The sequence below is a fragment of the Ectopseudomonas alcaliphila genome (assembly GCF_900101755.1).
GTDB classification, from domain to species: Bacteria; Pseudomonadota; Gammaproteobacteria; order Pseudomonadales; family Pseudomonadaceae; genus Aquipseudomonas; species Aquipseudomonas alcaliphila.
The window spans coordinates 733,401-1,651,938 of sequence record NZ_FNAE01000001.1; the positions used below are offsets into that span (position 1 = coordinate 733,401).

The following is a 918,538-nucleotide window of genomic DNA, read 5'->3' on the forward strand; positions in this document are numbered from 1 at the left end:
CGGCCACGACATGAGCAGCGCCACCACACCGATCGAAGCCAGCCTGCTGTGGGCCATCTCCAAGGTGCGTCGTGCCGATGGCGAGCGCGCCGGCAACTTCCCGGGCGCCGAGCGCGTGTTCGAGCAGCAACAGAAAGGCGTGGCGCGCAAGCGTGTCGGCCTGCTGCCGCAGGAGCGTGTACCGGTGCGTGAAGGCGCGGAAATCGTCGATGCCGATGGCACCGTGATCGGCCAGGTGTGCAGCGGCGGCTTCGGTCCGACCCTCGGCGCGCCGGTGGCCATGGGTTACGTCAACGCCAGCCATGTCGCCATCGACAGCGATGTCTGGGCCGTGGTGCGCGGCAAGCGCGTCGCGATGAAAGTGGCCAAGACCCCGTTCGTGCCGCAGCGCTACTACCGCGGCTGATCCGCAACGTAGCCCTGCTCTGTAGGAGCCGCGCCTCGCGTCGAATGCGTCGAAAGGCGCAAAAACTTCGCCTCGGGGCGAGGCTCCTACACTCATCGCGCGCCCTCTGCTCCGTAGTTCGTAGGGCGGGTGAAACCCGCCACATAACCCTGGCGGGTTGCACCCGCCCTACAGATGACTACTCCGTAGTCCGGATGAAATCCGGGGATGCCCTCAAAGGCTCCCGGATTGCATCCGGGCTACGTCGTTTCTACCCCCTGATCCGCTCGTAAGGCACCCGCTCGCGCCCGGCGCGCAGCGTCTGTGCCCACCAGTTCAGTTGCACCAGCGTATGCGCCAGCGCCGAGTTGGCGCGCCGTGGTTCGCTCAGTTGGCCCTGGTCATCGAACTGTTCCCAGGCATTGGTGAAGCTCACCGAGCCACGCACCGTCATCGCATGCAGCTCCGCCAGCACCTGGCGCAGCTGCTCCACCGCGCGCAGCCCGCCGGATACCCCGCCATAGCTGACGAACCCCACCGGCCGTGCTTCCCAGGATGCCGGCACCTCATCGATGAATTGCTTGAGCGCCGCCGGATAGCCGTGGTTGTACTCCGGGGTGACGATCAGAAAGGCATCGGCGCGCAGCAGTTGCTGCAACGACTGATGCCGTTGCTCGGCGAACTCCCGTGCTTCGCCGGGCTGGCGGAACATCACCGCCGGGTCGACCAGGCTCAGCTCGAACTCGCTGCGCTGCTCGATCTGTTCACGCGCCCAGGCCACCACCTGGTCGCAGAAGCGCTCTTCACGCACGCTGCCGTAAATCAGTACCAGTCGGATGCGGTCCTGCATGGAATTGCCCTCGGTGTTGTCTATCAAGGCCAGCGAGGGTAAAACCTCAACTTAACCTGAGGTCAACAGGATTTTTTTCATGACGACGCCTCGTTCCATCCACGAACGCCCTCTGAGCGTCGGCCAGATCGCCGAACGCAGCGGCGTGGCGGTTTCCACGCTGCATTTCTACGAGACCAAAGGGCTGATCCACAGCCAGCGCAATGCCGGCAATCAGCGGCGGTATCGGCGTGATGTGCTGCGCCGCGTGGCGATCATCAAGGTGGCGCAGCGCCTGGGTATTCCCCTGGCCGATATCGGGGTGGCACTGAGTACGCTCCCCTGCGATCACATGCCCACGGCAGCGGACTGGCAGCACCTGTCGGCGCAGTGGCAACGCGATCTGGATGCGCGCATCGAGCAGCTGACGCGGCTGCGCGATCAGCTCACCGGCTGTATCGGTTGCGGCTGCCTGTCGATGCAGGACTGCCCACTGCGCAACCCCAGGGACGAACTCGGCGAACAGGGCGCGGGGGCGCATTTGCTGGAGGCGGATTAATCGTCCTGGCAGTTGCGCTTGTTGCTGAATACCTCGCGGCGAATGTCGCGCACATCCAGGGAAATCGCCGGCACCTGGGGCAGGCGTTGCACCAGGGCGCGCACGATACGCAGCGACAGCGCCCGCTTGTCGTCATCGCTGCGACCGGCCAACACGTAGAAGATCAGGTGCACGAACATTCCCGGCTCGCCACCGATGCAGTGGTGCTCGTACAAACTCAGGCGCACCTTGACCTCGCCGGGTTGGAACAGCCCCGTGTCAGCCGCCTGGTCATGCACCAGCTGCACCAGTTCCTGCGGCGCGATCAGCTCACTCACCTCGCGGGCGGCTTCGATCAGGCAATGCGGCATGGATAAGCCCTTGATGTAAGTGAATTTGTCATACGTTATCACACAACAAACCCGATACCAGCTGGTTTACCGGCTCTGCGCAGAACCGTGCTGAAAGCCAACCTCATCGCCAATAGCGCCGCTGCATAAGGGAAAACCACTCAGACTTTCGTCTAGCCATGCGTTGACAAGCGCTAAAAAGGCTGTCGATAATCCATCAAGTTGTATGACGACATATGACAGCGATAACAACAAGAATCAGGGCCACAACATGACTATTCTCGCCTCTCCCTCAGCGCAGCAGCTCCTCGCCTGCTCGGCATCCATCGCCGCCACACGCCATAGAACCGGATTCGCCGGAGGCTGACGTCAGCCACCAGCAATGACCGGCCGCGTTCGGCCGGGCTATCGCCCTCTACGGGGCAAACACAACATTCCCATCAATGCAGGTCCTGATGCAGACCAGCAGGGGATGGTTCGTTCAAAAACTGGGAGCACAACAACAATGACCGCACGCAACATCATTCCATTGGCCCTGCTCGGCAGCACGGCTCTGGCCCTGGTTATGCCGACCGCCACGCACGCTGCCGGCTTCGTCGAAGACGCCAAGGTCACCCTCGGCCTGCGCAACTACTACTTCAACCGCAACTACCTGAACGGCACCGACCCCGTGATCCGTGGTGAGCGCCAGGGCCAGGCCGAAGGCTGGACGCAGAACTTCATCCTCGATGCCCGCTCCGGCTACACCCAGGGCACCGTTGGCTTCGGCCTCGACGTACTCGGCCTGTACAGCATCAAACTGGACGGCAACCGTGGCGCCGCCAACACCCAGCTGATGCCGATCCACGATGACGGTGAAGCCGCCGATCAATACGGCCGTACCGCCGTGGCTGCCAAGGCCAAGCTCTCCAAGACCGAACTGAAGGTCGGCGAGTGGTTCGCCGTGCTGCCGATCCTGCGTGCTGACGACGGTCGTTCGCTGCCGCAAACCTTCCAGGGCGCTCAGCTGACGTCCGGCGAAATCGACGGCCTGACCCTGTATGGCGGCCAGTTCTGGAAGAACAGCCAGCGTCACGATGCAAGTCGCGAAGAGATGGCCTACAACGCCGGCGGCACAATTGGCCTGGTAGAGGGTGATGACTTCAACTTTGCCGGCGGTGAATACCGTTTCAACGGCAACAGCACCATGGTCGGCGTCTGGCACGCTCGCCTGGAGAATGTCTATCAGCAAAGTTTCGTACAGCTGACCCACAGCCAGCCGGTGGGTGACTGGGTACTGGGCGCCAACCTGGGTTACTTCAACGGCAAGGACGAAGGCTCATCCAAAGCTGGCGATCTGGATAACAAGGTGTATCAGGGCGCGCTATCGGCCAAGAGAGGCAACAACACCTTTCAGGTCACCTACCAGCGCCTGAGCGGTGACACCAAGTTCCTGCGTGTCGACGGTGCCAGTGGCGGCTCGCTGGTCAACGACGGTTTCCTGTCGGCCTTCGACAGCCCCGAGGAGCGCTCCTGGCAGTTGCGTCATGACTACAACTTCGCCGGCCTTGGCGTCCCCGGCCTGACCCTGATGAACCGCTACACCAGCGGCTCGAACATCCATGCCGGCGGCCGTACCGACGCCGAAGAATGGAGCCGCGAGACCGAGCTGGCGTACACCATCCAGGAAGGCACCTTGAAGAACCTGAACGTGCGCTGGCGTAACTCCAACGTCCGCCGCGACGTTGGCCAGGATCTGCACGAGAACCGTCTGATCATCAACTATCCGCTGTCGATCCTGTAATACCGGACGCTTCACTGCGTCCTATTGACTCCTGTGTGTTACGGCACTTTACGCCCGTCCTCGTGACGGGCTTTTTTTGTACGCGCAAGATTGCATCCGGCTATGGATGCCTGATCGATAAGGTATAAGTGGCAACCCCCCGTTGAACATCTGGCAACAGGTAACAACATGCATATCCGGCACATAGCCACGGAAGAACTCGGACAGCTCCTGGGCCTGTACCAGCATCTTCATCCCCAGGACGAACCACTACCCGATCCAGAAGCGGTCGAGTCGATATGGCACGAACTGATGGCCAATCCCCGCTACCAGTATCTCGGCGTCTTTCAAGAAAGTCGCCTGACCGCCAGTTGCACCCTGACCCTGGTCCCCAACCTGACCCATGGCTGCAAGCCGTATGGACTGATCGAAAATGTCGTCACGCATAGCGACTACCGTCAGCGCGGCCTTGGCAAGAAACTGCTGGCGCATGCGTTAGAGCGAGCCTGGGAGGCAGGTTGCTACAAGGTCATGCTAATGACCGGCCGCAAGGACGAAGCCACGCTGGGCTTCTATAAAGCCGCAGGTTTTGACCCGAACGACAAACAGGCCTTTGTCGCCAGGCCTACCCACAAGACCCCGACGGTTACAACCTCGTAGCCCGGATGCAATCCGGGGCATTCCGAGCGGTGGATCGGTAAAGCGTGATCCACCCTGCTTGTTACGCGGTGCGCATCAATGAGCAGCGTCCCTACCTCAGGGTCGCGACCATCTGCGCCAGCACGGTCAACACATCCTGCCCCAGCTTCTGCGAGCGTGCGCCATTCCAGCCGGTGCGTGGCTGCGGGTTGTCGTCGTGGTCCTTGAACGGCATCTCGATGGTGAACGACAGGCAGTCGAAGGCCTGGCCGACGGCGTTGCAGGCCAGGGTCAGGTTGGCCTGACCCGGCTCGTCGCGCGGGTAGCCGAAACGGGTCTGGAACTCCGCACCGATGCCGACCAGGCGGCTGCGAAAGTCCTCTTCCAATGCAGCCAAACGCGGGGTGTAGCCCGGATTGCCCTCACAGCCGGCGGTGAACACGTGGGGGATTTCTTCGTCGCCGTGGATGTCGAGGAACAGGTCGACGCCAAGACGCTGCATATGCTGCAGCACGAACAACACCTCAGGGCTGCGCTCGGAGCTGGCCGACTGCCAGGCGCGATTAAGATCCTGTCCGGCATGGTTGGTGCGCAGATGACCGCGATAGGCGCCGTCCGGGTTCATGTTCGGCACCAGATAGAACTCGGCCTCGGCCAGCAGCGCGGTGATCTCGGCATCCTGCGGATTCTGCAGACGCTCGATCAGCCCCTCCATGAACCACTCGGCCATGTGCTCGCCGGGGTGCTGCTGGGCGATGATCCACAGCTTGAGCCGTGCGCCCGCCTGGCCGCCGATGCGCAGTAGCTGGATATCGCGCCCTTCCAGGCTTCTGCCACTGGCCACCAGTTCGGCACCGCGCTCGAGCGCCTTGGCGATCAAGCGCTCATGTCGCGCCCGTGGATAGGGCTCGAAATAGGCGAACCGCACGCACTCATGCTCGGCCTGCAATTCGAAATGCAATTGACCGTCCTCGAAACGGGTCGGCACGCGAAACCAGTCCAGCTGATCGTAGCTGGCCACGGCCTGGTAACCGTCCCAGGCGCGGTTATAGGCCGACTGCCCGGCATTGGTCAGGCTGAAGCCATAACGCTGACCAGGCTGCAGGCCATCGACCTGAAAGTGAAACCACTGGAAATGGTAGCTGTTGAGGTCCGGCCGCATGGCCAGCAGCACGCGCTGCGGGTCACTGGCATCGATGACCTGGATGTTGCCACTGTCGAAATCCGCGCTGATCTTCATGACTGCCTCGTAAGCGAAATCAGTGCTCAGGATTGCAGTTCATGGCGCGAGTGTGAAGTCGCACCGCGACAGACTGATCAACGACAGCGAACTATGGTGGTCAGGGTCAGCCTAACAGCCACTTGCCCTGTTTCTCGCTTACGGAGTCTCTGCCATGCCCAGCCCGATCAACCTGTTTCACGCCACCACCGCCCTGCTCGCCCTCGCGCTGCTGGCAGGCTGCGCCGGGCGTGACCCCGACTCCACTGCACCGGAAAAACAGCCGCAGGCCGAACAACCCATCACCCAGACCGAGCAGGAGCAATTACGCCAGCAGGCCCAACGCGGTGATCTGGACAGCCAGTTCCAGCTCGGCAGCAGCTACTTCGTCGGCCAACCGGAGAAGAACCTCAAGCAGGCCGAATACTGGTGGAAGCAGGCCGCAGACAAGGGTCATGCCATGGCTGCGGTAAGCCTGGCCTACCTCTATACGGGGCGCGATGCGCCAGAGTTCGCCAACCAGCGCGACATGCTCAAGTACCTCAATCAGTCAGCCGCTGCAGGTAACCCCATGGCGCAGCATGTCCTCGGCAACCTCTACCGGCGCGGCGAAGGTGGCGTGTCGCGCGATCCCGACCAGGCCCAGCGCCTGTACCAGAGTGCCTGCCAGCAGAACTACGAGCTGTCCTGCGCGGCGCTGGGTCGTCAGTAAATCGAGGTAGGTCGCGGCCCTGCATCAGGGCTGCAGGTCGAAAAGGGCCTTGCCGCTTTGCATATCGCAAGGCGCCGAGAAGTGTTCGTGGAAGATCAGCCAGCGGCCGCCCTGGCGACGCAGGCACTGGGTCACGCGCATCCAGCAGCTCTCCATCTCGCCTTTGTCGTTGGTGCCGCCGCAGTGCAGCAGGTAGTGGGTCACGCCAAGATCACCTGCGGCGGTGAAGGTCGGCTCATGCGGCTCGAACATCCCCGGGCCGCTGCACATCTCCATGCAGGCCTGCCAATGCGCCTGATACGCCGGGCGCCCCTGAAAGCGCAAGGGACCCACGGCATCGTAGGACACCACCTCTTCCACGTAGTGGCTCATGATGCGCGCCACGTCCTTGCTGCGGCAGGCTTCGGTCCAGCTGTTCAGTGCGTCTTGCAGTTCGTGCTGACTCATGTCGTTCTCCTTATCTGAGGTTCAGGCCTTGTGGGCACAGCAGTCGTGGCTGGGCGCGGCTTGCTCGTACTCGTCGTGCAGGCGCGTCCAGTTGAGCCCCTTGCCGTGCAGATCGGGCATGCCATCCCAACCTTCGCCGCGGCCAAAAGGCGTGAAGTCGAGGAAATGGAAGCTGCTCATCAGCATCTCCAGCCCACGGCCATAACAGGAATAGGTGTGATAGATCCGCCCACCGTCACGCAGGAACACGCTGACACCGGGCTGCTCGCCCTGGACGTGATAGGTCAGGCCCAGGCGCTCGAGCTCGTCCTTGTCGCGGTAGTTGTATTCGACCGGCGCGACCTGCTCGTCGGTGGTGGCGTGGTAGTCGTAGTTGAAGCGGCTGCCGTAGGAGCTGTACCAGGGCAGCGTCCAGCCCATGCGTCGTTTAAAAGCTTCGAGATCGGCCAGCGGTGCGCGCGAGACCAGCACCAGATTGGTGTCACGCGCATGCAGGTGCGATTGATGGCCGATGTTGTCGACGAGACAGGAGCAGCCGTCGCAGCCCTCGCCGCGGTCCATGTGATACATGAAGTGGTAGACGATCAGTTGGCTACGGCCGTCGAACAACGCCTCCAGCCCGACCTCGCCCTGCGGCCCGTCGAAACGATAATCCTCCTCCACCAGCACCATGGGCAGCGCGCGGCGCGCACGGTTGAGCGCGTCGCGCTGGCGGGTCAGGGCCTTTTCCTGCTCGAGCAGCGCCTTGCGTGCTGCCAGCCACTGCTCGCGCGTGGCTACCTGGGGGATATAGCTGCGGTCCATATCGGTTCTCCCTGTTGATCGAGCCTTGTCGGCTCAGTGCTGGCCGACCTGAAGTTGCGCCGGCTGGATATCCAGCTCGCGTACCGGGCGCACCTCCACGCAGCCGACACGGGCGGCAGGAATGTGGCCGGCGAGCTGGATGGCCTCGTTGAGATCGCGCGCCTCCACCAGATAGAAGCCGGCCAGTTGCTCCTTGGTTTCGGCGAAGGGGCCGTCGGTGATCGCCAACTTGCCGCCGCGCATGCGCACGATGGTGGCGGTCTGCACCGACTGCAACGCCTCGGCGGCGAGCATGCGCCCGCTCTCCTGCACACGCTGGGCGTAGGCGTGACACTCGCTGTCGTGCGGGCTGTCGGGGGAGCTGTGCAGCTCCTGTTCATTGGCGTAGACGAGGCAGAGGTATTTCATGGCGTGCTCCAGTTCCTTGGCGGTGGGTACTGGATAGTCGAACGCGGCGTACGCAGTTCGACATTGGCCGGAAAAACATCGTCGGAACCGACGAACGGTAGGGTGCGCCGTGCGCACCGGCCTCTCCGTAGTCCTTGCGCACTGGCGATTAGAAGTCTGCCGACAACCTCGGTGCGCGCAGCGCACCCTACTCGGGCACTTCGACGCTGACGTGAATGGCGTCGTGACGCCAGAACTCCAGATCGCAGTCGATGATGCGCCCATGCTGGTCGCGGTTGACCCGGGTAATGCGCAGCGCCGGGCTGCCGGGCGCCACCTTGAGGCTGGCTGCGGCTTCGGCATGCAGGGCGGTGGGCACCATGTCGAAACGCACGCGACCATAGTGAATGCCATATTCACTGGCATAGAGGTCGGTCAGCGAGCGGGTCAGGTCGAAGTCGAGAATGCCGGGGAAGTAGGCCGGATTCAGGTAATGCTCGACATACAGCACCAGGCGCCCGTCGATGCGCCGCGCGCGACACACCTGATAGACGCTCGATAGCGCCGGTAGCTCCAGCACCTGGCAGATCTGTGCGCTGGCCGGCATCAGCCTGGCGCTCAGCACTTCGGTAGCCGGCACCCGCCCCTGCTCGGCCACCATGGCGTGGAAGTGGGTACGCACCAGGGGGTTGTAGGCCACCCGCTGTGGCGAAACGAACCAGCCACGACGTTCCTCGCGATAGACCAGCCCTTGCGCCTCCAACTGGCCAAGGGCCTCACGCAGGGTGATGCGCGTGGTGTCGAACAACTCACTGAGCTTGCGCTCGGCCGGCAACTTGCTGCCGGAGGGCAACAGGCCCCGGTCGATCTGCTCCTGCAAGGCGCGGCAGATGATGGTGACGGCCCGTGGCGCTTCTTCGCGCATCAAAATTTCCCCTTTTGGACTAGTCCAGCCCCATCACAGGGCAAAAGTCACTCGCTCACACGGGTTACAAGACTAGGCAGTCTAGATGACTGATAGATGACAACTCTGCTGCAAGCACGCTGCATGCCACCGTCATGCTCACTCACAGCCCAGCAAATCAGCCACTTATCCATGGTCTACGCTTGTGAAGCGCACCGGCCCGCTAGACCTAGACATCTGCCACTCGTGGCCGGACATAAAACTGTCATCGAAGGCGCTTAGATTGGCTCGGGTATTGCTGATCTAGACCAACACTCTCACTGCAAAGGAGTTTCCAATGAAACAACTGCTGCTGGCTTCACTGATGGGCTCGGCCATCGCTCTGGCGACCTCCGCCATGGCCGAAGGCACCGACTTGCAGGCACTGGAAAAGGCTGCACGCGCCGAAGGCGCGGTGAATAGCGTGGGTATGCCCGACAGCTGGGCCAACTGGAAAGACACCTGGGCGGATCTGACCAAGCTCTACGGCCTCAAGCACCAGGACACCGACATGAGCTCGGCGCAGGAAATCGCCAAGTTCGCCGCCGAGAAGGAAAACGCCACCGCCGATATCGGTGACGTCGGCGCCGCCTTCGGCCCCATCGCCGTGCAGCAGGGCGTGACCCAGCCGTACAAGCCGAGCACCTGGGAGCAGATCCCGGACTGGGCCAAGGACCAGGACGGCCACTGGATGCTGGCCTACACCGGCACAATCGCCTTCATCGTCAACAAGCAACTGGTCAAGGACATCCCCCGTTCCTGGGCGGACCTCAAGACCGGTACCTACAAGGTGGCTGCAGGTGACGTAAGCAGCGCAGCGCAAGCGGTAAACGGTGTGCTGGCCGCAGCCATCGCGCTGGGCGGCAACGAAAGCAACGTGCAACCCGCGCTGGACATGTATGCCGATCTGGCCAAACAGCGTCGCCTGCTGCTGGCCAACCCGACCATCCAGACCCTGGAAAAGGGTGAAGTGGAAGTCGGCATCGTCTGGGACTTCAACGGCCTGAGCTACCGCGACCAGATCGACCCCGAGCGCTTCGAGGTACTGATCCCGTCCGACGGTTCGGTGATCTCCGGCTACAGCACCATCATCAACAAATGGGCGAAGAACCCCAACGCCGCCAAGCTGACCCGCGAATACATCCTCAGCGATGCCGGGCAGATCAACCTGGCCAAGGGTAACGCCCGTCCGATCCGCGCCGAGCACATCGACCTGCCGGCTGACGTACAGGCCAAGCTGCTGCCGCAGGAGCAATACGCCAAGGTTCAGCCGATCAAGGATGCCGCTGCCTGGGAAGCCACTTCCAAGGCCCTGCCGCGCCTGTGGCAGGAGCACGTGATCATCAATATGAATTGATGCCCGCCTCCCCTCTCCCGTTTACGGGAGAGGGGCCGGGGGAGAGGGTGAGAGACGCCACGCCCTGCCAGATCTGAACGGAACCCGGATTGCATCCGGGTTACGAGCGAAAGAGAGAAACCGATGAAACACAACGTCATCCTGGTGGTACTGGATGGCCTGAGCTATCAGGTGGCCCAGCATGCGCTGGGCCACCTGTTGGCTTACTGCCAGGCCGGGCGCGCCGCGCTGTACAAGCTGGACTGCGCACTGCCGGCACTGTCCCGCCCGCTCTACGAATGCATCCTCACCGGCGTTGCGCCCATCGACAGCGGCATCGTGCACAACGATGTGGTACGCCTGTCGAACCAGCGCAGCGTCTTTCATTACGCCCGTGATGCTGGCCTGACGACTGCCGCCGCGGCCTATCACTGGGTCAGCGAGTTGTACAACCGCGCGCCCTTCCAGGCTGCCCGCGACCGCCATACCAGTGATGAGTCGCTACCGATCCAGCACGGCCACTTCTACTACGCCGACCATTACCCGGATTCGCACCTGTTCGCCGATGCCGACAGCCTGCGCCAGCTTCACGCGCCGAACCTGCTGCTGGTGCACCCGATGAACATCGATGACGCCGGTCACAAGCACGGCCTCGACAGCTCGCAATACCGCAACGCCGCGCGCATGGCCGATGTGCTGCTGGCCGAATACATCCAGACCTGGCTCGACGCCGGTTACCAGATCCTGGTGACCGCCGACCACGGCATGAACAACGACCGCAGCCATAACGGCGTGCTGCCGGAAGAGCGCGAAGTGCCGCTGATCGTCCTCGGCAGCGCCTTCAGCCTCGACCCGGCCGCTCGCCCGCAACAGACCGAGCTATGCGGCACCATCTGCCAGTTGCTCGGCGCGGCCCACGACAAACCCTGGTGCAGGGAATTGCTTGCATGAAATCCACCATCTCCAGCAAGGGCTGGGCACTGCTGTGCCTGGTGCCCTTCGCCCTGTTCTTCTTCGCCTTCCAGATCGCGCCGCTGGCCTGGGTAGCGAGCAACAGCCTGAATACCGCCGAAGGTTGGGGCCTGGGCAATTTCCAGCAGGCCTTCTCCTCGGCCTTCTACCGCCAGGCCATGCGCCACAGCCTGGAAGTCGCTTTCTGGTCGAGCCTGTTCGGCATCGTCATCGCCATCATCGGCAGCTACTCGCTGCGCCAGGTCAGCAGCCGCCTGCGCGATTTCGTCATGGCCTTCTCCAACATGACCAGCAACTTCTCCGGGGTGCCGCTGGCCTTCGCCTTCATCATCCTGCTTGGCTTCAACGGCGCGCTGACCATCCTGCTCAAGCAGATGGGCGTGATCGAGGACTTCAACCTCTATTCCAAGACCGGCCTGATCGTCCTTTACACCTACTTCCAGATTCCCCTCGGCGTGTTGCTGCTCTACCCGGCCTTCGACGCCCTGCGCGAAGACTGGCGTGAGTCGGCCGAACTGCTCGGCGCCAACACCTGGCAGTTCTGGCGCCATATCGGCCTGCCGGTGCTGACACCGGCGCTGCTCGGTACCTTCGTCATCCTCCTGGCCAACGCCCTCGGCGCCTATGCCACGGTGTATGCGCTGACCACTGGCAACTTCAACATCCTGCCGATTCGTATCGCGGCGATGGTCTCCGGCGACATCTTCCTCGACCCGAACATGGCCAGCGCGTTGGCGATGGTGCTGGTCGGCCTGATGACCCTGATCACCATCGTCCACCAATGGCTGCTGCGCCGGAGCTACCATGTCACCCGCTGAAAAACGCTCGCCGCTGTTCCACCAACTGGTGGTCTACCTGCTGTTTCTGATCCTGCTGCTGCCGCTGCTCGGCACCCTGGTGTACTCGCTGTCCAGCAGTTGGTCGGCGACCATCCTGCCCAGCGGTTTCACCTTCAAATGGTACGTGGCACTGTGGAGCGACACGCGCTTTCTCGCCGCCTTCGGCCGCTCGCTGCTGGTGTGCTTCGGTGCCCTGGCGCTGGCGCTGCTGCTGATCCTGCCGCTGCTGTTCGTGGTCAACTACCACTTCCCCAAGCTGGACGGCGTGATGAACGTGCTGATCCTGCTGCCGTTCGCCATTCCCCCGGTGGTGTCCTCGGTGGGCCTGATGCAGCTGTTCGCGGCCGGCCCGCTGCCGATCCTCGGCACACCCTGGATCCTGATCGGCTGCTACTTCACCATCGCCCTGCCCTTCATGTACCGGGCGATAACGAACAATTTACAAGCGATCAATCTGCGCGACCTGATGGACGCCGCCCACCTGCTCGGCGCCAGCACCTGGCGCGCGGCCCTGATGGTGGTGCTGCCGAATCTGCGCAAGGGCCTGATGGTCTCGGTGTTTCTGTCCTTCAGCTTCCTGTTCGGCGAATTCGTCTTCGCCAACCTGCTGGTGGGCAGCCGCTACGAGACGCTGCAGGTTTACCTGTACAACATGCGCAACGACAGCGGCCATTTCACCAGCGCCCTGGTGATCTCCTATTTCATGTTCGTGCTGCTGATGACCTGGGCGGCCAACCGTCTGAACAAGGACAAATCATGAGTTACCTGAATATCCGCGGCCTGCACAAAAGCTACGGCCCGACCCGCATCTTCACCGACATCAATATCGAGATCGGCCAGGGTCAGTTCATCACCCTGCTCGGCCCGTCCGGCTGCGGCAAGTCCACCCTGCTGCGCTGCATCGCCGGCCTGACCGCGGTCGACGGCGGGCAGATCCTGCTGGGCGGCGAGGACCTGGTACCCGTGGCGCCGCAAAAACGCGGCATCGGCATGGTGTTCCAGAGCTACGCCTTGTTCCCCAATATGACCGTGCAACAGAACGTCGCCTTCGGCCTGCGCATGCAGAAAGTCCCAGCCGCCGAGGCCAGCAAGCGCGTCGCCGAGGTGCTGGAGCTGGTGGAGCTGAACGACTACGCCAATCGCTACCCGCAACAACTGTCTGGCGGCCAGTGCCAGCGTGTGGCCCTGGCCCGTTCGCTGGTCACCCGCCCACGCCTGCTGCTGCTTGACGAACCACTGTCGGCGCTGGATGCACGCATCCGCAAACACCTGCGCGAGCAGATCCGCGCCATCCAGCGCGAGCTGGGCCTGACCACCATCTTCGTCACCCATGACCAAGAGGAAGCGCTGGTCTTGTCTGATCGCATCGTGCTGATGAACGGCGGCCAGATCGTCCAGAGCGGCGACGCCGAAACCCTCTACACCGCACCGGCGGACGCATTTGCGGCAGGTTTTATCGGCAACTACAACCTGCTCGACGCCGATGCCGCCAGTCGCCTGCTGCTGCGCCCGGTGAACAGCCGCGTGGCGATTCGCCCGGAGGCCATCCAGCTGGGCGGCCCTGGTATCGAGGGCACCATTCTCAGTCACAGCCTGCTCGGTAACGTCGTGCGCTACCGGGTCGAGGCCCGTGGCGTAGAGCTGCTGGTGGACGTGCTCAATCGTTCCGCGGCCGACCTGCACCAGGACGGCCAGAGCGTCAACCTGGCCATTGGCGCCGATGCGATCCGGGAGGTGGCGTGATGGCCCTGGCGATTTTCGACCTCGACGAAACCCTGATCCACGGCGACTGCGCCAGCCTGTGGACCCAGGAAATGGTGAAGATCGGCTGGGCCGACGGTGAATCCTTCATCGGCCACGAACAGGAGCTGATGCGACAGTACGCCGCCGGTACCCTGGCCATGGAAGACTACATGGCCTTCACCCTGTCGCCGCTGGTCGGCCGCACGCCCGAGGAGGTCGCCCATGTGGTCGAGCCCTTCGTCGAGGACGTGATTGAACCGATCTTCTACAGCGACGCCAGCCGCACCCTGGCCGCGCACCGTGCCGCCGGCGACCGTCTGCTGGTGATTTCCGCCTCGGCGCATTTCCTGGTCAGCGCCATCGCCGAGCGCTTCGGTATCGACGAGGTATTGGCCATCGACCTGGAGCTGCAGCACGGCTTCTACAGCGGGCGTACCCAGGGCGTACTGACCTACCGTGAGGGTAAGGTGACTCGCCTGGAGAGCTGGTTGATCGAACAGGACGAAAGCCTGGTTGGCGCCAGCTTCTATTCCGACTCGCGCAACGACCTGCCGCTGCTGCAACGGGTGGACAAGCCGTTCACCGTCAACCCCGACCCGACCCTGCGCGCCCACGCCGAGCAGGCCGGCTGGCCGATTCTCAGCTGGCGCTGAGCCGCCGTAGGGTGCGCTGTGCGCACCAACCTGAGCGGGGAAATTTGGTGCGCACGGCCTGGGCGGCCCCGCGACACCCTACTTGCTCATGATGCCTTCGCAGGCCTCGATCAACGCCGCTGCCAGCTCACGTGCGTAACCGGGCAACTGGTTGCGCGCGTGCAGGGCCACCTCCACCGGCGCCACCGGGGCGAAGCCTTCGGCCTCGCCCAGTTCGCGATGCGCGGTGGTGATCAGGCGGCGCGGCAGCAGGGTCAGGCCCAGCCCACCTTCGGCGGCGGCACTGACGCCAGGCAAACTGCTGCTGACATAGGCGATGCGCCAGGGCTTGCCCATGGCATCCAGCGCGTGAGTCATCTCCAGGCGATACAGACCATTGGGCGGGAACACCGCCAGCGGCACCGGGTTGCGCGCCAGCACCGGACGCGCGCGGCTGTCCAGCCAGGCCAGCGGCTCGGCCCAACTGGCCACGCCCTTGGCACTGCCGGCACGCTGCTTGATCAACGCCAGATCCAGCTCGCCGGCGTTGAACGCGCGCCACACGTCGTGACTCAGACCACTGGTGATCTCCAGGCGAATGCCAGGATGGGCATCGGCAAAATCGGCCAGATAAGGCGTCAGGCTGTTGGCCGCGAAATCGTCCGGCACGCCGAGGCGCACTTCGCCTTCCACCGCGCTCTGCCCCAGCGCCAGCATGGCTTCGTCCATCAGCGCGACGATACGGTTGGCGTAACCCAGCAGGCGTTCGCCCTCGGTGGTGGTCACCACATAGCGGCCGCTGCGGTCGAGCAGTTCGGCGCCGAGCTGCTCCTCCAGGCGGCGCACCTGCTGGCTGACCGTGGACTGGGTCAGGTGCAGGCTGGCAGCCGCACGGGTGAAGCCGCCGGTCTGCACCACGGCGAGAAAACTGCGTAACAGCACCGGATCGAGCATAGCGCTACCCATCATGAAATCCACTGGCAGGCATTCTACTATTTAATTTCCGAATCCATCCGCGAATTCCTATAGTGCATGGGAGTCAATTTTCCGCTCGGGGATCGAACCCCGCGCCATTCACCCGCCGAGGCAATCTCTCGATGAGCAAATCGCCCTACTACTACGCACCGCATGGCGGTCACCCAGGTCAGGATCAACTGCTGACCGACCGCGCCATGTTCACCGAAGCCTACGCCGTGATCCCCAAAGGCGTGATGCGTGACATCGTCACCAGCCACCTGCCGTTCTGGGACAACATGCGTATGTGGGTCATCGCCCGCCCGCTGACCGGTTTCGCCGAAACCTTCTCGCAGTACATCGTCGAAGTCGGCCCGAACGGCGGCAGCAACAAGCCGGAGCTGGACGCGAGCGCCGAAGGCGTGATCTTCGTCGTCGAAGGCGAATTCAGCCTGACCCTCAATGGCACCCAGCACGCCATGCGTCCGGGCAGCTACGCCTTCATCCCGCCGCAGAGCGACTGGTCGCTGCGCAACAACGGCAGCGAGGCCGTGCGCTTCCACTGGCTGCGCAAGGCCTACCAACCGGTCGAAGGTGTGCCTTACCCGGAAGCCTTCGTCACCAACGAGCAGGACATCGAGCCGATCGTCATGCCAGGCACCGAAGGTCGCTGGAGCACCACGCGCTTCGTCGAGATCAGCGACATGCGCCATGACATGCACGTCAATATCGTCAATTTCGAGCCGGGTGGCGTGATTCCCTTCGCCGAAACCCACGTCATGGAACACGGCCTGTACGTGCTGGAAGGCAAGGCGGTATACCGCCTGAATCAGGACTGGGTCGAGGTCGAGGCCGGCGACTTCATGTGGCTGCGCGCCTTCTGCCCGCAGGCCTGCTACGCCGGCGGCCCGAGCCGCTTCCGCTACCTGCTGTACAAGGATGTGAACCGCCAGATGCCGCTGACCCTGGGCGGCCTAAAGCGTTAAGACTGCGCCGGGCAACCATCGCCGCAGCTAGATTGAAAGCCGCGCTCTCCGACGAGACCGCGGCGTTTTTCTCTCAGCTTGGGCGAACCTCACACTCCGACGCCTCTCCCCCTAAACCGCTCTTCTTGCTCCGGTGCGCGCCGAACACCGACTTCGGCGCCTGGCCGAAGAACGTGGAAAACGCCGCGCTGAAGTTGTTCGGGTAGCGATACCCCACTCGATAAGCCACCTGGGCCACCTGGTAACCACTCTCCAGCAGGACGTAGGCCTTGCGCATGCGCATTTCGTGGAGCATGCGATGGGGCGTGGTGTTGAAGCGATAGTGAAAGCCTTCCTTGAGCTTGAATTCGTTCAGCCCCACCGCTGCGCACAGATAGGCAATGGTCAGTGGCTGGTCGATCTGCTCGAGCATCAGATCACGGACACGCTCCAGCTTCTCGATGTCGTGGGCGCTGAATTGCAGCGCCGCAGGGTCTGGCGGGCTGAGCAGCTTGAGCTGCTCGGAAAGCAGGCTGAGTGTGTGAATGTGCATATCCAGCGCCGCTATTCGCTGCGGCTCATTGAGGTAGCGCAGTAGCGCTCCGGCATGTGCGCTGCTGGCCCCAGAGGTCTTGCGAAAGGCCAGTTGGCGGATGTGTCCCGTCCCCAGCAATGCCCCTGCGCGTTCCATCCCCAGATACCTGGCCAAGGTATTCTCGCCCACCAGCAGACGCAGTTGGGAAACCGTGGTGCCAGCCTCGTAGCAGCGTTCCCCTTGGCTGCCGTGGAAAGCGGTGACGGTGGTGAAACCGCCACGGAAACAGAGCGTATCGCCATTACGAGCCTTGTAGCCGGACTGCCCCTGCAGACCGAGGGTGATCACCAGCATATGCCGGTCGTGAGGGTTGACAGTCTCCTCTATCAGGTCACGGATCGGATGGTAGCGCGAGCGAACCACCACCAGATCGTGGTCCAGAACGAAACGCTCCGAATAGCACTCGCCCAGCTCCTCCGGTAATTGCTGACGCTCCCAGCCGGAGGTTTCCCGGCGAATCAGGCGCGGCTGGCTCATCGCTAGCCGATGCGGCTGGGGTATCCGTTGAACAGCAGCCATGGGTCCTTCCTCCAGTTCAGATACGGGAAAATCCTGAAATCATATCAATCTAGATGATACGCATTCTTATCTATCTATAGCATTCGTATCACATCGAGAGCACGCACTTTGTGACAGGCGCTCTGCCTGCGGGTGTATGCACTTTTCATTTGCTTCGTTCGGGGGAGAGATGGGGGAACAAAGTATCCGCTTGGGGTTCGCCATGCTTGGGGGCTTGCTGGTGCCGACGCTGACGGTTGCAGCGACGCAGCAGCATCTGCCGGTCATGACCGTTACTGCCAACAAGATCGAACAGCATCAGGAAGAGGTGCCGGCCAGTTTGTCGGTCGTGCACGGCGATGATCTGCGCGATGCCGGGGCCGAAGACCTGCAGGCGCTGGCCCGGCGCACACCGAACTTCGTATTCCAGCCGTTCGGTCAGTCCGGCACCAACGTGCCAGTGGTGCGCGGCCTGACCTCCAGTGCCACGGCGTTCTCTTCATCCATGCTGATGCTGGTCGATGGCGTGCCTACCCTGACGGGACAGGGATTCGACCATAACCTGCTGGCTGTGGAACGGGTGGAAATCCTGCGCGGCCCGCAATCCACTTTGTACGGGCGCAACGCAGAGGCCGGCGTGCTGAACCTGTATACCCGTCAGATCGGCGAAGAACCCCATGCGCAGGTCGATGCCACCCTGGGCAACCGCGACAAGCGCTCGCTGCGCTTCGACCTGAGCCAGGCGCTGGTGGCGGATACGCTGTACGGCGGCATTGCCGGCGAATGGCTCGAACAGGACGGTTTCATCGACAACGTCTACCACGGCGGCGACGAGGACCGGCGCGAACGGCATAACGGCCGCGCCGTGCTCCGCTGGACGCCAGCGGCCCCGACCAGCGCCACCCTGCGTTACAGCCGTCAGGACTACCGAGATGCCGGCTCGCAATGGGGGGCGGCTGGTGCGTCACACCGCGAGGTTCGCTCCGGCACCACGAGTTGGAACCACTCCAGCGGCCGCAGCCTGTCGCTGGATGTCGAGCACGAGTTGGATTCGGGCCTGCGCCTGCGTTCGATCACGGCGCGTAACGACTTCTACGACCGCGTCCGCCAGGACACCGATTTCCTCCCCTTCGACGCACTGCATATCGAGCGCGACCATCATCTGAGCACGCTATCCCAGGAATTGCGCCTGGAGGGTGAATGGGCCGAGAGCAAGTGGCTCGCCGGCTTCTATGCCGATCGCGACGACCACTCGTTGGATTTTCGCCAGAAGCAGCCCATGGCAATGACCCGCACCCAGGTGGGTCTGGGCGGCAATACCGCCGCCCTGTTCGGCCAGTGGACGCAAGCGCTGACATCGCACTGGTCCCTAACCCTGGGCGCGCGGATGGAGCGCAACGAGGTCAGCCTGTCGCCCCGTGACAGCGACAACCGCAGCGACCAGTGGCAACGCTTCACCCCCAAGTTGGCCTTGCAATACGCCTGGAACAGCGACACCCAGGCCTACGCCAGCTATTCGGAAGGGTTCCGCGCTGGCGGCTTCAATGCCTTCGCGGCCTCGGCCGGTTATCCGGGTTACGACCCGGAGCAGGTCGACGCCTATGAATTCGGTATCAAGGGCTGGACGGCGGAACGCCGTCTGCGCTACTCGGCCGCCCTCTACTGGATGCAGATCAGCGACATGCAGGTGCAGCAGATCGTCCAGCCCGGGATGGTCTACATCACCAACGCCGCGGGTGCCCGCTCCACCGGTCTGGAGCTGGAGGCCGACTACCTGCTCGGCCCCAATTGGCGCCTGCAGGCCTCGCTTGGCGTCAACCGCACGCGCTTCGAACGCTTCCAGGACGGCAGCGCCGACTACAAGGGTAACCACGCCCCCTTCGCTCCGGACCTCACCACCTACCTGGGCCTGCGCTATGACGCCGCCGCAGGCTGGTTCGCCCAGGCCGGGCTGAGTGGCGTGGGCCGCACCTATCTCGACTCGGCCAACCGCTACAGCCGCGCCGGCTACGCCCTGCTCGACCTGAGCGCCGGCTACAACTTCGACCACTTCGGCGTTTCCGCCTATGTGGAAAACGCCACCGACAAGAGCTACGACGCGGTCGGTTATCTCAACGGCATGGCGCGGGTGTACAGCGAGCCACGCGAGTTCGGCCTGCGCCTGAGCTATCAGCTATGAATCATCACACGAGCGTAACCACCCGCCACCCTCTGCAACCCTATTGGGATCTGGCCCTGGCATCGGTACAGGCCGACGCCCTGCGCGTGGCCCTGGAATTGAAGCTGTTCCGCCTGCTCGCCGAACCCATGCTGGCCGGCACGGTGGCCGAGCGCCTGCGCCTGCACCCGGACAACACCGCACATCTGCTGGAAATGCTCTGGAGCATGCGCCTGCTGGAGCGTCAGCAGGGCGATGCACCAACCCTCGGCTGGATCTACCGAGCCAGCTCGCTGGCACGACGCTATCTGGATTGCGACTCGGACCAGCACTGTGGCGATGCCTGGAACCTGCGCCTGCAGGCCCTGCGCCATTTCGGCAAACAGCTGGGCGAGCAACTGCGCAGCGGCGAAGCAAGCACCGCGCCGCGACTCGCCGGCACCGCAGCCAACTGGCAGGCAGCCGCACGTCTGCAGATCGCCCAGGAGCAGCGTGCGGCAACGACCGATGCGGCACTGGCGGTGATCTCGCAACTGCCCGAGTTCCCCCGTGCCGAACGCCTGCTCGATCTGGGTGGCGGCCCCGGGCTGGTGGCCATCGCCCTGGCCAAGGTCAATCCGACCCTGCACGGCGAGGTGTTCGACCTTGCGCAGACCATCAGCGTGGCCGAAGAGAACATCGTCGCGTCCGGCCTCGGCGAGCGTCTGCGAGGACGCGCCGGCGACCTGATCCGCGACCCTCTCGGCGAAGGCTACGACCTGATCTGGTGTTCCTCAGTGCTGCATTTCGTGCCCGACATCAATCAGGCGCTGAGCAAGATCCACGCTGCGCTGCGCCCTGGCGGCGTGCTGGTCTGCGCCCAGGCGGAAATTCCCGACGATCAGGACGCAGCGCGGCAAATGCTCTCATATTACCTGTCGATGCGCATGCTGGGGCGCCAGCTGACACACGCCGACGGCCTGCGCCAGGCCATGGAACGGGCCGGCTTCACTGCGCTGGAAACGTTGCGCGAAGTACCCTTCCCGATGACGCCGGTTACCGCCGTGATCGGCCGCAGGAGCTCGCGATGAACACCCAAGCCCTGCGTCTGCTCAGGCGCCAGGCGCTGTTCGGCTGGCTGAATTTCGTTCTGGCGGTGCCGAGTATCTACCTGTTGCTCGGCATGCCGTTGGTGATGCGCCAGCACGGTTGGTCTGGCACCGAAATCGGCCTATTCCAGCTGGCCGGGTTACCGGCGGTGTTCAAGTTCTTCCTGGCGCTGCCGGTGGAGCGCTGGCGCTTCGCCGGCGCTCACTACAGGAGCTGGGCACTGCTGCTGTGCCTGGGGCTGGCGGCGGTTCTGTTGCTGGTGGGTCGTCAGGAATTGCTCGAAAGGCGCGCCCTGTTCTTCGTCCTGACGCTATTGGCCGGGGTACTGGCGACCTGGGCCGACATTCCGGTCAACGCCCTGGCGATCAAGCTGCTGCCAGAAAGCGAACGCGTGCGCGCCGGGGCTATCCGCTCGGCGGCACTGTTCATGGCCGCCATCGTCGGCGGCGGCCTGATGCTGCTGGTGCACGAATGCTGGGGCTGGCAAGCACCCTTTGCGCTGATGAGCGTCACCTTGCTGCTGGGGGCACTGGCACTGCCGCTCCTTGGCGAAGGGGCGGTACAAGTCCGTCAGAGCGAGGCGAAAAGAGATTGCGGCCCGAGTTGGCGCGGCTACTTCGAGCAACCCGGCGCAGTGCTGTGGACCTGCCTGCTTCTGTCCTGCTTCCCGTTCATTGGCGCCAGCTGGCTGTACCTCAAGCCCCTGCTGCTCGACCAGGGCATGCCGGCCACTCAGGTGGCCTGGGTAGCCGGAGTCGGCGGCGGCGTGATCGGCGCCCTGGCCAGCGTAGCGGGTGGGTTTCTGCTCCGCCGCCTCGGGGTCGCCCGCGCACTGCCACTGTTCACCGGTTTCGCCCTCTTCGCCCTGGCCAGCCTGAGCGGCGTGGTCTGGAGCGAGGCAGGCACGCTCGGGCTGGTTATCGGCGCCTCCCTGGTGGCAGCCGCCATGGGTGCGATCTCCGCCATGGTATTCGGCCTGATGATGTTCTTCACCCGCCAACAGCGCCAGGCCGTCGATTACGGCCTGCAGGCCAGCCTGTTCGTCGTTTCGCGCCTGGCAGTACCGGTGGCCGCCGGCGTGCTCCTCGACCACCTGGGCTACACCGGCATGCTGCTCTGCCTGACCTCGGCAATGCTCGGTGTCTGCGCCCTGGCCGTAGTCGCCGGCCCAGCCCTGGCGCGAATAACGGAACGAAACCGGGGTACGGCTGTTCACTGCACAGCCAATATGGCACGCGCCCCAAGGAGTAATAGCCGCTAGATCTCGCAGCAAAAGCCCTGCTGAGAAAGCTTGAGACGCATACGCACCTTACACAAACGAAAAAGGCCACCCCGAGGGGTGGCCTTTGCGTTTCTGCAATAACCGATCAGCTATGGCGGATCAGGTGGTCGAAGGCGGACAGCGATGCTTTCGAGCCTTCGCCCATGGCGATGACGATCTGCTTGTACGGTACGGTGGTCACGTCACCAGCCGCGAATACGCCAGGGATATTGGTCGCCCCCTTCGCATCGACGATGATCTCGCCGAAGCGGTTGAGCTCCACGGTGCCCTTGAGCCAGTCGCTGTTGGGCAGCAGGCCGATCTGCACGAAGATGCCTTCCAGCTCGACGGTGTGCAGCTCCTCGGTGGTGCGATCCTTGTACACCAGGCCGTTGACCTTCTGACCGTCGCCCTTGACCTCGGTGGTCTGCGCGCTCTTGATCACGGTCACGTTCGGCAGGCTGCCCAGCTTCTTCTGCAGGACGGCGTCGGCACGCAGGGTGTCGGCGAATTCCAGCAGGGTCACGTGGGCGACGATGCCTGCCAGGTCGATGGCCGCTTCGACGCCGGAGTTACCGCCGCCAATCACCGCCACGCGCTTGCCCTTGAACAGCGGGCCATCGCAGTGCGGGCAGAAGCACACGCCCTTGGCCTTGTATTCCTGCTCGCCAGGCACACCCATCTCGCGCCAGCGCGCACCGGTGGAGAGGATCACGGTCTTGGCCTTGAGCGAAGCGCCGTTCTCGAACTTCACTTCATGCAGGCCGCCTTCGCTGCTGGCCGGAACCAGAGCCGAGGCGCGTTGCAGGTTCATCACATCGACCTCGTATTCCTTGACGTGTTCTTCCAGCGCGCGCACCAGTTTCGGGCCTTCGGTTTCCTTGACCGAGATGAAGTTCTCGATGGCCATGGTGTCCAGCACCTGACCACCGAAACGCTCGGCGGCGATGGCGGTGCGAATGCCTTTACGCGCGGCGTAGATGGCAGCAGAGGCACCGGCCGGGCCACCGCCGACCACCAGCACGTCGAAGGCTTGCTTGGCGCTCATCTTCTCGGCATCGCGGTTGGCGGCACCGGTGTCGATCTTGGCGAGAATTTCCTTCACTTCCATGCGACCGGAAGCGAACACCTCACCGTTCAGGTAGATGCTCGGCACGGCCATGATCTGGCGACGCTCGACTTCTTCCTGGAACAGCGCACCGTCGATGGAGACGTTGCGAATATTGGGGTTGAGCACGGCCATCAGGTTCAGCGCCTGGACCACGTCCGGGCAGTTCTGGCAGGAGAGCGAGAAGTAGGTCTCGAACTCAAACTTGCCTTCGATGCTCTTGATCTGCGCGATGGTGTCAGCATCCAGCTTCGACGGATGACCGCCCACCTGCAGCAGCGCCAGCACCAGCGAGGTGAACTCGTGGCCCATGGGGATACCGGCGAAGGCAACACCGGTGTCTTCGCCCGGACGATTCAGGGCGAAGGACGGACGACGGGCATCGCTGCCGTCGGTCTTGAGCGTGATCTTGTCGGTCAGGCCGACGATGTCTTGGAGCAGGCCGAGCAGCTCCTGGGATTTCGCGCTGTCATCGAGGGACGCGACGATCTCGAACGGCAGGGTGACCTTTTCCAGGTAGGCCTTCAACTGGGCTTTAAGATTGGCGTCCAACATGGCGGAAATTCCTCAAAGACGAAAATTCGGACAATAAAATGCCCGGGCGGATCGCGCCCGGGCATCGGGCACCACAAGGGCCGGTTGATGGCCCAAACAGCGCAGGTAGCAATGGCAAAACGGATTTCAGAGCGTCGCGAGCGACGGCTAGGCAAGGCGTAGTCTGACGAGGGCGCGGATTGTACTGAAGTACATGACAAGCCCGAGTCGGATTACAACGCTGCCTAGCCGAGCGCAGCAGCTCTGAAACCGTTTTTAGATCTTGCCAACCAGGTCCAGCGACGGAGCCAGAGTGGCTTCGCCTTCTTTCCACTTGGCCGGGCAAACCTGACCCGGGTTAGCGGCGGTGTACTGAGCGGCTTTCAGCTTGCGCAGGGTCTCGGAGACGTCGCGAGCGATTTCGTTGGAGTGGATTTCCAGGGTCTTGATCTGACCTTCCGGGTTGATGATGAAGGTGCCGCGCAGAGCCAGACCTTCTTCCGGAATGTGCACGCCGAAAGCGTTGGTCAACTGGTGAGTCGGGTCACCGATCAGCGGGAACTGAGCCTTGCCAACGGCCGGCGAAGTTTCGTGCCATACCTTGTGCGAGAAGTGGGTGTCGGTGGTCACGATGTAGACCTCGGCACCAGCCTTCTGGAACTCGGCGTAGTTGTTGGCAGCGTCCTCGATCTCGGTCGGGCAGTTGAAGGTGAAAGCGGCCGGCATGAAGATCAGCACGGACCACTTGCCTTGCAGGGACTGCTCGGTGACTTCAATGAACTCGCCAGCGTGGAAAGCGTTGACCTTGAACGGCTGGACTTGAGTATTGATGAGGGACATCTCTGACTCCTTATGAGGTTTCTGTGAGGGTTAAGAATCTACGGTCGCTATATTAGCTACCTAACGGAAAAAAGCTTATTGATTACGACCATGATATCGATTGAATGCTCCAATCGATGTGTCAGCCCGCACCAGACGCGGGCTGTAGCCCTGGGTCAGACCAGGCTGGGATCAATCAGCAGCGCAAGTTTACCCGCGACTTGATTACCAGCGAGTGTCTCGAACGCCGCTTCACTGTCTTCGATGGCAAAACTGCGCTCGAGTTGCGGCTTCAATCGCCCTTCGCCGAACAACGGCCACACCTGCTGCTGCAGATCGCGCAAAAGATCCGCCTTGAATTGATCGTCACGATTGCGCAGGGTCGAACCGATCAGCTGAATACGCTTGCCCAGCACCTGAGCAAGGTCCAGCGTGGCCTCGCGCCCGCCCATCAAGCCAATATTGATCCAGCGCCCATCACGGGCCAGCAACTCCAGATTGAGTGCCGCGTACTGCCCACCAACCGGATCGAGGATCACATCGAACGGCCCGAAATCACGCAGTGCTTGCAGGTCTTCACCGCGCAGAGCCCCACCCTGGGCACCCAGCGCTTCGCAGTAGGCCAGTCGCTCGGGCGAGCCGACGCTGACCCAGCTCGGGCTGCCGAATGCCTTGCACAGCTGGATGGCGGCCGAGCCGACCCCACTGGCGCCGGCATGCAGAAGGACCTTTTCACCGGGGCGCAGGCCGCCGAGCTGGAACAGATTGAGCCAGGCGGTGGCGTATACCTCCGGCACCACAGCCGCCTCGACCAGACTCAAGCCCGCTGGCACCGGCATGGCGTGGCGAGCATCGAGCACCACCTCTTCGGCCATGCCGCCACCCGCGAGCAGACAGCAGACCCGATCGCCCACCTGCCAGGCGCTGCCGGCGCCGACTTCGACAATCACACCGGAACACTCCAGGCCCAGCGCCTGGCTCGCCCCAGGAGGCGGCGGATAGAGCCCGGCGCGCTGCAACAGGTCAGCCCGGTTGAGCCCAGCGGCAGCCACTTTCACCCGAATCTGCCCCGCGTCGCAGGTCTGCGCCGGTTGTTCCAGCCATTCCGCGCGCCCTTCGACGCCTTGCAATGCCTTCATGCTGCCTCCATAGTGCAAGTGAACCGAGCCCAGCGCTGACCGCCGGGCTTTCGCCTAGCGCCAACGGAACCTGGCGCCCTCAAATACGGCCTAATATGCGTTATCAACTGCCACTACGTCGAATCAGCATGAAGCGATCTCTTGCAAGCACCGCCCTCGCCCTCGTACTCGGCTTCAGTGCCCTGCCGCTGGCGGCCAAGACCACCACAGCGACCAGTTGGGACTATCTGCAGCCGGATCGCGAGCAGGTGATTGCCAGCCTCAACGTAGTGGAACTGCTGCGTCGCCACCACTACAACAAGCCGCCGCTGAACGACGAACGCTCGACTCAGATCTACGACAACTACCTGAAGTCGCTCGATCCGTCTCGTAGCTACTTCACTGCGGCCGACATCGCCGAATTCAACCAGTGGCGTACCAAATTCGACGATTTGCTGAAAAGCGGCGACCTCGAGCCGGGGTTCACCATCTATCGCCGCCACCTGACCCGTATGGAAGAGCGCCTGAACTACGCGCTGGCGGAGCTGGGCAAAGGCGTCGACAAGATCGACTTCAGCATCGACGAGAAACTGCAGGTCGATCGCGAGAAAGCCCCCTGGGCCAAGGACCGAGCCGAGCTCGACGAGCTGTGGCGCAAGCGCGTCAAGGATGAAGTGCTGCGCCTGAAGATCGCCGGCAAGGAAACCAAGGACATTCAGGAACTGCTGACCAAGCGCTACAAGAACCAGCTGGCGCGCCTCAAGCAGACCCGTGGCGAGGACGTGTTCCAGGCCTACATCAACGCCTTCGCCACCACTTACGACCCGCACACCACCTATCTGTCGCCGGATAATGCGGAAAACTTCGACATCAACATGAGCCTGTCGCTGGAGGGCATCGGTGCCGTCCTGCAAAGCGACAACGAGCACGTGAAGGTGGTCCGTCTGGTGCCTGCCGGCCCGGCCGAGAAGAGCAAGCAGATCGCACCGGCCGACAGGATCGTCGGCGTGGCCCAGGGCAGCGATGAAATGGTCGACGTGATCGGCTGGCGACTGGACGAAGTGGTCAAGCTGATTCGCGGCCCGAAAGGCTCCACCGTGCGCCTGGAAGTGATCCCGGCCAGCAATCCGCCCAGCGACCAGACCAGCAAAGTGGTCACCATCACCCGTGAAGCGGTCAAGCTGGAAGAGCAAGCTGCCAAGAAGAAGGTTCTGGAGCTCAAACACGAGGGGCGTGACTACAAGCTCGGCGTGATCGAACTGCCGGCCTTCTACCTCGACTTCAAGGCTTTCCGCGCTGGCGACCCGAACTACAAGAGCACCACCCGTGACGTCAAACGCCTGCTCGACGAGCTGCAGGCCGAGAAGGTCGACGGCGTGGTCATCGACCTGCGCAACAACGGCGGTGGCTCGCTGCAGGAAGCCACCGAACTGACCAGCCTGTTCATCGAACAGGGCCCTACCGTGCTGGTACGCAACGCCGATGGTCGCGTCGACGTGCTCGCCGACGAGAACAAGGGTGTCTACTACAGCGGCCCGCTGGCCGTGTTGGTCAACCGCCTGTCCGCCTCGGCCTCGGAAATTTTCGCCGGTGCCATGCAGGATTATCACCGCGCGCTGATTCTCGGCGGCCAGACCTTCGGCAAGGGCACGGTGCAAACCATCCAGCCGCTCAACCATGGCGAACTGAAACTGACCCTGGCCAAGTTCTATCGCGTTTCCGGCCAGAGCACCCAGCATCAGGGCGTGATTCCTGACATCACCTATCCGGACGTGATGGACACCAAGGACATCGGCGAAAGCGCGCTGCCTGCGGCCCTGCCCTGGGACAGCATCCGTCCGGCGATCACCCCCGAACTGGACCCGATCAAGCCTTTCCTGACCGAGCTCAAGACACGTCATGACCTGCGTACAGCCAAGGACCCGGACTTCGTCTTCACTCGCGACCGTCTGACCCTGGCCAAGAAGCTGATGGCGGAAACCACCGTCAGCCTCAACGAGCAGACTCGTCGTGCGCGCCAGGCCGAAGTCGAAGCCAAGCAACTGGCACTGGAGAACAGCCGCCGCCAGGCCAAGGGCGAAGAGCTGCTCAAGGAGTTGACCAAGGAAGACGAGGACGCGCTGCCAGTCGCCGATGAAAAGAGCACACCGGAAGACGACGCCTATCTGGCAGAAAGCGGACGCATCCTGCTCGATTACCTGGGTCTGAACCCCTCGCTGGCGCTGCATTGAGACGACTCATCGAGCGTCATCAAATCGTCATCGAACTGTCGTGAAATGAAGGGCCGGTTAAACACCGGCCCTTTCGTTTCCGGCAGATCGAGAACACCATGACCGTCACCGAGCAGTTGAGCGCGCTGGGAAAGATCCTCGCTCACGGCGACCTCAGCAGCCTGTTTCAACCTATCGTCTCGCTGTCCGAACAGCGCATCCTCGGCTATGAGGCACTGACCCGTGGCCCCTCCAACAGCCCGCTGCATTCGCCACTGACGCTGTTCGCCGTCGCCCGCCATGCCGGCCGCCTGAGCGAGCTGGAAATGGCTTGCCGCAAGAGTGCCTGCAGAGGCTTCAGCGCTCAGGGCCTGGACGGCAAGCTGTTTCTCAACGTCTCGCCGGAGTCGCTGCTCGACCCCAGCCACCAACCAGGGCGTACCCTGAAATTGCTGCAGGCCTTCGGTATTCCACCGAGCCAGGTAGTGATCGAACTCACCGAGCAGTCCCCGACCGAAGACTTCGCCCTGCTCGATAACGCCCTGCACCACTACCGTGCCATGGGCTTCTCCATCGCCCTGGATGACCTCGGTGCTGGCTATTCCAGCCTGCGCCTGTGGTCGGAACTGCGCCCGGACTACGTGAAGATCGACCGCCACTTCATCGACGGCATCCATCAGGACGCGGTGAAGCGCGAGTTCGTCGGCTCGATTCTGAAGATGGCCGAAGCCTCGCGGGCTCAAGTGATCGCCGAAGGCATAGAGCTGCCCGAAGAGCTGGCCGTACTGGCGGAGATGGGTGTCGACCTGGTGCAGGGCTACCTGCTCAGCAGGCCGCAGGAAAAGCCGCCACGCGATGCCCGTCAACTGCTACCCCAGGTGCAGAGCAGTCAGGCCAGCCTAAGCGAGGACAGCCATGACCTCAGCGCCCTGCTCAATGACCAACCCGCGGTCGATCAGCACACGGCCATCGCCGAAGTGCTGGATGTGTTCCGTGCCCAGGCCAACCTGAACTCCCTGGCCGTACTGGACACGCAGCGTCAACCGGTCGGTATCGTCCACCGCCATTCGCTGTCCGAAGCGCTGCTCAAGCCCTTCGCCACCGATCTGTTCGCGCGCAAACCCATCAGTCGCCTGATGAGCCAGGACTTTCTCGCCGTAGAACTGACGCAGTCCCTGCAGAAGGTCAGTCGCCTGCTCACCAGCCGCGCGCGCCAGCGCATCGAGGAAGACTTCATCATCATCCAGAACGGCCGCTACCTCGGCCTGGGCCGGGTCATCGACGTGCTCAAGCTGATCACCGAGCAAAAGCTGCAGCAGGCCCGTCACGCCAATCCGCTTACGCTGCTGCCGGGTAACGTACCGATCCAGCAATGCCTTGGCCGCTTGCTGCAACAGCAGCGCGAAGCCGCGGTGTGCTACGTGGATCTCGACAGTTTCAAACCCTTCAACGACCTCTATGGCTATGCCAAGGGCGACGAGGTGCTGCTGTGCCTGGCTCAATGCCTGAACGATCGGGTCGACCCGGCCCGCGACTTCGTCGGTCATATCGGCGGTGACGACTTCATGCTGGTGCTCGGCTCGTCAGACTGGCGCGACAAGCTCGGCAAGCTGATCGAGGACTTTCAGAATCAGTGCCGCCGCTTTTATCGCGACGAGCATCTTCAGGCTGGCTGCTTCATCGCCCACAACCGCCACGGGCAGCGCCAGGAATATGCGCTGCTGTCGCTTTCGATCGGCGTGGTGCACGTAAAAGCGCAAGATTGCGCTCAGCTCGATGCCTCGCGTCTGGCCGAACTGGCCTCCGAGGCCAAGCGTCAAGCCAAGGCCGTGCCTGGCTACAGCCTGCATATTCTCCAAGGCTCAACGGCCTGAGCGGGTAGCCTCGTCCGCCATGGCGGCATAGCGCTCGGCGGCTGGCAGGTCTGCGTCCAGCCCGGGAGCACCGTCGCGATAGAGCTGACTCAGACGGCTGGCAGCCAGAGGATGGCCGGCAGCCAGCGCCATCTCCCACCAACGCACCGCCTGGACTGCATCCGGCGCCTGCCGGGTATCGCCCTGCAAGGCTTGCACGCCGAGCTGATAGGCGGCCTTGCCGTCGCCACCATTGGCGGCCAGACGCAACAGTCTCAGCCCTTCTTCACGCGCCCCCAGGCCCTGGCCGCGAAACAGCAGAATATGGCCGTAAAAGCTCTGCGCCGCGCTATCACCAAGATTGGCCATGCGCCCGTATTGCCCCTGCATCCATTGCCACAAACGCGGCTGCCGCAGCGCCGCGGGCCAATGAAACAGGCGCCGGGCCAGCCAGTAGCCAAGGCGTGCGCGGACCTGCCAGAGCCACCTAGACATCGGCGGGGTAATCGAACTCGAATACCCTGACCACCTCAGCAGCGTGCCAGGATGCAGCCGCCACACCATCGGATGCCCCACTGAAGCGCCCCAGGCTCGTCACGCAGTCGAAGAATCCGGTACGCGGCAGACGACTGGCGCCCTGACTGATGACCAGGGCGCTGCGCAGCGGACGCTCGGCGCGAGCATCCAGCGCCGCCAGGTGCTCCAATGCAGCGGTCAGAGTCTGCATGGCCGGCGTGGGCAGATCGAGTCGTTCGATCAGCGCGCGATAGGTCAGTAGATGACGCTGACGGCGAGCGTCGTCGAGCTCCGTCAGCAATGCCTGCCAGTGTTGGCGACTGATACGTACACTCAAGACCAGCCCTCCAAACCCAGTTCCCAGGCCAACGAGCGCAGAATCGCGGCATCGGGTTGGCGCTCGCCGCTCTCGATCATCGCCAGGTAGTGCGGACTGATACCGACGCTACGCGCCAGACTCTCTGCCGCCAGCCCCTTGGCCTCACGCAGCGCACGCAGCTGATCGAGCGCTGGCCGCTTGGCCTCGACAGGCTGTTCAACGGCCTTGGGCGCTGACGCTGGCTGGCGTCCTGCGGCCTGCAGCAAGGTCTGATACTCGGCCCATGGCAGCACCGCGTATTCGGGTTGGCCATCGCGGGCAATGATTTGCACACTCATGAGTCTCTCCGTTGGAAAGCAGGGCCGACGACCTCGACCCCTTCCTTGAACGCGGCCATCTTAACAGGCGTGTGGCGCCTGGGGCGTGATCTATACTGCCGTGGTATCAAGCCCGGTTCCCACACTGCGGCCCAGCCGCATCTGAGCGGAAACGACCCCGTAAACCTGCGGTGGGGAGTCGCCTTGAGAAGATCATGCGCATTGTCGCTCGGGTTACTGAGCAACTTCTGTAGCGCCGAAAGCCTGATGTGGGGCTACGGCCCGGCCGACACCATGCCCTATGTGGGCCTGACGCAACAGCAAGTGCGGCACGGGCTGGCCTACCAAGTCAGTCAGGAAATCGGCAGACGCTTCGGGCTTCCCGTCGAGTTTCTCGAAACCCCCAACAATCGGCTGGAACCCTATCTGCAACAGGGTCGCCTGCACCTGATCTGCAATACCAACCCCGAGTGGGTCAGCCAACCGCAGCAGTATCACTGGTCACCGCCACTTTATGACGAACAGGACGTCCTGCTGCAACGCACGGACCAACCAGAGCTGACCAGCCTTGCCAGTCTTTACGGCAAGGTGCTTGGCACCAGCCTCGGCTACACCTACAGCCAGCCACTGATGGCCGCATTCAGCACCGGCAAGGTCGACAGGCGGGACGTGCGCGATCTGGATACCAGCCTGCACATGCTCGACAAGCAGCGCCTGGATGCGGTGATCGACATGCAGCGCAACCTGACCTACAAGCTCGCTCAATATCCACAGATGCAACTGCGCTTCAGCCCCTGGGTGGTGCAGCGCTATCAGGTCTACTGCGTCTACAGCAGCCACCTGCCCATCCCGGCAGAACGACTGGACGCCCTACTGCTGGAACTGCGCGATCGACGCATGATCGGTCAATGGCTGGATGAAGCCGTCAGGAGTGCAACGGATCGACCCGCTCCGCTGTCGGCAGGTGCTCGATGAGCGCCAAACGCTCCGGGCTTTGTTTGTCGCGCCAGGCCCTGAAGGCTTCGAGCTCGCCATGCCAGGTACGCATCACCCAGGCCAGCACGGCCAGGTCATCGACGAAACCGACACCCACCAGCCAGTCGGGAATGGCATCGAACGGGGTGATGAAGTAAAGCAGCGCAGCCACCACCATCAACAGGGCCTGACTGCTGATCTGCCGGTACTCGCCCTTGAACCAGGCCAGGCTGAGTGCGCGCAGCAGCTGCAGGTCCTCCTTTAATGCAACGAAACGCTGCCCTTGCGGCGTGCGCTTGTCACCCAGAGCGCGCAGCAACTCCGGCAACCGGCCTTCACGCAGGAAGCGGGCAGCCAGCGGCAGGTAACGCGTCAGTTTCCACGGAATTTTCATGCGGCCTCCTCGGCAAGCCAGGCAGTATCAGGGCTTGCCTCGCTTATCCACCGAAGCTGTGGATAAATCTGTGCAAAGTCTTTCGACAAGCTTATCAAAGCCCCGTGGCATGGGGCCTGGGCTTAGATCGGATATTTTTTATACAGCATATAAAATCCATGAAAATCAACAGGTTGCCGATTGACACGAGCACAACTCAGTTGTAGCACAGACTTGTTAGGAATGTTTCCCATGATGTGCATAAGCGTAACACCCTGATCTCCACATCCTTGTTTACAGCCCCATAAACGACAACGCCCCGTCAAGACGGGGCGTTGTAAACGACTACCGAGTGTTACTGCTCGGTCGGCTCAGCTGCCTGATCCTTGATGCCGATCAGTTCCAGATCGAACACCAGTACCGAGTTGGCCGGAATGGCCGGGGACGGGCTCTGCTCGCCGTAAGCCAGCTCGCTGGGGATGTACAGCTTGTACTTCTCGCCGACATGCATCAGCTGCAGGCCTTCGACCCAACCAGGGATCACGCCGCCAACCGGCAGATCGATGGGGCTGCCGCGAGCGACGGAGCTGTCGAAGACGCTGCCGTCAGTCAGTTTGCCTTCGTAGTGAACGGTCACTACGTCGCTTTCCTTCGGCTGTTCGCCGTCGGCCTTCTTGATCACTTCGTACTGCAGGCCAGAAGCGGTGGTGACCACGCCTTCGCGCTTGCCGTTCTCTTCAAGGAATTTCTTGCCGGCTTCAGCGGCTTCCTTGTTCAGCGCGGTCATGCGCTCTTCAGCACGGCTCTGCAGGAAGGAGAAGGCCTCGATCATGTCTTCGTCCTTGATGCGCGGCTCCTTCTTCGCCAGCGCGTCCTCGATACCCTGAGCGACGGCCTTGGAATCCAGATCGTCCATGCCTTCCTCGGACAGGCTGCGGCCCATGTTCAGGCCAATGCCGTAGGAGGCTTTCTGCGCCGGGCTCTTGAGTTCGACTTCGCTGGTTTGCGAATCGCAACCGGCAAGCACCAGGCCCACCAGGGCAACCGCTGCCGCCAAACGATGCTGTTTCATGCTTGTTCCTTGTAGATGCGCCCGAAGGCCGTCGTGTGAAAGCGCGAGCTTAGCAGTACGCCGCAATCACTGGCTACGGCATAGGAGCCGAGCAATGCGCATAAGTTCAAGCAAACAAAGGATTTTTTCGAAGATTTCGGCGAATGCCGAGGTGTTGTCACAGGAGGGGATGAAGCGAGGAGAAGAATGGCGCAGCGGACGGGACTCGAACCCGCGACCCCCGGCGTGACAGGCCGGTATTCTAACCGACTGAACTACCGCTGCGCGTAACTGCGAGATTGGTGGGTGATGACGGGATCGAACCGCCGACCCTCTGCTTGTAAGGCAGATGCTCTCCCGGCTGAGCTAATCACCCTTCACTCTCGAAGTGGGGCGCATTCTAGAGAGCGATCCTGACCTTGGCAAGCCCTCTTCGCAAAAAAATTTATCGCCGCAGCAAGAACTTAGGCGAGGCCAGCGAATTTCCTCAGTGGCTCGTTGTCAGGGTTGGCCTGAGCACGCCAGCGGAGAATAATGCGCGCTCTGTGCCGGCGGACCATCATGCCCCTGTTGATAACCCGCCACCCTCATCCGTCGCCGCGCGCCGGCTTTCCCGGAAGGGAAAGCCCAAGGATGGCGCCAACCCGCGACTTCATCATCAATGGAGAGTCACCCGCTCATGTGGTTTCGTAACCTGCTGGTCTACCGCCTCACCCAGGACATCCCTTTCGACGCCGAAGCACTGGAGACCGCACTGGCCAGCAAGCCGGCACGTTCGTGCGCCAGCCAGGAGCTGACCACCTACGGCTTCACCGCCCCCTTCGGCAAAGGCGCCGATGCTCCACTGGTGCATGTCAGCGGTGATTTCCTGCTGATCGGCGCGCGCAAGGAAGAACGCATCCTGCCGGGCTCGGTGGTGCGCGACGCGCTGAAGGAGAAGGTCGACGAGATCGAAAACACCCAGATGCGCAAGGTGTACAAGAAAGAGCGCGATCAGATCAAAGACGAAATCGTCCAGGCCTTCCTGCCACGCGCCTTTATCCGTAAATCCGGCACCTTCGCCGCCATCGCGCCGAAGCAGGGCCTGATCCTGGTCGACAGTGCCAGCGCCAAGAAAGCCGAAGACCTGCTCTCCACCCTGCGTGAGGCCATTGGCTCGCTGCCGGTACGCCCGCTGTCGGTGAAGATCGCCCCCACCGCCACCCTCACCGACTGGCTGAAGAATCAGAGCGCTGCCGAAGGCTTCTTCGTACTCGATGAGTGCGAGCTGCGCGATACCCACGAGGACGGCGGCGTGGTGCGCTGCAAACGCCAGGACCTGACCAGCGAAGAAATCCAGCTGCACCTGTCCACCGGCAAGCAGGTTACCCAGCTGTCGCTGGCCTGGCAGGACAAGCTGTCATTCATGCTCGATGACAAGCTGACCATCAAGCGCCTGCGCTTCGAAGACGTACTGCAGGAGCAGGCCGAGCAGGACGGTGGTGACGATGCGCTGGCCCAGCAGGACGCCAGCTTCATCCTGATGATGATGACCCTGGTGGAATTTCTGCCGGAGCTGTTCACCGCCCTCGGCGGCGAAGAGATTCCGCAGGGCATCTGAAGCAGGACGCAGGTCTGTAGGAGCGGCGCCCCGCCGCGAATCAGGGCGGGGCACGCTTAGATGAAGCTTCGCCCCGAGGCGGGGCCCCTACGAAGAGCGGCTTTGCAGGCCTTGTCGGCACCTGACGAGTAGCCCGGATGCAATCCGGGGCCATTGCACCAGCGATTCCCGGATTTCATCCGGGCTACTGGCGCCAGCCTCAGACCAGCGACTCGAGACTCTCGGTAAAGGCGCTGGCGCCCTGCTCTGCCGAGCTGAAGTTGTGGCGCATGAAGGCGAACAGCTCGCGCCCACAACCACTTGCCGGAGCAGGCCGCGCCGCCGGCTCGCGCGCTGCGAACTCGGCCTCGTCGACCTGCAGCAGCAATTCTCCCGTCAGCCCATCGAGGCGTACCAGATCGCCATCGCGCACCCGCGCCAATGGCCCACCATCGAAAGCCTCCGGGCAAACATGAATGGCCGCCGGGATCTTGCCTGAGGCACCGGACATGCGCCCATCGGTCACCAGCGCCACCTTGAAACCGCGATCCTGCAGCACGCCCAGATAAGGCGTCATCTTGTGCAGCTCGGGCATACCGTTGCTGCGCGGCCCCTGGAAACGCACCACGGCGACGAAATCGCGCTCCAGCTTGCCAGCCTTGAAAGCTTCGACCAACTCCAGCTGATCTTCGAACACCAGCGCAGGCGCTTCCACTACCTGATGTTCAGGCGCCACAGCGGAAACCTTCATCACCCCACGCCCCAGGTTGCCCTGCATCAGGCGCAGACCACCTTCTGCCGAGAACGGCCGCGCCACCGGGCGCAGCACGCTCTCTTCCAGGCTCTCGGTCGGCCCATCGCGCCAGACCAGCTTGCCCTCCTCCAGGAAGGGCTCTTGGGTGTAACGCCACAGACCGCGCCCGGCCACGGTATTGACCTCTTCATGCAGCAACCCGGCCTCGAGCAGCTCACGAATCAGCAAGGCCATACCGCCAGCGGCCTGGAAGTGATTGATATCGGCCTTGCCGTTGGGATAGACGTGCGCCAGGGTCGGCACCACCTCGGACAGATCAGCCATGTCCTGCCAGGTCAGCAGAATGCCGGCGGCACGGGCAATGGCCGGCATGTGCAGGGTGTGGTTGGTGGATCCACCAGTGGCATGCAGGGCAACGATGGAATTGACCAGGCAGCGCTCATCGACGATCTCGCCAATGGGCATGAACTGGCCACTCTGCTTGGTCAGCCGCGTCACCTGCTGCGCGGCTTCACGGGTCAGCGCATCACGCAGCGGCGTACCCGGGTTGATGAAGGATGCGCCAGGCAGATGCAGGCCCATCACCTCCATCAGCAGCTGATTGGTATTGGCGGTGCCATAGAAGGTACAGGTGCCCGGCCCGTGGTAAGCGGCCATTTCCGCAGCCAGCAGCTCGTCGCGGGTCGCCTTGCCCTCGGCGTAACGTTGGCGCACATCGGCCTTCTCCTTGTTGGACAGCCCCGAGGTCATCGGCCCTGCCGGCACGAACATGGACGGCAGATGCCCGAAACGCAGTGCCCCCATCACCAGACCCGGCACGATCTTGTCGCACACGCCCAGATACAGCGCGGCATCGAACATATTGTGCGACAGCGCCACAGCGGTGGACATGGCGATCACCTCACGACTGGCAATGCCCAGTTCCATGCCGGGCTCGCCCTGAGTGACGCCATCGCACATGGCCGGCACACCACCGGCGAACTGGCCCACCGAGCCGAGGTCGCGCAGAGCCTGTTTGATCTGCGCGGGAAAGGTTTCGTAGGGCTGGTGCGCCGACAGCATGTCGTTATAGGCAGATACGATGGCGACGTTGGCCGCATCCATCAGACGCAGGGTCTGCTTGTCGTCACCGCTGCAGCCCGCTACGCCGTGAGCGAAGTTGGCGCACTGCAGCTTGCCACGTTGCGGCCCTTCACTGGCGGCCGCACGGATCATCTCAAGGTAGCGCTGGCGCGTGGCGCGACTGCGCTCGACAAGACGTTCGGTAACTTCAACAACGCGGGGATGCATGGGGAATCTCCAGGCTAGCTTCTAGCGTCTGTTTGTATTTACAACAAAATATTGCCACCCAGCGGGCTTGATTTCCAGAGCCATGGGAATAATCTTGTAATTCTAATAACAAATTACGAGGACCTCACCATGACACTACGAATCGCCATCAATGGCTTCGGCCGTATCGGCCGCAACGTGCTACGCGCACTCTATACCCAGAATTATCGTCAGCACCTGCAGGTCGTGGCGATCAACGACCTGGGCGACAGCGCCATCAATGCCCACCTGCTGCAATATGACAGCGTCCACGGCCATTTCCCCGAGGACGTAAAAGTGGACGGCGAAAGCCTGTGGATCAAGGGTGATCGCATCGCCGTCAGCGCCATTCGCAATCCGGCCGAACTGCCCTGGAAGACCCATCAGGTCGATGTGGTGCTGGAATGCACCGGGCTGTTCACCGAGCGCGACAAGGCCGCCGCGCATCTCGCAGCCGGCGCGCGCAAGGTACTGATATCAGCACCCGCCAAGGGTGCCGACGCCACCGTGGTGTATGGCGTCAACGAACAGGTGCTGACGCCTGACATGCAGATCATTTCCAACGCCTCCTGCACCACCAACTGCCTGGCACCGGTGGCGCAGGTGCTGCACCGCGAACTGGGCATCGAACAGGGGTTGATGACCACCATTCACGCCTACACCAACGACCAGAACCTTTCCGACGTCTACCACAGCGACCTGTACCGTGCGCGTTCGGCAACCCAGTCGATGATCCCGACCAAGACCGGCGCCGCCGAAGCGGTCGGCCTGGTGCTGCCCGAGCTGGCCGGCAAGCTCACCGGCATGGCCGTGCGGGTGCCGGTGATCAACGTGTCGCTGGTCGACCTGACCCTGCAAGTCAAGCGCGAGGCCAGTGCCGAGGAAGTCAACGCACTGCTCGAAGCTGCCAGCAAACAGTCCTCGGTGCTGGGTTACAACGCGCTGCCGCTGGTGTCCTGCGACTTCAACCACAACCCGCTGTCATCGATCTTCGACGCCAACCACACCAAGGTCAGCGGCAAGCTGCTCAAGGTAATGGCCTGGTATGACAACGAGTGGGGTTTCTCCAACCGCATGCTGGACAACTGCCTGGTCCTGGCCCGCCTGCACTAACGAGGAGGCTCGATGAGCCGTATCAGCTTTACCCGCGCCCAGTTGCCGGCGCGCAAACGTATCGCTCTGGTGGCGCACGATCATTGCAAAGGCTTCTTGCTGGACTGGTGCGAACGCCAGCGCGAGCGGCTGGCCAACCACCAGTTAGTGGCCACTGGCACCACCGGCCTGCTTTTGAGCAAACACCTGGATCTGCCGGTGGAGAGCATGATCAGCGGCCCGCTGGGCGGCGACCAGCAGATCGGCGCACGCATCGCCGAGCAACGCGTGGACATGCTGGTGTTCTTCTGGGACCCCTTCGAGCCACAGCCACACGACCCGGATATCAAGGCCCTGCTGCGCGTGGCTGCAGTGTGGAACATTCCGGTGGCGTGCAACGAGAGCAGCGCCGACTACATGCTCAGCAGCCCCCTGCTGGGGCAGCAGCATGAATACCGTATTCCCGACTATCAGGCCTATCTGGCGGCACGCGGCTAGGGTGCGCACAGCCTGGGCGGCCCCGCGCGGCCCTGCGCGTAGCCGCCATTATCCTCGGCGCTGACAGGACCTAGAAATCCACCTTGCCCCGCCCCGCCTTGATCGCCCCGCGCTTGCTCTTGCCGTCCAGGCGGCGCTTCTTCGAGCCGAGAGTCGGTTTGGTCGGGCGGCGCTTCTTTTCCACCTTGCCGGCGCTGCGGATCAACTCGGCAAGACGCTCGAGGGCGTCGGCGCGATTCTGCTCCTGAGTGCGATACTGCTGCGCCTTGATGATCACCACGCCGTCAGCGGTGATGCGGCTGTCGGCAAGCGTCAGCAGGCGCTCCTTGTAGAACGGCGGCAGCGACGAAGCCTGGCTGTCGAAGCGCAGATGCACCGCGCTGGACACCTTGTTGACGTTCTGCCCGCCAGCGCCCTGGGCACGGATGGCGGTCAGTTCGATTTCTTCATCAGGAAGGTGAACACTGTTGGAGACGATCAGCATGGCCATGATTTCTTGAAGGTCATGGCCATCAGGATACCCGTCACAGCTGTAATCTTTGCTTGAAATTTCTCCACGGCATTCGCTCGGCGCCTCGGCTAACGTAGCGGCCTGTCTTTTTCCGGAAGCACGCGATGGACTCCATAACCCAGGCGGTACTCGGCGCCAGCATCCAGGGCGCGTTGCTCGGTCGCTGGCAGGGCCGTAAAGCTCTGCTCTACGGCGCGATGCTCGCTACCGTTCCCGATCTGGACGTGGTCATGGAATATGGCGATGCCGTGGCCAACATGACCTACCACCGCGGCTTCAGCCATTCGCTGTTCGTCCTCAGCGGCTTCGCCCTGCTGCTGACCTGGCTGGCCAGGCGCTTTCGCCCTCACCCCGGTTACTCGGCCAATCGCCTGCTGCTGACGCTGTGGCTGGTGCTGATCACCCATCCCTTGCTGGACGCCTTCACCAGCTACGGTACCCAGCTGTTCTGGCCGCTGATGCCGACACCCACGGCCTGGTCGAGCCTGTTCATCATCGACCCGATGTATACCGTGCCGCTGATCGCTGCGGTGGTGATCAGCCTGTTCACCGGGCTGCGCGAGCAGAGTTGGCGCGTGCCGGCCGTGGCGCTCGCCGTATCGACGCTGTACATCGGTTTCAGCCTGGCCGGCAAATTCATGGCCGAACAGCGCGTGGAGCACGAGCTGGCGCGCCAGGGCATCCAGGCCGAACAGCTGTTCACCACGCCGACGCCACTCAACACCTTGCTGTGGCGCGTCATCGTGCTCGATGGCGAGGACTATCACGAAGCCCTTGTCGGCTGGTTCGACGCCGAGCCGCCGCAACTGCAACGTCTGCCGCGCGGCACGCACCTGCGCGAACACCTGACGGACTCCCCCATGCACCAACGGCTGGAGTGGTTCACCGGCGGCGTGCTGCGCTACGACCAGGTCGGCGAGCATTTGATCGTCACCGATCTGCGCCTGGGCATGACCGGCTTTCATCCCTTCCGCTTCGACTTCGCCCGCCTGCAGGACGGCCAATGGCAGGTGCACAAGCACATCGATCGCCTGCCCTTCGAGCGTGGCGAGGCCGAACACCTGGCCCTGCTGTTCAAGCGCATCTGGCAACCCGAACTGAAGGTTCCACTGCTGGCCTGGGCCGGCGAGTTGCAAAAACCGCTTTTAACTGAGACTCGCTCGCACTAACGGCGTTACTATCGGCGTCCATTCCTATTGAGGCAGGACGCCTGCAATGCTGTTTCGCCGCTTCGAATCCCTGATCGACGTCTTCAAACCAAGCCCCGACGTCGCCCCGCCCACCGGCATGCTTCGCTTCTACGGCCACTACCTGAAACAGGTGTGGCCGCTGATGCTGGCAGTGCTGATCATCGGCTTCTTCGCCGCCCTGATCGAGGTCGCGCTGTTCAGTTTCCTCGGCCAGTTGATCGACATGGCCCAGGCCAGCACGGATGCCAGCAGCTTCTTCAGCGAACACCAGAACGAACTGCTGTGGATGCTGCTGGTGGCGCTGGTCATCCGCCCCGTGGTGTTCGGCCTGCACAACCTGCTCACGCATCAGGCGGTCAACCCGGGCCTGACCAACCTGATCCGCTGGCAGAACCATCGCTACGTGCTCAAGCAGAGCCTGAGCTTCTTCCAGAACGACTTCGCCGGCCGCATCGCCCAGCGCGTGATGCAGACCGGCCCCTCGCTGCGCGACTCGGCCATGCAGGTGATCGATGCGTTGTGGCATGTGGTGGTCTACGCCGGCAGCGCACTGTACCTGTTCGCCGCCGCCGATCTGCGCCTGGTGGTGCCGCTGTCGTTGTGGATAGTCGGTTACAGCGCTGCGCTCTGGTACTTCGTGCCGCGCATCAAGGCACGCTCGGCCGCCGCTTCCTCGGCGCGCTCCAAGGTCATGGGGCGCGTGGTCGATGGTTACAGCAACATCGCCACGCTCAAGCTGTTCGCTCACTCGCAGGAAGAGGAAAGCTACGCCCGCGAAGCCATGCAGGACCTGCTCGACAAGTTCCGCCTGCAGTCGCGCACCATCACCGCGCTGGACTTCCTGATCACTTGCCTGAACGGCGTGCTGATCGTCGGTACCGGCGCTCTGGCCCTGTGGCTGTGGAGCCAGTCGCTGATCACCACCGGCGCCATCGCGCTGGCGCTTGGCCTGGTGATCCGCATCAACAACATGGCCGAATGGATCATGTGGGTGGTCAACGGCATCTTCGAGAACGTCGGCACCGTGCAGGACGGCATGCAGAGCATCGTTCAGCCACGCCAGGTGCTCGACCACGATGATTCCAAAGCGATTCAGGTGCAGCAGGGCGGCGTGCGTTTCGAGGATGTCCACTTCCACTACGGCAAGAAGGGCGGTGTGATCGACGGTCTGGACATTGCCATCGCACCCGGCGAGAAAATCGGCCTGGTCGGCCCATCCGGCGCCGGCAAGTCGACCCTGGTCAACCTGCTGCTGCGCCTGTACGACCTGGAAAGCGGACGCATCCTGATCGACGGCCAGGACATCGCCACGGTGACGCAGGAAAGCCTGCGCGCCAACATCGGCGTAGTGACCCAGGACACCTCCCTGCTGCACCGTTCGATCCGCGACAACCTGCGCTACGGCAAACCCGGCGCCAGCGACGACGAGCTCTGGGAAGCGGTGCGCAAGGCGCGCGCCGATGCCTTCATCCCCACCCTCGATGACAGCCAGGGCGGACGCGGTATGGATGCTCAGGTGGGCGAGCGCGGTGTGAAACTGTCCGGAGGCCAGCGCCAACGCATCGCCATCGCCCGCGTGCTGCTCAAGGACGCACCGATCCTGGTGCTGGACGAAGCCACCTCGGCGCTGGATTCGGAAGTGGAAGCGGCCATTCAGGAAAGCCTGGACAGCCTGATGGAAGGCAAGACGGTGATCGCCATCGCCCACCGCCTGTCGACCATCGCACGGATGGATCGCCTGGTGGTCATCGACCAGGGGCAGGTCATCGAAACCGGCACCCACGCCGAGCTGATCGCCCGTGGCGGCCTGTATGCACGCCTGTGGCAGCATCAGACAGGTGGTTTCGTTGGGGTTGAATGAGTGCGTGGGAGGGGCTTCAGCCGCGACTCGCCGCTAAAGCACCTCCCACAATGCTGCGCCCCCTGCCGGCTTACTCCGCAGCGCGCAGGGTGGATCGGGGCGCGTAGCCGACGCTCTTTTCATCCACCATTGCGATCGCAGAGCGGTGGACGGATGAGGCGTCGTCCACCCTACACCCTTACTCCGCAGCCGGCTTCTTGCGCTTGAGCGGCGCGCTGCCATCGGCGCTGACCAGCACAGAAGGCTTGCCAGCCGGGCGCGGGCCAGTCTTGCGCTTGGAGGCGGTGGCTTTCTTCGGGTCTTTCTTCTCGGTCTTTTTCTTCTTGCTGCCAGCGGCCTTGCCGGATGCCTTGAGATTCTTCGGCCCCTGGTAAACGCCTTTCAGCTCCTTGATGGTGCGACGTTCGAAACGCTGCTTGAGGTAGCGCTCGATGCTCGACATCAGGTTCCAGTCGGTATGGCAGATCAGCGATACCGCCAGACCTTCGCCACCGGCACGGCCGGTACGACCGATGCGGTGCACGTACTCGTCACCGGAGCGCGGCATATCGAAGTTGATCACCAGGTCCAGGCCCTCGACGTCCAGGCCGCGCGCCGCCACGTCAGTGGCCACCAGCACCTTGACCGCGCCCTGGCGCAGGCGGTCGATGGCCAGCTTGCGATCCTTCTGGTCTTTCTCGCCATGCAGCACGAAAGCCTTGACCCCGGCGGTCACCAGCTTGCCGTAGAGACGGTCGGCCTGCACGCGGGTATTGGTGAAGACGATGGCCTTGTCGTAGGCCTCGTTGGTCAGCAACCAGTCGACCAGTTGTTCCTTGTGGTAGTTATGGTCGGCCGTGATGATCTGCTGGCGGGTACCTTCGTTGAGCTGGCTGACGCTGTTGAGCATCAGGTGCTGCGGGTCCTTGAGCACCTTGGCGACCATCTCGCGCAGGCCGTTGCCGCCAGTGGTAGCGGAGAACAGCAGGGTCTGATGCGGGCCGCAGGCTTCGGCCAGACGCTGGGCGTCTTCGGCGAAACCCATGTCGAGCATGCGGTCGGCCTCGTCGAACACCAGCACTTCGACTTCGTTCAGAGGCAGATTGCCGGCGTTGGCGTGCTCGATCAGTCGGCCCGGTGTGCCGATCAGAATATCGATCTTGCGCATCATCGCAGCTTGCACCTTGAAGTCCTCACCACCGGTCACCAGGCCGGCCTTGAGGTAGGTGAACTGGGCGAAGCGCTCGACTTCCTTGAGCGTCTGCTGCGCCAGCTCGCGGGTCGGTAGCAGGATCAGCGCGCGAATGCTCAGACGCTGCTGCGAGTTGCCATCGCCGAGCAGGCGATTGAGCAACGGCAGGACGAAAGCAGCGGTCTTGCCGCTGCCGGTCTGGGCGATCACCCGCAGGTCCTTGCCTTCCAGCGCAGGCGGAATCGCTGCCGCCTGCACCGGAGTCGGCTCGACGAAATTAAGCTCGGCCACGGCTTTCAGCAGGCGTTCATGCAGGGCGAATTGGGCAAACACGGGGGCACTACCTCAAGAAAATCGACAAAACGGTGCATAGCCTAACGGTTTCCGCCGTCGGGGCCGAGTTTCTTTGCACGAAAGTCGCGCTCAGGCGACGATGGACGTGTGCCAGAAGGGCGCTATCCAGCACGGGCCAAGGGGAACCGAGACGGCTCGCGGGATATCCAATTGGCATCACACTCAAGGAATACTGCGCCATGCTTATCAAGACCCAAACGACCCTCAGCATTGGCCTGTGCGTGCTGTTGGCCGCATCACCAGTGCTTGCCAACCCGCCCCCAGGCAAAGGCAAGCCGGGCCCGCATGATGGCGTCCAGATCGATCTGCGCGGCCCGACCGTGGATATTGGAAAGGTACGCATCATCCTCGGCGAGAATCGCCAGTTGATCGGCCCGACCTCCTCCCTGCCACCGGGCATCGCCAAGAACCTGGCTCGCGGCAAGCCGTTGCCACCGGGTATCGCCAAGAACTTCGACAGCCGCCTGATCTCGCGCCTGCCCAATTACGAGGGCTATGAATGGAAGCAGATCGGCCGTGACGTGGTACTGGTCGCCATCGCGACGGGGATCGTCTACGAAATCCTGCGCAACGTTCTGGACTGAGGGGCTATCGCGCGGCCTTCCGACAAGCGGTACGGCGCACGACGAACTTGTCTCGGCGGCGCCACTCCAATTTTCAGATGGCCCGTCCGCAGGTGCAATGATGAACCCGTCACTGATCTACCACGTCACCTCCAGTCTCGATGGCTACATCGCTCGCCCCGACGGCCGCCTCGACTGGTTTGATTCGTTGCGCCAGGCTGACGAGGAGTACAACTTCCAGTACTTCTACTCCGGCATCGATGCCCTGCTGATGGGCCGGGTCACCTACGAAGCGCTGCTCCAGCGTGGCGGCCCATGGCCCTACCCCGGCAAGCCCTGCGTGGTGCTGACACGCCTCGCCCTGCCGCGTGCGGCGGACGAAATTCAGCTGACGCATTGCACCCCAGCCCAAGCCGTCGCGGCCTTGAATGAAGCGGGCTTCCAGCGCATCTGGCTGGTCGGCGGCAGCCTGCTCGCCGGCAATTGCTACACCGCCGGGCTGATCGACGAAGTGGTGATCAATCTGGTGCCACACCTGCTTGGTGCCGGAGTTCCACTGCTGGCCACCGGCATGGAGCGTAGCCTGACACTCAGCGAGCAGCGGCGCTTCAACAGCGGCACCCTGCAGGTGCACTATCAGGTGCAGAAGCAGGCCAGTGCGGTCATGCAAATCCCCACCACGCGCATCAGCGCGGCCTGACGCTCTCGCGCTGCTGCTTGCGCAGCAGCCTTGCGCTGTCCCAACCGACCAGCAGCACTGCTCCCCAGATCGGCAGATAGGTCAGCCATTGCCCGACATCGAAGCGCTCGCCCAGCACCAGCAGCGCCACGGCGAACAACAGCACCGGCTCGACATAACTGAGAATGCCGAACAGCCCCAACGGCAGTAGCCGGCTAGAAGCCATGTACGCGGCGAATGCCAGAGTGCCGATCAAGGCCATCAGCGGCACCAGCAGCCATAGCAATGGACGATCGGTGAACGCACCCAGCGGTCCGTACGCGATGATCAACCAGATCGCCAACGGCGCCAGCACCAGCATCTCCACCACGAAACCGGACAACGCATCCAGGCGCATCCAGCGGCGCAGCATCATATAGGGTGGATAGCCCAGTGCGGTCACCAGCGTCAGCCAGGAGAAGGCCTGGGTACGCCACAGTTCGTGCAGCACACCAAGTACGGCACAGGTCACCGCCAATCGCTGCAGTGGACGCAGGCGCTCGCCATAGAACAATCGCCCGGTCAGCACCAGCGCGAGTGGCAGGAGGAAGTAGCCCATCGACACTTCCAGCATGCGCCCGGCCAACGGCGCCCAGAGAAACAGGCCCCACTGCACTCCGATCAGCGCCGCCGCCAGCGGACAGGCGGCCAACAACAGCGGCTCACGGCGCAGACGCGCGAAGGTCTCGCGCAGCAAGGTGGTCTGCCGTGCCAGCAGCACCAGCAGCAAGACCAGGGGAATCGACCAGAGCACGCGATGAGCGAATATCTGCACGCCGTCGAGCGGCGTCAGCCACTGCACGTAGCCAGGCAGCACAGCGAACAACACCGAGGCGCCGACCGACAGCGCCACACCCCGTCCTGACAGTTGCATCAGTGCACCTCGGCACGTGTACGGGGTGTGCGCCCCAGGCGGACCAGAGGCAGCGAAGCGGCGATCACTGCACCGCCCAGAGCCAGACGCAACAGATCAGCGTCGTGATTCCAGATCAGCAGATTGACCAGCAAGCCGGCAGGCACCAGCGCATTGTTCATCACCGCCAAAGTGCCGCCGTCGACCAGGCTGGCGCCTTTGTTCCACCAGTACAGCCCCAACCCGGACGCCACCACACCGAGCCACACCAGCACGCCCCACTGCAGCGCCGTACTCGGCAGACGCTCGCTATTGCCCAGCAACAGGAAGGCCGGCAGCGCAATCAGCAGCGCCCCCAGGTAGAAGAAGCCGAAACGCTTGTATTGCGGCTCGGCCGACGGGTGTTTGAGCAGCAAATGCTTGTACAGCACCTGCCCGGCGGCGAAGGTGAAGTTGGCCACCTGCAACAGCAGGAAGCCGAGCAAAAAGCCGCTGCTGATACCGTCATAGCGGATGATCCCGGCGCCCAACACCGCCACCAGGGCGGCAATCAGCGCCCAGGGGTTGAATCTGCGGTTGAAGGCATCCTCGATCAGCGTCACGTGCAGCGGCGTAAGAATGGTGAACAGCAGCACCTCCGGTACCGTCAGCACCGAGAAGCTCAGGTACAGGCACACGTAGGTGATGCCGAACTGCAGGGCGCCGATCAGCAGCATGCCGCGCACGAACGCCGGAGCATGACCGCGCCAGCGGGTCAGCGGCACGAACAGCAAGCCGGCAATGACGATGCGCGTCAGCACCGCAAAATAGCTGTCGACCCGGCCGGCCAGGTACTCGCCGATCAGGCTGAAGGAAAAAGCCCACAGCAGGGTAACGATCAGCAGGTAACGCATCGCAAGCTCCGGGTTGAACTGGGGCCGGCACCATAGCCCAGCCAAGCGACAACGACCAGATCAGTGTCGCTGCGTCTCAACCTCATGTTGCAACTGATCGCCCATCAGGCTGCGCAGTTGCTCGGCCTGATCCTCATCACTGGCACTCTGGTCGATGATGATCTCCACGCGCCGGTTCAATGCTCGCTGCTGAGGTGAATCGTTGGCCACGCGCGGCCGGGTATCGGCGAAGCCCTTGACCGCCAGGCGCTGCGGATCGAGCGCGGGATTGAACAGCAGCGCATTGGCCACCGCCGAAGCACGCGCGGCGGAAAGGTCCCAGTTGGAGCGAAAGCGCGCAGTGCTGATCGGCACGTCATCGGTGTGCCCCTCGATGGTCAGCGTGCCTGGCATTTCCGCCAGCAGTTCGCTCATGCCCAGCAGCATGTCCTCGAAAGCTGCTGTCAGCTCAGCCGAGCCGGAAGCGAAGGAGCCTCGTTCCTCGACCCGCATGATGATCCGACGCCGCTCTTCGAGCAGTTGCAGGCGCCCCTCGCTCAGTTCGCTCTGCAGCAATTGCTGCAAAGCGGCGACGTTCTCACGCACCTGCTGATCGACCTGCTCCTCGGCACGCGCCAGCAGCTCGGCCTCGGCATCGCCGCGCAAGGTATCGAGATGCGGGTCCTGGGTAGTGGTCTGCTGGCGAATCTCCTGCACCTCGGTGGGTTCCGGTTTGCCAGGGGAGAACTTGTCGAACACCGGGCTGGTGCCCAGCGGTACCTCCAACGCCGGCACCTCGCGCTGCACACCGAAGGCCTTGGCCAGCTCGCCGGCGATCTGCTTGAAACGCTGCGCATCGATCTCGGAAAACGACAGCAGCAGCACGAAGAAGCACATCAGCAGCGACATCAGGTCGGCAAAGGTCATGACCCAGGCCGGCATCGCCCGGGTTTCCTCCTCAGGTAACTCCATGACGCTCTCCTAGCAGGCAGTTGAAAAACTACCTGCGTTGGCAATACTGCGTTAAAAACGTCCTCAAAATGCTCATTTACAGCACGTAAACTGCGCTTTTTCGGCCGTTTTTGCCTTGTCTTGCCTGCCTCGCCTACGTTTTTCAACGGCCTGCTAGCCCGACTTCTCGGCTTGCAACTCGCGCTTCGAAGGCGGCAGGTAGCTCTTGAGCATCTGCTCGATGATGCGCGGATTGACCCCGTCCTGAATGGCCAACAGGGCATCTATCCACAGCGCCTGCATCCGCGCCTCCTCGCTGCTGCGCAGGCTCAGCTTGTCCGCCAGTGGCAGGCAGATCATGGTCGCCATCATCGCGCCGTAGAGCGTGGTCAGCAGTGCCACGGCCATGGCTGGACCAATGGATTTGGGGTCCTCCATGTTCGACAGCATCTGCACCAGGCCCACCAGGGTACCGATCATGCCCATGGCCGGACCGACATCGCCGAGAGCGGAGAACACCTTGGCGCCTTCGCGGTTGCGCTCGAGGGTCAACACCCTCTCCTTTTCCAGGAAGGCGCGGATGGTGTCCTGGCCCTGCCCGTCGATCATCAGTTGCACGCCGGCCGACAGGAACGGCGAACTGAAGTCGCGCCCCTCCAGGGCCAGCACGCCCTCCTTGCGCGCCACCTGGGCGATTTCCACCATCTCGCTGATGCAGCCCTCGACTGAAGGCAGACGGAAGCGAAACGCCCTGGCCACCACCTTGAAGGCGCCGAGAAACTGCCCGAAGCTGAATTTCACCAGCACCACGAACAGGCTGCCGACCACCACGATAAGCAGTGACGGCACGTTGAAGAACACCTCGCTGGATGCCCCGAGAATAATCGCCGCGCCGATCACCACCAAAGCACCCACCAGACCGATCAGCGTCGCCAGATCCACCGTTTTCCCCCCAAGCCTTGCACAGGCTGTTGCAGCAGCGCCCCATTCAGCGCACACCAGACAGATTGATGACTGGACGAGTATCGGCCAGTACGGCGTTTTATGAAGACGTAGAAACAATCTAGCGCAATACGCTACGGATGCTCCGTAACCACGCGGCTGATGCGGAAGGACAACGGCGAGGCAGCGCGCCCGAATGGGGCACGCTGCCTGAGGGAAGGGAGTGAGGCAGAGGGTATCAGACCACTTCAGCCAGCTTGGCCCTGGCCTGGGCCAGACCTTTCTGGCTGAATTCGGCACCCAGGTTCAAGCCTTCGGCATGGATGAACTGCACGTCATGGATACCGACGAAGGCCAGTGCCTGGCGCAGGTAGGGCTCCTGATGATCCAGCGCGCTACCGGCGTAGATGCCACCGCGAGCGGTCAGCACAAAGGCGCGTTTACCGATCAACAGCCCCTGGGGGCCGGTTTCGGTGTACTTGAAGGTGACGCCGGCGCGCAGCACATGATCCAGCCAGGCCTTGAGGGTACTGGGGATGGCGAAGTTATACATCGGCGCAGCCAGCACCAGCACATCGGCAGCCAGCAGCTCATCGGTCAGTTGGTTGGAGCGGGCCAGGGCGGCTTTCTCGGCTTCGCTCTGCTGCTCGCTCGGCGTCATCCAGCCACCGAGCAGCGTGGCATCGAGGTGCGGCACAGGTTCGGCCGCCAGATCGCGTACCTGAATCTGGTCAGCTGGATGTGCCGCCTGCCAGTTGGCGATGAATTGCTGGGTCAGTTCGCGGGAGACCGAACCTTGCTGGCGGGCGCTGCTTTCGATTACGAGAATACGGGACATGTCTGAGGCTCCATCGAGATGAGTAAGAGTCGATGGAGCACAGAGTAGAGACGCGACATTCGATTAAAAAGCGTAAATATCCGCTTACATATATCGACTAATTTGATTTATCGACCTGCCGCATCTAGTCTTTCGTCACTTCAGGTTGCAGGTCAGGTTGATCCGCAGGCGAATCACGCTGCGGGTGAACTTCACCGTCATATTGTTGCTGGCGCCAGGCGCCAACACGGTCCGCCGAGTACGTGGCGCTTCAGGGCCATTGCGGAACACAGCACGGCACTCGGCTTCGCTCTGGCCGTAGTTGTAGAGCATCAACGCCGCCATGTTGTGGTCGATTTCCTGGGTGGTCGCGGAGACCTCGGCGCCGTTGAACTGTTTTTCCAGCTCGATGGGATAGGCATGGGCGGCCAACGGCAGAAAGGCGAACAGCAAGCAGATTATTTTTTTCATCGGTGCTCTCCAACATGGGATCGCCAGTGTAGGTGGAGATCATCGGCGATAACAGCCGACTCAGGCAGGATGATGTGATGAAAGCTCCTCGTGTAACCCTGGATCAATGGCGCACGCTGCAGGCCGTGGTGGACCAGGGCGGCTTCGCCCAGGCCGCCGACGTGCTGCACCGCTCGCAGTCCTCGGTCAGCTATACCGTGGCGCGCATGCAGGAGCAGCTCGGTGTACCGCTGCTGCGCATCGACGGGCGCAAGGCCGTGCTCACCGAGGCCGGCGACGTGCTGCTGCGCCGCTCGCGGCAACTGGTCAAACAGGCCAGCCAGCTGGAAGACCTGGCTCACCATATGGAGCAAGGCTGGGAAGCCGAAGTGCGCCTGGTGGTGGACGCCGCCTACCCCACCGCCAATCTCGTCCGCGCCCTGACCGCCTTCATGCCGCAGAGCCGCGGCTGCCGCGTGCGCCTGCGTGAAGAGGTGCTGTCCGGGGTCGAGGAAGTGCTGCTCGAAGGCACCGCCGACCTGGCCATCAGCGCACTGAACATCACTGGCCACCTCGGCATCGAACTGGGTGAAGTGGAGTTCGTCGCCGTCGCCAACCCGGAACACCCGCTGCACCGCCTGCAACGCGAGCTGAGCTTCCAGGATCTGGAAGGCCAGATGCAGGTGGTCACCCGTGACAGCGGCCGGCTGCAGCCGCGCGACGCCGGCTGGCTGGGCGCCGAGCAGCGCTGGACGGTGGGCAGCCTGCCGACTGCGCGCACCTTCGTCAGCAGCGGCCTGGGCTTCGCCTGGCTGCCGCGCCACCTGATCGTCCGTGAAATGCAGGATGGTCTGCTGAAACCTTTGCCCCTGACTCAGGGCGCTATCCGCAAACCGCGCTTCTTCCTTTACAGCAACAAGGAGCGCGTGCTCGGCCCGGCCACGCAGATTCTCATCGAGCTGATCAAGAACTTCGATGCCGCCCCTCTGGACGCGCCCTTCGCCGCCCCGCAGTCGGCCAACTGAGAGCCCTGCCATGCCCTATTTCGACAACGATGGCTGCCAGCTGCATTACGAAGAATACGGCCACGGCGCGCCGCTGCTGCTGGTGCATGGACTGGGTTCGAGCACGCGCGACTGGGAATACCAGATCCCGGTGCTCGCCCAGCATTACCGGGTGATCGCCCTCGACGTGCGCGGTCATGGCCGCTCGGACAAGCCGCGCGAGGCTTATCGCATCGCCGACTTCGCCGACGATGTGGCCACCCTGATCGAACACCTGCAACTGTCGCCGGTGCATCTGGTGGGCATCTCAATGGGCGGCATGATCGGCTTTCAGCTTGGTGTCGACCGCCCCGAGTTGCTGCGCAGCCTGACCATCGTCAACAGTGGCCCTGAAGTGAAGGCCAGGAGCGCACGTGACTGGCTGGAGATCGGCAAACGCTGGACGCTAGCGCGCCTGCTGAGCCTGGAAACCATCGCCAGGGCCCTGGCCAAGCTGCTGTTTCCCCGGCCCGAGCAGGCCGAACTGCGGCGCAAGATCGAAGAGCGCTGGCCACAGAACGACAAGCGCGCCTACCTAGCCAGCCTGGACGCCATCATCGGCTGGGGCGTGCGGGAACGCCTCGCTCGCATCACCTGTCCTACCCTGGTGATTACCGCCGACCGCGACTACACGCCTGTTGAACGCAAGCGCGAGTACGTGGCAGAAATGCCCGACGCGCGCTTGCTGGTGATCGAAAATTCGCGCCACGCCACACCACTGGATCAACCGGAACGCTTTAATAACGCCCTGCTCGCCTTTCTCGGCGAGACTGCCAACAAGGAAAACTGACCATCATGCTCAAGCAACTCATTCTCGCCACCGGTGCCCTGCTGCTGTCGACCAGCCTGCTGGCCGCGGAAAACCCCAAGGTGTTGCTGACCACCAGCCTCGGCGAAGTGGAAATCGAACTGGCCGCCGACAAGGCGCCGATCAGCACGCAGAACTTCCTCAAGTACGTCGACAGTGGTTTCTATGCCGGCACCCAGTTCCATCGTGTGATTCCGGGTTTCATGGTCCAGGGCGGCGGCTTCGATGCCGACATGCGCCAGAAGGACACCGATGCCCCGATCAAGAACGAGGCCGACAATGGCCTGCACAACGTTCGTGGCACCCTGGCCATGGCCCGCACTCAGGTACGCGACTCGGCCACCAGCCAGTTCTTCATCAACCACAAGGACAACGCTTTCCTCGACCACGGCTCGCGTGACTTCGGCTACGCCGTGTTCGGCAAGGTGACTCGCGGTATGGACGTGGTGGACAAGATCGCCCAGGTGCCCACCAGCAACCGCGGCATGCACCAGAACGTACCGCGCGAGCCGGTGCTGATCATCGATGCCAAGCGTCTTTAAGACACTGGTGTAGTCCGGATGCAATCCGGGAGATCGCCACACACCCTCCCCGGATTGCATCCGGGCTACGGTGCTGTAAGACACCAAACAAAAGACAAAGCCGCCTATAGGGCGGCTTTGTTATTCGAGCTCGCGAGCTAGAGCCATGCAAGGCAAAAACACGTGAGAAAGCGGAGTGTGCTATAGCACATGAGCATTTCAAGCCTGTTTTTAACGCAGCAGGGCCGACGCGCAGCAGATCGAAAGCTTATTTTTCGACGAAGGCACGCTCGATCAGATAATCACCCGGCTCACGCATGCGCGGGGAAATCTTCAGACCGAAGCTGTCGAGCACTTCGCTGGTCTCGTCGAGCATACTCGGGCTGCCGCAGATCATGGCGCGGTCGTCCTGCGGGTTGATCGGCGGCAGGCCGATATCAGCGAACAGTTTGCCGCTGCGCATCAGGTCGGTCAGACGGCCCTGATTCTCGAACGGCTCGCGGGTCACGGTCGGGTAATAGATCAGCTTGTCCTTCAGCGCATCACCGAAGAATTCGTTCTGCGGCAGGTGCTCGGTGATGAACTCGCGGTAGGCGACTTCGTTCACATAGCGCACGCCGTGAACCAGGATCACCTTTTCGAAGCGCTCGTAGGTTTCCGGGTCCTGGATCACGCTCATGAATGGTGCCAGACCGGTGCCGGTGCTGAGCAGATAGAGGTGCTTGCCGGGGTTGAGGTCATCGAGCACCAGCGTGCCGGTGGGCTTCTTGCTGATGATGATCTCGTCGCCTTCCTTCAGGTGCTGCAGCTGCGAGGTCAGCGGACCGTCCGGCACCTTGATGCTGAAGAACTCCAGGTGCTCTTCCCAGTTCGGGCTGGCGATGGAGTAAGCGCGCATCAGCGGGCGACCACTGTCCTGCTGCAGACCGATCATCACGAACTGACCATTCTCGAAGCGCAGGCCCGGATCACGGGTGCACTTGAAGCTGAACAGCGTATCGTTCCAGTGGTGGACGCTGAGCACGCGCTCGACGTTCATATTGCTCATGATGATTTCCTCGAAGAACTTCAGCGCCAAAAACGCAATTGCGCGGCATTTTATTCGCGGCAACAATATCTGTTAAGTGGATTATCAAGATATAGGTTATCGGTTATATCGATATGCGATTTACTCTCAGACAACTTCAGGTGTTCGTTGCCGTGGCGCAGCATGAGAGCGTCTCGCGCGCTGCGCAATCGCTCGCATTGTCGCAGTCTGCGACCAGCACCTCGCTGACCGAACTGGAGCGTCAATCCGACTGCCAGCTGTTCGATCGCGCCGGCAAGCGCCTGGCACTCAATGCGCTGGGTCGACAGTTGCTACCCGAGGCGGTGGCCCTGATTGATCAGGCCCGAGAGATCGAGCGTCTGCTGGGGGGCAAGAGCGGTTATGGCTCGCTGAACGTTGGCGCCACCCTGACCGTGGGCAATTACCTCGCCACCCTGCTGATCGGCAGCTTCATGCAGCGCCATCCCGAATGCCGGGTGAAGCTGCAGGTACACAATACTGCCCACGTGGTGCAGCAGATCGCCCACTACGAGCTGGACCTGGGGTTGATCGAAGGCGACTGCCAGCATCCGGATATCGAGGTGCAACCCTGGGTAGAGGACGAACTGGTGGTGTTCTGCGCGCCACAACACCCACTGGCCCAGCACGGCAGTGCCAGCCTGGAAGAGCTGACGCACGAAGCCTGGATTCTGCGTGAACAAGGTTCGGGCACGCGACTGACCTTCGATCAGGCCATGCGTCATCACCCGCGCAACCTCAACATCCGCCTGGAGCTGGAACACACCGAGGCAATCAAACGCGCCGTGGAATCCGGCCTGGGCATCGGCTGCATTTCGCGTCTGGCGCTGCGCGATGCCTTTCGTCGCGGCAGTCTGATGCCCGTGGAAACCCCGGAGCTGGACCTGCGTCGGCAGTTCTACTTCATCTGGCACAAGCAGAAGTACCAGACAGCGGCGATGCGCGAGTTTCTCGAACAATGCCGCGCGCTGACAGCTGGCGTCAGTCGTAGCGATCAGATCGTGCTGCCGCCGATCGTCTGAGTGGCTTGGCCGAGCAGAATGATCGCCCAGACCGGCGCGCAGCGGATCGTAGACAGGTTCTCACTGCGCAGGGATCGATTCCATCTGCTGCAGCAGCAACGCGGCCTGCGTGCGGGTGCGCACGCCCAGCTTGCGGAAAATCGCCGTCACATGCGCCTTGACCGTCGCTTCGGATACGCTCAACTCGTAAGCAATCTGCTTGTTCAGCAGGCCTTCGCAGACCATGGTCAGAACACGGAACTGCTGCGGCGTCAGGCTGGCCAGGCCGGCGCTGGCGGCCTTGGCCTCGGCGGAAACCGGCGCGCTCTCCTCGGCCAGCGGCGGCCACCAGGTATCGCCATCGAGTACCTGACGCACCGCTTGTTGCAGGGTTTCCAGCGGGCTGGATTTGGGGATGAAGCCGCTGGCCCCAAACTCGCGGGAGCGGTTGACCACGGAGGCCTCCTCCTGGGCGGAGATCATCACCACAGGGATCTGCGGGTATTGACCGCGCAGCAGTACCAGGCCGGAAAAACCGTAGGCGCCGGGCATATTGAGGTCGAGCAGAACCAGATCCCAATCACTCTTGGCGGCCAGGTGGCCTTCAAGTTCGGCGATGCTGGCAGCTTCTACCAGACGCACTTCAGGCCCCAGGCCCAGGGTCAGTGCTTGTTGTAGCGCGCTGCGAAACAGCGGATGGTCGTCGGCAATCAGGATTTCGTAGGCGGCCATTGGCAGATCCTGTTCTTGTTATGAGTGGCACTGAGGTGAGTATGGCAGTGCTTTTCGCCTGAAGACCCGCTCAAGCCTGCTCATTGAGCATCACAGACTCCCCACTCGGACCGACGGCGGCGCTCAGCATGCCGAGCTGTGGCGGGGTGGTCAAGCTCAATGCTTTGCGGCAGGATGCGCAGCTTTCCTGCCGAGACGCCCCAATGCGAAGCCAAGCCCTGCGCGCTGACCTGTTGATGCTGATTACCGCGATGATCTGGGGCAGCGCCTTCGTCGCTCAGCGTCTGGGCATGGATAACATCGGACCCTTCCTTTATACCGGCCTGCGCTTCGCCCTCGCCTGTCTGGTTCTGTTGCCGGTGCTGGCTTTGCTGCAACGTCGCCAGCAGCGTCCAGCTGCACCGCTGAATCGCAACCTGCTGGTGGGTGGCGTGATCATGGGCCTGGCGCTGTCGCTGGGGATCAATCTGCAGCAGGTCGGCCTGCTGTTCACCACGGTGACCAACTCCGGCTTCATCACCGGGCTGTACGTGATCGTGGTACCGATTCTCGGCCTGCTGATCGGCCAGCGCAGCAGCGCCGGCATCTGGTTGGGCGCCAGCCTGGCAGTGGTCGGCATGTTCCTGCTCAGCGTCGGCGAAGGCTTCACCGTGGCCTCCGGCGATTGGCTGCAGTTGGCCGGCGCCTTCGTCTGGGGCGTGCATGTGTTGCTGGTGGGGTTCTTCGCCAGCCGTCACGACCCACTGCGTCTGGCCTTCATCCAGTTCGCCACCTGCGCGGTGATCAGCCTGGCGCTGGCTCTGGTGTTCGAGACGGCGACATTGGACGGCATCATTGCCGCCGGCCCGGCCATCCTCTACGGCGGTGTGTTCGGCGTGGCGATCGGTTTCACCCTGCAGGTGGTGGCGCAGCAGCATGCCATCGCCTCGCATGCGGCGATCATCCTCTCGCTGGAAGCCGTGTTCGCGGCCATCGCCGGCGCCCTGTTGCTGAGCGAAGTGCTGGCACCGCGCGGCTATCTGGGTTGTGCGCTGATGTTTGGCGGCATGCTGCTGGCTCAGCTGTGGCCCAAGCCGCTGCCGAGTGAACTCAGCGGTACGACTGCAAACGCTGGTGCAGAGCGTCGTTGAGATCCAGCGGCAGACGCCGTTTGGCGGCCAGATAGTGCTGACTGAAAACGTCGAGATAATCGTCCAGCGCCTCACCGGCACGCAGGTCGCCCGCCAGCTCCAGACACATGGCAGCCACTTCCGCGGTGCACAGGTGCTCGCCGCGCGTAGAGCGACGCAGGCGATAACGCGATAGCTGCGCCGGCGTCAGGCTCAGCACCGGCAGTGCGTCCAGATACGGGCTCTTGCGAAACATCTTGCGCGCTTCGGTCCAGGTGGCATCGAGCAGCACGAACAGCGGCCGCTTACCGGGCGCAAGCCGCACCTCCTCCACCACGCGCTGCGGCGCCACGTACTCGCCGGGAAACACCAGATAAGGTTGCCACTGCGGATCGGCCAGCAGCTCCAGCAGCGCCGGGTCGACGCCAGTGCGCGTCCAGCCGAAGGCGTGGGTTTCGGGCACCACGTCGGCGATCAACCAGCCGGTATTGCTCGGTTTCAGCGCCTCGATGTCGTGCATCACCAGGCACATTGCGGCGTTGGCCTCGACCTGCGGGCGCCAGGCGCACAGGCAATGGGTCGGCTGCACCCGGCAGTGCGGGCAGCGCTCGGCGCGCGAGCCACGGGCGACGAAGGGTTTGAGGCTGCGCGCCAGGCGTTCTGTGCGCAAGCGGGCGACGGCATGTGGTGCTGGATGGGTCATGGAGGGCGCAACTGCAAACGGGGGTGCGATTCTAGCACCCCCGTTTGCCGCTCAGACGCCTCAGAACGTGTGGTTCAACGCCAGGCCGATGAAGTGGATGTGGGTCTTGTACTCGCCGGTGAAGTTGCCACCATTGCCGGTACAACGCACCCCGCTGTCCTGGTACAGCCCGCCGGCACCTGGCACCCAGCCGGCCGGGGAGCAGCCGTCCTGATAATCCATCTTGCCGCTGGAGAACTGTACGTAGCTGTAGGCGAAGTCCAGCGAAGTATCGCGCATCACCTTGTAGTTGGCGCCGAACGACAGCCAGTAGCGATCCGCATCGGGAAAGGCCGGATGGCGCAACTGCGGCGAATTGACCGGCGAGCGGTCGTAGGCTACCCCCGTGCGCAGCAGCAGGTCATCGCTGTACTGGTAGTTCATGCCCATGGAGATCTTGTAGCTGTCCTTCCAGTCCTGCTTGACGCTCAGGTCGCCCTCGGTCACGCCATTGAAGTAGGGATAGCCGGCCACCTGATCGATGCCGATGCGCACTTCGTCGAGCCGCGAGTGACGGGTGAAGGTCAGATCCGCCATCAACGCCACCTTGTCGTTGAGCTGATGGAAGGCATTGAAGGAGAGCATCTCCGGTGTATCGATGGCGGTCTTGGCCTTGGAGTTTGGGTGCAACCTGGAGCCAGCGAAATCGCCAGGGTTGACCCAGTTGCCCGGGTCGAACAGCTCCTGCAGGGCATCGGTCGGAGGCACGTAGATATCCACGATGGGAATGGTGAAACCGCCCTCGAGCGAGGTATCCGGGGAAGGAACGCTGCCCTGCACACCAGAGAAACTCCATTTGGTCTCACCTTCCAGGGTATGGCGAATATTGGAGCGATAGGACACGCCAAAGCGCGTCGACTCGGTCGGCTCCCACAAGTAGCCGATGTTCCAGCCAAACCCCCAGTCATCACCCTTGACCCGGAAATAACCGTCGCCCTGGACGTTGTCGGCGAAGTTACCCGCCACACAATCGACGAAACCGTCCCTGTCCGCGACGCCGCGGCAGGAGGTGATTTCCTCCGGTACCGGCACTCCGGCGATGCCCCCCACGATAGGCCCTAGAATGGGGTCCGCCGCATTGCGGGTGCTTTCATAGTTCGCATCGACGAACTGCCCAGCCAACTGCCGCGACGCGCCTTTGACATCCGCCGCCCCACGTTGCACCGATTTGATGTACTGCGCCGAAACACCGAAACCGATGCTGTGGTGTTCATTGAAGCGAAAGGCAATGCTCGGGTTGAAGGTCACCGTCTCCAGGCTGGCCGACTGGATGCCGTAGCGCCCGGCCCAGTCCTCCTTGTAGTCGAGCTTCGCGCCGAACGGGGTGAAGATGCCCAGGCCGACCGTCACCCGGTCGTTGATCTCATGGGAAAAATAGAAGTTGGGCGCAGCGGCTGCATCGGGCAGGAACTCGCCCGCATCCCCCGAGACAGAATTGCCGAACACGTCGCGGCTACCCTTGTCCTTGTAATCGCCGTCCGGCAGCAGAATGCTCAGGCCGGAGGTCACCTGAGTGCCCTTGAGGCGAGCCAGGCCAGCCGGGTTGTAGAAGATGGTCGAGGGGTCGGCCGCCTCAGCACCGTTGGCATGTGCCGAACCCTGCGCCGCTACCGATTGCGAACCAAAGTGATAACCGGATGCCTGCACCTGCGCAACGGGCAAAACCAGTAAACTGCCGACCACCACATGCGATGGCCAGCGCCGAAAGAGCATTGTCATTGTTATTCTCCTGCACGCTGCTTGAACACCGCGCAGCTCGGTGAGCACCAGAGACAGACTTCAGGCAGGTCTGTATTGGCGACATCCGACTGCAACGGCGGCTCAATGTCTGTGACGTGCAGGTTTGGCCGATGATCCCCGGCCTTTGGTCGTGGTGACGGACGGAGGCCAGAGGCCAGCATGTCCCTATCGGTAACACTTTGTTTCACGCGGGCAAATGGCCAGCGGCGCGAACATTCGCTGCAAGGCCCTGTCCAACCCTCGTCCACGCTTTCAGGAGTCACATCACATGCTGCGTTACATCCTCCCCGCTCTCGCGCTCAGCCTGATGCTTCCCACTGCCCAGGCAGCCTCGCTGAAGGAGATGGAACTGACACGCACCCTGGAGCAGGTCGCCCGGCAGAGCAGCGAGGGCACGCCGCGAGCGATCAACGAGGACATTCTCGATCAGGGCTACACAGTAGAAGGCCACACGCTGATCAACCACCTCAGCGTGCGTGAAGCGCATGCGGCGCAGATGCGCGGCAATCCCGACATCGTGCGTGCGCAGCTGGCCGCCAGCGTCTGCCGCAACCCGGGCTATCGCACCCTGTTGGCCCAGGGTGCACAGCTGCGCTACCAGTTCAGTGAATACCGCAGCAACCGCCCGGTTACCGTCGAAGTGTTCGACAAGAGCGACTGCGGCCTCTGACCCAGAGCCGACGTCAGTCCCTTTCCGCTCGGCGCTGCGCATCAGCGGCGCGCAGCTCGGCGAGCAAGGCCTCCATATAGCGCGACCGTCGTACACCGCCCTCAAGGCGACGTAGACACTCATCCTCCAGGCTCAGTTGATTGGTTCGCGCAGCCTCTTGCAGCGTGCGATAGAGGTCCGTTTCGATCTCCAGAATAAGCTTGGGCATGCCTGCCCCTCCCTTCCTATTGACCCAGACAGCTGGCTCAACGCAGGGAGCGAGGATCCCCCGTCCCAGCCAGAGCCGCGCGCTCCTCGACTGTCAGCCAGCCGTCGAGCGAGACACCGAGCACCTCGGCAACACTTTGCAGTACGTGCGCCCAGGTACAACCGTTGGCGAACAGCATGCCGGCTTCGTCGAAGGTACCGCCACGGTTGCGGTAGCCCAACGCGCGACATGCAGCAGCATCGCCCAGCACCGGCCATAGATGTCCCGCAGCGACTTCCGGGCGCATGTGAGTCAGTAGCACGCGCCGGCTGCAGGCTGCGGGAAACAGCGCTTCGCGCTGCTCGGCGCTGGCCAGGCTGGAAGCCTCCCAAGCATCGCGCGGCATGCGAAAACGTCCCGGTTCCTGCAAGTAAATCAGACGCCAGGCCACAGCCTGCCTGCTCAGACGAACGGCAGCGCGGCGCATCTCGTTCAACTGGTAACTGCCGCTGGCAATCAGCAGCACCGGTTCGCCATCGCCTTCGGCATCGACCAGCAAAGCCCCCTCACGGGCCAGTTGCTGCGCCTGTTCGACGCTGAAGCTGCAGGGTTGTTCACGCTTGGCCGCCACCAGGCAAGCGAGCCGGCCGCGCTCCTGATAGATGCCAGGCAGCAGGGCCAGCAGCGAGTTGTGATCGGCCGGCAACAGCACGCGCATGACATCGTGCATCTCGCCCAGCAGCGCCTCGCAGAAGGTGGTGTCTTGGTGCGACTGCTGGTTCTTGCCGTTCTCCCAGGTGTGCGAGGTGGCCACCAGCGGCCACCCCAGCCAGCCGGACGGACGCCCTGCCTCTTTCTGCTGACGGGCGAAAATCAGGCTCTGGCGGACGGCGCCGAGCATTTTCACGCAGAAGGCTTCGTAGCTGGCCACCAGATTCAGCCCGCCCTGGTTGGCCAGGCAGGCGGACACCACGGCCTCCTCGTTGAGTGCGGTGATCACTGCTCCCTGCACCGACTCCAGCTCACTCTCCGGCTGGCTGACGCGGTGCTTGAGCGCCGCCAGTACCCCGCCCAGGCGGTTGCTGGCCAGTTCGTCCGGGTTGCCGACACGCGGTCGCAACTGCGGGTTGGCACGCACCAGATCGACGAAATAACGATCCAGCGCACTCATGGGTGAACAGGGCCGATCATGAAAGTGCAGCTGCGGCTGCACTGGCAGCAGTGGCTGACGCCGGGCCAATGGATTGTCACGCTCAAGCACCCGCCCTGCACGCTGTGCAAACAGGCGACAGGCCTCGGACAACGCCTGCGGCTCCACCCACAAGGCCGCAGCATGTTGGTTGAACAGCTCGCGCGCATGCTCATCGAGCGCCGGGCTGGCAGGCAGCGGCAGGTTGTGTGCGGCGTTGCTGCCAGCGCCATAGAAGCCATAACCCTTGGTGGTTTCGGCAATGCCGTAGGGCATGGGCAAGGGATAACCGATCAACTCGTGGTTCATCTCATTCACCCGATGCGCCAGGCGCTGCTCCATCTCCCACAGCGCACAGACGAAGGCTGCCGGATCACGCCCGTCGAAGCTCACCGGGTCGAAACCACAGCCACGCAGGTGCCGGCGAAAGCCCTCCAGACCTTCGAGCGTACCCAGTTCGGTACGCTGCTCGATACGCCGGCCATTGGCGATCATCACCGGCAGCGCCACGCCGCAATCCTCGGCACGCCACCAGCGTGGCATCCAGTCACTGCCACGCTGCTCCTCGGCGGCGCCGTCGGAGAGAAAGGCCACCAGCTTCTCCCCCGGCAATGGCAGATGGGCGTACTGCAGCTCGGCAAAACCCAGGTAACCGCCTTCGGCGATGCCCCCAGCGGTGTGCGGATTGACGTGACTGCCCAACGGCACGCCAGGGCTGCCGTCCGCAGCCTGGGTGTAGCTGTAGAAGTCCGCCGCCAGGCGACTCATGCCCGCTTCATCACAGGCATAACGGGCGGCCTGTTCCGGATGCTGGTTGCCAGTCAGCAGGTTCAGTGCCTCTATCGCCGCCACACAGTGCCCCTGCCCCATCAACCAGCCGCGCGTCTCGCCAGTCAGGGCATCGAGCGCCAGGTAGCCGGCATAGGCCGGCACCATGTTCAGCGCGCCACCGGTATGGCCTTCGGGCACGGGTTTGAAGTCATCGGCCTGCAGCGGCTGGCCATCAAGTCTTACGCGCCGTGCATAAGTCATGTGCACCACCAGCCAGAGGCCGGCTGCCGTCAGCGAGTCCAGTGCTTGCAACAGGCGATAGACGCTCGGCAGATCAGGCTGCATACCGTTCTGCACCAGTTGATGGGCGAGACGAAAGACTGCGGCACTGGTCTGCGGACTATGCTGGACAGGTCCGTGGCCAGCTTGCCAGCGAGCAAAGTCGGGATATTGCTGAGCGTGCTGAGCCAAGGTGGCAGCGTCGGGCAGTAGCTGAGTCATGAGTCATCTCCTGAATGTCTATCTCCAGTCTAGGCATTGGGGGAAAAGCACCAGCTGACCTGCATCAAGACCCGACACGGCTCGAACCGGCAGACTCGCTTCATCAACACAACAAGGACAGAACCATGGCCCTGCTCACTTTTCTCGGTGCGATTCAACAGGTCACCGGCTCCTGCTATCTGGTGGAGAGCCGCGATGGCGCCAAGGTCCTGCTCGAATGCGGCATGCATCAAGGGCGCCGCGCAGAGGAGGACCTGAACCGCAGCGCCTTCCCCTTCGACCCGCGCGACCTGGATGCAGTGGTGATCTCCCACGCCCACCTCGATCACAGCGGGCTGTTGCCGCGTCTGGTCGCCGAGGGCTATCGCGGCCCGATCCACGCCACGGAGGCCAGTTGCGAACTGCTCGAACTGATGCTGCTGGACTCGGCCTTCCTCCAGGAGAAGGACGCCGAGTGGGAGAATCGCTGGCGCGCCCGTCAGGGCAAACCGGCGGTCAAACCGCTATACACCATCGCCAACGCCGAGCAGGCGCTCAGCCAACGCCGCGCGCACGCCTATGGCGCAGCGGTCGAGGTGGCCAAGGGCGTGCAGGTCACCTTCCACAATGCCGGCCATATCCTCGGCTCGGCCATCGTCGAGATGCAGGTGCAAGACCATCATTTGCATCGTCATCTGGTGTTCTCCGGCGACCTGGGCAACACCTGCTCGCCGCTGATGCAAGCGCCAACGCAACTGAACCAGGCGGATGTGCTGCTGATGGAGTCGACCTACGGCGACCGTGATCATCGCCCCAGCGACGAAACCCTGGAGGAGCTGGCCGACATACTGCAGCAAGCCCATAGGGAGGGTGGCAACGTGCTGATCCCTTCATTTGCCGTCGGCCGCACTCAGGACCTGATCTATTACCTTGGTCGCTTCTACCAGGAGGGCCGCCTGCCCCAGCAGGCGGTGTTCCTCGACAGCCCCATGGCCATCCGCGCCAACGCCATTTACAGCCGTTTCCATGACCAGTTTGCGGCCGAGGACCGCGCCGCACTGGCCGCCAAGGGGGCCAAACGGGTCGAGGACTGGCTGCCAGTGTTGCGCTGCACACCGACGGCCGAAGAATCGATGGCGATCAACCGGATCAAGAGCGGCGCGATCATCATCGCCGGTGCCGGCATGTGCAATGGCGGGCGCATCGTCCATCACTTCAAGCACAATCTCTGGCGCGAGAACTGCCACCTGGTATTCCCCGGTTTCCAGGCCAAGGGCACACTCGGGCGGCTCATCGTCGACGGTGCCGAGACGGTCAAGGTGTTGCACCAGCGCATCGCGGTGAAGGCCAAGGTGCACACCCTTGGCGGTTTCTCCGCCCATGCCGGACAGTCGCAATTGCTGGACTGGGCCAGCCGGTTCGAGCATCACCCCGAGCTGTATCTGGTGCATGGCGAGCTGGAGAAGATGCAAACACTGCAAGCGGCTCTGCGCGAGCGCCTGAACTGGATCGCCAACATTCCCGAACCGGGCGAACAGATTGCCCTGTAACCGGCGCTTACGAAAAGGTGACAGCGAAACGGCAACCTGGCTGTGGCAAGCTCCATGAAACTCCATAATCAAGGAACCGGCACGGGCGCGAGCAGCATCAGCCTCTCGCCCGGCTCAGAACAGGAGAGCCTTCATGCCTTACGAAGCGGACGACTATCTGTCCCGCCATGTGCAAACCAGCGAAGTCGACCTGACCAGCAAGGTGGACGAGCTGGTGGCCCTGGCAGCCCCCGGCAACAGCCCGAACCTGCAGCTATACCGAGAGATGCTCGGCACCGTGATCCATATGGCTCAGGCGGATCGCAACCGCTGGGACGCCAAGATAATGTTGCAGACCCTGCGCGAGATGGAACATGCCTTCGGCGTACTGGAGCAGCTCAAACGTCGGCGCAAGGTCACGGTATTCGGCTCAGCACGCACCCCGACCGACCATCCGTTGTACCAGCAGGCTCGCGAGCTTGGCGCACTGCTGGCGCACCGCGACTTGATGGTGGTCACTGGCGCTGGCGGCGGCATCATGGCCGCCGCCCATGAAGGTGCAGGCGTGGAAAACAGCCTGGGCTTCAATATCACCCTGCCCTTTGAACAAACAGCCAACGCCACGGTTCGTGGTAGCCATCATCTGCTGTCATTCCACTTCTTCTTTCTGCGCAAGCTGTTCTTCGTCAAGGAGGCCGACGGTCTGGTGCTTTGCCCCGGCGGCTTCGGCACGCTAGACGAAGCGCTGGAAGTGCTGACCCTGATCCAGACCGGTAAGAGCCCGCTGGTGCCAGTGGTGCTGCTCGACCAGCCGGGCGGCAGCTACTGGGAAGATGCACTGGGCTTCATTCGTCGCCAGTTGGGCGACAACGGCTATATCCTGCCGACCGACCTCAACCTGATGCATCTGGTCTACAGCGCCGAAGAGGCAGTGGATGAAATAGCCCGGTTCTACCGCAACTTCCACTCCAGTCGTTGGCTCAGGGATCGCTTCGTGATTCGCCTCAATCACCCGCTCAACGAGGCGGCTCTGGCAAAGCTGGACAGCGATTTCGCCTGCCTCTGCAAAGAGGGTGGCTTTACCCAACAACCCTATTGCGAACAGGAACGCGACGAACCGGAACTGTGCCACCTGACCCGCCTGGCCTTCGCCTTCAACGGTCGCGACTACGGCCGCTTGCGGGCCCTGCTCAATGTGGTCAACGAACCGGAAAACTGGGCGAGCTGATGCAGGCGTAGCCCGGGGCCAGCCCCCGGATTGCATCCGGGATACGCAAAGCAAGAAGCCCAGCATTGGCTGGGCTTCTTGTTAAGCACTTCGAGATCAGGCGTTGCCGGCGACTTTCATCCGCGCCGCCTGAGTGAAATCGAGCATGCGCTTGAGCGGCTTGATCGCCTTGGGAATCAGCGCCGGGTCGACGTGAATCTCGCTGGAGCCCTGACGCAGGCCGGTCAGCACCCTCTCCAGCGTATTCATCGCCATCCATGGGCAGTGCGCACAGCTGCGGCAGGCAGCGCCATTGCCGGCGGTTGGCGCCTCGATGAAGGTCTTGTCCGGGCACAGCTGCTGCATCTTGTAGAAGATGCCGCGGTCAGTGGCGACGATGAAGGTGGAGTTCGGCAGAGTCTGCGCCGCCTTGATCAACTGGCTGGTGGAGCCCACCGCATCGGCCAGCTCGACCACATTCTGCGGCGACTCGGGGTGCACCAGAATGGCGGCGTCCGGATACAGCGCCTTCATGTCCAGCAACTGCTTGGACTTGAACTCCTCGTGCACGATGCAGGCGCCATCCCACAGCAGCATATCGGCGCCGGTCTCGCGCTGGATGTAGTTGCCCAGATGCTTGTCCGGCGCCCAGATGATGGTTTCACCGTTGTCCATCAGGCTCTCGACGATCTCCAGCGCGCAACTGGAGGTCACCACCCAGTCGGCACGCGCCTTCACTGCGGCCGAGGTGTTGGCGTACACCACCACGGTCCGCTCCGGGTGCTGATCGCAGAAAGCCGAAAACTCGTCCACCGGGCAGCCCAGATCAAGCGAGCAGGTCGCCTCCAGCGTCGGCATCAGCACGCGCTTTTCCGGGTTGAGAATCTTCGCCGTCTCGCCCATGAACTTGACCCCGGCCACCACCACGGTCTGCGCCGGATGCTGGTTGCCGAAGCGAGCCATTTCCAGAGAGTCGGAGACGCAACCACCGGTTTCCTCGGCCAGCGCCTGGATGACCGGATCGCAGTAATAGTGCGCCACCAGCACCGCGTTCTGCTTCTTCAGCTCGGCGGCGATTTCGCGGCGATAGACAGCCTCCTCCTCGGCCGTCAGCGGCTTGGGCTGCTTGGCATCGAGGTGGGCTTGAACGAGGAGACGTTCGGAAATCTGCGTCATTTCATCAGGCTCTGATTGTTGTCCGGCGTGCCGAGTATACCTTCCCGAGAACCTCGGAAAGAACGCGCGGATAGGCGAATCAGAGGAAAGTCGGCTTACGGCAAGGCACCAAGCGAGGTCGTGGCTGAGTTGCCAGGCGCCTTGCAGTGCCTCATTGCGTTACCTGTTTCAACTCGACGGTTCTTGGATCGAGTTCCAGCGCCCGATGATCTCGGGCCAGCAAGCTGTAGGCCGTGGGCAGGATGAACAGCGTGAAGGCGGTGCCCATGAGCATTCCGCAGACGATCACCAGCCCCAGGCCTTGCCGACTATGAGCCCCGGCACCGCTGGCGAACAGCAGTGGGATGAGGCCCACGACCATCGCCGCAGTGGTCATCAGGATCGGCCGCAGGCGAATGCGTGCAGCACGCAGTATGGCGGCATGACGATCGAGCCCTTCCCTGACCTGTATCTCGTTGGCGAAGACCACCATGAGAATGCCGTGCTTGCTGATCAGACCGATCAGGGTGACCAGACCTATCTGGGTGTAGATGTTCAGCGTCGCCAGCCCCAAGGCCAGGGGAATCAGCGCACCGCAGATGGATAATGGCACGGTGAACAGGATTATCAGGGGATCCACCAGGCTCTCGTACTGAGCGGCCAGCACCAGATAAATGACGATCACCGCAAGCGCGAAGGCGAACGCCAGGGTATTGCCTTCCTGTACGTACTGCCGTGAGTCGGCCTGCCAGTCCAGGGTGAAGCCCACCGGCAAATCGGCGCTGGCTTGCTCCAGGAAGGCCACGCACTGACCGAGGCTGACCCCAGGCGCAGGAATGGCCTGGAGCGTTGCCGAGTTCTGCTGGTTGAACTGGGTCAGCTTGTTGGGTTCGATCTTCTCTTCCACCTGCACCAGAGAGGACAGCGGCACCAAGCGCCCATCACGGCTGCGCACGTATTGCTGCCCCAGGGCCTCGGCACTCATCCGCAGCTCACGCGAGCTCTGCGGGATGACGTCATAGGAACGCCCCTGAAAGCCAAAGCGGTTGACGTAGTTCTCGCCGACCAGCACCGCCAGGGATTGGCCGATGTCGCTCATGCGCACGCCAATGGCATTGGCCTTGTCACGATCGACACGCAGGCGCAGCACCGGATTGTTGTAATCCAGGTCGCTGTCCACCGCGGCGAACAGGCCACTGTCACGGGCCTTGCGCTTCAGCGTTTCCATGCTGTCATACAAGACCCGGTAGTCCTGCGACGCGCGCAGCACCAGTTGTACCGGCATGCCCCCTGTGGAGCCGGGCAAGGGGGGCAATTGGAAGACGAAGATGCTGGTGCCTTCCACATCGCCGACCCTCTGCTGGAGATCGGCCTGGATCGCCGAGGCGTCGCGCTCGCGTTCATCCCAGGCGGACAGGTTGATGCCACCGAAACTGGTGGCCGGCCCGTCGGTGCCGTTGATGATCCAGCGGCTGGTGGTTTCCGGCAGCTCCTGGAATACCGAATCGAGCTTGCGGGAGAACAGTTCGCTATAGGCCAGGTTGGCGTATTGCGGCGCCTTGATGGCGGCGAGGATGCTTGCCTGATCCTCCACGGGCGCCAGCTCACGCTGCGCCTGCTGGTAGAGCAACGGCAGGCTGCCCAGCACGATCACGGCAACCGTCAGGGAAATACCTCGATGCGCCAGCGAGCGCTGCAACAGGTTGCCGTAGCGCTGCGCAAGGGACTCGAAGAAGCGATTCGCCCCCTGTGCCACGCGGCTATCCTGATCGTGACGCAGCAGCATGGAGGCCATCACGGGGGAAAGGGTCAGGGCCACGATGCCGGAGATCAGCACGGCGCCCGCCAGGCTCAGGGCGAATTCACGAAACAGGGCGCCGGTCAGCCCGCCCATGAAGGCAATCGGGGCGTATACCGCAGCCAGGGTCAACGTCATGGCGATCACCGGCCCGGCCACCTCCCGTGCGCCGAGCAGGGCCGCGACCACCGCCGACTTGCCTGCGGCCATGTGTCGATGGGTGTTTTCCACCACGACGATGGCATCGTCCACCACCAGGCCGATGGCCAGCACCATCGCCAGCAGGGTCAGCAGGTTGATGCTGAAGCCGAAGGCCAGCATCAGCCCGGCGGCGCCGAGCATCGACAAGGGGATGGCCATGATCGGGATGAGCACCGTGCGAAACGAGCCGAGGCAGAAGTAGATGACCACCACGACGATCAACAGCGCCTCGATCAGGGTGTGCATGACCTCATTGATGGAAGCCTGGATGAAACGCGCGGTCTCGAATGCCAACTCGACCTCGACACCTGGCGGCAGCGTCTTGCGGATCTCCGGCAAGCGTTGCTTGATCCCTTCGACTATCACCAGCGGGTTGCCACGCGGCGCGGCGAATACGCCCAGGTGCACCGCCGGCCGAGCATCCATCAGCGCACTGGTTTCGCTGGCAGCCGCGCCCAGCTCGACGGTGCCTACATCCTTGATCCGCACCAGACCACGGGCGTCGCTGTGGATCACCATCTCCCGAAACTGCTCGACGCTGGTCAGATCGGTATCCACTTCGATAGCGGAAACCCGATACTGACCTTTGATCTTGCCTGGCGCGGCCTGGTAGTTCTCGGCGCGAATCGCCGCCGCCACCTCCTCGGCAGTGAGCCCGCGCGCGGCCAGGCGCGCCGGGTCGAGCCAGAGGCGCATGGCCATGCGCTGGCCGCCGAAGGTTTCCACCTTGGCGACGCCATCGATCGAGGAGAACATCGGTTCCACCACGCGCGACAGGTAATCGGTCAGCGCCGGGGTGGCCAGCTCCTGGCTCGAGAAGCCAACGTAGGCAACAGCGGTGGAGTCGCCACTGGAGCGCTCGATCACCGGATCGTAAGCTTCTTCTGGCAGGCGATAGCGCACCTGATTGACCCGAGCCATCACCTCGATGAGAGCCTGGGTCGAGTCCTGTCCCAGACGCAGGCGCACATCGATCGCACTCTTGCCCTGAACCGAGGAAGAACTCAGATAATCCACCCCTTCCACCGACGCCAGCGCCTGAGCAATCGGCTGGGTGACGAAACCTTGCATGAGTTCGGCCGGAGCACCTGGGTATTCGGTGGTGATCCTGATCGTGGCATTTTCCAGCAAGGGGTATTGGCGAATCGGCAGGTGTTCCAGCGCCAGCACCCCCAACAACAGGACGAGTGCGTTGACCACCAGCGACAGAACCGGCCGCAGGATGAACAGGTCGGTGAACTTCATGGCTGCTCACTCTGCCCGGTGGCATCGTCCAGGCTGTTTCGGGACAGCACTTGCAGGGGCGTATCGTCGCTCAGCTTGATTTGCCCGGACACCACCACTCGCTCGTTGGCCTGTAGCCCCTTGAGCACCTCCACCCGTTCGTTCCAGGCCTCGCCGGTGCGTACCAGCACGCGCTTGGCACGCAGCACGCCGTCCTCCTCGCGGGCGACGAACGCCATGTCGCCATAGGCGGTCGCCACAACGGCGGTTTGCGGAACGCTCAGCGTCTTGCCACGGCTGGGGCGGCGTACCCGGGCATCGGCGAACATCCCGGCGGCAAGATGGTTGTCGCCACCGTCCAGGCTGGCCTGAACGCGGATCATCCGCGCATCGTCGAGGATAGGGTCGATGGCATTGATGCTCGCCTCGAAGAGCTGATCCGGGCGTGCATGAAAACGCAGTTCGACGACCTGCCCCAGCTCAAGCTCGGTGCGGGCCTGTTCATCAAGGGAAAAATTGACCCGCAGGTGACTATTGTCGCTGAGGTTGGCGATGGAGTCGCCGGGGTTGAGGTATTGCCCCAGGTGAACCTGCCGCAGGCCCAATTCGCCGCTGAAAGGCGCACGGATATTCTTCTGCGCGATCAGCGCATTGACCTGCTCCAACTCACCCCGGGCCGCATCACGATCGGCACGGGCCTGGTCGAGTTGCTCGCGGCTAGCCGCACCACCGGGCGCCAGTTTGGAAATGCGTTGCAGACGCTGCTCGGCATTGCGCAGCACGGCCTCCAGGCGTCGTCTTTGCGCCTTCTCCGGCGCGTCATTGAGGCTGATCAACAGTTGCCCGGCCTCGACCCTCTGCCCTGAATCGAAATGCAAGGCAGCCACCCGACCCGGCACTTCCGCGGTCACCTGTACCTGGCTGACGGCTTCCAGGGTACCGATACTGTTGTAATAGCGCGGCATTTCCTGGCGCTCGACCTGACTCAAGGCGACCTTCACCCTGGGCTGCATGTCCGCCTCAGCCTCTTTGGCCTGCACCGGCCAGAGGCTCCAGGCCGCCAGCGAAGCCGTACCCAGAACGGCCACTGCAAGAGCGAGCGAGGTCTTCATCCTGTAAGTCTCCCGCGTTTGAGGATGCGTTGATGGTGGCTATCGCAATGACCCCGTGCCTGCTAACGATCCGTGAACCACTGCACCATGAGCATGCCGGCGAAGATCAGCACGACCCCGCCGACACGACCCGGATTAGCCTCTTTCACCGCAAGCCCCATCAGGCCGAAGTGGTCGATCAGCAAAGAAGTGAGCATCTGCCCCGCGATCACGCAGACGATGAAGCCGGTGGCGCCCAGGCGGGGAGTCAGCATCAGCGCCGAGGTGATGTAGATGACCCCGGCGACGCCACCGAACCAGGCCCACAGAGGGAGCGCGCCAGCCTGACCGAGCAATGGCGCGGGCGCCCTCATGGCCAGAATGACCGGCAGCACGACGAGCAGGCTGACCAGCAGCGAGGCCACGGTTGCCCACAAGGGGTGGCCGAGTGCCCGTCCCAGCGCAGCGTTGCTACCGGCCTGGAATGGCACCAGGGCTCCGGCGACCAGGGCGGCCAGGGCCAGCGCGGCGCCAGCGAGAGAAAGCGGAGAAGACATGCGATCACTCCAAGGTCATAGGTTGTCCTGGGAAGAACTTTTACGTATTAATATCCTGAATGGAAATTCATATTTCTTTTAATGGATATTCTTCACATGAATAAACTTAGGCGCATCGATCTCAATCTCCTGGTCACCCTGCATGCCTTGCTGCTGGAGAAACACATCTCACGGGCGGCCTTGCGCCTGCACAAGAGCCAGCCGGCGGTCAGCCATTCGTTGGCTCATCTGCGCAAGCTGTTCGATGACCCCTTGCTGATCCGACGTTCGGGCAAGCTCGAGCTGACCACACGGGCGAGCGAGTTGATGCAGCCGCTGACCGACTCCCTGGATCAACTGGGCGCGCTGCTCGATCCGCCACAGTTCGATCCCACCCGCGCGCAGCGGGCATTTCGCCTGGCCATGTCGGATTACGGCGCACGCGTGCTGCTGCCAGGCCTGACCCGCTCGCTACGTGCCATCGCGCCAGGCATCGACCTCGTCGTCAACCAGGCCAGCCGGGAGTCGATGCTGGCCGATGTGATCGATGGCGAAACGGATATGGCGCTCGGTGTATTTCCGGGGCAGAACTCGGACAAGCTGCGCATGCGTACGCTGTTCGTCGAGCGCTTCGCCTGCCTGGCCGACTCGTCGACCCTGCCAGAAAGCGGCGTGCTCGATCGCGAAGCCTGGCTGGCACGTCCGCACGTCCTGGTGGCCATGCGCTCGGGCGGTGACAACGAAATCGACCGTGCATTAGCGCGGGAAGGTTTGCACAGGCGAATCGCGATGATCCTGCCGCACTGGGGCGTGGCCAACGAGCTGATCGCCGGCACCGACCTGATTCTCACCGTGGCCCGGCGCAGCCTCGAGTCGGTTGAAGTGGATCCGCGATTGCGGGTGTTTGAGCCACCGCTGGCGATCGAGCCTTTCGACTTCGATCTGATCTGGCATCAACGCCGCGAAGGCGATCCCGCGCATTCGTGGTTGAGACAAATGATCATGCGCGTGGCGAATGATGGCTGAGTTGGATATGGATATTGATTAAATAAATCCTTCATTTCCCGTAAGCGCCGATCTTCGCCCTTTTGCCCACGGCGGCCATCCATTACTGTTCTTTTATCGCAGTTCAGTGCTGCGCCTCACCCCTTGCTGCATATCGCGCGCCTTTCTAAAGCAGTGCAATAGTAGATTAACTTGCGCATTACAAATAACGATTGATTCGCCGCAAGAATATTCATGATGCAGCAAAAGAATTGGAACCCCCCTGAGAACTCCCCTATATCTATTCGCGTCGCGAATGATTTCGCTTCAATTAACTGCCTGCCAGATGTGTGAACCGACAATCACTTTGCCATTACACCCTGGTGCACCCTGGTGCACCCTTAAGTTGAATGATTGTGCCCCGTTCTGTTAGTGCAGAGCAAAGGCTCACTATTTCAATGCCATGACAAGAGACACTTGAGATGAAAAATAAATCGACCTACGACTCGATCGGCGGACTCTTCGAGAACTTTACCGACACTGCTGCTCAACGTGCGGTTGAAGTGCGCACGCTGATGCACATGGCAGGGGACGTGAAAGGCCAGAGTGTTCTGGATCTGGCCTGCGGATATGGTTTCTTCGGCCGTGAACTGCTCAGGAAAGGCGCAAGCCACGTGGTCGGCGTGGATATTTCGGAAAAGATGATCGACCTGGCTCGAGAAGAGTCACGCAAGAACGGCGACACCATCGAATTTCATGTACGTAACGTCTGCAACATGGAGTCGTTTGGCAAGTTCGACATGGTGATGGCGGCCTGGTTGTTCAATTACGCCGAATCTCTGGATGACATGAAAAAGATGTTCAAGGCCGTGGCCAACAACCTGAAACCGTCAGGGCGCCTCGTCGCCTATACGGTCGAACCGGACTTCCAACTGGCCAAGGGAAACTTCACCAATTACGGAGTCAATGTACTAACCGAAGAGCCGTGGGGAGAGGGTTTCCGTCATCAGGCCGAGTTCGTCACCACCCCACCCAGCCCCTTCACCTTCTTCCGCTGGAGCCGCGAGGACTACGACGCGGCCATGGCCGACGCCGGACTTCGTGAAGTGCATTGGCAAAAGCCCATGCTCCTGGACAGCGATATCAAACGTTATACCCCGGGCTTCTGGGATACCTTCCAGGAAAACTGCCTGCAGACCGGCTTGACCTGCCGGCTTTAAGCCATAGTCGTTGCCTGATATTAATTTAATGGAGAGCGATAAGATGGCAATGGAAAAGCATTTCTACTCACCTCCTTTCCTGGCGAAGGCTTCACCGGAATTGAGCGACCGGGCCTTGCTGGGACTTCCCGAGTCCTACACCGCCACGCGTGAACTGCATCTGCCGGAAGATCAATTGCGTGCTCTGGCCCAGTTCGACAGGCTGCGCCTGGTGGCACTGCTGGAAAGCCAAGACGAACCACTGGCTCGGCGCTATCAGGCCGGGCGTCTGCTCGCCCTGTACGGCGACCCACGCCTGGATGCCCTCACCCCGCAGATGCTCGACGTGCATGGCGGCGAGGTTTGCATCGGCCTGGATACGGCCGAGCTGGACGCCATCATGGATAGATTGGCGGATCTCAATCTCGACCGCCAATGGATCGCCAAGGAGACACCGCGTCACCGCGTGCGGCTCGAGCCCTACCGGATCGCCCGCTACCCGGTGACCAACCTGGAATATCGAACCTTTCTGCAACTAAGCGGCGAGCAGCGCCTGCCGGACAACTGGTTCCTCGGGCGCTATCCCGCCGAGCAGGCCAATCACCCGGTCAGCGGCCTGCGCGCGGAGGATGCCGATTGCTATGCCACCTGGCTGGCGGAGACGACCGGCCGGTGCTTCCGCCTGCCCAGCGAAGCCGAGTGGGAGTATGCCGCCGCCGGGCCGCAGAACCTCGAATACCCCTGGGGGCAGCAGTTCCTGCCAGACCACGCCAATACCGCCGAAGCCGGCCTGTTGCAGACCACGCCTGTGGGCCTGTTCGCTTGCGGTGCCTCGCCGTTCGGCTGCCTGGACATGGCCGGCAACGTCGAGGAATACGTAGCCGACGATTACCGCCCGTATCCGGGAGGGGAGCAGGTGAACGACGACCTGATCGCCGCCGTAGGGAACCATCGGGTCGCCCGCGGCGGGAGCTTTTCCCGTTTCCGTGATCTGGCACGCGCCACGCGGCGCCACGGAAAGTTTCCCAGACCGATCTACGTGATGGGCTTTCGCCTGGCCGAGAGCCTCTGAGCCTTGCAGCCAGCACATCCGTTGCCTGTTTCCAGAGAGATTCCGCTATGTGTGCATACCGTATAAGAAATTGCGTCGAAATCCCGATCCTGCCCAATGGCCATGTAGGAAAGTTCTTTTCCTTCGATGGGCTTGAATCCCCCGAAGAACATGTTGCCATCGTCATGGGCTCCCTGGAGCAGGAGTCGCCTCTGGTCAGAGTGCACTCCGAATGCCTGACGGGCGACATCTTCGGCTCCCATCGCTGCGACTGCGGCGCCCAGTTGAACGAAGCCTTGGAGCGCATGAGCGAAGAAGGCGGCGTATTGCTCTATCTACGCCAGGAAGGCCGGGGCATCGGGCTGTACGCCAAGTTGGCCGCCTACCGCCTGCAGGACGGCGGGCTGGATACCTTCGAGGCCAATCGCCAACTGAGCTTCCCCGATGACGGACGCGACTTCACCGTCGCGGCGCAGATGCTCGCGGCGCTGGGTGTCAAACGCTGCCGCCTGATGACCAACAACCCGGAAAAGGTCAAGGCGCTGCACGCGTTCGGCCTGCAGGTTGACGAGGTGATTCCCACGGGCATCTTCGTGACCGCGCACAACCGTAATTACCTGCTGGCCAAGGCCCAGAAAAAGAATCACGCCATCAAGCTCGATCTGCCGGTTTGACATACAAGGAGTTCTGCGATGAAACATTTTGCCCCCATCAGCGGCATCGCCAGTTTTCAGGAGCGCTACGTCGCCACTGCCGGTTATGACAACCAGGTCATCCTGTGGGACGCGCGAACCAAGCAAGCCATCCACCGGGTCTTCCATGACCACCTCGCCAACCAGTGCGCCTTCAGCCCGGACGGCAAACTGCTGGTAAGCGCCAGCAGCGACTATAGCGCCCGCATCTGGGAAGTCCCGAGCATGCGCTTGAAAGCGGCGCTCATCGGCCATGAAGACGATATCGAAATGGCCGTCTTCAACCCAGCCGGCGATACCGTCTCCACCTGCTCACGCGACCACAGCATCCGCCTGTTCGATGTCGCCAGCGGCCAGTGCCGTCATGTGCTGCGCGGCCACCAAGCCGATGTCATTTCGGTGAGCTGGGCAGCCGACGGCGCCAGCCTGGTTTCCAGCAGCGACGACGGCACCATTCGCCGCTGGGACGTCCAGCGCGGTGTCCAGCTCGAGAGCATCGACCTGGGCGGAGTGGAAACCGATACCATCGCCCTGGCCAGCGACGGCACCATCTTCGCGGGTGACGATGAAGGACGCCTGACCATCATCGACAAGAGCGGCCAGCGTCGCCATCAGGCCCATGCCGCCGGGGTCAAGCGAGTCGTCTGGGATGATCGCAAACGCTGGTTGATCAGCCTCAGCTACGATCGCTCGGTGGTGCTCTGGCACGCACTCGGCAACGGTGAGCTAAGGAAACTCGCCGAAAGCTCCCTGCCCAATCTCATCTGGCCACGTAGCTGCACCTTCCTCGGCGAACGGCATATCGCCTTCGTCACCTTCGGTTCGTCCTACGGCGTGTGGAACCACGTCACCAACGAATGGGATCTCGAGGGCATCGAGCAGGCCATCAGCCTGAATGCCGTCGCCGTGCATCAAGGCAATACCTACGCCATCGGGGATGCCGGCCTGCTGCTGGTCAACGGCAAGCCGAGCACGCTGATCGGCAGCCTGTGCAATTTCCTGCTGCCCTTTGGCGACGCCATTCTGACCGGCGGCCAGATGGGCCAGGTGTTCGATGCGGTAAGCGGCAAGCTGATCTACCAGCATCGTTCGCCACTCAATTGCGGCACGGCATTCCTGCGCGACTGTCGACCACACGCGGCAATCGGCACCTATACCGGCGAGGCGCTGGTGTTTGCCCTGGATGACCAGGGCGAAGTGATCCATCAGGGCGAGATTCTGATGCACGACAACGCCATCAAAGGCATATCCGCCGATGAGGAGTTCCTCTTCAGCGTCTGTGCCAATACGGCCGCCGCGTTCCATCGCATCTCCGACTTCAGCGAGCACGCCTACAGCGAGCTTGCTCATGAGCGCATCTCCAACGCCTGCACCACTATCGACGGCGGCTTCGCCAGCGTGGGGCGCGATCTCAAGCTGCGCCTGTGGCGTGCCGGCAAGAGCGAGGTGTTCAAGACCCCGCACCTGCACTCGGTCAAATGCATCGCCGCTTCACCGGACCGCAAGCTGATCGCCACTGGCAGCTATGGTGGCACGGTGGCGTTGTTCGATCTGGAAACGCAGCGCTGGGTCATCCAGCGCAAACCGACCACCAGTGGCATCTCCTGCATCACCTACTCGCCGGAGACGGAGGCCTTCATCGCCAGTTCCTACGACGGGCATCTGTATCCCATCGAGGCTCGAGCCTGAAACGCCACCCGCCTGCGGGGTGCTTGCACCTCGTAGGCACCACGCGCCCTGCGCCGCCCCGGCAGCGCAGGCATGGATCATTGCAATGAATTTCATCGAAACAGATCGACGCTGCATGGCTCGTGCTCTGGAACTCGCCAGCCGAGGACGTTACAGCACCCATCCCAACCCTCGCGTGGGCTGTGTATTGGCGCACGAGGGTCGGATCGTCGGCGAAGGTTGGCACCAGCGGGCAGGAGGCCCCCATGCCGAAGTCTTCGCCTTGCAACAGGCCGGTGCCGCGGCGAAGGGTGCTACCGCCTACATCACGCTCGAGCCGTGCGCCCATTACGGACGTACCCCACCTTGCAGCCTTGCCTTGATCGAGGCCGGCATCCGCCGCGCCGTGGTGGCTTGCCAGGATCCCTTTCACCAGGTCGACGGCAATGGCCTGCGGCTGCTGCGCGAGGCGGGTATCGAGGTAGAAGTGGGCTTGCTGCGCGAAGAGGCAGAGGCACTCAACCTGGGCTTTCTTTCCAATGCTCGGCGCGGTCGGCCCTGGGTGCGCCTGAAATATGGCATGAGCCTGGATGGGCGCACCGCCCTGGCCGATGGCGAATCCAAGTGGATCACCAGCGAGGCCTCCCGGCATGACGTGCAACTATGGCGACAAGCCAGCTCGGCCATTCTGACCAGCAGCGCAACCGTGCTGGCGGACGACCCGCAACTGACCGTGCGCATTCCTTTCGATCAGCCGGTACCGCCGGTGAAACGAATCGTGCTGGATCGCTGGTCGCGAGTCCCGGCGCAGGCCAGGGTCTTCGATACCCAGGCCCCCACCCTCGTCGCCCATCGTTACGACAACCCTCCCGCTACGGATCTGGCCGATCACGTAGAGCGCTTGCCGCTGCTGGCCAGAGATGACGAGAAGATGCTCTGGGAGTTGATGGAGGTTCTTGGCGAACGCTCCATCCACGATCTGTTCGTCGAAGCGGGAGCCCGCCTGGGTGGAGCGCTGATCAAAGCCGGCTTGGTCGACGAGCTACTGCTCTATGTGGCGCCACGCTTGCTGGGAGCCAACGCTCGGCCCTTGATCGAAGGCTTGTCGCCAGATTCCCTCGCACTGGCCCCAGGCTTCGAGCTGTACGAATGCACGCAGCTCGGCGATGACGTGAGGCTGCGCTTGCGTGCCAAGGCGCGGGGCATCGAACAGTACAGAGCACATGCCTGGGTGGCCGCCGATGAGATCGGCTCACTCAGTCAGGCAAGATGATTGGGAGGAGCAGAAACAAAAAAGTCCGCCTGCAAGGGCGGACTTCTCTGTTATGGGAAAAACCAGTGAAAAGACTGGAAATCCCTGAAAGGATGGTGGGTCGTGTAGGATTCGAACCTACGACCAATTGGTTAAAAGCCAACTGCTCTACCAACTGAGCTAACGACCCAACGCGAGGCGCATGATACTGATTTAATTCAGGAAATCAACACTTCGCGAAAACTTTTTCAGAAGTAGCGCGTTGCATCGGGCACACCTGCCGCGGCAAAACCGGCTGCGCGCAGGCGGCAGCTGTCGCACTTGCCACAGGCGCGGCCATCATCGTCGGCCTGGTAGCAGGAGACCGTGAGCGCGTAATCCACCCCCAGGCGCATACCGGCCTGAATGATTTCGCCCTTGCTCATCTGCTGCAGCGGTGCGCGGATGACAAAGCCCTGCCCTTCCACACCCGCCTTGGTCGCCAGGTTGGCCATGCGCTCGAAGGCCTCTACGAACTCCGGCCGGCAATCGGGATAGCCCGAATAATCCACGGCATTGACGCCAATGAAGATATCGCGCGCCTCGAGCACCTCGGCCCAGCCCAGCGCGAGTGCGAGAAACACCGTATTGCGTGCCGGTACGTAGGTCGCGGGGATGCCCTCGGTCGGGGACTCAGGCACGGCGATGCTGCTATCGGTCAGCGCCGAACCGCCGATGCCGTTGAGATTGAGGCCGATCACCTTGTGCTCGACCACGCCCAGTTGCCGCGCCACCCGCTCGGCTGCCTGCAGCTCGGCGCGATGGCGCTGGCCGTAATCGAAACTCATGCTGTAGCAGCTGTAGCCCTCGGCTTTGGCCATGGCCACCACGGTGGCCGAGTCCAGGCCGCCGGAAAGGAGGATGACCGCTTTCTTGTCGTTCATGTTCAGTGTCCCGGCTCGTCGTTCCAGAGGATCTTGTGCAGCTGCAGTTGCAGGCGTACGGGCAGGTTGTCGGCCACGATCCAGTCGGCCAACGCACGCGCGTCTACCTGCTTGTGACTGGGCGAGAACAGCACTTCGCCGGCTCGGGCAGCCAGGTCGTACTCGATCAACTTGGATACCGCCCAGTCGTAGTCTTCTCGCGAGCAGATGACGAACTTGACCTGATCGTTGCGTGTCAGCCACTGGACATTCTCGTAGCGATTGCGCTGAACTTCCGCCGAGCCGGGCGTTTTCAGATCGAGGACCTTGCTGACCCGCGGATCGACCGCGGACACGTCGAGCGCGCCACTGGTTTCCAGAGACACCTCGTAACCGGCGTCGCACAGACGTGTGAGCAAGCCAATGCAGTTGGGCTGAGCCAGCGGTTCGCCGCCGGTGACGCAGACGTAACGCGGCCGATAGGCGGCCACCTGATCGAGGATACTGTCCAGCGTGACGATCTCGCCGCCGCTGAAGGCGTAGGCGGTGTCACAGTACTGACAGCGCAGGGGGCAGCCGGTAAGGCGCACGAATACCGTTGGCAAGCCAGCGGTACGCGTCTCCCCCTGCAACGAGTAGAAAATCTCGGTGATGCGCAGGGTTTCTTGCATGGTAGCCACGAGCGTGATGACGAAACAGGCCATCCGCTTCCGTTGCGTGGAAAGACAGGAACGTCGACATCGGCCGACATTCGACAAGGCATGGCAACAAGGACATCAGCCGAGCTGAAACCCCGCCGCACATGCGAGCGCGCATTCTAATGGATCACGCGAGACCAGATAAGAAAAACCCGCGACGGGCGCGGGTTTATTCATCGAATCTCGATTTACAGCCGTTGCAGGTCGCGCTGAGCCAACTGCGCGGCCGAGCTACCCGGGTACTGCGCGATGACTTGCTGCAGGATGCCACGGGCCTTGTCGTTGTGCCCCAGGCGACGTTCGACATCGGCCAGCTTGAACAGCGAATCCGGCACCTTGGCGTGGCTCGGGTAGGCCTGGCTGACCTTGGCAAAGGCTTGACCGGCTGCCTGCAGGTCGCCCTTGGCCAGATTTACCTCGCCCAACCAGTACTGGGCATTACCCGCGTACTGGCTGTTGGGATAACGATTGAGAAAGGCGCTGAACGCCTGCGACGCCTTGTCGAAGTCCTTGGCCTTGATCAGGTCGAAGGCTGCGTCGTAATAGAGTTTTTCCTTGGCCGGGTCACCCGGCTCGGCGCTGGCCTGCTGCTGTGCGGCAGGTGGCGTCGGGGTGCCATTGGCGTTTACCGCGCCATTGGCTGAATTCTGTGCGGGAGCTCCACCGGCAGCGGCGCCGGAGGAAATGCGTTGGTCCAGATCCTGGTAACGCTCCAGGCCTTCCTGCTTGAGGCGCTGGATTTCATTCTGCTGCTCTTCGACCATGCCACGCAGTTGCGCAATTTCCTGCTGCATCTGCTCGAGCTGGTTGAACAGCATACCCTGCGCAGAAGCGGGTGCTTGCGCACCCGCTCCGGCGAAGGAGCCGGCCGTTCCGTAACCCGCCGGTGGATAGCTGCTGCCCTGTTGCATGGAGCTGCTTTCCAGTACGGGAACCTCCGCCATCGCCGCGAGCGGCAAGGCGAGTGTCAGAAGGGTCAGGATACGGCGGCAATCACGCATGGCAGCTTACTTACGCAGCTCTACGCGACGGTTCTGAGCCCAGGACTGCTCGTCGTTGCCAGTGGCAACCGGACGCTCTTCGCCGTAGGAAACCAGTTCCAGCTGAGCAGGGGAAACGCCCTGCAGAACCAGGTAGCGTTGCACGGCCTTGGCACGACGCTCGCCCAGAGCCATGTTGTACTCACGGGTACCGCGCTCGTCAGCGTGGCCTTCCAGAACGACGCGAGCGCCGTTGCCTTTCAGGTCCTTGGCGTGTACGTCCAGAGCGCGCATGGCTTCGGCCTTCAGGTCGGAGCTGTCGTACTCGAAGTAGAAGGTGGTGATAGCGCGCAGAGCAGCTTCTTCGCTCAGGCTGCCATCAACAGCGCCAGTGTTGGCACCGTAGCCAGCGTTCGGGTCGACAGCGCCTTCGCCAGCAGCGTCGCCGCCTTTGGAGGAGCAACCTACGGCAACGGCGAGAGCCAGGGACAGTGCAGCGAACTTACCGAATTTCAGCATTTCCATCATGTAACTCCTAATGAACCCCAGTTGTGTTAAGCAAAAAGGTGTAACGCCGCATCAGTTCAGGTAAGGGGACCAAGAAGGCTCTCGAACTTCGCCTTGAGCGGTAGGAAGAGGGAGCCTCACGCGTCCATTGGTGGACGCCAACATCAAGACTCCCCGGCCCTGCTGGCGGGTGGCGTAGATTAGCATGGTGCCATTGGGCGCAACAGTGGGCGACTCATCCAAACTTGTGTCTGAAAGTATGCGCAGACGGTTGGTTTCCAGGTCCTGTGCAGCCACCTTGAACACGGTGAAGCCATCCTGACGATGAATCATCACCAGGGTCTTCTCATCAGCCGACAATTTCGGGTTGGCGTTGTAGTTACCGACGAAGGTCACTCGCTCCACTGCCCCGCTATTGATGTTGGTCTTGTAGATCTGCGGACGACCCGCACGATCCGAGGTGAAGTAAAGGGTCTGACCATCCTTACCCCAGAAGGGTTCGGTATCGATGGCGTAATGGTTGGTGACGCGGCGCATCTGCCGGCTGCCCATGTCCATCACGTAGATTTCCGGATTGCCGTCCTTGGACAGCACGAAGGCCAGGCGGTTGCCATCCGGCGACCAGGCCGGCGCGCCGTTAAGACCTTCGAAATTGGTGATCTGTTCGCGGCGACCGGTATCGATATGCTGCACGAAGATGCGCGGACGACGCTGCTCGAACGATACGTAGGCGATGCGACGGCCATCCGGCGCGAACGACGGCGACAGAATCGGTTCACGGGATTGCAGCAGGGTCACCGCACGGGCACCGTCGTAGTCGGAGCGCTGCAGGGTGTAACGGGTGTTGTTGGTCCCCATGCGCTCGGCAGTGACGTACAGCAGGCGCGTGGAGAACGCGCCCTTGACGCCGGTAAGCTTCTCGAACGACTGGTCGGCGATATGGTGAGCCATATCACGCAGCTGATCGGTGCCACCACCGACATTGCCGGTCATGACCTGCTGCTCGGTACTGACGTTGAACAGCGCGTACTGAATCTGCAATCGGCCACCGTTGGGCACGATGTTGCCGACCAGCACATATTGGGCGCCGAGCGCTTTCCAGTCGCGGTAGATGACTTCGCTGGCCTGGGTCGGCAGGCTGATCATGTTCTGCCGCGGGATCGGCTCGAAGTAGCCGGAGTTGCGCAGGTCGTTGCCGATGATCTGCGACATGTCTTCAGGCAGTACCGAACCGCCCTGCCAGCCGAACGGCACGACGGCGATGGGCGTGGCGCGGTCAGCGCCCTGGGAGATCACCAGCGGGTCGGCCGCCTGGACGCTACCGACCAGCATGACCAGCCCCAGCAGGGCGATACGAATCAGGTTGTTCACAGAGCTCAATCCTCCGGTTTGAAAATAACGCGTCGCTGCCTGTACATACGGTCGAAGGTAGCGCGATCCAATTGTTGCATCTCGGGAATACGCCCGACGTTACGTACAGCTGCAACGGCCGAGTTGTCGAACGGTGCATCGCCACTGGAGCGCGATACGCTGGCATTGGTCACTGTGCCATCGGGCAGCATCTGAATCAGCAACTCGACGCTCATGCCACGACGCGCCGACATCGGCCGCTGCCAGTTCTCGGTGATCAGTTTGATGATCAGATCATCGAGGTTGCCGGCTACCTGGTCACCATGAGTTTCGGCCAGCGCCTGCTGGTTCTGCACATTGTCCGAGAGCAACTCGGCCAGTGCGGCGGCTTTCTGATCCTCGGCGGCCTTGCGCCGTGCATCCTCGGCAGCTTTTTTCTTGGCTGCTTCGGCGGCTGCCGCTTTTTTCTTCGCCTCTTCTGCAGCGGCCTTCTTCTTGGCCTCTTCAGCGGCTTTCTTCTTCGCCTCTTCCTCGGCGCGCTTCTTGGCGATATCGGCCTGACGCTTCTGCTCGGCGGTCTTCTCGGCCTCGGCTTTCTTCGCCGCCTCGGCCTTTCGAGCCTCTTCCGCCTGCTTTTGTTCCTCGGCTTTCTTGGCTGCGGCTACCTTCTGCGCTTCGGCCTGGGCCTGCTTCTGTTCCTCGGCCTTCTTCTGCTCGAGCCTTTCGGTCTCGAACTGCGGCGCCGAGGTCTTCTGCGCCTCGCCTGCAACCTTTTGCGTGGTCTGGGTAGTGGCCTGGCTCTGGGACTGCAATTGATACAGCGTAGCCTGCACCACTGGGCGCGCCGGTGGCAGCTCCGGGGTGAAGGCGAAGCTGACGAACAGCATGGCGAACATCAGGACATGCAGACCCACGGCCCAAACCACGGGCCAGAAGTAGCTTTCCGATTGCGAACGCTCGGCTTGCTGCATCAGGGAGCCTCGGTAATCAGTCCGACGTTGCCCACGTCGGCCTGCTGCAGACCGCCCATGGCCGACATCACGGTGCCGTAATCGACCGTGCGATCACCGCGCACGAACACCTGCACCTGCTTACCCTGACGACGGTTCTCGGCAATGATCGCCGACACGGCCTGAGTCATCTGTTCGAGGGTCGAGGCACGCTCCTGCTCGGTATCGACGTCGACCTCGCTGCCCATGTTCCAGTAGTAGGTCTTGTCGGCCTTGATGGAGATGGTCAACACCTGGGCGTCGTTGTCCTGCGGCAGCGCTTCACTGCTGACCTTGGGCAGATCGACCTTGACGCCCTGATTGAGCATCGGCGCGGTGACCATGAAGATGACCAGCAGTACCAACATCACGTCGATGTAGGGCACCACGTTCATCTCGGCGACCGGTTTGCGTCTGTTGCGAATTCTCGCCATGGTTAAAACCTGTCCTCTTCGCTCGCCTTAGTCTTCCGAGGTGTGCACTTTGCGGTGCAGGATGGCCTGGAACTCGTCGGCGAAGGTGTAGTAACGACCGATCAGCATCTCGCTGCGGGCAGAAAAGCGGTTGTAGGCAATGACCGCCGGAATCGCTGCGAACAGGCCGATAGCGGTAGCGATCAGCGCTTCGGCAATACCCGGTGCCACGGTAGCCAGCGTGGCTTGCTGCACCTGAGCCAGACCGCGGAAGGAATTCATGATGCCCCATACGGTGCCGAACAGGCCGATGTACGGGCTGGTGGAACCGACGGTTGCCAGGAACGGCAAGGCGGTCTCCAACTTCTCTTCTTCACGGGAGATGGCCACACGCATGGCACGCGCGACACCGTCCATCACCGCATCCGGATCTACGCCCTGCTGCTGACGCAGACGGGAAAACTCCTTGAAACCGGCACGGAAGATCTGCTCAAGGCCGGAATCCGGGTCAGGGTTGCTGCCCGCCTGGCGATACAGTTTGGACAGGTCGATGCCGGACCAGAAACGGTCCTCGAAATTGTCCAGCGCACGCTTGGCGGCGCGGATGGCATTACTGCGCTGGAAGATCATCACCCAGGAAATGACCGAGGCGGCCACCAGGGTCAGCATCACCAACTGAACCAACAGACTGGCGCTACTGATCAGACTCCACATCGACATATGGTCAACGGCGTTAGCTTCCACGCTTACTCTCCTGCTGCAATTAGACCCGGCGCCTGCGTCCCGGCGAACGCGTGTCGCAGGGTTTCGGGGATAGCCCGGGGTTTCAAGTTGTCGGCGCGCGCACAGGCCACCAGAAACTGCCCTTCGCAGAGCAGCGCATCATCCGTAGCCCGCCTGACCTGTTGACGAAAGCGCAGGCTGGCACGGTTCAATTCGATCACATCGGCGCTGATCACCAGTTCGTCATCCAGTCGCGCCGGCGCGTGATAACGCGCCTCGGCCGAATGCACGACGAACAACAGGCCCTCACCGGCAAGCGTCGACTGGGCATAACCCAGCTCACGCAGGCGCTCGGTGCGAGCCCGCTCCATGAATTTGAGGTAGTTGACGTAGTAGACGATGCCGCCCGCATCGGTATCTTCGTAATAGACCCGGCAGTGGTGGCTGAACGGCTGGACTCCGTTTTGCGCGCGCATACTCTAGTCCCCGGCCTGCTGCTTGCCAATCCGGCCTGGTAACAATTTTTTAGTCATTCGTCACCTGTCGAGAAAAGATCGCTACCGGCCTGCTCGCCAGCGCGCTTGGGAATGTTCAGCCCGAAGTGCAGGTAGGCGTGACGAGTGACCACGCGCCCGCGCGGGGTGCGCATCATGTAGCCCTGTTGAATCAGATAAGGCTCGAGCACATCCTCGATGGTATGGCGCTCTTCACCTATCGCCGCCGCCAGGCTGTCCAGCCCCACCGGACCGCCGTCGAACTTCTCGATCATGGCCAGCAGCAAGCGACGGTCGGAATGATCGAAACCGCGCTCGTCGACATCCAGCAGGTTCAGGGCCTGATCGGCGATCGTCAGGGTGATGTGGCCAGTGCCGCGCACTTCGGCGAAATCGCGCACGCGGCGCAACAGGCGGTTGGCGATACGCGGCGTACCTCGCGCGCGCCGGGCAATCTCGAAGGCGCCCTTGGCCTCGATGGGCAGACCGAGAATCCCGGCCGAGCGCGAGACGATGGTGGCCAGGTCGTCGATACCGTAGAACTCCAGGCGCTGGACGATGCCGAAGCGGTCACGCAACGGGTTGGTCAGCATGCCGGCACGGGTGGTGGCACCCACCAGAGTGAAGGGCGGCAGATCCAGCTTGATCGAGCGCGCCGCTGGCCCCTCACCGATCATGATGTCGAGTTGGAAGTCTTCCATGGCCGGATACAGCACTTCCTCGACTACCGGCGAAAGACGGTGAATTTCGTCGATGAACAGCACATCGCCGCTTTCCAGGTTGGTCAGCAGCGCGGCCAGATCACCCGGCCGCTCCAGCACCGGGCCGGAAGTGCTCTTGATCGAGCTACCCATTTCCTCGGCAATGATATTGGCCAGGGTGGTCTTGCCCAGGCCCGGCGGACCGAAGATCAGGGTATGGTCGAGCGCTTCCGCCCTGCCCCGCGCAGCCTGGATGAACAGCGCCATCTGTTCGCGCACCACTGGCTGGCCAATGTAATCGGCCAGGCGCAACGGACGAATGGCTCTATCCTGCTGCTCTTCGCGCTCACGGGGGCTGGCGGTAATCAGGCGATCGGCTTCGATCATCAATAAGGTTCCACTAAACCATGCCGCGCAGCGCGCGTCGGATCAAATCTTCACTGCTCATACCATCTTCCTTGACGGCGGCAACTGCTCGGCTGGCCTCCTGCGGCTTGTAGCCAAGGGATATCAGGGCACTGACGGCATCATTCTCCGCGCTTGAGACTGCCTGAGCCAGTTGAGGTTCCACCACCAAAGGCGCAATGGACGGTATCGACTCCCAGGCCTTGAAGCGATCCTTGAGCTCGACCAGCAGACGCTCGGCGGTTTTCTTGCCCACACCCGGTACCTTGACCAACGCCGCCGTGTCCTGAGTCTGTACGCAACGCACCAGCTCATCGACTTCGAGCCCCGACATCAGCGCCAGCGCCAGCTTGGGACCGACGCCATTGAGGCGAATCAGCTCGCGAAACAGCTCGCGCTCGCGTTTTTCGAAGAAGCCATACAGCAAATGCGCATCCTCACGCACCACCAGATGAGTGTGCAGGGTCAGCGGCTCGCCCACCGCAGGCAGACGATAAAGGGTCGTCATCGGTACTTCCAGCTCATAACCGACGCCATTCACATCCAGAAGCAAATGCGGCGGCTGCTTCTCCGCCAGGGTGCCGCGCAAACGTCCGATCACCGCTGCTTTCCTTTATTAATCCGATTACATACGAAGACGGCCGCCACGCCGCTTGGCGCCAGCGAGCCCGTGGGGAATGAGACTCTGTCGGTGATGGGCATGACACAGGGCGATGCCCAGTGCATCGGAGGCGTCGATCTGCGGTTTCTGCACCAGTTTGAGCAGATGCATGACCATCATCTGCACCTGCTGTTTGTCCGCCGCCCCCGTGCCGACCACAGCCTGCTTGACCTGGGTGGCGGTGTATTCGCTGATTTCCAGCCCCGCCTCCACCGCCGCGACGATGGCCGCACCGCGCGCCTGCCCAAGCTTGAGCGCCGAGTCGGCATTGCGCGCCATGAACACCTGCTCGATGCCCATCGTCACCGGTCCATGAGTGCGAATCACCTCGCTGACACCACGAAAGACGATCTGCAGACGCTCGGCCAACGGCCCGTTGCCCGTGCGAATGCAGCCTGACGCCACGTACTCGCAACCACGCCCGGTATCGCGCACCACGCCATAGCCGGTAATACGCGAGCCGGGGTCGATTCCTAGGATGAGGGTCATATCAGCAACTGTCTATTTATCCAGTTGGCGAGTATACGGGGGTCATCATGCGCCGTCACTCGTGACGCGCCGGTGGAACCAGAGAAAACCGTAGAAGGAGGGGGCGTAGGGTGGGCTTCAGCCCACCAAGGTCGCCTGGCATGGTGGGCTAAAGCGGATCGCCGCCCGGCCCACCCTACGCATCAGGCGACAAGCTGCTTCAGCTCAGCTGTTCCATGATCTCGTCAGCGACTTCAGCGTTGTGATAGACGTTCTGCACGTCATCCAGGTCTTCGAGCATATCGATCAGTTTGAACACCTTCTGCGCCGTTTCCAGATCGGCAATCGGCGCACTGATCGAGGGGATCATGGCGATTTCCGCTTCCTCGGCCTTGAAGCCAGCCGCACTCAGCGCTTCGTTGACGGCATGGAACTCGGTGAAGCTGGTCGACACCAGGCCCGAACCGTCCTCACCCATTTCCACGTCGTCGGCACCGGCTTCCAGCGCGGCTTCCATCAGGGCATCTTCATCGACGCCCGGCGCGAAGCTGATCTGGCCTTTGCGCTCGAACATGTAGGCGACTGAACCATCGGTGCCGAGGTTGCCGCCGCACTTGGTGAAGGCATGGCGCACTTCGGCGGCGGTGCGATTGCGGTTGTCGGTCATCACCTCGACGATGATCGCCACGCCGCTTGGTGCGTAACCTTCGTAGCTGAACTCGACGACGTTGTCGGCTTCGTTGTTGCCGGCACCACGGGCGATGGCGCGGTCGATCACGTCACGCGACATGTTGTTGGTCAGTGCCTTGTCCACGGCCAGGCGCAGACGCGGGTTGTCCGCCGGAATCGGGCCGCCATGCTTGGCGGCGACCGTCAGCTCACGAATCAGCTTGGTGAAGATCTTGCCGCGCTTGGCGTCCTGACGCCCCTTGCGGTGCTTGATGTTGGCCCATTTGGAATGACCGGCCATAACTCACTCCATCTATAAGGTTTTCACAATTCCCGGGGCGTGAGCGCTCGAGTCTCTCCACCCCATAACGAAGAAGCCTGGAAATCCAGGCTTCTTGTGCAGGCTTATTCGGCCTTGGCTTGCTCACGCAGGCGGATGTGAAGCTCGCGCAGCGACTTGTTGTCGACGATACCCGGTGCCTGAGTCATGACGCAGGCCGCGCTCTGGGTTTTCGGGAAGGCGATCACTTCGCGGATCGACTGCGCACCGGTCATCAGCATCACCAGACGGTCCAAGCCGAAGGCCAGGCCACCATGGGGCGGCGCGCCGAACTTCAGTGCGTCGAGCAGGAAGCCGAACTTCTCCTGCTGCTCCTCTTCGCTGATACCCAGCACGCGGAACACGGTCTGCTGCATGGCCTTGTCGTGGATACGGATCGAACCGCCACCCAGCTCGGTACCGTTGAGCACCATGTCGTAGGCACGTGACAGCGCGGCGGCCGGGTTGGCCTCAAGTTCCTCCGGGCTGCAGCTCGGCGAGGTGAACGGGTGGTGCATGGCGGTCAGGCTGCCGTCGTCGTTCTCTTCGAACATCGGGAAGTCGACGACCCACAGCGGCGCCCACTCGCAGGTCAGCAGGTTGAGGTCATGGCCGAGCTTGATACGCAGCGCGCCCAGGGCCTCGCTGACGATCTTGGCCTTGTCGGCACCAAAGAACACGATATCGCCATCGACGGCGCCAACGCGATCGAGGATGACGTTGATGTTATCCAGCGGGATGTTCTTGACGATCGGCGACTGCAGACCTTCGACGCCGGCAGCACGCTCGTTGACCTTGATATAGGCCAGACCCTTGGCGCCGTAGATGCCGACGAACTTGGTGTAATCGTCGATCTGCTTGCGCGGCATGCTCGCCCCGCCCGGTACACGCAGCGCGGTGACGCGGCATTTCGGGTCGTTGGCCGGACCAGCGAAGACCTTGAATTCGACGTCCTTGAGCTGATCTTCCACGTCGACCAGTTCCAGCGGAATGCGCAGGTCTGGCTTGTCCGAACCGAAGCGGCGCATGGCTTCGGCCAGGGTCATGTGCGGCAGCTCGCCGAACTCGACATCCAGCACTTCCTTGAACAGGTTGCGCACCATGGTCTCGGTGATGTCCATGATGTCTTTTTCATCGAGGAAGCTGGTCTCGATGTCGATCTGGGTGAATTCCGGCTGACGGTCGGCACGCAGGTCTTCGTCGCGGAAGCACTTGGCGATCTGGTAGTAGCGGTCGAAGCCGGCAACCATCAGCAGTTGCTTGAACAACTGCGGCGACTGCGGCAGGGCGAAGAAGCTGCCAGCATGGGTACGGCTCGGCACCAGGTAATCACGCGCGCCTTCCGGGGTGGCGCGGGTCAGGATCGGCGTCTCGACGTCGAGGAAGCCGTTGTCATCCAGGTAGCGACGGATGCTCGAGGTGATGCGCGAGCGCAGCTTGAGCTTCTCGGCCATCTCAGGGCGACGCAGGTCGATGAAGCGGTAGCGCAGACGGGTTTCTTCACCCACATCGGTGTATTCGTTGAGCGGGAACGGCGGTGTTTCCGCCTCGTTCAGCACTTCCAGCTCGTAACCCAGCACCTCGATGGCACCGCTGGCCATGTTCGGGTTGCGCGCGCCTTCAGGGCGCAGACGCACCTTGCCGGTGATCTTGACCACGTACTCGCTGCGCACGCGGTCGGCCTTGGCGAAGGTCTCGGCGCGATCCGGATCGAATACCACCTGGGCCAGACCTTCACGATCACGGATATCGAGGAAGATCACCCCGCCATGGTCACGGCGACGGTGTACCCAGCCGCAAAGGGTGATTTCCTGGCCATCCAGGCTCTCGTTCAACTGGCCGCAATAGTGGCTGCGCATCATGATCGTGTTTCGCTTCTCTAAGGTCTTGGATAGGTCAGGCAGCCCCCAACGCCCTGGGCAGGAGCTACACCGCGGCGAACGTCCAACCCTACGCCGCGCTTCGATAAAGAGCGGGATTATATAGCGTAAATCGTCATGACGCAGCCGCTCGGCAGATGCCTTCTATAATGAAGAGCGCCTCCTGCCTGGAGAATGACCATGGCCCAACCCCATCGCAGCGACCTGCCCAGCGATCTGCTGGAAGATTTCCGCCTTGACGCCGCCGAGCAGTTTCCGCGCTGCGAGCAACTGCTGATCGAACTGGAACGAGCGCCAAAGAGTACAGAACGACTGCGCGAGCTGTTTCGCCTGATCCATACGCTCAAGGGCAACCTGGGTTACGTCGAGCTCACCGAACTGATGCCGTTGCCACAAGCCATGGAGGACGTGCTCGATGCCCTACGCTCGGGCGGCCTGACCTTCGACAGCCTGCTCGGGGACATATTGCTGCTCAGCCTCGACCATCTACGCGCCCTGGTCGCTCGAGCACTGGGCGGCACCGACCCAGCTCCCGATAGCACGCAGGTCAGTCAGCTGTGCAGCGCACTGCAGGCGCTGGCCATGACACCGAGTGAGAGGCAGACCAAAGCACGTCTCGAGCGGCTGCAACAAATGGACCCCAGCACTCGCCTGCAACTGACTGCAGAAGCAGAACCAAGCCGCAGCGAAGCGCTGCTGGCACGCCACGCAATCGTGATCCAGCCCGACCTGCAGTTCTTTTGCGCACTGACCGAGGCCGCCGAACAGCGCTCCCCCTACTGGCGAGGCCGCAACCTGCGCCTACTGGAACTGGCACTGAGCATCAATGCAGCGGGCGGCTACGCCGAACAGCCCGAGCAACTGGCGGCCGCAGTCTGTTTGCATGACCTCGGCATGGCCTTCCTGCCGCTGGATCTTCTGCACAAGCAAAGCCATTTCAGCCGTGAAGAACGACGCATGATGCAAGGCCACCCACGCCTGGCCAGCGACCTGCTCAAACGCATGCCTGGCTGGGCGGCGGCCATGGAGATCATTCTGCAGCATCAGGAACATGCCGACGGTTCTGGCTACCCCAAAGGTCTGAGCGAAAAGGAGATAGCCCCGGGCGCACTGATCCTGCATATCGTCGATACCTTTGACGCAAGGACCCATGAACGCGCCCATCAGACATTGAGCAAACGCCCATTGCTACGCGCCATCCTCGAAATCAACAACCTTGCCGGGCAGCAATTCAGCGCCCATTGGGTGGAGGTGTTCAATCGCACCCTGCAGCAGCCGCGACTGGCGCACGGCTGAGCGAGTATTGCGCCACGCACAGGATTGACGACCAGCCATGGGCAGGATTTATTGGACCCAAATGAACCGTGCGTTATCAATAGCCTCTAAACATCGCTTTCATTGATATAAGCCAAGATCATCCCGATGCCCTGCGTGTTAGGCTCTCACCAACACTGCGGGATAGACACCCTGGGCTCACCTGAAAGGAGAAAAAACCATGGAAATCAATATCGGAATCGCCGAACAGGATCGCGCCGCCATCGCCGAAGGTCTCTCGCGCCTTCTGGCTGACACCTACACCCTGTATCTGAAGACCCATAACTTCCACTGGAACGTCACCGGTCCGATGTTCAACACCCTGCACCTGATGTTCGAAGGTCAGTACACAGAACTGGCGCTGGCGGTTGACGCAATCGCCGAACGAATTCGTGCACTGGGCTTCCCGGCGCCAGGCACCTACGCTGCCTATGCCCGCCTGTCCTCGATCAAGGAAGAGGAAGGCGTACCCAGCGCCGATGAAATGATCAAGCAACTGGTGCAAGGCCAAGAGGCCGTCGTACGCACTGCCCGCGGCATTTTCCCGCTGCTGGACAAGGTCAGCGACGAGCCGACTGCCGACCTGCTGACCCAACGCATGCAGGTGCACGAGAAAACCGCGTGGATGCTGCGCAGCCTACTCGCTGTTTGAGATGCTCAGAGGCCCGGTGATCCGGGCCTTTTCATTAGGCATGCAGCCCCGCCCTGATCTATGCTCTGGCCATTCGCCATTGAGCTTCCGAGATCCATGAGTCAGCCAGCCAAACCGCCCAGCATCATCGATCTGTATCCGGAGGAAACCCGCAAGGCGGCCGAGCTCCTGAAGCAGGCCGTGCCGCTGATGATGCGTCACGATATCCCGCCGAACCCGGTGCACTATGCGCTGTGGTACACCTACAGCAGAGGCAGCGAACCAGAGCTCAATCGCCGCCTGGACAAGGTGGTGGAGGACTTCGACGTGTTCCCGCCGGAAACCGCCAGTCGGCTGTTTCGCGATTACATCATCCGCGGCGAGCTGGAAGAAGCTCGTGCCGGCCAGCAGCAGGTAATCGAGCTGGTCGATGATATCGAAGGCGATGTTTCACATAGCGTGCTTGGCAGCCAGCATTACCAGCAGAGCCTGAGCCAGGGCCTCAGCGCGCTGCAGGAACCCATCATCGACGACCTACCCAGCGTGCTCAGCGAACTGCAGGAAAGCACCCAGCTGATGCAGGATCAGCAGGAAAAATTCCTTTACCGCCTGCGCGCCGCGCAGCAAGAGATCACTCATCTGCGCAGCCAGCTGGAACGCGCGCATCTGGCGGCAACGCTCGACAGCCTGACCCGAGTATTCAACCGCCATGCCTTTACCCGCCTGCTGGAGCGCGCTCTGAACGAATCACAACAGGGTCTGGCGCTGGTGATTCTGGATATCGATCACTTCAAGCAGTTCAACGACCAATACGGCCACCCTCTGGGCGACCGCGTGCTGCAGCATGTCGGACAGCTGCTACGTGAGCTGCTGCCACCGGGCGCTTTTGCTGCACGTTATGGTGGCGAAGAGTTCTGCGTGGTGCTGCGCAATTGCGCCAACCTCAACGAAGTCCTCGATTTCGCCGAACAGCTGCGCCACAAGATCCAGTCGCTGAGAATCAAGGTAAGGCGAACAGACCAGATTCTGGACAGCATTACTGCGTCCTTCGGCTGCGCCATGGCCGAAGAAGGCGACACATTCGAATCACTGCTCACCCGCGCCGATGACGCGCTTTATCAGGCCAAACGCGCCGGCCGCAATCAGGTGCACCCGATTACCAGCGAAACGATGCTAAGCGCTTGATTTGAGAAGCCCCCGCCTTTGCTGTTAAATAGCCTTGCACGCCGCATTACCGTCCTGCGGCGTCGCTAACCTTGTATACCGGCGCGCGTCATTGCCGTTCGACTGGCAACCCGTAAAGCGCGCTCTCTCCGCAACACCTTGAGTCATCATTCAATCAGTGAGTTCATCGAAGATGTTGAAGATTGCCCATCTCGTGACAGGGTTTGCCGCCCTGCTGCTGTCTGCCGTACCCGGTTTTTCCACTTCGTTCCTGACTACCCCGGATGCCATTTATCTGGCCCTGACCGGCTTGCTCAACCTGCTTGCCGCATCGCAACAACAAAGCGTACCCGCAGCGCGCCAACAACTGCTGGGCCTCTCCTCGGCGCTATTGATATTGGCCGCCGTGGTACAGAGCCTGATCCTGCTTGCCCCACTGCCCAGCATTGGTAGCCAACCCGCCATCTGGTTGCCGCTACTGACCCTGGTCATCGCCGTGGCACTGAGCCTTGCGGCTCAACTGAACACGCAACCACGCACCACAGAACAACGCCCGTCCGTGCAACAAGCCAGTGCCAGTACCGGCGCGACTCAGGATGATCGCGAGACCGGTACGGTCAAGTGGTTCAACACATCCAAGGGGTTCGGCTTCATTTCCCGCGACTCGGGTGACGATATCTTCGTGCACTTTCGCGCCATTCGCGGCGAAGGCCACCGCGTCCTGATCGAAGGCCAACGCGTGGAGTTCTCGGTCATGCAGCGTGACAAAGGCCTGCAGGCGGAAGACGTGATCGCAGCAGCCCCTCCTCGGCGCTGAGCGGCACGCAAAGAAAAGCCCGGGAAACCGGGCTTTTTCATATCAGTAGTGAGGTGGCGGTGCTTCGTCTTCAGCAATACCCGCCTGACCATTCAACTCCTCCTGGCGCCGCGCTAGAACCGTCAATTGCAGCTGCATCCGCTCGATACGCCGATTCTGCTCGACCAGTTCATCGCTCAACGCCTGAATGGTGTCATCCTGAAAAGCCAGGCGGCTTTCCAACTCCATGATCCGCGACTCGAGGCTCATGCTGACTCTCCGGCAAACTGAAAATCCTCGGTGAGTACCAGGCGCAGCTTGTCGATGATCTGCCCCACCTGCTGCTCACTGTAAGGCTGCGCCGGATGCCGCCCCCATACTGGAGCAGGCCAGGCTGCATCCTCACGTCGGCGCACAATCACATGCATATGCAACTGACTGACTACATTGCCGAGCGTGGCCACGTTCATCTTGTCGGCCGCGAAGGTGTCCTTCAGTGTTTCAGCCAGCAACGTGGTTTCCTGCCACAGCTGGCGCTGATCATCAGCGTCGAGCTGGAACAACTCGCTGACCTCCTCACGCCGAGGCACAAGGATGAACCAGGGGTAATTGGAGTCATTCATCAGCAGCAAACGACACAGGGGAAAATCCCCGACCAGCAGGCAATCCTGCTGCAGACGCGAATCCAGAGCGAACATGACGCCCTTCCTCCTTTAAAACAGATCAATCAAGCGTAGCCCCCCAGCGAGGGGCGAGCGATGGCGCGCAGCATACGCTGGCTGGGTCGAGACTTCACCCGGTGACCGCGCACCAACGCAAGGCAGCTCGGACGCACACGCACCGCAGACGTGCACCATTTTGTTTCTTCCCGTAATAGACAGCGCGAAGCGTTACCGGTGAAACCACAGGCAAGTGAGCTGACGACACCAGCTGACCTCTGACCGCGGACACTGGCGCCCCCCTGACGAATCCGCACCAAAAGCAGCGCCGGCGCTGCCGCGAGCGCTGCCATGCGCCCCAAAAATCAAGGTTTTAGTGGGGCAGGCAGGTTTTGAGCACGACTTTTGCTAACTGTGAAAGCAATGCCCGGCAAGCCGTGCAGTCGATCAATAACAGCGGTCCCAGGCACCTCAGAACCGCGAAAGCGTCGGCGCAACGAAACGCAAGTACAGAGCTATAGATTTGCGACATTCTTCCTCACGCGATGCGACACCAGCATGAACGAAGTCGTAATGAATAGACTGCAACTATCGCCAATATCGGCTGCGTGCTATAAGTTACCGCCGACACAAAAAGAAAGAGCCGCCCATATAACAAAACAGTGGGCAGCGCAACTCTTCTAAACCAAAGGAGCAATCACGATGCAAGTGATGAAGTGGAGCGTAATCGCCCTGGCAGTAGCCGCGGGCACCAGCCAAATGGCAGTGGCTTCCAGCCAGTCCGAGTCCAACGGCTTTATCGAAGACAGCAGCTTCAACATCTTCAATCGCGTTCTGTACATGAACCGCGATTTCCGTAACGGCCCGAACGGCGCAAGCACCTCCGCCAACCCGGCTGGCTACCGTGAAGAAACCGGTCTGGGCATCCGCCTGCTGTACGAATCCGGCTTCACCCAAGGCACCGTAGGCGTCGGCGTAGACGCTCACTCCCTGAGCAGCATCAAGCTGGACAGCGGTCGCGGCCGCTATGGCAATGGCCTGTTCTCCCAGACCGACGACGGTCGTGGCGACGACACTCAGACTGAAGTAGGCGGCGCCATCAAGTTCCGTATCTCCGACACAGTTCTGAAGTACGGTAGCCAGTTCACGGCCAGCCCGGTGTTCTCCACCGGCGACAGCCGTATCCTGCCAGAAGTCACCACCGGTACTTACCTGGTAAGTAACGAAATCGAAGGTCTGGAACTGAGCGCTGGTCGCTTCACCGCCATGAGCAGCCAGACTGGCACCAGCCGTGATGACATCAACGGCAAGGGTGAAGCTGGCCTGAAGTATGCCAACATCGTGGGCGCTTCCTACTCCTTCACCGACGATCTGAGCGCAGCATTCCACGCCTCCGACGTAGAAGATTACTGGAAGAAGTACTACGGCAACGTAAACTACAACCTGCCGCTGGCCGAAGAACAGGCTCTGAACTTCGACTTCAACATTTACAAGACCGACTACGACAAGACCTACACCAACACCACCAGCGACCAAGACAACACCATCTGGAGCCTGGCAGCTGCCTACTCCATGGGCGCTCATACCTTCACTCTGGCCCACCAGCGCTCGACCGGTGATCGCGGCTATGACTACGGTGTAGACGGCGGTGGCACCGTGTGGCTGGCCAACTCGGTTCAGTTCTCCGACTTCAACGCCAAAGATGAGAAGTCCTGGCAAGCACGTTACGACATCAACATGGCCTCCTTCGGTGTGCCGGGTCTGAGTTTCATGACTCGTTACATTCGTGGTACGGATATGGATGTTGCTGCTGGCAACAACGAGAAAGAGCGCGAGCTCGACATTGAAGCCAAGTACGTGATTCAGGAAGGCGCCGCCAAGGATCTGTCCTTCCGTGTTCGCCAGGCGTTCTACCGCAACTCCTTTGAAGGCGACCTCAATGACTTCCGCCTGATCGTCGAATACCCGCTGAGCGTTCTGTAACTTCAGCGCTATTCGATAGCGGTATAAAAGAAACCCGGCTTTGGCCGGGTTTCTCTATTTCTGGCTCAGTGCTTTAAAGGGGCAACGCATAAGTCCCCGTCACATGCGCTACTAATTCACTCTCATTACCAGCCGAATATAACGAAACCTCACAAACTGCCTGACGCCGACTCAAACGTAATATGCGCGCCTCTGCCAACAAGTCCACCGGCTTGGGCTTGACCAGAAAGTTGATATTGAGATTGGACGTCACCGCCATTTCCACCCGGCCGAGACGCCCCAGCACCACGGCATACATCGCCGCATCCCCCAGCGCCATGATGGTCGGGCCGGATAACGTGCCCCCCGGACGCACCAATTTGGCGTGAAAAGGCACGCGCGCCAGCACGCCCTCTTCATCAAGCCGGTCGATCCGTAGATCGATATCCTCGGCCATCGGGAGCCCCGCTCGAATCAGGCTCTGAACCTCAAGTGCAGTCAATCCCACTCTTTATTCCTCCCGGCAAGCGCAGTAGCGCTTTCGCGCCTGCACCCGTCCTGTACGCCACTGTATAGGCACCGTACAATGCCGGCCTATTCCAAGCCCTAGCAACCGACAGAACGGCCAAACATGCGTACCAGTCAGTTCCTGCTCTCGACCCTGAAAGAAACCCCTTCCGACGCCGTGGTGATCAGCCACCAGCTGATGCTGCGTGCCGGCATGATCCGCAAGCTGGCTTCCGGCCTGTACACCTGGCTGCCGATGGGCCTGCGCGTGCTGCGCAAGGTCGAGAACGTGGTGCGCGAGGAAATGAACGCCGCTGGCGCGCTGGAAGTGCTGATGCCGGCCATTCAGCCGGCCGAGCTGTGGCAGGAATCCGGTCGCTGGGTGCAATACGGCCCTGAGCTGTTGCGTGTGAAGGATCGTCATGATCGTGAGTTCTGTGTCGGCCCGACCCATGAAGAAGTCATCACCGACCTGGCCCGCAACGAGCTGAACAGCTACAAGCAGCTGCCAATCAACATGTACCAGATCCAGACCAAGTTCCGTGACGAGATCCGTCCGCGTTTCGGCCTGATGCGCGGCCGCGAGTTCATCATGAAGGATGCCTACTCCTTCCATGCCGACCAGGCTTCGCTGCAAGAAACCTATGACCGCATGCACCAGGCGTATTGCAACGTGTTCAGCCGCCTGGGCCTGAACTTCCGTCCGGTGCAGGCCGATACCGGCTCCATCGGCGGCACCGGCTCGCACGAGTTCCACGTCCTGGCCGACTCCGGTGAAGACGATATCGCCTTCAGCAATGTCTCCGACTACGCCGCCAATATCGAGAAAGCCGAGGCCATTCCGCGCGAGAAGGAACGCCTTGCAGCGACCGAAGCGATGCGCCTGGTCGATACCCCCGACACCAAGACCATCGACGCGCTGGTACAGGGTTTTGGCCTGGCCATCGAGAAGACCATCAAGACCCTGGTGGTGCACGCCGCCGAAGAAGGCAAGCTGATCGCGCTGATCGTTCGTGGCGACCACGAGTTGAACGAGATCAAGGCTGCCAACCTGGAGCTGGTTGCCAGCCCGTTGCAGATGGCCAGTGAAGCCGAGATTCGCGCCGCCATCGGCGCCGGCCCCGGTTCGCTCGGCCCAGTCAATCTGCCGATCCCCTGCATCATCGACCGCAGCGTGGCGCTGATGAGCGACTTCGCCTCCGGCGCCAACATCGAAGACAAGCACTACTTCGGCGTCAACTGGGAGCGCGATCTGCCGTTGCCCGAGGTTGCCGACCTGCGCAATGTCGTCGCCGGCGACCCCAGCCCGGACGGCCAGGGCACTCTGGAAATCAAGCGCGGCATCGAAGTCGGTCACATCTTCCAACTCGGCACCAAGTACAGCGAGGCGATGAACTGCCAGGTACTGGGCGAGAACGGCAAGCCCGTGACCCTGGCCATGGGCTGCTACGGCATCGGTGTTTCTCGCGTGGTGGCTGCGGCCATCGAGCAGAACTTCGATGAGCGCGGCATTCGCTGGAACGATGCCCTGGCGCCGTTCCATATCGCTCTGGTACCGCTGCGTTATGAAACCGAGCAGGTTCGCGAGGCCACCGACAAGCTGTATGCCGAGCTGACCGCCGCTGGCTATGAAGTGCTGCTGGATGACCGCGACAAGAAAACCAGCCCCGGCATCAAGTTCGCCGACATGGAGCTGATCGGTATCCCGCACCGCGTCGTCGTCAGCGACCGCGGCCTGGCCGAGGGTAACCTCGAGTACAAGAGCCGCGCCGAAACCGACGCGCAAGCCGTGCCGCTGGCCGATATCCTGTCCTTCCTGCAAGCCCGTATCAGCCGCTGATCACGCCCTACCGAGCCATCATGCACACGAGCAACAACCTTCGCCTGACCGGCGCCGCCTTGTGCGGCGCCCTCTTCCTCAGCGGCTGCGCCAATCAGCTGCCACAGCGTAGCGAGCATGAGGAGCGCGTCGAACGCAAGCTGCTGGATCACCAGCTGCAGATCGATGCTGGCGAACCCAAGGTGCTGGAGCTACCGCAACGCCGCGTTCGCGTGCATGACCAGAAAAGCTACGAGGTCACCGCCTTCGAGGTGACCCGCCGCTACGACCGCTACACACCCTACCAGCCCTGGCGCGAGATCTATGAAGTACCAATGGGTGCGGTAGCAGTGGTTGCGGGCGTGGGCGCCAACATACTCAACGTCGTGCTGCTCGGCAGCCTGCCGGAAACCGCTACCCGTGGCTGGATCAGTTACGGCATGGCGGGCCTGAACCCCTTCATGAACGTCGAATCAAACGGCCGCGCCGAGCAGAACCTGGCCAGTATCGAGGAACTGCAGCGCGACCGTCGCATGGAGTACACCAACCTGCCCTGGTCCGAGCGCCCGGTACAGGTCAAGGCTGGCGATCAGCAATTCGAACTGCTTACGGACAGCAGCGGGGTGCTGCGCCTCAACCTGCTCGACAGCCCGTTCAGCGAACAGGACATCGCGCGCCTGAACATGCTGCAACTGAGCGTCGAAGATCGCCTGGGCGACGATGTCGCGCGTGCGGAAACGACTCTTATGGTCAGCCATACCCTGCGCGGCAAGCTGCGTGAAGCGCATGACCTGATCTTCGATGACCTCGAAGGCGGCGATGTTGACCAGTGGGTACACCGGGTCAAACGCCTTTCCGATCTTGGTCTGGAAGAAGAGGCCAGCGAGCTGGAGCAGAGCCTGATCGAGCTGACCCGCAACGATCCTGAGTTGCAGGATGCCTTCCTCAAGGCGCTGCTCAAGGATGCCGGACGTCTGGCTGCCGATCCGGCCAACTGACCTTATTTGCCGTTTTCTCGCGGTATCGATATGCCGCGGTATCGGAGGGCGGGTAGTACCCGCCCTACACCGAGCTATACAGGCTAGACCATCTCCAGCGGCCGCTTGTTCTGCGGCGGAGCAAAGGCCGCGTCCAGCAAAGCCAGATCATCCGCATTCAGGGTAATGGAAGCTGCCGCAGCGTTATCACGCAGATGGGCGCTGCCCACGGCCTTGGGGATGGCAATCACACCGTCCTGCCTGAGCACCCAGGCCAAGGCAACCTGAGCCGGCTTGACCCCATGCCGTTGGGCCACCTCAAGCAGTGCGGACTCGTGCAGCAGTGTGCCGGCCTGGCCTAGCGGACAGTAAGCCATCAGCGGCATACCGGCGCGCTGGTGCCAGGGCAGCAGGTCATACTCGATGCCACGCGCCTGCAGGTTGTACAGCACCTGATTGCTGCGACAGGCCGGCTGATCCAGCTCGAGTAGATCATCCAGATCGAAGTTGGAGACGCCCCAGGCGCCGATCTTGCCCTGCTCACGCAACCGCTCGAAGCCTTCGACCGTTTCAGCCAGCGGGTAGCGCCCGCGCCAGTGCAACAGATAGAGATCGATACGCTCGCAACCCAGTCGTTTGAGGCTGCGCTCACAGGCCGCCTGAACGCCATCCCGACTGGCGTTGTGCGGGTACACCTTGCTGACCAGAAATACCTCGTCCCGGCGCCCGGCGATAGCCTCGCCCACCACTAGCTCCGCGCCGCCCTCGCCATACATCTCGGCGGTATCGATCAGGCTCAGGCCCAGATCCAAGCCCTCACGCAGCGCCGCGACCTCACGCGAGCGCTGGCGCTCATCTTCCCCCATGCGCCAGGTCCCCTGGCCTATCACCGGTACCTGCACACCTGCCAATTCAATTCTGCGCATCATTTTCTCCCAAGTGGGTTCTGACCAGGTCGTAGCCCTCGCCACGCCATTGCAGCAAGCACAGCCCGTGGCCGAAGGGGTCACTCAGCGTTACCAGCCGCCCCCAGGCATATTCGTTGATTTCACCTTCTGCCCGGGCACCTGCGGCAAGTGCCCGAGCCAGCGCTGCGTCGAGATCATCGACGACGACATCCAGATGCAGCGGCGTCCAGTGACGACGGTAATCACGTTGCACGCCGGCCTCGGGGCAGGGTCGAGTGGCCGCGGCCTTGTGTAGCAGATAGAGCGGTACAGCCGCGCCGAGCATCTCGACGACCGTACCACCGAACAACACACGCCCGACACTGAAGCCAAGCGCTTGCTGGTAGAAAGCAACCGCCGCTGGCAGATCGGGAACGTCGAGGTTGAGCAGCACCTGCATGATCAGAGCGGCTTGAGCAACAGCAGCAAGGACACCGGCTGAACACTCTCGGGATGCAGCGGCTCCTGCAGCCATTCCAGGCGCCAGCCGGTTTCACCAATGAGTGTCAGCCAGGATTGCAGGGTGCGGAAGAACCAGGGCATCGGCGCCTGGAAACCCTCACCGAACCCGACGAAATCCTCCACCCGCCAGCCGTCCAGATAAGGCTCGCCATGACTGGCGCGCCACGGATGCAGGGTCTGAATCAGCAGACTGCCGCCGGGTGCGAGCAAGCCCTGCAAGCTGCGCAGAATCGGCTGCAACGGCTCTTCAAGCAGGGCGAAGTTGCAGACCAGCACCTCGAAGCGCCCGAGTTGCTCGGCATGCTCTTCCAGCTCGGCATAGCCACAGACCCGATACTGACTGCGCCCGTCGCACGCAGCGCGAGCCGCCTCAATCAGCGGCGCGGAGGCATCCACCCCCACCGGTTCGATACCGTGCTCTGCCAGCCCCCGACACAGCCAGCCCTCGCCACAGCCAATATCCAGCACTCGCTTGGGCTGCAGCGCCAATACGGCTTGGATGATCGCGGCATCGGTAACCAGGCGCCGGCTTTCGATGCGCTGCTCGCGCACCGCAGCAGCCCAGGCGTCGGCATTGGCCTGCCAGCTTTGCTGAAGCTGTTCTCGATGGTCGCGCTGCATGCCGATTCCCTGCATTTGTGCGTTGCAGCGAGTCTAGCGCCAATGGGCCACCCCGACACCCTTTGCGTCAAAACCGCCAGCCAGCCCCGTTCACAGCGACTAAGCTGATAGGTAAGCAGACGAGGCGCCAGGGGCAGAGCCCGGCGATCGGCAGTCTCGTGTTTTCCGTGGAGCAGATAGGCCAAGCCGGTGGACTATGGGCGTGTTATGGCAATCGGATCCTCAGCACCGCGAACTGGCGTCGAACGTCCTGCCGGAGGTCGACGACAAGCCGGCCCAGCGGCCACGTCGCTGGCGCCTGGTGCTTTACCTGCTCCTGGCATCGGCGTTGGCTGCTGCAGCCGCTCTACTGTTTTTCGAGCTGCGCAGCGCACACTTCCAGGCCCGTGAGTTGAGCCGCTATGCCGCCACCCTCACCTACCGTGTCGAGCCGGGGCCCAGCCCGGATATTCTCTACCCTGCTGACGGCCCCTTCGACAAACGTCAGGGCTATGCCTACCTGCCACTGATGCTGGAGCGCCTGCAGCAACGCGACTTCCTGATCAGCGAGCAGGCGCGCTTCTCTCCGGCGCTGATGGACTACAGCCGTCGCGGCCTGTTCCCGCCCTTCGCCGAGAAAAGCCAGACCGGGCTCAGCATCAGCGATTGCCGCGGCACGCCCTTCTATGAGTTCCGCTATCCGCAACAGGGATACGCCGATTTCGCCAGTATTCCGCCGCTGGTAGTCAGCAGCCTGCTGTTCATCGAGAACCGTCATCTGCTGGATAGCGATCAGCCACTGGCCAATCCGGCGGTGGACTGGCCACGGTTCGCCATGGCCGCGCTGTCGCAGATCGGCAAGGTGCTCGATGTGCAGGATCAGTCCGCTGGCGGCAGCACCCTGGCGACCCAGCTGGAGAAATACCGTCACTCTCCCGATGGCCTGACGCTGTCGGCGAAAGAAAAACTGCGGCAGATGATCTCCGCCAGCGTACGCGCCTACCAGCAGGGACCGCAGACCCTCGAAGCGCGCCAGACCATCGTGCGCGATTACCTCAACAGCGTACCGCTGTCAGCCGCCCCGGGGCATGGCGAAGTTCATGGCCTGGCCGACGGCCTACGCATCTGGTACGGCGCGGATTTCGAGCGCAGCAATGCGCTGCTTGACCCAGAGCGCACGCCCGACGCCAGCATGGCTGAACGTGGCCTGGCCCTGCGCCAGATGCTTTCGCTGATGATCGCCCAACGCCGTCCCTCCTACTATCTGGCGCAGGGGCGCAAGGAGATGGAAGCGCTGACGGAGAGCCATATCCGTCTGCTGGCTGCAGGAGGGCTGATCGACGCCGAGCTGCGTGACGCGGCGCTGACGCAGAAGCTGCAATACCGCGACTGGCAACAGGAACCCAATCTACGACCGGTGGAAAGCGACAAGGGCATCAGCGTGGCCCGCTCACGCCTGTCCAACCTGCTGGGCATGCCCCTTTACGATCTGGACCGCCTCGACCTGGAAGCACGCAGCACCCTGCAACGCGACCTGCAGCAGGAGACCAGCACCTACCTGCAACGTCTGGCCGATCCTGAGTTCGCCGGCAAGATCGGCCTGTTCGGTGAGCGCCTGCTATCGCCAGAGAAAACCGCCGAGGTGCGCTACAGCTTCACCCTGTTCGAACGCACGGCCACCGGCAGTCGGGTACGCGTGCAGACCGACAGCACCGACCAGCCCTTCGACATCAACGAAGGCAGCAAGCTGGAACTGGGCTCCACCGCCAAACTACGGGTGCTGGCGACCTACCTGGAGGTCATCGCCGAGCTGCATCAGCGCCACGCCGACAAGAACCCGGCCGAGCTGCGCAACGTCGAGATCGCCGCGCAGGACTACCTGAGCCGCTGGGCAGTCACCTATTTGCAGGCCAATCCCGGTGTCGACCTGGCCAGCATGCTGGAAGCCGCGCTGGAACGACGCTATTCGGCCAGCCCCCACGAACGCTTCTTCACCGGTGGCGGCCTGCACACCTTCGGCAACTTCCGCCGCGAGGACAACGGCCGCAACCCGACCCTGCGTGAATCGCTGCGCGAGTCGATCAATCTGCCGTTCGTCCGCCTGATGCGCGACCTGGTGCGCTATAGCACCTACCAGAACAGCGCCGAACTGCTCAAGGACGACAAGGACCCGCGCCGTCAGGAATACCTGCAACGTTTCGCTGACCAGGAGGGGCGCACCTTCCTGTTGCGCTTCTGGCGCAAATACCAGGGCCAACCGCCGCAACAGCGCCTGGAGACGTTCATCAGCGGCCTGCGCCAGACCCCGGTGCGCCTGGGCGCCGTGCACCGTTACCTGCTGCCGCAGGCCGACGAAGAAACCTTCGCGGCCTTTCTGCGCGCGCAACTGCCACAGGAAAAACTCACCGACCAACGCATCGCGCGCCTGTACAAGGACTACGGCCCTGGTGCCTACAGCCTGCCGGATCAGGGCTATATCGCCCGCGTGCATCCGCTGGAACTGTGGCTGCTGGGTTACCTGATCGACAACCCGCAGGCCAACTTCAGCGACGCCGTGGCCGCCAGCATCGACGAGCGCCAGGAAGTCTACGGCTGGTTGTTCCGCAGCCGGCACAAGAGTGCCCGCGACAGTCGCATCCGCATCATGTTGGAGGTCGAAGCCTTCTCCGACATCCATCGCCGCTGGAAGAACCTCGGCTATCCCTTCCAGCACCTGGTGCCCTCCCTGGCCACCGCCTTGGGCAGCTCAGGCGATCGGCCGGCGGCGCTGGCCGAACTGATGGGCATCATCCAGAACGACGGCATTCGCCAACCCGTGCTGCGCATCGACGAACTGCACTTTGCCGCCGGCACCCCCTACGAGACGCGAGTCGAGCGCAACACCCACGGTGCCAAGCGGGTAATGCCCTCGGAAGTGGCGGCCGCACTGCGCAATGCACTTTCCCAGGTAGTAGAAGGCGGTACTGCGCGACGGCTGCAGGGTACCTTCCAATTGCAGGACGGCCGTAATCTGACCCTGGGCGGCAAGACCGGCACCGGCGACAATCGTATTGAAAGTGTCGGCGCCGGCGGACGGGTGATCAGTTCACGGGCGATGAACCGCACGGCCACCTTCGTGTTCTTCCTCGGCCCGCGTCACTACGGCACCCTGACCGCCTTCGTGCCGGGACGCGAGGCGGAGCGTTTCACCTTCACCTCGGCCCTGCCGGTACAGGTGCTCAAAGGCATGGCACCGATACTCGCCCCCTATCTGGAACCTGGTAGCGCCACCCTTTGCCAAGCGCCGCAGAGCACACCGCAAATCAGTTGGCGGTAACACGCGGTAACCAGCGCGGTGCCGACGGGATGAAACCGCAAGGCGAACGCACAGTCCATGGCTGCATCGTCCGTTTAGCTTATGAGCCTCACCCATGCCCGCATCCTGGATAACCCTGCTGCGTCGTCGCCGCCTGACGCTGATCGTGATGGCCAGCCTGCTGGTGCTACTGCCCATCGGCTGCGCCAAACTGGAACAGACCGAGCGCGAGCTGGTGTTTCGCATAGAACCGGGAACCGCGCGCTGGTTCGCAGGCTTGCCTGCGGGCCTCGAGGACGTGCAACTGCAGTCCCCCGAGTTGGCGGCCGACGAGAGCCTGCACGCCTGGTGGTGGCCGTCCTCGCGCCAGGACGCACCGACGCTGCTTTACCTGCATGGCTCGCGCTGGAACCTCACCGGCCAGCTGTTTCGCATCGAACAGCTGCATGCCATGGGCTTTTCCGTGCTCGCCGTCGACTATCGCGGGTTCGGCCAGAGCCGCGGCGCACTGCCTTCCGAGCGCAGCGTATACCAGGACGCGCAGATCGCCTGGCAGCATCTGGCCAGGCTGCAGCCGGACCCGGCCAAGCGCTTCATCTACGGACACTCGCTCGGCGGCGCGGTCGCCGTCAATCTGGCCCGCGAGCTGGCCAGCGAACAGGACGAAGCGCAGGCCGCCGGCCTGATCGTCGAATCCAGCTTCACCAACCTGGGCGACATCGCCGCCGCGGTAACCAACACCTCACTCCCCGTGCGCTGGCTGCTGTCGCAGGAGTTCGACTCGCTGAGCAAGATCGGCGAGGTAGGTATCCCGGTGCTGATCGCCCACGGGCGCGACGACCGCTACGTGCCTTCACGCTTCAGTGAAGCGCTGTTCGCCGCCGCCAACGAACCCAAACAATTGCTGCTGATCGACGGCGCCAACCACAACAACGGCTTGCGCATGGCTGGCAACAGCTATCGCCAGGCCCTGCAGGCGCTCGACCTGGCCTTGAACTGAGCGGTCAGTGGGTTCCTGAGGATGCAAGCAAGATAGCGGCATAGCCCAGGATTGCATCCGGGCTACGCACCTTCTACTTCTGCTGGCGCAGTTGCTGCAGATAGAGCTGCTCCACCTTGGCCCGCGCCCAGGGGGTCTTGCGCAGGAAGGTCAGGCTCGACTTGATGCTCGGCTCATGCTTGAAACAGCGCACGTCGACATGCTGTGCCAGCCCATCCCAGCCGAGACGCTCGACCAGAGCGGTGAGAATGGCTTGCAGGGTGACGCCGTGGAGCGGGTCTTTCGCAGTCATGGACAACCTGTACTGAGTGCCGAGGCAGGGAGCGCCACCTTAGCCAATGACAACAGCGGGCGAAAGCCCGGCGTCCATCGGATCGGTGCCCCCTCATAGGCGTTATAAAGCAAAACGGCCCCCACCCTGCGGTGGAGGCCGTTGCAGCACTGGCTACGGAACATCGCCCGCAGCCAGGATCAAGCGTTTACGCCAGTTTGCGCTCGACGTCGTCGAACTGCGCCTGGACGGCCGCTTCCGGCTCTTCGGTGATAAGGCTGACCACGACGATGGCGAGAGTGGCGAGGATGAAGCCCGGGATAATCTCGTACAGGCCGAAGATGCCGCCCATGGAGGACAGCTGCTTCCACACCACCACGGTGATGCCGCCCAGCAGGATGCCGGCCAACGCACCGTTACGGTTCATCCGCTTCCAGTACAGCGAAAGGATGATGGCCGGGCCGAAAGCAGCACCGAAGCCAGCCCAGGCGTAGGACACCAGGCCCAGTACGGTGGTGTCCGGATTCAGCGCCAGGACCAGAGCGACGATGGCGATCACCACTACCGCGCCACGGCCGATCCATACCAGCTCGGCACCACCGGCGTCCTTCTTCAGGATCGCCTTGTAGAAGTCTTCGGCCAGAGCCGAGGAGCTCACCAGCAGTTGCGAATCGGCGGTGGACATGATCGCGGCCAGTACTGCGGCCATCAGGATACCGGCGACTACCGGGTGGAACAGGCTGTTGACCAGCACCATGAACACGGTCTCGGCATCGGCCAGATCGCTCTCCAGATAACCGACGGCAACCCAGCCGATGGCCAGTGCAGCGAAAAGGGTAACGGCGGTCCAACCCACGGCGATACGGCGAGCGGTAGGCATGTCCTTGTCGTCGGAAATGGCCTTGAAGCGCGCCAGGATGTGCGGCTGGCCAAAGTAGCCCAGCCCCCAGCCAAGCAGCGAAAGAATGGCGATGATGCCCAGCGGCTGGCCTTTTGCGTCATTGAAGAACGTCAGCAGCTCGGGGTTCTTGGCCACGATGGCAGCATGCGCAGCATCGACGCCGCCCACGGCGTTGAGGGCGAACACCGGTACCAGTACCAGCGCGGCAGCCATCAGCAGGCCCTGCACCACATCGGTCCAGGCCACGGCGAGGAAGCCACCGAACAGGGTGTAGGAAACGACAGCCAGGGTGCCAACGACCACGGCAATTCTGTAGTCGAAGCCGAATACGGTTTCGAACAGCTTGCCGGCTGCGACCAGACCGGAGCTGGCATAGAAGAGGAAGAACAGCAGAATGAAGATTGCCGAGATCACCCGCAACGCATGGGACTTGTCGTTGAAGCGGTGCTCGAAGTAGGACGGCATGGTCACCGAGTCGCTGGCTACATGGGAGTAGACACGCAGGCGACGGGCAACGAACAGCCAGTTCAGCCAGGTACCGGCCAGCAGGCCGATGGCGATCCAGGATGCCTCGAAACCCGCTACCAGGGCATAGCCCGGCAGGCCCAGCAGCAGCCAGCCGCTCATGTCGGAAGCACCGGCGGACAGCGCGGCGGTGGTCGGGCCGATGGAACGGCCACCAAGGATGTAGTCGGACAGGCTGCTGGTACGGCGATAGGCAACGAGGCCCAGCCACAACATCAACACCAGGTAGACCACGAAGGTCACCCCTACAACAAGAACGTTCTGCTCGCTCATTTTGTTGTTCTCTTTCTTGTCACGGCCGTGGCCGTGGTTATGGTTCAAGCGACTGCAGGTGCAACCGCTGCCGGGTCTGACGCCCGCCAGGCGGGCCAAGTCAGATAAGGGCAATGCCTGTTGGGCACAACCCCGGGAATACACGTGCCGCCCTAGCGACGCCCCTCCCTCTTGCAACCGCCATTTCGACATACGCCGCGCTGGACGACTGCCTCGTGCCCTGTAGAACTCCTAGTATCGGTCTAGCTCAGCAATCCTGGTCTGACCAATTTTGCTGCACGCAAGAGGAGCGAGGGGCGGAATGTAGAGGGTCCGACGCAAGGGCTTCTTGCAAAAACCTCTGGAGTTTTTGCAGAAATCTCCAGGCCGGGGAACTTCTGGCGAACGAGCGTTCGGTACCAGGTCTGCCCACACAGGGCTTGCGGGCGCCTAGGGCGGGACATTGCGGCCTGGGGATGGCGAGCCTACGCCTGCCGGTACGGCAGGTAGCTGCGCGCCTCTTCGGCATAGGCCAGTACGCCAGGGCGTTCCTGTTCGAGGAAGTCGGCAACCGCAGCATACAGGCCCGGGTGGCAGAGATAATGCCACGAGCGGGTGAGAACCGGCTCGAAACCGCGGATCAGTTTGTGCTCGCCCTGCGCCCCGGCATCGAAGCGTTGCAGACCTTCGGCGATGACCAACTCCATGCCCTGATAGAAGCAGGTTTCGAAATGCAGCCGGTCGAACTCGGCCAGGCAGCCCCAGTAGCGCCCATAGTAGGTATCGCCATCGACCAGGCTGAAGGCCATGGCCAGCGGACGACCGTGCTGCCGGGCGAACACCACACGAATCATCTCGGGCATGCGTTCGGCCAACAGGCTGAAGAAATCCCGCGTCAGATACGGCGCCTGACCGCGCACATGGTAGGTATTGGCGTAACAGTGGTAGACGAAGTCCCAGTCAGTTTCGCTCAGCTCATGGCCCAGACGCCTGTCGAACTCGATGCCCTGCCCCGCCACCTGCTCACGCTCCTTGCGCATCTGCTTGCGTTTGCGCGAACTGAGCGCATCGAAAAAATCCTGAAAATCCCGGTAACCCCGATTGTGCCAATGGAACTGGCAACCAAGGCGCTCCAGCCAACCCGGTCGTTGCACCACGACGGCATCGCAGGCCGGGCTGGTGAAGTTGATATGCAGGCTCGACAACTCTTCCGCGTCCAGCCCGGCTGTCAGCGCGTCGAGCAACTGCCCGGCCGCATGGGCATCGCCCAGCAAGCGCGCCCCGGTTACCGGAGAGAACGGTACGGCGCCCAGCAACTTGGGGTAGTAGCCGATACCGGCACGGCGACAGGCGTCAGCCCAGCCGTGATCAAACACGTACTCACCGTAGGAGTGCTGCTTCAGATAAGCCGGCAGCACGGCCTGCACCGTCCCGTGCTCATCGCACCAGAGCCGGTGCGAGGGCTGCCAGCCACTGCGGCCACCAACGCTGCCGCTGTCCTCCAGCGCACTGAGAAAGGCATGACGCAAGAACGGTTGTGGCTTTGGCAACAGGGCATCCCAGCTCGCGGCCGGTAATTGGGATAGCAGGGGTAAGGTGTGCAGAGACATGAGGCCAGTCTGGCGAAAACGACGGACGAAAAAAAGCCCCGCCAGTGGCGGGGCTCAATCAGGAGCAGAATCAGTGGTGCATTAGAACGCGTACTGCAGGCGCAGGCTTACGGCATCACCATCGTCGTCGTTAGCAGTGTTGACCACGTTGTCGGCAGAAGCCTTCAGGTAGTTGGCCGAAACCTTGATTGCTTCATTGGCGTACCAGTTCACACCAACGGTGTGGATCTTGGCTTTGGTATCGATGACGCTCGACTCTTCGGCCTTGATGTTGTCGTAACGGTAGAACACTTCCCAAGCGCCAAATTGCTTGTCATTCGGCTTGATGCTGTCGAACTTGCCACCGTCGAGCTTGTAGCCGCGCGCCTCGCCGGTAAGGGTGTAGGCGAGTTGGACGTTGTAGCCGGTGGCTTCGCGGTCATCACGCGCAGAGCCAGACTTAGCGTCGATGTCACGACGCAGATATTCGCTCTGAATGGAGAACGGACCAGCTGCGAAAGCCGCTTCCAGGCCCCAGGCGCTATCACCGTCGAACTGACCAGCGACGGCCGGAGCGAAGTCAGGGCGGTTGCCGTTTACGCCGTCTTCAGTCGTACCACGTACGTTGAGGCGCGAACGGATGCGGCCATCGAAGTCTTCAGTATTGCGCTTGGCATAGTTGACGCCGAAGTGCAGGACGTTACCGGCTTCAGCCATGGGAGCAAACACACCACGCAGGTTGTAGGTGTTGTTGTTCTTGCCGTTTACGTCTTCATTACCCTTGGCACGGTTGAAGCCAGCCGAGCCGTAGAACATGTCGCCAGCGACGCCGCTGACCTGAACGCCCATACCATCCTGCTTGTCGTTCACCCAGTCGGCCAGGTCATAGACTGCAGAACGCTCGATGGCGGTAATCCACTTGGAGCTGGTGGCTTTTTCGAGGCCGAAGTCAGGATCGAAGCGGCCGATTTTCACGTTGACCGGCTTGAAACCGGTGTAGGTGATGGAGGCCTCGTCCCACTTGCTGCTGCCGCTCTCACCGAAGTCGACGTTGAAGGCGTATTTCCAGTCAGTGTAAGCAACACCGGAAATTTCCAGAATGGCGCGACGGAAGTAGGCTTCGTTGGCGGTTTTGCCGTTACGGGTATAGATGCCATCGAACTGATCGAAGTCAGCCTGCAGACGACCACCGATCTTGAAACCGAACTGTTTGTCGGTGGTGGAAGCTTCAAAACCGCCTTTGGTCTTGATCACGATATCGGCGCCGTCAGTGGTGACGGTACCGGCGAAAGCCTGGGCGGAAACGGCCAGGGCCAGGGCGCTGGCTACGAAACCGGCGAAGTGCTTACGGATCATCGAGAAATTCCCCTGTTGGACTTTTAGTGTTGAAAACACCCGAGCCACTGGCTCGTTCGTGCTGGGGGAATCTTGGCGAGGGGTTATTTCAGCTCAGTTGCCGATATATAAAGATTTGATGACAGCGGAACTTTTTACTTCTACTGCTTATAAGCAAGTCAAGAGGGATGAAGCCGCGGTCCGAGTAGGATGATCAAAGCACCCGCCAGACACAACGCAGCGCCCAACCAGTCGCTGAGCATGGGACGGGTCTTTTCGATCAGCGCCAGCCACAGCAGCGAAGCGACGATATACACACCGCCATAGGCGGCATAGGCGCGACCGGCGAAAGAGGCTTCTACGCGGGTCAGAATCAAGGCAAACAACGCCAGGCTGAGCAGCCCCGGAGCGATCCACCAGGCACTGCGATCGAGCCGCAACCACATCCAGAAGGCATAGCAACCGGCGATCTCGAACAGGGCCGCCAGAAGAAACCATAGGTAGTTGATCATTCTCGGCCCCTAACCGCGCAAGGCACCTTCCCGCTCCCAGGCGCAGCGCACACGTAACCCGCCTTCCTGCGGGCTGTGAAAGCCGCTATCGGACTCCCAGCGGAAGGTATGCATGCCATTGAGTTCGGTTTCCAGGTGCACCACCGCACTGGCCCAGTACAGGCGCTTGAGCAGCGCCTCGAAGGCCTCTATCCACAGGTTCCATTCGTACTCGATCGCGCCATAGCTGGCGCCGAAGTGGATCACCTGGGTCTGGTACAGGCCCGCACCGGGCAGGTCGCAGAAGGAGAACATTTCACGGCCAAGAAACGGCCAGAGCTCACCGGCCGGCAGTTCGGCCAGCACGCCACGATTGGTTTCACGGCGCAGACGACGCAACTCGGGGTCATCCGAGGGCCAGTCGCGGATACAGCCATAGACGATGGATTCGGACTCCACACCGGCACTCCTGAAAAAGCAGAACGCCTTCTAACACAGCGCGCCAGGGCAAGAAAGGAACTGGCGCGAATTCTTCAGCGAGGCTGGCGCCGACTACGCCCCAACAACCAGGCCACCAGTGTCATCACCAGTGCCAGCGCAGTGAGCACCGTGAACGGCAGACGGTAGCTGCCGGACAGATCACGTGCCAGTCCGGTGAGAATGGGCGTCAGGCAGCCCAGGCTGTAACCGGTGAACAGCATCATCGCCGTCCAGCGGCTGACGGCCAGTGGCGAGCCGGCTTCGTAAAGCGGCAGCACCAGCGACAAGGCGAAAGAGCCGCCCAGCGAGAAGCCTATGATCACCGCCCACAACTCCGGCACCAGGCGTGGCATGAAGGTAACCATCGCCAGGCAGCCGCAGGTTATCGCGCCGCAGGCCAGCAGCAGTGGATAGCGGGCGTTGTAACGCTGCGCCAGCCAGGGCAGCAGGAAGGAGCTGGGTAACCCCATCAGCATCGAGATGCTCAGCAGCGAGTTGCTACGCAGCAGGCTCAGTCCCGCTTCGTGATAGCGCGCCACCACCCAGGTCGCCAAGGCGTAGAACAACCCCGCCTGAATGGCGAAGAAACAGCTGATCAGCCAAGCGCGCGGCTGCCCCCAGGGCAGACCACCACCTTCCTGTTCGTCAACGGCGCTGACCTGATTGGGTAACCACAGCCAGAGCATCACTCCGAGCAGCGCAGGCGTAGCCCACACCGCCAGGCCCAGATGCCAGGCATCGCCGAACAGCGCCGTAGCCGGAGCCGTGAGCACCGCACCGCCAGCACCGCCGATAGCCATGCCCAGCGAATACCAGCCCACTACACGGCCCATCTGGCTGGCGAAGTGACGTTTGATGAAACCCGACAGCAAAGGCCCGGCAACCGCGATGGCGGCTCCCAAAGCGATTGCGCTGCCGATCAGCACCGCACTCTGGTGCGCGGCCAGACGCGCCAGCAGCGCCAGGCCGATCAGTCCCAGGCAAAGCACGATGGTACGTTCGAGGCCCCAGCGCATGGCCAGACGCGGTGCCAATGGCGCGAGCAGGCCCATGCACAACACCGGCAAGGCCGTGGTCAGACTGATGAAGCTACGACTCAGCGAGAGCTCCGCGGCGATGCGCTCGATCAGCGGCGCGAGGGAAGTGATGCCGGGGCGCAAATTGATCGCCGCCAGCACCAGGGCCACCAGCAGCAGGGCCCGAGGGACTGGTTTCACAGGTATTCCATGGTCATTACGGCAGGCAGGCCGGGGCGGCCACCCTACCCCTGCAGGCCTTGCCAGGCAAGCCTGCAGGCGCAAATAGCTGACCCTGTGGTCAGCTGACGGATTTGACCTTGCCGCGCATTTTCTCGGCCATGCTGGCCATCTCGTCGTACAGCGCCTGCGGGCTCTTCTGCTTCAGCGCCCAGGCCATACGGCCCATTTCGTGCGGCAGGATCATGAAACTGCCCTTGGCCATCTCATCGTGGATGTAATTGGCGATATCAGACGCGCTGATCGGTGAGCTTTCCAGCAACTTGCCGACCTGGGCCTTCATCGCCGGAGTCGGGCCACGGAAAGAGTCCAGCAGATTGGTCTGGAAGAAGGATGGGCAGACCACATGCACGCCGATTTCCAGCTGACGCAGCTCCACCAGCAGGCTTTCCGACAGCGCCACCACGCCCGCCTTGGCGACGTTGTAGTTGCTCATGCCCGGCCCCTGCATCAGCGCGGCCATGGAGGCGATGTTGACGATCTTGCCCTTGCTCTTTTCCAGCAGCGGCAGGAATGCCTTGCAGCCCTTGACCACGCCCATCAGGTTGATCGAGATCTGCCAGTCCCAGTCCTCCAGCGACAACTCGCTGAAGAAGCCACCGGAGGCGACACCGGCGTTGTTGACGATGATATCGATACCGCCGAACTGCTCCTCGCAGGCTTGCGCCAGGGCGGTCAGCTGGCTGTAGTCACGTACGTCGCAGCGACGGATGAAACCGTCGCCGCCGGCCTCGCGCACCAGCTTGAGGGTTTCTGCCAGACCAGCCTCGTTGACGTCGGCCAGCGCCAGACGCCAGCCCTCGTGCGCCCAACGCAGGGCAATTTCGCGCCCCAGGCCGGAGCCCGCGCCAGTGATCATCATGCGGTTTTGCATAGCAGCCCTGCCTTCAATGTTTGGTTGCAATGGCTGCCAGTGTAGCGAAGGCAATAAAGCTCCCGCGCCTTCATCAGGCTTATGAATAGGCAGGGCAAATCGCGATCAAGCCTTATTGCGCCAGCGCCAGATCAGCCAGGCGTAAACGGTCAGGTTGACCAGCACCACGATGGCACCCAACCAGATCTGGATCTGCGGTGTGAGCCCGGCCGGATAGATCAGTGGTATCAGGTAATGCTCGATGAAGCCGCCGTCATAGCCCGCCTGCCCGGCCATTCCGCGCAGCTGGTTTTCCCAGGGCGTCAGCGGGCAACCCAGATGCAGGCACTCCACCACGATGCCCCAGGCCACCGCAGGCAGGTGCAGCCAGATCAAGCGCGGCCAGCGCAGCAGCAACAGCCCGCCCAGCAGAACGAACAGGATGAAGCCAAGGTGGATCACCACCAGGGCATCGGCAGCCAGCCGCCAAGCCATCGCGGCTCAGTCCACCACGAACAGGCGCGCACCGGACGCTGTCGAGGAACGATGGGCCTCAGCACCATCAGCCACCTGATAGCTCATACCGGGCTTGAGCACGAATACCCGGCCATCCTCCAGCTCGGTGGTCAACTCCCCCTCCAGGCACAACAGCACATGCCCTTTCTGACACCAGTGGTCAGCCAGATACCCCGGCGAATACTCGACCACACGCACACGCAGCGCACCGAACTGGCAAGTACGCCAACGTGCCACGCCCCGCTCGCCCGGATGTTCGGTCACTGGTATCGCCGCCCAGTCCGTCACGCCAAAAGGAATATCACTGATCTGCATAGCCCGACTCCATCGAAACAGAGCGCCACCTTAACGCAGCCACCGCGGGGCCGAAATAAATAGACAGAGACTCTCTAAAAATAAAAATCAATTGACCACCACTATCAAGACCATGCAAAGGCCACATTTCCCGAGGCTGACGAACAGGGCTAGCCTTCCAGCATGACGAAATGATTCTCAACGAGGTGCATCATGCTCAAGACCCTGACCTTCACCATCATGCACTTCTGCATCGCCTTCGCCGTCACCTACGCGCTGACCGGCAGCGTGGCGGCCAGTAGCTTGGTGGCCGCGATCGAACCGCTGTGCAACTCCGTGGGCTTCTACTTCCACGAGAAGGTCTGGCAACGTTTCGAGCGCCGTCGTCAGCCGTCGGCAGAGCGTCCCAAGCATGCCTGGCTGCACCATCACGCCTGACTGACAAAGCCTGCAATCAGCCCAACGTAAACAACTCGCACTCCAGCTACTCAAGTTTCCCTGCGATAAGGCAGGATAGTCTGGCACTTTGCCCAGCTTGCTGCTGTCATAAGCCAGCTGTTCAATCCAGACGCGCTCTTATTCAAAGGGACTTAGCCCATGCCCAGCCTTGCCCGACTCGCCGCCTTGCTCGGTGGCCTGGCCTTCTGTGTCTCAGCGATGGCCGCCGATGTGGATGCGGAAAGCTACGGCTATCCACTGGCCAACCCGTTCGAAGCGACCATCGCCACCACACCGCCCGAGCTGCGCCCGACGCTGCCGGCCGATGGCGATATCAGTCAGCGCGACTACTCGGTACGCCTGCGCCCGGACCGCGAGTTCGAGCTGCTGGACAACTTCTGGCCGGTGACCAGACTGCACTACCGCCTGGCCCAGCAGAAAGGCCGTGCACCGCTGATCTTCATCATCGCCGGCACCGGGGCCCATTACGCCAGCGGCACCACCGAGTACCTGAAGAAGCTGTTCTACGGAGCCGGCTTCCACGTCGTGCAGCTATCATCGCCGACCAGCTACGACTTCATGGCCGCCGCCTCGCGTTCTGCCACGCCGGGCTACAGCCCGGATGATGCCGACGACCTGTACCGCGTGATGCAGGCCGTACGCGCCCAGCACCCGAAGCTGGAGGTCAGCGAGTTCCTGCTGACCGGTTATAGCCTCGGCGCGCTGCATGCCGCCTTCGTCAGCCAGATCGATGAAACCCGCCGCGCCTTCGATTTCAAACGCGTGCTGCTGCTCAACCCGCCGGTCAACCTCTACACCTCTATCACCAACCTGGACAAGCTGGTGCAGACCAAGGTCCAGGGCATCGACAACAGCACCAACTTCTATGACCTGGTGCTGAGCAAGCTGACCCGTTACTTCAATGACAAGGGCTATCTGGATATCAACGAGGCCATGCTCTACGACTTCCAGCAGTCCACGGAGCGACTCTCCGACGAACAGATGGCCATGCTGATCGGCACCTCGTTTCGCTTCTCGTCTGCCGATATCGTGTTTACCTCGGACCTGCTCAATCGTCGTGGCCTGATTACCCCGCGCGACTACCGCATCACCGAGAGCACCAGCCTCACGCCGTTCTTCCAGATGGCCCTGCGCTGCGACTTCGATTGCTATATCGCCGAGCAACTGATGCCCATGTGGCGCGCTCGTCACGATGGCGGCAGCCTCAACCAGTTGGTCGACAAGAGCAGCATGTATGCACTGGAGGAGTACCTCAGAGGCAGCGACAAGGTCTCGGTGATGCACAACGCCGATGACCTGATCCTCGGCCAGGGCGATATCGGTTTTCTGCGCCGCACCTTTGGCGACCGCCTGACCCTGTACCCGCGCGGCGGGCACTGCGGCAACCTCAACTATCGCGTCAACGCCGACGCCATGCTGGAGTTCTTCCGTGGTTAAGCACAGCACTCTCATCATCGCCCTGCTGCTGGCCAGCGGGCAGGCACTGGCCGAAGGCCAGGTCGATGCCGACGGTTTCACCAACCCGCTGCAGAACCTGCAGTTCAACCCGGGCCTGGATCAGCAGGAGTTCGAACGCGCCTCCAGCGATGCCCTGCAGGTCTATGACCCGCTGGAGTCATGGAACCGCCGCGTTTACCACTTCAACTACCGTTTCGATCAGTGGGTGTTTTTGCCCGTGGTCGACGGCTACCGCTACGTCACCCCGAACCTGGTGCAAACCGGCGTACACAACTTCTTCAACAACCTCGGCGAAATTCCCACACTGGCCAATAGCGTGCTGCAGCTCAAGGGCAAACGAGCGATGAACAGCACTGCGCGCTTGCTGTTCAACACCATCCTCGGTGTCGGCGGGATCTGGGATCCGGCGACGAAAATGGGCCTGCCCAGACTGAGCGAGGACTTCGGTCAGACGCTGGGCTACTACGGTGTGCCTGCCGGCCCTTACCTGATGCTGCCACTGCTCGGGCCGTCGAACCTGCGCGACACCGGCGGCCTGGTGGCGGACTACAGCCTGGAGAGCGCGGTCAACTACCTCGACGTGGCCGACGCCAGCCGCAGCAATCCCGGCATCACCGCCCTGCGTATCGTCGACACCCGCGCCAATACCGGCTTCCGCTATGGCCAACTGAACTCGCCGTTCGAGTACGAAAAGATCCGCTACTTCTATCACGAGTCGCGCAAGCTGAAGATCGCCGACTGACCCAGGGCCATACATCGAATTAATCGATGTATGGCCCGAAAATTTTCCACCCAAATATCGATTCGATGCGAATAGCATGGCGTCATTCCTACCTTTCAAGGAGCCCGCCATGACTTCGCAACGCCGCGTTATCAGCATCCAGCCTGGCCAGCCCGCCTCAGACGGCGCCGGTGTGCGCCTCAACCGCGTGATCGGCGGGCCTGGCCTGGAGCGCTTCGACCCGTTCCTGATGCTCGATGAGTTCTCCTCCGACAACCCCGACGACTACATCGCCGGCTTCCCGCCGCACCCGCATCGCGGTTTCGAGACCATCACCTACATGCTCGAAGGGCGCATGCGCCACGAGGATCACCTGGGCAACGTTGGCCTGCTCGGCAGCGGCGGTGTGCAATGGATGACGGCTGCGCGCGGCATCATCCACAGCGAGATGCCCGAGCAGGAGTCGGGCGCCATGCGCGGCTTCCAGCTCTGGCTCAACCTGCCGGCCAAGGACAAGCTGGGTGAAGCGGGCTATCGCGACATTCCCGCCACGCAAATTCCACGCATCAGCACGGCGTCCGGCGCCGAGGTGGTGGTGATCGCCGGCGAATTCGACGATGGCCAGATCCGCCAGGCCGGCGCCGTGCAGCGCCCACACACCCAGCCACAGCTGTTCGACCTGCACCTGCCGGCGGGCAGCAAGGTGGCACCGCGTCTGGCCGATGGTCAGCGGGTCATGCTGTACGTCTACGAAGGCCTGCTCGAGCTGACCGAAGCCAGCGCACAGCCGGTCAGTGCCGGGCGCCTGGTGCGGCTATCCGACGAAGGCGAGTTGCACCTGGCCAGCACCCATGGCGCGCGCGTGCTGCTGATTGCCGGCACACCATTGAACGAGCCCATCGTCCAGTACGGACCGTTCGTGATGAACAGCCGCGAGGAAATCGAGCAGGCCCTGCGCGATTTTCATGATGGCGTGCTGGCCTGACATACATCAGGCGGAATGGGCGACCTCGGCCAACCCAAGAAAACGGCAGAGGTCGGCCTTGCGCGTCATTGCATCCTGATACCCCAGTTCGATCAGTTCGCTGCAATAGCCGGGTTCGAACAGCAGGTAGCTGAGCACACCCGCCCCACCCGCCTTGGTCGCGCCCGGACCACGCAGGAACAGGCGCAGCGCCTTGGGCAGCTCGCGCTGATGGCGGGCGGCAATCTGATCCAGCGGCTGACTCGGGGCAATCACCAGCACGTCCACCGGGTTCAACCCCAACCCACGCGGACGCCGTTCCGGCGGCACCAGTGCGCTCATCTGATTGAGCCGTTCGAGCAGTTCGATATCGGTTTCCAGATTATCGATGAAGGTGCTGTTGAGCATGTGTCCGCCGATCTGCGCCAGGCTCGGCGGTCGGGTGCTGATCACGCGCGGCAACGCGGCATCGGGTTCAAGCTGGGCATTGCCGCTGACACCGATCACCAGCACGCGGCTGGCCCCGAGATGCAATGCCGGGCTGATCGGCGCCGCCTGGCGCACTGCGCCGTCGCCGAAATACTCGCGGTTGATCTTCACCGGCGGAAAGATCAGCGGGATCGACGCGCTGGCTAGCAAATGGTCGAGCTGCAGACGCGTCGGTACACCGACGCGACGATGACGGAACCAGGGATCGATGGTGGCGCGGCCCTGATAGAACGTCATCGCCTGGCCGCTTTCGTAACCGAAGGCAGTCACCGCAACGGCGCGCAGCTGCCGGTGGCGCACCGCCGCAGCGATGCCGGAAAAATCCAGCTCGCGCTCCAGCAGCTCACGCAGTGGCGAGCTGTCGAGCAAGGCCACCGGAGCATCGCGCCCCAAACCGAGCAGGCTGTGCCCAACGAAGCGCGCCGCCTGACACAGCACGCCGGGCCAGTCGCTGCGGTACACCATATGGGTGTGAAAGCCCTGCCAGACCGACGTCAGGCGCCGCACCGCCTCGCCGAACTGCAGCGCACCACAGGCCAGGCCAACGGCGTTGATCGCCCCGGCCGAAGTACCGACTATCACCGGAAAGGGATTGTGCGAAGCATCCGGCAGAAGATCGGCGATGGCCGCCAACACCCCGACCTGATAGGCCGCCCGCGCCCCACCGCCGGAGAGAATCAGCCCGGTGACGGGCTCATGGGGGTGGGCAGCTGCTGTCATCGGCCAATCCTGATTTTCTGTTGAGTATAGGTGCGCTACTTGCGCTTTCCGTACAGCTTCGCTTCGCCCTCGGGGCGCGTCTTGAAACGCCGATGCGCCCACAGATACTGCTCGGGGCAAGCACTGACCACCTGCTCGATCCACTGGTTGATACGCAGGCAATCGGCCTCTTCGCTTTCACCCGGGAACCCTTCGAGCGGCGGATGGATCACCAGACGATAACCGCTGCCGTCAGCCAGGCGCTGCTGGGTGAAGGGCACCACGCGCGCCTTGCCCAGGCGGGCGAACTTGGTGGTGGCGGTAACCGTTGCGGCCTGAATGCCGAACAGCGGCACGAAGATGCTCTGCTTGCGGCCGTAATCCTGATCCGGCGCGTACCAGATGGCGCGGCCGGCACGCAGCACCTTGAGCATCGCGCGAATGTCCTCGCGCTCGATGGCGCTGGCGTCGAGATTGTGGCGCTCACGGCCACGACGCTGGATGAAGTCGAACAATGGGTTGTCGTGCTCGCGGTACATGCCGTCGATGGTGTGCAGCTGACCAAGCAGCGCCGCGCCGATCTCCAGGGTGGTGAAGTGCACCGCCATGAGGATCACGCCCTGCCCTTCGGCTTGTGCCCGCTGCAAGTGCTCGAGGCCTTCGACGTGCGCCAGGCGCGCCAGCCGCGCCTTGGGCCACCACCAGCTCATGGCCATCTCGAAGAAGGCGATGCCGGTAGAGGCGAAGTTTTCCTTGAGCAGACGCTTGCGCTCGGCCGCGCTCTTGCCGGGGAAGCACAGTTCCAGGTTGCGGGCGGCGATCTGCCGGCGCGAGCTTGCCGTGCGGTACATCAGCCAGCCCAGCGCCCGTCCCAGCTTCAGCTGCAGAGCATAAGGCAGCTGCACCACCAGCCACAGCAGCGCAAAACCCAGCCACAGCGGCCAGAAGCGCGGATGAAGAAAATAGGCGCGAAAGCGGGGGCGATCCATGAGGCGGTTCCGATCACTTACAAAGCCGCGCATTCTAACGCAGTTTTTCCGCCCGACTGGCTGGCATCCATGCCGGGAAGCGAGGTCAAGACAGCGAATCGACAGCCAGTACCTGCGCCTCATATGGTCTCGCATCTGCCTCGCTGACGCGCGCAGCTTGCGGCATGCGGGCTATGTCGTTATAAGTCCGGGCATCTTTCGACTCGCCAGAAGGCCCATCGCACCACCATGAGCCAAGCCGACCTCCTCGCCCAAGACCCCGTATTCCAGCTCAAGGGCAGCATGCTCGCCATCACCGTGATGGAACTGGCGCACAACGACCTCGAACGCCTCGACGCGCAACTGACGGAAAAGGTCGCCCAGGCCCCGGCCTTCTTCAGCAACACGCCGCTGGTGCTGGCGCTGGACAAACTGCCGGAAGGCGAAGGCGAGCTGGATCTGGCCGAGCTGATGGCCGTCTGCCGCCGCCATGGCCTGCGCACACTGGCCATCCGTGCCTCGCGGGAAAGCGACGTCGCCGCCGCCGAAGCCATGGACCTGCCGGTGTTGCCGCCCTCCGGCGCGCGCGAGCGGCCCCTCGATCCGGCGCCGAAGAAAGCGGAAGAAAAACCGGCCGAACCCGAGCACAAACCCAGCCGTATCGTCACCAGCCCGGTACGCGGCGGCCAGCAGATCTATGCCCAGGGTGGCGATCTGATCGTGCTGGCGCCGGTCAGCGCCGGGGCGGAACTTCTCGCCGATGGCAATATCCATGTTTACGCGCCCATGCGTGGTCGCGCCCTGGCGGGTATCAAGGGCAACACCAAGGCACGAATTTTCTGTCAGCAAATGGGCGCCGAAATGTTGTCGATCGCCGGCCATTACAAGGTCGCCGAAGACCTGCGCCGCGACCCGCTCTGGGGCGATGCGGTGCACGTCAGCCTGTCGGGAGACGTGTTGAACATCACCCGCCTTTAACGGATACTGCGGCCACTTTTTACGGACACAAAAAGGGCATCTGGAAGCCTATAAGGGCCTCAGATTCCCGCGTTATTTTCATTTTTTGGGGTGAATCACCTTGGCCAAGATCCTCGTAGTCACTTCCGGCAAAGGTGGCGTCGGTAAAACCACCACCAGCGCTGCCATCGGTACCGGCCTCGCCCTGCGCGGGCACAAGACCGTCATCGTCGACTTCGACGTCGGCCTGCGTAACCTCGACCTGATCATGGGCTGCGAACGCCGCGTGGTGTACGACTTCGTCAACGTGGTCAACGGCGAAGCAACCCTGACCCAGGCACTGATCAAGGACAAGCGCCTCGAGAACCTCTACGTGCTGGCCGCCAGCCAGACCCGTGACAAGGACGCGCTGACCCAGGAAGGCGTCGAGAAGGTCATCAATGAGCTGTCGCAGAATTTCGAATACGTGGTCTGCGACTCGCCGGCCGGCATCGAGAAAGGTGCTCACCTGGCGATGTATTTCGCCGACGAGGCCATCGTCGTGACCAACCCGGAAGTGTCCTCGGTACGCGACTCCGACCGTATGCTCGGCCTGCTGGCGAGCAAATCGCGCCGCGCCGAGAAAGGCGAAGAGCCGATCAAGGAACACCTGCTGCTCACCCGTTACAACCCCGAGCGCGTCACCAAGGGCGAGATGCTGGGCGTCGAAGACGTCGAGGAAATCCTCGCCATCCGCCTGCTCGGCGTGATCCCCGAATCCCAGGCCGTGCTCAAGGCATCCAATCAGGGTATCCCGGTCATCCTCGATGACCAGAGCGATGCCGGTCAGGCCTACAGCGACGCAGTCGATCGCCTGCTTGGCAAGGAAGTCGCGCACCGCTTCCTGGATGTGAAGAAGCAGGGCTTCCTGCAGCGCCTGTTTGGAGGTCGAGAATGAATATTTTTGACTTCTTGCGTTCGCGCAAGAAGGAAACCACCGCATCCATCGCCAAAGAGCGCCTGCAGATCATCGTTGCCCACGAACGTGGCCAACGTAGCCAGCCGGACTACCTGCCTGCCCTGCAGCAGGAGCTGGTGGAAGTGATCCGCAAGTACGTCAATATCGAATCGGATCAGGTGCAGGTCGCACTGGAAAACCAGGGCAGCTGTTCGATCCTGGAGCTGAACATCACTCTGCCGGATCGTTGATCGAGACCGGTTACGCTCACGGCGGCTTCGGCCGCCGTGTTCGTTTGTAGCAACGCGCACCTGTAGGAGCGGATTCATCCGCGAAGCTTCTACAGGCCAACAGCATCGCGGATGAATCCGCTCCTACACCAGCCCAGACACCATGCCGCTAAGCCAGATCGAAATTCTCCACCAGGACGCCGCCCTGCTGGTGATCAACAAGCCCACCCTGCTGCTGTCGGTGCCCGGCCGCGCCGATGACAACAAGGACTGCCTGGTCACCCGCCTGCAGGAGAACGGCTACCCCGAGGCGCGCATCGTTCATCGGCTGGACTGGGAAACCTCCGGCATCATCGTCCTGGCCCGCGACGCCGACAGCCACCGCGAGCTGTCACGCCAGTTCCATGACCGCGAAACCGAGAAGGCCTACACCGCCCTGTGCTGGGGCCAGCCGCAGGCCGACAGCGGCAGCATCGACCTGCCACTGCGTTACGACCCACCAACCAAGCCACGCCACGTCGTCGATCACGAACTGGGCAAGCACGCCCTGACTCACTGGCGCATCGTCGAGCGCTGTGGCGACTGGTGCCGGGTCGAGCTCACGCCCATCACCGGGCGCTCACACCAGCTGCGCGTGCACATGCTGTCCATCGGTCATCCGCTGCTGGGCGACCGCCTCTACGCCCATGATCAAGCCCTGGCCGCCCACGAGCGCCTGTGTCTGCACGCCAGCATGCTCGCCCTCACCCACCCGCAAACGGGTGAACGCATGCGTTTCGAGTGCCCCGCTCCGTTCTGATCCTTCGCCTGTACCGAGGGCAGCCAGATGCCCTCATCCATCTCCTATTTCGGCACACTCAGCCGCTCTACACAGAAGGTGTGAGCATCGGTAACACTGCCTGAGCGAACCAGAAGAAAGTTGGCTTTACAGACAAGCCAGCGCTGCCAATCCTGCTATCGGGCATGGCCCTATTACGGCCGCTTTCAGAGGGACGACTGCCCTTTGATTTCCCGGAACAGAGCCATATGGCTTCGGCTCCGGGAAGTGCCTGACAAGGCGATGCTCAGTGGTTCATCGACATGGACGCAGGCAGTGGCATCGGGATGCTCGAAAACAATAACGAAGAACAGCTCATCCAGTTGCAGCACATCGGCAAGCACTACCGGCTTGCCGACAAGACGCTGCACATCCTCGACGACGTCTGTCTGCGGATCGCGCACGGAGAAAGCTGCGCCATCCTCGGCAGCTCCGGCTCGGGCAAGAGCACCCTGCTCAACGTGCTCGGTCTGCTAGATCTGCCCGATACCGGCAACTACCGCCTCAATGGCATCGACGTCGCCCAGGCCAGCCCGGACCAGCTGGCCGCCCTGCGTAACCAGCTGATAGGTTTCGTCTTCCAGAGTTTCAATCTGCTTCCCCGCCTCAGCGCACTGGACAACGTCGCCTTGCCCCTGACCTATCGCGGCATCGCGCCTGGCCAGGCGCGTGAGCAGGCGCACGCCATGCTCGCCAGGGTCGGCCTTGGCGAACGCAGCGAGCATCGCCCCGCCAGCCTGTCCGGTGGGCAGCGCCAGCGCGTCGCCATCGCCCGTGCGCTGGTCGGCAAGCCTGCTCTGATTCTCGCCGACGAACCGACTGGCAACCTCGATGCCAGCACAGCCCAGGAGATCATGGCGTTGCTGATCGAGCTCAACCGCGAGCAAAGCGTCACGCTGATCGTGGTCACCCATGACCCTCTGATCGCCAGCCAGCTGGCGCGCCGGGTCGAGGTGCACCAGGGGCTGCTGCGCGAGGCCGGCGCAGCATGAGCCTGGCCATGCCCTCCAGCACCGGGCCTAGCGCCGCGCAGATACTGGTCGAGGCGCTGAACAGCCTGCGCCTGCTCGGTCGGCGCTCCTTGCTGGCCCTGCTGGGCATCGTCATGGGTAGCTGCTCGGTGGTGGCCCTGCTCAACATCGGTGGCAATGCCGCAGCGCAATCGATAGCCATCTTCCGCAACCTGGGCAGCGATACCCTGGTGCTGCAGCTGCCACCACAACCCACCGGGCGCGACGGCCTGCCCCTGCGTCTGAGCGTGGAGGCGCTGGGTCAGCAAACCCCGGCCGTCGCCAACCTGTCCCCGGTGATGACTTATGGCGCACCGGCGATCTTCCACGGACGGGTTGGCAACGCCAATATCATCGGTGCCGACCCGGAACTGTTCGAGGCCGCGCGCCTGGAGATCGCCAGCGGCCGGTCGCTGTCGGGGTTCGACCGCAAGGAAGCCTATGCGGTCATCGGCGCCTCGCTGGCACAGACCCTGAGCCTGCCGGACGATCCGCTGCAACCTGGTGATCAGCTACGCCTGCAGTCCTATCAATTCAAGGTCATCGGTATCCTGCAGGAAGGACCTCCCGGCATGCTCCTGCCGTTCAATGCCAACGAAACACTGTTCATCCCCCTGGAGGGCATGACGCGCATCAATCCCTTGCCACAGATCAGTCACGTGGTGGCCCGCGCCAACAGCGCCGAGGACGTCATCCAGGCCGGCGAGCAACTGCACCAGGCACTCGCCCAGCGCATCGCGGGGGATGCTCCGCTTAACCTGATCTTCGCCCAGCAGATCCTCGAAGGCATGCAGCAACAGACCCGAACCTTCACCTACCTGCTGGCAGCGCTCGGCGTAGTCTCGCTGATAGGTGGCGGCGTGGGAGTGATGAACGTGATGCTGATGAACGTCAGCGAACGCCGCCGCGAGATCGGCGTGCGCCTGGCCCTCGGCGCACGGCGCAGAGACATCCGCAACCTGTTCCTGGTCGAGGCCGTGGCCTTGACCAGCGTTGGCGCGCTACTGGGCGCCGTCCTCGGCGTGGCGGGAGGCTGGGGCTATGCGCAACTGTCTGGCTGGGCATTCTTTCTGGCCCCCGGCGCGCTGCCCCTGGGCATCTGCAGTACTGTCCTGGTCGGCCTGTTCTTCGGTATGCATCCGGCCATCGCCGCCTCACGCCTGCAACCGGTAGAGGCGCTGCGCGATGAATAGGCGACTGGCGCTCGGCGCAATCCTCATCGTCACCCTCAGCGCCCCAGCACAGGCATGGCGGGAAGAACCCTTGCGCCCGTCGGCACCCAGCATGCCCAACCCGGCGCCAGCTGAACTGCTCAGCGAACAGATGGCCGACCTGTCGCTGGTCGACGCCGTGTTTCTCGGGCTGCGCAACAACCGCTCGATCAAGAGCGCCTATCTCTGGCGCATCGCCGACAAGTTCGACCTGCGGGTATCGGAGGATGCGTTCAATCCCAAACTGCACCTCTCCAACAGCTACCGAGCCTCGCGGGGGCATGCCGATAGCCAGCGTGCGGGTCAGCTCGGCGCCACAGCGACCTTGCTGGGAGAATACGGCACCGTGGTCAGCCTCGGCTGGAGCAAGTACCACACGCAAGCCAACCAGGCAGGCTGGCGCCGCAACGACGGCGTCGACTTCAGCATCATCCAGCCGCTGCTGCGTGGTGGCGGGCGCGACGTCACCACCGCGCCACTGCAACTCGCGCAACTGACCGAAGAAGCCAACCGGCTCGGCCTCAAGGCCGGCATTTCGCAGACCGTCGCGGCGATCATTTTCGCGTACCGCGAGCTGCTGCGCGCCCAGGAGCAACTGGACATCGCCAGGGCTGCCCTGAAGCGTTCGCAGGAGCTGCTGAGCGTCAACCAGGCGATGATCGAGGCCGGGCGGATGGCGGAGTTCGAGGTGGTGCAGACCGAAGCCAGCCTGGCCAGCCAGGAGCTTGGCGTCGAGGAAGCGGCCAATCTGGTCGACAGCAGCCGCCTGGAGCTGCTGCGCCTGCTCGCGCTGGATCTCTCCTCGCCCGTGCGGGCAACCGACGCCTTGCATGCTGAAGCGATCGAGATCGACCCCGGCCAGGCCATCAGCCTGGCCGAGCGACAGCAGCCCGACTTTCTGCGCCAGTTGATCATGCGCCAGCAGGCGGACATCAACCTGCTGGTCGCCAAGAATCAGAGCCTCTGGGATCTGTCGCTCGAAGTCGGCGCCAATCAGGCCAGAGATCGTTACGGCTCGACGTATGGCAGTGGCGCAGATCGCAGCTGGGACAGCTATGCCGGCATCCGGCTCGACATCCCCATCGGCGATCTGAGCAGGCGCCAGGGGGAAGTACACGCCCGGATCAACGTCGAAGATCAGGAACTGCAGCTGGCCGATGCCAGGCAGGCACTGATACGCAACGTCAAGGATGTCATACGGGATGTAAGCACCCGCTGGCGGCAGTACGAAATCGCCCAGCGTGGCGTGGAACTGTCCAAGCGCAAGCTGGCGATCGAACGGGACAAGCTGGCCGCAGGGCGCTCCAGCAACTTTCAGGTGCTGAGCTTCGAAAGCGATCTGCAGAACGCCGAGAACGCTCGTCTCAACACCGTGATCGCCTACCTCAACGCGCAGACGCAGCTGGACCTGACCCTGGGCATGACACTGGAAAGCTGGGACATCATTCTCAATGACCACTAAGCGCAAACACTGGCGCAGAGCGCGCCTGATGATCACCGGACTGGCACTGCTGGCGGGCATCGCAGCGCTGTCGTTGCAGATGCAGCCACGCGCCACTGCCGAACCGCCATCCGCGCAGTGGCTGGCCGTGCAGCCGAGCAACCTGGAACACCGCATCGGGCTGGTCGGCCGCATCGAGCCAGAGCGCACCATCAGCATCAGCGCCCCGTTTGGCGGCAACATCGCCAACAACCTCGTCGAACCCGGGCAACGGGTGGTCAAGGGCGAGCGTTTGCTCAGCATGGATGCCAGCGAGCTGGAGGTGCAGGTACGTGACGCCCTCTCCACGCTGCTCAAGGCCCGTCGCACGGTGCGCGAATTTCAGGACTGGGAGGCGGGCCAAGATGTAAGCCGGGCACGGCGCGCCTTGCGCAGTGTGCAGATGAGCCTGGACGGCAACGAACAGAAACTCAAGGACACGCGCTCGCTGCATGAACGAGGCATAGTTGCCCGCAACGAACTGGAAGAGCTCGAAAGACAAACGCAGCTGCAACGCATGGACCTGCATGCTGCGGAGGCGGAGCTGCAAGCCGTGCTCGAACGCGGCCGCGGCGAGTACCGGCAGATTGCCGAGATGGAGCTGGCCAATGCCGAGGTCAAGCACGCGGCCCTGAGCCGGCAGTTGGCCTCAGGAGAGATCCTCGCGCCGTTCTCCGGCATAGTCGTGCAAGCCCCCGGCATAAGCGCCGAAGAAGCAGCCAAAGGCCCGGTGCAGACAGGTAGCCGAGTCAGCCAGGGCCAACCGCTGTTCGGTCTCGCCAGCATCGAGGGGCTGCGCGTCATTGCCCGAGTCGCCGAACTGGACGTCAATCAGTTGAAAGAAGGCCAGCCGGTCGACGTTACCGGCGACGGCTTCGATGGCCAGCACCTGCAAGGCAAGGTCATGGTGGTGGGCGGCCAGGCTCTCGGCGGTAGCGTTCCCGGCGGCAGCTCCCAGTTCGAGGTCGTGGTGAGCATCCCGGAACTGGATGAAGCACAGATACGCCAGGTCAGGCTGGGCATGAGCGCCAAGCTGAGCATCCTCACCTATCACAACCCCGAAGCGCTCGTGGTGCCCAGCGCCGCCATGCGTCGCGCCGGGGAAAAGTGGCTGCTCGAGTACCGCAGCACACCCCAGCATCCCGTCAGCATGGTCGAAGTCGAGGCCGGTCGCTCGATGCCCGAGGGGCTGGAAGTCTTCGGGCTCGAGCCCGGTTACGTACGAGTCCCCAACTGATCACACCGACCCCATCCGTTGGTATGGATCGGCGACAGGCGGTGTGTACCTTCTTCACGGTTACTCACAGTTGATCGATCGGTCAGCAGCCCAACCCATCCTTGGCTGGGGTTTTCTTTCGTCACAGAGGATTACCTTAGAGACAAACAACGAGCCCGCCGATTGCACCGCACGGTTTGCATATCGCTCAACTCGAACTGTCCTGCCAACAACATGACGGGGAGCTTGAACCAGATGGAACTGCTCGCTACGCAACTCTTCATCCGCTCCCGTTTCCTGCCTGGACGACATTTCGTCACGCCTCGGCAGGGTGCTGTATCCCACTCTATTTCTTCAGCCATTACGCCCTGGAAGAAATAAGGACGTTTCACAGAGATTCGGCGAACTTTTTCTTCGCCTGCAAAACAGTCAACTGCATGCATACAGCGACACCTGCATGCAGTTAGCTGTATCCCGAGCGCTTGCCTGAATAAACACTCGGGACTGTTCGAAAAGTTCGGGCTGGAAGAGATAGGTCAAGTGTTTTGTTGTGCATCTCGTAACAGCCATACATACAACAACAATCTGTTAGTGAGGAAACAATGAAAAACAAAAAACTGGTTAGTGTCATCGGTGCTCTGGCAATCGGCCTGGGTATTTCCGGCATGGCTTCGGCGGCCACCATCACTGGTAGCTCCCCGTTCACCGCAACTGGCACCATCGGCGTTTCGGGGCCCTCGTCCTTTGGCGCAACGGTGAACTGCAGCGTCGTCTTCAACGGCACCATCAACGCCGGTGGGGCGAGCGCCAACATCAATACCGTGACCGTCAGTGGTAGCGGCCTGTGCGCCCTGCCGACCATCACCGGCCTGCCATGGACACTGACTCCGAGCACCACCACCGACGGCGGCGAGACCTGGCTCGGTACCGTATCCGGCGTCGGCTTCACCATCGCCGGTGCTCCGCCCCTGATCCCGGCCTCCAACTGCGCAGGCCCGACCACCATCAACGTGCAATGGACCAACTCCAATAACACCCTGCGCGTCACCTCCGCACAGGCATTGGCGGGCAACTGCAATATCCGTTCTCTGAACGTTCAGGCGCCGGCCATTTCGGTCAACTGAATAGTTGCAGTCCGGCACGTAGTAATAACCCGCGTCCGCGTTGAATCGTTCAACAACGGCGCGGGTTATTGGAAGTAATGAAGTTCTCAGACAAAAGAGATCAGCCATGCGCAATAAAAATAATATTCTCTCTGCCAAAACACACCGAACTCTCTGGATTGCCGCCATGGCAGGTTCCATGTTGGCCGCTTCCCAGGTTCAGGCGGGTGCATTCGGTGTTCCAACCTACGGCACGCCAGGCTGGGGTCGAGCATTCGCTGGCGGGTCGATGTGGAAGAACGACCCCAGCGCCGCTTTCAACAACCCTGCCGCCATGGCTTTCATCGACCATAACGTCGCTCAGGTATCCGTGCACCACGCACGAGTCAGCCTGAAGTACAAAGGCAACGTCTATGACCATCAGGGCGACCTGCGCTCGGATCGCGACCTGGAATTTGACCCGGCCGGTAACCCGACCGGGAACATCATCGATAACGGCCCCATCACCAACGATGGCGGTCAGGGTGGTTTCGGCAAGGCGCTGCCCACCAGCTTTCTGGTCATGCCGATCAACGACCGACTGAGTTTCGGCCTGAGCCAGGTGGTGCCCATGGGCGCGCAAACCACCTGGGATGGTGACTGGAAAGGTCAGGACTTCGCGGTGGATACCAAGATCGAGACCGTCGGCCTCACCGGCTCCCTGTCCTTCAAGGTCAACGATGCCTTTGCCGTCGGCGGTGGCGTCATCGTCCAGCACACCAAGGGCTTTATCAGCCAGAACCTCGATCTGCTGGCAGCTGCCGGCACCCCATCCTCCCAGTTGCCGCTGGGCCTGCCGCCAGGTATCAGCGACGCACTGATCCGGGTGAAGGTGGACAACACTTCCTTCGGCTGGTTTGCCGGTGTCGCTTGGAAACCTACCGAGCGCGACACCCTGGGCCTCAACTATCACGCCCGCATCCGCAACAAGCTCGAAGGGAACTACAACATCCATGCAGATCAATACTCCTATGATCTGATGACCAACCCGCTGTTCCCTCCGGTATTCGGCGATGCGACCGCCATCGAACTGGCCTTCCCCGGCCTGAACCTGAACCCGGACGGCGCCGATGCCAAGTCCCGCCTGGATATACCTGCCAGCGCCACGCTGGACTGGGTCCATGAGTTCAACAACCGCTTCTCGTTAGGGGTCAGCGTTACCTGGACACAATGGTCATCGTTCAAGGAGCTCAAGCTCGAATCCAGCGGTAATACCCTGGTGGTCATTCCCTACAACTACAAGGACACCTGGATGTACTCGATCGGCGGCGATTACCTCGTCACCGACCAGCTCACCCTGCGTGCCGGCGTGGCCTTGGATCAGACGCCAACCCGCAACTCCACCCGTGACGCGCGGATTCCCGATGGCGACCGCACCTTCGTCTCTTTCGGTGGCAGCTACCGCTTCGCGTCCGAGCCGAACCTGAGCATCGACGCGGCCTACTCCCACCAGTTCGTCGACAAGGCGCGCCTGCGCACCGTCAACCAGGATCGCCTGGGCGGCGCCAGCATGGATGGTGAAGTGAAAGCAAAGGGTGACGTGTTCAGCCTCTCGGCCACTTACAAATTCTGATTTGCAGCGTACGGATATCGGCAGATTGAGGCCCTGTCGGTATCCGCTTTTTTGTTCCGGGCATCCCTCACCTGATGCTGCCGCCCCTCACGCAATATTGCCACTCTCTATCCGGGCCATGCACGCGCCGCTCTGCCAAGAACAGGCAAAACGGTTACACTGCGCCATCGCTGTCCGGAGTCATACATGCGCGAAGAACTGATTCAAGGCCTGCTCGATTTTCTCAACGCCTCGCCGACCCCTTTCCACGCCACCACCAGCCTGGCCATGCGCCTGGAAGCCGCCGGTTATCGTCACCTCGACGAACGCGCACCCTGGCATACCGAAGCCGGTGGCCGCTATTACGTGACCCGCAACGACTCCTCGATCATCGCCTTCAAGCTCGGCAAGCGTCCGACCGTGGACGGCGGCATTCGACTGGTCGGTGCACATACCGACAGCCCCTGCCTGCGCGTCAAACCGACCCCGGAGTTGCAGCGCCAGGGCTTCTTCCAGCTCGGCGTGGAAGTCTACGGCGGCGCCCTGCTCGCCCCCTGGTTCGACCGTGACCTGTCGCTGGCCGGCCGCGTGACCTACCGACGCGACGGCAAGGTCGAGAGCCAGTTGATCGACTTCTACCAGCCCATCGCCGTGATCCCCAGCCTGGCCATCCACCTCAATCGCGAGGCCAACCAGGGCTGGGCGATCAACCCGCAGAACGAGTTGCCGCCGATCCTCGCCCAGCTCGCCAGCAGCGAAACCGCTGACTTCCGCGCCCTGCTCGCCGAACAGCTGGCCATGGAGCACGACTTCAACCCGGACGCGGTGCTGGACTACGAGCTGAGCTTCTACGACACCCAGAGCGCCGCCATCGTCGGCCTCAACCAGGATTTCATCGCCAGCGCGCGCCTGGACAACCTGCTGTCCTGCTATGCCGGCCTGCAGGCGCTGATCGACTCGGACGACGAGGAGACCTGCGTGCTGGTCTGCACCGACCACGAAGAAGTCGGCTCCTGCTCGGCCTGCGGCGCCGACGGCCCCTTCCTCGAACAGGTGCTGCGCCGCGTGCTGCCAGACGGCGATGCCTTCGTCCGCACCATCCAGCGCTCGCTGCTGGTCTCGGCCGACAACGCCCACGGCGTGCACCCGAACTACGCCGACAAGCATGACGGCAACCACGGGCCCAAGCTCAATGCCGGCCCGGTGATCAAGATCAACAGCAACCAGCGCTACGCCACCAACAGCGAGACCGCTGGTTTCTTCCGCCACCTGTGCCTGGAAAACGAAGTGCCGGTGCAGAGCTTCGTGGTGCGCAGCGACATGGCCTGCGGCTCCACCATCGGCCCGATCACCGCCAGCCAGCTCGGCGTGCGCACGGTCGATATCGGCCTGCCCACCTTCGCCATGCACTCGATCCGCGAACTGGCCGGCAGCCACGACCTGGATCATCTGGTGAAAGTGCTGACCGCCTTCTACTCCAGCCCTGAACTCCCTTGAGGTTCTGAGACGCGATGATCGAACATATCCGCAACAGCCTGCAGGAAGCCCAGCGTGCGCTGGAGGCCTTCCTCGCCAACGAACAAACCCTGGGCAACATCCAGAAGGCCGCCGAGTTGCTGGTCGAGAGTTTCGAGCACAAGGGCAAGGCCTTTTCCTGCGGCAACGGCGGCTCGATGTGCGACGCCATGCACTTCGCCGAGGAGCTGACCGGGCGCTATCGCAAGAACCGTCCCGGCATCGCCGCCGTGTCGATCAGCGATCCCAGCCATATCAGCTGCGTGGCCAACGACTTTGGCTACGACTTCATCTTTTCGCGCTACATCGAGTCCCATGGTCGCGAAGGTGACGTACTGATCGCCATCAGCACCAGCGGCAAGAGCCCCAACGTAGTCAAGGCCGCCGAAGCCGCCAAGGCGCTGGGTGTGAAGGTGATTGCCCTGACCGGCAAACCCGGCTCGCTGCTGGAAAGCCTGGCCGACGTGTGCATCTGCGCCCCGGGCGGCGACTTCGCCGACCGCGTACAGGAGCTGCACATCAAGACGCTGCACATCCTTATCGAGCTGATCGAACGCCAGTTGAGCCCGCAGAATTACGCCTGAACCCGGGCGCCCCGCTCGCTAGCGGTCGATCACCTGCCCACGCATCGGCGCCAGGCGCGCCAGCAAGCGGTTCTGCGCCGGCGTCGGTACGCCCTCGGCCTCCATGGCGTCCTGCAGGTGCTCGACCAGGGCGTTGAAGTCGCTGGGGGTCAGGCGCAGGCCCTTGTGGCTCTCCTCCATACTGTCGCCGGTGTAGACGCAGGGGCCGCCGCTCTCGAAGCACAGCTGCTCGATCAGCTTCTCGCGCAGACGCTCGATGTCGATGTCGAGAAAGTGCCGGGCGATGCGCGGATCGCGCGCGGAGCCCAGCAGCATGCCTTCGACGATCCGCACGATACCGGGCTCCTCGCCCAGGACGCGGTACAGGCCGTCGTCGCGCGGCGCCTGCTGGGCGCAGGCCGCCAGCAGCAGCGGCAGGCAGAGCATGGCCAGGCGCATGTTCAGAAACTCCCCTGCACGGACAGGTAGACACCGTCCTGGTTGTCCAGCGTGGCGATCTCGCCGAGCCGCGCGTAGGCCAGCACCACAGCCAGGTTCTTGCTCGGGAAGTAGCCGACGAACAGATCGGCCCAGTCGCTCTCGCCGGCAAAGCTCAGGTTGTCGGGTTTTTCCCGATACTCGATGCCCACTGCCCAGTGCCGATCCAGCAGCACCGCCACCGAGCCTTCCTTGAGCCAGGAATGGCGGTCGCGACGGTCACCGCCGAAGCCCAGCAGGCCCAGTTCGTTGGCCCGGCTGTAGCGCAGGTTGGCGTTGAGCAGCAGGTTGTAGCCGAAAGCACCGCCTAGGATCAGCCGGCTGGCCGCCAGGTAGCCTTCGCTGTCCTCGCGGCGCTGCGCGCCGACCAGGCTGGGCACCAGGAAGTCGCGCTGACGCTTGTGCTGCAGGCCGAGGGAAATCTGCGGCAGGCGGTCGTAGATCAGGTCGCCGGCCAGGCGCAGCTTGAGGCCGAGCACGTCCTGGCTGAGACTGTTGTCCGGCAGGCGCAGGTCGCGCGCCAGGGTGCCGAGGTCGAAGCGCTGGCGCGCGTAGGACAGCTCGATGCGGTTGCCGTAAGCCGCCGCCACGCCGGCCACGTCGAGGCGGTAGTCGCCGGTTTCGACACGGGTGGCGAACACGTCCGCGCCCCATTCGCCGCGCTCGCCGTAACCGGCCAGCACCGCCCAGGGCGTGAGCCCACCGCCAGCGGCGCCCTCGAGGCTGGTGGCGCCGCCGGTGGCCAGCAAGCGGCCTTCGCCAGCACTAGCCAGCCCGGCGTACAGACACATACCCAACAGACAGGCGAGTCGCATGCTTCAGTGCACCTTGGCCAGGGGGGGACGATAAGGCTGTGCCAGCCAGGCCTCGAAGGCCTCGGCGGCCAGCGGCCGACTGATCAGATAGCCCTGTGCGGTATCGCAGTGCCAGCGCTGCAAAAGACTCAGGCCGGAGGCCAGTTCGACACCCTCGGCCACCACCTTAAGGCCCAGGCTGTGGCTCATTTCGATGGTGGAACGAACGATCACCGAGTCCTCGCTGTGGTCGTCCAGCTCACGGATGAAACTCTGGTCGATCTTCAACTCCTGCACCGGCATGCGCTTGAGCTGCGCCAGCGAGGAATAGCCGGTGCCGAAATCGTCCACCGACAGGCCGATGCCGTAGTCGCGCAAGCCGTGCAGTACCTGCAACGCACGCTCGGGGTCGAGCATCACCCCGCTCTCAGTGATTTCGAAGATCAATTGCTCCGGCGCCACCCGGTAGCGTGCCAGCAGTGCGCCAACGCGCCCCGGCAGCTCTGCGTCGAGCAGGTCTGCGGTAGAGATATTCAGTGACAGCTGTACCCAAACGCCGCGCCCGTCCCACTCCTGCAACTGGCGCATGGCCTCCTCGATGACCCAGGCGGAGAGCAGCTGGATGCTGCCGGTGCGCTCGGCCAGCGGAATGAATTCACCAGGCGAGACCATGCCCAGCTGCGGATGCTGCCAGCGCAGCAGCGCCTCGGCCTGGCGCACGAGGCCCTCGCGGATGTCCAGCTTGGGCTGGTAGTGCAGCAGCAGTTGGCCCTGCGCGGCGGCGTGGCGCAGATCGCGGATCAGGCGGATCTGCCGCTGCTGGAGGGCGTCGCGGCCCTGCTGGTAGAGCTGCAGGCGCCCGGGGTGCCGGGCGGCATCCTGCATGGCGATGCGCGCACGGCGCAGCAAATCGTCCGGGGTGTCGCCGTCGGCCGGGTAGGCGGCAATGCCGATGCGGCAGTCCAGGGTAGTGTCCAGCGTGCCGATGCGCAGCGGCTTGAGCAGCAACTGATGCAGGCGGTCGGCACTGGCCACTGCGCTGCTGCCGTCGCACTGTTCCAACAGCAGGAGGAACTCGTCGCCCACCAGGCGCGCCAGGCTGTCGCCGGGGCGCAGGGTCGCCTGCAGGCGCCGGGCCAACTGCTGCAGGGCCAGGTCGCCGCCGCCCTGGCCACAGCTCTCGTTGATCGCGGCGAAGTTGCCCATGCCCAGGTACAGCAGCGCCGTGGGCCGCCCGGCGGTGATCGCGCTGCCCAGCCGCTCCAGCGCCAGGGTACGGTTGGGCAAACCGGTCAACGCATCGTGCAGGGCGTTGTGCGCCAGTTGCCGCTCGCGCTCAGCGATGCCGCGCTGCATGTCATTGACCGCCAGCGCCAGCACGCCCAACTCGTCGCTGCGGGCCAGGGCCACCGGCTGTTGATAGTCGCCACGGCCGATGCGCTGGGCGGCAGCGGCCAGCTCGCGCACCGGCCGCGACACGCTGCGTGCCAGCAACAGCGCGCCGACCAGCGAGGCGAGCATGGCCCCCAGGCTGATCAGCAGGATGCGCCGATCCAGCTGTGCGAACGCCGCCTCGGCCTCGCCGAGGGACTTGTGCAGCAGCGCCTCGACGCGATAGCCGGGGCCGCTGGCCAGTTGCAGATGCTGGCCGAAGTAATGCTCGCTGCCGCCGTCGAGACGCTGCGGCATCGCGCCGGCGGCCTTCATCTGCGCTTGCAACAGGGCCTGGGCGCTGGCCGGCAGGGTACTGATCCAGGTCGGCGCCGCACCGTCGCGACTGGCCACCAGGCTCAGCTCCAGGTGGGTCAGCTCACGCAGCTGCACGGCGAATTCGCGGTCCACGGCAAAGCCCATCTGCACTCGGGCGATCGGCAGCGGTGCGCTCACTGTGGCATCCACCAGCAGATAGATCTGCCTGCCGATGGGCAGCAGGAACAGCCGCGCCCCGTCGCGCTGTGGCAGATGCAGCTGGCCGTCGAGACGGGCCAGCGCCTCGGCGTCGATGTTCGGGTCGGTGCTCACCTGCAGGCTGCCGTCCAGCCCCAGCAGGAACACCGCGTCGGCGTTGATGCGCGCGCCCTGGTTGGCCAGTGCCGAGCGGATGGTCGGTGCATCGCCGCTGGCCACCGCCTCCTTGAAGCCGAAATCGGCCGCCAGTACCTGGGCGGCCTGCTGCAGTTGGTCGCTGCGCAGCGCCAGCAGTTGCTCGAAGACGAGGCTGCCGACGTTCAGCTGCTCCTGCGCCTGGGCGCGCACTGCGGCATCGGTGGCGGCCTTCACCGCGACATAGAGAGCGCCGATCACCACCAGCAACAGCAGGATGAGGACGCCGCTGATACGCGCCTGGAAGCTACTGCGCAGCATCTTCGGCGGCCTTCCTGAAAGCCTCACCGAACGCGCTCGGCGCCGGCGGCGCGGGCGGGTCGGCAGGGCCGCTGCTGGCCAGGGTGAACCGCTGGCTCAGCGTCTGCCCCTGCACCTGCAGCTCGCCAGCGGCCTGCGGCAACAACTGCGGATTGCCCGGGTGCCAGAGGGTCACGGCGTAGCGGCCGGCCGGCAACCCGGCGATGGCCGCACGGCCGTTCTCGTCGCTGACGGCGAACCAGGGATCGTCGGTGACATAGATATAGCCGAGCATCCAGTCATGAATATTGCAGCCCAGCACCACCAGACCGGGCTTGTCGAACAGCACCGGCTCGCTCGGCGTGCCCTGGTACAGGCGCAACTCGAAACGCTTGGCCGGCGAGAAGGAGTAGACCTGGTGGCGGATATCGTCGCTGTTGGGGAAGGACACCAGGGTGCCGGTACGCACCGCCAGCACATGGGGCTGGAACTGCTTGTCGCGCTGATCCATGAGCGCCGGCGGTGGCGCCTGGGATGCGTCCAACGGGCCGCTCAGGCTGATCACCGCATCGGCCAGCGGCTGGCCGGCGGCGTCCAGCAGATCGGCATGCAGCGCCGCGGCATGCGCCGGGCCGGGCAGGACCAGGGCGGCGAACAGAACGAGGAGGAGCAGGCGGGAATTGCGACCAGTCATGCGCGAGCCTTGGCCCGGGCCAGCGGCCGGGGCGTCCACAGGATTACATGCCATCTTGGCAACCGAGTTTGGCGTACAGAATTGACAGCCTAGCTGGCTGGCAGCGAACCGGCCAGCGGCAATTGGCCAGCAGCGGCGCTATTCTCGGCGCAGGCGTTTCGGGGTCAGGCCCATATAGCGGCGCATGGCGGTAGTCAGCGCGCTCTGACTGGAGAAACCACATTCCTCGGCGATTCTCACCAACGGCAGGTTGCTCTCGCGCAGCATGCGCGCGGCGCGGTCGAGACGGGTCTGGAGCAGGTATTGGTGTGGCGTGAGGCCGACGCTGTCCTTGAACTGGGCATGGAAGTGGCTGGGGCTCAGGCACATTTCGTGCGCCAGCTCGGCGACGCTGATGCGCCGCGCCAGGTGCTCGCCGATGTAATCATCCAGGCGCTGCAGATCCAGCGCCCCCTGCGGCTGCCGGCGCTGCTCGCCAAACAGGCGCAGGTGCAGAGCACGGAGCAATACGCCACCGAGAGAACGCGCGAGGATGGAGTCACTGCCGTAGCGCTCCAGCTCCGCGCCGGCATAGCTCAGCAGGTGCTGGAAATCGACATCGAGGGCGGGATAGCGAGGCTTTTCGAACAGGCGATGGAGCAGCTCCAGGTCTTCGCTGGGGGTGTCCTGCTCGTCCAGATCGAGGATCAGCATGCGGTTGTCGCCCATGCCAGCGAACTGGTGGGCAGCGTCGCCTGGCACCAGGCAGGCGCGCATACGACAGACTTCCCCACCGCGGCCGCCGACCTCGAATTCGGCGCGGCCGACCAGGGACATCACCAACTGATGATGATCATGGGCATGTTCATGGGCCTGTTCATCCAGGCGGATCACACGGGCTTGCAGCATCGCAAAAGACTGGCGGCACGAAACAAGGGTTGCACTTTACTCCTTTCCAATGAAAAACGCCGCAACCACCTATCGCGAAACGGTTGCACCTATAGCAACCAATGCACCAATTCACCGCCTGAATGCCAACATGCTCCATTACTGTGCACCCACCGGGCCTTGCTGGCCCGTACTACACAGCCCTGGTAGCTGGCAGGAGAGTTGCTTCGCCCCTAGACCGGCCCAGACAAGCGAGCCCCAATGAGCGACACCGCCCTGATTCTTCTGACCCTGCTTGTCGTGCTGCTGGCCCTGGGCTACTGGCTCACCCACCGAGCGGAAAATCGCCAGCTGAAAGCCGACACACAGGCGGATACCGAGATCGTGCAGCGCTGCCTCGACCTGCTTCAGGCCCTGCAGAAACACCGTGGCCTGGGTGCGCAGCTGGATGCTGCGAGCATCGCGCAGCGCAATGCGCTGGCGCAGCAGCTCGACGAGCTGTGGCTGAACTGGCCTGGTGCCCGCATGCAACTACCGCCCCTGCAGCAACACTGGCCACAGTTGCGCCGCAACCCCGCCGACTTCGATGCCCACTGCCGACTGATCGAGACACTGCTGGTGGTGATCGAACAACTCGAAGATCGCCTTTACCGTCAACATCACCCGAGAATTCGCGGGCTCGGCGAGGCCTGCCGCTCGCTCGAAGACCTTGCCAGGCTGCGCGGCCTGGCGGTACGCGCAGCCAATTACGAGCGCTGCCCGCCCGGCCTGCAGATGCAGCTGCGTTTTCTCTGCAAGCGCCTGCTCGATCAGGAGCAGGACGCACATCTGCTCGCGCTGATCGAGCGCCTGCAAGGTGACCTGATCGAGTCGGCGCAGATTCGTCTGGCGCCCGCTGAATGCTTCGCTCTGCTCACGCCACTGATCGAGCAGCGCCTGCAAGGCATTCGCCTGAGCCTCGACTGAAACGTTGAAAAAATCCTGCGCTCGCCCCATGTAGCAACCAACGTACACGCAAAGGTGCTCCATGAACGATCAGGACAACACCCCCGAAGCTGTCGAAGTTCACGTCAAGGCCGATAGCACCGGACTGGTACTGCCCGCTCAGCAGTTGCCGGACAAGCTCTACATCATCCCCATCCACAACCGCCCGTTCTTTCCGGCGCAGGTGCTGCCGGTCATGGTCAACGAGCAGCCCTGGGGCCGTACGCTGACGCGCGTCGGCAATACCGAGCACAAATGCCTGGCGGTGTTCTTCGTCGACAATCCACCGGACGAGAATGGCGAATTCGACCTCGATACCCTGCCAGAGCACGGCACGCTGGTGCGCGTACATCACGTCAGCGAGGAAGGCGGCAAACTGCAGTTCGTCGCCCAGGGCCTGACCCGCGTGCGCATTCGCGGCTGGCTCAGCCGCCGTGGCCCGTATCTGGCCGAAGTGGAATATCCACAGTCACCCAACGACCCACGTGATGAGGTCAAGGCCTACGGCATGGCGCTGATCAACGCGATCAAGGAACTGCTGCCGCTCAACCCGCTGTACAGCGAGGAGCTGAAGAACTACCTCAATCGCTTCAGTCCCAACGATCCGTCGCCGCTCACTGACTTCGCTGCGGCCCTGACCACCGCTTCCGGCCAGGAGCTGCAGGAAGTGCTGGACACAGTGCCCATGCTCAAGCGCATGGAGAAAGTACTGCCACTGCTGCGCAAGGAGGTCGAGGTCGGCCGCCTGCAGAAGGAGCTGTCGGCAGAGGTGAACAAGCAGATCGGCGAGCGTCAGCGCGAATTCTTCCTCAAGGAGCAGCTCAAGCTGATCCAGCAGGAGCTGGGCATCAGCAAGGACGACAAGAGCGCGGATCGCGAGGAGTTTCTCGCCCGCCTCGAAGGCAAGACCCTGCCGGCGCCCGCGCAGAAGCGCATCGACGAGGAGTTGAACAAGCTGTCGATCCTGGAGACCGGCTCGCCGGAGTACGCCGTCACGCGTAACTACCTGGACTGGGCCACCGCCCTGCCCTGGGGTATTCACGGTCAGGACAAGCTCGACCTGGGCCGCGCGCGCAAGGTGCTGGACAAGCACCACGCCGGCATGGACGACATCAAAGAGCGCATCACCGAGTTCCTCGCCGTCGGTGCCTTCAAGGGCGAGATCGCCGGCTCCATCGTGCTGCTGGTCGGCCCGCCCGGCGTGGGCAAGACCAGCATCGGCAAGTCCATCGCCGAATCCCTCGGCCGGCCGTTCTACCGCTTCTCGGTGGGCGGCATGCGTGACGAGGCGGAGATCAAGGGCCACCGCCGCACCTACATTGGCGCCATGCCCGGCAAGCTGGTGCAGGCGCTGAAGGAAGCCGAGGTGATGAACCCGGTGATCATGCTCGACGAGATCGACAAGATGGGCACCAGCTACCAGGGCGACCCCGCCTCGGCGCTGCTGGAGACCCTCGACCCGGAGCAGAACGTCGAATTCCTCGACCACTACCTGGACCTGCGCCTGGACCTGTCCAAGGTGCTGTTCGTCTGCACCGCCAACACCCTCGACTCCATCCCCGGACCGCTGCTCGACCGCATGGAGGTGATCCGCCTGTCCGGCTACATCACCGAGGAAAAACTGGCCATCGCCAAGCGCCACCTGTGGCCCAAGCAGCTGGAAAAGGCCGGCGTGCCGAAAGCGCGCCTGTCCATCAGCGACGCGGCACTGCGCGCGGTGATCGAAGGCTATGCCCGCGAAGCCGGCGTGCGCCAGCTGGAAAAACAGCTCGGCAAGCTGGTGCGCAAGTCGGTGGTGAAACTGCTGGAGGACGCCGAGGCGAAGATCCGCATCGGTGCCAAGGATCTGGAGGAAGCCCTCGGCATGCCGGTGTTCCGCAACGAGCGGGTTCTGGCCGGCATCGGGGTCATCACCGGGCTGGCCTGGACCAGCATGGGCGGCGCCACCCTGCCGATCGAGGCGACGCGCATCCACACGCTCAACCGTGGTTTCAAGCTGACCGGCCAGCTCGGCGAGGTGATGAAGGAATCGGCGGAGATCGCCTACAGCTACGTCAGCTCGCACCTCAAGCAGTTCGGCGGCGACCCGACCTTCTTCGATCAGGCCTTCGTCCACCTGCACGTACCGGAAGGCGCCACGCCCAAGGACGGCCCCAGCGCCGGCATCACCATGGCCAGCGCGCTGCTTTCGCTGGCGCGCAACCAGGCGCCGAAAAAGGGCGTGGCCATGACTGGCGAGCTGACCCTCACCGGCCAGGTGCTGCCCATCGGCGGCGTGCGCGAGAAGGTGATCGCGGCGCGGCGGCAGAAGATCCATGAACTGATCCTCCCGGAGGCAAACCGCGGCAGCTACGAGGAACTACCGAACTACCTCAAGGAAGGCATCACCGTGCACTTCGCCAAGCGCTATGGCGATGTCGCCAGGGTGCTGTTCGAGTAAAGAGGCATATGTGGGAGTGAGCTCTGCTCGCGAAGCTTTTCAGGCTCGCCGACATTCGCGAGCAGAGCGCGCTCCTACAGCAAACCACCCGCCTCGACGGTCGCCACCGACAAGCCAATGCGGCTATGCTGGGCCAGGTTTCGTTCGACTGGAGTTCGTCATGCACGCCACCTTGCGCCTGCTTACCCTACCCGCCTTGGCTCTGCTCACGGCTTGTGCCCATCAGTCCGGCACGCTGGAGTTGAAGAAGGATCGGCAGTGCCCGCTGACGCTGAACAAGGGTCAGCAACTGATTCTCAGCCTGCCCAGCAACCCCACCACCGGTTTTCGCTGGGAGGTGCGTGACGCTGCGGCGAACGTGCTGCAAAGCCTTGGCCCTGAGGTGTACAGCAACCCGGAAGATGCCGGACTGGTGGGCGCTGGCGGCATCTCCACCTGGCGCTTTACCGCTCGCGAATCGGGCGAAGGTCGTCTGCTGCTGACCTACCAGCAGCCGTGGGAGCCGAACGTACCGCCGGCGGAAACCTTCGAGTGTGAATTGCGGGTTAAGTGACCCGAACCGCTTCTGTGGGAGGGGCTTTAGCCGCGACGAGGGCAAGCGAATCGCCGCTAAAGCACCTCTCGTACGTTACCCATTCACGGCGCGTTTTAATCCACCCTACAGACTGAAATTAACAAGGGGCGCAGATGCGCCCCTCGTTTCCAACGTTTCGCGGCTGAAGCCGCTCCTACAATCAGAGGCGTACGCGACCGATGTAGGAGCGGCTTCAGCCGCGAATGCTGCTATCCGGAGGCTCAGCTCTTGAGCCGGTAACCGGTCTTGAAGATCCAGCCCACCAGCAAGATGCACAGCGCCAGAAAGCCCAGCACCATCGCCAGGCTAATGCCGACGTTGACGTCGGAAACGCCGTAGAAGCTCCAGCGGAAGGCACTGATCAGGTACACAACCGGGTTGAACAGGGTTACCGTCTGCCAGACCGGCGGTAGCATGCTGATCGAATAGAAGGCGCCCCCCAGGAAGGTCAGCGGCGTGACGATCAGCGCCGGGACGATCTGCAGCTTCTCCCAGCCATCGGCCCAGACGCCGATGATGAAGCCGAACAGGCTGAAGGTCAGCGCGGTGAGGATCAGGAACGCCGCCATCCAGAGGGGATGCTGAATCTCGAAATCGACGAACAGCCGCGCCGTGAGCAGGATGATGAGGCCAAGGATCACCGACTTGGTGGCCGCCGCGCCGACGTAGCCGATGAGGATTTCCAGGTAGGACACCGGTGCCGAAAGAATCTCGTAGATGCTCCCCGAGTACTTGGGCATGTAGATGCCGAACGAGGCGTTGGAAATGCTCTCGGTCAGCAGCGCCAGCATGATCAGGCCCGGAATGATGAAGGCGCCGTAGCTCACGCCCTGCACCTGGGTCATGCTCGAACCGATGGCCGAGCCGAACACCACGAAGTACAGCGAGGTGCTGATCACCGGCGTGGCGATGCTTTGCAGCAGGGTGCGCCAGGTGCGCGCCAGCTCGAACAGGTAGATGGCCTTGATGGCGTACAGGTTCATGCGCGCGACTCCTCCAGCAGTGACACGAAAATTTCCTCCAGCGAACTCTGGCTCGACTGCAGATCCTTGAAGTCGATACCGTGCTGGGCGAGTTCACGCAGCAATTCGGCGATGCCGGTGTTCTCGTGCTGGGCGTCGAAGGTGAACACCAGGGCATGGCCCTGATCGGCCAGTTCCAGACCATAGCGCGCCAGTTCGGCCGGCACGCAGGACAATGGCTGCTGCAGGTGCAGGGTCAGCTGCTTCTTGCCCAGCTTGTGCATCAGCACCTGCTTGTCCTCCACTAGAATGATCCGCCCCTTGCTGATCACGCCGATGCGGTCGGCCATTTCCTCGGCCTCTTCGATGTAGTGGGTGGTGAGGATGATGGTCACGCCACGTTCGCGCAGGCGCCTGACCATGTTCCACATGTCGCGGCGCAGCTCCACGTCGACGCCGGCGGTGGGCTCGTCGAGGAAGAGAATCTGCGGCTCGTGCGAGAGCGCCTTGGCGATCATCACCCGGCGCTTCATGCCGCCGGACAGTTCCATGATCTTGGCGTTGCGTTTGTCCCACAGCGACAGGTCCTTGAGCAGTTGCTCCAGGTAGGCCGGGTCGGGCTTCTTGCCGAACAGGCCACGGCTGAACTTGACCGTCGCCCACACCGTTTCGAACACGTCGCTGACCAGTTCCTGCGGCACCAGGCCGATCTGCGAGCGGGCGGCGCGGTAGTCGCGAACGATATCGTGGCCAGCCACCAGCACCCGGCCCTCGCCCGGATTAACGATGCCGCAGATGATGCTGATCAGGGTGGTCTTGCCGGCGCCGTTGGGGCCGAGCAAGGCGAAGATCTCGCCCTGGCGAATGTCCAGATCGATGCCCTGCAGGGCCGGATGGCCCGAGGCATAGGTCTTGTTCAATTGCTGAATAGAGATGACCGAGTGCACGGTGAGAGTCCTTGCCTGCGGAAAAACCACAGAGTGTAGAGCCTGACCACCCAGGCAGGGCAAGTGCATTATGGGTTCGTTGTGCAAAGCCTCGGGCCGGTAGGTGGCCCCGTGCGCACCGAGCAACGAAACCGGTCTTGGTGCGCACAGCCTGGGCGGCCCCGCGACACCCTAGCCATTAGCCAACGCAGGCATAGCGGGATAACCCGGCGCGCTTGTGGCGCGCCGGTGCTGCTGGTGAGGTTGAGGGAGAAGCGGCCACAGCGCTTGTGGCGTTGCGGCGATAAGCGTGGCGACGGGCGCCGTCACGCAAATGGGTTACAGCGGCGTCAGCAACTGGCCGCTGGCGATAAAGGAACGCAGGTTATCGAGTACCAGATCGGCCATCTGCTGGCGCGTCTCGACGCTGGCGCTGCCGACGTGCGGCAGCAGCACCACGTTGTCCAGTTCGCGCAGTGCCGCCGGTACCTGGGGCTCATGCTCGAAAACATCCAGTCCGGCGCCACCGATCACCTTCTGCTGCAGTGCAGCGATCAGCGCCGCCTCATCGACCACCGAACCGCGCGCCACGTTGATCAGGAAACCATCAGGCCCGAGTGCTTCGAGCACCTCGGCATCGATCAGATGATGGGTGGCCTTGCCGCCCGGGCAGGTCAGCACCAGAAAGTCCGCCCAACGCGCCAGCGCCAGCAGATCCGGCTCATGCTGGTGCGGGCTGCCCTCGACCGCACGGCGGTTGTGGTAGCGCACTGGCATGGAGAACCCAGAAGCCCGCAGCGCCACCGCTTCGCCGATACGACCGAGGCCGACGATGCCCAGGCGCTTGCCGCTGACCCGGCGCGCCAGGGGAAAGCCCGTGGTGCTGCTCCAGGCGCCGCTGCGCACGAAACGATCGGCCTCGGACAGACGCCGCGCGCTGTCGATCATCAGGCCCATGGCCAGGTCGGCGACGCAGTCGTTGAGCACGTCCGGCGTGGTGCTGAGGACGATGCCGCGGTCACGCAGCAGCTCCAGCGGATAGGGATCGTAGCCGACACCGAAACTGCAGATGGCGCGCAGATTGGGTAGTAGCCGCAGTTGGTCGGCCGTGCAGCCGAAACGCGCCGAGGACACCATGTAGATGAACTGCTCGCCCTGTTCACGCAGGAAGGCCAGCGGCTCGGCCTGCTGCCACAGCGCACTGACCTCGTATTCCTCGGCCAGCTCGCGGTTGAAGCGCTCGCTCAGCGGGCCGATCTGCAGCACCTTGGCTTTGCTCATGGTTCCTCCTGTTTGGATCGTGCGATTTACCAGGCTGTTGAAAAACTACCTGCGTTGCCATTGCTGCGTTAAATACAGGCTCGTGCGCGAGTCCGATCAAAATGCTCATTTACAGCGCGTAAAGTCGAGCGCGACTCCGACCGTTTTTCGCCTGTATTTGCCTTGCACTGGCTGCCTCGCCTACGTTTTTCAACGGACTGTTACAGCAATTTGCCCGGATTCATCAGCCCGGACGGGTCCAGCGCCTGCTTGATGCGGGCCATCAGTTCCAGCTCCAGCGGCGCCTTGTAGTGCTGCGCGGCCAGGCGCTTGGACTGGCCCAGGCCATGTTCGGCGCTGATACTGCCAGCATCTTCCAGGACCTGATCGTAGATCACCCGCATGATCGCCTCGGCCTGCGCCTTGAAGGGGCCATCCTCGGCGCCGACTGGCTTGCTGATGTTGTAATGCAGGTTGCCGTCGCCGACGTGGCCGTAGGCCACGATGCGCACGCCGGGGAATGTCTGCTGCAACGCCTGATCGGTACGCGCGATAAAGTCGGGAATACGGCTGACCGGCACGCTGATGTCGTGCTTGAGGCTCGGCCCTTCGTGGTTCTGCGCCTCCGAGATACCTTCGCGCAGCGCCCACAAGGCGCGCACCTGCGCATCGCTACCAGCCAGCACAGCATCCAGCGCCACGCCCTGCTCGAAGGCCTCGCCGATGCCCTGCTCGAGCATCTCGTTCAACGGCGCATTGGGCTGGGTGTCACTCAGTTCGATCAGCACGTACCAGGGATGCGCTTCGGCAAAGGGGTCGCTGACACCGGCGACATGACGCAGGACGAACTCGACGCTCTGCCGCGACATCAGCTCGAAGCCGGTCAGGCGGTCGCCACACAGCCCGCGCATCTGCCCGATCAGCTCGACCGCTGCCTGCGGACTGGGCAGCGCCACCCAGGCAGTGGTCAGGCTGCGTACCGCCGGGAACAGCTTGAGCACAGCGGCAGTGATGATACCCAGGGTACCCTCGCTGCCGATGAACAGATGCTTGAGGTCATAGCCGGTGTTGTCCTTGCGCAAGCCGCGCAGGCCATCCCAGATGCGCCCGTCGGGCAGTACCACTTCCAGCCCCAGGGTCAGGTCACGCATGTTGCCGTAGCGCAGCACGGCGGTGCCGCCGGCATTGGTCGCCAGGTTGCCGCCGACCGTGCAGCTGCCCTCGGCGCCCAGCGACAGCGGGAATAGCCGGCCGACTTCGGCAGCGGCCTCCTGCAGCTGCTGGAGGATCACCCCGGCCTCGACGGTGATGGTTGCGTTGGCCACGTCCACGTCGCGGATGCGCTTCATGCGCGTCAGCGACAGCACGACCTGCGCCCCGCTGTCATCCGGGATCGAGCCGCCGCACAGGCCGGTGTTGCCACCTTGCGGCACCAGTGCGACGCTGGCCTGCGCGCACAGGCGCACCACGGCGGCGACCTCCTCGGTGGTGGCCGGGCGCAGCACCGCAGCCGCGTGACCGCGGTATGCGCCGCGCCAGTCGCTGAGATAGCTCTGCATGCGTTCGGCGTCAGTGATCAGGCCAGCCTCGCCAACCGCTTCGCGCAGCGCCTGGAGCAGATCATCGGAAAGGCCACTCATCTCAGGTCACCGGCGCCGGGTTGAACAGCACCAGGTCGTTGTGCAGGCGCAGGTGCTCGGCGCAGGTCTGCTTGCGACCGCTGGCAACGTCCAGGTAGAGCTGGAAGATATGCCAGCCCATTTCCTCCAGCGTCATGCGCCCGGAGACGATCTGCCCGGCGTCGACGTCGATCAGGTCCGGCCAGCGCTCGGCCAGCTGAGTGCGCGTGGCCACCTTGATCACCGGCACCATGGACAGGCCATAGGGCGTGCCGCGACCGGTGGTGAAGATGTGCAGGTTCATGCCTGCCGCCAGTTGCAGGGTGCCGCAGATGAAATCGCTGGCCGGCGTGGCGCAGAACCACAGGCCCTTGCCACGAATCCGCTCACCCGGCGCGACCACGCCGGCAATCGGGCTGTTGCCGGACTTGGCGATGGAACCCATGGCCTTCTCGACGATGTTGTTCAACCCGCCCTTCTTGTTGCCCGGCGTGGTATTGGCGCTGCGATCGGCCATGCCGCGCTGCAGGTAACGGTCGTACCAGTCCATCTCGCGGATCAGCGCATCGGCCACCTCGACACTGGCAGCGCGCGGCGTGAGCAGGTGGATGCCGTCGCGTACCTCGGTGTTCTCGGAGAACATCACGGTGGCACCGGCACGCACCAGCAGATCGGCGGCCACGCCCAGAGCCGGGTTGGCGGTGATGCCGGAGAAGGCATCGCTGCCGCCGCACTGCATGCCAACCACCAGCTCGGAGGCCGGTACCGTCTCGCGGCGGCGCTGGTCGAGCACCTTCAGACGCTCTTCGATCATGGCCATGATCTGCTCGACCATGCCGGTGAAACCGGTGCCGGAATCCTGCAGGCGGAACAGCCAGTCTTCCTCGTCCATGCCGTTGGTGAGCTGATCGCCATCCATCAACTGGTTGGCCTGCAGCTTCTCGCAGCCGAGGCTGATAACCAGTGCCTGGCCACCCAGATTGGGGTTGCGGCTGATGTTGTACAGGGTGCGGATCGGCACCACGGCGTCCGGCGCGTTGATCGCCACGCCGCAGCCGTAGCTGTGCGACAGCGCGACCACGTCGTCGACGTTGGGGTACTTGGGCAACACTTCCTTGCGCACCCGCTCGACCACATGATCGAGCACGCCGACCACGCACTGCACGGTGGTGGTCACACCGAGAATATTGCGGGTGCCAACGCTGCCGTCCGGGTTGCGGAAGCCCTCGAAGCTGTAGCCCTGCAGCGGCTCGCCGGGCGCGGTATTGATCGTCGCCTTGGGCAGGTTGTCCAGCACTGGCGGCTCGGGCATGCGCAGCACCTGCTCGGTGACCCAGCTGCCGGCGGCAATGGGTTTCAGCGCATAACCGATGACCTCGCCATAACGCACCACCTCGCCGCCCTCGGCGATATCCACCAGTGCCACCTTGTGGCTCTGCGGGATGCCTTCGATAGCCGTCAGGCCATCGTCGAACTGGCCACCGGCGGCGACACCCTGATCATTGACCACCACGCCAACGTTGTCGGTCGGGTGCAGGCGGATGTAACGGGGCGAATCCTGATGGGGAATCAACTGCATGCTGCGTGCTCCTGTTGTGCGCTCAGGATACCGAGTCAGGCTTGGAACGCGTGGCGTCATCGCCCCTCGTCCCTTCACCGAGCTCGACCCTGTGAATTTGGCCGACGATCAGGCCGAAACTGACGACCGCCAGCAGGGCATTGAGGCCGACATAGGCCAATGCCCCATCGAAAGAACCGCTATGGCTGACCAGGTAGCCGATGACGATGGGTGTAGTGATCGCCGCCAGGTTGCCGAAGGTGTTGAACAGCCCGCCGGACAGCCCAAGGATCTGCCGCGGCGAGGTGTCGGCGACCAGCGTCCAGCCCAGCGAGCCGAGGCCCTTGCCGAAGAACGCCAGGGCCATCAGCGCCACCACGGCGGTGTCGCTCTCGACGAAAATGCACAGCACCAGGCTGCTCGACAGCAGCAAGCCGAACACCATCGGCAGCTTGCGCGCCAGGGTCAGCGAATGGCCACGGCGCAGCATGCCATCGGACAACAGCCCGCCGAGCACGCCGCCGACGCAGCCGCTGATGGCCGGCAATGCCGCAGCGAATCCGGCGCCAAGAATGCTCATGCCACGCGCCTGCACCAGGTAAACGGGAAACCAGGTGAGGAAGAAATAGGTAATGGCGTTGTTGCAGTACTGGCCGAGGTAGATTCCGATCATCGTGCGCTGGCGCAGCAGCAGGCCCAGATACCGCCACTGCGAGCCGCCGACACTGCCGCGCTGCCCCTCCAGATCGATCAGCGCACCACCTTGCTCGAGGTAATGCAGCTCGGCCGCAGCGATGCGTGGATGCGTACGCGGACCGTACAGTTGCGTCAACCACACGAATGACAGCGCCAGCCCGAGGCAACCCAGCACGATGAATACCGATTGCCAGCCCATGGTTTGCACCACCCAGCCCATCAGTGGCGCGAACAGCGCGGTGGCAGCGTACTGCGCCGAGCTGGAGATGGCCGTGGCGGTGGCGCGTTCGGCCGTGGGAAACCAGGAGGCGATGATCCGCGCGTTGCCGGGAAAACACGGCGCGCTGGCGAACCCCACCAGCAGCCGCAAAAGAAACATCGAGGTCACCGCCCAGGAGGTTGGCAGCCAGCCGACGAAGCCCTGCAGCAGGGTCAGCGCCGACCAGACGAACAGCGCCAGGGTGTACACCGGCTTGGTGCCGAAGCGGTCGAACAACCAGCCACCGGGAATCTGCCCGATCACGTAGGCCCAGCCGAAGGCGGAGAAGATATAACCGAGCGTCACCGCATCGATGCCCAGGCCGGCCTGCATCGCCGAACCGGCGACGGACAGACTGGAGCGATCGGCAAAGGTGATGGTGGTGACCAGAAACAGCATCAGCAGAATGCTGTAGCGCACTCGACCCGGTTTGGCATCTGGCATCGGCAAGGCTCGTGAGACAAAAGCTCTTAGGGCGGGCTGGGCGGTGTTCCGCTTCAGCCCACCAACGGCAGTCGACCCGTAGGGTGGGCTTTAGCCCACCGGCTTCAATTTAAGGTGAGCTGAAGCCCACCCTACGGACTCGGCTCAACGGACCAGGCAAGGCTTCTTGTTATTGAAGCTCCAACCCGGAATCAGGTACTGCATGGCCACTGCGTCGTCACGCGCGCCCAGGCCCTTGGCCTGGTACAGCTCGTGCGCCTTGGCCAGCGCATCCCAGTCCAGTTCGACGCCGAGGCCCGGCGTTTTCGGCACCTGCACCAGACCACCTTCGATACGCAGCGGGTTGCGCGTCAGATACTGGCCGTCCTGCCAGATCCAGTGGGTGTCGATGGCGGTCACGCGACCCGGCGCAGCGGCGGCCACGTGGGTGAACATGGCCAGCGAGATGTCGAAGTGGTTGTTCGAGTGCGAACCCCAGGTCAGGCCCCAGTCGTTGCACATCTGTGCCACCCGCACGGAACCGGCCATGGTCCAGAAGTGCGGGTCGGCCAGCGGGATATCTACCGATTGCAGGGAGAGGGTGTGGCCCATCTGCCGCCAGTCGGTGGCGATCATGTTGGTCGCGGTCGGCAGACCGGTGGCGCGGCGGAACTCGGCCATCACCTCGCGGCCCGAGTAGCCGTTCTCGGCGCCGCAGGGGTCTTCGGCATACGCCAACACGCCATGCAGGTCACGGCACAGGGCGATGGCCTGATCCAGCGACCAGCCGCCGTTGGGGTCCAGCGTCACACGCGCCTCGGGGAAGCGCGCAGCCAGCGCACGAATCGCCTCGACTTCGGCTTCGCCATGCAGCACGCCGCCCTTGAGCTTGAAGTCGTTGAAGCCGTAACGCGCATGCGCGGCCTCGGCCTGGCGCACGATCGCTTCGGGGGTCAGCGCGGTCTGGTTGCGCACGCGCTCCCAGTTATCGTCGGCATCGCGTTCGTCGCGGTAGCCGAGATCGGTCTTGTCCTTGTCGGCGATGAAGAACAGATAGCCGAGCATCTCCACCGCATCGCGCTGCTGGCCTTCGCCGAGCAGGGCGGCAACCGGCACGCCGAGGTGCTGGCCGAGCAGGTCGAGCAGCGCCGACTCCAGCGCGGTGACCGCATGGATGGTGATGCGCAGGTCGAAGGTCTGCAGGCCACGACCGCCGGAATCACGATCGGCGAAAGCGCGACGCACCTGGTTGAGCAGCGCGTTGTAGTTGCCGACCGGCTGGCCGACGAGGATCGAGCGGGCGTCTTCGAGGGTCTTGCGGATGCCCTCGCCACCGGGGACTTCGCCGACCCCGACATGGCCGGCGCTGTCCTTGAGAATGAGGATGTTGCGGGTGAAATAAGGGCCGTGGGCACCGCTCAGGTTGAGCAGCATGCTGTCTTGGCCGGCGACCGGTACGACTTGCAGCTCGGTGATCAGCGGGGTGCCGACAGCGGCAGGAATCTGAGAAGTCATGAACGTTACCCTGTTGTTCTTATACGGGTTCGACAATTGTTCAACGCTGTCGCGCCGGAGCTTCCGGAACGCGACGCACAGGCCTGGGCCGCTCACCGAGGCGAGCGGCCACCTGCGGTGTTACTGCGCGCCTTGCGCTTCGACCAGCTTGGCCAGAGCTTCGTACTCCTCCGGCAGCAGATCGGTCAGCGGCGCACGCACCGGACCAGCATCGTAACCGACGATCTTGGCACCGGCCTTGACGATGCTCACGGCATAGCCGGCCTTGCGGTTGCGGATGTCCAGGTACGGCAGGAAGAAATCGTCGATCAGCTTGCCAACGGTGACGTGATCTTCCGCAGCGATGGCGCGGTAGAAGTCCATGGCGGTTTTCGGGATGAAGTTGAACACCGCCGAGGAGTAGACCGGTACACCCAGGGCCTTGTAGGCCGCTGCGTAGACTTCAGCGGTCGGCAGGCCGCCGAGGTAGGTCAGGCGCTCGCCCAGGCGGCGACGGATCGACACCATCAGCTCGATGTCGCCCAGGCCGTCCTTGTAGCCGATCAGGTTCGGACAACGCTCGGCCAGTTGCTCAAGCAGGTTGGCGTTGAGACGGCAGACGTTACGGTTGTAGATCACCACGCCGATCTTCACCGATTTGCACACCTGCTCGACGTGAGCGGCAACGCCGTCCTGCGAGGCTTCGGTCAGGTAGTGCGGCAGCAGCAGCAGGCCCTTGGCGCCCAGGCGCTCGGCTTCCTGCGCCATCTGGATGGCGACGCGGGTCGGGCCGCCGACACCAGCCAGGATAGGTACGGACTTCTCACAGGTATCTACGGCCGTCTTGATCACGGCGCTGTATTCGTCCGGCGCCAGGGAGAAGAACTCGCCAGTACCGCCGGCAGCGAACAGGGCGGAAGCACCGTAAGGCGCCAGCCACTCGAGGCGGCGCACATAGCCAGCCGGGTTGAAATCACCGGCGGCATCGAAATCGGTTACCGGGAAAGACAGCAGACCGGAAGAGAGGATGGACTTAAGTTCTTGTGGATTCATTATGCGAACACCCTGTAAAGCGAGTTGTGAGAAATAGCGTCAGCCGCAGCTGTAGAGATACGTTATCGTACAACAACAAAAAAAACACCAGTTTTTGCATTGTCCGTTCGTCGAAGTGTTTCCCGCTCCGCCAGACCCGCCCGCAAAACCAGCCCGCAAGCGTTAGAGCTCAGCGTAGAGCAGGCTCCGTCATGGCGCCAGAAGAGATGGCAGCGCAATCATGATTAGCCATGAGCAGCGTTGACAGGCTATGAACAGGCTGGTACTAATTTCACCAAGTCATACGACAACCTATGACATTCCAATAAAAACAATCGAGGGCCCAGGTCATGTCACAGACCTTCACTGCCGCCACCTGCTGCCACCGTGCACCTCGTCGCACCCCTGCCAGCACCTGCCGGGACAGCGCAGCCTGCGCTGGCTTCGTTGCCATCCTTGCCCATGCTCAAACTTGCCGTAGCGCGGATCGCTTGCTGATCCCGGTGCACGACTGACCCGTACCTTCGCCATTGCGGCCAAGGGCCGCGCCACGTTCGGAGCCCCAGCCAAGATGTACGAAGCCCCCCGCAGCAACACACCTCAGATAATCGAGATGCAGGTCATTCCGGTAGCCGGTCATGACAGCATGTTGCTCAACCTGTGCGGTGCCCACGCCCCCTACTTCACCCGCAATCTGGTACTGCTCAAGGACAATGCCGGGCGCATCGGCTGTGGTGAGGTCCCCGGCGGCGAAGGCATCCGCCAGGCGCTGGAGCGTTGCCGCGAACTGGTGATCGGGCAACCGGTCGGTCGCTACAACCGTATTCTCAATCGTCTGCGCCAGGCCATCGCCGGGCCGGCCAAAGGGCCGCAGACCACTCAGCATCAGGTCACCTCGGAATCCGAAGCACGCGTGCTCAAGCAGCCCCACGAGATCAACCTGCGCCTGGACAACGTGATCACCGCCGTCGAGGCCGCCCTGCTCGACCTGCTCGGCCAGCACCTGGACGTGCCGGTGGCCGAACTGCTCGGCAGCGGCCAGCAGCGCGACAGCGTGCCGATGCTCGCCTACCTCTTCTATATAGGTGAGCGCCAGCGCACCGACCTGCCCTACCTCGCCGGCAAAGGCTCGGCGGATGACTGGTATCACCTGCGCCATCAGGCTGCGATGACACCGGCGGCCATCGCCCGCCTGGCCGAAGCAGCCCATGCGCGCTACGGCTTCAATGATTTCAAGCTCAAGGGCGGCGTGATGCGTGGCGCCGAGGAGATGGACGCGATTCGCGCGATCAAGGCACGCTTCCCCGATGCCCGCGTCACCCTCGACCCCAACGGCGCCTGGTCGCTGGATGAAGCCATCGCCCTGTGCCAGGGCCAGAACCATGTGCTGGCCTACGCCGAGGACCCTTGCGGCCCGGAGAACGGCTATTCCGGTCGCGAGGTGATGGCCGAGTTCAAGCGGGCTACCGGCATCCCCACCGCCACCAACATGGTCGCCACCGACTGGCGGCAGATGGGCCACTCGCTGCGTCTGGAGGCAGTGGACATCCCGCTGGCCGACCCGCACTTCTGGACCATGCAGGGCGCCGTGCGTCTCGGTCAGGTGTGCGAGGAATTCGGCCTGACCTGGGGCTCGCATTCCAACAACCACTTCGACATTTCCCTGGCCATGTTCACCCATGCCGCCGCGGCCGTGCCAGGCCGCGTCACCGCCATCGACACCCACTGGATCTGGCAGGAAGGCGAAGAGCGCCTGACTCGCGAGCCGCTGCAGATCATTGGTGGCCAGGTAGAGGTTCCCAACAAGCCCGGTCTCGGCATCGAACCGGACATGGAGCGGATCATGGCCGCCCACGAGCTTTACAAGAAGGTGGCCAACGGCGCGCGTGACGATGCCATGGCCATGCAGTACCTGGTTCCGGGTTGGCAATACGACCCGAAACGTCCCAGCCTCGGCCGCGACTGACTCACGCGGCTTTTATCCCAACCCGGAGTATTCCAATGAAAAAAACATTCCGCGCCTCCCTCCTTTCTGCCCTGGTCGGTATGGGTGCCCTGGTCACTCATTCCGCCACCTTCGCCGATGAGGTCAAATGGCCGACTCGCCCGATCCAGGTAGTGGTCATCGCCAACCCCGGTGGCGATACTGACTTCAACGCCCGCACCATGGCCAAGTACTTCAATCAGATCACCGGCAAGACCATGGTGGTGACCAACGTCGCTGGCGGCGGTGGCACCCTGGCCGCCGAACAGGTCAAGGGCGCGGCAGCGGATGGCAACACCATTCTCTTCACCCACCCGGGTCAGCTGATCGTCAACGAAGTGGCCGGTCTGACCGAAGACAGCTTTGAGACCTTCGATATTTCCTGCATTGCCGGCGTCGACAAGAGCACCGTGTTCGTCGCCTCCAAACAATCCGGCGTGACCAGCATGCAGGACCTGGTGGACAAGTCGAAAGCCAACCCGGGCAGCATCACCTACGGCACCGAGATGGGCAGCTTCTCGCACATCCAGGGCCTGATGCTGGAAAAACTCAGCGGCGCCAAACTGAAGATGGTCGACGGCGGCACCGTATCCGACCGCGTGGTCGGCATGCTCGGCGGTCGTCTGGACATGGGCGCCATCACCTATGGTTCCGTACAGGACTATGTGCAGGGCGGGCAAATGGTCGCACTGGGCCAGCCCAACGACGAACGCAACGCCATGCTGGGTGACGTACCGACCCTCAAGGAGCAGGGCCTCGACATCACCATGGACAAGCCCTACGTGGTGGCCTTCCCGAAAGGCACCGATCCGGCGATCGTGAAAAAGATGTCCGACATCATGCAGCAGATCACCGAGCAACCTGCCTACGCTGAAGACCTGAAGAAATTCAAGCAGCCGGTCGCTTTCTACGGTACCGAAGAGGCCAAGCAGATTCTGGCCAAGACCCGCGAAGACTTCATGCAGTTCAAGGATGAGCTGCGCAAGGCCAAGTAAGCCACAACGCAGCGCCGGCCCGATCGATTCCGGCCGGCGCTGCACCTCAGAACATCGAGGTACGCGATGAACACCCCGAACAAGAAAGAACTGATCATCGGCATCGCCATGCTCGGCGCCAGCCTTACCTACCTGGTACTGGCGCAGCAGCTCCCCGGGCATGATGGTGTCGATGCGGCCACCGTGCCGAAACTGCTGGCCGGATTCCTGTCTCTGCTCGGCCTGATGCAACTGGTCAGCGCCTTTGCCAAACCCAAGGCCGTCGCCGAGCCCGCCAGCCCAGTGCCGGCAGAGGCTGAAGAGCCAGCGGTGGAGGTCATCGAACCCAAGACCGTCCTGAAGACCCTCGGTCTGATCCTCGGCTACATGGCCCTGCTCGGCCCTGTGGGCTTCCCGATCATGACCGTGGTTTACCTGTATCTGCAGTTCCTCGTGCTGACCCCGGCAAACCAGAAAGCCAGACACCTGACCTATCTGCTGATTGCCGTCATCTGCTCTGCGCTCATCTTCCTGCTGTTCCGCGAGGCCTTCGACCTGTTGCTGCCCGCTGGCCTGCTGAACGACTACATCTGAGGATCGACCATGCTCGAATTACTGCAGCAAGGCTTCGGTGCCGTCTTTTCACTCAACATCATGCTGCTGATGGCCGTCGGTGTGGCCATGGGCATCGTGTTCGGCGCCGTGCCCGGCCTATCCGCGACCATGGCGGTGGCGCTGTGCCTGCCGCTGACCTTCACCATGGGGCCGCAGGCTGGCTTGTCGCTGCTGGTCGCGTTGTTCATCGGCGCCACGTCCGGAGGCCTGATCTCGGCGATCCTGCTGAAGATTCCGGGAACGCCTTCATCGATCGCCACGGTGTTCGATGGCGGCCCGCTGATGGAACAGGGCCACGGCGTCAAAGCGCTGGGCGTCGGCATCGTGTTCTCCTTCCTCGGCACCATCTTCAGCATCGTTGCGCTGATGTTCATCGCCCCGCAGCTGGCCAAGGTGGCGCTGAGCTTCGGCCCGCATGAATACTTCGCCATCGCCGTGTTTTCCCTGACGCTGATCGCCACCCTGTCGGCCGGTTCCATGGTCAAGGGCCTGTTCGCCGGTACCCTGGGCATCGCCGTGTCCACCGTGGGTATCGCCCCGGTCGAGGCGGTGCGCCGCTTCACCTTCGGCGTGAGCGAGCTCAACGGCGGCTTCTCCATGCTCACGGTGATGATCGGCATGTTCGCCGTGGCCGAGATCATCAAACTCGCCGAAACCGGTCGTCATGCCGTGCAGGGCAAGGCCAAGTCGGTGAGCATGAAGAACATCAAGGGCTTCGGTTTCTCGCTCAAGGAATTCCGTGAGCAACTGCCCAATGCCGGCCGCTCCGGCATCATCGGCCTGGGCATCGGCATCCTGCCGGGCATCGGCGCCGGCACCTCCAACCTGGTTTCCTACATCATCGCCAAGAAGCGGGCGAAAGACGGCCATACCTACGGCAAGGGCAACATCGGCGGTGTGGTCGCCAGTGAGACCGCCAACAACGCGGGCGTCGGTGGTGCCATGATGCCGCTGATGACCTTGGGCATCCCCGGCGACACCGTCACCGCGATCCTGCTCGGCGGCTTTCTCATCCACGGCATCCAGCCCGGCCCGCTGTTATTCATCAGCCAGGGACCGCTGGTGTACACCATCTTCGCCGCCCTGATCGTCGCCACCTGCATGATGCTGTTCATGGAGTTCTACGGTCTGCGCCTGTTCATCAAGCTGCTCGACGTGCCCAAGCACATCCTCCTGCCGATCATCCTGGTGCTATGCGTAGTCGGCGCCTTTGGTCTATCCAGCCGCCTGTTCGATGTCTGGTCGATCCTGCTGTTCGGTCTGCTCGGCTATGCCTTCGTCAAGGCCGGGATGCCAGCGGCACCGTTCATCATCGGCTTCATCCTCGGGCCGATGGCAGAGACCAACCTGCGCCGTGGCCTGATGCTGTCGGACGGCAGCTTCGCCGAGTTCTTCACCAACCCGATTGCCGGCACCTTCCTCGGCCTGGCCCTGGCATTCGTACTCTGGCAGGTGTTCAGCGCGCTGCGTCCCAAACCCAGCGCGATCAACCAGATCCTGCGTACCTGACCCACTCCACCGCCCCCTCTGCTCAGGGGGCGGTTCATTTCCGACTGCTACCTTTTCAGCCTCCAGCCCTCTACAACGCCAACCACAGCGGCTTGAGCAAGATGATGGACGCCCTCATTGATCCAGGTCTAATCTAATCGATCACTTGATTGATACCCGGAATGAATCAATGTTCGACCTGGCTCAACTGCGCTGCTTCACCACCCTGGCCGCCGAGCTGAATTTTCGCCGCGCCGCCGAGCGCCTGAACATGACCCAGCCGCCGCTGAGCCGGCAGATCCAGTTGCTCGAACATCAGTTGGGCGTACCCCTGTTCCTACGCAGCACCCGCTCGGTAACCCTGACGGCGGCTGGCCGCGCGTTCTTCGTCGAAGCCCAGGCGTTGCTCGATCAGGCCCACCGCGCCGCGCAAAGCGCCCGGCTGGCCGCCATCGGCGAAAGCGGTGCGCTCAATATCAGCTTCGTCGCCAGCGCGGTTTATGACGTGCTGCCACGCGCGATCACCACTGCCAAGCGTGAACGCCCCGGCGTGGATATCGCCCTGCTGGAGATGAGCACCTTCGAGCAGGTGCAGGCACTGCGCGCCAGACGCGTGGACCTGGCCATCGTGCGGGCGCCGTTGCAGCAACCCGGGCTGATCAGCGAATGCCTGCTGCGCGAACCCTTCGTGCTGGCCGCGCCCGCCGAACATCCGCTGGCGCAGCACGAACGGCCGACCCTGGAAATGCTACATGGCCAGCCCTTCATTCTTTATGCGCATACCGCCTGGCAGCCTTTCAACGAGCTGCACACCGGCCTGTTTCGCGCCAGCGGCATCCAGCCAGAGTTCGTTCAGGCGCTGGGCTCGACCCTGACCATCCTGTCGCTGGTCAACGCCGGCATGGGGCTGGCGCTGGTGCCGCGCAGCGCCAGCGCCATTCGCTTCGAGCAGGTGCGCTTCCGCGACCTGCCGCTACCCAAGGGTGTGTGTGGCGAGCTGCATCTGGTCTGGCGCGACGACAACGACAACCCCGCACTACCGGCGGTGATCGATGCCGTGCGCCAGGCCGCTCACGACATCTATCCGCAGAGCTGACGGCTCAGGCGCGCTTGCCGACTTCCGCCTGCTGCACCGTCCAGCCGGTAACCTGCTCACTCAGGCTCAGGCCGAGCCCCGGACGGGTCGGCACCTGCATGCGCCCGTCGCGAATGTCCAGGCGCTCGTTGAACAGCGGCTCCAGCCATTCGAAATGCTCGACCCACGGTTCGCGCGTGTGGCTCGCGGCCAGGTGCACGTGCAGCTCCATGGCGAAGTGCGGCGCCAGGGTCATGCCGGCCTGCTCGGCCAGGGTCTGCACGCGCAGATATGGAGTGATGCCGCCTACGCGCGGCGCATCGGGCATGAGGAAGTCGGCGCCGCGCTGGCGGATGAACTCCCAGTGCTCGGCCGGGCTGGTGAGCATTTCGCCAGTGGCGATCGGCGTATCGAACAGACGCACCAGCTCGGCATGCCCCTCGGCGTCGTAGCAGTCCAGCGGCTCCTCGATCCAGATCAGATCGAAAGGCTCCAGGCGCCGACACATGCGCCGTGCGGTCGGCCGATCCCACTGCTGATTGGCGTCGACCATCAGTGGGAAGCTCTCGCCCAGATGCTCCCGCACCGTGCTGACGCGGTGGATATCCAGTGCCCAGTCGGGCTGACCGACCTTGAGTTTGATCCCGCCAATGCCCTTCTCGCGGGAAATGTCGGTGTTCTTCAGCAACTGATCGAGGGGCGTGTGCAGGAAGCCGCCGGATGTGTTGTAGCAACGCACCGAATCGCGATGGCTGCCGAGCAGACGCGCCAGCGAAAGACCGCAGCGGCGTGCCTTGAGGTCCCACAGGGCGACGTCGAAAGCGCCAATGGCCTGAACCGCCAGGCTGCTGCGCCCTACCGACGCGCCGGCCCAGCACAGCTTGTCCCAGAGTTTGGCAATGTCGCTGGGGTTCTCGCCGATCAGGTTCGGCGCCACTTCCAGAGCATGGGCGAACTGGCCGGGGCCACCGGCGCGCTTGGAGTAGCTGAAACCCAGGCCACGGTGACCGTCGCGGGTCTCGATCTCGGCGATCAGGATGGCGATTTCGGTCATCGGCTTCTGCCGGCCGGTGAGCACCTTGGCATCGCTGATCGGATTGGCCAGCGGCAGTGCTACCGAGCGCAGGCTGAGCCAGGTGATGCGATCGTCGTCGGCGCATGGGGTGGCGTTATCGGTCATGGCATCTTCCTCGTGATGAAACTCGACGCCCCGATAGGCCGCCGAAAATGGACAACCCGAGTCAGATTAAGATGATTGCGCAATCATTCAAGCATCAGAATTACCCACCAATGCCTGGCACTGCTGATGGCCATGTGCCGGACTCGTCTAGACATTTCATAAATCTGCAACATTCACCGTCTACGCTGAATATGTCCCGCTCCGCCTGACCTCCGAGGCATCCCATCATGTTCCTGCAAAAATCCCTGCGCGCGCAGATTCTCGCCCTGCTCGGCGGCAGCCTGGCGCTGATCCTGTTCACCGCCCTGGCCTGCTTCAGTTTTCTCTCCAGCGGCATTCAGTCCTACCGCGGCCTGCTCGACGGACCGCTGGAGTCATCACGCCTGATCGACGCGGCCAACGTCGAATTCAAGATCCAGGTGCAGGAATGGAAGAACGTCCTGCTGCGCGGCCAGGACAGCGCCAACCTGCAGCGCTACTGGAGCCAGTTCGAAGCGCAGGAGCGCAATGTGCAGGAGATACTCGGCCAGTTGACCCTGGTCGCAGCCGCCGACCCGGCGCTGAAAGCGCAGGTCGAGCGCCTGCGCAACGAACATCAGGCGCTTGGTGGCAATTACCGCAAGGGCCGCGATGCCTTCGTCGCCGCTGGCGCCGATGCCCAGGCCGGCGATGCCGCGGTAAAAGGCATCGACCGCGCGGCCAGCGAGCAGATGACCGCCCTGGTCGAGCAGTTGCGCCAGAACAGCCTGAGCCAGGCCGAGCAGATCAATGCCAGCGCCGCACGTACCATTCTCAGCGGCACCATCGTGATGTTGGTTGCGGCGCTGGTCATCGCCGTGTTCAGCCTGTGGCTGGTCAATCGCAACCTGATCATCCCCATTCGCCACCTGATCGGCCATGTCGACCAACTCAGCCATGGCCGTTTCGGCCAGCGCGTGGAAAGCAGCCGCCAGGATGAGCTGGGCCTGCTGGCGCGAGCGGCGAACACCCTGCGCGACTTTCTCGCCAGCACCAGCGAGCGTCTGCACCACAGTACACAGAACCTCGACAGCGCCAGCAGCGAGCTGAACGCCATCGCCTCACGCATGACCGAGGGCGTCAGCGAGCAGTTCGAGCGCACCGATCAGGTCGCCACGGCCATGCACGAGATGTCCGCCACCGCTCAGGAAGTGGCACGGCATGCCGCCGATGCCGCGCACGCGGCCAACGATGCCGACGACTCGGCGCGCCAGGGCAGCACGGTGATGCAATCGACCATCGCCACCATTACCGACATTCGCGGCGAGATCGCCAATACCGCCGAGGTGATCCGTCGCCTGGAAAGCGACAGCGGGCGCATCGGCAAGGTACTGGAGGTGATCCGCGGCATCGCCGAGCAGACCAATTTGCTGGCCCTCAACGCCGCCATCGAAGCCGCCCGTGCCGGCGAACAGGGTCGCGGATTCGCCGTGGTCGCCGACGAGGTGCGTCACCTCGCCCAGCGCACCGCCGAGTCCACCGCCGAGATCAACCAGATCATCGATACCGTACAGACCGGCGCTCTGAATGCCGTGCGCGCCATCGAGAGCGGCCAGCAGCGCAGCGAGCAGGGCGTGACCCAGGTCACCGAAGCGGGGGCCATGCTGCAGCGCATCACCGAGGCGGTAGAGGCCATCCGCGACATGAACCAGCAGATCGCCACCGCCGCCGAAGAGCAGACCTCGGTAGCCGAGGATATCTCGCGCAACCTCACCGAGCTGACCGCCATCGCCAGTGCCAACCAGGACAACGTCGAGCGCACGCAGAAGGCCAGCCGCAACCTGCATGACATGTCCGGGCAACTGGGCGAAGTGACTCGCCGCCTGGGTTCCTGAGCCAACCTGCGAACCGGCATGAACACGCAGCGTGCGCCTCACTCTCAGCATCTACGGCCTGCGCGGCTTCGGATAGCGAGGCGCAGGCTGCGGCCCTCCAGCTCGCTTGAGGGAAGGTACGCAGGGCGGACACGCATTCGACATCTGCGCCCCACCCACTGAAAACGGGCAAACGACAAAAGGTCGCAATTAACCCTTGCTATTTATGTAATAGGAATTATTCTCAGTTACGTAATGACGGCCAAGGAGACCTGCCATGACCTACCTGATCGATGCCTGGCTGGACCGCCCGCATCCCTACCTGCGCATCCTCAACCGCGAAACCGGGGAAGTCTGCGCCATGCTCGAGGAAGAAGCCCTGGACGAACTGCGCGACCAGGGCGACCTGGACCTGCACGAGCTCAGCTCCAGCGAACCCATCGTCCTCAAGGAGCTGGTGCGCAGTCTGTTTCTCTACTGCTATGCACGGGCCTTGCGTCCGTGAACAGACTCGCGGCAGCCGAGTAATCACCCTATTTCTCGCTGCGCGGCGCGCCCTAGGTGGAGAAACGCAAACGGGGCGCCTTGTCACCAAGGCGCCCCGCTTTATTGGGCTGTCTCGCAGTAGCGTAGGGTGGACGACGCATCACCCGTCCACCGTCGTTGTGAATGGTGGACAAAAACAGCGTTGTCCACCCTACGATCCGCCTGTCGATTTCGCTTACAAGATGTCGAGCAGCTCGACATCGAACACCAGCACACTGTGCGGCGGGATGCTACCGACGCCCTGGGCGCCGTAGGCCAGCTCGCTCGGCACGTGCAGGCGCCATTTGCTGCCGGTACCCATCAGTTGCAGCGCCTCGACCCAACCCGGGATCACGCCACCGACCGGGAATTCAGCCGGCTGGCCACGCTCGTAGGAGCTGTCGAACACGGTACCGTCGATCAGGGTGCCATGGTAGTGGGTACGCACCTGATCCTCGGCCGACGGCTTGGCGCCCTCGCCTGCGACCAGCACTTCGTATTGCAGACCCGAGGCCAATACGGTCACGCCCTCGCGCTTGGCGTTCTCGGCCAGGTAGGCGCGGCCTTCACCGGCAGCGGCTTCGGCCTTGGCGGCAGCTTCAGCCTGCATGATTTCGCGGATCACCTTGAAGCTGGCACCCAGCTCGGCTTCGGAAACACGGCTGGCCTGGCCGCTGAAAGCGTCGGTCAGACCGGCGAGGATAGCAGTGAGGTCAACGCCGGGCGGCGGGTTGTCACGCAACTGACCGCCGAGTTGACGACCGATGCCGTAGCTGACGCGACCTTCATCGGAGGACAGATCGGGGCTGAAGTTGAATTCGGACATGAAAGGCTCCGCTTGGGGCTGTGAAAAAGGCCGGCCAGACTAGCACAGAAGCCTGACGCGACGTCACGGCCCCACGCATTGCACGTCGCGGCTGCGACTGCCTGGATGCAGGAGGTAGAGCGAAGCAGGATGCCAGAGCCGAGCAGCACGCCAAAAGCCCCCATTGTGGGAGGCGCTTCAGCGGCGATAGCCTCGACCCTAGATGGCGTTGCGCCGACGTCGGCAGCGCTCGGAGCAGTAACGCACTTCGTCCCAGCAGCGCGCCCACTTCTTGCGCCAGGTGAACGGTAGCCCGCAGACCACACAGGCCTTTACCGGTAACTGGCTCTTCTTCACAGCATTTCACCAGCATCGAGCCTGGCCAGCAGGCGCTCGCCCCAATCCCACAGCGCCTGCTGCTTGGCCTCGGTCATGCGTGCCAGGTTGCGATAGACCATGCCGAGGCGCGGGTTGCGCTCGAGCGGCTCACGGTGACGCATGAGGAAATGCCAGTACAGGGCATTGAACGGACAGGCCGACTCGCCGGTGCTCTCGCTCACCTTGTAGCTGCAACCCTGGCAATGGTTGGACATGCGCTTGATGTACTGGCCGCTGGCGCAGTAAGGCTTGGAGCCCAGGTAGCCGCCATCGGCGTGCATCACCATGCCCAGAGTGTTGGGTAATTCGACCCAGTCGAAGGCATCCATGTAAACGGCCAGGTACCAGTCGCAGATGTCCTTGGGCACGATGCCCGCGAGCAAGGCGAAGTTGCCGGTGACCATCAGCCGCTGGATATGGTGCGCGTAGGCGTGCTCCAGGGTCTGGCCAATGGCCTGGCGCATACAGTTCATCCGCGTCTTACCGGTCCAGTAGAACTCCGGCAGCGCACGTGAGTTGCCAAAACGATTGCCCTCGGCGTACTCCGGCATGCGCAGCCAGTAGATGCCGCGCACATACTCACGCCAGCCGATCAACTGGCGGATGAAGCCTTCGGCGGCGTTGAGCGGCACGTCGCCGGAACGATAGGCCGCCTCCACCTCCGCGCAGATCCGCCGCAGATCTAGCAGGCCGATATTCAGCGCCGCGCTGATGCGCGAGTGAAAGAGAAAGGGTTCGCCATCGGCCATGGCGTCCTGATAATCGCCGAAGTCGGCCAGGCCCTGGGCGAGAAAATGTTGCCACAGGCGCTCGGCCTGTTCCGCCGTTACCGGGTAATCGAAACCTTCCAGGCTGCCGTAATGACTGGCGAAACGCTGCCCGACCAACGCCAGCACGTCACGCGTGATGGCGTCCGGCTCGACGCGCAGCGGCGCCGGCGGACGCACGCCCTTGGGCAGCGCCTTGCGGTTGTCGGCGTCGAAATTCCAGGCGCCACCTTCAGGCGTGCCGTCGGCGTTGAGCAACAGACCGCTGGCACGGCGCATCTCGCGGTAGAAGAACTCCATGCGCAGCTGCTTGCGCCCCTTGGCCCAGGCGGCAAAGGCGTCGCGAGTGCAGAGAAAGCGATTGTCCTGATGCCAGTGAATCGGCACGCCACAGTGGCGCAGCGCCTGCTCCAGACGCCAGTCGCCGCACTCGGTCATGTACACTTCGGCGGGGTTCAGGAACTGCGTCCAGCGCAGCAGCTCGCCAGGTAGCGAACCGCTGTTTTCAGGGTCGTCCAGGGTCACGTAATGAACCTGAATGCCACGCTCGCGCAGCGCTTCGGCGAAATGGCGCATGGCGCTGAAGATCAGTGCGATCTTCTTCGGGTGATGCGGCACATGGCTGGCCTCCTCCATCACCTCGGCCAGCAGCACATGATCATGTACCGGCTCGATATCCCCCAAGGCACCGAGGCCTTGGGTGAGCTGATCGCCCAGGATTAGAATCAGACGGCGCACAGTCACAGCAGCACGATCTCCATGTTCGGGTGGCGGCGCAGATGGCCGAGCAGGATGTGATAAGTGTCGAGGTTGAAGCCGCCACGGCGCTCGGCCAGTAATGGCTCGACCCGTTCGAAACGATCTACCGTGCCAAGGTGGCGCCATTGATCGAGCACGTGCCACTGAGTAAGGTCGTGCAGGTCATCGCGCTCGATCAGGGCAACCGGCCCACCCCAGGGCCAGGCCTGGGTCTGCAGGCGTTCGGCGCCGACCAGCAGTCGCGCATCATGGGTCTGACGCGACTCCTCGCCGCAGCAAGCGCCGGCACAGCGCCCGAGCTGGAAGGCGAAGCAGGCGCCATCGCCCTCCTCCAGGCCGAGTACACGCAAGCACAGCTGCCGCTCACGCGCCTGCGCCAGCAACCATTGCCGCGCATGATGACGTGAGCGAAACAGCCCGGCGTGCCTGAGCCCAGGCGTCAAAGCCTGGTGCTGGAGCAGTTCGATATGCAGATCACCAGGCTCGCCGGCCAGCGCCCAGGTCAACAGCTCGCGCTGCTTGCGCAGACGACGGTTGTACAAGGGTTGCAGACGCTTGATCTCGGCAGACTCGAACAGCAGAGCGCCCAGCTCACCGGCCGTGGTAACCACCTGCACATCGCGGATCTGCTGCACCATCTGCAAGCTGCGGCGGTCGCGGTGATCATTCTGAAAGTGCGACATCACCCGGCGGCGCAGATTGCGGCTCTTGCCCACGTACAGTTGCGCACCAGCGTCGCCCAGGAAGTAATAAACCCCTGGACGCTCCGGCAACTGGGCGAAACGCTCCGCGGCCAGTAATGGGGGCCGCGCCGCGCTTCGCAACTGATGCCCCAGAGCCGTAGGCGCGACCTGCTGCAGCAGGTGCCGAGCCAGCGTCAACACGGCCTCTGCATCAGGCAAGGCGCGATCGCGGAAGAAACGCGTGATGCCAAAATGTGCGCAAAGCGCATCGAAGCCGGCGCTCGCCAGCTCAGGCAGCGCCGTTCTGGCCAGACGCAGGGTGCAGAGCTGCGGCGAGCGCTGCCTCCTCCAGTCCGGCAACACGCGGCGCAAGAACGCCAGGCTGAAGCGCAGGTTGTGGCCCACCAGCACGCGGCCGCGAATGGCATCGGCTATCGCTTGCGCCTCGCTCTCGATACGTGGCAGGCCGCGTAATTCCAGAGGGTGTAATCCACTCAGGCTGAGCAACTGCGAGGGCAGCGCGACACCAGGCTCGAACAGCCAGTGCAAGCGCTCTGCGACACAGCCATCAGCATCGACCTGAATGATCGCCAGCTCCCAGATGGCATCACGTGCCGGGTGGACTCCAGTGGTCTTCACCTCCACGACTGCCAGGGCTATACCCTGCAGTGTCGCGGCCGGTACCAACGCAGCAGTCACCAGCCAGAACGGAAGGAGATGGGCACCCGCAGGCTGTTGTCAGCCGATGGCATACCGCACATCTCGTCATGTACCGAGCTGTGCACCAGAAAGAAAGGTAGCGCCGGCATTTCCTGCAGCACGTCACGCGCATGCTCTACCGAACGCAGGTTCAGCGTACTGCCCTGTTCGGCAAGAATCGGGTGGGCACGCCCTTCCATCCGCGCTTCGAGCAGATAGATGCCACCTTCCAGGGAAATCAGGTTGAGTTCTTCGATACGCCCGGCTTGAGCGTGAGCGGATAGATCATGCAAGTTCATCGGGCTTGCCTCCTGCCTTTAACTATACAAGAACTTATACAAAATTAATTCTTGTACAATAAAGAAAAAGCTCAAGCCCAAAAAACAAAACGCCCGTCACGTTCGGACGGGCGGTTGTGAAGCGGCTCAGATCAGTCGTGTTTGGTGACCTTGTCCAGATAGCCCATGGCGAAGGCAGAGCCCACGAAGGTCAAATGAATGATCACGTACCATTTCAGATACTTCAGATCGTAGCTCTTCGCATCCATGAACACCTTGAGCAGATGGATGGACGAAATCGCCACGATGGAGGCTGCCACTTTCATCTTCAGCGAACTGGAGTCCATCTTGCCGAGCCAACTGAGCTTCTCGGTGCCTTCATGAATATCCAGGCGCGAAACGAAGTTCTCGTAGCCAGACAGCATCACCATCACCAGCAGCCCACCGACCAGCGCCATGTCGACCAGCGACAGGAGCTTCAGAATCACGTCGGCTTCAGTTAGGGAAAAGATCTGCGGCAGGATGTGATAAAGCTCCTGGAAGAACTTGAGCGACAACGCCAGCACGGCAAGAGAAAGACCGAAGTAGATGGGCGCCAGCAACCAGCGCGATGCGTACATGGCGTTTTCGATGAAGCGTTCCATGGAGAGCTCACTGAGGGGATGGAAAATCGCGGCGAGTATACCCATCGCCCAGCATCAGCAGAAGATGCCCAACTTACTGTGGATAACCACAGCCCTGTGTCCTCGCCCGGTTTGCCCTGGCGTGCTGTGTGGCAGGCGTTTCAGCTCTGTCCGTCAGTCTCGGGGCGCCACTGGAATGCACCTGCCTGGCTGTGGCGTTCGCCGTTGACACGACGCAACTCGGCCTGCAGATGCAGATGCCAGATCGGTGGTTCGCCGCATTCTACGTAGCCTTGCAGGGCCAGGCTCTCGGCAATCGCCGTAAGCGCCTCTTCAGCGACAGAAGGCCCATAGAACGGGCCCTGCGCCTTGATCGCCGAGGGCTGTGCCCCCGACATACCGGCAGCGCAAAGCAGTGTCCAACGTCCGTTGTCTCCTGCCAGCGGTTTGATCACGCATTCGATGCGCGTGACCAGACCCAGGCATTGGCGGGTGAGGCAGAGGCTGCGCGACATGGCGGCGACCCTCGCGGAATCCAGGTTCCAGCCTACACCCCGAGCGGCCGCACTGTGAAGGCTAAAGTTATCCACGCAATCTGTGGATAACTCTGTGCATGAGGCGTGAGCAAGAAAGCCTGCGCGCCTGCCCCGTGCAAGCCGGGGCAATCGTGCAAGATTTGCTCAGCTCGCTGGGCCTTCGCCCTCGCCTTTCTTACGACGGGGCGCCTTGACCGGTTTCGCCGCAGCAGCCTCGGCCTCGGCTTTCGCCTTGTCCGCCTCGGCCGGCTTGCTCTCTTCCTCCAGACCTATTTCGGCGATATCGCGCAAACGCTCGACTACGCGGGCGTTGACGCTGCCTTTGGGGAAGCGTCCCTTTTCATCCGGGTGCCCGGCCGGCTCGCCAACCAGCAGACTCAGTGCCTCGTCGACATGGCGCACGGCATAGACGTTGAACTGGCCGGCACGCACCGCCTGCAATACGCGGTCATCGAGCATCAGATTGGCGACGTTAGAGTGCGGGATGATCACCCCCTGCTCGCCAGTCAGGCCGCGCGCCTCGCAGAGGCGGAAGAAGCCTTCGATCTTCTCGTTGACCCCACCGACCGCCTGCACCTCGCCGAACTGGTTGATCGAACCGGTGATGGCGAAGCACTGCTTGAGCGGCGTGCGCGACAGCGCCGAGATCAGCGTGCACACCTCGCCAAGCGAGGCACTATCGCCGTCGACATAACCGTAGGACTGTTCCAGGGCGATGCTGGCGGAAATCTCCAGCGGGAATTCCTGTGCATAGCGGCTGCCGAGGAAGCCGGTGAGGATCATCACACCCTTGGAGTGGATCGGCTGGCCAAGGCTGACCTCGCGCTCGATGTCGACGATGCCGCTGCCGCCCGGATAGACGGTGGCGGAAATCCGCGCCGGCACACCGAAGGCCGAATCACCCACTTCCAGCACGGTCAGACCGTTGCACTTGCCGACGGCAGCGCCGCAGGTGTCGATAAGGATGATGCCGGCCAGCATGTCGTCGATGATCCGCGCCGACACACGCCCGGTGCGGGTGGCCTTGGCCTTCAGCGCGCGTTCGATATGACCGACGTCGGTGATGCTTTCCCCGGCGAGCTGGCGAATGAAGTCGGCCTCGCTGACCAGCTGGAACAGGTCACCGATACGCGCCGATAGGCGTCCCTGGTGCTCGGCCAGACGCGCGCTGTGGGTAGCCAGGCGCGCCACCGCGGCACCGGTCAGCGGCGCCATGCCCTCTTCCGAGGTACGCGTTTTCATCAATTGCGCGAATTGCTCCAGGCTTTCTTCGGCGAGCGGGATGTCCTCGTCGAAGTCGACCAGCACACGGAACATTTCCTGGAAATCTGGATCGGCGTCCTGCAATGCGTAATACAGCTGGCGCGAGCCGATGATGATGACCTTCAGCTGCAGCGGAATGACCTGCGGGTTGAGCGTGACGGTAGCGATGCGGCCGAGATCACCCAGCGGCGACTCCATTTTCAACTGGCGCGAGTGCAGGGCGCGCTTCAGCGCTTCCCAGACGAAGGGCTCACTGAGCAGTTTTTCCGCCTCGACCACCAGGTAGCCGCCGTTGGCCCGATGCAGCGCGCCGGGGCGCAGCTGACGGTAGCTGGTGTACAGCGCGCCCTGATCGGAGTTGTATTCGATACGGCCGAACAGGTTGTCGTAGGTCGGGTGCGACTCGAACACCACCGGTGCGCCGCCGTTGGCGTGATGACCGACCACTAGGCTCGGGCAGTAGATTTCCTCCAGCAGCTTGCGCAGTTGCGGGTCGGCCTTGTCGACATCCACCAGCTGCTCGACGGCGGTTTTCAGCAGGTTGATCTGCATGGCCTGCAGATAGGCGCAGACACCGGCGTTTTCCGCGTATTTCTCCGACAATGGCGCCAACAGCGGCTGCAGGGCGACGGTGATGGTTTCTTCATTGAGGTGACGCAGCAGGTTGCTCGACTCGCGCTTCCACTGCGGCAGGCTGGCCAGCTCCTCGTTCAGGCGTTCTTCCAGCGCGGCGATATCGGCATGGAAACGCTCACGCTCGGCCTCCGGCAGCTGAGCGAACTCGGCTTCGTCCAGCGCCTTGCCGTCAGCCATTGGGGTAAAGGCGATATTGGTGCTGTCGCGGTACAGGGCCACGCCCTTCTCCAGCGACAGCTTCTCGATCACGTCCAGCGCCTGGTCATAGCGCTTGTTGAAACTGCGATCGATGGCGCTCTTCTTCTGCTGGTAGGTCGGTGTTTCGAACACTGCCGGGAAGGTGGCCAGCAGATTGTCGATCAGCTGGTTGATGTCGGCGATGAAATCACTTGCGGTGCCGGAGGGCAGCTCCAGCGCGCGCGGTTCGCGCGGCTCGTCGAAATGGTTGACGTAGACCCGGTCGGCCGGCGTTTCCATGCGCTTGGCTTCGGCCTTGAGGTAACGCTGGACGAAGGAGAAGCGCCCGGTGCCGGGCTCGCCCATGACGAACACGTTGTAGCCGGGGCGCGGCATGGCCACGCCGAACTGCAGCGCCTCGACGGCGCGCGACTGGCCCAATACGCCGCGGAAAGGTTCGAGATCATCGGTGCTGCTGAAGTTGAACTGCTCGGGGGCGAAGGGGCGGGTCAGTGATTCGGGGGCAAGGCGCAAAGCATCGAGGCTACGCTTGGACATTGGCGATCCTTATAGCGGGCGGAAGTTTCCGCAAAACATGGGGTGATTCTGGGCCTGTGGCACAAGCAGGATCAAGGCTTGATTCATGGCAATACGCTAAATCGGGCCTGCGATAAGCTTCCATGCATTCCTCTGCAAAGCCTGCGGCCACGACGGGCAGCACAACAATCGGGAGCCTTGCCTATGAGTGCCTTTCAGGAAATCGCCGCCCTGCTCAGCCTGTCTGCCCTGCTGGGCATGCTCGCCGTACGGCTGCGCCAACCACTGATCATCGCCTACATCCTGGTCGGCATCATCGCCGGCCCAGCCGCAATGAATCTGGCCGGTGATCACAGCTCGATCAGCCTGTTGTCGGAAATCGGCATCACGGTGCTGCTGTTCGTCGTCGGCCTCAAGCTGGACATGCATCTGGTGCGCACCCTGGGCGCCGTCGCCCTGGCCACCGGCCTGGGCCAACTGAGCTTCACCATCATCGCCGGCCTGGTCCTGTGCCGCCTGCTGGGGCTGGACTGGGTGAGCGCCGGTTACGTCGCCGTGGCGCTAACATTTTCCAGCACCATCATCATCGTCAAGCTGCTGTCGGACAAAGGCGAGATCGACTCGCTGCACGGGCGCATTGCCATGGGCTTTCTCATCGTACAGGACATCGCCGTGGTGCTGGCCATGCTGGTCATCAGCCTGTATCAGCCGAGCAATGGCGAGCACACGGGCCTCTCCCCTCTGGCGCTGATCGGCGCCCTACTGGCCAGCCTGTCGCTGCTCTACCTGCTGATACGCTTCGCCCTGCCGCGCCTGCTAGCCCCCATGGCCCGCTCGCCGGAATTGCTGATGCTGGTGGCGATTGCCTGGGGCACGCTGCTGGCCGGTGGCGCCGAGGCGCTGGGCCTGTCCAAGGAATTGGGCGCATTCATCGCCGGCTTCTGCCTGGCCTCGACGCCACTGCGTGAAGCCATCGCCAGCCGTCTGACCAGCTTGCGCGACTTCCTTCTGCTGTTCTTCTTCCTGCACCTGGGCATCCAGCTGGACTTCTCCTACCTGCACCAACAGATCGGCAGCGCCGTGCTGCTGTCGCTGTTCGTGCTGATCGGCAACCCGTTGATCGTCATGGCGATCATGGGGGTGATGGGTTATCGCAAGCGCACCGGTTTCATGGCCGGGCTCACCGTGGCACAGATCAGCGAGTTCTCCATCATCTTCGTCGCCATGGGCATCAGCCTCGGTCATGTGGGCGGCGCGGCACTGGGGCTGACCACCCTGGTAGGGATCATCACCATCACCCTGTCCACCTACATGATTCTCTACTCGCAGCCACTGTTCGAACGCCTCTCACCCTGGCTCGGAATCTTCGAACGGCGCGTCGCCCATCGCGAAAGCGCCGAAGACAATGCCCCGGATCAGACGCAACCTGAAGTCATCGTCTACGGCCTGGGGCGCTACGGGCGCCAGTTGGCCCATCGCCTGCAGGACGGTGGCCTGCGGGTGCTGGGCGTGGATTTCGACCCGCAGGCGCTGGCCAGCGCCCGTCAGGCAGGCCTGGTGGTGTGCTACGGCGATGCCGAAGACGCCGACTTCATCGCCCACCTGCCCTTGCAGCAGGCGCGCGCGCTGGTCAGTACCATTCCGCAGCGCGAGGTCAATGCGCTGCTGCTGCGCGCCGCACGCAGCGCCGGCTTTCGTGGCAGCGTGACCCTCAGCGCGTTCCGCGAAGGGGATCTGGAAGCCTTCACACGGGCCGGCGCTGCCAGCATCCTGCAGCCCTATATCGATGCGGCCGACTCCGCCGCCCGGCGCCTGCTGCAAGAGATGGAGCAACCGCTCAGTTGAACTGCGCGCAGCCCAGACAGTACTCGGCAACCGGCAGGGCGGCCAGGCGCGCAGCCTCGATCGGCTCGCCGCAACACAGACACTCGCCATAGCGCCCTTCGGCCAGACGCTGCTGAGCCTGACGTACCAACAACAACCCCTGTTCGGCCTCGGCCAGTAGGGCCTCGAGCACTTCGTCGTTCTGCCGCTGCTGCGCCTGCTCAGCGAAATCCGCCGAGTGGCTGCGCCCCAGATCGCGACGAATCGCCTCGGCACGGGCAGCATAGTCACGTTGTAAAGCATCCAGCACATCACGATGAGCCATGAACGATCTCCTTACGTATGAAGAGCGCTCAGTGTGCTCCGCTGCGCAATGCCCGTGACTGACGCCGATCAGCACTTGCGCGAAATGCCTTGTTCAACTGCCTTGACACCACTCGTCCGCCTGGCCAAAGCTCGGCCATCGCCATGACCAGAAGAACAGCGACCTTGAAACGGATATTCGCCGTCCTTGCCCTGAGCCTCAGCCTTCCCCTGCATGCCGCCACGGCCGAGCAACTGGCCAACGATCCCTACTGGATCGCCCTTGGCCACTATGAAACCGGCAAGCTCGGCGGCTGGCGCAGCTATGTCGACGACGACGATTTCTTCCTCGCCGAAGGGGGCGAAAGCGACCCGGCCGCCGAACTGCAGGCGACCCTGAAAGCGCTTTACCAACCCGCCGAACAGGGCGACCGCCACCCACAATGTATCTACCCGGCGCGCACCCGCTGGCTCAAAGCGCAACTGCAGCTCGACGACCTGCCCAGCCCGGACTGCGCCGAATACCGAAACTGGATCGCCGACGTCAATCCGCACAGCACGGTGCTGGTGTTTCCCGCGGCCTACCTGAACAGCCCCTCGTCGATGTTCGGCCATACCCTGTTGCGCATCGACCAGCCCGACATCGACAGCCACAACACCGCGCTGCTGAGCTATGCGCTGAACTTCGGCGCCTTCATCGAAGGTGACGACAACAGCATCCTCTATGCCTGGCGCGGCCTGATGGGCGGCTACCCCGGCCTGTTCGCTCTGGTGCCCTACCGCGACAAGCTCAGCGAGTACAACCGCCTGGAAAACCGCGACCTGTGGGAATACCGCCTGAACCTGACGCCGGAAGAGACCGCGCGCATGGTCGAGCATGTCTGGGAACTCAAGCAGATCCGCTTCGACTACTTCTTCTTCGACGAGAACTGCTCCTACCGATTGCTGGAGCTGCTGGAAATCGCCCGCCCCGGCATCGAACTGACCGAGCATTTCCCGCTTACCGCCATCCCCACCGACACCGTGCGTGCCGTGAAGGACGCCGGACTGATCGAGCGCATCGACTACCGCCCTTCGCGCGAACGTGAGCTGCTGGCGCGCGCGGAGCCGTTGCAGGCCGACGAAGAGGCCTGGGTCTTGCGCCTGAACCAGGACCCGGCGCGACTCGAGGATGCCGACTTCCTTGCCCTGCCGGCAGAACGTCGCGCGCTGATCCAGGACGCCGCCTTCCGCCTGGTGCGTTACCACGCCAACGATGAAGGACGCAGCAGCAACGCCCAGCGCAGCTTCCAGTTGCTCGGCGCGATCAACCGCAACCCGCCGCCACCGCTGGAGGTCGAGCGCCCGCCGTTGCCCGAGGAAGGCCACCAATCGCGCACCTGGCAACTGGCCGGCGGCAGCCGCGATGATCGCGCCTTCGCCGAATACGGCCTGCGCATGGCCTACCACGATCTGAACGACAACCTCGACGGTTTCCCGCTCGGCGCACAGATCGAGATTCTTCAGCTCAAGCTTCGCCAGTACGAGAACAATCACTGGCAACTGCAGCGCCTGGACCTGGCCAACATCCGCTCGCTGACACCGCGCAATGCCCTGCTGCAACCGCTTTCCTGGCAGATCGGCGGCGGCCTGGAACGCGTGCTCGGCGAAGATGGCGACACCCCGCTGGTCGGCCATATCAGCGGCGGCGCCGGTGCCACCTGGCAGTTGCACCACGACCTGCTCGGCTTCGCCCTCGGCACCGCGCGCCTGGAATACAACGAGGATTTCGCTGCCGTGGTCTCCCCCGCAGCGGGCTTCAATAGCGGTCTGCTATGGCGCAACCCGCTGGGCAACCTGACGTTGGAGGCGGCCGGCGATTACTTTCACAACGGCGAAGTGCGCCGACGGCTGTCGCTCAACCAGCAATGGGAAGTCTCGCGCAACCTCGGCCTGCGCCTGAACGCGCAGCGCGAGTTCAGCCAGCTCGCCAGCCCGGTCAATGAGGTGAAGCTGGAGCTGCGCTGGTATCACTACTGATCGGAACAGCACTAGCAGGCTGTTGAAAAACTACCTGCTAGCGGCGTCTCGCCAGCCCCGATAGAGGCTGCTCACTCAAGCCTCACGCTCGGCTCGTTCAACAAGCATTCGCGCACCTGCATCAGGGCGAAGCCCAGCAGGTTGAGGCCACGCCAGGTCGCCGGGGTATGGGCATTCGAGTCGCCCTCCACCAGGCCGATACCCCAGACAGGATCGACAGGGCTGGCCTCGACCAGCACACGAGGCGCGGTGCCCAGCAGGTAACGCGCCAGCTCGGGGTTTTGAGAAAACTTGCCGAGATTGCCTTCGAAGACGATAGCTTGGCGACTCTCACGCCAGATCGCCTCGTCGAAGCCACGAATCTCCCGGCCAATCGCCTTGACCTCATTCGGCGTATGCACTGCCAGAATGCGCTCCAGCGCCTCGGCATCACCGAACAGCCGGGCCTTGCCGGCCATCATGTAATGCTCGGCCGTCGCGTACTGGAAGCCCCCAAGCGTAAAAGCCGAGGGGTACCACTGGCTCAGGCAACTCTTGCCGATCGGTGACCCTGCCGCACGGCTGTGCCCCCAGAAATACAGATAGTCGAAACTATCGCCAGCGGTGCAGGCCTGCTGCAGTTGCTCGACGGTGATGGGCATGTTCATAAGCATTCCTTGCAAGGGTTGAATCAGGCGCACAGCATACCGGAGCAAAACACGGCCATCAGTTGCTGTGCAGATCCTTCCACTCCAGACCGAAGCGCGCCAGATACTTGCGCAGGCGATCCGCGTCGTTGGTCTGCGCCTTGGACAGTCGCGACACCTGATACAAGCGGCGCCCGGCGTCGGACAGGCTACCGGCCTGACGACACACTCCCAGCACAGCCTGCAATTGCAGACGGTCGAACAGATCCAAGCCGTCCGCTGCTTCGCCCAGCAATGCACTCAGCCCATCGTCCTCGCCCACCTGCCCCCAGGCTCTGCGCAGACGCTCGATCTCCTCACGCACCTGTTCTTCATCGATACGCCCGCTGTCGGCCAGGGTCGCCATGCGCGTGATCGAGGCGGACAACTCACGGAAGTTGCCCTGCCAGGCAGCCTCGCTGGAACTGGCGAAGGCCAGATAGAGCCGCCGCGCCTCCAGGTTGAAGCGCACCATCCGCCCCTGTTCGCGGGCGTGGCGCTCCAGCTCGAAATCGATGTTCGGCTCGATGTCCTCGCGCCGCCCAGCCAGGCCCGGCAATTCGAATGTCCACAGGTTGATACGGGCGTAAAGGTCTTCGCGAAACAGCCCTTCGGCCACCCGCGTGCGCAGATCCCGATGAGTACCGGCGATCAGCAGGAAATCGCTGCTCACCTCCTTGTCCGATCCCATGGGGAAGAAGCGCTTTTCCTCGATGGCCTTGAGTAGCATGGCCTGCTCGTCCAGGCCCAGCTCACCGATCTCGTCGAGAAACAGCATGCCGCCATCAGCGGAACGCAGCAGGCCGTCGCGGGCATTCTGCGCGCCGGTGAAGGCGCCCTTGATATGGCCGAACAGCGCCGACATCGCGCCATCGCCGCGCAAGGTGGCGCAGTTGACCTCGACGAAGCGACCATCGACCAAGTGGCGGCTGCGCTTGAGTTCGTACACGCGCCGGGCCAGGAATGACTTGCCCGCGCCGGTCGGGCCGATCAGCAGCATGGGCGCCGAGGAGCGCACGGCGACTCGCTCGATCTGCTCGATGGAGCGGTTGAAGGCGGCATTGCGTGTGGCGATGCCCGACTTGAGGAAGGCCAGCCCCTCCAGACGCGTGTTCTGAAAGCGTGAGGCGATACGGTCATAGCGCGACAGATCCAGGTCGATCAGCGTGTAGGTGCCTGTGACCGGATCGACCTCGGCGCGCCTGCGCGTGGGTGAGGTTTGTATCAACCGTGCCGGCAGGTAGCGCGCCTCGGTCAGCAGGAACCAGCAGATCTGCGCGACGTGCGTACCGGTAGTGATATGCACGAGATAGTCCTCGTGTTCGGTATCGAAGGCATAGGCACTGGTGAAGTCGTGCAGCGCGCCATAGACCTCCTCGAAATCCCAAGGGTTGCGCAGCTGCATCGACTGCAGACGTACCTCGGTTTCCGGGGAGATCTGCGCAATATCCGCAGCAATGCGCTCGGCCAGACTGATATCACGCGCATCGGTGCCGTGAATCAGCTCCAGCCGGTCGATCAGCAGATCCGGCTGCTGGCACAGGCCGATGCTCGGCCGCCATTTGTTCCAGCGATTGGCACCCTTGCCGACCCGATCCAGGGTGGTGCCGATAAAGCCGATGGCGACGGTACGCTTGCGAATCATGTTCAATCCTCGTAGACCCTCAAGCATTTTATCTAAAAAGATAAACTGCTATCCATATAGATATTAGATAGCTGAAACCGACCAGCTCAAGATCCAGCAAAAAACATATCGAACAAAAATAAAAAACTTTCAAATCAATAACTTAAATAAAAATAGAAACTTGAAAGATAAACCTGGCACAGCCGCTGCAATAGTCCTGGCAACAACGGACAACACAGCGAGACGCCAAGATGGCCAACTTCAACCTGTTCAACACCCGCCAAGCCCAGCTGCCGGCCAGCGACACGCTGAACAACCAGCAGGCGCCGGCTTATGCCTACAAGCCCAAGCACAAGCTGGCCCAGTTGGCGGTCACCGGTTGCCTGAACCAGACCTTCTACGCCGATGCGCAAACCCAGTTGGCCGAAGTGCTCAAGCTGGTCGGCGAGCTGGACGCCCGCTATGTGGCCAAGGCCGCGCTCTATGCCCGTAAGAAGGGCCACATGAAGGACATGCCGGCCCTGCTGCTGGCGGCCCTGGCCGCACAACGCTCGAGCCTGGTGCAGGCCTTGTTCGAGCAGGTGGTGGATAACGGCAAGATGCTGCGCACCTTCGTGCAGATCCTGCGTAGCGGCGTGACCGGACGCAAGTCGCTCGGTTCGCAGCCCAAGCGTCTGGTGCAGAACTGGCTGAACACCGCCAGTGAACGCCAACTGCTGCAGGCCGCAGTCGGCAACCAGCCGTCGCTGGCTGACGTGGTGAAGATGGTTCACCCCAAGCCGAGCGAAGCCTGGCGTGAAGCTTTCTTCGCCTGGTTGATCGGCAAGCCGACCGATGCTGCTGCCCTGCCGCCGCTGACCCGCGCCCTGCTGGCGTTTCGCAGCGGCGCGAGCAGCGAGTTGCCGGACGTGCCGTTCCAGCTGCTCGGCAACGAGACGCTGAGCGCGGAGCAATGGGCCGAACTGGCTGGTCGCATGGGTTGGCAGGCGCTGCGCATGAACCTCAATACCCTGGTGCGCCATGGCGCATTTGCGGTCGAGGGCTGTGCCGAAATGGTGGCGCGGCGTCTGGCCAATGGCGAGGCAATCGGCAAGGCGCGGGTCTACCCGTACCAGTTGCTGGCGGCGTACCGCATGACCGGCGACGGCGTGCCAACGACGGTGCGCGAGGCGCTGCAGGATGCTCTGGAGCTGTCGCTGAGCAATGTACCGGCGCTGAGCGGCCAGGTGGTGGTATGCCCGGATGTGTCCGGCTCGATGTCGAGCCCGGTGACCGGCTACCGCCAGGGCGCGACCACGGCGGTGCGCTGCATCGACGTGGCAGCACTGGTGGCCGCGGCGATCCTGCGCAAGCAGCCGCAAGCCCAGTTGCTGCCGTTCGAGAACAAGGTGGTGAAGGTGGCGCTGAACCCGCGTGACAGCGTGATGAGCAACGCTTCGAGGCTGGCGGCGATCTGCGGCGGCGGCACCAGTTGCTCCGCCCCGCTGAAGCAGTTGGCCGATGCCAAGGCGAAAGTGGATACGCTGATTCTGGTTTCCGACAACGAATCCTGGATCGACGCCCGCCGCCATGGCGCCACCGAGACGCTGCGGCAGTGGGAGCGAATCAAGCAGCTCAACCCGCAAGCGCGGCTGATCTGCATCGACCTGCAACCCCATGGCACCACCCAGGCGCCGGATCGTGCGGACATCCTGAATGTCGGCGGCTTCAGCGACGCGGTGTTCGACGTGGTGGCACAGTTCGCCAGCGGCACCTTCGGCGCCGGCCACTGGGTCGACGCCATCGAGCAGATGGAGATATGAGAACGCGCCCGACCAATTGGGGCCGGGCGCACAGATCAACGATTCGAGCGTATTCGAATGCTGCTGGGACTACATCTGAAGGCGTCCCTTCATCTCTTGTCGACTACGAGCGAAGGCACGAATGCCAGTGGCTGTACATCGGTTATGCCGGTTTCGATACCGGCCCGTGGCAACACGGAACAGTCACTTATCTTGTCGTGCCACCTGATTCACGGTTTTGCGACGAATGCCGGTGGAACTACACCCTTCCACGGTCGAGATGCGGGTTCGAATCCCGTCGGCTCCATCACTGGGGGGCCGTAGTTCAATGGCAGAACACGAAAATATGTTTCACCACTCTTTGTCGTCGCATCTTTTTCAGGCAGCGAATGCCTTGGGTACTACATTGTGTCGCGGGTTCGAGCCCCGTCAGCCGCAAGGCTGTAGCTCAGTCGGTAGAGCAAATGTGCCCATCACCTCGTCGCTGCACGGAGGCCCGCCTCCACCATTTTTATTGACCCGGCGAATGCCGGTGGAACTACAGGACGTGAAGGTTGCGGGTTCAAATCCCGCCCCGGCAACGGGTAGCTCAACTGGATAGAGCGACGCGCATGTTTCACCAACGATTGTCGCCGCACTGCAAACACGCTGGTCCGGCCAGCCCGATTACGAGTGAGTGATGATGCAAACCAAGACCTACAACCTGCTGGAAGTCGCCAATGGCAAGCCGATCAAACTGTGGACGCAAGGCGTCCCGGTTGAAGAAGACGCCAAGCAGCAATTGATGAACACCGCGAAGATGCCCTTCATCTTCAAGCACCTGGCCGTGATGCCAGACGTGCACCTGGGTAAGGGCTCGACCATCGGCAGCGTGATCCCCACGGTCGGCGCCATCATCCCGGCTGCGGTCGGGGTGGATATCGGTTGCGGCATGATCGCCGCGCGCACTTCGCTGATGGCGCACGACCTGCCGGATAACCTGGCCGGGCTGCGCGCCGCCATCGAGAAAGCCGTACCGCACGGGCGCAGCAACACGCGCGCCGGCCGCGACCGGGGTGCCTGGGAGAACGTGCCCGATATGGCCGACCACGCCTGGTCGGCACTGAGCGAGCGCTTCAAGGCCATCACCGACAAGTACCCGCGCCTGGAGAAAACCAACAACCGCAAGCACCTGGGAACCCTGGGTACCGGCAATCATTTCATCGAAGTCTGCCTGGATGAAGCGGGCCGCGTCTGGTTCATGCTGCACAGCGGTTCGCGCGGTGTAGGTAACGCCATCGGCAACCTGTTCATCGAACTGGCCCAGGCCGATATGCGCCAGCACATCGCCAACCTGCCGGACCGTGACCTGGCCTACTTCGAAGAAGGCAGCCAGCACTTCGATGACTACGTCGAAGCCGTGGGCTGGGCGCAGGACTTCGCCAAGCAGAACCGCGCACTGATGATGCACGCAGTGATCGCGGCAGCACGAGGCGTGATCGCCAAGCCGTTCGAGGTGGCGCTGGAGGCGGTGAACTGCCACCACAACTACGTGCAGAAGGAACGTCACTTCGGTGAAGAAGTGCTGGTAACCCGTAAAGGCGCGGTGTCGGCGAAAAAGGGCGAACTGGGCATCATCCCCGGGTCCATGGGCGCCAAGAGCTACATCGTGCGCGGCCTGGGTAACGAGGAGGCATTCTGCTCCTGCAGCCACGGCGCCGGGCGAACCATGAGCCGGACCAAGGCGAAGAAGGTCTTCACCATCGAAGATCAGATCCGCGCCACGGCTCATGTGGAATGCCGCAAGGACGCCGACGTGATCGACGAAATACCGATGGCCTACAAGGACATCGATCAGGTAATGGATGCCCAGCGTGAGCTGGTGGAAGTAGTGCATACCCTGCGTCAGGTGGTGTGCGTGAAAGGATAGGAAGGCCGCCGCTAGCGGCCTATGCAAGGAATGAAGGAAATGAACGTGATGGAAAACCACCCGCTCAGCGACGCCATGCGCGCGCGGGTGTTGGAAGAACTCGAGCGGCTCGAGCGCGAGCGCAACGTCAAGGTGCTGTATGCCTGCGAATCGGGCAGCCGCGCCTGGGGCTTCGCCTCGCCGGACAGCGATTACGACGTGCGCTTCGTCTATGTGGAGAAGCCCGACTGGTTCATCCAGGTCGACGCGCCGCGTGACGTGATCGAACGACCACTGGACGACGAACTGGATGTCAGCGGCTGGGAACTGCGCAAGACCCTGGGCCTGCTGCGCAAATCCAACCCGACGCTGCTGGAGTGGCTCGACTCGCCGCTGGTGTATCGCCAGGAAGACGAGACAACGGCGCGCCTGCGCGAGCTGGCCGAGCACTTCTATAGCCCGCCGGCAGCGCGCAATCATTACCTGTCGATGGCGAAGAAGAACTTTCGCGGCTATCTGCAGGACGAGACGGTGCGCTTGAAGAAGTACTTCTACGTGCTGCGCCCGCTGCTCGCTGTGCTGTGGATCGACCAGGGCCGTGGCCGGCCGCCGATGACCTTCGCCGAGCTACTGCAGACGGTGGAAGACCCAGCGCTGCTGGCTGAGGTGGACGAACTGCTGGCCCTCAAGCGCAGCGCCGACGAGTCCGCCTATGGCCCGCGTCGCCCCGCCCTGCATGCGTTCATCGCAACGCAACTGCAGCAGCCAGTGCCGAGTCTGCCGCGCACTCGCGCAGACAGCGGTCTGCTCGACGCCTACCTGCGCGAGACGGTGAAACGCTACGCCTGAGCCAAGTACAGCTCGTAGCCTGGCTCGAGCGAAGCGCCCTCCGGGGATGACCCATAGTGTCGCTAACTCAACCCAGGCTACCGATCCAATATCCACCGTACGCATAGCGTGGAAACGATCACCAAGGATTAACAGATGAACAAGGACCTTATCGAGCTGGACGGCGCCATCGGCGGCGGCCAGATACTGCGCAGCGCGCTGAGCCTGTCGATGATCACCGGCAAGCCGTTTCGTATTCACAACATCCGCGCCAAGCGCAGCCGCCCAGGCCTGCTGCGTCAGCATCTCACGGCTGTAACGGCGGCCGCGCAGATCAGCTCGGCCCGCGTGGAAGGCGCGCAGCTCGGCTCGCAGAGCCTGAGTTTCGCGCCGGGCGCGATCCAGGGCGGCGACTATGACTTCGCCATCGGCACCGCAGGTAGCTGCAGCCTGGTGATGCAGACACTGTTGCCCGCCCTGCTGCAAGCCGACCAGCCCAGCCGGGTACGCATCAGCGGCGGCACGCATAACCCATTGGCGCCGCCCTTCGAGTTTCTCGAACGGGCCTGGCTGCCGCTGCTCCGGCGCATGGGCGCGCAGGTGGAGATCGAACTGCTGCGACACGGCTTCGCACCGGCCGGTGGCGGTGCAATCGAGCTGCAGGTCGTGCCGTCGATGCTAAGCCCTCTGCACCTGAAGGCACCTGGCGTCGCTCATAATCAGCTGGCCACTGCCATAGTGGCGGATGTACCAGGCCATGTGGCCGAGCGCGAGCTGGCACGTGTCGGCAAGCGCATGAAGTGGCCGGAACAGGCACTGAAAGGCATCTGGCTGGACAAGCAGATCGGCCCGGGCAACGTGTTGCTGCTGGAAATCGCCTGCGAGCACGTTACCGAGGTATTCAGCAGCATCGGCCAGAGCAGCGTGCGTGCCGAGCAGGTCGCGGATCAGGCTGTGGAGCAGGCGCGGCAGTGGCTGCACAGCGGCGCAGCCGTGGCCGAGCACCTGGCCGATCAGTTGCTGCTGCCACTGGCCATGGCCGGAGGCGGCAGCTTCAGCACAACGCACATGAGCGAGCATCTGGATAGCAACATGCAGGTGATCCAGCACTTCCTGGATGTAGCCATTACCTGCACCCAAACCAATGAACGCGTCCTGCAGGTGGAACTTCGGCGTCGCTGAAACCCGTCAGGCGCCGATGGCTCTGAGCTCTCCTATACTGAGATTCCCCTAACCCGTTTCAGGAGAGTCGCCATGCGTCGCACGCTCATGTTTCTCGCCGCAACCCTGATCAGCCTGCCGCTGTGGGCCATGCATTGTCCGCAGGACATGGCCAAGATCGACGCGCTGCTGCAAAGCGATCCGCCCGCCGACCCCGAGGTGCTGGCCAAGGTGCAGGAGCTGCGCGCCGAAGGCGAAGCTCTGCACAAGGCCGGCGATCATGCCGAGTCGGTCAAGGTGCTGGGCGAAGCCCTCGACCTGCTGGCCGCCAGCGAATGAATCCCGCTGGGCTCGCTCAATAGCCACTGTACAGCAAGCCCAGCGCGACCTGACGCACCTCCTGCAGATCCACCGGTTTGCTCAGGCAGGCCGAAGCGCCGCGTGCTTTGGCATCCTCGAACAAACGTGCGTCGGCCACCGCACTGATCACCATCACCGGCACATCACGTAACCGCGGCTCGGCGCGCATGGCGTCGAGCACCTCCAGCCCGTTGCCGTCAGGCAGGTCGATATCCAGCAGCACCAGGGCCGGCTCGCTGTCGTGCAATTCGGCCAATGCCCGCTGGCAGGAACTCACGCCCCGAACCTCGGCAAACTCACGCAACGATGCCTGCAGGATCTTCATGCAAGCCGGGTGATCCTCCACGCACAGCACCTGCACCAGACTTTGCGCTGCTGGCGCCGGCACCTCGGCAATCCCGTCGCCCTGACCCTCGGGGCTGGCCGCACTGGGTATGTCGAGCCAGAAACGACTACCTACACCAGGCTCGCTACGCACACCGATTTCGCCTTCCATCAGCGTGGCCAGCTCGCGGCAAAGCACCAGCCCGATGCCGGTACCGGGAATATTCGAGCTCTCCCGGCCGAGACGCTGAAACGGCTGGAACAGCTGCGCCTGCTGTTCGCTGGAAAGGCCAGGCCCAGTGTCGTCAACCCACAACCGCACACAATCGGTACGCACCTCGTAACCCATGCGAATCATGCCGCGCGGGCTGTTGTACTTGATGGCGTTGGAAAGCAGGTTGAGCAATATCTGCCGTACCCGGCGCGGGTCACCCTGCACGAACAAGGGCGGATCAGCCGCCTCCATCACCTGCAGTTGCAGCTGTTTCTGCTGCACTTCGGGCTGCACCAGCTCCGCACAACCGCTGAGCAACGCGCCGATTTCGATCGCCTGGAACTGCAACTGCTGGCGCCGACTCTCGATACTCGACAAGTCGAGAATGTCGTCGACCAACGAAGTGAGATGGCGACTGGCGGTGACGATTTCACGCGAGTAATCGGTCTCCAGTTTGGCGTCGTGCTTGTCCTGCGCCTCCATCTCGATCAACTGGGCGAAGCCATGGATAGCATTGAGCGGCGTGCGTAGCTCGTGACTCATGCTCGATAGAAAGCGGCTCTTGGCCTGACTGGCCGCAAGCGCTTCGAGGCTGGCGTGACGCAGCTCTTCCTGCACCTGTTTGAGCCGGGTGATGTCAACGTGCGTACCGGCAATACGCAGCGGCCAGCCGCTCTCGTCACGCGCTAGGACCTTGCCACGGCTGAGCAGCCAGAGGTAATCGCCGTGGCAATCGAGATAGCGATATTCGGCGTCGAAATACTCCTCACCACTGTCAGCGAATAGCTTGCGCAGGTGACGCAGCCGCTCCAGATCATCGGGGTGCACACGCTGGTTGAACTCGCTCAGCGTCAAGTGACTCGCACCCAGGCCGAAACGCCGTACGAAGCGCTCGCTGAGATCGATGGTCAGATCAGTGGTATCGATCTGCCAGAGGCTTTCGGTGGTGCTATCCAGTACCAGTTGCAGAATGCTTTGCGCCTCCTGCCGCTCATGCTCGCTGGCCTTGAGCTGTTTGCCGGCCTGCTGTACGGCATCGGCCAGGCGGCTGACCTCGGCAATATGGCTGTCCGGCACCGCTGGCAAATATTTGCCCTGCCCCAGGCTGGCAGCCATGTCGACGATGCCATCGATGGGCTCGGCCAACTGCTTGCTCAGGTTGCGCGAGCGCAGCCACATCAAGGCGAAGAACAACAGATAGAACGCCACCAGGCCGGCAATCAGCAGGTAGCCGATCTGCATGTAGCGCTCGGCCAACTGATTGGTGTCATGGAAAATCTGTTCCTCATCCACCACCAGCAGCAAGCGCCAGCCGGTTTGCGGAATTTCGCTCCAGGCCACCAGTTGCTCGCGGCCGCCGAGCATCACTTCCTGCACGTTGCCGTTGCCGTCGTTCATCGCCTGCAGCAACGGCGCCATGCCCGCACGCTTGGCCAGGTTGAAGTCCTCGGGCTTGAGTACCTCACGGCGCACGGCCTCTTCGTAGGAGTACTGCGTCAGCTCGCGCAGGCCGAAATCCATCTCCCCGGCCTTCGGCAACGCCATGATGTTGTGGTCGTGGCTGACCAGCATCGCGTATCCCTGCCAGGGCACGTTGAGTTCAGCAATCTCCCCCAGCACTTGGCCGACGGTCACATCCAGACCCACCACGCCTTCGAGAAAGTCATCGCGATACACCGGGGCAATGGCCGACATCATCCAGCCCAAGCCAGCCGGGTCGAGGTAAACCTCGGTCCACATCACCTTGCGTTCGGGGTTGTGCTTGGCGTCGGCGAGGTAATAGAAGTTGTAATCGGGTATCACCATGTCGTGGGGATACTGCGCAGGCGTATCGAACCAGGGGTAGATGCGGTTGTAGCTGTCCCAGGTATTGAAATACAGCGCCGCTACCAGAGGGCTTGCCTGCTGGATCGAACGCATCAGCGGATCGAGTTGCGACAGACGCATGACCTTGGCGTGATCCTGCTGAGCAAGTGGCGTGCTGTTGGCATAGAAGGATGCCGCACGCCCGTCATCGCTGCGGGTATAGAACACGCCACTGTCAGTGATCGCATGGCGTTGGTGCTCGAGTTCGTCTGCCTGGAAACGGGTATCGAGCAGTGCTTTGTGAGCGCCATCGCGATAGACCTGCACCAGCGACTCGATAGAACGCAGCCGCCCGTCGATGATCTGCGCTTCGCGCAACGCGGCGCTGGCCAGATCCTTGACCGCGGCCTCCTGCAGATGGCCAATCTGCGCGTCGCGAATCGCCTGATTGCTCAGCAGATACACCGCGATCAGCACCGATTCCACCAGAATCAACGGGATCAGCGCGCTTTGCACGAACGCTCGCCAGATCCACTGACGTAGAGGGTAGCGGCTAGAACTCGGCATTACGGCTCCTTTGCAGAGGGCGCGGGCAGATGCGAGGCGCCATCATAGCTTCCCGCGATGGAATCCGCAGTCGACGCTGAGGAACCTTTGCCGTACACTCAGCGTCCTATCTGTAACCGAAAAGTTTTGGGGCCGATTAGGATTCGACGCCGGTAGCGAAGCTCGAGGTGCATGCCGACTTGGTAACAGAAGTCGTAAATCAACTGTTGCAACTTTCTATAGTTGCCAATGACGAAAACTACGAGGGCTACGCTCTCGCTGCGTAAGCGGCGCGACTAGTCCTTCTGGTAGCTTCGGCTCCAGCGATCACTAGGGGATGCCTGTAAACCTGAAGTGATTGTCATGCAGAACAGGATCGCCGCGTAGTACGTTGTGGACGAAGTGGCTAAAACTTACACAACTCGCCCAATGCACCCTGCCCGTCGGGCGGCTGAGGGTTAACTCAATAGACACGGCTAAGCATGTAGTACCGACAGTGGAGAACTGGCGGACGGGGGTTCAAATCCCCCCGGCTCCACCAAATAAACCCCTGATTTTCCTAGAGAAAGTCAGGGGTTTTTCTTTGGGTGTCGAAGCGTTAGGCCTGCTGGAGAAGATCGCTCTCGATGTCTGAAAAATTACTGATCTTCACTGAACCATCGGGAAACCGGGCAATGACATCCAACTGACCACCCATGGCTTCGATGTGGCTACGCAAAGTGGAAATGTACATGTCAGTACGCTTTTCCATCTTGGCAATGGATGGTTGCTGTACATGCAGCACCTCAGCCAGCACCTTCTGTGACAACCCACGAGCCTGACGCAGCTCATTAAGCGGCATCTCTGCAAGCAGCTCCTGGGCTTTGGCCTCTACCCTGGCCTGAGCCTCAGGCGCCATTTTTGCGCGCAGCTCTGCAAATTTCTTAGCCATCTATCAAGCCCTCCTTTCGAAGCTGTTCCAGATGTTCGTCATACAGTCGATCAGACAGCGGAACGTTGATGTCATACCAACGACCATCACCAGTCTTGTCGCCACCGATCAGCAAAATAGCCGAACGCCTGGGATCGAATGCATACAGGGTTCTGTATGGTCGGCCTTCGTGCTGCGTTCTCAGCTCCCGCATGTGGCTGTGACGAGAGCCGTTGATTCCGCTGCTGTGTGGAAAGCCAAGTGACGGGCCTCGCTCCCCCAAGAGCTGGACTGACACCGCAACGGACTCCTGTTCCTCAGCAGACAAGCTTTCCCACCACTCACCGAACTCGTCGGTGTATTCAATATCCCAAGTCATGGCGAAAATATAACCCCAAAGGAATATTCCATCAATGGAATATCTGAATCATAGAGACGAGAGCGGGCCAAAGCGTACCGCATCCTGCAGATGATCCGGCTCCATGTGCGCATGGTCATGGCCAGGCTGGTAGGCGGATCGTCGTTCTGGTCAACGCTCAACTGCGCTCAAGCAACTAAAGAATTCAATTCATTAATTCAATGAATTAATACCAAAAATAAGAACAGGAATAATCAATAGACTCGCGGCCGTTCTTATCGGAGCTCCGCCCATGTCTGTGTATGAATCAGTCGTCTCGCAACGAGATGCCGTCCTTAGCGTCGCCATACTGGCGTTTTCCGCCTTCCTCATCGTTACCACTGAATTTCTGATCGTCGGCCTGCTGCCTGCCCTTGCCCGAGACTTGGACATTTCCATCTCCATGGCGGGCCAACTGATAACTCTTTTTGCCTTCACGGTGATGATTTTCGGCCCCCCGCTGACAGCAGTGCTTTCTCATCTTGATAGGAAGAAGCTGTTCGTAGCCATTTTGCTGATTTTCGCTGCATCGAACGCACTTGCGGCGGTATCAAACAGCTTCTGGCTTCTCGCCGTCGCGCGCATAGTGCCCGCGCTGGCGCTGCCCGTTTTCTGGGGTACTGCCAGTGAAACCGCCGGGCAACTTGCCGGGCCCGAAAGAGCGGGCCAGGCGATCGCGAACGTTTATCTGGGTATCTCTGCTGCGATGCTGCTCGGCATTCCGCTGGGCACCCTGGTGTCGAATGCGCTTGGCTGGAGGGGCGCATTCTGGCTGCTGGCCGGCTTATCGATGATCATGGCGCTGGCAATCCTGACATTCATGCCCACCGTTTCCCGCACCGCCAAGGTGGATTTTCTGCAGCAAGCGAAGATTTTCAAGGAACCCTATTTCCTTTCGAATGTGCTGCTTTCCATCGTCGTGTTCAGCGCCATGTTCACCGCCTACACCTACCTCGCCGACATCCTGGAGCGCGTGGCGGGAGTGCATCCGGAAAATGTCGGATGGTGGCTGATGGCATTCGGCGCAGTCGGCCTGATCGGCAACTGGATTGGCGGCAAGGCGCTTGATGTATCCCCGATCAAGGCCAGCGCGCTCTTTCTGCTCCTGCTGGCGATCGGCATGACTACAGTTGTTCCGTTCGCGCATACGGGCCTGATCTTCTGTGCTGCGCTGGGCTTGTGGGGCATTGCCAATACCGCTCTTTATCCGGTCAGCCAGGTCCGGGTCATGAGTTCGGCCTCCCATTCCAAGGCACTGGCCGGCACCACCAACGTATCGGCGGCGAATGCCGGCATCGGTATTGGCGCCATTGTCGGCGGCATGACCATTGCCAATCTGGGCATCGAGTACCTTGGCTATGCGGCTGCGGCTATCGCCGTTCTGGCTCTGATGTTGGTGCCGCTGGTACATAAGTTGGCGCCCCGGCGGCGGCAGGCTCCCGCGACCTGACGGCGTAGGCTCTGGTCAATGCGGAGCATGGTTCGGCGTAATCAGTGCTCTGCGTGATTGGCCTCGGTTCAAGTGCCATGCGGCGTAAGCCGATGGCGCAGGTAGTCCAGCAGGGCTCTGACCTTGGGTACATTCTCGCGACTTTTCAGCCAGATCAAATGCATGGGCAAACCATCCGTAGCCAGGTCTGGTAGCACTTCGACGAGCGTTCCCTGCTCGATGTGGCGCTGCGTAAGCCAGGTCGGTAGCTGCCCGATACCGTGCCCTGCGAGCACCGCCGCCACCTCCCCCTCACCGTCCCCCACGGCAATTCGCGTTTGTACCGTTCGGCGCTCCATCTCTCCCGGACGCGCGCCCCTGAAGAACCAGGGGCTGACCAAGCCATCGCTCTGCACGTAGCCGATGCACTGGTGGTTATCCAGGTCACGCGGGTTCTCCGGGTAGCCACAGCGCCGCACGTAATCAGGCGAGGCACAGAAGATCAGGCGCTGTGCGCCAAAATACTCATGATCAAGATTGGCCGGCCAGGTATCCGAGCCACCGATGCGTACGACGATGTCGATGTTCTCGTAGACAGGATCGATGAACCGATCAGTGAACGAGATATGTGGCTGGAGCATGGGGTACAGGCGGACAAAATCCATGATCAACGGCAGCACATGGAGACGACCGTAGGAAGCCGGGAGGTCTATCCGAACTTTGCCGTGAGGCTCGTTTTCCTGGCTGATTAGCGCATGCTCGACTTCCTCCAGCTCGGATAGAACCGATGTGCACGTCTTGTAGAACAGCACGCCGGCATCGGTAAGGGCCAGTGTCCGCGTAGTGCGATTGAAAAGCCGCGTTCGCAGGCGATCTTCCAGCCGCGCCACGCTTTTACTGACGGCAGAACTGGTGAGATTGAGGCGCTCGGCAGCGGCGGTAAAGCTGCCAAAATCAGCGACAGCAACAAAGACATCGATCCCCTTCAGGCGCTCGGATGAGTGCATTCCAATCTCCATCTCTGAACTCAGGAGCGATCCTACCGAAATACCTGACACAGGCATGTATCGATATCTTCGATTCGCTCAAAAGCCCGCCAAACGCCGTCTCTGAATCAACCTGTCGCACTGAGAGGATAAACGGCAAAGGTGCATGTGCTGTCAGCGCCGCTTGCGGCTCACACCGGCAAATCGATATCATGCGAACAATTCTCAATTGAACTTGAGTATTGACTCCTCCATTGCGAGTTTGCGCATGTCTGCGGCCGAGCCTCCCTTCCAGCAAACGATCCATGAGCTGTACAGCAACCATCACGGTTGGCTGTTCGCCTGGTTACGGCGCAAGCTTGGCTGCTCTCATAACGCCGCCGATCTGGCGCAGGACACCTTTGCCCGCATCCTTTCCTCGCGCGAGGTAGTCGCCGGCATTCGCGAGCCGCGCGCGTTTCTGACGACTACAGCGCGCCGTCTGGTGATCGACCAGTCACGCCGCAAACAGATCGAAGACGCCTACTTGCGTGAACTGGCGCTGACCGTCGAAAGCCTTTCGGGTTACCAGTCGCCCGAGCAGATTCTCACCACACTCGAAGCCCTGGAGCAGATCGCGTTCGTGCTGGAAGAGCTCAGCGCAAAACAGCGACAGGCCTTCCTGCTCTACTTCCTCGACGGCCAACGCCAGGTCGACATCGCCCTGCAGATGGGTATCTCCGAGCGCATGGTGCGCAAGCATCTGATGCAGGCGCTGTTGCAGTGCGGCAATGCGCTGGAGGTCTGAGAGACAGAATGAGCAGCCTCGATTCGATCAACGAGCAAGCCGCCAATTGGTTGATCCGGCTCAGTGAGCCCGGCGCCGACGAGCAGCTTCTCGCCGAATTCGAAACCTGGAAACGCAGCGACGCTCGCCATGCTGCAGCGGCCGAGCGGCTTCAGGCCTTTATCGGGCAGATGGCGGCATTGCGTCCGCAAAAGGCCTCGGTGCATGCGGCGCTGGATGCTGCCTTCACCAGCCGCAAGCGCAACTACCGCAGCAAAGGCGCGGCCATCGCCATTGTGCTGTTGGCGCTGCTACCGGCCTGGGCGCTCTGGCGCAACGAGTTGCCCAGCTATCTGCTGGCCGACCTGCGCACTCAGCCCGCTCAATGGCTGGAGCATGAGCTGCCGGATCATTCGCGGGTGACCCTCAACGGCAACAGTGCTCTCGATCTGCAGTACGACAGCCAGCAGCGACGCATTCGCCTGCTGCGCGGCGAAGTGCTGGTCGACGTCGCCCATGACTCGACCAGGCCCTTCATCGTGGAGACCGAACAGGGTGAGATCCGTGCGCTGGGCACCCGCTTCGTGGTCACTCATGCAGATGGCATCACGCTGGTGACCATGCTCGAATCGCGCGTAGCGGCCAGCGCCATGGACGCGCCAGCTACTGTGGAGGTCAGCGCTGGCGAGCAGGCGCGCATTACCCGTCACGACGTGCAACTGACGACGACAGTAGATACCCGCAGCGTCGAGGACGCCTGGCGCCACCATCAACTGGTGGTCAGGGATCAACCTTTGCCCGAGGTGCTCGATCAACTGGCCAGGCAGTTCCCGGGGCATCTTCAGTTCGACCGCGAAGCACTGGCCGACCTGCGCGTATCTGCGGTGCTGCCACTGGACGACAGCAACCGTGCACTGAACCTGCTCGCCGAAGCGCTGCCGTTGCAGATTCGCGAGTTCACCCCATGGCTGAGAGTGGTCAGCCGCGCTCCCTGAACCGCCAAAACACAAAAAATCGCACGACCGGGGTTCCGGTTTTCGCGCCTGCCCCGTCAAGGACGATAGACACCAAAAAACACGGGACTCTATCGATCATGCGCACCTTCGCCGCGCCCTTTGGCTACGCTGTCACGCCCCTGGCCCTGGCCGTTCACCTGACCTTCGCAGGCCTTTTGGGCAGCGTTGTCGCCATGCCTGCGCCCGCTCACGCAGCCGAGCAAGCGCAAACCCACTACGACATCCCAGCCGGCCCCCTGGCCGATGTACTGAACCGTTTCGCGCAACAAGCCGGTGTGCCCCTGGCATTCGAGCCACAACGCCTAGCTGATCTGCAAAGCGCGGGCTTGCACGGTCAGTACGATATCGATTCAGGCTTCGCCACCCTGCTGCGAGGCAGCGGCTATTCAGCCCGCATGGGGAGTAACGGTTATGTCCTGGTTCGCCAGAGCGATAGCCTGGAGCTGAGCGCGACGACCGTGATCGGTGCCAACGAGGAACACCCCAACGAATATGTGGCTGGCTACGTGGCCAAGCGCAACATGAGCGCTACCAAGACCGATACGCCGATCACCGAGACGCCGCAGTCCATTTCGGTGGTGACGAACGATGAGATTCGCGACCGCCAGGCGGAAACCTTGTCCCAGGCGCTGAGCTACACGCCAGGGCTCACCAGCAGCCCGACCAATTTCAACCGCACCGCGGACCGCTTCCGCATCCGCGGCTTCGAGGTCGAATCCGCCACCGGCGGCTCGCTGCGTGACGGCCTGCGCCTGCAGAACAACTCCTACGATGGCATTCAGGAACCTTATGGCCTGGAGCGCGTCGAGGTCATTCGCGGCGCTGCCTCGGTGCTCTACGGCCAGCTCTCGCCCGGCGGCATGATCAATGGCGTCAGCAAGCGCCCGACCGAAACGCCCTTCCATGAGCTGAACCTGCACGTGGGTTCCCATGACCGCAAGCAACTCTCTGCTGACTTCAGCGGCCCGCTGGCCGGCAGCGACACCCTGAGCTATCGCCTGACCCTGCTCAGCCGCAACAGCGACACCCAGCAGGATCATATCAACGACGACAGGTTCTACATCGCCCCGGCACTGACCTGGCGCCCCAACGAAGACACCTCGCTGACCCTGCTGTCCTTCTACCAGAAGACCGATACGCGTTTCCCCGCGCCCCTGCCCTATCAGTTGGTCAAAGGTGTGGGTGACGGCGCTTTCAAGATCGGTCGCCACGATTTCATCGGCGAGCCGGACTACGACGACATGAATGGCGAGATGTCGACTCTGGGCTACGAATTTCAACACCACTTCACCGAAAACTTCACGCTCAACCATAAGCTGCGTTATTACGAAACCGACGTGAAGTGGAGCTATCTGCAAATTCAACCGTCTCCCGCAGCCATTAACTTCTCCGCAAATACCGGCACACTGTTGCGCCGCTACAGTGATCGCCACGAACGTGCGCGGACATGGGCCAGCGATACCAATATCGAATCGAAATGGCAGCTCGGCAACGTCGAGCACACCATGCTGGTCGGTTTCGATGGCTACGACACCTCCTACGACTCACATAACTTCCGTGGCAATGCCCCCAGCCTGGATCTGACCCACTACAACTATGGGCAACCGGTAGTGGTGAACAAGGATCGCAGCCAGGATCGCGGCTCACAGCTCGACACGCTGCAAAAGGGCGTCTATTTCCAGGATCAGATCAAGTTCAACGACAAGTGGATTCTGGTGCTGGGTGGCCGTCATGACTGGGCCGACCAGCAGCAAACGGCGCATAGCAATGATGCCAAGGCCAGCCAGAGTGACGAAGCCACCACCTACCGCGCGGGGCTCGTCTACCTGGCGGACAATGGCCTGGCCCCCTATATCAGCTATAGCGAGTCGTTCTTCCCTGTTTCTGTTGCAGAAGTGACTGGCCAAAGCTTCGCCCCCACCGAAGGCAAGCAATACGAAGTGGGCGTGCGCTATCAGCCCAAGGACAGCAACCTGCTACTCAGTGCCGCCATCTATGAGCTGACCCAAACCAACGTGCTGACGTTGGATAGCAATGACGATCCGAGACAAACTGGCGAGGTTCGCTCGCGCGGTCTGGAGCTGGAAGCCAGGGCGGATGTCACCCAAGCACTCAGCGTGATCGCCTCCTATACCTATACCGATGCACGCACCACCAAGAGCGCGATTGCCACCGAAGTAGATCAGCGTACCGATGATACGCCCTACCACCAGGCCGCCCTGTGGAGCAGCTACGACCTCGTCAACTGGGGCATGCCGCAACTGACCGTGGGCCTCGGCGTTCGCTACATGGGTACAACGCAGGCCTCACTTATGGAGTCGGCCATGCCAGCCTATACCCTGTTCGACGCCATGGCGCGCTACCAGATCGATGACCACTGGGACCTGACCGTCAACGCCAGCAACCTGACCGACAAGCGCTACACGCAGTGCGGGTTCTCCACCTGTCACTACGGTGACGAACGCCAGGTGGTGAGTACGGTGAGCTATCGCTGGTAGCACACCCGGGCCGCCGCCATGGCGGCCCGTTTCTCAGTGGGCGCTCTGCCCACGCTGCCCCTTGAACAACCTGAACACCACGATGGCCAACACGCCGACCACCACGGCCGCGGTGCACAGCAGCACCGAGTGGGTGCTGGAGAACGCCGCCTTGGCCGCGTCGATCAGCGCACTGCCCTGCTCGGCCGGCAACTCGGCAGCGACCAGGTAGCTGTCACCAATCGAGCGCATCACCCGCTCCGCCAGCGGCGCCGCCAACTGTGCCGGCAAGGCGATGGTGTGGCCGTACACGCTGGACATGAACACGCCGAAAAAGGTGATCCCCAACCCCGTGCCCAGCTCGTAGGCGGTGGCCTCCAGAGCGCCCGCGGCCCCGCCCTTGCTGGCCTCCACCGCGCCCATGATGGCAATGGATGAAGCCGTCAGGCCGATGCTCAGCGCCAGCCCCAGCACGGCGAGCATCACCGGCACACTCACGCCCGGCTCATGCAGATCGGCGAACGCCACGAAGCCCAGGGCACCGGCGGAAACCAGCAGCGACAGGCTGGCCACCGCGCGCAGGCCGAAGCGATTGGACAGGTAGCCGGCCAGCGGCCCGCCGACTGCCGCCGCCGCCATGATGGGAATCATGAAGATGCCGGCCTGCAGCGGCGACTTGTCGAGCACGTACTGCAGCTCCATCGCCAAGGTCAGCTCCACACCGGCCAGGGCGCCGATGGCCACCACCGCCATGATCAGTGCGGCCAGCAGTACCGGCCGGCCGAACAGAGACAGATCGAGCATCGGCTCGGTCGCGCGCAGCTGCTGGCGGGCGAACAGGGACAGCAACGCCAGGCCCACGATCAGCACCAGCAGGGTAACCGGCAGCGGCTGGGTGCCGCCGACGCCGGCCTTGATGGCGTAAACCACGCTGATGATGCCGGCAATCAGGATCAGCGCCTGACCGATGGCCCACTTGCCGGGCGTGGTTTCCTCGACGCGTGGCAACAGCACGAAGGCGACCGGAATCACCACCGCCATCACCGGCACGTTGATCAGGAACACCGAGCCCCACCAGAAATGCTCCAGCAGCGCACCGCCCACCAGCGGACCGACCGCCGCGCCTGCAGCGCCAACGGTGCCCCACAAGCCGAGCGCCATGGCCCGCTCGCGCTCATCCTCGAAGGTCCGGCGGATGATGCCCAGCACGCAGGGCATGATCATCGACCCACCGAGGGCCAGCAGTATCCGCGCGGCGATCAGCAGCGCCGGCGTGGGCGCGAACGCCGCCAGCGTCGACGCCACCCCGAACACGCTGAGGCCGGCCAGCAGAATACGCCTGTTGCCCACCCGGTCGGCCAGGGTGCCCATGGGCACCAGCAGGCCCGCCATCAGCAGCGGGTAGATGTCGATGATCCACAGCACCTCGGTGGCCGAGGCGCCGAGCGCCAGTGTCAGCGAGGGCACGGCGATATGCAGGATGGTCATGTCGATGACCACCGGCAGAAAGGCCAGCATGACGGCCAGCAGGATCAGCCAGCGACGAGGTATGACAGCACGCATGGAAAGACTCATAGGCAAGGTGAATGGACTCTACTGAGCGGTCGTGACAGCAGCAATCTCCGCGGCATCGCGCTCGTGCAAGCCGCCACCCAGCGACTTGTACAGCGCCACCCGGTTGGCGATTTCCTCCCGGCGCAGCTCCAGCAGCGCCTGCCGGGCGGACTGCAATTGGCGCTGGGCGTCGAGCAGTTCCAGGCGCCCTTCGACGCCCGCGCAGTAGCGCAGGTCGGACAGCGCCAGGCGCCGCTCGGCAGTGCTCACCGCGCGCAGTTGCGCCTCGATCTGGCGATCGAAGGTGGCGGTGCCGGCCAGGGCATCGGCCACCTCGCGAAAGGCGGTCTGGATGGCGCGCTCGTACTGGGCCACGGCCTCGGACTTGCGCACCTTGGCCAGGCGCAGTTCGGCGCGCAGGCGCCCCCCCTGGAACAGCGGCTGGGAAATCTGCGGGGCGAAACGCCAGACCTGCCGGGCCGGGTCGAACAGCCCACCGAGCGAGGTGCTGGCGTAACCGAAGGAGGCGGTCAGGGAAATCTGCGGGAAGAACGCCGCCCGTGCCGCACCGATATCGGCATTGGCGGCCACCAGCACCTGCTCGGCCTGGCGCAGGTCCGGCCGGTTCAGCAGCAGGTCGGCTGGCAACCCGGCCGGTAGTGGCGCAATCACCGATTGGCGCTCCAGCGGCAAGCCGGCAGGCAGGTCGCCCGGCAGCTCGCTGCCCACCAGCAACTGCAGGGCGTTGTCCGCCTGCGCCAGGGCGCGTCGGCGCGCTTCCAGGTCGGCTTCGGCCAGGGCCACCTGCCCTTCGGCCTGGGCCACGTCCAGGCTGCTGTTCTGTTCGGCCTGCTTGAGCAGGCGTGCCAGTTCCAACGATTGCTGCCAGTCGGTCAGGGTGCGCTCGGTCAGTTGCAGTTGCTCATCGGCCAGACGCTGAGCGAAGTAGGCCTCGGCCACCGCACCGCCCAGGGCGATCTGCGCCGCATCGCGGCCCTGCTCGCTGGCCAGGTAACGGGCCAGCGCGGCATCGGACAGCGAGCGCACACGGCCGAACAGATCCAGCTCGAAAGCGCTGGTGCCGACGTTCACGGCAACCTGGCGATTCACCTCGCGGCGCGATTCGCCGCTGTTGCCCTGTGCCAGGGCCCGCTCGCGCGCGTGGCTGGCATCGAGCGACACCGACGGCAGGCGCGCGGCCTCCTGAATATTGAACATCGCTCGCGCTGCCTCGACGTTCAGTGCCGCCAGGCGCAGGTCGCGGTTATTGGCCAGCGCAAGATCGATCAGCCGTTGCAGGCGCGGGTCGCCGAACATCGCGCGCCAGCCCAATGCGCTGGCCGGCAGCGTCGAAGCCGATGTGGCCGCGGCCACGGGAAAGCTCGCCGCCACCGGTGCGGCCGGGCGCCCCAGGGTCGGCGTCAGCGAGCAGGCGCTCAGGCAGACGAGCAGCGGCAGGGTCAGTAACAAACGCATCACGGGTTCTCCTGAGGCAGCGCGGTGGCGCCACGCTGCGCACGCCAGGCGCTCAAACGCTCCTGCGTGCCGATGACGAAAACGAAGAAAGCCGGCACGAAGAACACCGCCAGCAAGGTGCCACTGAGCATGCCGCCGAACACCCCGGTGCCGATGGCATGCTGGGTTTCGGCGCTGGCACCGGAGGCCAGCATTAGCGGCATCACACCAAGGGTGAAGGCCAACGAGGTCATCAGGATCGGCCGCAGGCGCAGGCGTGCGGCGGTCACGGCTGAGTCGATCAGCGTGCGCCCCTCGCCATGCAGCTGGCGGGCGAACTCGACGATGAGGATGGCGTTCTTCGCCGACAGGCCGATGATGGTGATCATCCCCACCTTGAAGAACACGTCGTTGGGCATGCCGCGCAGCATCACCGCCGCCACCGCACCGAGCAGGCCCAGCGGCACCACCAGCATCACCGCCAGCGGGATCGACCAGCTCTCGTACAGCGCCGCCAGCACCAGGAACACCACCAGCGCCGAAAGCAGCATCAGCAACGGCGCCTGCGCTGCCGACTGACGCTCCTGCAGCGACTGCCCGGTCCAGGCCACGGCGAAGCCCTGCGGCAACTGCGCCACCAGGCGCTCCATCTCGGCCATCGCCGCACCGCTGGACACGCCAGCCGCCGCGCCCCCGGCGATACGCACGGCGGGGAAGCCCTGGAAGCGCATCATCTGCTGCGGCGACTCGCTCCATACCGGCGTCACCACCTCGCGCAGCGGCACCATGCCGCCGCTGGCATTGCGCACGCGCAGGCCGAGCACGTCGTCCAGTTGCATGCGCGCCGGGGCGTCGGCCTGCAGGATGACCTGCTGCATGCGCCCGGCATTGGGGAAGTCGTTGACGTACAGCGAGCCCATGGCCGCCGACAGCGTGCTGCTCACCGCCGCGAAGGACAGGCCCATGGCCTCGGCCTTCTGCCGGTCGATCTCCAGGCGGATGCTCTCGCCGGGTGGCAGGCCATCGGGGTAGACATCGCTGACCACCTCGCTCTGCGCCGCCAGCGCCAGCAATTGCGCCTGCGCGGCCAGCAGCTCGGCCTCGCCACGGTTGGCGCGGTCCTGCAGGAACAGGGTGAAGCCGGAGGAGGTGCCCAGCTCGTCGATGGCCGGCGGCATCAGGCTCATCACCGTGCCTTCGACATTGTCGGCCATGGCCTGTTGCGCCAGCGCGGCTTCTTCGGCCGCCGTGGCGCCATTGCGCTGGTCCCAGTCGTTGAGCATGGTGAAGGCCATGGCCGCGTTGGGACCGGAGCCGGCGAAGCTGAAGCCCAGCACCACCAGATTGGCGTCCAGCCCCGGGCGCGAGGCGACGTGCGTCTCGTAGGCCTTGACCACCTCCAGCGTGCGTTCGCTGGTAGCCCCCGTCGGCAACTGGATGGAGGTCATGAAGTAGCCCTGATCCTCCTCGGGCAGGAATGAGGACGGCAGTTGCGCGGCAGCGATGGCCAGTACCGCGCAGAGCACGGCGAAGGCCACCATCATCCGCCCGCTGCGTCCGACCAGGCGCGCCACCCGCGCCCCATAGCTCGCCGTAAGGCGCTCGAAGGCGCGGTTGAAGGCGCCAAAGAAGCCGCGTTTGTCATGATGATCCGCGCTTACCGGGCGCAGCAGCGTGGCGCACAGCGCCGGCGTCAGGGTCAGGGCGAGGAAGGCCGAGAACAGGATCGACATCGCCATCGACAGGGTGAACTGCTGGTAGATCACCCCCACCGAGCCGCTGCCGAAGGCCATGGGAATGAACACGGCAGTCAGTACCAGGGTGATGCCGATCACCGCACCGGTGATTTCCCGCATTGCCTGCTTGGTCGCCTCTTTCGGCGACAGCCCCTGGGTGGCCATCAGCCGTTCGACGTTCTCCACGACCACGATGGCGTCGTCGACGATGATGCCGATGGCCAGCACCATGCCGAACATGGTCAGCGAGTTGATCGAGAAACCGGCCAGCAACATCACCGCGAAGGTGCCAAGCAGCGCGATGGGCGCGACGATGGCCGGGATCAGTGTGTAGCGCAGGTTCTGCAGGAACAGAAACATCACCAGAAACACCAACACCATGGCCTCGAACAGGGTGTAGATCACTTTCTCGATGGACACCTTGACGAAGGGCGCGGTGTCGAACGGCACCGAGTAGGCCATGCCGGTCGGCATGCTCGGCGCCAGCTCGGCCAGGCGCTCACGCACCTTTGATGCGGTGCGCACCGCGTTGGCCCCGGGCGACAGCTGAATCGCCGCACTGGTGGCGGCCACGCCGTTCTCGCGGTTGGAAAAACCGTAGGACTGCGCCCCCAGCTCGACCCGCGCCACGTCGCCGAGCACCACCTTTGCGCCATCGGCACCGGCGCGCAGCACCACGGCAGCGAACTGCTCCGGCGTGCTCAGTTGCCCCTGCACGGTCAGCGGTACGGTCAGGCGTTGGCCCGGTAACGCCGGCTCGTCGCCGATCCGCCCAGGCGCGATCTGCGCGTTCTGCTGGTCGATGGCCTGGGCCAGCTCGTTCATCGTCAGGCCATAGGCGGTTAGCTTGTTCGGGTCGACCCAGACGCGCATGGCCTGCTCGGCGCCGAACAGTTGCACGCGCCCGACGCCGTCGATGCGGCGCAGCTCCTGAACGATATTGCGCGCCAGGTAGTCATTCAGCGCGACCTCATCGAACTGGCCGTTGGGCGAGGTCAGGCCGACCATCATCAGAAAGCCCGAGGCGGCGGACTCCACTTGCAGGCCGTTCTGCCGCACGGCCTGGGGCAGGCGCGGCTCGACCGCCTTGATACGGTTCTGCACGTCCACCTGGGCCAGCTCCGCATCGGTGCCCGGCTTGAAGGTGGCGGTGATCTGCGCGGTACCCGAGGTGTCGACCGAGGACTCGAAGTACAGCAGGTTCTTCACCCCCGACAGCTCGCGCTCGACCAGGCTCACCACCGAGTCGTTGAGCGTCTGCGGGGTGGCCCCCGGATAGGTGGCGTAGAGGGTTACCGAGGGTGGCGCCACCGACGGGTAGCGGGCGATGGGCAACTGCGGGATGGCGATGACGCCAGCCAGTACGATGAACAGGGCGATCACCCAGGCGAACACCGGACGGTTGATAAAGAACTGCGGCATGACTGATTCTCCGAACTCAGCGCGCGACGGCGCTGAGCTGTTCGCGGGCGACGGCGGGCTGCCAGGCGCGCGTGGCAACCTGGGCGTCGGGACTCAGGCGCTCGATGCCCTCGACCACCACCTGCTGTCCGGCGCTGAGCCCGGACACCACGCGGTAACGGCGCTCGACCAGCTCACCGAGCTCGATACGCACCGGCTGCACCTGGCCCTGGGCATCGACCACCCACACGCTGGCCTGGCCAGCCGTGCGGGTCACTGCCTGCTGCGGCACGCTGAGGGCGGCGGGGTAATGCGCGCGGGGAATCCGCGCCTGCACGTAGAGGCCTGGCAGCAAGCGGCGTTGCGGGTTGTCCACCAGCACGCGCAGTAGCACGTCGCCGGTGCCTGCATCCACCTCGATGCCAGAGAACAGGATGCGCCCGCGCATGCCCAGCGGCTTGCCATCGCTGCCGAGGATCTCCACGCTCAGCTCCGGCGTCGCCGAGCCGGCCTGCTGACGCAGCGCGTCCAGTATCGAGGCGGACTGGCGCACGTCGACGTACACCTGGTCGATCTGCTGGATGCGCGCCATGGGCGTGGCATCGGTGGGCGATACCAGCGCCCCTTCGCTGACCAGCGCCTGGTCGATGCGCCCGGCAATTGGCGCCTCGACGCTGGCGAACTGCAGGTCCAGCTTGCGCCGCGCCAGCGTCGCACGGGCCTGAGCCACATCCGCGGCGGCCTGCTCGCGCTGCGCCACGGCGTCGTCATACAGCTGGCGGCTGACCGCTTCGGCCTGCACCAGAGAGGTCAGGCGCTCAGCCTGCACCCGCGCCCGCGACAACACGGCCTCGGCGCGCTGCAAAGCAGCAGCGGCACTGTCGACCTCGGCCTTGAACGGCGCCGGGTTGATCTGGAACAGCACAGCACCGGCCTTGATTTCGGCGCCCTGCTCGAACAAACGGCGCTGCACGATGCCACCGATCTGCGCGCGAATCTCGGCGCTACGCACGGCCGCCACGCGTGCCGGCAGATCCTCGCTGACCGACAGTTCGTGCGCCTCAAGCGTCAGCACTGAAACCTGCAGCGGTGCGGGTGCTGTCCCCCCCTGCTGCACCGCATCGCACCCAGCCAATGCCAATACGGCAAGCCCTGCGAGCACGCTGCTCAGATGCCGGTATTTGCTGCCCATAACCCACTCCTCATTACCCACTACGCTCCGCTGACCTGATGGCGACCGGGAGCTGATCGAGGCTGCAGTCTGGAACAGCGCTGTTGCGAATGATTCGAGGCTTTGTGGAGAAAGCATGGAGGGCGCGATAACATTCAGCGCCATCGTCTGCGAGCCCGCCCATGTCCGATCCCCACGCGCGCACCAGCCCCGCCTCCCCCGCCACGGCACTGGTGCTGATCGCCGAGGATGAAGCCGAGATCGCCGACATCCTTATCGCCTACCTGCAACGCAGCGGGCTGCGCACTCAGCACGCCAGCGACGGCCAGCAGGCGCTGGCCCTGCACAAGACGCTCAAGCCCGATCTGCTGCTGCTCGACGTGCAGATGCCGGTCCTCGATGGCTGGAAGGTGCTCAGCGAAATCCGCTCTCGTGGCGACACCCCGGTGATCATGCTCACCGCACTGGACCAGGACATCGACAAGCTGATGGGTCTGCGCCTGGGCGCCGACGACTACGTGGTCAAACCCTTCAACCCGGCCGAGGTGGTGGCGCGGGTGCAGGCAGTGCTGCGGCGCACGCGGGCGAGCGCGCCTGCCGCGACGCAGATGCTGCGCGTCGGCCCGTTCCAGATCGACCTGGACAACCACGAGGCCAGCGTACAACGCGATGGCCAAACGCAGACGCTGGAGCTGACCCTGACCGAGTTCAAGTTGCTGGCCTGCCTGATGCGTGCGCCGAAACGGGCATTCAGCCGCGCCGAACTGCTGGTCAACTGTTTGCCCGAAGGCGACACCCAGGAGCGCACCGTGGACAGCCACGTCAGCAAGCTGCGCAAGAAGCTCGAGGCGCTCGACATCCAGGGCGTGCCAGCCAGCGTCTGGGGCGTGGGTTATCGCTTCGGCGCCGAGCCATGAAGCCGACACCAGGGTTGCGCCGGCAGATCATCCAGTCCCTGGCGGTGATGGCGCTGGGCATCATCTGCCTATCGGTGATCGGCACCTATGTGTTCTACGCCCTTGCCGTGACCTACCTGCCGGACAGCATCTCCGAAACCTGGATGCCCTCGCGGGTAGAGATGATCTGGATCGGCTGCACCATCGCCGCCGCACTGGGCATGTCGGTGTACGTCGCCATTCGCCTGTCACGACGCCTGATTACCCCGCTGAACTCGGTGGCGCACAGCCTGCGCGAAGTGGCTCAGGGCAACCTCACCGCCCGCGCGCCGCTGGACGAACAGGCAATGGGCGAGACCGCGCAACTGGTGCGCGACTTCAACGCCATGGCCGAGCGCCTGCAGAGCATGACCCGCGAGCGCGAATTCTGGAACGCCGCCATCGCCCACGAACTGCGCACGCCGGTGACCATTCTGCGCGGCCGCCTGCAAGGCCTGGCAGAAGGCGTGTTCAGCCCCAGCAGCGAGCTGTTCGAGGGCCTGCTGCGCCAGGTAGAGGGACTCAATCGTCTGATCGAAGACTTGCGTGTATTGAGCCTCAACGACAGCGGCCACCTGGAAGTGCAACGGGTCAGCGTCAGGCTGGCCGCTGAACTGGGCAGCGTGCTGCAGGCTTTCGCCACGCCCCTGGCGGAAAAGGGCTTTCACCTGCACCAGGAACTGGACGCCGTCCTGCTGGTGGAGTGCGATGCCGTACGCATCCGCCAGGCACTGATGGCGCTGCTGGAAAACGCCCTGCGCCATGCCGACCCGGGCAACCTGCGGGTGCGCCTGGAGCAGGTCGGTGACGACTGCCAGTTGAGCGTGGAAGACGACGGCCCCGGCATCGACAGCGCCCTGACCATCAATATCTTCGAAGCCTTTCGTCGTGGCGACCCTTCGCGCTCGCGCAAGAGCGGTGGCAGCGGCCTGGGCCTGGCGGTGGTCAAGGCCATCGTCGAGGCGCATGGCGGGCAGGTCTTCTGGCAGGCCTCGGCCAAGGGTGGCAGCCGCTTCGTGTTGAGCTGGCCATTGCAGCCATAGAAACAGCCGCCCGAAGGCGGCTGCGTGACAGGCGACTAGAGCGTGGTTAGGTGCAAACCGAGCAGATCGCGTTGAAAGCGGGATGCTCGCATGTTCCGCGAGGGAAAATCAGGGGCACTTGACCGTGCCCGTGGCGGCCACCTTCGTCGCAAACGCCCTGACATTGGCAAAGGCTTCACCGAAGTAGGCTTCGTAGCTGTGTTTTTCGACATAGCCCAGATGTGGGGTGCAGAGAATGCGCGGATGAGCCAGCAGTGGATGATCGGCCTGCAGGATCGGCTCCTGCTCGAACACATCCAGCGCTGCCTGACCAGGGCGGCCACGGTCCAGCGCAGCGAGTAGTACTCCGGGAGCGATCAGTTCGGCACGGCTGGTATTGACCAGCAGGGCGTCAGGTTTCATTCGCGCCAGGTCGGTAGCGCTCACGCAATGCCGGGTCGCGGGCACCAGGCGCAGGTGCAGGCTGAGCACATCGGCCTGTTCGAAGAAGGCTTCGCGCGTCGGCGCCGCCTCGTATCCATCGGCGATGGCGGCCTGGCGCGAGGCCTCGCTGCCCCACACCAGCACGCGCATGTCGAAGGCGCGCGCATAGCGCGCCAAGCGCTGGCCGATCTTGCCGTAGCCCCAGATACCCAGCGTCTGGCCATACAGACGCCGGCCCAGGTTGACCTGCCAGTGCCCGGCATACAGACCGTTCATGGCTTCGCGCAGCTGACGCCGGGCATTGAGGATCAGCGCCCAGGTCAGTTCGGCCGCAGCGATGGGCGAGCCGGTGCCCTCGGCGACGGTCACGCCGCGCTCGCGGCACGCCTCCAGATCGAGATGCGGACCGGCTCGCCCGGTCTGGCTGATCAGCTTCAGCTTGGGCAGGCGTGCCAGCAGCGCGGCATCGATACGCGTGCGCTCGCGGGTCAGCACCAGCGCCTCGGCATCGGCGAAACGCTCGGCCAGCACGTCCGGATCGCTGGCGGCATCGTGATACACGCGAACATCGAAGCCCTCCAACAGGCTGAAACAATCGAGCTGTTGCACGACCCGCTGATAGTCATCCGGTATCACGATACGCATGCCAACCCTCCGAATCAGACCACGCTGGCGGCGCGGCCCTGCTGACGACGCGCACGCCAGGCGCGCCAGAATGGCAGCACGATCATCACTGCCACCAGCGCCCAGACCACCCAGGTGATCGGGCTGGCGTACAGGATACCGAGAGCACCGCTGGACAGGGACAACGCCCGGCGCAGGTTCTGCTCCATCATCCCGCCGAGGATGAAGCCCAGCAGGATCGCCGACAGCGGGAAGTCCAGCTTGCGCATGACATAGCCGAAGATGCCGATGGCGATCATCAGGTACAGGTCGAAGGTGGTCGCGTGCACCGCGTACACACCGATGGCGGTAATGATCGCCACTGCCGGCACCAGCGCCCAGTAAGGCACGGCCAGCACCTTGGTGAAGACCTTGATCATCGGCACGTTCATGACGATCAGCATGATGTTGGCGACGAACAGCGAGGCGATCAGGCCCCAGACGATGTCCGGCTGGTTCTGGAACAGCAGCGGCCCCGGGGTGATGTTGTACAGCGTCAGGGCGCCGAGCATCACCGCAGTGGTGCCCGACCCTGGCACGCCGAGGGTCAGCATCGGCACCATGGAGCCGCAGGCAGCAGCGCTGTTGGCGGTTTCCGGTGCGGCCAGGCCGCGCAGGTCGCCATTGCCGAATTTGTTGTCCTTCACCGCCATGCGCTTCTCGCTCATGTACGACACCGCGCTGGCCAGGGTCGCGCCGGCACCTGGCAGCACGCCAAGGACGAAACCGACCACGCCACTGCGCAGGTTGGTGGCAAGCACGAAGCCGCCCTCCTTCATGCTGAACAGCATCCGCCCGCTGGCCTTGATCGCCTTCTGCCCATGATGGGTACGCTCGAGCAGCACCAGCAGCTCACTGACCGAGAACAGCCCCAGCACCAGCACCACGAACTGAATGCCATCGGCCAGGCCCAGGCTGCCGAAGGTGAAGCGATAGACGCCGCTGTTGGCGTCGATGCCCACGCACGACAGCAGCAGGCCGATCAGCGCCGCGACGGCAGTCTTCAGGGGTTTGTTGCCCGCCATCCCGGCCAGGCAGGTGATGGCGAACACCATCAACACGAAATACTCGGCGGGGCCGAATGCCACGGCCCACCTGGCCAGCAGCGGCGCGAACAACACGACGCCAGCGGTGGCGATCAGGCCGCCGATGAACGAGCTCCAGGCCGACAGGGAAAGTGCGACACCGGCCTGGCCCTGACGGGCGAGCGGGTAGCCATCGAGGGTGGTCATCACTGCGGATGCTTCACCGGGAATGTTGAGCAGGATCGAGGAAATACGACCGCCGTATTCGCAGCCCAGGTACACCGCGGCAAGCAGAATCAGCGCGGTTTCCGGCGGCAACCCCAAGGCGAAGGCGACCGGAATCAGCAGGGCCACGCCGTTGATCGGGCCGAGGCCCGGCAGCAGGCCGACGACGGTGCCGATCAGGGTGCCGCACAGGGCAGTTAGAAGGTTGTAGGGGCTTAGCGCCACGCCGAAGCCATGGCTGAGATAACCGAGAGTATCCATGGGTTCAGCTCTCCAGGGTCGAAAGGATGCCAAGCGGCAGCGGTACGGCAAGGGCTTTGTCGAACAGCAGGTAGAGGCCGACAGCCAACACCACACCGCTGATCAGGCTGTGCAGCCAACTGCCGCCATACAGGCGCGCCATGCCGATGCCGAACAGCACGCTGGCGGGAATGAAACCGAGCGATTCGAACAGCACCGCGTAGCCGATCATCAGGCCGAGAAACACCAGCGCCTTGACCATCACTTCGCGGTTCAGGGGCGGCTCTTCGCCTTGCACGTCGCCGGCCGGCTGGAGCAGCAATTGCAGGCAGCCAAAGGCGATCAGCAGTAACAGCAGCAACGGGAAGGCCTTGGGCCCGACCGGCTCGTAGGAAAACGGGGCGCTGTAACCCCAGGCGAAAAATCCCAGGATGCAGCAAAGCAGCAGGGTCACCCCCGCAAAGATACGGTCATGCATGTGGATGCGCTCCAGAACGCTGCGCCGTCAGTGACGGCGCATGGGAACTCTGTTACTCGACCAGGCCGAACTCACGACCCAGCTTGCGGTACTCCTCAACCTGACTCTTGACCAGCGCATCCAGCTCCGGCCCTGTCACGTAGTAAGGCAGTACATCGCGGTCGGCCAGGTAGGCCTGAAAGTCGCTGGAGGCGGCGAGCTTGGCGAAACGCTCCTGCCACCAGGCCACATCTTGCTCTTTCACGTCAGGACCGAGGAAGTAGCCGCGAATCAGCGGCCACTGGATCTCGTAGCCCTGCTCGCGCGCGGTGGGGATCGAAGCCAGATCGCCGCCAAGGCGCTCTTCGCTGAAGACCGCCAGGGTGCGGATCTTGTTGCCCTGCTGCGCCCGGATCTCACTGGCGCTGCCGGTGACCAGGCCCACATGGCCGCCCATCAGCGCCATGTAGTGCTCCGCGCCGCCCTCGAACGCCGCGTAACGCAGCTCGCGCGGATCGACACCCGCAGCGCGGGCCAACAGAGCGATCTTCACCCAGCCCTGCCCACCGACACTGCCACCGCCGCCAACCACGATGCTTTTCGGGTCTTTCTTCAGCGCCTGCACCACGTCATCGAGGTTCTTGTAAGGCGAATCGTCACGCACAGCCAAGGTGCCGTAATCGTTGCCGACGGTGGCCAGCCATTTCACTGCGTTCTCGTCGAAACGACCGTACTTGCCCAGCGCCAGATTGAGCAACGAGGCGCCGGAGAAGGCCACCAAGGTGCCGGGCTCGGCACGACGGTTGGCGGCGATGGAGTTGTAGGCCACGGCGCCGATGCCGCCAGGCATGTAGGTCACGCGCATCGGCGCCTTGAGCAGGCCTTCATCCTTGAAACCGGCCTGGGCCAGCTTGCAGGTCAGGTCGAAACCGCCGCCTGGTTTGCTCGGGGCGATGCACTCCGGACGAGAGGGTTCGCCAGCCAGTACCGAGCCACTGGCAAGCAATACGGCGAGGGATAGCGGCAGAATGCGGCGAATGGAGCAGGTGATCATGATGGGTTCCTCTTATTGGTCTTGTATGTACAGCCGATGCATTACCAGAGCGGCACGATATAACTCAGGATCAGGCGATTCTCGTCCAGATCACGGACGAAGCTCGACCGGTAGGTGGCGTTTCTCCAGGTCACCTTCAGATTCTTCAGCGGGCCATCACCGAAGGCGTAGGCGATATCGGTGTCACGTTCCCACTCACGCCCTTCGCCTACCGCCAGGTCGACCTGATCGCCGCGCACGTAGCGGGTCATGAAGGTCAGGCCGGGGACGCCGACCTTGGCAAAGTCGAAGTCGTAACGCAGTTGCCAGGAACGCTGGTTGGGGCCGGCAAAATCGTTGATCTGCAGGAAGTTGGTCAGGTAAGGCGTGGCCCCGTTGACGTAGGTAAAACCATCGTCACCGAGCATCTTCTGGTAAGCCAGCCCGAGGGCATGACCCGCGACGCTGTAGGTGAACATGGCATTGATGGCCCGGTTATCGATATCGCCGACCCGCTCCCGCCCGGCCTCGCTGTTGTTGAAGTAGCGCAGGTCGCTTTTCAGCTTGCCGGCGCCCAGCGCCAGATTGTGCTGCACGCCGAGGAAGTGCTGGCGATAGACGTCGCTCAGTTCTGCGTAGTGATAACTGGCAAGCAACTGCGGGTTGACCGCATAGTCGACACCGCCGAAGCGCAATTCATCACTTTCCGGGCTGCCGCCGAAACGGCCGTTCTTGTTGTTCAGCGTCAGCTTGTCGGAGCCGGAGACATTGCGCTGCACCACGCGGTCGATCTCACCCAGGGTGAAAGTGGCGCGCTCGAGATCCTTGCTCTGCACCTGCCAGCCCTCGAACGTCTGAGGCAGCAGACGCGAGTTGCTGTATTGCAGGTAGGGCATCTTCGGCAGCAGCGTACCCACACGCAGCTGGCTTTCGGCGAAACGCACCTTGCCGGTTACGCCGAGCTTGCTGTAGTCGTCCTCGGGGCGATTACGGCTGTCACGCGGCAGCAGGTCGGTGCCACTGCGATCCGGTGAAGAGTCGAGCTTGAGGCCCAGCATGCCGATGGCATCGACGCCGAAACCCACGGTGCCCTGGGTGAAGCCGGACTCCAGGTTGAGAATGAAGCCCTGCGCCCATTCTTCACGCTTGTTCTGCCCGGCATTCTCACGAAAGTCGCGGTTGAGGTAGAAGTTGCGCAGCTCCAGGCTGGCCTTGCTGTCCTCGATGAAACCGGCGGCGTTGGCACCGACTGCAGGCAACGCCATGACCGTCATACCGACGACGGAGCAGCTGAGGGATTTTTTTCTTGTCATTGTGGTTGGCCCTACGGGTGTGGTTGTGGTGAAGCGAAATCAGGTGCCGGTGCGCCGCAGGCTGGGGATGTACACCTCACCCGAGAACAGACGGCGAGCGGTGCGCACCAGCGAGGCGCGCAGGTGCTCGGGGTTGCCGTCAGCGGCAGGCTGCAGGGAAACCTCGATCTGCCCGCCCGGATGCTCCAGACGCACCAGCGCCTCGCCTTCGATGGGCGCGATGTCCTGGGCGACGCTGCCGGGCAGCGCGCAAGCGGTGGCCAGGCCGATGGCCCCGGTGGCGGCGACCGAGCGGTGGCAGTTGTGCGGCATGAAATAACGCACGCTCAGCGTGCCACCATGTCGCGCCGGGGCCAGCAGCACCGGCTTGGGGATGACCATCTGCGCAACGTCACCGAACCCCATGGCCAGGCCGGCCTGCAGGCGGATGCGTTCCAGGCGCTGGAGAAAGGCGCTGTCGGCATCCAGTTCGGCCGGCGACTCGTAGCCGGTCTTGCCCAGTGCCTCGGCATGCATCAGCACCATGGGCATGGCCATGTCGATACAGGTCACCTGGACACCGTCGAACTCGTCACGCACGCGGCCGGTGGGCAGCAGGCGGCCGGTCTTGGCGCCAGCGGCGTTGAGGAAGGTCAGCTTGATCGGCGCGGCAGTGCCGGGCACGCCGTCGATGGCGGTATCGCCGTCATAGCGCACGCGGCCGTTAGGGGTCATCACGTCGGAATCGACGAAGGTGTTGGTGTTGAGGTTGCGAATGCGCACCCGGGTCATCGGCGAGCCGGCATTGACCAGGCCATGCTCGATGGCGAAAGGGCCGATGGCGCAGAGCATGTTGCCGCAGTTGGGCGCAGTGTCGACGCGACGCTGGGTGACCATGACCTGCACGAACAGGTAGTCGACATCGGCGTCCGGATGCGGCGAACGACTGACGATCGCCACCTTGCTGGTCTGCGGGCTGCCGCCACCGATGCCGTCGATTTCCAGCTCGTGGCCAGAGCCCATCAGGCTGAGCAATACCTCGTCGCGCTGTTGCGGGTCCGTGGGCAGGTGATTGGCCAGAAAGACCGGCCCTTTCGAAGTACCGCCTCGCATAAGTACACAAGGTACCGTCCGCATGATGCCTCCAACGCAATAAAACCAGTGATTGTTGCTTTGCGTCGATTATGAGGAGCGGATATTTATTCTGTAAAATGCATATATTTCGATATTTATTCCATTTTACGCATTAATGCATACGCGTATTTCCCCGCTTGCCAGTCCTGAGCCGAAAGACTAGGGTTCATTGCTAACTTTCAAACAAAAATACGCACGACTGATAACCCAAGCGCATGAATTACGAACTGCAAGACATCCGCGCTTTCGTGAAAATCGCCGAGTTCGGCAACTTTCACGAGGCCGCCAACGCCATCCATCTGTCGCAGCCGGCACTGACACGACGCATGCAGAAGCTGGAAGAAAGCCTCGGCATCCAGTTGCTGGACCGCACCACGCGCCGCGTCAGCCTGACGGCCGTGGGCCGGGATTTTCTGCCCAAGGCACAGCGCCTGCTGGACGATTTCGAGCGTTCGATCCTCGGCATCCGCGAACTGGCCGAGCGCCAGTCCGGCCAGGTCACCCTCGCCTGCATCCCGACCGCAGCCTTCTACTTCCTGCCGACGGTGATCCGTACCTTCAACCTGCAGTACCCGAAGATCCGCATCCGTATCCTCGACCTCAGCGCTCACGAGGGGCTGGAAGCGGTGATTCGCGGCGAAGCGGATTTCGGCATCAACATGCAGAGCGGACAGAGCGCGGAAATCGACTTCACCCCGCTGGTCAACGAGCCCTTCGTGCTCGCCTGCCGGCGCGACCACCCCCTGGCCAAGCAGCCGGAAGTGGCCTGGCGCGAGCTCAGCGACTACCGCCTGATCGGCGTCGGCCGCCTCAGTGGCAACCGCGTGCTGCTCGATCACGGCCTGGCCCATCTCGACTGGCGCCCGAGCTGGTTCTACGAAGTGCAGCACCTTTCGACCTCACTGGGCATGGTCGAAGCCGGCCTGGGCATCGCTGCCCTCCCCAGCCTGGCGATGCCGGCCGAAGACCATCCGATTCTGGTCAGCCGGCCGCTGGTCGATCCGGTGATCAGCCGCACCCTGGGCCTGGTGCGCCGCCGCGGCTCTTCGCTGTCGCCGGCAGCGGAACAGTTCGTCGAAACCCTGCTGCGGCAATGGCCGAGCTACACCTCCATCGGCACCAGCAGCCCCACCGAACTCGACAGCTGAGCCCTCGCTCGGACCGGCGTTGCACTCGCCGCCGGTCCGGCGCGCCTTCATCGCCAGCAGCCAAGCAAGACAGACCGCCGAAAACCCGGATAATGGCGGCCATTTTGTTTCGCTCGCTGGTACTGCCCCATGGAAATCAAGGTCAACTTTCTCGACAACCTGCGCCTGGAGGCCAAGTTCGACGACTTCACGGTGATCGCCGATCAACCGATCCGCTACAAGGGCGACGGTTCGGCGCCGGGGCCGTTCGACTATTTCCTGGCTTCGTCGGCGCTGTGCGCAGCGTACTTCGTCAAGCTGTACTGCCAGACCCGCGACATCCCCACCGAGAACATTCGCCTGTCGCAGAACAACATCGTCGACCCGGAGAACCGCTACGCGCAGATCTTCAAGATCCAGGTCGAGCTGCCGGCGGACATTTCCGAGAAGGACCGACAGGGCATCCTGCGCTCGATCGACCGCTGCACCGTGAAGAAGGTGGTGCAGCAGGGCCCCGAGTTCATCATCGAGGAGGTGGAAAACCTCGACGCCGATGCCCAGGCACTGCTGATGCCGGTGAGTGACACCACCACCTACATCCCGGGCAAGGACCTGCCGCTGGAGCAGACCATCGCCAATATGTCGGGCATCCTCGCGGAGCTCGGGATGAAGATCGAGATCGCCTCCTGGCGCAATATCGTGCCCAACGTCTGGTCGCTGCACATTCGCGATGCGCAGTCGAACCTGTGCTTCACCAACGGCAAGGGCGCAACCAAGGAAAGCGCCCTGGCCTCGGCCCTCGGCGAGTTCATCGAGCGGCTGAACTGCAACTTCTTCTACAACGACCAGTTCTGGGGCGAAGACATCGCGGGCGCCGAGTTCGTCCACTACCCCAACGAGCGCTGGTTCAAGCCGGGCCCGAAGGATGCGCTGCCCGAAGAGATCCTCGACGAGCACTGCCGGGCCATCTTCGATCCGGACGGCGAACTGCGCGGCTCGCACCTGTTCGACACCAACTCGGGCAACACCGCACGCGGCATCTGCTCGCTGCCGTTCGTGCGCCGCAGCGATGGCGAGACGGTGTATTTCCCGTCCAACCTGATCGAGAACCTGTACCTGTCCAACGGCATGAGCGCCGGCAACACACTGGCCGAGGCCCAGGTGCAGTGCCTGTCGGAGATCTTCGAGCGGGCGGTGAAACGCGAGATCCTCGAAGGCGAGCTGTGCCTGCCGGACGTGCCGCAGGAGGTGCTGGCCAAGTACCCGGGCATCGTCGCCGGCATCCAGGGCCTGGAGGAACAGGGCTTCCCGGTGCTGGTGAAGGATGCCTCGCTCGGCGGCGAATTCCCGGTGATGTGCGTGACCCTGATGAACCCTCGCACCGGCGGCGTGTTCGCCTCCTTCGGAGCGCACCCGAGCCTGGAAGTGGCGCTGGAGCGCAGCCTCACCGAACTGCTCCAGGGGCGCAGCTTCGAAGGCCTGAATGACCTGCCGCAGCCGACCTTCGACAGCCTGGCGCTGACCGAGCCGAACAACTTCGTCGAGCACTTCATCGACTCCAGCGGCGTGGTGTCCTGGCGCTTCTTCGGCGCCACGCCGGACTTCGAGTTCGTCGAGTGGGACTTCTCCGGCGAAGGCGCCGACTCCAACGAGCAGGAGGCCGCGACCCTGTTCGGCATCCTCGAGGCCATGGGCAAGGAAGTCTACGTGGCCACCTTTGATGACCTAGGCGCCAACGCCTGCCGCATCCTGGTGCCGGGCTACTCGGAGATCTACCCGGTCGAGGACCTGATCTGGGACAACACCAACAAGGCGCTGCTGTTCCGCAAGGACATCCTCAACCTGCACGCCCTGAGCGACCGCGAACTGAAGTCGCTGCTGCGCAACCTCAACAACACCGAGGTCGACGACTACACCGACATCACCACGCTGATCGGCATCGAGTTCGACGACAACACGGTGTGGGGCCAGCTGACCATTCTCGAGCTGAAGCTGTTGATCAACCTGGCGCTGAAGAAATACGACGACGCCAAGGAGCTGGTCGAGGCCTTCCTGCAGTACAACGACAACACCGTCGAGCGCGGCCTGTTCTACCAGGCGGTCAACGCCGTGCTGGAGATCCAGCTGGACGACGATCTGGAGCTGGCCAACTTCGAGCACAACCTGCGGCGCATGTTCGGCAACGAGCGCATGGACGCGGTGATCGGCTCGGTGGACGGCAGCGTGCGCTTCCATGGCCTGACCCCGACCAGCATGAAGCTCGAAGGCCTGGACAAGCACCTGCGCCTGATCGACAGCTACAAGAAACTGCACGCTGCGCGCGCCAAAGCAGCGGGCCTGGCCGGCTGAGCATGGCCAGCGAGCACCCTGCCCAGGGCGTGGCCGCACTGATGTTGGCGGCCGGGTACAGCCGCCGCTTCGGTGCCGACAAGCGCCGGCTCGTGCTCGACGACGGCCGCTCGCTGCTGGCAGCCAGCCTGGCACTGCCCTGTTCGATGCTCGAAGAAGTCTGGCTGGTGCTGCGCCAGGACGAGTCCATCACGGAGCTGGGATTACCCGCCAGCATCAAGCTCGTCCAGCATCCGCTAACGGCCCAGGGCATGGGCCACAGCCTGGCCGCAGGCGCCGAGCGACTGCTGGTCGAATCCGACGCTGATTCCGTGGCGATCTTTCTCGCCGATATGCCGCTGATCCGTCGCGACAGTCTGGAAACTCTGCTCACCTACGCCAACGCAGACAAAATCGTACTGCCCAGCTACCAGGGCAAACGCGGCCATCCGGTGCTGTTCGGCCGCGATTTCTGGCCACAACTTGCCGCACTGAGCGGCGATGCCGGCGCCAAGACCGTGCTGCAGCACAACGCCGAAGCCGTACAGATCATCGAGCTGGACGATCCTGGCGTACTGCAGGACATCGACACCCCGGCAGACCTGATTCAGCTCTAGATTCGTAGGGCGGGTGCAACCCGCCACAACGCAGGTGGCGGGTTTCACCCGCCCTACTGCCCAGCCTGACGCAACAACACCTCACTCAAGGCCTGCGCCGCGCTGGACAGCTGGCGCCCGGCCTGGTGCAGCAGGCCGACGCGACGCGACACCTGCGGCTCGCTCAGCGGCAGGCAGCGGGCGCCCAGTTCTTCCATCTGCTGCCGGCACAGTTGCGGTACGGCGCTGACGCCAAGGCCTTCGGCAACCATACGGCCGACCGTCACCAACTGATGGCTCTCGAACGCCACCGGCAGTCTGCCGTGGCGGGCGATCACGCTGTCCTCCAGCAGCAGGCGCACCGCCGAAGGGCGTTGCAGGGTGATGAAGGGTTGCTCCAGCAATTGCGCCCAGATCAGCGCGGCTTGCTCGGCCAGCTCGCTATCTGCTGGCACCACGGCGACGAAACGATCCTCGTACAGCGGTGTGAACTGCAGGCCATCGAGGGTCGCCGGTTCGAAGGCGATGCCCAGCTCGACACGGCCGTCGCGCACCATCTCCATCACCTGCTCGTTGATCACGTCATGCACCGCCACGTTGACCCGTGGGTAGGCGTCGCGAAAGGCGCGCAGCGCCGCCGGCAGGCGGTTGCCGGCGAACGACGGCATGGCCGCCACCGCCACCTTGCCCATCTGCAGGGTGAAGTGCTGGCGCAGCAGGTCCTCGGCGTTGTCCCAGTCGGCCAGCAGACGCACGGCGATGGGCAGCAGCGTCTCACCCTCAGGGGTCAACGCCACGCTGCGGGTGGTGCGCACCAGCAACTGGCCGCCAAGCGATTGCTCCAGGTTCTTGATCGCCAGGCTCAGCGCCGGCTGCGACAGGTGCAGGCGCTCGCAGGCCTGGGCGAAACTCAGGCTCTGCGCCACGGCGAGAAAAGCGCGTAGCTGCTTGACGGTCATTGATTTATTTACCTGATCAATCAAGAGGAAAAACAAACTTAACAAATAAGCCCATAGCGCAGAAGCTTGGCCTCACCCCAGATAACAACAAAAGAGGCAGCCTCGAATGAGCGGACTCGACAAACGCGTCGGCAGCTACGCAGAAGCCCTGGACGGCCTGCAGGACGGCATGACCGTGCTGGCCGGCGGTTTCGGCCTGTGCGGTATCCCCGAGAACCTGATTGCCGAGATCCGCCGCCGTGGCGTGCGCGATCTGACCGTGGTGTCCAACAATTGCGGCGTCGACGGTTTCGGCCTCGGCGTGCTGCTGGAAGACCGGCAGATCCGCAAGATGGTCGCCTCCTACGTCGGCGAGAACGCCCTGTTCGAACAGCAACTGCTGTCCGGCGAGCTGGAAGTCGAACTCACCCCGCAAGGCACCCTGGCCGAGAAGCTGCGCGCCGGCGGCGCCGGCATCCCCGCCTTCTTCACCGCCACCGGCTACGGCACCCCGGTCGCCGAGGGCAAGGAAGCGCGCGAGATCAACGGCCGCCACTACATCCTCGAGCCGGCCATCACCGGCGACTTCGCCATCGTCAAAGGCTGGAAGGCCGACCATTTCGGTAACGTGGTCTACCGCCACACCGCGCAGAACTTCAACCCGGTGGTCGCCACCGCCGGACGCATCACCGTGGTCGAGGTCGAGGAGATCGTCGAACCCGGTGAGCTCGATCCGACGCAGATTCATACCCCCGGCATCTACGTCGACCGGCTGATCTGCGGCAGCTTCGAGAAACGCATCGAAAAACGCACCCTGCGCAGCTGAGGACAAGAGCATGGCACTGACCCGTGAACAAATGGCCCAGCGCGTGGCCCGCGAGCTGCAGGACGGCTTCTACGTCAACCTCGGCATCGGCATCCCCACCCTGGTGGCCAACTACGTGCCCGAGGGCATGCAGGTGATGCTGCAGTCGGAGAACGGCCTGCTCGGCATGGGCGCCTTCCCCACCGAGGAGGAGGTGGACGCCGACATGATCAACGCCGGCAAGCAGACCGTCACCGCGATCAAGGGCGCGGCGATCTTCGATTCGTCGCAATCCTTTGCCATGATCCGTGGCGGCCATGTCGACCTGACCGTGCTCGGCGCCTTCGAGGTGGACGTGCGCGGCAACATTGCCTCATGGATGATCCCCGGCAAGCTGGTCAAGGGCATGGGCGGCGCCATGGACCTGGTGGCCGGTGCCGACAACATCATCGTCACCATGACCCATGCCTCCAAGGACGGCGAATCCAAGCTGCTGGAGCATTGCAGCCTGCCGCTGACCGGCTGCGGTTGCATTCGCAAGGTGCTGACCGACCTGGCTTACCTGGAGATCGAGGACAACGCCTTCATCCTGCGCGAGCGCGCGCCGGGCGTGAGCATCGAGGAAATCGTCGCCAAGACCGCCGGCAAGCTGATCGTCCCCGAACACGTACCGGAAATGAGCTTCTAAGTTGTCTACCGTTCTGTAGGCGCCACCACGCACGGCGCCTACGGAACGTTTTTCTGCATTGTGGGAGGGGCTTTAGCCGCGACGAGAAAGGCTCGCCGCTAAAGCGCCTCCCACAATACGCGGCCCATCAGCCGAGAGGAGTTATCCCATGCAAGACGTCGTCATCGTTGCCGCCACCCGCACCGCCATCGGCAGCTTCCAGGGCAGCCTGGCCGATATTCCCGCGCCCGAGCTCGGCGCCATCGTCATCAAGCGCCTGCTGGAGCAGACCGGCCTCGACGCCGCCCAGGTCGATGAAGTGATCCTCGGCCAGGTGCTTACCGCAGGCAGCGGCCAGAACCCCGCGCGCCAGGCCGCCATTCGTGCCGGCCTGCCGCATGCCGTACCGGCCATGACCCTGAACAAGGTCTGCGGCTCGGGCCTCAAAGCGCTGCACCTGGCCACCCAGGCCATTCGCTGCGGCGACGCCGAGGTGGTGATCGCCGGCGGCATGGAGAACATGAGCCAGGCGCCCTATGTGCTGCCCAAGGCGCGCACCGGCCTGCGCATGGGCCACGCACAGATGCTCGACAGTATGATCGTCGACGGCCTGTGGGATGCCTTCAACGACTACCACATGGGCATCACCGCCGAGAACCTGGTGGACAAGTACGGCATCAGCCGCGAAGCCCAGGACGCCTTTGCCGCCGCCTCGCAGCAGAAGGCCGTGGCCGCCATCGAAGCCGGCCGTTTCGATGCCGAAATCACCCCGGTACTGATTCCACAGCGCAAGGGCGACCCCGTCGCCTTCGCCCGTGACGAGCAGCCGCGCGCCGGCACCACCGCCGAATCCCTGGCCAAGCTCAAGCCGGCGTTCAAAAAGGACGGCAGCGTCACCGCCGGCAACGCCTCCAGCCTCAACGACGGTGCTGCTGCCGTGCTGCTGATGAGCGCGGCCAAGGCGCAGGAGTTGGGCCTGCCCGTGCTGGCGAGGATCAAAGGCTATGCCAACGCCGGCGTCGACCCGGCGATCATGGGCATCGCCCCGGTTTCCGCCACCCGCCGCTGCCTGGACAAGGCCGGCTGGAGCCTGGCCGATCTGGACCTGATCGAAGCCAACGAAGCCTTTGCTGCTCAAGCATTGTCGGTCGGCCAGGAACTGGGCTGGGACGCTGACAAGGTCAACGTCAATGGCGGCGCCATCGCCCTTGGCCATCCCATCGGTGCCTCGGGCTGCCGCGTGTTGGTCAGCCTGCTGCACGAAATGATCCGCCGCGACGCCAGGAAAGGCCTGGCCACGCTGTGCATCGGTGGTGGCCAGGGTGTGGCGCTGGCCATCGAGCGCTGATGCGTAGGGTGGATCGCGCTTTATCGGTCCACCGCCTTGGTGGATGTAAAAAGCGACATCCACCCTACAACACCGTAGCCCGGATGCAATCCGGGGAAACCTGACATGGACCTCCCGGATTGCATCCGGGCTACACCAACCAGCTCGGCCTCGGCCGAGCTTTGTCATATCCACTGCAACGCCCAGGCGTAGCCAACTCTGAATGCCTGGTTAAAGTCCTTACACAACCATAAGAAAGAGGCGTCCCCCATGTTCAACACCCTCACTCGCATGAGCGTGAGCCTGGTACAGAAGTACCTGCCCTCACCCTTCGTCTTCTCCACCTTGCTCACCCTGGGCGTGCTGCTCGCCGGTATCTTCTCTACCGGGCAGTCGTTGCCGGCCATGGTGCAGCACTGGAGCGGCGGCTTCTGGACGCTGCTCGGCTTCGCCATGCAGATGTCGCTGATCTTCGTCACCGGCCACGCCCTGGCCAGCGCGCCGATCATCAACCGTCAGCTCGACCACCTGGCAGGTCTGGCACGCACACCCGGCCAGGCGATCATCATGGTCACCCTGGTGGCCTTGCTCGGCTGCTGGGTCAACTGGGGCTTCGGCCTGGTGATCGGCGCGGTGTTTGCCCGCGCCCTCGCGCGCAAGGTCGCGGGTGTCGACTACCCGCTGCTGGTAGCTTCGGCCTACTCGCGCTTCCTGGTCTGGCACGGCGGCCTGGCCGGCTCGGTGCCGCTCTCTCTGGCCACCGGCGGCCCGGACCTGGCGCGCATCACTGCAGGCGTGCTGACCGACCCGGTAAGCATCAGCGAAACCCTGTTCAGTACCCTGAACCTGACCATCGTCGCGTTGCTGGTGATCGGCCTGCCGTTGCTCAACCGCGCCATGCACCCGCGTCAAAACGCAAAGGTCGCCGACCCCGCCAAGCTGGTGGAATCGCACGCCGAACTGCCGGCCCGTGAAACCCCGGCACAGCGCCTGGACGACAGCCGCATCCTCGGTCTCGCTCTGGTAGTCATGGCCGGTATCTACCTGTTCAACCACTTCGCCACCAAGGGCTTCGTGCTTGGCCTGGATGTGGTCATCGCCATATTCCTGTTCAGCGGCCTGCTGATGCACGGCACCCCGGAGCGCTACATGCGCGCGGTGGACGAGAGCGTGCGCGGCATCGGTGGCATCGTCCTGCTGTTCCCCTTCTACGCCGGGATCATGGGCATGATGATGGGTGCCAACGCCGACGGCATTTCCCTCGGCCGGCAGATCACCGAGTCGTTCATTTCCTGGTCCTCGGCCGACACCTTCCCGCTGCTGGCCTTCCTCAGCGCTGGCGTGGTCAACGTGTTCGTGCCGTCCGGTGGTGGCCAGTGGGCCGTGCAGGGGCCGATCATGCTGCCGGCGGCTCAGGCGCTCGGCGTATCGCCCACCGTCACCGCCATGGCGATTGCCTGGGGCGACGCCTGGACCAACATGATCCAGCCGTTCTGGGCGCTGCCGCTGCTGGGCATCGTCGGCCTGGGCGCACGCGACATCATGGGCTACTGCCTGATCATGCTGCTGTACTCGGGCGTGGTGATCTGCGGCGCGTTCTACTTCCTCGGCTGAGCGAGCAGCGAAGCCATGTCGCAGGGCTGGGCGGTGATCCGTTTCAGCTAATGCCACCAACTTAGGTGGGCTAAAGCCCACCCTACGGGCTGGGGTTAGTTTCAGTCTGTAGGGTGGGCCGGGCGGCGATCCGCCTCGTGTAGGGTGGGCTTCAGCCCACCAGCGGCGGCCCATAGAGCTCGCCCCCTGAAAGAGCGGGGACCGGTCCATCTGGACATCGCCGGCTCAATCCCCCATCAGGCCATATGCTTTCGCCATCGCCACCGCCTGGGTGCGTCGCTGCACACCGAGCTTGACGTTGATCCGCCGCGCATGGGTCTTCACCGTATGCAGGGAAATGAACAGGCGATCGGCGATCTCCTGATTGGAACAACCCTGAGCAATCAACTGCAGCACCGCCAGCTCCCGCGAGCTGAGCAGCGCGGTGCCGGCGCTGGCCGGTTCATCCAACCGCGGTGCCGGCTCGAACAGGCGCTGGTACAGGTTCTGCCCGGCCTCCCCCGGCAGCAGCCGCTCCAGCCATTGCGGCTGACGCTGCTGCAGCTCCAGCAGCGGACGCAGCAGGCGCAGCTGGCGCGCTTCGCCAAGGGCCTGCTGCAGCAGCACCTCGGCCTGCTCGGCACGGCCCTGCAGCAACAGGCTTTCGGCCAACGCCACGTGGCACTCGCAGGTCAGGCTGCGATGCCCGGCCATCAGGCATTCGTCCAGCAGCAGACGCAGGGCGTGCTCGGCAGCGCCATGATGGCCAAGCAACAGGTCGCTCACGGCCAGGTAACGGCGCAGGTGCGGTAGCAGGTCATAGAAGCCCGAGGGCGCCAGTTGCTGGCGTTGCTGCAACTGCTGCAGGGTCTGGGCGAACACTTCGCGGGCACGACCGTACTGTTCCTGCCGCAGCAACAGGCGCCCGGCCTGCAGCTGCAGCACGCCGCGATAGCGCACTTCCGGCACGTGCGAGCACTGCATGGCGCGCTCGGCCTTCTGCATCCACTGGTAGGCCTCGTCGAGATCGCCGCGCGCCTCGGCCAGCTCCACCAACCCCAGATAGCCGGAGATGGTGTAGGCGTCCTCGCAGAGTTCGGCCTCCTGCAACCCCTGGCGATAGGCCAGTTGCGCCAACTCATCCAGCCCCTGGCGCGCCAACAGGCTGGCACGCAACAGCAGCAGGCGACCGACCACCGGGCTGTGACTAACTCGGCCGCGCAGCAACGCCAGCGATTGCTCGGCCAGCTCCGCAGCGCGCCCGGCTTCGCCCTGCATTTCCAGCAGCAGGCAGCGGTCGGTATTGAGCAGGGCCTCGTAGATCAGGCTGCCGTGCAGCCGCGACAGACGCAGCCCTTCATCCAGCGCCTGCTGCGCCTGATCCAGGGCGTTCTCCGCCAGGTACTGCTGGGCCAGGGCCTGGTAGCAGAGGATGCGCTGCGACCAGCCGCTGTCGTCCAGCGCCTGCAGCGCCTCCAGGCAGTGCTGACGTGCGTCGCGACGGCCGCACTGGCGTGCCAGCACACCGCTGAGCGCCTGCCAGTGGCCGAGCAGCTTGCGCTGACGTCGGGCATCGGGCTGAGGCAGAAAATGCGTCAGCGCCTCGGTGCAGGCCTGCGCCTCGTCGAAGCGAGCACAGATGATCAGCGCCCAGGCCTGCAGCACGATCAGCCGTGGCGAACTGGCAAACAGCCAGGCCGGCAGCTCCTCGCGCCATTGCAGGAACTGCGCGACCGAATGCCCCTGCAGCAGTTGCTCCTGACTGAAACGCTGCAGGTAGTTGACGGCCACCTCCACCTGCCCCGCCTGCAGGGCGTGCTCGACCGCCTCACGAATATCGCCGTGGCGGGCGAACCATTGGCAGGCACGCACGTGTATCGGCGCCGGCATCGGTCCACTGGGCAGGCTGCGCAATACGTTGGCCAGCGGCCGCCAGAGACGGAACCAGGTACCACTGCTGTCGAGACTGTGCACGAACAGTTGGCGCCGCTGCAGCTCGCTCAGCAACTCGGCGCCGCGGCCTTCCAACAGGTGCTCACAGAGCGACAGGGCAAACCGTGGCAGCAGAGCCAGCGCATGCAGATCGCTGCGCAGCTCGTCATCCAGATCGGCCAGCACCTCGCGCTGCACGTAGTCACGCAACAGCGGGCAGCCGGCCTGCAGGCGCTGGCGCAGCGCCTCCTCGTCGGCGTCGAGCAGCAACAGGCGAATCGCCGCCAGCCAGCCCTCGCTGCTGTGCAGCAGCGCCTGCCGAACGTCATCGGCCAGATTCACCTGCAGCGCCGTCAGCAGCTCGACCAGCCCTTCTTCGTCCAGCGCCAGCTCTTCTCCCTTGAGTTCCTGCAGATCGCCCTGCAGCAGCAGGCGCGGCAGATTCCAGGCCGGCGTGCGACGGCTACTGACCCACCAGGTAACCTGCGCCGGTGCCGCTGCGAACAGACGGTCGAGGCAGGCATCGAGCTCGTCGTCAGCTTGCCGCGGATAGTCATCGATGAAGATCCACAGACGTCCCGCGCGCTCATGCAACCGCTCGATCAGTCCCGCTTCGTTGGCATCATCGTTCGGCAGTTGCAGGGCGGCGGCCAGTCGCCTGCATAGCTGCACCGGCGTAAGGCTGCGTCCACCAAGGTCGAGCCATGCTCGCTCGACGGCGGCCGGCGTGTGGCGTGCGCACTGGCCCAGCAGCACACTCTTGCCGGTACCGGCAGGCGCGCACAGCAGGCGCAGTCGCGACTCGCTGGCGAGCAGACGCTGCAGCAGGGCAGGACGGGAAACCACACAGGGCGGCAGCCGCGGTAGGTCGGCAGGTTGCGCCTGCAACGCACTCGGACGGGCAATAGCAAGGGTCGGCATGGCAGCGGTTCTCTCTGCTTGTCATTGTTGAACCACCCCGCGATGGTACCCCCCTCAACGCGCACGACCACCCCTTGACGCTTATGGCGCGAGATTCACGTGAGAGAGGCGCACAAAAAAGCCGGCGGCGCACAGGGCGACACCGGCTTGCTTCGGCTTGCTTAGCGGTCAGCGCACGCCGGCGTTACGCAGGGCTGCCGGGGTGAAGTCCTTGGCCGAGGCCTGGGTGCCGTACTGCACGGCAGTCTTTTCCTCGTTGGCCATGCCGATAGCGATATAGCGCCCGGCGATCACGTCATACAGCGCTTCGAGCGCGTATACCGGCACCTTCTTCTCGTACTGCTGGAACAGCAGCGCCTCACCGACACGCCACATCTGACCACGACCGTCGTAATGCTCGGACAGGGCGATCTGCCAGGAATCCTCGTCGACGTAGAAGCGTCGCTTGGCGTAGATGTTGCGCTCGCCGCTCTTGAGCGTGGCCTCGACCTCCCAGACACGGTGCAACTCGTAACGGGCCAGATCCTGGTTGATATGGCCAGCCTTGAGAATGTCGCTGTACTTCACTTGAGGCGAGGCCAGCCGGAAGTTGTTGTACGGGATTAACGCTTCGCGCTTGCCAACCAGCTTCCAGTCGTAACGATCCGGAGCACCGCTGAACATGTCGAAGTTGTCAGTGGTACGCAGGCCATCGGCCGCAGTACCCGGACCGTCGTATGCCACCTGCGGGGCACGCCGCACGCGACGCTGGCCGGCGTTGTAGATCCACGCCATGCGCGGTTCGCGAACCTGGTCCAGCGAATCGTGCACCAGCAGCACGTTGCCCGCCAGGCGCGGCGGCGCGGTGACCCGCTGCTTGAACAGCAGCAGGGTGTTTTCCGCCTTGGCCGGGTCCATATCGGGAGTGTTATCCGGGAAGGCGACCTCATCCTCGAAGTTGACCAGCGTGTAGGATCCATTGGCCTGTGGCGATGCCTGGACGATATTGCGGCGCAGGTTGCCGCCGCGATAGCGGGTAATGTGGTTCCACACCACTTCCAGGCCGCTCTGCGGAATCGGGAACGCGTAGTAACGGCTCTGACTGAAGTTGGTCAAACCGTTGCCGCCTTCCACCAGCCCGGTGTTCAGCGCGCTGGTCTTGGCCGCCGCATAGATGTTGTCCGGCACCGCGGCGCTGCGGTGGGTTGGGTATACCGCCATGCGGTAGCTTTCCGGATAGCGCTGGAACATCGCCAGTTGCCCCGCAGTGAGGCGGTCGCGGTACTGCTCCAGATTCTGCGCGGTAATGGTGAACAGCGGCTGCTCGCCTGCGAAGGGGTCGCTGAGAAAACCACGTGCATCGACCTGCCCGGCATTGGGCGCCAGGCCGCCGGTCCAGGCCGGGATGGTGCCCGCGGCGTTGCCTTCCATCTGCGCGCCCAGGGGGGTCAGACTGGTGCCCAGCTTGGCCGCTTCCTCGGCGCTCACCGCTGCCAGCACGCTGCTGGCCAGCAGGCTCAGAGAAAGCGCGCCAAGCATCTTAAGGGTTGTATTCATCTGCATTCCTCAACTGATCCTATGGCCTAGAAGCTCACGCCGAAGCTGAGCGCCAGGAAGTCACGGTCGACCGCGACGTTGTAATCACCGCCGAAGAAGTCGGTGTACGACAGGCTGGCGGTGTAGGTATTGCGGTAGTCGGCGTCGATGCCGAAGCTCAGGGCCTTGGCGCCTTCGTTGAACAGACCATTGGGGCCGTAGCCGTCGACGTCGTGCGACCAGGAAATGTTCGGCTTGAGATTCACCCCGGCGAACACGTTGCTGTACTCCCAGATGCCGCGCACCCGGTAACCCCAGGAAGTGCTGGTGACGAAGCCGTGGGTGTCGCCGCGGAAGCCGTAGGCGCCGAACAGTGAATCGCGGCCATAACGCAGGTCCTCACGACTCTCCAGCCCGCCGACGTGGGCCATGCCGATTTCACCCACCAGGGTGAAGCGCCCGGCGCCCATCACCTGATCGAAGAAATGGGTGAAGCTGGTCTGTACCTGGGTGACTTCCTTGCGCCGGTAACCGACGTTGTCCTGGCCTGGGCCGGCCACGACAGGAGCAGCAGCTCCATTCGTAACTGGGTTGAGCAGGCTGAGGGTCATGTCGGTGGTGTTGATCTGCAGCGGCAGATTGGGCCGGTAGCTGATCTCACCGCTCCAGGCAGTGCCGGTGGGTAGGCTGGTGGAGAAGCTCAGGCCGTAGAGACGAATGTCCTCCGGGTATTCCAGGTAGTAGCGGCCATTGCCGAGCATCACGCTCTGCGCCAGGCCGGCGCCGCTGCCCGGCAAGACTGCATCGGCCGCGTCACTGATATCTTGCAGCACCGCCAGGGTCGCCAGGCCGGCGTTCTGCGTGCTGACGATGGGCGTGCGGCTGTGGTAGTTCATGAAGTAGGCGCCGTATTCGGTCTCGTCACCGAGCCAGCGCAGGGCCAGACCCCACTGGCCGCTGTCGCGCGCATCGCGGTCACCGGCCCGCGGCAGGATCACCCCTTCGCTGTCGACGCGGAAGCCCTGACCAGCGGCCGCCGCTATTGGCTGCAATGGCGCGATGGCCGGCGAGCCGATGTGATAGCCGCTGTCGCAGCCATCGGCGGCCACGTCGGCGGTGGAGAAGAAGGTGCCGCAGTTGTCGAGAATGGTCTGGTCCCACTCCAGCTGGTAGAAGGCCTCCATGCTCAGGCGGTCGGTGAGGCTCTGCGACACATAGAGCATGTTCACCGGGATCAGGCCTTCCTTGATTTCCGCACCGGGACGGCGGAAGGCGGCGGCGTCGATCGGGTTGATGGCGTTGATGCTGTTGCCGATGAAGGTGCTCTCACCCCAACTCACCACCTGCTTGCCGACCCGCACCGTGCCAGGCAGATCGCCAAGGGCGTAGTTGTGGTAGAGGAAGGCATCGAGAATTTCTGCTCCCGAAGACTTGGCGCCTTCCTTGCGGTTGTGGTCGCTGATGTCCTTGAACAGACGGCTCTCATCCTTGAGCTCGAAGTCGTACCAGTACTTGCCACGCACGAACACGCCGGTGTCGCCGTACTTCAGTTCAAGGTCGTGGATACCCTTGAAGATCTTCGAGAAGGTCTCGCCCTTCTTGAAATTCAAGCGTCCATCATCGCCGGTCTGCGCCTGGCCCTGGCCGCCGTTGTTGGGGCCGATCAGATCGCGATCCGGACTGCGCATCGACCAGCTGGCGCCGACCGACAGCGAGCTGTCGAACTGCCCTTCGATCTCACCGATGTTGAAATTGGCGGCCTGCGCCGGTGCGACGAAACCGACGGCGACGGCCAAAGCCAAGGTGTGCGGCTGGAATAGTCCGGGCCCTGTTGTTGTTGTCATGCGGGTCTCCTGAGTTGGGGTGCAGCTGTCGAGCCCGCCAGCCTCGTTCGCGCGCAATGCGGAACAAGGCAGCAGGCCAACTGCACCCTACGCAGCGACCGATAGCCGGATAAGCGCACCAAGGAGGGATTTCATCTGTCGCCCGAAAGGATGAATGGCGCCCTGGCGCGGACCGCAGGCCGCGACACTCAGCGTGCTGAATGACGGGGTATCAGGGAGCGGGGGAACTTTCCTGCACGCCATGGCCCAGGCATGCTGTGCACCCGAGAACCACAGGAGCGACAACGATCATGGAGATACTGCTGAAACTCATCGCCACACTGGGCGTTGGCATGGGTACGATCTTCGCCCTGCTACCCGGCTCGTTCGGTCTGCACAATTTTCGCAGCGAACATGGCAATACCTGGCGCAGCCATCTGGCTGTTTTCACCTGGTGGTCGCTGATGCTGACCCATCCATTTGCGCTATACCGGTTGTGGCTTGGCGAGGAATATCACTTCCAGTGGTTGTTACTACCGGTGGCCTTGCATCTGCTGTTCTTCAGCCTGTTCGGGCGCAACCTCAGCACCCGCTGACGCTGCCTAGCGCCAGCGATCGAGCAGATTCACCGCCAGCCGATCCAGCCAGCCCCACAGGCGCTGTTGCGCGCGGCGCCACCAGGGTCGCTGGTGCCAGTCGTCGAGGGTGATCTCGCGGCTGGCGCCGAAGTCCTCGATGAAGCTGGCCGTCACTGCCCGGGTGAAATCGGGGTCGAGGGCCTCGACGTTGGCGTCGAGGTTGAAGCGCAGGTTCCAGTGGTCGAAGTTGCACGAGCCGACGCTGACCCAGTCGTCCACCAGCACCATCTTCAAATGCAAAAAACGCGGCTGGTATTCGAAGATGCGCACGCCGGCCCTGAGCAATTTGGGGTAGTAGCGCTGCCCGGCAAAACGCACCGGAGGGTGATCGGTGTTGCGCCCGGCCAGCAGCAGGCGCACCTCCACACCCCGCGCGGCGGCGCGGCGCAAGGCACGGCGGATTTTCCAGGTCGGCAGGAAGTAAGGCGTGGCTAACCAGACGCGCTGCTTGGCCCCTCGCAGCGCACGCAGCAGCGAGAGCAGAATGTCGCGATGCTGCGCTGCATCGGCGTAGGCCACACGCCCGAGACCAATGCCGGCTGGCGGGCATTCGGGCAGGCTCAGCGGCACCGGTTGATGACTCGGGCGCCAGGAAAATCGTGCACGCCAAAGCTGCTCGAATAACTGCTGCCAGTCGCCCACCAGTGGCCCTTCGATTTCCACCATGGCTTCGTGCCAGGGGCTACGGGCTTCATCCGGCAGCCAGAACTCGTCGGTGGAGCCGGTACCGCCGACGTAGGCCAGGCACTGATCCACCAGCAGCAGTTTGCGGTGATCGCGGTGAAAGTTGCGCATGCCACGCCGCCAGCGCACCGGGTTGTACCAGCGCAACTGTACACCTGCGGCCTGCATGCGCTCACGCAGCGCGGCACCCAGCCTCGCCGCGCCATAGGCATCGAACAGACCGCGCACCGCCAGCCCGCGCTCGGCCGCCTGACACAGGGCATCGACCAGGCGCTCGCTGCAGCGGCCGTCCTCGATCAGGTAAAGCTCGATCTCCACCTGCTGGCGGGCGCCGTCGATGGCCGCCAGCATGCGCGGGAAAAACACCGAACCGTCGAGCAGCAATTCGAAGCGATTGCCGCCTCGCCAGGGAAAGATGCGACCGCGCTTATGCACGCTCAACGCGCCGTGAAGATCAGCACAGCGCCTACCGGTACCGACAGGCTGATGGCCGGCAGATCGGCAACTTTGCGCAGCGCTTCGATGCCGCCAGCCAGGGCGAAATCTTCGGCGTGCAGCACCAGTGGCGCCAGGGTCACCACCTGGAAGCGGCGATCATCGAGACGGGTGACCAGCAGCTCGCTATCCAGCTCGCGGCTGCGCTCGTTGAGAGTCAGTTGCAGGGGCAGGCGCAGCTCCAGTTGTGCGCCGGGCGCCAGGTCGGTGAGTTGCGGCAGGTTGACCTGGGCACTGATGCGCGCCTCGGGCAGACGCGAGGTGTCGAACAGCATGGCGCGCAGGCGCTCGTCACGCAGCGGAATGCCGGTGCTCAGCGAGTCCAGGTCCACACGCAGACGCGCGCGCCCATCAGCCGCGATCTGCCCGTGCAGGGTGAGAAAGCGATGCACCTCCGACTGACTGCCGGAATGGGTGGAGATGAACGACAGCCGCGAGGACTCGTTGTCCAGGTACCAGTCGGCGTGAACGGGCAAGGCAGCGGCAAGCAGCAGGGCGAGAAGCGAACGGCGCATGAGGACTCGAAAAACGGCATGACCAGGCGGCAACGATAGTCGCCATGGCCAACGTTGCAAAGCCCGGCGCCTCCTCCACTCGTAGCCCGGATGCAATCCGGGAGTGCTTTACCACCATGCCCCGGATTTCATCCGGGCTACGGCTTAGTCGTTCGGCAACAGCTGGCAGCCCTGCCGCTCGCCCAGCCAGACCGCGCTGTGGGTGCGGCCCAGGCCGCTGGCGGTCACACGCCTGGTGCTGTCGTCATCGAGCAGACTGCTGATCGGTACGTACTGTTTCACATAGCCTTCGCAGTAGGCCGCCGGGTTGCCGCTGACGTAACGGCAGGAGCAGTATTCCTTGGCCGTGTAGGCGCCGATGATGTCGGGGAATGCCTGCAGATGCGCGCGATTGGCCCAGGCCCAGGCCCAGGCCAGCAGCAGAATCAGCAGCAACGCCAGCACACTGATAATCGGATGACGACGAATCATGGCTGCACCTCCACGGCGAAGGCCGCACGCACGCGCTTGAGCAGTTCGTTGTGCTGGAAGCTGCCGTCGCGGTCATCGGCGTAACGCACCACCAGCAGGTTTTCTTGTGGCATCACGTACAGCCCCTGCCCCCAATGCCCGAGCGCAGCGATGGTATCGGCCGGGGCATCCGGCCAGGGCCGCGTGCTGCCTGGCAGTTCAGCGTTTAGCCACCAATGCCCACCCGGCACGGCATCGCCCGATTTGGCCAATTGCGGCTGATAACCGGCGAAAGGCGTGGAGACGAAATCGACCCAGGCGGCCGGCAGCAGCTGACGCTCACCCCAGCGGCCGCCGCGCTGCATCAGCAGGCCGACACGGGCCAGGTCGCGCGCGGTCATGTAGGCATAGGAGGACGCGACGAAGGTACCGCTGGCATCACGTTCCCAGGTCGCGCTGGTGATGCCCAGCGGCTCGAACAGCGCGGTCCAGGGATAGTCGGCATAGGCCGGCTCGCCGACCATGCCGCGCAACGCAGCCGCCAGCACATTGCTGTCGCCACTGGAATAACGAAAGCGCGTGCCGGGTGCGGCATCGGCCACATGCGCAGCGGTGAACGCGGCCATGTCGGCGCGACCGCGGGTGTAGAGCATGGCCACCACCGAAGATTTCAGCGGCGCGTATTCGTAGTCCTCTTCCCAGGCCAGGCCCGAGGCCCAGTTGAGCAGGTGGCCGAGCTTGATCTGCGGATGCTCGGCCATCGCCGGGTAATATTGCGCGGCTGGCGCGTCGAGCTTGAAGCGCCCCTCGCCGTATGCCACACCGAGGGTGGTGGCGAGCAGGCTCTTGGCCATCGACCAGGTCAGATGCGCAGTCTGCGCCGTGGTAGGCGTTGCATAGCGCTCGTAGACGATCTGCCCGTCGCGAATCACCAGCAGCGCATCGGTGCGCACGCCCATGCGTTCGACGTCATCGCGCTCGGCAAAGGCATACTGTTCGAGCTCGGCCAGCGCGGCGCTCTCGACACGGGGTTGACTCTGCCAATCGGGTTGCGGCCAGTTCTGCGCCTGGGCGGCGCCGGCCAGCAGACTGAAACCGAGCGCCAGGCTCAGTCGACGAACGAAGGAAGTGGGCATGGGCGGCCTCGATCAGAAATCGTGGCGCACCCTAGCACGGCGACCATGACGGCTTGAAGAGACGAAACCGCCATCTCATTTGGGCAGTTGGTAATCCTCCGGCCCCATCAGGTCGAGGCCGCATTCCAGGTTCTCGATCCAGTAGAGGAAGGCGCTGATCATTTCCGGGCCGACGAAGGGCCGGCCGTGCTGCGGCACGATCATCGCCACATCCATTTCGCGCACCATCGCCGCCCACAGGCGGCAGGCCTTGTTACCGGCCATGTAGCGGCGGTGGAAGCCTTCCATGTTCGGTACATGGTTGACGAAGTCGCGCACCGGCGAGGCGTCGTCGACCATCGAAGCGCCCATGTCACCGGAGAAGAGGATCTTGCTCACCGGGTCATAGACCTGGAAGTTGCCCACCGAATGCAGAAAGTGCGCCGGCACGGCCTTGAGCGTGCATTTGCCCAGCGGGATGCTTTGGCCGCGATCCGGCAACGCGATGATGCGATCGAAGGTGTTGATGCCACGGCTCAGCACCAGGTAGTTGGCGGTCAGGTGCGGCAGGAAACGCGCCCACAGCTTGGAGCAGATCACCCGCGCACGGGTGTGCAGCAGCCACTTGTCCAGCGAGGCGATGATGTCCGGGTCCTGGTGCGAGGCGAAGATATAGGTCAGGTCCTGCACCGGGATGTGCTTGGACAGCTCCAGCGACAGCGGCGTGTAAGTCAGGTCACCGCCCGGATCGAGCAGCAGATACTGCTCGTTGTCGGTGATCAGGAACTGGTTGGATTGCACGCCTTCGCCGCTGACCAGGTCATCGAACATCAGGCATTGGTGGCTGCCGTTATCGAACAGCACGATGGGCTCGCGGCGCATGGAAACCTCTTGGATGATTCGCGAGGCAACCTTATGCGCACGACCGCCAGCCGGTACTGATATGGATCAACGGCCGGCGACAATCCGCCGCGCTTTGTCCAGGCGCTTGCTGCGCGCCGCCTCGGCGATGCGCAGCAAGCCCTTGTCACGCTGCCACAGCTCGGCCCATTGCGCAGGACCGCCGGCAAAGGCCAGCTCCAGCTCGCCAGCCAACGCCTGCTGCTCGGCGAACAACCCGGCCAGCAGCAGATGAGTAGTGGGCGCGTCGGGCGCCTGCCGCGCCACCTCGGCACAACCGGCCAGCAGCGCCTGCAGGCGCAACAGCAGCGTTTCAGGCCAGGCACAATCGCGCCCCACGCCAAATTGCCAGGCGGCAACAGCAGTGAGCACGTGCACGTCTTCCAGGGTGCGGAAGGGCTTGACGTAGTCGTCCCAGCCGTCGCCGGCCAGACGCTCGCCGTGGGCCTGTTCCAGGTGCAGTCGCGCATGGCCGATATCCGGCATCAGCGGCAGCGCCGGTAGTGGTTCGATACGTACGCCCGGCGCGCCCTGGCGCACCACGCCGAGGGCCAGGCGCGGCGCTTCACCCTGCCCCTCCTCGCGGGCGGCCACCAGCAGCCAGTCGGCGCATTCAGCAGCGGTGACGAAATCCTTGCGGCCGGTGATCTGCAGGCCATCGATGCGTGTGTTCATGTCCGCCGGCCGAGTGCTGCGGTTCTCCGTCACGCACAGGGCGCCTGCCGTCCAGGGCGCCGCCGGCCACAGCACGCGCAACGCCGCCTGATAGCCGGCGAGAAACGCCAACCCCGGCGTGGCCGCCTGCAGGCCGCCCACCAGCGCCAGCTCGAAGGGTTGCGGGGTGCCGCCCAGACGCTCCAGCAAGCGGGCGTACCAGTCTTCCAGGCTCACCTCGGCAGTCAGGCGCTCGCTGGGCTGAAACAGACTCGACCAGGGCATTGCAGGCCTCCTCGCAGCCGCAGCCGGACACCTCTAAAAACTACCTGCGTTGCCATTTCTGCGTTAAAAACAGGCTCAAAATGCTCATTTACAGCTCGTAAACTCCGCTTTTTCGCCTGTTTTTGCCTTGCACTGGCTGCCTCGCCTACGTTTTTAAAAGTGTCCAACCGGGCCGCTGTCACATAAGCATAAGAAAAGCGTCACGGTGGTGACACCGCAGCTACCTAGCCTGAGCTTGCCCAACAAGATCGACCGGCTGCAAGCATTCAGCCGGCACACGGAGGATCTGGCATGACTCAAACCGCTCGCCGTCTGCAGGCCGAACGTCTGCAAGGCCCCGCCGCCCTGCGTGAAGCTCAGGCCTTGCGCTACCGCGTATTCAGCGCGGAATTCGATGCCAAGCTCAACGGCGCCGAACTGGGTCTGGACATGGACGACTACGACATCCACTGCCGCCATATCGGCGTGCGTGACCTCAACAGCGGCGAACTGGTCGCCACCACTCGCCTGCTCGACCATCAGGCTGCTGCCGGCCTCGGTCGCTACTACAGCGAAGAGGAATTCGCCCTGCACGGCCTGGCCAAACTGGAAGGCCCGGTGCTGGAAATCGGTCGCACCTGCGTCGATGCTGCCTACCGCAACGGCGCCACCATCGCCGTGCTCTGGGGCGAACTGGCCGAGGTGCTCAACGAGGGCGGCTACCGCTACCTGATGGGCTGCGCCAGCATCTCCATGCAGGACGGCGGCATCCAGGCCCATGCCGTGATGCAGCGTCTGCGCGAGCGCTACCTGTGCACCGAGCATCTACGCGCAGAACCCAAACACCCGCTGCCGCAACTGGATCTGCCGGGCAACGTCATCGCCGAGATGCCACCGCTGCTCAAGGCCTACATGCGCTTGGGCGCGAAGATCTGTGGCGAACCGTGCTGGGACAAGGACTTCCAGGTGGCCGACGTGTTCATCCTGCTCAAACGCGACGAGCTGTGCCCGCGCTACGCACGGCACTTCAAGGCTGCGGTCTGAAACCCGGCTGTAGGAGCGAGCGCTGCTCGCGAACGAGAGCGTTGACAGTTCGCGAGCAGCGCTCGCTCCTACACGACGGCATGATCGCCAGGCATCGCAAAATGACTCTATCCATGGATAATGCCGGCACTCGTCCTCAAGCGGAGGCCTCGATGGCCAAACTGCGTCTGTCCCTGCGCCTCGTCCATCTGGCCCTGATCATCGCCTTCGGCACCCTGCTGGCCGGCATCGTCAGCCTCTGCGAACGCGTGGTGCGGCACGACCTGATGTCCCTGCGCCAGCGCCTGACGCGCTGGTTCCTGGCGCGCCTGGGCGGCGCCCTGCCATTTCGCGTACGGGTCGAGGGCGAGCTGCCGACGCAACCGATGCTGTGGGTCAGCAACCATGTGTCATGGACCGACATTCCACTGCTGGGCGCCCTGCAGCCGCTTTCCTTCCTATCCAAGGCCGAAGTACGCGGCTGGCCAGTCGCCGGCTGGCTGGCACACAAGGCCGGCACCCTGTTCATCCGTCGCGGCGCGGGCGACAGCAGCCAGGTCGGCCAGCAGCTCACCCGCCACCTGCAACGGGGCCATCACCTGCTGATATTCCCCGAAGGCACCACCACCGACGGCCTCGCGCTGCGCACTTTCCACGGCCGCCTGCTGAGCAGCGCCATCGACAGCGGTGTGGCCGTACAGCCGGTGGCCATCCGTTATCTGCGCGATGGCCAGCCCTGTCCGGTGGCGCCCTTTGTCGGCGACGACGACATGCTCTCGCACCTGCTGCGCCTGCTTTCCAGCTCGGCCTGTGAAGTGGAGATACGCCTGCTCGCGCCAATCCCCAGCGAATCACGCAGCCGCAACGAACTGGCCCGGCACAGCCAGGCCATGATCGCCAGCGCCCTGCTGCTGCACGCCGCAGAGCAGGAACAGGCCGAAGCCGCCTAGCCTCAGGCAGCCGGCGGCACGATCAACGCGTCGCTGTCGACCGACGCCAGTAGGTGGCTGGCCACGCTGCCGAGGAAGAAGCGCGAAACGCCTTCACGGGCGTGGGTACCGAGTACCAGCAGGTCCCCGCCGGAGTGACGCAAGGCCTCGCCAATCACACCTTCCGGCGAGCCGATCTGCACCAGCAAGCGCTCGTGACCGAGCTTCACACCGACTGCATCCAGACGCTCCACCAGTTGCTCACGCAGCAGCTCGCGCTGGTTCTCCAGTACCTCGGCGCTGATACCGGCCTCCATCATTGCACCCGCCGCTACCGGCTCGACCGCACTGGCCACATGCAGATTGTCCAGGCTCGCCAGGCCCAGCTCACGTGCGCGTTTCAGAGCCTGTTGCGAAGTGCGCGACAGGTCCATCGCCAGCAGCGCATGACGATACTCGTGCGTCACCGGGCCATTGACCCGCAGCACCGGAAGATGACTGCTGCGCACCACACGCTCGAGCGTGGTGCCGACGAAAAAGTCGCGCAGCGCCGACTTGCGATGCGCACCCACCACCAGCAGATCGGCGCCCATACCCTGAGCACCTTCGACGATCACTGCGGCGGCCTCGCCAGTGCCCACGATCACCCTCGGGATACTGCCGGCCTGCTCAGCAAGGCGTTCGGCCTGCGCCTGCAACAGGGTTTCGGCCTGCTGCACCTGACGCTGCACGTGCTCGGCTGGCGCATCGTCATCGATCACGTGCAGCAAGCTCCACTCGCCGCCACCCTGTCGCCGGATCAGTTGCACGGCGCGCTGTACCGCATGCGCCGAACGCTCGGACAGATCGGTCGCTACCAGAATCTTGATCATCTCGTTTCCTCCATGGGTTTAACACCGCGTTACATTCAAGCGCCTACCGACCCCGTACTCCTTGATGCAGGTCAGCCCCGACGCTGTAAAGCAGACTAGGGTAATCAGGACTGCTCACTGCCCCGCCAGATGGCGGCCGACCAGCGCAGCCCGGCCCAACGAAGGAGAAGCGCCCCATGGGCAATGCCCCCTCTCAACATAGTGACCACACCTGGCACGGTTTGACTGCACAACAAGCGCTCGACACCCAGCAAAGCAGCACCAGCGGTCTCAGCCAGGAAGAAGCCGAGCTGCGCCTGCAACGCCATGGCCCCAATCGCCTGCCGCCACCGAAACGACGCGGGCCGTTGCTGCGCCTGCTGTACCAGTTCCACAACGTGCTGCTGTACATGATGATGGCCGCCGCCCTGGTCACTGCCCTGCTCGGCCACTGGGTCGATACCGGGGTGATCCTCGCCGCGGTGCTGATCAACGTGGTGATCGGCTTCATTCAGGAGGGCAAGGCGGAGAACGCCCTCGACGCCATCCGCAATCTGCTGTCACCGCACGCCCTGGTCATGCGGGACGGCGAGCGTCGCGAGATCGACGCCGATCAGCTGGTGCCGGGCGACATCGTCCTGCTCGCCTCCGGCGACAAGGTGCCCGCCGACCTGCGCCTGCTCAGCGTGAAGAACCTGCTGGTGGAAGAAGCGGCACTGACCGGCGAATCGCTACCGGCGGAGAAATCCATGGCCCATTGCCAGGCGGATGCCGCCCTCGGCGACCGACGCTGCATGGCCTACTCCGGCACCCTGGTGGCCAGCGGTCAGGCCAGCGGCGTGGTGGTCGCCACCGGCGCTGGCACCGAGCTGGGCCGCATCGGCGCCATGCTGCAGCAAGTGCAGACGATGACCACGCCGCTGCTGCGGCAGATCGAGCAGTTCAGCCGCTGGCTGGCGCTGGCCATCCTGATCTTCGCCATGGCCACCTTCGCCCTCGGCACCTTCTGGCACGGTCAGGACCCGGCCGAAATGTTCATGATGGTGGTGGCGCTGACTGCTGCCGCCATCCCCGAAGGTCTGCCGGCGCTGATGACGGTGATTCTCGCCCTCGGCGTGCAGCGCATGGCCGGACGCAATGCCATCGTACGGCGTCTGCCGGCAGTGGAAACCCTCGGCTCGGTGACGGTGATCTGCTCGGACAAGACCGGCACCCTGACGCGCAACGAGATGACCGTGCAGCGTCTGGTCAGCGCCAGCCGCGTGCTCGACGTCAGCGGCGTCGGCTATGCCCCGACGGGAGCCTTTCATCTCGACGCGGCGCTGGTGGAGCCGGATGCCGCGTTGCTGGAAGTCGCTCGCGCCGCCACCCTGTGCAATGACGCCCAGTTGCAGCAGGACGCCGCAGGTAGCTGGCGCCTGCAGGGCGACCCCACCGAGGGCGCGCTGCACACCCTGGCCCTGAAGGCCGGGCTGGATACCCCGACACTGAACCAGCAGTTGCCACGTAGCGACAGCATTCCCTTCGAGTCCGAGCATCGCTTCATGGCCAGCCTGCACCACGACCATCAGGGCCATGGCGTGATCTACCTCAAGGGCGCGCCGGAGCGCCTGCTGGAGATGTGCAGCGGCCAGCGCGATGCCGACGGTGGCGTGCAGCCGCTGGACGCCGACTACTGGCGGCGCCAGGCCACCGATCTGGCTGCCCGCGGCCTGCGCCTGCTGGCCATCGCCAGCCGCGCAGCCTCGGCCTCCCAACGCAGCCTGAGCTTCGCCGATGTGGAGCAGGATATGACCCTGCTGGCCCTGGTCGGCATTATCGACCCGCCACGCGAGGAGGCCATCGCCGCCGTCGCCGAATGCCAGCGCGCCGGCATTCGGGTCAAGATGATCACCGGCGACCACGCCGAAACCGCCCGCGCCATCGGCGCCCAGCTGGGTATAGGTGTCGGCCTGCCGGCGATGACCGGCGCCGAGCTGGAACTGCTCGACGAGCGCAGCCTGCGCGAGGTACTGCCCGGCGTCGAGGTGTTCGCCCGTGCCAGCCCGGAGCACAAGTTGCGCCTGGTACAGGCCATGCAGGCCAGCGGCGAAGTGGTGGCGATGACCGGCGACGGCGTCAACGACGCACCGGCCCTCAAGCGCGCCGACGTCGGCGTGGCCATGGGTGACAAGGGCACCGAGGCGGCCAAGGAGGCGGCCGAAGTGGTGCTCGCCGATGACAACTTCGCCACCATCGCCGGCGCCGTGCGCGAGGGCCGGGCGATCTACGACAACCTGAAGAAATTCATCCTCTTCGCCCTGCCCACCAACGGCGGCCAGGCGCTGATCGTGATCATCGCCATCCTGTTCCAGCTGACCCTGCCACTGACCCCGGCCCAAGTGCTGTGGATCAATATGGTCACCTCGGTAACCCTGGGCCTGGCCCTGGCCTTCGAACCGGCCGAGCCGGGCCTGATGGACCGCCCGCCACGGGCGCCGAACGAGCCATTGCTGTCGGGCTTCTTCGTCTGGCGCGTGCTGCTGGTATCGCTGCTGATGGCCGGCGCCGGCATCGGCCTGTTCCTCTGGGAACTGCAGCAGGGCACCGGGCTGGACAGCGCGCGGACCATGGCGCTGAACGCCGTGGTGATGTGCGAGGTGTTCTACCTGATCAACAGCCGGCGCATTTTCGCCTCGGTGTTCAGCCTCGACGGCCTGTTCGGCAGCCGCGCGGTACTCCTGGCCATCGCTGCCTGCCTGGTGCTGCAGGCGCTGTACACCTACGCGCCACCGATGCAGCGGCTGTTCAATTCCACCCCACTGGACCTGGGGCAATGGACGCGCGTGGTGCTGGCCGGCCTGGCGGTGTTCGTCATCGCCGAACTGGAGAAGTGGCTGATCCGTCGTTTGCGCCTGCAACCGAACGGGTAAGCGCGGTGCGCACGGCGCACCCTACATCCGTGCGCTCCCAGGTGTGTCGCGGAACCCCACCACACTCCCAGTAGGAGCCGGCTTGCCGGCGATTTGCGTATCACTTGATCGCCGGCAAGCCGGCTCCTACCCGTGGCGCGAATCCACGGCCCCGTCGCGGCGCAACTCAGCGCAGGCAAAGGCCATCAGCTCGGGATAAAAGGCGCGAAAGTCTTCGCTCAGCGGCTCATACAAACGCTCCAGCTCCGCCAGGCTGCCGTCGAGCAGTTGCGGTTTGGACAGACGCCGCTGCATGCCGGCGATCACCTGTTCCAGCACCGCGAACTCGCGGTAGCTGCCCAGCCAGTCCTGCGCCGCCATGCGCGGCGCCATCAACCCCAGGCGCCCTGGCAGCTCGGCCTCGGCGGCCAGCACGCGATACACCTTGCGGGTGAAATGATCCAGCGGCTGCGCCGCATACTCGGCCCAGTCGCGCGCCAGGCAATGGTCGAAGAACAGATCCAGCAGCATGCCGGCCGTGCGCCGCCGCGCGGCGGGAAACCGGGCACGCGCGCGCGCCTGCAGCGGGTGGCTGTCGGTAAAGGCGTCGATGCGCCGGTGCAGGCGGATGGCCGCTTCGATCTCCGCCGGCCAGCGCCCGGCCAGAGGGCCTTTGACGAAATCGCCGTAAAGGCTGCCGAGCAGCTGCGCTGGCGCGTCGCCGCCCAGGTGCAGGTGAGCGAGGTAGTTCATGCGCCGAGCTTACCGCCTCGGCCCGCACAATCGAAGCCAGTGATAAGGACTATCGCGCCAATCGATCTGTATATCGTCTACAGCCGATATAAGGTTCGCCCCATGACGATACGCACCGACACCGCCATGGACATCGACACCATCATCAAGGCCCTCGCCCACCCGTTGCGCCGCGACATTCTCGACTGGCTGAAGGAACCCGAACTCAACTTCGCCGAACAGGATCACCCACTGGAGATCGGCGTATGCGCCGGCAAGATCTTCCAGCGTACCGGGCTATCGCAATCCACCGTTTCCGCCCACCTCACCACCTTGCAGCGCGCCGGTCTAGTGACCAGCCGCAAGGTTGGCCAGTGGCACTTCTTCAAGCGCAACGACGAGCTGATCCAGGCTTTCCTCGAGCGCCTCCGCCAACAACTTTGATTTGACCTTTCCCTCGGAGAAAACACCATGCCCACACTGTTCGACCCCATCCAGATCGGTGATCTGCAGCTGAACAACCGCATCATCATGGCGCCGCTGACCCGCTGCCGCGCCGACGAAGGCCGCGTGCCCAACGCCCTGATGGCCGAGTACTACGTACAGCGCGCCTCGGCCGGCCTGATCATCAGCGAAGCCACCGCCGTCACGCCGATGGGCGTGGGCTACCCGGACACCCCCGGCATCTGGTCGGATGCGCAGATTCGCGGCTGGAGCAACGTGACCAAGGCGGTGCACGCCAACGGCGGCAAGATCGTTCTGCAGCTGTGGCACGTCGGCCGTATTTCCGACCCCATCTACCTGGACGGCGAACTGCCGGTCGCCCCCAGCGCGATCCAGCCGGCCGGCCACGTCAGCCTGGTGCGCCCGATGAAGGACTTCGTCACCCCGCGTGCGCTGGAGACCGAAGAGATCGCCGATATCGTCGAGGCTTATCGTCAAGGCGCCGAGAACGCCATGGCCGCCGGTTTCGATGGCGTGGAAATCCACGGCGCCAACGGTTATCTGCTCGACCAGTTCCTGCAAAGCAGCACCAACCAGCGTACCGACCAGTACGGCGGCAGCCTCGAAAACCGTGCTCGCCTGTTGCTGGAAGTGACCGATGCAGCCATCTCGGTCTGGGGCGCTGGCCGCGTAGGCATGCACCTGTCGCCACGTGCCGACATCCACGACATGGGCGATGCCAACCTCGCCGAAACCTTCACCTATGTGGCGCGTGAACTGGGCAAGCGCGGCATCGCCTTCATCTGCGCCCGCGAGAAGGAAGGCGACGACAGCCTGACGCCGCAACTGAAGAAGGAGTTCGGTGGCGTGTTCATCGCCAACGAGAGCTTCACCAAGGATCAGGCCAACGCCTGGCTGGCCGAAGGCAAGGCCGATGCCGTGGCCTTCGGCGTCCCCTTCATCGCCAACCCGGACCTGCCGCAGCGCCTGGAGCAGGACGCCGCGCTGAACGAGGCGCACCCGGAAACCTTCTACGCCTCGGGTCCGGTCGGCTATATCGACTATCCGCGTCTGTAAGATCGCAGCTAATGAACCTCCCGCAAGCGATATCCTGTGGGAGGGGCTTTAGCCGCGACCAATAAACGAACGCCCCGCATTGCGGGGCGTTCGTTTATCGAGATGGTGGCACTCAGCGCTGATTGATCTGCTGCTGCAGATTCACCACCTGGCTCTGCAGGGTGTTGATGTTGCGCGTCATCTGCGCGCGGAAGGCATCGAACTCGGCGGTAGTCGGCCCAGCACTGGCGGCAGGACGGTTGTCCAGTTCGCTGCGCAGCACCAGCAGATCCTGCTCCAGGCTACGGATCGATTGCGCCGGGTTGCCCTGCTTCTTCAGCGCATCGATATCGCCACCGAGGGCCTTGATACGCGTGTCGAGCTTGGCCAGTTCGGCCTGGGTCGCCTTGGCATCCCCCTGCGCGGATTTCAGTGCGGCCTGCTCGGTGGAGAGCGCCTGCAGACGCTTGTCGAAATCGGCGCTGGCGCCAATGCCGCTCTTCAGCTCCGTGCCCAGTTGCTCGACACGTTTGTCCAGTGCGGCCTGCGCCGTGGCGCTCTGCTGTTGCTGCTTGCTCAGCTCGGCCAGGCGATTTTCCAGTTGCTTGACCTGCAGCTTGAGCGCCTCGCTGCCGCTGGTGACGCTGGATTCGGTGGCCACCACCTTGCCGGAAATATCCTGAATGCGTCCGGCAGCCTCCTCGCTGATACGCGCGAAGCTCTCCTGGGTCGCCACCAGGCGCTGCTCCATCAGGCCGATCTGCTGCAGGCTCCACCAGCCCAGGCCAGCCAGGGCGAAACTCAGCGCGCCAACCAGCGCCCACAGCGGCCCGGTGCTGGCGCCCTTGGCCACTGGAGCCTTGCTGCTGGTGACACGGCTGCTGCGCGCAGCGGGCTCCTCACGCGGCTCGGCGAAATCCTCACGGCGCTCCGGAGTCAGGCTGGGCAGGTTGTCGAGTTCGTCGTTGGCGTCGTTACGCATGGTCGGACCTATGGTTGGAACGAATAAACGGAAATGTCGCGCAGTATACCGATTCGCCATTACACCATCAGCGTCGCGCCAAGCAGGTGCGCGGCGCACCGACGAAGGGCGCGACAGGGCCATCGACTCGCCTGTAACCCAGCAGTTCCGCAAAACTTGAACTGGTACGCACTTTGCTTTTTCTTCCGTCGTGAACGAGCCGATAGCGCGTCGCTCACAAGCCAGCAGGCGGCCTGAAAGTTCTGCAAAGCACGAAGATGTGTCCCAGCCCAAGGATGACGGCTGGCGCGGTTACGGATGGTGAGGAACGCCTGAACCCGTGACCCTTCAACCAATCGGGGGAAGTGGCAATGGAACTGAACAAAGAAGTACTGGACTGCATGAAAGCGCTGCGCCGCCGCCTACGCGAAGAGCAGGACGTGGACATTCGTCTGAGCCAGCCCAACGCAGTCGGTGCCATGCTCGATGGCAGCCTGAAGTCCGACGATGAAGAAACCCGCCGCCTCGGCCTGCGCCTGGCCGAACTGTCCGATCAACCACAGCGCGCGGCGGTCACGCCACTGGCCGCCATGGAGCTGCCGGTCGGCGCGCCAACCGGCTCGGTGCGCATCTATCGTGGGCAGCGCATCTACGCCTGAGGTCCCATCTGCGCCTGCCACCAGGTGCAGAATTCATCCAGTGCATCCCACAGACTGGCCCGGGGTTCGTAGCCAAGGTACTCGCGAGCGCGGTCGATGTTCAGGGAGAAATCCCTGGCCATCACCGCCACACCCAGGCGAAACAGGCCTGGCTCAGGCCGCCCCGGCAGCACTCGACAGATACCCTCATTGAGCGTCGCCGCAGCGTAGGCCAGCGGGTAAGGGACATGCCTGGTCACCGGCGGCAGCTCCAGGCGGCGCAGCACGTAATTGACCACGTCCCACAGCGGCACCGGCGCGCCATTGCTGATGTTGTACACCTGACCGAGCGCCGTGCCGTCCGCGTGCAGGGACCTGAGCAAGGCGTCGTTGAGATTGTGCACGCTGGTGAAGTCGACCCTGTTCAGGCCATTGCCGATGATCGCCAGGCGCCCCTTGCGCTGCATGCCGATCAGCCGCGGGAAGATGCTGGTATCGCCCGCGCCGGTGACGAAGCGCGGACGCAGGGCGATCACCTCCAGGCCAAACTCCTGCGCGGCGAACACCTGCTGTTCGGCCAAGTACTTGGTCTTGCCGTAGTGATCGGAGAACCGCTTGGGCACCTGCTCCTCGCGAACATCGACATGAGATTTTCCATCGAAATAGATCGACGGCGAGGACAGATGCACCAGGCGCCGCACCTTCTGCTTGAGGCAGGCATCGACGACATGCTCGGTGACCGTCACGTTGGCCTGATGAAAATGCGCGTAGTCGCCACACACACCAACCGCGCCCGCGCAGTGGACCACGGCCTCGACATCCCGACACAGCGCCTGAGCCAGCTCGGCATCGCCCAGATCGCCCTGGACGAACTCGGCACCGCGCTTGATCAGATGCTGCACGCCCTCGGCGCGACGACCGGTGACCCGCACATCCAGGCCCTGCTCGAGCGCGAAACGCGCGAAACGCCCACCGATGAAGCCACTCGCGCCGGTGACCAGAATCCTCATCGCATCCCCCTGTCGTTCTTGTGTTTGCCGCACTCTAGCAGCGCTCAGTCCTGCCTGCCCTGTCAGTGGCGGCCAGAACTACGACCCGGCAAGCCGCTCATTACTGCAGTGCTACCAGCATCGAAGCTGAATTGCGATGCAGACGTTCGGTCAACTCGCTGAGCAATTCGCCGCCATTGCGCCAGTGGTGCCAGTACAGCGGCACGTCGATAAAGCGCTCGGGTAGCAGATCCACCAGCCTGCCGCTGGCCAACTCCTCACGCACCTGCAATTCCGGCACCAGGCCCCAGCCCAGCCCACCTTCAGCGAGGCGCACGAAGCCCTCGGACGAGGGGCACAGGTGATAGGCAAAAGCACCGGTAACACCGAGGCCTGCCAGATAACGATGCTGCAACTGATCATCCGGGCCATAAACGATGGCTGGCGCACGCACCAGCGCATCAGCGCTGACGCCAGCGGCAAAATGCCGGGCGATGAAGGCCGGGCTGGCCAGCGCGCGATAGCGCATCGCCCCCAGCGCCAGACTGCGCGCACCCGCCACCGGGCGCTCGGCGGCGCACACGCAACCGGCCACCTCGCCCGCGCGCATGCGCTTGAGACCGACCTCCTGATCCTCCACCACCAGCTCCATCAGCACCTGCTGAGTGGCACAGAATTCGGCGGTCGCCTTCGCCCACCAGGTGGCCAGGCTGTCGGCGTTGATGGCGATGCGCAGACGCTCGGGCAAGGCCTGTTCATCCAGCCCCGGCACCTGGCCTTGCAGATCGCGTTCGAGCAGGCGCACCTGCTGCACGTGGTTGAGCAGGCGCCGACCGATTTCGGTGGGCGCCGGCGGCGTCGCGCGTACCAGCACCGGCTGGCCGACCCGCGCTTCGAGCAACTTGATGCGCTGCGACACCGCCGACTGCGAAAGCCCCAGCACCTGCGCCGCGCGTTCGAAGCCGGCCTGCTCCACCACCGCAGCCAGGGCCGCCAGGAGTTTGTAATCGAACAATCGATTTTCCTAATGAGTGATCAGCAATATTTGTTTCTCTTATACATCCCCACGCAGCAGACTCGCCAGCATTCAGCCCAATCAGGAGCCCGCCATGTCTGGCGAAACCAACCTCGCACGCCTACTGCAGAGCATGACGCCGCAGCTCAATCCCGGTCAGTACGTGTTCTGCTGTGTCTCAGCCGATCATGACTGCAGCAACCTGCAGCCGATCGCCAGCATGCGCGAACCTGAGGGTCTGAGCCTGGTGCTGACGCGCGAAATCGCCGACGCCCATGGCCTGCACTACGACTACGTCGCCGCCTGGATCACCCTTGAGGTGCATTCGTCGCTGGCTGCCGTGGGTCTCACGGCGTCCTTCTCCGCCGCCCTGGCGCAGGCCGGCGTCAGTTGCAACGTGGTCGCCGGCTTTCACCACGACCATATCTTCGTGCCCAGCGAGCGCGCCGAACGGGCGCTATCCACCCTGCGCGCCCTGTCGGCGGCGTCCATACCGGAGCTGGCGTGATGTGGCAGAGCTACAGCAACGGCCTGCTGGTGGCCATCGGTCTGATCATGGCCATCGGTGCGCAGAACGCCTTCGTCCTGGCGCAGAGCCTGCGCCGCGAACATCACCTGCCGGTGGCAGCGCTGTGCATCGTCTGCGATGCGCTGCTGGTGGCCGCCGGCGTATTTGGCCTGGCCACCCTGCTGACGCAAAGCCCGACCTTGCTGGCCATCGCCCGCTGGGGCGGCGCCGCATTCCTGATCTGGTACGGCAGCCAGGCGCTGCTGCGCGCCGCGCGCCCGCAATCGCTGCAGGCGGCAGACAGCGAACCGCGCTCATTGCGCGCAGTGATGCTCGCCGCACTGGCGGTCACCTTGCTCAACCCGCACGTCTATCTGGATACCGTGCTGCTGATCGGCTCGCTCGGCGCCCAACAGCCTGAACCTGGCGCCTATGCCGCCGGCGCGGCCAGCGCTTCCTTTCTCTGGTTCAGCGCCCTGGCGCTCGGCGCGGCATGGCTAGCGCCCTGGCTGGCCAGGCCAGTGACCTGGCGCCTGATCGATCTGGGCGTGGCAGCGATGATGTTCGCCGTCGCGGCGCAGCTGATCTTGGGTGCGTTGTAAGGTTCGCAGTCGCGCATAATGCGTCTGGCCCATTACGCCAGGAGCAACAATGGATACCCTGCATGCGATGCGCGTGTTCGTTCAGGTGGTCGAGCGCGGCAGCTTCACCGCCGCTGCCCAGGCACTCGATCTGTCCACCGCGCAAGTATCGCGACTGATCACCGACCTGGAACAACACCTGCAGGCGCGCCTGCTGCAGCGCACCACGCGACGTCTGGCGCTGACCGAAACCGGCGAGCGCTATCTGGAGCGCTGCCGGCAGATTCTTGGCCAGATCGACGAAGCCGACGCCGAGGCGCGCGGCGCTCATCACACCCCCAGCGGTCGCCTGCGCGTGCACACCATGACCGGCTTAGGCCTGCAACACCTGACGCCACTGATCGCCCGCTACGCCGAGCGTTATCCACAGGTGGTGGTCGAACTGACCTTGGCGCAACGCACACCGGATCTGCTCGAAGACGGCCACGACGTGACCATCGCCTTCGCTCGTGACCTGCCGGATTCGCAACTGGTCGCGCAACGCCTGGGCCCGGTCTACAGCGTGCTCTGCGCCGCTCCCAGCTACCTGGCCCAGCATGGCATCCCGCAGCAGCCGAGCGACCTGCAGCAGCACCGCTACCTGCGCCTGACCGACCCGCTGTACCGTGGCCAATGGGATTTCGGCGACGAACAACTGGAGGCCCTGCCGGCCGAGTGCTTCCAGGTCAACGTCGCCGAAGCGCTGGTCAAGGCGGCGCAGGCCGGTATGGGTTTCTGCCTGCTGCCCTCGTTCGTCGCCAGCCAGCCGCTGCGTGAAGGACGCCTGCTGCGCATCCTGCCGCAGCACCGCCTGCGCGCCCTGAATATCTATGCGATGTATCCGTCGCGACGCTTTCTCGATGCCAAGACCCGCACCTGGGTGGAGTTTCTCAAGGCCGAGCTGCCGCCGCTGCTGCGCGCTGACGAAGCCGTACTGGACGACGCGCAATACTGGGCGACGCCCTAGGGTCTGTTGCCGTTTCGCGCACGGCGCGACGAGGTGGCAACAGCGCCCAATGATTGTTGCGCAAAAGGTAACGGTCATTCACCCGGAGCGCGCTTTTTCGGGCCTCAGTGCCTCATTAGGATGACTTCGAACCCACGAAGAATCCCAAGAGGATCGCCCCAATGAAGAACCTTCTCACTGCCACTGTCCTGTCCCTTTCCACGCTGCTGGCTACCCAGGCCTGCTTCGCCGAAGAATCGGCTGCCTTCGTCGCTCATCAACAGGCCCACCAGCAGCAGCCGCACGCCACAGCCACCCAGCAGGCGCAAACCGCGAGCACGCAGAGTACCGGCCAGCACGGCTAAACCCAGGCTTACCTGGCGCCGGCCGCGCTCCTGACCGGCGTCCCTCGGGCCGCTGACACGGCCCTTTTTCTTGCATCGAGGCCATCATGAAACGTATCGCCTGCCTGCTCGCCCTCGGCTGCGCCGCTACCCTGGCACATGCCGAAACGCCCGAGCACTACCACTATGGCATGCAGCTGGACATCGCCAAGGTCATCAGTCAGACGCTGCCGCAAGGCTGCGAAGCGGGTGAAGCCCGCATGGTCTATCTGGACTCCAAAGGTGAACAGCACACGCTGATCTACCAACGTACCGGCGAAGACTGCCGCTACTGACCACCTCAAGCGCCACACACCCCGGCGTTACCTGGACCGCACGAACTCGGCACTGAAGCGTCCACCGTCCGGCCGCGTGAAGGTCTCGTACATCCGCTCCCCCTCGACCCTGAGTTGCAACTCATGCGTCGTGCGCACGCCACCGACCCAGTTGGGGAAGGTGGCGCCCTCGACCCGGTTACCGGCAAAACGGCCCTGTTCATCCACGCTGTAAGTACCGAAGAAGCCGATGCTCGACGCCATGGCACGGCGATTTTCTTCGTCACTACCCCCGCCGCGCGCATTGGACTGAAAGCGCGGCATATCGCCGTCGGTCAATACTTCGACGAAATGCATGTCCTGCGTGAACACCAGCATGCCTTGCGGGTTTTCGCCGTAGGGACGCTCGATCCTGCCATCTGCTTCCAGAGTCGCCGAGACCATGCGCCAGGTGCCGGCAACCTGATTGGCCTTGTGCCTGGACATCTCGGGCTCACCGGCCATGGCCGCCAGGGAACACGTCATCAGCAGTGCGAGCCAACCTCTCATGTGCGATCCCCCGACAATGTCAGCGCCTTCTGCGCCAGCAAGTCGTCCTGACGGGACGCCAGCGCACGATGAATGTTCTCGAAAGCCGTGCTGCCCAGGGCGATCCGCAGCCGTGGCTGCTCCGAGTCCGCCACCTGGATCATCGCATCGACGGTACGTTCGGCGTCCCCCTTGATCTCGAAGGCGCCGCTGGCTATCGCGCGACGTACTTCACCTGCCGGGGTCATGTCGTATACCGCCAGGGGTGATGCATGATCCAGCGCACCGCCGAACCCGGTCGCGGTCGGCCCCGGTTCGGCGATCACGACATCGATAGCGAACGGCGCCACTTCCTGGGCGACGGCCTCGAGGAAGCCTTCGATGCCCCACTTGGTGGCGTGGTACAGGCTGAAATTGGGATAGGCCACCTGCCCGCCCTCGGATGAAACCTGCATGATCCGGCCACCTCCCTGAGCGCGCAGATGTGGCAGGACGGCCCGTACCAGCTGGATCGAAGCCGTCAGATTGGTGGCAATCTGGCGCTCGATCTGAGCATCGCTGAGCTCCTCGGCGGCACCGAACAGCCCGTAGCCGGCGTTGCTGACCACGGTATCGATACGGCCAAAGGCGCTAAAGGCCGCGTCCACCTCCCGGCGCAATGCCTCGGTGTCGGTAAGGTCGAAGCTGGCGATGCGCAACCGGTCGCCCGCCATCTGCTGCAACGCCTCGAATGGCGCCACACGCCGCCCGCAGCTGACCACTCGATCGCCTCGCGCCAACAGCTTTCTCGCCATGATCAGGCCAAGCCCGGATGACGCGCCCGTAATCAACCAAGTCTTCATCGGCGTTCTCCTCAGAGGTTTGAGCCGATGGTATGAGCCGGGTCGAGCTATGATAAGTCCCACCAATACGAACAACCTCGTGAAAAAAACTCACCAATGAGCAACCCCAGCCTCGCCGATCTCAAGGCCTTCATTCAGGTCGCTCAGCAGCGCAGCTTCCAGAAGGCCGCCGACTCCCTCGGGGTGTCGCGCTCCTCTCTCAGTCACGCAATCAAGGGGCTCGAACAGCGTCTGGGGGTTCGCCTGCTGCACCGCACCACCCGCAGCGTGGCCGTGACGGAGGCTGGAGAACAGTTGCTGCAGCGTCTGACGCCTCTGCTTCAGGAGCTGGACGACGCACTGGATGCGGTCAGCCATGGCCCCGAGGAACTCGCCGGCACCCTGCGCATCAATGCCAGCAAAGGCGGGGCGCGCTGGTTGCTCGAGCATGTGGTGCCGGTATTCCTGCAACGCCATCCCCACATAGAACTCGACCTGGTCAGCGAGGGCAGGCTGGTGGATATCGTCGCCGAGGGCTTCGACGCCGGCGTACGACTGGCCGAGTCGGTCCCCAAGGACATGGTGGCTGTGGCGTTCGGCGGCGACGTACGCTTCGTCACCGTTGCCTCACCGGCGTATATCGCCGCCTTCGGGCGTCCTGAAACGCCTGACGAGCTGCGATCCCACCGGTGCATCCGCCAACGCATGCCCAGCGGCAAGCGCTATCGCTGGGAGTTCGAGCGGGGCACGCAGCAACTGGCGCTCGACGTACCGGGCGCATTGAGCCTGGACGATAACGATCTGCTGGTCGAGGCTGCCTGCTGCGGACTGGGCATCGCCTACGTCCCACAGGCTTTTGCTCGCAAGGCACTGGAGGCAGGCAAGCTGGTCCTGCTGCTGGAGGACTGGACGCCGCCGTGCCCGGGCCTGTGTCTCTACTACTCCAGCTATCGCCATGTTCCGGCGCCGCTGCAGGCGTTCATTGCCATCATCCGCGAACGGACCTAGCAGGCGGTTGAAAACCACCTCGGCTTTGGCCTCCCGCGTCCATGCAGTCGTCGCCTACGTTTTTCACCGGCCTGCTAAAGCGGCTCCCTTCCGACGACCGGGAGCCACGCCGCTCCGGTGACGCGGTCTATGCTGAACGATGTGTTCGAAGCGCCGGCCACCCTCAGGAGTGAGCCAGAGCAAAGGGGTAGCACCAGGGTTGCACCATGATAATGCAGCGCATTGCCAGGCTGGATTGGGAGAATGGTTTGTCGTTGTCCGCATCGCATCTGCCGAATCTGCTTCATGCCCTGTAACCCACAAGGCACAGGGGCTATAGCGGCAACAATGAGGGAGAAATGAACGTCCGTCGGGACGCCGCCCTAATTGGTTGCACCTAGTTGCACCAAGCACCGAAGCAGGTTTAATCTCCCGCAGCTTTTTGTTGCCCGCCATCCATGGCGGGAGCCCTCGGGCCGTCGCAAGCGACGCCAGAAACTGCTCCAGGCAGTTTCACCCTGTACAACCGACAACAATAGGACACCCCATGGCCACCACCACGCTTGGCGTAAAACTCGACGATGCCACCCGCGAGCGCCTGAAAAAGGCAGCTGCGCAGATCGACCGTACGCCGCACTGGATGATCAAGCAGGCGATCTTCAATTATCTGGAGCAAGTCGAGAGTGGCCTGACGCCCGCCGAGCATGCCGGCCTGGCTGCTGCTGCCGGTGAAGAAGCGCTGGAGTCGCTGACCGAGCAGGGCCTGCAGGTGTTCCTCGATTTCGCCGAAAGCATCCTGCCGCAGTCGGTGCTGCGCGCCGCCATCACCAGCGCCTATCGCCGCCCGGAAACCGAAGTGGTACCGATGCTGCTGGAGCAGGCGCGCCTGAACAAGGACCAGGCCGAGGCTTCGCAGAAGCTGGCCCTGGGGATTGCCGAGAAACTGCGCAACCAGAAGAACGCCAGCGGCCGCCAGGGCCTGGTGCAGGGGCTGCTGCAGGAGTTCTCGCTGTCGTCGCAGGAAGGCGTGGCGCTGATGTGCCTGGCCGAAGCCCTGCTGCGCATCCCCGACAAAGCCACGCGTGATGTGCTGATCCGCGACAAGATCGCCAACGGCAACTGGAGCCAGCACCTCGGCCAGAGCCCGTCGATGTTCGTCAACGCGGCGAGCTGGGGCCTGCTGATCACCGGCAAGCTGGTGTCGACCCACACCGAAGCCGGCATGACCTCGGCGCTCAACCGCATCATAGGCAAGAGCGGCGAGCCGGTGATCCGCAAGGGCGTGGACATGGCCATGCGCCTGATGGGCGAGCAGTTCGTCACCGGCGAAACCATCGCCGAGGCCCTGGCCAACGCCGCCACCCTGGAAGCCAAGGGCTTCCGCTACTCCTACGACATGCTCGGTGAAGCCGCGCTGACCGAGGAAGACGCCAAGCGTTACCTGGCCTCCTACGAGCAGGCCATCCACGCCATCGGCAAGGCTTCCCATGGCCGCGGCATCTACGAAGGCCCGGGCATCTCGATCAAGCTCTCCGCCCTGCACCCGCGCTACAGCCGCGCCCAGTACGAGCGCGTGATGGACGAGCTGTACCCGACCCTGCTGGGCCTGACCCAGTTGGCCAAGCAGTACGACATCGGCCTCAACATCGATGCCGAGGAAGCCGACCGCCTGGAGCTGTCGCTGGATCTGCTCGAGCGCCTGTGCTTCGAACCATCGCTGGCCGGCTGGAACGGCATCGGTTTCGTCATCCAGGCCTACCAGAAGCGCTGCCCGTACGTGATCGACTACGTCATCGACCTGGCCAAGCGCAGCCGTCATCGCCTGATGATCCGCCTGGTCAAGGGCGCCTACTGGGACAGCGAGATCAAACTGGCCCAGGTCAACGGTCTGGAAGGCTACCCGGTGTACACCCGCAAGCCGTACACCGACGTGTCCTACCTGGCCTGCGCACGCAAGCTGCTGGCCGCGCCGGAAGCCATCTACCCGCAGTTCGCCACCCACAATGCCCACTCGCTGTCGGCCATCTACCAGCTGGCCGGGCAGAACTACTACCCGGGCCAGTACGAGTTCCAGTGCCTGCACGGCATGGGTGAGCCGCTGTACGAGCAGGTGGTGGGCAAGATCGCCGACGGCAAGCTGAACCGTCCGTGCCGTATCTACGCACCAGTGGGCAGCCATGAAACCCTGCTGGCCTACCTGGTACGCCGCCTGCTGGAAAACGGCGCCAACACCAGCTTCGTCAACCGCATCGCCGACCACAGCATCTCGCTGAAAGACCTTGTGCTCGACCCGGTGCTGCAGGTCGAGCAGATGGCCGCGCAGGAAGGCGCCATCGGTCTGCCGCATCCGCGTATCGCCCTGCCGCGTGACCTGTACGGCAAGGAGCGGGTCAACTCCGCCGGCCTCGACCTGGCCAACGAGCACCGCCTCGGTTCGCTGTCCTCGGCGCTGCTGTCGTCCACCAACCTCAGCTACGTCGCCGAACCCATGCTCGGCTGCGATGCACCCAACCCGGGCGAGCCGGAGCCAGTGCGCAACCCGGCCGATCACCGCGATCTGGTCGGCCACGTGCGCGAAGCCAGCGTCAAGGACGTCGACAGCGCCATCCTCTGCGCCCTGGCCAGCGGCCAGATCTGGCAGTCCACCCTGCCGGCCGAACGTGCTGCCGTGCTGGAGCGCGCCGCCGACCTGATGGAAGCCGAGCTGCAGCAACTGATGGGCCTGCTGGTGCGCGAGTCCGGCAAGACCTTCGCCAACGCCATCGCCGAAGTGCGCGAGGCGGTGGACTTCCTCCGTTACTACGCGATCCAGGCACGCAGCTTCGGCAACGACAGCCACCGCCCGCTGGGCCCGGTGGTGTGCATCAGCCCATGGAACTTCCCGCTGGCGATCTTCAGTGGCCAGGTGGCCGCCGCACTGGCCGCCGGTAACACCGTGCTGGCCAAGCCGGCCGAACAGACCCCGCTGATCGCCGCCCAGGCCGTGCGCATCCTGCTCGAGGCCGGCGTACCAGCCGGTGCCGTGCAGCTGCTGCCGGGCCGTGGTGAAACCGTAGGCGCGCGCCTGGTGGGTGACGAGCGCGTGCGTGGCGTGATGTTCACCGGCTCCACCGAAGTGGCCGGCATCCTCCAGCGCAACATCGCCGGTCGTCTCGACGCTCAGGGCCGCACCATCCCGCTGATCGCCGAAACCGGCGGCCTCAACGCCATGATCGTCGACTCCTCGGCGCTGACCGAGCAGGTGGTGATGGACGTGGTCGCTTCCGCCTTCGACAGCGCCGGTCAGCGCTGCTCGGCGCTGCGTGTGCTGTGCGTGCAGGACGACGTGGCCGACCGCGTACTGACCATGCTCAAGGGCGCCATGGCCGAATACAGCCTGGGCAACCCGGAGCGCCTGAACACCGACATCGGTCCGGTGATCGACGCCGAGGCCAAGGCCGGCATCGAAACGCACATCGCCAAGCTGCGCGAGAAAGGCCGCAAGGTCACGCAACTGGCGCGCGTCAACGGTGATGAAATCAAACGCGGCACCTTCGTCGTGCCGACCTTGATCGAGCTGGACAGCTTCGACGAGATGAAGCGCGAAATCTTCGGCCCGGTGCTGCACGTGGTGCGCTACCAGCGCGCGGATCTGGGCAAGCTGCTGCAGCAGATCAACGACAGCGGCTACGGCCTGACCCTCGGCGTGCACACCCGCATCGACGAGACCATCGCCCAGGTGGTCGGCACGGCCAAGGTCGGCAACCTGTACGTCAACCGCAACATGGTCGGCGCCGTGGTCGGCGTGCAGCCGTTCGGTGGCGAAGGCCTGTCCGGCACCGGCCCGAAAGCCGGTGGCCCGCTGTACCTCTATCGCCTGCTGTCGACCCGTCCGCAGGAAGCCGTTGCCCAGTACCTGCAACAGGCCGAGGTACAGGCACTGCCGGCACCGACCGAGCTGGACAAGGTGCGCGTCGCCTTTGCCGAATGGGCAGGCAAGCAGGAGCCGGCCATCGCCGCGCTGTTCGAGCAGTACCGTACGCTGTCGCAGAGCTACAGCAGCCACACCCTCACCGGCCCGACCGGCGAGCGCAACAGCTATACCCTACTGCCGCGCGAGCACGTGCTGAACCTGGCCGACGAGCGCAGCGACCTGCTCGCCCAGCTGGCCGCCACCCTCGCCGTTGGCAGCCGGGCGATCTGGCTGGAAAGCCAGCGCGCGCTGTACAGCGAACTGCCGAAGGAGGTGCAGAAGCACATCCAGCTGGTGGCCGACTGGAACAGCGTCGACGTGGAGCTGGACGCCATCCTGCACCACGGCGACTCCGACCAGCTGCGCGCGGTCAGCGAGCAGGCAGCACAGCGCAAGGGCGCCATCGTCGGCGTACACGGCCTGAACAAGGGCGAGACCGACATCGCACTGGAACGCCTGCTGGTGGAACACGCCCTGAGCGTCAACACCGCTGCGGCTGGCGGTAACGCCAGCCTGATGACCATCGGCTGATCTTCACCGGCCGGTAACGTCGCGGAAAGCTGGCTGAAAGCTTCCCGCGCCATGCTGCACCCACACGGCGCAACTGCCTGCAGGGGCTACCCGCCCGGCGCCGTGTTCTCTCCTTCTGACCTTCGGGTCTGCGCCAGCCTATCCGGCCGGCGCGTCGAGCGGGGCCAACCGCCCCGCCCATCCCCTCTCCCGGCTGGCGTACCATCGCAACTGGCCATCATTGCGTAACATAAAGTTCGGACTATCGTGTCAGGACTGGCGCGCCCTAGCGCCGGTTGGAGCAGCAGTCCTGATCTGCATCAGGTGCTCGGCAACGGCTACGACATGGATGTGCGTTGACGAATCCTGACTATTGATTCAAGTCAGGATGCTGTGCTCGCCAAACGCGCTCAATACCTATGTCCCCTTGTGACACGGAGGTAATTGAGATGTCTGATTCGACGCAAAAACTCCGCCTCGGCGCGCTGATCGCGCTGGTCGTCGGCTCCATGGTCGGCGGCGGTATCTTCTCGCTTCCACAGAACATCGCGGCCAGCGCCAGCGCCGGCGCTACCCTGATCGGCTGGTTGATCACCGGGGTCGGCATGCTGACCCTGGCGTTCGTCTTCCAGACCCTGGCCAACCGCAAGCCCGAACTCGACGGCGGGGTCTACGCCTACGCCAAAGCCGGTTTCGGCGACTACATGGGCTTCTCCTCGGCCTGGGGCTACTGGATCAGCGCCTGGATCGGCAACGTCAGCTACATGGTGCTGCTGTTCTCCACCCTGGGTTACTTCTTCCCGGTATTCGGCGAGGGCAACACCCTGCCAGCGGTGATCGGCGCCTCGGTGCTGCTCTGGCTGCTGCACTTTCTGGTGCTGCGCGGGATCAAGGAAGCGGCCTTCATCAACACCGTCACCACCATCGCCAAGATGCTGCCACTGGCGCTGTTCATCGTCATCGCCGCCATCGCCTTCAAGATGGACGTGTTCACCGCGGACTTCTGGGGCCGCGGCAATACCGAGTTGGGCAGCGTGATGGATCAGGTGCGCAACATGATGCTGGTCACCGTCTGGGTGTTCATCGGCATCGAGGGTGCGAGCATCTTTTCCGCCCGCGCCGAGAAGCGCAGCGATGTCGGCAAAGCCACGGTGATCGGTTTCGTCGGCGTGCTTCTGCTGCTGGTGCTGGTCAACATCCTGTCTCAGGGCATCATGGCCCAGGCCGAACTGGCCGGGCTGAAGAACCCGTCCATGGCTGGCGTGCTGGAGCAGGTGGTCGGTCCCTGGGGGGCGCAACTGATCTCCATCGGTCTGGTCGTCTCGCTGGCAGGTGCCTTGCTGTCGTGGACCCTGCTGTGCGCCGAGATTCTCTTCGCCAGCGCCCGCGACCACACCATGCCCGAGTTCCTGCGCAAGGAGAACGTCAACCACGTTCCTGCCAATGCGTTGTGGCTGTCCAACGGGCTGATCCAGCTGTTTCTGATCATCACCCTGTTCAGCGCCTCCACCTACCTCAGCCTGCTGTACCTGGCTACCTCGATGATCCTGGTGCCGTACTTCTGGTCGAGCGCCTACGCGGTGCTGCTGGCAGTGCGCGGCGAGACCTACGAGCACGACACCGGTGAGCGCAACAAGGACCTGCTGATCGCAGCCATCTCCACCCTGTACGCGGTGTGGCTGGTCTATGCCGCAGGCGTGCAATACCTGCTGCTGTCCGCGCTGCTCTATGCCCCTGGCGCGATCCTCTTCGCCAAGGCCAAGCGCGAACTGGGACAGCCCATTTTCACCGGCGTCGAGAAGATCATTTTCGTCGCCGTCCTGATCGGTGCCGCCATCGCCGCCTACGGGCTGTATGACGGTTTCCTGAGTCTGTAAGAGAAGGAGTTCGACATGTCCAAGAAAGCCCTCGGCGTTCATTCCGAAGCCGGCAAACTGCACAAGGTGATGGTCTGCTCGCCAGGCCTCGCCCATTTGCGCCTGACCCCCGCCAACTGCGACGAACTGTTGTTCGACGATGTGATCTGGGTATCCCAGGCCAAACGCGACCACTTCGACTTCATGACCAAGATGCGCGAGCGCGGTATCGAGGTGGTGGAGATGCACAACCTGCTGGAAGAGACCGTCAGCAATCCCAACGCGCTGAAGTGGATTCTCGATCGCAAGATCACCCCCAACAGCGTCGGCCTCGGCCTGCAGAACGAAGTACGTTCCTTCATCGAAGGGCTGGAGCCACGCAAGATTGCCGAGTTCCTGATCGGCGGCGTTTCCGGCGCCGACCTGGTCAAGCACAAGGAGTCCGAGGCGGCGAAGATGTTCAACGCCTACCTCGGCGAATCCAGCTTCATATTCCCGCCGCTGCCCAACACCCAGTTCACCCGCGACACCACCTGCTGGATCTACGGTGGTGTCACCTTGAACCCCATGTACTGGCCGGCACGCCGTCAGGAAACCCTGCTCACCAGCGCTATCTACACCTTCCATCCGGACTTCGCCGACGAACAATTCGAGATCTGGTACGGCGACCCGGACAAGGACCACGGCTCGGCCACCCTCGAAGGGGGTGACGTGATGCCCATCGGCAACGGCACCGTGCTGATCGGCATGGGCGAACGCACCTCGCATCAGGCCATCGGCCAGGTGGCGCGGGCACTGTTCGCCAAGGGCGCGGCAGACAAGGTGGTGGTCGCCGGCCTCGGCCGCTCCCGTGCAGCCATGCACCTCGATACCGTGTTCAGCTTCTGCGACCGCGACCTGGTGACCATCTTCCCGGAAGTCGCCAACAGCATCGTGCCCTTCATCCTGCGCCCGGACGAAAGCCGCCCTGGCGGCATCGACGTACGCCGCGAGGACAAGCCCTTCGTCGACGTGGTCGCCGAATCCCTCAATCTGAAGAAACTGCGCGTAGTGGAAACCGGTGGCGACGCCTACGAGGCCGAGCGCGAGCAGTGGGACGACGGCAACAACGTGGTCTGCCTGGAGCCGGGCGTGGTGGTCGGCTACGACCGCAACACCTACACCAACACCCTGCTGCGCAAGGCCGGCGTCGAGGTCATCACCATCAGCGCCAGCGAACTGGGGCGTGGTCGCGGCGGCGGCCACTGCATGACCTGCCCGATCATCCGCGACCCTATCGATTACTGATCCAGCCAGCCCCGGCGACCACCCACCGCCGGGGTGTTTCGACGGCCCAAAAGGAGAAAGAACCATGGCTTTCAACATGCACAACCGTAATCTGCTCAGCCTGATGCACCACAGCACCCGCGAGCTGCGTTACCTGCTCGACCTGTCGCGCGACCTCAAGCGCGCCAAGTACACCGGCACCGAGCAGCAGCACCTGACCCGCAAGAACATCGCGCTGATCTTCGAGAAGACCTCCACCCGCACCCGCTGCGCCTTCGAGGTGGCGGCCTACGACCAGGGCGCCAACGTCACCTACATCGACCCGAACTCGTCGCAGATCGGCCACAAGGAGTCGATGAAGGACACCGCCCGCGTGCTCGGGCGCATGTACGACGCCATCGAGTACCGCGGCTTCAAGCAGGAAATCGTCGAAGAGCTGGCCACCTATGCCGGGGTACCGGTGTTCAACGGCCTGACCGACGAATACCACCCGACGCAGATGCTCGCCGATGTGCTGACCATGCGCGAGCACAGCGACAAACCCTTGCATGACATCGCCTACGCCTACCTGGGTGACGCCCGCAACAACATGGGCAACTCGCTGCTGCTGGTCGGCGCCAAGCTCGGCATGGACGTACGCATCGCCGCGCCCAAGGCGCTGTGGCCGAGCGACGAACACGTCGCCGCCTGCAAGAAGTTCGCGGAAGAAAGTGGCGCACGCATCCTGCTCACCGAAGATCCGAAAGAGGCGGTCAAGGGCGTGGACTTCGTCCACACCGACGTCTGGGTCTCCATGGGCGAGCCGGTGGAAGCCTGGGGTGAGCGCATCGAGGAACTGCTGCCCTATCAGGTCAACATGGACATCATGAAGGCCACCGGCAACCCGCGCGCCAAGTTCATGCACTGCCTGCCGGCTTTCCACAACAGCGAGACCAAGGTCGGCAAGCAGATCGCCGAGCAGTATCCGCACCTGAAGAACGGCATCGAGGTCACCGAAGACGTGTTCGAGTCGCCCTACAACATCGCCTTCGAGCAGGCGGAAAACCGCATGCACACCATCAAGGCGATTCTGGTGGCCACTCTGGCTGACATCTGACGCTGCACGCTTGCCTCCCCTCTCCCGCTTGCGGGAGAGGGGCCGGGGGAGAGGGGGCCGTTCGTGAATGCCATGTCACGTAGCCCGGATGAAATCCGGGAGTAGCCTACCCCATCGCCCCGGATTGCATCCGGGCTACAACCTCAAACAAGGAGAACACCATGCGACTCGTCATCGCCCTGGGCGGCAACGCCCTGCTTCGCCGCGGTGAAGCCATGACCGCGGAAAACCAACGAGAGAACGTGCGCGTCGCCTGCGAGCAGATCGCCAAGGTGGCGCCAGGCATCGAACTGGTGATAGCCCACGGCAACGGCCCGCAGGTCGGCCTGCTGGCCCTGCAAGGCAACGCCTATGACGCCGCCAACCCCTACCCGCTGGACGTGCTCGGCGCCGAAACCGAAGGCATGATCGGCTACATGATCGAACAGGAGCTGGGCAACCTGCTGCCGTTCGAAGTGCCCTTCGCTACCCTGCTCACGCAAGTGGAAGTAGACAGCGCCGACCCTGCCTTCAAGAACCCCACCAAGCCCATCGGCCCGGTCTACACGAAGGAAGAAGCCGAACGTCTGGCCGCCGAGAAAGGCTGGAGTATCGCCCCGGACGGCGACAAGTTCCGCCGCGTGGTGGCCAGCCCGAGGCCGCAGCGCATCTTCGAAATCCGCCCGATCAAGTGGCTGCTGGAAAAAGGCAGCGTGGTTATCTGCGCCGGTGGCGGCGGTATCCCGACCATGTATGACGGCAACCAGCTGCGCGGCGTCGAGGCGGTGATCGACAAGGACCTGTGCTCGGCGCTGCTGGCCGAACAGCTCAATGCCGACCTGCTGGTGATCGCCACCGATGTCGACGCTGCCTATATCGACTGGGGCAAACCCACGCAGCAATCCATCGCCGAAGCCCATCCCGACGAGATCGAAAAGCTCGGCTTCGCCGCCGGCTCCATGGGGCCGAAAGTGCAGGCCGCCTGCGAATTCGCGCGCAATACCGGCAGCACGGCGGTAATCGGCTCGCTGGAAAATATCGAAGCCATCGTCCAGGGTCGTTCGGGCACGCGCATCAGTCTGAACTACAACGGCATCGCCTATCGCTGAGAGAGGGCTCGATCATGTTCACACCCGGCCACCTGCACCGCGACAACAACGACCGCCCCGAGCATATGCGCCTGCTGCCGCCCTTCTCGGTGGATTTCTACTACGAAGTCCGCAAGGACCCGGAACAGGGGCCGATGCTGCATATGCGTCTGGTCGGCGACGTGGACGGCAGGCACTTCGAGGAAGAGTTCGAACTGCACCGCGACGTCGCCTTCAACTTCGCCAGCGTCGCCACCCGCATCGCCGCCCGCCATGGCCTGCACCCCAACGCCAGCCCGGTGATGCGCGGCCACGACGAGTACGACAAGGTGTTCGCTGATATCCGCAGCAAACTCAATCTCCAACCGGGCGAACCGGTGAACCTCGATCACGTGCTCTGACGTAGCCCGGATGAAATCCGGGAAGATCACTCAAGAACGCCGCACCGAGCCCCTAATCTGCTTGTAAAAGAAAGACACTCTCATGGGCATGCCAGGCAATGCGAGCACGCTCATCGGCATGCTCTTGGGTCTCTGCGCCGCATTCAGGGTGCTTCAGCCACTAAAGCCTAATTCCTCGCTGCCGATCACATAATTGAGCACAGTCGACATCGCGCGTCCGACACTTTTTTGCACGCGCATAACAGCAAGATTCCAAGGGATATGGAAATGACAAACTTCAGCGTGGAAGGTCTGCTGGCATATCGTTCGTTTAAGGCGGGCGCGGCAAACGCCGTTATTCAGCGTGATGCCGATCAATCCAGATCATCGCCTGGCCCAAAGGCCATTGGCACTGATGCGGGCGTGAAGGTAACCCTCTCTCCTGCGGCCACGAAAATATCCTTGCTACTTCAGAACGAATCTGCGGGTAAGGCCAGTGGGGCAGTAGGATTCGATGAGTTTCTGGAGAGCAACCACCAGCAGATCAAGGCACAGGGCAAGAATGCCGATTTCCTCAAGGAAATGTCTCAGGACCTTAGCCCGGAGCGGCAAACACTGGCCCAGCAAGCAGCCAACTATCTTCTCAGCCATCATTACGGTGAGGAGAAACTCCATATCAGCCGCTCCGCAGAAAATCCGTTCGCAGCGCTGGATCGAGTAGCGCTTTCAAGGATTTCCTTCGATGACTCAGGGCTGTTTACTGCGGCAGAGCGCCAGGTCGCGTTTCTGGAAATGACCAATCGAGATCTGGTGTATCGCAAAGAGACTTATGACCTGAGCAAGAAGCTGGAAAGGACGGACGACTCCGCGCCATGGTTCCTGGTAACCAGTTTTCTCAGGGATGCACAGTTGATCGGCACCATGAGCGAGGGAGAGAAGGCCTGGCGAAACTGGCCACCAGCAGCCGAGCTGGAGGCCTATGCAGCGTCGATGCTGCGCAATGACCCCAGCCGGGAGCCAACCCTGCCCGAGTATCAGAACCTGAATAACCAGGACAAACCCATCCTGGCCTTCATGGTTGGCAAAGATGGCTCGGGCACCTGGAAAAACATCGCCATTGAAGAACTGGCGTCAGACACCCTGCCGCTCAGACTCATACACTCGCTGATCGAAAAGAACAAAGCCACCCAACCCGACCATCCCTGGCTATCGCTCTACCTCAGCGTCGACAGCCTAGGAAGGTAGGACGCCCCTCCCAGCTCTCACGCCTGCATCGTCCAGCCATGCACACCCATCGCCGCCTGGCGTCCTGCCTCCGAACGGGTCGGGTGCGGGTGGCAGGTCAGCGCGATGTCCTCGGCCGAGGCGGAGAACTCCATGGCCACGCAATACTCGCCGATCAGCTCGCCCACACTCGGGCCGATCATGTGCACACCCAGAATCTGGTCGGTGTTGGCGTCGGCGAGGATCTTCACGAAACCTTCGGTCTCGTGGTTGATCTTCGCCCGGCTGTTGGCGGTGAAAGGGAATTTGCCGACCTTGTAGGCGCGCCCTTCGGCCTTCAGTTCCTCCTCGCCCTTGCCGACGCTGGCCACTTCCGGCCGGGTGTAGATCACCCCGGGAATCACCCCGTAGTTAACCTCCGCCGCATGCCCGGCAATGCGCTCGATGCAGGCCACCGCCTCGTCCTCGGCCTTGTGCGCCAGCATCGGCCCCGAGGTGACATCGCCAATCACCCACACGCCGGGCACGCCGCTCTGGTGTTTGTCGTTGGCGAGCATGCCACGCTTGTCGGTGTTCAGGCCGACGTTCTCCAACCCAAGGCCTTTGGTATAGGGGCGCCGGCCGATGGCCACCAGCACGTAATCGGCTTCCAAGGGCTCGCTCGTACCACCGGCGGCCGGCTCCAACGTCAGGGTCACGCCAGACTTGCCCGTCTTCGCGCCGGATACCTTGGTGCCGAGCTTGAAGTTCATGCCCTGCTTGCTCAGGGTGCGCTGCAGGGTCTTGGCGGTCTCACCGTCCAGGCCCGGGCAGATGCGATCGAGGTATTCCACCACGGTGACCTGACTGCCCAGGCGACGCCATACCGAGCCCAGCTCCAGACCGATCACGCCGGCGCCGATCACCACCAGATGCCTGGGCACCTCCGGCAGCGACAGCGCGCCAGTGGAGTCGAGGATGCGTGCGTTGTCGATGTCCACGCCCGGCAATGGCGTCGGTTCGGAGCCCGTGGCAATAACGATGTTCTTCGTTTCCAGCAGGCGCTCGCCGCCCTCGTGCAGCTTGACCTGCACTCGCCCAGGACCGTCGATCCGCCCCCAGCCCTTGATCCATTCCACCTTGTTCTTGCGAAACAGAAACTCCACCCCCTTGGTCAACGCTTCGACGCTGTCGGCTTTCTGCTTCATCATCTGCGCCAGGTTGAGCGTCGGCGTGACCTCCACACCCAATGCAGTCAGCTCACCACCGGCTGCCGCCTCGTAGAGTTCGGAGGCATGCAGCAATGCCTTGGATGGCATGCAGCCGACGTTCAGACAGGTCCCGCCGAGGGTTTCGCGCCCCTCAACGCAAGCCACCTTCAGGCCAAGTTGTCCAGCGCGGATGGCGGCGTTATAGCCGCCGGGGCCGGCGCCGATGATCACCACGTCATAGCTGCTCATAGCATTTCCTCGAATCAGGGCAGTTCGCCGGCCACCGCGGTCTTGACGACCGGGCGTACCCGCAAGAGGTGGAAGAACAAAAATGCCAGCACAGCGAACAGCGCATGCAAGGCAACCATAGGCCAGGCCGAGCCATCCTGCAGGGCGCCGAGCAACAGGCCGGCCAGGGTGGCACCGGCCATCTGCGAGAATCCCATCAGCCCTGCGGCCAACCCGGCGCGTTGCGGATTGGGAATCACCGCACCGGCCACCGCGGCGGGCAACAGCATGCCGCCGCCGAGCGTGACCAGCACCTGCGGCAATGACAGCCCCAGCAGCGACAGGCCAAACAACAGATAGACCGTCAAGGTCAGTAGCGCCCCGGCCAGCACCAGCGCGACGCCGATACCCACCACCCGCTGCGGCCCCAGGCGTTGCACGTTGCGCAAGGTGAACAGCGCGCCGCCGAGCAAGCCGGAAACGATCAAGGCGAAGGTCAGCCCGTACTGCGCGGCGCTCAGCCCCAGCAGGCCGATGTACACCGACGACGAACCGGCCACCACAACGAACATCGCGCCGTAGGTGCAGGCGATGGTCAGCGCCAGGGCTCGGCAACTGGGCAACACCTGCAGGTAGCTGGCGAGCAGCCCCTTGAGCCGGCCAGCCTGCGGATCCCGCTGAAGATGGGTCTCACGATAACCGCCAAGCACCGACAGCAACGCCAGGCTGCCAAGCATCAGGGTGGCCAGCAGCGGCGCGCGCCAGCCGCCGTACTGGGTCAGCAGACCGCCGACCACGGGAGACAGAACGATGGCCGCGAACATCCCCAGCACCGTCAGTGCCAGGGCTGGCCCCGCCTGCTCCTGCCATACGTCGCGCACGATGGCGCGCGCCAGCACCAGGGCCGCGCAGGCCCCCAGGCCCTGCAGCACACGCATGCCGATCAGAAGCTCGATATTCGACGCCAGCAGCATGCCCAGCGTCGCCAGCAGATAAAGGCTCAAACCTACGAGCAGCACCGGGCGGCGCCCCAGCCGGTCCGACAGCGGCCCCAGCAGCAACTGGCCGAGGCCAAACGCGCCGACGAACAATGAAAGTGCCAACAGGCTGCTGCCGGGCTCGGCGTTCAGTCCACGTTCCAATTCGCCAAGCGCGGGAATCAGCAACTGCGTGGAGGTTTCACCCAGCGCAGTCAGCAGCATCAAAATGATCAACAGGGCACGGGACGGGTGCATGGCAAGACTCCGATCGACAGCGACTGGCGGCTATTTATATTTCGACCATAATATGAAACATTGAATGTCGTCCATCATATTTATCAGGAGCCCGCATGACCGCCTTATCACGAGACGCTCGCCTCGCCACCTGGATCGCAGAAGAACAGGCGGTGCGCAGCCGTCTCGCCGCCCCCGGCACCCTCAGCCTGGCGGAAGTGGCCGCCATGACGCCGATGGATTTCTTCGACGGCAGCGGCCGCGGCGACCTGCCCTCGCCACCAATCAATGCCGTGCTCGACTTCACCCCGGTGCAATGGGCCAGCGGCCTGTTCGTCTTCCAGGGCACACCGGACCAACGCCACTACAACCCGCTGGGCAGCGTACACGGCGGCTATATCGCCACCCTGCTCGACTCCTGCATGGGCTGTGCCGTGCATACCCTGCTCAAGCCCGGCCAGGGCTACACCACCGCCGATCTGCGGGTTAGCTATGTCCGCGCCCTGCGCAGCGAAGCAGGCCCGGTACGCGCCGAAGGCCGCATCATCCACGTCGGCCGCTCCACAGCCCTGGCCGAAGGCCGCCTGTACGACGTCGACGAGCGCCTCTATGCCGTCGCCTCCACCACCTGCCTGATCCTCGATATGGGCGCCCCGCGCCAGAACACCGATGCAGGTGTAAGATGACAGCCAGCATCTGATAAACGAGAGAGCCCATGCGCTATTCGGAAGATCACAAGGCCAAGACTCACCAACGCATCATCGAAGAGGCGGCCCTGCGCTTTCGCCGCGACGGCGTGGGCGCCACCGGACTGCAGCCGCTGATGAAGGCTCTGGGCCTCACCCATGGCGGTTTCTACGCCCATTTCAAGTCCAAGGACGACCTGGTGGAAACCGCCCTGCGCCATGCGGTGGAGGAACTTTCCAGCAGCACCGAGGCACTGGCGAAGGATGCCGAGACGCCGCTGCCACGCTTTATCGCCAGCTATCTGTCCAGCGCGCATCGCGCCAACCCCGGCAATGGCTGCCCGCTGCCGACCATGTCTGCCGAACTGGGCCAGCGTGGCGAGGCCAGTGAAACCACCGACGCGCTGGTGCGAGATCGCCTGGCGCTGATCGAAGCCAACATCGGCGGCGATGACGCCGCCGACCAGAGTGTGCTGTTGCTCTCGGCCATGGTCGGCGCCCTGCTGCTATCGCGCAGCGTCAAGGACCCAGAACTGTCCGACCGCCTGCTCAAGACCACCCGCCGCCGGCTGATCGAGCAGGTGCAGGGCCAATAGCGGCCGAACAGGCGGTGCGCCTCCGCTCGAATGGACGCGCCGGCGTTCCGTAGGGTGCGCTGTGCGCACCAGCTTTCGGCACAAGCGAAGACGGGGCCACGGCAGTTCGAAGAGCAACGCCCTCCGGTGCGCACGGCGCACCCTACGGCCTCGGCCAGCCCCGCGAAATCACGTGTAACGCGCCGCTTGCTTGCGCGACAGGTTCGCTCTGGATCAGCACGAAGCCGCGCTGCCTGAGTGGATGCAGGCAGCGCGAACGAGGCACTCTCTCAGTTGGGACGCATATCCACGCGCAGACGCAGATAGGAGGTCAGGCGCTTGCCGTTGATGACGCCCTGATAGCCGTGACTGTCGAACGCGGTGCTCTTGATCAGGTCGACGCGGAAACGCGGATTGTTCTCGTAGGTGCGGCCCAGGGTGCTGGTCGAGCGACTGTCGAACAGGTCGGTACTGACCTTGACGAACTCGCGCGGGTTGCGGCGGCCGTTGGCACCGCTGTTGTTCGGGCTGCTGAAGATGTCGCCGGTGGCGGTCATCGCCGAGCTGTAGTACTCGCGCCCACGCAGGCTGGTCTTGCCGCTGGCGATCACGAACTGCTGATTGGCCGGGCGGTAACGGTCGCCGGCGGTCAGGTAGCTGGCCAGCACGTCGTAGAGGGCATAGCTGCTGCCGGTGCCGCGCTGCTTGTTGCGCAGGTCGAAGATGAACACGCCGTTGCTGCCGAGCACTTCCATCTCCACCTGGCCGAGACTGGGGTTGTCCTGCACCAGCAGCGCGGTGTCCTCGTCGACGCCGTAGGCGAACGGCACGTTGGTGTAGTCGGCCAGGCGCACGATGCGCCCCTGGCGACCGCGCTCGCTGAAATGGGTGTCGAGCAGGCCGTGGCTGAAGAAGCCGAAACCGCCCTGCATGTCGTAGGACAGGTCATCGCCGCCCGGGGTGGTGTAGACGCCGTAGCGCAGAGCGGGATAGCTCTCGCCGCCGGTGATCATCGGCCCGCCGACCATGATCGCGGTTCCCGCGCTGCTGCCGGCGAGCACGGCGCCGGCAGCGTGCCGGGCGCGAATCGCGGCCAGTGCCGGCGTGTCGGCGCGCGTTGCGGTCTGCAGCGTCTGGGTCAGGCGCGACTGGTCGCCGCCGCCGAAGAAGAAACCGGTCATGCCGTTGATCTGCGCGATCACCTGCGGGTTGCTGTTGTTGCCGATGCTGTCCAGGTCGATGGGGATCCACTGGGCATCCTGGGCGCCGTAGGTCTTCAGCAGCTGCGCATAAAACTCGCCATTGGCCTTGGAGTTGCGCGCGTTGGCCGTGCCGGCGTCCGGGTCCTGACTCGGCGGGATCGAGGCGGCGGTGATCACGCCGATGCGCGCCTGACTGCCGCCGGCCAGCTGCACCAGACGTTGGTAGATGACCGCGTTGTCGTCCTTGAGCCCGCCGCCCACCAGCAGCAGCGGGCCGGCCGCCAGGGCCGGCAGCGGTAACAGAAGAGCCAGCATGAGGGTGTAACGAATAACCGATCCGATCATTTCGATTTCTCCGCAGGTGCCGCACGGGCACGGTTGGTGACGCTGGTTGGGGAACGGTGATTGGGAGCCAGAGCGCAGACGGCGGGCCGGCCTCAGTAAACGGAAAACTGTTTGAAGTAGCGTTTCTCGATGCGCTTGTGGGTGCCGTCGGCGAGGATCGCCGCCAGCGCCAGATCGAGCTGTTCGCGCAGCTGGTCGTCGCCCTTGCGCACGGCGATGCCCTGCCCCTGGCCGAAGAACTGCGGCGCCACCACGGGGCCGCCGACCTGCTCGAAGTCGCGGCCCAGTTCGGTCAGGAGGAAGCCGAAGTAACCGGAAACGGCGTCGTCGAGCACCAGATCCAGCTCGTCGCCTGCGAGCGCCTGGTAGGCCTGGGCGGCGCTGGGATAGCGCAGCAGCTGCACATGCTCGGCGAAGCGGGCCTCGAGAAAGCGCTCGTAGGTGGTGCCCTGCTGCACGCCGACGCGCTTGCCGGCGATGCGCCGCGGGGTGATCAGCATCTGATTGATATGGCCCTTGCGGGCAAAGAAGAAGGCCGGGGTCTGCGCATAGCGAGCGGTGAAATCCACCCGTTCGGCGCGCGCCGCGGTGATCGACATGGACGCCAGGATCAGGTCCGCGCGGCCCGCGTCGAGTGCCGGGATCAGCTCATCCCAGGCGAAGCGCTGCAGTTCGCATTCGCGCTGCATGCGCTGACACAGGGCCCTGGCGATGTCGACGTTGAAGCCGACCAGATTGCCCTGCGCATCGAGTTCCTCGAAAGGCGGGAACTGCCCCTCCATGGCAACCCGCAACGGTCCTGCCGCGCCCGGTTGGGCAAGCAGCACAGCGAACAGACACAACAGCATACGTAGCATTTCGACTCCTTGCCCCGCGCGGGGCCAGGTGGTCAGGGCTCCTGGCGGAAAGGAAGGCGCCGCTGGCGACGCCTTAAGGCCAAAGGAGCATGGGAGCTGACCTTGAAGAAAAAGCTCCGGGCGGCCCGGGATCTGTCGCCGCCCGGAGAATGCCGTTACAGGATGCTCAGCGGGTACTCGATGATCAGGCGCACCTCGTCGAGGTCATCATCGAATGCCGTCGAGCGGTGAGTGGCATGACGCAGGCGCAGCGACAGGTCCTTGGCCGCGCCTTCCTGAAACACGTAGCGCGCTTCCAGATCGCGCTCCCAGTGTTTCTCGTCGTCACCGGCCCAGCCGGCGAAGGCGCCATTCGGATCGGCCTTGGTCCCGTCGATGTCGTCGCCCTTGATGTAGCGCGCCATGAAGGTCAGGCCGGGAATGCCGTAGTGCTTCATGTTCAGGTCGTAGCGGATCTGTACCGAGCGCTCGTTGGGAGCGTTGAAATCGGAGTACTGCACCGAGTTGGCCAGCCAGATGGAGTCGCCGCCGATGTAGTCGAAGAACTCGTCGCCACGCACCTTCTGATAGGCCAGGCTGAGCCTGTGCGCGCCGAAGCTGTAGGCACCCTTGAGCGACCAGGTCAGGGTGTCCAGCTCGCCGGCACGTGCCTCGCCCTCGTCGCGGGTCTTGTACGCCACCAGGTCGAAGTTCAGCGCCTGGCTATCGGCCAGCGGGATGTTGTAGTTCAGGTTGGCGAAGTACTGACGCCAGACGTCCTTGGCTTCGCTGGCATAGAACATCAGGCTCAGATCGTCATTGACCACATAGCTGAGGCCGGCGAAGTCGACGCTGCGCGCTTCGGCCCCGGCGTATTCGCTGGTCATGTCGTCATCGGAGTTGGTGGAGTTGCGGCGGTTGATCGAGGTGAAGTGGCCGGCCTCGAACGACAGCGCGTCGAACTCGTTGCTGGAAATCTGAAAGCCGGTGGCGGTCTCCGGCAGCAGACGCGCGTCGCCAGTGGCGAACACCGGTGCGGTTGGGCGCATTTCGCCGTACTTCAGCTCGGTGGAAGAGGCACGCAGCTTCACCGCGCCGCCAACCTGACCGTAACTGTCCGGTACCTCGGCATCGGCCGTGCGGTTGTTGCTGATCGGCAGCAGACCACCACCCACCCGGCCGCGGCCGCTATCGAGCTTGACCCCGCCATAGGCGAAGGCGTCAGCGCCGAAACCGACGGTGCCCTGGGTGAAACCGGAGCTGAAGTTCAGCTGCGCGCCGTGGGCCCACTCCTCGCGATAGCCGTTGCGCTCACTGGAAGGCTTGGCGCCATTGATGCCCTGGCTATTGCTGCCACCATGACGGTAGTCGCGATTGATGTAGAAGTTGCGGTTGATCAGCTTGAGGCTGCTGTCCTCGATAAAGCCGTTGGCCTCCTGCTGCTGACCGGCGATGGCCGCTTGCGAGACCAGGGCGCCGATCGCCACGGCGAGACAGCTGAGTTGCAGAATCTTCATGCCTTACTCCATTGCTTTTATTGGTATGGGGTACCCGCAACGCGGGCGGTGTTCGCAGCCGCTCAGGTGAACAGCTCGGGAACCAGATCGGCGGGGCATTCGCCGCGTTCGATGACGGCCTCGAGGCACAGCGAACTGTCCTCCAGCCAGCACACGAAGTAGCCGGCGCCACGCCGGCGCTTGAGGCGAAACGGCCAGCGCCGCTCGCGCAGCTCGCTGCTCACCTCGAGCCGGCGCGGCAGACGAATCACCGAGAAGAAGCCGGCGCCGGTCTGCACCCGCTCCAGCACCTGCACGCTCGGTGCAGTAGCGCTCAGTGCCACCTGGGCGTTGCCCTGCAGCAGCTTGTGCAGGGCGAAGACTTCCACTCGGTTCAGTTGCATGGCTCGTTTCTCCGGCGCAGCCGTACCCACCCCGCCTGGACGGTGCAGGCGGGCCGGGATAGATGTAGAAAAAGGGTCTAGAGGCCGATGATGCGTGCCAGGGTCTCGGCGACCTCGGCGCGCTTGACCGGCGCAGCGGGCTCGAAGCGTCCCTGGTTGGCGCTCAGCCAACCTTCGGCCACGGTCTGCGCGGCAGCCTCGGCGTTGGGCGCGGCGAGGCCGGCGATGTCCTGCAGCGCCACGGTCTTGCTCAGCGTGGCCCCGCTGAAGCGCTCGACCAGCGTCTTGCAGGCCAGCGCCCAGTCCGCGCGGCTGGCCGGCCGCTGGGCGTCGAAACGCTCGGCGCCATCCATCCAGCCGTTGGAAACCACCACCTCGATGTGCTCGCGCAGCGGATGCTCGGCGGGCACGTCGCTCAGCGTCGGCACGGCCTTGAGATTGGGCTCCGCGGACAGGGTCATCTGCAGGGCATTGGCCAGCTCGCCGCGGGTGATCGGGCGCTCGGCTTCGAACGCGCCCTCGGCGTTGAGGGTCATCAGGCCACGGAAGGTCACCGCACGAATGGCGTCGCCGCGGCGACCGTTGCCGGCATCACGCGGCGCGCCGGCGGCCGGCTCGCGCAGATCGGCGGTCACCGGACGGATGTCCAGGCGTACGCCGCTGACGCTGTAGTTGGTCTGCGAATCGTGGAAGCGGCTGTGGGCGGCGAAATCCGCGCGCTTGCTGAACTCGAAGCGATAGCCGTAGTGGTAGCCGTTGGCCGGGTTGTAGCGGGTCATCAGCCCGAGCTGACGGCTCGCCGTGTTGTCGGCCAGGCCATAGAGCACCGCTCGGTTGATCGCCGACACGGCCGACAGGTCGGTGAGCAGGCGGTTGCCCACCAGGTACTCGTTGCCAGGCTCGATCGGCTGCTTGCCGGCATCCGGCCGGATCTCGCCCGAGGCCAGGTCGTAGCGATCACCATGACCGAGCATGGCCAGGCGCATGTCGTCGATGCGCGTGCCGTAGAGCCCGAAGCTCTTCTTCGCCGCGGCAGGGTCCATGATGGTCAGGTAGCCCTCGCCCAGCACCTCCAGCTCACCACCGGGCTTGATCCACATGGCGGTGTTGGTATCCAGACCGAAGCCCTTGCCCGGAGCCGGCTGCTCCAGCAGGTAGCTGGCCATGCGCGCCGCACGCCCGCTGCTGGTTTCCTCGATCTTGTCGAAGTGCTGGTCGATCACGCCGGCCTTGAACAGACCTGCGCCCCCGAGCAGGGCAGTACCGCGCCGCCCCTCGGCAGTGGCCACGCCGAAATCCAGGGTGTCCATGACCACTCCGTAGGCGGTGGGCATGCGCGCACCGAGGATGCTGGCCCCGGCGCTGGTACCGGCCACCACGCCGCCCTTGTCGTAAATCGCCTGCACGGCCTGCATGGCGAGCGACGGGCTGCCGTCGGCGTTGAACAGCGCACGGGCGATGCGTGCCTGATCGCCACCGACGAACCACACCGCACTGGCCTCGCGCAGCGGCGCGACCACGGCAGGGTCGTTCATGGTGTCCTGGTAGTTGTGGCGGTCGATGCCGACGATGCGAATGTGCTCGGCAGACACGCCCAGGGCTTCCAGCTCGGCCTGAAAGCGCTTGCTGGAGCCCAGGCTGCCGCTGGCGGTGGGCATGATGGCGATACGCGCCTGCTCGGTGCCGCCAGCCAGTTCGATGAGTTTCTCGTAGACCAGGCTGTTGCTGGCTCGCAGCATGCCGCCGACCGCCAGGAGATTGCCGTCGGCCAGTACCTGGTCGGCACTGCCGCAGAGAATGAGCGCGGCGAGAAGGCCGCGAAGGTTGCGCTGCTTGTTCATTGTTATTGCTCTTATCAGAAGTCGAAAGCGGTGTGCTCCTGCTCGCCGGCCAACTGAAACGGGGTGACGGCAGACACAGCGATATGAAATGTTTTTTTCACTATCGAGACGCGTGAAAATTTATATACCAGGCAAAATCGAGGCACAAGCACCCCAAGCGATGTTTGACATAAATATTTCTTAAAAGTAGATTCGTGAAAAAAAACACGTCACAGATAGTCATGCACCTGCCCGGGCGTTCCACCCATTCGCCCACCGGAAGGCTCACAAGGCCCTGCCGGCGCCGCCTGGCAACAGTCGGCGTAACGCTCGACCAGCCGCCGCCTGTCGCGACGCAAACTGTCTCCCAACCGCCATCCACTGGAGTAACAAGATGAACAAGATCGCTCTATTCGGCGCCCTGGCGCTGTCCACCTTCGGCACCTTCGCCATCGCCGCAGAGCCGGCGCTGCGCATCGGTATCGAGGCGGCCTACCCGCCCTTCGCGTTCAAGACCGCCGACGGCAAGATCGCCGGCTTCGACTACGACATCGGCAACGAGCTGTGCGCGCAGATGCAGGTCAAATGCCAGTGGATCGAGCAGGAGTTCGACGGTCTGATTCCCTCGCTGAAGGTGCGCAAGGTCGACGCCGTGCTGTCCTCCATGTCTATCACCGAGGACCGCCTGAAATCGGTGGACTTCTCCAAGAAGTACTACCACACCCCGGGCAAGCTGGTGATGAAGGAAGGCAGCCAGATCCAGGACCCGAGTGTCGACCTCAAGGGCAAGAAGGTCGCCGTGCAGCGCGCCTCCACCTACGATCGTTACGCCACCGCCGAACTGACCCCGGCCGGCGTCAACGTGGTGCGCTACGGCTCCAACAACGAAGCCTTCCTCGACCTGCTGGCAGGCCGGGTGGACGCGGTGCTGGCCGATGTGGTGAACATCGACGAGGGTTTCCTGCGAACCGACGGCGGCAAGGGTTTCGCCCTGGTCGGCCCGGACTTCAATGACCCGCGCTACTTCGGCCGCGGCGCCGGCATCGCCGTGCGCAAGGGTGATGCCGCCACTGCCGAGAAACTCAACGCCGCCATCGACGCCATCCGCAGCAACGGCAAGTACGCCGAGGTGCAGGCCAAGTACTTCGACTACGACATCTACGGCCAGTAATCCGCCGCCCTCGCCGGCGCCCATAGCAGGCGCCGGCTTCCCTGCGCTCCACGAGGTTTCCCACCATGCTGCAAGGCTACGGCCCGATCATTATCGAGGGCGCCTGGTTGACCCTGACTCTGGCCCTGTGTTCCATGGCACTGGCCATCCTGCTCGGCCTCACCGGCGCGGCGCTGCGCCTGTCGCCGCTGCGCTGGCTGGCCAATCTGGGCGACGCCTACGCCACGCTGATCCGGGGTATTCCCGATCTGGTGCTGATTCTGCTGATCTTCTACGGCGGTCAGGACCTGGTAAACCGCATCGCGCCCAGCCTGGGTTACACCGCCTACATCGACATCAATCCCTTCGTCGCCGGCGTGTTCACCATGGGCTTCATCTTCGGTGCCTACCTGTCGGAGACCTTCCGCGGCGCCTTTATGGCCATTGCGAAAGGTCAAGCGGAGGCCGGTGCGGCGTACGGCATGAGCGGCGCCCAGGTGTTCTTCCGCATCTTGGTGCCACAGATGATCCGCTTCGCCATTCCCGGCTTTACCAACAACTGGCTGGTGCTGACCAAGGCCACCGCACTGATCTCGGTGGTCGGCCTGCAGGACATGATGTTCAAGGCCAAGAACGCTGCCGACGCCACCCGTGAACCCTTCACGTTCTACCTCGCCGTCGCCGCCCTCTATCTGCTGCTGACCAGCGTTTCGCTGCTGTTGCTCAGGGCCGTCGAACGACGCTATTCGGTCGGCACCCGCCTGGCCGAACTCTGAAGGACTGCCCCATGCTCGACTTCAACCTGATCCTCTCCAGCCTGCCGCTGTATGCCAGCGGTCTGCTGGTCACCTTCGAGCTGCTGCTGATCGCCCTTGCCCTGGGCCTGCTGCTGGCTCTGCCGCTGGCGTTGATGCGCGTGTCGCGCTCGCCGCTGGTGAACTTCCCGGCCTGGCTCTACACCTACGTGATTCGCGGCACGCCGATGCTGGTGCAGCTGTTTCTGCTCTACTACGGCCTGGCCCAGTTCGACGTCATCCGCGACAGCTTCATGTGGCCCTACTTCTCCAGCGCCACCTTCTGCGCCTGCCTGGCGTTCGCCATCAATACCAGCGCCTACACCGCAGAGATTCTCGCCGGCAGCATCAAGGCCACGCCGCCTGGTGAGATCGAGGCGGCCAAGGCCATGGGCATGTCGCGCACCAAGCTCTACCGGCGCATCCTGCTGCCCTCGGCCATGCGCCGTGCGCTGCCGCAATACAGCAACGAGGTGATCATGATGCTGCACACCACCTCGCTGGCCTCGCTGGTGACGCTCATCGACCTCACCGGTGCGGCCCGCACCATCAGCTCGCAGTACTACATGCCATTCGAAGCCTTCATCACCGCCGGCCTGTTCTATCTGCTGCTGACGGTGGGCCTGGTGCGTCTGTTCAAATACGCCGAACTGCGCTGGCTGGCCCACCTGACCCCACGCAAGCATTAACAAGGAAGCCTCATGCAACGTATCGACCACCCACTGCCCTGGAGCCCGACCGGTACCAGCCGCCACCTCAGCGTGCTGCGTTACGGCAGTGGCCCGTGCAAGGCCTACATCCAGGCCAGCCTGCATGCCGACGAGCTGCCGGGCATGCGCGTGGCGGTGGAACTCAGACGCCGCCTGCTGCAGCTGGAAAGCGCCGGACGCCTGACCGGCGTGATCGAACTGGTGCCGGTGGCCAACCCCATCGGCCTGAGCCAGCTGTTCCAGGCGGCGGTCCAGGGCCGCTTCGAATTCGCCAGCGGCAGAAACTTCAACCGCGACTTCGTCGATCTGGCGGCCGCGGTCGCAGCGCATGTGGAAGGCCAGCTGGGCAGCGACGGGCCGAGCAACGTGCGCGTGATTCGCCGCGCCATGGCCGAGGCGCTGGACGCCCTGCCCGCGCCGGCCTCGGAGCTGGAAGGCATGCAACGTCTGCTGCTGCGCCATGCCTGCGATGCCGACGTCGTGCTCGACCTGCACTGCGACTTCGAGGCAGCGGTACATCTGTACAGCGCGCCGCAGCACTGGCCGGCACTGCGCCCTCTGGCGGCGCGCCTGCAGGCCGGCGCGGTGCTGCTGGCCGAGGATTCCGGCGGCAGTTCGTTCGACGAGGCCTGCGCCATGCCCTGGCAGCGCCTGCGCCAGCGTTTTCCCGAAGCCGAGATTCCCCTGGCCTGCCTGGCCACCACCGTGGAGCTGGGCGGCATGGCCGACACCGAAGCCGAACGCGCGGTAGCCAGCGCCGAGGCGATTCTGGCCTTCCTCGCCGAGCAGGGGCTGATCGCCGGCGACTGGCCGGCAGCCCCGGAGCACTGCTGCGAGGCCACGCCCTTTGCCGGCGCGCAGTACGCCCTCGCTCCGCATCCGGGCGTGGTCAGCTTCTTCAAACAGCCGGGCGAGCGGGTCGAGCGCGGCGAGGCACTGTTCGAGGTGATAGACCCCTTGAGCGAGCAGCACAGCATCGTCCGCGCCGAAACCTGCGGCGTGCTCTATGCCCGCGAGCGCATGCGCTTCGCCCGCCCCGGCCTGTGGCTGGCCAAGGTCGCCGGCGCAACGCCCATTCGACAGGGTCGCCTGCTCAGCGACTGATTCATGACTCAAGAGAACAACAACATGTACAAACTCGAAGTTCAGGATCTGCACAAACGCTACGGTAGCCACGAGGTGATCCGCGGCGTATCGATGGCCGCCAAGGCCGGCGACGTGATCAGCATCATCGGCTCCAGCGGCTCGGGCAAGAGCACCTTTCTGCGCTGCATCAACCTGCTGGAGCAGCCGCATGCCGGCCGCATCCGGCTCAATGGCGAAGAGCTCAGGCTGGTCGCCAATCGCGGCGGCGCGCTCAAGGCCGCCGACAGCAAACAGCTGCAGCGCATGCGCTCGCGTCTGTCGATGGTGTTCCAGAACTTCAACCTGTGGTCGCATATGAGCGCCCTGGACAACGTCATCGAAGCGCCGGTGCACGTGCTCGGCATGAGCAAGGCCGAGGCGCGCGACAAGGCCGAGCACTACCTGGCCAAGGTCGGCGTCGCGCACCGCAAGGACGCCTACCCCGCGCATATGAGTGGTGGTGAGCAGCAGCGCGTGGCCATCGCCCGTGCCCTGGCCATGGAGCCGGAGGTGATGCTGTTCGACGAACCCACCTCGGCGCTCGACCCGGAGCTGGTCGGCGAAGTGCTCAAGGTGATGCAGGACCTGGCCAGCGAAGGCCGCACCATGGTGGTGGTGACCCATGAGATGGGCTTTGCCCGCGAGGTGTCCAACCAACTGGTGTTTCTGCACAAGGGCGTGGTCGAGGAGACCGGCTGCCCGCGCGAGGTGCTGGTCAATCCGCAGTCCGAGCGTTTGCAACAGTTCCTCAGCGGCAGTCTCAAGTAAGCGAAAGACACGCGCGGCGACGCGCTTCGGATAAACTGCGCCCATTCGTCAGACCGGATCAGCCTCAGCCATGCCGAGCACCTCGTCGTCCTCCTCTACCGTTTACAGCGCCCCCATCCTGCGCAAGCTCGCCGAAGTCGCACCCCAGTTGCAGCCTTCACTGCGCAAGGTCGCCGACTTCATCCTGCGCCATCCGCTGAAATCGGCGACCCTGACCATCGAGGAGTTGGCGCAGGCCACGCAGACTTCGCCTGCAGCGGTCAATCGCCTGGCCAAGGCCATGGAGCTGCGCGGCTATATCAGCCTGAAGGCCGAGCTGGTCGCCACCCTGCAGGACATGGTGTCGCCGGTGGACAAGCTGCGCGACGAGCTGGCGCAGCGCCCGGACGGGGCCTTCGGTCTGCACGAACAGCTACAGATCGCCAGCAGCAATCTCGGCGCGGCGGCCAGCAACAATGACGCCGCCGTGTTCGAGGCGGTGATCGGACGCCTGCTGGGGGCGCGCCGCATCTACATTCTCGGCTTCGGCAACAGCGCCTACATGGCCGGCCTGGCTGCGGCCAACCTGGTGCCCTTCTGCGATGACGCCACCGCCATCAGCATGGAAGGCGGCAACGAGAACGCCGCCTACCGCCTGGCCGCCATCACCGAGCGGGACGTGCTGCTGACCATCTCCCTGCCGCGCTATTCGCTGGACACCCTGCAGCTGGCGCGTTTTGCCCGCGAACGCGGCGCCTGCGTGCTGGCCATCACCGACTCACCCGCCTCGCCGCTGGTGGAGATCGCCGAGTACAGCCTGTTCGCCCCCGCCGAACACCCGGTGCTGATCAGCTCCAACAGCGCCGTGCTGGCCCTGATCGAAGCCCTGGTGGCAGGCGTCATGGCGCGTAACAAGGAAGCGGTAAGCCTCGCTCAGGAACTGACCGAGAGCGTCATGGCCTACCTGCACGTACCCGGTACCGAGCGCGCACCGCGCAAGCCACGCAAACGGCGCCCCTGAGCTGACGACACGCACCAAGTCAAAGCCAAAGCTGTCTCAGCGATCAGAAAAAGTGCAGCGCGGCGTCCGTCCCGCCCTGCATAAATTTCGCCATCTGATTGATCTTAAAAGACTATTTACGGCATAAAGAATTGGCGCCGTTTTTGCTCTAGCAGCTCCAGCCTGACCAGATGGACAGGTTTAAAAATCATAACGACACGTCTTAACCATCAGGAGCTTCCATGAATCGCACTCTCTCTTCGCTGGCGCTCGCCAGCGGTCTGCTGGCAGGCGGCCAGGCCGTCGCCGGCGATCTGCTGCACTGGCAGAACAACAGCCTGACCTATCTCTACGGGCAAGACTTCAAGATCGACCCGGAGATTCAGCAGACCGTCACCTTCGAGCACGCCAGCGGCTGGAGCTTCGGCGACCTGTTCCTGTTCGTCGACGTGATCAAGTACAACACCGACGCCACCAACGGCGCCGGTGACGGCCACACCTTCTACGGCGAACTCAGCCCGCGCTTCTCGCTGGGCAAGATCACCGGTGCCGACTTCTCCTTCGGCCCGATCAAGGACGTACTGATCGCCACCACCTACGAGTTCGGTGAAGACGACGTCGAGTCCTACCTGATCGGCCCGGCCGTCGATCTGGACATCCCCGGCTTCGATTACTTCCAGCTCAACACCTACCTGCGCACCACCGATGGCAGCCGCCCCGGCAGCAACGTCTGGCAGATCACCCCGGTGTGGAGCTACACCATCCCGGTGGGCGAATCGGACATTCTCATCGATGGCTTCATGGACTGGGTGGTGGACAACGACAGCAATCGTCGCGGCGACTACCACGCCAACCTGCACTTCAACCCACAGATCAAGTACGACCTGGGCAAGGCGCTGAAATGGGGCGAGAAGCAGCTCTACGTCGGTATCGAATACGACTACTGGAAGAACAAGTACGGCATCAAGGACGGCGGTTTCGTCAGCGACAACTTCGTCGGTTCGACCGACCAGAACACCGCCAGCCTGCTGGTCAAGGCGCACTTCTGAGCCGCGTCTGCGCGCGTACTGGCCAAGGTCGCAGTAACTTGCGACCTTCTGCCAATGCCCTCCGGCAATATGACGTGTTTAGCTGCCCGGCATCACCAGACCTTCAACCAAGGATGGACGATGCCACCGCGTATCCTGCTGCTCACCACCCTCGCCATGCTGGCCTTCGCCGGCAACTCGCTGTTGTGCCGTCTGGCGCTGCGTGAAACCGAAATCGACGCGGCCAGCTTCACGGCTATCCGCCTGCTCTCCGGCGCGCTGACGCTCTGGCTGCTGCTCACGCTGAGGCAGGCCGGGCAGCCCATCGCCGGCAACTGGTCTGGCGCCGTGGCGCTGTTCACCTATGCGGCGGCTTTTTCCTTCGCCTACCTGCAACTGGATACCGGCGTCGGCGCCCTGCTGCTGTTCGGCGCAGTGCAACTGAGCATGCTGCTCTGGGGCCTGCTGCGTGGCGAACGCCTGGGGCTCAGCGCCAGCCTGGGTACGGTGCTGGCCACGGCTGGCCTGCTGGCGCTGCTGCTACCCGGCGCCAGTGCGCCCCCGCTGCTGGCTGCACTGCTGATGCTGCTGGCCGGCGTTGCCTGGGGCGCGTACTCGCTGCTCGGGCGCGGCCAGGGTGATCCGCTGGCCGTGACCACCGGTAACTTCCTGCGTGCGGCACCGCTGGCCGTGCTGCTGGCGCTGGTGCTGCTGTCGCAACTGAACTGGGATGGACCTGGCTTGCTCTACGCGGTGTTGTCCGGCGCCCTGACCTCAGGCGTCGGTTACGCCATCTGGTACAGCGCCCTGCCCGGCTTGCGCGCCAGTCAGGCCGCCACGGTACAACTGAGCGTGCCGATTCTCGCCGCGCTTGGCGGCAGCCTGTTGCTGGGCGAGGCGCTGAGCCTGCGCCTGATGCTGAGCGCCGTTGCCGTGCTCGGCGGTATCGCGCTGGTGCTGGGCAGCCGACAACGCGCCGGGAGCTAATGGCGCGCGCAGTGGTCTTCTATCCTGAACCCATAACGTCCAGGGAAGATCGCCATGCACCGTCTGCTTCGTCTTTGCCTCGTTGCCTTGCTGGCAGCAGGCCTGAGCGCCTGCGCCAGCCTGGGCAGCCGTGACCCGTTGCGGGTCGATCTGGTCGGCCTGGAGCCCTTGCCGGGCCAGGGACTGGAGGTACGCTTCGCGGTCAAGCTACGGGTGCAGAACCCCAATGACAGCGCGGTGAATTTCAACGGCATGGCACTGGATCTGGACGTGAACGGGCAGCCGCTGGCCAGTGGCGTCAGCGACCAGAGCGGCAGCGTGCCGCGTTTCGGCGAGACGGTATTGAGCGTGCCGGTGAGTATTTCGGCGTTTTCGGTGATGCGTCAGGCGTGGGGCGTGGCCGGTTATCAACCCGGCCAGGAAGTACCCTACATGCTGCGTGGCAAACTGGCCGACGGCCTGTTCGGCACCCGCCGCTTCAGCGACAGCGGCACCCTGAACTGGCCGCAGCCGCCAAGCCCCTACTGACGCGGGGGCCGGCGGCAACGCCTGGTTCAGGCAGCCTGACGGCTGTTGCGCGAAGCCGCTCGGCGGTGACAGGCGTCACCGAAGGCCTGGAAGATTTTTACCGAATCCGGGTTCTTCGCCGCCTGCCATTCCGGGTGCCACTGCACCGCGAACAGGAAGGGTGACAGGCTCGGCGCGTGAATCGCCTCGATCAGCCCGTCTTCGGCGGTGGCCAGAACTTCCAGCCCCTTGCCCAGGTTACGAATGGCCTGACCGTGCAGGGAGTTGACCTGAATCTCTGCCTTGCCCATCAGCTCGGCGAACCAGCTGCCGGCTAGCGGGCGCACGCTATGGCTGGGCGCGTACTGCACCTCGACCGGGTCTTCGGGATTCTCGCGATGGTCGTTGAAACCAGGCTCGGCGTAGACCTTCTGGTAGATGTCGCCGCCCAGCGCCACGTTGATTTCCTGCATGCCACGGCAGATGCCGAAGATCGGCAGACCCCGAGCGATGGCGGCGCGAATCAGCGGCAGATCGAACAGGTCGCGGTCGCGGTCCTGGCCCTTGTTCGGCGTCTCGTTTTCCTGGCCGTAGAGCGCCGGGTCGATGTTGCTCCCGGCGCCGGTCAGGTACACGCCATCGGCCATATCCAGATACTGCTCGAGATCCTCGATGCCGCAGCAGGTGGGCACCAGCACCGGCACGCAACCGGAGAACTCGACCAGAGGCTGGATGTATTTGTGAGTCATTACCTGATAGTCGTGGCCCTTGCGCTCTTGAGCGCCCATGGACATCAACACGACGGGCTTGCGGGGGTTGTTCTTGCAAAGCGTATTGCGAATCTTGTTGTCGGACATACGTCACCTTGGGACAGGCCGGGCCTATCGTTGCTGTGCAGGCCGATGCCAAGCAGAAGGCTCTGCTGTGTCACCCATGGCCTGTTTGGCTAACCCCGTGCACCCAAGCGCCTCCTGAGCCTGTGTGTCGCCTTCCGACGGCGGCTCGAACCGGGTCAACTCCATCCAGAGAGGGGGCTGCAGCAACGCTGCCCGTTACCCGGTTCGGCAACGGAATCTGCAGCCAGTCTGCCCGAGCCGTAAAATATGTCAAACAAAAACGCTCGAGATTTTCCAACGAGCCATTTACCTCACATCGATTAAATGCCCTTGAAATGGCGTTCAACGGGCACGCCAGGCAAACTACCACCTGGTTATAAGTCCAATATTTAAAACACCCATCTCCCAGGGGCCCACGCTCTAGAGCGGCGCCCGCGAACAAAACCCTATATAATTTGCGGTTTCTCACCAGCAACGAGGACACCCCTTGACCGCTCTGCCGCCCTGCCCCAAATGCAACTCCGAATACACCTACGAAGACGGCGATCAACTGGTCTGCCCCGAGTGCGCCCACGAGTGGAAAGCCGGCGAGAACGCCGACGCGGGTGATGATGCGCGGGTGATCAAGGATTCGGTATGCAACCTGCTGCAGGACGGCGACACCATCACCGTGATCAAGGACCTCAAGGTCAAGGGCTCGTCGCTGGTGGTCAAGGTCGGTACCAAGGTGAAGAACATTCGCCTGGTCGACGGCGATCACGACATCGATTGCAAGATCGATGGCATCGGCGCGATGAAGCTCAAGTCCGAGTTCGTACGCAAGGTCTGATCCGACAGCGCATTTCGCGCGTTCCTCATGGAAATTGGCTAGCCTCAAAATAGGCCGGTCATGAGGAACGCCGCCATGCGCTATCTGCTGCTCGCTCTACTGGCACTGACCCATTCGCTGGCAGCGCAGCCCTGGCGGGTGGTGGGTGACGAACAGTTCGCCCCCTACAGCTTCGTCACCGCCGCAGACGATACACCGCTCGGGCTCGACGTCGAGCTGGTCGACGCGGTGCTGCGCGAGGCGCAGGTGCCCTACGAAATCCGTCTGTACCCCTGGGAGCGGGTCAAGCGCATGCTTGACCGCGGTGAAGTGCAGATGGCCTTCCAGTTCGCCGGCACGCCGCAGCGCCAGCAGCAGTACCAGCTGGTCGGCCCGTTGCGCAGTGGCTCGACCGTGTTCATGACCACGGCCAAGACCGCGATCAGCGACTGGAAGACGCTGGACGACCTGTCACCCTACGTGATCGGCCAGGTTCGCGGCTATGCCTATGAAGAGAACTTCGACCGCGCCGACCTGGCCCGCGACAGCAGCGCACAGAACCCACGGCAACTGGTATCGATGCTGCTGGCCGGACGCATCGGCATCATCGTCGGCGACCATACCCAGCTGCTCTATTTCATTCGCGAACAGCGCGCCCAGGACCAGGTGCGCGTGCTACCTCGCCCGCTGATCCAGATGCCGCGCTTCGTCGCCTTCGCCAAAGGCGATACCGAGCGCGCGCGGCAGTTTTCCGAAGCCTTGGTGCGCCTGCGCAAGGCCGGCAAACTGGATGAGATTCAGCAACGCTGGCAGCAGTGACGCGCTACTGCACTGGCAGGAAATTCAGCAAGAACAGGCTCTGCGCATAGTTGGCGCCCATGCGCCGGTAGCGTTCTTCCAGCACATGGGTGAGCAGATCGAGTCGCGCCACCATCTTGCCGAACTCCACCGCATAGCTGATGTTGTTGCCCTGCTCGGAGAACTCGTTGGACAGCAGCAGCGGCTGGCCCGTGGCATCACGGCGCTGCGAGAGCATCCAGCCGGCCTTCTCCAGGTTGCGCGCGGCGTTGTGGATGAACTGCGCATTGAAGCTGTCGGTCAGGTAGAACTCTGTGCGGCCACCGTGAGCCGTCACCAGCATGCTGCCAATGGCATAGGTGAAGGCCGCCACGCGGTCGCCCTCGAATGCCGGGCTCAGCGAATAATCCAGCGCCGCGACATCACGCCGACCGCCCAGTGTCGGCCAGTCCTGATTGTGCTCGATGGCGTACTGGATGGCGCGCTCGGCAGCGGCGGCGTCAGGCAGGGAATTCTTGCGCCACTCGCGCGGGTTACGTTGATACAGCTTGTTCATCAGCCGATACAGGCTGTTGAGGTTGTTGCGCATGGCCAGGGTCGCCATGCGGTCAACGTCGGTCTGCAGCAACTCGGCGGGTTTGACCGGGTTGCGCGTATGCAAGATGGAGTCGTTGTCCAGCCGGCCAGTGCACCCCCCCAATAGCAACAGCGCAGCCAACCCTGGCAGCATCAGCCGTTGCCAAAATACCGAGCGGTTGATTGGCCTGCCGTGTGCAGCAGACGCTGGCTTCACTCCCATGCGAAGGTTCCCTGGCTGGCACGCGCCCCAGTGGCGCGCGCAACACTCAGAACCTCAGTAAAGCGCAAAAATTCCACGCTGCCTGTGCCCTGGCGCATAAACCGTGCCGAACACTGCGCAGCACGGCAGAAAAATGCGCCTGCTCAGGCTGGATTGGCGGCCCATTGCTCCAGACGCGTGACGCTCTCGCGATAGGGCTTGAGGCTCTTGGCCAACAGGATGATCGACATCAGCACCGCCAGGGTGGTGACGATCAGCAGCGAGTAGCGCAGCGCGTTATCGTCGGCGAAGACGAAATCGGTCACCAGCGCCACGGCGGTCGGGCCGACCCCCAGGCCGATCAGGGTGATGACGAACAGATAGATGGCCGACGCCTGACCACGCATCGAGTTGGGCATGATTTCCTGGATCGCCGCCGGCGCCACGCCGAACGGCATGCTCAGGCAGAACACCGTAGGCGCCAGCAGCACGCTGGCCCAGAAGGCGGTGTCCATCAACGGGAACAGCACCACCAGCGGCAACGCGCCCAATGCGGCGTACAGGCCGACGCGCATGTTGGCGTCGCTCCGCCCACGCTTGGCCATCCAGTCCGCCAGGCGCCCGCCGAAGACGATGCCGAGGCAGCCGAAGACTGCCACGATGCAGCCGTAGACGATGCCGACCTGGCCGGCGTCCCAGCCATAGGTGCGAATGTAGAACGTCGGCACCCAGGCCGCGCTGCCGTAACCGGCGAAGGCCAACCCGGCGAAACCGAAGTTGTGCAGCAGCACGGTGCGACGGTTGGCGCGAATGTAGCGGCCCACTTCGCTGAGTGGCACCGCGACGCCAGCGCCGGCGCCACGTCGGGCCGGCTCCTTGACCGCCAGCATCAGCAGGGTGAACAGCACACCGGCGACACCGAGGATGAGGAAGATCAGTTGCCAGGGACGCACTTCGCCCAGCACCGGCAGGGTCACATCGCCCTGCGCCGAGGCGAACTGAATGACCAGGCCGCCGACCAGAAAGGCCAGGCCCGAGCCGAGGTAGACGCCCATGGAATAGACGCTGATGGCCGTGGCCCGGCGCTCGGCGGGAAAGCTGTCGGCGATCAACGAATAAGCGGCCGGCGACAACGCTGCCTCGCCCACGCCCACACCGATGCGGCAAAGCAGAAACTGCCAGTACATCTTGGCCATGCCGCAGGCTGCGGTGGCGGCGCTCCAGAACAGAATGCCAATGGCGATCAAGCCGCGTCGGCTGCGGGTATCGGCCACACGCCCCAGCGGAATACCGCATACGGTGTAGAACAGGGCGAACGAGAGGCCCATCAGCAGGCTCATCTGCGTATCGTTGATCGCCAGATCGCGACGTATGGGCTCGACCAGCAGATTGAGGATCTGCCGATCCACGAAGGACAGAACGTACGCCACCATCAGGATGGCGACAGTGACCCAGGCTCGGGCACTGGAGGGATAGCCGTTATTGTTGTTATGCACGGACGCTCTCCTCGGCACCGCAGAACGCGACGCGCGACGGTTGAAAGAAGCACCAGCTTAGGACGATATAAACGGCGGTGAGTATCGCTCGAAGGTGTTATCAGATCGGCGAATGCTTCATACCCGCCGAGGCGAATGGCTCGGTATCGAGATTCAATAGTCGCTCAGAAAGTATTGCCCGTCAGTTAAGCGAATCCGTAGGAGCCGGCTTGCCGGCGATGCTTTTTGAACGGATCGCCAGCAAGCCGGCTCCTACAGCTCTGTCTCTGACCGGTATTGGCCGCAGCGCTGTTTCACCTGAACAGGCGCTCAGATCATCAGCGGCGCTCGCTCGCACAGCACCTTCAACGCCGCCGCCCAATCCGCATGGTCGTTCAGGCAAGGCACCAACTGCAGGCTCTCGCCCCCCGCCTCGACGAACTGCTCGCGGCCACGGTCGCCGATTTCCTCCAGGGTCTCGATGCAGTCGGCGACGAAGGCCGGACACATCACCAGCAGCTTTTTCACCCCCTGCGCCGCCAGCTCATCGAGACGCGCCTCGGTATAGGGCTCGATCCACTTGGCGCGGCCCAGGCGCGACTGGAAGCTCACCGACCACTGCTCAGGGCGCAGGCCCATGCGCTGAGCGAACAGCTCGGCACTGCGCAGGCATTGCGCGCGGTAACAGCTGGCGAGCACCTGCGGCGAAGCGCTGCGGCAGCAGTCGTCGCCTTTCAGGCAATGACCGCTGGGGTCGAGCTTGTGCAGGTGGCGCTCCGGCAGGCCGTGAAAGCTCAACAGCAGGTGGTCGAAATCCTGCTCCAGGTAAGGCCTGGCGCTGGCCACCAGGGCGTCGAGGTATTCAGGTTGATCGTAGAACGGCGGCAGGATCGACAGGCGCAGGTTCAGCCCGCGCTCGCGCATCACCCGCTTGACCTCTTCGATCACCGTGGTGGTGGTGCTATCGGCGAACTGCGGATACAGCGGCGCCAGGGTCACTTCACGGATGCCTTGCGCGGCCAGACGCTGCAGGGTCGAGTCGATGGAAGGCTCGCCGTAACGCATCGCCAACTCCACCGGACCATGATTCCAGTGAGCCTTCATCGCTTCCTGCAAACGGCGACTGATCACCACCAGGGGCGAACCTTCGTCCCACCAGATCGAGGCATAGGCATGCGCCGATGCGGCAGGGCGCTTGATCAGAATCAGCGACACCAGCAAACGACGCAGTGGCCAGGGCAGATCGATCACATAGGGATCCATCAGGAACTGATTGAGGTAACGGCGGACATCGGCTACTTCGGTGGACGCGGGCGAACCCAGGTTAACCAGCAACAATGCGTGATCGGTCATGCGAAATCCTAGTCATTGATGGGCCAATAGATCCACCAGGGCCACATCCAGATGGGTGAAACGGAAACTGAAACCCGCCTCGAGCAGACGCGTCGGCACGGCGCGCTGGCCGCCGAGCAGCAACTCGGACATCTCGCCGAGTGCCGTGCGCAGGACGAAGGCCGGCGCCGGGAAAATGGTCGGGCGGCTCAGCGCCTGGCCCAGCGCTTTGCTGAACTCGGCATTGCGCACGGGTAATGGCGCGCAGGCATTATAAGGACCGCGAGCGTCGCCCTGCTGCAAGAGAAAATCGATCAGGCCGATTTGATCGGCGATATGAATCCAGGGCATCCACTGCCGGCCATCGCCGATGCGACCGCCGAGGCCGAGCTTGAATGGCAGCAGCAGGCGTTTGAGCATGCCGCCGTCAGGGCTCAGCACCAGACCGGTACGCACCAGCACCACGCGAATCCCCAGATCTTCGGCGCGTTGTGCAGTTTCTTCCCAGGCCCCGCACAGCTGCGCGGCGAAATCATCGGTGACCTGTGGTGTATCTTCACTCAGCTCACGTTCACCGCCGTTGCCGTACCAACCCACCGCCGAGCCCGACAGCAGCACCGCAGGACGCTGCTGGCGCCGTTGCAGCCAGGTCAGCAGCTGTTCGGTCAACCCGATACGGCTCGACCACAGCAGCGCCTTGCGCTTACTGCTCCAGGGGCGGTCGGCGATGGGGGCGCCGGCCAGATTGATCACGGCGTCCAATGGCTCTTCAGCCAGCTCCTCGAGCCGGGCAATGCCTCGAACGTCAGCTCCGCAGAGTCGCGCGACCTTGCTTGGCTCACGACTCCAGACGGTCAAACGGTGGCCCTGCTCGGCCCAGTGTGCGCAAAGCGCTCGTCCGATCAGACCGGTACCGCCGGTCAGCAGGATATGCATGGCATCGTCCTCGCATGGCAATGGAAGAAACTTCACCTTTAGTCTGGTTCATGACGCGCACACGTGCCTTTATTGATTGCCGTGTTTGTCCTAAACCTAAAGCAAGGGAGCGCCACTTTCGGCGACAGCTATACATGAAAACACTCTTGTATAGCTTTTGTCCAAGCCTTAGCCTGTAAAGCATTCAGCGCTGACGAGGTAACCATGAACGCACCCATCGCCATCATTGGCACCGGCATCGCAGGGCTATCCGCGGCCCAGGCCCTGCACGCTGCCGGCCAGGACATCGAACTGTTCGACAAGAGCCGTGGCAGTGGCGGGCGCATGGCAAGCAAGCGTAGCGACGCCGGCAGCCTGGATCTTGGCGCGCAATATTTCACCGCACGTGACCGCCGCTTCGTCGAAGTGGTGCAGCAATGGCAGGCCCGTGGCTGGGTCGCCGAATGGCAGCCGAGCCTGTACAACGCTCAGGACGGTCAGCTCAGTGCCTCGCCGGATGAACAACTGCGCTGGGTCGGCCGCCCACGCATGAGCGCCATCACCCGTGCCATGCTCGGCGCCCTGCCGGTCAGATTCAGCTGCCGCATTACCGAAGTGTTTCGTGGCGACCGCTACTGGAGCCTGCAGGATGCCGAAGGCAACAGCCACGGCCCCTACAGCCACGTGATCGTTGCCACCCCCGCCCCGCAAGCCAGCGCCCTGCTGGCGGCCGCACCGAAATTGGCCGGCACCGCAGCGAGCGTGATCATGGATCCGACCTGGGCAGTGGCTCTGGGTTTCGACAGCCCCCTGGACACTCGCGTCGAGGGCTGCTTCGTGCAGGACAGCCCGCTCGACTGGCTGGCGCGCAACCCCAGCAAACCTGGCCGCGACACTCACCTCGACACCTGGGTGCTGCACGCCAGCAGCGCCTGGAGCCGGCAGCATCTGGATCTGCCCAAGGAGGCGGTGATCGAACAGTTGCACGGCGCCTTCGCCGAGCTGATCGGCTGCGCCGTGCCGCCGCCGAGCTTCACCCTCGCCCATCGCTGGCTCTATGCACGCCCCGCACAGGCGCATCAGTGGGGGGCACTGGCCGACGCCGATCTGGGTCTGTATGCCTGTGGCGACTGGTGCTTGTCGGGGCGGGTCGAAGGCGCCTGGCTCAGCGGCCAGGATGCTGCGCGCCGTCTGCTCGAGCACCTGCAATGAGCCCGCCTGGCAAACGTCGCCTCAACCCGCGCAAGCTGCTGCTGTCGAAATGGACAGCCGCGCAGCCGCAGAACCGCGAGCGCCATTTCCTGGTGACCGAGCTGATTCGCGACGAGCAGGACAACATTCTCGGCGTCGAGCTGCAGGCGGTACTTACGCAACGCAGCCAGCAACTCGACTGGCGCCAGCTGCAAGACTGCGAGCGCTGGCTGCAAGGCTGGCGCTGACCCTCCCGCGATACCTGGCGGCGGCCCCCTCGCGCTGACGCCGCTTGCCCGCACGCGAAACCAATACCAAACCTATACAAATCATTTGACTTGTATAACTGCGCACCTATGATAGACACAAGTTGTACATGGATGACTTCATGTACAAGGTCTAACGAGGTCAGGTTATGCAAGCGAGCAAAGCCAAACTGGGTATCAGCGCCTGCCTGCTGGGCGCCGAGGTCCGCTACAACGGCGGCCACAAGCTGTCGCGCCTGTGCAGCCGCAGCCTGACCGAACACTTCGATTTCATCCCGGTCTGTCCCGAGGTCGGCATCGGCATGTCGATCCCGCGGGAGCCGATTCGCCTGGTCGGTGATCCACACGCTCCGCGCGCTGTCGGCACCGTCGACCGCACGCGCGACGTCACCGACGCGCTGGCCGCCTATGGCGAGCGCATGGCCACTGACCTGCAGGGCATCAGCGGCTACATCTTCATGCAGCAATCACCCTCCTGCGGCCTGGAGCGGGTCAAGGTCTATCAGGAAGGCGGACGCCCGAGCGAGCCGGGCCGCGGTATCTTCGCTGCGGCCTTCTGCGCGCGGCATCCGGATCTGCCGGTGGAAGAGGACGGTCGCCTCAACGACCCGGTGCTGCGCGAGAACTTCATCACCCGCGTCTACGCCCATGCCGAATGGCAACGCCTGCTGCAGCAGGGCCTGACGCGTCGTGCGCTGATCGCCTTCCACTCGCGTTACAAGTACCTGCTGATGGCCACCGACCCGGTGCGCTACAAATCGCTCGGGCGCATGCTCGGCGACCTCAGCCAACACGATCTCGGCGAACTGGCGCCACGCTATTTCAGCGAGCTGATGAGCGCCCTGAAGAAATGCGCCACCCGCGGCACCCACAGCAACGTGCTGCAGCATTTGAGCGGCTACCTCAAACGCGCCCTGAGCCCTGAGGACAAGCAGGAGATGCAGCAACTGATCGGCCAATACCGCGAAGGCATCGTGCCGCTGGTGGTGCCGCTGACGCTGCTCAAGCATCACTTCCGCCGTCACCCGGATCGCTATATCGCCGGGCAGGCGTACTTGCAGCCGCACCCCGAGCCACTCAGCCTGCGCAACGCGCTGTGATGCCATGACCAGCGAAACCATCGCCGACGAAGAAACCGGCCACGACTATCGCCAGGCGCTCGACGAGGGCTACCTGCCGATCCGCGAGATCGCGCGAAGCACCGGCATCAACGCCGTGACCCTGCGTGCCTGGGAGCGCCGCTACGGCCTGATCGTGCCCTACCGCACGCCCAAGGGGCATCGTCTCTATTCACCGGCCAACCTTGAACGCATCAATGCCATTCTCGCCTGGCTTGCTCGCGGCGTTGCCGTCGGTCAGGTCAAGGCGCTGCTCGACCATGAGCAGGTGCCTCAGGCGACCAGTACCGACAACTGGTCACGTCAGCGCAACGAGATGCTCGGCTGCATCGTCCAGCTCAACGAGCGACGTCTGGACGACCGTTTCAACTCGGCACTGGCGCTGTACCCGGCCAGCACCCTGGTCGGGCAGCTGCTTTGGCCACTGCTCGGTGAGCTACGTCAGCGCTGGCAAGGCCAGTTCGGCGCACGCGCCGAGCAGGTGTTCTTCCTCTCCTGGCTACGCAGCAAACTGGCTACCCGCATCTATCACTGCAATCGCCAGGTCGGCGGCTCACCGCTGCTGCTGATCAACCTCGGTGAAGCGCCGATGGAACCAGGCCTGTGGCTGTGTGCCTGGCTGGCCAGCGCCAGCGATTGTCCGGTGGAGGTCTTCGATTGGCCGCTGCCGCCCAATGAACTGCTGACGGCGCTGGAGCACATCGCGCCGCGCGCCGTGCTGCTGTATGCCGAAGAAGCGCTGGACGGCACCCTGGTGCGCCGCCAGTTACCGCGTCTGGCCGAACAATGCCCGGTGCCGCTGCTGCTCGCCGGCCCCGCCGCCCACATTCATCGCGACGCGCTGGCTGACCTGGAGTCGGCCAGCGACCCGCTCGCCGCGCACGCCTGGCTGCTGCGTCACGGCCTGCTCGGCGCTCAAGAGGTAACCCCATGCAGCAACTGATGTGGTTTCGCAGCGACCTGCGCACCCAGGACAACACCGCCCTGAGCCATGCCATGAGCAGCGGCGCGACCATCGCCCTGTATCTCGTCACGCCCGGCCAGTGGCAGCGCCATGACGATGCCCCGAGCAAGGTGGACTTCTGGCTGCGCAATCTGGCCGAACTGAGCAAGGCCCTGGCCGCGCTCAACGTGCCGCTGCTGGTGCGTCATTGCCACGACTGGCACGAGGCGCCGGCCCAGGTGGCCGAGGTCTGTCACGAGCACAACATCATCGCCGTGCACGTCAACGAGGAATACGGCATCAACGAAAGCCTGCGCGACCGACAGGTGTGCGCCTACCTCAGCCAGCAGGCCATCGCCTGGCACAGCCATCTCGACCAGATCTTCTTCAAGCCCGGCAGCGTGCTGACTCGTTCCGGCGGTTACTTCCAGGTCTACAGCCAGTTTCGCAAGGTCTGCTACGAGCGCCTGCACACTGCCCTGCCGGCCTTGATCGCCCAACCAAAGGCACAAACGCCGCAGGCCATCAGCAGTGACACGATTCCCGAAACCGTAGAGGGTTTTGCCACCCCCAGCGACAGCCTGCGCCTGCTCTGGCCCGCCGGAGAGGAGGAGGCCCTGCAGCGCCTGCAGCGCTTTGCCGATGAGCAGGTGGCCTACTACAAGGACGAACGCGACTTCCCCGCCAAGCCTGGCACCAGCCAGCTGTCGGCCTACCTGGCCGCAGGCGTCGTCTCCCCGAGACAGTGCCTGCACGCCGCACTCGCGGCCAACCAGGGCGAGTTCGACAGTGGCAACCCCGGCGTCGTCACCTGGATCAACGAGCTGCTCTGGCGCGAGTTCTACAAGCACACACTGGTCGGCTACCCACGGGTATCGCGCCACCGTGCCTTCCGCCTGGAAACCGAGGCAGTGCCATGGCGCCACGCCCCCGAGGAGCTGGCGGCCTGGCAGGAGGGCCGCACCGGTCTGCCGATCATCGACGCAGCCATGCGCCAACTGCTGGAAACCGGCTGGATGCACAACCGCCTGCGCATGATCGTCGCCATGTTCCTGACCAAGAATCTGCTAATCGACTGGCGCGAGGGCGAGCGTTTCTTCATGCGTCATCTGATCGACGGCGACCTGGCGGCGAACAACGGCGGCTGGCAGTGGAGCGCCTCCACCGGTACCGATGCCGCGCCCTACTTCCGTATTTTCAACCCGATCAGCCAGTCGCAGAAATTCGACCCCGATGGCCAGTTCATTCGCCAATGGGTGCCGGAGCTGGCCGGGCTCAACAAGCGTGACATTCATGATCCGTCCGCACTCGGCGGCTTGTTCGCGCCCTCCGGTTACCCGCGCCCGATCGTCGATCTACCGCGCTCGCGCGAGCGCGCTCTGGCGGCGTTCAAGAACCTCTCTGCGCGGGAGGTTCCGGCATGAGCGCATTCCTTGAAAACTTCGCCGAGCGCTTCGCCGCGCTGAACAAGGACAACCTCGACCTGCTGGGCGAGCTGTACAGCGACGATGTGCTGTTTCGCGACCCGCTGCACGAAGTGCATGGCCTGAACGAGATGCGCCGCTATTTCGCCGAGCTGTACGCCAACGTGGAAGCGCTGCACTTCGAATTTCACGGCTTCGATCAGGTCGCCGACGGTGAAGGCTATCTGCGCTGGACCATGCGCTACCGCCACCCGCGCCTGCGTGGCGGCGCCGAGATCGCAGTCGAAGGCTGCTCGCACCTGCTCTGGCGCGACCGCGTCTATCAGCACCGCGATTATTTCGACGCCGGCGCGCTGCTCTACGAACACCTGCCACTGCTCGGCAGCGTCATTGCCTGGCTGAAAAGGAGATTGGCATGAAGCGCATCTGGCTCACCGGCGCCAGCAGCGGCATCGGTGCCGCACTGGCCGAAGAACTGCTCAAGGCAGGCCATCAGTTGGCACTGAGCGCACGCAGCAGTGGCCCACTGCAGGATTTCGCAACGCGCTATGGCGATCAGGTACTGGTCGCACCCGGGGATCTGACCGACGCCGAGCAGGTGCGTGCCATTGGCGAGCGCATCGCTCAACACTGGGGCGCGCTCGATTGCGTGATCCTCAACGCCGGCACCTGCGAATACGTCGACGTGCGCCAGTTCGAGGCAGCGATGATCGAACGCGTGGTCACTGCCAACCTGTTCTCCGCCAGCTACTGCATCGAAGCGGCCCTGCCCTTGCTGCGCCTGGGCAATCGCCCGCACCTGGTCGGTGTCGGCAGCTCGGTGACCTTCATGCCGCTGCCGCGCGCCGAAGCCTACGGCGCCTCCAAGGCCGCCATGCGTTATCTGATGCAGACACTGCGCATCGACCTGGCCAGCGAGGGCATCGACGTTACCCTGGTCAGCCCGGGCTTCGTCGACACCCCGCTGACGCAGAAGAACGACTTCCCCATGCCCATGCGCTGGCCGGTAGAACGCGCCGCCCGGCATATCGCCGAACGCCTGGAAAAGCGCCCGCACGAGATCGCGTTCCCCACCCCTTTCATCGCCATCCTGAAACTGCTCGGCAGCCTGCCCAGCAGCCTGCAACTGGCCATAGGTCGCCGCCTGGCGCGTAACGAGGACAACGCATGAAAATCGCCATCGTCGGCAGCGGCATCGCCGGCCTGACCTGTGCCTATCTGCTCAACCGCCAGCACGACATCCAGGTGTTCGAGGCCAGCGACTGGATCGGCGGCCACACCCACACCGTCGACGTGCAGGTGGAGGGTCGCAGCTACGCCATCGATACCGGCTTCATCGTCTTCAACGACTGGACCTATCCCAACTTCATCCGCCTGCTGGAGCAGGTCGGGGTGCGCTACAAACCCACCGAAATGAGCTTCTCGGTGAGCGACCCGGCCACCGGCGTGGAGTACAACGGCCACGACCTCAACACCCTGTTCGCCCAGCGCAGCAACCTGTTGTCGCCAGCCTTCTGGGGCATGCTGCGCGACATCCTGCGTTTCAATCGCCAGTCGCTGGACGACCTGGCCAACAACCGCATCAGCGCCGATACCACGCTCGGCCAGTACCTCGACAGCAACGGCTATGGCCGCCGTTTCATCGAGCATTACATCGTGCCGATGGGCTCGGCCATCTGGTCGATGTCGCTGGCCGACATGCTCGGTTTCCCGCTGCAGTTCTTCGTGCGCTTCTGCAAGAACCACGGCCTGCTCTCGGTCAGCGACCGCCCGACCTGGCAGGTGATCGAAGGCGGCTCGCGCAGCTACGTGGCGCCCTTGACCGCCAGCTTCGCCGAACGCATTCGCCTCAATTGCCCGGTCAGCCGCGTCGTGCGCGATGAGGACGGCGTCACCCTGCACAGCGCTGCCGGCAGCGAGCGTTTCGACAAGGTGATCTTCGCCTGCCACAGCGACCAGGTACTGGCACTGCTCGAGCAGGCCAGCGAGCAGGAGCGGGATATTCTTGGCGCCCTGCCCTACGCCAGCAACGACGTGGTGCTGCATACCGACACGCGCCTGCTGCCCAAGCGCAAGCTGGCCTGGGCCAGCTGGAACTATCGCCTGGGCGGGCCGAGCGATCAGCCGGCGGCGGTGACTTACGACATGAACATCCTGCAGGGCATCGACAGCGATACCACCTTCTGCGTCAGCCTCAACCAGACTGCCGCCATCGACCCGAGCAAGATCCTCGCGCGCTTCCAGTACGCCCACCCGCAGTACAGCCTGGCCGGTACCGCGGCCCAGGCGCGCTGGGAAGAGTTGCTCGGCGCGCAGCACACCTACTACTGCGGCGCCTACTGGGCCAACGGTTTTCATGAAGATGGCGTGGTCAGCGCGCTGCGTGTGGCACGCGCCTTCGGAGAGACGCTCTGATGCACAGTGCCCTGTACAGCGGCTGGGTGCAGCATCGCCGCTTCGCCCCGCGCGCCCATGCCTTTCGCTATCGCATGGGCCTGCTGTACCTCGACCTGAGCGAACAGGCGCAGTTGTTCGCCCTCTCAAAGCTGGCTGGCTCCGGCCGCTGGGCGCCCTTCGCCTTCCGTGAGACCGACTACCTGCCGGAGTCGACCCGCCAGGGCGTGGCGCTGCACGAGGCGGTGCGCGATCGCGTGGAGCAAGCACTGGGCATGCGTCCGCAAGGCCGCATCTGCGTGCTGACGCAGCCGCGCAGCTGGGGCCTGGCCTTCAACCCGGTGAGCATTTTCTACTGCCATGACGCCGACCAGCGGCTGATGGCGATTCTCTGTGAAGTCAGCAATACGCCGTGGCGTGAGCGTTATCACTACGTGCTGCCGGCAGAGGGCGAAGGCCGCCATCAGGTCAGTGTGGACAAGGCCTTCCATGTCTCGCCCTTCCTGCCGCGCGAGCTGGAATACCGCATGAGCTTCAGCGCCGTGGGCGAACGCCTTGGCGTGCACATGGCCGACTGGCAAGGCGAAACCAAGCTGTTCGACGCCAGCCTCAGCCTGCACCGCGAAGCCCTCGACCGCGCCAGCTTGCACCGCTATCTGCTCAGTTTCCCCTGGATGACCGGCAAGACCCTGGCCGCCATCCACTGGCAGGCGCTGCGCCTGCTGTTCAAGCGCATCCCGATTTTCGACCACAAGCCTGCGGAAGGCAGCTTCCGTGTCGCCCGCCCGCAAGTGAAGGACATGCCCCATGAAGAGCTCTAGCCTGACCTCCACCAGAAGCCTGGTACGCAGTGGCAACGGCATTGGTGCCGGCCTGTTGCGGCGTGCCGTATTGCGCCAGTTACAGGGCCTGCACCACGGCCTGCTGGTGATCCACGAAGCGGGTGACAGCCTGCACTTCGGCAACCCGCAGGCCCATCTGCGCGCCGAAATCACGGTGCATGACCCTGCTGTCTGGGGGCTGGTGGCGGGTAACGGCTCGATCGGCTCGGGCGAGGCCTATATCCATGGCTACTGGAGCACGCCGGACCTGACTGCGGTGATCCGCATCTTCGTCGCCAACCTCGATGTGCTGGATGCCATGGAAGGCGGCCTGGCGCGCCTGGGGCGGCCGCTGATCCAGGGCCTGCACTGGCTCAATCGCAATACCAGGCAAGGCTCACGCCGGAACATCGCCGCGCACTACGACCTGGGCAACGACCTGTTCGAACAATTCCTCGACCCGACCATGATGTACTCGGCGGCCATGTTCACCCGCGAGGACGACAGCCTGGAGCAGGCGCAGCTCAACAAGCTCGAGCGCATCTGCCAGAAGCTCGCGCTGAAACCCAGCGACCACCTGCTGGAAATCGGCACCGGCTGGGGCAGCATGGCCCTCTATGCCGCGACCCATTACGGCTGCCGGGTGACCACCACCACCTTGTCCCGCGAGCAGCACGCCCACACCGAGCAACGCATTCGCGAGCTGGGCCTGGAAGATCGCGTGACCCTGCTGCTGGAGGACTACCGCGACCTCGATGGCCAGTACGACAAACTGGTCTCCATCGAGATGATCGAGGCCGTCGGCCACCGCTTCCTGCCTACCTACTTCGAACAGTGCGCGCGCCTGCTCAAGCCTGACGGGCTGATGCTGCTGCAGGCCATCACCATTCGAGATCAACGCTACGAGCAGGCCTGCAAGTCGGTGGACTTCATCCAGCGCTACATCTTCCCCGGCGGCGCGCTACCCTCGGTGCAGAAGATGCTCGATGTGGTCACCCGGCATACCGACTTCAACCTGCATCACATGGAAGATTTCGGTCTGCACTACGCGCGCACCCTGCGCCTGTGGCACGACAATCTGCGCCATGCTCGGCAGCGCCTGGAGCAATTGGGCTACGACGATTACTTCTATCGCCTGTGGGAGTTTTACCTCTGCTATTGCGAAGGCGGCTTCCTCGAACGCACCATTGGCACCGCGCAACTGCTACTGGCCAAACCGGCCGCCCGCCCTGCGCCTCTGTTAGGAAACTTCGATGCCTAAGCTGATCGCCAATGCCCTCCTGTTCCAGCTCGGCTGGCTGGTCTGCGTCTTCGCAGGCGATAGTCTCTGGCTGCTGCTGGTGGCAGCGATCATCGGCGTGCACCTGCTGTGGGTCAGCAGCTGGGCGGCAGAAGGCAAACTGCTGCTCAGCGTGTTTCTCGCCGGCAGTGCGCTGGACAGCTTTCTGCTCAACCTCGGGGTGTTCGATTTCGGCGAGGAACGCCAGCTGATTCCGCTGTGGCTGGCCCTGCTCTGGCTGCTGCTGGCCAGTACGCTCAATCACTGCCTGGCCTGGACCGCACAGCCCTGGTGGCGGGCCAGCCTGCTGGGCGCTGTCGCCGCGCCGCTGTCCTACTACGGCGGCGCCAAGATTGCCGGCGTCACGCTGCCACTGGGTACCTGGCCAACCCTGGTGATCTTCGCGCTGGTCTGGGCCGTGGTGATGCCGGTGCTGCATGGCTTCGCCAAGCTGTATCGGGCGCAATACGAGCAGAGCCTGCGCAGCCGCCGCTCGGCCTAGCCGATAGCCTCTGTAGGAGCGTCGCACCGCCGCGAACCGGTTCGGCTCGGGTTCGAAAAGCTTCGCCCCGGGGCGGGGCTCCTACGCAAAAGCGGCTGGCAGGCCTGCTGAACTGGCGGCACTGCCCCCTGTCAGCCCAAGCCCCGCGTACCCATTGCATGGCGTACACTGCCGCGCCATGAGCCAGACCATCCCCCATACCCAACTGCCAACCGAGCCCGAGATCAGTTGCAGCACCTGCGCGGCCTGCTGCTGCCAGCTGGAAGTGATGCTGTTCGGCGATGAAGACGTACCGCAACGCTTCATCGATACCGACCAGTGGGGCAGCGAAGTGATGCGTCGCCTGGACGACAACTGGTGCGCGGCGCTGGACCGCAACAGCATGCGCTGCACCATCTACGAGGTGCGCCCACTGATCTGCCGGGAGTTCGAGCTGGGTGCGGCCGAATGCCTGGAAGAGCGCCAGGGCATCGCTCAGGCCTATCGCTAGCGGAGCGCACCGCGCAGGCCAGGGGCACAATGAAAAAGACCGGGGCTTGCCCGGTCTTTTTATTCAGAAGCTCGTGCGGTAATGCACGGTGTAGGCTTCCGCCCCGTCGTTGGGGTTCTTCAGGCCCGCGTTGGAATAGTGAACGGCACGCAAACCGATCTCCTGCCCGGCGAAACGCAGGCCGAAGCCGATGCGGTCTTCGAACTGAAACGACGAGCCCAGTTTGTTGCTCTCCAGCTCAGTACTGGAGAAGGCGGCCACGCCGATACCGGCTTCGATGTAAGGACGCACGTTCTGCCCGGCGAACTCGTAGACGAACACTGGCGAGAACGACAGGCTGTGATTGCTCGCCGTGTCATCGCCATCCCAGTAGGTGTAACCCAGGTCCCAGTAGCCAGTCAGACGCCCATAGCTACTCTCGAGCCAGCTGTGGTTCCAATCCCATTGCGCACCCACACGGTAAACCATGGTGGAATCGCCACTCTGACCAATAGCTGCGGTTACGTCCGCAGCCTGCGCAGCACCCATAGTTCCGAACGTCAGGGCCGTAGCTGCAGCAAAGGCATATAACTTCTTCATGAGTCATTCCTTTTATAGCGGGAGGTTTTAACAGGCTCGTTGCAAAAATATAGAAGCATTCGATATCAGAGAAAGCTTAATTCGAAAAAAATTCACTATATCGAACGAACTTCGGCCTTTTCATTCAACAAAATCGGCAATACTCGGCAAAGTTGCGCAGTGTCTCCGCTGCTCCAATAGCGAGTGGCCTGAGCAGGTACGGTTGCCAGCATGTCGTGCTGAGTGAGCAAACGCTGCAGCTGACGCGCCACGGCCGCGCCGGTATCGATCAAGGTCACCGAAGCCGGCACCAGCTCGCCCAGCAGCGGGCGCAGGAAGGGGTAGTGCGTGCAGCCGAGAATCAGCGTGTCACAGCCTTCGGCCAGCAGCGGTGTGACGTAGCCTCGCAGCAACTCACGGGTTGCCGGTGCCTGCAGCTCGCCCGCTTCGATGCATTCCACCAACCCCGGACAGGGCTGAGTGACCACCCGCACGTCATTGGCGAAGCGGTCGAGCAGTGCGGCGAATCTGGCGCTCTTCAGCGTACCGGTGGTTGCCAGCACACCGACCACGCCACTGCGGGTCGCCGCTGCGGCCGGCTTTACCGCTGGCTCCATGCCGACGATGGGCAAATCCGGATAACGCTCGCGCAGCTCGGCAGCCGCCGCAGCCGTCGCGGTATTGCAGGCCAGCACCAGGGCCTTGGCGCCATGCGCCAGCAGATGCTCGGTGATCAGCACGCAGCGTTCGCGAATGTATTCCGGGCTCTTCTCGCCGTAGGGCACGTGGCCGCTGTCGGCGACGTAGAGCAGCGTTTCGTTGGGTAGCAGCTGACGAATCTCGCGCAGCACCGACAGGCCGCCGACGCCCGAGTCGAAAACGCCAATCGGCGCCTGCGACTCGCTCCTACGATCCTTAGCGCCCACCGCACACCCCGCAGGCCGGATCGCGCTTGACCCGCAGTTCGCGAAAGCGCGTACCCAGTGCATCGATCAGCAGCAGGCGGCCTACCAGCGGCTCGCCGAAACCGGCCAGCAGCTTGAGTGCCTCCAGCGCCTGCAGGCTGCCGACCAGGCCCACCAGCGGGCCGACCACACCGGCTTCGCTGCAGGTCAGCTCGGCTTCGCTACCGTGCCCGTACAGGCAGTGATAGCAGGGGCTGGCGGCATTACGCGGATCGAACACCGACAGCTGGCCTTCCAGGCGGATCGCCGCCCCCGAGACCAGCGGCTTGCCTGCCGCGACGCAGGCGGCATTGACCGCCTCGCGGGTGGCGAAATTGTCCGAGCAGTCCAGCACCAGGTCGACGGCGCTCACGGCCGCAGCCAGCGAGTCGGCGTCCAGCGCCTGACGATGCGGCACCAGGCGGACCTGCGGATTGATCGCCGCCAGGCGCGCCATGGCCGAATCCACCTTGGCTTGGCCGATGCTGGCGGTGTCGTGGGCGATCTGCCGCTGCAGGTTAGTCAGATCCACCGTATCGAAGTCAGCCAGATGCAACTCACCGACACCGGCTGCGGCCAGGTACAGCGCCACCGGCGAGCCGAGGCCGCCCATGCCGACGATCAGCACCCGGCCCTGCTTGAGGCGCAGTTGCCCTTCCACATCGATCTGTTTCAGCAGGATCTGCCGGCTATAGCGCAGCAGCTCGTCATCGCTCAGCATCTGATCACTCACGGTCGAAACGTCCCAAACTGATGCGGTCGAGGCCTGCGAGGTCACGCCGGCTGTGTACCTCGACGAAGCCGCCGGCGTCGAGCAATCTGCGCACGGCCTCGGCCTGATCGAAGCCATGCTCCAGCATCAGCCAGCCGCCGGACAGCAGGTGGTCCGGCGCGGCCCGGATGATCGCACGAATATCGTCCAGCCCGTCGCTGCCGGCAACCAGGGCGCTGCTCGGTTCGAAGCGTACGTCGCCCTGTTCGAGGTGCTGGTCATCGGCGCGGATATAAGGCGGGTTGCTCAGAATCAGGCCATAGCGTTGCTCGACCAGCGCGGAAAACCAGTGGCTATGCAGGAAGCAGGCATTACCCAGCGTGAGGCGCTGGCGATTGCGCTCGGCCAGGGCCACGGCGTCTTCGACGCGATCCACGCCGGTCACCTGCCAGGCCGGACGCTCGCTGGCCAGGGCCAGGGCGATGGCGCCAGTGCCGGTGCCCAGATCCAGCACCGCCAGTGGTCCGGCAGGCAGCAGCTCGAGCGCGGTTTCCACCAGCAGCTCGGTGTCCGGGCGCGGAATCAGGGTATGCGGCGCCACTTCCAGATCGAGGCTCCAGAAGCCCTGATGACCGAGGATGTAAGCGACCGGCTCGCCATTCCGGCGGCGCTGCATGAACGCGCTGAACTGCGCCTGCTGGGCCGCGTCCAGCTCACGCTCCGGCCAGGTACGCAGGTAGCTGCGCGGCTTGTTCAGCGCGGCCGCCAGCAGCAACTCGGCGTCCAGCCGCGGCGTCGGCGAGTCGGGCAGGTCAGCGATAGTGAGCAGGGATTCGATGGTGGCCATATTTCTCTCGTAGCCCGGATGCAATCCGGGAAGTATGTCCCCGGATTGCATCCGGGCTACGGTTGTGGTGCGCATGGCGCACCCTACGGTATACGCGGCGTAGGGTGCGCCATGCGCACCGCAATGACCTCAAGCGAAACTCAATCGCCCAACGCCGCCAACTGGTCGGCCTGGTACTCGGCCAGCAAGGGCTCGATCACCGCCTCGACACCACCGGCCATGACTTCGCTCAGCGAGTACAGGGTCAGGTTGATGCGGTGGTCAGTCACCCGGCCCTGCGGGAAGTTGTAGGTGCGGATGCGCTCGGAGCGGTCGCCGGAGCCTACCAGCAGCTTGCGCGTCTCGGAGATTTCCTTGTGCGCCGCCGCTTCCTGCTGGTCCTGCAGCTTGGCCGCCAGCCAGGCCATGGCCTTGGCGCGGTTCTTGTGCTGCGAGCGCTCTTCCTGACATTCCACCACGGTGCCGGTGGGAATGTGGGTGATGCGGATCGCCGAGTCGGTGGTGTTGACGTGCTGACCACCGGCGCCGGAGCTGCGGTAGGTATCGACGCGCAGGTCGGCCGGGTTGATCTCGATGGCCGCCTGCTCGTCCGGCTCCGGCAATACCGCCACGGTGCAGGCCGAGGTATGGATGCGGCCCTGGGATTCGGTTTCCGGCACGCGCTGCACGCGATGAGCACCGGACTCGAACTTGAGCTTGGCGTAGACGTTGTCCCCCTCGACGCGGGCGATCACTTCCTTGAAGCCGCCGTGCTCGCCCTCGTTGGCCGACAGCACCTCGACGCGCCAGCCCTGCCTCTCGGCGTAACGCGAATACATGCGGAACAGGTCGCCGGAGAAGATCGCAGCCTCGTCGCCACCGGTGCCGGCGCGCACTTCCAGGTAGACGTTGCGCCCATCGTTGGGGTCTTTCGGCAGCAGCATGCGCTGCAACTTGTCTTCCAGGGTGACCAGCGCTTCCTTGGCCTGGGCCACTTCCTCTTCGGCCATCTCGCGCATGTCCGCGTCGCTGTCCTTGAGCAGCGCCTGGGCACCTTCGAGGTCGCCCTGCACCTTGCGCAGTTCGCGGAAGGTGGCGATCACCGGCTCGATTTCGGCGTATTCCTTGGAATAGGCGCGAAACTGCGTTTGCTTGGAAATCACCTCGGCGTCGCCGAGCAGCGCCGTCAGTTCCTCGAAGCGGTCGCTGAGGTTGTCCAGCTTGTTCAACAGTGAAGCTTTCATTGCAGACCTTTGTCCTGCGGCGCGCTCTCGTCGAGGGCGAACAATTCCTGGGCCAGGCTGAGCGCGTCGACGCGCCCCTCGGCAGTAAGTTTCTTCATGCGCACGCTGGGTGCGTGCAGCAGCTTGTTGGTCAGGCCGCGCGCCAGTTGCGCCAGCACGTCCTCGGGGTTGCTGCCGTTGGCCAGCATGCGCTGGGCCTTGGTCAACTCATCGTCGCGCAGGCGCTCGGCCTGCTGGCGGTAGGCCTTGAGCACATCCACCGCCGCCAGCTCGCGCAGGCGCTGCATGAAGTCCTCGGTGCCGGCGGCGATCAGCTCCTCGGCAGCCTGCGCCGCGCCCTGGCGGCTCTTGAGGTTTTCCTCGATGACTTCATGCAGGTCATCGACGGTGTACAGATAGACGTCATCGAGCTCGCCCACCTGCGGCTCGATGTCGCGTGGCACGGCGATGTCGACCATGAAGATCGGCTTGTGCTTGCGTTTTTTCAGCGCGCTTTCCACCGCGCCCTTGCCGAGAATCGGCAGCTGGCTGGCGGTGGAACTGATGACGATGTCGCTGTGCGCCAGTTCGTCGGGAATGTCCGAGAGCAGCACGGCGTGGGCGCCGAATTGCTCGGCCAGCTGGCTGGCGCGCTCCAGGGTGCGGTTGGCGACGACGATGCGCTTGATGCCCTGATCGTGCAGATGACGCGCCACCAGGCTGATGGTCTCGCCGGCGCCGATCAGCAGCGCCTGGCTGCGATGCAGGTCGGCGAAAATCTGCTTGGCCAGGCTCACGGCGGCGAAAGCCACGGACACCGGGTTCTCGCCGATGGCGGTGTCGGTGCGCACGGTCTTGGCGGTGCTGAAGGTGGCCTGGAACAAGCGCCCGAGCAGCGGGCCGACGGTGCCGGCCTCACGCGCCACGGCGTAAGCGGACTTGAGCTGGCCGAGTATCTGCGGCTCGCCGAGGACCATCGAATCCAGCCCGCAGGCCACACGCATCATGTGCCGTACCGCGTCCTGCTCGCTGTGCACGTAGGCACAGGCACGCAGTTCGTCGACGCTCAGTCGATGGAAGTTGGCCAGCCACTGCAGCACTTCGTCGCTGCTCAGCTGATCCTGCTCCAGGTACAACTCGCTACGGTTGCAGGTAGAGAGGATCGCCGCCTCGCGACTGGGCGTCAGCCGGCACAGCTGCTGCAACGCCTCGACCAGTTGCTCCGGAGTGAAAGCAACGCGCTCGCGCACCTCTACCGAGGCGGTCTTGTGGTTGATACCGAGGGCGATAAAGGCCATGCAGGGTCGCTGAGGGGCAATACGAGAGCCGGCAATTGTCCTACTTCGCCCCCGAGAGAACAACTCCCGCGACCTATTGTCCCAATAGACGGTTCGCCGCATCGTGCTCGCCAGTGGGCTTGCTCCAAGGCTTGTGTCATGATGCCGCGAACGTCGCAGGGCACGAGCCAGCACGGCCGTCGCCCCGGAATAACGCACGACAAGGCACTATGAACAGACCCCTCGCGTTAGTCACCGCACTGGCCCTTCTCAGCGGCTGCCAAACCTTCGCCCCCAGTGAGCCGGACGGTACGCCGCCGGTACAGGAAGCCGACCAGACCACCCAGCTGGAGCCGAGTGAATACGGCTCGTTCAGCCAGGAAACCCTGTTCGCCCTGCTCACCGCCGAGCTGGCCGGGCAGCGCAATCGCTTCGACATCGCCCTCGGCAACTATGTGCAGCAGGCCAACGCCACTGGCGATGCCGGCGTCGCCGAACGCGCCTTCCGTATTGCCGAATACCTCGGCGCCGAACAGGCTGCGCTCGACAGCGCACTGATCTGGGCCAGGAACGCGCCGAGCAACATCGACGCCCAGCGCGCCGCCGCCGTGCAGCTGGCCCGCGCCGGCCGTTACGACGAATCCATGACCTATATGGAGCAGGTGCTGCAGCGCCAGGGCGACACCCACTTCGATTTCCTCGCCCTGTCTGCCGCAGAGACCGACCCGGATACCCGCGCCGGCCTGCTGCAGGGCTTCGACCGCCTGCTGATCAAGAACCCGGACAACAGCCAGCTGCTGTTCGGCAAGGCCATCCTTCTGCAACAGGACGGCCGCGCCGAAGAGGCCCTGAAACTGCTCGAAGACAGCGCAGCAAGCACCAACGAGGTGTCGCCGATCCTGCTGCGCGCCCGCCTGCTGCAGAGCCTCGACCGTGGCAACGAGGCCCTGCCGCTGCTGCAGAAAGGCATCCGCAAGAACCCCGAAGACAAACGCTTGCGCCTGACCTACGCGCGCCTGCTGGTCGAGCAGGATCGCCTCGACGACGCCAAGGGCGAATTCTCCAAGCTGGTGCAGGAAAACCCCAACGACGACGACCTGCGTTTCTCCCTGGCCCTGGTGTGCCTGGAAGCCGAAGCCTGGGAAGAGGCCATCGTCTACCTGGAAGAGCTGGTCGAACGCCGCAGCCATGTCGATGCCGCGCACTACAACCTCGGTCGCGCCTACGAGGCGCTGAACGATACCGACAGCGCCCTGCAGGAATACCGACTGGTCGGCCCGAGCAACGATTACCTGCCGGCCCAGCAACGCCAGGCCGAACTGCTGTTCGCCCAACAACGCAGCGAAGAAGCCAGCGCACGCCTGGCCCAGGCCCGCGACGCGCAGCCCGATTACGCCATCCAGCTGTACCTGATCGAAGCCGAAGGCCTGAGCAATCGCCGCCAGGTCGAGACGGCCTGGAAAGTGATCAACGACGGCCTGGAGCAGTACCCCAACGACCTGAACCTGCTCTACACCCGCGCCATGCTGGCGGAAAAGCGCGATGACCTGGCCCAGCTGGAAACCGACCTGCGCTACATCATCAAGCGCGAGCCGGAGCACGCCATGGCGCTCAATGCCCTCGGCTACACCCTGGCCGACCGCACCACGCGCTATGAAGAAGCGCGCGAGCTGATCGAGAAAGCGCACCAGCTCAACCCGAACGACCCGGCGATTCTCGACAGCCTCGGCTGGGTCAACTATCGCCTGGGCAACCTCGACGAGGCCGAACGCCTGCTGCGTCAGGCTCTGGAGAAATTCCCCGACCATGAAGTAGCAGCCCACCTCGGCGAAGTGCTCTGGGCCCAGGGCAAACAGCGCGAAGCCCGACGCATCTGGCGCGACGCCCTCAGCGAAACGCCCGATAGCCCCATTCTGCGTGACACGCTGTTGCGCCTGACCGGTTCCGAGACTCTTTGATGCTTCGTCACCTACTTGTATTCAGCCTCCTCGCCCTGCTCGCCGGTTGCGCCGGCCTCACCTCGCACGAAGCGCTGGAAGGCCAGGGCGACCCGGCCAAGTGGAAAGCCCACAAAGAGCAGATCACTCAGCTCGACGGCTGGCAGATCAACGGCAAGATCGGCATCCGCGCCCCGCAGGATTCCGGCAGCGCCACGCTGTTCTGGCTGCAGCGCCAGGACTACTACGACATTCGCCTGTCCGGCCCACTGGGTGGCGGCGCTGCACGCCTGACCGGCCGCCCGGGTGACATCCTGCTGGAAGTATCCAACCGCGGCCGTTTCCGCGCCGAGTCGCCGGAAGCGCTGCTGCAAGAGCAACTGCGTCTGGACCTGCCAGTGTCCAACCTGCTCTGGTGGATTCGCGGCCTGCCCGCCCCGGACAGCCGCAGCCGCATCACCCTCGACAGCGAAAGCCACCTGGCGCAGCTGGAACAGGACGGCTGGAAGGTGGAATATCAGCGCTACACGCAGCAGAACGGCTACGCCCTGCCGGAGCGCCTGAAGCTTTACGGTCAGGACCTGGAAGTGACCCTGGTGATCAAGGACTGGCGGCCGCGTCAGTTAGGGCAATAAGCTCACTACAGATCCTGTGGGAGGGGCTTCAGCCGCGACAGCTTGTCCAGCACCTTCCACAGCGCACAGCCGATGACTGGAAAAGCGTCATCCCCAACCACGCCGAACTCACCCTGCCCGCCCCGGCCAAGCTCAACCTGATAAGGCGCCAACCACTTCGCGAGCAGAGCTCGCTCCTACAAGTTTCGCGCACGCAGCCGTAGCCCGGATGAAATCCGGGAACCATCGCCACCAAGCCCCGGATTGCATCCGGGCTACGAACCGGGCATTTCGCGGCTAAAGCCGCTCCTACGGGGGAGGCCGCGGTGTTTGTAGGAGCGGCTGGGCGGCATTCCGTTTCAGCCGCGATGCTCCTCTGACGCACCTGCCGATGCATTTCCCGAATACAATCGCCACATGCCTCACGACGATGCCCCTGCCCCGACCATGACCGTCATCCCCACCCACGCCGAACTGATCCTGCCCGCCCCGGCCAAGCTCAACCTGATGCTGCATATCCTCGGCCGCCGCGCCGATGGCTATCACGAGCTGCAGACCCTGTTCCAGTTTCTCGACCACGGCGACGAGCTCGGCTTCAGCCTGCGCCAGGATGGCGAAATCCACCTGCACACGCCCATCGAAGGCGTACCGCATGACAGCAACCTGATCGTGCGCGCGGCGAAAAGACTGCAGGAAGCCAGTGGCACTCAGCTCGGCGCCGATATCTGGCTGGACAAACGCCTGCCCATGGGCGGCGGCATCGGCGGCGGCAGCTCGGATGCCGCCACCACCCTGCTCGGTCTCGACCACCTGTGGCACACCCAACTGGGCGAAGATCGCCTGGCCGAACTGGGCCTGGCCCTCGGCGCCGACGTGCCGGTATTCGTACGCGGCCACGCCGCCTTCGCCGAGGGCGTTGGCGAGCGCCTGACCCCCGTAGAACTGGACGAACCCTGGTTCCTCGTCGCCGTACCGCAAGTCTTTGTAAGCACAGCAGAAGTTTTCGGCTCGCCCGAGTTGACACGGGATACGCCGCCCATTAAAGTTCGCAGCCTTCTTGCGGGGGGTGGTCGAAACGACTGCCAGCCGGTCGTAGAGAAGCGTTACCCTGAAGTTCGTAACGCTTTGATCTTGTTGAACAAATTTGTTTCAGCTAGATTGACCGGCACTGGAGCTTGCATATTTGGGAGCTTCCCAAATCGGGACGATGCTGATAAAGTCGCCCGCCAACTTCCAGGCACTCTGCCGAGTTTTGTCGCTCAAGGTCGCAACATTTCGATGCTGCACCGCAAGCTCCAAGCATTGGCCAAGAAGTGAATGCTCAGCATTCGGTTATACGATACAGGGGCGTCGCCAAGCGGTAAGGCACCAGGTTTTGATCCTGGCATGCGTTGGTTCGAATCCAGCCGCCCCTGCCATAACCTCCCTCGGGAGGCATCGAGAACCGAGTCAAAAAGCATTCAACACAGAATATAGGGGCGTCGCCAAGCGGTAAGGCACCAGGTTTTGATCCTGGCATGCGTTGGTTCGAATCCAGCCGCCCCTGCCATTTTCCATACCCATCCAGGTATACCCCCAGCCGGCAGGTACTGCGCGTGTCCAAGATGATGGTCTTCACGGGGAACGCAAACCCCGATCTGGCGCGACGGATCGTTCGTCAGCTGCACATTCCCCTCGGCGATGCTTCGGTCGGTAAGTTCTCCGACGGCGAAGTCATGATCGAAATCAACGAGAACGTTCGCGGTAAGGACGTCTTCCTGATTCAGCCGACCTGTGCGCCCACCAACGACAACCTGATGGAACTGGTAGTGATGGCCGACGCCTTCCGCCGCTCCTCGGCGACTCGCATCACTGCAGTCATCCCCTACTTCGGTTATGCCCGCCAGGATCGCCGTCCGCGTTCCGCGCGCGTGGCGATCAGCGCCAAAGTGGTTGCCGACATGCTCACCGTGGTCGGTATCGACCGCGTGCTGACCGTCGACCTGCACGCTGACCAGATCCAGGGCTTCTTCGACATTCCGGTGGACAATATCTATGGTTCCCCGGTCCTGGTCGACGACATCGAAGACCAGCGCTTCGACAACCTGATGATCGTTTCCCCCGATATCGGCGGCGTCGTTCGTGCCCGCGCCGTGGCCAAGAGCCTGGGCGTCGACCTGGCGATCATCGACAAGCGTCGTGAGAAGGCCAACCAGTCCGAAGTGATGCACATCATCGGTGACGTCGAAGGCCGTACCTGCATCCTTGTCGACGACATGGTCGACACCGCCGGTACCCTGTGCCACGCCGCCAAAGCACTGAAAGAGCGCGGCGCCGCCAAGGTCTACGCCTACTGCACCCACCCCGTGCTGTCCGGCCGCGCCATCGAGAACATCGAGAATTCCGTCCTGGACGAGCTGGTGGTCACCAACACCATCCCGCTGTCCGCTGCGGCGCAGTCCTGCTCGCGTATTCGCCAGCTCGACATCGCCCCGGTCGTCGCCGAAGCGGTTCGCCGCATCAGCAACGAAGAATCGATCAGCGCCATGTTCCGCTAAGCGGAACTGGCCAGATCACACTGCCCCGCCTCGTGCGGGGCTTTTTGCCCTACCGCCCGAGGCTGGTCGCAAGCCACAAGGCGGTTTGGTTATTTTGGAGAAGTGAAATGACTGTTGAATTTGCCCTGAATGCCGAAGTGCGTTCCGACCTGGGGAAAGGTGCGAGCCGCCGCCTGCGTCGTAACGTGTCCATGGTTCCTGCCGTGATCTACGGTGGCGACAAAGCCCCGCAATCGATCAGCCTGCTGGCCAAAGACCTGGCCAAGCTGCTGGAAAACGAAGCGGCTTTCAGCCACGTTCTGAGCCTGGACGTTGCCGGCACCAAAGAAAGCGTCCTGATCAAGGCCCTGCAGCGCCACCCGGCCAAAGGCTTCGTCCTGCACGCTGACTTCCAGCGCGTGGTTGCCGGCCAGAAACTGACCGCTCACGTACCCCTGCACTTCCTCAACGAAGCAACTTCCGTTGGCGTGAAGCAGCAAGGTGGCGAGATCTCCCACACCATCAGCGAAGTCGAAGTTTCCTGCCTGCCGAAAGACCTGCCGGAATTCATCGAAGTCGACATGGCTGCCGTAGAAGTTGGCCAGACTGTCCACATGTCCGACCTGAAGCTGCCGAAAGGCGTTGAGCTGGTTGCTCTGGCTCACGGTAACGACCTGGCTGTCTCCAACATTCACGCTTCGCGCGTGAAGGCTGAAGACGAAGAAGGCGCCGCCGAGTAATCGCAGCGCGGAACCCGCCCGGCAGGCGATCACGCCGGGCGATTTCCTCAAAAGGGCTCCTGTATGACTGCCGTACAACTGATCGTTGGCCTGGGTAACCCCGGCCCCGAATACGACCAGACCCGGCACAATGCAGGGGCCCTTTTCGTTGAGCGCGTGGCGGCAAGCCAGCGCGTCAACCTATCTGTCGATCGCAAGTATTTCGGCCTGGTGGGCAAGTTCAACCACCAGGGGCGCGAAGTTCGTCTGCTTATCCCCACCACCTACATGAACCGCAGCGGCCAGTCCGTGGCGGCCTTGGCCAATTTCTTCAAGATCAAACCCGAAGAGATCCTGGTGGCCCACGACGAACTCGACATGCCACCCGGCGTCGCCAAGCTCAAACAGGGCGGCGGCCACGGTGGACACAACGGCCTGCGCGACATCATCGCCCAGCTCGGCAACCAGAATAACTTCCACCGCCTGCGGCTCGGCATCGGCCACCCGGGGCACGCCAGCCTGGTATCCGGCTACGTGCTCGGACGCGCCCCACGCAGCGAACAGGACCTGCTCGACCAGAGCATCGACTTCGCCTTGGACGTCCTGCCGGAAATACTCGCCGGCGACTGGACCGTGGCCATGCGCAAGCTGCATAGCCAGAAGGCCACCAAGTAACCACCTTTCCCCCGAGGGACACATCATGGGATTCAACTGCGGCATCGTCGGCCTGCCCAACGTCGGCAAGTCCACCCTGTTCAACGCCCTCACCAAATCCGGCATCGCGGCGGAGAACTTCCCCTTCTGCACCATCGAGCCGAACAGCGGCATCGTGCCCATGCCCGACCCGCGCCTGGATGCCCTGGCCGAGATCGTCAAGCCCGAGAAGGTCATCCCCACCACCATGGAATTCGTCGACATCGCCGGCCTGGTCGCGGGCGCGTCGAAAGGTGAAGGCCTGGGCAACAAGTTCCTCGCCAACATCCGCGAAACCGACGCCATCGCCCACGTGGTGCGCTGCTTCGAAGACGACAACGTCATCCACGTCGCCAACAGCGTCGACCCCAAGCGTGACATCGAGATCATCGACCTCGAACTGATCATGGCCGACCTCGACAGCTGCGAGAAGCAACTGCAGCGCGTGGCTCGCACCGCCAAGGGTGGCGACAAGGAATCCGTGGCGCAGAAGGCCCTGCTGGAAAAGCTCATCCCCCACCTCACCGAAGGCAAGCCGGCGCGCAGCCTGCTCAAGGACCTGGGTGACGACGAGAAGCGCCTGGCCAAGACCTTCCACCTGCTCACCACCAAGCCGGTGATGTACATCGCCAACGTCGCCGAAGACGGCTTCGAGAACAACCCGCTGCTCGACGTGGTACAAGCCATCGCCGACGCAGAAGGCGCCATCGTCGTACCGGTGTGCAACAAGATCGAAGCCGAGATCGCCGAACTGGACGATCTCGAAGAGATGCAGATGTTCCTCGAGACCATGGGCATGGAAGAGCCGGGCCTGAACCGCGTGATCCGCGCCGGCTACTCGCTGCTCAACCTGCAGACCTACTTCACCGCAGGCGTGAAGGAAGTGCGTGCCTGGACCGTCAAGGTCGGCGCCACCGCCCCGCAATCGGCTGCAGCGATCCACACAGACTTCGAAAAAGGCTTCATCCGCGCCGAAGTCATCGCCTACAACGACTTCATCCAGTACAAGGGCGAAGCCGGTGCCAAGGAAGCCGGCAAATGGCGCCTGGAAGGCAAGGACTACATCGTCAAGGACGGCGACGTGATGCACTTCCGCTTTAACGTTTGATCGTTGTAAGCAGCGCATAAACAAAACCCCGCCTTGGCGGGGTTTTGTTATTTTTTGGGGGGGTGAGGAATTGATGGATTAGGGCTCGCGGGAGCTGGGCATTATGAATCCGCTACGAACCGCCCGACTGAGCCAGAAAGCCCCATAACCCGGGGCTTCTAGCCCTCCACAGATCTCACTGCTCCATAGCTTTCCAGAGAAGAAAACTGATGTAGTCACTGACTAGGGATGACCTCTTAGTATTAATTTTGCCAACGCCTTTTCACGCCTATTGTATTTTTTGTATATTTGCTCTTCTATCATTTTAAAAAACCGCAAGTGCTTTTCGCAGTCCAAATGAGCCAACTTTAAGATCGCGGGTGTTCGCACTACCTTTGCAAGTGGAACCCTCATATCTAATTCATCATCCTCTGGCTCGACTGGATGCGCTTTCTTTAGCTCTTCAAGCAGAGAGCTATGCCACTGCTCTAACTCAGCCTTTTGAGCCCCTTCCGCCCTCCATCCAAAAACCTTGTTAGATTCATCTCTGTATAGCCGGTAGAGATATATCAAGAAATAACCTTTTGACTTCCTTTCAGACAACCCATATCCGACATGACCCTTTTCCGGAATTGCAAAAGACTCAAAGAATTGCGAAAGGAATTCTATTGACTTATCCTCATCCATAAGCTTCTCGCATTTTCTTATAATCACCCTGAGCCTTGGATGGATCCACTTCGTTTCAATACGTTCTCTGTTTAACTCCCAAGCAAGCGGAATAACGTTATCTGACTGGGAGGTTCTTACGATTACGTCGAGTGCCTTTCCTGTGTCAATGGAATTGGATCTTGAAATAAAAACTGCTGCAAAATACTCTTGAAATGATCTATGTGAGAATGTGAAGTAGTTGCCATCCTTTTGCAATATACAAACTGACTTCACTAGATCATTGAAGATATTATTTGCCGACGCACTGACATCCTCTAAATCAGCCGCCTGTTGGATGTAGTCTAGTACTTCACTTTGGGTGAAGCTCATTCTTCTATCATAGTACGTGGTAAGGCAAAACGCTGAAAAAACCTTCTTGAAATCGTCTACAGGAAGATTGCTATACGATTTCCTTTTGTATAAATATTTTAACGCATCATGCTTGTGAAATAGTGTATCGAACGCTTGCTCGTAAAAAATGTGTATTTTTTCGGGGATCTCCGCTAGTTGCTCATATGTTAACAGCATCATAGTTAAGAGCAGCGGATTAGAGAGGAAGTCAGAATGCTTATCATACAGACCCTCCGAAAGTTCTTTGATGAAGCGCTCCTTTACAACGGCATCGTAGTCAATCTTTGATATAAGCTCAATTGATTGAGCCTGATTAAGAGGAAGCGCTCTATATATATAAAACTCCTCCCAAGAATTGAATATACTATCCGGGCGACTTGATAGCACTATGGGCGTCTGCGGGTATTTATTAGAAAGCTCCAATACTTCTTCTTCATATGCCTCCCTAATTTGGAAGTCTATTTCGTCGAACCCATCCAGCAGGAGTAGAATTTTACCAAGCTTTAAGGCCGTATGAAGCTGGTCTTTGGAAAAACCTTCATCTTGATCAGAAATCGTATTGAATAAATACTCACCAATTCTTAGATCTCCATCCCTAGTTCTAAGCAGCCTCAGCTCAACAAGCACGGGAATTACTCCCCTAGGCTGACTTATTGCCTCAATCGCTAACTTTCTTAATAAAACAGATTTTCCAGACCCCGCAGTACCTACTATTACATTACGCTTATTTGCTAGAAGATCAGGGAGCAAATCATCCCCATTATGGCTCTCCCCGGCAATAAAAAAGTCACCAGCCACATAGTGATCTTGCAGACTTACAGGTTTGTCGCGATACAGGAGGGTTTTTATTTTTGAATATTTGCTATGCGTTCGCGTTATATGCCTCTTGAAACAAGACTCTAGTTTAACCTGATACTTTTTATACTCTTTATCACCAGCACCAATTATATCGGGCACCAGAGATTTCACTAGATCGCCTATCGTATCCCCAAGAGAAGGGAGTGTATTTTTTGTCATTTCTCTTCCGCTGCTCGCAATTCGCCTTTGGATTCTTTTCTTTTGTGGTCTTGCGCCAAGCCTAATTGCGCCATCGCCTACTTGTAATACGTAGGCTCACCACTCTTTAGCCCGAAGCCCCTCAATACACTCTTTCACGTCATCATCAATGACGTTTCCAGGCTTGATGCATTCCTTCATGGTGCGACGAACCCCGCGATTGGCTTCGCGTTCTCGTTGATCTTGGGCTTTGAGGTTGGCTCTGGCTGCATCGCCAAGGGGGCCTTTGCTGGCCCCAGCCATGTATTCATTGACCAGCCGGTTCATGGTCTTGCCATAAGCTTCGGCTGCTGGCCGCATTGCTTCACCGACTTGGGTGGCAACGGGCTTGGATTCTTCTGCGAGGGTGGGGCTTGCGGCTAGGGCTAATGCCAACAGCATCCTTTTCATTGGTCTCCTCCATTCCTTCGGGCTTACCTGCGCCTAGCTACTTCCTGGGTGATCGCTATCCCGCGCTTGGATTGGCCTCGCTATAGCTAGGCCCCTTATGGCCATTCTCTGCCATCAAATCGCCAGTAAGCAAGCACCACTAATGTCTACCTCTGCCTTACGCCCTCACCCGCTTTCTACGGGCCGATACCACAGCGGCGGCCATACATACCGTCATCCACGCGGCAACCAGCATCTTGTGACCAGGCAGCATCACGCTATTGGTCATAAACCAAGCTATAAGCGCTACCAACACCCAATCGAATATATAGAGCTGCCTTAGCCCTAGAAGCGGATTCCAGCGTTTTGACGAGAGGCTTAGCCAGATAATGGATGCGAAACACGTGAGGCAGTAGAAGCCCGTGTAGAGGCTTCCGTAAAAGCTAAATCCGATATAGAGCAAGCCGCTTAGAGCGCTGCCTGCCACGATTGAAAAGCCTAGGTTGTTACGCCTTTCGAGAGCTTCGAGTGTGATCATTGCTTGCCGTCCTTGAGCTGCTTGCGGGCGTCCCACCGCTTAGCGATATCCTGCGTAATCACTACCCGGCGTTTGGATTGGTGAGATCCCGGCTGGTCTATTCGCTGTCAGGGCTGATCTCGCCATTGGCGGGATCGATCCGGCCCGTTCTGAGCCACAGAGAATATTCAGGGTAGCGCTCTGCCATCAAGTCCAGTTCGCTGGTCCTCAGGTTCGCTCTCTTGTCGTACCTGATCGTCTTGCAGCGCTCCTCCTTGATGCCAGTGGCTTCACTGACCTCTCGGTGACCGATCTTAGATAAGAAGAGCCGAACTCTATCGTGGGTTGATTCCATAACGGTCTTAACAATAGCCTGTTGAAATATTCCACAATCGACAGACAGTGGTATTATTCCACCCGAGCGCTTGGCACTTCCCACAGCCATTCAGGTGCTTCCCGATTATAGGGACTTTGTTACGGAACGGTCTGATGTGCCGCGCTTCCGAGCGCAGTTCTGCACGAAATCCATGCTGGTCCAACTCCTGGGCACAGCACGGATCAGAGATGACCAGACGCCAGCGTGAATCCACGGAGGCCTTTATGGAAGAAAGCTATGTCCCCTTGTTGCTGATGCGCCACAACCGCCCGCTGCGTGGCGTGATGATCGACCGCCAGCCCTGGGTCTGCGCCAAGGAGTTCGGCCTGTTGATGGGGCACCGCCACCCGGAGCGAATCTGCCGGCTGATGGATGACGACCAGGTGCGTACGGTGATCTTCCACACTCACCAAGGCGATGCGGAGCCTGTGCAGGTGCTCAGCGAATCCGCGCTTTATCGCGCCCTGTGCCGTTTCAGCCATCCCGAGAATCGCAGCCTGCGCCGCTGGCTCACTCACGAAGCCCTGCCCGCTCTGCGCGACGCCTGGGAGCATCGCGCACAGGAACCCAGACGCACACTGATGGCCTGGGATCGCCAGCGCATCAGCTTGCTGGAATGGCAAGGTGACCTGTGGATCGCCCTGCGTGACATGCCGCGCTTCGCCCCACCGCCGGCAACCGGCGAGTGCTCGTTGCGTGCTCTGCTCAATCGCTGGTGGCGTTGATGGCTAGCCTGACCATTCGCATGGACAACGATCTCAAGCAACGCTTGCGCGGTCAGGCAACCCGTAATGGGCGCTCGATGGCTGAGGAAGTGCGGCAGATCTTGCGGGATGCGCTCTCGAGCACTACCCCGCACGGCGCGCAGGTAACTTGCGCAAGGCAGCATTGTTCGCTCAATCCCCCTTGCGCTATCCACCCCGGCGAACTGTTGCGTGAAGCATTCCTGAAGGAGCTCGGGATGACGGTCCCCGCACTTGCTCGTGCGCTGAATGTGTCAGCCTCGACCATCAGAGACATAGTGCGGGAGCACGGAACATCACTGCTGTCATGGCCATACGGCTTGGCCGCTACTTCGGGACCTCGGCCCAGCTCTGGATGAATCTGCAGAGCGTGCACTCTCTGGCCAAGGCGTACGCTGAGTGCGGCGATGAGATTGAAAGGGAAATAAAGCCTTTTCGACTGACCAACCAATCCCCCCTTGTGTGGACGACACCCCGCATAAAGACACCTAAAAACACCTTTAAAGGTGTCTTTATGGGTGCTAGTCTACGAACGCTTACCCCGTGTTCGCACAAATGACCTTATGAAGAAAAGACCTGATTAGAGATAGCTCGGCCTATAGCGACAGAACCAAGATCAGCTCAGTGAAGCTTGAAGGTTCGGCCCTTAGAGATAGAGCTCAGGCACGATGAATTGCAGATAGCAGAGAACAGGTGGATATGGCGATGACTTATGCGGTTTTGGCTGACGTTGCCGCGTCAGTTACAGAACTCAAAAAAGATCCTATGGGTACCATCCGCGAAGGCGGCGGTGAAACCGTCGTGATCCTCAATCGAAACGAGCCTGCATTCTATGCTGTGCCCCCCGCACGCTATCAAGCCATGCTGGAGCTGATTGACGATCTACAACTGGCTGAAATCGTACGCGCTCGGGCTGGTGAACCTACTGTACGAGTAGATATCGATGACCTCATCGCGCAAGCCGGCGGAGCCGACTAAATACGCCCTGGAGTTCAACGCCCAAGCACTCAAGGAGTGGGGCAAGCTGGGCAAAACCATACAGTTGCAGTTCGCCAAGAAGCTCAAGGAGCGCCTTGAGAATCCTCGGATCGAGGCCGACAAACTCCGGGATATGCCCAACTGCTACAAGATCAAGCTGCGCTCCATCGGTTATCGCTTGGTCTATGAAGTGATCGACAGCCGCTTGGTAGTTACCGTGATCGCCGTAGGCAAGCGAGAACGCAGCAAAGTCTATGGCAGCGCCGCCAGCCGCTTGTAAGAAACCCGGCCGGATGCCTGTAAAAACGGGGCTTCCGTACATGAGGGTCATTGGCTAGTATCCATTGCATGTGTTGGGTCCTGCCCACTTGGCCTGAGACATGGCGCTCCTGGGACTACCAGCACGCCCTCCCCTGCATGGAAGCTGCCCGCGTGATCCGACTCATCCTTGCCCTGATCGCCATCCTGCCGCTGATCTGCTTTGCAGAAATCTACAAGTGGACGGATGAGAGTGGCCGCGTTCATTTTGGTGACAAGCCGAAGGACAAGGACCAAGCCGAGCAGCTCTCGCTGAAGATCAACTCCTACGAAAGCGTCAGCTACGAATCTTTCACGCCAGCCCAGAGCGCGACATCGCAGCGCGTCATCATGTACTCCGCAGCCTGGTGCGGCTACTGCAAGCAAGCCCGCCAGTATTTCCGGCGCAGCGGTATCAGCTTCGTCGAATACGATATCGAGAAAAACCAGAACGCCCGCAGAGCCTATGACGCAATTGGCGGCAATGGCGTGCCGGTCATACTGGTAGGAAACAAGCGACTGAATGGATTTACCGTCGCGAATTTCCAGAGCATCTATCCGTGACAGGCAGCAGAAAATTAATTCGTCCCCTTTTCCTAAGCTGACCAATCCGACACACGTAGACCTGAAGCAGGTTGCCTAACGGGCGTTCGCCTGATCGCTGGAACGATTGTCACCGTCGATAGAGGTAGCCGTCATGTCGCACCCATCTTTGCAGATCAAAAAGGCCTACTTTGCCAAGGTGCGTCGTTCCAACTACATCGCCAGCCTGCGCTTGGCGGGTTTTCAGGTCACGCCTGCCGATGCGGAACGCCCATTACCTTCACGCGAAGCGGTATTGAACAAACTTCGGTCTAGGGACGCCTGAAAAAAACAATAGAGGCGGATTGTTCCTGCCCTGACGCTCGCACCCAGAACGCGATGGACAGCCTCAGTGCGAGCAATTAATCTGCCGGCCTTTCGCCATCAGGGATGAACCACGTGAAAACACTGCTACTACTGATCGCCATCGCCGCCGGTGGCTATTACGTCTACAACGAGCACTTCTCCGTTACCGCCATCACGGTCGATAGCTACCAGGCTTTGCTGAAGAAGGCCGAAGCCACAAGCGTAAGCCTCGACGAGGTGAAGGTCGGCGCCAACAACCTTGCAGCCTTCATATGCAGTGATCCCAGCTATCAGGTTACAGGCGGCTCGACACCGGCCAACTGCATGGCGCGTTACGAGAACTATCGGGAAATGTGCGAGAACCGCATCTTTGGCCAGTCCCCTCAGAGCTTTGCCAGCAAGTCCGAGGTGATCGCCATCGCCAAGCGCTACACCTCATGTGTAGGAGCGGTCGGCAGCTAAGCGAAAAAGGCGCCGCTCTGGCGCCTTTTGCTTGGGCAAATAAAAAGGGGCTAGCTTGCGCTAACCCCTTGAAATTTATGGTGGCTACACCGGGACTTGAACCTGGGACATCAGCATTATGAATGCTGCGCTCTAACCAACTGAGCTATGTAGCCAACGGCGCGCATTGTCCGCGTCTCGCCTACCGCTGTCAACCCCAGATCATCGATAAATTTACGTTTTATCAAGCGGTTAGGCTGTGGCGCCTGGGCAGGCCCCAGGCTGCTGCCTGGACGACAAAACCGCCACCGTTAGCTGAGATCCCAGGCAAACGTGACCAATTGGCAGTGCTTGCAGACGAACTTGTAAAACGCTGAGTCGCCACCCGGTTGGTAGCCTCTGGTTGCCCACTCCCAATCTTTCTCTGCCTGCTCGTAATCCTGCATCCATTGCTGCTTGGTCGCAGCGCTCGCCTGGCGCACGTCCTCCACGCTGGCATCGCCGTGAAACTCGCAAGCATCATTGCAGTGCGCCAGCCAAGTCGCGCCCTGCCAGGAAAAGTAGCCTGGTGTGCGAAGGTCGATTTCTTCGATGACGGAGTCGGCCACTCCCGATTCGGCCAATGCGTGATGTTCGATGAAGGAGGCCTCGAAACGCTTGGCTGCACTGCCATCGGCAATGCACCAAGGGCAAAGCCGGTCTCTCAGCTCCTCCCTGGAATAGACCGAGGCCGCGTAGATATAACCCCGCGCCAGCCCGCAGCAACGGCAAACCGTATCGCTGGCCTTTATAGCGCCAGTAACCAGAGGGTCCTTGTGATAGGGGAAGTGAGGCAGCACGATATCCATGTAAATTCCTGTTTTACGATCAAGCGTCATGGTGGACGAAGCCACTCTCCGCGCATGATAGGACTGCTCCAGATTGATGAACGATACCCGGTTCAACTAATCACTGGCAGCCAGGCAAGCCGATAGCCAGACGTTGCGCGTATGTAGCAGTCCGAACGGTGCTTGCGGGGCTGTCAGGCGATGCCGGAAAATCCGCCTCCAGCAGGCTGCAGCGCCGCCGCGCGCTGCCCCATGAACCAGGAGAACACCTTGAGAGCGAGAGACGACTTCGACGATCTGCGGGCGGAGCGTGACGGGCCGACGCACTACCGAAACGAACCCAACCGCCATGCCGGGCTGTGGAAACAGATCGCGATCGGCATCGTCGTCGGCTACAGCATGCTGGGCATCATCAGTGCGGTTGTCTGGATGCTTGTCGCCCAGGTCGCGCTGAGCAGCCTGTCGATCTCCCTGCCCTGACAGGCTGTTGAAAAACTACCTACGTTGGCAATACTGCGTTAAAAACGCCCTCACAGCCAAAAGCTGAACGCGCTTTAGCGCGGCCCCGAAAGGGTGAGCGAAGCGAATCAAATGCTCATTTACAGCACGTAAACTCCGCTTTTTCGGTCGTTTTTGCGGGGCCGCCATCGGTATTGTCTTGCCTACCTCGCCTACGTTTTTCAACGGCCTGCTAGCGCCCGCACCATTGCCCTTCACAGGGCACGCCATCGTCGTCGCCGTCCATCTTGGTGCCTGGGCAGTTGCGCAGAAAGAAAGTGGCTTCGGCGCAGGAGGTCATCTGCGAGCAGTGGGTGCGGCCATCGCAACGATACTGCTTGCTGGCGACCTGGGTTGCGGGTTGGCTGATCGAGGATGAGGGACGCAGGCTGTCCAGCGAGAAGGTGGACGAAGCGGGCTGGGTGACCACCGGGTTGTCCATCACCGAGCCATCGCTGGCGATGTTGCTGATCACCGGGCTGCCGGGCTGGCTCAGGTAGAACTGCCAGAAGGCGGCGCCCAGCAGCAGGATGATGATCAGTTTCTTCATTGCACAGTCCCTTGCCTGGTTTGCGTGATAGCCAGTATTGGCTCGCCAAGCCGACAACGCCAGGGTTGAGCGCTGGCGCACTTGCCATCCCCTGCCCGTATCTTCATTCTGCCCCATTGTTTACCCAGCGAGCCCTGTCATGACGCCCATCCAGAATATCGGCCTGGCGCTATTCGTGTTGCTTTCCATCGGTTTCGCCATCGGCCACAAGACCGAGTGCGGCGATGGCCGCGTGGTGGAGACCTATCTGGCCAAAGGGCTGGCCTCACAGTTGCTGGGGCATGATCTTTGCCAGCAACCCTGAACACCTATTCATTAAGGAATGATGCGATGAGAAAGTTCGCCTTGCTTGTCAGCTTTGGCCTTCTCGGCGCTTGCGCCAACCTGGGCTCCCAGCCGCCGGTGCCGGTCACTTCGCCGGTGGTGCAGGCCTTTCGCGATATTTGCCTGCAGACAGCGCCAAGCTTTGCCGAGGCGCATCGCGTGGCGCGGCAGCATGGCGTCACCGAGATGACCGATATGGGCTTTGCCACCGTCGGTTTCAATGCGGACAAAAGCCTGAGCATTCAGGTGAAAGTCAGTCACGAATGCGTGGTGACCAGCGAGGCGCAGGAGGATGACAGCCTGACTCGCCAGTTGCTCAGCGCAGCGGCGATCAACGCCGGCACCACAGTGCCGCGCAAGGTGCCGGTGAAGATGATGATCGCCGGGCAGTCGTTCATCCTGATGCATGATCGCGTAGGCGGTGAAGCCTTCGTGATGTTGAAGCCGGAGTGAGGGGATCGCCGTAGGGCGGATGACGATTTTTTCATCCGCCGGCTTTGAAAGGTGGATCGGTGAAGCGCCATCCACCCTGCGCGGCTTACCAGCGTTACAGCATTTCGTAGGAGCCCCGCCCCGGGGCGAAGCTTTTGCGGTGGTCATGCGATTCGCCGCGAGGCGCGGCTCCTACAGGGTGATGCGGTGCCTGCTGCGTTTGTGTAGCCCCGCCGCTCCTACAGTGTTTTGCCTGGCCGCGTGGCCAGCAGCAGGCCGCCGAAGATCATCGCGGCGCCCAGCCAGTGATAGAGCTGCAGGCTCTCGTTCAACAGCACCCAGCCCAGCAACGCGGTGAATACCGGCATGACGTAGTTGGTCAGCGCCGCCTTGGCCGCGCCGATCACGCGGATGCCATGGTTCCAGGCCAGGTAGGCCACCAACGAGGCGAACACCGCCGTGTAGGCGATGGCCGAGAGGTTGGCAGCGTTGATTGCTAGATGCGCGCCCTGGCTCAGTTCGTATAGATAGAACGGCAGAATCAGCGGTACGCCAAGCAGGATGAACACGCCCAGCAATGCCAGCGGCGGGATCGGCTGCAGGTAAGCAGACCAGCGCCGCAGCAGCAGCGAATACAGTGCCCAATCGACCACGGCCAGCAGCATGATCAGATCGCCCTGGTTGAACGACAGGCTGGCCAGGCGGCTCCATTGCCCCTGGCTGATCAGCACCGCCAGACCCGCTACGGCCACCAGCATGCCCCACCAGGCGCGGCGTGCCGGCCATTCGTTGAGCAGCAGTCCGGCACCGATAAAGGTCACCAGCGGCAAGCAGGTGTTGACCAGCGAGATATTGATTGCCGCCGTGGTCTGTGCCGCGCTGTAGAGCAGCGAGTTGTAGCCGGCGATGCCCAGGCCACCGAGCACCAGCAGGCGCCAGCCGGCGGTGCGCACCGCTACGCGATGACGCCACAGCGGCATGGTGACGAAGGGCAGCAGCAGCGCCAGGGCCAGGCACCAGCGCCAGAACGACAGGGTGAACGGGGCGATCTCGCCAGCGAAGGCGCGCGCCACCAGGGCATTGCCGGACCAGCAGAGGTTGGCCAGCAACAGGCCGAACAGCGCCAGCGGGCGCGAATGATTGAGTGCGTTCATAAGGCGGATGCCACACCAAGGGCGCGACATTTATCTGAGTGGGGGTTGGCCGGCTGTGCGCGGTCACCGAGCGGGCAGAGCTGAGCGATCATTGCGTAGCTTCCGAATCAGTCGGCTTTGCACCATACGGAGGCACGCAATGCTTGGCAAGGTGGCGGACCCTAGGGTGCGCCGTGCGCACCAACTCTGCAGTGACACCATCATGGCTACGACTGCATGGATGCAGGAGGTAGAGCGAAGCAGGATGCCCGAGCCGAAAGCCCCTCCCACGAATCGGCCGGAGCCAAACCGCGGGAGGCGCTTCAGCGGCGAGCGTTGCAGTATCTCGGCGTATTCGGTGCGCGCGGCGCACCCTACGTAGGTTAACGCTGACTGCGGCGGCGCAGCGGGCGGCTCAGCAGCCAGAGAATCAGCAGTACGCCGGCCAGGATCACCGCGCTGGCGCCCCACTGCATCGGCCCGGCCAGGCGGAACAGCTCGGCCGGGTGCAGGCTGGGCGCGCGGATCATCCGCGCTTCGGCAGCCGAGCCGCTGGTGGGAATGTCAGCCAGGCCGTCGCCGTCAAGATCCGGCAGGCTGCGGATATGGTCGAGCAACACCTGCCATTCCTTGAGTTCCTGCACGCCTTCCTTATCCGGCTGCTGATCGACGATGGCATCTTCGATACGCGGCAACGGGCGGCCCTCGGCGTCCTTGGGTATGACGTCGAGCAGGCCCTTGGTCAGGTCCGGCACCAGCCAGGTGAAACTGCCGACGTAGCTGGTGGCACCGATGCTGTAGAGGCGCGTGTCGTTCAGGTCCAGGTCACGGTAACCGCCATGCGGATCGCCGATTTCGATGCGGCTGACGCGATCGAACGGCACGCGCCAGGGGTTGTAGGTGAAGCGCACGCCGGAAACCCGCGGGTAGTAGCTATCGCTGTCGCGCAACTGGTAGGCGAGCAGCAGCACTTCCAGCAACGACTTGATTTCGCGGGCGCTGATGTACGCCTTGATCATCGGGTAGCCCGGCTCGTCGTCGAACTGGCCGATGCCCAGCGGCGCGATGCGAAACAGGTCGGAGACATCCTGCACGCCATTACGCCCCTTGAGCAGGTCATCGCGGATGGTGCCGTTGCCGGTGAAGGCCAGGTCGGCATCGACGGCATGACGCAGGGCGTCGGTGACCAGGTTGGCCAGGGTCTGATCGGTAAAGTCACGGCCCAGGCTCTGGTCAACCTTGGCCAGCGGCTGGTCGAAGCGATAGCCCTTGGGTGCCAGCATGCGCTCGCTGACCACCTGCTTGAAGTCTTCGACCTTGGCGGTGATGGTCGCGTCGCCGACGATGCTGTCATTGACCGCATGCAAGCGGTAATCACGCAAGCGCGGTACGCCGTCGTCGCCAAGGCTCATGCGCAGTTCGCCGAGGTACTGGATCTCGGAACCGGCCTGCACCACCGGGGTACGCCCCCCCACTAGCACGGGTTGCGGCAGCGCCACATGCGAGTGGCCGCCGACGACGATATCGATGCCCGGCACCTGCTCGACCAGCTCAACCTCTTCGCCGCGCCAGCTGCCATCGGCCTGCTGGGTGACGCCCATGTGCGAGAGCAGGATGACCACCTCGGCGCCCTCCTCGCGCAGCTTGGCCACGGTTTCCTTGGCGGTGGCGACCGGGTCGGCGAAGGTCACCGGCTTGATCATCGGGCTGACGGCCACGGCGTTGTTGCCGAGCAGGCCGAACAGGCCAAAGCGAATGCCGCCGCGATCCATCAATTTGTACGGCAGGATGCGCCCGGCCTCGACGTGCGCCTGCAGGCTGTCGTCGGCCTTGCTCGCGTCATCGAAACGCATGTTGCTGGAGAGCAGCGGCACCAGCGCGTCGCCCTTGGCCCTGTGCGCGGCGCTGATCATCGCGGCGAGCCCGGCTGGGCGGAAGTCGAATTCGTGGTTGCCGATCACCGCAGCGTCATAGCCCAGTTCGGTCATCAGACGCAGTTCGCTGCCCATCTCGCGGGCAATGGTGTGAAACAGCGTACCCATGGTGAAGTCGCCACCGTCGAGCAACAGCAGAGGCTCTTCACCGGCTGCCGCGCGACGCTCATTCAATAATGTGGCCAGGCGGGCGACGCCGCCGACGGTGTCGTCATCGTTCACCGTTGCCGGGCTGTATTCATTGTTGGGGCCGAAACCGAGCAGGCGCGACTGCCAGTCGTTGCTGTGCAGGATGGTGAAATTGCGCTCGGCAGCGACCAGCGGCGTTGCACTCAGCAGGCCGGCGAGCAGGAGTGAGGGGAACAGGCGCATGGACGATCCTTGACGATGACTGCGCAGAGTATGGAGCAGGTCATGACGCCAGGCAGCGACCAATCGAGACGCACTTTGTCGCCAATCGAGTCAGCCATTCATTGCTACAGGTCAGCCCCAAGCCAGACGGAGGGACTAAGCTGTAATCAGGACTGCGAAGCGGAGAAGAGCCATGGACCACTATCACCTGATGCTGATGCTGCTGATTGGTGGATTTCTGCTGCTGGGAGTCGGCTTCAACTTTCGTGAACACGAGTGGGGCGTGCGCGTGCTGGGCTTGGGCGTATTGCTGATGCTGGTGCCGATTGCATTGCGGGTGCATCTGGCGCTGGCGTAGGACTCAGGCCACCGTAGGGTGCGCCATGCGCACCAAGCAATATTGATGGTGTCGCGATTTATTCGGGCACGGCGTTGCGAACAGCCGGTGCGCGCGGCGCACCCTACGGGGGATCATCGCAAGATGATTCGAAAGGCTGCGCGGCAGCCGTAGGGTGCGCCATGCGCATCGGGCAATGTAGGCCTCTACGGTTTCTGCCAGCGCTCGGCGGCGCTCTGGTCGCTGCAGCGGCCTTCGACCCAGCGCGGGCCTTCGCTGGTGTCTTCCTTCTTCCAGAACGGCGCGCGGGTCTTCAGGTAATCCATGATGAAGTTGCAGGCGTCGAACGCGGCCTGGCGATGGGCGCTACTGGTGCCGACGAAGACAATGGGCTCGCCCGGCTCGAGGCGGCCGATGCGGTGGATGATCTCGATGCCCAACAGTGGCCAGCGCTCACGCGCCTCGTCGGCAATCTTGGCCAGGGCCTTTTCGGTCATGCCGGGGAAGTGCTCGAGGAACATGCCGCCGACTTCGCGACCCTCATTGAAGTCGCGCACGTAGCCCACGAAGGTGACCACCGCGCCGATGCCAAGGTTGGCGGCGTGCAGGGCGTTGAGCTCGGTGCCGGGGTCGAAGGGTTGGGCTTGAACGCGGATAGTCATGCGGGGTGTCTCGTTTGATGGGGCGCTTTCAGAGGCGGTTTGGTGGGCTGAAACGGAACGCCGCCCGGCCCATCCTGGGGCACGGAGATGGAGCGGTGGGCTGAAGCCCACCCTACGAGTTCCGTCCGGCCAGGGTATAGCGCCGCTCTCAGCCGCCGGTAACGGTGGGGAAGAAGGCGACTTCATCGCCCTCGGCCAGCGGCTCGTCGAGGCTGCACAGTTCCTGATTGCGCGCGCACATCAGGTTCTGCTCGCCCAGCACTTCCCATTCGCCGCCACGGGCCACCAGGTGCAGGCGCAGGTCGTCGAGGGTGGCGAAGTCGCCGCTGAGTTGTTCGTCGTCACGGCCCAGGGCTTCACGGTAGCGGGCGAAGTACTGCACACGGATCATGCTTGTTCCTCCAGCTTGTAGTGACCGCTCTTGCCGCCGAGCTTCTCCAGCAGGCGCACCTGCTCGATGACCATGCCGCGATCCACGGCCTTGCACATGTCATAGAGGGTCAGCGCGGCGACGCTGGCGGCAGTCAATGCTTCCATCTCGACACCGGTTTGCCCAGACAGTTTGCAGCGGGCGGTGATATGCACGCAGTCATCGCCTTCGGCACTCAGTTCGACCTTGACGCCGGTGAGCATCAGCGGGTGGCAAAGAGGGATCAGATCGCTGGTTTTCTTCGCCGCCTGGATGCCGGCAATGCGCGCCACGGCGAACACGTCGCCCTTGGGATGCTCGCCGGCGACGATCATCTGCAAGGTGGCAGGCAGCATGCGCACGCGCGCTTCGGCGGTGGCTTCGCGGAAGGTGGTCGCCTTGTCGGTGACGTCGACCATGTGCGCGCGGCCTTGGGAATCGAGGTGGGTCAGCACGGGAAAGCTCCAGACGGGAATCGACCGATTGTAAACCTGCAGGTCAGGATTTCGTAGCCCGGATGAAATCCGGGGCCAAGGCGACAAAAATCCCCGGATTGCATCCGGGCTACGGGCTACGCAACTGTAGGAGCGGATTTATCCGCGATCATCGCGGCTGAAGCCGCTCCCACGGAACCTGTGGTGATTCGTTGATGCAGACTAAAACGCCCCTGCTCTTGCGAACAGGGGCGCGGGTGTTTCACAGCCCGAGGGTTACATATGGGTTTCCGCGTACTCCGCGAGGATCGAGCGCGGTACGCCTTGCAGGGTGATGTGCACGCCGTGCGGGAAGTCCTTGAAGCGTTCGGTGAGGTAGGTCAGACCCGAGCTGGGCGCTGACAGGTAGGGGGTGTCGATCTGTGCCAGGTTGCCCAGGCACACCACTTTCGAACCATTGCCGGCACGGGTGATGATGGTCTTCATCTGGTGCGGGGTGAGGTTCTGGCATTCGTCGATGAGGATCAGGCTCTGCTGGAAGCTGCGCCCGCGTATGTAGTTGAGCGATTTGAACTGCAGCGGCACCTTCTGCAGGATGTAGTCGACGCTGCCGTGGGTGCTCTCGTCCTCCATGTGCAGCGCTTCGAGGTTGTCGGTAATCGCGCCGAGCCAGGGTTCCATCTTCTCCGCCTCGGTGCCGGGCAGAAAGCCGATTTCCTGATCCAGCCCCTGCACGCTGCGGGTGGCGATGATGCGCCGGTAGCGCTTGCTGACCATGGTCTGCTCGATGGCGGCAGCCAGCGCCAGGATGGTCTTGCCGGAACCGGCGGCGCCGGACAGGTTGACCAGGTGGATGTCCGGATCGAGCAGCGCGAACAGCGCCAGCGCCTGGTGGATGTCGCGCGGTTTCAGGCCCCAGGCTTCCTGATGCAGCAGGGGCTCCTGGTGCATGTCGAGGATAACCAGCTCATCACCCTTGATCGCCTTGATCCAGCCGACGAAGCCCTGTTCATCGAGGATGAACTCATTGACATGCACGGCCGGCAGGTTGTCGGTCAGTTGCACGCGGTGCCAGGTGCGGCCGTGGTCCTGACGGGTGTCGACCTTGCTCACGCGATCCCAGAACGAGCCGGGCATGTCGTGATAACCCTTCGACAGCAGCGAGACGTCATCGACCAGTTGGTCGGTGTGGTAGTCCTCGGCGTCGATACCGCAGGCGCGCGCCTTCAGGCGCATGTTGATGTCCTTGGTCACCAGCACCACGGACAGGCCGGGGTTGCGCGACTTCAGCTCCACCAACTGGTTGATGATCTTGTTGTCGTTGAGGTTTTCCGGCAGCCAGGTTACCGGCGCCGCACTTTTGCTCATGAGGATGGAAAGACGCCCGCAGGGGCCGCTCTTGCCGCGCTGGATGGGTACTCCGTATTCGACGTCCTCGGGTTCGGCACCGGCGAGAATCTGGTCGATCAGGCGAATGGCCTGACGACATTCGGCAGCGACGCCATGCTTGCCGGATTTCAGTTTGTCGAGTTCCTCCAACACCGTCATCGGGATGGCGACGTGGTGTTCTTCGAAGTTGAGCAAGGCGTTGGGATCGTGAATCAGGACGTTGGTGTCGAGAGCGTAGAGGGTTGGAGCGGTGGGCTTGGAGCGTCCGTGGTCATCCATACGTCGGTCACCTTCTTGTAGTAGCCAGGCGACGCAATACCAGAGGCGGTGCTGCGCCGGACAGAGACCGCCGACTTTTTCAGGGTCGGGGCCGAAAGGTGGCAAGCAAGGTGAGGGCCAATGGCCGCCACCTGTCTGCAGGTTTCGGCGGTCTTGCTTTTTTATTACTCCAATTCACATGACAGAAAAACGTTTTTTTATCGCCACGCAGGTTTATTTGCTGACGCGACAGATAGTGCTTGGCGAGCCGCCAGCACCCCGTTAAAGTCCGAAGTCCTACCTGCTGTAACCCACCTCGCTTACCCGCCCCCACTTGCAGCATGCTGCGCCAATCAGGTGCAGGCGCTGTTCGTATCGCCTGACTATCTGCGTTCCCGTAGGAGCCGGCTTGCCGGCGATCAGCGCTGACGAGATCGCCAGCAAGCTGGCTCCTACGAAGACATCAATGCTGTTCTTCTCAATCACCCCGATAGGTGGTCTTGCCGACCCCTGACCTCTAGAATCGCCGTCACGCTTTCTGGAGACTCCGCACATGCTGATGGTGATTTCACCGGCCAAGACTCTCGACTACGAGACGCCACCTGCCACCCCGCGCTTCACCCAACCCGAGCACCTCGACCACGCCCAGGAACTGATCGAGCAGCTGCGCGACTTCAGCCCGGCGCAGATCGCCGAACTCATGCATCTGTCGGACAAGCTTGCCGGCCTCAATGCCGCGCGCTTCGGTAGCTGGGAGCGCCCGTTCAACCCGTCCAACGCCAAACAGGCGCTGCTGGCGTTCAAGGGCGACGTCTACACCGGGCTGAATGCCGAGGATTTCTCCGAAGACGACTTCGACTTCGCCCAGACTCATCTGCGCATGCTCTCTGGCCTCTACGGTGTGCTGCGCCCGCTGGACCTGATGCAGGCCTATCGCCTGGAGATGGGCACCAAGCTGGCCAACGGCCGCGGCAAGGATCTGTACGCCTTCTGGGGCGAGCGCATCAGCGGCTGGCTCAACGAAGCGCTGGCCGCCCAGGGCGATGACGTGCTGCTCAACCTGGCCTCCAACGAGTACTTCGGCGCGGTCAAGCGCAAGGCGCTGAACGCACGCCTCATCGACACCGAGTTCAAGGACCTGAAGAACGGCCAGTACAAGATCATCAGCTTCTACGCCAAGAAGGCCCGCGGTCTGATGGCGCGCTACGTGATCAAGGAGCGCCTGAGCAACCCCGAAGGCCTGAAGGACTTCAACTATCAGGGCTACCGTTATTCGGCCGAGCATTCCAAGGCCGACAGCCTGGTTTTCCTGCGCGACCAGCCGCAAGACTGACCCCTACGCCGGCCAACCCATGCACCGCTCATCGGTTGCTGCATGGGTTCGGCCGCTGCGCTTGCCACTCCCCTCCTTCTTCCCCCTAGCGCTTCGTTGCGCCCCGAGCGCCGCGCTTGGCAAAAATTCCCTCGGCGTTGCGTTTGATTCTCAAAAACCTGTTTGGCATCACAGTTTCAGCGTAAGCGCACTTTCCACAGAACTTATTGCGCCGTTAAGTTATCGGATAGTTTCGAGTTAGTTAACTCGCAATATGCCATCATGCATTTTGCAACTTGCCATTATATTGCAATCAACTTAGCCGTTCAGCTTCGATTCAGCTTCAGGACGAACGGTAGGAACTATCCGAAAGGGCCGCCACTCATACAGCCCGTAACACATTTCAATACATAACTTTCTGATCACTTGAAACTGCCAAATAGCGAATTAACTTTCGCCGGACAGCTTCACCCCAAGAAAAGTCCGTGTATTTCAAAGGGAGATATAGCAACCCGTCACAGCACCGAGATAGAGGCCTCAAGCGAGGCGGCAGCGACAACATCAAAGGGCCACCCTTCAATATAAAGGCCCGCATTTGGTGCCACTTCCGGCGCCCCACTCTACTTATGCCTGAATGAACTTGCTCCTATTAAAACGGCGAGTTCACGGACTAGTTTTGGCCATAAGGCCAGTATTTGAAACTGCATCAAACGGACGAGGTGAATACCATGCGAATCAGTATCTTCGGTTTGGGTTATGTAGGTGCCGTCTGTGCCGGCTGTTTGTCGGCACGTGGTCACGACGTGATTGGCGTGGATATCTCCGCGAACAAGATCGACCTGATCAACAACGGCAAATCGCCCATCGTTGAACCGGGCCTGGAAGAACTGCTGCAACAGGGTCTGCGTCAGGGTCGCCTGCGCGGCACCACCGACGTCGCCGCTGCCGTTCTGGAAAGCGATGTGTCGTTCATCTGCGTCGGCACGCCGAGCAAGAAGAACGGCGACCTGGAACTGAACTACATCGAAGGCGTGTGCCGCGAGATCGGCATGGCAATGCGCGACAAGAACGAGCGCCACACCGTGGTGGTACGCAGCACCGTGCTGCCAGGCACCGCCAAGAACGTGGTACTGCCGATTCTCGAAGACTGCTCGGGCAAGAAGGCCGGCGTCGATTTCGGCCTGGCAGTGAACCCCGAGTTCCTCCGTGAAAGCACCGCGATCAAGGACTACGACTTCCCGCCGATGACCGTCATCGGTGAGCTGGACAAGGCCTCCGGCGACCTGCTGGCCAGCATCTACGAAGAGCTCGACGCACCGATCATCCGCAAGGACATCGAAGTCGCCGAGATGATCAAGTACACCTGCAACGTCTGGCACGCGGCCAAGGTCACCTTCGCCAACGAGATCGGCAACATCGCCAAGGCCGTCGGCGTCGATGGTCGCGAGGTGATGGACGTGGTCTGCCAGGACCACAAGCTCAACCTGTCCAAGTACTACATGAAGCCCGGCTTCGCCTTCGGCGGCTCCTGCCTGCCCAAGGACGTACGCGCGCTGAACTACCGCGCCGGCAGCCTGGACGTGGAAGCGCCGCTGATCGGTTCGCTGATGCGCAGCAACGCCGCCCAGGTGCAGAAGGCCTTCGACATCATCGCCAGTCACGACTCGCGCAAGGTTGCCCTGCTCGGCCTGAGCTTCAAGGCCGGCACCGATGACCTGCGCGAAAGCCCGCAGGTGGAGCTGGCGGAAATGCTCATCGGCAAGGGTTTCGACCTGAGCATCTACGACCGCAACGTCGAATATGCCCGCGTCCACGGCGCCAACAAGGAATACATCGAGTCGAAGATCCCGCACGTCTCCTCGCTGCTCAACAGTGACCTGGACGACGTGGTGGCCAAGGCCGACATCATCGTCCTGGGCAACAGCGACGAGCGTTTCGCCAAGCTGGCCGAGCAGGCGCCGAGCGGCAAACGGGTGATCGACCTGGTCGGTTTCATGCCCCACGCCAGCAACGGCGTGGCCGAAGGCATCTGCTGGTAAGGACCCGAACGTACCTGCGCGCCCAGCGCGTGCAGGTACTCGGAGACGCATATGGACAAGCTCAAGAACGGCCTCAATCAAGCCAGCGGCTGGATGCTCTATCTCAGCCTGCTGATGCTGCTGGCACTGGCCCTGCCACGCACGGTGTTCGACCCCGAAGCGCGGGATTTCATCCTGCTCATCGGTATCGTCGGCATCTGGCGCTATTCCATGGGCGCCATGCACTTCGTGCGCGGCTGCCTGTTCCTTTACCTGGTCTACCCCTGGTATCGCCGCAAGGTTACAAAACTCGGCAAGGACGCCGACCCCTCTCATGTGTATCTGCTGGTCACCAGCTTTCGCATCGAGGCGCTGACCACCGCCATGGTCTATCGCTCGGTGATTCGCGAAGCCATCGACTGCGGTTATCCGTGCACCGTGGTGTGCTCGATCGTCGAGCTCTCCGACGAGCTGCTGATCAAGAACCTCTGGGCTCATGCCAAGCCGCCGGCGCATGTCAAACTGGACATCGTGCGCATCCCCGGCACCGGCAAGCGTGATGGTCTGGCCCATGGTTTTCGTGCCATTTCCCGGCAGATGCCGGACCGCGATGCGGTGGTGGCGGTGATCGACGGCGATACCGTGCTCGAGCCGGGTGTGGTGATCAAGACCGTGCCCTGGTTCAAGCTCTTCCCCAACGTCGGCGGGCTGACCACCAACGAGTTCTGCGAGGTACGCGGCAGCTACCTGATGAGCGAATGGCACAAGCTGCGCTTCGCCCAGCGCCACCTCAACATGTGCTCGATGGCGCTCTCCAAACGCGTGCTGACCATGACCGGGCGCATGTCGGTGTTCCGCGCCAGCGTGGTGACCGACCCCGAGTTCATCCGCGACGTGGAAAGCGATCACCTGGAGCACTGGCGCCTCGGTCGCTTCCAGTTCCTCACCGGTGACGACAAGTCCAGCTGGTACAGCCTGATGCGCCTGGGCTACGACACCTTCTACGTGCCGGATGCGGCGATCAACACGGTCGAGCACCCGCCGGAGAAGAGCTTCATCAAGGCCAGCCGTAAGCTGATGTTCCGCTGGTACGGCAACAACCTGCGGCAGAACTCGCGCGCCCTGCGGCTGGGCATGGGTCGCCTCGGCGCCTTCACCAGCCTGGTGCTGTTCGACCAGCGCGTGTCGATGTGGACCTGCCTGCTGGGCCTGTGCGTGGCGATCATCGCCAGCCTCAAGTACAGCCTGATGTACCTGCTGATCTACCTGCTGTGGATCGGCAGCACGCGGCTGATCCTGACGCTGCTGCTGATGCTCTCCGGCCACCGCATCGGTCCGGCCTACCCGGCGCTGCTCTATTACAACCAGATCGTCGGCGCGCTGGTGAAGATCTACGTGTTCTTTCGCCTCGACCAACAATCCTGGACGCGCCAGAACACCAAGCTCAATCGCGGCCTTTCCAGCTTCGCCAACTGGTTCAACAGCTGGTCGTCGCGCGCCATGACTTTCTCTGCCGCCTCTGTCTTCATCGCCGCGCTGCTAGCGCTGGTGTGACCGTACTCGAATAGGAATTAGCCACCATGAACTCCGTCGCCAATCACAACGTCGTCCATGAGTCCGAGGCCCAGCGCCAGCATGCCCGCGTCAAGTTGCCAGGGCGCTTGCGCTTCACCAATGCCAAGGGCGAACGCATCGACGCGCGCCTGCAGGATGTGTCTGCCGGCGGTTTCAGCTTTACCAACGAAAAGACCACGCACAAGGTCGGTGATTTTCATCGCGGCCAGTTGCAGTTCCAGCTCGACAGCCTGGTGCTGGGCCTGGACGTGGAATTTCAGATCAATGCCGTGCTGCCCGAACACAACCGCGTCGGCTGCCAGTTCCACGGCCTTGGTGCACGAGAAGCCGCCGCCCTGCGCCACCTGATCAGCGCCCACCTGGCTGGTGAGCTGGTCAATGTCGGCGAGGTGCTGCACATCCTCCAGCGCGACAACTTCACCAAGGCGCGCAAGAACGGCGCAGGCGGTGGCATGGGCATGTTCGATCGCCTGCGCGCCGTGACCTTCAGTGGCGCGATCTTCCTCATCGGTCTGGCCGCCTTCGGCTACATCGGCAAGTCGATCTACGGCCTGTACTTCGTCACCCACGCGCAGTCGGCGCAGATCAGCCTGCCGGCGCTGCAGGTGACCATGCCGCGTGAAGGCAGCGTACAGAGCCTGGCGCAACCCGATGGCGTCGTGGAAAAAGGCGCGCCGATCGCCACCTTCACCACCAGCATGCTGGAAATGCTCAAGGGCCACCTGGGTGACGATCAGCTCGAGCCGAGCCAGATCGAAGCGCTGTTCGCCCGCGAAATGCAGGGCACCCTGACCAGCCCGTGCAACTGCAAGATTTCCCGCCAACTGGTGGCCGACGGTCAGTTCGCCAGCAAGGGCGACGTGATCTTCGAACTGGTGCCGCAGGACGGCATCGCCACCGTCAGCGCCAGCTTCCCCTACCGCCATCTGGAACAGGCGCGCCCCGGCACGCCAGTGACCTTCAAGGTGGCCGGCGAAGACCAGGCGCGTCACGGCGAGATCGTCAGCAGCGCCCTGCATGACGGCGGCCTGAGCTCGGACATCCGCGTGGTGATCAAGCCGCAGGAAACCCTGCCGGCCAGCCTCGCCGGGCAACCGGTGGACGTGGTCATCGACCGTGGCCCGTCGCTGGGCTGGCTGGTCGATCGCGCCGTAGCGGCAGGCCGCTAAGGAGAACACGCCGTGAGCATGCCCCTTCTTCGCCCTGCCCTGCTTGGCCTCGCCGTCAGCGCCACGCTGGCCGGTTGCGCCGGCCTGCCGGACCAGCGCCTGGCTCGCGAAGCCCTGCAGAGCGGCGATGCGCAGACTGCCGAATGGCATTTCCGCCAGCTCGCCGAGATGGGCTACAGCGACGCGCAGATCGGCCTGGCCGACATCTACGCCGCCAACGGTCAGAGCCAGGACCTGGTTGAGGCCGAGCGCATCTACCGCCAGGCCCTGGATGGTTCGCCGCGCGCCCAGGCGCGTCTCGGCAAGCTGCTGGCGCGCAAGCCCGGCAGCACCCTGGCCGAGCGCCAGGAGGCCGCCGAGCTGCTGGAAAGCGCAGCCCAGGCTCGCGAGCCCAGCGCGCTGCTGCCGCTGACCGAACTCTACCTGTTCTATCCACAGGACTTTCCCGCCATGAACCTCGCGCAACGTATCCAAGACTGGCGCCAGCAGGGTCTGCCGCAGGCGGAACTGGCGCAGATCCTTCTGTACCGCACCGATGGCACCTACGACCAGCACCTGGGCGAGATCGAACGTATCTGCCAGGCACGCCTGGCCAGCAACGACGCCTGCTACGCCGAGCTGGCCACGGTGTACCAGAAGCAGAGTCGCGAAGATGACCGTGAAGCGCTGCTCGAGCAACTGCTGACGGGCTACCGCGCCGGCAATGTTTCGCCCAACCAGGTCGAGTCCGTGGCTCAGGTACTCAGTGATCCCGAGCTGGGTCAGCCGCAACCGCAACTCGCCCAGGATCTGCTCGAAGCCATCGCGCCGAACTATCCGGCCGCCTGGGTCAGCCTCGCGCGGCTGCTCTACGACTATCCCGGCCAAGGTGATATCGACACCCTGCTCGGTTATCTGGACAAGGGCCGTGCAGCCGCCCTGCCGCGCGCCGAGCTGCTGCTCGGTCGCCTGTACTACGAAGGCAAGCTGCTGCCGCAGCAGCCGAAGAAAGCCGAAGAGCACCTGCGCAAGGCCGCGCCTAGCGAACCCAGCGCCAATTACTACCTGGGGCAGATCTACCTGCGCGGCTACCTCGGCGAGGTCTATGCCCAGCAGGCGCTCGACCACCTGCTCAGCGCCGCCCGTGCCGGCCAGCTCAGCGCCGACTTCGTCCTCGCGCAGATGTTCAGCCAGGGTCGCGGGGTCAAGCCCAACCCGGTCAACGCCTATGTCTTCAGTCAACTGGCCCTGCCACGCAATACGCCGCCAACCTTCGAACTGGCGCATGAGGTGGAAGCGAGCCTGACCCCGGCACAACTGGCCGAAGGCCAACGCCTGCTGCGCGAAGAGCGCGATGCCCGCGGCATCGTTCTGCAGCAGCAGGCCGCCCTGCAGGTCAGCCAGCCATGAACAAGGATGCACGCATGCAGCTAAATCGTATCGTTAGTCAGCTGGGGCTCAGTGCCAGTCTGCTGGCAGCGAGCACCGCCTGGGCGGCGGATGCGCCGAAGAATTTCGGCCTGGATGTGAAGATCACCGCGCAATCGGAAGACGACCGCGACCTCGGCACCCGCGCGGGTGGCGACGTCAGCGGTATCGGTCTCGACCTGCGCCCCTGGGCCTACGGCGAACGCGGCAACTGGAGCGCCTTCGCCATGGGCCAGGCGGTTACCGCCACCGACACCATCGAAACCGACCCGCTGCAGGACGACGGCGAAGACAGCACGCAGCGCAGCGACGCGCGTCAGCCGGACAAGAGCTACCTGGCCATGCGCGAATTCTGGGTCGACTACGCCGGCCTCACCGCCTACCCCGGTGAACACCTGCGCGTCGGCCGTCAGCGCCTGCGCAGTAACGAAGGCAGCTGGTGGGACACCAATATCGAGGCGGTCAACTGGCGCTTCGATACCACTCTGCTGCAAGCCAATGTCGGCATTGCCGAGCGCTTCTCCGACTACCGCACCGACCTCGACGACCTAGCGCCCGAAGACGAAGACCGTCGCCACTTCTTCGCCGGCCTCGACTACCAGTGGACACCCGGCCACCGCATCGGCGCCAAGCTGCACCACAGCCGCGACGACGGCCGCCTGGCCAACCCCGGCGAACGCGTCGATGAGCTGAGCAAGCGTTATACCGGTGACCTGACCTGGTTCGGCCTGCACGTCGACGGCGGCTTCTTCGAGCGCAACTCGCGCAACCGCCTCAATTACTGGGCACAGATGACCTGGCTCAAGGGCGACACCGACCAGTTGCAGCAGCAAGTGGTTGGCAGCGACCGCATCGCCACCGGCTCGCGCAGCCAGGACGTCGACGCCTGGGCCATGGACCTGGGCCTGCGCTACAGCCTCGACGACAACTGGAAGATCGGCGCTGCCTATGCCCGTGGCAGCGGCGGTGGTGATGAAGGCAAGTCGCGTCAGTTCATGCAGACCGGCCTGCACAGCAACCGCGCCAACTTCACCGGCGTCGAATCGCGCCTGCACCGCTATGGCGAAGCCTTCCGTGGCGAGCTCTCCAACCTGCAGGTGGCCAGTGCGTTCAGCTCCTGGCAACTGGGCCAGGACTACGACGCCAGCGTCGTCTACCACCGCTTCTGGCGCGTCGATGGCGATCAGGACGTCGGCGACAGCGGCATCACCGCGCCGCTGGTGGCCGGCGAGAAAGACATCGGCCAGGAAGTCGACCTGGTGCTGACCCGCTATTTCAAGCAGGGCCTGCTGCCGGCCAGCGTCGCCGAACAGCTGGATGACCGCTCGGCCCTGGTGCGCCTGCGCGCGGGCGTGTTCCTGCCGGGCGACGCCTATGGCAGCGGCACCGACTCGGTGATGCACCGCGCCTTCGTCGACTTCATCTGGCGCTTCTGAGGGATCGGATCATGCAACCCAACGGCTTAGCCCTACCCCTGCTGCTCGGCGCGCTGTGTCTCACCGCGCCCCTGGCCCAGGCCAACCCCGAGCAGCACCAGTTCGATTACCGCGTGCGCAGTGCACCGGCCGACGAGCTGCATATGGAAGCACCCACGCTACCGGACCTGTCCGGCTACACCAAGGAGGCCGTGCTGGCCAAGATTCCGCGTGAAAAAAGCGGCCAGGTGGTGGTGCGGCGCATGCTGCGCCAGGACGCGCTGAAGGACTTCACCGGCGGCAACGAGCGCCTGCGCGAGTGGATCAAGCGCCAGCAGGGCATGCCCCAGGCGATCTTCATCGAAGGCGGCCTGGTCACCGCCCAGGACCTGGCCAAGGCATTGCCTGACAGCCAGTTCGCCGAGCAGGAGCCGGGCGTGTACATCGCCCGCCTGCCCATCGTCGTCGCCGAGGGCGCGGCGCTGCACGTGGGCAAGGAAACCCGCGAGCTGCGCCTGTCGCAGGAGCGCGGCGCGTTCCTGGTCAACGATGGCCTGATGTTCCTCACCGACACCCGCGTCACCGCCTGGCGCGAGGCCGACAACGGCCCGGCGAGCATGCGTGACAACGGCAAGGAGTTCCGCCCGTTCCTGGTGTCCTGGGGCGGCAGCGAGCTGTATATCGCCAATAGCGTGATCACCAGCCTGGGCTACGACAACTCCAAGTCCTACGGCGTGTCGATCACCCAGTACACGCCGAACATGCACGAGCGCCTGCAACGCGAGGAGCCGACCGGCTGGCTGATCGACTCGGAGTTCGTCGACCACTGGTATGGCTTCTACTGCTACGAAGCGCAGAACGTGGTGATCAAGGGCAACACCTACCGCGACAACATCGTCTACGGCATCGACCCGCACGACCGCTCGCATGGGTTGATCATTGCCGAGAACACCGTGTTCGGCACCAAGAAGAAGCACGGCATCATCATCTCGCGCGAGGTCAACGACAGCTGGATCATCAACAACGAGAGCTACGACAACAAGCTCTCCGGTGTGGTGATCGACCGTAACAGCGAGCGCAACGTGATCGCCTACAACCGCGTGCACGGCAACCATTCCGACGGCATCACCCTGTACGAGAGCGGCGACAACCTGCTGTGGGGCAACCATGTGCTGGGCAATCAGCGCCACGGCATCCGCATCCGCAACAGCGAGAACATCCGCCTCTACGACAACCTCTCGGCAATGAACCAGCTGACCGGTGTGTACGGCCACATCAAGGACCTGTCCGACACCGACCGCGACCTGCAGCTGGACCCGTTCGACACCAAGATCTCGATGATCGTCGTCGGCGGCACCCTGGCCGGTAACGGCTCCAGCCCGATCAGTATCGACTCGCCGCTGTCGGTCGAGCTGTACCGCGTGAAGATGCTCGCGCCGCGCAAGAGCAGCGGCATCCAGCTCGCCGGCATCCTCGGCGACAAGCAGGACGAGATCCTCGACCTCATGGTGCGCCAGCGCCTGCCCGTGCTGATCGATCCGATCCAGCCCGAGCCGATGACCAACTGACGAGGCCTCCCATGACTGCATACAAACTCAAGACCCTGGCCCTGGCAGTGACCTGCGCCGCCTTCGGCAGCAGCCTGCAGGCCGAAGAGCGCCAGGCGCCGCAATATCAGGTGGAAGACTGCTGCTCGCTGTGCCCGGCTGCCCACGAGGCCAGCCGCTACACCACCAACTACATGAAGAACTTCGTCACCCTGCTCGACGCCGACGAGGGCTGGCTGTTCCGCAGCGTCGAAGACCTGCGCACCGAATTCGGCACCAGCGAGGTCGGCTACCAGCGCCTCAAGGAGCTGCGCGACGGCCTCAAGCAGCGTGGCGTGGAGCTGGTGGTGGTCTATCAACCCACCCGCGGCCTGGTCAATCGCAGCAAACTGCGCCCGGACGACTATCAGCGCTTCGACTACGACAAGGCGCTGCGCAACTACCGCCAGGCGCTGACCCGCTTCGAACAGCTCGGCATTTGGGTGCCGGACCTGACCCCGCTGACCGACGAGAACAGCGACAAGGAATTCTACTTCCGCCGTGACCAGCACTGGACACCCTACGGCGCCGAGCGCACCGCGCGCCTGGTGGCCGAGACGGTCAAGCGCATCCCCGGTTTCGAAGATATTCCACGCAAGGAATTCGTCACCGAGCGCGTCGGCCTGATGGGCAAGACCGGCACCATGCAGAACGTCGCCAGCCAGCTGTGCGGCACCGGCTATGCGGTGCAGTACGTCGACCAGTTCATCACCGAACCGAAGGACGCCAGCGATGGCGACGCGCTGTTCGGCGACGACAGCAGCCCGAAGATCACCCTGATCGGCACCAGCCACAGCGGCAAGAACTACAACTTCGGCGGTTTTCTCGAAGAGTACCTGGGCACCGACGTGCTCAACGCGGCCTTCCCCGGCGGCGGCCTGGAAGGCGCGATGCTCGAGTACCTGGCCAGCGAGTCGTTCCAGAACGACCCACCGCAGATTCTCATCTGGGAATTCTCGCCGCTCTACGACCTGGCTTCGGACCGCATTCACCGCCAGCTGATGGCCACCCTGAACAACGGCTGCAGTGGCCAGACCGAACTGCTCAGCAGCGAGAAACGACTGCGCCCAGGCAGCAACGAAATTCTCGTCAACGGCGAGAACAAGCTGCTGACCCTGGCCGGCAATCGCCACCAGCTCGACCTGCGTTTCAGCGATCCATCGGTCAAGCGCGTCGACGCCACCATCTGGTACCTCAACGGCCGCCGCGAACAGCTCAAGCTGGAGAAACCGCACACCGTCGATACCGACGGGCGTTTCGCCGTGGAACTGCGCGACGAGCCGGGCTGGGGTGAGCAGAACTTCTTCGCCCTGGAAATCGAAAAGCCCGAGGACAGCGCCGACGACCTGAAAGTCCAGGCCAGCCTGTGCCAGCGCCCGAGCGGGCCCAGCCAGCAGGTCGCGCAGCACCGCGCGAACGACTGAGGAGGTCACCATGCTCACACGACTCGCCCCCTTCACCCTTGCAGCTTGGCTGCTCAGTGCCCCGGCCTTCGCCGAACTGCAACCGCCAGCGGGCTACTACGCCGCCGTTGGCCAGCGCGACGGCAAGGCGCCGGCCTGCCCCGCGGTGCCGCAGCCCTACACCGGGGAGCTGCAGTTCACCAGCAAGTACGCCGGCTCCGACAGCGCGCGCGCCACGCTCAACCGCAAGGCGGAGAAGAACTTCCGCGAGCAGACTTCACACATCGTCCGCCTGGAAAAGGAAGCCGGACGGATGATCACCGGCTACATGCGCACCGGTCAGCCAGAGCGCCTGGAATGCGCCATCGAATGGCTCGACCAGTGGGCCAGCGCCGATGCGCTGGAGTCCGAGCAGTTCAACCACACCGGCAAGTCGATGCGCAAATGGGCGCTCGGCAGCCTGGCCGGCGCCTGGCTGCGCCTGAAGTTCTCCGAGTCGCAGCCGCTGGCCGCCTACCCGCAGCAGAGCGCACGCATCGAGGCCTGGTTCACCCGCCTGGCCGAACACACGGTGCGCGAGTGGAGCGACCTGCCGCTGCGCAAGATCAACAACCACAGCTACTGGGCCGCCTGGTCGGTGATGGCGGTGGCGGTGATCGATGACCGCCGCGACCTGTTCGACTGGTCCGTGGGCCAGTTCCGCATCGCCGCCAATCAGGTCGATGACGAGGGCTACCTGGCCAATGAGATGCGCCGTAGCCAACGCGCCCTGGCCTATCACAACTATGCCCTGCCGCCACTGGCGATGATCGCGGCCTTTGCCGAGGCCAATGAAGTCGACCTGCGCGGTGAAAACCATGGCGCCCTGCAGCGTCTGGCCGAACGTGTGCTGCAAGGTGCGCGCGACCCGGCGGCGTTCGCCCAGCGCACCGGCTCCAAGCAGGACATGAGCGAGCTGCGTAAGAACTTCAAGTACGCCTGGCTGGCGCCCTATTGCAGCCTCTATGCCTGCAGCGAACAGACCCGCGAACTGAACCAGGAGAAGGGGCCGTTCAACAGCTTCCGCCTCGGCGGCGAGGTGACCCAGGTGTTTGGAAAGCCGTAGGAGCCGGCTTGCCGGCGATGCTTTTAAAAGCTGATCGCTGGCAAGCCAGCGCCTACAGGACGTAGCAAAAACAAACCCTCCGCTCGCGGGGGGAAAGGGGGGCGCTGCCCCGGCTGTTCACGGAGAAGCACGGATGGTCTTTTCATCCAACGTCTTTTTGTTCCTGTTTCTGCCGATTTTTCTCGGCCTGTACTACCTGTGCCCGAATCGCGGGCGCAACCTGCTGATCCTGATCGGCAGCTACGCCTTCTATGCCTGGTGGCGGGTGGACTTCCTCCTGCTGTTCGCCGCAGTCACGCTGTGGAACTACGGCATCGGCCTGCGTATTCACGCCCACGCTGGCACCCAGACGGCACGCCGCTGGGTGGTCACCGGGGTGGTCGGTAACCTGGCCACGCTGGGCTACTTCAAGTACGCCAACTTCGGCGTGGCCAATATCAACGCCGTGCTCGAATCCATGGGGATGGAGCCCTTCGTCCTCACCTCGGTGATCCTGCCGATCGGTATTTCCTTCTATATCTTCCAGTCGATCAGCTACCTCATCGACGTGTACCGGCGTGACACCGAGCCGACGCGCAACCTGATCAACTTCGCCGCCTTCATCGCCCTGTTCCCGCAACTGATCGCCGGCCCGGTGCTGCGCTACAAGGACCTGGCCGACCAGTTCACCGACCGCAGCCACAGCCTCGACAAGTTCTCCGAGGGCGCCACGCGCTTCATGCAGGGTTTCGTCAAGAAGGTGTTCATCGCCGACAGCCTGGCGCCGCTGGTGGACCATTGCTTCGCCCTGGAAAACCCCAGCACCGGCGACGCCTGGCTGGGCATGATCGCCTACACCGCGCAGCTGTACTTCGACTTCTCCGGCTACAGCGACATGGCCATCGGCCTGGGCCTGATGATGGGCTTTCGCTTCATGGAGAACTTCAACCAGCCCTATATCAGCCAGTCGATCACCGAGTTCTGGCGGCGCTGGCACATCAGTCTGTCCACCTGGCTGCGCGACTACCTCTACGTGCCGCTGGGGGGCAACCGCCACGGCACCTTCAACACCTACCGCAACCTGTTCCTGACCATGCTGCTGGGCGGCTTCTGGCACGGCGCCAACTGGACCTTCCTGATCTGGGGCGCCTGGCACGGCACCTGGCTGGCCATCGAACGGGCGCTCGGCGTGAAAGCCGCACCGCTTGTGTTCAACCCGCTGAAATGGGCCTTCACCCTGCTGCTGGTGATGCTTGGCTGGGTGATCTTCCGCGCCGAAAACCTTGAAGTGGCCGGGCGCATGTACGCCGCGCTGCTGCCCTTCGGCGACTGGCAGTTGAGCGAGCTGACCCAGGCGCGCATCACCGGCCTGCAGATGGTCACGCTGGTGCTGGCCTGGGTGGTGATTGCCGTCAACGGCGCCCGCCAGTTCCTCGCCAGCCGCAAACATGAGCCGGGCCTGACCCTGGCCAGCGCCGGCGTCGCCCTGCAGGCCGTCGACCTGCGCCTGGTGGCCATGCGCGGCGCCCTGTTGCTGTTGTTCTGCGTCTCGCTGCTCAAGCTCTCGGCGCAGAGCTACTCCCCCTTCCTCTACTTCCAGTTCTGAGCGGAGGCCAAGCATGAATCGCCCCATCAAGACCCTGTATGTCGTGCTGTTCGCCCTGCTGCTGTTGCCGGTCAGCCTGCTCGCCCTGAGCCAGCTCAGCGACTACCGCATGCCGGCGCAGCCGAGCGTGCTCGACGGCGGCCTGGCCAAGAGCGTCGAGCGTCACTACGACGAGAACTTCCCGCTCAAGCAGGCCGGTATCAACCTCTGGGCCGCCGTGGAATACCTGGCATTCGGTGAGGGCCGCAGCGGCCTGGTGATTGGCAAAGACGGCTGGCTGTACTCGGACGAAGAGTTCGATCCGGTGGTCGACGGTCAGCGCCAGCTACGCGATAACCTGGCGCTGATCCGTGGCGTGCAGCGCCAGCTGCAGGAGCGCGATATCCAGCTGCTGTTGGCCATCGTTCCGGCCAAGACCCGCCTCTACCCGGAGCACACTGGCAACCATCGCCCCAGCGCCCTGCAGCGCAGCCTGTACCCGCGTTTTCACCGCGCGGTGCGCAACGCCGGGATTGCCGCGCCGGACCTGCTCGAACCGCTGCAGGCAGCCAAGCGCGAGGCGCCGATGTTCCTGCGCACCGATACCCACTGGACCCCGGAGGGGGCCGACGTCACTGCCCGCGCCCTGAGCGAAGTGGTGCACAGCGCCATGCAACTACGTGGCGAGCCGCAGCAGTTCGTCACCGAGACCGTGGAAACCCGTGCGCACCAGGGCGACCTGACCCGTTTCCTGCCGCTGGCGCCGCTGTTCGAAAGCCTGATGCCACAAGCCGACCGCCTGCAGCAGCGCGAAACCCACGCCGCCGAAGGTGACACTGACGACCTGTTCGGCGACAGCGACCTGCCGGTGACGCTGGTCGGCACCAGCTACAGCGCCAATCCCTCATGGAACTTCGCCGGCGCCCTGCGCGAGCACCTGCAGCGCGATCTGGCCAACCACGCCGAGGAAGGCGGCGGTCCGCTGGTGCCGATGCTCAAGTACCTGCAAAGCGACGAGCTCGAGAACAACCCACCACAGCTGGTGATCTGGGAATTCCCGGAGCGCTATCTGCCGATGACCAGCGATTTCACCGACTTCGACCCGCAATGGCTCGCCGCGCTCAAAGACGCCGGCGAGCACCAGGGGCTGGCTGCTGCCAGTCACTGATTCATCTCCCAAGGAGGACTATCCGATGAACACTCAAACCACCCTACGCCGTTTCACTCTGGGCGCCTGCGCCCTGGCCCTGGGCCTCGGCATGCTCCAGGCACAGGCCGATGACGGCGCCCTCTACGGACCCAAGGCGCCCAAGGGCTCGGCCTTCGTCCGCGCCTACAACGCCAGCAGCGCCGAGCTCGATGTCAGCGTCGGCCAGACCCAGCTCAAGCAGATCTCGCCGCTGGGCTCGAGTGACTTCAAGTTCCTCCCGGCCGGCAGCTATCAGGCCCAGGTCGGCAACGCACAGATGGCGGTGGATCTGGAGGCCGCGCGCTACTACACCCTGGTCAGCCAGACCGGCGCCGAGCCGCGCCTGGTCGAGGAGCCGCCCTTCACCAGCCGGCAGAAAGCCCTGCTGCGCGTGCAGAACCTGACTGACAGCACCCTCAGCCTGAAGACCGCCGACGGCAAGACCGATGTGGTCGCCGACGTCAAACCCGACGGCCGTGGCGACCGCGAGATCAACCCGGTCAAGGTCGGCCTGGCGCTGTTCGACGGCGAGCGCAAGGTCGCCGATCTGAAACCGGTGACGCTGGAACGCGGCGAAGTGGTCAGCCTGTTCGTCACCGGCGCCCAGGGCAAGTTGTCGCCGGTGTGGGTCAAGCGCCCCATCGACGGTTGATACAGAGAGTTTCTAGAACAAGGAAAACGGCGGGTACACGCCGCACCGACACGACACGGGCATCCATTTCGAAATGAACGTTAAGGAGAGACACCATCATGACCCCCATCATCCTTTCCGGTGGCAGCGGCTCGCGACTCTGGCCTCTTTCGCGCAAGCTCTACCCCAAGCAGTTCCTCGCTCTGACCGGTGAGCAGACCCTTTTCCAGCAGACCCTGCAGCGCCTCTCCATCGAGGGCATGCAACCGCCAGTGCTGGTGGCCAACCAGGAACACCGCTTCATCGTGATGGAGCAGCTGGAGCAGATCGACCAGCAGGCGCAGTTGCTGCTGCTCGAGCCCTTTGGCCGCAATACCGCCCCGGCGGTGGCCATGGCGGCCCTGCAACTGCTCGCCGAAGGCCGAGACGAGCTGATGCTGGTGCTACCAGCCGATCACGTGATTGACGATCAGCAAGCCTTCCGCCAGGCCCTGGCGCTGGCCACAGTGGCCGCCGAAAAAGGCGAGATGGTGCTGTTCGGCGTGCCGGCAGACCGTCCGGAAACCGGCTACGGCTACATCCGCGGCCAGGCCGACGGCGCCCTGCCCGATGGCGTGGCCCGCGTCGCCAGCTTCGTCGAGAAGCCCGACGCCCAGCGCGCTACCGAGTATGTGAAGAGCGGCGACTATTACTGGAACAGCGGCATGTTCCTGTTCCGCGCCAGCCGCTTCCTGGAAGAGCTCAAGCACCACGACGTCGACATCTACGACACCTGCCTGCTGGCCCTGGAGCGCAGCCAGCGCGAGGACACGCAGATCGCCATCGACCCGGCCACCTTCGCCTGCTGCCCGGACAACTCCATCGACTACGCGGTGATGGAGAAGACCAATCGCGCCTGCGTGGTGCCGCTTGCCGCCGGCTGGAACGACGTCGGCAGCTGGTCGTCGATCTGGGAGGTGCACGACAAGGACGACGCCGGCAACGTGACCAAGGGCGACGTGGTGATCGAGGACAGCCGCAACTGCCTGATCCACGGCAATGGCAAGCTGGTAGCGGTGCTGGGCCTGGACGATATCGTCGTGGTGGAAACCAAGGACGCCATGATGGTGGCGCACAAGGACCGCGTGCAGGACGTCAAGAAACTGGTGAGCAAGCTCGACGAGCAGGGCCGCTGCGAGACCCAGAACCACTGCGAGGTGTACCGCCCCTGGGGCTCGTACGACTCGGTGGACATGGGCGGCCGCTTCCAGGTCAAGCACATCACCGTCAAGCCGGGTGCGCAGCTGTCGCTGCAGATGCACCACCACCGCGCCGAGCACTGGATCGTGGTGTCCGGCACGGCCAAGGTGACCTGCGACGACCGTGAGTTCCTGCTCACCGAGAACCAGTCCACCTACATCCCGATGACCTCGGTGCACCGCCTCTCCAACCCGGGCAAGATCCCGCTGGAGATCATCGAAGTGCAGTCCGGCACCTACCTGGGCGAGGACGATATCGAGCGTCTGGAAGACGTCTACGGTCGTAGCGATGCGGTAGCGGTCGGCGCCTTGCACTGAGCTGTTCGTAGTACGGATGCAATCCGGGTCGATCTCGACCCCGGATTGCATCCGGGCTACGCCCCTGATCACCGAGACGTCGGACCGCGGCAAGCCGGTCCCTACGCACATCCGCGGTAACGCCTGCACGGTTACCCGCACAACAGCACCTTGTGTAGGATGAGAGCAGACTTCCAAAAGGAATGCCCTCATGCTGTTCGGTATCGTACTCGTCATTACCTGGCTGATCCTGCTGATCCGCTACCCAACCAAGGCTCTGCCGGTTTCCATGGCCGCGCTGGTTGGTCTTGGCCTGGTGGCCACCTGGGTGCTCTGGCAGGAAACGCGCGACGAGCGCTACATCGCCCATCTCGAACTGCGCCTGAACTACGACCCGCAGCAATGCCCCGGCGACCGCCCGCTGGCCATCAACCTGAAAAACGGCAGCGACGCCGCCCTGCTCGAGCTGCGTTGGGAAGTCGCCGCCTACCGTCCCGGCAATGCCACCAACCTGGCCCAGCGCCTCTACGAATCGCCGCGCTACAGCGGCCCGGGTGAGCTGCTGCCGGGCGCCAGCTGGAACGACTGCATGCCCCTGCCCGACCTGCGCAGCGGCTATCGCCCAGCTACCCTGGAGTTTCGCGCCGAACGCCTGCAGGGCAAGTTCATCCGATAACCCGTAGGATCGACATCCATTGCCAGCTTCGTAGCCCGGATGCAATCCGGGGAGGTTGCCTGTGACGGTACCCGGAGTTCATCCGGGCTACAAAACGACGAAAACGCCTGCGCCGGCCGCTCACAGCGAGGCGAACAGTCCGCCATCACCTCAATCGAGCCCCCAGCATCCCCAGCCTGCTAAGCTGCAGCCCCATCTTGCCTCAGGGAACCCCGCCATGCCTCAACCCAGCGTCCTCATCACCGGCTGTTCCAGCGGCATCGGCCGCGCCCTGGCCGATGCTTTCCAGGCTGGCGGCTACGCCGTCTGGGCCACCGCGCGCAAGGAGGGCGATGTGACGGCCCTGCAACAGGCCGGGTTCCATGCCGTACAACTCGACGTCAACGATGGCAAAGCGCTGCAACAGCTGAGCACACGTCTGAGCGAGGACATCGGCGGCCTCGATGTGCTGATCAACAACGCCGGCTACGGCGCCATGGGCCCGCTGCTCGACGGCGGCGTGGAGGCCATGCAGCGACAGTTCGAAACCAATGTATTTTCCATCGTCGGCGTCACCCGCGCGTTCTTCCCGCTGCTGCGCCGTAACCGTGGCCTGGTGGTCAATATCGGCAGCGTTTCCGCACTGCTGGTGACCCCCTTCGCCGGCGCCTACTGCGCCTCCAAGGCAGCGGTGCATGCATTGAGCGATGCGCTGCGCATGGAACTGGCACCCTTCTCCATCGGGGTGATGGAAGTGCAGCCCGGCGCCATCGCCTCCAGCTTCGGCGCCAACGCCAGCCAACAGGCCGAGGCGCTGATCCGTGAGGATTCGCCCTGGTGGCCGCTGCGCGACGGTATCCGCGCTCGCGCCAACGCCTCGCAGGATAATCCGACCCCGGCCAAGGATTTCGCCGCGCAACTGCTGGCCGCCGTGCAACGTGACAAGCCCCCGCGCCTGCTACGCCTGGGCAATGGCAGCCGCGCCCTGCCGCTGCTCGCCACGTTGCTGCCCAAGGCCCTGCTCGAGCGCGTGCTGCGCAAACGCTTCGGCCTGGTGCAAAGCCTGTGAGTCAGAGCCTGCAACTGCGCTATTACGCGGCCGCGGGGATAGTCGCGGCCGTCGTGCTGAACCTGCTGCTGCGCACCTTCGTGCGTCTGGGCGGCGTGTTCACCACATTGCTGATCGCCGCCGCCATCGCCGCCGGTCTCGCATTGGTATTTCACTGGCGAACCGGGCGCGCGCCAAGCAATGCCGAACGCTGGCGCTTGACCCTGCTCTATGGCGGCGTACTCGGGCTGCTCTATCTGGGTTTGCTGGGCATGATGTATCTGCAGGACACGCCCAGCCCCATGGGCCTGTTTCTCTTCAGCCTGCATTACCTGTGCTACCCGGTGCTGGCCTGGCTGGCGTTTTCGCCACGCCATGGCCGCTGATCTTTCTGTCAGGATGACTTCGCCATGCTGCACACCCTCGCCGTCGCCAACTACCGCTCGATCAACAGCCTGATCCTGCCGCTGGGCCGACTCAACCTGATCACCGGCGCCAACGGCAGCGGCAAGTCCAACCTCTACCGAGCCCTGCGCCTGCTGGCGGAAACCGCACAAGGTGGCGTGGTCAACGCCCTTGCGCGCGAAGGTGGACTGGAGTCGAGTTTCTGGGCGGGGCCGGAGAAGATATCCCGGCGCATGCGCAACGGCGAGGTGCCCGTGCAGGGTGGCCCACGGCAGAACGTGATGCGCCTGCGCCTGGGCTTTGCCGGCGAGGATTTCGGCTACGCCATCGCCCTTGGTCTACCCGAGCCAAGCACCTCGGCTTTCGCCCTGGACCCGGAGATCAAGCGCGAGTGCATCTGGGCCGGCGCCAGCTATAGACCCGCCTCACTGCTGGTGGATCGCGCCGGGCCGATGGTGCGCATGCGCGAAGGCCGCAGTTGGCAGGTATTGGCCCAGCATGTGCCGAACTACGACAGCCTGTTCGACCAGATCGGCAACGACCCGAACTGCCCGGAAGTGTTTCAACTGCGCGAAGCCATCCGCCGCTGGCGCTTCTACGATCACTTTCGCAGTGACGCCGAGGCCCCGGCACGCCAGCCGCAACTGGGTACGCGCACGCCGGTGCTGCACCACGATGGCCGCGACCTGGCCGCCGCACTGCAGACCATCCGCGAGATCGGCGACCGCGCCGCGCTGGACGCGGCCATCGACGACGCCTTCCCCGGCAGCCGCCTGCATATCGATTTCCAGGCCGGCGGGCGCTTCGCCGTGGAACTGCGCCAGGAAGGTTTGCTGCGCCCCTTGAACGCCGCCGAACTGTCCGACGGCACGCTGCGCTACCTGCTGCTGGTGGCCGCCCTACTGACGCCACGGCCGCCATCACTGATGGTGCTCAACGAACCGGAAACCAGCTTGCACCCGGACCTGTTGCCGGCACTCGGACGCCTGATCATCGCCGCGTCGAAGCACACCCAGGTGTGGGTCGTCTCCCACGCCAACCGCCTGATCGCCACGCTGAAGGAAAGCCCCGAATGCAACACCCTGGAGCTGGACAAGCAGCTCGGCCAGACCAGCATCCGCGGCCAGGGCATGCTGGACGAACCGCCCTGGCATTGGCCGGATTGAAACCTGTGGATTGATACGGACGCCCGTAGGGTGCGCCGCGCGCACCGGCTTCTAATCGCTATCCGCTACGGTCCAGCAAAGCGCGGTGCGCACAGCGCACCCTACCCGCCCTCAGCCGCGTAGCCCGGATGAAATCCGGGGCCGTTTATCAGCGCTTTCGCGGCTGAAGCCGCTCCTACGGTCGCAACCGGACTCACAGCCCGTCGAGATAACGCTCCACATCCAGCGCCGCCATGCAGCCGGCACCGGCCGAGGTAATCGCCTGGCGATAGACCGAGTCGGCCACATCGCCGGCGGCAAACACGCCGGGAATGCTGGTCGCGGTGGCATTGCCCTCGCGCCCGCCGTTGACCACCAGATAGCCGTCCTTCAGCGCCAGCTGACCTTCGAACAAACTGGTGTTAGGCGTATGGCCGATGGCGACGAACAGACCATCCACCTTCAGCTCGCGGTAAGCGCCGCCGTATTGCTTGAGACGCACGCCAGTGACGCCGCTGGCATCGCCCAGCACCTCGTCGACCTCAGCATTGAGCTGCAGCTCGATCTTGCCCTCGGCCACGCGCTCCTGCAGCTTGTTCTGCAGAATCTTCTCGGCACGAAAGGCATTGCGACGATGAATCAGGGTCACCTTGCTGGCGATATTGGCCAGGTACAGGGCCTCTTCCACGGCGGTGTTGCCGCCACCGACCACCGCCACCTCGCGGCCACGATAGAAGAAACCGTCGCAGGTCGCGCATGCCGAAACGCCTCGCCCCATGAACGCCTCTTCACTGGGCAACCCCAGGTAGCGCGCACTGGCGCCAGTGGCGATGATCAGCGCATCGCAACTGTAGGTGGCGCTGTCACCGACCAGGGTGAAGGGCTTGCCGGCCAGGTCCACGGCATTGATGTGATCGAAGACGATCTCGGTGTCGAAGCGCTCGGCGTGCTCCTGCATACGCTGCATCAGCGCCGGCCCGGTCAGGCCATGGGGATCGCCCGGCCAGTTGTCCACCTCGGTGGTGGTGGTCAGCTGGCCGCCGGCCTGAATACCGGTGATCAACAGCGGCTTCAGGTTGGCGCGCGCGGCATAGACCGCCGCGCTGTAACCGGCAGGGCCGGAACCCAGGATGATGACGCGGGCATGACGAATGGCAGACATCGCTAACTCCTCGCCGGCCAACAGGGCCGGCAGGCCAGATAAAAAGGGACTCTCGAAGCACTAGGGGAAGGCTTGGAACGTTGAGAGCCCCGCAAAAAAGCGCACCTCTAAAAACTACCTGCGTTGTCATCGCTGCGTTAAAAACAGGCTCAAAAATGCTCATTTACAGCTCGTAAACTGCGCTTTTTCGCCTGTGTTTGCCTCGCGCTGACTGCCTCGCCTACGTTTTTAGAGGCGCCCTAAAAGGAAACTGGGCGCAAGGCTATCGGGGCCGCGTGCGAAGCGGAAATACCCATTACCAATTCCGCGAATAGAATCCGCCTATTGCCGCCTGGGTTGAACCTTGCCCCATGGCTGAACTTTCACCGCGCGGGCAAAGTCGGTATGGTCGCGCGCATCAACCACCCTGGAGAACGCCATGCCCGCCGCTCCCGTCCTGTCCGGCCCGCAATACCTGCGAGAGGGCCTGAAACTGGTACTCAGCCCTGGCCTGCGTCTGTTCGTGCTGTTGCCACTGGCGGTCAATCTGATCCTGTTCGTCACCCTGATCAGCTTTGCCGTGCAGCAGTTCAGCGGCTGGGTCGATACCTTCATGCCCACCCTGCCGAGCTGGCTGAGCTTTCTGCAGTACATCCTCTGGCCGCTGTTCGTGGTACTGGTACTGCTGATGGTGTTCTTCACCTTCACCCTGCTGGCCAACATCATCGCCGCGCCCTTCAACGGTTTTCTCGCGGAGAAGGTCGAGGTGGTAGCGCGTGGCGAGGATCACTTCCCGCCGTTCAGCTGGGCCGAACTGGCAGCCATGGTGCCGCGCACCATGGGCCGTGAGATGCGCAAGCTGGCCTACTTCCTGCCGCGCGCCATCGGCCTGCTGATCCTCAGCTTCATACCGGTGGTGAACCTGGTCGCCGCGCCGCTGTGGCTGCTGTTCGGCGTCTGGATGATGGCCGTGCAGTACATCGATTACCCCGCGGACAACAACAAGATGAGCTGGCAGGACATGCTCGCCTGGCTGCGCGAGAAACGCTGGCAGAGCCTGAGTTTCGGCGGCATCACCTACGCCGCCCTGCTGGTGCCGGGGCTGAATATCCTGATGATGCCCGCCGCCGTGGCCGGAGCGACCTTGTTCTGGGTGCGCGAGCGAGGTGAACGAAGCTAACGTCGCGTCAGGACTCGTTTCTGCCCGGTGCGCTAGCGGAGCCAGACAAAAGCCTTCGCCAGATGAATGCACTGCAGCCCTTCTATGTGCCGAGGGTGCAGATCAGCCCTATCTGGCAGCGCCAGCAGCACCATGACCCGGCGCACATCTGGTTGCGTGAGCGACTGCACGGCCTGCTCACCTGACACATAAACGCAATCGAAACGTCATGTTCACTACATGACCCGGGCAGAGACTGCGTACATGAACGCACCTTCTCTGCATATCGCGCTGATCAGCGAAACCTTTCCGCCGGAAATCAACGGCGTCGCCAACACCCTCGGCCGCCTGGTCGACGGCCTGCGTGGCCGTGGCCATCGCGTGCAACTGATACGGCCGCGCCAGGAGGTCGATCAGGAGCAGGATGCCGGCAATGATCTGCTGCTCACTCGCGGCTGGCCGCTGCCCGGCTATCCCGGTCTGCAATGGGGTCAATCCTCGCTGCACAAGCTGCTGCGGCGCTGGAAGAGACAACGCCCGGACGTGCTCTACATCGCCACCGAAGGCCCGCTGGGCCTGTCCGCCCTGCGCGCGGCCAGACGGCTGGCAATCCCGGTGGTCAGCGGTTTTCACACCAATTTCCAGCAGTACACCGGCCACTACGGCATCGGCCTGCTGACGCGGGCGATGACCAATTACCTGCGCTGGTTCCACAACCGCACGCAGCTGACGCTGGTGCCGAGCATCGGCCAGAAGGTCGATCTTGAACGCCGTGATTTCGAGCGCCTTGCCCTGCTGGCACGCGGGGTCGACAGCCAGCTGTTCCATCCGCGCAAACGCAGCGACGAGCTGCGCGAAAGCTGGGGACTGGGGTCGGATGACCTGGCGGTGCTGCATGTCGGTCGCCTGGCCGCAGAGAAGAACCTCGGCCTGCTGGTCAAGGCCTTCCGCACCCTGCAGACAGCTCACCCGCAGCGCCGCATGCGCCTGATCCTGGTAGGCGACGGGCCATTGCGCGCCAGCCTCCAGGCGCAACTACCGGAGGCGCTGTTCTGCGGCCTGCAGCGCGGCGAAGCACTGGCCACGCACTATGCCTCGGGCGATCTGTTCCTGTTTCCCAGCCTCTCGGAAACCTTCGGCAACGTGGTGCTGGAGGCCCTGGCATCGAGCCTCGGCGTGGTGGCGTTCGACCAGGCGGCGGCAGCCCAGCACATCCATCACGGCCACAACGGCATGCTCGCTCGCCCTGGCGACGAGGCCGGTTTCTGCGAAGCCGCCTGTGAGTTGCTGGACGATGCGGAAGTCTTCCGCCGCATCCGCCTCAATGCACGCCGGCATGCCAGCCATTTGAGCTGGGATGGCATCGTGGTGCTGTTCGAACAACACCTGCGTAGCGCCATGCAGCCGGCGCCCCTCTGCGTCAGCACGGAGCTTCGCAGTAGGGCGGGTGAAACCCGCCACTGAGACAATCTGGCGGGTTGCACCCGCCCTACGTGATCACATCCGCTCAAAACATGCAGGCGTAAAAAAGCCCCGATGTGCCGGGGCTGAAAACGGGGCGCCGGATCGCGACGCCCGCTAGAAACAGACTCAGATCAAGGTAGTCAGCGCATCGCGGCTGAACGGCAGAATGTCCTGCTCGCGGCCTTCACGCACCTTCAGCGCCCAATCCGGGTCGACCAGCAACGCGCGGCCCACGGCCACCAGGTCGAACTCCTCCTTGTTCAGGCGCTCGAGCAGGTTCTCGAGGCTGGCCGGTTCGGCCACCTTGTCAGTCTTGACCATGAACTGCAGGAACTCGCCATCCAGGCCGACGCTGCCGACGGTGATGGTCGGCTTGCCGGTGAGCTTGCGCGTCCAGCCAGCCAGGTTGAGATCGCTGCCCTCGAACTCCGGCTCCCAGAAACGGCGGGTCGAGCAATGGAAGATGTCCACACCAGCCTCGGACAGCGGCTTGAGGAAGGCCTCCAGCTGCTGCGGGGTCTGCACCAGGCGCGCGCTGTAGTCCTGCTGCTTCCACTGCGAGAAACGCAGAATGATCGGGAAGTCCGGGCCGACCGCCGCGCGCACCGCCTGGATCAGCTCGATGGCGAAACGCGAACGCGCCGCCAGGTCACCGCCGTACTGGTCGGTGCGCTGGTTGCTGCCTTCCCAGAAGAACTGGTCGATCAGGTAGCCATGGGCGCCATGAATCTCCACACCGTCCATGCCGATGGCCTTGGCGTCGCGGGCGGCCTGAGCGAAAGCGGCGATCACCTCATCGATATCGGCCTGGGTCATGCCATGCACGACCACCTCGCCGTCCTTGAGCTTTTCCATCGGCCCATAACCCGGAACGCTGGCATCCGGTTCGGTGCCGAGGCGACGCACGTTACCCACGTGCCACAGCTGCGGGACGATCTTGCCGCCTTCGGCATGCACGGCGTCGACCACCTGCTTCCAGCCGGCCAGGGCGTCTTCGCCATAGAAACGCGGCACGTTCGGGTAGCCGTTGGCGGCCTTGTGCCCGACGGTGGTGCCCTCGGTGACGATCAGGCCCACACCCGCTGCCGCGCGACGACGGTAGTACTCGATGACCTTGGCGTTGGGCACGCCACCGGGCGAGAAGGAGCGGGTCATCGGCGCCATGACCACACGGGTCGGCAGTTCCAGGTTACCGAGACGGAACGGGGCGAACAGGGCTTGAACGGGTGCGCTCATCATCTTTCCTCTGAGGTTGAACGGTAATCAGGCCTGCAGCAAACGCTCCAGGCGGGTGACGAAAGCTTCCAGCGGCTGCAGATTGCGGCCCACCTTGAGGCGGGCGAGCACGCCTTGCCAGGCATCGCTGATAAAGGTGGCGAGATTGCCGCAGTCCTCATCGGCCGGCAGCTCACCGGCGGCCTGCGCCTGCTCCAGGCAGTCGCGCAGAATCTCCACCGAAGCCTGCTGGATAGCTGCGACTTCGGCACCGATGGCCGGGAGCATCTCGCTCATCTCGAAACTCAGGCTACCGATGAAGCAGTGATACTGCGGGGTCTCCTGGCGGGCGAAGTGCGCGAGCAGGTCGCGGTAATAAGCGAGGATGCGCGCACGCGGGCTCAGCGCTGGGTCATTGAGTGCCTGGGCATAGCGCGCCAGGCGCGGCCGATAGATGAAGGCCAACGCCTGCAGGGCGAAGTCTTCCTTGCTGGCGAAGTAGTGATAGAAGCTGCCCTTGGGAATTCCGGCCGCCTGGACGATCTCCAGCACGCCGGTGCCGTGATAGCCACGGCGCGTCATCACCGCCGAGCCTTTGCTCAGGATCAGGTCACGCTTGTCGAGTCGAATGCTGTTCATGGCGCGAGCATATGACCGGTCGTCTCGCTCGGCACAGCACTATTGATAGTGGTGATTAAGAGCTAGAACACACAAGACGGATGCCCACGTCAGAACAGGTAGGAGCGAGCTCTGCTCGCGAATCCTGCAACTCAAAGGCTTCGCGAGCAGAGCTCGCTCCAACAAGCCGACTCAGGGCTGCAGCCAGATCAGCGAAGCGAAGCGCCCGGTGCGAGCGCTGCGGCGATAGGAGTAGAAACGCGGGTCGTTGTAGGTGCAGAGCCCACCACCGCTGACCGCGGTGACACCGATGGCAGCCAGGCGAATGCGCGCCAGTTGGTAGATATCGGCCATGAACTTGCCGGCATTGACGCTGGGCACGAATGCACTGGCAGCCTCGGCATGCTGCTGCACGAAAGCCTCGCGCACCTCGGCGCCCACCTCGAAAGCGGCCGGGCCGATAGCCGGGCCGAGCCACACCAGCAGCTCCTGCGGTGCAACGTCCAGCGCCCGTACGGTCGCTTCCAGCACGCCACCGGCCAACCCGCGCCAACCGGCATGGGCCGCCGCCACGCGGGAACCGGCGCGGTCACAGAACAATGCTGGCAGGCAATCGGCAGTCATCGCCGTACAGGCGATACCGGGGGTGCTGGTCCAGTTGCCGTCGGCTTCGATGACCTGAGCCGGGTCGGCCTCGGCCACGACGATGCCATGCACCTGACGCAACCAGGCCGGCTGGCAACCCAGGGTATCGACCAGACGCTGACGGTTGCTCGCCACCGCCGCCGGGTCGTCCTCGACATGCTCGCCCAGGTTGAACGTATCGAACGGCGCAGCGCTGACACCGCCGCTACGCGTGGTCACGCAAGCGCGCACGTTGGCCGGGGCCGGCCAGTCGGGCGTCAGCCAGTCGTGGGCACTCACCCGACGAAGGCCTCGCGATCCTGACGCAGCAGGGTCAGCAGCCAGACCAGATCGTCCGGTAACGGCGACTCCCATTTCATGCGCTTGCCAGTAGCCGGATGGTCGAGCTCCAGGAAGCGCGCATGCAGGGCCTGACGCGGAAACTCCTTGAGGCTCTGCACCAGGGTCGGGCTCGCCGCCGGCGGAATGCGGAAGCGCCCGGCGTAGACCGGATCGCCCACCAGTGGATAGCCGACGTGGGTCATGTGCACACGGATCTGGTGGGTACGTCCGGTTTCCAGCTTGACCCGCACATGGGTGTGCGAGCGGTAGCGTTCGAGCACGCGGTAGTGACTGATCGCCGGCTTGCCGCCATCGGTCACCGCCATGCGCTGACGCTGGCTGGAGCTACGGCCAATCGGCGCATCGATGGTGCCGCCGGCGGTGATCATGCCGATGCAGATGCATTCATAGATGCGGCTGACGCTGCGTTTCTGCAGTTGCTCGACCAGATTGGTCTGCGCCTGCAGGGTCTTGGCCACCACCATCAGGCCGGTGGTGTCCTTGTCCAGACGATGGACGATGCCGGCGCGCGGTACGTTGATGATGTCCGGCACGTGGTGCAGCAACGCGTTGAGCAGGGTGCCATCGGCATGCCCGGCGGCCGGGTGGACGACCAGACCAGCCGGCTTGTCGATCACCAGCAGGTGTTCGTCTTCGTAGACGATGTTCAGTTCGATGTCCTGGGCGATCCATTCACCCTGCGCTTCCTGCTCGGCATCGAGCACCAGGGTCGAGCCGGCATGCACGGTGTCGCGCGGGCGCGCCACGGCGCCATCGACGGTCAGGCGACCTTCCTTGATCCAGGTGGAAAGGCGCGAACGGGAGAACTCGCCAAACAGCTGCGCAGCCACCTGGTCGAGACGTTGACCGCCCTGTTCAAAGGGGACAATGGCCTGGAGTTGGATCAGCTGTTTGTTTATAGAAGTCATCTTCGGCAACGGCGGGAGCCTGGCCTTTGGTTTCGGCGACAGGCTTGTGGTTAAATACGGCGTCTTTGCCCCAGGGTTTTCCGGGGGCGCTCATCATAACAGGACGGCCGCGCGGCCGTCACAGGGACGCAAGCCGCCATGCAAGTGAAACACCTGCTGCTGATCGCCATCCTCGCCCTTACCGCCGCCTGTTCCTCCAAACAGGCGGAGGTCGATGAAAACCTCAGCGAGGTGGAGCTGTACCAGCAGGCCCAGGCCGACCTGGACAACCGCAGCTACACCCAGGCCATCGCCAAACTCAAGGCGCTGGAGTCGCGCTATCCGTTCGGGCGCTACGCCGAGCAGGCTCAGCTGGAACTGATCTTCGCCTACTACAAGAATGCCGAGCCGGAGGCTGCGAAGTCTTCGGCTGAGCGCTTCATCCGCCTGCACCCGCAGCATGCCAACGTCGACTACGCCTACTACCTCAAGGGTCTGGCCTCGTTCGACCAGGACCGTGGCCTGCTGGCGCGCTTTCTGCCGCTGGACATGACCAAGCGTGACCCGGGCGCCGCGCGCGACTCCTACAACGAGTTCGCCCAGCTCACCAGCCGTTACCCGACCAGCCGCTACGCCCCGGACGCCAAACAGCGCATGATCTACCTGCGCAACCTGCTGGCCGCCTACGAAGTGCACGTCGCCCACTACTACCTGACCCGTCAGGCCTATGTCGCCGCCGCCAACCGTGGCCGCTACGTGGTGGAGAACTTCCAGGAAACGCCATCGGTCGGTGACGGCCTGGCAATCATGACCGAGGCTTATCAGCGTCTGTCCATGGACGACCTGGCTGCCACCAGCCTGGAGACCCTCAAGCTCAACTATCCGGACCACCCCAGCTTGGAGAACGGCCAGTTCGTCCCGCTTGAAGAAGAAGCCGACAACCGCTCCTGGCTGGCCAAGGCCACGCTCGGTCTGATCGAAACCGAGACGCCGCTGCCGCCGGGCGAAACCCGCGCCAGCCAGGACGTGATCCGCCAGTACGAAGACGCCGCGCAGCAGATTCCGCGCGAACTGCAGCAGGATGCCAAGACCGGCGAAACCGAGAAGAAGCGCTCGATCTGGAGCTACCTGACCTTCGGTCTGTTCGACTGATCGACACGGCAGCGCAGAAGGGAGGCCACGGCCTCCCTTTTTTGTGCCCACGGATTTCATCCAGACCATGGCCCCGCCTCCGACTTGCGGCCCGCCCCTCGGAATCAGCTCACAGCCTGCCACCGCCCCCCCTGTGCCGATGGTCTCAGCTTGGCTAAACTGCCGGCTTTAACCGGATAAAAGAGCACACCATGGGCCTGTTCCGCCTGCTGTTCTGGGTTGCCGTGATCTTCGCCGCAATCTGGATCTGGCGCCGCTTCATCAGCAAAGCCAAGCGCCCTCGCTCGAGCGAGGATAAGAGCACCGCAGCCCCCATGGTGCGTTGTGCCCACTGCGGCGTGCACATTCCCAAGACCCAGGCGTTGAGCCAGGATCAGCAGTGGTACTGCAGCCAGGCCCACCTCGAACAAGGCCCGCACACCGGTGACCGCTGATATCAGCGCGCAGGACAACACTCAGGGTCGACGCATCCTCAGGCTCTATCACTTTTATCGCCTGAGCATCGGCCTAGCGCTGATCCTGATGATCTCCAGCAACCTCGACGAGCAGTTGCTGGACGTCGTGCATATCGAACTGTTTCGCACTGGCAGCTGGGTTTACCTGATCCTCAACATCTTCATCGCCGTACTGGTGCAGAAACCCAAGCACCTGATGCAGCTGTTCAGCCTGGCGCTGGTCGACGTGATCTTTCTCTCCGCGCTGTTCTACGCAGCCGGCGGCACGCCCAGCGGCATCGGCAACCTGCTGGTAGTCGCGGTGGCCATCGCCAATATCCTGCTGCGCGGGCGAATCGGCTTGCTGATCGCTGCCGTCGCCGCCATGGCGCTGATCTACCTGACCTTCTACCTCAGCCTCAGCCGCCCGGCCGCCGCCGCCCAGTACGTGCAGGCCGGCGCCCTCGGCGCACTGTGTTTCGCTGGTGCATTGTTCATTCAGGGCATCACCCGCCGCCTGCAGGTCAGCGAGAGCCTGGCCGAACAGCGCGCCGCCGACGTCGCCAACCTCGAAGAGCTCAACGCGCAGATCCTACAGCGCATGCGCACCGGCATCCTGGTGCTCGATACCCAGCACCGTGTGCTGCTGGCCAACCAGGGCGCGACCCAGCTACTGGGGCGCGGCGAGCTGACTGGCAAGATCATCGACCCACACTGCCCAGAGCTGCTCAAGCGCCTGCAACAGTGGCTGCACAACCCCACCCTGCGCCCGGACAGCCTGCAGGCACAGGTCGACGGTCCAATGCTGCAACCCAGTTTCATTTCCCTGCAGCGCGGCGACCAACAGCACACGCTGGTGTTTCTCGACGACATCTCGCAGATCGCCCAGCAGGCGCAGCAGCTCAAACTGGCCTCACTCGGCCGCCTGACCGCCGGTATCGCCCACGAAATTCGCAACCCGCTCGGTGCCATCAGCCATGCCGCGCAGCTGCTGCAGGAGTCGGAGGATCTGCAAGGCCCGGATCAGCGCCTGGCGCAGATCATTCAGGATCACTCCAAGCGCATGAACCTGGTGATCGAGAACGTCCTGCAACTGTCACGCAGGCGCCAGGCCGAACCGCAACTGCTTGACCTGAAGTACTGGCTGCACCGTTTCGCCAGCGAGTTTCGCAGCTCGGCACCGAGCGACCGGCAGATCCATCTGGAGACCCAGGGCGGCAGCCTGCAGACGCGCATGGACCCACACCAGCTGACCCAGGTGCTGACCAATCTGGTGCAGAACGGCTTGCGCTACAGCGCGCAGAAACATCGGCTCGGCCAGGTCTGGCTGCGCCTTTTCCGCGACGAGAGCAGTGACCTGCCGGTGCTGGAGATCCTCGACGACGGCCCCGGCGTGCCGCCCGAGCAGGAGCAGCACATCTTCGAGCCCTTCTACACTACCGAAAACAAGGGCACCGGCCTCGGTCTGTATATTTCTCGCGAGCTTTGCCAGAGCAACCAGGCTCGCCTCGACTATAAACCTCGTGAAGGTGGCGGCAGTTGCTTTCGCATCACCTTCGCCCATCCGCGCAAACTGAGCTGAGCATGAACCGTCAGAGAGCCCTTATCGTCGACGACGAACCCGATATCCGCGAATTGCTGGAAATCACCCTCGGACGCATGAAGCTGGACACCCGCAGCGCCCGCAACGTCAAGGAAGCGCGCGAGTGGCTGGCGCGCGAGCCGTTCGATCTGTGCCTGACCGATATGCGCCTGCCCGACGGCACCGGACTGGATCTGGTACAGCACATCCAGCAACGCCATCCGCAAGTCCCAGTGGCGATGATCACCGCCTACGGCAGCCTGGACACCGCGATCAACTCGCTCAAGGCCGGCGCCTTCGACTTCCTCACCAAACCGGTGGACCTCGGTCGCCTGCGCGAACTGGTGGCCACCGCCCTGCGCATTCGCTCACCCGAAGGCGAGGAAACCCCGGTCGACAGCCGCCTGCTCGGCGACTCGCCACCGATGAAGTCCCTGCGCAAACAGATCCAGAAGCTCTCGCGCAGCCAGGCGCCGGTCTACATCAGCGGCGAATCGGGTAGCGGCAAAGAACTGGTTGCCCGTCTGATCCATGAACAGGGCCCCCGCGTCGAGCAGCCCTTCGTGCCGGTCAACTGTGGCGCGATTCCCTCGGAGTTGATGGAGAGCGAGTTCTTCGGCCACAAGAAGGGCAGCTTCACCGGTGCCATCGAAGACAAGCAGGGGCTGTTCCAGGCTGCCAACGGCGGCACCCTGTTCCTCGATGAAGTCGCCGACCTGCCGCTGCCGATGCAGGTCAAACTGCTGCGCGCGATTCAGGAAAAAGCCGTGCGCGCTGTCGGTGGCCAGCAGGAAGTGGTGGTCGATGTGCGCATCCTCTGCGCCACCCACAAGGATCTGGCCGCCGAAGTCGCTGCCGGCCGTTTCCGCCAGGACCTTTACTACCGCCTCAACGTCATCGAACTGCGCGTGCCACCGCTGCGTGAGCGTCGCGAAGATATCGCCCAGTTGGCCGACGTGATGCTCGCGCGCCTGGCCGATGGCACCGGCCTTGCCGCTGCCAAGCTGCATCCCGATGCGCTGGAAAAGCTGAAGAACTATCGCTTCCCCGGCAACGTGCGCGAGCTGGAAAATATGCTCGAACGTGCCTACACCCTGTGCGAAGACGATCAGATAACGCCCAGCGACCTGCGCCTGGCCGACGCCAGCGGCCCCAGCAACGAAGGCGGCGAAGCCAGCCTGGCGCAGATCGACAACCTCGAGGACTACCTCGAAGACATCGAGCGCAAGCTGATCATGCAGGCACTGGAAGAGACGCGCTGGAACCGCACCGCCGCCGCTCAACGCCTGGGTCTGACCTTCCGCTCGATGCGCTATCGCCTGAAGAAGCTGGGCATCGATTGAGCCCAGCGCTTAGGGATGCACTGAAAAAGCCGTCATGCCCGCGCAGGCGGGCATCCAGAACCTGCGAATCACCTGGACTCCCGCCTTCGCGGGAGTGACGATGAATGGCTTTTTCAGAACATCCTTAGGCTATTGCACCAACCAAGCGCCCGGCCGGCGCATAAGGCGCCGGATCGATAATCGGCTTAGGCCCGAGCATCAGATCAGCCAGCAACTGGCAGGATGCCGGCGCCAGCACCAGCCCATTACGGAAGTGCCCACAGTTCAGCCATAGGCCCGGGTGCCCAGGCACCTCGCCGATAAAGGGAATGCCCTCTGGCGAGCCAGGCCGCAACCCAGCCCAATGCCCCACCACCTCGGCATCCTTGAGCGCAGGCAGCAACTCTTCGGCCGACGCCTTGAGGCTTGCCAGCGCATCATCGGTCGGCGTCTTGTCGAATCCGGCGTATTCCAGGGTGCTGCCAATCAGGATATGCCCATCACGCCGCGGGATCGCATAACGCCCCCTGGCCAACACCATGCTTGGCAGAAAATCCTCGGCGCACTTGTAGAGAATCATCTGCCCTTTCACCGGCTCGACCGGCAACTCCAGCCCAAGCGTCTTGAGCAACTCACCACTCCAGGCTCCGGCCGCCAGGACCACGCGCTCGGCACGAATCTCGCCAGCAGCCGTCACCACACCACGAATCTGCCCGCCCTCCTGAATAAAGCCGGTGACCGGGCAATGCTCACGCAGCTCCACGTTCGGCATGGCCGCCAAGGCCGCCCGCAACGCTTTGACCAACCGCGGGTTACGCACATTGGCCACGCCCGGCATATGAATGGCGCGCTTGAAACCACCACCCAGAACAGACACCTGCTGATACGCCTCAGCGATATCCACCGAAAACAGCGCACGCCCCTCGCGAGCAGCCCATGCCAGCGCCTCGGCCTCATCATCGAGATCCAGCCAGTACAACCCGGTGACATGCACCTCGGGATCGACGCCGGTGTCTTCCAGCAACTGCTGCGCAAAACCCGGATAGAAATCCTGCGACCAGTGCGCCAGCGCCGTCACCGCCGCACTGTAACGCCAGGGATAGAGCGGCGAAACGATGCCGCCGCCGGCCCAGGAGGACTCGCGGCCGACACCGGAGGACTCGATCAGCACTACCGTGATGCCAGTGCGCGCCAACAGCAGGCTAGTCAACAGACCAATAGCACCGCCCCCAACCACAACCACGTTTTTCACCCTATCGACTCCACACTTGCCAGATTAATAGCAGCGGTCTACACCTTTTAAGAGCCAGGAAGGCACTCACCACTGTAGGGATACCGACTATGCGCAACTCGCGGCAACGAGCCACAACCCTCCCAGAACTCCTCATCACCCTCGCATTGCTGGCACTACTCAGTACCTACGCAATACCAAGCTTCGCCAAGTGGATTTCCACCAACAAACAGCAAGTGCTGCGCGAGAAGCTTCTCAACAGCCTGCAAATGGCAAGAACCCAGGCCGTGCTAAAGAACCGCACTATGGAGTTATGCGGATCGGCGGATGCCCTGGACTGTGACGGCAACTGGCACAAAGGCTGGATTCTACGTGTTGCCGCCAGCAAAGAAATCCTGGCCGTCGAACAATTATCCCAAGTCGACTTACCTCTACGCTGGAAAGGTGCCAGAGACCAGATTCACTTTCGCGATAACGGCCAAACGCCCCTGAGCAACGGCCGTTTCACTCTCTGTGACGACGACGGCAAACTCGTGTGGCAACTGATCATCAGCCGACAAGGGCGCGTCCGCCCGGCCACCTCTAAGGAAAACCTCAACGAGGTCCATCGCTGCATTTAGCAGTAGCAAGTCGTGAACTGGCGCAAATATTCCATGCACCACCCGCCGGTCGTCCTCTCACTTGCGCCGGTTATCCCGCGACAGGCGACCCCAGCGTTCATATCGGCGAGCATTAACCTGACATTCATAGTGGAGCTCACCATGTCAGGCCCAGTGACAAGCCGTGGTTTTACCCTGATAGAGCTGATGATCGTTCTGGCGCTGCTGGCCATCGTCTCCTTAATTGCGATACCGAACTTCATGGACTTCATCGAACGCAACCGCATACAGACCCAGGCTCAAGAGCTGCAAGCCTTCCTTCTGTATGCCCGCGGCGAAGCGGTAAGCCGCAACACCAGCATCACGGTGACCCTGGACGAAGACGACGATGACCTGTGGGTAGCCAAGCGCAACTCGGGAGAAATTATCCGTCAGCTCACCCAGAACCCTGAGCTGGTGCAGATAGATTCCAACGTCGACGAAGTACGCTTTAGAAGCAATGGCACCGCAACCGCAGCCAGCTTCGTCGTCTGCAAGGACGGCGATACCGGGCGGGGGTTTTCCCTGGAAATCCAGATCAGTGGCGCAATCACGCTGAGCAAGGCGGGCAAGAACGCTGACGGCAACGATCTGAACAGCTGCACTCTGTGAGGAAGATGATGACAACCGCAAAAGGCTTCAGCCTGATCGAAGTGCTTATGGCTCTCCTGCTCACCACCGTGGGCGTGCTTGGCATGGTCGCACTGCAAGGCCGCAGCATTCAGTACACCCAGGACTCAGTACAGCGGAACGCGGCGGTGGAACTGGCCAACGACCTGATCGAGATCGTCCGCGCCAACCCTCAACTTATGTTCAATAACGTGCCACCGACGTTCCCCATGAACAGCGGTATGCGCAGCTCCTCCGCTTTCTACAAGCAGAAAGATGAGGACTTCAGCAACCGTGAGGATTGCGTAGTCAGCGCCACCAACGTAGCGAAGACAGCCCAGGAACAACGCGATTGCTGGGCTGAGCGTGTCGAAAAAATGCTTCCCGGCGGCGACGAACTGTTCACAAGCGATATGTACTTTTGCCGCAGCGCCACACCTGGACAATGCAACAACAACCAAGGCTCGATGCTTGAAATTCGTCTGGCCTGGCAAGTTCGCGCAGGCGCTTGCCTGGACGCCAGTGATCCCCAAGCCACCATTTGTACCTACACCGTGCGGGTCCAGCCATGAAGAGCAGCCAACGCCAAAACGGCCTATCAATGATCGAGCTGCTGATCAGCCTCGCAATCAGCAGCTTCCTGATCCTCGGTATCACTCAGGTCTACATCGACAACAAGCGCAACCAGGTTTTCCAACTGAACCAGATGGGCAACCTCGAGGGCAGCCGTTTTGCCGCACTGGTAATCGACCAATACCTGGGCAAGGCCGGTTATCGGCGCAACCCCGCAGCCCTAGTCGAAACCAGCTTCCCTAGCCGGGCAGCCGGAGGCGACTGCCTTGAGTTCAAGGCTGGACACACAGCAACAGGCCTAAACCCCGACGTTGGGGATGGTTTCTGCATCCGCTATCAACCTCAAGTAAGCGGCGAGCTGGATTGCCAGGGAAGCAGTAGCGGTGTCAATTACACCGAAGCCTTCCCTAGTACTTTCTCCAGCGCTGACCAGGTCATTCTTGCATTCAAGTATGAGTCTGGCGGTAACACCGATCTGGAGAAGGGGCGATTGCTGTGCAAGAACCTTAACGCCACGGCCCCCCAATACAGCGAGCTTTTGAGTGGCATTGCAGATATCCGCCTGGAGTTCGGTGTAGGCAACAGCGACGCGCTGGATAAGGAAGTGAGCACCTTTATTTCTCAGAAAGACTGGACAGCCGACTCCGGTGCCATTCGCAGCATTCGCTACAACCTGCTGCTGAGCAGTCGCGCAAAACTGCGCGACAGCGATGACTCTCTGGTACTGGACAAATGGCTTGAGGGTGCACCCGAAGCCAGCAAGACGCGCCTGCAGAACGCTGACGATCGTCGCATCTACCAGATCGCCAGTAGCACGCAAAACCTCAGGAATCTAATGCCATGACAGCTTTCCCTAGCCACCGCCAAAATGGCGCCGTCCTGCTCGTCGCTCTGGTCATGCTTCTGGTGCTGACTCTGCTGGCAGTCAGCAGCATGCGCGGCGTCACCCTGGAAACGCGCATCACCGCTAATCGCGCGCACAGCGTGCAACTGGTGAATGTCGCCGAGGCAGGCCTGCGGGAAGCGGAGTTCCGCTTTTACGGCCCAGGCAACCTGGCCGACAAGCTCAATGCCAACCCGGTCAACTGTCACCCAAGCAATACCTTGAAGGTCAACGGTTTGAACAAACCCTGCCTGCTGGAAATTGTTAAAGAAAGCTTGCAGGCGTTTGTAGAAGAACCTCAAGAAATAAAGGCCGACTTCCTGGCACCCGGCTCAAGTGGCAGCCTGATCTGGATGCCGTATAAAGGTACAGACCCGGCAAACACCACCACCCCCAGCGGCAGCCACGCAGCCGAGTGGAACAGCATGCTGGCCGGGCAAAGCGAGACTGCCGCCGTCAATGCCGAATACGGCATGGCCCTTGAAGGGCAAGGCACCTACTTCTACCTGAACAACGCCAAGGCCACTCCGAAAGAGGGCCAAAGCGGCGGCGTTACTTACGTACAGTCAAGCCACGCCAATATCTACCTCGGCCTCAATAACTGAGATAAGCCAACATGAACGCCATTCGTGACATCCGCGCCAGGACCCTGGCCAGTACTCTATCCGGCATCATCCTGCTCAGCGCAGCGAACAGCTATGCAGATGTATCCCAGAGCCCATTGAGCCTAACTATTGGCGTCCCACCAAATCTTCTTCTCACCCTAGATGAATCGGGCAGCATGTCTTGGGGCTATGTCCCGGACTCGATTGAAAGCAGTGTCATCAGCGGTTCATACATTACGCGCCTCTATGCCGCAAGTGCGTTCAACCCGATGTATTACAATCCGAATACCAAGTATGTGATTCCACCGTTTTTTGATGAAAAAGGCAACGAGGTCAAACTCTCGACGGAATTTACCAGCGCACCGATCAACGGTTTCAGACCTGATGACGGCACCCTAAATCTGTCCGATTATTATCGCCCCACAGGCAAAGAGTACCGTATGCCTACTGGCGCCCATAACCGGCTAAATGGTCCAGAAAATGACTTCCGAGTCACCCAAGCGCTAACGACTAACCAGACTCCAGTAGAAGTTACAAGTTCCGCAGGCATCGTGTTCAGACTGTCTCGCCCTGGCGGTACTCGCACATGCGAAATAAAGCAGTCGGGCCCGGTACAGAGTACAACCAATTTTACTTGCTCCAGGAGTGGAACCACTAACACATACATTGCTTCCACACCAGCATATTACTACGCCTTCGATAGCACTCTTGCAAGTTGCAATAACTCCACGTCAAATACAAACTGCTACAAACTTGTTTTTGTAGGGGATGACGAAAAAGAAAATTTTGCCATTTGGTATTCCTTCTATAGAACCCGCGCCCTGGCAACCCTGTCCGCCACAAGCCTCGCATTCGCCCAATTATCGCCCGCAGTACGCTTGGGCTGGCAGGATCTTGCACGCTGCACCACTCTCAATGGCGGTAGCGCCTCACTCTGCAAGGACAACAAGTTCCGCCAGTATGACTCTCTGCATAAGGGACAATTCTATAGCTGGCTCAAAGACATCTACTTCAACAGCGGAACCCCTCTGCCCGCCGCTATGAAAAGAGCCGGTGAATTCCTCAAGGAAGATGTCGCATGGCATAAGTATCCAAACAGCCGGAATACGTCCGACAGGAACACAACAGAGAACACCTATGCTTGCAGGGCCAGCTACCACATCCTGATGACTGACGGTATGTGGAATGCCACCACGAGCGATCCCGATCCATTCAACCATGATAATGTCAACATCAAGCTACCTGACGGCAAAACTTATACAGGACAACACCCCTATAAGGATGCCAAGGAAAGTACTCTCGCTGACCTAGCCATGCATTATTGGTCAACAGACCTGAATCCCAATCTGGGTAACAAGCTCCCCGGATATATCCCGTTTAAAAGTGGCGACAGCACTACTGACTACTGGGATGCACGCAACGACCCGGCCACTTGGCAACATATGACTAACTTCATCATGGGTCTGGGTCTGACCAGTTCCCTGAATAGCCCTGGCATTCCCTGGTCAGGCAGCACCCATAAGGGCGCGGGCTATGAAGCTCTGGTGGCAGGAACAAAAGACTGGCCGGAAGCATCCAGCAGCAGCGCCAATAATGTCTACGACCTTTGGCATGCCGCTATCAACTCGCGTGGTGAATTCTTCAGCGTCGATAGCCCGGAAGCGATGGTACAAGCGTTCGACGACATCCTCGACCGCATCGCTGATCGCAAGTCCACCGCAGCCCGTCCGGCAATCAACTCCGGCCAGGTCAGCGCAGACGAGAACGACGAGGGCAAGGTCATCACTGTTTCGTACCAGACCTCCTACGCCAGTGACGACAACTGGTCGGGTGATGTGAAACGTTTCGAGAAGTCCTGGAACGCACAAAACAATGCTTTCGAAACTGCTCAGGTCTGGAGTGCAGAGTCCCAGATACCGCCGTGGGCCAGCCGCAATATCAAGATCGCAGGCGACAGCAACAATGGGATGGTGAATTTCACCTGGGCCAACGCAGGCTCGGCCAACACTGTCGGCACCCTCGCCTACTGGCTCAATCGCGACCCAGAGAACAGCAACGTCGTCGACAATCGGGCACAGCAGCGCCTGGAATACCTACGTGGCAACCGCAGCGGTGAAGGGAGTACCTTCCGCCAACGCAGCAGCGTGCTGGGCGATTTCTATTCTTCTACACCTGCAGTGGTAAGTGGGGCGCGCTATCTGGTCAACGTCACCAATGCCCTTGAAAAAACCAATACTTACAGCGAGTTCGCCAAAGAAGCCGCAAAGCGTACTCCGCGCGTCTACGTTGGTGGCAACGACGGCATGCTGCATGCCTTCAATGCCAAAACCGGCGCGGAAGAGTTCGCCTTCATACCCAGCAGTGTGTTCAACAAACTGAACAAACTCACCGGTAGCAATTACAGCCATGAGTTTTATGTAGAAGGCACTCCGGTGGTGGGTGATGTCTTTACCGGTACCGAATGGCGCACCATTCTGGTTGGCACGCTCAAGGCAGGTGGAAAGTCCATTTTCGCCCTCGATATCACCACTCCCGGTGAAGAAAAACTGCTGTGGGAGTTTGACGACAGCAAACTTAGCGAAGCGACAGTGAAGATGGGTTACAGCTTCGCGCAACCAACGATCGCCCGCTTGCATACAGGCAAGTGGGCGGTGGTGATCGGCAACGGTTACGAAAGCGAGGGCAATACCAGCGGGAAAGCCGCGCTGTTCGTCATCGATGCCTTGGAGGGTAACTTGCTCAAGAGCCTTGAGGTACAAGGCACTGTCGGCGTCCCCAACGGCCTGTCCTCAGCCAAACTTGGCGATTTCAACGCTGACGGTGTAGCCGACTATGCCTATGCCGGTGACCTGCAGGGCAATGTGTGGCGTTTCGATCTTCTGCGCAGCGGCCGCAGTGAAAGCGATCCCTTCACTCGTGAAGATGATGGAGAAACAGCGATCTCCGACTTCAAGGTGGCTTATAGCGGCGCCCCATTGTTCCGCGCCACCTTCAACAATACTCCCCAACCTATTACCTCCGCACCGAGCCTGGTATTGCATCCCACCGGCACTGGCTATCTGGTGGTCTTCGGCACTGGCAAGTTCTTTGAAACCGGTGACAAAGAAGGCAACAAGAGCATTGCGCAGTCGGTCTATGGTATCTGGGACAAACAAACCCGGGGCGAGCTAGCCAGCAACCCAGGGATCAACCGCAGCAGTCTGCAACAGCAAAGCATCAGCGAGCAGACCACTGTAAGTGCCGCAGACGGCAGCACTCGTCAGGGCCGCGTTATCAGTAACAACGCCATAGACTGGGGTACGCAGAACGGTTGGTATCTGAACCTCGTGCAAAGCGATGGTGAAATGGTCGTGGAGAACATGTCGCAGCTGGGCCGGACCATCTTCATGCAGTCCCTGGTACCCAACGACGATCCGTGCGGCGATGGTGCAGCCAACTGGACCTATGCGCTCAACCCATTTACCGGCGGACGGACCGTTCAGAACTCTTTCGATTACACGCCAACCGGTGATGCGGAGAGCACCAACATATCTGCCATTCGTCAGGACGGCGAAGGTGGCGGTACCATCTCGCAGAACTCCGACGGCGGCTTCCAGTACTGCACTGGCCAGACCTGCGCGAATATCTACCCCGATCCGTCTAGCATCGGTCGCCAGACCTGGCGCCGTGTGGAGACTGAGGACTAAACATGAGCAAGCAGTTGAACCGACAGCAGGGTTTCACCCTGATAGAAGTGATGATCGTGGTACTGATAATCGGCATATTGGCCGCCATCGCCTATCCGAACTACAGCGAACACGTGAAACGCGGTAACCGCAGTGAGGGCCAGGCATTTCTCAATGACGTATCAGCACGCCAGGAGCGCTATTTCTCGCAGAATAACGCTTACATCACCAAGGACGCCGACCTTGGCAAGCTCGCGTTGAAGAATGGAAATAAGTCAGAGACGGGCAAATACGAGTTGGTTCTTAGCAAAGTCGACAATGATGGCGGCTATACCCTGACCGCTAATCAGCAGTTCAACGATACCAAGTGCGGAAACTTGAGCCTGAACGCACGAGGCGTCAGGGGTAGCAGCGGAAGCGGCATGAGCACTGCTGACTGCTGGCGTTGATATAACGTAAACGCAGAAAAACGCCCCGGCCTCGTTGAAGCCGGGGCGTTTCATTTTGGTTCGCTGTTTTTATCGAAGCAGGAACAAGCAACGCTTACCGTTCCGATCACGCCAGCGCACAAGAGGCTGAATCGACAACACTCAGAGCGCCTTGATCCGCAACTCCTTCGGCATAGAAAAGGTAATGTTCTCCGGCCTTCCATCCAGCTCGGTCTCCCCCACTGCCCCCCAAGCGCGCAGTTGATCAACCACCCCCCGCACCAGCACTTCCGGCGCCGAGGCACCGGCTGTGATGCCGACGCCATTCACACCTTCGAACCACTCGTGTTTGAGATCCTCGGCCCCATCGATCAGGTAAGCCGGAGTGCCCATGCGCTCGGCCAGTTCCCGTAGGCGGTTGGAGTTGGAGCTGTTGGGGCTGCCGACGACCAGCAGCACGTCGCAATCGGTGGCCAGTTGCTTGACCGCATCCTGGCGGTTCTGTGTGGCGTAGCAGATGTCGTCCTTGCGCGGGCCACCGATGGCCGGGAACTTGGCGCGCAGGGCGTCGATCACCTTACTGGTGTCGTCCATGGACAGGGTAGTCTGGGTGACGAACGCCAGGTTCTCGGGGTTGCGCACCTGCAGCTCGGCGACGTCCGTCTCGTCTTCCACCAAGTAGATAGCGCCGCCGTTGCTGGCGTCGTACTGGCCCATGGTGCCTTCGACTTCCGGGTGGCCTTCGTGGCCGATGAGAATGCACTCGCGGCCCTCACGGCTGTAGCGCACCACTTCCATATGCACCTTGGTCACCAGCGGGCAAGTGGCATCGAACACCTTGAGGCCACGTCGAGCAGCTTCGTCGCGCACGGCCTTGGACACGCCGTGCGCACTGAAGATGACGATGACGTCGTCCGGCACCTGATGCAGCTCTTCGACGAACACAGCGCCGCGGGCGCGCAGGTCTTCGACCACGAACTTGTTGTGCACCACTTCATGGCGCACGTAGATCGGTGGGCCGAAGACTTCCAGCGCGCGGTTGACGATTTCGATGGCGCGATCGACGCCGGCGCAGAAGCCGCGGGGGTTGGCAAGTTTGATATGCATGCTGGCTGTCTCGGTATTGATCGGGGATCGAAGCATCGCTATCGGTCGATCCCGGAAGATACAGCCTGCGCGGGATAAGCGCAGGCTGCAACAAGAGCTTCGCGGCTCAAGCCGCTCCCACGAGAGCGGCGATACGGGCTAGAGCGCCTTGACTTCGATGATTTCCACATCGAAGTCCAGCACCTTGCCGGCCAGCGGATGGTTGAAGTCGATGGTGACCTGCTTGTCATCGAACGCCTTGACCACACCCGGCAGCTCGGCATTGGCGGCGTCGTTGAAGATCACCAGCAGGCCTTCGGAGAGCTCCATACCCTCGAACTGACTGCGCGGCATGATCTGCACGTTCTGAGGGTTGGGCTGGCCGAAGCCCTGCTCCGGCTGCACCTGCACGCTGCGCTTGTCGCCGGCCTTGAAGCCGTACAGGGCCTGCTCGAAGCCGGGCAGCAGGTTGCCGTCGCCGACCTTGAAGGTCGCGGGTTGCTTGTCGAACGTGCTGTCGACCACATCGCCGTTTTCCAGCTTGAGAGCGAAATGCAGGGTCACTTCCCTGTCCGGACCGATGCGTACGTCTGTCATTGCGCAGCCTCCTTCGCGGACTTGTCGCTCTTGAACATATCCAGCGCCAGCAGGATGGCGCCGATGGTGATGAAGGTGTCGGCCAGGTTGAACGCCGGGAAGAACCAGCGGCTCTGCCAGTGCACCAGGATGAAGTCGACCACGTGGCCAAGCACCACGCGGTCATACAGGTTACCCAGCGCGCCGCCCAGTACCATGGCCAGCGCCACCGCCAGCAGGGTTTCGTGACGCTTGAGACGCTTGAGCCAGACCACCAGCACGACACTGACGACGATGGCGATGGCCGCGAAGAACCAACGCTGCCAGCCGGCGGCATCGGCCAGGAAGCTGAACGCCGCGCCGGTGTTGTAGGCCAGGGTCCAGTCGAAGTAACCCGGAATGACTTCGATGCGCTGATACATGCTCAGCGTGCCCTCGAAGATGTCCTTGGTCACCCGATCGGCGATCAGGATCAGCACGCTCAGCAGCAACCAGGGCAGATGCCCGAAACGCGAGGACTCAGGCATGCTTGCGCACCTCGCCTTCACCCTCGATGTTGCTCACGCAACGACCGCACAATTCAGGATGCGCGGCATGACTGCCGACATCGGCGCGGAAGTGCCAGCAGCGGCCGCACTTGGCGTGAGCAGACTTGAGGATCTTCAGCTTCAGGCCCTCGACCTCGGTCACCACCGCATCGGCCGGCGCATCGGCCAGCGGCGCGGTCTGCGCCGCCGAGGTGATCAGGGCGAAACGCAGCTCGTCGCCGAGCTTGGCCAGGTCGGCCTGCTTGGCGTCGTCGCAGAACAGGGTGACCTCGGCCTGCAGACTGGCGCCGATGGCCTTGGCCGTACGCAGGTTCTCCAGCTCCTTGTTGACCGCAGCCTTGACCTCCATCACGCGATCCCAGTAGGCACGGTCCAGCTCGAAGCCTTGCGGCAGACGTTCCAGGCCGGCGTACCAGGTATTGAGCATCACCGATTCGTTGCGCTCGCCTGGCAGGAACTGCCAGATTTCCTCGGCGGTGAAGGCCAGGATCGGCGCGATCCAGCGCACCAGCGCCTCGCTGATGTGGAACAGCGCGCTCTGGCAGGAGCGGCGCGCCACGCTGTCGGCGGCGGTGGTGTACTGGCGGTCCTTGATGATGTCCAGGTAGAAACCGCCCAGCTCCTGCACGCAGAAGTTGTGCACCTTGGAATAGACGTTCCAGAAGCGGTAGTCGGCGTACGCCTCGATGATCTCTTCCTGCAGGCGCAGCGCCGCGTCAACGGCCCAGCGGTCGAGGTCGAGCATCTGCTCGGGCTGCAGCAGGTCCTTGGCCGGATCGAAACCGTTGAGGTTGGCCAGCATGAAGCGCGCGGTGTTGCGGATGCGGCGGTAGGCGTCGGCGCTGCGCTGCAGGATCACCTTGGACACGGCCATCTCGCCGGAATAGTCGGTGGAGGCGACCCACAGGCGCATGATGTCGGCGCCCAGGCTGTCGTTGACCTCCTGCGGCGCGACCACGTTACCGAGCGACTTGGACATCTTGCGGCCGTTCTCGTCGACCACGAAGCCGTGGGTCAGCAGCGCCTTGTACGGCGCGTGACCGTCGATGGCGCTGCCGGTCAGCAGGGACGAATGGAACCAGCCGCGGTGCTGGTCCGAACCTTCCAGATACAGGTCGGCACGCGGGCCAGCGGTGTGGCCCATGTCATGCGAGCCGCGCAGCACGTGCCAGTGGGTGGTACCGGAGTCGAACCACACGTCGAGGGTGTCGTTGATCTTGTCGTAGTCTGCCGCTTCAGCGCCGAGCAACTCGGCGGCGTCGAGCTTGAACCAGGCTTCGATGCCTTCTTTCTCGACGCGCACTGCCACTTCTTCCATCAATTCGGCGGTACGTGGATGCAGTTCGCCCGTGGCCTTGTGCAGGAAGAAAGGGATCGGCACGCCCCAGTTGCGCTGACGCGAGATACACCAGTCCGGGCGACCGGCGATCATGCTGTGCAGGCGCGCCTGGCCCCAGGCAGGCACGAACTGGGTCTGTTCGATGGCGGCCAGCGCACGCTCACGCAGCGGCTCGCCCTCTTTGGGCTGAGTGTCCATGCCGACGAACCACTGTGCAGTGGCGCGGTAGATCAGCGGCGTCTTGTGGCGCCAGCAGTGCATGTAGCTGTGCTGGATCGGCTGGTGCTTGAGCAGCGCGCCGACTTCGGCCAGTTTCTCGACGATGGCCGGGTTGGCCTTCCAGATGAACTGGCCGCCGAAGAACGGCAGATCCGGGGTGTAGACGCCATTGCTCTGCACCGGGCTGAGGATGTCGTCGTTGCTCATGCCGTAGGCTTTGCAGGTGCGGAAGTCGTCCTCACCGTAGGCCGGCGACGAGTGGACGATACCGGTACCGGCGCCCAACTCGACGTACTCGGCCAGGTACACCGGCGAGAAACGCTCGTAGAACGGGTGACGGAAGCGGATCAGCTCCAGCGCCGCGCCCTGCGCGGTGGCGATAACCTGACCTTGCAGCCCATAGCGCTGCAGGCAGGACTCGACCAGTTCCTCGGCCAGCAGTAGCAGGCGCTCGCCGGTGTCGACCAGAGCGTAGGTGAACTCCGGATGGACGTTGAGCGCCTGGTTGGCCGGAATGGTCCAGGGCGTGGTGGTCCAGATGACAATGGCGGTCGGCTTGCTCAGCTCGCTCAAACCGAAAGCGGCGGCCAGCTTGTCTGCGTCTTCGATGGGGAAGGCGACGTCGATGGCATCGGATTTCTTATCCTGATACTCCACCTCAGCCTCGGCCAGGGCCGAGCCACAGTCGAAGCACCAGTTCACCGGTTTCAGGCCCTTAAACACGAAGCCCTGCTTGACCATCTCGGCCAGGGCGCGGATCTCGCCGGCCTCGTTGGCGAAATCCATGGTCTTGTACGGATTGTCCCAGTCACCGAGCACACCGAGGCGGATGAAGTCGGCCTTCTGTCCTTCGATCTGCTCGCTGGCGTAGGTGCGGCAGCGCTCGCGGGTCAGGTCCGCCGGCTGGTTCTTGCCGAAGGTGGTTTCGACCTTGTGCTCGATCGGCAGGCCATGGCAGTCCCAGCCCGGCACATAGGGCGCGTCGAAGCCGGCCAGGGTCTTGGAGCGGGTGATGATGTCCTTGAGGATCTTGTTCACCGCGTGACCGATGTGGATGCTGCCGTTGGCATAGGGCGGGCCGTCGTGCAGGACGAACTTCGGCCGACCTTCGCCAATCTTGCGCAGCTTGCTATACAGGCCAATCTCGTTCCAGCGCTGCAGGGTCTGCGGCTCGCGTTGCGGCAGGCCGGCCTTCATCGGGAACTGGGTATCGGGCAGGTTCAGCGTAGCTTTGTAGTCGGTCATTTCGGGCTCTTCATCAGCGGGTGGCTCTGCCAATAATCACGGGCAGCGGCGATATCAGCGGCAATCGCCGCCTTCAAGGCCTCCAGCGAGGCGAAACGCTGCTCATCACGCAGCTTGTGGTGGAAAGCCACCGAGAGACGCCGGCCATACAGATCGCCGGCAAAATCCAGAAGGTGCACTTCCAGATGGGCGCTGCCGTCACCGGCAACGCTGGGGCGCACGCCAATATTGGCGACGCCCGGTTGAATCACACCATCGACTTCACAGCTCACCAGATAAACGCCGGTCAGCGGCACCTTGCGCCGCTTGAGCTGGACGTTGGCAGTGGGCGCATCGAGCTGGCGGCCAAGCTTCTGCCCGTGCAATACACGCCCGGCGATGCGAAACGGCCGACCGAGCAAGGCTTCGGCCAGCTCGAAATCGCCATCGGCCAATGCCTGACGCACGCGGGTGCTGCTGACCCGGCCACCGAGCACCTCGACGGTGGTCGAGGCATCGACGCTGAAGCCGTGGCGCTGGCCGGCGGCCTTGAGAAACTCGAAATCCCCGGCACGGTCGCAGCCGAAGCGGAAATCGTCGCCGATCTCCAGGTCCTTCACGCCCAGGCCGTCGACCAGCACACGTTGGACGAACTCGGCTGCCGACAACTCGCGCAGGCGGCGGTTGAAGGCCAGGCACAGCACCATGTCGACGCCTTCGGCAGCCAGCAGGGCGAGCTTGTCGCGCAGGCGGGTCAGCCGCGCTGGCGCAGTGTCCGGGCCGAAGAATTCACGCGGCTGCGGCTCGAAGATCACCACGCAGCTGGGCACGGCCAATTCCGCGGCACGCTCGCGCAGGCGCGCCAGGATGGCCTGGTGCCCACGATGAACGCCGTCGAAATTACCGATGGTGACCACACAGCCCCGCGCCTGGGGCTGCAGGTTATGAAGACCTCGAACCAGCTGCATAGCACGCTTCTTGTTCACAAAGTGGTCGATTATACGCACAGCAGGCCATGCACAACAGGCATCGTGATGCCTGGAAAGCTACAACGAGCGCCGGGCAAAATCGTGCGGGCGAAATCCCAATATCAGCAATACGCCGAAGTAGGCGACGAGTCCGGCAGCCACCAGCACACCGAGACGCAACAGGCGCACGAGCATCTCACCTTCCGCCCAGGCCGGCATGAGCTGCAGCAGACCCAGCAACACAGCGACCATCACGGCCACCGCCACCACCAACTTGAGCAGGAACAGCCCCCAACCCGGCAACGGCTGGAAGATATCGGCGCGGCGCAGCTGCCAGTACAGCAGGCCGGCGTTCAGGCAGGCCGCCAGGCTGATCGCCAACGCCAGACCGACGTGCGCCATCTCCAGGCCGAACACGAACAGCGCATTCATTGCCTGGGTCGCCAGCAGGCTGATCACGGCGATCTTCACCGGCGTCTTGATGTTCTGCTGGGCGTAGAAGCCAGGCGCGAGGATCTTGATCAGAATCAACGCCAGCAGGCCGACCGAGTAGGCCACCAGCGCCCGCTGCGTCATCAGCGCGTCCTCTGCACCGAACTTGCCGTACTGGAACAGAGACACCACCAGCGGCTCGGCGAGAATCGCCAGCGCCAGAGTGCAGGGCAGCACCAGCAGAAAACAGAGGCGCAGCCCCCAGTCGAGCAGGCGCCGGTACTCGTCGCGGTTCTTGCTGGCGTAGGTCTTGGAGAGCGCCGGCAGCAGGATGGTGCCCAGTGCCACGCCCAACACACCCGAAGGCAACTCCATCAGACGGTCGGCGTAGTACATCCACGACACCGAGCCGGCCACCAGAAAAGAAGCGAAGATGGTGTTGATGATCAGCGAAATCTGGCTAACCGAGACGCCGAAGATCGCCGGCCCCATCTGCTTGAGCACGCGCCAGACACCGAGGTCGCCGAAGCTCACACGCGGCAGCACCAGCATGCCGATCTTCTTCAGATGCGGCAGCTGCCAGAGCAACTGCGCCAGCCCGCCGACCAGCACAGCCCAGCCCAGCGCCATGATCGGCGGATCGAAATAGGGCGTCAGAAACAGTGCGAAGACGATCATGCTGACGTTGAGCAAGGTCGGCACGAACGCCGGCACCGAAAAACGGTTCCAGGTGTTGAGCACGGCGCCGGCCAGTGATGACAGGGAGATCAGCAATATATAAGGGAAGGTCACCCGCAGCAGATCGACGGTCAGTTCGAAGCGCTGGGCCTCATCGGCAAAGCCCGGCGCCGTGGCCCAGACGATCCAGGGCGCCGCGAGCACACCGATGGCCGTGACCAGTGCCAGCACCAGAGTCAGCAAACCGGAGACGTAGGCAACGAAGGTGCGCGTGGCCTCCTCGCCCTGCTGCATCTTGTACTCCGCCAGAATCGGTACGAAGGCCTGCGAGAAGGCGCCTTCGGCAAAAATACGGCGCAGCAGGTTGGGCAGTTTGAAGGCCACCACGAAGGCATCCGACGCCACCCCGGCACCGAAGGTGCGGGCGATGATGGTATCGCGCACAAACCCCAGCACACGTGACACCATGGTCAGAGAACTGACGGCAGCCAGGGATTTGAGCAGATTCATGGGGTATTTCGACTTCCATAAAGAGTTGCAGTAGCGGACAATCCGCCGCCCAACGAAGGCGTCGAGTGTAGCGAGCCACCACTGGTCAGGCCAGCACAGGAAAACGTCATCGGACTTGACAGTAGGCAGATGGATCGGCATGATTCGCGGCCTTATTTGTCGTAACCCCCCAGTTTTCGAGGAGCTTGACGGTGGCCAACTCACCTTCTGCCAAAAAACGCGCCAAACAGGCTGAGAAGCGCCGTAGCCATAACGCCAGCCTGCGCTCGATGGTTCGTACTTACATCAAGAACGTGGTCAAGGCTATTGCTGCCAAAGATCTCGAGCTTGCCAAGACTGCTTACACTGCAGCTGTTCCGGTCATCGACCGCATGGCTGACAAAGGCATCATCCACAAGAACAAAGCCGCTCGTCACAAGAGCCGCCTGAACGCGCACATCAAGGCGCTGGGCGAAGCTGCTGCCGCCTAATCGCGACAGGTTCTTGAAAAACCGGCTCTAGAAGCCGGTTTTTTATTGCCCTAAATTCAAGCCCGCAGCCGTGCATCCATGAAAAATGCCCGCCTCCTTGCGGAATGCGGGCATTTCTCTAAAACAGCGAAGATCAGCCGCGAGCGGCCTTGATCACTTCGATGTAAGGCTCGGCATTGCGCTGATCCTGAATCAGCGCGACGAAGTCATTGCCCTGTGCGTCAGTGGCAGAGAGGTCGTAGCCTTCTGCGACGAAGAACCCCACGAAACGCTCGAAGTCATCGATACGCAGACCGCGATAAGCCTTGACCAGCTTGTGCAGCGAAGGCGGCGTGGCGTCCGCTGGCTCCACCGAGAGGAACAGCTTGATCGAGTCATCGCTGATTTCTTCGCCAATCACCTGCTTCTTGTCTTTACGCATCGCCCGCTCCCGCCAGCATTACAGAGGGCCGGCAGTGTACCGCCGAGCCGCGCGCGGCTCAACGCGCAGCCGGGCAGGCTAACACGCGGGCCATCGACGCAACAGCAGACCTAGGTCATGCCGCAGCGCGTTGCCGGGCTTCTATAATGCGCCGAGCCATTAGGGAGCCAGCATGTCACGTCCATCGTTACCGCTGTTCGCCGCCTGGCGCCAGACCCTGCGTGCGGGCTACTCCTGGAAAGCCCTGCGCGGGGATCTGAGCGCTGGCCTGACGGTCGGCATCATCGCCATTCCGCTGGCAATGGCGCTGGCCATCGCCGTGGGCGTGGCGCCACAGCACGGCCTCTATACCGTCCTGATCGCCGCGCCACTGATCGCGCTATGCGGTGGCTCGCGTTTCAATATTTCCGGCCCCACCGCCGCCTTCGTGGTGATTCTGCTGCCGATCACTCAGCAGTACGGCCTCGGCGGGCTGCTGCTGTGCACGTTGATGGCTGGCGTGATCCTGATCATCCTGGGGTTGCTGCGTGCCGGGCGTCTGATCGAATTCGTGCCCTACCCGGTGACACTGGGCTTTACCGCTGGCATCGGTATCGTCATCGCCGTCCTGCAGATCAAGGACCTGTTCGGCCTGCACCTGGCCAGCACGCCTCAACATCTGCTGGAACAGGTGAATCTGCTGGTCCGCGCCCTCCCCAGCCTGCAGCCTGGCGACAGCCTGGTGGGCGCGGCGTGCCTGGCAACACTGCTGATCTGGCCGCGCCTGGCACCGAAAGTCCCCGCCCACCTGGTCGCCCTGGCGGTTGGCGCGCTGCTCGCCCTCGCACTGGAACGCATGGGGCTGCCCGTGGCGACACTGGGCGAGCGCTTCAGCTACTCGCTCGATGGCATCGAGCATCCCGGCATCCCGCCCTTCCTGCCGGACCTGGCCCTGCCCTGGAACCTGCCTGGCGCTGACGGCCAGCCGCTGGCGCTGTCGTTCGAACTGATCCGCCAACTGCTGGCCCCGGCATTCGCCATCGCCATGCTGGGCGCCATCGAGTCACTGCTGTGCGCCGTGGTGGCCGACGGCATGACCGGCAGCAAGCACGATCCCAACGCCGAATTGATCGGCCAGGGCCTGGGCAATCTGGCCGCGCCGTTCTTTGGCGGCATCACCGCCACCGCCGCTATCGCCCGCACGGCAGCCAACGTCCGCGCCGGGGCCTTCTCGCCGGTGGCGGCATTGGCTCACGCTGGCGTGGTGCTGGCAGCGATTCTGCTGCTCGCGCCACTGTTCAGTTACCTGCCCATGGCGGCGCTGGCGGCGCTACTGCTGATGGTGGCGTGGAACATGAGCGAACCACAGCATGTGGCCCATACCCTGCGCATCGCCCCGCGCAGCGATGTGCTGGTGCTGCTGACCTGCCTGGTGCTGACGGTACTGTTCGACATGGTGCTGGCTGTCGGCGTCGGCCTGCTGCTGGCGGCCGGGCTATTCATCAAGCGCATGAGCGAGCTGACCGATACCGCAGCCCTGAACCGCCAACAGCGAGAAGCCCTGCAAGATCTGCCCAAGCACGTGCTGGCTTACGCCATTCGCGGCCCGCTGTTCTTCGGCGCGGCGGAAAAGGCGCTGAGCGTGCTGCGCCGCCTTACCCCGGGAGTGCGTGTGGTGATCGTCGATATCAGTGCGGTGCCGCTGCTGGACATGACCGCCATCGCCGCGCTGGACAACGTGCTGCGCGACTACCGCCAGCAGGGCGTGGCGCTGATCCTCAGTGGCCCGACCGCGCAGGTACGCCTGCAGCTGCGCCGCGCCGGTGTGCAGCGCCGCGAAGGCGAGCTGGCATACGTGCGGGATCTGCCGCAGGCGCGGGAAAAGGCGTTGCGCTGGCTGCATGACACAGCACAAGAAGCGCTGGCCGAGTAGGGTGCGCGATGCGCACCGGGGAAGCATCAGGAAAGCCGTGCGTGCAGCGCATCCTGCGTTAACCGCGGTTCGCGAGCAGAGCTCGCTCCTACAGGCCCTTGACCGCGTAGATACCGGCGGCGTTGCGCCAGTAGCCCTTGTAGTCCATGCCGTAACCGAAGATGTAGCGGTCGATGCACTGCAGACCTACGTAGTCGGCCTTCAGGTCCGGGCGCGCCTTGCGGTCGTGCTCCTTGTCGATCAGCACTGCAGTGTGCACGGCGCGCGCACCGGCGTGGCGGCAGAAATCGATGATCGCGCCAAGGGTGTGCCCCTCATCAAGGATGTCGTCGATGATCAGCACGTCACGGTCGATGAAGGAAACTTCCGGCTTGGCCTTCCAGAACAGCTCGCCACCGCTGGTTTCGTTGCGGTAGCGAGTGGCGTGCAGGTAAGAAGCCTCCAGCGGGAAGTTCAGCTTGGTCAGCAGCTTGCCAGAGAAGATCAGGCCACCGTTCATCACGCAGAACACCACCGGGTTGCGCTCGGAGAGCTCGGCGTTGATCTGGCTGGCGACCTTGTCGATGGCCGCCTCCACCACGGCTTCGGTGAACAGGCAGTCGGCTTCCGCCATGACTTGGCGAATGTGCACGAGATCGGCGGACATGATGATGTTCTCTCTAGATCGGGCTGATGAATGGCGGCAGACAGCTTGAAAGCTGATCGAGCCGTCAAATAAAAGCGGGCAAAGGTACAGACCCGGACCACGCTTGCCAAGTATCGACTGACCAGCGTAGCCGATGCACGGCGCGGGACATCGTGACTCATCAGTCACCCACCACTTGGCATGTGCAATGCTTTAATCTAACGCGATTTTCCCCAGAGCCCCGTTGGAGATCCCAGCCCATGCCCACTCGCGAGATCCGCCACCCGCTGATCCGTCACAAGATCGGCCTGATGCGCCGCGCCGATATCAGCACCAAGAATTTCCGTGAGCTGGCCCAGGAAGTGGGCGCCCTGCTGACTTATGAAGCCACCAACGACCTGCCGCTGGAAGCCTACGACATCGAAGGCTGGGCGGGCACGGTGCAGGTCGAGAAAATCGCCGGCAAGAAAATCACCGTGGTACCCATCCTGCGCGCCGGCATCGGCATGCTCGACGGCGTGCTCAGCCTGATCCCCGGCGCCAAGGTCAGCGCCGTGGGTGTGGCACGCAACGAGGAAACCCTCGAAGCGCACACCTACCTGGAAAAGCTCGCGCCGGAAATCGACTCGCGCCTGGCCCTGATCATCGACCCGATGCTGGCCACCGGCGGCTCGATGGTCGCCACCATCGACCTGCTGAAGAAGGCCGGCTGCAGGGACATTCGCGCCATGGTCCTGGTCGCTGCCCCCGAGGGCATCAAGGCCGTCGAGCAGGCTCACCCGGACGTGACCATCTTCACCGCCTCCATCGATCAGCGGCTGAACGAGCACGGCTACATCATCCCGGGCCTGGGCGATGCCGGTGACAAGATCTTCGGCACCAAGCAGAAGGACGCCTGACATGTCGCAGACGGAATTCAACGAACCGCTGTGGCGCCAGGGTATCTCTGGCGCACAGATGCTGTTCGTGGCTTTCGGCGCCCTGGTACTGATGCCGTTGATCACCGGCATGGACCCTAACGTCGCGCTGTTCACCGCCGGTATTGGCACCCTGCTGTTCCAACTGGTGACCAAGCGCCAGGTGCCGGTTTTCCTGGCTTCGAGTTTCGCCTTCATCGCTCCGATTCTGGCGGCCAAGGGCGAGTTCGGCCTGCCTGCAGTGATGGGCGGCGTGATCGCTGCCGGTGTGGTCTACATCCTGCTTTCGGCGCTGGTCAAACTGCGCGGTCCCAGCTTCATCGACCGTCTGCTGCCGCCGGTGGTGATCGCCCCGGTGATCATCTCCATCGGCCTGGCGCTGTCGCCGGTGGCGGTGAACATGGCCATGGGCAAGGCCGGTGATGGCAGCGTCGAGCTGGTGCCGTACAGCACCGCGATGATGATTTCGATGCCGGCACTGATCACCACCCTGCTGGTGGCGGTGCTGGGCCGTGGCATCTTCCGCCTGGTGCCGATCCTCGCCGGCATCGCCGTTGGCTGCGCCATCGCCGCGGTGCTCGGCGTGATCGACACCACAGCCGTCGATCAGGCGGCCTGGCTCGCCGTGCCCAACTTCGTCACACCGGAACTGCACTGGGGCGCCATTCTGTACATGGTGCCGGTCGCGCTGGCACCAGCCATCGAGCACATCGGCGGCGTGGTGGCGATTGGCAACGTGACCGGCAAGAACTTCGTCAAGAAACCAGGCCTGCATCGCACCCTGCTCGGCGACGGCCTCGCCACGTCGGCAGCCGGCCTGTTCGGTGGCCCGCCCAACACCACCTACGCCGAAGTCACCGGTGCGGTGATGCTGACCAAGAGCTACAACCCGAAGATCATGACCTGGGCAGCGGTATTCGCCATTGCCCTGGCCTTCATCGGCAAGTTCGGCGTGGCCCTGCAGAGCATTCCGGTCCCCGTGATGGGCGGCATTCTCTGCCTGCTGTTCGGCTCCATCGCCGTGGTCGGCCTCAACACTCTGATCCGCCATCAGGTCGACCTTTCCGAAGCACGCAACCTGATCATCGTGTCGGTGACCCTGGTGTTCGGCATCGGCGGTATGGTCATCGGCGGCAAGGAGTTCGCCCTGTCAGGGATTTCCCTGTGCGCGATCACTGCCCTGCTGCTCAATCTGGTGCTGCCAGGTGGCGCTGGCTGGAAGCAACGGGAACCGGAAGAAGCCTGATTCCAGCGCCCAATAAAAAGCCCCGGTCGACCCGGGGCTTTTTTGTGCCTGTGCGAGAACTTACCAGCCGACCCCGAAGCCAAGGGTATAGCGGGTTTCGTCCAGATCACCCTCGGCACCACTGACGATATCCTTCTCGGCCTTCATGTTCAGCGAAGCCCAGTCAGTCACTTTGTAGCGCAGACCGACCTCGGCATCCAGACTGTAATCCGCGGCCCCACTTAGCGGACGACCGACCTCACCGACACTGAACAACTCGACGGTCTTGCCGATCAGGTAGCGGTTGTAGTCCCACTTCATACTCAGCGCGTAGAAGCGATCCTGCTCGCCGTTGCTGTAGCGATAGTCGCTGCGGTTGGCCAGGGTGGTGATGGAGAACGCGCCCAGTTCGTCATCCCAGAACTGGTAACCAGGGCCGGTACCCAAAGTACGCTGGCGCTCGACCTCTTCGATACGGTCGCGCTTGTACTCGAAGCGCCCCTGCCAGAACCACTGCTCGGTGAGGAAGCGGTCGAGCGCATATTCGGCGCTCCAGTTGTCGGTGCTGACAACGTCATTCTTCAGCTCGCGGTTGTAATCGGCAATCGCGTTATGGCGCCAACGCCCATGCCGAGCCTGGGTCTTGATACCGACATCGTAATCATCGGAATCGCGCTCGCCACGCTTGTAGTCCAGACCAAGGTCGATATTGCCCTTCCAGGTAAAATCCTCCACCAGCGGCTTGGGCTTCATGATCTGCTCGATCTGCGCCAGCTCGATGGTCTTCGGCGAATCGCCATTGGCCAGCGTGACCTTGCCAGGCTCGGCAGCCAGCAGCGACTTGGCACGCTCGCCATCCACCGGCCCGAGCTTGACCAGCAGCTCGTGATCACTTTCCAGGGTGGCGATTTTCTTCCAGTCCAGCGGGATGGAACCGCCGTAGTCGGTTTGCAGCAGCAGTTTGCTACCGTCGAAGAAGCGGATGGTGCCGGAGAGACGGTCACCGTTCTTCAACCAGACGGTATCGGCGAAAGTGACGGAGCTGCACAGAGCGATGCTCAGGCCTAGCAGGGACAGCGATGTAGGGCGCGACATAAGTTGGATAACGGCGTTAGTGGGCGAAAGCCGGGCATTATCCGCAACCCCGGCGCCAGAGCAACAGCTGACCGGGCTGAATACACAGAGTTCAGCTTTTTCCGTCGAGCGGCATCACCAGCCCACACCGATACCGATCAGATAATGCCGATCCGAAACTGTCTGCCCCTGCGCACGCAACTGATCCAGCTCGTACAGGAGTGATAAGCGCGCCCACTGGTTGAGGCGGTAGCGCAGGCCGAATTCGCTATCGAGCACGTAATCGATTTCTTCGATATGAGGGATCTGCAGTTCGGCGTTGGCATAGAACTCCAGCCGCGTCCCCCACAGCAGACGCTTGTAATCCAGCTCCAGCGACGTGGTATTGAAAGCCAGATCGGCAACGTCCGACTCCAGACGCACGCGATTGAACTGGCCGATCAGGTCGAAGCGCCCCAGTTCATCGTCCCAGAAGCGATAACCGGGCCCGGTGCCGACGATGCGCTGACGGTCGACCGTCTCGAACTCGTCCTCGGCCTGCTGTACACCCACCCGCCAGAACCAGTGCTCGGTGAAAAAGCGATCGAGGTCATACTCCAGCTCCCAGTTGTCCTCGACCTTTCTGTCGTTCTTGGTTTCACGCTCCAGCTCGCCACTGAGCACATGGCGCCAGCGCCCATGTTCGACACGGGTATTGCCCTTGAGCTTCCATTCGTCGACATCATTCTGGTTGCGCTTCATATCCAGCTTGGCATCGAGGTTGCCTTCCCATAGACGATCCTCCAGCAGCGGCCGCGGTGGCACCAGGCGTTTGATCTGCGCCAGCGGCAGGGTGTACTCACGCTCGCCCTGCACCCGGACCATGCCACTGCCGGCCGCAGCCAACCTTTCGCTGCGTTCGTTGTCGAAGCCGCTGCGGCGCACCAGCAGGGGTTTGTCCGAACTGAGGGTATCGATATCCTTCCAGTCGATCAGCACCTGGCCGGCATATTTGGTCTTGAGTGCCAGCTTGCCGCCATCGAGCAGGATGATCTCTCCGCTGAGGCGATCACCGTTGTCCAGCCACACGGTATCGGCCCAGAGCGGAGCGGCCAGGGTAAAAAGGAATAAGGCGATCAGTACACGCATGATAAGGACGAACCCTATGGGCAAGACGAAACCGCCAGAGTCTGCATGGCCGGCACCGCCACCGGCAAGCGTCGAGGCGCGTCGCGAAGCGCTGTATCTGGTACTGGCACAGGTGCCTGAAGGCAAAGTCGTCAGCTATGGCGAACTGGCCCAACTGGCCGGTCTTGGCCGCGCCGCGCGCTGGGTTGGGCGAACGCTGAGCCAGTTACCGAACGGCACCACGCTACCCTGGCATCGGGTGATCGCCGCTGGCGGGCGCCTCAGCCTGGCCGCCGGCAGCCCTTCCGGCGCCGAACAACGGGCGCGCCTGCGTGCAGAGGGCATCAGTATCCTGAACGAACGTGTGGATATGCGCCGTCACGGCTGGCGTCCAATGGAGCACAGCAGTTAGAGTGCGCCCTATCAAAACTCCCCCCAGCCCAGATTCGAGCCTGATGCCACGCAAATCCTGGCGAGAAGCCCTCGCGACCTACGCCAACCCCGCCACACTGGCTCTTCTGCTTCTGGGCTTTGCCGCCGGCCTGCCCTACATGCTGGTGTTCTCGACACTTTCGGTATGGCTGCGCGAAGCCGGTGTGGCGCGCGAAACCATCGGCTTCGCCAGCCTCATCGGTCTGGCCTACGCCTTCAAATGGGTGTGGGCGCCAATGCTCGACCAGTGGCGCCTGCCATTGCTGGGCAAGCTCGGCCGGCGCCGCTCCTGGCTGGTGCTGTCGCAGGCTCTGGTTGCCATCGGCCTGATCGGCATGGCCAGTTACGACCCACAGACGCATCTGTCCTCGCTGATCGCGCTCGCCGTACTGGTGGCCTTTGCCTCGGCCACCCAGGACATCGCCGTCGATGCCTACCGTCTGGAAATTCTCGGCGACGAGCATCAGGCTGCGCTGGCCGCCGCCTACATGACCGGCTACCGCGTCGCCGCGCTGCTGGCCACGGCTGGCGCCCTGTATTTTGCCGAAGGCTTTGGCTCGACCGCCAAGGACTACCAGTTCAGCGCCTGGACCGGTACCTACATGCTCTTCGCCCTGCTGATGCTACCTGGCCTGCTCACCTCCATCTGGATGCGCGAGCCGCCAGCGCCGCCGCACATCAATGTCGCACCACCCAAGCACGGTTTTTTCCACCAACTGCTGGCGATCAGCGCGGTCATCGTGCTGATCATCGCCGTGCCGACCATGTTCATCCAGTTCTATCAGAGCGATCTGGTGCCGATGCTGCTCGGCGACGTCAGCATGCAGGAGCTGCTCTACAGCGACCGCGCCTTCCTGCGCGCCATGCTCTACAGCACCCTGGCCTGCGTCTGTGCATCCGGGCTGTTCTGGGGCGGGCTGGCACCGGTACTGAAAACGGCTGCGGCGAGGTACGGGTTCTTCCACCAGCTACTTTCCGTGCTGCTGCTGATCATCCTGCTGATCGCGGTTCCGGCCATGGTCACCCAGTTCTACGAAAGTGACCTGATGCTGCTGTTCCAGGGCCAGGTAAGCCTGCAGGATTTGCTGTACTACGACCGCGCCTTCCTGCGTGCGCTGCTCTATACCCTGCTCACCGGCCTGTCGATCTCCAGCCTGTTCTGGGGCGGCATGGCACCGGTGCTCACGCCGATCAACGACTTCATCGTGCGCTATCGCTGGCAGGCCCTGCTGCTGCTGAGCCTGATCGCCACCTATCGCCTGTCGGATACCGTCATGGGCGTGATGGCCAACGTCTTCTACATCGACCAGGGCTTCACCAAAGAGCAGATCGCCAGTGTCAGCAAAGTCTTCGGCCTGGTGATGACGCTGCTCGGCGCCGGGGTCGGCGGGCTGCTGATCGTGCGCTTCGGCATCATGCCGATTCTGCTGATCGGCGCTACCGCATCGGCGGCTACCAACCTGATGTTCATGCTGCTGGTGGGGATGGGGCCGCACCTGAACATGCTGATCGTCACCATCAGTTGTGACAACTTCAGCGCCGGCCTGGCCACCTCGGCGTTCGTCGCCTACCTGTCGAGCCTGACCAACCTGAAATTCTCGGCCACCCAGTACGCCCTGCTCAGCTCCATCATGCTGTTGTTGCCGCGCCTGATCGGCGGTTATTCCGGCGTGATGGTGGAAAGCCTCGGCTACGCCCACTTCTTCCTCGCCACGGCGCTGATGGGTATACCGACACTGCTGCTGATCATCATCCAGTGGCGCCGCGACAAACGCCAGCCCAACGGCGACGCCCCGGTGGCCCCAGTGGAAAGGGCTTGATACCGGACTGGCAAGTTTGTGTGTTCTTTTGCGCTATTCATATCCAGGCAAAGATCATTGGCGTGTCGATCTTTCGTCTTGGTTTCGCCCCTTACGGGCGAGTCACTTTCTCTTGCTTGCCCAAGAGAAAGTAACCAAAGAGAAGGGCACCCCACCATTCGGCCCCGGCTGCGCCGGGGTTCCCTCGTTCCATCACCGCTCCAGGGGCACGCCACGAAGGGCCATCCCTGGCCCATCGTGGCTCTCGCGACATCCATGTCGCTCAACCCCTTCCACGGCGATTCCACTCGGCCTCCTGAAGGGGACTTGGGCGTCGCTTGTGAGATCGCACTTTCAGAGCAAAGGCAAAACACAGTCGCCGCGAAGGTCAATTCTGCGGAGCTTTTGCAAGCTCGCGACCCGGTCCCCTTCAGGAGGCCGAGTGTAGGTGTTGCGTAGGGGAGCGAGCCGCATGGATGCGGCGAGAGGCTTAATGGGCCAAGGATGGCCCATGTAAGCCGGCCCCCGGAGCAGCACCGGAGCGAGGGAAGTTTCGCGCAGCGAAACCCGGATGTCGGGGTGCCCTTCTTTGGCACACCTTTCTTGGGCAAGCAAGAAAGGTGTGGCGCCCGTAAGGGGCGCAACCCAAACGCTCAGAGCACGCGGTGATAGATAGTGCTAAGTCAGCAAGCAAGACGCACACAAACTTGCCAGTCCGGTATCAATCGGCACTTCTCCCAAACTACGCGAAGAAAAACCTTTCCAGGTGCCTCAATCGGCCTTGGCCAGATGCACCACCCGCTGCGGGAACGGAATACCGATACCCGCTTCGGTCAGACGCTCCTTGGCCAGTTCGGTAAAGGAAAAGGTCACCGGCCAGAAGTCGCCAGTCGCCACCCACACGCGCAGCGACAGGTTCACCGCGCTGTCACCCAGGCCGGTCACGAACACCACCGGCGCAGGATCGACATGTACACGCGGGTCCTGGGCGATCTCCAGCAGCACCTCACGCGCGCGCTTGATGTCGCTGGAGTAATCGATGCCGATATTGATGTCGGCACGACGACGCGGCTCGCGCGAGTAGTTGGTGATATGACCGTTGGACAGCGCGCCATTGGGCACAATCACCACCTTGTTGTCCGCCGTCTTCAGCGTGGTGTGGAAGATCTGGATGCTGTCGACGCTGCCCGAAACGCCCTGCGCCTCGATCCAGTCACCCGCACGGAACGGACGAAACAGCATGATCAGCACGCCGCCCGCGAAATTGGCCAGGCTGCCCTGCAGAGCCAGGCCGATGGCCAGACCCGCCGCACCGATCATGGCGATGAACGAAGTGGTCTCCACACCGATCATCGACGCCACACTGATCAACAGCAGAACGCGCAGCACGATACTGACTAGGCTGCTGATAAAGCTGCTCAGCGCACGATCCACCTTGCGCGCTTCGAGCAGCCTGCCGATGCTCGACGTCAGCCGACTGATCAGCCACCAGCCCACTAGCAACGTGATCACTGCCAGGGTCAGCTTGCCGCTGTACTCAAGCACCACAGGCAGCCAGGCCTCGGACAGCTTGACCAGTTCGTCGACGTTCATCTCCATAGGGGTACTCCCGTTTTCCTGTACATGAAACGAAACCGCCATGGCATGCCATGGCGGTCAAAATGCTATCAACCTAGCCTGCGACGCCTCAGCGCCACAAAGGTTCAATCGCGGAAGTTGTTGTACTGCAGCGGCATACCGAACTCGTGGCCACGCAGCAGCGCGATGGCCTCCTGCAGATCGTCACGCTTCTTGCCGGTGACGCGTACCTGCTCACCCTGGATGGCAGCCTGCACCTTGAGCTTGGCATCCTTGATGTGGGCGACGATCTTCTTCGCCAGCTCCTTGTCGATGCCTTCGCGGAAGGTGACTTCCTGCTTCATCACCTTGCCCGAGGCATAGGGATCCTTGGTTTCCAGGCATTGGCAGTCGATCTTGCGCTTGACCAGGCTGCTGCGCACGATATCGAGCATCTGCTCGAGCATGAACTCGGCTTCAGCGGTCAAGGTCAGCGCCTTGTCCTTGCTCTCGATGCTGCATTTGCCACGTAGGTCGAACCGGCGGTCGAGCTCCTTGATGGCATTGTCGACCGCATTGGTCAGTTCGTGTTTGTCCAGTTCAGACACGATGTCGAACGAAGGCATGAGTGGGCTCCTGATGGACGGCGCGATCCTCTTCACGGAGTGAACGCGCCTGACTTGACGATAACTATGGCGGGCTCATTATATCCAGTCTGATACGCGCCGTTTGGCGTCCTTCCTCTCTGCCTGCGAGTCTGCCCCATGCCCAACCCCCATCTCAGCATCCTGGTGGTGGACGACGCCAAGTTCTCCAGCGCCATGATCGGTCGTGCACTGAGCCAGGCTGGCTATCAGGACGTGCGCTTCGCCAGCAGCGCCAGCGAAGCGCTGCAACTGCTCGAGCAGCGTCCCGCCAGCGTGCTGCTGGCCGACTGGCTGATGCCCGAGATCGACGGCCTGGAGCTGACCGCACGGGTACGCCAGCTGGACGAAACCGCCGATCACTACACCTACATCATCCTGCTGACCGGCAAGGAAGGCGAAAACGTTCTTGGCGAAGCTTTCGACCGTGGCGTCGATGATTTCATCAGCAAGGCGGCGATGAACGAACAGTTGGTGCCACGCGTGTACGCCGCTGATCGCCTGTGCAACACCCTGCAACGCCTGCTGCACGAAAACCGCATGCTCACGCAGAACATCGCCAGCCTGGAACGGCGCAATCTGGTCGATCCGCTCACAGGTCTGGGCAACCCGCGCTATCTGCGCCAGAAGCTCACCGACAGCCTGCGTCAGATCGAATCGCGCGGCGGCGCCGTATGCTACCTGCTGATCGGTTTGCAGGACGCCGGTCAGTTGCGTAACCAGTACGGTGATCGCTTCTTCAACGAACTGCTACATGGCGTCGCACGACGCCTGCAGCAGCTTGTCAGGCCCCTGGACGTGCTGACGCGCCTGGATGACAACCACTTCGGCCTGATCACCCTGCTCGAAGACCTGCATGAGTGCTCGCCGAGCAGCTTCAAACGTCTGCACGAAGGCCTCAACTTCAAGGCCTTCAAGACCAGCGAAGGGTTCATTACGTTGAAAGCGGGCATCAGCCTGGTCGGTCTGGACGCCAAAGCACTGCCCACCGACCCTGAACAACTGATTCAGCATGCGCAAAATCTGCTGCCAGAGTCTTACGCCAGCGGCCGGGTCGCCGCCATGCGCCTGCCCCTGCCGTGACCTGGCACATTCTCGGCGCTGGCAGCCTCGGCAGCCTCTGGGCCGCACGCCTGGCCCGTGCCGGCCTGCCGGTCAGGCTCATCCTGCGCAACCCGCAACGTCTCGAAGCCTATCACCAGGCCGGCGGCCTGACGCTGATCGAAGCAGGCCTGGCCCAGCACTACGCCATTCCTGCGGAGCTGCCACAAACGGACACGCCCATCCATCGCCTGCTGCTGGCCTGCAAGGCCTATGACGCGCAAAGCGCGGTGGCGACCATCGCTGAACGCCTGACGCCTGGCGCCGAACTGCTGCTGTTGCAGAATGGTCTGGGCAGCCAGGATGAGGTGGCCCAACGCCTACCCAGACAACGCTGCCTGTTCGTCTCCAGCACAGAAGGCGCCTTTCGCCCCGCCGACTTTCAGGTGGTGTTCGCCGGCAATGGCCACAACTGGCTGGGCGACCCGAGCGATCCCCAGCAACCAACCTGGCTGGACGAGCTGCAGCGCGCCGCCATCGCTCACCAGTGGAGCCCGGATATCCTCACGCGTCTGTGGCGCAAGCTGGCGCTGAACTGCGCGATCAACCCGCTCACCGTACTGCACGACTGCCGCAATGGTGGCCTGACCGAGCACCCTGCCGAAGTCGCCACCCTGTGCGCCGAACTCGGCGAGCTGCTGCAACGCTGCGGCCAGCCCGCAGCCGCAGAGAATCTGCATGAAGAGGTACAGCGCGTGATCAGCGCCACTGCCGCGAACTACTCCTCCATGCATCAGGACGTGGCACAGGGGCGTCGCACCGAGATCAGCTATCTGCTGGGCTACGCCTGCGCCGCGGCGCAGCGTCATCAGTTGCACGTGCCGCACCTGCAGCATCTGCAACAGCGCCTGCTCAGGCATCTCGACGACCGTGGCCTGCCGTTGAACTAGCGGCCCGGACCGTGGCAATGACTGCCCTGGCGCGCTAACCTGCCGTCCTTACTCGCCACAACGATGACCTCATGAGACTGCGTCAGCGCCTCGAAAACCTGCCAGTGGGCCGCAAACTGCTCGCCGCACTGCTGGTGTTGCTCGCCGCCGTGATGCTGGTGGCCAATCTGGCTTTCATCAGCGCAGCCTACTGGATCACCCAGGAGAGCATGGCACCGCAGGCCCTGCACACCCTCGGCCGGCTTATCGCCAGCCCGACGCTGAGCAAGGAAGCCTTGCACTCGTCCGCCTCGGCCGAGGTCCTGCTCAAACGCCTGGACGATTACGCGCCCCTGCGTGCAGCGGTTATCTATGACAGCAATGGCAACAGCCTGGCGCAACTGCAACGCGGCGAAAAACTGCAGCTGCCGCAGCAACTGAACCAGCTGCAGAACTGGCGCGAAACGGCCTTTCGCACCAACCTGCTGGTCGACCTGCCGCATCCCAGCGGTCGGCCCGGCGCTCTGCTGCTGGTGGCTTCCAGCGAACTGCCTGGGGCCTTCTATACCGGCACCCTGACCGCGAGCCTGGTGATTCTGGCGTTCAGCGTGCTGCTATGGATGCTGGTAGCCAGGCAGATCAAACGCCTGGTGACCAAACCCATTCGCCGCCTGGAAGAACTGTCACGCCAGGTCACCCGCGAAGAGAACTATGCGCTGCGCGCCAATCGCGGCAATCAGGACGAAATCGGCAGCCTGGCCGATGCGTTCAACACCATGCTGATGCGCATGGAAGCCCGCGAGCAGCAGCTCAAGCGCGCCCGCGACGACGCCCAGCAGGCCTTCGATCAGGCGCAGAGCCTGGCCGAGGAAACCCGCCACTCCAACCGCAAGCTGGAATTGGAGGTGCAGGTGCGCAGCAAGATCGAGAAGAAGCTCACCGGCTTTCAGAACTACCTCAACAGCATCATCGACTCCATGCCCTCGGCGCTGATCGCCCTCGACGAACAACTCTACGTGACGCAGTGGAATCAGGAAGCCAGCGCCCTGTCCGGCACGCGCTTGGAAGAGGCGCTGAACCAACCGATATTTCTCGCGTTCCCGCCGCTGAAACCCTTTCTCGCGCAGCTCAAACGCACCGCCGAGCAGCATCGCGTGGAGAAGATCGAGCGCGTTACCTGGCACAAGGACGACGAGCCCCACCACTACGCCCTGACCTTCTACCCGCTGATGGGCAGCGCCGGCCGGGGCGTGGTGATCCGCATCGACGACATCACCCAGCGCCTGGCCCTGGAGGACATGATGGTGCAGTCGGAGAAGATGCTCTCCGTCGGCGGCCTGGCGGCAGGCATGGCACACGAAATCAACAACCCGCTCGGCGCCATCCTGCACAACGTGCAGAACATCCGCCGGCGCCTGTCGCCGAGCCTGGAAAAGAACCTCGAACAGGCGGAACAGGCCGGCGTCAGCCTGACTGCCATTGAGCATTACATGGAGGCGCGCGAGGTACCGCGCCTGCTCGACGGCATCCAGCAGGCCGGCCAGCGCGCCGCCAAGATCGTCAGCCACATGCTCAGTTTCAGCCGGCGTAGCGACCGCCAGCTATCGCCCTGTGATCTGCCGGCGCTGATCGACCAGGCCCTGGAGATCGCCGGCAATGACTTCGACCTGGCCGACAGCTTCGACTTCAAGACCTTGGAGATCGTGCGCCAGTTCGACCCGCTGCTGGGCCCGGTGGCCGGCACCGCCAACGAGCTGGAACAGGTACTGCTCAACCTGCTGAAGAACGCCGCCCAGGCCATTCACCAGCGCGACGAGGAGGCCGAACCTGGCCGTATCATCCTGCGCACTCGGCAGGCAGGTAGCTGGGCGGAAGTTCAGGTGGAAGACAACGGCACCGGCATGAGCGAAGCGGTGCGCAAACGCATCTTCGAACCCTTCTTCACCACCAAGGAGGTCGGCCAAGGCACCGGGCTCGGCCTGGCGGTCTCCTACTTCATCATCACCAACAATCACAAAGGACAGATGGAGGTGCACTCCACGCCGGGCCAGGGCACCTGTTTCACCCTGCGCCTGCCGCTGGCCTCCCTGCCCGACCACACAGGACTCTGAGCCATGGGCTTTCGCCTCTCGAAGATCTACACCCGCACTGGCGACAAGGGAGAAACCGGCCTTGCCGACGGCCGCCGGGTCGGCAAGGACCACCCACGTATCGAGGCCATCGGCGAGCTGGACACGCTCAACAGCCAGCTCGGCCTGCTGCTCGCCGAACTGGATGATGCCGCCACGACCTGGCCGGCACTCAAGGAGATCAGCGACGTGCTGAGCCCCTGCCAGCACCGCCTGTTCGACCTCGGTGGCGAACTGGCGATGCCCGAGTACCAGGCCCTGCAGCAGGTAGAAGTGGAGCGTCTGGAGGCGGCCATCGACAGCTGGAACGAAGAAGTCGGGCCACTGGAAAACTTCATCCTGCCCGGCGGCTCCCGGCTGATCGCCCAGGCCCATGTCTGCCGCAGCCTGGCCCGCAGTTGCGAACGCCGCTGCCAGCACCTCAACGCCGTCGAACCGCTACGCGCCGTGGGCCTGGCCTACGTCAACCGCCTCTCCGACCTGCTGTTCGTCGCCGCCCGCCTGATCGCCAAGCGCCAGGGCATTGCTGAAGTGCTGTGGAAGGCGGCAGACAAGCCCTGAAGCCAGAAACCTGGGCGTAGGGTGCGCCGTGCGCACCTGAAATACTGCGATAGCTGCTCGGTGCGCACGGCCTGGGCGGCCCCGCGACGCCCTACTGCGGCCAGAACGCGCGGATACCCGCCACGCCTTGGGCGCCGATCTGCCAGGCGCGCTCGATATCACCCGGGCCGACACCGCCCAGCAGATAAGCCGGCAGGTTGAAATGAGTCAGCAGCTCGCTCGCGGCCTCCCAGCCCAGCGGCTGCACATCGGGATGAGTCGCGGTCGCCTGCACCGGCGACAGGGTGACGAAGTCCACGCCCATCTGCGCCGCCAGTACCAGCTCCTCGGCACTGTGGCAGGACGCCGCCAGCCAGCGATCGTCAGGGAAAGGACGGCCACCAGCGGCATACTTGCGCAGCTGCTCGGCGGTCAGGTGCCAACCGGCCGCGGGAAAATCGCCCAGCCACTCCAGCGGCCCCTTGAGCATCAGTTGCGCCTTGCCGGCGCACAACCCCTGTACGTCCACCGCCAGGTCGCGGTACTGCGCATCGAACATGTTCGGTGCGCGCAGCTGGACCAGCCGCACGCCCTGCGCCAGGGCGCTGCGTACGCCGGCCAGCAGCTCGCTCGGCTGAAGGCCATCCGGGGTGATCAGGTAGCGCTCGGGCAGCCGCGCGGCAGCCACTATGGGTTTGTTGGCGGCGGGAAACGCGTACTCCAGCAATTGCCGCTCGCTGACCCAGGCCAATGGCTGACCTTCTGCGCCATGCGGCTCGCCACTGAAAGTCGAGACTTCCCAGACGTCCAGCAGCACCTGCTTGTCCGGGTAGTCGTGGCGAATCTGGATCAGCGGGCGCGCAGCCTGTGGACGAATGCCCAACTCCTCTTCCAGCTCGCGATCAAGAGCGACGCGCACGGCCTCGCCGTCCTCCACCTTACCGCCGGGAAACTCCCACAGACCGCCCTGATGCTTGTCCTGCGGACGTCTGGCAATCAGGATGCGTCCGTCTACCCCCCGAATCACCGCTGCTGCGACGTGAACGCGTTTCACCCCTTTACCTCCTGCAATGCTGCCTGGTACCAGCGTTGGAACGCCGGCCAGCGATAGATGGTTTCGACATAGGCCGCCGCCGTAGTCGGCAATGCCACATGATAACTGCGCAGACGCGCGGCGACCGGTGCATAGAAGGCATCGGCAATGCTGGGCTGACCGAACAGATAGTGGCCTGAGCTGGCGTAGCGCTCGCGGCAGCCGGCCCAGATCGAGCAGATACGATCGATATCGGCCTGCGCCGCGTCCGGCAGCTCGGTCAGCGCCTTATCTCGCACCAGGTCCATCGGCAGGTGGCTGCGCAGAGCACCGAAGCCACTGTGCATCTCCGCACAGACACTACGCGCCAGTGCCCGCGCCTGGCGATCCTGCGGCCATAACTGCGCCTCGGGATAGCACTCGGCCAGATACTCGGCAATCGCCAGGGAGTCCCACACCGGCCCTTGCTCAGTCAGCAGAACCGGCACCTTGCCGGTGGGCGAATGACGCAGCAGCTGTGCGCGGCTGTCGGGCTGATACAGGCGCACCAGCACTTCTTCACACTCCACACCGGCCAGCTCGACCGCCAGTGCGGCACGCAACGACCAGGATGAGTAGTTCTTGTCGCCAATCACCAGTTTCAGAGCCATCTCGCGCGTCCTCGCCTAGGTTCCTGAAGTATCCAGAAGTCGCTCGACGTTAAAAGCCTGCACCCCGAATAGCAAATTCCCGCGCGTCATGGGGGCATGAGGCGCGGGAATAGAGACCAGCGGGACGCGATCAGGTGCGGTATTCGGCGTTGATCTTGACGTACTCGTGGGACAGGTCGGTGGTCCAGATGGTCTCGCTGCAGCTGCCGCGGCCCAGCTCGATGCGGATGGTGATTTCCTCACGGGCCATCACCGCCGCGCCCTGCTCCTCGGTGTAGGTGGTCGCGCGGCAGCCCTTGCTGGCGATGCAGACCTCACCGAGGAACACGTCGATCTTGCTCACATCCAGCTGCGGTACACCGGCATAGCCCACAGCAGCCAGGATGCGCCCCCAGTTCGGGTCGGAGGCGAACAGCGCGGTCTTGATCAGCGGCGAGTGGGCCACTGCGTAGGCCACGTCCAGGCACTCCTGATGGGTGCCACCGCCGTTGACCTGCACGGTGACGAACTTGGTCGCGCCCTCACCGTCACGAACGATGGCTTGCGCCACTTCCATGAATACCTCGAACACCGCCTGCTTGAGCTTGGCGAACAGTTCACCGGAGGCCTCGGTGATTTCCGGCAATGCAGCCTGGCCGGTGGCGATCAGCATGCAGCAATCGTTGGTGGAAGTGTCGCCATCGATGGTGATGCGGTTGAACGACTTGTTCGCCGCGTCGCGCACCAGATCCTGCAGCACGCCCTGGGCGACCTTGGCGTCGGTAGCGATGTAGCCGAGCATGGTGGCCATGTTCGGGCGGATCATGCCGGCGCCCTTGGAGATACCGGTCACTGTGATGGTCACGCCATCGTGCTGGAACTGACGGCTGGCGCCCTTGGGCAGAGTGTCGGTGGTCATGATGCCGGTGGCGGCCGCTTCCCAGTTGTCGGCCTTCAGATCATCCAACGCAGCCTGCAAGGCGGACTCGATCTTCTCCACTGGCAGCGGCTCGCCGATCACACCGGTGGAGAACGGCAGTACGGCGCTTTCGGCAACCCCGGTCAGCTCGGCCAGACGCGCGCAGGCACGGCGCGCACGGGCCAGGCCGTCGGCGCCGGTACCGGCATTGGCATTGCCGGTGTTGGTCAGCAAGTAACGCACTTCACCACCCAGACGCTCGCGAGTGATCAGCACAGGGGCCGCGCAGAAGGCGTTGGTGGTGGTCACCCCGGCGATGCGCGAACCTTCGGCGCAACGCATCACCACCACATCCTTGCGCCCCGGACGCTTGATGCCGGCGGAAGCGATGCCCAGCTCGAAACCAGGAACCGGGTGCAGGGTGGACAGCGGGCCAAGACCAACAGCCATAAGGTGAGCTCCTTGTGAGACGTTGCCGACCGCCAGGCGGTCTGAAAGATGGTAAAACGCCGCGAACGGCAGGGCCGTCGCGGCGTCATCGAGGGCGGCGACAGCATAGCCGAAGCCCTCTCTACTGCAAGCGCCTTCAGCGGCGCGCACCTGCCATGATCAGCCGATCTGACCGTGGCAGTGCTTGTACTTCTTGCCCGAACCACAAGGACAGGGTTCGTTACGGCCAACCTTCGACTCGGCGCGTACAGGCACTGCGGCAACGGCGACGTCGCCCTCTTCGCCACCGGTTTCTTCAGCCGCCAGGGCCGAAGCTTCGGCGTGCTGGAACTGCATGCGCTCGGCCATGGCTTCGGCCTCGCGGCGCAGTCGGGCTTCTTCTTCGGCCGGATCTTCGCGACGTACCTGAACGTGGCTGAGCACGCGGATGGCGTCGCGCTTGATCGACTCCAGCAGCTCCTGGAACAGGGCGAAGGACTCGCGCTTGTATTCCTGCTTCGGGTTCTTCTGCGCATAACCGCGCAGGTGGATGCCGTGACGCAGGTGATCCATGGTCGACAGGTGGTCTTTCCACAGATCGTCCAGCACGCGCAGCAGAATCTGCTTCTCGAAGGTACGCAGGGCTTCGGCGCTGGCCTGGGTTTCCTTCTCGTTGTACGCGCTCAGCAGCTCGGCGAGGATGCGCTCGCGCAGGGTTTCTTCGTACAGCTTGTCGTCTTCATCCAGCCACTGCTGGATCGGCAGCTTGATGCCGAAGTCGCTCTGCAGCGTCGACTCCAGGCCAGCCACGTCCCATTGTTCTGGCATCGACTGCGGCGGGATGTGGTTGTTGACCGCGGCGCTCAGCACTTCCTCGCGGAACTCGGCGATGGTGTCGCCAACGCTCTCGGCAGCCAGCAGGCTGTTGCGCATGTGGTAGATCACCTTGCGCTGCTCGTTGGCCACGTCGTCGAATTCGAGCAGTTGCTTGCGCATGTCGAAGTTGCGGCCTTCGACCTTGCGCTGGGCCTTCTCGATGGCGTTGGTGACCATGCGGTGTTCGATGGCCTCGCCGGACTGCATGCCGAGGGCCTTCATGAAGTTCTTCACCCGATCCGAGGCGAAGATACGCATCAGGTTGTCTTCCAGCGACAGGTAGAAGCGGCTGGAACCTGGGTCGCCCTGACGGCCGGCGCGGCCACGCAGCTGATTGTCGATACGACGCGATTCGTGGCGCTCGGAGGCGATCACATGCAGGCCGCCGGCTTCGATCACCTGCTGGTGACGCTTCTGCCACTCGGTCTTGATCTGCGCGATCTGCTCGTCGGTAGGGTTCTCCAGCGCCGCGACTTCCACTTCCCAGTTACCACCGAGGAGGATGTCGGTACCACGACCGGCCATGTTGGTGGCGATGGTCAGCGCCCCCGGACGACCGGCCTGGGCGATGATCTCGGCTTCCTTGTCGTGGAACTTGGCGTTGAGCACCTTGTGCTCGATGCCTTCCTGATTCAGCAGTTGGCTGACGTACTCGGACGTTTCGATGGTGGCGGTACCGACCAGGATCGGCCGGCCCTGGGCCTGGCAATCTTTGATGTCGGCGATGATCGCCAGGTATTTCTCTTCCTGGGTCAGATAGACCAGGTCGTTGAAGTCCTTGCGCGCGACCGGCTTGTTGGTCGGGATCACCATCACGTCCAGACCATAGATCTGACGGAACTCGAACGCCTCGGTATCGGCGGTACCGGTCATGCCGGACAGCTTGTTATAAAGGCGGAAGTAGTTCTGGAAGGTGGTCGAAGCCAGGGTCTGGCTCTCGGCCTGGATGTTCACCCCTTCCTTCGCTTCGATGGCCTGATGCAGGCCCTCGGAGAGACGGCGGCCCGGCATGGTACGGCCGGTGTGCTCGTCGATCAGGATCACCTGGCCGTTCTGCACGATGTACTCGACATTGCGATTGAACAGCTTGTGCGCACGCAGGCCGGCATACACATGGGTCAGCAGACCGAGGTTGTGCGCCGAATAGAGGCTCTCGCCTTCAGCCAACAGACCGGCAGCGGTGAGCATTTCCTCGACGTACTGGTGGCCGGCCTCGTTGAGCTCGACCTGGCGCGATTTCTCGTCGACCTTGTAGTGACCTTCCTGAGTCACCACGCCTTCCTCTTCCTCGATGTGCTGCTTGAGGCGCGGGATCAGCTTGTTGATCTCGATGTACAGCTTGGAGCTGTCTTCGGCCTGACCGGAGATGATCAGCGGGGTACGGGCTTCGTCGATCAGAATGGAGTCGACTTCGTCAATCACGGCAAAATTCAGCTCGCGCTGGAACTTGTCTTCCAGGCTGAAGGCCATGTTGTCGCGCAGGTAGTCGAAACCGAATTCGTTGTTGGTGCCGTAGGTGATGTCGGCGGCGTACGCGGCGCGCTTCTCTTCCGGCGGCTGGAAGGGGGTGACGATACCCACGGTCAGGCCGAGGAACTCATACAGCGGACGCATCCAGTTGGCGTCGCGGCGAGCCAGGTATTCGTTGACCGTGACCACGTGCACGCCCTTGCCGGACAGCGCGTTGAGGTAGACCGCCAGGGTCCCTACCAGCGTCTTGCCCTCACCGGTACGCATCTCGGCGATCTTGCCTTCGTGCAGGGTCATACCACCGATCAGCTGCACATCGAAGTGGCGCATGCCCATCACTCGCTTGCCGGCCTCACGGGCCACAGCGAAGGCTTCGGGAAGCAGCTTGTCGAGGGTTTCGCCCTGAGCCAGACGGCCCTTGAACTCTTCGGTCTTGCCACGCAGTTGCTCGTCCGAGAGGGCGATCATCTGCTCTTCGAGGACGTTGACGGACTGCACCGCCTTGACCAAGCGTTTTACTTCACGCTCATTCTTGCTTCCGAAAAGTTTTTTAAACAGAGGCGCAAACATATCGACAGGATCTTCCGGCGAATGGATGGAGGTCGGCGCAAATCGCGACCTGGCAGCCAGCATGGCTGCGGGCGAAGGGGGCATTCTACCCGGAAAACTCAGGGAGGAAAGTGACGTTGTCAGCCCGTTGCTGCCGTGTGATGGCGCAGGCCACGCATCCCCGGTCAGCCAGGGGCGCAGCGTGAAACTCTATATGGGGATGAATGCTGGCAATTCAAGGCCAGCCAGCGTCCCGGCTCACTCGACGCCGTTGGCACGCGCGATGTAAAGGGCGGGATTGACCTGTCGGCCATCCTTGCTGACTTCGAAATGCACGTGATAACCGGTGGAGCGACCACTGCGGCCGACCTTGGCGATGGTCTGGCCACGCTGCACCAGATCCCCGATCTGCACAGTATTGCTCTGGTTGTGGGCATAGAGCGTGACGTAGCCGTCAGCGTGGCTGATTTCCACGGTATTGCCGTAACCATTCTTCCGGCCGGAAAAGGTCACCACGCCAGCGGCAACCGAGACCACGTCACTGCCGGGCTTGGCCGCAAAATCGATCCCCTTGTGGACACTGGCACGGCCGGTCAACGGATGCACACGGCGCCCGAAAGGTGACGACACATAACCTTGCAAAACCGGGCGACCGGAGAGGGTTTCCGCTTCACTCAAACGGCGCTCGCCAAGCAGTTGCTCGAGCACTTCCAACTGCTGCTCGCGACTGTCGACGCGCAGCGCCAACTCATCCAGCGCACTCATGAAAGGTGGCGGCGCATAAGCCGAAACCCCCAGCGCATCTTCCGCACCACCCTGGCCAACACTGAGGGAGAAGTCGAACTCGCCAGCATCCAGTTCTGCCAGCTCCGTGAGGCGCTCACCCAGGGCATCGAGCCGGGTAAGGCGTGCCTGCAAATCCGCCACGTGTACGGCAAATGCGTCGAGCTGACGTTGTGCGTCCTGGCGCACTGCGCCGACCTGTTCGCGCTGCTGGTCGAGCGCTTCGGCCAGCGAGGAGTCGAGCACTGGCTCGGTGGTCAGCCACTTGGCACCCATTGCAGCACCAGCACCAAGGCTCAGGACCAGCAGCAGGACAACCGACAGCAGCAACCAGCGCAGGTCTAGATGGATCGTTCGCGCCGAACCGTGACGGCTATTGAGCAAGATGATATGCATGGCTTCCCCTTTTCGCAGAACACAGGCCGGCAGCAGGCTCTGCTACCATGACGGCTCTGCAATTTAAGGCTTCCTGCCATGACGTTTCGTCCCTTGCCGGCCCAGGCACCCGCTACGCTGCTACGCGAAGCCAAGCCCCTGAAAGCGCTGTTCGGTCAGGCGCAACGCCTTACCCACCTACAGCGTCTTGTCGATAGCCAGCTACAGCCTGCTGCCCGGGAACACTGTCATGTAGCGTCCTGGCGCGACGGCTGTTTGCTATTGATCGTGACCGATGGCCACTGGGCAACACGCCTGCGTTATCAGCAGAGAAGACTGCAACGACAACTACAGGCGCTCGAAGAATTCGCGACCTTAACGAAAATCATGTTCAAGGTGCAACCTCAAGGCGGCCAGAATCGTGGAACCGGTCGCACCTTGCACTTGTCGAATAGCGCCGCGCAAAGTATCCAGGCGACAGCCGAAGGCATCAGCGACCCCAGGCTGCGCGCGGCACTTGAGCGCCTGGCCAGTCATACGCAGAAGAGCGAATAACGCCCGTCCTCCGTTCGTCGGCGTGCTTCACTTCGCCGCACTCGCCAGGTAAATGGCGCCATAAATTCTCCTGAACAGCTCATTCACCCCAAACGCCACAGCATAAAAAAGGCCACCCGAAGGTGGCCTCAAATTAAAGCTGGAAAGAGAGTAGGTTTACACCGCCGCAACCGGGCGCATGTAAGAGATCGGTGCGAGCTTGGCGTCCTCGAAGGTCACCATTTCCCAGGCATCGGTCTGTTCGATCAACGTGCGCAGCAAACGATTGTTCAGCGCGTGACCAGACTTGAAGCCCTTGAACTCGCCAATCAGGCTGTTACCCAGCAGGTACAGATCGCCGATGGCATCGAGAATCTTGTGTTTGACGAATTCGTCCTCGTAACGCAGGCCGTCTTCGTTGAGCACGCGATATTCGTCGACCACGATGGCGTTTTCCACACTGCCACCGAGCGCCAGGTTCTGCGAACGCAGGAACTCGATGTCACGCATGAAGCCGAAGGTGCGGGCCCGGCTGACTTCCTTGACGAAAGACGTGCTGGAGAAATCCACACTGGCGCTCTGCGTGCGATTGCGGAACACGGGGTGATCGAAGTCGATCTCGAAGCTCACCTTGAAACCGTCGAAAGGTATGAAGGTGGCGCGCTTGTCGCCCTCCTCCACGGTCACCTCACGCAGGATGCGGATGAATTTCTTCGGCGCTTCCTGCTCCTGCAGGCCAGCGGATTGAATCAGGAATACAAAGGGACCAGCACTGCCATCCATGATCGGTACTTCGGACGCGGAGAGCTCGACGTAGGCGTTATCGATGCCCAGGCCTGCCATGGCCGAAAGCAGATGCTCTACCGTATCCACCTTGACATCACCATTGATCAACGTGGTCGACATGGTGGTTTCACCGACATTCCCGGCCAGCGCGCGGATTTCCACGACGGGGTCGAGGTCGGTACGACGAAACACGATACCGGTGTCCACCGGAGCCGGCTTCAGGGTCAGGTAAACCTTCTCCCCCGAATGCAGGCCAACGCCGGTGGCACGGATGATGTTCTTCAGGGTGCGTTGTCTGATCATGGCTTGGCCGCTATATCGCTAGTTGCGAACTGTTTTCAACAATGGTCGGGAATGATAGCAGAACCGACCTTTGCTGAACACCAATCACCCATATACTCCTGATAAATTCCATCAATCAGCCTGGCGACGCAGGAAAGCCGGAATATCCAGGTAATCGAGGTCATCCTGGGTATTGAGCTTGGCTGCAGTGGCCGCACCGCCATGACTCTGACGCTGCACGGTCGGACGCTCGTAGTCCTTGTAGTTGACCGACTGCTCGCTGCGCGGCTGCGCGGCAGGCTGCTGGGCAACCGGCTGGCTGACGGCTACCTGCACGGTGTTGTCGACCACCTTGACCGGCTTCTCCATGCGCGCGCCGAGGCCGGTAGCGACCACGGTGACGTGCAGTTCGTCGCGCATGTCGGCATCGATCACGGTGCCGACCTTGACGGTGGCGTGCTCGGAAGCGAACTGTTCGATGATGTTACCCACGTCGGAGTACTCACCCAGGGACAGGTCCGGACCGGCAGTGATGTTCACCAGAATGCCGCGCGCACCCTGCAGGTTGACGTCTTCCAGCAACGGGTTGCGGATCGCCGCCTCGGTGGCTTCACGCGCACGGTTCGGACCGCTGGCGCAGCCAGTGCCCATCATGGCCATGCCCATTTCGCTCATCACGGTTTTCACGTCGGCGAAGTCGACGTTGATCATGCCCGGACGCTTGATGATGTCGGAGATACCGCGCACGGCACCAGCCAACACGTCGTCAGCCTTGGCAAAGGCGGACAACAGGCTTGCATCCTTGCCGAGGATGGTCAGCAGCTTTTCGTTGGGGATGGTGATCAGCGAGTCGACGCTCTCGGACAGCGCGCGGATGCCTTCATCGGCGATGACCATGCGCTTCTTGCCCTCGAACGGGAACGGACGGGTGACCACGGCCACGGTGAGGATGCCCATTTCCTTGGCGACCTCGGCGATCACCGGCGCAGCGCCGGTACCGGTACCGCCACCCATGCCGGTGGTGATGAACACCATGTCAGTGCCTTGCAGCACTTCGGCGATGCGCTCGCGGTCTTCCAGAGCGGCCTGACGACCGACTTCCGGATTGGCGCCGGCACCCAGGCCTTTGGTCACGCCCGGGCCGAGCTGCAGCACGGTACGTGCGCCGATGTTCTTCAGCGCCTGCGCATCGGTGTTGGCGCAGATGAACTCGACGCCCTCGATGTTGCTGACAGCCATGTGATTGACTGCGTTGCCGCCGCCACCACCGACACCGATTACTTTGATAACCGCGCTTTGCGGAATGTTATCTACTAGTTCGAACATGATCCCTCTCCTTCCTTTCTAGTTGTAACGCCTACTGCAAATTTAGAAATTGCCTTGCACCCAACGCTTGATGCGTTCGAGTACCGGGGTTTTGTTTTCGTCCTGGTAAGGACTGCCCACCGACATGGAAATGCCATCGTTCTGCTTCTGCAGCCCGTACAACAGCAAACCCACACCGGTGGAATAAATCGGGTTGCGCACCACGTCGCCCATGCCCTTGACGCTGTGCGGTACGCCCAGTCGAACCGGCATGTGGAAAATTTCCTCGGCCAGCTCGACCGCGCCTTCCATCTTCGCCGTGCCGCCGGTCATGACGATGCCGGCCGGGATCAGGTCTTCGTAGCCACTGCGACGCAGTTCGGCCTGAACCAGGGTGAACAGCTCGTCGTAACGCGGCTCGACCACTTCGGCCAGGGACTGGCGCGAGAGATCACGCGGTGGGCGATCACCCACGCTCGGCACCTTGATGGTTTCGCCGGCACCAGCCAGCTTGGCCAGGGCACAGGCGTAGCGAATCTTGATTTCCTCGGCGTACTGGGTCGGCGTACGCAGGGCCATGGCGATGTCGTTGGTGACCTGATCGCCAGCGATCGGGATCACCGCCGTGTGGCGAATGGCGCCTTCGGTGAAGATGGCGATATCGGTGGTACCGCCACCGATGTCCACCAGGCACACGCCCAGTTCCTTCTCGTCCTCGGTCAGTACCGAGTAGGCTGAAGCCAGCTGCTCGAGAATGATGTCGTCGACTTCCAGGCCGCAGCGGCGCACACATTTCTCGATGTTCTGCGCGGCGTTCACGGCGCAGGTCACCACGTGCACCTTGGCTTCCAGGCGTACACCGGACATGCCCAGCGGCTCGCGCACGCCCTCCTGGTTGTCGATCACATAGTCCTGCGCCAGGGTGTGCAGTACGCGCTGGTCCGCCGGAATCGCCACGGCCTGCGCAGCATCGAGCACGCGCTCGATATCGGCCGGGCTCACTTCGCGATCACGGATGGCGACGATGCCGTGGCTGTTGAGGCTGCGGATATGGTTGCCGGCCACGCCGACAAACGCCGAGTGGATACGGCAGCCGGCCATCAGCTGCGCCTCTTCCACCGCGCGCTGGATCGAGGCCACGGTGGACTCGATATTGACCACCACGCCCTTTTTCAGCCCGCGCGACGGATGGGTGCCGATACCGACGATTTCCAGCTGGCCGTCGGCCGTCACCTCGCCCACCAGCGCCACCACCTTGGAGGTACCGATGTCCAGGCCAACGATCATCTTGCCGCTCTGCGCGCTATTCATTAGTCCTGCCTCTCCTCAATTCACTTTCTGCGCGGCCGCAGCCGGCTCCACCGGCTCACGCCAGGCCACGGCCAGACCGTTGGCATAACGCAGGTCGATGCGCGCGATGTTCGCGCTCTGTTCTTTCAGTTCCCGCTCATAGATGGCGGCGAAACGACGCATTTTTTCCACCACGTGATCACGCCCCAGCAGGATGTCGATGCGCTGGCCGCTGGCGTTCTCGGTGGCCGAGAGGAACCAGCTGCCGCGCTCGCGCAACTGCAGCCCGACCACGGTGAAGCCCATCGGTCGTAGCAGTTGGCTGAGCATCTGGTACTGCTGCATCACCTTGGGCTGCGCCCGCTTCGGGCCGGACAGCTGCGGCAGATGCTGGTAGTTGTCCAGCTCCTGTGGCGCGAACGCCTGGCCCTGGTTGTTGAGCAGCGCCTCGTCGCCCCAACGGGCGATGGGCAGTTGTTCTTCCAGACTCACGTCGATCTGATCCGGCCAGACGCGACGCACTTCGGCATGAGCGATCCAGGGCATGCGCTCGAGCTCTTCGCGCATACCGCGCAGGTCAGCGCTGAAGAAGCTCGCTTCGATAAACGGCGCGATCCGCCGCTGCACCGCCTGCTGGCTGACGTAAGCCAGATCGCCCTGCACGCTGATGCGCGCGATCGGGCGGTCGGCGTAGGGCAGCAGACGCTGTGCGCCTTCATAGGCGCCGAACCCCAAACCGACCAGAACCAGCGGCCAAAGCAGCTTTCCTGCCCAGGAGAAATCCGCCTTGGGCATACGCAGACGCATCGGCTCCTTGGCCACCAGACGGCTGGCGCCACGCGGCGCGGGCTTGCCGCGTTGCGGAGCCCTCAGCGAGTCCTGATGACGCAGAGCGATGCTCATCGCTTAACCCCTCGCCTCGACGCTGTCAGCCAGGATCGCCAGCACCAGTTGCTGGAAATCCAGACCGGCAGCACGCGCGGCCATCGGTACCAGGCTGTGATCGGTCATGCCCGGTACGGTGTTCACTTCCAGCAGCCAGAACTGACCACTGGCATCCTGCATCACGTCGGCACGCGCCCAGCCCTGAGTGCCCACGGCCTCGCAGGCACGCGCGGTCAGCGCCTTGAGTTCGGCTTCCTTTTCGGCAGACAGGCCGCAGGGAATGCGGTACTGGGTGTCATCAGCCAGATACTTGGCGTCGTAGTCGTAAAAGGTGTGCGGCGTGCCGAGCCCGATGGGCGGCAGCACTTCGCCGCGCAGCACGGCGATGGTGTATTCGGGGCCGGCGATCCACTGCTCGACCAGCACCTGGCTGTCGTAGCGGGCAGCGTCCTGCCAGGCGGCGATCAGCGCCTCGACGCTCTCGACCTTGGCCATGCCGATGCTGGAACCTTCATGGGCTGGCTTGACGATCAGCGGGAAGCCCAGTTCGGCGGCGGCTACCTCGCAGTCGGCTTGCGAGGTCAGCACGGCATGACGCGGCGTCGGCAGGCCGAGGCTATGCCATACCTGCTTGGTACGCAGCTTGTCCATCGCCAGCGCAGAAGCCAGGATGCCGCTGCCGGTGTAGGGAATACCGGCGCACTCGAGCAGGCCCTGCATGGAGCCGTCCTCGCCACCGCGGCCGTGCAGCACGATAAAGGCGCGGTCGATCTTCTCGCTGTTCAGGCGAGCCAGGAAATCATCACCCACGTCGATGCCGAAGGCGTCCACACCTCCCGCCTGCAGGGCGCTAAGCACGGCGTTGCCGGATTTCAGCGACACCTCGCGCTCGGCGCTCTTGCCGCCGAACAGCACGGCGACGCGGCCGAAGGCCTTGGGATCGAGGGTACTGTGCAAACTCATTTCGACTCCCCCACGAACAGCGGGTGCTTGATCAACTGCGGCGCCACGGCACCGATATCGCCAGCGCCCTGGCACAGCAGGATGTCGCCGGCACGCAGCAGCGGTTTGAGCAGCGGCGCCAGGTCGGCACCGCGCTCGACATAGATCGGATCGAGCTGACCACGCTGACGGATGCTGTGGCACAGCTGGCGGCTGTCGGCACCGGGAATCGGCTCCTCACCGGCCGGGTAGACTTCCACCAGCAGCAGCACGTTGGCTTCGCCGAGCACCTGCACGAAGTCGTCGTACAGATCGCGGGTACGGCTGTAGCGGTGCGGCTGGTAGACCATCACCAGACGACGCTCCGGCCAGCCGCCACGCACGGCCTTGATCACTGCGGCCACTTCACGCGGGTGATGGCCGTAGTCGTCGACCAGCATCACGCTGCCACCGTCCACCGGCAGTTCGCCGTAGACCTGGAAGCGCCGACCGACGCCCTGGAAGCCAGACAGCCCGGCTACGATGGCGGCATCGTCGATGCCTTCGTCGGTGGCGATGGCGATGGTCGCCAGCGCGTTGAGAACGTTGTGATTGCCCGGCATGTTCACCGACACGTCGAGCGGCTCGCAGTCAGGGCGCAGCACGGTGAAGTAGGTGCGCATGCCTTCCTGACGCACGTTGATAGCGCGCACGTCGGCGTCCTCGGCAAAGCCGTAGGTCACGGTTGGGCGGCCGACCTGCGGCAGCAGCTCGCGCACCACCGGGTCATCCACGCAGAGCACCGCCAAACCGTAGAACGGCAGGTTGTGCAGGAACTCGATGAAGGTCTTCTTCAGCTTGTTGAAGTCGCCGCCGTAGGTGCTCATGTGGTCGGCGTCGATATTGGTGACCACCGAGACCATCGGCTGCAGATGCAGGAAGCTGGCGTCGCTCTCATCGGCTTCGGCGATCAGGAAGCGGCTAGAGCCGAGCTGGGCATTGGTGCCGGCCGCGTTCAGCCGGCCGCCGATGACGAATGTCGGATCGAGGCCGCCGGCAGCGAACACCGAAGCCAGCAGGCTGGTGGTGGTGGTCTTGCCATGGGTGCCGGCCACGGCGATGCCATGGCGATAGCGCATCAACTCGGCGAGCATCTCGGCACGCGGCACCACCGGAATACGCCGTTCCAGCGCGGTGGCGACTTCCGGGTTGCTGGTGTTGACGGCGCTGGACACTACCAGCACGTCGGCTTGCTCGGCATTCTCGGCAGCATGACCGATGAAGATCTGCGCGCCGAAACTCTTCAGGCGCTCGGTGACGGCCGAGGCCTTGAGGTCGGAACCGGATACTTCGTACCCCAGGTTCAGCAGTACCTCGGCGATGCCGCACATGCCCACGCCGCCGATCCCGACGAAATGGATACGACGGATACGGCGCATACGCCGAACTTCGGCCTTGACCGCAGCGGGAGACTTAGCCACGCATCACCTCCTGGCAGATGTCGACCACCGTGCGGGTGGCATCGGGCTTGGCCAGGCGACGCGCAGTGGCGCCCATGACATTGAGTTTTTCCAGGTGCATCAGAACCTCGGTGAGCTGCGCGGCAAGCGTGTCCGCGTCAGTGGCATGTTGCGCAAGAAGGACTGCAGCGCCCTCCTTCGCCAGGTATTCGGCATTGCGGCTCTGGTGGTCGTCGATGGCGTGCGGCAGCGGCACCAGAAACGACGGCAGACCCGCGGCAGCCAGCTCGCTGACGGTCAGTGCGCCAGCGCGGCAAACCACCAGATCGGCCCAGCCATAAGCGCGAGCCATGTCCTTGATGAAGGGCGCGACCTCGGCTTCGACCGCAGCATCGCGATAACGCTCCGCAGTGATTTCGGCATGTTGTTTACCAGCCTGATGGAACACCTGCGGACGCACGTCAGCGGCAATTTTCCCCAGCGCGGCCGGTAGCAATTTGTTCAGCGGCTCGGCGCCCAGGCTGCCGCCCAGCACCAGCAATTTCGGCTTGCGCCCGGCCAGCGGTTCGCGCGGCGTTTCCAGGAACAGCTCCTCACGCACCGGGTTACCGGTGGTGCGCCGCTTGTCGGAAGCGCCGAAGGTGTTCGGGAAGGCCTCGCAGATGCGCGTGGCGATACGCGACAGCAGACGATTGGCGGTGCCGGCCACGGCGTTCTGCTCATGGATCACCAGCGGTATACCGGCCATACGTGCAGCCAGGCCGCCGGGACCTGTGACGTAGCCGCCCATGCCCAGCACGCACACCGGCTGCAGCTCACGCACGATACGACGCGCCTGCAGCAGCGAACGCAGCAGCTGGAAAGGCGCCTTGAGCAAGGACAACTTGCCCTTGCCACGCAGGCCGCTGACGTTGATCAGGTGCAGCGGCAGGCCCGCCTGCGGCACCAGTTCGTTCTCGATGCCGCGCGGCGTGCCCAGCCAGTGCACGGCGTAACCGCGCGCCTGGAACTCGCGAGCGCAGGCCAGCGCCGGGAACACGTGGCCACCGGTACCGCCGGCCATGATCAGCACATTACCGCGCATGGCTGACCTCCTCGGCAAAATCCGCTTCGGTGAAATCCACGTCCTCGTTACCCAGTATGTTGCGCCGCTCCCACTCGATACGCAGCAGCAGCGCCAGACTCACGCAGCAGATCACCAGCGACGAGCCGCCGTAGCTGAGGAACGGCAGGGTCAGGCCCTTGGTCGGTAACAGACCGGTGTTCACCCCGATATTGATCAGGAACTGACCGATCCACAGGAACGCCAGACCGTAGGCGACATAGGCGGAGAAGAACTGCTTGGCCTTCTCGGCCCACAGACCGATGTACAGCGCACGCACACTGACGAAGACGAACAGCGCCAGGGTCGCCAACGCGCCAACCAGGCCGAGCTCCTCGGCCAACACGGAGAACACGAAGTCGGTGTGGGCTTCCGGCAGGTAGAACTGTTTCTGAATGCTGTTGCCCAGACCCACGCCGAACCACTCGCCGCGGCCGAAAGCGATCAACGCCTGGGTCAGCTGATAACCAGAGCCGTATTGGTCGGCCCAGGGATCGGTAAAGGTGATCAGACGCTGCAGGCGGTACTCCTGGGTCTGCACCAGGACGAACACCGCACCGACTGCCAGGACCACCATCAGACCGAAGCGCAGCATGCCGACGCCACCGAGGAACAGCATGGCCATGGCCGACCCCATCATCACCACGGTGGCGCCAAAGTCCGGCTCCAGCAGCAACAGGCCTGCCATTGGCAGCAGCACGACGAAAGGCTTGAAGAAACCGGCCCAGCTCTCGCGCACCTCTTCCTGACGACGCACCAGGTAACCGGCCAGGTAGACCACCACGAACACCTTGGCGATTTCCGACGGCTGCACGTTGAAGGCGCCGAAGCCGATCCAGCGCCGCGCACCGTTGACCTCACGGCCAATTCCCGGCACCAGCACCAGCACCAGCAAGGCGAAAGCCGCCAGCAGCATGATCCAGCCGTAACGCTGCCAGATGTTCATCGGCACCATCAGCACTACGCCAGCGGCGCCGAGGCCGATGACCAGGTAAATCAGATGGCGAATCATGTGATAGAGCGGGCTACCGGTCTGTGCAGCGGCCACCTCCGAAGACGCCGAAGCGATCATCACCAGGCCGAGGCCGAGCAGGCCCAGGCAACCGGCCAGCAGCGGGAAGTCCAGATCGAGGCCGCGCCCCAGGAGCGGCGAGGGGCGAATCTGCAGGAAGGACAGCATCAGACGAGCCCCTCCACAGCCTGGGCGAACAGGCGCCCGCGCTCTTCGAAGTTGTTGAACATGTCCAGGCTGGCGCAGGCCGGCGACAACAGCACGGCATCGCCGGCCTCGGCCAGCTCGCTGCAGCGCTGCACGGCTTCTTCCAGGCTCGCTACCCGCACCTGCGGCACGGCGTCACCAAGAGTGTCGGCCAAGCGCTGAGCATCACGCCCCAGCAGCACCACCGCGCGGCAGAAACGCGCGACCGGATTCTTCAGCGCGGTGAAATCGGCGCCCTTGCCGTCGCCGCCAGCGATCAGCACCAGCTTGCCGGCGATATCCGCGCCCAGGCCTTCGATGGCTGCCAGTGCGGCACCGACGTTGGTGGCCTTGGAGTCGTCGTAGTAATTCACCCCGGCACGCTCACCGACCCATTGGCAACGGTGTGGCAAACCGGCGAACTGACGCAGGGAGCTCAGCATGGCCTCCATCGGCAGGCCCACGGCATGGCCGAGCGCCAGCGCCGCCAGGGCGTTGGACTGGTTGTGCGCACCACGGATCTTCAGCTCGCTCACCGGCAGCAGCGCCTCGAAGCGAAACGCCAGGGATTTCTCGCCGTTCTCTTCGAGCAGGCCGAAGCGTTTGAAATCAGGTTTGCCCAGGCCAAATTCCCAGCAGGTCACCTGGTCAGCGATCAGCGGGCGCGACAGCGCGTCGTCACGGTTGATCACCACCTGACGGGCGCCACGGAAGATCCTGTGCTTGGCCAGGTGATAGGCCGGCAGGCCGCTGTAGCGGTCCATGTGGTCTTCGCTGATGTTCAGGCAGGTGGCCACTTCGGCGTTGAGTTGATCGGTGGTCTCCAGCTGGAAGCTGGACAACTCCAGTACATACAGCTCGACGTCGTCGGCCAGCAGATCCAGCGCCGGCGTACCCAGGTTGCCACCCACGGCGACGCGCTTGCCGGCAGCGACGGCCATCTCGCCGACCAGGGTGGTGACGGTGCTCTTGGCGTTGGAGCCGGTGATGGCGACTATCGGTGCCTTGGCGTGGCGGGCGAACAGGTCGATATCGCCGGACAGCTTCACCCCACGCGCAGCGGCTTCGGCGAGCGCCGGCGTGGCCACGGCCAGGCCCGGACTCACGTACAGTTCCGAGGCGCGGCAGAGGAAGTCCACGTCCAGCTCGCCGCAACGTACTTCCACCTGCGGGTAGTCACGCTTGAGCGTCTCCAGCTCCGGCGGGTTCGCGCGCGTATCGGCCACGGCAAAGCGCACGCCCTGCTGCGCCAGGAAGCGCACCAGGGACATGCCGCTCTTGCCGAGGCCGACAACGATGCGGAACTGGTCGGAAGCGATCAATGACACGCTCTATTACCTCAGTTTCAGGGTGGCCAGGCCGATCAGCACGAGAATCACGGTGATGATCCAGAAACGGACGATCACGCGCGGCTCAGGCCAGCCCTTGAGTTCGAAATGGTGGTGAATCGGTGCCATGCGGAACACGCGCTTGCCGGTCAGCTTGAAGCTGGCGACCTGGATGATCACCGACAGGGTTTCCATGACGAACACGCCGCCCATGATGAACAGCACGACTTCCTGGCGGACGATCACGGCGATGGTGCCCAACGCGGCGCCGAGCGCCAGCGCGCCGACGTCCCCCATGAACACCTGCGCCGGGTAGGTGTTGAACCACAGAAAGCCCAGGCCGGCGCCAACCAGCGCGGCGCAGAACACGATCAGTTCACCGGCGCCCGGCACATAGGGAATCAGCAGGTACTCGGCGAAGTTCACGTTGCCCGACAGGTAGCAGAAGATCGCCAGCGCACCGGCCACCATCACCGTGGGCAGGATGGCCAGGCCGTCGAGACCGTCGGTGAGGTTCACCGCATTGCTGGTACCGACGATGACGAAGTAGGTCAGCACCACGAAGCCAGCGCCCAGGGGAATGGCGACGTCCTTCAGCAACGGCAGGATCAGGGTGGTCTCCACCGGGCTCTGCGCGGTCATATAAAGGAAGACAGCTGCAGCCAGGCCGAACACCGACTGCCAGAAATACTTCCAGCGGCTCGGCAGACCGCGCGAGTTCTTCTCGATCACCTTGCGGTAGTCATCGACCCAACCAATGGCGCCGAACAGCAGGGTCACGGCCAGCACCACCCAGACGTAGCGGTTGGTCAGGTCGGCCCAGAGCAACGTACTTACGGTGATGGCGCTGAGGATCAGCGCACCGCCCATGGTCGGCGTGCCCTTCTTCGACAGGTGCGACTGCGGGCCATCGTGGCGCACCGCCTGGCCGATCTGACGTACCTGCAGGGTGCGGATCATCCATGGGCCGAGCCACAGCGACAGCGCCAGGGCGGTGAGCACGCCAAGAATGCCGCGCAGGGTCAGGTACTGAAAGACCGCGAAGCCCTTGTGGAACTGTTGCAGGTACTCCGCCAGCAGCAGCAGCATTTAGTGAATCTCCCCAGATACGTCACACAGCGCCGCCACGACCTTGTCCATGGCTGCGCTGCGTGATCCCTTGATTAGTAGTGTGCTGCCGGCCTGTTCGGCGCGAAGCGCTTCGATCAGCTCGGCCTGATCGACGAAGTGGCGGCCTTTTGAGCCAAACTCCTCGACCGCAAAACGCATCAGCGGGCCAACGACATACAGCGCATCGACCTTGCCGGCGGCGTGGCGGCCGACATCGCGATGGCCCTTTTCGGCCCACTCGCCCAGCTCGCCCATGTCTCCCAGCACCAGAACGGTGCGACCGGAGAAGCCGGCGAGTATATCCACCGCCGCACACATGGACACCGGGTTGGCGTTGTAACTGTCGTCGATAACCCGTACGCCATTGGCTGCCAGATGCGCTACGGCGCGACCCTTGACCGGCTGCAGGTTTTCCAATCCCTGGGCCATCGCGACCAACGGCATGCCCAGGGCATGAGCGGCAGCACAGGCAGCCAGCGCATTGGCCACGTTGTGCTCGCCCAGCAGGTTGAGCTGGATGCGCGCGCTGCCAGCAGGACTACGCAAGGTGAAACCCTGGCAGCCACGCTCGTCGCGAGCCAGATCGCTGCCGTGGAAGTCGGCGCGAGTGTCGCGCAAGGCAAAGCTCAGCACCTTGCGTCCAGCAGCGCGGCGCTGCCAGGTGAGGAAAGCCTTGTCATCCAGATTCAGCACGGCCACGCCATCGCTCGGCAGGCCTTCGAGAATCTCGCCCTTGGCTTCCACGATCTTTTCAGGGCCGCCGAACTCGCCAACGTGGGCATTGCCGGCATTGGTGATGATCGCCACTTGCGGCCGGGTCAGGCTGACGGTGTAGGCGATCTCGCCGACATGGTTGGCACCCAGCTCGATCACCCCGGCGCGATGTTCAGGTGCCAACTCCAGCAGGGTCAGCGGTGCGCCGAGATCATTGTTGAGGTTGCCGCGCGTGGCCAGCACCGCACCGTTCAGGGCGACACGCAGAATGGAAGCGAGCATCTCCTTGACGCTGGTCTTGCCACTGGAGCCGGTCACGGCAGCCAGCGGGCCGGCGAAGGCCTGGCGATTCAGCGCGCCCAGTTGACCGAGCGCCATACGGGTATCAGCCACCAGCAACTGCGGCAGCGGCGCTCCCTCCACTTCACGTTCGACCAGCGCAGCAACCGCACCCTTGGCGGCGACGTCGGCCAGGTAGTCGTGGCCGTCGAAACGCGGCCCGGCCAGCGCCACGAACAGTTGCCCGGCAGCAATGGTACGGCTGTCGGTGCCCACTGCAGAGAAAGCGACATCGGCGCCGATCACCCGTGCGTTCAACTCACCAGCAACTTCGCTGAGCAGCCAGGGCTTAAGCATGAGCGGCCTCCCAGGCCGACAGGGCCTTGTTCGCTTCGATCAGATCGGAGAACGGCTGACGTACGCCCATGATCTCCTGGTAATCCTCGTGGCCCTTGCCAGCCAGCACCAGCACGTCGGCAGCCTCGGCCTGAGCGATAAGACGGGCGATGGCATCGCCACGGCCGTGAATGAACTGCACCTGCTCCGGCGCTTGGAAGCCCGCGCGAATATCGGCGACGATCTGCGCCGGCTCTTCCGTACGCGGATTGTCATCGGTCACCCACACCCCATCGGCCAGACGCTCGGCAATCGCTGCCATCAGCGGACGCTTGCCGCGGTCACGGTCACCACCGCAGCCGAACAGGCAGAGCAGGCGCCCCTCGACATGCGGGCGCATGGCCTCGAGTACCTTTTCTAGGGCATCCGGGGTGTGCGCGTAATCGACCACCACCAGCGGCTTGTCGCCACCGCCCAGGCGCTGCATGCGACCAGCCGGCCCCTGCAGCTGTGGAAGGGCCTTGAGAATCTCGTCGAGCGCGTAGTCCAGACCCAGCAGTGCACCGACCACAGCCAGCAGATTGCTCAGATTGAAGCGACCAAGCAGGTTGCTGCGCAACACGCCTTCGCCACGCGGGGTCACCAGGCGCGCACGCACGCCGTGATCATCGAAATGCGTTTCGCTGCAATAAAGGAAGGCGCTGCTATCGTTCAGGCTGTAACCGATCAGACGCGATTCGTGCGTCTGTGCAGCCAGCTCACGACCAAAGGCGTCATCGAGGTTGATCACCCGGCAACGCAGATTCGGCCAGGCGAACAGCTTGGCCTTGGCAGCGCCGTAGGCCTCCATGCTGCCGTGGTAGTCGAGGTGATCACGCGACAGGTTGGTGAACACCGCCACGTCGAACTCCAGCGCTGTGACACGCCCCTGATCGAGACCATGGGAAGAGACCTCCATGGCCACGGCGCGTGCACCTGCCTGCTTGAGCGAGGCCAGGGTCGCCTGCACGCCAACCGGATCGGGCGTGGTGTGTTTGCCCTGCTCCAGCGCGCCATGGAAGCCGGTACCCAGGGTACCGACGATGCCACAGCGCTGACCGAGCAGATCCAGCGCCTGCGCCAGCAGCTGGCTGACACTGGTCTTGCCGTTGGTACCCGTAACACCGATCAGGTGCAAAGCGCGGCTCGGCTCACCGTAGAAGCGCCCGGCAATGGCCGAGAGCTGGCCGGCCAGCCCCTTGACCGGCACCAGCACCGCACTTTCAGCATGCATGGGTGCAGCGCCTTCGGCCTCGAAGGCCACTGCCGCAGCGCCGCGCGCGATGGCATCAGCGATATGTACGCGGCCATCCTGCTGGGTACCCGGCACCGCCAGGAACAGATCACCCGGACGCACCTTGCGGCTGTCCAGGGTCAGCTCACGAATCAGCACGCTGCTCCCGGCAGCTGGCAACAATTGATTGAGCGACATGGGCATCAGTTGCGCCCTCCCTGGTCAACGGCGGCCATCTTCTGCTCGGGCGGCGGCAGATTGTCTGGCGCGATGTTCATCAAACGCAGCGAGCCAGCCATCACCCGGCTGAATACCGGGGCGGAGATCAGGCCGCCGTAATAGGCGCCCTTGCCGGGCTCGTCGATCACCACCACCAACGCGATGCGCGGATCCTGCGCCGGGGCGAAACCGGCAAACAGGGAGCGGTAGGAATTGGTCTGGTAGCCCTTGGCCCCGGCATTGGTCTTGCGCGCCGTGCCACTCTTGCCGGCGACGTGGTAACCCGGCACCTGGGCACGGAACACGCCACGCGGCGCCTCGACCACCTGCTGCAACATGCCCTGCAGGGTCTTGGCCACATCGGCCGACATTACCTGCATGGCGCCCGGCTTGCTGTCCACGCGAATCATCGACAGCGGCGTCATGCCGCCGCCGTTGGCCAACGCGGCATAGGCGTGAGCCAGCTGCACCGCCGTCACCGAAAGGCCGTAGCCATAGGACAATGTTGCGGTTTCCGCCTGGCGCCACTGGCGGTGATTGGGCAGATTGCCGACCCGCTCCCCCGGGAACCCGAGGCCGGTGTCGCGACCGAAACCCAGGTTGCTCAGCACCTGATAGATGTTCTCCCCGCCCACGTCGAAGGCAATCTTGCTCATGCCGACGTTGCTGGAGTTGATCAGGATGCCGGTCAGGTCCAGCGCCGGGCCCTGAGTGCGGGACACATCACGAATGCTGTAGCGGCCGATCTGCAGGGTGCCGTTGCCGACCTGAACGATGTCACTGGGCTTCCAGCGACCGGTTTCCAGCGCAGCGGACATCGTCAGCGGCTTGATGGTCGAGCCGGGCTCGAAGACGTCGATCATGGCGCGGTTGCGCATGGCTGCCGGGGTCAGGTTGCGACGGTTGTTCGGGTTGTAGGTGGGATGGTTGACCATCGCCAGCACTTCACCGGTCTTCACATCGACCATCACCAGACTGCCGGCCTTGGCATCGTTTTCCAGCAGCGCATTACGCAGTTCGCGATGGGCCAGATACTGCAGGCGCAGATCAATGGACAACGCCAAGGCTTTGCCAGCCTTGGCGTTCTGCGCGACCTGCACGTCCTTGATCAACTTGCCACGCCGGTCCTTGAGCACCTGGCGCTTGCCCGGCACACCGGCCAGCCAATCTTCGTAGGCCAGCTCCATACCCTCGCGGCCACGGTCGTCGATATCGGTGAAGCCGACCACATGGGCAGCCACCTCACCAGCCGGATAGAAACGGCGGAATTCTTCGATGGCATAAACGCCGGGCACTTTCAGATCCAGCACGCGCTGACCGTTCTCCGGGGTCAGGCCACGCACCAGGTACATGAACTCGCGCTCCTTGTTCTGCTCCAGACGCGCCGCGAAGTTGGCCGGATCCTGCCCCAGAGCAGCGGCCAGCGCCGGCCACTGTTCACGGCCGGCCTGCAGCTCCTTGCCGTTGGCCCACAGGGTGGTGACAGGAGTACTGACGGCCAGTGGCTCGCCATTGCGGTCGGTAATCAGCCCACGGTGCGCCGGGATCGGAATATGACGCACGCTGCGGGCATCGCCATGGGCCTTGAGGAAATCATGGTCGAGCACCTGCAGGTCGAGCATACGCCAGGCAATGGCGCCGACCATCAGTGCCAGCAGCACCAGCACCAGGCGGAAGCGCCAGGGGTAGAGTGCGCCTTCGAGCCCGATCATGGACGCACCATACGCACGGCGGCGGGGTCGGGGATGTGCATTTTCAGCTGCTCGCTGGCCAGCGCTTCGATACGGTTGTGCGCGGTCCAGGTGCTCTGTTCGAGAATCAGGCGGCCCCACTCGGCCTGCGCCTTGTCGCGCACGCTCAGCTCGCCATACAGCTCGTTGAGCAGCAGGCGATTCCAGTGCGCGCTGTAAGACACTGCCACAGCGGAAATCAGGATGGCGATGAACAGCAGCAGCATCAGGAAGCTGCCGCTGGGCATGGATTTGATCAGCCGGCGGCTCACCGCAACTTCTCCGCGATGCGCATCACCGCGCTGCGCGAGCGCGGATTGGCCTTGAGTTCGGCCTCGGCAGCGTAGACCGGCTTGCCGATCAGCTTCAGACGCGGCTCGAAGGCTTTCGGGATGATCGGCAGGTCGCGCGGCAGCTTGTCCGCTTCGCCCTTGGCCTGACGCTTCATGAATTGCTTGACGATGCGGTCTTCCAGCGAGTGGAAGCTGATCACCACCAAACGACCGCCGACTTCCAGCGTTTCGAGCGCCGCTTCGAGGCCGCGCTCGAGATCACCGAGCTCGTTGTTGACGTGAATGCGAATACCCTGGAAGGCACGAGTCGCCGGGTTCTTGCCCTTTTCCCAGGCCGGATTGGCCACGGTCAGCACTTGGGCCAGATCGGCAGTGCGGGTGAACGGCTGCTCGGCGCGGCGCTGCACCACGGCGCGCGCCATGCGCTTGGCGAAACGCTCTTCGCCGTAATCCTTGAGCACGCGGGCGATTTCGTCTTCGGCCGCTGTGGCGATCCAGTCAGCGGCACTGACGCCGACATCCGGATTCATGCGCATGTCCAGCGGGCCGTCATTGAGGAAACTGAAGCCACGCTCGGGATCGTCCAGCTGCGGCGAGGATACGCCGAGGTCCAGCAGGATGCCGGAGACCTGACCGCAAATGCCGCGGACAACGGCTTCCTCGCCAAGTTCCGCAAAACTGCGCTGCACAACGACAAAGCGGCCGTCTTCGGCCGCCAATGCTTCCCCGGTGGCTATCGCCAGGGGATCCTTGTCGAACCCCAAGAGCCGCCCATCTGGCCCGAGTTTCTGCAGGATCAGCCGACTGTGCCCGCCACGCCCGAAGGTGCCGTCCATATAACGACCATCACCGCGCACAGCCAGCCCCTCGACGGCCTCGTCGAGCAGCACGGTGATATGGCGGAAGTTGCTATCGGTCATGGTCACAGGATCAGGTCACGCAGGTCATCGGAAAGGGCACCCGGCTGCTTGATGGCAGCCAGATCGGCTTCGGCTACGGCATTCCAGGCATCTTCATCCCAGAGTTGAAACTTGTTCAGCTGACCGACGAGCATCGCTCGCTTGTCCAGCTTGGCGTACTCGCGCAAACGCGGCGGCACCAGAAAGCGGCCGCTGGCGTCCAGCTCGAGATCGACGGCATTACCGATCAGCAGGCGCTGCAGGCGGCGGTTCTCTTCACGAAAGGAGGCCAGCTCACGCAGCTTGTTCTCGATCAGTTCCCACTCGGCCAGGGGATAAACGCAAAGACAGGGGTCGACGGCGTCGATGGTCACGATGAGCTGGCCACTGCAACGCGCAACGAGCTCGTCACGATACCGACTCGGCATCGCGAGGCGCCCTTTGGCGTCGAGACTGATGGCGTTAGCTCCGCGAAACACGGCTGCGCTTCCCCTGTAATTAGCTTTCCATGCCCAAAAAAACCCACTTCGTGCCACTTCTTACCACTTGCGCACACTATAGGAACGCGCACGCCCCACCGTCAAGGCGCTCCAGAAGGGAAAAATCCTTATAGGACGGAGATTTAGCGAACAAAGGCGAGGGGAAAAGAGATGCCGGAACCGGCTTTTGACAGATAAATCTCAACCATTCCAGCCAGCTGAAATTCGAACTTAAAGTAATTTGTTAAGAGTAAGATTTTTTCGGTATCAGACGGGAGGGAGATAGAAGCACAACGCGAGAAAGGAAGGAGGAGAGTCGATCTGTAAGCCGGGTTCTGTCGAGGACAGTCATTCCTCTACGACGTACATCACTGCACGCCTTTAGCAACCTACCCGGTTCCAGCGCGGGCCACGCCGATGGAACCCTATTTGGTCTTGCTCCGAGTGGGGTTTACCTAGCCACGGACTGTTGCCAGCCGTGCGGTGCGCTCTTACCGCACCTTTTCACCCTTACCGGCGCCGAAACGCTTAGGCGGTTATTTTCTGTGGCACTTTCCGTAGGCTCACGCCTCCCAGGCATTACCTGGCACTCCGCCCTATGGAGCCCGGACTTTCCTCCCCCTTCTTGCGAAGGCAGCGACTGTCCGATCGACTCTCCGTCGGCAAGATTAACAAAGCCGCAAGCCGCAAGCTACCAGCGGCAAGAAAAAGCAGCCTGGCACGCCCGCCTGCCGAAGCGAGCTCTGCTCGCGAAGCTTTTGCGTTGCAGGGGGTTCGCGAGCAGAGCTCGCTCCTACGACAGCCTCATCCCTGGCGCGTCAGCGCCACCTGATAAAGCAGGTTCTTGCGCACCCCGGTGATTTCCGCCGCCAGCGCCGCCGCACGCTTGAGCGGCATTTCCGCCATGAGCAGATCGAGCACTCGCAGCGCTTCGACGCTGACTGCCGCCTCGCCTTCCGGCGCCTGCCAACCGGCCACCAGCACCACGCACTCGCCACGCTGCTGGTTGCTGTCTGCGGCAACCCAGGCGCACAACTCATCCAGCGGCAAGCCCTTGAGGGTCTCGAAGGTCTTGGTCAGCTCGCGCGCCAGCAATGCGGGGCGCTCGCCGCCGAACACTTCGCGCATGTCCTCCAGGCACTCGAGAATACGATGCGGCGCTTCATAGAAAATCAGCGTGCGCGGCTCCTCTCGCACCTGCTCCAGGCGCGCGCGCCGACCAGCAGCCTTGGCCGGCAGAAAACCTTCGAAGATGAAACGATCCGATGGCAGGCCCGCCGCCGAAAGCGCGGCGATCAGGGCACAGGCGCCGGGCACCGGCACCACTGCAATCCCCGCAGCACGCGCCTGGCGCACCAGGTGATAACCCGGATCGGAAATCAGTGGCGTACCCGCATCGGAAATCAGCGCAACATCCTCGCCAGCCTGAAGGCGCGCCAGAAAACGCCCACCCTGGTCGCGCTCGTTATGTTCGTGACAGGCAGCCAGCGGCGTCTCGATACCAAAATGCTGCAGCAGGCGCACCGAATGTCTCGTGTCTTCAGCAGCGATCAGCGCGACCTCGCGCAAGATCCGCAACGCCCGCGCGCTGATGTCATCCAGATTGCCGATTGGCGTGGCGACCACATACAGGCTGCCTGGCTGGACGCTTGCGACTGCGGGCTGACTCACTGGAAACACCTCGTTAATTGAAAGAGCGCTCATTCTAGCCGGTTCCGACCCGGCGGCATCGCATGGATGTCGCCCCTTGGGTACAATCGCCGCTCGTTTTGCTCAAGTATCAGGATGACCCGATGATCGCTAGCCTGCGCCCTCTTTCTGCTCTTTTCCTGGCCGGTCTGCTCACCGCCTGCGCCAGCTCGCCCTCCAATAGCCTGGGCCAGCTGCCGCGCACACCACAAGCCAGCATCGAGCAGATGCTCCAGCAAGCAGCCGAGAGCAAACCGGAGCAGGCTGCCTTGCTGCGCCTGTCCGCAGCCGACCAGAGCTACCAGCAGAACGACGTGGCACGCGCCACCCGCATTCTCGAATCAATCGATATCGCCAGCCTGCAGCCAGCCCAACAGATCTTCGCCAGCACCCTGAAGGCCGAGCTGGCCATGGCCCGCAAGCAACCTCAAAGTGCCCTGAAAGCCCTGCAGCACCCCAGCTTCGAGCGCCTGGGCGAGCTTCCGGTCGAACAACAGATCCGCACCCAACTGGTCCGCGCCCGCGCCCTGGAAGCCGATGGCCAGACCCTGGCCGCCGCCCGTGAGCGTGTGTTCATCGCGCCGCTGCTGAGCGGCCAGGCCGCCGACGACAACCACGAAAACATCTGGGCACTGGTGTCCAACCTGCCAGCACAAACCCCTGCCGGCGCCGACAGCGACCTGGCCGGCTGGCTGGAACTGGCGCAAGCGACCAAAAGCGGCGCCACACTCGAGCAGCAGCAAGCGGCTATCGACCAATGGGTCGCACAGAACCCGCAACACCCGGCAGCCGAGCAACTGCCCGAAGCACTGGGCAAACTGCGCGAGCTGGCCAGCCAACCGCTGACCCGCGTCGCGCTGCTGTTGCCACAGGAAGGTCAGCTGGCCAGTGTCGCCCGCGCCCTGCGCGACGGCTTCCTCGCCGCGCATTACGAAGCTCAACAGGCCGGGCAGAACCCACCGGAAATAAAGCTCTACGACAGCTCTCGAATTGGCTCGCTGGACGCCTTCTACCAACAGGCACAAGCCGATGGCGTGCAACTGGTAGTCGGTCCGCTGGAAAAACCGCTGGTCAAACAGCTCAGCGACCGCGAACAACTGCCCATCACCACCCTCGCCCTGAACTACAGCGACGCAGGCCAGGAAGGGCCGGCGCAACTGTTCCAGTTCGGCCTGGCCGCCGAGGACGAAGCCCGCGAAGTGGCGCGCCGCGCCTGGAATGACGGTATGCGCCGCGCCGTGGCCCTGGTGCCACGTGGTGATTGGGGCGACCGCGTACTGGACGCCTTCCGCCAGAGCTGGCAAGCCCAGGGCGGCACCCTGATCGCCGCCGAGCACGTCGACCAGCCCGTGGAACTGGCCCGGCAGATCGCCGATCTGTTCCAACTGCGCGAAAGCGAAGTCCGCGCGCGCCGCCTGCAGAACACCCTGGGCACCAGCCTGGATGCACAGCCGGCGCGCCGTCAGGACATCGACTTCATCTTCCTCGCCGCCACACCGCAACAGGCGCAGCAGATCAAGCCGACCCTGGCCTTCCAGTACGCAGGCGACGTGCCCGTCTACGCCACCTCGCACCTGTTCACCGGCGCCCATAGCCAGGCCCAGTATCAGGACCTGGAAGGCATCCGCTTCTGCGAAACCCCCTGGTTGCTCGACGCCCACGCCCCGCTGCGCCAGGAAGTCAGCAACCAGTGGCCGCAAGCCGGTGGCAGCCTGGGCCGCCTGTATGCCATGGGTGTCGACGCCTACCGCCTGGCACCGCGCCTGGGTCAGCTCAAGGCGCTGCCGGACTCGCGCATCGACGGCCTGTCGGGCAGCCTCAGCCTCAATGCCACGCAGCGCATCGAGCGCCAGCTGCCCTGGGCCGAGTTCCGTGGCGGCAGGGTTCAGCGCCTTCCTGACAGCATCAATTGAGCACGCACAACGATCTGGGGCGAGCCGCTGAACAGGCGGCTCGCCAGCATCTGGAACGCAACGGCTTGCAGCTGATCGAACAGAACTGGAGCTGTCGGCGTGGCGAGCTCGATCTGGTCATGCTCGACGGCGATACAGTAGTATTCGTCGAGGTCCGCGCCCGCCGCCACAGTGCCTGGGGCGGCGCCCTGGAGAGCATCGATGCGCGCAAGCGTGGCAAGTTGGTCATCGCCGCAGAACTCTTCCTTCAGCAACACTTACGCTGGGCCCGCTACCCCTGCCGCTTCGATGTGGTCGCCATCAGTACCGATGGTGCTACTCGCCTCGACTGGATCAAGAACGCCTTCGATGCCTGACGGCCGTAAATTCAAGGTTTAACCGATGGACATGCAATCCCGAATCCGCCAGCTCTTCCAAGCCAGCATCGACACCAAGCAGCAGGCCATGGAAGTCCTGGCTCCCTATATCGAGCACGCCAGCCTGGTGATGGTCCAGGCCCTGCTCAACGAGGGCAAGATTCTCTCCTGCGGCAACGGCGGCTCCGCCGGCGATGCTCAGCATTTCTCCTCCGAGCTGCTCAACCGCTTCGAGCGCGAGCGCCCCAGCCTGCCGGCCATCGCCCTGACCACCGACAGCTCGACCATCACCTCTATCGCCAACGACTACAGCTACAACGAAATCTTCTCCAAGCAGATCCGCGCACTCGGCCAGCCCGGCGATGTGCTGTTGGCGATTTCCACCAGCGGCAACTCCGCGAATGTCATCCAGGCCATTCAAGCTGCACATGATCGCGAGATGACCGTCGTCGCCCTCACCGGCCGCGACGGCGGCGGCATGGCCTCGCTACTGCTACCGGAGGACGTCGAAATCCGCGTTCCAGCCAAAGTCACCGCACGCATCCAGGAAGTCCATCTGCTGACTATCCACTGCCTGTGCGACCTGATCGACAGTCAATTGTTTGGGAGTGAAGAATGAAGCGTTCCGCCCTGATTCTGGCCGCTCTGGCCGTTACCCTGACCCTGGCAGGCTGTGGCAGCCGCAGCATCGGCAACAAGATCGATGACCAGTTCCTCGGCCCGGAAGTCGCCTCACGCATCAGCAATGCGCACGCCGACCTGTCCAGCCCGACCTCGCGCATCGTAGTCACCAGCTATAACGGCGTGGTGCTGCTTGCCGGGCAAACCCCGCGCAGCGAACTCAAGGATCGCGCCGCCCAGACCGCCCGTGGTGTACAGGGCGTGAAGAAGGTCTACAACGAGCTGCAGGTGCAGCAGCCGGCATCCCTGCTGGCACGTAGCAACGACTCGCTGCTGACCACCAAGATCAAGACGCAGATGCTGGCCGACAGCAGCGTACCGAGCGCCCGGATCAAGGTCGTGACCGAGAACGGCATCGTCTACCTGCTCGGCCTGGTCACTCGCGAAGAAGCCAACGCAGCCACTCGCGTGGTACAGAGCGTATCGGGCGTACAGCGGGTGGTGCGCCTGTTCGAATACACCAACTGATTCGAACGCAGAAACGACAAGGGCGCCCATGGGCGCCCTTTTCATTGCTTACTTGACCACCTTCAGACTTGGCCGGCCACTGGGGCGCGACGGCTCGCCACCGGAAGGCCCGTCATCATCCGGCTCAGGCCCCTCAGGGCTACCGGCAAGCGGCGGCTCCATATCGAAGACCATGCCCTGGCCATTCTCCCGCGCATAGATCGCCAGGACCGCTGCAATCGGAATGTACAGACTATGCGCCACACCGCCGAAACGGCCCTCGAAGCTGACAGCCTGGTTGTCCATATGCAGATGACGCACGGCGCTGGGTGACGCATTGAGCACGATCTGGCCATCACTGGCGAAGCCAGGCGGCACCTGCACACCCGGATACTCGGCACTGACCAGCAAATGCGGCGTGCAATCGTTATCGACGATCCATTCGTAGAGGGCGCGAACCAGATAGGGACGACTGGAATTCATGGTTTCCTCCTTCTCAGCGCATCGCGCGCTCGGCAGCGGAAAGACTGGCCTGAAAGGCCTCGCGGGCAAACTGACGCTCCATATAGTCGAGCAGCGGCTTGGCCGGACGCGGCAGTTCGATACCCAGAACAGGTAGACGCCAGAGCATGGGTAGCAGGCAGCAATCCACTAGACTCAGCTCGTCGCTGAGGAAGAATGCCTTGTCCGCAAACAGCGGCGACACACCGGTCAAACTCTCGCGCAGCTCCTTGCGCGCCAGTTGGCGCTCGGCTTCCTTGCTGCGCTTGTCGAGAATACGGTCGACCAGCACACACCAGTCACGCTGGATGCGATGCATCAGCAGACGGCTGTTGGCGCGAGCAACCGGATAAACAGGTAGCAGCGGTGGATGCGGGTAGCGCTCGTCGAGATACTCCATCACCACGGACGACTCGTACAGCGCCAGGTCGCGATCGACCAGCGTTGGCACACTGCCATAGGGATTGACCTCGGCAAGCCTGGGCGGACAACGCCCCTGCTCGACATCGATGATCTCGACGCTGACACCTTTCTCGGCGAGCACCAGACGCACGCGATGGGAATAGTGGTCGGCGGGGTCGGAGTAGCAGGTCAACCTATTGGTCACCGCCATGGCGATCCTCCTCGCTTGTTTTGATTTTCCAGAAACACGAAAAATTGCCAAGGGCAATTCTTGAAGTTGCAGGTGACGTCACCGCAAGGTGGTCACCCGGAATGGCAGGGCACAAAAGCCTGCGCGCCCATAAGGGCGCGCAGGTGTATGCAGAGAACTGCAACGGCTTAATGCACGTCCTTCCAGTACTCACGCTTGAGCAGGTAGGCGAACACGAAGAAGAACGCCAGGTACAACAGCACATAGGTGCCGATGCGCTGGGACTTCAGCTTGACCGGGTTGGCCGAATAGGCCAGGAAGGTCACCAGGTTCTTCACCTTCTCGTCGAACTCGGCCTCGCTCAGCGTGCCGGTATTCGGCTCTACGGTGAGCTGATCACAGGCTTCATGGGTGATCGGCGCACCGGTCAGCGGGTCGAACTGCTTCTTGCCGTCGGTGACGACCTGAACCTGCTTGCAACCAATGACCTGATTGCCCTGCAGACCAACCAGCACGTTCGGCATACCGACGTTCGGGAACACCTTGTTGTTGGCGCCCAGCGGACGGCTCGGATCTGCGTAGAAGGTACGCAGGTAGGTGTACAACCAGTCGTTGCCACGCACACGAGCGACCAGAGTCAGATCAGGCGGCGCCGCACCGAACCAGGCCTTGGCGTCGTCCGGCTTCATGCCGATCTTCATGTGGTCACCGATCTTGGCATCGGTGAACACCAGATTGTCCAGCATGATCTCGTGCGGGATGCCGAGGTCATCGGCAACACGCTCGTAACGCTGGTACTGGGCAGCATGGCAGCCCATGCAGTAGTTGGCGAAGGTACGCGCGCCGTCCTGCATGGCAGCCTTGTCGGCCAGATCGATATCGACCTTGTCCAGCGGGTAGTTGCTGGCAGCGCCCATGGCCAGGGCCGGCAGCGCAGCGAAAACAAATGCAGCAAAGAGCTTTTTCATCAGCCAGTCACCCTTTCCGGAACCGGTTTGGTCTTCTCCATCCTGGTGTAGAACGGCATCAGGATGAAGTACGCGAAGTACAGGAAGGTGCACACCTGCGACAGCAGGGTACGACCCGGGGTCGGCGCCAGCACACCCAGCACACCCAGGATGACGAAGGAGATGCAGAACACCAGCAGCCAGACCTTGCTCATCCAACCCTTGTAGCGCATGGATTTGACCGGACTACGGTCGAGCCAGGGCAGCACGAACAGAACGGCGATGGCAGCACCCATGGCAATGACGCCGAGCAGCTTGTCCGGCACCGCACGCAGAATCGCGTAGAACGGCGTGAAGTACCAAACCGGGGCAATGTGCTCAGGGGTCTTGAACGGGTTGGCCGCTTCGAAGTTCGGCTTCTCGAGGAAGTAACCGCCCATTTCCGGGAAGAAGAACACCACGAAGCAGAACACGAACAGGAACACCACTACGCCGACGATATCTTTCACGGTGTAGTAAGGGTGGAAGGCGATGCCATCGAGCGGCACACCGTTCTCGTCCTTGAACTTCTTGATGTCGACGCCGTCCGGGTTGTTCGAACCCACTTCGTGCAGGGCCAGGATGTGCAGCACGACCAGGCCAAGCAGAACGATCGGCAGTGCGATCACGTGCAGGGCGAAGAAGCGGTTCAGGGTGATGCCGGAGATCAGGTAGTCACCACGAATCCACTGAGTCAGGTCGTCACCGATGACCGGGATGGCACCGAACAGCGAGATGATCACCTGGGCGCCCCAGTAGGACATCTGGCCCCAGGGCAGCAGGTAGCCCATGAAGGCCTCGGCCATCAGCACCAGGTAGATCAGCATGCCGAAGATCCACACCAGCTCACGCGGCTTCTGGTAGGAGCCATAGAGCAGACCGCGGAACATGTGCAGATAGACCACCACGAAGAACGCGGAAGCACCGGTGGAGTGCAGGTAACGCAGGATCCAGCCGTACTCGACGTCACGCATGATGTATTCGACGGAAGCGAAAGCGCCTTCAGCCGAAGGTTCGAAGCTCATGGTCAGCCAGATACCGGTAACGATCTGGTTGACCAGCACCAGCAGAGCCAGCGAGCCGAAGAAATAGAAGAAGTTGAAGTTCTTCGGGGCGTAGTACTTGGAGAGATGGTCTTCCCACATCTTGGTGGCGGGGAAGCGCGCATCCACCCATTCCATGAATTTGCTCATCACGCGTTCTCCTGGTCCACACCGATGATGATCACATCATCCGTTTCGTAGGTGTGCGGCGGCACCGGCAGGTTCAGCGGTGCAGGCTGCGCCTTGTACACGCGACCGGCGAGGTCGTAACGCGAACCGTGGCAAGGGCAGAAATAGCCACCCACCCAGTCCGGACCCAAGTCTGCCGGGGCTACTTCCGGGCGGAAGGACGGCGCACAACCCAGGTGGGTGCACAGACCTACCAGAATCAGCAGCTCTGGTTTGATCGAGCGGGTTTTCTTGTCCACGTACTCCGGCTGCACGGAGGCAGCGGACTCGGGATCGGCGACACTGCTTTCGATCTTGGTCAGGTTGGACAGGATCTCCTCGGTACGGCGCACGATGAACACCGGCTGACCGCGCCATTCAGCAACCATCTGCTGACCTGCCTCGATCTTGCTGACGTTCACCTTCACCGGTGCACCGGCCGCCTTGGCCTTGGCACTGGGGAACCATGACCCCACGAACGGAGTCGCAGCACCTACCGCTCCTGCTGCACCCACCACGGAGGTGGCTGCAACCAGGAAGCGACGCCGGCCTGCATTCACGCCGTCATTGCTCATTCAGTCGTCTCCCATCAGCTTTGTGGCCTGTTGTTCAGGCCTCTACTAAGTAAAAATCGGGCCGCGCAAAAAATTCGCCAAATGGTAAAGAAAAGCCCCTTTTCTGACAAGGTAATTACCCCCGAAGAGACTGGCGAAAGCCTTGGCGGGTGCGGCTTACGCGTATGCGGCACGTTGTCGCAGCAATTTGCCACGCCCATAAAAAACGCCCAGCTCCGTAAGGAAACTGGGCGCTTTTGGAAGCGTAGTCGCGATTAACGCTTCGAGTACTGCGGACGCTTACGCGCTTTACGCAGACCGACTTTCTTACGCTCGACTTCACGGGCGTCGCGAGTGACGTAACCAGCTTTACGCAGCGGGCTGCGCAGGGTTTCGTCGTACTCGATCAGAGCGCGGGTGATGCCGTGACGGATGGCACCAGCTTGACCACTGACACCGCCACCAGCAACGGTGACGAAGATGTCGAACTTCTCGACGGTCTCGGTCAGCTCCAGCGGCTGACGCACGACCATGCGAGCAGTTTCGCGACCGAAGAAGGTATCCAGGGTGCGATTGTTGATCGAGATGTTACCAGTGCCCGGACGCAGGAAAACGCGCGCGGTTGCGGTCTTGCGACGGCCAGTGCCGTAATTTTGAGTCGCCGACATAATGAACTATTCCGTTAAATCTTCAGTTCTTGGGGCTGCTGAGCAGTGTGCGGGTGAACTGCACCCTTGTACACTTTCAGCTTACGGTACATGTCGCGACCCAGCGGGTTCTTCGGCAGCATGCCTTTGACCGCAGTCTCGATCACGCGCTCAGGAGCACGAGCGATCAGCTTCTCGAAGTTGATCTCTTTGATGCCGCCCGGGAAACCGGAGTGGGAGTAGTACTTCTTGTCGCTGGCTTTGGCACCAGTTACACGCACCTGCTCGGCATTGATCACGACGATGTAGTCGCCAGTATCAACGTGCGGGGTGTACTCAGGCTTGTGCTTGCCACGCAGACGGCTCGCGATTTCGGTGGCCAGACGACCCAGGGTCTTGCCAGCAGCATCAACGACGAACCAGTCGCGTTTTACTGTTTCCGGTTTAGCAGTGAAAGTTTTCATTCTTTATAGCCTCAGGGGCCGCCCAGCAAAAATAGACGGCGGATCTTACTGGATAGTGCGTACTTTGACAAGTCAAAGGCAGCCGCATACGGACGCTATCGGGGGCTCGGGTCAGCGCGTCCACAATACGGCAAGATTCTTCGGCAGGCGGCGCATCACTTCCACCGCAGAAAGAGGTGCCGAATTATCCTGATTGCGAAAAAAATTTCAACCTGCTTGTATGACTCTTTTGCCAAGGGAGTACTCCATGGAATACCGCAAGCTAGGCCGAACCGATCTCGATGTCAGCGCACTGTGCCTGGGCACCATGACCTGGGGTGAGCAGAACAGCGAGAGCGAAGGCCACGCTCAGATCGAACGAGCCAAGGCCAGCGGCATCAATTTCATCGATACCGCAGAGATGTACCCGGTACCGCCGCGCGCCGAAACCTACAGCAAGACCGAGCAGATCATCGGCAGCTATTTCAAGCAGCATGGCGACCGCGCCGACTGGATTCTGGCCAGCAAGATCGCCGGCCCCGGCAACGGCATCAGCCATATTCGTGACGGCCAGCTCAGGTTCAACCGCCAGCACATCGTCAGCGCACTGGACGCCAGCCTCAAGCGCCTGCAAACCGACTGGATCGATCTGTACCAGCTGCACTGGCCGGAGCGGCCGACCAACTTCTTCGGCCAACTCGACTACAAACACAAGGACGTTGAGTTCACGCCGCTGGAAGAAACCCTGGAAGTGCTCGACGAGCAGGTCAAGGCCGGCAAGATCCGCCATATCGGCCTGTCCAACGAAACCCCGTGGGGCACCATGAAGTTCCTGCAGTTGGCCGAAAGCCGTGGCTGGCCGCGCGCGGTGTCGATCCAGAACCCCTATAACCTGCTCAACCGCAGCTTCGAAGTGGGCCTGGCGGAAGTGGCGATTCGCGAGCAGTGCGGCCTGCTGGCCTACTCACCACTGGCCTTCGGCATGCTCAGTGGCAAATACGAAGGTGGTGCCCGTCCTGCTGGCGCACGCATCAGCCTGTTCAGCCGTTTCGCCCGCTACACCAACCCGCAGTCGGAAGCAGCCTGCTCACGCTACGTGGCCCTGGCCCGCGAGCACGGCCTGGACCCGGCGCAGATGGCCCTGGCCTTCGTCACCGCGCAACCGTTCGTGACCAGCAACATCATTGGCGCCACCAGCCTGGAGCAACTGGACAGCAACCTGGCCAGCGCCGAGCTGAAGCTCTCCGAAGAAGTGCTCGTCGGCATCGAAGCCATTCACAAAGCACAGCCCAACCCGGCACCTTAAAAGAGTGAAGGCTGATCGCTCCCGGCATCGCGTCGCGAGGCCAGGCGATCAGCCAGGCGGGTCGGTTCGGGCAAACGGTGACGCCTGACGCAGGCCATGACCAGCTCCGGCACACGTTCGAGACTAACCCGATTGCCCGGCGAGACGATCAGCGGCCGCACGCGATCCTTGCTGCGCAGCGCCCAACCGATCCGCTCGCCCCTCCTGCTCAGCAGCTCGACGCATGCGCCCCTCGCCTCGTCCAGCTCGGCGTGATGCCCCGTGAGGATCTTCTTGGCCACGCCAATGGTCGGCAAGCCGCTGACCACGCCTAAATGCGCGGCGATGCCCAGGCCGCGTGGATGGGCGATGCCATGGCCGTCGACGAAGACCAGATCCGGCTCGTGCGGCAAGCCAGCCAGCGCCTGAAGCAAAGCGGGCAGTTCGCGAAAGGACAGCAAGCCCGGCACATAGGGCATGCTGGTGGGGATGCGCGCCACGCATTCGGCCAGCGGCTCCAGGGTATCGGCATCCAACAGCACTGCGGCAGCGCGCGTAATGGCGCCGCCCTCCTCGAAGCCGACATCCACGCCCGCCAGGCGCCGCAGCGTCGGATAATCGTCCTCCAGCCGAACTTGCCGGGCCAGGTGCGTCTGCAGCTCGCGGGCAGCCGCCGGACTGCCGTCCCAATCCGCGAAGGGGGAGGCGGCCAGGTCGCTTAATCGGGTCATGAGGCTCTCCAGGCATTTCTGCCTTGGAGCGCCGGGGCGACGCCCGAGTTCGCCCCGCGAACCATTGCCCGATTACACCAGCGAACGGGAAATGATCTCCTTCATGATCTCGTTGGTGCCGGCGTAGATACGCTGCACCCGGGCATCGGCCCAGGCGCGCGCCACCGGATATTCCCACATGTAGCCGTAGCCGCCGTGCAGCTGCACGCACTCGTCGAGCACCTTGCACTGCAGATCGGTGCTCCAGTACTTGAGCATCGCCGCCGTCGGCACATCGAGCTTGCCCGCCAGATGCTGTTCCAGACAGCGATCGATGAACACACGACCAACCTGGATTTCGGTGGCCATCTCGGCGAGCTTGAAGCGGGTGTTCTGGAAATCCGCCACGGCCTTGCCGAACGCCTTGCGCTCACGGGTGTAGTCCAGCGTCCACTTGAGCGCCGCCTCGGCCGAGGCCAGCGCACCAATACCCACAGTCAGCCGCTCCTGCGGCAGCTCCTGCATCAGGTAGGCGAAGCCCATGCCCGGCTGGCCCAGCAGATTCTCCTTGGGTACGCGCACGTCCTGAAAGAACAGCTCGGAGGTGTCCTGCGCCTTCATGCCCACCTTCTCCAGGCGCTTGCCCTTGGAGAAACCTGGCGTATTGGCCTCCACCAGGAACAGGCTGGTGCCCTTGGCGCCAGCCTTGGGGTCGGTCTTGGCCACGACGATCACCAGATCGGCCAACCAGCCGTTGGTGATGAAGGTCTTAGAACCGTTGATGACGTACTCGTCACCATCGAGCACGGCCGTGGTCTTCACGCCCTGCAGGTCGGAGCCGGCACCCGGTTCGGTCATGGCGATGGCAGTGACCATTTCGCCGCTGACCAGCCTGGGCAGGTAATGCTGCTTCTGCGCCTCACTGCCGTAATGCAGGATGTAGGGCGCGACGATGTCCGAATGCAGCGAGAAACCGATGCCGGTCAGGCCAAGCCGACCGATCTCTTCGATCACCACGGTGCTATAGAGGAAGTCGGCCGCCATGCCGCCATACTCTTCGGGGACATGCGAACACAACATTCCCGCCTCGCCGGCCTTGTTCCATAGCGCGCGGTCGACATGCCCGTCCTTCTCCCATTGATGGTGATAAGGCACCGCTTCCTGCTCGAGAAACTTGCGCACGCTGTCGCGAAACAGTTCATGGTCGGAGCTGAATAGGGTTCTGGGGATCATGGCGCTACCTGTGTCTGAGACGGGAGGAAAAGCATGGCCTCGACTTTAGCCAAGCAAACGCTTGGTCGCACTGGACACAAGCGCCAAAAAATAAGACGATCCAGCCGCCTAGTGACCACTTAGCCTTTATAAAAACAACATATGGTTAATCATCAGTCAGGCGCCTTACGGCGCGTCAGCATTCTCGCCACCGACGGCGTGTTCGCTTCCACCCTCATGCAGGCCAAGGACTTCTTCCACATGGCCGGCATCCGTTACGCCAGGCAGCAGGGCCTTGGCGATCAACCGCCCTTCGAGATCCATCTGGTCAGCCCCGACGGCCTGCCGGTGAACAGCTTCAGCAACGTCCGCGTTCCAGTCGACGGCGGCCTGGATGCCTGCGACGTGATCATCCTGCCGGCCTTCTGGGACGACTTCGATGCACTCAGTCGGCGTTACCCACAGGTGCTGGACTGGCTCAAACACCAGCATGCCAACGGCACGGCGATCTGCGGCGAAGCCAGCGGGGTGTTCTGGATGGCCGAAGCCGGCCTGCTCGATGGCAAGGAGGCGACCACCTACTGGCGCTTCTTCCGCGAATTCGCCGAACGCTTCCCCAAGGTGCTGCTCAATCAGGACAAGCACCTGTCCGATGCCGACAACCTGTACTGCGCAGGTGGCGTCACCTCGGCCTGCGACCTCTATATCTACCTGATCGAGCGTTATTGCGGCGCCGGCGTGGCCCAGGGCGTGGCACGCGACATCCTCTACGAAGTGCAACGCAGCTACACCCCGGGACGCATCGGCTTCGGCGGGCAGAAACTGCACCAGGACGTCACCGTGCTGCAGATCCAGCACTGGCTTGAGGAGCACTATGCCGACAAGTTCCGCTTCGAGGACGTGGCCCGCGAGCATGGCATGAGCATCCGCAATTTCATGCGCCGCTTCCAGGGCGCCACCGGCGACAAGCCACTGCACTATCTGCAGCGCCTGCGCATCGAAACCGCCAAGAGCCTGCTGTCCTCTACCCGCAAGAGCATCAAGACCGTCAGCTACGAGATCGGCTACGACGATGCCAGCTTCTTCGCGCGCCTGTTCCGCCAGCACACCGGGCTGTCCCCCAACCATTACCGCCGCCAATTTCAGCAGCAGCCCCAGTGAAATCGCGCAGGCGCCATTCTCCACGCCTGCGGCGATTCGGTAACGCCCGGCACTAGACAGCCAGTCTAACGACCCGCCACACCCACCAGAAGATTGGGTATCAGCCCAAGCAGCTGCCAGTAGAGTGCTTACTGTGGTCGGCCCGCTGACGCGTGGCAGACACACAAGACCGTGCGCTGGATGCGCCTCTACAACAACAATAACGACGGAGAACACCATGGGAGTCTCTCGTGCGCTGCGCCTGTGTGCCATTGCATCGCTGGTGCTACTGACAGCCTGCACCCCGATCAAACGCTTCGGTGCCGACCAATCGTTGCGCTTCATGGAAAACAACCTGCTCGGTCCCATGCTCGAAAGCCATGACGCCGACATGGCCTGTTATTCGGGCGCGGCCGTCGCGCCGCTCATCCAGTCCACCAGCGGCCTGGGCGCCGACAATCAGCAGTTACTGACCCTGCTCTACCTCACTGCCGGTAGCTGTGCCGAGCAGACCGCCTTCGAGCAGGAGCTGCGCTACCTGCGCGCCTCACGCAGCAAGCAGATCGAAGAGGCACAGGACGCACGCATCACCCAGAAGCGCTACGCCGAGCTGGCGGCACGCCGCCAATACCAGTCGTACCAGAACTTCGCCAACTACTACGAAAAGCGCTTCGATATCCGCATCGGCGATAGCTGCCCGGCCTTCGACAAGGATCTCGACGAGCTGATCTACCTGCTAGGCCTGATCCAGGGACTGCAAGCCATCCAGAACGACATCAACTCGCAGAACGCCGTCGGCGTGCCCAAGGACATCGCGGCCAAGACCGAGCGCGCCATGACCTGCCTGGACAACGAGAAGTGGTGGGGTGCGCCGATGGCGGCGCGCGCCCTGGTCTGGAACATGCTGCCAGGCAGCGGCGAGGGACAGAACCCCTGGCAGGTGCTCGAGCAGTCGCGACAGATCGGCGAGCGTCACGGCGTACGCCTGGCCCACGCCCTCTACGCGATCTCCGCCACGGCGAAGAACGATGAGCAGCACCTGCGCAGCGCGCTCCGGGCCTTCGGCTCGACCCAGACGGCGAACAGCAGCTTCACGCTCAATGAGTCCTATGCCCAGGTCGACGCCATCAGCAGCAGCACCGTCATGAACAATGCCGATCGCTACTGGACGGCCAATGCCGGCACACGCACGCCAATCGGCGGCCTGCTGCGCTTCTGGGACGAGAAGCAGCAGCCGGTCGATACCGGCATCGAGATCGACGACCTGCTCTAGTCAGGTCGTCCCAAGCCCTCCTGCCTCAGCGGCATGACCCGGAGTATCCGCCATGAAGTGTTCCAACCTAGCCGCCACCGCTCTGCTCAGCCTGACGCTGGGCGCCGCCCCCCAGGCGCTCGCCCAGAAGATCTGCGTGTTCGACATCCTCGGCGCCCAGGGCGACACCTACAGCCTGATGAAGGACTACCAACTGGCTGCCAACAATTTCGGCGCCAGCCTCGAGCTCAAGCCCTACACCGACGAGAAAATCGCAGCAGAGGACTTCAAGGCAGGGCAATGCGATGGCGTGATGATCATGGGCTTGCGCGCCCGTCAGTTCAACGGCTTCACCGGTAGCCTGGAAGCAATGGGCGCCCTGCCCAGCTACCAGGCGCTGGAAACGGTGATCACCACCCTGAGCTCACCCAAGGCCAGCAAGTTCATGATCAACGGCCCCTACGAAGTGGCGGGCATCGTGCCCATGGGCGCGGCCTACCTGTTCGTCAACGACCGCACCATCGACAACATCAGCAAACTGTCGGGCAAGAAGTTCGCGATCATGGACTACGACAATGCGCAGGCGAAGATGGTACAGCGCATCGGCGCCCAGCCAGTTGCCTCTGATGTCACCAACTTCGCCGGCAAGTTCAACAACGGCTCGGTGGATGTGGTCGGTGCACCGGCGGCGGCCTACAAACCGCTGGAACTGCAGAAGGGCCTGGGCCAGCGCGGCGGTGTGGCGCGCTTCCCGGTACTGCAACTGACCTACCAGCTAGTCATCCGCCCCGACCGTTTCCCCGAAGGTTTCGGCCAGCAATCACGCGAGTTCGCCCTCAGCCAGTACAGCCGCGCCATGGACATCATCACGCAATCGGAAAGCGAGATCGATAGCCACTACTGGATCGACATTCCGCCCGAGGACATGGAGAAGTACACCGTGATGCTGCGTGAGGCGCGTATTTCGCTGACCGAGGAAGGCATCTACGACAAACGCATGATGGCGGTGATGAAGCGCGTGCGCTGCCAGATCGACTCAGCCGATGCCGAGTGCGCCCAGAACCTCGAATAACAATAACGAAACGGGGGCGTGCACGCCCCCGGACTCCGCCTTGACCGTAGAGCCTGCCATGCCTATTGCCTCGACCATGACCAGCCATGACCAGACTGCACCAACCCAGACGTTCAAACGCCCTCTGTTTGGCCGATGGCTTTCCACCCTGCCGGTCTTCCTCCTGCTGACCCTCACCCTGGTCATAGGCACCGGGGAAATGCTCCATGGCCAACTTCTGCGCATGGGCGAGCGTCTGTTCGGTGATCCGGCTGCCGGCGTGCAGTACTTCATGCTGCGCGCCGACCCAGTGACCCCGACCTGCGACCCCACCCCAGATATCGATGCTCTGCTGGCCAGGCAACCGGCCCAGGCCAGCAGCGATATCGACGATCTGTTCGATACTGCCGAGGTCAACCCACAAGCGCAGCGCAGCGCCCTGGAACGTGCCGCTCAACTCTGCGCGCAGCGGCATACGCTGCACGCGGCCGTCGTCGCGCACATGACGCCCGAACTGAAACTGTTCCGCAGTCTGGAGACCTCGTTCTTCGGCATCTTCCGCTTCGGCACCGACAACCGTGCCCTGCTCCTGCTGCTACTCATAAGCATCGCCGGCGTCACCACCACCCTGCGCCGTCATCACATCTCGCTGCGCCCCGCCAAGACCCGGCTCGATCACCGCGTCTCGGCTGCCGGCATGGTCATCGCCAACGCCTTGCTGGTGTTTTCCTGCAGCCATTACCTGCATACCCTGCTCAACGCCGACCTGCCACTGAGCAGGCCCTATCTCAATGGCTTGTGGATCGCGCTGTTCAGTTGCCTGTGCCTGATCAGCGTCTATCACTTGCTGAAACCACCGGCAGACGCCGAACCTGGCGGCAATCCGGGGCTGGCGCTGCTCTCCACGCCGCTCTACGCCATCATGGCGATCAGCTCCTTCACCTCGTTCTCGCTGCAGGGTCACTATGGCGGCATCGCCATCTACCTGGGCCAGCTCGTCGAGCTGTCGGGCATCTTCCTCAACCTGGCCCTGTTCATCTGGGCCGGCATGCTGCTCAAGCAGACCAACGTGGTCGACCGCTTCCTCGACCTGGTCCGCCCCTGGCGACTGTCGCCGGAACTGCTGACCTGGATTCTGCTAATCGGCGCCGCCGTGCCGACCGCCTACACGGGCGCCTCGGGCATCTTCGTCATCGCCGCCGGGGCCATCATCTACCGCGAAGTGCTGCTCTCCGGGGGCCGCCGTCAATTCGCCCTGGCCGTCTCGGCGATGTCCGGCTCGCTCGGCGTGGTACTGCGTCCCTGCCTGCTGATCGTGGTGGTCGCAGCACTGAACAAGCAGGTGACCACGGCCGAACTGTACAACTGGGGGATCGCCGTTTTCGTCCTGACCTCGTCGCTGTTCTTCATCGCCTCGCAGGTGCTGCGCCAGCAACCGATCAACATCGCCCACCCGCGTGACGCCATGCCCGCCATGGCCCGCGCTCTGGTGCCGGTGGCACCCTACATCCTCATCGCCATCGTGGTGGTCTGGGTCTACAGCTACCTGCTCGACACCCGCCTGAACGAGTTCACCGCGCCGGTGATGTTGCCGGTCATCCTGCTGGTGGTGCTGATCTTCGACAAGCTGCGCGGCGAGTCACTGGTGGAAGCTCCGAGTGCCCGCACCCTCGACAACGATCAAGGCAACAGCCAGCGCAACTTCACCCAGGCCGTGGGCGCCGCCACTTACGACACCGTCGGCCATATCGGCGCACTGACCCTGCTGATGGCCTTGTCGGTATCCACTGGCGGGGTGATCGAACGCTCCGGTCTCATGGAGCTGATCCCGCAGGACTTCCAGAGCATCTGGCTGGCACTGACCGCGTTGATGGTGGTGCTGTTCCTGATCGGCATGGTGATGGACGCCTTTGGCGTGGTGATCCTGGTATCGGCCACCATTGCGCCGATCGCCTATGCCAACGGCATTCACCCGGTGCATTTCTGGATGATCGCCCTGACCGCCATGGAACTGGCCTACCTGTCGCCGCCCGTGGCGCTCAACCATCTGCTGGCCCGGCAGGTGGTGGGCGAGGCGGAGATCGCTGCCGCCAATGAGGAGGTGCGCGACAAGAGTTTCTACTACCGCTATGAGCGCTGGATTCTGCCGATGACAGTCATGATCGTGGCACTGCTGATCGTCACCTATGGCGGTGAACTGATCGTCCAGCACGGCGCGCAGGCGCTGGAGGTAGGGCGCAGCTGGTTGCCACAGTGAGCGAGCCATGCCCACCCCGAACGGGGTGGGCGGTTTCGCTCAGGGGCGGTGCGGACGGCTGAGGAACTCGTGCGATTGCATTTCCAGCAAGCGGCTCAGCGTGCGCTGGAACTCGAAGCTCAGGCGGCCGCCGGTATACAGATCCTTGAGTTCCACCTCGGCGGAGATGATCAGCTTGACGTTACGGTCGTAGAACTCGTCCACCAGGTTGATGAAGCGCCGCGCCATGTCATCCTTGGCCACGCTCATCTGCTCGACATTGGCCAGGATCACCGCATGGAAGATCTTGCCCAGCTCGATGTAGTCGTTCTGGCTACGCGGGCCGTCGCACAGCTCGCGGAACTCGAACCAGGCCACGTCCTCGCAGACGCGCACGGCGTGGATCGCGCGGTTCTCGATCATCAGCGCCTCGTTCTCCACCATATGGGTGCAGTCCGGCAGCAGGCTCTGGAAGCTCTTGCGCAGGCTGTCTTCAGCGGCCGGGCCGAGCGGGAAGTGGAACAGTTCGGCCTGCTCCAGCGCGCGCAGGCGATAGTCGACGCCGCTGTCGACGTTGACGATGTCGGTGTGCTCCTTGAGCAGGGCGATGGCCGGCAGGAAGCGCGCGCGCTGCAGGCCGTCCTTGTAAAGGCCGTCCGGCACGATGTTGGAAGTGGCCACCAGGGAAACGCCGTTCTTGAACAGCTCCTCCATCAGTGTGGCGAGAATCATGGCATCGGTGATGTCGCTGACGAAGAACTCGTCGAAGCAGATCACCCGCGCCTCGTCGGCGAAACGCTTGCCGATGATGGTCAGCGGGTTCTTCTCGCCCTTGAGGGTCTTCATTTCCTCGTGCACGCGCTTCATGAAGCGGTGGAAGTGAGTGCGCATCTTCTGCTCGAAGGGCAGCGCATCGAAGAAGGTGTCGACCAGATAGGTCTTGCCGCGCCCGACGCCGCCCCAGAAATACAAGCCCTTGACCGGCCCCTGCGGCTTCTTGCCGAACAGCTTGCCCATCAGCCCGGATTTGCTCTGGTCGCGCGCGATCAGATCGTCGTAAAGACGCTGCAGATGGCGGACGGCATTTTCCTGGGCCGCATCATGGAAGAAGTCGGGCCGCTTGAGATCGGCCTGATAACGCTCTAAGGGGGTCATGATTCGTTAGCCGGGCAAGTAAAAACGGGGGCGTCACTTTAGCGACGCCCCCGTAGATTGGCAATCATGGCCGTAGCCCGGATGCAATCCGGGCTACTTCACTCCTGCAGCGCCAGCGCCTCACGCAGACGGGCAATGGCATCTTCCAGCGCCTGGCCGTCGGCGAACTCGGGGCTGCTCGCCACGCTTTCACCATCGACCCAGACCGAGAACACCTGGCCTTCGGCGCGCACATCCAGCGGCTCGCCGGATTGCAGGCGCTTGTTGATCATGCCGGCCGACTTGCCATCGGCGAAGGATTTCGACAGCAGCAGTTGCTCACCATCGGCATCCAGCAGGCGGAAGCGGAAGCTGCCGTCTTCATCGCGGAAGCTGACGAAGCGTGCGCTCTTGGCGGCTTTCTTCTTCTCGCCAGTGGCGATCTGCACTTGCTCACGGAACGAGCGCAGGCCCACCGCCTCGCGCAGCTCACCGAGGAACGGTGTGGCGATCTTGCGCGCCTTGGCCGCCCCAGCGAGGAGAATGTCCTCCAGATCGGCCGGCCTGGCGATCAGGGCGTTATAGCGCTCGCGCGCTTCGCCCAGGGTGTCTTCGAGCAGCTGATACAAACGGTTCTTCGCCTCACCCCAGGCCAGGCCGCCTTCCAGCTCGGCACGGAACTCGGCCTGCTGCGCCTGATTGGCGAAGGCCTGGTACAGAGTGAACAGGTGCGAACCTTCGGCGTCCTTGGGCTCACCTGGTGCGCGTGAGTCGGTGACGATGCGCGCCACGGCCTCCTTGAGCTGCTTGGCGCTGCCGAACAGCGGGATGGTGTTGTCGTAGCTCTTGCTCATCTTGCGCCCATCGAGGCCCGGCAGCGTGGCCACCTCTTCCTCGATGACCACCTCGGGCAGAACGAACAGATCCTTGCCCTTGCCGAACAGGTGATTGAAGCGCTGCCCGATATCACGGGCCATTTCCACGTGCTGAATCTGGTCGCGACCAACCGGCACCTTCTGCGCGTTGAACATCAGGATGTCCGCGGCCATCAGCACCGGGTAGCTGAACAGGCCCATGGTCACGCCGGCATCCGGGTCCTCGCCCTGTTCGACGTTCTTGTCCACCGAAGCCTTGTAGGCGTGGGCGCGGTTGAGCAGGCCCTTGCCGGCGACGCAGGTGAGCAGCCAGCACAGCTCGGGAATCTCGGGGATGTCGGACTGGCGGTAGAAGGTCGCCTTGTCGGTATCCAGGCCCAGCGCCAGCCAGGTGGCCGCGATTTCCAGGCGCGAGCGCTGAATGCGCGACGGATCATCGCACTTGATCAGCGCGTGGTAGTCAGCGAGGAAGTAGAACGAGTCCATCTGCGGGTCGCGGCTGGCCGCGATGGCCGGACGAATGGCGCCGGCGTAGTTGCCCAGGTGCGGCGTGCCGGTGGTGGTGATACCGGTAAGGATACGGGTGGTCATAGTAATTCGCTTGTCTTGCTGCAATGACGTGGCAGGCCTTCATTTGCCGTCACTCCCGCGAAGGCGGGAGCCTAGGTGCTGCGGCCCTCTGGGTTCCCGCCTGCGCGGGAATGACGGTTTTATAGACGCGGCAGAAGAAGTTCCTTCAGATCCGTCAGCTTGCCGTGAAAAAAGTGCCCGCATTCTGCCACTTTCAGCAGCTCGTGGGCACGCCCGAGATTGGCCGACCAGTCGTACACGCCCTGCGGCTCGACCACTTCGTCGGTATCGGGCTGGATCACCACCAGCGGACACTGGCTGGCCGGCGGCGTATCGGCCGTCAGGCGATGCACCGCCGGGGCCACCATGAACAGTTTGCTCGGCACCTGCCCCTTCGCTTCCAGGCGCGCCCCCAGCGCCGCGGCGACGAAGCCGCCGAAGGAAAAGCCCAGCAGCGTGATGGGCAGGTTCGGATATTCCTCCTTGAGCCAGGCGGCGACGGCTTCGGCGTCGTCCACCTCGCCGGTGTCCATGTCATGGCTGCCGACGCTGGCGCCGACGCCGCGATAATTGAAACGCAATGTGTGATATCCACAGTCACGCGCGGTGCGCTGCAAGGTGCTCACCACCTTGTTGAGCATGGTGCCGCCCTGCACCGGATTGGGATGGCAAAGCAGCGCCACGCCTCGGGGGTCAGGCACTTCCAGCAGAAGGGCTTCGAGTTGACCCACCGGGCCTTGAATGAAAAGAGGGGTTTCGCGACTGAGCAACACTGAACTCCGTGACCCCGCAACGGGTCGACTCGTCTAGCAAACTGCCTGCGAGGTAAACGTATACAGCGCAGGTTCGAGCCGCTAACGTAAAGCAAAGCCGTTTTGAGAGGAAGGACTCGTGGAACAGACCGTTACAGCCTGGTTGATACCCGCCCTGACCCTGGTGGTCGGCATCGCCGTGGGCTTTCTGCTCGCCCGCTTGGCCCCCAATGCTGCACCGGGCCGTACGCAGCGGCAGATGGATGAAATGCAGGCACGCTTCGAGGCCTACCAGAACGAAGTGGTGACCCACTTCAACACCACCGCCAGCCTGGTGAAGAAACTCACCCAGAGCTATCAGGACGTGCAGGAACACCTGTCCGACGGTGCCAACCGCCTGGCCCTGGACGAGCTGACCCGTCAGCGCCTGCTGGCCACCCTGAACAGCACCGAAGCCGGCGAAAAGCGCGAACGCCTGACTCCGCCGAAGAACCACGAGATGCCCAAGGACTACGCGCCGAAAAGCGACGGCCCCGGCATGCTGGATGAGAGCTACGGGTTGAAGAAGTAACCCGCCAGCCAGACCAAGAAGCCCCGCGATTGCGGGGCTTTTTATTGGACAAAGATTGCAGGAGCGAGCTCTGCTCGCGAACCAGAGGCATAAAGCTTCGCGAGCAAAGCTCGCTCCTACGACTGGCCGGCGCCAGGAATGAAAAAGCCCCGCATCACTGCAGGGCTTCTCGTTCAGCGCAAGAACGTCAGATCGCGCCGCGGCTACGCAGCAGATCCAGCACTGCTTTGACGCCCTCTTCGACCGACTGCGCCTGGGTGTCGATCACCAGATCGGCATCCAGCGGCACATCGTAGGGGAAGCCTTCGCCCGGGATATTGTCGCCACCGGCAGCATACAGGCCCTGCGGATCACGCTCGGCGCAGATCTGCGGCGAAGCCTGGACGTAAACGGTGATGACGCGCTCACTGCCGATCAGTGCCTTGGCCTGTTCGCGCCCTTCGGCGTCAGGGGCCACGAACGCGGCCAGGGCGATCATGCCGGCCTCGTTGAACTGACGCGCCACATGTGCCGCGCGGCGCCAGTTCTCGGCGCGGCCGGCGCGGTCCTGCGGCAGGCCCTTGTTCAGATCATGGCGCAGGTTCTGGCCATCGAGCACGTACACGGCACGGCCCATGTCGAACAGCTTGCGTTCCACGGCATAGGCCAGGGTGCTCTTGCCCGCGCCAGACAGGCCGCTGAACAGCACGGTGGCCGGCTGCTGGCCGAAGCGCGAAGCACGCTCCTCGGTCGAGACATGCGCCAGACGGCCATGCTGACCGCCGCCATGGGCGACCGGATCGGCGATGATCATGCCGGCACCGACGGTGCCGTTGGTCAGACGGTCGACGATGATGAAGGCGCCGGTGGTGCGGTTGTACTCGTAACCGTCCAGGGCGATCGGCGCATCCAGCGCCACCTTGACCCGGCCGATCTCGTTGAGCCTCAGCTCGCTGGCGGCGCCCTGCTCCAGGGTATTCACGTCGACGCGATGCACGATGCTCGGGATCGAGCCCGGCACGTAGCTGGTGGCGCGCTTGATGTCGTACTTCTTGCCCGGCAGCATCGGCTCTTCGCCCATCCACACCAGCATGGCTTCGAAGCTGTCGGTGACCTGCGGGCGGCTGTCGGCATGCACCAGCATGTCGCCCCGGGAAACATCGATCTCGTCTTCCAGGGTCAGGGTGATGGCCTGGCCCGGGCCGGCATGCTCCAGCTCGCCCTCGAAGGTAACGATGGACTTGACCTTGCTGGTCTTGCCCGACGGCAGCGCCATCACCTCATCGCCCTTGCGCACGATGCCGCTGGCCAGAGTGCCGGCGAAGCCGCGGAAGTTGAGGTTGGGACGGTTGACGTACTGCACCGGGAAGCGCAGGTCGTCGAAGTTGCGGTCACCCGCGACTTCGACGGTCTCGAGAATCTCCATCAGCGACTGGCCGGTGTACCAGGGCGAGCGCTCGGACTTGTTGACCACGTTGTCGCCCTTGAGCGCCGACATCGGCACGAACTCGAGGGTGGTCGGGCGCAGATTGATCTTCTCGGCGAAGGCCAGGTAGTCGGCCTTGATCTGCTCGAACACGCCCTGATCGAAGCCCTTGAGGTCCATCTTGTTGACGGCGACGACGATGTGCTTGATGCCCAGCAGGGACGCAATGAAGCTGTGGCGCTTGGTCTGGGTCTGCACGCCGTAACGGGCGTCGATCAGGATGATCGCCAGGTCGCAGGTCGAAGCACCGGTGGCCATGTTGCGCGTGTACTGCTCATGGCCGGGGGTGTCGGCGATGATGAACTTGCGCTTGGCGGTAGAGAAGTAGCGGTAGGCCACGTCGATGGTGATGCCCTGCTCGCGCTCGGCCTGCAGGCCGTCGACCAGCAGTGCCAGGTCGATGTCATCGCCGGTGGTACCGACCTTCTTCGAATCCTTGGTGATGGCTTCCAGGTGATCCTCGTAGATCATCTTGGAGTCATGCAGCAGGCGGCCGATCAGCGTGCTCTTGCCGTCGTCGACGTTGCCGCAGGTAAGAAAGCGCAGCAGCTCCTTGCGCTCGTGCTGGGCCAGGTAAGCGAGAATGTCCTGGCCGATCAAATCGGATTGGTGACTCATGGTGCGCGATCCTCAGAAATAGCCCTGACGTTTCTTTTCTTCCATCGACCCGGCGGCATCGTGATCGATCACGCGGCCCTGGCGCTCGGAAGTACGGGTCAGGAGCATCTCCTGGATGATTTCGGGCAGGGTCAGTGCCGTGGACTCCACCGCGCCGGTCAGCGGGTAGCAGCCGAGGGTACGGAAACGCACCATTTTCTTGGTGATGCGCGCCTTCTCTTCATCGGACAGGTGCTCGAGGATGCGCTCGTCGTCGATCATGATCAGCGTGCCATTCTTCTCGATCACTTCGCGCTCGGCGGCGAAGTACAGCGGCACGATTGGAATCTGCTCGAGGTAGATGTACTGCCAGATGTCCAGCTCGGTCCAGTTGGACAGCGGGAAGACGCGGATCGACTCGCCCTTCTTGACCTTGCCGTTGTACACGTTCCACAGCTCGGGACGCTGGTTCTTGGGGTCCCAGCGGTGCTTGCTGTCGCGGAAGGAATACACGCGCTCCTTGGCGCGCGACTTCTCTTCGTCGCGGCGCGCGCCACCGAAGGCGGCGTCGAAGCCGTACTTGTCCAGCGCCTGCTTGAGGCCTTCGGTCTTCATCACGTCGGTGTGCTTGGCACTGCCGTAGGTGAAGGGGTTCATGTCCTGCGCCACACCATCCGGGTTGATGTGGGTGATCAGGTCCAGGCCCATCTCACTGACCATCTTCTCGCGGAAGCGGTACATCTCCTGGAATTTCCAGCGCGTGTCGACGTGCATCACCGGAAACGGCAGCTTGCCAGGGAAGAACGCCTTGCGGGCCAGGTGCAGCATCACGGCTGAATCCTTGCCGATGGAATAGAGCATCACCGGGTTGTCGAATTCGGCGGCCACTTCACGAATGATGTGGATGCTTTCCGCCTCCAACTGCTTCAGATGGGTCAATTTGTCGAGCATGGCTACTCACGGTTTGCTGTTATGGGGCCGGCGGGCCGTGGACGAGCGCGCACTCTATCACAGCGTCTGCTTATACTCAGGACGCCAGTTAGACCGAAACGATCTAGCGTTATGCCTGCCCGTACGGGCGATTCAGATCGGATTGGGGCAGTCGATGAACAGGTGTTCGAGGGCGAAACGCCGTGCCAGATACTCCCCCAGCGCCTGTACGCCGTAGCGCTCGGTGGCGTGATGGCCGGCGGCGATGAAGCTCACGCCATTCTCACGCGCGCTGTGGAAGGTCTGCTCGGAGGCTTCGCCGGTCAGGTACAGGTCGACACCGGCAGCAATCGCCTGATCGATGTAGCCCTGCCCGCCGCCCGTGCACCAGCCGACTCGACGGATCAGCCCATCGCCCTCGACCACCAGCGGCTCACGCCCCAGCGCTTGTTGCACGTGACGCGCGAAGTCGGCCGCGCTCATCGGCTCTTCCAGCGAGCCGACGAGGCCAACGGTGCGCGGATTTTCCGGTTCAAGCGGACCCTCGACGACGATGCCCAACTGCCGTGCGAGCTGCACGTTGTTGCCCACCTCGGGATGCACGTCCAGCGGCAGGTGATAGGCCAGCAGGCTGATGTCGTTGGCCAGCAGCGCTTTCAGGCGACGCTGCTTCATACCGGTTACGCAGGGGTTCTCGCCCTTCCAGAAATAGCCATGATGCACCAGCAGCACATCGGCCTCGGCCTCGATCGCCGAGTCGATCAGTGCCTGGCTGGCGGTAACCCCGCTGACGATGCGGCTGACCTGTGGACGGCCCTCGACCTGCAGGCCATTGGGGCAATAATCACTGATGCGCGACGCGTTAAGAAAGGCGTCAGCTTCTTCCACTAGCGTGGACAGGGCAATGGCCATGAAGATTCCTCACAAGCTGTTGCGGGCCGCTGCCTAATTGGCGAGCACCTCACTATAATGCGCCACCTTAAGGGCCGAATTTGGCCCCCGCAACCCTCAGGATTGTCTCGATGCCCCAGGCACTGCGTTTTCTCGGTTGGCCCTTGCTGGTCGGTGTGCTGTTCGCACTGCTGCTGATCCAGCGCTACCCGCAATGGGTCGGCCTGCCACGCCAGGACGTGCAGCTGGTGCAAGCACCGCTCTACAGCCGCCTGCAGGAAGGCCCGGTGTCCTACGCCGAGGCAGTGGATATCGCATCGCCAGCCGTCGCCAACCTGTACACCACCAAACTGGTGAGCAAACCGGCCCATCCGCTGTTCGAGGACCCGACCTTCCGCCGCTTCTTCGGCGACAACCTGCCACGCCAGCAACGCATGGAGTCGAGCCTCGGCTCGGCCGTACTGTTGAGCCGTGAAGGCTATCTGCTGACCAACAATCACGTGGTCAGCGGCGCCGACCAGATCGTCGTTGCACTCAAGGACGGCCGCGAAACCCTGGCGCGGGTGATCGGCAACGACCCGGAAACCGATCTGGCCGTATTGAAGATCGACCTGCCCAATCTCCCCGCGATCACCCTGGGTCGCTCCGACAGCATTCGCATTGGCGACGTCACCCTGGCCATCGGCAACCCCTTCGGCGTCGGCCAAACCGTGACCATGGGCATCATCAGCGCAACCGGGCGCAACCAGCTGGGCCTCAACACCTACGAAGACTTCATCCAGACCGATGCGGCGATCAACCCGGGCAACTCCGGCGGCGCGCTGGTCGATGCGCACGGCAATCTGGTGGGCATCAACACCGCGATCTTCTCCAAGTCCGGCGGCTCGCAAGGCATCGGCTTCGCCATCCCGGTGAAACTGGCCATGGAGGTGATGCAGGCGATCATCGAGCACGGCCAGGTGATTCGCGGCTACCTCGGTGTCGAGGTGCAACCGCTGACACCGGAACTCGCCGAATCCTTCGGCCTCGATGGCCGCCCCGGCATCGTCGTCGCAGGCGTCTACCGTGACGGCCCGGCGCAACGTGCCGGTCTGCAACCTGGCGATCTGATCCTCAGCATCGATGGCGAACCGGCCAGCGATGGTCGCCGCTCGATGAATCAGGTCGCGCGTACCAAACCGGGCGACAAGATCCGCATCGACGTGCTGCGCAACGGCAAACCGCTGCAACTGACCGCCGAGATCGGTATTCGCCCTCCCGTCAACGGCAACTGATCGACGCGCACTTTCAAGTGGGAACTTTTCTCGATTGAGGTTATTGTAATGTTATTACATCAATCTCAATCTTCCGGAGACTCCTCCCTTGCGTGTCACTTCCGCCTTGCTTGTCGGCAGCCTGTTAACCCCCTGCGCTCTTGCCGCCGAATCTCCGGCCCAGCTGGCTGACAGCATCATCAGCGCCCCCGGCGAACAAGCCGATGGGCCGGTGCAGGGCTACCGTGCCAAACGCTCATCCAGCGCCACCCGCACCGACACCCCGATCAGCGAAATTCCCCAGGCTATCAGCGTGGTACCCGCCCAGGTGCTGGACGATCTTGGCAGCAGCCGTATCGACCGCGCCCTGGATTTCGCTGGCGGCGTTTCGCGGCAAAACAACTTCGGCGGCCTGACCTTCCTCAACTACAGCGTGCGCGGCTTCACCACCGGCGAGCTTTACCGCAACGGTTTCGCCATCAACCGCGGCAGCTACAGCTCGCCGGACGCCTCGGCCATCGAGCGTCTGGAAGTGCTCAAGGGGCCGGCGGCAGCACTCTACGGCCGTGGCGATCCCGGCGGCCTGGTCAACATCGTCACCAAGCGCCCGCAACTGGAGCCCTTCACCCAGTTCAAGGCCAACGCCGGACGCTGGGATCGCTACCGCAGCAGCCTCGACGTCAACACGCCGCTGAACGAAGACGGTACCCTGCTTTCGCGGGTCAACCTGGCCGTGGAGGACAACGGCAGCTTTCGTGATCACGTCGGCAACCAGCGGCAGATCATCAACCCGACACTCAGCTGGCAGCTGTCGCCCGACACCTTGCTGATGATCGACAGCGAGTTCTCGCGCACCGACTCGGTGTTCGACCGTGGCATTCCCGCCGTCGGCGGCAAGATGGGCGCGGTCAAGCGCTCGACCTTTCTCGGCGAGCCCAACGACGGCAAGATCCGCAACGACAACCAGCTGCTGCAGGTCAGCCTCGAGCACTACCTGAACGATGCCTGGAAACTGCGCCTAGCCAGCCATTACAGCCAGGGCACGCTGGACGGCAACAGCTCCGAACCATCACGCCTGATCGGCGATCAGGTCACGCGTTTTTATCGCGAACGCAGCTTCGAATGGAACGACAGCATCACCCAGGCCGAGCTGCATGGGCAGTTCGAGCTGGCCGGCTGGCAGCATCAGACGCTGCTCGGGCTGGAGTACGAGAACTATCGCAACAGCCAGAAGTACCCGCAAAGCGTCACCGGCCTGGGCTATGGCCAGGACATCTACACGCCGATCTATGGGCAACCGAAACCACCCCTCGTCAATCCCAACGACTTCCACGAGCACACCGAAAGCTACGCCCTCAACCTGCAGGATCAGATCAGCTTCAACGAGCGCTGGAGCGGCCTGCTCGGCGTGCGTCTGGAGCGGTTCGAGCAGACCGCTCTGAACCGCAGCACCCGCGTCAGCAACGAGCAGAGCAAGGATGTCGCCACGCCGCGCGCCGGCGTGCTCTACCAGCTGACACCGGAAGTCGGCGTGTTCGCCAACGCCTCGATGTCGTTCAAGCCCAACGCCATCGGTGCCCAGGGCCAGGTGTTCAAACCGGAGAAAGGCCTCGGCTACGAGACCGGCCTCAAGCTCGACCTCTTCGACAGTCGCATCGGCGCCACCGTGGCGCTGTTTCATATCGACAAGGAAAACGTGCTGACCGCCGACCCGAACAACCCCGGCGACAGCATCGCCGCCGGCAAGGCGCGCAGCCAGGGTCTGGATCTGCAGATCACCGGTCAACTCAGCGAGGCCGTGAGGGTCATCGGTGCCTATGCCTATATCGACGCCGAAGTGACCAAGGACAACAGCATCCCTGAAGGTAGCGACCTGCTCGGCATCGCCCGCAACAGCGCCAGCCTGATGAGTGTTTACCAGTTCCAGAGTGGCGCACTGCAAGGCTCCGAACTGGGCGCCGCGATCACCTACGTTGGCGACCGTTCCGGGCAGACCGGCAGCGATTTCGAGTTGCCGGCCTACACCACGGTCGACCTGCTCGCGCGCTGGCAAGCCACCCGCGACCTGAGCCTGGGCCTGAATCTCAACAACCTGTTCGACCGCAAGTACTACGAGCGCTCGTTCAATAACGTCTGGGTAATGCCCGGCGACCCTCGCAATCTCAGCGTCAGCCTGACCCTCAACCTTTGAATCGGAGATTTACATGCGTATTCCTGCCTACCTGCTTCTCGCCGGCCTGTTCGCCAGCAGCAGCGCTTTCGCTCACGGCCTCTGGACCGAAGAGCGCCGCGGCAACATCGAAGTCGTCTATGGCCACGGTGCCGAGGACGATGCCTTCAAGGCGGAAAAGATCAGCGGTGCCTGGGCCTATGACGCGGCAGGTCGAATGATTCCGGTGACCGTCGAACGCCTGGCCGATCATGCTCGCCTGCAACCTTTGAAGAAGCCTGCCGTACTCGGCGTGGCCCTGGACAATGGCGCCTGGTCGAAGACCCCGGAAGGCCAATGGATCAACCAGGGCCGCAGCCAGGTGTCGAACTCGACCCAGTCGCTGCACACCTACAAGTACAGCCTGGCGATCTACACAGAAGACGCCAAGCTGCCTGCGCTGGAACAGCTGAAGATGGTCATAGTGCCGGAAACCGACCCGCTCAAGGTCGGCCCGGGCAAGCCGCTGCCGGTACGCGTGCTGGTGGACGGCAAGCCGATGGCTGGCGTCGAGCTGGTCGGCGACTATCGCGGCGCGCCGCATCAGGTCAGCGCGGTAACCGATGCCGAGGGCCGCGCCCAGGTAACGGTGCGCAACGAGGCGCTGAACATCATCAGCGCCTCGGTCTACGTCCCGGTGGAGAACGACCCGAATATCGAGAGCCGCGGCCTGTTCACCTCACTGACCTTCCTTGGCCAGCCGCACCACGAGTAAGCCTCCTCTGCGCCATGAAAAAAGCCGGTGACGCTGACGCGCCACCGGCTCTGTTCAGAACCGCCTGGATCAAAGGCCTTGCAGGGCGTCCAGCAGGGCCTGGTTCTGCTCCGGGGTACCGATGGTGATACGCAGGAACTGCGCGATGCGCTGTTGCTTGAAGTGGCGCACGATCACTCCCTGCTCGCGCAGCCCGGCCGCCAGCGTGGCAGCATCCTTGCCTGGATGACGGGCGAAGACGAAGTTCGCCGCCGAGGGCAGCACCTCGAAACCCAGCCCCTGCAGACCGGCGACCACTGCCTCGCGACTTTCGATCACCTGCTGGCAGGTTTTCTCGAAATAATCACGGTCCGCGAAAGCCGCTGCTGCGCCGGCGATGGCCATACGGTCGAGCGGGTAGGAGTTGAAGCTGTTCTTGATCCGCTCCAGCGCCTCGATCAGATCCGGGTGACCAACCGCGATACCGACACGCAGACCCGCCAGCGAGCGTGATTTGGACAGCGTCTGGGTGACCAGCAGGTTCGGGTACTTGTCGACCAGAGCGATGGCCGTCTGGCCGCCGAAGTCGATATAGGCCTCGTCTACCAGCACCACGCTGTCCGGGCTGCTCTGCAGCAGGCGCTCGATGGCCTCGAGCGGCAGCAGGCAGCCGGTCGGCGCATTGGGGTTGGGGAAGATGATGCCGCCGTTGGGCCGGGCATAGTCCTCGACGCGGATCTGGAACTGCTCGTCCAGCGCCAGCTGTTGGTACTCGATGCCGTACAGGCCGCAATAGACAGGATAGAAGCTGTAGCTGATATCCGGGAACAGCAGCGGCGCCTCATGCTGGAACAGCCCATGGAAAGCGTGCGCCAACACCTCATCGGAGCCGTTGCCGACGAACACCTGGGCCGGTTGGACGCCGTAATACTCGGCCACGGCCTGCTTCAGGCGGTCACCGTTGGGGTCGGGATACAGGCGCAGGTCGTCGTTCAGCTCGAGCTGCATCGCCGCGATAGCCTTGGGCGAGGGGCCGTAGGGGTTCTCGTTGGTGTTGAGCTTGACCAGCTTGCTCAGCTTGGGTTGCTCACCCGGTACATAGGGCACCAGGTCCTTGACGAAGGGGCTCCAGAATTTGCTCATCTGCCCTTCTCTCCTCAAAGTGGTTCGATCTGTTTTGTGTAGGAGCCGGCTTGCCGGCGATGCCTTTAGCCGCGGCTCGCCAGCAAGCTGGCTCCTACAGGTTCGGTCTGGCCTATGGCTTGATCCGGTACTCGGCGCTGCGCGCGTGGGCAGTCAGCGACTCGCCACGGGCCAGCACGGACGCGCTCTTGCCCAGCTCCGACGCACCATCCGGCGAGCAGAAGATGATCGACGAACGCTTCTGGAAGTCATACACCCCCAGCGGCGAGGAAAAGCGCGCGGTGCCGGAGGTCGGCAGCACATGATTCGGGCCGGCGACGTAATCGCCCAGGGCTTCTGCGGTGTAGCGGCCCATGAAGATCGCACCGGCATGGCGGATCTGCGGTAGCCAGGCCTCCGGGTCGGCCACCGACAGCTCCAGGTGCTCCGGCGCGATGTGGTTGGCCACCTCGATGGCCTGTGCCATGTCGGCGACCTGGATCAGAGCGCCACGGCCTTCCAGCGAGGTGCGGATGATCTCGGCACGTTCCATGGTCGGCAGCAGCTTGGCGATGCTCTCGGCGACCCGGTCGAGGAAGGCGGCATCCGGGCTGACCAGGATCGACTGGGCGTCCTCGTCGTGCTCGGCCTGGGAGAACAGGTCCATGGCGATCCAGTCCGGGTCGGTCTGGCCGTCACAGACCACGAGAATCTCCGAGGGCCCGGCGATCATGTCGATGCCCACCTTGCCGAACACATGGCGCTTGGCGGTGGCCACATAGATGTTGCCGGGGCCGACGATCTTGTCCACTGGCGGCACGCTCTCGGTGCCATAGGCCAGCGCCGCAACGGCCTGGGCGCCGCCGATGGTGAACACGCGGTCGACACCGGCGATGGCGGCAGCAGCCAGCACCAGTTCGTTGATCTCACCGCGTGGGGTCGGCACCACCATCACCACCTCGGGCACGCCGGCGACCTTGGCCGGAATCGCGTTCATCAATACCGAGGACGGATAGGACGCCTTGCCGCCCGGCACGTAGAGGCCGGCGCGATCCAGCGGCGTGACCTTCTGCCCCAGCACGGTGCCGTCGGCTTCGGTGTAGCGCCAGGAATCCTGCTTCTGCTTTTCGTGGTAGCTGCGCACACGCTCGGCTGCGACTTCCAGCGCCTCGCGCTGGGCCGGGCTGATGCGGGTCAGGGCCAGTTCCAGGCGCTCGCGCGGCAGGATCAGGTCGGCCATGGAGGCGACCTCAAGACCATCGAAACGCTGGGTGTATTCGACCAGGGCAGCATCGCCGCGCTCGCGCACGGCCTGGATAATTTCCAGCACGCGCTGGTTGACGCCATCGTCGGAGACGCTTTCCCAGGACAGCAGATGATCCAGATGACGCGCGAAGTCCGTGTCGGCAGCGTTGAGTCGGCGGATGGCAACGGGTGCGGTCATAGCGAAAGCCTCATCTAAATGGCATTTTCTCGGGCGCCCGTAATGTAGCAAGCCCACCGTGCGGGCACCCAAGAAAAATGGCTATGACACGGATAGGCTGCCGCGACCAGAGGCCGCGCAAAGGAGTCAGCCTTGGTGTCGCGCCTCGACGGCGCCACGCAGGGTCTCGATCAGGGCCTGGATGCGCGCGTGCTGCATCTTCATCGAAGCCTTGTTGACGATCAGCCGCGAGCTGATGGTAGCGATCATTTCCTGCGGTTCCAGGCCGTTGGCACGCAGGGTATTGCCGGTGTCGACCACGTCGATGATCTTGTCGGCCAGCCCCACCAGCGGCGCCAGTTCCATCGAACCGTACAGCTTGATGATGTCGACCTGGCGGCCCTGCTCGGCGTAGTAACGCTTGGCGACGTTGACGAACTTGGTGGCCACGCGCAGGCGCCCTTTCGGCTCCGGCGCGCCGACCTTGCCAGCCGTCATCAGCTTGCACTTGGCGATCTGCAGATCCAGCGGCTCGTAGATGCCCTGGCCGCCGTATTCCATCAGCACGTCCTTGCCCGCCACGCCGAGGTCGGCCGCGCCATGCTCGACATAGGTCGGCACATCGGTGGCCCGCACGATCAGCAGGCGCACGTCATCCTGAGTGGTCGGAATGATCAGCTTGCGGCTCTTGTCCGGGTTCTCGGTCGGCTCGATGCCCGCCGCTGCCAGCAACGGCAGTGTGTCATCGAGAATGCGGCCTTTGGACAGGGCAATGGTCAGCATGAAACGGTTTCCTTGAGCGGAAGCGGCCGCCCCCAAGGGAGACGGCCATAGGGCAGTGGAGACTTAACCCGGAACGCGACGGATCTTGGCACCGAGCAGCTGCAGTTTTTCCTCGATGCACTCGTAACCACGGTCGATGTGGTAAATGCGGTCGATCAGCGTGTCGCCCTCGGCCACCAGTGCGGCCAGCACCAGGCTCGCCGAAGCACGCAGGTCGGTCGCCATCACCGGCGCGCCCTTGAGCTTGTCGACCCCGGTAACCACCGCGGTGTTGCCTTCGACCAGGATGTTGGCACCCATGCGCAGCATCTCGTAGACGTGCATGAAGCGGTTTTCGAACACGGTTTCGATGATGGTGCCGGTGCCTTCGGCTACGGCATTCAGGGCGATGAACTGCGCCTGCATGTCGGTGGGGAACGCCGGGTATGGAGCGGTGCGCAGGTTGACGGCCTTGGGGCGCTTGCCCTTCATGTCCAGCTCGATCCAGTCCGGACCGGTGGTGATTTCGGCGCCAGCTTCCTGCAGCTTGGCCAGCACGGCCTCCAGCGTCGAAGGATCGGCGTCCTTGACCTTGACCCGACCACCGGTAACGGCAGCGGCGACCAGGTAGGTACCGGTTTCGATACGGTCGGGCATGACGTTGAAACGCGCACCGTGCAGGCGCTCGACGCCATCGATGATGATGGTGTCGGTACCGGCGCCCTGGATCTTCGCGCCCATGGCGATCAGGCAGTTGGCCAGGTCGACCACCTCAGGCTCGCGCGCGGCGTTTTCCAGCACGCTACGGCCCTTGGCCAGGGTCGCGGCCATCATGATGTTTTCGGTGCCGGTCACGCTGACCACATCGAAGAAGAAGTGCGCACCGCGCAGACCGCCTTCCGGCGCCTTGGCCTTGATGTAGCCGCCTTCGACATCGATGATCGCGCCCATGGCCTCAAGGCCACGGATGTGCAGATCGACCGGACGCGAACCGATGGCGCAACCGCCCGGCAGCGCTACTTCCGCCTCACCGAAGCGCGCGACCATGGGGCCGAGCACCAGAATCGAGGCGCGCATGGTTTTTACCAGCTCGTAAGGCGCGACCAGGGTCTTGATGGCACGGGCGTCGACTTCCACCGCCAGCTTCTCGTCGATCACCGGCTCGATGCCCATGCGACCGAACAGCTCGATCATGGTGGTGATGTCGTGCAGGTGCGGCAGATTGCAGATGGTGACGGGGGCGTCGCCCAGCAGGGTGGCCGCCAGAATCGGCAGAGCAGAGTTCTTCGCACCGGAAATGCGGATTTCGCCATCGAGGCGAGCGCCGCCGGTAATGATCAGTTTATCCATAGGAATCTCGTCGCCCGCAGGCTCAGGAACGCGCGGCCCAATCGGCCTGGCTGAAGAATTTCATGGTCACGGCGTGGATGCTGCCATCAGCGATCCAGGCATTGAGGTGGGCATAGATCTGCTGCTGACGCTTGACCGGGCTGAGAGCGGCCAGTTCGTCGCTGATCAGGTTGAGCTGGAAGTTGCAGCCTTCGCCTTCGACTTCCACCTGGGTATTCGGGAGTTTTTCCTCTAGGAGGCTTTTTACTTCTGCAGCCTGCATGCTCGACCTCGACTGACGCATTCGGGCTACCAGCGCCCGCGGGTCGGCCATCATACAAAAAAGCCTCCCGCCTGCGAACCCCGCCAGCGGCGGTACTGACGGAACGACGGGAAGCGGTTCACTGTTGCAGCGGCAGCAACTCGAGCAATCCACTGACCTGAGCGATCTCGCGCATGTCGTCAGGCAGCGCGCTGATCGTCAGCTCGCGCCCGGCCTTGCGCGCATCGCGCATGAACGCCAGCAGCAACGCCAAACCGACGCTGCTGGACTTTTCCACCGTGCTGCAGTCGAGCGCCAGCCGCGCGGCGCTGCTGGCGGCGATCAGGCGCGCACCCTGCTCACGCAGCAGCGGCCCGGTGCTGTAATCGAGCACACCACTGAGCTGCAACTGCCCAGCAGCGCGTTCGCTGATGCTCGCCTGACTCACGATTCGCCTCGAGCCTGACGCGCCCTGGCCACGGTATCAGCCCAGGTGTCGATGACCTTGTCGAGATCGTTGCGGTTGTTCTGCATCGACTGAGCGAACTGGTCGCGGAACAGCTTGCCGACGTTGATGCCGTTGATCACCACGTTACGCAACTTCCAGCCACCATCCATCGACACCATGGTGTAGGACAGCGGATAGACCACGCCCTTGCCATCACGGATTTCCATACCGACCGAGGTGCGCTCGCCCTCGTCACGGCCGCTGGCTGGCAGCACGCGAATGTCCTGATTGTTGTATTCGAGCAGAGCATTGCCATAGAACTGCATCAGGCTGCGCTTGAAGTTTTCCTCAAAGCGGCTCATCTGCTCGGGCGAAGCCTGACGCGAATAGCGCACGGTCATCACACCACGGGCGATGCCCTCGACATCCACCACCGGACCGAGAATTTCGTTGAGCGAGTCGTAGAAGGCGTTGGGATTGTTGCGGTATTGCTCCTTGTTGGCCTTCAAATCAGCCAGCAGGGTATCGGTGGTCTGCTGCACCACTTCATGGGCGCTTGGCGCAGCAACGGCCAGCAGCGGCATGGCAGCCAGCAACACCAGCAGGGAATTACGCACGGTTTTGAACATGTCAGGAGCCCTCATCAATTGGCTTCATCTTTATTGACCGAATTGAGCAGGAATTTGCCAATCAGGTCTTCCAGCACCAGCGAGGACTGCGTGTCGTGGATGGTGCCGCCGTCCTTGAGCACCTCCTCGTCACCACCAACGCTGATGCCGATGTATTTCTCGCCGAGCAAGCCAGCGGTCAGAATCGACGCAGTGGAATCCTCAGGTAGGTTATTGACGCTGCCATCGAGCTCCAGGGTCACCCGGCCCATGTAACTGTCACGGTCCAGATCGATTGCCGTGACCTTGCCGATGCTCACGCCGGCCATGGTGACCTTGGCGCGCACGGTCAGCCCGGCGATGTTGTCGAAGTAGGCGTACACCTTGTAAGTATCGCCAGCGCTACCGACGCTCAGGCCGCTGACACGCAGGGCCAGCAGCAGCAGGGCCAGCACACCAGCCATGAGGAACAGGCCGACACCAATCTCCAGCGTGCGGTTTTGCATCAGAAATCTCCAAACATCAAAGCGGTCAGAATGAAATCCAGGCCAAGCACGGCCAGCGAGGCATACACCACGGTACGCGTGGTCGCGCGGCTGATGCCCTCGGAAGTGGGTTCACAGTCGTAGCCCTGGAACACGGCGATCCAGGTCACCACGAAGGCGAAGACGATGCTCTTGATCACGCCGTTGAGCACGTCGTCATAAAAGGAAACACTGTTCTGCATGTTGGCCCAGAACGAGCCCTCGTATACACCCAGCCAATCCACGGCGACCATCGCGCCACCCCAGATGCCGACCACACTGAAGATCATCGCCAGCAGCGGCATGGAGATGAAGCCAGCCCACAGCCGCGGCGCGACGATGTACTTGAGCGGGTCGACACCGATCATCTCCAGGCTGGAGAGCTGCTCGGTGGACTTCATGTTGCCGATTTCGGCGGTCAGCGCGGAACCGGCGCGGCCAGCGAACAGCAGCGCGGTCACCACCGGACCGAGCTCACGCAGTAGGGTCAGCGCGACCATCTGCCCCACGGCCTGCTCGGAGCCATAGCTGACCAGGATGTTGTAACCCTGCAGGGCCAGCACCATGCCGATGAACACACCGGACACGACGATGATCGCCAGCGACATCACGCCAACGGCGAAAAGCTGCTTGATCAGCAGCTGCATAGGCTTGCCGGCACGGCTGCGGCCGAACAGCGCGCCCACCAGGAACAGAACGGAGCGCCCCAGCGTCGCCACGACATCGATACCCGCACGACCGAACAGCCGCAGCCGTTCGAGCGGTGAAATTCTGCGCATCAACCTCTCCCCAACAGATCTTCGCGGTAGTCCGGCGCCGGAAAATGAAACGGCACCGGGCCATCCGGAATGCCCTTCATGAACTGACGAATACGTGGATTATCCGATTCCATCAGCTCGGCCGGCGTGCCGTGCCCCAGTACCTGTGCATCACCGACGACATAGATGTAGTCAGCGATGCTGGCGGTTTCTGCCAGATCGTGAGAAACCACCACACTGGTGATCCCCAGCGCATCATTGAGCAGACGAATCAGGCGCACCAGCACACCCATGGCGATGGGGTCCTGACCGACGAATGGCTCGTCATACAGCAGAATCTGCGGGTCGAGGGCAATCGCACGAGCGAGCGCCACGCGGCGTTTCATGCCACCGGACAGCTCGTCCGGCATCAGCTCCAGCGCCCCGCGCAGACCGACGGCCTGCAGTTTCATCAGGACGATGTCGCGAATCATCTCTTCAGGGAGCTTGGTGTGCACGCGCAAGGGGAACGCCACGTTCTCGAACACGTCGAGATCGGTGAACAGCGCACCGCTCTGGAACAGCACGCCCATCTGCTTGCGCATATCGAACAGTTCGTCACGCGACAGCTTCGGCAGGCTGACGCCGTCAACGCGAACATCGCCGGCCGAAGGACGCAGTTCGGCGGCGATCAGGCGCAGCAACGTGGTCTTGCCGCAACCGGAGGGCCCCATGATGCCGGTGACCTTGCCGCGTGGTATGCGGATATCGACCCTGTCGAAAATCGACCGCGCGCCGCGCTGAAAGCTGACGCCCTGCAACTCGATCGCGTACTCGTGCTCGGCGCTCATCTGAACTCCTTGAAAATCAGGCCTTCCTGGCAGACGCCGCCTCCAGAAGCGAGGACACGCGCCAGCCAGAGGGGGCCAAAATGGCCGCGAACTATAGCATTTGCCGAACATGCCGCCCAATAGCACCACGGTGCAGCGTTCAGACTTGCGACAGCTTCGATATTGCTCTACACGCAGCAAAGGTGAGCGCGGAGAGCTTTTCCCGCTATAATCCCCGTCTTTTTTCGCCCGACAGCCTTGCCCAGCATGAACCAGACCCGCGACCTGATTGATTCCGCGCAGCGCACCATCCGCCTCGAACTTGAAGCGGTGCAAGAGCTATTGCCCCGCATCGACGCCAATTTCATCAAGGCCTGCGAGCTTATTCTCAGCTGCAAGGGCCGCGTGGTCGTGGTCGGCATGGGCAAGTCCGGGCACATCGGCAACAAGATCGCTGCGACCCTGGCCAGCACCGGCACCACCTCGTTCTTCGTCCACCCGGCAGAAGCCAGCCATGGCGACATGGGCATGATCACCAAGGACGACATCGTCCTGGCGCTCTCGAACTCGGGCTCGACCGCCGAGATCGTCACCCTGCTGCCGCTGATCAAACGCCTCGGTATCCGCCTGATCAGCATGACCGGCAACCCGGATTCTCCATTGGCCAAAGCCGCCGAGGTCAATCTGGATGCACGCGTCTCGCAGGAAGCCTGCCCACTGAACCTGGCGCCGACCTCATCGACCACCGCCAGCCTGGTGCTGGGCGACGCACTGGCCATTGCCCTGCTGGAAGCGCGCGGTTTCACCGCCGAAGACTTCGCGTTCTCCCACCCCGGCGGCGCCCTCGGCCGCCGCCTGCTGCTCAAGGTGGAGAACGTGATGCACGAAGGCCCCGCCCTGCCCTGCGTACGCCGCGGCACCAGCCTGCGCGATGCGCTGCTGGAAATGACCCAGAAGGGCCTGGGCATGACCGTGGTGATGGAAGACGACGGCCGCCTGGCCGGCATCTTCACCGACGGCGATCTGCGCCGCACCCTGGACAAGGGCATCGACGTGCGCCAGGCGCTGATCGACGAGGTGATGACCCCGCACGGCAAGACTGCTCGCGCCGAAATGCTCGCAGCCGAGGCGCTGAAGATCATGGAAGACCACAAGATCAGCGCTCTGGTGGTGGTCGACGAACAAGACAAGCCGGTCGGTGCACTGAACATGCACGACCTGCTGCGCGCCGGAGTAATGTGATGAACGACCTGCTGCAACGCGCCCGCGCCATCAAACTGGCGATCTTCGACGTCGACGGCGTACTCACCGACGGCCGCCTGTACTTCCTCGAAGACGGCAGCGAATTCAAGACGTTCAACACGCTCGACGGCCACGGCATCAAGATGCTGATCAACTCGGGCGTGCGCACCGCCATCATCAGCGGACGCAAGACCCCGGTGGTCGAGCGCCGCGCCAATAACCTCGGCATCCAGCACCTGTTCCAGGGCCGCGAAGACAAACTCGTGGTACTCGACGGCCTGCTCGCCGAACTCGGCCTAAGCTATGAACAGGTCGCTTATCTTGGCGACGACTTGCCGGACCTTCCAGTGATTCGTCGTGTCGGACTGGGCATGGCCGTGGCCAGCGCCGATGGTTTCGTGCGCCAGCACGCCCATGGCGTAACCCAGGCGCGCGGCGGTGATGGTGCGGCGCGAGAGTTCTGCGAACTGATCATGCGTGCCCAGGGCACACTGGATGCGGCCCAGGCCGCCTACCTGTAGAGAACAGCATGCCGCGTAAAATCCTCAACACCCTGATCTTTGCTCTGATTGCAGTCGTCGTGGCCGCACTCGGCTACTGGAACCTTGCCCCGGACAGCGCCCGCCAGACCCAGCAGGCCAGCGATGACAACGTCGTTGACTTCTATGCGGTCGGCGCGCGCACCGTGCAGTTTCAGGATGACGGCAAACTGCACTACCGCATGACCGCGGACAAGCTCGAGCACATCAAAAGCACCGACATCACCCTGATCGACACGCCCAAGCTGGAGCTCTATCGTGGCACCGAACAGCCCTGGGAAGTCACCAGTCAGCGTGCCGAAGTCTCGCCTGGCGGCGTCGAGGTAGAACTGATCGACGACGTGCGCATCGCCCGCACCGACGCCAAGAACCGCCCCACGGTCATCACCAGCAGCCGCATGACCGTTATTCCTGACAAGGAATATGCGCAGACCGAGCAAGCCGTTAGAATCGTCGCGGCCAACGGGGTGACCACGGCACAAGGAATGAAAGCGTACTTGAATGACGGCAGGATGCTCCTGCAGTCCAACGTAAGAGGCCAGCATGAGGTTCGTTAATACCCTCCCCCTGATTCTCAGCCTCGGCGCCGCATTGGGAAGCGCGGCTGCCTGGGCACTGCCATCGGATCGCGATCAACCGATCCGCATCCAGGCCGACAGCGCCGAACTGGATGACAGGCAAGGTGTAGCCGTCTACCGCGGCGACGTGATCATCACTCAGGGTACCCTGAAGATCACGGGCGACACAGTCACCATCACCCAGACCGCCAGTGGCGATATCGACGTCTTCACCTCGGTGGGCAACCTGGCTTATTACGAGCAGAAGCCGGCCGTGGACAAGGACATCGTCAAAGCCTACGGCAGGACCATCCAGTACTTCGCCAGCAATGAGCGCATCGTACTGATCGACCAGGCCAAGGTGATTCAGGAAGGCAATACCTTCGAAGGCGAGAAGATCGTCTATGACACCCGCCGCCAGATCGTCAACGCCGGCCGCGCAACAGGCGGCAACGTCAGCACGCCGCGCCCGCGTATCGACATGGTCATCCAACCGAAGAACAAACCCGCGGATCAGCAGCAGTAATGGCCATTCTCAAAGCCCAACACCTGGCGAAAAGTTACAAGAGCCGCCAGGTCGTGCGTGACGTCAGCCTGAGCATCGAAAGCGGCCAGATCGTTGGCCTGCTCGGCCCCAACGGCGCAGGCAAGACCACCTGCTTCTACATGATCGTCGGCCTGGTACGCGCCGACCAGGGCCGCGTGCTGATCGACGACCTCGACGTCAGTCATCAGCCCATGCACGGTCGCGCACGCGCTGGCATCGGTTACCTGCCGCAGGAAGCCTCGATCTTCCGCAAACTGTCGGTGACCGACAACATCATGGCCATCCTCGAAACGCGCAAGGACCTGGACCGCGCCGGGCGTCAGGCGGAACTGGAAAGCCTGCTGCAGGAATTCCATATCCACCATATCGCCGACAGCCTCGGCATGAGCCTGTCCGGCGGTGAACGACGCCGCGTGGAGATTGCACGGGCTCTGGCGACCAACCCCAAGTTCATCCTGCTCGACGAACCCTTTGCCGGGGTGGACCCGATCTCGGTGGGCGATATCAAGCAGATCATCCATCACCTCAAGACCAAGGGCATCGGCATCCTGATCACCGATCACAACGTGCGCGAAACCCTGGACATCTGCGAGACCGCTTACATCGTCAACGATGGACAGCTGATCGCCGAAGGTAACGCCGAGACCATCCTCGCCAACCAGACGGTGAAAGAGGTATATCTGGGCCACGAATTCCGCCTGTAGGTCGCCCACTATTTCGCTACAGAAATATTGCAACCCCTAGGCAAAAACGAGAAATTCAGGCATATAATTTGCTTCCTGGCGGCGCTTCGGCGCCCTGATGTGGAAGGCGTAACTCGCCAGTAAATTAAGGTCTGCAATGAAACCATCGCTAGTCCTCAAGATGGGCCAGCAGCTGACGATGACCCCGCAGCTGCAACAGGCTATCCGCCTCCTCCAACTGTCTACCCTGGACCTGCAACAGGAAATCCAGGAGGCACTGGAGTCCAATCCCATGCTCGAGCGCCAGGAAGACGGCGACGACTTCGACAACAGCGATCCGATGGCAGATGGCGCCGAGAGCGCCACCCCGACCCCGAGCAAGGAAGACAGCTACCAGGAAACCGCCCCCACGGTGGACAACCTGGAAGAAGGCGAGTGGGGCGAGCGCATTCCCAACGAGTTGCCAGTCGACACGGCCTGGGAAGACATCTACCAGACCAGCGCCAGCAGCCTGCCCAGCAACGATGATGACGAGTGGGACTTCACCACCCGCACCTCCAGCGGTGAGAGCCTGCACAGCCACCTGCTCTGGCAACTGAACCTGGCACCGATGTCGGACAAGGATCGGCTGATCGCCGCCACCCTGATCGACTGCATCAACAACGACGGTTACCTCGAAGAAACGCTCGAGGAAGTGACCGAATCCTTCGACCCCGAGCTGGATGTCGAACTGGACGAAGTGGAAGTGGTGCTACACCGCATCCAGCAGTTCGAACCGGCGGGTATCGGCGCCCGCGACCTGCGCGAATGCCTGCTCCTGCAACTGCGCCAGCTGCCTGCCGGCACAGCCTGGCTGAGCGAGACTCAGCGCGTGGTCGGCGACTATCTGGAGCTGCTCGGCAGCCGCGATTACGCCCAGCTGATGCGCCGCACCAAACTCAAGGAAGACGAACTGCGCCAGGTCATCGACCTGATCCAGCGCCTCAATCCACGCCCGGGTTCGCAGATCGAATCCAGCGAGCCGGAATACGTCGTGCCTGACGTGATCGTGCGCAAGCATAACGAACGCTGGCTGGTGGAGCTGAACCAGGAAGCCATGCCGCGCCTGAGAGTCAACCCGCAGTATGCCGGCTTCGTCAAACGCGCCGATTCCAGTGCTGATAACACCTTCATGCGCAATCAGCTGCAGGAGGCACGCTGGTTCATCAAGAGCCTGCAGAGCCGTAACGAAACGCTGATGAAGGTGGCCACGCAGATCGTCGAGCACCAGCGTGGTTTCCTCGACTACGGCGACGAGGCGATGAAACCGCTGGTGCTGCATGACATCGCCGAGGCGGTGGGCATGCACGAGTCGACTATTTCACGCGTTACCACGCAGAAATTCATGCACACCCCGCGCGGTATTTACGAGCTGAAATATTTCTTCTCCAGCCACGTCAGCACCTCTGAAGGCGGCGAATGCTCGTCCACCGCGATCCGCGCGATCATCAAAAAACTGGTTGCAGCAGAAAACGCGAAAAAGCCGTTGAGCGACAGCAAGATCGCTGGTTTACTGGAGGCACAAGGCATCCAAGTCGCCCGTCGGACGGTCGCCAAGTATCGCGAGTCCCTCGGCATAGCGCCCTCCAGTGAGCGCAAGCGACTGATGTAGGCCAGATCGACTGAAGGCCTCAGGCCTTCAGGCCAACGTGTTCCGGCGGCGGGTCGAACCAGACCCGTCTCTTACACAAGGCAACAAGGAGAAAGCGGTATGCAAGTCAACATCAGTGGACATCAGCTGGATGTGACCGACGCCCTGCGTGACTATATCGGCGAGAAACTGGGCCGACTGGAACGCCACTTCGACAAGATCACCAACGTACAGGTGACCATGGAGGTCGAGAAACTCAAGCAGAAGATCGAAGCCACCCTGCACATCGCCGGTGGCGAAGTCGTCGCCAATGCCGAACATCAGGACATGTACGCTGCCATCGACCTGTTGGCCGATAAACTCGACCGTCAACTCATCAAGCACAAGGAAAAGCAGCTCGAACGCCTGCAAGGCGCCACGGCCCGCTAACATTCCCCATCCATGATCCGACTTGAAAATATCCTGACCCCCGGCCGTTCCCTGGTGAACGTGCCGGGTGGCAGCAAGAAACGCGTGCTCGAACAGATCGCCAACGTGGTTGCGCGCGATCTGCCTGACCTGGATGCCCAGGACATTTTCGAAAGCCTCATCGCCCGCGAGAAGCTCGGCTCTACCGGCTTCGGCAACGGCATCGCCATTCCCCACTGCCGCCTGGCTGGCTGCAGTGCCCCGATCAGTGCAGTCCTGCATCTGGAGACGGCTGTCGACTTCGACGCCATCGACGGCGCGCCGGTCGATCTGCTGTTCGTGCTTCTGGTGCCAGAGGCGGCAACCGATGCGCACCTGGAACTGCTGCGCCAGATCGCCAGCATGCTCGATCGCCAGGATGTACGTGAACGTCTGCGCCAGGCCAACAGCGGCGAAGATCTCTATCAGGTCGTCGTGGACATTCAGAACGGTTAATAAACATGCGCCTGATCATCGTCAGCGGTCGCTCGGGCTCGGGCAAGAGCACCGCCCTCGATGTACTTGAGGACAACGGTTTCTACTGCATCGACAACCTGCCGGCCGGCCTGCTGCCGGATCTTGCCGAGCGTTTCCTGCCGCATAGCGACATGCTGCTGCCACAGGTGGCCGTCTCCATCGATGCGCGCAACCTGCTGAGCCAGCTCCAGCGCTTCCCTGAACTGCTCGACGAAGTGCGCAAACGCAGTATCCGTTGCGACGTGCTGTATCTCGATGCCGAAGACGAAACCCTGCTCAAGCGTTTTTCCGAAACCCGCAGACGCCACCCGCTGACCAACGAAAACCGCTCGCTGGCCGAGGCCATTGCCTACGAGAGCCAACTGCTGGCGCCGATCACAGATCGTGCCGATCTGAGGATCGATACCACACGCCTGAATCTCTACCAGCTGCGCGATACGCTCAAGCTGCGCCTGCTTGGCCAGACTCAGACTGGCACCGCCTTTCTCGTCGAATCCTTCGGCTTCAAGCGCGGCATGCCAGTGGACGCTGATCTGGTGTTCGATGCGCGCTGCCTGCCCAACCCGTACTGGAAGCCGGAACTGCGCGATCACTCCGGGCTGGATCAGCCGGTGATCGACTACCTCGCCGCGCAACCGGAGGTCGAAGAGATGTATCAGGACATCCTCGCCTACCTGGAAAAATGGCTGCCACGCTTCGCCGCCAGCAACCGGGCCTATGTCACCATCGCCATTGGCTGCACTGGTGGCCACCACCGCTCGGTGTACCTGGCCAACCGCCTGAGCCAGGCACTCAAAGACTCGCTGAAGAACGTCCAGGTGCGTCACCGCGACCTCAGCTAAGGAGCCATGCCGCGATGCCAGCACGTGAAATCACCATCATCAACAAACTTGGTCTGCATGCCCGTGCTGCAGCCAAGTTCGTCGGTGTCGCGAGCACCTACCCCTGCCAGGTGCGCATCGGCCGCAGCGCCGAAAGCCTGGTAGACGGCAAGAGCATCATGGCGGTGATGATGCTGGCCGCCGGCAAGGGCACCAATGTGCACCTGCTGACCGAAGGCGAGCAGGATCACGAGGCGCTCGATGCACTGGTCGGCCTGATCGACAACTACTTCGACGAAGGTGAGTAGACAGTCGTAGGGTCTTCGCGTGCACGGCTTCCTCTACGCCAGGGCCGTATCCAGCACCATCATCAGACAGAAGCCCACCGCCAGCGCCATGCTGGCATCGCCGGCATGACCATTGCCATGCGACTCGGGAATGATCTCGTGGATCACCGCGAACAGCATGGCCCCCGCCGCCAGTGCCAGCCCCCAGGGCAGCAGCATGTGCGAGACGCCGACCAGCCAGGCGCAGAGCACCGCGAATAGCGGTTCGACCAGGCCTGAGGCCGCACCGATCAGCACCGCCTTGCCGCGTCCCATTCCGGCACCTGCCAGCACCAGGGCGACGATCAGCCCCTCCGGCACGTCCTGCAGGGCGATGCCGATCGCCAGGCCATCGGCGCCACTCAGCCCCGCTCCCGCCGCCACGCCAACCGCCATGCCCTCGGGGACGTTGTGCAACACAATGGCGATGACGAACAGCAGTGCGCCAGGCGCCAGAGCGCCCCGTTGCAGTTCGGCCGCACCGACGCTCTGCCGCTGCGCCAGCACACGGCCCAACCCCAGCAAAGCGCCGGCGCCCAGCAGCAGGCCAATACTGGCCAGAGCCCCGGCCCCCCAGGGCGTGAAACCCTGCTCGCCGGCAACCTCGAGCGCTGGTACCAGCAGGGAGAACACCGTCGCCGCCAGCATCACACCACCACCGAAGCCCAGCAGCCTGTCGCGCCAGCGCCCGGACAGCTCGCCCATCAACAGCACCGGCAAGGCACCGACCGCCGTGCCGGTGGCGCACAGCAAACCGCCCTGTAACGCCCGTAGCAACTGTGGTTGAACCGTCTGGTCGATCAGCACCGCAGCCTGGATGAACAGCAACAGACTGCCACACAGCAGAATCACACCGCCGAGCAGATAGCGCAAAACCCGGCCATTGAGGCCGGGCAAGGAAGTGAGCAAGGTTCGCATCGTGTTCGCTATCCGCCTGTTCAGCTCAGGGCCTGTCGGTATCGGCGCGCCACTTCGTCCCAGTCGATGACGTTGTAGAAGGCGCCGATGTACTCCGGCCGGCGGTTCTGGTAGCGCAGGTAGTAGGCATGTTCCCAGACATCCAGTCCCAGGATCGGTGTGTTGCCGTGCATCAACGGGCTGTCCTGATTGGCGCTGCTTTCCACCACCAACGTCCTCTGCGGCGTCACGCTCAGCCATGCCCAGCCGCTGCCGAAACGGCTCAGCGCGGCCTTGGTAAAGGCCTCCTTGAACGCCGCGAAACCACCCAGTTCGGCATCGATCGCCGCCGCCAGTTCGCCATGGGGCTCACCGCCACCCGCAGGTGACATGACCGTCCAGAACAGCGTGTGGTTGGCATGCCCCCCGCCCTGGTTGATCAATGCCGCGTGCAGGTTTGGCGGCATCTCGCCCAGGCGGATCAGCAGGTCTTCCACCGGTACTTCTGCATAGGACGTTCCCTCCAGTGCCGTGTTCAGATTGTTTATGTAGGTCTGATGGTGCTTGCTGTAGTGGATTTCCATGGTCTGCGCATCGATATGCGGCTCCAGGGCATCGTAGGCGTAAGGCAGTGGCGGCAGGCGATGAGGCATGAGCGTTCTCCTTCAGTGATAGTAGCGGCCATGGCTGGCTGGATTGACGGTGGGACGTTGCCAGGCATGGCGCTGCGAAGCCCCCAGCAAGCGATCGGTGCGCGGGAAGGCCCCGTGCTCGCTGATGAACTGCAACAGCTCCACGTAGGTACGGCGACTGTGGTGCAAGGCGATCTCGCGCAGCGCCTGCGGCCGCTGGCTGTCGGCCAGGGTCTGTAGCAGGCGCTCGTGGCTGGCGCAGAGGTTTTCCGCGGCCTCCTCCGGTTGCCCCAGTGCCAGGTGCAGATCGGCCAGGTTGTGATGGGAAATCACAAAGGCCGCCACCGCCATGTTGTGATCAGGCCAGCGCCCGAACATTACCTGTGCCTCTGCCAGCGCCTGCAGGTAGAGCTCGCGAGCCCGTACCCAATCGCCCTCGGAGAAACAGCGGTTACCGGCTTCGATGGTGGTTTTCCAGTGCTCCATGACAGACCTCCTGGTGAGAGCCTGCCCACGATCAGCCATCACGACCTGAGCTTGCCAATAACGTGCATTGACTGCATGGCCGAACCTGGCTCGTGAACAGACGCCGAGAAGAAAGCAGCTCAGAGGCCGCCTTCGGTTAGTTTTTCCGGGTTCAGCAGTTGCTCGAGCTGCGCTCGCGAAAGGTCGGTGTGCTCCAGCGCCACCTCGATGATCGGCCGGCCCTCGCGGTAGGCCTGCTTGGCGATGTCGGCGGCCTTGAGATAGCCGATCAGCGGATTCAGCGCCGTGACCAGGATCGGGTTGCGCTCCAGCGCCTCCCTGAGCTTGGGCTGATTGACCTTGAAGCTGGCGATGGCGCGGTCGGCCAACAGGCGGCTGACATTGCTCAGCAGCTGCATGCTGTAGAGCAGGTTGTCGGCGATCAGTGGCAGCATCACGTTCAGTTCGAAGTTGCCGGACTGCCCGGCGATGGCGATGGCCGCGTCGTTGCCGATCACCTGCGCCGCGACCATGGCCGCCGCCTCGGGGATCACCGGATTGACCTTGCCCGGCATGATCGAAGAGCCGGGCTGAAGGGCCTCCAGCTCGATCTCCGCCAGCCCCGCCAGCGGTCCCGAGTTCATCCAGCGCAGGTCGTTGGCGATCTTCATCAGCGAAACCGCCGTGGTCTTGAGCTGACCAGAGACGGCCACTGCGGTGTCCTGCGAGCCGATCAATGCGAAGAAGTTGCCAGCGGAGGTGAAGTTCACGCCGGTCAGACGACCCAGCTCACAGCAGAACTGCTCAGCGAAGCAAGGATGGGCGTTGACTCCGGTACCAACGGCGGTGCCGCCCTGCGCCAGCGCCTGAAGGCTGGGCTGCAGTGCGCGCAGGTGCTCGATGTTGGCCTGGATCTGCTGTCCCCAGCCGTCCAGCACCTGGCTCATGCGCACCGGCATGGCATCCATCAGGTGAGTGCGGCCGGTCTTGATGTAGGGTTGAACCTCCAGCGACTTGTCGCACAGCACCTTGAGCAGATGACCGAGCGCCGGCAGCAGGTGTTCATGCAACTCGATGGCGGCACTGACGTGAATGGTGGTGGGGATGATGTCATTGCTGCTCTGGCCGCAATTGACGTGATCGTTGGCGCTGACCTGGTCGCCAAGAATGCGGCTGGCCAGGGTGGCGATCACCTCGTTGGCGTTCATGTTGGAACTGGTACCGGAGCCGGTCTGGAACACGTCCACCGGGAAATGCGCCATGAAGTCGGCTTCGAGCAACTGCTGGCAGGCCGCAACGATGGCATCACCCATGGCTGGCTCGAGCTGCTGCAACTCGACGTTGGCCCGCGCGGCAGCAGCCTTGGCCAGAATCAGCGCACGGATGAAGGGCGCCGGCATGCGCTGCCCGGACACCGGGAAGTTGTTGACCGCGCGCTGGGTCTGCGCACCATAGAGCGCCGTGCTCGGCACCTCCAGGTCGCCCATGCTGTCGCGCTCGATACGGAAGTCACCGTGGGTGTCACTCATAGGAATGTCCTTGTGCCGATTCGTTGAATGAGAGGGAAGGTTGCAGGCGCAGGGTCGCCAGACGATTGAGCAGGAGGTTCAGGCTGCGCTGACGAGAAAGGTCGTTGGCCTGTTGCTGCATGACCCGCAGAGGCCGGTAGGCACGATCCAGGCAGAGGGCGCGCCAATGCCAGGGCAATGCCGGGTCACAGGCGGTGTCGAGCAACAGTTCCAGCGTGATGCGCGAGACCCGCCAGGCGTCCAGCAGGCCACGATCCACCAGTTGCCACCCGTGCCATTCGTGGAAATCGAGCAGGCGGGGTTCATCGGGCCGCAGGGCGCAGCGCACGAGAAAGCCCTGCCAATGCCAGCAGTTCAAGCAAGGCGTGAAGAAGGGATAGAACATGGGCGTCCACCTATCAATGAAATGATATTTATTCTCTTTTGAGAAAAATAATCAATACACAGAATATGTGGACTTTCAAATAGAAGCGGGTCCGCCCTCGTCCGGGCCGGACCGCAGCTTGCGGGATACGCGCGGCCCGCAAGGCCGCGCGTTACTTATTGCCAGAGCATGACGGCACTCAGCTACCGGCGACAGTCATCTTCTCGATCAGCACCGAGCCGGTGCAGATATTGCCGCGCCGTTCCAGATCGCGCCCGACCGCGACGACCTGCCGGAACATGTCGCGCAGGTTGCCGGCAATGGTCACCTCCTGCACCGGGAACTGGATTTCACCGTTCTCCACCCAGAAGCCCGCCGCGCCACGGGAATAGTCACCGGTAACGAGATTCAGGCCCTGCCCCATCAGTTCGGTGACCAACAGGCCACGGCCCATGCGGCGAATCAGCGCCTGCTGATCCTCATCGCCATGGGTGACGAACAGGTTGTGCACACCGCCGGAGTTGGCGGTACTCGGCAAACCCAGCTTGCGCCCGGAATAGGTGCCGAGCACGTAGGACACCAGCTCGCCCTTCTCCACGAACGGCTTGGCGTAGGTGGCCAGGCCATCGCCGTCGAAGGTCGCGCTACCCAGTGCGCGTGGCAGATGCGGACGTTCGTCGAGGCTCAGCCACTCAGGGAACAGCCGCTGGCCGAGGGCGCCTTCAAGGAAGGAGGACTGGCGATACAGGTTGCCACCGGAGATGGCCGCCAGCAGGTGGCTAAACAGCCCACCTGCCAGCTCGGCGGCGAACAACACCGGCACTTCGCAGGTGGGTACCGGACGCGCACCAAGACGGCTGACCGCACGCTCGGAGGCGCGCTGGCCGATACCCGCCGCATCGGCCAGCAGTTCACCCTGACGATTGACGTCGTACCAGTAGTCGCGCTGCATCTGCCCCTCACCTTCGGCGATCATCACGCAACTCAGGCTATGGCGGGTGCTGGCATAACCGCCGACGAAACCGTGGCTGTTGCCATACACACGGCAACCCTGATGGGTATTGAGGCTGGTGCCATCGGCGTTCTTGATCCGCTGGTCAGCCGCGAAAGCCGCAGCTTCACAGGCCAGCGCCTGCTCCACCGCCTGCTCCGGGGTGATCGACCAGGGGTGATAGAGATCCAGCTCAGGCAGCTCTCGGGCCATCAGTGCGGCATCGGCCAGGCCGGCGCACTCGTCCTCGCTGGTATGTTTGGCAATCGCCAGGGCCGCCGCCACGGTCTCACGAATGGCCTCGCTACCGGTGGCCGAGGTGCTGGCCGAGCCCTTGCGCTGGCCAACGTACAGGGTGATGCCGAAACCCTGGTCGCGATTGAACTCGACGGTCTCCACCTCACCCTGGCGCACCGTGGTGGACAGGCCCTGACCAGCCGAGACCGCGACCTCGCAGGCACTGGCACCCTGGCGCCTGGCCTCGGCGAGAATGGCCTCGACCTGCTCTTGCAGCGCTGGCAAAGCCTGCGGCCCGATGCGTTCTACTTCACTCATAACCACTCCCGATTCTCTTGGCGCAGGCACTCTCTGGACGAACCCAAGGCCTGCTCTCGACTGCCCGCCCACGGGCCGGCAGTCACGGTTACTGCTATCATGGCGGCGTTTCCCTCTGGACCCACCCCATGTCTGATTCCTACGACGACTTCTCCCTGGAGAAGAGCAAATCCCAGGTCAAACGCGAACTGCATGCCCTGCAGGACCTTGGCGAGCGACTGACCACGCTCAAGGCGGATCTGCTGGCCAAGATGCCGCTGACCGATGCCCTACGCCGCGCCCTCGCCGAAGCGCCGAAACATACCGCCAACGCCGCGCGCAAACGCCACATCCAGTTCATCGGCAAGCTGATGCGCGAACAGGATGTCGACGCGATCGTCGCCATGCTCGACCAGGTGGACAGCTCCACCCGCGAGTACAACGAACGCTTTCACGCCCTCGAGCGCTGGCGTGACCGCCTGATCGCCGAAGGCGACAGCGCGCTGGAGAGCTTCGTCGAGCTCTACCCCGACGCTGACGTCCAGCACCTGCGCGGCCTGGTCCGTCATGCTCAGCACGAAGCCGCGCGCAACAAGCCACCGGCTGCGGCGCGCAAGGTGTTCAAGTACATCCGCGAGCTCGACGAAATCCACCGCGGCCTGCGCTGAACCTGCTTCGCTTTACGCACCAGTGCCGCCAACGGTGATCGCGTCGATCTTCAGCGTCGGCTGGCCGACGCCCACCGGCACCGACTGACCGTCTTTGCCGCACGTGCCGACGCCGCTGTCCAGCGCCAGATCATTGCCGACCATGGACACGCGGCTCATGGCCTCAGGGCCATTGCCGATCAAGGTGGCGCCTTTGACCGGCGCAGTGATCTTGCCGTCCTCGATCAGGTAGGCCTCGCTGGTGGAGAAGACGAACTTGCCGCTGGTGATGTCCACCTGGCCGCCACCCAGGTTGGCGCAGTAGATGCCCTTCTTCACCGAACGAATGATTTCTTCCGGATCGCTTTCGCCAGCCAGCATGTAGGTGTTGGTCATGCGCGGCATCGGCAGGTGCGCGTAAGACTCGCGACGCCCGTTGCCGGTGGCGGCCACGCCCATCAGGCGGGCGTTGAGCTTGTCCTGCATGTAACCCTTGAGCACGCCGTTCTCGATCAGCGTGGTGCACTGGGTCGGCGTGCCTTCGTCGTCGACGCTGAGCGAGCCGCGACGGCCAGCCAGGGTGCCGTCATCGACGATGGTGCACAGGCTGGAAGCAACCTTCTGGCCGACCTGGCCGCTGTAGGCCGAACTGCCCTTGCGGTTGAAGTCGCCTTCCAGGCCGTGGCCGACCGCTTCGTGCAACAGCACGCCGGACCAGCCGGCGCCCATCACCACCGGCATGCTACCGGCGGGTGCTGCGATGGCCTCGAGGTTGACCAGCGCCTGGCGCAGCGCCTCGCGGGCATAGCCCATGGCGCGGTCTTCATCGAGGAAATAGCGGTAGTCGGTACGTCCGCCACCGCCATGGCCACCGCGCTCGCGGCGACCATTCTGCTCGACGATGACGCTGACATTGAAGCGCACCAACGGGCGGATATCGGCGCTGAGGCTGCCGTCATGGGCAGCGACCAGAATGCGATCCCAGACCCCGGCCAGGCTCACGGTGACCTGTTTGATGCGCGGGTCGAGCGCGCGCGTGGCGCGGTCGATACGCTGCAACAATTCGACCTTCTCGGCGCGGCTCATGACGTCCAGCGGGTTGCCTTCGGCATACAACTGGGTCACCTGCGGGCTGACGAAAGCCTGCACACGGCCCTGCTGGCCAGCACGCGAGATCGAACGCGCGGCCTGTGCGGCCTGGGTCAGCGCATCGAGGCTGATCGCGTTGCTGTAGGCAAAACCGGTCTTCTCGCCGGACTGGGCGCGCACACCAACGCCCTGATCGAGGTTGAAACTGCCTTCCTTGACGATGCCATCCTCCAGTACCCAGGTTTCCGAAACCTGGCTTTGAAAGTACAGATCGGCGGCATCGATGCCTGGACCTGCGACTTCGCCCAGCACGCTGCTGAGGCTGTCGAACGTCAGGTTACCGGGCGCAAGCAGATGCTCGCTGACGGATTGCAACATCGTATTCATGGTCACTCCACAACAATCGGACGCGGTACGTCCGATGAAAAGAATCGGCGGTGCTGCTGCACCGGCATGCGCTGGCGAATGTTCGCCTGCTCGGCGGCATCGCGGGGAGCCAGCAAGGCCCCTTCTCCCTGATCCTGCTCGACCAGCACCTGACCCCATGGGTCGATGATCGCCGAGTGGCCGAACGTCAGACGCTGACCGGGGTGCTCACCGCCCTGCCCGGCCGCCAGTACATAGCACTGGGTTTCGATGGCGCGGGCGCGGGTCAAGACCTGCCAATGCGCCGCACCGGTCACGGCGGTGAACGCTGCCGGCACGCTGATCAGCTCGGCGCCGGCTTCACGCAGCGCACCGAACAGCTCAGGGAAGCGCAGGTCGTAACACACCGTCAGCCCCAGGCGCCCCACCGGTGTATCCGCGACGACCACACGTTGGCCATGGGCGAAATCGTCGGACTCGCGATAACGACCACGGTTGTCGGCGACATCGACATCGAACAGGTGCAGCTTGTCGTAACGGGCCACACGCTCGCCCTGATCATCGATCAGCAGTGAGCAGGCGTGCGGCTTGCCGTCGGCATCATCGTCGGGAGGCAGCGGCAAGGTGCCGGCCACTATCCATAAACTGAGGTCACGCGCAGCGCGTTTCAACCACGGCAGGATCGGCCCCTCGCCCAATGCCTCGGCGCGACCGATGGCAGCCAGGTCACGACGGCCCATGGCAGCAAAGTTCTCGGGCAACACGGCGAGGCGCGCACCGCCCTGCGCGGCACGCTCCAGCATACGGCGGGCCAGACGCAGGTTGGTTTGCACGTCGTCCTGGCTGACCATCTGGATTACAGCGAGATTCATGGCGTCACTCATCGGTTCTTGGAGTAACAGCGTACGCCAAGAGACGACCTCATTGCGGTTTTTCGAAGGGCTTGTCGAAGCTGATCTCCGGGTCCTGCATCGGGCCCTTGACGTCGTACTGCACACTGGCGAAGCGGGCGACCCTGTCGCCGAGCAATTTGTCCACCACGAACAGCGCCCCACCAATGGCCGGGGCGCCGACGATCAACGCCGCCAGCGGCAGGTTGTTGGTCACCGGCAGGGTCACCAGCAGCTTGGCGTCGATGCGCTCGTTGCGCATGTCGAGATTGCCATTGAGCTCCAGGTTGCTCGAAGGTCCGCTCAGGGTGATCGGTTCGTGAGTCACGAACAGGCCATTGATCGCCTGCAGGTTACCCTTGACCCGGTCGTAACTCAGCCCCTTGCCCAACAGGTCGGAGAAGTCCAGACGCAGGCGGCGGCCAATGGAGTTGAAGTTGAGCAGGCCGAACACGCGCAGCGCCTGAGCCGAGCCCTGCACTTCGACGAACTGACCTTTGCGCAGCGAGGCGTCGAGATTGCCGGAGAAGCGCTTGAGCGAGAACCAGGCCGGTGAGCCGGGCCAGTTGCCGTCGGCGTCCACACGGAAACTCTCGCTGGTGACGCTCGGAGCGAAGTTCCAGGCCAACAACACCTTGCCCAGATCTTCGCCCTGCATGCGCCCCTTGTACCAACTGCTGGTGTTGCCCGGCGTACCCCGCCAGCCGGCGCTACCACCGATCTTCAGCCCCTGCAGGTCGAGGTCGAGCTCCTCGAAGCGCACACCCTGAGCTTCGGGCCTGACCTTGAGTGACCAGGCGCCCAGCACCTTGTCACCGCGCTGCACGCGCTGAATATTGATATCCAGTGCAGGAATCTGCCGAGGGTCGATATCGGCCAGAGGATCGGGCGCATCGCTGACTTTCGTCGCCTCGGGATCCGGCGCCGGCAACCGCACATGCTGCAGATCGATGCGAATAGGCACACCCTCGGCATCAGCCAGCAGCACGCGCCCGGCTGCCAGCTCGCTGTCGAGCTGCAAGGCCCAGCCCTGAGCTTCTCGTTCCAGGCCAAGCGTCAGTTGCTCGACCTCCTGACCAAAGCCGCGGAAACGTCCGATATCCAGCCGCGCACTACGGAACAGGCGCTGGCTGTCAGCATCCACCTTGACCGGATGTTGGCTGCCGAGCTGTTTCCAGGCATCCAGGTCCAGCTCATCCAGACGCCCACGCACTCGCAGCCCCTGGCCGGGCGGCAACCCCGCAGCACCACCACCGAGCACCACCTCACCACGGCCGTCAGCCAGCGCCCCCGGAGGTGCGGCCAGACTCAGGCTGGCCAGCTCACCATAATTCGCCCAGTAACGACGCTCGCGCCCGGAAAGGGTCATGCGCCAATCGGTATCACGCTCCTGCTCCGCCTTCTTGCCGAAGGGGGCTGGTAGATCGATCGCTACACCGCGCAGATTGGAGTCGACGCGCAGCTTGCTGTCATCGCCATCCAGGGTGAGACGCAGGCGATAAGGCAGCAGTCCGCTGGCCGGCAACTTTTGCGGCCCACCCAGCCACTGGCTGAGGGTATCGACCTGGACCTGTCCACGCAGATCGAACAGCGTGCGTGCCTGCCCGCGCGCACCCTCGGCGCGGATAGTGCCGCGCACCTGACGCCCGAAGACCTCGGCGCGAACATCCGGCGCGCTCAGCCCGGCAGCGCTATCGAAGCGAAACGCACCCTGCACCTTGCTCAGTTGCAGGTCGGGATTGGCCAGTTTGAGGTTGGCGCCCTTGGTGGCGAAGTCCACCACCACACCGGGCGGCAACCCTTTCTGCAACGGAATATCCAGCTGCAGGCGCCCGGCCAGAGGCCCTTCACCTTGCCAACCGGCAAAGATCTCCGCTGTCCCCAGAGGCGCTTCCTGCAACAGTTTGATGGCGTCAGTCAGGCTGCTCTGGACCTGACCATCGAGTTCCAGGCGCGGCGGTTTGCCGTCATGGCGCAGGGGGATATTGGCAGTGACGTCATTGACCTGGCTCTCCAGCAAACGCCCGCTCTGCAGACGCACACGCACCGCATCGTCCTCGATCAGCACCTCGCCCACGCCGTCACGCAGCGACGGCCAGCCAGGCTGGAAGGCCAACTCGGCATCCTTGACCTTGAAGAACAGGCTGAGGCTGCGTGCGCCCAACGGTGCGCCCTTGTTCAGCGACCCCTGATACTGGAAGTAGCCTTCTTCGACGTGGCCCGCGCGGATCGCCGTCTTCAACCAATGATCGAGCTCGGCGCTCATGCCGGGCGCGCGGCTCGGCAGGTACTTCTCGGTGTAGGACGCATCGCCGTCGCGCATACCGACGCGAAGGTCCATGTAGTCTTCGGCCTCGGGATCGCTCAGCAGGCGGATCAGCATGTCCCCGGCGACCTGCCCTTCCTCGCCGTCCACGCGCATATAGGGGCTGTACAGGGTCAGGCCGGTTTCACTCCAGTCCCAGCTCAACCGCGCCTGGGCATGCCGATAACGCCAGGGTTTGGGGAACAGTTGATCCAGATGCAGGGCGAAATTCTCGCTGTTCAGGCGCAGTTCACCCTGGAACATATTGCCCGAGGCACTGCCACTGACGTTCTCGGCCGCCGGCGCACCGTGATAGGCCTGAATGCCCACCTTGTCCAGATTGGCGGCGAACTGCAAGCGCTCGGCGCCTTCACGCTGCGGGTAATAGTCGAGCAACAGGTTGTTGACCGCGCCAACCGGAGCCAGCGCGACCAGCACATCGCGTGCGGCATCGGGCATCGGCACCAGCGCGTGAACCAACGGAGACCAGGCAGCGAGATCAAGACGATCAGCCGTCAGCGCCCAGCGCTCGTCGGCTTCGCCCGTATCCTGCTGCTTCAGGTTCAGGTGCAGCTCGCCGATGCGCTGCTCATCATGGGTCAAGGCCAGGGAGTCGATCTGCGCCCGCACGCCCTGCTTGTCTTGCGTGAAGAAGGCATTGAAGGCCAGGTCCTTGAGCGTCACCGCCTCATGCTTGGCCTGGCCGCCGGCCAGCTCTGGGGCATGCAGACGCAAGGCGCCCTGGTCCAAGGCCAGGCCACGGCCCTCCAGCCACAGCTCACCGCCGGCCTGCAAGCGCTGCACCTGCCAGTCGCCAAGCAGCGACTTGGGCAGCCAGGTGGCCCAGTCGCTCTGCGGCAGGCTCAGATAAAGCTCGGACTGCGCCTCGCGCCAGGTCTTGGGCTGCATGCGCGTGCGCAGCCGCAGCGCCACAGGCTGACCATCGGGCAGCAGCAGGCGGCCGTCGAGGCGCTGACTGTTGCTGCCGTAACGCAGGCTCAGGTTGACGTAGCTGAGCAGCAGCGGCTCCTGATCGAGCGGCTGCACCACCACGCGACTGTCGAGCAGACTGATGCGGTGCACGATCTGCAACTGCTCCAGTAACTGTTCGACATTCAGCTCAGGACCGCTGCGCTGTGGCCCCCCTTGCAACTGCCAGCCACCTTCGGCGTTCTGCTGCACGTTCAGTTGCAGACCGTCGAACTGCAGGTGGGCGATGCGCGGCTGGCGTGCCAGCAGGCTACCGCCCACATCCGGCACCAGTCGCACGCGCTCCAGACTGAGGCCTTCCTCTTCGCTACCCAGGCGTACGTCATGCGCCTCCAGCACCGGGGCAAAACCCTGCCAACGACCTTCGAGGCGACCGATACGAACCGGCACACCCAGCTGCGCCGTGGCACGGTCTTCCAGTTCGAGCCGATATTCGGCGACCAGCGGCACCAGCTCACGGCCCAGGCTGACGTACAGCGCAGCCAGCACCAGCAAGGCGGCGCAAAGACCCAGGCCCCAGCGCAGCAGCGCCGAAAAAAGGCGCGCCAGGGCGTTCACCTCGACGGCCCCCGTGCTCAGAGCAGCACCACGTCGTACTGTTCCTGGGAATACATGGTTTCCACCTGGAACTTGATGGTACGTCCGATAAAGGCTTCCAGATCGGCGACGTTGCCCGACTCTTCATCGAGCAGGCGATCGACCACCTTCTGATTGGCCAGCACGCGATAGCTTTCCGCCTGGTAGGCACGCGCTTCACGCAGAATCTCGCGGAAGATCTCGTAGCAGATGGTCTCCGGCGTCTTCAACTTGCCGCGCCCCTGGCAGGCGCTGCAGGGCTCGCAGAGGATCTGCTCGAGGCTTTCGCGGGTACGCTTGCGGGTCATCTGCACCAGGCCCAGTTCGGTGATGCCGATGATGTTGGTCTTGGCGTGATCACGCTCGAGCTGCTTTTCCAGGGTGCGCAGCACCTGACGCTGATGCTCCTCGTCCTCCATGTCGATGAAGTCGATGATGATGATGCCGCCCAGGTTGCGCAGACGCAGCTGGCGGGCAATGGCCGTGGCCGCCTCGAGGTTGGTCTTGAAGATGGTTTCTTCGAGGGTACGATGGCCGACGAAGGCGCCGGTGTTGACGTCTATGGTGCTCATCGCCTCGGCGGGGTCGACCACCAGGTAGCCGCCGGACTTCAGCGGCACCTTGCGCTCCAGTGCGCGCTGGATTTCGTCCTCGACACCGTACAGATCGAAGATCGGCCGTTCGCCTGGGTAGTGCTCCAGACGATCGGCAATCTCCGGCATCAATTCGGCGACGAACTGGGTGATCTTCTGGAAGGTTTCCCGCGAGTCCACGCGAATCTTCTCGGTGCGCGGGCTGACCAGGTCACGCAGGGTACGCAGCGCCAGGGACAGATCCTCGTAGATCACCGTGGGCGCCTTGCTGTTCTGGATCTGCGCACCGATCTGGTCCCACAGGCGACGCAGATAACGGATGTCGATCAGAATCTCGTCGGCGCCAGCGCCCTCGGCAGCGGTGCGCAGGATGAAGCCGCCGGCTTCCTCGATGCCTTCGGCGGCGACGCAATCGGCGACCACCTGCTTGAGGCGCTCGCGCTCGGCTTCATCTTCGATCTTCAGGGAAATGCCGACATGACTGGTGCGCGGCATGTATACCAGGTAACGCGAAGGGATCGACAGCTGGGTGGTCAGACGCGCGCCCTTGCTGCCGATGGGGTCCTTGGTGACCTGCACCACCAGGCTCTGCCCTTCGTGCACCAGGGCGCTGATGGGCTCCACCGCAGCACCCTCGCGGGTGGAAATCTCCGAGGCATGGATGAAGGCCGCGCGCTCCAGACCGATATCGACGAAGGCGGCCTGCATACCAGGCAGCACCCGTACGACCTTGCCCTTGTAGATATTGCCGACGATGCCGCGCTTCTGCGTGCGCTCGACGTGCACTTCCTGCAGCACACCGTTTTCCACCACCGCCACGCGCGACTCCATCGGCGTGATATTGATCAGAATCTCTTCGCTCATGCATCCATCCTGGTGATCATGCCGGCCGGGCTACTGCACCGCCCCGCGGACTCAAGCTTTCGGGCACGTCCAAAAACTACCTATGCTGCCACCGCCTGGGCTCCTAGCGCGGCCCTTTCGCCGGCAACTGCCAGCAGGCAATACCGAATTCGCCAAGCAGTTCGGCAGTTTCGCACAGCGGCAGACCGACCACTGCCGAATAGCTGCCCTGCAATTGGCTGACGAACACGGCCGCCAACCCCTGGATACCATAACTGCCCGCTTTGTCACATGGTTCGCCGCTGGCCCAGTAGGCCTCGATTTCCGCCTCGCTGATAGGACGAAAGCTCACCTCACTGCTGACCACGCGCGCCGCCTCGCGACCGCCACCGACCAGCGCCACGGCCGTCAGCACCTGATGGCTGCGCCCCGACAGGGCCCGAAGCATGGCGCGCGACTCATTGAAGTCCGCCGGTTTGCCGAGAATGCGTCCATCCAGCACCACAGCGGTGTCGGCGCCCAGCACCACGGCATCGTCACGCCCGCCCAAGGCGAGCAGACCGGCACGCGCTTTCTCCCGCGCCAGACGCTCTACATAGGCTGCTGCCGGCTCGGCTGGCAATGGATTTTCATCTATCGAGGCGATTTGCGTGACGCAAGGCACAGCGATCTGAGCCAGCAATTCACGGCGACGGGGCGAGGCGGAGGCCAGAAACAGCTCGGCCATGCGGGTATCTCCCTTGGCGAACTGCGGCCAGCCGTGCGGCAGGCCGCGTTCAGTTGACGTTGAGGCGCAGGTGCAGACCGCGCAGGATGGCGCAGATCCAGGGCCACAGCAGGGCACTGACCAGTGCCGGCAGGACGAAGGCCAGGGTTGGAGGACGGCTACCGGTCAGGGCGTTGAGCCACAGCTGAACCAGCTGGGCGAGGCCGAACACCACCATCAGCACCATGCTCTGCTGCCACATGGGGAACATGCGCAGGCGCTGATGCAGACTCAGCACCAGAAAAGTGATCAGGGTGAGGATCAAGGCGTTCTGCCCGAGCAGGGTGCCGAACAGCACGTCCTGCGCCAGGCCAAGAATCCAGGCGGTGGTCATGCCGACACGATGCGGCAGGGCCAGCACCCAGTAGGTGAGGATCAAGGCGACCCACAGCGGGCGGCCGATCTGCATGAACTCGGGCAGCGGCGAAACGCTGAGCAGCAGGCCCAGCGCCAGGCTCAGCCAGATCACCCAGCCGTTACGGGGCTGTACGCCAGCCATCAGTTCGTCTCCTCTGCGGGGGCGTCCGCGGCCGGTGCGTCAGGTGCCGCCTCGCCATTGCGCGCCTGCTCGGCTTCGCGGTCGGCGGCTTCCTGAGCCTCGGCGGAATCATTGGCACGCTGCTCGGGCGTGCGCCGGTCGGAGAACACCAGCAGCAGGTAACGGCTGCGATTGAGCGCGGCAGTGGGGACGGCACGGACGATGGCGAACGGCTGGCCAGAGTCGTGAATCACTTCCTTGACCGTGGCCACCGGGTAGCCGGCCGGGAAGCGCTGGCCCATGCCGGAGCTGACCAGCAGATCGCCTTCCTTGATATCGGCGGTATCGGCAACGTGGCGCAGCTCCAGGCGCTCCGGGTTGCCGGTGCCGACGGCGATGGCACGCAGGCCGTTGCGGTTGACCTGTACCGGGATGCTGTGGGTGGTGTCGGTAAGCAACAGCACGCGCGAGGTGTAGGGCATGATCTCGACCACCTGCCCCATCAGCCCGCGCGCATCGAGCACCGGCTGACCGAGGAACACGCCATCCTTCTCACCCTTGTCGATCAGGATGCGGTGGGTATAGGGGTTGGGATCGACACCGATCAGCTCGCCGACCAGAACCTCCTCGTCCACCAGCGCGGCGGAGTTGAGCAACTCGCGCAGGCGCACGTTCTGCTCGGTCAGCGCTGCCAGCTTCTGCAGGCGACGCTGCAACAGCAGGGCCTCGGCCTTGAGCTTCTCGTTCTCGGCCATCAGTTCGCTGCGCGAAGAAATCTGCTGAGTCGCACCGTCCCACGCACGCACGGGCACATCGGCCAGCCAATAGAAGGGCGTGAGCACCAGCCCCATCTGGCTGCGCATCGGTTTGAGCGTCTCGAAGCGGGCATCGACCACCATCAGCACTGCCGACAGCACGGCAAATACCAGCAGGCGAATGCCCAGCGAGGGGCCTTTGGCGAAGAGCGGCTTAATGACCTGCTCCTCGTGCGCCACATGGGCGGAAAGCGCGCGAATTCATGCGAAAGGCAAACCGGTCAGGCGAAGGTTGGGCCGAGTGTACTGCAATGCTCGAATATGCGCGTGCCGCCCGGAGGCGGCACGGCGAGCGTCCACAGCCGTGGGACTCACTCGGTGGAGAGCAGGTCCATGGCGTGGCGATCCATCATTTCCAGGGCCTTGCCGCCGCCACGGGCGACGCAGGTCAGCGGGTCTTCGGCAACGATCACCGGCAGACCGGTTTCCTGGCTCAGCAGCTTGTCCAGGTCACGCAGCAGCGCGCCACCACCGGTCAGCACCAGGCCACGCTCGGCGATGTCCGAGGCCAGCTCGGGCGGCGATTGCTCCAGCGCGCTCTTGACCGCCTGGACGATGGTCGCCAGGGATTCCTGCAGCGCTTCGAGCACTTCGTTGGAGTTCAGGGTGAAGCTGCGCGGTACGCCCTCGGCCAGGTTACGGCCGCGTACGTCGACTTCGCGGATCTCGCCACCCGGGTAGGCAGTGCCAATTTCCTGCTTGATGCGTTCAGCGGTACCTTCACCGATCAGCGAGCCGTAGTTGCGGCGCACGTAGGTGATGATGGCTTCGTCGAAGCGGTCGCCGCCAACACGCACGGACTCGGCATACACCACGCCGTTCAGGGAAATCAGGGCGATCTCGGTGGTACCACCACCGATATCGACGACCATCGAGCCGCGCGCCTCTTCGACCGGCAGGCCGGCACCAATGGCAGCGGCCATCGGCTCTTCGATCAGGAACACTTCACGGGCACCGGCGCCGAGGGCCGATTCGCGAATGGCACGGCGCTCGACCTGAGTCGATTTGCACGGCACGCAGATCAGCACGCGCGGCGAAGGCTGCAGGAAGCTGTTCTCGTGAACCTTGTTGATGAAGTACTGCAGCATCTTCTCGCAGACGCTGAAGTCAGCGATCACGCCATCCTTCATCGGGCGAATCGCGGAGATGTTGCCGGGGGTGCGGCCGAGCATACGCTTGGCCTCGGTGCCGACGGCCACGACACTCTTCTGGTTGCCGTGGGTACGGATAGCGACCACGGACGGTTCATTCAGGACGATACCGCGCTCGCGCACATAAATAAGGGTATTGGCAGTGCCCAGGTCGATCGAAAGATCGCTGGAAAACATGCCACGCAGTTTCTTGAACATTAGGAAGGGACCCTAGGCAACGCGTGGGTGAAGGCCAGGCGCGGAAAACGCGCAGGTAAAAAGTGCGGCAAACTCTAACAACGGCAGGGATTTTGAGCAAGGCGGCAATATGGTAGATTGCCTGTTTTTCCGGGCCTTGTAGCTGCACATCGCGGCCTTTGACCGCTGGCTCGCGACATCCGTTCCCTGCAGCCGCATCACCGATGCCCTCTCTGTCTTACTTCCACTGGAGAACCCCCGATGGCGCTTGAACGCTCCGAGGTGGAAAAAATCGCCCACCTGGCCCGCCTGGGTCTGAACGAAGGCGATATTCCGCAAACCACCGAGACCCTGAACAGTATTCTCGGTCTGATCGACCAGATGCAGGCCGTCGACACCCAGGGTATCGAACCCCTGGCCCACCCGCTGGAAGCCACCCAGCGCCTGCGCGCCGACGTGGTCAACGAGAGCAACCAGCGCGACGTTTACCAGGCGATCGCCCCGGCCGTGGAAAGCGGCCTGTACCTCGTGCCGAAAGTCATCGAATAAAGGAAAGGGCTCGACATGCATCAACTGACCCTGGCCGAGATCGCCCGCGGCCTCGCCGACAAGCAATTCTCCGCCGAAGAACTGAGCTGCAGCCTGCTGGCGCGTATCGCCCAGCTCGACCCGCAGCTCAACAGCTTCATCACCGTCACCGAAGACCTCGCCATCGAACAGGCCAAGGCCGCTGACGCACGTCGCGCTGCTGGCGAAAACAGCCCGCTGCTCGGCGCGCCGATCGCCCACAAGGACCTGTTCTGCACCAATGGCGTACTGACCTCCTGCGGCTCGAAGATCCTCACCGGCTTCAAGGCGCCCTATGACGCCACCGTGGTGGAGAAACTCAAGGCCGCCGGTACCGTCACCCTGGGCAAGCTGAACATGGACGAATTCGCCATGGGCTCGGCCAACGAATCCAGCCACTACGGCCCGGTGAAGAACCCCTGGGACCTGACCCGCGTACCAGGCGGCTCCTCGGGTGGCTCGGCGGCAGCCGTTGCTGCACGCCTGCTGCCGGCCGCCACCGGCACCGACACCGGCGGCTCGATCCGCCAGCCGGCGGCGCTGACCAACCTCACCGGGATCAAACCCACCTACGGCCGTGTTTCGCGTTGGGGCATGATCGCCTACGCCTCCAGCCTCGATCAGGGCGGCCCGCTGGCTCGCACCGCCGAGGACTGTGCACTGCTGCTCGGCGCCATGGCCGGTTTCGACGCCAAGGACTCCACCAGCGTCGACCAGCCAGTCGATGACTACCTCGCCGCCCTCGCGCAACCACTGGCCGGCCTGCGTATCGGCCTGCCCAAGGAATACTTCGGCGCCGGCCTCGACGCGCGCATCGGCGAGAAGATCATGGCCGTGGTCGAGGAGCTGAAAAAGCTCGGCGCCACCGTCAAGGAAATCTCGCTGCCCAACATGCAGCACGCGATTCCCGCCTACTACGTGATCGCACCGGCCGAGGCCAGCTCCAACCTGTCGCGTTTCGACGGTGTGCGCTTCGGCTACCGCTGCGAGAACCCGAAGGACCTGCAGGACCTGTACAAGCGCTCGCGTGGCGAAGGCTTTGGCGCCGAGGTCAAACGCCGCATCATGGTCGGCACCTACGCGCTGTCCGCCGGGTACTACGACGCCTACTACATCAAGGCCCAGCAGATTCGCAGGCTGATCAAGAACGACTTCGTCGCTGCCTTCAAGGACGTCGACGTGATCCTCGGCCCGACCACGCCGAACCTGGCCTGGAAGCTTGGCGAGAAGAACGCCGACCCGGTGTCCGCCTATCTGGAAGACATCTACACCATCACCGCCAACCTGGCCGGCATTCCCGGCCTGTCGATGCCGGCCGGCTTCGTCGATGGTCTGCCGGTGGGCGTGCAGCTGCTCGGCAACTACTTCCAGGAAGGTCGTCTGCTCAATGTCGCGCACCAGTACCAACAGGTCAGCGACTGGCACAAACAAGCACCCAAGGGCTTCTGAGGCAAAGGCCGGCCCCTGTAGGAGCCCGCTTGCGGGCGATGAATGGATCGCCCGCAAGCGGGCTCCTACGGATCGAGAGGCTGCAGCCATTTGCAACGCATTCGAGGAACACTAAAGATGCAATGGGAAACCGTCATCGGGCTCGAGATCCACGCTCAGCTCAGCACCCAGTCGAAGATTTTCTCGGCCAGCGCCACTACCTTTGGCGCCGAGCCCAACACCCAGGCCAGCCTGGTCGACCTCGGCATGCCCGGCACCCTGCCGGTGCTCAACGCCGAAGCCGTGCGCATGGCCTGCCAGTTCGGCCTGGCGATCGACGCCGAGATCGCCGAACGTAACGTCTTCGCGCGCAAGAACTACTTCTACCCGGACCTACCGAAGGGCTATCAGACCAGCCAGATGGACCAACCCATCGTCGGCAAGGGCTTCCTCGACATCACCCTGGAAGACGGCACCGTCAAGCGCATCGGCATCACCCGCGCACACCTGGAAGAGGACGCCGGCAAGAGCCTGCACGAAGACTTCCACGGCATGAGCGGCATCGACCTCAACCGTGCCGGCACGCCGCTACTGGAGATCGTCTCCGAGCCGGACATCCGCTCGGCCAAGGAAGCCGTGGCCTATGTGAAGGCCATCCACGCCCTGGTGCGTTACCTAGGCATCTGCGACGGCAACATGGCCGAAGGCTCGCTGCGCTGCGACTGCAACGTGTCGGTACGCCCGAAAGGCCAGGCCGAGTTCGGCACCCGCGCCGAGATCAAGAACGTCAACTCGTTCCGCTTCATCGAAAAAGCCATCAACCATGAAGTGCAGCGCCAGATCGAGCTGATCGAGGACGGCGGCAAGGTGGTGCAGGAGACCCGCCTTTATGACCCCAATAAAGACATAACCAAAGCCATGCGCAGCAAGGAAGAAGCCAACGACTACCGTTACTTCCCCTGCCCGGATCTGCTGCCGGTGGTGATCGAGCGCAGCTTCCTCGATGAACTGCGCGCGGGCCTGCCCGAACTGCCGCCGCAGAAGCGTGAGCGTTTCGAGAGCCAGTTCGGCCTGTCCACCTACGACGCCAGCGTCCTGTCCGCGAGCCGCGAACTGGCCGACTACTTCGAGGCAGTCAATGCCGTGTGTGGCGACGCCAAACTGGCGGCCAACTGGGTGATGGGCGAGCTGTCCAGCCTGCTCAACAAGGAAGGCCTGGAGATCGAGCAGTCGCCAGTGTCCGCCGAGCAGCTGGGCGGCATGATTCTGCGCATCAAGGACAACACCATCAGCGGCAAGATCGCCAAGATGGTCTTCGAGTCCCTGGCCGCCGGTGAAGGCGCCAGCGCTGACGAGATCATCGAGAACAAGGGCCTCAAGCAGGTCACCGACTCCGGCGCCATCGAAGCCATGCTCGACGAAGTGCTGGCTGCCAACGCCGAGCAGGTCGAGCAATACCGCGCCAGCGACGAAGCCAAGCGCGGCAAGATGTTCGGCTTCTTCGTCGGCCAGGCCATGAAAGCCTCCAAGGGCAAGGCCAACCCGGGGCAAGTGAACGAACTGCTGAAGAAGAAGCTCGAAGGCTGAGCCAGGCCGTTTCGCTTGATACTGAAAAACGCCGGGTTCCCCCGGCGTTTTTTCATGGAGAAAGAACAGATGACGATCCGTAGCCCGGATGCAATCCGGGAACCTTCATTGCCCCGGATTACATCCGGGCTACGCACCTTCGCATTACTCGGCGCACTTGCCTTGCTCGGCGGCTGTTCCACCTTCGGCGGCGCAGGCGGTAGCGAAACCGGCAAGGCGTCCTACTATGGTGATCGCCACCACGGCCAGCGCACCGCCAGCGGTGAACGCTTCGACCAGAACGCCCTGACCGCCGCGCATCGCACCCTGCCCTTCGGTACGCGAGTGCGGGTGACCAACCTGAACAATGAACGCAGCGTCGTATTGCGCATCAATGATCGTGGGCCCTTCGTACGCGGCCGCGTGATCGACGTTTCACGTGCCGCGGCCGTGCGCCTGGACATGCTGCGTGCAGGCGTGGTGCCGGTACGGGTCGAGGCACTGGACTGACCAACAATTGGCAACAAAATCTTTCTGGCGCATCTAGCGGCCAATAACGCCATCGCTACACTAGCCGCACTTTTTCCGGAGCTACTCTGCAATGACCCTGATGACCTATGTCTACCTGATCGCCGGCCTGGTGCTGCTGGTCGCCGGCGCCGAAGTGCTGGTGCGCGGCGCCGCCAAGCTGGCCGCCCAGTTCGGCATTCCGCCACTGGTGATTGGCCTCACCGTGGTGGCCTTCGGCACCAGCGCGCCGGAAACGGCGGTCAGCGTGCAATCGGCCTTCAACGGCAGCGGCGATCTGGCCATCGGCAACGTGATCGGCAGCAACATCGCCAACGTATTGCTGATTCTCGGCCTGACCGCCCTGGTGGCACCGCTGATCGTCTCGCGCCAACTGATCCGCCTCGACGTGCCGATCATGATCGGCGCCAGCCTGGTGGTTTATGCCCTGGCCTGGGACGGCGCGCTGAGTCGCCTCGACGGCGCCCTGCTGTTTGGCGCAGTACTGGCCTATACCGGCTTCCTGATCTACAACGCGCGCAAGGACAAGGGCGGCGACGATGACGAATTCGCCAAGGAATTCGGCCTCGACGAGGCGCCCAAGCCCTACGCCTGGGCCATCAATCTCGGGCTGATCATCGTCGGCCTGGCGCTGCTGGTACTGGGTTCGAATTTCCTGGTGGAAGGTGCCGTAACCCTGGCGCGTGCCCTCGGTCTGTCGGAGCTGGTGATCGGCCTGACGGTGATCGCCATCGGTACTTCGCTGCCGGAACTGGCCACCTCGATCATCGCCGCCTTCAAGGGCGAGCGCGACATCGCCGTGGGCAATATCGTCGGCAGCAACATCTTCAATTTGCTGATGGTGCTGGGCCTGGCCTCGCTGGTGGCGCCGGCGACCATCGCGGTCGCGTCCAATGCCCTGGCCTTCGACTTCCCGGTGATGATCGCCGTCGCCGTGGCCTGCCTGCCGATCTTCTTCACCGGCTATCGCATCAATCGCTGGGAGGGCGCGTTGTTCCTCGCCTATTACCTGGCCTACACCGGTTACCTGGTGCTGTTCGCCACCGGCCGCCCCTTCGCCCAGACCTTCGGCGACGCCATGCTCGGCTACGTGCTGCCGCTGACCGCCATCACCCTGGTGATCATCACTGGGCGCTCCTGGCGCAACCATCGCAAGGCGGGTATCTGAACATGAGCGACAACCACGACCGCGGTCTGCAGGTACGCCGTGAGGTGATGGGCGACGCTTTCGTCGACCGCGCCCTGGGTAATGCCACGGAGTTCACCCAGCCACTGCAGGACTTCGTCAACGAACATGCCTGGGGCGGTGTATGGACGCGCAGCGGCCTGCCGCGCGCGACCCGCAGCCTGATCACCCTGGCCGCGTTGACCGCGCTGAAATGCCCGCAGGAACTCAAAGGCCACGTGCGCGGCGCGCTGAACAACGGCTGCACGGTGGAGGAAATCCGCGAAACCCTGCTGCACTGCGCGGTGTATGCCGGCGTGCCGGCCAGCATCGATGCCTTCCGCGCCGCGCAGGAAGTGATCGACGAGTACCAGAACAGCGCCGCGTAGGAGGTGGCTTGCCGGCGACCCGCCAATCGCCGGCAAATCGGTTCCTGCAGAACGCACTAGATCCAGCCACCCCACTGCAGCAACAGCAGACCGATATTGGTGGTGACCACCGCCGCCAGGGTGGTGATGACGATGATGGCTGCCGCCAGCTCATGGTTGGCGCCCACCGCGCGGGCCATGACGAAGCTGGCCGCCGCCGTCGGGCTGGCGAAATACAGAAACAGGATCGCCAGATCCGCCCCGCGAAAGCCCAGCAGCCAGGCGCCTGAGGTACTCAGCAGCGGCAGCCAGACCATCTTCATCATGCCCGAACCGATGGCCGTGCCGCTGCTGCGGCGCAACGACGCCAGACTCAGGGTGCCGCCAATACAGATCAGCGCCAGCGGCAGGGTCATCTGCGCGAAGTACTCGGCCGAGGTCATGAACCACTGCGGCAGGGGTATTTTCCAGTAGGCAATCGGTACCGCCAACAGCACGCCAATGATCATCGGATTGGTCACGATGCTGCGCACGATGGCCTTGGCGCCGGGTTTCACGCCCGGGCTGTAGATGGCCAGGACCACCGCCGAGAGCGCGTTGTAGCAAAGGATCACCAGCGCGGCGAGCAACGAGCCGACCGACAACCCATAGTCACCGTACATGCTGGTGGCCAGCGCCAGGCCGACGATGCCGTTGTTGCCGCGGAAGGCACCCTGGGTGTAGATGCCGCGATCCTCGAACGGCACGCGCCAGATCGCCCAGGCCCAGGCGACGAAGAACGACGCGGTAGTGGCGAGAAAGAAGTAGCTCAGCAATTGCGGCTGCATGGCCGCATCCAGGTCAGCCTTGACCACGCCGAGAAACAGCAGGGTCGGCATGGTGCCGCGAAACACCAGGCTCGAAGCGGTATCGATGAAGGGCGCATCGATCCAGCGCAGGCGCTTGAGCGCCACGCCGAGAAACAGCATGGCGAACACGGGAGCGGTAATGGCGAGGGTTTGTGCAGCGACGGCGAGCATGACGACACCAGCAGGTTGTCTGACGACCTATGTTAGCTGGCTAAGCATTTATCTGCCACGGGCAAAAGCCGCGCAGTTGTAGGGTGGGCCAGAGCATTCTTCGACCATCGGCAAAAGCCGCGCAGCTGTAGGGTGGGCTTTAGCCCACGCTGAGCACCGCTGGTAGGCTAAAGCGGATCGCCGCCCGGCCCACCCTACGGCACAGTCCCCGGATTGTATCCAGGCTACGGAGGGCTCAGCGGCGAACCGGGCGTTTCTGCAACTTGCGCTGCAGCGTGCGGCGGTGCATGCCCAGGGCACGGGCAGTGGCGGAGATGTTGCCTTCATGCTCGGCCAGCACGCGCTGGATGTGTTCCCACTGCAGGCGGTCCACCGACATCGGATTTTCCGGCACCAAGCTGTCGAGGTCGGCGTGTTCGGAAAGCAGTGCGGTGAGCACGTCGTCGGCATCGGCCGGCTTGCACAGGTAGTTGGCCGCACCACGCTTGATCGCCTCGACGGCGGTGGCGATGCTCGAATAGCCGGTGAGGATCACCACGCGCATCTCGGCGTCCAGTTCCAGCAGCTTGGGCAGCAGCACCAGGCCGGAGTCGCCTTCCATCTTCAGGTCGACCACGGCGTAATCCGGCAGGTCGTCCTTGGCCAGGGCCAGGCCTTCTTCAGCGCTGGAGGCGGTGGACACGCGCAGACCACGGCGGCTCATGGCGCGCGCCATGACGCGGGTAAAGGTGGGGTCGTCGTCGACCAGCAGCAGATGGGGCTGCTCTTCGCCTTCGAACAGGGATTCTTCGCTCATGCTGGGTTTTCCTTGTCAGGCCACGCCATAGGCTCGCGGCAACTTCAATTCGGTGAGGGTGCCGCCTTCTTCATGGTTATACAACTTAACCGTGCCACCGGCACGCGTCACACTGGCCTGGCTGAGGAACAGCCCCAGACCGAAACCCTTGCCCTTGGTGGTGAAGAACGGTCGCCCGAGCTGCTCGGCGATGGCCAGCGGCACACCCGCCCCGTGGTCGCGGATGCTCAGGCGCAGCCACTGGTGGTCCCAGTCCAGACGGATATCGAGCTTGTCCGGGCAGGCGTCGGCGGCGTTGTTGAGCAGGTTGAGCAGCGCCTGGGTGAGATCGGCCGGCGGCATGATGCGCGGTGGCGTGCCACGGCCCAGGCACTGATAGCGATAGCTGGCCTCGGGGCGCATCAGGTGCCAGCGATTCAGGGTCGTTTCCAGCCATTCGACGCAGGACTGCTCCACCACCGCCTGACGCCGATCGTTCTCGGCGGCGCGCACCAACTGCTGCAGGGTGTACTTGCACAGTTTGACCTGCTCCTGCAGCAGGGCCAGGTCGTCCTGCAGCGCCGGCTTGTCGCGGTACTCCTGGCGCAGCTCCTTGAGCAGCACGCTCATGGTGCCCAGCGGCGTACCCAGTTCATGGGCGGCGCCAGCGGCCTGAGTGGCCACGGCCAGCAGCTGCTGGTCACGCAGGCTTTCCTCGCGGCGCTCGGCGCGCAGCTCGTCCTGGCGGCGCAACTCCTCGGCCATCTTGGCAACGAAGAAGGTGATCAGCGCGGCAGAGAGAGCAAAACTCAGCCACATGCCATAAACCAGCAGACTCTCACGCGCCGCCGGCAACTCGAGCGGATGGGTCCACACCAGCAGCAGCGTATAGCCGGCCAAGGCCAGGCCGGCCAGGACGATGGTGAACATCCACGGCAGCGTTGCCGCAGCGATGGTCAGCGGCACCAGATAATAGGAAACGAAGGGGTTGGTCGAGCCGCCCGAGTAATACAGCAGCACGCTGTGGATGATCAGGTCGCAGCCCAGCTGCACGGCGTACTCAACCTCGGTCACCGGCCAGGGGCCACGCAGGCGCACGGCCGTACCCAGGCACAACAGCAGAGAAACGCCAAGGGTGACCGATAATTGCAACCAGGGTAGCGGTAGCATGCCCGACTTGTAGGCGAGACCGACCGAGCCAGCCTGAGCGGCCAGCACCAGAATACGGATAAGGGTCAGACGCCAGAGATTCTGGCGACTGGCGGAGAGTAGTTGCACGGGTTCGAGCATGGCGACTCCATTGGTTGCGCCGAGTATAACCAAGCCTGGCGCGGCCTTCCGCCGCTGCGGCAACCGGACGCACACCTCACCGACGCCCAGAATGAAAAAAATAGAATCGGCATTAACCCGGATCGCGACTCGCCTCCGTCTAACCTCGGGAAACGGCCACAAGGCCATCGAAAAAGGAACCGCACCATGCGCACCATGACCCGTATCGCCACCGCCCTCGCCCTCACTGCCGCCAGCCTGGCCAGCACCGGCCTGCTGGCCGCCGAGGCGCGCTACAACCAGATCGCCCTGCGCGCCGAGGTCAACCAGGAAGTGGCACACGACCTGATGCACGTCACCCTTTATACCGAAGCGCAGCACAGCGACCCGGCCAAGCTGGCCGCCGAGATCACCACCACCCTCAACAAGACGCTGGAGCAGGTGCGCCAGGTCAAGGGCGTGGCGGTCAAGCTTGGCAGCCGCCACAGCTACCCGGTGTATGACGACAAGGGCCAGAAGATCACCGCCTGGCGCGAGCGCGCCGAAGTACGCCTGGAAAGCGCCGACTTCGCCCGGCTTTCCGCCCTGACCGGCGAGTTGCTGCAATCGATGAAAATGGCCGGCATGGACTTCAGCATAGCCAGCGACACCCGCAAGACTCGCGAAGACGCCATGCTCAAGGACGCCGTCAACGCCTTCAAGGCACGTGCGCAACTGGCCACCGAAGCGCTCGGCGGCAAGGGCTACAAACTGGTCAGCCTGAGCCTCAACACTGGCGGCTTCCAGCCGCCGATGCCCATGCGCAACTTCGAAGCCAAGGGCATGGCGATGATGGACGCAGCGCCCACACCGCAAATCGAAGCCGGCACCAGCCAGGTCACTGTCAGCGCCGACGGCGTCATCGAAGTGCAGATGCCCTGAACCACGCTCCGCAACAAAGCAGCGCCGTTATCGCCAGATAACGGCGTTTCGCCATCTTTTCCCCGCAAAAATTTCATAAATGCGACAGCAAATTACACCGCTGTAGCGCTAACCATTTCCCGCGCGGCGTCCCCCTTGCCTCGGGCACAAGGCCTGCATAGTTTCGGCGGTGGTCTCCACAAGAGGCTCCTCAAGGACCACAACCACAACAACGATGAGGTCAAGATGCGCAAGAACGCCGTTCTCCAGGCTTTACTTACCGCTGGGCTGATCGCCAGCGCTCCCCTCGCCAGCGCCGCCAACCTGGTGTTCTGTTCCGAAGGCAGCCCTGCCGGTTTCGACCCAGGCCTATACACCACCGGCACCGATTTCGACGCCGCAGCGGAAACCATCTTCAACCGCCTGACCCAGTTCGAGCGCGGCGGCACCAAGGTCGAGCCCGGCCTGGCCGAAAGCTGGGAAGTGTCCGATGACGGGCTGACATACACCTTCAAGCTGCGCCCCGGGGTGAAATTACACACCACCGAATACTTCAAGCCCAGCCGAGAGTTCAACGCCGACGACGTGCTGTTCACCTTCGGCCGCATGCTCGACAAGGATCACCCGTTCCGCAAGGCGTACCCCACCGAGTTCCCCTATTTCACCGACATGGGCATGGACAGCAACATCGCCAAGTTGGAGAAACTCGATGACATGACCCTGCGCTTCACCCTCAACGAAGTGGACGCCGCCTTCGTGCAGAACCTGGCGATGAGCTTCGCCTCGATCCAGTCCGCCGAGTACGCCGACCAGTTGCTCAAAGCGGGCAAGGCCGCCGACATCAATCAGAAACCCGTCGGCACTGGCCCCTTCGTGTTCAGCCGCTACCAGAAGGATGCGGTGATCCGCTACAAGGGCAATCAGGATTATTGGAAGCCCGATGACGTGAAGATCGACAACCTGATCTTCGCCATCAACACCGACTCATCGGTGCGCATGCAGAAACTGCGTGCCGGCGAATGCCACGTCACCCTGTTCCCGCGCCCGGCCGACATCGCCTCGCTGCAGCAGGACGCCAAGTTGCAGATGCCCGAGCAGGCCGGTTTCAACGTCGGCTACATCGCCTACAACGTCACCCACCCGCCATTCGACAAGCTGGAAGTGCGCCAGGCGCTGGACATGGCGGTAAACAAGCAGGCGATTCTCGACGCTGTTTACCAGAATGCCGGACAGCTGGCAGTCAACGGCATGCCACCGACCCAGTGGTCGTATAACGAAGACATCAAGGACCCGGCCTTCGACCCGGAGAAAGCCAAGGAGCTGCTCAAGGCCGCCGGCGTCAAGGAAGGCACCGAGATCACCTTGTGGGCCATGCCGGTGCAGCGCCCATACAACCCCAACGCCAGACAGATCGCCGAAATGCTGCAGGCCGACTGGGCCAAGATCGGCATCAAGGCGCGTATCGTCAGCTACGAGTGGGGCGAGTACCTCAAGCGCGCCAAGGCCGGCGAACACGACGCCATGCTGATTGGCTGGAGCGGCGACAACGGTGACCCGGACAACTGGCTCGGCACCCTCTACGGCTGCGACGCGGTCGACGGCAACAACTTCTCCAAATGGTGCTTCGAGGACTACGACAAACTGGTCAAGGCCGCCAAGCGCACCACCGACGTGGCCGAACGCACCGAGCTGTACAAACAGGCGCAGGTGATCCTCAAGCGTGAGGTGCCGATCACCCCGCTGGCCCACTCCACCGTGTACCAGCCGATGCGCAAGGAAGTGCAGGACTTCCGCATCAGCCCGTTCGGCATCAACTCGTTCTATGGTGTAAGTATCGGCAAGTGAGGGCGCGCGGCGCTCGTTGACGGGCTGTCTCGGTGTTGTGGGGACCGTAGGGTGTCGCGGGGCCGCCTAGGCCGTACGCACCGCGTGTACAGGTAACCAAACCTGGTGCGCGCGGCGCACCCTACGAAAGCCAACCGCTGCATGCGAGGTCGCGCGATGACACGCGCCGCCCTATCCACCAAGGAGTTGCCATGTCAGCCCTGCTTTTCCCGCGCGGCGGCCTGCTGTTGGCCGCGCTACTCGCAGTTCAGGCCCAGGCAGCCAGCCTGGTGGTCTGCAGCGAAGCCAGCCCGGAAGGGTTCGATATCGTTCAATACACCGCAGCCACCACCGCCGACGCCACGGCGGAAACCCTGTTCGAGCGTCTGGTGGCCTTCGCCCCCGGTAGCACCGAAATAGTCCCTGCGCTGGCGCAGAGCTGGGAGATCAGCGATGACGGCCTGAGCTATACCTTCACCCTGCGCGAGGGAGTGAAGTTCCACGCCAACAAGGATTTCACGCCAAGCCGCACATTCAACGCCGACGACGTGCTGTGGAGCTTCCAGCGCCAGCTGGACCCGGCGCATTCCTGGCATCAGCTGTCGCTGCGCGGCTTCCCCTACGCCGAGGCCATGGGCCTGGCGCACCTGATCGAGCGCATCGAAAAGCTCGACGAGCATCGCGTGCGCTTCGTTCTAAAGCATCCGGAGGCGCCCTTCCTGGCCAACCTGGCCATGGGCTTCGCCTCGATCTACTCGGCCGAGTATGCCGAGCATCTGCTCGCAACGAACAAACCCGAACGCCTGAACAACGCCCCCATCGGTACCGGCCCCTTCGTTTTCGAGCGTTATGCCAAGGACGCCCAGGTACGCTTTCGCGGCAACCCGGATTACTGGGATGGGGCGCCGAAGGTCGAGCGCCTGATACTGGCCATCACCCCCGAGCCCAACGTACGCCAGCAACGGCTCAAGGCCGGCGACTGTCAGATCGCCCTCTACCCGCGCCCGGTGGACATCCCAGCTCTGAAGGCCGACTCGAAACTGCAGGTAATGGAGCTGGACTCGCTGCTGACCGCCTATATCGGCATCAACACCCGTCACCCGCCGCTGGACGATGTACGCGTGCGCCAGGCGTTGAACCTGGCATTCGACAAGGCCGCCTACATTCGCGCCCAATATGGCGAAGGCAACGCCACGCCGGCCGTGGCGCCCTACCCGGCGACGCTCTGGGGTCATGATCCGGCGCTCACGGACTGGCCGCACGATCCCGAGCGGGCCCGCCAACTACTGGCCGAAGCCGGTCACGCCGATGGCTTCGCCCTGTCGATCTGGACCCGCCCCGGTGGTGGGCCGACCAACCCCAACCCCGGTATCGGCGCGCAGATGCTGCAGGCCGATCTAGCCGCCATCGGCATTCGCAGCGACATTCGCGTGTTCGAGTGGGGCGAGCTGATCAAGCGGGCCAAGAACGGCGAGCACGACCTGGTGTTCATGGGCTGGGCCGGCGACAACGGCGACCCGGACAACTTCCTCACCCCCAACCTCTCCTGCGCGGCGGCCGAGAGCGGCGAGAACCAGGCGGGCTGGTGCGACAAGGCCTTCGATACGCTCATCGCCCAGGCGCGCCGCGAGCCCGAGCAGAACAAACGCGCCGCGCTGTATCGCCAGGCACTGGCGATCTTCCATGAGCAGGCGCCGTGGATCGCCCTCGCCCACCCCAAGCAGTTCGCAGCGCTGCGCAAGGGTGTCGAAGGCTTCGTGCTCAGCCCGATGGGCTCGAACAACTATTCCAGGGTGAACGTGCCATGAACGACCATGGTTCGATCCCTGATGGACAGGGCGTCCGAGTCAGACTTGGGCGCGGTTAGGCGCCCAGACCGAAGGGGTCGTCCACCGAATGACTGGGCTGGGTAAACCAGCGCGGGCCGTCGGCGGTCATGTAGAAATGATCCTCAAGACGGATGCCGAACTCGCCCGGCACACAGATCATCGGCTCGTTGCTGAAGCACATGCCCTCGGCCAGCGGGGTGTCATCGCCGCCGACCAGGTAAGGCCCCTCGTGAATGTCCAGGCCGATGCCATGACCGGTACGGTGCGGCAAGCCCGGTAAGGCATAACCAGGCCCAAGCCCTGCCGCCTCCAGGCTACGCCGAGCCGCCGCGTCCACCGACGAACAGGGCGCTCCCAGGGTGGCGGCCTCGAATGCCGCCTGCTGAGCGGCTTTCTCCTTGCCCCAGAATTCGCGCTGACGCGCGCTGGGCGTGCCGAAAACGTAGCTGCGGGTGATGTCCGACAGGTAACTGTGCACCTTGCAGCCGGTGTCGATCAGCACCATGTCACCGTCCTTGAGCCGCTGCGCATGCTTGACCCCATGCGGAAAGGCGCTGGCAGCACCGAACAGCACGATGCAGAAGACCGAGCCAGGCGCACCGACACGGCGGTGCGCCTGGTGGATGAACTCGGCAACTTCGGTGGTGCTGATACCTTCATGGAGGATGCTCGCAGCCGCCTTGTGTACTTCCAGGGTCATGTCCTTGGCACGCTGCATCAGCGCGATTTCGGCGGGCGATTTACACTGGCGGCAGGCCGTGGTGATGCCGCCGGCATCGACGAAGCGATAACCGTCGGTCAGTTGGCGGATGCCTTCGAACATGAAAAAAGGCAAGGAAGAACAAAGACCTACCTTTGGCTGCGCACCATCATTGGGCAATATTTCCAGGCGCTTCAGGCAATCCAGAAGCAGCGCATAGGGACTTTCGTGCTCCTGCCAGGTATTGATCACGCCGGGCACCACCTGAAAGTCGCGCACCGTGCCTTCCTCGAACGCCGGCGCCAGATACTCCAGTGCGCCACTGGCCGGCAGAATCGCCCCAACCATGCGTTCGCTGGCATGCCACTGCACGCCGGTGAAGTACTGCAGGTTGCTGCCAGCAGCAAGAAACAGCGCGGCGATGTCCTGCTCGCGCATCAACGCCTGAGCGCGGGCGATGCGTGCCTGATATTCCGCCTCGCTGATCGGCTCCGCGCCGGCCATCATGTTCTGCAGGCGCGCCAAGGCCTGCTCCGGCGTGCTGCCGCCCACTCCCAGTGTCATCTGCGCATCCTCGTCTGGCGCCCACGACGAACATCGTCACCGGGCAATTTGCTGCGGCAAAATTTAAGTGCAACTTAAATTTCGGTCAAAGTTTTTTTCAGCAGGACTTAAAAAGCGACCCGGCATCAGGCTGGAGTCCCTGCCCCTCATGGGTATACTGCGCTGACCCGAACAGCGAGCCACCTCCATGACCGCAGATCGCATTGGCGAACGCTTGCGCCGCTACCGGCGGGCCGCCGGCAAGACCCTCAATCAGGTAGCGGCAGACGCCGGCCTGACCGCCAGTTTCCTGTCCCAGGCAGAACGCAACCTGACCGGCGTATCGCTATCGTCGTTGGCGAGCATCGCCAAGTCACTCGATGTGCCGCTCAACGTGCTGTTCGACCAGCCCAGCCAGGCGCAACCGGATTCTCACGTCAACGAACGGGTGCGCTACACCGTAGGCGGCCAGTTACTGGCCTACGAGCGCCTGTCCAGCTCATTTCCCGGTAACTCGATCAACGCGGTGAAGATGAACATTCCGGTGGGCTATCAGTCGGAACTGATCGCGCATGAGGGTGTGGAATTCTCCTACGTACTCAGCGGGCAGATCGTCTACACCATCGAAGGCCGCGACTATCCCCTGGGCCCCGGCGACTCGGTGCATTTCGATGCCGGCAAGCTGCATCGACTGGCCAATACCGCCGATGCGCCGGCCGAAGTACTGACCATGACCACCATGGCGCTTTTCGGCGATCACCCCGCCAGCGAGTGATTTTTTGCCCCAATTCAGGGCGAATATGCGCAATGTTAGTGCTGCTTAATTTTTGTTGACCGCAATTTCAGCATGACTTAATCTCGAGCCCGACCCGGTGGGCTACCCGCCTTCACCGCATACCGAGCTCGCGCTGCACCGAGGCGCGAACAAAAAGAAAAAAGAGGTTCGCATGCGTATGTCTCCCCTGTGCAAGGCCCTGCTCACCGCAGGACTGTTCACCAGCGCTTCGTTCGCCCACGCCAGCAACCTGGTGTATTGCTCCGAAGGCAGCCCGGGTGGTTTCGATCCCGGCCAGTACACCACCGGCACCGACTTCGATGCGGCCTCGGAAACCATGTTCAACCGCCTGGCCGAGTTCGAGCGCGGCGGTACCAAGGCGCAACCGTCTCTGGCCACCTCCTGGGACATCAGCGAAGACGGCCTGACCTACACCTTCCACTTGCGCGAAGGGGTCAAGTTCCACACCACCGACTACTTCAAGCCGACTCGCGACTTCAACGCCGACGATGTGCTGTTCACCTATCAGCGCATGCTCGATCGCAACCACCCGTTCCGCCAGGCCTACCCCAGCGAGTTCCCCTACTTCACCGACATGGGCCTGGACAAGAACATCGCCAGCGTCGAGAAGACCGACGACATGACCGTGGTCTTCACCCTCAATGCCGTCGACGCCGCCTTCGTACAGAACCTGGCGATGAGCTTTGCCGCGATACACTCGGCCGAATATGCCGACCAGCTGCTCAAGGCGGGCAAGGCCGCCGAGATCAACCAGAAGCCCATCGGCACCGGCCCGTTCGTGTTCAGCCGCTACCAGAAGGACGCGGTGATCCGCTTCAAGGGCAACACCCAATACTGGGCGCCCGAGCAGGTGAAGATCGACAACCTGATCTTCTCCATCAATACCGACGCCTCGGTGCGCGCACAGAAGCTGCGCGCCGGTGAATGCCACGTCACCCTCAACCCGCGCCCTGCCGATCTCCAGGGTCTGCAGGCCGACAGCAACCTCAACGTACCGACCGAGCCTGGCTACAACGTCGGCTACATCGCCTACAACGTCACCCGCGCACCGTTCGACAAGCGCGAAGTGCGTCAGGCGCTGGACATGGCGGTGAACAAGGCGGCCATCATCGACGCCGTGTACCAGGGCGCCGGCCAACTGGCGGTGAACGGCATGCCACCGACCCAGTGGTCCTATGACGAGTCGATCAAAGATGCCACCTACGATCCGGAGAAAGCCAAGGAGCTGCTCAAGGCCGCCGGCGTGAAAGAAGGCACCGAGATCACCCTGTGGGCCATGCCTGTGCAGCGGCCCTACAACCCCAATGCGCGACTGATGGCCGAGATGCTGCAAAACGACTGGGCCAAGATCGGTATCAAGGCGCGCATCGTCAGTTACGAGTGGGGCGAGTACATCAAGCGCGCCCATGCCGGTGAACACGACGCCATGCTGATCGGCTGGACCGGCGACAACGGTGACCCGGACAACTGGCTCGGCACCCTGTACGGCTGCGCCTCGGTAGACGGCAACAACTTCTCCAAGTGGTGCGACGCCGAATACGACAAGCTGGTGGTCGCCGCCAAGCGCGTGACCGAACAGGAACAACGCAGCGAGCTGTATCGTCAGGCGCAGGTCGTTCTCAAGCGCGAAGTGCCGATCACGCCGATCGCTCACTCCACGGTCTACCAACCGATGCGCAGCAGCGTCAAAGGCTTCCAGATCAGTCCCTTCGGGCGCAACAGCTTCATCGGTGTCAGCAACAACTGACAGCCCGTTGCGCGACCGCCATTGTGCGTCCGCCCTCGAACGACGCCCCGGGCAAACGCCCGGGTCATGTCGTGATCGAACAGCTAACCTGCAACCTGCGCGAAGGAATCGCCAGAATTCCAGGCTGCTCGATACCGTTCTGATTAGGAGTTACCCACCGCCATGCTGAGCTTCATTGCACGCCGCTTAGGCTTGCTGATCCCCACCTTTTTCGGCGTCACCCTGCTGACCTTCGCGCTGATCCGTCTGATCCCCGGTGACCCGGTGGAGGTGATGATGGGCGAACGCCGCGTCGATCCGGAAATGCATGCTCAGGCCATGGAGCGCCTGGGGCTGAACAAGCCGCTGTATGCGCAGTACTTCGACTACATCGGCCAGCTCGCCAGCGGCAACCTGGGCGAATCGCTGCGCTCGCGCGAAAGCGTGTGGAGCGAGTTTCTCACCCTGTTTCCCGCCACCGTCGAACTGGCATTGGCCGCCTTGCTGTTCGCCGGCACATTGGGGGTGATCGCCGGAGTCATCGCCGCACTCAAGCGCGGCTCGCTGTTCGATCATGGCGTGATGGGTATCTCGCTGACCGGCTATTCGATGCCGATTTTCTGGTGGGGCCTGCTGCTGATCATGTTCTTTTCGGTGGGCCTGGGCTGGACGCCGGTGTCCGGGCGCATCGACCTGCTCTACGACATCCCGCCCGTCACCGGATTCATGCTGATCGACACCCTGCTCAGCGACGAGCCTGGCGCCTTCGTCAACGCCCTGCGCCACCTGATCCTGCCCGCCATCGTGCTCGGCACCATTCCCCTGGCGGTGATCGCGCGCATGACCCGCTCGGCCATGCTCGAAGTGCTGCGCGAGGATTACATCCGCACCGCACGGGCCAAGGGTCTGTCGCCGACGCGCGTGGTATTCGTGCACGGCCTGCGCAACGCGCTGATCCCGGTGCTGACGGTGTTCGGCTTGCAGGTCGGCGCCCTGCTGGCCGGCGCAGTGCTGACCGAAACCATCTTCTCCTGGCCGGGCATCGGCAAATGGCTGATCGAATCGATCGGCGCGCGCGACTACCCGGTGGTGCAGAACGGCATCCTGCTGATCGCCTGCCTGGTGATCCTGGTCAACTTCACCGTGGACATCCTCTATGGCCTGGCCAATCCACGTATTCGCCATCAGAAATAGGGACGGCGCGATGAAGAACCATAAAGATTACTTAGGGTGGACGACGCTTCACCCGTCCACCGCTGCCTCTTCACGGTGGATGAAAAAAACGTCATCCACCCTAGGCGAGGTACACCCATGAGCACCTCCACCAGCCTCGACCAGAGCCTGCTCTACCCTTCGCCGCTGAAGGAGTTCTGGCAATCCTTCAGCCACAACAAGGGCGCCGTCTGTGGCCTCGGCTTCATGCTGCTGATGGTGTTCTGCGCGCTGTTCGCGCCCTGGGTCGCGCCGCATCATCCCAGCGAACAGTACCGCGACTTCCTGCTCACCCCGCCGGTATGGCTGGACGGTGGTCAGTGGCGCTTCCTGCTCGGCACCGACGAACTGGGCCGCGACCTGCTCTCGCGCCTGATCCACGGCGCACGCCTGTCGCTACTGATCGGCCTAGCGTCGGTGGTGCTGTCGCTGATTCCCGGCATCCTGCTGGGCCTGGTCGCCGGATTTTTCCCGCGTCTGCTTGGCCCCGGCATCATGCGCCTGATGGACATCATGCTGGCGCTGCCATCGCTGCTGCTGGCGGTGGCCATCGTCGCCATCCTCGGCCCAGGGCTGATCAACACCATCTTCGCCATCGCCATCGTCTCGCTGCCGTCCTACGTGCGCCTGACCCGCGCAGCAGTGATGGGCGAGCTGAACCGCGACTACGTCACCGCTGCGCAACTGGCCGGCGCCAGCCTGCCACGGCTGATGTTCGTCACCGTGCTGCCCAACTGCATGGCGCCGCTGATCGTGCAGGCCACCCTGAGTTTTTCCTCGGCGATTCTCGATGCCGCCGCGCTGGGCTTTCTCGGCCTCGGCGTACAGCCGCCGACGCCCGAGTGGGGCACCATGCTGGCGTCGGCGCGCGACTATATCGAACGCGCCTGGTGGGTGGTGACCCTGCCTGGCCTGGCGATTCTGCTCAGCGTGCTGGCGATCAACCTGATGGGTGACGGCCTGCGCGACGCCCTCGACCCGAAACTGAAGAACGCCATCTGAGGAAGCCCATATGCACAAGATGATCTCGGTGCGCATGGCGCACCACAGCTGCGTAGGGTGGATGACGCTCTTTTCATCCACCATCAACGCACGGCGGTGGACGGGAGAAGCGTCGTCCTCCCTACACACGGAGGGCGCCCGATGAGCCTGCTGGATATCCGTAACCTCTCGGTACGCTTCGGCGCGGCCGACGCCGTACCGGTGGTCGACGGGCTCGACCTCAGCGTGGACAAAGGCGAGGTACTGGCCATCGTCGGCGAATCCGGCTCCGGCAAGTCGGTGACCATGATGGCGCTGATGGGCCTGATCGACTCGCCCGGCATCGTCCAGGCCGACTGCATGCAGTTCGACAACACCGACATGCTGCGCCTGAAGGGGCGCCAGCGTCGGCGTATCGTCGGCAAGGACCTGGCCATGGTCTTCCAGGACCCGATGACCGCCCTCAACCCCAGCTACACCGTGGGTTTCCAGATCGAGGAAGTGCTGCATCAGCACCTCGGCCTTAAAGGCAAAGCGGCGCGCGCTCGCGCCCTCGAACTGCTCGAAAGGGTCGAGATACCCGGCGCGGCCAGTCGCCTCGATGCCTACCCGCATCAGCTCTCCGGCGGCATGAGCCAGCGCGTGGCGATCGCCATGGCGATTGCCGCCGAACCCAAGCTGCTGATCGCCGACGAACCCACCACCGCCCTGGACGTGACCATTCAGGCGCAGATCATGGAGCTGCTGCTGGATCTGCAACGCGACCAGGGCATGGCCCTGGTGCTGATCACCCACGACCTGGCGGTGGTGGCCGAAACCGCCCAGCGCGTCTGCGTGATGTACGCCGGGCAAGCGGTGGAGCTGGGCCAGGTGCCGACCCTGTTCGATGCGCCCAGCCATCCGTACACCGAAGCGTTGCTCAAGGCGATCCCCGAACACAGCGCAGGCGCTCACCGCCTGGCCACCCTGCCCGGTATCGTGCCCGGCCGTTATGACCGCCCACAGGGCTGCCTGCTGTCACCGCGCTGCCCCTACGTGCAGCCGCGCTGCCGCGACGAGCGCCCAACGCTGGACGCACACGAGCGCGGCGCCGCGCGCTGTTTTTTCCCTCTTGTACCAACGGCGGAGGTGGCCCGATGAGCACCGTACTGCAAGCCCATGAGCTGACCCGTCACTACAGCGTTTCCCGCGGCTTGTTCAAGCCGGCGGCTTTGGTGCAGGCGCTCAATGGCGTGTCCTTCAGCCTGCAGGCCGGCAGGACGCTGGCGGTGGTTGGCGAATCCGGCTGCGGCAAGTCCACCCTGGCGCGCGCCCTGACCCTGATCGAAGAGCCCAGTGCAGGCAGCCTGCAGATCGCCGGGCGCGAGGTAGCCGGCGCCAGCAAGGCCGAGCGCAAGCAGCTGCGCCGCGACGTACAGATGGTGTTCCAGAACCCCTATGCCTCGCTCAATCCCAGGCAGAAGGTCGGCGATCAGTTGGCCGAGCCGCTGCTGATCAACACCGACCTCTCACGCGTCGAACGCCGCGAGCGGGTCCAGGCGATGATGCAGCAGGTGGGGCTGCGCCCCGAGCACTACCAGCGCTACCCGCACATGTTCTCCGGCGGCCAGCGCCAGCGCATCGCCCTGGCCCGCGCCATGATGCTGCAGCCCAAGGTGCTGGTGGCGGACGAGCCGACCTCGGCGCTGGACGTGTCGATCCAGGCGCAGGTACTCAATCTGTTCATGGACCTGCAGGAAGAGTTCGACACAGGCTACGTGTTCATCTCGCACAACCTCGCGGTGGTGCGCCATGTCGCCGACGACGTGCTGGTGATGTACCTCGGCCGCCCGGCAGAGATGGGCGCATCGGAATTGCTCTACAGCCGCCCACTGCACCCCTACACCCGCGCCCTGCTGTCGGCGACACCGGCGATTCGCCCAGACCCGGACAAGCCCCGGATGAAGATCAGCGGCGAGCTGCCCAATCCGCTGAACCCGCCGTCCGGCTGCGCCTTCCACAAACGCTGCCCGCACGCCGACGAACGCTGCCGCAGCGAGCGCCCGGAGCTGCGCCTGATCGATGCACGGCAGGTGGCCTGTCACCATGTGGAGCGGATCATCGACTAGCGCGCTGTCTGCGCCTTGCAGGGTGTGGCGGTGGCGGGTAGTCAGGCTGTAAGCACCCAGCACCTCGCTGTCCGCGGTGCGCACCCTACACAAGCCGGCGACGCGTCACGGCGTCGGCGGCAGAGTCAGCTCGATGCTTTCTGCCAGCGAGTCCTCCAACCGCTGCAGCTCTACGCCGACCGCAGCGGCGTCATCGGCCAAGGTTTCGGCGATATGCAGGAACTCCGTCGTCGCTTCGACGAAGGCCAGCACCACCATAGGGTCGAAGCGCGTGCCGCTGGCCGCGCTGATCTGCGCCACCACCTGCGGCGGGCTGATGGGCGGCAGGTAAGGATGCCGACAGCTCAGCTCTTCGAAGTGGCCCACCAGCGCCATCAGACGCGCCGAAAGCGGAATCTGCTCGCCGAACAGCCCCTGCGGATAGCCTTTGCCATCCCAACGCTCATGCTGACCGTAGACGATGTCTTTGGCGTCGGACAGAAAGTCGGTGACGCTGCCCAACTTGCGCTCGGCCCGTTCCAACGCGTCGCGCCCGGCGATCACACCCTCGCTCAACAGGCGCAGGTCATTTTCATCCGGTTCGCCATGGCTGAGCAGCACACGATCCGGCAGGGTCATCCGGCCGATCACATGCAGCATGGCCGACTTGCCCAACTGGGCGATGCGCTCCTCGCTCAGAGACTCCGACAGGGCCGGCTGCTGTCGCGCAAGCGCAGCGGTCAGGCAGGTCATGTAGCGCTCGATACGCTCCAGGCGACGACTGCTCGGGTTGTCGCGCATGACTGCAACGCTGGCCATGGCCTCGATGGTGACGTCCTGCAGGTTCTGGATATCGCGTGTGCGGCGCTTGACCTCGAGCTCCAGATACTCGCTCTTGTCACGCAGGTAGTCGGTGGCCGCCTTGAGCTGCAGCTGCGCCCGCACGCGCGCAAGCACGATGGGTGGGCTGACCGGTTTGGTGATGTAGTCGGCGGCGCCGTGGTCGAAGCCCATTTGCTCGTCGGCCGCATCGCTTCTGGCCGTGACCAGGATCAACGGGATATAGCGGGTTTGCGGATCACTCCTGAGCGCGCGACAGAGTGCGTAGTCGTCCTGCCAGCCCAGCAGAATCAGGTCGGGCTGCGGCCGCGCTCTGGCGGCGTGCAGCGCGTCCTCGCTGGCAACCAGCCTTACCTGATAGCGGTCGACCAACAGCGCGCCAAGCCGCTGGCGCGCGTCGACCGAATCGTCCACAACCAGAATCAGTTCCTGCTCCAGCCTATCGAGCATCCCGCGCATGGTGATCTCCGTTGGCACCTGCCTAACCATCATTAAAGGCGCTGGGCTGTATTTGCGCTCACGCCGTCATACAAATGACCTCAGCAGGGGTTTGAAAGTGCAATGCGGATTGGCAGAGCAGCGAGCGCAGCCGACAATCGTCAGCAGGATCGTCACCGAAGGGCTGCCCCATGCTCGACCAGGAACGCTGCTGGCAAGCCGTCTGCGAACGTGATGAGGCGTTCGACGGGCGCTTCGTTTTCGCCGTGCGCAGCACCGGCATCTATTGCCGCCCGAACTGCCCGGCGCGGCGGCCACGGCGCGACAACGTCAGTTTCCATGCCGATTCAGCCAGTGCCGAGGCAGCTGGCTTTCGCCCGTGCAAGCGCTGCTCACCGCAAGGGCAAAGCCCGGTCCAGCAACTCGATGCACTGGTTGCGGCCGCCTGTGAGCTTCTGGGTGGCGAACAACGTCTGACGCTGCCGCAGCTGGCTGCACGCATCGGCCTGTCACCATCGCATCTGGCCCGGGCGTTCAAAGCGCGCACCGGCATGACGCCCAATGCCTGGGCCGCAGCACAGCGCAGCCAGCGCCTGGAAGCCCATCTGCCGCACGCACCTAGCGTGCTTGACGCTGCCCTGGCTGCCGGCTATTCCGGCACGCGCGCGCTGTATGAAAAGCCCCAGGCCATGAGCCCCGCTCAGCGCCGCCAGGGTGGCGCCGGCGAACGCCTGCGCTACAGCATCGCCCCCTGCCCGCTCGGGCAGGTGCTACTGGCGACCAGTGACCGAGGCGTTTGTGCCCTGTTGTTCGGCGACCAGCCGGCAGCGCTGCGTGACGAGTTGCAACAGCGCTTCGCCGCCGCCCGGCTCGAAGAGGATGAACAGGGTCTGCGCAACTGGCTGCAGCAGGTGCTGGCGCAGTTGCAGGAGCCGGAACGCGCCGCCCATCTGCCCCTGGATATTCGCGGCACGGCTTTTCAGCAACGCGTCTGGCAGGCGCTGCAGCGCATTCCCTGCGGTGAGACCCGCAGCTACGCCGAGCTGGCCGGGCAGCTGCACAGCCACCCACGGGCGATTGCCCGCGCCTGCGCCAGCAACGCCATCGGCCTGCTGCTGCCCTGCCATCGCGTGGTGGCCAGCGATGGCAGCCTCAGCGGCTACCGCTGGGGGTTGCAACGCAAGCGCCAACTGTTGGAGCAGGAGCAGTCGTAGCGCTGTCGGTGCGCACGGCGCACCCTACGACTTTCTTCGCTATGCGTTAACACCCGTAGGGTGCGCCATGCGCACCAACTCTCTCGCCGCCCCCTACACCAGCATTGCCTTGGCCACCTCGTTGCGTGTGCCGCGGCCAACCAGTTGCTCCACCAGGGTCAGGGCAAACGCCAATGCCGTTCCCGGCCCCTGGCTGGTGATGCAGTTACCGTCGACTACCACCGCTTCGTCGACGAAGGTGCAACCGCTCAGCCGATCACTGAACGCCGGGTAGCAGGTCATGCGCCGCTGCTTGAGCACCCCGTAGCTCTGCAAGGCCAGCGCGGGCGCGGCGCAGATCCCGGCGAACAGCTCGCCCGCCTTGGCCTGCTTGCGTACGCGCTCGGCCAGCGGCTCGAAATCCGCCAAATGCTGCGCACCCGGCATGCCACCGGGCAGGACGATCAGGTCGAAATCCTGCGCCAGCACGTCCACCAGCATGGCATCGGCGGTCAGGCGGGTACCACGGGCGCAGGTGATCATCCTGCGCTCTTCGATACTCGCCACCAACACTTCCACATCGGCGCGGCGCAGCACGTCGATCAAGGTCACGCATTCCAGATCCTCGACACCATCGGCGACGGCAATCAGTGCTCGCTTGCTCATTTCACCACTCCTTCAGACAGAAAATGAAACTGTCCATCTGGTCATAAAAAGACACGACAGACCGTAAATTCACCCGGCAAAACCTTGCTGGTATGATGCGCGGCTTTTGCCAGATCGAGCAATTTTCCGGCCCGTACGGACGAATGTGCTTTGCTTTCTGCAGATCAATTTCGGCGCGCTCGCGCCTCGGGGAGCCACCATGCTGGAAAGACTGTTCCAACTCAAAGCCCATAACACCACGGTGCGCACCGAGGTACTGGCCGGGATCACCACCTTCCTGACCATGGCCTACATTCTTTTCGTCAACCCGGAAATGCTGGCCAAGACCGGCATGGACCACGGCGCGGTGTTCGTCGCCACCTGCCTGGCTGGCGCCATCGGCTCACTGATCATGGGCCTTTTGGCCAACTACCCAATCGCCCTGGCGCCCGGCATGGGCCTCAACGCCTTCTTCACCTACACCGTGGTGATGACCATGGGCTACAGCTGGCAGACCGCTCTGGGCGCGGTGTTCCTCTCCGGCGCGATCTTCTTTCTGCTGTCGATCTTCAAGATCCGCGAGTGGATCATCAACAGCATTCCGCTGGCGCTGCGCGCCGGTATCGCCGCCGGTATCGGCCTGTTCCTGGCGATCATCGCGCTGAAGAACGCCGGCATCGTGGTCGATCACCCGGCCACCCTGGTCGGCCTCGGCGACATGAGCAAGGGCGGCGCGCTGCTGGCCTGCCTGGGCTTCTTCGTCATCGCCGCTTTGGCCTATCGCAAGGTCACCGGCGCGGTGATGATCGGTATCCTGCTGGTCACCGGCCTGTCCATCGTCCTCGGTCTGTCCGAGCTGAAAGGCGTGGTGTCGATGCCCCCGTCGCTGATGCCGACCCTGCTGCAACTGGACATCGCCGGCGCGCTGGATATCGGTTTGATCAGCGTGATCTTCGCCTTCCTCTTCGTCGACCTGTTCGACACCTCCGGCACCCTGGTCGGTGTCGCGCAGAAGGCCAACCTGCTGGACAAGGACGGCAAGATGCCGCGCCTGGGCCGTGCCCTGCTGGCCGACAGCGGTGCCACCATGGCCGGCGCTGCACTGGGCACCAGTACCACCACCAGCTACATCGAATCCGCTGCTGGTATCAGCGCCGGCGGGCGTACCGGCCTGACCGCCTGCGTGGTGGCTGCGCTGTTCCTCCTCGCCCTGTTCTTCGCCCCACTGGCTGGCGCCGTACCGGCCTACGCCACCGCACCAGCACTGCTGTTCGTCGCCGTGCTGATGATGAGCAGCCTGGCGCAGATCGACTGGGACGACCTGACCGTCGCCGCCCCGGTGGCCATTGCCGCCCTGGCCATGCCACTGACCTTCTCCATCGCCAACGGCATCGCTTTCGGCTTCATCGCCTGGACGGCAGTCAAGGTGCTGGCCGGCCGCTGGCGCGAACTGAACCCGGCGATGTGGGTGCTCTCGGCCCTGTTCATCGTCAAGCTGGCCTACTTCGCCTGATCAGCGCAAAAGGTGGATGACAACAGGCGTAGGGTGGGCTTCAGCCCACCGCCATGATCGTTCCCACGCTCTGCGTGGGAATGCCTCCCCGGGCGCTCCGCGTCCCGCACACCGATCATCGACAGCCACGCACGGCAACATCGCCTCCGCTACAATGTCGCCCCGTTTTCCTGCCCCAATGAGTGACCGATGAGCCGCCCCGCATTCGACCCCGCCACCTACGACGCCCAACTCGCCGAGAAGAAGGCCCGCCTGGTCGAACTGCTGGCGCCCTTCGCCGCGCCCGAGCCTGCAGTGTTCGACTCACCGCGCGAGCACTACCGCATGCGCGCCGAGTTCCGCCTGTGGCGTGAAGACGGCCAGCGTCACTATGCGATGTTCGCGCCGGGCGACAAGCACACGCCGATCCTGCTCGACGACTTCCCCATCGCCAGCCTGCGCATCAACGAGCTGATGCCGCGCCTGCGCGCCGCCTGGCAGGCCAGCGAGGCGCTGTCGTTCAAGCTGTTCCAGGTGGAGTTCCTCACCACCCTGGCCGGCGATGCGTTGATCACCCTGGCCTACCACCGCCCGCTGGACGACGCCTGGCAGGCCGAGGCCGAACGCCTGGCTGCCGAGCTGAACGTCAGCCTGGTCGGCCGCTCCCGTGGCCAGCGCCTGGTGATCGGCCGCGACTATGTGGAAGAAGAGCTGAGCGTGGCCGGGCGCAGTTTCCGTTATCGCCAGCCGGAAGGCGCCTTCACACAGCCCAACGGCAAGGTCTGCGAGAAGATGCTGAACTGGGCCTTCGACGTGCTCGGCGAGCGTGAAGACGACCTGCTGGAGCTGTACTGCGGCAACGGCAATTTCACCCTGCCACTGGCCACCCGCGTGCGCCGTGTGCTGGCCACCGAGATCAGCAAGACCTCAGTGAACGCCGCCCTGGCCAACCTGGCTGACAATGGCGTGAACAACGTCGAGCTGGTGCGCCTGTCCGCCGAGGAGCTGACCCAGGCGCTGAACGAGGTGCGCCCGTTCCGCCGTCTGGCCGGCATCGACCTCAAGAGCTATGAGTTCGGCAGCGTCTTCGTCGACCCGCCGCGCGCCGGCATGGACCCGGATACCTGCGAGCTGACCCGACGCTTCCAGCGCATCCTGTACATCTCCTGCAACCCGGAGACCCTGGCCGCCAACATCGCCCAGCTGAGCGACACCCACAAGGTGACGCGCAGTGCACTGTTCGACCAGTTCCCCTACACCCACCACATGGAAGCGGGTGTACTGCTGGAAAGGCGCTGAACCTCAGGTCGCTGGTTGCGTGCTGTCCGGCAGGGCAATGGCGTAGCCATTGAGCGATAGCACCAGCGCATGGCCTTTGGCGAGCACCACCTCGGCCTCGTTATCCTGAGCAAGCAGAACCTCGCGCAGCGTGTAGGGAATCTCGACGGGAACCCCATCGATCGTGGTGGTTTCAGAATTGGCGCCGCTGATGCTGTAGCGAACGACTTTGCCCTCGCCTTTCAAACGATAAACATCGTCAGTCAACGGCTCGTATGAAGGCGCCATGCTGCCCAGATAGCCAAACCCTTCGGCGAACTCGGCCAGGCTGTCACGCTCGTTCTGCTGCAAGGTACGGTGGGGTTTGCCATGCAGGCGCAGATCCTGAAGATTCATGCGTCCCGAGAGATGCTCGCCAAAGAAGCGGGTGGCATTGAATGCAAAGAAGGCAATCAAGCCAAGGCCGATCAGGCCCATTACGATGTCCATATCAGAGGTCCTTGTTCGCGGAGTATTGCGCCGCGAATTTTCCTGCCAAGTGACGCCTACAGCAAGCGTGCCGTATCGTGACGCACGTCTCTCGCGCTAGAGCCCTCGCAACGCCCACCAGGCCAGCCCGGCCGACACCACTTCGAGCAGCAGCGCGTAGAGGTTGAAGGTCTGTTGCGTGCCCCCGTCCAGCCACAGCCCGGCTGCGCGTGCCAGCGCCAGCACGCTGTACAGCAGCACCAGCAGAAGCAGCGCCGGGCGCAGCAGGTCCAGGCGCATCAGCGCCATCGCCAGGTAAGCGGCCAGGCCCAGTTGCAGCCCTCCGTAGTAGGCGCGCACTTCGGTCACTGCGGCGTTGCCCATCAGCAGCGCGCCGCTGAAGCTGGCCATTTCCTCGGGACGAATGAAGTAGGCCAGCCCCAACACGACCAGGGCAGCGATCTGGATCAACAGGACGATTCGGGCGAAGAGCATCGGCAGGTTCCAGGCAATGGGTGACTGCCGCCAGCATAGGCCGCCACTGGTCGCGACGCATAGTCGCAATGGCTTGGGCAGCCGCTATGTCGGCGCTATGCTGAGCATTCGTTTATCTGGAGCCTTGCCATGCGTCGTTCCCTGCTCGCCCTCTGCCTCTTCACCAGCCTGGCTCATGCCAGCGAGCCCCTGACCATCGATGTGCACCGCGATGCCAACTGCGGCTGCTGCAAGGCCTGGATCAGCCACCTGCAGGACAACGGTTTCACCGTCAACGACCATGTCGAGGCCGACATGAGCGCCGTCAAGCAGCGACTCGGCGTACCGCCGCGCCTGGCTTCCTGTCACACCGGCGTTATCGACGGCAAGTTCGTCGAGGGCCATGTTCCAGCCGCCGACATTCTTAAACTGCGTCAGCGCCCAGACCTGATCGGCGCCGCAGTACCCGGCATGCCCATGGGGTCGCCTGGCATGGAATATGGTGATCGTGTCGACGCCTATCAGGTCATCGGCCTGGATAGCGAACGCAAGGATCAGTTGCTCAGTGACTACCCGGCCAACTGAGTCGGGCGCCAAGGCAGCTAAACTGCAGCGATCAGCAACCCAGGAGTGCCGCCATGCGCTGGCAACGCGGTAGACGCAGTGACAACGTGGTGGATGCGCGCGGCCGTTCCGGCAGGCGCATCGGCGGCGGCCTGAGCCTGGGCGGCGTGGCGGTGATCGTCATCGTCGGCCTGCTGATGGGCCAGGACCCGCTGCAGATCCTTGGCCAGATCGCCGGCCAGGCCACCCAGCCGCAGGTGACTCAACCGCAGAGCGCGCCAGCGGCGAACGACGAGCAGAGCGAGTTCGTCCGCGCCATCCTCGGCGATACCGAAGACACCTGGCGCGAGCTGTTCCAGCAGGCCGGCCAGCAATATCGCGACCCGCAACTGGTGCTGTTCTCCGGCGGCGTCAATTCCGCCTGTGGCTTCGCTAGCTCGGCGGTTGGCCCCTTCTACTGCCCTGGCGATCAGCGCGTGTATCTGGACATGGCGTTCTTCCGCGAGATGGAGCAGCGCTTCTCCGCCGCCGGCGACTTCGCCCAGGCCTACGTGATCGCCCATGAGATCGGCCACCACGTGCAGACGCTGCTGGGCGTATCGGCCAAGGTCAACGCGGCGCGCCAGCGCGGCGAGCGGGTCGAGGGCGATGGCGGCCTGCTGGTGCGTCAGGAACTGCAGGCCGACTGCCTGGCCGGGGTCTGGGCGCATCATGCACAGCGCCGGCATGACTGGCTGGAGGCCGGCGACCTGGAGGAGGCGCTGAATGCCGCCAGCGCCATCGGTGATGACCGCCTACAGAAGCAGGCGCGCGGTCAGGTGGTGCCGGACGCCTTCACTCACGGCACTTCACAGCAGCGCGTGCGCTGGTTCAGCACCGGTTTCGAGAGCGGCCAGCCGGGGCGCTGCGACACCTTCAAGGCGGCTCGTCTGTAACGCGCCGGGTCAGACCACGAAGCGCTTGCTCCACCAGGCAAACCCACAGGCAGCAGCGCCGCACAGGGCAATCACCAACGCCATGGGCATGGCCGAACCATCATGCAGGAAGGCCACCAGCGCCGACGCACTGGCCGCCACGCTGAATTGCATGCTGCCCAGCAGCCCGGAAGCGCTGCCGGCATGCCGGCCCTGCCCGGCCATGGCGCAGGCCGTGGCATTGGGCAGCACGCAACCGAGGCTGGCGACGCAGATGAACAGAGGGACCATCAGCGGCCACAGCTGCACCGGTTGCCACAAGGCCAGCACCAGCAGGCACAGGCCGCTGGCCAGGTACACCAGCACCATGCGCCGCAACCACAGCGCCGGGCCGCCGCTACGCACCAGGCGCGCGTTGACCTGCGCCATGATCACGAAACCCGCCGCGTTGCTGCCGAACAGCCAGCCATAGTGCTCGGCCGGCACGCCATACAGCTCGATGAAGACGAAGGGCGAGCCGGCGATATAGGCGAACATACCGGCCATGGCCACACCGCCGGCCAGGCTGTAGCCCATGAATGGCGCATTGCCCAGCAGCGCGCGGTACTGGCCGAAGGCACCGCTCAGCGGCGCCGGTTGCAGATGCTGCGGACGGGTCTCCGGCAACCACAACAGCACGGCCAGCAGGCACAGGCCAGCGAAGATCGCCAGACTGTGGAAGATCGACGGCCAGCCCAGGGTGTTGAGCAGCAAGCCGCCCCCCAGGGGCGCGAGAATCGGCGCCAGCCCCATCACCAGCACCAACTGCGAGAACACCTTGGCCGACGCCAGTGGGTCGCACAGATCGCGTACCACGGCGCGGGTGATCACCATGCCGGCGCAGCCACCGAGGGCCTGCACGAAACGTGCGGTCACCAGCCACTCCAGGTTCGGCGCCAGGGCGCAGGCCAGCGATGCCAGCGTGAACAACGCCACACCAACCAGCAGCGGCACGCGACGACCGAAACGATCCGCCAATGGCCCGTAGAACAGCTGGCCAATGGCGATACCAACGAAATAAGCCGCCAGCGACAGCTGAATATGTTCGACGTCGGTGCCGAACTGCTGGGCCAGTGTAGGGAAACTCGGCAGGTAGAAATCGATGGCCAAGGGGCCGAAGGCGCTCAGCGCGCCCAGAATCAGAAGGGTTCGCAGGTTCATGAATATTCCGGACAATTGTTAGCCGGCTAATCATCTCACCGACCAGGCCGCAGATGAAAGCGCGGACCGCCCAACGACGGCTCGCGGTTATCAATGCGGCGGCTGTTCTTCCCTGGCCTTGCCGCGCTGGCTCACCCGCTGCGCCGCCGACTCCACCAGCAGGTAGAACATCGGAATGAGGAAGGTGGCCAACAGCGTGGCCGCGAGCATGCCGCCGATCACCCCGGTGCCGATGGAGTGGCGACTGGCCGAGCCGGCACCGGAGCTGATGGCCAGCGGTACGCAGCCGAGAATGAACGCCAGCGAGGTCATCACGATCGGACGGAAGCGCAGCTTGGCCGCCTCCAGCGCCGAGTCGAAGATGCCCTTGCCTTCGGCGCGCAGCAGCACGGCGAACTCGACGATGAGGATGGCGTTTTTCGCCGCCAGGCCGATCAGGGTGACCAGGCCGACCTGGAAGTACACGTCGTTCTGAATGCCGCGCAGCCACACCGCGAGAATCGCCCCGAAGACCGCGAAGGGTACGGCGGTGACCACCGCCAACGGCAGCGTCCAGCGCTCGTATTGCGCGGCAAGAATCAGGAACACCAGGATCAGGCCGAAGACGAAGGCCTGGGTTCCCGAACCCTGAGTCGCCAGCTCCTGATAGGCAGAGCCGATCCAGCCCAGGCTGTAGTCCTCGCCGAGCACCTCGTCGGCCACTTCCTGCATCGCCGCCAGCGCCTGTCCGGAGCTGTAGCCCGGCGCGGGGCCGCCGAGCACCTTGGCCGAGGGATAGACGTTGAAACGGTCATAGGAGTCCGGCCCAAGGATGCGCCGCACCCGCAGCAGGGTCGACAGCGGCACCAGATCGCCGCTGCTGGAGCGCACGTAGACCTGGCCGAGATCCTCCGGCTTGCGGCGGAACTCCGATTCCGACTGCAGGCTGACCTGCCAGGTACGCCCGAAGAGGGTGAAGTCGTTGACGTAGTAACTGCCGAAGGTCGCCTGCATGGCGGTGAACACGTCGCTGACGCTGACGCCCAGTGCCCGCGTCTTGGTCCGATCCAGATCGATGTAGTACTGCGGCACGTTGGCGCTGAAGGTGCTCTGAATACCGGCCAGCTCCGGCCGTTTGCTGGCGGCCTCGACGAAGGCCTGAACCTTCTCGCCGAGCTGCTCGACGCTGCCACCGGAACGGTCCTGAATGAAGGACTCGAAGCCGCCGGTGGTACTCATGCCGGTGATCGGCGGTGGGTTGAACGACAACACCAGGCCATCCTTCTGCGCAGCGCCCATGCCCATGAACTCGCGCGTCAGATTGCGCGCATCGAGCTCGGGCGTGGTGCGCTCGCTCCAGTCCTTGAGCGGCACGAAGGACACCCCGGCATTGCTGCGCACGCCGAAGGTGAGCACGTCGAAACCGGCGAACGTCACCACGTCTTCGACTGCCGGATGCTCCATCAGCTGCTGGCTTACCGCGCCACTCAGGGCCTCGGTGCGATTGAGCGAAGCGGCCGGTGGCAGGTAGTAGGCGTTGATCACGTAACCCTGATCCTCATCGGGCACCAGCGAGCCGGGCACACGCGAGAACAGCAGCATGATCAGTGCGATCATGCCGCCGAACAGCAGCAGGCCGACCAGCGAACGTTTGAGGAAGAAACGTACCCCGGCGCCGTAGCCCTCGGTGGCCTTGTCGAAGAAACGGTTGAAGGCGCGGAACGGTGCCGCCGGCTCGTGGTGTCCGGGTTTGAGCAACAGGGCGCAGAGCGCAGGAGAAAGAGTCAGGGCGACGATGCCGGAAATCACCACCGACACCGCAATGGTGATCGCGAACTGCTTGTACATCTGCCCGGCCAGGCCACCGAGAAAGCCCACCGGCACGAACACCGCGCAGAGCACCAGAACGATGGCGATGATTGGCCCGGTCACCTCCTCCATCGCCTTGATCGAGGCATCTCGCGCATTGAGCCCCTGAGTGCGCATCACCCGCTCGACGTTCTCGATCACCACGATGGCATCGTCCACCACGATGCCGATGGCCAGCACCATGCCAAACAGCGTCAGCAGGTTGATGGAGAAGCCCAGCATGTACATGCCGGCGAAGGTGCCAACCAGCGACACCGGAATGGCCAGCACCGGAATCAGCGTGGCGCGCCAGTTCTGCAGGAAGATGAACACCACCAGCACCACCAGCACCAGCGCCTCGAAGAAGGTGTGGATCACCTCCTCGATGGAGACCCGGACGAACTTGGTTGTGTCGTAGGGAATCTTGTAGGCGATCCCTTCGGGGAAGCGTTTGGCCAGCCGCTCCATGGTGCGCTGCACCGCTTCGGCGGTGTCCAGGGCGTTGGCACCGGGCTGCAGGTAAATGCCGAAGGCGGCGTTCTGCTGGCCATTGAGGGTGGTGACCAGCGAGTAGTCCTGCGCGCCCAACTCGACCCGCGCCACGTCCTTGAGCAGCAGGCTGGCGCCGGTGTCGTCGGTGCGCAGGATGACGCTCTCGAACTCCTTGGGATCGGTGAAGCGTCCTTGCGTGGTTACCGTGTAGGTGAAGTCCTGCGGCACCTTGAGCGGCTGCTGGCCGAAGCTGCCGGCGGCGAACTGCGAGTTCTGCTCGCGGATGGCATTGACCACATCGGTGGGCGTGAGGTTGTACTGCGCCAGTTTGTCCGGGCGCAGCCAGATGCGCATGGAATAGTCCTTGGAGCCGAACTGGCTGGCATCGCCCACGCCGGGCAGGCGCTTGAGCTCGTCGATGACGTTGATCAGCGCGTAGTTGCTGATGAAGATCGGGTCACGCGAATCATCCGGCGAGTAGAGGGTGATCACCTGGAGGATGTCGGAGGACTTCTTCTCCACCTTCACGCCCTGGCGGCGTACCTCCTCCGGCAACTTGGCCAGCGCCGCCTGCACCTTGTTGTTGACGTTGATGGTGGCCTGGTCCGGGTCGGTACCGACCTCGAAATACACCGTCAGGCTCATCGCCCCACTGCTGGAGGAGTTGGACAACTGGTAGATCATGTTCTCGACGCCGTTGATCGCCTGCTCCAGCGGTGCGGCCACGGTTTCGGCGATGACCTGCGAACTGGCGCCAGGATAGGCAGCCGAAACCGACACCTGCGGCGGCAGGATTTCCGGGTACTGGGCAATGGGCAGTGCGCGCATCGCGGCCAGGCCGGCGAGCACGATGACGATGGAGATGACGGTGGCGAATACCGGACGGTCGATGAAGAAGCGCGAGATCATGGCCGTTACTCCTGCGCCGGGCTTGCAGGCGTGGCTGCCTTCGCCTCCTCGACCTTGACCGGGCTGTCCGGCCGGACCTTGGCCAGGCCGTCGACGATGACCCGCTCGCCATCGCTGACGCCGGCCAGAATCACCCAGCGCCCACCAGCCGTATCGCCCGTGGTGACCTGACGCATGCGTGCGACGTTCTGCTGATCCACCACATAGACGAAGGTGCCACGCGGCCCCTGGGCGACGGCACGCTCCGGTACGGTGACGGCGTTGGGGCGAGTCAGGCCCTTGACCTGCACACGCACGAACTGCCCGGGCAGCAGCTTCTGCTCGGGATTCGGCACCACGCCACGGGCGCTGACGGTGCCGGTACCGCGGTCGATCAGACTGTCGGTGAAGTCCACTTCGCCAGCGGTCGGATAGGCCGATCCGTCCCCGAAATGCACTTCCACGCTGAGTTTGCCGCTGGCCGGTGGCACCAGGCTGCCTTCGGACAGTTCGCGGCGCAGACGCTCGGCCTCGGCGTCCGGGTAGGCGAAGTTGACGAAAATCGGATCGAGCTGGGTGATCTGCGTCAGCAGGCTGGCACTGGGATCACCAGCGACGATCAGGCTGCCTTCGGAGACGCTTTCCTTGCTGGTGATACCGGTGATCGGCGCCTTTACCGTGGTGTAGTCGAGGTCGATCTGGCGCGACTGCACCTCGGCCTGGGCCGCCTCGATATTGGCCTTGCTCTGCTCGAAATTGGAGATGGCATTGTCCAGCTCGCTCTCGCTGGCGAAGCCTTTTTTCTGCAGTTCACGGATGCGTTTGAGGTCGCGATCGGTCTGCCGAAAACGCGCCTGCTCCTGCGCCAGAGCGCCCTTGGCACGGGCCAGGGCAGCCTCGTAAGGGCGCGGATCGATGCGAAACAGCACCTGATCCTTCTGCACCCGACTACCCTCCTGGTAGGTGCGTTCCTGCAGGATGCCGCCGACCTGAGCCCGCACCTGCACCTCGCGGTAACCGGCGGTTCGCGCCGGATATTCCAGCACGATGGGCAGTTCGCTGGCCTTGATCTGTTCGACCGTCACCGCTGTCGGTGGCACATCGGCAGCCTGGACGCTCGCGGCCAGCAAGGCCAGGCTGAAGGGCAGGCAGAAACCGACCAGACGAACGAAGGGCATGAGGCATTCCTCTCCTTGGCTAGACGCGGGGCAGATGCAGGACAACCAAGCCCGCCACCAGCAGGCGGGGCAAAATCGGTAAACTCGGCACAATCTGAGCCTAGTTCCAATTAACCGGATCGCCATGCGTAGAACCAAAGAAGATGCGGAGAAAACCCGCTGCGCCATCCTCGCTGCTGCGGAACAGTTGTTCCTCGAGCGTGGGGTCGCCCATACCAGCCTCGAGCATATCGCCAGACATGCCGGGGTTACGCGCGGTGCGGTTTATTGGCACTTCCAGAACAAGGCGCATCTGTTCCACGAAATGCTCAATCAGGTACGCCTACCGCTGGAGCCGCTGGCCCAGCAACTGGCAGCGGTCGATGGCCTGTCATCGCTGCAGCTGCTGCGTGATCTGTGCATCGAGGCCATGGCCAATCTGGTGCTCGACGAGCAACGCCGACGCATCCTCACCGTGCTGCTGCGCCGCTGCGAGTTCACCGAGGAACTGCGCGAAGCCGAGGAACGTCACGAGACCTTCGTCAATCAGTTCATCGACCTGTGCGAACAGCAGTTCGCCCTGCCGACCGTGCAACCGTACCTGCAGCCAGGCATCACCCCGCGCCTGGCCTCGCGCACGCTGCACGCGCTGATCGTCGGCCTGTTCAGCGACTGGCTACGCGACCCCAGCCTGTTCGACGCCCAGACCGATACGCCGGCGATGATCGACAGCTGCTTTCGCGGCCTGCTGCAGCAGTGGCCTTAGCCGCTCCAAACCCTAGGCCGGCGCAACCTCGTAACCCGCCTCGCGAATGGCGAGCTGTATCTGCGCAGCATCCAGGCCGCCCTCCACACGCACCAGCCCTGCAGCCAGATCGACCTCGACCCTGGCCGCCTGATCAAGCGCCTGAATCGCCTGGGTGACGGATCTGACGCAATGACCACAAGACATTCCGCTAACCTTGAATTGCTGCATCTGCTGACTCCTTGAACCGCTGGACGATGGGTGTAGTCTCGACCTTGCCACGATGGCAAGGTCAAGCCCTTGCTTCATGTCATCCGCCCGGTTTCTGCACGAGGTCCCTCACCATGCGCCTGCTCTGCTCCGCCCTCACCTTGCTGCTGGCGCCTCTGGCTCAGGCCGAACCTTTGGCACCGTTGCCATCGACCAGCCAGGGCGAGGGCTACGCGGTGCTGATCGTTTCGCGCGAGCGTCTGGAGGTGGCGACCACCTGCGAGATCGCGCTGTATCTGCATGACCAGATGGCCGCCCGCCTGCACCAGGGCCAGTCGGTGTCCTTCAACCTGCCGCCAGGCAAGGTCTCGCTGCGCCTTGGCCTGACCGGCACCGGCACATGCCAGGACGGCATCACTCAACTCGCAGGCCAGTCGCTGGAGCTCCATGCCGGCGAAGTGCGCCGTTACCGCGTCGCCATGGAGAGCGACGGTCTGCGACTGCATGCCGCGCCGCCATTGCACTGAAGGCTTGACCTTGCCATGGGGGCAAGGTTGATCCTGTAGCCATGACGTCACCAGGCCGTTGAAAAACTACCTGCGTTGGCATTACTGCGTTAAAAACGACCTCAAAATGCTCATTTACAGCACGTAAACTCCGCTTTTTCGGCCGTTTTTGCCTTGTCTTGCCTGCCTCGCCTACGTTTTTCAACGGCCTGCTACAGGGAGCCCATCCATGACCACCTTCGACCTGCCCATCCAGGGCATGACCTGCGCCAGTTGCGCCGGCCGTGTCGAGCGCGCACTGCGCAAATTACCCGAAGTGAGCAGCGCCAGCGTCAACCTGGCCAGTGAGCAGGCGCGCATCGAAGCGCCCGTCGGTAGCCTGACGCAGCTGATCGCCGCCATCGAGGGCGCCGGTTACAGCGTACCCAGCCAGCCCCTGGAACTGAGCATCGCAGGCATGACCTGCGCCAGTTGCGTCGGTCGCATCGAACGCGCGCTGAGCAAACTGCCGGGCATCAGCCAGGTCGCCGTCAATCTCGCCGACGAGAAAGCACGTCTGCAGGTGCTCGCCGGTTTCGACCCGCAACAGGCGCTGAAAGCCGTGGCCACCGCCGGCTACAAGGCCAGCCTGCTCGACGGCCAGCCGACCGTGGATCAGGCGCAGCGTCGCTTGCAGCGTGAGCGTCTGACGCTGCTGGCGGCCATCGCCCTGACCCTGCCGCTGGTGCTGCCGATGCTGGTCGAGCCCTTCGGCCTGCACTGGATGCTGCCGGCCTGGGTGCAGTTCCTGCTCGCCACCCCGGTGCAGTTCATCTTCGGCGCCCGCTTCTACCGCGCCGCCTGGCAGGCGCTGAAGGCCCGCGCCGGCAACATGGACCAACTGGTGGCCATCGGCACCAGTGCCGGTTACGGCCTGAGCCTGTACCAGTGGGCCGTGACACCGTCAGGCGGCATGCCGCATCTGTATTTCGAAGCCTCGGCGGTGATCATCAGTCTGATCCTGCTCGGCAAGTACCTGGAAAGCCGCGCCAAGCGCCAGACCGCCAGCGCCATTCGCGCGTTGCAGGCGCTGCGCCCCGATCACGCGGTGCGCCTGGCCGATGGCCGCGAGGAGCGCGTCGGCATCGATGCACTGGTGCTGGGTGACCGCATCCTGGTCAAGCCGGGCGAGCGCTTCCCGGTCGACGGCCAGGTGCTGGAGGGCAACAGCCACGCCGACGAAGCGCTGATCAGCGGTGAAAGCCTGCCGGTGGCCAAGCAGCCAGGCGACAAGGTCACGGCTGGCGCCATCAACGGCGAAGGTCGCCTGCTGGTGGAAACCACCGCCCTGGGCGCGGAGACCGTGCTATCGCGGATCATCCGCCTGGTGGAGGACGCCCAGGCGGCCAAGGCGCCGATCCAGAAACTGGTGGACAAGGTCAGCCAGGTGTTCGTCCCGGCGGTGCTGCTGATCGCCCTGGCCACGCTGCTGGGCTGGCTGGCGTTCGGCGCGCCCTTGGAAAACGCCCTGCTCAACGCCGTGGCCGTGCTGGTCATCGCCTGCCCCTGCGCCCTGGGCCTGGCCACGCCGACCGCGATCATGGCCGGCACCGGCGTCGCCGCGCGTCACGGCATCCTGATCAAGGACGCCGAAGCGCTGGAAGTGGCGCACGCCGTGCAGCACATCGCCTTCGACAAGACCGGCACCCTCACCGAAGGCAAGCCGCGCATCGTCCATATCGGCCTGGCAGAGGCCACCGAAGAAGAGCTGCTGCGCCTGGCCGGCGGTCTGCAACAGGGCAGCGAGCACCCGCTGGCCAAGGCCGTGCTGCAGCGCTGTGCCGAACAGCACATCACACTGCCGGCGCTGAGCGACAGCCGGGCGCTGGCCGGCCGTGGCATCGCCGGCGAGATCGAAGGTCGCAGCCTGCAACTGGGTAGCAACCGCCTGCTGGAAGAAAACCACCTGCAGGCCGACGCGCTGGGCTCATCCGCGCAAGCCTGGGAGGCCGAGGGCCGCACCCTGTCCTGGCTGATCGAAACCGGCAGCACGCCACGCCTGCTCGGTCTGCTGGCCTTTGGTGACCTACTGAAGGACGGCGCCGCCGAAGCCATCGCCGAGCTGCGCGAACAGGGCATCACCAGCCACCTGATCAGCGGCGACAATCAGGGTAGCGTCGCGGCGGTGGCCAGCGTACTGGGCATCGCCCAACCCCACGCCCAGGTGCTACCGGCGGACAAGGCGCGGCTGATCGGCGAATTGCGCCAGCAGGGCACCGTGGCCATGGTCGGCGATGGCATCAACGACGCGCCGGCCCTGGCCGCTGCGGACGTCGGCATCGCCATGGGCGGCGGCACCGACGCCGCCATGCACGCTGCCGGCATCACCCTGATGCGCGGCGACCCGCGCCTGGTGCCGGCCGCGCTGGACATCAGCCGACGCACCTACGCGAAGATCCGCCAGAATCTGTTCTGGGCCTTCATCTACAACCTGATCGGCATCCCGCTGGCCGCCGCCGGCCTGCTCAACCCCATGTTCGCCGGCGCCGCCATGGCCCTGTCCAGCGTCAGCGTGGTGAGCAACGCACTGCTGCTGACCCGCTGGAAACCGAAAGGAGATCCAATGCGATGAACATCGGTCAGGCCGCCAAACACACCGGTCTCAGTGCCAAGATGATTCGTTACTACGAGTCCATCGACCTGCTGCCCCGCGCCGGGCGCTCGGAGAGCGGCTATCGGCAGTACAGCGCCAACGACCTGCATCGTCTGGCCTTTATCAAGCGGGCGCGGGATCTGGGGTTTTCTCTGGAGGAAGTTGGCAGACTACTGGAGCTGTGGCAGGACAAGCAGCGCGCCAGCGCCGATGTGAAAGCGTTGGCCGAAGAACATATCGCCGAGCTTGAGCGCAAGATCACCGAGATGAGCGCGCTGCGCGATACGCTGGTGGAGCTGGCGAACAGCTGCCAGGGCAACGACCGACCGGACTGCCCGATATTGAAGGGGATCGAGGAGGGCGTGAGCTGCGGCGCAGCGAAATGCGCTCACGGAGGCACCTTGTAGCCCGGATGCAATCCGGGGGAGGCTGCGAAAACCGCCCCGGATTTCATCCGGGCTACGGCAAGGCACAGCCCCCGATAAGCGCAGCTCAGCGCATCCAGGGCGGTATGGGTTCGGCGTCCTTGGGCTCGTCTTCGGCGTTGAGCAGGGCCTGCTTCTTCGCTTCCTCGGCCAGCGCGGCCTTGATCTCGCGCATCACCGCGTCGATATCGGCAGCGTCTTCCGGTTCGGCGAACTCACCAGTCAACGCCGTGTCGGGCTGCAGTTTGCCGGCCTCGTAGAGCGCCCACATTTCCTTGGCGTACTTGGTGTATCTCAGCTCGGGGGCGAACTGGCCAAAGTATTCGGACATGTTGCGTACATCGCGTTCGAGCATGCTGAAGGCATGGTTGTTGGCGGCGGCGTCCACGGCTTGCGGCAGATCGATGATCACCGGCCCCTCTGGGCCGAGCAGCACGTTGAACTCGGACAGGTCGCCATGCACCAGGCCAGCGCAGAGCATCTTGACGATTTCCTGGATCATGAAGGCGTGGAATTCACGCGCATCATCCGGATGCAGATCGACGTCATTGAGCCGCGGAGCGACGTCACCCTCACCATCGGTGACCAGCTCCATCAGTAGCACGCCGTCGAGAAAGTCGTAGGGTTTGGGCACCCTCACTCCGGCGCTGGCCAAATGGAAGAGGGCCGCCACTTCGGCGTTCTGCCAGGCCTGCTCCTGCTCCTTGCGCCCGTACTTGCTGCCCTTAGCCATGGCACGCGCCTGCCGGCTGCCACGCACCTTGCGGCCTTCCTGGTACTCGGATGCCTGACGGAAACTGCGTTTGTTGGCTTCCTTGTAGACCTTGGCGCAGCGCAACTCGTCGCCGCAGCGCACTACATAAACCGCTGCTTCCTTGCCGCTCATCAGCGGCCGCAGCACCTCGTCCACCAGGCCGTCCTCGACCAGGGGTTCAATACGTTTGGGCGTCTTCATCGGTGTGGATCACGGGTCCTTTTTGGCCAGGGGCGGGACGTTCAGGAGTCATCCTCTCACAGCGCGGGGCAGATGCCGACTCCCACCGCTCAGGCACTGACCAGATGCCGCCTGAGCGCCTCGATGGCGTAACGCACCTTGGCCGGTTGTGCATCACGACGCACAGTGACGATATGCAGGCCGATGGGCTCCTGCTGCCAGTCCGGCAGCAGCGCCAGCAGCTCGCCGCGAGCCAGCAGCTCACGAACTTCCGGTTCCGGCTGCAGCGATACGCCCATGCCGGCCAGGGTGAATTGACGCGCCGCAAGGATGTTGTTGCAAGCGATGCGGCTTTCCAGACGCAGGCGCTGCGTCGCGCCGCCCGGCCCGTGCAGCAGCAGATGCTGACTGCACTCGGTGTTGAGAGCGATCCAGTCCAGCTCGAACAGCTGCTGCGGCTGCACCGGCCAGACGCGCTGCGCCAGATAGGCAGGCGAGGCGCAGACCAGCATGCGCCAGTCGGCGACGTGCCGGGCCACCAGGCTGGAATCATCCTGCTGGCCAACGCGGATGGCCAGGTCGATACGCTGCTCGATCAAGTCGATCTGCTCGTCCTGGAAAAACAGACGCAGGCTCAGCGCCGGATGGGCGCTCAGCAGCGGCGCCAGCGCTTCACACAACAGCGGGCCGGAAAAGCCTACCGGCGCTGCGATACGCAGCTCGCCAACCGGCGCTTCACGTTGCTCGGCCAGGCGCTGCTCGGCCTGCTCGGCCAGTTCGACTATCTGCCGACAGCTGTCGTAGAACGTCGTACCGGCCTCGGTCAGGGTCAGCTTGCGCGTGGTGCGATGCAGCAGCGTGACGCCGGTGGCTTCTTCCAGGCGACGAATCTGCTGACTGACGGCCGACGCGCTCATACCCATGGCTGCGGCCGCCGCCACCATCGAGCCCTTCTCCACCACCATGGCGAACAGCGCCATGCGTTTGAGCTGCTCCATTATGAAGCCCTGCTTAATTATCCAAGTTCATCAAGCCACTTTTTCCCGCGTTTATCCAGCAGCGATCATGTGTCCACCATCACCATTCGAGGTTTCCCCCATGAAGATCGCTCTGATCGGCGCCACTGGCTTTGTTGGCGCCCCGCTGCTGCAAGAAGCCCTGAACCGTGGTCACCAGGTCACAGCCCTGGTACGTCATCCGCAGAAGCTCGACGCACATCCGCAGCTCACCGCCGTTCAGGCAGACGTTCAGGACAGTGCCGCGTTGGCCGAGCAGTTGCGCGATCACGATGCGGTGATTAGCGCCTTCAACCCGGGCTGGGGCGTCGCGGATATTCGTGAGCAGTTCATTGCCGGTAGCCGCTCGATCATCGCGGCGAGCAAGCAGGCCGGCGTCAAACGCCTGCTGGTGGTCGGTGGTGCCGGCAGTCTGTACATCGCCCCAGGCGTGCAGTTGATCGACACTCCCGACTTCCCCGCCGACTACAAGGAAGGCGCCGAAGGTGCGCGCCAGACTCTGGAAATCCTGCGCGGCGAACAGGAGCTGGAGTGGACCTTTCTCTCACCAGCCGCCCTGCTCGTGCCAGGCCCACGTACCGGTAAGTTTCGCCTGGGTCGTGACGAACTGCTGATGAATGGCGATGAGCCGGGAAGCATTTCGGTGGCCGACCTGGCCGTGGCACTGCTGGACGAAGTCGAGCAGCCGCAGCACATTCGTCAACGCTTTACCCTGGCCTACTGAGGCTCGCCGCCGCGCTGTCGCAGCGCGGCAGGCGCCATGAAACACAGCTCAAGAGGATTTTGCATGACCCTATTCAGCAGCAGCGCCTTCGTCGCTACCGATACCCCGGCGCGCTATATCAGTCGTCTGTGCAAGCACTTCGCGCACAAGATTCCGGTCAGTTTCGACGAACAACAGGGCCGTATCGAGTTCGGCGCCGGTCTGGCGACCTTGAAAGCAGAAGACCAGGGCTTGCGCCTGCGGGTTGAAAGCGCCAGCAGTGAAGACCTGCAACGCCTGGAGGGCGTCGTCGGCAGCCACTTCGAGCGCTTTGCCTGGCAGGAAGAGCTGACCCTGGACTGGCAGCCCAGCTGATCCCTCAAAGCGCATCCAGCCGGGCGCGCAAACGACGCAGCACCGCCAGCGACTCGGGGTTGTCGCCATGTACACACAGGCTGTCAGCCCGCAGGCGCAGCGGCTTGCCGTCGATATCGGCAAAAGGCTCGCCACGGGCTATGGCCAGGGCCTGGGCGAGGATGCGCTCAGGATCCTGGTGCACAGCGCCATTGAGCCGGCGTGGCGCGAGTTGCCCATCGGACAGATAGGCACGGTCGGCGAACGCCTCGAACATCAGCGGCACATCGGCCTCGTCAGCCAGGCGCAACTCCCGATCATTGTCAGCCAGCGCCAGCACCATCAGCGGCAGGCCTTTGCGGTAGCTGGCGCAGGCATCGAGCACTGCCGTCAGCAACGCATCATCGCGAACCAGATCGTTGTACAGCGCGCCATGCGGCTTGACGTAAGCCAACTGGCAGCCGGACGCGCGGCAGAAGGCATCCAGGGCACCCACCTGATACAGCACCAGAGCACGAACCTCCTCCGGCGAGCACTGCAGATGGCGCCTGCCGAAGCCTTGCAGATCCGGATAGGACGGATGCGCGCCAATGCCGACGCCATGCTCGACAGCCAGCGCCACGCTGCGCGCCATGATCAGCGGATCACCGGCATGGAAGCCGCAAGCCAGGTTGGCCTGATCGATCAGCGGCATGGCCAGCGCGTCGTCGCCCATGCGCCAGGCGCCGAAGCCCTCGCCCATGTCGCAGTTGAGAAGAATAGGGTTCATGCCGGCAGCTTAGAGCGCCAGCAAAGCACGCGCAAAGTCCGTCGCACACTCGAGAATTAATCGCATTTACAAAATTTACACCTGCCTGCAGGCCAATCGCCACGGCCTCTCCAGCCGAATGCCCTGTCCACCGGTATCATCCGCAATTGAACCTTATATGCAAATCACTATCATCCCGGCCGTTTGCAACCGTTCCGACTGCACCCTCTTACTGCCAGGAGTAGATCGATGTCCGCCCTCAATTCCCGCACCGCCTTGGCCAGCGCCATCGCCTTGGCCGCCAGCTTCGGCGCCCAGGCCAATGAGCCTATCGCCCTGGGCGATGTGGTCGTCAGTGCCTCCGGCTTCGAACAGAAGATCACCGAAGCCCCCGCCAGCATCAGTGTGATCAGCCGCGAGGAGTTGCAGCAGAAAAGTTTCAGCAATCTCGCCGAGGCACTCGAGGATGTCGAAGGCATCGACGTGCGTCAGGGCACCGGCAAAACTGGCGGGCTGAATATCAGCATCCGCGGCATGCCCAGCGAATATACGCTGATCCTCATCGACGGCCGCCGCCAGAACGCAGCCGGCAACGTCACGCCCAACGGTTTCGGCGAGACGTCCACCAGCTTCATGCCACCGCTGTCCGCCATCGAGCGCATCGAAGTGATCCGCGGGCCAATGTCGACCCTCTATGGTTCCGATGCCATGGGCGGGGTGATCAACATCATCACCCGCAAGGTCGGCAAGGAATGGGCTGGCTCGCTGACCCTGGATCACACCTATCAAGAGAACCGCGACTTCGGCGATGCCAGCAAGGCCAGCCTGTACGCCAGTGGCCCCCTGATCGACGGCCTGCTCGGCCTGCAACTGCGCGGCAGCCTGTATGACCGTGGGGCGTCGGATCTGAGCTTCGACAACGACACCACTGTCAGCCGGCGCGGCGCCTCGCCGGTCGAGGGCCGCAACAGCAACGTCGGTGGCCGACTGACTTTCACCCCCCATGAAGATCATGACTTCGCGCTCGACATCGAACGCGGCCGCCAGGTCTACGACAACGATGAATGCCAGCTCGGTAGCCTCGACGGCACCAACACGGGCAACACCGCACCGACTACAGGCTGTGGCCCGACTGCTCCCCGCGCCAGCGGTTACAAGGACGAGCTGCGTTTCGAACGTGAGCAGTACGCTCTCAGCCACACCGCACGCCTGGGCTTCGGCACCTGGGACAACAGCCTGACTCACAGCACCACGGAAACCTTTGGCCGCACCATCCCCGGACGTAACGCCGGGGGCGATATCGGCCAGCCGCTACCTTCCGCGCCCTGGGCCATCGTCGGCGCCGACCGCGAGCTGAAAACCAGCAATCTGGTGCTCGACACCAAGCTGGTCGCCCCGCTGGGTGATAGCCACATCACCAGCATTGGCGGCCAATGGTGGGAAGCCGAGATGACCGACAGCCTGGCGCAGAAGGATTACGAGCAAAGCATGTGGGCACTGTTCGCCGAGGACGAATGGCGCCTGCGTGAAGATCTCGCGCTCACCCTCGGCGTGCGCTACGACGACCACGAGACCTTCGGCGGCCATGTCAGCCCGCGCGCCTACCTGGTGTGGAACACCACCGACAACTGGACCCTCAAGGGTGGTGTCAGCCGTGGCTACAAAACGCCCGATCTGAACGACCTGCACGACGGCATCAACGGCATCACCGCACAGGGCCGCGCCGTTACAGTGGGCAACCCTGACCTCAAGCCGGAAACCAGCACCAGCACCGAGATCGGCGCCTACTTCGACAGTCTCTCTGGCTTCAAGGCGAATGCCACCTTGTTCCACAACAAGTTCAAGGACAAGATCGCCGAGGGGCCACGCATCGCCGATCATCCGCTGTGCCTGGGCAATCAGAACGTCAATGGCACCCCCAATCCCGGCTGTGCGCCGCTGGTCAACGTCGATGAGGCTGTCACCCAAGGTCTGGAACTGGCCAGTAGCTGGCAGTTCGCACCGGGTTGGACGCTGTCGGGCAACTACACCTACACCGACAGCGAGCAGAGCAGCGGCGCCAACAAGGGCGCACCGCTGACCAACACGCCCCAGCACATGGCGCACGCCAAGCTGAACTGGAAACCGACCGATCGTCTGAGCTTGTGGTTCTCCGGCGAATACCGGGGTGAACGTGCCCGCTTCCTGCAACGCACGGCCAACCTGTCGGCTGCTGATCTGGCGGTCCATGAACAGGTCGGCGACCTCAAGGCCTACGAAGTGTTTCACCTCGGTGGCTCGTTCAAGGCCTCGCAGAACGTGACCCTGAACGCCAGCATCTACAACCTGTTCGACAAGGACTTCCTCGACGGCAAGGTGTATACGGACAGCGGCGGCAACCAGGCCTGGTCGTCCTATTACATCCAGACCGGCCAGTCCACCACTGGCACCGTGGAAGAAGGCCGCCGTCTCTGGCTATCCGCCGTGATCGACTTCTGATTGATCATAGCGCCCATGAAAAACGCCAGCCCCAGGGCTGGCGTTTTGCTTTGCGGCAGCGCTTCAGAGACGCAGCCTTTTCACGCTATAGCGAATGCTGCAAGGCGCTGACACAGCACCCTGCTTGCACAGGCGGCGACTCGGAGGGCGTCGATAGCCGCTAAAGTCGCTTACAGGTAGTAGGACTTCAGCGGCGGGAAGCCATTGAACTCCACGGCGCTGTAGCTGGTGGTGTAGGCGCCGGTCGACAGCCAGTACAGGCGGTCGCCGCTGGCCAGGTTCAGCGGCAGGCCGTACTTGTAGTGCTCGTACATGATGTCGGCGCTGTCACAGGTCGGGCCGGCAATCACCACCTCTTCCATCTCGCCCTTCTTCTCGGTCCAGATGGGGAACTTGATCGACTCGTCCATGGTTTCGATCAGGCCGCTGAACTTGCCGACGTCGGCATAAACCCAGCGCTCGACTGCAGTGCGCGACTTGCGCGCCACCAGCACCACTTCGGAGACCAACACACCGGCGTTGGCGATCAGCGAACGACCCGGCTCGAGGATGATTTCCGGCAGTTCGTCGCCGAAGTCTTCCTTGAGGAAGCGGGTGATTTCCTCGGCGTAGGTTTCCAGGTCATTGGTGCGCTGGATGTAGTTGGCCGGGAAGCCGCCGCCCATGTTGATCATCTGCAGGGTGATGCCGTCTTCTTCCTTGAGGCGCTCGAAGATCACCTTGACCTTGGCGATGGCGGCGTCCCAGACGTCGATGTCGCGCTGCTGCGAACCAACGTGGAAGGAGATGCCGTAAGGCACCAGGCCCAGTTGCTTGGCCAGGATCAGCAGGTCCAGGGCCATGTCCGGCTGGCAGCCGAACTTGCGGCTCAGCGGCCAGTCGGCGCTGGTCGAGCCTTCGGTGAGGATGCGCACGTAGATCTTGGAACCCGGCGCGGCCTTGGCGATGTTGCGCAGGTCCGCTTCGGAGTCGGTGGCGAACAGGCGCACGCCCTTGTCGAAGAAATAGCGGATATCGCGGGATTTCTTGATGGTGTTGCCGTAGCTGATGCGCTCCGGGCCAACGCCGGTGGCCATGACCTTGTCCAGCTCGTAGATCGAGGCGATATCGAAGCTCGAGCCCTTGTCGCGCAGCAGCTCGATGATCTCGGTGGCCGGGTTGGCCTTGACCGCGTAATAGATCTTGGCGAACGGGAAGCAGTTGCCCAGCTGATCGTAGGCATCGCTGATGATCTGCCGGTCGATCACCACGAACGGGGTTTCGTGCTGATCGGCGAACGCCTTCATGCGCTGGAAAGTGGCGGGTGCGTAGTAGTCTTCGACCTTGATCGACATGCTGGGGACTCCAATGGCAAAACCGGGAACACATTGATTCGGGCAGCAGAACCGCTTACAGGTTCCGCCACGTGTCGGGGCTGGCCGCGCATCGCGCTGGCCTGAACGTCTGACAGTTTCCCCACTTTGGTTCGCCTACTTCCCAAGGCATGTCGCCGAGCATCACCGGTACCGACCTCGCCGGCCGGCAACCTCTCGTCGTCAGTACTTGAGCCGGATGGATCGTTTCCAGCATGGACGTTCGGGCGCGGACTTTAAGACCATGCGCCCCTCAGATCAACCGGAAATTACCCCTAATTTCATCTCGTTCCGGATATCACACAAAACGCCCTGAAATGCTGAACAGGCGGGGCTTTCAGCCAGTTTGCCGCAGCCTTGTTTCAGTGCCATTGCAGCACCAGTTCCTCCACCTGGGCGAAGCCCTGCAAATGGCGCCTGATCACCTCCTGCAACTCATCCAGTTCGGCCGCGGTCGGCGCTGTGCAGGTCAGCTGCAGAGCCTGGTCATCGGCCTGCAGCACGCATTCGCCGATGGAGAAACGCAACAGTCCCTCGCGCTCGCTCCAGCGCGCCTCGATCTTGTGCGAAAAGTGCTTACACAGGCGACCCAGCAGGCGCGGTGCCTGGGTAGTGGGAAAACGGCTATGGCTGTTGGGCATGACGTGGGGCTTCCTTGAGCAGCGGGCTATCGGCCAGCACCAGCGGCTGGCCGAGCGAGCAATGTTCGATACGCGCCTCGATGGCATAGGCGCGGCGCAGCCAGGCGGCGTCCAGCACCTCGGCGGGTACGCCGAAACGGTAGGCACCGCCCGGCGCCAGCAACAGCAGGTGGCTGCAGAAACGCAGCGCCAGGTTGAGGTCATGACAGGCCACCAAGGCGATGGCACGTTCGGTGCCGCAACGCTCGGCGACACAGTCGAGTACACGCAGTTGCCAGTGCAGATCCAGCGCACTGGTGGGCTCGTCGAGCAGCAGCAGTTGCGGCTCACCCACCAGCGCCTGCGCCAGGCCGAGCAGTTGCCGCTGCCCGCCGGACAGGCGATCCATACGCTGCAGGGCCAGATGCTCGATGCCCAGGCGCTGCAGGATGGCCTCGACCCGCGCTGCCAGCTCGTGCGAAGCGAGCTGCGGACAACGCGCCCGCGCCGCCGCCAGCAAACTTTCGTAGGCCAGCAGCGACACCGCCTGCGGCAATTGCTGCGGTAGATAAGCCACCTGCGCCCGCTGGCGCCAGGGCGGCACGCCGCTCAGTGGCGCCTCACCCAGCTGCGCCATTCCCTGACACAGCTGCAAGCCGGCGATGGCGCGCAGCAGCGAGGACTTGCCGACGCCGTTCGGGCCGAGCACGCCAACCAGGCTGCCAGCCTCCACGGCCGGCAGGGTCAGATTCTGCACGATGCTGCGCGCGCCATAGCTCAGCCCCAGTCCCTCGATCAGCAGGCTCATAGGCTGCGCCCTCGCGCCAGGATCAGAGCGATAAACAGCGGCACACCGACCACGGCAGTCACCAACCCCACCGGCAGGATCACCCCAGGCAGCAGCGCGCGGCTGGCCAGGGACGCCAGCGACAGCAACAGAGCACCGGCCAGTGCGCTGCCGGGCAAATAGAAGCGGTGATCCTCTCCCAGTAACAGACGCGCCACATGCGGCCCGACCAGACCGATAAAGCCGACCTCGCCAACGAAGGCCGTGGCCACGCCGGTGAGCAGGCTGACCCGCAACAGCACGAAGGTGCGCAGGCGGCCAACGCGAATGCCCAGACTGCGTGCCTGCTCCTCGCCGCCACGCAGGCTGGTCATGGCCCAGGCCTGGCGCAGCGCAAGCGTCAGGCACACGGCAAGCACCACGGCCACCAGTGCCACCCGCTGCAGATCGGCACGCGCCAGACTGCCCAACGTCCAGAACACGATCTGCTGCAGCGCATCGGCATCGGCGAGAAACTGCAGCAACCCGACCAGCGCATTGAGCCCGAACAACAGGGCGATACCGAACAGCACCAGGGTGTGCAGCGCCTCGCCCAGCACCCGCGCTACCAGAAGCAGCAACAGGCAGGAGATGAAGGCGCAGACGAAGGCCGCCAGCGGCAGCAGCAGATCGGCGCCGAGCCCGGCCAGATTGGGCCGCAGCAGAATCACCAGCGCCGCGCCGAGAGTCGCCGCCGCACCTACGCCCAGAGTGAAGGGGCTGGCCAGGGGGTTGTTCAGCGCCGTCTGCATCTCCGCGCCGGCCAGGCCCAGGCTGGCGCCCACCACCAGCGCCATCAGCGCGTAAGGCACGCGGATCTCGAGAATGATCACCGCCTGCGCCGCGTCCAGCTGCTGCGGCTGCAGCAACCCGCGCGCCACGTCCCACCAGCTCAGGCCAGCCGGGCCGGTGGCCAGATCGGCGATGAAACTGGCCAGCAGCAACGCCGCCAGCGCACCCAGGCAGGCCCAGCGCCGCCATAGCGTGCGGCGATAGGCGCGACCCAGCGCCTGCATGGTCTGCGCACTCACAGGCTGATCCAGTACTGGCCGTCCAGCGCCACCGGCTGGAACTCACGATAGAAGCGCTCCAAGGTGCGCTGCGGATCGAGATCGGCAAAGGCTTCGGGGTGCAGCCACTTGGCGAATACCTGCACCGCCACCACGTTGAACGGGCTGTTGTAGAAGCCATGCCAGATGGCATGTGCTCTGCCCTCGCGCACGGCGCTCAGGTGCTGCAGACCGCCACGCCCAAGCAGCCGTCTGAGCGAGGCCTGCGCCGCATCCGCCGCCACGCCCGGCCCCAGGGCGATATAGGTCGCGCCTTCGGCCAGGCTGTCGGCCGAGCCCACGGCGCTGGCGATATACAGCTCGGGCGGTTGGCTGAGCAGCAGTTCCAGACTAAGGGTGCCGGCATGGCCGGGCAGGCGCTCGCGGGCGATATTGTCGCCGCCGGCCTCGGCCAGCAGATCGGCGAACATGCCGCGCGCCATGCTTTCGCAGCAGCCATCGCCAAGGCCGGCGCGACTGTGCAGAAATACCTTGGGCGCGGCGCCTTGCGGCAAGCGCTCGCGCACCGCGGCCAGCGCCTCGGCATGCGCCGCGTTGAACGCCTCGGCACGTGCCTCACGGCCCAGGGCCTGGCCGAGCAGGGTCATGCTGCGCGGCGTATTGGTCAGCGGCTGCTCGCGAAAGTCGACGAACAGCACCGCCACCCCGGCGCGCTGCAACTGCTCGATCAGCCGGCCCTGGCTGCTGTCCGGACCATGCCCGGAGAGGCTGAAGATGGCCAGATCCGGGCGCAATGTCAGTACCTGCTCCAGGCTGAAGGTATCGGCCGCACCCTGGCCGATACGCGGCACGCTGGCCAGTTCGGCAAAGGCCTGCTGGTATTGCCGCGCGCTGCCCGGATCGACCAGCGCCAGGTCGGCCGGCATGCCCACCAGACGCTCCAGCAGGTGCTCGCCTTCGAGAATGGCCAGCACCGGCAGCAGACGGCCTTCACCCAGCACGATGCGCTCGACCCGCTCGGGCACCTCGACCTCACGCCCGGCCAGATCGCTCAGCACTTGCGCCTGCACCGGGGCCAGCAACGCCAGCCCCAGCAATACCGCAACGATTGCTCGCCCCATCAGATTCGCCATGCCAGGCCCAGACGCAGCTCACGCCCTGGCTCGTAAGAGCCACGGATGCCCTCGTAGTCCGGAATGTGCTCGAAATCCTCGTTGCTGGCGTGATCCAGGTACTGCTTGTCGAGCAGGTTCTTCAGGGTCAGGGTCACGGTCAGGCTTTCAGGCACGGCCTGCCATTCGGCATACAGGTCATGCACGCCATAGCCTGGCTTGGACACGTCGCCGACGCCGGTATGCAGGGTGTCGATGCCACGCACGAAGCGGCCCTGCCAGCCGAGGCTGAGGCTATCGCTGGCGCGATAGTCGGCGAAGCTGGTCCAGGTGTCGCCTAGGCTGGTACCCAGGCCGTTGTATTCGTAGACGTTGAGGCGCTCGCCATCCAGACGCGCCTCGTTGCGGTGGTAGCTCAGGCCCAGGCTGAGCTGCTGCCAGTGGTAGGCGGTGCTGAGCAGCAGGCCCTTGCTCTTCAGGTCGCCGACGTTCTCATACAGGTTTGGCCGGCCGATGGGGTCGGCGATGGCATCCTTGATCCGAGTGACGTAGGCCTTGCCGTTCAGCTCCCAGCCGCCGGCGCGGTAGTCGAAGCCGATCTCGTCGGTACGCGCCTTTTCCGCCTTCAGATCCGGGTCATTGCCGGAGCTGTCCATCTTGAACGCATCACGCACCTGCGGCCCGCGCAGTGCGCGCGCCTGGCCGGCGAAGACGGCCAGCTCGGGCGTCAGTTGGTAGCGCAGGCCGAGGTTGGGGCTGACGCCCTCCTCGGTGAAGTTCTGCTTGTCGCGGTCATCGAGCTTGTAGCGGTCGTAGCGCAGGCCGGCGTCGAGCTGCAGGCGCGAGGTGATCTGGTAGCGGTCCTGCAGATAGAGGCCGAGCACTTCGCCGTCCTCGTGGTCCAGCTCGCGGTCGCCGGCCGGGCCGAGGGTGGTGCGGTCATCGCGCAAGTCGACGCCATAGGTCAGCTGGTGGGCGCCGAGGCGGCTGGTATTGCGCAGGTCGAAGCCGGTGCTGCGGGTATCACCGATGTAGAGACCGAAGCGGCCGTCCTGCTCCAGCTCGTTGGTGGTGTGATAGGTGGTCAGCTCGACATCCAGCAGGTCGTTGTTCACCGGCTGCCAGGCGTAGTTGAGCGTCCAGGTCTCGCGCTCGGTGCTCAGCGGATACAGACGGTTGAAGCTGCTCGGGATCCACTGCGGGCGCTGGCTGCGCTCGCCTTCGTCGATGCGCTTCTCGTAACTCAGGCGCAGCGTCTGCTCGTCGCTGAGCTTGCCCACCAGCTTGGCGAAACCGAGCTTCTGCCGCGCAGCGGTGCCGAGCACGTCGTCGTTTCTGCCGTCCTCGTAGTCGTTCTGATCCTGGTAGGTGGTCATGGCCAGCGCCGACCAGTTCTGGTTGAAACGGCCGAACACGCTGGCGCTGCTCTTGTAGCCTTCGCCATTGCTGAAATAGCCGGTCTTGAGCAGCGCACCGAGCTGCTCGCCGTCGCGCAGCAGGTCGTCCGGGTCCTTGGTGACGAAGCGGATCGCACCGCCCAGCGCGCCCGGTCCGGCGGTCGCGTCGCCGGTGCCGGCCTGCACCTCGGCGCGTTTGAGCAGCTCAGGCTCGATACCGATACGGCCGGTGTGGTGGAAGGTCTGCCCGGGCTGGCTGGCACCGTCGATGCTAATGTTCAGCAGGGTGTCTTCCAGGCCGCGCAGGTAGAGCTTCTGCGCCACGCCGGGGCCGCCGGCCACGGACACCTCGGGGTTGGACTCGAACACTTCCTGCAGGTCGCTGGCCTGGTAGCGCTGCAACTGCTCGGCCTCGACGCTCTCGTTGCGGTCGATGGCCGCTGCGGTGATCTCCTGCGCCTGCAACTCCAGCGCGGCATCGGCGCCGTGCGCCTGCGCGGCGAGCAGACTACCGAAGGTAATGGCGCCGAGCAGACTCAGGCGATAAGGGCAGTGCGGCATGATCGATCCTCCCCAGGAAAGATGTGAATATTTCGCATTTGCGAATTCTCATCACAAGCACCTGGACTGGGAATCACTTTTACAACTGTTACATCGCCGCGCGTGGCAGGCGGATGTCCATGAGCAAACCGCCGCCGACGCGATTGCTCGCGCGAACGCTGCCGCCGGTGGCGCTGACCTGGCGCTGCGCCAGCGCCAGGCCGAGGCCGAAACCGGCACGCTCGCTGCCGCCACGGAAAAATGGCTGGAAGATACGCTCCAGCCACTGCTCGGCTACGCCCGGCCCCTGGTCGGCAACCTGCAACAGCCAGGCATCGCCCTCCTCGCTCAGGCTGACCTCGATCTGGCCGCCTGCCGGCGTGTGATCCAACGCATTGCGCACCACGTTCTCGATGGCCTGGCCCAGCGCCCGGCTGCTGCTGCCATGTAGCGGCGCGCTGTCGGGCATCTGGCAGAGAACCTGCCGATCCGGGTACTCAAAACGCGCATCGTCGAGGATGCTGTCGAGCAGTTCGGACAGGTCCAGGTTCTCGTCACGCAGCTCCGGGCGTTCGTTCTCCAGCCAGCTCAGGGTCAGGGCATCCTCGACCAGACGACGCATGCCGGCGCAGTCGTCGCGGATACGTTCGAGCAACTGGCGCTGGCCGCCATCCTGCTCGGCCAGGCTCACCGCCATCTCGATGCGCGTCAGCGGCGTGCGCAGCTCGTGGGACATATCCGCCAGACGCTGACGCTGGTCGATGATCAGTTGCCCGGTGCGCGCGGCCATGGCGTCGAAGGTCTCGGCCAGGCGCGCCAGCTCGTCGTTGCGCGAGCCCAGCAGCGAGCGCACGCGCACGTCCAGGCGGCCATCGCTGAACTGCCGGGTGGCCTGCTCCAGGCGACCGAGCGGCTGCATCAGGTGGCGATAGAGCACCAGGCAGACGATCAGCATCAGCACCAGCGGCACCACCAGTTGCAGCAGCAACTTGGCGTAATGCCAGTTGAGGCCGGGGCGCATGCGCTGCGGCAGGATGATCAGGAAGTGGGTCCGGCCGTCGGCGAACGGCAGGTCCATGATCGGGTTTTCCTGGAAGTACAGGTGGATCTTCCAGCTCACGTCGCGGCCCAGGCCGAAGCCCTCCTGGAAGCGCTCGGTGAGCACGCTGCCGGCCAGCGGTCGCACGTCGGACTCGACCACCGCCGCCCAGGTCTGCTCCTGCTGCTGCAGGGTGGTCAGCCAGCGTGCCAGCGCCTCATGATCGCCAGCGCGGTACATCGCCTCGGCCTGCTCGCCGTAGTGGCGCAGGGTGCGCTGGTGCTCGGCATCGATGAAGCTCATGCGCTCCTCGGTCTGCCAGGCTACGCGGGCGATGATCCAGAACAGCAGCACGCTGCCCAGGCCGATGACCAGGCACAGCTTCCAGAACAGACGGTGATTCATGTGAAGGCGTAACCGCGGCCGTGCAGGGTCTGTAGTCGGTCGGCGCCGAGGCCGGCTTCGGCCAGGCGACGACGGATGCGGCTGACGTGCATGTCCAGGCTGCGGTCGTACTGGCTGTACTCGCGCTCCAGCGCCATGCGGTACAGGTAGGGTTTGCTCAGCGCCTCGCCGCGATGGCTGACCAGCAACCAGAGCAGGCGGAATTGCAGCGGCGTCAGCGTCAGGTCGCAGTCACCGACCCGCGCCTGCTGGGCGTGGCGGTCCAGGTGCAGTTCGTCGACCTGCAACTGCTGCGCCTGGCCGCCGCGCGCGTTCTCCTGGGGGCGCGTGCGGCGCAGCACGGCGTCGATGCGCAGTTGCAGTTCGGTGATGTTGAAGGGCTTGGGCAAGTAGTCATCGGCACCGTGGCGCAGGCCGCGAATGCGCTCTTCCTCGGCGCCACAGGCGGTGAGCATGATCACCGGCGTCTGCTGCTGCTCACGCAGGCGACGCAGCACGGAAAAGCCGTTGACGTCCGGCAGCATCACGTCGAGCAGAAGTAGGTCCGGCGCCTCGCGCAGCGCCGTCTCCAACCCCGACTCGCCCAGGTGACAGGCACTGATGGCATAGCCCTGACCGCGCAGCAGCTCGCCGAGCTGGGCGGCCAGGGTGCGATCGTCCTCGACGATCAGGATACGGGCCAGGCTGGCGGTCATGTCGGCTACTCGGGGCAATTAAGGCGAATGATTCTCATATATAAAAACCACTTCGGCAACTTCGCCCCGCACGGCGCATCTTGCTCGGGGTCAATAGACGTCGCGGCGATAGCGCCCTTCCTCGACCAACTCCTGTACCGTCGCGTCGCCAAGCAGCTCGCGCAACGCCGCATCGACACCACCGGCCATGCCCTGCAGGCTGCCGCAGACGTAGATCGCCGCGCCCTCGTTCAGCCAGGCATGCAGGCGCTCGCCCTGTTCGCGCAGCAGATCCTGCACGTAGCGCTTGTCGGCCTGATCGCGAGAAAACACCAGATCCAGATGCTGCAGCTCACCTGCCGCCAGCGCCGCCTGCAGCTCATCGCCACAGAAGAAGTCGCAGGTCCGGTTACGCTCGCCGAACAGCAACCAGTTGCGCCCCTGCCCGGCCAGTGCGCGCGCGCGCAGCAGCGAACGCAGCCCGGCCAGGCCGGTGCCATTGCCGATCAGAATCAGTGGGCGGTCATCGTCCGGCAGATGGAACCCGCTGTTGCGCCGTAGCCGCGCCAGCAACTGGCCGCCTACGGGCAAATGCTCGGTCAGCCAGCCGGAACCCAGGCCAAGGCTGCCGTCGGTCTGCACGGCCTGGCGCACGATAAGTTGCAGCACACCATCGGCCGCCACCGAAGCGATGGAGTATTCCCGCGTGCCCAGCGGCACCAGCGCTTCGACCAGCGCCTGGGCATGCAGCCCGACCAGATGGGCGAAGCTGTCCGGCAACTGGCGTTCGGCCAGGGCTTCGCGCAGGCTCATCGCCTGGCCATCGAGCGTCACCGGCTCGAAGCCGTCGAAACCGGAGTGCTGCAGCCAGGCCAGCACGCGCGCAGAGGCATGGCGTGGATGAATTTCCAGGATGTCGCCGGCCTGCCAGGTGATCTGCGCAGCCGGCGTCAGGCCGAGGAAGAACACCGGCGCGCCCTGACTGCCAGGGTTGAGCAAACGCCGCTCGACCAGCGTCCAGCTCTGCCAGGGCGCCTGTTCGAAACGAATCGGCGCGGCGCCGGTCAGCTCGCTCAATTTCTGCTGCCATTGCTGCAGAGCAGCCTGGTCGGCGCCGTCGACCTCAACGCTGTCGAACAGGCGCTGCGCGCCCTGCAAACCCAGCCAGTCGTTGATCCGTCGGGCGAAGCCGCAGAAGTGCTGGTACTGCCGGTCACCCAGCGCCAGCACGGCATAGCTCAGTTGTTCGAGCGGCACCGAGCCGCCGAGCACCTTGCGCTCGAAGCCCTGCGCGGCGTCCGGCGCCTCACCATCACCAAAGGTGCTGACCACGAAAAGCGCCTTCTGCGTCTGGCGCAGGCTGTCGGCATCGACACGCGACAGCGGCTCGACCCGCACCGGGATGCCGGCGGCCTGCAACTGCCCGGCGCTCTGCCAGGCCAGCTGCTCGGCGAAACCGCTCTGGCTGGCGAAGCCGACCAACCAGCCTTCGCCCGTGTCAGCGTCTTTCAACGCACCGCGTGCCGCCAGCGCCGCGCGCTTCTTGCGCCGGCGATCCAGGTACAGCAGCCAGCCGGTGATGAAGAACAGCGGCATGGCGCCAGTGGCCAGCATCATCAGGATACGGCCCGGCATACCGAAGTATTCGCCGACATGCAGGGCATAGACGCTGGCCAGCAATTGCGCCTTGAAGCTCTTCTCGGCGTAGCGTTCATGGCGGCTGACTTCGCCGCTTTTCGGGTCGATCTGAAACTGGTTGATGGCGCGCACATGCTCGGCGCCATCGAGCATGTAGAAGACGGTCGCCGGCTGTCCGGCAACCGGCGGCAGGCGCAGATTCCAGGCCAGCAGCTTGGGTCCGGCGGCCTGCTGGATGCTCTGCCACACGGCGTCGTAGTCGACTTCGGGAGCGGCGCCATTGGGCGCTTCACGACCACCGCGACCACGCCCTTCAGCGCGCTTTTCCGGTGGCGTATCGGAGAGCATGCGTGTCAGCCCCTCGCGATACCAGTCATAGGACCAGTACAGCCCCGTGAGCCCGGCGCAGAGGTAGAACAGCAGCGCCCAGGTGCCGGCAACTGCGTGCAGATCCCAATTGAAGCTGCGGCCCTTCTTCTTCCAGTCCAGGGTCAGCCAGGTGCGCCAACTGAGCGCCTTGCGCGGCCAACGCAGATAGAGGCCGGACAAGCAGAAGAAAATCAGCGCCAGGGTGCTGGCAGCCGTGATCTGCTTGCCCACCTCGCCCATGGACAGGAAGCGGTGCAGCATCAGCATCAACTGGAAGAAGTCCTGGCCGATCGGCTTGGCCAGCACCTCACCGGTGTAAGGGTCGAAGACGATGCGCGGCCCGCGCCGCTCACCCGGTAGTGGAGAAAGAAAGGCCATGCCCGGCCCGTCATGCCGCCCGTCAACCCACAATCCGGTGACACGGTCAGCGGTGGCAGCCTCGATCCGCGCAGCCAGCTCGCCTGGCGTGAGATGCCCCTGCGCGCTGGGCTGGATCTGCCAGCGCTCGGCATTGATCGCCCGGGTTATCTCGCCCTCGAAGCTATAAAGAGCACCGGTGATCCCCATGACAGCCAGCACCAGGCCGGCGCTGATGCCGAAGAACCAGTGCAACTGGAAGATGATTTTCTTGAACACGACGGAGCCACCCTTACCCTGACCCACTGCGACGGGCGGCTACTCTATATGGGAATAATTTTCATAACCATTCATTTACGCGATATTTACGCATCTGCGCATCACCTGCCGGCCCACCTCAGGTCCGTCCCACGGCAGCTCCAAAGCCGATCAGTGTCCCTCGGCCAGAGTATGCAGTTATCGGTATAATCGGCAGTTTTCCGGGCACCAAGGTGCCTTCAACGCTTTCATCCAGGCACGCATTCATGACCACCCAGGCCGCCGAAGTCGCCAAGCGCCGTACTTTCGCCATCATTTCTCACCCGGACGCCGGCAAGACCACCATCACCGAAAAGCTGCTGCTGATGGGCAAGGCCATCGAAGTCGCGGGGACCGTGAAGTCGCGTAAATCCGACCGCCACGCCACCTCCGACTGGATGGAAATGGAGAAGCAGCGCGGCATCTCCATCACCACCTCGGTGATGCAGTTCCCCTACCGCGAGCACATGATCAACCTGCTCGACACCCCCGGCCACGAAGACTTCTCCGAAGACACCTACCGCACCCTGACCGCGGTGGACAGTGCACTGATGGTGCTCGACGGCGGCAAGGGCGTCGAACCACGCACCATCGCCCTGATGGACGTGTGCCGCCTGCGTGACACGCCGATCGTCAGCTTCATCAACAAGCTCGACCGCGATATCCGCGACCCCATCGAGCTGCTCGACGAGATCGAGGCGGTACTCAACATCAAGGCCGCGCCCATCACCTGGCCGATCGGCTGCTACAAGGATTTCAAGGGTGTCTACCACCTGACCGGCGACTACATCATCGTCTACACCCCGGGTCATGGCCATGAGCGCACCGCAGTCAAGATCATCGAGAAGCTGGATTCCGACGAAGCTCGCAACCACCTCGGCGACATGTACGAGCGCTTCGTTGAAGAGCTGGAACTGGTGCAGGGCGCCTGCCACGAATTCGATGCCGAGGCCTTCCTCAAGGGCGAGATGACCCCGGTATTCTTCGGCACCGCATTGGGCAACTTCGGCGTCGACCATGTGCTCGACGCCGTGGTCGATTGGGCGCCGCGCCCACTGCCACGCGCGGCCAACGAGCGCACTGTGGAGCCGACCGAAGAGAAATTCTCCGGCTTCGTGTTCAAGATCCAGGCGAACATGGACCCGAAGCATAGGGACAGGATTGCCTTTATGCGTATCTGCTCGGGCAAATACACACAGGGTATGAAGATGCGCCACGCGCGCCTGGGCAAGGACGTGCGCGTCGGCGACGCCCTGACTTTCTTCTCCAGCGAGCGCGAGCACCTGGAAGAGGCCTACGCCGGCGACATCATCGGCCTGCACAACCACGGCACCATCCAGATCGGCGACACCTTCACCGAAGGCGAAAACCTGGGTTTCACCGGCATCCCACACTTCGCCCCGGAACTGTTCCGCCGCGTGCGCCTGAAAGACCCGCTGAAATCCAAGCAGCTGCGCCAGGGCCTGCAGGAACTGGCCGAGGAAGGCGCCACCCAGGTGTTCTTCCCCGAGCGCAACAACGACATCATCCTCGGCGCGGTCGGCGTGCTGCAGTTCGACGTGGTCGCCAGTCGCCTCAAGGAGGAATACAAGGTGGAATGCGCCTACGAGGCGATCAACGTCTGGTCGGCGCGCTGGATCGAATGCAGCGACGAGAAGAAGCTCAAGGAATTCAAGGACAAGGCCTATGAGAACCTCGCCGTCGACGGCGGCGGCCACCTCACCTACCTGGCCCCGACCCGCGTCAACCTCAGCCTGATGGAAGAGCGCTGGCCGGAGGTCAAGTTCCGCGCCACGCGCGAGCATCACTAAAGGCTCAAACGTGTAGGAGCCCGCTTGCGGGCGATCAGCTTCTGAACCACGCTTGCCCCTGATCGCCGGCAAGCCGGCTCCTACATTTGATAGCGAGAGACCTGGAATGGATTCCAGCCGTTTTACCCATCATGGCCATGCCCTGCGCTCCGGCCGCCTTTCCGAAGCGAATCGCGCCTACCTGCTGACTACAGTCACCTATCAACGGCATCCCACCTTTCAGGACTGGCGCTCAGCAAGGCTGCTGATTGCAGAAATGCGCCGCCTGCATGATCAGCAACTCGTCCACTCCCTCGCCTGGGTAGTAATGCCCGATCACCTGCACTGGCTTGTCCAGCTGCGGGAGATGCCACTGTCAAAGCTGGTATTGCAGCTCAAATCCCGCAGCGCCATCGCCATCAACAAGGCTCGAAACGCCAGCGGTCGCGTCTGGCAGAAGGGCTTTCACGATCATGCCCTGCGCAAGGAAGAAGAGCTAACCACCACGGCGCGTTACATCGTCGCCAATCCATTGCGTGCTGGGCTGGTAAAGCACATCGGAGACTATCCCCACTGGGATGCGATCTGGCTGTAACGCCCGTCCTGTAGGAGCCGGCTTGCCGGCGATGCTTTTCTGCTCAAAACAGATCGCCGGCAAGCCGGCTCCTACGAAGAGCACTCGCTGACCAGCAAACTATCGCGCTCGCAGGTGCAAAGCAGTCGTGTCGTGGCTGGGTCATCCAGCAGGCATTCGGCGATTGCCGGCTCCAGTTCGGTGCGCAGCCGCCGCGCCAATGCGCGAGCACCGAAGCGGATGTCATGGTCGCGGCATAGCCAGGTGCGGGCGCTCTGCTCTACGTGCAGCGAACGGCCCTGACGGCCCAGGCGCTGGTTGAGCTTGTCCAGTTCGATGTTCAGCAAGGCGTCCAGCCACTGCTCGTCGATGCGCTCGAACACCAGAATGCGGTCGATACGATTGAGCCATTCCGGCTCGAAACACTCGTGCAGCACCTGCTCCAGCAATGCAGCCTCGCCTCTCGGCGCCAGCCCCAGCCAACGTCGCCAGCCACAGGCGAAACGATCGCGATAACGCTGCGCCTGCTGCGCGCCGATGTTGCTGGTCATGAAGATCAGGCTGTTACGGAAATCCAGGGTGCGGCTGCCGGCGGTCAGGGTCAGTCGACCATGTTCGAGAATGCCGAGCAGGCTACGCAGCACTTCGGGGCTGGCCTTCTCCAGCTCGTCGAACAGCACGATGCCAGGCCGCCCAAAGCTGCCGGCAATGGCCTCGGCATCGAACAGCGTGGTGCCTTCCTTGCTGCCGACATAACCAGGCGGCGCGCCAGTCAACGCAGCGGCGTAGTGCTCCTGGGCCAGGGTGTGCATGTCGATGCGGCACAAGGCATCGGCGCGGCCATGAATGGCCTGCGCCAGCAGGCGCACGACCTCGGTCTTGCCGACGCCAGTCGGCCCCATGAACAGGTTGACCGCCAGTGGCCGCTCACGCTCGCCGATATCGGCCTTGACCACCTTGAGCATGGCCTCGAGCTGCGCCAGCACCGCGTCCTGGCCGACGATGCGCGAGCGCAGCACGGCCATCACGGCAGCGGGTTCGAAGAGGAAACGTGATTGCAGCAGGGTAACGCCCTGCTGCTCCAGGCGCTCGCGGTTGCTGTCGATCAGATCGTTGGCGAAGGGCATATTCTCTGTTCCATAAAGCCAAAGCATCGCCGGCAAGCCGGCTCCTACGAGGTCGTGTAGGAGCCGGCTTGCCGGCGATCAAGTCCTATCCAGCAACGCGCTCCTTGCCCGGATGCGGCAGCTCACCCACCGGACAGTCGGCCACACCAATGGTCGAGCGGGTGAGTTTCTCCACATCCTCCTGGGCCTTCTGCGCGTCCAGCACCCAGGTGCGATAGAACTCGAACGGGCAATCGGCCACGCCCTTGTCGCCATCACCGGAGTTGTAGACGCCGGTGTAACCGCGATGCAGCAGCTTGAACAGGTGGTTCTGCGACTGGTCGTTGGCGCGCGCGTCGCGGATCTGCGACACCGACAGCTGGGCGTACTGGATGCCCATTTCCTCCTCGCCACATTCGCCGAGGGTGCGACCGTCGAAGCCGATCAGCGCCGAGTGGCCGAAGTAGCTGTACACGCCGTCGAAGCCGGTAGCGTTGGCCACCGCCACGTAGCAGTTGTTGGCCCAGGCCATGGTCTTGGCCATCAGCACCTGCTGATCCTTGGCCGGGTACATGTAGCCCTGGCAACGCACGATCAGCTCGGCGCCTTTCATTGCGCAGTCGCGCCAGATTTCCGGGTAGTTGCCGTCGTCGCAGATGATCAGGCTGACCTTCATGCCCTTGGGGCCTTCGGATACGTAGGTGCGGTCGCCCGGATACCAGCCCTCGATGGGGCACCAGGGAATGCATTTGCGGTAGCGCTGGACGATCTCGCCCTGGTCGTTGATCAGGATGAGCGTGTTGTACGGCGCCTTGTGCGGGTGCTCTTCGTGACGCTCGCCGGTGAGCGAGAAGATGCCCCAGGTCCTGGCCTCGCGGCAGGCGGCGGAGAAGATCGCGGTTTCCTCACCGGGGATGGTGGCGGCGGTGGCCATCATCTCGTCCTTGTCGTACATGATGCCCATGGTGCTGTACTCGGGGAACACCACCAGGTCCATGCCGGGCAGGCCGAGCTTCATGCCCTTGATCATCTCGGCGATCTTGCGCGCGTTGTCGAGCACCTCGGCCTTGGTGTGCAGGCGCGGCATCTTGTAATTGACGACGGCAACGCCGACGGTATCAGGGCTGCTGGAAATATCGCCGTGGCGCATGGCTGTAGATCCTCCGGTTGACTGCGGTTTGTGGGAGCGGCTTCAGCCGCGAAATTCTCTCTGTGTCGCCTTTTATTGCGGCTGAAGCGGAATGCCGCCCAGCCGCTCCGACAGGAACGTTCTGCGAACTGGATGCCCGCATTCGCGGGAATGACGGTGAAAACCCACGTCATCCCCGCGCAGGCGGAGACCCAATAAACAGCCTCAGTGACTGATCATCCACGGCCGCGCCGAAGGGCTGGCCTTGAGGCCGTGGGGGTTGGCCTTGGTGAGCTCGACCGGTTTGCTCGGGCCGCAGCAACTGCAGCCGGCCGGGTGCTTGCGGTTGGCCTTGTACTCTTCGAGATTTTGCGGCGCATGGGCGCTGCGCTCGTTGGTTTCATGGGCGCGGCGCTGGCTGCCGGCCATGCTGGTCAGGCCCGGCGCACTGAGAATTACCCGCTCGCTCGGCGTGTCGCAGTACGGGCAGGCGCAGGCGGCGTCACGCTCGGCCATCGGCCGCAGCACGGTGAAATCGCCACAGCTCGGGCAGTCGTATTCGTAGATGGGCATGACTGGTTCCTCGCAAAAGATAGGACGACGGCGCATTGTGGGAGGCGCTTTAGCGGCGATTGTCGCGGCTGAAGCCCCTCCCACAGGCGGGTACGCTCACTTGTCGTAGGCGATGGGCAGGTCGATGCTGCCGTCGAGGAACCTGGTCGGGCCGCTGGCGCTGGGGTTGATGTCGAACTCGAAGATATCGGTCGGCAGCCACAGCGTGGCGCAGGCGTTGGGGATGTCGACCACGCCACTGATGTGCCCCTGCACCGGCGCCGAGCCAAGCAGCGAGTAGCCCTGAGCCGGCGAATAGCCGAACTTGGTCAGGTAGTTGATGGCGTTGAGGCAGGCCTGCTTGTAGGCCAGGTTGACGTCCAGGTAGTGCTGCTTGCCGTCGTCGTCGACCGAGATGCCTTCGAAGATCAGGTAGTTGTTGTAGGTCGGCACGATCGGGCTGGGCTTGAAGATCGGGTTCTTGATGCCGTACTTGGCCATGCCGCCCTTGATCAGCTCGACCTTCATGTGTACCCAGCCGGCCATCTCGATGGCGCCGCAGAAGGTGATCTCGCCGTCACCCTGGCTGAAGTGCAGGTCGCCCACAGACAGGCCGGCGCCATCGACGTAGACCGGGAAGAAAATCTTCGAGCCACGCGACAGATCCTTGATGTCGCAATTGCCGCCATGCTCACGCGGCGGCACGGTGCGCGCGCCGGTAGCGGCGGCCAGGTCGCGGGCCTCACCCTTCATCTTGCCCATGTGCGCGGTGCTGGCGAACGGCGGGTTGGCCAGCGGCGGTACGCGGGTCGGGTTGGTATCGATCAGCGCCTGCTCGCGCTTGTTCCAGTCGGCGAGCATCTTGTGATCCGGCAGGCAGCCGATCAGCCCTGGGTGGATCAGGCCGGCGAAGCGCACGCCGGGAATGTGCCGGCTCTTGGTGAACATGCCCTCGAAATCCCAGATCGACTTCTGCGCCGAGGGAAAATGGTCGGTCAGAAAGCCGCCGCCGTTGTTCTTCGAGAAGAAGCCGTTGAAACCCCAGAGCATGTCCTGCTTGGCGCCGATATCCAGCAGCTCGACGATCAGCAGGTCGCCCGGCTGAGCGCCTTTCACGCCTACCGGGCCGGACAGGTAATGCACGGTGGACAGGTCGACGTCGCGCACGTCGCTGGCGTCGTCGTCGTTCTTGATCGCACCGCCGGTCCAGTCGTAGGTCTCGAGAATGAAGTCGTCGCCTGGGTTGACCCAGCAGGCCATGGGAATGTCCGGGTGCCAGCGGTTGTGCACCTGTTCGTTATCGGTAGCAGCCTGGGTGAGGTCGACCTTGATCAGGGTATCGGTCATGACTGAGCTCCATAAGACCTGGGATGAATGCCGGCCTGTGCCGGGGTACGCAGCCAGTCTCGAACGCACGGTGAAATCGGCCAATACGTTGGATGACGTATGTGCGAACAGCAGACCTCATGCGGCCTTCAGGTATTTTTCGCAGGCGCGAAAAAGCGGCCGGCGCATGGAGAACACACCGGCCGTAAAGCGGGAATTTGTACCTGTAGGAGCCGGCTTGCCGACGATTGATTGCAAGCGACAGCATCGCCCGCAAGCGGGCTCCTACAGATTGCGTCACACCGACAGATAACGGCTGATGCTCGCCTCATCGACCTTGTCGCGGCTTTCCTCGACGACGAACTTGCCCTTCTCGATGACCAGGAAGCGGTCGGCGATTTCCATGGTGAACGACAGCACCTGCTCGGATACCACGATGGTCAGGTCACGCATGTTGCGGATCTCCTTCAGGCTGCGGGCGATGTCCTTGATGATCGACGGCTGGATACCCTCGGTCGGTTCGTCGAGCAGCAGCACCTTGGGGTTAGTGGCCAGCGCGCGGGCGATGGCCAGCTGTTGCTGCTGGCCACCGGAGAGGTTGCCGCCCTTGCGGTGGCGCATCTCGAGCAGCACCGGGAACAACGCATAGAGATCGTCCGGCACCTTGCCGCCAGCGGAGGCCGGCAGGCCGGTCTGGATGTTTTCCAGCACGGTCATGCTGGGAAAGATCATCCGTCCCTGCGGCACGTAGGCAATGCCGCTTTCCACGCGCTGATGGGTCTCCAGTTTCGACACGTCCTTGCCGTCCACGCGAATCTGCCCGCCCCATTGCGGCAGGATGCCCATCAGGCTCTTGAACAAGGTGGTCTTGCCCATGCCGTTGCGGCCCATCACCGCGACGATTTCCTTCTTCGCCACGTCGAGGTTGAGCTCGTGGAGGATCTGGCTCTGGCCGTAGCCGGAAGCGAGGTTGCTAATCTGGAACATGCTGGATTCCTTGTAGCCGACTAAGACGATAGGGGTAGGAGCCCGCTTGCGGGCGATCCGCGTCGGTTGCGCATTCGATCGCCGGCAAGAACTAGGCGTCCCCCCGGCTCCTACGAAAAAGCACTCAATGCCCCAGATACACCTCGATGACCTTGGGATTGCTCTGCACCGCGTCCATGCTGCCCTCGGCCAGCACCTTGCCCTGGTGCAGCACGGTGACGCGGTGGGCAATGCTCTTGACGAACTCCATGTCGTGCTCGATGACCAGCACCGAGCGGCCCTGACTGATGCGCTTGAGCAGCTCGGCCGTGGCCACCCGCTCGCTGACGCTCATGCCAGCCACCGGCTCGTCGAGCATCAGCAACTGCGGGTCCTGCATCAGCAGCATGCCGATCTCCAGCCACTGCTTCTGCCCGTGCGAAAGCAGGTCGGCCTGCCGGTGCAGGTGATCACCGAGCATGATTTCCTGCGCCACCTGTTCGACCCGCTCGATCACCTCTTGCGTGCGCTTGAAGAACAGCGCGCCGAACACCTTGCGCCCGGCCGGGTAGGACATTTCCAGGTTCTCGAACACTGTCAGGTTTTCGTAGATCGACGGGTTCTGGAACTTGCGCCCGACGCCAGCACGGACGATGTCGAACTCGCGCATCCTGGTCAGCTCACGGCCGTCGAAATCGATGCTGCCGGCGGTGGCGCGGGTCTTGCCGCAGATCAGGTCGAGCACCGTGGTCTTGCCGGCGCCGTTGGGGCCGATCACCACATGCACCTCGTTGCGGTCGACGTAGAGGTTGAGGTCGTTGACCGCCTTGAAGCCGTCGAAGGACACGGTCAGCCCCTCGATGGCCAGTACCGGCTTGGCGGCCTGAAAGCCTGCAGGGCTGCTCATGGCGTGGTCTCCAGTTCAGGGGTTGGGCGCTTGCTGGTGGCAACGGCAACGGGCTTTGGCGCAGCGGCCACCTGCGGTTTACGCCGCAGCCTTGCCAGCCAGCGCTTGCCATGGCTGTCCCACAGGCCGGCCAGGCCATTGGGGAAGTACATGACCACGACGATGAACAGGCCGCCCATCAGGTACAGCCACAGCTCGGGGAAGCTCTCGGAGAAATAGGTCTTGCCGAAGTTGACCAGCAACGCGCCATACACCGCGCCGAGCAGCGACAGACGCCCACCGACTGCGGCGAAGATGACCATCTCGATCGACGGCACGATGCCGACGAAGCTCGGCGACATGAAGCCCACCTGCAGGGTGAACATCGCCCCGCCGATACCAGCGAAGGCCGCGCCGACGCAGAACACGAAGATCTTGAAGCTGGCCACGTCGTAGCCGGAGAAACGCACCCGCTCTTCCTTGTCGCGCATGGCCAGGAGCAGGCGACCGAGCTTGGAAGCGATGATGAAACGGGCGATGAGAATGCAGCCGATGAGCAGCACCGCACTGACGAAGTAGAGGATCAGCTTGGCCTCGTCGCTGCGGATGTCCCAGCCCTTGAGCGTGCGCAGGTCGGTGATGCCGTTGACCCCACCGGTCAGCCCCTGCTGGCCGATGATCAGCACGGTGAGAATCAGCGCGATGGCCTGGGTGACGATGGAGAAGTACACGTCACCAACGCGGCGCTTGAACATCGCGATACCGATCACCAAGGCCAGCAATACCGGCACCGCCACCACCGCGATCAGGGTGAAGCCCAGGCTGTGGAAGGGCTCCCAGAACAGTGGCAGTTCGGTGATCTGGTTCCAGTCCATGAAGTCCGGAATTCCAGGCGTGGACTGGATCTTGGTGCTCTCCGGGTCGGATGCCTCGAGCTTGAGGAACATCGCCATGCAGTAACCCCCCAGGCCGAAGAAGATGCCCTGGCCCAGGCTCAGGATGCCGCCATAACCCCAGCACAACACCAGGCCAACGGCGACGAAGGCGTAGGTCAGGTATTTGCCCACCATGTTCAGGCGGAAGGCATCGAGCGCCAGCGGGAACACCACCAGGATCAGCGCGGCGAGCAGCGCCAGACCGATGGCGCCCTGCTTGCCACCGAGCAGTTTGTCGAGTGTCGGATTCATGCCCATGCCCTCAATTCAACAGTCCCGTAGGAGCCCGCTTGCGGGCGATGAACAGGTTTGCAATCGCCCGCAAGCGGGCTCCTACTTTTCATTTGCGCACCTTGGCCGAGAACAGCCCTTGCGGGCGCAGCATCAGGATCAGCACCACAGCGGACAGGGTCAGCACCTTGGCCATCGAACCACTGGTGAAGAACTCCAGCAGCGATTGCGCCTGAGCGATGCTGAACGCCGAGGCAATGGTGCCGAGCAGGCTGGAGGCGCCGCCGAACACCACCACCAGGAAGGTGTCGACGATGTACAGCGAACCGGCTGTCGGCCCGGTCGAACCGATGGTGGTGAAGGCCGCGCCCGCCACGCCGGCCACGCCGCAGCCAAGGGCGAAGGTCATGCGGTCGACGCGCTTGGTATTGATGCCCACGGAGCGCGCCATCACCCGGTTCTGCATGGTGGCGCGTACCTGCAGGCCCCAGCGCGAGCGGTAGATCATCAGAAACAGCAGCGCGGTAAGCAGCAGGGTCAGGCCCATGACGAACAGGCCGTTACGCGGAATGTCGATGGCCTCGGTCGGGTTCCACGACCCCATCAGCCAGTCCGGCAACGTGGCACTGACTTCACGCGCGCCGAAGATCGAGCGAAAGCCCTGCTGCATCACCAGGGACAGGCCCCAGGTAGCCAGCAGGGTATCCAGCGGACGCTGGTAGAGCTTGCTGATCATCGCCCACTCCACTAGCCAGCCGATGGCGCCGGCGATGAAGAACGAGAGAATGATCGCGAGGAAGAAATAGTAAGGTCCGAAGGCCGGTGCGTAGCTGGACGTCAGCGAGGACACCACGAAGGTGGTGTATGCGCCGATGGTGAGAAACTCGCCATGGGCCATGTTGATCACGCCCATCTGGCCGAAGATGATCGCCAGCCCCAGAGCCATCAGTAGCAGCACGCAGAACACGGACAAACCGTTGAACCCCTGCATGGCTGCGATGGCGCCGAATTCCGATAGCCATTCCATGTCGATGGTCTCCAGAAGAAAACAGAAAGGCCTGTAGGAGCCGGCTTGCCGGCGATCCATTCATCGCCAGCAAGCCGGTTCCCACGAGAGGGTGTTACTTACTGGTAGCCTGCCGGGAAGGGGTTCGGCTCGATCAGGTCGGACTCGAACACCACCTTGAACTGACCGTCTTTCTGCACTTCACCGATGCGGGTCTTGCTCCACAGGTGATGGTTGTCGTGCACCTTGACGTAGCCTTCCGGCGCGGTGTCCAGCTCGATGCCTGGGGAAGCGGCAACCACCTTGTCGATGTCGAAGCTGCCGGCTTGCTCCACCGCGGCTTTCCACAACCATGGGCCGAGGTAGGCAGCCTGGGTCACGTCACCGATCACCGCGTCCTTGCCGTACTTGGCCTTGAAGGCTTCGACGAAGGCAGCGTTGTTCGGGTTGTCCAGGCTCTGGAAGTACTTCATCGAGGCGTAGAAGCCGGCCATGTTCTCGCCGCCGATACCCAGCAACTCGTCTTCGGTCACCGACAGGGTCAGCAGGGTCTGCTTGTCGGCAGTCACGCCGGCGGCCTTCATCTGCTTGTAGAAGGCGACGTTGGAGCCACCGACCACGGCAGCGAACACCACGTCAGGTTTGCGCAGCTTGATCTTGTTGATCAGCGAGCCGAACTGGGTGTTACCCAGCGGGTAGTACTCTTCGCCGACGACCTTGCCGCCGAGCACGTTCTCGATGTGCTTGCGCGCAATCTTCATCGAGGTGCGCGGCCAGATGTAGTCCGAACCCAGCAGGTAGAAGGTCTTGGCGCCCTTCTCCTTGGCGACCCAGTCGAGGCCCGCGAGGATCTGCTGGGTCGCTTCCTGGCCGGTGTAGATGACATTCTTCGACTGCTCCAGGCCTTCGTAGAAGGTCGGGTAGTAGAGTAAGCCGTTTTCCTTCTCGAACACCGGCAGCACCGCCTTGCGCGAGGCCGAGGTCCAGCAACCGAACACGGTGGCGACCTTGTCGCCGACCAGCAGCTTGCGCGCCTTCTCGGCGAAGGTCGGCCAGTCGGAAGCCCCATCTTCCTGAATGACCTTGATCTGCCGGCCGAGCACACCACCACTGGCGTTGATCTGCTCGATGGCCAGGCGCTCGGCCTGGATCGAACCGGTTTCGGAAATGGCCATGGTGCCGGTGGCCGAATGCAGAATGCCGACCGTGACCTCGCTGTCGGTCACCGCCAGGCCGGTAGTGTTCACCTCGGCGCTGGCCACATGGCTGAACAGGCTGGCCGCCAGCAGCGAGAGCGCTGCCGCCCCCACCGCCAGCCGGCGTGGAAGAAGTCGAATCGGTTGAGAGTCCATGGTCGTGCTCCTGTGCTGGTTATTCGTGCCGAACCACGCCGGCTTCGCAGTCAGGATGCGTCGCCCCCGGCAAGCGGGGTATACGCAGCATGACGTAAGGGCATACGTCATCTGACGTACAGCGCCCTGCCCCAGCCTGGTGCAAGCTGAGCGCAGAAAAACCAGGCAGACAGAAGCCCGCGCGCGCGGCAGAGACCTCGCCGAGCCGGGGCATGGAAGTTGCAATTTCTACGCACCGTAGGAGCCCGCTTGCGGGCGAGGCGCCCTTCCTGGTCACGCAGATCGCCGGCAAGCCGGCTCCTACAGGGACGCGCGACAGGGACGGTCTTACCCGATAACGCCAGCAGGACTTCGCCCGTGCAGCCAACCGGCACCCAGCGCATCATCAAGATCCGCCGCGACTACAACGCCTGGGTCGCCGACGAGACCATGGAGGACTACGCCCTGCGCTTCACGCCCAGGTCGTTCCGCAAATGGTCGGAGCTGCGCATCGCCAACACCGCACTCGGCGCCGTGTCGTTCCTCGCCCTGGAAGCCATCGGCGGCGCCCTGGCGCTGTCCTACGGCTTCACCAACACCCTGTGGGCGATCCTCGCGGTCAGCCTGGTGATCTTCCTCACCGGCCTGCCGATCAGCTACTACGCCGCCCGCTCCGGCCTGGACATGGACCTGCTGACCCGTGGCGCCGGCTTCGGCTACATCGGCTCGACCATCACTTCGCTGATCTACGCCAGCTTCACCTTCCTGTTCTTCGCCCTTGAGGCGGCGATCATGGCGCTGGCCCTGGAGTTGTACTTCAACATCCCGCTGGCCCTGGCCTACGTGATCTGCTCGATCATCATCATTCCGCTGGTGGCCTACGGCATCACCCTGATCAACCGTCTGCAGATGTGGACGCAGCCCGTGTGGCTGTTTCTGCTGGTGCTGCCCTATGTGTTCGTCATCGCCAAGAACCCCGAGGCGCTATCGGACTGGACCAGCTTCGCCGGCCGCGAGGGCGAACCCGGCAGCTTCAACCTGCTGCATTTCGGCGCTGCCTGCACCGTCGCCCTGGCCCTGATCACGCAGATCGGCGAGCAGGTCGACTACCTGCGCTTCCTGCCGGAAAAAACCCGCGCCAACCGCGTGCGCTGGTGGACGGCACTGCTGCTGGCCGGCCCCGGTTGGATCATCCCTGGCGCGTTGAAGATGCTCGCCGGCGCCTTCCTCGCCTTTCTCGCCCTGCAGCATGAAATCCCCATGGAACGCGCCGCCGAGCCGACGCAGATGTACCTGGTGGCCTTCAACTACGTGTTCGCCTCGCCGCAATGGGCACTGGCGGCCATGGTGCTGTTCGTCATCGTCAGCCAGGTGAAGATCAACGTCACCAACGCCTACGCCGGCTCGCTGGCCTGGTCGAACTTCTTCGCCCGCATTACCCACAGCCACCCCGGTCGCGTGGTGTGGCTGGTGTTCAACGTGGCCATCGCCCTGATGCTGATGGAGCTGGGCGTGTTCGAAGCGATCGAGGAGGTACTCGGTCTCTACGCCAATATCGCCATCGCCTGGATCGGCGCGCTGGTGGCCGACCTGGTGATCAACAAGCCGCTGGGCCTGTCGCCGAAATACATCGAGTTCAAGCGCGCGCACCTCTACGACATTAACCCGGTGGGCGTCGGTGCCATGCTGATCGCCTCCCTGCTCTCGGTGCTCGCTCATGGCGGCCTGTTCGGCGCCCTGGCACAAGCGGCTTCGCCAGCCGTGGCGCTGGGTTCGGCATTCCTGCTGGCGCCGCTGCTGGCCTGGCTCACTGGCGGGCGCTACTACATCGCCCGCGAGCGCCAGCCGCACCTGCTCTATCCCCATACCGAAGCCGGCCAGGTGCAGTGCGGTCTGTGCAACAACCGTTTCGAAGAGCCGGACACCGCACACTGCCCCGCCTACGGCGCGCCTATCTGTTCACTGTGCTGCTCGCTCGACGCACGCTGCGAGGATCGCTGCAAACCCAGAGCCCGCCTGAGCGATCAGCTCGACGACTTCATCGGCTGGCTCTTCCCGCGCGTTTCCATCCCGCGCCTGCACAGTCGCCTGGCGCAGTACCTGGGCCTGCTGAGCCTGCTGGTGCTGATGCTGTTCGGCGCACTGGCGCTGATCTACAGCCAGGTGTCGCTGAGCCTGCTGACACAGGAGCCAGAAGTCCGCCAGACCCTGTTCCAGGCTTTCCTCAAGGCCTTCCTGACCCTCTCGTTGTTCGCCGCCATGCTCGCCTGGTGGCTGGTACTGACCCGCGAAAGCCGCCGCGTGGCGCAGGAGGAATCGGATCGGCAAACCCTGCTGCTGATGCAGGAGATCGAAGCTCACCGCAAGACCGACGAAGCCCTGCAGCAGGCCAAGGAGGCGGCGGAGTCCGCCAACGCGGCGAAAAGTCGCTACGTCACCGGGCTCTCGCACGAGTTGCGCACGCCGCTCAACAGCATCCTGGGCTACACCCAGATCCTGCAGCGTGACGCAGCCATGCCGAGCCAGCACCAGGATGCCCTGGCCACCATCCTGCGTAGCGGTTCGCACCTGCTGTCGTTGATCGACGGCCTGCTCGACGTGGCCAAGATCGAAGCCGGCAAACTGCACCTGGAACTGGCGGAAATTCCCTTCCCGGAATTCATCGACCAGATCGAACGCATGTTCACCCCTCAGGCCGCCGAGAAAGGCCTGCGTTTTCGCCTCGAATGCATCGGCCGCATGCCGGCAGTGGTGCGGGGCGACGAGAAACGCGTGCGGCAGATCCTGATCAACCTGCTGGGCAACGCGGTGCGCTTTACCGAGCGTGGCGAAGTGCGTCTTCGCGTCGGCTACATGCGCGAGACGGCCACCTTCGAGATCATCGACACCGGTATCGGCATCGCCCCGGAACAGATCGAGCGGATCTTCCAGCCCTTCGAACGCGGCGACCTGATGCGCCAGGACAACGGTGTCGGCCTCGGCCTGACCATCACCCGCATGCTCACCTCACTGATGGGCGGCGAGCTGTCGGTGCACAGCGAACCCGAGCAGGGCACACGCTTCCAGGTCCGCCTGTTCCTCTCCGAAGTACGGGTGCCGCAGGCGGTGGTGCACGTCGAGCACGACATCATCGGCTACCAGGGCGAGCGCAGGCTGATCCTGGTGGTGGACGACCATCTCGAACATCGCCGCGTGCTCGCCGGCATGCTCGAACCGCTGGCTTTCCAGGTCATCCAGGCCGCCAGTGGCCAGGAAGCGATTCGTCAGGTGGCGCTGCACAACCCGCATCTGATCCTGATGGACCTGTCCATGCCGCAGATGGACGGCTGGGAAACCAGCCGCCTGATTCGCCGCAACACGCGGTGCCAGGCGCCGATCATCGTGATCTCCGCCAATGCCTTCACCGACGACCGCGAACGCAGCGTCGCCGCCGACTGCGACGACTACCTGGCCAAACCGGTGTACACCCCGCAGTTTCTCGAACGCATCCAGCAGCAGCTCGGCCTGACCTGGCTGCGCCGCACCCGGGAGCAAGCGCCACCGCCTCAGGCCATCACGTTACCCGGCAGCGACGACCTGCAGGCGCTGCGCGAACTGGGCGCTCTGGGTTACGTGCGCGGCATCCAGCAACGCCTGGACGATATCGACCAGCGCCACCCGGCCTGCGCCGGCTTCACCGCCGCCTTGCGTTTACTGGTGAAGAACTTCCAGCTCGACGAATTCAACCGCCAACTGAAGGAGGCCGAACATGAATGCGCCACTCCACCAGCCTGAGTCGTGCTCGCCCGCCAGCCTGTCGGCCGAGCGCGGCATCATCCTCATCGTCGACGACACACCGGACAACCTCGCGCTGCTCTCCGACGCTCTCGACGACGCCGGCTACATGGTGCTGGTAGCACTGGACGGTGTAAGCGCTCTAGGCCGGATCCAGCGGCGTAGGCCCGACCTGATCCTGCTCGATGCGATGATGCCGGGGCTGGACGGTTTCGAGACCTGTCGGCGAATCAAGGCTGAGCCGAGCAGCGCCGATATCCCGGTGCTGTTCATGACCGCACTGACCGACAGCGAGCATGTGGTGCAGGGCTTCGAGGCCGGCGGTATCGACTACGTGACCAAGCCGATCAACCCCGAGGAGGTACTCGCCCGTGTCGCCTCGCACCTGCGCACGGCGCGCATACTCCAGGCCGCGCGTGCTGCATCGAAGCCGGTCAGCCTCAGCCTCGACGATGCCCCCGCCTATGCCAAGCTATCGGCGCGCTTCCAGCTCACCGAGCGCGAAGTGCAGGTGCTGCGCTGGGTGGCCTGCGGCAAGACCAACCGTGATATCGGCGACATCCTCGGCCTCAGCCCGCGCACGGTGAACAAGCACCTGGAGCACGTCTACGTGAAGCTCGGCGTGGAAACCCGCACCGCCGCAGCCTCGGTGGCCATGACAGCGATGGGCGAACAGCGCCCATAGTCTGGGCTTGTCAGAGACCGACATCCCGTGTGTCTCGGCAACCGCTTGCCTTGGCCTGAGCGCCCCCTCGCGCTCCCAGTGCCGTTACTCGGAATGCTCATCCTCCAGTGTCCAGGCCACCAGCGAGTCGCCCATACGCGTGCCGAACGAGCCGTGTCCGCCGGCCATCACCACCACGTACTGCTTGCCGGTCTTTTCCGAGACGTAGCTGATCGGCGTGGCCTGGCCGCCGGCCGGCAGCCTGTCCTTCCACAATTCCTCGCCGGTGCGCATGTCGTAGGCGCGCAGGTAGTAATCCAGGGTGCCGCTGAGAAAGCCCAGGCCACTGGCGGTGATCAACGGGCCACCGAGGTTCGGCACACCAACGGTCAGGGGAATACCCAGCGGCGCGCTGTCGCGGCTGGTGCCGTTCTTGCGCTGCCACACCTTGTCCATGCTGCGCAGATCGACTGCCGTGACATAGCCCCATGGCGGCGCCTGGCATGGCAGCCCCAGCGGTGACAGGAAAGGCTCCAGGCTGACCATGTAAGGCGCACCGAGGTTGGGTTGCAGGCCGCGTTCGCTGCCACGGGCGCTGGCCTGCCCAGCGTCCCCCTCACGCTTGACCAGGCGTGAGACGAAGGCCAGGTAGTTGGGTGCGCCGAACAGAATCTGCCGCTGCGGATCGACCGCCACCGAGGGCCAGTTGAACACCCCGACATTGCCCGGGTAGATCAGCGAGCCTTGCTCCGACGGCGGGGTGAAGTCGCCTTCGTAACGCAGGCGGTGGAACTGGATGCGGCAGATCAACTGGTCGAACGGCGTACCGCCCCACATGTCGCGCTCGCGCAGCGGCTCATCCGGGGCATAGCTGAGTGCGGAGGCCGGCTGGGTCGGTGCGGTGAAGTCGCCCTCCACCGTGCCCTGCGGCACCGGATGCTCGCTGACCGGCACGATAGGTTCGCCGCTGCGCCGGTCGAGCACGTAGAGGTCGCCGCGCTTGGTCGCCTGGATGATCGCCGGCAGCGGCCCTTCGGGGCCTTCGATATCCACCAGGGTGGGCTGGGACGGCAGGTCGCGGTCCCAGAGGTCATGGTGCACGGTGCGAAACTCCCAGCGCACCCGTCCGGTTTCCAGGTCCAGCGCTACCAGCGCCGCCGTGAAGCGCTCGGCCTCGGGGCTGCGCTGCACGCCCCACTGGTCAGGCGTCTGGTTGCCCATGGGGATGTACACCAGGCCCAGTGCCTCATCCGCCGTGGCGATGGTCCAGGAGTTCGGCGTGCTGCGCACGTAGGTTTCTCCGGCCGGCAGCGGCTCGGTGGCATCGGGGCGGCCAGGATCGAAATTCCACACCAGCTCGCCGCTACGTACGTCGTAGGCACGGATCACCCCACCCGGCGAATCCACCGAGCCGTTGTCGGTCACCGAACCGCCGACTATCACCAGTTTCTCGGTGACCACCGGCGGCGAGGTGGGCAGGTAGACGCCCAGCGCGTCGTCGCCCAGGCCCACCTTGAGATCGACAATGCCGCCCTCGCCGAAATCCTCGCAAGGCTTGCCGTCGTGCACATCGAGCGCGTACAGCGTGGCGTCGTTGGTCGGCAGGAACAGGCGCTGGGTACAGCGCGGCGGTGCCTGCGGCGAAAGCTCGGGGAGCGCGCCGTCTCGCGCCGCGATCAAGGGGCCGGCATAGGCTGCCGCATCGTGGTAGGCCAGGCCGCGGCAGGTCATGTGCTGGTAATACTCGGCCTGGCGGTTGATGGCCGGGTCGAAGCGCCAGCGTTCCTCGCCGCTATCGGCGTCCACGGCGATGGCGATGCTGTGTGGCGTGCAGATGAACAGGTTGTCGCCGATCTTCAGCGGCGTCACCTGATTGGTCAGCTCACCGGGATCGCCCTCGCCACGCAGATCGCCGGTGTGAAACTCCCAGGCCTTCTTCAGCCGCCCGACGTTGGCCGAGGTGATCTGCTCGGCGCTGGCGTAGCGATCGCCACGCGACGAGCCGCCATAGGCGGTCCATTCGCTGGCCGAACGACGGATTGGCACTACGGTGGTAGCGGCCATGCGCGGCTCGTCGAAACGACCGGGCAGGCGATGGTAATCCTGCGTCAGCGAATAAACCGCCGTGCCCGCGCCCAGCAGCAGGCCGATACCCAGCACCACGCTGGCACCGTCACGCCAGGGCTGCCCGGGCGCGATGTGTCGGTTGATCCAGGGCAGCAGCAGCCACAGGCCGAGTACGCACCACAGGTCGATACGCGGCGCCATCTGCCACCAGTCGAAGCGCACCTCGTAGATCGTCCAGGCCAGACTCGCCAGCAGCACCAGGGCATACAGCCACAAGGCCGCACGCTGACGGCGATGAATCAGCACACCCACCAGCAGCAGGCCGAGGCCGGCCAACAGGTAGTACCAGGACCCGCCCAGCCACAGCAGATAGGCGCCGCCAAGCGCCAGCAGTACGCCCAGAATAGCGACCAGCCAGGCCGTCAGCTTGATGCGCAGGGGCTGCGCCTTGTTGTTCTCAGTCATTGCTCGCTCCCCGAATCACTGCCCCGTCCAGACCAGGGCCGTGATCTGTGGATGCGAAGTGAGGATGAGAGTTCAGCGATTCTGCGGCGGCATGAGTGACAGGCAGCGCGGCTGCGCACTCCCCGCGTCGCCAGTGTTGGCATAAAGTGGCGCCTGAACCGATTTGCCCTGGAGCACCAATGGCCCACCCGAACATCGTCATCCTCACCGGCGCTGGTATCTCCGCCGAGAGCGGCATCCGCACCTTCCGCGCCGCTGACGGCCTGTGGGAGGACCACCGCATCGAAGAGGTGGCCACGCCCGAAGGCTTCGCCCGTGATCCGGCGCTGGTGCAACGGTTCTATGACATGCGCCGTGCCCAGCTGCGCGACCCGGCCATCGCTCCCAATGCCGGGCATCTGGCCCTCGCCGAGCTGGAGGCCGGATGGCAGGGTGAGTTCCTGCTGGTCACGCAGAACGTCGACAACCTGCACGAACGCGCCGGCTCCAGGCGCTTGCTGCACATGCACGGTGAGTTGCAGTCGATGCTGTGCAGCAACAGCCAGCAGCGCTTCCCACTACTGGAGGACATGCCGGTCAGCCAGGCGTGCGCCTGCTGCGGCCTGGTCGGCACCCTGCGCCCGGATATCGTCTGGTTCGGCGAAATGCCCTATCACATGGAACGCATTTACGACGCGCTGGAACAGTGCGAGCTGTTCGTCAGCATCGGCACCTCGGGCCACGTCTACCCGGCGGCGGGTTTCGTCGAGCAGGCGCGCCAGGCCGGCGCGCATACGCTGGAGATCAATCTGGAACCGAGCCAGGGCCATTCGCTGTTCGCCGAGAAACGCTATGGCCCGGCCACCGAACAGCTGCCGCGCTGGGTGGCGGAGCTGTTGGCGGGTTGAACGTCAAAATGTAGGAGCCAGCTTGCTGGCGATCAGCATCGTGCAGGATCGCCGGCAAGCCGGCTCCTACCAGTTGTCCCTCAGCCAGCCGCGGCGTCGACGGGCGCCGCCGCTTCGGCCGGCACCTCAGGCTCCGGGCTGAATACGCCGTTGCTCCTGGCGTAGTACCCCAGGCCCAGCACCAGCAGCAGCGCCAGAACCCACGGCCACACCACCGGCTTGTTGGCATAAGGATCGCGCAGTGCGCGGTCGCTGCCCTTGGGCAGTTCTGCGATCTGCGTGAGGGCGGTGCCGAAGGGGATGCTGATGCGCGCCTGGGCATTCACCGCCCAGCCGTTGCCATCGAGGATCGGCCCCAGGCTGCGACGCCGCAGCTTGAACCAGGCCAGCAGCATCGCCGGGCCGGAGATGGCCAGCAGCACACCGAGCAGCAGCAGCGGAACCTGCCACCAGGCCAGTGACAGAATCCCCGTGAGCACCGCCGCCAGGGCCGTACCCAGGGCACCGACCGCCAGGCCGATGGCAGCGAAGATACCGGCGAACTTGGCAATATCGAAAGCCGGGGCAGGCGTCGCGGCTGGCGCAGCACCGGTTTCCCCAACCTTGGTCGCGGTCTTGCTGACCATGTCGGCGTCGCGGCTGGCAGCCAGCTTCTGCACCTGGTCGGAAACCAGCTTGGAAATGCGTCGATACGGCGACCAGAACGCCTCGCGAATGCTGATGGCGTGCTGCACCACCTTGACCACGGTGGCATCCCAGTCGTTGCCGTCACGGTCGTAGAACAGGCCATGGCGCCCGGCCTGAAGATCGCCTTCGCTGCCGGCAGTCACCGCCACCACGATGTTCAGCGTCTCCTTGCCGCGTACCGGCTCGCCACGGCGAGTGCAGGTGCAGTAGAGCAGGAAGCAATCACTGGCCGTCGCCACCTTGGCATGCGCCTCGATGTCGCCAACCTCCACCACCAGCTCGCAGCTCTTGCCGTCGATATAGAGCACGCCAGCCTGGAACACGGCCTTCTCCTGACGCGAATAGAAGACCTGGAAGGACACGAAGTTGCGCAGCAACCGGACCAGGCCGTGACGCAGGCGAATCAGTTTGTCCAGCTCGACCAGACCGCCCGCTGCTTCGGCCACGGTCTTGTCTTCTTCGACCAGCGCCAGCAGGCGAGCCTCTGCGCCCAGCTCGACCAATTCGAGAATACGCCCGCGCTCGAGCACCTCGGCAATCGCCACGTTCGGCGTCTCGGCGCGCCAGGTCAGATAGCTGCCGCACAGTGCGACCAGATGCTGCCACTGCTCGCGCGACAGACTGTCCTGCTCGCCATATACCGGCACCACGACGCGCTGGCGGAACTCATCGATGGCGCGTTGCCAGGCCGGGTTGAGGCCCTTGCTCAACGGCAGCTCGTCGCCGTGCTGCACAGTCGCCAGGGGCAGGCTGGCCAATTCGCCGGCATCGGCCAGCGACAGCGACGCCAGACGCACCAGCTCCTCCTCCTTCGCATTCATCAGCGCGGCGGCGCGCGGATCGAACTCGGCCATGGCCACGCGGGTGAAGTAATCGTCGATCTTGGCCCGCACGGCGCTCAGCGCCTCGACTGCCGCCACGGTGCCTTCACCGAAGGCATCCAAGCCCTGCTCGGCGGCGCGCGCATGCCAGGCGTGCAGCTGCCGCGCCTGATCGAAGAAGGCGGTGATCTGCTCGGCGCCGATGGCGGGCTCACCACTGCGGTCGGTCTGCGCGCCCAGACAGGCGATGATGTCGGCGATGGCGGCCTTGAGCTCGGCATCATCGGTCATACTGGCCGGCACCAGACCGTCGCCATTGGGTTGCTGTGGTGGGAACAGCTTCGCCAGGTCTGCAGTATCGGCGGGGGTCAGGCTCTCGGTATCGGGCCGCCCGAGCACGCCCAGCAGGCGCTGCGCAGCCAGGCGCAGGCCTGCGCCCACGGCATCGTCGGTAAGCGACGACAGCTGCAGCGGGCCGTCATGAAACAGCACGGCAGGGTCGGCCAGACGCGCCAGCGTCCAATCGACCACATCGAGAATTTCCGGGGCGCGGATACGACCGTCATTGTTCAGGTCGATGTATTGCAGCATGCGCCGATCCAGCTCCAGGTTGTTCACCGGGCAGGCCAGGCTGGCCCAGAGCTTCTGGTCCAGACTGCGCAGGGCGGCGAGGTCGGCGGGGGTTTCCAGTTGCACCTGATCGAAGCCGCCGGCACGGAAGAAGCGCCAGCGATGCGCGAGAGCTTGAGTCATCTACAGAAGGTCCTTTCTTTGTGAGGGCGACTGCGCCACGAAGCCAGCGCGGGGCCGTCGCGGCGAATCGTCGCGAGGCCCCGTCAACAGACTCCTACTTGCCCGGCGCTGTTCAAATCAGTGTAACCGAGCCGCAGGACCATGCGCTTATTGCGCCTCGACCGCCATCGGCTGTGCCTCGGGCTGCTTGATCAGCGCATAGAGCACACCTGTGACCAGGCTGCCGGCCACGATAGCCAGCAGGTAGAGCAGCGCGTGATTGATGGCGTTGGGGATCAGTAACACGAACAGACCACCGTGCGGCGCCATCAGCTTGCAGCCGAAGTACATCGACAGCGCCCCGGTCAGGGCACCACCGGCGATACTCGCCGGGATCACCCGCAGCGGGTCCTTGGCCGCGAAGGGAATCGCCCCCTCGGAGATGAAGCACAATCCCAGCACGCCAGCCGCCTTGCCCGCCTGACGTTCGCTCTGGGCGAACTTGCGCCGCGCCAGTACGGTGGCGATGGCCATGCCGATGGGCGGCACCATGCCCGCGGCCATGGTCGCCGCCATCGGCGCGTAGCTGCTCGAGGCCAGCAGACCGACGGAGAAGGCATAGGCAGCCTTGTTGATCGGCCCACCGAGATCGACGCACATCATGCCGCCAAGCAGTACGCCGAGCAGGATCGCGTTGGTGCTGCCCATACCATCGAGAAAGGCCGTGAGCCCCGCCAGCATGCCCGCCACCGGGCTGCCTACCAGATAGATCATCACCAGCCCGGTGAACAGGCTGGCGGCGAGCGGGATGATCAGAATCGGCTTGAGCGCTTCCAGACTCTCCGGCAGGCGCACCCAGCGGGCAATGGCCTTGGCCGAATAGCCGGCGAGAAAACCGGCGATAATGCCGCCAATAAAGCCAGCCCCCAGCGAACTGGCGAGTAGCCCACCGATCATTCCCGGTGCCAACCCCGGCCGGTCGGCAATGGAATAGGCGATGTAACCGGCCAGCACCGGCACCATCAGTTTGAATGCCGCATCACCGCCAATCTGCATCAATGCGGCGGCAAAGGTGCCCTCCTCCTTGAACGCCTCAATGCCGAAGACGAACGACAAGGCGATCAACAAACCGCCCGCCACCACCATCGGCAGCATGTAGGACACACCGGTGAGCAGGTGCTTGTACGGGCCCGTCTTCTCGCCGCTGCCGGTAGCGGCCTTGCCTTCGGCCGATGCCGACTCGCTCAGCGGGCGCGCCTCGCTCAACGCCCGCTCCAGGGTCTGCTGCGGCTGCTTGAGCGCCACACCGGTGCCGCAACGGTAGACCTTCTTGCCGGCGAAGCGGCTGGTGTCCACCTCGATATCGGTGGCCAGCAGCACGGCATCGGCCGCGGCGATGGCGGCCTCGTCGAGCAGGTTGCGCGCGCCCACCGAGCCGCGGGTCTCCACCTGCAGGTCGATGCCCATGCGCATAGCCGCCTGCTGCAGCGCTTCGGCGGCCATGAAGGTATGCGCCACGCCGGTCGGGCAGGCGGTGACCGCGACCAGCCGGCGGCGGCCATCCGGCGCTGCCTCGTCGCTTTCGCCATAGGGCTGAGCACGCTCGGCCGCTTCACGCAGAAAACGCTGCGGGTCGGCCAATGCCTCGGCCGGCGAAGCCTGGAACAGGCGCTTGCCGGCAAAACGGGCCAGCGACAGCTCACCGGTCTTGACCACCAGCACCCAGTCGGCGGCGGCGATCTGCGCCTCGCTCAATGGCGAACCAATCGCGCGCGCGTCATGCACCTCGACACGGGTTTGCCAGCCCAGACGCTCGGCCGCGGCCTGCAACAGCCGCGAACACAGCACGCTGGTGACCTGACCATTGGGGCAGGCGGTGACGATCAGCAGATTCATGGAGGGTGCCTCTTATTTTTCTAAAGGGTGCAGTTGCACGGCCGCTTCGAAGCGCGCCAGTTGCTCGCGATCATGGATGCCGAAGCCGATCTGGGTGACGGCTTGCGCTGCCACCGCCGTGGCCAGGCGCAACGTGCGCTCGGCCGCCCAGCCTTCGAGCAGACCATGCAGGCTGGCAGCCAGCAGCGAGTCGCCGGCACCGACCGTGCTGGCCACTTCGACACTCGGTGGTATGGCACGCAGGGCGATGCCCGGCCCATGCCAGTCGACGCCATCTGCACCACGCGACAGCAGCACGTGCTCGATACCTTGCGCACGCAGGGTCTGCACGGCAGCCGGCAGGTCGCTGCCGCACACCTCGGCCAGCTCGTGCTCATTGGGCTTGATCAGCCAGGGCGCGACGCCCAGGGCCGCCTGCAACGCCGCACCACTGCTATCGACCACCAGCGGCACACCGCTGGCCTTGATCCGCCGCAACAGTCCGGCGAACCACTGCGGGGTCACGCCACGCGGCAGGCTGCCGGCCACCACCACGGCGTCATGTCCGGCGAGCAGCGGCTGCAGCTCGTCCTCCAGGCGTTGCAAGTGTTCGGCCTCGACCTGCGGGCCGGGGCCGTTGAGGTCGGTGATGCAGCCGTCGGCTTCGGCCAGCTTGATATTGCTGCGTGTCTCGCCCGGCACCCGGACGAACAGGTCGTGAAAGCCGCGCTTGTGTATCAGGCTTTCGAACGGCGCGGCGTTGGCGCGGCCGAGAAAACCACCGACGCTCAAGGTGTGGCCGAGGTCGGCCAGCACCTGGGCGACGTTCAGCCCCTTGCCGGCAGCGTGGCTGCGCAGCTCATGGCAGCGGTTGATCGCACCGGGCTGCAAGCGGTCGAGACGCAGGGTCAGGTCCAGCGCCGGGTTCAGGGTCAGGGTCAGAATTCGAGCCATCAGTGCATCTCCGCCACCAGCGCGCGCACGGCGCTGGCACTGTCCAGGGTCAGGGCGCGATCAGCCAGGGTTCGCGCCTGGCGGCTGTCCAGCTCGCGCACGCGCGCCTTGACCAGGGCAATCGAACGCGGCGTCACACTCAACTCATCGACCCCCAGGCCGACCAGCAGCGGTACAGCCAGACGGTCGCTGGCCAGTTCGCCGCAAACGCCGACCCACTTGCCCTGGGCGTGGGCAGCGGTCACGGTCATCTCGATCAGGCGCAGCACGGCCGGATGCAGGCCATCGGCCTGTGCCGACAGCTGCGGATGACCACGATCGATGGCCAGGCAGTACTGGGTCAGATCGTTGGTGCCGATGCTGAAGAAATCCACCTCGCGCGCCAGCACCGGCGCCAGCAGTGCTGCCGAGGGCACTTCGATCATGATGCCGATCTGCAGGTCGCGTACCTCGATCTCTTCGCGCAGACGCTGCACCATGTCCCGCGCCGCACGCCACTCTTCTACCGAACCGACCATGGGAAACATGATCCGCAGCGGGCGGCCATCGGCCGAGGCGAGCAAGGCGCGCAGCTGGGTTTCCAGAATCTCCGGACGCTGCAGACTCAGGCGAATGCCACGCACGCCGAGAAAGGGGTTTTCTTCGGCCGGCATCGGCCAGTACGGCAGGGGCTTGTCGCCACCGACATCCAGCGTGCGCACCACCAGCGGGCGCCCGTCCAGTGCATCGAGTACACGCCGGTATTCACGCTCCTGCGCGGCGTGATCCGGCGCCTGGGCATGCTCCATGAACACCAGCTCGGTGCGCAGCAGACCCACCGCTTCGGCGCCCAGCTCCACCGCATCGGCGGTTTCACCGCTGGCACCGATATTGGCCGCCACCTCCACACGCACACCATCGCGGGTCTGCGCAGGGTTGAAACGCTCGGCATGCGCCTGCTCGCGACGCAGCTGCGCCGTCTCACGTTCATGCAGCGCCTGATCGCGCTCGGACGCATCCGGGGCGATGCGCAGCAGGCCACTGTCGCCATCGAGCAGCAAGGGCGTGCCCTGCGCCAGCGCCAGTACGCCATCACCGGCACCCACCACGGCGGGGATGCCCAGGGCGCGGGCGATGATCGCGCTGTGCGCGGTGGCGCCACCGCGCGCGGTAACAATGCCGGCGACGCGCTGACGGTCGAGGCCGGCGACGTCCGACGGCACCACTTCAGCCATCACCAGGATGTAAGGTTCGTTCGGCTCACTGGGTAGCTCGACGCCACACAGATGCGCCAGCACGCGGTTGCCGATATCACGCAGGTCAGCCGCGCGTTCGGCCAGCAGCGGGTCGTGCAGCGCCTCCTGGCGCCTGGCCGCCGCCTCCACCTCGACCTGCCAGGCCGCTTCGGCGCTGGCACCCTTGCCCAGGCGGGCCTCGACGTCTTCGCGCAGCGCCGGATCAGCGAGCATGGCCAGGTGGGCACTAAAGATTTCCCGAATGCTCGCTACGCCGGCGCCGTCGACCAGACGTTGAACCTGCGTGGCGACGACAGCCAGGGCGGTGTCCAGCCGCGCTCGCTCCTGTTCGAGACCCTGGCCCTGCTCGGCGAAATGAAATTGCGGTGGTGTGCGTACCAATGCCGGGCCGATGGCGATACCGGGCGAAGCTCCGACCGCCAGCAAGCGGCTACCAGCAACCGGGGCGACCGCCTCGACCGGCTCAAGCTGCGCCGCCACCTCGGGCAACGCCTCGCTCAGCGGCTCGACTGCCTCGCCCAGGCCACTTTCCAGAGCGGCACGAATGGCCGGCAGTGCGCCGTCGGCAATCGCCGGCTCGACGCTGAATTCGAGCATCTGCCCACGACGCGCGCCCAGCGCCAGCAAACGGCTGAGGCTTTTCGCCGAGACCCCGGCGCCCGTATCGCCCAGCAGGCGCACGCGGATCTCACCGGTGAACCCCTGCGCCAGCTCGCTCAGCGCCTTGGCCGGGCGCGCATGCAGACCATGGGCATTGAGCAGCGGCACGCTGAGGCTGGGCCAGTCCGGCGGCACTTCACCACCCAGCGCCTCGATCACCTGGCGACTATCGCTGGCCTCGCTGAACGCCGCTGCACGACCGCCGATCAGCACATCGCACAACCGCTCCAGCGCCTGACGATGCGCCTCGCCCTGGCTGGCCAGACAGAACAGACCCCGCAACGCCTCGCCGCGAAAACTCAGCGGCTGCGCCGGGGTGACGAAGGCCAGGCCAGGACGCTCGACGCTGGCCTCGCTGTGCAGCCACCACAGACCATCGCCCAGCGGCAACGGCTCGCCCCGCGCCAGCCCGAGGGCGAAGCCGCTGCGCGCACAACCGGCCTGGCGCAACAGGCGCGCGCCCTGCCAGAGCAATTCGTCGAAATCTTCAGCTGGCTGCCCCAACGCCACCAGTTGGCCGTCCAGCGCCAATGCCTGCGGCGCGCCCTGCAGCAACTCCAGTATCTGCGCCGGGTCGCTGGCCTCGCGCAACGCCTGGCTCAGATCCCCCTCGCCCAGGGCGCGGGTCAGCAGTTGCAGCAGGTGCAGGTGTTCGTCGGACTGTGCGGCGATGGCGATAGCCAGGTAGACCTGCTGGCCATTACCCCAGTCCACACCGGCGGGGAACTGGATCAGGCTGACGCCGGTGCGCAGCACCTGATCGCGGGTCTGCGGCGCGCCATGGGGAATGGCGATGCCCTGACCAAGGAAGGTCGAGCCCTGAGCTTCACGCGCCTGCAGGCCTTCGAGATAAGCCGGAGTGGCCAGGCCGGCACTGGCCAGCGCATCGCCGAGCATGGCCAGGGCTTCGCCCTTGTTCTCCGCCGCCCGGCCCATCTGGATTTGGCTGGCATCAAGTTCGAGCATGGTGGTCTCCGACTTATTGTTTTGGCTAAGACTAGCTGATGAATTGTATTGCTGAAACGTTTCATCAAACGCTGGCACCTTATCCGATAATGGGTAATCCTTGAAGCCCGGTCGTCGTCGAGTCGGTGTAGACTCGCCGCGCTCGCACGCTCGAAACCTCTTCTCTATGGTGCTGCGCCCGTGAAACTCAGCGACATTGCCCGCCTGGCTCAGGTCTCGGTGACCACCGCCAGCTACGTGATCAACGGTCAGGCCGAGCGCCGGCGTATCAGCCCGGCGACCGTGGCCAAAGTACTGGCGGTGGTCGAGGAACATGGCTATCGCCCGGATCAGCAAGCCGCCAGCCTGCGCCGCGGGCAAAGCCGCTGCCTGGGTTTCATCCTGCCGGACCTGGAAAACCCCAGTTATGCGCGCCTGGCCAAGCTGCTTGAGCAGAAGGCCCGCGCCGCCGGCTATCAGTTGCTGATCGCCAGCTCCGACGATGACCCGGGCACCGAGCGACAGTTGCTCGAGCTGTTCCGCTCGCGCCGCTGCGAGGCGCTGATCGTCGCCAGCTGCCTGCCAGCGGACGACCCGCTGTATCCCGCCATCGTCGCCGCCGGCCTGCCGGTGGTGGCGGTGGATCGGGCGCTGTCGCCCACGCATATCCGCTCGGTGGTCAGCGATGACGAGCAGGCCGGGCACACTCTGACCGAAAGCCTGCTGACACCCAGCCCTCGCCATATCGCCCTGCTCGGTGCCCGTGCCGAGCTGGTCATCAGCCAGGCCCGTGAACGCGGCTTCCATACGGCACTGGCTGGCTTCGACGGGCGCGTCAGCGTCTATCACGGCGAGCTGTTCAGCCGCGCCTGTGGCTACCGGCAGATGAAGAGGCTAGTGGAGGAAGTCGGCCCGCCCGATGCCTTGCTGACCACCGCCTACGTATTGCTCGAAGGGGTATTCGATGCGCTGCGCGAACAAGGCAGCGAACAGTGGCCAGCGGTGCGCCTGGCCACTTTCGGCGATACCCAGCTACTGGATTTTCTGCCCCTGCGAGTCAATGCCATGAGCCAGCAGCATGAGCGTATCGCTGAACGGGTGCTGGCCTGGACGCTACGGGCAGTGGAACAGAACGACTATCAGCCCGGCATCGAAGCCATCGGCCGCAGCTTCAAGGACCGAACCCAGAGGTAAGGGGCGCCCTGCGCACCAACTGCTGGAAAAGATCGGAGCGCGCAGCGCATCCTACAGCTCGCTCTGATGCCCCTTGCTAACCCCCCTGAATTTTCTGCAACAGCGGCTCGCACTGGCTCGGCTCGTCGCCTGCACTGGGCGCCACCAGCGCCAGCAAGCCGGCAGCTGGTGCCACCGCGACGCCGAGCGCAACCAAGCCGGCGCCACGCAATGCCAGCGGCGTGGCCTGCACGCCCGGCGCCGGTTCCTTGAAGGTGCCGCGCACGTAGAGCGGCGAACGCAGGGAGAAGATACGAAAACCCTTGGTCGACGGCGTGATGGTGAAATCCAGGCGCTCGCTGGCGAAGTTCGCGTTGCCGTCTACCTTGATCACCGCATTGTCGGTGTCGATGACGAACAGCCGCGTGCTCATCAGCCCCTGCTTGATGCCGAGATCGGCCGCCGCGCAGTGGATCTTCACATCCTCGTCGCCGAACAGCCTGCCCACCAGATAATTGCCGACGTTCAGGCCGGCGATCTCCATCAGCCCGCGACTCACCGCGCCATCGTTGATCAGCATCTTCAGTTCGCCATCGGCGCTGCCGAGCAACGCCGCCACCGAGTTGCCGCGACCACTGACGCGCGCATCACCATTGAGCGCGCCAAGGCTGGTCTGCATCGGCGCAAAGGTGGGAAACAGCTGCTTGAGCCTGAGTTCGCGGGCCCGCAAACGCATCTGCCCCTGTAGCGGCGTGGTCGCGCCATTGAGGCGGATCTGCGAGTCGAGCACGCCACCGGCCATGCCGAAACGCAGCGGTTCCAGACTCAGCATGCCGTCATTGAGCACCACATGGGTGTCCAGATCGGTGATCGGCAACTGCTCGCTGTGCACGATGCGCTTGCCGACGAAACGCACATCGGCGTCCATCGCGCGCCAGCGGTCGGTACGAAACTCGGAGACGGGCAGCGCCTTGTTCGCCGGCTGCACGTCCCGCTCACCACGCTCGCGCTTGTCCTCGCTGGAGTCGGCGCCGATCAGCGGCGCCAGATCGCTGAACAGCAGCTGGTTGGAGGTCAGCCGGCCGGACAGTTTCGGCCGCAGTTCGCGGGCCACGAACGTCAGGTCGCCATGGATATCGCTGTCGCCGATCCGGCCGTTGAAACCTAGGTAGCGAAAGATCGCCCCGTCGGCATCGTGCAGATCGGCCTGCAGACGGCCATCGGTGCTATAGGGCGGGGTATCCGGCAGCGTCACACCGGTCAGCGGATACAGATGACCGAGGCTGACGCCAGACAAGCGCAAACGCAGATCCAGGGCTCCCAGATTTTGCGGATCGGTCAGGCTGCCCGCCAACACGATGCGGGTCGAGCCAATGCGCAGGTCGGCCTGTAGCGGGAAGGGTTGCGCCGCATCATGCAGCGCCAGCAGGCCACCGACCTTGCCGTTACCGGTCAACGGCTGGCCGCGGAAGCTGCCCTTGGTCTGCCAGGCGAAGGCGTAATCCTGAGCGCTGGCATTGCTCTCGGCCAGGCGCTCGGCAGCACCCTTGCCGACGATATCGGCGAATGGGATCGGCTCGCCCAGCGGCTGGATAATCGCCTCCAGACGGGTGTTGCTGACCTTGTCATCCAGCCTCACCTGCCCCTTGTTGAACCCGATGGTGCCGATATCCAGTGTCCAGGGGCTGGGCTGATCGGTGTCGTCCGCCGGCTCCTTGCCCAGGTCGAACGTCCAGTTCGCCCGACCATCGCTCAGGCGCTGCAGATCGGCGACCGGCGCGCCGAGTTCGATACTGGGGATACTCACGGTCTTCCACAAAAGCGCTAGCGGAGACAGGCGAAAGCGCACGCTATCGAGACTGACGAAGGTATCGCCCTGCGCCCAATCGGGGTTGCCCAGGCGCAACTGCTCGGCGGCAAAATGCGGCCAGGGCATCCAGGCGCTCAAACCCTGCTGACTGGACTCGCGCTGCCAGACCACCCGCAGGTCGCCCTCGATGGCGAACGGCCGATTCAAGGCCGCAGAAACCTGCTCGTTGATCAGCGGCCGCGCCCGATTCCAGTCGAACAGCACCAGAAACAGCATCAGCGCTGCCACCAACAGCAGAAAAACAGCGAGCAACGCGCCCAACAGCTTGCGTACTTGGCGCACCCAGCGACCTCCTTACTTCACTGCCCGAGTGAAACCCATCCATATCCATACGACTGAAAAGATTAGCCAACGCTCCCTCACGCTGGCATCAAAGGAGAAAATAGCCGACTCTGAAAGCCCACTGGTGAGCCGAACGATGCGCCTGATCGACACCCACACCCACCTCGACTTCCCCGACTTCGACGCCGACCGCGACGAAGTGCTCGCGCGCAGCCGAGCGCTGGGCGTGCAGCGCATGGTGGTGCTTGGCGTCTACCAGGCCAACTGGCAACGGTTGTGGCAACTGGTCGAGAGAGATGAAAGTCTGTACGCCGCGTTCGGCCTGCACCCGGTCTATCTGGACGACCATCATCCGCAGCATCTCGATGAATTGCGCGACTGGCTGGGCAAGCTGGCCGGGCACCGCAAGCTGTGCGCCGTCGGTGAGTTCGGTCTGGATTATTACCTGGAGCATCTGGATCGGCAGCGGCAGCAGGCACTGTTCGAAGCGCAGCTTGAGCTGGCGGACGAGTTCGAGCTGCCAGCGCTGCTGCACGTACGCCGCGCCCATGCCGCGACCATCGCCACGCTCAAGCGCTTTCGCCTGGCGCGCGGCGGCATCATTCACGCGTTCGCTGGCAGCAATGAGGAAGCACGCGAGTACATCAAGCTGGGTTTTCGCCTCGGCCTGGGCGGCGCCGCCACCTGGCCGCAGGCCAATCGCCTGCGCAAGGTGGTGGCAGGGCTGCCGCTGGAGGCCATCGTGCTGGAAACCGACTCGCCGGACATGGCCCCGGCCATGTACCCGAACCAGCGCAACAGCCCGGAATACCTGACGGACATCTGCAGCGAGCTGGCAGCGCTGCGTGGCATTACCGCCGAGGAGCTAGCCGCGGCCAGTAGCCGTAACGCGGATGAGTTGTTCGGCTGGGGCTAGACCGCACAGATGGTCAGGCAAATCGCCCGACACGACCGTCCGCAGGAGCCCCGCCCCAGGGCGAATGTTTCCAGACCGTGTCGCCCAGATTCGCGGCGGGGCGCCGCTCCTACAGCGTCAGTGCGACGGCCGTGGGAATGCTGTGGGAGGGGCTTTAGCCGCGACGACTAAAAAAGCATCTCCGCTGAGGCGCCTCCCGCGGAGAAATTAGACCCGGAATGCCCCGATCAACTGCTTGAGACGCGAGACCAGTTCGCTCAGTTCACGGCTGGCCTGCTCTGTCTGGCTGGCACCAGCTGCCGTGCGCTCACCCGCGTGGTTGATCTCGACGATGTTCTGATCGATATCGTGCGCCACGGCCGTCTGCTGCTCAGCCGCCGCGGCGATCTGCTGGTTCTGATCGACGATCATGCCCACCGCGCCGAGGATGTTCTCCAGGGCCTGCTGCACCTTGGCCGACTGGCTGACCGTGCCATCCGCCATCTGGTGACTCGCGTTCATCGCCTTTACCGCAGCCCCCACACCGCCCTGCAGCTTGGCGATCATCGCTTCGATCTCTTCGGTGGACTGCTGCGTACGCTTGGCCAGGTTGCGCACCTCATCGGCCACCACGGCAAAACCGCGCCCCTGTTCACCGGCGCGCGCGGCCTCGATGGCGGCATTGAGCGCCAGCAGGTTGGTCTGCTCGGCGATGCCCTTGATGACATCGAGCACCTGACTGATCGCCGCACTGTCGCTGGCCAGCTGGTTGATCACCGCGACCGACTGATCGATTTCACCGGCAAGACGCTGGATTGCACCGACCTGCTGCTCGACCAGGGCGCGGCCACTGACCGTTTCCTGATTCACGCTCTGCGCACTACCCACCGCAGCGGCGGCGCTGCGCGCCACCTCCTGGGCAGTGGCAGACATCTGGTTCATCGCCGTGGCTACCTGCTCGATCTGCGCACGCTGGCCGGCCACCGCCTGGTTGCTCTCGCCTGAAACCAGCTCGACGCGATCCGCCTGGCCACCGACCTCGCCCACCGTGTGCCCGACGCGCTCGATCAGGTCATGGATGCGCTCCACGGTCTGGTTGAACACCTGCCCCAACTCGCCCAACTCGTCACGACTTTGCGCCTGGAAGTTGGCCGTCATATCGCCTGCGGCAACCCTGTCCATCACCCGGCCCAGGTTTTTCAGGGTCGAGCGGGTGGAAACGTAGAAACCGCTGTAGAGGTAGACGATCAGCAGGAACACCACCACCAGCGCCACCACCAGCAGCACCATCTGCGCCCGGTTTTCGGTGAGTCGCTCGCTCAACTGGCTGTCGAGAAAGGCCAGCAGACCGTCGTTGAACACATAGGTCTTGGCCATCTGCTGGCTGATCTGGTCGTAGAACTGCGTCCAGGGCGTATCCAGGCTGTCGGCGATGATCACCTGATCCTCGAACACCACGCCGCTGTCCTTCAGGCTCTGGCGGCTCGCCTCAGCCAGACTGCCCAGACCGTTCTGCGCCGCAACGTTTCCGGCCAGGGCCTCCTGCAAGTTCAGGCCGTACTCGGCCTGCAACTTCTCCAGCCGCAACAGCAGGTCGTCGAACTGGGTACTGGCTGCGGAATTGAGAAAGCCCTGCCCCAGGGAATAGGCGCCAATGGCGCGGCCCTGACTGAGCACATCGGTGATCTGCGGAGTGACGTTGGTGATCAGCTCGGTGATCTGCCGCACCTGGCGTTGCGGGTCCTGACTCAGCCCTGCCTGACTGGCCACCAGCTTGATGAAGACCTGGGAAGAACCCAGCAGTTTCTCGACGATCACCGTCTTGCTTTGCAGCGAAGTCTCGGCCTCTGCGCTTTTCAGTTCGGCCAGCAGTTCATCGCGTTTGGCGACGAACTCTGCCGCCTGCTCAGCATCGCTGGTCACCGGCTGAAGCCGTTGCAGCCCGGCACTGAGCGACTGTTCCAGCTGGTCGATACGCCCTTCCAGATCGCCCGCCTGACCGGACTGGCCGATCATCGCGTTGATCTGCACCAGGTCGTTGAGGCTCTCCAGATCGCGGCGCAGCTGCAAGCTACTGCCGAGTAGTTCGAGGCTCTCCAGGGCAGTCTGGGTGCCGACGAACTGACGATAGGAGTCGCGCACCAGATAGAAGTTGGTGACGAGCATGGGCAGGAAGAATAGAACGCTGATCAGGCTGAACTTCATGCCGAAGCTGAGGCGATTCATCAGCGCGATGGCCGGATACAACACGGTCTTCACTAGACGTCTCCAGTTGCCATTATTGTTATAGGTGTTGCTGGGGCGGCCGCTGAGCCTCTCACGGGCTGATGACAGCGTCCTGCGTCGCCCGACCTGTGGTGCACAGATCGATGCGGCGAATACAGGCAGATAAATGTGACGAAGATCACCAAACAGGGTCGCCCACCGCCTCCTTATACCCCTTATCGACACGGCTCTCTGTAACTTAAAGTTAAACGCACCCGGCAGTGCTTCAGCCTATGCGCCGCAGGAGGAACCTCGATTCAGGGCGGAGGTGAGGTTCCCCGTACGCCGTCATTCGCTACGGGGCGCGGCACCTAAAATTCGTCAGGGTCTGGCGATACACCTCGGTGCACGATGGCGGGTTTCACCCGCACTAGAGAGAGCGGCCAGGGCATGAAGGAAAGTGCTAGATGAACAGCACCCACACCGCGTAACCGGCGTACCAGACCACCGCTGCACGAATCAGCAGCTGCCACAGCTGATCGAGGGTATCGACGCCCTCCTCGCCCATCACCGGCGGCGGCATCTCACCCGCTGCACGCCCGGCCTTGATCACCAGCTGCGCAGCAGAAATGTCCCAGCTCAGCAGCTCATGCAGCAAGGCGCGGCTGACGGCGACGAAGTTGCCGACCAGCGCGAAACTGGAGGCCAGCACCCGCGCCGGCAGCCAATCGAAGGCGTGGCGCAGCTGTACGGCGCGCTCACGCAGGGCTGGCTGTTGCGCATGCTCAGCGCTCAAGGCCAACAGGCGATAAGCCAGCGCCGCCATCGGGCCGAGCAGCAGATACCAGAAGATAACGGCGAAAAAGCTCTGATAGGCCTGCCATAGGAGATGACCCTGAACCTGCTGCAGCAGCTCGGTACCCTCTTCCGGCTGCAGTGCCAGATCACGCTCGGCCACGTGGTAAGCCGCCTGACCGTCACCGCGCCGCCAGGCATCGCGAAACGGCCCCAACGCCGCGAGCAGATCACCACGCCCCAGGCTGTAGATCAGCACCAGTAAATGCACCGGCAACGCCAGCCAGCCGTACGCCAGCGGCTTGAGAATCAGCAACACCAGACCCAGCCCCAACACCGGCAACAGCACCAGAATGGCCAGGCACAGCCACGGGGCCTGCTGCAGCCCGCCTTGTTGCAGGCGCTGCAGTTGCGCCAACCACGGGCCATCCTGCTGGATGCGCAGGCGCCAGGCGGAAAATTTCTCGACCCACAGCACCAGCAGAATCACCAGAAAACTCATTGCTACCTCTCCTTCAATTCGGCGTGCAGACGCGACCAGTCGAACGCTGCCCCGGGGTCTGTCTTGCGCCCAGGCGCGATATCGTTGTGGCCACGGATACGCTGCGTCGACAGCGCGGGGTAAGCGTCCAGCAACTGCCGCGTCAGCTCGGCCAACCTGGCGTACTGAGCATCGGTATAGGGCAGATCATCTGTCCCTTCCAGCTCAACTCCTAGCGAAAAATCATTGCAGTTGTCGCGCCCCTCGAACCAGGAAACCCCGGCGTGCCAGGCACGATCCAGGCAGGAGACGAACTGCGTCAGCCCACCATCACGCTCGATGAAGAAATGCGCGGAAACCTGCAGGGATGCGATCTCAGCGAAGAAAGGATGCTCGTGCGTGGGCAAGCGGTTCTGAAAGAACGCCTGCACCTTGCCGGTACCGAACTGCCCAGGCGGCAGGCTGATGTTGTGCACCACCAGCAGGGAGATTTCGCCACCGGGGCGAGCATTGAAGTTGGGCGACGGGCAGTGAGGGATGCCCTGAAACCAGCCAGTTGAGGGGTCGAGCTGCATGTGGCACTCCTGAACGTGCCACCACTCTAGAGCAGCCAACCCGGACGGCCAAGAGCGAGACAGCAACAGGATGTGCAAAGGCGGGAAATATCGAGGGAAACTCAGAAAAACCCATTTATCGTCACTCCCGCGAAGGCGGGAGCCCAGGAGAACCGCAGGTTCTGGATTATTCCCCAGCCAGCGCAAGCGCTGTTCAGCGATAAAGCTGCTGTCGCAGGCATGACGTTTTTCACAACACCACGAGGATCACGCTCTGCAGGAGCCGCGCCTCGCGGCGAATAGGTATCGAGCACGCCGCACGATCAAAAAGCTTCGCCCCGGGGCGCGGCTCCTACAGACCAAGCCGTTACCAGGAGCGGAGCGCTCCCAGGCAAGGAATCAGCTGTGCTTCAGCTTGCGCAGATTGCCGATGACCGACTCCAGGGCGCGGTCGAACAGCAGCGCATCGTCAAGCAGGCGCACAGCGTTGCGGCGGAACTCCACCGCCAGCGCGTTGCGTGTCTTCTCCAGCACCTTCATGCCGGTGCGATTGACGAACACGTACTTGCCAGTGGGCTTGATGATGGCCGCCAGCTTGCAGCGCAGCTTGTGCTCCTCATCTTCCTGAATCTCCACCCAGCTCCCCACACGCAGGCTGTCTACCTGCAGCAGCGCCTCGTCGTCGTCCGGGAGCACCACGTCCGGCTCCTGCGGACGGGTCTGGCCCGGCGCGAGCAGAATGATCTCTTCGACCACCTCGATCATCGCCGGGGCGTCCTCGACCTCTTCGGCCGCCGGCAGCTCCAGCAACGGCAGCTCGACGCCGGCTTCGCTCAGCTCGGTGTGCGCGGCATCCTCGGCAACGGCCGTCTCGGCTTCCGGGGCAGCGCGCTTGAAGCGCTGGAAGGCCTGCACATGCAGCACTTCCAATTGGCTGAAGAATTCGCTGGTAGAGAACGGATCAAACGCTGCGCTGGCCATGCCTTCGCGCAGCGCCTTGAGCAAGCCGGGCACCAACTCCAGCAAACGCAGACGCGCTTCAGGATCTTCATGCGGGGCGACGCTCCAGACCAGGTCATCCATGGTCTGCAGCGCAGCCTGCCATTCATCCGACGCCACGCCATGCTTGAGGCAGGTGAGCATCAGCACCTTGCTCCAGGCTTCCTGCAGCAGCCGCACCACCACTTCCGGCAGCGTCTTGCCCAGTAAACGCTCATTCAACGCTTGCTCGACCTGGCGGCGAGCCAGCTCAGCCTTGGCGCTGCCTTCCTCGGCGTCGCGGGTACGCTGCTCGAGCAGTTCGCTGCGACGACGCTCATCGCCCGTGAACGCCATGAACTCGGCCAGCAGCTCGGAGAAGATCGCCGGGTCATCGACGAAATCATTCAGCAGGCGCTGAACCACCTGTTCGATCTTCTGATAGAGGCTGTCACGCTGCGCATCGTCCTGGTCGACCCAACCCAGCGCGGCTGAGGCGATTTCGTTGAGCAAACGGCGAGCCGGATGGCTGCCACGGCTGAAGAAGGTCTTGTCCAGTACCGCGACCTTGAGCATCGGGATCTGCAGACGGCCAATCAGTGCCTTGAGCGAATCTGGCAGGGTGCGGTCATCGAGAATGAACTCGAACAGCATCGACACCAGATTGATCACGTCTTCATCGACTTCGCCAACCACCCGCGCCTTGCCACTCTTGGCACTGGCACGCTCGAGCAATCGTTCGAGCTGGTCGCGAAGGTCGAAATCCTCGACGTTGACCTGCGTCGGGGCACGCTGCTGCATGTGAGACAGCAGACGCATCAGGTCATTGCTGGTGATCGGCAGTGCATCGGTCGCCTGAGCCCGGCGCGGCATCGCCGTACCGCGTACTTGTGAGAGCAGATCCTGCAGTGCGCCGAAGACTTCCTGCACGCCCTGATCGGCGCCTTCGAGCAAGGGAATGCCTTCCTCACCGGACGACTGGACATAAGTGGAAGCTGCCGGGCGCTGCTGACGACGCGGCGGCGCGGACTTCAGCTCAGGCAAGACACCGGCACTGACCAGCACCTGATTGGCCTCGGCGTAAAGCATGTCGCAGCTGCCGAGCACGTACTTTTCGAACAGCTTGAGGATGATCAGCTTGACCTTGATCTCCACACCCAGGCTGCTACAGGCGTCGAGGAAATATTCACTGAGCAGGGTCGGACCGAGCGGGTTGCTCTTGTCGTCCAGCTTTTTGCTGATCACCGCATTGAGGCGCGTGGTGAGATGGCCCAACGCAACAGCGTCTCGGCTCATCACCTTGGCCACCATGGCGTCCAGCGCCACGGTTTCTTCCAGCTCGTCGTTCTGCACCAGGCTCAGGCTGTCGAACGAGACCGCATCCAACGCTGGCTGAGGCTTGCCGATTTCATACTGGTTGAGATTGGCGAAGGACTCGAACACCTTCTGCAGAAAGCCGCGCTCGATGTTCTTGCGCTTCAGGCGCAGGTCGCGCATGGCCTCGAAGAAGGCATTCTGCTCGGCATTGCTGGTCGCCCGATCCGCCATCTCGAAGAGGGTATCGTCGGCATTGTCGAACAGGCTCTGCAGGTTCTGCTTGAGCTGTTGCGCGGCTTTGTCACGCACCTGAATCAGCGCCACGGGCAGTCTTCCTACCGGCGAAGTTGGCGATTGCTCTGCGGTGGCCTTGTTCAGGTGCACCACGTTCGCGTCGGTCTTCATTCTAGTCTCCCGCAGACTGCTCGAACCCGAGCTTCCTGGTCTGCACAGCGTCAACCGAGCGTCGTCCGTAACGTCAAAGGCCTGGCGTCAATAATGGAAAAAGTAAAGGCATTATAGGGAGGCTACGCGCCATACCAAGCCAATTTTTCACGCAGACATGATGCAGGTCACAGATAGCACACAGCCATTTCCAGACGGTCGTTTACGCACGACCGACGTGGCGCAACTACAGCGTATAGCTACCTAGCCCGGCGCGCTGCACCGGCGGTCGGCCCAGGCTCACAAGGTAAGAGTCGCACTGCGCGGCAAAGTGCATGGTTTCTTTCGCACACAGGCCATAGACGCAACCCTTATCGGCCATTGCCCTCCCCCTGCCTGCCTCTATAATCGCCGCTTGCCTATTCCGGAGCTGATCATGCCCAACCTGACCCTCGCCGACCTCAGCAGCGAAATCGAAGCCAACGTCCGCCGCGCCCTGGCCGAAGACATTGGCAGCGGCGACATCACGGCCCAGCTGATTCCGGCCGAGCGCCTGGCCAGCGCCCGCGTGATTACCCGTGAAGAGGCAGTGATTTGCGGCACCGCCTGGGTCGATGCGGTATTTCGCCAGCTCGACCCGCGCGTCGCGGTGCATTGGCAGGTACAGGATGGCGACAAAGTCAGCGCCGACCAGACCCTGTTCCGCCTCGAAGGCCCGGCACGCGCCCTGCTCAGCGGCGAGCGCAGCGCCCTGAACTTCCTGCAGACCCTGTCTGCCGTCGCCACCCGCTGCCGCCACTATGCAGACCTGGTAGAAGGCACTCAGGTAAAGCTACTGGACACCCGCAAGACCCTACCGGGCCTGCGCCTGGCGCAGAAGTACGCCGTGACCTGCGGCGGCTGCCACAACCACCGCATCGGTTTGTACGACGCTTTCCTTATAAAGGAAAACCACATCGCCGCCTGCGGCGGTATCGCCCAGGCCATCAACACCGCCCACCAGATCGCCCCGGGCAAGCCGGTGGAAGTGGAAGTGGAAAGCCTGGAAGAACTGCGCGAAGCGCTGGAAGCGGGAGCCGATATCGTCATGCTCGACGAGCTGTCACTGGACGACATGCGCGAAGCCGTAAGACTCACCGCCGGCCGCGCCAAGCTCGAAGCATCGGGCGGGATCAACGACAGCACTTTGCGCGTGATCGCCGAGACGGGGGTGGACTACATCTCGCTAGGAACGTTGACCAAGGATGTGAAGGCGGTGGACTTGTCGATGCGGTTGGCGTTGTAAATGCAACTAGCCACAGGTACTCAAGAATAGACAACGCGAAGTCCACTGAAACGGTGGTCTACCCTCTGAGACGCTCAAACTACTGACAACCCCAGGGCATGTAGGTGCCCTTCCAGCCACTAGCGGCCGAGCTATCCACCTGACATGTCCACGCACCTCCAGGGGCACGAACCATAGAAATACGCACCCCTGCCACTCCTGGGCTCACACTGCCGCCCATTGTCACTTCGATAACTCCCGAACCATCAAGCAGAAAACTGGCGATATTACCGGCTGCCACTGTAGTGATATTCGATTGGGTATAGCCCAACTGTGCATTAGTTATGAGAATTTGCCCACGCGCCAGTAACTCTTCCGCCGGAGCGCGGTAGGCAGCTACCTCGGCATGCGCCCTACGCACCTGAGTGGTAGCGACATATTCCTGGTATTGCGGAATAGCGATAGCTGCAAGAATGCTGATGATCGCAACCACGATCATCAGCTCTATAAGCGTGAAGCCTCTACTGTAATTCACGTTCGTTCCTCCGTTTTCACTTATTAAGCAAACCCCAGGCCAAGTCCCTCGATTAACCAAGCGTTGCCAAACAAGAACTCCGAGACAAGGCAGAACGAAAGACTTCAGCTAATCCCACCCGCAAATTTTAAAAGCCAGCCCAATCGGACCAACTGAAAAGCTAGCCGTACAAACCGAAGATGAAGGCGGTGTTTGCGCAGATTAATACGCACTGCCCAACATACTGCCCACTATCCTATGATTCGATGACGAGGCAGATAGTGTTGGTATGGATCAAGGTGCAGCTCACGTAGATACCAGGCACACCAAGCGGGTCATTTCACGCACAGCAACTACCCCAATAGCTGCTTGATCGCCAGCTCTGCACGAGACACCGCTGCGACTCGCGCATGACGAAATGAAGGTAGGAAAAGCCGTCACCAGGCAATTGCGGAACGGTAGCAATTCATGATCAACGTTGACACCACCGCTCACGACGCCAAGCCGCAAGCATACCTGGACGACCAACGATCTGAGCGGCTCTGGGTACGAGACATAACGCCCTGATTAACATGGGCTAGACCTTAAAGGGTGCTGGCTTGCCCTTGCGTCAGAACGCTTTCAACCAACCTGCAATACCCGACCTACGGAGAAATTGGCCCACATAACGTGGGCCTGGAATATCTCGGCAGGCTGGCCTCAGTTCGACATCAGCCCATCAGGTTCCTGATCGTTATGGACATCCAGCCAAGCCAGAAGCAAAGAGCGAATGAACCCATAGTAACCTGAAGCAGGCACCTGAGCTCCATGTACACTTTCCAACTGCTTGGCCTCGTCATACCGTTCAAGTTTTATCAACGCAAGCTGCCAAAGGCCAAATACAACCTTATCGAACTCATCGCTATAAATTTTTGGACGGCTATCGACTGACTCAAACCATTCGGCAGCCAGCTCTACAAACCTGGCGTCATCCCGCAACGCTGCTGACCGCACAATATTTAAAAGGTCGGTATATGCAGCTGGCAAGTTGTTGCAGGACTGCCAGGAAGGATCAATCAAAACACCTTCCAGCTCCTCGGGCCCCATATATGCCAATGTAGCCTCCACCAAGACCCGAAAGTGCTTGACCGCCAGCTCTTCGCGCACGGGGGTCCAAGGCTGCGCGCACTCGGCCACACCCTTGATTTCCCACATGCTCTCCACAGTCTGGCGATAGGCAATATCCGCCCCATCCCCCATAAGTGCTGCCCTGGCTGCACGGGCCTGCCCCGTAAAGTCCGCACGCCGATAATGCCCTACGAAACCGATATCGGCGCTAGCGCCCAACACTCCGCTGACTCCCAGAGACTCCAACAGCGGCAGGCTAGCCACGGGAATTCCCATGAGCTGATCTGCGGACTGTTTTTTGAAGCGAGTACGCGGTGCATTCAGGCTCAAAACCGGGTAGTAATCACTGTTCACCGGCCCTGCATACAAACGAGCCAACGCCCGGATCATCTGAGCATCCGCCACCTTGCGGAAACGAAGCTGATCAGGGTGACTCATTCCCACGGCCTGCAGGTCCCCCTTCAGCTCCCCGCTAAAAAGCTTCTGAAAGTCAGGCTGCTCGGAAAGCGGCTTATTACTCGCGACGATCAAGAGATCGGCACTGTTCGACAAATAGGCGTGATAATCCTGGAAAGCAGGGGCCAGGGCATTCAACACGGAACCTACTAACTTCTCATCGATTTCATACAATTGCAGCCACTGCACGAACACGCCGTCGTCCGAAAGGAACTGCGGCACGAACTCGTAGAACTCCCTGGAGAACAGCGCCCCAACTCCGCTAATCCAGGGGTTGGATGGCTCAGAAACGATCAGATCATAACGATGCTGCTGGCCAGCAAAGTAGCTTTTGGCATCATCGATAATGATATTGGAACGCGGATCGGAATAGGCGCGCGCCACCCGATGACCAAATATTTGCGCACCTGCCACCATCTGCGCCTCGATCTCAATGGTATCAACACGCTGAACGCGCCGGTCGGCAAGCAGTGTGTGAGTGGTCAGACCGGAGCCAAAGCCAATCACGCCTGCACTTTTCAGATCCGACACATAAGCCATGGGGATCGCCGCGGCGAGCACCATGGTCGGCTCGTCCGAAGTGGCATCGCCCTCCCCCATACGGATAGCAGCATCCACCTTGCCGTTAGTCGCAATGGCTGCCACACCAATACTATTGTGATTCGTGGCAGCAACGCTGGCTGTCTTGCCGTCTTGATAGAAGGCTATTTCCGTATCTTTTGCCAGGCTGGCCTGACCTGAGCGATAGACCCCGGAACTCAGGCGCAGCGGATCAAAAGGCACTTGTGAAACGATAAGAGAAACTGCCAGAGCGACGCAGCCGGCGGCACCAGCGAACACGGCAAAATCACGGCTATCGAAGGTTCTGAGGCGCAGCAGAGCCAAGCCAATCACCATATCCACCATGGCTGAAAACACCAGCGCCATCTTCAAGCCAAGCACGGGAATCAACAGATGGATGGCGGCGAACACGCCCAAAATCGCCCCAAGAGTATTCCAGGCATAGACACGCCCAATGGAAGCTTCGCCCTGACCATCACGCAACAGCACCACAGTAAACAACGGCAGTGTTGTGCCGGCAAAGAACGCCGCTGGCATCATGATCAGTACAGCGATCAGCCCCGTACCCAGATTGAAAAATGCATAGCCACCGTCGCTATGGGTAAGCGCCGCCATCAGGAAGCCAACCCAGCCAAAGGAGTTAGCATAGAAAATCAGCGACACCAGCGCCGCAAGGCCCATTGCAATCTGCAGCCAACCGACCAGGCGCAGAGGGTCACGAGCACTGTCTGCACGTTTTCTGACCCACAACCCGCCAAAGGCAATACCTGCGATAAAGGCCGCCAGCATAAGCTCGAATGCATGCAGGGTGCTGCCCACCGCCAGGCTCAGCATACGAATCCAGATGATCTCGTAAGCGAATGACGCAGCCCCAGACAGGAAGGTTCCCAACAGCACAATTCGGAGCAAGCGCCCATTGACGCCAGATGCCCCCGAACCAGCAATAGCAGTTTTCGGCTCGGCGACAGTCGGTGCCGACTGATCGGCACCAGCAAGGGTCCAAGCCAGAGCCGCCACCAGCAGGTTCAGCCCCCCCGCCAAAAGCATCGCCCCCTGCAGCCCCATTGCCGGCAGAATAAGGAAGGCCGCGAACAGCACGCCGATAGCCGCACCGATGCTATTGGTGAAGTAAAGGCTGCCCAATATATGCCCATCCGCCCCCGGAAAACGACGAATGATGCCACCGCTCATCAGCGGGAAGGTCATACCCAGCAAGAGCGTCTGCGGCAAAATCAACAACCCCGCCAACAGCCACTTGTACAGATTCACCCAACTTGCATTGCCCAGCGCAGGAATGATGAACTCATAACTCAGCCCGAGCATGCCTACAAAAACCCAGTGAAACAGCATGGCCAGTAGACCAATCACCGCCTCGATGACGGCATAACGCCTGATCAGATTGCCCCAGCGCGAACCTGCACGCGCCACCAGGGCTGCCCCGGCCGCCATCCCCCCCATGAAGATGGCCAGCACCAGGGCCTGTGCATAGGCCGCATGCCCCAGAAACAATCCGAGATAATGCGACCAGATGGATTGGTAGATCAGCCCGGCGAAGCCGGACAAAATGAATACCGCCAACAGGCTGTATAACCGTGAAGATGATACCTTGCTCACCCAGCGCCCCTTCCAAAACACAGGGTTAAGCCCCGGCCACCTTCAATACAAACCTGGCCACCAGCAGAACCCTAAGAAACAAATATTCCAGCAACAACTGGACATGAAAAAGCCCCGACACGCCGGGGCTTTTCCTAGCCCTGACCTGGAATAGTCCAGATCAGGATAAACAATTACAGGGTGCAACCATTCGGACGGAAGTTCTCCTCGACGTCAGTGGAGCAAGTCCAGGAGCCGTCTTCAGTACGAGTCCAGGTCAGGACTTTGCCGGTCAGCACTGCAGCAGCGTTGTTACCGAACTCAGCCTTGATAGTGCTTTTAGTATCCAGCTTGCCAGGCACAGTAGGAGTACCGGTACCTTTAGCCGGAGTACCAGTCACCATGGCGTTACCATTGAGCATCAGGTTGGAGCCGGTAGCGCCCGGATCACACTGGCCAGCCGCCTTACCGACGGTAAGACGACCATCATTGATGCAGGCCTCAAGGGCAGTACGCAGCTGACCCGACTCGGACATCACACGGGAAACCTGCGACTTGGCGGTGTAGGTCTGGTACTGCGGAATCGCAACAGCGGCCAGGATGCCGATAATCGCAATTACGATCATCAGTTCGATCAGGGTGAAACCCTTTTGCATTTGAGCTTTCATTCGTTAACTCTCCTAGAAATGAACAGGTCCAACGACCTGAGCATGACAAAGCAGAACGCGTGCCAACCTTCAAAGCCGGCCAAATGGCGCCGGTGATAATGCTCCCCCCGCACACACCACACCCACTTGAGCACTAACTGACCCTTTTTGTCACCCCGCAAAACGTGGTTTGGCAGGCGCCAGCATCTAGGCTATAAGGCAGGCATTGTGTGTGGAGCCCCCGATGAACGAAAGCGTATCCCTCTCCGGCCTGGCCAAGCAGATGGTGTTGGCCGAGCTGCTGGACGAAAAAGCCGCTCAGCAGGCGCAACTTCAGGCGCAGCGCAACAAGCTGTCGCTGGTGACTTACCTGGTGCAGAACAAGCTGGTGAAGAGCCGCGCCCTGGCCGAACTGGCCGCCGAGCAATTCGGTGTGGCGTTCTTTGACCTCAATAGCATCGACAAGGAAGGTCAACCCAAGGATCTGGTCAGCGAGAAACTGGTACGCCAGCATCGCGTGCTGCCACTATGGCGTCGCGGTAACAAGCTGTTCGTCGGTCTATCCGACCCTTCCAACCACCAGGCCGTCACCGACGTACAGTTCAGCACTGGCCTGACCACAGAAGCAATTTTGGTCGAGGACGACAAACTCGGCGATGCCATCGACAAGTTCTTCGACTCAGCCAACAGCGGCATGGAAGATCTGGCCGATGTCGACCTCGATGGGCTGGATGTCGAGGCGGTGGACGATGACAAGCCCACTGGTGACGGCGGCGCCGATGCTGACGATGCGCCAGTAGTGCGCTTCGTCAACAAGATGCTGCTGGATGCCATCAAGGGCGGCTCATCGGACCTGCACTTCGAACCTTACGAAAAGAACTATCGCGTCCGCTTTCGTACCGACGGCATTCTGCATGAGGCGGCGCGCCCCCCCCATTCAGCTCGCCCCAAGAATTTCCGCCCGCCTCAAGGTCATGGCCGCACTGGATATCTCCGAGCGGCGCAAGCCCCAGGACGGCCGGATCAAGATGAAAATTTCCAAGACCAAGGCCATCGATTTCCGCGTCAACACCCTACCCACACTCTGGGGCGAGAAGATCGTGATGCGGATTCTCGACCCTACCAGCGCGCAAATGGGCATTGATGCTCTGGGTTACGAGGAGGAACAGAAAGAGCTTTATATGTCCGCCCTCAAGCAACCACAAGGCATGATCCTGGTCACTGGCCCCACTGGCTCGGGCAAAACCGTATCGCTCTATACCGGCCTGAACATCCTCAATACGCCTGATGTGAATATCTCCACCGCGGAAGACCCGGTGGAGATCAACCTGGAGGGCATCAACCAGGTCAACGTCAACCCCAAACAGGGCATGGACTTCACCCAAGCGCTGCGTGCCTTCCTGCGTCAGGACCCGGACATCATCATGGTCGGTGAGATCCGCGATCTGGACACGGCATCCATTGCCGTCAAGGCCGCGCAGACCGGGCACATGGTGATGTCGACGCTGCACACCAATAGCGCTGCGGAAACTCTGACCCGCCTGCGCAATATGGGCGTGCCATCGTTCAACATCGCCACCTCGGTCAACCTGATCATCGCCCAGCGCCTGGCGCGCAAGCTGTGCAGCAGCTGCAAGAAGGAAGTCAACGTACCGCGCGAAACCCTGCTGGCCGAAGGCTTCCCCGAGGACAAGATCGGCACCTTCAAGATTTATGGCCCGGTGGGCTGTGAAAACTGCAAGGGCGGTTACAAAGGACGTGTCGGTATTTATGAAGTGGTTAAAAACACGCCCAACCTACAGCGGATTATCATGGAAGAAGGCAACTCAATCGATATTGCCACGCAGATGCGTAAAGACGGCTTTAATGACCTACGCACCTCCGCTTTGCTCAAGGCCATGCAAGGGGTTACCAGCCTTGAGGAAGTCAACCGCGTGACCAAGGACTAACCATGGCCGAAAAAGCTTTAAAAACCAGCGCATTCAAATGGGAAGGCAAAGACAGACGCGGCGCGGTCGTCTCCGGCGTGATCAATGGGCAAAACCCCGCACTGGTCAAGGCACAACTGCGCAAGCAGGGCATCAACCCGACCAAAGTACGCAAGGAGTCTTCTCTATCCTTTGGCAAGGGCAAAAAGATCAAGCCCATGGATATCGCCCTGTTCACTAGACAGATGGCGACCATGATGAAAGCTGGGGTGCCGCTACTACAGTCTTTCGACATCATCTCCGAAGGCTTCGACAACCCCAACATGCGCAAGCTGGTCGACGAAATTAAACAAGAAGTGGCAGCGGGCAACAGCTTTGCCACCTCGTTGCGCAAAAAGCCAGAATACTTCGATGAGCTGTACTGCAACCTGGTTGAATCCGGCGAACAGGCCGGTGCCCTGGAAAACTTGCTGGACCGAATTGCTACCTATAAGGAAAAGACCGAAGCGCTAAAGGCCAAGATCAAGAAAGCGATGAATTACCCCATCGCGGTAATCGTGGTGGCAGTTATCGTTTCTGCAATTTTGCTGATCAAGGTAGTTCCGCAATTCGAATCTGTTTTTTCCAGTTTTGGAGCCGAACTACCAGCCTTTACACAAATGGTTATCGGCATTTCACAAGCGCTTCAGTCATGGTGGTTTGTTGTACTGGTCGTTCTGCTGGCGGTCAGTTTCTCCTTCAAGGAAGGCCTTAAGCGTTCGCAAAAGTTCAGGGATGCGGTTGACCGCGGAGTTCTGAAGCTACCGATAGTAGGGGACATTTTGTATAAGTCCGCCGTAGCTCGTTTTGCCCGCACCCTGTCAACCACTTTCGCAGCCGGCGTGCCCTTGGTAGACGCCTTGGACTCGGTATCCGGCGCCACCGGCAACGTGGTGTTCAAGAACGCAACTAATAAGATCAAGGCAGATGTATCCACTGGCATGCAACTGAATTTTTCAATGCGCACCACGGGCACCTTCCCGTCGATGGCAATACAAATGACTGCCATTGGTGAAGAGTCCGGCTCATTGGATGAGATGCTGGATAAAGTCGCCAGCTTTTACGAAGAGGAGGTCGACAACATGGTCGACGGCCTCACCAGCCTGATGGAACCCATCATCATGTCGGTACTGGGCGTACTGGTCGGCGGCCTGATCATCGCCATGTACCTGCCTATCTTCCAGCTGGGCGCCGTGGTCTAGATGCTCGTGATCGTTTTTCTGGCCAGCCATGTGCTGGCCTTTGTTTTGTGTGCTCTGCTGCTGGGCCTTTTGGTCGGCAGCTTCCTCAATGTAGTGATCTATCGCCTACCCGTGATGCTGCAACGTGATTGGCAAAGCCAGGCACGGGAAGTATTGGCGCTGCCTCCTGCACCAGCAGCAGAAACCTTCAACCTGATCCTGCCCAACTCCTGCTGCCCGCAATGCGGCCATGAGATTCGCCCCTGGGAGAACATCCCGGTCATCAGCTATCTGTTCCTGCGCGGCAAGTGTTCGAACTGCAAGACCCCGATCAGCAAGCGTTACCCCATAGTCGAACTGGCCTGCGGGCTGCTTTCCGCTTACGTCGCCTGGCATTTCGGTTTTACCTGGCAAGCCGGGGCGATGCTGGTGCTGGCCTGGGGGCTGCTGGCGATGAGTTTGATCGATGCCGATCACCAGATCCTGCCGGATGTACTGGTGCTGCCGCTGCTATGGCTGGGCTTGATCGTCAATTACTTCGGACTGTTCACCAGCCTGGAAGATGCTCTGTGGGGGGCGATTGCCGGTTATCTGAGCCTGTGGTCGGTGTACTGGCTGTTCAAGCTGATCACCGGCAAAGAGGGCATGGGTTACGGTGACTTCAAGCTACTAGCCATGCTCGGCGCCTGGGGTGGCTGGCAGATCCTGCCGCTGACCATTCTGCTGTCGTCGCTGGTCGGGGCGGTGCTGGGGGTAATTATGCTGCGCCTGCGTGGCAGCGATTCCGGCACACCTATTCCCTTCGGCCCCTATCTGGCGATTGCCGGGTGGATCGCCCTGCTGTGGGGTGATGTGATTACCGGCAGTTATCTGAAGTTCGCTGGGTTTTGAAGCAACCCAGCGAACCCCTTCACTCTCGCGAAGGCGGAAGCCCAGGAGTTGTCGTGACTCGTCAATCTGGGTCCCCGCCTTCGCGGGGATGACGACTCGCGACGCACGCCAGTTCGCATCACATCGAAATCCCCCCTACAATCGCGGCCTTGAGCAGTAACGAGACCGCATTGGCGTTATGAAACCCTGGATACTCGGCCTGACTGGCGGCATTGGCAGCGGCAAGAGCGCGGTAGCGCAAGGCTTTATCGAGCGCGGTGTGCACGTGGTGGACGCCGATCATGCGGCGCGCTGGGTAGTCGAACCGGGACGTCCCGCGCTGGCCAAGATCGTCGAGCACTTCGGTGCAGGCGTACTCCAAGCCAATGGTGAGCTGGACCGCGCCGCACTGCGCAAGCTGATATTTGCCGCCCCCGAGCAGCGCCGTTGGCTGGAAAGTCTGCTGCATCCGCTGATCGGCCAGGAGATCGTTCAGGTGCTGGCGCGCGCAGAATCGCCCTATGCAATTCTGGTGTCGCCACTACTGGTCGAGTCCGGCCAGCGGCAGATGACCCAACGCATATTGGTCGTCGACACGCCTACCGAGTTGCAGGTCCAACGCACCATCGAGCGCGACCAGAGTTCGGAGGAACAGGTTCGCGCCATCATGCAGGCTCAGGCCAGCCGCGAAGAGCGTCTGCGTCATGCCCACGACGTGCTGGTTAATGACCGCGACAGGGCCTGGCTGGACGCGGAGGTCGAGCGCCTGCACAACTTCTATCTGACCCTGCGTGGAGGCCAGCCATGATCACTACCGTCCAATGTCCCACCTGTAGTGCACCCGTCGAGTGGAAAGCCGAGAATATCTACCGCCCTTTCTGCTGCGAGCGCTGCAAGCTGATCGATCTAGGCGCCTGGGCCGCCGAAGAGCATGCGATTCCCGGCAATGACCTGGAAGACGAGATGTTCAGCGGCGAGCTGCCGACGCGACCGCATTGATCTACCCCCTGTAGAGCCCCGTCCCAAGGCTAAGCTTTGGGATTAAGCCCCACGCCATTCGCTGCGGGGCGCGACTTCTGCATAAGCACAATCGCGGGAACCTCAGGGACGCATGAAAGCGTAATCGCGATCATCGTCGAGGTTGTCGGCGAGAAACTGCAGTTCGCTGGCCAACTCCTGAGCGTCGCGCAGCGCCTTGTTCTGCTGCACGATTTCCGCCAGCAGCGCACGCAATACCATCAGGCGCTCGAAACCCTGTGCTTCGGCGTCGCGCAAATCATCGTGCAGAGCGCTTCTGGCCCAGCTGTGAATACTCATGCTCAAGTCCCTCGGAAGCGTTTTTCACAGCATGGCGGCGGACCCACTCTGATCCTTGATCAGGATCAATTCTGTCAGCACCATTCAATAGGTCGATAGAACGCCATTCACTCGCTGTGATCACCCTCCTTCCAGGGCGCCTGCAGGTAACGACTGCGGTTGAAGGTTTCCAGCCAATCGGGATAGAACACCACCAGCGCGGTGACGATGGTGCCGTTGATAAATGCTTCGGGGAACGCCACCAGCCACAGATAGCCGGCAAAGTCGTCCAGCCAGGGCGGCATGGGGAACAGCCCGTCCATCCACAACAGGGCAAGACCGCCGAGCAGCGTCATCAATGTCGCCAACGCTGCTGGAAAGAAGCCGCAGAAGAAGATGTAGACGAACAGGTTACGCGGCTGCGCACGCTCTACACGGATTGCGCAAAGCTCGGTAACCAACACCGGAATCAGCACCAGCAGCACGCCATTGATGCCGAGCGAGGCCAGATCGATGCGGCCGATAGCCAGCAAGCCAAGCTGCGCTGCCAGGCCTGCCAGTACGGCAAGTGGCCAGTCGAGCAGCAAGGTCACGGCGGTCATGCCGATGAAGTGATAGGAAAGTCCGGAGTCGAAATCACGGCGCACCAGCCAAAGCAGAAACAGCGCGAGCATGGTGCCGAACAGCAGATGCTGGCGGCGCAGGTCACTGAACAGCTCGACCCAGGGCGCCCGCGCCACTGCCCAGAGCAGCGCCAGCCCGTAGACCAACCAGCCACCCAACAAGGTAGCGAACGTCAGCAGGTTGGAAGCGATCATGCGTACACACCCTCTCATTCATCGCCGTGCAAGGCAGTCTACACCGGCACTCGCAGCGAGTCTGACAGCAGAGCAAAACAGTAGTGGGAAATTCCATTCATGCCTCATGGCAGCCGCCGGATCCCCGCCCCCGACTAGAAACACTTCGAGGACAGGCTCTGCGCGAGAATGACGGCCGCCTTCGGCGTTCGAGTCTCGATCAGCGCTGGCATGCAGGCCAGCGCTACGGCTAAGCTTCGGCCATGGACGATTCCGATTACCTGCGCCTGCTGACGCATCAGGCCGAACAGGCCAACGCATTTCTCTCCAACGCGAAGAAGTGGGAGCGCGAGCGCTGGGTCTGTCAGCGCCTGCTGCAGGCGTTGAACGTGCGCCATCACAGCGATGATTTCACGCCCAGCGGCCAGGAGCCGCCGGACGTGCTGTTTCGCGACGCCAACTTCGAAGTGTTTTTCGTACTCGATGAAGGCCGGCGCCTAAATGACGAATGGCGCGCCGAACTGGAGCGGCGACGCAGCGCCTTTTCCCTGAGCCAGCTGGTACGCCGCGAAGCGCGCCCCAAACGCATCCCGGCCAGCGAAATGCAGGCACGCCTGGCGCCGACCCTACGCAAGAAGGCGCACAACTACCGCGAGCGCGGGATCGATCCAGGTGAGCTCGATCTGGTCGCCTTCGTCAGCCTAAAGCGCGCCGTACTCGACTGCAACAGCCACTTCCCGCCCCCCACTGAATACCTGCGCCAAGGCTGGCGTTCGCTGTCGCTGGTTGGTCCGCGCTTCGCCCGTGTGCTGTTCGCTCACCCTGACGCGCCGGATTTTCTGCGGCAGAACCTCGGACGCAGCCTGCTGTTCGACATCGGTATCGGCCTGTGAGCCCCTTGCAGGAATTGCTCGCCGAGGTGCCGCAGGTCGGCCAGGTGCGCTGGATAGGCGTGCGTCCCAAGGCGCGTGAGGCGATGCTCGAAGTCGAAGCCGTGGAAGCGCGGCGTGAAGCCGGCCTGACCGGCGATCACAGTCGCCCCGGGCCACGCAATGCGCGGCAGGTCACGCTGATTCAGTGGGAACACCTGGCTGTCGTTGCCGCCTTGCTCGGCCGCGATGCTCCCATGCCGCCCAGCGAGCTGCGCCGCAACATCGCGGTCGCCGGCATCAATCTGTTCAGCCTCAAAGGCCGGCGTTTTCGCATTGGTCAGGCGCTGCTGGAAACCACCGGCTGGTGCCAACCCTGCGCCCGTCTGGAAGAACGCCTTGGTCGCGGCACCTTCCAGGCCATGCGTGGCCATGGCGGTATTACCGCTCGCGTGATCGAGGGCGGCATCATCCGCCTGGAGGACGCCGTAAGAGTGGAAACCCTTGACGCATTATCTGACCCGCAGGACAACGACGCTCGCCAAGGCTGGCGGGCACGCCTAGAATAGCCGCATTCAAGCAGAGGCCCGCCCATGACCAGTCGCCTGAGCCCCGAAGACCAGCAGAAAGTCGACCAGTACCTGAGCGCACCGCAGCATCAGGTCGAACGTCAGCCGTTTCGCGTTTGGCGCCTGCTGGCGGTGGTCATGGTCGTGACCATTGGCCTGGGTCTGCTGAGCCGCTTTCTGAGTCGACTGGTGCTATGAGCAGCCTTGCGCTCGCCCTCTCGCACTCACACCGTCTTTTTCAAAGCCTTGTGAGCAATATCCATGTCCCATCGCATCGTGATTGTCGGCGGCGGCGCCGGCGGTTTGGAGTTGGCCACCCGCCTGGGTAGAAAACTGGGCAAGAGTGGCGCTGCCCGAATCATTCTGGTCGACGCCAACCTCACCCACATCTGGAAACCCCTGCTGCACGAAGTGGCCGCCGGCTCGCTGAACTCCTCGGAAGACGAACTGAACTACGTGGCCCAGGCCAAGTGGAACCATTTCGAGTTCCAGCTCGGGCGCATGTCCGGCCTCGACCGTGCCGGCAAGAGCATCACCCTGGCACCGATGCTGGACGACGATGGCCAGGTGCTCATGCCTGAGCGTCGCATCGCCTACGACAGCCTGGTGATCGCAGTCGGCAGCACCACCAATGACTTCGGCACCCCCGGTGCCGCCGAGCACTGCATTTTCCTCGACACCCGCGCGCAGGCTGAGCGCTTCCACCGCCGCATGCTCAGCCACTACCTGCGCGCGCACGCCAACGAAAGCGAAGACGGTTCGAAGATCGACATTGCCATCGTCGGCGCCGGTGCCACGGGGGTCGAGCTGGCAGCAGAACTGCACCACGCTGCCAAGCAACTGGCCGCCTATGGCCTGAACCGCATTCGCCCCGAAGACATGCGCATCACTCTGATCGAAGCGGGCCCACGCGTGCTGCCAGCGCTGCCAGAGCGCATCGCACGCCCGGTGCATCAAACCCTGGAGAAGCTCGGCGTTACCGTGCTGACCGGCGCGGCCGTCAGCGAAGTGACTGCCGATGGCCTGAAAACCGCCGACGGCAACTTCATCCCGGCCAGTCTGAAAGTCTGGGCGGCCGGCATCCGCGCCCCCGGTTTCCTCAAGGATCTTGACGGCCTGGAGAGCAACCGTATCAATCAGCTGCAGGTTCGTCCGACCCTGCAAACGACGCTCGATGACGACGTGTTCGCCTTCGGCGACTGCGCAGCCTGCCCACAACCTGGCACTGAAGGCCGCAACGTGCCGCCACGCGCCCAGGCAGCGCATCAGCAGGCATCGCTGCTGGCCAAGTCGCTACGTTTGAAGATCAGCGCCCAGCCGCTGCCGGAATACCGCTATCGCGATTACGGCTCACTGATCTCGCTGTCGAGCTTCTCCGCGGTCGGCAATCTGATGGGCAACCTGACCGGCAGCGTCATGCTCGAAGGCTGGCTGGCGCGGGTGTTCTACGTGTCGCTGTACCGCATGCACCAGATGGCCCTCTACGGCGTGCCACGCACCCTGCTGCTGATGCTCAGCGACCGCATCGGACGCAGCACCGAGCCGCGCCTGAAGCTGCATTGAAGCAGTGGCAGACTACAAGACTGTAGGGTGGGCCGGGCGGCGATCCGCTTCAGCCCACGTCGATCACCGCTGGTGGGCTAAAGCCCACCCTACGAGCTGAAGCGCCCGCATGGAAAATGTTGGAATTCCCCTTTGCAAGACAGCCGATCGCCCGTGGTGCGCATGACGCACCTGTGCGAACCGGCCAGCGCGACCGGGACAATGCGAGCCGGCCAAGCACCGCGTGAGACGCAGAAACGAAAAAGCCCGCACTAGGCGGGCTTGTTCGTTGTAGTGGTGGGTCGTGTAGGATTCGAACCTACGACCAATTGGTTAAAAGCCAACTGCTCTACCAACTGAGCTAACGACCCAAAAATGGTCGGGGTAGGGGGATTCGAACTCCCGACATCTTGCTCCCAAAGCAAGCGCGCTACCGGACTGCGCTATACCCCGATAGGAAGTTGGCTCCGCGACCTGGACTCGAACCAGGGACCCAATGATTAACAGTCATTTGCTCTACCGACTGAGCTATCGCGGAACTTCGGTCTTCCAGCTCTGCTGCGCTTCGGCTTTCGCTTTACCGCTTCAGAGGCGCGCCATTTTACGTAGCAAAATTTCCCTGTCAACCCCTGCAAACTGCTTTTACGACAATGCTTTGCAGGCAAGCCATGGACTACTATATGTTTCATCGAACTGCGGCACGACGCAGGACGCGCCAGCCGACGACGCCAGCCAGGACAGTCCATGAGCAACCAGGACAAGCCCCCCATTCATCCCAAGGTGGTCAGCCTCGCCAGCCGTGGTATACAGCCGCGCTTCAGCGACCTGGTACAAGCCTGCCGCAAACTGGTGATGAATCGCCTGGCGGAGCATCTGAGCGGCGTATTCGGTCAAGTCGATGACACTCTGTTCGAATGCGCCGAGAAAGCCGAGAACAACAAGGTGCAGACGCTGTTCTTCGACAACATGCGCGAGATCCGCCGGCAACGCCCGCAGATCGAGCGCAGCTACCACCAGACCATCGCCAACAATTTTTCCGATTTTCTCGACGGCAAGCTGCAGAATCAGACGCCAGCCGAACTGGACCCCGAGCAGTTGGCCCTGGTGCAGAACGAGGATTACGAAGAAACCCTGCAAGTCACCAATATGGTCAGCCGGGTCAAGGCACGTTGCACCCAGCCGCTGTTCGCTCTGGAGCAACGCCTGGCACTGCTCAACAACGGCCAGAAGCTCGGCGAGGACAACAACCCCTTCGGCCCGCAGGCCATCGCCCAGGCGTTTCGCGATGCGCTGGCGCCCTGCCCCTTCCCACTGCAGATCAAGACCATCCTCTACATGCTCTTCGATCGCCATGTGATGCAGAGCCTCGATTCGCTCTATGCTGCGCTCAACCAGCGCCTGATCGATGCCGGCGTACTGCCCAACCTCAAGTACAGTGCGCAGGTCAGTCAAAGCGTCAGCCGCCCCGATGCGCCCGCCACAGAAGCCCCGACGCCCCAACAGCGAGCACCGGGCAGGCCGGGTACGACACCAGCGCCCGTAGAGCCGGCGTTGCTCGACCTGGACCTCAGCGCACCGCCGCCGAGCGATCCGGGCGCGCTGTTCAGCGGCCTGTCCAGCCTGCTCGACGAGCACCGCCAGAGCCATCCGGATGCCCCTCTCCTGGGCGGCACACGGAGCATCATCAGCTTCTCACCGCGCGAGGCCAGCCGCACCTACAGCGCCAGCGAATTGCTCGCTGCGCTCAACCGCATGCAACAGCAGTCGGCCCACGAACTGGCCCAACGCCTGCATCAGCCGCAGGCCGTTGAAGGCCTCAAGGCCGACCTGCAGCAGCAGCTGGAATCGCACAGCAGCCTGCCCGGCGACAGTAAGGTGTCCGATCAGGAAGCCGACGTGATCGACCTGGTTGGCATGCTGTTCGACTTCATCCTCGATGACGAGAATCTGCCGGACGCCTGCAAGACAGCCCTCTCGCACCTGCATACGCCCTATCTGAAAATCGCGCTGCAGGACAAGGCGCTGTTTACCCAGCACCACCATCCGGCGCGGCGCCTGCTCAACACCATGGCCCAGGCAGGCGTGCTGTACGGCAGCGAAGGTGACGAACGCAGCCTGCTGGCCAAGATGCAATGGGTGGTCGAGCGTGTGATCCACGGCTTCAGCGGTGATCTGGGGCTGTTTGACGGCCTGATCGACGAGTTCAACGAGTACGTCGCCACCCTGCGCCACAAGGTCGAGCTGCGCGAACGCCGCGCGGTCGAGGCAGCCAAGGGCCGTGATCGTCTACTGGGGGCCCGCGAGCAGGCGCTTGAGGTGGTTCAGCGCTGCGTCGGGCAGCGCGATCTGCCAACCATCATCCGCAATTTCCTCGAACTGACCTGGGCCGATGTGCTGGTCTTCGTTCTGCTGCGCCATGGCGAGCAGAGTACGGAGTGGCAGCGCGCCTGCGAAGTCGCCGAACAGCTGGCCTGGAGCGGCACGCCGCTGGGCGAGGCCGAGGTGCTGCAGTTGCAGGAACAGCGCGTGCCCATGCTCAGCGACCTGCGCAAGGGCCTTGAATTGCTCGGCGGCTACCATGAGGACGGCATCCGTCGCCTGCTGCAGGACCTGGTGGCCTGCCAGCATGCCGTGCAGGCCAAACAACCGCAGTTGGCCGCCCAGCTCAAACCCACCCTGCCAGAAAGCCCCTTGGGCGCCATGCTCGGTGAGGATGCCGACCTGGCTCGCCAGGCGCCTTCGCGCAGCAAGCTCTCGGCACGCGCACAAGCCCTGGCCAAGGAATTGGCCAGCGTCGAATTCGGCACCTGGTTCGAGTTTGTCGAGGGCAGCAAGACCCGCGTGCTCAAGCTTTCCTGGTTCAGCCCGACCACGCACAACTACATGTTCGTCGACCACAGCGGCCAGCGCGTGGCGATCAAGCCGCTGACCCTGTTGGCCAGCGAGATGGAAAAGGGCCTGGCCCGCATCGTGACACCCGAACGCGCGACTCCGCTGATGGATCGTGCGCTGACTGCCATTTACCGTGTGCTGCAGCGCTTCACTGGGCGCACGGCCGAACCCCGCTGAGGAACTCCCATGGAAGAGCGTCGTCAACACAGCCGCCATGGCACCGAAATGCAGCTGGAGGTCTTCGACCTGAACAGCGGGCAGCGCCTGGGCCGGATAGTCGACCTGTCCGCCGATGGCTTCATGCTGTTCAGCGACACCCCGCACACCGCCGATGCTGTGCTGGAATGCCGCCTGGTGTGCACCTCAGGTAGCGATGCGGTACAGGAAGTACACCTGGGCGCCGATTGCCTGTGGAGCCGCCCTGGCGCCGACGGCCAGCATTGCTGGGCCGGCTTTCATATCATCGATCTGGCCGAAGATCAGGCCAAGGCGCTGGAAAGTCTGCTGGCAAAGCTGTAAGCCCTTAGAGCAGTGCAATCAGCAGGAGCGCTTACAGATGCGCACCATCTCTAACGAAAAACGGAGCCCGAAGGCTCCGTTTTTTATCCAGGCGTAACACCGGGATATCGCATGGTGGCTTACGCCAGCTTCTTGTAACGCACACGGTGCGGCTGCGCGGCAGCATCACCCAGACGCTTCTTGCGGTCAGCTTCGAACTCGGTGTAGTTGCCTTCGAAGAAGTTGACCTTGCCGTCGTCCTCGTAGGAGAGGATGTGCGTGGCGATACGGTCGAGGAACCAGCGATCGTGGGAAATCACCACGGCGGCGCCGGGGAAGTCCAGCAGCGCCTCTTCCAGCGCACGCAGGGTTTCCACATCGAGGTCGTTGGACGGCTCGTCGAGCAGTAGCACGTTGCCACCCTGCTTCAGGGTCAGCGCCATGTGCAGGCGACCGCGCTCACCACCGGAGAGGTCCTTGACGAACTTCTGCTGATCGGCGCCCTTGAAGTTGAAGCGCCCGACGTAACCGCGCGACGGCACCTCGTAGTTGCCGACCTTGATCATGTCGAAGCCGTCGGAAATCTGCTCCCACACGGTCTTGTTGCCTTCGAGCATCTCGCGACTCTGCTCGACGCTGGCGATCTGTACGGTCTCACCGATCTCGATGGTTCCGGAATCCGGCTGTTCCTTCCCGGTGATCATGCGCAGCAGGGTCGACTTACCCGCGCCGTTACCGCCGATCACGCCGACGATGGCGCCTTTGGGAATGCTGAAGGACAGGTCGTCGATCAGCACGCGATCGCCAAAGGACTTCGACACATTGTGGAAGTCGATGACCTTGTCACCCAGACGCGGGCCAGCCGGGATGTAGATCTCATTGGTCTCGCTGCGCTTCTGGAATTCCTGCGACTGCATTTCCTCGAAGCGTTGCAGGCGCGCCTTGGACTTCGACTGACGTGCCTTGGCGCCCTGGCGTACCCACTCCAGTTCGGCCTTCATCGCCTTGGCATGCGACGCCTCGGCTTTGGCTTCCTGGGCCAGACGGTTGGCCTTCGATTCCAGCCAGCCGGAGTAGTTGCCCTCGTAGGGGATGCCGTGGCCACGGTCCAGCTCGAGAATCCAGCCAGCCACGTTGTCGAGGAAGTAACGGTCGTGGGTGATGGCCACCACGGTGCCGGGGAAATCGTGCAGGAAGCGCTCCAGCCAGGCCACCGAGTCGGCATCCAGGTGGTTGGTCGGTTCGTCCAGCAGCAACATATCGGGTGCCGACAGCAGCAGGCGACACAGCGCCACGCGGCGCTTTTCACCACCGGACAGGTGCTCGATCTTCGCATCCCAGGCCGGCAGGCGCAGGGCATCGGCGGCGACCTCCAGCTGACGCTCCAGGTTGTGGCCATCGGAAGCCTGCAGGATGGCTTCGAGCTTGGCCTGCTCGGCGGCCAGGGCGTCGAAGTCGGCGTCCGGCTCGGCGTAAGCGGCGTAGACCTCGTCGAGACGCGCCTGGGCCTGTTTGATCTCGCCTACGGCCTCTTCGACGATGTCGCGCACCGTCTTGCTCGGGTCGAGCTGCGGTTCCTGCGGCAGGTAGCCGACCTTGATCCCCGGCATCGGACGGGCTTCGCCGTCGATCTCGGTGTCAACGCCGGCCATGATGCGCAGCAGCGTGGACTTACCGGCACCGTTGAGGCCCAGCACGCCGATCTTGGCGCCTGGGAAGAATGACAGGGAGATGTCCTTGAGAATTTCACGCTTCGGCGGGACGACCTTGCTGACCCGATGCATGCTGTAGACGTACTGAGCCATGGAGAACCTGACTGGTGAGAATGAGGGCTGAAAATGGCGGGCCTTGCAGACACTGCGACAACGTTGCGAGTGACGATACTGGCAACGCCGGCAGTCTACCTGGTGATAAACCGCTGGTGTGTGCCGGCCTGGCCGCCGTATTACCGGCTGCAGGCAGTTTTTATGAGGCCTGCGGCGGGGCGTTGGCAGAGACCTTAGCCCCTGCCGGAGCGAACGCCAAGTACCGCGCGGACAGTTCACGCGCGCGACGCAAAACTACCGGAATGTGCGTGGCAGGGCAAACCGACGTTCGTCGGCACAGCTGGCACTTGGCCACGTTTGCAGGCATTCTAGCCGGCTCGCGCGAACGCCAGCACGCCTGCGCGTCTCAAAGCTTAAGATAGCCCAGCACTGGCTGCAGGTTCACAGAACGTGTCGACTCCCTCATCCCTGCCTTCCTCTTCTCCGGGCGAGTCGCGCGCAGCATTGCGCCGCGCACTGGTGGTGCTGGTGCTGGGGATACTGGTATTGCTGGCCTGGCAGCTGACCCAGGAATATCGCCAGTTGCTCGATACCCAGAAGCAGCTGAGCCAGGGCTACAGCGCCCAACTGGCCAAGCACCTGAGCCTGAACATGCGCCTCAAGGCGCAGGCAGGCCAGGCGATGCTGCAAAGCAGCCCAGCGCGCGCTGGCGACGGCAGCGAGTTGGTCACGACACTGCGCAGCATCTTCCCGACCCTGAACAGCGTGGCCTGGCTCGACGCCAACGGGCAGTTGCTGGCCGACAGTGCCAGCGAGTCGCGCGACCTCAGTTTCATTCGCAACCAGCAGCAACGCAGCGGCGCGACGCCCTATCACTTCGCCTTCAGCGCACTGGACGGCGGTGCGCTCTACCTGCTGCTGCGCCAGCCCGACGACAGTCACCGGGTATTGCGCATGCGCACCAGTGCGCTGCGCGGCTGGCTGCGCGAGCAGCATCGGAGCGAGCACGCATGGTTGCTCGAAGATCTGCTCAGTCACCGCGTGATAGCGCGCGCCGACGACCTGCAGCAGGCAGGCGGCATCATCGCCCCGGTTACAGCCGCAGAACAGGCGCAAAGCCTGGAGCTGATCACCCTGCCCGGCAGCGACTGGCAACTGCGCGCCCTGTTCGATGCAGACCGCGCCGGCAACGAGTTGATGCCGACCCTGGCCGGCAAGTTCCTGCTGTTCGCGCTGTGCACCCTGCTTACTCTGCTGGCCCTGTACGGCCTGCAACGCGAGCAACGTAGCCTGCAGCGCCTGAATACCGAATCACGCCGCTCGCTGCGCCAGGCCGCCAGTGCACTCGGCGCTGTCGAAGAACGCATTCTGGTGACTCAGGCCGACGGCAAATTGCGCTACCTGAACCCGCAGGCCGAAGCACTGTTCGGGGTTACCAGCGAAGCGGCCGGGGAGCTCCATTTACTAGATCTGCTGCCCGATCTCGACCCGTTGCTGCTCAACAGCCCACAACTGAGCAGCGACCTGGGACCGGAGCTGATCAGAGTCGAAAGCGAGGGGCGCGCGCGGCTGTTCGCCGTGACCCGTAGCGATATCAGCGAGGTCGGGCGCCATGCCGGTTACGTCTGGGTGCTGCGCGATGTGACCGATGAACAGCAGGCCATGCGCGTACTGCAGGAAACCCGCAGGCGCTATCAGGACATCTTCGAAGGCACGGGCGTGGCCCTCTGCGTACTCGATCTCTCCGGCCTGCGCGGCCTGTTGCTGCAGCACAAGTTGCGCGATGCGGCGGGCCTGCAGCGCTGGTTGCAGGCCGATGCAGGGCATCAGCAACGGCTGGTCGAGCAACTGCGTATTACCGAGGCCAACCAGGTGGCGCTCAACCTGCTCGGGGTGAAGTCCACCGAACAGGCCTGGCAGCAACTGATCGACAACGGCCCGGTGCAGCCGGACGATCTGCGTTACCGCCTGGCCGTGGCCGTGCTCGAAGGCCCCAACCTGATGGAACTGGAAACCCAGTTGGTCACCGCACAAGGCTTGCAGCGGCACGTCTGGCTGGTGCTGCGCCTGCCGGAGATGCTCCAGGACTATCAGGCCGTCACCCTGAGCATCAGCGACATCACCAGCCGCAAGCGCATCGAGCTGTCGCTGATCGAGCGTGAACGCTTCTGGTCCGAGGTGGTTCGCTCGGTCCCCGACCTGCTCTACGTGCATGACATGCAGAACCGGCAGGTCCTGTTCAGCAACCACAGTCTCGGATTGCAGTTGGGCTATAGCGTCGGCGAGCTCAAGGCAATGGCCGGGGAGTTCTGGGAGCAGGTACTGCACCCGGACGACAGCGAATACTACTGGCGCATCCGCAACCTGCAGAAAGTGGTCGGCGACGGCCTGTTGCTCGAATCGGTGCTGCGCTGGCGTCACCGCGACGGCCATTGGCGCTGGTTCAGCATCCGTGAGCAGGCGCTGGCACGCGATGGCCGCGGTCGTGTCAGCCGCCTGATCGGCGTGGCCAAGGACATCACCGAACAGATCGAACGCAACCAGTCGCTGCGTGACAGCGAGCAACGCTACCGCCTGCTGGCGGAAAGCATCAGCGACGTGATTGTCTCCACCGACGACAGCCTGGTCCTGAACTACGTCAGCCCCTCGGTGGAGACCATGCTCGGCTACAACGCCGAATGGGTGACAGCCAACGGCCTGCAAGGTCTGGCGGCCAACCCGCAGCAGCTCGCCAGCCTCTACCTGCTGCTCGAACGCATTCGCGATTCGCTCGGCGAGCGGGACCGCCTCAACCGCCTGCGCGAAGAGCTGCCGGATCAGTTGTTCGTGTTCGACTGCCTGCGTGCCGACGGCCACAAGATCCCGGTGGAACTGCGTCTGGTGCTGATGTGGGACGAGAACGGTCGCTTCGAAGGCATCCTTGGCGTTGGCCGCGACATCAGCCAGCAACGCCGCGCGGAAAAAGACCTGCGCATGGCCGCCACGGTCTTCGAGCACTCCAACGCCGCGATCCTGGTGACCGACCCGGCCGGCTACATCGTGCAGGTCAACAAGGCGTTCAGCCGTGTCAGCGGCTACTCCGCGGGTCAGGTGCTCGACCAGCTCCCAGGCATGCTCACCGCCGACCGCCAGCAGGCGGCGCACCTGCAGTACATCCTCGGCCAGCTCAATCAGCGCGGCAGCTGGGAGGGCGAGGTGTGGCTCAAACGCAAGGGTGGCGAAAACTTCCCGGCCTGGGTCGGCATCACCGCGGTGCATGACGAGGAAGGCGACCTGGTCAGCTACGTGTGCTTCTTCAGCGACATCAGCGAACGCAAGGCCAGCGAACAGCGCATCCATCGCCTGGCTTACTACGATGCCCTGACCCATCTGCCCAACCGCACCCTGTTCCAGGATCGTCTGCACAGCGCCCTGCAGCATGCCGAACGGCATGACGAATGGGTGGTGCTGATGTTCCTCGACCTCGACCGCTTCAAGCCGATCAACGATTCCCTCGGTCACGCCGCCGGCGACCGCATGCTCAAGGACGTGGCCGTGCGCCTGTCAGCCTGTGTCGACGGCGACGACACCGTGGCACGCATGGGCGGCGACGAGTTCACCCTGCTGTTGCAGCCGCGTGCCACCCGTGAGGGCGCGTTGAATCGCGCCATTCATGTCGCCGAGCAGATTCTCTCCAGCCTGGCGCGCCCTTTCGTCCTCGAAGGACGTGAATTCTTCGTCACCGCCAGTATCGGTATCGCCCTCGCCCCGCAGGACGGTAACGAGCTGAGCCAATTGATGAAGAACGCCGACACTGCGATGTATCACGCCAAGGAACGCGGCAAGAACAACTTCCAGTTCTACCAGGCCGACATGAACGCCAGCGCCCTGGAACGCCTGGAACTGGAAAGCGACCTGCGCCACGCCCAGGAGCAGGGCCAGTTCGTGCTGTACTACCAGCCGCAATTTTCCGGCGACGGCCACCGCCTGACCGGCGTCGAGGCACTGCTGCGCTGGAGTCACCCAATACGCGGCCTGGTACCGCCGGATGAATTCATCCCGGTGCTGGAGGAGCTCGGCCTGGTGGTGCAGGTCGGTGAGTGGGTACTGGAGGAAGCATGCCGACAGCTCAAGGCCTGGCATGAGGAAAAGATCCGCATCCCCAAGATCTCGGTCAACCTGTCGGCCCGGCAGTTCGCCGAAGGCGATCTGACGACGCGCATCGCCGCCATTCTGACCAGAACCGAGGTGCCTCCGGCCTGCCTGGAAGTGGAGCTGACCGAAAGCATCCTGATGCGCGACGTGGACAGCGCAATGCAGACCCTCAGCGAACTCAAGCACTTGGGCCTGTGCATCGCCGTGGATGATTTCGGCACCGGTTACTCGTCGCTGAACTACCTCAAGCAGTTCCCCATCGACGTTTTGAAGATCGACCGCAGCTTCGTCGACGGTCTGCCGGACGGCGAACAGGATGCGCAGATCGCCCGCGCCATCATCGCCATGGCACACAGCCTGAACATGATGGTGATCGCCGAAGGCGTGGAAAGCCATGCGCAGCTGGACTTCCTGCGTGAACACGGCTGTGACGAAGTACAGGGCTACCTACTGGGCAGGCCTATGCCTGCACGTCAGCTCACAGCCCAGTTCAGCGGTGCAGCGCTGTTCATGCTGAGCTAACGCCACAAGGCAGATTGGCCGCCCCTTGCGCACCAGCAGCATGAAGGCCATTTGTCAGGCTCATGACCGACCTTCATATGCCTGAATGCGACCTTTGCGGTAGAATCCGCCGCCTATTTCTTCCGCCCAACTGGTTTTCAGGGGATTGCTATGTTCAGCCGTGATTTGAACCTCGCTCGTTATGACGCCGAACTCTTTGCCGCGATGGAGCAGGAAGCTCAGCGCCAGGAAGAGCACATCGAGCTGATCGCCTCGGAAAACTACACCAGCCCGGCGGTGATGGAAGCCCAGGGCAGCGTGCTGACCAACAAGTACGCCGAAGGTTATCCGGGCAAGCGTTACTACGGTGGTTGCGAGTACGTCGACGTGGTCGAGCAACTCGCCATCGACCGCGCCAAGGAGCTGTTCGGCGCCGACTACGCCAACGTCCAGCCGCACTCCGGCAGCCAGGCCAACAGCGCCGTCTACATGGCCCTGCTCAACGCCGGTGACACCGTGCTGGGCATGAGCCTGGCCCACGGCGGCCACCTGACCCACGGCGCCAGCGTCAGCTTCTCCGGCAAGATCTACAACGCCGTGCAGTACGGCATCAACGACCAGGGCCTGATCGACTACGACGAAGTCGAGCGCCTGGCCATCGAACACAAGCCGAAGATGATCATCGCCGGCTTCAGCGCTTACTCGCAGGTGCTGGACTTCCCACGCTTCCGCGCCATCGCCGACAAGGTCGGTGCCTACCTGTTCGTTGACATGGCTCACGTGGCGGGTCTGGTCGCTGCCGGCCTGTACCCGAACCCGGTGCCGTTCGCCGACGTGGTCACCACCACCACTCACAAGACCCTGCGCGGCCCGCGCGGCGGCCTGATCCTGGCACGCAAGAACGAGGAGCTGGAGAAGAAGTTCAACTCCGCAGTATTCCCGGGCGGCCAGGGCGGCCCGCTGGAGCACGTCATCGCCGCCAAGGCCGTGTGCTTCAAGGAAGCGCTGCAGCCTGAGTTCAAGGCCTACCAGGCTCAGGTGATCAAGAACGCCCAGACCATGGCCCAGGTGTTCATCGACAACGGCTACGACGTGGTCTCCGGCGGCACCGAGAACCACCTGTTCCTGCTGAGCCTGATCAAGCAGGACATCACAGGAAAGGATGCCGACGCCGCTCTGGGTCGCGCCTTCATCACCGTGAACAAGAACAGCGTACCGAACGATCCGCGTTCGCCGTTCGTCACCTCCGGCCTGCGTATCGGCACCCCCGCCGTCACCACTCGCGGCTTCAAGGAAGACGAATGCCGTCAACTGGCAAGCTGGATCTGCGAAGTGCTGGCCAATATCGGCAACGATGAAGTCGAAGGCCGCGTGCGCGAGCAGGTCAAAGCCCTGTGCGCCAAGTTCCCGGTCTACGGCAACTGAGGCTAGCAGGCTGCTGAAAAACCACCTGCCTGCATGCCTGAAACGAAGAAGCCCGCCGATTTGGCGGGCTTCTTTTTGCCTTCTAGATTTCCTTGTCGTGCACGGGATACAGCCGGTGCGCACAGCGCACCCTACTGAACTCCGCGGGCCGTAGGGTGTGCCATGCGCACCCACAACGAAGCGGGCTTTACCGCCTACGCCGGCTGTTTCACATAGCGCGCCAACTGCGCGTCACGGCTCATCACCTCGAGCGTGGCTGCCAGCACCTGCTCACTGGTGGCGTCGGCTTTACTGAAGATGCTGCCGAAGTTGTCGTGAGTGACCTTGGCGAAATGCGCACGATCCTGAGCCTCCACACCCAGCAAGGTGGCGTAGGCGTCCAGCGCTTCGCCCTGGCCCATCGCCATGTCTTCAGCGATGGAGTCGAGCATGCCGTTCATCGCCAGCATGGAGCGGCCGTTGTAGCCCAGCGCGCCACTGGTGTCGCAACCGTTGGTACCGGAAGTCATACCGAAAGTGGCATTACCCGAAGTGCCATTGGTGGTGGTGGCCAGGAAGTGCGGCGCCATGCCACGCTGCCCTTCGAACAGCATGTTGCCCCAACCACAGCCATTGCCACCTGCAGCGTCGGCAAATGCACCAACACTGGCCATGCTCAACAGGCCGAAGACCAAACCGTTGCCTAGCAGTCGCTTGCTCATATGTGTCGCTCCGCAATATCGAGTAATAAAAACTACACAAGGAGCTTTGGCGAGACTTGGCCACCTGTCAAACTGATATATCTCAGTTGTGCGCCAGGGCACAGGTCTGCAGCACAGGCTCAATAGCCTTGGCTATAGTGATGTAAATCCTTCAGGAGTATAGGCATGAGTGAATCAGCCAACGAGCGTCGGCGCTTTCAGCGCATCGCCTTCGACGCCCCCACCGTGATTGCTCAAGGTGAGCGGCAATGGTCGGCAGCTCTGCACGATATTTCACTCAAGGGCCTGCTGGTCAAAACCCCACGTGACTGGAACGGGGACCCGAACCAGCCCTTCGAAGCCCTTATCGAACTGGGTGACGAAGCCAAGGTGAAGATGGAAGTGGTGCTGACGCGCACCCAGCCGCAGTCTCTTGGTTTCGTCTGCCGCCATATCGATCTGGAGTCCATCAGCCACCTGCGCCGCCTGGTCGAACTCAACCTCGGCGATGAACAGCTGCTGGAGCGCGAACTGGCGGCATTGGGCGAAGACGATTAGCCGTCAGTGGCGCAGACAGGCAGCCTCAGCCTGTTCACGACGCTGGCGACGCGCCTGGATACGCTGCGCCTGACGGCGTGCATCGCGCGACTCAACGGCCTTGGCGTCGAAGTTGAAAGCCCGGGAAAAGAAATCGAAGAACAGGAACATGATGGTGTCTCCTTCAGTGGATACGCCTTCATGCTGCGCGCCGATAGCTTGCTACCTGTTGATCTCAGTCAATTTTCGCCGGTGCCTGATCGCGGCAGAACGCCGCATGCCCGGATCGCGGCTAAAGCCCCTCCCACAGTGGACTCAGGGCACTTGTGGGAGGGGCTTTAGCCGCGACTTTCTTTATTCGAACAATGCATCCAGCGCCTGCTCCAGACGCGTGACAGCGACGACCTGCAAGCCCGGCGGAGCTTCCTTGGGCGCATTGCCCTTAGGCACGATAGCGCGTTTGAAGCCATGCTTGGCCGCCTCTTTCAGACGCTCCTGACCACTCGGCACCGGACGGATCTCGCCGGACAGGCCGATCTCGCCGAACACCAGCAAGTCATGCTGCAACGGCCGGTTGCGCAGGCTGGAGATCACCGCCGCCATCAGCGCCAGATCTGAGGCTGTTTCCAGCACCTTGACCCCGCCGACCACATTGAGGAACACGTCCTGGTCATAGGTCGGGATGCCGCCGTGGCGGTGCAGCACCGCCAGGAGCATGGCCAGGCGGTTCTGATCCAGGCCCAACGTGACGCGGCGCGGATTGCCCAGGTGGCTGGTGTCGACCAGGGCCTGCACCTCCACCAGCATCGGCCGCGAGCCTTCCCAGGTGGCCATCACCACACTGCCTGGCACGGCTTCCTGAGCGCGGGTGAGGAAGATCGCCGAGGGGTTGGAAACTTCCTTCAGGCCCTTGTCGGTCATGCCGAACACACCCAGTTCGTTGACCGCGCCGAAACGGTTCTTCACCGCCCTCAGCAGGCGCAGACGACCGTCTGACTCGCCCTCGAAATACAGCACGGTGTCGACCATGTGCTCCAGCACGCGCGGGCCAGCCAGCGCGCCTTCCTTGGTCACGTGGCCGACGAGAAAGATCGCCGTGCCGCTCTGTTTGGCGAAGCGCACCAGCAGCGCCGCACTCTCGCGCACCTGAGCGACGCCGCCGGGGGCAGACTGCAGTTGCTCGGTGAAAATGGTCTGGATCGAGTCGATGACCATGACCTTGGGCTTTTCCTGGCGCACGGTGGCGATGATCGACTCGATGCAGGTTTCGGTCATCACCTTGAGTTTGTCCTGCGGCAGATCCAGGCGGCGCGCACGCATGGCCACCTGCTGCTGCGACTCCTCACCGGTGACGTAGAGGGCGGGAAAACGCGTGGCAATATTGCACAGGGTCTGCAGCAGGATGGTCGACTTGCCGATGCCAGGGTCGCCACCGATCAGCACCACCGAGCCATCCACCAGGCCGCCACCGAGCACCCGATCCAGCTCGCCGGATGCGGTGGAAAAGCGCGGAATTTCCTCGACACTGACTTCAGCCAGGGTCTTGATATTGGCCTTGTCGCCGGCCCAACCAGTGCGCCCGCTGGGCGTGGCGCCCTCGACCACGGCTTCGACCAAGGTATTCCAGGCGCCGCACTCACCACACTGCCCTGCCCATTTGGGAAAGGTGGCGCCGCACTCGGTGCAGCCGTACATGCGTTTTACCTTGGCCATTGCGATCAATCCTGCCGCTGAACGAAGGCTGGAACGATACCGAACAACTGGATAAATTTACAGACCACACCACTCTGCCCGGAATGCTCATATGCAGATCCAACTGTTACCCACCAGCGCCGAACAGCTGCCGCTGCTGGCCAACCTCTACCAGTTCTACGCCTACGAGAGTTCCGACTGGGAGCAGGAGGATGTAGAGACGGACGGACGCTTCTACATCCACCAACCACACTTGCAACGCTACTGGCAGGAACCGGGCTGGAGTGCGCAGCTGATCCTCGCCGATGGTTTCATCGCCGGCTTTCTGCTGATCGAGCGCAGCGACCTGCCGGGTATCGATGCGCCGGAATTCGCCGATCTGTTCATCCTGAAAAAGTATCGCCGCCACGGCATCGGTCGCGCGCTGGTGCAGCAGGTAATGGGCGACGGCAGCCCGTGGCTGCTGCGTTTCTATCGTCAGGATGAGCTGGCTTGCGCGTTCTGGCAGCCGCTGTTGAGCGAATGGCCCAGACCGGCGCGCCCGGTGTGGACGGAAGAAGAGGCGGACGGGCTGCTCACTTATCTGATCAACCCGCCCGTGCATTGAAAACGTCTGAGCGCAGGAGCCCGCTTGCGGGCGTTCAGCCTTGCACAAACATCGCCGGCCAGCCGGCTCCTAACACTCAGCCCTTGCAGCCATTGCCACAACCGCAGCACTGACCCGCGGCACGTTTGAGCTGGCGCGCCAGCTCGTCCTTCATCGCTACGCGGTTGAGTTTCAGCGCACTGAGAGTGACATCATCGAGCAACTCGATACCGTCCTCGATACGGCAGATGCGCTTGTCCAACGCTTCGTACTCTTCGGCCTGGCGAGAGAAATGTTCATCGCTCTGGCGCAGACGCTGCAGTTCGTTGCGCAGTTCGGGGAAATCATGAACCAGCGGATGGTGGTCGACGTGCATGATGAAGCCTCTGACAAGGAAGATGGCTCCAGCCTAGCGCCACACGTCGCCCGCTCACTTGATCAGGATCAAGCACTGCCCGCCTTGCGCAGCAGCTCGGCGATCTCGTCCTTGAGTCCCACCCGCTGCAGCTTGAGCCCCTGCAGGGTGAGATCATCGGCAGACTCGCGGCCATCCTCGATTTCATAGATGCGCTTGTCCAAGGCTTCATATTCGCTGGCCAGGTGGGGAAAGTGCGGGTCACTCTGCATCAACTTGCGTAACGCATCGTGCTGTTGCGGAAATTCTCGATTGAGCGGGTGATGTTCAAGCGGCATGGAGGACTCTCCCCAGAGATGGTTCTCTTAGCCTAGTCGAAGCTGGGCTACGTGCAGCCAGTGAAACATCGGCAGGCAAGACACCGGGCAGCGAACTCCAGCCGCGCCAGCACTCCGAAATGAAATGTTGCAGCTTTTCTGCTTTTTCCACTGCACTTACGCTAAATTGACCGGCCATTAGCCACTTATCCCTCTACATGACACTCCTGATAGCGTTCGCTGTCCTCTCCATTCTGGTTTCGTTCATCTGTTCCATCCTCGAAGCCGCCCTGCTCTCCCTCACGCCCAGTTACATCGCTCAGCAGAAGGTCGCAAAACCGCAGCTGTACGAAAGGCTGAAAGAGCTCAAAGACAAGATCGACCAGCCGCTGGCGGCCATCCTGACCCTCAACACCGTGGCCCATACCGTCGGTGCGACCGGTGTCGGTGCCCAGGTGGCCATCGTCTTCGGTGACGGTTATCTGGGTATCGCTTCGGCGGTCATGACCCTGCTGATCCTGGTGCTTTCGGAGATTCTGCCGAAGACCATCGGTGCCCGTTACTGGCGTACTCTGGCACCCATCCTGCCGAGCCTGCTGCGAGCAATGATCCTGCTGCTCAAGCCGTTCATCGTCATGTCGGACCTGATCATGCGTCTGTTCGGCGGCAAGGAGCCGGAGCACGACATTCGCCAGGAGATCAAGGCGCTGACCCTGCTTGGCCGCGAAGTGGGCAAGCTCGACGAAGACGAGCAGCGGGTGATCAGCAACATCCTCGATCTGCACGAAATTCGCCTGCGCGACATCATGACGCCGCGCATCGTCTGTGAATCTGCGGCGCCGGATGAATCGATCGCCGCGTTCAAGGCGCGTGCCCGCGAGAGCCAGTTCTCCCGTTACCCGGTGATCGGCGAAGACGAGTCGCCGCTGGGTGTGGTGTTCCGTTATGACGCCCTGGCGGCCGAGAACGACGGCGAACCGATCACCCAGATCATGAAGCCGCTCAAGGTCGTGCCGGAAAGCATGAACGTGGAAAACCTGATGACCCTGCTCATGCAGGAACGTCAGCACATGTGCCTGGTGTACGACGAGTTCGGTAGCTGGCGCGGCCTGGTGACGCTGGAAGACATCATGGAAACCATCATCGGCAAGCCGATCCTCGACGAGACCGACGATATCCCCAACATGCGCCGCTTCGCCAAGCGCCGTTGGGAACATCGGCTCAAGGCGATCCGCGAAGACTGATCACCAGTAATTCTCCACAGCCACCTGACCCGGCCTGCGGGTCAGGCTCAGATTCAGGCCGCGCGCCTTCAGGCGCTGACGAATGTCGTCGATCATCTGCGGGTTACCGCAGATCATCACCCGCGAATGCTCAGGCGTCAGCCCAAGCCCGGCGGCGCGCTCCAACTCGCCATTGTCGAGCAGCTCGGTGATGCGTGCATTCAGGCAGTCCGGCGCTTGCTCGCGAGTGACCACCGGCAGATAGGTAAGCTTGTCAGCGAACTCGGCCAAGTGCTCCAACTCGGCGAAGCTTCTTATCAGTGGCTGGTAAGCCAACTCGGCACAGGTACGTGCGCTGTACACCAGCACGATACGCGCGAAGCGCTGCCACACCTCGAAGTCCTGCAGGATCGACAGGAACGGCGCGATACCGGTACCGCTACCCAGCAACCATAGGTCACGGCCGTCGACGAAACGATCCAGGGTCAGGTAACCGGTGGCCATTTTCTCCACCAGCAGGCTGTCGCCGACGCGCAGGCGACTCAGCTCGCTGGTGAACTCGCCACCCGGCACCACGATGGAGAAGAATTCCAGATGCTCGTCATGCGGTGCGGACACCAGCGAGTAGGCACGCCAGACCACCGAACCGTCTGCTCGCTCCACCCCCAGGCGCACGAACTGCCCGGCGCGGAAGCGAAAGCCCGCATCGCGGGTGGTGCGCAGGGTGAACAGACTCGGTGTCAGACTGTGCACCTCGAGTAGCGTCTGACGGGTGAACTTGTCGTCACTGACGGTCATAATCGCCCCCTTCATCGAATACCCGCTCAGTCTGGCGCAAACGGCCAGCGACAAACACCGAAGGTTTGCATGCCTACTCTCGAAACTCCCTTCGCCAGCCTCGACCTGCAGCGTCAGCCGCACCAGGCGAACGAGCCGCTCCAAGCCTTCGACGCCGCCGACGAATACCTGCTCCATCATCTTCATGAGCATGGCATCGCACCCACCAGCCGGGTGCTACTACTCAACGACAGCTTCGGCGCCCTCGCCTGCTCGCTGGCCGGACACTGCCAGGTGACCAGCAGCGGCGATTCGCACCTGGGCTTTCTCGCCCTGCAGAAGAACCTCGCCAGCAATGGCCTGAGTGGCGACGCAGTAACCTTTCTGCCGAGCAGCGAAACGCCGCAAGGACCGTTCGACTGGGTGCTGATTCGCGTGCCCAAGACCCTGGCTCTGCTGGAGGAGCAACTGATCCGCCTGCATGGCCAACTGGCGCCGAACGCCCGTGTGGTGGCAGGCGCGATGATCAAGCACCTACCACGCGCCGCAGGTGATCTGCTGGAACAATACGTCGGCCCGGTGCAGGCTTCGCTGGCGGTGAAGAAAGCCCGCCTGCTGCTTGCCGCGCATGAAACCAAAGCCACGCCGCACTCGCCCTACCCCACCCGCTACAGCCTGGATAAACCGGCGCTGGAGCTGATCAACCACGCCAACGTGTTCTGCCGAGACGGTCTCGACATCGGCACCCGCGCTTTTCTTCCACACCTGCCACGCCACCTGGGCCCTGTGCGCGTCGCCGATCTGGGCTGTGGCAACGGCGTGCTCGGCATCGCCTACGCCCTGGGCAGCCCGCAAGCAGAGCTGACCCTGGTGGACGAGTCGTACATGGCGGTGCAGTCGGCGCAGGAGAATTGGCGGGCGGCCCTCGGCGAGCGCCCGGTGACGATCCGCGCCAGCGACGGCCTGGCCGAACAGCCAGCCGACTCGCTGGATCTGGTGCTGTGTAATCCGCCGTTCCACCAGCAGCAGGTGGTCGGCGACTTCCTCGCCTGGCGCATGTTCCAGCAGGCCCGCGCGGCGTTGGTCACAGGCGGCGAACTGTGGATAGTCGGCAACCGCCACCTGGGCTATCACGCCAAGCTCAAACGCCTGTTCCGCGGCGTCGAGCAGGTGGCGGCCACCCCGAAGTTCGTGGTGCTCAAGGCGACCAAGTAGCGCCGCAGGACCGCATCGTCTGGGGCCCTGAATATCGCGGCGCTCAAACCGGGCTGCCTTTCTAGCCTGGGCAGAGCGATGTGGCCCCCAGGGAAACCGCCTTTCAGTCGATCAGCCCATTGGCGTCATAGAATGGATAGGGCCCCGGGTATTCACCGAACACCCCGGAGTGTGTCACCAGGCCGTGTTCGGCATGCCAATGGTGCAGCAGGTAGCCCGGCGGCTCCAGGTTGAAGTGCGCCGGCGCGCTGGGCTGCAAGTCCAGCACGATCTGGTGGGAAACCCCGGGGCAGACGCAACTCAGGCTACCGGCGAAACGCCGCAGGATCGGGCGATGCAGGTGCCCACAGAGCAGCCGCTCCACCTGCGAATGGCCAGCGATGACGCGCTGCAGCGCCGCCGCATTGCGAAACGGCTCGCGATCCATATGGCCGATGCCGCTGATAAAGGGCGGGTGATGCAGGATCAGCACCGTCGGCACCTGAGGGCGCAGCGCCAGCTGGGCATCCAGCCAACGCAGCTGGCTGTCCTGCAACTGCCCGCCATGGCTGCCGGGAATCGTGGTGTCCAGACCGATCAGGCGCACCGGGTGGCTGTCGACCACCCAGTCCAGCGGCGCCTCGGGCGACGGCGGTAGGTAGCCGTGGTCGGCGAAGGCGGCCAGCAGGTGCGCGCGATCATCATGGTTGCCGGGCACCAGGTAATAGGGCATGGCCAGGCGCTGCAGTTCAGGGCGCAGCACGGCGTATTCGTCCGGGTGGCCGAAGTCCACCAGATCACCGCTGATGACCACGATGTCCGGGCGCGGCTGGCTGGCATTGAGGTGATCGACCGCACGGCGCAGCGCCGCCAGGGTGTCGACCACTCCGTAACTCAGCTTGCCGCCGGCCTTGAGGTGCAGGTCACTGACCTGCGCGATCAGGAAGGTCGAAGTGCTGGGGATAACATCAGACATTGAGACTGAACACGCGTTGGGGCTCGACGGCCAGGTTGATCAAATCGCCGGGGGTATGCAGGTGGTCATCGCTGCTGTCCACCGACAGCGGCTGCGCGCCGCCCACGTCCACCAGCAGGCGGCTCTGTGCGCCCTGGAAGAACTGCCCGAGCAAACGCCCGCATACGTGACCCGGCGCGCTGGTCACCCGCAGGTGCTCGGGGCGGCAGTACAGGGTGGTCGGCAGCTCGCTGGCGCTCCACGGCAACTCGCCGCCGCTGACCTGCACGCCGTTGGCCGTGCGGCCGAGCACCGCGAAGGCATTCAGGGTGCCGATGAAATTCGCCACGAAGGCATTGGCGGGTTGCTGGTAAAGCGCTCGCGGTGTGGCCAGCTGAGCGATGCGCCCGCGCTGCATGACCAGAATGCGGTCGCCCAGCGCCATGGCCTCGCCCTGGTCGTGGGTGACGAAAACCGCGGTAATGGCCAGCTCGCGCAGCAACTGGCCCAGCTCGCTGCGCAGGCGTTCGCGCAACTGCGCATCCAGGGCCGCCAGCGGTTCATCGAGCAGCAGCACCCGTGGGCGTGGCGCCACGGCGCGGGCCAGGGCGACGCGCTGGCGCTGGCCGCCGGACAGTTCGTGGATGGCGCGGTGACCATAGCCCTGCAGGCCAACCAGCTCGAGCAGCTCGGCGCAGCGCTGTTCGCGTTCGGCGCGCGCCACCTTGCGCACCTTCAGGCCGTAGCCGATGTTGTCGGCCACGTTGAGGTTGGGAAACAGTGCGTAGTTCTGAAACACCATGCCCACGTCGCGGCGCTCGATGGGCAAGGGCGTGACGTCACGCCCAGCGAACAGCACCTGCCCTGCATCCGGGCGTTCGAGCCCGGCGATCAGGCGCAGCGTGGTGGTCTTGCCACAACCGGAGGGACCGAGGATGGCCAGAGTCTCGCCAGCCTGGATCTCCAGGCTGAGGTCATCCACGGCGACGGTGCCATCGGCGAACGCCTTGCGGCAGTTGTGCAGGCGAATGGAGGTAGCGGTCATCGTTGGTCTCCACGAGACAGGTGGGCGCTGATGGCCTGCAGGGCAATCAGCAGCGGCACGATCATCAACAGGAACAGCAGGGTGTAGGCGCTGGCGACTTCCAGCCGCGCCGAGGCGTAGCTGTCGGCCAGGCCCACCGGCAGGGTCTTGGTCATCGGCGTGTGGAGCATCCAGGTCAGGTTGAATTCGCCCAACGACAGGGTGACGACCATCAGCACGCCGGCGAGGATGCCCGCCCGGCAGTTGGGCACCACCACGCTGAAGAAGCGCCGCAGCGGGCCGGCGCCGAGGCTGGCGGCGGCGTCTTCCAGGGTCGGCAGGTGCTGACGCTGCATCACCGCCATCACCGGGCGCACCAGAAACGGCAGGGTGAACAGCACATGGCCGACCAGAATGAACAGCCAGCTGCCACGAAAGCCGCCGAGGTGGCCGTAGGTCAGCAACAGCGCCAGGGCACTGGCCAGGCCGGGCATCGCCACCGGCAGCACCATCAGTTCCTCGAAGGCGCGGCTGAAGCGGTTGTTCATGCGCACCAGGGCGTAGGCCGCCGGCACGCCGATCACGCAGACGCACAGGGCGCAGGCCAGCGCCAGTTGCAGCGACAGCCACACCGTCGGCGCATAGGCCTGCCACACCTGCAACAGCCAGTCGAAGGTCAGGCCGCTGGACAGCCCCTGGAAATAATTGCGGGTCAGCCCGGCGAGCAGCGACAGCACTACCGGCACCAGCATGAAGGCGCAGACCAGGCAAGTGAAGATCAACTGCGCGGCAAACAGCGTCGAGCGTTTCATAGCAGCCCTCCGGCTTTTCGCACCCACTTGCGGACTATCAACAGCACCACCCAGGTCAGCGCACCGAGGATCACCGACAGCGCGGCGGCCACGCTGAAGTTGGCGTAGTTGGTGAACACGTTGTAGATCGCCACCGGGGTGACGTTGAGCTGGGTGCCCAGGGTGAAGGCGGTGCCGAACGCGCCCATCGAGGTGGCGAAGCAGATCGCGCCGCAGGACACCAGCGCGGGCATCAGCCCGGGCACGATCACGTCCCAGGTGACCCGCCAGTGGCTGGCGCCAAGCGAACGGGCGGCCTCCTCCAGGCTGGCATCGAGGCTTTCACTGGCAGCCATCACCGTGAGGATCACCCGCGGTATGGAGAAGTACAGGTAGCCGAGAAACAGCCCGGCCAGCGAGTAGGCGAACACCCAGCGCTCGCCCACCAGCCCCAGGCCCAGCGCGGCGAATACGCCCTGGCGGCCGGCCAGCAGAATCACCAGAAAGCCCACCACCACGCCGGGGAAGGCCAGGGGAAAGGTCAGCAGGGCGACCAGTGCCGAACGGCCGAAGAAGCGCTGGCGGGCGAGGAACACCCCGCTGATGCTGCCCACCAGCAGCGCCGCCAGGGTCACCGATGCGGCCAGCACGCTGGTCTGCACCAGGCTGCTCAGATATTGGCCGCTGCTCAGCACCTGCCAGTAGCCACTGCCCGCCTCGCCGCGGCTTTCGCCGCCGAGCAGCACCAGGTGGGCCAGCGGCAGTATCCAGAAGGCCAGCAATACCGCGGCAGCCGGCACCAGCGCCACGGCAGCGCCGGGCCGCCAACGCCACAGCGACCGGCTGTCGGCCGTCACGGCCGAGCGGTTGCTCAGGGCGCTGCTCACCTCAGCGCACCTCTTTCAGGTAACGCGCGGCGAAGGCTTCCTGCACCGCGGCCATCTTCTGGTAATCCACCACCCCCGCGCGGGCGTAATCGCTTGCCGGCAGGAAGCGCGCCGCCACCTCGGCGGGCATCTGCACCGGGCGCACCGGGCGCAGGTAGGCATTGGCCCACAGCGCCTGGCCCTGATCGGAGAGCACGAAGTCGAGCACCTTCTCGGCATTGGCCCGGTGCGGGGCGTTGTCCACCACGCTCATCACGTAAGGCACGCTGATGCTGCCCTCGGTCGGAATCACGAAGGCGACGTTGGCCTGGTCCTTGTAGCGCGCGCGGTAGGCGTTGAAGTCGTAGTCGACGAGGATCGGCAGCTCGCCGGACAGCACCCGCGCATAGGCGGTCTGTTTGGGCACTATCGGCGAGTTGCCCGCCAGCTTCTTGAAGTAGTCGATGGCCGGGGTGAAGTCCTCCAGATCACCGCCCATGGCGCGGTTGATCGCCACTGCCGACACGTAGCCGACGAACGCACTGGACGGGTCGAGGTAACCGACCATGCCCTTGTACTCGGGTTTGAGCAGGTCAGCCCAGCTTTGCGGTACCGGCAGACCGCCGAGGGCATCGACATTGACCATGATGCCGAGCGTGCCGGAGTGAATGGCGAACCAGTGCCCATCCGGGTCTTTCAATCCAGCCGGAATGTCGTCCCAGCCCTTTGGCTTGTAGGTGCCGACCACGCCGGCGTTCTGCGCCTGCAGGCCGAAGGTCACGCCGTAGTACACCACGTCGGCCATTGGCGCGGCGCGCTCGGCCACCAGCTGCGCCAGGGCCTGGCCGGAGTTCTTGTTGTCCAGCGGCACCTTCACGCCGGTGTCGGCAGCAATCGCCTGGAGCTGCGTGCCCCAGTCCGCCCATTCCGGCGGGCAGTTGTAGCAGATCGCCGTTTCGGCGGCATGGCCGAAGCTGGAAGCACCGCAGAACAGCAGGGTCGCGAGGGTTTTACGCAAGCGTGTCATGGGTTGTGTCCTCGTAGGGGCGGATACTCTCGCCTGGCCGGATATGGCAAGGCAGGCAGTAGGTAATGGGCGGGGCGCCGGCGATCAGCGCCAGCAACTGGTCGATCACGGTGTGCGCCAGGTCGGCGATGGGCTGCACCACGCTGCACAGCGTCGGGTGCATCTGGGTGCCTAGGGCGATGCCATCGAAGCCCATCACCGACAGCTGGCGCGGCACGCTCCAACCATTGCGGCGCAGCTCGTTGATCAGGCTGATGGCCAGCAGGTCGTTGGAGCACAACAACGCGCTGGGCGCCTGTGGGCCTTGCAGCCAGGGTGCGATGGCGGCGAAGTCGGCCTGGGTGTGGGCGGGCATTTCGATCAGCGGCAACGCCTGCAGCCCGGCCGCGTGCATGGCGTCCTGATAACCGGCGTAGCGCAGGCGCGCGCGGTCGGATTGCAAGGCCGAGCCGGCGACCATGCCTATGCGCCGGTGGCCCGCAGCCAACAGGTGACGAGTGGCCAGCGCCATGCCGGCGCGGTTGTCCACCGAGACGGCGCTGTAATTGGGATTCTCTGGCTGGTGGTAGGCCAGCACGAAGGGCGTGTCTTCCTGGGCCAGGCTCTGCAGCACGCGGTTGCTGCGCGCATCGGTCACCGTCAGCACCAAGCCGTCGACGCGCTGACGCAGCAGTTCCTCGACCACCTCGCTTTCGCGCTCGGCCTGGTAGTCGGTGGTGGCCAGCAGCAGGTTGTAGCCGCGCGAACGCGCCGCCTGCTCCATGGCCTGGAACTGCTCGGCGAACACCGGATTGAGCAGGTTGGGCACCACCACGCCGATCAGCTGGGTGGTCTGCAAACGCAGCTGGCGGCCCAGGCGATTGGGGCGAAACCCCAGCTGGCGCGCCGCGGCGAACACCTGCTCGCGGGTGTGCGGGCGCACCATGTCCGGCGAGGCGAACGCCCGTGCGGCAGTGGCCCGCGAAACCCCTGCCCGTTGGGCAACTTCTTTCAGATCCGTCATGCTCGCTCGCCTTGAGATCGATCTCATTGGCGAGCAACTTAGCGGGAGGAGATGGCAGCCGCGCGACACGGGAATGACAGTTCGGTGTCAGCCTCGTCAACAATTGCCCAAGCAGAAAAGTATCACTAAAGTAGCACTTTCATTAGCGCACCGAGCCCCCGCCATGAAAGTCGAGCTGGTCACCAACCTGAAGCGACAAGCCACCAAGATTCTTGCCGAGCTTCACGAGTCCAAAGAGCCCGTGCTGATCACCGAGCACGGAACGCCCTCGGCCTATCTGGTGGATGTCGATGACTACCAGTTCATGCAGAAGCGCCTCGCCCTACTGGATGCCCTCTCACGCGGCGAACGGGCCGTGCTCGAGGGCAACACCGTCAGCCATGAGCAGGCCAAGGAACGGCTGAGCAAATGGCTGAAATAGTCTGGACGAACCCCGCCCTCGAGCAACTCGAGGATCTGGCGCAGTACATAGCCCTCGACAAACCCGATACCGCTCGCGCGCTGATCAGGAAGGTCGTTGAAACGGTTGCGCGCTTGGCGGATTTTCCCCTGTCGGGCCGTATTCCTGACGAGCGTACACACTCCGTGTATCGCGAAATCGTCGTCCCGCCCTGCCGAATCCTCTACCGCCCTACAGAGGCAGCGGTTTTCATTCTCCACATCATGCGAGAGGAGCTTGTGCTACGCGCTCACATGCTCGAGTAAGGGTCACAACGTCAGGGTAAACCGCGACAGCAAGGCCCCCGGCAGCGCCATCGAGCCTGTCTGCCTGGCGCCATAGGTAGCGCCCGGCAACAGCAGCTCCGGCTCGCGGGTCAGCGCCTCCAGATTCGGGCCGAGGAAGTCGAACAGCGAGTCGTCGAAACGCATGGTGTTGACCGGTGCCTGGATGTGGCCGTCCTCGACCCAGAAGGTGGCGAAGCGGGTCATGCCGGTCAGGCGCCCGGCCGGCAGGTCGGAGAAGTTGCCGTACCACAGGTTGCCGATATACAGCCCGGTGCCGAGCCGTTGCAGCACGCCCTGTTCCTCCAGCTCACCGCCTTGCATGCGCAATGACAACGGGTATTCGCCACTGCATGCGCCATTGGCGATCAGCTCGTATTCGGCGGCACTGCGCGAGCTGACCAGACGCTCGCCAGGTCGCCCCTGGCTGATCAGGCACAGCGGCTGGCGCGGCCCTTCCGGCGTAAAGGCCGGTGCCAGGCCGCCTTCGATGCGCTCTTCCATGCTCACCAGCGAACTGAGCTCGGCCTTGCCACTGAACAATCGCTGCAAGGGACTGCCGCCCGAAGCCAGCGCCTGGGCACCGAAGCCCCAGCAGCACAGGCTGACCAGCTCCTCCAGCGCAGCCGGCGTCAGATAGGCACGATAAGCACCCGGTTGCAGCGCCTTGGCCGGTCGACCGAGAAACTCCAGTTGTTGTCGCGCACCCTGCAGCTTGCGGGCGAACGCCTGGGCATCCCACTGCTCACCGGCATAGGCGCTTTTCACCGCCTGGCCATTGCCGTGAAACAGGCTGAACTCGAAGTTGAAACTGTGCGCAGCGTACCAGCCGAACGCGCCCCAGGAGCTGGCGAAGCCCTGGTACTGCGGGCCGACGGCAAGAAAGCCGACCAGATCCAGGCCCGTGGCCGCAGCAATGATCTGCCGCGCCATGGCCGTGCTATCCAGCGGCGCCGCATCACCGGCCAATTCGCTGCGCCAGGCCTCGCGATTCAAACGCAGATAAGGGTCGTCACTCAGCGTTGGCAGAACGTCGCGCAGGCGCTGCAAGGCCTGCTGCAGACGCGGCAGATCTTCGTCGAGCGCACCACTGAGCGCCAGTTTGCTCTCGGCATGGCGCTGACCCAGATACAGCGACAAGGTGGCGTATACCTGCTGCACTTGCCCGGCCTGGCGCACCTGCCCCTGGTTGAAACGGATAAAGCTGGACACCTCCGCCCCATAGCCCAGGGTGAAGCCCTCCTCGCCACCGATCTGCGCCTGCAGGTGCCCGAACAACGCGCTGAAATGCTGACGTGCATCCATCAGGCTGCCCCTCCAAAAACGTCGATATCGGCGAATACGCAGGCGGGCGAGGCATGCCCGACACGGATCACCTGATTGGGCTCGCCCTTGCCGCAGTAGGGTGTGCCCAGTATCTCGAACGTACTGGCGTCGCCAACCGCCTTGAGATCTCGCCAGAACTGCGCGCTGATGCCGCGGTAGTTGGGGTTCTTCACCACGCCCTTGAGTTCGCCGTTTTCGATCAACTGACCCCATTCGCAACCGAACTGGAATTTGTTGCGCGCATCGTCGATCGACCAGGAGCGGTTGTTGCTCATCAGGATGCCGTGCTCGATGCCGCCGATCAGTTCGGCCAGGCGTTGGTCGCCCGGCTCCAGGTTGAGGTTGGCCATGCGGTCGATGGGCGGCCGGTTCCAGTTGCAGGCGCGGCTGTTGGCCACACCCGACAGGCCACTGCGCCACTGCGACAGCGCACCACCGAGCGGGCGCTGGAGTATGCCATCGCGGATCAAGTATTGGCGCTGCGCCGGAGTGCCGTCGTCGTCGTGGCTGTAACTGGCCAGCTCGCCCGGCACACTCGGATCGAAGGTCACGTTGAGCAGCGCCGAGCCGTATGGGTAATGACCGAAATCCTCCTGGCGGATGAAGCTGGTGCCGGCGAAATTGCGCTCGTCACCGAGGATGCGGTCGAGCTCCAGCGGATGACCGATGGACTCGTGAATCTGCAGGATCATCTGGTCCGGCATCAGCAGCAGGTCACGTGCACCGTTCGGCGTGTTCGGCGCCAGCAGCAGTTGCAACGCCTCGTCGGCGATGCGCGCGGCGCTGCCGATCACGCCCAACTGCGGCAGAACCTCGGCACCGCCCTGGCGCGCCAGATGGCTGCCACCGAAGCTGCGGCTCTGGCTGTCATGTTCATCGCTGGCCGTTACCCCAACCTGCGGGAAGACATAGCGCTGCGCGCGGCGCAGGCGGGCGCCGGCACTGTTGAGGTAGATCTGTTCATGACAGGTAAAGGTCAGGCCGACATGGCTGTCGACCAGGCGCGCGTCACGAGGAATCAGCGCCGACTCCGCCATCAGCAACTCGAACCAATGTGCGGCACTGGCCTGCGCCTGCTGGTAACCGGGCATCACATCGTCGCTTTGTTCGACCGGGTGTGGAAGGTCGCTGAGATCGAGCAGGTTATGCCCGGCCAGAGCACGGGCCATCTGCTCAGCCCGCTCCAGCGCAGCCTGCAGCCCCGCCTGGCTGAGGTCGCTGGTGGCCGCATAGGCCTCGACGCCGGCAACGCGCACGCTGAGCATGGCGCCGGCATCGTCGCCGAAGGATGGCGCTTGCGCGACCCGTCGGCGCACCCAGTAGGACTCCCGGCTCTCCTGCACGTGGCGCAGCGACCAGAAATCGGCGGTGGTTTTCAGCGCGGCAAAGCGCCGTTCCAGGGTGTCGCTGAGGGCGAACATCGGGCCTCCTCGGCATGCGGCAAAGGGAGCCAGTATGGAAACAATCGTCCGTGCGGATCAACCGCCGGGCTCAGCCCGGCGTCCCCAAGCCCGCCGCGCTCATGAACTGGCGCAGCAGCCAGGCCACCGCGCCCAGGGTCAGCACGCTGGCCGTCCAGATCAGCACCAGCCAACCCAGGCGCTGCCACAAGGGTTTCTTCTCTTGCTCGATCTTGGTCATAGCCCGCACCTCAATGGTATCCGTGGTCCTGGGTAACCTTGCCGCGGAACACGTAGTAGCTCCAGGCGGTGTACATCAGGATGAAGGGGATGATGAACAGCGCCCCCACCAGCATGAAGCCCTGGCTCTGCGGCGGTGCGGAGGCCTCCCAGATGCTGATCGACGGCGGGATCACGTTCGGCCACAGGCTGATGCCCAGACCGCTGTAGCCGAGGAAGATCAGCGCCAGGGTGAGCAGGAACGGCGAGTAGTTGGCGTTGTTGGCCACGGCCCGCAGCAGCGCCCAGGTGCACAGCAATACCAGCACCGGTACCGGCATGAACCAGAACAGGTTGGGCAGGCTGAACCAGCGCTCGGCGATATCCGGGTGGGCAAATGGCGTCCACAAGCTGACGATGCCGGTCACGGCCAGCACCACGAACACCAGCGGTCGCCCCAGATCATGCATCTGCTGCTGCAGGCGACCTTCGGTCTTCATGATCAGCCAGGTGCAGCCGAGCAACGCGTAGGCGGCGATCAGCGCCACGCCGCAAAAGATCGAGAACGGCGTGAACCAGTCGAACGCGCCACCGGCAAAACGCCGGTTGACCACCTCGAATCCATCGATATAGGCACCCAGCGCCACGCCCTGGAAGAACGTGGCGGTCAGTGAGCCGCCGATGAAGGCCTTGTCCCACAGATGGCGCTTGTGCGCCTTGGCCTTGAATCGGAACTCGAAGGCCACGCCACGGAAGATCAGCCCCAGCAGCATCAGAATCAACGGCAAATAAAGTGCATCGAGCACCACCGCGTAGGCCAGCGGGAAGGCGCCGAACAGCCCCGCACCACCGAGCACCAGCCAGGTCTCGTTGCCGTCCCAGACCGGCGCGACGGTGTTCATCATCACGTCGCGCTCGCGATCATCACGCACGAAGGGAAAGAGGATGCCGATACCCAGATCGAAGCCATCCATCACCACATACATCATCACACCGAAGGCGATGATCACCGCCCAGATCAGCGGAAGGTCGATACCCATGTTCAGCTCCTCTCCGGCAAGGTGTCGGTTTCGCCATCTTCCATGCCTTCTTCGGCAGCCGACAGCGGTCGTGCCGGAGTACGCGGCTGGCCAGGGCCACCGGAAGACACTTCCTTGCCCTCGTCGATCTTCGGCCCCTTGCGCACCAGGCGCAGCATGTAGCCGATACCCGCACCGAACAGGACGAAATAGACCACCACGAACAGCGTCAGGGTAATGCCCAACTGCGTCGCGCTGTGCCCGGAGGAAGCATCGGCGGTGCGCATCAGGCCATGGATGATCCACGGCTGGCGACCGATCTCGGTGGTGTACCAACCTGCGAGGATGGCGATGATCCCGCTCGGGCCCATCCACACGGCCAGATGCAGGAACGGACGGTAGGTGTACAGCCGCTCGCCGCGACGCAACCAGGTGCCCCACAGGCCGGTAAGGATCATCATCAGGCCCATGGCGACCATGACGCGGAAGGTCCAGAACACGATGGTGGAATTGGCGCGGTCTTCCGGTGGGAAGTCCTTGAGCGCCGGCACCTGTTTGTCCAGGCTGTGGGTCAGGATCAGGCTGCCGAGCGCAGGGATCTCCACCTTGAAGCGGGTTTCCTCGCGCTCCATGTCCGGCCAGCCGAACAGGATCAGCGGCGTCGGCTCGTCGCCGACGTTCTCCCAGTGGCCCTCGATGGCGGCGATCTTGGCCGGCTGGTACTTGAGGGTGTTGAGGCCGTGCAGATCACCGATGAAGGCCTGCACCGGCGCCACCAGCAGCGCCATCCACAGCGCCATCGACAGCATCTTGCGGATTGCCGGGTTGTCACGCCCACGCAGCAGGTGCCAGGCCGCCGAGGCGCCGACGAAGAAGGCGGTGGCGAGGAAGGCCGCGGTGGCCATGTGTGCCAGGCGATAGGGGAACGACGGGTTGAACACCACGGCGAACCAGTCCACCGGAATCACCCGGCCATCGATGATCTCAAAGCCCTGCGGCGTGTGCATCCAGCTGTTGGAGGCCAGGATCCAGAAGGTGGAAATCAGCGTCCCGATGGCCACCATCACCGTGGAGAAGAAGTGTAGACCCGGCCCGACGCGGTTCCAGCCGAACAACATGACGCCGAGGAAGCCTGCCTCGAGGAAGAACGCGGTGAGCACCTCGTAGGTCAGCAGCGGCCCGGTGACCGCCCCGGCAAAATCGGAGAACGCGCTCCAGTTGGTGCCGAACTGATAGGCCATGACTAGGCCGGAGACCACGCCCATGCCGAAGTTGACCGCGAAGATCTTCGACCAGAAGTGGTAGAGGTCGCGGTATAGCGTATTCCCGCTCTTCAACCACAGACCTTCGAGCACCGCCAGATAGCTGGCCAGACCGATGGTGATGGCCGGGAAGACGATGTGGAAGGAAATGGTGAAGGCAAACTGGACTCGGGCGAGATCAAGCGCCTCTAGACCGAACATGTCACATCCTCATTCAGGGTTATTTCGGCCCCAGCACGCAAAGCCGATCCATAGACTCCAGGTCTTGGAGTCAAACGAGCTGAAATTGTTCTTATGAAGTGGAATGCAGCCGAACGGCTGCGCAGTAAAAGCGCGAAATGCCGCATTGATCTGGATCAATGCGCACTAAAAGACTAGCCGCTAAAGACGCAACAGGCGCTGTGGTGATTTGCCGCGCGACAGGCCACCGCAGCGCTGCCCAGAAAAGCTTCGCCCCGGGGCGGAGCTCCTACGAAAAGCTGTGGCACCTACCTGTAGGAGCGGCGCCCCGCCGCGAACCTGCGCGCAAAAAAAGGGCGGCCACGCGCTACGCGGGCCGCCCGAATCACGGAGTTGCTTACATCGAGTGGTCGCGATGACTTGCAACCACCCGTATTGGATTACCGTTCGAGAATCGCGGTCACACCTTGACCGCCTGCGGCGCAGATGGAGATCAGGCCGCGCCCCTCACCGGCCACCGCCAGCAGCTTGGCCAGGTTGGCGACGATGCGTCCACCGGTGGCCGCGAACGGGTGACCGGCAGCCAGTGAGCTGCCCTTGACGTTCATCCTGCTGCGGTCGATGGAACCCAGTGCGGCATCCAGACCCAGACGCTCCTTGCAGTAGTCGGCGTCCTCCCAGGCCTTGAGCGTGCACAGCACCTGGGCGGCGAAGGCCTCGTGAATCTCGTAGTAATCGAAGTCCTGCAGGGTCAGGCCATTGCGTGCGAGCAGGCGCGGCACCGCGTAAACCGGCGCCATGAGCAGGCCCTCCTTGCCCTGGACGAAATCCACTGCCGCCGCCTCGCCATCGCGCAGGTAGGCCAGCACGGGCAGGCCACGGGCTCTGGCCCACTCCTCGCTGGCCAGCAGCACCAGCGAAGCACCATCGGTCAGCGGTGTGGAGTTGGCCGGAGTCAGGGTGCCGCGCGGGCCGCGCTCGAAGCAGGGCTTGAGGGTGGCGAGTTTCTCCGCGCTGATGTCCGGGCGCAGATTCTGGTCGCGGGTCAGGCCGAGGAACGGCGTCATCAGGTCATCGTGCCAACCCTCGGCGTAGGACGCTGCCAGCTTCTGGTGACTGGCCAGCGCCAGCTGATCCTGTTCGTCACGCGGGATGGCCCAGCGCTGCGCCATCAGTTCGCAGTGCTCGCCCATCGACAGCCCGGTACGTGGCTCACCGTTGCGCGGGATGTGCGGCGCCAGGTGGCGCGGGCGAATCTTCAGCAGGCTCTTGATCTTGTCGCCAGTGCTCTTGCCGCGATTGGCCTCAAGGAGAATCTGGCGCAGCCCTTCGTTGACGCCGATGGGCGCATCGGAGGTGGTGTCGACACCGCCAGCGATGCCACAGTCGATCTGCCCGAGGGCGATCTTGTTGGCCACCAGAATCGCCGCCTCCAGGCCGGTACCGCAGGCCTGCTGCAGATCATAGGCCGGGGTTTCCGGCGCCAGGCGCGAGCCCAACACGCACTCACGGGTCAGATTGAAATCTCGCGAATGCTTGAGCACTGCACCGGCCACCACCTCGCCGAGGCGCTCGCCATGCAGATTGAAGCGCTCCACCAGCCCTTCAAGGGCGCTGGTCAGCATCTCCTGGTTGCTCGCCCTGGCGTAGACGGTGTTGGAACGGGCGAACGGAATACGGTTGCCGCCTACGATGGCGACCCGGCGCAACTGGGTCATGGTGACTCCTTGCTGGTCGAGAAATCGAAGAAACCTGTGGCGAACTATTGCCCGTCAGCCGGTTCCCAGAAACATGAGACGTACACTGTAGCCTTCTGGTCGCACAGGCTAAACCTCGGATGGGCGCGAACATTGGCCGCCTTGCCGGCACGTGAGGCAACAGAGTCAATTGCGCTTTGCCAACTGCCGCGTACAGTGACACGACTTTCGATTCGCCCGCAGGAGCCCTTCATGTCCGATCGTTATCTCGCTTTCGCCAACTCCTCCACCGGCCGCCGCCTGGTTGGCGCCCTCGGCCTGCCGGCGCCCGTGCGCCTGGAACGCTGGATGGCCGGCCGAGTGCGACCGGTTGACGGTGCCCTGTTGTTCGGCGGTGAAGGCGACCTGCTCAAGACCATTCAGCCCTTCGCCGGCAAGCTTACCGACCAACTCTTCGCCGCTCGCGACGGCCAGCTCGACCTGCCACGCTGGACCGCCGAACACGGCCCCAAACTCAAGGCGCTGGTATTCGACGCCAGCCACCTGACCCGCTTCGAGCAACTGATCGAGCTGCGCGACTTCTTCCAGCCCACCTTCAAGGGCCTGGCCAACAGCCCGCGCGTGGTGGTGCTGGGCCGCGCCCCCGAGTCGATCAAAGACCCTGTCGCGGCCAGCGTGCAGCGCTCACTGGAGGGGTTCACCCGCTCGCTGGGCAAGGAAATCCGTCGCGGCGGCAGCGTGCAGTTGCTCTATGTCGGCAAGGGGGGCGATCAGCAACTGGAAGGCGCGCTGCGCTTCTTCCTCTCGCCGAAAAGCGCCTACGTCTCCGGTCAGGTACTGCGTCTCGGCGCCTGCGACGAACAGGTCAGGGACTGGACCCGCCCGCTGGCCGGCAAGAGGGCGCTGGTCACCGGCGCCTCGCGGGGTATCGGCGCCGCCATTGCCGAAGTGCTCGCCCGTGACGGCGCCGAGGTGGTGCTGCTCGATGTGCCACAGGCTGCCGATGCGCTGCAGGCCCTGGCGGCGCGCCTGGGCGGGCGCGCGGTGACCCTGGATATCTGCGCCGACGACGCGCCGCAGCGCCTGGTCGAAGCCGTGACCGATGGCCTGGATATCGTCGTGCACAACGCCGGCATCACCCGCGACAAGACCCTGGCGAAGATGAGCGACGCCTTCTGGAATTCGGTGATCGACGTCAACCTCAAGGCGCCGCAGGTGCTGACCCAGGCGCTGCTGGACGCCGACAAGCTGCACGACAACGGGCGCGTGGTGCTGATCGCCTCGATCAGCGGCATCGCCGGCAACATGGGCCAGACCAACTACGCGGTGAGCAAGGCCGGCGTGATCGGCCTGGCTCAGGCCTGGGCGCCGGCACTGGCCAAGAAAGGCATCAGCATCAACGCGGTGGCGCCGGGCTTCATCGAAACCCAGATGACTGCCGCCATTCCACTGGGCATCCGCGAAGCCGGGCGACGCATGAACTCCATGAGCCAGGGCGGCCTGCCGCAGGACGTCGCCGAGGCCGTGGCCTGGTTCGCCCAGCCGGGCTCGGGCGCAGTGACCGCGCAGGTGCTGCGCGTGTGCGGGCAGAGCCTGCTGGGCGCCTGAGACCGTTGCGCTGGTGGGCTGGTGGGCTGAAGCGGATCGCCGCCCGGCCCACCCTACTGCCTGGACGCATGATGTTAGGTGCGAACGACGCACCCTACGACTTCACATCTTGCCGCGCTTGCGAAACTCCACCGGTGTTTCCCCGACCCAGCGCTTGAACGCGCGGTAAAAGGTGCTCGGCTCGGAGAAGCCGGTACGCTCGACTATCACTTCGATACGCTCATCGGTCTTGAGCAACAGCTCCTTGGCCAGGCGACAGCGGTAATCGGTGATCAGGTCGTTGAAGCGCACACCGGCCATGGCCAGTCGCTCGCGCAAGCGCCGCGCCGGCATGTTCAGGCGACCGGCCACCTGCTCCAGGGTGGCACCGCCATCGACCAGCAACTCGGCGATCAGCTCGCGCACCTGGCGCACCAGATCCAGCCGCTCGACTTCCGCCAATTGCCGCCGCGCCAGCGACTCGTGCATGCGCAGCAATTCCGGCGCGGCATGGCGCGAGGCCTTGTCCAGCACCGCAGCGTCGAACAGCAGCGCGCAATCCTCGGCACCCAGCCGCACCGGGCAACCGTAGACCGCCTGGTAGCGCTCAGCGGGTGCGCCCTCGGCATGCATGAAGCGCACCTCTCGCGGGCGAAAATCGTTTTCGGTCAAGGCCGCGAACAGACGGATCACCGCGCCCGCCAGCATCTCGGGGAAATGACGCGGCGTATCGGCCTCCAGGCCCAACGTCAGCACGGCTACCTCGCCGTCCACATCAAGGCGCGCATTGAGGGTGTCGGAGAGCAGGCGCACGTAGCGCAGCGCATGACGCAGACCCGCGCCAAAGGTTTCGCTGGAGAGAAACAGGTATTCCAGAAGCAGGCCATGGAAAGCAGGCAGATGCTGGGCCAGGTACAGCCCGACGTGCTCCTCGCCGCATTCATCGCTGGCGGCCTTCCAGAACGCTGCTTGTGCAGCATGGGGAAAGCGGCCGGCCGGAAGCCCGCCGGGAGGCAGGCCAACACGCACCAGCACACGGTCAGGATCGACCCCGCTGGCACGCAGGGCATCGATTACCGGGCGCATCAGCGCCACATCGTCGGTCAGATCACGCATGATTCCTGCTGTTCTTCTTATTCGTGAGCGTTATTCGTGAACCGCGCCATCTTAGGGGCAGCGAGCCGCCGCGCGCAAACCGCGTAACAGACGGATTGACTACCCTGCGCAAGCTCGGGGCAGAACAGCCAATGCCAGCATGGGTCTGAGGGTTAAGCTGCAGACATTCACTCGCCAAGGAGTTCGCCAATGGCCATCGACTGGCTCGATCTCGATGCACCACCTGCCCTGCCTGGTCTGTTCCTGCGCGCAGCCCTGCGCCGCAAGGTGACTGGCCGCCAGCTACCCAACCTCGGCCTGCGCTGCCGCGTGGACGTGGAGCCGAAACACCTGGCGCGCTATCGCCAGGTCTGCGCCATCGAAGACAGCCCGTACCTGCCGCCGGTATATCCGCACGTGCTCGCGTTCGGCCTGCAGATGAAGTTGCTCACCGACCGCCGCTTTCCCTTCCCGCTGCTGGGCCTGGTGCATTTGGAGAATCGTATCCGTGTACTGCGCCCACTGGGCGGGCTGGGACCGTTCCAGATCAGCGTGCAGGTCAACGACCTGCAAGCGCACGACAAGGGCGCCACCTTCAGCCTGGTCACCCGCCTGGAAGATCAGCTCGGCCTGCTCTGGGAAGGTGACAGCCGCATCCTCTGTCGCGCCCTGCGTCTTGAAGGGCAGCCGCAGCCACGTGCTGAGCAAGAACCGCTGGAGTTGGCGCCACTGCTCGACTGGGCCGCCCCTGCCGACACCGGGCGACGCTATGCGCGGGTGGCCGGCGACTACAACCCGATCCACCTGTCTGCCGTGACGGCACGGCTGTTCGGCTTCCCCCGCGCCATCGCCCACGGTCTGTGGAACAAGGCGCGCAGCCTGGCGGCGCTGCAGGCGCACCTGCCGCAGGCCGGCTACGAGGTGGAGGTGCGTTTTCAGAAGCCGGTGCTGCTGCCGACCCATGTCGCCCTGCTGGCCAGCGAGCCCGGCCCGAGCGGCCAGTTCCGCCTGATCGGCGAGAAGGACACGCCGCATATGGCCGGTAGCTGGCAGCCGTTGACTGTCTGACGTAGCCCGACGTTATCCGGGAGCTGATATCGAGAACATCCGCCCCGGATTGCATCCGGGCTACGGGCTATGCGTTTGCGTAGGAGCGAGCTCTGCTCGCGAATCTGGCCAGCGGAAAAGCTTCGCGAGCAGAGCTCGCTCCCACAAAAGTCTCTGCTCTGCCGACGCCTTCCCGCCAACGACTTGCGGTCGCCTCCGTTCGAGCCGAAGCTATGCGGCTCGACAGGAGCCGCACCATGAACATCGCTGCACTCACCGCCCGCATGCACGCCATTCGCGATCACAACGATTGGCGCCGTTACCAGAGCCCGAAGAACCTGGCCATGGCCGCCAGCGTGGAGATGGCCGAGCTGGTGGAAATCTTCCAGTGGTTGAGCGAAGAGCAGTCCCGCCAGTTGCCTCCCGAACAGCTCGCCCACGCCGGTCAGGAAGTGGCCGATGTGGTGCTCTATCTCCTGCAGCTGTGCAGTGAACTGGGCATCGACATGAATCAGGCGGTGCTCGACAAGCTCGCCGACAACGAACGGCGCTTCCTCAAATGAGCGACCGCCACTTCGACGAACTCGCGACCCGCTTCGCCGAGAAGATCTACGGCGGCGCCAAGGGTGCCATCCGCCTCGCCGTGCTGCAGGCCGACCTGGCCGAAACCCTGCCGGAGCGCCCACTGCGCGTGCTGGATGTCGGTGCCGGTCTCGGTCACATGAGCCTGTGGCTGGCCCAGCGCGGCCACCAGGTCACCCTGGCCGAGCCCGCCGAACCCATGCTCGAAGGGGCACGCCAGCGCTTCGCCGAAGCCGGACAGCACGCCACGTTCATTCAAGCGCCCTGGCAGGAACTGCTCGGCCAGCTGCAGGAGCCTTTCGATCTGGTGCTGTGCCATGCCGTGCTGGAATGGCTGGCCGAGCCGGCAGCCATCCTGCCGGTGCTACACCAACTGACTTCCAAGGACGGCTGGCTGTCGCTGGCGTTCTACAACAAGGACGCGCTGATCTACCGCAACCTGCTCAAGGGCCATTTTCGCAAGCTGCGCAAGGAACGCTTCGCCGGCGAAAAGCAAAGCCTGACCCCACAGCAACCGGTCGACCCACGCCAACTGGCCACGCAACTTGGCGCGTACTGGCAGGTCGAAAGCCGTAGCGGCGTGCGTGTTTTCCATGACTACATGCCGCAGGAATTCCAGGCCAGGGCCGAGCTGATCGACCTGCTGGAAATGGAGCTGGCGCATCGACGCCACCCGAGTTTCACCGGCCTGGGTCGCTACCTGCACTGGATCTGCCGACCCATCTGAGCGCGTTGGACGAAGCCGGCAGTCCGGCGTAGCCTGAAGCCATCGGGGATATCGCGCGCGACCACGGAGACGACCATGCGCACCGCCATAGCCATATTCATCCTGCCGCTGCTGGCCGCCTGCCAGAGCCCGAACCCCTATCAGGCCGAGTCGTTGCCGATGCCACCGGCACCACCCGAAGCGGCCACCACCTTCGACCGCAGCGCCTACCCGGCCGCACCGCGCGACTACGGCCGCTACCGCAGCTGGAGTTGGCTGGATGGCCGTGCGCCAGGCGGTGATCAGCTGGCCGACAGCGTCAGCGCCGGCCTCGACCAGTACGGTCTGCGTCCGGCACTCGATGGCCCTGGCGACGTGCTGGTCAACGCCCGCATCAGCCAGGAAACCCGCCTGCGCCAATATCAGGACAACGTCGGTGGCTACTACGGCACCGGCAGCCACTGGGACCGCCGCTACGGCGCCTACGGTAGCGTCCCTATCGTGCGCACCTACGAACAGAAAGTGGCCGTGGTGCGCATCGAACTGATCGACCCACGCGACCGCCAGGTGGTCTGGTCAGGCAGCGGCGAAGCCGTGGCCGGCAAGGACCAGGCGGCGCAGGCCGACGCCATGCGCGCGGCCATCCGCAGCGCGCTGGACGGCTATCCCCCCTATTGATCGACTGCCCTGGAGAGCATCATGCGTAACCTGTCCTACCTGATCCTGGCCCTGCTGCTGAGTGGCTGCGCCAGCGTCAGCCTGGAGCGCGACTTCGACCCCAGTCGTGATTTCGCCGCCTACCGCACCTGGAGCTGGATGGACGACAAGCTCGCCTATCAACCCAATGACGCCCGCCTGAAAAGCGATATCACCGAGGCGCGCATCAGCCAGGCCGTGACCGAGCAGCTCGACCAGCGAGGCCTGCGCCAGGCGGCCGATGGCCAGGGCGACCTCAAGGTGCAAAGCGTGCTGATCGTCGACGAGCGCCAGGACCAGATCACCACCCAATACGGCGGCGGCTGGGGTGGCTATTGGGGCGGTTACTGGGGCGGCCCGGCCTTCACCGAAACCCGCCGGGTCGACTACAAGGTCGCCACCCTGCAGATCGATCTGTACGACGCCAAGGACGGCAAACTGGTCTGGCGCGGCAGCGGCGAGCAGATCATGCGCAGCCAGCCACCCACACCCGCTGAACGCGAACGCGCGATCCGCGAAACCGTCACCCAGGTGCTCTCGCAATATCCACCGCGCTGAACAAGGACCCTCCGGTTTGAACGCCAACCTGCAACACCGCCCGGCCACGGCCAGCGACCTCGGTGACGTGGTCGCTTTCCCACAGAACCTCGATGAATTGTTCTTCTGTTACCCGAAAGCCATCTGGCCGCTGAACGTCGGACAGCTCGCCGCCGCCATCGCCGAGCGGCGCGAAAGCACCGTGGTGGAACTTGATGGGAAGGTCGCCGGCTTCGCCAATTTCTACCAGTGGCAGCACGGCGAATTCTGCGCCCTGGGCAACCTGATGGTGGCGCCCTGGGCGCGCAGTCAGGGCGTCGCTCAGTACCTGGTGGAGGTGATGGAGAAGATCGCCCGCGAGCGCTACAAGGCGCCACTGATGAAGGTGTCCTGCTTCAACGCCAATGCAGGCGGGCTGCTGCTCTATGCCCGCCTGGGCTACCAGGCCGTCGGCATCGTCGAACGCCGCGCCCCGGATGGTAGCCGCGTGGCGCTGGTGCAACTGGAAAAAGCCCTGCCGTAACGCCCTCGCCCGTCACCCGATTGTCCTCTCTGGAGTTACCCATGAACCACATCAGCGGCTGGTTGCTGGCCCTGCCCTTTCTCGCCGGCGCCGTGCTGCCTCTGCAGGCGGGCATCAACGGCCAGCTCGCCCGCCAGCTTTCCAGCGTTTTCGCCGCCGCATTGATCTCCTTCGCCGTCGGCAGCCTGGCGCTGCTGCTGATGACCCTGAGCCAGCGCGAGATGCCTGGTCTCGGTGCGCTCAAGGGACTTACCTGGTGGCACTGGAGCGGTGGCCTGCTCGGTGCCTTCTTCATCGCCACAGCGGCCTTCGCCGGGCCGCGGGTCGGCGCACTGCTGTTCATGGTGCTGGTGATCGCCGGACAACTGGCCATGGCCATCACGCTCGATCATTTCGGCTGGGCCGGTTTTCGCGAAGCGCCGATCACCTTTGGCAAGGTGGCGGGCCTGCTGCTGATCGTCGCCGGCATCTGGATGATTCGCCGCGGCTGACAAGCGGCGGCAAATACTGGCAAATGGACATCCTCGCGCTCACGAAAAGGCGCTATGCTCAGGCAAGCAGCTTCTGTGATCACAAAAAAAGCCTCCTGGAGAAGGCTCTGACGTCGCCTGCGACGGCCCGGAGGTGGCCGCCAGCGGTGGCAGGCCGAACACGATGACCGACGCCGAAGTACCGCGCCAGCCCAATACCTTCGCCCTGTGGCGTGAGGTGGATGACACCCGCATCCGCACGCGTCTGGGGAGCTTCTTCTATGTCCTCGCCTGGCTGCTGACCTGGGTATTCAGCGCGGCACCGGGCAGCCTGATGGTCAGCGGCGTGCTGGGCAGCGCAGTGTTCGCCGTACTCCTGGCAGCGCGCCTGCTGCACCGTCCCGATGACCTCGACAGCCCTGAACAGTTGCAGCGCTGGCTGGATCGTCACTGGGGCCTGATCCTCCTGACCTCGTTGTGCTGGGGCCAGGCCCACGCGCTGGCGCTATACAATGACAACTACAACGACTCGGAAATGATCGCCACCCTGGCCACGGTGGCCTTCAGCACGGCAATGACCTTCAACTTCGCCATGCGCCGTGGCCGCGCCCTGTTGGCACTGGCCCTGCTCTACCTGCCGGGCCTGGCGGTGATGGCCCTGAACTGGCAGCAACAGCATGCGATGCTGATCACCCTGACCGTCTACCTCAGCTATCTGGTGCTGGTGCTCGGCCGTAATCATCGTGAATACCGCGCCACCCTCGATCTGGAATTGAAGCTGCTGGAGCAGCAGAGCCAGCTCGATCTGCTCAGCCGCACCGACAGCCTGACCCAGCTGGGCAACCGCTATCAGTTCAACAACCTGTTCCCCAGCCTGGTGGCCAATGCGGTGCGCCAGGGCGAGCCACTGTCGCTGGTACTGATGGATATCGACTTCTTCAAGAAGGTCAACGATGAACATGGCCATGCCGGTGGCGATGCCTGCCTGAGCGCGTTCGCCGAACGCATGCGCAAGGTGTTTCGCCGCGATGCCGACGCGCTGCTGCGCCTGGGTGGCGAAGAATTCGGAGTGCTGCTGCCGGGCACCTCCCTGGCACAGGCCTGGGAGCTGGCCGAACACTTTCGCCAGGAACTGGAAGCGGAAGGCCTGCAGCTGACCGGTCAGCGCGTGGAGCTGACCACCAGCCTCGGCGTCGGCTGTTTCAGCAGCCGTCAGGACGGCAACGCCGACGCCTTCTTCAGACGCGTCGACGGCGCGCTGTATCGTGCCAAGCGCGAAGGCCGCAACCGCCTGGTTGCAGCTGAGCACTGAGAACGGAGCTCAGGATTACAGCCTGAACTTGCCCATCTGCCCGGCCAGATCATCGGCCAGACGACTAAGGGTCTGGCAATCCTCACGACAGGCGCGCACCTCTCCGGCGGTGGCGTGCGCCAGGTCGGCGATGCCTTGCACGTTGCGGTTGATCTCCTCGGTCACCGAGCTCTGCTCTTCGGTCGCCGCTGCCACCTGGGTGTTCATGTCACTGATGCGCTCGATCTGCCCGGTGATGGCGCCGAGCGACTGCCCGGTGCGCTGACTGGATTCGACGCCGGTACCGGTGGCCGATTGCCCCGCGTGCATGGAGCTGACGGCCGTTTCCGCGCCCTGCTTGAGGCGTTGAATCATCTGCTGGATTTCGTCGGTCGACGCCTGGGTGCGGCTGGCCAGGGTGCGCACTTCGTCTGCCACCACAGCAAAACCACGCCCCATCTCCCCGGCGCGCGCGGCCTCGATGGCGGCGTTAAGCGCCAGCAGGTTGGTCTGCTCGGAGATACCGCGAATCACCGCCAACACCTGATCGATGGAAGCGACCTGCTCGGCCAACTCGGCCACCGCACCCGCTGCGCTGCCGATATCGGCGGACATCCGCTCGATATGGGCGATGGATTGGCCCACCACCTGACGCGCGCTCTGCGCTTCTTCACGTGCGCTGTGCGAGGACTGCGCGGCGTTGCTGGCATTGCGCGCGATCTCCTGCACGGTCAGGCCCATCTCGTGCACGGCAGTGGCCACCATGTCGGTCATTTCCTGCTGCTGACCGGCGCGCCCTGCGGTGTTCTCCACCACCCGCGCCACCTGGCCGACCGCCGTGCGCAAACGCTCGCTGGTAGCCAGTACATCGCCGATCAGATCGCGCTGACTGGCGAGAAAACGGTTGAAGCCACGCGCCAGGTCGCCCAGCTCGTCGGCTCGCGATTCATCCAGACGCCGCGTCAGGTCACCGCCACCGCCACCGATTTCCACCAGCGCCAGTGTCACCTGACGAATCGGTCGCACCAGGCCACGCGCCAGCAGCACCACCAGGCCGAGGAACAACAGCGCCACGGCCACACCGATCAGGCTGGTCATCAGCAGCGCCTGACGGGCCTCGGCGTAGACTTCGGCCTCGGGCACTTCGCTGACCAGCAGCCAGTCGATGCTGGCGAACTTCTGCGCCACGGCGAGAAAGGTCTCGCCATCGCGTTCGAAGCGCACCGCTCGGCTGTCGCCGGCGAGTACCTGGCGGCTGGCATCGGCGCCGAAGAGTTCGCCGAGCTTGCCGCTACCGCTCAGTTGCGAACGCGGGTGCACCTTGACGTTGCCCTGGCTGTCGATCAGAAACACCTGACCACGCTCGCCGAAACGGAATTCGCTGATCATCTTCGACATGTCTGCCAGGTTGTAGCCCAGCCCTGACACGCCGAGGGTCTTGCCTTCGCGCTTGATGCGCTGGTTGATGAACAGCGTGGGCAGCCGCGTGGTCTTGTCGATGTCGATTTCCAGCACCCGGTCACGGTCGCTGTCGACCAGGCGATAGAACCACTGGTTCTCCGCCTGGCTGCGATCGAGGGTGCGCATCAGCCCTTCACCGGTGGTGTAGTTGCCACTGGCCAGAGCGACGATGGAGGTGGTCATGGCGTTCTGCTGGGCGCGCACGCCTTCCAGGTAGCGAGCAAATTCGTCACGCCGGGAAGCATCCTCGCCAGCGGTCAGCCAGTCCTGCACCAGGCTGTTCTCGGCAATCGAGGCGTTGGCGGTGATTGGCGCAGTCAGCACCCGCTCCAGGTCATTGCGGATCGCCAGCACCCGCGCGGGCAGCGCTTCTTCGATCAGGTAGCGCTCGGTCAGGCGATTGACCACCGCAGAGTAGATGCCGACGACTATCAGAATGCTGGCCAACAGGGCGGCGCCCATGCTGAGGATCAATTGCCACTGAATACTGCGTTGCCAGAGGCGCATGGAGGCTTCTCCCGGTGGTGGTTTGGAGTTTGACCAGGCAATTGGATACAAAAATGTACACAAATTGCAAATCGGTTACCGCCAGATTTCATATCGGCGCGTCACCACCAGGTTTTATTCGCCGCAGACCGGAGGATTTGCAGTGATGGTCAGGGCTCAGACCAGAGCGGTCGGCGCCCGCATACCACCAGCGAGTCGCGTCAGGGCCCTACGCTGAATTCCAGACGAGCGGTCTGACCACCTTCGTCGAGCACGCTCAGTTGATGCCTGCCGCTGTCGAAGACATGGTTGAAGGGCGCATCCAGCGCAGTGTCACCAAGCGGCCGGCCATCGAGGAACCACCAGCGCCGGCCACTGCCGCCCAGTGCCGACAGGCTGAGCCTTAGTGGTTCGTGACTGCCCTGCGGCCGACGCAAACGATCGCCATTGCGTACGCCGACAATGGAAAGCGGTGCCACCTGATTGCTACGGGGTGGCGGGCAGCTTGGATCGACGCTCGGCAAACGTGCCGCGCGCCGTTCACGACGTGGCAGCCAGGGCTCCAATGGAGCCGGCCACAGGGCCAGCTCCCGCGTCTCGGCCCCCGCGCAACCGGGCCCGACACGGTGTCCTTCGGCATTGACCCAATAACGCTCGCGCAAACCGCTACCCAGGGGCTGATCAGCTGCCAGCAGCGTCGGTGGCGTGGTGCCCTCCAGTGTCCAGGCGAAGCGCAGGCGCCGGCAGTTGGGGTCGTCCTTGCTCATCGCCTGCCCCAACGGCCAACAGATGGCTGCCACGCCAACCTCGGCAGGCTGCAGGTCAGGCGGGGCGGCGATACCACGCTGGCTATCGCGATTGACCAGCAGATCGTGTACCTGCAGCAACAGCGGCGCAGCGGACGCCAGCCCGAACTGACCAGGCACCGGCGTACCATCCGGGCGACCGATCCAGATGCCGATCAGATGGCGCGGGCCGACGCCGATGGCCCAGGCATCGCGAAAGCCGTAGCTGGTGCCGGTCTTCCAGGCCAGGGTCGGACGCTGCGCCAGGTAGGCACGCGGGTCGCGATCCGGGCGCGCCTGGCCACTGAGAATACGCCGGGTGATCCAGGCCGAGCCGGGCGACAGCAGACGCCGCTCGCGCAGCTCATCACTCGGCTGCAGACGAGGCTTGGCCGCCATGCCACCGCGGGCGAAAGCGCTGTAGCCCGCCACCAGCGACTCCAGGCGCGAGCCACCGCCACCGAGGATCAGCGCCAGGTTCGGCTCGGCCAGCGCCGGCAGGCGAATCGGCACACCGGCGCTGCGCAGCTCGCCGGCGAAGCGCTTCGGCCCGTAGGCTTCGAGCAGTTGCACGGCCGGCAGGTTGAGCGAGGTGGCCAGCGCCTCGCTGGCCGATACCGGGCCGATGAAGCCGGCAGCGAAGTTGCCGGGGCGGTAGTCGCCGTAGTGCCGCGGCACGTCCTGCAGCAGCGACTCGGAATGGATCAACCCAGCATCCAGGGCCATGCCGTAGAGAAAAGGCTTGAGCGTCGAGCCGGGCGAGCGCAGCGCGCGGACCATGTCGACGTGACCGAAGCGCGCGGTATCGCTGATATCCACCGAACCCAGATAAGCGCGCACGGCCATGCTTTCGTGCTCCACCACCAGGATCGCCGCCGAGGTGCGCTCCGGTAGTCGCGCCCGCCAGCCCAGCAGCAGATCTTCCAGGCGCAGCTGCAAACCGGCATCGAGGGTGGTGCGAATCAGCGGCGGGCTGCCGGCACGGTTCAAGCGTCGCGCCAACAAGGGTGCCAGGCTCGGCTCACGGCGCGGGGCGAGAAACACCGGTTCTTCCAGCGCTTCATCCACCTGTGCCTGCGGCCATACCTGAAACTCGCCCAGGCGCCGCAGCACCTTGTCACGCGCCGCCTGGGCCCGCTCGGGGTGACGGTCCGGGCGCAAGCGGCTGGGCGCCTGCGGCAGCACCGCGAGCAGTGCAGCATCGGCACGGGTCAGCTGGCTCGGCGGTTTGCCCAGGTAGCTCCAGCTGGCGGCAGCCACGCCCTGCAAGGTGCCGCCAAAAGGCGCGCGATTGAGGTACAGGGTGAGGATTTCATCCTTGGACAGGTGCCACTCCAGCTGCGCCGTGCGCCACAGCTGCTTGAGTTTGCCAGGCAGGTCACGGCCATGCGGATCGAGCAGCCGCGCCACCTGCATCGACAGCGTACTGCCGCCGGACACCACACGCCCGCCAGTGAGGTTCTGCCAGGCCGCACGGCCCAGCGCCAGCGGGTTGATGCCGGGGTGCTGGCGAAACCAGCGGTCTTCGTACGTCAGCAGCGCTTCCAGGTAATAGGGCGAGACCTCATCCGGCGTCACCGGATAACGCCATACACCGTCACGATCAGCGAAGCGCCAGAGCGGCGTACCGTCTTCGGCCAGCACGACGCGAGCCAGATCGTCTTCGGGCAGAGGCAGCGGGAAGAGGCGGTCGGCTAGCCAGAGCAGGAATAGCGGAAGCAGGAGGATAAGGAGCCAGCGGCGGGTTAGGCGGGGCATGCAAGGCCCTCTCCCCCAGCCCCTCTCCCATAAATGGGCAAGAGGAGCGGATCAGCATTTTGCCAAGACTTGCGGTGACGCTCACAAACCGTCTTGCTCGCCGATTTCAAGGCGAATCTGCTCAAGCACAGCCTCCGTTTCTGCCAGTACCTGATGATTCCAGAAACGCAGAACACGATAACCTCGACTCTCCAGATAACGTCCACGATGTTGGTCGTAGTCGGTCTGCTGCTGATGTTGACCACCGTCCAACTCGATGACCAGCCAGCGTTCGGTGCAGATGAAATCGACGATGTAAGGGCCAATGGGTTTCTGCCGTTTGAACTTCAGGCCTAGGAAACGGTGAGCGCGCAGGTAATACCAGAGCCGTTGCTCGGCATCGGTCATCTCGTGCCTAAGGCGTTTGGCGTTGTCGAGTAAGGTCATGGTTCCTCCTTGAACCTTTTTTGCCCTCTCCCCAACCCTCTCCCATAAATGGGAGAGGGAGCTTGTCCGTGCAATGTCTAAGGGCCGCGCGCCGATGTGCTCCCCTCTCCCGCTTGCGGGAGAGGGGCTGGGGGAGAGGGTCGCTTTTAACGCCCCCTCACCACCAGACTATCCGGCGCACTGCCCAATGCCTGCCAGCTCGGCCGGTACATGGACTCCACCTGCGGTGGCGGTACGCGGTAGCTGCCAGGCGTCACCGCGCGGGCCAGGTAGAGCAGATGGGTGGTGCCGTAGCCTTCCACGTCCACCGCTGCCACGTAGCGGTCGCCGCGATATTCCTGGTGTTTGATCCGCGCATTCTGCATCGAACGACGCCACTCCTTGACGTTGCTGCCGGCGTCATCGAGGCTCGCTGCGCTTTGCGCCAGGTTCTGGTTCTCCAGCTCCAGGCCAGCCGGGAGCAGGTCGACGACCAGTGCATCCGGTACGCGCTGCTTGGCCCGCACGGCCAGGTGCACCAGCACCAGTTCGCCGCTATTCAGGCGTTGCAGATCGAGCGGACGGCCGTCCATGCCAAGGTACTCGCGCTCGATGCTGAGGTTCTCACCACCGGCACGCGGCGCCTGGCTCGGGTAACCGGAAAGCGTCAGCTGCTGATACAGCGTGGTGCTGCCAGCATTGCTCACACTCAGTGGCTCGGCCAGCTCGGCGCGCTCCAGCTTGATGCCCGGCTGCTGGTTGCTCAGCTCGAACTGGAAGGCGCCACTGGCCAGTTTGGCGCTCCAGGCCTGCTCCGGCTTGCCGAGAATGCCGCGGCCGGCGAGGAACAGCGAATTGCGCTCCTGGGTCGACAGCCAGCGCTGGCCGGCCAGTTCATCCGCCAGGTTGAACAGACGCTGCTCGCGCTGCCCGGCCGCCAGGTCGTGCTCTTCCAGCAGGGCGAGGATCAGCGCCTGGTCACGCAATGGGCTGCCGTAGTCGGCCATCCAGCGCTCGCCATCGCGCTGCTGAATCAGCCCCTGGTTCAACGCCTGCTCGGCACGCGGCGCATCGCCCATCAGTTTCAGCGCGGCGGCCAGGTGCACCAACGGCAGACCGGAACGTGCTTCGCTGCGGCGGTCGAACAGGCTGCGCAGCGCGCCCAGCGGCGCCTGCTGGCTGCGGGCCAGAACGTAACCGGCATAGGCCTGTACGGCGAAGCGGGTGTGGGCGAAGTCCTGGCTGTAGCTGGCCTCGATCAGGCTGCTCTGCTGCAGGTAGCGCAGCAGGCGATCACTGGCCTTCTTCAGCGCTTCCGGCGGTACGCCGAAGCCCTGCTCGCGAGCGCGCAGGAGGAAGTCGGTGACATAGGCGGTCAGCCAGTATTCCTCTTCGCTCTCGGCGCTCCACAGGCCGAAGCCACCGTTGTGTCGTTGCATGCCAAGCAGACGCTCGATTCCCAGCTCGATGCTCTTGCGGCGTTGCTCGTCCGGCTCGCCCTCGAGGCCCAGGCGCTTGAGACTCGCGGCGTCGGCGTAGAGCGACGGGTACAGGCCGCTGGTGGTCTGCTCCAGGCAGCCGTAGGGGTAGGCCTTGAGCGCACGAATCTGCTCACCGAGGTTCAGCGGCGGCCGGCTCGACAGGGCCAACACGGCCTCCAGCCCGGCAGGCTCGAACTGGTTGAGGGTGCCAGCCGGCATGCTCCAGGGCTCGCCTTCTCCCAGGACGGCGCGGAAGTGTTGCAGTTGCGCCGGGTAAGCCGGGCGAATACCCAGCGTCCATTCGCGGCTGAAGTCACCCAGCGCCTCGTTCGGCAGTGCCAGGCCCTGCACCTCGACATGGATACGGCCCTGGCCCAGGCCGCCTTCGGCGCGCACCGGAATGCGCAAGGTGGTGCGTTGGCCATCCTTCAGGCTGATCGGCGAGCCCCCCTTGCCGAGCAGACGCAGCTGACCTTCGACGCCCAGTTGCACGTCGAGTTGCTGCTCGGCACCGGACAGGTTGGTCAGGTCCAGCGCCAGGGTGGTTTCGTCACCCCCGGCGAGGAAGCGCGGCATCGACAGCTCGGCGATCAGCGGCGCGGCCACCACTGTCTTGGCCTCGGCCATACCGAAGCGCTCGTCGGTCCAGGCCTGCGCCATCAGACGCAGCTCGCCATTGAAATCGGGGATATCCAGGCTGACTTCGCCTTCGCCCTTGTCGTTCAGCTTCAGTGCATCGCTCTGCAGCGCGACGATCAGTACGCTGGTATCCGGGCGCTTGCCACCGGCGGCAAGGCCGGCGTCACCACCGAAGGCCAGGCTGGCGACACGCCCCTGGGCCTCGATCAGTTGACCATAGATATCCAGCTGATCGGCACCATAGGCCTTGCGCCCGAAGAAGTTGGCGAAGGGATCGGGGGTGGCGTAGCTGGTGATGTTGAGGATGCCCACGTCGACCGCGGCGACCAGCACATGCACCTTCTCGGGAATGCTGCCGTCGGCGTTACGCGCGCTGACCTTGACCTTCAGCGGCTGCTTGGGCCGCATCTTTTCCGGCGCTTCCAGGCTCAGCGCCAGCTTGCGCGGGGCGCGCTCCAGCGGCAGGTGCAGCAGGCCAACGGCGCGCTTCGGGGTGACCTGCGCCTTGCGCTCGCCGGGGCGAATCACCAGGGCACTGAGATAGAGATCGTGGCGCGCCCATTTCTTGTCGATCGGTAGCTCAAAGGTCTTGCCGTCTGCCGGCACGCTGATTTCCTGCCACCACAGCGGGCCTTCGCTGGATTCGACCAGCAGGTAGCCGTTGCCGGCAGCCGGCGGGGTGACGGTGATCTTGGCCACCTCGCCGGCGGCATAGGCCGGCTTGTCCAGCGCCAGCTTGACCTGGTCCGGGCGCACCGCGCCGCCATCGGCGTTGTCCTGCCAGCGGTAGCCAGCCCAGAAACGCATGCTGCTGAGCAGGCCGGTCTGGTTGTCCACCACCTCGAGCCGGTACGGACCCCACTCCACCGGGAAGCTGACCTTGGCGGTGCCGCCAGCGGCGACCTTCAGCGGCTCGTCGCTGAGGGTGAGGAACTTCTCGTTGTAGTTGTGACGCCAGCCTTCACCGTCGGAGAAGCTCCAGAAGTAGTCGCGGCGCTCGCGCACCAGGCGCACCTTGAGGTTGTCGGCAGCCAGCTTGTTGCCGGCCGCGTCGGCCACCAGAATCTCGAACTCGGCCAGGCTGTCGGCATCGACTTCCTCACCGTCGAACAGCCCGCGCAGGCCCGGCAGGCGCTCGGCCGGCCATACCGGCTGGACGATGCGACGGGTGATCGGGCGGCCACCGGACTCCTGCAGGCTGGCCTGGAGAATCAGGCGCAGCGGCGACTTGGCGTCGCTCCAGCGATTTTCCGGGCGTAACACGGCGCGGCCCTGGTCATCCAGATTCTGCTCGTCGAGTTCCTGATCCTGGCTCAGGTCGGCCTCGGTGATATCGCCAAACTGATAACCCGGCAGGCCTGCCACCGCCTCACGCAGCGGCCGCACATAAAGCTGTCCGGTCAGACGGTTGCCGGCAGCCGGCGCACCGTAGAGGTAACGCCCGGTCACCGCGAACTCGGCGCTGTCGCTCGGTGCGTAGGGCTGCTCCTGCCCCTTGAGCTCCAGGGCCATGCGCTCGGGCAGGAAGTCCTCGACGAGGAATTCGTAAAGCTGCGGGCTGCCGTCGCCCAGGTCGAGCAACAACTGCCAGCGCCCGGTCGGCGCCTCTTCGGCGAGCGGCAGCTGGTATTGATAGAGACCGTCATCGCCTGCGTTCCAGACGAACTTGCGGCTGATCTGCTCGTCCGGGCGGCGCACCTCGACGCTGACCGGCTGAGCCTTGACCGGGCTGCCGTCGGCATCGCGCAGCAAGCCGTTGAGCAGTACCGTCTCGCCGGGGCGATACAGATCGCGCGGGCCGAACACGAAGAATTGCAGCGCGTGCGCCTTGGGACCGGCGATATCGAACTCGGCCAGATCCAGCGCCGGGGTGTTCAGGCGCAGCAGGCTGGTCTGCTCGTCCTGCTTGGCCACCAGCACCTGGGCCTTGGCGGGCAGCGGCAGTTGCGCATGGCCAGCCGAATCGGTCTTGCCTTCGGCGAGCAGCGCGCCGTCGCCGTCGAGCAGTTCGAGCTGCACGCCGGACTGCGCCTTGCCACCTTCCAGCGCCTGGGTGAATACGTCCAGACGATCACGATATCGATGCGCGGACAGGCCGATATCACTCAGGGAAAACAGGGTCGCCGGCTGCGAGTAGCTGTAGCTGCCAGCCTCGCGCATCACGGCCAGGTACACACCCGGCTGCTTGAACGGCTCGAGGCCGGCGATGGGCAAGAGCAGGGTTTCGCGGGTGTTGCGCGCCGGGTTGAGATCGAAGCGCCCGCCATAGACCAGATCGGCCATCGGCAGAATCTCGCGCGCCTCCCAGGTATCCAGATTGCTGGAACGCCCCCAGCGAGACAGGAAGCGCGGCAGTGCCTCGGGCTTGATACGGAAGAACTCGACGTTGACCTTGTCGACGTTCAGGGCGATCACCGGCAGACCTTCGGCCAGGCGTGTAGGCAACAGCGAACCACGGCTGGCGAAGCCGACGCTGGCCTGCAGGTCACGGGTTTCGAAACGGCTGACATGCTCGCCAGCGAGCTTGCCGCCATTGATCGACTTCAGGCCGGCATCGATGGTCAGCACCAGCTTGCGCTTGGGCTCCAGGTGGCGCAGGCGCAGCTCGCTGAGGTTGTCGGTCAGCTCCCAGGCGCCGTCGACCTTGCCGGCGGTGCTGTCGACCAGGTGCAGACGCTCGGCGAACGGCTGCTCGGGGTCCAGCGGGATGGAGAAGGTCACCGACAGCGCGCTGGCGCCATCAAGCTGCACTTCGGAGACGTCGACCACCTCCAGCTCGCGCCCGGCGTAGCGCTTGGCCAGCGCTTCGCGGTCAACCGCCGGCTTCGGCGCCTGCGGCTGTTGCGCAGCAGGGGCGGCGGGGGTCACCGTGGCGGGCGGTTGGGAGGAATCACAGGCGCTGAGCAGGGTCAGCACCATGGCCAGAAGCAGTCCTTTGTTCGGCATTGCGGGCTCCAGAATCAGGGGGCGCAGAGGCCGACAACTATAGCCGAGGCGCCCTGCCAGAGCGACGAGCCAAATAGAAGAATTAGCCAAGCCTCTCACACTCCCGAGGCGACGTGCGACCACGCCAGCGCTGTGCCTATAATCGGCGCTTTGCCGGAGCCGCCAATGTCCGCCCTGCTCGATGCCTGGCGCCACGCCCCGACCCAGCGCAAGGTCTGGGCGCTGGCAGCGCCGATGATTCTCTCCAATCTCTCGGTGCCGCTGGTGGCGCTGGTCGACACCGCCGTGGTCGGCCACCTGCCGCATGCCCACCAGTTGGCAGCCGTGGCGGTGGGCGGCAGCCTCTACACCCTGCTGACCTGGGCCATGGGCTTTCTGCGCATGGGCAGCACCGGCTTCGCCGCCCAGGCTGCAGGCCGCGAGGATGGCGGCGCGTTACGTCAGGTACTGGTGCAAGGGCTCGGCCTGGGCGTATTGCTGGCACTGCTCCTCGGTTTGCTGGCCTTGCCCTTCAGCAGCGCCGCGCTGAGCCTGATGCAGCCATCGGCCGAGCTGGACCAACTGGCGCGCCAGTATTTCCACATCCGCCTGCTCGGCCTGCCCGCCAGCCTGGCAACCTACGCCCTGATCGGCTGGCTGCTGGGCACGCAGAGCGCCCGTGGCCCGCTGGCCATTCTGCTGACGGCCAACCTGATCAACGTGACGCTCGATCTGCTGTTCGTGCTCGGCCTCGAATGGGGCGTGGCCGGCGCGGCCTGGGCCTCGGTGATCGCCGAATGGAGTGGCGCCCTGCTTGGCCTGTGGCTGGTCCGTGGCGCGCTGGGTCGCTATCCGGGGCGCCTCGACAGCAGCGCGCTGAAACGCTGGAGCAACTGGCGCCCGTTGCTGGCGGTCAATCGCGACATCTTCATACGCACCCTGGCGCTGCAACTGGTGTTCTTCCTGATCACCGTGAAAGGCACGCGCCTCGGCGATGCCACGGTGGCGGCCAATGCGCTGCTGCTCAATGGCCTGACGCTGACAGCCTACGCGCTGGACGGCCTGGCGCATGCCGTCGAAGCCCTCTGCGGCCACGCCCTGGGCGCGCGTGATCGCGCTGCGCTGCGCCGCTCGCTACTGGTAGCCGGCGCCTGGTCACTGCTGGTCAGCGTCGGCTTCGCCCTGTTCTTCCTGTTCGGCGGGCACTGGTTCGTCGGCATGCTCACCAACATTGCCGAGGTCCGCGAACTGGCTCTGAACTTCCTGCCCTACCTGGCGCTGCTGCCGCTGCTGGCGGTGTGGAGCTACCTGCTCGATGGCCTGTTCATCGGTGCCACCCGCGCCAGGGAAATGCGCAACGCCATGCTTATCGCCCTGGCGTTGTCCCTGCCGCCGGCCTGGTGGCTGCAAAGCCTGGGCAATCACGGGCTGTGGTTGGCATTTCTGGCATTCATGGGGCTGCGCAGCCTGGTACTGGCTGGCTATGCTTGGCAATTGAGCCGTCGCGACCTGTGGTTCCCTTCCCCGGCATTAGCAGGCCGTTGAAAAACGTAGGCGAGGCAGGCAAGACAAGGCAAAAACGGCCGAAAAAGCGCAATTTACGAGTTGTAAATGAGCATTTTGAGGCCGTTTTTAACGCAGTATTGTCAACGCAGGTAGTTTTTCAACAGCCTGCCAGGAGAGATCGCCCATGCTCAGCGTCCCGCTGCCCGCCAATGAAACCGAACGCCAGCAGGCACTCGATCGCCTGGAGCTGCTCGACACACCTGCCGATCCCTATCTCGATACCCTGACCCGCCTGGCCCACGACCTGTTCCAGGTAAAAATGGCACTGGTCACGCTGGTCGACCGTGATCGTCAATGGTTCAAGAGTCGCCAGGGGCTGGACGTCGCGGAGACGGAGCGCAGCCTGTCCTACTGCTCACACGTGGTCCTGCATGACGAGCCGCTGATCGTCGAAGACAGCCAGGTAGACCAACGTTTCGCCGGCACCGAACTGGCACTCAACACGCCTGATGTGCGCTTCTATGCCGGCTGGCCGCTACGCGATGCCGACGGCATGCCGCTGGGCACCCTGTGCGTGGCAGACCCGCTGCCACGTCAATTCGACCACCAGGATCGATTCAAGCTACGCGACCTGGCCTACCTCACCGAAAACTACCTGCACCTGCAGCACTGCTCGCAACAGGCCAGTGACCTGCGCGATGCCCTCAGCCGCGAGCAGCGCAAGGGCATGCTCGATGCGCTGACCCAGCTCTGGAATCGCGCCGGGCTGCTGCACTTCCTGCCGCTGGAGCAAGCCGCTGCCGAGCACCACCAACTGCGCCTGGGCCTGATCTATTGCGACCTGGATCACTTCAAGCAGGTCAACGACAGGCATGGCCACGATGGCGGCGACCACGTGCTGTGGGAAAGCGCGCGACGCATGAGCAGTGCCGTGCGCCCGCAGGATGTGGTCACCCGCAACGGCGGCGAGGAGTTCGTCATCCTCACCCAGGTGCACGACGAGCAGGAGCTGCTGCAGATTGCCGAGCGCATCCGCCTGGCCATCGCCAGCCAGCCGATGCAGCTGGAAGACGCCCAGTTGCAGCAGACCGCCAGCCTCGGCTGTGCCCTGCTCGGCCCCGGCGAGAGCGCCGTGGACGCGCTCAAACGTGCCGATCAGGCGCTGTACCGGGCCAAGCACGGCGGCCGCAACCGCACCGAGTTCGCCCCCTGCCCCCACTGAAAGGAAGCACACATGGCTGCCGCGTTCGTCGCTTACCTGCACTACCTGTCGATCTTCGCCCTGTTCGCCCTGCTGAGCATCGAACATGTGTTGTTCAAGGCGCCGCTGGACCTGTCCCGTGCGCGCAGCCTGATGATCAGCGACCTGGCCTATGGCATCTGCGCCGGTCTGGTGCTGGTCACCGGTATCGCCCGCGTGCTGTGGTTCAGCAAGGGCGCCGCCTACTACATGAGCAACAGCCTGTTCCATGCCAAGCTCGGCCTGTTCGTCCTGGTTGGTCTGCTGTCGATCCTGCCCACGGTGGTGTTCATCAAATGGCGCAAACCCGTGAAGGCAGGCCAGGTGCCCACGCCCAGCGCCCGGCAGGTACGCCTGGTGACCTGGAGCATCCGCATCGAGCTGCTGCTGTTGCTGGCGATCCCGCTGCTGGCGGCGCTGATGGCGCGCGGTTATGGCGTCATTGGCTGAACCGCGAGAAGCGCAAAGCATCGCCGCTAAAGCGCCTCCCACAGATACGGCCTGGCCGGTTATGAAGACAGATAGGACGAGCGGGTCAGGCCCAGACGCAAGGCATCGAGGAACTGGGTACGCTCACGGGCGCTGATGCGGGCACTGGCCACCTTGTCACGGTAGTGGGTCATCAGCTCTTCCGGCGACAGGTGCACGTAGCGCAGCATGTCCTCGATGGTGTCGTGGGTCTCGATACCGGCATGCACCACGCTGCCATCAGTGCCCTGGTAGATGTTCACCGAGTCGGTGTCACCGAACAGGTTGTGCATGTCGCCAAGAATTTCCTGATACGCACCGACCAGGAAGATGCCCAGCACGTAATCCTCGCCCTCGCGCAGCTCGTGCACCGGCAGGCTGGTTTCGATGGACTGCTCGTCGACGTACTGGCGGATCTTGCCGTCGGAGTCGCAGGTCAGGTCCTGCAGCACGGCGCGGCGCAGCGGCTCCTCATCGAGGCGCGACAGCGGCAGGATCGGCAGGATCTGGCCGATGGCCCAGGTATCCGGCAGGCTCTGGAATACCGAGAAGTTGCAGATGTACTTGTCGGCGAGCTTGTCGTTGAGCTCGTCGAGCACTGCACGGTGCGAGCGCTGACGCGCCTTGAGCTGGTTGTGCAGGCGACGGCAGATGGCGAAGTAGCACTGCTCGGCCAGGGCCTTCTGCGCCAGGCTCAGCTTGCCGGCCGAATACTGCGCGGCCACTTCCTCGATGTAGTGGGTGGCACGCCAGTAGGTTTCGGCGACCATTTCCGGGTCACTGTCTTCCAGCAGTTCGATCAGCACCTGAAGGATTTCCGGCTGCTCGACGCTCGCATCGATCTCCGGCACCTTGTCGTTATGCCGCTCGACGTCGGTGACCTGCACCAGCAGTACCGCATGGTGCGCAGTCATGGCCCGGCCGCTCTCGGAGAAGATGTGCGGATGGGGGATTTCCTGGCGGTCGCAGAACTCCTTGAGCATGTCGACCACGGCGTCGGCGTAGTCCTGCATGTCGTAGTTGATCGAGCTGGCGTTGCGCGAGTGGGTGCCGTCGTAGTCCACACCGAGGCCGCCGCCGACGTCGATGTGATCGACCGGCAGGCCCATGGCGCGCAGCTCGCCGTAGTAGCGGATGGCCTCGCGGAAGCCCTTGCGGTAGTCGGCGATGTTGGCGATCTGCGACCCCATATGGAAGTGCAGCAGGCGGACGCCCTGATCCAGCCCGGCCGCGCGGAAGCGCTCGACCACCGAAAGGATCTGTGCGGCAGACAGGCCGAACTTGGACTTCTCGCCACCGGTGTCAGCCCACTTGGAGGATGCCAGCGAGGACAGGCGCACGCGCAGGCCGATCTGCGGCGCGACCTTGAGCTCGGCCGCCTCCTCGATCACCAGGGCGACTTCCGATTCCTTCTCGATGACGATGAACACGTTGTGGCCGAGCTTCTGCCCCATCAGCGCCAGGCGGATGAACTCGCGGTCCTTGTAACCGTTGCAGACGATGGTGCCGCCCTTCGGCGCCAGCGCCAGCACGGCCAGCAACTCGGGCTTGGAGCCGGCCTCGAGGCCGATGGAGACGTTCTGCGTGGCGATGATGTTCTCGATCACCGCCTCCTGCTGGTTGACCTTGATCGGGTACAGCGCGGTGTAGCGGCTCTGGTATTCCAGGCGCTCGATACTGGCGTCGAAAGCACCGGTCAGGCGACGAACACGGTCCTGCAGGATGTCCGGGAAGCGAACCAGCAGCGGCAGCGACAGGCCGCTCTGACGCAGCTCGTCGACCTGCTGATAGAGATCGATGGGCTGGCTGTCCGGCCCATTGGGACGCACTTCGATGCGTCCGGCATCGTTGATCGAGAAATAGCCGGCGCCCCAGTGGCGAATGCCGTAGACACTACGGCTATCGGCTACGGTCCATTGGCTGCCGTCGTCTTTGCGGGTGCGTCGTGCGGACATCGGGTTCTCCCATGAGAAAAGCCTGACCTTGCTGGCGGCCAGTTTAGAAATGATGAAAGCAAGATGACGTTTGCTCGGCGGTTGACCGCATGAGCACCATCGAAGTTTAGGAAATGGAGCTTCAGCCGCCGGACTTCTTCGCGGTAAACCCGCGTTTGCTCAGCTCGGCCAACAGCAGGTCGACGTGGTCACCCTGGATCTCGATCACGCCGTCCTTGAGCGCACCGCCGGTGCCGCAGCGTTTCTTCAACGCACTGGCCAGTTCCTTGAGCGGTTCCTCGGCCAGCGGCACGCCGCTGACGGTGGTGACGGTCTTGCCGCCGCGCCCCTTGGTTTCACGGCGCACGCGGGCGATGCCGTCACCTTCGGGAATGCGCGTCTGCTTGCAGATGCAGGCGTCCACCGCCTGGTTGCAATCCGGGCAATGACGACCGCCATCGGTGGAATAGACGAGACCGCTCAGGGCGGAAAATGAAGAGGCTTTCTTGACCACCGGCTTGTCCTCGTAGGGGTCAGGATAGCGACTGGCCGACCGATGTCGACCGCGAAGCCCCACTCAGGCAGGGGCAGCGCAAGCGGACAGACGTCCGCCGAAAAGGCCGCGCAGTGTAACGGCAAAGGCGGCGCTTGCTAAGTATGGATTTGCGTCATTGTGCGGCACTTTGGCGACCCTGTTCGCCATCACGCACAAAGCGCTCGAAATCCGCGACGCCGCAGGGTGGCGTGCGCACCAGGGCCCCACATCCAGAGGTAGAGGCGGTGCGCACGGCGCACCCTACGAACCTGCCGCCAGGTATCGCTCCAGCGCCGCCAGCGAATCCGGGCAATACGGCAAACGATGGGTTTCTTCCAGCGCCTGCTCAACGCTGATAAAGCGCGCTTCCAGTACTTCTTCCGGCTGCAACACCAGCGGCGCATCGGATACCGCCGAATAGGCCATGCACCACAGGCGGCTTTCCGGGGCGTCATAGAGAAAGTGCGCATGCTCGACCAGTTGGGCTTCGGCGATGCCCAGCTCCTCGGCCAACTCACGCTCGGCGGAAAGTCGGTAGTCCTCGCCTTCGAGCACCATGCCGCCGGCTGCGACGTCCCAGTAGCCGGGATACAGCGCCTTGCTCAAGGTACGCCGATGCACGCACAGCAGCCCGGCGGAGTTGAACAGCAGGATGTAGGTGCCGCGCCCGATCAGCCGACGCTCGCGCAGCTCGGCGCGAGAAACGCCGCCCAGTGGTTGGTCATGTTCATCGACCCAGGCCACCCGCTCATTGTCGGAGGCAGCGCGATGCGCCGCCTCCGCTGCCGAAATCGCGGCCATCACCCCTGGCTCAGCAACTGACGCAGGTCGATCATGCCGGCGTTGGCACGCGAGATGTAGTTGGCCATCACCAGTGAGTGATTGGCCAGAACACCGTAACCGCTGCCATTGAGGATCATCGGGCTCCACAGCGTGGCCTGCGCGGCCTCCAGCTCACGAATGATCTGGCGCACGCTGACGGTGGCATTCTTTTTCGCCAGCACGTCGGCGAAGTCCACTTCGATGGCACGCAGCAGGTGAGCCAGCGCCCAGGCCTGGCCACGAGCCTCGTAGAACACGTTGTCGATCTGCAGCCAGGGCGTCTCGTAAACACCGCCTTCGCCAATCAGCCCGGACTCTTCGGCATCGCTGCCCACCTGCAGCTTCTCGTTCAGGCGCACCTGACCGACACTGGCGGACAGGCGCTGGGACAGCGAGCCAAGACGGGTGCCGGCATCACCCAACCAGTTGTTGAGGTTGTCGGCACGGGCGTAGAACTGCGCGTTTCTCTGCGCCGGGTCGGCCAGACGAGCCAGGTAGCGATCCAGCGACTTGATGCCCTCGCGGTACTCGGACTCGGACGCCGGCAATGCCCAGCTCTTGTTGTCGAAGTGGAAGCGCGGCTCGGCCTTGGCCAGATCCGGATCTTCGGTCGATTGCGACTGCGAACGGGCGAAATCCTTGCGCAGCGCACGGGAGAAATCGCGCACCTGCACCAGCACACCGTATTCCCAGCTCGGCATGTTGTCCAACCACAGGCCGGGCGGTGCGAGGTCGTTGGACAGGTAGCCGCCCGGCTTGTCGAGCAGCGTGCTAGCGACCTGCTTGAGGGTTTCCACCGTGGTGTAACCGGTCACCATCTGCCGTTGCGCCTGCTGCGCCGCATTCTGGGCATGCTGCTGCACCTGGAAAGCAGACGGCTCCTGACTCCAGTACCAGCCGACCACCAGGGCGATCAGCAGATAGACACCGATCAGGCCGCCCAGGGCTCGAGCGATCAGGCTGCCGCCACTGCGGCCGCCCCCTGAGGCCTTGTCGGCGCCGTCTAGCGAGTTCGTCGCGCGATTCTTCCAGTCCAGCATGGCAGTGTCCTTTTCAAGCGAATTCGAGTGTTCGACCACAACCCGGCCAACGGGTTGCGACCTGCTACGCACTATAAGGCAAGCCCACAGCAAAACGCAGGGCAGAGGGGCAAACTTACCGCTGGTAAGGGAAAACTAATTTTCTGTCGCTTATTCGACAGAAATACCGGCGCCAATTGATCGACGGCAATGTCAGCGCCGCCAGCAAGTGATAGCATCAAGCCACCACTGACTTAACCATCTATAGAAGTCGGCCCATGACCGAGCACCCGGATCCCAGTCGGGATCGCCTCAAGCACCATTTCGCCCAGCGCGTCATTCACCAGGCACGCCAGGTGCTGGAAGTCTGGCAGCGCCTGCAACGCAGCGAATGGAACGATGCCGGCATGGCTGAGCTGAGCGAAGCCAACCTGCGACTGCTGCGTTATGCCGAGCGTTTCGAACAGATCGAGCACGCCCAGCTGGCGCAGAGCATTGGCGTCAGCCTCGATGAAGTGATGGAAAATCGCGGTCGCCTCAACAGCACGCTGATCGCCCGCCTCAATCAGGCCATGCAGCGCTTGTCGAGAACCGGCCTGCGTCATAGCGATGCCTTCGAACAGACCTTCCTACCGCCACTGCGTAAACCGGTCTATCTCGCCCTGCAGGATGCCCAGCGCGCCGAGCGCCTGGCCCAGCAACTGGAATTCTTCGGGCTGGCCGCACAGGCCCTGAGCGATGAGCGCGCCTTCCGTGCCGCCATCAGCGAGCGCCACCCGGCCGCCATCGTCATGGACGTCGACTTCGCCGGCGCAGGCCTGGAGCTGGCCAACTCGGTGCAAGAAGGTCTGGAGCAGAAAATCCCGCTGCTGTTCTTCAGCCACTGCGATACCGACACCCCGACGCGCCTGGCTGCGGTGCGCGCCGGTGGCCAGGAATTCTTCACCGGCTCGCTGGATGCATCGAGCCTGCTCGAACGTATCGAGGTGCTGACCCACGTCTCGCAGTACGACCCGTACAAGGTGCTGATCGTCGACGATTCCAAGGCCCAGGCGACCCACACCGAGCGCGTGCTCAACAGCGCCGGCATCCTCACTCACACCCTGACCGAGCCCATCCTGGCGATGGACGCGCTGGCCGAGTTCCAGCCGGACCTGATCATCCTCGACATGTACATGCCCGAATGCAATGGCACCGAGCTGGCCAAGGTGATCCGCCACAACGATCGCTACGTCAGCGTGCCGATCATCTACCTGTCGGCCGAGGACGATCTCGACAAGCAGCTCGACGCCATGAGCGAGGGCGGCGACGACTTCCTCACCAAGCCGATCAAACCACGCCACCTGATCGCCACCGTGCGCAACCGCGCGGCCCGTGCGCGCAACCTCAAGGCACGTATGGTGCGTGACAGCCTGACAGGCCTGTACAACCACACCCATACCCTGCAACTGCTCGATGACGCCTGCTTTCGCGCACGCCGCGAAGAGCAGCCGCTGGCCTTTGCCATGCTCGACATCGACCACTTCAAGAAGGTCAACGACACCTATGGTCACCCCATGGGGGACCGGGTGATCAAGAGCCTGGCGCTGTTCCTCAAGCAGCGCCTGCGCAAGACCGATCATATCGGCCGTTACGGTGGCGAAGAGTTCGCCGTGGTACTGCCCGACACCGACGAGCAGTCGGCGCTCAAGGTGCTGGATGAAATCCGCCAGCGTTTCGCCGAGATCAACTACCCGGCCCAGCCGCAGGACCTGTCCTGCACCTTCAGCTGCGGCATCGCCATGCTGCAGCCAGGCCTGGACGGCAACGCGCTGTCCAAGCGCGCCGACGAAGCGCTGTACAAGGCCAAGCACGGTGGTCGCAATCGGGTGGAGCTTTACAGCGGCGATTGACGCACTGCCTCGCCGGCGCAAACGCAAAGCGTGACCCGGATCACACCGTCATCAGGATGTAACCAAACCGCAATAACCTCGCGGGCATCGTTCAGCCGTCGATCGAGCCCGTCATGCGCCTCAAGCTACTCACCAATCTCAATACTCTGCTGCTGGTCACCGTCTGCGTCGCTCTGGCGGCGACACTTTGGTGGTCACAGCGTGCGTTGCAGCAACCGGTGCAGCTGATGGAACGCTACCTGACGCTGTCGCAACAGTTCCAGCGCGAGGTAGCCGACAACATTCAGGCCTACCTGGCCAGTGGCAACGCCGTGCAACACAGCGCCGCGACCCAGGCCATCGACACCTTCGACGAATCCATCGAACAACTGCCGCGACAATTGACCGCCGAGCTGCGCCCAAGCCTGGAGCAACTGCGCGACTTCAGCGCCAATCAGTTGCTGGCGGCCGGCAAGCTGGCCGGTGATCCGCAGGGCCTGCTGCTACAGGCCGAACGCGAGATGCTCGCTGCGCTGGAACAACTGACCCAGTACGTCGCAGGCGCCAGCAGCCCCGCCGCGGGTGACTATCGCAAACCGCTGCAGGAAGCCGGTTCGCGCCTGCTGAGGCTGGCTCATGCCCGCGAACGCTTCACCAATCAGGGCCGTAGCGAACTGCTCGGCGACGTCGAACGCGAACTCAAGGCCCTTGCTCAGCAGGTAGAAGCGCTGGATAAGTTGCCACTACTCGGCGTGCAACAGGCCGACAACTCTGCCAGCGTCGGTTTCGCCGCGCTGCTCGGGCTGGATGACGCACAGCAGGAACAGCAGGCGCAGGACCGCGGCATCGAGCTGAAACGCGAACTGGGCACCCTGGTACGCCGCTACCCCAGCGAACTGCAACGTACCCGCGAGCTGGTCGGGCAACGCCAGCAACTGGCCATTACCACCACCGAGCGTGTGACCCAGGTGCAACAGGCACTGGCTGCGCTGGAGCCGCTGGTAAAAGGCGAATACGCACGCATTCAGGGCGAGGTCCGGCTGATTCAGGGCCTGATGATCGGCCTGATCCTGTTGATCGCCCTGCTCATCGACCGCATCCAGCGGCGCCTGTCACAGGTGCTCGGGCACCTGGTACCGGCGCTGTCACAGTGGGCCAAAGGTGATTTCGCGACGCCGATCAGCATCAATTCCCGCACCCGCGAGCTACGCGATATCGAAGACTCGCTCAATCACCTGCGCCGCTATCTGGTGGAGTTGGTCGCCAGCATCCGCGGCCATGCCGAGCATGTCGCCGGCTCCAGCCGTACCCTGGCCGATCTCAGCGGCGGCCTGCACGGCGGCGCCGAACGCCAGGCCGGCGATACCGCTCTGATCCGCGACGCATTGAGCGAGCTGGAAGCAACCATCGGCCAGGTCGCCGAGGACGCCAGCCAGACCGCCGATGCCAGCCGCGACGCCGACCGCGCCCTGGTTCAGGGCCAGCAGGTCATCGGTCAAAGCCTGGAAGGGCTGCATGCACTGGTGACCGAGGTACAGGGCAACGCTCAGGCCATCGAGCGCCTGGCCGACGAGACCGCCACCATCGGCAGCGTGCTCACGGTGATTCGTGGCATCGCCGAACAAACCAACCTGCTCGCCCTCAACGCCGCCATCGAGGCCGCGCGCGCCGGCGAGGCCGGCCGTGGCTTTGCCGTGGTCGCCGACGAAGTGCGCTCACTGTCGCAACGCACCGGCAGCGCCACGGCGGAAATCCAGGATGTGATCGGCCGCCTGCAGCAGGCTGCGCACCAATCGGTGCAGGCCATGCGTGCCCAGGTCGAGCACGCCGAAGCCACTGCCGGCAAAGCCGAGGCAGCCGACGGCGCGCTGGACGAGATCGTCAGCGCCATACGCACCATCGCCAGCATGGCCAGGCGTATCGCCGAGGCCACTGCGCAGCAGAGCGATGCGGTCAGCGAGATTCGCGAACACGGCGAACGCATCCACCAACTGGGCGACGACAACCTCGGCCTGATCGCCAACGGACGCAGCGAAAGCGAGCGCCTGCTGCACCTTGGCGGCCAGTTGCACAGCGCCGTACAGGCGTTTCGCGTCTAACCGCTGCGACACGGCAGCGCAGGCTTGATCTGCGCGGGAACTCGACAAGGCCGGCCTCCTCCAAGGTTCCGCTCATCCCCGGCAAACGACGCCCCGGCGCGGCGGCGACGATACGGGCGGGCGCTTTCCGGTATCATGCCGCCACCTTTCGCCGAGATATTCGCCCGATGTCACTGCGTCGACTGCTGCTTCCCCTGCTTCTGCTCTGCCTGAGCCTGCCCGCCAGCGCCAACCTGTTCGACCAGCGCCCTGCCGCCTCGCCGATTGGCGCGCCGCTGAACAACAGCAGCGACTTCCTGCCGGTGCGCGAAGCCTTCAAGCTGAGCCTGGTAAGCAGCGATGCACAGGCAGTGACGCTGCGCTTCGTCGCGGCCGAGGGTTATTACCTCTATCGCCATCGCTTCAATTTCAGTGTCGAACCGGCGGATCTGGTGCTCGGCGAAGCCGAATTGCCAGCAGGCGAAGCCAAGCACGATGAATTCTTCGGCGATGTCGAGGTGTACTACGGCGTGCTGGATATCCGCGTGCCGCTGGACAACCCGGATGAGCGCCCGCTGCGCCTGCAGGTCGGCTATCAGGGCTGCGCGGACAAGGGCCTGTGCTATCCACCGGAGACAGAGTTCATCGAGATCGGCGATATGCCGGCGGCGAGCTCGGCAAGCGCCCTGTCGACCGTGGCTAACGTGGCTGCAGCCTGGAACTGGAAAGAACTGACGTTGTTCTTCCTCGGCGGCCTGGCGCTGACCTTCACCCCCTGTGTGCTGCCGATGCTGCCGATCCTGTCCGGCGTGGTGCTGCGCGGGCAACTGGGGGGCTTTCGCAGCCTGACTCTGTCGCTGGCCTACGTGTTGCCGATGGCGATCTGTTTCGCCGTCCTCGGCACACTTATGGGGCTGTTCGGCGCAGGCCTCAACCTACAGGCGCGTCTGCAATCGGCTTGGGTATTGGTGCCTTTCGCCGCCTTCTTCGCCTTCTTCGCGCTGGCCATGTTCGGCCTGTTCGAGCTGCGCCTGCCGCGCTTCATCAGTGAACCGCTGGATCGCCTGGCCGGCAAGACCCATGGTGGCTCGCATCTGAATGCCGCCCTGCTCGGCGTACTCTCCAGCCTGCTGGTCAGCCCCTGCGTTTCGGCGCCGCTGGCCGGTGCCCTGCTTTATATCAGCGCCAGTGGCGACGCCTTGGGCGGCGGCCTGAAACTCCTCGCGCTCGGCCTCGGCATGGGCACACCGCTGGTGCTGTTCGCCGTTGGCGGTGGTGCACTGCTGCCAAAAACCGGCACCTGGATGGTCAGCGTACGCAATGCATTCGGCGTGCTGTTGCTGGCCGTTTCGGTCTGGCTGCTCGAGCGCGTGCTGCCGGGCAGTCTCAGCCTGGCCCTGTGGGGCCTCCTGGCTGGCGGCGTGGCAGTGTTCCTCGGCGCACTGGAGTTCGGCCCCAAGACGCATCGGCAGAAGCTCGGCCAGATCGCCGGCCTGGCACTGCTGGTTTACGCCCTGGCCGCCTGGGTCGGTGCCCTGCAGGGCGCGACCGATCCGCTCAAACCGCTCGGCCAGTTGCAGGCCGGTGCCAGCCAGAGCAGCGCCAAGAGTGGCGCCTGGCAAACCCTGAGCAGCCCTGCCGAACTGGACGCCGCACTGGCCGAAGCCAAAGCCGGCGGCCAACCGCTGCTGCTGGACTGGTATGCCGACTGGTGCATCAGCTGCAAGGTCATCGAGCGCGAGGTATTCGGCAATGCCGAAGTGGGCAGCAAACTGGCCGGCTGGCGCCTGATCCGCTTCGACATCACCGAAAGCAACGCCGCCCAGCGCGCCCTGCTGGACCGCTACAAGTTGTTCGGCCCGCCCGCCATCCAGTTGTTCGCTGGCAATGGTGACGAATTGCTCGATCTGCGTGTCGTAGGTGAGGTCAATGCCGCCACCTTCGTCGGCCGCCTGGATCAGGCGAGCAGCCGCCAGGCAGGTCGTTGAACGCTGTCGACGCGATCATCGCCCGCTCTTGGCAAATGCCCTGGCAACGACCGAAACCAGCGCTATAGTCATATTTCTGCCGCAAACAGCAGGCATCGTGTCGACTATTGCTGACATCGCGCAGCTGCGGCATAGTCCTGCGCAGCCCGAACAACAAGGAACGCGTACATGGCCACCCTACTGGTGCTACACGGCCCCAACCTGAATATGCTGGGCACCCGCGAGCCCGACAAATATGGCGCCACCACCCTCGCCGAGATCAATCAGGATCTGGAGCAGCGCGCACGCGAGGCTGGCCATCATCTGCTGTACCTGCAAAGCAATGCCGAGTACGAACTGATCGACCGCATTCACGCCGCAAAGGGTGAAGGTGTCGACTTTATCCTGATCAATCCTGCCGCTTTTACCCACACAAGCGTCGCATTACGTGACGCATTGCTGGCGGTGAGCATCCCATTCATCGAAGTGCACCTGTCCAACGTGCACAAGCGTGAACCTTTCCGCCATCACTCCTACTTTTCCGACGTTGCAGTAGGGGTGATCTGCGGCCTTGGCGCCAGCGGTTATCGGCTGGCCCTGGAAGCGGCACTCGAACAACTGACCGGGCGCGCCTGACGCGCAGCCTGGTAGACAAGTCCTACCTCACCTCTGGGAGTTGACCATTCATGGATATCCGTAAAGTCAAGAAACTGATCGAACTGCTGGAAGAGTCCGGTATCGACGAGCTGGAGATCAAAGAGGGCGAAGAGTCCGTACGCATCAGCCGTCACAGCAAGCAACCGGCCTATGCTCCGCAGCCGATGTACGCGCCGGCTCCGGCTCCGGTCGCCGCACCTGTCGCCGCAGCAGCTCCGAGCGCTGAAGCCGCCCCGGCCGCCGCACCGAAACTGAACGGCACCGTCGCGCGTTCGCCGATGGTCGGTACCTTCTACCGCGCAGCTTCGCCGACCTCCGGTAACTTCGTCGAGATCGGTCAGACCGTGAAGAAAGGCGACATCCTGTGCATCGTCGAAGCGATGAAGATGATGAACCACATCGAAGCCGAAGCCAGCGGTGTGATCGAATCCATCCTGGTGGAAAACGGCCAGCCGGTTGAGTACGACCAACCCCTGTTCACCATCGTTTGATGCCCGGGGAGCCTGCAATGCAGAAGCTGGAAAAAGTCCTTATCGCCAACCGTGGCGAAATCGCCCTGCGTATCCTGCGTGCCTGCAAGGAGCTGGGCATCAAGACGGTGGCCGTGCACTCCACCGCCGACCGCGAACTGATGCACCTGGGCCTGGCCGACGAATGCGTCTGCATTGGCCCGGCCGCAGGCTCGCTGTCGTACCTGAACATTCCGGCCATCATCAGTGCCGCCGAGCTGACTGGCGCTACCGCCATTCATCCGGGCTATGGCTTCCTGGCCGAGAATGCCGACTTCGCCGAACAAGTGGAGAACTCCGGCTTCGCCTTCATCGGCCCGAAAGCCGACACTATTCGCCTGATGGGCGACAAGGTGTCGGCCAAGGAAGCCATGATCAAAACCGGCGTCCCGGTGGTGCCTGGTTCCGACGGCCCGCTGCCGGAAGACGAGGAAGAAGCCCTGCGCATCGCCCGTGAAGTGGGCTACCCGGTGATCATCAAGGCCGCTGGCGGCGGCGGTGGTCGCGGCATGCGCGTGGTGCACAAGGAAGAAGACCTGATCAAATCGGCCAAGCTGACCCGTACCGAAGCCGGTGCTGCGTTCGGCAACCCGATGGTCTATCTGGAAAAATTCCTCGGCAACCCGCGCCACGTCGAAGTCCAGGTACTGTCCGACGGCCAGGGCAACGCGATTCACCTGTACGACCGCGACTGCTCGCTGCAGCGCCGTCACCAGAAGGTGATCGAAGAGGCTCCGGCCCCGCTGATCGACGAGAAGGCCCGCGCCGAAGTGCTCAAGCGCTGCGTCGATGCCTGCATCGAGATCGGCTACCGCGGTGCCGGCACCTTCGAGTTCCTCTATGAAGACGGTCGCTTCTACTTCATCGAAATGAACACCCGTGTTCAGGTGGAGCACCCAGTCACCGAAATGGTCACCGGCATCGACATTCTCAAGGAGATGCTCAGCATCGCCGCTGGCAACAAGCTGTCGATCAAGCAGGAAGACGTGAAGATTCTCGGTCACTCGGTCGAGTGCCGGATCAACGCCGAAGACCCGGACAACTTCATGCCCAGCCCTGGCAAGGTCAAACATTTCCATGCCCCGGGCGGCAATGGCGTTCGTGTCGATTCGCACCTGTACAGTGGCTACAGCGTGCCGCCGCACTACGACTCGCTGATCGGCAAGCTGATCACCTTCGGCAAGGACCGTGACGAGGCCATGGCCCGTATGCGCAACGCCCTCGACGAGATCGTGGTCGACGGCATCAAGACCAACGTGCCGCTGCACCGCGACCTGACCCGCGACAAGGGTTTCGTCAAAGGTGGCGTGAACATCCATTACCTGGAAAAGAAACTGGGTATGGACAAGCACTGAGTCCTGACTCACTGCATCACAGGGGCTGCCTTCGGGCGGCCCCTGTCGTTTCAGCGGTCGAACTGGCAAGCCGCCCACCCCTTCAAGTAAGCTGCGCGGCCAAACGCGCGCCCTTCATGAGGTTTTTCATGCCCTGGTTACAAGTCCGTCTCGCCATCACTCCTGAGCAGGCAGAAACCTACGAGGACGCCCTGCTGGAAGTGGGCGCCGTATCGGTAACCTTCATGGACGCCGAAGATCAACCGATCTTCGAGCCGGATCTGGGGACCACCCCGCTGTGGTCGCACACCCACCTGCTCGCCCTGTTCGAGGCCGACACCGACGAAACCGCGCTGCTCGCCCACCTGCAGCTACTGTGCGGCGGCGCGCTGCCGGAACACCATATCGAACGCATCGAGGATCAGGACTGGGAACGCAGCTGGATGGATGGCTTCCAGCCGATGCGTTTCGGTCAGCGCCTGTGGATCGTGCCGAGCTGGCACGCCGCGCCTGAGCCGGATGCGGTCAACCTGCTGCTCGATCCGGGCCTGGCCTTCGGCACCGGCACCCACCCGACCACCGCACTGTGCCTGGAATGGCTCGATGGCCAGAACCTGGACGACTGCAGCGTGCTCGACTTCGGCTGCGGCTCGGGCATTCTGGCCATCGCTGCCCTGTTGCTCGGCGCGCCGCAGGCGGTCGGGACCGATATCGACCCGCAGGCCCTCGAGGCTTCGCGCGACAACGCCTCGCGCAACGGCATCGATCCGGCCCGTTTCCCGGTGTATCTGCCTGCCGACCTGCCGCAACAGCCCGCTGACGTGGTCGTCGCCAACATCCTCGCCGGCCCGCTGGTTTCCCTGGCACCGCAGATCACCGCGCTGGTCAAAGGCGGTGGACGCCTGGCGCTGTCGGGCATTCTCGCCGAGCAGGCCGAGGAAGTCCGCGCCGCCTACGCAGGCGCCTTCGACCTCGACCCAACGGCCATCAAGGACGGCTGGGTGCGCATCAGCGGCGTCAAGCGCTGAACCGCGCGCAGTCGTTGCGTTAGACTAGCTGCTTGGATTTTCCGGACCCGCGCATGAGCGAAAGCCACGTCACCCAGTGCCCCAATTGCCGTACCAGCTTCCGCGTCAGCCAGGCGCAGCTGGCTGCTGCCCACGGCGCAGTACGCTGCGGTGCCTGCCTGCACGTGTTCAACGCTGCCGAGCAACTGTTCGGCCCCCGCGCAGCCGCACCTGCGCCAGTGGCAGCCAAAACGGCAAGCGCTCCGACCAAAGCTCAACCCGACACCCGCCCCAAGGCGCCAGCGGCCAAGCCCGCTGACGATACCCTGTGGATTCATGACGACCTCGACCTGGACAGCCTCGACCTCGATGAGGAACTGGCCAAGCTGGAAGAGCAGGAACAACAGCTCTCGCAGCAGTTCCTCGCACTGGAACAGGCGCCGCGCTATGCCGAGAACTTCGGCAGCCGCGCGCCAGATGAGCAGGAAGATGCGCATGACGAAGCCTGGGCCGAAGCCCTGCTGCGTGACGAACCAGTCAAGCGCGAGCGCGACAGCCTCGAGCTGCAACCGACCGAGCAAGAGCCTGCGCCGCCGGCCACACCTGAACCCAAACCCGCCGCTGCGATCGTCGCTGCGCGCCAACAGCCTATCGCCGACGACCTAGACGAAGCCGATGAGCCGCGCCTGGGTAACCTCGATGACGAACCCGACGAGCCGGAGCGACAGGACGAAGACCTGCGCACGGAACGTGACGAACCCAAGGTAGCGCGCAACGAGCCGGGGCTGCGCGAGGAGCGCCTGTTCGAACTGGACGACGAACCCTTGCAACTCGACTGGCGCCAGCCACAGGGCACGTCCTGGGGCCGCCTGTTCGGCTGGGGGTTGCTCAATCTGCTGGCGGCTGGCGGCCTGCTGGCACAGTACGCCGCCTACAACTTCGATGAACTGGCACGCCAGGACCGCTATCGTCCCTGGTTCGAACAACTGTGCCCGAACATCGGCTGCACCCTGCCATCGAAAGTCGACATCAGCCAGATTCGCAGCAGCAACCTGGTGGTACGCAGCCACCCGGAGTTCTCCGGCGCACTGATCGTCGACGCCATCCTTTATAACCGCGCCTCCTTCGCCCAGCCCTTCCCACTGCTGGAGATGCGCTTCGCCGACCTGGGCGGACAACTGGTCGCCAGTCGTCGCTTCAAACCCAGCGAGTACCTTGCCGGCGAGCTGGCCGGACAGAGCGAGATGCCGCCGCAGACGCCCATCCACATCTCCCTGGACATCCTTGATCCAGGCACACGCGCGGTGAACTACAGCCTGAGCTTCCACTCGCCCGAGTAGCCTGGAGGCAGCGCGACCCGTGGTCGCAGGCCTTTCATCTAACTACTGGCGATAAGCCCATAGCTGTTCAGAATTTGTTCAAAACGACCTTTATCCGGTCATCCAGAGCGGGTATCATGCCCACCCTTTCGCGAGCACCGACCCACCGCCGTTTCCCCTGAGGACACAGTGGAGGGCAGGTGTTGATCGCCCTTTGTCTCAACTGCGAACCAACAAGCAGGGACGCCCCATGTCGGCCCCACGTATTGGCCCCTACACATTGCCCAATCGGTTGATCCTGGCCCCCATGGCCGGCGTAACCGATCGCCCGTTCCGCCAGCTGTGCCGCCGTCTCGGCGCCGGCCTGGTGGTCTCGGAGATGGTCACCAGCGATGTGCGCCTGTGGAATAGCCGCAAGTCCAGCCTGCGTTTGCTCCACGCCGGTGATCCCGAGCCGCGCTCGGTACAGATCGCCGGCGGCGACCCGCAGATGATGGCCGACGCAGCGCGCAAGAACGTCGAGTTGGGCGCGCAGATCATCGACATCAACATGGGTTGCCCGGCCAAGAAGGTCTGCAACAAGGCCGCCGGTTCCGCCCTGCTGCGCGACGAGCCGCTGGTACGGGAAATCCTCGATGCCGTGGTCGGTGCGGTGGATGTGCCAGTCACCCTGAAGATTCGTACCGGCTGGGACCGCCAGAACAAGAATGGCATCACCGTGGCGAAAATCGCCGAAGACGCCGGCATTGCTGCACTGTCCGTACATGGCCGCACCCGCGCCGACCTTTATACCGGCGAAGCCGAGTACGACACCATCGCCGCCATCAAGCAGGCGATATCGATTCCGGTGTTCGCCAACGGCGACATCGACTCTCCACAGAAGGCCAAGGCCGTGCTCGACGCCACTGGCGCCGATGCCCTGCTCATTGGCCGCGCCGCCCAGGGCCGGCCGTGGATCTTCCGTGAAATCGAGCATTACCTGCGTACCGGCGAAACCCTGCCGGCACCGAGCCTGCTCGAAGTGGAACGCATTCTGCTAGAACACCTGGCCGCACTGCACGCCTTCTACGGCGAATTGATGGGCGTACGCATTGCCCGCAAGCATGTCGGCTGGTATCTGGCAACCCTGCCGGGCGCCAGGGAGTTTCGCGCCCAGTTCAACCGTCTGGACAGTACGGACGCACAGTGCGCCCACGTTCGCGCGTTCTTCCGCGAACGGCACAACGATGGAAACGAGGTGGCCGCATGACGTTGATGACAGAGACCCTAGTGAGTGGAATTGCACCCGTGAGTGACAACACCAGCCTTAAACAGCACCTGAACACGCCGAGCGAAGAGGGCCAGACCCTGCGCGGCGCCGTGGAGAAGGCGCTGCATAACTACTTCGCCCATCTGGAGGGCGCGGACGTCACCGACGTGTACAACCTGGTGCTCACCGAAGTCGAAGCGCCGCTGCTGGAAACCGTCATGAATCACGTGAAAGGTAACCAGACCAAGGCCTCCGAACTGCTCGGCCTGAACCGCGGTACGCTGCGCAAGAAGCTCAAGCAGTACGATCTGCTGTAACCCTGAACTCCCGAAAAGGGCGGCCCGCATGAGCCGCCTTTTTTGCTGATATCCCCGCTCTGATGGATAGTGAAATGACCGACCAGACCACCCTTCTGCCCGTCCGCCGCGCGCTGATCAGCGTTTCCGACAAGACCGGTGTCCTCGAATTCGCTCGCGAACTGGCCGCCCTCGGTGTCGAGATCCTCTCCACCGGCGGCACCTACAAGCTGCTCAAGGACAACGGCGTGGCCGCAGTGGAAGTCGCCGACTACACCGGTTTCCCGGAAATGATGGACGGCCGCGTGAAGACCCTGCACCCGAAGATCCACGGTGGCATCCTCGGCCGTCGCGCGCTGGACGGCGCGGTGATGGACGAACACGGCATCAAGCCGATCGACCTGGTCGCGGTCAATCTCTATCCCTTCGAAGCCACCGTGGCCAAGCCTGACTGCGACCTGGCCGACGCCATCGAGAACATCGATATCGGCGGCCCGACCATGGTTCGCTCTGCTGCGAAGAACCACAAGGACGTCGCCATCGTGGTCAACACCGGCGATTACGCCGGCATCGTCGCCTCCCTCAAGGCCGGTGGCCTGAGCTATGCCCAGCGCTTCGATCTGGCACTCAAGGCCTTCGAGCACACTGCCGCCTACGACGGCATGATCGCCAACTACCTGGGCACCATCGACCAGGCACGCGACACCCTGTCCACCGAAGGCCGTGGCGCCTTCCCGCGTACCTTCAACAGCCAGTTCGTCAAGGCGCAGGAAATGCGCTATGGCGAGAACCCGCACCAGAGCGCGGCGTTCTACGTCGAGGCGAAGAAGGGCGAGGCCAGCGTTTCCACCGCTATCCAGCTGCAGGGCAAGGAACTGTCGTTCAACAACGTGGCCGACACCGACGCTGCGCTCGAATGCGTGAAGAGCTTCGTCAAGCCGGCCTGCGTCATCGTCAAGCACGCCAACCCCTGCGGCGTGGCTGTGGTACCGGAAGACGAAGGCGGCATCCGCAAGGCCTACGACCTGGCCTACGCCACCGACACCGAGTCGGCCTTCGGCGGCATCATCGCCTTCAACCGTGAACTCGATGGCGAAACCGCCAAGGCCATCGTCGAGCGCCAGTTCGTCGAAGTGATCATCGCCCCGAAAATCAGCGCTGCCGCCCGTGAAGTGGTCGCCGCCAAGGCCAACGTGCGCCTGCTCGAGTGCGGCGAGTGGCCGGCCGAGCGCGCCGCAGGCTGGGACTTCAAGCGCGTCAACGGTGGCCTGCTGGTGCAGAGCCGCGACATCGGCATGATCAAGGCGGAAGACCTGAAGATCGTCACCCAGCGCGCCCCGAGCGAGCAGGAAATCCATGACCTGATCTTCGCCTGGAAAGTGGCCAAGTTCGTCAAATCCAACGCCATCGTCTACGCCAAGAACCGCCAGACCGTGGGTGTCGGCGCCGGCCAGATGAGCCGCGTCAACTCCGCGCGCATCGCCGCGATCAAAGCCGAGCACGCTGGCCTGCCGGTACCGGGCGCAGTGATGGCCTCCGACGCCTTCTTCCCCTTCCGTGACGGCATCGACAACGCGGCCAAGGCCGGTATCACCGCGGTGATCCAGCCGGGTGGTTCGATGCGCGACAACGAAGTGATCGCGGCTGCCGATGAAGCCGGCATTGCCATGGTGTTCACCGGCATGCGCCACTTCCGCCACTGATTGGCTGGTGAATGGCTTCGGCCATCCACCCTGCACACAGGCGAGACGTAGGAGCCCGCTTGCGGGCGATCAACCCGTAAAGCATCGCCGGCAAGCCGGCTCCTACAAACAGCACAGACTGATCCTCCTCACGCAACGCGTAGGAACGATCTAGGAGAATGCAATGAACGTATTGATCATCGGCAGCGGCGGTCGTGAACACGCCCTGGCCTGGAAAGTGGCGCAGGATCCTCGCGTCGAGAAGGTCTTCGTCGCCCCCGGCAATGCCGGCACAGCCGTCGAGCCCAAGTGCGAGAACGTCGCCATCGACGTCCTGGCCATCGAGCAGCTGGCTGATTTTGCCGAGAACAACGTGCAACTGACCATCGTTGGCCCGGAAGCGCCGCTGGTCAAAGGCGTGGTCGACCTGTTCCGCAGCCGCAAACTGGATATCTTCGGCCCCACCGCCGCAGCCGCCCAGCTGGAAGGCTCCAAGGCCTTCACCAAGGATTTCCTGGCGCGCCACAAGATCCCCACCGCCGATTACCAGAACTTCACCGAGATCGAGCCGGCGCTGGCTTACCTGCACGAGAAGGGTGCGCCCATCGTGATCAAGGCCGACGGCCTGGCCGCAGGCAAGGGCGTGATCGTCGCCATGACCCTGCAGGAAGCCGAAGATGCCGTGCGCGACATGCTCGCCGGCAACGCCTTCGGTGAGGCCGGCTCGCGCGTGGTGATCGAGGAATTCCTCGACGGCGAAGAAGCCAGTTTCATCGTCATGGTCGACGGCGAGAACGTGCTGCCGATGGCCACCAGCCAGGACCACAAGCGCGTCGGCGACGGCGACAGCGGCCCGAATACCGGCGGCATGGGCGCCTACTCGCCCGCTCCGGTGGTCACCGCCGAAGTACACAAGCGCGTAATGGACGAGGTGATCTACCCGACCGTGCGCGGCATGGCCAGCGAAGGCAACGTCTACACCGGCTTCCTCTATGCCGGCCTGATGATCGACAAGGCTGGCAAGCCCAAGGTCATCGAGTTCAACTGCCGCTTCGGCGACCCGGAAACCCAGCCGATCATGTGCCGCCTGGAAAGCTCCCTGGTGCTGCTGGTCGAGGCTGCCCTGGCCAAGGCGCTGAACAAGGTCGAAGCCACCTGGGACCCGCGTCCGACCGTGGGCGTGGTGCTGGCCGCCGGCGGCTACCCCGGCGACTACGCCAAGGGCGATGTCATCGAAGGCCTGGATGAAGCCGCTCAGCTCGACGGCAAGGTGTTCCACGCCGGTACCGCACTGAAGGACGGCCAGATCGTCACCGCTGGCGGCCGCGTACTGTGCGCCACTGCGATTGGCGCCAGCGTCGCCGATGCTCAGCAACAGGCCTATCGTCTGGCCGAGAAGATTCGCTGGAACGGCATGTTCCATCGCAACGATATCGGCTACCGGGCCATCGCCCGCGAGCGCGGCGAAGGCTGAGAAACAGGGTGCAGTCCGGCGAAAAAGCCGGCTTCTGCCAGCATCGGGCGGAAAAAATGCCTGACTGCACCATATTCCCCCGAGCAAATGCTTGGCTATAATCCGGCCACTCATTTAGAAGGATTTACCCGTGCGCCGGCTCAGGATTGCCATCGGACTACTCGCCAGCACGCTGCTTCTCGGCCTTGCCCTGACAGCCACTGCGAACACAGCCCAGAGCGGTGCGCACAGCTGGTCCTATCTGGTCGACGCCAGCGCCCGCCTGGGCCTCGAAGAAGTCCGCGCCCAGCGCCAGCAGTTCAAGCCCCTCAGCAAGCAGTCCTTTACCTTTCCCCCCAGTGACCACGCCGTCTGGCTTCGCGCCGAGTTCGCACCGCAGCAGCAACCGGCCTGGCTGTGGATCTTCTCGCCGCGGGTGCAATACCTCGATTACTACCTGCTGAGAGACGGCCAGCTGGAGCAGAACCTGCACACGGGCGAGGCCATGCCGCTGGCTTCGCGACCGCTGCCGTCGCGCTTCTATCTGATGCCTCTGCCCAATGACGGCCAGGCCCGCGTCGCCTACGTCCGCCTGACCTCCAACCACCCGTTGATGACCTGGTTCAAGGTCATGGATCAGGCCGAACTGGTCAGCCTGGAAAAGCCCGCCTACCTCTACGGCATGCTGTTCGGCGCCCTGCTGCTGCTGACCCTGTACAACCTCATCCGCTTCATCTACAGCCGCAGCGCCAGTGGCCTGTGGCTGGCCGGGGTGAATATCGGCCTGGCCGTGTGCTCGTCGGCCAATCTCGGCATCTTCGCGCAATGGCTGCCCAGCCTGGGCTACAACCAGTCACTGATCGCCGACCTCTCCGCGCTGTTTGCCGCCTTCAGCGCCCTGGCCTTCGGCCTGAGCTTCATGCACGGTACGCCCGTGCAGCGCAGCCCGCTCAACCGCCTGCTGCAGGGCAATGCCCTGCTGATACTGGTCTACGCCCTGTGCATCGTCGTCACCGGCCTGTTCTGGTTCAGCTCGCTGGTCTACCTGCTGGTGGCCCTGAGCGCCATCAATCTACTGCTGGTAAGCAGCCGGCACTGGCGCTCCGGTTATCAGCCGGCGCGCCTGATCACCGTCGGCATGCTGGTGTTCAACCTCGGCTTCTGCTTCTTCGTGCCGGTGCTGCTCGGCTTCGATCAGCTCAATCCGGGTTGGCTGGTGCTGGGCGTGTTCAGCGTCGCCACCCTGGCCGGGCTGATTCTCAGCGTTTCGCTGACCGAGCGGCAGCGGCAGATCCAGCGCGACACGCTGGAGGAAAGCACCGCCCTGGCCGCCAGCAGCGCCGAGCTAAAGGCCAAGGCCGAGTTCCTGGCCAAGATCAGCCACGAGATCCGCACGCCGATGAACGGTGTACTGGGCATGACCGAACTGCTGTTGGGCACGCCGCTGTCGGCCAAGCAGCGTGACTACGTGCAGACCATCCACAGCTCGGGCAACGAGCTGCTCACCCTGATCAACGAAATCCTCGACATCTCCAAGCTCGAATCCGGGCAGATCGAACTGGACGACGTGCAGTTCGACCTCGGCGCACTGATCGAGGACTGCCTCGATATCTTCCGCGCCAAGGCCGAGCAGCAACGCGTGGAGCTGATCAGCTTCATTCAGCCGCAGGTGCCACGGGTGATCAGCGGTGACCCGACCCGCCTGCGCCAGGCCCTGCTCAGCCTGCTGGACAACGCCTTCAAGCAGACCGACGAGGGCGAGATTCTGCTGGTCGCTGCGCTGGACAGCAGCGACGGCCAGCACCGCCTGCGCGTCGCCGTGCAGGACAGCGGCCGTCCACTGCTGCCGGAAGAGCGCGACGCCCTGCTCAACGCCGAGCTGCAGAGCCGCGACTTCCTCTCTGCCACCCGCCTGGGCGGGCGCCTCGGCCTGATCATCGCGCGCCAGCTGGTGCGTCTGATGGGGGGCGAGTTCGGCATTCAGGGCAGCGGTAACCAGGGCACGACCCTGTGGCTGACCCTGCCGTTGGACGCTGCCCGCCTGGAGCAGCCGGAAACCGACCTGGACAGCCCGCTGCAAGGTGCACGCCTGCTGGTGGTGGACGATAACGACACCTGTCGCAAGGTGCTGATGCAGCAGTGCAACGCCTGGGGCATGCAGGTCAGCGCCGTGCCCTCCGGCAAGGAGGCCCTGGCCCTGCTGCGCACCAAGGCGCATATGCGCGAGTACTTCGATGCGGTGCTGCTCGATCAGGACATGCCCGGCATGACCGGCATGCAGCTGGCGGCCAAGATCAAGGAAGATCCGAGTCTCAACCACGACATCCTGATCATCATGCTTACCGGCATCAGCAACGCGCCGAGCAAGGTGATCGCGCGCAACGCCGGGATCAAACGCATCCTGGCCAAGCCGGTGGCGGGCTACACGCTCAAGACTACCCTGGCCGACGAACTGGCCCAGCGCCCCAACGACACGCCCGCACAAGCTGCACCGACACCGGTGAGCACGCCGCTGAACGTGCCGACCGACTTCCGCATTCTGGTGGCCGAGGACAACAGCATCTCCACCAAGGTGATTCGCGGCATGCTCGGCAAGCTCAACCTCAAGCCGGACACCGCCAGCAACGGCGAGGAAGCCCTCAGCGCGATGAAGGCGCAGCCCTATGATCTGGTGCTGATGGACTGCGAGATGCCGGTGCTCGATGGCTTCTCCGCCACCGAACAGCTACGTGCCTGGGAAAAGAGCGAGAAGCGTCCGCGCACACCGGTGGTGGCGCTGACCGCGCATATCCTGAGCGAACACAAGGAACGCGCGCGCGCCGTGGGCATGGACGGCCATATGTCCAAGCCGGTGGAGCTGTCGCAGCTGCGCGAGCTGATCGAGCACTGGATCGCCGAGCGCGAACTGCGCCGCCAGCGTGACGCGCTGCCACACTGATAGTCTTATTTACCTTCTCTGCCTTTCTGCGAGCCTGCCGCCATGGCGTCCGAGTTGTTCAGCCTGTACCTGAAGATGCTGGTGCTCTACAGCCCCTTCTTCGTCCTCTCCTGCTTTATCGGCCTCAGTCGCGGCTACACCCTCAAGGAACGCAAGCGCCTGGCCTGGAAGGTGGCGCTGGCCACGCTGATCGCCAGCGTGCTGCTGTACCTGTTCGGCAAACACATCTTCACCCTGTTCGGCATCACCATCGACGCCTTCCGCATCGGCGCGGGCTCGGTGCTGTTCATCTCCGCCCTTGGCATGGCCCAGGGCAAGTCGGCGGTGCAGAGCGACAACGTGCAGCAGGACGTGACCATCGTGCCGCTGACCATCCCCCTGACCGTCGGCCCCGGCACCATCGGCGCCCTGCTGCTGATGGGCGCCAGCCAACCGCACTGGGACGACAAGCTGGTGGCAGTGGCGGCGATCTTCCTCGCCAGCCTCACCGTCGGCGTGGTGCTGTACCTGTCCAACCAGTTCGAGCGCCTGCTCGGCGACCAGGGCCTGCAGATCGTCAGCCGCCTGATGGGCCTGTTCGTCTGCGCCCTGGCCGCACAGATCATCTTCACCGGGGTGAAGAATTACCTGGTGCCGTAAGCCGTAGCGCGCGCCAAACCGTAGGGTGCGCCATGCGCACCAGCCTTTATCGCAGAACGCCGGCGGTGCGCACAGCGCACCCTACATGCCCGCTGCGCTGAACGCACCAGCAGCCCTGAAGCTCTGCACCATCCGCTTGCAGCGCGGCCCCACTGCGGTGCACCCCTCCTCGACAGCGCCCCTGCTCGCAGCACTAAAAATCACCTAACCACATGAAATAAAAGACTTTATAGGAACTGGCATCCTCATTGCTCTAGCGATTCCAACTTGGATACAAGATGGAATCTCGAAGCATGTCCAACGCCCCTATCGCTTTCACCCTCGCGCAGTGGCAACAGGCCTACCGCGACGGCCAATCCCCAGCCGAACTGCTGCACGCCCTGCGCCTGGAACTGCGCGCCGCCGATACCGCCTGGATCGCCCTGGCCAGCGAAGATCAGCTCGATGCCCAGCTCGATGCCCTGGCAAGCGCGCTGGAGGGCGCAGGTGGCGACCTGAGCAAGCTGCCGCTGTACGGCGTGCCCTTCGCCATCAAGGACAATATCGACGCCGCCGACTGGCCCACCACGGCGGCCTGCCCCGAATTCGCCTACCAGGCCCAGGCCGATGCCACCGTGGTCGCCCGCCTGCGCGCCGCCGGCGCCATCCTGATCGGCAAGACCAACCTCGACCAGTTCGCCACCGGCCTGGTCGGCACCCGCTCGCCTCACGGTGCGGTGCCCAACAGCTTCAACCCGGCTTACGTCAGCGGCGGCTCCAGCTCCGGTTCGGCCAGCGTGGTCGCGCGCGGCCTGGTGCCCTTCTCTCTCGGCACCGATACCGCCGGCTCCGGCCGCGTGCCGGCAGGTTTCAACAATATCGTCGGGCTCAAGCCGACCAAGGGCTGGCTGCCCAATACCGGCCTGGTGCCAGCCTGCCGCACCGTCGACTGCATCTCGGTGTTCGCCCTGACCGTCAGCGATGCCCTGGCGGTGGCCAATATCGCCGGCGGCTATGACGCCGCCGATGCCTACAGCCGCCAGAACCCGAACAGCGCCAAGGTCGGCATGCCGGCCAAGCCGCTCCTGGCAGTGCCAGCCAACCCCGAGTTCTTCGGCGACAGGCAGAACCAGGCCGTCTATGAGGCCGCACTGGGCAAACTGCGCGAACTGGGCGCCGAGCTGGTGGAGATCGATTTCTCCCCCTTCCAGCAACTGGCCGAGCAGCTCTACTACGGCCCCTGGGTCGCCGAACGCACCGTCGCGGTGGAAGGTGTGAACCCCGAACACATCAACCCGGTGGTGCGCGGCATCGTCGAAAACGGCCACAAATACAGCGCCTGCGATGCCTACAAGGCCGAGTACATCCGCGCCGAGTTGAGCCGCGTGATCAACGACGCCCTGGCCAGCTTCGACGCCATGGTGGTGCCGACCTCGCCGACCCTGCGCACCCTGGCCGAGATGCAAGCCGAACCCGTGCTGTTCAACAGCCAGTTCGGCACCTACACCAACTTCACCAACCTCGCCGACCTGTGCGCCCTCGCCGTGCCGGCAGGGCTGCGCGACGACGGCCTGCCAGCCGGTATCACCCTGCTCGCCCCGGCCTGGCATGACCAGGCACTGGCCGCCTTCGGTCAGCGCTGGCAGCAGGCCGTCGATCTGCCTCTGGGCGCCACCGGCAAGCCGCTGCCAACGCAAACCGCCAGCGACAAGCCGGCGCCCGGTTGCATCCGTGTCGCCGTGGTCGGCGCGCACCTGACCGGCATGCCGCTGAACTTCCAGCTCACCAGCCGCGATGCCGTGCTGGTGGAGCAGACCACCAGCGCCACGCATTACCGCCTCTATGCCCTGCCCGGCACCGTGCCGCCCAAGCCAGGCCTGGCACGAGTCACCGAGGACGGCGCCGAGATCATCGTCGAGCTGTGGGACGTGCCGCAGGCGCGCTTCGGCGAGTTCGTTGCCGAAATCCCGCCACCGCTGGGCATCGGCAACCTGGAGCTGGCCGACGGCCGCTGGGTCAAGGGCTTTATCTGCGAGCCCTATGCGCTGAATGGCGCGCGTGACATCACCAGCTTTGGTGGTTGGCGCGCCTTTATCGCCAGCCTGCAAACAGCCAAGAACTGAGGAAGGGATAGCCCATGTTCCATACCGTACTGATCGCCAACCGTGGCGAGATCGCCGTCCGCGCCATCCGCACGCTCAAGCGCCTGGGCGTGAAAAGCGTGGCCGTCTACTCCGACGCCGACCGCAACGCCCAGCACGTACGCGACGCCGATATCGCCATCGCCCTGGGCGGCGACAAGCCAGCCGACAGCTACCTGCGTATCGACAAGATTCTCGCCGCTGCGCAGGAAACCGGTGCCCAGGCGATCTACCCCGGTTACGGCTTTCTCTCGGAAAGCGCCGAGTTCGCCGATGCTTGTGAAGCAGCCGGCATCGCCTTTATCGGCCCGACCGGTGAGCAGATTCGCGAGTTCGGCCTCAAGCACCGTGCCCGCGAACTGGCCGCCCTGGCCCAGGTGCCGATGGCGCCAGGCACCGGCCTGCTGCAGAGCCTGGACGAGGTGCTGAGCGCCGCCGACAGCATCGGCTATCCGGTGATGCTCAAGACCACCGCCGGCGGTGGCGGTATCGGCCTGACCCGCTGCAGCGACGCCGTGGCGCTGGCAAGCGCCTATGACAGTGTCAAGCGCATGGGCGAGCAGTTCTTCAGCGATGCCGGAGTATTTCTCGAGCGCTTCGTCGATCAGGCGCGGCATGTCGAAGTGCAGATTTTCGGCGACGGTACCGGCCGCGTCGCCGCCCTCGGCGAGCGCGACTGCTCGCTGCAGCGGCGCAACCAGAAAGTGGTCGAAGAAACCCCGGCGCCGAACTTGCCGCAGACCACCCGCGAGCGCCTGCACGCCGCTGCCGTGCAGCTTGGCGAGTCGGTCAGCTACCGTAGCGCCGGCACCGTGGAATTCATCTACGACGCCGCCCGTGACGACTTCTACTTCCTCGAAGTGAACACCCGCCTGCAGGTCGAGCACCCGGTCACCGAGATGGTCACCGGTCTGGATCTGATCGAGTGCATGCTGCGCGTGGCCGCAGGCGATGCGCTGGATTGGGCCGCGCTGAACCGCGCCCCGCAGGGCGCCGCCATCGAGGTGCGGATCTACGCCGAAGACCCGCTGAAAAACTTCCAGCCCAGCCCAGGCGTGCTCACCGACGTGCATTTCCCGGACGACGTGCGCGTCGATGGCTGGGTCAGCACCGGCAGCGAAGTCTCGGCCTTCTATGATCCGATGATCGCCAAGCTGATCGTGCATGCCGACACACGCGCTGAGGCCATCGCCAAGCTGCAAAAAGCCCTGGGCGAAACCCGCCTGCACGGCATCGCCAGCAACCTCGACTACCTGCGCCAGGTGGTGGCCGACGAACGCTTCGCCCAGGGTGAAGTGTGGACGCGTCTGCTCGACAGCTTCGCCTTCAAGGCCAGCGTCATCGAAGTGCTGGAGCCCGGCACCTACTCCAGCGTGCAGGACTATCCTGGCCGCCTGGGTTACTGGGATATCGGCGTGCCGCCGTCCGGGCCGATGGACGATTTCGCCTTCCGCCTGGCCAACCGCATCGTCGGTAACGCCGCCGAAGCTGCCGGCCTGGAATTCACTCTGCAAGGCCCGACCCTGCGTTTTCACAGCGATGCACTGATCGCCCTGACCGGCGCCGACTGCCCGGCCACCCTGGACGATACGCCGGTGGCCTACTGGCAGCCAGTCGAGGTCAAGGCCGGCCAGGTGCTAAAACTGGGCCGCGCCGTCAACGGTTGCCGCACCTACCTGGCCGTACGTAATGGCCTGGACGTGCCGCTGTACCTGGGCAGCCGCTCCACCTTCGCCCTTGGCCAGTTCGGCGGGCATGCCGGGCGCACCCTGCGCACCGCCGACATGCTGGCCATCGCCCAGCCCGAGTTGCCCGCCTGCACCACGCCAGCGCCAGTCGCGCCGCCGCAGGCGGCTCACCCGAGCCTGATCCCCAGCTACGGCACCACCTGGAACATCGGCGTGCTCTATGGCCCGCACGGCGCGCCGGACTTCTTCACCGCTGAAGCCATCGAGGAATTCTTCGCCGCCGAATGGGAGGTGCACTACAACTCCAACCGTCTCGGCGTGCGCCTGTCCGGCCCGAAACCGAGCTGGGCGCGTGCCGACGGCGGCGAAGCCGGCCTGCACCCGTCCAACGTGCATGACTGCGAATACGCCATCGGCTCGATCAACTTCACCGGCGACTTCCCGGTGATCCTGACCAAGGACGGCCCCAGCCTCGGCGGTTTCGTCTGCCCGGTGACCATCGCCAAGGCCGAGCTGTGGAAGGTCGGCCAGGTCAAGCCCGGCGACAAGCTGCGCTTTCACCCCATCGGTTTCCAGCAGGCGCAGAGCCTGGAGCAGGCGCAACTGGGCAGCATCGAAGCCCTGGCCGCGATCAGCGCGGTGACCCTGCCGGCGCCATCGCTGCAACCCGACACCACGGTTTCCGCCACCGTGCTGGCCGAGCTGCCGGCCGAGGGCAGCCGCCCGCGTGCGGTGTATCGCCAGGCCGGCGACGCCTACATCCTGCTGGAGTATGGCGACAACGTGCTGGATCTGGCCCTGCGCCTGCGCGTGCATCTGCTGATGGAAGCGCTCAAGGCCGAGCCGCTGCGTGGCCTGGAAGAGCTGGCCCCCGGCGTGCGTTCGCTGCAACTGCGCTACGACAGCCGCGTGCTGCACCAGCGCACCCTGCTCGAACACCTGCTGCGCCTGGAGCGCCAGCTTGGCGATGTCGCCGAGCTCAAGGTGCCGACCCGCATCGTCCACCTACCCATGGCCTTCGAGGACAGCGCAACGCTGGCCGCCGTCGAGCGCTACCGCGAAACCGTGCGCAGCGAGGCGCCCTGGCTGCCGAACAACGTCGACTTCATCCAGCGCGCCAATGGCCTGGCCAGCCGCGATCAGGTCCGCGACATCCTGTTCGACGCCAGCTACCTGATCCTCGGCCTCGGCGACGTCTACCTCGACGCGCCCTGCGCCGTACCGCTGGACCCGCGCCATCGCCTGCTCAGCTCCAAATACAACCCGGCGCGCACCTTCACCGCCGAAGGCACCGTGGGCATCGGCGGCATGTACATGTGCATCTATGGCATGGACTCTCCCGGCGGCTATCAACTGGTGGGTCGCACTCTGCCGATCTGGAACAAGTACGTGAAGAACGCCCAGTTCGAGAATGGCCAGCCCTGGCTGCTGCGCTTCTTCGATCAGGTGCGCTTCTACCCGGTCAGCGAGGCCGAGCTGGATGAGTTCCGCGAAGCCTTCCGCGAGGGCCGCGCGCAGATCCGCATCGAGCAAACCGAGTTCGACTTTGCCGCCTACAACCGCTTCATCGCCGACAACGCCGCCGATATCGCCGCGTTCCAGAACAAACAGAAAGCCGCATTCGACGCCGAGGTCGAGCTGTGGAAGGACGACGATCCGAGCACCGCACAAGCGCTGACCAGCACGAGCCATGATGACGCCGATCTGGACGGCCATCTGGTCGCCGCCGAGATGAGCGGCAGCGTGTGGAAAGTGCTGGTCGAACCCGGCCAGCATGTGGAGGCCGGCACGCCGCTGCTGGTGGTGGAGGCGATGAAGATGGAACTGGCGGTGACCGCCCCGGTGGCCGGCACGGTCAAGTCGCTGCGCTGCGCCCCCGGCAAGGCGGTGACGCCGGGCGATACCCTACTCCTGCTGACCCCTAACGAGGCGGCCTGAGATGCAACTGGTCAGCCCGGCCAAGCGCGGCAAGGAGCGCCCGGAGAATCTCGCCGAGCGCATCTACCTGCAGCTCAAGGACGACATCTTCGAGTTCCGCCTGCTGCCCGGTGATCGCTTCAGCGAAGGCGAGATCGCCGAGCGCATGGCCGCCAGCCGCACGCCGGTGCGCCAGGCGCTGTATCGCCTGGAGCGCGAGGGCTATCTGGAGGTGTATTTCCGCAGCGGCTGGCAGGTCAAGCCGTTCGACTTCGCTCACTTCGAGGAGCTCTACGAAGTGCGCATCGTCCTCGAACTGGAAGCGGTCAAGCGCCTGTGCGAACGCCCCAATGACGAGCTACCAGATGCACTGGAACAGTTGCGTCGCACCTGGATGGTGCAACCCGAGGAGCGTCTGCAGGACGGCCGCGAAGTCTCGCGTCTGGACGAGCGTTTTCACTGCCAACTGGTGGAAGCCGCCGGCAATCGCGAGATGGCCCGGCTGCATGCGCAAATCAGCGAAAAAATCCGAATTATCAGGCGTCTGGACTTCACCCAGGGGCCGCGCGTGGCGCTCACCTACGAGGAACACGCACGCATCCTCGGCGCGATCCTGTCGCGTCGCTGCGAAGAGGCACAGCTATTGCTCAAGACCCACATAGAGGTCAGCAAAGCGGAAGTGCGCAAGATCACCCTGCACATGCTGCACAGCGCCCGGCAACGGGCACTGCCGGCGCAAAGGTGACGTAAACGACCTTTGAATCACTGCCACCAATAACAACGCTGTCCACTTACTCACAATTGTGAATGGAGATCGCACCATGCAACGTCGCAGCCTGATCAAGGCCTTTACCCTTTCCGCTTCCATCGCCGCCATGGGCCTGAGCTGGTCCATCCAGGCCGCCGAGACCATCAAGGTCGGCGTCCTGCACTCGCTGTCCGGCACCATGGCCATTTCCGAAACCTCGCTCAAAGACATGGCGTTGATGACCATCGACGAGATCAACGCCAAGGGCGGTGTGCTCGGCAAGCAGCTCGAAGCGGTGGTGGTCGACCCGGCCTCCAACTGGCCGCTGTTCGCCGAGCGTGGCCGCCAGCTGCTGACCCAGGACAAGGTCGCGGTGACCTTCGGCTGCTGGACCTCGGTATCGCGCAAATCCGTGCTGCCGGTCTATGAAGAGCTCAACGGCCTGCTGTTCTACCCGGTGCAGTACGAGGGCGAAGAGATGTCGCCGAACGTGTTCTACACCGGTGCAGCGCCAAACCAGCAGGCCATCCCGGCGGTGGAATACCTGCTCAGCGAAGACGGCGGCGCCGCCAAGCGCTTCTTCCTGCTCGGCACCGACTACGTCTACCCGCGCACCACCAACAAGATCCTGCGCGCCTTCCTCAACAGCAAGGGCATCGCCGACAAGGACATCGAAGAGGTCTACACCCCCTTCGGCCACAGCGACTATCAAACCATCGTCGCCAACATCAAGAAGTTCTCCGCTGGCGGCAAGACCGCCGTGGTCTCCACCGTGAACGGCGACTCCAACGTGCCGTTCTACAAGGAACTGGCCAACCAGGGCCTGGAAGCCACCGAAGTGCCGGTGGTGGCCTTCTCCGTGGGTGAAGAAGAACTGCGCGGCATCGACACCAAGCCGCTGGTCGGTCACCTGGCGGCCTGGAACTACTTCCAGTCCGTGGAGAACCCGGTCAACGAGAAGTTCGTCGCCGACTGGAAGGCCTACGCCAAGGCCAAGAAGCTGCCGAACGCCGACACCGTGGTGACCAACGACCCGATGGAAGCCACCTACGTGGGCATCCACATGTGGGCGCAAGCGGTCGAGAAAGCCGGCACCACTGATGTCGACAAGGTCCGTGAAGCCATGGCTGGCCAGGAGTTCGCCGCACCGAGCGGCTTCACCCTGAAGATGGACGAGAAGAACCACCACCTGCACAAGCCGGTGATGATCGGCGAAATCCAGGAAGACGGTCAGTTCTCCGTGGTCTGGGAAACCGACGGCCCGGTTCGCGCCCAGCCCTGGAGCCCCTTCATCGAAGGCAACGACAAGAAAGCCGATACCCCGGTGAAGTCGAACTAAGGCAAAAGCCCCCTCTCCCTAACCCTCTCCCATAAATGGGAGAGGGGACTAGTACGGTGTTTCAACGACACACCGAGTCGCTTGTCTCCCCTCTCCCGCTTGCGGGAGAGGGGCCGGGGGAGAGGGCAGCCGTGGCCCGGATGCAATCCGGGAAGACCGCTACGCCAAGGACACCCTTATGCCCACTGCCCTTACCCGAATTCTTCTGAGCCTGCTGCTGTTGCTGCCTCTAGCGGCGCAGGCTGGCGAGGCCGACGATTTCGTCGCTGCCAACGCCAGCAAGCAGGCCAAACTGCTGCAGGACTGGGCCGCCGCGCCCACAGCCGAGCGCATGCCACTGCTGCAGGCCCTGCAGCAAGGCCGCGTCGGCAGCGATGCCGACAAACGCGCCTTCATCGAACAGGCTGGCACCTGGCAAGCTGCCGATGGCGCAACCGAAGCCAACGGTACGCCGCGCAAACTGCGCCTGAACAACCGCCTGCGCGGCCTGATCGCCTTTGCCGTGGCCAGCCATCAATTGCTCGATGACGATGCTGCCGTGCGCCTCGCTGCCGCCAAGCAACTGCAACGCAATACGCCGCCGGCATTGCTGCCGCTGCTGGAAAATCGTCTGAGCGCAGAAGCTGACGAAACCGTGCGCGACGCCATCACCCTGGCCCTGGCCAACCTGCAGCTGGAAGCCAGCGACCCTGCCGTGCGCCTGGCCGCCGTGGAGCGCCTGGGCAAGACCGGCGACCCGCTGGCCCGCACGCGCCTGCAAAGCCTGCTCGATGGCGAGGAAAGCGATAGCGCCGTGCGCGCCGCCGCCGAACAGAGCCTGGCCCAGGTGAAGAACAAACTGCTGATCGGCGAACTGCTCGGCCAGGCCTTCAGTGGCCTGTCGCTGGGTTCGATCCTGCTGCTGGCCGCCCTCGGCCTGGCCATCACCTTCGGCCTGCTCGGGGTAATCAACATGGCTCACGGCGAGATGCTGATGCTCGGTGCCTACACCACCTACGTGGTGCAGCTGAGCTTCCAGCGCCTGGCCCCCGAACACCTCACGCTCTACCCGCTGGCCGCGCTGCCCATCGCCTTCCTGGTCACCGCCTGTATCGGCATGTCCCTCGAACGCACGGTGATCCGCCATCTCTACGGCCGCCCGCTGGAAACCCTGCTGGCCACCTGGGGCATCAGCCTGATTCTGATTCAACTGGTGCGCGTCACCTTCGGCGCGCAGAACGTCGAAGTGGCCAACCCGGCATGGCTGTCCGGCGGCGTGCAGGTGCTGCCGAACCTGGTGCTGCCCTACAACCGCATCGTCATCATCGGTTTCGCGCTGTTTGTTGTAGCCCTTACATGGTTGTTGCTGAACAAGACGCGCCTGGGCCTGAACGTGCGTGCGGTGACACAGAACCGCAACATGGCCGCCTGCTGCGGCGTACCCACCGGGCGCGTGGACATGCTCGCCTTCGGCCTCGGCTCGGGCATCGCCGGCCTCGGCGGTGTGGCCCTGAGCCAGATCGGCAACGTCGGTCCGGACCTCGGTCAGAGCTACATCATCGACTCCTTCCTGGTGGTGGTACTCGGCGGCGTCGGCCAACTGGCCGGTAGCGTGCTGGCGGCTTTCGGCCTCGGCGTGGTGAACAAATTCCTCGAGCCGCAGATCGGTGCGGTGCTCGGCAAGATTCTCATCCTCGCGTTGATCATTCTGTTCATCCAGAAACGTCCGCAAGGCCTTTTCGCCTTGAAAGGCCGGGTAATCGATTGATGAGCGCGCCCTCGACCGTAGGGCGGGTGAAACCCGCCACATCTACCGAACGCCATCGCTGCAGCGGCGGGTTGCACCCGCCCTACGGAAATAAAAGACGAGTGATCGACTGATGAACGCGATAAACCAAACGCTGCTGGCCCGCGCCAGCGCCAAACTCGGCCCGCAGGTATCCATCGCCATTGGCCTGCTGGTGCTGGCAGTGCTGCTGGCCATGCCGCTGCTGCACCTGCTGCCGGCCGACCATGCCCTGCACGTCTCGGCATACAGCCTGACGCTGGTGGGCAAGATCCTCTGCTACGCCATCGTCGCCCTGGCGCTGGACCTGGTCTGGGGCTACGCCGGCATGCTGTCGCTGGGCCACGGCCTGTTCTTCGCCCTCGGCGGCTACGCCATGGGCATGTACCTGATGCGCCAGTCGGCGGGTGATGGGCTGCCGGCCTTTATGAGTTTCCTGGCCTGGAACGAGCTGCCATGGTACTGGTACGGCACCTCCAGCTTCCTCTGGGCGCTGTGCCTGGTGGTGCTGGCGCCCGGCTTGCTCGCCCTGGTGTTCGGTTTCTTCGCCTTCCGCTCGCGGATCAAGGGCGTGTACTTCTCGATCATGACCCAGGCGCTGACCTTCGCCGGCATGCTCTTGTTCTTCCGTAACGAAACCGGCTTCGGCGGCAACAACGGCTTTACCGGCTTCACCCGCATCCTCGGCTTCGACATCACCGCGCAGGGCACACGCGCCGCGCTGTTTTTCGCCACCGTGGTGCTGCTGGTGGGTAGCCTGTACCTGGGCTTTCGCCTGGCGCGCAGCAAGTTCGGCCGCGTGCTGACCGCCCTGCGTGACGCCGAGAACCGCCTAATGTTCTGCGGCTACGACCCACGCGGCTACAAGCTGTTCATCTGGGTGCTCTCCGCCGTGTTGTGCGGCCTGGCTGGCGCGCTGTACGTGCCGCAGGTGGGCATCATCAACCCCAGCGAAATGGCGCCAACGCAGTCCATCGAGGCCGCCGTATGGGTCGCCCTCGGTGGTCGCGGCACGCTGATCGGCCCGCTGCTGGGTGCAGGCCTGGTCAACGGCATGAAGAGCTGGTTCACCGTGGCCTTCCCGGAATACTGGCTGTTCGCCCTGGGCGCGCTGTTTATCGTCGTTACCCTGTTCCTGCCAAGAGGCGTCGTCGGTCTATTGCGGAGGAAGTCATCATGATCGCTACTGCGCTTTCCATCTGCGGCGTTGCGCGGTGCTCGCTCCTCACCGTACCCACTCGTACTGCTTCGTCGCTGCGCGCCGTGCGCCTTGCAGCTGAAAATGCTCGCGACGCGCTCCTGACGACTTCCACGGAGAAGGATCAATGAAAGCCACTCCGGTACCTGAAACCATGCTCGAAGCCGCCTTCGACCCCACCGGCCTGGCGCTGGACACCGGCAAGAACGTCGGCAAGGGCGTCAACGTCCGTCACGGCACCATCCTCACCCTGGAAGACATCAACGTCAGCTTCGATGGCTTCAAGGCACTGACCAACCTGACCCTGTACATCGGCGTCGGCGAGCTGCGCTGCATCATCGGCCCCAACGGCGCCGGCAAGACCACCATGATGGACGTGATCACCGGCAAGACCCGCCCGGACAACGGTGTCGCCTACTTCGGCGAGCAGTACGACCTGACCAGCATGAGTGAGGTGCAGATCGCCCAGGCCGGCATCGGCCGCAAGTTCCAGAAGCCCACGGTGTTCGAAGCACTCTCCGTGTTCGAGAACCTGGAACTGGCGCAAAAGACCAACAAGTCGGTATGGGCCAGCCTGCGCGCCAGGCTCAGCGGCGAGCAGAAGGATCGTATCGAGGAAGTGCTGACTACCATCCGCCTGGAAGCTTCGCGCAACCGCCCGGCCGGCCTGCTCTCCCACGGTCAGAAGCAGTTCCTTGAGATCGGCATGCTGCTGATGCAGGAGCCGCACCTGCTGCTGCTCGACGAGCCGGTGGCAGGCATGACCGACGCCGAAACCGAGTTCACTGCCGAACTGTTCAAGTCCCTGGCACGCAAGCACTCGCTGATGGTGGTGGAGCACGACATGGGCTTCGTCGGCAGCATCGCCGACCACGTCACCGTGCTGCACCAGGGCAGCGTGCTGGCCGAAGGCTCGCTGGAGCAGGTACAGAACGACGAGCGGGTGATCGAGGTTTATCTGGGTCGCTAACGCATACCTGTGGGAGGGGCTTTAGCCGCGAGCTCTTAAAGATCAGAAGCATCGCGGCTAATCGGTTCGCCGCCCGGCCCCTCCCACAAAACGAATAAAGGACATCGACATGCTGCAAGTCCAACAACTCCACCAGTATTACGGCGGCAGCCACATCCTCCGTGGCCTGTCGTTCGATGTGAAAGTCGGCGAGGTCACCTGCCTGCTCGGCCGCAACGGCGTGGGCAAGACCACCCTGCTCAAGTGCCTGATGGGCCTGATCCCGGCCAAGGACGGCCATGTGCAATGGGAAGGCAAGGCCATCACCGGATTCAAACCGCACCAGCGCGTGCATGCCGGCATCGCCTACGTGCCGCAGGGGCGCGAGATCTTCGGCCGCCTGACGGTGGAAGAGAACCTGCTGATGGGCCTGTCACGCTTTCCCGGCAGCCAGGCCAAGGCCGTGCCGGAGTTCATCTACGAGCTGTTCCCGGTGCTGCGCGAGATGAAGCATCGTCGCGGTGGCGACCTCTCCGGCGGCCAGCAACAACAGCTGGCCATCGGTCGCGCCCTGGCCAGCCAGCCGCGCCTGCTGATCCTCGACGAACCCACCGAGGGCATCCAACCTTCGGTGATCAAGGAGATCGGTGCGGTGATTCGTAAATTAGCGGAGCGCGGCGATATGGCCATCCTGCTGGTGGAGCAGTTCTACGACTTCGCTGCCGAACTGGCCGATCAGTACCTGGTGATGAGCCGTGGCGAAATCGTCCAGCAGGGCCGTGGCGAGAACATGGAAGCCGAAGGTGTGCGCGGCTTGGTGGCGATCTGACGAGCGCTGATCCGCCTTGTGGGAGGGGCTTTAGCCGCGACAGCTCCGTGCGTCTGCGTGGATGGCAATGGCGACCAGCGCACCACGCACCGATTTGGTTCGAGGCACGCCTCTTGCTTGCCCACTCGGTCAACTATCCTGCGGAACCCCTGCCTTGCCATGAATCTGCCTGCCGCTCTGTTCACGCCAAGCTGGCCCGCCGAGCTGGAGCTGGCCTACGCGCGCCAGGGCGAGCGCACCACTCCAGTGCGGCGGCGCCATCTTGGCCCCCTTAGGGTGCAGAAGCACCTGTACGCCGAAGGCCCGGAGGTTTGCCAGCACATCATCGTCCACCCACCCGGCGGCATCGCTGGCGGTGACACGCTGGACATCTCGGCCCAGGCCGGCGAGCGCACCTGGGTGCAGCTCACCAGCCCCGGAGCCGCCAAGTGGTACCGCGCAGCCGGTGTCGCCCGGCAGAACCTGCGCCTGAGCGTCGAGGCTGGCGCCACACTGGAGTGGCTACCACAGGAAACCATCATTTACGCCGGCGCTCAGGCCGAGCTACACACACAGATCGAGTTGCACGGCGACGCCCGCCTGTTCTACTGGGATATCGTCGCCCTCGGCCGCCCCGCCGCCGACGAGCGTTTTGCCAGCGGCCACTTCCAGGCCGCGCTGGATATCCGCCACGACGGCAAGCTGCTCTGGCACGAGCGCCAGCGTGTAGCTGGTGACGACGGCCTGCTCGACTCGCCCATCGGCCTCGACGGCCAGCCGGTGTTCGCCACCCTGCTGGTCAGCGGCGAGGTGGACAGCGAGCTGCTGGAGCGCTGCCGTGAATTGAAGATCGACGGCGTGCGTGGTGACCTCAGCCAGCTCGCGGGCCTGCTGGTTGCGCGCTGCCTGGCCAGCGAGGCGCTGAAGGCACGGGCCTGGCTGATCGCCCTGTGGTACCTGCTGCGCCCGGCCCTGCTGGGGCGCGAGGCAGTGCCACCCCGAATCTGGAATACCTGAGCACAACGAACATGTAGGAGCCGGCTTGCCGGCGATCAGCAGAGGCCTAATCGCCAGCAAGCCGGTCCTACAGATTGCAGTACAGCCACGCCAGAGTGGAACAGCGCACCCCGCTTTCCACCAGGCGCCCGAAGCACTATTGCGGACACGGCACTGCCTTGCCCGTACCACGACTGGAGCCGTCATGGATTTGTCACCACGCGAAAAAGACAAGCTGTTGATCTTCACCGCCGGCCTGGTGGCCGAGCGCCGCCTGGCGCGGGGGGTGAAGCTGAATTATCCGGAGGCCATGGCCTATATCTCCGCCGCCCTGCTCGAGGGCGCGCGCGACGGCCAGACGGTTGCCGAGCTGATGCACTTCGGCACCACCCTGCTGACTCGCGAGCAGGTGATGGAAGGCGTACCGGAGATGATCCCGGAAATCCAGATCGAGGCCACCTTTCCTGACGGCACCAAGCTGGTCACCGTCCACCAACCGATTGCGTGACTTATGAGTTATTCGATAGCGAATGCCAGCGAAGCCGACCTGCCCGGCATCCTGGCCATCTACAACGACGCCGTGGAGTTCACCACGGCGATCTGGAACGAGACGCTGGTGGACCTGGCCAACCGTCGCGCCTGGCTGGCAGAACGCACGGCGGCGGGCTTCCCGGTGCTGGTGGCACGCGATGCAGACGGCGAGGTGCTCGGCTACGCCAGCTACGGCACCTGGCGCACCATCGAAGGTTTTCGCCAGACCGTCGAGCATTCGGTCTACGTGCACGCCGACCAACGCGGCAAGGGGCTCGGCCCGGTGCTGATGCAGGCGCTGATCGAACGCGCCCGCGAAGCCCGCCTGCACGTCATGGTCGCCGCCATCGAGTCGGAGAACGCCGCCTCGATCCGCCTGCACCAGCGCCTCGGTTTCGTCATCACCGGGCAGATGCCTCAGGTCGGCCGCAAGTTCGGGCGCTGGCTGGATCTGACCTTCATGCAACTGATCCTCGGCGCCAAGGAGTAATGCCATGGCCGTAACGCTGCAGCGACTCGACAGTGGCAGCTTCGACGACTACCGCGAAGGCTTGATCGTCCTACTGCTCGATGCAGTCAAGGATGGCGCGTCGCTGGGCTTTCTTGCCGACCTCGACGAACGAGGCGCCGCTGACTATTTCACCCAGGTACATGCGGGCATGGCAGACGGTTCGCTGCTGCTCTGGGTAGCCCATGAGCAGGGCCACGTACTGGGCAGCGTGCAGCTCAGCCTGTGTCAGAAGCCCAACGGGCTGAACCGCGCGGAGATTCAGAAACTGCTGGTACTCAGCACAGCGCGCCGCAGGGGCATCGCCCGTCTGTTGATGCAGGCCGTCGAGCAGGAAGCAACGACCCGCAAGCGCGGCCTGCTCTACCTCGATACCGAGGCCGGCAGCGACGCTGAACAGCTTTATCGCCACTTGGACTACCAGTGCATTGGTGGTCTACCCGATTACGCCTGCGGCCCGGACGGCATCTACCGGGCCAACGCCATCTACTACAAGACGCTTGCGAGGCCCAACTGATGATTCCCGGCGAATACCAGATTGCCGACGGCGAGATCGAGCTCAACGCCGGTCGCCGCACCCTGACCTTATCCGTAGCCAACAGCGGCGACCGGCCGATCCAGGTCGGCTCGCACTACCACTTCTTCGAGACCAACGATGCGCTGCTGTTCGACCGCGCGGCCGCGCGCGGCATGCGTCTGAACATCCCGGCCGGTACCGCCGTGCGTTTCGAGCCTGGGCAGAGCCGTGAGGTGGAGCTGGTCGACCTAGCTGGCAAGCGCCGCGTATTCGGCTTCGCCGGCCGGGTGATGGGCGACCTGGATTGAGGTGACGCTTGTAGGAGCGGCTTTAGCCGCGATAACGGTTTCGCGGCTAAAGCCGCTCCTACAGAAGAACCACAGCTCCTCATCCCCTGACAGACAGACAAACACACGCCAGCCTTCGCGCCACAAGGGAAGCGAATATGAAGATCAGCAGACAAGCCTACGCCGACATGTTCGGCCCCACCGTCGGCGACAAGGTGCGCCTGGCCGATACCGATCTGTGGATCGAAGTCGAGCAGGACTTCACCACCTACGGTGAAGAAGTGAAATTCGGCGGCGGCAAGGTGATCCGCGACGGCATGGGCCAGGGTCAGCTGTGCGCCGCCGACGTGGTCGACACCCTGATCACCAACGCACTGATCATCGACCACTGGGGCATCGTCAAGGCCGACGTCGGCCTCAAGGACGGACGCATCGCAGCCATCGGCAAGGCTGGCAACCCGGACATTCAGCCGGACGTCACGATTGCAATTGGCGCCGGCACCGAGGTGATCGCCGGTGAAGGCATGATCCTCACCGCCGGCGGCATCGACACCCATATCCACTTCATCTGCCCGCAACAGATCGAAGAGGCGCTGATGAGCGGCGTCACCACCATGATCGGTGGCGGCACAGGACCTGCCACCGGTACCAACGCCACCACCTGTACCTCCGGGCCCTGGCATATGGCGCGCATGCTACAGGCCGCCGATGCCTTCCCGATGAACCTGGGCTTCACCGGCAAGGGCAACGCCTCGCTGCCGGAGCCCCTGATCGAGCAGGTCAAGGCCGGCGCCATTGGCCTGAAGCTGCATGAGGACTGGGGCACCACCCCGGCAGCCATCGACAACTGCCTGTCGGTCGCCGATCAGTACGACGTGCAGGTGGCGATCCATACCGACACGCTGAACGAGTCCGGCTTCGTCGAGACCACTCTCGGCGCGTTCAAGGGCCGCACCATCCACACCTACCACACGGAGGGTGCCGGCGGCGGCCATGCGCCAGATATCATCAAGGCGTGTGGGTTCCCGAATGTGCTGCCCAGCTCGACCAACCCGACCCGGCCCTTCACCCGCAACACCATCGACGAACACCTGGACATGCTGATGGTCTGCCACCACCTCGACCCGAGCATCGCCGAGGACGTGGCCTTCGCCGAAAGCCGCATCCGCCGCGAGACTATCGCTGCCGAAGACATCCTGCATGACCTCGGCGCGTTCTCGATGATCAGCTCCGACAGCCAGGCCATGGGCCGCGTCGGCGAGGTGATCACTCGTACCTGGCAGACCGCCGACAAGATGAAACAGCAGCGCGGCCCGCTGCCCGAGGACGTACCGGGCAACGACAACTTCCGCGCCAAGCGCTACATCGCCAAGTACACCATCAACCCCGCCATCACCCACGGCATCAGCCATGAAGTGGGCTCCATCGAAGTGGGCAAGTGGGCCGACCTGGTGCTCTGGCGCCCGGCCTTCTTTGGGGTCAAGCCGACACTGATCCTCAAGGGCGGCGCCATCGCCGCCAGCCTGATGGGCGATGCCAACGCCTCGATCCCGACGCCACAGCCGGTGCACTACCGACCGATGTTCGCCAGCTACGGCGGCAGTCGCCATGCCACCAGCATCACCTTTATCAGCCAGGCCGCGTTCGACGCCGGCGTGCCCGAAGAGCTCGGTCTGAAGAAGAAGATCGGCGTGGTCAAGGGTTGCCGCGAGGTGCGCAAGACCGGCCTGATCCATAACGGCTACCTGCCGAACATCGAGGTCGACCCGCAGAACTATCAGGTCAGGGCCGATGGCCAGCTACTCTGGTGCGAGCCGGCCGAGGTGCTGCCGATGGCGCAGCGTTACTTCCTGTTCTGACGCAATAGCCGGGCGTTACGCCCGGCTCTCATTGGTCTATCAGGACGCCTGCTTCATCTCGCCATAGGCATTGAGATAATCACCGGCCAGCTGCTGCTTCTCCTTGTCGCGAAGCAGTTTGCCGGCCATCTGGAAGAAGGTGTGTTCTTCCTCCTTGAGATGGTGCTCGACCTTCTCCGCCAGCGCCTTGGCTTGCGCCAGCCAGCTCGGGCTGCTGGGGTCGGTTTCTTCCAGGCCCTCGATCATTTCATCCATCTCGTGATGCTCGGCAATCGCGTGGCGCGAAAGATCGACGCCGGCGTCCTGCTGCATCAGGGGGATATAGAAATGGCGTTCCTCGGCCACCGAATGCACGGTCAGCTCCTGCTTGAGCTGAGAGAACAGCGCGTGGCGCTCGGCGCTGTCGCCCTGGGTGGCGATCAGTTTCTGCGCCAGTTCGCGCTGGATGTCGTGGCTGATGCGCAAGGCTTCGAAAATCGTCATGCAGGCACCTCTTCCTGAGTCACGGTTGTAGTAGCACTAGACCATCAGGACTCGTATAGGTGCCGTACCGCTTGCTCAACGCAACTGGCTGTCCTTGTGAACCCCACCACGCGATGCATCGCCACGAACCCTTATGATCACGCTTGGTCGCATGCCGAAATGCAGACCGGCATCAGCGAATGCCTTCTGTTTCAAGCTGTGTTGCAGTGGCAGGGAATCTCGAAGACGAATACCTGTCCTAACGTCCGGCCCAGAATTCTCTGGCAATTTTCATGGAAGATCAGGAATACCACAGGATGCCCACTACTCCATCTCGCCTGCTCAAAGGCGGTCTCTTCGCCGTGGCAGGCCTCGTACTGCTCACAGCAACTGTCGTGCAAACCTCTTCTCGCGTGGATTTCCTGAAATCCGCCCTTCAGGCCGAAGGTAATGTCGCCTCTCTCAATGCAGGCGGCTCCCACCCGGAGATAGCTTTCACCGATGACAGCGGTGCCCGTATTTCCTACCCCCAGGGCGGTTGGATTTACGGCTATCAGGTTGGCATGCCGGTAAAGGTCTACTACCGGGCCGAGGCACCGGCCACCTCTGCTGTGATCGATGACTTCGGCGCACTTTGGGGAACCTCGGTCTTTCTCGGGCTGCTGGGCTCCGTCTTCATGGTCAGCGGGCTGCTGACCCTCTTCAGACGCGCGCCTCAGCAAAGCGTCTGAGCAAACTTCACAAGGAAGCGAATATGTCGATGATGACCATCCCCCTGCCCGTCAACCCCAGCCGCTGGGACTACGTCACGGCCAGTGGCGGCGGCCTGACCGTGGCCTTTGTTGCCGGTAGCGGCGGTTCGATAACCCTGCGTTCGCCATCCGGCGAGAACGTCAAACTGCACTACAGCGGCATCGGTGCCGGTATTGGCATGGGGGCCAAACTGCCGCGCTTCGGCAAAGTGGATATCAAGATCAAGGGCAAGAGCGTCGGTGGAGTCGGAGCAGCGGAAGCCTTCCCCAGCGACGGCGCGGTGTTCGTCGCCGACGACCTCACGGCTGACGACCTCACCCGCGACGATATCGTCGGCCCCTGCATGTACGTGGAAGCGGGCGGGGGTGTTGCGCTAGGTGTATCCGCAACAGCCATGCTGTTCGGTCTGGACCCGAAGCTACTGGCGGCAGCGATGCTGGCGAATACAACTCCAGCAGCCAACCTCACCATCTCGCCAATACTGACCCGCAAGCTGATGCAGTCCGCGAGTGGAGCCCTGGTGATGGCAGGAGCCAATCTTGGTATCCAGGCGGGGATCGGCGGCGCAGTCTATATCGGCGCGCTGTTCTGAGAGTTCAACGCAACTGGCTGTCCTTGCTGCCCCGCCGGTTGTAGCCGGTGAAGGCGGCGTTCTCCCGGTCGTGCTCGGCCTGACAGTTGACGCACAGGCGCACGCCGGGAATCGCCTGACGACGGGCCTCGGGAATGACAGCATCGCATTCCTCGCAATGACGCAGGCTCTCGCCCTTCGGCAGTTGGCTGCGAGCACGCGCGACAGCGTCTTCGATACTGCTGTCGATCTGCTCCTGTACCGCGTCGTCACTTGCCCAACCGCCTGCCATGCTCTGTCTCCTCGCGCTCTGCGGACAGATATGCGCCCGGGGAATGCGAAGTGCAAGTGCTGTTCTTGCTAGGAGCCTGTTCACGATATTGCGAGCTAGAAGCCTACAAGGCAAAAACAGGCGAGGACACGGAGTTTACGAGCTGTAAATGAGCAGTCCGAGCCTGTTTTTAACGCCGTAGGGTCGACGCGCAGCAGATCGTGAACAGGCTCTTACTCGCGGACTTCCATGAACTCCTTGGCCCAGAGGATGTAATCCTCGGGCATGGTGTACTTGTGGGTCAGCTCGGTGGCGTTGAGGTCGCACGGCTGCGCACCGCGCTGTTCACGCAGGCAATCGTAGGTGGCCTTGATCGCGGCGAAGTAGGCGGCGTGGCCGTTGACCACGATGCGCACGCCCAGGCGCGCCAGGCGCTGGTTGTCGCGCAGCTCCGGGTTGCCATAGGTGACCAGCATCAGTGGCACCTTGAGGCCTGCGGCGATCTGTTCCAGGTGGGCGAAATCCTTGATCCCGACCAGGCAGATGCCATCGGCACCGGCAGCCTCATAGGCGCGAGTGCGGCGGATCACTTCGTCCACCTCCAGTACGCCGGCATGGGTACGGGCGATGATCGAGAGCTGCGGATCGACACGCGCCTCCAGCGCAGCTAGGATCTTGCCGACGCCTTCCTCGATGGGAATCAGGTCGGTGGACTTGCGACCGAACTGGGCCGGCAGCAGGGTGTCCTCGATGGTCAGCGCGGCGACGCCGGCGCGTTCCAGCTCGACCACGGTACGCATCACATTGAGCGCATTGCCGTAGCCGTGGTCGGCATCGGCGATCACCGGCAAGCGCGAGACGCGGCCGATGCGCGCGGCCTGCTCGACGAATTCGCTCAGGGTGATCAGGGCGAAGTCCGGCGCGCCGAGTACCTGCAGAGAGGCGACAGAGCCGCCGAGGATGCCGACCTCGAAGTCGAGATCGGCGGCGATACGGGCGGACATGGGATCGAAGACCGAAGCCGTGTGATAGCAGCGGTCGGAAGCCAGCAGGGCACGAAAAGCGCTGCGTAGCTCATGGTGGGATGCACGTTGCAAGATGGGCATGGGGCGTATTCCAAAGTCGGTTGAATCGCTTTTTTCTCTTTTTAGTAATGGCGTAGACGTGACGAATGCTAGCGCAAGGCACTTGCTGCCAGCTTTCAGACGGACCGCCGTGGTCGATAACCAGCAAATTATCGGCCAGCCAGCTCCGCGGGCAGGGCCGGAAAGAATCCACCGCCAGTCAGCAGGCCGTATGCCATCCAGGCGGCGACGGCCAGATAGAACAGGCGCGGCGCCCAGCTCGCCAGCATCTGCTGGCTTGCAGCCAGCTGCTGCGCCTGCAGGCGGGCGAAACGCAGCAGTGCCTCGCCCGGTCGGCCGGTCGCCTCACCGGTATTGAGCACGCCGATCAGCATGGCTTTGCCGGGAAAGCTCAGCCCATCGAAGGCACGCACCAGCGACTGCCCAGCAGCGACTCGCGGCGCCAGGTTGGCGAAATCCCGCCGCAGCCCTGCGCTACTCACCGCATTACAGGCACGCGGCAAGGCATCGAGCACCGGCATTCCAGCTTCCAGCAACAGCCCGAGGCTGTCGCAGAAGTTACGCATATCCGCCCGACGCTGCAGGCTGCCCAGTACCGGCAGGGCCAGGAGCAGATCATCGAGCGGGCCCGGCTGATCGCTTCGTCGCTGCTGCCAACGGCGCCACAACGCTCGTGCGCCAAGCAACAGTGCCGACAGCCACAAAACCGGCAGCAGTACGGCCGCCAGGTAGCCCGCACCGCTCAGGCTGCCAGCGACCAATGCAGGCAAGGGCTTGACCGCCAGCGCCAGTAACAACACACCAGCCGGCAGCAGAAGACGTGACCTCAGCTCTGCCGCGTGACGCGCCTGTTCGTCGTAGCGCTGCGCCAGTTGCTCGTGGATATGCGCCAGCGCGCCGGCCTCCTGCGCGGCACGCACCAGGCCACTTTCCAGTGGCGTGAACACGCCACTCAACTGGCCGGAACTCGCCAGGTCGCGCCCGCCGCCGACCATCTGCCGCAACCGCTTCACGGCGGCTTCATGGCGCGCACCGAGATCCAGACTCGCCAGCGCTTGATCGATGGGCACGCCCGCCCGCTCCATGGCACCAAGGTGAGCGAACAGGCCGGCGCGACTGCGCAGATCAAGAGTGAGATTACGACGCGACATGATCGGACTCGGTGGATTTCAGCGCTCAGGTTAACCAGTCGCCACGCGAGACGCTACGGAGCGATGGGCGGCATCGGTGCATGCGGCAGCCAGCGCCTGAGGATAGCCGCGAGGCTGCCGTCGTCATGCATCTGCTGTAACGCGCGCTGCCAGCGCACCACTCGCACCACCGAAGTCTGCGGGGAGAAGGCGATGTAATAGGCCGAACGCATGAACGGCACATGCGCGGTGACGTCCTGCGGTTTGAGGTCGACAGCAGCCAGCTCGCCAGCCAGGGTCAGGTCCTCGGTGGCGATCAGATTGACCCGGCCATGCTTGAGCATGGTCATCATCTGCTTCGAACTGGGCACGCCATAGAGGTTGGTAAAGCCCTTTGAGCCGAGGGTTTCGAAGGTGTACCACTGCTTGGGCAGCGCCAGTGGCCCGCTAGCCGCGGCCTGCTCCAACGTGTCGATGACGAGCTCACGGGACTTGAGCGAGTAGAAACTGGTGGTGCCGACCACGATGGGCCCGACCCACTGGAACCTGTTTTCGCGCTCGGCTGTGCGCACGGTGGAAAACAGCGCGACATCTTCCTCCTGTTGGGCCAGATGCAACGCCCGCGTCCAGGGCATCAATTCGATCTGCCCGCTGTCGCCGGTACGCGCCAGCAACGCCCTGACCACCTCGACGGAGAAACCGCTGGGCTCGCCCTCGCGCATGAAGCTCATCGGCGGCGCATCCTCGGTGAGCAGACGCAGCTGTGCCGCCGCCGGCGCGCACAGCGCCGCCAGCAAGACACATAACCATCGATACACACGCTTACCCATCATCACCCCGCCCCTCCGGCTTGCAGCCTAGCAAGCCGTGGAGCGCCATGCAGCCACTTCACTCGAGGCGCAGCAAATCGATCAACGTCCGCTCATCGGCCGTCGGAAACCAGTGCCGATAGATCCGTTCCAGGCTGCCGTCATGACGCATCTGCTGCAGCGCCTGCCGCCAGCGCGCGACACGACCGGCATCGGTCTGCAAGGAAAAGGCGATATAGGAGTCATTGGCCATCAGGTCGAACTGTGCCTGCAGCTGCTCCGCATTCATGCCCTGCTCGGCGAGCATGCCGTCGAGGGTCAGGGTGTTGGCCAGCAGCAGCTTGACCCGACCATGACGAAACATGCGCAGCATGTCCTGAGGCGTCGGCACGCCATACAGGTTCTCCAGTTTCTGCTCGCGCAGCAGTTCGTAGCTGTACCACTGCTTGGGTACGGCGAGGGTGCCGAGTTGGCGCACGTCGTCCAGGCTGGTAACCCGCAGCCCTGCATCCTTGTGCGTGTAGAAACGCGTATAACCTCGCGCGATCGGTCCGACCCACTGAAACTCGGCTTCGCGCTGCGCCGTGCGCACGGTGGAGAACAATGCCGTGTCGGCCTGATGACGAACCTGGTGATAGCCACGCGTCCAGGGCACCAGTTCGATACTTGCCGGCTCGCCGGTGCGGCGGATCAACTCCTCGACCACCGCCACAGCCATGCCACTCGGCTTGCCATTCTCGAGATAGCTGAAGGGTCGATAGTCTTCGGTATACAGCCGCAAATCGGCAGCCGCCACGTGAACGCAGAAGCTGCAGAACAACAACAGAACTGCGACCGGGTACTTCAGGTTCATTACGTAACACCGTCAAGGGCGCGCCCTACAGCGAATTCAGGGCGGCCAGGAGCAGGATCATAAACCCGCACTTCGCCCATCACCAAGGCTGTTGCGGCGCTGTCATTTCAGCCAACTCCCTGGCGGTCAGTACCCGAGGTTCGAGCAACAGTTGCAGGCGCGAAATGGCGCGCTCGCCACTCAGGGCCCGATGCACCAGGCGCACCGCATGATCGCCCATGGCCTGCGGCTGCTGAAGCAACAGGGCGTGAATCTGTCCTTCGCGCACGGCATCGAACAGCAGCTCGCCACCGTCGAAGCCGACGAAGTCCAGCGTACCGGCCTTGCCCAGTTGGCGCAGCGCCGCGAGGGTCGCCCGGCTGCTGGTGCCATTGGGGCTGAACAGACCGTCGAGCTTGGGCAACTGCTCGCTCAGGGCGTCGACGATGCGCTGGCGGTCATCACCCAGGTAGGTGTCGAAGACCACCTGCAGCCCCGACACCTGAGCCGCCAGCAAAAAACCGCGCTCACGCTCCTCGGTCGATTGCAGCCCAGGTCGCAGGCGCAATACGCCCACTCTGCCACCCCGGCCGAGACGCTCGGCCAATTGTTGCCCGGCCAGCTGACCTGCGAGGAAGTTGTCGGTCGCCACCAGTGCGTAGGCGCCATCCCCCGCAACGCCGCGGTCGACATAGACGGTGGGAATACCTTCGGCGCGCAAGGCCGAGATCCGGGTATCGATGGCATCGCCAGCCGGGGCGATGATCAACGCCTTGCACCCCTGTGCAAGTACGCGATCTATCAATTGCAACTGCACCTCGACGCTGCCTTCCTGGGCCGGGCCGCGCGTGTAGAGCTCCAATTGCAGATCGTCAGCGGTGCGTCTCGCGCCGGCCTCCAGCTCGCTCCAGTAGGCCGACGTGCCAGCCGGCACCAGCCCGATGCAGTCACGCGCCCAGGCAGGCATCGCCGACAGGCCCCAGACGCTCAGCAGCAGGCAAATGAAAAGGGTGGTTCTTGGCATGTTCAACTCCCGGACCCTGCCATCACTTTAGCATCGCCATGCCGTGCTGCGACGCCTGTCGGCAAGCTGTCGACTCATACTTTTTCACATTCAAAACCGACAGTCGGGCTAGCCCTGGCGCGCCGGGCAGGCGATCATCGGGCTTCCTACGCAGACTCCAGCTACCATGACCGCCACTACTGACAGCCGTACCCCGACGCACAAGCCCCGCCCGCTGATCGATCTGGCCATCAGCATCCTGATTCCCTCGTTCATTCTGATGAAGCTCAGTGGCGAGCACCGTCTCGGCGCCGATGGCGCGTTGATCCTGGCCCTGGCGTTCCCGCTGGGCTGGGGCGCTTTCGAGCTGATCAAATACCGCAAATTCAACTTCATCGCCCTGCTCGGCCTGATCAGTGTCGCGCTGACCGGCGGTATCGGCCTGCTCAAGCTCGACACCCAGTGGCTGGCAGTCAAGGAAGCGCTGATCCCCGGCCTGATCGGCATCGCCGTACTGGTTTCGACGCGCACCCGCTACCCGCTTATCCGCACCCTGCTGTTCAACAAGACGGTGCTCAACATCGACAAGATCCACGACCGTCTCGAGCAAGGCGGCCATGTCGAGCACTTCGAGACGCGCCTGATGCGCGCGACCTACTGGCTCAGCGGCACCTTCTTCTTCTCCTCGTTCATGAACTACGTGCTGGCCAAATGGATCGTGGTCAGCCCGGCCGGCACCGAGGCGTTCAATGACGAACTGGGGCGCATGACCCTGCTCAGCTACCCGATGATCGCCATTCCCTCGATGATCATGCTGATGGCCATCTTCTACTACCTGTGGAAGACCATTCACGGCCTGACCGGCCTGAGCCTGGAAGACATCATGGCCAACAGCGGCCAGGAATCGCAGTCCTGAACCCCGCCGGCCCGCTGGCCGGCGTGCTCCTACCATGCTGAGTTTGTCCGCCTATCCGGCACTGTTTCTCTCTGCCTTCGGCGCGGCGACGCTGCTGCCGCTGCAGTCCGAAGCGGTGCTGGTCGCCCTCCTGCTGGCCGGCCAGCATCCGCTCTGGGCCTTGCTGCTGGTGGCTACCCTGGGCAATGTGTTGGGTTCCTGGGTCAACTGGCTGTTGGGCCGCTCCATCGAACACTATCGCGAGCGGCGCTGGTTCCCGGTCAGCCCGGCTCGGTTACAGCAGGCACAAGGCTGGTATGCGCGTTATGGGCGCTGGTCGCTGCTGCTGAGCTGGATGCCGGTGATCGGCGATCCACTGACCCTGGTGGCCGGTGTGATGCGTGAGCGCCTGTGGATATTCATTGCCATCGTCACCCTGGCCAAAGCCGGCCGTTACGCCGTGCTGGCCGCCATCACCCTGGCCTGGGTCTGAATCAGACGGCGACGGATACGTGCTTGCCTGTTGAGCGAAAGCAGTGCCTCCGTGATACTGCGCAGCGCGCCGCGAAGAGCATCATCAGCCTGCGGCCGTCGCGAGCCGACCTACAAGGTCGTGAACATTAGCCTCGACAGGCTCCCTGGCCGGCAAGATCGCCTACCGGGCCTGTAGAGCGAGGAGTTGCAGTGTCCGTTGTCGAAGCCAAACCCAAGCTGAAACGCAGCGACCTGATCTGGACGCTGATCGGTCTCATCGCCGTAGTGGCGTCCTGTTTCCTGCTTTACCGCGAACTACGCAACATCTCCCTCGACGAGATCGCCGACAGCCTGCGCGCGATCAGCCATCTGAACTGGCTGCTGGCAGCCGGCGCCACCCTCGGCGCTTACTGGGCCCTGGCCTGGTATGACCGAATCGCCGTCGCCCATCTCGGCAAGCAGATCCCCTGGCGTTTCATCACCCTGTGTTCCTTCACCACCTATGCCCTGGCCCACAACATCGGCGCCTCGGTGTTCTCCGGTGCAGTGGTGCGCTATCGCGCCTACCGCAGCAAGGGCCTGACGCCGCAGGAAATCGGCATCCTCATCGTCTTCTGTTCCTTCACCTTCGCCCTCGGCACGCTGCTGGCCAGCGGTTGCGTGCTGATCGCCCAGCCCGATCTGATCCACCGGGTCGTCGATGTCACGCCACTGGTATCGGTGGTCATCGGCAGCGTGCTGCTGAGCCTGGTCGGCCTCTACGTGCTGGGCTCCTGGCGCCAGTTCAAGCCCTGGACATTGGGCAAGCTGCACGTCGAATATCCGCGCCTGCCCATCGTCGGTCGCCAACTGCTGGCTGGCCCGCTGGAATTGCTCTGTGCCGCGGCGATCATCTATTTCGCATTGCCGGCCGACAATCATCCCGGCTATCTGGTGGTGCTGGGCGTGTTCCTCGCCTCTTTCTCTTTGGCGCTGCTGTCCCATGCGCCAGGCGGCCTCGGCGTGCTGGAAGTGACCTTCCTCGCCGCTCTGCCGGAGATTCCCGCCGCCGATGTGCTGGCCGCGTTGATCGTGTTCCGCGTGTTCTACCTGCTGCTGCCGTTCGCCCTGTCGCTGCTGGTGGTACTGGGTTTCGAATGGAGCCAGTGGAAGAGCAAACAGCACAATGCCAACCTGCCGTCCTGACGACTCGCCGTCGCTGCGCCACTGACATAGAATGCGCGGCCATTTTTGTGGCCTGCCATCCCTGGCGGCCACCCTTCGGGCCGTCGCTGCGCGACGTCAAAAATTTCTCCCGTCAATTTTTTCCGGCCCTGCGTTTTCATGTCCTTTTCTACGCCCGCCCGCGCCTGCGGCATCGACTTCGGTACCTCCAACTCCACCGTCGGCTGGCTACGCCCCGGCCAGGACAGCCTGCTGCCTCTGGAAGACGGCAAGATCACCCTGCCCTCGGTGATCTTCTTCAACACCGAGGAGCGCCGCCCGGTCTATGGCCGCCTGGCCCTGCACGAGTATCTGGAAGGCTATGAGGGGCGCCTGATGCGCTCGCTGAAAAGCCTGCTGGGCTCCAAGCTGCTGAAAAGCGAAACCACCGTGCTCGGCAGCGCCCTGCCGTTCAAGGACCTGCTCGGCTTCTTCATCGGTGAGCTGAAGAAGCGCGCCGAAGCCCAGGCCGAACGCGCCTTCGAGGAAGTGGTGCTGGGCCGCCCGGTGTTCTTCGTCGATGACGACCCGACTGCCGACCAGGAAGCGCAGAACACCCTGGTGGCCGTGGCGCACAAACTCGGCTTCAAGGACGTGTCGTTCCAGTACGAGCCCATCGCCGCGGCCTTCGACTACGAGTCGAACCTGGACCGCGAGGAGCTGGTGCTGATCGTCGACATCGGCGGCGGTACTTCGGACTTCTCCCTGGTGCGTCTGGCACCCGAGCGCCACCACCTGGCGGAGCGTCAGAGCGATATCCTCGCCACCGGCGGTGTGCATATCGGCGGGACCGACTTCGACAAGCAGCTGTCGCTGGCCGGCGTGATGCCGCTGTTCGGCTATGGCAGCCGGATGAAGAGCGACGCCTTCATGCCCACCAGCTATCACCTCAACCTGGCCACCTGGCACACCATCAATGCCGTATACGCGCAGAAGACCCAGCTGGCGCTGCAGAACATGCGCTATGACATCGTCGACGCCACCGGCATCGACCGTCTGTTCGGCCTGATCGAACAGCGCGCCGGGCACTGGCTGGCGATGCAGGTGGAAGAGAGCAAGATCGCCCTCAGCGAGCAGGACGAGCGCCCCATCGATCTGTCACGTGTCGAACCGGGCCTGGTCGCCGAGCTGACCCGTCCGCTGTTCGAGAGCGCCATCGAGCCGCTGCTCGAACGCATCCGCGCCAGCCTCACCGGGCTGCTCGCCGATGCCGGCGTCAGCGCCGATCAGGTCGATACGCTGTTCTTCACCGGTGGTTCCAGCGGCGTGCCGGCGCTGCGCCAGAGCGTGGCAGCCATGTTGCCCAAGGCGCGCAGTGTGGAAGGCAACACCTTTGGCAGCATCGGCAGTGGCCTGGCCATCGAGGCGAAGAAACGCTACGGCTGAGGCAGTTGCCCTCATTCTGTTTCCAAATGTGCCCATGCGCCGCACCGTCGGTCACAGGGTCTAGGTTTACCCGGTGTTCAATCAGTCCACCGGGTGATCGCCATGCTGAAGAAACTGCTGCTCCTCACCACCGCACTTGGCCTGCTGCTGGCTGCCGCCATTGCCCAGGCTCATCACGGCTGGAGTTCCTACGACGCCGATCAGCTCCTGACCCTGGAAGTGCCGCTGCAAAGCGTCAACTACCGCAACCCGCACGCCGATGTGAGCATCGAGCACGACGGGCGCACCTGGCAGGTGATCCTCGCACCGATCAGCCGCCTGCAGTCACGCGGCCTGCCCGAAGCTGACCTGACGCAGGGCAAGACCGTGACCATAGTCGGCTACCCGCGCAAGGACGGCACCGCAGAGATCCGCGCCGAGCGCATCATCGTCGACGGTCGCACCATCGAACTGCGCTAGATGGACAGCCTGATCGCCTGGGCCGCCTGGCTTGAAGCCACGGCCCTGGGTGAGCAGATGCGCAGCTCGGCACTGCTCTACCCTGCGTTGAACCTGCTGCACCTGCTGGGCCTGGTGCTGCTGCTTGGCCCCATGCTGCTGCTCGATGCACGCCTGCTCGGCGCCGGCCGCGCTTTCTCCCTGCCTGCCGTATCGCAGGTGCTGACGCCACTGGCAGTGGTCGGCCTCGTATTGCTGCTGGGCAGCGGCTTCTGCCTGTTCGCCGCCGACGCCGGACCGCTGACAATTGATCGTCTGCTGCAGCTCAAGCTGCTGCTGATCGTCCTGGGCGTCGCCAATGCTCTGCTGTTTCGTCGCCTGTGGAATTCCCGACTGGCCAATTGGGACCAGGCCGTACCTGCGCTCGGCCGGGTGCAGGCAGCGCTGTCGCTGCTGATCTGGCTACTGGTGATGAGCCTCGGCCGCCTGCTGGCTTACTTCTAGCGCGGCACACTTTGCCTTATCCTGCGCGCCTTTGCCCCAGAACAGGAATGCCCCGATGAAAACCCAGCTGGAAGAACTGATCGCCAAGATAAGCTCCGGCTGCCTGCCCGAGGACGAGATCGCCCGTATCGCCGACGAGGCCACGCAAGCCTATGCCGACCCGGCCGCCTTCCTCGCCGCCAATCCGGACGTCAACTACGACGACGAATTCCCCATTCCCCTGGGCGAATGGGTGGTAGTCGGCAGCCTGCCGGACACCGTGCTGTTCCAGGCCGACAGCTATGAAGAACTGTTCCAGCGCATCACCGAATCCTTCGGCCCGCAGGTGCAGTTCGTGCTCAAGCCCAAGCAACTGGCCAAGACCGAGCCGCTCAAGGCGCTCAATCGCATCCAGGTGCAGCTCTCGGCGCTATCAGCGGAAACCGGCGGCTACGTGCTGGTGGACTTCAGCGAGCCGCTGGATGACGAGCTGCAGGCGGTGCTGGTGTACGCCAGCGACCTGCCGCGGGTGATGGAACTGGCAGTGGAAGTGGGCATCTATGCCGCGCCGGCGCTGGAGGCCTTGCAGGCGGCGCAGGAGCAGGCGTGAGCCGCACGCGCCTGCCGGCTCTGACGCCAGAACTGCAGGTCAGTGATCTGCAGGCCAGCCTGACGTTCTACCAACAGGTGCTGGGTTTCAGCCTGCTGTACCAACGCCCCGAGGATGGCTTTGCAGCCATCGCTCTGGGTGAAGCTGCGTTGATGCTGGAACAGATCGACCAACATGCACGGCCAGACGATCCCTGGACAGTCATGCCGCTAGATCGCCCGCTGGGGCGCGGCATCAATCTGCAGATCGACGTGGCCGATCTGCAGCCGCTGTATCAGGCGTTGCTCGCCAATGACGTGCCGCTGCGCCTGCCACCGGAGACGGTGGACTACCGCACTGGCGACAGCTGGGTCAGGGTACGCCAGCTGATGATCCAGGACCCGGATGGTTACCTGCTACGTTTCAGCCAGGTTCTTGACCACTGACGCACTCCACGGCTCAGCCCCGTAGCCCGGATGAAATCCGGGGCAAGCAGCGCAAGCACCCCCCGGATTGCATCCGGGCTACAAGGTCCCGCGCAGTGCCTTCTCGAACAACACGCTGTACTGCTCGGCGCTAAAGGCGATGGGGTTGGTGCCGGCCGATGGATCGACTTCAGCCATACGCCCGACCTGCTCGATACGCGCATCGTCGATGCCGATATCGCCCAGGCTATGGGCGATGCCCACTTCGCCACGCAGCGCCAGCACCCACTCCAGCACCGCGTCGAAACCGCCGCCAGGCAAGGCCAGGTAGCGCGCCATTTTTTCCATTTGCGGCGCGATCACCGCGCGGTTGGCCACCAGCACGTAGGGCATCAGCACCGCGTTGAGCAGGCCGTGGTGGGCGTCGTACAGCGCCCCCAGCGGATGCGCCAGCGCATGCATCGCGCCGAGGCCGCGCTGGAAGGCGGTGGCGCCCATGCTCGACGCCACCAGCATCTGCAGGCGTGCCTCGACATCCGTGCCCTGCGCCACAGCACGCGGCAGGTACTGCTGCACCAGGCGCATGCCTTCCAGGGCGATGCCTTCGGCCATGGGATGAAACAGCGGCGAGCAGAAGGCTTCCAGGCTGTGCGACAGCGCGTCCATACCGGTGGCGGCGGTGATCTTCGCCGGCAGGCCGACCGTCAGCTCGGGGTCGAGAATCACCAGCGCCGGCAGCATGCGCGCGTGGAAGATGATGCGTTTGATATGCGCAGCATCATCGGTGATCACCGACGCACGGCCGACTTCCGAGCCGGTACCGGCGGTGGTCGGCACGGCCACCACCGGCGCCATACCGGCGACATTGACCCGACTGGCGTTGTCGCCAACGTCCTCGAAATCCCACAGCGGCCGGTCCTGGCCGACCATCAGGGCGATGGCCTTGCCGGCATCCAGCGCCGAGCCGCCGCCGAAGGCGATCACGCCGTCATGCCCGCCAGCCTTGAACGCGGCCACGCCATCCATCACGTTGGCACCGGTGGGGTTGCCCTTGATCGCCGAGAACAGCCCGGCCTTCAGTCCGGCGTCGCGGCACTGGCGCAGCGCCGCGTCGATCATCGGCAGTGCGGCCAGGCCGGGGTCGGTACACAGCAGCGGCGCGCGCATGCCAAGCTGGCGACAGGCCTCGGCCAGCTCGCTGATGCGGCCAACGCCGACGCGCATCGAGGTCGGGTAGTTCCAGTTCATGCGGTACTGATTCAGGTCCATGGCGCGCGCCTCACAACTGAGTCTTGAAGTGAAAGGATTTCGGCCGGGTCAGTTGCTCGTAGCCGACCCGCGACAAGGTGCAGCCGCGCCCGGAGTGCTTCACCCCAGTCCAGGCCAGGCCGGGGTCGAGGTAGTCGCAGCGGTTGAGAAACACCGTGCCGGCCTCCACCTGGTCAGCCAGGGCCATGGCGGCATGCACGTCGCGGCTGAAGATCGCCGCGGTCAGGCCGAACTCGCTGTCGTTCATCAGCGCCAGCGCTTCCTCGTCGCTGGCGACCTTCTGAATGCCCACCACCGGGCCGAAGGATTCCTCGGTCATCACGCGCATTTCATGGTTGACGTTGGTCAGCACCTGCGGCGCCAGGTAGGGCGTACCGGGTGCATCCAATGGAAACTCGGCGGGGTCGATATGCGCCTTGGCGCCCTGCTCGACCGCTTCGGCGATCTGCGCGCGGACGAAGTCGGCGGCGTCACTGCGGACCAGCGGGCCAAGGGTGGTCTGCGGGTCGTCCGAACGCCCCAGCTTGTACTGGCGCACCAACGCCACGGCGCGCTCGACGAACTCATCGAACAGCGACTCGTGCACGTAGATGCGCTCGATACCGCAGCAGGACTGCCCGGAATTGAAGAAGGCGCCGTCGATGGCGGTTTCCACCGCGTGCTGCAGATCGGCATCGGCCCTGACATAGGCCGGGTCCTTGCCACCCAGTTCCAGCCCGACACTGATGAAGCGTCCTGCAGCAGCGCGCTCGACCATGGCCCCGCCGGGGACCGAACCGGTGAAGGCAACGTGGTCGATGCTCGGTGAGCGAATCAATGCCTCGGTCTCGCCATGGCTCAGATGCAGGTACTGGAACACGCCTTCGGGCAAGCCGGCTTCGGCGAAGGCTTCGACCATGCGTTCCGCGCAAAGCGGCGTCTGCGCCGAGTGTTTGAGCAGCACCACGTTGCCCGCCAGCAACGCCGGCATCACCGCATTGACGGCTGTCAGATAGGGGTAGTTCCAGGGCGCGATGATCAAGGCCAGACCCAGCGGTTCGCGACGAATGAAACGGGTGAAACCGGCCTTGTCCGGCAGGCGGATATCGGCCAGCGAACCCTCGGCGATATCCGCCATATGGCTGGCACGTTCGACGAAGCCACGAATCTCGCCAGCGGCATAACGGATCGGCCGCCCCATCATCCAGCACAGTTCCTCGGCCAATTGCGCCTCACGCGCGGCGAAGGCTTCGATGGCGCGCCGGCCGATGGCGATACGCTCGCGCAGCGGCGTCTGCTTCCAGGCCTGCTGCGCCAATTCAGCCTTGGCCAGCGCAACCAGAACCTCGGGATTGGACGCCAGGTGACGCTCGACGTAGACCGAGCCGTCGATGGGGGAAATGCATTGCAGCTTGCTCATAAGGTGCTCCATAAACCTTGCACGCGCAGCCCGGATGCAATCCGGGACACTCGACGAAACCGCCCCGGATTGCATCCGGGCTACGGACGGTGGGATCAGATGATTTCGAAGTAGCGGTCCAGCTCCCAGTCGCTGACATGGCGGCGGTACTCGCGCTCTTCCCATTCGCGGCTGGCGGCGAAGTGCTCGACGAAGGCATCGCCGAACAGCTCGCGGGCCGCCTGCGAACCTTTCAGGCGCTGCGCGGCGTCCCACAGGGTGCGCGGCAGCGCCAGCTCCTCGGGATGCTTGACCGCGTAGGCATTACCGCTGACCGGCTCGGTCGGCTCCCACTCCTGCATGACGCCGTAAAGGCCAGAGCCGATGGCCACCGACAGCGCCAGGAAGGGGTTGCCGTCGGCAGCGCCGAGGCGATACTCCTGGCGCTGCGACTTGTCGCCACCGGGAATCACCCGCAGCGCCGCAGTGCGGTTCTCCACGCCCCAGGTGGCGTCGGTGGGCGCCCAGAAACCGGGAATCAGCCGTCGGTAGCTGTTCAAGGTCGGCGCCACCATGCACAAAAATTCCGGCATCAGCCGCTGCTGCCCAGCGAGAAAATGGCGCTGCAGCTTGCTCATGTTGTGCGCCTGCGTCGGGTCGTAGAAGGCCGACTTGTCACTGCTGCGATCACGCAGCGAGACGTGAATGTGCCCGCTCTGTCCGGGGTACTTGCCCGACCACTTGGCCATGAAGGTGGCCATCAGGCCGTTGCGCTGCGCCAGCACCTTCATGAAGGTCTTGAACAGCGCACCCTTGTCCGCCGCCGCCTCGGCGCGGTCGACGGCAATCGCCGCCTCGAGCACGCCCGGCCCGGTCTCGGTGTGCAGGCCCTCGATGGGAAAATCCATGGTCTCACCCATCTCGAGGATCTGGTGGTACAACTCGGCATGCACCGAGTTGCGGATCATCGAGTAGCCGAACCAGTCCGGGGTGAACGGCTTGAGGTCGCGAAAGCCCTTGGCCCGCGCCGAGTCCGGGGTTTCATCGAACATGAAGAACTCGTACTCCAGCGCCGCATAGGGTTCGAAGCCCATGTCCTGGCAACGCTGGATCACCCGGCGCAGGGTGCCGCGCGGGCACACCGCCTCGGCCTGCTGGTCGAACTCGGCGAGAAACAGCAGCATGCCGTTCTCGAAGGGAATCTCGCGGCAGGTGTGCGGCAGAATGCGCACCGGCGCGTCCGGGTAGCCACTGTGCCAGCCGGTGTACTGGGCGTTGTCGTAGAGCTGGTCCTTGACGTCCCAGCCGAGCACCACATCGCAGAAGGCGAAACCGTGCTCCAGGGCAGAGAAGAACTTGCTGCGACTCATGTACTTGCCGCGCATCACCCCATCGTTGTCGAACAGACCGACCTTGACGTGGCTCAGGCCACGCTCCTCGACGATGCGCCGGGCCTCGCCGACGGTCTTTACATCCCGTGGTTTGAACATGCTACCCCCTGTGTCTTGTTGTTATCGCGGGCGGGGTCAGCGAAGGGCTGGGCATCCATGACCGGCCAGGCAAGGCCGACGACGCACGAGCGCAGCACGACGCGTGTGACAGCGTCCGTTTCAGGCTCATAGAGTGTGGTACAGGATTGCCGGGATGGCAGGGGGATGGGCAGAAAAATAGACGATGACGATCAAGGCGGTGGACAACCGAAGGCTGTCCACCGCGACGCACTATGCTGTCGGCAGCGTACCGCCATCGATCAGGAATTCACTGCCGGTGATGGCGGCTGCCCGAGGTGATGCGAGAAAGGCGATGAGTTCAGCGACTTCTGACGGCGTCGAAGGGCGACCGAGCGGAATGCCTCCCAGCGCATCCATGATGATGCGCTTGCCGCCGTCGTAATCGGTGCCTGCCTCCTCTGCCAATCGCTTGGCCAAGGCGACCGATGCCTCGGTTTCGATCCAGCCAGGCGCAACCCTCACGACGCGCACGCCTTTGGGCGAAACCTCTTTCGACAGGCTCTTGCTGTAAGTCGAAAGTGCCGCTTTGGCTGCGGCGTACGCGGTGGTCGCCTCGGGCAGCGGCAAGCGACTCTGAATGGATGTCACATGGATGATCACGCCCTCTGCGCGCTGCAGTATGCCCGGAAGCAGCGCGCGGTCCAGGCGTAGCGCGGGGAACAGGTTCAGATCGAGTTCTCGCTGCCACTGCTCATCGTCCAGCGCGGCAAACCCTCCGCCAGGCGCAGACGAGCCACCCAGAACGTGCACGAGGATGTCGACGCCACCCAGACGCTGCTCGGTCGCCGCCACCAACGCCGCGCAACCTTCTGGGGTACAAAGATCGGCCTGAACGAACATATCTGGCGGCACGGCGCTATCGGCCTGTCGCGCAGCGGTCAGCACCTGCGCACCCTCCGCATGGAACAGACGGACCACTGCGAGCCCCACGCCTTTGGTCCCACCGGTCACCAGCACACGCTTGCCGGCAAGTTCGAGGTTCATCATGGCGCAATCTCCAGTGAGCTGATCCGCCCGTCCCGAAGGGTGAAGACATGCTTGAGCGTCAGCGGACTGCCGGGAAAGTCACCGCTCACCATTGCCGTGACGCTCAGTTGATCATCCTCGGCAGACGACTCGAGGGGCTCCACCCGATAGGTGAATGCCTGGCGCGCGGCCTGCTGCCAGGACTCGATGGCCTCGATTCCCTGATGTATCCGCTTCTCATCGATCACGCGGGCGTCGTTACAGAAACACGCCGCCATGCGCGAGATGTCATCGCCGTTGCTGATCTCGAAGTAGGTCTGAACGGCGCTCGGTAATTGCAGGTTCATAAGCTCATGTCCTCTATCAAGTGGTCAGTCTTGCAGGACTGTGATCTTGCCTCTCACGAGATAATTTGCTCAATTGGGACAAATATTGATGACCAATCCCTGAAAACAGGACAATTCGATGTCCGATTCACGCCTCGCCCTTCATGAACTGGAAGCCGTACTCGCCGTGGCGCACCGCGCCTCGTTTCGGCGTGCGGCGATCGACCTGAACGTTTCCACCACTGCACTGAGCAGCACCATCGCCAAGCTGGAGGGGAATCTGCAGACGCGGCTGTTCAATCGCACCACCCGCAGTGTGTCACTGACAGAGTCGGGCAGGCGCTATCTGGAGCAGGTGGCGCCAGCTCTGCAGGCTCTACGCGGCGCACTGGAAACGGTTCGTTCACAGAACGCCGAGCCTGCGGGCGTGATAAGAATCAATGCATTTGCCAGCGCAGCGCGCACCGCCCTTTTGCCGCTGGTGCTGGAATTTGCCGGTCGCTACCCGCGCGTCCAGATCGACCTGGTGACGGAGGAGCGACTGGTAGACGTCGTCGCAGAAGGCTTCGACCTCGGCGTGCGCGCCTCTAGCTTGATCCCCAGTGACATGATCGCCCTCTCACTGGGCCAGACACAGCGTTATGCCGTGGTCGGGACACCGACGTACTTCGCCGAGCATGGTGAACCGCAGAGCCCAGCCGATCTGAAGCAGCATGAATGCCTGCGCATCCGACTGCCCAACGGCGCCATCTATCCCTGGCATTTCGAGCGCGCGGGCGACGTGCTCAGGCTCGATGTCGAGGGCCAGTTCACCGTGGACGAGCCGAGTGTGGCCAAGGCCATCGTGCAGGCAAACGTGGCGCTCGGACTCTTCATGGAGCAGGACGTCCAGGCGGAAATCGACGCGGGAAACCTGCAGCGGGTATTAGAGGACTGGACACCGCCCAGAGATGAGCTGTGTCTGTACTACCCGAACCGGCGCAATCCGTCTGCTGCGCTCAAGGCATTCACGGACCTGGCCCGAGAGAATCTGCAGCGCCGTAGGCATCCGGCATGACCTGCCTGCATCAGAGCAGCCCGCCCGCAGGGTGAGCGGCGGGCGGGCTGTCGAGGGCGATATCAACCGCGATAAGGCGCTCCGGCCTTGGCCATCAGTGCGTTGTACTTCTTGAAGATATCCACCACCTTGGCGCAGCGCGGGCTGGTCTTGGCGATTTCGTCCCAGAACTTCAGCGCCTCGGCCTCCACCGTGGCCCATTCCTCGGCGGGGATGGAGGTCAGCTCCAGTTTGCCGCCCTCGACCCGCAGCTGCGCCTCGCCGCCCCAGTACCAGTGCTGGCGGTAGTAGTTGGAACTGTCCATGCACAGCTTGAACAGGGTTTTGAGGTGTTCGGGCACGGCGTCCCACTTGTCCGAGTTGGCGAAGTAGGAGCCGCACCAGGCGCCGGAGATGTTGTTGGTGAGGAAGTACTTGGTGACGTTGGCCCAGCCGACCGTGTAGTCCTCGGTGATGCCGGACCAGGCGATACCGTCCAGTTCGCCGGTCTGCATCGCGACCTCGACGTCTTCCCAGGGCAGGGTCACCGGGATCACACCGAAACGCGAGAGGAACTTGCCGGCGGTGGGGAAGGTGAAGATACGCTTGCCCTTGAGGTGTTCGAGCTTGGTGATCGGCTCCACCGTGGCGAAGTGGCAAGGGTCCCAGGCGCCTGCGCCGAGCCAGGTGACGCCCTTGACCTCGCCATAGGCTTCGGCCCAGATCTCATTGAGCCCGTACTGCTCGAACAGCACCGGCACGTCCAGGCTGTAGCGGGTGGCGAAGGGGAAGTAGCCGCCAAATACCGAGACGTCCACCGGCGCGGCGATGGAGTCGTCATCACTCTGCACCGCATCGATGGTGCCGCGTTGCATGGCGCGGAACAGCTCACCGGTGGGCACCAGCTGGTCGGCGTAATACAGCTGAATTTCCATCTGCCCGTTGGCCGCCTTGTTGAAGGCATCGATCGAGGGTTTGATCACGTGCTCGGCCAGTGCCGCGCCGGCGTAGGTCTGCAGGCGCCAGGTAATCTTCTTCGGCTCGTCGGCGTAGATATGCGCCGAGCCCAAGGCCGCGGTACCGACTGCGGCGGTTTTCAGGAAATCGCGTCTCGTACTCATGCTGGTCTCTCCATAGTGTCGATGCAGATGCAATACAACCGCTCAATGCCGCCACAGCTGGCGGCCTTACCAGTGGCCAGACAAGCCGGCTCGACTGTTGGCGCGCAAGGCGCGCCGATTTCCGTTGATCAGCCGCCGTAATGCAGTTGCGGCAACCACAGCGCCAGTTGGGGGAAGACCATGACCAATGTCAGCGCCAGGACCATGATGACGACGAAGGGGATGACCGAGACGTAGATGTCGCGCAGGGTCACTTCGGGTGGTGCCATCGCCCGCATGAGGAACAGGTTGTAGCCGAATGGCGGGGTCATGTAGGCGATCTGGCAGGTGATGGTGTAGAGCACGCCGTACCAGATCAGGTCGAAGCCCAGGGCACCGACCAGCGGGATATAAAGCGGCGCGACGATCACCAGCATGGCGGTGTCATCGAGGAACATGCCCATCAGAATGAACGACAGCTGCATGATGATCAGAATCTGCCAGGGTCCCAGGTGCAGGCTGTCGACGAAGAACTGCTCGATGGCCTTGACCGCACCGAGGCCGTCGAACACCGCGCCGAAGCACAGCGCGGCGAGGATGATCCACATGAACATGCAGCTGATGGCGAGCGTCTTGCGCAATGTCTCTTCCATCACCTTGCCACTCAGCCGGCCCTTGAACAGCGCCGCCAGGGTGGCCGCCGCCGCGCCGACCGCCGAGCTTTCCACCAGGCTGGTGTAGCCCATCAGAAAAAGCCCGGTCATGGAAAAGAAGATGAACACGGGCACCAGGCCGGCGCTGAGCAACCGCAACTTCTCGCCCCAGGTTATCTGCTCACGCTCGGCCTGTGCCAGAGGCGGGCCGAGATGCGGCTGCAGGCGACAGCGAATGGCGATGTAGAGCATGAACATGCCGGCCATCATCAGTCCGGGAATCGCCCCGGCCAGCCACAACTGTCCCACCGGCTGGCGCGCGATCATGCCGTACAGCACCAGCACCACGCTCGGCGGAATGAGAATGCCCAGCGAGCTGCCAGCCTGGATCACCCCGGTGATCATGATCTTGTCGTAGCCACGGCGCAGCAATTCGGGCAAGGCGATGCTGGCGCCGATGGCCATGCCGGCCACGCTCAGGCCGTTCATCGCCGAAATCGCCACCATGAGGAAGATGGTGCCGATGGCCAGGCCGCCCGGCAGCGGGCCCATCCACACGTGGAACATCTTGTACAGGTCTTCGGCGATGCCCGACTCGGAGAGCATGTACCCCATGAACACGAACATCGGCAGGGTCAGCAGCGGGTACCACTTCATCAGTTTCATGGCCGCGCTGAAGGCCATCTCCGAGCCACCATCGCCCCACAGCAGCAGCGCGGCAGCCGCGGCAACGAAGCCGATGGCGCCGAATACCCGCTTGCCAGTGAGCAGCAGCAACATCATCGAGGAGAACATCAGCAACGCGATCAGCTCGTAGCTCATCACAGCGTCTCCCCACGGGCGGCGTACAGATCCTTGAAGAAGGTGGCGACCGCCTGCAACAGCATCAGGGCGATGCCGAAACACATGACGATCTTGATCGGCGCCATGTAAGGCGACCACGCCGAGTAGCTGGTCTCCTTGTATTCGATGGCGTACTCGGTGGAAGAGATGCCGCCGACCAGCAGCATCACCAGGTAGAAGATCAGCATCAACACGGTGATGGCATCGACCACGGCGCGAGTGCGCGGCGACCAGTGGCTGTAGGCCAGGTCCATGCGCACATGGGCGTCGAGCTGCATCGAGTAGGCGCCACCGAGCAGGAAGTAGGCGACCATGAGGAACTGGGCGCTTTCCAGGGTCCAGATCGATGGCGTGAAGAAGGTCTTACTGATGGAGGAGTACAGGAGCACCGCCAGCATGGCGAAGATCAGGTACATGGCGAAACGCCCGACCCTCCGGTTGAATGCGTCCACGACCCGGACGAAAGCTCTGATGCCCTTGCGCATGCAGTTTCCTGCTTTTTTGTTCGTTATCCCGTCAGCCTAGACGAAGATTCGCCAAAGCCAACCGCCCCGCCGAGCCATAGCAGGAAACGCGCCAGCCATTAACGACCAGCGCTTCCACGAACAAAATCAAAGGCTTGGAAAATACCGCGCTAGAGCCTCAGCGCTGCAGAAAGGCAACGAGCACCGCAACGGTGCGCTGTGGCTCCTCTTCCTGGGGCACGTGGCCGAGGTCTTCGAACAGCACCAACTGACTGCCCTCGATATCGGCGGCGAAACGCTCGGCATTGTTCGCAGGGATCAGCCGGTCACGCCCACCCCAGATGATCAGCGTGGGCAATTCGAGTTCGCCGATGCGCTCGTGCAGCTCACCACTGGGGGCCTGAGCGAAGCGCTGACGCAAGGCCTGACGATTGCCGGCACGCAGGGTCAGTTGGTAGTAACGCTCGACCAGTTCGTCATCGACTCTGTCTGGATCGCCATAAACGTTGCGCACGCTCGACTCGATCATGCTGCGCGGCAACAGCCGGCTCATCACTGGCGCCAAGGCAGGAATGCCGGCCAGACGAAAGCCTATCGGCACCGAATCGGCATTGCGCGGATAGCCGGCGGCGTCCACCAGCACCAGACGCGCACTGCGTTCGGGATGAGCCAGGGCAAAGCGCCAGGCCAACTGACCGCCGAAACTGTTGCCGACCAGCACCACGCGACTCACCTGCAGTTTGTCGAGCAGGCCGAGGAGGAAACCTGTGTAGTGCTCGACGCGGTAATCGCCATCGGCAAACGGCCCGGTCAGGCCGAAGCCGGGCAAGTCCAAGCTGATCACGCGGCGCTGCTTGGCCAGCTCTGCCACCCAGCCCTCCCAGGTGTGCAGGCTGGCGGAGGTGCCGTGCAGCAGCAAAATCGGTTCGGGATCATCGCGCCGGCCCTGATCACGCAGGTGCACCGACAGGCCGTCGATGTCGATGAACTGCGAAGGCGGCGGCGCCCAGCGTGCCTTGAGCTCATCCAGGGGGCGATCCGGCGCCCAGTTGAGGGCGACGAAGCCCGCAAGGGTCAGACCGAACACCAGCAACAGGCCTAACAGCATGTGGCCGAATCGTTTCATCGATGCATTCCTGAGCGGAGCGTGAAGCGCGATGCTAGCCAGGCACCGCGTCGACGCCTATCGCCCGGAAGAACGAATCGCCAGGCGAAGCACTCAGAACCCCACCAGCAGCATCCATAACGGCAGGGAAATCGCCGCCAGCAGCGTGGACAGCGAGATCGCCGCGCTGACGCTGCGACTGTCCTCCGCGTTGCGGGCGAAGGCCATCACGTTGACCCCGCTGGGGCAGGCGGCGAGCAGGACCAGCACGCTACGCGCGGTTTCGTTCAGGCCGGGCAGCTGGCCGCTGAGCCACCAGACTAGCGCCGGGAACAACACCAGCTTGGCCAACGCCACGCCCCAGGCCTCGCCGGTCGGGCGCAGGCGATAACGCGACAGGCTGGCGCCGAGCACGATCAGCGCGCAGGGCAAGGCGGCCTGGCCGAGCCAGGTGATGGCCCGCCACAGGCTTTCCGGAACCTGCAGCCCGGACAGATTGAGCAGTGCCCCCAGCCCCAGCCCGATGATCATCGGGTTGGCCAGGTTCTTCAGCAGCGCCCGACCGTCGACACGCTCCTGGCTGCCGAAAGCGGCATAGAAACTGTGCAGGGAAAACAGCGTGAGGCTGTGGAACACCAGGATGGCGAAGACGTAGAGCAGACCGTCGTTGCCCATCAGGCTGGCGATCAGCGGAATGCCGACCAGCACGTTGTTGGAGAACGCCGCCACCAATCCCAACGGCGTCGCCGTGCCGCGCCGCCAGTGCGCCAGCGCGTTGACCACGACGAACACCAGCAGCACCGGCAGGTAGTAGGCCAGCAGTAGCATCGGCGACAGGCCTTCGGCCAGCGATGCCTTGGCGATGCCGGCGAACAGCAGCGTCGGCATGAACAGCTTGAAGGTGATGTTGGCCAGGCCGGCCGCCGACTCGTTGGTGAGCCACTGGCGCCAGCCGAGCAGATAGCCGAGAACGATCAGAGCGAAGATCGGCAAAATTGCCTGTGCCGCGAGCATTGCTGAGCCTGCCTCCAGGGAACTGCAAAAGAGGACGGATCGAGCACGACCCGCAAGGGTCGCCAAGCATACGCGCGCCCGGCACTCAGCGCGATGCTTCGCTGAACATTCGCCGCCACGCTTTACGCCCGGCCACAAGCCCCGAGATAGAGCCTCCCGACCCTGTATTGAGGGGGTCGATGTTCACTATCAGGCCAGTCAAGTTCTTATCTGCGCTCATGTCCTCAAGAATTGACTCCGACGCCACTTATTACTCCCCAAGGAGACATCGACATGAAAGCTCAACTGACCCTCGCCACTCTGGCCCTTAGCCTGATCACCACCACCGTATTCGCCGCTTCGAGCAGCGCGCCCTTCCCGCTGGTGGGCGAAGCCAAGGACAGCCAGGTACAACAGCAACCCATCGCACCGCTGGCTGAAGGCGGCTACGAGCGTACTCCGGGCGCCCAACGCATCCAACTGGCCGAAGATGGCTACGATCGCACCCCGGGTGCTCAACGCATCCAGCTGGCTGAAGACGGTTCTGACCGCACTCCCGGCAGCCAGCGCATCCAGCTGGTAGAGGGTGGATATGAGCGTACTCCGGGGGCTCAGCGCGTCCAACTGGCCGCAGATGGTTACGACCGCACCCCTGGCGCCCAACGCGTCCAACTGGCCGCAGATGGCTACGATCGCACCCCTGGTGCCCAACGCGTCCAACTGGCCGCAGATGGTTACGATCGCACCCCTGGTGCCCAACGCGTACAGCTGGCCGAAGGCGGCTCCGATCGCCTGATCAAGCAACGTGGACGCACAGCCTAAGCGCTATCGCAACATCCTCAAGCCCGGCATATTCCGGGCTTTTTCATGCCTGTGATTTGCAGGCGAGCGCACAGCGAGTCACGCCATCCCTGCAGAGGGCAGGCGGTAGATCCAGATACGCCGCAGTACGGTCGAAAACTGCCCCCACAAGGTGCCGCAGTTGTAATGCTGGCCATAGCGCTCGGCGATCAGGCGCACCTCACGCGCCAGATCGGCGTAACGCCGCGCTGGCAGATCCGGAAACAGGTGATGCTCGATCTGATGGCTGAGGTTACCGGTCAGAATATGCAGCAGCGACCCACCGGACAGGTTGCTCGAGCCACGCAGCTGACGCAGATACCAGTGCCCACGCGTCTCCCCCTCCAATACTTCGGGGGCGAACACTGCTGCCTTTTCGGTGAAATGGCCGCAGAAGATCACCAGAAAAGTCCACAGGTTGCGCAGCAGATTGGCCACCAGATTGCCCGCCAGCACAGCCATGGCATTGGCACCGAACAGCAAGGCCAGCAGCGGAAAAACCACATAGTCCTTGCCCCACTGGCGCACCAGCTTGGCGCCGAACTGGCGCGTCAGCGGACGTACCTCCTCCTTGCTGATGCGGCCTTTGACCAGCTTGTCCAGACGCAGATGCTGGATCGCCACGGCGTACTGGAACAGCAATGCCTGAATCGTTACCCACAGCGGCTGCCAACGATAGAAGGGTTTCCAGCGCTGCTCGGGGAACAGGCGCACCACGCCGTAGCCGACGTCATCGTCCATGCCCAGCACGTTGGTGTAGGTGTGATGCACGTGGTTATGGGTGTGCCGCCAGAAGTCGGCAGGGCCAACGATGTCCCACTCGTACTGACGACCGACAAATTCCGGGTCGTTCATCCAGTCGTACTGGCCGTGCATCACGTTGTGGCCCAATTCCATGTTCTCGAGGATCTTGCCCAGCCCCAGCAAGAAGGTACCGAGCAACCAGGTCGGCGGGAACCAGCCGAGCATCAGCAGCGCACGGCCACTCCAGCAGCACCAGCGCACCACGCCACGCACACGGCGGATATAGCGCGCATCGGCCTCGCCCAGGTCGGCCAGGGTGCGCTGGCGCAGAGCATCCAGCTCCTGGCCGAAGGCTTCCAGCTCGGCTGCAGTCAGTTCGCGATCAAGGCGGGCTGTCACAGATCGACCTCCACATCCCCATGCGGGGCACTGACACACAAACGTATCGGTTGATTGGGTTCGGCGAACAGCTCACCGCTGCGCAGATCACGCACCGTGCCGGCCAGCAGCAGGCAGGTACAGCTGGCGCAGATGCCCTGGCGACAGCCATGGGCTGGACGCAAACCATTGGCCTCGGCCTGCTCCAGCAAACTGGCGCTGCCGTTACCCAGCGCCTGCTGGCCGCTGCGGGCGAAGCTCAGGCGAACCTCAGCTGTCTGCCCCTGCGCCAGCACCGGCAACGGGCTGAAACTTTCCGCTTGCAGGCTGGGCCTGCGCCCGGCATCGCGCCACCAGCCGCACGCCGTGTCGACGAAACCGCGCGGACCGCATACCAGCAGGTGCTCGCCCGGCAGCGCCGCCAGATGCTCGGCACAAAGACGCCCGCCGGCCACCGCACTGAAGGCCCAGCGCACCTGGAAGTTGGCGTAACGCGCTGCCAATGCCTGCAGCTCTTCGGCAAAGGCCTGCTGCCCCTGGCGACGTACCTGATGCAGCAGCGTCACCGGCGCAGCGAAGCCACGCGCCAGTGCATCACGCAGCAGACCGAGCAAGGGCGTGATACCGCTGCCAGCCGCCAGCAACAGCACGGCGCCCTGCTCCTGCGGCCAGGCAAACTCGCCAAATGCCTGGCCCAGCTCGATCACTTCGCCGACCGCCAGATGATCGAGCAGCAGATTGGACAGGCGCCCACCCGGCTGGCGTTTGATCGCAAGCTCGATGCGCCCGTCGGCTGCCACCGACGTCAGGCTGTAGCTGCGCCCGTGGCGCACGCCGTCCTGCTCCAGATACAGCTGGACATGCTGTCCGGCTCGCCAGTCACGCGTGTTGCCATTGCAGCGCAGCTCAATTGCCAGCATGTCATCGGCCACCCAGCGGCGCGCCTCGACCTTGGCGAATACGCGGTTGAGGCGCAGCGCCGGGTGTAGCAAGCGCAAGCACAGATCGACATCCGCCTCTCGCAACCAGCCGGCCGCACAAAGCCGGCGCAACGGTTGCAGGCAACCAGCAGCTCGCCGCACCAGTGACAGGGAAAGTAGAGCCATCCGCAATAATCCAGTGAACAGTTGTTCACAAGGCTGACAGAAAGCCCGCATTTCAGTCAACAGTCGTTCACCGAACTAAATCCGCACGGTTCGACGCTGGCGCCGTGCATTTGCTAGAGTGCGGCATCGCTCAATGACCCGATTTCGCATGACGCCACGCGCCGAACAGAAGCAGCAGACCCGCCAGTCCCTGATGGACGCCGCCCTCACTTTGATGGAGAGCGGGCGCGGCTTTGGCAGCCTGAGCCTGCGCGAGGTCACCCGCGTAGCCGGCATCGTGCCCACCGGTTTCTATCGTCACTTCGCCGACATGGACGAACTGGGTCTGGCGCTGGTGGCGGAAGTCGGCGAGACCTTCCGTGCGGCGATCCGTCAGGTGCGCCGCCATGAGTTCGAAATGCGCGGCATGATCGACGCCTCGGTGCGTATCTTTCTCGCCGAAGTGGCTGCCAACCATGCCCAGTTCCTCTTCCTCGCCCGCGAGCAGTACGGCGGCTCGCAGCCCGTGCGCCAAGCCATCGCTGCTCTGCGCGAACGCATCACCAGCGATCTGGCCGCCGACCTCAAGCTGATGAACCGCATGCCGCACCTCGACGATGCAGCGCTCGACGTGGTGTCGGATTTGGTGGTGAAGACGGTGTTCGCCACTTTGCCCGAACTGATCGATCCACCCGCTGAAACCCTGCCGGCGCACCTCACGGCAGAGGCCAAGGTCATCCAGCAGCTGCGCTTCATCATGGTCGGTGGCAAACACTGGTTGGGCCTGGGTAAACCTTCCGAATAGCGCGCACCACAATCGTGCGCGCGCAACGAAAACGCACCAATTAAATCCTGACCACCTCATCAAGTTATCCACAGCACGCCGGAGCGCGCTGTCCTGCGCCACTCTCCAGCCTTGGCAAGCCACTTGCACTATTTCCGGGCACATTGCCCCGGAATAGATGCACATGCTGGTGATCCACTCCCGAATCGCGCCGCAGGGCGCTTGCGACGCTGAACTGGAACTGACCTTCGAAGCGCGCAGCAAAAGCCGTCTGCGCTGTTTCACCACCAGCGGTGAAGAGGTCGGCCTGTTTCTCGAACGCGGCCAACCGGCATTGGCCGACGGTGAGTGCCTGCAGGCCAAGGACGGACGCGTCGTCCGCGTACGTGCCAAGGCCGAGCCACTGCTGCACGTCACCTGCGCCAGCCCGTTCGAGCTGATGCGCGCCGCCTACCACCTCGGCAACCGCCACGTGGCCCTGCAACTAGGCGATGGCTGGCTGCGCCTGCCCGATGACTACGTGCTCAAGGCCATGCTCGAACAGCTCGGCGCCACGGTCGAAGCCGTCGAAGCGCCCTATCAGCCCGAGCAAGGCGCCTATGGCGGCGGCCATCACCATTCCCATCACGGCGACGAAGAATTCAACTACGGCCCGCGCCTGCACCAGTTCGGTGTGCGCAAGTGAGTCGAACCACCCCGACCGCGCGTATCGGAGTCAGCTCATGAAAGCGGCCTGGGCATTGCTCCGCCTGGCCAGCCCGCAGTTGCCCATCGGCGGTTACAGCTACTCGCAAGGCCTGGAGTGGGCCATCGACAGCGCCCTGGTCAGCGATGCCGAGAGCGCCGAGCGCTGGCTGGCCGATCAACTGACGCTCAACCTCGCCCGCTTCGAAGCACCGCTGCTGCTGGCTCACTGCCGCGCTGCGCACGAGGGTGACTGGCCGCGCCTGCAGGCGCTGGCCGAACAGCATCGCGCCAGTCGTGAAACGCGTGAGTTGGCCCTGGAAAGCCGGCAGATGGGTTATTCGCTGCGGCAACTGCTCGAAGGCCTGCCTGAACTGGACGAGGCGGCGCGCGCAGCCCTTGCCGCCCAGGCCGAACCTGGCCTGGCCCTGGCCTGGGCACTGGCCGCTCGCGCCTGGCAGATCAGTCCGGACGACGCTCTGGCCGCCTGGCTGTGGGGCTGGCTGGAAAATCAGCTGGCCGTGCTGATGAAAGTGCTGCCGCTGGGCCAACAGGCCGCCCAACGCCTGACCAGCCGCCTGCTGCCGCAGCTCGATGCCGCCCAGCAGCAGGCTGCCAGTCTTTTACCCGAACACTGGGGCAGCGCCGCCTTCGGCCTGACCCTGGCGAGCATGGCGCACGAGCGCCAGTACTCGCGTCTCTTCCGCTCCTGACGAGGAACCCAGAAATGAACAGCCAACCCCTGCGTGTCGGCATCGGCGGCCCGGTCGGTTCCGGCAAGACCGCCCTGACCCTGGCCCTGTGCCGCGCCCTGCGCGAGCGCTACAACATCGCCGTGGTCACCAACGACATCTATACCCAGGAAGACGCCCAGTTCCTGGTGCGCAACGAGGCCCTGGAGCCCGAGCGCATCATCGGCGTGGAAACCGGCGGCTGCCCCCACACCGCCATTCGCGAAGACGCCTCGATCAACCTGGAAGCGGTCGAACAGCTCAACCGCCGCTTTCCCGGCCTGGATCTGATCATCGTCGAGTCCGGCGGCGACAACCTGTCCGCCACCTTCAGCCCCGAGCTGTCCGACCTGACCCTGTACGTGATCGACGTCTCCGCCGGCGACAAACTGCCGCGCAAGGGCGGCCCCGGCATCTGCAAGTCCGACCTGCTGGTGATCAACAAGGTCGACCTGGCGCCGATGGTCGGCGCCTCCCTCGAGGTGATGGAACGCGACACCCTGAAGATGCGCGGCGAAAAACCCTTCGTCTTCAGCAACCAGAAAATCGGCCAGGGTCTCGACGAGATCATCGCCTTCATCGAACGCCAGGGCATGCTCACGGCGGCCTGATTCCCCATTCAAGGAGATACTCATGAATCTGCGCAAAACCCTCTACGCCATCGCCTTGTTCTGCACCCCGGCGCTGGCCTTCGCCCACCCTGGGCATGGCGACTCCGGGATCATGGCCGGCCTGGCCCACCCGGTGTTCGGCCTGGATCACCTGCTGGCGATGTTCGCCGTCGGCCTGTGGGCCGCGCAGCAAAGCGGTGCGGCGCGCTGGGCACTGCCTGTGACCTTCGTCGGCAGCATGCTGATCGGTGGTTTGCTGGGCTTTGCCGGCGTGGAAATCCCGCTGCTGGAAACCGGCATCGCCGGTTCGGTACTGGCCTTCGGCCTGCTGGTGGCTGTGGCTGCACGCCTGCCCATGGCGGTGTCGGTCACCCTGACCGCCATCTTCGCCCTCACCCACGGCGTCGCCCACGGCCTGGAGCTGCCAGACCTGGCCAGCCCCTTCGGCTATGCCATCGGTTTCATCGTCGCCACCGCCGCGCTGCACGCCATAGGTTTCGCCCTGGTGCGTTTTCTGCCGCAAACGGCCGCGCCTCTGGTGCGTATCGCCGGTGCTGCATCGGCAGCGACCGGTGTTTGGCTACTAGCCAGCTAAGCCCGGCAATCGGTAGGGTGCGCCATGCGCACCGATGTCGACTCGTCCATCGCGGACACCGCGGTGCGCGACGCACCTTACCGACCGCCACCACAGCACTTGCCAACGTCCCAGCACTGGTGCACAAAGCCCTGAACCGCTTTCGAGACCCGGCCCATGCTGCGCTTCACCCGATTCCTGCTCGTCCCGCTGCTGCTGATCGGCGTCATCGTGCTGGTCCTGACGCTGACCAGCCGTCAGGCGAGCCTGCCTGCGGTGCTCGACGACCTCGGCGAACGCCCCCTGGTGATCGCCCATCGCGGTGGCAAGGGGCTGTGGCCGGAGAACACTCTGTTCGCCTTCGAACGCGCCGCAGCCCTCGGCGTCGACATGCTGGAGATGGATCTGCACCTGAGTCAGGACGCCAAGCTGGTGGTGATCCATGATGAAACCCTGGAACGCACCACCAATGGCCAGGGGCCGGTCGCGCACTACAACCTCGCCGAACTGCAGGCGCTCGATGCCGGCTACAAATGGACGGCCGATGGCGGCCAGAGCTATCCCTACCGCGGCCAGGGTACGCGCATCGCAGCGCTGGAAGAGGTGTTCGAGCGTTTCCCGTTGATCCCCAAGGCGCTCGAAATCAAGGTGCCCGATGTCGGCATGGAAGCTGTGCTCTGCGAAATGCTGGCGGCTTATGACCAACTCGATCGGGTCATTGTCGGCAGCTTCCATGAGCGCAGCCTCAAGCGCTTTCGTGAACTCTGCCCGGAGGTCGCCACCTCGGCGGGGCCGGTTTCGGTGCGCCTGCTGCTGGCGCTGAACTGGCTGGGACTGAGCGACCTGCTGTCGCCCTCCTACCCGGTGCTGCAAATTCCTCCCGAGCACAGCGGCCTGACCCTGGCCACCCCGCGCCTGATACGCAATGCGCAGGCGCGCGGCCTGCACGTACAGCTGTGGACGATCAACGAGCAGCCCGAAATGCGGCGACTGCTGGAAATGGGCGCCGACGGTCTGATCACCGACTACCCGGATCGCGCCTTGCAGCTAATCGGCCGCTCCACACAACTAAGCGCGCTACCCAGCGAGTAGGCTGGCGAAAAGGTCGACAGCAGCGTGAAACCCCAGCGCGATGGGAACCGGCCCGACCTGTTACCAGCTTATCCACAGGATGATCAACACATTCCGGGGATAATCAGCACCGCCTCGCTCAACCCCTCAGAAATCACTGGACAAAACGGCCTTAAGTTCATCCCTTGCCCACGCCGAACAGGCTTGATCAAAAGTTGAACAAAGCGCTGAGAGCCTCTTGAACCGGTGCGTGCAGCAATGGGTACAGAAGTTACCCACAACATCACCCACAGCTGTCGTGGACAAGCTCAAGTCGCGCCTGCAGCTTCGCAGAAAACTGTCAACCCTCTGTGTACAAAGGAAAAACCCCACTGCTCAAATCTTCACCAGCAGGCTGAAAACGACGTTATTCAGGCGCCGCAGCCAGACACCACCAGCTTATCCACAACTATTCCCACAGCCTGCGTGGAAAACTTTATTTTCGCTGCCTGGCATGTTGTCTGCTTGGACGAGTGACCTTCGTTTCTCTGCCTAGTAAGGACGCTTCATGTTCAGCTTCTTCCTCGCCGCCATGCTGCTTGGCTTCGTGTTCAATGCAGCCCCCGGTGCCGTGTTCAGCGAAACCCTGCGCCGTGGCCTGCGTGACGGCTACAAACCCGCCTTGCTGGTACAGATCGGTTCGCTGGTGGGCGACGCCACCTGGGCCGCCCTCGGCCTGACCGGCCTGGCGCTGCTGCTCGACAGCGCGCAGATTCGCTATCCACTGACGCTGGCCAGCGCGCTCTATCTGGCCTGGCTCGGTTATCAGTCACTGCGCGACGCCCATCGCCCGCCGCAACCCAGCGACGATGGCCAGGTCGCCGCTGGTGGCGCCTTCGCCGCCGGCGCGGCGCTGTCACTGACCAACCCACAGAACGTCGTCTACTGGGCCGCCATGGGCGGGGCGATGGCGGCCATCGGCGTCGCCCAGCCAACGCCGACGCACCTGGCGGTGTTCTTCGCCGGTTTCATGGTTTCGTCGCTGCTCTGGTGCTTCATCTGCGCCGGTCTGGTGGACTGGTTTCGCCGCGCTGCGTCGCTGCTCTGGCATCGCCTGACGTACGCAGCCTGCGGCGTGGTGCTGCTGGGTCTGGCCGGGATGAGTGCGATGGAGCTGGTCTGATCGCGCTGCGGCTATCGCCATCATCGAAACAATCTAACGGCGCGGCGCCAGCAACGGGACTAGCCTGAACCACATGTCCCTGCGTCAGGAAGCCGCGCCATGTACCTCAACGACCTGCTCAAGCAACTGCTCGCCAGCTACGCCTGCGCCACCTGCGGCATTGATACGCGGCACTGACACTTGGTGGTTGCGCAGCGGCTGGTTACCCTTGGCGCATTCAGCCAAGGAGTCCGTCCATGTCCCTGCGTAGCGTCTGCGTCTTCTGTGGTGCCAGCCCCGGCGCCAGTCCCATCTACCGCGAGGCGGCCGAAGCGCTTGGCCAGCACCTGGCCCAGCGCGGCATTCGCCTTATCTACGGTGGCGGCGCCGTCGGCCTGATGGGCGTGGTCGCCGATGCGGCGCTGAACGCCGGTGGCGAAGTCATCGGCATTATCCCGCAGAGCCTGGAACGCGCCGAGATCGGCCACCGCAACCTGACCTGCCTGGAAGTGGTGGACGGCATGCATGCACGCAAGGCGCGCATGGCCGAGCTGGCCGACGCCTTCATCGCCCTGCCCGGTGGCCTCGGCACCCTGGAAGAGCTGTTCGAGGTGTGGACCTGGGGCCAACTCGGCTACCACGCCAAGCCGCTGGGTCTGCTGGAAGTGAACGGTTTCTACAGCAAGCTCGGCGACTTTCTCGATCATCTGGTCGCCGAACGCTTCGTTCGCCCGCAGCACCGCGAGATGCTGCAAATTGCCGACACCCCACAGAACCTGCTCGACGCGCTGAGCGAATGGCGCGCCAGCGTGGCGCCGAAATGGGTGGATCGCTCGCCCGTCTGAGCCTGTACGCAGACATGTAAGAACCTGTTCACGATCTCGCGAGCTAGAGCCATACAAGGCAAAAACAGGCGAGGAAGCGGAGTTTACGAGCTGTAAATGAGCATTCCGAGCCTGTTTTTAACGCAGTAAGGCCGACGCGCAGCAGATCGTGAACAGGTTCTGACACAATGCTACGCTCTGCGGCCTCTCTCCCACGGAAGCCGCAACATGGCCGCAAGCAGTCTGCTCGCCCTGATCGACGATATCAGCACGGTACTCGATGACGTCGCCACCATGACCAAGATCGCCGCGCGCAAGACCGCCGGCGTGCTGGGCGACGACCTCGCGCTCAATGCCCAGCAGGTCACCGGAGTCAGGGCAGATCGCGAGCTGCCGGTGGTCTGGGCGGTGGCCAAGGGCTCGCTGCTCAACAAGGCGATCCTGGTGCCGGCCGCGCTGCTGATCAGCGCCGTGGCGCCCTGGCTGGTGGTGCCGCTGCTGATGCTCGGCGGTCTGTTTCTCTGCTACGAAGGCGCCGAAAAGCTGCTGCACAAGCTGCTGCACCCGCACGAGGGTGACGAACAACAGGCGCACCTGGAGGCCATCGCAGATCCGCAACTGGACCTGGTGGCATTCGAGCGCGACAAGATTCGTGGCGCGGTGCGTACCGACTTCGTGCTGTCGGCCGAGATCATCGCCATCACCCTGGGCACCGTCGCCACCGCCAGTTTTCTCAATCAGGTGCTGGTGCTCAGCGGCATCGCCCTGCTGATGACCATCGGCGTCTATGGCCTGGTGGCCGGCATCGTCAAGCTGGACGACGCCGGGCTCTACCTCAGCCAGCGCGCCAGCGTCTTCGCCCAGGCCTGCGGTCGCGGCATCCTGCGCCTGGCGCCCTGGTTGATGAAAGCGCTGTCGGTGATTGGCACGGCGGCGATGTTCATGGTCGGCGGCGGTATTCTCAGCCATGGCTTACCGCCTGTGGAAAGCGCCGTGCATCACGCCGCCGAATGGGTCGCGCGCGATGCCGGCCACCTGCTTTCGACGCTGGTCCCCACCCTGCTCAATGCCCTGCTGGGCGTCGTCGCCGGCTTGCTCAGCGTGCCTGTGGTCAGCCTCGCCACACGCCTGTGGCAGGCGCTGCGCACACCCCAACCCCGTTAGGAACGCTCATTTTTTCGTCAGCCGTCTGCGCCCCTTGCCGGGCGCAGTCGAGGCCGGCTTTCCCCAAGCTTATCCACAGCTTGCTCCACGTCTTTCGTGGATAACCGCCAAGCGGCTTTGCACACACCCGGCAAAGCCTTGAGCTCTCGCTCAAGCAATTCATTACAAAGCATTTTTCAGTGACGGGCGGGCGGCCTGGGCAAAAGCTGATCAGTTACCCAGAAAGCCCAAGAGAACAGGCCTCGAGATGGCATTGCAGAGCTTCCCCACAGAATTATCCACAGCTTTTCTGGATAACCAGGCGTGGCGTTCGGTCGCATCCATAAGCGCAGGCAGCTGTGCGAGTCTCTTGGGACCTGACCGGGATATCAGAAACTGGAGGAATCAAGATGTTGCGTAACGTTGCCCTGCTGGCGCTGCTCGGGCTGGCCAGCACACCGCTACTCGCTGCCGAATGCGCGGTGGATGTCGAATCGACCGACCAGATGACCTTCAACACCCAGGCCATCTCCGTCAGCAAGAGCTGCAAGAGCTTCACCGTCAATCTCAAGCACACGGGCTCGCTGCCCAAGACTGCGATGGGCCATAACTGGGTGCTGAGCAAGACCGCCGACATGCCCGGCGTGGCCACCGACGGCATTCCTGCCGGTCCGGACGCCAGTTACGTCAAGGCTGGCGACGAACGCGTGATCGCCCACACCGACCTGATCGGTGGCGGCGAAAGCACGTCGGTGACCTTCGACGTGAGCAAGCTGGCGGCAGGCGAGGATTACAGCTTCTTCTGCTCGTTCCCCGGCCATTACTCGCTGATGAAAGGCAGCCTGACCCTGGTCGACTGAGGCCGTCACAAACCGTGGGAGATGCGCCTGTCGCACCCTCCCACGAATCTCACCCCAACGGCAGTACCGTGACCTGTACTTCCGGGTCGTGGCTGCCGCCCCCCAGGATGACCCCACGCAACGGCGACACATCGGAGAAATCCCGGCCCCAGGCCAGGGTGATGTGCTCCAGCGCCGGGCGCACGTTGTTGGTCGGGTCGAAATCCACCCAGCCCTGACGCGGGCAATACAGCGACACCCAGGCATGCGAAGCGTCGGCGCCGATCAGCCGCGGCTGGCCGGGCGGTGGCTGGGTCAGCAGGTAGCCACTGACGTAGCGCGCCGCCAGACCACGCGAGCGCAGACAGGCAAGCATCAGGTGGGCGAAGTCCTGGCAGACCCCGCGTTTTTCCTCCAGTACCTGCAGCAGCGGCGTTGCCACCTGGGTGGCGCCGGCATCGAAACTGAACTCGTCGAAGATCTTCTGCATCAGCGCCTGGCACGCCTGCAGCAGCGGACGCCCCGGCGTGAAGCAATCGTCGGCGTAATCGGCGAACACCTGCTTGAGACGCACGTAGGGAGATTCGAAACGGTAGCGCGCCGCCTCCAGCAGCGTCGGTTCCATGCGCTTGCCGCTGTAGCTGAGCGCAGCACACGCGGCCTCCCAGTTTGGCGAGTCGTCCAGCTCCAGCGGCGCACGCGCCAGCACCTCAACGCGCAGCCGTGCGCTGACGACCAGCGCCTCATGCGGGCGCTCGAACACCAGACGGGTCAGTGGATTGCCGAACACGTCCAGACCGTCGCGACGCTGGCAGGGCTGCGGGTCGATGCGCAGCGCCTGTTCATGGCAGCGCTGCCAGGGGCAGTCTCGCGGCCACAGGTGGGCCAGCTGCTGCGCCAGGGAAACCGGCGCCGAGTAACGGTAATGGGTGTCGTGAAGCACCTGATACAACGCGCCGCTCATGAGGATTGTGTCCGCTGGCTGACATCGACATGGGCGAAGAAGCGCAGCCCAAGGTGATCGGAAACCGCGCCGGCGGCCTCGCTGATGGCCACCAGCAGATCGGCCAGGCCTTCGAGCACCGCGCGGGTGCTGCCGGGGCCGAACAACGGATTTTCCAGGCTGGCGAGGTTGAAGGCGCTCAATTGCTGCTCCAGATAGACCAGGTAGCGCTCGGCCGGCAGCTCGAAGCGCTCGTGAAGCCCTTCGAGAGAACGCAGCAGGGTACGCATCTGGAAGATCACGGCATGCGGGTTCTGCTCATCGAGCAGCAGCAGGTCGAGCACCGGGATCAACTGCGCCGAAGCCAGGTAGCGGGTGCGGTAGGTGATGCTGCTGTTGCCCAGCTCCAGCAGCCACTCCAGCGCCGACTGGTCGGTGGCCGAGCCGCTGCGCAGAAAGCCGGCGAAACTGTCGCAGAGAAACTGCAGGCGCTCGATGTAGCGACCGAGCATGAGGAAGCGCCAGCCGTCGTCGCGGGTCATGTCGTCGAGGGCAAAACCGGACAGCGCCGCCAGCGACATCAGCAGGCGGTTGAGAAAATCCAGTAACTCGCCGAAATCGGCCGGCTGGCCTTCCAGCAGTTGCGCCTCGCGCTGCAGCTCCACCAGGGCCTGCCAGTTGGCTTGAGAGAGCTTGCCACGCACGCTGCCAGCGGCCCACTGCAGGCGTTGCAGATTGGAGCGCAGACTGGCCGGCCAGTCGCTGCCAAGTAGTGCCTGCAGCAGACGCTCCGCCAGCTCACCCTCCTCGGGATCTGCCAGCAGGCCCAACTCCTGCGCCAGCGCCAGCGCGCTCTGCAGCGCCTGCGGGTCGTCGTCGTCATCGACGTAGCGCGCCAGCATGATGCGCAGCAGGCGCGCGCTATCCTCGCAGCGTTCAGCGTAACGACCGAACCAGTACAGGTTCTCCACCACGCGTGAAGGCAGGAAGGGGTCGCTGCGCACCAGATCGGCGGTACCGAGAGTGCGTTGCGTCTGCCAGGGCTCGCCCGCGCTCTGCCGCGTACCGAGCACCCAGGTGTCCTTGCTCGCCCCGCCGCGCTGCATGGACACCACCTCGGCATCGGCCTCGGCGGCCACGCGGGTCAGGCCGCCAGGCATCACCCGATAACCCTCGGCGCTGGCCACGGCGAACACACGCATGCCGATGGCCCGCGGCTGCAGGCCACTGCCATCCCACACCGGCGCCTGCGACAGTTTGGCGCGCGCCTGGGCGACGTAAGCATAAGGACGTGCCCGCAGTCGCTCGGCCAGGCTGACACGCTGAGCGTCATCCAGATCGCGGCCGAACACCGGGGCGAAGCTCTGCGAGGGAAAGGCCGGACGCACCAGTAACTGGTCGAGTTTCTCCAGTGCCTCGTCCAGCACCGGTGGCTCACCGCACCACCAACTGGCGATGGACGGCAGCAAGAGTTCCTCGCCGAGCAGATGCTCACTGATCGCCGGTAGAAAGCCCGGCAGGCCGGGCGACTCCAGCACGCCGCTACCCAGGGCATTGGCCACCAGCACGCGGCCACGGCGTACCGCTTCGAGCAGCCCGGGCACGCCGAGGGCGGAGTCGGTGCGCAGCTCCAGAGGGTCGCAGTAGTCGTCATCGAGGCGGCGCAGCACCGCGTGCACGCGGCGCAGGCCGGCCAGGGTCTTGAGGTAGAGGGTGGCATCGCGCACGGTCAGGTCGCTGCCCTCGACCAGCGGGTAACCGAGCTGGCGCGCCAGGTACAGGTGCTCGAAATAGCTTTCGTTGAAGCGCCCCGGCGTCAGCAACACCACCAGCGGGGTCTCGCCGCCACTCGGCGCCTGGCGCGCCAGGGTGTCCTGCAGGGTGCGGAAGAAACTGGCCAGGTATTGCACGCGCAGGTCGCGGTACAACTCGGGGAAGGCGCGCGAGACGATCTGCCGGTTCTCCAGCGCGTAGCCGGCCCCGGAGGGTGCCTGGGTGCGGTCGGCGGTGACCCACCAGCGCCCGTCCGGCGCGCGGGTCAGATCCACCGCATACAGGTGCAGCCAGGTGCCGCCCGGCGCCTGCATGCCCTGGCAAGGCCAGAGGAAGTTGTTGTGACCGAACACCAGCTCGGTGGGCAGCAGCCCCTCGGCGATCAACTTTTGCGGGCCATAGAGGTCGGCCAGCACGCGGTTGAGCAGAGTCGCGCGCTGCGCCACACCGGCGGCGATCTGCTGCCACTCGTCAGCCGGAATCAGGTTGGGCAGCAGATCCAGTTCCCATGGCCGATCGGCGCCATCAGGGTCGGCGTAGACGTTGTAGGTAACGCCATTTTCCTGGATCTGCCGCGCCAGCATGGCCTCACGCTGCGCCAGATGCTCCGGGCGGCTGCGCGCCAGTTGCTCGTACAGCCGCCGCCAGTGCGGGCGCACGTTGCCCTTGGCGTCGAGCAGTTCGTGGTAGGCCCCGGCAAGGGGCGGGTAATCGGCTAGCAGGTCGTGCATGGCAGGCTCGGCAGTGGCAAGGCGGTGCGGCGTGATGCAGGTTGATGCCGCATCCGTGGGAGGCGCTTCAGCGGCGACAGTTCGCGGCTAAAGCCCCTCCCACAGATGGAATCGACGTCAGACGCGACGCAGATCCAGGGTCATCGGCAGTTCATTATTATCTATCGGCTGCATGACAGGGCGCTTGCCTGGACTGTGGCCCAGACGGAAGAACCGCGCCAGGCGCCGGCTCTCGGCCTCGTAGGCGTTGACCGGCAGGCTGTCGTAGTTGCGTCCACCCGGATGCGCGACATGGTACTGGCAACCGCCCAGTGAGCGCTGCATCCAGGTATCGACCAGATCGAACACCAGCGGCGCATGCACACCGATGGTCGGCTGCAGGCAACTGGCCGGCTGCCAGGCGCGAAAGCGCACGCCACCGACGAACTCGCCGACCTTGCCAGTCGGTCGCAGCGGCACCGGCACACCGTTGCAGGTCAGCACATAGCGATCCGGTGCCATGCCGGCCACCCTCACCTGCATGCGCTCCAGCGACGAGTCGACGTAACGTACGGTGCCGCCAGTGGCGCCCTCCTCGCCCAGTACGTGCCAGGGTTCCAGAGCCTGGCGCAGTTCCAGGTCGATGCCCTTGACGGCGAAATCACCGGCCTTGGGGAAACGGAACTCCAAATGCGGCGCGAACCATTCGCTGCGCAGGCGATAGCCGAAGCTGCCCAGTTCCTGCAGCACATCGGCGAAATCCTGCTCGACGAAGTGCGGCAGCAAATAGCGGTCGTGCAACTCGGTGCCCCAGCGCACCAGTTTCGCCGGGCGATAGGGCTCCTGCCAGAAACGGGCGATCAGCGCGCGCAGCAGCAGCTGTTGGGCCAGGCTCATCTGCGCGTGCGGCGGCATCTCGAAGGCGCGCAGCTCGAGCAGGCCGAGGCGACCAGTGGCCGAGTCCGGCGAGTACAGTTTGTCGATGCAGAACTCGGCGCGGTGGGTGTTGCCGGTGACGTCCACCAGCAGGTTACGCAGCAGACGATCGACCAGCCAGGGTGCGCAGTCGCGCCCCGGCTCGGGCATCTGCGCAAAGGCGATCTCCAGCTCATATAAGGCATCGTTGCGCGCCTCATCCACACGCGGCGCCTGCGATGTCGGGCCGATGAACAGGCCACTGAACAGGTAGGACAGCGACGGGTGGTTGTGCCAGTAGCTGATCAGGCTGCGCAGCAGGTCCGGGCGGCGCAGGAAAGGCGAATCCCCCGGCGTCGCGCCGCCGAGGACGAAGTGGTTGCCGCCGCCGGTGCCGGTGTGACGCCCGTCGATCATGAACTTCTCGCTGGACAGCCGCGACTGGCGCGCTGCCTCGTAGAGAAACTCGCAGCGCTCGACAAGCTCATCCCAGTTGGCCGCAGGATGGATGTTCACCTCGATCACGCCCGGATCGGGGGTGACGCGGAAGTACTGCAGGCGCGGGTCGAGCGGCGGCTCGTAGCCCTCCAGCAACACCGGACACTTGAGCTCGGCCGCCACTGCCTCGATGGCTGCGACCAGCTGCAGATAGTCTTCGAGATGGCTCAGCGGCGGCATGAACAGGTACAGACGGCCCTCGCGCGGCTCGGCGCACAGCGCGGTGCGCACGATACCGGCAGCCGATTGCCCGCTGGCCGGGCGTGCGCTCTGCGGGCCGGCACTGGCACCACGCCAGACACCCCGCAGCTGACGCTGGATCTGCGCCGGGCTGGGCAGCGGCGGCAGCACCTGGCTGGGGTCGACCGGATTGACGTAGGGGTAGTCGGCCTGGCTGACCCAGGGCAGCGAATCCAGCGGCAGGCGATAGCCCAGCGCCGAGTCGCCGGGCAGCAGACGGCAGTGCTCGTCACGCAGGAACCAGCGGCCGCTCTGCCAGCCCTCGCCCACCACCTGGCGTGCCAATGGCAGCACATGGCCGACCACGTTCTCGAGGCCCTGGTCGAACACCTTGCGCAGGCGCTCACGCTCCAGCGGGTCGCTCAGGCGCGGGTCATCCGGGGTGACGTTATCCGGCAGCTTGCGCTCGCGCCACAGGTAATAGAACCAGTCCTCGTAGGCCGGGAAAACGTTACTGGCATCCACTTCCAGATGCGCTGCCAGCGTGGCGAGAAAGCGCGCGGCGGTTTCGGCGCTAGCGCCATAGCCACGCTTCTCATCGGCCAGCAGCCTGGGGTCATGCCACAGCGGTTCACCATCGCGGCGCCAGAAGCAGTTCAGCGACCAGCGCGGCAACTGCTCGCCGGGGTACCACTTGCCCTGGCCGAAGTGCACCAGCGCCTTGGGTGCATAGTGACTGCGCAGGCGATAGAACAGATCGGCGGCCAGGCGCCGCTTGTTCGGCCCGAGCGCGGCGGTGTTCCACTCGTCGTCATCGGGGTAATCGAGGGCGACGAAGGTCGGTTCACCGCCCATGGTCAGGCGCACGTCGTGCTTGTGCAGGTCCTCGTCGATCTGCCGACCCAGCGCCTGGATCGCCTGCCACTGCGCCTCGCTGTAAGGCTTGGTGACGCGTGGCGCCTCCCACACGCGCTCGACGCTCATCAGGTGCTCGAACTCCACCTCGCACTCGTCCAGCCCGCCGGTGATCGGCGCCGCCGAGGATGGCTCCGGGCTGCACGCCAGAGGAATGTGGCCTTCGCCGGCAAACAGGCCTGAAGTCGGGTCGAGACCGACCCAGCCGGCGCCAGGCAGGTACACCTCGCACCAGGCGTGCAGGTCGGTAAAGTCCTTGTCGGTGCCGGAGGGGCCGTCGAGGGCTTTGACGTCGGCGGTGAGCTGGATCAGGTAGCCGGAGACGAAGCGCGCCGCCAGGCCCAGGTGACGCAGCAGTTGCACCAGCAGCCAGGCCGAATCGCGGCACGAACCGGCGGCCAGCTCGAGCGACTGCTCCGGCGTCTGCACGCCCGGCTCCATGCGGATCAGGTAGCGGATGTCAGCCGACAGCCGCTGGTTCAGCTCGACCAGAAAATCGATGCTGGGCACCGGCTCGCGGGAGATACCGGCCAGGTACTTGGCGAACAGCGGTGTGGCCGGCAGCTTGACCAGATAGGGCGCCAGCTCGCGCTGCTCACCCTCGGTGTAGGCGAAGGGAATGCGCTCGGCATAGGGTTCGAGGAAGAAGTCGAAGGGGTTGAACACCGCCATCTCGGCGACCAGATCCACCTCGACCTTGAACTCGCGCGTTTTCTCGGGAAACACCAGGCGCGCCAGGTAGTTGCCCTGCGGATCCTGCTGCCAGTTGATGAAGTGCTCGCCCGGCTCGACCTTCAGCGCATAGGAAAGGATGCGTGTGCGGCTGTGCGGTGCCGGGCGCAAACGTACGACTTGTGGCCCGAGGTTCACCGCGCGGTCATAGCGGTAGTGGGTGACATGGTGCAGCGCGACATGAATCGACACGGCGGCCTCCTGCTAGCCTGGACGATACCCAGTGCAGCGCAAGACTTATGCCAGAGGCAACCCGCTGATTTCCCAGCGTGCCACGCCCTGCAAGCCCCTTATCGGGGCATCGCCCGCACCAAGGTCAGATGGACGCACAACTATAGAGCAGGCGCCGGCAACCCTGATGACAATTACGCACGACTTCAGCACTCGCCATCGAGACTGGCGATCCAGCGGTCGATCACCTCCAGCCCTTCGTGATGGGAGGTGGACCGCCCCAGCTCGGGCATCATGATGCTGGGATCGGTGCTGTGCAGGCGAAAGCTCAGCACCGATTTCTCCGGCGCACCGGGATGAATGTCCACCAGACGATCACCGGAGCCCTTGCCCGCAGCCACCGGCTGCTTGCACAGGCCATAGGCGATGCTCAGCGGTGTGGCTGGGTCGAGATACAAACCGGAGGTACGCCCCGGCCCTTCAGGGTTATGGCAGTGCGAGCAGTTGGCATCCAGATAACTGCGTGCCTGATGTTCCAGCCCCTCCCCTTCACGCGGCGCGCCCCACAGGGCATTTCGTGGAACGCTAGCCATGTCAGCCGGAACACCTTGCAGGAAACCGCTCCCCTGCCAGTACAACAACTGGTTGGCCGTGCCATCGGCGTAGGCGAAATCCTTGTTCAGATGGCGCGCCTTCGGCCCCAGGGGTTGTACGCCCTTGCCAGCCTGCTCCTCGTGACACCCCGCGCACTGGTTGGCATCGGGCACCTGATAGTCGACCGCCAGCGCCTCGCCCGTTTCATCATGCAGTTGCAGATCGAAGCTGGCGCCTGCCCAGTCCAGCGTGGCCTCGCGTTGCGCCTCGTCCCAGATGTAAGGCAGCGCGACCCAGCCCTGCTCCTGACGTAGCAGGATGCGCGTCTCGAGCAACCGCACGCGCTTCAGTTGCACCGCCTCGGCGCCCTGCTGCTCGCTGCGCAGCAGCCGGCCCTGAGCATCGATCGGGTAGTAGAAGGTTTTGCTCAGCACGGTGCCCACGGGGTAATCGAAACGCGCTTCGGCATAGCGCGCCTGGCTCCCTTCGGGCAGCCAGATCGTACGCAGCTTGTGCGCATAGTCGGTGAACAGCGGCGTATTGAGGTAGTAGGGCAGCACACCGGTAGCAGGCTGCAGGTAGCCGCCCTGTTGCTGCAGCACGCCCCAGGTGCTGAGCTTGTCGGGATAGTCCTCGCCGCCGGGCAGATACAAAGGCGCGTGTTGCTGCTCGCAGCCGCCGAGCAGCAGGGTGGCCAGCAACAGCCAGCCGGCTCTCATGCGTCCTCACCTGCCTCGGCCAGGGCTGCACGCAGCTCGACGGCGGGAAGACGGGGCAGCTCGCAGCGATGCGGCGTTATATCGGTGCTGATGTTCTTGTAGCCGCCCGGCCCATCGACGTTGACGATGCCGGCATCGCCATTGTCGATGCAGATGGCCAGCTCGGCCGGCAGCTTGCCATCGACCAGTTTCTCGGGATTCACATAGCCATCCCAGAGAATGTCCGGCAGGCGTCCATTGAGACCGAACTTGGCCAGCCTCAGCGCCTTCAGCTCGAGGTTGTCGGGGCTGTCCCCGCCGGGGCCGAAACGGTTGCCATGGATATGAATGGCCTCCGGGTAGGCATCGAAGTCCGCCTCGGTGGAGAGGTCGGTGTAGCCGGTGCTGAAGTAGCTGCTGACGATAACGTTGGCGGTGCGGTGGTCGCCAATATCGTTATCGAAGATCTCCACCTTGTCGTTGGAATTGACCAGCACGCCAGAGCCCGCCGGCACACTGGCGACCGGCGTGCCCTTGTGGCCGAAGTTCTTGTGGTTGTTGCCCTCGACCTTGTTGCGGTAGACCCGTGTGGTGTGACCTGGCTGCGGCAGGTTGGGCATGTTGAACACCAGGATGCCACCGGTGTTGCCGGTGGCGACGTTGTCATAGACGTCGGCGCCGATGGTGTTCTCGATCTCGATGCCCGCGACGTTGCGCTCGGCACGACTGTTGCGCACCACCACGTTGCGCGACTGGCCCACATAGATGCCAGCATCCGAGGCACCGATGGCCACCACGCCGTCGATCAGCACATTCTCGGTCTGTACCGGATAGATGCCATAGGCGCCATTCTCGGTAGCCGGGCCATTGGTCCACTCGGTGCGTACGCGGCGGATGATGATGTTCTGGCCGCCAACCACCTTGAGCGCATCGCCCTTGGTGTCTTCCAGCGCCAGGTCCTCGATGGTGAAGTCGGAGGCGTTCACCAGCAGCCCTTCGGCACCGGACTTCTGGCCCTTGAAGTTGAGGATGGTCTGATCCATGCCAGCACCGCGCAACGTCACACCACTGACCTTGAGGCTCAGGCTGCGGTCTAGCTGCCAGGTGCCGGCAGGAATCTCGATCACCTCACCCGGCTTGGCCTTGATCAACTGCGTCTGCAGTTGCTTCTGAAAGTCGAGATTGGCGACAGGAGGTGCTTCGGAATCACCGCATGCAGTCAGCAGCAAGGACAGAGCAATAAACGAGGGGGCGGCAAGGCGCATGATGGGGCTCCGCTGTTGTTCTTATGTCTTGGCACTATAGTTCCAATATAAAAACAAGCCAAGCCCGGGACCACCTCGCAAGTCGCGCCATGAAACCAAGCGAGATGCTTGCAGCCCCTATCGGGAAGCAACAGACTACGAGCACTTCCGCAGCCCAAGGACAGGCCGCCATGCACACCCTCGAACGCATCTATCCCTTGAAGATGGATGAGCGCCTGGCCGCCGACCTGGCCACTCTCGACTTGCACATGCAGCGCTACGAATTCGCCAGCGATTCGCTAGCGGGCTCGCGCGTGCTCGACATGGCGTGTGGCTGCGGTTATGGCAGTGCATTGCTGGCCGAACGGCATCCGGACAAGCAGATCACCGGTATCGACATCGATCCCGAAGCCATCGCCTACGCACAGGCGAATTATCAGCGACCCAACCTGCGCTATGAGTGCGCCAATGCCGAAACCTTCACCGACAGCGCAGGCTTCGACAGCATCGTCAGCCTGGAAACCATCGAGCATCTGCCAGACCCGCTGCGCCTGGCAAAAAACCTCGTACGACTGTTGGCCCAGGGTGGCCGTATCATTGCCTCGGTGCCGACCACACCAACGCTCGATGGCAACCCGCACCACCTCCATGACTTCAGCCCGGCCAGCTTCGCGCGCCTGTTCGGCCGCCACGGGCTACGCCCGCATGAGCGTTTCGAGCAGATCCAGCGCTGGGAGTTTTCGGGGTTGTTCAAGAAGTCAGCGAAGAAGGAGGTACGCCAGCACCGCTCGGAAGGCGTCGGCAATGCCGTGCTGGCGTATTACCGCAGCCACCCGTTTTACCTGTTCAGGCGTTTGTGGTCGATCCTGCGCTATGGCCCGAGCAATCGCTACCTGACCTGTCGCTTCAGCGCTGACTGAGCCTGTCGCACCTCACGACGACAATGGTGGGCTGAAACCCACCCTACCGGTTGCCGATCAGGGCTTCTGAAACGAAAACGCCAGCACAGTGCTGGCGTTTTCGTGAGTGCTGCTGATGATTCAGCGCGGTACCGCGGGTTTCTTCCCAGGCTTCTTGCCCTTGCCTTTACCGGCGCCAGCACGCTCACGCGCGGCTTGCTGGTTACGCGCCTCAGCCGCGGCTTTGGCCTGCTCTCGCTTGTCCCAGGGCTTGCTGCCATCACTGCCACGCGGCGGCAGCCCCGTGTGCTGAGTGAGAATCTTGCCTGCATTACCCGCCTTCTTGCTGCCGACCGGCGTGGAGTTCTTGCGCCGCGCGCTCTGGTAGCCATCATCAGCAGCTGGCTGGTTAGCCGGAATCAGTTGATGCTTGGCCGGACCGATCAGATCACTGCGGCCCATGCGCGTCAGCGCCTCACGCAGCAGCGGCCACCCTTTCGGATCGTGGTAGCGCAGGAAGGCCTTGTGCAAGCGACGCTGCTGCTCGCTCTTGACGATCTCGACGCCGTCGCTCTTGTAGGTGACCTTGCGCAGCGGGTTCTTGCCCGAGTGGTACATGGCCGTGGCCGTGGCCATCGGCGACGGGTAGAACGCCTGCACCTGGTCGGCGCGGAAACCGTTGCGCTTGAGCCACAGGGCGAGGTTCATCATGTCCTCGTCGGTGGTGCCCGGATGCGCGGCGATGAAGTACGGGATCAGGTACTGCTCCTTGCCCGCCTCCTTCGAGTACTTCTCGAACATCTGCTTGAAGCGGTCGTAGCTGCCGATGCCCGGCTTCATCATCTTGTCCAGCGGGCCACGCTCGGTGTGCTCCGGAGCGATCTTCAGGTAGCCGCCAACGTGATGGGTGACCAGCTCCTTGACGTACTCCGGCGATTCCACGGCCAGGTCATAGCGCAGACCCGAGGCGATCAGGATCTTCTTCACCCCTGGCAGCGCGCGCGCCTTGCGGTACAGCTCGATCAGGGAGGAGTGGTCGGTATTGAGGTTCTCGCAGATACCGGGGAACACGCACGACGGCTTGCGGCAGTGCTTCTCGATCTCCGGGTCCTTGCAGGCGATGCGGTACATGTTGGCGGTCGGCCCGCCGAGGTCGGAGACCACGCCGGTGAAGCCCGGCACCTTGTCGCGCATCTCCTCGATCTCGCGGATGATCGACTCGTGCGAACGGTTCTGGATGATGCGTCCTTCGTGCTCGGTGATCGAGCAGAAGGTACAGCCGCCGAAGCAGCCGCGCATGATGTTCACCGAGAAACGGATCATTTCGTAGGCCGGAATCTTCTCCTTGCCATACGCCGGGTGCGGCACGCGCGCATAGGGCATGCCGAACACGTAGTCCATTTCCTCGGTGGTCATCGGGATGGGTGGCGGGTTGAACCACACGTCTACCTCACCATGCCTCTGCACCAGCGCGCGGGCGTTGCCCGGGTTGGTTTCCAGGTGCAGCACGCGGTTGGCGTGGGCGTAGAGCACCGGATCGTTACGCACCTTCTCGAACGACGGCAGACGGATCACCGTCTTGTCGCGGGTCATGCGCGGGCTGTCGAGAATCTGCACCACACGGGCTTCGTTGGGGTCTTCGACCTCGCCTTTGGCCTGCTCGATGGCACAGGCCTCGGTGTCCTGCGTATTGACGTAGGGGTTGATGATCTTGTCGACGCGGCCCGGACGGTCGATACGGGTGGAGTCGACCTCATACCAGCCTTCAGGCGTGTCACGACGAATGAAGGCCGTACCACGTACATCGCTGATGGCTTCGACCTGCTCGCCACGCGACAGACGCTGGGCGATCTCGACCACCGCACGCTCGGCATTGCCGTAGAGCAGGATGTCGGCGGTGGCGTCCATCAGGATCGAACGGCGGACCTTGTCCTGCCAGTAGTCGTAATGGGCGATACGGCGCAAGGACGCCTCGATGCCGCCAAGCACCACCGGCACGTGACTATAGGCCTCCTTGCAGCGCTGGCTGTAGACCAGGCTGGCGCGATCCGGGCGTTTGCCGGCCAGGCCGCCGGGCGTATAGGCGTCGTCGGAGCGAATCTTCTTGTCGGCGGTGTAGCGGTTGATCATCGAGTCCATGTTGCCGGCGGCGACGCCGAAAAACAGGTTCGGCTCGCCGAGCTTCATGAAGTCGTCTTTGCTGCGCCAATCCGGCTGGGCAATGATGCCCACGCGAAAGCCCTGGGCTTCGAGCAGGCGACCAATGATGGCCATGCCGAACGAAGGATGATCGACGTAGGCGTCACCGGTGACAATGATGATGTCGCAGCTGTCCCAGCCGAGCTGATCCATCTCTTCCCGGCTCATCGGCAGGAAGGGCGCAGGCCCGAAACACTCGGCCCAGTACTTGGGATAGTCGAACAGCGGCTTGGCGGCTTGCATATTTTTTGATCAATGGGCTATCACGAGGGGCGCGGATAATAGCACAAAAATTGACCAAACCAGACTACTGCGCTGGGTTTAATACGCCTTCACGCACTGCGACAAACGCTCAGGCACGCGCTTGGCTCACTCTTCCGGGCATCGGCTCTGGCGCAGCACCGACGTCGGGAAAGAAAGGATAGAAAAATCAGACATTTTCCTGCAGTAGCCTTACGCCATATTTGTTTTCGGCCGATAACAATCCTATGCATATACTCAAGTACTCGGTCAGCCGACTCCAGGACACCTATGCCGCAGCGCTTCGCCTTTCTGCTTGTTCTTCTGCTGGGACTGTCGAGCACGGCCCCGGCAGCAGCATCCGTGCTGCTCACCGATGCCAGCAGCGGCATGCCGCTCAATGCACATATCGAGTTGCTGGAAGACGCCCAGGGCACCCTGACCATCGACGACCTTGCCGCCCCTGAGCAGCAGTCGCGCTTTCAACCGGCCAATGGCCGTGCCAGCGTCGGCCAGAGCCTCAATCCCTGGTGGATCAAGCTCACCCTGCAACGTGATATGCGCGCCCCTGCCCACTGGGTACTGGAAGTGGGCTCGGTGACCCAACTCGACCTGCAGCTTCACCAGCCCGACGGCCAGGGCGGCTGGCTGGTGCGTCAGTCCGGTGAGCGCGTCGCCTTCAGCGAGAACCGCGACCACCCCTACCGCCGCATGGTGTTCGATCTGCCAACCCTCGGTGAACAACCAACGACCTTCTATCTGCGCGCCTTCGACCCTGCGGGTAACTCCTTCCCGTTGCGCATCTGGCAGCTCGATGACCTCACGCAACTGGCAACCCGCGAGAACCTGGCGCTCGGCGTCATCTATGGCGTGGTTTTCGCGCTGCTGCTGTACAACCTGTTCATCCTCATCTCGCTGCGCGACAAGGCCTATTTCTGGTACGTGCTGACCACCGCCTTCGCCCTGCTGTTCATCATGAGCATGACCGGCCATGGCGCGCAGTACCTGTGGCCCAACCACCCGGTACCGGCGTGGCTCGACCGCATAACCTTGCCGTCGTTGTGGGGGCTGTTCGCCAGCCGCTTCACCCAGACGCTGTTGCAGACGCGCGTTTACGTGCGCTGGGCGCATCATCTGCTGAACATGGCCTGCGTGATCTATCTCGTTGCCATCGCCCTGACCCTGTTCGATCAACGTTACCTCGCAGCCTGGGCCATCGCCCTGCTGTCGCTGACCAGCATCCCGGCCGCCCTGGGCAGCGCCGTGATCCGCTGGCGCCAGGGCTTCTTCCCGGCGCAGCTGTATCTCTACGGCTATGGTCTGGTTCTGGGCAGCGTCGCCATCCTGCTGCTACGCACCACCGGAGTGCTGCAACCGGCCGAGTGGAATGCCTACGTATTCCCGCTGGCAGTGGCTGCCGAATCCATCCTGTTCTCCTTCGCCCTGGCTTATCGCATCCAGATCCTCAAGCAGGAGCGCGCCGTTGCCCTGCAACAGGCGGACCGTGAGAAAACCGCGCGCCTGGCGCAGCTGCAAGCCAGCGCCGACGAACTACAGACGGCGGTGACCGCACGCACCGCCGAGCTGGCTGCCACCAACGAGCAGCTACGCGACCGCGAGCGCGAACTGCAGCACGCAGCCTTCCATGACTCGCTGACCGAACTCCCCAACCGACGCTATCTGGTCGAGCGCTGCGAGTCGGCACTGGCTCACGCCGAGCGGCACAAGGAGAGCGTGGCGTTGCTGCTGATCGACCTGGATCACTTCAAGCCGATCAATGACCGCTTCGGCCACGCCGCCGGCGACCTGATGCTGCAGGTGATTGCCAAGCGCTTGCGCGAGCACGTTCGCGCCGGTGATGCGGTTGCTCGATTGGGCGGCGATGAGTTCGCCGCGCTGATCTGCGGCAGCGACGCCGAAAGCCAGGCCCGGGAAATTGCCGAGCGCCTGCTGGCCGAGCTATCCACGCCTGTTCACTACGGTGCCGAGCGCCTGCGCGTGACCATCAGCATCGGCGTGGCACTCTATCCGCGCCATGCGAAGAACTTCACCGGGCTGTACAAGGCCGCAGACATGGCCCTTTACCGGGTAAAGGAACTGGGTCGTTCCGGTTCGCGCGTGCATGGCGACGATGGCGAACTGAGCGATCAGGCCTGCCTGCAACTGGACGTGCTCAAGGTATCCAGCGGCCTGGCCTAACCAAACGACCGTTAGCCGATATAGCGCCTTGGTACCCGCGCCGTGACCTTGGTCAGCAGCTCGTAGCCGATGGTACCGCACGCCATCGCCACCTCATCGACAGGCAGATTGCTCCCCCACAGCTCCACCGGCGAATCGATATCGGCCTCGGGCAGGTCAGTGATATCCACTGCCAGCATGTCCATCGATACCCTGCCCGCCAGCTTGGCGCGCTGTCCTTCGACCAGCACCGGCGTGCCGCTCGGTGCGTGGCGCGGATAGCCGTCGGCATAACCGCAGCTGACCGTGGCGATACGCGAAGGCCGCTCGGCCACCCAGCTCGCGCCATAACCAACGCTTTCGCCGACGGCCACCTCACGCACGGCGATCACCCGCGCAGCCAGGGTCATGGCCGGTTTCAGCCCGAGCTCACGCGCACTCAGCTCGGCGAAAGGCGTCGCGCCGTAGAGCATGATGCCGGGGCGCAGCCAGTCCATATGCGCTGCCGGAATGGTCAGCACCGCCGCCGAGTTGGCCAGTGAGCGATGATTGAAATCCAGATCCAGCAGGTCTAGAAAACGCTCGACCTGCAGTTCGGTCAGCAGATGGCCGCGCTCGTCGGCACAGGCAAAATGACTGAGCAGGTTGAGCTCGGCGACCTGTTCGGCATCCTCCAGCCGCGCATGCCACTGGCGCAGGCTGGTGGCATCGAAACCGAGGCGATGCATGCCGGAGTCGAGCTTTAGCCAGACGTTGAGCGGACGCGCCAACTCAGCGGCAATCAGCGCCTCGGCCTGCGCCGCGCTCTGCACCACCAGATCCAGTCCAAGCTGCGCGGCGATGGCGTACTCACTGGCCTCGAAGCAGCCCTCGAGCAGCAGGATGCGCGCCTTGTCATGCATGGCACGCACCTCGGCCGCCTCTTCCAGACAGGCCACGGCAAAGCCATCGGCAACCTCGTACAACGCCGTTACCACCTCACGCACGCCATGCCCGTAGGCATTGGCCTTGACCACGGCGAAGGCCTGACGCCCAGGCGCGCAGCGCTTGGCGACGGCGTAGTTATCAGCGATGGCGGAGAGGTCGACGATGGCGGCAAGCGGACGCATGACAGAAGGCCTGAACGAAAAACGGGCGCCCATCTTAACCGCTGGGCACCCGTTTTCATTGATCTGGAGCGTAGCCCGGATGCAATCCGGGGGCTTCTGCGCCGAGAGCCCCGGATTTCATCCGGGCTACAGAACTGCGTGATTCGCGAGCAGAGCTCGCTCCTGCACTGCTCCCGCGCGGTTATTCGTCGTCGAACTGGTAGCTACCCGGCGCCAGGTTCTCGAAGCGCGAATACTTGCCGAGGAAGGCCAGGCGCGCGGTACCCAGGGGGCCGTTACGCTGCTTGCCGATGATGATCTCGGCCACGCCCTTGTACTCGGTCTCCGGGTGGTACACCTCGTCACGGTAGACGAACAGGATGATGTCGGCGTCCTGCTCGATCGCACCGGATTCACGCAAGTCGGAGTTGATCGGGCGCTTGTTGGGCCGCTGCTCCAGGCCACGGTTGAGCTGCGACAGGGCGATGACCGGGCAGTTGAATTCCTTGGCCAGGCCCTTGAGCGAGCGCGAGATTTCGGAAATCTCGTTGACCCGGCTGTCGCCGCTGGAGCCCGGAATCTGCATCAGCTGCAGGTAGTCGACCATGATCAGGCCGATCTCACCGTGCTCACGCGCCAGACGCCGCGTGCGCGCACGCATCTCGCTCGGAGAAATACCGGCGGTATCGTCGATGAACAGTTTGCGATCATTGAGCAGGTTGACCGCGCTGGTCAGCCGTGGCCAATCATCGTCGTCGAGCTGACCGGCACGTACCTTGGTCTGGTCGATACGCCCGAGCGAGGCGAGCATACGAATCACGATGGATTCCGACGGCATCTCCAGCGAGTACACCAGAATCGCCTTGTCGCTGCGCATCAGGGCGTTCTCCACCAGGTTCATGGCGAAGGTGGTCTTACCCATCGACGGACGACCGGCGACGATGATCATGTCGGCTGGCTGCAGGCCGCTGGTCAGCCCGTCCAGATCGTCGAAACCGGTCGACAGACCGGTGATCGCATCGCCGTTGTTGAACAGCGTGTCGATGCGGTCGATGGCCTTGACCAGAATGTCGTTGATGCCCACCGGGCCGCCGGTCTTGGGACGGTCTTCGGCAATCTGGAAGATCAGACGCTCCGCTTCGTCGAGAATTTCCTCGCCGGTGCGCCCCTCTGGGGCGTAGGCACTGTCGGCAATCTCGTTGCTGATGCTGATCAGTTTGCGCAGGGTGGCGCGCTCACGAATGATCTGCGCATAGGCCTTGATGTTGGCCACCGACGGCGTGTTCTTGGCCAGCTCGGCGAGATAGGCCAGACCGCCGACCTGCGACAGTTGCCCTTCCTTGTCCAACTGCTCGGACAGGGTCACCACGTCGAAGGGTTCGTTACGCTCGGCCAGCTTGAAGATAGCGCGGAAAATCAGCCGGTGGTCGTGGCGATAGAAATCGACATCCGACACACCATCGAGCACACGCTCCCAGGCATTGTTGTCGAGCATCAGGCCGCCGAGCACCGCCTGTTCCGCCTCGATGGAGTGCGGTGGCACTTTCAGGGCGGCAGTCTGCAGGTCGTATTGCTCGGGAATGCTGATGTCGTTCATAGGCTCGGGAAGAAAATACTGCGATAGAAAAACAAAGGGCACGGATCGCAGAGCGATACCGTGCCCGATTGTCAGCAGACCTACGCTACAGCGCAAGTCCGCTTGGCGGCTACTTGATTAAGCAGCGACCACGATCACCTTGACGGTGGCTTCAACGTCGGTGTGCAGGTGCACAGCTACGTCGTATTCGCCAATCTGGCGAATGGTGCCGTTCGGCAGACGAACTTCAGCTTTGGCCACTTCAACGCCGGAGGCGGTCAGGGCGTCAGCGATGTCGTGGGTGCCGATGGAACCGAACAGCTTGCCTTCATCGCCAGCGGTGGCGGTGATGGTGACTTCCAGCTCAGCCAGCTGAGCAGCGCGAGATTCAGCGGAAGCTTTCTTCTCGGCAGCAGCTTTTTCCAGCTCGGCGCGACGTGCTTCAAAAGCAGCAACGTTGGCTTCGGTGGCAGCGGTGGCTTTGCCTTGCGGCAGCAGGAAGTTACGGCCGTAACCGGCTTTAACGTTCACTTTGTCGCCCAGGTTGCCCAGATTGGCGATTTTTTCCAGCAGGATGACTTCCATTTGGGTCTTACCTCTTAACTTTTAACCTTCACCGTTCGCAGAGCCCGGGCCGTTCTTGCGCGCCAGGCGACCGCGAAAATCAAACAGACTGTCGACGATGGCCAAGACCACCAGTAACGGATAGATCAGCTGCATGAACAGCAGGAGCGTGATGTACATACCCACCAGCCAGAAGCGAGCGAGCCCACCCTTCTCCACCAGGCCATGCACCAGGGCGATCCCGGCGAACAGCAGCGGCACACTGCACAGCGGCGTGAGCATGGCCAACTGCGGCCCCAGGTTGGGACCTAGCATCATGCCCGCCAGCAGCAACAGGGCCTGCGGCAGCGACAGCCTCAGTGCGCGAAACTCGCGACCAAAACCGCCAGGGTTGTACAACACGGCCTGCCAATAACGCCCAAGGATCAGGCTCAGCAAGCTCAGGATCTGCAGCAAGGCTGCCAGCAATCCGGTCAGTACCGGTGCGATCAAAGCCTCGAGACGCTCGCGTTCGCTCACCGACAATTGCTGGTGAGCCCCATCGAACATGGTCGGCAGGAGCTTCTGCAGCTCACCGGCCATGGCCGCGATGGGTTCGCGGAACACTGCCCCAAGGACAAATCCATACACCAGGCCCAGTGCCACACTGCTCAGCAGTATGCGGTTCCAGGTCCAATTGGCGCGCAACAACAACGCCAACCCCAGCGCGCCGACCAGCACCAGCAAGGTGCGCGGTTCGCCGAAATACCACCAGGCAATCGCCGGTAGCAGGGCCCAGGCCAGGATGCCGATGGCATCACTGGCTCCACGCCGCAGCAGCACCAGGCTGCCCGCGGCTGCACTCAACCAGAACAACAGCGGCATCGCTGCCGATCCCACCACCACGAGGGTGGCCTGCATACGGCCGCGCATGATGTATTCAGCCAGGGCGCGCATGCGATCTATTCCTTAACTCTTGTCGACTGTCCGGTCTCAGCGGCCGTGGCTGTCGGTGTAGGGCAGCAGGGCCAGGAAGCGGGCGCGCTTGATAGCGGTGGCCAGCTGACGCTGATAACGAGCCTTGGTACCGGTGATACGGCTAGGAACGATTTTGCCGGTTTCCGAGATGTAGGCTTTCAGGGTGTTGAGATCTTTGAAATCGATCTCTTTCACGTCTTCAGCGGTGAAGCGGCAGAATTTACGACGACGGAAGAAACGTGCCATGTGATTGGCTCCTCAATAGATCCGTGGATTACTCGTCAGCGTTGTCGCTGTCGTTGCTGTCGCTGTCATCGCCGTCGTTGGACTCGGCGTTTTCAGGACGTTCACGACGCTCGCGGCGCTCACTGCGGTTTTCTTCGGCCTTCAGCATCTCGGACTGGCCAGTGACGGCCTCGTCGCGACGGATGACCAGGTTACGGATCACGGCGTCGTTGTAGCGGAAGTTGTCTTCCAGCTCGGCCAGGGCCTTGCCGGTGCACTCTACGTTGAGCATCACGTAGTGGGCTTTGTGGACGTTGTTGATGGCGTAAGCCAGCTGACGACGACCCCAGTCTTCCAGGCGGTGAATCTTGCCACCGTCTTCTTCGATCAGCTTGGTGTAACGCTCGACCATGCCGCCGACTTGCTCGCTCTGGTCCGGGTGAACCAGAAAGATGATTTCGTAATGACGCATAAATGCTCCTTACGGGTTGTAGCCTGCCAACTAAGGTGGTCAGGCAAGGAGTGGGTTTTTCTCGTGATGAGCTTGCCAGGCGGTAGGCGCGAAAAGGCCTGCCGTCACGGCAAGGGGCGCCATTCTAGAGAAGCCCCCCGCCGCACGCAAGACGAATTGGCGATTATTTGAGCAGTCAGCCCTTGCGCTTAGCCTGACGCTGACGCACTGCCTCGAACAGGCAGACGCCGGTGGCAACCGAGACGTTGAGGCTGCTGACACTGCCGGCCATGGGCAGCTTGACCAGATAATCGCAGTGCTCGCGGGTCAAGCGGCGCATGCCCTTGCCTTCGGCACCCATGATCAGCACCGTTGGCCCGGTCATGTCCTGCTGATAGACCTCTTGCTCGGCCTCGCCGGCCGTACCCACCACCCATAGGCCGCGCTGCTGCAACTTCTCCAGACTGCGCGCCAGGTTGGTCACCGCCACCAGCGGAATCACCTCGGCAGCACCGCAGGCCACCTTGCGCACCGTGGCGTTGAGGGTTGCCGATTTGTCCTTGGGCACGATCACCGCCAACGCGCCGGCGGCATCCGCTGTACGCAGGCAGGCCCCCAGGTTGTGCGGGTCGGTCACGCCGTCGAGCACCAGCAGCAAAGGCGGGCCTTCGCAGCGATCGAGCAACTCCTCGAGCATCGCCTCGCCCCAGACCTGACTGGGGCTGACATCGGCAACCACACCCTGGTGCACACCCTCGACCCAGGCATCCATCTCACGGCGCTCGCACTGCCCCACTTTTACGCGAGACTGCGCAGCCAGCTCCAGCAAGGGCTGCACCCGAGGATCACTGCGACCATCGGCCAGCCAGACCTGCTTTACCCGCTTGGGGTGATGACGCAGCAAGGCTTCTACGGCATGTACGCCGTAGATCTTTTCCAGATCACTCATGACTTGGCCTTACGCTTGCGCGGCTTACCGGCAGCTGGCGGGGCACTGTCGCCACGTCCGGAGCCCTTGCGCGAACCGTCGGCCGGCTTGCTCGCCGACTTGCCGGCAGCACCTTTGCCACTCGCACCCTTGCCGGCCTTGGCGCCAGCCAACAGCGCCTTCTTCACGTCCCGGCTCTTCTGCACATCGGTATTGCCCATGCCGTTCGGCTTGCCGCCACGACGCGCATCATCACCCTTGCCGGCCTTGCCCTGGCTCAGTTCGAAGTCGATCTTGCGTTCATCCAGATCGACGCGCATCACCTTGACCTCGACGCTGTCGCCGAGGCGGAAGCTGCGGCCACTGCGCTCGCCGGACAGGCGATGGTGAACCGGGTCGAAGTGGTAATAGTCGGCCGGCAACGCGGTCACGTGCACTAGGCCATCGACATAGATGTCACGCAGCTCGACGAAGATGCCGAAACCGGTCACAGCAGTGATCACACCGGCAAAGGTCTCACCGACGCGATCCTGCATGAACTCGCACTTGAGCCAGTTGACCACGTCGCGGGTCGCTTCATCGGCACGGCGCTCGGTCATCGAGCACTGCTCGCCGAGTTTTTCCAGGGTCGCCTCGTCGTACGGATAGATGCGCGCCTTGGGCATGATCGCTGCGCCGGCGCGCTCCACATGCTTGGTGTCGCGCTTGGAACGCACCACGCTGCGAATGGCGCGATGCACCAGCAGATCGGGGTAACGGCGGATCGGCGAGGTGAAGTGGGTATACGCCTCGTAATTGAGACCGAAGTGCCCTTCGTTCTGCGCGCTGTACACCGCCTGGCTCAGCGAACGCAGCATCACGGTCTGGATCAGGTGATAGTCCGGGCGCTCGCGGATGCTTTCCAGCAGGCGTTGATAGTCCTTGGGCGACGGACCGTCCTTGGACTTGCCACGCTGCAGCGACAGCCCCAGCTCACCGAGGAAGGCCTTGAGCTTCTCCAGGCGCTCCGGCGGCGGGCCATCGTGCACGCGATACAGCGACGGGATCTCGTGATCCTGCATGAAGCGCGCTGTGGCTACGTTGGCGGCCAGCATGCACTCTTCGATGAGCTTGTGTGCGTCGTTACGCTGGGTCGGGCGGATCTCGTCGATCTTGCGGTCGGTGCCGAAGATGATGCGGGTTTCCTGCGTCTCGAAGTCGATGGCGCCACGCTCGTGGCGGGCAGCGACCAGCACCTGATACAGGGCGTAGAGCTGATTGAGGTGCGGCAGGACGTCCTTGTACTCGCTGCGCAGGGACTTGCCCTCGCTGCTCTTGGGATCCTCCAGCATCAGGCTGACCTTGTTGTAGGTCAGGCGTGCGTGGGAGTGGATCACCGCCTCGTAGAACTTGTAGTCGACCATCTGGCCGCTCTTGGACATGGTCATCTCGCAGACCATGGCCAGGCGATCGACATGCGGGTTGAGCGAGCACAGGCCGTTGGACAACTCCTCCGGCAGCATCGGCACGACGCGCTCGGGGAAATACACCGAGTTGCCGCGCTCGACCGCCTCGGCATCCAGCGCCGAGCCGACTCTGACGTAGTGCGACACGTCGGCGATGGCCACGTAGAGCTTCCAACCACCGGAGAACAGCTTCCAGCGGCTGCTGTTCTTCTCGCAGTACACGGCGTCGTCGAAGTCGCGGGCGTCTTCGCCATCAATGGTGACGAAAGGCAGGTGACGCAGGTCGACGCGCTTCTCCTTGTCCTTCTCATCCACCTCGGGCTTGAGCTTGCGCGCCTCCTTGACCACCGCCTCGGGCCAGACATGCGGGATGTCGTAGCTGCGCAGCGCCACGTCGATTTCCATGCCCGGCGCCATGTAGTTGCCGATCACCTCGACGATATCGCCCTGCGGCTGAAAGCGCTGCGTAGGCCAGTGGGTGATCTTGATCTCGACGAACTGACCGATGCGCGCACCGCCAGTACGGCCCGGCGTAACCAGCACTTCCTGCTGGATCTTGGGGTTGTCGGCGACGACGAAGCCGATGCCGTTCTCTTCGTAGTAACGGCCGACGATGCTCTCATGCGCGCGCTCGATCACCTCAACGATGCCGCCCTCACGGCGACCACGGCGATCGATACCAGCGACCCGCACCAGCGCCCGATCACGATCGAACACCAGGCGCATCTGCGCCGGGCTGAGGAACAGGTCGTCGCTGCCGTCATCCGGCACGAGGAAACCGAAACCGTCGCGGTGACCGCTGATGCGACCACAGATCAGGTCGAGCTTGTCCACCGGGGCGTAGGTGCCACGGCGGGTGTAGATGAGCTGACCGTCACGCTCCATGGCGCGCAGACGGCGACGCAGAGCTTCGAGCTGATCTTCGGTATGCAAACCGAACTCTTCGACCAGTTGCTCACGACTGGCAGGCGCGCCGCGCTCGGCCAGGTGCGAAAGAATCAGCTCACGGCTGGGGATGGGGTTGTCGTATTTTTCCGCCTCGCGGGCGGCCTCGGGATCGAGGGATTGCCAATCGGCCATGTAAGGAGGATTACCTGTGCTTATGTATAAAGGTGTATGCCATATGCCTATTGAAGCGCGAAAAAGGCATCCGGGGCAGCTTTTCCGGTGACAATAATTTTTTTGGGCTCAGGGGTTTACAAGGTAAATGCCCGCCCGTATAGTTCGCGCCCACAGCGTCGAGCAGACGTTGTAACACGAAGCAGATGATGATTCATCGGTTTCTGTGCCCAGGTGGCGGAATTGGTAGACGCGCTGGTTTCAGGTATCAGTGACTTAACGGTCGTGGAAGTTCGAGTCTTCTCCTGGGCACCAAATTTCGTGAAGTGGCTTGATAACCCACTTTGCAAATAAACGGATGCAACGCTCCGTGTCGGCAACGACGAACATTGCTGTAGTGCCCAGGTGGCGGAATTGGTAGACGCGCTGGTTTCAGGTATCAGTGACTTAACGGTCGTGGAAGTTCGAGTCTTCTCCTGGGCACCAAATTTCAAAAAACCGAGCCAACGGCTCGGTTTTTTATTGCCCACGAAAAAGCGCGGCACCTCGCAGGGTGCGCTACGCGCACCGCCAAGACCACGGAGCAGCGAGGTGCGCACAGCGCACCCTACACTTTGAACTGCCCCAGACTGGCCTTAAGCTGCGCCGCCAACTCATCCAGCGCCCGCGCATTGCCGGCAATCGCAGCCACCGCCTCGGCCGCACGCTGCGCTTCGGCATGAATGATCTCGACACGCCCGCGCACCGCTCCAGCGCCTTCAGCCTGATGCGCCGCCGCCTGAGTCGCAGCATTGATAGCGCCATGCACTTCGTCCACCGACTGCTGCACCGATTGCTGCAGACGCGCACTATCACGCAGCACCTGCAGACCTTCACCACCTTGCGCGCCCGCCTGAGCGATGGCGGTAACCGCCTCCTGCGCACCCCGCTGCAGCGCAGCGATATGGGTCTGAATATCGCCGGTGGACTGCTGAGTCTTGCTCGCCAGCGCGCGTACCTCGTCAGCCACCACGGCAAACCCGCGACCACTTTCGCCGGCGCGCGCCGCCTCGATGGCGGCATTGAGCGCGAGCAGATTGGTCTGCTCGGCAATTGACTGAATCACCGTCAACACCACCTCGATCTGCTCGCTCTGCTTGGCCAGGCGCTCGATCACCGCCGAGCCATCAGCCACCCGCGCCACCAGGCCCTCGATCAGCGCGGACAGACGCTGAGCGATAGCCGCGTTCTCATGCGCCGCCTGGCGGATGGTATCGACGCGCTGCAGCGCGCCCTGCATGGCCTGGCTTTCCGCCTGCGCCTCGTCGGCCATTTGCGCCAAAGCCTGCAGACTGCCAGCCACTTCGTCGCGCTGGCGCCCGGCAGCGGCCTCAGCCGCCACGCCGCGCAGAGTCAGGCTGCGAATCTGCTCGCCTGTACGCAGTGCCACCTCTCCAGACTCGCGCACGATGGGTTGCAGCTTGGCGATGAAGCGATTGACTGCATCGGCCATCTCGCCGACCTCGTCCTGACTGTCGATACTCACGCGGCGAGTCAGATCGCCCTCGCCCGCCGCCAGGTCATTGAGCGCCGCACTGAGCAGGCGCAAGCGACTCAGCACCCGCCAGCCCAACACAAGGGCGACCACCAGCATTGCCAGCGCCCCCACGATCAACAGGCCGAGGGCGATGTTCCAGCGCAGCGAATCCGCCGCCACGCGCACCGACTCACCCCCGTTGCGCGCCATTTCCTGAGTGTAGCGCTCGGCAGACTGGAGGCGCTCACGCAGTGCGCCGGTCGCCTCCTCCGAGGCGCCGGCCAGGCTGCTGTCGACCAACTCACCCGCGCCACCGACCAACGTCGTGAAGCGACCATCCAATGCAGTCAGCTCCTTTTCCACCACATCCAGCGACAAGCCCATCTGCACCTTGCCGATGCGTGAGCCCATCGGGCTGATATCAGCCTCGACCACATACACGCGCGGATCACGCGAGGCCGCATCCACCAGTTTCTCCAGCGGCGAGTCGCCCTGCCCGGCAGCAACCAGTTCGCGCACCTGTGCGTTACTGCGGTTGAAGTTGCGCGTCAGGCGCTGACCGTCGGCGTCATAGATGATGGCGAACAGTACCGCCGGATCCTGCTGTGCAATTCGGGTAAGCGCAGTGAGCGCAGGAATATCCAGATCCCAGATGGACTTCGGCGCCACGCCGGCCAGCAGTTGCGCCAGCGCCTGGCCGGATTGCTTGAGATTGCCCTCGAGCACCACGCGCAGCTGCGCCTGCTCACTCTTCAACTGACCGGAAAGCCCTTCGCCCAGGCGAATGCGGGTACTGCTCGCCAACGCCGCAAGGCCCTGACTCATCTCGCGCTCAGCCATGCTCAGCTCTTCACCAAGACGGCGGCTCTCACCACCCAGGCGCTGCGCCAGGTCCTCGACCATGCCATCGACCGAGGCGCGCATCAGCCAAACAGCCAAACCGACCTGCACCAACATGGCCAGGCCAAGCGCGACGAACACTGGGCGCAACAGACGGCTACGCAACATGGAAAGAATGGCGAACACTGGCGGACACTCCTCAACGACCGTAATAGCTATAACGGCGACTTCCGGGATTTATTGAATACAAGCAAAGCGCATGCCCAGCATCCTTACGAGACTACCCGTACGGACGAGCACAAAAAAGCCGCCCGAAGGCGGCTTATGTGCGGCTCGAGAGCCTCTCGATCAGGCGAAAGGATGACGCAGCACGATGGTCTCGTTGCGGTCCGGGCCGGTGGAGATGATGTCGATCGGCGCACCGACCAGCTCTTCCACACGCTTGATGTAAGCGCGAGCAGCGGCCGGCAGGTCTTCCAGGGTCTTGGCGCCCAGGGTGGATTCGCTCCAGCCCGGCATTTCCTCGTACACCGGCTGCAGGCCGATGTAACTGTCGGCGTCAGTCGGCGCATCAACCAGCACCTGGCCGTTGGCATCCTTGTAGCCAGTGCAGATGCGGATGACTTCCAGACCGTCGAGCACGTCCAGCTTGGTCAGGCACAGACCGGAGATGCTGTTGATCTCGATGGCGCGACGCAGGATCACCGCATCGAACCAGCCGCAACGACGGGCACGGCCGGTGGTGGCGCCGAACTCGTGACCGCGCTTGGCGAGAAACGCGCCGACGTCATCGAACAGCTCGGTCGGGAACGGGCCGGAACCGACACGGGTGGTGTAGGCCTTGGTGATACCGAGGATGTAATCCAGGTACAGCGGACCGAAACCGGAACCGGTGGCGATACCGCCAGCGGTGGTGTTTGAGCTGGTGACGTAGGGGTAAGTGCCGTGGTCGATGTCCAGCAGCGAACCCTGAGCGCCTTCGAACATGATGTCCTTGCCCTCACGACGCAGGTCATGCAGCACGGCAGTCACATCAGCCATCATCGGCTTGAGCAGTTCGGCGTATTCCATGCACTCGTCCAGCGTCTTCTGGAAGTCGATGGCCGGCTCTTTGTAGAAATTGACCAGCTGGAAGTTGTGGTAGTCCAGCAGCTCGCCCAGCTTGGCGGCGAAACGCTCGCGGTGGAACAGATCACCGACGCGCAGGCCGCGGCGCGCGACCTTGTCTTCGTAGGCCGGGCCGATACCGCGACCGGTGGTGCCGATCTTGGCGTCACCACGGGCCTTCTCGCGCGCCTGATCCAGTGCCACGTGATAGGACAGGATCAACGGGCAGGCCGGGCTGATACGCAGACGCTCACGCACCGGCACGCCCTTCTCTTCCAGCTTGGTGATTTCGCGCATCAGGGCGTCGGGCGCGACGACCACGCCGTTGCCGATCAGGCACTCGACGCCTTCACGCAGGATGCCGGACGGAATCAGGTGCAGGACGGTCTTCTCACCGTTGATCACCAGGGTGTGGCCAGCGTTGTGGCCACCCTGATAGCGCACGACTGCAGCGGCCTGCTCGGTGAGCAGGTCGACGATCTTGCCCTTGCCCTCATCACCCCATTGGGTGCCCAGGACGACGACATTCTTACCCATAAACTTGTCCTCTTCGCGCAAGCTTCGATGCCGGCCGCGGGCCGGCGAAAATGAATTCAGGACGCCAGGGGCGCCACCTGCCAACGTCCATCGCGCAGCGCCAGCAGACGATCACAGCCTGCTTCGCGCGCATCCGCCTCGCTCTGCCCGGGCAACGCCTGTACCACGCGCTCGCCCTCACCACGCAGACGACGAATGGCCTGCCACAGATAGAGATCATGATTGTCCGGCGCCCAGATGCCGCTGACCGCCTCGTCCACGCGCATGTCACCCAGGGTCACCAGGGTCTTCAGGTCGGTGGAGAAACCGGTAGCCGGGCGCGCCCGACCGAATACCGCGCCGGTATCGTCGTAACGACCACCCTGAGCGATGGCACCACCCTCACCCGGTACGAAGGCAGCGAACACAACGCCGGTGTGATAGTTGTAGCCGCGCAACTCGCCCAGGTCGAAGTACAGCGGCAGCTCCGGATAGCGCAGCTCCAGCGCATCGGCGATGGCCACCAGCTCATCGAGCGCAGCGTGCACCGCATCAGGCGCCTCGACCAGAACCGCCTGAGCCAGATCCAGCACTTCCCGGCCGCCACACAGCTCGGCGAGCGAACGCAGCATGCTGCCCAGGCCCGCCGGCAGCGCGGCAGTCAGGCTCTCGATCTCATCCATGGCCTTGCGCTGCAGCGCATCGAACAGGTGCTGCTCAGCCTCACCGGACAGGCCAGCGGCACGCGCCAGACCACGGTAGATACCGACATGACCGAGATCCATATGCACGTCCGGCACCGCGGCCAGCTCGAGGGTCTCCACCAGCAGGCTGATCACTTCGATGTCACTGGCCGGACTGGCGTCGCCATAGAGTTCGGCGCCCAGCTGGATCGGGCTACGCGACGTGGTCAGTGCACGCGGCTGCGCATGCAGCACGCTGCCGGCATAGCAGAGACGACTCGGCCCCTCACGGCGCAAGGTGTGAGCATCAATGCGCGCCACCTGCGGAGTGATGTCGGCACGAAAACCCATCTGCCGACCGGACAGCGGGTCGGTGACCTTGAAGGTACGCAGGTCGAGATCCTGGCCAGCGCCAGTCAGCAGGGATTCCAGGTACTCGATATGAGGGGTGACGACGAACTCGTACCCCCAACGTTGGAACAGATCCAGCACCTGGCGGCGTGCCGCCTCGATGCGTGCCGCTTCCGGCGGCAGTACTTCTTCGATGCCATCTGGCAGCAGCCAGCGGTCTACCGTTGCCATTTCGCCATTCCCCTCTCGATCCGGGCGGCACAAGCCTTCAGTGAAGCAGATATAGAAGGGCCGTACCCAGCAGCATGCTGGCCAACCCAATAAGACGCAGTCGACGGTCGGGCAGACGAGCCGCCTGCAATACCGCCCCGCGCCAGTGACGCGGATAGAGGAAAGGCAGGATGCCTTCCAGCACCAATACCAGACACAGTGCGATGCCGAGTTCCTGCCACATGATTCCCACAGACGCAAAAAAGCCGGGATTTTCCCGGCTGCCGCATGATACCACGTTTTACCTCGCGGTCACCCTGGCGACGCATTGCGCCGCCAGGGTTGCCGATCAAGGCCTGGATTTCTCCAGGTAGCGGAAGAAATCGCTGCCTGGGTCCAGCACCAACACATCGCGCTTGTCAGCGAAGCTTTCGCGGTAAGCCTGCAGACTACGGTAGAAGGAGTAGAACTCCTGATCCTGACCGAAGGCACGGGCATAGATAGAGGCAGCCTGGGCGTCACCGTCACCGCGCAGCTCTTCAGCTTCACGATAGGCTTCGGCCAGCAGTACGCGGCGCTGACGATCGGCGTCGGCGCGAATACCTTCGGCCAGCTCACGGCCCTTGGCGCGATGCTCGCGCGCCTCACGCTCACGCTCGGTACTCATCCGCTCGAACACGCTGCGGTTCACTTCGCGCGGCAGGTCGATAGTCTTGACCCGTACGTCGACCACTTCGATACCCAGCTCACGCTCGGCAGCGCGGTTGAGGGTCGCGGTCACGTCGGCCATCAGCGCATCACGCTCACCGGATACCGACTCGTGCAGGGTGCGCTTACCGAACTGGTCACGCAGCGATGCTTCCAGACGACGCGCCAGACGCTCATCAGCGACTTGCTTCATGCCCGAGGTGGACTGATAGAAGCGCTCGGCATCCTTCACCCGCCACTTGGCGTAGGCATCGACCATCAGCGCTTTCTTCTCCAGAGTCAGGAAGCGCGAGGACGTCGAATCCAGCGTCAGCAGACGACCATCGAAGATGCGCACCTGGTTGACGTAAGGAATCTTCACATGCAGACCAGGCTGTACATCAGGCTGAACCACTCGCCCGAACTGCAACAGCACCGCACGTTCGGTCTGCGCGACGATATAGAAGCTGTTCCACGCCACCAGGGCCACAACCACGGCCACGATCAGGCCGATCAGGGACTTGTTGTTCATCAACGGCCCTCCCGGGTACGCAGGTTACGCTGCGACAGATCGCTGCTCAGCGGCACAGCCGGATCACGCGTTGTCGTATTGCTGCTGTTGGCAGAACTGGAGGAAGAAGCACCACCACGGCTGTCGATCATCTTGTCCAGCGGCAGATAGAGCAGGTTGTTCTGCCCCTTGTCACCGGTGACCAGAACCTTGCTGGTGTTACTCATCACTTCCTGCATGGTGTCGATGTACAGACGCTCGCGAGTGATTTCCGGCGCCTTGCGATACTCGGCGACCAGCTTGGTGAAGCGGTCCGCCTCACCCTGAGCGCGAGCAATGACTTCGTCACGGTAACCGTTGGCCTCTTCCAGCAGACGCTGGGCCTGACCACGCGCTTCCGGAATCACGCCGTTGGCGTAGGACTCGGCCTGGTTCTTCTCACGCTGCTCGTCTTCACGTGCACGGATCACATCATCGAAGGCTTCCTGAACTTCACGCGGCGCCGCAGCGCTCTGGATGTTCACCTGAGTGATGGTGATACCGGTACGGTAGTTGTCGAGGAAGCGCTGCAGGCGCTCACGCACCTCGCTGGCCATCAGCTCACGACCTTCGGTCAACACCTGATCCATCTCGGTGGAGCCCACCACATGACGCACGGCGCTGTCGGTGGCGTGCTGCAGGCTGACTTCCGGCTGGTCGACGTTGAGCACGAAGTCCTGCAGGTTGGTCACCCGGTACTGCACGGTCAGCGGCACTTCGATGATGTTCTCGTCTTCGGTCAGCATGGCGCCCTGCTTGGTGTAAGCGCGCTCACGCGTGACGTTTTCCTGGAACTTGCGATCAATTGGCGGGAAATAGATATTCAGGCCCGGACCAACGGTCTCGTGGTACTTGCCGAAGCGCAGCACGACAGCCTGCTCCTGCTCGTCCACCACATAGATCGCGCTGTACAGCCATACCACCGCCAACAGGCCAAGGCCGACGAACAGCAGGCCGAAGCCACCGCCGCCGCCACTGCGACCAGATTCGTCGTCACCACGTTTCTTGCCACCGCCAAACAGCCCATTGAGGCTTTCTTGCAGCTTGCGGAACGCTTCGTCGAGATCCGGCGGCCCCTGCCGGCCACCGCCTTTGCGGCCGCCCCAAGGGTCTTGATTGTTCGAGTTGCCACCCGGCTCATTCCAAGCCATAGCGTTCTCCGTACTGATAAAGCGAAGGCGCGCCCACGGCGCGCCGGCCAATGCTACCCAAAGCCCTGGGGTGACAGCAAAGCCACCGTCCCAGGCTTTATTGCAAAGTATGTTGCTCGATGAAGGTTTGAGGCTCCAAACCTTCGCGACTCACCAGGCGATTGAGCTCGACTCGCGGTATACGTACCGCCAGCAGGCTGTGCCCCTGCTCGTCATGCCCTTCGCTCTGCACCGCTCCCAGTGCAAAGAACTGCGCACGCAGCCGCCCCAAACGTTGCGGCAACTGCAGCGTAGCGACGAACAAATCCTCGCCCAGCAGCTCCGCCACTGCTTGACGCAACAGCTCAAGACCACGTCCCTCACGGGCCGACAACCAGACGCGCAACGGTCTGCCATCAGCATCGCGCTGGATCTGCGGCTCGACACCATCCAACAAATCCAGCTTGTTGTATACCTCGAGCATCGGCAACTCGTGCGCACCGATCTCCTTGAGCACATTCTGTACCTGCTCGATCTGCGCCATACGCTCGGGCTCATGGGCATCGATAACGTGCAGCAGCAGATCGGAGTTGCTCGACTCTTCCAGCGTAGCGCGGAAGGCCTCGACCAGTTTGTGCGGTAGGTGACGGATGAAACCCACGGTGTCGGCCAGCACGATCGGACCGAGGTCATCGAGTTGCAGACGACGCAAGGTCGGGTCGAGCGTGGCGAACAACTGGTCAGCCGCATAGACCTCGGAAGTGGTTAGCGTATTGAACAGTGTGGACTTGCCGGCGTTGGTGTAACCCACCAGCGAAACCGAAGGGATATCCGCGCGTCTGCGACCACGGCGCGCCTGCTCGCGTTGACTGCGCACCTTCTCGAGCTTCTGCTTGATCTGGCGAATGCGCACACGCAGCAAGCGGCGGTCGGTTTCCAGCTGGGTTTCACCCGGACCACGCAGGCCGATACCACCCTTCTGCCGCTCGAGGTGAGTCCAGCCGCGCACCAGACGCGTACTCATGTGATCGAGCTGAGCCAATTCGACCTGCAGCTTGCCTTCGTGAGTGCGCGCACGCTGCGCGAAGATATCGAGGATCAACCCGGTGCGATCGAGCACACGACACTCGAAGGCGCGCTCGAGGTTGCGCTCCTGGCTCGGTGTCAGGGTGTGATTGAAGATGACCAGATCGGCCTCGATGGCCTTGACCTGGTCGCGTAGTTCCTCGACCTTGCCGCTGCCGATAAGGAACTTGGCAGTCAGACGACTGCTGGGCACGCTAAAGAAAGCGACCATGTCGGCGCCTGCCGACATGGCCAATTCTTGGAACTCCTGGGGATCTTCGCTCGCCTCGGAGTCTTGGCCTTCCAGATGAACCAGGATGGCCCGCTCACCGCCCTCATGACGCTCGAAGAACAATGCAGCCCCCTATCAGGCGTTACCTGGCTCGCCATCGGCCTGTTCGGCATCGCCAGCACTTGGCAGGCGCACCGGACGGCTAGGCACGACGGTGGAAATGGCGTGTTTGTAGACCATCTGGCTGACAGTGTTCTTCAGCAGGATGACGAACTGGTCGAAAGACTCGATCTGGCCCTGCAGCTTGATGCCGTTGACCAGATAGATGGAAACAGGGACGCGTTCCTTACGCAGGGTATTCAGGTAAGGGTCTTGTAGCGAATGCCCTTTTGACATGTGCCGCACTCCTTTCGAGGATCAATTTCAATAATTTTAGTAGGTAAACAATGGCTTCAGGCCGTCCCACCCCCAAGGATAGACGACCAGCGGCAAGGTCTCATTTCAATATGGAGACGCTTTCCAGGTATTTCAAGGCGCGAGACAGATTGTCGCAGGCCAGGCTATCGAGCCAATGCAGGCTCTTCCAACCACGTAGCCAGGTGAACTGACGCTTGGCCAATTGCCGAGTGGCGATGATGCCGCGCTCGACCATCTCGTCCCGGGACAACTCGCCATCGAGGTATTCCCATACCTGGCGATAACCTACCGCCCGTATAGACGGCAATCCCGCGTGCAAGTCACTTCGTCTACGCAGGGTTTCGACCTCTTCCACGAAACCCTGTTCCAACATCACCCGAAATCGTTGAGCGATGCGGTCATGCAAAACCTGACGCTGCGCTGGTGCGATAGCAAGCTGAGCAACAGTATAGGGCAATTGCCCGGTGCCTGATGTGCCCGCATCGGGATTTCCTGCAGCCTGGCGCAGGCGATGCTCGGTCATGCTCAGGCCGCTCGCGCGATAGACCTCAAGCGCCCGGGTCAGACGCTGCGGATCGTTGGGATGGATGCGTGCCGCGGATTCTGGATCGACCTCGGCCAGCTCCCGATGCAGCGCCTCCCACCCCTCAGCCGCAGCCCTTGCTTCCAGCTCGGCGCGGATGGCCGGATCGGCGCTGGGCATATCGGCCAGCCCTTCCAGCAAGGCCTTGTAATACAGCATGGTGCCGCCCACCAGCAGCGGAATACGCCCACGCGCAACGCTCTCAGCCATGGCCGCCAGAGCATCGGCGCGAAATTCCGCCGCCGAATAACTCTCGGCCGGGTCGCGAATGTCGATCAGGGCGTGGGGAAATTCATCAAGGATGGCGCGTTCAGGCTTGGCCGTGCCGATGTCCATGCTGCGATAGACCAGCGCTGAATCGACGCTGATCAGATCACAAGGCAGTACCCGGGCGAGCTCCAGGGCGAGATCGGTCTTGCCGGCGGCGGTCGGGCCCATCAGGAAGATTGCAGGAGGAAGCGAAGACATCGATATGGCTCGAAACACGAAGACGGGCGCCCCTGACTCAGGGCTTCATTCAATTACTGACCACGCATGAACAACTTGTCGAGCTGATCCATGCTCAATTGCGTCCAGGTCGGACGCCCGTGGTTGCACTGGCCGCTGCGCTCAGTCTGCTCCATATCACGCAGCAGGGCGTTCATCTCGGGAATGGTCAGACGCCGATTGGCGCGCACCGCACCATGACAAGCCATGGTCGCCAGCAGCTCGTTGAGATGTGCCTGGATGCGGTCGCTGGTGCCGTACTCGAGCAAATCGGCCAGCACGTCACGCACCAACTGGGTGGCCTCAGCCTGTTTGAGCAACGCCGGAATCTGGCGAATCGCCACGCTTTCCTCACCCAGGCGCTGCAATTCGAAACCCAAACGCTGGAACCACTCGCCGTGCTCCTCGGCGCAGTCCGCTTCACGCTGACTGAGGGCAATGGACTCCGGCACCAGCAGTGGTTGCCCGCGCAAGCCTTCACTAGCCATGGCGTGCTTCAGGCGCTCGTAGGTAATACGCTCGTGGGCGGCGTGCATGTCCACTACCACCATGCCCTGGGCGTTTTCGGCGAGGATATAAACGCCCTTGAGCTGCGCCACGGCGTAACCGAGCGGGGGAATGTCGCCCTGCTCCTGCGGCATCACCTGCGCCTGAGCCGTTGCCAGGGGCGAGAAATACTCACGGTAGGCGGCCTGGGCTTCAGCAGTGGATACGCCGGGGTTACCTGCAGGCTGCTGATAGCCAGCGCCACTGCCGCGCCAAGCCGGCTGCACACTGGGGGCCGGCGCTTCAAGGATGCTGGCGGCTAGCCCCATCTCGCCTTGCGGGCCGAACTCACCGGCAGCCAGACCGGTCGGGCGCACCATCGGTGATATGGCCGCCGGAGCTGCCACCTGATCCTCCGGGCGCACGTCGGCCAGGGCGCGATGCAGCGTGCCGTAGAGGAAGTCATGAACCATGCGACTGTCACGGAAGCGCACTTCGTGCTTGGTCGGGTGAACGTTGACGTCCACTGTCGCCGGATCGATTTCCAGGAACAGCACGAAGGTCGGGTGACGACCGTTGAACAACACGTCGCGATAGGCCTGGCGCACCGCATGGGCCACCAGTTTGTCACGCACCATGCGCCCATTGACGTAGAAATACTGCAGGTCTGCCTGACTACGGGAGAAGGTCGGCAAACCGACCCATCCCCACAACCGCAGACCACTGCGCTCGATCTCGATCGGCAGCGCCTGCTCGAGAAAAGCCGGCCCACAGACAGAAGCGACGCGGCGCGCACGGCCGATCTCGTCGCCCGCCTCATGCAGGGCAAACACGGTCTTGCCGTTGTGGCGCAAATGGAAGCCGACATCGAAACGCGCCAGCGCCAGGCGCTTGATCACTTCCTGCAAGTGATCGAACTCGGTCTTCTCCGCGCGCAGGAACTTGCGCCGCGCCGGCGTATTGAAGAACAGATCGCGCACTTCCACCGAGGTGCCCACCGGGTGCGCAGCAGGCTGCACCCGTGGCTCCATGTCACGACCTTCGGTCTCCACCTGCCAGGCCTGCTCGGCGTCGGCGGTACGCGAGGTCAGCGTCAGGCGCGATACCGAACTGATCGACGCCAGCGCCTCGCCGCGAAAGCCCATGCTGAGCACGGCTTCGAGGTCTTCCAGCTCACGAATCTTGCTGGTGGCGTGGCGCGCCAATGCCAGCGGCAGGTCGTCCGGAGCGATGCCACCACCGTCGTCGCGCACCTTGAGCAGCTTGACGCCACCCTGCTCGACTTCGACATCGATACGCCGGGCACCGGAGTCCAGGCTGTTTTCCAGCAGTTCCTTGGCGACCGAAGCCGGACGCTCGACCACCTCGCCCGCGGCGATCTGGTTGGCCAGGCGCGGGCTGAGCAAATGAATACGGGACATTACACTCACTACTGGGCTGCCAGCGCTGTGGCGGGTATCTGCAACGTCTGGCCGACCTTGATCACGTCACCATTGAGCTTGTTGGCACTACGCAGGGACGCCAGGCTGATCTGGTATCTCTGGGCGATCAGCGCCAGGCTCTCACCGCGCGCCACCACGTGTTCACGCGGACCCGCAGCGATCTTGCCTTCATCACGCAGCCAGGCGACGTAGGTGCCAGGCGGCGGGTTTTCATGGAAGAACTGCTTGACCCCGGTGGTGATCGAGCGCGCCAGTGCCTGCTGGTGGCTGGCGGTATGCAATTTCTTGGCTTCATTGGGGTTGGAGATGAAACCGGTCTCCACCAGAATCGAGGGAATATCCGGTGATTTCAGCACCATGAAGCCTGCCTGCTCGACGCGCCGCTTGTGCAGCGGGGTGATGCCGCCCATGTTCGACAACACCTTCTGCCCGACATTGAGACTGGAGGACAGCGAAGCGGTCATCGACAGATCCAGCAACACGCCAGCGAGCATCTTGTCCTTGTCGTCGAGACTGACGTTGCCGGCGCCACCGATCAGGTCGGACTGGTTCTCGGCGTCGGCCAGCCAGCGCGCGGTCTCGGAGGTAGCACCACGTTCGGACAGGGCATAGACCGAAGCGCCGAACGCCGAGGCTCGCGGCGCCGCGTCGGCATGGATGGAGACGAACAGATCGGCCCCTTTCTTGCGTGCGATCTCGGTGCGTTTACGCAGCGGAATGAAGTAGTCGCCGGTGCGCACCAACTCGGCACGAAAGCCCTTTTCGGCATTGATCTGCCGCTGCAACTCTTTGGAAATGGCCAGGGTCACGTGCTTTTCATACTGCCCCTTGACCGGCGACAACGCCCCCGGGTCCTCGCCACCATGACCCGCATCGATGGCGACGATGATATCGCGCTTGCCATTGGGCACTGGCGTCAACTTGGGTGGAGGCTGGGTCGGCGTGACCGGCACAGGTGGTGCGCCAGCGGCAATACTGGGCGTCTGCGTGGCGGGTGGCGCACTGCCCTGATCGAACAGATCGACCACCAGACGATGACCATATTGCTGATTAGGCGCCAGGGTGAAGCTCTTGGGCGACACCGGCGCCGACAGATCGATGACCACGCGCAGGTCGTCAGCACTGCGCTGGGCCGAGCGCACGCCGGTGATCGGGGTGTTGGCGAGCGAAAGCTGCTCGAGATTGGTGGCCAACTTGGCGCCACTGACGTCGATAACGATGCGATCAGGCGCAGCCAGGGTGAACACGCTGTGCTGTACCGGGCCGGACAGATCGAAGACCAGACGGGTATTGTCCGGGGCCCGCCACAGGCGCACGCTCCGTATATCGGAGGCAGCCAGTACTTCGGCAGCCAGGGCCGCCAACAACACCCCCACAGCGGTAACCAGCGCGCCTATGCGCATAACCAACCCCATCGCTTCTTATTCATTCCTTGCTACTCAGGGCCTTGCACCAGGCCTCCCCTCGAGCCCCATGCCCCTGCAGCAACAGCGAACGGCCGCTCGCTTGGGGGCTAATGGTAATGTCCAGGTCGGGCTTTGGCAAAACGCCCGCACCACGCTGCGGCCATTCGATCAGGCACAAGGCATCCCCTTCGAAGTAATCGCGGATGCCGAGAAACTCCAGCTCCTCAGGATCGACCAGGCGATAAAGATCGAAATGAAAGGCGCGCAAGTCGCCTATTTCGTAGGGTTCGACCAGGGTAAAGGTCGGGCTCTTGACCGCGCCGGCATGGCCCAGGCCGCGCAGAATGCCACGTGAAAGGGTGGTCTTGCCGGCGCCCAGATCACCATGCAGATAGATGATGCCCAGGCCACCGCTGACTTCGGCGATCCGCGCGCCCAGAGCCAGCATCGCGGCTTCGTCAGCCGCTTCGAGTTTCACTTCACACAAGGGCACAACTCCTCCAATAACTGACGAATGGTACAGGGCAGATCACCGGCAGCCAGCCCGCGCCCCTGCGCAGCCAGCACCTCACCGGCCCGCGCATGCAGCCATACCGCCAGGCAGGCTGCATCATACGCTGCCATGCCCTGCGCCAGCAGCGCACCGATCAATCCAGCCAGCACATCCCCAAGCCCCGCGCCCGCCATCGCCGGATGGCCGCGATCACACAGCGCCAGGCGCCCATCCGGCGCCGCGACCAGGCTGCCGGCCCCCTTGAGCACCACCACCAGCCCGAAACGTTGCGCCAAAGCCCGCGCTGCAGCCGGCCGATCAGCCTGCACGGTAGCAGTGTCGATGCCCAGTAGACGCGCCGCTTCGCCCGGATGTGGCGTGAGCACGCCCTGGCCAGGCGCGACGACCTGCCCGGCAGCCAGAAGATTCAGCGCATCGGCATCCCAGACCTGAGGCACATCGAGACCGCAGACGCCAGACAGCAAACTGCGCGCCCAGGCACCCTGCCCCAGGCCAGGCCCTACCACGCAGACATCGGCGCGCTCGGTGAGTGCCAACAGCTGATTGGCCGAAGCCAGCGCCGTGCACATGATTTCAGGCCGGCGCACCAGGGCGGCCGCGACATGTTCGGCCCGTGTTGCCAGCGACACCAGGCCGGCGCCGGCACGTAGCGCACTGTCGGCACAGAGCAGCGCGGCGCCGCCCATGCCCAGATCGCCACCGACCACCAGCAGATGGCCGAACTGGCCCTTGTGCGCCACCGGCGAGCGTGCGCTCAGACGTGGAAGATTGGCCAAATCGAGGCGCTGCGCCACGCAGGGCGCCTGGGCCAATAGCCGGGCATCGCCTTGCAGATCGTCGAACAGCAGCTCGCCGCACAGTTCTGGGCCGCCCCCCGTCAGCAGGCCGAGCTTGAGGGCGACGAAGGTCACGGTCAGATCGGCGCGCACCGCCACACCAAGACGCGCGCCGCTGTCGGCATTCAAGCCAGAAGGAATATCCACCGCCAGCACCGGCAAGCCACTCTGGTTGAGCAGGCGTATCGCCTGGGCATAAGGCTCACGCACAGCACCAGACAGCCCCGTGCCGAGCAACGCATCGGCCAGGATGCCCGTCAGTGGCGCGCATTCGCTCCAGGGCAGAATATCCACGCCTGCTCGCCTGGCCTCGGCGCAGGCCTGAGCAGCGTCGCCACTCAGCGCAGCGGGATCGCCCACCGCCAGCACGCGCACGCGCCACCCGGCACGCTGGGCCAGGGCGGCGATCAGGTAGCCGTCACCAGCATTGTTGCCACGCCCGGCCAGCACGGTGAGTTCACCAGCATCCGGCCAGCGCCTGCGCAGGGCGCGCCAGGCAGCGTGGGCGGCACGCTGCATCAATTCGAACCCAGGCGTCCCGGCGGCGATCAGTTGCGCATCCAGCGCGCGCACCTGTTCGGCGCTGTGCAGGCTCAAGGGTAAAGAGGCTGGTAGATGCATGGCTCGCTCGCGGCGGATGTCTGGCAGAATTATACCCACGTCCATCGCCTGCGCCCTCCTCATGTCCGATCAAACCCTCGACCTCGACGCCCTCGCCCTGTCCATCAAGGACTGGGGGCGTGAGCTGGGCTTTCAGCAGGTCGGCATCACCGATGTCGAGCTGGGCGAACACGAGGCGCATCTGCAACGATGGCTGGAAGCCGGCTACCAGGGCGAGATGGACTACATGGCCGCCCATGGCAGCAAGCGCTCACACCCGGACGAACTGGTGCCCGGCACCCTGCGCGTGGTGTCGCTGCGCATGGACTATCTGCCCGGCGACACGCAGATGGCCCAACGCCTGAAAGAACCGCAACAGGCCTATGTGTCGCGTTACGCCCTGGGCCGCGACTACCACAAGCTGATCCGCAAGCGCCTGCAACAACTGGCCGAACGTATCCAGCAGCAGATCGGCCCGTTCGGCTACCGCGCCTTCGTCGACAGCGCCCCAGTGCTGGAAAAGGCCATCGCCGAAAAGGCCGGCCTCGGCTGGATCGGCAAGAACACCCTGGTGCTCAACCGCAAGGCCGGCAGCTATTTCTTTCTCGGCGAACTGTTCGTCGACCTGCCGCTGCCGGTGGACGCCCCACACGGCAGCGAGCATTGCGGACGCTGCAGCGCGTGCATGGATATCTGCCCCACTGCGGCCTTCGCCGGCCCCTACGTGCTGGATGCCCGGCGCTGCATCTCCTACCTGACCATCGAGCTGAAAGGCTCGATCCCGGTAGAGCTGCGTGCGCCCATCGGCAACCGGGTATTCGGCTGCGACGACTGCCAGATCGTTTGTCCCTGGAACCGCTTCGCCCGGCCCACCGAGCAGGGCGACTTCCAGCCGCGCCACGGCCTGGACAACAGCGGCCTGGCCGAGCTGTTCCTGTGGACGGAAGAGGAATTTCTCAGCCGCACCGAAGGCTCGCCGCTACGCCGCGCCGGCTACGAGCGCTGGCTGCGTAACCTGGCGGTCGGCCTGGGCAATGCGCCCTCGACCATCCCGGTGCTTCAGGCCCTGATCGCGCGCCGCGAACATCCATCGCCGCTGGTGCGCGAGCATGTCGAGTGGGCCCTGGAGCGACACAGCGCTCTGTAGCCCGAATGAAATCCGGGAATAGCGCCGCCCATTTCCCCGGATTGCATCCGGGCTACGCGAATTGACGCCTACATCACGGGTATCGCTCGGTGCGCACGGCGCACCCTACAGACGAGCTTAGACCTTGAGGAAATGCTCGCGGTAGTGGCGCAGCTCGGCGATGGACTCACGAATGTCATCCAGCGCCTGGTGAGTAGCGGTTTTCTGAAAGCTGTCCTTGACCTCCGGCGCCCACATGCCCGCCAGGATCTTCAGCGTCGATACGTCCAGATAGCGGTAGTGGAAGTAGGCCTCCAGCGCCGGCATGTACTTGTAGAGGAAGCGGCGGTCCTGGCCGATGCTGTTGCCGCAGATCGGCGACTTGCCCTTGGGCACCCACTGTTCGAGGAAGGCGATGGTCTGTGCTTCGGCCGCCGCCGTATCGATCTTGCTGTCACGCACGCGCTGAGTCAGGCCGCTCTGGCCATGGGTGCGGGTGTTCCATTCGTCCATGCCGGCCAGGGCCGCGTCGCTCTGGTGAACGGCGATCACCGGGCCTTCGGCCAGCACGTTCAGTTCGCTGTCGGTGACGATGGTGGCCATCTCGATGATCACGTCGCGCTCCGGCTCCAGCCCGGTCATTTCCAGGTCGATCCAGATCAGGTTGTTGGGGTTTTGCATGGTTGGGTGCTCCTTGGCTCAGGCGCCAAGTCTAACAGGCTGCCGAGAAACTACCTGCTAGCGGATGTCCGCGCCCCTCATCTGCCAGAGGAACAGGGCGGTCTGCCGCCCTTCGTTGAGGTCGAACACGCGATCGGCCGGCACGCCCGGAATCTCGAAGGTATTGCTGATCAGCCAGCTACCGGCGCGCATCTCGACCTGCGCCTTGGCCCACAGGCGCGGCATCGGCACGGGCGACAGAAAGCAATAGACGACATCGAAGTCGCCGAGCTCGACCTGCCACAAACTCCGATAACGAATGCAGCAGTTCTCCTGCAACAGGCAGCGCAGCCAAGCGAAAACGAAGAGCAGAGGCGCCGTCTCGACACCGACGAACTGCCCGCGCGGAAACTGTCGGGCCAGTTGCAGCACCATACCTGCCGTACCACACCCCAGGTCGACGACGCGCAGCGGCGGCTCGCGCTCGCTCAAGCACTGCTGCAGACGGTGCTGTGCCTTGCGCCCACTCAGGTAGAGCGGCACCTGTTCGCGCAGGCTGTTCCAGTTGACCAGTAGCAACAGGACGAAGCACAGCAAAAACAGCCAGGCCGGCAAATCGGCGCGCTGCATCACCAGCAGCGCAGGCAGGAACGCCAGATTGATCCACAACCACCAGCGCGAAAGCCCCAGGCGCCAGCCGATCCCGGCCGCCACAACACCTTGCAGCAGAACCACCGAAAACAGCGACATGCGCCAGGACAGCAACGCCAGCAAATAGACCAGCACCACCACCAGCGCCATGGCCAAACCCTGCGCCAAAAGAGCCCGCAACAGCGGTAACCGCAGCACCGCTCTTTTCTCGCCTGTCGTCATTCCCAGCCTCTGTGTCTGACAGCCGAATGGCCGCCGAGCGCTCATGCTAAACTCGCCGCGATCAACACTCCACTACCCGGATGCTCCATGGCCAAACGCCAACTCAACCGCCGCCAGAACTGGCGGATCGAAAAGATTCAAGGCGAGCGCGCGGCCCGCGCCGCCAAGCGTGAATCGCGAGCAATGGAAGCACTGGAGGGCGGTGACCTCGGCCCGGAACAGACCGGCCTGGTAATCGCCCATTTCGGCGTACAGGTGGAAATCGAGGGCTTGCAGGGTGAAATGGCCGGCCAGGTGTTTCGCTGCCACCTGCGCGCCAACCTGCCGGCACTGGTCACCGGCGATCAGGTGGTCTGGCGCCCCGGCAATCAGGGTGACGGCGTCATCGTCGCGCAACTGCCGAGAAACAGCGAACTGTGTCGTCCCGACATGCGCGGCCAACTCAAACCAGTGGCGGCCAACGTCGACCAGATCGTTATCGTCTTTGCCCCGCTGCCCGAGCCGCACGCCAACCTGATCGACCGTTATCTGGTGGCAGCCGAGCACGCGGGCATTCGCCCACTGCTGCTGCTGAACAAGGCCGATCTGATCGATGAACAGAACCAGGTGGCGCTGGACGCCCTGCTCAGGGTTTATCGTCAGCTGGAGTATCCGCTGCTGGAAGTCTCGGCCCATAAGGGCGATGGCATGGAGCAACTGAAAAGTCGCTTGAACGGAAACGTCAGCGTATTCGTGGGCCAATCTGGCGTAGGCAAGTCATCGCTGGTCAACAGCCTGCTGCCCGGCGTCGATACGCGTGTCGGCGCATTGTCGGAATTGACCGGCAAGGGCACACACACCACCACCACCGCACGGCTTTTCCATTTCCCCGGCGGCGGCCAACTGATCGACTCCCCCGGCATTCGCGAGTTCGGCCTGGGCCATGTCAGCCGTGATGATGTGGAGGCAGGCTTCATCGAGTTCCACGACCTGCTGGGCCGCTGCCGCTTCCGTGACTGCAAGCATGATCGCGAGCCGGGTTGCGCCCTGCTGCAGGCGCTCGAGGACGGGCGCATTCAGCCGCAGCGCATGGCCAGCTACCGCCACATACTCGCCAGCCTGCCTGAAGACGATTACTGATTGCCCAACTGATCGAACTGCAGGGCACCTTCCTCGAAGATATTCAAACGCTCGCGCAGTTGGCCGGCCGGCAGCGGATCGCTCGCCGCGCCACCCGGCTCGGCGCCCTCGGCCGGATCAGGCGGTGCTTCACCACCTTGTTCGCCCTCGATGGCGCGCTGCGCCTTCTTGGTCAGCACGACGATATCGATGCGCCGATTGACCGGATTGAAGGGGTCGTCGCGGTCAAACAGGGCCGAGGAGGCGTAACCGACCACCCGCGCCACCTGCTCATCGGCGTACCCCCCGGCGATCAGCGCACGCCGCGCCGCATTGGCACGGTTGGCTGACAGTTCCCAGTTGCCAAAATCGCCACGCCCGGCAAAGGGCTTGGCATCGGTGTGACCACTGACGCTGATCTTGTTCGGCACCGCGCGAATGGTGTCGGCCATGGCCAGCAGGATGTCCTCGAAGTACGGCTGAAGGTTGGCACTGCCCAACGCGAACATCGGCCGGTTCTCGGCATCCATGATCTGGATGCGCAAACCGTCCTGGGTAATCTCGAACAGGATCTGGTCCTTGAAACGTTGCAGCTCGGGGTTTTCCTCGACCTTGTTCTGCAGTTCCTGCAACAACAATTCCAGGCGCTCCTGCTCCATCTTGTCGGCCAGGGTTTCGATCTGGTCCGTGCTGATTCCGGTCTCATCCGGCTGACTTTCCGGCGTCTCGGAGATGTCCGGGTTGAGCGTGCGTTCAGGTGCCGGCGTCGGCGTGCCACCCAAGTCGATGGCGTAGGGACTGGCGCTTTCGGTGAAACCGATGGGGTCCTGGAAATAGCCGGAAATGGCCTTCTTCTGCTCCGGCGTGGCCGATGTCATCAGCCACATCACCAGGAAGAACGCCATCATGGCGGTGGCGAAGTCGGCGAACGCGATCTTCCAGGCACCGCCATGGTGCCCACCCGCGACCTTCTTGACTCGCTTGACGATGATGGGTTGGTTATTTTCCATGGCTTAGCTGCCGCGCATGGCCTGTTCGAGCTCGCTGAAGCTCGGGCGGTGCGCCGGATACAAGACCTTGCGCCCGAACTCTACAGCCAGGGTCGGCGGCATGCCCGATGCAGACGCGACCAGGGTCGCCTTGATGGCTTCGTAGAGGTTCAGCTCTTCCTTGGCGTCATGTTCCAGAGCGTTCGCCAGCGGACCGAAGAAACCATAGGAACCAAGAATACCGAGGAAGGTACCAACCAGCGCGGTCCCCACCTTCTGACCGATCTGCGCGTTGTCCGCCTCGGCCAGGATCGACATGGTGATCACGATACCCAGCACGGCCGCAACGATACCCATGGCCGGCATGCCGTCAGCGACCTTGGCTACGGCGTGCGCCGGGTGCTCCACTTCTTCCTTGAGGCTGGTCAGCTCCATGTCGAACAGGCCTTCGAGTTCGTGCGGCGCCATGTTGCCGGACGACATGATGCGCAGGTAGTCGCAGATGAAGGCTGTCATCCGCGCGTCCTTGAGCACGCCTGGATACTTGCTGAAAATCGGGCTGGCGTTGGGGTCCTCGACATCCGCCTCGATGGCCATCATGCCCTCGCGGCGACTCTTGTTGAGGATCTCGTACAGCAGCTTGAGCACTTCCAGGTAGTAGGTATGGGTGAAGCGCGTGCCGAACATGCTCAACGATTTCTTGAACACCGTCATGAACATGCTGCTCGGGTTGGCCTGCAGGAATGCACCCAACGCCGCGCCGCCGATAATCAGAACCTCGAAGGGGTGGACCAGTGCCATGAACTGCCCACCCGAGAGTATGAACCCGCCGAGCACGCAGCCAAAAACAACAATGATGCCGATGATTTTTACCATGAAAGGAACGCTTGCAGAGCCTAGAGGATGGGTTATTAAAAACAACACTTCTAATTATCGGAACTTATACGCCAGACTATAGCCAGTTAAGGCCAAAAGCCAGTTCGGCTCAACCCACATGTCGACGCAAAAGCCACTGCCACGCACCCTGGACGCCTGGTTACACCAACTGGCCACGCTGCCACTGCCTATCGAGCAGCAGCAGCATGCGCGCATACGTCGCATCCTCGGCGACAGCCGCCGCACCTGGCGTGAAATTGCCGAGGAGATAGAGTCGAGCCCGTCGTTCGCCCTGCAGGTGCTGCGCGAAGCCAATCAGTCCAGCAACAGTCTCAGCGAACCCGCCGAAAGCGTCGAAACGGCATTGTCGCGCCTGGGCCTGAGTCGTTGCGAAGCCCTCCTCAACCAGGCACCAGCACTGCCCGAGAGTGAAATCCCCCTGGCGCTGCGCCAGATCCTGCTGATCAGTCAACACGCCAGCCAACAGGCACGCGGCCTGTTCGGCGCACGCCTGGCGCGCCTATGGAACGAGCTGCATGGCTGCAGCCTGCTGTTTCTGGCGCCGATCTGGCCATTGCTGTGCGCCCATCCGCAGTTGCTCGAGGCCTGGGAGCAACGCGTGCTGCTCAAGGGCGAGCGGCCCGCCGCAGTCGAAAAGGAGCTGCTCGGTGTCACCCTGATCCAGTTGTGCGTCAAGCTGGCCGAGCGCTGGCGCCTGCCGGAGTGGATCGTGCGCAGCTACCGCCTGCTGGAGCGAGACCGGCGCCAGTTGGTCAAGGCACTGCATATCGCCCGCGACAATGAACATCCGCTGCATCAGCAGCAGATGCTCGACGCCGACATCCCCCTGCGTCACTGGCTCACCCATCCGAGCAACTGCGTGCTGCTGGCCAACGGCTTGGCGGTATCCGCTCACCATGCCTGGGATACCGCGCACAGCCTGCGCTGGCAGCGCCTGACCGGACTTTACCTGCAGATACCTCTGAGCGAGCTGCAACAGGAAGTGCACCAGCACGCCGTGAGCAGCGCACGCCTGATTCACGACAACGCGCTGTGGCACCCGGCCCAGGCGCTGATCTGGCCGTGGAACACCCATCGTCTGCAACCAGCCGTTAGCGCAGCAGCGCCGCCCAAGCGCGATGACCTTGCCGCCTGGCGTCAGCACTGTGCCCTCCTGCTTGCCGAACCCAGCAGCTTCGCCAACGTACCGCAACTGACCGCCTGTGCCCGCGACGCCCTGCAAGCCTGCGGCCTGAAACGCGTCCTGCTGCTGCTTGCCGATCGTAACCACAGCCGCCTGCAGAGCCAGCAACAGGCCGGCCTCGATGCCAGCGCAGCGACCCTCAGCCTCGACCCAGCACAGAGCCAGGTATTGAAGCGCCTGCTCAGCGAACCCGGGCAACTGCGCCTGGCGCCGAACAACATCGCGCAGTTTTCCGCCCTGTTACCCGGCAACCTCAAGGCACTGTTCCCCAGCGAACACCTGCTGCTGCGCTCCGTGGCCAACAACGGCCGAGTGGTAATGCTGGTCGTGGCGGACCAGGGCGGCCAACCGCTCAATGACGTCTGCCTGCAGGCATTCGGCAAGACCGTGCAGTGCATCGAACGCGCTCTGGGCAGCTTTTCCAGGCGCGGACGCTGAAGCGCTCTGTTTCCGCTACAATCGACCTCTTTTCATTCAAGGAGGCCGTCATGTCCGCCTTCGACAACTTGCCACTGGTGATCGAGCCGGCCCAATTGGCCGAACGCCTGGATGCAGCCGACCTGATTCTGCTCGACCTGAGCAGCGCGGCACGCTACGCCGCCGGCCATATCCCGGGCGCGCGCTGGGTGGATAGCAAGCGCACGCAACTGGGCGTGCCGCCCGCTCCCGGCCTGCTGCCCGAGCGGGCGCAGCTCGAGGCGCTGTTCGCCGATATCGGCCACCACGCGGATGCCACTTATGTGGTCTATGACGATGAGGGCGGCCCTTGGGCCGGTCGCTTCATCTGGCTGCTCGACGTGATCGGCCACCAGCGTTACCACTTCCTCAATGGTGGTCTGCAGGCCTGGATCAGCGATGGCCTCGAGCTGAGCCAGGAACAGCCCGCAGTGACTCGCACCGAGGTATCACTGACGCTGAGCGATGCCCCCACCGCCACCCGCGAGTACCTGCAATCGCGCCTGGATGCTGCCGACCTGGCCATCTGGGACGTGCGCGGCGCGGATGAATACCGCGGCGAAAAACTGAGTGCAGCGCGTGGCGGGCATATCCCCGGCGCCACCCATTTCGAGTGGACCGCCGGCATGGACCCGCAGCGCGGCATGCGTATCCGCACGGATATCGCCGAAGTCCTGCAAAGCCTGGGCATCACGCCTGACAAGGAAGTGATCACTCACTGCCAGACCCATCGCCGCTCCGGCTTCAGCTACGTGGTCGCCAAGGCGCTCGGTTACCCGCGCGTGAAGGCCTACGCCGGCTCCTGGTCCGAGTGGGGCAACCTGCCCGATACCCCCATCGAACGCTGAGTCCGTCGACAATCAGTTGCACCCGGCCTGGTCACGCCAGTGCCGGCTCAGAACCTTCAAGGAAACACGATGAAACAACGTCTTTTTATCCTCAGCCAGTACCTGCTGCCCCATCACCTGCTGTCGCGCCTGATCGGCTGCGTTGCCGAATGCCGTATCGGCTGGCTGAAGAATCCGCTGATCTCGTGGTTCGCCAAGCAGTACCAGGTCAACATGAGCGAAGCGCAAGTCGAGGACCTGCGTGCCTTCGAACATTTCAACGCCTTCTTCACCCGCGCCCTGAAAGAAGGCGCGCGCCCGCTGGATGAAACCCCCGGCGCCATTCTCAGCCCGGCCGACGGGGCGATCAGCCAACTCGGCGCCATCGAGCACGGCCGCATCTTCCAGGCCAAGGGCCACAGCTTCAGCGCTGTCGAACTTCTTGGTGGCGACGCCGAACGTGCAGCACCGTTCATGGGCGGCCAGTTCGCCACCGTGTACCTCTCGCCGAAGGACTACCACCGCGTCCATATGCCGCTGGGCGGCACGCTGAAGGAAATGGTCTACGTACCGGGCCGCCTGTTCTCGGTCAACCAGACCACCGCGGAAAATGTGCCGGAACTGTTTGCCCGCAACGAACGCGTGGTCTGCCTGTTCGACACCGAGCGCGGGCCGATGGCGGTGGTACTGGTAGGCGCGATGATCGTCGCCAGCGTCGAGACGGTATGGGCCGGCCTGGTCACGCCGCCCAAGCGCGAGCTCAAGAGCACCCGCTATGACGCGCCAGCGCGCGGCCCGATCGAACTGGCCAAAGGCGCAGAAATGGGCCGCTTCAAACTGGGCTCCACTGCCATCGTCCTGTTCGGCCCGAATCAGGTGCAATGGGCCGAAGAGCTGGGCGCTGGCAGCGCGGTGCGCATGGGTCAGCTGATGGGCAATGCTCAGAACTGAGCGGCTGAGAAAAGGAACCCGCATCTCGACCGTTCGGTCATAGATCCGTACTCTGGCGAGGTAGCCCGTCCATGCGAACGGGCTGCCAGCACAGGCAGATACTGCTAGAGTTCGAAAGACTATTACTAGAGCCGCTTGGTATTGCGTGGCCGGAGTATCCGAGTTTGATGGATAGACAGAGTACCCACCTTCAGCTGTTGCGCGTTCCCACGCCGAGCAAGCAGAGCCTCAGCTTCTGCGACGGCAGCCCCCGCGATCTCAAACGCTGGATCGCAGGCCTGCCCAAGGCGAACATCGGTGAAACTGCACGCCAGTTGTATCAGAGCCTGGTGGAACTCAATCAATTCCTCACCCCCTCGGAAAACCGCCTGCAGTTGCTCGAGTTGCTGCGCCCGGAAGTCAGTTTCGTCTGCCAGCACCTGGAGCGACACTTTCTCAACCAGGCCATCGTTCTCGACGAGCGCCCGCGCAAAGTGGCCAACCTGTGCCAGGCACTGCAGAACCACCTGGCGGTCGGCTACAAGCTGATCATTTCCCGCGTGATCACCCGCAGCGGCAAGGATCGCGACCAACTGCTCGCCGTCTCCCTGCAGCGCGCCAGCCACAGCCTGTGCAGCCCGCTGATTCGTGCCAGCCAGCTTTACTGCCCGGTCCCGGAAGGACTCTGGCTGGAGTTGCACCAGCTTTATCAGATTGCCTGCGAGCAGCGTCTGCAGCGCCAGGCCATTCGCGACCCGTTGGCACACCATACTCAGGGCATGAGCACCGAGCACACCTACGTGACCGCGCTGCTACTCGGCTGCGCGCGCACCAACCAGATGCGCCAGAACAGCATCGCACGCCTGGCGCAAGCCCTGGAGCCCTGGAGCGCGCTGATCAAGCTGCAGCCAGGCGACCATGCCGACAGCCTGTTCGTGCTGGCGCCGCAGGTCGACGGCCCGCCGCGCTACAAGTCGCTGTATCAGAGCAGCGAATTGCACAACCTGCTGGGCATCGACACACAGCCGCTGGTCGATGCCATCAAGGAATATCTGGAACTACCCGAAGACGAGCGCAGCAAATCGCGCCTGATGATTCCGGAGGGCATCAGCCTCGATCTGCTGCAGCACGTTGTCGCAGCCTGGGGCGACATAGCCGAGCGCACGTTCCAGCGCACGCCGGGGCAAGGCAGCCTGACCCTGTGCATCGGCATGACCGCGCTGCATTTCTTCCTCGCCGGACGCCGCTCCTTCGCCGAAGTGCTCAAGCGTCCGGTCGAACTGGGTGCCGCGGTATTCAAGCCCTCGACCGGCGAGCCCAATGTCTGGTCGAACGCCTTCGATGCCCAGCGCAATGCCGCTGACGAAATCCACTTCGAAGAGATTCAGTACACCAAGGTAACCCCCGGTGAGCAGGCGCAGCCTGAGAACAATGGCGAGAGTTACCCGACCTTCCCCCTGCCGATCGTCAATCACAGTCCCGGCGGTTACTGCCTCTCCTGGCCCAAAGAGGTCCCCAGTCAACTGCAGGCCGGCGAACTGCTGGGTGTACAGGACAACCCCAGTCAAGGCTGGAGCGTGGCCATCGTGCGCTGGATTCGCCAGGTCCGCGGCGGCGGCACGCAGATGGGTATCGAGCTGATCGCGCCGCACGCACGCCCCTGCGGTCTGCAGTTACTGCGTAAAGCTGAACAGAACAGCCAGTATCTGCGCGCCCTGCTGCTACCGGAAATCAGCGCCATTTCTCGTCCCGCCAGCCTGATCACGCCGCGCCTGCCATTCCAAGAGGGCAGCAAGGTGCTGATCAACGACCACGGCGAAGAGCACCGCGCAGTACTCACCCGCAAACAGGTCAGCACCGGCAGTTTCAATCAGTTCGAGTATCGCCGTGTCGGCGAAGAAGAAGGTGCGCCCGGGACACCGGTCACAGCCTCGCAAAGCCAGAAGCCTGCGGGGGAGGAAGATTTTGACTCGCTCTGGAAGTCTCTGTAGGCTCCAGAGGATTCACCATTTGTCGCCTTTTCGCGTCCATTCGGCGCCGCACTGACTCCTCTATGGCCATCGAAAAAAAAACCATTCGCCTGCTGATTCTCGAAGACTCGCAGAACGAGGCAGAGCGCCTGGTCAGTCTGTTCCGTAACGCAGGGCATGCCACTCGCGTGCATCGCCTGACCTCCAGCGAAGACCTGGCCGAGACCCTGCAACAGACCTGGGATCTGCTGATCTGCGCATCAAGCAGCGAGCATCTCGACCCCGGCGAGGCGATCAGCGCCATCCGCCGTCAGGCCAAGGACATCCCCGTCATACAACTGGTCGAGGACAATGATTCCGAGATCATCACCGAAGCCCTGTTGTTCGGTGCTCAAGACGCGCTGCCGCAAGGAGAGGACGAACGCCTGGTGCTGGTGGCCAAGCGTGAGCTGGCCAACCTGGAGGAGCGCCGCGCCCGTCGCGCCGCCGAAGTGGCGCTGCGCGAAGCGGAGAAGCGCTGCCAGCTGTTGCTGGAAAGCTCGGTAGACGCCATCACCTACGTCCACGACGGCATGCATATCTATGCCAACCGCGCCTACCTCGAGCTGTTCAATTACGAGGATGGCGAAGAGCTGGAAGGCATGCCGATGATCGACCTGATCGCCAGTGCCGATCACGGTGCCTTCAAGGATTTCCTGAAGAACTACCAGAGCGCCGAAGGCAATGCCGAGCTCAATTGCCAGGGCGTACGCGCAGATGGCAGCAGCTTCGCCGCGCAAATGAGCTTCTCCCCCGCCACCTATGATGGCGAGCCGTGTATTCAGGTAGTGATCCGCGCGGAAACCTCCAACGCAGAACTGGAAGAGAAGCTGCGCGAAATCAGCAGTCAGGATCTGGTCACCGGCCTGTTCAACCGCACTCACTTCCTCGAGCTGATGGACAACGCCGCCGAGCGCGCCGTCAACACCGGCCAGCCCTCGACCCTGGCGTATATCCGTGTCGACCGCTACGCCAGCATGCAGGGCGAGATCGGCCTGGCCGGCATCGACCTGCTGCTGACCGACCTGGCCGGCCTGCTGCGCGCGCATTTCCCGGCGGACACCCAGCTGGCCCGTTTCGGTGACGACGTGTTCGCCGCCCTGCTCCCGGGCCAGACACCCGAGCAATGCGAAGCCAGCCTGGCGCCCCTGCTGAAGAAGGTCGAAGCCCACCTGTTCGATGTCAGCGGCCGCACCGCCCAGACCACGCTGTCGATTGGCATCGCCGGCCTCAGCGAGAAAACCGCCAAGGCGCAGGAAGTCATCGAGCGCGCGCACCGCTGCGCCGACGAGCTCAGTGACGGCAATGCCATCAAACTGTTCAACCCGGCCGATGAACTCGCTGCAGCCGCCAACCGCGGCAGCCTGCTGGCGATGGTGCAACAGGCGCTGGAGAACAACAGCTTCCGGCTGCTGTTCCAGCCGATCATCAGCCTGCGTGGCGATGCCCACGAACACTACGAAGTGCTGCTGCGCCTGCTCAATCCGCAGGGTGCAGAGGTGCCGCCGCTGGAGTTCCTCGCCGCCGCCAAGGATGCCGGCCTCGGCGAGAAGATCGACCGCTGGGTAATCCTCAACTCGATCAAGCTGCTGGCAGACCATCGCTCCAGAGGCCATAACACTCGCCTGTTCGTACACCTGTCGAGCGCCAGCCTGCAGGACCAGACCCTGCTGCCCTGGCTCAGCGTGGCACTCAAAGCCGCACGCCTGCCGTCGGACTCGCTGGTATTCCAGTTCAGCGAGCCGGACGCCATCGCCTACCTGAAACAGGCCAAGGCACTGACCCAGGGCCTGGCGGAACTGCATTGCAAGGTGGCTTTGAGCCAGTTCGGCTGTGCACTGAACCCGTTCAACACGCTCAAGCACCTGCAAGTGGACTTCGTCAAAGTCGACGGTTCCTTCTCCCAGGATCTGAGCAATGCCGACAATCAGGAAGCGCTGAAAACCCTGCTCAGCAGTTTGCATGCGCAGGCCAAGCTGACCATCGTGCCCTTCGTGGAAAGTGCCAGCGTACTGGCCACGCTGTGGCAGGCCGGGGTCAATTTCATTCAGGGTTACTACCTGCAGGGTCCGAGCCAGTCGATGGATTACGACTTCTCGGCAGGCGACGAATAAACCCCGCCAACGAGAAAGCCGCCTGAACAGGCGGCTTTTTTATGTCTGACAGAACGTCGGCGCTTAGTCCTGCCCCTCACGGTCGCGAAAGCCGAGCAGGTAAAGAATGCCGTCCAGACCGAGGGTGGAGATCGCCTGCTTGGCCGATTGCTTGACCAGCGGCTTGGCGCGGAAGGCTACGCCGAGACCGGCCAGACCAAGCATCGGCAAGTCATTGGCGCCATCGCCGACGGCGATGGTCTGCTCCAGCTGCAAGCCTTCCTTCTGCGCCAGCTCGCGCAGCAGATCGGCCTTGCGCTGAGCGTCGACGATGGGCTCGACAGCCACGCCGGTGACCTTGCCGTTCTCGATCTGCAGTTCGTTGGCGAACACGTAGTCAATACCCAGCTTGGCCTGCAGCTGCTTAGCGAAGTAGGTGAAGCCGCCAGAGAGAATCGCGGTCTTGTAGCCCAGGCGCTTGAGTTCGGCGAACAGCACCTCGGCGCCTTCGGTCAGACGCAGGGACGCGCCGATCTCTTCCAGCACGTCTTCCGACAGGCCCTGCAACAAGCCCAGACGCTCCTTGAAGCTGGCGCGAAAATCCAGCTCGCCACGCATGGCGCGCTCGGTGATCTCCGCTACCTGCTCGCCCACCCCTGCGGCCTTGGCCAGCTCGTCGATCACCTCGGCCTCGATCAGCGTCGAGTCCATGTCGAATACGGCCAGACGGCGGTTGCGACGGAACACCGAGTCGCGCTGGAAGGCGATGTCGACGTTGAGCTCCTGCGCCACGCTGAGAAACTCGGCGCGCAGAGCGACGGGATCGGCCGGCTCGCCACGCACGGAAAACTCGATGCAACCCTTGCCCTGCTCGGCCGGCATATCCAGCGGCATACGACCGGAAAGGCGGTCGATGTGATCGATGTTCAGGCCGTACTTGGCAGTGATCGCACTGACCCGCTGCAGCTGCTCGGCGCTGACCTTGCGCGTCAGCAGGGTGACGATATGGCGGGCCTTGCCCTGGCCACCGACCCACTGGCGGTAGTCATCCTCGGACACCGGCGTGAAACGCACCTGCTGATCCAGCTCGTAGGCGGTGAACAGCAGATCCTTGAGCACCGACTGGGAGCGGCCGTTGTCAGGAATCTCGATGAGGATGCCGAACGACAGGGTGTCGTGGATCACCGCCTGGCCAATATCGAGGATGTTCACCCCGCCCTGAGCCAGCACGCCGGTGATGGCTGCGGTAAGTCCGGGGCGATCCTCGCCGGTGATATTGATCAGGACGATTTCGCGCAAGACGCACCCTCCAAGGCAGACGATTGAGGCAGGCAAGCGGCGAATTGGCCACCGACCGACGAAAAGGCGCACATTCTACCCAGTTTCCCGCCAATCCGGGCAGCCATGCGCTTTGCCCGCCCCAGGCCGCTCGCTATACTGCGCGGCAACTTCAGTCGACAAGAGCCGTGCTCTGTGAACCGGCCCGCGCCCGTCAAACCCGATAACTTCTTCATCCTGATCTTCCACGCGCTGCGCCAGCGGCGGGTGCCCCTGGTGCTGCGCATCGCCAGCCACAGCCTGCTGCTGGTGGCCCTGGCCATGGTCATCTACGCCTGGGTCATGGGCATGCAGTTCAAGCAGGCCATGCAGCAGCAGGCCGACGCCCTGGGCCAGGCGCTGATCACCCAGACGGCGGCCTCCGCCACCGAGCTGCTGGTGTCCAACGACATCCTCAGCCTCAACGTGCTACTCAACAACCTGGCGAAGAACCCGCTGGTGGCACATGCGGCCATCTACAGCGTGGACAGTCGCATCCTCGCCGAAGCCGGCGCGCGCCCGACACGCAGCGTGCTGGGTGAAACCGAAGGTTTGTACTCCACTTCCATCACCTTCCAGGAAGTAATGGCCGGGCAGTTGCGCATCAGCCTGGACATGAGCCAGTTCCAGCAGCCGATGACCATCAGCCTGCAGAGCATGGGTATTCTCAGCCTGATTCTGCTGGCCCTGACCCTGTCGCTGAGCATGCGCCTCGGCCGGCATATTTCCACGCCACTGCTGCAGATGCGCCTGTGGCTGCGTGACCCGGACGACCCTGCACCGGGCGCCGGACGCAACGACGAGATCGGTGACCTGGCGCGTCAACTACAGGCGCGACTGGTGCCGGAAAAACCGGAGCCCGAGCAGGAACTGGATGACGAGCAACTGCTCGACGACAGCGATGACTATCTGCACGAAGAAGACGATGAGCACTTCGACGAGCAGGAGGAGATCGCGGCCGAGCATGCCTTCGATGAAACCGATCTGCGTGACGACGATGACGAGCAGCTCAAGCCCTGGCCTGACACGATAGAGCCGGATGATCCCTTTGCCGACCTGCGTGACGAGTCCGAAGCCCCCGCGCCGGTGGCCAAGGCTCCGCGCCCCTCGCAGGCCAGCGCCGTGCTGGCCATCCAGCTCGGCGCTCAGGAGCAGCTGCGTCGTCTGCCACGTACGCGACTGCTGGACCTGCTGGATCGCTATCGGGTTTGCCTGGAACAGGCTGCCGCGCTGTATCAGGGACAACTGCACACCCTCAAGGACGGCAGCAGCCTGATGCTGTTCCACGAGCGCGAATGCGGCGAGGACTACCTGACTCACGCCATCTGCTGTGGCGAGCTGATGCGCGCTCTGGGCCATGCCCTGCAGATCGAGGTCGCCGACAGCGGCATCACCCTGCAACTGCAGCTGGGACTGACCCTGGGCAGTGACCTGGAAGAGCTGGGTCAGGCCGACCTACTGCTCAGCGACAGCGCCCTCGACGCCCTGGCGTTGTCGCAGCACAGTCGCAACCTGCTGCTGGTCGAGCAACGTGTCGCCCGGGATGCCCTGGCTCGCCAGCGCGCCCGCATCCGCCCGATTGCCAGCCCGGAAGGGGCCAGCTGCGTGGAGCGCCTGCTCGATCCTTATCCAGCACTGCTGGAACGGCAGCTGACGCGCATGCACGAAAGCCGGGCGCACTGACGCCCGGCTTCACTCAAGCGCTGACCAATGCGCGCCGCTGCGGCGTCTGTACACCGTAACGCCGCAGCCAGTCCTTCCAGCGAATCCGCTCATCACGTACCAGCCAGCCATCCTGCTCGGCAAAACTCTCCGAAAGCCACACCCCTCGGGTGCTGGCAGGCAGCAGCTCGCCCTTACGCAAGGTGAACAGCCCGCCGCTCGGCACACCGCGTTGCAGCGCCAGCAAATAGATATCCGGCCGGCGGCGCTCCAGACGCGCCACCAGGCGGCCATCTTCCAGGCATTCGTCGACGTGGAACAGGCTCAGCTGACGGGCATCGCGTGGCAATTCCAGGCTCAGGTCATAGACCAGCTGCAAGGATGCCGTCGGCAGGTGCACATAGGCGCGCGGGCGCTCGAGCAAGGTCAGGTTGCCGCACTGCACCGGCCGCGCAGCGCCAGACAGCGGGCTGAGTCGAAAATGACTCGACTCGCGATAACGCAGCGCGCCCTGATAGGGCGTGGGCAACCAGGTATCGGCGAAACGGCCGGATAACCAGCCATCGGCGCTTTCCAGCAGGCACTCCTCGGCCACTTCCTGAATGGCGGTGAGCAGCGGCAGATTCAGCTCGTGCGCCGGCACGTAACCGGAAATCAGCTTGAGTACGGTATCGCCACGGTCCGGACGGCGCTGACGCACCAGCAACCAGTAGTCACGTCCCTGCAGGCGCAGGGTCAAGCGCACCGACACGCCGAGGTTGGCCAGCTCGACGGAAAAGCGCGAGCTATCCGCCACCTCGACCGGACGACGCCGATCGAGCATCTGCTGGAAGTTCAGTGGCTGTCCCAGGCTCTGGTAGCTCAGCCCATCGGGACCAGCTTCGACGAACAGCGGCAGGGTCTTGAAGTTACTCGGGTCCTTGCGGATCAGCGTACGCGGCATCTCGACTCCTTGTTCCGGCTGGGCGTGAATGCGGCTCGGCGACCGGCCTTCACGCGAGGGTCAGGTTGAAGCGAAAACCGCTCAAGGCTGCCCCAAGCCAACCACCCAGCACAACCCTAGGCTGTAAGAGGACGTGACCGGGGACTCAGCGGATGCCCCGCAAAACCGCCGCGACAGTCGCGACATTGGCCGCCAGGTGCGCGGGCGTGATGGTGCCGACGATGGCGCTGCTGACGCCCGGATGGCCGAAGATCAGCTCGAAGCTGGCACGCACAGGGTCGACACCCTCGGCCAGACAGGCATGCCCGCTGGCCAGCGCTTTCTTGATCAGGATGCCCTTAGCGTGACTGGCAGCGTAGTCCAATACCGGCTTCTCGCCCTGCTCACTCAGGTTATAAGTGACCATGGCGCAGTCACCTTGTTGCAGCGCCAGCAGCCCGCCCTCGACGGTCTTGCCGGAAATGCCATAGGCGAGGATCTTGCCCTCGCGCTTGAGCTCGGCCAGCGTTTCGTACACACCTGTCTCGCGCAGCACCGCCAGATCGTTGCCGTCGGAGTGCACCAGCAGCAGATCGATACGGTCGGTTTCCAGACGCTTGAGACTGCGTTCCACGGACAGACGGGTATGCGCAGGGGAGAAATCGAAGTGCGACTGGCCCTGTTCGAACTCTTCGCCGGTCTTGCTGACGATCACCCACTCATCACGCTGGCCACGCAGCAGCGGGCCAAGGCGCTGTTCGCTGACGCCATAAGCCGGCGCGGTGTCGATCAGATTGATGCCCAGCTCTCGCGCTTGCTGCAACAAGGCCAAGGCCTGCGCATCGTCAGGAATGGTGAAGCCGTTGGGGTACTTCACGCCCTGGTCGCGGCCCAGCTTGACCGTACCCAGGCCCAGCGGCGAAACCCGCAAGCCGGTGGAACCCAGCGGGCGATGCAGATCGTGCAGCGTCGTCATGGCAGCAGTGCCTCCCATACCGGCAGGCCCAGCGGTGGACGCGGCAATTCAGGCAGCGCCGCATGGCCAGCAGGCTGCAGGTTATCCCGCTGCAGGATGGCCAGCACGCGATCAGCGAAATCCGGCGCCAGCGCCAGCTTGGTCGGCCAGCCCACCAGCAGGCGCTGCTGCTCGGCCAGAAACGCGTTATCCGGACGCACCAGTCCCGACTGCGCGGGTTCGGCGCGATCCACTCGCAATGTGGCCCAGCGCGTCTGGCTCTGGTCGACCCAGGGCAGCAATGCCGCCATTTCCTTTTGCGCCGCCTGAATCTGCGCGGCCTCGTCGCGGGCCACGCCATCGGCTTCGGCCAGGTCGCCGCCAAGGTACCAGACCCACTGGCCATCGGCCGCCGGATGCGTGGTCACGGTGACCCGCGGCTTCGGCCCGCCACCGAGGCAATGCGCGTACAACGGCTTCAGCGCCGGCCCCTTGGCCAGCACCATATGCAGCGGGCGCAACTGCTGCGCGGGCTGCTCGACGCCCAGAGCGGCCAGCAGCTCGGCATTGCCGGCGCCAGCACTGAGTACCACGCGCTGCGCGCGAATCTCGCGCCCATCGACGATCAACCCGCACAACTCAGCGTTTTCCTGCAGCGGTTCGATACGCTCGGCGGCCAGCAAGCCATCACCAGCCAGCTCGGCCAGGCGAGCGATCAGGCTGGGCACATCGAGCACCAGCTCGGCCAAGCGGTAAACCTTGCCCTTGAATTTCGGATGCTGCAGAGCTGGCGGCAGTTGCTCGCCCTTGACCTGATCGACGCGGCCGCGCACCGCCTTGCTGGCGAAGAAGCTGGTGAGGTTGCCGGCCAGAGTGCCTGGCGACCACAGGTAATGCGCTTCGGAGAGAATGCGTACGCCGGAAAGATCCAGCTCGCCATTGCCCGCCAGGGCCTCGCGCCAACGGCGCGGCATATCGGCGATGGCCTCGGAAGCGCCGGTCAGCGCGCCATGCAGGGCGTACTTGGCGCCGCCATGGATGATGCCCTGCGACTTCAGGCTCTGCCCGCCGCCCAGGCTGCCACACTCCAACAGCACGGTGGAGAAACCCTGCTGACGCAGGCGCGCATTGAGCCAGAGGCCGGCGATACCGCCGCCGACGATCAGGACATCGGTGCTGAGAGACTGGGACATGAACGGGCCTCGGCGAAAAACAGGCGGGCAGTATAACGGCTTCGGCCAACGGTCGTCGGGTGTCGCCGGGCCGCCCAGGTCGCGCGCACCAAAAGGCCTCAGGTGCGCACGGCCCTCAGTGGCCAGTGGCGCCGGAGAACAGCTGGATAACCACCACGCCACTGACGATCAGGCCCATGCCGAGCATGGCCGGCAGATCGAGCTTCTGCTGATAGATGAACATTGCGGCGATGCTGACCAACACGATGCCCAGACCAGCCCAGATGGCGTACGCAACACCCACTGGAATAGTGCGCACCACCAGGGTCAGCATCCAGAAGGCGATGCCATAACCCACCACCACCAGTAACAGCGGCAAGGGTTTGTTGAAGCCATCGATAGCCTTCATCGAAGTGGTAGCGACCACTTCGGCCGCGATGGCAATGGCGAGATAGAGGTATCCGGGCATGCTGGCGACTCCTGAAAGATGGCCACAATTCTAAGTTCTTTCATGATGGGCTAAAGTCATTACCTATCTGCTTTTGAGATAGGTCAGCCATGAACTGGAATCTCGATCAGCTCCAGCTGTTCGTCCACACCGCCGAGAGCCGATCCTTTTCCGCTGCGGCTCGGCAAACCGGACGCGCGCAATCGGCGGTCAGCACCGCCATCGCCCTGCTGGAAAGCGATCTCGGCGTCACCCTCTTCGAACGCAGCAGCGGTCGCCAGCCACAGCTGACCGAGGCAGGAGCGGCGCTGCTGGAGCAGGCCCGCAGCGTGTTGCAGCAGTGCGAGCGCCTGGATGGCCGCGCGCTGGGCCTGGCACGTGGCGAGGAAGCGCGCCTGCGTCTGGCGCAGGACGAAGCCATGCCCTACCAACCGGTGCTGGCCAGCCTAGAAGCGCTGGCCAATGCCTTCCCCCTGCTCGAAGTCCAGCTCTCCAGCGGCGCCCAGGGCGACGTGGCGCGCAAGCTGCTGCAGCACCAGGCCGACCTGGGCCTGCTGTTTCATCACGAGCAGATGCCAAGGGCGCTGGAAAGCCAACGCCTGGGCACCATCGAGATGGTCACGGTATGCAGCCCGCAACACCCGCTGGCAGAGCTCGACAGCGTGGAACGTCGCGACCTCGCCGAACATCGCCAGCTGCTGATGACGCCGCAGGACAGCCACTACCCCGGCGGCGAACAGATCAGTCCGCTGGTGTGGCGCGCTGACAGTTTCTACGTGATGGCCGAGCTGGTAATACGCGGCGTTGGCTGGGCCTGGCTGCCGCGCCATGTGGCGCAGTACCCGACCTACCTGGGTCACCTGCAGGAGCTGCGCAGCGACTGGGCGCCGTTGCCACTGGTGGTGGAGCTGGTCTGCCGTCGCGACGGCGCGCTCGGCCCCGCTGCCAACTGGCTGGCCGACTGCCTGGCGCGCGAACTGCTGCGTCCACAGGCATGATCACGCTTCCAGAGGATGACCGGCGGCGCTAGCAGGCCGTTGAAAAACGTAGGCGAGGCAGCCAATGCAAGGCAAAAACAGGCGAAAAAGCGGAGTTTACGAGCTGTAAATGAGCATTTTGAGCCTGTTTTTAACGCAGCAGTGGCAACGCAGATAGTTTTTCAACAGCCTGCTAAGCTGCGCCCCCATGAACAGACCCCTCTACACCCTGCTGCTGCACCTGGCCCTGCCCCTGATCGCCCTGCGCCTGGCGCTGCGCGCGCGCAAGGCGCCGGCTTACGCGCGGCGTATCAACGAACGTTTCTCCCTTGGCCTGCCAGCAATGAAACCGGGCGGCATCTGGGTACACGCGGTATCGGTCGGTGAAAGCATTGCCGCCGCGCCGATGATTCGTGCGCTGCAGGTACGCTACCCTGACCTGCCGATCACCGTGACCTGCATGACGCCGACCGGCTCCGAACGCATCCAGGCACTGTTCGGTGAAAGCGTGCAGCACTGCTACCTGCCCTACGATCTGCCCTGGGCAGCCGCGCGCTTTCTCGATCGCGCGCAGCCCCGTCTGGCCGTGGTGATGGAAACCGAATTGTGGCCTAACCATATCCATCAGTGCGCCAGGCGCGGTATCCCGGTGGCCTTGGCCAATGCGCGCCTGTCCGAGCGCTCGGCACGCGGCTACGCACGTTTTCGCAAACTCACCGCACCGATGCTCGCCGAACTGTCGCTGATCGCCGTGCAGACCCAGACCGAGGCGCAGCGTTTTCTCGACCTGGGCGCTCGCCCTGCCGGCGTGGAGGTGACCGGTTCGATCAAGTTCGACCTGAAGATCGATGCCGAACTGCTGCAACGCGCAGATGCGCTGCGCCAGCAATGGCAGGCAACGACTCGACCTGTCTGGATTGCTGCCAGCACCCATGCCGGTGAAGACGAAATCATCCTCGCGGCCCATCGCCACTTGCTTGGCAATCACCCGGATGCGCTGCTGATCCTGGTGCCGCGCCATCCCGAGCGGTTCAACTCGGTGAATGAACTCTGCCTAAGTCAGGGTCTGACGACACGCAGGCGCTCCACGGGTGAAGCGGTGCAAGCCGGCGACCAGGTGCTGCTGGGCGACACCATGGGCGAGCTGCTGTTTCTCTACGCGCTGGCGGATATCGCCTTCGTCGGCGGCAGCCTGGTGGCCAACGGCGGCCACAACCTGCTGGAGCCAGCCGCACTGGGCAAGCCGGTACTGAGCGGTCCGCACCTGTTCAACTTCCTGGAAATCGCCGCGCAGTTGCGTGAAGCCGGCGCCCTGAGCGAGGTGGAAAACGCCGCGCAACTGGCGGACAGGGTTGCCGCATTGCTGGGCGAGCCTGGCGAGATGCAGCGCATGAGCGAGGCCGGCCTGAGCGTGCTCAAGGCCAATCAGGGCGCGCTGGAGCGTCTGCTGGAAGGTTTGCAGCGTCTTCTGTAGCCCGGATGCAATCCGGGGAAACGTCACGCCGCTTGATACTCCCCGGATTGCATCCGGGCTACTGACTGGAAGGGTTGCGCCGCCTGATTTAGCTCGGATCAAACACGGGTAGGGTGCGCCGTGCGCACCGCCAACCAGATCGGTGCGCGCAGCGCACCCTACGTGGTACATCACCGAAATGAAAAAGCCCGACGCGAGTCGGGCTTTTTGTTTGCTGCAAAGGGTTCAGAAATCCGGATTACCTTGCAGGCGCGACTCGGCGGCCGAAGCCAGATCCGGCGGCAGGAAGTCCTTGTCCGGGTTGTAGTCCGGTTTGAGGAAGCTGCCCAGCGCTTCCAGGTCAGCCGGGCTGAGGGTGCCGGCCGCCTGCTTCAAGCGCAGGTTGTTGAGGATGTAGTCGTAACGCGCGTCGTTGTAATTACGCACGGCGCTGTACAGCTGACGCTGGGCATCGAGCACGTCGACGATATTGCGGGTACCGACCTGATAACCGATCTCCGTAGCCTCCAGAGCGCTCTGGTTGGAGATGATCGACTGGCGGCGCGCTTGTACGGTTTCCACGTCGGTGTTCACCGCGCGGAACAGGTTGCGCGTGTTCTGCACCACCTGGCGGCGCAGGCTCTCACGCAGTTGCTCGGTCTGCCCCAGGCGCTGATATGCCTCACGCACCTGCGAGCTGGTCAGACCGCCGCTGTACAGCGGGATGTTCAATTGCAAGCCGATGGAACGCTGCGACACGTCGCCGCTATAGCGCGGCGCACCAAAGGAGCCGGAATTGGTGAAGCCCAGACTGTCGTTGTCACCCTGCTGATAGCTGGCCACGGCATCCAGGGTCGGCGCATGGCCGGCCTTGCGCTGACGCAGATTCTCTTCGGCGGCCGTCACGGCATACAGGCTGGCCTGCAGGTTGAGGTTCTGCGCTGCAGCGGTGTCGACCCAAGCCTTGGCATCGTTCGGCGTCGGCGCCAGCACCGGCAGGGTGTGAACGATCCCTTCGACGGCCAGATAGTCGCGGTTGGTCAGGGTCACCAGCGCTTCGAAGGCGTCATCCACCGCGCGCTCAGCGAGCAAGCGGTTGGCGCGGGCAGTATCGAACCCCGCCTGGGCCTCGAGCACATCGGTCTTGTCGGACAGACCGACGTCGAAACGTTCGTTGGCCTGATCCAGCTGACGCTTGAATGCCGCTTCCTCGGCCTTGGTCGAGGCCAGGGTGTCCTGGGCACGCAGCACGGCAAAGTAGGTCTCGGCGCTCTGCAGAATCAAATTCTGCTCAGTGGCAGACAACTCCAGCGAAGCCTGCTCGCTGGTAGCCTCGGCAGCCTGCAGCTGAAACCAGCGATCGGCACGGAACAGCGGCTGGCTGAGGTTGGCCTGATAGACCAGACCGCTGCGCGAGACGGTGGCGCTCGGCGAATCGACTTCGGTGCGCGTGTCCCCATAGTTGGCGCCTGCGGACAGGTTGGGTAGCAGTCCGGCACGGGCCTGCGGCACCACTTCGCGGCGCGCCTGATAATCGGCGCGCGCGGCGGCGATATCGGCATTGTTCTTCGCCGCTTCCTGATACACGGTGACCAGGTCGGTCTTGCTCGACAGCGGGGCCTCTTCGGCCTGAACCAGGCCCACCGAAGCGGCGGCCACGGCGATTGCCAGGGATAGTCTGCGCAACATGATGGATGTCGATCCTTGAATAGGCGGTAATCGGCAAGGCTACGGGTCGCCACAGTCGGGGGTCAAGCGCGCCATGGACGGCATCAGTCTAGCTGGCGGCAAGCTATGTTGCTCGTCGGGAACAATCCGCCATCAGCAGCGTGAGCAGTCGCTTTCCGACGCACGGGTCGCTATTTATTGACCACCGAGTTGGTTTTCTCCCACCAGCTTGTTTAGACTGCCCGAGTTCTTGTCGGGGTGCCCCAAATGCGGGGCTGAGATTGGCAGCTGCCGGATCCCGTTGAACCTGATCAGGTTAAGGCCTGCGTAGGGAACAAGATGTCCTCGCCAGCGTACCGGCGAGTCCTCTCGGCACCGCCCACGGTGTATCTCGCGCCCTTCGTCCGCTCAGGTTCCAACTCCGACATCTATCCCGGAGAGAGCCTTGATGAGCACACAACAACAAAAGAACCTGAGCGAAAGCGCCCAGGTCGACCAGCAGTCGGTACAGCCCTTCCCCCGTTCGCAGAAAGTCTACGTACAAGGCTCGCGCCCGGATATCCGCGTGCCGATGCGTGAAATCAGCCTGGACGTCACCCCGACTGACTTCGGCGGCGAGATCAACGCCCCGGTCACCGTCTACGACACCTCCGGCCCCTACACCGACCCGAACGTCACCATCGACGTGCGCAAAGGCCTGGCCGACGTGCGCAGCGCCTGGATCGAGGATCGCGGTGACACCGAGAAGCTGCCAGGCCTGTCGTCCGAGTTCGGCCAGCGCCGCCTCGCCGACGAAGAGCTGACCAAGATGCGCTTCGCCCACGTGCGCAACCCGCGCCGGGCCAAGGCCGGGCATAACGTCAGCCAGATGCACTATGCCAAGAAAGGCATCATCACGCCGGAGATGGAATACGTCGCCATCCGCGAAAACATGAAGCTGGCCGAAGCGCGTGAAGCCGGCCTGCTCAATGAACAACACGCTGGCCACAGCTTCGGCGCTGCCATTCCGAAAGAGATCACCCCCGAGTTCGTGCGCAGCGAAGTCGCCCGCGGCCGCGCCATCATCCCGGCCAACATCAACCACGTTGAGCTGGAGCCGATGATCATCGGCCGCAACTTCCTGGTGAAGATCAACGGCAATATCGGCAACAGTGCACTGGGCTCTTCCATCGAAGAAGAAGTGGCCAAGCTGACCTGGGGCATCCGCTGGGGCTCGGACACGGTGATGGACCTGTCCACCGGCAAGCACATCCACGAAACCCGCGAGTGGATCATCCGCAACTCGCCGGTACCGATCGGCACCGTACCGATCTACCAGGCCTTGGAAAAGGTCGGCGGCATCGCCGAGGACCTGACCTGGGAGCTGTTCCGTGACACCCTGATCGAACAGGCCGAACAGGGCGTGGACTACTTCACCATCCACGCCGGCGTGTTGCTGCGCTACGTGCCGCTGACCGCCAAGCGCGTCACTGGCATCGTTTCGCGCGGCGGCTCGATCATGGCCAAGTGGTGCCTGGCGCACCACAAGGAAAACTTCCTCTACACCCATTTCGAAGACATCTGCGAAATCATGAAGGCCTACGACGTCAGCTTCTCGCTGGGCGACGGCCTGCGTCCGGGCTCGATTGCCGACGCCAACGACGAAGCGCAGTTCGGTGAACTGGAAACCCTTGGCGAGCTGACCAAGATCGCCTGGAAGCACGACGTGCAGTGCATGATCGAAGGCCCCGGCCACGTGCCGATGCAACTGATCAAGGAGAACATGGACAAGCAGCTGGAATGCTGCGACGAGGCGCCGTTCTACACCCTCGGCCCGCTGACCACCGACATAGCCCCGGGTTACGACCACATCACCAGCGGCATCGGCGCGGCGATGATCGGCTGGTTCGGTTGCGCCATGCTCTGCTACGTCACGCCCAAGGAGCACCTCGGCCTGCCGAACAAGGATGACGTCAAGACCGGCATCATCACCTACAAGATCGCCGCGCATGCCGCCGACCTGGCCAAAGGTCATCCGGGCGCGCAGATCCGCGACAACGCATTGAGCAAGGCGCGCTTCGAATTCCGCTGGGAGGACCAGTTCAACCTGGGTCTGGACCCGGACACCGCGCGCGCCTATCACGACGAGACGCTGCCGAAGGATTCGGCCAAGGTGGCGCACTTCTGCTCCATGTGCGGGCCGAAGTTCTGCTCGATGAAGATCACCCAGGAAGTGCGCGAGTACGCCAAGGAGCAGCGCATCGACGCCGTCGATCTGGATGCCGAACAGGGCATGCAGGCCAAGGCCGAGGAATTCAAGGCGCAAGGCAGCCAGCTCTACCAACGCGTGTAACAGACCGTCATGGAAGCTTGATCTGGCAGCGCTATGCTCGCTAGTGTGACAGGTAACGGGCCGCATCAGACCGTGTGAAAACGTAGCGAGCGAAGGTCAGGCAAGGCAAAAAACGGCGAAAAGGCGCAGTTTACGAGCTGTAAATGAGCACTTTGAGCCGTTTTTTAACGCAGCATGAGCGAGCGCAGTAGTTTTCACACAGTCTGAGCTTGGCCCGTTACGACTATCTGGGGAGTTTCTATGGGCAAAGACGACATCGACATCATCGAGCGCGAGAACTGCTTTCGCGGTTTTTATCGCCTCGACCGGATCAAGCTGCGCCATCGCCAGTTCGCCGGCAACATGGGCCCGCAGCTGACCCGTGAGCTGTTCGTGCGTCACGATGCCGTGTGCGTGCTGCCATACGATCCGCAGCGCGACGAAGTGGTGCTGATCGAGCAGTTCCGCGTCGGCGCCATGGACAAGAGCACCAACCCCTGGCTGCTGGAGCTGGTCGCAGGGCTGATCGACAAGGACGAGGAGCCCGAGGAGGTCGCCCGTCGCGAGGCCATCGAGGAGGCCGACCTGCCCCTGACTTCGCTATGGCCAATCACCCAGTACTATCCTTCGCCCGGCGGCTCGGACGAACGCGTGCATCTGTTCGTCGGTCGCTGCAGCAGCGAAGGTGCCGGTGGCGTGCATGGCCTGCCCGAGGAAGGCGAGGACATCCGGGTACAGGTGATGCCACTGGAGGATGCGCTGGCCGCCGTGCGCGACGGGCGTATCGACAACGCCGCCAGCATCATCGCCCTGCAATGGCTGGCGCTGAACCGCGAGGAAGTGCGAGGAATGTGGTCGTGAACCTGCTGCGCGAGCGCTATCGGGTCGACCTGGTCGAGCTGCAAGCGGCTTGCGAGGCCAACTATGCACGCCTGATGCGCCTGCTGCCGCACATGCGCGAGCACACGGGAAGCCGCCGCGTCGCCCTGAGCCAGGGCGAACACTTGCTCGGCGTCCTGGCGCTGGACGTGCTGGAAAGCTGCCCCTACACCACCACACTGTGCGTGCGTCAGGAACACAGCCTGCCCTGGCTACCGGTGCCGCAGTTGCAAGTGCGGGTCTATCACGACGCACGTATGGCCGAGGTGGTCGGCGCCGAGAACGCGCGCCGCCTGCATATCCGTTACCCCTACCCCAACGCGGCGATGCATCAACCGGACGAAAAGAGTCAGCTCAACCTGTTCCTCGGCGAATGGCTGAGCCATTGCCTGGCCTGCGGGCACGAGCCACAGCCGGTGATGTAGGACGTCGTCGCCAACCGCCGATCAAGCTTTTCAGCGCATGGCCGATAGCGCGGCGTTGTAGTGTTTAGGCGGTCAGCCCAGCCTGAAGTCCGTCGCGAATGATGGCAAAAAGCGCTTCTGGCGTTTTTTCTGTGATCTGCGTCCGCTTCCCGGGTTTTCCCTTTGCTGCAGCAACCACCATAATTCACTCGATTGTGCCCTAGGAGACGGTCTTGCCGAGCCTGCCCACCCCATCCACTGATTCCTCGGTACTGCTGGTGCAGTTGTCCGACAGCCATCTGTTCGCTGAAGCGGACGGCAAGCTGCTGGGCATGGATACTTGCGACAGCCTGCAGCGGGTGATCGAACGGGTTCTGCAGGAACAGCCGCAGATCGACCTGACCCTGGCCACAGGCGATCTTTCGCAGGACGGCAGCGAGATGTCGTATCAGCGCTTTCGCCAACTCACTTCAGCCATCGATGCGCCGACCCGTTGGCTGGCCGGCAACCATGATGAAATCCCCCCCATGCAGGCCGCCTGCCAAGGCAGCGAGCTGCTGGAACCGGTAATCGACCTTGGCGCCTGGCGCATCGTCATGCTCGACTCCTCGATCCCCGGTGCGGTGCCAGGTTTTCTTGCTGACAGTCAACTCGAGCTGCTCGAACACGCCCTTGGCGAAGCACCACAGCGCCATCACCTGATCTGCCTGCACCATCATCCGGTCTCCATCGGCTGCAAGTGGATGGAGCCCATCGGCCTGCGCAACCCCGACGCCCTGTTCGCCGTGCTCGACCGCTACCCGCAGGCGCGCGCCGTGCTCTGGGGGCATATCCACCAGGAGTTCGACCAGCAGCGCGGTAATCTGCGCCTGCTCGCCTCGCCTTCGACCTGCGTGCAGTTCGCGCCGGGCAGCCAGGAGTTTCAGGTGGGCAGCGAAGCCCCCGGCTACCGTTGGCTGCGCCTGCATGCCGACGGCAGACTGGACACCGGTGTATCGCGCGTTACCGGCATCCATTTCGAAGTGGACTACAGCGTCAAGGGTTACTGACATACCCCCAATCAGCTTGAAGCTTGCAGCTTGAGGCCCCGGACGAGTAGCCTCCCGCTCCATGACCGCATCCATCCTCTATATACACGGCCTGAACAGCTCGCCGACCTCGCACAAGGCCAGCCAGTTGAGCCGCGCCATGACCCATCTGGGCCTGGAAAACCAGCTGCGCGTACCGGCCCTGCATCATCATCCACGCCAGGCCATCGCGCAGTTGCAGGCGCTGATCAGCGAACTCGGCGCCCCCGTACTGGTTGGCAGTTCCCTGGGCGGCTATTACGCCACTTACCTGGCCGAACAGCATGGGCTCAAGGCGCTGCTGATCAACCCGGCCGTGCAGCCGCACCTGCGTTTCGACGGCTACCTGGGCCCGCAGAAGAATTACTACAGCGACGAGACCTGGGACCTCACCGAGGATCACGTCCACGCCCTGGCCGAACTCGACGTTGCAGCGCCGAGCGACCCGGCGCGTTACCAGATCTGGCTGCAAACCGGCGACGAAACCCTCGACTACCGTGACGCCGAGCGTTACTACCGTGCCTGCGCCCTGCGCATCCAGGCCGGTGGCGATCATGGATTCCAGGGCTTCGCCGAACGCCTGCCGACACTCTTCGCTTTTGCCGGCATCAACGCCACACTTTGGCGCGATACCGACTTTTCCGCATTCAATTGACGACCAAGAGACCCTATGGCCCAGCAGAACGCCTATAACGCAGACGCCATCGAAGTCCTTTCCGGCCTCGACCCGGTGCGCAAGCGCCCGGGCATGTACACCGACACCACGCGCCCCAACCACCTGGCCCAGGAAGTCATCGACAACAGCGTCGACGAAGCCCTGGCCGGCCACGCCAAGTCGATCCAGGTGATCCTCCACGAGGACAACTCGCTGGAAGTGCTCGACGACGGCCGTGGCATGCCGGTGGACATCCACCCGGAAGAAGGCGTGCCGGGCGTCGAGCTGATCCTCACCAAGCTGCATGCCGGCGGCAAGTTCAGCAACAAGAACTACCAGTTCTCCGGTGGTCTGCATGGCGTCGGCATCAGCGTGGTCAACGCCCTGTCGACCCGTGTGGTGGTTACCGTCAAGCGTGACGGCAACGAATACCAGATGAGCTTCGCCGATGGCTTCAAGGCCAGCGAGCTGGAAGTCATCGGTTCGGTCGGCAAGCGCAACACCGGCACCAGCGTGCATTTCTGGCCGGACGCCAAGTACTTCGACTCCTTCAAGTTCTCCATCAGCCGCCTCAAGCACGTGCTCAAGGCCAAGGCCGTACTCTGCCCAGGCCTGAACGTCAGCTTCGAAGACAAGGCGTCGGGCGAGAAGGTCGAATGGCATTACGAGGACGGCCTGCGCTCCTACCTGGTCGATGCCGTCAGCGAGTTCGAGCGCCTGCCGGCCGAGCCCTTCGTCGGTAGCCTGGCCGGCAACAAAGAGGCGGTGGACTGGGCTCTGCTGTGGCTGCCCGAAGGCGGCGACGCGGTGCAGGAAAGCTACGTCAACCTGATCCCCACCGCGCAGGGCGGCACGCATGTCAACGGCCTGCGCCAGGGCCTGCTCGATGCCATGCGCGAGTTCTGCGAGTTCCGCAACCTGCTGCCGCGTGGCGTGAAACTCGCCCCGGAAGACGTCTGGGAGCGGATTGCCTTCGTCCTCTCGATGAAGATGCAGGATGCGCAGTTCTCCGGCCAGACCAAGGAGCGCCTGTCCTCGCGCGAAGCCGCCGCCTTCGTCTCCGGCGTCGTCAAGGACGCCTTTAGCCTGTGGCTCAACGCCCACCCGGAAACCGGCCTGGCATTGGCTGAGCTGGCCATCAGCAACGCTGGCCGTCGCCTCAAGGCCGGCAAGAAAGTCGAGCGCAAGAAGATCACCCAGGGCCCGGCGCTGCCCGGCAAGCTGGCCGACTGTGCGGGGCAGAATCCGCTGCGTTGCGAGCTGTTCCTGGTCGAGGGTGACTCGGCCGGCGGCAGTGCCAAGCAGGCGCGCGACAAGGAGTTCCAGGCCATCATGCCGCTGCGCGGCAAGATCCTGAACACCTGGGAAGTGGACGGCAGCGAAGTGCTGGCTTCGCAGGAAGTGCACGATATCGCCGTGGCCATCGGCATCGATCCAGGCTCGAGCGACCTGAGCCAGCTGCGCTACGGCAAGATCTGCATCCTCGCCGACGCCGACTCCGACGGCCTGCACATCGCCACCCTGCTCTGCGCCCTGTTCGTCCGTCACTTCCGCCCGCTGGTGGATGCCGGTCACGTCTACGTGGCCATGCCGCCGCTGTACCGCATCGACCTGGGCAAGGAAATCTTCTACGCCCTGGACGACGCCGAGCGCGATGGCATCCTCGACCGCCTGGTGGCCGAGAAACGCCGTGGCAAGCCACAGGTCACCCGCTTCAAAGGCCTCGGCGAGATGAACCCGCCGCAACTGCGCGAAACCACCATGGACCCCAACACCCGGCGCCTGGTGCAACTGACCCTGGATGATTTCGAAGGCACCCGTGAAGTGATGGACATGCTGCTGGCGAAAAAACGCGCCGGTGATCGCAAGAGCTGGCTGGAAAGCAAGGGCAACCTGGCCGAGGTATTGGCCTGATGCGCAATCACCTCCTTGCACTCGGTCTGTTGGCTGGCGTCGCGAACGCCGAGCCAGTGGTGCTGGAAGAACTGAAGTTGCAGGCTGAATACCCGGTGACGGAAATGCCGGGCGGCAACCTGTCCGGCCTGGCCCTGTGCGGCGAAACGCTGTGGGCGGTTTCCGACCGTGACGACGACCGCCTCTATCAACTGCATCGCGAAGAAGGCCTGCTGCGCGCCGAAGCAGAAACCTTCGTCGCCCCCGAACCACCCGAGAGCGCCCTGCCCTGGGGCCTGCGCATGCGCAACTGGGCGGCCGGCCTGGTACGCGGTGGCGCACTGGATTTCGAGGGCCTGGCGTGCGATGCACAAGGCAACCGTTACCTGGTCAGCGAAACCCGCGCCGCCGTGCTGCAGGTGAGTAGCAACGGTAACGCACAGTGGCTAAACCTGCCCAGCGGGCTGGTGCGCCAGGCTCGCGCCAGCGGCATGCTGCTGCACTTCAACCAGGGCTTCGAAGGCATCGCCATCGATCCGTCCGGTGATCGCCTGTGGCTGGCTGCCGAGCAGCGCCGTCGCGGCCTCACCGTATTGCATCGTCGCGGCAGCAGCTGGCGTTGTACCGGCGGCTGCGTGCTGACCAGCGAAAGCGGTGAAGAAGCCTCGCCCGAAGCGCTCGGCGGCCATATGGCACCACGCGACTTCTCCGGCCTGGCCTATTTCGGTGAGAAACTCTTCACCCTGGAGCGTCAGGCTCACCGTATCTGCCGGCGCACGCTGAGCGACGGCGTGGTGGAGATGTGCTGGTCGTTCGCCAGCGACGCCCTGAGCGAACCACGCCGCTACACGCCGAGCTACGGCATGGCCGAGGCGCTGTGGATCGACAAGGACGGCGCCTGGATCGGCGTCGACAATGGTAGTCAGACCCGCGTCGATGGCGAAGATCGCCCCATTGTCTGGCGTTTCACCGCGCCCAAGGGCGGCTGGAGCCGGCGTCCGTGAGTGAACAGACGCCGGGCCGTCGTGCCGGACGAGTGATGCTGATACTCGCCTGGGGCGCCGGTCTGCTGCTGGCCACGCACTTCTTCGGCAACTGGGAGGATCGCCAGCGCAACCCGAACCAGACGCCGCAGTCGGTGCATGGCGATGGTTTCGTCGAGGTGAGCCTGGCCAGCAGTCGTCAGGGGCACTACCTGGTCAATGGCCAGATCGATGGGCATGACGTGACCTTTCTGCTCGACACCGGCGCCACCCAGGTGGCGATACCCAGCGCGGTGGCCGAGCGTCTTGGCCTGCAACGCGGCGCCCCGATCATCATCAGCACTGCCAACGGCCGTGCTACCGGGCATCGCACCCGCCTGGACAGCCTGCGTCTGGGCGATATCGAACTGCGTGACGTCGCCGCACTGATCGCCCCTGGCATGGACGGCGACGAAGTGCTGCTGGGCATGAGCGCCCTGAAACAACTCGAATTCAGTCAGAAGGGCGGCACCCTGGTGCTGCGCCAATCAACCTTGCAATGAGGCCCGCATGAGCGAATCCCTCGATTTGAGCCTGGAAGGCGTTGAACGCCGGTCACTCGCCGACTTCACCGAGCAGGCCTATCTCAACTACTCCATGTACGTGATCATGGACCGCGCCCTGCCGCATATCGGCGACGGCCTGAAACCCGTGCAACGGCGCATCATCTACGCCATGAGCGAACTGGGCCTGGACGCCGACTCCAAGCACAAGAAGTCCGCGCGTACCGTCGGTGACGTGCTCGGCAAGTTCCACCCGCACGGCGACAGCGCCTGTTACGAAGCCATGGTGCTGATGGCGCAGCCGTTCAGCTATCGCTACACCCTGGTCGACGGCCAGGGCAACTGGGGTGCGCCGGACGATCCCAAGTCCTTCGCCGCCATGCGTTACACCGAGGCGCGCCTGTCGCGCTATTCGGAGGTGCTGCTGAGCGAACTCGGCCAGGGCACCGTCGACTGGGTGCCCAACTTCGACGGCACCATGAACGAGCCGGCGACGCTGCCGGCGCGCCTGCCCAACCTGCTGCTCAACGGCACCACCGGCATCGCCGTGGGCATGGCCACCGACGTGCCGCCGCACAACCTGCGCGAAGTCGCGGCGGCCTGCGTGCGTCTGCTGGACGAGCCCAGCGCCACGGTCGAGCAGCTTTGCGAGCATATCCAGGGCCCGGACTTCCCCACCGAAGCCGAGGTCATCACGCCCAAGGCCGATCTGCTGAAGATCTACGAGACCGGCCGCGGCTCGGTGCGCATGCGCGCCGTCTATCGCATCGAGGACGGCGACATCGTCGTCACTGCACTGCCGCACCAGGTTTCCGGGGCCAAGGTACTGGAGCAGATCGCCGCGCAGATGCAGGCCAAGAAGCTGCCGATGGTCGCCGACCTGCGTGACGAATCCGACCACGAGAACCCGACCCGCATCGTCATCATCCCGCGCTCCAACCGCGTCGATGCCGACGAACTGATGACCCACCTGTTCGCCACCACCGATCTGGAGTCCAGCTACCGGGTCAATACCAACGTCATCGGTCTCGACGGCAAGCCGTCGGTCAAGGACCTGCGCACCCTGCTCAGCGAGTGGCTGGTATACCGCGTCGGCACCGTGCGCCGCCGCCTGCAGTTCCGCCTGGACAAGGTGGAACGTCGCCTGCACCTGTTGGAAGGCTTGCTGATCGCCTTCCTCAACCTCGACGAAGTCATTCGCATCATCCGCAGCGAGGACCAGCCCAAGCCGGTACTGATGGAGCGCTTCGGCCTGACCGATGTACAGGCCGACTACATCCTCGACACCCGCCTGCGTCAACTGGCGCGCCTGGAAGAGATGAAGATCCGCGGCGAGCAGGACGAGCTGGCCAAGGAACGCGAGAAACTGCTGGCCCTGCTCGGCAGCGAAGCCAAGCTGAAGAAGCTGGTACGCAAGGAAATCATCGAGGACGCCGAGAAGTACGGCGATGACCGCCGCTCGCCGATCGTCGCCCGCGCCGAAGCCAAGGCCCTGTCGGAAACCGAGCTGATGCCGACCGAGCCGGTCACCGTGGTGCTCTCGGAAAAGGGCTGGGTGCGCTGCGCCAAGGGTCACGACATCGACGCCACCGGCCTGTCCTACAAGGCCGGCGACGGCTTCAAGGCAGCAGCGCCGGGCCGCTCGAACCAGTACGCGGTATTTATCGACTCCACCGGGCGCAGCTACTCGCTGGCCGCCCATTCGCTACCATCGGCCCGTGGCCAGGGCGAACCGCTGACCGGTCGCCTGACGCCACCACCGGGGGCGACCTTCGAATGCGTGATGCTGCCGGAAGACAGCGCCCTGTACGTCATCGCCTCCGACGCTGGCTACGGTTTCGTGGTCAAGGGCGAGGATCTGCAGGCCAAGAACAAGGCAGGCAAGGCGCTGCTGACCCTGCCCAACGGCGCCAAGGTGGTCGCACCGAAGCCCGTCGCCAATCTGGAAGACGGCTGGTTGGCCGCGGTGACGACCGAAGGTCGTCTGCTGCTGTTCAAGGTCACGGATCTGCCGCAACTGGGTAAAGGCAAGGGCAACAAGATCATCGGCATTCCCGGCGAGCGCGTAGCCTCGCGTGAGGAATATCTGACCGATCTGGCCGTGCTGCCCAGCGGCGCCAGTTTGGTTTTGCAGGCCGGGAAGCGTACCCTGACACTCAAAGCCGACGACCTCGAGCACTACAAGGGCGAGCGCGGCCGCCGCGGCAACAAGCTGCCGCGTGGCTTCCAGCGCGTCGACCAACTTCTGGTGGAATAGCGTCGGCAACACGCGCCGTTCTTCCGGGATATCCGCGCTACCAGCCAGCAGGCAAGACTGGAGTCGTAGCGCGGTTTGACGGATGATACGCGCCCCGGGTCATGCGCAAATGACCCCACAGCATGATATGGGAACGATGTGCAGCTGCCCCAGAAGCGGCTGCCTGGAATTAATGATGACTGTAGTACGCCCTGTGGCCCTGCTTATGACCGCGCTGCTCGTATTGAGCGGCTGCAGTCTGCTGCAGCAGAAGCCGGTGCCTCTTTACCAACTCGATAGCGGCAGCGCCGTGACGCCGACCCAGGACAACGGCGTGACCGTACTGGTCGGCCCAATCAGCGTGGCCGATTACCTGCGTCAGCAAAATCTGCTGCAACGTCAGGCTGATGGCAGCCTGGTGGCCGCGCATGATGCCCGCTGGGCCAGCGGCCTGGCCAACGACATCGACCAGCAGATGCTGCGCCAGCTGGCCTGGCGTCTGGATAGCCAGCGCCTGGTTCTAGCCCCGGCTGCACCTGGCTTCAGTGCCGATGCGCAGGTCATGCTGACCATCACCCGCCTGGATTCAGGCCCGACTCAACCGGCCGTGCTGGAAGCGCAGTGGCGCCTGCTCGATCGCCGCGGGCAACTGCGCGACAGCCGACTGATCCGTCTGGAAGAAGCGCATGGCGGCCCACTGGCCGAGCAGGTCAAGGCGCAGAGTATGTTGCTGCAACGCCTGGCCGCTGAACTGGCAGTGGCCATTCAGCCCATCGCTGCAGCCGAGCCGCCGCCCGAGCCGCCGCGCAAAAAGCCTCCGGTGGCCAAAGCCAAACCGCAGGACCCCGCTACTGCCGGGCCGAAAATCCCGGTGGCGGAACCGATCAAGATCGATACGGAAGTCTTCCGCTTCTAAGAAAAAGCCCGCAAATGCGGGCTTTTTGCTTACCGGGAGTGCGGAGCGCACAGGTTGGATTGACTTACTTCAGCTCGCTGGAACTCTTGCCCAGCAGGCGCCGAGCGACGATCAGCAACTGGATCTGCTGGGTGCCTTCGAAGATGTCGAGAATCTTCGAGTCGCGCGCCCATTTCTCCAGCAACTCGTCTTCGCCATAACCCAGGGCACCGGCCAGCTCCACACACTTGAGCGTCACCTCGCTGGCCACACGTCCGGCCTTGGCCTTGGCGATGGAGGCCTCTTTCGAATTGGGCAACTTGTTGTCAGCCATCCAGGCCGCCTTCAGCGTCAACAGGCGAGCAGCCTCCCATTCCGCCTCCAGGCGATACAGCGTGGCCTCGGCATGGGAAACGGTCAGCAGCGGCTTGGCATAACCAAAGCGCCCGCCCGCCTGGGTCAGCAGCTCGCGGGTACGCTCCAGGGCGGCCCGAGCCACGCCGACCGCCATCCCGGCAACCAGCGGCCGGGTGTTGTCGAAGGTTTCCATGACTCCGGCAAAGCCCTTCTGCACATCGATCTCGGCATTACCCAGCAAGTTTGCCGCCGGTACCCGGCAGTCACTGAAGCTGATCGAAGCCGTGTCCGAGGCCTTGATTCCCAGCTTCTTCTCCAGGCGGGTCACTGTCATGCCGGGAGTGCCCTTCTCCACCACGAAGGATTTGATCGCGGCCCGCCCAAGGCTCCTGTCCAGGCTGGCCCAGACCACCACCGAATCCGCCCGCTCACCGGAAGTGACGAAGATCTTTTCACCATTGAGGATGTAGTGGTCACCATCCTTGACTGCCGTGGCATGAATCGCAGCCGAATCAGAGCCACAGCCGGGCTCGGTGATGGCCATGGCGGCCCAGGTCCTGCCGAAGCGCGTCAGCTGTTCGTCATTGGCCACCGCCGCAATCGCCGCATTGCCCAGCCCCTGACGTGGCATGGCCAGCAGCAGGCCGACATCGCCCCAGCACAGCTCCATCACGCCAAGCAGCGCCGCCATGTTGCCGCCATTCCTGATGCCTTCCTGCTCTTCGCGCGCAGCCCCACGCTTGCTGGCCGAGCCGGCACCGACGGCATCGGGCGATCCTTCGTTCATACCGTCGAGAAGAGCGGCGAGCAGATCCAGCTCCTTGGGGTAGGCGTGCTCGGCCTTGTCGTACTTGCGCGAGATCGGCCGGAAATAATGCCTGGCCACTTGCTGCGCCTGCTGCTGCAGGCCGCGGAATTTCTTCGGGGTTTCCAGATTCATGGTTGCCTGCCTAGAGATGAAGGCCGCCGGCCAGAACGGCCAAGCTGCGCAGGTCGCGATACCAGCGCTCGACCGGGTGTTCCTGAGTAAAACCGTGGCCGCCCAGCAGTTGCACCGCATCGCTGCCGATTTTCATCGCCTTCTCCGCACAGAGCAGACGCGCCAAGTAAGCCTCTCGACGGAATGGCAGACCGGACTCGGCACGGGCACAGGCACGCCAGAGCAGCAGCCGCATGGCGTCCAGCTCGATGGCGATGTCGGCCACCATGAAGGCCACGCCCTGGCGATGGCTGATCGGCTCGCCGAAAGCTTGGCGCTCGTTGCAGTAAGTCGTCACGTAGTCCAGTGCCGCCTGCGCCGTACCCACGGCGAGGGCGCAGAATGCCAAGGCTGAGTAATCGAGAAAGGCCGGAAAATCGAAGCACTCGCCTGCCAGACGGCACTCGCCCGGTACCTTGACGCCTTTCAGTTGAATACGCGCCAACCCGCAGGCCTTGAGCCCCATGCCCGGCTCGGCACGACGACTGACGCCCTTGCTCGCCGCATCGACGATAAACAGTGCCGGGCCATCACCTGCCTGGGCGCTGACGATCAACCGACTGGCATCCAGACCGGCGATGACCAGCGCCTTCTCACCATCGAGCAGATAGTGCTTGCCGCGCTTGCGCGCCCGCGTCGCAGGCTGACCGGCATCGGTCAATACGCCTGGCTCGGTTACCGCCAAGGCGAAGGCCGGCGCGCCTTCCTCACTGACGAATGCCGGCAACCAGGCAGCCTGCTGCGCCACGCTCCCCCAGCGACGAATGCAATTGGCTGCAGACAGCGGCACCAACAATGCCGCGGCCAGGGAAAAATCGCCCTGCGCCAGGCTCTCGGCGATCAGCGCGTTGCTCAGCACGGTACGCGCCTCGGCGAGACCACCCTGCGCCTCAGCAACACCATAATGAGCCAGACCCAACTCATGCGCCTGATTGATCAGGGCTGCCGGTACGCGCGCCTGAGCATCGGCCTCATGTGCCGCCGGGCGCAAAACTTCCAGAGCGAAGCCCTGAAGCATTTCCACCAGCATCTGCTGTTCTTCAGTCAGTGACAGGTCGAACAGATCATCGGCCGCCGGGCGCGACTTGTTGCTGGCGCGGCCGGCAGCCAGGCGAAAACTGGCGCGGCTACCGCTGTAGACGAGTTTCTCGAAGGATTTGCGTACCTTGAGGCGGTCTGGCCAATCGGCCTGGGCCAGTTTGCTCAGTACGCTCAGGGCCTGGCCCTGCACATCGACGATCATGGCATCTCGCTCCGCATGGGGGATGCCGTCGATGATGCGCCACCATGTCATGGGCGCCTATGACCCTCAAGCCGCGAGACGGCGGCAATCGGGTCAAGACGAAACGATGGACATGCCGAAGATTGCGGCGCCAGCGCGGGACAAGGTGGGCGCCACGCTCGCCCTACTTGCTGCGAATCTTCTCGACGATGGCGGTGGTTGAACTGTTTTCCACCAGACCCAGCACACGCACTTCGCCGCCATATGCCTGGACGATATCGGCACCTACCACCTGCTCGATGCCGTAGTCACCGCCCTTGACCAGCACATCCGGCTGTACCTGTGCGAGCAGGCGCTCGGGGGTATCCTCACCAAAGCTCACCACCCAATCCACCGCGCCGAGACCGGCGAGCACCGCCATGCGCCGGTCGACTGCGTTGATCGGACGCCCCGGGCCTTTCAGGCGGCTGACCGAGGCATCATCGTTGATCGCCACGATCAGGCGGTCACCCTGCGCACGGGCCTGCTCCAGATAGGTCACGTGGCCGGCGTGAAGGATATCGAAGCAACCGTTGGTGAAAACGATCTTCTCACCATGGGCGCGGGCGTCCTCAATGGCGATCAGCAATTGATCCAGGCTCAGCACGCCACGCTCGGAACCCTCTTCACGCTGCACGGCGCGGCGCAGCTCGGGTGCACTGATGGCCGCAGTGCCCAACTTACCGACGACGATGCCGGCAGCCAGGTTGGCCAGGGCCACCGCCAGCGGCAACTCTTCGCCGGCAGCGATGGAAGCTGCAAGGGTGGAGATCACCGTATCGCCTGCGCCAGTGACGTCGAACACCTCGCGGGCACGTGCCGGCAGGTGCAGCGGTGCGTGCTCCGGGCGCAGCAGGGTCATGCCGTGTTCGCCGCGGGTCACCAGCAGGGCACCCAGCTCCAGTTCGTGCATCAGCGTGGCGCCCTTGCTGACCAACTCCGCCTCATCGGCACAACCGCCGACGATGAGTTCGAACTCGTGCAGATTGGGGGTGATCAGGCTGGCACCACGGTAGATGGAAAAGTCCTTGCCCTTGGGATCGGCCAGCACCGCAATCCCCTTCTTGCGCGCCGCCTGGATCAGCGCCTGGTGGTTCTGCAGGGCGCCCTTGCCGTAGTCCGACAGCACCAGCACCTTGACCCCATCGAGCAACGCATCGACCTCGCGCGCCAGGGCGACGGTGTCGGTATTGAACGGCTCCTCGAAGTCCATGCGCAGCAGTTGCTGGTGTCGGCTCATCACCCGCAGTTTGACGATCGTGGGCTGGTCGCCGAGACGCTGGAAGTGGCTTTCCACTCCGGCGCCACGCAGGCTGTCGCTGAGGCTTTTGGCCGCTTCGTCTTCACCAGTGACACCGACCAGCAAGGCGCGCGCACCAAGCGCGGCGATATTCAGGGCCACGTTGGCGGCGCCACCGGGACGATCCTCGATCTGGTCGACACGCACCACCGGTACCGGCGCCTCCGGGGAAATCCGCGAGGTGCCGCCATGCCAATAGCGATCGAGCATCACGTCGCCCACCACCAGAACGGCGGCTTGGTCATAGCGGGGCATGGTCAGTTTCATGGCAGCTCCAGAAGGGGAGAAAAACGGGAAAAATCATAGCATGGTGCATACGGCGCGCCGCTCAACGCAGGCGCACCCAGAACAGCTCATGGCGGCGCACGGCCTTGCGGAAGAATTCATCTTCGCCGGAGGCGGGCCAGCGGCGCCCAGCCAGCGCGTGCTGGATCAGCCGGCGCAGACGTTTTTTCAGCGGCAGCGAACCTTGCAGGTCGTGTTGCAGGCCCAGGGCCATGGCCTTGTCCAGTTGCCGCTCGGCATCCAGCGTCGGGCTCCACAGACGGTCGGCCGGCAGTGCAGTGATGGCTGGAGGCAGGGCAATACCGTTGCCCGCCGGGCCCATCGGCCAGCGGTCGTTGTCATGCAGGTGGTTGGCGTAGAGCAACAGGGTCTTCGGCTGCCAACTCGTGCGTTCGCAGGCCTCCAGTACAGCGCGTGTACTGGCGACATGGTCGTGATGCGGGTCGAGTTCCGGGTGCGGCGTTAGCAGCACTTCGGGACGGTAATGCTCGATCACGGCAGCCAAGTCGGCGACCAGGTTGTCCCAGGTCGGTTGACCATCGCTGTCGGCTGGCAGCGTCAACGGGTTGTGCTGGCGCACGCTGCGCACATCGCTCTCGCCCGACTCACGCGAGCCGAACGGCGTTTGCGGTTGCTCAGCCATGGCTGGCAGTTGCAGGCAGTAATAACCGAGCTGCACGCAACGCTCTTGAGCGACACCGCCCCAGAGCGGCGCAGCCAGGCTGTCCCAGGCGCGCAGACGGCCCTTGAGGCGAGCAGCAGCGGCCTCGTCCAGACCAAGTCGCTGGTAGGACTGCGCCTCGATCTCGCCCTGGGTCAGGGTGACGATGGCGACATCGGCCGCGCGGCTGTATTGGCCAAAGGCGGCCAGCTCAGCGTCATCGGCGTGCGGCGCGATGATCAGCAAGCGCTGCGCAGTGAAGTCGGGGTTGCGCATGGCATGCAGGCGCACCTCGCCGTCGATGCGGCAGAAGCGCGGCACGACTGCCAAACCGCCCGCCTGCATCCCGGAGAGATTGAGGTAGCGCCGTCCGGACACGCCACGTTCGAAATCCTGACGATCATTGCCGAGCAGCACATGGGGATCGAGCCAGCGCCCCAGCCAGGTCGCCGTCAGCCGCAGTTCGAGGAGCCGGGTGTCATAGCCTTCCAGATCGGCGTCGACATGCAGCACGCCCTGCTCAATGCGCACCGGTACGCTCAGGCAATCGCCCGGGAAGTCGTAGCGGTAATCGTCGCGCGGCGAATAGAACAGGTGATCGGCGAACCAGGCCTCGTGCACCACCCAGCCCAGAACCACCAGCAGAAGCGGCAGCCACCAGGCGACGAACACACCCACCAACAGCAGGGCCAGCAGGGCGACCAGCAGGGCGATACGCTTGTTACGCCGATGGCGCTTGAGCAGCTGTTGCTTGCGTCCGTTCATCGCTTCACACCTGATAGACCGGTACCCGGTTGCACCAGCGATCCTTGTATTCGCGGTCGGCCCGCCCGAAGGAGTAACGCAGCGGCTTGCCCAGCGCCCGCGCATGCTCCCATTCGCTTTGCGTGTTGACGAAACTGAGCACGCTACCGGGGCTGAAGTCGCGCTGCTGCGGATCGACCCCGCCGTTGATGTATTCCAGACTGACCCACTGTGGCGCTTCGACCCGATAGAGCACCTGGATCGCCACCGGTTCGTCGTTCAGATAGATCAGCGAGCCGGTCATGAACTCGCGCAGCCGGCTAAACACCTCGGCCAGATGTTCTTTTCCTGTGGCCTCGAAACCCCAGCGACGCTGGAACAGATCAGCGTAGATGCGCGCCTGTTCTTGCGCCGTCAGCTCCAGCATCGGCCGGATCACCCCGCCCGCCTCCTCCAGCAGACGCTGCTCGCGGCGCTGGTTGTAGCGAAATTTCTTGCTGTATTGCTCCGGCTCGCGAGCCAACGCCAGCCCTTCGGGCTGCTCGCGCAGCGAGGTGATCTGCGCCGCGTTGAGCTCGGAAACATAGCCCATGGAGTGCTGCACCTGCACGCGCGCATCCTGGGCAATAGGCAGAATGATCTCGGCATTACCCAGATCGAAGATGCCGCGCTGTCCCCGCTTCTTCAGCACATCCTTGGACAGCGCCAGGTGCCGGCCCCAGGTCGGCATCGCCGCCTTCAATTGGCCATCGACCCACCACCCCAGGTAGCGCACGGGAATGCCAGCCAGATCAGCCAGACGCGCCACCACGTCGGGATGGGTGGCGACGCTGCCACCGAAACGCGACCAGGCCTCGGCATAATCGGCGGCGCTAATCGGCGTCCAGCCGCGCTCACGCCAGAATTGCAGACGGCTAAGCATCAGGCGTCCTGCTCGACCGCAGCAGGCTGGCTGCCATCCTCGAACTGCTTGGCGTGCAGCCGCGCGTAGTAGCCGTTCTGCGCCAGCAGCTCGGCATGACCGCCGCGCTCGACGATCTGCCCCTGATCCATCACCAGAATCAGATCGGCCTTCTCGATGGTGGTCAGGCGGTGCGCGATCACCAAGGTGGTGCGACCCTGCATCACTTGGTCCAGCGCGGCCTGGATATGTCGCTCGGATTCGGTATCCAGTGCCGAAGTGGCCTCGTCGAGAATCAGCACAGGCGCATCCTTGAGCAGCGCGCGGGCGATAGCCAGGCGCTGACGCTGGCCGCCGGAGAGCAGCACGCCATTCTCACCGACCAGGGTGTCGTAGCCCTGCGGCATCTTCTCGATGAACTCGGCGGCATAAGCATCGCCCGCCGCCTGCTGAACGGCTTCGAGCGGTGCGCCGGCCAGATCGCCATAGGCAATGTTGTTGCGCACCGTGTCGTTGAACAGGGTGACGTGCTGGGTGACCAGGGCGATGTGCCGGCGCAGGTTGCGCAGGGTGTAATCCTCCACATCCACCCCGTCGAGCAGGATGCTGCCCTGCTCGTGGTGATAGAACCGCGGAATCAGGTTGGCCAGGGTCGACTTGCCGCTACCGGAACGCCCGACCAGCGCCACCATCTGCCCCGGTTCGGCAACGAAGGAAATATTGTTCAGAACAGGTTTATCCGAGCCGGGGTAGCTGAAGCTCAGCGCCTTTACTTCCAGTCGGCCGTTGATGCGCTCGCGCTCCTGGGTGCCGCGGTCGACCTCCGGCTCCTCGTCGAGCTGCTCGAAAATGCTCTCGGCACCCGCCACACCTTTCTGGATGGTCGAGCTGACCTCGGACAGTTGGCGAATCGGCTTGGGCAGCAGGCCCGCCAGCGTGATGTAAGCCACCAGATCCCCCGCCGAGGCATCGCCGCGCAGCCACAGGACAAGAAACATCAGCACGGCCATGGCACTGTAGATAACCAGTTGCAGCGAAGGCGTATAGACGGCGCCAGTGCGCACCATCTTCAGTTGCTTGTTCTTGTTCTCCTCACTGGCATCGAAGAAGCGCTGCTTCTCATAGTCTTCGCCACCAAAACTGCGCACCACACGGTAGCCCTGGATGCTTTCGGAGGTGACGTGGGTGACATCGCCCATGCTGCTCTGGATCTTTTTGCTCTGCTTACGGAATTTCTTGCTGGTACTGGTCACCATCAGACCGATGACAGGCAGGATCGCCACCATCACCAACGTCAGTTTCCAGTTCATCCACAACAGGGTGGCGAACAGAAAGATCACCGTCATACCCTCACGAACGACAACCTTGATCGCATCGGTAGCCGCACCGGTGACCATGGTCACGTTGTAGGTGATACGCGAGATCAGATGACCGGAGTTGTGGTTATCGAAGTAGCGGTTGGGTAGCGTCAGCAGGTTGTTGAACAGCGCGATGCGCAAGTCCTGTACCAGCCCCATAGAGACCTTGGCCAGGTAGTAGTTGCCAAGGAAAGAGCCAATACCCTGCCACAATGCGATCAGCACGATCAGCAATGGCACCGCCTGCAGCAGCTTCAGGTGCGCTAGCCAAGGCGCATGCTCCAACAGCCAGGGCACGCCCGCGAACAGACTGGCCTCGGGATTGGACAGTCCATCGACGAAATACTTGAGGATGTAGCCCAGCATCGGCTGAGTGGAGGCGAAGATCAGGAAGCCCAGAAGACTGATGGTGAAAAGGCCCCAGTAGGGAACCACGTAGCGCAGCAATCGCAGATACACCTTCATGCTGGATTGCTGGTTGGAATTGGCCATTCGGCTCGCCTCATGCACTGGCAGGATTAGCAAGGGGCGGATTGTAACAGTCCGGCACGCTTAAAAATCTAGGGCTTTGAGCACGCTTGATGCGAACAGACGAATGCAGACAGGAAAGATAGTGCTTGGTAGCGAAATCAAATTGCCACAACCTTACCGGCAGTATTCAACCTTGCTAGCAAAACTCGACTAGCGAGGACAAAATTCTCGTGCCAAAGAGATCCATCCCGGCGACGAAACTGCACACGCCATGAAGCTCACTAAACCAGGTATCGCTCGCCCGGCACCGGAGCGTGCCATGAGTAATCGCCCACAACTTCTCTACCTCGCGTTCGGCGCGGAGATTTACCAGCGGGAGGCGATATTCAGCATCGTTTCATCGCTTGCGCGAGGCACTCTCCCTGACTGGGACATCCGAGTCTTCACCGATGCGCCACATTTCTTTTCAGCACTTCCAGTAGCCACGCACCCCATAGAACCGCAATGGAACGGCCCGCACGGCTACCCTTTTCGTATTAAGCATGCCGCACTGCGGGAAGTCCTTCGTCGACATAAAGTCGCTGCCCTGGTCGATACCGACACATTCTTCCATGACTCTCCAAGCCGGCTGTTCGAGCGCATTCTTCCAGGTCAGTTGCTATGCAACAGTATTGGTCAACGTCTCGTCGACAGCGACCATTCAGCCGCGTTCATGGCGGCACTTGAACGCAAGGGTCTCCTGGACACCTCGCTGCGACAGACGAACTCCGGCGTCATCGGCCTGCATACCGATGACGCCGGACTCCTCGACAGATCCATTGAACTGATGGATGAGCTGCAATGCACAGCACATCAGGTCTATACGTTCGAGGAAATCTGCCTAGCCGTGGCAGCGCACGGACACCTCAGACTAGAGCAATGCCCGGACCTACTGCATCATTACTGGAGCCGAAAGGCGCAGTTCAGAGCCAAGATCATGGCCTGGAATAACAAGCATCAACAGGCACCCATGAGCGACGAGGCGCTCGCTGACGCGATCCAGGTCAATGCCAGGGTACCCCGTCCACCGCGGCTATTGCGCAATCTGCACAAGTTCGTCTCGCTCGCCGTTCCAGCGCAACAGCGTCAATTCATACGCGAGTCGCTCTACGGCTGCTATCACTACCCGAACGAGTTCGACCGCGCCTGCACGCCAGTCTGGTGGGAAAAAGCCCTAGAAAACGCGGAGCGCCGAAAAGGCCAACGGCTCGACGCGAGTACATTAAAGCGGTGGCTGAATCATCCGATTTTGCGTACCCTGGCTGGCCAATTTCACCCGGAGCTCTCTCAGCATCTTGTTCAAATACGCCGCCCGGGCGACATTGACTGAGAGGCTGAAGCAGTGCAGAAGCTGAACCGCCCTAGCAGCCCTATGACCAAGCCGACAGTACAAGTCCTATCACAAGCCGCCTTCGAACAACTCGTAGTCGATGCACGCAGCATAGAAGAAGACAGCTACGGCCCAAAGGTTTATCTGCTGAGCAATGGCGACTACCTCAAGCTATTCAGGCGTAAGCGCTTGATCTCCTCAGCGTTGCTGACCCCCTACTCGCTGCGATTCTGGCGCAACGCGCAGCGACTGCAACGACTCGGCATCCCCACAGTCACGCCGCAAGAGCTGTTCAGGCTGCCCAAGGCCGGATGGACGGCCGTGCGCTATCAAGCCCTGGCCGGCATCACATTAAAGACCATCTACGAGCAGCAAAGAGAGCTGACGCCTGCACTGCTGCAGGAACTTGTGAAACTTTTCAGGGATCTGCACGGTAAGGGTATTTATTTCCGCTCCATGCACCTGGGCAACATCGTATTGACGGAAGATGGGCAACTGGGCCTCATCGATATAGCGGACCTGAAATTCCAGTCAGGCCCACTACCTCGCGCCAAGGTGCAGCGCAACCTGGCCCACTTCGAACGCTACCTGAAGCACAACCACTTGATGCCACAATTCCCGTTTACTGCCCTCTGCGAACAAGTGCTCGCACCCTAACCGGCCATTTCCGCCCGCAACCTGTCGGCTTTGATCTTGCGCAGTACTGCCAAGTGAATTGCCAAGGGAATCCAGATCAAAAACCAGTGCTCTTTTGGCCTCGACATGAACGAACCGCCTTCGGTCATTCCGGCGGCGAAGCCGAATACCAAAAGTGTCGAACTGATCAGAACCAAGCCAGAACCACGCAAACGCCAGGCACTTAGTAGGCTGTAGACGTAGATAGCCAGCCACATAGCACCACCTACAAGGCCTGTTTGATAGACCACGCCCAGCGTCAAGTTGTGCGGATCCGCTAACAACACATTGAGGCTAACGATGACGATATCGATACCGGCATCGTAGCCATGACCAAACCATAGAGCCGGAAGTATCTGTCTCCAGGCGTCGGCCCAGATCAGCGGCCGATAGGATAGTCCGCGCTCAAGCAACGCCGAATCGAAGAACCAGAGTCCGATTGCGACGGTGACTCCTAGAGCCAACGCAAGCCAGATGACGCGTCGATCAGACACCATGACGACCAGCCATGCCGTACAGACGCCAAGTGCCATAAAGGGTGTACGCGAACCAGTCAGGAACAGAAGGAATACCAGCGCGAGGAACAACAGCAGCTTGATCGCCCAAAGCCTGGGCGATGCCACCAGTGCAGCCAACCAGACGACAGCAAAAAATCCGTAGACATGCGAAGTCAGTAGCGGGTTGTAAAGCGCACCTACCCCCTCAAGACGGTATCCGGACAAAGGCCCAGCGAAGTGGGCCGTAATTGTGACCAACGCGGCGAGCACGGCGAACAGACTGGCCAGTGCCACTACCCCGACAAGCCGACGCATGTCACTTTCGCCCAGCGCGGCAACTGCAACGATCAACATGCCGATATACAGTGGGTGCTTGAGTTTGGAGTAATCGATGGGCGCCGGCGACCAGTTCAGCGACAGCATCACATACAGCGCAAACCCGACGAACAGAAGAAACAGCGGCTCACTGCACAGGAACGCGAACCGATGCGGGCGACACAGCAACAGTAGTAATGTCGGCGCTGCCAGCGTCAAATAATACAGTTTGTGATAAAGCGAGCGATCGCCCACCCAGAACATACCGGTCAGCAACAACAAAAGTGCCAATGGCAACCAGTAGTGCTGGTAACCCCGATAAAGTCGTTCAAGCCACATTGATCAAATACCTATTCCCTGAGAGTGTTAGTTCGCAGTTCCCACTACCTTTCTCAAGAGAACCACATCCGCCAGATACCCCGGGCGACCTTGGCATTCCAGGTATGCAACGGCAGTTCGGCGAGTAGCTCACGTGCGAGCGCCTTGTCGCGACTCGAGGATTTGAGAAACATCGACGTCAGGTACTTTAGCCTGACACTGGCATAAGCTGGATGATCGGCGAACTTCGCATAGGTCTTGAGCATGTTCTCCACCATGAAGCGCAAATGCTTGTAGGTGTTACTTTCATGCTTGCGATAATCAGCCAGCACCTGCGGCAGGATATCAATCAAGTAGCCTGCCCTGAGAATGCTCAGACAGATATAGACGTCCTCCAGACGAATCTCTGGATCGAAGCCTCCTACCGCATCCAGCGCCTCGCGCCGGAACATCAGTGTAGCGGCCTGTGGTCCCGGCTTGAGGTCCAGAAAAAGATCGTCGAAGTTAAGGCGCCGGAACGGCAAATTGCGTTGTTTCTGCTCTCTTTCCGGGAGTGGGTTACCCTGGGCATCGATGATGTCAATGTTGGCCGAGCAGATTCCCACCTCGGGCTTACCCTGCATGTATTCGACCTGTACCGCCAAGCGCTCGGGACGCATGATGTCGTCTGAGCCGAAGGGAACGATGAGACTGCCACGGCTTCTGGTGATCGCGCTGTTGAGCGTTCGGCTCAGCCCGGCGTTCTGCTGGACCTGGAAATCAAAGCCGTATTCAGCCTGCAGGCGGCTGATACGCTCGACGCTGTCGTCGTTCGAACCGTCGTCGATGACCAGCAATTCGACATTGCGGTAGGTCTGCCCCATCACACTGCGAATACAGGCCTCGATATATGGCGCGTGATTATAGGACGCGACGATGACCGAAACGAGCGGCAAGGTCTGCGACTGCCCCCCTTCAACTTGATCCGACTGACTCACCCACACTCTCCCTCAAAAACCTCATGACTGCACTTCCACCACCGCTTCTCCAGTCACTGCAGGTCGCACCGGACGATACACGGGGACCTGAGGACGGGTGCGAGATGTCGTATCAGAACCCCAGCCACGCCAGCCAACCCGCGCGACGCTTAGGGGGTCTGAGGACTGGCCGCATCACATCAATGATCTTGTGGCCGATCTGATGAAAACCGTAATGCGCTTCGGCAGTCATACGCCCAGACCGGGCGATGCGTAGCGTCAGCTCAGGGTTCTGCCTGAGATGGGCCAGTTTTTCTCGCAACTCGTGCACCGTCCGGTAAAGCACGACATTGTGCATATCGCGAAGGCCCAGCGCTGCGTTCTCAACTTCACCCTGGTCATAGGCCAGCAGCACACAACCGCATGCCATGGCCTCGAAATTCTTGATCATGTACTCGCCCATACCGACATCGGCACTCACGAAGAAGCGAATACGGTTGAGCGTATCGCAATACTCCTCACCCGATTTGGTCTTGGTTACGAGCAGATTCTCGACCTGCCCGAGCTCATCGAGTAGCGCCTTGCGTCCACTGTAGGCCACGCTCTTGGTGCTGCCGACGAAAGCCAACTCGATATCCCGCTCCCGGCCCTGATAGGAGAGCAACGCCTGGTCATAGCCCTTTGGCACGAAACAGGCGTCGAAGCCCTCATCGCGCAAACGCTGGCTGACCTGTGCACCGGAACTGATGATGCGCACCCAGGGCATCCGCCGGTAATGCGCGCTGAACTTGCCCGTGTACTTGCAGGGGATGTAGTTCTGGTAGGCGTCGTGTTCCAGGATAACCAGATTGGGCAGGGTGCGAATAAAACGCCATTGACGCATTTCTTTCTTGAAACGCAGAAAGAAGAGAATCCTGTCGTAACGCGATACATCCACGTGCTCACGGAAGTAACGCTGCAGATTGGCTTGTTCATCGCTGCTAAGCCAACGGATATCACAGCTATCGCACGCTTGTGCAATACCGTCGTACAGTCGATCCAGTATCGCTCGTTGCTCGGCCTGGACGAGAAAAAGCACGTTCAAAGGCACACCTCGAATACGCGATTAGGAAAGATCACGAGAGCTCCCTGAAGCAGCCTCACCCAGCAGCCTCGCCAGATACCGCTTCTGCTGCCCACTCAATATCTTGCTCCAGGGCTGCATGCTCAGGCTTTCACCTGCGGGAATGGCTTTGCGTCGCAACTCCTCTGCATAGCCATGACCACAGGCCTCAGCGTAGGGATCGGCGCGCATCACTGCAGCGTAGTAGGCCAGCTTGGCATGAGAGCGGGCTCGGGAGGGCAGGAACAGACTTCGCAAACGAAAGTTCAAACGGTGCCACCAGGCAGGCCGGGGCTTTGCAGTTGGCACCTCGCGAACCGCCTGTATGGCATGCGCCGAAAACGCGTCACCATGACGCTGAAAGAACGCAGCGACCATGTGACGCCAATAGTTCTTACCCGAGAAGTAATGCTTGATCACCCCTCGGGACTCCGCAGGCCGCCCCAGATGCCTGGCGGCAACGCCGACGGCGAACTGCTCGATGATATGGATCCTCGGCACCATTGGGTGCATCACATCGATCAACGCCAAGGTGTTGTCCATCAGCTGAGCGGCAGCGCCCTGAAAGCCCAGAACCCCAGAGTTGATCAGCAACATCTGCTGATCAACACCATGCTGCTCTGATAAATAAGGCGAGAGCACGGTGTGCAGCTCATCGCCCTTGCACTCGCTCCAGACACCTTCGATTTCGTCGACGAGCCACTGAGCCTTTGCCAAGCGTTCGAAGAGCCTCAATGGAGAGTCCAGAAAGAAGGTATCCGTATCGATGAAAATACTCTGATCGGCATACTTCAGTGCATCACGAATGGCAGCGGCCTTGCGTCGATGCAGATAAGACGCAGGGCCTGTCCAGACTTTCAAGGTATCTGCATCGAGTTCGACAATATCGACCGGCCAACCAGTGAACTGTGCGGGTTCATCGGTGTAGAGCAGGATACGAGGACAGCTGCCCTGCGCATGATGCAGGGCAGAGAGAATGCTGTACTTGGCCTCCCGGTGATACTCGGGTTTACCTCCGTAAACCAGATAAACCAGTTGCCTGGATACGTGCTCAGCCATCATGGCGTCCTCGACGGCATTAGGGAGGCCACACACGGTAGAGACCAGAAACGAGCATAACCGCCCTCGTCCGTGAAACTGGCCTTCACAGCATGCTCCACTCGTTTCAACTCAGCACTCGATGCAGCCGACAGACGAGACGCCAATGTCATATCGTCCCCCAGCGCGAATAGCGCCTCGGGCTCGCCAACCACCTCGGGAGCCCCCCCACAATCCGTCGCCAGCACCATCACTCCTGCCGCTATCGCCTCCAACAACACCATGCCGAACGGTTCATGATCAGAGGTCAGCACGAACACATCGAACGCCTTGAAGTAGCGCCGCCCATTTGGCACCTGCCCGAGAAAGCGCACCGACTCGCGAACACCCAGCTCTGCCGCCAGGATTTTGAGCTGGTTCTCCAACCGGCCACTGCCCATGATCGCCAGCAGGCTGCCTGCCGGCAGGTGCGGCAAAGCCTGAGCGAAACCGCGAATCAGCGTGGCCTGATCCTTGTCTGGATGCAGACGCCCCACGTTGCCAACGACCCAGGCATCCTGCGGCAGTCCCAGATGTTCACGAGCGGCCTCGCGAGATACCTGCTCTGCCTGCACCGCCTCGACATCGATACGGTTGTACAAGGTCTCGATGCGCTCCGTCGGCCACTCGGGCAGGCAGGCACGTATGTCGTCGCGCACGGCGTTGGACACACCGAGCAACGCTAGACGCTTGCGAAAGAAGTTGGCGAACAGTTGCCGCGAACGGCGCTTGTAGTCACCGAAGGCGTGATGCACGCCGATCACCGGCAACGTGCTGCCGAGCAACGCAACATAGATCGGCTTGAAGCGATGGGCGACGCACAGGGCGAAATCACGCGAGGCGGCGATCCGACGGAAATCGCGGATTGCACCCAACTTGAGACCGCGCACCTGCGCACTGGAATAATCGAGGAAAATTACCTCGTCGGAAGCCGAACCACGCTCGACGTCCGACGACGGTGCGCCGGTCAGGTAGACCGTGCAGACCTTGTAGGGCGTGCCTTGGAATAGCACGGCATATTGCCGTGCACAATCCAGGAAAGGACCGTCATAACCATGACAGAACTGCAGAACCCAGCGCTGCGCCTGGCCAGAAGCCTGCTCAGATGCCGTCATACCAATCCTTGCCGTCCTTGACCACAAGTACGTCTTCCATGATCAGGTACTGCAGATCCGAGCCGTAGAACATGTTCAGCGCATCGGTCGGCGAGCAGATCATCGGCTCACCGCGACGGTTGAGCGAGGTGTTCAGCGATACGCCGTTGCCGGTGAGCTTCTCCAGCTCCAGCATCAGGTCATACCAGCGCGGGTTGAAGCGGCGCTCCAGCACCTGGGCGCGCGAGGTGCCGTCTTCATGCACGACTTCGCTAACGCGCTCCTTCCATTCCTCGTTCACCTCGAAGGTGAAGGTCATGAACGGGCTCGGATGATCGACCTTGAGCATCTTCGCTGCCACGGTATCGAGCATCGACGGGCAGAAGGGTCTCCAGCGCTCGCGGAACTTGATCTGCTCGTTGATACGGTCAGCCACACCCGGAATGCTCGGGCAACCGATAATCGAGCGGCCACCGAGGGCGCGCGGGCCGAACTCCATGCGGCCCTGGAACCAGGCCACCGGGTTGCCGTCGACCATGATCCTGGCGATGCGCTCGGGGGTATTGTCGATGCGTTTGAACACCGGCTGGCTCGGGTGCTTGGCGCAGGCGGCAATGACGTCTTCGTTGCTGTACGCAGGGCCGAGGTAGACGTGTTCCATCTTCTCCACCGGCACGCCGCGCTGATGCGAGACGTAGGCAGCGGCGCCGACGGCAGTGCCGGCATCACCGGAAGCCGGCTGGACGAACAGTTCCTTGACGTCATCGCGGGCGATGATCTTCTGGTTCAGCTTGACGTTCAGCGCGCAGCCGCCAGCGAAGGCGATCTTGCCGGTTTCCTTGAGGATGTCGCCGAGGTAGTACTCCATCATCTGCAGCGCCAGCTTCTCGAACAGCGCCTGCATGCTGGCCGCGTAATGGATGTAGGGGTCGTCGGCGATGTCACCCTCGCGCTTGGGTCCGAGCCATTCGATCAGCTTGGGCGAGAAGTAGTAGCCCTTGCCGTTTTCCTTGTAGCGACGGAAGCCGATGACGTTGGCGTACTCGGTGTTGATGATCAGCTCGCCGTTCTCGAACTTGGCCAGGCGCGAGAAATCGTACTTGGCGGCGTCACCGTAAGGCGCCATGCCCATGACCTTGAACTCGCCGTCGAGCATCTCGAAGCCCAGGTACTCGGTGATCGCACCGTACAGACCGCCCAGCGAGTCCGGGTCGAAGAACTCCTTGATCTTGTGGATCTTGCCGTTCTCGCCCCAGCCGAAGAAGGTGGTGGCGTACTCGCCCTTGCCGTCGATGCCGAGGATCGCGGTCTTTTCCTTGAAGCCCGAGCAGTGATAAGCGCTGGAGGCGTGCGCCAGGTGGTGCTCGACCGGCTCTATCTTGACCTTCTTCAGGTCGAAGCCGAGCTGCACCAGGCACCACTCGATACGCTTCTTGTAGCGCTTGTAACGGCGGTTGCCGAACAGGATCGCATCGAGAGCGCGATCAGGCGCATAGGCGTAACGCTTGGCGTACTGCCAGCGAGCTTTCTCGAAGATGCTGATGGGGGCGAAGGGAATCGCCACCACGTCGACGTCGGACGGTTTGATGCCGGCTTGTTCCAGGCAGAACTTGGCCGATTCATAGGGCATGCGGTTCTTCGCGTGCTTGTCGCGCACGAAGCGCTCCTCCTCCACCGCCGCGATCAACTTGCCGTCGATGTACAGCGCAGCGGACGGATCGTGACTGAGGGCGCCGGACAGGCCGAGAATGGTCAGTGCCACAGGTTTGAGCCTCTAATTCGGGCAGGTGCCGGGCACCTGCGGTAAACGTTGGTCGAGCAACTGGTGCAAAGCGCAATCCGCCGGCCAGTTGCGCAGAAAACGGGCGCGGTCGCGGGCATAGGCCCGGGCGAAACTGCGCGTACTGTGATGCTGGCGCATGGCGTCCAGGTCGATCAGCGACCAGGCGCCCTGCACGTCATCCCAGAACAGGTTGTGCCCCTTGAAATCACCGTGGCTGATGCGCTCGCGCAACAGGGCGGCGAACAGGCGATCAAGCGCCAGCAGCTCGTTTTCCGGGGGTGTGGCCTGCTTGTATGCCTCGAAACGCGCGATTATATCCTGCCCGCCGCAATAGTCGGTAATCAGGTAAGCGCGCCCGCGCAACCAGCACCAGCGCCGCTCGATCACGGCCAACGGCGTCGGCGTGGCAAAGCCCAGCAGCTGCAGGCGATTGCCCTCGCGCCAGCTATGCCAGGCGCGGCTCGGCCGCCAGAAGCGTTTGAGCCAGTGCAGCCAGTTCTTCACGTTGTAACGTTTGACCACCAGAGGCCGACCGCCCACCTCGACGCGCGCCACCGTGGCGGCGCCGCCGGTCTTGTAGATGTGCCCGGCATCGATGCAAGCGTCCAGATCGGCCAGCAGCGGCTGCAGTGCCGGTTCCGCCTCCCGGCGCACCACGCGCAGGCCGAAGGCACCGATACGTGCAGCGAACAGGCTGCAGTCGCGCGCCGCCTTCTTCAGGTAATCGCGCAGCCGCCAACGGCGCACCTTGGCAATCTCGGCCTGGAGCATTTCCAGCGGCAACGCGTGCTCGCCGTTGGCCAGCAGGTAGTGGATCAGCAACTCTTCGAGGAAGGGATCAAGCTCGGCCGGCAACTGGGCGAAGAACACGCCGAGGTTTTCCAGTACGCGCGCGCGGGACAGCGGCTGGCCGGGGGTTTCCCAGCGCACACCACCGCCATCGATCAGATACAGATGCCCCGCGTGCCGCAGCAGGTTGTCCAGATGCAGGTCGGCCTGCCACAGCCCCTGAGCGTGCATCTGCCCGATAGCGCCCAGCGCCTGGGCCAGCACGCCTTGCTGGCCATCGCTGAGAATCGGTTGCTGCGTGACCTCGTGCCAGGCCTGCCAGAGGCTCTGCGCGCTGTCCAGATAGTCAAACAGCAGCCAGCCGCCCTGCCCGTCGATACAACCCTGCGCCAGCAGTTCGGGCGTGACCAGCCCTTGTTCGGCCAGCATCTGCGCGCCCTCGAGCTCGCGCTGGAAGTGCCGCTGCGCCTTGCCGCCCACCAGCAACTTGGCCAACACCTGGCGCCCCCGCCAGCGGGCCATGCCGACGTAACGCTGCCCAGGCAGCACACGCAGCAGGCGCTCCAGTATCAACGGCTCACCGTCGACCTGCAGCGTCAGCGGCAGCTCGGGGCTGCGCCCAGCCTCGGCCAGTTCGCTCAAGCGCATCAGCGCGCCTCCTTGTGACGCTGACGAGCGCCTAACTGAAACCACCAGCCATCAACATCCGTCGCAGCGCCCAGATAGGCAGCCAACAGTTCGCGCACCTCAGCCTCGCTCCAGACTCTGGCGCGGCGCAACAGGGGCTCCAGATCCTTGATCCGGTCGCGGCGACCGAGCAACAGCGGCCGGGTCTTCTCCAGATCGATCAGTTGCGCCTCGAAACCATCGACCTGTTCGTGCAGAAAGATATGCTTGGGATAGAAACAGCCATGCACCTGCCCGGCCTGATGCAGGCGTCGCGCCAGCTCGCCACAGGCACGCAGGATGCCGCCGCGATGCAGCGCATCGAGTTCGTGCCAGCGCGACAGCCAGCTATCCAGATCCTGCCAGCCGTCCAATGCGCGGGTCAGCAGAACGGCACGGCGCTCGCCCGGCACTCGGCGCTCAGCAAAGAACGCAGCCTGCAGGGCCGGAATGTTCAACTCGGCATAACGGCGAATATTGCGAAACTCGCGGGCAAAAGTGGGTTCGCCGAAGGGGTGCAGCAGGCTGCGAGTCAGATGATTGCTCTGCCGCTTGAGATAGAAAGCACGCTCGTCCAGCTCAAGGCGATACACACTGCTCCAACCGCCACGCTCGGTATTGGGCTCGTCCACCGCCTCCAGCTTCAGCGCCCAGAGCGCCTCGAAACTGGCCAGCCCGTGACGCTCGAGCAGCGCACGATCCTCCATTGCAATGAAGTCGCTCATTCGCGCCCCTCGAAGAACTTCAGGATTTGCAGGACACGCTGCTTGTCATCGCGACTCAGTCGACTGCGTTCCCGGTATTGCAGGTAGAAGCGCAGACGCTGCGTTCGCGACAGATGGTATTTGGCGACCTTGTCCAAGCACGCCAGGTCCTTGACGATCCGATAGCGCAGTAACGGCCCCCACCAGAAACTGCCGGTCGGACAATCAATAAAGAACAGCTCGGCTTTCTCGTTGACCAGCAAATTGCGCCACTTCAAATCATTGTGAGTGAAGTGATGGTCGTGCAGCGCCCGGGTTCCGTCGGCCAGCTGCCGGCTGACACACTCAACCCACCTGGCATCAGCCAAACGAGGGTCGCGTCGATTTGCCATTTCTGCCAGGTCGAGCGTCCCTTCGAGTTCACGGGTCACCAGCGCGCCACGCACGAATGCGCCGCCGCGGCGCTCGAGTCCATGAGCGACGATCGGCGCAGTGGGAATACCCCACTTGGCGAACAATTTGAGGTTCTGCCATTCGGCCTTGACCCTGGGACGCCCCAGATAGCGCCGCAAACCCTTGCCGGCCCCCCAGTAGCGCTTGACGTAATAGCGCACGCCCAGAAGCTCGACACGAATAACCTCAGACAATGGGTCCTTGGTCAGGCGCTCCCCCTCGAGGGCGAATACGGCCTCGAGCGTACCGAACGCCGCGAGCAACTGCGGATCTTGCAGATCGTGCCTCCAGGCCGTCATGCCTGTTTTCCTTTCCAGCTTGGCAAGGCCTGTACGATCCGGCGCAACGGAATAAACGGACGCCACACCGTCTTGCCCAACCACTTGAAGCTCAGCACCGGATTGATGACGCTATTGAGTTCGTTGAAGCCTGGGCGCCAGGTGAAATCGCTACGACGACGGGTAATGGTGAACGTGCGCAGGCCCATGAGCGAACCGAGATGCCCGCCTCCCGAGTCGTTGCTGATGACGACGGAGCAGGTACGCAGAAAGTCGACAAGCCCTTTCAGATCATTGAATGCATGCACGCTGTAGCCTGGGTATGCAGCACTCAACATTTGCTGCTCAGCGGGAATGCCGACGAACTCGACCAGCCACCCCCGGGCGACCAGGCGCCGTGCCAGACGGCGAAATCCAGAGCATGAAAAGTTCTTGCTGGTATGCGGCGTCGTTGGAAAGATAGCGATGCGCCGCTCCGCATCTGCAGGTTGGGCAGGCATCGCCTGCAGACCTGCAACAGGCTGAGTCAGGTCAAGCTCCAGTATTTCCTCGGCATACAGATCTATCCACTGCACCATGCTCTTGCCAGCCTTGGGATCGCGGCAGATGACATTATGCGCCCCCGCAATCTCACGCCCTCGCAATGAAACAGGCTGTTGCTCGGGCTTGAACCCACGCGGAAGTTTCTTGCCAGCCAAGTAGGCCACATTGCTCAGCGGCACATCGACCTGCCAGTCGATGGCGCAGATCACCAGATCGTTGCACGCTGCCAGAGCAACCACATCAGGTGTACCACCCACTACCTCCAGCCCTGGCAAATACTCGCGTATGGAAGCCAGCGAAGCGGAAGCCAGGGAAACCTGTGCACCGGCAGTCTGCAAGCGCCAGGCAAGGCGTAGGAACAAAGTGGTGTCTCCGAGTGCCGGGCACGGCACAAGCGCCACCTTCACCCCCGGGGCGATCAGTGTCTTGCTCTCCGACATCTACAGTCGATCTCCATAACGCTGCTTACGCTCATACAGTTTCGCCGCCTTGCGCTCCAGCCAGGCGAGCAGGTTTGCTTCCTCACGCAGCACCTGGCGCAGAGGGCGCTGGAAGTAGGTGCGCAGAAAGCGCAGCTTGTCACGACGGGTCAGGCCGATATCCAGCGCCGAAAAATACAGCGCGGCCAGATCCTTGTCGCGCCAGCGCCGTGGCGTGGCACTGCGTACCTGGGCGCGATGCAGATCAATGACCGACAGGCGCAGATCATTGGCCTGAATCGGCCGATCGGTGTGCAGCAGGAAGTGGCAGATATAGCAGTCGCGGTGGTTGACCCCGGCGCGGTGCATGTTGCCGGTCATCTGCGCCACTTCGCGGATCAGCGCCCACTTGAGCGCGGCCTTCGGCGGTTGCTGCGCCCAGTTGAGGCTGAGCTGCTCCAGGTCGACGGTCGGCGCCAGCTCTTCGGTGACGATGAACGAGTGCTGCCGCGCCGGATTGCCACCGTGCTCGCCGTAGGCCACGGCAGTCATGGTCGGCACGCCAGCCTCGGTCAGACGCTGGATCGCCTGCCACTCCTGCGCCGCGCCAAGCACCGGCGCCTTGGCGCTGAGCAGGTTCTTGACGATCTCGCCCCAACCGATGCCACGGTGGATCTTGACGAAGTAACCGCGCCCGTCGACTTCGGTACGCAGGGTGCGGCGTCCCTCCAGTTCGCGGTAGACCTGACCTTGCAGCGCCTCGACGGCCTCGAAGGCATCGCGGCCGGCCCACAGGCTCTTGAAGGGCTCGGCAAGAATCAGCTTCACGCGCGGCTCTCCGCGAGTATCACGTCGGCGGCCTTCTTCGGCATCGAATACAGGTCGGCGCTGTCTGCGTAGGCCAGAGCATTGCGCCCCCAGAAGGCACGGCGCTCGGGGTCGGCGAGCATATCGGCCAGGGTGCGATTGAGCTGCCCCTGCTCGAACGGGCTGGGCAGCACACGCCCGCAATCGGCATCGGCAATGTAGTGGGCGTAGCCGCACACGTCGGTGACCAGCACCGGCAGACCGGACACCAGTGCCTCCAGCAGCACGGTGCCGGTATTCTCGTTATAGGCCGGGTGGATCAGCAGATCGGCGCCGAGCAGGAAGCGCGGGATGTCGCTACGCCCCTTGAGGATCTGCACCTGATCGGAAAGCCCCAACGCCTTGACCTGCTGCAGGAAGGGCCTGGGGTCATCCTGGCCGATGGCGATCAGGCGCGTGCGCTTGCGCAACTCACTCGGCAGTGAAGCCAATGCCTTGAGACTGCGATCCAGACCCTTGGTCTTGAAACCGGAGCCGATCTGCACCAGCAGCAGCTCATCGTCACTCAGCTTGAACTCACGACGAAACTCGGCGCGAATCTCGGCGGCATTGTCCGGCGCCCGACGATCCTGGGCGATGCCCGGCGACAGCAGGTGGAAGCGCTGCAGCGGCGTCTTGTAGTGCTTGACGAACAGCGGCTGCTGCACCTCGGAGATCATCAGGATCTCAGTCTTCGATTCCGGCGCGAACACCGCACGCTCGTAGTCGGCGAAGTGCTTGTAGCGGCCCCAGCGGCGATAGATCGGGTTGCGCAGCGTCTGCGCCTTGTCCTCGAAGCAGCCGTCGGCGGCATAGTAGACATCAAGGCCCGGCATCTTGTTGAAGCCGATCACCCGGTCGACCGGGTCACGCTTCAGATCGGCCTGCAGCCAGGCGCTGAATTTCTCGTTGCGACGATGGTTGAACAGGGCCCGCACCGGCGCCACGCGCACATCGAAGCCTGCGGGATTTTCCCCCTCCCAGATCGGTGTGTAGACGCGGATGGCATGGCCACGCGCCTGGCATTCGAGGGCGATGCGCATGAAATCGCGCTGCAGACCACCGAAGGGAAAATATTTGTAGAGAACGAAGGCCAGTTGCATAGTCGCTCCTTAAAGAGTGCCGGGAGGCGCCAGCAGCAGCGCCTCCAGTTCCAGGCTGACGCGCTCGGCGCCGAGGCCATCGAAGCAAGGCTTGTCACGGTCACCGCTGCCGGCGCCCGGGCCACTGGCGCACAGGTGAATCTGGCTACGACCATAGGCGCCCACCTTGCCAGGCAGCGTCGGACCATAGAGGGAAAGATTGGGTACATCCAGCGCCGCGGCCAGATGACCGAGCCCGGTGTCGACGGAGACGCAAGCGCTGGCGCCCGCGATCACCTTGGCCACACCAGCCAGGTTCAGCTTCGGCAGCACGGCAGCATGGCTGAGCCCGGCGACGATGCGTTCGGCACGCGCCTTCTCGGTCTCATTACCCCAGGGCAGGCGCACGGCCCAGCCCAGTTCGTCCATACGCTCGGCCAGGGCACGCCAGTCGGCTTCCGGCCAGTGCTTGCTGACCCAGGTGGTGCCATGCAGGAATACCAGATAGGGCTGCGTCGTAGCGTCCATCATCGCCGCACGATTCAAACCGTAATCGCCGGTGCCGGACGGCAGCGAATAGCCGAGCGCCTTGGCGAACAGCTGGCGCACGCGCTCCAGGGCATGCTGATCCTTGGCCACCGTGTAACGACGGTCATAGAAGCGGCTGGCCAGCGGTTCACGCGCCGAATCACGGTCCAGCCCGGCCACCGGCGCCGACACGTAGCGCGTCAACCAGGCACTCTTGAGCAAGCCCTGAGCGTCGATCACCAGGTCGTAACGGGTTTCGCGCAGACGCTGCTTGAAGCGCGCCCACTCGCCACTGCGCCAGGTACGCAGCGGGTGCTTGCGCCAGCGGCGGATGGCTACCGGAATCACCTGGGAAACCGCCGGATGCCAGGCGGGAATCTCGGCGAAGCCTTCTTCCACCACCCAGTCGAAACGGATTCCGGGAATGGCGCGAGCGGCATCGGTCAACGCCGGCAGGGTATGCACCACGTCGCCCAGCGACGAGGTCTTGATGATCAGTACCCGCAAATCAGTCGCCCCCGACCAGGGTCAAGGTTTCGCCGACCAGCCGATCCAGCGCCTCGATCACTGGCCGCGGCTTGAGCTCGCGCAGGCAGTTGTAGTGACCAAAACGGCAGGTTCGATCGAAGCAGGGGCTGCACTCCAGCCCCAGACGGACGATTTCGACGCGATCGGCCAGCGGCGGGGTAAAACCGGGCGAGGTGGAGCCGTAGACCGCCACCAGCGGACGATTCAGCGCCGCCGCCACATGCATCAGCCCGGAGTCGTTGGACACCACAGCCGCAGCGGCCGACATCAGGTCGATGGCCTCGGCCAGGCTGGTTTGCCCGGAGAGGTTGCTGACCTCTTCGCGCAGGCCGGGAATCAGCCGCATGCGAATGTCTTCGCCGCCGGCATGGTCATTCTTCGAGCCGAACAGCCAGACCTGCCAGCCTTCGCGAATCTTGATCTCGGCCACCTTGGCGTAGTGCTCGACCGGCCAGCGCTTGGCCTCGCCGAACTCGGCCCCCGGACACAACGCCAGCACCGGGCGATCCAGCTGCAGGTCGAATTTGGCCAGCGCGGCATCACGACTGGCTTCATCGATGACCAGACGTGGCTGTGGATAGGGCTGCGGCAACGCAGCGCCGGGCTCATAGGCCAGCGCCATGAAGCGCTCGATCATCAGTGGATAGCGCGCCTTGTCCAGCGTGCGGATATCGTTGAGCAGGCCATAGCGCATCTCGCCCTTCCAGCCCGTGCGTTTGGGGATGCCGGCGAACCAGGGCACCAGAGCGGACTTGAGCGAGTTGGGCAGCAGGATCGCCTGGTCGTACTGGCCGACCAGCGACTTGCCGATGCGCCGGCGCGTGGCCAGATCGAGTACGCCATGGCCCAGCGGCAGGCTCAGCGCGGCACGCACCTCGGACATGCGCTCGAGGATCGGCCGGCTCCAGTCTGGCGCCAGCACGTCGATTTCGCACGCGGGGTGGCGCTGTTTCAGGCACTGGAACAGCGTCTGCGCCATCACCATGTCGCCTACCCAACTCGGCCCAACGATAAGTATCTTCATATTCTTTCCAGAAACGACCGGGGAGGCTCAGAGCCCATCAGCAATCGGCTGCGCGTCGCTCATGCATCGTTGGAGCCAAGCCTCGGGCGCTGATTTACCACAGTAAATTCCGCACCGTCGCCCCGGCTCCGCCTAGCCTGACACTAGCTCGCAAGCGTGCTGATGGACTCTGGAAGCCTCCCCGTCATAGCCCAGACGACCGACTTATTTGACCAGCGTACGCCATTCGGCGTGGCCACTGGTTTTGCCGGTGACCAGGTCGAAGTAGGCCTTCTGCAGCTTCTCGGTGACCGGACCACGGCGGCCGGCGCCAATCTTGCGGCCATCGACTTCACGGATCGGGGTGACTTCGGCGGCAGTACCGGTGAAGAAGGCCTCGTCGGCGATGTAAACCTCATCGCGGGTGATGCGCTTCTCGACCACCTTGATGCCGTGTTCTTCGGCCAGGGTCAGGATGGTGCTGCGAGTGATGCCGTTGAGGCAGGAGGTCACTTCCGGGGTGTACACCACGCCATCCTTGACCAGGAAGATGTTCTCGCCCGAACCCTCGGCCACGTAGCCTTCCGGATCCAGCAGCATGGCCTCGTCGGCGCCGCCGGAGATGGCCTCCTGCAGGGCCAGCATCGAGTTGATGTAGTTACCATTGGCCTTGGCGCGGGTCATGGCGATGTTGACGTGGTGGCGAGTATAGGAGCTGGTGCGCACCTTGATGCCGGCTTCCAGCGCCTCTTCGCCCATGTAGGCGCCCCAGTGCCAGGCGGCGACGATCACGTGCACCTTCAGGCCAGCGGCGCGCAGGCCCATGCCTTCGCTACCGAAGAACACCATCGGACGCAGGTAGGCGCTTTCCAGGCCGTTCTCGCGCACTGCGGCGCGCTGGGCTTCATTGATCTCTTCCTTGGTGAAAGGGATCTGCATGTTGAAGATATGCGCGGAGTCGAACAGTCGATCGGTGTGTGCCTGCAGGCGGAAGATCGCGGTGCCGTCCGGGGTGTTGTAGGCGCGCACGCCCTCGAACACGCCCATGCCGTAGTGCAGGGTATGGGTCAGCACATGGGTGTTGGCTTCACGCCACGGCACCAGTTTGCCGTCGTACCAGATCACGCCATCACGGTCGGACATCGACATCTTGCCTGCTCCTCAAATTCGCTTCACGGTTCGATCAGTAGTTGGGGCCTCAGGCCCCATTGTTCAACTCAAGCCCCAGCTCACGCCACACGCGCATCACGGCGCGGCGCTCATCCTGGAACTGATCCCCCGGCACCACGCCAGGCTGCTTCTGCAGTGCCTGGCGATGAGCGGCCGAGCGATAGATCTTGTAGACCTCTCGCAGCAATGCGGCATCCTCGGCGTCCATCAGACCGACCCGCTCCAGCCCTTCCAGAATGCGGATATTGTCGGTGAACTCGAGTAGCTGCGGGTATTGCCACGACCAGGCCAGAGCCGCGTATTGCACCATAAATTCGATATCGACGATACCACCGGCGTCCTGCTTCAGATCGAAGGAGGACGTGGCCTCGAAGGCATTTACCGCCGTCCCGGCTGCGGTATTTTTGTTGCCAAGGTTGTCGCGCATCTTCGCGCGCATCTCGCTGACCTCGACGCGTAGCGCCTCGATATCGCGCTGGCGTCCCAGCACTTCGGCGCGCACGCGAGCGAATTCGCCGGCCAGGCGCGAACATCCCACCAGCACCCGCGCCCGCACCAGCGCCTGGTGCTCCCAGGTCCAGGCCTCGTTTTCCTGATAGCGCTGGAAGGCGCCGAGCGAACTCACCAGAAGCCCGGCTGCGCCCGATGGTCGCAGGCGCATGTCCACGTCGTAGAGCGCGCCGGAGGTGGTCTGGGTGGTCAGCAGATGGATGATGCGCTGGCCCAGACGGGTGAAGAACTGCGCGCCATCGATGGGCTTGGCGCCATCGGTCTCGGCCTGCGGATCGCCGTCATGAATGAACACCAGATCCAGGTCCGAGCCATGACCGAACTCCAGACCACCGACCTTGCCGTAGCCGACGATGATGAAGTCCGGGTCGCACGGCGTGCCATCGGCACGCTGCGGGCGACCATGACGCTGCACCGTATGCTGCCAGGCCAGCGCCAGCACCTGATCGAGAATCGCCTCGGCCAGCCAGGTCAGGTAGTCCGACACCTTCATCAAGGGCAGCGTGCCGGCGATTTCCGAAGCCGCCACACGCAGGCTGTGGGCCAGCTTGAAGTGACGCAGCGCCTCCATCTGCTGCTCCAGATCTTCTTCGGGAATGCGGATCAGCCGTTCACGCAATTCGGCCACCAGCTCCGGCGCCAGCGGCGGCGAATAAAGCCGTCCCTCGTTGAGCAACTCATCGAGCAACAGCGGGTAACGGGCGATCTGCTCGGCGATCCACGGACTACCTGCACAAAGACTGATCAGGCGCTCCAGCGCGCCCGGGTTTTCGCTCAGCAACACCAGGTAGGCCGAACGCCGTGCAACCTTTTCCACCAATGGCAGCACCCGCTCCAGCACCAGATCCGGCTTGCCGTGCTCGACGGTCTGCGCCAGCAGACGTGGAATGAAAGCATCCAGCCGCTCACGTCCGAGGCGCTGCATGGCGCGCACCTGCGGGCCGCTACGCAGATCACCCAGACGCCGACAGGCTGCGCCAGGCTCGATGAAACCCGCCTCCTGCAACTGCAGCGCGGCAGCCTCATCGTCCAGCGCCCCCTGCCACAAAGGCAGCCACTCGGCGCCAACGCAGGCCTCGCCAGCATCCGACTCATCCTCGTCGGGATCGGCGATCACCTGCTGGAAATGCCATTCGATGCGGCCGCGCCAGTGCATCAGACGCTCATGAAAACTCGCCCAGTCAGCGAAGCCCATGATCGCTGCCACCCGCGCCTGATCCTGGGCATCGGCCGGCAGCATCTGCGTCTGCCGGTCACCGATGCCCTGCAGGGCGTGTTCGGCATAACGCAGGAACTCGTACCCCTCCTTCATTTCCGCGACCACTGCCGGCGGCAGGTAGCCCTGCCCCTCCAGCGTCGCCAGCACCTTGAGCAGGGGTCGCTGCTGCAGGCTGAGATCGCGCCCACCATGGATGAGCTGGAAAGCCTGGGCGATGAACTCGATCTCGCGGATGCCGCCGGCGCCGAGCTTGATGTTCTCGCTCATGCCCTTACGCCGGACCTCCTGCTGGATCAGCAGTTTCATCGCACGCAGCGCTTCGATAGCGGAAAAATCCAGATAACGGCGATAGACGAAGGGCCGCAGCATCTCCAGCAACTCGGCCCCAGCCTTCTGGTCACCACCGACCACGCGCGCCTTGATCATCGCGTAGCGTTCCCAGTCACGCCCCTGATCCTGGTAGTACTGCTCCAGCGCATTGAAGCTGAACACCAGCGCACCACTGGAACCATAGGGGCGCAAACGCATGTCGGTGCGGAAGACGAAACCGTCGACGGTAATCGCATCCAGCGCCTTGATCAGCCGCTGCCCCAGACGGATGAAGAACTCCTGGTTATCCAGCGGCCGCTTCACACCCTCGGTCTCACCGCCCTCCGGGTAGCCGAAGATCAGGTCGATGTCCGAAGACAGGTTGAGCTCGTGCGCGCCGAGCTTGCCCATGCCCAGGATGACCATGTGCTGCGCCTGGCCAGTGCGCCGCCCTACCGGCGTACCGAATTGCGCGCAATGACGCGGATAGAGCCAGTGATAGGCCAGATCGATGCAGGCGTCAGCCAGATCGGACAGATCGCGACAGGTTTCACCCAGTCCTGCCTGCCGGCTGAAGTCGCGCCAGATGATGCGCAGTTGCTGACGGTTACGGAAACGCCGCAGGCAGCGCCCAAGGGCGTCTTCATCGGCACACTCGGCCAGTTGCGCATCCAGTTGCTGACGCAACTCACCCGGCGCCAGGCTGCGCTCCAACTCACCGGATTCGGCCAGCGCGACGAACATCTGCGGATCACGCTGAGCCTGCTCGGCAACGAAATCGCTCAGGGCCGAGACCTGCCGCCAGGCATCGTGTCGCTCGCGCGGCCAGACGGCGACACGCTCAGCCAGCCCCTCATGCTCGGCCAGCGCCGCTTGCAGTGACTGTTCGGCGCGGTCGGCCAGAGAGATCAGGGAAGGGGGCAACTCGACCAGCAACGGCAGGCTCATGGTCTATCCTTTTGGCGGACTGCCGGACGCACGGCGCAATCGCCCATAGCCCCGCACCAGCAGGGCACGCGCGGCCGGCAGTGCCGCGGATTGTAGTTTTACTACGAAAGAATTGTATCCAGAGGGCTGAATCCGTCGTCGAAATGTAGTAAAACTACAAGCGGCCGGTCCTACCCCCGGTAAATCCAAGAATTTCAACTCGCCCGCCCAAAAAGCCGGTGAGACCCAACTGGCCTCCGATTCTGGAAGCCTTTCCGCCCTGGAGCAAGCCATGCAAGACCTCGATCCGATCGAAACCCAGGAATGGCTGGACGCCCTTGAATCCGTCCTCGACCGTGAGGGTGAAGACCGTGCCCATTACCTGATGACCCGTCTGGGCGAGCTGGCCACCCGTAGCGGTGCGCAACTGCCCTACGCGATCACCACGCCTTACCGCAACAGCATCCCGGTAACCCATGAAGCTCGCATGCCCGGCGACCTGTTCATGGAGCGCCGCATCCGCTCGCTGGTGCGCTGGAACGCCCTGGCCATGGTGATGCGCACCAACCTGGACGACCCGGATCTGGGCGGCCACATTTCCAGCTTCGCCTCCTCCGCGACGCTGTATGACATCGGCTTCAACTACTTCTTCCAGGCCCCGACCGAAGAACACGGTGGCGACCTGGTGTTCTATCAGGGCCACGCCAGCCCTGGCGTCTACGCCCGCGCCTTCATGGAAGGCCGCATCAGCGAAGACCAGATGAAGAACTTCCGTCGCGAAGTGGATGGCAAAGGCCTGTCGTCCTATCCGCACCCCTGGCTGATGCCGGACTTCTGGCAGTTCCCCACCGTATCCATGGGCCTCGGCCCGATCCAGGCGATCTACCAGGCCCGCTTCATGAAGTACCTGGAAGCGCGCGGCTTCATTCCGGCCGGCAAGCAGAAAGTCTGGTGCTTCATGGGCGACGGCGAGTGCGACGAGCCGGAATCCCTCGGCGCCATCTCCCTGGCCGGCCGCGAAAAGCTGGACAACCTGATCTTCGTCATCAACTGCAACCTGCAGCGCCTCGACGGCCCGGTACGCGGCAACGGCAAGATCATCCAGGAACTCGAAGGCGTGTTCCGCGGTGCCCAGTGGAACGTCAACAAGGTGGTCTGGGGTCGCTTCTGGGATCCGCTGTTCGCCAAGGACAAGGACGGTGCCCTGCAGCGTCGCATGGACGAAGTGGTCGACGGTGAATACCAGAACTACAAGGCCAAAGACGGCGCCTACGTTCGCGAAAACTTCTTCAATACCCCGGAGCTCAAGGAGATGGTCAAGGACCTCTCCGACGACGAGATCTGGAAGCTCAACCGTGGTGGCCACGACCCGTACAAGGTCTATGCGGCCTACCATCAGGCCGTTAACCACAGCGGCCAGCCGACCGTGATCCTGGCCAAGACCATCAAGGGCTATGGCACCGGCGCCGGTGAAGCGAAGAACACCGCGCACAACACCAAGAAGGTCGACGTCGACAGCCTGCGTCAGTTCCGCGACCGCTTCGACATTCCGGTCAAGGATGAAGACCTGGAAAACCTGCCGTTCGTGCGCCCGGAGCCGGGCAGCCCCGAGTACAAGTACCTGCACGAGCGCCGCAACGCGCTGGGTGGTTTCGTACCGCAGCGTCGCCAGCAGAGCTTCAGCATCCCAACGCCGCCGCTGGATACCCTCAAGGCCATCCTCGACGGTTCGGGCGACCGCGAAATCTCCACCACCATGGCTTTCGTGCGCATCCTCGCGCAGCTGGTCAAGGACAAGGAGCTCGGCCAGCGCATCGTTCCGATCATCCCGGACGAAGCCCGTACCTTCGGTATGGAAGGCATGTTCCGTCAGCTCGGCATCTACTCCTCGGTCGGCCAGCTGTACGAGCCGGTCGATAAAGACCAGGTGATGTTCTACAAAGAGGACAAGAAAGGTCAGATCCTCGAGGAAGGCATCAACGAAGCGGGCGCCATGAGTTCCTTCATCGCCGCCGGCACCTCGTACTCCTGCCACAACCAGCCGATGCTGCCGTTCTACATCTTCTACTCGATGTTCGGCTTCCAGCGCATCGGCGACCTGGCCTGGGCCGCTGGCGACAGCCGCACCCGAGGCTTTTTGATCGGCGGCACCGCCGGCCGTACCACCCTCAACGGTGAAGGCCTGCAGCACGAAGACGGTCACAGCCACATGCTGGCAGCGACCATCCCCAACTGCCGCACCTACGACCCGACCTACGGCTACGAGCTCGCCGTGATCATCCGCGAAGGCATTCGTCAGATGACCGAAGAGCAGCAGGACATCTTCTACTACATCACCGTGATGAACGAGTCGTACCAGCAGCCGGCCATGCCGCAAGGCGTGGAAGACGGCATCATCAAGGGCATGTACCTGCTCGAGGAAGACAAGAAGGAAGCCGCGCACCACGTGCAGCTGCTGGGTTCCGGCACCATCCTGCGTGAAGTCGTCGAAGCAGCGAAGATCCTGCGTGACGAGTTCAACATCGGCGCCGATGTGTGGAGCGTCACCAGCTTCAACGAACTGCGTCGCGACGGCCTGGCCGTAGAGCGCAGCAACCGTCTGCACCCGGGCCAGAAGCCCAAGCAGACCTACATCGAGCAGTGCCTGAGCGGCCGCAAGGGCCCGGTCATCGCGTCCACCGACTACATGAAGCTGTTCGCCGAGCAGGTTCGTCAGTGGGTGCCGAGCAAGGAATACAAGGTCCTGGGCACCGACGGCTTCGGCCGCAGCGACAGCCGCAAGCAGCTGCGTCACTTCTTCGAAGTGGATCGCAACTGGGTCGTGCTGGCCGCCCTGGAAGCCCTGGTCGACCGTGGCGAGATCGAAGCCAAGGTGCTGGCTGATGCCATCGCCAAGTTCGGTATCGACGCCGACAAAGCCAACCCCCTGGACTGCTAAGGAGCGTAGCGATGAGTGAATTGATTCGCGTACCCGACCTCGGCGGTGAAGGCGAGGTGATTGAACTGCTGGTGAAGGTCGGCGACCGTATCGAAGCCGACCAGAGCGTACTGACCCTGGAGTCCGACAAGGCCTCCATGGAAGTGCCCTCGCCCAAAGCCGGCGTGATCAAGGAAATCAAGGTCAAGATCGGTGACCGCCTGAAGGAAGGCGACGAACTGCTGGTGCTGGAAGTCGAAGGTGCCGCCGAAGCGGCGCCTGCGCCGAAAGCCGAAGCCGCGCCTGCCGAAGCGCCGAAAGCAGCCGCTCCGGCTGCCGCGCCCGCCGCTGCAACCAGCAGCAGCGTGCAGGACGTGCACGTGCCGGACATCGGCACCGATGGCAAGGTCAAGGTCATCGAAGTCATGGTCAAGGCCGGTGACACGATCGAAGCCGACCAGTCGCTGATCACCCTGGAGTCCGACAAGGCCTCCATGGAAATCCCTTCGCCGGCTGCCGGCGTGGTGGAAGAAGTGCTGGTCAAGCTGGATGCCGAAGTCGGCACTGGCGACCTGATCCTCAAGCTGCGTACTGCTGGCAGTGCAACCAGCAGCACTGCGCCGGCTCAAGCCGCAGCACCCGCTGCTACGCCAGCCGCCGCACCTGCCCCCGCTGCCGCCGCCCCGGCTGCTGCTTCGGTACAGGACGTGCACGTGCCGGACATCGGCACCGATGGCAAGGTCAAGGTCATCGAGGTCATGGTCAAGGCCGGCGATACGATCGAAGCCGACCAGTCGCTGATCACCCTGGAGTCCGACAAGGCTTCCATGGAAATCCCTTCGCCGGCTGCCGGCGTGGTGGAAGAAGTGCTGGTCAAGCTGGATGCCGAAGTTGGCACCGGCGATCTGATTCTCAAGCTCAAGGTGGCGGGTGCTGCACCGGCCGCTGCGCCGGCACAAGCCAGCCAGGAAGTGCACCGCGTACCGGAAGGCGCCGCCCCGGAAGTGGCCGCAGAAGTCCGCGCCATTGCCTCGCTGTCGGCTGCAGCTGCCGAAGTCGCCAACGCGCCCAAGCGCGATGGCGCCAAGGTGCATGCCGGCCCCGCCGTGCGTCAGCTGGCCCGTGATTTCGGCGTGGAACTGGCGGATATCGCCGGCACCGGCCCGAAAGGTCGCATCCTCAAGGAAGACGTGCAGGTGTACGTCAAGGCGATGATGCACAAGGCCAAGGCCGCACCGCAGGCGACTGCAGCCGCTGCCACTGGCGGTGCCGGCATCCCGCCGATCCCGACCGTGGACTTCAGCAAGTTCGGTGAAATCGAAGAAGTGGCGATGACCCGCCTGATGCAGGTCGGCGCCGCCAACCTGCATCGCAGCTGGCTCAACGTGCCGCACGTGACTCAGTTCGACTCGGCCGACATCACCGACCTGGAAGCCTTCCGCGTCGCGCAGAAGGCCGTGGCCGAAAAGGCTGGCGTCAAGCTGACCGTGCTGCCGCTGCTGCTCAAGGCATGCGCCCACCTGCTCAAGGAACTGCCGGACTTCAACAGTTCGCTGGCCCCGAGCGGCAAGGCGATCATCCGCAAGAAGTACGTGCACATCGGCTTCGCCGTCGATACGCCGGACGGTCTGCTGGTGCCGGTGATCAAGAACGTCGATCAGAAGAGCCTGCTGCAGCTTGCGGCTGAGGCCGCCGCCCTGGCGGAAAAAGCGCGCACCAAGAAGCTCTCGGCTGATGACATGCAGGGCGCCTGCTTCACCATCTCCAGCCTCGGCCACATTGGCGGCACCGGCTTCACGCCGATCGTCAACGCGCCGGAAGTGGCGATCCTCGGTGTCAGCAAGGCGACCATGCAGCCGGTGTGGGATGGCAAGGCCTTCCAGCCCAAGCTGATGCTGCCGCTGTCGCTGTCCTACGACCACCGAGTGATCAACGGCGCTGCCGCCGCACGCTTCACTCAGCGTCTGTCGCAGCTGCTGGCCGATATCCGCACCATCCTGCTGTAAATCGTTTCGAGCACGCCACGCTCGTCTCCTCAACCCCGCCCATCCAGGCGGGGTTTTTTTATTCAGTGGCAAGCGTCGAAGTACAGGCTCCAAGCAAGAGCAAATCAGGGGCGCCGCGAACACTCCACGGAGGAACGCCTCGCTGATGCGAGCGTGTGGCTTGTGGCTGCCTTATCCTTTCTGCACGTTGCGAATCAGAAAGCTCAACGCCTTGGCCAACTCACCAGCCCCCTGGTGGTCACGCACGATGCTCAGCAACGGACTGCCATCAGCCGGATTGAACAGCACACAGCGGATACCGCCGGTCGGACACTCGTAGCGGATGAACGGATCGATACCGAACACCGCAACACGCTGATTGCGCACCGAGATGGCGGTGCCCTGCGCGCCACGACTCTCCTCGCGCAGGATAAGCTCGCCGGCATTGCCGACATTCAAGCGGTACAGCAGATCCTGCCGCTGCGCCTGGCCAACCTGGTAGCCAGCGCGCAGGGCGTAGGTTTCCAGCAATGCGTTGCTGTGCGCGAGCAACGCATTGCGCTCGTTGTCGGTCAGATAAAGACGCTTGAGCCCGTCCAGATAAGCGGCCTGTTCGGCGCCCTGCAGCGCTGCCGCGTCATCGGCGCTGGCAACCGCGGGTATGGCCGTAAAAAGTGCTCCGCCAAGCACCAAGGCCATGAGTTTTCTTGTCAGTCTCGCTTGCATGATGCACCCTTGCCGAACGCTATAGTGAAGTAGGCCTGAGCCCTAGCCTCCGTCCGTGTCGCTGCACCTTCTGGCAGCAGCGACCCTGTACTGAGAACGGATGCCTCGCCTGGTCAGCATACTGGAAGCCCACCGCCCAATGAAAAGCCATCCCGATGCCAGCGCACGCTCGGCAGCCGAGGTTGTGACGCAGTTGCCAGTGCCCTCGCGGCTCGGCATGTTGCGTTTCGAGCGCTTGAACGAGCCAAGCTGGGCGCTGCTGTTTCTCGACCCGGCCTGCGAACGTCAGTTGGGTATCAGCGCCAGCGATCTCTGCGCGCTGGTGGACGCCCCCTACGCCAGTCTGATGGAGCCCGAGGCGCGCTACCGTCTGCACGACACCATCCAGCAGCAACTGCTGCAAGGTCCGCATTACCTGGTGCGCTACACCCTGCATACGCCACAGGGCGCGCTGACCCTGCTGGAAATGGGCGAACCCTTCAAACAGCGCAACCGCCAGTTACTGCGTGGCTACCTGCTGGTGGCGGACGAGAGCCTCGATCAGTACGCCCCTGCCGAACAGGAACTGCACACGCAGAATCAGCAACTGCGCAGCTCGCTGCAGCAATATCAGCGCACCCAGAATGACCACCTGCAACACCTCGCCCGTTCACGCACCCAGCAGCAACTGATCGTGCGCCTGGCGCGCCAGCGCTACGCCTCCAGCGACCCGCAGCGGGAAGCGGCCGAACTGATCACCCAGGCCGCCTGCGAGGTCTACGGTGTCGCTCGCGCAGGCATCTGGAAGCTGGGCAGTCATCACCTGGATTCCGTGTCGCTGTACCGCCGCGACCTGGACCAGCACGAACAACTGCCGCCGATAAACGCGCGTAACGTCCCGCAGTATCTGCAAGCGCTGCACAGCGGCCGCGCCATCGACGCACACGACGCCCAGCGCGATCCGCGCACCTGCGAACTGGCCGCCGGCTACCTGCAGCCGCAGGGCATCTGCTCGATGCTCGACGCCAGCATACGCATCGAAGGCGAGGTGGTCGGCGTACTCTGCCTGGAGCATATCGGCGGCCCACGCACCTGGCAGGCCGACGAGATCGCCTTCGCCGGCGAGCTGGCCGATCAGTTCGCCCAGGTGCTGATCAATCAGCAGAAACGCAGCGCCACCAACGCCCTGCATCTGTTCCAGCGCGCCGTCGAACAGAGCGCCAGCGCCTTTCTGCTGGTCGACCGCGACGGCCGGGTGGAGTACGTCAACCCCAGCTTCACGGCCATCACTCTGTACAGCAGCGACGAGGTCTGCGGCCATCGCCTCTCCGAACTGCCCGCCCTGGCCAACCTCAGCGACCTGCTGTTCGATGCCCGTTCCAGCCTCGCCGAGCACAGCAGTTGGCAGGGCGAGTTCCGCAGCCGGCGCAAGAACCTGGACCCCTATTGGGGCCATCTGTCGATATCCAAGGTGTATGGCGACGACGGCGAGCTGACCCACTACATCGGCATCTACGAGGACGTCACCGAAGCCAAGCTGGCCCAGCAACGCATCGAGCGCCTGGCCTATACCGACAACCTGACCAACCTGGGCAATCGCCCCTCGTTTATCCGCAGTCTCGAACAACGCTTCGCTGACAATACGCAGCAGCCGCTCGTCCTGCTGCTGGTGGACATCGACAACTTCAAGCGGATCAACGACAGCCTCGGCCACCAGACCGGCGACAAGCTGCTTTCGGCCCTGGCCCGACGCCTGCGCAACAGCCTCGGCGCCAAGGGCACCCTGGCACGCTTCGCCAGCAACGAATTCGCCATCCTGCTCGACGGTTGCGATCAGGACGCGGGCCTGCGTGTCGCTCATCAGGTGCTGCAGACCCTGGACAAGCCGCTGTTCGTCGATAACCAGTTGATCAGCATCACCGGCTCACTCGGCCTGGCCCTGGCTCCGCAACACGGCGACGACCCACAGACGCTGATGAAGCACGCCGGCCTGGCCCTGCACAAGGCCAAGGCCAACGGCAAGCATCAGGTGCAGTTGTTCACCGAAGAGCTCAATGCCGAGGCCAACTACAAGCTGTTCGTCGAGAACAACCTGCGCCGAGCCCTGACCCAGAGTGAGCTGGAGGTGTTCTACCAGCCCAAGCTGTGCCTGAAAAACGGCCAGCTGCTGGGCATGGAGGCGCTGCTGCGCTGGCACCACCCGGAGAAGGGCATGATCCGCCCTGACCAGTTCATCAGCGTCGCCGAGGAAACCGGCCTGATCATTCCCATTGGCAAATGGGTGGTACGCCAGGCCTGTCGCATGAGCAAGCAGATCGCCGCCATCGGCATGGGCGAACTGCAGGTGGCGATCAATCTGTCGCCCAAACAGTTCTCCGACCCAGATCTGGTCGGCTCCATCGCCGCCATCCTGCACGAAGAACAGCTCGACCCGCGCCTGCTGGAGCTGGAGCTGACCGAGAGCCTGCTGCTGGAAGCCACCGAGGACACCCGCCACCAGCTCGGCCGCCTCAAGAGCCTGGGCCTGACCCTGGCCATGGACGACTTCGGCACCGGTTATTCCTCGCTCAGCTACCTGAAGAAATTCCCCATCGACGTGATCAAGATCGATCGCAGCTTCATCAAGGACATTCCCGACAACCAGGACGACATGGAGATCACCTCGGCGGTGATCGCCATGGCCCACAACCTCAAGCTCAAGGTGGTCGCAGAAGGCATCGAGACCGGCGCCCAGCTCGCGTTCCTGCGCCGTCAGCGATGCGACGTCGGCCAAGGCTACCTGTTCGACAAACCGATTCCTGGCCGCGAACTGATCGACAGTCTGCGCCGCTACCCCTGTCGGCCACAGGCCGACCAACGGACGTAATACGCCGCACTGCGCGTAGTCCACTACCCACCCACTTCCAGGAGACCGCCATGGTTCTGCGTTCCCAGATTCTCGTTAACAAGGATGTCCTGCCGACTGCCGAGCAGGCCCTGCCCGGCCGCGCAGAGGCGATGCCCGTGGCAGACACCCACTATGTCAACGGCAACCCGATCAAGGCGCCCTTCCCCGCCGGCCTGCAACAGGCGGTGTTCGGCCTCGGTTGTTTCTGGGGCGCCGAACGACGCTTCTGGCAACAGCCCGGTGTGTTCAGCACGGCGGTCGGCTATGCCGGCGGCCTCACGCCCAACCCTACCTACGAGGAAGTCTGCTCTGGCCTGACCGGACACACCGAAGTGGTACTGGTCGTGTTCGATCCGCAGCAGACCAGCTTCGAAGCGCTGCTCAAGGTGTTCTGGGAAGTGCACAACCCGACCCAGGGCATGCGCCAGGGCAACGACCAGGGCACCCAGTACCGCTCGGCGATCTACTGCCAGGACGACGCTCAGCTGAGCGCCGCCAAAGCCAGCCAGGCACGCTTCCAGGCTGAGCTGGACAAGGCCGGAGTGGGCAGCATCACCACTGAAATCGCCGAGGCGCCGACCTTCTACTACGCCGAGACCTATCACCAGCAATACCTGGCGAAGAATCCGGGCGGCTATTGCGGCCTGGGCGGAACAGGCGTATGTCTACCTCCTGAATCTTGAGCACGGGGTAACGGGTCGTGGAGCTGAGCAGCATTTCCAGCCAGGTATCGAGTCAGGCATCGGCGCAAATCTCCGCGCAAATGTCGCTTCTGCTGCTGCGCAAGACCCTGGAGCTGCAGGCCGCCAACATCACCGGGCTGGTGCAGTCAGCTGCGCCGGTCAGCGCCCCCAGCAACCCACCCAACCTGGGCAACAGCATCGACGTGATGGCCTGAACAACTAATGTCTTCAGGCCATCAGCCGGTCTAAACTGCGGGCAATTAGCCATCGACCGACGAGCCCGGCATGCCCGCCCCTCTGCCCACCATCACCCCCGATCAGCTTTGCGTCGGCCTCTACGTTCATCTGGACCTGAGCTGGTGGGAGCATGATTTCGCCTTCAGCAACTTCAAGATCAAGGACGAAGCGCAGATTCGCGCCTTGCGCGCGCTCAACCTGAAGCAGCTGCGCTATGACCCAGCGCGTAGCGACTGCCCGCCCCCTTCTCTCGTCGACAGCGTCACCGCCCCTCCTGTCGAAGAACCGCCGGTCGATCCGGAGAGTCAGGCACGCCAGGAACGCGTGGAGAAACTGCGTCACCTGCGCAGCCGCCTGGCCGAGGTGGATCGCCGCTTCATCGAGGCCAGTCAACGCATCAAGACGCTCAGCCAGACCCTGCGCAGCCGCCCGGAAGACGCCATGCGCCAGGCCGGGGCCATCGTCGGCGAGATGGTCGAGACCCTGCTCGGGGCGCCCGGCGTGGTGCTGCATGGCATCACTGGCAAGGCGGCCGAGGACAGTTACTTCCATGCCCTCAACGTCACCGTGTTGTCCCTGCTGCTCGGGCGCCAGCTCGGACTCGACAGCGAGGCCTGTCATAGCCTCGGCCTCGGCGCCCTGTTGCACGACATCGGCAAGCTGGAAGTGCCGAGCAAGGTGCTGCTCAAGCCCGAACCCTTGAGCCGCCCGGAGCAGCAACTGCTGCAGATGCACACCGACTTCGGCCTGCGCATGGGGCAGAAACTGATGCTCGATGACGAGGTGCTGCGCATCATCCATGAACATCACGAGCACTGTGACGGCAGTGGCTATCCGCGTGGGCTGCGCGAGGCCGCTATCGGTCGCCTGAGTCGTCTGGTGGCCATCACCAATCATTTCGACGGGCTGTGCAACCCGCTCGACCCGCGCCAGGCCCTGAGCCCACACGAGGCCCTGGCGCTGATGTTCAAGCAGCAGCGTGAGCGCTTCGACGAGGTGGCGCTGAAGGCCTTCGTTCGCGTCATGGGCATCTACCCACCAGGCAGCCTGGTGCAGCTGGAAGATGAGCGCTATGCGCTGGTGCTGGGCATGAACCCGACTCAGGCACTGAAACCGACGCTGATTCTCTACGACGCCGACACGCCCAAGCAGGAAGCCCTGATCGTCGATCTTGTCCAGGAGCCGAAGCTCGCCATCGCCCGCAGCCTGCGCCCCTCGCAGCTACCGCTGGAGGTACTGGAATACCTCAGCCCGCGGCGCAACCTGAGCTACCACATCGAGCCCAACCACAAGCCCGCTTGAGCCCCTTGTAGCCCGGATGCAATCCGGGGATCGGGGGCCACGGCTCCCGGATTTCATCCGGGCTGCGCGCTTATGACTTGCCGCTTGGCGCTTCTTCTATCAACCAATCCAGGCGCCAGCCGCCTTGACTCTGGCCAAGCACATCGGCCAACCAGGGTAGAAGCTGCCTGAGTTCATCTTCCAGACCCCATGGCGGGTTGCTGATCACCAGGCCCGAGCCGCTCAGGCGCGTGGCATCGTCCGGCGCATGCACGTAAAGCTCGGCGCGCAGCAACTTGGGCGCGGCGCTCTTGCCCAGGTCGCGGTAGAAGCGCGCCAACTGACGCTCGTCCTTGATCGGGTACCAGATCGCCACGATGGCCTGACGCATGCGCCCATGCGCTTCGTTCAAGGCCTCGACGCAGCGTTGCAGCTCGTCGGCCTTCTCGAACGGCGGATCGATCAGCAGCAGCACGCGCTTCTCCCGAGTCGGCATCAGCGCGCGCGGCACGTGCCAGCCCTCACCCAGGTGCACAGCGACGCGGCGGTCACCGCGCATGTTGTCCTTGAGCAGACGGCCGTCCTCGGGGTGCTTCTCGTTGAGCTGCAGAGAGTCTTGCTCGCGAGTCAGCAGGCGTGCCAGCTCTGGCGAACCGGGGTAATAGCGCAATTCGCCATTCGGGTTCATCGCTCGCACCACCTCCAGGTAGGCTTGCACCGCATCCGGCAGTTGCGTGGCCTGCCACAGACGAGCGATACCCTCCTGATATTCGCCGGTACGGCTGGCCTGGTCGCCCCGCAGGTCGTAGAGGCCAATGCCAGCGTGGCTGTCGAGGTAGGCGAAGGGCGCCTCCTTGCGCGACAGCAGGGCGATCAGGCGGGTCAGCACCAGGTGCTTGAACACATCGGCGTGGTTGCCGGCATGGAAGGCGTGGCGGTAGTTCATGCGGGAGTCCTCGAATCAGGCGCGCAGTTTAACAGGCCGCCGACAACTCGCATCGCGGCTTGCTCCAGTGCACCTTCAAGGCCTAGGCTGCACGCTCCTCCATGGACAGCGAGAACCCCGCCATGCCCCTGCAAAAGCTGCTCGGCAGCGAACTTCCCCTGATCCAGGCGCCAATGGCCGGTTCGCAGGATCACCGCCTGGCTGCCGCCGTATGCCAGGCCGGCGGCCTCGGCTCGATTCCCTGCGCCATGCTCACACCCGTAGCCCTGCGCCAGGAGCTGCAGGCGATGCGCAGCCTGACCGAGCGCCCGTTCAATCTGAACTTCTTCAGCCATGTGCCGCCCGAGCCAGACGCGGCCCGCGAGGCTGGCTGGCGCCAAGCGCTGGCGCCCTACTACGACGAGCTGGGCGTGGACCCGGCGAGCATTGCCAGCGGGCCTGGGCGCCTGCCATTCAACGACGACGCGGCCGCACTGGTGGAGGAGTTCCGCCCTGCGGTGGTCAGCTTCCACTTCGGCCTGCCGCAGCCTGACCTGCTGGAGCGAGTACGCCGCAGCGGGGCCAAGATCCTCTCCAGCGCCACCACCCTGGACGAAGCGCTGTGGCTACAGGAACGTGGCGTCGATGCGGTGATCGCCCAAGGCCTGGAAGCCGGCGGCCATCGCGGGCACTTTCTCGATTTCGACCTGAGCCGCCAGCTAGGCACCTTCGCCCTGTTACCGCAGCTGGTGGATGCACTGTCGGTGCCGGTGATCGCCGCCGGCGGCATCAGCGATGCCCGTGGCGTGGCCGCTGCCATGGCCCTAGGCGCAGCAGGCGTACAGGTTGGTAGCGCTTATTTACTGTGCCCGGAAGCCACGACCAGCGTCCTGCACCGCGCGGCGCTGCAGAGCCCGGCGGCTCGCCACACGGCGCTGACCAACCTGTTCAGTGGGCGCCCGGCGCGCGGCATCGTCAATCGCCTGATGCGCGAGCTGGGGCCGCTGAGCACGCAGGCGCCCGCCTTTCCCCTGGCCACTGCGGCCATCGCGCCATTGCGCGCGGCGGCCGAAGCACAAGTTAGCGGGGACTTTTCGCCGTTATGGGCGGGACAGAATGTCGCCAATTGTAGAGTGATGCCGGCTGCAGAGCTGACCCATGAGCTGGGACGGGGCTTCGAAGCACATCGCGGCTGAAGCCGCTCCTACGATCCCGGGCTGGCAGGGTGGTGTGGTGCTTTATCACCGCCACTGATGATGCTGGGCAGCCGGGCGACTGACTGCCTAGACTCGGTCGATCATCTGGAGGCCCGTTCCATGTCCGAGACCCTGCTCAGCTCCCGCAACCTGGCGTTCGAACTCTATGAGGTGCTCGACGCCGAAGCCCTGACCCAGCGTCCGCGCTTCGCCGATCACAACCGCGAAACCTTCGATGCGGCTATCAGCACCGCGCGCGGTATCGCCGAGGAGCTGTTCGCCCCGCACAACCGCAAGAACGACGAGCACGAGCCGCAGTACGTCGATGGCGCCGCGGTGCTGATCCCGGAAGTCGAACCGGCCCTGCGTGCCTTCCACGAAGCCGGCTTTCTCAACGCCACCCGCGATTTCGAGCATGGCGGCATGCAACTGCCCAACCTGCTGTCGCAGGCCTGCTTCGCCCACTTCCAGTCGGCCAACATCGCCACCAGCTCCTATTCGATGCTGACCATGGGCGTGGCCAACCTGATCGAGGCCTTCGGCAGTCAGGAGCAAAAAGACCGCTACCTGCAGCCGATCATCGATGGCCGCTTCTTCGGCACCATGGCGTTGACCGAGCCGCACGCCGGCTCTTCGCTCTCGGACATTCGCACCAAGGCCGAACCACACGCCGACGGCAGTTACCGCCTCAAGGGCAACAAGATCTTCATCTCCGGCGGCGACCAGCCGATTTCCGAGAACATCGTGCACATGGTGCTGGCCAAGCTGCCGGACGCACCGCCCGGGGTGAAGGGCATCAGCCTGTTCCTGGTGCCCAAATTCCACGTCAATGACGACGGCAGCCTGGGCGCGCGCAACGACGTGACCCTGGCCGGCCTGTTCCACAAGATGGGCTGGCGCGGCACCACCTCCACTGCGCTCAATTTCGGCGACAACGGCGAGTGCGTCGGCTACCTGGTGGGCAAGCCGCATGCTGGCCTGTCCTATATGTTCCAGATGATGAACGAGGCGCGCATCGGCGTCGGCATGGGCGCGATCATGCTCGGCTACGCCGGCTACCTCTATTCGCTGGACTATGCGCGCAACCGCCCGCAGGGCCGCCAGCCGGACGGCAAGGACCCGAGCAGCCCGCAGATTTCCATCGTCGAGCACGCCGACGTACGCCGCATGCTGCTGACGCAGAAGGCCTACGTCGAAGGCGCCTTCGACCTCGGCCTGTATGCCGCACGGCTGTTCGACGATACCCACACACTGGAAACCGCCGAAGAGCGCACCCGCGCCCTGGAACTGCTCGATCTGCTCACCCCCATCGTCAAATCCTGGCCGTCGGAGTTCTGCCTCAAGGCCAACGAGCTGGCCATCCAGATACTCGGCGGCCACGGCTACACCCGTGAATACCCAGTGGAGCAGTACTACCGCGACAACCGCCTCAACCCGATTCACGAGGGTACCCACGGCATCCAGTCGCTCGACCTGCTCGGACGCAAGGTCTCGCAGAACGGCGGCGCCGCGCTCAAGCAACTGCTCAAGCTGATCAACGACTGCTGCCAGCGCGCCAGCGAGCACGAATCGCTCACTGCCCTGCGCCAGCCGCTGGAGCAATTGCTGGCTCGCCTGCAGGCGGTGACCCTGGCGCTACTGGGCGACCTGATGAGCGGCAAGATCAACCAGGCGCTGGCCAACTCGGCGCTGTACCTGAAAGTATTCGGTCACATGGTGATCGGCTGGCGCTGGCTGGAGCAGGCGATTCGCGCCGAGCAGGGCCTGGCCCGCGCGGACAATGCCGACGAGCAGGCCTTCTACCGCGGCAAGCTGCAAGCCGCGCGCTACTTTCTGACCTGGGAAGTGCCAAGCTGCCATCACGACCTGGCCATTCTCGAAGCACGCGACGATACCTGCCTGGGCATGCAGGACACCTGGTTCTGAAGCTGAGCCAAAGGCCCCGGGCGACCCAGCGCGGGGCGCTTCGGGGCCATTTAGAAAAATGTAATAACCTTTTTGACAGCGGTAGGAAGGCTACGGTTAGAATCCCTGGCACGCGCCATGCATAGCGGCGCCCCACGTTTCCCAGCCAGGAGTACGCGCAGTTGGATGCCAGCGCCATCAATAATCTGTTCTTGATCGGCGCATTGCTGGTAGCGGTCAGTATTCTGGTCAGCGCGTTCGGGACGCGTTTTGGCATCCCCATTCTGGTGATCTTCCTCGGCGTCGGCATGTTGGCCGGCACTGATGGCCCCGGCGGCATCGTCTTCGACAACTATCCCCTGGCCTACCTGGTCGGCAACCTGGCGCTGGCGGTGATCCTGCTCGACGGCGGTATGCGCACCCGGGTTTCCAGCTTCCGCGTGGCCTTGTGGCCCTCGCTCTCATTGGCGACGTTGGGGGTGGTGATAACCGCGGGCCTGACCGGTCTGGCCGCCGCCTGGCTGTTCAACCTGACCCTGCTGGAAGGCCTGCTGATCGGCGCCATAGTCGGCTCCACCGATGCTGCTGCGGTGTTCTCCCTGCTCGGCGGACGCGGCCTCAACGAGCGGGTCAGCTCCACGCTGGAAATCGAGTCGGGTAGCAACGACCCGATGGCGGTGTTCCTCACCGTTTCCCTGATCGCCATGCTCGCGAGCGGCCAGACCGGCTTCAGCTGGGATCTGCCGATTCAACTGGTGCAGCAGTTCGGCCTGGGTGCCCTGCTGGGCCTGGGCGGGGGCTGGCTGCTGCTCAAGCTGGTCAATCGCATGGAACTGGCCGCGGGTCTCTACTCGCTACTGGTGGTCAGCGGCGGCCTGATCATCTTCGCCATCACCACCGCCGTGGGCGGCAGCGGCATCCTGGCCATCTACCTGTGCGGGCTGTTGCTGGGCAACCGGCCGATCCGCTCGCGCCACGGCATTCTGCATATGCTCGATGGCCTCACCTGGCTGGCGCAAATTGGCATGTTCCTGGTCCTCGGCCTGCTGATCACGCCGCACGAGCTGCTGCCCATCGCCCTGCCGGCCCTGGCCCTGGCGCTGTGGATGATCCTCTTCGCGCGACCGCTGTCGATCTTCCTCGGCCTGCTGCCGTTCCGTGCCTTCCATGACCGCGAGCGAATTTTCATCGCCTGGGTTGGCTTGCGCGGCGCCGTGCCGATCATCCTCGCGGTGTTCCCGCTGATGGCCGGCCTGCCCAATGCGCAGCTGTTCTTCAACGTGGCGTTCTTCATCGTGATCATCTCCCTGCTGCTGCAGGGCACCAGCCTGCCGCTGGCCGCCAAGCTGATGCGCGTCACCGTACCGCCAGAGCCCGTCCCCGTGTCACGCGCCGGCCTGGAAGTACACCCGACCAGCCAGTGGGAGCTGTTCGTCTATCGACTCGGCGCGGAAAAATGGTGCATCGGCGCGGCCCTGCGTGAGCTGAAAATGCCCGAGGGCACCCGCATCGCCGCGCTGTTCCGTGGCCGTGACCTGCTTCACCCCTCCGGCAGTACCCGCCTGGAAGCAGGGGATCTGCTCTGCGTGATCGGCCACGAGCACGACCTGCCGGCCCTTGGCAAGCTGTTCAGCCAGGCACCCAAGCGGGGTCAGGACCTGCGCTTCTTCGGTGATTTCGTGCTGGAAGGCGACGCCGAACTGAGCGCGGTTGCCTCGCTCTACGGCCTCAAACTGGATGAGGTGGAGGGCAATCAGCCGCTGGGCCGCTTCATCGCTCACGAAATCGGTGGCGAACCGGTAGTGGGTGACCAGGTGGAATGGCAGGGCCTGACCTGGACGGTCGCGGCCATGGAGGGGAACAAGGTGCGTAAAGTCGGCGTCAGATTCCCAGAAGGCACACGCCCTGGCCCCGGGCTGCACTTCTAGCAAGCAGTTGAAAACTACCTGCCAGGACTCTGCTAGCATCAGCATCACGCGCGGGCCACAAGGGCCCGCGTCTTCGTTGTGCCACAGGTATTCTCCATCGTTGCCGTTCACTCAGTAGATCAATCGACCATGCATCTGTCGCGCCTTTCCCTAGCAGCCGTTCTGTTTGCCCTGTTCATCGGCATCCCACCCGTGTTCGCCGAAGAACCACCGACAGCAGAGAGCGTGCAGCAGAGCCTGGACAGCCTGGCTGATCGCAAACTGCCGGAAGCCGAGCAACTGGCGCTCAAGCAGACCCTCGAACAAACGCTGCGCATGCTGCGGGACCGGCAAACCGCCGACCAGCGCCTCAACGACTTGCGCAAACAACTGGACGAGGCGCCACGCCTGATCAGCGAAGCACAGCGTGAACTGGACAAGCTCAAGGCCAGCCCAGAACAGCAGATCGCCGAGCGCCACGCACGAACCTCGCTCGCTCAGCTCGAGCAACTACTGAGCGAGCGCTCCACTCAGCTCAGCGAATGGAACAAGGCAATCATCGAGGCCAACAGCCTGGTGATCACCGCACAGACCCGGCCGGAGCGCGCCCAGGCGGAGATCAGCCAGAACCAGACACGCAGCCAGCTGATCAACGACGGCCTCAAGAGCGGTCGCTTCGATGGCAAGGCGTTGACTCAGGAGCGCCGCAATCAACTCACTGCAGAGCTCTCGCTGCTCGCGGCGCAAACCCAGCTGCGCCGCCAGGAACTGGCCGGCAACAGCCTGCTACAGGACCTCGGCAGCGCACAGCGGGCCCTGTTCGAGGAGCGCATCAATCGTGCGGAGCAGGAACGCCAGGCACTGCAAAGCCTGATCAACGAACGCCGCCGCGCAGAATCGGAACAGACCGTCGCCGAGCAATCGCGTGAGGCCGAGCGCGCCAGCTCGGACAAACTGCTGGCCCGGGAAAGTACGCTCAACCTCAAGCTCTCCGATTACCTGCTGCGCGCGACAGATCGCCTCAATGGACTGACCGAGCAGAACCTGCAAACCCGCCAGCAGCTGGACAACCTCAACCAGGCCAACCAGGCGCTTGATGAGCAGATCCGGGTGCTGCAAGGCAGCCTGCTGCTGTCGAGGGTGCTCTACCAGCAGAAGCAAGCGCTACCGAAGCTGAAACTCGAAGAGGGCTCACTCGCCAACGAGATCGCCGATATTCGCCTCTACCAGTTCGAGCTGAACAAGCAGCGTGAGGAGATCAGCGACCCCGCCCGCTATGTGGACAATCTGCTCAGCGGCCAACCGAGCGAGGAGGTCACGCCGGCACTGCGCAGCGCACTGCGCGACCAACTCAATACCCGGCGTGAATTGCTCGATCGCCTCAACCGCTCGCTGAATGCGCTGCTCAACGAGTCGATCACCCTGCAGCTCAATCAGAAGGAGCTGGAAAACACGGCAAGCAGCCTACGCGCCACCATCGACGAGCAGATGTTCTGGATTCCCAGCAACAAGCCACTCGATCTGGACTGGCTGAAATCGGCACCGCGTCGTCTCGAGCAGCAACTGGCCAACATGCCCTGGGGCCTGGCCATCAGCGAGCTCGGCGCCGGCCTGTTCGAGCGCCCGCTGGTGTTCCTGCCGCTGATTCTGCTTTGCGCCCTGATCCTCTGGCGGCGCCAGTACCTGTTCAGCAAGCTCGGCGCGCTGCATGGCGACATTGGTCATTACAAGCACGACAGCCAGCTGCACACGCCCATGGCGCTGGGACTCAACATCATCCTGGCGTTGCCGGTAACGCTGTTCCTGGCACTGTGCGGCTACGCTCTGCTGCATGATGCACGCGGGCAGAACCTCTACCTGGGCGCCGCGCTCTACGAGATGGCCGAGGCCTGGCTGGTGTTCTACACCCTGCACCGGATTCTCTCCCCGGATGGCGTGGCCATCCTGCACTTCCACTGGCCACCGGCCAACGTCGCCTTCTTCCGTCAGCACCTGCGTCGCCTGGGGCTGGTGGTGATGGCCCTGGTGGCCGTGGTGAGCATCGCCGAGCACCAGCCGGCGAGCCTGGCCGGCGACGTGATCGGCATCATCGTGGTGCTGAGCTGCTATGCCCTGATGGCCTGGCTGCTGTTCCACCTGCTGTTCAGCGCACCGCTGCGCGAGAACACCTCGGGGCTGCGCACCGGCGTCGGCGTGCTGTTCAACCTGCTGCCGCTGGCGCTGATCGGCGCAGTCGCCTTCGGCTATTACTACACCGCACTCAAGCTCACCGACCGGCTGATCGATACCCTGTACCTGCTGATCATCCTGCTGATCGTCGAAGCCACGCTGGTACGCGGCCTGAGTGTGGCGGCACGGCGCCTGGCCTATCAGCGCGCCCTGGCCAAACGCCAGGCGCAGAGCAAGGAAAGCCTGGATGGCGAAGCACCGGTGGAAGAGCCCACTCTGGACATCGAGCAGGTCAACCAGCAGTCCCTGCGCCTGATCCGCCTGGCCCTGCTCGGCGGTTTCCTGGTCTGCCTGTACGCGGTCTGGGCCGATCTGATCGGCGTATTCACCTACCTCGATACGGTCACTCTCTACGAATACAGCAGCGGCTCCGGGGACAGCGCGACATTGGTGCCCATCAGCCTGATGGACGTGATCGGTGCACTGATCATCGTCGCCATCACCGTGGCCCTGGCCCGCAACCTGCCCGGCCTGCTTGAGGTACTGGTGCTGTCACGCATGCGCCTGGCGCAGGGCAGCGCCTATGCCACCACCACCCTGCTGTCCTATGCGCTGGTGGCCATCGGCATCGTCACCACGCTGTCGACGCTGGGGGTGAGCTGGGACAAGTTGCAGTGGCTGGTGGCGGCGCTATCGGTCGGCCTGGGCTTCGGCCTGCAGGAAATCTTCGCCAACTTCATCTCCGGCCTGATCATCCTGTTCGAGCGCCCGGTGCGTATTGGTGACGTGGTGACCATCGGTAACCTCTCCGGCACGGTGAGCAAGATCCGCATCCGCGCCACCACCATCACCGATTTCGACCACAAGGAAATCATCGTTCCGAACAAGACCTTCATCACCGGCCAGTTGATCAACTGGTCGCTGAGCGACACGGTTACCCGCGTCACCCTCAAGGTCGGCGTCGGTTATGGTTCGGACCTCGACCTGGTGCGCAAGCTGCTGCTGCAGGCAGCGCAGGAAAACCCGCGAGTGCTCAAGGAGCCGGCGCCCATCGTCTACTTCCTCAATTTTGGCGAGAGTACGCTCGACCACGAGCTGCGTATCCACGTGCGCGACCTCGGCGACCGCAACCCGGCCACCGACGAGATCAACCGCTTCATCGACCGCGAGTTCCCGAAGAACGGCATCAACATCGCCTTCCGCCAGGTCGAGGTGTACGTAAAGAATCTCGAGCATGGCGAGCAGAAGCTCGACCAGAAGAGTCTGGCCAAGGCCGCCGCCGCAGGAGCCGCCGGGGTGCAACAAACACCCCAGCCGCCCACAACGCCTTAAGCAGTCAGGAGCCCAGGTGAAAAATCTCGACACGCTGACCTTCGACAACCGCTTCGCCCGCCTTGGTGATGCCTTCTCCACCGAGGTGCTGCCCGAACCCATCGAGCAGCCACGCCTGGTGGTGGCGAGCGAGGCGGCCATGGCCCTGCTCGATCTCAACCCTGCAGAGGCACAGCGCCCCGAGTTCGCCGAACTGTTCGCCGGGCACAAGCTGTGGGAAGAGGCCGAACCTCGCGCCATGGTCTATTCCGGCCACCAGTTCGGCGGCTACACCCCACGCCTGGGCGATGGTCGTGGCCTGCTGCTCGGCGAAGTGGTCAACCAGAGCGGCGAACATTGGGATCTGCACCTCAAAGGCGCCGGTATGACGCCTTACTCGCGTATGGGCGACGGCCGCGCGGTGCTGCGCAGCTCGATCCGTGAATTTCTCGCCAGCGAACACCTGCACGCCCTGGGCATCCCCAGTTCGCGAGCGCTGTGCGTGACAGGTTCTGGCACGCCAGTGTGGCGCGAGAAGCAGGAAAGCGCCGCCATGGTGATGCGCCTGGCGCAGAGCCATGTGCGCTTCGGCCACTTCGAATACTTCTACTACACGCGCCAGCACGAGCACCTGAAGACCCTTGGCGAACACGTCATGGCCTGCCACTTCCCGCATTGCCTGGAACAGGACGAACCCTGGCTGGCGCTGCTGCGCGAGGTGATCGAACGCACCGCCGCAATGATCGCCCACTGGCAGGCCTATGGCTTCTGCCATGGCGTGATGAACACCGACAACATGTCGATCCTTGGCATCACCTTCGACTACGGCCCCTATGCCTTCCTCGACGACTTCGACGCCAATCACATCTGCAACCACTCCGACGACACTGGCCGCTACAGCTTCAGCAACCAGGTGCCCATCGCGCACTGGAACCTCGCCGCTCTGGCCCAGGCCATGACCCCATTCGCCTCCGTGGACAAACTGCGTGAGGCGCTGGACCTGTTCCTGCCGCTGTATCAGGCACACTACCTCGACCTGATGCGCAAGCGCCTGGGCTTCACCAGCGCCGAGGATGAGGATGAAGCGTTGATCCAGCGCCTGCTGCAACTGATGCAGGCCGGTAAATCCACCGACTACACCTTGTTCTTCCGCCGCCTTGGCGAACAGGCGCCTGCCGAAGCGCTGAAAGTCGTGCGTGAGGATTTCGTCGACCTTGCGGGCTTCGATGCCTGGGGCCAGGACTACCTGGCGCGCTACGCCCTGGAAGGTGGCGAGCAGAGCGAACGCCAGGCGCGCATGCACGCGATCAACCCCCGTTACATCCTGCGCAACTACCTGGCGCAGCAGGCCATCGAAGCGGCCGAGGGCGGCGACTATGGCCCGGTGCGCGAACTGCACAGCGTGCTGTCACGACCGTTCGACGAGCAACCCGATATGCAACGCTATGCCGAACGCCCGCCGGAGTGGGGCAAGCACCTGGAGATCAGCTGTTCGTCGTAAATATGGCGTGCCCCTGGCCGTAGGGTGCGCCGCGCGCACCAACAGTCCGCGACCGCGCAGGATAGAACCCATCACCGCTGCCAGCGGGTTGCACCCGCCCTACTAAAACAATCAGCTCAGGTTGGTGGATAACGCGCCAGCCACCCAAGCTGGACGTCTTATCTATTAAATCGAAATGGCATATCAATCTGCCCAAACATTCTTAGACTATCTAAAAGAACCCCTCTATCTTGGCGCCCTGCCAGGCCGCCCAGTGCGTGCCCGATACCTCACACGAGATTCGACGCAAAGAATCTGTCCCCGATCCTGCTGGCCGGGACCTGCTGCCCAAACAGCCAGGCCGCCTAGCCGATCAGAGGCCGGTTCTAAGGATTTTCATGCTCTGGGACTCCCTGCCCCTGCTGTTTGTCGGCGCCCTGCTGGTCTGGGTGCTCTATGCCTTCGTTCGCGAAAAGTGGAGCCCGGACATCGTCGCCGCCATCGCCGTGGCCGCCTTGCTGGTCAGCCAGCTGCTGACGCCAGGCGAAGTGCTCAGCGTGCTGTCCAACTCGGCCCCCGTCACCATCGCCTGCATGTTCGTGTTGTCCGCCGCGCTGGAGCGCACCGGCTGCATCGACGCCCTCGGTAACTGGCTGGGCAATCTGGTCGGCACCAGCCCGATTCGCGTACTCACCGGCCTCACCGTCACCGCACTGGTGGTATCCGCCTGCCTGAACAACACGCCGGTAGTGGCTATCCTCACCCCGGTGGCGATCGCCCTGGCGCGCCGCGCCGGCACCCTGCCATCCAAACTGCTGATTCCGCTGTCCTACGCCACCATCCTCGGCGGCACCCTGACCATGATCGGCACATCGACCAACATCCTGGTCGACGGCGTAGCACGCAAGGCCGGCATGGAGCCCTTCGGCATTTTCGAGATCACCGGTGCGGGTCTGATCCTGGCCACGGTCGGCATGCTTTACTTGCTGACCATCGGCCGCCACCTGCTGCCAGAGCGCGAGACCCTGTCGCGCCAGCTGCGCCCCGACCTGTCGCGCACCTTCATGACCGAACTGCTGGTGCCGCATGACTCGCCGATGATCGGCAAGACGCTGCACGACGCCAACCTCAACGGCGGCAGCGGCCTGCAGGTGCTCAAACTGTTCCGTGAAGAGCAGGAGCTGACCGCCCCCGGCGCCGACACCCTGCTGGCCAGCGGCGACCGCCTGGTGCTGCACGGCCAGGTCAAGGATGTGGTGGAGCTGCGCGAGAGTGGCCACCTGAGCTTCAACCGTGGTGACGCCTTCGAGACCATCAGCAGCCACGACGTGATCCTTGCCGAAGCCATAGTCGGGCGCAACTCACGCTACAGCCACCGGCCGATGCGCGATCTGGACCTCACCGCGCGCTACGGCATCGCCGTACTCGCCGTGCATCGCCAGGACGAAAACGTGCAGGGCAACCTCGATGATTTCGAGCTGCAATTCGGCGACGTGATGCTGGTCGAGGGCACCCCTGCGCAGATCAAACGCTTCGCCGACAACGGCGAGCTAATCAGCCTCAACGCCGTGCAGGAGCGCGCCTTCCGTCGCGACAAGGCGCCGATCGCCATTCTCTCGACCCTGGCCGTGATGCTGCTGGCCGCTTTCGGCGTGATGCCCATCGAGGGCCTGGCGATCATCGGCGCAGTCACCGTGCTGGCCACTCGCTGCCTGGACGTGGAGGACGCCTACAAGGCGGTGGACTGGAAGATCCTCAGCCTGATCTTCGGCATGCTGGCCATCAGCATCGCCATGGACAAGGTCGGCCTGGTCAAGCTGCTGGTGGAGAACCTCATGGGCTGGCTGCCCTGGGCCGGCCCACTGCTGATGCTGAGCCTGATCTATCTGCTGACCTCAGTGCTCACCGAAATGCTGTCGAACAACGCCGTGGCGGTGCTGATCACGCCCATCGCCATCGGCCTGGCCCAGCACCTGGGCATCGACCCGCGCGCCTTCGTGGTCGCGGTGATGTTCGCCGCCAGCGCCAGCTTCGCCACGCCCATCGGCTACCAGACCAACACCTTCGTCTACAACGCCGGTGGCTACCGCTTCACCGACTTCATGAAGGTCGGCATTCCTCTCAACCTGCTGCTGTGGGGCGTGGCCACCCTGGTCATCCCCTGGTTCTTCCCACTGACGCCGGTCTGACTTGATATCCGCAGGCGATGGCTCCATCTAAAGCGCATGACCCACGGAGCCTCGCCCCATGTCCGATCCCCTGCTGATCCCCTGCCCGCACTGCAACGGGCTCAACCGCATTCCCGCCGAGCGTCTGAGCGATGCCCCACGCTGCGGCCGCTGCAAGAGTGAAGTGCTGCCTGCTGCGCCCATCACGCTCACCCAAGCCAACTTCGCCAGCCAGTTGAAGGGCGACCTGCCGCTGCTGGTGGACGTCTGGGCCAGTTGGTGCGGTCCCTGCCAGGCCTTTGCACCGACCTTCCAGCAGGCCGCCGCACAACTGCAAGGCCGTTGCCGCCTCGGTAAACTCGATAGCGAAGCCAACCCCAACCTGGCCGGGCAACTCGGCATCCGCTCCATTCCCAGCCTGATCCTGTTCAAGGGCGGCGTCGAAGTCGCCCGCCAGAGCGGCGCCATGCCGCTGCCGCAACTGCAGGCCTGGTTACGTCAGCAGGGCATCTAGAATGCACCTGTAGCCCGGATGCAATCCGGGGATAGCCGGCACGCAATTTCCCGGATTGCATCCGGGCTACGTGTCTGGGGCTCTTGAGCGCTTCGGTCAGTCGCCACGGGCGCTGTGGTCAATTGCAGCGGGCCAACCACCCCGTAGTCTGGCAAAACGCCCTTTCAAGGAGTTTCGCCATGTCGCTGCCCGTGGAAATCGCTCGCCAACTCACCGAAGAGCAGATCGCCTTCGTCAAACGCAGCGGCCTCAAGGCCGAGACGCTGGAGCCAGGCTTCGTACGCCTGCGCATGCCCCTGCAAGGCAACCAGAACCATATCGGCAGCATGTACGCGGGCGCCCTCTTCACCCTCGCGGAAATACCCGGTGGCGCGCTGTTTCTGACCAGCTTCGACGTCCAGCGCTTCTACCCCATCATCAAGGAAATGAACCTGCGCTTTCGCCGCCCGGCCACGGGAGACATACAGGTCGAGGCCCGTCTCTCGGCCGAGGAAATCACCCGCCTGGAAGAACAGGCGAGCCAGCAAGGCAAGGCCGAGTATCTGCTGGAACTGCAACTGACCGACGGCAACGGAGAAGTGGTCGCAGAAAGTCGCGGTCACTACCAATTGCGTTTACGCTGAACCGCGCCGCGACCTGCATTCGCAATCGGTAACAGTCTGCGACCTTGCCATAGGTCAAAAGAGCGGCTATCTGAACAGGCACAATAAAATTGCCGAAGGGTATCGGCAGGAGAGCCGTCACCATGTTCAACCATATTCTTATTGCCCACGATCTGCGCGACACCGCTGACATGGCGCTGTGCCGTGCCACGCAGTTGGCTCAGCAGCACAACGCACGCCTGAGCATCCTGCATGTGCTCGACCCCAGCCAGAGCAGCGAACAGCACGAAAAAGCGCGCCAAGCGCTGGATCGCAGCCTGACCCAATATGCCCCACCTGGCACCGAACTGCGCATGCTCAGCGGCAAACCTTCGGAGGTCGTCCTGCAACAGGTTCAGGACAGTGGCTGCGACCTGCTGGTGCTGGGCGGGCACCACCAGCGCCATGACTTCTTCTCCGGCACCAGCCTCGATCGCATCGCCCGCCGCTGCACCGTGCCGCTGCTGCTGGTCGCACGCAACGACGTCCAGCCATATAAGCGGGCGCTGGCGGCCATCGACTTCTCCCTGTGCGCCTGCAGTGCCCTCGGCCAGGCCTATCGCCTGCTGCCCGGCGATGCCGAGCTACACGCCCTGCATGTATTCGAGCCGGACAAGGGCACGCCGCAAGAGGTCGAACTGCAGCTTCAGACCCAGCACGGCCTGATCGATCAGTTGCTGCAGGACGAGGCGCAAAGCCTGCCGCCTGGCGGTCCGAAGCTGAGCCACGAAGTGCTGCAGGGCGGTATCCTGCGCAGCCTGCAGGAGCAGATCAAGACGCGCCGTGGCGAACTGCTGGTTCTCGGTAGCCACGGCCGCAGCGCCTTCTCCCAAGCCCTGCTGGGCAGCCTGGCGCAGCACTTCCTGCACAAGGCGCCCTGCGACGTGTTCGTGGTGCGCTGAAACCATCGCGAGGATCCTCGCGTTTGGATAGCCGCCCGGCGATCCACGCCCCATGCGTCTCCCCCAGGGCGGCCCACCGGCCGCCCTTTGCAATACCGTAACAACTCCGTCTGCCGAACAGCGACCAGCAGGCCCGCAGCCGGCATCCAAACACCTACTCGATTGCGCTGCCACGGCTGCCAGCTGCATGGATGCCAAATAGCCATCGTCCTTGTAGAATCGCCCCCGCCTAAATGGCCAAAACGATGCATTCAAGGAGTAGTTCTATGAGTATGGAAAAGATGTTCAGAATGGCCGCCGTTACACTCCTGCTCGCGCTTTGCGTTGGCTGCGCAACGAGTCGTTCCGAGATCGATGTGAAGGTTCCGTCACTGGAGCTGGCCGCTAACCCCGAAGCCGGCAACGGCAAGAAGGTGTACATCAGCGCAGTCGATGAACGCGTTTTCGAAATCAAGCCTGACCAGGCCGACATCCCGTCGCTGAAGAATGCGGAAACGACTGACCGCTCGATCACCGAGCGGGCCGTTGGTCGCAAGAGAAATGGCTACGGCAAAGCGCTTGGGGACGTTTTGCTGCCATCTGGCCGCACCGTTTCCGCCCTGGTCGAAGAGTCCGTGGCCTCTGCCTATCGGCAAGCCGGCTATGACGTGGTGACAGAGCCCAACGCCGCTGGCGCTACCGAGGTGAAGGTTCGCGTCAAGGAGTTCTGGTCATGGTTTTCGCCAGGCTTCTTCTACGTGACGGTCAACAACAAGTCGCGCCTGAACATCGAAGCTGCAGGCCAACCGAACATGGAGATCGTCACGCTGAAAAGCGATGGCATGCAAGCCGTTACCGATAGCGACTGGAAAGCCATCACGGAAGCCGGTCTCAAGGAAATCGCTCAGGAAACCGCCAACAAACTCTGAAGCATCAAGCTGAAACAGGAACGCCCCGATAACATCGGGGCGTTCCTGTTTGGCGGGCGCTGAAGGCTTTTACTCAAGCCGCCCTGGACGGCGTCAGTCAGCCGCGTTCAGCAGATCGTGCAACTCGACGAATTGCTGGGTCAGCTTGTGCCGTGCATCGAGATAGATCAGCGGCGTGCACACCTGGTGCGATTCGCGCATCTTCACTGAACTCATCAGGTTCACCGGCAACACCGGCAAGCCCTCGGCAATCAGCTCATCCAGCAGTTGCTGTGGCAGCGTGGCACGCGGCTGGAACTGGTTGACGACGATGCCTTCCACCTCCAGACCATCGTTATGGTCTTCCTTCAACTCGTCGATCTCGGCCAGCAGGCCGTACAGGGCGTTGCGCGAGAAGCTGTCGCAGTCGAAGGGAATCAGTACGCGGTCCGCCGCGATCAAGGCTGAAACCGTATAGAAATTCAGTGCTGGCGGGGTATCCAGGTAGATGTGGTCGTAATCTTCGGCCAGTTCGTCGAGCAGTTTGCGCAGTTTGTTGATCTTGTGCTTTTGCTCCAGCTTCGGCTGCAGCTCGGCCAGCTCGGCGGTAGCGGTGATCACGTGCAGGTTGTCGAACGGCGTCTCGTAGATATCCACCTTGCCCTTCTTGGCAAAAGGCCCGGAAGACAGGGTCTGCTTGAAGAAGTCGGCAATGCCCATGGGAATTTCCTCACCGGTGAGCCCGGTGAGGTAGTGGGTCGAGTTGGCCTGGGCATCCAGGTCGATCAACAGCGTACGGTAGCCCTGCGCCGCACTTACCGCCGCGAGATTACAGGCGATGCTGGATTTGCCCACGCCCCCCTTCTGGTTGAACACCACACGTCGCATCGCCGCTCTCCCTGATCTGGAATGTTCCGAATTTTATGCAAAGCCCATGACAAGCACGAGACGTAGGCCACATCGCCATCATCCGCCCATCAGAAGAAGCTGCGCAACATTTGCACAGTGCCGCGCGCATCTAGATAATGCCCGCCCGAACAGATACCGGCACTATGCCATGGCACTGACTGACGCCGCCTCTTTCAGGCGCCCTGTCGTGCCGACCAGTATGCCCGGAGTGGCGAAAAGCCTCGTGCTATGAATTTCCAGATCGAAGGATTGCGCGCCTGGGCCCCCGGCCTGGAGTCAGAGGATGATTGGCGTGCCTGGTGCAACGCCCCCGTGGTCGTGCCCGACGACCAGCAGCAGCCGGACGTGAGTTTTCTACCCGCCATGCAACGGCGTCGCCTCAGCCGGCTGGCGCGGATGCTGTTCCATGTCGCCTGGCCGCTGGCCGAAGGGCAAGGCCCTCTGCCACTGGTGTTCGCCTCACGCCATGGCGAGACGCCGCGCACGCTGGCGATCCTCAACGAGCTGGCGAAGGGCGAACCGCTGTCGCCCACTCAATTCAGCCTGTCGGTGCATAACGCCATCATCGGTCTGTGGTCGATCCTGCGTGAAGACAATAGCGAGATGACCGCCATGGCCGCTGCCGGCGACGGCCTGGAACAGGCCATGCTCGAAGCCAGCGGCCTGCTTGCCGAAGGCGCCCCCGCGGTGCTGCTGGTCATTGCGGAAGAGTTACCGCCCGACCTCTACACAGCCTATATAGATGACGTACCCTTCTCCTACGCGCTGGCCTTGCTGCTGAAACCGGGCAAAACCTGGACCTTGAGCCTCGCACCCGCCGAATCCGGCTTACCCGCCGCCTGGCCACACCCCCTGAACCTGTTGCGCGCCTTGCATGGCGGGCAGCGAACGCTGATTCATTACTGGAAAGACCGCCAATGGACCTGGTCACGCAACGAGGCCTGAGCCCTTACAGCCCGCCTTATGCATGGAGGCTTGTCGCCACCGCACTGAGCTTCGCCCTGTTCGGCGTCGGCGGCGTACTGCTGCGCGTGCTGGTATTCCCGCTGCTCAGCCTGCTGCCCGGCGACACCCTGCGTCGGCGTACCCGAGCACGCGCCGTGGTCAGCCGCACGTTTCGCATATTCGTCGAGTTCATGTTCCGCACGGGTGTACTCACCTATGAGGTCGAGGGCGCAGAACGACTGGGCCGTCCCGGACAGATGGTGATCGCCAATCATCCCTCGCTGATCGATGTGGTCGTGCTGATCGCCTTCATCCGCGACGCCAACTGCGTGGTCAAGCAGAGCCTGTGGGAAAACCCCTGCATGCGCGGGCCGATTCGCGCCGCCCACTACATCAGCAACAGCGGCAGCATGGACATGCTCGACGAAGCGGCCGGCGCCCTGCAAAGCGGCGAAACCCTGATCATTTTCCCCGAGGGTACCCGCACCGTACCCGGCACCAACCCGGAGTTTCATCGTGGCGCCGCCGCGATTGCCGTGCGCGGCGCCAGCGTGGTGACCCCGGTGGTCATCAGCGTGACCCCCACGACGCTGACCAAGGCTGAGCCCTGGTACAGCATTCCGTCGCGCCGTTTTCACTTTCGGCTGCGGGTCGGAGAGGATATCGATCCGCGCCAATTCACCGAGCAGGCGCCATTGCCGATTGCTTCGCGCAAGCTCAACGACCATCTGCACCAACACTTTATGAAGGAGCTCGCTTCAGATGAGCGATCTGCAACTTGAAATCAAGAACCTGATCATCGATGCCCTCGGCCTCGAGGACATGAGCGCCGATGACATTGGCGCGGAGCAGACTCTGTTTGGCGAAGGGCTTGGCCTGGACTCGGTGGACGCCCTCGAGCTGGGGCTGGCGATCCAGAAGCGTTTCGGTATCAAGATCGACGCTGAAGCCAAGGACACTCGCAAGCACTTCGCCAACGTCGCGAGCCTGGCTGCATTCGTTTCCGCCCAGAAAGCTGCCTGAGGATTTCACCGATGCAAAGCCGTGAAGAAATCTTCGTCACCCTGCGTAGCGCCCTGGTGGAGCTGTTCGAGCTGGATGCCGAGCGTGTGACCCTGGACGCCAACCTGTATGAAGACCTGGAGATCGACAGCATCGATGCGGTCGACCTGATCGACCATATCAAGCGCCAGACCGGACGCAAGCTCGCCGCTGAAGAGTTCAAGAGCGTGCGCAGCGTGGGCGATGTGGTCGAGGCCGTCTATCGCCTGATCAATGACACGCCTCAGACCCAAGACTGACCCCATGGCTCGCCTGTTTGGCCTGCTGTTGCTGATAGCCGGCGTGCTCTATCCATTCGCCGTCTATTACGGCCTGGAGCACTGGTCGCCACGTGTGTTCGCCGCGTTGCTGGGCGGCCTGTGGCTGGCCCGTGCCCTGACGGCACGCCGACGGCCGGGCGGCCTGTGGCTGGCCGTGGCGGCGCTGGTGTTCTGCCTGCTGCTCGGTGTCGCTAACGAACCGGCGTTGCTGCGCTGGTACCCGGTACTGCTCAACCTGATGCTGCTGGCGCTGTTCGGCCTCAGTCTGAAGTTCGGCCCGCCACTGGTGGAACGCATGGCGCGCCTGCGTGAACCGGAGCTGCCGGACGTCGCCGTGCGCTACACGCGTACCGTCACCAAGGTCTGGGCCCTGTTCTTCCTCGGCAATACCGTCCTGCTGATGGCGCTGGCGATGTGGGCGCCACTCTCCTGGTGGACGCTCTACACCGGATTCATCTCTTACGGCCTGATTGGCCTGTTGTTCGCTGGCGAATGGTTGATACGCCAGCAGGTAAGGAAACACGAATGACCTGGTTGCCCATCACCGATCTGTTATCAGAGGCTCAGCCCGCGCGTCAGGTTGCCCTGGAACCGACCCTGCATCATCCAGAGTTGCGCCAGCGCGCCCTGCGCCTGGCCGCTGCGCTGCAGGCACGTGGTGTAAAACGCGTAGCGCTGTATCTGGAAGATGCTGCCGAGCTGGCCATCGCTCTGCTCGGGGCCTGGCGCGCCGGGGTGCAGGTACTGCTACCCGCCGACGCCCAGGCACAGACCCGCCAGCGCTTGGCAGCCCAGGTCGACCTGTGGCTGGACGACCTGACCGGGCTGGATGCCGAGCCACTGCCTGGCGCACGCCTGCTGCCCGAGCATTGCCGTCTGACCCTGTGCACCTCGGGTTCCAGTGGCGAACCCAAGCTGATCGACAAGAGCCTTGCGCAACTGGCCAACGAGGTCGAGGCATTGGAGCGGTTGTGGGGGCAGAGCCTCGGCCAGGCCACCATCCTCGGCAGCGTCGCCTGCCAGCATATCTATGGCCTGCTGTTTCGCCTTCTCTGGCCGCTGTGCGCCGGTCGCCCTCTGTACCGCCGCGCCCTGCCCTTCCCTGAAGATCTGCAGCAGGCAAGCCTGGCTATCGCCAGGGGCAGTGCAAGCGTAGCGAGCGAAGAGGATGTAAGGCGAGAAGAGGCGAGGCCGCAGAGTTTACAGGCGGTAAATGAGCAGGCCGAGCCGCTTCTCAACGCGGCAGCATCGAGCGCAGTAGCTTGCGCCGCCCCTGGCTTCGCCTGGGTCGCCAGCCCGGCCTTGCTCAAACGCATGGGCGACAACCTCGACTGGACGGCGCTTAGTCGCGTCAAGCGGGTGTTCTCTTCTGGCGGCGCCCTGCCCGTCGAGGCTGCGCAGACCCTGCACGAACGCCTGGGCCAGTGGCCGACGGAAATCTATGGCAGCTCGGAAACCGGCGGCATCGGCTGGCGTCAGGGCGACACAGCCTGGCAGCCGTTTTCTGGTGTCGAGCTGAGCCTCGATGAAACCGGCGCCCTGCGCATCGCCTCGCCGTACCTGCCCGCTGGGCATATCGAACAGAGCGCGGATGCCGCCGAGATCGGCGCCGACGGCCGTTTCGTCCTGCGTGGGCGCCTCGACCGCATCGTCAAGCTGGAAGAGAAACGCATCTCCCTGCCCATGCTCGAGCAGGCGCTGAGCGGCCATGACTGGGTTAACGATGCCCGCCTTGGCGTGATTCAGGAAGGTCGAGCCTTCCTCGGCGCGGTGCTGGCCCTGAGCCCGAACGGCTTACATGCCCTGCGCAATCAGGGCCGTCGCAGCGTGACCGAAACCCTGCGCCGGCACCTGGCCGAACACTGCGAGGCCATCGCCCTGCCGCGCCGCTGGCGCCTATTGCTGGAGTTGCCCTACAGCAGCCAGGGCAAGCTGGCGCAGAGCCAGATCGAAGCCCTGCTGGCCGCGCCACGCCCGACGCGGGTGGAACCCGTCAGCACCGAAGAGCGCGACGGCGAATGGCTGCTGCAATTGCAGGTACCGCCGGACCTCGCCCATTTCACCGGCCATTTCCCGCAGACCCCGGTGCTGCCGGGCGTGGTGCAGGTCGACTGGGCCCAGCAGTTGGCTCGCCAGTTGATCGAACATCTGCCGCCGCGCTTCGCCGGCATGGAAGTGCTGAAATTCCAGCAACTGGTGCGCCCCGGCGACACCCTGCAGCTGTCCCTGCGTTTCGACGCCGAACGCGGCAAGCTGTATTTCGCCTATCGCAATGGCGAGGCTGCCTGTTCTTCCGGGCGCATTCTGCTGGAGCAGGCCAATGGCTGAGTCAGGCTTCAAGCCCTGCGCGGTGATCCCGGTTTACAACCACGAGCGACCCTTGCCCGGCGTGGTCGAGCAACTGCGCTGCGCCGGATTGCCGTGCCTGCTGGTGGACGACGGTTCCAACGCGACCTGCGCGGCGGTAATCGACGAACTGGCCCAGCAGCCGGACATTCACCTGCTGCGCCTGCCCAGCAACCAGGGCAAAGGCGGCGCGGTGATAGCCGGCCTGCGCGAGGCGGCGCGCCTCGGCTACAGCCATGCCCTGCAGGTAGACGCTGATGGTCAGCACGACCTGAGCACTCTGGATCAGTTCATCGCCGCCGCTCGCGCTCACCCGCAAACCCTGGTCTGTGGTTATCCGCAATACGATGCGAGCGTGCCCAAGTCGCGCCTGTACGCCCGCTACCTGACCCACGTCTGGGTCTGGATCAACTGCCTTTCGCTGCAGATTCGCGACTCCATGTGCGGCTTTCGCATCTACCCGCTGCCGGCCACCCTGGCCCTGCTCGATACGGTGAAACTCGGCCGACGCATGGATTTCGACACCGAAATACTGGTGCGCCTGGCCTGGCGCGAGCAGCCCATGCACTGGCTGCCAACCCGCGTGCACTACCCGGCCGATGGTCTCTCGCACTTTCGCCTGTGGCGCGACAACCTGCTGATCTCCGGCATGCACGCCCGACTGTTCTTCGGCATGTTGCGACGCGCGCCGAGGATTCTATGGCGCAGGCTGGTCGCATGAGCGCTGCCGAGCACAACCATCACTGGGCTCGGCAGAAGGAGCGCGGCAGTTTTCTGCTGATGCGCTTCACCGTCGCAGCCGCGCGCCTGCTCGGCCGTCGCCCCCTGGTGCCGCTGCTGTATCTGATCGTCCTGTATTTCTACATCTTCGGCCGCAGCGCGCGAACCAGCATCCATCAATACCAGCACAACCTGGCGAGCTGGGGCGCACGTCCCGATCTGCGCCCGAGCCGCCGTTCGGTACTGCGTCAGTTCCTGGCGTTCGCCGACAGCCTGCTGGACAAGCTCGATGTATGGAACGGCCGCCTGCCTTTGCAGGAATTGCAACTGGTCGACCCCGGCAACCTGCGCGACACCTTGCATGACGGTAGCCGCGGAAGGCTGCTGGTAGGCGCCCACCTGGGCAACCTGGAAGTCTGTCGGGCGTTGGCCGAACTTGGCGAGCGGGTGCGCATGAATGTACTGGTGCACACCAAGCACGCCGAGCGTTTCAACCGCCTGCTGGGCGAATCCGGTGCCAGCCACCTGCGCCTGATTCAGGTGAGCGAACTGGACCCCGCCATCATGCTGCAACTGGCCGAGCGTCTGGAGCGCGGCGAGTGGCTGGCGATCGCCGGCGACCGCGTACCGCTGCATGGCGGACGCAATGTCACGGTCGACTTTCTTGGCCAGCCCGCAGCCTTCCCTCAAGGACCCTGGCTGCTGGCCGGCCTGCTGCAATGCCCGGTCGGGCTGATGCACTGCCTGAAGATCGACGGGCGCTACCAGGTACGCCTGGAACATTTCGCCGATGCGGTGAGCTGGAAGCGCAGCGAGCGCGACCAGGTGGTTCACGGCTGGGCACAACGTTACGCGCAGCGCCTGGGCGAACATTGCCTGGACGCGCCGCAGCAATGGTTCAACTTCTACCCTTTCTGGAAGCGAGATGACGACATACCAGCCTGAGCCGGTGATCTTCGGCGAGCGCGCCCTGACCATCGAGAACATCGTAGCCCTGTCGCAGCGCCAGGCCCGCGCCCAGCTGCAGGATGATGCCGCCTACCGGGAAAAGATCGCCAAGGGCGCACGCTTCCTCGACACCCTGCTGGACAAGGAAGGCGTGATCTACGGCGTGACCACCGGCTACGGCGACTCCTGCGTGGTAGCGGTGCCACTGCATCAGGTCGAAGCTCTGCCCAAGCACCTGTTCACCTTCCACGGCTGCGGCCTGGGCAAACTGCTCGACGCGCCGAGCAGCCGCGCCGTGCTCGCGGCCCGCCTGCAGTCGCTGTGCCATGGCGTTTCCGGGGTACGTGTGGAGTTGCTGGAGCGCATCCAGGCGTTCATCGAGCACGACGTCTTGCCCCTGATCCCTGAAGAAGGCTCGGTCGGCGCCAGCGGCGATCTCACCCCGCTGTCCTACGTCGCAGCCACCCTCAGCGGTGAGCGCGACGTGCTGTACAAGGGCGAGCGTCGCAGCGCCGCCGAGGTGCATGAAGAACTCGGCTGGACGCCACTGACCCTGCGCCCGAAAGAAGCCCTGGCGCTGATGAACGGCACCGCCGTGATGACTGCCCTGGCCTGCCTGGCCTATGCCCGCGCCGATTACCTGCTGAAGCTGGCCACGCGCATCACCGCGCTCAACGTGATCGCCCTGGAGGGCAACCCGGAACACTTCGACGAGCGCCTGTTCGCCGCCAAGCCGCACCCGGGCCAGACCCAGGTCGCCGCCTGGATTCGCCAGGATCTGGCGGTCGAGGCGCCGCTGCCGCCACTGCACCGCCTGCAGGATCGCTACTCGATCCGTTGCGCGCCGCACGTGCTTGGCGTGCTGGCCGACAGCCTCGGCCTGCTGCGCCAGTTCATCGAGATCGAACTCAATAGCGCCAACGACAACCCGCTGTTCGACGCCGAGACCGAGCGCACCCTGCACGGCGGCCACTTCTACGGCGGGCATATCGCCTTCGCCATGGACAGCCTGAAGAACCTGGTGGGCAACGTCGCCGACCTGCTCGACCGTCAGCTCGCCCTTCTGGTGGACACCCGCTACAACCATGGCCTGCCGAGCAACCTGTCCGGCGCGCCGGCCGCAACGGCGATGATCAACCACGGCTTCAAGGCCGTGCAGATCGGCACCAGCGCCTGGACCGCCGAAGCGCTGAAAAACACCATGCCGGCCAGCGTTTTCTCACGCTCCACCGAGTGTCACAACCAGGACAAGGTGAGCATGGGCACCATCGCTGCACGCGATGCCCTGCGCAGCCTGGAGCTGACCGAGCAGGTCGCTGCCGCCACCCTGCTGGCCGCCAACCAGGGCGTCTGGCTGCGCGAGCGCGCCGGCAAGCAGGACATCCCCGCACCACTGGCCGCCATGCGCGAACAACTGGCCAGCGACTTCCCGCCGGTGATCGAAGACCGCGCCCTGGAAGGCGAGCTGCGCCTGTGCCTGGAACGCATCCGCACTCAGCACTGGAGGCTGTATGCCTAAGCTCGCTCTGGTGCGCATGGCGCACCCTACGATCCTCCGCCGCGTAGGGTGCACCGTGCGCACCTTTGGTAAAGGATCTCAACATGCGTAAGTCAGGCGTATTGCAGGCGGAAATCGAACTGCAGGTGCAGTTCTATGACGTCGACATGATGGAAATCGTCTGGCATGGCCACTACGTCAAATACTTCGAGCAGGCGCGTTGCGCCCTGCTCGACAAGCTCGACCACAACTACCGGCAGATGCGTGACTCCGGCTACGCCTGGCCGGTGATCGACCTGCAGGTACGCTACGTGCGCGGCGCGCAGTTCGGCCAGCGCATCATCGTGCGCGCCGACCTGGTGGAATGGGAGAGTCGCCTGAAGATCAACTACCTGATCAGCGATGCCGAGACGGGCGAGCGCATGACCCGCGGCAGCACCGTACAGGTGGCTGTGGAAATCGCCACGCGCGAAATGCAGTTCGCCTCGCCCCTGGTCTTCATCGATGCCGTACAGAGGGCCATCGCGTGAAACGCCTGCTCAGCCCCGCCCTGGCTGGCATCGGATGCGTAGCCCGGATGAAATCCGGGAAACACTTCATCGCCCGCTACATCTCCCGGATTGCCTCCGGTCTACTGCTGGCGAGCATTGCCCAGCTGGCGATGGCCTTCGACCTCGACCAACTCAGCGAGCAACTCGGCGAGCCCGAGGTGGTGCGCGGCAGTTTCATCCAGGAAAAACACCTGCGCGCCCTGCCGCAACCGCTGACCAGCCGTGGCAGGTTCGTCCTGGCCAAGGATCATGGCCTGCTCTGGCTGCTCGAACGCCCGCTGCAGCAGGACTACCGTATCGACGCGCAAGGCATCGCCCGGCGCAGCGAGCAGGGCTGGCAGTTCGTCGCCCAGCAAAGCGCCACCGCACAGCAGAACCGCCTGTTCCTTGCCGTGCTCAAGGGCGACAGCAGCGGTCTGCGTCAGGATTTCGAGCTCAGCCTGAGCGGCACAGCCGAGGCCTGGCAGCTCGATCTGACGCCTCGCAGCGTCCTGCTCAAGCAGGTATTCAAGGCCATCGTCATCACTGGTGGTGAGCTGGTCCAGCGCATCGAACTGCAGGAAACCCAGGGCGACAGCACCGTGCTGCGCCTTGAGTCCAGCCAGGCCGATCAGTCCCTGAGCGACGCGGAGCAGCATGACTTCCAGAATTGAGTACTGGGGTTCAAGGCTATTCCCGCTCGCCCTGCTGCTGCTCGTTGTCGTTGCCGCCTGGCAGTGGCGCGGCGGCGCGCCCATCTCCGCCAATCTGCTGGAGCTGGTACCCAACGGCAAGCCGGACGCGCTCGAGCAGCAGGCCGTGCAACGCATGCAGGAGCCGCTCAACCGCGAGTTGCTGGTGCTGATCAGCCACCCGCAACGCGAACAGACCCTGGCGCTGGCCGCCGAACTGGGCACGCGCTGGCAGCAGCAGGCGCTGTTCGAGAAGGTGCAGTGGGCCCCGCAAGCCGACCTGTCCGGCATACGTCAGCAATTGCAGGATCAACGCCTGGCGCTGTTGCCGGCTGCCGACAGCGAGCTGCTGATTGACAACCCGACCGCCTTCGTCGAACGACGTGTACAGGATCTGTTCGACCCCTTCCGCAGCCAGGGCGTGGTCGCCACCAACGATGATCTGCTCGGTCTCAGTACCTTGGTGGAGAAGGGGCTTCCCCAGCATCACAATGTCCAGGTCGATCTCAGCGGTGCGCTGATCGCCGAAAGCGAGGGGACCACCTGGGCAGTGCTGCGCGCCCGCACCAATGCCGACGCCTTCGACGGCAACCTGGCGCTGGCTGTGGACGATCTGGTCACCCAGGCCCGCCACGAGGTGCAGGCACGCGGCGGCCAATTGCTCGCCAGCAGCGGCCTGCTCTATTCCGCCCACGGCCAGCGCCAGGCCACCCGCGAAATCGGCCTGATGGGCAGCATCGCCAGTGCCGGCGCCCTGCTGATGATGCTGCTGGTGTTTCGCCGGGTACGCGTATTGCTCGCCTTCATCCCCGCAGCCATTGGCGTGCTCGCCGGGCTCACGGCCTGCGTCGCGGTATTCGGCCATATCCACGTGATGACCCTGGTGCTGGGCGCCAGCCTGATCGGCGTGGCCATCGACTACCCACTGCACCTGCTGTCGAAGAGCTGGACGCTGCAACCCTGGGATAGTTGGCGTGCCCTGCGCGCCACGTTTCTTGGCCTGACCCTCGGTCTGGTGACCAACGTCATCGGCTATCTGGCCCTGGCCTTCACCCCGTTCCCGGCACTCAAGCAGGTGGCGATCTTTTCCGCCGCTGGCCTGCTTGGCGCCTACCTGAGCACCCTGTTTCTGCTGCCAATGCTGCTCGGCAAGGCCGCGATCCGGCCCTGGCAGCCGCCGCATGCTCTGGCACAGCGCCTGCTCGACTGGCGCGAAGCCATGCTACGCCGGCTGCCAACACCCTGGCTGCTGTTGATCTTCGCCCTGTTCTGCGCCGGTGGCCTGTTGCAGCTCTCGCACAAGGACGATCTGCGTCAGTGGGCCAGCGTGCCGCCGCAATTGCTGGAGCAATCGAAAGCCATCAGCCAGATCGTCGGCATGCAACCGACCAGTCAGTTCTTTCTGGTACGCGGCGAAGACGAGGAGCAACTGCTGCAACGCCAGCAGTCGTTGCGCCAGCGCCTGGACAGGCTGGTCGAGCAGGGTCAATTGAAGAGCTATCTGGCGCTGAGCCAGCTGATGGCGCCTGCCACGCAGCAGGAAAAACTGCGTCAGACCGTGGCACAGCTGCCGAGCCACAGCGCCGCACTCAGCGAACTGGGCATCCCCGCCGATGCCATCGAGCAAGAGGCGCAACAGCTGCAAGCCCTGCCCACGCTGAACATCGAACAGGTGCTCGCCGCCCCACTGAGTGAGCCCTGGCGACCACTCTGGCTGGGGCATGCGGATGACGGCCAGGTCGCCGGGCTGATCAGCCTGCAAGGCTTGACCGACAGCGACCTGCTTGCAGCCCAGGCCGAAGGACTGGACGGGGTGAAGCTGGTGGACCGCCTCGGCGAACTCAATCGCCTGTTCGCCGCCACACAAGTCAGCGCCGCCGAACTCAAGCTGGCCTCCTGCCTGCTGATCTTCGCCGTGCTGTGCATCTTCTTCGGCGCACGCGGCGCCGCTCGCGTACTGGCGGTCTCGCTGCTGGCCGCACTGGCCAGCCTGGCCAGCCTCGGCTGGCTTGGCCAACCCTTGACCCTGTTCAGCCTGTTCGGCCTGCTACTGGTCACCGCCATCGGCGTGGACTACGCCATCCTCATCCGCGAGCGGGTCGGCGGTGCGGCCACCAGCCTGCTCGGCACACTGCTGTCGGCGCTGACCACCTGGTTATCGTTCGGTCTGCTGGCGGTTTCCAGTACGCCTGCAGTGAGCAACTTCGGCCTGGCCATCAGCATCGGCCTGGCCTTCAGCTTCCTCCTGGCCCCTTGGGCGGGTGACGCGCAGGCAGAGGACAAGCATCCATGACGATCGCCCTGTTCTGGTTGCTGGCCCTGGCCATCTACGCAGTGGTCGCGGTCGTCGGTGGGCGCCGCCTGATTCCGATCGTCGGCCAGTTGTTGGTGGCGGCACTCGCCATCCCTGCACTGCTGTTGCTGTGGGCCGAGCCGCACTGGCACCTGAGCGCCAACGACCTGCTGGCGCCCGACTGGCTGAGTGTTGCCTACGGTTTGTGCTTCGCCCTGCTGCTCGGTTACATCCTCAGCGACGTAATCGACCTCGATTTCAGCCCGGCTTGCGTGAAGATCGCCCTGCCGAGCTTTCTCGTGCCGATGCTGGCGGGCCTGGCCTGTTCGCTGTGGCTACTGCCCGGCGAGCGCGGCTGGCTGAGCGCGGTGGGCATTGGTCTGCTGTTCTCCATCACTGCCATCCCGGTGCTCTATCTGTTCCTGCAGAGCATCGGTTACCCGGCCGCCGCCAGCAAACGTTTGCTGCATGCGGCCATTCTGATGGACTTCATGTGCTGGAGCCTGTTCGGCCTGGCTCAGGGCAGCAGCCAACCGGCGACGCTACTCTGGCCGCTGTTGGCGGCGCTGCTGCCGCTGCTCGCGCGCGCTTTCAAGTTGCGTCATCCGTCGTGCTACAGCCTGCCGTTCTTCGCACTGATGCTGCTGTTTCAGCAGTTGGGGCTCAATGCGCTGGTATTCGGTATCGCCTACATGCTGTGTCTGGGCTATCTGAAGCAGCCGTTCGTGCTGCCGTTGTCGCAGCGTCACTGGAAGCTGCTGATGAATGGCGTGGCTGTCCCGCTGATTCTCACTTACGGCGTACTGCGGGTGGATTTCCATGGCCTGGGTCAACACATGTCCTGGCTGGTGATAGGTACTCTGCTGGCGCTGCCGGTCACCAGCAAGGTGCTGGGCAGTTGGCTGGGCCTGCATTGGGCAGACCCGGCTGCGTCAGCGCGGATCAAGTGGCGTGAGAGCCTGCTGCTGAACATCCGCGGCCTGACCGAAATCGTGTTCCTAAACCTGCTCCTGCAGCTCCAGCTGATTGATTCAACGGTGTACTTCGGCCTGCTGCTGATGAGTCTGTTCTCTACTCTGCTGCCTGCCCTGCTGGGCCGGCACGCCGTCAATCATGAAGCGAAAGCCCGCTATGAAATCTCCTGAACTCGAACAACGCCAGATCGTCGTTATCGGTGCCGGCCCATCCGGCGCCATCGCCGCCGCCATTCTCAAACGCCAGGGCCATGACGTGCTGGTGCTGGAGCGCCAGCGCTTTCCGCGCTTTTCCATCGGCGAGAGCCTGCTGTCGCACTGCCTGGATTTCGTCGAAGAGGCCGGCATGCTCGAAGCCGTCCAGGCCGCAGGCTTTCAGACCAAGCATGGCGCCGCGTTCGCCTGGGGCGAGCGTTACACCAGCTTCGACTTCCGCGACAAATTCACCGAGGGCAAGGGTTCGACCTACCAGGTGATCCGCGCCGACTTCGACAAGCTGCTGGCCGATGAGGCCGAGCGTCAGGGCGTGGAGATCCGCTACGAGGAGGAAATCTTCGCCGCTGACTTCTCCGGCGACTGCCCGCGCCTGTCGGTACGCCGCCTGGCCGACGGCCACGAGTACCAGGTCGAGTGCGCCTTCGTTCTCGACGGCAGCGGCTATGGCCGCGTGCTGCCGCGCCTGCTCGACCTCGACACGCCATCGGCCTTTCCCGTGCGGCGCGCGGTATTCACCCATATCGAGGACAACATCGATCCAGCCTCGGGCTTCAACCGTGAAATGATCCTCATCACCACCCATCCGACCCTTCGCGATGTGTGGTTCTGGACCATTCCATTCAGTAACGGCCGCTGCTCGCTGGGCGTGGTCTGCGCGGCCGAACACTACGAGAACTACCCGAAGGATCTCGATGCCTGCCTCAAGCAGTTCATCGCCGAAACCCCATCGCTGAGCAAGGTGCTGGGCAACGCCGTGTGGGACACCCCGGCCCGCGAGATCAATGGCTACTCGGCCAACGTCAAGAGCCTGCATGGTCCGGGCTTTGCCCTGCTGGGCAATGCCGCCGAGTTCCTCGACCCGGTGTTCAGCTCGGGCGTGACCATCGCCATGCGTTCGGCGAGCATGGCCGCCGGGCTGTTGCATCGTCAGCTGGGTGGCGAAACGGTGGACTGGGAAAACGAGTTCGCCATCCCGCTCAAGCGCGGCGTGGATACCTTCCGCGTCTATGTCGAGGGCTGGTACGAGGGCTCCTTCCAGGACGTGATCTATTACGAGAACGCCTCCCCGGAGATTCGCCGCATGATCAGCTCGATCCTTGCCGGCTACGCCTGGGACGGTAAGAATCCCTACGTTTCCGAACCTCGCCGGCGCCTGCGTGTGCTGGCCGAGCTGTGCTCCCAACCCTGACAAGGACCGTCGATGACCGCTCTCCGTCCCGTCTCGCCTACCTACGTCGAAGAAACCCGTTTCGGCTTCTGGTTCCTGCAGAGCCACGTGTGGCAACACCATGTGCTGCGGGTCGCGATCAACGACCTGGTGCGCCTGACCGGCAGTCCGCTGCCGCAAGCGCCCGTGCTGCTCGATGCCGGCTGCGGTCAGGGCCGCTCCTTCGGCCTGCTCAACGCCGCCTTCGCACCGGCGCGGATGATCGGCCTCGACGCCGATCCGCACAGCCTCGAGTGCTCGCGCCGCGAGGCCGAGCGCCTGGGCCTGGAAGTCGAACTGATCGCCAGTGACTGCGCCTCCATCGACCTGCCCGACGCCAGCGTCGACCTGCTGTTCTGCCACCAGACCCTGCACCATCTGGTGGAGCAGGAACAGGCGCTCGCCGAGTTCTGGCGCGTGCTCAAACCTGGTGGTCGGCTGCTGCTGGCCGAGTCGACCAAGTTCTATATCGACACCTGGGTGATCCGCTGGCTGTTCCGCCATCCGATGCACGTACAACGCAGCGCCGAACAGTACCTGGACATGCTGCGCAATCAGGGTTTTCAGTTCGACGATGCCAGCGTTTCCTACCCCTACCTGTGGTGGAGCCGGGCCAAGGACTTCGGCCTGCTGGAGCGCTGGGGGCTGATGCAGCCAAAACCCGTCGGTCAACGCGACGAAACGCTGCTCAACGTAGTGGCGCGCAAGCCGTGATGCCACGCATACTCCTGCTCGTCGCCAGCCTGCTGCTGGGCGCCTGCGCCGCACGCACCCCCGTGCCGCCAGTGGCTCCGGCATTGGTCGCAGCGCTGCCGCTCACCCTGCAGATCCAGCGTGAACAGGCGGACGTGCGTCAGGACTGGCTACTGGTGATCCAGCAGGAAGGCCCGGCCCTGCGCTGGTCGTTGCTGGATCCGCTCGGCATCCCCCAGGCGCGCCAGCTGCTGGAGGCGGGACAATGGCGCAACGACGGCCTGCTGCCACCCAATACCGAGGCACGTGAGCTGTTCGCCGCACTGCTGTTCGCCCTGGCCCGCACCGACGCGCTGCACGGCTACCCGGCCGACAGTTGGCAGCAGGATGCCGAAGGCCAACGCCGCATAACCCCGGACTGGAGCATCCATTACCAGGCTCCCCTGGATTTCACCCTTGGCAAGACCGGCCTGACCTACCGGATACGCGCACTGAACCTGGAAGAAAGCGACTGATGCCCCGCTCCCCCACCCCCGGCTACCTCAATGCACTCGGCCTGCTCTGCGCCCTCGGCGAAGGCAAGCAGGCCGTCGCCGATGCGCTGTTCGCTGGTGACACCGCGGGCATGCGCGCTGAAGACGGCTGGGTGCAAGACCGCAGCCTGACGGTGGGCGCCGTGCATGTGGATCTGCCCGCCATGCCGGCAGGTTTCGAGGCATCCCACAGTCGCAACAACCAGTTGCTGCTGGCCGCAGCGCAGCAGATCGAGCCCGAGCTGCGCGCAGCCATCACCCGCTACGGCGCGCAGCGCGTCGGCCTGGTGCTGGGCACCAGCACCTCAGGCATCCGCGAAGCGGGCGAGCATATCGCGCGCCACTTCAACGAGGGCACGCTGCCCGCCGAATACGAATACGCCCAACAGGAAATGGCTGCACCGGCCAACTTCCTTGCCGACTGGCTGGGCCTGACTGGCCCGGTGTACTGCCAGTCCACGGCCTGCACCTCCAGCGCCCGCGCCCTGCTCAGCGCTCATCGCCTGCTCAGCCAGGGTCTGTGCGATGCAGTGATCTGCGGTGGCGTCGACAGCCTGTGCCGCCTCACCCTGAATGGCTTCTCGTCGCTGGAGGCAGTTTCGGCCGAGCCCTGCAATCCGTTCTCGGTGAACCGCCACGGCATCAACATCGGCGAGGCTGCGGTCTTGTTTCTGATGACCCGTGAGCACGGCCCCATCGCCTTCTTCGGCGGCGGCGCCACCTCCGACGCCCACCATATTTCCGCACCGCACCCGGAAGGCCTCGGCGCCCGTGCGGCCATGGAGAAGGCGCTGGCCAACGCCGGCATCGCCGCCAGCGAAATCGACTATCTCAACCTGCACGGCACCGCTACCCGGCATAACGACGTGATGGAGAGCAAGGCCGTGCACGCCCTGTTCCCCGCGGGTCTGCCTTGCTCCTCGAGCAAACCCATGACCGGTCACACCCTGGGCGCTGCGGGCGCGCTGGAAGCAGCCTTCTGCTGGTTGACTCTGAGCCATTACAACCGTGACGGACTGCTGCCGCCACACCTCTGGGATGGCCAGCATGACCCCGAACTGGCGCCCCTCCAACTCGTCCAGCCTGGCGCCCGCCTGGCCCGTGACCAGGGCCGTTACCTGATGAGCAACTCCTTCGCCTTCGGCGGCAACAACGTTGCGCTGATCCTGGGAGATGCATCATGAGCCTGTGGCCCGTCGCCGAACTGGTGCCCCATGCGGGCAACATGGTGCTGCTCGATGAAGTACTGAGCTGCGATACCGAAGCGATCGAGGTGCGCCTCAAAGTGCGTCCCGACGGTCTGCTCAGCGCGGCCGACGGCAGCCTGCCAGCCTGGACCGGCATCGAGCTGATGGCGCAGGCCATCGCTGCCTTTGCCGGTATCCAGGCCAAGCGCGCCGGCTTGCCGGTGGAGCTGGGCTTTTTGCTCGGCACGCGCAAGTACGCCTGCAACGTCGAGCATTTCCCGGCCGGCAGCGAGTTGCACATACGTGCCCTGTGCTCGCTGCAGGACGACAACGGCATGGGCGTGTTCGAATGCCACCTCACAGGCCCCGGCATCCAGGCCGAAGCCCGCCTTAACGTGTTCCGCCCGCCGCAACCGGCGATCTATCTTCAAGAACCGCAAGAACAATCCCATGACTGAAAGCACTTCTGCCGCCACCGTTCTGATCACCGGCTCCAGCCGTGGCATCGGCCGCGCCATCGCCCTGCGCCTGGCGCGCTCGGGCCATGACATCGTCCTGCACTGCCGTTCGCGTCGCGACGAAGCCGAAGCCGTGCAGAAACAGATCACCGAACTGGGTCGCCAGGCGCGCATCCTGCAATTCGACGTGTCCGACCGCGCCGCCTGCCGCGAGGCGCTGGAGGCCGACGTCGAGCAACACGGCGCCTACTACGGCGTGGTGTGCAACGCCGGCCTGACCCGTGACGGCGCCTTCCCGGCGCTGTCCGAGGAGGACTGGGATCAGGTGCTGCGCACCAACCTGGACGGTTTCTACAACGTGCTGCACCCGCTGACCATGCCGATGATTCGCCGCCGTGCGCCAGGCCGTATCGTCTGCATCACCTCGGTGTCAGGGCTGGTCGGCAACCGTGGCCAGGTCAACTACAGCGCCTCCAAGGCCGGCGTGATCGGTGCCGCCAAAGCGCTGGCCATCGAGCTGGCCAAGCGCAGGATCACCGTCAATTGCGTAGCGCCCGGCCTGATCGATACCGAGATCCTCGACGAGCTGGTACCGGTGGACGAGATTCTCAAGATGATCCCGGCCGCCCGCATGGGCACTCCCGAAGAGGTGGCCGGTGCGGTGAACTTTCTGATGTCCGACGAGGCGGCGTACATTACGCGCCAGGTCCTCGCGGTGAATGGTGGTTTGTGTTGATGAAACGTGTAGTCGTCACCGGCATGGCCGGCATCACCTCGCTGGGCAGCGACTGGCCAACCATCTCGGCCGCGTTCAGGGCCGGCAAGAGCGGTATCCGCCGCATGGACGAATGGGATCGTTTCACCGAGCTGAACACCCGCCTGGGTGGCCCGGTGGATGACTTCGTCCAGCCCAAGCACTGGAACCGTAAGCAGACGCGCAGCATGGGCCGGGTGTCCAAGCTGGCGGTGTACGCCGCCGAGCGCGCCCTGGAGCACGCCGGCCTGCTCGGCGACCCGTGCATCGCCGACGGGCGCATGGGCGTGGCCTGCGGCTCGTCCACTGGCAGCACCGAGGAGGTCAAAGCCTTCGGCAACATGCTGCTGAACTCGGTAGCCGACGGCCTCAACGCCAACTCCTACATCCGCATGATGCCGCACACCACCGCGGCCAATATCAGCATTTTCTTCGGCCTCAAGGGCCGCCTGATTCCCACCTCCAGCGCCTGCACCAGCGGCAGCCAGGGCATCGGCTACGCCTACGAGGCGATCAAGTTCGGTCGCCTGAAGATGATGCTCGCCGGCGGCGCCGAGGAACTGTGCGCCACCGAGGCCATGGTCTTCGATGCGCTCTACGCCACCAGTCTGAAGAACGACGCGCCACACACCAGCCCGCGCCCCTATGACACAGGCCGTGACGGCCTGGTGATCGGCGAGGGCGCCGGCATCCTGGTACTCGAAGAGCTGGAGCACGCCCTCGCCCGTGGCGCCACCATCCATGCCGAGATCGTCGGTTTCGGCTGCAACTCCGACGGCCAGCACGCCACCAAGCCGGTACAGGAAACCATGCGCGGCGCGATGCAGTTGGCACTCGATGACGCTGGCCTGGAGCCCTCGGCAATCGGTTACGTCAACGGCCATGGCACGGCCACCGAACAGGGCGACGTCGCCGAGACCCTGGCCACCAGCAGCCTGTTCGGCGCGCAGATGCCGATCAGCTCGCAGAAGAGCTACCTCGGCCATACCCTGGGCGCCTGTGGCGCGCTGGAGTCCTGGTTCAGCATCGAGATGATGAATTCAGACAGCTACGTCTACACCCTGAATCTGGACGAGATCGACCCGGCCTGCGGTGAACTGGACTATCTGCGCGGCGAGTTCCGCCAGATGAGCCATGAGTACGTGATGAACAACAACTTCGCCTTTGGTGGCGTGAACACCTCGCTGATCTTCAAACGCTGGCACTGACCTTCAACTGACAAGGAACATGGATGATGTCTCGTTTCACTCGATTTGGTCTGATCGTTGCGCTGCTGCTGGGCGTCGCAGCCTGTACGTCGAAACCGGTGATGAACATTGAGAACCGCACCCCCGCGTCGGCGGTCAGGAGTGAGGATGATATGCGCCGCGCTATTCTCGCCGCCCTGCAGAACCGTCAGTGGACGGTCGAGCGTGCCGACCGGGGCAACATCATGGCGTTGATCCAACGCCGCAACCACCAGGCCGAGATCACCATCCCCTACAGCGCGTCGAGCTACTCGATCCGCTATCGCGACAGCCAGAACCTCGACTACAAGAACGGCAAGATCCACCGCAATTACAACAAGTGGATCCATAATCTGGACCGCAGTATTCAGCAGGAATTGAGCAAGTCTTCCCTCTACATGCACCAGTGATATTCAAGGAGATACCCATGCAAGCCAAAATCTGGACCACTGCCGCACTTCTCTCCGTCGCTCTGCTGCCCGGCCTCAGCCAGGCGCGCGACACCGCTCATTTCCTGGACTTCCAGTCGGTAGTCAACGAAGCCACCCAGGCTGGTCGTCTCGACGGTTCGGTGAAGTTCTACCTGAACAAGACGCCGGCTGGCGCACAGATCATCAATGCCAACGTCACCACCAGCCAGAAGACCAACGCCTTCAACAAGAGTGATGAAGAAGCCTGCAGCTGGGTTCTGCAATCGGCCCTGATCAAGTTGCAGAACGCCGCCAAGGCCGCAGGTGCCAACGCTGTGGTCGACCTGGCCAGCAACTACAAGAACAAGGAATACCGCGACGACAGCAAGTACGAATGCCATGCTGGCGCCATCATGGCCGGTGTCGCACTGAAGGCCAAATACGCCAAGGTGAAGTGACGCCACCCGCACTCACGCAAAGGCCACCGTCGAGGTGGCCTTCTCACGCAAGGAAGCCCTCTCCCATGTCGAAGCTACGTATTACCCTGCCCTTGCTCGCGGCGCTAACCCTACTCGGCGGTTGCACTGCTACCCGGGTCACGCCGCTAAAGACGGCGGCCGACCAGATGTGCATCGAGGAGAACCCCAAGGTTCAGGTCAGCGACTTCGTACCCGTGCTGCAGGAAGGCTTCGCCCGACATGGCATCCAGACGCAGCTTTACTCGAAGATTCCCAGGGCAGATTGCCCGTACGTGGTGACGTACACGGCTCGCCGCTCATGGGACATGGCGCCGTATCTGTCCACCGCCGAAATCACCATCCTCGGCCCTCGTCGTCAGACATTGGCCAAGGCCAGCTATCACCTGCGCGGCAAAGGCGGCTTGTCGCTGATGAAATGGCAAGGCACCAAGAGCAAGATCGATCCCGTCATTGACGAGCTGTTGGCCAACGCCCAGCTGAGCAGCACAATCGCGCAACAGGCAGACTCCACACATGAGCCACGCAAAAGCCTGGATGAACGAGTGCATGACCTGCAACAGCAGAAGCTCGGCTATGAAGACTATCAACGCGCCTATCGGCAGCTCCTGCTAGAGCACCAGAGCGCGCAATAGACCCCCTGAGTGCCGGGTTCAGAGCACGAGCGGCACGAACATCCAGCTTCGCCCCATGTACTCGCGGTAGGCCTCGCCGAAATAGGCCAGGCACTCGCGCTCCTCACAACGCGCCGCACACCACAGCAGCATGCTGGAGAGCACCGCCAGCAGCACAATCAGCGCATCGATACGCTTGAAAGCGATGCCCCAGGCCAGCAGCAGCAACGAGCAGTACATGGGATGACGGATGTAGCGGAAGATGCCGCCCGTCACCAGCTGCGACGTGCGCTCGAAGGCAAACAGCTCATCATCCTGACGCTGCGTACCCGCCTGGCCAAAACGGCGCATCTGGTACACACCCGCGAACAGCACCAACAGCGAAAGACTCAACAGCACCCAGGATATGCGCTGATGCAGTTCACCCCGGTCGCCGAACCAGGACGGTGCATTGAGCACCAGCATCACCGCCATCGCCTCCCAGGCAAGAAAACGATAGAACCCGTGACTGCGTGGATTGCCCAGGGTGCGCCAGGAAATACCCACCAGCACTGCGCTGAGCATCACAAAAGCCACCAACTGCCAGATCGTCACTGCATCCTCCCTCTATCCCTGCCTCTGTTACACTGCGTCGCCCGTACGCACCGACCGCCTGCCATGGATCGCACCCAACTGCACACACTGCTGCCGCACCAGGGCGACGCGCTCTGGCTGGATGCATTGGTCGATCATGACAACCTGAATATCCGCGGACTCAGCGCCTGGCATCACCTCGACAAGCTTGGCGAAAATGCCTCGCCTTGCCTGTTGTTCGAAGCCGCAGCCCAGCTTTGCGCCGCACATGGTGCCCTATACGGCGAAGCGGATGCCATCGAAATGGCCCTGGTCGGCAAACTTTCCCAACTCCATCTGCACCCGGTCACACGCAGCGCAGAGCCGCTACTGGTGAGCGCCCAGCAGGAGGCGCTGAGCCCGACCGGCGCCCTCTACGCCTTTGCCATCCATGCCGGCGCGCAGCCGCTGCTGGAAGGCAAACTGCTGCTGGTGCTCGTCCGTGCTTGAGCTACGCGGCGTCAGTTTTCGCTACCCAGGCGCAGACGCCTTCGCGCTGCAAGGCATCGACCTGCAGCTGGAGGAAGGCCAGTGCCTGGGCTTGCTCGGCAGCAACGGCGCCGGCAAGACCACACTGCTGGCCTTACTCAGCGACACGCTGGCTCTGCAACAGGGAGAAATTCGCTGGCACGGCCCGCGCAGCCTGGGCCTGGTGCCGCAGCAACTGGCGTTCTACGCCGAACTGACGGTTGCCGAAAACCTCGCGCTGTTCGCCGACCTCTACCGCCTGCAGGGCGCCCAACGCCGCCAGCGCCTGGAGCTGTGCATCGCCAGCTGCGCCCTCGAAGACAAGCTGCCGCGTCGCGCCGCACGCCTGTCCGGTGGCGAGCAACGTCGTCTGAACTTCGCCATCGGCCTTTTGCAGCCGGCGCGCCTGTACCTGTTCGATGAGGCGACCGTCGGCGTCGATGCCGGTAGCCGGCAGTTGCTGCTCGATGCCGTAGGGCGACTCGCCGCAGAAGGCCATGGAGTGATCTACACCAGTCACTATCTGGACGAGGTCGAGCGCGTGGCCGGACGTATCCTGCTTCTTCATGAGGGCAAGGTGCGCCTCGATCTGGACAAGCAGCAACTGCTCGATGGTAGCCACGGCCTGCTGCTGGAATGGCCGGAACAGGTACCGGCCGGTTTTCAGGCGCTACTCGGCCAGCTGCAGCTTAGCGCCGAAACGCTGCCCGACGGCCTACGCATCGGCAATCTGGACAGCCAGCAACTGCTGGCGATCACCCAGTTCCTCGCTGCTCAGCCGACCCCGCCGAGCCTGCTGCGCTTTGGTCGCCCCTCATTGGAGCAGCTCTACCTGAGCCTCAACGGAGGCCGTCTGTGAGTCCGCTACTGGCGCTGGTGCGCAAGGAATGCCTACTGCTGCTGCGCGACCCGCATGCGCTGGCCGTGCTGTTCGTCATGCCGATCCTATTTCTCGTGCTGATGGCCGCCGCGCTGTCCAACTACCTGAGCGACCAACCACCACCCCTCGACCTTGTGCTCGAAGCCCCGCAGCACAGCGAGGCCAGTGCGTTCTTCCAGCAGGCCTTGCAGGAGCAACTGCCAGGCAGCCGGGTGCTCGTCAGCAGCGACGAAGCGCTGCCACACATCATCCTGGCCGATGACTTTAGCGAGACGCTGCTGGATACACCGCATATAGGCCCCGCACTGACCTATCCCGCGCGCGTCGACAGTCAGACCCGTCAGCGCCTGCGCGCCGCCGTCAACATCGCCCTGGCCCAGACCCGCCTGCTCGCCTACCTGGAAGACAGCGACGCACTGCCACAGGACATGGACGCAGAGCAGCGCCTGCAACTCATCCGCCAGCGTACCCAAAGCCAGCTCAGCGAGCTGCAGGTACTGGCCAGCGGCGAGCTTAGCGGCAAGGCCAACGCCAGCCAGTTGAGCGTGCCAGCCTGGCTGATCTTCGGCATGTTCTTCGTCGCCCTGCCGATGGCCGGCGGCTTCCAGCGTGAACAGCAGAGCGGCGCACTGCTGCGTTTTCGCGCGCTGGGCCTGAGCCCTGCCACACTGGTGCTGAGCAAGCTACTGCCTTACCTGGCGATCAATCTGCTGCAGTTCGCCCTGCTGCTGGCCATCGGCGTATACCTGCTACCGCTGCTCGGCCTGAGCGGCCTGAGCCTTCCCGGCGCGCCACTGGCCTATGCGCTGCTGGCCCTGAGCCTGAGCCTGGCCGCATGCAGCCTCGGCCTGTTGCTGGCCGCGCTGGCGCGTAGCGGCGAACAGGCGTTGCTGCTGGGCGGCGGCCTCAATATCATCCTCGCCGCAATCGGCGGCATCATGGTGCCCAAGAGCGTGATGCCCGAAGCGATGAGCCAACTGGCGGACATCTCGCCGATGAGCTGGGCGCTGGACGCCTTCCTGACCCTGCTGGTGGGCCAGGGAACGCTTGCCGACATTGCCCCTGACTGTGCCCGTCTTCTGCTGTTCGCCATACTGCTAGGCGCCGCCGGGCTTTTCCTGTTCCGCAAACGAGTGCAGCAAACGCAATGGACGACACATTACTAGAACAAGAACTCAAGCAACTGCTGATCCGTGAGTGCGACAAGGAAGACGACATCGACTGGCAGAGCATCGCCGATGACGAGCCGCTGTTCGGTCAGCAAAGCCGCATCGCCATGGACAGCCTCGATGCCCTGCAGGTCTCCCTGGCACTGCAGCAGCACTATGGCGTACGTATCGAAGGGGCCAAGGACGGGCGGCGCATCCTCAACAGCATCGCCAGCATCGCCGCCTTTATCAGGCAGAAAAAGTGACGCCCATCTATCTCCAACGCGGCGCCCTGCACAGCGCCCTTGGCGCCGACCTGCGCGCTGCCGGCGCGGCCCTGCAACACGGCCAGCTGCCCGTGCCCGGCTCGTTCCTGCTGCATGAACTGCAACAGCCGCGTCCCTATCTGGCCGTCGGCGACAGTGGTGAAAGCCGCGAGCAGCGCTGTGACCGACTGCTCGGCGAAGCCTTGGGCGACATGCCCGGTGGACTGGATGACTGCCTGCTGATCATCACCAGCACCAGTCTCGACATCAACGATCTCGAACAGCTCACCGCCGCAAAAGGTGGCTTTCACACGGAGCATTCGACAACGCTCGACCTGCTGGCCGACAACCTGCGCCAGCGCTGGGGCTTCGCCGATGCCTTCACCCTCAACACCGCCTGCACCAGCGCGGCCAACGGCCTGCTGTACGGCGCCCGGATGCTCGCTGCCGGCCTGTACGAGCGCGTCCTGGTGCTGGCTTTCGAGACGCCCAGCGCCATCGCCCAGCAAGGCTTCGGCGCCCTCGATCTGACCAGTCCGAGCGGCGCCTACCGGCCCTTCCACCCGCAGCGCGACGGTCTGATTCTCGGTGAAGCCTACGCCGCGACACTGCTGTCACGAGAGCCCGGAGCGGCGCCACTGGCGAGGTTGCTCGGCGGCTTCAGCGCCTGCGACACCAGCAACCTGACCACCACCCGCGAAGATGGCAGCCATATCGACTGGGTCATGCGTGAAGCCCTGCGTAACGCCGGCGTCAGCGCCGAGCAAATCGGTCTGGTGAAGTTGCACGGTACCGCCACCGGCGCCAATGACCGCGCCGAAAGCAATGGCGTGCGCTTGCTGTTCGGCGACGCGCTGCCGCCACTGTGCGTGCTCAAACCCTGGCTCGGCCATACGCTGGGCGCCTGCGGCCTCAGCGAAACCCTGCTGCTGGTGAACAACCTCGCCAGCCTGCCAGGCCTGGACTATGCGGCCGAGGCGCTGCTGCCACTCAGCGCCCAGCCGACCAGCATCGCAGCCGACAGCCTGCTGCTGGCCAACTTCTTTGGCTTCGGTGGCAACAACGCCAGCCTGATACTGCAAAGCTGCGCGGGGAACGAAGCATGAAGCCGGTCATCGCTGCCTGCAGCACTCGCGGAGATGCAAGCCACTCCGACAAGGATCTCAAGGCCGCTCTGGGCCAGTGGCTGGCCACTCCGCCACGGCGCATCGACCGCATGATCCTGCAGGCGCTGCTGTGCAGCGCGCCACTCAAAGCGCACGTACGCAGCGACTGCGGTCTCTATCTGGCCTCGCGCCACCCGGCCCGGGCCACCATGGGTGCATTGCTCGATGCCGTATGCGTCCATCAGCGCCAGCCCAAGCCCTTCGAATTCGTCAACAGCGTGAGCAATGCTGCCGGCTTCCATGTCGCGGCACAGCTCGGGCTGGAGGGACCGAACCTGTTTATCGGCGCCGGGGCGAACGTGTGGAGACAGCTACAGACATTGGCTGCTCTTGATCTGGCCGACGGCACCATCACCCAGGCGCTGCTGGTGGTGCTCGACGAGAATGGCGCTTTTCAGGCGCAGGCGGTGTTGATCGGGGCGCCAACCAAAGCACAGGATTTTGCCGAGCTGACGGCAGGCATCGAAGTCCTTCATCTGCAGCTCTAACCTGATTTGTTGATGGCATTGGTGGGCTAAAGCGGAACGCCGCCCGGCCCACCCGACAACTGAGATGCGGCTTCGTAGGGTGGGCTTCAGCCCACCGCAACCAGCCTCTCAGAACGCAAAGAGCCCCCGCCTCACCCCTTGCGCTTGGCCCAGGCGCCCAGCTCTTTCATCAACACTCGCTCCTGCCCGGCGATGCCACGGAGCATCTCGGCGATTGGCCTGAAATCCGGCGCCTCGCCCTTGCTGCGGCTGGCCCGCACGCAGGCCGAAGCGAACTGGCGCCAGTCGTCGCCCACCGCCGTCAGCCGGGACGAAGCCTCCTGCAGGCTGGCATCGCCGATCTTCTCGCCAGCCTCCTGCAGGAAGCTGGCGTACATGAAGCGGAAACCCGCACCACCGGTGCCGATCTCCTCTTGCATGCGCACGATATGGGTGAGGTACAGGCGGTTGTACTTGGCCTGCGCCGGATCCAGCGCTTCGACACACTTGGCCAGGTGCTGGATGCCACGAATGCCGATCCACGGCAGTGGCATGCCGTCGAGGATGCGCGAGGTGGACAGTACGCTCTGGCGAATCAGGCGTTCCCAGTCCTGATCCGGCGACACGTCATCGAGGTAGTACATCAGGCCCTTGGCCGCCAGCGCGCCCTTGGCGAAGCGCGCCTTCTGCAGATCGGCACTGGCGCAACGCACCGGTTCCTCGAACACCGGGTCGCTGAGCAGATATTCATCGCCCTCGCGCCCATACGCCAGCAGGTTGTGCGCGTTGAAGTGAAAGCGCATTTCCGGCGGGAAGTACGGCAGCCAGAACACCGAACTCTGCAAACCCGCCAGGCGGCCGCTGTCCAGCGCCGCATCCAACGCCACACGGCCCTGCTCGGGACTGGCAAAGGTACGGCTGGTCAGGCGCACGCCGAGGCGTTTGCTCAGGGTCTTGATCAGGTGCCGTGGCGGCATGCGGTAGGCAATCAGTGGCATGCCACCGAGCTTGACGATCGGCAGGTAGGCGAAGGCCAGACCCGATGCCAGGCCGAAAGCCATCGGCTCGCTCATCGGCAAACCGGCGTGAGTCAGCAGGCTGGCCATGACACCACTTTCGCAGTGGGCGCTCTGGCGGTGTTCGAACGCGGTCATGGCAACTCTCTCTGGTAGCGACGCAACTCGTCGACGGTCAGGCCAAAGGCCTCGGCGTAGCGCGCCAGCAGCGAGGTGCTCAAGCGGCGGTAGATTTGCGGGCGAAAGTGCCGGCGTACCCGCCATTGCCACAGGCCGGTGATCTGCGCCAGCGCGGGTTCATCCATGCGGTAGCGGTACATCAGGCATTTCAGCGGTGACAGCTCGCCGCGCTGCCAACCCTCTCTGGCTTCGGCCTCCTGGGCCTCAAGCTCGGCGACGGCAAGCAGCGTGGAATAGGCCTCCGGCTCCCAGCCATCGCTCTGGGTGCCCTGGTAATGCCCGCTGGCATCCACGGCGTAAACCAGTTTGCTATGGCCACCATAGGTTGAGCTGTGATCCTGGGGAACCTCATCAAGCTTCATTGCCAACCACCGTCAGATGCATGAACGCACTGGAGAAACGCCCGCTTTCGGGCACGTAGCAGAGCAGCCGCTGACCACCGTGCAGGCGCCCACCGTTGAACAGCTCCTCAAGGATGATGAAGATCGACGCCGCGCCGGTGTTGCCCTTGCGGGTCAGGTTGGTAAACCAGCGCTCCATCGGGATCGGCAGATCGACATTGGCCAGGCCCACAGCCAGCGGCTCGCGGAAGAATTCCGAGGAGTAATGCGGCAGGAACCAGTCGATGTCCGCCACGCGCAGATCGCGGCGCGCCATGATGCGGCGCAGCGCCTCCTCCACGGTGTACTTGACGATGTTCTCGTTGAGCAGTTTGACGTTCTGCTTGATCGCCATCACTGACTGCTTCGCGCGCGCCTCGGCATCGTAGTGGCTCCAGCCACGCAGTGTGCCGTCCTGCATGTCGGCACCGGCGTACATGCAGGGCGGCATCTGGTCGGCGAACGAAAGGATATCCAGCCAGTCGACGCGCAGGCTCAGCCCGTTCGGATTGGGGCTATCCTGCAGCAGCACGGCGCCAGCGCCATCGGACAGCATCCAGCGCAGGAAATCCTTCTCGAAGGCGATCTCCGGGTGACTCTCCAGCTCGTCGACGCGGCTTTCGTATTCGGCGTTGAAGTTGCGTGCCTGCATCAGGGTCGAAGCGACCTCCGAGCCACAGGCCACGGCAGTGCGGCTTTCGCCGCTGGTCACGCTCATCCAGGCGTATTTCAGCGCTGTCATCCCACACAGACAGATGCCGGCAGTGGTCGCCACCTCGCAAGACGGATTGCCCAGCTCGCCATGCACCATCACGGCGTGACCTGGCATTACCTGGTCCGGCGATGATGTGCTGGCTACCAGGCAATCGAGCTGGTTCAGCTCGAAACCTTCGCCCTGCAAGCCACGTATCGCTTCGGCGCTGAGCTGGGCATTGCTCATGCTCGGCTCACCGGTCGCGGGGTCGATGACATAGTGGCGCTGCTGAATACCGTTGCGGCGCAGCACCAGCTTGCGCGCACGCGATGGCTTGCCGCCGACCATGCCCAAGCGCGCTTCCATCTGCTCGTTGTCCACGGGCTCGTGCGGCAGGCAGGCACTGATGCGGTTGATGAATACAGGGGTTGCCACGGTCTTACCTCGGGTCACTTCACTCGCCGGACGGGCCGGCAAAGTAGGCCTTCTCTCGCTGGATGCGCGCCTTGAACAGCGGGGCCAGCAACTTCTTCAGCAGAGCCGTGATCGGCACCACGGTCAGGATCAGACAAATCAGGAACACAATGTACAGCACCAGTCCGGCACCTCGCCGGCGACTCTGCTGCGGGCCCAGCGCCGAGAGCAGACGGCTCCACAGGGTAAAGCTGCGATTACCGACCTTTTCGCTGGCGATCAGCTTCTCATCCACCTTTACCGCGCCGAGGCCTGCGAGCATCGGCTTGTCGATGGGTTGCCGATCTGCCAGCAGACGACCTGCCATAGCGTCGCCGAAGCGACTCGCTGCCGCCAATTCCCGCTCGTCGATACCCGCACGCGGCACCCAGCTATAGGGTTTCTGCCGGCCAGTGAACATCCATAGCGGTGTAGCCAGGAAACTGGCGGCCGTACCGCAGGCGTCGGTCAGTACCACGTTGTCCACCAGCTTCGCGCCGAGTGCCTGCAGACGCGCCTTGACCTTCTCCTGCGCCATCAGCCACATGTTGCGGCAGCCGATCAAGGTCACCACCGGCGTGCCTTTCAGCAGACGAGCGGCCTCGGGCGAGGCAAGGAAACTGGTGCACGGCAGCGAGGGCGAGAGGAACCAGACCTGATAAGCCAGAATCACCAGATCGTAGCGCTTGTCGGCATCGACGTTCAGCGGCAGCAAGGGCTGCGGCTTCATCAGCACGGTTTCCGGGAAGATGCGAAAGAAGCCGAGAAACGGCCAGGGAAAGGGGAAAGGTTCAGCGGGTTGCAGCGCCAGGAAATCCACCTGAATGTCATCGCATTCGCGCAGCGGCGCACAGACCGATTGCACCAAGCGGTCTAATTGGCCGGTCTGTGAGAAGTGGACGACTAAAACATGACGCATTCGCGGCGCATTCCCTGCAAAATGGCCGGATTATGCCACAGAGCCTTCTTCAAACCGTAACCCGCCTGTGCCAGCTTTGCCTATTGGTTCCGCTGCTCGCCTGCCAATCGCTCCAGGCAGGCGATCTGCTGATCGACGTAGAAGGCAAACAGGACCAGGCAAACCTGTACCTGGCGCTGGTACCCGCCGATCAACAGGACTGGCAGCCCCGCCTGCGCGAGCTGCAGGGAACGGAAACGCCGCTGCGCCTGAGCGATCTTCCGCCCGGTCGCTATGCCGTGCAGGTATTCCAGGACAGCAACGGCAATGGCCAACTGGATCTCAGCCCCCGCGGTATCCCGCTGGAGCCGATGGGGTTCTCCGGCAATCCGTCGCTCTTCGGCGGCAAACCCACGCCCCAAGACAGCCTGTTCGAGCATGGCACGACGGATACCCTGATCAGCGTGCGCCTGCACCCACCGCGCAAGAAGAAGGAACACCTGGCGCCGGCAGCGCCGCGCAATGGGGACCGCTAGGCCATGTGACGGCCAGGCTGGAAGCCCGCCCGCCACGCAGCCTTCGACTTACCGGTGATACTGCGCCGATAACTCGTGCACGGCCTCGAAGAACGCGCCAGCGTGAGCCGGATCGACTTCCGGGGTGATGCCGTGCCCGAGGTTGAACACATGGCCGCTGCCGGCACCATAGGCCGCCAGGATACGTGCCACTTCGGCGCGGATCGCCTCCGGCTTGGCGTACAGCACCGCCGGGTCCATGTTGCCCTGCAGGGCGACCTTGGCACCGACACGGGCGCGGGCGCTGCCGATGTCGCACGTCCAGTCCAGACCCAACGCCTCGGCACCGCTGTCAGCCAGGGATTCGAGCCACAGGCCGCCACCCTTGGTGAACAGGATCACCGGCACACGACGGCCGTCGTGCTCGCGGATCAGGCCATCGACGATCTTCTTCATGTAGGCCAGGGAGAATTCCTGGTAGGCCGCCGCCGAGAGCGCGCCGCCCCAGGAATCGAAGATCTGCACCGCCTGCGCCCCCGCCAGAATCTGCCCGTTGAGGTAGGCAGTGACCGACTGCGCCAGCTTGTCGAGCAACGCATGCATGGCCTGCGGGTTGTCGTAGAGCATCGCCTTGGACTTGCGGAAGTCCTTCGACGAACCGCCTTCGACCATGTATGTGGCCAGCGTCCACGGACTGCCGGAGAAGCCGATCAGCGGCACGCGGCCATTGAGTTCGCGGCGGATGGTACGCACGGCGTCCATCACGTAACCCAGATCCTTCTCGGCATCCGTCACCGGCAGCGCCTCGATGTCGGCCAGGCTGCTGATTACCTTCTTGAAGCGCGGGCCCTCGCCAGTCTCGAAGTACAGACCCTGGCCCATGGCGTCGGGAATGGTGAGGATATCGGAGAAGAGGATCGCCGCATCCAGTTGCGGGTAGCGATCCAGCGGCTGGATGGTGACCTCGCAGGCCAGCTCGGGGTTCTTCATCAGGCTCACGAAGTCGCCGGCCTTGGCCCGGGTCGCGCGATACTCCGGCAGATAGCGGCCGGCCTGGCGCATCATCCAGATCGGCGTGACATCCACGGGTTGCTTGAGCAGGGCACGAAGGAAACGGTCGTTCTTCAGGGCGGTCATGGCGGCATCCGGCGAAAAAAGTGCGGGCATTTTCGCAGACCCCAAAACAAAAGGCACGGCGGGTGCCGTGCCTTTTGTCCATCGGGTCAATTTGTCGCGGGCAAACCACGACGCAATCGATCAGACGCCCAGATAATCCAGGATACCCTCGGCGGCGTTGCGGCCTTCGAAGATCGCCGTCACCACCAGGTCGGAACCGCGCACCATGTCGCCACCGGCGAAGATCTTCGGGTTGCTGGTCTGGTGCTTGAACTGCGACTGCTCGGGCGCCACCACGCGGCCCTGGCTGTCGGTCTGGATCTCGAACTGCTCGAACCACGGAGCCGGGCTCGGGCGGAAACCGAAGGCGATCAGCACGGCTTCGGCCGGGATGACTTCCTCGGAACCCGGGATCGGCTCGGGGCTGCGGCGGCCACGGGCATCTGGCTCGCCGAGACGGGTCTCGACCACCTTGATGCCTTCCACCTTGCCTTCGCCGACGATGGCGATGGGCTGGCGGTTGAAGAGGAACTTCACGCCCTCTTCCTTGGCATTCTTCACTTCCTTGCGCGAGCCGGGCATGTTCTCTTCATCACGGCGGTAGGCGCAGGTCACGGCCTTGGCGCCCTGACGGATCGAGGTGCGGTTGCAGTCCATCGCGGTGTCGCCACCGCCGAGCACCACGACGCGCTTGCCCTTCATGTCGATAAAGTCTTCCGGCGACTTCTCGAAACCCAGGTTGCGGTTGACGTTGGCGATGAGGAAATCCAGCGCGTCGTACACGCCCGGCAGGTCCTCACCCGGGAAACCGCCCTTCATGTAGGTGTAGGTGCCCATGCCCATGAACACGGCATCGTACTCATCCAGCAGCTGCTGCATGGTCACGTCCTTGCCGACGTCGGTGTTCAGGCGGAACTCGATGCCCATGCCGGTGAAGACTTCACGGCGACGGCTGAGCACGCTCTTCTCCAGCTTGAACTCGGGAATGCCGAAGGTCAGCAGGCCACCGATTTCCGGGTTCTTGTCGAACACCACAGGCGTCACGCCGTTGCGCACCAGCACGTCGGCGCAGCCCAGGCCGGCCGGGCCAGCACCGATCACCGCGACACGCTTGCCGGTCGGCTTGACCTTGGACATGTCCGGACGCCAGCCCATGGCAAAGGCGGTGTCGGTGATGTACTTCTCCACCGAGCCGATGGTCACCGCGCCGAAGCCGTCATTGAGGGTACAGGCACCTTCGCACAGACGATCCTGCGGGCACACGCGGCCGCAGACTTCCGGCAGGGTGTTGGTCTGGTGCGAGAGTTCGGCGGCAGCGAGGATGTTGCCCTCGGAGACCAGCTTGAGCCAGTTGGGAATGAAGTTGTGCACCGGGCACTTCCACTCGCAATAGGGGTTGCCGCAGCCCAGGCAACGATGTGCCTGGTCTGCAGCTTGCGCCGGCTTGAAGTTGTCGTAGATCTCGACGAATTCCTTCTTGCGCTGACGCAGCAGTTTCTTCTTCGGGTCTTTGCGCCCGACTTCGATGAACTGGAAGTCGTTATTCAGACGTTCAGTCATTGCATTACCTCATCAAACCACTTCAGGCGCATTCTTATTGCGGGTTGGCACGGGTGCTGGACAGCAGCGACTTCAGGCTGGCCGCCTTCGGTTTCACCAGCCAGAACTTGCGCAGGTAATCGTCCAGGTTCTCCAACAGGTTCTGACCCCACTCGCTGCCGGTTTCCTCGACGTACTCGGCGAGCACGCTTTCCAGGTGGCTGCGGTAAGCCTCCATCGCTTCATTGTTGATGCGTTGGATTTCCACCAGCTCGTGGTTGACGCGGTCGTAGAAGCCGTTGTCCATGTCGAGCACATAGGCGAAACCGCCGGTCATGCCCGAGCCGAAGTTGTAGCCGGTCTTGCCCAGTACACAGACGAAACCGCCGGTCATGTACTCGCAGCAGTGGTCGCCAGTGCCTTCCACCACGGCGTGAGCGCCGGAGTTGCGCACGGCGAAACGCTCACCTGCGGTGCCGGTGGCGAACAGCTTGCCGCCAGTCGCGCCGTACAGGCAGGTGTTGCCGATGATGGCGCTGTCCTCGGTGGCGAACGGGCTGCCAGCGGGCGGGGTGATGACGATCTTGCCGGCGGTCATGCCCTTGCCGACGTAGTCGTTGGCGTCGCCTTCCAGACGCAGGTGCAGACCGCCGGCGTTCCACACACCAAAGCTCTGACCGGCAGTGCCCTTGAAGCGGAAGGTGATCGGCGCGCCGTTCATGCCCTGGTTGCCATGCACACGCGCGATCTCGCCGGAAATGCGCGCACCGATGGAGCGGTCGCAGTTGCCGATGTTCAGATCGAACTCACCGCCGGTCTTGCCGGCGATGGCGTCCTTGGCCATTTCCACCATCTTCTCGGCCAGCAGGCCTTCGTCGAACGGCGGGTTCTTCGGCACCTGGCAGAACTGCGGCTTGTCAGCCGGGATATGCGCGCTGGCCAGCAGCGGCGACAGATCCAGGTTGCCCTGCTTGGCGGTTTCGCCCGGCAGCATCTCGAGCAGGTCAGTACGCCCGATCAGCTCTTCCAGGCTGCGCACGCCCAGCTTGGCCAGCCACTCGCGGGTTTCCTCGGCGACGTAGGTGAAGAAGTTCATCACCATCTCGACGGTGCCGATGAAGTGATCCTTGCGCAGCTTGTCGTTCTGCGTGGCCACACCGGTGGCGCAGTTGTTCAGGTGACAGATGCGCAGGTACTTGCAGCCCAGGGCAACCATCGGTGCGGTACCGAAGCCGAAGCTCTCGGCGCCGAGGATGGCTGCCTTGATCACGTCCAGGCCGGTTTTCAGGCCACCATCGGTCTGCACCCGCACCTTGCCGCGCAGGTCGTTGCCGCGCAGGGTCTGGTGGGTTTCGGCCAGGCCCAGTTCCCAGGGCGCGCCGGCATAGCGGATGGAGGTCAGCGGCGATGCGCCGGTACCACCGTCGTAACCGGAAATGGTGATCAGGTCGGCATAGGCTTTGGCCACACCGGCAGCGATGGTGCCGACGCCGGCTTCCGCCACCAGCTTGACCGACACCAGCGCCTTCGGGTTGACCTGCTTGAGGTCATAGATCAGCTGCGCCAGGTCTTCGATGGAATAGATGTCGTGGTGCGGCGGCGGCGAGATCAGGGTCACGCCCGGCACCGCGTAGCGCAGCTTGGCGATCAGGCCGTTGACCTTGCCGCCGGGCAGCTGGCCACCCTCGCCGGGCTTGGCGCCCTGGGCCACTTTGATCTGCAGCACTTCGGCGTTGACCAGGTATTCCGGGGTCACGCCAAAGCGGCCGGTGGCCACCTGCTTGATCTTCGAGCTCTTGATGGTGCCGTAGCGGGCTGGGTCTTCGCCGCCCTCACCGGAGTTGGAGCGACCACCCAGGCGGTTCATTGCCTCTGCCAGCGCCTCGTGCGCCTCCGGCGACAGCGCGCCGAGGGAGATGCCGGCGGCGTCGAAGCGCTTGAAGATCGACTCCAGCGGCTCGACCTGGTCGAGAGCGATCGGCGCGGCGGATTCCTTGACCTTGAGCAGGTCACGGATCATCGATACCGGGCGGGTGTCGACCAGCTTCGAGTATTCCTTGTACTTCTCGTAGTTGCCCTGCTGCACGGCCTCCTGCAGCGTGCGCACCACGTCTGGGTTGTAGGCGTGGTACTCGCCGCCGTAGACGAACTTGAGCAGGCCGCCCTGCTGGATCGACTTGCGGTTGTTCCAGGCCTCCAGGGACAGCAGCTTCTGCTCGCTTTCGATGTCGACGAAACGCGCGCCCTGGATGCGGCTGGCCACGCCACGGAAACACAGCTCGGTGACCTCGTCGGCCAGGCCGACGGCCTCGAACAGTTGCGCACCGCGGTAGGACGCGACCGTAGAGATACCCATCTTCGACAGGATCTTCAGCAGGCCTTTGGAGATGCCCTTGCGGTAGTACTTGAAGACTTCGTAGAGATCGCCCAGCACTTCGCCGGTGCGGATCAGGTCGCCCAGCACTTCGTAGGCCAGGAACGGATATACCGCCGAGGCGCCGAAGCCCAGCAGCACGGCGTAGTGGTGCGGGTCACGCGCGGTGGCGGTTTCCACCAGGATGTTGCAGTCGCAGCGCAGGCCTTTCTCGGTCAGGCGGTGGTGCACGGCGCCGGTGACCAGCGCGGCATGCGCCGGCAGCTTGCCCGGGGCGATGTGACGGTCGGTCAGGACCAGCAGCACCTTGCCCGCACGCACGGCTTCCTCGGCCTGGTCGGCCATGTTGCGCACGGCGGCTTCCAGACCCAGCGACTCGTCGTAGTTCATGTCGATGACATGACGGTCGAAGCCCGGACGATCCAGGCTCATCAACGCGCGCCACTTGGCCGGCGAGATCACCGGGCTGCTGAGGATCACGCGGGTGGCGTGCTCCGGCGACTCGCTGAAGATGTTGCGCTCGGCGCCCAGGCAGATTTCCAGGGACATGACGATCGCTTCACGCAGCGGGTCGATCGGCGGGTTGGTGACCTGCGCGAACTGCTGACGGAAGTAATCATAAGGCGAGCGCACCCGCTGGCTGAGCACGGCCATCGGCGTGTCATCGCCCATGGAGCCGACCGCTTCCTGGCCCTGCTCACCGAGCGGACGCAGGACCTGATCGCGCTCCTCGAAGGTGACCTGGAACATCTTCATGTACTGCTTGAGCTGATCCGGGTCGTAGAAGGCCGAACCGTGGTCACGGTCTTCCAGCGTCGCCTTGATGCGCTGGGCATGCTTGCGCAGCCACAGTTTGTAGGGATGACGCGACTTCAGGCGGCTGTCGATGGACTCGGTGTCCAGTACCTGGCCGGTCTCGGTATCGACAGCGAGAATCTGCCCCGGGCCGACACGGCCCTTGGCGATGACATCCTCGGGCTGGTAGTCCCACACGCCGATTTCCGACGCCAGGGTGATATAGCCATTCTTGGTGGTGACCCAGCGCGCCGGGCGCAGACCGTTACGGTCGAGCAGGCACACGGCATGGCGACCATCGGTCAGCACCACGCCAGCCGGGCCGTCCCACGGCTCCATGTGCATGGAGTTGTATTCGTAGAACGCACGCAGATCGGCGTCCATGGTCTCGACGTTCTGCCAGGCCGGCGGAATGATCATGCGCAGGCCGCGGAACAGGTCGATACCACCGGTGACCATCAGCTCGAGCATGTTGTCCATACTCGAGGAGTCGGAACCGACGCGATTGACCAGCGGGCCCAGCTCGTCGAGATCGGGAATCTGCTCGTTGGCAAATTTGGTGCGCCGGGCCTGCGCCCAGTTGCGGTTGCCAGTGATGGTGTTGATCTCGCCGTTGTGCGCGAGATAGCGGAAGGGCTGCGCCAGCGGCCACTTCGGCAGGGTGTTGGTGGAGAAGCGCTGGTGGAAAACCGCGATGGCGGTCTGCAGGCGCTCGTCACCCAGATCCGGGTAGAACTGCTGCAGGTCCGCCGGCATCATCAGACCTTTATAGATGATGGTCTTGTGCGAGAAGCTGCAGATGTAGTGATCGCTGTCATCGGCATTGGCCACCGACGAGCGACGACGGGCGCTGAACAGTTTGATGGCGAATTCCTGGTCGCTCAGACCTTCACCGCCGATGAACACCTGCTCGATCTGCGGCAGGCGCTCCAGCGCCAACCGGCCCAGCACGCTGGTATCGATCGGCACCTTGCGCCAGCCCACCAGTTGCAGGCCGGCAGCCTGGATTTCGCGGTTCATGTTCTCGCGAGCAGCCTCGGCCTTGGCCGAATCCTGATTGAAGAACACCATGCCCACGGCATATTGCGCAGGCAGTTCGACGCCGAATTGCTCCTGGGCGATGGCACGCAGGAATTGATCGGGCTTCTGGATCAGCAGGCCACAGCCATCACCGGTCTTGCCGTCGGCGTTGATACCGCCGCGGTGGGTCATGCAGGTGAGGGCCTCAATAGCGGTATTAAGCAGGTGATGACTAGGCTCACCTTGCATATGGGCGATCAAGCCGAAGCCGCAGTTATCCTTGAACTCATCAGGACGGTACAAACCTGCTTTCATAGGGGAAACTCTCACCAGGCTGCCTAGACCTCAGGCAAATTACTTTCTAATTCAATTACTTAAACCCGAAAAGCGGGCACGGGCCAGCTTTGCACAGGCAAAAGGGAGGTCATTGTACATATCCACCCATGGCGTCACAAACTTTCGTGACGAGGGGGTGAATATTTATGTCGCAAAAACGAAGGATAAGACCGCAAGGTCGTGCTAACGACCAAGCGGTCATCTTGGGACAGAGCGCTTAGCGGCTCATTTCCTGCTGGATGCTACCCAGGGTGCGAGGCCAGGGCTTGCCCGCCTGCAGCTTGGCAGGCAGGGTTTTCACGGCTGCCTGAGCGGCATCGCGACTGGAGAAGCTACCATAGGTCAGCACATACAGCGGCTTTCCCTGGTGGACCTTCTTGAAGTAACGGTATTCGCTGCCACCCTCACGCACGAGCGCCTGGATGTTGGCCTCCGAACGCGACCCGACTACCTGCAAGGCATAGCGGGAAGCAGGCTGCTGCGCGTACCAGCTGGTCGCCGCCCCACCTGAGGCCACAGCCGGAGCCGGAGTCGGCGCGGGAGTCGGAGCAGGAGCAGGTTTGGGCGCAGGGGCCGGGGCCGCCGGTTTGGGCGTGGCCGACTCAGACTGCTGGGCCGGCGGTGCAGGTGCAGGTGCAGGTGCAGGTGCAGGTGCAGGTGCAGGTGCAGGTGCAGGTGCAGGTGCAGGTGCAGGTGCAATTGGAGCTGACGGCGGTGTAGCTGTCGAGGGCTCAGGCGAAGTCGGCGGCTCGAAGTTATCCAATTCTTCACCAGCCGCCTCAGCCAACGGCTGGCGAATAACGGTCTGCGATTCACCCACCAACGGCAACGGCAGCGGCTGACTGGCCCCTGCGAATTCAATGGCTGGCGCGCGACTTGCCGCAGCAGGCGCTTGCACCGGCTCTTCAGCGTCTACCGCCGGCGCGGAAGACTGCAAAGGCAGCGACGTGTTGCTGGCCACTGGCGCCGGCGAGGCCGATTCGCGCCCCTGCATGAACCAGGCAGCGGCGACACCTACCAACACGACGGCCAGCGCCAACAGATGCTTCTTCGGCAGAGCAAACCCGCCGCCGGCACCGCGCCCAGCCGAGCGCTGCGCGAGCATCTGCTCGACCAGCAGTTCACGCGCCTCTTGATTGATTGCCCCGGGCCAACCCTGAGCGCGGACGTGTATGTCCTCGATCTGCTCTTCGGTCAACAAATCAATACCCTGACCGGCTCCATCGAGCCGCTGCGCCAGGTAGTCGCGCGTTTCCTCTTCAGCGTAAGGCTGAAGCTCGATCGCGTGATAACACTCCTCGCCACCTGCCAGCGCTTCCAACCGCGCCAACAGATCCTGCTCGGCAAACAGAAAGATATGTGGGCGCCCTTCGGCATTTCCCGCAGCAAGTGCCAAGACGCCTTTCAGTGCCGCGTCATCCAGTTGATCAGCATCGTCGACCAACAGATAGACCTCCTGCCCGGTCAACGCCAACTGCCCTACCTGCGCCAGAATCGAACGCACATCGGCCTGAGCAATGGACAGTCCCTGAGCTACCTGGCGCAGCAGGGCCTCACTACCGGTGACACCCTGCGCAACGACAATGCTCTGCACCGCCTGCTTGTTGGTACTGGCGACCAGCGCCTGACGCAGCAGGGTCTTACCACTGCCTTCCGGGCCGACTACCGCCAGCAACAACTGGCTGTAACGCGCCAGGTGATGCAATTGCCCCAGCACCGGTTTTCTCTGCGCTGGAAAGAACTTAAATCCGGGCACTCGTGGCGCAAAGGGGTCGTGACTGAACTGGTAATGCGCCAGGAAAGCTTCGTCAGCATGCAAACTGGTCATGGATCACTCTTCAAGAGTTGGACGACTGAGCCAGCGCTGCGTAGTCGCTACGCAGCGTGGCGTCGAGAATTTCACGCGGGTAATCGGCAGTCACTACAGCCTCACCCAAACGTTTGAGCAACACGAGACGCAACTGACCATCGAGCACCTTCTTGTCCACGGCCATATGCTCGAGGAACTGCTCGGGCGTCATGTCGTGCGGCGGCACCACTGGCAGCCCGGCAGCCTGCAGCAGGCGTACACCTCGGTCCCGATCCGCCGCCGATAGCCAGCCCAGACGGTGGGACATCTCCAATGCCATCACCGTTCCTGCGGCAACTGCCTCGCCATGCAGCCACACACCATAACCCTGCTCGGTCTCGATGGCGTGTCCAAAGGTGTGACCGAGATTGAGCGTGGCACGCACTCCCGACTCACGCTCGTCCGCACCGACGACACGCGCTTTGGCCGCACAGGATCGCTCGATAGCTTCGGTAAGCGCCTGCTGATCGAGCGCACGCAAGGCCGGCATATTCTGCTCCAGCCATGTAAGGAAGGGCTCATCGCAAATCAGGCCATACTTGATGACCTCGGCAAGGCCAGCCGACAACTCGCGAACGGGCAAGGTATTCAGACTGTTTGTATCGATCAGAACGGCCTTGGGCTGGTAGAAGGCGCCTACCATGTTCTTGCCCAGCGGATGATTGATGCCCGTCTTGCCGCCCACCGACGAATCGACTTGAGAAAGCAGTGTCGTAGGAACCTGGATGAAATCGACACCACGCTGATAGCAGGCCGCGGCAAAGCCTGCCATATCACCAATCACGCCCCCACCTAACGCAACGACAGTGGTGCGGCGATCATGGCGAGCACTCAGCAGGCCATCGAAGATCAGCTGCAAGGTTTCCCAGTTCTTGAACGCCTCACCATCGGGCAGCACCACAGAGGTGACGCTGTAGCCTTCGAGCACCTGCAGCAGCCTTTGCAGATACAACGGCGCGACGGTGTCGTTGGTCACGATCGCCACCTGCCGCCCAGCTATGTGCTGCGTGAGCAGCTCAGGGCGGGACAGCAGCCCCTGACCGATATAAATGGGATAGCTGCGTTCAGCGAGATCGACGTGAAGAGTCTGCATGAGGCCCCCAGGATAAAAAGGCCACTAGGATAGCGCAGTTCGCCCCGCGCTTTAACGGGGCGACAAGGCTTCCAGACGCGAGAGAATTTCCTGAACCACCATGCGCGGCGGACGCTCGTCCGTCTCGATGATGATATCGGCGACTTCTCGATACAGAGGATCACGCATCGCCATCAGATCCCTGAGCACCTGAGCCGGATTGGCCGTGCGTAACAACGGACGATTACGATCGCGCGACGTGCGGTCGATCTGCTGCTCCACCGAAGTATGCAGGTAGACGACTCGCCCACCAGCATGCAGAGCCTGGCGATTCTCCGGACGCATAACCGCCCCACCGCCAGTAGCCAGCACAAGACCGTCCTGCATCGAGAGCTCGGCGATCACCGCCCGCTCCCGCTCACGAAAGCCCTGCTCACCCTCGACATCGAAGATCCAGGGTATATCGGCACCGGTACGCTGCTCGATCTCCTTGTCGGAGTCCTTGAAAGACAAACGCAGCTCTTTAGCAAGCAAACGCCCGATGGTGCTCTTTCCAGCTCCCATCGGGCCCACGAGGATTACATTCCGCACTTAGGTCATCGGTTCACGGCAATGGCTTGGTTGTTCATGATGCGCGGAGTGATGAAAACCAGCAACTCGGCTTTGTTATCCGTAACGATGTCCCGGCGGAAAACACGCCCCACGAAGGGTAGGTCACCCAGGAATGGTACCTTCTCCACCGCACTTGACTGGGTGTTCGAGAAAACACCACCGATCACGATGGTTTCGCCATCATTTACGAGCACCTTGGCATTGACCTCGTTCTTGTTCAGAGGAGGCACGCCGTTTACCAGGTTCCCGAAATCAGGAGCGTCTTTCGTGACCTTGACCTCCATGATGATGCGATTGTCCGGGGTGATCTGCGGAGTCACTTCCAGAGCCAACGCCGCCTCTTTGAAGGACGTAGTGGTCGCGCCACTCGAACTGGCCTCTTGATACGGAACTTCTTGACCCTTCAAGATCTTCGCAGTTTCCTTGTCAGAGGTGACGACTTTCGGCTGGGAAACAACCTCACCGTTGCCAGTCTTCTCCATCGCAGAGAGCTGCAGATCCAGCACCACATTGCTACCCAGATAACCGATTGCAATACCGGAGGTACTGTTTTGGACTCCCATATCAACGAATGGAAGACGCGCCAAGCCATCATCCACGGTCGTGCTACCGATCCGATCTGTACCTATATTCAATTGCTGCCCGGTGTCCTTGTCGAATATTTGAGCACCATCCTTACCACTCACATCCCAACGGCCACTCCGAGAGGACCCGCCCCAACGCACACCAAGAGCCTTGTTATAATCGACATTGGCTTCAACGATACGCGCCTCGATCATGACCTGCCTGACCGGGATATCGAGCTGAGCAACGATACGGCGCAACTCGTCGAGGCGTTCCTGAGTCTGATACGCGATAATGCTGTTGGTACGATCATCGACCGTGATAGAACCACGACTATCAGGCGTACCATCGGCACTGGTCACCGACTGAAAAAGCTTGGCCATATCGGTGGCCTTGGCGTAGTTGACCTGAATCAGCTCACGACGCAGCGGAGCAAGTTCGGCAATCTGCTTCTGTGACTCCAGCTCCTGGCGCTCACGAGCGGCTATCTCGTCCGCCGGTGCTACCAACAAGACATTCCCGACCTGACGCTTATCCAGCCCTTTGGTCTTCAACACTAGATCTAGCGCCTGATCCCAAGGCACATTCTGCAAGCGCAGGGTGATATTGCCAGCAACAGTATCACTCGCCACCAGATTCAGATCGGTGAAATCAGCGATCAACTGCAGGACGGAACGCACATCAATATCCTGGAAGTTGAGCGACAATTTCTCTCCGGTATAAGCAAAGCGCTCCGCCTTGCGGCGCTCAACATCATCCTGACTGAGAGGCTTGACGCTCAACGTCAGCTTGTTCTCGGTCTGATAAGCCAGGAAGTCATAAAGACCGACCGGCTCGACCAGAATACTGGTTTTGTCTGCGCTACCCGTGGCACTGACGAACTGCACCGGCGTCGCGAAATCTTTCACATCCAGGCGTACACGCAGGGATTCAGGCAACTCAGTCTTGGCAAAATCCAAACGAATCTTCCCACCCTGCTCCTGGATATCAGGGCTTATCGAGGCATCGGAAAGGGTAATGACGATATTACCCTCGCCCTGCTCACCACGCTGAAAGTCGATATTACTGATTGCTTTCGGTTGCGGCCCGTAGGTTTTCTTCGGCGCAACCGCCGTTACCGATGCAGGCGTCGAGGCAGAGGGCCGCGCTGCAGCGGCAGAAGAATCGCCCACCAGGACATACAGATCGTTACCCTCAACTCGAGTGCTGTATGGCGCCAAACTGGTGAGATTGACGATCAGACGGGTACGATCCTTGGCCTCGACGATGGTGACGCTACGCGCATTGCCGACGCCCAGTTCACGATTCTTGGAACCGAGCTTGTTCGATACGCCCGGCAGATCCAAAGCAATACGCGCAGGCTGCTCGATGGTATAGCCGCGAGGTGCCGTTACCGGCTCATCGAAGGAGAGCTTCAGCTCAACCCGGTCACCAGGCAAACTGGCGACATTCAAGTCCTGAAGATTGGCCGCCAATACCGCGGGCGACAGCAGCGCCGCCAGCAGAGCGACGCTAAGACGCGAAAGAGAGCTGTTCATTTTCGTATCCCGTGTGGCAGACAGATTATTTATATTCATTTCTCACCCCGCCCCGTCAGGAGCGCTCCTTCAAGGAAAGGCTGCGTGGTCGCTCAAGCCAGCCACCTTCGCCATCTGGAACAATTTCCATAACATCGATCTTGGAGTCATCGATCACGAGAATCTTGCCGTGGTTACGCCCAAGAAAGTCGCCTACTTTTACACGATGAACACCACCCGCACCGTTAACCAGAGCGAATAACTGGCGGTCATTTCTCAGCGTGCCAACCATCTCGAATGTTTCGATATTGAACCCTTCGAGGAATTGTTTGACACGGCTCTCATCCGGCTTGATCTCTGGCGCCCCTTTTTGCCGAGTCACGACATCGATTTTGACCGGGGGCTGAAAGGGGCTACGCAAAGAGGCAGCACGATAGGTGAAGCTTTCATACGGCTGAAAAGTCGGCAGCGGTTCAATCGAGCCTTTGGGCTTTGCGCGCACTTCATCCATATAGATACGCAAATCGGAAAAATCACCACCGATCCCGCATCCTGTCAGAAGAGAGAACCCGGCCACCAGAACCAAACGAGAGAAACTCATTATTGAGCCCCCTTATCATTGTAGCGATAGGTCTTGGCCATAATTTGCATGTTCAGGCGGCTGGAGCTTTCGGCACTGGTTGGAACCAACTGGAAATCATGCAAGGTAACGATACGCGGCAGACTGGCAACACCGCTTACGAAAGTTGCAAGGTCGTGATAACCACCGGTGACTTTGATCTGAATCGGTAATTCGATATAGAACTGCTGGGCCACCTCCGGCAATAGCTTGATTTCCTCGAACTCCAAGCCACTACCCAAGCCGGTACGGGTTATATCCTCCAGCAACCCTGGAACCTCGGTATCGCTCGGCAACTGACGCAAAAGAGCGCCAAAGGACACCTCCATCTCCTGCATCTGCTCTTTGTAAGCCTCCAGGTTCGCCGCCTGAAAGGCCTTGGTGGTGAACTGATCCTTTAGCGTCACCTCTTCTTGCTGGCTCTGCTCCAGCATGTTCTGCAGATCCTTGAGGTGAAAGTTATAGCCCAACGCCAGAACAACAATAAGCAAGAGCAGGCCGGCAATGAATTTGACCGCGCCTGGCCACGACCCAACATTATTCAGATCAAGGTCGTTGACATCAATGCTGCGCAGGCTGTCCAAGGAATTCTTAATACTCATTGCACCGCCTCCGCTTTTTCTTGATCAGGCTGTGTCTGCTGAACTGTCAACTGAAACACATTCGCCTGATCCAAAGCCCCCGCCGTAACAGCTTTGACCTCGGTCAGATTGGGAGCGGATAACCACTCAGAACCATCCAAGTTACGCATCAGGTTCGAGACTCGATTATTCGATTCAGCCGCGCCAATAATGGCAATGCTCTTACCTGCCATTTTCACATCGGTGAAATACACACCGTCCGGCAGCGTTCTCACCAACTGGTCGAATACCCGGCCGATAATTGGTCGGTTGCCCTGCAAGTCTTGAATAATCTTCATACGTTCCAGCAATTGCTGGCGACGCGTTCTCAACTCACTGATTTCCTTGATTCGCGCATCGAGAACTGCGATCTCCTTCTTTATGAAGTCATTTCGCGCATTCTGATTACTGATCGCCGCACTGAGAAATTGATCCCCCAGAAATACCAAACCAGCAGCCACAACAAGGACACCGACAAGAGTTACCAAAAACCGCTGTTTGCGCTCCTCGCGCAGCTGTTCACGCCAGGGAAGTAGGTTAATCCGCGCCATCAGTCGAAACTCCTCATCGCCAGACCACAGGCAATCATCAGTGCCGGCGCATCACTGGCCAGCGCACCGGCATTGACCTTGCTGCTCAGCGCCATATCGGCAAAGGGATTGGCCACTAGCGTCTGCGTACCGATCTTCTGCTGGATCAGCCGATCGAGATCAGGAATGGACGCGGTACCGCCAGCCAGAAGAATGTAGTCGACATCGTTGAACTGGCCTGCGGCAAAAAAGAACTGCAGCGAGCGGGAAACCTGCTGAACGACCGCTTCTTTGAACGGTTGCAAAACCTCACTGTCGTAGTCATCTGGAAGACCGCCTTGCTTCTTGGCAAGACCAGCTTCCTCGACAGACAGACCGTAGCGACGCTGGATCTCCTCGGTCAGTTGCTTGCCACCGAAAAGCTGCTCGCGGGTGTAGATGGTGCGGCCGTTGTGCAGAACACTGAGCGTGGTCATCGTCGCGCCAATATCCACCACCGCGACGGTCAACTCATCGTGACCGCCGCCCAACTGCGCCTCGAGCAGACCGTAGGCGCGCTCGAGGGCATACGCCTCGACGTCGACCACTTTCGCGGTAAGCCCAGCGAGAGCGAGGGCTGCCTCGCGGACCTCCACATTCTCCTTGCGGCATGCAGCCAGCAGCACCTCGACCCGCTCGGGATTACGTGGTGCCGGACCCTGCACTTCGAAATCGATGGCGACTTCTTCCAGCGGGTAGGGAATGTATTGATCAGCCTCGATCTTCAGCTGGTTTTCCAAGTCGTCCTCGGAAAGACCGGCTTCCATCTCGATGGTCTTGGTGATGACAGCCGAACCCGCCACAGCAACCGCGGCCGTCTTGACGCCGCTCTTGGCCTTGGCCAGCACGCGCGAGAGTGCCTGACCGACCCCCTCAAGCTCGGCGATGTTCTTCTCTACCACTGCGTTGGGTGGAAGCGGCTCGACTGAATAAGCCTCTACCTTGTAGCGGCTTCCCGAGCGACTCAGTTCGAGGAGCTTGACCGAAGTCGAGCTGATATCGATCCCCAGCAGCGTATTCGCTTTCTTAGTGAAGAGCCCTAGCACGACCGTTTTCCTATTGGCATCCGCGACTTACGGACTATTTATGTTTTTCCACATTAAATATCAGTCTTGACAGAAGCGCAAATGGCTCCCCGGGAAAAAAAACGCTTATAATGTGATCAGCTTTTCCCTTTTTGCCTCGACTCCTGCTTAACTCATTCTTTTACTTGGAATTCCGAACATTTTGATACGCCTGCTGAAGTTCATCTGGTGGTCTTGCGTTGCCGTTTTTTGTGGGCTGTTGCTCAGTTTCAGCGGCGCGTTTCTTTATCTTAGCCCGACCCTTCCGTCCGTCGAGTCGCTGCGTCAGGTCCAGCTGCAGATTCCTCTGCGCGTCTACAGCAGCGATGCCAAGCTGATCGCCGAGTTCGGCGAGATGCGCCGTTCGCCCATTCGCTTCGACGAGATCCCCAAGGAATTCATCAGCGCCCTGCTGGCTGCCGAAGACGATAATTTCGCCAATCATTATGGCGTCGATGTGACCAGCCTGATGCGCGCTGCCACGCAATTATTGAAAAGCGGCCAGATTCAGAGCGGTGGCAGCACCATCACCATGCAGGTGGCGAAGAACTTCTTCCTCACCAGTGAGCGCAGCTTCTCACGCAAGGCCACCGAAATCCTCCTGGCTTTGCAGATCGAGCGCGAGCTGAGCAAGGACGAAATCCTCGAGCTCTACGTCAACAAGATCTACCTCGGCCACCGCGCCTACGGCATCGAAGCTGCCGCACAGGTGTATTACGGCAAATCGATCCGCGAGCTCAACCTGGCGCAGATGGCGATGATCGCCGGCCTGCCGAAAGCACCGTCACGCTACAACCCGCTGGTCAACCCGACGCGAGCCAAGGAGCGCCGCGACTGGATTCTCGGCCGCCTGTATCGCCTGGGCCGTATCGATCAGGCCAGCTACGAGGAAGCGCTTGCCGAAGTGGTCGACGCGCGTTATCACGTTCCCACGCCCGAACTGAGCGCGCCTTATATCGCCGAGATGGCGCGCGCGGAAATGGTCGGACGTTACGGCAGCGAGGCTTATACAGAAGGTTTCAATGTCACCACCACCGTGCCCAGCCATCTGCAGGAAGCGGCCAATATCGCGCTACGTGACGGACTGATCGCCTACGACCAGCGCCATGGCTATCGCGGCCCCGAGAGCCGCCTGCCAGGTATGACCCGCGAAACCTGGCTGACCGAACTAGCCAAGTTCCGCAGCATCGGCGGCCTGGAGCCGGCAGTGGTTACCCAGGTCGAGAAAAGCGGCATTATGGTGCTGACCCGCAACGGCGAAGAGCAGGCCGTGGCCTGGGACAGCATGAAATGGGCACGCCCCTATCTCAATACCAACAGCCTGGGCCCGCGCCCGCAGCAACCTGCCGATGTCGTCCAGCCTGGAGATATCGTGCGCGTGCAACGCCAGGAGGATGGCAGCCTGCGCTTTACCCAGGTGCCTGCGGCGCAGAGCGCGTTGGTTTCCCTCGACCCCTACAGCGGCGCCATTCAGGCTCTGGTCGGCGGGTTCTCATTCGATCAGAGCAATTACAACCGCGCCGTGCAGGCCAAGCGCCAGCCTGGCTCGAGCTTCAAGCCCTTCATTTATAGCGCGGCACTCGATAGCGGCTACACTGCGGCGACGCTGGTCAACGATGCGCCGATCATCCTCTCCGACGACTATCTGTCGCAGAAGTGGCGCCCGAAGAACGACAACAACACCTTCCTCGGTCCGATTCGTATGCGCGAGGCGCTATACAAGTCGCGAAACCTGGTCTCCATCCGCCTGCTGCAGGACATGGGCATCGACCGCAGCCTTCGTTACATCGAGCGCTTCGGCTTCGACCCACAAGACCTGCCGCGCAACCTGTCGCTGGCACTTGGCACCGCCAGCCTGACGCCCATGGAAATCGCCGAGGGTTGGGCCACCTTCGCCAATGGCGGTTACAAGATTGAGCCTTACCTGATCGAACGCATCGACGACCGCAACGGCAAACCGCTGTTCCGCGCCAACCCAGCCCGCGTGCCTGGCAGCGCACCGACCGAGGAGAATGCCACCCTCACCGTCAACGCAACTGATGAGTTGCCGTTGGAGGAACCCAAGGTCGCCGAGCAGATCATCGACGAGCGCACCGCCTACATCATGACCAGCATGCTGCAGGATGTGATCAAGCGCGGTACCGGCCGCCGCGCAATGACTCTCGGACGTAACGACCTGGCGGGCAAGACTGGTACCACCAACGAGTCCAAAGACAGTTGGTTCTCTGGCTACAACGCCGATTACGTGACCACCGCCTGGGCAGGCTTCGACCAGCCGGAGAGCCTCGGTCGCCATGAGTACGGCGGTACTGTCGCGCTGCCGATCTGGATGAACTACATGGGCGCGGTGCTCAAGGATCGCCCCAATCATCTGCCCAAGGAACCCAAGGGACTGCTGACGCTGCGCGTCGATCCGGTCAGCGGCCGCGCTGCGGCACCCGGCACGCCGGATGCCTACTTCGAGCTGTTCAAAAGCGAAGACTCGCCACCACCGATGAGTGAGTTCGAACCCGGCATGGGTGTTCCGGGCAGCCCGCTGCCGGCCGACGAGATGGCGCCGATCGACTTGTTCTAGGACTGAGGCTCAGGCGACAGCAAGCGTCGCCTTGAGCCGAATCACCGACAATAAAAAACCCGCCGAAGCGGGTTTTTTTATTGCTCGGCTGATCAGCCGTTGAACACTTCATCCACCGACTTCAGCGGATAGTGCTTCGGATAGGGCAGAGTCGCCACACCGGATTCGATGGCAGCCTTGGCCACTGCATCGCAAACCACGGTGATCAGACGCTGGTCCATCGGCTTCGGAATGATGTACTCGCGACCGAACGACAGCTCGATACCGCCGTAGGCGTCACAGACTTCCTGCGGCACCGGCAGCTTGGCCAGGTCACGCAGCGCCAGCGCTGCGGCGATCTTCATCTCTTCGTTGATGCGGGTGGCGCGCACGTCCAGAGCACCACGGAAGATGAAGGGGAAACCCAGAACGTTGTTGACCTGGTTCGGGTAGTCGGAACGACCGGTGGCCATGATCACGTCATTGCGCGTCTCGTGCGCCAGCTCCGGCTTGATTTCCGGATCCGGGTTGGAGCAGGCGAAGACGATCGGGTTGGCCGCCATGCGCTTGAGATCTTCCGGGCTCAGCAGATTGGCGCCGGACAGGCCGACGAATACATCCGCGCCGTCGAGCGCATCGGACAGGGTGCGGCGATCGGTCTCGTGAGCGAACACTGCCTTGTACTGGTTCAGATCGTCACGACCGGCGTGAATCACGCCCTTGCGGTCGATCATGAAGATGTTCTCGACCTTGGCACCCATGCTCACCAGCAGTTTCATGCAGGAGATGGCGGCAGCACCGGCGCCCAGGCAGACGATCCTGGCTTCTTCGAGAGTCTTGCCGGCGATTTCCAGGGCGTTGAGCATGCCGGCAGCGGTAACGATCGCAGTGCCGTGCTGGTCATCGTGGAATACCGGAATGTCGCACTGCTCGATCAGTGCGCGCTCGATCTCGAAACACTCGGGGGCCTTGATATCTTCCAAGTTGATGCCGCCGAAGGTGATGGAGATGCGCTTTACGGTGTCGATGAACGCCTGCGGGCTTTCCGAATCGACTTCGATATCGAACACATCGATACCGGCGAAACGCTTGAACAGCACGCCTTTACCTTCCATCACCGGCTTGGAGGCCAGCGGACCGAGGTTACCCAGGCCGAGGATAGCGGTGCCATCGGAAATTACGGCTACCAGGTTGCCCTTACCGGTGTAACGGTAGGCCAGCTCGGGGTCACGAGCGATTTCGCGAACCGGCTCAGCGACACCCGGGCTGTAGGCCAGCGACAGGTCGCGGGCAGTAGCAGTGGCTTTGGTCAACTCGACGCTCAGCTTACCGGGGCGGGGCTGGGCGTGATATTCGAGAGCGGCAGTTTTTAGATCTGACATAGTGGCATTTCCGCTTTTGTTGGCTGTTGAACGGGCAGGCGGCCGAGGATACGCAAGTTGTATACACCTGCACAAGACCGTTCGGTCGCGATTGAAGCGCCGCGCTAGCGCAGCGTTTTCAGCCACTCGCCAGGGCGCGGTTCACCGCTTGGGTAGAGCCCGTTGAGCAGCCTGAGCTGCACCTCGCCATCAGCTGGCAGCGGCGAATCCTTGGCCAAAGCAGAGATGCTCTGCCCCGCCTTGGCCCGCACCAGACGCAGGCGCACCGGCTCGGCCAGCTTGCGCTCGGCCGCCTTGAGCGGCCGATAGCTGCGGATGACATCGAGGAAACGTTGGTCCTCGGTTTCCAGCGAAGCGCGCCCTTTCACCGCCGCCACGAACAGGTAGGCATTGTCGCCCCGATAGATCACCGCAACGCGCCGCGCCGATTGGCCCTGCAACACCGCCGTATAGCCCTGCTGCGCGCCAAGGCGCAACTCCTCGCCCGCCACTAGACGCTGGTTGCCGACACGCTGGCGAAGGAATTCGGCAGGCGACAGACGTTTGTCCACCGCCTCCAGGGTCATGGCGATGAAAGCTTGCTCATCAGGGGTATGACCGATCAGCACATCAGGGCGATTGACCAGTTGCCAGCCCTGCGGGTAGCTCAGGGTGAAGTCCAGCTCGCCGTGATAGAAATTGCGTCCGCGACGAATGCCACTGGCTGCCGAATCGCCGAACACCAAGCCGTCGAGCATCTGCAGGAAATTGTCGCGCCCCACTTCCTGATTGCCGCCCGCCAGCGCACGCGCTGGCCCAATCACCTCCTGCAAACGCCGATCATTGTCCGGGTGCGTGTCGAACAAGCCGTGATAGCCTCCAGTTGCAGGTGCTTCGCCCCGCTTGGCAGCCTGCTCGCGGGCGAAATCCTCCTGCCCCTTGAGCACCTTGACCACCTCGATCATCGCCTGCGGATCATAGCCACCACGTGCCAGGTATTGCGCGCCAAGACCATCGGCTTCCAACTCCATGTCGCGCCCGTAGCCGCGCACGAAAGCATTGCCCATGGCGCTGGTCAGATCCCCTACCGCGCCGACACCGGTACCGATCGCCGCAGCCTGACCGAGCAACCCCCAGGCCGTGGACTGACTTTGCTGGCGGACACTATGGCGCGCGGTCACGTGACCAACCTCGTGACCCAGCACGGCGGCCAGCTCCGCCTCGGAGTTGAGATAGGCGAGCAGGCCACGATGGATATAGATGTAGCCCCCCGGCAGGGCGAAGGCGTTGACGTCCGGGCTGTCGACCAGGGTGAAGACGTACTTGAGCTGATTGCGATGGCTGCTGCGTGCCACCCGTTCGCCGACGCGCTGAATGTAGGCCTGCAGCTTGGCATCCTCGTAGCGCGGATACTGCTTGAGGATTTCCTGGTTGTAGCGCGCGCCGAGATCCAGCTCCTGGCGCTCGCTCATCATCACGAAATCGGTGCGGCCAGTGGCAGGATTGACCGCGCAACCCGCCAACCAGCCGCAAATCAGACACAGCGTCAATGCACGTATCATGGCAACACCTCCAGCATCGCCGAATGGGTAAGCGGCAACATCCAGCGCGCCTGCCCGGATTTCAAACCACCGCGGCTCTGGCGATCGATGACCCAGCCCCGCGCCTCCACCCGTCGCCCTTCGAGCCGCTGCAACGCGCGCACGTCGAACTCGCCGAGCAGCTCTGGCGCCACGCGCAGCACCCGACCTCCATCGAGATCGAGCCAGAGGCCACCGCGATTGCGCTGCACGCCGGTAACCCGCCCGCCGAGCAGGGCGAAGCCACCACCATTCAGCTGGCCAGCCGTTTTCACTTGCTCGGTACGCCACACCCCCAGACGCTGACGCCGCGCCAGGCGCTCGGCCTCTGCCTGACAACTCACGAGCGCGCTATTGGGCGCCACAGCGACCATGAAACCAAGGCCTTCGCCCAGCAACTGCGCTTCCAGATTACGCCCCTGGCGGTCGTAAAGATGGGCCAGGGTGCGACCGTAACGGTCCTTGCGCTGCTCGCCGTAGAGCAGGCCGACACGCCCATCGCTGGCATCGACCAGCGCCTGCAGGCGGCGCTTGGACTGCACGGCGAAAGGCTCGTCACTGCGCCCCTTGCGCCCCAACTCGGGCGCATTGATACCGATCAGGCGAATGCTGCGCCCATCGACCAGGCGCACGGTGTCGCCGTCGACCACCTGACGCACGGCGACCTGAACCAGATCTGCGCGGTGTGGACAAAAGGCCTGCGCCAGATCGACGCACAGCAGAGAAACGAAAAAGGCGCCCACCAGGGACGCCTTTTTCAGTATCACGGAGTGGCGCATGCCAGATTCCGTTTTCGTTCGGTCGCTTACTTGGCGCCGAATACGCCGAAGCGCTGCTTGAAGCGATCGATACGGCCGCCGGTGTCCAGCACTTTCTGCTTACCGGTGTAGAACGGGTGGCACTCGGAGCAAACGTCGAGGCTCAGGTTCTTGCCCAGGGTGGAGCGGGTCTTGATCACGTTACCGCAGGAGCAGGTAGCGTCGATTTCGACGTAGTTCGGATGGATATCGGCTTTCATCGTGCTTTCCTCGGGGTAGTCGTGCCGCCACCCGACCAATGTCAGGCACCGCACAGAAATAGGCCGCGCATCTTACCAGACGCTCAGGCCGATGCAAGCCACGCAAGGCGCCGGTCGTCGCGTGTTAAGATCGCCGGCCTGTCAATGGAGCTTCTGGCTTGCCCAACCTGATCCTGCGCCTCGCCCTGCCCTCGCCGCTGCGCCGCCTGTTCGACTACCTCGCCCCCGCTGGCGTGTCGCGCAGTGCCTTGCAGCCCGGTGTACGCCTGCGCGTGCCCTTCGGCCGGCGCGAGATGATCGGCGTGCTGGTGGAAGTCGACAGCCAGAGCGAAGTCCCAACGGACAAGCTCAAGCCAGCCCTGGAACTGCTCGATACCCGCCCACCGTTACCAGCGTCGCTGTTCAAGCTGTGCCTGTGGACGGCGCAGTATTACCAGCACAGCCTCGGCGACACCCTGAGCTGGGCCTTGCCGGTATTGCTGCGCCAAGGCGAGCCGGCCGAAACCCGCCAGGAACGTTACTGGTTGGTCAATAAAGAGGCCAGCGTCGACGACCCACGCCTGGCCCGTGCCCCGCGCCAACGCGACGCGCTCAAGGCGCTGGCACAGCATCCGCATGGTGTGGCCCACAGCCTGCTCAGCCAGCTGCAACTCAACCGCGACAGCCTGCAACTGCTGCATGAGAAAGGGCTGGTACGGGTCGAGGTGCGCCGCACCCAACCTCATGCGAAACCGGCGCACTGGCTGGCGCAGCCGGAGCTGCCACTGAACGCCGAGCAGCGCGCAGCGGTGAATGCCGTGGCATCGGGCTGGGACCAGTTCAATGCCTTTCTCCTGGCCGGCGTCACCGGCAGCGGCAAGACCGAGGTCTACCTGCAACTGATCCACCAATGCCTGCAAGCCGGCAAGCAGGCCCTGGTGCTGATCCCGGAGATCAACCTCGGCCCACAGACCTTCGACCGATTTTCCCGTCGTTTCAACGCCCGTATCGCCCTGCTGCATTCGGCGGTGAACGACCGCGAACGCCTGGACGCCTGGCTGGCAGCGCGCGACGGCGAGGCCGACATCATCATCGGCACGCGCTCGGCGCTGTTCACGCCGATGAAGAACCCGGGGCTGATCATCGTCGACGAAGAACACGACGCCTCCTATAAACAGCAGGAAGGCCTGCGCTACCACGCGCGCGACCTGGCGCTGGTGCGCGCCCGCCAGGAGGACGTGCCCATCGTCCTCGGCTCGGCCACGCCCTCGCTGGAAAGCCTGCACAACGCCTACAGCGGCCGCTACGCCCTGCTCAAGCTGACCCAACGCGCTGGCGGCGCCAGCCAGCCACGCTTCCTGCGCCTGGACGTTAAAAGCCGGCCGCTGGACTCGGGTATCTCCGGGCCGATGCAACAGGCCATCGCCCAGACCCTGAAGGCCGGCCAGCAGGTGCTGGTGTTTCTCAACCGCCGCGGCTTCGCCCCGACCCTGCTTTGCCACGACTGCGGCTGGCTCTCCGAGTGCCCGCGTTGCGATGCACGCATGACCGTACACCAGCGCTATCAGGAACTGCGCTGCCATCACTGTGGCCATGTCGAGAAGCAACCGAGCAATTGCCCGAAATGCCAGCACGTCGACCTGCGCCCGGTCGGCGCTGGCACCGAGCGCGCCGAAGAGCGCCTGGCGGTGCTGTTTCCCGACTACCCGGTGCTGCGCATCGACCGCGACAGCACCTCGCGCAAGGGCGCCATGGATCGCCTGTTCGCCACCATCAACAAGGGCGAGCCGTGCATTCTGGTCGGCACCCAGATGCTCGCCAAGGGTCATCACTTCCCCAGAGTGACGCTGGTGTCGATCCTCGATGCCGACGGCGGCCTGTTTTCGGCCGACTTCCGCGCCAGCGAGCGCATGGCACAGCTGATCGTGCAGGTCGCCGGCCGCGCCGGCCGTGCCGAAGAGCCGGGCAAGGTGATCATCCAGAGCCATCTGGCCGACCATCCGCTGCTGGTGCAACTGACCGAACAAGGCTACTTCGCCTTCGCCGAACAGGCGCTGAGCGAACGCCGCGGCGCCGGCCTGCCGCCCTTTTGCCACCTGGCTCTGCTACGCGCCGAAGCGCACAAGCCGGGCCAGGCGGAAAGCTTTCTCGATGAGGCCTGCAGCGAAGCCGAGCATTTGCTGGGCGAACTGGGCCTGACCGGCATCGAGTTGCTCGGCCCGGTACCGGCGCCGATGGAGCGTCGCGCCGGCCGTTTCCGCGCGCAACTGCTGCTGCAGGGCAATGCCCGCGCCCCGCTGCACCGCCTGCTCAACCATTGGCTGCATGCGCTGGAACAGATGCCCAGCGGCCGTGCAGTGCGCTGGTCACTGGATGTCGACCCGATCGACCTTTTCTAAGCGACACGCTGCAGGCCTCTAATCCGCAGGGTGGGCCGGGCGGCGTCCCGCTTCAGTCCGTAGGGTGGGCTTCAGCCCACCAACAGCGGCCAGCCTTGGTGGGCTGAAGCCCACCCTACCCACTACCCACGGAAACGCGGCACGCTTTTCCTTGCCGCTTGTGGCTTGCAGCTTGCAGCTGCTCTTATAATGCGCAGTTTTCGACCAAAGCCCCAAGGCAACCCGAGCCGACCATGAAAGACAGTATTCGCCACCTGATCCAGCAAGCCCTCGACCGCCTCACCGCCGAAGGCGTGCTGCCTGCAGGCCTGACGCCGGCTATCCAGGTGGAGAACACCAAGGACAAGAGCCATGGCGATTTCGCCAGCAATATCGCCATGATGCTGGCCAAACCGGCGGGCATGAAGCCGCGCGACCTGGCCGAGAAGCTGATCGCTGCCTTGCCGGCCGACGAGCAGATCACCAAGGTGGAAATCGCCGGCCCCGGTTTTCTCAACTTCTTCCAGAACAGCGACACCCTGGCCCAGCGCCTGGAAGCCGCGCGGGCCGATGCCAAGCTCGGCGTGCGCAAGAACGGCCCGGCGCAGCGCGTGGTGGTCGACCTGTCGGCGCCGAACCTGGCCAAGGAAATGCACGTCGGCCACCTGCGCTCGACCATCATCGGCGACGGCGTGGCGCGCGTACTGGAGTTCCTCGGCGACACGGTAATCCGCCAGAACCACGTCGGCGACTGGGGCACTCAGTTCGGCATGCTACTGGCCTACATGCAGGAAAACCCGGCCGCCGCCGAGAGCGAGCTGGCCGACCTGGAAGGTTTCTACCGCGCCGCGAAGAAGCGCTTCGACGAATCCCCCGAGTTCGCCGACCGCGCCCGCGAGCTGGTGGTGCAGCTGCAGGCCGGCGACGCCGAGTGCCTGCGTCTGTGGCACCGCTTCAACGACATCTCCCTGTCGCACTGCCAGGCGCTGTATGACCGCCTCGGCGTCAAGCTGAGCATGGCTGACGTCAAGGGCGAGAGCGCCTACAACGACGACCTGCCGCATGTGGTCGCCGACCTCGCCGCCAAGGGCCTGCTGACCGAAGACAACGGCGCCCAATGCGTATTCATGGACGAGTTCAAGAACGCCGAGGGCAACCCACTGCCGCTGATCGTGCAAAAGGCTGGCGGCGGCTACCTGTACGCCACCACCGACCTGGCCGCCACTCGCTACCGCGCCGGCACGCTCAAGGCCGACCGCGTGCTGTACTTCGTCGACCAGCGCCAGGCTCTGCACTTCCAGATGGTCTTCGCCTGCGCGCGCCTGGCCGGCTTCGTACCCGCCAGCATGGACATGGAACACATGGGCTTCGGCACCATGAACGGCCCGGACGGCCGCCCGTTCAAGACCCGCGACGGCGGCACCGTGAAGCTGGTACAACTGCTCGACGAAGCCGAGCAGCGCGCCTACAGCCTGGTCAAGGACAAGAACCCTGACCTGGCCGAAGACGAGCTGCGTCAGATCGCCCGCGTGGTCGGTATCGCCTCGGTGAAATACGCCGATCTGTCCAAGCACCGCACCAGCGACTACAGCTTCAACTTCGACCTGATGCTCAGCTTCGAGGGCAACACCGCGCCCTACCTGCTGTACGCCTATACCCGTGTCGCCGGCGTATTCCGCAAGCTGGGCAAGGGTGTGGACGAAATCGGCGGGCAAATCACCCTGGTCGCCGAGCAGGAACAGGCCCTGGCCGCTAAGCTGGCGCAGTTCAACGAACTGCTCGGTAACGTAGCCGAAAAGGGTACTCCGCATATTCTGTGCGCCTACCTGTACGACATCGCCGGCCTGTTCTCCAGCTTCTACGAAAACTGCCCGATCCTCAGCGCCGAGAACGACGCCACGCGCGACAGCCGTCTGCGCCTGACTGCACTTACCGGCCGCACCCTCAAGCAGGGCCTGGAGCTGCTCGGCCTGGAAACTCTGGAGCGGATGTAAATGGCAGCGCGCAAGAAACCGGCGCCGAAACGCGGCGCCAGTCGCTATCAAGCCCCGGCGAAGAAGCCCGTACCGGGCTGGATCTGGCTGGCCTGCGGCCTGGTGGTCGGCGGTTTCTTCATGTTCCTGTTCAGCCTCGAACCGGGCCGTGACGAGATCAAGCGCGACAAGGGCGAACAGGTGCGCAGCACCAAGCCCGAGCCGAAGCCGACGCAACCCGAGCCGGCCAGACCCAAGTACGACTTCTACACCCTGCTGCCGGAGTCGGAAGTGATCCTGCCGCAGGCCCTGGAAGAAACGCCGCCACCCGTGCCTGAGCAAAAGCCGGTCACGCCGGAAGAAGCCGCGAAGATCGACACGGCCCGCGCCGAAGCGGCACTCAACGGCCAGGTGCCACCGCCTCCTCCGCCCGTGCTGGCCAGCGCGCCGGTCACCACGCAGTTCTTCCTCCAGGCCGGCTCCTTCCGCAAACGCGATGACGCCGACGGCCTGCGCGCGCAGATCATCCTGCTCGGCCAGAACGTACGCGTGGAAACCGGCAAGGTGCGCGAGGAAACCTGGCACCGCGTACTGGTCGGCCCCTTCGCCAGCCGCGAGCAACTGGCCAGCGCGCAGAAGACCTTGGCAGCCGGCGGCTTCAGCAACCTGCTGTTACAGCAGCGCCAGGTCCGCTGATCGCCGATTGATCCGCCGCCGGTTGAAAAGCTGCGGCGGGCACCCCATCTGAGTTTCCATCCGGGCAAGTTCGCCCCGCAGCGTGGAGATTCACCCTTGACCACCATCGTTTCAGTGCGCCGCCACGGCAAGGTCGTGATGGCTGGCGACGGCCAGGTTTCCCTCGGCAACACCGTCATGAAGGGCAACGCCAAGAAGGTGCGCCGCCTCTACCACGGCCAGGTACTGGCCGGCTTCGCCGGTGCCACCGCCGACGCCTTCACCCTGTTCGAGCGCTTCGAAGGTCAGCTCGAGAAACACCAGGGCCACCTGGTTCGCGCCGCCGTCGAGCTGGCCAAGGACTGGCGCACCGATCGCAGCCTGAGCCGTCTGGAAGCCATGCTGGCAGTGGCCAACAAGGACGCTTCGCTGATCATCACCGGCAACGGCGACGTCGTCGAACCCGAGGAAGGCCTGATCGCCATGGGCTCCGGCGGCAACTTCGCCCAGGCTGCCGCGCGCGCCCTGCTGATGAAGACCGACCTGTCCGCCCTCGAGGTTGCCCAGACTGCGCTGGGTATCGCCGGTGACATCTGCGTGTTCACCAACCATCACCAGACCATCGAGGAACTGGACGCCCCCGAGTGACGTCCGTTCTTCATACAGATTCGATAGCGAGCCCGATTCCATGTCCATGACGCCCCGCGAGATCGTCCACGAACTCAACCGCCACATCATCGGCCAGGACGACGCCAAGCGCGCCGTAGCCATCGCCCTGCGCAACCGCTGGCGACGCATGCAGCTGCCGGCCGATCTGCGCCAGGAAGTCACGCCGAAGAACATTTTGATGATCGGCCCCACCGGTGTCGGCAAGACCGAGATCGCCCGCCGCCTGGCCAAGCTGGCCAATGCGCCGTTCCTCAAAGTGGAAGCCACCAAGTTCACCGAGGTCGGTTATGTCGGCCGCGACGTCGAATCGATCATCCGTGATCTGGCCGACGCCGCAGTGAAGATGCTCCGCGAGCAGGAAATCACCAAGGTCCGCCATCGCGCCGAAGATGCCGCCGAAGAGCGCATTCTCGACGCCCTGCTGCCGCCCGCACGCCAGGGTTTCGGTGACGAGCCGGCGCGCAGCGAGGATTCCAACACCCGTCAGCTGTTCCGCAAGCGCCTGCGCGAAGGTCAGTTGAACGACAAGGAAATCGACATCGAAGTGGCCGACTCGCCCATGGGCGTGGAGATCATGACCCCGCCGGGCATGGAGGAGATGACCAACCAGCTGCAAAGCCTGTTCGCCGGCCTCGGCAAGGGCAAGAAGAAGAGCCGCAAGCTCAAGGTCGCCGACGCGCTGAAACTGGTGCGCGACGAGGAGGCCGCCCGCCTGGTCAACGAAGAAGAGCTCAAGGCCCGCGCGCTGGAGGCGGTCGAGCAGCATGGCATCGTCTTCATCGACGAGATCGACAAGGTCGCCAAGCGCGGCAATACCGGCGGTGCCGACGTCTCGCGTGAGGGCGTGCAGCGCGATTTGCTGCCGCTGATCGAGGGCTGCACGGTCAACACCAAGCTGGGCATGGTCAAGACCGACCATATCCTGTTCATCGCCAGCGGCGCCTTCCACCTGAGCAAGCCCAGCGATCTGGTGCCCGAGCTGCAGGGTCGCCTGCCGATCCGCGTCGAGCTCAAGGCGCTGAGCCCGCAGGACTTCGAGCGCATCCTCAGCGAACCGCATGCCTCGCTCACCGAGCAGTACAGCGCGCTGCTGAAGACCGAAGGGCTGGATATCGAGTTCGCCGAAGACGGCATCAAGCGTCTGGCCGAAATCGCCTGGCAGGTCAACGAGAAGACCGAAAACATCGGCGCCCGTCGCCTGCACACCCTGCTCGAGCGCCTGCTGGAGGAAGTTTCCTTCAGCGCCGGCGATCTCGCGGGCCAGCAGAACGGCGAGGCGATCCGTATCGACGCGGCTTACGTCAACGGCCACTTGGGCGAGCTGGCCCAGGACGAAGACCTGTCGCGCTATATTCTGTAGGCCCCGTAGCCCGGATGAAATCCGGGGCTCCTGAAGCCCACGGATTGCATCCGGGCTGCCGATAACGGAAATCCAGCATGCCCATCCCCAGCGCGATCAAACTGCACAAGGCTTCGAAAATCCTGGAGCTGCGTTACGGAGAGCAGGGCTATCAGCTCAGCGCCGAATTTCTGCGCGTGCACTCGCCGTCGGCCGAGGTGCAGGGGCATGGCAAGCCGATCCTGCAGACTGGCAAGCTCGAGGTCGGCCTGGAGCGCATTGAGCCGGCCGGCAACTATGCACTGAAACTGTGCTTCGACGACGGCCACGACAGCGGCCTGTTCACCTGGGAATATCTGCATGAGCTGGCCACCCGTCATGACCAGCTATGGGCCGACTATCTGGCGCAGCTCAGCGCCGCCGGAAAATCCCGCGACCCCAACGAATCGGTCGTGCGCCTGATGCTCTGAGGCACCCGGAAAACCCTCGCCATAGAGGGCGAGGCACAACCGACAACGACTACGTTAGCGACAGTTAGGGCGAGTTTTCTAATCTATCGCGGCATACTCCTGCGTCATCGATCAGCTTGCTTAACTTCACAAACTCGGGTAACCAAGGAACTGGCAGGTTCCCTGCATTTGGCTGTGCCAGGTGCAACGAAATAGGCGGACTCGATCCGCCCCCGGTAACCCGAGCAGTACCAGGCCCTGTGTCGCCGCGCGCCCTCGCAGGCCGGTATTCGTCTCAGGACAATGGAGCGTCGTAGATGAGTGATAAGAATAACGAAGACCTGAAACGCCAGGCCTCGGAAAACACCCTGGGACTCAACCCGGTAATTGGTATCCGCGGCAAGGACCTCCTGACCTCTGCCCGCATGGTGCTCTCTCAGGCACTCAAGCAACCCTTTCATAGCGCCAAGCACGTCGCCCATTTCGGTCTCGAACTGAAGAACGTCATGCTCGGCCAGTCTGCGCTCAAGCCCGAAGACGGCGACCGCCGCTTCGCCGACCCAGCCTGGAGCCAGAACCCGCTGTATCGCCGCTACCTGCAAACCTACCTGGCCTGGCGCAAGGAGCTGCATGACTGGATCGAGCACAGCTCGCTGTCCGAGCAGGACGCCAGCCGCGGCCACTTCGTGATCAACCTGATGACCGAGGCCATGGCGCCGTCCAACAGCATGGCCAATCCGGCGGCGGTCAAGCGCTTTTTCGAGACCGGCGGCAAGAGCCTGCTCGACGGCCTCTCGCACCTGGCCAAGGACATGGTGCACAACGGCGGCATGCCCAGCCAGGTGAGCATGGAAGCCTTCGAGGTCGGCAAGAACCTGGCCACCACCGATGGCGCCGTGGTGTTTCGCAACGACGTGCTGGAGCTGATCCAGTACAAGCCGATCACCGAGAGCGTGCACGAGCGCCCACTGCTGGTGGTGCCGCCACAGATCAACAAGTTCTACGTCTTCGACCTGTCGCCGGAAAAGAGCCTGGCGCGCTTCCTGTTGCGCAGCCAGGTGCAGACCTTCGTGGTCAGCTGGCGCAACCCGACCAAGGCGCAGCGCGAGTGGGGCCTGTCCACCTACATCGAGGCGCTCAAGGAAGCCATCGACGTGATCTGCGCCATCACTGGCAGCAAGGACGTCAACATGCTCGGCGCCTGCTCCGGCGGCCTGACCACGGCATCCCTGCTCGGCCACTACGCTGCGCTTGGCCAACAGAAGGTCAACGCCCTGACCCTGCTGGTCAGCGTCCTCGACACCCAGCTCGACACTCAGGTGGCGCTGTTCGCCGACGAGAAGACCCTGGAAGCCGCCAAGCGTCGCTCCTACCAGGCCGGCGTGCTGGAAGGCAGCGACATGGCCAAGGTGTTCGCCTGGATGCGCCCCAACGACCTGATCTGGAACTACTGGGTCAACAACTACCTGCTCGGTAATGAGCCGCCGGTGTTCGACATCCTCTACTGGAACAACGACACCACGCGTCTGCCAGCCGCGCTGCACGGCGAGTTCATCGACATGTTCCAGACCAACCCACTGACCCGGCCAGGTGCGCTGGAGGTCTGCGGCACACCGATCGACCTGAAGCAGGTCACCTGTGATTTCTTCGTCCTCGCCGGCACCACCGACCACATCACGCCATGGGATTCCTGCTACAAGTCGGCGCACCTGTTCGGCGGCAAATGCGAGTTCGTGCTGTCCAACAGCGGCCATATCCAGAGCATTCTCAACCCGCCGGGCAACCCCAAGGCGCGCTACATGACCAACAGCGAGATGCCGCTGGACCCGAAGGCCTGGCAGGAAACCTCGACCAAGCATGCCGACTCCTGGTGGCTGCATTGGCAGACGTGGCTGAGCGAACGCTCGGGCGAAACCAAGAATGCTCCACGGGCGCTGGGCAACAAGAAATTCCCGGCTGGCGAAGCCGCACCGGGCACTTATGTACACGAACGCTGATTTTCAGTCTCAACCGCAGCGGCACCGGGAAGTGCCGCACGCCACGACGGTCTGACCGGCGTGGAGCCAGGTAACCCCTGGTAACCCTGGAGGCGGCCCGGACGGCCCTCTCCAGCGCTCAACTCCACAGGGGCTGCGCCTATGCCGCAACCATTCGTATTCCGCACCATCGATCTCGATGGTCAGACCATCCGCACGGCGGTGCGGCCAGGCAACAGCCAGTTGGTGCCGCTGCTGATCTTCAATGGCATTGGCGCCAACCTGGAGCTGGTGATGCCCTTCGTCGCCGCCCTGGATCCGGAGCTGGAAATCATCGCCTTCGACGTCCCCGGTGTCGGCGGTTCCTCCACGCCGGCAACCCCCTACCGCTTCCCTGGCCTGGCCAAGCTGGCAGCGCGCATGCTCGATTACCTCGACTACGGTCAGGTCAATGCCATCGGCGTATCCTGGGGCGGCGCCCTGGCGCAGCAGTTCGCCCATGACTATCCCGAGCGCTGCAAGAAGCTGATCCTCGCCGCCACCTCGGCCGGCGCGGTGATGGTGCCGGGCAAACCCAAGGTGCTCTGGCGCATGGCCAGCCCGCGCCGCTATGTGCAACCGTCCTATGGCGTACGCATCGCCCCAGACATCTACGGCGGCGCCTTCCGTCGTGATCCCAAGCTGGCTATGGCGCATGCCAGCAAGGTGCGCTCGGGCGGAAAGATGGGCTACTACTGGCAACTGTTCGCCGGCCTCGGCTGGACCAGCATCCACTGGCTGCACAAGATCCGCCAACCGACGCTGGTGATGGCCGGCGACGACGACCCGCTGATTCCGCTGATCAACATGCGCCTGTTGGCCTGGCGCATTCCCAACGCCGAATTGCATGTGATCGACGACGGCCACCTGTTCCTGGTGACCCGCGCCGAAGCAGTGGCGCCGATCATCATGAAGTTTCTCGAGGAGGAACGGCACCGCGCGGTGATGCACCCGCAGCCCACACCATTGCGCCAGCATTGACGGCACCGGTTTGGTGCGCAATGTTCTGCGTGCTCGACAAAGGGGCCCATCAAGGCCTCTCGTTTTTCGACGCGGCGCTCTGGAATGCACTTCCCGCGCGCCTGGTACAGGGCTTGCTGCACACCGTGCACAAGTACAAGGTGCGTGTCAGGCAGTCCGCGCCATGAACGTCTCTAGACGGTTTGACGATGGAGTGTTGCCCCATGCGAGACAAGTCGAACCCGGCTTCACTGCCGGCACCTGCCAGTTTCATGAATGCCCAGAGCGCCGTGGTCGGCGTACGCGGTCGCGATCTGCTGTCCACCATGCGCCTGCTGGCGGCACAGGGCCTGAAGAATCCGCTGCGCAGCGGTCGTCATCTGCTGGCCTTTGGCGGCCAGCTCGGACGCGTGCTGCTGGGCGACACCCCGCACAAGGTCAACCCGCTGGACGCGCGTTTCGCCGATCCGACCTGGCACCTCAATCCCTTCTACCGGCGCAGCCTGCAGGCCTATCTGGCGTGGCAGAAACAACTGGCTGCGTGGATCGACGACAGCGACCTGTCGGCCGATGACCGCGCCCGCGCGCGCTTTCTCCTATCGCTGATGAGCGACGCGTTGTCGCCCTCCAACAGCCCACTCAACCCGCAGGCGCTCAAGGAGCTGTTCAACACCGGTGGCAGCAGTGCGTTCAAGGGCTTGCGCCACCTGCTCGACGACCTGCTGAACAACGACGGCCTGCCTAGCCAGGTCAGCAAGCATGCTTTCGAGGTCGGCCGTAATCTGGCCTGCACGCCAGGCGTCGTGGTATTTCGCAACGAGCTGCTGGAGCTGATCCAGTACAAACCGATGAGCGAGAAGCAGTACCTGCGCCCACTGCTGATCGTGCCGCCACAGATCAACAAGTACTACATATTCGATCTGTCCAACGACAAGAGCTTCGTCCAGTACGCACTGAAGAACGGCCTGCAGACCTTCATGATCAGCTGGCGCAACCCCGACCCGCGTCACCGCGAATGGGGCCTGTCGAGCTATGTGCAGGCCGTCGAGGAGGCCGTCGATGCCTGCCGCGCCATCACCGGCAGCAAGGACGTCAACCTGCTCGGCGCCTGCGCGGGCGGCCTGACCATAGCCGCCCTGCAAGGCCACCTGCAGGCACGCCGCCAACTGCGCAAGATTTCCAGCGCCACTTACATGGTCAGCCTGCTCGATAGTCAGATCGACAGCCCGGCGATGCTCTTCGCCGACGAGGAAACCCTCGAGTCGGCCAAGCGCCGCTCCTACCAGCAAGGCGTGCTGGACGGCCGCGACATGGCCAGGGTATTCGCCTGGATGCGCCCCAACGACCTGATCTGGAACTACTGGGTCAACAACTACCTGCTCGGCAAGCAACCGCCGGCCTTCGACATCCTCTACTGGAACAACGACAACACCCGCCTGCCCGCTGCACTGCATGGCGACCTGATCGATTTCTTCAAGCACAACCCGCTCAGCCGTGCGGGTGCGCTGGAGGTCTGCGGTACTCCGGTGGACCTGGCCAAGGTCAACGTCGACAGCTTCAGCGTGGCCGGCATCAACGATCACATCACGCCCTGGGATGCGGTCTATCGCTCGACCCTGCTGCTCGGCGGCAGCCGCCGCTTCATCCTGTCCAACAGCGGGCATATCCAGAGCATTCTCAACCCGCCGGGCAACCCCAAGGCCAACTACTACGAAAACACCAAGCTCACCTCCGACCCACGCGCCTGGTATCACGACGCTACGCACCAGCAAGGCAGCTGGTGGCCACAGTGGCTGGAATGGATTCAGGCCCGCTCCGGCGAGCAACGCGAAACCCTGATGGCGCTGGGCAACCAGAACCATCCGGCCATGGAGGCGGCCCCCGGCACCTACGTGCATATTCGCTGAGCTCCTAGCTCAGGAACAGCCCGTCACTGCACAAGGCTTGGTGGCCCGCCTGGCTCTGTTGCCGCCCTATGACAGCCCATCAGTTGCTGCCGATCCCGTCGCGGGCAGGCCGGCGGGAAAATAGACGACCATGCGTAGATGGCGATGCTCATCCACGGTAAGTATCTCGTGCTGGAATTCCAGGCGAAGCGGATCGTCGACGCTGCTAATCGTGCGCACTCCGCGACTGTATTCGCCCGCACCCGGCGTTTCCCACCAACGGCGAAAGTCCGCCGACAGCCTCTGCAACTCCTCAGTCAGCGCCAGTATGGCCGGGTCGTCCCGCGGCGCCGCGGCAAGATCACAGCGAAAGTGCGACAGTAGGCGCTGCGCATCCTCGCGCCATTCTGGCAGGCGTTTGCGCAGGTCCGGGGCGGTGAACACCATACGGATGAAGTTGCGCTCCGCCAGGGTCCTGCCGGCGAAGCCGAACAGCTGGTCTGCCGCCCCGTTCCAGGCGATGACGTCCCAGCGCAGGTTGATGACGTAGGCCGGTCGCGCAACCAGGTCGTCCATCAGTTGCTGAATCAGCGGAGTGACCGACGGCCACTGATGGGCTTCGGCAGGTGGCGGACGACGATGCGCCAGCAGAAAGAGATGGCAGCACTCGGCGTCATCCAGCTTGAGGGCACGCGCGACGTTAAGCAGAAAGCTCTCGGACACGCCAATGTCGCGCCCTTGCTCGAACCAGGTGTACCAGGTGAGGCCGACCCCGGCGAGAGCGGCCACTTCCTCGCGCCTGAGACCCGGGGTTCGCCGGCGGCCGGTGGCGGGCAGGCCGACATCGGCAGGCCCGAGCTTGCGTCGATGATAGAGCAGGAACTCGGAAAGGTCCTGGCGGGTACGGTCGAGGGTGCGCACGGGGGTCAAGGTATTGCCTCGAGTAATAGGATAAATTACTAAATTGTAATACCAAAATAGCCTTCCAATAATGCCCTCTCCCATCATGGAGGAGAAGGCAACATGAGCCTCGACTGCAACCGAAACCTATCGCCGCCCCACTCGCCCGCTACCAGCCACGCAGCCACGCCCCATGCCGGAGTCCGCGAGTGGCTGGGGCTGGCAGTGTTGGCCTTACCCACTATGCTGCTCGGCCTCGATGTCACTCTTCTGTACCTGGCGCTTCCGGCCCTGGCAGCGGACCTCGACTCCAGCAGCACCCAGGCACTCTGGATCATGGATATCTACGGCTTCATGATTGCCGGCTTCCTGATCACCATGGGCACGCTGGGCGACCGGGTCGGCCGCCGACGGCTGCTGATGATCGGCGGCGCAGCGTTCGCCGGCGCTTCGCTGCTGGCGGCCTACTCCACCAGTGCCGAGATGTTGATCATCGCGCGCGCCGCTCTGGGCGTGGCCGGGGCGACCCTGATGCCTTCCACCCTGGCGTTGATCAGCAACATGTTCTCCGATGCTCGCCAGCGCGCCCAGGCTATCGGTGTGTGGGCAACCATGTTCGCGCTGGGCATGGCAGTGGGGCCGCTGGTCGGCGGTGTGCTGCTGGAGCGCTTCTGGTGGGGCGCCTCGTTTCTCCTGGCGCTACCGGTGATTGCCCTGTTGCTGGCATTGGCCCCGGTACTGCTCCCGGAGTACCGCTCGGCGCACAGCGGCCGCTTCGACCTGCTCAGCGTTGCGCTATCGCTCGCCGCCATCCTGCCGGCGATCTACGGTGTGAAGGAGCTCGGCAAGGCCGGCGTGGAACTCGGCCCCTTGCTGAGCATGGCTGCCGGGGTGTTTTTTGCCGTGCTGTTCGTCCGTCGGCAGCGGCGCCTCGCCGAACCGTTTCTGGACATGGCACTGTTTGCCAGCCGGACATTCAGCGCCGCGCTGATCGTCCTGCTGGTCGGCCTGATAGCCGTCGGTGGCACCATGTTGCTGGTCACCCAGTATCTGCAACTGGTGCTGGGGCTCTCGCCACTGGCCGCCGGCATATGGATGGCGCCACCGGCTCTGGCCATGGTTGCGGCCGGGATCGTGGCGCCGCTGATCGCCCGGCACATCCGCCCGGGTCTGGTCGTCGCCGTAGCCCTGGCACTGTCAACACTCGGCTACCTGTTGCTCGCGCAAGTGCGGGACGCATCCGGTATCGGCCTGCTGGTGGGCGGTTTTGCCCTGGTCTACTTCGGCCTGGGTACCATCGCAGCACTGGGCACCGACCTGGTGGTGGGGGCAGCACCAGCGGACAAGGCCGGCGCCGCCTCGGCGATGTCCGAGATGGTCCAGGAGCTGGGTGTAGCGCTGGGAGTGGCGACCCTCGGGAGCCTGGCCGCCACGGTCTATCGCCTGCGCATCCTCGAGCATATTCCCGCGGCGCTACCGCAAGAGCTTGCCAGGGCCGTCGGCGACAGCCTCTGGGCATCCTCGGCGGTGGCGCAGCACTTGCCCGCTGGCTTACTCGAGCAAGCCAGGGCCGCCTTCATCCAGGGCCTGAGCCTGTCTACCAGCCTCAGCGCTCTGGGTATCGCGATCCTGGCGATCCTCGCCGCGCTGGCGTTGCGGCATATCGGTACGATTGGCGCTCACGACAAAGACGCATGACGCGCCTCGCGAGTTCCAGCGGTGCGTCACTGCAGGGCGCTAGCCGAGCATACCGAACACAACGCCGCTGAGCCCAGGCACAGCAAACCAGGGGCTGGTCGAGGGCGCGCCGGACGGTTATCGTCACCGCTTTCGCGCCACAAACAAGAAGACCGGATGAAAACCCGCGAGCGCATCCTGCAAACCGCCCTGCTGCTGTTCAACCAGCAGGGCGAGCCCAACGTCTCGACCCTGGAGATCGCCAACGAACTGGAGATCAGTCCGGGCAATCTCTACTACCACTTCCACGGCAAGGAACCGCTGATTCTCGAACTGTTCGAGCGTTTCCAGGCTGAGATGGCGCCGCTGCTCGATCCTCCCGCCGAGGCGCAGCTGGATGTCGAGGACTACTGGCTGTTCCTCCACCTGATCGTCGAGCGCCTGGCGCAGTACCGTTTCCTGTTCCAGGACCTGTCCAACCTGGCAGGACGCCTGCCCAAGCTGGAGCGCGGCATCCGCCACTGGCTCAACGCACTCAAGCGCACCCTGGCGTCCCTGCTGGCACGCTTGATGGCCGATGGGCAACTGGTCAGCGATACCCGCGCCCTGGGCCAACTGGTGGAACAGATCACCCTGACCCTGCTGTTTTCCCTGGATTACCAGCGCATCCTCGGCAACCACGGCGAAAGCCGCCTGGTGGTCTACCAGGTGATGATGCTGGTCGCGCCGCACCTGGCCCAGCCTTCACGCGGAGCCGTCGAGCACGTGGCGCAGCGTTATCTGGAAGCCTGAGGCACTCCAGGACGTAGCGTGTGCAAAGCTGTAGGCCGTCAGGCAGGTAGAGCGGCACGGATTCGTGCGACCTGCTCGAGCAGTGCGAGAGACCGGTGACCCGGTTCGCCCCGTGCTTAAACGCAAACGCCCGGCACTGGGCCGGGCGTTTTTGATCCTGAGAAACTCAGGACGAAGTGGCTGGGGTTGCCGCAGTGGCAGCCGGAGCCGGTGCAGCGGCCGGCGTAGCAGCAGCGGCCGGAGCCGGAGCCGGTGCAGCCGGTTTCGGGGCAGCTGCCTTGGGCGCAGCAGGTTTCTTCGCCGCCGGCTTCTTCGCCGCAGCAGGTTTAGCTGCTGGTTTGGCGGCTGCCGCTGGCTTGGCAGCGGGTTTCGCGGCGGCCTTGG

Annotated in this window: 831 protein-coding genes, 11 tRNA genes, 2 other RNA genes, 1 pseudogene and 1 riboswitch (2 of these 846 only partly in view); of the genes and pseudogenes, 426 read left to right on the top strand and 419 right to left on the bottom strand. The window is 63.4% G+C overall.

What is annotated here, in order from left to right; all coding sequences use genetic code 11:
- Positions 1-406 carry the 3' portion of a glycine cleavage system aminomethyltransferase GcvT gene (gene gcvT, locus BLR77_RS03540; protein ID WP_074675489.1) on the top strand. It extends 719 nt beyond the left edge of the window, so the window shows 406 of its 1,125 coding nt (coding positions 720-1,125); its start codon lies off the left edge, out of view; the stop codon is at positions 404-406.
- A gap of 250 nt (positions 407-656) precedes the next feature.
- Here gcvT and BLR77_RS03545 read toward each other — a convergent pair whose 3' ends face one another.
- The gene (locus BLR77_RS03545; RefSeq protein WP_074675490.1) at positions 657-1,235 is read right to left on the bottom strand and encodes an NADPH-dependent FMN reductase; all 579 of its coding nucleotides are present in this window, start codon (positions 1,233-1,235) and stop codon (positions 657-659) included.
- A gap of 79 nt (positions 1,236-1,314) precedes the next feature.
- Between BLR77_RS03545 and soxR the strand changes: the two genes are divergently transcribed.
- The gene (gene soxR, locus BLR77_RS03550) at positions 1,315-1,773 is read left to right on the top strand and encodes a redox-sensitive transcriptional activator SoxR (RefSeq protein ID WP_074675491.1); all 459 of its coding nucleotides are present in this window, start codon (positions 1,315-1,317) and stop codon (positions 1,771-1,773) included.
- Here soxR and BLR77_RS03555 read toward each other — a convergent pair.
- Complete coding sequence (locus tag BLR77_RS03555; RefSeq protein WP_074675492.1) at positions 1,770-2,123, bottom strand: 5-carboxymethyl-2-hydroxymuconate Delta-isomerase; 354 nt, start codon at positions 2,121-2,123, stop codon at positions 1,770-1,772. The two genes, soxR and BLR77_RS03555, sit on opposite strands and share 4 nt — an antisense overlap.
- Positions 2,124-2,607: 484 nt before the next feature.
- On the opposite strand from BLR77_RS03555, the gene BLR77_RS03560 reads away from it, so the two are divergent.
- Both BLR77_RS03560 and BLR77_RS03565 read left to right on the top strand, forming a co-directional pair.
- Positions 2,608-3,885, top strand: a complete 1,278-nt coding sequence (locus tag BLR77_RS03560; RefSeq protein ID WP_074675493.1) for an OprD family porin — start codon at positions 2,608-2,610, stop codon at positions 3,883-3,885.
- Between the two features lie 168 nt (positions 3,886-4,053).
- Positions 4,054-4,524: a GNAT family N-acetyltransferase gene (locus tag BLR77_RS03565; protein ID WP_074675494.1), complete on the top strand. Its 471-nt coding sequence runs from the start codon at positions 4,054-4,056 to the stop codon at positions 4,522-4,524.
- A gap of 91 nt (positions 4,525-4,615) precedes the next feature.
- Here BLR77_RS03565 and BLR77_RS03570 read toward each other — a convergent pair whose 3' ends face one another.
- Complete coding sequence (locus BLR77_RS03570) at positions 4,616-5,743, bottom strand: M14 family metallopeptidase (RefSeq protein WP_074675495.1); 1,128 nt, start codon at positions 5,741-5,743, stop codon at positions 4,616-4,618.
- Between the two features lie 154 nt (positions 5,744-5,897).
- On the opposite strand from BLR77_RS03570, the gene BLR77_RS03575 reads away from it, so the two are divergent.
- Entirely contained in the window at positions 5,898-6,434 is a 537-nt protein-coding gene (locus BLR77_RS03575; RefSeq protein ID WP_074675496.1) for a tetratricopeptide repeat protein, read from the top strand.
- 24 nt (positions 6,435-6,458) lie between these two features.
- Here BLR77_RS03575 and BLR77_RS03580 read toward each other — a convergent pair whose 3' ends face one another.
- The 4 genes from BLR77_RS03580 to BLR77_RS03595 form a co-directional block, all read right to left on the bottom strand.
- Positions 6,459-6,881: a YybH family protein gene (locus BLR77_RS03580; protein WP_074675497.1), complete on the bottom strand. Its 423-nt coding sequence runs from the start codon at positions 6,879-6,881 to the stop codon at positions 6,459-6,461.
- Positions 6,882-6,902: 21 nt separating this feature from the next.
- A complete protein-coding gene (locus tag BLR77_RS03585; protein ID WP_074675498.1) occupies positions 6,903-7,685 on the bottom strand; it encodes a DUF899 domain-containing protein in 783 nt (260 codons plus the stop codon).
- Positions 7,686-7,718: 33 nt separating this feature from the next.
- Positions 7,719-8,093: a YciI family protein gene (locus BLR77_RS03590; RefSeq protein WP_074675499.1), complete on the bottom strand. Its 375-nt coding sequence runs from the start codon at positions 8,091-8,093 to the stop codon at positions 7,719-7,721.
- A 187-nt stretch (positions 8,094-8,280) separates the two neighbouring features.
- Positions 8,281-8,997: a UTRA domain-containing protein gene (locus BLR77_RS03595; protein ID WP_074675500.1), complete on the bottom strand. Its 717-nt coding sequence runs from the start codon at positions 8,995-8,997 to the stop codon at positions 8,281-8,283.
- A 316-nt stretch (positions 8,998-9,313) separates the two neighbouring features.
- Between BLR77_RS03595 and BLR77_RS03600 the strand changes: the two genes are divergently transcribed.
- The 6 genes from BLR77_RS03600 (at position 9,314) to BLR77_RS03625 (ending at position 14,558) form a co-directional block, all read left to right on the top strand.
- Positions 9,314-10,372 (top strand): ABC transporter substrate-binding protein, encoded by a 1,059-nt coding sequence (locus tag BLR77_RS03600; protein ID WP_074675501.1) that lies wholly within the window; start codon positions 9,314-9,316, stop codon positions 10,370-10,372.
- A 123-nt stretch (positions 10,373-10,495) separates the two neighbouring features.
- Positions 10,496-11,302, top strand: a complete 807-nt coding sequence (locus BLR77_RS03605) for an alkaline phosphatase family protein (protein ID WP_074675502.1) — start codon at positions 10,496-10,498, stop codon at positions 11,300-11,302.
- Positions 11,299-12,141 (top strand): ABC transporter permease, encoded by an 843-nt coding sequence (locus BLR77_RS03610; RefSeq protein WP_074675503.1) that lies wholly within the window; start codon positions 11,299-11,301, stop codon positions 12,139-12,141. The genes BLR77_RS03605 and BLR77_RS03610 overlap by 4 nt, the downstream gene beginning before the upstream one ends.
- Positions 12,128-12,922, top strand: a complete 795-nt coding sequence (locus tag BLR77_RS03615; protein WP_074675504.1) for an ABC transporter permease — start codon at positions 12,128-12,130, stop codon at positions 12,920-12,922. The genes BLR77_RS03610 and BLR77_RS03615 overlap by 14 nt, the downstream gene beginning before the upstream one ends.
- Positions 12,919-13,905: an ABC transporter ATP-binding protein gene (locus tag BLR77_RS03620; RefSeq protein ID WP_074675505.1), complete on the top strand. Its 987-nt coding sequence runs from the start codon at positions 12,919-12,921 to the stop codon at positions 13,903-13,905. Before BLR77_RS03615 ends, BLR77_RS03620 begins: the two co-directional genes overlap by 4 nt.
- The gene (locus BLR77_RS03625) at positions 13,905-14,558 is read left to right on the top strand and encodes an HAD family hydrolase (protein ID WP_074675506.1); all 654 of its coding nucleotides are present in this window, start codon (positions 13,905-13,907) and stop codon (positions 14,556-14,558) included. Before BLR77_RS03620 ends, BLR77_RS03625 begins: the two co-directional genes overlap by 1 nt.
- A gap of 78 nt (positions 14,559-14,636) precedes the next feature.
- Here BLR77_RS03625 and BLR77_RS03630 read toward each other — a convergent pair whose 3' ends face one another.
- On the bottom strand, positions 14,637-15,491 hold the full coding sequence (locus BLR77_RS03630) for a LysR substrate-binding domain-containing protein (protein WP_074675507.1): 855 nt from the start codon (positions 15,489-15,491) through the stop codon (positions 14,637-14,639).
- A gap of 143 nt (positions 15,492-15,634) precedes the next feature.
- Between BLR77_RS03630 and BLR77_RS03635 the strand changes: the two genes are divergently transcribed.
- On the top strand, positions 15,635-16,477 hold the full coding sequence (locus tag BLR77_RS03635; RefSeq protein ID WP_074675508.1) for a bifunctional allantoicase/(S)-ureidoglycine aminohydrolase: 843 nt from the start codon (positions 15,635-15,637) through the stop codon (positions 16,475-16,477).
- Positions 16,478-16,550: 73 nt separating this feature from the next.
- Here BLR77_RS03635 and BLR77_RS03640 read toward each other — a convergent pair whose 3' ends face one another.
- Positions 16,551-17,570, bottom strand: coding sequence for a helix-turn-helix domain-containing protein (locus tag BLR77_RS03640; RefSeq protein WP_074675509.1), 1,020 nt, complete (start codon positions 17,568-17,570; stop codon positions 16,551-16,553).
- A gap of 169 nt (positions 17,571-17,739) precedes the next feature.
- On the opposite strand from BLR77_RS03640, the gene BLR77_RS03645 reads away from it, so the two are divergent.
- From BLR77_RS03645 to BLR77_RS03655, 3 genes are read left to right on the top strand one after another with little or no spacing between them, the layout of a single operon-like run.
- The gene (locus BLR77_RS03645; protein ID WP_074675510.1) at positions 17,740-19,728 is read left to right on the top strand and encodes a TonB-dependent receptor; all 1,989 of its coding nucleotides are present in this window, start codon (positions 17,740-17,742) and stop codon (positions 19,726-19,728) included.
- On the top strand, positions 19,725-20,777 hold the full coding sequence (locus BLR77_RS03650; protein WP_074675511.1) for a methyltransferase domain-containing protein: 1,053 nt from the start codon (positions 19,725-19,727) through the stop codon (positions 20,775-20,777). The genes BLR77_RS03645 and BLR77_RS03650 overlap by 4 nt, the downstream gene beginning before the upstream one ends.
- Positions 20,774-22,057: an MFS transporter gene (locus BLR77_RS03655; protein ID WP_074675512.1), complete on the top strand. Its 1,284-nt coding sequence runs from the start codon at positions 20,774-20,776 to the stop codon at positions 22,055-22,057. The genes BLR77_RS03650 and BLR77_RS03655 overlap by 4 nt, the downstream gene beginning before the upstream one ends.
- 106 nt (positions 22,058-22,163) lie before the next feature.
- Here BLR77_RS03655 and ahpF read toward each other — a convergent pair whose 3' ends face one another.
- From ahpF to BLR77_RS03670, 3 genes are all read right to left on the bottom strand, one after another.
- Entirely contained in the window at positions 22,164-23,720 is a 1,557-nt protein-coding gene (gene ahpF / locus BLR77_RS03660; protein ID WP_074675513.1) for an alkyl hydroperoxide reductase subunit F, read from the bottom strand.
- A gap of 255 nt (positions 23,721-23,975) precedes the next feature.
- The gene (ahpC, locus tag BLR77_RS03665; RefSeq protein ID WP_072422737.1) at positions 23,976-24,539 is read right to left on the bottom strand and encodes an alkyl hydroperoxide reductase subunit C; all 564 of its coding nucleotides are present in this window, start codon (positions 24,537-24,539) and stop codon (positions 23,976-23,978) included.
- A 155-nt stretch (positions 24,540-24,694) separates the two neighbouring features.
- Entirely contained in the window at positions 24,695-25,657 is a 963-nt protein-coding gene (locus BLR77_RS03670; protein WP_074675514.1) for an NAD(P)H-quinone oxidoreductase, read from the bottom strand.
- 128 nt (positions 25,658-25,785) lie between these two features.
- Between BLR77_RS03670 and BLR77_RS03675 the strand changes: the two genes are divergently transcribed.
- Together BLR77_RS03675 and BLR77_RS03680 are read left to right on the top strand one after the other, a co-directional pair.
- Positions 25,786-27,867: a carboxy terminal-processing peptidase gene (locus tag BLR77_RS03675; RefSeq protein WP_162274996.1), complete on the top strand. Its 2,082-nt coding sequence runs from the start codon at positions 25,786-25,788 to the stop codon at positions 27,865-27,867.
- A gap of 98 nt (positions 27,868-27,965) precedes the next feature.
- Positions 27,966-29,720, top strand: a complete 1,755-nt coding sequence (locus BLR77_RS03680; protein WP_074675516.1) for a bifunctional diguanylate cyclase/phosphodiesterase — start codon at positions 27,966-27,968, stop codon at positions 29,718-29,720.
- Here BLR77_RS03680 and BLR77_RS03685 read toward each other — a convergent pair.
- Genes BLR77_RS03685 through BLR77_RS03695 form a run of 3 tightly spaced genes read right to left on the bottom strand, consistent with a single transcriptional unit; the run spans position 29,709 to position 30,872 of the window.
- Positions 29,709-30,194 carry an SEL1-like repeat protein gene (locus BLR77_RS03685; protein WP_074675517.1) on the bottom strand — a complete coding sequence of 162 codons (486 nt, stop codon included), beginning with the start codon at positions 30,192-30,194 and terminating at the stop codon, positions 29,709-29,711. The genes BLR77_RS03680 and BLR77_RS03685 overlap by 12 nt on opposite strands.
- A complete protein-coding gene (locus BLR77_RS03690) occupies positions 30,187-30,552 on the bottom strand; it encodes a hypothetical protein (protein WP_074675518.1) in 366 nt (121 codons plus the stop codon). Before BLR77_RS03690 ends, BLR77_RS03685 begins: the two co-directional genes overlap by 8 nt.
- Positions 30,549-30,872: a helix-turn-helix domain-containing protein gene (locus tag BLR77_RS03695; protein WP_074675519.1), complete on the bottom strand. Its 324-nt coding sequence runs from the start codon at positions 30,870-30,872 to the stop codon at positions 30,549-30,551. Before BLR77_RS03695 ends, BLR77_RS03690 begins: the two co-directional genes overlap by 4 nt.
- 201 nt (positions 30,873-31,073) lie before the next feature.
- Here BLR77_RS03695 and BLR77_RS03700 point away from each other — a divergent pair, with 201 nt between their 5' ends.
- Positions 31,074-31,826 carry a substrate-binding periplasmic protein gene (locus BLR77_RS03700; RefSeq protein ID WP_238380534.1) on the top strand — a complete coding sequence of 251 codons (753 nt, stop codon included), beginning with the start codon at positions 31,074-31,076 and terminating at the stop codon, positions 31,824-31,826.
- On the opposite strand, the gene BLR77_RS03705 is transcribed toward BLR77_RS03700, so the two are convergent.
- From BLR77_RS03705 to BLR77_RS03720, 4 genes are all read right to left on the bottom strand, one after another.
- Positions 31,777-32,220, bottom strand: a complete 444-nt coding sequence (locus tag BLR77_RS03705) for a YkvA family protein (protein WP_074675520.1) — start codon at positions 32,218-32,220, stop codon at positions 31,777-31,779. The genes BLR77_RS03700 and BLR77_RS03705 overlap by 50 nt on opposite strands.
- A 334-nt stretch (positions 32,221-32,554) precedes the next feature.
- Positions 32,555-33,271 (bottom strand): BamJ family beta-barrel-assembly machinery protein, encoded by a 717-nt coding sequence (locus tag BLR77_RS03710; RefSeq protein WP_074675521.1) that lies wholly within the window; start codon positions 33,269-33,271, stop codon positions 32,555-32,557.
- Positions 33,272-33,458: 187 nt separating this feature from the next.
- Positions 33,459-33,535: transfer RNA gene (locus BLR77_RS03715), tRNA-Asp, on the bottom strand.
- 15 nt (positions 33,536-33,550) lie between these two features.
- Positions 33,551-33,626 (bottom strand) — tRNA-Val (locus tag BLR77_RS03720).
- A gap of 303 nt (positions 33,627-33,929) precedes the next feature.
- On the opposite strand from BLR77_RS03720, the gene rdgC reads away from it, so the two are divergent.
- Positions 33,930-34,850 carry a recombination-associated protein RdgC gene (gene rdgC, locus BLR77_RS03725; protein ID WP_074675522.1) on the top strand — a complete coding sequence of 307 codons (921 nt, stop codon included), beginning with the start codon at positions 33,930-33,932 and terminating at the stop codon, positions 34,848-34,850.
- Positions 34,851-35,049: 199 nt separating this feature from the next.
- Here rdgC and edd read toward each other — a convergent pair whose 3' ends face one another.
- Complete coding sequence (gene edd / locus BLR77_RS03730; protein WP_074675523.1) at positions 35,050-36,873, bottom strand: phosphogluconate dehydratase; 1,824 nt, start codon at positions 36,871-36,873, stop codon at positions 35,050-35,052.
- A gap of 129 nt (positions 36,874-37,002) precedes the next feature.
- On the opposite strand from edd, the gene gap reads away from it, so the two are divergent.
- Positions 37,003-38,004: a type I glyceraldehyde-3-phosphate dehydrogenase gene (gene gap / locus BLR77_RS03735; protein WP_074675524.1), complete on the top strand. Its 1,002-nt coding sequence runs from the start codon at positions 37,003-37,005 to the stop codon at positions 38,002-38,004.
- Positions 38,005-38,016: 12 nt separating this feature from the next.
- The gene (locus tag BLR77_RS03740; protein ID WP_074675525.1) at positions 38,017-38,481 is read left to right on the top strand and encodes a methylglyoxal synthase; all 465 of its coding nucleotides are present in this window, start codon (positions 38,017-38,019) and stop codon (positions 38,479-38,481) included.
- A 70-nt stretch (positions 38,482-38,551) separates the two neighbouring features.
- Here BLR77_RS03740 and arfB read toward each other — a convergent pair whose 3' ends face one another.
- Positions 38,552-38,965: an alternative ribosome rescue aminoacyl-tRNA hydrolase ArfB gene (arfB, locus tag BLR77_RS03745; protein WP_074676758.1), complete on the bottom strand. Its 414-nt coding sequence runs from the start codon at positions 38,963-38,965 to the stop codon at positions 38,552-38,554.
- 131 nt (positions 38,966-39,096) lie between these two features.
- Between arfB and BLR77_RS03750 the strand changes: the two genes are divergently transcribed.
- Both BLR77_RS03750 and BLR77_RS03755 read left to right on the top strand, forming a co-directional pair.
- A complete protein-coding gene (locus BLR77_RS03750) occupies positions 39,097-40,161 on the top strand; it encodes a metal-dependent hydrolase (protein WP_074675526.1) in 1,065 nt (354 codons plus the stop codon).
- Between the two features lie 46 nt (positions 40,162-40,207).
- Entirely contained in the window at positions 40,208-42,043 is a 1,836-nt protein-coding gene (locus BLR77_RS03755) for an ABC transporter ATP-binding protein (RefSeq protein ID WP_074675527.1), read from the top strand.
- Positions 42,044-42,221: 178 nt separating this feature from the next.
- On the opposite strand, the gene BLR77_RS03760 is transcribed toward BLR77_RS03755, so the two are convergent.
- The gene (locus BLR77_RS03760) at positions 42,222-43,547 is read right to left on the bottom strand and encodes a DEAD/DEAH box helicase (RefSeq protein ID WP_074675528.1); all 1,326 of its coding nucleotides are present in this window, start codon (positions 43,545-43,547) and stop codon (positions 42,222-42,224) included.
- A 200-nt stretch (positions 43,548-43,747) separates the two neighbouring features.
- On the opposite strand from BLR77_RS03760, the gene BLR77_RS03765 reads away from it, so the two are divergent.
- The gene (locus BLR77_RS03765) at positions 43,748-44,152 is read left to right on the top strand and encodes an anti-virulence regulator CigR family protein (RefSeq protein ID WP_074675529.1); all 405 of its coding nucleotides are present in this window, start codon (positions 43,748-43,750) and stop codon (positions 44,150-44,152) included.
- A 100-nt stretch (positions 44,153-44,252) separates the two neighbouring features.
- Positions 44,253-44,831: a dihydrofolate reductase family protein gene (locus BLR77_RS03770; protein WP_074675530.1), complete on the top strand. Its 579-nt coding sequence runs from the start codon at positions 44,253-44,255 to the stop codon at positions 44,829-44,831.
- On the opposite strand, the gene rarD is transcribed toward BLR77_RS03770, so the two are convergent.
- The 6 genes from rarD to BLR77_RS03805 all read right to left on the bottom strand — a co-directional run bounded on the left by rarD (position 44,818) and on the right by BLR77_RS03805 (position 49,755).
- Entirely contained in the window at positions 44,818-45,723 is a 906-nt protein-coding gene (rarD, locus tag BLR77_RS03775) for an EamA family transporter RarD (protein ID WP_074675531.1), read from the bottom strand. The two genes, BLR77_RS03770 and rarD, sit on opposite strands and share 14 nt — an antisense overlap.
- Positions 45,723-46,595 (bottom strand): carboxylate/amino acid/amine transporter, encoded by an 873-nt coding sequence (locus tag BLR77_RS03780; protein ID WP_074675532.1) that lies wholly within the window; start codon positions 46,593-46,595, stop codon positions 45,723-45,725. Before BLR77_RS03780 ends, rarD begins: the two co-directional genes overlap by 1 nt.
- A gap of 60 nt (positions 46,596-46,655) precedes the next feature.
- Positions 46,656-47,546, bottom strand: coding sequence for a flagellar motor protein MotB (locus tag BLR77_RS03785; RefSeq protein ID WP_074675533.1), 891 nt, complete (start codon positions 47,544-47,546; stop codon positions 46,656-46,658).
- Between the two features lie 153 nt (positions 47,547-47,699).
- Positions 47,700-48,467: a flagellar motor protein PomA gene (gene pomA / locus BLR77_RS03795; protein WP_074675535.1), complete on the bottom strand. Its 768-nt coding sequence runs from the start codon at positions 48,465-48,467 to the stop codon at positions 47,700-47,702.
- 238 nt (positions 48,468-48,705) lie between these two features.
- Positions 48,706-49,305, bottom strand: a complete 600-nt coding sequence (locus BLR77_RS03800; RefSeq protein ID WP_074675536.1) for an FMN-dependent NADH-azoreductase — start codon at positions 49,303-49,305, stop codon at positions 48,706-48,708.
- Between the two features lie 135 nt (positions 49,306-49,440).
- Positions 49,441-49,755 carry a 3-phosphoglycerate kinase gene (locus BLR77_RS03805; protein WP_074675537.1) on the bottom strand — a complete coding sequence of 105 codons (315 nt, stop codon included), beginning with the start codon at positions 49,753-49,755 and terminating at the stop codon, positions 49,441-49,443.
- Positions 49,756-49,832: 77 nt separating this feature from the next.
- Here BLR77_RS03805 and BLR77_RS03810 point away from each other — a divergent pair, with 77 nt between their 5' ends.
- The 3 genes from BLR77_RS03810 to BLR77_RS03820 are packed head-to-tail and all read left to right on the top strand — an operon-like array spanning position 49,833 to position 52,127.
- Complete coding sequence (locus tag BLR77_RS03810) at positions 49,833-50,759, top strand: LysR family transcriptional regulator (protein ID WP_074675538.1); 927 nt, start codon at positions 49,833-49,835, stop codon at positions 50,757-50,759.
- Between the two features lie 10 nt (positions 50,760-50,769).
- Positions 50,770-51,567, top strand: coding sequence for an alpha/beta fold hydrolase (locus BLR77_RS03815; RefSeq protein ID WP_074675539.1), 798 nt, complete (start codon positions 50,770-50,772; stop codon positions 51,565-51,567).
- Between the two features lie 5 nt (positions 51,568-51,572).
- Positions 51,573-52,127, top strand: coding sequence for a peptidylprolyl isomerase (locus BLR77_RS03820; RefSeq protein WP_074675540.1), 555 nt, complete (start codon positions 51,573-51,575; stop codon positions 52,125-52,127).
- Positions 52,128-52,374: 247 nt separating this feature from the next.
- On the opposite strand, the gene fpr is transcribed toward BLR77_RS03820, so the two are convergent.
- Positions 52,375-53,154 carry a ferredoxin-NADP reductase gene (gene fpr, locus BLR77_RS03825; RefSeq protein ID WP_037005020.1) on the bottom strand — a complete coding sequence of 260 codons (780 nt, stop codon included), beginning with the start codon at positions 53,152-53,154 and terminating at the stop codon, positions 52,375-52,377.
- Positions 53,155-53,267: 113 nt separating this feature from the next.
- Between fpr and BLR77_RS03830 the strand changes: the two genes are divergently transcribed.
- Complete coding sequence (locus BLR77_RS03830; protein WP_074675541.1) at positions 53,268-54,194, top strand: LysR family transcriptional regulator; 927 nt, start codon at positions 53,268-53,270, stop codon at positions 54,192-54,194.
- A gap of 60 nt (positions 54,195-54,254) precedes the next feature.
- Here the strand turns inward: BLR77_RS03830 and erdR are convergent, their stop codons facing one another.
- Positions 54,255-54,905, bottom strand: coding sequence for a response regulator transcription factor ErdR (gene erdR / locus BLR77_RS03835; protein WP_074675542.1), 651 nt, complete (start codon positions 54,903-54,905; stop codon positions 54,255-54,257).
- A 203-nt stretch (positions 54,906-55,108) separates the two neighbouring features.
- On the opposite strand from erdR, the gene BLR77_RS03840 reads away from it, so the two are divergent.
- A complete protein-coding gene (locus BLR77_RS03840) occupies positions 55,109-56,035 on the top strand; it encodes a DMT family transporter (RefSeq protein ID WP_074675543.1) in 927 nt (308 codons plus the stop codon).
- On the opposite strand, the gene BLR77_RS03845 is transcribed toward BLR77_RS03840, so the two are convergent.
- Both BLR77_RS03845 and BLR77_RS03850 read right to left on the bottom strand, forming a co-directional pair.
- Positions 55,995-56,717, bottom strand: a complete 723-nt coding sequence (locus BLR77_RS03845) for a tRNA-uridine aminocarboxypropyltransferase (RefSeq protein ID WP_074675544.1) — start codon at positions 56,715-56,717, stop codon at positions 55,995-55,997. The two genes, BLR77_RS03840 and BLR77_RS03845, sit on opposite strands and share 41 nt — an antisense overlap.
- Positions 56,718-56,777: 60 nt before the next feature.
- Positions 56,778-58,475 carry an OmpP1/FadL family transporter gene (locus BLR77_RS03850; RefSeq protein WP_083366016.1) on the bottom strand — a complete coding sequence of 566 codons (1,698 nt, stop codon included), beginning with the start codon at positions 58,473-58,475 and terminating at the stop codon, positions 56,778-56,780.
- Between the two features lie 289 nt (positions 58,476-58,764).
- Here BLR77_RS03850 and BLR77_RS03855 point away from each other — a divergent pair, with 289 nt between their 5' ends.
- Positions 58,765-59,166, top strand: a complete 402-nt coding sequence (locus BLR77_RS03855) for a quorum-sensing-regulated virulence factor family protein (RefSeq protein ID WP_074675546.1) — start codon at positions 58,765-58,767, stop codon at positions 59,164-59,166.
- Positions 59,167-59,179: 13 nt separating this feature from the next.
- Here BLR77_RS03855 and BLR77_RS03860 read toward each other — a convergent pair whose 3' ends face one another.
- On the bottom strand, positions 59,180-59,374 hold the full coding sequence (locus BLR77_RS03860; protein ID WP_017677945.1) for a hypothetical protein: 195 nt from the start codon (positions 59,372-59,374) through the stop codon (positions 59,180-59,182).
- A gap of 37 nt (positions 59,375-59,411) precedes the next feature.
- Positions 59,412-61,814 carry a phosphoketolase family protein gene (locus BLR77_RS03865; RefSeq protein WP_074675547.1) on the bottom strand — a complete coding sequence of 801 codons (2,403 nt, stop codon included), beginning with the start codon at positions 61,812-61,814 and terminating at the stop codon, positions 59,412-59,414.
- Positions 61,815-61,939: 125 nt separating this feature from the next.
- Between BLR77_RS03865 and BLR77_RS03870 the strand changes: the two genes are divergently transcribed.
- Positions 61,940-63,343 carry an MBL fold metallo-hydrolase RNA specificity domain-containing protein gene (locus BLR77_RS03870; RefSeq protein ID WP_074675548.1) on the top strand — a complete coding sequence of 468 codons (1,404 nt, stop codon included), beginning with the start codon at positions 61,940-61,942 and terminating at the stop codon, positions 63,341-63,343.
- A gap of 133 nt (positions 63,344-63,476) precedes the next feature.
- Entirely contained in the window at positions 63,477-64,550 is a 1,074-nt protein-coding gene (locus BLR77_RS03875; RefSeq protein WP_074675549.1) for an LOG family protein, read from the top strand.
- Between the two features lie 96 nt (positions 64,551-64,646).
- Here BLR77_RS03875 and nadA read toward each other — a convergent pair whose 3' ends face one another.
- From nadA to BLR77_RS03895, 4 genes are all read right to left on the bottom strand, one after another.
- Positions 64,647-65,705, bottom strand: coding sequence for a quinolinate synthase NadA (gene nadA / locus BLR77_RS03880; protein WP_074675550.1), 1,059 nt, complete (start codon positions 65,703-65,705; stop codon positions 64,647-64,649).
- A gap of 151 nt (positions 65,706-65,856) precedes the next feature.
- The gene (locus BLR77_RS03885; protein ID WP_074675551.1) at positions 65,857-68,928 is read right to left on the bottom strand and encodes a MexW/MexI family multidrug efflux RND transporter permease subunit; all 3,072 of its coding nucleotides are present in this window, start codon (positions 68,926-68,928) and stop codon (positions 65,857-65,859) included.
- A complete protein-coding gene (locus BLR77_RS03890; RefSeq protein WP_074675552.1) occupies positions 68,925-70,019 on the bottom strand; it encodes an efflux RND transporter periplasmic adaptor subunit in 1,095 nt (364 codons plus the stop codon). The genes BLR77_RS03885 and BLR77_RS03890 overlap by 4 nt, the downstream gene beginning before the upstream one ends.
- 62 nt (positions 70,020-70,081) lie before the next feature.
- Entirely contained in the window at positions 70,082-70,555 is a 474-nt protein-coding gene (locus BLR77_RS03895; protein ID WP_074675553.1) for a DMT family transporter, read from the bottom strand.
- Between the two features lie 96 nt (positions 70,556-70,651).
- On the opposite strand from BLR77_RS03895, the gene BLR77_RS03900 reads away from it, so the two are divergent.
- The 6 genes from BLR77_RS03900 (at position 70,652) to ribD (ending at position 77,401) form a co-directional block, all read left to right on the top strand.
- Positions 70,652-71,560, top strand: coding sequence for a LysR family transcriptional regulator (locus BLR77_RS03900; protein WP_074675554.1), 909 nt, complete (start codon positions 70,652-70,654; stop codon positions 71,558-71,560).
- A 440-nt stretch (positions 71,561-72,000) separates the two neighbouring features.
- Positions 72,001-72,738, top strand: coding sequence for a class I SAM-dependent methyltransferase (locus tag BLR77_RS03905; protein WP_074675555.1), 738 nt, complete (start codon positions 72,001-72,003; stop codon positions 72,736-72,738).
- Positions 72,739-72,781: 43 nt separating this feature from the next.
- Entirely contained in the window at positions 72,782-73,789 is a 1,008-nt protein-coding gene (locus BLR77_RS03910; protein WP_074675556.1) for a formylglycine-generating enzyme family protein, read from the top strand.
- A 47-nt stretch (positions 73,790-73,836) separates the two neighbouring features.
- Positions 73,837-74,442: a GTP cyclohydrolase II gene (gene ribA, locus BLR77_RS03915; protein ID WP_074675557.1), complete on the top strand. Its 606-nt coding sequence runs from the start codon at positions 73,837-73,839 to the stop codon at positions 74,440-74,442.
- 18 nt (positions 74,443-74,460) lie between these two features.
- On the top strand, positions 74,461-76,149 hold the full coding sequence (locus BLR77_RS03920; RefSeq protein ID WP_074675558.1) for a WD40 repeat domain-containing protein: 1,689 nt from the start codon (positions 74,461-74,463) through the stop codon (positions 76,147-76,149).
- An 85-nt stretch (positions 76,150-76,234) separates the two neighbouring features.
- Positions 76,235-77,401 carry a bifunctional diaminohydroxyphosphoribosylaminopyrimidine deaminase/5-amino-6-(5-phosphoribosylamino)uracil reductase RibD gene (gene ribD, locus BLR77_RS03925; RefSeq protein WP_074675559.1) on the top strand — a complete coding sequence of 389 codons (1,167 nt, stop codon included), beginning with the start codon at positions 76,235-76,237 and terminating at the stop codon, positions 77,399-77,401.
- 93 nt (positions 77,402-77,494) lie between these two features.
- Here ribD and BLR77_RS03930 read toward each other — a convergent pair.
- The 15 genes from BLR77_RS03930 to aspS form a co-directional block, all read right to left on the bottom strand.
- A tRNA-Lys gene (locus BLR77_RS03930) sits at positions 77,495-77,570 on the bottom strand.
- A gap of 58 nt (positions 77,571-77,628) precedes the next feature.
- Complete coding sequence (queC, locus tag BLR77_RS03935) at positions 77,629-78,303, bottom strand: 7-cyano-7-deazaguanine synthase QueC (protein ID WP_074675560.1); 675 nt, start codon at positions 78,301-78,303, stop codon at positions 77,629-77,631.
- Between the two features lie 2 nt (positions 78,304-78,305).
- Positions 78,306-78,953, bottom strand: coding sequence for a 7-carboxy-7-deazaguanine synthase QueE (queE, locus tag BLR77_RS03940; RefSeq protein ID WP_074676760.1), 648 nt, complete (start codon positions 78,951-78,953; stop codon positions 78,306-78,308).
- 215 nt (positions 78,954-79,168) lie between these two features.
- On the bottom strand, positions 79,169-79,981 hold the full coding sequence (gene ybgF, locus BLR77_RS03945; RefSeq protein WP_074675561.1) for a tol-pal system protein YbgF: 813 nt from the start codon (positions 79,979-79,981) through the stop codon (positions 79,169-79,171).
- 6 nt (positions 79,982-79,987) lie between these two features.
- Entirely contained in the window at positions 79,988-80,485 is a 498-nt protein-coding gene (gene pal, locus BLR77_RS03950; RefSeq protein WP_003241687.1) for a peptidoglycan-associated lipoprotein Pal, read from the bottom strand.
- Positions 80,486-80,539: 54 nt separating this feature from the next.
- Entirely contained in the window at positions 80,540-81,838 is a 1,299-nt protein-coding gene (gene tolB, locus BLR77_RS03955; protein ID WP_017677953.1) for a Tol-Pal system beta propeller repeat protein TolB, read from the bottom strand.
- Positions 81,839-81,843: 5 nt separating this feature from the next.
- The gene (gene tolA, locus BLR77_RS03960) at positions 81,844-82,791 is read right to left on the bottom strand and encodes a cell envelope integrity protein TolA (protein ID WP_139202876.1); all 948 of its coding nucleotides are present in this window, start codon (positions 82,789-82,791) and stop codon (positions 81,844-81,846) included.
- Positions 82,788-83,240: a protein TolR gene (gene tolR / locus BLR77_RS03965; protein WP_021488348.1), complete on the bottom strand. Its 453-nt coding sequence runs from the start codon at positions 83,238-83,240 to the stop codon at positions 82,788-82,790. The genes tolA and tolR overlap by 4 nt, the downstream gene beginning before the upstream one ends.
- 27 nt (positions 83,241-83,267) lie before the next feature.
- A complete protein-coding gene (tolQ, locus tag BLR77_RS03970) occupies positions 83,268-83,963 on the bottom strand; it encodes a protein TolQ (protein WP_021488347.1) in 696 nt (231 codons plus the stop codon).
- A gap of 2 nt (positions 83,964-83,965) precedes the next feature.
- Positions 83,966-84,418 carry a tol-pal system-associated acyl-CoA thioesterase gene (gene ybgC, locus BLR77_RS03975; RefSeq protein ID WP_074675563.1) on the bottom strand — a complete coding sequence of 151 codons (453 nt, stop codon included), beginning with the start codon at positions 84,416-84,418 and terminating at the stop codon, positions 83,966-83,968.
- 53 nt (positions 84,419-84,471) lie between these two features.
- Positions 84,472-85,524: a Holliday junction branch migration DNA helicase RuvB gene (ruvB, locus tag BLR77_RS03980; protein ID WP_074675564.1), complete on the bottom strand. Its 1,053-nt coding sequence runs from the start codon at positions 85,522-85,524 to the stop codon at positions 84,472-84,474.
- Between the two features lie 13 nt (positions 85,525-85,537).
- Positions 85,538-86,143 (bottom strand): Holliday junction branch migration protein RuvA, encoded by a 606-nt coding sequence (gene ruvA / locus BLR77_RS03985; RefSeq protein ID WP_074675565.1) that lies wholly within the window; start codon positions 86,141-86,143, stop codon positions 85,538-85,540.
- 24 nt (positions 86,144-86,167) lie between these two features.
- Complete coding sequence (ruvC, locus tag BLR77_RS03990) at positions 86,168-86,692, bottom strand: crossover junction endodeoxyribonuclease RuvC (protein ID WP_074675566.1); 525 nt, start codon at positions 86,690-86,692, stop codon at positions 86,168-86,170.
- Positions 86,693-86,891: 199 nt separating this feature from the next.
- Positions 86,892-87,641 carry a YebC/PmpR family DNA-binding transcriptional regulator gene (locus tag BLR77_RS03995; protein WP_074675567.1) on the bottom strand — a complete coding sequence of 250 codons (750 nt, stop codon included), beginning with the start codon at positions 87,639-87,641 and terminating at the stop codon, positions 86,892-86,894.
- Positions 87,642-87,745: 104 nt separating this feature from the next.
- Positions 87,746-89,521: an aspartate--tRNA ligase gene (gene aspS, locus BLR77_RS04000; protein ID WP_074675568.1), complete on the bottom strand. Its 1,776-nt coding sequence runs from the start codon at positions 89,519-89,521 to the stop codon at positions 87,746-87,748.
- 198 nt (positions 89,522-89,719) lie between these two features.
- On the opposite strand from aspS, the gene BLR77_RS04005 reads away from it, so the two are divergent.
- From BLR77_RS04005 to BLR77_RS25930, 4 genes are all read left to right on the top strand, one after another.
- A complete protein-coding gene (locus BLR77_RS04005; protein WP_074675569.1) occupies positions 89,720-90,835 on the top strand; it encodes an HD domain-containing phosphohydrolase in 1,116 nt (371 codons plus the stop codon).
- Positions 90,836-91,034: 199 nt separating this feature from the next.
- The gene (locus tag BLR77_RS04010) at positions 91,035-91,505 is read left to right on the top strand and encodes a Dps family protein (RefSeq protein ID WP_074675570.1); all 471 of its coding nucleotides are present in this window, start codon (positions 91,035-91,037) and stop codon (positions 91,503-91,505) included.
- 96 nt (positions 91,506-91,601) lie between these two features.
- On the top strand, positions 91,602-92,669 hold the full coding sequence (locus BLR77_RS04015) for a GGDEF domain-containing protein (protein WP_174578071.1): 1,068 nt from the start codon (positions 91,602-91,604) through the stop codon (positions 92,667-92,669).
- Positions 92,670-92,841: 172 nt separating this feature from the next.
- Entirely contained in the window at positions 92,842-93,465 is a 624-nt protein-coding gene (locus tag BLR77_RS25930) for a cold-shock protein (RefSeq protein WP_074675572.1), read from the top strand.
- Between the two features lie 42 nt (positions 93,466-93,507).
- On the opposite strand, the gene BLR77_RS04025 is transcribed toward BLR77_RS25930, so the two are convergent.
- The gene (locus BLR77_RS04025) at positions 93,508-93,714 is read right to left on the bottom strand and encodes a SlyX family protein (protein ID WP_074675573.1); all 207 of its coding nucleotides are present in this window, start codon (positions 93,712-93,714) and stop codon (positions 93,508-93,510) included.
- Positions 93,711-94,142 (bottom strand): HIT family protein, encoded by a 432-nt coding sequence (locus BLR77_RS04030; RefSeq protein ID WP_074675574.1) that lies wholly within the window; start codon positions 94,140-94,142, stop codon positions 93,711-93,713. Before BLR77_RS04030 ends, BLR77_RS04025 begins: the two co-directional genes overlap by 4 nt.
- Before the next feature lie 663 nt (positions 94,143-94,805).
- Between BLR77_RS04030 and BLR77_RS04035 the strand changes: the two genes are divergently transcribed.
- Entirely contained in the window at positions 94,806-96,086 is a 1,281-nt protein-coding gene (locus BLR77_RS04035) for an OprD family porin (protein ID WP_074675575.1), read from the top strand.
- Between the two features lie 73 nt (positions 96,087-96,159).
- On the opposite strand, the gene BLR77_RS04040 is transcribed toward BLR77_RS04035, so the two are convergent.
- Positions 96,160-96,567 carry a PaaI family thioesterase gene (locus BLR77_RS04040; RefSeq protein WP_139202877.1) on the bottom strand — a complete coding sequence of 136 codons (408 nt, stop codon included), beginning with the start codon at positions 96,565-96,567 and terminating at the stop codon, positions 96,160-96,162.
- A 129-nt stretch (positions 96,568-96,696) separates the two neighbouring features.
- On the opposite strand from BLR77_RS04040, the gene BLR77_RS04045 reads away from it, so the two are divergent.
- Together BLR77_RS04045 and BLR77_RS04050 are read left to right on the top strand one after the other, a co-directional pair.
- Positions 96,697-98,412 carry a proline--tRNA ligase gene (locus BLR77_RS04045; RefSeq protein WP_074675576.1) on the top strand — a complete coding sequence of 572 codons (1,716 nt, stop codon included), beginning with the start codon at positions 96,697-96,699 and terminating at the stop codon, positions 98,410-98,412.
- A gap of 20 nt (positions 98,413-98,432) precedes the next feature.
- The gene (locus BLR77_RS04050) at positions 98,433-99,389 is read left to right on the top strand and encodes a hypothetical protein (RefSeq protein ID WP_074675577.1); all 957 of its coding nucleotides are present in this window, start codon (positions 98,433-98,435) and stop codon (positions 99,387-99,389) included.
- 83 nt (positions 99,390-99,472) lie between these two features.
- Here BLR77_RS04050 and BLR77_RS04055 read toward each other — a convergent pair whose 3' ends face one another.
- The 3 genes from BLR77_RS04055 to BLR77_RS04065 are packed head-to-tail and all read right to left on the bottom strand — an operon-like array spanning position 99,473 to position 101,398.
- Positions 99,473-100,294 carry an aldo/keto reductase gene (locus BLR77_RS04055; protein ID WP_074675578.1) on the bottom strand — a complete coding sequence of 274 codons (822 nt, stop codon included), beginning with the start codon at positions 100,292-100,294 and terminating at the stop codon, positions 99,473-99,475.
- Complete coding sequence (locus tag BLR77_RS04060) at positions 100,281-100,715, bottom strand: VOC family protein (RefSeq protein WP_074675579.1); 435 nt, start codon at positions 100,713-100,715, stop codon at positions 100,281-100,283. The genes BLR77_RS04055 and BLR77_RS04060 overlap by 14 nt, the downstream gene beginning before the upstream one ends.
- A gap of 2 nt (positions 100,716-100,717) precedes the next feature.
- The gene (locus BLR77_RS04065; protein WP_074675580.1) at positions 100,718-101,398 is read right to left on the bottom strand and encodes a class I SAM-dependent methyltransferase; all 681 of its coding nucleotides are present in this window, start codon (positions 101,396-101,398) and stop codon (positions 100,718-100,720) included.
- A 196-nt stretch (positions 101,399-101,594) separates the two neighbouring features.
- On the opposite strand from BLR77_RS04065, the gene BLR77_RS04070 reads away from it, so the two are divergent.
- Complete coding sequence (locus tag BLR77_RS04070) at positions 101,595-104,693, top strand: transglycosylase domain-containing protein (RefSeq protein WP_074675581.1); 3,099 nt, start codon at positions 101,595-101,597, stop codon at positions 104,691-104,693.
- A 94-nt stretch (positions 104,694-104,787) separates the two neighbouring features.
- Complete coding sequence (locus BLR77_RS04075; protein ID WP_074675582.1) at positions 104,788-105,672, top strand: alpha/beta hydrolase; 885 nt, start codon at positions 104,788-104,790, stop codon at positions 105,670-105,672.
- Between the two features lie 73 nt (positions 105,673-105,745).
- On the opposite strand, the gene BLR77_RS04080 is transcribed toward BLR77_RS04075, so the two are convergent.
- The 10 genes from BLR77_RS04080 to BLR77_RS04125 form a co-directional block, all read right to left on the bottom strand.
- A complete protein-coding gene (locus BLR77_RS04080) occupies positions 105,746-105,964 on the bottom strand; it encodes a VF530 family protein (RefSeq protein ID WP_074675583.1) in 219 nt (72 codons plus the stop codon).
- Positions 105,965-106,151: 187 nt separating this feature from the next.
- A complete protein-coding gene (putP, locus tag BLR77_RS04085) occupies positions 106,152-107,642 on the bottom strand; it encodes a sodium/proline symporter PutP (RefSeq protein ID WP_074675584.1) in 1,491 nt (496 codons plus the stop codon).
- A gap of 464 nt (positions 107,643-108,106) precedes the next feature.
- Complete coding sequence (locus tag BLR77_RS04090) at positions 108,107-109,231, bottom strand: GNAT family N-acetyltransferase (RefSeq protein WP_074675585.1); 1,125 nt, start codon at positions 109,229-109,231, stop codon at positions 108,107-108,109.
- An 81-nt stretch (positions 109,232-109,312) separates the two neighbouring features.
- Entirely contained in the window at positions 109,313-110,566 is a 1,254-nt protein-coding gene (locus BLR77_RS04095) for an OprO/OprP family phosphate-selective porin (protein ID WP_074675586.1), read from the bottom strand.
- 158 nt (positions 110,567-110,724) lie between these two features.
- Positions 110,725-111,057: a YnfA family protein gene (locus tag BLR77_RS04100; protein WP_074675587.1), complete on the bottom strand. Its 333-nt coding sequence runs from the start codon at positions 111,055-111,057 to the stop codon at positions 110,725-110,727.
- 9 nt (positions 111,058-111,066) lie between these two features.
- Positions 111,067-111,495, bottom strand: a complete 429-nt coding sequence (locus BLR77_RS04105) for a hypothetical protein (protein ID WP_074675588.1) — start codon at positions 111,493-111,495, stop codon at positions 111,067-111,069.
- 74 nt (positions 111,496-111,569) lie between these two features.
- Positions 111,570-112,733 (bottom strand): MFS transporter, encoded by a 1,164-nt coding sequence (locus BLR77_RS04110; RefSeq protein WP_074675589.1) that lies wholly within the window; start codon positions 112,731-112,733, stop codon positions 111,570-111,572.
- A 100-nt stretch (positions 112,734-112,833) separates the two neighbouring features.
- Positions 112,834-113,646, bottom strand: a complete 813-nt coding sequence (locus BLR77_RS04115) for an SDR family oxidoreductase (protein WP_074675590.1) — start codon at positions 113,644-113,646, stop codon at positions 112,834-112,836.
- A gap of 105 nt (positions 113,647-113,751) precedes the next feature.
- On the bottom strand, positions 113,752-114,120 hold the full coding sequence (locus BLR77_RS04120; protein ID WP_074675591.1) for a DUF2784 domain-containing protein: 369 nt from the start codon (positions 114,118-114,120) through the stop codon (positions 113,752-113,754).
- Between the two features lie 6 nt (positions 114,121-114,126).
- Entirely contained in the window at positions 114,127-114,456 is a 330-nt protein-coding gene (locus tag BLR77_RS04125; RefSeq protein ID WP_074675592.1) for a DHCW motif cupin fold protein, read from the bottom strand.
- 192 nt (positions 114,457-114,648) lie between these two features.
- Here BLR77_RS04125 and BLR77_RS04130 point away from each other — a divergent pair, with 192 nt between their 5' ends.
- The 4 genes from BLR77_RS04130 to BLR77_RS04145 all read left to right on the top strand — a co-directional run bounded on the left by BLR77_RS04130 (position 114,649) and on the right by BLR77_RS04145 (position 118,058).
- The gene (locus tag BLR77_RS04130) at positions 114,649-114,873 is read left to right on the top strand and encodes a DUF2061 domain-containing protein (protein WP_021488318.1); all 225 of its coding nucleotides are present in this window, start codon (positions 114,649-114,651) and stop codon (positions 114,871-114,873) included.
- Between the two features lie 159 nt (positions 114,874-115,032).
- Positions 115,033-116,331, top strand: a complete 1,299-nt coding sequence (locus tag BLR77_RS04135; protein WP_074675593.1) for a serine/threonine protein kinase — start codon at positions 115,033-115,035, stop codon at positions 116,329-116,331.
- Positions 116,324-117,094: an MlaA family lipoprotein gene (locus BLR77_RS04140; protein WP_074675594.1), complete on the top strand. Its 771-nt coding sequence runs from the start codon at positions 116,324-116,326 to the stop codon at positions 117,092-117,094. The genes BLR77_RS04135 and BLR77_RS04140 overlap by 8 nt, the downstream gene beginning before the upstream one ends.
- Positions 117,095-117,203: 109 nt before the next feature.
- Complete coding sequence (locus tag BLR77_RS04145) at positions 117,204-118,058, top strand: pirin family protein (protein ID WP_074675595.1); 855 nt, start codon at positions 117,204-117,206, stop codon at positions 118,056-118,058.
- A 6-nt stretch (positions 118,059-118,064) separates the two neighbouring features.
- On the opposite strand, the gene BLR77_RS04150 is transcribed toward BLR77_RS04145, so the two are convergent.
- Positions 118,065-119,246: a patatin-like phospholipase family protein gene (locus tag BLR77_RS04150; protein WP_074675596.1), complete on the bottom strand. Its 1,182-nt coding sequence runs from the start codon at positions 119,244-119,246 to the stop codon at positions 118,065-118,067.
- A gap of 35 nt (positions 119,247-119,281) precedes the next feature.
- Positions 119,282-120,214, bottom strand: a complete 933-nt coding sequence (locus BLR77_RS04155) for a lipid A biosynthesis lauroyl acyltransferase (RefSeq protein ID WP_074675597.1) — start codon at positions 120,212-120,214, stop codon at positions 119,282-119,284.
- A gap of 228 nt (positions 120,215-120,442) precedes the next feature.
- Here BLR77_RS04155 and minC point away from each other — a divergent pair, with 228 nt between their 5' ends.
- The 12 genes from minC to lpcA all read left to right on the top strand — a co-directional run bounded on the left by minC (position 120,443) and on the right by lpcA (position 132,844).
- Positions 120,443-121,171 carry a septum site-determining protein MinC gene (gene minC, locus BLR77_RS04160; protein WP_074675598.1) on the top strand — a complete coding sequence of 243 codons (729 nt, stop codon included), beginning with the start codon at positions 120,443-120,445 and terminating at the stop codon, positions 121,169-121,171.
- Between the two features lie 100 nt (positions 121,172-121,271).
- A complete protein-coding gene (gene minD / locus BLR77_RS04165; RefSeq protein WP_074675599.1) occupies positions 121,272-122,087 on the top strand; it encodes a septum site-determining protein MinD in 816 nt (271 codons plus the stop codon).
- On the top strand, positions 122,084-122,338 hold the full coding sequence (gene minE / locus BLR77_RS04170; RefSeq protein ID WP_003241592.1) for a cell division topological specificity factor MinE: 255 nt from the start codon (positions 122,084-122,086) through the stop codon (positions 122,336-122,338). The genes minD and minE overlap by 4 nt, the downstream gene beginning before the upstream one ends.
- Positions 122,339-122,480: 142 nt before the next feature.
- Positions 122,481-123,116, top strand: coding sequence for an RluA family pseudouridine synthase (locus BLR77_RS04175; protein WP_074675600.1), 636 nt, complete (start codon positions 122,481-122,483; stop codon positions 123,114-123,116).
- A 305-nt stretch (positions 123,117-123,421) separates the two neighbouring features.
- Entirely contained in the window at positions 123,422-124,126 is a 705-nt protein-coding gene (locus tag BLR77_RS04180) for an ABC transporter ATP-binding protein (RefSeq protein ID WP_074676764.1), read from the top strand.
- Positions 124,127-124,134: 8 nt separating this feature from the next.
- Positions 124,135-125,337 carry an ABC transporter permease gene (locus BLR77_RS04185; protein ID WP_083366042.1) on the top strand — a complete coding sequence of 401 codons (1,203 nt, stop codon included), beginning with the start codon at positions 124,135-124,137 and terminating at the stop codon, positions 125,335-125,337.
- A complete protein-coding gene (locus BLR77_RS04190) occupies positions 125,330-126,817 on the top strand; it encodes a TolC family protein (protein WP_074675602.1) in 1,488 nt (495 codons plus the stop codon). Before BLR77_RS04185 ends, BLR77_RS04190 begins: the two co-directional genes overlap by 8 nt.
- Positions 126,807-128,072 carry an efflux RND transporter periplasmic adaptor subunit gene (locus BLR77_RS04195; protein WP_074675603.1) on the top strand — a complete coding sequence of 422 codons (1,266 nt, stop codon included), beginning with the start codon at positions 126,807-126,809 and terminating at the stop codon, positions 128,070-128,072. The genes BLR77_RS04190 and BLR77_RS04195 overlap by 11 nt, the downstream gene beginning before the upstream one ends.
- A 581-nt stretch (positions 128,073-128,653) precedes the next feature.
- Entirely contained in the window at positions 128,654-129,175 is a 522-nt protein-coding gene (praB, locus tag BLR77_RS04200; RefSeq protein WP_074675604.1) for an alkane oxidation protein activator PraB, read from the top strand.
- A 166-nt stretch (positions 129,176-129,341) separates the two neighbouring features.
- Positions 129,342-130,766 carry an outer membrane protein transport protein gene (locus BLR77_RS04205; protein ID WP_139202882.1) on the top strand — a complete coding sequence of 475 codons (1,425 nt, stop codon included), beginning with the start codon at positions 129,342-129,344 and terminating at the stop codon, positions 130,764-130,766.
- A gap of 186 nt (positions 130,767-130,952) precedes the next feature.
- Complete coding sequence (locus BLR77_RS04210) at positions 130,953-132,242, top strand: M18 family aminopeptidase (RefSeq protein WP_074675606.1); 1,290 nt, start codon at positions 130,953-130,955, stop codon at positions 132,240-132,242.
- Positions 132,243-132,256: 14 nt separating this feature from the next.
- Positions 132,257-132,844: a D-sedoheptulose 7-phosphate isomerase gene (lpcA, locus tag BLR77_RS04215; RefSeq protein ID WP_074675607.1), complete on the top strand. Its 588-nt coding sequence runs from the start codon at positions 132,257-132,259 to the stop codon at positions 132,842-132,844.
- Between the two features lie 18 nt (positions 132,845-132,862).
- Here lpcA and BLR77_RS04220 read toward each other — a convergent pair whose 3' ends face one another.
- The 5 genes from BLR77_RS04220 to BLR77_RS04240 form a co-directional block, all read right to left on the bottom strand.
- A complete protein-coding gene (locus BLR77_RS04220; RefSeq protein WP_074675608.1) occupies positions 132,863-133,282 on the bottom strand; it encodes a group I truncated hemoglobin in 420 nt (139 codons plus the stop codon).
- A 2-nt stretch (positions 133,283-133,284) separates the two neighbouring features.
- Positions 133,285-134,136: a DUF3034 family protein gene (locus tag BLR77_RS04225; RefSeq protein ID WP_074675609.1), complete on the bottom strand. Its 852-nt coding sequence runs from the start codon at positions 134,134-134,136 to the stop codon at positions 133,285-133,287.
- Between the two features lie 3 nt (positions 134,137-134,139).
- Positions 134,140-136,479 (bottom strand): putative bifunctional diguanylate cyclase/phosphodiesterase, encoded by a 2,340-nt coding sequence (locus tag BLR77_RS04230; RefSeq protein ID WP_074675610.1) that lies wholly within the window; start codon positions 136,477-136,479, stop codon positions 134,140-134,142.
- Entirely contained in the window at positions 136,466-137,152 is a 687-nt protein-coding gene (locus BLR77_RS04235; protein ID WP_169716332.1) for a methylamine utilization protein, read from the bottom strand. Before BLR77_RS04235 ends, BLR77_RS04230 begins: the two co-directional genes overlap by 14 nt.
- Before the next feature lie 138 nt (positions 137,153-137,290).
- Positions 137,291-138,040, bottom strand: a complete 750-nt coding sequence (locus BLR77_RS04240; RefSeq protein ID WP_074675611.1) for a helix-turn-helix domain-containing protein — start codon at positions 138,038-138,040, stop codon at positions 137,291-137,293.
- 240 nt (positions 138,041-138,280) lie between these two features.
- Here BLR77_RS04240 and BLR77_RS04245 point away from each other — a divergent pair, with 240 nt between their 5' ends.
- From BLR77_RS04245 to BLR77_RS04255, 3 genes are all read left to right on the top strand, one after another.
- Entirely contained in the window at positions 138,281-138,985 is a 705-nt protein-coding gene (locus BLR77_RS04245; RefSeq protein WP_074675612.1) for a hypothetical protein, read from the top strand.
- Positions 138,986-139,046: 61 nt separating this feature from the next.
- Entirely contained in the window at positions 139,047-141,443 is a 2,397-nt protein-coding gene (gene lon / locus BLR77_RS04250) for an endopeptidase La (RefSeq protein WP_074675613.1), read from the top strand.
- A gap of 160 nt (positions 141,444-141,603) precedes the next feature.
- On the top strand, positions 141,604-141,996 hold the full coding sequence (locus tag BLR77_RS04255) for a protease inhibitor I42 family protein (protein ID WP_074675614.1): 393 nt from the start codon (positions 141,604-141,606) through the stop codon (positions 141,994-141,996).
- A gap of 242 nt (positions 141,997-142,238) precedes the next feature.
- Here the strand turns inward: BLR77_RS04255 and BLR77_RS04260 are convergent, their stop codons facing one another.
- From BLR77_RS04260 to kdgD, 8 genes are all read right to left on the bottom strand, one after another.
- Complete coding sequence (locus BLR77_RS04260) at positions 142,239-143,000, bottom strand: ABC transporter permease (RefSeq protein WP_074675615.1); 762 nt, start codon at positions 142,998-143,000, stop codon at positions 142,239-142,241.
- Positions 142,997-143,926 carry an ABC transporter ATP-binding protein gene (locus BLR77_RS04265; RefSeq protein ID WP_074675616.1) on the bottom strand — a complete coding sequence of 310 codons (930 nt, stop codon included), beginning with the start codon at positions 143,924-143,926 and terminating at the stop codon, positions 142,997-142,999. The genes BLR77_RS04260 and BLR77_RS04265 overlap by 4 nt, the downstream gene beginning before the upstream one ends.
- A gap of 318 nt (positions 143,927-144,244) precedes the next feature.
- On the bottom strand, positions 144,245-145,186 hold the full coding sequence (locus BLR77_RS04270) for a 2-hydroxyacid dehydrogenase (RefSeq protein ID WP_074675617.1): 942 nt from the start codon (positions 145,184-145,186) through the stop codon (positions 144,245-144,247).
- Between the two features lie 200 nt (positions 145,187-145,386).
- Positions 145,387-146,805, bottom strand: coding sequence for an FAD-binding oxidoreductase (locus tag BLR77_RS04275; RefSeq protein WP_074675618.1), 1,419 nt, complete (start codon positions 146,803-146,805; stop codon positions 145,387-145,389).
- A gap of 1 nt (position 146,806) precedes the next feature.
- A complete protein-coding gene (gene garD / locus BLR77_RS04280; RefSeq protein WP_074675619.1) occupies positions 146,807-148,363 on the bottom strand; it encodes a galactarate dehydratase in 1,557 nt (518 codons plus the stop codon).
- 22 nt (positions 148,364-148,385) lie between these two features.
- A complete protein-coding gene (locus tag BLR77_RS04285; RefSeq protein WP_074675620.1) occupies positions 148,386-149,741 on the bottom strand; it encodes an MFS transporter in 1,356 nt (451 codons plus the stop codon).
- Between the two features lie 144 nt (positions 149,742-149,885).
- On the bottom strand, positions 149,886-151,235 hold the full coding sequence (gudD, locus tag BLR77_RS04290; protein WP_074675621.1) for a glucarate dehydratase: 1,350 nt from the start codon (positions 151,233-151,235) through the stop codon (positions 149,886-149,888).
- A 120-nt stretch (positions 151,236-151,355) separates the two neighbouring features.
- A complete protein-coding gene (gene kdgD, locus BLR77_RS04295) occupies positions 151,356-152,267 on the bottom strand; it encodes a 5-dehydro-4-deoxyglucarate dehydratase (protein WP_074675622.1) in 912 nt (303 codons plus the stop codon).
- A 550-nt stretch (positions 152,268-152,817) separates the two neighbouring features.
- Here kdgD and BLR77_RS04300 point away from each other — a divergent pair.
- The 5 genes from BLR77_RS04300 (at position 152,818) to BLR77_RS04320 (ending at position 158,403) form a co-directional block, all read left to right on the top strand.
- Entirely contained in the window at positions 152,818-154,212 is a 1,395-nt protein-coding gene (locus BLR77_RS04300) for an enolase C-terminal domain-like protein (RefSeq protein ID WP_074675623.1), read from the top strand.
- Positions 154,213-154,247: 35 nt separating this feature from the next.
- Positions 154,248-155,225 (top strand): tripartite tricarboxylate transporter substrate binding protein, encoded by a 978-nt coding sequence (locus BLR77_RS04305; protein ID WP_074675624.1) that lies wholly within the window; start codon positions 154,248-154,250, stop codon positions 155,223-155,225.
- A 66-nt stretch (positions 155,226-155,291) separates the two neighbouring features.
- Positions 155,292-155,798, top strand: coding sequence for a tripartite tricarboxylate transporter TctB family protein (locus BLR77_RS04310; RefSeq protein WP_074675625.1), 507 nt, complete (start codon positions 155,292-155,294; stop codon positions 155,796-155,798).
- 9 nt (positions 155,799-155,807) lie between these two features.
- Positions 155,808-157,328 carry a tripartite tricarboxylate transporter permease gene (locus BLR77_RS04315; RefSeq protein WP_074675626.1) on the top strand — a complete coding sequence of 507 codons (1,521 nt, stop codon included), beginning with the start codon at positions 155,808-155,810 and terminating at the stop codon, positions 157,326-157,328.
- 169 nt (positions 157,329-157,497) lie between these two features.
- Positions 157,498-158,403 carry a LysR family transcriptional regulator gene (locus tag BLR77_RS04320; protein WP_074675627.1) on the top strand — a complete coding sequence of 302 codons (906 nt, stop codon included), beginning with the start codon at positions 157,498-157,500 and terminating at the stop codon, positions 158,401-158,403.
- 4 nt (positions 158,404-158,407) lie between these two features.
- Here the strand turns inward: BLR77_RS04320 and BLR77_RS04325 are convergent, their stop codons facing one another.
- Entirely contained in the window at positions 158,408-159,562 is a 1,155-nt protein-coding gene (locus tag BLR77_RS04325) for an L-talarate/galactarate dehydratase (RefSeq protein WP_074675628.1), read from the bottom strand.
- 227 nt (positions 159,563-159,789) lie between these two features.
- Between BLR77_RS04325 and BLR77_RS04330 the strand changes: the two genes are divergently transcribed.
- Positions 159,790-161,415 carry a methyl-accepting chemotaxis protein gene (locus BLR77_RS04330; protein ID WP_074675629.1) on the top strand — a complete coding sequence of 542 codons (1,626 nt, stop codon included), beginning with the start codon at positions 159,790-159,792 and terminating at the stop codon, positions 161,413-161,415.
- A gap of 256 nt (positions 161,416-161,671) precedes the next feature.
- Positions 161,672-161,899, top strand: a complete 228-nt coding sequence (locus BLR77_RS04335; RefSeq protein WP_074675630.1) for a PA4570 family protein — start codon at positions 161,672-161,674, stop codon at positions 161,897-161,899.
- A 216-nt stretch (positions 161,900-162,115) separates the two neighbouring features.
- On the opposite strand, the gene BLR77_RS04340 is transcribed toward BLR77_RS04335, so the two are convergent.
- The 8 genes from BLR77_RS04340 to BLR77_RS04375 form a co-directional block, all read right to left on the bottom strand.
- Entirely contained in the window at positions 162,116-162,745 is a 630-nt protein-coding gene (locus BLR77_RS04340) for a BamJ family beta-barrel-assembly machinery protein (protein ID WP_021488279.1), read from the bottom strand.
- Positions 162,746-162,943: 198 nt separating this feature from the next.
- Complete coding sequence (locus tag BLR77_RS04345) at positions 162,944-163,081, bottom strand: DUF2256 domain-containing protein (RefSeq protein ID WP_074675631.1); 138 nt, start codon at positions 163,079-163,081, stop codon at positions 162,944-162,946.
- Complete coding sequence (locus BLR77_RS04350; RefSeq protein ID WP_074675632.1) at positions 163,078-164,613, bottom strand: cryptochrome/photolyase family protein; 1,536 nt, start codon at positions 164,611-164,613, stop codon at positions 163,078-163,080. Before BLR77_RS04350 ends, BLR77_RS04345 begins: the two co-directional genes overlap by 4 nt.
- The gene (locus BLR77_RS04355) at positions 164,610-166,010 is read right to left on the bottom strand and encodes a 3'-5' exonuclease family protein (protein WP_083366019.1); all 1,401 of its coding nucleotides are present in this window, start codon (positions 166,008-166,010) and stop codon (positions 164,610-164,612) included. The genes BLR77_RS04350 and BLR77_RS04355 overlap by 4 nt, the downstream gene beginning before the upstream one ends.
- Positions 166,007-166,309, bottom strand: a complete 303-nt coding sequence (locus BLR77_RS04360; RefSeq protein WP_074675633.1) for a DUF6482 family protein — start codon at positions 166,307-166,309, stop codon at positions 166,007-166,009. The genes BLR77_RS04355 and BLR77_RS04360 overlap by 4 nt, the downstream gene beginning before the upstream one ends.
- A 131-nt stretch (positions 166,310-166,440) precedes the next feature.
- Entirely contained in the window at positions 166,441-166,932 is a 492-nt protein-coding gene (locus BLR77_RS04365) for a TIGR00645 family protein (protein ID WP_074675634.1), read from the bottom strand.
- A gap of 140 nt (positions 166,933-167,072) precedes the next feature.
- Complete coding sequence (locus BLR77_RS04370) at positions 167,073-167,426, bottom strand: PA4575 family protein (RefSeq protein ID WP_074675635.1); 354 nt, start codon at positions 167,424-167,426, stop codon at positions 167,073-167,075.
- 165 nt (positions 167,427-167,591) lie between these two features.
- Positions 167,592-170,081, bottom strand: coding sequence for a Lon protease family protein (locus tag BLR77_RS04375; RefSeq protein WP_074675636.1), 2,490 nt, complete (start codon positions 170,079-170,081; stop codon positions 167,592-167,594).
- 183 nt (positions 170,082-170,264) lie between these two features.
- On the opposite strand from BLR77_RS04375, the gene BLR77_RS04380 reads away from it, so the two are divergent.
- Positions 170,265-171,905, top strand: coding sequence for a cation:proton antiporter (locus tag BLR77_RS04380; protein WP_074675637.1), 1,641 nt, complete (start codon positions 170,265-170,267; stop codon positions 171,903-171,905).
- On the opposite strand, the gene BLR77_RS04385 is transcribed toward BLR77_RS04380, so the two are convergent.
- On the bottom strand, positions 171,898-172,209 hold the full coding sequence (locus BLR77_RS04385; RefSeq protein WP_074675638.1) for a TraR/DksA family transcriptional regulator: 312 nt from the start codon (positions 172,207-172,209) through the stop codon (positions 171,898-171,900). The two genes, BLR77_RS04380 and BLR77_RS04385, sit on opposite strands and share 8 nt — an antisense overlap.
- Before the next feature lie 143 nt (positions 172,210-172,352).
- Here BLR77_RS04385 and BLR77_RS04390 point away from each other — a divergent pair, with 143 nt between their 5' ends.
- Positions 172,353-174,206 carry an Lnb N-terminal periplasmic domain-containing protein gene (locus BLR77_RS04390; protein WP_174578070.1) on the top strand — a complete coding sequence of 618 codons (1,854 nt, stop codon included), beginning with the start codon at positions 172,353-172,355 and terminating at the stop codon, positions 174,204-174,206.
- A gap of 71 nt (positions 174,207-174,277) precedes the next feature.
- Here the strand turns inward: BLR77_RS04390 and BLR77_RS04395 are convergent, their stop codons facing one another.
- Both BLR77_RS04395 and rtcR read right to left on the bottom strand, forming a co-directional pair.
- Positions 174,278-174,853: an NADAR family protein gene (locus BLR77_RS04395; RefSeq protein ID WP_083366020.1), complete on the bottom strand. Its 576-nt coding sequence runs from the start codon at positions 174,851-174,853 to the stop codon at positions 174,278-174,280.
- A 58-nt stretch (positions 174,854-174,911) separates the two neighbouring features.
- Entirely contained in the window at positions 174,912-176,516 is a 1,605-nt protein-coding gene (gene rtcR, locus BLR77_RS04400) for an RNA repair transcriptional activator RtcR (RefSeq protein ID WP_074675640.1), read from the bottom strand.
- A 230-nt stretch (positions 176,517-176,746) separates the two neighbouring features.
- Between rtcR and BLR77_RS04405 the strand changes: the two genes are divergently transcribed.
- The 5 genes from BLR77_RS04405 (at position 176,747) to BLR77_RS04425 (ending at position 182,492) form a co-directional block, all read left to right on the top strand.
- Entirely contained in the window at positions 176,747-178,297 is a 1,551-nt protein-coding gene (locus BLR77_RS04405) for a vWA domain-containing protein (protein WP_074675641.1), read from the top strand.
- A 661-nt stretch (positions 178,298-178,958) separates the two neighbouring features.
- Positions 178,959-180,185 (top strand): RtcB family protein, encoded by a 1,227-nt coding sequence (locus BLR77_RS04410; RefSeq protein ID WP_074676772.1) that lies wholly within the window; start codon positions 178,959-178,961, stop codon positions 180,183-180,185.
- 39 nt (positions 180,186-180,224) lie between these two features.
- Positions 180,225-181,013, top strand: a complete 789-nt coding sequence (locus BLR77_RS04415) for a nucleotidyltransferase domain-containing protein (RefSeq protein ID WP_074675642.1) — start codon at positions 180,225-180,227, stop codon at positions 181,011-181,013.
- Between the two features lie 135 nt (positions 181,014-181,148).
- Complete coding sequence (rtcA, locus tag BLR77_RS04420; RefSeq protein ID WP_074675643.1) at positions 181,149-182,174, top strand: RNA 3'-terminal phosphate cyclase; 1,026 nt, start codon at positions 181,149-181,151, stop codon at positions 182,172-182,174.
- 72 nt (positions 182,175-182,246) lie between these two features.
- Positions 182,247-182,492: a hypothetical protein gene (locus tag BLR77_RS04425; protein ID WP_004423350.1), complete on the top strand. Its 246-nt coding sequence runs from the start codon at positions 182,247-182,249 to the stop codon at positions 182,490-182,492.
- A 16-nt stretch (positions 182,493-182,508) separates the two neighbouring features.
- Here BLR77_RS04425 and BLR77_RS04430 read toward each other — a convergent pair whose 3' ends face one another.
- Positions 182,509-185,424: a hybrid sensor histidine kinase/response regulator gene (locus BLR77_RS04430; protein ID WP_074675644.1), complete on the bottom strand. Its 2,916-nt coding sequence runs from the start codon at positions 185,422-185,424 to the stop codon at positions 182,509-182,511.
- A gap of 128 nt (positions 185,425-185,552) precedes the next feature.
- Here BLR77_RS04430 and ssrA point away from each other — a divergent pair.
- Positions 185,553-185,944: a transfer-messenger RNA gene (ssrA, locus tag BLR77_RS04435) on the top strand.
- Positions 185,945-186,001: 57 nt separating this feature from the next.
- Here the strand turns inward: ssrA and BLR77_RS04440 are convergent.
- Together BLR77_RS04440 and BLR77_RS04445 are read right to left on the bottom strand one after the other, a co-directional pair.
- Complete coding sequence (locus BLR77_RS04440) at positions 186,002-186,334, bottom strand: XRE family transcriptional regulator (protein WP_074675645.1); 333 nt, start codon at positions 186,332-186,334, stop codon at positions 186,002-186,004.
- Positions 186,327-186,692: a type II toxin-antitoxin system RelE/ParE family toxin gene (locus BLR77_RS04445; protein ID WP_074675646.1), complete on the bottom strand. Its 366-nt coding sequence runs from the start codon at positions 186,690-186,692 to the stop codon at positions 186,327-186,329. The genes BLR77_RS04440 and BLR77_RS04445 overlap by 8 nt, the downstream gene beginning before the upstream one ends.
- 271 nt (positions 186,693-186,963) lie before the next feature.
- Here BLR77_RS04445 and BLR77_RS04450 point away from each other — a divergent pair, with 271 nt between their 5' ends.
- Positions 186,964-188,160 (top strand): MFS transporter, encoded by a 1,197-nt coding sequence (locus tag BLR77_RS04450; protein WP_074675647.1) that lies wholly within the window; start codon positions 186,964-186,966, stop codon positions 188,158-188,160.
- 68 nt (positions 188,161-188,228) lie between these two features.
- Here BLR77_RS04450 and BLR77_RS04455 read toward each other — a convergent pair whose 3' ends face one another.
- A complete protein-coding gene (locus tag BLR77_RS04455; protein WP_074675648.1) occupies positions 188,229-189,146 on the bottom strand; it encodes a LysR family transcriptional regulator in 918 nt (305 codons plus the stop codon).
- Positions 189,147-189,393: 247 nt separating this feature from the next.
- Between BLR77_RS04455 and BLR77_RS04460 the strand changes: the two genes are divergently transcribed.
- The 3 genes from BLR77_RS04460 to BLR77_RS04470 all read left to right on the top strand — a co-directional run bounded on the left by BLR77_RS04460 (position 189,394) and on the right by BLR77_RS04470 (position 193,405).
- A complete protein-coding gene (locus tag BLR77_RS04460) occupies positions 189,394-189,912 on the top strand; it encodes a sigma-70 family RNA polymerase sigma factor (protein ID WP_074675649.1) in 519 nt (172 codons plus the stop codon).
- An 8-nt stretch (positions 189,913-189,920) separates the two neighbouring features.
- Entirely contained in the window at positions 189,921-190,886 is a 966-nt protein-coding gene (locus BLR77_RS04465; RefSeq protein WP_074675650.1) for a FecR family protein, read from the top strand.
- 98 nt (positions 190,887-190,984) lie between these two features.
- Entirely contained in the window at positions 190,985-193,405 is a 2,421-nt protein-coding gene (locus tag BLR77_RS04470) for a TonB-dependent siderophore receptor (protein WP_074675651.1), read from the top strand.
- A gap of 33 nt (positions 193,406-193,438) precedes the next feature.
- Here BLR77_RS04470 and BLR77_RS04475 read toward each other — a convergent pair whose 3' ends face one another.
- From BLR77_RS04475 to BLR77_RS04490, 4 genes are read right to left on the bottom strand one after another with little or no spacing between them, the layout of a single operon-like run.
- Positions 193,439-194,947 carry an MFS transporter gene (locus tag BLR77_RS04475; protein WP_074675652.1) on the bottom strand — a complete coding sequence of 503 codons (1,509 nt, stop codon included), beginning with the start codon at positions 194,945-194,947 and terminating at the stop codon, positions 193,439-193,441.
- Positions 194,948-194,977: 30 nt separating this feature from the next.
- Positions 194,978-196,414: an efflux transporter outer membrane subunit gene (locus BLR77_RS04480; protein ID WP_074675653.1), complete on the bottom strand. Its 1,437-nt coding sequence runs from the start codon at positions 196,412-196,414 to the stop codon at positions 194,978-194,980.
- On the bottom strand, positions 196,414-199,551 hold the full coding sequence (locus tag BLR77_RS04485; RefSeq protein WP_074675654.1) for a multidrug efflux RND transporter permease subunit: 3,138 nt from the start codon (positions 199,549-199,551) through the stop codon (positions 196,414-196,416). Before BLR77_RS04485 ends, BLR77_RS04480 begins: the two co-directional genes overlap by 1 nt.
- Positions 199,552-199,567: 16 nt before the next feature.
- Entirely contained in the window at positions 199,568-200,722 is a 1,155-nt protein-coding gene (locus BLR77_RS04490) for an efflux RND transporter periplasmic adaptor subunit (RefSeq protein ID WP_074675655.1), read from the bottom strand.
- A gap of 161 nt (positions 200,723-200,883) precedes the next feature.
- On the opposite strand from BLR77_RS04490, the gene BLR77_RS04495 reads away from it, so the two are divergent.
- Positions 200,884-201,618 (top strand): response regulator, encoded by a 735-nt coding sequence (locus tag BLR77_RS04495; protein ID WP_074675656.1) that lies wholly within the window; start codon positions 200,884-200,886, stop codon positions 201,616-201,618.
- Complete coding sequence (locus tag BLR77_RS04500) at positions 201,615-202,679, top strand: ATP-binding protein (protein WP_074675657.1); 1,065 nt, start codon at positions 201,615-201,617, stop codon at positions 202,677-202,679. Before BLR77_RS04495 ends, BLR77_RS04500 begins: the two co-directional genes overlap by 4 nt.
- A 108-nt stretch (positions 202,680-202,787) precedes the next feature.
- Here the strand turns inward: BLR77_RS04500 and BLR77_RS04505 are convergent, their stop codons facing one another.
- Genes BLR77_RS04505 through BLR77_RS04530 form a run of 6 tightly spaced genes read right to left on the bottom strand, consistent with a single transcriptional unit; the run spans position 202,788 to position 209,174 of the window.
- Complete coding sequence (locus BLR77_RS04505; RefSeq protein ID WP_074675658.1) at positions 202,788-203,747, bottom strand: D-2-hydroxyacid dehydrogenase family protein; 960 nt, start codon at positions 203,745-203,747, stop codon at positions 202,788-202,790.
- A gap of 14 nt (positions 203,748-203,761) precedes the next feature.
- A complete protein-coding gene (locus tag BLR77_RS04510) occupies positions 203,762-205,276 on the bottom strand; it encodes a tripartite tricarboxylate transporter permease (RefSeq protein WP_074675659.1) in 1,515 nt (504 codons plus the stop codon).
- A 4-nt stretch (positions 205,277-205,280) separates the two neighbouring features.
- Positions 205,281-205,733, bottom strand: a complete 453-nt coding sequence (locus tag BLR77_RS04515; RefSeq protein ID WP_074675660.1) for a tripartite tricarboxylate transporter TctB family protein — start codon at positions 205,731-205,733, stop codon at positions 205,281-205,283.
- A gap of 52 nt (positions 205,734-205,785) precedes the next feature.
- Positions 205,786-206,766, bottom strand: a complete 981-nt coding sequence (locus BLR77_RS04520; protein ID WP_074675661.1) for a Bug family tripartite tricarboxylate transporter substrate binding protein — start codon at positions 206,764-206,766, stop codon at positions 205,786-205,788.
- Between the two features lie 41 nt (positions 206,767-206,807).
- Complete coding sequence (locus BLR77_RS04525; RefSeq protein WP_074675662.1) at positions 206,808-208,058, bottom strand: OprD family porin; 1,251 nt, start codon at positions 208,056-208,058, stop codon at positions 206,808-206,810.
- A gap of 39 nt (positions 208,059-208,097) precedes the next feature.
- Positions 208,098-209,174 (bottom strand): 4-oxalomesaconate tautomerase, encoded by a 1,077-nt coding sequence (locus tag BLR77_RS04530; protein ID WP_074675663.1) that lies wholly within the window; start codon positions 209,172-209,174, stop codon positions 208,098-208,100.
- Between the two features lie 212 nt (positions 209,175-209,386).
- Between BLR77_RS04530 and BLR77_RS04535 the strand changes: the two genes are divergently transcribed.
- The 3 genes from BLR77_RS04535 to BLR77_RS04545 all read left to right on the top strand — a co-directional run bounded on the left by BLR77_RS04535 (position 209,387) and on the right by BLR77_RS04545 (position 213,243).
- On the top strand, positions 209,387-210,319 hold the full coding sequence (locus tag BLR77_RS04535; RefSeq protein WP_074675664.1) for a LysR family transcriptional regulator: 933 nt from the start codon (positions 209,387-209,389) through the stop codon (positions 210,317-210,319).
- 129 nt (positions 210,320-210,448) lie between these two features.
- Positions 210,449-212,647 carry an OsmC domain/YcaO domain-containing protein gene (locus tag BLR77_RS04540; RefSeq protein WP_074675665.1) on the top strand — a complete coding sequence of 733 codons (2,199 nt, stop codon included), beginning with the start codon at positions 210,449-210,451 and terminating at the stop codon, positions 212,645-212,647.
- A gap of 2 nt (positions 212,648-212,649) precedes the next feature.
- Positions 212,650-213,243: a nucleotidyltransferase family protein gene (locus BLR77_RS04545; RefSeq protein WP_074675666.1), complete on the top strand. Its 594-nt coding sequence runs from the start codon at positions 212,650-212,652 to the stop codon at positions 213,241-213,243.
- A gap of 53 nt (positions 213,244-213,296) precedes the next feature.
- Here BLR77_RS04545 and BLR77_RS04550 read toward each other — a convergent pair whose 3' ends face one another.
- Positions 213,297-214,181 (bottom strand): LysR family transcriptional regulator, encoded by an 885-nt coding sequence (locus tag BLR77_RS04550; protein ID WP_074675667.1) that lies wholly within the window; start codon positions 214,179-214,181, stop codon positions 213,297-213,299.
- Between the two features lie 106 nt (positions 214,182-214,287).
- Between BLR77_RS04550 and BLR77_RS04555 the strand changes: the two genes are divergently transcribed.
- The 4 genes from BLR77_RS04555 to BLR77_RS04570 all read left to right on the top strand — a co-directional run bounded on the left by BLR77_RS04555 (position 214,288) and on the right by BLR77_RS04570 (position 218,573).
- Positions 214,288-214,986: a CoA transferase subunit A gene (locus BLR77_RS04555; RefSeq protein WP_074675668.1), complete on the top strand. Its 699-nt coding sequence runs from the start codon at positions 214,288-214,290 to the stop codon at positions 214,984-214,986.
- A gap of 10 nt (positions 214,987-214,996) precedes the next feature.
- Positions 214,997-215,653 (top strand): CoA transferase subunit B, encoded by a 657-nt coding sequence (locus BLR77_RS04560; protein WP_074675669.1) that lies wholly within the window; start codon positions 214,997-214,999, stop codon positions 215,651-215,653.
- A 148-nt stretch (positions 215,654-215,801) separates the two neighbouring features.
- On the top strand, positions 215,802-216,980 hold the full coding sequence (locus BLR77_RS04565) for an acetyl-CoA C-acetyltransferase (protein ID WP_074675670.1): 1,179 nt from the start codon (positions 215,802-215,804) through the stop codon (positions 216,978-216,980).
- Between the two features lie 249 nt (positions 216,981-217,229).
- Complete coding sequence (locus tag BLR77_RS04570) at positions 217,230-218,573, top strand: short-chain fatty acid transporter (protein ID WP_074675671.1); 1,344 nt, start codon at positions 217,230-217,232, stop codon at positions 218,571-218,573.
- A gap of 225 nt (positions 218,574-218,798) precedes the next feature.
- On the opposite strand, the gene BLR77_RS04575 is transcribed toward BLR77_RS04570, so the two are convergent.
- The 3 genes from BLR77_RS04575 to BLR77_RS04585 form a co-directional block, all read right to left on the bottom strand.
- Positions 218,799-221,405 carry a LuxR C-terminal-related transcriptional regulator gene (locus BLR77_RS04575; RefSeq protein ID WP_074675672.1) on the bottom strand — a complete coding sequence of 869 codons (2,607 nt, stop codon included), beginning with the start codon at positions 221,403-221,405 and terminating at the stop codon, positions 218,799-218,801.
- Positions 221,406-221,573: 168 nt separating this feature from the next.
- Positions 221,574-222,941 (bottom strand): DUF1329 domain-containing protein, encoded by a 1,368-nt coding sequence (locus BLR77_RS04580; RefSeq protein ID WP_074675673.1) that lies wholly within the window; start codon positions 222,939-222,941, stop codon positions 221,574-221,576.
- Positions 222,942-222,967: 26 nt separating this feature from the next.
- The gene (locus BLR77_RS04585; RefSeq protein WP_074675674.1) at positions 222,968-224,764 is read right to left on the bottom strand and encodes a DUF1302 domain-containing protein; all 1,797 of its coding nucleotides are present in this window, start codon (positions 224,762-224,764) and stop codon (positions 222,968-222,970) included.
- A 290-nt stretch (positions 224,765-225,054) separates the two neighbouring features.
- On the opposite strand from BLR77_RS04585, the gene BLR77_RS04590 reads away from it, so the two are divergent.
- Positions 225,055-225,339, top strand: a complete 285-nt coding sequence (locus BLR77_RS04590) for a hypothetical protein (protein WP_074675675.1) — start codon at positions 225,055-225,057, stop codon at positions 225,337-225,339.
- A gap of 6 nt (positions 225,340-225,345) precedes the next feature.
- On the opposite strand, the gene BLR77_RS04595 is transcribed toward BLR77_RS04590, so the two are convergent.
- The 6 genes from BLR77_RS04595 to BLR77_RS04620 all read right to left on the bottom strand — a co-directional run bounded on the left by BLR77_RS04595 (position 225,346) and on the right by BLR77_RS04620 (position 230,479).
- Positions 225,346-226,500 (bottom strand): phospholipase D-like domain-containing protein, encoded by a 1,155-nt coding sequence (locus tag BLR77_RS04595; RefSeq protein WP_238380535.1) that lies wholly within the window; start codon positions 226,498-226,500, stop codon positions 225,346-225,348.
- A 2-nt stretch (positions 226,501-226,502) separates the two neighbouring features.
- Positions 226,503-227,075 carry a YceI family protein gene (locus BLR77_RS04600; protein WP_074675677.1) on the bottom strand — a complete coding sequence of 191 codons (573 nt, stop codon included), beginning with the start codon at positions 227,073-227,075 and terminating at the stop codon, positions 226,503-226,505.
- 144 nt (positions 227,076-227,219) lie between these two features.
- Positions 227,220-227,546: an amidase gene (locus tag BLR77_RS04605; RefSeq protein WP_074675678.1), complete on the bottom strand. Its 327-nt coding sequence runs from the start codon at positions 227,544-227,546 to the stop codon at positions 227,220-227,222.
- Positions 227,543-228,661 carry a serine hydrolase domain-containing protein gene (locus BLR77_RS04610; RefSeq protein WP_074675679.1) on the bottom strand — a complete coding sequence of 373 codons (1,119 nt, stop codon included), beginning with the start codon at positions 228,659-228,661 and terminating at the stop codon, positions 227,543-227,545. The genes BLR77_RS04605 and BLR77_RS04610 overlap by 4 nt, the downstream gene beginning before the upstream one ends.
- A gap of 75 nt (positions 228,662-228,736) precedes the next feature.
- A complete protein-coding gene (locus BLR77_RS04615) occupies positions 228,737-229,522 on the bottom strand; it encodes an oxygen-binding di-iron domain-containing protein (protein ID WP_074675680.1) in 786 nt (261 codons plus the stop codon).
- Positions 229,523-229,588: 66 nt separating this feature from the next.
- Positions 229,589-230,479 carry an acyl-CoA dehydrogenase family protein gene (locus BLR77_RS04620; RefSeq protein WP_074675681.1) on the bottom strand — a complete coding sequence of 297 codons (891 nt, stop codon included), beginning with the start codon at positions 230,477-230,479 and terminating at the stop codon, positions 229,589-229,591.
- 291 nt (positions 230,480-230,770) lie between these two features.
- On the opposite strand from BLR77_RS04620, the gene olsB reads away from it, so the two are divergent.
- Positions 230,771-231,502 (top strand): L-ornithine N(alpha)-acyltransferase, encoded by a 732-nt coding sequence (olsB, locus tag BLR77_RS04625; RefSeq protein ID WP_074675682.1) that lies wholly within the window; start codon positions 230,771-230,773, stop codon positions 231,500-231,502.
- A gap of 152 nt (positions 231,503-231,654) precedes the next feature.
- Positions 231,655-232,431 carry a lysophospholipid acyltransferase family protein gene (locus tag BLR77_RS04630; protein WP_074675683.1) on the top strand — a complete coding sequence of 259 codons (777 nt, stop codon included), beginning with the start codon at positions 231,655-231,657 and terminating at the stop codon, positions 232,429-232,431.
- A gap of 2 nt (positions 232,432-232,433) precedes the next feature.
- Here BLR77_RS04630 and BLR77_RS04635 read toward each other — a convergent pair whose 3' ends face one another.
- Positions 232,434-233,282: a universal stress protein gene (locus tag BLR77_RS04635; RefSeq protein WP_074675684.1), complete on the bottom strand. Its 849-nt coding sequence runs from the start codon at positions 233,280-233,282 to the stop codon at positions 232,434-232,436.
- A gap of 176 nt (positions 233,283-233,458) precedes the next feature.
- Between BLR77_RS04635 and BLR77_RS04640 the strand changes: the two genes are divergently transcribed.
- Positions 233,459-236,173 carry a cation-transporting P-type ATPase gene (locus BLR77_RS04640; RefSeq protein WP_074675685.1) on the top strand — a complete coding sequence of 905 codons (2,715 nt, stop codon included), beginning with the start codon at positions 233,459-233,461 and terminating at the stop codon, positions 236,171-236,173.
- 126 nt (positions 236,174-236,299) lie between these two features.
- On the opposite strand, the gene BLR77_RS04645 is transcribed toward BLR77_RS04640, so the two are convergent.
- Entirely contained in the window at positions 236,300-236,905 is a 606-nt protein-coding gene (locus tag BLR77_RS04645; protein WP_074675686.1) for an acyl carrier protein phosphodiesterase, read from the bottom strand.
- 126 nt (positions 236,906-237,031) lie between these two features.
- Here BLR77_RS04645 and BLR77_RS04650 point away from each other — a divergent pair, with 126 nt between their 5' ends.
- Together BLR77_RS04650 and BLR77_RS04655 are read left to right on the top strand one after the other, a co-directional pair.
- The gene (locus BLR77_RS04650) at positions 237,032-237,328 is read left to right on the top strand and encodes an ArsR/SmtB family transcription factor (RefSeq protein ID WP_174578073.1); all 297 of its coding nucleotides are present in this window, start codon (positions 237,032-237,034) and stop codon (positions 237,326-237,328) included.
- Between the two features lie 27 nt (positions 237,329-237,355).
- Positions 237,356-238,405: an alkene reductase gene (locus tag BLR77_RS04655; RefSeq protein WP_074675688.1), complete on the top strand. Its 1,050-nt coding sequence runs from the start codon at positions 237,356-237,358 to the stop codon at positions 238,403-238,405.
- A 112-nt stretch (positions 238,406-238,517) separates the two neighbouring features.
- On the opposite strand, the gene BLR77_RS04660 is transcribed toward BLR77_RS04655, so the two are convergent.
- Complete coding sequence (locus BLR77_RS04660) at positions 238,518-239,366, bottom strand: ATPase (protein WP_074675689.1); 849 nt, start codon at positions 239,364-239,366, stop codon at positions 238,518-238,520.
- Positions 239,367-239,716: 350 nt separating this feature from the next.
- On the opposite strand from BLR77_RS04660, the gene BLR77_RS04665 reads away from it, so the two are divergent.
- Positions 239,717-240,004, top strand: coding sequence for a hypothetical protein (locus BLR77_RS04665; protein WP_074675690.1), 288 nt, complete (start codon positions 239,717-239,719; stop codon positions 240,002-240,004).
- Here BLR77_RS04665 and BLR77_RS04670 read toward each other — a convergent pair.
- Together BLR77_RS04670 and BLR77_RS04675 are read right to left on the bottom strand one after the other, a co-directional pair.
- Positions 239,995-240,993 carry an NAD-dependent epimerase/dehydratase family protein gene (locus tag BLR77_RS04670; RefSeq protein WP_074675691.1) on the bottom strand — a complete coding sequence of 333 codons (999 nt, stop codon included), beginning with the start codon at positions 240,991-240,993 and terminating at the stop codon, positions 239,995-239,997. The genes BLR77_RS04665 and BLR77_RS04670 overlap by 10 nt on opposite strands.
- Positions 240,994-241,093: 100 nt before the next feature.
- Positions 241,094-241,987 (bottom strand): LysR family transcriptional regulator ArgP, encoded by an 894-nt coding sequence (locus BLR77_RS04675; RefSeq protein WP_074675692.1) that lies wholly within the window; start codon positions 241,985-241,987, stop codon positions 241,094-241,096.
- 94 nt (positions 241,988-242,081) lie between these two features.
- Between BLR77_RS04675 and BLR77_RS04680 the strand changes: the two genes are divergently transcribed.
- The 5 genes from BLR77_RS04680 to BLR77_RS04700 all read left to right on the top strand — a co-directional run bounded on the left by BLR77_RS04680 (position 242,082) and on the right by BLR77_RS04700 (position 244,740).
- On the top strand, positions 242,082-242,495 hold the full coding sequence (locus tag BLR77_RS04680; protein WP_074675693.1) for an ACT domain-containing protein: 414 nt from the start codon (positions 242,082-242,084) through the stop codon (positions 242,493-242,495).
- Positions 242,495-243,097 (top strand): LysE/ArgO family amino acid transporter, encoded by a 603-nt coding sequence (locus BLR77_RS04685; RefSeq protein ID WP_074675694.1) that lies wholly within the window; start codon positions 242,495-242,497, stop codon positions 243,095-243,097. Before BLR77_RS04680 ends, BLR77_RS04685 begins: the two co-directional genes overlap by 1 nt.
- 49 nt (positions 243,098-243,146) lie before the next feature.
- Complete coding sequence (locus BLR77_RS04690; RefSeq protein WP_074675695.1) at positions 243,147-244,082, top strand: LysR family transcriptional regulator; 936 nt, start codon at positions 243,147-243,149, stop codon at positions 244,080-244,082.
- Positions 244,083-244,243: 161 nt separating this feature from the next.
- A complete protein-coding gene (locus tag BLR77_RS04695; RefSeq protein ID WP_072422914.1) occupies positions 244,244-244,426 on the top strand; it encodes a hypothetical protein in 183 nt (60 codons plus the stop codon).
- A gap of 86 nt (positions 244,427-244,512) precedes the next feature.
- Positions 244,513-244,740, top strand: a complete 228-nt coding sequence (locus BLR77_RS04700) for a DUF2790 domain-containing protein (RefSeq protein ID WP_074675696.1) — start codon at positions 244,513-244,515, stop codon at positions 244,738-244,740.
- Positions 244,741-244,767: 27 nt separating this feature from the next.
- On the opposite strand, the gene BLR77_RS04705 is transcribed toward BLR77_RS04700, so the two are convergent.
- Together BLR77_RS04705 and BLR77_RS04710 are read right to left on the bottom strand one after the other, a co-directional pair.
- Positions 244,768-245,268: a lipocalin-like domain-containing protein gene (locus BLR77_RS04705; RefSeq protein WP_083366021.1), complete on the bottom strand. Its 501-nt coding sequence runs from the start codon at positions 245,266-245,268 to the stop codon at positions 244,768-244,770.
- Complete coding sequence (locus BLR77_RS04710) at positions 245,265-246,089, bottom strand: SDR family oxidoreductase (RefSeq protein ID WP_074675697.1); 825 nt, start codon at positions 246,087-246,089, stop codon at positions 245,265-245,267. Before BLR77_RS04710 ends, BLR77_RS04705 begins: the two co-directional genes overlap by 4 nt.
- A gap of 96 nt (positions 246,090-246,185) precedes the next feature.
- On the opposite strand from BLR77_RS04710, the gene BLR77_RS04715 reads away from it, so the two are divergent.
- The 8 genes from BLR77_RS04715 to BLR77_RS04750 all read left to right on the top strand — a co-directional run bounded on the left by BLR77_RS04715 (position 246,186) and on the right by BLR77_RS04750 (position 258,427).
- Positions 246,186-247,076 (top strand): LysR family transcriptional regulator, encoded by an 891-nt coding sequence (locus BLR77_RS04715; RefSeq protein ID WP_074675698.1) that lies wholly within the window; start codon positions 246,186-246,188, stop codon positions 247,074-247,076.
- A gap of 526 nt (positions 247,077-247,602) precedes the next feature.
- The gene (putA, locus tag BLR77_RS04720) at positions 247,603-251,538 is read left to right on the top strand and encodes a trifunctional transcriptional regulator/proline dehydrogenase/L-glutamate gamma-semialdehyde dehydrogenase (RefSeq protein ID WP_074675699.1); all 3,936 of its coding nucleotides are present in this window, start codon (positions 247,603-247,605) and stop codon (positions 251,536-251,538) included.
- Positions 251,539-251,966: 428 nt separating this feature from the next.
- Complete coding sequence (gene arcD, locus BLR77_RS04725; RefSeq protein WP_074675700.1) at positions 251,967-253,394, top strand: arginine-ornithine antiporter; 1,428 nt, start codon at positions 251,967-251,969, stop codon at positions 253,392-253,394.
- 15 nt (positions 253,395-253,409) lie between these two features.
- Entirely contained in the window at positions 253,410-254,660 is a 1,251-nt protein-coding gene (arcA, locus tag BLR77_RS04730; protein WP_074675701.1) for an arginine deiminase, read from the top strand.
- 64 nt (positions 254,661-254,724) lie between these two features.
- Entirely contained in the window at positions 254,725-255,735 is a 1,011-nt protein-coding gene (locus BLR77_RS04735; RefSeq protein WP_074675702.1) for an ornithine carbamoyltransferase, read from the top strand.
- A gap of 161 nt (positions 255,736-255,896) precedes the next feature.
- Positions 255,897-256,823, top strand: coding sequence for a carbamate kinase (arcC, locus tag BLR77_RS04740; protein ID WP_074675703.1), 927 nt, complete (start codon positions 255,897-255,899; stop codon positions 256,821-256,823).
- A 14-nt stretch (positions 256,824-256,837) separates the two neighbouring features.
- A complete protein-coding gene (locus BLR77_RS04745; protein ID WP_074675704.1) occupies positions 256,838-257,203 on the top strand; it encodes a DUF5064 family protein in 366 nt (121 codons plus the stop codon).
- A 267-nt stretch (positions 257,204-257,470) separates the two neighbouring features.
- Positions 257,471-258,427: a hypothetical protein gene (locus tag BLR77_RS04750; protein WP_074676776.1), complete on the top strand. Its 957-nt coding sequence runs from the start codon at positions 257,471-257,473 to the stop codon at positions 258,425-258,427.
- Positions 258,428-258,444: 17 nt separating this feature from the next.
- Here the strand turns inward: BLR77_RS04750 and lpdA are convergent, their stop codons facing one another.
- A complete protein-coding gene (gene lpdA / locus BLR77_RS04755; RefSeq protein WP_074675705.1) occupies positions 258,445-259,845 on the bottom strand; it encodes a dihydrolipoyl dehydrogenase in 1,401 nt (466 codons plus the stop codon).
- 14 nt (positions 259,846-259,859) lie between these two features.
- A complete protein-coding gene (locus BLR77_RS04760) occupies positions 259,860-261,059 on the bottom strand; it encodes a Bcr/CflA family efflux MFS transporter (protein WP_074675706.1) in 1,200 nt (399 codons plus the stop codon).
- 95 nt (positions 261,060-261,154) lie between these two features.
- On the opposite strand from BLR77_RS04760, the gene BLR77_RS04765 reads away from it, so the two are divergent.
- Complete coding sequence (locus tag BLR77_RS04765; protein WP_074675707.1) at positions 261,155-261,724, top strand: PaaI family thioesterase; 570 nt, start codon at positions 261,155-261,157, stop codon at positions 261,722-261,724.
- Between the two features lie 29 nt (positions 261,725-261,753).
- Complete coding sequence (locus BLR77_RS04770; protein WP_074675708.1) at positions 261,754-262,320, top strand: TetR/AcrR family transcriptional regulator; 567 nt, start codon at positions 261,754-261,756, stop codon at positions 262,318-262,320.
- Positions 262,321-262,589: 269 nt separating this feature from the next.
- On the opposite strand, the gene BLR77_RS04775 is transcribed toward BLR77_RS04770, so the two are convergent.
- The 5 genes from BLR77_RS04775 to BLR77_RS04795 form a co-directional block, all read right to left on the bottom strand.
- Entirely contained in the window at positions 262,590-263,846 is a 1,257-nt protein-coding gene (locus BLR77_RS04775) for a cyanophycinase (RefSeq protein ID WP_074675709.1), read from the bottom strand.
- A gap of 92 nt (positions 263,847-263,938) precedes the next feature.
- Positions 263,939-264,703 carry a transporter substrate-binding domain-containing protein gene (locus BLR77_RS04780; RefSeq protein ID WP_074675710.1) on the bottom strand — a complete coding sequence of 255 codons (765 nt, stop codon included), beginning with the start codon at positions 264,701-264,703 and terminating at the stop codon, positions 263,939-263,941.
- A gap of 155 nt (positions 264,704-264,858) precedes the next feature.
- Complete coding sequence (locus tag BLR77_RS04785) at positions 264,859-266,199, bottom strand: OprD family porin (protein ID WP_074675711.1); 1,341 nt, start codon at positions 266,197-266,199, stop codon at positions 264,859-264,861.
- A gap of 62 nt (positions 266,200-266,261) precedes the next feature.
- Positions 266,262-266,582: a hypothetical protein gene (locus BLR77_RS04790; protein WP_074675712.1), complete on the bottom strand. Its 321-nt coding sequence runs from the start codon at positions 266,580-266,582 to the stop codon at positions 266,262-266,264.
- 77 nt (positions 266,583-266,659) lie between these two features.
- Positions 266,660-268,423 carry a cyanophycinase gene (locus BLR77_RS04795; protein WP_074675713.1) on the bottom strand — a complete coding sequence of 588 codons (1,764 nt, stop codon included), beginning with the start codon at positions 268,421-268,423 and terminating at the stop codon, positions 266,660-266,662.
- Positions 268,424-268,796: 373 nt separating this feature from the next.
- On the opposite strand from BLR77_RS04795, the gene BLR77_RS04800 reads away from it, so the two are divergent.
- From BLR77_RS04800 to BLR77_RS04840, 9 genes are all read left to right on the top strand, one after another.
- A complete protein-coding gene (locus BLR77_RS04800) occupies positions 268,797-269,573 on the top strand; it encodes an ABC transporter substrate-binding protein (RefSeq protein ID WP_074675714.1) in 777 nt (258 codons plus the stop codon).
- Between the two features lie 65 nt (positions 269,574-269,638).
- Positions 269,639-270,328, top strand: coding sequence for an ABC transporter permease (locus BLR77_RS04805; RefSeq protein ID WP_074675715.1), 690 nt, complete (start codon positions 269,639-269,641; stop codon positions 270,326-270,328).
- An 11-nt stretch (positions 270,329-270,339) separates the two neighbouring features.
- Positions 270,340-271,035 carry an ABC transporter permease gene (locus tag BLR77_RS04810; protein ID WP_074675716.1) on the top strand — a complete coding sequence of 232 codons (696 nt, stop codon included), beginning with the start codon at positions 270,340-270,342 and terminating at the stop codon, positions 271,033-271,035.
- A 12-nt stretch (positions 271,036-271,047) separates the two neighbouring features.
- Positions 271,048-272,160, top strand: a complete 1,113-nt coding sequence (locus BLR77_RS04815) for a succinylglutamate desuccinylase/aspartoacylase family protein (protein WP_074675717.1) — start codon at positions 271,048-271,050, stop codon at positions 272,158-272,160.
- A gap of 24 nt (positions 272,161-272,184) precedes the next feature.
- Complete coding sequence (locus BLR77_RS04820; RefSeq protein ID WP_074675718.1) at positions 272,185-272,949, top strand: ABC transporter ATP-binding protein; 765 nt, start codon at positions 272,185-272,187, stop codon at positions 272,947-272,949.
- A gap of 70 nt (positions 272,950-273,019) precedes the next feature.
- Positions 273,020-273,949 carry a MurR/RpiR family transcriptional regulator gene (locus BLR77_RS04825; protein ID WP_074675719.1) on the top strand — a complete coding sequence of 310 codons (930 nt, stop codon included), beginning with the start codon at positions 273,020-273,022 and terminating at the stop codon, positions 273,947-273,949.
- 221 nt (positions 273,950-274,170) lie between these two features.
- Entirely contained in the window at positions 274,171-274,977 is an 807-nt protein-coding gene (locus BLR77_RS04830; protein ID WP_074675720.1) for an outer membrane protein OmpK, read from the top strand.
- A gap of 120 nt (positions 274,978-275,097) precedes the next feature.
- Entirely contained in the window at positions 275,098-275,943 is an 846-nt protein-coding gene (locus tag BLR77_RS04835) for an EamA family transporter (RefSeq protein ID WP_074675721.1), read from the top strand.
- A gap of 54 nt (positions 275,944-275,997) precedes the next feature.
- Entirely contained in the window at positions 275,998-276,471 is a 474-nt protein-coding gene (locus BLR77_RS04840; RefSeq protein ID WP_074675722.1) for an LEA/WHy family protein, read from the top strand.
- Positions 276,472-276,497: 26 nt separating this feature from the next.
- Here the strand turns inward: BLR77_RS04840 and BLR77_RS04845 are convergent, their stop codons facing one another.
- The gene (locus tag BLR77_RS04845) at positions 276,498-277,307 is read right to left on the bottom strand and encodes a gamma-glutamyl-gamma-aminobutyrate hydrolase family protein (protein WP_074675723.1); all 810 of its coding nucleotides are present in this window, start codon (positions 277,305-277,307) and stop codon (positions 276,498-276,500) included.
- A 466-nt stretch (positions 277,308-277,773) separates the two neighbouring features.
- Between BLR77_RS04845 and BLR77_RS04850 the strand changes: the two genes are divergently transcribed.
- Both BLR77_RS04850 and BLR77_RS04855 read left to right on the top strand, forming a co-directional pair.
- Positions 277,774-278,115: a zinc ribbon domain-containing protein YjdM gene (locus BLR77_RS04850; protein ID WP_074675724.1), complete on the top strand. Its 342-nt coding sequence runs from the start codon at positions 277,774-277,776 to the stop codon at positions 278,113-278,115.
- Between the two features lie 75 nt (positions 278,116-278,190).
- A complete protein-coding gene (locus BLR77_RS04855; RefSeq protein WP_074675725.1) occupies positions 278,191-278,913 on the top strand; it encodes a substrate-binding periplasmic protein in 723 nt (240 codons plus the stop codon).
- 4 nt (positions 278,914-278,917) lie between these two features.
- Here BLR77_RS04855 and BLR77_RS04860 read toward each other — a convergent pair whose 3' ends face one another.
- From BLR77_RS04860 to BLR77_RS04875, 4 genes are all read right to left on the bottom strand, one after another.
- Positions 278,918-279,622 carry a hypothetical protein gene (locus tag BLR77_RS04860; protein WP_174578072.1) on the bottom strand — a complete coding sequence of 235 codons (705 nt, stop codon included), beginning with the start codon at positions 279,620-279,622 and terminating at the stop codon, positions 278,918-278,920.
- Positions 279,623-279,834: 212 nt separating this feature from the next.
- Positions 279,835-281,166 carry a spinster family MFS transporter gene (locus BLR77_RS04865; protein ID WP_074675727.1) on the bottom strand — a complete coding sequence of 444 codons (1,332 nt, stop codon included), beginning with the start codon at positions 281,164-281,166 and terminating at the stop codon, positions 279,835-279,837.
- A 309-nt stretch (positions 281,167-281,475) separates the two neighbouring features.
- Positions 281,476-282,498: a ferrochelatase gene (gene hemH, locus BLR77_RS04870; RefSeq protein ID WP_074675728.1), complete on the bottom strand. Its 1,023-nt coding sequence runs from the start codon at positions 282,496-282,498 to the stop codon at positions 281,476-281,478.
- A gap of 12 nt (positions 282,499-282,510) precedes the next feature.
- Complete coding sequence (locus BLR77_RS04875; RefSeq protein WP_074675729.1) at positions 282,511-283,413, bottom strand: TIGR01777 family oxidoreductase; 903 nt, start codon at positions 283,411-283,413, stop codon at positions 282,511-282,513.
- Positions 283,414-283,617: 204 nt separating this feature from the next.
- Here BLR77_RS04875 and BLR77_RS04880 point away from each other — a divergent pair, with 204 nt between their 5' ends.
- The 12 genes from BLR77_RS04880 (at position 283,618) to BLR77_RS04935 (ending at position 293,820) form a co-directional block, all read left to right on the top strand.
- A complete protein-coding gene (locus tag BLR77_RS04880) occupies positions 283,618-284,604 on the top strand; it encodes an NAD(P)/FAD-dependent oxidoreductase (RefSeq protein WP_074675730.1) in 987 nt (328 codons plus the stop codon).
- Positions 284,601-284,831 carry a TIGR02450 family Trp-rich protein gene (locus tag BLR77_RS04885; RefSeq protein ID WP_074675731.1) on the top strand — a complete coding sequence of 77 codons (231 nt, stop codon included), beginning with the start codon at positions 284,601-284,603 and terminating at the stop codon, positions 284,829-284,831. The genes BLR77_RS04880 and BLR77_RS04885 overlap by 4 nt, the downstream gene beginning before the upstream one ends.
- A gap of 167 nt (positions 284,832-284,998) precedes the next feature.
- Entirely contained in the window at positions 284,999-285,949 is a 951-nt protein-coding gene (locus BLR77_RS04890) for a YbgA family protein (protein WP_074675732.1), read from the top strand.
- 4 nt (positions 285,950-285,953) lie between these two features.
- Positions 285,954-286,910: a MerR family transcriptional regulator gene (locus BLR77_RS04895; RefSeq protein WP_074675733.1), complete on the top strand. Its 957-nt coding sequence runs from the start codon at positions 285,954-285,956 to the stop codon at positions 286,908-286,910.
- Positions 286,898-288,334, top strand: coding sequence for a deoxyribodipyrimidine photo-lyase (phrB, locus tag BLR77_RS04900; protein ID WP_074675734.1), 1,437 nt, complete (start codon positions 286,898-286,900; stop codon positions 288,332-288,334). The genes BLR77_RS04895 and phrB overlap by 13 nt, the downstream gene beginning before the upstream one ends.
- Positions 288,331-288,753, top strand: coding sequence for a nuclear transport factor 2 family protein (locus tag BLR77_RS04905; protein ID WP_074675735.1), 423 nt, complete (start codon positions 288,331-288,333; stop codon positions 288,751-288,753). Before phrB ends, BLR77_RS04905 begins: the two co-directional genes overlap by 4 nt.
- Positions 288,750-289,505 (top strand): SDR family NAD(P)-dependent oxidoreductase, encoded by a 756-nt coding sequence (locus BLR77_RS04910; protein WP_074675736.1) that lies wholly within the window; start codon positions 288,750-288,752, stop codon positions 289,503-289,505. The genes BLR77_RS04905 and BLR77_RS04910 overlap by 4 nt, the downstream gene beginning before the upstream one ends.
- Positions 289,502-290,749 (top strand): NAD(P)/FAD-dependent oxidoreductase, encoded by a 1,248-nt coding sequence (locus BLR77_RS04915; RefSeq protein ID WP_074675737.1) that lies wholly within the window; start codon positions 289,502-289,504, stop codon positions 290,747-290,749. Before BLR77_RS04910 ends, BLR77_RS04915 begins: the two co-directional genes overlap by 4 nt.
- Complete coding sequence (locus BLR77_RS04920) at positions 290,749-291,549, top strand: DUF1365 domain-containing protein (protein WP_074675738.1); 801 nt, start codon at positions 290,749-290,751, stop codon at positions 291,547-291,549. Before BLR77_RS04915 ends, BLR77_RS04920 begins: the two co-directional genes overlap by 1 nt.
- Positions 291,536-292,810 (top strand): SAM-dependent methyltransferase, encoded by a 1,275-nt coding sequence (locus tag BLR77_RS04925; RefSeq protein WP_074675739.1) that lies wholly within the window; start codon positions 291,536-291,538, stop codon positions 292,808-292,810. Before BLR77_RS04920 ends, BLR77_RS04925 begins: the two co-directional genes overlap by 14 nt.
- A complete protein-coding gene (locus tag BLR77_RS04930) occupies positions 292,803-293,330 on the top strand; it encodes a DUF2878 domain-containing protein (protein ID WP_074675740.1) in 528 nt (175 codons plus the stop codon). The genes BLR77_RS04925 and BLR77_RS04930 overlap by 8 nt, the downstream gene beginning before the upstream one ends.
- Positions 293,331-293,508: 178 nt before the next feature.
- On the top strand, positions 293,509-293,820 hold the full coding sequence (locus tag BLR77_RS04935) for a YkgJ family cysteine cluster protein (RefSeq protein ID WP_074675741.1): 312 nt from the start codon (positions 293,509-293,511) through the stop codon (positions 293,818-293,820).
- A gap of 63 nt (positions 293,821-293,883) precedes the next feature.
- On the opposite strand, the gene BLR77_RS04940 is transcribed toward BLR77_RS04935, so the two are convergent.
- The 6 genes from BLR77_RS04940 to hemA form a co-directional block, all read right to left on the bottom strand.
- Entirely contained in the window at positions 293,884-294,399 is a 516-nt protein-coding gene (locus BLR77_RS04940; protein WP_074675742.1) for an acyloxyacyl hydrolase, read from the bottom strand.
- A 95-nt stretch (positions 294,400-294,494) separates the two neighbouring features.
- A complete protein-coding gene (gene murI, locus BLR77_RS04945; protein ID WP_074675743.1) occupies positions 294,495-295,304 on the bottom strand; it encodes a glutamate racemase in 810 nt (269 codons plus the stop codon).
- The gene (locus BLR77_RS04950) at positions 295,294-296,043 is read right to left on the bottom strand and encodes a molybdopterin-synthase adenylyltransferase MoeB (RefSeq protein WP_074675744.1); all 750 of its coding nucleotides are present in this window, start codon (positions 296,041-296,043) and stop codon (positions 295,294-295,296) included. The genes murI and BLR77_RS04950 overlap by 11 nt, the downstream gene beginning before the upstream one ends.
- A gap of 4 nt (positions 296,044-296,047) precedes the next feature.
- Entirely contained in the window at positions 296,048-296,881 is an 834-nt protein-coding gene (gene prmC / locus BLR77_RS04955) for a peptide chain release factor N(5)-glutamine methyltransferase (protein WP_074675745.1), read from the bottom strand.
- A gap of 140 nt (positions 296,882-297,021) precedes the next feature.
- Positions 297,022-298,104 (bottom strand): peptide chain release factor 1, encoded by a 1,083-nt coding sequence (prfA, locus tag BLR77_RS04960; protein ID WP_074675746.1) that lies wholly within the window; start codon positions 298,102-298,104, stop codon positions 297,022-297,024.
- Positions 298,101-299,381: a glutamyl-tRNA reductase gene (gene hemA, locus BLR77_RS04965; RefSeq protein ID WP_074675747.1), complete on the bottom strand. Its 1,281-nt coding sequence runs from the start codon at positions 299,379-299,381 to the stop codon at positions 298,101-298,103. Before hemA ends, prfA begins: the two co-directional genes overlap by 4 nt.
- A 209-nt stretch (positions 299,382-299,590) precedes the next feature.
- Between hemA and BLR77_RS04970 the strand changes: the two genes are divergently transcribed.
- The 9 genes from BLR77_RS04970 (at position 299,591) to ychF (ending at position 306,947) form a co-directional block, all read left to right on the top strand.
- Positions 299,591-301,318 (top strand): tetratricopeptide repeat protein, encoded by a 1,728-nt coding sequence (locus BLR77_RS04970; protein WP_074675748.1) that lies wholly within the window; start codon positions 299,591-299,593, stop codon positions 301,316-301,318.
- Positions 301,315-301,932: a lipoprotein insertase outer membrane protein LolB gene (gene lolB, locus BLR77_RS04975; RefSeq protein ID WP_074675749.1), complete on the top strand. Its 618-nt coding sequence runs from the start codon at positions 301,315-301,317 to the stop codon at positions 301,930-301,932. The genes BLR77_RS04970 and lolB overlap by 4 nt, the downstream gene beginning before the upstream one ends.
- 396 nt (positions 301,933-302,328) lie before the next feature.
- Positions 302,329-303,228 carry a 4-(cytidine 5'-diphospho)-2-C-methyl-D-erythritol kinase gene (gene ispE / locus BLR77_RS04980; RefSeq protein WP_074675750.1) on the top strand — a complete coding sequence of 300 codons (900 nt, stop codon included), beginning with the start codon at positions 302,329-302,331 and terminating at the stop codon, positions 303,226-303,228.
- Between the two features lie 26 nt (positions 303,229-303,254).
- A tRNA-Gln gene (locus tag BLR77_RS04985) sits at positions 303,255-303,329 on the top strand.
- A 56-nt stretch (positions 303,330-303,385) separates the two neighbouring features.
- Positions 303,386-303,460, top strand: a tRNA-Gln gene (locus BLR77_RS04990).
- Positions 303,461-303,506: 46 nt separating this feature from the next.
- On the top strand, positions 303,507-304,448 hold the full coding sequence (locus tag BLR77_RS04995; protein ID WP_003244667.1) for a ribose-phosphate pyrophosphokinase: 942 nt from the start codon (positions 303,507-303,509) through the stop codon (positions 304,446-304,448).
- A 107-nt stretch (positions 304,449-304,555) separates the two neighbouring features.
- Positions 304,556-305,167 (top strand): 50S ribosomal protein L25/general stress protein Ctc, encoded by a 612-nt coding sequence (locus BLR77_RS05000; protein ID WP_074675751.1) that lies wholly within the window; start codon positions 304,556-304,558, stop codon positions 305,165-305,167.
- A gap of 63 nt (positions 305,168-305,230) precedes the next feature.
- The gene (gene pth / locus BLR77_RS05005) at positions 305,231-305,821 is read left to right on the top strand and encodes an aminoacyl-tRNA hydrolase (RefSeq protein WP_074675752.1); all 591 of its coding nucleotides are present in this window, start codon (positions 305,231-305,233) and stop codon (positions 305,819-305,821) included.
- Between the two features lie 25 nt (positions 305,822-305,846).
- A complete protein-coding gene (gene ychF, locus BLR77_RS05010) occupies positions 305,847-306,947 on the top strand; it encodes a redox-regulated ATPase YchF (RefSeq protein WP_074675753.1) in 1,101 nt (366 codons plus the stop codon).
- 222 nt (positions 306,948-307,169) lie between these two features.
- Here the strand turns inward: ychF and BLR77_RS05015 are convergent, their stop codons facing one another.
- From BLR77_RS05015 to BLR77_RS05025, 3 genes are all read right to left on the bottom strand, one after another.
- On the bottom strand, positions 307,170-309,002 hold the full coding sequence (locus BLR77_RS05015; protein WP_083366023.1) for an NACHT domain-containing protein: 1,833 nt from the start codon (positions 309,000-309,002) through the stop codon (positions 307,170-307,172).
- A 96-nt stretch (positions 309,003-309,098) separates the two neighbouring features.
- Entirely contained in the window at positions 309,099-309,431 is a 333-nt protein-coding gene (locus BLR77_RS05020) for a hypothetical protein (RefSeq protein ID WP_074675755.1), read from the bottom strand.
- Positions 309,432-309,588: 157 nt separating this feature from the next.
- Complete coding sequence (locus BLR77_RS05025; protein ID WP_074675756.1) at positions 309,589-309,948, bottom strand: hypothetical protein; 360 nt, start codon at positions 309,946-309,948, stop codon at positions 309,589-309,591.
- Between the two features lie 579 nt (positions 309,949-310,527).
- Here BLR77_RS05025 and BLR77_RS05035 point away from each other — a divergent pair.
- From BLR77_RS05035 to BLR77_RS05065, 7 genes are all read left to right on the top strand, one after another.
- Entirely contained in the window at positions 310,528-311,028 is a 501-nt protein-coding gene (locus tag BLR77_RS05035) for a BRO-N domain-containing protein (protein ID WP_074675758.1), read from the top strand.
- Positions 311,028-311,405, top strand: coding sequence for a helix-turn-helix transcriptional regulator (locus BLR77_RS25670; protein WP_074675759.1), 378 nt, complete (start codon positions 311,028-311,030; stop codon positions 311,403-311,405). Before BLR77_RS05035 ends, BLR77_RS25670 begins: the two co-directional genes overlap by 1 nt.
- Before the next feature lie 346 nt (positions 311,406-311,751).
- Positions 311,752-312,024, top strand: a complete 273-nt coding sequence (locus BLR77_RS05050) for a type II toxin-antitoxin system Phd/YefM family antitoxin (RefSeq protein WP_169886850.1) — start codon at positions 311,752-311,754, stop codon at positions 312,022-312,024.
- Positions 311,990-312,304, top strand: coding sequence for a type II toxin-antitoxin system RelE family toxin (locus BLR77_RS05055; RefSeq protein ID WP_064494115.1), 315 nt, complete (start codon positions 311,990-311,992; stop codon positions 312,302-312,304). Before BLR77_RS05050 ends, BLR77_RS05055 begins: the two co-directional genes overlap by 35 nt.
- A 152-nt stretch (positions 312,305-312,456) precedes the next feature.
- Positions 312,457-312,885, top strand: coding sequence for a glutaredoxin family protein (locus BLR77_RS05060; RefSeq protein WP_083366043.1), 429 nt, complete (start codon positions 312,457-312,459; stop codon positions 312,883-312,885).
- Positions 312,886-313,018: 133 nt separating this feature from the next.
- Positions 313,019-313,189: a YhfG family protein gene (locus BLR77_RS25005; RefSeq protein WP_090337012.1), complete on the top strand. Its 171-nt coding sequence runs from the start codon at positions 313,019-313,021 to the stop codon at positions 313,187-313,189.
- A gap of 113 nt (positions 313,190-313,302) precedes the next feature.
- The gene (locus BLR77_RS05065) at positions 313,303-313,671 is read left to right on the top strand and encodes a hypothetical protein (RefSeq protein ID WP_084331635.1); all 369 of its coding nucleotides are present in this window, start codon (positions 313,303-313,305) and stop codon (positions 313,669-313,671) included.
- 78 nt (positions 313,672-313,749) lie between these two features.
- Here BLR77_RS05065 and BLR77_RS05070 read toward each other — a convergent pair.
- Positions 313,750-313,826 (bottom strand) — tRNA-Met (locus BLR77_RS05070).
- A gap of 135 nt (positions 313,827-313,961) precedes the next feature.
- Positions 313,962-314,498 (bottom strand): CbrC family protein, encoded by a 537-nt coding sequence (locus tag BLR77_RS05075; protein WP_074675763.1) that lies wholly within the window; start codon positions 314,496-314,498, stop codon positions 313,962-313,964.
- Positions 314,499-314,729: 231 nt separating this feature from the next.
- Between BLR77_RS05075 and BLR77_RS05080 the strand changes: the two genes are divergently transcribed.
- A complete protein-coding gene (locus tag BLR77_RS05080; protein WP_074675764.1) occupies positions 314,730-314,957 on the top strand; it encodes a hypothetical protein in 228 nt (75 codons plus the stop codon).
- A gap of 211 nt (positions 314,958-315,168) precedes the next feature.
- On the opposite strand, the gene BLR77_RS05085 is transcribed toward BLR77_RS05080, so the two are convergent.
- Complete coding sequence (locus BLR77_RS05085; RefSeq protein WP_074675765.1) at positions 315,169-315,525, bottom strand: excalibur calcium-binding domain-containing protein; 357 nt, start codon at positions 315,523-315,525, stop codon at positions 315,169-315,171.
- Between the two features lie 139 nt (positions 315,526-315,664).
- Here BLR77_RS05085 and BLR77_RS25570 point away from each other — a divergent pair, with 139 nt between their 5' ends.
- Positions 315,665-315,829 carry a hypothetical protein gene (locus tag BLR77_RS25570; protein WP_017678161.1) on the top strand — a complete coding sequence of 55 codons (165 nt, stop codon included), beginning with the start codon at positions 315,665-315,667 and terminating at the stop codon, positions 315,827-315,829.
- Between the two features lie 26 nt (positions 315,830-315,855).
- Complete coding sequence (locus BLR77_RS05090; RefSeq protein ID WP_074675766.1) at positions 315,856-316,302, top strand: hypothetical protein; 447 nt, start codon at positions 315,856-315,858, stop codon at positions 316,300-316,302.
- A gap of 218 nt (positions 316,303-316,520) precedes the next feature.
- On the opposite strand, the gene BLR77_RS05095 is transcribed toward BLR77_RS05090, so the two are convergent.
- Together BLR77_RS05095 and BLR77_RS05105 are read right to left on the bottom strand one after the other, a co-directional pair.
- Positions 316,521-317,435, bottom strand: a complete 915-nt coding sequence (locus BLR77_RS05095; protein ID WP_074675767.1) for a DMT family transporter — start codon at positions 317,433-317,435, stop codon at positions 316,521-316,523.
- Between the two features lie 362 nt (positions 317,436-317,797).
- Entirely contained in the window at positions 317,798-319,720 is a 1,923-nt protein-coding gene (locus tag BLR77_RS05105; RefSeq protein ID WP_074675769.1) for a bifunctional metallophosphatase/5'-nucleotidase, read from the bottom strand.
- Between the two features lie 172 nt (positions 319,721-319,892).
- On the opposite strand from BLR77_RS05105, the gene BLR77_RS25575 reads away from it, so the two are divergent.
- Positions 319,893-320,057, top strand: a complete 165-nt coding sequence (locus tag BLR77_RS25575; RefSeq protein WP_003459472.1) for a hypothetical protein — start codon at positions 319,893-319,895, stop codon at positions 320,055-320,057.
- Positions 320,058-320,242: 185 nt separating this feature from the next.
- Here the strand turns inward: BLR77_RS25575 and moaE are convergent, their stop codons facing one another.
- The 4 genes from moaE to BLR77_RS05125 all read right to left on the bottom strand — a co-directional run bounded on the left by moaE (position 320,243) and on the right by BLR77_RS05125 (position 323,209).
- The gene (moaE, locus tag BLR77_RS05110) at positions 320,243-320,698 is read right to left on the bottom strand and encodes a molybdopterin synthase catalytic subunit MoaE (protein ID WP_074675770.1); all 456 of its coding nucleotides are present in this window, start codon (positions 320,696-320,698) and stop codon (positions 320,243-320,245) included.
- Positions 320,699-320,846: 148 nt separating this feature from the next.
- On the bottom strand, positions 320,847-321,089 hold the full coding sequence (locus tag BLR77_RS05115; protein WP_003459467.1) for a MoaD/ThiS family protein: 243 nt from the start codon (positions 321,087-321,089) through the stop codon (positions 320,847-320,849).
- A complete protein-coding gene (gene moaC, locus BLR77_RS05120) occupies positions 321,086-321,562 on the bottom strand; it encodes a cyclic pyranopterin monophosphate synthase MoaC (RefSeq protein ID WP_074675771.1) in 477 nt (158 codons plus the stop codon). Before moaC ends, BLR77_RS05115 begins: the two co-directional genes overlap by 4 nt.
- A gap of 255 nt (positions 321,563-321,817) precedes the next feature.
- A complete protein-coding gene (locus tag BLR77_RS05125) occupies positions 321,818-323,209 on the bottom strand; it encodes a PhoH family protein (protein WP_037005508.1) in 1,392 nt (463 codons plus the stop codon).
- Between the two features lie 532 nt (positions 323,210-323,741).
- On the opposite strand from BLR77_RS05125, the gene yaaA reads away from it, so the two are divergent.
- From yaaA to BLR77_RS05210, 17 genes are all read left to right on the top strand, one after another.
- Positions 323,742-324,521 (top strand): peroxide stress protein YaaA, encoded by a 780-nt coding sequence (gene yaaA / locus BLR77_RS05130; protein WP_074675772.1) that lies wholly within the window; start codon positions 323,742-323,744, stop codon positions 324,519-324,521.
- 707 nt (positions 324,522-325,228) lie between these two features.
- Positions 325,229-326,539, top strand: coding sequence for a GDP-mannose 6-dehydrogenase (algD, locus tag BLR77_RS05135; RefSeq protein WP_021488167.1), 1,311 nt, complete (start codon positions 325,229-325,231; stop codon positions 326,537-326,539).
- Between the two features lie 51 nt (positions 326,540-326,590).
- Positions 326,591-328,072: a mannuronan synthase gene (alg8, locus tag BLR77_RS05140; protein ID WP_074675773.1), complete on the top strand. Its 1,482-nt coding sequence runs from the start codon at positions 326,591-326,593 to the stop codon at positions 328,070-328,072.
- A gap of 26 nt (positions 328,073-328,098) precedes the next feature.
- Positions 328,099-329,262, top strand: a complete 1,164-nt coding sequence (locus tag BLR77_RS05145; RefSeq protein ID WP_074675774.1) for an alginate biosynthesis protein Alg44 — start codon at positions 328,099-328,101, stop codon at positions 329,260-329,262.
- Positions 329,263-329,274: 12 nt separating this feature from the next.
- Positions 329,275-330,651 carry an alginate biosynthesis TPR repeat lipoprotein AlgK gene (gene algK / locus BLR77_RS05150; protein WP_074675775.1) on the top strand — a complete coding sequence of 459 codons (1,377 nt, stop codon included), beginning with the start codon at positions 329,275-329,277 and terminating at the stop codon, positions 330,649-330,651.
- A gap of 14 nt (positions 330,652-330,665) precedes the next feature.
- Positions 330,666-332,105, top strand: coding sequence for an alginate export family protein (locus BLR77_RS05155; protein WP_074675776.1), 1,440 nt, complete (start codon positions 330,666-330,668; stop codon positions 332,103-332,105).
- Positions 332,106-332,116: 11 nt separating this feature from the next.
- Positions 332,117-333,652: a mannuronan 5-epimerase AlgG gene (gene algG, locus BLR77_RS05160; protein WP_074675777.1), complete on the top strand. Its 1,536-nt coding sequence runs from the start codon at positions 332,117-332,119 to the stop codon at positions 333,650-333,652.
- Positions 333,653-333,663: 11 nt separating this feature from the next.
- Positions 333,664-335,094 (top strand): alginate O-acetyltransferase, encoded by a 1,431-nt coding sequence (locus BLR77_RS05165; RefSeq protein WP_074675778.1) that lies wholly within the window; start codon positions 333,664-333,666, stop codon positions 335,092-335,094.
- Positions 335,095-335,104: 10 nt separating this feature from the next.
- Positions 335,105-336,178 carry a mannuronate-specific alginate lyase gene (locus tag BLR77_RS05170; protein WP_074675779.1) on the top strand — a complete coding sequence of 358 codons (1,074 nt, stop codon included), beginning with the start codon at positions 335,105-335,107 and terminating at the stop codon, positions 336,176-336,178.
- Between the two features lie 133 nt (positions 336,179-336,311).
- Positions 336,312-337,763: an MBOAT family O-acyltransferase gene (locus BLR77_RS05175; protein WP_074675780.1), complete on the top strand. Its 1,452-nt coding sequence runs from the start codon at positions 336,312-336,314 to the stop codon at positions 337,761-337,763.
- A gap of 13 nt (positions 337,764-337,776) precedes the next feature.
- Positions 337,777-338,910: an alginate O-acetyltransferase gene (locus BLR77_RS05180; RefSeq protein ID WP_074675781.1), complete on the top strand. Its 1,134-nt coding sequence runs from the start codon at positions 337,777-337,779 to the stop codon at positions 338,908-338,910.
- A gap of 25 nt (positions 338,911-338,935) precedes the next feature.
- Positions 338,936-339,583 (top strand): alginate O-acetyltransferase AlgF, encoded by a 648-nt coding sequence (locus BLR77_RS05185; protein WP_074675782.1) that lies wholly within the window; start codon positions 338,936-338,938, stop codon positions 339,581-339,583.
- 98 nt (positions 339,584-339,681) lie between these two features.
- On the top strand, positions 339,682-341,118 hold the full coding sequence (locus BLR77_RS05190) for a mannose-1-phosphate guanylyltransferase/mannose-6-phosphate isomerase (RefSeq protein ID WP_074675783.1): 1,437 nt from the start codon (positions 339,682-339,684) through the stop codon (positions 341,116-341,118).
- Between the two features lie 190 nt (positions 341,119-341,308).
- Positions 341,309-341,773 carry a multidrug transporter gene (locus tag BLR77_RS05195; protein ID WP_074675784.1) on the top strand — a complete coding sequence of 155 codons (465 nt, stop codon included), beginning with the start codon at positions 341,309-341,311 and terminating at the stop codon, positions 341,771-341,773.
- A 217-nt stretch (positions 341,774-341,990) separates the two neighbouring features.
- Positions 341,991-342,821, top strand: coding sequence for an SDR family oxidoreductase (locus tag BLR77_RS05200; RefSeq protein WP_074675785.1), 831 nt, complete (start codon positions 341,991-341,993; stop codon positions 342,819-342,821).
- A complete protein-coding gene (locus BLR77_RS05205; RefSeq protein ID WP_074675786.1) occupies positions 342,818-343,186 on the top strand; it encodes a hypothetical protein in 369 nt (122 codons plus the stop codon). The genes BLR77_RS05200 and BLR77_RS05205 overlap by 4 nt, the downstream gene beginning before the upstream one ends.
- 24 nt (positions 343,187-343,210) lie before the next feature.
- Positions 343,211-344,371 carry an AAA family ATPase gene (locus BLR77_RS05210; protein WP_074675787.1) on the top strand — a complete coding sequence of 387 codons (1,161 nt, stop codon included), beginning with the start codon at positions 343,211-343,213 and terminating at the stop codon, positions 344,369-344,371.
- 193 nt (positions 344,372-344,564) lie between these two features.
- Here the strand turns inward: BLR77_RS05210 and trxB are convergent, their stop codons facing one another.
- Entirely contained in the window at positions 344,565-345,512 is a 948-nt protein-coding gene (gene trxB / locus BLR77_RS05215) for a thioredoxin-disulfide reductase (RefSeq protein WP_074675788.1), read from the bottom strand.
- 418 nt (positions 345,513-345,930) lie between these two features.
- Between trxB and cysZ the strand changes: the two genes are divergently transcribed.
- From cysZ to BLR77_RS05225, 3 genes are all read left to right on the top strand, one after another.
- The gene (cysZ, locus tag BLR77_RS05220) at positions 345,931-346,671 is read left to right on the top strand and encodes a sulfate transporter CysZ (protein WP_074675789.1); all 741 of its coding nucleotides are present in this window, start codon (positions 345,931-345,933) and stop codon (positions 346,669-346,671) included.
- 62 nt (positions 346,672-346,733) lie between these two features.
- Complete coding sequence (locus BLR77_RS25795) at positions 346,734-346,856, top strand: hypothetical protein (RefSeq protein ID WP_274379650.1); 123 nt, start codon at positions 346,734-346,736, stop codon at positions 346,854-346,856.
- A gap of 34 nt (positions 346,857-346,890) precedes the next feature.
- Positions 346,891-348,114 carry a glycosyltransferase family 4 protein gene (locus BLR77_RS05225; RefSeq protein WP_074675790.1) on the top strand — a complete coding sequence of 408 codons (1,224 nt, stop codon included), beginning with the start codon at positions 346,891-346,893 and terminating at the stop codon, positions 348,112-348,114.
- Positions 348,115-348,240: 126 nt separating this feature from the next.
- Here the strand turns inward: BLR77_RS05225 and BLR77_RS05230 are convergent, their stop codons facing one another.
- From BLR77_RS05230 to rluD, 4 genes are all read right to left on the bottom strand, one after another.
- A complete protein-coding gene (locus BLR77_RS05230) occupies positions 348,241-349,350 on the bottom strand; it encodes an NADH:flavin oxidoreductase (protein ID WP_074675791.1) in 1,110 nt (369 codons plus the stop codon).
- A gap of 27 nt (positions 349,351-349,377) precedes the next feature.
- Positions 349,378-349,968: a TetR/AcrR family transcriptional regulator gene (locus tag BLR77_RS05235; RefSeq protein WP_074675792.1), complete on the bottom strand. Its 591-nt coding sequence runs from the start codon at positions 349,966-349,968 to the stop codon at positions 349,378-349,380.
- A 171-nt stretch (positions 349,969-350,139) separates the two neighbouring features.
- Positions 350,140-350,871 carry a peptidoglycan editing factor PgeF gene (pgeF, locus tag BLR77_RS05240; protein ID WP_074675793.1) on the bottom strand — a complete coding sequence of 244 codons (732 nt, stop codon included), beginning with the start codon at positions 350,869-350,871 and terminating at the stop codon, positions 350,140-350,142.
- A complete protein-coding gene (gene rluD, locus BLR77_RS05245) occupies positions 350,868-351,842 on the bottom strand; it encodes a 23S rRNA pseudouridine(1911/1915/1917) synthase RluD (protein WP_074676778.1) in 975 nt (324 codons plus the stop codon). The genes pgeF and rluD overlap by 4 nt, the downstream gene beginning before the upstream one ends.
- Before the next feature lie 138 nt (positions 351,843-351,980).
- Between rluD and BLR77_RS05250 the strand changes: the two genes are divergently transcribed.
- The 4 genes from BLR77_RS05250 to BLR77_RS05265 all read left to right on the top strand — a co-directional run bounded on the left by BLR77_RS05250 (position 351,981) and on the right by BLR77_RS05265 (position 356,332).
- Positions 351,981-352,973, top strand: a complete 993-nt coding sequence (locus BLR77_RS05250; RefSeq protein WP_074675794.1) for an outer membrane protein assembly factor BamD — start codon at positions 351,981-351,983, stop codon at positions 352,971-352,973.
- A 191-nt stretch (positions 352,974-353,164) separates the two neighbouring features.
- On the top strand, positions 353,165-353,407 hold the full coding sequence (locus BLR77_RS05255) for a PP0621 family protein (protein WP_074675795.1): 243 nt from the start codon (positions 353,165-353,167) through the stop codon (positions 353,405-353,407).
- Positions 353,397-354,989, top strand: coding sequence for a sensor histidine kinase (locus BLR77_RS05260; RefSeq protein ID WP_074675796.1), 1,593 nt, complete (start codon positions 353,397-353,399; stop codon positions 354,987-354,989). Before BLR77_RS05255 ends, BLR77_RS05260 begins: the two co-directional genes overlap by 11 nt.
- Before the next feature lie 2 nt (positions 354,990-354,991).
- The gene (locus BLR77_RS05265; RefSeq protein ID WP_074675797.1) at positions 354,992-356,332 is read left to right on the top strand and encodes a sigma-54-dependent transcriptional regulator; all 1,341 of its coding nucleotides are present in this window, start codon (positions 354,992-354,994) and stop codon (positions 356,330-356,332) included.
- Positions 356,333-356,456: 124 nt separating this feature from the next.
- Here the strand turns inward: BLR77_RS05265 and thiO are convergent, their stop codons facing one another.
- Positions 356,457-357,563: a glycine oxidase ThiO gene (thiO, locus tag BLR77_RS05270; RefSeq protein ID WP_074675798.1), complete on the bottom strand. Its 1,107-nt coding sequence runs from the start codon at positions 357,561-357,563 to the stop codon at positions 356,457-356,459.
- An 89-nt stretch (positions 357,564-357,652) separates the two neighbouring features.
- Between thiO and BLR77_RS05275 the strand changes: the two genes are divergently transcribed.
- The 7 genes from BLR77_RS05275 to BLR77_RS05305 all read left to right on the top strand — a co-directional run bounded on the left by BLR77_RS05275 (position 357,653) and on the right by BLR77_RS05305 (position 364,964).
- A complete protein-coding gene (locus tag BLR77_RS05275; RefSeq protein ID WP_074675799.1) occupies positions 357,653-358,162 on the top strand; it encodes a GspH/FimT family pseudopilin in 510 nt (169 codons plus the stop codon).
- A 141-nt stretch (positions 358,163-358,303) separates the two neighbouring features.
- Positions 358,304-358,792, top strand: coding sequence for a GspH/FimT family pseudopilin (locus tag BLR77_RS05280; protein ID WP_074675800.1), 489 nt, complete (start codon positions 358,304-358,306; stop codon positions 358,790-358,792).
- Positions 358,793-358,800: 8 nt separating this feature from the next.
- Positions 358,801-359,361 carry a type IV pilus modification protein PilV gene (gene pilV, locus BLR77_RS05285; RefSeq protein ID WP_074675801.1) on the top strand — a complete coding sequence of 187 codons (561 nt, stop codon included), beginning with the start codon at positions 358,801-358,803 and terminating at the stop codon, positions 359,359-359,361.
- Positions 359,358-360,206, top strand: a complete 849-nt coding sequence (locus tag BLR77_RS05290) for a PilW family protein (protein ID WP_074675802.1) — start codon at positions 359,358-359,360, stop codon at positions 360,204-360,206. The genes pilV and BLR77_RS05290 overlap by 4 nt, the downstream gene beginning before the upstream one ends.
- Positions 360,203-360,850, top strand: coding sequence for a PilX N-terminal domain-containing pilus assembly protein (locus BLR77_RS05295; RefSeq protein ID WP_074675803.1), 648 nt, complete (start codon positions 360,203-360,205; stop codon positions 360,848-360,850). The genes BLR77_RS05290 and BLR77_RS05295 overlap by 4 nt, the downstream gene beginning before the upstream one ends.
- Positions 360,851-360,861: 11 nt before the next feature.
- The gene (locus BLR77_RS05300; protein WP_083366025.1) at positions 360,862-364,536 is read left to right on the top strand and encodes a pilus assembly protein; all 3,675 of its coding nucleotides are present in this window, start codon (positions 360,862-360,864) and stop codon (positions 364,534-364,536) included.
- A gap of 2 nt (positions 364,537-364,538) precedes the next feature.
- Entirely contained in the window at positions 364,539-364,964 is a 426-nt protein-coding gene (locus BLR77_RS05305; protein ID WP_074675805.1) for a type IV pilin protein, read from the top strand.
- Between the two features lie 141 nt (positions 364,965-365,105).
- Here BLR77_RS05305 and ispH read toward each other — a convergent pair whose 3' ends face one another.
- From ispH to murJ, 6 genes are all read right to left on the bottom strand, one after another.
- Complete coding sequence (ispH, locus tag BLR77_RS05310; RefSeq protein WP_074675806.1) at positions 365,106-366,050, bottom strand: 4-hydroxy-3-methylbut-2-enyl diphosphate reductase; 945 nt, start codon at positions 366,048-366,050, stop codon at positions 365,106-365,108.
- Positions 366,051-366,188: 138 nt separating this feature from the next.
- The gene (locus BLR77_RS05315; protein WP_064494090.1) at positions 366,189-366,626 is read right to left on the bottom strand and encodes an FKBP-type peptidyl-prolyl cis-trans isomerase; all 438 of its coding nucleotides are present in this window, start codon (positions 366,624-366,626) and stop codon (positions 366,189-366,191) included.
- Positions 366,623-367,132: a signal peptidase II gene (gene lspA, locus BLR77_RS05320; RefSeq protein ID WP_074675807.1), complete on the bottom strand. Its 510-nt coding sequence runs from the start codon at positions 367,130-367,132 to the stop codon at positions 366,623-366,625. Before lspA ends, BLR77_RS05315 begins: the two co-directional genes overlap by 4 nt.
- Positions 367,125-369,956: an isoleucine--tRNA ligase gene (gene ileS / locus BLR77_RS05325; RefSeq protein ID WP_074675808.1), complete on the bottom strand. Its 2,832-nt coding sequence runs from the start codon at positions 369,954-369,956 to the stop codon at positions 367,125-367,127. The genes lspA and ileS overlap by 8 nt, the downstream gene beginning before the upstream one ends.
- Positions 369,953-370,903 (bottom strand): bifunctional riboflavin kinase/FAD synthetase, encoded by a 951-nt coding sequence (gene ribF / locus BLR77_RS05330; RefSeq protein WP_074675809.1) that lies wholly within the window; start codon positions 370,901-370,903, stop codon positions 369,953-369,955. The genes ileS and ribF overlap by 4 nt, the downstream gene beginning before the upstream one ends.
- A 78-nt stretch (positions 370,904-370,981) precedes the next feature.
- A complete protein-coding gene (gene murJ, locus BLR77_RS05335; protein ID WP_074675810.1) occupies positions 370,982-372,523 on the bottom strand; it encodes a murein biosynthesis integral membrane protein MurJ in 1,542 nt (513 codons plus the stop codon).
- A gap of 191 nt (positions 372,524-372,714) precedes the next feature.
- Between murJ and rpsT the strand changes: the two genes are divergently transcribed.
- On the top strand, positions 372,715-372,993 hold the full coding sequence (gene rpsT / locus BLR77_RS05340; protein ID WP_003243036.1) for a 30S ribosomal protein S20: 279 nt from the start codon (positions 372,715-372,717) through the stop codon (positions 372,991-372,993).
- A 133-nt stretch (positions 372,994-373,126) separates the two neighbouring features.
- On the opposite strand, the gene BLR77_RS05345 is transcribed toward rpsT, so the two are convergent.
- Entirely contained in the window at positions 373,127-373,414 is a 288-nt protein-coding gene (locus BLR77_RS05345) for a PA4642 family protein (RefSeq protein ID WP_074675811.1), read from the bottom strand.
- Positions 373,415-373,586: 172 nt separating this feature from the next.
- On the opposite strand from BLR77_RS05345, the gene dauA reads away from it, so the two are divergent.
- Entirely contained in the window at positions 373,587-375,326 is a 1,740-nt protein-coding gene (dauA, locus tag BLR77_RS05350) for a C4-dicarboxylic acid transporter DauA (RefSeq protein ID WP_074675812.1), read from the top strand.
- 88 nt (positions 375,327-375,414) lie between these two features.
- On the opposite strand, the gene BLR77_RS05355 is transcribed toward dauA, so the two are convergent.
- A complete protein-coding gene (locus BLR77_RS05355; RefSeq protein ID WP_074675813.1) occupies positions 375,415-375,972 on the bottom strand; it encodes a hypoxanthine-guanine phosphoribosyltransferase in 558 nt (185 codons plus the stop codon).
- A gap of 239 nt (positions 375,973-376,211) precedes the next feature.
- Between BLR77_RS05355 and upp the strand changes: the two genes are divergently transcribed.
- Positions 376,212-376,850: a uracil phosphoribosyltransferase gene (upp, locus tag BLR77_RS05360; RefSeq protein WP_074675814.1), complete on the top strand. Its 639-nt coding sequence runs from the start codon at positions 376,212-376,214 to the stop codon at positions 376,848-376,850.
- A 1-nt stretch (position 376,851) separates the two neighbouring features.
- Complete coding sequence (locus tag BLR77_RS05365) at positions 376,852-378,114, top strand: uracil-xanthine permease family protein (RefSeq protein ID WP_074675815.1); 1,263 nt, start codon at positions 376,852-376,854, stop codon at positions 378,112-378,114.
- 60 nt (positions 378,115-378,174) lie between these two features.
- Here BLR77_RS05365 and BLR77_RS05370 read toward each other — a convergent pair whose 3' ends face one another.
- Positions 378,175-379,188: a DUF481 domain-containing protein gene (locus BLR77_RS05370; protein WP_074675816.1), complete on the bottom strand. Its 1,014-nt coding sequence runs from the start codon at positions 379,186-379,188 to the stop codon at positions 378,175-378,177.
- A gap of 114 nt (positions 379,189-379,302) precedes the next feature.
- On the bottom strand, positions 379,303-380,295 hold the full coding sequence (locus tag BLR77_RS05375) for a DUF481 domain-containing protein (RefSeq protein ID WP_074675817.1): 993 nt from the start codon (positions 380,293-380,295) through the stop codon (positions 379,303-379,305).
- A 16-nt stretch (positions 380,296-380,311) separates the two neighbouring features.
- Here BLR77_RS05375 and BLR77_RS05380 point away from each other — a divergent pair, with 16 nt between their 5' ends.
- Both BLR77_RS05380 and BLR77_RS05385 read left to right on the top strand, forming a co-directional pair.
- On the top strand, positions 380,312-380,686 hold the full coding sequence (locus BLR77_RS05380; protein WP_074675818.1) for an MGMT family protein: 375 nt from the start codon (positions 380,312-380,314) through the stop codon (positions 380,684-380,686).
- Positions 380,687-380,729: 43 nt separating this feature from the next.
- Positions 380,730-382,526, top strand: coding sequence for an AmpG family muropeptide MFS transporter (locus BLR77_RS05385; protein ID WP_074675819.1), 1,797 nt, complete (start codon positions 380,730-380,732; stop codon positions 382,524-382,526).
- A gap of 750 nt (positions 382,527-383,276) precedes the next feature.
- Here the strand turns inward: BLR77_RS05385 and BLR77_RS05390 are convergent.
- Both BLR77_RS05390 and BLR77_RS05395 read right to left on the bottom strand, forming a co-directional pair.
- The gene (locus tag BLR77_RS05390) at positions 383,277-384,104 is read right to left on the bottom strand and encodes a mechanosensitive ion channel family protein (RefSeq protein WP_074675820.1); all 828 of its coding nucleotides are present in this window, start codon (positions 384,102-384,104) and stop codon (positions 383,277-383,279) included.
- A 104-nt stretch (positions 384,105-384,208) separates the two neighbouring features.
- Positions 384,209-384,688 carry a YajQ family cyclic di-GMP-binding protein gene (locus tag BLR77_RS05395; RefSeq protein ID WP_074675821.1) on the bottom strand — a complete coding sequence of 160 codons (480 nt, stop codon included), beginning with the start codon at positions 384,686-384,688 and terminating at the stop codon, positions 384,209-384,211.
- A gap of 138 nt (positions 384,689-384,826) precedes the next feature.
- On the opposite strand from BLR77_RS05395, the gene BLR77_RS05400 reads away from it, so the two are divergent.
- The 4 genes from BLR77_RS05400 (at position 384,827) to BLR77_RS05415 (ending at position 389,366) form a co-directional block, all read left to right on the top strand.
- Positions 384,827-385,789: a response regulator gene (locus BLR77_RS05400; RefSeq protein WP_074675822.1), complete on the top strand. Its 963-nt coding sequence runs from the start codon at positions 384,827-384,829 to the stop codon at positions 385,787-385,789.
- Positions 385,786-386,697, top strand: a complete 912-nt coding sequence (locus tag BLR77_RS05405; RefSeq protein ID WP_074675823.1) for a putative 2-dehydropantoate 2-reductase — start codon at positions 385,786-385,788, stop codon at positions 386,695-386,697. The genes BLR77_RS05400 and BLR77_RS05405 overlap by 4 nt, the downstream gene beginning before the upstream one ends.
- Before the next feature lie 71 nt (positions 386,698-386,768).
- Positions 386,769-388,787, top strand: coding sequence for an ATP-binding protein (locus BLR77_RS05410; protein ID WP_074675824.1), 2,019 nt, complete (start codon positions 386,769-386,771; stop codon positions 388,785-388,787).
- A 3-nt stretch (positions 388,788-388,790) separates the two neighbouring features.
- The gene (locus tag BLR77_RS05415; protein WP_074675825.1) at positions 388,791-389,366 is read left to right on the top strand and encodes a cob(I)yrinic acid a,c-diamide adenosyltransferase; all 576 of its coding nucleotides are present in this window, start codon (positions 388,791-388,793) and stop codon (positions 389,364-389,366) included.
- Between the two features lie 91 nt (positions 389,367-389,457).
- Here the strand turns inward: BLR77_RS05415 and BLR77_RS05420 are convergent, their stop codons facing one another.
- From BLR77_RS05420 to BLR77_RS05440, 5 genes are all read right to left on the bottom strand, one after another.
- A complete protein-coding gene (locus tag BLR77_RS05420) occupies positions 389,458-390,399 on the bottom strand; it encodes a Nudix family hydrolase (protein WP_074675826.1) in 942 nt (313 codons plus the stop codon).
- A complete protein-coding gene (locus BLR77_RS05425; protein WP_074675827.1) occupies positions 390,396-391,028 on the bottom strand; it encodes a glutathione S-transferase family protein in 633 nt (210 codons plus the stop codon). The genes BLR77_RS05420 and BLR77_RS05425 overlap by 4 nt, the downstream gene beginning before the upstream one ends.
- 130 nt (positions 391,029-391,158) lie before the next feature.
- Positions 391,159-392,376: a bifunctional glutamate N-acetyltransferase/amino-acid acetyltransferase ArgJ gene (gene argJ / locus BLR77_RS05430; protein ID WP_074675828.1), complete on the bottom strand. Its 1,218-nt coding sequence runs from the start codon at positions 392,374-392,376 to the stop codon at positions 391,159-391,161.
- A 159-nt stretch (positions 392,377-392,535) separates the two neighbouring features.
- Positions 392,536-395,271, bottom strand: coding sequence for a preprotein translocase subunit SecA (secA, locus tag BLR77_RS05435; RefSeq protein WP_074675829.1), 2,736 nt, complete (start codon positions 395,269-395,271; stop codon positions 392,536-392,538).
- Between the two features lie 237 nt (positions 395,272-395,508).
- Positions 395,509-396,429 carry a M23 family metallopeptidase gene (locus BLR77_RS05440; RefSeq protein WP_074675830.1) on the bottom strand — a complete coding sequence of 307 codons (921 nt, stop codon included), beginning with the start codon at positions 396,427-396,429 and terminating at the stop codon, positions 395,509-395,511.
- Between the two features lie 78 nt (positions 396,430-396,507).
- Here BLR77_RS05440 and BLR77_RS05445 point away from each other — a divergent pair, with 78 nt between their 5' ends.
- Positions 396,508-396,963, top strand: coding sequence for a DUF721 domain-containing protein (locus tag BLR77_RS05445; RefSeq protein ID WP_055983886.1), 456 nt, complete (start codon positions 396,508-396,510; stop codon positions 396,961-396,963).
- Positions 396,964-397,119: 156 nt separating this feature from the next.
- Here the strand turns inward: BLR77_RS05445 and lpxC are convergent, their stop codons facing one another.
- From lpxC to rsmI, 18 genes are all read right to left on the bottom strand, one after another.
- Entirely contained in the window at positions 397,120-398,031 is a 912-nt protein-coding gene (gene lpxC / locus BLR77_RS05450; RefSeq protein ID WP_074675831.1) for a UDP-3-O-acyl-N-acetylglucosamine deacetylase, read from the bottom strand.
- Between the two features lie 111 nt (positions 398,032-398,142).
- On the bottom strand, positions 398,143-399,336 hold the full coding sequence (gene ftsZ / locus BLR77_RS05455; RefSeq protein WP_017678974.1) for a cell division protein FtsZ: 1,194 nt from the start codon (positions 399,334-399,336) through the stop codon (positions 398,143-398,145).
- A 42-nt stretch (positions 399,337-399,378) separates the two neighbouring features.
- Complete coding sequence (gene ftsA / locus BLR77_RS05460; RefSeq protein ID WP_017678973.1) at positions 399,379-400,626, bottom strand: cell division protein FtsA; 1,248 nt, start codon at positions 400,624-400,626, stop codon at positions 399,379-399,381.
- 15 nt (positions 400,627-400,641) lie between these two features.
- A complete protein-coding gene (locus tag BLR77_RS05465; RefSeq protein ID WP_074675832.1) occupies positions 400,642-401,508 on the bottom strand; it encodes a cell division protein FtsQ/DivIB in 867 nt (288 codons plus the stop codon).
- A 3-nt stretch (positions 401,509-401,511) separates the two neighbouring features.
- Positions 401,512-402,453 (bottom strand): D-alanine--D-alanine ligase, encoded by a 942-nt coding sequence (locus BLR77_RS05470; RefSeq protein WP_074675833.1) that lies wholly within the window; start codon positions 402,451-402,453, stop codon positions 401,512-401,514.
- Positions 402,450-403,850 carry a UDP-N-acetylmuramate--L-alanine ligase gene (gene murC / locus BLR77_RS05475; RefSeq protein ID WP_218018504.1) on the bottom strand — a complete coding sequence of 467 codons (1,401 nt, stop codon included), beginning with the start codon at positions 403,848-403,850 and terminating at the stop codon, positions 402,450-402,452. Before murC ends, BLR77_RS05470 begins: the two co-directional genes overlap by 4 nt.
- A 34-nt stretch (positions 403,851-403,884) precedes the next feature.
- Positions 403,885-404,955: an undecaprenyldiphospho-muramoylpentapeptide beta-N-acetylglucosaminyltransferase gene (murG, locus tag BLR77_RS05480; RefSeq protein WP_074675835.1), complete on the bottom strand. Its 1,071-nt coding sequence runs from the start codon at positions 404,953-404,955 to the stop codon at positions 403,885-403,887.
- Positions 404,945-406,153 (bottom strand): putative lipid II flippase FtsW, encoded by a 1,209-nt coding sequence (gene ftsW, locus BLR77_RS05485; RefSeq protein ID WP_074675836.1) that lies wholly within the window; start codon positions 406,151-406,153, stop codon positions 404,945-404,947. The genes murG and ftsW overlap by 11 nt, the downstream gene beginning before the upstream one ends.
- Positions 406,153-407,499, bottom strand: a complete 1,347-nt coding sequence (murD, locus tag BLR77_RS05490) for a UDP-N-acetylmuramoyl-L-alanine--D-glutamate ligase (protein ID WP_074675837.1) — start codon at positions 407,497-407,499, stop codon at positions 406,153-406,155. Before murD ends, ftsW begins: the two co-directional genes overlap by 1 nt.
- Positions 407,500-407,505: 6 nt before the next feature.
- Complete coding sequence (gene mraY, locus BLR77_RS05495; protein ID WP_074675838.1) at positions 407,506-408,588, bottom strand: phospho-N-acetylmuramoyl-pentapeptide-transferase; 1,083 nt, start codon at positions 408,586-408,588, stop codon at positions 407,506-407,508.
- Positions 408,589-409,959, bottom strand: a complete 1,371-nt coding sequence (locus BLR77_RS05500; RefSeq protein ID WP_074675839.1) for a UDP-N-acetylmuramoyl-tripeptide--D-alanyl-D-alanine ligase — start codon at positions 409,957-409,959, stop codon at positions 408,589-408,591.
- Positions 409,952-411,415: a UDP-N-acetylmuramoyl-L-alanyl-D-glutamate--2,6-diaminopimelate ligase gene (gene murE, locus BLR77_RS05505; protein ID WP_074675840.1), complete on the bottom strand. Its 1,464-nt coding sequence runs from the start codon at positions 411,413-411,415 to the stop codon at positions 409,952-409,954. Before murE ends, BLR77_RS05500 begins: the two co-directional genes overlap by 8 nt.
- On the bottom strand, positions 411,415-413,142 hold the full coding sequence (locus BLR77_RS05510; RefSeq protein ID WP_074675841.1) for a peptidoglycan D,D-transpeptidase FtsI family protein: 1,728 nt from the start codon (positions 413,140-413,142) through the stop codon (positions 411,415-411,417). The genes murE and BLR77_RS05510 overlap by 1 nt, the downstream gene beginning before the upstream one ends.
- Positions 413,139-413,432: a cell division protein FtsL gene (gene ftsL / locus BLR77_RS05515; protein ID WP_074675842.1), complete on the bottom strand. Its 294-nt coding sequence runs from the start codon at positions 413,430-413,432 to the stop codon at positions 413,139-413,141. The genes BLR77_RS05510 and ftsL overlap by 4 nt, the downstream gene beginning before the upstream one ends.
- Positions 413,429-414,373, bottom strand: a complete 945-nt coding sequence (rsmH, locus tag BLR77_RS05520; protein WP_074675843.1) for a 16S rRNA (cytosine(1402)-N(4))-methyltransferase RsmH — start codon at positions 414,371-414,373, stop codon at positions 413,429-413,431. The genes ftsL and rsmH overlap by 4 nt, the downstream gene beginning before the upstream one ends.
- A gap of 2 nt (positions 414,374-414,375) precedes the next feature.
- Positions 414,376-414,831 carry a division/cell wall cluster transcriptional repressor MraZ gene (mraZ, locus tag BLR77_RS05525; protein ID WP_074675844.1) on the bottom strand — a complete coding sequence of 152 codons (456 nt, stop codon included), beginning with the start codon at positions 414,829-414,831 and terminating at the stop codon, positions 414,376-414,378.
- 308 nt (positions 414,832-415,139) lie between these two features.
- An RNA gene (rnpB, locus tag BLR77_RS05530) (RNase P RNA component class A) lies at positions 415,140-415,487 on the bottom strand.
- Positions 415,488-415,635: 148 nt separating this feature from the next.
- Positions 415,636-416,535 carry a 16S rRNA (cytidine(1402)-2'-O)-methyltransferase gene (gene rsmI, locus BLR77_RS05535; protein ID WP_074675845.1) on the bottom strand — a complete coding sequence of 300 codons (900 nt, stop codon included), beginning with the start codon at positions 416,533-416,535 and terminating at the stop codon, positions 415,636-415,638.
- 89 nt (positions 416,536-416,624) lie between these two features.
- Between rsmI and BLR77_RS05540 the strand changes: the two genes are divergently transcribed.
- The 4 genes from BLR77_RS05540 to BLR77_RS05555 are packed head-to-tail and all read left to right on the top strand — an operon-like array spanning position 416,625 to position 419,938.
- Complete coding sequence (locus BLR77_RS05540) at positions 416,625-418,433, top strand: penicillin-binding protein activator (protein WP_074675846.1); 1,809 nt, start codon at positions 416,625-416,627, stop codon at positions 418,431-418,433.
- Complete coding sequence (locus BLR77_RS05545) at positions 418,430-418,789, top strand: YraN family protein (RefSeq protein ID WP_074675847.1); 360 nt, start codon at positions 418,430-418,432, stop codon at positions 418,787-418,789. Before BLR77_RS05540 ends, BLR77_RS05545 begins: the two co-directional genes overlap by 4 nt.
- A 25-nt stretch (positions 418,790-418,814) precedes the next feature.
- Positions 418,815-419,408: a phosphoheptose isomerase gene (locus tag BLR77_RS05550; RefSeq protein WP_074675848.1), complete on the top strand. Its 594-nt coding sequence runs from the start codon at positions 418,815-418,817 to the stop codon at positions 419,406-419,408.
- Entirely contained in the window at positions 419,405-419,938 is a 534-nt protein-coding gene (locus tag BLR77_RS05555) for a BON domain-containing protein (RefSeq protein ID WP_074675849.1), read from the top strand. Before BLR77_RS05550 ends, BLR77_RS05555 begins: the two co-directional genes overlap by 4 nt.
- A 48-nt stretch (positions 419,939-419,986) precedes the next feature.
- On the opposite strand, the gene BLR77_RS05560 is transcribed toward BLR77_RS05555, so the two are convergent.
- The 7 genes from BLR77_RS05560 to rplM form a co-directional block, all read right to left on the bottom strand.
- Positions 419,987-420,400 (bottom strand): ClpXP protease specificity-enhancing factor, encoded by a 414-nt coding sequence (locus BLR77_RS05560; RefSeq protein WP_074675850.1) that lies wholly within the window; start codon positions 420,398-420,400, stop codon positions 419,987-419,989.
- A gap of 13 nt (positions 420,401-420,413) precedes the next feature.
- Complete coding sequence (locus BLR77_RS05565; RefSeq protein WP_074675851.1) at positions 420,414-421,031, bottom strand: glutathione S-transferase N-terminal domain-containing protein; 618 nt, start codon at positions 421,029-421,031, stop codon at positions 420,414-420,416.
- A 167-nt stretch (positions 421,032-421,198) separates the two neighbouring features.
- Positions 421,199-421,978 (bottom strand): cytochrome c1, encoded by a 780-nt coding sequence (locus tag BLR77_RS05570; RefSeq protein WP_074675852.1) that lies wholly within the window; start codon positions 421,976-421,978, stop codon positions 421,199-421,201.
- Positions 421,978-423,189: a cytochrome b gene (locus BLR77_RS05575; RefSeq protein ID WP_074675853.1), complete on the bottom strand. Its 1,212-nt coding sequence runs from the start codon at positions 423,187-423,189 to the stop codon at positions 421,978-421,980. The genes BLR77_RS05570 and BLR77_RS05575 overlap by 1 nt, the downstream gene beginning before the upstream one ends.
- Positions 423,189-423,782 (bottom strand): ubiquinol-cytochrome c reductase iron-sulfur subunit, encoded by a 594-nt coding sequence (gene petA, locus BLR77_RS05580; RefSeq protein ID WP_074675854.1) that lies wholly within the window; start codon positions 423,780-423,782, stop codon positions 423,189-423,191. Before petA ends, BLR77_RS05575 begins: the two co-directional genes overlap by 1 nt.
- 254 nt (positions 423,783-424,036) lie before the next feature.
- Entirely contained in the window at positions 424,037-424,429 is a 393-nt protein-coding gene (rpsI, locus tag BLR77_RS05585; RefSeq protein ID WP_003459292.1) for a 30S ribosomal protein S9, read from the bottom strand.
- A gap of 14 nt (positions 424,430-424,443) precedes the next feature.
- Positions 424,444-424,872 (bottom strand): 50S ribosomal protein L13, encoded by a 429-nt coding sequence (gene rplM, locus BLR77_RS05590; RefSeq protein ID WP_017678951.1) that lies wholly within the window; start codon positions 424,870-424,872, stop codon positions 424,444-424,446.
- A 247-nt stretch (positions 424,873-425,119) separates the two neighbouring features.
- On the opposite strand from rplM, the gene BLR77_RS05595 reads away from it, so the two are divergent.
- Positions 425,120-426,157 (top strand): NADP(H)-dependent aldo-keto reductase, encoded by a 1,038-nt coding sequence (locus tag BLR77_RS05595; RefSeq protein WP_074675855.1) that lies wholly within the window; start codon positions 425,120-425,122, stop codon positions 426,155-426,157.
- On the opposite strand, the gene nfi is transcribed toward BLR77_RS05595, so the two are convergent.
- Both nfi and BLR77_RS05605 read right to left on the bottom strand, forming a co-directional pair.
- Entirely contained in the window at positions 426,154-426,867 is a 714-nt protein-coding gene (gene nfi / locus BLR77_RS05600) for a deoxyribonuclease V (protein ID WP_074675856.1), read from the bottom strand. The genes BLR77_RS05595 and nfi overlap by 4 nt on opposite strands.
- Positions 426,868-426,939: 72 nt before the next feature.
- Entirely contained in the window at positions 426,940-428,079 is a 1,140-nt protein-coding gene (locus tag BLR77_RS05605) for an acyl-CoA dehydrogenase family protein (RefSeq protein WP_074675857.1), read from the bottom strand.
- Between the two features lie 141 nt (positions 428,080-428,220).
- Here BLR77_RS05605 and BLR77_RS05610 point away from each other — a divergent pair, with 141 nt between their 5' ends.
- The 4 genes from BLR77_RS05610 (at position 428,221) to BLR77_RS05625 (ending at position 433,758) form a co-directional block, all read left to right on the top strand.
- Complete coding sequence (locus BLR77_RS05610) at positions 428,221-429,219, top strand: GlxA family transcriptional regulator (RefSeq protein ID WP_074675858.1); 999 nt, start codon at positions 428,221-428,223, stop codon at positions 429,217-429,219.
- A 217-nt stretch (positions 429,220-429,436) separates the two neighbouring features.
- Positions 429,437-430,471, top strand: coding sequence for a hypothetical protein (locus tag BLR77_RS05615; protein ID WP_074675859.1), 1,035 nt, complete (start codon positions 429,437-429,439; stop codon positions 430,469-430,471).
- A 52-nt stretch (positions 430,472-430,523) separates the two neighbouring features.
- On the top strand, positions 430,524-431,522 hold the full coding sequence (locus BLR77_RS05620) for a putative solute-binding protein (protein WP_074675860.1): 999 nt from the start codon (positions 430,524-430,526) through the stop codon (positions 431,520-431,522).
- Positions 431,523-431,580: 58 nt separating this feature from the next.
- On the top strand, positions 431,581-433,758 hold the full coding sequence (locus tag BLR77_RS05625) for a TRAP transporter large permease subunit (RefSeq protein WP_074675861.1): 2,178 nt from the start codon (positions 431,581-431,583) through the stop codon (positions 433,756-433,758).
- A 39-nt stretch (positions 433,759-433,797) separates the two neighbouring features.
- On the opposite strand, the gene zapE is transcribed toward BLR77_RS05625, so the two are convergent.
- The 3 genes from zapE to BLR77_RS05640 form a co-directional block, all read right to left on the bottom strand.
- Entirely contained in the window at positions 433,798-434,892 is a 1,095-nt protein-coding gene (gene zapE, locus BLR77_RS05630; protein WP_074675862.1) for a cell division protein ZapE, read from the bottom strand.
- A 98-nt stretch (positions 434,893-434,990) separates the two neighbouring features.
- Positions 434,991-436,337, bottom strand: a complete 1,347-nt coding sequence (locus tag BLR77_RS05635) for a tryptophan--tRNA ligase (protein ID WP_074675863.1) — start codon at positions 436,335-436,337, stop codon at positions 434,991-434,993.
- A gap of 119 nt (positions 436,338-436,456) precedes the next feature.
- Positions 436,457-437,086: an alpha/beta hydrolase gene (locus BLR77_RS05640; RefSeq protein ID WP_074675864.1), complete on the bottom strand. Its 630-nt coding sequence runs from the start codon at positions 437,084-437,086 to the stop codon at positions 436,457-436,459.
- Positions 437,087-437,207: 121 nt separating this feature from the next.
- Here BLR77_RS05640 and BLR77_RS05645 point away from each other — a divergent pair, with 121 nt between their 5' ends.
- Positions 437,208-437,639: a Z-ring associated ZapG family protein gene (locus tag BLR77_RS05645; protein ID WP_003459282.1), complete on the top strand. Its 432-nt coding sequence runs from the start codon at positions 437,208-437,210 to the stop codon at positions 437,637-437,639.
- Between the two features lie 187 nt (positions 437,640-437,826).
- Here BLR77_RS05645 and cysN read toward each other — a convergent pair whose 3' ends face one another.
- The 3 genes from cysN to BLR77_RS05660 form a co-directional block, all read right to left on the bottom strand.
- A complete protein-coding gene (gene cysN, locus BLR77_RS05650) occupies positions 437,827-439,722 on the bottom strand; it encodes a sulfate adenylyltransferase subunit CysN (protein WP_074675865.1) in 1,896 nt (631 codons plus the stop codon).
- 12 nt (positions 439,723-439,734) lie between these two features.
- Positions 439,735-440,652, bottom strand: a complete 918-nt coding sequence (gene cysD / locus BLR77_RS05655) for a sulfate adenylyltransferase subunit CysD (RefSeq protein ID WP_074675866.1) — start codon at positions 440,650-440,652, stop codon at positions 439,735-439,737.
- 132 nt (positions 440,653-440,784) lie between these two features.
- Entirely contained in the window at positions 440,785-441,543 is a 759-nt protein-coding gene (locus tag BLR77_RS05660) for a Nif3-like dinuclear metal center hexameric protein (RefSeq protein WP_074675867.1), read from the bottom strand.
- Positions 441,544-441,653: 110 nt separating this feature from the next.
- On the opposite strand from BLR77_RS05660, the gene algW reads away from it, so the two are divergent.
- From algW to BLR77_RS05675, 3 genes are all read left to right on the top strand, one after another.
- Positions 441,654-442,796 (top strand): Do family serine endopeptidase AlgW, encoded by a 1,143-nt coding sequence (gene algW, locus BLR77_RS05665; protein WP_074675868.1) that lies wholly within the window; start codon positions 441,654-441,656, stop codon positions 442,794-442,796.
- Positions 442,797-442,884: 88 nt separating this feature from the next.
- Positions 442,885-444,966 carry a TonB-dependent siderophore receptor gene (locus BLR77_RS05670; RefSeq protein ID WP_074675869.1) on the top strand — a complete coding sequence of 694 codons (2,082 nt, stop codon included), beginning with the start codon at positions 442,885-442,887 and terminating at the stop codon, positions 444,964-444,966.
- A 13-nt stretch (positions 444,967-444,979) separates the two neighbouring features.
- Entirely contained in the window at positions 444,980-445,699 is a 720-nt protein-coding gene (locus BLR77_RS05675) for a DUF4198 domain-containing protein (RefSeq protein WP_074675870.1), read from the top strand.
- 69 nt (positions 445,700-445,768) lie between these two features.
- Here BLR77_RS05675 and hisC read toward each other — a convergent pair whose 3' ends face one another.
- The 10 genes from hisC to BLR77_RS05725 form a co-directional block, all read right to left on the bottom strand.
- A complete protein-coding gene (gene hisC, locus BLR77_RS05680; RefSeq protein WP_074675871.1) occupies positions 445,769-446,821 on the bottom strand; it encodes a histidinol-phosphate transaminase in 1,053 nt (350 codons plus the stop codon).
- Between the two features lie 112 nt (positions 446,822-446,933).
- The gene (gene hisD / locus BLR77_RS05685) at positions 446,934-448,244 is read right to left on the bottom strand and encodes a histidinol dehydrogenase (RefSeq protein WP_074675872.1); all 1,311 of its coding nucleotides are present in this window, start codon (positions 448,242-448,244) and stop codon (positions 446,934-446,936) included.
- A 126-nt stretch (positions 448,245-448,370) separates the two neighbouring features.
- The gene (gene hisG, locus BLR77_RS05690; RefSeq protein ID WP_061240588.1) at positions 448,371-449,006 is read right to left on the bottom strand and encodes an ATP phosphoribosyltransferase; all 636 of its coding nucleotides are present in this window, start codon (positions 449,004-449,006) and stop codon (positions 448,371-448,373) included.
- A gap of 63 nt (positions 449,007-449,069) precedes the next feature.
- Entirely contained in the window at positions 449,070-450,335 is a 1,266-nt protein-coding gene (gene murA / locus BLR77_RS05695) for a UDP-N-acetylglucosamine 1-carboxyvinyltransferase (protein WP_074675873.1), read from the bottom strand.
- Positions 450,336-450,357: 22 nt separating this feature from the next.
- Positions 450,358-450,597: a BolA family protein gene (locus BLR77_RS05700; RefSeq protein ID WP_003459267.1), complete on the bottom strand. Its 240-nt coding sequence runs from the start codon at positions 450,595-450,597 to the stop codon at positions 450,358-450,360.
- 118 nt (positions 450,598-450,715) lie between these two features.
- Entirely contained in the window at positions 450,716-451,024 is a 309-nt protein-coding gene (locus BLR77_RS05705) for an STAS domain-containing protein (protein WP_074675874.1), read from the bottom strand.
- A complete protein-coding gene (locus BLR77_RS05710) occupies positions 451,021-451,653 on the bottom strand; it encodes an MlaC/ttg2D family ABC transporter substrate-binding protein (protein WP_074675875.1) in 633 nt (210 codons plus the stop codon). Before BLR77_RS05710 ends, BLR77_RS05705 begins: the two co-directional genes overlap by 4 nt.
- A gap of 14 nt (positions 451,654-451,667) precedes the next feature.
- On the bottom strand, positions 451,668-452,138 hold the full coding sequence (gene mlaD / locus BLR77_RS05715; protein WP_074675876.1) for an outer membrane lipid asymmetry maintenance protein MlaD: 471 nt from the start codon (positions 452,136-452,138) through the stop codon (positions 451,668-451,670).
- A complete protein-coding gene (gene mlaE, locus BLR77_RS05720; protein ID WP_074675877.1) occupies positions 452,138-452,935 on the bottom strand; it encodes a lipid asymmetry maintenance ABC transporter permease subunit MlaE in 798 nt (265 codons plus the stop codon). The genes mlaD and mlaE overlap by 1 nt, the downstream gene beginning before the upstream one ends.
- Complete coding sequence (locus tag BLR77_RS05725; RefSeq protein ID WP_074675878.1) at positions 452,935-453,744, bottom strand: ATP-binding cassette domain-containing protein; 810 nt, start codon at positions 453,742-453,744, stop codon at positions 452,935-452,937. The genes mlaE and BLR77_RS05725 overlap by 1 nt, the downstream gene beginning before the upstream one ends.
- A 246-nt stretch (positions 453,745-453,990) precedes the next feature.
- Between BLR77_RS05725 and BLR77_RS05730 the strand changes: the two genes are divergently transcribed.
- The 10 genes from BLR77_RS05730 to BLR77_RS05775 all read left to right on the top strand — a co-directional run bounded on the left by BLR77_RS05730 (position 453,991) and on the right by BLR77_RS05775 (position 460,974).
- The gene (locus tag BLR77_RS05730) at positions 453,991-454,965 is read left to right on the top strand and encodes a KpsF/GutQ family sugar-phosphate isomerase (protein WP_074675879.1); all 975 of its coding nucleotides are present in this window, start codon (positions 453,991-453,993) and stop codon (positions 454,963-454,965) included.
- Complete coding sequence (locus BLR77_RS05735; RefSeq protein WP_037000585.1) at positions 454,965-455,486, top strand: KdsC family phosphatase; 522 nt, start codon at positions 454,965-454,967, stop codon at positions 455,484-455,486. The genes BLR77_RS05730 and BLR77_RS05735 overlap by 1 nt, the downstream gene beginning before the upstream one ends.
- An 8-nt stretch (positions 455,487-455,494) precedes the next feature.
- Complete coding sequence (gene lptC / locus BLR77_RS05740; RefSeq protein ID WP_074675880.1) at positions 455,495-456,061, top strand: LPS export ABC transporter periplasmic protein LptC; 567 nt, start codon at positions 455,495-455,497, stop codon at positions 456,059-456,061.
- Positions 456,048-456,587 (top strand): lipopolysaccharide transport periplasmic protein LptA, encoded by a 540-nt coding sequence (gene lptA / locus BLR77_RS05745; protein ID WP_059390501.1) that lies wholly within the window; start codon positions 456,048-456,050, stop codon positions 456,585-456,587. The genes lptC and lptA overlap by 14 nt, the downstream gene beginning before the upstream one ends.
- Positions 456,587-457,312: an LPS export ABC transporter ATP-binding protein gene (gene lptB, locus BLR77_RS05750; RefSeq protein WP_072423069.1), complete on the top strand. Its 726-nt coding sequence runs from the start codon at positions 456,587-456,589 to the stop codon at positions 457,310-457,312. The genes lptA and lptB overlap by 1 nt, the downstream gene beginning before the upstream one ends.
- A 136-nt stretch (positions 457,313-457,448) precedes the next feature.
- Positions 457,449-458,942 carry an RNA polymerase factor sigma-54 gene (locus BLR77_RS05755; protein ID WP_074675881.1) on the top strand — a complete coding sequence of 498 codons (1,494 nt, stop codon included), beginning with the start codon at positions 457,449-457,451 and terminating at the stop codon, positions 458,940-458,942.
- Positions 458,943-459,041: 99 nt separating this feature from the next.
- Complete coding sequence (gene hpf / locus BLR77_RS05760; RefSeq protein ID WP_003459233.1) at positions 459,042-459,350, top strand: ribosome hibernation-promoting factor, HPF/YfiA family; 309 nt, start codon at positions 459,042-459,044, stop codon at positions 459,348-459,350.
- Between the two features lie 12 nt (positions 459,351-459,362).
- Positions 459,363-459,824, top strand: a complete 462-nt coding sequence (gene ptsN, locus BLR77_RS05765) for a PTS IIA-like nitrogen regulatory protein PtsN (protein WP_074675882.1) — start codon at positions 459,363-459,365, stop codon at positions 459,822-459,824.
- Between the two features lie 5 nt (positions 459,825-459,829).
- Positions 459,830-460,687, top strand: a complete 858-nt coding sequence (gene rapZ / locus BLR77_RS05770; RefSeq protein WP_074675883.1) for an RNase adapter RapZ — start codon at positions 459,830-459,832, stop codon at positions 460,685-460,687.
- A gap of 14 nt (positions 460,688-460,701) precedes the next feature.
- A complete protein-coding gene (locus tag BLR77_RS05775) occupies positions 460,702-460,974 on the top strand; it encodes an HPr family phosphocarrier protein (protein WP_074675884.1) in 273 nt (90 codons plus the stop codon).
- Between the two features lie 33 nt (positions 460,975-461,007).
- On the opposite strand, the gene BLR77_RS05780 is transcribed toward BLR77_RS05775, so the two are convergent.
- The 6 genes from BLR77_RS05780 to pmbA form a co-directional block, all read right to left on the bottom strand.
- Entirely contained in the window at positions 461,008-461,910 is a 903-nt protein-coding gene (locus BLR77_RS05780; protein WP_074675885.1) for a ZIP family metal transporter, read from the bottom strand.
- A 20-nt stretch (positions 461,911-461,930) separates the two neighbouring features.
- Positions 461,931-462,542, bottom strand: coding sequence for a superoxide dismutase (locus tag BLR77_RS05785; protein WP_074675886.1), 612 nt, complete (start codon positions 462,540-462,542; stop codon positions 461,931-461,933).
- 12 nt (positions 462,543-462,554) lie between these two features.
- Positions 462,555-463,007, bottom strand: a complete 453-nt coding sequence (locus BLR77_RS05790; RefSeq protein ID WP_074675887.1) for a tetratricopeptide repeat protein — start codon at positions 463,005-463,007, stop codon at positions 462,555-462,557.
- Positions 463,008-463,126: 119 nt separating this feature from the next.
- Positions 463,127-464,515 (bottom strand): class II fumarate hydratase, encoded by a 1,389-nt coding sequence (locus BLR77_RS05795; protein ID WP_074675888.1) that lies wholly within the window; start codon positions 464,513-464,515, stop codon positions 463,127-463,129.
- Positions 464,508-464,900: a hypothetical protein gene (locus tag BLR77_RS25675; RefSeq protein WP_074675889.1), complete on the bottom strand. Its 393-nt coding sequence runs from the start codon at positions 464,898-464,900 to the stop codon at positions 464,508-464,510. The genes BLR77_RS05795 and BLR77_RS25675 overlap by 8 nt, the downstream gene beginning before the upstream one ends.
- A gap of 178 nt (positions 464,901-465,078) precedes the next feature.
- A complete protein-coding gene (pmbA, locus tag BLR77_RS05805; RefSeq protein ID WP_074675890.1) occupies positions 465,079-466,425 on the bottom strand; it encodes a metalloprotease PmbA in 1,347 nt (448 codons plus the stop codon).
- A 128-nt stretch (positions 466,426-466,553) separates the two neighbouring features.
- Here pmbA and yjgA point away from each other — a divergent pair, with 128 nt between their 5' ends.
- The gene (gene yjgA, locus BLR77_RS05810) at positions 466,554-467,072 is read left to right on the top strand and encodes a ribosome biogenesis factor YjgA (RefSeq protein ID WP_055983985.1); all 519 of its coding nucleotides are present in this window, start codon (positions 466,554-466,556) and stop codon (positions 467,070-467,072) included.
- Positions 467,073-467,084: 12 nt separating this feature from the next.
- Here yjgA and tldD read toward each other — a convergent pair whose 3' ends face one another.
- The 8 genes from tldD to mreB form a co-directional block, all read right to left on the bottom strand.
- Positions 467,085-468,527 (bottom strand): metalloprotease TldD, encoded by a 1,443-nt coding sequence (gene tldD, locus BLR77_RS05815; protein ID WP_074675891.1) that lies wholly within the window; start codon positions 468,525-468,527, stop codon positions 467,085-467,087.
- A gap of 2 nt (positions 468,528-468,529) precedes the next feature.
- Positions 468,530-469,378, bottom strand: a complete 849-nt coding sequence (locus tag BLR77_RS05820) for a carbon-nitrogen hydrolase family protein (RefSeq protein ID WP_074675892.1) — start codon at positions 469,376-469,378, stop codon at positions 468,530-468,532.
- Between the two features lie 49 nt (positions 469,379-469,427).
- Entirely contained in the window at positions 469,428-473,249 is a 3,822-nt protein-coding gene (locus BLR77_RS05825) for a YhdP family protein (protein ID WP_074675893.1), read from the bottom strand.
- 17 nt (positions 473,250-473,266) lie between these two features.
- Positions 473,267-474,724, bottom strand: coding sequence for a ribonuclease G (gene rng, locus BLR77_RS05830; protein ID WP_074675894.1), 1,458 nt, complete (start codon positions 474,722-474,724; stop codon positions 473,267-473,269).
- A gap of 103 nt (positions 474,725-474,827) precedes the next feature.
- The gene (locus BLR77_RS05835) at positions 474,828-475,430 is read right to left on the bottom strand and encodes a Maf family protein (RefSeq protein WP_074675895.1); all 603 of its coding nucleotides are present in this window, start codon (positions 475,428-475,430) and stop codon (positions 474,828-474,830) included.
- Positions 475,431-475,479: 49 nt separating this feature from the next.
- On the bottom strand, positions 475,480-475,968 hold the full coding sequence (gene mreD, locus BLR77_RS05840) for a rod shape-determining protein MreD (RefSeq protein ID WP_004424808.1): 489 nt from the start codon (positions 475,966-475,968) through the stop codon (positions 475,480-475,482).
- Complete coding sequence (gene mreC / locus BLR77_RS05845) at positions 475,968-476,942, bottom strand: rod shape-determining protein MreC (RefSeq protein WP_074675896.1); 975 nt, start codon at positions 476,940-476,942, stop codon at positions 475,968-475,970. The genes mreD and mreC overlap by 1 nt, the downstream gene beginning before the upstream one ends.
- A 131-nt stretch (positions 476,943-477,073) precedes the next feature.
- On the bottom strand, positions 477,074-478,111 hold the full coding sequence (gene mreB / locus BLR77_RS05850; RefSeq protein ID WP_013714086.1) for a rod shape-determining protein MreB: 1,038 nt from the start codon (positions 478,109-478,111) through the stop codon (positions 477,074-477,076).
- A 240-nt stretch (positions 478,112-478,351) separates the two neighbouring features.
- Between mreB and gatC the strand changes: the two genes are divergently transcribed.
- The 6 genes from gatC to BLR77_RS05880 all read left to right on the top strand — a co-directional run bounded on the left by gatC (position 478,352) and on the right by BLR77_RS05880 (position 483,733).
- Positions 478,352-478,639, top strand: a complete 288-nt coding sequence (gene gatC, locus BLR77_RS05855) for an Asp-tRNA(Asn)/Glu-tRNA(Gln) amidotransferase subunit GatC (RefSeq protein ID WP_074675897.1) — start codon at positions 478,352-478,354, stop codon at positions 478,637-478,639.
- Between the two features lie 15 nt (positions 478,640-478,654).
- A complete protein-coding gene (gene gatA / locus BLR77_RS05860; protein WP_074675898.1) occupies positions 478,655-480,106 on the top strand; it encodes an Asp-tRNA(Asn)/Glu-tRNA(Gln) amidotransferase subunit GatA in 1,452 nt (483 codons plus the stop codon).
- A gap of 117 nt (positions 480,107-480,223) precedes the next feature.
- Positions 480,224-481,672, top strand: coding sequence for an Asp-tRNA(Asn)/Glu-tRNA(Gln) amidotransferase subunit GatB (gatB, locus tag BLR77_RS05865; RefSeq protein WP_074675899.1), 1,449 nt, complete (start codon positions 480,224-480,226; stop codon positions 481,670-481,672).
- Positions 481,673-481,741: 69 nt separating this feature from the next.
- Complete coding sequence (locus tag BLR77_RS05870) at positions 481,742-482,161, top strand: septal ring lytic transglycosylase RlpA family protein (RefSeq protein ID WP_074675900.1); 420 nt, start codon at positions 481,742-481,744, stop codon at positions 482,159-482,161.
- 91 nt (positions 482,162-482,252) lie between these two features.
- Positions 482,253-483,347 (top strand): calcium/sodium antiporter, encoded by a 1,095-nt coding sequence (locus BLR77_RS05875; RefSeq protein ID WP_074675901.1) that lies wholly within the window; start codon positions 482,253-482,255, stop codon positions 483,345-483,347.
- A gap of 2 nt (positions 483,348-483,349) precedes the next feature.
- Positions 483,350-483,733, top strand: a complete 384-nt coding sequence (locus BLR77_RS05880) for a carboxymuconolactone decarboxylase family protein (RefSeq protein WP_074675902.1) — start codon at positions 483,350-483,352, stop codon at positions 483,731-483,733.
- Positions 483,734-483,789: 56 nt separating this feature from the next.
- Here the strand turns inward: BLR77_RS05880 and BLR77_RS05885 are convergent, their stop codons facing one another.
- From BLR77_RS05885 to BLR77_RS05895, 3 genes are all read right to left on the bottom strand, one after another.
- Entirely contained in the window at positions 483,790-484,731 is a 942-nt protein-coding gene (locus BLR77_RS05885; protein ID WP_074675903.1) for an AEC family transporter, read from the bottom strand.
- A gap of 235 nt (positions 484,732-484,966) precedes the next feature.
- Positions 484,967-485,527, bottom strand: coding sequence for a response regulator transcription factor (locus BLR77_RS05890; protein ID WP_024306962.1), 561 nt, complete (start codon positions 485,525-485,527; stop codon positions 484,967-484,969).
- Between the two features lie 15 nt (positions 485,528-485,542).
- Positions 485,543-486,796, bottom strand: coding sequence for an ATP-binding protein (locus BLR77_RS05895; protein ID WP_074675904.1), 1,254 nt, complete (start codon positions 486,794-486,796; stop codon positions 485,543-485,545).
- 186 nt (positions 486,797-486,982) lie between these two features.
- Here BLR77_RS05895 and BLR77_RS05900 point away from each other — a divergent pair, with 186 nt between their 5' ends.
- The 3 genes from BLR77_RS05900 to BLR77_RS05910 all read left to right on the top strand — a co-directional run bounded on the left by BLR77_RS05900 (position 486,983) and on the right by BLR77_RS05910 (position 491,307).
- Positions 486,983-487,696: an SIMPL domain-containing protein gene (locus BLR77_RS05900; RefSeq protein WP_074675905.1), complete on the top strand. Its 714-nt coding sequence runs from the start codon at positions 486,983-486,985 to the stop codon at positions 487,694-487,696.
- Between the two features lie 225 nt (positions 487,697-487,921).
- On the top strand, positions 487,922-489,520 hold the full coding sequence (locus BLR77_RS05905) for an ABC transporter substrate-binding protein (protein ID WP_074675906.1): 1,599 nt from the start codon (positions 487,922-487,924) through the stop codon (positions 489,518-489,520).
- Positions 489,521-489,711: 191 nt separating this feature from the next.
- Positions 489,712-491,307, top strand: coding sequence for an ABC transporter substrate-binding protein (locus BLR77_RS05910; RefSeq protein WP_074675907.1), 1,596 nt, complete (start codon positions 489,712-489,714; stop codon positions 491,305-491,307).
- Between the two features lie 55 nt (positions 491,308-491,362).
- Here the strand turns inward: BLR77_RS05910 and BLR77_RS05915 are convergent, their stop codons facing one another.
- Entirely contained in the window at positions 491,363-492,592 is a 1,230-nt protein-coding gene (locus BLR77_RS05915; protein ID WP_074675908.1) for a M24 family metallopeptidase, read from the bottom strand.
- A 187-nt stretch (positions 492,593-492,779) separates the two neighbouring features.
- On the opposite strand from BLR77_RS05915, the gene BLR77_RS05920 reads away from it, so the two are divergent.
- From BLR77_RS05920 to BLR77_RS05945, 6 genes are all read left to right on the top strand, one after another.
- Complete coding sequence (locus BLR77_RS05920) at positions 492,780-493,346, top strand: cupin domain-containing protein (protein WP_074675909.1); 567 nt, start codon at positions 492,780-492,782, stop codon at positions 493,344-493,346.
- Positions 493,347-493,524: 178 nt separating this feature from the next.
- The gene (locus BLR77_RS05925; RefSeq protein ID WP_394328043.1) at positions 493,525-495,114 is read left to right on the top strand and encodes an ABC transporter substrate-binding protein; all 1,590 of its coding nucleotides are present in this window, start codon (positions 493,525-493,527) and stop codon (positions 495,112-495,114) included.
- A gap of 162 nt (positions 495,115-495,276) precedes the next feature.
- The gene (locus BLR77_RS05930) at positions 495,277-496,287 is read left to right on the top strand and encodes an ABC transporter permease subunit (RefSeq protein WP_074675911.1); all 1,011 of its coding nucleotides are present in this window, start codon (positions 495,277-495,279) and stop codon (positions 496,285-496,287) included.
- Positions 496,288-496,404: 117 nt separating this feature from the next.
- The gene (locus BLR77_RS05935) at positions 496,405-497,307 is read left to right on the top strand and encodes an ABC transporter permease subunit (protein ID WP_074675912.1); all 903 of its coding nucleotides are present in this window, start codon (positions 496,405-496,407) and stop codon (positions 497,305-497,307) included.
- Between the two features lie 141 nt (positions 497,308-497,448).
- A complete protein-coding gene (locus BLR77_RS05940; protein WP_074675913.1) occupies positions 497,449-498,426 on the top strand; it encodes an ABC transporter ATP-binding protein in 978 nt (325 codons plus the stop codon).
- Complete coding sequence (locus BLR77_RS05945) at positions 498,423-499,394, top strand: peptide ABC transporter ATP-binding protein (protein ID WP_074675914.1); 972 nt, start codon at positions 498,423-498,425, stop codon at positions 499,392-499,394. The genes BLR77_RS05940 and BLR77_RS05945 overlap by 4 nt, the downstream gene beginning before the upstream one ends.
- Before the next feature lie 105 nt (positions 499,395-499,499).
- Here BLR77_RS05945 and BLR77_RS05950 read toward each other — a convergent pair whose 3' ends face one another.
- Positions 499,500-500,672 carry an HD-GYP domain-containing protein gene (locus tag BLR77_RS05950; protein WP_074675915.1) on the bottom strand — a complete coding sequence of 391 codons (1,173 nt, stop codon included), beginning with the start codon at positions 500,670-500,672 and terminating at the stop codon, positions 499,500-499,502.
- Between the two features lie 170 nt (positions 500,673-500,842).
- Here BLR77_RS05950 and ada point away from each other — a divergent pair, with 170 nt between their 5' ends.
- Positions 500,843-501,865, top strand: coding sequence for a bifunctional DNA-binding transcriptional regulator/O6-methylguanine-DNA methyltransferase Ada (gene ada / locus BLR77_RS05955; protein ID WP_074675916.1), 1,023 nt, complete (start codon positions 500,843-500,845; stop codon positions 501,863-501,865).
- Positions 501,866-501,958: 93 nt separating this feature from the next.
- On the opposite strand, the gene BLR77_RS05960 is transcribed toward ada, so the two are convergent.
- Positions 501,959-502,510: a DJ-1 family glyoxalase III gene (locus BLR77_RS05960; protein ID WP_074675917.1), complete on the bottom strand. Its 552-nt coding sequence runs from the start codon at positions 502,508-502,510 to the stop codon at positions 501,959-501,961.
- A 199-nt stretch (positions 502,511-502,709) separates the two neighbouring features.
- On the opposite strand from BLR77_RS05960, the gene BLR77_RS05965 reads away from it, so the two are divergent.
- Positions 502,710-504,002 carry an NCS2 family permease gene (locus BLR77_RS05965; RefSeq protein ID WP_074675918.1) on the top strand — a complete coding sequence of 431 codons (1,293 nt, stop codon included), beginning with the start codon at positions 502,710-502,712 and terminating at the stop codon, positions 504,000-504,002.
- Positions 504,003-504,191: 189 nt separating this feature from the next.
- Positions 504,192-505,280, top strand: a complete 1,089-nt coding sequence (gene trmA, locus BLR77_RS05970; RefSeq protein ID WP_074675919.1) for a tRNA (uridine(54)-C5)-methyltransferase TrmA — start codon at positions 504,192-504,194, stop codon at positions 505,278-505,280.
- A 3-nt stretch (positions 505,281-505,283) separates the two neighbouring features.
- On the opposite strand, the gene BLR77_RS05975 is transcribed toward trmA, so the two are convergent.
- Positions 505,284-505,736, bottom strand: a complete 453-nt coding sequence (locus tag BLR77_RS05975; protein WP_139202888.1) for an intracellular growth attenuator family protein — start codon at positions 505,734-505,736, stop codon at positions 505,284-505,286.
- Between the two features lie 108 nt (positions 505,737-505,844).
- Positions 505,845-506,222: a DUF4345 family protein gene (locus tag BLR77_RS05980; protein WP_074675921.1), complete on the bottom strand. Its 378-nt coding sequence runs from the start codon at positions 506,220-506,222 to the stop codon at positions 505,845-505,847.
- Positions 506,223-506,351: 129 nt separating this feature from the next.
- Here BLR77_RS05980 and BLR77_RS05985 point away from each other — a divergent pair, with 129 nt between their 5' ends.
- Entirely contained in the window at positions 506,352-506,786 is a 435-nt protein-coding gene (locus tag BLR77_RS05985; RefSeq protein WP_074675922.1) for a DUF411 domain-containing protein, read from the top strand.
- Positions 506,787-506,839: 53 nt separating this feature from the next.
- On the top strand, positions 506,840-507,700 hold the full coding sequence (gene ypfJ / locus BLR77_RS05990) for a KPN_02809 family neutral zinc metallopeptidase (RefSeq protein WP_074675923.1): 861 nt from the start codon (positions 506,840-506,842) through the stop codon (positions 507,698-507,700).
- A 9-nt stretch (positions 507,701-507,709) separates the two neighbouring features.
- Here the strand turns inward: ypfJ and BLR77_RS05995 are convergent, their stop codons facing one another.
- The 3 genes from BLR77_RS05995 to BLR77_RS06005 all read right to left on the bottom strand — a co-directional run bounded on the left by BLR77_RS05995 (position 507,710) and on the right by BLR77_RS06005 (position 513,264).
- The gene (locus tag BLR77_RS05995; RefSeq protein WP_074675924.1) at positions 507,710-508,879 is read right to left on the bottom strand and encodes a Bcr/CflA family multidrug efflux MFS transporter; all 1,170 of its coding nucleotides are present in this window, start codon (positions 508,877-508,879) and stop codon (positions 507,710-507,712) included.
- 90 nt (positions 508,880-508,969) lie between these two features.
- Positions 508,970-512,107 carry an efflux RND transporter permease subunit gene (locus BLR77_RS06000; protein WP_074675925.1) on the bottom strand — a complete coding sequence of 1,046 codons (3,138 nt, stop codon included), beginning with the start codon at positions 512,105-512,107 and terminating at the stop codon, positions 508,970-508,972.
- Positions 512,108-512,112: 5 nt separating this feature from the next.
- Positions 512,113-513,264, bottom strand: a complete 1,152-nt coding sequence (locus tag BLR77_RS06005) for an efflux RND transporter periplasmic adaptor subunit (protein WP_074675926.1) — start codon at positions 513,262-513,264, stop codon at positions 512,113-512,115.
- Between the two features lie 124 nt (positions 513,265-513,388).
- On the opposite strand from BLR77_RS06005, the gene BLR77_RS06010 reads away from it, so the two are divergent.
- The gene (locus BLR77_RS06010) at positions 513,389-514,009 is read left to right on the top strand and encodes a TetR family transcriptional regulator (RefSeq protein ID WP_074675927.1); all 621 of its coding nucleotides are present in this window, start codon (positions 513,389-513,391) and stop codon (positions 514,007-514,009) included.
- Positions 514,010-514,021: 12 nt separating this feature from the next.
- On the opposite strand, the gene BLR77_RS06015 is transcribed toward BLR77_RS06010, so the two are convergent.
- Positions 514,022-514,219 (bottom strand): heavy-metal-associated domain-containing protein, encoded by a 198-nt coding sequence (locus tag BLR77_RS06015; protein WP_074675928.1) that lies wholly within the window; start codon positions 514,217-514,219, stop codon positions 514,022-514,024.
- A gap of 113 nt (positions 514,220-514,332) precedes the next feature.
- On the opposite strand from BLR77_RS06015, the gene BLR77_RS06020 reads away from it, so the two are divergent.
- The 3 genes from BLR77_RS06020 to cueR all read left to right on the top strand — a co-directional run bounded on the left by BLR77_RS06020 (position 514,333) and on the right by cueR (position 517,743).
- Complete coding sequence (locus BLR77_RS06020; protein WP_074675929.1) at positions 514,333-514,725, top strand: hypothetical protein; 393 nt, start codon at positions 514,333-514,335, stop codon at positions 514,723-514,725.
- A 208-nt stretch (positions 514,726-514,933) separates the two neighbouring features.
- Positions 514,934-517,315 carry a heavy metal translocating P-type ATPase gene (locus BLR77_RS06030; protein ID WP_074675930.1) on the top strand — a complete coding sequence of 794 codons (2,382 nt, stop codon included), beginning with the start codon at positions 514,934-514,936 and terminating at the stop codon, positions 517,313-517,315.
- Positions 517,312-517,743, top strand: coding sequence for a Cu(I)-responsive transcriptional regulator (cueR, locus tag BLR77_RS06035; RefSeq protein ID WP_074675931.1), 432 nt, complete (start codon positions 517,312-517,314; stop codon positions 517,741-517,743). The genes BLR77_RS06030 and cueR overlap by 4 nt, the downstream gene beginning before the upstream one ends.
- A gap of 85 nt (positions 517,744-517,828) precedes the next feature.
- Here cueR and BLR77_RS06040 read toward each other — a convergent pair whose 3' ends face one another.
- Both BLR77_RS06040 and BLR77_RS06045 read right to left on the bottom strand, forming a co-directional pair.
- Positions 517,829-518,716, bottom strand: a complete 888-nt coding sequence (locus BLR77_RS06040) for a PA4780 family RIO1-like protein kinase (protein WP_074675932.1) — start codon at positions 518,714-518,716, stop codon at positions 517,829-517,831.
- An 89-nt stretch (positions 518,717-518,805) separates the two neighbouring features.
- A complete protein-coding gene (locus BLR77_RS06045) occupies positions 518,806-519,693 on the bottom strand; it encodes a LysR family transcriptional regulator (protein ID WP_074675933.1) in 888 nt (295 codons plus the stop codon).
- A gap of 100 nt (positions 519,694-519,793) precedes the next feature.
- Between BLR77_RS06045 and BLR77_RS06050 the strand changes: the two genes are divergently transcribed.
- Both BLR77_RS06050 and BLR77_RS06055 read left to right on the top strand, forming a co-directional pair.
- On the top strand, positions 519,794-520,435 hold the full coding sequence (locus BLR77_RS06050; RefSeq protein ID WP_074675934.1) for an NAD(P)-dependent oxidoreductase: 642 nt from the start codon (positions 519,794-519,796) through the stop codon (positions 520,433-520,435).
- 63 nt (positions 520,436-520,498) lie between these two features.
- Entirely contained in the window at positions 520,499-520,789 is a 291-nt protein-coding gene (locus BLR77_RS06055; protein WP_074675935.1) for a DUF2218 domain-containing protein, read from the top strand.
- 4 nt (positions 520,790-520,793) lie between these two features.
- Here the strand turns inward: BLR77_RS06055 and BLR77_RS06060 are convergent, their stop codons facing one another.
- Positions 520,794-521,537 (bottom strand): 5-oxoprolinase subunit PxpA, encoded by a 744-nt coding sequence (locus BLR77_RS06060; protein ID WP_074675936.1) that lies wholly within the window; start codon positions 521,535-521,537, stop codon positions 520,794-520,796.
- Between the two features lie 228 nt (positions 521,538-521,765).
- Here BLR77_RS06060 and BLR77_RS06065 point away from each other — a divergent pair, with 228 nt between their 5' ends.
- On the top strand, positions 521,766-523,994 hold the full coding sequence (locus BLR77_RS06065) for a TonB-dependent receptor domain-containing protein (protein ID WP_074675937.1): 2,229 nt from the start codon (positions 521,766-521,768) through the stop codon (positions 523,992-523,994).
- Positions 523,995-524,164: 170 nt separating this feature from the next.
- Here BLR77_RS06065 and BLR77_RS06070 read toward each other — a convergent pair whose 3' ends face one another.
- The 9 genes from BLR77_RS06070 to BLR77_RS06110 form a co-directional block, all read right to left on the bottom strand.
- Entirely contained in the window at positions 524,165-525,328 is a 1,164-nt protein-coding gene (locus BLR77_RS06070; protein WP_074675938.1) for a type III PLP-dependent enzyme, read from the bottom strand.
- A 380-nt stretch (positions 525,329-525,708) separates the two neighbouring features.
- Positions 525,709-525,987: a DUF2218 domain-containing protein gene (locus BLR77_RS06075; protein WP_074675939.1), complete on the bottom strand. Its 279-nt coding sequence runs from the start codon at positions 525,985-525,987 to the stop codon at positions 525,709-525,711.
- Complete coding sequence (locus BLR77_RS06080; RefSeq protein ID WP_074675940.1) at positions 525,971-526,774, bottom strand: ABC transporter ATP-binding protein; 804 nt, start codon at positions 526,772-526,774, stop codon at positions 525,971-525,973. The genes BLR77_RS06075 and BLR77_RS06080 overlap by 17 nt, the downstream gene beginning before the upstream one ends.
- Positions 526,771-527,808, bottom strand: coding sequence for a FecCD family ABC transporter permease (locus BLR77_RS06085; RefSeq protein ID WP_074676780.1), 1,038 nt, complete (start codon positions 527,806-527,808; stop codon positions 526,771-526,773). The genes BLR77_RS06080 and BLR77_RS06085 overlap by 4 nt, the downstream gene beginning before the upstream one ends.
- Positions 527,809-527,819: 11 nt before the next feature.
- Positions 527,820-528,923, bottom strand: a complete 1,104-nt coding sequence (locus BLR77_RS06090) for an ABC transporter substrate-binding protein (protein ID WP_083366027.1) — start codon at positions 528,921-528,923, stop codon at positions 527,820-527,822.
- A complete protein-coding gene (locus BLR77_RS06095) occupies positions 528,923-530,872 on the bottom strand; it encodes a TonB-dependent receptor domain-containing protein (protein ID WP_074675943.1) in 1,950 nt (649 codons plus the stop codon). The genes BLR77_RS06090 and BLR77_RS06095 overlap by 1 nt, the downstream gene beginning before the upstream one ends.
- Positions 530,873-530,960: 88 nt before the next feature.
- Positions 530,961-532,295, bottom strand: a complete 1,335-nt coding sequence (locus BLR77_RS06100) for a sensor histidine kinase (RefSeq protein WP_074675945.1) — start codon at positions 532,293-532,295, stop codon at positions 530,961-530,963.
- On the bottom strand, positions 532,292-532,990 hold the full coding sequence (locus BLR77_RS06105; RefSeq protein WP_074675947.1) for a response regulator transcription factor: 699 nt from the start codon (positions 532,988-532,990) through the stop codon (positions 532,292-532,294). The genes BLR77_RS06100 and BLR77_RS06105 overlap by 4 nt, the downstream gene beginning before the upstream one ends.
- A 90-nt stretch (positions 532,991-533,080) precedes the next feature.
- Positions 533,081-535,612 carry a sulfite reductase flavoprotein subunit alpha gene (locus BLR77_RS06110; RefSeq protein ID WP_074676782.1) on the bottom strand — a complete coding sequence of 844 codons (2,532 nt, stop codon included), beginning with the start codon at positions 535,610-535,612 and terminating at the stop codon, positions 533,081-533,083.
- A 245-nt stretch (positions 535,613-535,857) separates the two neighbouring features.
- Here BLR77_RS06110 and BLR77_RS06115 point away from each other — a divergent pair, with 245 nt between their 5' ends.
- Entirely contained in the window at positions 535,858-537,441 is a 1,584-nt protein-coding gene (locus tag BLR77_RS06115; protein ID WP_074675949.1) for a peptide chain release factor 3, read from the top strand.
- A 106-nt stretch (positions 537,442-537,547) separates the two neighbouring features.
- Positions 537,548-538,015, top strand: coding sequence for an REP-associated tyrosine transposase (locus BLR77_RS06120; protein ID WP_074675951.1), 468 nt, complete (start codon positions 537,548-537,550; stop codon positions 538,013-538,015).
- Between the two features lie 71 nt (positions 538,016-538,086).
- On the opposite strand, the gene BLR77_RS06125 is transcribed toward BLR77_RS06120, so the two are convergent.
- From BLR77_RS06125 to urtA (BLR77_RS06165), 9 genes are all read right to left on the bottom strand, one after another.
- Entirely contained in the window at positions 538,087-539,121 is a 1,035-nt protein-coding gene (locus BLR77_RS06125; RefSeq protein ID WP_074675953.1) for an AAA family ATPase, read from the bottom strand.
- 85 nt (positions 539,122-539,206) lie between these two features.
- Positions 539,207-540,250, bottom strand: a complete 1,044-nt coding sequence (locus BLR77_RS06130; RefSeq protein WP_074675955.1) for an aliphatic amidase — start codon at positions 540,248-540,250, stop codon at positions 539,207-539,209.
- A gap of 204 nt (positions 540,251-540,454) precedes the next feature.
- Positions 540,455-540,802 (bottom strand): FmdB family zinc ribbon protein, encoded by a 348-nt coding sequence (locus tag BLR77_RS06135; RefSeq protein WP_074675957.1) that lies wholly within the window; start codon positions 540,800-540,802, stop codon positions 540,455-540,457.
- A gap of 96 nt (positions 540,803-540,898) precedes the next feature.
- Complete coding sequence (gene fmdA, locus BLR77_RS06140) at positions 540,899-542,128, bottom strand: formamidase (protein WP_074675959.1); 1,230 nt, start codon at positions 542,126-542,128, stop codon at positions 540,899-540,901.
- Positions 542,129-542,404: 276 nt separating this feature from the next.
- Positions 542,405-543,094, bottom strand: a complete 690-nt coding sequence (urtE, locus tag BLR77_RS06145; RefSeq protein WP_074675961.1) for an urea ABC transporter ATP-binding subunit UrtE — start codon at positions 543,092-543,094, stop codon at positions 542,405-542,407.
- A 124-nt stretch (positions 543,095-543,218) separates the two neighbouring features.
- Entirely contained in the window at positions 543,219-543,980 is a 762-nt protein-coding gene (urtD, locus tag BLR77_RS06150; RefSeq protein ID WP_074675962.1) for an urea ABC transporter ATP-binding protein UrtD, read from the bottom strand.
- Positions 543,977-545,146: an urea ABC transporter permease subunit UrtC gene (gene urtC / locus BLR77_RS06155; RefSeq protein WP_074675964.1), complete on the bottom strand. Its 1,170-nt coding sequence runs from the start codon at positions 545,144-545,146 to the stop codon at positions 543,977-543,979. Before urtC (BLR77_RS06155) ends, urtD (BLR77_RS06150) begins: the two co-directional genes overlap by 4 nt.
- Positions 545,147-545,234: 88 nt before the next feature.
- Positions 545,235-546,152 (bottom strand): urea ABC transporter permease subunit UrtB, encoded by a 918-nt coding sequence (urtB, locus tag BLR77_RS06160; RefSeq protein ID WP_017678851.1) that lies wholly within the window; start codon positions 546,150-546,152, stop codon positions 545,235-545,237.
- A 98-nt stretch (positions 546,153-546,250) separates the two neighbouring features.
- The gene (gene urtA, locus BLR77_RS06165) at positions 546,251-547,483 is read right to left on the bottom strand and encodes an urea ABC transporter substrate-binding protein (RefSeq protein WP_074675966.1); all 1,233 of its coding nucleotides are present in this window, start codon (positions 547,481-547,483) and stop codon (positions 546,251-546,253) included.
- A 357-nt stretch (positions 547,484-547,840) separates the two neighbouring features.
- On the opposite strand from urtA (BLR77_RS06165), the gene BLR77_RS06170 reads away from it, so the two are divergent.
- Complete coding sequence (locus tag BLR77_RS06170; protein WP_074675968.1) at positions 547,841-551,236, top strand: ATP-binding protein; 3,396 nt, start codon at positions 547,841-547,843, stop codon at positions 551,234-551,236.
- Entirely contained in the window at positions 551,211-551,921 is a 711-nt protein-coding gene (locus BLR77_RS06175) for a response regulator (protein ID WP_074675970.1), read from the top strand. Before BLR77_RS06170 ends, BLR77_RS06175 begins: the two co-directional genes overlap by 26 nt.
- 84 nt (positions 551,922-552,005) lie before the next feature.
- Here BLR77_RS06175 and BLR77_RS06180 read toward each other — a convergent pair whose 3' ends face one another.
- Entirely contained in the window at positions 552,006-554,432 is a 2,427-nt protein-coding gene (locus BLR77_RS06180; protein ID WP_074675972.1) for a membrane-bound PQQ-dependent dehydrogenase, glucose/quinate/shikimate family, read from the bottom strand.
- A 179-nt stretch (positions 554,433-554,611) separates the two neighbouring features.
- Between BLR77_RS06180 and cobB the strand changes: the two genes are divergently transcribed.
- On the top strand, positions 554,612-555,319 hold the full coding sequence (gene cobB / locus BLR77_RS06185) for a Sir2 family NAD+-dependent deacetylase (RefSeq protein ID WP_074675974.1): 708 nt from the start codon (positions 554,612-554,614) through the stop codon (positions 555,317-555,319).
- Between the two features lie 80 nt (positions 555,320-555,399).
- On the opposite strand, the gene BLR77_RS06190 is transcribed toward cobB, so the two are convergent.
- The 4 genes from BLR77_RS06190 to ptsP all read right to left on the bottom strand — a co-directional run bounded on the left by BLR77_RS06190 (position 555,400) and on the right by ptsP (position 563,249).
- Entirely contained in the window at positions 555,400-557,580 is a 2,181-nt protein-coding gene (locus BLR77_RS06190; RefSeq protein ID WP_074675976.1) for a hypothetical protein, read from the bottom strand.
- Positions 557,581-557,727: 147 nt separating this feature from the next.
- Positions 557,728-559,455, bottom strand: coding sequence for a fructose-specific PTS transporter subunit EIIC (locus BLR77_RS06195; protein WP_074675978.1), 1,728 nt, complete (start codon positions 559,453-559,455; stop codon positions 557,728-557,730).
- Positions 559,456-559,467: 12 nt separating this feature from the next.
- Positions 559,468-560,388 carry a 1-phosphofructokinase gene (gene pfkB, locus BLR77_RS06200; protein ID WP_074675980.1) on the bottom strand — a complete coding sequence of 307 codons (921 nt, stop codon included), beginning with the start codon at positions 560,386-560,388 and terminating at the stop codon, positions 559,468-559,470.
- Complete coding sequence (gene ptsP, locus BLR77_RS06205) at positions 560,388-563,249, bottom strand: phosphoenolpyruvate--protein phosphotransferase (protein WP_074675982.1); 2,862 nt, start codon at positions 563,247-563,249, stop codon at positions 560,388-560,390. The genes pfkB and ptsP overlap by 1 nt, the downstream gene beginning before the upstream one ends.
- Before the next feature lie 180 nt (positions 563,250-563,429).
- On the opposite strand from ptsP, the gene cra reads away from it, so the two are divergent.
- Positions 563,430-564,422: a catabolite repressor/activator gene (cra, locus tag BLR77_RS06210; protein ID WP_074675984.1), complete on the top strand. Its 993-nt coding sequence runs from the start codon at positions 563,430-563,432 to the stop codon at positions 564,420-564,422.
- A gap of 76 nt (positions 564,423-564,498) precedes the next feature.
- Here cra and BLR77_RS06215 read toward each other — a convergent pair whose 3' ends face one another.
- Positions 564,499-566,553: an AsmA family protein gene (locus BLR77_RS06215; protein WP_074675986.1), complete on the bottom strand. Its 2,055-nt coding sequence runs from the start codon at positions 566,551-566,553 to the stop codon at positions 564,499-564,501.
- A 136-nt stretch (positions 566,554-566,689) separates the two neighbouring features.
- Between BLR77_RS06215 and BLR77_RS06220 the strand changes: the two genes are divergently transcribed.
- Positions 566,690-567,469 (top strand): TatD family hydrolase, encoded by a 780-nt coding sequence (locus BLR77_RS06220; RefSeq protein ID WP_074675988.1) that lies wholly within the window; start codon positions 566,690-566,692, stop codon positions 567,467-567,469.
- 207 nt (positions 567,470-567,676) lie between these two features.
- Here BLR77_RS06220 and BLR77_RS06225 read toward each other — a convergent pair whose 3' ends face one another.
- From BLR77_RS06225 to BLR77_RS06240, 4 genes are all read right to left on the bottom strand, one after another.
- Positions 567,677-569,707: a methyl-accepting chemotaxis protein gene (locus BLR77_RS06225; RefSeq protein ID WP_074675990.1), complete on the bottom strand. Its 2,031-nt coding sequence runs from the start codon at positions 569,705-569,707 to the stop codon at positions 567,677-567,679.
- A gap of 409 nt (positions 569,708-570,116) precedes the next feature.
- Positions 570,117-570,950: a regulatory signaling modulator protein AmpE gene (ampE, locus tag BLR77_RS06230; protein WP_074675991.1), complete on the bottom strand. Its 834-nt coding sequence runs from the start codon at positions 570,948-570,950 to the stop codon at positions 570,117-570,119.
- 2 nt (positions 570,951-570,952) lie between these two features.
- The gene (ampD, locus tag BLR77_RS06235; RefSeq protein ID WP_074675993.1) at positions 570,953-571,504 is read right to left on the bottom strand and encodes a 1,6-anhydro-N-acetylmuramyl-L-alanine amidase AmpD; all 552 of its coding nucleotides are present in this window, start codon (positions 571,502-571,504) and stop codon (positions 570,953-570,955) included.
- A 378-nt stretch (positions 571,505-571,882) separates the two neighbouring features.
- Entirely contained in the window at positions 571,883-574,183 is a 2,301-nt protein-coding gene (locus BLR77_RS06240) for a DUF1631 domain-containing protein (protein ID WP_074675995.1), read from the bottom strand.
- A gap of 415 nt (positions 574,184-574,598) precedes the next feature.
- On the opposite strand from BLR77_RS06240, the gene nadC reads away from it, so the two are divergent.
- Entirely contained in the window at positions 574,599-575,447 is an 849-nt protein-coding gene (gene nadC, locus BLR77_RS06245) for a carboxylating nicotinate-nucleotide diphosphorylase (protein ID WP_074675997.1), read from the top strand.
- 79 nt (positions 575,448-575,526) lie between these two features.
- Here the strand turns inward: nadC and BLR77_RS06250 are convergent, their stop codons facing one another.
- The 3 genes from BLR77_RS06250 to BLR77_RS06260 form a co-directional block, all read right to left on the bottom strand.
- Complete coding sequence (locus BLR77_RS06250) at positions 575,527-575,961, bottom strand: pilin (protein WP_139202891.1); 435 nt, start codon at positions 575,959-575,961, stop codon at positions 575,527-575,529.
- A gap of 678 nt (positions 575,962-576,639) precedes the next feature.
- A complete protein-coding gene (locus BLR77_RS06255) occupies positions 576,640-579,678 on the bottom strand; it encodes a fused MFS/spermidine synthase (protein WP_074675999.1) in 3,039 nt (1,012 codons plus the stop codon).
- A gap of 173 nt (positions 579,679-579,851) precedes the next feature.
- Positions 579,852-580,325, bottom strand: a complete 474-nt coding sequence (locus tag BLR77_RS06260) for a pilin (RefSeq protein ID WP_074676000.1) — start codon at positions 580,323-580,325, stop codon at positions 579,852-579,854.
- Positions 580,326-580,548: 223 nt separating this feature from the next.
- On the opposite strand from BLR77_RS06260, the pseudogene pilB reads away from it, so the two are divergent.
- The 5 genes and pseudogenes from pilB (at position 580,549) to yacG (ending at position 585,321) form a co-directional block, all read left to right on the top strand.
- Positions 580,549-582,253 (top strand): annotated as a pseudogene (pilB, locus tag BLR77_RS06265) (type IV-A pilus assembly ATPase PilB).
- Positions 582,254-582,255: 2 nt separating this feature from the next.
- The gene (locus tag BLR77_RS06270; protein WP_074676002.1) at positions 582,256-583,473 is read left to right on the top strand and encodes a type II secretion system F family protein; all 1,218 of its coding nucleotides are present in this window, start codon (positions 582,256-582,258) and stop codon (positions 583,471-583,473) included.
- Positions 583,474-584,343, top strand: coding sequence for a prepilin peptidase (locus tag BLR77_RS06275; protein WP_139202893.1), 870 nt, complete (start codon positions 583,474-583,476; stop codon positions 584,341-584,343).
- A 178-nt stretch (positions 584,344-584,521) separates the two neighbouring features.
- Positions 584,522-585,130, top strand: coding sequence for a dephospho-CoA kinase (coaE, locus tag BLR77_RS06280; protein WP_074676004.1), 609 nt, complete (start codon positions 584,522-584,524; stop codon positions 585,128-585,130).
- Positions 585,127-585,321: a DNA gyrase inhibitor YacG gene (yacG, locus tag BLR77_RS06285; protein WP_074676006.1), complete on the top strand. Its 195-nt coding sequence runs from the start codon at positions 585,127-585,129 to the stop codon at positions 585,319-585,321. The genes coaE and yacG overlap by 4 nt, the downstream gene beginning before the upstream one ends.
- 102 nt (positions 585,322-585,423) lie before the next feature.
- Here yacG and BLR77_RS06290 read toward each other — a convergent pair whose 3' ends face one another.
- Positions 585,424-585,639, bottom strand: a complete 216-nt coding sequence (locus BLR77_RS06290) for a hypothetical protein (protein ID WP_074676008.1) — start codon at positions 585,637-585,639, stop codon at positions 585,424-585,426.
- A gap of 107 nt (positions 585,640-585,746) precedes the next feature.
- Positions 585,747-586,436: an energy-coupling factor ABC transporter permease gene (locus BLR77_RS06295; RefSeq protein ID WP_074676010.1), complete on the bottom strand. Its 690-nt coding sequence runs from the start codon at positions 586,434-586,436 to the stop codon at positions 585,747-585,749.
- Between the two features lie 242 nt (positions 586,437-586,678).
- Between BLR77_RS06295 and BLR77_RS06300 the strand changes: the two genes are divergently transcribed.
- From BLR77_RS06300 to BLR77_RS06315, 4 genes are all read left to right on the top strand, one after another.
- Positions 586,679-587,308 (top strand): DUF1780 domain-containing protein, encoded by a 630-nt coding sequence (locus tag BLR77_RS06300; protein WP_074676011.1) that lies wholly within the window; start codon positions 586,679-586,681, stop codon positions 587,306-587,308.
- On the top strand, positions 587,305-587,853 hold the full coding sequence (locus BLR77_RS06305; protein ID WP_074676012.1) for an MOSC domain-containing protein: 549 nt from the start codon (positions 587,305-587,307) through the stop codon (positions 587,851-587,853). Before BLR77_RS06300 ends, BLR77_RS06305 begins: the two co-directional genes overlap by 4 nt.
- Positions 587,854-587,877: 24 nt before the next feature.
- Positions 587,878-588,051, top strand: coding sequence for a DUF3094 domain-containing protein (locus BLR77_RS06310; protein ID WP_074676014.1), 174 nt, complete (start codon positions 587,878-587,880; stop codon positions 588,049-588,051).
- Positions 588,052-588,114: 63 nt separating this feature from the next.
- On the top strand, positions 588,115-589,416 hold the full coding sequence (locus BLR77_RS06315) for an NAD(P)/FAD-dependent oxidoreductase (RefSeq protein ID WP_074676016.1): 1,302 nt from the start codon (positions 588,115-588,117) through the stop codon (positions 589,414-589,416).
- 274 nt (positions 589,417-589,690) lie between these two features.
- Here the strand turns inward: BLR77_RS06315 and BLR77_RS06320 are convergent.
- The 3 genes from BLR77_RS06320 to BLR77_RS06330 all read right to left on the bottom strand — a co-directional run bounded on the left by BLR77_RS06320 (position 589,691) and on the right by BLR77_RS06330 (position 589,933).
- Positions 589,691-589,766 (bottom strand) — tRNA-Lys (locus tag BLR77_RS06320).
- Between the two features lie 5 nt (positions 589,767-589,771).
- A tRNA-Pro gene (locus BLR77_RS06325) sits at positions 589,772-589,848 on the bottom strand.
- Between the two features lie 9 nt (positions 589,849-589,857).
- Positions 589,858-589,933: transfer RNA gene (locus tag BLR77_RS06330), tRNA-Asn, on the bottom strand.
- A gap of 206 nt (positions 589,934-590,139) precedes the next feature.
- Here BLR77_RS06330 and BLR77_RS06335 point away from each other — a divergent pair.
- Together BLR77_RS06335 and BLR77_RS06340 are read left to right on the top strand one after the other, a co-directional pair.
- Entirely contained in the window at positions 590,140-592,464 is a 2,325-nt protein-coding gene (locus tag BLR77_RS06335) for a DUF1631 domain-containing protein (protein WP_074676017.1), read from the top strand.
- Between the two features lie 9 nt (positions 592,465-592,473).
- Entirely contained in the window at positions 592,474-592,806 is a 333-nt protein-coding gene (locus BLR77_RS06340) for a PilZ domain-containing protein (RefSeq protein WP_074676019.1), read from the top strand.
- 119 nt (positions 592,807-592,925) lie between these two features.
- Here BLR77_RS06340 and ettA read toward each other — a convergent pair whose 3' ends face one another.
- Positions 592,926-594,590: an energy-dependent translational throttle protein EttA gene (ettA, locus tag BLR77_RS06345; protein ID WP_021487981.1), complete on the bottom strand. Its 1,665-nt coding sequence runs from the start codon at positions 594,588-594,590 to the stop codon at positions 592,926-592,928.
- Positions 594,591-595,055: 465 nt separating this feature from the next.
- Between ettA and BLR77_RS06350 the strand changes: the two genes are divergently transcribed.
- Complete coding sequence (locus BLR77_RS06350; RefSeq protein ID WP_174578061.1) at positions 595,056-599,207, top strand: EAL domain-containing protein; 4,152 nt, start codon at positions 595,056-595,058, stop codon at positions 599,205-599,207.
- A 150-nt stretch (positions 599,208-599,357) separates the two neighbouring features.
- Positions 599,358-600,611 (top strand): serine hydroxymethyltransferase, encoded by a 1,254-nt coding sequence (gene glyA / locus BLR77_RS06355; protein WP_074676021.1) that lies wholly within the window; start codon positions 599,358-599,360, stop codon positions 600,609-600,611.
- A 194-nt stretch (positions 600,612-600,805) separates the two neighbouring features.
- On the opposite strand, the gene BLR77_RS06360 is transcribed toward glyA, so the two are convergent.
- Positions 600,806-601,312 carry a DUF3015 domain-containing protein gene (locus tag BLR77_RS06360; RefSeq protein ID WP_074676023.1) on the bottom strand — a complete coding sequence of 169 codons (507 nt, stop codon included), beginning with the start codon at positions 601,310-601,312 and terminating at the stop codon, positions 600,806-600,808.
- A 165-nt stretch (positions 601,313-601,477) separates the two neighbouring features.
- Between BLR77_RS06360 and BLR77_RS06365 the strand changes: the two genes are divergently transcribed.
- Entirely contained in the window at positions 601,478-601,849 is a 372-nt protein-coding gene (locus tag BLR77_RS06365; protein WP_074676024.1) for a PilZ domain-containing protein, read from the top strand.
- A 3-nt stretch (positions 601,850-601,852) separates the two neighbouring features.
- Here the strand turns inward: BLR77_RS06365 and BLR77_RS25580 are convergent, their stop codons facing one another.
- A complete protein-coding gene (locus BLR77_RS25580) occupies positions 601,853-601,999 on the bottom strand; it encodes a hypothetical protein (RefSeq protein ID WP_169716322.1) in 147 nt (48 codons plus the stop codon).
- Between the two features lie 183 nt (positions 602,000-602,182).
- A complete protein-coding gene (gene radA / locus BLR77_RS06370; RefSeq protein WP_074676027.1) occupies positions 602,183-603,541 on the bottom strand; it encodes a DNA repair protein RadA in 1,359 nt (452 codons plus the stop codon).
- A 91-nt stretch (positions 603,542-603,632) separates the two neighbouring features.
- Between radA and BLR77_RS06375 the strand changes: the two genes are divergently transcribed.
- Positions 603,633-604,127, top strand: a complete 495-nt coding sequence (locus tag BLR77_RS06375) for a GNAT family N-acetyltransferase (protein WP_074676029.1) — start codon at positions 603,633-603,635, stop codon at positions 604,125-604,127.
- Between the two features lie 76 nt (positions 604,128-604,203).
- Here the strand turns inward: BLR77_RS06375 and BLR77_RS06380 are convergent, their stop codons facing one another.
- On the bottom strand, positions 604,204-604,482 hold the full coding sequence (locus tag BLR77_RS06380) for an HP1242/YdcH family protein (RefSeq protein WP_074676031.1): 279 nt from the start codon (positions 604,480-604,482) through the stop codon (positions 604,204-604,206).
- A gap of 68 nt (positions 604,483-604,550) precedes the next feature.
- Positions 604,551-604,799, bottom strand: a complete 249-nt coding sequence (locus BLR77_RS06385; protein ID WP_074676033.1) for an HP1242/YdcH family protein — start codon at positions 604,797-604,799, stop codon at positions 604,551-604,553.
- 197 nt (positions 604,800-604,996) lie between these two features.
- On the opposite strand from BLR77_RS06385, the gene BLR77_RS06390 reads away from it, so the two are divergent.
- The gene (locus BLR77_RS06390) at positions 604,997-606,022 is read left to right on the top strand and encodes a CNNM domain-containing protein (protein ID WP_074676034.1); all 1,026 of its coding nucleotides are present in this window, start codon (positions 604,997-604,999) and stop codon (positions 606,020-606,022) included.
- Here the strand turns inward: BLR77_RS06390 and BLR77_RS06395 are convergent, their stop codons facing one another.
- Positions 606,023-606,799 (bottom strand): ferredoxin--NADP reductase, encoded by a 777-nt coding sequence (locus tag BLR77_RS06395; RefSeq protein ID WP_074676036.1) that lies wholly within the window; start codon positions 606,797-606,799, stop codon positions 606,023-606,025.
- 69 nt (positions 606,800-606,868) lie between these two features.
- Here BLR77_RS06395 and BLR77_RS06400 point away from each other — a divergent pair, with 69 nt between their 5' ends.
- Positions 606,869-607,993, top strand: a complete 1,125-nt coding sequence (locus tag BLR77_RS06400; RefSeq protein WP_074676037.1) for a methyltransferase — start codon at positions 606,869-606,871, stop codon at positions 607,991-607,993.
- 103 nt (positions 607,994-608,096) lie between these two features.
- On the opposite strand, the gene BLR77_RS06405 is transcribed toward BLR77_RS06400, so the two are convergent.
- Genes BLR77_RS06405 through BLR77_RS06430 form a run of 6 tightly spaced genes read right to left on the bottom strand, consistent with a single transcriptional unit; the run spans position 608,097 to position 613,638 of the window.
- A complete protein-coding gene (locus BLR77_RS06405; protein ID WP_074676039.1) occupies positions 608,097-608,948 on the bottom strand; it encodes a phosphodiesterase in 852 nt (283 codons plus the stop codon).
- On the bottom strand, positions 608,941-609,972 hold the full coding sequence (locus BLR77_RS06410; protein ID WP_074676041.1) for an ABC transporter ATP-binding protein: 1,032 nt from the start codon (positions 609,970-609,972) through the stop codon (positions 608,941-608,943). Before BLR77_RS06410 ends, BLR77_RS06405 begins: the two co-directional genes overlap by 8 nt.
- Positions 609,969-610,763 (bottom strand): ABC transporter permease, encoded by a 795-nt coding sequence (locus BLR77_RS06415; protein WP_074676043.1) that lies wholly within the window; start codon positions 610,761-610,763, stop codon positions 609,969-609,971. The genes BLR77_RS06410 and BLR77_RS06415 overlap by 4 nt, the downstream gene beginning before the upstream one ends.
- Entirely contained in the window at positions 610,760-611,617 is an 858-nt protein-coding gene (locus BLR77_RS06420) for an ABC transporter permease (protein WP_238380552.1), read from the bottom strand. The genes BLR77_RS06415 and BLR77_RS06420 overlap by 4 nt, the downstream gene beginning before the upstream one ends.
- A gap of 13 nt (positions 611,618-611,630) precedes the next feature.
- Positions 611,631-612,635, bottom strand: a complete 1,005-nt coding sequence (locus BLR77_RS06425; protein WP_074676045.1) for an ABC transporter substrate-binding protein — start codon at positions 612,633-612,635, stop codon at positions 611,631-611,633.
- On the bottom strand, positions 612,619-613,638 hold the full coding sequence (locus BLR77_RS06430; protein WP_074676046.1) for a substrate-binding domain-containing protein: 1,020 nt from the start codon (positions 613,636-613,638) through the stop codon (positions 612,619-612,621). Before BLR77_RS06430 ends, BLR77_RS06425 begins: the two co-directional genes overlap by 17 nt.
- Positions 613,639-613,801: 163 nt before the next feature.
- On the opposite strand from BLR77_RS06430, the gene BLR77_RS06435 reads away from it, so the two are divergent.
- Positions 613,802-614,059: a type II toxin-antitoxin system Phd/YefM family antitoxin gene (locus BLR77_RS06435; protein WP_074676048.1), complete on the top strand. Its 258-nt coding sequence runs from the start codon at positions 613,802-613,804 to the stop codon at positions 614,057-614,059.
- On the top strand, positions 614,047-614,343 hold the full coding sequence (locus BLR77_RS06440) for a type II toxin-antitoxin system RelE/ParE family toxin (RefSeq protein WP_074676050.1): 297 nt from the start codon (positions 614,047-614,049) through the stop codon (positions 614,341-614,343). Before BLR77_RS06435 ends, BLR77_RS06440 begins: the two co-directional genes overlap by 13 nt.
- A 3-nt stretch (positions 614,344-614,346) precedes the next feature.
- Here BLR77_RS06440 and BLR77_RS06445 read toward each other — a convergent pair whose 3' ends face one another.
- The 6 genes from BLR77_RS06445 to BLR77_RS06470 all read right to left on the bottom strand — a co-directional run bounded on the left by BLR77_RS06445 (position 614,347) and on the right by BLR77_RS06470 (position 621,485).
- Positions 614,347-615,666: a TldD/PmbA family protein gene (locus BLR77_RS06445; RefSeq protein WP_074676052.1), complete on the bottom strand. Its 1,320-nt coding sequence runs from the start codon at positions 615,664-615,666 to the stop codon at positions 614,347-614,349.
- On the bottom strand, positions 615,666-617,108 hold the full coding sequence (locus BLR77_RS06450) for a TldD/PmbA family protein (RefSeq protein ID WP_074676054.1): 1,443 nt from the start codon (positions 617,106-617,108) through the stop codon (positions 615,666-615,668). The genes BLR77_RS06445 and BLR77_RS06450 overlap by 1 nt, the downstream gene beginning before the upstream one ends.
- Positions 617,109-617,178: 70 nt before the next feature.
- Positions 617,179-617,328 carry a DUF2474 domain-containing protein gene (locus tag BLR77_RS06455; RefSeq protein WP_074676056.1) on the bottom strand — a complete coding sequence of 50 codons (150 nt, stop codon included), beginning with the start codon at positions 617,326-617,328 and terminating at the stop codon, positions 617,179-617,181.
- A 10-nt stretch (positions 617,329-617,338) separates the two neighbouring features.
- Positions 617,339-618,346 (bottom strand): cytochrome d ubiquinol oxidase subunit II, encoded by a 1,008-nt coding sequence (gene cydB / locus BLR77_RS06460; RefSeq protein ID WP_074676058.1) that lies wholly within the window; start codon positions 618,344-618,346, stop codon positions 617,339-617,341.
- 2 nt (positions 618,347-618,348) lie between these two features.
- Positions 618,349-619,788 (bottom strand): cytochrome ubiquinol oxidase subunit I, encoded by a 1,440-nt coding sequence (locus BLR77_RS06465; RefSeq protein WP_074676060.1) that lies wholly within the window; start codon positions 619,786-619,788, stop codon positions 618,349-618,351.
- Positions 619,789-620,207: 419 nt separating this feature from the next.
- Positions 620,208-621,485 carry an acetyl-CoA C-acetyltransferase gene (locus BLR77_RS06470; protein WP_074676062.1) on the bottom strand — a complete coding sequence of 426 codons (1,278 nt, stop codon included), beginning with the start codon at positions 621,483-621,485 and terminating at the stop codon, positions 620,208-620,210.
- A gap of 231 nt (positions 621,486-621,716) precedes the next feature.
- On the opposite strand from BLR77_RS06470, the gene BLR77_RS06475 reads away from it, so the two are divergent.
- Positions 621,717-623,072, top strand: coding sequence for a 3-oxoacyl-ACP reductase (locus tag BLR77_RS06475; RefSeq protein WP_074676064.1), 1,356 nt, complete (start codon positions 621,717-621,719; stop codon positions 623,070-623,072).
- A gap of 102 nt (positions 623,073-623,174) precedes the next feature.
- Here BLR77_RS06475 and BLR77_RS06480 read toward each other — a convergent pair whose 3' ends face one another.
- The gene (locus BLR77_RS06480; protein ID WP_074676065.1) at positions 623,175-624,167 is read right to left on the bottom strand and encodes an AraC family transcriptional regulator; all 993 of its coding nucleotides are present in this window, start codon (positions 624,165-624,167) and stop codon (positions 623,175-623,177) included.
- 189 nt (positions 624,168-624,356) lie between these two features.
- On the opposite strand from BLR77_RS06480, the gene BLR77_RS06485 reads away from it, so the two are divergent.
- From BLR77_RS06485 to BLR77_RS06520, 8 genes are all read left to right on the top strand, one after another.
- The gene (locus BLR77_RS06485; RefSeq protein ID WP_074676067.1) at positions 624,357-625,214 is read left to right on the top strand and encodes a MaoC family dehydratase; all 858 of its coding nucleotides are present in this window, start codon (positions 624,357-624,359) and stop codon (positions 625,212-625,214) included.
- 236 nt (positions 625,215-625,450) lie between these two features.
- Positions 625,451-625,756, top strand: a complete 306-nt coding sequence (locus BLR77_RS06490) for a nucleotide pyrophosphohydrolase (RefSeq protein ID WP_074676069.1) — start codon at positions 625,451-625,453, stop codon at positions 625,754-625,756.
- A complete protein-coding gene (locus BLR77_RS06495) occupies positions 625,753-626,502 on the top strand; it encodes a methyltransferase domain-containing protein (protein WP_074676070.1) in 750 nt (249 codons plus the stop codon). The genes BLR77_RS06490 and BLR77_RS06495 overlap by 4 nt, the downstream gene beginning before the upstream one ends.
- A gap of 75 nt (positions 626,503-626,577) precedes the next feature.
- Complete coding sequence (locus tag BLR77_RS06500) at positions 626,578-627,159, top strand: DUF4136 domain-containing protein (RefSeq protein ID WP_074676072.1); 582 nt, start codon at positions 626,578-626,580, stop codon at positions 627,157-627,159.
- 18 nt (positions 627,160-627,177) lie between these two features.
- A complete protein-coding gene (locus BLR77_RS06505) occupies positions 627,178-627,735 on the top strand; it encodes a DUF4136 domain-containing protein (RefSeq protein ID WP_238380553.1) in 558 nt (185 codons plus the stop codon).
- Positions 627,736-627,751: 16 nt separating this feature from the next.
- Positions 627,752-628,237: a GNAT family N-acetyltransferase gene (locus tag BLR77_RS06510; RefSeq protein ID WP_074676083.1), complete on the top strand. Its 486-nt coding sequence runs from the start codon at positions 627,752-627,754 to the stop codon at positions 628,235-628,237.
- A 41-nt stretch (positions 628,238-628,278) separates the two neighbouring features.
- Positions 628,279-628,728 carry a DMT family transporter gene (locus BLR77_RS06515; RefSeq protein WP_074676084.1) on the top strand — a complete coding sequence of 150 codons (450 nt, stop codon included), beginning with the start codon at positions 628,279-628,281 and terminating at the stop codon, positions 628,726-628,728.
- 163 nt (positions 628,729-628,891) lie between these two features.
- Positions 628,892-630,019, top strand: a complete 1,128-nt coding sequence (locus BLR77_RS06520; RefSeq protein ID WP_074676086.1) for a GGDEF domain-containing protein — start codon at positions 628,892-628,894, stop codon at positions 630,017-630,019.
- Between the two features lie 15 nt (positions 630,020-630,034).
- Here the strand turns inward: BLR77_RS06520 and BLR77_RS06525 are convergent, their stop codons facing one another.
- The 4 genes from BLR77_RS06525 to BLR77_RS06540 form a co-directional block, all read right to left on the bottom strand.
- Entirely contained in the window at positions 630,035-631,966 is a 1,932-nt protein-coding gene (locus BLR77_RS06525) for a methyl-accepting chemotaxis protein (RefSeq protein ID WP_074676088.1), read from the bottom strand.
- Between the two features lie 200 nt (positions 631,967-632,166).
- Entirely contained in the window at positions 632,167-634,488 is a 2,322-nt protein-coding gene (gene pbpC, locus BLR77_RS06530) for a peptidoglycan glycosyltransferase PbpC (RefSeq protein WP_074676089.1), read from the bottom strand.
- An 81-nt stretch (positions 634,489-634,569) separates the two neighbouring features.
- Positions 634,570-634,914 carry an endonuclease domain-containing protein gene (locus BLR77_RS06535; RefSeq protein WP_074676091.1) on the bottom strand — a complete coding sequence of 115 codons (345 nt, stop codon included), beginning with the start codon at positions 634,912-634,914 and terminating at the stop codon, positions 634,570-634,572.
- Between the two features lie 146 nt (positions 634,915-635,060).
- Complete coding sequence (locus BLR77_RS06540) at positions 635,061-639,959, bottom strand: alpha-2-macroglobulin family protein (RefSeq protein WP_074676093.1); 4,899 nt, start codon at positions 639,957-639,959, stop codon at positions 635,061-635,063.
- A 165-nt stretch (positions 639,960-640,124) separates the two neighbouring features.
- Between BLR77_RS06540 and BLR77_RS06545 the strand changes: the two genes are divergently transcribed.
- From BLR77_RS06545 to BLR77_RS06560, 3 genes are all read left to right on the top strand, one after another.
- The gene (locus tag BLR77_RS06545; protein ID WP_074676095.1) at positions 640,125-641,483 is read left to right on the top strand and encodes an MATE family efflux transporter; all 1,359 of its coding nucleotides are present in this window, start codon (positions 640,125-640,127) and stop codon (positions 641,481-641,483) included.
- 145 nt (positions 641,484-641,628) lie between these two features.
- Positions 641,629-642,666, top strand: coding sequence for a GGDEF domain-containing protein (locus BLR77_RS06555; protein WP_074676099.1), 1,038 nt, complete (start codon positions 641,629-641,631; stop codon positions 642,664-642,666).
- A 12-nt stretch (positions 642,667-642,678) separates the two neighbouring features.
- Complete coding sequence (locus tag BLR77_RS06560) at positions 642,679-643,134, top strand: DUF2214 family protein (RefSeq protein WP_074676100.1); 456 nt, start codon at positions 642,679-642,681, stop codon at positions 643,132-643,134.
- Between the two features lie 59 nt (positions 643,135-643,193).
- Here the strand turns inward: BLR77_RS06560 and speA are convergent, their stop codons facing one another.
- The 4 genes from speA to BLR77_RS06580 form a co-directional block, all read right to left on the bottom strand.
- Positions 643,194-645,107: an arginine decarboxylase gene (speA, locus tag BLR77_RS06565; protein ID WP_074676102.1), complete on the bottom strand. Its 1,914-nt coding sequence runs from the start codon at positions 645,105-645,107 to the stop codon at positions 643,194-643,196.
- A gap of 121 nt (positions 645,108-645,228) precedes the next feature.
- Positions 645,229-645,600, bottom strand: a complete 372-nt coding sequence (locus BLR77_RS06570) for a translation initiation factor Sui1 (RefSeq protein ID WP_074676104.1) — start codon at positions 645,598-645,600, stop codon at positions 645,229-645,231.
- Between the two features lie 282 nt (positions 645,601-645,882).
- Positions 645,883-646,422 (bottom strand): NUDIX hydrolase, encoded by a 540-nt coding sequence (locus BLR77_RS06575; protein ID WP_074676106.1) that lies wholly within the window; start codon positions 646,420-646,422, stop codon positions 645,883-645,885.
- Positions 646,422-647,483: a DUF2333 family protein gene (locus BLR77_RS06580; protein ID WP_074676108.1), complete on the bottom strand. Its 1,062-nt coding sequence runs from the start codon at positions 647,481-647,483 to the stop codon at positions 646,422-646,424. Before BLR77_RS06580 ends, BLR77_RS06575 begins: the two co-directional genes overlap by 1 nt.
- A 257-nt stretch (positions 647,484-647,740) precedes the next feature.
- On the opposite strand from BLR77_RS06580, the gene BLR77_RS06585 reads away from it, so the two are divergent.
- The 28 genes from BLR77_RS06585 (at position 647,741) to ureC (ending at position 683,691) form a co-directional block, all read left to right on the top strand.
- Positions 647,741-649,354 (top strand): response regulator, encoded by a 1,614-nt coding sequence (locus tag BLR77_RS06585; RefSeq protein ID WP_074676110.1) that lies wholly within the window; start codon positions 647,741-647,743, stop codon positions 649,352-649,354.
- 113 nt (positions 649,355-649,467) lie between these two features.
- On the top strand, positions 649,468-651,432 hold the full coding sequence (locus tag BLR77_RS06590; protein WP_074676112.1) for a methyl-accepting chemotaxis protein: 1,965 nt from the start codon (positions 649,468-649,470) through the stop codon (positions 651,430-651,432).
- Positions 651,433-651,599: 167 nt separating this feature from the next.
- Positions 651,600-653,399 (top strand): protein-disulfide reductase DsbD, encoded by a 1,800-nt coding sequence (dsbD, locus tag BLR77_RS06595; RefSeq protein WP_074676114.1) that lies wholly within the window; start codon positions 651,600-651,602, stop codon positions 653,397-653,399.
- Between the two features lie 168 nt (positions 653,400-653,567).
- Entirely contained in the window at positions 653,568-654,014 is a 447-nt protein-coding gene (gene aroQ / locus BLR77_RS06600) for a type II 3-dehydroquinate dehydratase (RefSeq protein WP_074676115.1), read from the top strand.
- A 50-nt stretch (positions 654,015-654,064) separates the two neighbouring features.
- Positions 654,065-654,526, top strand: a complete 462-nt coding sequence (accB, locus tag BLR77_RS06605) for an acetyl-CoA carboxylase biotin carboxyl carrier protein (RefSeq protein ID WP_074676116.1) — start codon at positions 654,065-654,067, stop codon at positions 654,524-654,526.
- A gap of 17 nt (positions 654,527-654,543) precedes the next feature.
- The gene (gene accC / locus BLR77_RS06610; RefSeq protein ID WP_074676117.1) at positions 654,544-655,899 is read left to right on the top strand and encodes an acetyl-CoA carboxylase biotin carboxylase subunit; all 1,356 of its coding nucleotides are present in this window, start codon (positions 654,544-654,546) and stop codon (positions 655,897-655,899) included.
- Between the two features lie 128 nt (positions 655,900-656,027).
- Positions 656,028-656,906 carry a 50S ribosomal protein L11 methyltransferase gene (gene prmA, locus BLR77_RS06615; protein ID WP_074676118.1) on the top strand — a complete coding sequence of 293 codons (879 nt, stop codon included), beginning with the start codon at positions 656,028-656,030 and terminating at the stop codon, positions 656,904-656,906.
- Between the two features lie 53 nt (positions 656,907-656,959).
- Complete coding sequence (locus tag BLR77_RS06620; RefSeq protein WP_074676120.1) at positions 656,960-658,225, top strand: DUF3426 domain-containing protein; 1,266 nt, start codon at positions 656,960-656,962, stop codon at positions 658,223-658,225.
- Positions 658,226-658,454: 229 nt separating this feature from the next.
- Positions 658,455-659,453 carry a tRNA dihydrouridine synthase DusB gene (gene dusB, locus BLR77_RS06625; protein WP_074676122.1) on the top strand — a complete coding sequence of 333 codons (999 nt, stop codon included), beginning with the start codon at positions 658,455-658,457 and terminating at the stop codon, positions 659,451-659,453.
- The gene (fis, locus tag BLR77_RS06630; RefSeq protein WP_003242613.1) at positions 659,450-659,770 is read left to right on the top strand and encodes a DNA-binding transcriptional regulator Fis; all 321 of its coding nucleotides are present in this window, start codon (positions 659,450-659,452) and stop codon (positions 659,768-659,770) included. Before dusB ends, fis begins: the two co-directional genes overlap by 4 nt.
- A 74-nt stretch (positions 659,771-659,844) precedes the next feature.
- A complete protein-coding gene (gene purH, locus BLR77_RS06635; RefSeq protein ID WP_074676123.1) occupies positions 659,845-661,452 on the top strand; it encodes a bifunctional phosphoribosylaminoimidazolecarboxamide formyltransferase/IMP cyclohydrolase in 1,608 nt (535 codons plus the stop codon).
- Positions 661,453-661,615: 163 nt separating this feature from the next.
- Positions 661,616-662,905, top strand: coding sequence for a phosphoribosylamine--glycine ligase (gene purD / locus BLR77_RS06640; RefSeq protein ID WP_074676125.1), 1,290 nt, complete (start codon positions 661,616-661,618; stop codon positions 662,903-662,905).
- Positions 662,906-663,035: 130 nt separating this feature from the next.
- Positions 663,036-665,822 carry a hybrid sensor histidine kinase/response regulator gene (locus BLR77_RS06645; RefSeq protein WP_074676127.1) on the top strand — a complete coding sequence of 929 codons (2,787 nt, stop codon included), beginning with the start codon at positions 663,036-663,038 and terminating at the stop codon, positions 665,820-665,822.
- A gap of 42 nt (positions 665,823-665,864) precedes the next feature.
- Positions 665,865-666,461 carry a MarC family protein gene (locus BLR77_RS06650; RefSeq protein ID WP_024306831.1) on the top strand — a complete coding sequence of 199 codons (597 nt, stop codon included), beginning with the start codon at positions 665,865-665,867 and terminating at the stop codon, positions 666,459-666,461.
- 293 nt (positions 666,462-666,754) lie between these two features.
- Positions 666,755-668,563 (top strand): allophanate hydrolase, encoded by a 1,809-nt coding sequence (atzF, locus tag BLR77_RS06655; RefSeq protein WP_174578059.1) that lies wholly within the window; start codon positions 666,755-666,757, stop codon positions 668,561-668,563.
- Positions 668,564-668,577: 14 nt separating this feature from the next.
- A complete protein-coding gene (gene uca / locus BLR77_RS06660; protein ID WP_074676131.1) occupies positions 668,578-672,207 on the top strand; it encodes an urea carboxylase in 3,630 nt (1,209 codons plus the stop codon).
- A gap of 1 nt (position 672,208) precedes the next feature.
- Complete coding sequence (locus BLR77_RS06665) at positions 672,209-672,931, top strand: GntR family transcriptional regulator (RefSeq protein ID WP_074676133.1); 723 nt, start codon at positions 672,209-672,211, stop codon at positions 672,929-672,931.
- A 76-nt stretch (positions 672,932-673,007) separates the two neighbouring features.
- Positions 673,008-674,273: an urea ABC transporter substrate-binding protein gene (urtA, locus tag BLR77_RS06670; protein WP_017678746.1), complete on the top strand. Its 1,266-nt coding sequence runs from the start codon at positions 673,008-673,010 to the stop codon at positions 674,271-674,273.
- Between the two features lie 178 nt (positions 674,274-674,451).
- Positions 674,452-676,020: an urea ABC transporter permease subunit UrtB gene (gene urtB / locus BLR77_RS06675; RefSeq protein WP_074676135.1), complete on the top strand. Its 1,569-nt coding sequence runs from the start codon at positions 674,452-674,454 to the stop codon at positions 676,018-676,020.
- Positions 676,021-676,132: 112 nt separating this feature from the next.
- Positions 676,133-677,218 (top strand): urea ABC transporter permease subunit UrtC, encoded by a 1,086-nt coding sequence (urtC, locus tag BLR77_RS06680; RefSeq protein WP_074676137.1) that lies wholly within the window; start codon positions 676,133-676,135, stop codon positions 677,216-677,218.
- Positions 677,219-677,363: 145 nt separating this feature from the next.
- Positions 677,364-678,206, top strand: a complete 843-nt coding sequence (gene urtD, locus BLR77_RS06685) for an urea ABC transporter ATP-binding protein UrtD (RefSeq protein ID WP_074676138.1) — start codon at positions 677,364-677,366, stop codon at positions 678,204-678,206.
- Between the two features lie 109 nt (positions 678,207-678,315).
- Positions 678,316-679,014, top strand: a complete 699-nt coding sequence (gene urtE / locus BLR77_RS06690) for an urea ABC transporter ATP-binding subunit UrtE (RefSeq protein WP_074676139.1) — start codon at positions 678,316-678,318, stop codon at positions 679,012-679,014.
- Between the two features lie 159 nt (positions 679,015-679,173).
- Positions 679,174-680,010 carry an urease accessory protein UreD gene (locus tag BLR77_RS06695; RefSeq protein WP_074676141.1) on the top strand — a complete coding sequence of 279 codons (837 nt, stop codon included), beginning with the start codon at positions 679,174-679,176 and terminating at the stop codon, positions 680,008-680,010.
- A 184-nt stretch (positions 680,011-680,194) separates the two neighbouring features.
- Positions 680,195-680,497: an urease subunit gamma gene (ureA, locus tag BLR77_RS06700; RefSeq protein ID WP_074676143.1), complete on the top strand. Its 303-nt coding sequence runs from the start codon at positions 680,195-680,197 to the stop codon at positions 680,495-680,497.
- A gap of 3 nt (positions 680,498-680,500) precedes the next feature.
- On the top strand, positions 680,501-681,010 hold the full coding sequence (locus BLR77_RS06705; RefSeq protein ID WP_074676144.1) for a GNAT family N-acetyltransferase: 510 nt from the start codon (positions 680,501-680,503) through the stop codon (positions 681,008-681,010).
- A 4-nt stretch (positions 681,011-681,014) separates the two neighbouring features.
- Entirely contained in the window at positions 681,015-681,545 is a 531-nt protein-coding gene (locus BLR77_RS06710; RefSeq protein WP_074676146.1) for a GNAT family N-acetyltransferase, read from the top strand.
- On the top strand, positions 681,545-681,853 hold the full coding sequence (locus tag BLR77_RS06715; RefSeq protein WP_074676148.1) for an urease subunit beta: 309 nt from the start codon (positions 681,545-681,547) through the stop codon (positions 681,851-681,853). Before BLR77_RS06710 ends, BLR77_RS06715 begins: the two co-directional genes overlap by 1 nt.
- A 137-nt stretch (positions 681,854-681,990) precedes the next feature.
- Positions 681,991-683,691 carry an urease subunit alpha gene (gene ureC, locus BLR77_RS06720; protein ID WP_074676149.1) on the top strand — a complete coding sequence of 567 codons (1,701 nt, stop codon included), beginning with the start codon at positions 681,991-681,993 and terminating at the stop codon, positions 683,689-683,691.
- Positions 683,692-683,730: 39 nt separating this feature from the next.
- Here the strand turns inward: ureC and BLR77_RS06725 are convergent, their stop codons facing one another.
- Positions 683,731-684,174: a hemerythrin domain-containing protein gene (locus BLR77_RS06725; RefSeq protein WP_074676150.1), complete on the bottom strand. Its 444-nt coding sequence runs from the start codon at positions 684,172-684,174 to the stop codon at positions 683,731-683,733.
- Between the two features lie 296 nt (positions 684,175-684,470).
- Between BLR77_RS06725 and BLR77_RS06730 the strand changes: the two genes are divergently transcribed.
- On the top strand, positions 684,471-684,884 hold the full coding sequence (locus BLR77_RS06730) for a DUF3592 domain-containing protein (protein ID WP_074676152.1): 414 nt from the start codon (positions 684,471-684,473) through the stop codon (positions 684,882-684,884).
- A 23-nt stretch (positions 684,885-684,907) separates the two neighbouring features.
- Positions 684,908-685,498 carry a hypothetical protein gene (locus tag BLR77_RS06735; RefSeq protein ID WP_074676154.1) on the top strand — a complete coding sequence of 197 codons (591 nt, stop codon included), beginning with the start codon at positions 684,908-684,910 and terminating at the stop codon, positions 685,496-685,498.
- 4 nt (positions 685,499-685,502) lie between these two features.
- Here BLR77_RS06735 and BLR77_RS06740 read toward each other — a convergent pair whose 3' ends face one another.
- The 6 genes from BLR77_RS06740 to BLR77_RS06765 all read right to left on the bottom strand — a co-directional run bounded on the left by BLR77_RS06740 (position 685,503) and on the right by BLR77_RS06765 (position 690,628).
- A complete protein-coding gene (locus BLR77_RS06740) occupies positions 685,503-685,769 on the bottom strand; it encodes a DksA/TraR family C4-type zinc finger protein (protein WP_074676156.1) in 267 nt (88 codons plus the stop codon).
- Positions 685,770-685,981: 212 nt separating this feature from the next.
- Positions 685,982-686,845, bottom strand: a complete 864-nt coding sequence (locus BLR77_RS06745; RefSeq protein WP_139202914.1) for an isocitrate lyase/PEP mutase family protein — start codon at positions 686,843-686,845, stop codon at positions 685,982-685,984.
- A gap of 137 nt (positions 686,846-686,982) precedes the next feature.
- Entirely contained in the window at positions 686,983-687,984 is a 1,002-nt protein-coding gene (locus tag BLR77_RS06750) for a type II secretion system F family protein (protein WP_074676160.1), read from the bottom strand.
- 53 nt (positions 687,985-688,037) lie between these two features.
- Positions 688,038-688,796 (bottom strand): substrate-binding periplasmic protein, encoded by a 759-nt coding sequence (locus BLR77_RS06755; protein ID WP_169716321.1) that lies wholly within the window; start codon positions 688,794-688,796, stop codon positions 688,038-688,040.
- A 55-nt stretch (positions 688,797-688,851) separates the two neighbouring features.
- Positions 688,852-689,625 carry a substrate-binding periplasmic protein gene (locus BLR77_RS06760; RefSeq protein WP_074676162.1) on the bottom strand — a complete coding sequence of 258 codons (774 nt, stop codon included), beginning with the start codon at positions 689,623-689,625 and terminating at the stop codon, positions 688,852-688,854.
- Between the two features lie 79 nt (positions 689,626-689,704).
- Positions 689,705-690,628, bottom strand: coding sequence for a substrate-binding domain-containing protein (locus BLR77_RS06765; RefSeq protein ID WP_074676164.1), 924 nt, complete (start codon positions 690,626-690,628; stop codon positions 689,705-689,707).
- A gap of 166 nt (positions 690,629-690,794) precedes the next feature.
- Between BLR77_RS06765 and BLR77_RS06770 the strand changes: the two genes are divergently transcribed.
- From BLR77_RS06770 to BLR77_RS06805, 8 genes are all read left to right on the top strand, one after another.
- Positions 690,795-691,523 (top strand): VC0807 family protein, encoded by a 729-nt coding sequence (locus BLR77_RS06770; protein WP_074676165.1) that lies wholly within the window; start codon positions 690,795-690,797, stop codon positions 691,521-691,523.
- A 34-nt stretch (positions 691,524-691,557) separates the two neighbouring features.
- Positions 691,558-691,995, top strand: a complete 438-nt coding sequence (locus tag BLR77_RS06775; protein ID WP_074676166.1) for a YqaA family protein — start codon at positions 691,558-691,560, stop codon at positions 691,993-691,995.
- A 191-nt stretch (positions 691,996-692,186) separates the two neighbouring features.
- On the top strand, positions 692,187-693,161 hold the full coding sequence (locus BLR77_RS06780; protein ID WP_074676168.1) for a lysylphosphatidylglycerol synthase transmembrane domain-containing protein: 975 nt from the start codon (positions 692,187-692,189) through the stop codon (positions 693,159-693,161).
- Between the two features lie 138 nt (positions 693,162-693,299).
- On the top strand, positions 693,300-694,565 hold the full coding sequence (locus tag BLR77_RS06785; protein WP_074676170.1) for an Hsp70 family protein: 1,266 nt from the start codon (positions 693,300-693,302) through the stop codon (positions 694,563-694,565).
- 102 nt (positions 694,566-694,667) lie between these two features.
- Entirely contained in the window at positions 694,668-695,024 is a 357-nt protein-coding gene (locus tag BLR77_RS06790) for a DUF6152 family protein (RefSeq protein ID WP_074676794.1), read from the top strand.
- Entirely contained in the window at positions 695,025-695,507 is a 483-nt protein-coding gene (locus BLR77_RS06795; protein ID WP_074676172.1) for a hypothetical protein, read from the top strand. It begins immediately after the preceding gene.
- A gap of 55 nt (positions 695,508-695,562) precedes the next feature.
- A complete protein-coding gene (locus tag BLR77_RS06800; RefSeq protein ID WP_074676174.1) occupies positions 695,563-696,096 on the top strand; it encodes a hypothetical protein in 534 nt (177 codons plus the stop codon).
- Complete coding sequence (locus BLR77_RS06805) at positions 696,093-696,521, top strand: bleomycin resistance protein (protein ID WP_202907439.1); 429 nt, start codon at positions 696,093-696,095, stop codon at positions 696,519-696,521. The genes BLR77_RS06800 and BLR77_RS06805 overlap by 4 nt, the downstream gene beginning before the upstream one ends.
- A 78-nt stretch (positions 696,522-696,599) precedes the next feature.
- Here BLR77_RS06805 and BLR77_RS06810 read toward each other — a convergent pair whose 3' ends face one another.
- The 5 genes from BLR77_RS06810 to BLR77_RS06830 form a co-directional block, all read right to left on the bottom strand.
- Positions 696,600-697,769: an iron-containing alcohol dehydrogenase gene (locus BLR77_RS06810; RefSeq protein WP_074676176.1), complete on the bottom strand. Its 1,170-nt coding sequence runs from the start codon at positions 697,767-697,769 to the stop codon at positions 696,600-696,602.
- A 10-nt stretch (positions 697,770-697,779) separates the two neighbouring features.
- Complete coding sequence (locus BLR77_RS06815; RefSeq protein WP_074676177.1) at positions 697,780-699,168, bottom strand: aldehyde dehydrogenase family protein; 1,389 nt, start codon at positions 699,166-699,168, stop codon at positions 697,780-697,782.
- 95 nt (positions 699,169-699,263) lie between these two features.
- Positions 699,264-700,637, bottom strand: a complete 1,374-nt coding sequence (locus BLR77_RS06820) for a glutamine synthetase family protein (protein WP_074676178.1) — start codon at positions 700,635-700,637, stop codon at positions 699,264-699,266.
- 231 nt (positions 700,638-700,868) lie between these two features.
- A complete protein-coding gene (locus BLR77_RS06825) occupies positions 700,869-701,645 on the bottom strand; it encodes an SDR family oxidoreductase (RefSeq protein ID WP_074676180.1) in 777 nt (258 codons plus the stop codon).
- Positions 701,642-701,971: a nuclear transport factor 2 family protein gene (locus BLR77_RS06830; protein ID WP_074676181.1), complete on the bottom strand. Its 330-nt coding sequence runs from the start codon at positions 701,969-701,971 to the stop codon at positions 701,642-701,644. The genes BLR77_RS06825 and BLR77_RS06830 overlap by 4 nt, the downstream gene beginning before the upstream one ends.
- Positions 701,972-702,089: 118 nt before the next feature.
- Between BLR77_RS06830 and BLR77_RS06835 the strand changes: the two genes are divergently transcribed.
- Positions 702,090-703,007, top strand: coding sequence for a LysR substrate-binding domain-containing protein (locus BLR77_RS06835; protein ID WP_074676183.1), 918 nt, complete (start codon positions 702,090-702,092; stop codon positions 703,005-703,007).
- Positions 703,008-703,069: 62 nt separating this feature from the next.
- On the opposite strand, the gene BLR77_RS06840 is transcribed toward BLR77_RS06835, so the two are convergent.
- The 5 genes from BLR77_RS06840 to BLR77_RS06860 form a co-directional block, all read right to left on the bottom strand.
- A complete protein-coding gene (locus tag BLR77_RS06840; RefSeq protein WP_074676184.1) occupies positions 703,070-704,107 on the bottom strand; it encodes a twin-arginine translocation signal domain-containing protein in 1,038 nt (345 codons plus the stop codon).
- 128 nt (positions 704,108-704,235) lie between these two features.
- A complete protein-coding gene (locus BLR77_RS06845) occupies positions 704,236-705,561 on the bottom strand; it encodes a TRAP transporter large permease (protein WP_074676186.1) in 1,326 nt (441 codons plus the stop codon).
- Positions 705,561-706,067 carry a TRAP transporter small permease subunit gene (locus tag BLR77_RS06850; protein ID WP_074676187.1) on the bottom strand — a complete coding sequence of 169 codons (507 nt, stop codon included), beginning with the start codon at positions 706,065-706,067 and terminating at the stop codon, positions 705,561-705,563. The genes BLR77_RS06845 and BLR77_RS06850 overlap by 1 nt, the downstream gene beginning before the upstream one ends.
- 157 nt (positions 706,068-706,224) lie before the next feature.
- Positions 706,225-707,172, bottom strand: a complete 948-nt coding sequence (locus BLR77_RS06855; protein ID WP_074676188.1) for an alpha/beta fold hydrolase — start codon at positions 707,170-707,172, stop codon at positions 706,225-706,227.
- 93 nt (positions 707,173-707,265) lie between these two features.
- Positions 707,266-708,165, bottom strand: coding sequence for an AEC family transporter (locus BLR77_RS06860; protein WP_074676189.1), 900 nt, complete (start codon positions 708,163-708,165; stop codon positions 707,266-707,268).
- A gap of 273 nt (positions 708,166-708,438) precedes the next feature.
- On the opposite strand from BLR77_RS06860, the gene BLR77_RS06865 reads away from it, so the two are divergent.
- Positions 708,439-708,966, top strand: coding sequence for a hypothetical protein (locus BLR77_RS06865; RefSeq protein ID WP_074676191.1), 528 nt, complete (start codon positions 708,439-708,441; stop codon positions 708,964-708,966).
- A 78-nt stretch (positions 708,967-709,044) separates the two neighbouring features.
- Here BLR77_RS06865 and BLR77_RS06870 read toward each other — a convergent pair whose 3' ends face one another.
- Entirely contained in the window at positions 709,045-710,127 is a 1,083-nt protein-coding gene (locus tag BLR77_RS06870) for a fatty acid desaturase family protein (RefSeq protein ID WP_074676193.1), read from the bottom strand.
- Positions 710,124-711,212 (bottom strand): ferredoxin reductase, encoded by a 1,089-nt coding sequence (locus BLR77_RS06875; protein WP_074676194.1) that lies wholly within the window; start codon positions 711,210-711,212, stop codon positions 710,124-710,126. The genes BLR77_RS06870 and BLR77_RS06875 overlap by 4 nt, the downstream gene beginning before the upstream one ends.
- Positions 711,213-711,360: 148 nt before the next feature.
- Here BLR77_RS06875 and fabR point away from each other — a divergent pair, with 148 nt between their 5' ends.
- The 10 genes from fabR (at position 711,361) to azu (ending at position 719,614) form a co-directional block, all read left to right on the top strand.
- On the top strand, positions 711,361-711,996 hold the full coding sequence (fabR, locus tag BLR77_RS06880) for an HTH-type transcriptional repressor FabR (RefSeq protein WP_074676196.1): 636 nt from the start codon (positions 711,361-711,363) through the stop codon (positions 711,994-711,996).
- A 163-nt stretch (positions 711,997-712,159) separates the two neighbouring features.
- Positions 712,160-712,660: an urease accessory protein UreE gene (ureE, locus tag BLR77_RS06885; RefSeq protein WP_074676198.1), complete on the top strand. Its 501-nt coding sequence runs from the start codon at positions 712,160-712,162 to the stop codon at positions 712,658-712,660.
- 37 nt (positions 712,661-712,697) lie between these two features.
- Positions 712,698-713,372, top strand: coding sequence for an urease accessory protein UreF (locus tag BLR77_RS06890; RefSeq protein ID WP_074676199.1), 675 nt, complete (start codon positions 712,698-712,700; stop codon positions 713,370-713,372).
- A 14-nt stretch (positions 713,373-713,386) separates the two neighbouring features.
- Positions 713,387-714,001, top strand: coding sequence for an urease accessory protein UreG (ureG, locus tag BLR77_RS06895; protein ID WP_074676201.1), 615 nt, complete (start codon positions 713,387-713,389; stop codon positions 713,999-714,001).
- Between the two features lie 22 nt (positions 714,002-714,023).
- Positions 714,024-714,596: a HupE/UreJ family protein gene (locus BLR77_RS06900; RefSeq protein WP_074676203.1), complete on the top strand. Its 573-nt coding sequence runs from the start codon at positions 714,024-714,026 to the stop codon at positions 714,594-714,596.
- Positions 714,597-714,752: 156 nt separating this feature from the next.
- Positions 714,753-715,667, top strand: coding sequence for a glycerophosphodiester phosphodiesterase family protein (locus tag BLR77_RS06905; protein WP_074676205.1), 915 nt, complete (start codon positions 714,753-714,755; stop codon positions 715,665-715,667).
- A 526-nt stretch (positions 715,668-716,193) separates the two neighbouring features.
- Positions 716,194-716,808, top strand: a complete 615-nt coding sequence (locus tag BLR77_RS06910; RefSeq protein WP_074676206.1) for a LysE family transporter — start codon at positions 716,194-716,196, stop codon at positions 716,806-716,808.
- 236 nt (positions 716,809-717,044) lie between these two features.
- A complete protein-coding gene (locus BLR77_RS06915) occupies positions 717,045-717,632 on the top strand; it encodes an LOG family protein (protein ID WP_074676207.1) in 588 nt (195 codons plus the stop codon).
- A gap of 207 nt (positions 717,633-717,839) precedes the next feature.
- A complete protein-coding gene (locus BLR77_RS06920) occupies positions 717,840-718,775 on the top strand; it encodes a DUF808 domain-containing protein (protein ID WP_074676209.1) in 936 nt (311 codons plus the stop codon).
- A gap of 389 nt (positions 718,776-719,164) precedes the next feature.
- Positions 719,165-719,614 (top strand): azurin, encoded by a 450-nt coding sequence (gene azu / locus BLR77_RS06925; protein ID WP_074676211.1) that lies wholly within the window; start codon positions 719,165-719,167, stop codon positions 719,612-719,614.
- A 49-nt stretch (positions 719,615-719,663) separates the two neighbouring features.
- Here the strand turns inward: azu and BLR77_RS06930 are convergent, their stop codons facing one another.
- The 5 genes from BLR77_RS06930 to BLR77_RS06950 all read right to left on the bottom strand — a co-directional run bounded on the left by BLR77_RS06930 (position 719,664) and on the right by BLR77_RS06950 (position 728,987).
- Positions 719,664-720,557: a transglutaminase family protein gene (locus tag BLR77_RS06930; protein WP_074676213.1), complete on the bottom strand. Its 894-nt coding sequence runs from the start codon at positions 720,555-720,557 to the stop codon at positions 719,664-719,666.
- Positions 720,554-723,040 carry a circularly permuted type 2 ATP-grasp protein gene (locus BLR77_RS06935; protein WP_074676215.1) on the bottom strand — a complete coding sequence of 829 codons (2,487 nt, stop codon included), beginning with the start codon at positions 723,038-723,040 and terminating at the stop codon, positions 720,554-720,556. The genes BLR77_RS06930 and BLR77_RS06935 overlap by 4 nt, the downstream gene beginning before the upstream one ends.
- Before the next feature lie 117 nt (positions 723,041-723,157).
- The gene (locus tag BLR77_RS06940) at positions 723,158-726,451 is read right to left on the bottom strand and encodes a transglutaminase family protein (RefSeq protein WP_074676217.1); all 3,294 of its coding nucleotides are present in this window, start codon (positions 726,449-726,451) and stop codon (positions 723,158-723,160) included.
- A gap of 185 nt (positions 726,452-726,636) precedes the next feature.
- On the bottom strand, positions 726,637-727,743 hold the full coding sequence (locus BLR77_RS06945; protein ID WP_074676219.1) for an SO2930 family diheme c-type cytochrome: 1,107 nt from the start codon (positions 727,741-727,743) through the stop codon (positions 726,637-726,639).
- Positions 727,740-728,987 (bottom strand): parallel beta-helix domain-containing protein, encoded by a 1,248-nt coding sequence (locus BLR77_RS06950; protein ID WP_074676221.1) that lies wholly within the window; start codon positions 728,985-728,987, stop codon positions 727,740-727,742. Before BLR77_RS06950 ends, BLR77_RS06945 begins: the two co-directional genes overlap by 4 nt.
- 170 nt (positions 728,988-729,157) lie before the next feature.
- On the opposite strand from BLR77_RS06950, the gene BLR77_RS06955 reads away from it, so the two are divergent.
- Entirely contained in the window at positions 729,158-729,886 is a 729-nt protein-coding gene (locus BLR77_RS06955) for a class I SAM-dependent methyltransferase (protein ID WP_074676223.1), read from the top strand.
- A 120-nt stretch (positions 729,887-730,006) separates the two neighbouring features.
- Here the strand turns inward: BLR77_RS06955 and BLR77_RS06960 are convergent, their stop codons facing one another.
- Positions 730,007-732,307, bottom strand: coding sequence for a YgiQ family radical SAM protein (locus BLR77_RS06960; RefSeq protein ID WP_074676225.1), 2,301 nt, complete (start codon positions 732,305-732,307; stop codon positions 730,007-730,009).
- Positions 732,308-732,595: 288 nt separating this feature from the next.
- Between BLR77_RS06960 and BLR77_RS06965 the strand changes: the two genes are divergently transcribed.
- Positions 732,596-734,503, top strand: a complete 1,908-nt coding sequence (locus tag BLR77_RS06965; RefSeq protein ID WP_074676226.1) for a diguanylate cyclase — start codon at positions 732,596-732,598, stop codon at positions 734,501-734,503.
- An 11-nt stretch (positions 734,504-734,514) separates the two neighbouring features.
- Here the strand turns inward: BLR77_RS06965 and alr are convergent, their stop codons facing one another.
- The 8 genes from alr to rnr form a co-directional block, all read right to left on the bottom strand.
- Positions 734,515-735,591: an alanine racemase gene (gene alr, locus BLR77_RS06970; protein WP_074676228.1), complete on the bottom strand. Its 1,077-nt coding sequence runs from the start codon at positions 735,589-735,591 to the stop codon at positions 734,515-734,517.
- A 181-nt stretch (positions 735,592-735,772) separates the two neighbouring features.
- Positions 735,773-737,167: a replicative DNA helicase gene (dnaB, locus tag BLR77_RS06975; protein ID WP_074676229.1), complete on the bottom strand. Its 1,395-nt coding sequence runs from the start codon at positions 737,165-737,167 to the stop codon at positions 735,773-735,775.
- 117 nt (positions 737,168-737,284) lie between these two features.
- On the bottom strand, positions 737,285-737,731 hold the full coding sequence (gene rplI / locus BLR77_RS06980; protein WP_004423262.1) for a 50S ribosomal protein L9: 447 nt from the start codon (positions 737,729-737,731) through the stop codon (positions 737,285-737,287).
- Between the two features lie 21 nt (positions 737,732-737,752).
- The gene (locus BLR77_RS06985; RefSeq protein WP_074676231.1) at positions 737,753-738,646 is read right to left on the bottom strand and encodes a YybS family protein; all 894 of its coding nucleotides are present in this window, start codon (positions 738,644-738,646) and stop codon (positions 737,753-737,755) included.
- 36 nt (positions 738,647-738,682) lie between these two features.
- On the bottom strand, positions 738,683-738,913 hold the full coding sequence (gene rpsR / locus BLR77_RS06990) for a 30S ribosomal protein S18 (RefSeq protein WP_003246847.1): 231 nt from the start codon (positions 738,911-738,913) through the stop codon (positions 738,683-738,685).
- 28 nt (positions 738,914-738,941) lie between these two features.
- The gene (gene rpsF / locus BLR77_RS06995; protein ID WP_003246846.1) at positions 738,942-739,364 is read right to left on the bottom strand and encodes a 30S ribosomal protein S6; all 423 of its coding nucleotides are present in this window, start codon (positions 739,362-739,364) and stop codon (positions 738,942-738,944) included.
- 175 nt (positions 739,365-739,539) lie between these two features.
- Complete coding sequence (gene rlmB, locus BLR77_RS07000; RefSeq protein WP_074676232.1) at positions 739,540-740,292, bottom strand: 23S rRNA (guanosine(2251)-2'-O)-methyltransferase RlmB; 753 nt, start codon at positions 740,290-740,292, stop codon at positions 739,540-739,542.
- Positions 740,289-742,796: a ribonuclease R gene (gene rnr, locus BLR77_RS07005; protein ID WP_074676234.1), complete on the bottom strand. Its 2,508-nt coding sequence runs from the start codon at positions 742,794-742,796 to the stop codon at positions 740,289-740,291. Before rnr ends, rlmB begins: the two co-directional genes overlap by 4 nt.
- Before the next feature lie 207 nt (positions 742,797-743,003).
- Here rnr and BLR77_RS07010 point away from each other — a divergent pair.
- Both BLR77_RS07010 and BLR77_RS07015 read left to right on the top strand, forming a co-directional pair.
- Positions 743,004-743,090 (top strand) — tRNA-Leu (locus BLR77_RS07010).
- Positions 743,091-743,174: 84 nt separating this feature from the next.
- A tRNA-Leu gene (locus BLR77_RS07015) sits at positions 743,175-743,261 on the top strand.
- Between the two features lie 121 nt (positions 743,262-743,382).
- On the opposite strand, the gene BLR77_RS07020 is transcribed toward BLR77_RS07015, so the two are convergent.
- The 13 genes from BLR77_RS07020 to BLR77_RS07080 all read right to left on the bottom strand — a co-directional run bounded on the left by BLR77_RS07020 (position 743,383) and on the right by BLR77_RS07080 (position 758,453).
- The gene (locus BLR77_RS07020; RefSeq protein WP_074676235.1) at positions 743,383-745,317 is read right to left on the bottom strand and encodes a methyl-accepting chemotaxis protein; all 1,935 of its coding nucleotides are present in this window, start codon (positions 745,315-745,317) and stop codon (positions 743,383-743,385) included.
- A 162-nt stretch (positions 745,318-745,479) separates the two neighbouring features.
- Positions 745,480-746,775 (bottom strand): adenylosuccinate synthase, encoded by a 1,296-nt coding sequence (locus BLR77_RS07025; RefSeq protein ID WP_074676237.1) that lies wholly within the window; start codon positions 746,773-746,775, stop codon positions 745,480-745,482.
- A 56-nt stretch (positions 746,776-746,831) separates the two neighbouring features.
- Positions 746,832-748,019, bottom strand: coding sequence for an ATP phosphoribosyltransferase regulatory subunit (locus tag BLR77_RS07030; RefSeq protein WP_074676239.1), 1,188 nt, complete (start codon positions 748,017-748,019; stop codon positions 746,832-746,834).
- Positions 748,020-748,056: 37 nt separating this feature from the next.
- Positions 748,057-748,242, bottom strand: a complete 186-nt coding sequence (locus tag BLR77_RS07035; protein ID WP_074676240.1) for a DUF2065 domain-containing protein — start codon at positions 748,240-748,242, stop codon at positions 748,057-748,059.
- A 105-nt stretch (positions 748,243-748,347) separates the two neighbouring features.
- Positions 748,348-749,217 (bottom strand): protease modulator HflC, encoded by an 870-nt coding sequence (gene hflC, locus BLR77_RS07040; protein ID WP_074676242.1) that lies wholly within the window; start codon positions 749,215-749,217, stop codon positions 748,348-748,350.
- The gene (gene hflK / locus BLR77_RS07045; protein WP_074676244.1) at positions 749,217-750,386 is read right to left on the bottom strand and encodes an FtsH protease activity modulator HflK; all 1,170 of its coding nucleotides are present in this window, start codon (positions 750,384-750,386) and stop codon (positions 749,217-749,219) included. The genes hflC and hflK overlap by 1 nt, the downstream gene beginning before the upstream one ends.
- A gap of 97 nt (positions 750,387-750,483) precedes the next feature.
- Positions 750,484-751,785 carry a ribosome rescue GTPase HflX gene (hflX, locus tag BLR77_RS07050; RefSeq protein ID WP_074676246.1) on the bottom strand — a complete coding sequence of 434 codons (1,302 nt, stop codon included), beginning with the start codon at positions 751,783-751,785 and terminating at the stop codon, positions 750,484-750,486.
- A 12-nt stretch (positions 751,786-751,797) separates the two neighbouring features.
- Complete coding sequence (gene hfq / locus BLR77_RS07055) at positions 751,798-752,058, bottom strand: RNA chaperone Hfq (protein WP_003459200.1); 261 nt, start codon at positions 752,056-752,058, stop codon at positions 751,798-751,800.
- 100 nt (positions 752,059-752,158) lie between these two features.
- Positions 752,159-753,130: a tRNA (adenosine(37)-N6)-dimethylallyltransferase MiaA gene (miaA, locus tag BLR77_RS07060; protein ID WP_074676248.1), complete on the bottom strand. Its 972-nt coding sequence runs from the start codon at positions 753,128-753,130 to the stop codon at positions 752,159-752,161.
- Positions 753,131-753,183: 53 nt separating this feature from the next.
- On the bottom strand, positions 753,184-755,055 hold the full coding sequence (gene mutL / locus BLR77_RS07065; RefSeq protein WP_074676249.1) for a DNA mismatch repair endonuclease MutL: 1,872 nt from the start codon (positions 755,053-755,055) through the stop codon (positions 753,184-753,186).
- 8 nt (positions 755,056-755,063) lie between these two features.
- A complete protein-coding gene (locus BLR77_RS07070; RefSeq protein WP_202907440.1) occupies positions 755,064-756,491 on the bottom strand; it encodes an N-acetylmuramoyl-L-alanine amidase in 1,428 nt (475 codons plus the stop codon).
- A gap of 10 nt (positions 756,492-756,501) precedes the next feature.
- Positions 756,502-756,969 carry a tRNA (adenosine(37)-N6)-threonylcarbamoyltransferase complex ATPase subunit type 1 TsaE gene (tsaE, locus tag BLR77_RS07075; RefSeq protein ID WP_074676253.1) on the bottom strand — a complete coding sequence of 156 codons (468 nt, stop codon included), beginning with the start codon at positions 756,967-756,969 and terminating at the stop codon, positions 756,502-756,504.
- A complete protein-coding gene (locus BLR77_RS07080; RefSeq protein WP_074676798.1) occupies positions 756,957-758,453 on the bottom strand; it encodes a bifunctional ADP-dependent NAD(P)H-hydrate dehydratase/NAD(P)H-hydrate epimerase in 1,497 nt (498 codons plus the stop codon). The genes tsaE and BLR77_RS07080 overlap by 13 nt, the downstream gene beginning before the upstream one ends.
- 61 nt (positions 758,454-758,514) lie before the next feature.
- Here BLR77_RS07080 and queG point away from each other — a divergent pair, with 61 nt between their 5' ends.
- Positions 758,515-759,579: a tRNA epoxyqueuosine(34) reductase QueG gene (queG, locus tag BLR77_RS07085; RefSeq protein WP_074676254.1), complete on the top strand. Its 1,065-nt coding sequence runs from the start codon at positions 758,515-758,517 to the stop codon at positions 759,577-759,579.
- Between the two features lie 117 nt (positions 759,580-759,696).
- Here the strand turns inward: queG and orn are convergent, their stop codons facing one another.
- Together orn and BLR77_RS07095 are read right to left on the bottom strand one after the other, a co-directional pair.
- The gene (gene orn, locus BLR77_RS07090; protein WP_074676256.1) at positions 759,697-760,239 is read right to left on the bottom strand and encodes an oligoribonuclease; all 543 of its coding nucleotides are present in this window, start codon (positions 760,237-760,239) and stop codon (positions 759,697-759,699) included.
- Between the two features lie 57 nt (positions 760,240-760,296).
- Entirely contained in the window at positions 760,297-761,091 is a 795-nt protein-coding gene (locus BLR77_RS07095; protein ID WP_074676258.1) for a class I SAM-dependent methyltransferase, read from the bottom strand.
- A gap of 87 nt (positions 761,092-761,178) precedes the next feature.
- Between BLR77_RS07095 and rsgA the strand changes: the two genes are divergently transcribed.
- Positions 761,179-762,210, top strand: a complete 1,032-nt coding sequence (rsgA, locus tag BLR77_RS07100; RefSeq protein ID WP_074676260.1) for a small ribosomal subunit biogenesis GTPase RsgA — start codon at positions 761,179-761,181, stop codon at positions 762,208-762,210.
- Here the strand turns inward: rsgA and motB are convergent.
- Complete coding sequence (gene motB, locus BLR77_RS07105; protein ID WP_074676262.1) at positions 762,204-763,199, bottom strand: flagellar motor protein MotB; 996 nt, start codon at positions 763,197-763,199, stop codon at positions 762,204-762,206. The genes rsgA and motB overlap by 7 nt on opposite strands.
- Positions 763,200-763,202: 3 nt before the next feature.
- Positions 763,203-764,054, bottom strand: a complete 852-nt coding sequence (motA, locus tag BLR77_RS07110; RefSeq protein WP_074676263.1) for a flagellar motor stator protein MotA — start codon at positions 764,052-764,054, stop codon at positions 763,203-763,205.
- A gap of 118 nt (positions 764,055-764,172) precedes the next feature.
- Here motA and BLR77_RS07115 point away from each other — a divergent pair, with 118 nt between their 5' ends.
- The 5 genes from BLR77_RS07115 (at position 764,173) to BLR77_RS07135 (ending at position 771,594) form a co-directional block, all read left to right on the top strand.
- A complete protein-coding gene (locus BLR77_RS07115) occupies positions 764,173-765,696 on the top strand; it encodes an HDOD domain-containing protein (RefSeq protein ID WP_074676265.1) in 1,524 nt (507 codons plus the stop codon).
- Between the two features lie 50 nt (positions 765,697-765,746).
- Complete coding sequence (locus BLR77_RS07120; RefSeq protein ID WP_074676266.1) at positions 765,747-766,562, top strand: rhodanese-like domain-containing protein; 816 nt, start codon at positions 765,747-765,749, stop codon at positions 766,560-766,562.
- A gap of 69 nt (positions 766,563-766,631) precedes the next feature.
- The gene (gene asd, locus BLR77_RS07125) at positions 766,632-767,492 is read left to right on the top strand and encodes an archaetidylserine decarboxylase (protein ID WP_074676268.1); all 861 of its coding nucleotides are present in this window, start codon (positions 766,632-766,634) and stop codon (positions 767,490-767,492) included.
- Positions 767,493-767,659: 167 nt separating this feature from the next.
- Complete coding sequence (locus BLR77_RS07130; protein WP_074676270.1) at positions 767,660-769,462, top strand: molecular chaperone; 1,803 nt, start codon at positions 767,660-767,662, stop codon at positions 769,460-769,462.
- 62 nt (positions 769,463-769,524) lie between these two features.
- The gene (locus tag BLR77_RS07135) at positions 769,525-771,594 is read left to right on the top strand and encodes an EAL domain-containing response regulator (protein ID WP_074676271.1); all 2,070 of its coding nucleotides are present in this window, start codon (positions 769,525-769,527) and stop codon (positions 771,592-771,594) included.
- Between the two features lie 63 nt (positions 771,595-771,657).
- On the opposite strand, the gene serB is transcribed toward BLR77_RS07135, so the two are convergent.
- Positions 771,658-772,872 (bottom strand): phosphoserine phosphatase SerB, encoded by a 1,215-nt coding sequence (gene serB, locus BLR77_RS07140; protein WP_074676273.1) that lies wholly within the window; start codon positions 772,870-772,872, stop codon positions 771,658-771,660.
- 174 nt (positions 772,873-773,046) lie between these two features.
- Between serB and BLR77_RS07145 the strand changes: the two genes are divergently transcribed.
- On the top strand, positions 773,047-774,573 hold the full coding sequence (locus tag BLR77_RS07145) for an AhpA/YtjB family protein (RefSeq protein WP_074676275.1): 1,527 nt from the start codon (positions 773,047-773,049) through the stop codon (positions 774,571-774,573).
- Between the two features lie 13 nt (positions 774,574-774,586).
- On the opposite strand, the gene BLR77_RS07150 is transcribed toward BLR77_RS07145, so the two are convergent.
- The 4 genes from BLR77_RS07150 to BLR77_RS07165 all read right to left on the bottom strand — a co-directional run bounded on the left by BLR77_RS07150 (position 774,587) and on the right by BLR77_RS07165 (position 778,070).
- Entirely contained in the window at positions 774,587-775,495 is a 909-nt protein-coding gene (locus tag BLR77_RS07150) for a metal ABC transporter ATPase (RefSeq protein ID WP_074676276.1), read from the bottom strand.
- Positions 775,496-775,640: 145 nt separating this feature from the next.
- Positions 775,641-776,450: an aldo/keto reductase gene (locus BLR77_RS07155; RefSeq protein WP_074676278.1), complete on the bottom strand. Its 810-nt coding sequence runs from the start codon at positions 776,448-776,450 to the stop codon at positions 775,641-775,643.
- A complete protein-coding gene (locus BLR77_RS07160) occupies positions 776,447-777,622 on the bottom strand; it encodes an NAD(P)/FAD-dependent oxidoreductase (RefSeq protein ID WP_074676280.1) in 1,176 nt (391 codons plus the stop codon). The genes BLR77_RS07155 and BLR77_RS07160 overlap by 4 nt, the downstream gene beginning before the upstream one ends.
- 115 nt (positions 777,623-777,737) lie before the next feature.
- On the bottom strand, positions 777,738-778,070 hold the full coding sequence (locus tag BLR77_RS07165; RefSeq protein WP_074676281.1) for a DMT family transporter: 333 nt from the start codon (positions 778,068-778,070) through the stop codon (positions 777,738-777,740).
- Positions 778,071-778,159: 89 nt separating this feature from the next.
- Between BLR77_RS07165 and BLR77_RS07170 the strand changes: the two genes are divergently transcribed.
- Positions 778,160-779,047 (top strand): LysR family transcriptional regulator, encoded by an 888-nt coding sequence (locus BLR77_RS07170; RefSeq protein WP_074676283.1) that lies wholly within the window; start codon positions 778,160-778,162, stop codon positions 779,045-779,047.
- A 187-nt stretch (positions 779,048-779,234) separates the two neighbouring features.
- Complete coding sequence (gene waaA / locus BLR77_RS07175) at positions 779,235-780,500, top strand: lipid IV(A) 3-deoxy-D-manno-octulosonic acid transferase (RefSeq protein WP_074676285.1); 1,266 nt, start codon at positions 779,235-779,237, stop codon at positions 780,498-780,500.
- A 225-nt stretch (positions 780,501-780,725) separates the two neighbouring features.
- On the opposite strand, the gene BLR77_RS07180 is transcribed toward waaA, so the two are convergent.
- Positions 780,726-782,168: a TolC family outer membrane protein gene (locus tag BLR77_RS07180; RefSeq protein ID WP_074676287.1), complete on the bottom strand. Its 1,443-nt coding sequence runs from the start codon at positions 782,166-782,168 to the stop codon at positions 780,726-780,728.
- A 223-nt stretch (positions 782,169-782,391) separates the two neighbouring features.
- A riboswitch (TPP riboswitch) is annotated at positions 782,392-782,498 on the top strand.
- A 97-nt stretch (positions 782,499-782,595) separates the two neighbouring features.
- Between BLR77_RS07180 and thiC the strand changes: the two genes are divergently transcribed.
- The 10 genes from thiC (at position 782,596) to BLR77_RS07230 (ending at position 794,033) form a co-directional block, all read left to right on the top strand.
- Complete coding sequence (gene thiC, locus BLR77_RS07185; RefSeq protein ID WP_074676288.1) at positions 782,596-784,479, top strand: phosphomethylpyrimidine synthase ThiC; 1,884 nt, start codon at positions 782,596-782,598, stop codon at positions 784,477-784,479.
- 240 nt (positions 784,480-784,719) lie between these two features.
- The gene (locus tag BLR77_RS07190; RefSeq protein ID WP_074676290.1) at positions 784,720-785,319 is read left to right on the top strand and encodes an NUDIX domain-containing protein; all 600 of its coding nucleotides are present in this window, start codon (positions 784,720-784,722) and stop codon (positions 785,317-785,319) included.
- Positions 785,310-785,762: a DUF1249 domain-containing protein gene (locus tag BLR77_RS07195; protein WP_074676293.1), complete on the top strand. Its 453-nt coding sequence runs from the start codon at positions 785,310-785,312 to the stop codon at positions 785,760-785,762. Before BLR77_RS07190 ends, BLR77_RS07195 begins: the two co-directional genes overlap by 10 nt.
- 212 nt (positions 785,763-785,974) lie before the next feature.
- Entirely contained in the window at positions 785,975-786,790 is an 816-nt protein-coding gene (gene cpdA / locus BLR77_RS07200) for a 3',5'-cyclic-AMP phosphodiesterase (RefSeq protein ID WP_074676295.1), read from the top strand.
- 61 nt (positions 786,791-786,851) lie between these two features.
- Positions 786,852-787,463 carry a YqiA/YcfP family alpha/beta fold hydrolase gene (locus tag BLR77_RS07205; protein ID WP_074676297.1) on the top strand — a complete coding sequence of 204 codons (612 nt, stop codon included), beginning with the start codon at positions 786,852-786,854 and terminating at the stop codon, positions 787,461-787,463.
- A 15-nt stretch (positions 787,464-787,478) separates the two neighbouring features.
- Positions 787,479-789,377 carry a DNA topoisomerase IV subunit B gene (gene parE / locus BLR77_RS07210; RefSeq protein ID WP_074676299.1) on the top strand — a complete coding sequence of 633 codons (1,899 nt, stop codon included), beginning with the start codon at positions 787,479-787,481 and terminating at the stop codon, positions 789,375-789,377.
- Positions 789,377-790,360, top strand: a complete 984-nt coding sequence (locus tag BLR77_RS07215) for an esterase-like activity of phytase family protein (protein WP_074676301.1) — start codon at positions 789,377-789,379, stop codon at positions 790,358-790,360. Before parE ends, BLR77_RS07215 begins: the two co-directional genes overlap by 1 nt.
- Positions 790,361-790,395: 35 nt before the next feature.
- Complete coding sequence (locus BLR77_RS07220) at positions 790,396-790,881, top strand: retropepsin-like aspartic protease family protein (RefSeq protein ID WP_394328044.1); 486 nt, start codon at positions 790,396-790,398, stop codon at positions 790,879-790,881.
- Positions 790,882-790,888: 7 nt separating this feature from the next.
- Complete coding sequence (parC, locus tag BLR77_RS07225; protein ID WP_074676305.1) at positions 790,889-793,138, top strand: DNA topoisomerase IV subunit A; 2,250 nt, start codon at positions 790,889-790,891, stop codon at positions 793,136-793,138.
- Positions 793,139-793,310: 172 nt separating this feature from the next.
- Entirely contained in the window at positions 793,311-794,033 is a 723-nt protein-coding gene (locus tag BLR77_RS07230; protein ID WP_074676306.1) for a PqiC family protein, read from the top strand.
- Positions 794,034-794,097: 64 nt separating this feature from the next.
- On the opposite strand, the gene BLR77_RS07235 is transcribed toward BLR77_RS07230, so the two are convergent.
- From BLR77_RS07235 to msbA, 6 genes are all read right to left on the bottom strand, one after another.
- Positions 794,098-795,309 carry an acyl-CoA dehydrogenase family protein gene (locus BLR77_RS07235; protein ID WP_074676308.1) on the bottom strand — a complete coding sequence of 404 codons (1,212 nt, stop codon included), beginning with the start codon at positions 795,307-795,309 and terminating at the stop codon, positions 794,098-794,100.
- Between the two features lie 10 nt (positions 795,310-795,319).
- Positions 795,320-796,591, bottom strand: a complete 1,272-nt coding sequence (locus BLR77_RS07240) for an acyl-CoA dehydrogenase family protein (RefSeq protein ID WP_074676800.1) — start codon at positions 796,589-796,591, stop codon at positions 795,320-795,322.
- A 163-nt stretch (positions 796,592-796,754) separates the two neighbouring features.
- On the bottom strand, positions 796,755-798,176 hold the full coding sequence (hldE, locus tag BLR77_RS07245; protein WP_074676310.1) for a bifunctional D-glycero-beta-D-manno-heptose-7-phosphate kinase/D-glycero-beta-D-manno-heptose 1-phosphate adenylyltransferase HldE: 1,422 nt from the start codon (positions 798,174-798,176) through the stop codon (positions 796,755-796,757).
- Positions 798,177-798,237: 61 nt separating this feature from the next.
- Positions 798,238-799,620 (bottom strand): PIG-L deacetylase family protein, encoded by a 1,383-nt coding sequence (locus BLR77_RS07250; protein ID WP_074676312.1) that lies wholly within the window; start codon positions 799,618-799,620, stop codon positions 798,238-798,240.
- Between the two features lie 4 nt (positions 799,621-799,624).
- A complete protein-coding gene (locus BLR77_RS07255) occupies positions 799,625-800,521 on the bottom strand; it encodes a GNAT family N-acetyltransferase (RefSeq protein WP_074676314.1) in 897 nt (298 codons plus the stop codon).
- On the bottom strand, positions 800,521-802,350 hold the full coding sequence (gene msbA / locus BLR77_RS07260) for a lipid A export permease/ATP-binding protein MsbA (RefSeq protein WP_074676315.1): 1,830 nt from the start codon (positions 802,348-802,350) through the stop codon (positions 800,521-800,523). The genes BLR77_RS07255 and msbA overlap by 1 nt, the downstream gene beginning before the upstream one ends.
- A gap of 298 nt (positions 802,351-802,648) precedes the next feature.
- Here msbA and BLR77_RS07265 point away from each other — a divergent pair, with 298 nt between their 5' ends.
- Positions 802,649-803,698 carry a hypothetical protein gene (locus BLR77_RS07265; protein ID WP_083366029.1) on the top strand — a complete coding sequence of 350 codons (1,050 nt, stop codon included), beginning with the start codon at positions 802,649-802,651 and terminating at the stop codon, positions 803,696-803,698.
- A gap of 42 nt (positions 803,699-803,740) precedes the next feature.
- The gene (locus BLR77_RS07270) at positions 803,741-804,355 is read left to right on the top strand and encodes a BUD32 family EKC/KEOPS complex subunit (protein ID WP_074676318.1); all 615 of its coding nucleotides are present in this window, start codon (positions 803,741-803,743) and stop codon (positions 804,353-804,355) included.
- On the opposite strand, the gene BLR77_RS07275 is transcribed toward BLR77_RS07270, so the two are convergent.
- From BLR77_RS07275 to glnE, 16 genes are all read right to left on the bottom strand, one after another.
- Positions 804,352-805,524 (bottom strand): O-antigen ligase family protein, encoded by a 1,173-nt coding sequence (locus tag BLR77_RS07275; protein ID WP_074676320.1) that lies wholly within the window; start codon positions 805,522-805,524, stop codon positions 804,352-804,354. The genes BLR77_RS07270 and BLR77_RS07275 overlap by 4 nt on opposite strands.
- A gap of 53 nt (positions 805,525-805,577) precedes the next feature.
- Positions 805,578-806,480 carry a glycosyltransferase family 2 protein gene (locus BLR77_RS07280; RefSeq protein ID WP_074676322.1) on the bottom strand — a complete coding sequence of 301 codons (903 nt, stop codon included), beginning with the start codon at positions 806,478-806,480 and terminating at the stop codon, positions 805,578-805,580.
- Between the two features lie 112 nt (positions 806,481-806,592).
- Positions 806,593-807,543 carry a glycosyltransferase gene (locus BLR77_RS07285; RefSeq protein WP_074676324.1) on the bottom strand — a complete coding sequence of 317 codons (951 nt, stop codon included), beginning with the start codon at positions 807,541-807,543 and terminating at the stop codon, positions 806,593-806,595.
- Positions 807,544-807,564: 21 nt separating this feature from the next.
- Complete coding sequence (locus BLR77_RS07290) at positions 807,565-808,620, bottom strand: hypothetical protein (protein WP_074676326.1); 1,056 nt, start codon at positions 808,618-808,620, stop codon at positions 807,565-807,567.
- Positions 808,620-809,753, bottom strand: coding sequence for a glycosyltransferase (locus tag BLR77_RS07295; protein ID WP_074676328.1), 1,134 nt, complete (start codon positions 809,751-809,753; stop codon positions 808,620-808,622). The genes BLR77_RS07290 and BLR77_RS07295 overlap by 1 nt, the downstream gene beginning before the upstream one ends.
- Positions 809,740-811,494 (bottom strand): carbamoyltransferase family protein, encoded by a 1,755-nt coding sequence (locus BLR77_RS07300; protein WP_074676330.1) that lies wholly within the window; start codon positions 811,492-811,494, stop codon positions 809,740-809,742. The genes BLR77_RS07295 and BLR77_RS07300 overlap by 14 nt, the downstream gene beginning before the upstream one ends.
- A 12-nt stretch (positions 811,495-811,506) precedes the next feature.
- Complete coding sequence (locus BLR77_RS07305) at positions 811,507-812,952, bottom strand: lipopolysaccharide kinase InaA family protein (protein ID WP_074676332.1); 1,446 nt, start codon at positions 812,950-812,952, stop codon at positions 811,507-811,509.
- Entirely contained in the window at positions 812,952-813,695 is a 744-nt protein-coding gene (locus BLR77_RS07310; RefSeq protein WP_074676334.1) for a lipopolysaccharide kinase InaA family protein, read from the bottom strand. The genes BLR77_RS07305 and BLR77_RS07310 overlap by 1 nt, the downstream gene beginning before the upstream one ends.
- Positions 813,692-814,426, bottom strand: a complete 735-nt coding sequence (locus BLR77_RS07315) for a lipopolysaccharide kinase InaA family protein (RefSeq protein ID WP_074676336.1) — start codon at positions 814,424-814,426, stop codon at positions 813,692-813,694. The genes BLR77_RS07310 and BLR77_RS07315 overlap by 4 nt, the downstream gene beginning before the upstream one ends.
- Positions 814,423-815,388, bottom strand: coding sequence for a glycosyltransferase family 9 protein (locus BLR77_RS07320; RefSeq protein ID WP_074676339.1), 966 nt, complete (start codon positions 815,386-815,388; stop codon positions 814,423-814,425). Before BLR77_RS07320 ends, BLR77_RS07315 begins: the two co-directional genes overlap by 4 nt.
- Entirely contained in the window at positions 815,389-816,195 is an 807-nt protein-coding gene (rfaP, locus tag BLR77_RS07325; protein ID WP_074676341.1) for a lipopolysaccharide core heptose(I) kinase RfaP, read from the bottom strand.
- On the bottom strand, positions 816,192-817,316 hold the full coding sequence (locus tag BLR77_RS07330) for a glycosyltransferase family 4 protein (RefSeq protein ID WP_074676343.1): 1,125 nt from the start codon (positions 817,314-817,316) through the stop codon (positions 816,192-816,194). The genes rfaP and BLR77_RS07330 overlap by 4 nt, the downstream gene beginning before the upstream one ends.
- 9 nt (positions 817,317-817,325) lie before the next feature.
- Complete coding sequence (gene waaC, locus BLR77_RS07335) at positions 817,326-818,330, bottom strand: lipopolysaccharide heptosyltransferase I (RefSeq protein WP_074676344.1); 1,005 nt, start codon at positions 818,328-818,330, stop codon at positions 817,326-817,328.
- Position 818,331: 1 nt separating this feature from the next.
- Complete coding sequence (gene waaF, locus BLR77_RS07340) at positions 818,332-819,375, bottom strand: lipopolysaccharide heptosyltransferase II (protein WP_074676346.1); 1,044 nt, start codon at positions 819,373-819,375, stop codon at positions 818,332-818,334.
- A gap of 204 nt (positions 819,376-819,579) precedes the next feature.
- The gene (locus tag BLR77_RS07345; protein WP_003459089.1) at positions 819,580-820,503 is read right to left on the bottom strand and encodes a branched-chain amino acid transaminase; all 924 of its coding nucleotides are present in this window, start codon (positions 820,501-820,503) and stop codon (positions 819,580-819,582) included.
- A gap of 49 nt (positions 820,504-820,552) precedes the next feature.
- Positions 820,553-823,510, bottom strand: coding sequence for a bifunctional [glutamate--ammonia ligase]-adenylyl-L-tyrosine phosphorylase/[glutamate--ammonia-ligase] adenylyltransferase (gene glnE, locus BLR77_RS07350; RefSeq protein WP_074676348.1), 2,958 nt, complete (start codon positions 823,508-823,510; stop codon positions 820,553-820,555).
- Positions 823,511-823,781: 271 nt separating this feature from the next.
- On the opposite strand from glnE, the gene aceE reads away from it, so the two are divergent.
- Positions 823,782-826,427: a pyruvate dehydrogenase (acetyl-transferring), homodimeric type gene (gene aceE / locus BLR77_RS07355; RefSeq protein WP_074676350.1), complete on the top strand. Its 2,646-nt coding sequence runs from the start codon at positions 823,782-823,784 to the stop codon at positions 826,425-826,427.
- 11 nt (positions 826,428-826,438) lie between these two features.
- Positions 826,439-828,412 (top strand): dihydrolipoyllysine-residue acetyltransferase, encoded by a 1,974-nt coding sequence (gene aceF / locus BLR77_RS07360; protein WP_074676352.1) that lies wholly within the window; start codon positions 826,439-826,441, stop codon positions 828,410-828,412.
- Between the two features lie 171 nt (positions 828,413-828,583).
- On the opposite strand, the gene BLR77_RS07365 is transcribed toward aceF, so the two are convergent.
- The gene (locus BLR77_RS07365; RefSeq protein WP_074676354.1) at positions 828,584-829,090 is read right to left on the bottom strand and encodes a hypothetical protein; all 507 of its coding nucleotides are present in this window, start codon (positions 829,088-829,090) and stop codon (positions 828,584-828,586) included.
- A 166-nt stretch (positions 829,091-829,256) separates the two neighbouring features.
- Here BLR77_RS07365 and BLR77_RS07370 point away from each other — a divergent pair, with 166 nt between their 5' ends.
- The 4 genes from BLR77_RS07370 (at position 829,257) to BLR77_RS07385 (ending at position 834,205) form a co-directional block, all read left to right on the top strand.
- Positions 829,257-831,962, top strand: coding sequence for a putative bifunctional diguanylate cyclase/phosphodiesterase (locus BLR77_RS07370; protein WP_074676356.1), 2,706 nt, complete (start codon positions 829,257-829,259; stop codon positions 831,960-831,962).
- A gap of 50 nt (positions 831,963-832,012) precedes the next feature.
- Entirely contained in the window at positions 832,013-832,666 is a 654-nt protein-coding gene (msrA, locus tag BLR77_RS07375; protein WP_074676357.1) for a peptide-methionine (S)-S-oxide reductase MsrA, read from the top strand.
- Positions 832,667-832,683: 17 nt separating this feature from the next.
- A complete protein-coding gene (locus BLR77_RS07380; RefSeq protein ID WP_017678604.1) occupies positions 832,684-832,881 on the top strand; it encodes a putative motility protein in 198 nt (65 codons plus the stop codon).
- A gap of 70 nt (positions 832,882-832,951) precedes the next feature.
- Positions 832,952-834,205 carry a cyclic di-GMP phosphodiesterase gene (locus BLR77_RS07385; protein WP_074676359.1) on the top strand — a complete coding sequence of 418 codons (1,254 nt, stop codon included), beginning with the start codon at positions 832,952-832,954 and terminating at the stop codon, positions 834,203-834,205.
- Between the two features lie 70 nt (positions 834,206-834,275).
- Here BLR77_RS07385 and BLR77_RS07390 read toward each other — a convergent pair whose 3' ends face one another.
- Positions 834,276-835,130 (bottom strand): 23S rRNA (adenine(2030)-N(6))-methyltransferase RlmJ, encoded by an 855-nt coding sequence (locus tag BLR77_RS07390; protein ID WP_074676361.1) that lies wholly within the window; start codon positions 835,128-835,130, stop codon positions 834,276-834,278.
- Positions 835,131-835,252: 122 nt separating this feature from the next.
- On the opposite strand from BLR77_RS07390, the gene BLR77_RS07395 reads away from it, so the two are divergent.
- The 10 genes from BLR77_RS07395 (at position 835,253) to BLR77_RS07440 (ending at position 850,210) form a co-directional block, all read left to right on the top strand.
- Complete coding sequence (locus BLR77_RS07395) at positions 835,253-836,305, top strand: NAD(P)H-dependent flavin oxidoreductase (protein WP_074676802.1); 1,053 nt, start codon at positions 835,253-835,255, stop codon at positions 836,303-836,305.
- Positions 836,306-836,425: 120 nt separating this feature from the next.
- Positions 836,426-838,231, top strand: coding sequence for an acyl-CoA dehydrogenase (locus tag BLR77_RS07400; RefSeq protein WP_074676363.1), 1,806 nt, complete (start codon positions 836,426-836,428; stop codon positions 838,229-838,231).
- Positions 838,232-838,392: 161 nt separating this feature from the next.
- Positions 838,393-840,138 (top strand): potassium/proton antiporter, encoded by a 1,746-nt coding sequence (locus tag BLR77_RS07405; RefSeq protein WP_074676365.1) that lies wholly within the window; start codon positions 838,393-838,395, stop codon positions 840,136-840,138.
- Positions 840,139-840,267: 129 nt separating this feature from the next.
- Positions 840,268-843,618: a mechanosensitive channel MscK gene (gene mscK, locus BLR77_RS07410; RefSeq protein WP_074676367.1), complete on the top strand. Its 3,351-nt coding sequence runs from the start codon at positions 840,268-840,270 to the stop codon at positions 843,616-843,618.
- A 16-nt stretch (positions 843,619-843,634) separates the two neighbouring features.
- Positions 843,635-845,098, top strand: coding sequence for a protein adenylyltransferase SelO (selO, locus tag BLR77_RS07415; protein WP_074676369.1), 1,464 nt, complete (start codon positions 843,635-843,637; stop codon positions 845,096-845,098).
- A 377-nt stretch (positions 845,099-845,475) separates the two neighbouring features.
- Positions 845,476-847,266 (top strand): SLC13 family permease, encoded by a 1,791-nt coding sequence (locus BLR77_RS07420; RefSeq protein WP_074676371.1) that lies wholly within the window; start codon positions 845,476-845,478, stop codon positions 847,264-847,266.
- Positions 847,267-847,324: 58 nt separating this feature from the next.
- On the top strand, positions 847,325-847,759 hold the full coding sequence (gene trxC, locus BLR77_RS07425; RefSeq protein WP_074676372.1) for a thioredoxin TrxC: 435 nt from the start codon (positions 847,325-847,327) through the stop codon (positions 847,757-847,759).
- 179 nt (positions 847,760-847,938) lie between these two features.
- Positions 847,939-848,382 (top strand): PaaI family thioesterase, encoded by a 444-nt coding sequence (locus tag BLR77_RS07430; protein WP_074676374.1) that lies wholly within the window; start codon positions 847,939-847,941, stop codon positions 848,380-848,382.
- Between the two features lie 122 nt (positions 848,383-848,504).
- The gene (locus BLR77_RS07435; RefSeq protein ID WP_074676375.1) at positions 848,505-849,302 is read left to right on the top strand and encodes a universal stress protein; all 798 of its coding nucleotides are present in this window, start codon (positions 848,505-848,507) and stop codon (positions 849,300-849,302) included.
- A gap of 266 nt (positions 849,303-849,568) precedes the next feature.
- Positions 849,569-850,210, top strand: a complete 642-nt coding sequence (locus tag BLR77_RS07440) for a flagellar biosynthesis protein (protein ID WP_074676377.1) — start codon at positions 849,569-849,571, stop codon at positions 850,208-850,210.
- A 93-nt stretch (positions 850,211-850,303) separates the two neighbouring features.
- Here BLR77_RS07440 and BLR77_RS07445 read toward each other — a convergent pair whose 3' ends face one another.
- Positions 850,304-851,077, bottom strand: a complete 774-nt coding sequence (locus BLR77_RS07445; protein WP_074676379.1) for a ParA family protein — start codon at positions 851,075-851,077, stop codon at positions 850,304-850,306.
- Between the two features lie 249 nt (positions 851,078-851,326).
- Between BLR77_RS07445 and BLR77_RS07450 the strand changes: the two genes are divergently transcribed.
- From BLR77_RS07450 to BLR77_RS07560, 23 genes are all read left to right on the top strand, one after another.
- Positions 851,327-852,043, top strand: a complete 717-nt coding sequence (locus tag BLR77_RS07450; protein WP_074676381.1) for a beta-ketoacyl synthase chain length factor — start codon at positions 851,327-851,329, stop codon at positions 852,041-852,043.
- Entirely contained in the window at positions 852,016-852,825 is an 810-nt protein-coding gene (locus BLR77_RS07455; protein WP_174578057.1) for a lysophospholipid acyltransferase family protein, read from the top strand. Before BLR77_RS07450 ends, BLR77_RS07455 begins: the two co-directional genes overlap by 28 nt.
- Positions 852,806-853,066, top strand: a complete 261-nt coding sequence (locus BLR77_RS07460) for a phosphopantetheine-binding protein (protein WP_017678587.1) — start codon at positions 852,806-852,808, stop codon at positions 853,064-853,066. The genes BLR77_RS07455 and BLR77_RS07460 overlap by 20 nt, the downstream gene beginning before the upstream one ends.
- 11 nt (positions 853,067-853,077) lie before the next feature.
- Positions 853,078-853,344: an acyl carrier protein gene (locus BLR77_RS07465; RefSeq protein WP_074676382.1), complete on the top strand. Its 267-nt coding sequence runs from the start codon at positions 853,078-853,080 to the stop codon at positions 853,342-853,344.
- 4 nt (positions 853,345-853,348) lie between these two features.
- Positions 853,349-853,894 carry a COG4648 family protein gene (locus tag BLR77_RS07470; protein WP_074676384.1) on the top strand — a complete coding sequence of 182 codons (546 nt, stop codon included), beginning with the start codon at positions 853,349-853,351 and terminating at the stop codon, positions 853,892-853,894.
- Positions 853,891-855,693, top strand: coding sequence for an acyl-CoA synthetase family protein (locus tag BLR77_RS07475; protein WP_074676386.1), 1,803 nt, complete (start codon positions 853,891-853,893; stop codon positions 855,691-855,693). The genes BLR77_RS07470 and BLR77_RS07475 overlap by 4 nt, the downstream gene beginning before the upstream one ends.
- Positions 855,686-856,432 (top strand): glycosyltransferase family 2 protein, encoded by a 747-nt coding sequence (locus BLR77_RS07480; protein WP_074676388.1) that lies wholly within the window; start codon positions 855,686-855,688, stop codon positions 856,430-856,432. The genes BLR77_RS07475 and BLR77_RS07480 overlap by 8 nt, the downstream gene beginning before the upstream one ends.
- On the top strand, positions 856,429-857,376 hold the full coding sequence (locus BLR77_RS07485; protein WP_074676806.1) for an LpxL/LpxP family acyltransferase: 948 nt from the start codon (positions 856,429-856,431) through the stop codon (positions 857,374-857,376). Before BLR77_RS07480 ends, BLR77_RS07485 begins: the two co-directional genes overlap by 4 nt.
- The gene (locus tag BLR77_RS07490; protein ID WP_074676390.1) at positions 857,357-858,898 is read left to right on the top strand and encodes an HAL/PAL/TAL family ammonia-lyase; all 1,542 of its coding nucleotides are present in this window, start codon (positions 857,357-857,359) and stop codon (positions 858,896-858,898) included. The genes BLR77_RS07485 and BLR77_RS07490 overlap by 20 nt, the downstream gene beginning before the upstream one ends.
- An 83-nt stretch (positions 858,899-858,981) precedes the next feature.
- Entirely contained in the window at positions 858,982-859,407 is a 426-nt protein-coding gene (locus BLR77_RS07495; protein ID WP_074676391.1) for an acyl-CoA thioesterase, read from the top strand.
- Between the two features lie 47 nt (positions 859,408-859,454).
- Complete coding sequence (locus tag BLR77_RS07500; protein WP_083366031.1) at positions 859,455-860,081, top strand: outer membrane lipoprotein carrier protein LolA; 627 nt, start codon at positions 859,455-859,457, stop codon at positions 860,079-860,081.
- Positions 860,065-862,392: an MMPL family transporter gene (locus BLR77_RS07505; RefSeq protein WP_074676392.1), complete on the top strand. Its 2,328-nt coding sequence runs from the start codon at positions 860,065-860,067 to the stop codon at positions 862,390-862,392. Before BLR77_RS07500 ends, BLR77_RS07505 begins: the two co-directional genes overlap by 17 nt.
- A complete protein-coding gene (locus BLR77_RS07510; protein ID WP_074676393.1) occupies positions 862,389-863,537 on the top strand; it encodes a cation:proton antiporter in 1,149 nt (382 codons plus the stop codon). Before BLR77_RS07505 ends, BLR77_RS07510 begins: the two co-directional genes overlap by 4 nt.
- Positions 863,524-864,771 carry an NAD(P)/FAD-dependent oxidoreductase gene (locus tag BLR77_RS07515; RefSeq protein WP_074676394.1) on the top strand — a complete coding sequence of 416 codons (1,248 nt, stop codon included), beginning with the start codon at positions 863,524-863,526 and terminating at the stop codon, positions 864,769-864,771. Before BLR77_RS07510 ends, BLR77_RS07515 begins: the two co-directional genes overlap by 14 nt.
- Positions 864,772-864,783: 12 nt before the next feature.
- Complete coding sequence (locus BLR77_RS07520) at positions 864,784-865,503, top strand: class I SAM-dependent methyltransferase (protein WP_074676395.1); 720 nt, start codon at positions 864,784-864,786, stop codon at positions 865,501-865,503.
- Positions 865,503-865,997 (top strand): hypothetical protein, encoded by a 495-nt coding sequence (locus BLR77_RS07525; RefSeq protein ID WP_074676396.1) that lies wholly within the window; start codon positions 865,503-865,505, stop codon positions 865,995-865,997. The genes BLR77_RS07520 and BLR77_RS07525 overlap by 1 nt, the downstream gene beginning before the upstream one ends.
- Positions 865,997-867,199: a beta-ketoacyl-[acyl-carrier-protein] synthase family protein gene (locus BLR77_RS07530; protein WP_074676397.1), complete on the top strand. Its 1,203-nt coding sequence runs from the start codon at positions 865,997-865,999 to the stop codon at positions 867,197-867,199. The genes BLR77_RS07525 and BLR77_RS07530 overlap by 1 nt, the downstream gene beginning before the upstream one ends.
- Positions 867,196-867,660 (top strand): hotdog family protein, encoded by a 465-nt coding sequence (locus tag BLR77_RS07535; RefSeq protein WP_074676398.1) that lies wholly within the window; start codon positions 867,196-867,198, stop codon positions 867,658-867,660. The genes BLR77_RS07530 and BLR77_RS07535 overlap by 4 nt, the downstream gene beginning before the upstream one ends.
- Positions 867,653-868,396: a 3-oxoacyl-ACP reductase FabG gene (gene fabG / locus BLR77_RS07540; RefSeq protein ID WP_074676399.1), complete on the top strand. Its 744-nt coding sequence runs from the start codon at positions 867,653-867,655 to the stop codon at positions 868,394-868,396. Before BLR77_RS07535 ends, fabG begins: the two co-directional genes overlap by 8 nt.
- A complete protein-coding gene (locus BLR77_RS07545) occupies positions 868,396-869,622 on the top strand; it encodes a beta-ketoacyl-ACP synthase (RefSeq protein ID WP_074676400.1) in 1,227 nt (408 codons plus the stop codon). The genes fabG and BLR77_RS07545 overlap by 1 nt, the downstream gene beginning before the upstream one ends.
- Positions 869,623-869,648: 26 nt before the next feature.
- Positions 869,649-870,050, top strand: a complete 402-nt coding sequence (locus tag BLR77_RS07550; RefSeq protein WP_169716323.1) for a hypothetical protein — start codon at positions 869,649-869,651, stop codon at positions 870,048-870,050.
- Between the two features lie 17 nt (positions 870,051-870,067).
- Positions 870,068-870,508, top strand: a complete 441-nt coding sequence (locus tag BLR77_RS07555) for an excinuclease (protein ID WP_074676402.1) — start codon at positions 870,068-870,070, stop codon at positions 870,506-870,508.
- A 65-nt stretch (positions 870,509-870,573) separates the two neighbouring features.
- Complete coding sequence (locus BLR77_RS07560; protein ID WP_074676403.1) at positions 870,574-871,161, top strand: Sbal_3080 family lipoprotein; 588 nt, start codon at positions 870,574-870,576, stop codon at positions 871,159-871,161.
- Between the two features lie 18 nt (positions 871,162-871,179).
- Here BLR77_RS07560 and BLR77_RS07565 read toward each other — a convergent pair whose 3' ends face one another.
- Positions 871,180-871,734, bottom strand: a complete 555-nt coding sequence (locus tag BLR77_RS07565) for a methyltransferase family protein (RefSeq protein WP_074676404.1) — start codon at positions 871,732-871,734, stop codon at positions 871,180-871,182.
- Positions 871,735-871,797: 63 nt separating this feature from the next.
- Between BLR77_RS07565 and BLR77_RS07570 the strand changes: the two genes are divergently transcribed.
- The 6 genes from BLR77_RS07570 to BLR77_RS07595 are packed head-to-tail and all read left to right on the top strand — an operon-like array spanning position 871,798 to position 876,168.
- Positions 871,798-872,202, top strand: a complete 405-nt coding sequence (locus BLR77_RS07570; RefSeq protein WP_074676405.1) for a beta-hydroxyacyl-ACP dehydratase — start codon at positions 871,798-871,800, stop codon at positions 872,200-872,202.
- Positions 872,195-873,079 carry an ABC transporter ATP-binding protein gene (locus BLR77_RS07575; protein ID WP_074676406.1) on the top strand — a complete coding sequence of 295 codons (885 nt, stop codon included), beginning with the start codon at positions 872,195-872,197 and terminating at the stop codon, positions 873,077-873,079. The genes BLR77_RS07570 and BLR77_RS07575 overlap by 8 nt, the downstream gene beginning before the upstream one ends.
- Positions 873,076-874,266: an ABC transporter permease gene (locus BLR77_RS07580; RefSeq protein WP_074676407.1), complete on the top strand. Its 1,191-nt coding sequence runs from the start codon at positions 873,076-873,078 to the stop codon at positions 874,264-874,266. The genes BLR77_RS07575 and BLR77_RS07580 overlap by 4 nt, the downstream gene beginning before the upstream one ends.
- Entirely contained in the window at positions 874,248-874,514 is a 267-nt protein-coding gene (locus BLR77_RS07585) for an acyl carrier protein (RefSeq protein ID WP_074676408.1), read from the top strand. The genes BLR77_RS07580 and BLR77_RS07585 overlap by 19 nt, the downstream gene beginning before the upstream one ends.
- Complete coding sequence (locus BLR77_RS07590) at positions 874,511-875,620, top strand: beta-ketoacyl synthase N-terminal-like domain-containing protein (protein ID WP_074676409.1); 1,110 nt, start codon at positions 874,511-874,513, stop codon at positions 875,618-875,620. Before BLR77_RS07585 ends, BLR77_RS07590 begins: the two co-directional genes overlap by 4 nt.
- Complete coding sequence (locus BLR77_RS07595; RefSeq protein ID WP_074676410.1) at positions 875,617-876,168, top strand: hypothetical protein; 552 nt, start codon at positions 875,617-875,619, stop codon at positions 876,166-876,168. The genes BLR77_RS07590 and BLR77_RS07595 overlap by 4 nt, the downstream gene beginning before the upstream one ends.
- Positions 876,169-876,299: 131 nt before the next feature.
- On the opposite strand, the gene BLR77_RS07600 is transcribed toward BLR77_RS07595, so the two are convergent.
- The 4 genes from BLR77_RS07600 to BLR77_RS07615 are packed head-to-tail and all read right to left on the bottom strand — an operon-like array spanning position 876,300 to position 879,789.
- Positions 876,300-877,301, bottom strand: a complete 1,002-nt coding sequence (locus BLR77_RS07600; protein WP_074676411.1) for a BtrH-related acyltransferase DarH — start codon at positions 877,299-877,301, stop codon at positions 876,300-876,302.
- Complete coding sequence (locus BLR77_RS07605; RefSeq protein WP_074676412.1) at positions 877,298-877,705, bottom strand: DarG family dialkylresorcinol biosynthesis protein; 408 nt, start codon at positions 877,703-877,705, stop codon at positions 877,298-877,300. The genes BLR77_RS07600 and BLR77_RS07605 overlap by 4 nt, the downstream gene beginning before the upstream one ends.
- Positions 877,695-878,852, bottom strand: coding sequence for a beta-ketoacyl-ACP synthase III (locus tag BLR77_RS07610; protein ID WP_074676810.1), 1,158 nt, complete (start codon positions 878,850-878,852; stop codon positions 877,695-877,697). Before BLR77_RS07610 ends, BLR77_RS07605 begins: the two co-directional genes overlap by 11 nt.
- 19 nt (positions 878,853-878,871) lie before the next feature.
- Positions 878,872-879,789: a hypothetical protein gene (locus BLR77_RS07615; protein WP_074676413.1), complete on the bottom strand. Its 918-nt coding sequence runs from the start codon at positions 879,787-879,789 to the stop codon at positions 878,872-878,874.
- Positions 879,790-879,872: 83 nt separating this feature from the next.
- Here BLR77_RS07615 and BLR77_RS07620 point away from each other — a divergent pair, with 83 nt between their 5' ends.
- Positions 879,873-880,304: a DUF2141 domain-containing protein gene (locus BLR77_RS07620; RefSeq protein ID WP_074676414.1), complete on the top strand. Its 432-nt coding sequence runs from the start codon at positions 879,873-879,875 to the stop codon at positions 880,302-880,304.
- A gap of 48 nt (positions 880,305-880,352) precedes the next feature.
- Here the strand turns inward: BLR77_RS07620 and hemE are convergent, their stop codons facing one another.
- The 11 genes from hemE to BLR77_RS07675 form a co-directional block, all read right to left on the bottom strand.
- On the bottom strand, positions 880,353-881,420 hold the full coding sequence (hemE, locus tag BLR77_RS07625; protein ID WP_074676415.1) for a uroporphyrinogen decarboxylase: 1,068 nt from the start codon (positions 881,418-881,420) through the stop codon (positions 880,353-880,355).
- A 120-nt stretch (positions 881,421-881,540) separates the two neighbouring features.
- Complete coding sequence (locus tag BLR77_RS07630; RefSeq protein WP_074676416.1) at positions 881,541-882,959, bottom strand: FAD-dependent oxidoreductase; 1,419 nt, start codon at positions 882,957-882,959, stop codon at positions 881,541-881,543.
- Positions 882,960-882,993: 34 nt separating this feature from the next.
- Entirely contained in the window at positions 882,994-887,442 is a 4,449-nt protein-coding gene (gene gltB / locus BLR77_RS07635) for a glutamate synthase large subunit (protein WP_074676417.1), read from the bottom strand.
- Positions 887,443-887,680: 238 nt separating this feature from the next.
- Positions 887,681-889,291, bottom strand: coding sequence for an SPOR domain-containing protein (locus tag BLR77_RS07640; protein WP_074676418.1), 1,611 nt, complete (start codon positions 889,289-889,291; stop codon positions 887,681-887,683).
- Positions 889,292-889,301: 10 nt separating this feature from the next.
- On the bottom strand, positions 889,302-890,405 hold the full coding sequence (gene aroB / locus BLR77_RS07645; RefSeq protein ID WP_074676419.1) for a 3-dehydroquinate synthase: 1,104 nt from the start codon (positions 890,403-890,405) through the stop codon (positions 889,302-889,304).
- A 51-nt stretch (positions 890,406-890,456) separates the two neighbouring features.
- On the bottom strand, positions 890,457-890,975 hold the full coding sequence (gene aroK, locus BLR77_RS07650; RefSeq protein WP_026088727.1) for a shikimate kinase AroK: 519 nt from the start codon (positions 890,973-890,975) through the stop codon (positions 890,457-890,459).
- A 5-nt stretch (positions 890,976-890,980) separates the two neighbouring features.
- Positions 890,981-893,098, bottom strand: coding sequence for a type IV pilus secretin PilQ (gene pilQ, locus BLR77_RS07655; RefSeq protein ID WP_074676420.1), 2,118 nt, complete (start codon positions 893,096-893,098; stop codon positions 890,981-890,983).
- Positions 893,099-893,153: 55 nt separating this feature from the next.
- Positions 893,154-893,678 (bottom strand): type 4a pilus biogenesis lipoprotein PilP, encoded by a 525-nt coding sequence (pilP, locus tag BLR77_RS07660; RefSeq protein ID WP_074676421.1) that lies wholly within the window; start codon positions 893,676-893,678, stop codon positions 893,154-893,156.
- Positions 893,678-894,298, bottom strand: coding sequence for a type 4a pilus biogenesis protein PilO (gene pilO / locus BLR77_RS07665; protein ID WP_074676422.1), 621 nt, complete (start codon positions 894,296-894,298; stop codon positions 893,678-893,680). Before pilO ends, pilP begins: the two co-directional genes overlap by 1 nt.
- Positions 894,295-894,867: a type 4a pilus biogenesis protein PilN gene (pilN, locus tag BLR77_RS07670; protein ID WP_074676423.1), complete on the bottom strand. Its 573-nt coding sequence runs from the start codon at positions 894,865-894,867 to the stop codon at positions 894,295-894,297. The genes pilO and pilN overlap by 4 nt, the downstream gene beginning before the upstream one ends.
- Entirely contained in the window at positions 894,867-895,931 is a 1,065-nt protein-coding gene (locus BLR77_RS07675; RefSeq protein ID WP_017678539.1) for a pilus assembly protein PilM, read from the bottom strand. The genes pilN and BLR77_RS07675 overlap by 1 nt, the downstream gene beginning before the upstream one ends.
- A gap of 181 nt (positions 895,932-896,112) precedes the next feature.
- Here BLR77_RS07675 and BLR77_RS07680 point away from each other — a divergent pair, with 181 nt between their 5' ends.
- Positions 896,113-898,524: a penicillin-binding protein 1A gene (locus BLR77_RS07680; RefSeq protein ID WP_074676424.1), complete on the top strand. Its 2,412-nt coding sequence runs from the start codon at positions 896,113-896,115 to the stop codon at positions 898,522-898,524.
- A 92-nt stretch (positions 898,525-898,616) separates the two neighbouring features.
- Here the strand turns inward: BLR77_RS07680 and BLR77_RS07685 are convergent, their stop codons facing one another.
- From BLR77_RS07685 to rpmE, 4 genes are all read right to left on the bottom strand, one after another.
- The gene (locus BLR77_RS07685; protein ID WP_074676425.1) at positions 898,617-899,885 is read right to left on the bottom strand and encodes a malic enzyme-like NAD(P)-binding protein; all 1,269 of its coding nucleotides are present in this window, start codon (positions 899,883-899,885) and stop codon (positions 898,617-898,619) included.
- 104 nt (positions 899,886-899,989) lie between these two features.
- On the bottom strand, positions 899,990-901,426 hold the full coding sequence (locus BLR77_RS07690) for a M48 family metalloprotease (protein ID WP_074676426.1): 1,437 nt from the start codon (positions 901,424-901,426) through the stop codon (positions 899,990-899,992).
- The gene (locus BLR77_RS07695) at positions 901,423-902,223 is read right to left on the bottom strand and encodes a thermonuclease family protein (protein ID WP_074676427.1); all 801 of its coding nucleotides are present in this window, start codon (positions 902,221-902,223) and stop codon (positions 901,423-901,425) included. Before BLR77_RS07695 ends, BLR77_RS07690 begins: the two co-directional genes overlap by 4 nt.
- A gap of 26 nt (positions 902,224-902,249) precedes the next feature.
- Positions 902,250-902,462 carry a 50S ribosomal protein L31 gene (gene rpmE / locus BLR77_RS07700; protein WP_003459015.1) on the bottom strand — a complete coding sequence of 71 codons (213 nt, stop codon included), beginning with the start codon at positions 902,460-902,462 and terminating at the stop codon, positions 902,250-902,252.
- A 158-nt stretch (positions 902,463-902,620) separates the two neighbouring features.
- Between rpmE and BLR77_RS07705 the strand changes: the two genes are divergently transcribed.
- From BLR77_RS07705 to phaC (BLR77_RS07745), 9 genes are all read left to right on the top strand, one after another.
- Complete coding sequence (locus tag BLR77_RS07705; protein ID WP_074676428.1) at positions 902,621-904,840, top strand: primosomal protein N'; 2,220 nt, start codon at positions 902,621-902,623, stop codon at positions 904,838-904,840.
- 233 nt (positions 904,841-905,073) lie between these two features.
- On the top strand, positions 905,074-906,813 hold the full coding sequence (gene argS / locus BLR77_RS07710) for an arginine--tRNA ligase (RefSeq protein WP_074676429.1): 1,740 nt from the start codon (positions 905,074-905,076) through the stop codon (positions 906,811-906,813).
- Positions 906,814-907,488 (top strand): SPOR domain-containing protein, encoded by a 675-nt coding sequence (locus BLR77_RS07715; RefSeq protein ID WP_074676430.1) that lies wholly within the window; start codon positions 906,814-906,816, stop codon positions 907,486-907,488. It abuts the gene before it with no gap.
- Between the two features lie 96 nt (positions 907,489-907,584).
- The gene (gene hslV, locus BLR77_RS07720; RefSeq protein WP_003459006.1) at positions 907,585-908,115 is read left to right on the top strand and encodes an ATP-dependent protease subunit HslV; all 531 of its coding nucleotides are present in this window, start codon (positions 907,585-907,587) and stop codon (positions 908,113-908,115) included.
- A gap of 40 nt (positions 908,116-908,155) precedes the next feature.
- The gene (hslU, locus tag BLR77_RS07725; protein ID WP_074676431.1) at positions 908,156-909,496 is read left to right on the top strand and encodes an HslU--HslV peptidase ATPase subunit; all 1,341 of its coding nucleotides are present in this window, start codon (positions 908,156-908,158) and stop codon (positions 909,494-909,496) included.
- A 77-nt stretch (positions 909,497-909,573) separates the two neighbouring features.
- Entirely contained in the window at positions 909,574-909,945 is a 372-nt protein-coding gene (locus BLR77_RS07730) for a gamma-butyrobetaine hydroxylase family protein (protein ID WP_074676432.1), read from the top strand.
- Positions 909,946-910,241: 296 nt separating this feature from the next.
- Complete coding sequence (gene phaC, locus BLR77_RS07735) at positions 910,242-911,921, top strand: class II poly(R)-hydroxyalkanoic acid synthase (RefSeq protein WP_074676433.1); 1,680 nt, start codon at positions 910,242-910,244, stop codon at positions 911,919-911,921.
- 141 nt (positions 911,922-912,062) lie between these two features.
- Positions 912,063-912,920 carry a poly(3-hydroxyalkanoate) depolymerase gene (gene phaZ / locus BLR77_RS07740; protein ID WP_003458999.1) on the top strand — a complete coding sequence of 286 codons (858 nt, stop codon included), beginning with the start codon at positions 912,063-912,065 and terminating at the stop codon, positions 912,918-912,920.
- A 203-nt stretch (positions 912,921-913,123) separates the two neighbouring features.
- Positions 913,124-914,806 (top strand): class II poly(R)-hydroxyalkanoic acid synthase, encoded by a 1,683-nt coding sequence (gene phaC / locus BLR77_RS07745; protein WP_074676434.1) that lies wholly within the window; start codon positions 913,124-913,126, stop codon positions 914,804-914,806.
- A gap of 66 nt (positions 914,807-914,872) precedes the next feature.
- On the opposite strand, the gene BLR77_RS07750 is transcribed toward phaC (BLR77_RS07745), so the two are convergent.
- A complete protein-coding gene (locus tag BLR77_RS07750) occupies positions 914,873-915,706 on the bottom strand; it encodes a helix-turn-helix transcriptional regulator (RefSeq protein ID WP_238380554.1) in 834 nt (277 codons plus the stop codon).
- 102 nt (positions 915,707-915,808) lie between these two features.
- On the opposite strand from BLR77_RS07750, the gene BLR77_RS07755 reads away from it, so the two are divergent.
- Positions 915,809-917,383, top strand: coding sequence for an MFS transporter (locus BLR77_RS07755; protein WP_083366032.1), 1,575 nt, complete (start codon positions 915,809-915,811; stop codon positions 917,381-917,383).
- A 156-nt stretch (positions 917,384-917,539) separates the two neighbouring features.
- The gene (locus BLR77_RS07760) at positions 917,540-918,154 is read left to right on the top strand and encodes a TetR/AcrR family transcriptional regulator (protein ID WP_074676436.1); all 615 of its coding nucleotides are present in this window, start codon (positions 917,540-917,542) and stop codon (positions 918,152-918,154) included.
- A 166-nt stretch (positions 918,155-918,320) separates the two neighbouring features.
- Here the strand turns inward: BLR77_RS07760 and BLR77_RS07765 are convergent, their stop codons facing one another.
- Positions 918,321-918,538 carry the 3' end of a phasin family protein gene (locus BLR77_RS07765; protein WP_074676437.1) on the bottom strand. 637 nt of this gene lie beyond the right edge of the window, so 218 of the gene's 855 nt are visible here — the last part of the coding sequence; its start codon lies off the right edge, out of view; the stop codon is at positions 918,321-918,323.

Bases quoted from the DNA above. Each gene is read 5' to 3' on its own strand.
- BLR77_RS03545 (WP_074675490.1), bottom strand. From the start codon at position 1,235: ATGCAGGACCGCATCCGACTGGTACTGATTTACGGCAGCGTGCGTGAA.
- soxR (WP_074675491.1), top strand. From the start codon at position 1,315: ATGACGACGCCTCGTTCCATCCACGAACGCCCTCTGAGCGTCGGCCAG.
- BLR77_RS03555 (WP_074675492.1), bottom strand. From the start codon at position 2,123: ATGCCGCATTGCCTGATCGAAGCCGCCCGCGAGGTGAGTGAGCTGATC.
- BLR77_RS03560 (WP_074675493.1), top strand. From the start codon at position 2,608: ATGACCGCACGCAACATCATTCCATTGGCCCTGCTCGGCAGCACGGCT.
- BLR77_RS03565 (WP_074675494.1), top strand. From the start codon at position 4,054: ATGCATATCCGGCACATAGCCACGGAAGAACTCGGACAGCTCCTGGGC.
- BLR77_RS03570 (WP_074675495.1), bottom strand. From the start codon at position 5,743: ATGAAGATCAGCGCGGATTTCGACAGTGGCAACATCCAGGTCATCGAT.
- BLR77_RS03575 (WP_074675496.1), top strand. From the start codon at position 5,898: ATGCCCAGCCCGATCAACCTGTTTCACGCCACCACCGCCCTGCTCGCC.
- BLR77_RS03580 (WP_074675497.1), bottom strand. From the start codon at position 6,881: ATGAGTCAGCACGAACTGCAAGACGCACTGAACAGCTGGACCGAAGCC.
- BLR77_RS03585 (WP_074675498.1), bottom strand. From the start codon at position 7,685: ATGGACCGCAGCTATATCCCCCAGGTAGCCACGCGCGAGCAGTGGCTG.
- BLR77_RS03590 (WP_074675499.1), bottom strand. From the start codon at position 8,093: ATGAAATACCTCTGCCTCGTCTACGCCAATGAACAGGAGCTGCACAGC.
- BLR77_RS03595 (WP_074675500.1), bottom strand. From the start codon at position 8,997: ATGCGCGAAGAAGCGCCACGGGCCGTCACCATCATCTGCCGCGCCTTG.
- BLR77_RS03600 (WP_074675501.1), top strand. From the start codon at position 9,314: ATGAAACAACTGCTGCTGGCTTCACTGATGGGCTCGGCCATCGCTCTG.
- BLR77_RS03605 (WP_074675502.1), top strand. From the start codon at position 10,496: ATGAAACACAACGTCATCCTGGTGGTACTGGATGGCCTGAGCTATCAG.
- BLR77_RS03610 (WP_074675503.1), top strand. From the start codon at position 11,299: ATGAAATCCACCATCTCCAGCAAGGGCTGGGCACTGCTGTGCCTGGTG.
- BLR77_RS03615 (WP_074675504.1), top strand. From the start codon at position 12,128: ATGTCACCCGCTGAAAAACGCTCGCCGCTGTTCCACCAACTGGTGGTC.
- BLR77_RS03620 (WP_074675505.1), top strand. From the start codon at position 12,919: ATGAGTTACCTGAATATCCGCGGCCTGCACAAAAGCTACGGCCCGACC.
- BLR77_RS03625 (WP_074675506.1), top strand. From the start codon at position 13,905: ATGGCCCTGGCGATTTTCGACCTCGACGAAACCCTGATCCACGGCGAC.
- BLR77_RS03630 (WP_074675507.1), bottom strand. From the start codon at position 15,491: ATGCTCGATCCGGTGCTGTTACGCAGTTTTCTCGCCGTGGTGCAGACC.
- BLR77_RS03635 (WP_074675508.1), top strand. From the start codon at position 15,635: ATGAGCAAATCGCCCTACTACTACGCACCGCATGGCGGTCACCCAGGT.
- BLR77_RS03640 (WP_074675509.1), bottom strand. From the start codon at position 17,570: ATGGCTGCTGTTCAACGGATACCCCAGCCGCATCGGCTAGCGATGAGC.
- BLR77_RS03645 (WP_074675510.1), top strand. From the start codon at position 17,740: ATGGGGGAACAAAGTATCCGCTTGGGGTTCGCCATGCTTGGGGGCTTG.
- BLR77_RS03650 (WP_074675511.1), top strand. From the start codon at position 19,725: ATGAATCATCACACGAGCGTAACCACCCGCCACCCTCTGCAACCCTAT.
- BLR77_RS03655 (WP_074675512.1), top strand. From the start codon at position 20,774: ATGAACACCCAAGCCCTGCGTCTGCTCAGGCGCCAGGCGCTGTTCGGC.
- ahpF (WP_074675513.1), bottom strand. From the start codon at position 23,720: ATGTTGGACGCCAATCTTAAAGCCCAGTTGAAGGCCTACCTGGAAAAG.
- ahpC (WP_072422737.1), bottom strand. From the start codon at position 24,539: ATGTCCCTCATCAATACTCAAGTCCAGCCGTTCAAGGTCAACGCTTTC.
- BLR77_RS03670 (WP_074675514.1), bottom strand. From the start codon at position 25,657: ATGAAGGCATTGCAAGGCGTCGAAGGGCGCGCGGAATGGCTGGAACAA.
- BLR77_RS03675 (WP_162274996.1), top strand. From the start codon at position 25,786: ATGAAGCGATCTCTTGCAAGCACCGCCCTCGCCCTCGTACTCGGCTTC.
- BLR77_RS03680 (WP_074675516.1), top strand. From the start codon at position 27,966: ATGACCGTCACCGAGCAGTTGAGCGCGCTGGGAAAGATCCTCGCTCAC.
- BLR77_RS03685 (WP_074675517.1), bottom strand. From the start codon at position 30,194: ATGTCTAGGTGGCTCTGGCAGGTCCGCGCACGCCTTGGCTACTGGCTG.
- BLR77_RS03695 (WP_074675519.1), bottom strand. From the start codon at position 30,872: ATGAGTGTGCAAATCATTGCCCGCGATGGCCAACCCGAATACGCGGTG.
- BLR77_RS03705 (WP_074675520.1), bottom strand. From the start codon at position 32,220: ATGAAAATTCCGTGGAAACTGACGCGTTACCTGCCGCTGGCTGCCCGC.
- BLR77_RS03710 (WP_074675521.1), bottom strand. From the start codon at position 33,271: ATGAAACAGCATCGTTTGGCGGCAGCGGTTGCCCTGGTGGGCCTGGTG.
- rdgC (WP_074675522.1), top strand. From the start codon at position 33,930: ATGTGGTTTCGTAACCTGCTGGTCTACCGCCTCACCCAGGACATCCCT.
- edd (WP_074675523.1), bottom strand. From the start codon at position 36,873: ATGCATCCCCGCGTTGTTGAAGTTACCGAACGTCTTGTCGAGCGCAGT.
- gap (WP_074675524.1), top strand. From the start codon at position 37,003: ATGACACTACGAATCGCCATCAATGGCTTCGGCCGTATCGGCCGCAAC.
- BLR77_RS03740 (WP_074675525.1), top strand. From the start codon at position 38,017: ATGAGCCGTATCAGCTTTACCCGCGCCCAGTTGCCGGCGCGCAAACGT.
- arfB (WP_074676758.1), bottom strand. From the start codon at position 38,965: ATGCTGATCGTCTCCAACAGTGTTCACCTTCCTGATGAAGAAATCGAA.
- BLR77_RS03750 (WP_074675526.1), top strand. From the start codon at position 39,097: ATGGACTCCATAACCCAGGCGGTACTCGGCGCCAGCATCCAGGGCGCG.
- BLR77_RS03755 (WP_074675527.1), top strand. From the start codon at position 40,208: ATGCTGTTTCGCCGCTTCGAATCCCTGATCGACGTCTTCAAACCAAGC.
- BLR77_RS03765 (WP_074675529.1), top strand. From the start codon at position 43,748: ATGCTTATCAAGACCCAAACGACCCTCAGCATTGGCCTGTGCGTGCTG.
- BLR77_RS03770 (WP_074675530.1), top strand. From the start codon at position 44,253: ATGAACCCGTCACTGATCTACCACGTCACCTCCAGTCTCGATGGCTAC.
- rarD (WP_074675531.1), bottom strand. From the start codon at position 45,723: ATGCAACTGTCAGGACGGGGTGTGGCGCTGTCGGTCGGCGCCTCGGTG.
- BLR77_RS03780 (WP_074675532.1), bottom strand. From the start codon at position 46,595: ATGCGTTACCTGCTGATCGTTACCCTGCTGTGGGCTTTTTCCTTCAGC.
- BLR77_RS03785 (WP_074675533.1), bottom strand. From the start codon at position 47,546: ATGGAGTTACCTGAGGAGGAAACCCGGGCGATGCCGGCCTGGGTCATG.
- BLR77_RS03800 (WP_074675536.1), bottom strand. From the start codon at position 49,305: ATGTCCCGTATTCTCGTAATCGAAAGCAGCGCCCGCCAGCAAGGTTCG.
- BLR77_RS03805 (WP_074675537.1), bottom strand. From the start codon at position 49,755: ATGAAAAAAATAATCTGCTTGCTGTTCGCCTTTCTGCCGTTGGCCGCC.
- BLR77_RS03810 (WP_074675538.1), top strand. From the start codon at position 49,833: ATGAAAGCTCCTCGTGTAACCCTGGATCAATGGCGCACGCTGCAGGCC.
- BLR77_RS03815 (WP_074675539.1), top strand. From the start codon at position 50,770: ATGCCCTATTTCGACAACGATGGCTGCCAGCTGCATTACGAAGAATAC.
- BLR77_RS03820 (WP_074675540.1), top strand. From the start codon at position 51,573: ATGCTCAAGCAACTCATTCTCGCCACCGGTGCCCTGCTGCTGTCGACC.
- fpr (WP_037005020.1), bottom strand. From the start codon at position 53,154: ATGAGCAATATGAACGTCGAGCGCGTGCTCAGCGTCCACCACTGGAAC.
- BLR77_RS03830 (WP_074675541.1), top strand. From the start codon at position 53,268: ATGCGATTTACTCTCAGACAACTTCAGGTGTTCGTTGCCGTGGCGCAG.
- erdR (WP_074675542.1), bottom strand. From the start codon at position 54,905: ATGGCCGCCTACGAAATCCTGATTGCCGACGACCATCCGCTGTTTCGC.
- BLR77_RS03840 (WP_074675543.1), top strand. From the start codon at position 55,109: ATGCGAAGCCAAGCCCTGCGCGCTGACCTGTTGATGCTGATTACCGCG.
- BLR77_RS03845 (WP_074675544.1), bottom strand. From the start codon at position 56,717: ATGACCCATCCAGCACCACATGCCGTCGCCCGCTTGCGCACAGAACGC.
- BLR77_RS03850 (WP_083366016.1), bottom strand. From the start codon at position 58,475: ATGACAATGCTCTTTCGGCGCTGGCCATCGCATGTGGTGGTCGGCAGT.
- BLR77_RS03855 (WP_074675546.1), top strand. From the start codon at position 58,765: ATGCTGCGTTACATCCTCCCCGCTCTCGCGCTCAGCCTGATGCTTCCC.
- BLR77_RS03860 (WP_017677945.1), bottom strand. From the start codon at position 59,374: ATGCCCAAGCTTATTCTGGAGATCGAAACGGACCTCTATCGCACGCTG.
- BLR77_RS03865 (WP_074675547.1), bottom strand. From the start codon at position 61,814: ATGACTCAGCTACTGCCCGACGCTGCCACCTTGGCTCAGCACGCTCAG.
- BLR77_RS03870 (WP_074675548.1), top strand. From the start codon at position 61,940: ATGGCCCTGCTCACTTTTCTCGGTGCGATTCAACAGGTCACCGGCTCC.
- BLR77_RS03875 (WP_074675549.1), top strand. From the start codon at position 63,477: ATGCCTTACGAAGCGGACGACTATCTGTCCCGCCATGTGCAAACCAGC.
- nadA (WP_074675550.1), bottom strand. From the start codon at position 65,705: ATGACGCAGATTTCCGAACGTCTCCTCGTTCAAGCCCACCTCGATGCC.
- BLR77_RS03885 (WP_074675551.1), bottom strand. From the start codon at position 68,928: ATGAAGTTCACCGACCTGTTCATCCTGCGGCCGGTTCTGTCGCTGGTG.
- BLR77_RS03890 (WP_074675552.1), bottom strand. From the start codon at position 70,019: ATGAAGACCTCGCTCGCTCTTGCAGTGGCCGTTCTGGGTACGGCTTCG.
- BLR77_RS03895 (WP_074675553.1), bottom strand. From the start codon at position 70,555: ATGTCTTCTCCGCTTTCTCTCGCTGGCGCCGCGCTGGCCCTGGCCGCC.
- BLR77_RS03900 (WP_074675554.1), top strand. From the start codon at position 70,652: ATGAATAAACTTAGGCGCATCGATCTCAATCTCCTGGTCACCCTGCAT.
- BLR77_RS03905 (WP_074675555.1), top strand. From the start codon at position 72,001: ATGAAAAATAAATCGACCTACGACTCGATCGGCGGACTCTTCGAGAAC.
- BLR77_RS03910 (WP_074675556.1), top strand. From the start codon at position 72,782: ATGGCAATGGAAAAGCATTTCTACTCACCTCCTTTCCTGGCGAAGGCT.
- ribA (WP_074675557.1), top strand. From the start codon at position 73,837: ATGTGTGCATACCGTATAAGAAATTGCGTCGAAATCCCGATCCTGCCC.
- BLR77_RS03920 (WP_074675558.1), top strand. From the start codon at position 74,461: ATGAAACATTTTGCCCCCATCAGCGGCATCGCCAGTTTTCAGGAGCGC.
- ribD (WP_074675559.1), top strand. From the start codon at position 76,235: ATGAATTTCATCGAAACAGATCGACGCTGCATGGCTCGTGCTCTGGAA.
- queC (WP_074675560.1), bottom strand. From the start codon at position 78,303: ATGAACGACAAGAAAGCGGTCATCCTCCTTTCCGGCGGCCTGGACTCG.
- queE (WP_074676760.1), bottom strand. From the start codon at position 78,953: ATGCAAGAAACCCTGCGCATCACCGAGATTTTCTACTCGTTGCAGGGG.
- ybgF (WP_074675561.1), bottom strand. From the start codon at position 79,981: ATGCGTGATTGCCGCCGTATCCTGACCCTTCTGACACTCGCCTTGCCG.
- pal (WP_003241687.1), bottom strand. From the start codon at position 80,485: ATGGAAATGCTGAAATTCGGTAAGTTCGCTGCACTGTCCCTGGCTCTC.
- tolR (WP_021488348.1), bottom strand. From the start codon at position 83,240: ATGGCGAGAATTCGCAACAGACGCAAACCGGTCGCCGAGATGAACGTG.
- ybgC (WP_074675563.1), bottom strand. From the start codon at position 84,418: ATGCGCGCGCAAAACGGAGTCCAGCCGTTCAGCCACCACTGCCGGGTC.
- ruvB (WP_074675564.1), bottom strand. From the start codon at position 85,524: ATGATCGAAGCCGATCGCCTGATTACCGCCAGCCCCCGTGAGCGCGAA.
- ruvC (WP_074675566.1), bottom strand. From the start codon at position 86,692: ATGACCCTCATCCTAGGAATCGACCCCGGCTCGCGTATTACCGGCTAT.
- BLR77_RS03995 (WP_074675567.1), bottom strand. From the start codon at position 87,641: ATGGCCGGTCATTCCAAATGGGCCAACATCAAGCACCGCAAGGGGCGT.
- aspS (WP_074675568.1), bottom strand. From the start codon at position 89,521: ATGATGCGCAGCCACTATTGCGGCCAGTTGAACGAGAGCCTGGATGGC.
- BLR77_RS04005 (WP_074675569.1), top strand. From the start codon at position 89,720: ATGGCCCAACCCCATCGCAGCGACCTGCCCAGCGATCTGCTGGAAGAT.
- BLR77_RS04010 (WP_074675570.1), top strand. From the start codon at position 91,035: ATGGAAATCAATATCGGAATCGCCGAACAGGATCGCGCCGCCATCGCC.
- BLR77_RS04015 (WP_174578071.1), top strand. From the start codon at position 91,602: ATGAGTCAGCCAGCCAAACCGCCCAGCATCATCGATCTGTATCCGGAG.
- BLR77_RS25930 (WP_074675572.1), top strand. From the start codon at position 92,842: ATGTTGAAGATTGCCCATCTCGTGACAGGGTTTGCCGCCCTGCTGCTG.
- BLR77_RS04025 (WP_074675573.1), bottom strand. From the start codon at position 93,714: ATGAGCCTCGAGTCGCGGATCATGGAGTTGGAAAGCCGCCTGGCTTTT.
- BLR77_RS04030 (WP_074675574.1), bottom strand. From the start codon at position 94,142: ATGTTCGCTCTGGATTCGCGTCTGCAGCAGGATTGCCTGCTGGTCGGG.
- BLR77_RS04035 (WP_074675575.1), top strand. From the start codon at position 94,806: ATGCAAGTGATGAAGTGGAGCGTAATCGCCCTGGCAGTAGCCGCGGGC.
- BLR77_RS04045 (WP_074675576.1), top strand. From the start codon at position 96,697: ATGCGTACCAGTCAGTTCCTGCTCTCGACCCTGAAAGAAACCCCTTCC.
- BLR77_RS04050 (WP_074675577.1), top strand. From the start codon at position 98,433: ATGCACACGAGCAACAACCTTCGCCTGACCGGCGCCGCCTTGTGCGGC.
- BLR77_RS04055 (WP_074675578.1), bottom strand. From the start codon at position 100,294: ATGCGCAGAATTGAATTGGCAGGTGTGCAGGTACCGGTGATAGGCCAG.
- BLR77_RS04060 (WP_074675579.1), bottom strand. From the start codon at position 100,715: ATGCAGGTGCTGCTCAACCTCGACGTTCCCGATCTGCCAGCGGCGGTT.
- BLR77_RS04065 (WP_074675580.1), bottom strand. From the start codon at position 101,398: ATGCAGCGCGACCATCGAGAACAGCTTCAGCAAAGCTGGCAGGCCAAT.
- BLR77_RS04070 (WP_074675581.1), top strand. From the start codon at position 101,595: ATGGGCGTGTTATGGCAATCGGATCCTCAGCACCGCGAACTGGCGTCG.
- BLR77_RS04075 (WP_074675582.1), top strand. From the start codon at position 104,788: ATGCCCGCATCCTGGATAACCCTGCTGCGTCGTCGCCGCCTGACGCTG.
- BLR77_RS04080 (WP_074675583.1), bottom strand. From the start codon at position 105,964: ATGACTGCGAAAGACCCGCTCCACGGCGTCACCCTGCAAGCCATTCTC.
- putP (WP_074675584.1), bottom strand. From the start codon at position 107,642: ATGAGCGAGCAGAACGTTCTTGTTGTAGGGGTGACCTTCGTGGTCTAC.
- BLR77_RS04090 (WP_074675585.1), bottom strand. From the start codon at position 109,231: ATGTCTCTGCACACCTTACCCCTGCTATCCCAATTACCGGCCGCGAGC.
- BLR77_RS04095 (WP_074675586.1), bottom strand. From the start codon at position 110,566: ATGATCCGTAAGCACTTCGCCGGTTTCGTAGCCAGCGCCCTGGCCCTG.
- BLR77_RS04100 (WP_074675587.1), bottom strand. From the start codon at position 111,057: ATGATCAACTACCTATGGTTTCTTCTGGCGGCCCTGTTCGAGATCGCC.
- BLR77_RS04115 (WP_074675590.1), bottom strand. From the start codon at position 113,646: ATGCAAAACCGCATGATGATCACTGGCGCGGGCTCCGGCCTGGGGCGC.
- BLR77_RS04120 (WP_074675591.1), bottom strand. From the start codon at position 114,120: ATGGCTTGGCGGCTGGCTGCCGATGCCCTGGTGGTGATCCACCTTGGC.
- BLR77_RS04125 (WP_074675592.1), bottom strand. From the start codon at position 114,456: ATGCAGATCAGTGATATTCCTTTTGGCGTGACGGACTGGGCGGCGATA.
- BLR77_RS04130 (WP_021488318.1), top strand. From the start codon at position 114,649: ATGCTCAAGACCCTGACCTTCACCATCATGCACTTCTGCATCGCCTTC.
- BLR77_RS04135 (WP_074675593.1), top strand. From the start codon at position 115,033: ATGCCCAGCCTTGCCCGACTCGCCGCCTTGCTCGGTGGCCTGGCCTTC.
- BLR77_RS04145 (WP_074675595.1), top strand. From the start codon at position 117,204: ATGACTTCGCAACGCCGCGTTATCAGCATCCAGCCTGGCCAGCCCGCC.
- BLR77_RS04150 (WP_074675596.1), bottom strand. From the start codon at position 119,246: ATGACAGCAGCTGCCCACCCCCATGAGCCCGTCACCGGGCTGATTCTC.
- BLR77_RS04155 (WP_074675597.1), bottom strand. From the start codon at position 120,214: ATGGATCGCCCCCGCTTTCGCGCCTATTTTCTTCATCCGCGCTTCTGG.
- minC (WP_074675598.1), top strand. From the start codon at position 120,443: ATGAGCCAAGCCGACCTCCTCGCCCAAGACCCCGTATTCCAGCTCAAG.
- minE (WP_003241592.1), top strand. From the start codon at position 122,084: ATGAATATTTTTGACTTCTTGCGTTCGCGCAAGAAGGAAACCACCGCA.
- BLR77_RS04175 (WP_074675600.1), top strand. From the start codon at position 122,481: ATGCCGCTAAGCCAGATCGAAATTCTCCACCAGGACGCCGCCCTGCTG.
- BLR77_RS04180 (WP_074676764.1), top strand. From the start codon at position 123,422: ATGCTCGAAAACAATAACGAAGAACAGCTCATCCAGTTGCAGCACATC.
- BLR77_RS04185 (WP_083366042.1), top strand. From the start codon at position 124,135: ATGCCCTCCAGCACCGGGCCTAGCGCCGCGCAGATACTGGTCGAGGCG.
- BLR77_RS04190 (WP_074675602.1), top strand. From the start codon at position 125,330: ATGAATAGGCGACTGGCGCTCGGCGCAATCCTCATCGTCACCCTCAGC.
- BLR77_RS04195 (WP_074675603.1), top strand. From the start codon at position 126,807: ATGACCACTAAGCGCAAACACTGGCGCAGAGCGCGCCTGATGATCACC.
- praB (WP_074675604.1), top strand. From the start codon at position 128,654: ATGAAAAACAAAAAACTGGTTAGTGTCATCGGTGCTCTGGCAATCGGC.
- BLR77_RS04205 (WP_139202882.1), top strand. From the start codon at position 129,342: ATGGCAGGTTCCATGTTGGCCGCTTCCCAGGTTCAGGCGGGTGCATTC.
- BLR77_RS04210 (WP_074675606.1), top strand. From the start codon at position 130,953: ATGCGCGAAGAACTGATTCAAGGCCTGCTCGATTTTCTCAACGCCTCG.
- lpcA (WP_074675607.1), top strand. From the start codon at position 132,257: ATGATCGAACATATCCGCAACAGCCTGCAGGAAGCCCAGCGTGCGCTG.
- BLR77_RS04220 (WP_074675608.1), bottom strand. From the start codon at position 133,282: ATGCGCCTGGCCATGCTCTGCCTGCCGCTGCTGCTGGCGGCCTGCGCC.
- BLR77_RS04225 (WP_074675609.1), bottom strand. From the start codon at position 134,136: ATGCGACTCGCCTGTCTGTTGGGTATGTGTCTGTACGCCGGGCTGGCT.
- BLR77_RS04230 (WP_074675610.1), bottom strand. From the start codon at position 136,479: ATGCTGCGCAGTAGCTTCCAGGCGCGTATCAGCGGCGTCCTCATCCTG.
- BLR77_RS04235 (WP_169716332.1), bottom strand. From the start codon at position 137,152: ATGACTGGTCGCAATTCCCGCCTGCTCCTCCTCGTTCTGTTCGCCGCC.
- BLR77_RS04240 (WP_074675611.1), bottom strand. From the start codon at position 138,040: ATGCTGCAAGCCCGTGTGATCCGCCTGGATGAACAGGCCCATGAACAT.
- BLR77_RS04245 (WP_074675612.1), top strand. From the start codon at position 138,281: ATGAGCGACACCGCCCTGATTCTTCTGACCCTGCTTGTCGTGCTGCTG.
- lon (WP_074675613.1), top strand. From the start codon at position 139,047: ATGAACGATCAGGACAACACCCCCGAAGCTGTCGAAGTTCACGTCAAG.
- BLR77_RS04255 (WP_074675614.1), top strand. From the start codon at position 141,604: ATGCACGCCACCTTGCGCCTGCTTACCCTACCCGCCTTGGCTCTGCTC.
- BLR77_RS04260 (WP_074675615.1), bottom strand. From the start codon at position 143,000: ATGAACCTGTACGCCATCAAGGCCATCTACCTGTTCGAGCTGGCGCGC.
- BLR77_RS04270 (WP_074675617.1), bottom strand. From the start codon at position 145,186: ATGAGCAAAGCCAAGGTGCTGCAGATCGGCCCGCTGAGCGAGCGCTTC.
- BLR77_RS04275 (WP_074675618.1), bottom strand. From the start codon at position 146,805: ATGAGTGGCCTTTCCGATGATCTGCTCCAGGCGCTGCGCGAAGCGGTT.
- garD (WP_074675619.1), bottom strand. From the start codon at position 148,363: ATGCAGTTGATTCCCCATCAGGATTCGCCCCGTTACATCCGCCTGCAC.
- BLR77_RS04285 (WP_074675620.1), bottom strand. From the start codon at position 149,741: ATGCCAGATGCCAAACCGGGTCGAGTGCGCTACAGCATTCTGCTGATG.
- gudD (WP_074675621.1), bottom strand. From the start codon at position 151,235: ATGACTTCTCAGATTCCTGCCGCTGTCGGCACCCCGCTGATCACCGAG.
- kdgD (WP_074675622.1), bottom strand. From the start codon at position 152,267: ATGAATCCACAAGAACTTAAGTCCATCCTCTCTTCCGGTCTGCTGTCT.
- BLR77_RS04300 (WP_074675623.1), top strand. From the start codon at position 152,818: ATGTACGAAGCCCCCCGCAGCAACACACCTCAGATAATCGAGATGCAG.
- BLR77_RS04305 (WP_074675624.1), top strand. From the start codon at position 154,248: ATGAAAAAAACATTCCGCGCCTCCCTCCTTTCTGCCCTGGTCGGTATG.
- BLR77_RS04310 (WP_074675625.1), top strand. From the start codon at position 155,292: ATGAACACCCCGAACAAGAAAGAACTGATCATCGGCATCGCCATGCTC.
- BLR77_RS04315 (WP_074675626.1), top strand. From the start codon at position 155,808: ATGCTCGAATTACTGCAGCAAGGCTTCGGTGCCGTCTTTTCACTCAAC.
- BLR77_RS04320 (WP_074675627.1), top strand. From the start codon at position 157,498: ATGTTCGACCTGGCTCAACTGCGCTGCTTCACCACCCTGGCCGCCGAG.
- BLR77_RS04325 (WP_074675628.1), bottom strand. From the start codon at position 159,562: ATGACCGATAACGCCACCCCATGCGCCGACGACGATCGCATCACCTGG.
- BLR77_RS04330 (WP_074675629.1), top strand. From the start codon at position 159,790: ATGTTCCTGCAAAAATCCCTGCGCGCGCAGATTCTCGCCCTGCTCGGC.
- BLR77_RS04335 (WP_074675630.1), top strand. From the start codon at position 161,672: ATGACCTACCTGATCGATGCCTGGCTGGACCGCCCGCATCCCTACCTG.
- BLR77_RS04340 (WP_021488279.1), bottom strand. From the start codon at position 162,745: ATGTCCGAATTCAACTTCAGCCCCGATCTGTCCTCCGATGAAGGTCGC.
- BLR77_RS04360 (WP_074675633.1), bottom strand. From the start codon at position 166,309: ATGAACTTGCATGATCTATCCGCTCACGCTCAAGCCGGGCGTATCGAA.
- BLR77_RS04365 (WP_074675634.1), bottom strand. From the start codon at position 166,932: ATGGAACGCTTCATCGAAAACGCCATGTACGCATCGCGCTGGTTGCTG.
- BLR77_RS04370 (WP_074675635.1), bottom strand. From the start codon at position 167,426: ATGTCGCGCAGCCTCTGCCTCACCCGCCAATGCCTGGGTCTGGTCACG.
- BLR77_RS04375 (WP_074675636.1), bottom strand. From the start codon at position 170,081: ATGTCCAAGCGTAGCCTCGATGCTTTGCGCCTTGCCCCCGAATCACTG.
- BLR77_RS04380 (WP_074675637.1), top strand. From the start codon at position 170,265: ATGAGTGCCTTTCAGGAAATCGCCGCCCTGCTCAGCCTGTCTGCCCTG.
- BLR77_RS04385 (WP_074675638.1), bottom strand. From the start codon at position 172,209: ATGGCTCATCGTGATGTGCTGGATGCTTTACAACGTGACTATGCTGCC.
- BLR77_RS04390 (WP_174578070.1), top strand. From the start codon at position 172,353: ATGACCAGAAGAACAGCGACCTTGAAACGGATATTCGCCGTCCTTGCC.
- BLR77_RS04395 (WP_083366020.1), bottom strand. From the start codon at position 174,853: ATGAACATGCCCATCACCGTCGAGCAACTGCAGCAGGCCTGCACCGCT.
- rtcR (WP_074675640.1), bottom strand. From the start codon at position 176,516: ATGATTCGCAAGCGTACCGTCGCCATCGGCTTTATCGGCACCACCCTG.
- BLR77_RS04405 (WP_074675641.1), top strand. From the start codon at position 176,747: ATGGCCAACTTCAACCTGTTCAACACCCGCCAAGCCCAGCTGCCGGCC.
- BLR77_RS04410 (WP_074676772.1), top strand. From the start codon at position 178,959: ATGCAAACCAAGACCTACAACCTGCTGGAAGTCGCCAATGGCAAGCCG.
- BLR77_RS04415 (WP_074675642.1), top strand. From the start codon at position 180,225: ATGAACGTGATGGAAAACCACCCGCTCAGCGACGCCATGCGCGCGCGG.
- rtcA (WP_074675643.1), top strand. From the start codon at position 181,149: ATGAACAAGGACCTTATCGAGCTGGACGGCGCCATCGGCGGCGGCCAG.
- BLR77_RS04425 (WP_004423350.1), top strand. From the start codon at position 182,247: ATGCGTCGCACGCTCATGTTTCTCGCCGCAACCCTGATCAGCCTGCCG.
- BLR77_RS04430 (WP_074675644.1), bottom strand. From the start codon at position 185,424: ATGCCGAGTTCTAGCCGCTACCCTCTACGTCAGTGGATCTGGCGAGCG.
- BLR77_RS04440 (WP_074675645.1), bottom strand. From the start codon at position 186,334: ATGGCTAAGAAATTTGCAGAGCTGCGCGCAAAAATGGCGCCTGAGGCT.
- BLR77_RS04445 (WP_074675646.1), bottom strand. From the start codon at position 186,692: ATGACTTGGGATATTGAATACACCGACGAGTTCGGTGAGTGGTGGGAA.
- BLR77_RS04450 (WP_074675647.1), top strand. From the start codon at position 186,964: ATGTCTGTGTATGAATCAGTCGTCTCGCAACGAGATGCCGTCCTTAGC.
- BLR77_RS04455 (WP_074675648.1), bottom strand. From the start codon at position 189,146: ATGCACTCATCCGAGCGCCTGAAGGGGATCGATGTCTTTGTTGCTGTC.
- BLR77_RS04460 (WP_074675649.1), top strand. From the start codon at position 189,394: ATGTCTGCGGCCGAGCCTCCCTTCCAGCAAACGATCCATGAGCTGTAC.
- BLR77_RS04465 (WP_074675650.1), top strand. From the start codon at position 189,921: ATGAGCAGCCTCGATTCGATCAACGAGCAAGCCGCCAATTGGTTGATC.
- BLR77_RS04470 (WP_074675651.1), top strand. From the start codon at position 190,985: ATGCGCACCTTCGCCGCGCCCTTTGGCTACGCTGTCACGCCCCTGGCC.
- BLR77_RS04475 (WP_074675652.1), bottom strand. From the start codon at position 194,947: ATGCGTGCTGTCATACCTCGTCGCTGGCTGATCCTGCTGGCCGTCATG.
- BLR77_RS04480 (WP_074675653.1), bottom strand. From the start codon at position 196,414: ATGCGTTTGTTACTGACCCTGCCGCTGCTCGTCTGCCTGAGCGCCTGC.
- BLR77_RS04485 (WP_074675654.1), bottom strand. From the start codon at position 199,551: ATGCCGCAGTTCTTTATCAACCGTCCGGTGTTCGCCTGGGTGATCGCC.
- BLR77_RS04490 (WP_074675655.1), bottom strand. From the start codon at position 200,722: ATGGGCAGCAAATACCGGCATCTGAGCAGCGTGCTCGCAGGGCTTGCC.
- BLR77_RS04495 (WP_074675656.1), top strand. From the start codon at position 200,884: ATGTCCGATCCCCACGCGCGCACCAGCCCCGCCTCCCCCGCCACGGCA.
- BLR77_RS04500 (WP_074675657.1), top strand. From the start codon at position 201,615: ATGAAGCCGACACCAGGGTTGCGCCGGCAGATCATCCAGTCCCTGGCG.
- BLR77_RS04505 (WP_074675658.1), bottom strand. From the start codon at position 203,747: ATGCGTATCGTGATACCGGATGACTATCAGCGGGTCGTGCAACAGCTC.
- BLR77_RS04510 (WP_074675659.1), bottom strand. From the start codon at position 205,276: ATGGATACTCTCGGTTATCTCAGCCATGGCTTCGGCGTGGCGCTAAGC.
- BLR77_RS04515 (WP_074675660.1), bottom strand. From the start codon at position 205,733: ATGCATGACCGTATCTTTGCGGGGGTGACCCTGCTGCTTTGCTGCATC.
- BLR77_RS04520 (WP_074675661.1), bottom strand. From the start codon at position 206,766: ATGATCACCTGCTCCATTCGCCGCATTCTGCCGCTATCCCTCGCCGTA.
- BLR77_RS04525 (WP_074675662.1), bottom strand. From the start codon at position 208,058: ATGACAAGAAAAAAATCCCTCAGCTGCTCCGTCGTCGGTATGACGGTC.
- BLR77_RS04530 (WP_074675663.1), bottom strand. From the start codon at position 209,174: ATGCGGACGGTACCTTGTGTACTTATGCGAGGCGGTACTTCGAAAGGG.
- BLR77_RS04535 (WP_074675664.1), top strand. From the start codon at position 209,387: ATGAATTACGAACTGCAAGACATCCGCGCTTTCGTGAAAATCGCCGAG.
- BLR77_RS04540 (WP_074675665.1), top strand. From the start codon at position 210,449: ATGGAAATCAAGGTCAACTTTCTCGACAACCTGCGCCTGGAGGCCAAG.
- BLR77_RS04545 (WP_074675666.1), top strand. From the start codon at position 212,650: ATGGCCAGCGAGCACCCTGCCCAGGGCGTGGCCGCACTGATGTTGGCG.
- BLR77_RS04550 (WP_074675667.1), bottom strand. From the start codon at position 214,181: ATGACCGTCAAGCAGCTACGCGCTTTTCTCGCCGTGGCGCAGAGCCTG.
- BLR77_RS04555 (WP_074675668.1), top strand. From the start codon at position 214,288: ATGAGCGGACTCGACAAACGCGTCGGCAGCTACGCAGAAGCCCTGGAC.
- BLR77_RS04560 (WP_074675669.1), top strand. From the start codon at position 214,997: ATGGCACTGACCCGTGAACAAATGGCCCAGCGCGTGGCCCGCGAGCTG.
- BLR77_RS04565 (WP_074675670.1), top strand. From the start codon at position 215,802: ATGCAAGACGTCGTCATCGTTGCCGCCACCCGCACCGCCATCGGCAGC.
- BLR77_RS04570 (WP_074675671.1), top strand. From the start codon at position 217,230: ATGTTCAACACCCTCACTCGCATGAGCGTGAGCCTGGTACAGAAGTAC.
- BLR77_RS04575 (WP_074675672.1), bottom strand. From the start codon at position 221,405: ATGCCGACCCTTGCTATTGCCCGTCCGAGTGCGTTGCAGGCGCAACCT.
- BLR77_RS04580 (WP_074675673.1), bottom strand. From the start codon at position 222,941: ATGAATACAACCCTTAAGATGCTTGGCGCGCTTTCTCTGAGCCTGCTG.
- BLR77_RS04585 (WP_074675674.1), bottom strand. From the start codon at position 224,764: ATGACAACAACAACAGGGCCCGGACTATTCCAGCCGCACACCTTGGCT.
- BLR77_RS04590 (WP_074675675.1), top strand. From the start codon at position 225,055: ATGGAGATACTGCTGAAACTCATCGCCACACTGGGCGTTGGCATGGGT.
- BLR77_RS04600 (WP_074675677.1), bottom strand. From the start codon at position 227,075: ATGCGCCGTTCGCTTCTCGCCCTGCTGCTTGCCGCTGCCTTGCCCGTT.
- BLR77_RS04605 (WP_074675678.1), bottom strand. From the start codon at position 227,546: ATGATTCGTCGTCATCCGATTATCAGTGTGCTGGCGTTGCTGCTGATT.
- BLR77_RS04610 (WP_074675679.1), bottom strand. From the start codon at position 228,661: ATGCCCACTTCCTTCGTTCGTCGACTGAGCCTGGCGCTCGGTTTCAGT.
- BLR77_RS04615 (WP_074675680.1), bottom strand. From the start codon at position 229,522: ATGCGCCGCGAGCCCATCGTGCTGTTCGATAACGGCAGCCACCAATGC.
- BLR77_RS04620 (WP_074675681.1), bottom strand. From the start codon at position 230,479: ATGCCCTGGTCGAGTCTGTTTCAGCCCAGCGAGCGCCTGACTGCCGAG.
- olsB (WP_074675682.1), top strand. From the start codon at position 230,771: ATGACTCAAACCGCTCGCCGTCTGCAGGCCGAACGTCTGCAAGGCCCC.
- BLR77_RS04630 (WP_074675683.1), top strand. From the start codon at position 231,655: ATGGCCAAACTGCGTCTGTCCCTGCGCCTCGTCCATCTGGCCCTGATC.
- BLR77_RS04635 (WP_074675684.1), bottom strand. From the start codon at position 233,282: ATGATCAAGATTCTGGTAGCGACCGATCTGTCCGAGCGTTCGGCGCAT.
- BLR77_RS04640 (WP_074675685.1), top strand. From the start codon at position 233,459: ATGGGCAATGCCCCCTCTCAACATAGTGACCACACCTGGCACGGTTTG.
- BLR77_RS04645 (WP_074675686.1), bottom strand. From the start codon at position 236,905: ATGAACTACCTCGCTCACCTGCACCTGGGCGGCGACGCGCCAGCGCAG.
- BLR77_RS04650 (WP_174578073.1), top strand. From the start codon at position 237,032: ATGGACATCGACACCATCATCAAGGCCCTCGCCCACCCGTTGCGCCGC.
- BLR77_RS04655 (WP_074675688.1), top strand. From the start codon at position 237,356: ATGCCCACACTGTTCGACCCCATCCAGATCGGTGATCTGCAGCTGAAC.
- BLR77_RS04660 (WP_074675689.1), bottom strand. From the start codon at position 239,366: ATGCGTAACGACGCCAACGACGAACTCGACAACCTGCCCAGCCTGACT.
- BLR77_RS04665 (WP_074675690.1), top strand. From the start codon at position 239,717: ATGGAACTGAACAAAGAAGTACTGGACTGCATGAAAGCGCTGCGCCGC.
- BLR77_RS04670 (WP_074675691.1), bottom strand. From the start codon at position 240,993: ATGAGGATTCTGGTCACCGGCGCGAGTGGCTTCATCGGTGGGCGTTTC.
- BLR77_RS04680 (WP_074675693.1), top strand. From the start codon at position 242,082: ATGTCTGGCGAAACCAACCTCGCACGCCTACTGCAGAGCATGACGCCG.
- BLR77_RS04685 (WP_074675694.1), top strand. From the start codon at position 242,495: ATGTGGCAGAGCTACAGCAACGGCCTGCTGGTGGCCATCGGTCTGATC.
- BLR77_RS04690 (WP_074675695.1), top strand. From the start codon at position 243,147: ATGGATACCCTGCATGCGATGCGCGTGTTCGTTCAGGTGGTCGAGCGC.
- BLR77_RS04695 (WP_072422914.1), top strand. From the start codon at position 244,244: ATGAAGAACCTTCTCACTGCCACTGTCCTGTCCCTTTCCACGCTGCTG.
- BLR77_RS04700 (WP_074675696.1), top strand. From the start codon at position 244,513: ATGAAACGTATCGCCTGCCTGCTCGCCCTCGGCTGCGCCGCTACCCTG.
- BLR77_RS04705 (WP_083366021.1), bottom strand. From the start codon at position 245,268: ATGAGAGGTTGGCTCGCACTGCTGATGACGTGTTCCCTGGCGGCCATG.
- BLR77_RS04710 (WP_074675697.1), bottom strand. From the start codon at position 246,089: ATGAAGACTTGGTTGATTACGGGCGCGTCATCCGGGCTTGGCCTGATC.
- BLR77_RS04715 (WP_074675698.1), top strand. From the start codon at position 246,186: ATGAGCAACCCCAGCCTCGCCGATCTCAAGGCCTTCATTCAGGTCGCT.
- putA (WP_074675699.1), top strand. From the start codon at position 247,603: ATGGCCACCACCACGCTTGGCGTAAAACTCGACGATGCCACCCGCGAG.
- arcD (WP_074675700.1), top strand. From the start codon at position 251,967: ATGTCTGATTCGACGCAAAAACTCCGCCTCGGCGCGCTGATCGCGCTG.
- arcA (WP_074675701.1), top strand. From the start codon at position 253,410: ATGTCCAAGAAAGCCCTCGGCGTTCATTCCGAAGCCGGCAAACTGCAC.
- BLR77_RS04735 (WP_074675702.1), top strand. From the start codon at position 254,725: ATGGCTTTCAACATGCACAACCGTAATCTGCTCAGCCTGATGCACCAC.
- arcC (WP_074675703.1), top strand. From the start codon at position 255,897: ATGCGACTCGTCATCGCCCTGGGCGGCAACGCCCTGCTTCGCCGCGGT.
- BLR77_RS04745 (WP_074675704.1), top strand. From the start codon at position 256,838: ATGTTCACACCCGGCCACCTGCACCGCGACAACAACGACCGCCCCGAG.
- BLR77_RS04750 (WP_074676776.1), top strand. From the start codon at position 257,471: ATGACAAACTTCAGCGTGGAAGGTCTGCTGGCATATCGTTCGTTTAAG.
- lpdA (WP_074675705.1), bottom strand. From the start codon at position 259,845: ATGAGCAGCTATGACGTGGTGATCATCGGCGCCGGCCCCGGCGGCTAT.
- BLR77_RS04760 (WP_074675706.1), bottom strand. From the start codon at position 261,059: ATGCACCCGTCCCGTGCCCTGTTGATCATTTTGATGCTGCTGACTGCG.
- BLR77_RS04765 (WP_074675707.1), top strand. From the start codon at position 261,155: ATGACCGCCTTATCACGAGACGCTCGCCTCGCCACCTGGATCGCAGAA.
- BLR77_RS04770 (WP_074675708.1), top strand. From the start codon at position 261,754: ATGCGCTATTCGGAAGATCACAAGGCCAAGACTCACCAACGCATCATC.
- BLR77_RS04775 (WP_074675709.1), bottom strand. From the start codon at position 263,846: ATGATCGGATCGGTTATTCGTTACACCCTCATGCTGGCTCTTCTGTTA.
- BLR77_RS04780 (WP_074675710.1), bottom strand. From the start codon at position 264,703: ATGCTACGTATGCTGTTGTGTCTGTTCGCTGTGCTGCTTGCCCAACCG.
- BLR77_RS04785 (WP_074675711.1), bottom strand. From the start codon at position 266,199: ATGAAGATTCTGCAACTCAGCTGTCTCGCCGTGGCGATCGGCGCCCTG.
- BLR77_RS04790 (WP_074675712.1), bottom strand. From the start codon at position 266,582: ATGCAACTGAACCGAGTGGAAGTCTTCGCCCTGCACAAGCTGCTGCAG.
- BLR77_RS04795 (WP_074675713.1), bottom strand. From the start codon at position 268,423: ATGAACAAGCAGCGCAACCTTCGCGGCCTTCTCGCCGCGCTCATTCTC.
- BLR77_RS04800 (WP_074675714.1), top strand. From the start codon at position 268,797: ATGAACAAGATCGCTCTATTCGGCGCCCTGGCGCTGTCCACCTTCGGC.
- BLR77_RS04805 (WP_074675715.1), top strand. From the start codon at position 269,639: ATGCTGCAAGGCTACGGCCCGATCATTATCGAGGGCGCCTGGTTGACC.
- BLR77_RS04810 (WP_074675716.1), top strand. From the start codon at position 270,340: ATGCTCGACTTCAACCTGATCCTCTCCAGCCTGCCGCTGTATGCCAGC.
- BLR77_RS04815 (WP_074675717.1), top strand. From the start codon at position 271,048: ATGCAACGTATCGACCACCCACTGCCCTGGAGCCCGACCGGTACCAGC.
- BLR77_RS04820 (WP_074675718.1), top strand. From the start codon at position 272,185: ATGTACAAACTCGAAGTTCAGGATCTGCACAAACGCTACGGTAGCCAC.
- BLR77_RS04825 (WP_074675719.1), top strand. From the start codon at position 273,020: ATGCCGAGCACCTCGTCGTCCTCCTCTACCGTTTACAGCGCCCCCATC.
- BLR77_RS04830 (WP_074675720.1), top strand. From the start codon at position 274,171: ATGAATCGCACTCTCTCTTCGCTGGCGCTCGCCAGCGGTCTGCTGGCA.
- BLR77_RS04835 (WP_074675721.1), top strand. From the start codon at position 275,098: ATGCCACCGCGTATCCTGCTGCTCACCACCCTCGCCATGCTGGCCTTC.
- BLR77_RS04840 (WP_074675722.1), top strand. From the start codon at position 275,998: ATGCACCGTCTGCTTCGTCTTTGCCTCGTTGCCTTGCTGGCAGCAGGC.
- BLR77_RS04845 (WP_074675723.1), bottom strand. From the start codon at position 277,307: ATGTCCGACAACAAGATTCGCAATACGCTTTGCAAGAACAACCCCCGC.
- BLR77_RS04855 (WP_074675725.1), top strand. From the start codon at position 278,191: ATGCGCTATCTGCTGCTCGCTCTACTGGCACTGACCCATTCGCTGGCA.
- BLR77_RS04860 (WP_174578072.1), bottom strand. From the start codon at position 279,622: ATGCTGCCAGGGTTGGCTGCGCTGTTGCTATTGGGGGGGTGCACTGGC.
- hemH (WP_074675728.1), bottom strand. From the start codon at position 282,498: ATGACCGATCACGCATTGTTGCTGGTTAACCTGGGTTCGCCCGCGTCC.
- BLR77_RS04875 (WP_074675729.1), bottom strand. From the start codon at position 283,413: ATGCATATCCTGCTGACCGGCGGTACCGGTCTGATCGGACGAGCGCTT.
- BLR77_RS04880 (WP_074675730.1), top strand. From the start codon at position 283,618: ATGAACGCACCCATCGCCATCATTGGCACCGGCATCGCAGGGCTATCC.
- BLR77_RS04885 (WP_074675731.1), top strand. From the start codon at position 284,601: ATGAGCCCGCCTGGCAAACGTCGCCTCAACCCGCGCAAGCTGCTGCTG.
- BLR77_RS04890 (WP_074675732.1), top strand. From the start codon at position 284,999: ATGCAAGCGAGCAAAGCCAAACTGGGTATCAGCGCCTGCCTGCTGGGC.
- BLR77_RS04895 (WP_074675733.1), top strand. From the start codon at position 285,954: ATGACCAGCGAAACCATCGCCGACGAAGAAACCGGCCACGACTATCGC.
- phrB (WP_074675734.1), top strand. From the start codon at position 286,898: ATGCAGCAACTGATGTGGTTTCGCAGCGACCTGCGCACCCAGGACAAC.
- BLR77_RS04905 (WP_074675735.1), top strand. From the start codon at position 288,331: ATGAGCGCATTCCTTGAAAACTTCGCCGAGCGCTTCGCCGCGCTGAAC.
- BLR77_RS04910 (WP_074675736.1), top strand. From the start codon at position 288,750: ATGAAGCGCATCTGGCTCACCGGCGCCAGCAGCGGCATCGGTGCCGCA.
- BLR77_RS04915 (WP_074675737.1), top strand. From the start codon at position 289,502: ATGAAAATCGCCATCGTCGGCAGCGGCATCGCCGGCCTGACCTGTGCC.
- BLR77_RS04920 (WP_074675738.1), top strand. From the start codon at position 290,749: ATGCACAGTGCCCTGTACAGCGGCTGGGTGCAGCATCGCCGCTTCGCC.
- BLR77_RS04925 (WP_074675739.1), top strand. From the start codon at position 291,536: ATGAAGAGCTCTAGCCTGACCTCCACCAGAAGCCTGGTACGCAGTGGC.
- BLR77_RS04930 (WP_074675740.1), top strand. From the start codon at position 292,803: ATGCCTAAGCTGATCGCCAATGCCCTCCTGTTCCAGCTCGGCTGGCTG.
- BLR77_RS04935 (WP_074675741.1), top strand. From the start codon at position 293,509: ATGAGCCAGACCATCCCCCATACCCAACTGCCAACCGAGCCCGAGATC.
- BLR77_RS04940 (WP_074675742.1), bottom strand. From the start codon at position 294,399: ATGAAGAAGTTATATGCCTTTGCTGCAGCTACGGCCCTGACGTTCGGA.
- BLR77_RS04950 (WP_074675744.1), bottom strand. From the start codon at position 296,043: ATGCTGAGCGATGACGAGCTGCTGCGCTATAGCCGGCAGATCCTGCTG.
- prmC (WP_074675745.1), bottom strand. From the start codon at position 296,881: ATGGCCACCATCGAATCCCTGCTCACTATCGCTGACCTGCCCGACTCG.
- prfA (WP_074675746.1), bottom strand. From the start codon at position 298,104: ATGAAAGCTTCACTGTTGAACAAGCTGGACAACCTCAGCGACCGCTTC.
- hemA (WP_074675747.1), bottom strand. From the start codon at position 299,381: ATGGCCTTTATCGCCCTCGGTATCAACCACAAGACCGCCTCGGTAGAG.
- BLR77_RS04970 (WP_074675748.1), top strand. From the start codon at position 299,591: ATGAACAGACCCCTCGCGTTAGTCACCGCACTGGCCCTTCTCAGCGGC.
- ispE (WP_074675750.1), top strand. From the start codon at position 302,329: ATGCCTCACGACGATGCCCCTGCCCCGACCATGACCGTCATCCCCACC.
- BLR77_RS05000 (WP_074675751.1), top strand. From the start codon at position 304,556: ATGACTGTTGAATTTGCCCTGAATGCCGAAGTGCGTTCCGACCTGGGG.
- pth (WP_074675752.1), top strand. From the start codon at position 305,231: ATGACTGCCGTACAACTGATCGTTGGCCTGGGTAACCCCGGCCCCGAA.
- ychF (WP_074675753.1), top strand. From the start codon at position 305,847: ATGGGATTCAACTGCGGCATCGTCGGCCTGCCCAACGTCGGCAAGTCC.
- BLR77_RS05015 (WP_083366023.1), bottom strand. From the start codon at position 309,002: ATGACAAAAAATACACTCCCTTCTCTTGGGGATACGATAGGCGATCTA.
- BLR77_RS05020 (WP_074675755.1), bottom strand. From the start codon at position 309,431: ATGAAAAGGATGCTGTTGGCATTAGCCCTAGCCGCAAGCCCCACCCTC.
- BLR77_RS05025 (WP_074675756.1), bottom strand. From the start codon at position 309,948: ATGATCACACTCGAAGCTCTCGAAAGGCGTAACAACCTAGGCTTTTCA.
- BLR77_RS05035 (WP_074675758.1), top strand. From the start codon at position 310,528: ATGGAAGAAAGCTATGTCCCCTTGTTGCTGATGCGCCACAACCGCCCG.
- BLR77_RS25670 (WP_074675759.1), top strand. From the start codon at position 311,028: ATGGCTAGCCTGACCATTCGCATGGACAACGATCTCAAGCAACGCTTG.
- BLR77_RS05050 (WP_169886850.1), top strand. From the start codon at position 311,752: ATGACTTATGCGGTTTTGGCTGACGTTGCCGCGTCAGTTACAGAACTC.
- BLR77_RS05055 (WP_064494115.1), top strand. From the start codon at position 311,990: ATGACCTCATCGCGCAAGCCGGCGGAGCCGACTAAATACGCCCTGGAG.
- BLR77_RS25005 (WP_090337012.1), top strand. From the start codon at position 313,019: ATGTCGCACCCATCTTTGCAGATCAAAAAGGCCTACTTTGCCAAGGTG.
- BLR77_RS05075 (WP_074675763.1), bottom strand. From the start codon at position 314,498: ATGGATATCGTGCTGCCTCACTTCCCCTATCACAAGGACCCTCTGGTT.
- BLR77_RS05080 (WP_074675764.1), top strand. From the start codon at position 314,730: ATGAACCAGGAGAACACCTTGAGAGCGAGAGACGACTTCGACGATCTG.
- BLR77_RS05085 (WP_074675765.1), bottom strand. From the start codon at position 315,525: ATGAAGAAACTGATCATCATCCTGCTGCTGGGCGCCGCCTTCTGGCAG.
- BLR77_RS25570 (WP_017678161.1), top strand. From the start codon at position 315,665: ATGACGCCCATCCAGAATATCGGCCTGGCGCTATTCGTGTTGCTTTCC.
- BLR77_RS05090 (WP_074675766.1), top strand. From the start codon at position 315,856: ATGAGAAAGTTCGCCTTGCTTGTCAGCTTTGGCCTTCTCGGCGCTTGC.
- BLR77_RS05095 (WP_074675767.1), bottom strand. From the start codon at position 317,435: ATGAACGCACTCAATCATTCGCGCCCGCTGGCGCTGTTCGGCCTGTTG.
- BLR77_RS05105 (WP_074675769.1), bottom strand. From the start codon at position 319,720: ATGCGCCTGTTCCCCTCACTCCTGCTCGCCGGCCTGCTGAGTGCAACG.
- BLR77_RS25575 (WP_003459472.1), top strand. From the start codon at position 319,893: ATGGACCACTATCACCTGATGCTGATGCTGCTGATTGGTGGATTTCTG.
- moaE (WP_074675770.1), bottom strand. From the start codon at position 320,698: ATGACTATCCGCGTTCAAGCCCAACCCTTCGACCCCGGCACCGAGCTC.
- BLR77_RS05115 (WP_003459467.1), bottom strand. From the start codon at position 321,089: ATGATCCGTGTGCAGTACTTCGCCCGCTACCGTGAAGCCCTGGGCCGT.
- BLR77_RS05125 (WP_037005508.1), bottom strand. From the start codon at position 323,209: ATGGATGACCACGGACGCTCCAAGCCCACCGCTCCAACCCTCTACGCT.
- yaaA (WP_074675772.1), top strand. From the start codon at position 323,742: ATGCTGATGGTGATTTCACCGGCCAAGACTCTCGACTACGAGACGCCA.
- algD (WP_021488167.1), top strand. From the start codon at position 325,229: ATGCGAATCAGTATCTTCGGTTTGGGTTATGTAGGTGCCGTCTGTGCC.
- alg8 (WP_074675773.1), top strand. From the start codon at position 326,591: ATGGACAAGCTCAAGAACGGCCTCAATCAAGCCAGCGGCTGGATGCTC.
- BLR77_RS05145 (WP_074675774.1), top strand. From the start codon at position 328,099: ATGAACTCCGTCGCCAATCACAACGTCGTCCATGAGTCCGAGGCCCAG.
- BLR77_RS05155 (WP_074675776.1), top strand. From the start codon at position 330,666: ATGCAGCTAAATCGTATCGTTAGTCAGCTGGGGCTCAGTGCCAGTCTG.
- algG (WP_074675777.1), top strand. From the start codon at position 332,117: ATGCAACCCAACGGCTTAGCCCTACCCCTGCTGCTCGGCGCGCTGTGT.
- BLR77_RS05165 (WP_074675778.1), top strand. From the start codon at position 333,664: ATGACTGCATACAAACTCAAGACCCTGGCCCTGGCAGTGACCTGCGCC.
- BLR77_RS05170 (WP_074675779.1), top strand. From the start codon at position 335,105: ATGCTCACACGACTCGCCCCCTTCACCCTTGCAGCTTGGCTGCTCAGT.
- BLR77_RS05175 (WP_074675780.1), top strand. From the start codon at position 336,312: ATGGTCTTTTCATCCAACGTCTTTTTGTTCCTGTTTCTGCCGATTTTT.
- BLR77_RS05180 (WP_074675781.1), top strand. From the start codon at position 337,777: ATGAATCGCCCCATCAAGACCCTGTATGTCGTGCTGTTCGCCCTGCTG.
- BLR77_RS05185 (WP_074675782.1), top strand. From the start codon at position 338,936: ATGAACACTCAAACCACCCTACGCCGTTTCACTCTGGGCGCCTGCGCC.
- BLR77_RS05190 (WP_074675783.1), top strand. From the start codon at position 339,682: ATGACCCCCATCATCCTTTCCGGTGGCAGCGGCTCGCGACTCTGGCCT.
- BLR77_RS05195 (WP_074675784.1), top strand. From the start codon at position 341,309: ATGCTGTTCGGTATCGTACTCGTCATTACCTGGCTGATCCTGCTGATC.
- BLR77_RS05200 (WP_074675785.1), top strand. From the start codon at position 341,991: ATGCCTCAACCCAGCGTCCTCATCACCGGCTGTTCCAGCGGCATCGGC.
- BLR77_RS05210 (WP_074675787.1), top strand. From the start codon at position 343,211: ATGCTGCACACCCTCGCCGTCGCCAACTACCGCTCGATCAACAGCCTG.
- trxB (WP_074675788.1), bottom strand. From the start codon at position 345,512: ATGTCTGCCATTCGTCATGCCCGCGTCATCATCCTGGGTTCCGGCCCT.
- cysZ (WP_074675789.1), top strand. From the start codon at position 345,931: ATGCCCGCCGCTCCCGTCCTGTCCGGCCCGCAATACCTGCGAGAGGGC.
- BLR77_RS25795 (WP_274379650.1), top strand. From the start codon at position 346,734: ATGAATGCACTGCAGCCCTTCTATGTGCCGAGGGTGCAGATCAGCCCT.
- BLR77_RS05225 (WP_074675790.1), top strand. From the start codon at position 346,891: ATGACCCGGGCAGAGACTGCGTACATGAACGCACCTTCTCTGCATATC.
- BLR77_RS05230 (WP_074675791.1), bottom strand. From the start codon at position 349,350: ATGAGCGCACCCGTTCAAGCCCTGTTCGCCCCGTTCCGTCTCGGTAAC.
- BLR77_RS05235 (WP_074675792.1), bottom strand. From the start codon at position 349,968: ATGAACAGCATTCGACTCGACAAGCGTGACCTGATCCTGAGCAAAGGC.
- rluD (WP_074676778.1), bottom strand. From the start codon at position 351,842: ATGACTTCTATAAACAAACAGCTGATCCAACTCCAGGCCATTGTCCCC.
- BLR77_RS05250 (WP_074675794.1), top strand. From the start codon at position 351,981: ATGCAAGTGAAACACCTGCTGCTGATCGCCATCCTCGCCCTTACCGCC.
- BLR77_RS05255 (WP_074675795.1), top strand. From the start codon at position 353,165: ATGGGCCTGTTCCGCCTGCTGTTCTGGGTTGCCGTGATCTTCGCCGCA.
- BLR77_RS05265 (WP_074675797.1), top strand. From the start codon at position 354,992: ATGAACCGTCAGAGAGCCCTTATCGTCGACGACGAACCCGATATCCGC.
- BLR77_RS05275 (WP_074675799.1), top strand. From the start codon at position 357,653: ATGCGCAACTCGCGGCAACGAGCCACAACCCTCCCAGAACTCCTCATC.
- BLR77_RS05280 (WP_074675800.1), top strand. From the start codon at position 358,304: ATGTCAGGCCCAGTGACAAGCCGTGGTTTTACCCTGATAGAGCTGATG.
- pilV (WP_074675801.1), top strand. From the start codon at position 358,801: ATGACAACCGCAAAAGGCTTCAGCCTGATCGAAGTGCTTATGGCTCTC.
- BLR77_RS05290 (WP_074675802.1), top strand. From the start codon at position 359,358: ATGAAGAGCAGCCAACGCCAAAACGGCCTATCAATGATCGAGCTGCTG.
- BLR77_RS05295 (WP_074675803.1), top strand. From the start codon at position 360,203: ATGACAGCTTTCCCTAGCCACCGCCAAAATGGCGCCGTCCTGCTCGTC.
- BLR77_RS05300 (WP_083366025.1), top strand. From the start codon at position 360,862: ATGAACGCCATTCGTGACATCCGCGCCAGGACCCTGGCCAGTACTCTA.
- BLR77_RS05305 (WP_074675805.1), top strand. From the start codon at position 364,539: ATGAGCAAGCAGTTGAACCGACAGCAGGGTTTCACCCTGATAGAAGTG.
- ispH (WP_074675806.1), bottom strand. From the start codon at position 366,050: ATGCATATCAAACTTGCCAACCCCCGCGGCTTCTGCGCCGGCGTCGAT.
- BLR77_RS05315 (WP_064494090.1), bottom strand. From the start codon at position 366,626: ATGACAGACGTACGCATCGGTCCGGACAGGGAAGTGACCCTGCATTTC.
- lspA (WP_074675807.1), bottom strand. From the start codon at position 367,132: ATGCCTGAGTCCTCGCGTTTCGGGCATCTGCCCTGGTTGCTGCTGAGC.
- ileS (WP_074675808.1), bottom strand. From the start codon at position 369,956: ATGACCGACTACAAAGCTACGCTGAACCTGCCCGATACCCAGTTCCCG.
- ribF (WP_074675809.1), bottom strand. From the start codon at position 370,903: ATGCAGCTGGTTCGAGGTCTTCATAACCTGCAGCCCCAGGCGCGGGGC.
- murJ (WP_074675810.1), bottom strand. From the start codon at position 372,523: ATGAATCTGCTCAAATCCCTGGCTGCCGTCAGTTCTCTGACCATGGTG.
- BLR77_RS05345 (WP_074675811.1), bottom strand. From the start codon at position 373,414: ATGCGTAAAGACAAGAAGCAGGTGATTGGCGAAGAAATCAGCGATGAC.
- dauA (WP_074675812.1), top strand. From the start codon at position 373,587: ATGTCACGTCCATCGTTACCGCTGTTCGCCGCCTGGCGCCAGACCCTG.
- BLR77_RS05355 (WP_074675813.1), bottom strand. From the start codon at position 375,972: ATGTCCGCCGATCTCGTGCACATTCGCCAAGTCATGGCGGAAGCCGAC.
- upp (WP_074675814.1), top strand. From the start codon at position 376,212: ATGCCCACTCGCGAGATCCGCCACCCGCTGATCCGTCACAAGATCGGC.
- BLR77_RS05365 (WP_074675815.1), top strand. From the start codon at position 376,852: ATGTCGCAGACGGAATTCAACGAACCGCTGTGGCGCCAGGGTATCTCT.
- BLR77_RS05370 (WP_074675816.1), bottom strand. From the start codon at position 379,188: ATGTCGCGCCCTACATCGCTGTCCCTGCTAGGCCTGAGCATCGCTCTG.
- BLR77_RS05375 (WP_074675817.1), bottom strand. From the start codon at position 380,295: ATGCGTGTACTGATCGCCTTATTCCTTTTTACCCTGGCCGCTCCGCTC.
- BLR77_RS05380 (WP_074675818.1), top strand. From the start codon at position 380,312: ATGGGCAAGACGAAACCGCCAGAGTCTGCATGGCCGGCACCGCCACCG.
- BLR77_RS05385 (WP_074675819.1), top strand. From the start codon at position 380,730: ATGCCACGCAAATCCTGGCGAGAAGCCCTCGCGACCTACGCCAACCCC.
- BLR77_RS05390 (WP_074675820.1), bottom strand. From the start codon at position 384,104: ATGGAGATGAACGTCGACGAACTGGTCAAGCTGTCCGAGGCCTGGCTG.
- BLR77_RS05395 (WP_074675821.1), bottom strand. From the start codon at position 384,688: ATGCCTTCGTTCGACATCGTGTCTGAACTGGACAAACACGAACTGACC.
- BLR77_RS05400 (WP_074675822.1), top strand. From the start codon at position 384,827: ATGCCCAACCCCCATCTCAGCATCCTGGTGGTGGACGACGCCAAGTTC.
- BLR77_RS05410 (WP_074675824.1), top strand. From the start codon at position 386,769: ATGAGACTGCGTCAGCGCCTCGAAAACCTGCCAGTGGGCCGCAAACTG.
- BLR77_RS05415 (WP_074675825.1), top strand. From the start codon at position 388,791: ATGGGCTTTCGCCTCTCGAAGATCTACACCCGCACTGGCGACAAGGGA.
- BLR77_RS05425 (WP_074675827.1), bottom strand. From the start codon at position 391,028: ATGGCTCTGAAACTGGTGATTGGCGACAAGAACTACTCATCCTGGTCG.
- argJ (WP_074675828.1), bottom strand. From the start codon at position 392,376: ATGGCTGTTGGTCTTGGCCCGCTGTCCACCCTGCACCCGGTTCCTGGT.
- secA (WP_074675829.1), bottom strand. From the start codon at position 395,271: ATGTTTGCGCCTCTGTTTAAAAAACTTTTCGGAAGCAAGAATGAGCGT.
- BLR77_RS05440 (WP_074675830.1), bottom strand. From the start codon at position 396,429: ATGCATATCATCTTGCTCAATAGCCGTCACGGTTCGGCGCGAACGATC.
- BLR77_RS05445 (WP_055983886.1), top strand. From the start codon at position 396,508: ATGACGTTTCGTCCCTTGCCGGCCCAGGCACCCGCTACGCTGCTACGC.
- lpxC (WP_074675831.1), bottom strand. From the start codon at position 398,031: ATGATCAGACAACGCACCCTGAAGAACATCATCCGTGCCACCGGCGTT.
- ftsZ (WP_017678974.1), bottom strand. From the start codon at position 399,336: ATGTTCGAACTAGTAGATAACATTCCGCAAAGCGCGGTTATCAAAGTA.
- ftsA (WP_017678973.1), bottom strand. From the start codon at position 400,626: ATGAATAGCGCGCAGAGCGGCAAGATGATCGTTGGCCTGGACATCGGT.
- BLR77_RS05465 (WP_074675832.1), bottom strand. From the start codon at position 401,508: ATGAGCATCGCTCTGCGTCATCAGGACTCGCTGAGGGCTCCGCAACGC.
- BLR77_RS05470 (WP_074675833.1), bottom strand. From the start codon at position 402,453: ATGAGTTTGCACAGTACCCTCGATCCCAAGGCCTTCGGCCGCGTCGCC.
- murC (WP_218018504.1), bottom strand. From the start codon at position 403,850: ATGCGCCGTATCCGTCGTATCCATTTCGTCGGGATCGGCGGCGTGGGC.
- murG (WP_074675835.1), bottom strand. From the start codon at position 404,955: ATGCGCGGTAATGTGCTGATCATGGCCGGCGGTACCGGTGGCCACGTG.
- ftsW (WP_074675836.1), bottom strand. From the start codon at position 406,153: ATGCTGTCCTTCCTGCAGATTCGCCCCTCGCCGCTCCTGGGGCGCGGC.
- mraY (WP_074675838.1), bottom strand. From the start codon at position 408,588: ATGCTGCTGCTGCTGGCGGAGTACCTGCAACAGTTCCACAAGGGCTTC.
- BLR77_RS05500 (WP_074675839.1), bottom strand. From the start codon at position 409,959: ATGCTTAAGCCCTGGCTGCTCAGCGAAGTTGCTGGTGAGTTGAACGCA.
- murE (WP_074675840.1), bottom strand. From the start codon at position 411,415: ATGCCCATGTCGCTCAATCAATTGTTGCCAGCTGCCGGGAGCAGCGTG.
- BLR77_RS05510 (WP_074675841.1), bottom strand. From the start codon at position 413,142: ATGATCGGGCTCGAAGGCGCACTCTACCCCTGGCGCTTCCGCCTGGTG.
- rsmH (WP_074675843.1), bottom strand. From the start codon at position 414,373: ATGACCGATAGCAACTTCCGCCATATCACCGTGCTGCTCGACGAGGCC.
- rsmI (WP_074675845.1), bottom strand. From the start codon at position 416,535: ATGAGCGCTCTTTCAATTAACGAGGTGTTTCCAGTGAGTCAGCCCGCA.
- BLR77_RS05540 (WP_074675846.1), top strand. From the start codon at position 416,625: ATGATCGCTAGCCTGCGCCCTCTTTCTGCTCTTTTCCTGGCCGGTCTG.
- BLR77_RS05550 (WP_074675848.1), top strand. From the start codon at position 418,815: ATGGACATGCAATCCCGAATCCGCCAGCTCTTCCAAGCCAGCATCGAC.
- BLR77_RS05555 (WP_074675849.1), top strand. From the start codon at position 419,405: ATGAAGCGTTCCGCCCTGATTCTGGCCGCTCTGGCCGTTACCCTGACC.
- BLR77_RS05560 (WP_074675850.1), bottom strand. From the start codon at position 420,400: ATGAATTCCAGTCGTCCCTATCTGGTTCGCGCCCTCTACGAATGGATC.
- BLR77_RS05565 (WP_074675851.1), bottom strand. From the start codon at position 421,031: ATGGCGGTGACCAATAGGTTGACCTGCTACTCCGACCCCGCCGACCAC.
- BLR77_RS05570 (WP_074675852.1), bottom strand. From the start codon at position 421,978: ATGAAAAAGCTCTTTGCTGCATTTGTTTTCGCTGCGCTGCCGGCCCTG.
- BLR77_RS05575 (WP_074675853.1), bottom strand. From the start codon at position 423,189: ATGAGCAAATTCATGGAATGGGTGGATGCGCGCTTCCCCGCCACCAAG.
- petA (WP_074675854.1), bottom strand. From the start codon at position 423,782: ATGAGCAATGACGGCGTGAATGCAGGCCGGCGTCGCTTCCTGGTTGCA.
- rpsI (WP_003459292.1), bottom strand. From the start codon at position 424,429: ATGTCGGCGACTCAAAATTACGGCACTGGCCGTCGCAAGACCGCAACC.
- rplM (WP_017678951.1), bottom strand. From the start codon at position 424,872: ATGAAAACTTTCACTGCTAAACCGGAAACAGTAAAACGCGACTGGTTC.
- BLR77_RS05595 (WP_074675855.1), top strand. From the start codon at position 425,120: ATGGAATACCGCAAGCTAGGCCGAACCGATCTCGATGTCAGCGCACTG.
- nfi (WP_074675856.1), bottom strand. From the start codon at position 426,867: ATGACCCGATTAAGCGACCTGGCCGCCTCCCCCTTCGCGGATTGGGAC.
- BLR77_RS05605 (WP_074675857.1), bottom strand. From the start codon at position 428,079: ATGATCCCCAGAACCCTATTCAGCTCCGACCATGAACTGTTTCGCGAC.
- BLR77_RS05610 (WP_074675858.1), top strand. From the start codon at position 428,221: ATGGTTAATCATCAGTCAGGCGCCTTACGGCGCGTCAGCATTCTCGCC.
- BLR77_RS05615 (WP_074675859.1), top strand. From the start codon at position 429,437: ATGGGAGTCTCTCGTGCGCTGCGCCTGTGTGCCATTGCATCGCTGGTG.
- BLR77_RS05620 (WP_074675860.1), top strand. From the start codon at position 430,524: ATGAAGTGTTCCAACCTAGCCGCCACCGCTCTGCTCAGCCTGACGCTG.
- BLR77_RS05625 (WP_074675861.1), top strand. From the start codon at position 431,581: ATGCCTATTGCCTCGACCATGACCAGCCATGACCAGACTGCACCAACC.
- zapE (WP_074675862.1), bottom strand. From the start codon at position 434,892: ATGACCCCCTTAGAGCGTTATCAGGCCGATCTCAAGCGGCCCGACTTC.
- BLR77_RS05635 (WP_074675863.1), bottom strand. From the start codon at position 436,337: ATGACCACCCGTATCCTTACCGGTATCACCACCACCGGCACGCCGCAC.
- cysN (WP_074675865.1), bottom strand. From the start codon at position 439,722: ATGAGTCACCAATCCGATTTGATCGGCCAGGACATTCTCGCTTACCTG.
- cysD (WP_074675866.1), bottom strand. From the start codon at position 440,652: ATGCTCGACAAATTGACCCATCTGAAGCAGTTGGAGGCGGAAAGCATC.
- BLR77_RS05660 (WP_074675867.1), bottom strand. From the start codon at position 441,543: ATGGCCATTGCCCTGTCCACGCTAGTGGAAGAAGCTGACGCCTTTCTT.
- algW (WP_074675868.1), top strand. From the start codon at position 441,654: ATGCCCCAGGCACTGCGTTTTCTCGGTTGGCCCTTGCTGGTCGGTGTG.
- BLR77_RS05675 (WP_074675870.1), top strand. From the start codon at position 444,980: ATGCGTATTCCTGCCTACCTGCTTCTCGCCGGCCTGTTCGCCAGCAGC.
- hisC (WP_074675871.1), bottom strand. From the start codon at position 446,821: ATGAGCAAATTCTGGAGCCCCTTCGTCAAGGACCTGGTGCCCTATGTA.
- hisD (WP_074675872.1), bottom strand. From the start codon at position 448,244: ATGACCGCACCCGTTGCCATCCGCCGACTCAACGCTGCCGACACGGAC.
- hisG (WP_061240588.1), bottom strand. From the start codon at position 449,006: ATGCTGACCATTGCCCTGTCCAAAGGCCGCATTCTCGATGACACACTG.
- murA (WP_074675873.1), bottom strand. From the start codon at position 450,335: ATGGATAAACTGATCATTACCGGCGGCGCTCGCCTCGATGGCGAAATC.
- BLR77_RS05700 (WP_003459267.1), bottom strand. From the start codon at position 450,597: ATGCAGGCTGCAGAAGTAAAAAGCCTCCTAGAGGAAAAACTCCCGAAT.
- BLR77_RS05710 (WP_074675875.1), bottom strand. From the start codon at position 451,653: ATGTTCAAAACCGTGCGTAATTCCCTGCTGGTGTTGCTGGCTGCCATG.
- mlaD (WP_074675876.1), bottom strand. From the start codon at position 452,138: ATGCAAAACCGCACGCTGGAGATTGGTGTCGGCCTGTTCCTCATGGCT.
- mlaE (WP_074675877.1), bottom strand. From the start codon at position 452,935: ATGCGCAGAATTTCACCGCTCGAACGGCTGCGGCTGTTCGGTCGTGCG.
- BLR77_RS05725 (WP_074675878.1), bottom strand. From the start codon at position 453,744: ATGAGCGCCGAGCACGAGTACGCGATCGAGTTGCAGGGCGTCAGCTTT.
- BLR77_RS05730 (WP_074675879.1), top strand. From the start codon at position 453,991: ATGAACCAGACCCGCGACCTGATTGATTCCGCGCAGCGCACCATCCGC.
- BLR77_RS05735 (WP_037000585.1), top strand. From the start codon at position 454,965: ATGAACGACCTGCTGCAACGCGCCCGCGCCATCAAACTGGCGATCTTC.
- lptC (WP_074675880.1), top strand. From the start codon at position 455,495: ATGCCGCGTAAAATCCTCAACACCCTGATCTTTGCTCTGATTGCAGTC.
- lptA (WP_059390501.1), top strand. From the start codon at position 456,048: ATGAGGTTCGTTAATACCCTCCCCCTGATTCTCAGCCTCGGCGCCGCA.
- lptB (WP_072423069.1), top strand. From the start codon at position 456,587: ATGGCCATTCTCAAAGCCCAACACCTGGCGAAAAGTTACAAGAGCCGC.
- BLR77_RS05755 (WP_074675881.1), top strand. From the start codon at position 457,449: ATGAAACCATCGCTAGTCCTCAAGATGGGCCAGCAGCTGACGATGACC.
- hpf (WP_003459233.1), top strand. From the start codon at position 459,042: ATGCAAGTCAACATCAGTGGACATCAGCTGGATGTGACCGACGCCCTG.
- ptsN (WP_074675882.1), top strand. From the start codon at position 459,363: ATGATCCGACTTGAAAATATCCTGACCCCCGGCCGTTCCCTGGTGAAC.
- rapZ (WP_074675883.1), top strand. From the start codon at position 459,830: ATGCGCCTGATCATCGTCAGCGGTCGCTCGGGCTCGGGCAAGAGCACC.
- BLR77_RS05775 (WP_074675884.1), top strand. From the start codon at position 460,702: ATGCCAGCACGTGAAATCACCATCATCAACAAACTTGGTCTGCATGCC.
- BLR77_RS05780 (WP_074675885.1), bottom strand. From the start codon at position 461,910: ATGCGAACCTTGCTCACTTCCTTGCCCGGCCTCAATGGCCGGGTTTTG.
- BLR77_RS05785 (WP_074675886.1), bottom strand. From the start codon at position 462,542: ATGCCTCATCGCCTGCCGCCACTGCCTTACGCCTACGATGCCCTGGAG.
- BLR77_RS05790 (WP_074675887.1), bottom strand. From the start codon at position 463,007: ATGGAGCACTGGAAAACCACCATCGAAGCCGGTAACCGCTGTTTCTCC.
- BLR77_RS05795 (WP_074675888.1), bottom strand. From the start codon at position 464,515: ATGAGTGACACCCACGGTGACTTCCGTATCGAGCGCGACAGCATGGGC.
- BLR77_RS25675 (WP_074675889.1), bottom strand. From the start codon at position 464,900: ATGTTCTATCCCTTCTTCACGCCTTGCTTGAACTGCTGGCATTGGCAG.
- pmbA (WP_074675890.1), bottom strand. From the start codon at position 466,425: ATGAGTGAAGTAGAACGCATCGGGCCGCAGGCTTTGCCAGCGCTGCAA.
- yjgA (WP_055983985.1), top strand. From the start codon at position 466,554: ATGTCTGATTCCTACGACGACTTCTCCCTGGAGAAGAGCAAATCCCAG.
- tldD (WP_074675891.1), bottom strand. From the start codon at position 468,527: ATGAATACGATGTTGCAATCCGTCAGCGAGCATCTGCTTGCGCCCGGT.
- BLR77_RS05820 (WP_074675892.1), bottom strand. From the start codon at position 469,378: ATGAATCTCGCTGTAATCCAGATGGTCAGCCAGGACGACGTGCAAACC.
- rng (WP_074675894.1), bottom strand. From the start codon at position 474,724: ATGAGCGAAGAGATTCTGATCAATATCACGCCGATGGAGTCGCGCGTG.
- BLR77_RS05835 (WP_074675895.1), bottom strand. From the start codon at position 475,430: ATGGCCGAGCTGTTTCTGGCCTCCGCCTCGCCCCGTCGCCGTGAATTG.
- mreD (WP_004424808.1), bottom strand. From the start codon at position 475,968: ATGGCTGGCGTACAGCCCCGTAACGGCTGGGTGATCTGGCTGAGCCTG.
- mreB (WP_013714086.1), bottom strand. From the start codon at position 478,111: ATGTTCAAGAAACTGCGTGGCATGTTTTCCAGCGATCTTTCGATCGAC.
- gatC (WP_074675897.1), top strand. From the start codon at position 478,352: ATGGCGCTTGAACGCTCCGAGGTGGAAAAAATCGCCCACCTGGCCCGC.
- gatA (WP_074675898.1), top strand. From the start codon at position 478,655: ATGCATCAACTGACCCTGGCCGAGATCGCCCGCGGCCTCGCCGACAAG.
- gatB (WP_074675899.1), top strand. From the start codon at position 480,224: ATGCAATGGGAAACCGTCATCGGGCTCGAGATCCACGCTCAGCTCAGC.
- BLR77_RS05870 (WP_074675900.1), top strand. From the start codon at position 481,742: ATGACGATCCGTAGCCCGGATGCAATCCGGGAACCTTCATTGCCCCGG.
- BLR77_RS05875 (WP_074675901.1), top strand. From the start codon at position 482,253: ATGACCCTGATGACCTATGTCTACCTGATCGCCGGCCTGGTGCTGCTG.
- BLR77_RS05880 (WP_074675902.1), top strand. From the start codon at position 483,350: ATGAGCGACAACCACGACCGCGGTCTGCAGGTACGCCGTGAGGTGATG.
- BLR77_RS05885 (WP_074675903.1), bottom strand. From the start codon at position 484,731: ATGCTCGCCGTCGCTGCACAAACCCTCGCCATTACCGCTCCCGTGTTC.
- BLR77_RS05890 (WP_024306962.1), bottom strand. From the start codon at position 485,527: ATGAGCGAAGAATCCCTGTTCGAAGGCGAAGAGCAGCCCCATCTGCTG.
- BLR77_RS05895 (WP_074675904.1), bottom strand. From the start codon at position 486,796: ATGCTCGAACCCGTGCAACTACTCTCCGCCAGTCGCCAGAATCTCTGG.
- BLR77_RS05900 (WP_074675905.1), top strand. From the start codon at position 486,983: ATGCGCACCATGACCCGTATCGCCACCGCCCTCGCCCTCACTGCCGCC.
- BLR77_RS05905 (WP_074675906.1), top strand. From the start codon at position 487,922: ATGCGCAAGAACGCCGTTCTCCAGGCTTTACTTACCGCTGGGCTGATC.
- BLR77_RS05910 (WP_074675907.1), top strand. From the start codon at position 489,712: ATGTCAGCCCTGCTTTTCCCGCGCGGCGGCCTGCTGTTGGCCGCGCTA.
- BLR77_RS05915 (WP_074675908.1), bottom strand. From the start codon at position 492,592: ATGACACTGGGAGTGGGCGGCAGCACGCCGGAGCAGGCCTTGGCGCGC.
- BLR77_RS05920 (WP_074675909.1), top strand. From the start codon at position 492,780: ATGACCGCAGATCGCATTGGCGAACGCTTGCGCCGCTACCGGCGGGCC.
- BLR77_RS05925 (WP_394328043.1), top strand. From the start codon at position 493,525: ATGTCTCCCCTGTGCAAGGCCCTGCTCACCGCAGGACTGTTCACCAGC.
- BLR77_RS05930 (WP_074675911.1), top strand. From the start codon at position 495,277: ATGCTGAGCTTCATTGCACGCCGCTTAGGCTTGCTGATCCCCACCTTT.
- BLR77_RS05935 (WP_074675912.1), top strand. From the start codon at position 496,405: ATGAGCACCTCCACCAGCCTCGACCAGAGCCTGCTCTACCCTTCGCCG.
- BLR77_RS05940 (WP_074675913.1), top strand. From the start codon at position 497,449: ATGAGCCTGCTGGATATCCGTAACCTCTCGGTACGCTTCGGCGCGGCC.
- BLR77_RS05945 (WP_074675914.1), top strand. From the start codon at position 498,423: ATGAGCACCGTACTGCAAGCCCATGAGCTGACCCGTCACTACAGCGTT.
- BLR77_RS05950 (WP_074675915.1), bottom strand. From the start codon at position 500,672: ATGCGCGGGATGCTCGATAGGCTGGAGCAGGAACTGATTCTGGTTGTG.
- ada (WP_074675916.1), top strand. From the start codon at position 500,843: ATGCTCGACCAGGAACGCTGCTGGCAAGCCGTCTGCGAACGTGATGAG.
- BLR77_RS05960 (WP_074675917.1), bottom strand. From the start codon at position 502,510: ATGAGCAAGCGAGCACTGATTGCCGTCGCCGATGGTGTCGAGGATCTG.
- BLR77_RS05965 (WP_074675918.1), top strand. From the start codon at position 502,710: ATGCTGGAAAGACTGTTCCAACTCAAAGCCCATAACACCACGGTGCGC.
- trmA (WP_074675919.1), top strand. From the start codon at position 504,192: ATGAGCCGCCCCGCATTCGACCCCGCCACCTACGACGCCCAACTCGCC.
- BLR77_RS05975 (WP_139202888.1), bottom strand. From the start codon at position 505,736: ATGGGCCTGATCGGCCTTGGCTTGATTGCCTTCTTTGCATTCAATGCC.
- BLR77_RS05980 (WP_074675921.1), bottom strand. From the start codon at position 506,222: ATGCTCTTCGCCCGAATCGTCCTGTTGATCCAGATCGCTGCCCTGGTC.
- BLR77_RS05985 (WP_074675922.1), top strand. From the start codon at position 506,352: ATGCGTCGTTCCCTGCTCGCCCTCTGCCTCTTCACCAGCCTGGCTCAT.
- ypfJ (WP_074675923.1), top strand. From the start codon at position 506,840: ATGCGCTGGCAACGCGGTAGACGCAGTGACAACGTGGTGGATGCGCGC.
- BLR77_RS05995 (WP_074675924.1), bottom strand. From the start codon at position 508,879: ATGAACCTGCGAACCCTTCTGATTCTGGGCGCGCTGAGCGCCTTCGGC.
- BLR77_RS06000 (WP_074675925.1), bottom strand. From the start codon at position 512,107: ATGATCTCGCGCTTCTTCATCGACCGTCCGGTATTCGCCACCGTCATC.
- BLR77_RS06005 (WP_074675926.1), bottom strand. From the start codon at position 513,264: ATGCCCTTCGTTCGTCTGGTCGGTTTCTGCCTGCCCTTCAGCCTGGCC.
- BLR77_RS06010 (WP_074675927.1), top strand. From the start codon at position 513,389: ATGCGTAGAACCAAAGAAGATGCGGAGAAAACCCGCTGCGCCATCCTC.
- BLR77_RS06015 (WP_074675928.1), bottom strand. From the start codon at position 514,219: ATGCAGCAATTCAAGGTTAGCGGAATGTCTTGTGGTCATTGCGTCAGA.
- BLR77_RS06020 (WP_074675929.1), top strand. From the start codon at position 514,333: ATGCGCCTGCTCTGCTCCGCCCTCACCTTGCTGCTGGCGCCTCTGGCT.
- BLR77_RS06030 (WP_074675930.1), top strand. From the start codon at position 514,934: ATGACCACCTTCGACCTGCCCATCCAGGGCATGACCTGCGCCAGTTGC.
- cueR (WP_074675931.1), top strand. From the start codon at position 517,312: ATGAACATCGGTCAGGCCGCCAAACACACCGGTCTCAGTGCCAAGATG.
- BLR77_RS06040 (WP_074675932.1), bottom strand. From the start codon at position 518,716: ATGAAGACGCCCAAACGTATTGAACCCCTGGTCGAGGACGGCCTGGTG.
- BLR77_RS06045 (WP_074675933.1), bottom strand. From the start codon at position 519,693: ATGGAGCAGCTCAAACGCATGGCGCTGTTCGCCATGGTGGTGGAGAAG.
- BLR77_RS06050 (WP_074675934.1), top strand. From the start codon at position 519,794: ATGAAGATCGCTCTGATCGGCGCCACTGGCTTTGTTGGCGCCCCGCTG.
- BLR77_RS06055 (WP_074675935.1), top strand. From the start codon at position 520,499: ATGACCCTATTCAGCAGCAGCGCCTTCGTCGCTACCGATACCCCGGCG.
- BLR77_RS06060 (WP_074675936.1), bottom strand. From the start codon at position 521,537: ATGAACCCTATTCTTCTCAACTGCGACATGGGCGAGGGCTTCGGCGCC.
- BLR77_RS06065 (WP_074675937.1), top strand. From the start codon at position 521,766: ATGTCCGCCCTCAATTCCCGCACCGCCTTGGCCAGCGCCATCGCCTTG.
- BLR77_RS06070 (WP_074675938.1), bottom strand. From the start codon at position 525,328: ATGTCGATCAAGGTCGAAGACTACTACGCACCCGCCACTTTCCAGCGC.
- BLR77_RS06075 (WP_074675939.1), bottom strand. From the start codon at position 525,987: ATGCCCAACAGCCATAGCCGTTTTCCCACTACCCAGGCACCGCGCCTG.
- BLR77_RS06080 (WP_074675940.1), bottom strand. From the start codon at position 526,774: ATGAGCCTGCTGATCGAGGGACTGGGGCTGAGCTATGGCGCGCGCAGC.
- BLR77_RS06085 (WP_074676780.1), bottom strand. From the start codon at position 527,808: ATGCAGGCGCTGGGTCGCGCCTATCGCCGCACGCTATGGCGGCGCTGG.
- BLR77_RS06090 (WP_083366027.1), bottom strand. From the start codon at position 528,923: ATGGGGCGAGCAATCGTTGCGGTATTGCTGGGGCTGGCGTTGCTGGCC.
- BLR77_RS06095 (WP_074675943.1), bottom strand. From the start codon at position 530,872: ATGCCGCACTGCCCTTATCGCCTGAGTCTGCTCGGCGCCATTACCTTC.
- BLR77_RS06100 (WP_074675945.1), bottom strand. From the start codon at position 532,295: ATGAATCACCGTCTGTTCTGGAAGCTGTGCCTGGTCATCGGCCTGGGC.
- BLR77_RS06105 (WP_074675947.1), bottom strand. From the start codon at position 532,990: ATGACCGCCAGCCTGGCCCGTATCCTGATCGTCGAGGACGATCGCACC.
- BLR77_RS06115 (WP_074675949.1), top strand. From the start codon at position 535,858: ATGACCACCCAGGCCGCCGAAGTCGCCAAGCGCCGTACTTTCGCCATC.
- BLR77_RS06120 (WP_074675951.1), top strand. From the start codon at position 537,548: ATGGATTCCAGCCGTTTTACCCATCATGGCCATGCCCTGCGCTCCGGC.
- BLR77_RS06125 (WP_074675953.1), bottom strand. From the start codon at position 539,121: ATGCCCTTCGCCAACGATCTGATCGACAGCAACCGCGAGCGCCTGGAG.
- BLR77_RS06130 (WP_074675955.1), bottom strand. From the start codon at position 540,250: ATGCGCCACGGCGATATTTCCAGCAGCCCTGATACCGTCGGCGTTGCC.
- BLR77_RS06135 (WP_074675957.1), bottom strand. From the start codon at position 540,802: ATGCCCATCTACGAATACGACTGCCCGAGCTGTGGCGATTTCACCGTG.
- fmdA (WP_074675959.1), bottom strand. From the start codon at position 542,128: ATGACCGATACCCTGATCAAGGTCGACCTCACCCAGGCTGCTACCGAT.
- urtE (WP_074675961.1), bottom strand. From the start codon at position 543,094: ATGTTCCAGATTAGCAACCTCGCTTCCGGCTACGGCCAGAGCCAGATC.
- urtD (WP_074675962.1), bottom strand. From the start codon at position 543,980: ATGAGCAGCCCTGCAGGCTTTCAGGCCGCCAAGCCGGTACTGGCCATC.
- urtC (WP_074675964.1), bottom strand. From the start codon at position 545,146: ATGAATCCGACACTCGACAAACTGCTCGGTGGCAAGCAGGGCGCCATC.
- urtB (WP_017678851.1), bottom strand. From the start codon at position 546,152: ATGGAATGGCTATCGGAATTCGGCGCCATCGCAGCCATGCAGGGGTTC.
- urtA (WP_074675966.1), bottom strand. From the start codon at position 547,483: ATGGACTCTCAACCGATTCGACTTCTTCCACGCCGGCTGGCGGTGGGG.
- BLR77_RS06175 (WP_074675970.1), top strand. From the start codon at position 551,211: ATGAATGCGCCACTCCACCAGCCTGAGTCGTGCTCGCCCGCCAGCCTG.
- BLR77_RS06180 (WP_074675972.1), bottom strand. From the start codon at position 554,432: ATGACTGAGAACAACAAGGCGCAGCCCCTGCGCATCAAGCTGACGGCC.
- cobB (WP_074675974.1), top strand. From the start codon at position 554,612: ATGGCCCACCCGAACATCGTCATCCTCACCGGCGCTGGTATCTCCGCC.
- BLR77_RS06190 (WP_074675976.1), bottom strand. From the start codon at position 557,580: ATGACTCAAGCTCTCGCGCATCGCTGGCGCTTCTTCCGTGCCGGCGGC.
- BLR77_RS06195 (WP_074675978.1), bottom strand. From the start codon at position 559,455: ATGAATCTGCTGATCGTCACCGCCTGCCCCAATGGTCAGGTCACCAGC.
- pfkB (WP_074675980.1), bottom strand. From the start codon at position 560,388: ATGGCTCGAATTCTGACCCTGACCCTGAACCCGGCGCTGGACCTGACC.
- ptsP (WP_074675982.1), bottom strand. From the start codon at position 563,249: ATGCTCGAACTTGATGCCAGCCAAATCCAGATGGGCCGGGCGGCGGAG.
- BLR77_RS06220 (WP_074675988.1), top strand. From the start codon at position 566,690: ATGCGCCTGATCGACACCCACACCCACCTCGACTTCCCCGACTTCGAC.
- ampE (WP_074675991.1), bottom strand. From the start codon at position 570,950: ATGAGTTTTCTGGTGATTCTGCTGGTGCTGTGGGTCGAGAAATTTTCC.
- ampD (WP_074675993.1), bottom strand. From the start codon at position 571,504: ATGCAGCTCGACCCCTCAACTGGCTGGTTTCAGGGCATCCCTCACTGC.
- BLR77_RS06240 (WP_074675995.1), bottom strand. From the start codon at position 574,183: ATGAAGACCGACGCGAACGTGGTGCACCTGAACAAGGCCACCGCAGAG.
- nadC (WP_074675997.1), top strand. From the start codon at position 574,599: ATGCCCAACCTGACCCTCGCCGACCTCAGCAGCGAAATCGAAGCCAAC.
- BLR77_RS06260 (WP_074676000.1), bottom strand. From the start codon at position 580,325: ATGAAAGCTCAAATGCAAAAGGGTTTCACCCTGATCGAACTGATGATC.
- BLR77_RS06270 (WP_074676002.1), top strand. From the start codon at position 582,256: ATGGCCGAAAAAGCTTTAAAAACCAGCGCATTCAAATGGGAAGGCAAA.
- BLR77_RS06275 (WP_139202893.1), top strand. From the start codon at position 583,474: ATGCTCGTGATCGTTTTTCTGGCCAGCCATGTGCTGGCCTTTGTTTTG.
- coaE (WP_074676004.1), top strand. From the start codon at position 584,522: ATGAAACCCTGGATACTCGGCCTGACTGGCGGCATTGGCAGCGGCAAG.
- yacG (WP_074676006.1), top strand. From the start codon at position 585,127: ATGATCACTACCGTCCAATGTCCCACCTGTAGTGCACCCGTCGAGTGG.
- BLR77_RS06290 (WP_074676008.1), bottom strand. From the start codon at position 585,639: ATGAGTATTCACAGCTGGGCCAGAAGCGCTCTGCACGATGATTTGCGC.
- BLR77_RS06295 (WP_074676010.1), bottom strand. From the start codon at position 586,436: ATGATCGCTTCCAACCTGCTGACGTTCGCTACCTTGTTGGGTGGCTGG.
- BLR77_RS06300 (WP_074676011.1), top strand. From the start codon at position 586,679: ATGGACGATTCCGATTACCTGCGCCTGCTGACGCATCAGGCCGAACAG.
- BLR77_RS06310 (WP_074676014.1), top strand. From the start codon at position 587,878: ATGACCAGTCGCCTGAGCCCCGAAGACCAGCAGAAAGTCGACCAGTAC.
- BLR77_RS06315 (WP_074676016.1), top strand. From the start codon at position 588,115: ATGTCCCATCGCATCGTGATTGTCGGCGGCGGCGCCGGCGGTTTGGAG.
- BLR77_RS06335 (WP_074676017.1), top strand. From the start codon at position 590,140: ATGAGCAACCAGGACAAGCCCCCCATTCATCCCAAGGTGGTCAGCCTC.
- BLR77_RS06340 (WP_074676019.1), top strand. From the start codon at position 592,474: ATGGAAGAGCGTCGTCAACACAGCCGCCATGGCACCGAAATGCAGCTG.
- ettA (WP_021487981.1), bottom strand. From the start codon at position 594,590: ATGGCTCAGTACGTCTACAGCATGCATCGGGTCAGCAAGGTCGTCCCG.
- glyA (WP_074676021.1), top strand. From the start codon at position 599,358: ATGTTCAGCCGTGATTTGAACCTCGCTCGTTATGACGCCGAACTCTTT.
- BLR77_RS06360 (WP_074676023.1), bottom strand. From the start codon at position 601,312: ATGAGCAAGCGACTGCTAGGCAACGGTTTGGTCTTCGGCCTGTTGAGC.
- BLR77_RS06365 (WP_074676024.1), top strand. From the start codon at position 601,478: ATGAGTGAATCAGCCAACGAGCGTCGGCGCTTTCAGCGCATCGCCTTC.
- BLR77_RS25580 (WP_169716322.1), bottom strand. From the start codon at position 601,999: ATGTTCCTGTTCTTCGATTTCTTTTCCCGGGCTTTCAACTTCGACGCC.
- radA (WP_074676027.1), bottom strand. From the start codon at position 603,541: ATGGCCAAGGTAAAACGCATGTACGGCTGCACCGAGTGCGGCGCCACC.
- BLR77_RS06375 (WP_074676029.1), top strand. From the start codon at position 603,633: ATGCAGATCCAACTGTTACCCACCAGCGCCGAACAGCTGCCGCTGCTG.
- BLR77_RS06380 (WP_074676031.1), bottom strand. From the start codon at position 604,482: ATGCACGTCGACCACCATCCGCTGGTTCATGATTTCCCCGAACTGCGC.
- BLR77_RS06385 (WP_074676033.1), bottom strand. From the start codon at position 604,799: ATGCCGCTTGAACATCACCCGCTCAATCGAGAATTTCCGCAACAGCAC.
- BLR77_RS06390 (WP_074676034.1), top strand. From the start codon at position 604,997: ATGACACTCCTGATAGCGTTCGCTGTCCTCTCCATTCTGGTTTCGTTC.
- BLR77_RS06395 (WP_074676036.1), bottom strand. From the start codon at position 606,799: ATGACCGTCAGTGACGACAAGTTCACCCGTCAGACGCTACTCGAGGTG.
- BLR77_RS06400 (WP_074676037.1), top strand. From the start codon at position 606,869: ATGCCTACTCTCGAAACTCCCTTCGCCAGCCTCGACCTGCAGCGTCAG.
- BLR77_RS06405 (WP_074676039.1), bottom strand. From the start codon at position 608,948: ATGTCTGATGTTATCCCCAGCACTTCGACCTTCCTGATCGCGCAGGTC.
- BLR77_RS06410 (WP_074676041.1), bottom strand. From the start codon at position 609,972: ATGACCGCTACCTCCATTCGCCTGCACAACTGCCGCAAGGCGTTCGCC.
- BLR77_RS06415 (WP_074676043.1), bottom strand. From the start codon at position 610,763: ATGAAACGCTCGACGCTGTTTGCCGCGCAGTTGATCTTCACTTGCCTG.
- BLR77_RS06425 (WP_074676045.1), bottom strand. From the start codon at position 612,635: ATGACACGCTTGCGTAAAACCCTCGCGACCCTGCTGTTCTGCGGTGCT.
- BLR77_RS06430 (WP_074676046.1), bottom strand. From the start codon at position 613,638: ATGACGGATCTGAAAGAAGTTGCCCAACGGGCAGGGGTTTCGCGGGCC.
- BLR77_RS06435 (WP_074676048.1), top strand. From the start codon at position 613,802: ATGAAAGTCGAGCTGGTCACCAACCTGAAGCGACAAGCCACCAAGATT.
- BLR77_RS06440 (WP_074676050.1), top strand. From the start codon at position 614,047: ATGGCTGAAATAGTCTGGACGAACCCCGCCCTCGAGCAACTCGAGGAT.
- BLR77_RS06445 (WP_074676052.1), bottom strand. From the start codon at position 615,666: ATGGATGCACGTCAGCATTTCAGCGCGTTGTTCGGGCACCTGCAGGCG.
- BLR77_RS06450 (WP_074676054.1), bottom strand. From the start codon at position 617,108: ATGTTCGCCCTCAGCGACACCCTGGAACGGCGCTTTGCCGCGCTGAAA.
- BLR77_RS06455 (WP_074676056.1), bottom strand. From the start codon at position 617,328: ATGACCAAGATCGAGCAAGAGAAGAAACCCTTGTGGCAGCGCCTGGGT.
- cydB (WP_074676058.1), bottom strand. From the start codon at position 618,346: ATGGGTATCGACCTTCCGCTGATCTGGGCGGTGATCATCGCCTTCGGT.
- BLR77_RS06465 (WP_074676060.1), bottom strand. From the start codon at position 619,788: ATGTTCGGTCTAGAGGCGCTTGATCTCGCCCGAGTCCAGTTTGCCTTC.
- BLR77_RS06470 (WP_074676062.1), bottom strand. From the start codon at position 621,485: ATGACCCAGTTGCGCCGGGTCGCCATCGTAGGCGGCAACCGTATTCCG.
- BLR77_RS06475 (WP_074676064.1), top strand. From the start codon at position 621,717: ATGTCCGATCGTTATCTCGCTTTCGCCAACTCCTCCACCGGCCGCCGC.
- BLR77_RS06480 (WP_074676065.1), bottom strand. From the start codon at position 624,167: ATGCGTGATCTGACCGACGATGTGGCGCTGATGCGCCCGGTAATCGAT.
- BLR77_RS06485 (WP_074676067.1), top strand. From the start codon at position 624,357: ATGGCCATCGACTGGCTCGATCTCGATGCACCACCTGCCCTGCCTGGT.
- BLR77_RS06490 (WP_074676069.1), top strand. From the start codon at position 625,451: ATGAACATCGCTGCACTCACCGCCCGCATGCACGCCATTCGCGATCAC.
- BLR77_RS06495 (WP_074676070.1), top strand. From the start codon at position 625,753: ATGAGCGACCGCCACTTCGACGAACTCGCGACCCGCTTCGCCGAGAAG.
- BLR77_RS06500 (WP_074676072.1), top strand. From the start codon at position 626,578: ATGCGCACCGCCATAGCCATATTCATCCTGCCGCTGCTGGCCGCCTGC.
- BLR77_RS06515 (WP_074676084.1), top strand. From the start codon at position 628,279: ATGAACCACATCAGCGGCTGGTTGCTGGCCCTGCCCTTTCTCGCCGGC.
- BLR77_RS06520 (WP_074676086.1), top strand. From the start codon at position 628,892: ATGACCGACGCCGAAGTACCGCGCCAGCCCAATACCTTCGCCCTGTGG.
- BLR77_RS06525 (WP_074676088.1), bottom strand. From the start codon at position 631,966: ATGCGCCTCTGGCAACGCAGTATTCAGTGGCAATTGATCCTCAGCATG.
- pbpC (WP_074676089.1), bottom strand. From the start codon at position 634,488: ATGCCCCGCCTAACCCGCCGCTGGCTCCTTATCCTCCTGCTTCCGCTA.
- BLR77_RS06535 (WP_074676091.1), bottom strand. From the start codon at position 634,914: ATGACCTTACTCGACAACGCCAAACGCCTTAGGCACGAGATGACCGAT.
- BLR77_RS06540 (WP_074676093.1), bottom strand. From the start codon at position 639,959: ATGCCGAACAAAGGACTGCTTCTGGCCATGGTGCTGACCCTGCTCAGC.
- BLR77_RS06545 (WP_074676095.1), top strand. From the start codon at position 640,125: ATGTCCGCCCTGCTCGATGCCTGGCGCCACGCCCCGACCCAGCGCAAG.
- BLR77_RS06555 (WP_074676099.1), top strand. From the start codon at position 641,629: ATGCTCAGCGTCCCGCTGCCCGCCAATGAAACCGAACGCCAGCAGGCA.
- BLR77_RS06560 (WP_074676100.1), top strand. From the start codon at position 642,679: ATGGCTGCCGCGTTCGTCGCTTACCTGCACTACCTGTCGATCTTCGCC.
- speA (WP_074676102.1), bottom strand. From the start codon at position 645,107: ATGTCCGCACGACGCACCCGCAAAGACGACGGCAGCCAATGGACCGTA.
- BLR77_RS06575 (WP_074676106.1), bottom strand. From the start codon at position 646,422: ATGGCCGCGATTTCGGCAGCGGAGGCGGCGCATCGCGCTGCCTCCGAC.
- BLR77_RS06580 (WP_074676108.1), bottom strand. From the start codon at position 647,483: ATGCTGGACTGGAAGAATCGCGCGACGAACTCGCTAGACGGCGCCGAC.
- BLR77_RS06585 (WP_074676110.1), top strand. From the start codon at position 647,741: ATGACCGAGCACCCGGATCCCAGTCGGGATCGCCTCAAGCACCATTTC.
- BLR77_RS06590 (WP_074676112.1), top strand. From the start codon at position 649,468: ATGCGCCTCAAGCTACTCACCAATCTCAATACTCTGCTGCTGGTCACC.
- dsbD (WP_074676114.1), top strand. From the start codon at position 651,600: ATGTCACTGCGTCGACTGCTGCTTCCCCTGCTTCTGCTCTGCCTGAGC.
- aroQ (WP_074676115.1), top strand. From the start codon at position 653,568: ATGGCCACCCTACTGGTGCTACACGGCCCCAACCTGAATATGCTGGGC.
- accB (WP_074676116.1), top strand. From the start codon at position 654,065: ATGGATATCCGTAAAGTCAAGAAACTGATCGAACTGCTGGAAGAGTCC.
- accC (WP_074676117.1), top strand. From the start codon at position 654,544: ATGCAGAAGCTGGAAAAAGTCCTTATCGCCAACCGTGGCGAAATCGCC.
- prmA (WP_074676118.1), top strand. From the start codon at position 656,028: ATGCCCTGGTTACAAGTCCGTCTCGCCATCACTCCTGAGCAGGCAGAA.
- BLR77_RS06620 (WP_074676120.1), top strand. From the start codon at position 656,960: ATGAGCGAAAGCCACGTCACCCAGTGCCCCAATTGCCGTACCAGCTTC.
- dusB (WP_074676122.1), top strand. From the start codon at position 658,455: ATGTCGGCCCCACGTATTGGCCCCTACACATTGCCCAATCGGTTGATC.
- fis (WP_003242613.1), top strand. From the start codon at position 659,450: ATGACGTTGATGACAGAGACCCTAGTGAGTGGAATTGCACCCGTGAGT.
- purH (WP_074676123.1), top strand. From the start codon at position 659,845: ATGACCGACCAGACCACCCTTCTGCCCGTCCGCCGCGCGCTGATCAGC.
- purD (WP_074676125.1), top strand. From the start codon at position 661,616: ATGAACGTATTGATCATCGGCAGCGGCGGTCGTGAACACGCCCTGGCC.
- BLR77_RS06650 (WP_024306831.1), top strand. From the start codon at position 665,865: ATGGCGTCCGAGTTGTTCAGCCTGTACCTGAAGATGCTGGTGCTCTAC.
- atzF (WP_174578059.1), top strand. From the start codon at position 666,755: ATGTCCAACGCCCCTATCGCTTTCACCCTCGCGCAGTGGCAACAGGCC.
- uca (WP_074676131.1), top strand. From the start codon at position 668,578: ATGTTCCATACCGTACTGATCGCCAACCGTGGCGAGATCGCCGTCCGC.
- BLR77_RS06665 (WP_074676133.1), top strand. From the start codon at position 672,209: ATGCAACTGGTCAGCCCGGCCAAGCGCGGCAAGGAGCGCCCGGAGAAT.
- urtA (WP_017678746.1), top strand. From the start codon at position 673,008: ATGCAACGTCGCAGCCTGATCAAGGCCTTTACCCTTTCCGCTTCCATC.
- urtB (WP_074676135.1), top strand. From the start codon at position 674,452: ATGCCCACTGCCCTTACCCGAATTCTTCTGAGCCTGCTGCTGTTGCTG.
- urtC (WP_074676137.1), top strand. From the start codon at position 676,133: ATGAACGCGATAAACCAAACGCTGCTGGCCCGCGCCAGCGCCAAACTC.
- urtD (WP_074676138.1), top strand. From the start codon at position 677,364: ATGAAAGCCACTCCGGTACCTGAAACCATGCTCGAAGCCGCCTTCGAC.
- urtE (WP_074676139.1), top strand. From the start codon at position 678,316: ATGCTGCAAGTCCAACAACTCCACCAGTATTACGGCGGCAGCCACATC.
- BLR77_RS06695 (WP_074676141.1), top strand. From the start codon at position 679,174: ATGAATCTGCCTGCCGCTCTGTTCACGCCAAGCTGGCCCGCCGAGCTG.
- ureA (WP_074676143.1), top strand. From the start codon at position 680,195: ATGGATTTGTCACCACGCGAAAAAGACAAGCTGTTGATCTTCACCGCC.
- BLR77_RS06705 (WP_074676144.1), top strand. From the start codon at position 680,501: ATGAGTTATTCGATAGCGAATGCCAGCGAAGCCGACCTGCCCGGCATC.
- BLR77_RS06710 (WP_074676146.1), top strand. From the start codon at position 681,015: ATGGCCGTAACGCTGCAGCGACTCGACAGTGGCAGCTTCGACGACTAC.
- BLR77_RS06715 (WP_074676148.1), top strand. From the start codon at position 681,545: ATGATTCCCGGCGAATACCAGATTGCCGACGGCGAGATCGAGCTCAAC.
- ureC (WP_074676149.1), top strand. From the start codon at position 681,991: ATGAAGATCAGCAGACAAGCCTACGCCGACATGTTCGGCCCCACCGTC.
- BLR77_RS06725 (WP_074676150.1), bottom strand. From the start codon at position 684,174: ATGACGATTTTCGAAGCCTTGCGCATCAGCCACGACATCCAGCGCGAA.
- BLR77_RS06730 (WP_074676152.1), top strand. From the start codon at position 684,471: ATGCCCACTACTCCATCTCGCCTGCTCAAAGGCGGTCTCTTCGCCGTG.
- BLR77_RS06735 (WP_074676154.1), top strand. From the start codon at position 684,908: ATGTCGATGATGACCATCCCCCTGCCCGTCAACCCCAGCCGCTGGGAC.
- BLR77_RS06740 (WP_074676156.1), bottom strand. From the start codon at position 685,769: ATGGCAGGCGGTTGGGCAAGTGACGACGCGGTACAGGAGCAGATCGAC.
- BLR77_RS06750 (WP_074676160.1), bottom strand. From the start codon at position 687,984: ATGTCGCGTCGTAATCTCACTCTTGATCTGCGCAGTCGCGCCGGCCTG.
- BLR77_RS06755 (WP_169716321.1), bottom strand. From the start codon at position 688,796: ATGATGGGTAAGCGTGTGTATCGATGGTTATGTGTCTTGCTGGCGGCG.
- BLR77_RS06760 (WP_074676162.1), bottom strand. From the start codon at position 689,625: ATGAACCTGAAGTACCCGGTCGCAGTTCTGTTGTTGTTCTGCAGCTTC.
- BLR77_RS06765 (WP_074676164.1), bottom strand. From the start codon at position 690,628: ATGCCAAGAACCACCCTTTTCATTTGCCTGCTGCTGAGCGTCTGGGGC.
- BLR77_RS06770 (WP_074676165.1), top strand. From the start codon at position 690,795: ATGACCGCCACTACTGACAGCCGTACCCCGACGCACAAGCCCCGCCCG.
- BLR77_RS06775 (WP_074676166.1), top strand. From the start codon at position 691,558: ATGCTGAGTTTGTCCGCCTATCCGGCACTGTTTCTCTCTGCCTTCGGC.
- BLR77_RS06785 (WP_074676170.1), top strand. From the start codon at position 693,300: ATGTCCTTTTCTACGCCCGCCCGCGCCTGCGGCATCGACTTCGGTACC.
- BLR77_RS06790 (WP_074676794.1), top strand. From the start codon at position 694,668: ATGCTGAAGAAACTGCTGCTCCTCACCACCGCACTTGGCCTGCTGCTG.
- BLR77_RS06795 (WP_074676172.1), top strand. From the start codon at position 695,025: ATGGACAGCCTGATCGCCTGGGCCGCCTGGCTTGAAGCCACGGCCCTG.
- BLR77_RS06800 (WP_074676174.1), top strand. From the start codon at position 695,563: ATGAAAACCCAGCTGGAAGAACTGATCGCCAAGATAAGCTCCGGCTGC.
- BLR77_RS06810 (WP_074676176.1), bottom strand. From the start codon at position 697,769: ATGGACCTGAATCAGTACCGCATGAACTGGAACTACCCGACCTCGATG.
- BLR77_RS06815 (WP_074676177.1), bottom strand. From the start codon at position 699,168: ATGAGCAAGCTGCAATGCATTTCCCCCATCGACGGCTCGGTCTACGTC.
- BLR77_RS06820 (WP_074676178.1), bottom strand. From the start codon at position 700,637: ATGTTCAAACCACGGGATGTAAAGACCGTCGGCGAGGCCCGGCGCATC.
- BLR77_RS06825 (WP_074676180.1), bottom strand. From the start codon at position 701,645: ATGATGAACCTCGAACTTGCCGGCAAGCGTGTGCTGGTGACCGGTGGG.
- BLR77_RS06830 (WP_074676181.1), bottom strand. From the start codon at position 701,971: ATGAACCTGCAATTACCGAGCGCCGTTCAGACCTACTTCGAGATCAGC.
- BLR77_RS06835 (WP_074676183.1), top strand. From the start codon at position 702,090: ATGTCCGATTCACGCCTCGCCCTTCATGAACTGGAAGCCGTACTCGCC.
- BLR77_RS06840 (WP_074676184.1), bottom strand. From the start codon at position 704,107: ATGAGTACGAGACGCGATTTCCTGAAAACCGCCGCAGTCGGTACCGCG.
- BLR77_RS06845 (WP_074676186.1), bottom strand. From the start codon at position 705,561: ATGAGCTACGAGCTGATCGCGTTGCTGATGTTCTCCTCGATGATGTTG.
- BLR77_RS06850 (WP_074676187.1), bottom strand. From the start codon at position 706,067: ATGCGCAAGGGCATCAGAGCTTTCGTCCGGGTCGTGGACGCATTCAAC.
- BLR77_RS06855 (WP_074676188.1), bottom strand. From the start codon at position 707,172: ATGAAACGATTCGGCCACATGCTGTTAGGCCTGTTGCTGGTGTTCGGT.
- BLR77_RS06860 (WP_074676189.1), bottom strand. From the start codon at position 708,165: ATGCTCGCGGCACAGGCAATTTTGCCGATCTTCGCTCTGATCGTTCTC.
- BLR77_RS06865 (WP_074676191.1), top strand. From the start codon at position 708,439: ATGAAAGCTCAACTGACCCTCGCCACTCTGGCCCTTAGCCTGATCACC.
- BLR77_RS06875 (WP_074676194.1), bottom strand. From the start codon at position 711,212: ATGGCTCTACTTTCCCTGTCACTGGTGCGGCGAGCTGCTGGTTGCCTG.
- fabR (WP_074676196.1), top strand. From the start codon at position 711,361: ATGACGCCACGCGCCGAACAGAAGCAGCAGACCCGCCAGTCCCTGATG.
- ureE (WP_074676198.1), top strand. From the start codon at position 712,160: ATGCTGGTGATCCACTCCCGAATCGCGCCGCAGGGCGCTTGCGACGCT.
- BLR77_RS06890 (WP_074676199.1), top strand. From the start codon at position 712,698: ATGAAAGCGGCCTGGGCATTGCTCCGCCTGGCCAGCCCGCAGTTGCCC.
- ureG (WP_074676201.1), top strand. From the start codon at position 713,387: ATGAACAGCCAACCCCTGCGTGTCGGCATCGGCGGCCCGGTCGGTTCC.
- BLR77_RS06900 (WP_074676203.1), top strand. From the start codon at position 714,024: ATGAATCTGCGCAAAACCCTCTACGCCATCGCCTTGTTCTGCACCCCG.
- BLR77_RS06905 (WP_074676205.1), top strand. From the start codon at position 714,753: ATGCTGCGCTTCACCCGATTCCTGCTCGTCCCGCTGCTGCTGATCGGC.
- BLR77_RS06910 (WP_074676206.1), top strand. From the start codon at position 716,194: ATGTTCAGCTTCTTCCTCGCCGCCATGCTGCTTGGCTTCGTGTTCAAT.
- BLR77_RS06915 (WP_074676207.1), top strand. From the start codon at position 717,045: ATGTCCCTGCGTAGCGTCTGCGTCTTCTGTGGTGCCAGCCCCGGCGCC.
- BLR77_RS06920 (WP_074676209.1), top strand. From the start codon at position 717,840: ATGGCCGCAAGCAGTCTGCTCGCCCTGATCGACGATATCAGCACGGTA.
- azu (WP_074676211.1), top strand. From the start codon at position 719,165: ATGTTGCGTAACGTTGCCCTGCTGGCGCTGCTCGGGCTGGCCAGCACA.
- BLR77_RS06930 (WP_074676213.1), bottom strand. From the start codon at position 720,557: ATGAGCGGCGCGTTGTATCAGGTGCTTCACGACACCCATTACCGTTAC.
- BLR77_RS06935 (WP_074676215.1), bottom strand. From the start codon at position 723,040: ATGCACGACCTGCTAGCCGATTACCCGCCCCTTGCCGGGGCCTACCAC.
- BLR77_RS06945 (WP_074676219.1), bottom strand. From the start codon at position 727,743: ATGAGAGCCGGCTGGCTGTTGCTGGCCACCCTGCTGCTCGGCGGCTGC.
- BLR77_RS06950 (WP_074676221.1), bottom strand. From the start codon at position 728,987: ATGCGCCTTGCCGCCCCCTCGTTTATTGCTCTGTCCTTGCTGCTGACT.
- BLR77_RS06955 (WP_074676223.1), top strand. From the start codon at position 729,158: ATGCACACCCTCGAACGCATCTATCCCTTGAAGATGGATGAGCGCCTG.
- BLR77_RS06960 (WP_074676225.1), bottom strand. From the start codon at position 732,307: ATGCAAGCCGCCAAGCCGCTGTTCGACTATCCCAAGTACTGGGCCGAG.
- BLR77_RS06965 (WP_074676226.1), top strand. From the start codon at position 732,596: ATGCCGCAGCGCTTCGCCTTTCTGCTTGTTCTTCTGCTGGGACTGTCG.
- alr (WP_074676228.1), bottom strand. From the start codon at position 735,591: ATGCGTCCGCTTGCCGCCATCGTCGACCTCTCCGCCATCGCTGATAAC.
- dnaB (WP_074676229.1), bottom strand. From the start codon at position 737,167: ATGAACGACATCAGCATTCCCGAGCAATACGACCTGCAGACTGCCGCC.
- rplI (WP_004423262.1), bottom strand. From the start codon at position 737,731: ATGGAAGTCATCCTGCTGGAAAAAATCGCCAATCTGGGCAACCTGGGC.
- BLR77_RS06985 (WP_074676231.1), bottom strand. From the start codon at position 738,646: ATGCGCGCCCTGGCTGAATACATCATGCGCGGCCGTATGCAGGCCACC.
- rpsR (WP_003246847.1), bottom strand. From the start codon at position 738,913: ATGGCACGTTTCTTCCGTCGTCGTAAATTCTGCCGCTTCACCGCTGAA.
- rpsF (WP_003246846.1), bottom strand. From the start codon at position 739,364: ATGCGTCATTACGAAATCATCTTTCTGGTTCACCCGGACCAGAGCGAG.
- rlmB (WP_074676232.1), bottom strand. From the start codon at position 740,292: ATGAGTGATCTGGAAAAGATCTACGGCGTACATGCCGTAGAAGCCTTG.
- rnr (WP_074676234.1), bottom strand. From the start codon at position 742,796: ATGGCCGATTGGCAATCCCTCGATCCCGAGGCCGCCCGCGAGGCGGAA.
- BLR77_RS07025 (WP_074676237.1), bottom strand. From the start codon at position 746,775: ATGGGTAAGAATGTCGTCGTCCTGGGCACCCAATGGGGTGATGAGGGC.
- BLR77_RS07030 (WP_074676239.1), bottom strand. From the start codon at position 748,019: ATGGCAACGGTAGACCGCTGGCTGCTGCCAGATGGCATCGAAGAAGTA.
- BLR77_RS07035 (WP_074676240.1), bottom strand. From the start codon at position 748,242: ATGTGGCAGGAACTCGGCATCGCACTGTGTCTGGTATTGGTGCTGGAA.
- hflC (WP_074676242.1), bottom strand. From the start codon at position 749,217: ATGAACAACAAGTCCCTGATCGGCCTGATCGTGGCCGTGGTTGTGGCC.
- hflK (WP_074676244.1), bottom strand. From the start codon at position 750,386: ATGGCTTGGAATGAGCCGGGTGGCAACTCGAACAATCAAGACCCTTGG.
- hfq (WP_003459200.1), bottom strand. From the start codon at position 752,058: ATGTCAAAAGGGCATTCGCTACAAGACCCTTACCTGAATACCCTGCGT.
- miaA (WP_074676248.1), bottom strand. From the start codon at position 753,130: ATGTCTTCGCTTCCTCCTGCAATCTTCCTGATGGGCCCGACCGCCGCC.
- mutL (WP_074676249.1), bottom strand. From the start codon at position 755,055: ATGTCCCGTATTCATTTGCTCAGCCCGCGCCTGGCCAACCAGATCGCC.
- BLR77_RS07070 (WP_202907440.1), bottom strand. From the start codon at position 756,491: ATGGGGTTGGTTATGCGCATAGGCGCGCTGGTTACCGCTGTGGGGGTG.
- BLR77_RS07080 (WP_074676798.1), bottom strand. From the start codon at position 758,453: ATGCATCTACCAGCCTCTTTACCCTTGAGCCTGCACAGCGCCGAACAG.
- queG (WP_074676254.1), top strand. From the start codon at position 758,515: ATGTCCGATCAAACCCTCGACCTCGACGCCCTCGCCCTGTCCATCAAG.
- orn (WP_074676256.1), bottom strand. From the start codon at position 760,239: ATGCAAAACCCCAACAACCTGATCTGGATCGACCTGGAAATGACCGGG.
- BLR77_RS07095 (WP_074676258.1), bottom strand. From the start codon at position 761,091: ATGACGACAGGCGAGAAAAGAGCGGTGCTGCGGTTACCGCTGTTGCGG.
- rsgA (WP_074676260.1), top strand. From the start codon at position 761,179: ATGGCCAAACGCCAACTCAACCGCCGCCAGAACTGGCGGATCGAAAAG.
- motB (WP_074676262.1), bottom strand. From the start codon at position 763,199: ATGGAAAATAACCAACCCATCATCGTCAAGCGAGTCAAGAAGGTCGCG.
- motA (WP_074676263.1), bottom strand. From the start codon at position 764,054: ATGGTAAAAATCATCGGCATCATTGTTGTTTTTGGCTGCGTGCTCGGC.
- BLR77_RS07115 (WP_074676265.1), top strand. From the start codon at position 764,173: ATGTCGACGCAAAAGCCACTGCCACGCACCCTGGACGCCTGGTTACAC.
- BLR77_RS07120 (WP_074676266.1), top strand. From the start codon at position 765,747: ATGTCCGCCTTCGACAACTTGCCACTGGTGATCGAGCCGGCCCAATTG.
- asd (WP_074676268.1), top strand. From the start codon at position 766,632: ATGAAACAACGTCTTTTTATCCTCAGCCAGTACCTGCTGCCCCATCAC.
- BLR77_RS07130 (WP_074676270.1), top strand. From the start codon at position 767,660: ATGGATAGACAGAGTACCCACCTTCAGCTGTTGCGCGTTCCCACGCCG.
- BLR77_RS07135 (WP_074676271.1), top strand. From the start codon at position 769,525: ATGGCCATCGAAAAAAAAACCATTCGCCTGCTGATTCTCGAAGACTCG.
- BLR77_RS07150 (WP_074676276.1), bottom strand. From the start codon at position 775,495: ATGCCGCGTACGCTGATCCGCAAGGACCCGAGTAACTTCAAGACCCTG.
- BLR77_RS07155 (WP_074676278.1), bottom strand. From the start codon at position 776,450: ATGACGACGCTGCACGATCTGCATCGCCCGCTGGGTTCCACCGGCTTG.
- BLR77_RS07160 (WP_074676280.1), bottom strand. From the start codon at position 777,622: ATGTCCCAGTCTCTCAGCACCGATGTCCTGATCGTCGGCGGCGGTATC.
- BLR77_RS07165 (WP_074676281.1), bottom strand. From the start codon at position 778,070: ATGCCCGGATACCTCTATCTCGCCATTGCCATCGCGGCCGAAGTGGTC.
- BLR77_RS07170 (WP_074676283.1), top strand. From the start codon at position 778,160: ATGAACTGGAATCTCGATCAGCTCCAGCTGTTCGTCCACACCGCCGAG.
- waaA (WP_074676285.1), top strand. From the start codon at position 779,235: ATGAACAGACCCCTCTACACCCTGCTGCTGCACCTGGCCCTGCCCCTG.
- BLR77_RS07180 (WP_074676287.1), bottom strand. From the start codon at position 782,168: ATGTTGCGCAGACTATCCCTGGCAATCGCCGTGGCCGCCGCTTCGGTG.
- thiC (WP_074676288.1), top strand. From the start codon at position 782,596: ATGAGCACACAACAACAAAAGAACCTGAGCGAAAGCGCCCAGGTCGAC.
- BLR77_RS07190 (WP_074676290.1), top strand. From the start codon at position 784,720: ATGGGCAAAGACGACATCGACATCATCGAGCGCGAGAACTGCTTTCGC.
- BLR77_RS07205 (WP_074676297.1), top strand. From the start codon at position 786,852: ATGACCGCATCCATCCTCTATATACACGGCCTGAACAGCTCGCCGACC.
- parE (WP_074676299.1), top strand. From the start codon at position 787,479: ATGGCCCAGCAGAACGCCTATAACGCAGACGCCATCGAAGTCCTTTCC.
- BLR77_RS07215 (WP_074676301.1), top strand. From the start codon at position 789,377: ATGCGCAATCACCTCCTTGCACTCGGTCTGTTGGCTGGCGTCGCGAAC.
- BLR77_RS07220 (WP_394328044.1), top strand. From the start codon at position 790,396: ATGCTGATACTCGCCTGGGGCGCCGGTCTGCTGCTGGCCACGCACTTC.
- parC (WP_074676305.1), top strand. From the start codon at position 790,889: ATGAGCGAATCCCTCGATTTGAGCCTGGAAGGCGTTGAACGCCGGTCA.
- BLR77_RS07230 (WP_074676306.1), top strand. From the start codon at position 793,311: ATGATGACTGTAGTACGCCCTGTGGCCCTGCTTATGACCGCGCTGCTC.
- BLR77_RS07235 (WP_074676308.1), bottom strand. From the start codon at position 795,309: ATGAATCTGGAAACCCCGAAGAAATTCCGCGGCCTGCAGCAGCAGGCG.
- BLR77_RS07240 (WP_074676800.1), bottom strand. From the start codon at position 796,591: ATGATCGTCGATGTGCAGGGCCAGGCCCTGAGCGTACTGAGCAAACTG.
- hldE (WP_074676310.1), bottom strand. From the start codon at position 798,176: ATGAAACTGACCATGCCCCGCTATGACCAAGCCGCCGTTCTGGTGGTG.
- BLR77_RS07250 (WP_074676312.1), bottom strand. From the start codon at position 799,620: ATGAACGGACGCAAGCAACAGCTGCTCAAGCGCCATCGGCGTAACAAG.
- BLR77_RS07255 (WP_074676314.1), bottom strand. From the start codon at position 800,521: ATGCTTAGCCGTCTGCAATTCTGGCGTGAGCGCGGCTGGACGCCGATT.
- msbA (WP_074676315.1), bottom strand. From the start codon at position 802,350: ATGGCCAATTCCAACCAGCAATCCAGCATGAAGGTGTATCTGCGATTG.
- BLR77_RS07265 (WP_083366029.1), top strand. From the start codon at position 802,649: ATGAGTAATCGCCCACAACTTCTCTACCTCGCGTTCGGCGCGGAGATT.
- BLR77_RS07270 (WP_074676318.1), top strand. From the start codon at position 803,741: ATGACCAAGCCGACAGTACAAGTCCTATCACAAGCCGCCTTCGAACAA.
- BLR77_RS07275 (WP_074676320.1), bottom strand. From the start codon at position 805,524: ATGTGGCTTGAACGACTTTATCGGGGTTACCAGCACTACTGGTTGCCA.
- BLR77_RS07290 (WP_074676326.1), bottom strand. From the start codon at position 808,620: ATGGCTGAGCACGTATCCAGGCAACTGGTTTATCTGGTTTACGGAGGT.
- BLR77_RS07295 (WP_074676328.1), bottom strand. From the start codon at position 809,753: ATGACGGCATCTGAGCAGGCTTCTGGCCAGGCGCAGCGCTGGGTTCTG.
- BLR77_RS07305 (WP_074676332.1), bottom strand. From the start codon at position 812,952: ATGCGCTTGAGCGAACTGGCCGAGGCTGGGCGCAGCCCCGAGCTGCCG.
- BLR77_RS07310 (WP_074676334.1), bottom strand. From the start codon at position 813,695: ATGAGCGACTTCATTGCAATGGAGGATCGTGCGCTGCTCGAGCGTCAC.
- BLR77_RS07315 (WP_074676336.1), bottom strand. From the start codon at position 814,426: ATGACGGCCTGGAGGCACGATCTGCAAGATCCGCAGTTGCTCGCGGCG.
- BLR77_RS07320 (WP_074676339.1), bottom strand. From the start codon at position 815,388: ATGTCGGAGAGCAAGACACTGATCGCCCCGGGGGTGAAGGTGGCGCTT.
- BLR77_RS07330 (WP_074676343.1), bottom strand. From the start codon at position 817,316: ATGCAACTGGCCTTCGTTCTCTACAAATATTTTCCCTTCGGTGGTCTG.
- waaF (WP_074676346.1), bottom strand. From the start codon at position 819,375: ATGAAGATACTTATCGTTGGGCCGAGTTGGGTAGGCGACATGGTGATG.
- BLR77_RS07345 (WP_003459089.1), bottom strand. From the start codon at position 820,503: ATGTCGATGTCCGACCGTGATGGCGTGATCTGGTACGACGGCAAACTG.
- glnE (WP_074676348.1), bottom strand. From the start codon at position 823,510: ATGAGCCTGCCGTTGCTGGTCGAGTTGCCCCCTTCCCTGATCTCTCTG.
- aceE (WP_074676350.1), top strand. From the start codon at position 823,782: ATGCAAGACCTCGATCCGATCGAAACCCAGGAATGGCTGGACGCCCTT.
- aceF (WP_074676352.1), top strand. From the start codon at position 826,439: ATGAGTGAATTGATTCGCGTACCCGACCTCGGCGGTGAAGGCGAGGTG.
- BLR77_RS07365 (WP_074676354.1), bottom strand. From the start codon at position 829,090: ATGGCCTTGGTGCTTGGCGGAGCACTTTTTACGGCCATACCCGCGGTT.
- BLR77_RS07370 (WP_074676356.1), top strand. From the start codon at position 829,257: ATGAAAAGCCATCCCGATGCCAGCGCACGCTCGGCAGCCGAGGTTGTG.
- msrA (WP_074676357.1), top strand. From the start codon at position 832,013: ATGGTTCTGCGTTCCCAGATTCTCGTTAACAAGGATGTCCTGCCGACT.
- BLR77_RS07385 (WP_074676359.1), top strand. From the start codon at position 832,952: ATGCCCGCCCCTCTGCCCACCATCACCCCCGATCAGCTTTGCGTCGGC.
- BLR77_RS07390 (WP_074676361.1), bottom strand. From the start codon at position 835,130: ATGAACTACCGCCACGCCTTCCATGCCGGCAACCACGCCGATGTGTTC.
- BLR77_RS07395 (WP_074676802.1), top strand. From the start codon at position 835,253: ATGCCCCTGCAAAAGCTGCTCGGCAGCGAACTTCCCCTGATCCAGGCG.
- BLR77_RS07400 (WP_074676363.1), top strand. From the start codon at position 836,426: ATGTCCGAGACCCTGCTCAGCTCCCGCAACCTGGCGTTCGAACTCTAT.
- mscK (WP_074676367.1), top strand. From the start codon at position 840,268: ATGCATCTGTCGCGCCTTTCCCTAGCAGCCGTTCTGTTTGCCCTGTTC.
- BLR77_RS07420 (WP_074676371.1), top strand. From the start codon at position 845,476: ATGCTCTGGGACTCCCTGCCCCTGCTGTTTGTCGGCGCCCTGCTGGTC.
- trxC (WP_074676372.1), top strand. From the start codon at position 847,325: ATGTCCGATCCCCTGCTGATCCCCTGCCCGCACTGCAACGGGCTCAAC.
- BLR77_RS07430 (WP_074676374.1), top strand. From the start codon at position 847,939: ATGTCGCTGCCCGTGGAAATCGCTCGCCAACTCACCGAAGAGCAGATC.
- BLR77_RS07435 (WP_074676375.1), top strand. From the start codon at position 848,505: ATGTTCAACCATATTCTTATTGCCCACGATCTGCGCGACACCGCTGAC.
- BLR77_RS07440 (WP_074676377.1), top strand. From the start codon at position 849,569: ATGAGTATGGAAAAGATGTTCAGAATGGCCGCCGTTACACTCCTGCTC.
- BLR77_RS07445 (WP_074676379.1), bottom strand. From the start codon at position 851,077: ATGCGACGTGTGGTGTTCAACCAGAAGGGGGGCGTGGGCAAATCCAGC.
- BLR77_RS07450 (WP_074676381.1), top strand. From the start codon at position 851,327: ATGAATTTCCAGATCGAAGGATTGCGCGCCTGGGCCCCCGGCCTGGAG.
- BLR77_RS07455 (WP_174578057.1), top strand. From the start codon at position 852,016: ATGGACCTGGTCACGCAACGAGGCCTGAGCCCTTACAGCCCGCCTTAT.
- BLR77_RS07460 (WP_017678587.1), top strand. From the start codon at position 852,806: ATGAGCGATCTGCAACTTGAAATCAAGAACCTGATCATCGATGCCCTC.
- BLR77_RS07465 (WP_074676382.1), top strand. From the start codon at position 853,078: ATGCAAAGCCGTGAAGAAATCTTCGTCACCCTGCGTAGCGCCCTGGTG.
- BLR77_RS07470 (WP_074676384.1), top strand. From the start codon at position 853,349: ATGGCTCGCCTGTTTGGCCTGCTGTTGCTGATAGCCGGCGTGCTCTAT.
- BLR77_RS07475 (WP_074676386.1), top strand. From the start codon at position 853,891: ATGACCTGGTTGCCCATCACCGATCTGTTATCAGAGGCTCAGCCCGCG.
- BLR77_RS07480 (WP_074676388.1), top strand. From the start codon at position 855,686: ATGGCTGAGTCAGGCTTCAAGCCCTGCGCGGTGATCCCGGTTTACAAC.
- BLR77_RS07485 (WP_074676806.1), top strand. From the start codon at position 856,429: ATGAGCGCTGCCGAGCACAACCATCACTGGGCTCGGCAGAAGGAGCGC.
- BLR77_RS07490 (WP_074676390.1), top strand. From the start codon at position 857,357: ATGACGACATACCAGCCTGAGCCGGTGATCTTCGGCGAGCGCGCCCTG.
- BLR77_RS07495 (WP_074676391.1), top strand. From the start codon at position 858,982: ATGCGTAAGTCAGGCGTATTGCAGGCGGAAATCGAACTGCAGGTGCAG.
- BLR77_RS07500 (WP_083366031.1), top strand. From the start codon at position 859,455: ATGAAATCCGGGAAACACTTCATCGCCCGCTACATCTCCCGGATTGCC.
- BLR77_RS07505 (WP_074676392.1), top strand. From the start codon at position 860,065: ATGACTTCCAGAATTGAGTACTGGGGTTCAAGGCTATTCCCGCTCGCC.
- BLR77_RS07510 (WP_074676393.1), top strand. From the start codon at position 862,389: ATGACGATCGCCCTGTTCTGGTTGCTGGCCCTGGCCATCTACGCAGTG.
- BLR77_RS07515 (WP_074676394.1), top strand. From the start codon at position 863,524: ATGAAATCTCCTGAACTCGAACAACGCCAGATCGTCGTTATCGGTGCC.
- BLR77_RS07520 (WP_074676395.1), top strand. From the start codon at position 864,784: ATGACCGCTCTCCGTCCCGTCTCGCCTACCTACGTCGAAGAAACCCGT.
- BLR77_RS07525 (WP_074676396.1), top strand. From the start codon at position 865,503: ATGCCACGCATACTCCTGCTCGTCGCCAGCCTGCTGCTGGGCGCCTGC.
- BLR77_RS07530 (WP_074676397.1), top strand. From the start codon at position 865,997: ATGCCCCGCTCCCCCACCCCCGGCTACCTCAATGCACTCGGCCTGCTC.
- BLR77_RS07535 (WP_074676398.1), top strand. From the start codon at position 867,196: ATGAGCCTGTGGCCCGTCGCCGAACTGGTGCCCCATGCGGGCAACATG.
- fabG (WP_074676399.1), top strand. From the start codon at position 867,653: ATGACTGAAAGCACTTCTGCCGCCACCGTTCTGATCACCGGCTCCAGC.
- BLR77_RS07545 (WP_074676400.1), top strand. From the start codon at position 868,396: ATGAAACGTGTAGTCGTCACCGGCATGGCCGGCATCACCTCGCTGGGC.
- BLR77_RS07550 (WP_169716323.1), top strand. From the start codon at position 869,649: ATGTCTCGTTTCACTCGATTTGGTCTGATCGTTGCGCTGCTGCTGGGC.
- BLR77_RS07555 (WP_074676402.1), top strand. From the start codon at position 870,068: ATGCAAGCCAAAATCTGGACCACTGCCGCACTTCTCTCCGTCGCTCTG.
- BLR77_RS07560 (WP_074676403.1), top strand. From the start codon at position 870,574: ATGTCGAAGCTACGTATTACCCTGCCCTTGCTCGCGGCGCTAACCCTA.
- BLR77_RS07570 (WP_074676405.1), top strand. From the start codon at position 871,798: ATGGATCGCACCCAACTGCACACACTGCTGCCGCACCAGGGCGACGCG.
- BLR77_RS07585 (WP_074676408.1), top strand. From the start codon at position 874,248: ATGGACGACACATTACTAGAACAAGAACTCAAGCAACTGCTGATCCGT.
- BLR77_RS07595 (WP_074676410.1), top strand. From the start codon at position 875,617: ATGAAGCCGGTCATCGCTGCCTGCAGCACTCGCGGAGATGCAAGCCAC.
- BLR77_RS07600 (WP_074676411.1), bottom strand. From the start codon at position 877,301: ATGACCGCGTTCGAACACCGCCAGAGCGCCCACTGCGAAAGTGGTGTC.
- BLR77_RS07605 (WP_074676412.1), bottom strand. From the start codon at position 877,705: ATGAAGCTTGATGAGGTTCCCCAGGATCACAGCTCAACCTATGGTGGC.
- BLR77_RS07615 (WP_074676413.1), bottom strand. From the start codon at position 879,789: ATGCGTCATGTTTTAGTCGTCCACTTCTCACAGACCGGCCAATTAGAC.
- hemE (WP_074676415.1), bottom strand. From the start codon at position 881,420: ATGACCGCCCTGAAGAACGACCGTTTCCTTCGTGCCCTGCTCAAGCAA.
- BLR77_RS07630 (WP_074676416.1), bottom strand. From the start codon at position 882,959: ATGACTGAACGTCTGAATAACGACTTCCAGTTCATCGAAGTCGGGCGC.
- gltB (WP_074676417.1), bottom strand. From the start codon at position 887,442: ATGAAAGCAGGTTTGTACCGTCCTGATGAGTTCAAGGATAACTGCGGC.
- BLR77_RS07640 (WP_074676418.1), bottom strand. From the start codon at position 889,291: ATGACCAGTTTGCATGCTGACGAAGCTTTCCTGGCGCATTACCAGTTC.
- aroB (WP_074676419.1), bottom strand. From the start codon at position 890,405: ATGCAGACTCTTCACGTCGATCTCGCTGAACGCAGCTATCCCATTTAT.
- pilQ (WP_074676420.1), bottom strand. From the start codon at position 893,098: ATGAACAGCTCTCTTTCGCGTCTTAGCGTCGCTCTGCTGGCGGCGCTG.
- pilP (WP_074676421.1), bottom strand. From the start codon at position 893,678: ATGAGTTTCTCTCGTTTGGTTCTGGTGGCCGGGTTCTCTCTTCTGACA.
- pilO (WP_074676422.1), bottom strand. From the start codon at position 894,298: ATGAGTATTAAGAATTCCTTGGACAGCCTGCGCAGCATTGATGTCAAC.
- pilN (WP_074676423.1), bottom strand. From the start codon at position 894,867: ATGGCGCGGATTAACCTACTTCCCTGGCGTGAACAGCTGCGCGAGGAG.
- BLR77_RS07685 (WP_074676425.1), bottom strand. From the start codon at position 899,885: ATGTCAGATCTAAAAACTGCCGCTCTCGAATATCACGCCCAGCCCCGC.
- BLR77_RS07690 (WP_074676426.1), bottom strand. From the start codon at position 901,426: ATGATACGTGCATTGACGCTGTGTCTGATTTGCGGCTGGTTGGCGGGT.
- BLR77_RS07695 (WP_074676427.1), bottom strand. From the start codon at position 902,223: ATGCGCCACTCCGTGATACTGAAAAAGGCGTCCCTGGTGGGCGCCTTT.
- rpmE (WP_003459015.1), bottom strand. From the start codon at position 902,462: ATGAAAGCCGATATCCATCCGAACTACGTCGAAATCGACGCTACCTGC.
- argS (WP_074676429.1), top strand. From the start codon at position 905,074: ATGAAAGACAGTATTCGCCACCTGATCCAGCAAGCCCTCGACCGCCTC.
- BLR77_RS07715 (WP_074676430.1), top strand. From the start codon at position 906,814: ATGGCAGCGCGCAAGAAACCGGCGCCGAAACGCGGCGCCAGTCGCTAT.
- hslU (WP_074676431.1), top strand. From the start codon at position 908,156: ATGTCCATGACGCCCCGCGAGATCGTCCACGAACTCAACCGCCACATC.
- BLR77_RS07730 (WP_074676432.1), top strand. From the start codon at position 909,574: ATGCCCATCCCCAGCGCGATCAAACTGCACAAGGCTTCGAAAATCCTG.
- phaC (WP_074676433.1), top strand. From the start codon at position 910,242: ATGAGTGATAAGAATAACGAAGACCTGAAACGCCAGGCCTCGGAAAAC.
- phaZ (WP_003458999.1), top strand. From the start codon at position 912,063: ATGCCGCAACCATTCGTATTCCGCACCATCGATCTCGATGGTCAGACC.
- phaC (WP_074676434.1), top strand. From the start codon at position 913,124: ATGCGAGACAAGTCGAACCCGGCTTCACTGCCGGCACCTGCCAGTTTC.
- BLR77_RS07755 (WP_083366032.1), top strand. From the start codon at position 915,809: ATGAGCCTCGACTGCAACCGAAACCTATCGCCGCCCCACTCGCCCGCT.
- BLR77_RS07760 (WP_074676436.1), top strand. From the start codon at position 917,540: ATGAAAACCCGCGAGCGCATCCTGCAAACCGCCCTGCTGCTGTTCAAC.